We start from the raw sequence: 913,073 nt of genomic DNA on the forward strand, positions 1-913,073 counted from the left end.
CGAACGGTCCGACCCGCTCCTCCTGGCCTTCCTTCACCGTGAGAGTGAAGGCCTTGATGCGGTGTTCCTTGAGCTTGGCCTCGACGAGCGCGAGGGTGAGCCCGGAGCCGATGAGAGGAATGTCGCTCTTCAGGCGGAGCAGGTAGGGCACCGCGCCGATGTGGTCCTCGTGGCCATGCGTGAGCACGACACCGACGATGTCGTCGAGGCGGTCGCGGAGCGGTTCGAAGTCCGGGAGGATCAGGTCGACGCCTGGCTGGTGCTCCTCAGGGAAGAGCACGCCGCAGTCGACAATCAGGATCTTGCCGTCGTACTCGAACATGGTCATGTTGCGACCGATCTCGGCGAGGCCGCCGAGCGGTGTGACGCGGAGCGTCCCCTCTTCGAGAGGGGCAGGATCTGCGATGGGGATGGACATGCTGTCTCCTCAGTCGGACACTGAGCGCGTCCGTTCGTTCATGGGGACGCGCGTCAGCGCGTCGTGCCGTGCACCTTCGGCAGGGCACCACCCGCGGCCGCGTTTCGGTCGGGGCGGAAGTTGGAGAAGTCGGCGCCGGCGACGCTGTTCACGAGGTCGAGTTCGTCCTCGATGAGCGCTGCCTCCCACTCTTCGGGGCCGACGAGGGGCAGGCGGACACGCGGGCTCGAGATGCGCCCCAGTCCGTGCAGGATGTACTTCGCCGCGACGGTGCCGGGGACGTGGGTCATCACGGCGCGGACCAGAGGCTCGAGTCGCTTGTGCTCGGCGGTCGCGGTGGCGAGGTCGCCCCGGTTCACCGCGTCGATGATCGTCCGGTAGGGCGTCGCCGTGATGTTCGCGGTGACGCCGATCAGCCCGGTCGCCCCGATGGCGAGATGCGGAAGCGCGTTCGCGTCATCGCCGGAGAAGTACATCAGGTCGGTCTGGTTGAGCACGCGGCTCACCTCGGAGAAGTCGCCCTTGGCATCTTTGACCGCGAGGATGTTCGGGTGCTTGGCCAGCCGCAGGATCGTCTCGTACTTGATGGGCACGCCCGTGCGACCCGGGATGTCGTAGAGGATCACGGGAAGATCGGTGGCGTCCGCGACGAGGCGGAAGTGCGTGAGGATACCCGCCTGGGTGGGCTTGTTGTAGTACGGCGTGACGATCATGATGCCGTCGGCGCCGGCATTCTCGCTGGCCTTGTAGAGCTCGATCGCGTGCGCAGTCTCGTTCGATCCGCCGCCCGTGATGATCTTCGCGCGACCTGCGGCGACGGACTTCCCGACCTCGACGAGCTTAAGCTTCTCCGGGTCGGTCAAGGTGGAGGTCTCGCCGGTCGTTCCCGTCACGACGATGCCGTCCGCACCCGCGGTGATGACGTCATCGATGTGCTTCTCGACGGCGGGCCAATCGACTTCGCCGTCGGCCGTCATCGGAGTGACGAGCGCGACGAGAACCTGTCCGAAGGGGTTGCCCGAGTGCGTCATGCACCCAGCGTATCGTCTCGGATGCCGCTCACGCAGACGCGACGACCCTGATGACGTCACCGCGCGCGACATCGACCTTGCCCCGCAGCAGCAGCCCCGCCATGGTTCCGCTGCTCACTTCCTTCGCGCGCTTCCGGAACATCTCGATCCCATCGATCTCGGACTCGCCGATCGAGCTGCCCTCACGCAGCACCAGGATCGCATCGCCTTCTCGCAGGATGCCGTCCGTGACATGCCCGGTGGCCACGAGACCGCGACCGGTGATGGTGAAGACATCCTCGACCGAGAACTCGGCGCCAGACCCCAGGGAGACGGCCGCCGACACCACCACCGGAGCGTAGGACGACGCGCCGCTCTCCCCCGCCGCCAAGGCGGCCAGACGCGACGATTCCGCCTCGTTGTACCGCCGGAGCGTCTCGTTCACGTCCTGCGGATCGCGCTTCCTGCCGAACCAGCCCATGGATGCGATTCCGCTCAGACGCGTCCGCGGCGCGCGACGCCGGACGTGAGGGAACCGGGCAGGACACGCGTCAGCGCCACGATCGCCTTGTACCGCCACGAGGGGATCGACACCGCTCTGCCGCGAGCCGCATCGCGGAGGCCTTCGCGCACGACATCGGTGGCGTTCAGCCACATCAGCCCGGGAACTCCCTCTTCACCGACGGCAAGTCCCATGCGCTCATGGAAGGACGTGTGGGTGAAGCCGGGGCAGACGGCCGTGACGCTCACGCGATCGCGGGCGTACTCCGCATTGGCCCAGCGGCTGAACCCGATCAGCCAGGCCTTGCAGGCCGAGTAGGTCGACCGAGAGATGAACCCTGCGACGGAGGCCACGTTGATGATCCGACCACCACGACCGCGCATCGTCTGCAGGGCGGCGTGCATCAGTCGCATCGAGGCCTCGACGTGCACACGCAGATGGCGCACCTCGTCGTCGATGTCGTTGTCGGCGAACTGCAGCGGGAGCCCGAAACCGGCATTGTTGACGAGAAGATCGACCGGGTCGTCCGTGTCGCGCAGGCGATCGGCGACGCGTTCGACATCGCCCTGCACTGCGAGATCGGCGGTGAGCACTTCGACCGCGACACCGTGAGCGCTGCGCAGCTCCGCTGCCAGCTCCTCCAGCGCATCGGCGGAGCGCGCGACCAGGACGAGGTCGGCCCTGCGGCGCGCGAGCTGACGCGCGAACTCCGCGCCGAGTCCGGCACTCGCACCGGTGATGAGCGCGGTGGGCATCAGCGCTCGTATCCCAGGAAGCGGTAGCGGATGCCGGTGCGCGACGTCTGCCACTCCCCCTCGTCCACGACCCGCCATCCGGCCTTCGACGGCGCATAGGCATCGCCGGCGACCTCGAGGTCGAGCTCCGTGATCTCCAGCCGATCCGCGTCGCCGATCACCTGGCGGAAGATCTCCGCTCCGCCGATGATCCAGACCCGGTCCTGCCCGCGCACGGCTTCCGCCACGGTCGCTGCACGCTGCGCCCCTTCCGCGCTCCAGTGGAGCTGGCGGGTGATGACGATGTTCTGACGCCCCGGGAGGGGGCGGAATCGCTCAGGAAGTGAATCCCAGGTCTTGCGGCCCATCACGACCGGCGCACCCAGCGTGACTTCCTTGAAATGCGCGAGGTCCTCGGGCACATGCCACGGCATGCCGCCCTCGGCGCCGATCACGCCGCCGTCTGCTTCGGCCCAGATCAGTCCGACCCAGGTCATACCGCCACCGCCGCGCGGATCGCCGGGTGGTGCTGGTAGTCCTCCACCACGAAGTCGTCGAAGCGATAGTCGAAGATCGATTCCGGCTCACGCGCGAACCGGAGAGTCGGGTACGGGTACGGGTCACGTGAGAGCTGCTCGCGCACCTGTTCGACGTGGTTGTCGTAGATGTGGCAATCACCGCCGGTCCAGACGAAGTCTCCCGGCTCGAGTCCGACCTGCTGAGCGACCATCAGAGTGAGCAGGGCATAGGACGCGATGTTGAACGGCACACCGAGGAACAGGTCGGCGCTGCGCTGGTAGAGCTGGCACGACAGTTTGCCGTCGGCGACGTAGAACTGGAACAGCGCGTGGCACGGGGCGAGCGCCATGTCGGGGATGTCGGCGGGGTTCCACGCCGAGACGATCAGCCTTCGCGAATCCGGAGACCGTCTGATCTGCTCGATGACCTCGGAGAGCTGATCGATGCTCTCGCCGCCCGGCTTCGGCCAGGAGCGCCACTGCACCCCGTAGACCGGACCGAGGTCGCCCGATTCATCGGCCCACTCGTCCCAGATCGTGACGCCGTTGTCCTGCAACCAGCGCACGTTGGAATCGCCGCGGAGGAACCAGAGCAGCTCGTAGGCGATCGACTTGAAGTGCACGCGCTTCGTCGTGATGAGGGGGAAGCCCTGAGAGAGATCGAAGCGGATCTGACGGCCGAAGACGCTGGTGGTGCCGGTGCCCGTCCGATCGGACTTGTGCGTACCGCTCTCGAGGACGTCACGGAGCAGGTCTTCGTACGGCGTCTGGACGGCTGCGCTCATGACAGCAACGATACCCGCCACCTCCCCGGTCCGGGCGGATGCTGCCGCGCCGAGACCGCGTGCCGATGCGCCGAGAGGTGATGTCGTCATGTGACGCTGCGGCCCTCGCACCCCGCGTGGCGGCGTAATCTCGACCCATGTCGCCTGCGCTCGCCCTGGGAATCGCGGCAGCACTCGTCGTGCTGGCCGTGGTGTTCGGCGTCGTGCAACGGCGTCTCGACGGACGTCGTCGCAGCGGAGGTGAACTGCGCTTCGACCCGAAGGATGCATCCGCCGAACTCGGCTCGCGGGCGACGCTCGTGCAGTTCAGCACCGAGATGTGCACGCGGTGCCCGCAGGTGCGGCGCATGCTGCACACCTATTCCGCGGATCATGACGGTCTGACCCATGTCGAGGTCGACCTCACCCACCGCCCCGATCTGTCCGCGCGGTACAAGGTGTTGCAGACGCCGACGACATTCCTCGTCGACAGCACCGGAGCGGTCCGCGCGCGTTTCCACGGTGTGCCCCATCAGCACACCCTCACCGAGGCCCTCGCCGCCGTCTGAGGCGCGAAGACAGGAGCAGAGCAGAGATGACCACTCCCGCCGGCATCGACCCCCGTGGTCCTCGTTTCGCCGCTACGATCACGGCCGTGCTGCTGATCGTCGCGACCTTCCTCGCCCTCGTCGGCGTATCCGCGGAGGCGGCGTCCGCAACGCTGGGCCAGCGCGCGCTCGACCCCGGTTTCCTCCTCACCGTCGTGATCGCGCTCCTGTTCGTGTGGAGCGTCGTGTCACCGAGGACCGCCCCGTGGGGAGCCCTCTTCCGCCGCGCCATCCGTCCTCGTCTGTCCGCGCCCACGGAGCTCGAGGATCCGCGTCCCCCGCGGTTCGCCCAGGGCGTGGGCCTGTTCGTCGTGACGATCGGGTTGATCCTGCATCTGGCCGGCGTACCGTGGGCCCTCCCGATCGCGACCGGTGCGGCCTTCATCGCCGCGTTCCTCAACGCCGCATTCGGCCTCTGCCTCGGATGCCAGCTCTACCTCGTGTTGCAGCGTGCCGGGATCCTCGGACGCGCCGCGTCGACCGCCTGAGCACGGTTCCGTCGCCCGCGCGCGGTGGATAGGCTGGCCGGAACGCGCGCCGTGCACACCGAGTCGAGCGCGAGAACCGGAGGAATCATGCCCGTCACCAGCGAAGCGACCACCACCTGGACCGGATCACTCGCAGAGGGTTCCGGCACCGTCGCGTTCTCGACGTCGAACCTCGGTACCTTCCCCATCAACTGGAAGGCGCGCAGCGAGGGCAGCGACACCACCACGACCCCCGAAGAGCTCATCGCGGCCGCGCACGCCTCGTGCTTCAGCATGGCGCTCTCGCACGCCCTGAGCGAGAACGGCACCCCGCCGGAACGCGTGAACACCAGCGCCTCGGTCACCTTCAAGCCCGGCGTCGGCATCACGGGCAGCCACCTCAACGTCAACGCCGTGGTGCCGGGACTCACGCCGGAGGCATTCCAGAAGATCGCGAACGAGGCCAAGACCGGATGCCCTGTGTCTCAGGCGCTGGCGGGTATCGAGATCACACTCGAGGCGACTCTCGCCTGACCCGCGCTCAGGAGCGCGAGAGGCGGATCGCCTCACGGATGCTGGCCCGGGCGTCCTTGCGCCGCCCGGCCGCGTCCTGCACGACACCCAGCCGGAAGCGGGCGCGCCACTCGGTCGGCGCGGCGTCGGCTTCAGCGGTGTAACGCTCGATCATCGGATCGGCGTCGCCCTTCGCGATGCGACCGCTCGGCGTGAGCTCGGTCTCCGCCTGCGGCATCCCCCCTTCGGCATCCAGCGTGCGACCGAGCTTGTCCGCCGCGAAGCCGAACTGCATCTCTCGCACCAGCGCCCAGGCTCCGATCAACGGCATCACGATCAGGGCGACGCCGAGGGCGATCGCGATCGGCTCCCCCGTCGTCAGCATGAGGACGGCGCGTTGCCCCACCACCACGATGTACAGGGCCAGGCACAGCGCCATGACCCCCACACCGATGCGCGACATCATGAGCGGATGCCGATGTCGATCATGTTCTCGAGGCCGACGATGACGCCGGTGGCCTGTACCGCGAACGGCACGGCGAGACGGATGCCGGGCGCGTAGGCCAGCGCCGGCTCGATGGTGTCATGCGTGAACGTGAGCGACTCGCCAGGGCCGGACAGGATGACCTCCTGCTTGGCGACCACGCCCGGGCGCCGCAGCGAATGGATGGGCACGCTTCCCACCTGCTGGCCACGCGCGCGCTGGTCGGCATGCGGAGCGCTCACCGGTCCCTGCTCGAGGCGAGCGGCGGCGATCAGCTCTGCCGTGCGCACGGCCGTGCCGCTGGGCGAGTCGATCTTGGTCTCGCGGTGGGCCTCGATGATCTCCGCCGAGCCGAAGAACGGCGCGGCGGCCGCTGCCAGCGCGGACCCCAGCACCGAGCCCAGCGAGAAGTTCGGGATGAAGACGACTCCGGTCCCCGCGGACTCGACGAGCGGTCGCACGAGGGCGATGCGTTCGGCCGACCACCCGGACGTCGCGACCAGGACGTTCACACCGTGCTCGATGGCCGTGCGCACGACGTCGATGCTGATCTGAGGCGTCGACGCGTCGACAACGAGGTCAGCGCCGGCGAGCTCCGAGAGATCGCTGTTCGAGGTCAGCACGCGGCTCACCTCGAAGCCCTCGAGCTCGTCGATCACCGCGTGGATGATCGTGCCGAGCTTCCCGGTTCCGCCGACGAGTGCTACCTGGGTGGTCATGCATCCAGTCTATTGAGCGTGGAACCCGTGACTGCCGGGGGCGCGCGGGGCGACCCCGCGAACGGCCGGGATGCGTGGCGGCGGGTCAGACCGGAAGCGCGTCCGGGATGCCCGTGCGCAACTCCACCGGCAGGTGACCGGTGTCGTTGTGCGTCAGCAGCGTCCAGGGGCGACCCTGCTTCTGCGCGATGATCGTCAGGCCGCAATGAGCCTGGTTCAGCGTCATCCAGCGCCACTCGGGGGCGCCGAGGACTTCGCGCACGAACCACGAGATGACGAAGTTGTGCGTGATCAGCACCTCGTGCACGTCACCGGGTTTGCGGACCAGGAACTCGTTGACGGCATCGAACATCTGCGCGCCGCCCGCCTCGACCTCCGCCTCGGTCACGGAGCCGAAGAACGGCTCGAACACGGCCGGGGTCTCCTCGGTCATCCCGGTGGGGACGCAGTCGAACAGGAGCGCCGTCGGCTCAGGGTCGACGGAAGGCAGACGACCGGCGATCGCTCGCGCGGTCTCGTTCGCTCGGAGCAGCGGCGAATGCCAGACGGCATCGAGCGGAAGACCGGAGAGCCGATCCGCGATCAGCTCTGCTTGGCGCTGCCCCCGCGGCGACAGGGGTCCGTCGGCGAGACCGTGCTCGGCATCCTGATGTTCACCGTGTCTGACCAGATATATGTAGTGCGTCACAACCCGCTCGCTTCATTGCCAGCATCTGCCGGGCTTCTCTTCCACCCTATGTCACGGGTGCGACGGTGCTCAGTTGCCTGCCCGAGTGAGCTCCGCGAGCTGCGCGCGGGACAGCGTGACGCCGGCGCCCTGCATCAGCTCATCGACGTGCTCGGTCGCGAACGTGTTGACGATGGGGGCGGCGACGGTGCGCTGCGCCAGCAGCCACGCGATCGATACCGCTGCGACGGGGACGGAGAGCTCATCGGCGACCTGGTCGAGTGCGCGCAGGATCTTGATCCCGCGCCGGTTGAGGTGGCCGCGCAGCTGCTCACCGCGCACGCCCTGGGATGTCAACGCCTTCCGGCGGTGACGTCCGGACAGGAACCCGTGCTCGAGCGCGTGCGAAGGGGTGACGGCGAGACTCTGCGCGCCAGCGACGAGTCGAAGATCCCCTTCGAAGGGCTGGCGGCGGATGAGGTTGTACGGCGCGTCGATGACCTGGATGCGCGGATAGCCCGCCGAGGCGAGGATACGCGCCTCCACGAGCCGCTCCGGAGCGAAACCGAAGGCGCCGACGGCACCGACCTTTCCGGCATCCGACAGCCATTCGACCGTGGCCAGCGTGTCTTCCAGATTGGTGGTGGAATCGAGTGTCGCGTCGAGGTGCAGCACATCGATCCGATCGACACCGAGTCGCGTGAGTGAACCCTCGACCGCGCGGACCAGGTTGACCGAACCGAGACCGGGATTGTCGGCGTGCGCGCCGATGCGCACGCTGAGGAGTGTTCGTTCGCGGAGACCGCGTGATCGCAGCCACTGACCGATGATGTGTTCGCTGCGTCCGCCGGAGAATCCGTCGGCGGTGTGCACCGCGTTGCCGCCGAACTCGACATAGCGGTCGAGGATGCCGTGGCTCGTCTCGAGGTCGACGTTCCAGCCGAACTCCGCGGCTCCCAGCATCAGCGGGAAGGTCTCCAGGCCGGTCTCGCCGAGCGGGACGCGGATGGATTCTCCTATTCCGGGTCCGACGATCGGGATCGGGGCGGACGGGTGCTCCGCCGCCTCCTGTGGGGCGCGCTCTGCGGACGCTCCTGCGCCTACGCTGAACAACCGCATACTCTCACCCCCGCGTCGATCGGTGCGTGCCGACCTGCGTACCTGCCGTTTACATGCACCCCCCGGTGCGTACTTCGAGGGTAAGCGACTTCGGCGAACACTCCGACCAATCCGGGGAACGGCGCGAAAACTTCCGATAACGGTTTGGTCACGCGAACACGACAGAACCCGGGCGCCTCCTGTGCGGAGACACCCGGGTTCTGAACGAACGATTCCGCTTACTCTGCGGCGGACTCCTCCGCAGGAGCAGCCTCGGCAGCAGGGGCGTCGTCGAGCACGGGCTCGAGCGACAGCTTGCCGCGGTCGTCGATCTTCGTGATCTTCACGAGGATCTTCTGACCGACCGAGAGGACGTCGTCGACGTTCTCCACGCGCTTGCCACCGGCGAGCTTGCGCACCTCGGTGACGTGCAGCAGGCCGTCCTTGCCCGGGAGCAGCGAGACGAACGCACCGAACGTGGCGATCTTCACGACGGTTCCGAGGAACTGCTCGCCGACCTCGGGGTTGGTCGGGTTGGCGATCGCGTTGACCTGGGCACGAGCGGCCTCGGCCGACGGACCATCGGTCGCGCCGATGTAGACGGTGCCGTCCTCCTCGATCGAGATCTGTGCGCCGGTCTCGTCCTGGATCGCGTTGATCGTCTTGCCCTTCGGGCCGATCAGCTCACCGATCTTGTCCACCGGGATCTGCACGCTGATGACGCGAGGCGCGGTGGGCGCCATCTCGTCAGGGGCGTCGATCGCGGCGTTCAGGACGTTGAGGATCGTCAGACGAGCGTCACGGGCCTGGGTCAGCGCACCGGTGAGCACGGACGTCGGGATGCCGTCGAGCTTCGTGTCGAGCTGGATGGCCGTGACGAACTCGCTGGTACCGGCGACCTTGAAGTCCATGTCGCCGAGAGCGTCCTCCGCACCCAGGATGTCGGTGAGTGCGGCGTAGCGGGTCTCACCGTTGACCTCGTCGGAGACGAGACCCATGGCGATACCGGCGACCGCGGCGCGCAGCGGCACACCCGCGTTGAGCAGCGACAGCGTCGATGCGCAGACGGAGCCCATCGAGGTCGAGCCGTTCGAGCTCAGCGCCTCGGAGACCTGACGGATCGCGTACGGGAACTCCTCGCGGCTCGGCAGAACCGGGACGAGAGCGCGCTCGGCGAGGAAGCCGTGCCCGATCTCGCGACGCTTCGGCGAACCCACGCGGCCGGTCTCACCGGTCGAGTAGGGCGGGAAGTTGTAGTGGTGCATGTAGCGCTTGCTCGTCGTGGGCGACAGCGAGTCGATCTGCTGCTCCATCTTGAGCATGTTCAGCGTCGTGATGCCCAGGATCTGGGTCTCACCGCGCTGGAAGATCGCGGAACCGTGCACGCGCGGGATGACCTGCACCTCGGCGTCGAGCGGACGGATGTCCGCCAGTCCACGGCCGTCGATGCGAGCGCCCTCGGTGAGGATGCGACCGCGGACGATCTTCTTCGTGACCGACTTGTAGGCCGCGGAGAACTCGCTCGGAGCCGTAGCCGGGAGCGAACCCGCCTCGGTGGCCTCGATGAGCTCAGCCTTGACGCGATCCTTGATCTCGTCATCAGCGGTCTGACGCTCGACCTTGTCGGCGATCTGGTAGACGCCGACGAGCTGGTCGTAGGAACGCCCGGCGACGAAGTCGTAGACCTCCTGGCTGTATGCCGGGAAGACCGGGTAGACACCCGGCTCCTTCGACGCTGTGGCGGCGAGCTCGGCCTGAGCCTTGACGAGCTGAGCGATGAACGGCTTGGACGCCTCGAGGCCCTGGGCCACGACGGCCTCGTCGGGCTTGGTGGCGCCGGCCTTGATCAGGTTCCAGCTGCCCTCGGTGGCCTCAGCCTCGACCATCATGATCGCGACGTCTTCGGTGCCATCGGACTTGGTGACCACACGACCGGCGACGATCAGGTCGAACACGGCCTCGCTGACCTGCTCGGCGTTCGGGAACGCGACCCACTGGTCGGCGTGCTCGCCCTGGCCGGGGATGAACGCGAGGCGCACACCGGCGACGGGACCCGAGAACGGCAGACCCGAGATCTGGGTCGACGCGGAAGCCGCGTTGATCGCGAGGGCGTCGTAGAACTCACCCGGTGCGATCGACATGACGGTGATGACGACCTGGACCTCGTTGCGCAGTCCGTCGACGAACGACGGGCGCAGCGGACGGTCGATCAGACGGCAGACCAGGATCGCCTCGGTGGAGGGACGGCCCTCGCGACGGAAGAACGAGCCGGGGATCTTGCCGGCAGCGTAGGAACGCTCCTCGACGTCGACCGTCAGCGGGAAGAAGTCGAACCCTTCGCGCGGGTGCTTGCCTGCGCTGGTGGCCGAGAGGAGCATGGTCTCGCCGTCGAGGTACGCGGCGACTGCGCCCTGAGCCTGCTGCGCGAGGCGGCCGGTCTCGAAGCGGATGGTGCGGGTGCCGAAGCGGCCGTTGTCGAGAACGGCCTCGGTGGCGGTGATTTCAGGACCTTCCAAGAGGTCTCTCCTTCTTTGTTTAGACTCGCGAATCCGTATGACGCGCGAGCGTGTTCGTAAGGTGCGGATACGGCCGGATATGGGCGCGCGGGCATTCCCGCGAATCTCGCCTGCGCTGGCCACCAGTAGAAAGCCACCCGACGTCGTGCGCCGAGGAACCCACCACAGGGGACCAGCTTCTCCGCCGATCGCTCCATGAGTCGATATGAAATTGGAGCGGTTGACAGATTGCAACCGCATCAACCCTATCAGCGCGTGCCTCGAAATCGCTGGTGTGACCGCATGTGCGGTTCTGTCATCGGGCGGCCATACGCCGTTCACTCCTGCTTTGACCGTGCGTGACCGGCATCGATTGTGCTGACGGCATGCGCATGTCAGTGATCGGCTGTGGGTACCTCGGTGCCGTGCACGCCGCGGCGATGGCCTCGATCGGACACGACGTCATCGGGATCGACGTCGATGAGGACAAGATCGCGACGCTGTCCTCCGGCGCGGCCCCGTTCTTCGAACCGCGGCTCTCCGAGTTGCTGCAGGCGGGTCGCGCCTCTGGTCGTCTGCGGTTCAGCTCTCGGATGGAGGATGCTGCGGGAGCCACGGTGCACTTCATCGCGGTCGGCACACCCCAGCTTCCCGGCGGGCATGCCGCCGATCTCCGATTCGTCGACGCCGCGGTCGACGCGCTGCTCCCCCATCTGCGCCCCGGCGATGTCGTGGCCGGCAAGTCGACAGTCCCGGTCGGCACCGCCGAGCGGCTCGCAGCGCGTCTGGCGACCACGGGCACGACGCTCGTATGGAACCCGGAGTTCCTCCGCGAGGGGTGGGCCGTTCACGACACTCTGACGCCGGATCGGCTCGTGGTGGGAGTGCCGGCAGGTCCGTCGGGAGATCTCGCGGCGGACGTGCTGCGGGAAGCGTACTCCTCGGCGATCGACGCGGGAGTCCCTTTCCTCGTCACGGATCTCGCGACGGCTGAGCTGGTCAAAGGTGCGGCGAACGCGTTCCTCGCCACGAAGATCTCGTTCATCAACGCCATGGCGGAGATCGCGGAAGCAGCGGGTGCGGATGTGACGCTCCTCGCCGACGCACTCGGGCATGACACACGGATCGGACGACGCTACCTCGGCGCAGGCATCGGCTTCGGGGGCGGGTGCCTGCCCAAGGACATCCGCGCGTTCGCCGCGAGGGCGGAAGAACTCGGACGCGGTGAAGCGGTCGGCTTCCTCAGAGAGGTCGACGCGATCAACCTCCGACGTCGGGATCGCGCGGTGCAGATCGTCGTCGACGCCCTCGGCGGTCTTGTCTTCGGCCGACGGATCGCCGTGCTCGGTGCGGCCTTCAAGCCGTTCAGCGATGACATCCGCGACTCCCCTGCCCTCGATGTCGCCGTCCGGTTGCGCGGGCTCGGGGCGGACGTGATCGTGACCGATCCGGCGGCGCTCGACAACGCGGCGGCTCTGCACCCGCAGCTCGGCTATGAGAGACAGCGCGACGATGCTCTCCGCGATGCGGATGCCGTGGTCGTCGTGACCGAGTGGGACGAGTATCGGAGGGACCTCTCCCCCATCCATGCGGCCGGGCTCGTGCGCAGACGGATCATCATCGACGGGCGCAACTGTCTGGATGCAGAGGCCTGGCGCGCGGCGGGATGGGACTACCGCGGAATGGGACGGCGCTGAGGCGGTTCGTGTCGCATCGCCGGCGGCGGTGGAGAGCCCTGTTCACGGGTTTTCTGTGGAGGGTGAGTGGGTGGTGATCGTGTTCCGGAATACTGGTCTGACCTGGGCTGTTTCGGGTGATCTTCGGGTGGGAATGTCGGTGGTCCCGGGTTGACTGGGGGGTATGAACCACCCCGTGGCTGTGCTCGATCAGGTCGTGAGCGACCTGGATGCGGTGGTGCGTGCGGGGTCGGTGGTGGGTTTGTCGGATGCGGAGAAGCTCGAGGTGCTGCGCGCGGCGGGTGAGGTGGTGCGGCGGGCGGAAGCGCTGATCGTGGAGACCGTGGCCTCGGTGCCCGCCCGGCCAGCGGGGTCGGGGGATCCTGCGTTCTGTGGACAGTTCGGCTGCCGCAGCATGAGTGAGCTGCTGCAACGCGTGCTGCGCGCGGACGCTGCCGGTGCCGGACGGGTCGTGAAGGCCGCACGGCTGGTGCGCCGAGAAGTGGATATCAGCTCCGGGGGCTGGTTGCCGGCGTTGTGGCCGCAGTTGAGGGCGGCGTTGGTGGACGGGGCGGTGGGGGTCGCCGGGCTGTTGGCGGCGACGGGGCCGATCGAGCAGGCGCGCGGGCGCGTCGGAGCGGCGGACCGGGTACGGGCTGACGCGGAACTCGCCGCGTATGCGCAGGGGGTCGCGGAATCGGATGCGGACGCGGATGCCGATGCCGGGCCCGGGGCGACGCCGGAAGATCTGCGGGTCCTCGCGCAACGGATCGTGATGTTCCTCGACCCGGACGGGGCCGAGCCCGCGGAGGAGATCGCGATGCGGGGACGCGGGGTGATTCTGGGGCGGGTGAGGAACGGGCTCATCCCGATTCGTGGGGATCTGTTGCCGGAGACCGCGGGACAGTTGCAGCGGATCTGGGACGCGTACCTGAACCCGAAAGCCGACGGACCACCCGTGCCGGGCGTGCGATTCGTGCCGTCCGACCAGAATGACGCGCACGGCTCCCGCGACGCGCACGGTGCCCAGGACGTGCAGGATGTGCAGGACGTGCAGGATCGGCAGGATCGGGAGGATCGGGAGGATCGGGATGGTGGTGTGTTGCCGTCCGGGGACCCGGGCGGTCAGATCGACCCTCGCACCCGTGCGCAGAAGCAGCACGACGCGTTCACCGCGATGCTCGGGATCGCCGCCCGCCACGACGACATGCCGAAACTCGGCGGGGCGGCACCGACGCTGATCGTGTCCGTGACCGCAGACGACTACGCCACCGGGCACGGGTGGGCGCACATCGACGGGATCGACACACCGACCACGATCGCCGCCGCCCGCCACACCGCCTGCGGCGGGACGATCCAACGGGTGCTGTTCGACCCGGAAGGCCGCATCGTCGGGATCGGGAGCACGGAGCGCATCTTCACGACCCCTCAACGCCGGGCGATCACCCTCCGCGACAAGGAATGCCTCATCCCGGGATGCCACGTCCCCGCAGCGTGGTGCGAGATCCACCACGTCCAGGAACACTCCCGCGGCGGACCCACACACACCGACAACGGTGTCGCCCTGTGCTGGCACCACCACCGCACTCTGGAGACCTCCGGGTGGGAGATCCGCATGGACAACGGGACCCCGACCGTCCGCGGGCCCGCATGGTGGGACCCCGCACGACGATGGCGCACACCACGACCACCGGTGACCACGGGGCGACCGTCCGGTAACGGCCACGCCACGACTGCACCACGCTCAAAAACGCCACCCAGGACGGCGCCAGGCAGGACGGCGCCGCTCGCGACGGCGCCAGGCACGTCGGTGCCACTCACGACGGCGCCACCCGCGACATGGCCACTCACGAGGCCGCCACTTACGACAGCGCTGCGGCGCTAAGTGGCGCAGGAACTCGGCGCTCCGCAGCGCCGAGGCGCTGAGTGGCGCAGGAACTCGGCGCTCCGCAGCGCTGCGGCGCTAAGTGGCGCAGGAGGTCGGTGCTCGACAGCACTGAGGCGCTGAGTGCCGCGGGATGTCGGCGCTGGACACCGCCGCGCCGCCTCGCACCGCATCCGCGACTTCGGCTCCACTGCAACTGCGATGAAGCGCCGCTCGCGATCGTTACGATCGCAGCGCAGCGGGCTGCGCCACCGGATGTGTCCAGGCCCAGTCTGTTCGTGGGCGCAGTCGTGCCGAACGACTCGCTGCGTCACCGTACGAAGCCGGCCTGCACGCGACCGCCTGCGGCATCCAGCTCGCGCTCTACCTGGGTGGCGAACTCGTCGAAGTCCCCCTGCAGCAACGGCGCCGCCAAGGCCTCAGTCCTGTCCACGCTCAGTTCGCACAGTCGTCGCGGCAGGTACTTCCCTGCACCGATCCAGTGTCCTGCTCCGAGCAGCATCAGTTCGGCCGTGCGCTCGAACAACAACCCGGCGATCACGCGCCGCTCCAGTGGATCCTGCGCATCGCGCAGATCGTCGAGCTGATCCGTGATCATGTAGCGGCGGAACTCCAGCTCGTGCGCCGTTGGCCGGGGACCGTCGACGAGCACTCGTTCCCAGCGGTGGCGCAGCTCCTGCAGCGCGGTGCCGCCACGCACCTCGATCCCTTCCACGAGCATGTGCACGATGACCGGGCGGAACTGGGCGACGCCGCGGGCGGCCCATTCCCCATACCCGTCGACGGTGTAGGCGAATACTTCGAAGAACCCGCCCTCGAATTCGAAGCCGCCCGCGAAGCTCGCCGCGTCCGTCTCGAAAATGTCGTCGCCGATCAGGAGCAGGTCGATGTCGCTGGTGCGCGTGCGGGTCCCGCGCGCCGTGCTTCCCGCCACCACGGCGATCCCCGCCCGAGGGAAGTGCGCCGCAATGAACCGTTCGACGATCGGGAGCTGCTCCATGCCTCCCAGCATAGGAACGTCCCGGCATACCGATACGTCCCGCTCCCGGGGCACGACCCGGTTGCCGGGCATGAACCAGTTCCCGGGGCACGACCCGGTTGCCGGACACACCTCAGCGCACGTACACGCCTCAGTGCACGGGCACGTCCCGTGCGGCGGAGGATCTGCCGAGGTACACGTAGCCGTCGTGCTTCGCGGAGCGCCCGTCTCCTGCGGCCCGGCCCTGCATCCGCCGCCAGACCCACGGCAGCGCGTGCCGTCGCCACCAGAGTCCGGTGCCGATCGGCTCGTGCTCATGCAAGGCGGCGTCGAGCAGTCCCAGTGCGTCGGCATGCGGAACGGCGAGCACCTCACCCACCCGGTATGCCAGAAAACGATGTCCGCGGCTGCTCAGGTGCACGAGGTCTTCGCCCCAGTGCGGTCGATCACCGAGTGTGGGGTGCAGATCCGTGTCGATCAGGATCGCCCCCGTGCGTGTGGCGATACCCGCGAGTGCAGTCGCGAAAGCCGCGAACCGCGAGGTGTACATCCCCGCCGCGCGACGACCGGGAAGGAACGGGGTCACGAGGACCACATCCGCGCCGATCTCACGCAGCTGCACGACCGCGTCCTCCAGCGATGCGGCGAGCGCAGGGATGTCGACACGGCGCTTCACGAGATCGTTCGCACCGATCAGGATCGACACCAGATCGGGCCGCAACTCGAGCGCGCGCTGCAGCTGGTACCCGCACACGTCGCTGACCCGCTTGGATCTGATGGCGAGGTTCGCGTAGTGCAGACCTCCCCGCGAGGCGAGGAGCAGGGCGAGACGATCGGCCCACCCGCGCAGAGCGCCATCAGGGGCGGGATCGCACAGCCCCTCGGTCAGCGAGTCTCCGAGCGCCACGTAGCGCCGCCACCGCATCGACACGACCGGTCGCGATTGCTCGGGGCGCACGACGCGGCGCGCGCGCAGCGACGTGTCCACCCGCTTGAGCGTCTGGGCCTCCTCATAGTGTGCAAGGAGCTGGTCGCAGATGCTGGCCCACGATCTGCCCTGCACCGCGTCGAAACCCGCTTCGCCGAATGCCCGTCGTTTGCGCACATCGCCGGCGAGGTCGGCCACCCGCATCCGCAGGTCGTCCAGGTCGCCCGGACGGTACAGCCAGCCATCGACGCCCATCCGCACGAGATCCAGAGGGCCTCCTCGCCCGGTCGCGACCACGGGAACCCCGCTCGCATGCGCCTCCTGAAGGGTCTGCCCGAACGTCTCGCTCTCCCCCGGGTGCACGAAGACGTCGAACGAGGCCATCGCCGCGGCGAGCGCCTCACCCTCGAGATGCCCCAGGAAGATCGCGTCCGGCATCAGTGACTCCAGACGCGCGCGACTGGGTCCATCCCCGACGATCACCAGCCGGGTGCCCGGCACAGACTGCACGGCGACCAGATCCTCCACCTGCTTCTCGGGTGCGAGCCTTCCCACGTACCCGATCACGGCGTCCCCGTCCGCACCCCACTGCCGACGCATCGTGAGATCGCGGCGCGTCGGATGGAAGCGTTCCGCGTCGACTCCTCGTCCCCAGCGGCGCAGTCGATCCACGCCGAGCTGCTCCAGCTGGCTCTGCGCTTCCGATGAGGGCGCGAGGGTGAGTGTCGCCCTGCGGTGCAACCGTGCGATGTGCGTCTGCGCGAACCCGGTGGTCGCCGCGATCCCGTAGCGCTCCGTGTATGCGGCGACATCCGTCTGGTAGGCGGCGACGGCCGCGACATCGAGGCGTTCCGCCGCGAGCACTCCCCGCCATCCGAGTGCGAACGGTGAGGCCAGGTGCACCACATCGGGTGCGAAACGTCGCAACGACGCCGCCACGCGATGGGCGGGCGATGTCCCGACCCGGACGTTGCGGTAACCCGGGAGCGCGAGGCTCGGGATGGACTCGATCGCCGCTCCGCTGACGGAGGTGGGGATCCCGGCAGCGGCTGGGGCGACCACATGCGCCTGGTGCCCGGTGCGTTCGAGATGCCGCAGGATCTGCAGCACCGATCCGGTGACGCCGTTCATATGCGGAAGGAAGGACTCTGTCACGATCGCGACTCTCACATCCCCAGGATGACGGGCGTCACGGTGACCGTGACGCAGATCCTGCCGGCATCATCAGATGTTCACCCGATGCTGGAGCGCCCGTCACCGGCTAGGCGCTCGTTGGTTCCCGTTCATCCACGGCGGGCACCGTGAGAGCGTGCCTGCTGACCTCCTCACCGTTTCGCTGACCGGCCCGTGGAGCCTCGCGCTGATGAGCGTGCTCGTGGTCGGCGATGCCTTCTTCGTCGTCATCCCCGGCGAGGTCGCGGTCACCGCCCTCGGGGCTTTCGCCGTATCCACGGGCTCCCCTCCCCTCTGGGCGGTCATCGTCTGCGCCGCCGCCGCTGCGGCGCTGGGCGATGTCTGCTGCTATCTGATCGGCCGGCAGGTCGGGCTGGATCGCTGGCGCTGGATGCGTGCGCCGCGCATCCGTCAAGCCCTGGGGTGGGCACGGAGTCGGCTGGAATCCGGAACGGCCACGGTGCTGTTCACGGCACGGTTCGTCCCGTTCGCGCGACTCGCGATCAATCTCGTCGCGGGAGCGTCGCGCATCCATCCTCCGCGCTACCTGGCGCTGGTCAGCCTGGCTGCGAGCGGATGGGCGGCCTACCAGGCGGCCGTCGGCGCGGCCATCGCCGCGATCCTGCCCGGCGGGCCGCTGGTGGCCGTGCCCGTGTCGATCGTGGTGGCCGTCGGCATCGGCGTGCTGATCGATGTCATCACCCGGCGCGTGCGCAACTGAATGCCCCGTCTCCACGCCCGTGCCTTAGGCTGGCGAACATGAGCACCGAAGAAGGCGCCACCTCCTCTGAGGAGATGAAGCGCAAGTTCAAGGAAGCGCTCGAGAAGAAGAACGCGCACCACCGGCAGGGCGAGGCACACCTCGACGGCGATTCCGCCGTGCACGGCGCGCCCGCCCCGCAGACGCGGCGCGAGTTCCGACGCAAGAGCGGTTGACCACACGGATGCGGGAGCCGACCATCGTCGACTCCCGCATCCCTCACTCCCCGCCGGGAGTGCTCATTTCGCGGCAGCCCTGACCCGGGCGCGTTCCTGCTTCGCCGCCATCTCGTCGAGGGCGGACTCCTTGAGTCCCTGGACATCGACGGCCTCCCGCTCCTCGGCCATCCCGTGATCGTCGACGCCGTCGAGCTGCGACTCCTCGAAGGGGAGCGCTCCGCTCAGCACCTGCTGCACCCGATCGCGATCGATCTGACGGGTCCACGTGCCGATCAGCAGCGTGGCCACGGCATTGCCCGTGAAGTTCGTGAGCGCACGCCCCTCCGACATGAAGCGGTCGATGCCCACGATCACGCCGACGCCGTCGACGAGGTCGGGACGGTACGCCTGAAGTCCGCCCGCGAGCGTGGCGAGTCCGGCACCCGTGACACCGGCGGCTCCCTTGCTCGCGATGATCATGAACACCAGCAGCCCGATCTGCTCGCCGATCGACATCGGCTGTCCCATGCCGGTCGCGATGAACAACGACGCCATCGTGAGGTAGATGGCCGTGCCGTCGAGGTTGAACGAGTACCCGGTGGGAACCGTGATCCCCACCACCGGCTTCGAGACTCCGATGTGCTCCATCTTCGCGATCAACCGCGGCAGCGCGGACTCCGAAGAGGATGTGCCCACGATGAGCAGGTACTCCCGCGCCAGATACTTGATCAGGCTGAAGATGTTGACCCGCGTCACCGCCCACAGCAGAGTGCCCAGCACCACCGTGATGAACAGGATGCAGGTGATGTAGAAGGCGATCATCAGGATGCCGAGGCTCCAGATCGCGGCGATCCCGGTCTTGCCCACCACAGCGGCGATGGCACCGAAGGCACCGATCGGCGCGAGCCACAGGATCATCCCGAGGATACGGAACACCAACTTCTGCAGGTTCTTCACCGCGTCCATGATCGGGGCGCCCTTCTCACCGAGCCCCTGGAGAGCGAAGCCCACGAGCAGCGCGATGAACAGCACCTGCAGGACGCTCTCACCGGTGAAGGCGGAGAAGAAGGTCGTCGGGATGATCCCGAGGATGAACTCGGTCGTGGTCTTCGCCTCGGTCTCGGTCGCGTCGTAGCTCGAGTTCGCCATGTCGAGACCGGCACCGGGGTGGATGATGTTGCCGACCACGAGCCCGATCGCGAGCGCGAAGGTCGACATGACCATGAAGTACAGCAGCGCCAGGCCGCCGATCTTCCCCACGGTGGCGGCCTTGGCGATCGATCCGACGCCGACCACGATCGTGCAGAAGATGATCGGCGCGATCATCATCTTGATCAGCGAGACGAAGCCCTTGCCGATCGGCTCGAGACTCTGGCCGACCTCCGGCCAGATCAGCCCGACGGCTGCACCGAGCACGACGGCGATGATCACCGACACATACAGCCAGGTGTGACGGTCCCAGGCCTGCTTGCCTCGCCGCCAGTGGAATCCGGGAAGTGAGAACCCTGTCGTGATGGCCATGTTTCCTCCTTGATCATGAACGTCTTCGTCTCATGCCCGGTTGCCACGTCGCCGCCGGTGCACCTACGGTCGCCGACTTCCCCGTGCGGCACCATTTGTGGTCGTATTGGTCACGACCGAGATCGACGACGAGCGGAGGATGCTGTGGCACACGCCGCTCGCAGCGCCGCCTCACGGGTGTTCCTGGTCCTGCTGGCGGCCGCCCTCGTGATCGGCGCGCTCGTAGCGGTGTATCTGGTCGTCGATGCGCAACGGGCCATCCGCGCCGAGGCCGAGCGCGTGACATCGGCGACGGCAATCGCCCTGGCGAACTCGCCGGTCGTCATCTCGGCGCTCGATGCCGGCGACCCGGCGGACGCGACCCGCATCCTGGAGCCATACGCGATGTCGGTCGTGGACGACGCCGACCTCGACTTCATCACCGTGATGACGTCCGAGGGTGTGCGCATCACCCACCCCGACCTCGCGCAGATCGGTCAGCGCTACCTGGGGACGATCCCGGCAGCCCCGGAGCCGCTCACGGAGGTCTTCACCGGCACCCTCGGACCCTCGGTGCGCACGATCGAGCCGGTGACCGGCGACGACGGCGAGTTGCTCGGGTGGGTCGCGTCCGGCGTCACGATCGAATCGATCTCCGAGACGGTGATCCGGCGCATCCCGCTCTCGCTCGGGATCACAGCGGGTCTGGTGGTGTTCGGCGCGCTCGGAGCATGGATCGCCCGCCGCATCACCCGCCGCATCGCCGGGGACCTCCCCCCGGGGCAAGTGCGCGACGCCGTCTCCTCGTACGAGTCGATCCGCACTCTCGGCGATCCCCTGCGCGCACAGACGCACGAGCACGGAAACCGCATGCACACAGCCGTCGCCCTGCTCGAACTCGGGCGTAGCGCGGAGGCGATCGAGATCCTGACCGAGACGTCGCGCCAGAGCCAGTCCCTCGTGGATCAGGTGACCGCCAGACGGCACGGCGACCCCGCCGTCGGCGCGCTCCTGCTCGGCAAGGCGTCCCAGGCGAAGGAACGCGGGATCGACTGGCGTGTGCGCATCGAACCCGACACTCCCCGCTCACCGCTCACCGCCGTGGACAGCGTCTCCGTACTCGGCAATCTGGTCGACAACGCGCTGGATGCCGCCGCCGAGGCAGAGGACCGCTGGGTCAGCGTGTCGTTGAGTCCCTCTGCGGAAGGCGGGATCATCCTCGAGGTGGCCGACAGCGGAGCCGGAGTGCCGACGGACCTGACGGAACGGATCTTCGCCTCCGGGTTCTCCACGAAACCTGCGGGGGCGGACGGGCGCGGCGTCGGACTGGCGCTCGTGCGCGCCGTGGTCGACGATGCAGGGGGAACCGTCGAGCTCTCCGGGTCCCCGACGACGTTCCGCGTGGTGCTCCCCCGCGCCGACGCCCCGGGGAGGCGACGATGATCCGGACGCTGCTCGTCGATGATGACGCCCTCACGCTCGAACTCCACCGGAACTACGTGGCGCGGCTTGACGGCTTCGTCGTCGCCGGGGAATGCTCGGGGGCGCGCGCAGCGGTCACTGCGGTGCTGGACAGACCGGGCCCCGGCGCATTCGATCTGGTGCTGCTCGACGTGACGATGCCCGATGGTTCGGGCCTCGACGTCCTGCGCACCCTCAGAGCGCGCGCGGCGGCCGTCGACGTGATCGCGATCACAGGTGTGCGTGACGCGGAGACGGTGCGGCAGATGGCGGCGCTCGGTGTCTTCCAGTATCTGGTCAAGCCGTTCCCGTTCGCCGTGTTCGAGGAACGGATGATGCAGTACCGCGAGCATCGGACCCAGGCCACCGCGACAGCAGGGCAGGCGACGCAGGCCGAGATCGATGCCCTCCTCGGACGCGCAACCGGATCGATCACGCTGCCCAAGGGGCTCTCCTCCGGGTCGCTGGAGCGTGTCACCGCCGAGGTCCGCACCTCGGGACCGGTGTCGGCCGCGGAGGCGGCTGAGCACCTCGGCATGTCACGGGTCGCGGTGCGCCGTTATCTGGAACACCTCGCCTCAGAGGGCCTCGTTGCACGGGCAGCGCGATACGGCGCCCGCGGCCGGCCCGAGACCGAGTACCGCTGGAAGTAGCGGGAGCCCGACCCCGCGTCAGCGCGGGAGCCTGCCTTCGTGCAGCAGGTCGGACGGATCGAACTTCGCGCGCAGCTCGCGCAGCCGCGCGACATCGATCGCCGGAGCGGCGCGATCCAGGGTCTGCCCCGGGCTGAGGAACGTCGGTACCGTACGCTCCGCCACCGCTCCTGCCAGGAGCTCCCGGAAACCGGAGAGACTCGCCTCCCCCGGCTCGCTCGGAGCACCGGGGAACAGCGGGGCGAGCGCGTACGCGATCCACCCCACGCCCTGCAGTGAGGCGAAGCCCGGCCGCCGAGGGGCTTCCAGTGCTCCCCCGAGCATGCGGATGTCGATGCCGATGATCGACGCCTGCTCCGGACGATCCCGATACGCGATCAGCGCCTCGATGGTCGGATCGTCGAGCGCGTTCAGCGCCACGGACGCTCCGCGGCTGGCCGTCGGAGCGGTCGGCTGGTTCGACTGCGCACTCAGCAGCGCCGGTGAGGTCGGCCCGGACTGATCCCGACGTACGGCGCCGGCGGAGCGGATCGCGCCGAGGAATGAATCCGCGCTTCCGTCCACCGACACGGCCTGCACCATCACGAAGCTCTGCCCGCGGATCTCCGGCGGCAGCGGCGGTGCATCGGGCATCCGCATCGAGTTCGTGAAGACGTTCAACGACGACGGCGCGTCGGCAGCGAGGTCGCGGACCGCACGCAGCACCGCGGGAGCATCCGAGGCGTCGAAGACGAGCGATGCACCCCACACCGCCGGAGCGGGGATCAGGTCGATCTCGATCGCCGTGACGATGCCGACGACGCCGCCGGCCCCGCGCAATGCCCACATCAGGTCGGGATCGCTCGCATCATCGACGCGCTCGTGGGTGCCGTCGGTGCGCAGCACCCAGGCCGCGCGAAGGCTGTCGGAGCCGAGGCCGGCGGTGCGACTGAACCACGAGTGCCCTCCGCCGAGCGTGTAGCCCGTCGCCGTGACGACCGGGCTCGTCCCCGCGGGTGCCACCCACCCCGTGCCCTCGAGAGCGTCGACCACGCGACCCCAGCGCACGCCGGCACCGATGCGCGCCGTGCCGTGCTCGAGATCGACATCCACCTCATCGAATTCCGACATGCGCACCAGCAGCGCATCAGCCAGGTCACCCGAGGCGCCGTGACCGCCCGGCTGCACGGCGACCTGCACGCCGAGGTCGCCCACCGCTCTCAGCAGCGTGCGCAGATCTGCGACGTCGACGGGGGCGGCGACGGCGGCAGGGCGCTGGGCGATCGCGAGATTCCATGGACGGCGCGCCTCGTCGTAACCCGCATCGGGCGGGAGGACGAGGGATCCGGTCAGCGCGCCACGGATGTCGTCGAAAGCAGTGAAACGGGACATGACGCCACCGTACGATGCCCCTCGGACATTGTCGACGGCGTCATGCCCCGATGATCACTCGCCCGCGAGACCGCCGAGCATGTGTCCGAAGGAGCGTCCCTCACCGAGGTACGTGGCCGGGTCGTACGGGTCGACCACGTCGACGGTCTCCCGCCGCGCGATCGCCTCGGCGAGCTCACGTGCGCCCTTCTCGACGCGCTTCGCGAGTGGAGCCACGTCGTCACCCGATCCGCCCCAGTCGCTCGACGCCGCGAAGACGCCCGTCGACACGGCCTCGGCGTGCAGGTAGGCGAACAACGGGCGGATCGCGTAGTCGATCGCGAGGGAGTGCCGCGCTGTGCCCGCGTTCGCACCGATGAGCACCGGCTTCCCGGTGAGCGCGTCGGGGTCGAGCACATCGATGAACGACTTGAACAATCCGTTGTAGCTCGTGGAGAAGATCGGCGTGACGGCGATCAGCGCATCAGCGGAGACCACGGTGTTGATCGCGGTCTCCAGCGCGGGCGGCGCGAACCCCGTGAGCAGGTTGTTCGTGATGTCGTGCGCGTAGTCGCGCAGCTCGATCACGTCGACGCTGGCCTCGATGTCGTGCCCGGCGAGCGCCTTCACGGTCTCGGCAGCGAGGCGGTCGGCGAGCATGCGCGTCGATGAGGGGTTGGAGAGCCCCGCAGAGACCACGGCGATGCGGCGGGTGGCCATCTCAGGCCTCCTTCCGGCTGAGACCGAACGCGGCTCCCGCGGGGGCCGGCGAATCCTGGTAGGGCGAGTCTCCGGTCAGGTTGTCTCCGCGGTTCGCGCCGGGGCGGGCCTGACGGGTCGGTCCGTCACCGAACTCGGCCTTCACCCGAGCGGCGTGCGTGGGGGCATCCGGCACGGCGACCGGACGGTCCTTCGCCAGCTCCTTGCGAAGCACAGGGACGACCTCCGACCCCAGGATGTCGAGCTGCTCGAGCACGGTCTTCAGCGGGAGGCCCGCGTGATCGATCAGGAACAGCTGGCGCTGGTAGTCGCCGTAGTGCTCGCGCATCGCGGCATAGCGGTCGATGACCTGCTGAGGAGAGCCCACGGTGAGCGGAGTCATCTCGGTGAAGTCCTCCATGCTGGGTCCGTGGCCGTAGACGGGGGCGTTGTCGAAGTACGGCCGGAACTGGTTCACGGCGTCCTGCGACTTCGCGCTCATGAACACCTGACCGCCGAGCCCGACGATCGCCTGCTCCGGCGTGCCATGACCGTAGTGCGCGTAGCGCTGACGGTAGAGCTCGATCAGACGCTGGTAGTGCTCCTTGGGCCAGAAGATGTTGTTCGCGAAGAATCCGTCGCCGTAGTACGCGGCCTGCTCGGCGATCTCCGGGGTGCGGATGGATCCGTGCCACACGAACGGGGCGACGCCGTCGAGGGGCCGCGGCGTCGAGGTGAAGCCCTGCAGCGGGGTGCGGAACTTCCCCTCCCAGTCGACCACGTCCTCACGCCACAGCTTGTGCAGCAGGGCGTAGTTCTCGATCGCGAGCGGGAGTCCCTGACGGATGTCCTGACCGAACCAGGGGTAGACGGGGCCGGTGTTGCCGCGGCCGAGCATCAGGTCCATGCGACCGTCCGACACGTGCTGGAGCATCGCGTACTCCTCGGCGATGCGCACCGGGTCGTTCGTCGTGATCAGCGTCGTCGAGGTCGACACGATCAGACGCTCGGTCTGCGCGGCGAGTGCGGCGAGGAACGTCGTGGGGCTGGACGACCAGAACGGCGGGTTGTGGTGCTCGCCGATCGCGAACACGTCGAGGCCCACCTCTTCGCTGTGCCGGGCGATGGCCAGGGTGGCCTTGATCCGCTCCTGCTCGCTGGGCGTGACTCCCGTGGTGGGATCGCGGGTGATGTCGCTGACCGACATGATGCCGAACTGCATCGCCTGCGCGCCTGACTGCTCGCTCATGATTGCTCCGTCTTCTCCGAATCGGATGACTCGGCATCCGCTTCTATTCATTTGAATGTATCTGAGTCAACGTGACACGAGCAACTTTATTCCCCGAGTAGCCTCGGAGGATGAACAGCGCCGGTGCGGACATCTCAGGACCCCCGACGACGGGCGCGGTCGCCAAACCCCGGCGCCGCGTGCCCTTCTGGGACAACGCCCGCTACCTGTGCATCGTGCTCGTCGTCCTGGGCCACGCGATCCAGCGCCTCATCTACGACTCCGACATCGCCTTCGCGTTCTACCTGACGCTGTACGCCTTCCACATGCCGGCGTTCGCGATCATCTCCGGTTACTTCTCCAAATCCGGCTCCCCCACCAGGACGCAGATGGCCCGGGTGATCACCGACATCCTCGTGCCCTATGTGATCTTCGAGCTGCTGTGGACGCTGACGAAGTGGCTGGTGGAGGGCCAGGCGAATCCGAACATCACGCAGCCTTCCTGGACGCTGTGGTTCCTGCTCGCGCTCGGAATCTTCCGCCTCGTGCTCCCCTACCTCGCTCTGCTGCGCTGGCCGCTGGCCTGGACCGTCCTCATCTCTCTCGGAGTGGGCTATCTGCCCAACGTCGACAGCACATTCTCCCTGTCGCGCACGCTCGGGCTGCTGCCCTTCTTCGCCCTCGGATGGTGGCTGCGCGAGCATGACATCGTCAACCGCTTCCGCCTTCTCGACTTCCGCCCGTGGTGGGTGCGCGCGGTCGCCGTCGCAGTGCTCGCTGCGAGCGGGTGGGCCGCCTGGAACTGGCTGCCCGTCTGGCAGGCGGCCGACCTCCGCCACTGGCTGTTCTATGAGGACTCCTACGCCGACCTCGGCGGAGAGCAGTGGTGGGCCGGTGGAGTGCGCCTCGCCCTGATGCTGCTCGCCGTCGTGCTCAGCGCCTCCTTCTTCGCGCTGATCCCCCGCGGAACGCACTGGTGGACGACGTTCGGGCAGTACACGATGTACGTCTTCCTCCTGCACTCCTTCGTGCTGTATCCGTTCCGCGAGACCGGCGTCCTGCGCGACCTCGAGCCGACGTGGCTCTGGCTGCCCCTGGTCACCGTCCTCTCGGTACTCGTCGCACTGGCATTGGCCACGAAACCGATCCGCCGCGTGTTCCGGCCTCTCGTCGAACCGCGACCGAAGTGGCTCTTCGCCGACCCGGCCCTCGCTTCTCGCGAAGGCAGTCGGAACGACCCGACCGGTGCGCGTAGACCACGGACGTGACCGCGCGGCTGAGCCGACGCGACCGGGTAGCGTGAAGAGGTGAACCGCGCTGAGACGATCCGTGACCGCATCGTCGGAGAGACCGATTCCACGGGCTTCGGGGCGCACGGGCTGCACGTGCTGATCGGCGCCGACACGGCAGAGCACCGCTGGACGCCGGATGTCCGTGGAGACATCCAGTCGGTGTCGAAGGGCGTCTGCGTGATGGCAGCCGCGATCGCCGCAGAAGAAGGACTCGTGGCCTTCGACGTCCCGATCGCGACCTATCTGGACGACACCCGGCTCGGCGAGGGGGTCGATCGCGTCACCCTCCGCCATCTGCTGACGATGACGAGCGGCATCGACCTTCCGTGGTCGGAGACGATGATGACGGACTGGCCCGATCTCGCGACGGAGTTCCTCGGACGACCGACACCCGGACGTCGCTTCCAGTACTCCAATGCCAGCACATACACCGCCATGCGCGTTCTCGAGTCACGGGTCGGCGATGTCGCCGCGTATCTGGAGCCGCGGCTGTTCGCTCCGCTCGGACTGACGCAGGTCGAGTGGGAACGGTGCCCGAACGGTCGGATCATCGCCGGCGGCGGTCTGGCGCTGCGGACGGAGGAGATGGCGCGGCTCGGTCGGCTGATCCGCGATCGCGGCCTCTGGCAGAGGAAGCAGCTGGTGGCACCGGAGTGGATCGACGCGATGCACTCCGACTGGGTGGTCGCCGGCGAGAGCCCGGGCTACGACCGCTACGCGCTGGCCGGATGGGGCGGGCCGGGTGAGGCCTGGCGACTCCACGGTGCGTACGGGCAGCTGCTCATCTTCGCGGGAGACGCCGTGGTGACCATCACGGCAGGCGACCACTTCGGCGCCGACGCGATGGCGGCGTTCGTGGTGGAGACCCTCGCGTCCTGATTCCGTCGGGCCGCGGGACTAGGCGAACAGCTCGGCGCCGACGTACGATCCGGGCTCCGCGCCCCGGGGAATCGCCCAGATGCCGGATCCGACATGGCGGATGTACTCGTTCAGCAGGTCGGTCGACAGACGCCGCTGCAGCGTGATGAAGTGCGCCGGGTCCCGTTGATACGAGAGGAAGAAGAGCCCGGCGTCCAGGCGACCGAGGTCGTTGTTGCCGTCGACGTAGTTGTAGCCGCGGCGCAGGATCCGGATGCCGTCGTTCTGCTCCGGGTGGGCGAGTCGCACGTGGCTGTGCGCATCGATCGACGAGCCGCCGAAGTTCGGGGCCGTGAACTCGTCGCCTCCGGACAGCGGGGCGCCCACGCCCTTGTCGCGGCCGATGATCGTGTCCTGCTCCGCGAGACGCACACGGTCCCAGGTCTCGATCAGCATCGCGATCTTGCGGGCGACGAGATAGGACCCGCCGGCGAGCCAGCTCGGCTCGTCCGCGTCCGCCACCCAGACATGCGCGTCCAGCGCCTTGTGATCGTCGGCGAGGATGTTCGCGGTGCCGTCCTTGAATCCGAACAGATTGCGCGGGGTGGCCGCGGACGCCGTGGTGCGCGACGTCTTGCCGAACCCGAGCTGGGACCACCGCAGTCGCGCCCGTCCGAACGCGATCCGGCTGAGGTTGCGGATCGCGTGCACCGCGACCTGCGGATCATCCGCACACGCCTGGATGCAGAGGTCGCCGTGCGAGCCCTGCGGATCGAGGTCGTCGCCGAGGAAGGCGGGAAGTCTCTCCAGCCCCTTCGGGCGCCGCGCCGCGATACCGTACCGGTCGCCGTCTTCGTTCTCGAAGAGCCCGGGGCCGAAGCCGAAAGTGATGGTGAGGCCGGCCGCGGGAAGCCCCAGGGCTTCGCCGGTGTCCTCCGGCGGCTGTTCCGCCGGACCGCCGACCGCGCCCGTCGCGCTGACCTCAAGGCCCTGCGTCATGCGGGATGCCGCGTACGACCAGTCCTGCAGGAGCGAGATCAGGTCGTCGCGGTCGGTGCGCGGCATCATGTCGAATGACGCGAAGTGCAGATGATCCTGCACCGCGGTCGTGATGCCGGCCTGGTGGTCGCCGAAGAAGGCGTACGGGTTCTGCGCGTCCGCGGCGGCGCGCGCCCTTCCGAGCGCCACTCCCCCGGCGAGTCCGGCACCTGCTCCGACAGCGAGCCCCGCGACGCCGCCGCCGATCGCCAGGCCGAGCAGACCTCGCCGGCTCAGGCCGGTCGGAGCGGATGCCGCGGCCTGCTCCGCGTTCGACGCGTCGTCGGCTGCGGCATCCGTTCCTGGTTCTTTCACGTGGGTGATCGTATCCCGTCAGCTGATCAGTCGAGCACCGTGCCGGTGAGCTGCGACAGCGGCTCGGCCAGGGCGTTGATCAGGTCGGTGAACTCCCGCTTGTTCTCGTCGGTGAGCTCGGCGTAGCCGACGAAGCCGTCGGCCAGCGACCCGTGCGCCGCGAGCGAGGTCTCGAGTGCCGTGTAACCGTCCTCGATCTCGGCGACGAGCGCCTTGCCGTCGTCGCCCTGGGCGGCGGCGAAGTCCTGCACGAGCGAGAAGGCCATCTTCGAGCCTTCGACGTTCGCCGCGAAGTCGTAGAGGTCCGTGCCGGACCACCAGTCCTCCTCGCCGGAGATCTTGCCGGTCGCGACCTCGTCGAGAAGCGCGATTGCCCCGTTGGAGATGCCGCCGATGCCCTGGTCGTCGAGCGCCGTGGTGAAGTCGTCGGAGTGCACGTAGTCGTAGAGCTCCTGCACGTCGGCCAGGAGCAGGTCGCCGAAGTCGGCGCGCTCCTCCGGCGTCGACGGGGCCCAGTCCTGCCTGGCCGGCGTCTCGCCGTCCGCGTTCAGCGCGTCCTCCGCCGGAACCCACAGGTCCTTCTCGATGCGGTGGAAGCCGGTCCAGTCGAGTCCCTCGGCGACGGCGTCGACCTCTCGGTAGTCGATGCGCGGGTCGAGGTCGCCGAGCGCCTCGGCGACCGGCTCGATGCGCTCGTAGTAGGCGCGGGTCAGCGGGAAGAGCTCGCGGGCGGTCTCATCGTCCCCCGACTCGTAGGCGGCGACGAAGTCCTCGACCGCGGGAACGAGCTGGCCCACCTGATCCTTGACGAATGCAGCATAGAGATCGACGGCCTGCTGCTTCTGCTCGGCGTCCGGACCGTCGACGCTCACCCGATCTCCGGTGACCGTGAAGGACGCCTTGCCGACGCCTTCCCCGATCATGCCCGGCTTGCAGAGCGTGAAGTACTCACCCGGCTGCGCGACGACCGTGAGGGTGCGCGATGCCGCCGGTGCGATGTTCTCGACCTCGCCGACGATGCGCAGGCCGTCCTCCGCGAGCAGGTAGAACTCGGAGATCTGGTCGGTGTCGTTCGTCACGGCGAACGTGAGGGTTCCGCTGGTCGCCGTGGAGTCCGAGACGACGCAGTCGCCATCGGTCGACGAGACGTCGAAGGCGGCCGACGCATCGACGTCGCTCTTGGCGACACAACCGCTCAGGACGAGCGCCGCGGCTCCGGTCGCGGCGAGCGCGCCGAGGATCCGATGGGAGGTGGTCATGCTGCTCCTTGTTGTGAGAGAGAGGTCGCCGCTTCGTCACTCTAGTCCGCAGCGGGCTGCGGCTTCGGTGCACGACGCGAACGGAGACCGCGGATGTAGAACGATCCGACGAGGGTGATGTACAGGGCCCAAGCGACGACCTGCAACCAGGTCATCGCCGGCATGAAGCCGACCGTCGCCTGCAGGATCGCTGCGAGCGGTCCTCCCGGCGCGATGGACGCGGACACGTCGAAGGCCCACCCGAAGGGGAAGGCCGCCCATCCGATCGCGACGCCGCCGGTGACGGGATCGATCGGAGCGGCATCCGTGAACGGCCCGGGCAGCGCGCCCGCCTCCTGCAGATCCATGAACGCGTAAGCGAGCACCCCTGCGGCGACGATGACCAGGAAGCCGCCTGTCCAGGCGAAGAAGCGACGGAGATCGAGCGTGACCGCCCCACGGGAGATCAGCCAGCCGACCACGACGGCGGTGGCGAGGCCGAGAAGGGCTCCGAGGATCGCGGTGGGCGCATCGCCGAAGGACTGCACCATCGACCACAGCAGCAGGGTGGTCTCGATCCCCTCGCGCGCGACCGACACGAATCCGATCGCGACGAGCGCCCAGAGGCCTCCCGCCGTGAGGGCACGGTCGACGCCGCCTTCGAGGGTCGCCTTCATCGTGCGACCGGCGCGCTGCATCCAGAAGATCATCCACGTGACCATGGCGACCGCGAGGAGGGAGAGCCCCCCGCCGATGAGCTCCTGGGCCGTGAACGTCAGCTCGTACGCACCGAACGTGAGAATGGCGCCGATCCCGAGCGCGAGGACGATCGCGAGTCCGACACCGGCCCACAGCTTCGGAAGAGCCTCCTGGCGACCGAGCCGCCGGAGGTAGGCGACGAGGATGCCGACGACGAGGGCGGCTTCGAGGCCCTCGCGGAGGCCGATCAGGAAAGTGGCGAGCACGGAATGAAACTCTCTGCAGAACGATGAGGTAAGGCATCCCTTACCAACGAGACTTTAGCACCGCCGTTCAGCGCTTCGATACATCCGCCTCTCGGATCGGGGCCGCGCGACGCGGAGGTAACGCGGCGCAACACTCGGCCCCGCTCCGAGCAAGCGGATCTACCCTCGGGACATGGCTGAACTCTCGCTCCCCATCCTCGACCTCTCCCAGCTCGACAACGGCCCCGAGGCGGCCGCGCGATTCCGTGACGACCTGCGCGCCGCGACGCACGATGTCGGGTTCTTCTATCTGACCGGCACCGGCATCTCGCCCGAACTCGAGGCGCGTCTGCACCAGGCCGCTCTCGACTTCTTCGCGCTGCCGGAGGCGGACAAGCTCGCGATCGAGAACGTCAACAGCCCGCATTTCCGCGGCTACACCCGTGTCGGCGGCGAGCGCACGCAGGGCAAGGTCGACTGGCGCGAGCAGATCGACATCGGACCCGAGCGCGAGCCGATCGACGGCGGCCCGGCGTTCAACCGACTGGTGGGCCCGAACCTGTGGCCGGCCGCGCAGCCCGAGTTGCAGGACGTCGTCGCCGAGTGGCACGCCACGCTGTCCGACGTCGCCCGCAAGCTCCTGCGGGCCTGGGCCCAGACGCTCGGCGCCGACGAGACCTACTTCGACGAGCACTTCGGCGAGCCGTCGACGCTCATCAAGATCGTCCGTTACCCCGGTACCGACGCCCCCGAGCCCCAGCAGGGTGTCGGCGCCCACAAGGACTCCGGTGTCCTCACCCTCCTGTGGGTGGAGCCGGGCAAGGGCGGGCTCCAGGTCGAGCGCGACGGCGCGTGGGTGGACGCACCTCCGGTGCCCGGTGCCTTCGTCGTCAACATCGGCGAGCTCCTCGAGTACGCGACCGGCGGGTACCTGAAGGCGACGAACCACCGCGTCGTGTCGCCGAAGGCGCCGAACGAGCGCATCTCGATCCCGTTCTTCTTCAACCCGGCGCTCGACAAGCGACTTCCTCTGATCGAACTGCCCGAGGAGCTGGCTGCCGAGGCGAATGGCATCACCGAGGATCCGAGCAACCCGATCCACGCGCTCTACGGTGAGAACGCCCTGAAGTCGCGCCTGCGTGCGCACCCGGACGTCGCAGCGATCCACCACGCCGACCTCGTCGGTGCTTCCGCCTGAGGCGGAACCGGAGGCGCTCGGCTACCAGTCGAGCGCTTCCGCCAGCGCGTCGAGAATCGGCTCCCTGGCCTGATCGATGTGCGCGTATGCCTGGGCGGCCGCGACCTCTCCCCGCCCGGCGAGGATCGCCTCCAGCAGCTGGCGGTGCTCGATCGCGTGCTCCTGCTCCCTCGTCGCATGCGTCAGGGTGAAGATCCACTCCATGCGGCCCAGCATCGGGGACAGGCTCCTCTCGAGGATCCGGTTGCCGGACAGCCGCACGATCTCGAGGTGGAATGCCAGGTTCGACACCCCGGCCTCCGACGTCTCCCCCGGCGCCAACGCCCGTTCGAGGAGCTGCTCCAGGCGTTCGGCGCTCGCGATGCCGGCATGCACCCTGTTCGCCGCATGTCGGGTGGCATAGGGCTCGATGCAGAGGCGCGCATCGAAGAGCTCCTCGACGTCCGGCCGGGTGATGCGGGTGACGCTCGCGCCCCGGTTGCGCGACATCACGACGAACCCTTCGCCTGCCAGACGCTGCAGCGCCTGCCGCACGGGAACCCGTGACACCTCGAAACGCTCGGAGAGGTCACGCTCCTTCAACCAGGCACCGGGAGTGAGCTCCCCGTCGATGATGGTGCGCAGCAAGCCGCGATAGACGTGCTCCGCCAGTGCGGCGCCGTCTCCGGTCGCGCGGTCAGCGCTCATCACGAAACCTCTCCTCGCCTGCGACGGCCGATGGGAAAACCGGCGGGAAGAGATCGTCGAGGGATCCCTGCAGGTGATCGCGCCCAGTGTATGCGGCACGCATCTTCTCGAACAGCACCTGCGCGTCTGCCCGCACCGCGTCGAGGTCGATGCCCTCGATCCTGCCGTCACGCATGACCACACGGCCCGCCACCATCGTGAGACAGGCGTCGCGGGCGGTACCGCCCAGGACGAGCGTGCGCAGTGGATCCTCGACCGGCCCCATCCGCACGTCGTCCAGCCGGAACGCCGTGAGGTCGGCCTGTGCCCCGACCGCGATGCGACCCAGGTCGGGCCGATGCAGGGCGTGCGCGCCGCCGAGCGTCGCCGCCTCGACGTAGCCGCGCAGATCCCCCGCCGACAGGTCCCGGTTCTGCACCTTCGCGACGGAGACACCGGCGTCGATGCCGCGAATCAGATCGGGCGGGAACGAGTCGGTGCCGAGGGCGATGTTGAGGCCTGCGCCGCGGTAGCGCGCGAACGTCTCGAGTTCCGAGCCGTAACGCGCGTTCGTGAGCGGGCAGTGCACGATCGAGACGCCGGCGTCGACGAGTCGACCGAGATCACCCCGATCCTCACCGTGCACGCGCGGATTCACATCGAGGAAGACGCCGTGCGGCACGATCAGACGCTCGTTCAGCAACCCCTGCGCCTCGATCAGATCCAGCGGCGTGCAGCCGTGCTCGTCGAGGATGTGGTCGCGCTCGAAGTCCCCCTGCAGCGCATGCAGACGGACGAGTGCGCCCCGCTGCGTCGCCGCGGCGGCCGTCTCGGCGAGCAGCGAGGGCGTCAGCGTCTCGATGCGACACGGCAGGAACACCGGCGTCAGCAGCGGGTCCTCCAGGGCATCGATCTCGTCGAAGAACCCGATCGCGTCGGCCAGGCCGGCGCGACCCTCCTCCTCGGCGAAGCGGATGCCCCGCTCCCCTGCGTCCGTGATGACGTTGACGCCGGAGCGGTACGAGGGGCCGAGGAATCCGCGCAGACCGAGGCGCCGCGAGAACGCGGCCATCGCGCGCAGATCGTCGGCTGATTCCGCCCAGGCGGAGTGCACTTCCGAGGCGATCGGCATATAGCTCGTGATCCCGTGCAGCGCGAGCTGTACGAGTCCGATCTCCCGGATGCGCGCGCGCTCGGCATCGTCGAAGACGTGCGCACGGTGCGCGAAGTACTCCTCCGACCATTGCAGACGCCGCGCCTGTGCCGCCGACCCCCAGGAATCGAGGATGAGGTGATCGATGTCGGTCAAGGCGTCGAGGTCGATGAGGCCCGGCATGAGCAGGCTCTCTCCGAGGTCGATGCGGTCGTCGACCTCGCGCGGGGCGTCGACGGTGGGACCGGCATACGCGATCACACCGTCATCGACGAGGACCGCCCCGTCGCGCAGCTCGACGTGCGAGGCGCCGTCGAAGAGCAGGACGTGGTCAGCGGTGAGCAGTGTGCGCAAGAGAGCCTCAACGATCTCGAAGTGATTTGGTATCCAAAAATCTATCCGGCTGATCGATTCCGAACAACCTGCGAGACGGAAAATCAGGATTGGCCGCGAACATTGGTACTCCGATTACCTATTTGGTATTCCAAAAGCGATTCGCTGGTATACAATTCTGAGCACCCGCTGCCCCGACCATCAAGGAAGATCGTGACGGACACTCCGACGCTCCCCCCGAAGACCGAAGTCCTGGTCACTGCCCCGCCCGCGCTCGCGACCGGTCGATCACTGCTGGGGACGGCGTGGCTGCGCATCAAGCGGAGCCCCGTGGCCCTCGTCTCGTTCGGAGTCGTGGTCGCGATCGTGCTGTTCGCGCTGCTGGCGCCGGTACTCGTCGCGATCGAGGGGCAGGACCCCTACACGACGCACACCGGACCCGATGTCCTCGACAACTTCATGACGCCGGGCCTGCCTCTCCCCGCCTACATGTATCCCTCGGTGGAGCACTGGTTGGGCGTCGAGCCCGGTCTCGGTCGCGACATCTTCGCCCGCATCGCCTACGGCGCCCAGGTGTCGCTGCTGATCGCGCTGCTCTCGACCGTCGTCTCCGTCGTCCTCGGCACCGTGCTGGGCGCGGCCGCCGGCTACTTCGGCGGCAAGGTCGACATGGTGATCAGCCGCATCATCGACCTGTTCCTGGCGTTCCCGCACCTGCTGCTGGTGCTCTCCCTCACCCCGATCCTCCAGTCACGGCTGCGCGACACCGCGCTCGGTCAAGGGAGCTTCGTGCCGATCGCCTCGCTCGTGCTGATCCTCGGCTTCTTCGGCTGGGCCTATCTCGCACGCGTCGTCCGCGGGCAGGTGCTCAGCATCCGCGAGCAGGAGTACATCGAGGCGGCGAAGTCGTACGGCGCCTCGCACCGCACGATCATCTTCCGACAGGTGATCCCGAACGTGCTCGGCGTCGTCCTCGTCTACGGAACGATGATGATCCCGGCGAACATCTCCGCCGAAGCCGCGCTCTCCTTCCTCGGCGTCGGGGTCAAGGACCCCACCCCGTCCTGGGGCCAGATGCTGAACGCCGCACAGGCGGGCAACTGGTACCTCAGCGACCCGTGGTTCCTGATCGTCCCCGGCGTCGCCCTCATCATCACCGTGCTCGCGTTCAACCTCCTCGGCGACGCCGTGCGCGATGCGCTCGACCCGAAAGCGTCGCGCAGTTGAACCTCCCGCCCCGAACACCCACCCCCACCGAAAGAGAACGAGTCATGCGACACCGCAGTCCCCTGCTCGCCGCCGCGACCGTGGCCTTGGCCCTGGTCGTGACCGGCTGCACCAGCACCACCGCTCCGAACGGACAGAACCCGCCCTCCTCGTCGAACGACCCTTATGCGGCGCATATCGTGCAGCCGGGGTTCGAGGAGCCGGGCGGCAACGTCAACGTCCTGATGTCCAGCGACTTCATGACGCTCGACCCCGGCAACAGCAACTACGTCCAGACCGCGAACGTCGGGCAGCTCTACTACCGCACGCTCACGATGGCGAAGGAGACGGCAGGACAGCCGCCGACGATCGTCGCCGATCTCGCGACCGACACCGGCACCGCGTCAGAGGACGGGTTGACCTGGACCTACACGCTCAAGGACGGGCTCACGTACGAGGACGGCACCCCGATCACCTCGGCCGACATCAAGTACGGCGTGGCCCGCACGTTCGCACGAGACGTCTACACGCAGGCTCCTCAGGAGCTCAACTCCGCTCTCGACGCGGACACCTACAAGGGCCCCTACTCCGACGGAGAGCTCACCGCCGTCGAGACTCCGGACGACAAGACCATCGTGTTCCACCTGAAGCAGCCGAATCCGGACTTCGCGTCGCTGGTCTCCCGTTCGAACACGGCCCCTGTGCCCGAGGCGAAGGACACCAAGCTCGACTACACGAGCCACCCGATGTCGTCCGGTCCCTACATGATCGACAGCTACGACCGCGGACGCGAGCTGAAGCTCGTGCGCAACCCGCACTGGGATGCGGCGACCGATGAGAACCGCACCGCGCTGCCGGACACCTTCACCTTCTCCCTCTCCACCGCGCAGGCCACGATCAGCCAGCAGCTGATCTCCGACGCCGATCCGACCGCGATCACGCTCGACTCCAACGGCGCGCTGCAGGCTTCCGACACGGCTCGCCTGACCGACACGGCGATCGCGGACCGGACCGCCTCCGGTCTCCTCGGCTGCACGGACGTGCTGAACTTCAACACCGAGACGATCACCGACCCGGAGATCCGGCACGCACTCGCCCTCGCGATGGACCGCGCGGCGATCCAGGTGCAGTACGGCGGAGCGCGCTTCGGCAAGCTCACCAACTCCTACCTGAACGATGCACAGGTCGGCTACGTCGAGGAGACGACCGATCTCGACATCGACGGTGCCCCTCAGCTCGACGCGGCCAAGAAGCTCCTGGAGGGCAAGGACGTACCGGCCACGCTGACCTACGGCTACTCGAACGCGATCGACAGGTACAAGAACCTCGGCACCGTGCTCCAGCAGAACCTCAAGGACCTCGGCATCGACCTGCAGCTGGTCCCGATCCCTGCCGCGAACTACTACACCGTGCTCGCCAGCGACGAGATGCCCGACATCGCCCGCGCCGGATGGTGCGGCGGAGCGGCATCCGGCTCCACCCGCACCACGGTGGACCCCAACATCGGCCCGAGCCTGGACGGCACGACGTTCGGCTTCAGCAACATCTCGCGCTTCTACGACGACGAGCTCTCGGCCGAGATGTACGAGCTGCGCAACACGAACGGCACCTCGGAAGAGCTCAACACGCAGTGGGCCGAGCTGTACAACGAGGCCATGGAGTCGTACCCGATCGTGCCGCTGATCCGCACGTTCACCAACAGCGTGGTGGGATCCAAGATCCACAACGCGCAGGTGGGGTACTTCTTCGGGAGCATCGATCTGTCCGCCATCGGCGTCGAGCAGTAACGACCCGAACGACACCTCCGAAAGGACGGGGCCGACCCTCGCAGGTCGGCCCCGTACGGGACAGCAATGTTCGGATTCATCGTCCGCCGAGTGACCGCCGTGGTCATCCTCCTGCTCGTCGTCAGCTTCGTCACCTTCGCCCTGTTCCAGATCGGCCCCGCCGACCCCGCCGCCGCCGCCTGCGGGCAGGAGTGCACCCCCGAGCGCATCGAGCAGGCCCGCGTCGCACTCGGCATGGACCAGCCGTTCCTCGTGCAGTACTTCGCGTACCTGAGCGGCTTCTTCGGGGACCGCCTGATCGGCGCACCCGGTGCCGAGCAGGTGTGCGCCTGGCCGTGCCTGGGCAAATCGTTCCAGACCAACGAGAACGTCACCGACGTGATCGCCCGCGCCCTCCCCTACACGATCTCGATCGCGATCGGCGCCGTCGTGCTGTGGACCGTCGCCGGCGTCGGGCTCGGGCTCCTGGCCGCTCTGCGCAAAGGCCGTGCCACCGACAAGCTGATCGTCGGCGCCGCCTCCGTCGGCGTCTCCCTGCCCGTCCCCGTCACCGGGCTCCTCCTGCTGCTGATCTTCGTGAGCACCCTGCACTGGCTGCCGTTCACGAGCAATCAGATCTCGTCGCCGTTCGGCCCTGCGGGACCGGGCGCCTGGATCGCCAACTATCTCCTCCCCTGGGTGGCGCTGGCCATCCTGTTCAGCGCCCAGTACATCCGCATCACCCGCAACAACATGATCGAGACCTTCGGCGAGGACTTCATGCGCACCGCCAGAGCGAAGGGCCTCGGCCGCCGAGAGATCACCTTCACGCACGGCGTGCGCGCCGGGATCACGCCGATCATCACCATGCTGGGTCTCGACATCGGGGCTCTCCTGGGCGGCGCTGTCCTCACCGAGCAGATCTTCTCGGTCCCGGGACTCGGATTCACGGCGGTGCGCGCCGCCACCTCCGGAGACCTCCCGGTGACCATGTCGATCACCATGCTCGCCGCCTTCTTCATCATCACGGCGAATGTCATCGTCGACCTCGTCTACGCGAGCGTCGACCCGAGAGTGAGAGTCAACTGATGAGCACCCCGATTCTCGACATCCGCGATCTGCGGGTGACCTTCCCCACCGACGACGGCCTGGTGCAGGCGGTGAACGGCATGGACCTGATCGTGCAGCGCGGCGAGACCGTGGGCATCGTCGGCGAGTCCGGCTCCGGCAAGACCGTGACCAGTCAGACGCTCATGGGTCTGATGAAGGGCACCAGCGCCAGGGTGTCCGGTCAGATCCTGTTCGAGGGGACGGACCTCGTGCCCCTCAGCGAGCACGAGATGCGCCCCTACCGCGGCCGCAAGGTCGGCATGATCTTCCAGGACCCGCTCTCGGCGATGCATCCGTTCTACACCGTCGGCCGGCAGATCGCCGAGGCCTACCGCGTGCACAACAGGGTGAGCGCGAAAGCCGCGAAGGCGCAGGCGATCGAGATGCTCAACCGCGTCGGCATCCCCGATCCGGTCTCGCGGTACGACGCCTACCCGCACGAGTTCTCCGGCGGCATGCGGCAGCGGGCCATGATCGCGATGGCGCTGATCTGCGAACCCGAACTGCTGATCGCCGACGAACCCACCACTGCCCTCGACGTCACCGTGCAAGCGCAGATCCTCGACCTGATCTCCTCACTGCAGGCGGAGACGGGCTCTGCCGTCATCTTCGTCACGCACGACCTCGGCGTCGTGGCCGAGGTGTGCCAGCGCGTGGTCGTGATGTACGGAGGTCAGTGCGTGGAGGAGGCCGACGTGCGCGAGGCGTTCTTCCAGACCGCGCACCCCTACACCAAGGGGCTCCTCGCCTCGATGCCGTCGATGGCCGACGAGACGGGGCGCCTGATCCCGATTCCCGGGTTCCCTCCGTCGCTGCTCAACCTGCCGGGCGGGTGTCTGTTCGCCGATCGCTGCCCCGTGTCGCATCTCGTCTCGGATGACCGGTGCCGCACGGAGCGCCCTGCGCTGAGCGGCAGCGGGTCGCACCGCGCCCGGTGCCATCTGTCCGAAGGCGGGATCCCCCACGCCGCCGCACTGCAGGAGGTCGTCCGATGACAACCCCGCTCCTCAGCGTCGAGAACCTGAGCAAGCACTTCGCCGTCAGCAAGGGCTTCCTGCGGGGGACCTCGCACGTCAAGGCGGTCGACGGCGTCTCCTTCGATCTGCGACGCGGATCCACTCTGGGCCTCGTCGGCGAGTCCGGATGCGGCAAGTCGACGACCGGGCGACTGCTGATGCGCCTGCTCGCCCCCACATCGGGTCGCATCCTGCTGGACGGCACCGATGTCGCGGGCCTCCGCGGTGCCGATCTGCAGGACTTCCGGCGCCGAGTGCAGATGGTGTTCCAGAATCCGGCCTCCTCGCTCAACCCCCGCCAGAGCGTGGGTGCCGCGATCGCTGCACCGTTGCAGGCGCAGGGCATCCGCCCCCGGGAGGGGATGCGCACGCGCGTGGCCGGGCTCATGGACAGGGTCGGTCTCCGCCCCGAGCACTACAACCGCTTCCCCCATGAGTTCTCCGGCGGGCAGAAGCAGCGTGTGGGGATCGCCCGTGCGCTGGCATTGGAGCCCGACATCGTCATCTGCGACGAGCCCGTGTCGGCGCTCGACGTCTCGGTGCAGGCGCAGGTCATCAACCTGCTGCAGGACATCCAGGCCGACACCGGCATCTCCTACGTCTTCATCGCGCACGACCTGTCGGTCGTGAAGCATTTCGCCGACGAGGTCGCGGTGATGTACCTCGGCCGGATCATGGAGCACGGCACGCGTGATCAGGTGTTCGGAGCTCCCGTGCACCCGTACACCCAGTCCTTGCTGTCCTCCGTGCCGTCACCGGATCCCACGGCCGACCGCAGCCACCGCATCCGTCTGACCGGCGACCTCCCCCACCCGTCGAATCCGCCGACGGGGTGCGTGTTCCGCACCCGCTGCCCGCTGCTGCCTCTGCTGACAGACGATCAGCAACAGCAGTGCGCCGAGCGGATCCCCACGGGAGCTGCGGCATGCCATCACCACACCGAGGCCGGCGATCTCGCCACGCGACTCGACTCGCTCCACGAAAGGAAAGTCCATGCTGCTCTCTGACGTCCGTCCCTGGGGCACCGCCGCCTCCGATGTCCTGATCGCCGACGGGAAGATCGCCGAGGTGCGCCCGCATGTCCCGAACAGTGCGCCGTCGCCCGGCGATGTCGACGGTCGTGGACGACTGCTGCTGCCGTCCTTCAGCGATGTGCACGTGCATCTCGACTCCACCCGGATCGGTCTCCCGTTCCGCGAGCACACCGGCGCTCCCGGCGTCTGGGGCATGATGATGAACGATCGCCGCAACTGGCGCGATGCCGAGATCGACCTGCCCACCCGGGTCGCCGGCACTCTCGAGCAGATGATCGCCCGCGGTACGACGCGTGTGCGCTCCTACGCCCAGGTCGACGTGGACTGCAAGCTGGAGAAGTTCGACGCCGTCGTCGCCGCCAAGGAGAAGTTCGCCGGCCACGCCGACGTGCAGATCATGACTTTCCCGCAGGCGGGCATCCTGCGTGAGGAGGGCACCGTCGAGTATCTCGAGGAGTCGCTCAAGCAGGGCGCCGATGTGATGGGCGGCATCGACCCGTCGCAGCTCGACCGCGACCCCGCGCGACACCTGGACATCGTGTTCGGGCTGGCGGAGAAGTATCAGGTCGAGATCGACATCCACCTGCATGAGCCCGGCGAGCTGGGGGTGTTCAGCACCGACCTCGTGATCGAGCGGACGCGCGCGCTGGGGATGCAGGGCAAGGTGACGATGTCGCACGCGTACGACCTCGGCTCCGTGAACGAGGCCACCAGCCGTCGGCTGATCGAGACCTTCGCCGAACTCGACATCGCGATGGCGACGGTCGCTCCGTCCACCAGCAACCAGCTCTCCCTGGTGCAGCTCGTCGAGGCGGGCGTGCGCATCGGACTCGGTGAGGACGGACAGCGCGACTACTGGAGCCCGTACGGGAACGCGGACATGCTCGACCGCACCTGGCAGCTCGCGTTCACGAACGGCTTCCGCCGTGATGATCACGTCGAGCTCGCCCTCGCCGTCGCCACCATGGGAGGGGCGAGCATCATGTCGCATGCGACTCCGCGTCCGCGTGGCATCGGCGACCGTCCCGGGCTCGCGCCGGGCGACCGCGCCGACCTCGTGCTCGTAAACGGAGAAACGCCGACCAGCGCCGTCATGGACCGTGGGACCGACCGCACGGTGCTCCATGACGGTCGTGTGGTTGCCGATGGCCTTCGTGTCCTCGCGCTCTGAACCGAGCAGCGCGAAGGTCCAGGAGCGGGCGATCGGGCTCGGGGCGGCACTGCTGGTCGGGCTCAATCTGCGACCGGCGATCACCTCGGTCGCGTCACTGCTCGAGCCGACGGGCGCCTGGTTCGCCCTGAACCCGGTGCAGCTCAGCATGCTCGCCACGCTGCCCGTGATCGCGTTCGGTGTCACCGCGCCGCTCGGCCCGCTGCTCGCGCGCAGACTCGGGGTCGTGCGCACCCTGGCCTGGGCGATGGGGGCGCTCGCGGCCGCGCTGGTGCTGCGCGCCATGGTCCCCGGTGGACTGCTCGTCGGCACGTTCCTGGAGGGCGCGGCGATCATGGCCGCCGGCACACTCCTGCCGCCCTATCTCAAATCACTGGGCGCGGGAGGACTGTGGATCGGTCTGAGCAGCATGTCCTTCAGCGCGGGAGCCGCCCTCGGCGCCGGGTTCACGGTTCCTCTCAGCCACACCGCGGGCGGACCGCCGATCGCCCTCGCCCTGTGGGCCCTGCCTGCGCTGCTGGCTCTGGCGGCGATGCTCAGAGTCGCGCTGCGGTCGCGAGCCCCCGTGCACTCCGGAGAGCGGATGCAGCTCACCCGTGCGACCCTGCCCACCGTCGCACTGATCACCGTCATGTTCGGACTCCAGGCCATGCTGTTCTTCGCCGTCGCCGCCTGGCTGCCCCGACTGCTCGGCGACCGCGGCGTCGATGCCGCGACGGCCGGCTGGCTCCTCGCGCTCGCGAGCATCGCGGGACTCATCCCGACGCTGCTCGCACCGATGCTCGCGCGGCGCCGCCGGGCGCTGCTGTGGTTCGGGCCGGGGCTGGGTGTCGTCATGCTGATCGCCTTCGTCTGGCTGGCCTCCGGCGACACCTCGTATGTCGCGATCACACTCGTGCTCGGCGCTGTGCAGGGAGCGACCTTCGGACTGTCGCTCAGCCTGATCGTCAGCCAGTCCGCCGACGAGGCCTCTGCGGGGATGCTCTCCGCCGTGTCCCAGGGCGTCGGCTACGCGTTCGCGGGCGCGGGGAGCCTCCTGGTCGGCGTCCTGCACGACGCCACTGGCGATTGGACCGCGGGGCTGCTGTTCATGATCGTCTCAGCGGCGGTGCTGAGCGTCGTCGTCGCTCTCGTGATCCGGCGACCGCCCGTCGATCTGCGCGCCGGCTCACGCGTGCGCGTCTGACGCCCAGCGCAACTGTCCTCCACCGAGCTCGACGATCTCCCGCAGTGCGCCGAGATGGCCGGTGAAGGCACGCTGGCCGGCATCCGTCGAGCGGATCCAGGTGCGCGGTCTGCTGCCCACGTATCCCTTCCTGGTCGACACGTACCCGGCGTCCTGCAGGTGCGCGATCGCCTTGCTGAGCACGGAATCGTTCGCCTGGAGGACTCCGGCGAGGGTCGCGAAGTCGAGCTCGACCCCGTCCCCCAACGACGCGAGGATCGAGAAGCGGATCGGCGTGGAGAAGTTGTCATCGAGGCGCGTGCGCGGGTGCCTGCCGTCCGCCCCGGAGGCGATGTCAGGCATGTCTGTCCGCCTTCGGCGACGACGGCACGAGCGCGACGAGCACGGCCAGGAGGACGAGGGCCGCAGCGACCAGCACGAAGACGAGCGGGTCCGCGTGAGCGGTCGATGAGAGCACCACGCTGACCGCCAGGGCGACCAGACCCACGGCGAGCATCAGGAACTGCGGCCACCGCCAGACCTCACCCAGGTACGCCAGGCCCCAGTCTGTTCCGCTGCCGATGCTGGCCACGACGAGGGAGATGGCGGCCAGCACGGTGACCAGCGACGTGAGCAGGGCGTCTCCGTACGCGGCGGTGACGATCATGATCCCGAGCAGGACACCGAAGGCCAAGGTCGTCCCCCGCGCGGGCCACACGAAGGGCGGGCGCTCACGGCGGGTTCCTCGAGGGGCGCCACGCGCCAGCCACAGCTGACACGCACCGATGCCGACGAGCACGAGAACTCCGAGGGCGGCAGGGGCGAGGACCACGCCGAGCGGGAGCGCGTTCTCGGTGACCAGACTCATTCCGAATGTCGCGACGATCGCCACGCAGGCGATCACGACCGCGGTGTAGTACAGCCCGCGCCAGCGCGTGAATCGCCGCTGACCCCCGAACCGCTCTGTCAGCCCGGACAGCACTTGGATCGCCATCACGAAGCCCAGGAGAAGCAACATCGAGGCCGTGGTCTCCGCGCCACGGGAGGCGACGGTCGTGCAGCCCACGAACCCCGCCAACAGGACTCCCTGAGCGATCGTGACCCAGCCCTGAGCCCGCAGGTTCACCCGGTCATCGCGGCGCTCGATCACGCGATCGACCTCATCGAGGTACAGCCGTGCGATCTCCGGCGATGGCGGATCCAGCGGCGCGGCACCTCGCATCGGTTTCTGCTCCATGACGACCCCGCATTCTGTTTCCGAGTGGAAAGCTCACTACTTTCCTAACGGAAACTCACACAGGAATCAACCCCGGACAACGACGAAGGCCGCCCCACACCTGGGACGGCCTTCTCAAGAATGTTCTGCGCGATTGTACGCAGGGTCGCGTTATCGGCGAAGCCCGAGACGTTCGATCAGCGAGCGGTAGCGCGCGATGTCGATGTCCTGGAGGTAGCCGAGCAGACGACGGCGCTGACCCACCATGAGGAACAGACCACGACGCGAGTGGTGGTCGTGCTTGTGCTCCTTGAGGTGTTCGGTGAGGTCCTTGATGCGCTGCGTCAGCATTGCGACCTGCACCTCGGGGGATCCGGTGTCACCGGGGTGCGTCGCGTACTCTTCCATGATCGCCTTCTTGGCGTCAGACTCGAGTGGCATAGATGGGATCCCCTTTCAGTTCGTTGCGCGGCGCCCGACGCCTGATACGTGGGCTCTCTTTATCCGCGGCCGATCAAACGGCAACCTGAAGAGTCTACCAGCCCAGGACACTCTCCGACGACCGCGCCCCCGCGGACCGACCACCCGCTCCTCCGATACGCTCGAGAGGTGCGACACGGCGAGATCAGAGGATGAGCGGGCGACCCGGAGTTCTCATCGATCTGAGCCCCCTCACCGAGAATCCGGCGTTCGCGCGCATGTGGATCGGCTCCACCCTCTCGGGCATCGGCGGACAGCTCACGCTCGTCACGGTCATGCTGCACGTGTTCGCGCTCACCGGCAGCACCTTCGCGGTGTCGATGATCGCCGTGGCCGGGCTCGTCCCGATGGTCCTCGCCGGCCTTTACGGCGGCATGCTCGCCGACGCCTTCGACCGCCGGCTGGTCGCTCTCATCGCCGCCACCGTGACCTTCGTGTCGACCGCGCTCCTGGCAGCCCTCACCTGGTCGGGCGGCGAGACGATCTGGTGGCTCTACGTCCTCAGCATGATCAACTCAGCGGCCAACTCGGTCGGCATGGCGACGCGCACCGCGATCGTCCCCCGCCTCATCCCCCGCGACAAGCTCGCCGCGGCATCCGCCCTCAACGGCGTCGCCTTCGGGCTCACCGTGATGGCAGGACCAGCGCTGGCCGGACTGCTGGTCGCCCTGACCGGCTACGGCTGGACCTACACGATCGATGTCGTGCTCATGCTCTCGATGTTCCTCGGGCTGTGGACGCTGCCGTCGCTGCGCCCCGAAGGCGAGGTGGTCCGCCCCGGCCTGGCGTCGCTCGTCGACGGCTGGCGGTTCCTGCGTCGGGCCGGCAACATCCGCATGCAGTACATCGTCGACATCATCGCGATGACGTTCGGACAGCCGCTGGTGCTCTTCCCCGCGCTCGGCACCGTCCTGCTCGGCGGCGGGGCACTCACGACGGGGCTGCTGACAGCCGCTGTCGCCGTCGGCACCTTCGCCTCGAGCCTGTTCTCGGGTCGCGTGGTGCAGTACCGCTGGCATGGACGGGGAATCGAGCGCGCGGTGGAGGCCTATGGCGCGGCCATCCTGCTCTTCGGGCTCGTGCTGCTGGTCAGCGCCGGGGCGAGCCCCGCGACCGAGACCGCTCCCCATATCGCCCTGATCGTCCTTGCCTGCATCGCCCTCGCGTTCTCCGGCGCCGCCGACAACGTCAGCTCGATCTATCGCAACACGATGATGCAGGCCGCCGTTCCAGACGCCATGCGCGGTCGACTGCAAGGCGTGTTCATCGTCGTGGTCGCCGGCGGCCCCCGCGTCGGAGCGCTCTACGCCGGTACTCTCGCGACGTTCACCGCGCTGTGGTTCCCCCCGCTGCTGGGCGGATTCCTGGTGATCGCGCTCGTTGCGATCCTCGCGCGCCGCAGTCCCCGATTCCGCGGCTACGACGCAGAGAACCCCGAGCCCTGAGGGGCCCGGGGTTCTCGAAGCGCAGTGGTCAGTCCTGCTGCAGCGCGCCCTGCAGGTCGAGGCTGATCGTGACGTCCTTGCCGACGAGCACGCCACCGGTCTCGAGCGCGGCGTTCCAGGTCAGGCCGAAGTCCTCGCGGTTGATGACGGTCTTCGCCGACGCACCGGCCTTGTAGTTGCCCCAGGGGTCGCTGCCGAAGCCACCGAAGTCGAGCTCGAAGCTCACCGGCTTGGTGATGCCGCGGATCGTGAGGTCACCGTCGACGAACAGGTCGCCGCCGTCGACGCGCGCGCCGGTCGAGACGAACTCCATGGTCGGGAAGTTCTCGGTGTCGAAGAAGTCGCCGGAGCGCAGGTGCGTGTCGCGCCCTTCGTCCTTGGTGTCGATCGAGGTCACGTCGACGCTCGCCTCGACCTTGGCCTCGAGCGGGTTCTCGGGGGCGATCAGGGTCGCGCTCTTCACGCCGAAGGTGCCACGCACCTTGGAGATCATCATGTGGCGGACGCTGAAGGTGACCTCGCTGTGCGAGGGGTCGAGCACCCAGGTGCCGGGGCGGTAGCCGGGGACGTCGATCGTGGTCATGGGATCTCCTTACGGGACAAGGGCCGCAGCTGCGGCATACGAGTAATCAACTCGCATTCAGGAGAATACATTCCCACGAATAGGAATCTCCTGGAGATGGATCTCAGGGAGACGCAGAGCGCGCCCTCCCCGAAAGGGAAAGGCGCGCTCCGTGGAGATCGTTCCGGTCAGCCGACAGCGACCAGGTCGATGATGAAGATCAGCGACTTGCCGGACAGGAAGTGTCCGCCGCCGGCGGGGCCGTATGCCAGGTGGGGCGGGATCACGAGCTCGCGACGGCCACCGACCTTCATGCCCGGGATGCCGTCCTGCCAGCCCTGGATCAGGCCGCGCAGCGGGAACTGGATGGTCTCGCCGCGGCCCCAGGAGGAGTCGAACTCCTCGCCGGAATCGAACTCGACACCGGCGTAGTGCACGGTGACGGTGTCGCCGGGCTTGGCCTCGGTGCCATCACCTTCGATGAGGTCGCGGACCACGAGCTCCGAGGGAGCGGGACCGGTGGGGGCGTCGAACTCAGGCTTTGTGCGATCAGTCATGACTCCATCCAACCCGAGCCTCGCCGACCGGTCAACGCGCGCGCACCTGCTCACAGCGAACAGTCCGCACCTCCGCGCGCCTCGATCACGATCGGCGGAGGTGCCCCTCAGCGGGCCATCGACAAGACACTCTTGACACTCGCGATGACCGGGTGCACCCTGTTTACAGATCAACTCAGCGCCCGGTAGACATGCAGGCATCGCCGCAGCATCGGGCGCTGAGTCTTGTCCAGAGCGGGCCGTCCGCCGCCTGATCCGGCACCGTGCACCCCGGCGCGTCAGGCTCTCGGCCCACTCGCATATCCGATCAGGCGCTCGGCGACCTCGACCGGCCGACTCAGCATCACGCAGTGGCTGCCGGCGATCTCGTCCGGGACGATCCCCAGTCGCTCCTCGGACACACGTCTCATGAAGCCGGCGGGGAAGAATCTGTCGTCGGTGCAGATCAGCACGCGGGTCAGGACCGCGGGCCAGGAGGCCGCCGGCCACACGGCCGCCATCGCGGCGGACGAGGGGTGAGCGCGCTCTCTGCTCACGGCGTCTTCCGCGAGGCCGCGCGGCACGTCATGGTAGAAGCCGACGAGGGGATCCTCGTTACCCGTGAGCCCGCCGTCCAGAGCGGCCTGCGCGCGCACCGCACGCGCGAACCCGGTGTTCGCCCACCACTGATCCGGCGACTCCCCCGGCGCAGGGATCATCCCCGCCAAGAGGACCAGGACATCGGCCGACAGTCTCTCCGCCACCAGCGGCGCCGTGAACCCGCCGAACGAGTGACCGACGACGACCACGTTCTCGCGCGCCTCGACGGCGTCCACGACCGCTGCGGCATAGTCGTCGAGCGTCAGCGCATCGTCGTCGGCCGGAAGGTCGGGGGCGACCACTCGGTGCCCGCGCGATTCCAGCTCCTTGCGCACGAGGTGCCAGGACCAGCCGACGTCCCCGCCGCCGTGGATCAGGACGAACGTCGTCATGCCGATGTCCTCTCCGCTCCCCGGCCCCGAGGAGCTGTCAGTAGGCGAGCAGCGCCGCCCTGGTCGCACGGGTCCGGATCAGCAGGGCCCTCTCGTCCTCGGCGGCCAGCGGGTCGCGACCCGTGATCGCACGTTGACGCACCGATGCCAGCGCCGTCGCGTCCTTGATGAACTCGCGCATGAGCGGACGGCGATCTCCGCGCAGCTGCGCGGCCCAGGCCAGCCCGACCTTGCGCCCGGCCGGCGTCGCGAGCATCGTGACCTCCTCCGGCGTGAACCAGCCGGCTGCGGCGTACTCGCTGAGCCGCGCCCGCGTCAGGCGCGCCTCCTCGCGACGCAACGCGACGATGCCGAGGATGAATCCGACGAAGAGCGGCACCTGCAGGGTGAAGTACAGCGCGAAGAAGTCGGCGAAGGTCGCAGATCCGTTCCACAGTCCATGCAGGAGGATCGCGCCCAGAAGTCCCACCAGCCCGGCACCGAACGCCGCACCCGCCGATGCGTGGCGGCGAGCAGCGAGACCGATCGCGAAACCGGTGAGCGCTGTGAACATCGCGTGGGCGAACGGCGAGAGCAGAGCCCGCATGACGAAGGTGACGGTCAGCTGCTCGCCTCCCCCTTCGATGAGGCTGATGGCGAAGTACTGGATGTTCTCGGTGAACGCGAAGCCTGCCCCGACAAGAGCGCCGTAGACGACCCCGTCCACCGGCCCGTCGAACGCCCGGCGTGCGACCAGGAAGATGAGGAAGACGCCGAGACCCTTCCAGAACTCCTCCACGATCGGCGCCTGGAACACGGCGGAGAGCACCTCGTCACGCGGACCGACCAGCATCGTGAGGCCGACGTCGACCAGCAGGGTGAGCCCGACAGCCGCGATCGCTCCCCACGCGATGGCGAAGAACACCAGCCGTTTCGGCTCCGGCTCCCAGCGGTCGATCATGCGGACACCGAGGAACACGATGGTGAGCGGGATGAGAGCGAGCACCAGCCCGATCACCGAGGCCATCGGGCCGAGTGCCCACGCGAAGTAGCCGATCAGCGCGATCAGCAGGAAGCCGAGCAGGCCGAAGAGCCAGATCGAGACGGTGCGCCCCTTCTTCGTCGGCACGGGCAACGCGGGGAGAGACTCGGCCGGCGACGGTGCCACCGGCGCGGGCGGCGAGTAGCTCGTGGGCTGGGCGAGCGCGGACGCGTACGTCGGCTGCTGAGCGAACTGCGGCGGCGTATAGGGCGACTGGGAGTACTGCTGCGGAGTGTACGGCGCCGGTTCCGCGGGCGGCGGCGTGTAGGGCGACGGCTGCTGAGGCTGAGGCGGTCCTCCGAAAGTCATAGCCAAAGCATATGGGCCACAAGCGATCCCCCCGCGATCTGGCGGACACCTCCAGGCTGATCGTGGCGCCCACCCGGTAGCGTAGAGGCATGCGGTTCGCTCATCTGCGCCGTGCCGATTCCCCTCGTGCGATTCTCGCCGTGGTGGAAGACGCCGACGCCATCCTCGTCTCTGACCTCCTGACCGACGCTCCTGCGACCCTGCAGCAGCTCATCGAAGGAGGAGACGACATGCTCGTCGCCCTCCGTGCGGCACTCGCGGACGGGTCCGCCCCGCGGTATCCGCTGGACGGGTGGACGTTCGATTCCGCCGTCCTCGCGCCTCCCGCGGTGCTCGCCGTCGGACTCAACTACGCCGCGCACTCCAGCGAGCTGGGCCTGAAGACCGACACCGCTCCGACCGTCTTCACGCTGTGGCCGAACTCGCTGACCGGCCACGAGCACACCACCTCCTGGCCGCGCGCACTCAGCGAGGCCGTGGACTACGAAGCCGAGCTCGGAGTGCTCATCGGCACCCCCGCCAAGGACGTCACGCACGACGAGGCCCTGTCCCATGTCTGGGGCTACACGGTCGTGAACGACATCACGGCCCGCAACGTCCAGTTCTCCGAGGCCCAGTGGTCGCGCTGCAAGTCGTTCGACGGCTTCACCCCCACCGGCCCATTCGTCGTCACGGCCGACGAGATCGCCGACCCGCAGGATCTGCACATCTGGACCGTCGTCGACGGCAACACCGTGCAGGATGCGTCGACGGATCAGATGGTCCGCTCGGTCGCCACCCTCATCACCCACCTGTCGCAGTCGTTGACGCTGCTGCCCGGCACGCTCATCTCCACCGGCAGCCCCGGTGGAGCCGGCTACTCGCGCGACCCGCAGATCTTCCTTCGGGACCGCTCCACGGTCACCGTCGGCATCGACGGCATCGGCGCGCTCACCACGCACTGCCGCATCCTGGACTGATCGGCGCGTAGACATGAGGAAGGCCCCGGCGAGATCTCGCCGGGGCCTTCCTCATGCGTGGGTCAGATCTCGATGAGATCCTCCGGAGCGATGATCGGGATCGCCGCGGTGACCGCCTCGAGTCCAGACAGCCGCGCGGGCGACAGCTGCTTCATGACCTCGTCGCGCGACATCAGCCCGGCCTCGACGACGAGGTCGGCCACGTTGCGGTTCGTCAGCAGGGCCGTCTTGGCCAGCGCCGCCGCCGCCGCGTAGCCGATGAACGGCGTCAGAGCGGTGATGACGCCGACCGAGGCACCGACCATCGCACCCAGGCGGTCGCGGTTCGCGGTGATGCCGTCGATGCAGTTGACGCGCAGCGTCCACATGGCCTGGCGCATCCAGGTGATGGACTGGAAGATCGAGTGCGCGATCACCGGCTCGAAGGCGTTGAGCTGCAGCTGCCCGCCCTCCACCGCCATCGTGACGGTCATATCGGCACCGACCACGGCGAACGCGACCTGGTTGACGACCTCGGGGATCACGGGGTTGACCTTGCCCGGCATGATGCTGGAACCGGCCTGCATGGCGGGGAGGTTGATCTCGCCGAGTCCGGCCTGAGGCCCGGAGGCGAGCAGACGCAGGTCGTTGCAGATCTTGGAGAGCTTGATCGCGTTGCGCTTGAGCGTCGAGGAGAACGACATGAACGAGCCCGTGTCACTCGTCGACTCGACGAGGTCCGTCGCGGTCGAGAGATCCAGACCCGTGATCTCACGCAGATGGTGCAGCACCGCCGGCGCGTAGTCGGCGTGGGTCGTGATGCCGGTGCCGATCGCGGTCGCGCCCATGTTGATCTCGAACATCAGCGACGCGTTCTCGGTCAGACGGCTGTGGTCCTCGCCGAGCGTGGTCGCGAATCCGTGGAACTCCTGGCCGAGCGTCATCGGCACCGCGTCCTGCAGCTGCGTGCGTCCGACCTTGAGGATGTCGTGGAACTCCCCGGCCTTGCCCAGGAACGACCGACGCAGCAGGTCGAGCTCGTCGAGCAGCGAACGCAGCGTCAGCGACAGGCCGATCTTCACGGCGGTCGGGTACACGTCATTCGTCGACTGGCTGCGGTTGGTGTGGTCGATCGGCGACAGGAAGGCGTAGTCGCCCTTCTCCCGGCCGGCCATCTCGAGCGCGATATTGGTGATGACCTCGTTCGCGTTCATGTTGGTCGACGTGCCGGCGCCGCCCTGGATGACGCCCACCGTGAACTGATCGTGGAACTCGCCGTCGATGACGCGCTGGGCCGCTCGATCGATCAGGTCGGCGCGCTCCGGGTCGAGGACACCGATCGCACGGTTCGCCCGCGCGCTCGCCTGCTTGACCATCGCAAGTGCCCTGACGAGATCCGGATACACCGAGATCGGACGCTTCGTGATCGGGAAGTTCGCATCGGCTCGAGCGGTGTGGATTCCCCAGTACGCGTCAGCGGGGATCTCCATGCTCCCGAGCGAATCGGTCTCGGTGCGGGTAAGGGAAGGCGCGGCAGAAGCCATGTCACATCCTTGTGGGTCGTGGCGGGTGAGAGAGGTGGGGGATGCGTCCAGTCTACGCCCGCTGGCCGTATCCCCCCTCGGAGCGGAGTCAGCGCGCCGGTTTGCGGGAGAACGCGTCGAGGCGCTCCTGCGGCGTGAGCCGGGCCATCCGTTGCAGCCATTCGGCGGAGAAGTACGCGCCGGTCGGTGCATCGGTCACGGGCACGACGGTGTGCGTGATGGTGTCCGGGTGCACATGGACCAGCTGGAACGCCTGCGCCGCGTCCATGCCGTTCACGTCGGGAGCGGGAAGGGCGACGTTCATCGTGTAGCAGGTCGCAGACGAGACGCTCACGGGGACGCCGGCGAACGTCCCGTGAGCGGAGTAGTGGAGGTGCCCGGCCAGGATGCCGCGCACATCCGAGTCGCGGATGACCGCCGCCAGCTCGTCCTGATGCCGCAGCTCGAGGATGTCGAACAGCGGGAGATGGCTCGGCAGCGGCGGATGGTGCATCGCCAGGAGGGTGCCGTGCGGAGCCGGTTCCGCGAGGATCGCTGCCAACCAGTCGAGCTGGGCCCGATCGAGATCGCCGTGGTGCCACCCGGGGACGCTGGTGTCGAGAGCGATCAGGCGCAGCCCGTCCAGATCCCAGACACCGGTCACCGGGTCCTCGGTGGGCGCGAGGTCGAGGAGCCCGGCGCGCAGGGCAGGGCGCTCGTCGTGGTTGCCGGCGACCCACACGACGGCGGCGCCGAGGTCGGCAGCCACCGGCTCGACAGCCGCGCGGAGGCGTCGATAGGCGTCGGGCTCCCCCAGGTCGGCCAGGTCTCCCGTGATCACGATCGCCGCGGGATGAGGATGCACTCTTCGGATCGCCTCGAGCGTGCGCGCGAAGTTCTCCTCCACGTCGTATCGGCCACCGAGACGCGCACCTTCGGCGAGGAAATGCGGATCGCTGACATGGATGAGCACGTGCGATGCGGGCTGGTGCCGGCCGAACACGTATTCCTCATCGAGGGTCGCAGACATGGCACCAGCCTAGGCGGGAGCACCCCCGGCGTGTCCGAACGAGGCCGAGAGCGTCCCGCTCACCGTCGGACTACGACGGCTGTCGTACTCCCCGTAGCATGAGGACCATGGCCAAGAATGAATCGAGACGACGGCTGATCGCGGACGCCGGACTCACGGTGCTCGCCCGAGAAGGCTCCCGCGGGCTCACGCACCGGGCCGTGGACGAGGTGGCAGGCGTACCCACCGGCACCACCTCGAACTACTTCCGCAGTCGCGAGGCTCTGGTCACCGGGCTCGTCGAGCGCATCGGCGAACGCCTCGCGCCCTCTGAAGAGGACCTCGCACGCCGCGCCGCGTCAGAACCCGGACTCGCCCTCTTCGCCGATTACCTGCGCGACATCGTGCGTCGCCTCAGCGAGGAGCGCGATGTGACCCTGGCACTCTTCGAGTTGCGTCTGGAGAGCAGCCGTCGCCCGGAGGTCGCCGCGGTCCTCGGCGCCTGGCAGCGGGCGGGCTTCGAGGGCGATGTCGCTTTCAACGCCGCAGCAGGGCTCCCCGGCGGCCGCCAGGAGATCGCGCTCTTCCACTACGCGATCGACGGCGTGCTGCTCGACCGCCTCACGACGCCCCTCGACCCCGAGACCACGACCGACGAGATCATCGATACCCTGGTCGCGGGTCTGCTGCGCTGACGCGCGGCTCGGTCTCCGGGCTCAGTGCCCGACGACGATGATCAGGATGCCGGCCACGACCGCGACGGCGCACAGCCCGAAGCAGGCATAGGCACCGACCAGGGACAGCGTCTTCTGCCCTTCGCTCAGGGGGCTCTTCTTCGCGGCTTTGGCCGCCTGCTTCGCGGCGCGGCGCAGATCCTTCTCGGTGATCACCGTGATGGCATCCGTGAACTCCGCAGGACTGACGACCGGCGATCGGCCGCTGCGCACCAGGAGACGCAGTCCGACCGCATAGAACGTGACGATGGATGCCGCACCGACGAGCGCCGCGACGAACACCAGGAGGAAGGCAGACCAGTCGATCTCGACGTTCATTTCGACTCCTCGCTGCGCGTCGTCTCGGGTTCTTCGACCTTCGCCGCGGAGGGAGCACCCTTGCCGCGCGCCTTCTTGGCGGCCTTCTGCTTGGCCTCGGCCTTCGCCTTCTCGCGTGCCAGCGCACGAGCCTTCGCCTCGGCCTTCGCGCGCTCGATGCGCTGCTGACGGCGCGTCGGCGGCGGAGTGTCTGGGAGCTCGATCGCCAGGCCGGACTCGGCGACATCGCTCATCGCGTTGGCGGAGGTCACAGCGTCACGACGCGAGCGCAGGAAGAGACCGATGATCACGACGAGTGCGAGCACGGCATCGATGAAGATGCCCCAGTTCCCCAGCCAGTTGATGAGCAGAGCCGCCAGAGCGCCCACGGCACCCGCGGCGGGAAGGGTGAGGAGCCAGCCGATCGCGATCCGACCTGCCGTGCTCCAGCGCACGCTGGACCCGCGGCGTCCGAGCCCGGATCCGATGACGGAACCGGAAGCAACCTGGGTCGTGGACAGGGCGAAGCCGAAAGCGCTCGAGGCGAGGATCGTCGCGGCCGTCGAGCTCTCCGCGGAGAATCCCTGCGCGGGCTTCACATCGGTGAGTCCCTTGCCGAGCGTGCGGATGATGCGCCATCCGCCCAGGTAGGTTCCGAGCGCGATCGTCACGGCACACGCGATGATGACCCACAGGTACGGATCGGCCTGCGTGGAGCTCTGCCATCCGACCGTGATCAGGGCCAGCGTGATGACGCCCATGGTCTTCTGCGCGTCGTTGGTGCCGTGGGCGAGAGCCACGAGCGAAGAGGTGAAGATCTGACCCCAGCGGAAGCCGTCGCGCCCATCGGGCTTGTTGTCGTACCGCCGGGTGATCGAATACGCGATCTTCGTCGCGGCGAAGGCGATGATCCCCGCGGTGACGGGAGCGATCAGCGCCGGAAGGATGATCTTCGAGAGCACCATCCCGAAGTCGATGCCGCTCGCGCCGACGCCGACCAGCGTGGCTCCGATGAGGCCGCCGAACAGCGCGTGCGAGGAGCTCGAGGGCAGACCGAGGAGCCAGGTGAGCATGTTCCAGGTGATCGCGCCGATGAGGCCGGCGAAGATCATCGGCAGGAAGATGTCCGCCTTGATCCCGTCCTCATGGATGATCCCGTGAGACACGGTCTTGGAGACCTCGGTCGACAGGAACGCGCCGACGAGATTGAGGACCGCTGCGAGGAGAACAGCTGTCTTGGGCTTCAGCGCACCCGTCGCGATCGGTGTGGCCATCGCGTTCGCGGTGTCGTGAAAGCCGTTGGTGAAGTCGAAGAAGAGTGCCAGCAGGATAACCAGCACGACGATGAGGGCTGCGGTTTCCACCGTTCGCTTTCGGTCGTTTGAGGAAGAATGAGATGTCGACGGGATCGACGTGACGAACGAAGAGTTCACCGTGGGTTTGACTTCCGTTAACCGGCCCCGATGAATCCTCCCACCCTCCCCGGCGCCGGTCAACTTCACCTGGGATAGCGTGGAGCGGTGACTGATGCCCCGATCGCCTCCCGCCGTCCGACCTCGCGCACCTTCCACGGGGACACCGTGGAAGACCCGTACGAGTGGCTCCGGGAGAAGGACTCCCCCGAGGTCATCGCCCATCTCGAGGCGGAGAACGCCCACACGGATGCCGAGACGGCGCATCTGGAGGGTCTGCGCGAGCAGCTGTTCCAGGAGATCAAGGGACGCGTGCAGGAGACCGATCTCTCCGTCCCCACACGCCGTGGCGAGTGGTGGTACTACAGCCGCACCGAGGAGGGGGCCCAGTACGGCATCCACTGCCGAGCCGCGGCGGCACCCGACGACTGGACTCCTCCCGTGCTCGAGCCCGGCGTCGCGGTCCCCGGCGAGATCGTGCTGCTCGACGGGAACGTCGAGGCGGAAGGGCACGAGTTCTTCTCCTTGGGCGCGTTCGACACGACCGATGACTCCTCCCTGCTCCTGTGGTCGACGGACTTCGAGGGCGACGAGGTCTACACCGTGCACGTGCGCGACCTGACCACCGGAGTGACACTCGACGACGAGATCCCTGGGACCGCGAGTGCCTTCTTCACGCCGGACGGCACCTCGATCATCTACACGACGCGCGACGACGCCTGGCGTCCCGACACGCTCTGGCTGCACCGTCTCGGCACGCCGGTGACCGACGACATCTCTCTCTTCCACGAGGCCGACGAGAAGTTCTGGCTCGGTGCGGGCATCACCCGCAGCCGCCGCTACCTGGTGATCGGTGTCGGATCCAGCATCACGAGCGAGGAGTATCTGGTCGACCTGACGGGAGAGATCACGGCGGAGCCCCAGCTGGTCTGGCCCCGCGAAGAGGGTGTCGAGTACTCGGTCGATCACGCCGTCGTCGCCGGAGAGGACCGACTCTTCATCCTGCACAACAGGGATGCGCTGGACTTCGAGCTCGTCTCGGTCGCCGCCGCCGCGCCGGCCGGCGATGTCCACGTGGTCGTTCCGCACGTGGCGGGTCGGCGACTGCTCGGGATGGACGCGTTCCGCGACTTCGCCACGATCGAGTACCGCAGCGAGGGCCTCGAGCGCATCGGACTTCTCGACTACTCCTCGGATGCGGTCGACGAGCTCGCGTTCGACGAGCCGCTGTACTCTGCCGGTGTCAGCGGCAACCCGGAGTGGCACTCCCCGTATCTGCGCCTCAGCTACACCTCGTTCGTGACACCCGGAACGGTCTACGACCTCGACCTCGCCACGCGGGAGCTGCTGCTGCGCAAGCGCGCCACGGTGCTCGGAGGCTACGAGCCCGGCGACTATGGCCAGCAGCGCGCATGGGCCACCGCGCCAGACGGCACCGAGGTTCCGATCTCCCTGGTCTGGAAGCGCTCGTTCGGCGCGCCCGGTGACGAGGTGCGGCCGGTGCACCTCTACGGCTACGGGTCGTACGAGCACTCGATCGACCCCGGCTTCTCGGTCGCGCGTCTCTCGGCCCTCGATCGCGGCGTGATCTTCGCCGTGGCGCACGTGCGCGGCGGCGGCGAGATGGGCCGCCAGTGGTACGAAGAGGGCAAGCTCCTCCACAAGAAGAACACCTTCACCGACTTCGTCGCGTGCGCGCAGCATCTGATCGACGACGGCGTGACCTCACCCGAGAAGTTGGTCGCCGAGGGCGGCAGCGCCGGTGGACTGCTGATGGGCGCCGTAGCCAACCTCGCCCCCGAACTGTTCGCCGGCATCCTCGCGGGCGTGCCGTTCGTCGATGCGCTCACGAGCATCCTCGACCCGTCCCTCCCGCTCACCGTCGTCGAGTGGGACGAATGGGGCGATCCCCTGCACGACCCCGACGTGTACGCCTACATGAAGTCGTACACCCCGTACGAGAACGTGCGCGACGGGGTGGAGTACCCGCGCATCCTCGCGGTGACCTCGCTGAACGACACCCGCGTCCTCTATGTCGAGCCGGCGAAGTGGGTCGCCCGACTGCGCGAAGCCGGGGCTTCCGACGTGCTGCTGAAGTGCGAGATGGTGGCCGGCCACGGCGGCGTCAGCGGTCGTTACAACTCCTGGCGTGAAAGGGCGTTCGAGCTCGCCTGGCTCCTCGACACGCTCGGCCTCGCCGACTGAGCACCACGGCAGACGACGTCCGCCCCCTCGCCGACGGCAGAGGGGGCGGACGTCTGTGTAGGGGGATCTGCGAGGATCAGCCGAAGAGCGCTGCGGCCTCGTCGTAACGGCTGCGCGGCACGGTGTTCAGCTCGCCCAGCGCCTCGGCGAAGGGCACGCGCACGATCTCGGTACCGCGGAGCGAGACCATCTTGCCCCAGGCCTCCTCGACGAGCGCATCCGCCGCGTGCAGCCCGAGACGGGTCGCGAGCACGCGGTCGAAGCCGGAAGGCGATCCGCCGCGCTGGATGTGACCGAGCACGGTCGAACGGGTCTCGATGCCGGTGATCCGCTCGATCTCCGGGGCGAGGACCTCGCTGATGCCGCCGAGGCGGGGGCGGTTGAAGGCATCCAGGCCCTTGTCGCTGAACGCCTCGTCCATCCCCGTGAGCGTGAAGCCCTCGGAGACGACGACGAGTGGCGCGCGGCCGCGGTCGTGGGCGCTGCTGACGAGCGCGGTGATCTCGTCGATCGACATCGGCACCTCGGGGATGCAGATCACGTGGGCACCGGCCGCCATGCCGGCGTGCAGAGCGATCCAGCCGACGTGGCGCCCCATGACCTCGGCCACCATGCAACGCTGGTGGGAGTCGCCGGTGGTACGCAGACGGTCCATCGCGTCGGTCGCGATGTTGACCGCGGTGTCGAAGCCGAAGGAGTAGTCGGTCGCGTGGAGGTCGTTGTCGATCGTCTTGGGGACGCCGATGACGTTGATGCCGTCCTTCGCGAGACGATCAGCGGCAGCCAGCGTGCCCTCGCCGCCGATCGCGACGATGCCGTCGATGTGGTGTCCGTAGAGAGTCTTCGCGATGTTCTCCGCGCCGCCGCGCGGTCCCTCATAGGGGTTCGTGCGGCTGGTGCCGAGGATCGTGCCGCCGACCTTCGACAGACCCTTCACCTCGTGACGGGTCAGGGGGAAGAAGTCGCCGTCGACCACGCCGCGCCATCCGTCACGGATGCCGACGAACTCGATGTCGTAGGTCGTGGTGCCCTTCAGGACGATGCCGCGGATCACCGCGTTGAGACCGGGGCAGTCGCCGCCGCTCGTCAGGATGCCGATCTTCATGCTGTTGCCTTCAGACGCTCGGGAAAAGGGGGAAGAGGCGACGCTGCCTTCGATCGACACTAGTGCCAGCGCGCGGCCGGGCGCCATTCGAGGTGCCCGAAAAGCCCTGATCTTGACACGGTGCGTTCACCGAATCGCCGATCTTCCCGAGAATCGACCTTCATGCGCCGAAATCGGCGACAAGAAGGTCGATTCTTAACCTCATTCTCAGGCGGACTCGAGTGCCTGACGGAGCAGGTGCATGAGTGCTGCCAGCTGCGCCGGCTCGCCGGCGACCTCATCGATGGCCTCGCCGTCGAGCGCACGAGCCGCGAGCCCCTGCTTCTGGTCGATCAGCTCGGCGATCTTGGTGTCGATCGTGTGCGCGGCGATGATGCGCCACGCGGTCACGGGCTCGTCCTGGCCGATGCGATGCACGCGGTCGATCGCCTGTGTCTGCTCCGCGGCCGTCCAGGAGAGCTCGGCGAGCACGACGTTGGATGCGGCCTGAAGGTTGAGGCCGACGCCGGCCGCTGTCAGCGAGCAGACCGCGATCCCCACCTCGGGGTCGCCGTTGAAGTCGTCGATGGCCTGCTGACGTGCTGCAGTGGTCTGGTCACCGCGGATCGACACCGAGCGGATGCCCACAGAGGCGAAGTGCGCCTCCGCGCGGTCCATCACGTCGATGTGCTTCGCGAAGAACACGACCTTGCCCACCGAGCGCTGCAGCTGCGCGGTGTAGTCGGCCGCGAGCTGCGCTTTGGCCTGTCCGATGCGGCGCACCATCGTGAACACGTTGTCACCGCCGGTGCCCGCCGCCTTCGACTCCTCGAGCTCGTTGTGCGCGACCATGCGGACGATGTCCTCATCGATCTCACCGGGGGCGAGACCGCGGTCTCCACGAGCCTCGATGATGCGGCGGTACTTGGCGGCCAACCGCTCCCCCAGCTCGCGCTCTGCCTGGCGGATGCTGCGGCCGAACTCGTCGTCCAGCTGCACGGGCAGATCGGCGACGAGCTTGTCGGGCAGGTCTGCGGCGACGTCCTTCTTCTTGCGACGGACGATGCCCATCGAGATCACCGCGTCGCGCGCCTCCGGATAGAACGCCTTGTCCGCCGGCGTGTAGCCGGTGGCATCGAGCTTCTCCATGAGTTCCGGACCCGGCTTCTCTCCGGTGGTCCAGCCGAGGAACCGCCAGATCGCGTCGAAGTCCTCGACGTCGTTGATCAGCGGCGTGCCGGTGAGGGCGAGCATGAGCGGATTGCCGCCGGGGGTGCGCTCGCGCACGCGGGACGCGAGCGAGAGCACGTTCTGCGAGCGCTGCGACGAGAGGTTCTTGATGAAGTGCGCCTCATCGACGACCATGCCGCGCAGGCCGATCGAGGACAGCCAGGAGAGGTGACGGTCGAGGATCTCGTAGTTCACGATGAAGATGTCGGCGAAGGCATCGATGTCATCGCCGTCACCCTGGATGACGGTCGCACGCCGTTGCGGCGTCCACCGCTCGACCTCGCGCGCCCAGTTCATCTTCACGACATTGGGGACGACGACCAGCAATGGGTAGGCGCCGGCGACGGATGCCGCGAGCAGCGACTGCGCGGTCTTGCCGAGTCCCGGCTCGTCGGCGAGGAGGAAGCTGCGGTGGCCCGCACGCACGGACTCGAGGAAGCGCGACTGGTGCACCATCACCTCGAGCCCCTTGGGCGAGAGGTGGTCGTACTCGGGCGCAGGAGGCAGCTCCATGCTGGCTGCAGACCCACCGGCGCCGGTCTCGAACGCCTTGTAGAGCGGCCCCATGAGTTCCCAGCCGTCGAGACGACGACGAGGGGTCGTGGTGGCTCGCGGAGTGAGGTCCGGCGCGAGGAAGGGGTTCGAAAGCTGGCGGGCCTCCACCGAGACCGGGGTCACCTGACGCTCGGCGATCGCCGCCGAGACCACGGGCGCCTGGACGGGCGCGACGTCGGCGATGATGAGCTCTTCCGGAGCGAGTTCGGCACCGGATTCGAGCAGCCAGTCCCGACGCATGCGCTTGGCGACCGGGGAGGTGGCCTGGTCCGCTTCGAGGAGCTGGATGAGAGAGGTATCCCGCGCCGCCGTCTTCGCCAGGATCGTCGCGACGCCGTCGAGCCGCTTGAGCAACTCGGCGCGCGCCGGGTCGCCGAGCTCGGCATCCGACTTGACCCTGGCGCGCTCTTCGCGCACCAGGAAGGCGATCACCTGGAACTTGACCCTGTTGGTCGGCCCCAGCTTGCCCCGTTGGGACTTCGCCTCGATCTCGCGCACCTTGCGCGCGAGGATCGGGATCAGCGGTGCCTCATCGTCACGACGAGACGTCTTCTTTCGCCGCGTGGCGGCGGTTGCCGTAGTCGGCATGCTCCTCCTGAGCGTGAAGGCCTGAGCATCGTCCGGATGCCGCAGCCGTTCTCGATGTCCGCGTGTGGCGTGAGCCAGGACCGTACGAACAGTAGATCTCGTCCTCTCCGATGCACGTGTGACACGTGAGGATCGGTGAGAACTACGTCCCAGTCTACGCCATCGCGATCCGCCTGCGAGGATATCGGTCCGCGAGGGCGCGGAAAGTCGGCTACGCCTCGTCCGCGAGCACGCGAGCGGCGACCGTCACATCGTCCGCCATCTGCTCGGCGAGCTTCTCCATGCCCTCGAACGCGACCATGCCCCGCAGCCGCTCGACGAACTCGACTGTCACGTCATGTCCGTAGAGATCCAAACCGGTCTCCCCCAGCACATGGGCTTCGACCTGACGCTCGAGCACATCGTCGAACGTCGGATTCGTCCCCACCGAGATCGCGGAGGGATGACGGATCCCGGTGTCGTGATCGACCAGCCAGCCCGCGTACACGCCGTCGGCCGGCACGAAGGCGTCGACGATCGACGAGAGGTTCGCGGTCGGGAAGCCGAGCTCGCGACCGCGCTTCAGTCCGTGGACCACCACCCCGCGCACATCCGGGTTGCGTCCGAGCACACGCGATGCTCCCGACACGTCGCCCTCGATCAGCAGCTCACGTATCCACGTCGACGAGACGCGCCGCGAGGACCCTGGCAGGTAGACCTCGTCGACGACGTCGACATCGAACCCGTGCCGCGGTCCGAGTTCGCGCAGCAACGCGGGGGTGCCCGCCCCGCCGCTCCCGAACCGGAAGTCCTCCCCGACCAGCACGGTCGAGACCTGCAATGCGCCCACGAGGATGTCGACGACGAAGTCCTCCGCGCTCTTGGCGGCGAGCTCTTCATCGAAGGTGAGCACCAGAGTGGCGTCGAGTCCGAGCTCGCCGAGGAGCTCGAGCTTGCGCTCGACCGTGACGACGTTCTCAGGGCACCGGTCCGGCCGCAGGATCGCAAGCGGGTTCCGATCGAAGGTGACCGCGGCCGCACGGGCACCGCTGGCGGCCGCCCTCTCGTTCAGGCGGGCGATCACGGCGCGATGCCCGGCATGCACCCCGTCGAACTTGCCGATCGCCACCGCGCTCGGTCCGAAGTCCGCCGGGATCTCGTCGGGGTCACGGAAGACGATCACGCGGAGACCTCGACGCGCGGCTGCTCGACAGCCGCAGGTCGATGCGTCCGCAACCACCAGATGCCGAAGATCGGGAGCACGAGCGGGATGAACAGGTAACCCCGGCCGAACAGGGACCACACGGTCTCATGCTGGAACAGCGCGGGCAGCACGATGCTGAGCAGGCCGACGACCAGCACCCCGGTCAGCTCGAACACGATGGCCACCCAGGCGACCGTGTACCACCCGCGGCGTCGCGCGAGAACCAGAGCGAGCGTCGCGAGGATGTAGACGACGGCGGCGAGAGCGGACAACGAGTACGCGAGCGGCGCCTCGTCGAACCGGCGGACGATCTGCACGAAGCTGCGTCCGGTCGCAGCGAGCGCCATGACGGCGTAGACGATCACGAGGACGCGACCGATTCCGGTCATCCGAGAGGAGGGGGCGGTGGGGCTCATAGCGCATTCCATCCTAGAGCCGCCAGGGGCGAGCGGATTCCGCGGCGACGCACGGTTACGCGACCTGGATGGTCCAGATGACCTGCATGCGCCACAACATCACACCGATCGCGAGCGCCGCGACCCCGAGGATCACCGTGCTCCAGCGACTGCGCTCCATCAGCGCCCACAGCACCGCGCCGATCGGCAGCAGCACCGCCGACACCAGATAGACCCAGAACTCCAGGAGATCCCCGGTCGGGGGGTTTCCGGCCAATGGGGCGACGATGGCCACGACGACCTGCACCACGAGCAGCAATTCCACCAGCGCGAGGGCACCCACGCTGAAGTCGCTCGGGCGGCGGCCGACGAGCCCTGCGACGAGGCAGAACGCTCCGGCCGCGACAGCGACGATGATCTGGACGACGGTCAACCACAGGATCATGAGGCAACCTGCGGCATGTTCATGGCGCTCTTCAGATCGGGCCCGCGCTTCTCGACGATCCCCACCAGGTCGCCGTCCGTGTCGATCGCGGCGGCGAGGGCTCCCTCGAGGCGAGCCGCCTGTCCCCCGAGCCGCTTGCCGTGACGGAGATCCCTCGCCTCGTCGGACGACACCGGGAGCGGCTGCAGGATGCGACCGGCGGCCTCGGCCGGAGTCAGTGTCGGCGCGCCTTCGAGGGCGTCGATGGTGACCGAATCCTCGACATCGAACGGCCCGACCCTGGTGCGCCGGAGCGCCGTGAGGTGGCCTCCGACGCCCAGAGCGGCGCCGAGGTCCCGCGCGAGCGCACGGATGTAGGTCCCGGAGGAGCAGTCGACGATCACGTCGAGGTCGTGGGTGCCCTGTCCCGCACGCTCCGAGACCACGTCGAAGCGCGAGACCACGACGTCGCGTGCCGCGAGCACCACGTCTTCACCGGCCCGCACACGGTCATAGGCGCGCTGCCCGTCGACCTTGATCGCCGATACGGCGCTCGGAACCTGGGAGATGTTCCCGGTGAGCGCCGCGATGCCCGCAGCGATGGCCTCGGGCGTGACGCCGGCCCACGCGTCCGGTGCAGCCTGCGCGGTGATCTCGCCGTCCGCGTCATCCGATCCTGTCGTCTGTCCGAGCCGGATGGTGGCGTGATAGGTCTTGTCAGCACCCACGACATAGGTGAGCAGCCGGGTCGCGCCCTCGATCCCGAGCACCAGCAGTCCCGTCGCCATCGGGTCGAGAGTGCCGGCATGCCCGACCTTGCGCGTTCCGAACGCACGTCGGGTGCGGGCGACGACGTCATGGCTGGTCAGTCCAGCGGGCTTGTCGACGAGAAGGATGCCGGGCGAGACCATGCATCCAGCCTACGCGGCGCACCGTCTCGACCCGCGCACCTCGTAGGCTGTCGGAGTGCCCGAGACCGTGTCCCCGATCCCGCAGGGAATGACGCTGCGTCTGGCGGAGTGGTACCGGACCGACGCGCGCGATCTGCCGTGGCGGCGACCGGCGTTTCACGAGGAGTTCGGCGCGTGGGGCGTGCTCGTCAGCGAGTTCATGCTGCAGCAGACGCCCGTCACGCGCGTCATCCCCCATCTGGAAGCGTGGCTGGCGCGCTGGCCCACCCCGACTGCGATGTCCGCGGCCACCCCCGCCGAGGTCGTGCAGCAGTGGGCGAACCTCGGCTACCCGCGGCGGGCGCTCTGGCTGCACCGGGCGGCTGTCGAAGTCGTGACCCGCCACGGGGGCATCGTCCCGCGCGACGTCGATGCCTTGCTGGCGTTGTCCGGCATCGGCGACTACACGGCTCGCGCCGTCGCGGTGTTCTCCTACGGCGACCGCCATCCGGTCGTCGACACGAACACGCGACGGGTCCTGGCGCGCGCGCTCGAGGGTCGCTCGCAGCCGGCTCCGCCCTCTCGTCGGGACCTGCCGCTGATGGAATCGCTGCTGCCCTCGTCGGCGAGGGACGCCGCCGTGATCAACGCGGCAGCGATGGAGCTCGGAGCCACGATCTGCACGGCCCGTGCGCCCCGCTGCGACGACTGCCCGATCGCGATCGACTGCGCCTGGCTCGCCGCCGGTCGGCCCGACACCGGCGACACGCGACGCCGGCAGGCCGCTTACGAAGGCTCGGATCGACAGGCCCGCGGGGCGGTGCTGCGCGCGCTCCGTGACGCCGCAGATGCCGCCGTCCCCTTGGACCTGCTGCTCACGGACTGGCCCGACGCGATCCAGCGAGACAGGGCGATCGACTCGCTGATCGCCGACGGACTCGCGGAAGCACGGGACGGACTCCTCTCCCTCCCCGGCTGACCCCCGCTCGGAGGTGCCATCCGATCAGAGGTGCCGGTTCGTACGGTGCGCGAGCACCGTCAGCTCGACGCGTGTGCGCACATCGAGCTTGGCGAACACCCGTCCGAGATGCACCTCGACCGTGCGGACCGAGATCAGGAGGGCATCCGCGATCTCGCGATTCGACGCTCCGGTGACGGCTCGCATCGCGACGCCGAGCTCGCGCGCGGTGAGCGAGGGCGTCCAGGCACGCCGGCACACCTCCAGCGGGTCGAACCCGCGAGCGCCGTCATCGTCCGCCTCATCCAGGCGAGAGATCCGCTCCTGCATGGCTCGGCTCCACGCGTTCGCGCCCGCCACGTCGAACAGGCTCGCCGCAGCGCGCAGGTGCGCCTTCGCCGTGACGCGCTCATCCCTGATCGCTGCCCGGACTCCGATCATGGCCTCCACGCGCGCGCGTTCGAACGGCGAGCGGAGCGTGCGTGCGATCCGGTGCACCTCCTCGTGCTCTGCGCGCCAGCGCCCCTCCGATGCCCCCTGCAGGCGCAGCCGGAGCGCCGCGGCGAGCTCGAGGTCCGGAGGACGCACGATCTGCGGAGAGCGATGCACCGGCTCCGCCGCCCCGAAGACCTCGTCGAGTCCCGGCACCGCGAACGTGGTCTGCGGCGCACCCATGTCGAGCCAGAGACGTGCGGCCGCTGCGGCGTCCTCGAAGTCGCCGCCGAGATAGGAGCGGATGCTGCGGTCCACCAGCAGATCGATCTTGACCGCGGGCGGCAGCGCCTCCGTGAGCGCCAGGGAGTACGGGCTGAGCTCACCCCGCACCGCGAGGTCGAGACGGCGGGCCAGGACCACACCCAGCCCCGCGAAAGGGAGCGCGATGGGAAGCTCTCGTGCCGCGGCGACCAGATGCACGCGGGCCATGCCGATGTCTCCGCGCCAGCTCAGCAGCAGCACTTCCACGAGCGCCCGATACGCCCGCACGAGCGCACTGTTCTCGAACCCGGCGACGAAGGGATCAGCCTCAGACCCCATCGAGGAGTCGCCCGTGGCGAGTATGCGGAGACCGAGGTCGATGTCACCCTCGAGCGCCGTCCGCAAGGCGCGCAGCATTCCCCCGCTCAGAGGTCCCGCACCGGCGACGTCCTCCCTGTCGACATCGCCCGCGACCAACCAGCTCAAGGCGACCGCGGGGTCGCGCAGAGCCCTCTGGGCACCGACACGGGCGCTCCCCTCCCGCACCGCATCGAGCCAGACGCGCATACGGCGACGATCGCCGCGCTCCGCGCAGAGTCCCGCGGTGAGCGCCGATGCCCTGGTCCAGGCGTGCCAGTCGGCCGGATCGTCGGACGTCGGCCGGAAGTCGCCGGGCTCCAGGTCCGGCACGGAGCCTCGCAGCGCGGACTGCGCGATGAACAGCACCGCGAGAGCCTGCAGCCGGTGGCTCTCGGCACCGTCGGGGAACAGCGCGCTCAGGTGGGTCGCCGCATCCCCCGACAGGCCCGCTCCGATCGCGGCAGCGCCGGCGACCACGCGCGCCTCATCACGAGCGTCTCCGGTGGCATGCTTCTCCGCCTCGCTCGCCAGCTGCAACGCCCTGAGCGATTGCCCGTCCTCCGACAGCGCGCGGGCGATCGGGATGAGCGCGGGCACAGAAGAAGGACGCCCGCGCAGAGATGACCTGGCCTCGTGCCAGGCTGCGTTCACCCGATCCCCTCGACGCGTGAACACGGTACCGAGCCGAAGATGCATCGCTGTGACGGCACCGGCTCCGCTGATCTCTCGCATCCAGATCGCGAGACGAGGATCCACCAGGCTGATGCGTCCGGCCCGCAGAACGAGATCTGCGCCGACAGCTCCCCCGGCGATCTCGTCTGCCGTGCGTCCATCGAGGTCGAGCAGGGGTTCCAGACGGTCATCCAGACAGAGCGAGACGGCGAGGAGGAGATCTCGATCCGCCGCCGCCCACTCTCGAGCTCCGAAGACCTCGACGATCGAGGGGACGAGTGGAAGGGGCGTCGGCAGCGAGGCCGCACCGTACCGTTGCGCGGGGGTCAGCCGCTCGGCGACCTCGCGGATCGTGGCGGACTCCGCCCCGAGCTCTGCGACCAGACGTGTCAGCACGTGAGGAGCACAGCTCACATGATGCTGCAGGAGCATGTCGAGCAGCGACTCCAGCACCGCGGGTACGATACGAACCCCGGTGTGCGCGCCCGAAACGTCGATGCCGATCCCCCTCAGCGTCGCGAGCCGTTCGACTCGCCTTGCAGAGGCTAGCAACGACCGCGGCCCCGTAGGAGAACAACCCCTAGGAGTGGTGGCTCGATTCCGCGCAGAGCGCGTGAAGGACCGGACGACCTGTTACTGGTCGTCCTCCTCGTCGTTGCGCACGTACGGGTCGGCGTCTCCGGCGTGTGATGCCGACGATGCCAACTTCGCGACCTCGGCATCACGCTGCTGCGCTTCGCGGAGGAGCGCAGAGATGTGGTCCGCGTTCTCGGGCAGCGCATCGGGGATGAACTCGAGCGTCGGCACGAGACGGGTGCTCAGCTGGCGTCCCACCTCGCTGCGCAGCATCCCGGTCGCCGAGGTCAGTGCGGCGCCACTGGCGATCCGCTCCTCCTCCGTGCCGAGGACGGTGTAGAACACCGACGCATGCTGGAGATCGCCGCTGACGCGGACGTCGGTGAGCGTCACGAAGCCGAGCCGCGGGTCACGCAGCCCCTTCTCCAGACGCTCCGCAAGGATCACGCGGATACGATCCGCCAGACGAGCCTGTCGTTCACCAGCCATTGTTCTCTCCCTCTCCACGAAATCCTCGGGCGCCCTTCCTCTCACGGGCCCGTTGCCGGGCCGGAGCGAAGGACGCCCAAGGATATTCGAGTTGACTACTAGCCTCGCGGCTTCTCGATGAGCTCGGTGGTCTCGATCTCATCGCCGATCTGGATGTCGTTGTACTTGCCCAGGCCGATACCCGCCTCGTAGTCCGTACGGACTTCGGTGACGTCGTCCTTGAAGCGGCGCAGCGACTCGATGGCGAGGCCATCGGCCAGCACGACACCGTCGCGGATGACACGAGCCTTGGCGTTTCGCGTGATCGTTCCCGAGCGCACGATGACACCGGCGATGTTGCCGAACTTGGAGGAGCGGAACACCTCGCGGATCTCGGCGACACCCGACTGGATCTCTTCGTACTCCGGCTTGAGCATTCCCTTGAGGGAGTTCTCGATCTCGTCGATCGCGTTGTAGATGACCGAGTAGAACCGGATGTCGACACCCTCACGGGAGGCGCGCTCGCGCGCCTTCGTGTCGGGGCGGACGTTGAAGCCCACGATGATCGCGTTGTCGATCGTCGCCAGGTTCACGTCGGACTCGGTGATCGCACCCACACCGCGGTGGATGATCCGCAGCTGCACCGAATCGTCGACCTCGATCTTGAGGAGCGATTCCTCGAGCGCCTCGACGGCACCGGAGACGTCACCCTTGATGATGAGGTTGAGCGACTCGACCTTGCCGTCTTCGAGAGCACGCGTGAAGTCCTCGAGCGAGATGCGCTTGCGGGCCTTGGCCAGCTGGGCGTTGCGCTCGACTGCTTCACGCTTCTCAGCGATCTGGCGGGCCATGCGGTCTTCCTCGGTGACGATGAAGACATCACCGGCACGGGGCACGGAGTTCAGACCCTGCACCTGCACCGGACGCGACGGGTAGGCCTCGAGGACCTGCTCGCCGTTCTCGTCGGCCATGGCACGCACGCGGCCGTAGGCGGTTCCGGCGACGATCGCGTCACCGATCCGGAGCGTTCCGGACTGGATCAGCACCGTGGCGACCGAACCGCGGCCCTTGTCGAGCTTCGCCTCGATGGCGACACCGCGAGCACCCTTGTTGGGGTTGGCGGTGAGGTCGAGGCCGGCATCGGCGGTGAGCAGCACGGCGTCCAGGAGGTCCTGGATGCCGGTGCCGGCACGAGCCGAGACGTCGACGAACATGACATCGCCACCGAACTCCTCGGCGACCAGGCCGTACTCGGTCAACTGCTGACGGACCTTCGAGGGGTTCGCGTCGGGCTTGTCGACCTTGTTCACCGCGACCACGATCGGCACGTTCGCCGCCTGGGCGTGGTTCAGCGCCTCGACCGTCTGCGGCATGATGCCGTCGTCGGCCGCGACCACGAGGATCGCGAGGTCGGTGACCTGCGCACCACGGGCACGCATGGCGGTGAACGCCTCGTGACCAGGGGTGTCGATGAACGTGATCGCACGCTCGATGCCCTCGTGCTCGGTCCAGACCTGGTACGCACCGATGTGCTGGGTGATGCCACCGGCTTCACCCTCGATGACGTTGGTCTGACGGATCGCATCGAGAAGACGGGTCTTACCGTGGTCGACGTGACCCATGACGGTGACGACGGGCGGACGGATCTCGAGGTCGTCCTCGCTCTCCTCCTCGAGCTCCTGCTCGAGGTTGAGACCGAAGCCCTCCAGGAGCTCCTTGTCCTCGTCTTCCGGCGAGACCATCTGGATCTTGTAGCCGAGCTCGGCACCGAGGACCTCGAACGTCGCCTCATCCAGCGACTCGGTGGCCGTGGCCATCTCGCCGAGGTTGAAGAGGATCGTGACCAGGGTTCCGGGCTGCACCGTGTAACCGGTCAGCGTCTCGATCTTGTCGGCGAAGTCCGCGATGGATGCGCCGCGACGCATGCGGATGATCTCCCCGTTACCACGGGTGACGTTGACGCCACCGACGACCGGGGCGCTCCGCATCTCGAACTCTTGCCGCTTCGCCCGCCGCGACTTGCGCTGCTTGCTCTTGCCGCCGCCCTTACCGAAGGCACCAGCGGTACCTCCACCGGGACCACGACCGCGACCGCCTCCACCACCGGGACGACCGGCGAAGCCGCCGCCCGGGCGTGCGCCGGGTCCGGCGCCGGGTCCACCGGCACCGCCGGGACGACCGGGGCCGCCGGGACGCTGCTGGAACGGTGCACCACCGGGACGACCGCCCTGACCGCCGCGCGGAGCGCCGGGACGGGGAGAGCCGGGACGGGGTGCGCCCGGACGCGGGGCGCCGGGACGAGGCGCCTGCGGGCGCGGGATGTTGCCGGGTGTCGGGCTGGGACGCTGTCCCATGCCCTGCGCCGAAGCGAAGGGGTTGTTGCCGGGGCGCGGCCCCGCGGGACGCTGGCCCATACCCTGCGCGGAGGAGAACGGGTTGTTCCCCGGGCGCGGAGCTCCGGGCTTCGGTGCGCCGCCGTCGGCGGGCTTCGCCTCGGCATCGCCGGCCGGCTTGGCCGTCTCCGGTGCCGCAGGTGCGGGCGCGGCCGGGGCAACAGGTGCCTCGGCGACCGGAACAGCCTCGACGGGGGCCGGAGCCTCCGGAGCAGGCTTGGGACCCGGCTTGGGGCCGGGGGTCGGAGCGGGCTTGCCGGCGGGCTTCGCCGCAGGCTTGGCCGCCGCCGGTGCCGCATCAGCGGCAGGCTTGAGTGACGCATCGGCCTCGATCGCCGCACGCAGCTTGCGTGCTACCGGCGGTTCGATGGTCGATGACGGGCTCTTGACGAACTCGCCGAGTTCCTTGAGCTTTGCAAGTGCGATCTTGCTGTCGACGCCGAGTTCGGCGGCGATCTCATGTACGCGTGGTTTACCAGCCACAATTCTCCTGTCTGAGTTGGTCTACCCAGACAGGGCAGACCACTAGTCGCGGACGGGTCTCATTTCGAGCCGTTCACTTTGTTTCCATAGCTGTTCAGCCTTTGTTTCTTGGTGGGTTCTGTTCGAAGGTCCGTGTGTCCAGCTGAGTGGTCACACGCAGTGCTCGTCCGAAGGCGCGTCGCCGCAGAGCAGCTTCCATGCATTCGGGTGTCGGATGCACCCACGCGCCGCGCCCCGGCAGAACAGCACGCTCATCGGAGACGAGGATGTCGTTCTGGGACACCACCCTGAGCAGGGTGGAGCGGGGAGCACGCGTGCGACAACCGACGCACGTTCGTACGGGTTCCATCTTACACCTGCGTTCCGTCTCGCATCGCGCGCGCGGCGACCGCGTCGGCCGGATCCGATGCGATCAGTCGAGCACGCTGTCCGGCTGGATGTCGATCTTCGCCCCGGTGAGCTTGGCTGCCAGACGGGCGTTCTGCCCTTCCTTGCCGATCGCCAGCGACAACTGGTAGTCGGGGACGAGTGCGCGGACGGCCTTGGTGTTCGCGTCCAGGATGAAGGCGCTGGTGACCTTGGCCGGGGAGAGCGCATTCGCGACGAAGGCGGCGAGTTCGGGGTTGTGGTCGACGATGTCGATCTTCTCCCCCGCGAGCTCCTCGGTGACGGCGCGCACGCGTCGGCCGAGCTCGCCGATGCAGGCGCCCTTGGCGTTGATGGACGGGTCGTTCGCGACGACGGCGATCTTCGTACGGTGTCCGGCTTCGCGAGCGAGGGCGACGATCTCCACCAGACCGGCGGCGATCTCGGGCACCTCGAGCGCGAAGAGCTTGCGGACGAGACCGGGATGCGTGCGCGACACGGTGATCTGTGGTCCCTTGAGTCCCTTGGCGACGCTGGTGACGTAGACGCGCAGACGCGAGCCGTGCGCGTAAACCTCGCCGGGGACCTGCTCCTCGGGAGGGAGGATGGCCTCGACGGAGCCGAGGTCGACGTGGATCATGCGCGGGTTGGGACCCTGCTGGATCACGCCGGCGACGATGTCGCCCTCTTTGTCCTTGAAGTCGCCGAGCACGACGTCGTCCGCGATGTCACGCAGACGCTGGCTGATGACCTGCTTGGCCGCGAAAGCCGCGATGCGCCCGAAGTCGTCCGGCGTCGCATCCTCTTCGCCGATGATGGCGCCCTCTTCGTCGCGGACGACCTGCAGGACGGCGACGTGGCCGGTCTTGCGGTCCAGATCCACGCGCACACCCTCGGGTGTCGGCCCTTCCGGGGCGACGTGCTTCGAGTACGCCGTCATGATCGCCTGTTCGATGATCGAGACGAGTTCATCGAAGGGAATCGCCTTCTCCTTCTCGATCCCTCGCAGCAGACTCAATTCGATGTCCATGACGGCCTCCCTATTCAGCTCTCGTCGCGCCTGTGTGCACGCGCGACATCCGTACCACGATACCCTGTGCCCACCGCCGCATGTCACGGCGGGCGCCCCGAGGACGAGCATCGACGCCGCAGGAGGACCCAGTGACCGAGTTCGACACGATTGTGATCGGGGCCGGGATGTCCGGAACCACGAGTGCCCGCATGCTGGCTGATGCCGGACAGAGGGTCGTCGTACTCGAGGCCCGGGACCGGATCGGCGGCCGGATGCACTCGGATCGCTCCGCCGGATTCCCGGTCGATCGCGGCGCGTCGTGGATCCACGGGATCGACGGTTCGCCGTTGTGGGAGCTCGTGCAGGCGCTGGCCATCCCGACGTGGGAGTACACCGTCGGGAGCTTTCAGGCAGGTGGTCGACCGATCGAGAACTTCGATGGCGACGGCCGCCCCCTGGATGCCGCAGAGACAGCGCAGTGGGTCTCCGACGTCGCCGCCGCCGATGCCGCCCTCGCGGAGGAGATCGCCGCCTCCTCCCCCGGCGACACTTACCTCGATGTCACCGAACGCGCTCTCGACCGCAGCGGATTCGCCCCCGAGCGCATCGACGAGATCCGCGAGTTCTTCCGCCACCGGGTCGAGGAGCAGTGCGGTGCGTGGATCGGCGACCTCGACGCCCACGGGCTCGACGAGGACGCGATCGACGGAGACGAGGTCATCTTCCCCCGCGGATACGACGAACTCCCCCGCCGCATCGGCGCCGGTCTCGACATCCGCCTCGAACACGTCGTCACCGCGGTCAGCCGCTCCGCTAACGGGGTGACGGTATCCACCGCGCAGGGCGACTTCACGGCGGAGCGTGTCATCGTCACCGTTCCGCTGGGCGTGCTCAAGGCCGACCGCATCGCGTTCGATCCTGCTCTCCCCGACGACGTCACCGGTCCGATCGATCGCCTCGGGATGGGCGTCTTCAACAAGATCTTCCTCCAGTTCCCGGAACGCTTCTGGAACGCGGAGAGCTACGTGCTGCGGGCCCTGGGCGAAGCCGGGGAGCACTGGCACTCCTGGTATGACGTCTCCGCGGTCAGTGGGATCCCGACGCTGCTGACGTTCGCAGCCGGCCCCTTCGGACGACGCATGCAGGCCCTGCCGGACGAAGAGGTCGTCGCCGATGTGGTGACCGCGTTGCGCCGGTTGTACGGAGATGCCGTGGGGGAACCTGTCGCTCACTGGATCACGCACTGGGGCGACGATGCGTTCTCGATCGGCTCCTACTCGCATCTCGCGCTGGGGTCGTCACACCACGACCATGACGCCCTCGCCGGCCCGGTCGACGGGGTGCTGCATTTCGCCGGAGAAGCGACCTGGGGCGATGAGCCCGCCACTGTCGGCGCCGCGTACTACTCCGGGCACCGTGCCGCGGAGCGGATCCTCGGTCGCCCTGTCGACCTGGCGGCTTTCGCCGCCGGGATCACCGCGCGGGAGCAGCAGACGGCAGCTGGTTGATCGCACCGATCAGCCGGAACAGGTTCCCGACCTGACGCTGCTCCAGGTGCAGAGCGAGACGCGGCAGCTCGAGCACATCGGCGTCCGCGATCTCGGGCTGCCGCGGCTCGACGCGTCGGATCCGCCCGGATGCCAGCATCGAGGCGAACCGCTCGTTGAGGTCGTCGATCTCGGCCTCGGTCGGCGCCACGCGCAGACGCAGGACCAGCTCATCGCCGATCCATCGCAGTGAGTCGTAGTTCCACCAGAATCCGGTGATCTCATCGCGGGCGGCATCGACGGAGTCTGTGATGACGACGCGATCGAAGTCCCCCTCGGAGATGACGCCGGCCGGCGCGAGTTCCTGGTCGATGAAGCGTCGCAGCCCCTGCCAGAACGTGCCGCCGGGTTCGTCGAGCAGCACGATCGGCATCGGTTCGGCCTTGCCGGTCTGTTGGAGCGTCAGCAGCTCGAACATCTCGTCGAGCGTGCCGAACCCGCCGGGAAGACAGATGAACCCGCGCGACTCCTTGATCAGCATCAGCTTGCGGGTGAAGAAGTACTTCATCGCGACCACGTGGTCCTGCCCCGCGACCAGCCCGTTGGCCTTCTCCTCGAAGGGGAGTCGGATGGAGACGCCCAGCGAGCGCTCAGGACCTGCTCCCTCCGCGGCCGCCTGCATGATCCCCGGGCCCGCGCCCGTGACGACCATCCAACCGTCCTGCGCCAGCACCGCGGCGACATCGCGCGCCTGCAGGTACAGCGGATCGTCCTGGCGCGTGCGCGCAGAGCCGAAGACCGTCACCTTGGGCACGCCACGGAACGGGGCGAACAGACGGAACGCGTCGCGCATCTCGGCCAGTGCCGCCGAGGCGATCTTCAGGTCGAGGCGGTCGGCGCCGTCCTCTCCCAGGAGGATCGCCGTACGCAGCATCCGCATCACGAGTCTGCGATCGGAGTGGACTCCGGCCTCATCGAGGGCGGCGTTGATCTCGGCGCTGAGAGCTTCGGGCAGCGGTTCGTCGGTCATGACTCCAGCGTGGCACGAGCGGCGGAGAGGGCGGTCGTCGCAACGCCGAGGTCAGCGACCGTTCACCCGCACGACGACGGAACCAAGAACGCCGTGCCCTCCGCGAAAGGCGGGCACGGCGTTCCGGTTGTCATGACTCAGCGGCGCGAGAGCCGCTCGATCGCCTCAGCCACCGACACCGCGTCGCGGTCGCCGGACGCGCGATCCCACAGCTCGACCTGACCGTCGGCGGCACCACGGCCCACGATCACGATCTTCGGCACGCCGACCAGCTCGGCATCGCCGAACTTCACGCCGGGCGAGACCTTGGGGCGGTCGTCGTAGAGCACGTCGAGGCCGGAGGACTCGAGCTGGGCTGCCAGGTCCTGCGCCACGTCGAACGCGACCTGGTCACGGCCGGCGGCCACGACCTGCACGTCGAACGGTGCGACGGATGCCGGCCAGATCAGACCCTTGTCGTCGTTGTTCAGCTCGGCGATGATCGCCAGGATGCGTGTCACGCCGATGCCGTACGACCCCATCGTGACCGTGACGAGCTTGCCGTTCTCGTTCAGCACCTTGAGGCCGAGCGCCTCGGCGTACTTGCGACCGAGCTGGAAGACGTGTCCGATCTCCATGCCACGGGCGAGCTCGACCGGACCGGAACCGTCGGGCGCGGGATCTCCGGCACGGACATTCGCGATCTCCACGATGCCGTCGGCGAAGAAATCGCGGCCTGCGACCACGGAGTGCGCGTGCTTCTCGTCGAGATTGGCGCCGGTGATCCAACTCGATCCCTCGCTGATGCGGGGGTCGACCAGGTAGCGGATGCCCGTCGCCGATTCCTCGCCCAGGACGGCACCGGTGGGCGACCAGGGGCCGATGTAGCCCTTCACGAGCAGCGGGTTCTTCTCGAAGTCGTCGGCCGTGGCCGTCTCGACCTCGGCGGGCGCGAACGCGACCTCGGCGCGCTTCTCGTCGACCTCACGGTCTCCGGGGATGCCGACGATGACCAGCTCGCGCGAACCGTCGAGGTGCGTGAGCGCGAGAACGACGTTCTTCAGCGTGTCTGCGGCGGTGTACTCACCGTCGAGCACCGCGTTCGAATGCACGACGAGCGTCTCGATCGTGGGGGTGTTCGGCGAGTCGAAGACGACGGGCTCCGCGTCGGCGTCGAAGGCGATCGCCTCGGGCACAGCGGTCGTGAACGCCTCGACGTTCGCCGCGTAGCCGCCGGCGCTGCGCACGAAGGTGTCCTCACCGACCGGGGTGGGGTGCAGGAACTCCTCGCTGCGCGAGCCGCCCATGGCGCCGGCATCCGCCTGCACGATGACGTACTCGAGACCCAGACGCTGGAAGATGCGCTCGTATGCGTCGCGCTGCGCCTGGTAGCTGGCCTCGAGGCCCTCGTCGGAGGAGTCGAAGGAGTAGGCGTCCTTCATCGTGAACTCGCGTCCGCGGAGCAGGCCGGCACGCGGGCGTGCTTCGTCGCGGTACTTGTCCTGGATCTGGTAGATCGTCAGGGGAAGATCCTTGTACGAGGAGTACAGGTCCTTCACGAGCAGCGTGAACGCCTCTTCGTGCGTCGGAGCCAGCAGGTAGTCGCCGCCCTTGCGGTCCTGCAGACGGAACAGCAGGTCGCCGTATTCCTCCCAGCGCCCCGTGGCCTCATAGGCCTCGCGCGGCATGAGGGCCGGGAAGTGGACTTCCTGGGCGCCGGCGGCAGCCATCTCCTCGCGCACGACGGTCTCGATCTTCGACTTGACCCGAAGACCCAGTGGCAGCCAGGCGAAGATGCCTGCGGCCTGACGGCGGATGTATCCGGCGCGGATCAGGAGCTTGTGCCCGATGACCTCCGCTTCGGCGGGGTCCTCACGGAGCGTACGGAGGAAGAAGTTCGATAGACGAGTGACCACGGAGCAAGTCTACTGACCCGCGGTCACTCGTCTTCGTCGCTCGTGATCAGTTCAGCGCAGGGAGTCCGGAGGGGACCACTCCGCCCTTGTACAGGCTCGCGGCGAGCTCCTGCAGCGCCGTCAGTGCCACGCGCTGCGGGAGCGGGCCGTACGAGATGCGTGCGACGCCGATCTTCTCGTACTCGGATGCCGCGAGGGCACCGGGAACACCGATGACGCTGACGTTGCGCTCTCCGATGCCCTCGACGAGCTGGCGGGTCACGTTCGCGTCCAGAAGCCCGGGGACGAACACCGCGGTCGCACCGGCGTCGATGTAGGCGCGTCCGCGCTGGATCGCGTCCGCGATGCTCTCCTGCACCGGGCGACCGCCGGCACGCACGAACGCGTCGGTGCGGGCGTTGAGAGCGAACGGCACTCCTTCGGCCTCTGCTGCCTTCACGATCGCTGCGACGGCCGCGACCGACTCGTCGAACGGCTTGAGCCGGTCCTCGATGTTCGCGCCGACGACGCCGACGCCGATCGCGAGACGCGTGGTCTCCCCCGCGTCTCCGTAGCCGTCGTCGAGATCGGCGCTGACGGGGACACGCACGGAGGCTGCGATGCGACCGACCATGTCGATCATGAGATCACGGGGCGTGGTGCCGTCCTCGTAGCCGAACGAGGCGGCGATACCGTGCCCCGCGGTGGCGATCGCGTGGGTCTCGGGGAGAGCCGCGACGGCGCGGGCGGATACGACATCCCACACGTTCACGACACGGAGGATCTCCGGAGCGTCATAGAGTCCGACGAGGGTCTGGGCCTTGGCAGCTGCAGTGGTCATGACACCACGCTAACGCGCCACGTCCGCGAACGGGCCGTGTTGCGCGCCTAGTCTGGGAAACATGCCTCAGCGCCGATCGCACGTCGCTCCTTCCGCCGCGCAGACGGAACTCGCCTCAGCACTGGCTGCCCTGAGGGAGTCCTCGGATGCCCCTGTGGAGTTCTCCGCCGAGGTGCGTGCGGAGGCGGAGGCCTCTCGCGCCGCAGCGCCCGAGCTGGACCTCCGAGACATCCCGTTCGCCACGCTCGACCCGAAGGGATCGCGAGACCTCGACCAGGCCTTCCACCTGGAACGACGGTCGGGCGGATATACGGCGCGGTACGCGATCGCCGACGTCCCCGGGTTCATCACCCCCGGAGGCGCGGTCGATGCCGAGGCACGGCGTCGCGGTCAGACGCTGTATGCCGCGGATGGGTCGATCCCCCTGCATCCGCGGGTGCTGAGTGAGGATCGGGCCTCTCTGCTGGCAGAGGTGGATCGCCCGGCACTGGTGTGGACGTTGGCCCTCGACGAGATCGGCACGGTCTCGGACTTCCGGCTCGAAAGGGCCCTCATCCGCTCCCGCGCCCAGCTGGATTACGTGTCGACTCAAGCCGCGCTGGATCGCGGTGAGGACGGCCCCTGGACGCTCCTCCCCGAGGTGGGGGCACTGCGCATCGAGCAGGAGCGACTGCGCGGAGGAGCGAGCCTGAACCTCCCCGATGAGGAGGTCATCCGCACGGAGGACGGGGCCTACGCGATCGAACGACGTCGGCCTCTGCCGGTCGAGGAGTGGAATGCGCAACTGTCTTTGATGACCGGCATGGCCGCGGCCTCGCTGATGCTCGATGCCGGCGTGGGCATCCTGCGCACCATGCCGCAGCCGGATGAGAAGTCCTTCGACGCCTTCCGGCATCAGACCGAGGCGCTCGGACGCCCGTGGACATCAGGCGACTACGGCGAGTATCTTCGCGGCCTGGACCGCGCCGATCCACTGACGCTCCCTGTGCTCGAAGCGGCATCGATGCTGTTCCGCGGCGCGGGCTACGTGGCCTTCGACGGCGCGGCGCCGTCGGCCACGGTGCAGGCCGCGATCGGCGCCCCTTACGCCCATGCGACCGCGCCCCTGCGCCGCTTGGTGGATCGCTGGTCGCTGGCCATCTGCCTCGCGGTGTCACGCGGAGAGGCGGCACCGTCCTGGGCGCGAGACTCGCTCGCCGAGCTGCCGGCGCTCATGCAGGAATCGGGCCAGCGCGCCTCCCGATTGAACTCCGCGACGATCAATGCCGTGGAGGCCGCCCTGCTCACCCCTCTCGTCGGTTCCACGATCGAAGCGACGGTGATCGAGCTGCGTGGCGAGCGGGCCACGATCCAGATCGCGGAGCCGGCTGTGACGGCTTCCGCTCCGGTGCCCGTCGGGGCGAACCCGGGAGAGGTGGTCCGCCTCCGAGTCGCCCGCGCCGACATCAGTCGTGGCGAGGTCGAGTTCGAGATCTGATCCGGCTCGGTATGGAGCGGACGCGCACTAGCCATATGTGTTGATCAACTGATACATTTTGTATCAATGAACTAAGACATTTGGAGGAGCGATGCTCACCATCCTGCTGCTCGCCTCCGCTCCGATCGCGGTCGCCGTGATCGTGGCCATCGGCATCCGCCTGATCAATCTGCCTCCGCTCCCCCGACTCGGCGCACCGGCCTCCTGGCTCACGGTCGCGGCAGGCGGCGTTCCTGCCGTGGCGACGGCCGCGCTGGTGTGGCTCCCGTTCGCCATCCCGCCGCTCGGCTTCTTCGACCTCGATGTTCGGGCGATGGCACCGCTGCTGCTCGGCATCGCCGCCGTGGTCCTCCTCGCCGTCCCTCCGGCATCGCGGCGCCGCGGGGCGGTGGCGCAGATCTCCCGGCGGACGGTCATGTCCTTCGTCTCGCCGCGCTGGATCATCACGGCGCTGGCGGTCACGGCGATCATCACGATCCTCTCGGTCGCTGCCGGCAACGCGTCGACACTCGACGAGCAAGGACGCTTCACGACCTACACCATCTCGATCGGGACCACCGGCACCGAGATGGGCACGGGCATCTACGGCTGGCACTACTCCGTCCCCGCGCTCACGGGCGTCGCCGCCCTGCTGGTCGTGACCGCCGGAGCCTGGGCGCTCATCCCCCGCCCGGCATGGGGCGAAGACCCGCAGCAGGATGCCGCCATGCGGCGTCTCCGCGCAGCGAACATCGGCCGCGCCGCCTGCGGTGCGCTGCTCATCCACCTCTCGGTCGTGCTCCGGTCGCTGGGGGGCACCGCCTCGCTGCTCGGCAGCACGACGACCACGGAACTGGGCGCGGTCTCGGTCACCCCGCCGTTCGCGGCTCTCGGTCCGACATTGGACTGGTGCGGCGTCCTCGCCCTGGTCGCCGGCCTCACGATGTGGATCGTCATCGCGCTCACCGCGATCCCCAGCCCCGCTCGGCAGCCGGCTCCCCTCACCGCATCCGCCTCATGATCATCGCGCTCACGCCGACCGGCGGCACGCCGGCGGAACAGGTGCACAGCCAGCTCCGCGGCCTTATCACGACAGGACGACTCGCGGCGGATGAACGCCTGCCTTCGGTCCGCCAGCTCGCCTCCGATCTCGGAATCGCCCCCGGAACAGTGGCGAAGGCCTATCGCCAGCTCGAGGAGGACGGACTCGTCGTCTCACGGACCGGTGCGGGCACGCGCGTGAGCCGCGCGGCCACGGCCGTGTCACAGGAGGTCGCGGATGCGGCCCGCGCGCTGGCCGATGCCGCCAGCCGCAACGGCCTGACGGTGGCCGATGCCGAACGCGTCCTGCGCGCGATGTGGTGACTCTCCGGAGGATCAGGCCGCGGGGGTGGCCGTGGTCGTCATCACGAGGAGTTGCGGGTCGCTGAGATCGAGAGCCACGGAGATCGAGTGGAACTCGGCGAGCGAGGCGACATGCGTTCCTCCGCACAGGATGACGGCTTCCCCGTCGGGCAGCGCGCAGTGCCAGCGGCGGCGATCCACGATCGTGGGGCCTTCGGTCACGATCCGACTGGTCGCGGCCGAAGCCACCCACGCCGAGAGCTGCGCGTTGATGGTGGCCTCTCGCTCCGCCAGGGTCGCGGCGAACGTCTCGGTGTCGAACCCCGCGCGTCGCAGACTCTTGCCGAGACGGTACTCATCGACACTGCCGTCTTCGTGGATGCGGCTGGACTGGTTCGCGCGCGCCTCGAAGTCAGGGTTTCCGAGCGCATCGGCTCCGGGGTCCTTGCGCCACAGGTCGGCGACGGCGAGATCGAGCGCGAGTGAAGCCAGGTGGCACGCCGTGTGCCCCCGGCTCAGGCCGGCGCGGTGCGCGGCATCCACCTCGAGTCGCACGGCCGTGCCTGCGGCCAGCGTCGAGGGGACGTCGCCGTCCACCCGATGTCCGACGAGCCAGGTCCATCCCTCGGCGCCGCGCTTCACCGGGATGTCGGCGCCGACGGCGAAGTCGCCCTCGTCGCTGATGGCAGCCATGAGCGCCTCGGCGACCGCCACCTGCGCGCCTCCGACCACGAGAGCGCCGGAATCCCCGGGTTGATCCGGCCACGTGTGGTCAACCGGGTGGAAGGGCGTCGCATCGACCACGACGATCATCCCCTCGGAGGAGGATTCGACACGGGTGACGATGCCTTCCCCGATGACGGATCCGTCGGCGAAGGTCACGAGAGTGGCAGGCATGGAACTCGCTCAGACCGTGATGACCTGGGCGGTGCCGACCGTGGCGTCGGGACCCATCTCCGCCGCGATGCGGTTCGCCTCTTCGATCAGCGTGGCGACGATCTCGGCCTCGGGGACGGTCTTGATGACCTCGCCCTTGACGAAGATCTGCCCCTTGCCGTTGCCGGAGGCGACGCCGAGGTCGGCCTCACGAGCCTCGCCCGGGCCGTTCACCACGCATCCCATCACGGCGACGCGCAGCGGGACGGTCATGTCCTTGAGACCCTCGGTGACGTCTTCCGCGAGCGTGTAGACATCGACCTGGGCACGCCCGCACGACGGGCAGGACACGATCTCGAGCTTGCGTTCGCGCAGGTTGAGCGACTGCAGGATCTGGTGTCCGACCTTCACCTCTTCCGCGGGAGGCGCGGAGAGGGAGACGCGGATCGTGTCGCCGATGCCCTCGCCGAGCAGGATGCCGAACGCCGTAGCGCTCTTGATCGTGCCCTGGAAGGCGGGCCCCGCCTCGGTGACACCGAGGTGCAGCGGCCAGTCGCCCCGCTCGGCGAGCTGGCGGTAGGCCTTCACCATGACGATCGGGTCGTTGTGCTTGACCGAGATCTTGAAGTCGTGGAAATCGTGCTCCTCGAACAGCGACGCCTCCCAGACCGCACTCTCCACGAGGGCCTCGGCGGTGGCCTTGCCGTACTTCTCGAGAATGCGACGGTCGAGGGAGCCGGCGTTCACGCCGATGCGCAGCGAGACGCCGGCGGCTTTGGCCGCCTCGGCGATCTTGCCGACGTTGCCGTCGAACTCGCGGATGTTGCCCGGGTTCACCCGGACCGCGCCGCACCCGGCATCGATCGCGGTGTAGATGTACCGCGGCTGGAAGTGGATGTCGGCGATCACGGGGATCTGACTCTTCATCGCGATGATCTTGAGGGCGTCCGCGTCATCCTGATGCGGCACGGCGACACGGACGATCTCGCAGCCGGACGCCGTGAGCTCGGCGATCTGCTGCAGAGTGCCGTTGATGTCGGTCGTCTTCGTGGTCGTCATGGACTGCACGCTCACGGGCGCGTTACCGCCCACGAGCACCTTGCCCACCTTGATCTGGCGAGTCTTACGGCGAGGGGCGAGGACTTCGGGGATCTTCGGCATCCCAAGATTCACTGCTGGCACCCCTCCAGACTACGCCGCCCGGATGCACACAGGCTGGATGTCGGGTGCAGTCGTGCGACGTCACGCGCCCGGGAAGGCCGTGCCCCATGTGGTAGTTTCGGCCCATGCTCGCGAACCAGACCTGGTGGCCCGCCTCCTAGGCGGTGTGTTCGCGTTCCCACGAATCCAGACCGCCTCCGGGGCGGTCTTTTCGTTGAGCCGAGCCGGAGCCCTGCACAGGAGACATCGATGACCCTCTCACGACTCGCCGAGCTCAGCGCCGACCCGAGCGCTTCCTTCGTGCTGATCGCACGCGACGGCGCCGACTCCGTCGAGCTGCTCTCCGGAGAGGTCGTCGATGTCGATCTCCTCGCCGACATCCCGTTGACGATCGACGGCACGCCCCGCGAGGTCTTCGCGCTCGTCCCGTACCGCCAGGTCCGCGAGCGCGGCTTCGTGGCACAGGATGACGGCGCTCCCCTGCGCTGCATCGTCGTCGACGAGCATCTGACCCTTCCGACGCCCGCGCTGATCGACGCGCTGCCTGCCACCCCCGTGCCGCTGCAGGACGCCGGCTTCGACATCGCCGATGAGGAGTACGCCGCGATCGTCGAGAGGGTCATCGCCGACGAGATCGGCCGTGGCGAGGGCGCCAACTTCGTGATCCGACGCGACTTCACCGCGCGGATCGACGTCGATGATCGCACCGCGGCGCTGACCTGGTTCCGTGCACTGCTCACTCACGAGCGCGGCGCGTACTGGACCTTCGCGGTCTTCACGCCCGACCACATCGCGGTCGGCGCGAGCCCGGAGGCGCACGTCGTCGCACGCGGCGGCGTCGTCACCATGAACCCCATCTCGGGCACCTTCCGCCACCCTGCCGGCGGCTCGACACGCGAGACGCTCGTCGAGTTCCTCTCCTCCACCAAGGAGACCGAGGAGCTGTTCATGGTGGTCGACGAGGAACTCAAGATGATGAGCGCGGTCTGCTCGGACGGCGGACGGATCACGGGCCCGCACCTCAAGGAGATGTCGCGACTCACTCACACCGAGTACATGCTGCGTGGCCGCAGCAAGCTCGATCCGCGGGACATTCTGCGCGAGACGATGTTCGCCCCCACGGTCACCGGATCGCCCATGCAGAACGCCTGTGCCGTCATCCGTCGGCACGAGCGTCAGCCCCGCGGCTACTACTCGGGCGTGGCGGCTCTCTTCACGCCGAACGCGGACGGGGGGCACGACCTCGACGCGCCGATCCTCATCCGGACCGTCTATGTGCAGGGTGGCGCACTGCGCGTGCCGGTCGGCGCGACGTTGGTGCGTCACTCGGATCCGCTGGGTGAGGTCAGCGAGACCCATGGGAAGGCCGCCGGCGTGCTCGGCGCCATCGGCGCCATCGACCGCGACCGTGCGGCCGAGGCGCGCAGCGATGCGGATGCTCCCGCCGCCGAGGTCGCCTTGGCCGATGACCCGACGATCGCCGCGCTGCTGTCATCACGCAACTCGCGCCTCGCGGACTTCTGGTTGAACCCGCAGGGTGAGGACGCGGACGGACCGTTCCAGGGGCGCACCGCCGTCGTCGTGGATGCCGAAGACCGCTTCACCACCATGCTCGCGCATCAATTGCGCCATCTCGGGCTCGATGTCACGATCGCCCCCTGGAGCGATGTGACGGATGCCGAACTCGATGCCGCCGATCTCGTCGTCGCGGGACCGGGCCCCGGTGACCCGCGCGACACCGAGAACCCCCGGATCGCCCGGATGCGCGCCGTCGTCGCACGCCGAGCGGACGCGCACCGGCCGCTGCTCGCGGTGTGCCTGAGCCACCAGATCCTCAGCGACCGGCTCGGCATCTCCCTGACGCCTCTGGACGCCCCGCACCAGGGACTCCAGAAGTCGGTTCCGGTGTTCGGCGAAGACGCATCGATCGGTTTCTACAACACCTTCACCGCACGCGTCGCCCCCGGGACGACCGCGGTGGCGGGCGCCGAGGTTTCAGCCGACGCCGCGACAGGAGACGTGTACGCCCTCCGCGGCGATAGCTTCGCCTCGGTGCAGGGCCACCTGGAGTCGATCCTGTCGCGCGACGGCATCCGCACGCTGAAGCGTCTGGTCTCGCACGCGTTCGCCTGAGCGCCCGCTGCCTCCCGCGGCGACGATCAGCCGAGGATGTCGACCGGTCGGAACAGGTCGGCGACGATCAGCAACGCGCCCATCGCGATGAGCAGTGTCGCGACGATCACGGTGAGCGGCACCAGCTTGGTGGCGTCGACGGGAGCGGGCGGGGGGCGACGGAAGAGCTTCGCCCAGGCCCTCTTGATCCCCTCCCACAGCGCGACCACGATGTGACCTCCATCGAGCGGCAGCAGCGGGATCAGGTTGAACACGAACAGCGCGACGTTGAGGGACCCGAGCAGCCCCAGCAGCCCGAACATCCGGTTCAGCACCGGAGCTTCCGTGGCGGCGACCTCACCGGCGAGACGACCGACGCCGACGACGCTGAGCGGCCCGTTCGGGTCGCGCTCCCCGCCGGTGACGAGTGCCACTCCGACGTCCCAGAGGCGGACGGGGAGCGTGACGATCAGCGAGCCGACGCGCGCGACGGTGTCCCCCGTCATCTCCACGCCCGCAGTCAAAGGCTGCGGCACGAAACCCATCTGGGCGCCCATTCCGACATAGCCGACCTTCTTGACGACCGGTGCGCCCTGGTCATCCAGGAGGGGCTGGCCACTCGCGTCCGTGAGGGTGCGATCGGCGGCGACCGGGGTGATGCGCAGGGTTTGCTGCGCGCCGTCGCGCTCGACGACGAGGTCGAGCGTCTTCCCCGGCGCGGCCTGCACGATCGCGGTCGCTTCGGAGAACGTCGAGACCGGAGTGCCGTCGATCGACACCAGGACGTCGCCGGGCATGATGCCGGCCTCGGCCGCGGGCGTGGCGGGATCATCGGGTCCACATTCGGTCTGGGTGGAGCCCGAAGGCACGACGCACTCGCTGACGGAGGCGATCGTGGTCGTGCCCTGCTGAAGCCCGATGCCGGAGAGCATCACCGTGAAGATCACGACCGCGAGGATCAGGTTCATCAGCGGGCCGCCCAGCATCACGATCACGCGCTTCCAGACGGGGAGGCGGTAGAAGACGCGGTCCTCTGCACCTTCCGCGATCGTCTCGTCGTTCGCGGAACGCGCGTCCTGGATCAGGGCTCGGAACACGCCCTTGGCCGGCCCCGTTCCGCTGGAGGCCGGGTACATGCCCGACATCGAGATGAAACCGCCCACTGGGAGCAGCTTGAAACCGTACTCCGTCTCCCCGATACGCTTCGACCACAGGCGCGGCCCGAAGCCGATCATGTACTGGCCGACGCGCACGCCGAAGAGCTTCGCGGGGACGAGATGGCCGACCTCGTGCAGACCGATCGAAAGGCCGAGGCCGATCAGCATGAACAGGATGCCACCCACATAGAGCAGGATTTCCACCTGCTCACGCTACAGCGCCGCGTCTAGGAATCCGCCCGGCACCCGTAGTGTTGTTCCGTGACCTCTCGGCAGCTGCGACTGATGCGTGCCATCGTCGTCTCCGCCGCCGCCACACTGATCGCCGCCGTCTCGCACACGATCGGCGGTGGCGATGCTCCGCATCCGCTGCTCATCCTCGCCGTGTCGGCTCTGATCACCCCGCTGTCGGCAGTGCTGATCGGGGTGCGGCGCTCTCGGATCCGGACGGCCGCGACCGTCCTGGTCACGCAGGCGGCGTTCCACGTCGTGTTCCAGGTGCTCGGCGCGCCGACCGTCGGCGGAGTGACCGCGTCGGGTGCGTACTCGCATCATCTGGATCTCTCACAACTGGGCGCCCTGTCCTCTCTTCCGGCTCCGAGTGCCGCGATGCTGGGCGCGCACGTGGTCGCCGCAGCACTCACCCTGTTCCTGCTCTGGCACGGCGAATCGTTGCTCCAGACGGTCGCTGACTGGGTGCAGGCCCTCCTGGGCTCCGTGCCGCTCGTCACCCCGCCCGAACATCGCCGACCGTCTCGCCTCGTCTCGACGCTCGTCGCCCTCACCGACACCGCTCTCACCGCCGCCGTCTCTCGGCGCGGTCCCCCCGCTCTCCTGCGCGGCTGATCCGCCGCACGAGCGGCGTCCTCATCCCGAGGACGCCTTCCCCGCGGAAGCGTGCCCTCGGCGCGCCCGCCACCCCTGACGCAGGAGAGAAGCACATGTCCCGTTCCACCTTTTCCCCCACCCCCGCACGCTCGCACAGGTTCGCCCGCGTGGCGGCCGCCATCGCCGGAGGAGCACTGCTCGCCGTCGCCGTACCGACCATGGCGAGTGCTCATGTCACCGTCTCCCCCGACCAGCTCGTCGCCGGGGACCACGGCGTTCTGACGTTCGCGTTCTCGCACGGGTGCGAGAATTCGCCCACGACCGCCCTGCGCATCACGATGCCCGAAGGGCTCGCCTCTGTGTCGCCGACCCTCGACGGAGACTGGACGATCGACGTCGAACGCGGCGAAGACGGCCTGGTGTCCGCAGTGACCTACACCGCGCTCTCCCCGGTTCCCACCGATCTCCGCGGTGCCGTGAGCATGGGCGTCGGGCTGGATGAGGACACCCCGGACTCGCTGGCGTTCCCCGTCGAGCAGAAGTGCGTCGACGGCACCACCGAATGGACCCAGATCGCGGAGAACGGCGAGGATCCGCACAGTCTGGATGCGCCCGCTCCCGTGGTGACGGTGGCCGCGGCGACGGGGACCGGCCATGGTGATGACGCGACCCACGGTGCGGACGCCGCCGCCGAGTATCCCGCGGCCGCTGCGGAGAGCCCCTGGGGGATGATCCTCGGCGCCGGTGGCCTCGTCGCCGGCCTCGCGGCACTGGTGGTGTCCGTCCTCGCCTACCGACGCAGGTCGTGACCGTCCGGCACGTCCCCTCTCCGGTCGTGTCCGGGTGAGGGGACGTGCCGCACCGGGATCTCGGCGTCGACATGAGATCATGGATGCGACATGTCGATTGAACAACAACCGAGCCTGCCTCCCGTGCTCCGCCCCGCGAACCCGCCCCGGCGTGAGCTGTCCGAACTCGTCTCCCGATTCGCCCGCGACGTGCGCGGCGATGTGACGGGTATCACCGTCTCCGGCATCACGCTCGCCACCGCGGATCTCCGCGCCGGCGAGGCGTTCGTCGCGATCCAGGGCGTCAACCGCCATGGAGCGGATTTCGCCCCGGCAGCAGCCGAGAAGGGCGCCGTCGCGATCATCACGGATGACGCAGGTGCCGCGATCGCCCAGGACGCCGGGCTGCCGATCATCGTCGTGGACGACCCCCGCGGTGTGCTCGGCGATCTCAGCGCCTGGGTGTACGGCACAGGTTCCGACGACCCGCTGCCGTTGCTGTTCGCGACCACCGGGACGAACGGCAAGACGAGCGTCTCGCATCTGCTCGAAGGCATCCTCGACCAGATCGGTGTCGTCACCGGGCTCTCCTCGACCGCCGAGCGTCACATCGCCGGCGAGGTGATCGTCTCGCGCCTCACCACGCCGGAGGCATCCGAGTTCCACGCGCTCCTCGCTCTCATGCGCGAGCGCGCCGTCGAGGCCGTGGCTGTCGAGGTGAGCGCGCAGGCACTGTCCCGTCATCGTGTGGACGGCATGCACTTCGATGTCGCCGGATTCACGAACCTCAGTCACGACCACCTCGACGACTACGCCGACATGGAGGAGTACTTCGAGGCGAAGCTGCCCCTGTTCCGTCCGGATCTCTCCACGCGCGGCGTCATCTGCCTCGACTCGCCGTCGGGCACGATCGTGGTGGATCGCGCCGAGATCCCCGTGGTCACCGTGGGCACGCCGTCGATCGCCGCCGACCCCGCCGTCGCGGAGAGCGCGGACTGGGTCGTCGTGATCGACGAGGAACGCGCAGCCGGCACGACCTTCACCATGACCGGACCGCTCGGATCCCTCACCACGACCGTTCCCGTGATCGGGCCGCACATGGCGGCCAATGCGGCACTCGCGATCGTGATGCTGCTCGAAGGCGGGTATACCTGGGAGCGCATCGCCGAGGCTCTCGATCGCGACGGAGGCATCCGCGCCTATCTGCCCGGTCGCACGCAGCTCGTCTCGGGTGACACCGGCCCCGCGGTCTTCGTGGACTTCGGCCACTCCCCGGACGCTTTCGAGAAGACTCTCGCCGCCGTCCGCCGCGTCACCCCTGGCCGCGTGCTGATGCTGTTCGGCGCCGACGGCGACCGTGATGCCAGCAAGCGCTTCGACATGGCCCGCACGGCCGTGGAGGGAAGCGACATCCTCGTCGTCACCGACCACCACCCCCGCTTCGAAGATCCCGAGTCAATCAGGGCCACCCTCATCTCCGGCGCCCGCACGGCACGCCCCGACGCGGAGATCCACGAGTACTCACCGCCGGAGCGCGCGATCGTCGCCGCGGTCGGACTCGTCGGCGATGGCGACGCGATCCTGTGGGCAGGACCCGGACACCAGGACTACCGCGACATCCGTGGCGTGCGCACCCCGTACTCCGCGCGAGAGCTCGCGCGCCGCGCACTGCGCGCAGCGGGATGGCCGGTGCCGGATTCGCGCTGGCCCGTCCCCTACCCCGACGAGGACTGAGCCGGCCTCAGGCCCCGGCAGCGATCAGCCGGTCCGCCTTCTGGCGCGCCCAGATCTCGGCTGCGGCCAATGACTCGACCGTGAGCGCGTCGGGAGGCTCATGGGCATCCACCACGCGAGCGATCGTGTCGACGATGCCGAGGAACGAGAGCCGTCCCTCGTGGAACGCGTCGACGGCCTGTTCGTTCGCGGCGTTGTACACCGCAGGGAATGTCGCGCCGGCACGCCCGACCGCCTTCGCGAGCGCGACCGAGGGGAAGGCCTCGTTGTCCAGCGGCTCGAAGTTCCAGGACGTCGCGGTGGTCCAGTCGAGCGGTCGCCCGACGCCCCCGACGCGGTTCGGCCAGTCGAGGCCGAGTGAGATCGGCAGGCGCATGTCCGGCGGGGAGGCCTGCGCGATGGTGGACCCGTCGATGAACTCGACCATGGAGTGCACGACCGACTGCGGGTGCACGACGACGTCGATGTCCTCATAAGGGATGTCGAAGAGCAGATGCGCCTCGATGACCTCGAGGCCCTTGTTGACCAGTGTCGAGGAGTTCGTGGTGACCATGCGGCCCATGTCCCACGTCGGATGCGCCAGCGCCTCGGCAGGAGTCACCGACTCCATATCGGCCCTCGAGCGCCCGCGGAACGGGCCGCCTGACGCGGTGACGACCAGTCGCCGGACCTCCGCATGGGTGCCGCTGCGCAGCGCCTGAGCCAGCGCGGAGTGCTCGGAATCGACGGGCACGATCTGGTCCGGTGCGGCCGCCGCGAGCACCAGCTGGCCACCGACGATCAGTGACTCCTTGTTCGCCAGCGCCAATGTGCGACCGGCCTTCAGCGCTGCCAATGTGGAGCCGAGACCGATCGAACCCGTGATCGCGTTGAGCACGACGTCGGCTTCGACGTCACGAACCAGCTGCTCGGCCTCATCGGCGCCGAGCGCCGTGTTCTCGACTCCGAACTGCGTCGCCTGCTCGTCGAGCATCTGGCGGTTGCTCCCGGCAGCGAGCCCCACGAGTTCGAATCGTCGGGGATTGGCTCGGATGACGTCGAGCGCCTGTGTGCCGATGGAGCCGGTGGAACCGAGGACGATGATGCGACGCATGCCGCCAGCCTATGGCACGCCCTCGGTCCCGCCGCTGCTACTGCGAGACGGGAGTCGTGGCGAGGATGTCGACCACGAACACGAGGCTCTCCTTCTGGAGCTCGTGGCCCTCGGTCGCTCCATAGCCATCGGACGGGGGCATCACGACGATGACCTGCGAGCCGACCTTCTGGCCCTCGAGCGCGAGGCGGAAGCCTGTCACGACGCCACTGGTCTGGAACTGCGAGGGGGTCGCGTCCCGGCTCCAGCTGGAGTCGAACTCCTCGCCGTCCGACCACTTGACACCGCGGTACTGCACGACGACGAGGTCGCCGGCACCGACGGTCGCGCCGTCGCCCTGCTTGAGGATCGCGATCTCCGTCTTCGCGGGGGCGTCGCCGTCGGGGATGGTGATGGTCGGGGCACCGTCATCGTCGAGCTCAACGGTGGGGAACCCGGGAGTCGGGTCGACCGGGGTGCCGGTGGCGACCTCGGGAAGGTGCTCGATCGCTTCGGCGTAGACGACGACGTTGCTGGCGCCCTCGCCGAGAACGCTGCCGGGCAGAGCGAGCACGACCTGGGAGCCGACCGGTTCGCACTCGAGCGCTGCGACGAACAGCGACGACTGGTTCGTGTCGAGCAGGACGGGGATAAGTCCCTCTTCGCCGCGTGCGGAGGAATCCAGTACTTCACCGGAGGTCGCGTCCACGATCTGGTACTGCACCGAGACCAGGTCGCCGACGCCGATGTCGTCGCCGTCACCCGCGGCGACGATCGTGCGCTCGACACCCGCGAACGGCGCGTCGGCGGGCACGGTCACCTTCGCGTCGGCACCTTCACCGTCGACGACGACAGCGTCGGAGGTCGCGCCGGGCTGCGCGTCGAGGGCGCAGCTGCTCGACGCCGTCGGCTCGGGAGTGCTCGAGCTCTCGGGCGAGGAGGTGCCGGAGCATCCTGCCAGCAGAAGGGTCGCCGCAGCGACGGTGGACAGGACGATGAGCGGACGCTTGCGCACAGTGAGACCTCTGGATCGCGATCGGGACACTCCATCCTCCCCTATTCCCCTTTGGCCGCGCTGGGAGACGCGGCGCGATTCTTCATTCCAGCGAAGGCATGAATCCCGGAGTAACCTGCTCTGATGACCTCTGAGCAGTCCGTCGAGCCCGAATCCTCGCCTGAAGAGACTGCGAAGCCTCGTCACGCCGGATTCACGTACACGCTCGGACGCAGTCTAATCACTCCCCTCGCCCGGATCGTCTACCGGCCACGGATCGAAGGCCGGGAGAACGTTCCCCCCACCGGCCCGGTGATCTTCGCGAGCAACCATCTCTCGTTCATCGACTCGATCGCGATCCCCGTGGCGGCACCACGTCCCGTGCACTTCCTCGCGAAGTCGAGCTACTTCGAGGGCACCGGCTTCCGCGGCTGGATGAGCAAGACCTTCTTCGAGTCGATCGGGGCGATCCCCGTGCGACGGGGCGCCGGTCAGGCGGCTCTCGACGCGCTGGATCTGCAGCGCCAGCTCCTCGACGAGGGGCTGACAGTGGCTCTGTATCCCGAGGGCACCCGCTCGACGGACGGTCGACTCTACAAGGGACGCACCGGCGTCGCGTTCCTCGCGCTCCAGACCGGGGCCCCCGTCGTCCCGGTGGGTCTCGTCGGCACCGACAAGGTCATGCCCGTCGGAGCGAAGATGCCGACGCTCAAAGAGCGCATCACGGTGCGGTTCGGTGAACCGCTCGACCTCTCCCCCCACGGTCCGGCGACCAGTGGACGGGCTCGACGCCTCGCCACCGACGAGATCATGGCGGCGATCCATGGCCTCTCCGGTCAGGAGCTCGCCGGCGCGTACAACGAAGCACCGGCGCAGGGCACGATCGAGAAGATCATCCAGGCGCTCCCGCACGAGCGCCGCTGATCGAGCCGTCCGCCCGGCTCGGCGGCACGCTCACGCCTGGGCGGTGACCGTCGCCTCGTGACGCACGGGGAAGTTCATCGAATTGGCGATGAAGCACCACTCGTTCGCCTGCGCGTGGGCGCGCTCTGCAGCCTCCACCATCGACGCATCGGCGACCACCACTTCGGGACGCAGCATCACCTCGACGAAGGCGCCACCGCCTGCACCGTTCTCGCGCATGAGCCCGGTCGCCTGATCGCGATACGACACGACGACGACGCCGGCGGTGACGCACGCGTGCAGATACGAGAGCAGATGGCACTCCGAGAGCGATGCGAGCAGGAGGTCTTCCGGGTTCCACCGTGCAGAGTCGCCCCGGAACGGCTTGTCTGCCGACGCGAGCAGATCGGGCTTACCCTGCACCTCGATCGTCACATCCCGCCGATAGTCCCGATACCCGCTGGTTCCCGAGCCGGCATTGCCCGTCCAGGTGGACGTGAGTGCATAGTGGTGCTCGCCGAGGACGTGAGGTGTGGGGTGTGCAGCCATCTGCCCAGTCTGCCACCGGTGTGCGACAGCGGCACGCGCCGGCGCGGAGGGGGTCGCGGCGAGCACCGACGGTAGGCTGGTCCGGTGCTGGAGACTCTCACCGTTCAGGAATCCGTCGAACTCGCCGTCGTGGAGCGCAGCGGCTTCATCGAGTCCCGCCATGCGGGCGCGGCCGTCGTGCTGTCCGCTGACGGCGAGGTGATCGCGCGTCACGGCAACGCCGACGCGCTGATCCTTCCGCGCTCCAGTCTCAAGCCTCTGCAGGCCGTGGCCTGCATCACTGCCGGCGCCGTGCTGGAGGGCGAGCAGTTGGCACTCTCGACGGCGAGCCACGTCGGAACGGATCGTCACGCGAACACGGTGCGCGACATGCTCACCGAGGGCGGTCTCACCGAGGATCACCTCGGCTGCCCGCCCGCATGGCCGAGTGACACCGCCACCCGGGACGAGATGGTGCGAGAGCACGGCGAACCAGCTCGCGTGCGGATGAACTGCTCCGGCAAGCACGCGGCGATGCTGCGCGCCTGCGTCGCGACCGGGTGGGCGACGGACGGCTACCTCGATGCGGCGCACCCCCTTCAGGCACACATCCGCGACGTGATCGAGCGCCTGACCGGCGAGAAGGTCGCCCACACGGCCATCGACGGCTGCGGCGCCCCCGTGTACGCGTTGACCCTCACCGGGCTCACCCGCTCGATCCACCGCATCGGCACCGCATCCGACCGCTCGCCGTTCGCCCTGCACCGTGTGGCCGGATCCCTCGTGCGCGCGGTCCGCGAGAACCCGTGGACCATCGAGGGCCCCGGTCGTCCTGACACCGTCGCGATCGAGAAGCTCGGAGTGTTCACCAAGGGCGGAGCCGAAGGCGTCATGGTGATGGTCGCACCGAACGGCACGACCGTCGGCCTCAAGATGCTCGATGGTGCGTCGCGGGCGTCCACGATCGTCGCCGCGACCCTGCTCGCTCGCGCGGGTGCCGTCAGCGAGGCCGATGTCGCCGACCTGTCCGCCGCTCTTCCGCTCTTGGTGCTCGGTGGCGGTACCGAAGTGGGCGTCATCCGCCCCGGCGCCGGGCTTTGATCGTCTGATCCCACCCAGCCGGCGGAGGTCGATCACGACCCGGATCCCCCGCCCGAACGGTCGGCACGCCTCTGCCTTCGGGTGAGGTGCGCTGCCTGTTGCCCGACGCGCTGCCCGGCCATCGGAGCGAAAGCAGGGACGATCACACGTCGGGCGGGCCCCTCGGCCCGCATCGACCATGCCCTGCCGGCATGCGCGCGTGCGTACGGGGGCAGATCACGCACGCCGGTGAGCTGCCGCAGGTCCACAGGGTTCTCGGCACGGAACAGCACCTCGCCTTCCGCGCGCACACGTCTCCACTCTGCCGGATGGCGCTGCCAGGTCTCGGCGTCGGCCACCAGGAGAGCTCCGCTTCGCTCCGTGCGTCCGCCGGGCTGGACCATCATGACCTCTCGCTCGGGATACTCCGTCCGCAGACGTGCGACCACCTGCGAGGCGGCGGGACTCACGATTCCGGAGTCCGCCTGCCCTGGACTCCATCGCGGAACCGGCGGCGGCGACAGCGCCGAGTCAATGTCCTCCACCCAGGCGAACTGCACCTCCCTTTCCCCGATGCGCGCACGGCCCGCCGGACGGTCCGCGAGGAACCCCGCTGACTCTCCCCCGGCAGCCAGATGCTCCACACGACTCGACATCCTCAGAAGCGCTCGTCGAGGCATCGACTCCAGGAGACGCCCGATGCCACCGGCGGAGCGCGTCGCGGTGATCACGAAGGTCGTCTCGCGGCCGCTCCTGACGAGCGCCTCCACCCGGCGCAGCCACTCCTGCGCGTACTCCGGCGGCAGCTCGGCCGTTCTCCGATCGATGTCATCGCAGAGGACCAGTCGCGGGAGACGGGCGTGTCCCTCTGACCAGGAGCTGACAGCGTCCCACGCCGCCTCCAGATCATCCGGCATCCAGATCGCCTGCGGATCCTGTGCGGCCAGCATCCGCAGCGCCGAGGTGCGACCGGCCCCCGACGCCCCGAGGATCGCCAGACCACGATCCACCCCCGGCCGCAGCACCTCCACCGGCTGAGACTGTTGCGCGGGAACATCCGCCCGGCCGAGGACGAGCAGATCGCTGGGCGTCGCCGTGCCCGCTCGCACCTCATCGAGCGGCAGGAGTGCGGGAAGCGCCGGCTGCCAAGGGCTGGGCGGTCGTCGTGCAGAGGCCCACTCGCTGGAGACGCGGTTCACATCCGCCTCCGCCGTGCGCGCCACTCGCACGATCTGCGGCTCGAGGTCCTGCGGGCGCCGCACGAAGCCCAGGCCCCGTGATTCCGCTCCCCCGGGGAGCTCCGCCGCCTCCGCCGTACCGATCACGAGTCTGCTGTCGGCGGCGTCGGCCACGCGCAGACTGAAACGCAACGGACAGTTCGCCGCCAGGGCGTCTCGGACGACCCCCGACGCACGCTGCGTGCCCAGGATCAGATGCATGCCGAGCGCGCGGCCCCGCGCCGCGACGTCGGTGAACACCTGGCCGAGGTCGGGATGCTCCTGCAACAGGGCGGCGAACTCGTCGATCACGATCACGAGTCGCGGGATCGCGATCTCGCTGACGTCCCGCGCGCCAGCGCCGGCGAGCAGGGACTCGCGCCGACGGATCTCGGCCGTCAGACTCGTCACTCCTCGCCGCGCACCGTCCTGGTCGAGATCGGTGATCACCGCCGCCACCTGGCGGAGCGCGCGCAACGGTTCGAAGGCCGTCCCGCCTTTGAAGTCCGCGAGGACGAAGGACACGCGATCCGGCCCGTGTGCCTGGGCCATCGCCGTCACCCAGGTGACGAGCAACTCGCTCTTGCCCGTGCCAGTTGTTCCGGTGACGATCGCATGAGGACCGTCCGCGACGATGTCGAGCACGACATCCCCCTGTCCGGAGCGACCGACCGCGGCCGGCAAGCCCGGCTCCCCGCTCGGCTGCGCGAGCTCCTGCAGCGCGACGGAGGCGGGGACATCGTCGGGCGCTTCGGCGTCATCCCCGCTGTCGCGTCCGATCTGCATGATCTGATCGACCGAGAACGCCTCGAGAGCGACCTCCTGCGAACCCGACGGTGTACGAACCGTCGCACAGCGCAGTTCGGTGACGTCGATGACCGTGGTGAGCCCTTCCGGGACGTCGGAGCCGGGCGGCACCACCCACACCGCGGCATCCACGGCGATACGCGCGTCGCCGGGAGCGAGGAGACCGAGCCGGTACCCTCCGCGTCGTGCCGACCGCGCATGGGGCAAGGTCGTGAGACCATGCTCCTGGAGACGGTCACCCACGAGCACGAGCTGCGCAGGACTGAAACGAAGGCAGAGCTGCACCACGAGGGCTCGAGCGACCGCGGCGCTCTGCGGTGCAGGGCCGCGCACGCAGACACCCTGCCCCAGGGGCACCCGGAGCGGCGACCGTTCGAGGATCCCGCAGCGCCTCTGGAACTCGCGTGCCCGTTCGCCCTCCCCGCCGGTGCTGCGAATCCCACTCGGTGCCGCCCCGCGTCCGACCACCAGCGCCGTGCTGCCGTCCGGAGCGTCCGTCCCGCGCAGAGGGGGCTGCATGAGGCATCCCGCCGCGTCGGGATGGCGATGCCACTGCGCGTCGTGTTCCGCCTGCTGTCGCGTGCGGAGCTCGTTCTCGGCCGACTGCCATGCCGCGTCCGCCTCCGCTTCGTCTCTGCGCCGATCACGCCGTCGCGTGCGTGCGCCGTCCAGAACCGACGCCGCGATCATGAGCGGACCGAGCGCGGCGAAACACAGCGCGTACAGCGAGCCGGAGACCAGCCACAGCACGATGCCGGTCGCGACCGGGACGACAGCGGCCACGAACGGCAGGGGCGCACGCCGGGCAGGAGACGGCGCGGAAGGAAGCACGATCGGCGAGGGATCCATGCCCACCATTCGATCCCGGGAACCACCTCGATTCCCGGCCCTCCACAGGGATCCGGGGCTACTCGACCGTATCGGTGATGGTGGAGGACGAGTGCTCGGGATCGTCCACCTGGACGATGATGAGCGTCACGTTGTCACGACCGCCGTTCTCCAACGCAGCGGCCAGCATCGCGTCGACCGCCGGCCCCGGCGTCGCGTTCTCGCGCAGGAAGTGCTGAATGCCGTAGTCGGTGAGCTCCTTGGTGAGCCCGTCCGAGCAGATCACGAACCGATCACCTGCTCGGACGTCGATCGTGATGTAGTCCGGAGCAGTCAGCTCGCTGGCGCCGACGGCGCGGGTGATCACGTTGCTGTACGGATGCCCCTCGGCCTCTTCCGGGCTGAGCTTGCCCGCCGCGATCAGCTCCTGCACGACCGAGTGGTCGGTCGTGACCTGGATCAGCCGATCATCGCGCAGCAGGTATACGCGCGAGTCGCCGATGTTGAGCGCGACCCACTGCGGCTCCTCCACAGCAAGATCGAGGAAGACTCCGGTGAGCGTCGTGCCGGTGCCCTCGTCCGTCGTCTCGGGGTGATCGGCGATATCGCCGACGGCCCGCTCGAGCGCGGTCTCGATGGCCGGACGCGTCACCGGCCCGTCGGACACCACGGCCTGCAGACGGGAGACGGTGCTCTGGCTGGCGATCTCGCCACCCGCGTGTCCGCCCATGCCGTCGGCGACGATGAACAGGGGGAAGTCCGCGAGGAACGCATCCTGATTGTTGTCGCGACGGCGCCCCTGATCGGTGACTCCCGCCCAGGAAAGCAGCAGACGGCGCTGCGCAACCGTGACGCTGCGCGTCGTCGTCGTCGTCTCAGCCACGTGCTGCCTCCGATGGATCTGCGACCAGTCGGGCGGTCGCAGCGTACTCACACATCGTAGTGGAACTCACCCATCGCGCTCATACTCGGGCCCCCGGGTCCTCCGGGAGCGGGAACAGCCGATCGATCGTCGCACGCTCGTCGGCATCCGGCCGCCACGCCTCTCCGGCCTGCGCATTGGCCTCGATCTGAGCGGCGGATGTGGCACCGGCGATGACACTCGACACCAGCGGATTGGACAGAAGCCACCCGAAGGACGCCTGCACCATCGTGATGTCGCGATCGGCGCAGAACACGCGGAACTCCTCCAGCGCATCCCAGGGCGCGTTCTCCCAGACATGTCGCCGGCTCGACATGATCCGGCTCTCGGCGGGGCCGCCCTCACGGGTGAACTTGCCCGTGAGGAGTCCGTTGTGCAGAGGGAAGAACGGGAAGAATCCGAGATCGTAGCGCGCGACGGCGGGGAGAACCTCGCGTTCGGCGGCGCGGGCGAGCAACGAGTAGTGGTTCTGCGCGGAGATGAAACGGCCGCTCGACCGTTGGCGCGAGGTGAACTCGGCTTCGGCGATCTGCCAGCCCGTGAAGTTGGAATGGCCGTAGTAGCGGATCTTCCCCTCCCTGACCAGCTCGTCCAGCGCATCGGTCGTCTCGGCGATCGGCGTCTCGGGGTCAGGCAGATGGAGCTGGTAGAGATCGATCCAGTCCGTACGCAGTCGGCGCAAGGACTCCTCGACAGCCCGGCGTACATAGCGCCGGGAGCCGCGTCCGGCCAGGAAGTCGTAGCCCATGTCGCGTTCGTGACCGAACTTCGTGGCGAGCACGATGCGGTCGCGACGCCCCTCGAGGGCCTCACCCATGAGCGTCTCGCTCATTCCTGCTTCGGCACCGTACATGTCCGCCGTGTCGAGCAACGTGATGCCGTTGGCGATCGCCGCGTCGATGACCTCTCTGGTTCCGGAGAGCGTCTCTGTGGCGGTTCCGGCCCGGCCGAAGTTGTTGCAGCCGAGGCCGGTGGGTGACACGACGAGACCGGATGCGCCGACACGGCGCTGCGACATGACCATGCCTTCCACGTTAGCCGAGGCCGGCCGCTGTCATCCCGCGCGCAACGCAGAGAGCCCCCGACCGAAGTCGAGGGCTCTCTGTCACATCTCTCAGGCCGGAGGCTGAGTGGGGTCTGCCGGCGGCGCAGGCGGCGCGGCGGGCGGAGCCGACGGAGCGGCCGGCGGTGCTGCGGGCGGAGCCGGGGGCGTGGTGGGCGGGACCGGAGGCACGGGTGCTCCGGTTGCCGGTGCGGCAGGAGCCGCGTATCCGGGCTGGGCCGGAGGCGCATAGCCCTGCGGAGCCGGAGGTGCGTAGCCCTGCGGTGCCGGAGGTGCGTAGCCCTGCGGTGCAGCACCGTACGCCTGCGGAGCGGCCGAAGCGGACGGCTGCACCGGCACGCCCTGCCACACGGTCGCGTCGGCGAAGAAGCTGTTTCCGGCCCACGGGGCGGGAACGATGTTCGGGTTCCAGCGCGACTTGTCGAAGGCGTTGATACCGAGCCAGACGATGCCGAGGAGCACCCAGAGGATGACCCACACGGCGTCCTTCTGCAGCTTCAGGCCGATGCGCCATGCGGCAAGAGCCATCACGACCGCGAGTGCGATGCCGGTGAGGAAGTTCAGGTACGGGATGAGCGACAGCGCCATGGCGATCAGCACGACCCACGGCGAGACGTCACCGAGCTTCGCGAAGATCAGGTAGTTGTACACCGGCACCCACGCGCGCCACTTGCCCTGCACGCCGGCTTTGTCGAAGATCTTCATCAGGAAGAGCGACACGAGTACGTATCCGGCGATCGCGAAGATGAAACCGATCACGAACAGGATGCCGAGAACTGCCGCGGCACCTGTGTCGTAGTAGTAAGAATCCATGATCCCCTCCGGATCTGAACGAGCCGGCGCGATGCGCGCCGCGACACAACACTAGCGGCGAGACCCCTGACGGGCAACGGCCCACGCGGGCAGCGGCCCACGCCGGACCCGCGTCATTCGGCGACCACGAGCTCCCAGACGCCGGGCGTCTCCGCATCGCGCAGGACGACATCGTTCTTCTGGGCCCACGCGCGCAAGGACCGCAGCGACCCGATCCGGGGGCGATCCTCCGCGAGCGCACGGACGAGGAGCCCTTTGGACTTCTTGTTGAAGTGATTGAGCGCGCGTGATCCGCCGTCGTCATCCGTCACCACCCGGACGTACACCGACGGCACGGATGCGGGCACCGGCCCGAGCGCGACGTACGCCTCGCTGCGCAGGTCGAGCACGAACGACGGCGCCTCCTGCGCGATCGCGCGCTGCGTGGCCTCTGCCCAGTGCCGACGGAGCGCCGGCATCCCCGGCAGGGACGTGCCGGCAGCGAGTCGGTAGGCCGGAATCTCGTCCAGCGCCCCGAGCGGGCCGAGAGGCGCACTGTGGATCCAGACGTGCGCGCCCAGCCAGCGTCGCGACGCGGTCGACAGAGTGGCCGCATCCAAGGCGTCGAAGAGCACGCCGGTGTAGCGATCGACCGCAGGCATGGTCGCCGCATCCCGCAGCATCCGATTGTGCGCGATGTCGCCCAGCTGCCGGGCGCTCAGCTTCAGCACGGACCGTGCGGCCTCTTCGTCTCCGGCGAGATCGATCAGCGCGTCCACGACGGCGGATCTCTCGTCGTGCAGGCCGGGCAGCGCCAGACCCCTCAGGTCCAGAGGAGTGCCGGTACCACCAGGACGCTTGGTCTCCGAGGGCGGGAGCAGGATCTTCATGATGCCTCGATGCAGACAGACGCGTCCGCCTCGGGACCCGGTGAAGGGAACCCGAGGCGGACGCGTCGAGGTGAACTACTCAGGCGATGAGGGCCGCGTTGCCGGCAACGATCGTCAGGGTGTCGCCTTCCATGGAGAGGAAGCCGTCCTGCGCGTTGGCGAGCACCTTCGTGCCGTCCGTCTGGGTGATCCGGACCTGGCCCTCGGCGAGGATGGCCAGCACCGGCTCGTGGCCGGTCATGAAGCCGATCTCACCCTCGACGGTCTTGGCGACCACGAGGCTCGCCTCTCCCGTCCAGACCTCCGCATCCGCGGAGACGAGGCTGACGTGCAGCGCCATGGTCAGCCGTTCTCCTTCTGGATCTTCGCCCACTGCTCTTCGACGTCGGAGATGCCACCGACGTTGAAGAAGGCCTGCTCGGCGACGTGGTCGAAGTCACCGCGGGTGATCGCATCGAACGACTCGATGGTCTCCTTGAGCGGGACGGTCGAACCCTCGACACCGGTGAACTTCTTCGCCATGTAGGTGTTCTGCGAGAGGAACTGCTGGATGCGACGCGCACGCGACACGACGATCTTGTCCTCTTCCGAGAGCTCGTCGACACCGAGGATGGCGATGATCTCCTGCAGTTCCTTGTTCTTCTGGAGGATCTGCTTGACGGTCGTGGCGACGCGGTAGTGGTCCTCGCCCAAGTACCGGGGGTCCATGATCCGCGACGTGGAGGTCAGCGGGTCGATGGCCGGGTATAGACCCTTCGACGCGATCTCACGAGAGAGCTCGGTCGTGGCGTCGAGGTGGGCGAAGGTGGTCGCCGGAGCCGGGTCGGTGTAGTCGTCGGCGGGCACGTAGATCGCCTGCAGCGAGGTGATCGAGTGGCCACGGGTCGACGTGATGCGCTCCTGGAGGAGACCCATCTCATCGGCGAGGTTGGGCTGATAGCCCACCGCGGACGGCATGCGGCCGAGAAGCGTGGAGACCTCGGAACCGGCCTGCGTGAAGCGGAAGATGTTGTCGATGAAGAGCAGCACGTCCTGCTTCTGCACGTCACGGAAGTACTCCGCCATCGTCAGAGCCGACAGGGCGACGCGCAGACGCGTTCCCGGCGGCTCGTCCATCTGGCCGAACACGAGGGCCGTCTTGTCGAAGACACCCGCCTCTTCCATCTCGTGGATCAGGTCGTTGCCCTCACGGGTACGCTCGCCGACACCGGCGAACACCGACACACCACCGTGGTCCTGCGCGACGCGCTGGATCATCTCCTGGATGAGGACGGTCTTTCCGACACCGGCTCCACCGAACAGACCGATCTTTCCACCGAGCACGTACGGCGTCAGAAGGTCGATCGACTTGATGCCGGTCTCGAACATGGTGGTCTTCGACTCGAGCTGGTCGAAGTTCGGAGCCTTGCGGTGGATCGGCCAGCGCTCGGTGACCTCGATGGTCTCGCCGGGCTCGAGGTTCAGCACCTCGCCGATCACGTTGAAGACCTTGCCCTTGGTGACGTCGCCGACGGGGACCGAGATGGCCTCACCGGTGTCGCGCACTTCCTGGCCGCGGACGATGCCGTCGGTCGGCTTCAGGGCGATGGCGCGAACGAGGTCGTCGCCGAGGTGCTGAGCGACCTCGAGCGTGATCTCGACGGAAGAGTCGCCGATCACGATCGTCGTCTTCAGCGCGTTGTAGATGTCGGGGATCGAGTCGTGCGGGAACTCGATGTCGACAACCGGACCGTTGACGCGTGCGACGCGCCCGACGACCGCGGTCGCCGGCTGGTCAGCCGTAGCGGTGGGGGTCATTTTCGTCTCTCTCCTGATGGTCTATTTGCTCGACGAGAGCGCGTCGGCGCCGCCGACGATCTCTGCGATCTGCTGCGTGATCTCCGCCTGGCGCGCGTTGTTGCGCAGACGGGTGTAGTCGGTGATGAGCTTGTCGGCGTTGTCGCTGGCCGACTTCATCGCCTTCTGCGTCGCGGCCTGCTTGGCGGCGGACGACTGCAGGAGTGCGTTGAAGACGCGGCTCTGGATGTACACCGGCAGGATCGCGTCCAGCACGGTCTCGGCATCCGGCTCGAACTCGTACAGCGGGTAGATGGTGTTCCCCGCCTCCGACTCGTCGGCTTCCGAGATCTCCAGCGGGAGCAGACGCACGGATTCCGGCGACTGCGTCATCATGCTGACGAAACGGTTGTACACGAGGTGGATCTCGTCCACGCCGCCCTCGACGCCACCGCGGGAGAAGTCCTCGAGAAGCTTCTGCGAGATCTCCTCCGCCGTGTGGAACGACGGGGTGTCGGTGTCGCCGGTCCACTCCGCTGCCGCCGCGATGCGACGGAACTGGAAGTAGCCGACGGCCTTGCGACCGACGAGGTAGAACACCGGCTCCTTGCCCTGCCCCCGCAGGAGCTCCGCCACCTCGAGACCCTCACGGAGGATCTGCGAGTTGAAGGCTCCGGCGAGACCGCGGTCCGAGGAGAAGATCACGACCGCAGAGCGGTGGATCGTCTCGGGCTCACGGGTGAGCGGATGATCGACGTTCGAGTGCGTCGCGACGGCAGACACGGCCCTCGTCACGGCTCGCGCGAAGGGGCTGGACGCTTTGACGCGTGCCATCGCCTTCTGGATGCGCGAAGCCGCGATGAGTTCCATCGCCTTCGTGATCTTCTTGGTCGTCTGAGCAGAAGAGATCTTCTGCTTGTAGACCCTGAGTTGAGCGCCCATGAATTCAGTTCCTCACGCGATTACGCGCGACGGCCCTTGACGATCTTCTCCTGGTTGACGTCGTCCGCCTCCGCAGCCGCGTGCTCCTCGTGGCCCGGAGCGCCGATGCTGGCGCCCTTGCCACCCTGGAACTCCAGGATGAAAGCGTCGGTGTGCTTCTCGAGCTCTGCGACCGTGTCGTCATCGAGGACGTTGGTCTCGCGCAGGGTGTCGAGCACCTGGGTGTTGCGACGCAGGTAGTCCAGCAGCTCGCGCTCGAAGCGCAGCACGTCGGAGACCTCGATCGTGTCGAGCTTGCCCTTCGTACCGGCCCAGATCGAGACGACCTGCTCCTCGACGGGGTACGGCGAGTACTGAGGCTGCTTGAGCAGCTCGGTGAGACGCGCACCACGGGAGAGCTGACGACGCGATGCCTGGTCGAGGTCGGACGCGAACATCGCGAAGGCCTCGAGCGAGCGGTACTGAGCCAGCTCGAGCTTCAACGTACCCGAGACCTTCTTGATCGACTTGACCTGAGCGTCACCACCGACTCGCGAGACCGAGATACCCACGTCGACCGCCGGACGCTGGTTGGCGTTGAAGAGGTCGGACTGCAGGAAGATCTGGCCGTCGGTGATCGAGATGACGTTGGTCGGGATGTAGGCCGAGACGTCGTTGGCCTTGGTCTCGATGATCGGGAGACCCGTCATGGAACCGGCACCGAGCTCGTCGGACAGCTTCGCGCAACGCTCCAGCAGACGGGAGTGCAGGTAGAAGACGTCACCCGGGTAGGCCTCGCGGCCCGGCGGACGACGCAGGAGGAGCGACACGGCGCGGTAGGCCTCAGCCTGCTTCGACAGGTCGTCGAAGATGATGAGGACGTGCTTGCCGCCGTACATCCAGTGCTGGCCGATGGCCGAACCGGTGTAGGGAGCCAGGTACTTGAAGCCGGCAGGGTCGGATGCCGGAGCGGCCACGATCGTGGTGTACTCCAGGGCGCCGGCCTCTTCGAGCGCGCCCTTCACCGAAGCGATGGTCGAACCCTTCTGACCGATGGCGACGTAGATGCAGCGGACCTGCTTGTTGACGTCGCCGGACTCCCAGTTGTCCTTCTGGTTGATGATCGTGTCGATCGCGATCGCCGTCTTACCGGTCTGGCGGTCACCGATGATCAGCTGACGCTGGCCACGGCCGACCGGGATCATCGCGTCGATGGCCTTGATGCCGGTCTGCATCGGCTCGTGGACCGACTTGCGCTGCATGACGCCGGGCGCCTGCAGCTCGAGCTCGCGGCTTCCCTCGGTCGCGATCGAGCCGAGGCCGTCGATCGGGTTGCCGAGCGGGTCGACGACGCGGCCCAGGTAGCCATCGCCGACGGGAACCGAGAGGACCTCACCCGTGCGGGTGACTTCCTGGCCGGCCTCGACGCCGGTGAAGTCGCCGAGGACGACGACACCGATCTGGTTCTGGTCGAGGCTCAAGGCGAGGCCCTTGGTGCCGTCGCCGAAGGTCACGAGCTCGTTGGCCATGACGCCGGGCAGGCCCTCGACATGCGCGATTCCATCCGCGGCGTCGATGACGGTGCCGACCTCGGTCGCCGCGGCCCCAGTGGGCTCGTAGGCGGCGGCGAAGTCCTTCAGCGCGTCACGGATGACGTCGGGGCTGATCGATAGTTCTGCCATTGTCTTCCCTTTGTATCTGGGTGCGCGGTTCCCCGCGCGAAGTCGTGTTAGCCCGCGAGCTTCTGGCGAAGGTCTGCGAGTCGAGCGGAGATGCTGCCGTCGATGACGTCATCGGCGATCTGCACGCGCAGGCCTCCGAGAACGGCAGGGTCGATGACGACGTTGAGCGAGACCTTGCCGTCGTAGCGGCGCGAGAGTGCGTCGCTGAGACGAGTGCGCTGAGCTTCGTTCAGCTCGGACGCCGTGTGGACCGTGGCGACGACCCGACCGTTCTGGCTCGAGACGATGCGCATGGCGCGGCTCAGCAGCTGGCGGATGCGACGATCGCGCGGCTGGCGCACGAGCGAGGACACGATCAGCGCCGCGGGGGCGCTGACGGAACCGGCGAGCAGGCGCTCGACGAGCTCGACCTTGGCCGCTGATCCCCCGAGGCGGGTGCCCAGGGCGAGTTCGAGCTCCGAGTTCGCCGCGATGACCCGGGAGAAGCCGAAGAGCTCCGCCTCGATGTCGGCGCCGCTGTCGGAGATCGCCGCCGCACGGATCGCGAGCTCCTCGATACCGTCGACGAGCTCGTCCGCGTCGGACCAACGCTCGGAGACGACGGCCTTGAGCACGTCCCGCGTGTTCTGCGAGAACCCGCCGAAGACCGAGGCGACGACGTTCTGCCGTGCCTCGGCCGGAGCCGAGGCGTCAGCAAGCGCGCCGCTCAGATGCGACGATTCGCCCACGGCATGCGCCGCGGCGAAGAGCTCCCGCGAGGTGTCGAGGGTCACGCCGGATGCCGCGGCAAGCGCCTGAACGGATGCCGCAAGCGCCTGAGTGGTCGCGCTGCCCATTACTGGGCCGCCTTCTCGGATGCTTCGAGGTCGGCGAGGAAGCGGTCCACCACAGCCGTCGCACGTGCGTCATCGGACAGCGTCTCCCCGACCACGCCACCGGCGAGGTCGATGGCGAGCGTTCCGACCTCGCTGCGGAGCGACACGAGAGCGGTCTGACGCTCGGCCTCGATCTGCGTGTGCGCGGTGGCGGTGATGCGGGCAGCTTCGCTGCTCGCTGCTTCCTTGGCCTCGGCGACGATCTTCTTGCCATCCTCACGGGCGGCCTCACGGATCTCACCGGCTTCGGTGCGTGCCTCAGCCAGCTGACGCGTGTACTCCTCGAGCGCGGCCTCGGCCTGCTTCTGAGCCTCGTCAGCCTTGGCGATGTTCCCCTCGATGGCGGCGGACCGCTCGTCGAGCATCTTCGTCAGCTTGGGAAGGGCGACCTTCCACACGACGATGAGAATGATGAGGAACCACAGGCCAGACCAGATGATGTCGTACCACGCGGGGAGAAGCGGGTTGTTGACCGCCTCACCCTCAGCCGCGAGGTTCGTGACAAGAGCGTTGAGCATCCTGTCTCCTTCTGAAGTCGGTGTGGATTACGGGAAGGGGATGAATCCGACGGCGATGCCGACGAATGCAAGCGCCTCGGTGAAGGCGATACCGATCCACATGAGGACCTGAAGACGACCGGCCAGCTCGGGCTGACGGGCGACGCCCTCGATGGTCTTGCCGACGACGATGCCCACACCGATGGCCGGACCGATTGCAGCGAGGCCGTAGCCGACCGATGCGAGGTGACCGTTGATGTCTGCGAGAACCGTAGTTGCGTCCACGGGGTTTTTCCTTTCGTTGGGTGGGTGGCTTTCGCCGACCCGCTCAGTGCTCTTCTGCGACCGCGAGCTGGATGTAGACCGCGGTGAGGACGGTGAAGACGTATGCCTGGAGAACCGTGACCAGGATCTCGAACAGCGTGAATGCGCCGCCGAAGGCCAGGGTTCCGATGCCGAGTGCCGCCCATCCTCCACCTGCGGTGAAGAAGAAGAACTGGGTGGCTGCGAAGCACAGCACCAGGATCATGTGTCCGACCACGAGGTTCATCAGGAGTCGCAGGGTCAGCGTGACCGGACGGATGATGAAGGTCGAGATCAGCTCGATCGGCGTGACGATGATGTACACCGGCCACGGCACTCCCGAGGGGAACAGTGCGTTCTTGAAGAAGTTCTTGGGGCTCTTCTTGATGCCGGCGTAGATGAAGGTCACGTAGCTGACGAGAGCCAGCGTGAGCGGGACCGCGATGATGGCGGTTCCCGGCATGTTCAGGAACGGGATGATCCCGGTGACGTTCATGAAGAGGACCATGAAGAAGATGGTCGTCAGGATCGGCAGGAAGCGGTCGCCGTCCTTGCGTCCGAGCAGGTCGTGCGCGATGTTGGTGCGGACGAATCCGAGACCCATCTCGACGAGGCTCTGGCCGCGACCGGGGATCATCTTCATGCGGCGCGTGCCGAGCCAGAGGATCAGGACCACGACGATGACCGAGAGCAGCTGGATCAGGTGGATCCGGTTGATCGGGATCACCCCGAACACGTTGAAGAGGGTATCCGGGAAGAATTCGTCGATCGACGGACCGTGGAACTCACCATCAGAGGCGAGTCGTGGGGTCAGGGTCGCAGCAAGATTAAACAGCGCGGGCTCCAGCTTCGGGGCACCGGTCAGAACCGGGGCGACGATGGTCGGTGTGCTTCACTGCGCAAGCGCTCGCGGGAGAGCGGCGGGCACATGTCAACACTATCAGAGTCAGATGGTCCGCGAGTCCGCCGGGCCCTCGTCCACAGGCTTCTCCGGCACGATGTGGTGCCGTCCCGGTGCGCGGTCCTCCGGCACCTCGGTGGGCAGGGACACGCCGGGGGCACGGTCCTCCGGAACCTCGGTGGGGAGCGAGGCGTCGCTGACGTTGGGCAGTCGCATCTTCGTGAGCACGAGCACGTCGATCACGAGCGACATGATGACGCCGGCGACGATCGAGAGGAAGAACACCATGGGGTGGATCCACGGCTGACCGCTCAGCACGATCATCACGACCACGAAGACGCCGAGCTTGAGGAGCCAGCCTCCGAGCACGATCGCGAAGAACAGCTGCACGTACAGCGGGTCGCCGAACCAGCGGTTCGCGATCAGGATGCTGATGCCGGTGATGGCGAGGAAGAGCATGGCGAGCAGCACGCCGAGCAGCCCGCTCACGAGCCCCTCCGCTCCGCCGACCAGGAAGCCGACACCGCCGGCCACCACCGCGAGGATCACGGTCGCGATCGCGGACCAGATCAGGGTGCGCCGCAGGATGGGATTGCTGGACACGGGGTTCGGGCTCATCAGGACTCCAGGGATGTCGGGTCGGGCTCGGGTGCCGTCGCCGGCTTCTTACGACGGGAGGGCATGAGGGTGATCAGCAGACAGGCCACGATGCCCACCACGCCGAAGCCGACGCCGGGAAGGTACTGGCCGGGCCAGTCCTCGCGTGCGCCGACGTACATGAGCAGCACCGCGAGCGAGATCACGGCCGACCATGCGTAGAAGATGAGGACCGCGTCGCGGTCACGGTGCCCGAGGTCGAGCATCCGGTGGTGCAGGTGCTTCCGGTCAGGCGAGAACGGCGAACGCCCGGCGCTCATCCGCCGCAGCACCGCCAATCCGAAGTCCAGCAGTGGAAGCAGCACGACGAGCAGCGGCAGCAGGATCGGCAGGAACGCACCGACCAGCTGCGAGCGTCCCAGACGCTCCGGGTCGAGCGAGGACGGGTCCATCTGCCCGGTGATCGAGATCGCGGACGTCGCCATCAGCAGACCGATGACGAGTGCGCCGGAGTCGCCCATGAAGAGCTTAGCGGGGCTCCAGTTCAGCGGCAGGAATCCGATGCAGGCTCCGATCAGCACCGCGGCGATGAACGTCGAGAGATTGAAGTAGCTGGACGCGCCGGAGTCGCGCGTGAAGATGTACGAGTAGGCGAAGAAGACGCCGTTCGAGATGAGGCACACGCCCGCGACGAGCCCGTCCAGTCCGTCGATGAAGTTGACGGCGTTCATCACGATCACGATCGCGAACATGGTGATGGTGATGCTCAGCCAGCTCGAGACGACGATCAGGTCCCCGAAGGGCAGGGACAGGATCTGCAACCCGCCGCCGACCGTGATGACGCCGGCCGCCAGGAACTGGGCTCCGAGCTTGATCATCCAGTCGATGTCCCAGAGGTCGTCCACGACCCCGATGACGGCGATCAGCAGCGAGGCGGCGAGGATCGACCAGATGGTCTGCGGCGGCGTCCAGATGCTCTGGAAGAACGGGTTCATCGCGGAGAACCCGAACGCGGCGACGATGCCGAGGAAGATCGCGACGCCGCCGAGACGCGGAGTCGGCGTCGTGTGCACGTCGCGCTCGCGGATGCCCGGGTAGAGCTTGTACCGCAGGCTCAGTCGCCAGACCGCCCAGGTCAGCGCGAACGTGATCGCGGCAGTGATGAGGATCGTGAAGAGATACTGCTTCACGAATCCCCGTCCTGGTGCTCCTCCTGCGCGGCATCCACCGGCTGCTCCTCCTGCTGCTCCGGTTCGAGCAGGTCGCCGAGCACTTCGTGCAGTTGCTCACGGCTGACCGCGCCGTCCCGCAGGATCCGGACGAGGGCGTCTCCATCGTCCGCGCCGCGGCGCACGAGCGATGTCGCGTCCACGATCGTCGACGCGATGCCGTCCTTGCTGAGACCGTCAGCCAGGTAGACCGCGACGCTGTCGCCCAGCATCTTCTCGGCGTCGAGGGCGGAGATCGCGGCGTCGTGACCGGTGAGGTTCGCGCTCGACACCGCGAGCGGCCCCGTCTCGGCGAGCAGTTCGAGAGCCACTCGCCCTTGGGGCATGCGCACGGCCACGGTCCCGAGGGTCTCCCCCAGGTCCCACACCAGCGACGGCTGCGCGGGAAGCACGATGGTCAGTCCCCCCGGCCAGAACGCGTCGACGAGGCGCTGCACCGGCTCGGGGACGGACTCCGCGAGAGCGGCGAGCGTGTCGACCGAACCGATCAGCACGGGCGGCGGCTGGTTGCGCCCTCTCCCCTTCGCGTCGAGCAGACGCTGCACCGCGGTGGGCGAGAACGCGTCGGCGGCGACGCCGTAGACGGTGTCGGTGGGCATGACGATGAGTTCGCCGCGGCCGATGGCCTGGCGTGCGTGCCGCATTCCGGCGAGCAGCTGCGCTTCGTCGTGGCAGTCGAAGATGGAGGACATGACGGTTCGATTCTATCCGGGGACGACGGGGCTGATGCTCGGAGTGCCGTGATCAGGCGCGCACGGCCGTGGTGGCACGATCGCGGAGGGTCAGATCGCGGTGCGTGGCAGCCGCACGCCACCCTTCCGCGACGAGGATCTCTCGGATCGACGCCCCCTGCAGCTCCCCGTGCTCGATCACCAGCAGGCCGCCGGGACGGAGCAGTTCCGCCGCCCTCGTGCTCAGCACCCGCACGAGGTCGAGACCGTCGGCCCCGCCGTACAGCGCCATCGCCGGGTCGAACAGCCGGACCTCCGGATCGCGCGGGATCGCCTCATCCGGCACGTACGGCGGGTTGGAGATCACCACGGATGCGGTGCCGTCGAGCTCGGGGAACGCCTCCGCCATGTGCGCGAGGACCAGGGTGAGGTTCTCGACTCCGCTCGTGTTGCGGCTCGCCCAGACGTGCGCCTCGGGTGACAGCTCGGCGGCGAAGATCCTCGCGTGAGGCACCTCTGTCGCCATCGCCAGCGCGATCGCGCCGCTCCCCGTTCCGAGGTCGATCCCGATCGGGGCGGGCTCCGGCGCGTTCAACAGCGCATCGATCGCGAACTGCACGACCGTCTCCGTCTCGGGGCGCGGGACGAACACCCCGGGCCCGACCTGCAGTTCGAGATGCCGGAACGGCGCCGTCCCGGTGATGTGCTGGAGCGGCTCCCGCACGGATCGGCGCACCACGAGCGCGTCGATCCGCTCGGCGTCCGCTGGGGCCACCTCGTCACCGCGGATCAGGGCGGCCTGCACCTCTCCTCTGCGGAGGCCGAGCACGTGACCGGCGAGGAGTTCGGCGTCGACCAGCGGATCGGGGACGCCGGCGTCGGCGAGACGCTGCGCCGCGCCGCGCACGAGGGCGGCGAGAGTGTTCACGGACATGGCTTCCAGCGTAGAGCGCCGGAGGGTGTCACAATGCCGACCCCTGATCCGACCTCGAATAGGCTGGTGCCGCACTGACCCGCATCAGGAAGGCTCTCCCATGCCCGGCATCCATTCCGACATCACGACCGCATTCGGCAACACTCCGCTCGTCCGGCTGAACAATGTGACGGAAGGCCTGGGGGCGACTGTGCTCGCCAAGCTCGAGTACTACAACCCCGCATCGAGCGTGAAGGATCGCATCGGCATCGCGATGATCAACGCGGCCGAGGCGTCCGGCGAGCTGAAGCCCGGCGGCACGATCGTGGAGTCCACGAGCGGCAACACGGGCATCGCCCTGGCCATGGTGGGGGCGGCCCGCGGCTACAAGGTCATCCTGACCATGCCGGCATCCATGTCGAAGGAGCGGCGGGTGCTGCTCAAGGCGTTCGGCGCCGAGATCGTCCTGACCGACCCCACCAAGGGCATGAGCGGCGCGATCGAGGTCACGAAGCAGATCGTCGCCGACACCCCCGGCGCCATCTGGATCCGGCAGTTCGAGAACGCCGCGAACCCGCAGATCCACCGGGAGACCACCGCACCGGAGATCCTGCGCGACACCGACGGAGACGTCGACATCTTCGTCGCCGGCGTCGGTACCGGTGGCACCGTGACCGGCACCGGTCAGGCGCTGAAGGCAGCGAAGCCCGATGTGCAGGTCATCGCCGTCGAGCCGAAGGACTCCCCCGTCCTGAGCGAGGGCCACCCCGGCCCTCACAAGATCCAGGGCATCGGACCCAACTTCGTCCCGGCCATTCTCGACCGCGACGTGCTCGACGAGGTCATCCCCGTCGAGTTCGCGGATTCGCTGCGCGTCGCCCGTGAGCTCGCAGCGAAAGAGGGCCTGCTCGTCGGCATGTCCGCGGGCGCCGCCGTCTGGGCAGCGCTGCAGGTCGCCGCACGACCCGAGAACGCCGGCAAGACCATCGTCGTCATCATCCCCGACACCGGAGAGCGCTACCTCTCGACCGCGCTGTTCGAAGACCTGCGCGAGGAGTGACGGAGCTGAACGGCATGATCGGCCGAATGCGCGAAGACATCGTGGCGGCGAAGCTGCGCGACCCCGCCGCACGCAGCACCGTGGAGGTGGCCCTGCTCTATCCCGGACTGCACGCCATCTGGGCGCACCGCGTCTCCCACGCGCTCTGGCGGCGGGGATTCCGGCTGCCGGCCAGGGCTGGGTCGCAGATCTCGCGCTGGCTCACCGGCATCGAGATCCACCCGGGAGCGCAGATCGGCCGGCGGTTCTTCATCGATCACGGCATGGGCGTCGTGATCGGCGAGACCGCCGAGATCGGTGACGACGTCATGCTGTACCACGGTGTGACGCTCGGTGGCCGCACACGTGAATCGGGCAAGCGGCACCCGACGCTGGGAGACGGCGTCGCGGTGGGTGCGGGTGCGAAGATCCTCGGCCCAATCACGATCGGCGCCGGCTCCGTGGTGGGCGCGAACGCGGTCGTCACACGGGATGCTCCGGATGACAGCATCCTGATCGGGATTCCCGCGAAGCCCCGCCACCGCCTCGTCGGCGAGGACACGCGCGCGCTGCTCACCGCACCCGACTACTCGATCTGACGCCGAGAGGTCGTCTCAGCGACGACCGCGCGCTTCCTTCACCTTGCGCTTGACGAAGATCATCGGCAGCAGCACGCTGCCCAGTGCCGTCACGAGCCAGACGATCACGGAGCCGAGGATCCACCCGGCAGCGTCGGTGATGCGCAGGCCGCCGATCGGCAGCAGCACGACGATCACCAGAGCGATGAGGGTGGAGAAGATCCCGATCCCGCCCAGCAGCACCGGCGCGTAACGATCGGCGATCTTGGTGATCCAGGGCGAGAGGATGCTCTGCAGCAGCGCGAAGATCAGGATGCAGACCACGAAGCCCCACCATTTCGACCAGACGATCTCGAATCCGTCGAGGACGAGGTCGGCGACGATGAGTCCGATGGCAGCCGACAGGAGGTAGATGCCTGTGCGGAAGAGAAGTGTGATCACGCGCTGAGCCTATCGCTCCGCGCGAGCCCCCGTCAGGAGTCGGAGCCGACGGCAGCCAGGCGCGCTTCCTCGTCAGCCGAGATCGCCGAGGCGATGAGAGGCTCGAGAGCGCCGTCCATGACCTGGTCGAGGTTGTACGCCTTGAACCCCGTGCGGTGATCCGCGATGCGGTTCTCCGGGAAGTTGTAGGTGCGGATGCGCTCGGAACGGTCCATGCCGCGGATCTGCGACTTGCGGGCATCGGATGCCGCCGCGTCGAGCTCCTCCTGCTGCTTGGCGAGGAGCCGCGCACGCAGCACGCGCATTCCGGCCTCACGGTTCTGCAGCTGCGACTTCTCGTTCTGCATCGACACCACGATCCCGCTGGGCAGGTGGGTGATGCGCACGGCGGAGTCGGTCGTGTTGACCGACTGCCCGCCCGGACCGGACGAGCGGAACACGTCGATCTTGAGGTCGTTCTGGTTGATGGCGATCTCGTCGGGCTCGTCGACCTCGGGGAACACCAGGACGCCGGTGGTCGAGGTGTGGATACGCCCCTGGGACTCGGTCGCCGGCACCCGCTGCACGCGATGCACACCGCCTTCGTACTTCAGATGCGCCCAGACACCCTGCGCCGGGTCGGAGGACGACCCCTTGATCGCGACCTGCACGTCCTTGTAGCCACCGAGATCGGACTCGTTGCGTTCGAGGAGCTCGGTCTTCCAACCCTTCGACGCGGCGTACTGGATGTACATGCGCAGCAGGTCGGCGGCGAACAGCGCCGACTCGGCGCCGCCCTCCCCCGCCTTGATCTCCATGATCACGTCGCGCGCGTCATCGGGGTCTCGAGGGATCAGCAGTCGACGCAGCTTCTCCTGCGCGGCCTGCAGCCCCTCTTCGAGCACGGGGACCTCGGCGGCGAACGCCTCGTCCTCACGGGCGAACTCGCGCGCGGCGTCGAGGTCGTCGGATGCGGCGACCCACGCCTCGTGCGCCGCGACGATTCGTGACAACTCGGCGTAGCGGCGGTTGACGCGCTTCGCCCGCGCGGCGTCGGCGTGCACCGCCGGGTCGGAGAGTTCCTCCTGCACCCGGCGATGCTCGTCGATCAACGCCTGGACGGACTCGAACACAGCGGCTCCGCTCAGCGGATGTTGTTGTCGTGCCCGTGAGCGCCGGACGGCAGCGTCGGGATCGACTTCTGCATCTGCACGAGGAACTCGACGTTGGAGTTGGTCTCCTTGAGCTTGCCGAGTACGACCTCGAGGGCCTGCTGCTGGTCGAGGCCGGCGAGGGCGCGACGCAGCTTCCACGTGATCTTGACCTCGTCGGCCGAGAGCAGCATCTCTTCGCGGCGGGTGCTCGACGCGTTGACGTCGACCGCCGGGAAGATGCGCTTGTCGGCGAGCGAGCGCGAGAGACGCAGTTCGCTGTTGCCGGTGCCCTTGAACTCCTCGAAGATGACCTCGTCCATCTTGGAACCGGTCTCGACGAGCGCGGTCGCGAGGATGGTGAGCGAGCCACCGTTCTCGATGTTGCGCGCGGCACCGAAGAAGCGCTTGGGCGGGTACAGTGCGGAGGCGTCGACGCCACCGGTCAGCACACGGCCGGACGCGGGGGCGGCGAGGTTGTACGCGCGGCCGAGGCGGGTGATCGAGTCGAGCAGCACGACGACGTCGCGGCCGAGCTCGACCAGACGCTTGGCACGCTCGATCGCGAGCTCGGCGACCGTGGTGTGGTCCTCAGCGGGGCGGTCGAAGGTCGAGGCGATGACCTCGCCCTTCACCGTGCGCTCCATGTCGGTGACCTCTTCGGGGCGCTCGTCGACGAGCACGACCATGAGGTGGACCTCGGGGTTGTTCTGCGCGATCGCGTTCGCGATCTGCTGCAGCACGATCGTCTTGCCGGCCTTGGGCGGCGCGACGATGAGTCCGCGCTGGCCCTTGCCGATCGGGGCGACCAGGTCGATGATGCGCTGCGTGAGCTTCTCGGGCGCCGTCTCCAGACGCAGACGCTCCTGCGGGTAGAGAGGAGTGAGCTTGCCGAACTCGACGCGGGTCGCGGCGTCGTCGATCGACAGACCGTTGATCGAGTCGACCTTGACCAGGGCGTTGTACTTCTGGCGCCCGGGCTGGTCACCCTCGCGCGGCTGCTTGATCGAGCCGACGATCGCATCGCCCTTGCGCAGGTTGTACTTCTTGACCTGTCCGAGCGAGACGTAGACGTCGCTGGGGCCGGCGAGGTAGCCGGTGGTGCGCACGAACGCGTAGTTGTCGAGCACGTCGAGGATGCCGGCGATCGGGATCAGGACGTCGTCCTCGCCGATCTCGGTGTCGAACTCGTCGGTCGGGGCACCGCTGCGGCGCTTGTTGCGCTGACGGTTGCGACCGTTTCCGGCCTGGTCGTCGTCAGCGGCCGGCTGCGCCTGCTGCTGGTCCTGCGCGGTGCCGCTCTGGCCACGGCCACGGTTGCGGCTGCGGTTGCGGTTGCGGCTGCGGCCGCCCTGCTCATCACCTTCGCCGGAGTCGGATGCGCCGTCGGAGGTGGGCTGCGCGTCAGCGGGCGCCGACTCGGCGGGCTGCTCGGCCGCGGGGGCCTCTGCGGCGGGCTTCTGCGCGCCGCGGCGGCCACGGCCGCTGGTCTTGGGGGCGGCCTCGGCCGGAGCCTCGGTCGTGGTGCTCTCGGCCGGCTTCTCGGCGGCAGGAGCCTCAGCCGGAGCGGCGGGCGCCTCGGCGGCAGCGGCAGGCGCCTCGGAGGCGTCGGCCTTCTTGGCGCGGCTGCGGCGCGGCGCCTTCGCCTTCGGAGCCGCCTCGGCAGCGTCGCCGTCGGCCGCGGGAGCGGCTGCGGGTGCGTCTGCGGCGGGCGCCGACTCCGCCTGTGCGGCGGCAGCCTTCTCGGCCTTCGCAGCCGCGGTGGCGCTGGTGGCGCGGCGGGGCGCACGCTTGCGCGCCGGAGCGGCCTCCGTGGCCGCATCGGCGTTCACGGCAGCAGCCGGCGCATCGGCGACCGGTGCGGACTGGTCGTTCTGGGTCTCGGAGAAATTCTCCACGAGTACTCCCTCATGTGTCATGGGAAAAGAGCGTTGTACGCGCACAACGGGTGCTGCGCGCGATCGCACGGGCTGACGCTCGGCGTCAGCCGGCCTGGGCACGTGTGCCAAGGGGTTCGCGTGCGGGTCTTGCAGAGTTGCAATGGGGCCAGATTCACGAAGCTTCGTGGAAGCCCTCCGCTCGATCCCCCACTGTACCACCACGGACGTCGACGGCGAGCAGCAGCGCCTCCCACGGGGTGTCGGTCACTTCGTCGGCCAGTTCGACCGCGTCCTGACGGCTGCCGGGGCCGTCCGCGAGCACCAGCACGCTGGGTCCCGCCCCGGAGACGACCGCCGCGAATCCGGCACCGCGCAGAGCCTGGACCAGGCGCTGCGTCTCGGGCATCGCCTCGGCACGGTAGTCCTGATGCAGCCGGTCGGCAGTCGCGTCCAGCAGCAGCTCCGGACTCTGCATCAGCGCCGCGATGAGCAGCGCCGAGCGCGAGACGTTGAACACGGCATCCGCTGTGGACACCTGGGGCGGCTGCAGCGAACGGGCCTGCGAGGTCGACATCGTGTACGCCGGCACGAGCACGAGCGGCGACACCCCGCGGTGAACCAGGAGCTTCTTGTGCTGCGGGCCGCGCTCGCCCATCCACGCGATGGTGAGACCGCCGAACAGCGCCGGAGCGACGTTGTCGGGGTGGCCTTCGATCTCGGTCGCCAGCCGCAGCAGGTCACCGTCGCCGATCTCGACGTCTCCCGCCAGCAGCCCCTTGGCCGCCAGCACGCCGGCGGCCACTGCGGCACCGGAGGAACCGAGCCCGCGGCCGTGCGGGACACCGTTCTCCGCGACGATGCGCAGGCCCGGCAGGGGGCGTCCGGCGTCCGCGTAGACGTGTGCGATCGTGCGGACGATGAGATTGGTCTCGTCGCGCGGGATCTCCGCGGCACCCGACCCGGAGACCTCGACCTCGAGGGTGCCGGCCGGGAGCTCGGTGATCTGCAGCGTGTCGTAGACGCTGAGCGCCAGACCCAGGGTGTCGAAGCCGGGTCCGAGGTTCGCGCTGGTGGCGGGGACGCGCACCTCGACGGTGCGGCCCTGCGCCATCGTCACTCGCCTTCCACGCGCAGCACGGAGACCACGCGCTCGACCACGGAGCTGCCGGCCAGCGCATCGACGGTCGCGCTGAGCGCGCTCTCGGCAGCGCGGTGCGTGCCGATGATCAGACGTGCCGTCGGCTCCGCCTCGCCCTCGACGGTCTGCACGACGGTCGCGACGGAGACTCCCCCGTCGCTGAGGATGCCGGCGACGGTGGCGAGCACACCGGGTGCGTCCGCGACTTCGAGCGTGATCTGGTAGCGGGTGGTGACGTGCCCGATCGGGACGATCGGCATGTTGGCCCTGGTCGACTCCCCCACCCCGACACCGCCGGCGATGTGGCGACGCGCGGCGGACACGACATCGCCGAGCACAGCGGAGGCGGTCTGCACTCCCCCGGCACCTGCGCCGTAGAACATGAGCGATCCCGCGGCCTCGGCCTCGACGAACACGGCGTTGTTCGCGCCGTGCACGGAGGCGAGCGGGTGCGACTGCGGCACGAGTGCCGGGTAGACGCGCACCGAGATGGACTCGTCGCCGTTGGCCTCGATGCGCTCGCAGACCGCGAGCAGCTTGATGACGAAGCCTGCGGAGCGAGCCTCTTCGATCATCGAGGCCGTGATGGAGGAGATGCCCTCGCGGTGCACGGCGTCGAGCGGCACAGCGGTGTGGAAGGCCAGGCTCGCGAGGATCGCTGCCTTCTGCGCCGCGTCGTAGCCCTCGACATCCGCGGTGGGGTCCGCTTCGGCGTACCCCAGACGCTGAGCGTCCGCGAGCACGTCCGCGAAGTCCGCACCCTCGGTGTCCATCCGGTCGAGGATGTAGTTCGTGGTGCCGTTGACGATCCCCATGATCCGAACCACGCGGTCGCCAGCGAGCGAGTCGCGCAGCGGACGGATGATCGGGATCGCGCCGGCAGCGGCGGCCTCGTAGTACACGGACGCCCCGACACGGTCGGCTGCTTCGAAGAGCTCGGGCCCGTGGGTGGCGAGAAGGGCCTTGTTGGCCGTCACCACGTCGGCGCCCGAGCCGATCGCCTGCAGGATGTTCGTGCGGGCAGGCTCGATACCGCCGATCAGCTCGATCACGATGTCGGCCCCGAGGATCAGGGACTCGGCGTCGGTGGTGAACAGCTCCTGGGGCAGGTCGACGTCGCGAGGCGCGTCGAGGTTGCGCACGGCGATGCCTGCCAGCTCCAGGGAGGCTCCGGCGCGATCGGCGAGCTCGTCTCCGTGGCGCAGCAGGAGTGCTGCGACCTGGGAGCCGACAGCCCCGGCGCCGAGAAGCGCCACACGAAGTCGTCGGTACTCTGTCATCTTGCTCCTTCTGAGGTGGACGGACGCGATCGGTCGGACTCGCGTCCGCCGTCGATGCCCGCGTCCCGCGCGAGCAGATCGTCGATGGTCTCGCCTCGAACGATCACTCGGGACTTCCCGTCGCGCACGGCGATCACGGGAGGACGCGGAACATGGTTGTAGTTGCTCGCCAGGGAGACGCAATAGGCGCCCGTGGCGGGAACGGCGAGCAGGTCACCCGGGACGAGATCGCCCGGGAGGTATTCGTGGTCGACGACGATGTCGCCGGATTCGCAGTGCTTGCCGACGACGCGGCTGAGCTGCGGAGAGCCATCACCGACACGCGAGGCCAGACGCGCGGAGAACTGCGCGCCGTACAGGGCGGGGCGGGCGTTGTCGCTCATGCCCCCGTCGACGCTGATGTAGCGACGGACGGCACCCGACTCGACGGTGACGTCCTTGGTGGTGCCGACTTCGTACAGCGTGACCCCGGCGGTGCCGACGATCGCCCTGCCCGGTTCGAACGAGAGCGCCGGGATCGCGATCCCCCTGGCGTCGCACCCCTGCGCGACGGCGGCGACGATCTCGGCCGCGAGCTCCTCGATCGGGGTCGGGTCATCGACCCGCGTGTAGGCGATGCCGAAGCCGCCTCCGAGGTTGAGCTGCGGAACGGGGCCGCCTTCGAGAAGCGTGGCGTGCAGTTCCAGGACGCGGGATGCCGATTCCCGGAACCCGGCGACGCCGAAGATCTGGGAGCCGATGTGGCAGTGGAGTCCGGCGAAGTCCAGCCCGGGGATCTCACGGATCCGCGCGACGGCCTTCTCCGCCTCCGGCAGTGGGAATCCGAACTTCTGGTCCTCGTGGGCCGTGGCGAGGAAGTCGTGCGTCTCTGCGTGGACGCCGCTGATCACACGGACGAAGACCCGCTGGACGGCGCCGGTACGCGCGGTGATGGCCGACAGCCGTTCGATCTCGATCTCGCTGTCGACGATGATCGAGCCCACGCCGACGTCGACGGCTCGCTGCAGTTCCGCAGTGGACTTGTTGTTGCCGTGGAAGCCGATCGCGGCGGGGGCGACGCCCGCGGCGAGCGCGACCTCGAGTTCCCCGCCCGTGCACACGTCGACACGGAGGCCTTCGTCGACGACCCACCGGGCGATCGTGGTGCACAGGAACGCCTTGCCCGCGTAGTACACCTGTGCGGTGGTCCCGTGCTCGGCGGCCGCCCGGTCGAAGGCGCTGCGGAATGCCCGCGCGCGCGTGCGCACCTCGTCCTCGTCGATGACGAGGAGGGGCGTGCCGTAGGTCTGGACGAGAGCGGTCGCGCTGAGGCCGGCGAGCACGAGCGCGCCATCGACATCGCGGATGGCGGAGGCCGGCCAGACGCCGTCGGCGAGGTCGTTCGCGTCATCGGGCTCGACGAGCCATTCCGGGGCGAGCGAGTCGGCAGGGGAAAGCAATGAGCACCAATCGTGGGACGGATCTCGGGCTGAACGCGCACTTCGAGGTTGACCCGATTCTAGGGCACCGTCCCCCGCCCCTCCGTCATGGTGACGCGCGGCGTCAAGCCCCTGTGGCGGTTCCGCGCAGGCTCATAGGGTGGAGTGGTGGTGAACTCAGAATCGCGATCCGAACCTCCCGCCCGTCCCGGCCTCGTCGAGCGCATCACCGGCCCGATCATCGCCTGGGCGCTCGCTCGTCGCCTCGTGCGCGCCGCCCTGCTCTACTCGGAGCGCCGCGGACCGATGTTGGCCGACAGCGTCACCTACCGCGCGCTGTTCAGCGTCTTCGCCGGGGTGCTGCTGGGCTTCTCGATCGCGGCACTGTGGCTGGCCGGGAACCCGGTGGCCTGGCAGGCGATCATCGATGCCGTGCAGTCCGTCGTGCCTGGACTCATCGGCGAGGAGGGCGTGATCAAGACGGAGGATCTCAAGGCACCGGCCACCCTGTCGATCGCCGGAGTGATCTCGCTCGTCGCCCTCCTCGGTTCCGCTCTGGGGGCGATCGGCTCACTGCGCACGGCCGTGCGGATCCTCGCCGGGACCGCGCACGATGACATCCTCTGGATCTGGGTGCTGTTGCGCAACCTCGGCCTGGCGCTCGCAATCGGTCTCTCGTTCGTCGCCGCGGCCTTCCTCACGTTCGCCGGGCAGCTGGGAGTCACCTGGCTCAGCGGACTGCTCGGTCTGCCCGAGAATTCGCCTCTCGTGCTCTGGGGTGTGCGCCTGCTGTCGCTCCTGGTGGTCTTCGCGCTCGACGCCGCTCTCATCGCCGGGATCTTCCGCGTGCTGTCCGGTGTGCGCGCGTCGGCACGTTCGCTCTGGGTCGGCGCCCTGTTCGGTGCCGTCGGGCTGCTCGTGCTCCAGGAGCTCTCGGGGCTGTTCATCGGAGGTGCGACGAGCAATCCGCTCCTCGCCTCGTTCGCGTCGCTGCTCGCTCTGCTGATCTGGCTGAACTTCTCGGCGCAGGTGATGCTGATCGCGTGCGCCTATGTGGTGACCGCCGAGGAGGAGACGAAGGACCGCGTGCACGCCCGATTCGGTGCCACGACGTTCCCGCAGCGCCGCCTCCAGCGCGCGGAGGTCGACGTCCGCGTCGCGACCGCCGAGCTGCGCGCGGCGCAGCGGGCACTGTCGGGCGAGAAGCCGGACGCCTGAATCGCCTCTCGCCGACCCCGTTGTGACCGATCCAGGTATTCTGGTCACAACGGAGGGACGCGCATGGCGGAGCACCGCAGGCACATCGCACTGTCGATGGGCATGATCTCTTACGTCGAGTGGACCCCCGTGGTTGAGACCGGATCCCCCGTGCTCCTCCTGCACGGCGGCGGAACCGACAGCGCGACGCTCTCGTGGGGCGAACTCGCGCCGGCGCTGACAGCCGCCGGCCACCGAGTCGTCGCCCCGGACCATCCGGGGTTCGGTCGGAGCCCTCGCCTGCACGACCCGCTCACTCAAGAGAGACTCGCCGAGTACCTGGCGGAGTTCATCGATGCCCTCGCACTCGACGACTATGTCATCGCCGGGCTCTCGATGGGCGGCGGCCTCACCATCAGCCATCTGCTCACCCAGCCGAGACGAGCCCGTGGCGCCGTTCTCCTCGGAACGTATGGGGTGATGCCCCGCGTGACCGACGGACGCTTCAGCGCACTCACGCACTACCTGACCTTCCTCCTGTTGCGCACGGGTCTGCTGAGCGCGGTGACCGCGGCGTACTCCCGCAGTCCCGCCTCGATGGAACGAGGGCTGAAGGACATCGTGCGCACGGAGAGGGCGCGCACACCCGCTCTCCTCGCCGCGGTGATGGCCGAGGCGAAGACGGGAACAGGGCTGGCCGCCTTCGGCGAGTGGCAACGGGATCAGGTGCTCTGGAATCGCTTGCGCTCGGTCTACATCGACCGTCTGCCGACGATCACCGTCCCTGTGCTGCTCGTGCATGGCGAACAGGATCGTGGCGTCCCTCTTGCACGCGTCGAGAGCGCCGCCGCCGCCATCCCGCACGCCACGCTGACGGTCGTACCCGGTGCGGGGCACTGGGTTCAGCGCGATCGGCCGGACATCGTCATCCCCGCCGTCCTCGGCCTTCTGAGGAGGATCGACCGTGCCACGCCCCCTGGTTCCGAATCGACGTGACCGCATCCTCGATGCCGCCGAGGCCCTGATCCTCGCCCACGGGTTCGATGCGGTGAGCGTCGCCACGATCGCGGCGCAGAGCGGAATCGGGAAGGGCGCCGTGTACCTCGAGTTCGCCGGCAAGCGCGAGATCCTCGATGACCTGCTGCGCCGAGCGGTCAACCAGGTGAGGATCCGCGTGCAGGAGGAGGTCGGCGACGATGCTCGCCTGAGCACCGCGTATCGGGCTGCGGCCCGTGCGGTGATCTCCGATCGACTGATGACAGCCGCCTTCCTCGACGACCAGGGCGTGCTCGGGCGACATGTGGATACCGTCTCCGACGCGCGCTACCGTGTGCGGCACCGCGCTGTGGTCGAGTGGCTGCACGTGCTGCAGCGGCAAGGTCGCATCGCCGAGGAGGTCACGCCGGAGCACCTGGCGCTCGCGCTGTCGAGCGCCACCATCGGGCTGCTCTCTGCGGCTCGACTCCTCGGTCCGATCGGATCGCGGGAGCTGGAAGGCGCGATCGACGCACTGGGCGCGATGGCCGCGACATTCGAGAGAGGCTGACCATGCACGTATCGACATCCGGTGATGCGCGGAGCACGCCCCTGCTGCTCCTGCATGGAGGCGGCGTCGCCGGATGGATGTGGGAACCGACGCGTCGGCATCTCGCCGATGGACGCCGTCTCCTCATCCCCGATCTCCCCGGCCACGGACGCAGCTCCGACCAGGACTACGTCTCCCACGACGAGACGGTCGCCCAGCTGGTGACCGTCCTCGAGCGCGAGGAGCGTCCGGCAGCGGTCGCAGGCTTCTCGCTGGGCGCGCAGCTCGCCGTGCTGTTGGCCGCGCGGCGGCCCGATCTCGTGGATCGCGTGGCTGTCGTCAGCGCCCAGGCCGTGCCGCTCCGTGCACCCGGACCAATGCTCGCCCTGCTCCGCGCCACCGCCGGCCTCGCGAAGATGGAGTGGTTCGCGAAGCTGCAGGCCTCAGCGCTGTTCGTGCCGGAAGACCTGCTGCCCCTCTACGTGCAGACGTCAGCGGGCATCTCGCGCGAGACCCTGCTGCACGCCGTGGGCGACAACATCGCCTTCCGTGTGCCGGACGGGTGGAGCGGGTTCCCCGGCCCCGCGCTCATCCTCGCCGGCGCACGCGAGAAGCCCCTCATGAAGAAATCGGCCGCGCTCCTGCACTCGGAGGTCCCGCACAGCATCCTGGAGCTCGTCGAGGGCTGCGGTCATGGCATCCCCCTGCAGCAGCCCGCATGGTTCGCGCGCCGGATCGAGACCTGGCTCGGCTGACCGGCCGGACAGCCGCTCCGCTTCTCAGGACGTCGGGCAGACGCCTTTCTCCAGCAGCGTCTCGTCCGTGACGATCGCTCCGTTCACATCGATGTCGATGACCGCCTCGCTGCCGACGATCTCCAGACCCGTCAACGTCAGACCGGCGGGCAGCTGGTCGGCGATGCAGATCTGCTGCGTCTGGGTGAGGTTCTCCCCGAGCGAACCCAGCGTCGACCCGACCTGGCCGGCATCGATGACCAGGCCTCCCACGCTCAGCTCGACCGGAGTGAGTTCGAGGTCGCCGTCCGCCGCACCGGGCGTCACGGTCAGCGCGACCGGGATGTCGATGCCGAGGACGGACACCGTGCCGGACACCGTGGCGTTCGGAGCCTCGAACGCGACCGTGTCGACCGGGAGATCGGTGTCGGCGAGGAGCGCGGTGAACTGGGTCTGATCGATGCGGATCGTGCCGGATGCGCCGCCGAGGTCACCGCCGCGCAGCGGGATGCCCGTGGCCGTCACATCCGCGGCACCCGTGATCCCTTCCAGAGTCACGGAATCCGTGGACAGGTGCAGGCTGTCGAGCGTTCCGCCGATCAACTGCGGCAACAGGATGCCGTCCGCCTCGACGTCGAGCTGCTGATCGGCAGGCAGGTCCAGTTCGTCGATCACGAGCGAGCGGACGACGCCGGGCAGCACCGCACGCGCGATGAACTCCGCGGCCACCACCAACAGGCCGAGCACCACCACCACGATGAGCAGGACCCAGGGCCAGCGGCGCCGCTTCGCGCGCACCGATGACTCCGGTGCCTCCGTGATCTGCCCCGGGATGACGAGCGTCTCGTGCTCGGCGGCGGCGTCCGGGTACGGGAGGGTGTGGTTGTCGTCGCTCATGCTGACATCCTGCCCTACCGCGCCTGGTCGCCCCGGCGCGTCACATGCGTTCGGGTGCCGACACGCCCAGCAGATCGAGCCCGTTGCGGAAGACCTGACCCGCGGCGTCGTTCAGCCAGAGACGCGTGCGGTGCACGCTCTCGATCGGGTCGTCGCCCTGCGGGATGACACGGCAGTTGTCGTACCAGCGGTGGTACAGCCCGGCCAGCTCCTCCAGGTAGCGGGCGACCCGATGCGGCTCGCGCACCTCCGCGGCGAACGCCACGATGCGGGGGAACTCCTGCAGCGCGCCGAGCAGCGCGGCCTCGGACTCGTGCGTGAGCGTCTCGGGGGCGAACTCGGAGCGTTCGACGCCCGAGTCACCGGCGTTGCGGGCCACGTTGTGCGTGCGCGCGTGGGCGTACTGCACGTAGAAGACCGGGTTGTCGTTGGTGCGCTTCTGCAGCAGCTCGGGGTCGAGATCGAGCGGCGAGTCGGCCGGCGAACGCTCCAACGAGTAGCGCAGCGCATCGGTGCCCAGCCAGTCGAGCAGGTCGTCCATCTCGATGATGTTGCCTGCGCGCTTGCTGAGGCGTGCGCCGTTGATCGACACCATCTGACCGATCAGCACCTGGATGTTCTTCTCCGGGTCCTCTCCTGCGGCTCCCGCGACGGCCTTGAGACGATGCACGTAGCCGTGGTGGTCGGCGCCCAGCAGGTAGATCTTGTTCTGGAAGCCCCGGTCGCCCTTGTTGAGGTAGTAGGCCGCGTCGGCGGCGAAGTAGGTGTACTCGCCGTTCGAGCGGCGGATGACGCGATCCTTGTCGTCGCCGAAGTCGGTGGTGCGCACCCACACCGCGCCGTCCAGGTCGAAGACGTGGCCCTGCTCGCGCAGACGGTCGACGGCCTGGTCGATCAGGCTCGTGCCCGAGGCGTCCTTCTCGTGCAGCGTGCGCTCCGAGAACCAGACGTCGAAGGGCACGTTGAAGCGGTCGAGCGAGTGCTTGATCTCGGCCAGCTGGTACTCGTACGCCTGGTCGCGGGCGACGACGAGCTGTTCGTCATCGGGGAGGTCGAGCAGGTCGGGGTGCGCGGCGAGCACGCGCTGCGCGAGCGTGGTGACGTACTCCCCCGGGTATCCGCCTTCCGGCGTCGGCTCCCCCTTGGCAGCGGCCAGCACCGAGCTCGCGAAACGCTCCATCTGCGCGCCGGCATCGTTGATGTAGTACTCGCGGACGGCATGGGCGCCGCTGGCGAGCAGCAGCCGGACGATCGAGTCGCCGAGCGCCGCCCACCGGGTGTGGGCGATGTGCAGCGGGCCCGTGGGGTTCGCCGAGACGAACTCCAGGTTCACGGTCACACCCTGCTGGGAGTCGTTCGTGCCGTAGGCGGCACCGGCATCGACGATCGTCTTCGCGAGCGCGCCGGCAGCAGCCGCGTCGAGACGGATGTTGATGAACCCGGGGCCGGCGACCTCGGCGCTCGCGACACCGTCGACCGCGGCGAGCCCGTCGGCGATCTGCTGCGCGAGCTCACGCGGGTTCGTGCCGAACTGCTTGGCCAGACGCATGGCGATGTTCGATGCCCAATCGCCGTGGTCGCGGTTGCGCGGACGCTCGAAGACGAGGTCGGCGGCGGTGAGTCCGAGCGGCTCGCCCGGGCGTCGCTCGTCTGCGAGGGGCGTCAGGACGGCGAGGAGGGCGTGGGCGAGCGTTTCAGGGTTCATAGGCTCCCCAGTTTACGGCGCGTCGCGGGCCGGAATTTGCGCCCGCGGATTCCTGATCTACTCTCATCCCATGAAGGCCCGTGTCACCCGCCACCCCCTGCGATCCGCCGGGGTCGCCGTCGCCCTGCTCCTGGTGGTCGCGGCAGTCGCTCTCGGCATGTGGCGACCGTGGGCTCCGCTGCCCTCTGCCGCCCCGATCGGCGCGGCAGCACAGGGTGAGGGAGCGGCACCGGCGGCCATCGCCCCGGCGCCTCTCGTCCTCCCCGAGCACCCCACCGTCCTGGTGTTCGGCGACTCCTGGACCTACGGGTCCGCGGCGACAGTCCCGACCGAGGGATATGCCTATCGACTGGCCGGCCTCCTCGACGGCCAGACCATCGTCGACGGCGTGCGCGGCAGCGGATACCTCAAGCCCGGACTCGACGGTCCCGCCTTCGGAGAGCGCATCGCCGCGCTCGACCCGACGCTGACTCCGGACCTCATCATCATCCAGGGATCGATCAACGATCGCGCCCAGGGCGAGGCCGGCTACCGCGAGGCCGTCACCGCCGCCTGGGACGCGCTGTCGGCGAAGTACCCCGAGGCGACGATCGTCGTGCTCGGTCCGGCGCCGCACGAGCTCCCGGTGGGGGCCGCCACGGGGCGCATCGACACCGACCTGGGCGAGCTCGCCGCCGCACGGGGCTGGTGGTACATCTCCCCCATCGCGCAGGACTGGATCACCGAACAGAACTACCTCGACGTGATCGACGTGGATCTCGGACGTCAGCATCCCTCCACCGCCGGCCACCGCTACCTGGCCGAAAGGGTCGCCGCCGCGCTGACCGAGCTGACCGGCGCGCCGGTCAGCGAGGCCGGCGGGTCGGAGACCACCCCCGAGCAGTGATATTGTCGATCGGTACGCCTCCGTAGCTCAGTGGATAGAGCGCCGGTTTCCGGTACCGTAGGTCGCAGGTTCGACTCCTGTCGGGGGCACAACATAAACGTATAAGAAAGGCCGCCTGATTCCAGGCGGCCTTTCTCGTATCTGGGCGCTGCCTGTGGCGTGAGCACCTCGCCTCACATCCACTTCTGTCGCTTGAAGATGACGTACAGAACGACCGCGAACGCAACCATGCCGCCGACGGCGAGCGGATAGCCGAATGCCCAGTGGAGCTCAGGCATGTTGTCGAAGTTCATCCCATAGATCGCGCCGATGAGCGTCGGAGCGAAGAGGATCGCTGCCCAGCCGGAGATCTTCTTCATGTCTTCGTTCTGCCGCTGAGCGACCAGGGTGCCATTGACCGTGAGAATCTGCGAGAGGGAATCACGGAGCTCGCTGACCTGCGTCTCGACGCGGCTCAGGTGGTCGGCGACGTCCTGCAGATACGACTGCAGCGGCTCTGGGATGTCGTAGCGACGGAACCCCTTCCGGAGTGCCGCGAGCACCTCGGCGAGACCGGAGGTGGCTTGCTGAAGGTCGATGACCTCCTGACTCAGGCGGTAGATGCGTTCGGTGACCGTCGCATCGCCGCGAAACACCTGGCGTTCGATCTGTTCGCGGTCTATGGCGAGACCGCGAAGTACGGGCGCGTAGCCGTCGACGATGGCGTCGAGGAGGCGGTAGACGATGGCTTCGGGGCCGTGGTGCAACAGCTGCTCGTCGTCAAGCAGGGTGCGATCGCCGCGGTCGGCGGCGCCGGATGCGTCGTCGGCGTCGAGACCGTCGATCCACCGGCCGTCCTGGCAGAAGACCGCGACAGCCTGTGGGCGCACGAGGATGTGAAACTCGGCGAAGTCGACGTCTTCCTTCGCGTCGATGTACCACGCGGACCGGACGACGAGGAAGAGGGTGTCGTCGTAGCGTTCCAGCTTCGGACGCTGCCTGGCATGGAGGAGGTCCTCGACAAGCAGCGGGTGCAGGTTCCAGGTGTTGGCGAGCTCGGCGACATCCTCCGGCGTCGGCTTCGGGTAAAGCAGGAGTGCGGTGCGGTGTTCGTCCTCGTCAGTGAACGTCTGCGCGCTGAGCACCGTGGTGTCGCGCGGCGCACGGACGAGGTGGCCATCATCGACGTAACGCGTGCGTCGGGTCGTCCCCTCGGTGGGCGACGGCACGCCAGGTGTGCGGCGGCGGAACACCCCGCCGCGGGGACGATTTGTGCCGTCACTCGTCGACTGTGTCATGTCGTGTCCTCTCGCTCTGTTCGGAGTATGCCGCAGATATCGACGCGGTTCAGTCGTGGCGCGGCGCGAGCACGTCTTGGAGAGCCGGTGCGACGACCCGGACGAGGTCGTCGATGTCGGCGTCGACAAGGGTTGGTACGCCGATGATGCGGCGAGCGGTGATGATGCCCACCAGCATGGCGGACGCCACGCCGGTACGGAGCGCAGCATCCCTATCGTCGCTGCCTCGCGTGCCCTCTCGCAGGCGGGATTGAATGAAGTCGCGGAGCTGGTCGCTGGCGTGCTGGTTCACGATGGCGCCGCGGAGCATCGCCATGAGCGGCTCGGATTCCTCTTCGGACCCTTCCCAGGCGTGCAGGTACGCTCGGACGACCCGCTCGCCGAGGTGGTCGTCCGGTCCTTCGAACGCGATGTTGAAGCGTTCGAGTGCGGATGCCGGCACGGCCATTACGGCAGCGAACAGCTCGTCCTTCGAGCGGAAGAACTGCATCACCTGCGAGGCATCGACACCGGCGTCGGCCGCGACGCGTCGAATCGTAGTCCCGGCAAAGCCGTCGGAGGCGAAGCGGGCTCGGGCGGCCTCTAGGACGGCCACTCGAGTGTTGCCGGGGCCCGGTCGCCGGCCTGGGCGCCGAACTGTCGCTGATTCCGTCTGAGTGCTCACACCTTGAATCTACGCCCCACTCGATATTTTCTCAACAGTTGTTGAGTTTTAGGCGATCTGAGCGTACGCTCGCAGCGACCCGGGATCCTGGGCCGTCTCCCACGTGATGAAGGAACCGCCATGTCCACCGAACAGAAGATCTTCACGCCGTCCTCCTCGCTCCCGGCAGGCCGCACCGGGCTCCTCACGAATTTCGCTCCCGGAACCCGCACGCTGGAAGCCGGTTTCCAGGTCGCACCTCCGTTTCGCCCGCTCCCGGTGGACATGATCTTCGAGAAGGACGTCGCGGTAGAGCTTCGCGACGGTGTGACGATCTATGTCGATGTTTTCCGCCCCGTCGGCGCAGAGAAGGTCCCGGTGATCCTGGGGTGGAGCCCGTACGGCAAAGCACAGGGCACCTCGCTGAGCGTCATGGGCGTTTTCGGGCTCGTCGGACTCTCCAACTCCACCGTCTCCGGTCTCGAGAAGTTCGAGGGACCTGACCCCGCCTACTGGTGCGCCCGGGGATACGCGGTCTGCAACCCCGACATCCGCGGCGTCGTCGACTCTGAGGGCGACAGCGTGCTCTGGGACCGCCAGGACGGGCGCGACGCCTACGACCTCATCGAGTGGCTCGCTGAGCAGGACTGGTGCAGCGGCAAGGTCGGAATGACCGGCACTTCCTACCTGGCCGTCTCCCAGTGGTTCACCGCCGCGGAGCAGCCGCCCCACCTCGCCGCCATCAACCCGTGGGAAGGCGTCAGCGACGTGTACCGCGATCTGGTGCTGCGTGGCGGCATGCCCGACACCGGTTTCGCTCGCCAGCTGCAGGAAGGGAGCTTCTTCGGCAAGAACCTCAAGGAGGACATCCTCGCCGAAGTCGAGGCGCACCCCCTGTTCGACGAGCTCTGGACCGAGAAGGTCCCCGAGTTCGACGAGATCACCGTGCCCGCGTACATCGTCGCGAGCTACTCCAACACCCTTCACACGGCGGGCACGTTCCGCGCCTGGCGGCGCATCGCCTCTGAAGCGAAGTGGCTGCGCATTCACAACGGCCAGGAGTGGCCCGACTACTACGACCAGGGCAACGTCGAAGACCTCCGTCGCTTCTTCGACCACTACCTGAAGGGCATCGACAATGGATGGGAGACGACGCCGCGAGTGCGGTACTCCGTCCTCGACCTCGCCGGAGGAGACAAGGTCAACGTGTCTGCAGACGAGTTTCCCCCGGCCGAGGCGATCTCGACGAAACTCTACCTCGACGGACGCACCCGCCGCCTAGTCCCGGATGCTCCCGCAGAGGCTGCTGTCGTCACATACGACGTCGACAAGAATCCGAACGCCGCATCCTTCCTGCTCCGGTTCGACTCGGCGACGGAACTCGTCGGATACCCGAAGGCCCACTTGTTCGTCGAAGCCCGTGGCGCCGACGACATGGATCTCTTCGTGCTCATCCAGAAGCTCGACGCCTACGGCACGCCTCTGCAGCAGTTCACCGTACCCAACCAGTCCGCGATGGCCCACGACCTCACCGACCACGGCGCGACCATCCTCAAGTACAAGGGATCCGACGGACGGCTCCGCGTCTCCGCTCGCCACCTGGACAAGAACCTCACGACCGACGATGTGCCGGCACACTCTTTCGACCGCGTTGAGAAGCTCACCCCCGGCGAGATCGCCGAGATCGAGATCGACCTGCTCCCGCTCGGCCTCGCCTTCGCGGCAGGCGAGCAGCTCCGATTCATCGTCAGCGCCCGCAACCTGCTGGGAACCCTGATGCCAGGCATCGAGGAGTATGTCCCCGCCAACGAGGGCACACACATCATCCACACGGGCGCCGACCATGCCTCCTACCTCCAAGTGCCCATGCAGAACGGCTGAAGGGCACAGTCCGTCTGACTAACCGTCGCTGCCCCCGAACAGGGCGGTGTCAGGCGAGTAGAGGATTACGTGCGCGTCCACGAAGGATCGACCTTAATGAGTGGCGCCAGATCCCCCGGAATCACGCGGCAAGACACCTTCCGCGTACAACCCACAACGAGAAAGCGGGACCGTCCATCAGGACGGTCCCGCTTCTGTTCTCCGGCCCTCTCTCCGACGCCCGGTTACTGGTGCCGCATCGCGGCCTCGAGCCAGGCCTCCGGGTCCACGAGGTGGTTGTGGTCATCGAGCCCGAGGTCGATCTGCGCCCAGTGGATCGTTCCCGAAAACGCACCCCCCTTGGTCGTGTACCCCTCGTACGCGGGCATCCCGGTGTCGCAGCCGACGTCGAGGCCCTCGTCGAACGAGAAGTACATCGGGTGCGTGCGCACGACCTCTGCGGTGCCGACCTGATCACCGTCGACGAAGAGGGTGACCGTTCCTCCTCGACCGATGCCTCCGCCCGCATACGCGAACTCGGATCGCACCTGATGGACGCCGGGCGTCAGCGGGTCGGCGGAGAGCGCCGTGCTGCGGAGGAGCCCGCAGTAGTTGTAGTGGAAGCCCACCTTTCCGCCTTCACCGAAGAATGACCAGCCGCCGGTACGACCGCCCTGGGCGAGGATGGCGCCCTCCAGCGTCCCGTCGTCGGGCACGATGATCTCCGCCGTCGCCGACCAGGACCGGTTCTTCACATTGATCGCGACGTTCTCGTTGAGCCTCGTCATACCCGGATACAGCCGCAGCGTCTCCCCCTGCACGATCGTCGGGCGACCGGCGAACTCGGGATTCATCCGCTGGGCGGCGCGGTCGTCGAGCGGGATGACGTTGTAGCGCGTGGCCTCGATCAGGAAGAGCTGCTGCAACTCGGCCAGCTTCTCCGGCTGCTCCTTCGAGAGGTCGTTCGACTGCGTCCAGTCGACCGTGGTGTCGTAGAGCTCCCACACGTCCTCGGAGAAGTCCGGCGCAGCGCTGACGACGTCCCAGGGAGTGCGGTGACGGGTCTGCGCCGTCCATCCGCGGTGATAGATCCCGCGATTGCCCATGATCTCGAAGTACTGCGTGTGATGGCGCTCCGCAGCCGTCGCATCGTTGAACGAATAGGCGAAGGACGTCCCGTGCATCGGCACCTGCGTCACGCCGTTCACCGTGTGCGGCTGGGCCAGACCCGCGAGTTCGAGGATCGTCGGTGCGACATCGATGACGTGGTGCCACTGATCGCGCACCTCTCCCCTGCCGGTGATCTGTGCCGGCCAGTGGACGATGGTGCCGTTGCGCGTGCCGCCGTAGTGACTGGCGACCTGCTTCGTCCACTGGTAGGGCGTGCACATCGCATGCGCCCACCCGACCGCGTAGTGGTTGTAGGCCTCGGGGCCGCCCACCTTGTCGAGGTTCTCCTGCCAGAACTCCACGGTCTCGTACTCCGCGCCGCCGTTCGCGGCCGTCGAGAGCATGAACGCCCCCTCCAGCCCGCCCTCGGCGGACGCCCCGTTGTCTCCGATGATGAACAGCACGAGGGTGTCGTCCAGGAGATCCAGCTGCTCGATCGCGTCGATCACGCGCCCCGTGTGATGGTCGGCGTATTCGAGGAAGGCGCCGTAGACCTCCATCTGGTGTGCCAGGATGGGCCGCCGCTCCTCAGGGACCTCATCCCATGAGGGGATCCCCTGACTGCGCTCGGTGAGCACGGCATCCGCCGGGATGACGCCGAGCGCCTTCTGCCGCTCGAAGGTCTCCGCACGCAGCGCGTCCCATCCCTGGTCGTACCTGCCCTTGTGCTTCGCGATCCACTCCTTCGGGACATGGTGCGGAGCATGCGTCGCACCCGGTGCGAAGTAGATGAAGAACGGCTTGTCGGGGGTGAGCGACTTCTGCTGATTGATGTAGTCGATGGCCCGATCGGCCAGGTCGGGCATCAGGTGATAGTCCGGGTCGTCGGGTGCCTCCACGAAGCCGACGCCGTCGATGAGCGCGGGCGTCCACTGATTCGTCTCGCCGCCGATGAAACCGTAGAACTTCTCGAATCCGCTGAACGCCGGCCAGTGGTCGAACGGTCCGGTCGGACCGGACTCCCACACCGGCACCTCGTGGCACTTGCCGAACTGGGCGGTGTTGTAGCCGGCCTGTCGCAGGATCTCCGGCAGCGGAACACACGAGTTCGGACGTGTCGAACGGTACCCCGGTGATGGCGTGGCCGTCTCGGTGATCTGTCCCATGCCGACCTGGTGATGGTTGCGGCCGGACAGCATGGCCGCCCGTGTGGGAGAGCAGATCGCGGTGGTGTGGAACCGGCTGTACCGCAGTCCTCCGCCGGCGAGGCGTTCGGCCGTCGGCATCGGCACCGGTCCCCCGAACGCGCTCGATGCGCCGAATCCGACGTCGTCGAGGAGCACGAGCAGCACGTTCGGGGCCTGCTTCGGCGGGCGCTTCATCTCGATGGGCGGGAGCTTCTCCTCCATCTTCTTCGCGTCCATCACCATCGGACCGGTGTAGGTCTGGTCCGGGATCGGCAACACGCTGCCGGGGAGTTCCGTGGTCATCTGCGTTCCCTTTCGATCGTGGTGCTGCGCGAAGAACCGCCGCGGTCACGCAGCTCCCCTCGTACTCCTGCTACCAGTCCTATCGAGTGCCGCACGCTCGCGGTGACGGCACTCACCCGTCTCGGGTGACTCGCCCCGAGCGCTGACGATTCCAGGGGCTAGCTTGTGGAAGTCGGCGTCCGGCATGCACGGACCCAGATGCACCGCGGAGCCGACCCGAGCGAGCAGTGAGGGCGTGGTCCGATGACCGATCTGGTGCTGTCTCTTCTTCCGCTGGTACTCGGAATCGTGATGAGCCCCCTCGCGATCATGGCTCTCGTCGCGGTCCTCGTCTCGCGGCGTGCGCGCGTGAACGGCGTGATGTTCTTCGTGGGATGGACAGCCGGCGTGTTCATCGGCCTGGGCGCGAGCTTCGCGCTGCTGGGGCTGCTCCAGGTCCATGAACGGCAGGAGCCGCCGCTCTGGGTGCCTCTGCTGCGCCTGCTGCTGGGCGTCCTGCTTCTGCTGGGTGCCGTGTGGATCTACCGCCGCGGAAGGGCGCATCGGCTGGCGATGGCCCAGGCATCCACACCCGGCGAGGTCACCGCGGCCGCGCCGCAGCTTCCCGGATGGTTGAAGTCGGTCGAGAGTTTCACTCCCGGACGATCTCTGGCCCTCGGAGCGGGGATCTTCCTGCTGAACCCTGTCGATCTCTCGTGCGCGGTCCTGGCGGCGCTCGACGTCCGCCTCGCCGGGCTCGACACCGTGCCCAGCGTCGTCGTGCTCGTGGTCTTCGGGGCGATCGGAGTGCTGCCGATCGGCATCCCCGTGCTCCTGGTGCTCGTCAAGGGCGAGGAAGCTGCTCCCACACTCACGCGCATCCGCACCTGGATCGCCGGGAACACGAGTGTTCTCAACGCCGCCCTGGTGCTCGTGATCGCGGTGCTCCAGCTGCAGAAGGCGATCTCCGCCCTGCTCGCCTACTGACCTCATCCGTTCTCGGCAGGCGAGCGCATGCGGCGGCGCGCTACTGCTTCAACATCGCCACCGCGAGCCGGTGCTCGTCGTCGATGAGATGGGAGTGATCGTCGTCACCGAGGTCGATGCGCACCCACTCGATGTCACCCGAGAACGCGTTCCCCGTCGGTCCGTAGTCCGGGGAGACGGGCGAGGCGAGATCAGCGCCGACGTCGACCGTCTCGTCGAACGTGAACTGGAACGGGATGGTCCTCTTCACCCGCCCCTCGCCGATGACGGAGCCGTCGGCCGACAGCGTCACTGTGCCGCCCTTCGCCAGCCCACCGCCGTCATAGGCGAAGTGCGCGCGGAGCTCCGTCGCATCCGCGGGTATCTGCGTCGAGGAGCGCACGATGTCGACGTCGATGCCCAGCAGGTTGTACGCGAAGGCGAGCATTCCGTCGACCGCATAGAACGACCAACCGCCATAGGCACCGCCCTGCGCGAGCAGCACGCCTGAGGCCTCACCGTCAGGGATGCGGACCTGCGCAGTGACCGTCCAGGACTTGTTCTTGATATTGATCGACGTGTTCTCGCTGAGACGCTTCATCCCCGGATAGAACTTCTGCGAGTCGCTGACCACGAGCTGCGGACGCCCGGCGATGTCGGGATTCATCCTCTCGGCGGAGCGGATGTCGAGGGGCAGCACGTTGAAGCGCGCCGCCTGGATGAGGAAGAGCCTCTGCAGATGCGCGAGTCTCTCCGGCTCTTCCGCGGCGAGATCGTGAGACTGCGTCCAGTCCTTCTCGACGTCGTACAGTTCCCACACGTCGTCGTCCAGCCCGTGGGACGATCCCGCCCACGGGTCTTTGTGCTTCGCGACCGCCGTCCACCCCTTGTGGTAGATCGCGCGGTTGCCGAGCATCTCGAAGTACTGCGTCTCATGCTGCTCGTCCGCCTGTGCGTTCTCCGCGGCGAAACTGTAGTTCATCGCGGTCCCCTCGTACGGGCGCTGCGTCACGCCGTTCACGAGGGATGGTTCGGGGATCCCCGCAGCCTCGAGCACGGTGGGTGCGACATCGATGACGTGGCTGAACTGGTGACGGACGCCACCCTTCTCGACACCGCCATGAGGCCAGCTCACGATCGTCCCGTTGCGGGTGCCTCCCCAATGGCTGGCGACCTGCTTGGTCCACTGGTACGGCGTGTCCATCGCATGCGCCCATCCCACCGCGTAGTGGTTGTACGACCGTGGGGTGCCGATGTCGTCGATGTGATCGGCCACGTACTGCTCGGTCTCCAGGTCGTTCATGTGGTTGATGGTGAAGCCCTCGTTCGTCGTTCCGTGCATCGACCCCTCGGCGCTGGCACCGTTGTCGCCGATGATCACATAGACGAGCGTGTCATCGAGGATGCCGAGCTCCTCGTAAGCGTCGAGGAGCCTCCCCACGTGATGATCTGCGTACTCCAGGAAGCCCGCGTATACCTCCATCTGACGGGCCAGTGCCGGTTTGATCAGATCGCTCATCTCGTCCCACGCGGGGATGCCGGCGCTTCGTTCGGTCAACACGGCGTCAGCCGGTATCACTCCGAGTTCGAGCTGGCGGGCGAAGGTCTCCTTGCGGATCTCATCCCATCCCTGATCGAACCGGCCCTTGTACCTGTCTGCCCATTCCTCCGGCACGTGGTGCGGGGCGTGGGTCGCCCCGGGGGCGAAATAGGTGAAGGACGGCACGTCCGGCGCGAGCGACTTCTGCTCGCGGGTCCACGCGATCGCGCGGTCGGTCATGTCGCCCATGAAGTGGTAGCCCTCTTCGGGCGTTCCCCACGGTTCGACGGGAGTGGTGTTCTCATAGATCGCCGGATACCACTGGTTGGTCTCGCCGCCGATGAAGCCGTAGAAGTACTCGAACCCGTTGCCCGGGGTGGGCCATCCCGAGAACGGCCCGATCGCGCTCGCCTGCCACACGGGAACCTCGTGGCACTTGCCGAACTGCGCGGTGTTGTAACCGTTGAGCTTCAGGGTCTCCGCGAGCGGCGCACAGCTGTTCGGTCGCACCGAGCTGTACCCCGGCGCCGAGGTGGCGATCTCTGTGATGCCTCCCATCCCGACCGTGTGGTGGTTCCGCCCGCTGAGCAGGGCGGCACGCGTCGGCGAGCACAACGCGGTGGTGTGGAAGCGCGTATACTTCAGCCCGGCAGCGGCGACGCGTTCGAAGTTCGGCGTATGCACCGGTCCCCCGAACGCGCTCGATGCCCCGAAACCGGTGTCGTCGATGAGGACCACGAGCACGTTCGGAGAGCCTGCGGGCGGACGCACCGGCTCGATCGGAGGGAATCGGGTGTCCGGGTCGGTCGCGTCGTACGTGACCGTCCCGGTGTAGGCCAGATCTGGGATCGGAAGAACGGAACGCTGCACATCGGTCATCGCTACTCCTCGGGGTCACGACGGGCTGCGGAGCCCGCCTCCTGGCGCCCCAGCGTAAGGTCCTGCCTCCTCAGCCGGCGGAGGGCATCGCCCGCAACGGGTGACCCGCCTTCTCACCCCGGCAGCGGCGATGTCAGCATGAGAGGGCCGTTCGAGGTGTGGCTCTCACCGGCGCCGGATGCCCCGAGTCGCGTCCGGGACGACGCCGCCTGACCGAGACGCGAGGAGCCGGATGACCGACACCGCTGCACCACGCTCGCGGCCACCGGCGGCCTGGCGCACGCGCTGGTGGTTGCCGACCCTCGTCGGATATCGCCGCGCGTGGTTGTCGTCGGACATCATCGCCGGTCTCGCCGCCGGAGCCGTCGTCGTACCGCAGGCGATGGCCTATGCGACGATCGCGAACCTCCCGGTGCAGGTCGGCCTCTACACGTGCATCATCCCGATGCTGGTGTACGCCCTGCTCGGCGGGTCCCGCGCCATGAGCGTGTCGACTACCTCCACGGTCGCGACGCTGACGGCCACCACTCTCGTCACGGCGACCACCGCGTCGGGGTCGGACGACCCGATCGGCACCGTGATGGCACTGGCCATGCTGGTCGGCACGCTCCTGATCATCGCGCGGCTGCTGCGTCTGGGGTCGCTCGTCGAGAACATCAGCGCGGCGACGGTCCTGGGCGTGAAGATCGGGGTCGGTGGCACGGTCGCGGTCGGCCAGCTCCCCAAGCTGCTCGGTGAGACCTCGAACGTGTCCGGCGAAGGGTTCTTCCGGTCCCTCCTCGCCGCGCTCGCGGCGTTCGACAGCATCAACTGGCCGACCGCGGCCCTGTCTGCCGCTTCGATCGTGATCATGCTGCTGTTCGCGCGGTTCGCGCCGAAGATCCCCGGCACGCTGGTGGTCGTGGTGATGGGGATCGTGCTCGTGTGGCTCTGGAACCTCGACGACGCCGGGGTCGCGCTGATCAATCCGGTGCCGTCGGGGCTGCCGACGCCGGGCCTGCCGAATCTGACCGATCTGGGGGCGCTCATCCCCGGGGCGCTCGCGATAGCCGTCATGGTGTTCCTCGAGACGGCCGCGGTCGCGCGCGGAATCCGTCGCCCCACGGAGCCGGCCATCGACGCCGATCAGGAGCTCATCGCCGTGGGCGTCGCGAATCTCGCCGGCACGTTCTTCAGCGCGCTCCCCGCCGCCGGGGGATTCTCGCAGAGCGCTGTGAACCAGAACGCCGGGGCGCGCACGCAGCTCGCGACTCTGGTGACCGTCGCCCTCGCGGTGCTGGTCGCCCTGTTCCTCGGCCCCGTCGTCTCGCTGCTCCCCCAGGCCACCTTGGCAGCCATGGTGCTCGTCGCCGTGGCCGGTCTGATCGACATCCCCCTGCTGATTCGGTGGGCGCGCATCAGCGCGATCGACTTCTGGGTGGCGCTCATGGTCGCCGTCATCGGCCTCACCGGGGGTCTGCTCGCGGCGGTCGCCGCCGGTGTCGCCGTCACCCTCATCCTGGTTCTGCGGGAGCTCAACATCCCGCGACTCGAAGTCGTCGGCGAACGCGATGGCCGAGTCGCCATCCGCACCCTCCGCGGCCTCTACACGGCGAACGCGCTGGCGAACGAGCGGGCGATCATCCAGCTGGCGACCACCCGCCCCGAGCCGGTGCGCTCCGTGGTGCTGGATGCGCGGAGGCTCGAGACCGTCACGATCACCGTGCTCGACACTCTCGCCGATCTCGATCGTGAGCTCGCGGCCCACGGCATCGCCCTGCACATCGCCGCGCTTCCCGAGAAGGCGACCGCGATCGCGACGAAGACCGAGTGGTATCAGGGCCTGATCGCCGCAGGCCGGGTGCACGCCCACGTCGCCGAGGGCCTTGCCGCACCACTCTGACCGGTGGCGATCACCGCGCGCAGCGGAAGCCGATGTGCGTCATGGCGGTGTCCTCCGCCTGCGCGGAGCGTGCGGCCGGGCGGTAGCGCAGACAGTACTCCGGAGCACACAGGTGAGAGCCGCCCTTGAGCACCCGCCGAGGGATGCGCGACCCCGGCTCGGCGGAGAGCAGGCTCGGACGCGGTCCGGCATCGACGCCGACGGCGCCCGGCGGGACGTGCCGATGCGTCCAGTAGTCATCCGTCCACTCCCACACGTTGCCGATCATGTCGTGCAGGCCGTAGCCGTTCTCCGGGAACGAGCCGACCGGCGCCGTCCCCACCCATCCCGCAGCACCGGCGTTCCGATAGGGGAACTCGCCCTGCCAGGTGTCGGCCATCACGGCACCGTCCGGTCGGACGTCCGATCCCCATGCGAAGCGCGCACCCACGAGACCACCACGGGCTGCCCATTCCCACTCCGCCTCAGAGGGAAGCCTCTTCCCACTCCACTCGGCGTAGGCGGCGGCGTCCGGATACGCGATGTGCACGACCGGGTGATCCCCGCGATCGACCACGGCGTCCTCGGCACCGAACGGCCGACGCCAGTGCGCCCCGGGCTCCCATCTCCACCACTGCCGCCAGTCGCGCAGATCGACCGGACCGCTCGTGGGTGTGAACACCATCGCGCCGGGCACGAGATCCGCCGGATCCGCACCGGGGAAGTCAGCCGCGTTCAACGCGCGTTCCGCGATCGTGACGTAACCGGTCGCCGCGACGAAGGCGGCATAGGCCGCGTTCGTCACCGGATGCGCGTCGAGCTCGAAGGGAGCCACCGCGCGCTCGTGGACCGGCCCCTCCTCCGGATAGAACTCGTCGGAGCCCATCAGCAACGTCCCGCCGGGGATGCGGATCATCGCCGCCCCGACGCCGATCCCCGCAGGTCCGCACGCGATTCCGTCATCGTCGCTCCTCGTCGGCTAGCCGAAGCTCGCCACGCCCTTGCCGATGATCACGACGCCGAGCACGAGCAGCAGAACCGTCATGATGACGGCGTTCTCGGCCTGCAGCCAGTCGCGCAGTCTGCTCAACGGTTGGCGAAGCGCGTCGGAGGCGAGCAGGAATCCGAGCACCGGCACCAGGACGGTGGACGCTGCCAGCACCGTGAAGATGATGATCACGAGAGTCACGTCGCCGCCGGCGAGACCGGCGGCACCCAAGGTCACGCCCGCGCTGGCGCCCAGGAGCAGGTTCTTGGGATTCGCCCCCGAGAGCAGGAGCCCGAGGCCCAGGGTCGCCACGAATGACATCCCGTCGATCTGCTGCATCCATGTGGGCATCGCCGGTTGCGCATCGCCGCGCGGACGACCGCGCCACTGCCGCACGGCCAGCAGGATCAGCAGAGCGCCCAGCACCAGCTGGATCACCCCGAGAACCGGCTTCGACGTGTCCTCCGCAGCGGTGGGGATCACAGCGGACAGCAACGTGAAGACCGTCACCACGAGGGCGATTCCGCCGATCCACCCGATCAGGAATCCCACGCTGGTCGATCGCGCGCGTGGCGACATCAGCATCAGGATGCCCGCCACGATGGGGAGCGGGCTGATCGCGATGCCGAGTGCGAGCGGCAGCAGCTGTCCGATGACCTGTCCCATATGCTTCTCCCCCGTCGTCCGCGCTAGCTCAGCAGCTTCTGCTTCGCGGCGGCGAACTCGGCGTCGGACAGCACGCCGGAGTCCTTCAGCGACGCGAGCTGCTGCAACTTGGAGATCATGTCGTCCGCACCGGACGACGGTGCGGCCGCGGCCGGCGCGTACTGCGCCGCCGCGTTCTGCGCGGCGGCGTCGATCTGCGCCTGCTGCTGCGCGGCGGCGTACTGCTCCTGCTCATAGTCACCCTGTGCGCGCTGCTCGCGATGCCGCATCGCGACGCCCTGCACGGCGGTCGCGGTCCCGGCCACCACCGCGGTTCTCGCCGCGAGGCCGATCAGCCCTGGGCGGCCGAATCTCCTGAATGGCATGTCATTCACCTTCCTGGTCGAGGATGTCCATCATGGCGTTCACCACAGGGGCGGGCACGCGCTCGCTGCGCAGCACCTGCCCGCCCGCTGCGGCGAGGTTCTGAGCGAGTTCCCGCGCGAAGGAGAGCTCGAGGACGACGATGGCCGCGGACTGCCCCGGCGGGATCGCCTCGGCGAGCGCTTCCATGTCCTCGTCGCCGGCGATACCCGCGGCGATGGGACTGATATCGCCCAGGCCGAGGGAATCGTCTTCCGAGTCCAACTCGAGGATGCTCAGCTCCCCCGTGTCGGACTTCGTCAGCACGACGAAGTCGAGCAGAAGCACGACGCCGGTGTTGATCAGATCGGTCAGCGCGCGGAACGTCGCCGGGTCGGGCCTGTCGCCCTCGAACCCGACCAGATAGAACTCTGCCGGTCCGAATCGGAAGTCATTCATGAAGCTGCCCTTCTTCTGCGTGGGATGACGGTGAGGGAACGTGGGCGCTCGAGGCGCTCAGCGCTGCGACCGCGGCGCGATTGGTCGCGAACACGCGTTGGTCGGTCAGCACTCCGAGCCGCTCGAGCCGGGGCCGAGCTCGCGTTCTGAGCCGGCTGAACGCCAGAGAGACGCCATGATCGTCGAGCCACTCGACGAGGCCGGCGAAAGACTCGGCGGCGGTGACGTCGGCATCGGTGACCGCCTCCATGTCGATCACGACGTGCTGCACCGCGTCGGCACCCGGGGCGGTGACAGCGGTGCGGATCGCCTGCCCGAAGACGTCGCCGTTCGCGAAGAACAGCGGCGCGGCCATGCGCACCACCACGATGCCCGGTGCCGTCGTCGAACCCGCCGCCCCTTCCTCGAGCAGCGAGTCTCCTGGCTCTCCGTCGGCCGCGAGCACATCGATCGCGGGATTGGCCGCACGCTTCGCGAGGTTGATGAGAGCGAGCACGAACGCGACGATGATCCCGGGGATCGATCCCACGAACAGCGTGACGAGGAAGCACACCGCACCGACGAAGAACTCGAACCGGTCCAGCTTCCACAGGGACGCGAGCTCACGGAATCCGAGCAGCGGCAGGATCGCCACGCCGACGATGGCCCCGATCGCCGGAGACGGGATGTCCTCGAGGAGCGCGGTGCCGAAGAGGAGCAGCAGCAGCGTGCCGACGGCCAGGACGAGAGACGGGAGCTGCGTGCGCGAACCCGACTGGTCCATCGCCGCGGTGCGGCTGGTCGACGACCCCACGGCGAAGCTGCCCTGCGCGCCGGCGGCGATGTTCGCGACGCCGAAGGCCAGGAGGTCGCGATTGGGTTCTGTGCGATAGTGGCGCTTCTCACCGTACGAGCGCGAGACCAGCAGCCCCTCTGCGGTCGTCACCAGGGTGAGGGCCATCGCCGACGGGATCAGCAGGAGCCAGGTCTGCCAGTCGATGACCGGCCACGTGAGCGAGGGGGCTCCGGCAGGGACGGCCCCGAGCACGGCGACTCCGGCAGCGCCCAGGTCGGCCAGCACGACGACCAGGGTGGCGACGACGAGCACGAGCAACGCCCACGGGATCATGCCGAAGAACCGTTTGCCGAGCATCAGCACGACGACGGACGCCGCCGCGATCAGCACCGACCAGCCGTTCATCGAGCCGAGCCCGCCGAGAAGGTCGCCCACCTTCTCGACGAACTCGCCCCCCGAATCGATCTTCACTCCGAGCATCTTGGCGATCTGTGACACCAGGATGTCGAGTGCGAGTCCTCCGACGAACCCGATCAGGATCGGCTTCGACAGGAAGTTCGCGAGAAAACCGAGCTTGAAGACCGCCAGCAGGATGAACATGACGCCACAGATGATCGCCTGCGCGAGAGCGAGCACGGCGTAGTCCGCGGAGCCGGCGACGGCCAGCCCTCCGATCGACGATGCGACGAGCGCCGCCGCGGCGGCATCCGGCGACGCGACGAGCTGACGGGACGAGACCACCAGTGCGTAGAGCACCGTGGGAACGACGAGCGCGTAGAGCCCGGCGGTCGCGGGGAGCCCGGCGATCTGCGCGTAGCCGATGTTGAGAGGGATCGCGATCGCGAGGAGTGTGACGCCCGCGAGGAGCTCGCGCACGACGTTGGCCCGCGTGAGCCCCGCCAGCGGCTTCTGCACCACATCACCTCCGCGCTGTCGCCACTGGTGCGGGCGATATGGCACTCATGCTCGCACCGGGTCTGCAGCGGAGCCGGGTCTTCTCACCCCAAGCGGGTGAGTACGAGGATGAGGCGGACCGGGACGAATGCCGGTCAGCGGGGCTCGCCCGCTCCGGGTGAGGTGGTCGCGCTGCGCTCGAGAGGCGCTGTCAGGATCGCGGTACGCAATACTTCAACGAAAGGAGTCGATCGTGTCGATATGGGACAGCTTCTGGTCCATCATCTGGTGGTTCTTCTGGGCGTTCGTGTTCATCTCGTACCTCATGGTGCTCTTCAACATCGTCGCGGATCTGTTCCGCGACCACGCCCTCAACGGCTGGCTGAAAGCGATCTGGATCATCTTCCTGGTCTTCGTACCGTTCCTGACGGCCCTCGTCTACCTGATCGCCCGCGGTCGGGGAATGGGTGAGAGGAGCGCCGCCGCGTATCGCGACCAGCAGCACGCGGCGGATTCCTACATCCGCAGCGTCGCATCGAGCAGTCCGAGCGATGAGATCGACAAGGCGTCGAAGCTCCTGGCAGCCGGGACGATCACGAACGAGGAGTTCGCGTCGATCAAGTCCCGGGCTCTGAGCTGACACGCTGTTGAGGTGGTCGATGTGACGCTGCGCGCGCTCGGCGATGTCGAGTTCTTCGTCGTACGGTTGGACACCGACCACCTCAGCCCGCATGCGCTGGAGGCGCTGCTGCGGCAGGTGGAAGCCGGGGCCGTGCGCATCCTCGACCTCCTCCTCATCCGCCGACCGGCGCTTCAGGAGTTCAGTCTCAGTGAGGTGGACGCCGACGAGTTCGCGCTCGCCGGGCTCGGCCTCCAGACGCCGGGGATCGTGTGCGAGGATGACGTCCGCCACTTCGCCGCGGCGCTGCCCGTCGGCTCTTCCGCCATGCTCGTCCTGGTGGAGCCCACCTGGGCTGAGCAGTTCTCCGCGGATCTGACCTTCCACGGTGAGGCGATCATGGCGACCCAGCTCATCCCGGCGGCCATCGCGAACGCCGTCCTCGACGCGACGATCACGACGTCCTGACCCACGCGTCAGCCGGCGGTCGCCACGTCTCACACGGTCGTCTGCACCGCATCCCGTCGTGACGAGACTCCGAGCTTGCGGTAGATCGACCGCTGGTGCGTCTTCACGGTGTTGATCGACAGTTGGAGCACCTTCGCGATCTCGGGCAGGGTCCGGGCGGTCTGCAACTGCTGATACACGTCGTGTTCCCGCTCCGACAGCGAATCGACGAGCGAGCCGGAAACCTCTACCGCGAGACAGCTCCCGATGAAGTCCTCGAACTGCGTCCCGAAATGCACGTGCTCGTGCAGAAGCTTGCGCACCGCGATCTCTCGCGGACCGAACGGCAGGCGGATGTTCTCCGCCGAGGCGACCGCGAGCACGGTCTCGCAGAGTTCATGCGCCGCCTCGTGGTGACCGGCGTGACGACGGAGCACGGCCGCGGTCGTCATCGTCGCCACCTTCACGTAGGACACGTCGGCGAATGTGCGCAGCCCGCGGAGCATCTCGAGCGCGGTCGCATACTCCCCCGCGCGTCGGAAGACTCCGGCGAGCGCCACGCAGACGATCGGGAGGTCCTGGCACTGCACGTTCCTCTTCGCCAGCTGCAGCGCCCGGTCCGACCGTCCGACCGCTTCTTCGAGAAGGCTGATCGCCGACTCGCGGAACGTCGGCCATGAGATCCCGTGCTCGACCTCGAGCGGGATCTCCTGCACCCCGATGGCGGCACGACGGCAGGCGGCGACGTCCCCCGTCTCTGCGGCCGCGTAGGCGATCATCATGCGGGCGATGCTCGTGAAGGATCTGTCTGCCCGTCCGTTCAGGAGCACGGTGCCGAAGATGCTGATCGCATCATCCACTTCGCCGGACCAGTACGCGACGTACCCCGCGGCCGCCGCGGCGCTTCCTCCGGCGTACGTGCTCCATGGCAGACGCACGTCGTCGGCGTCATCCACCTCGGCGAGCGACACCCGCGCCGCACGGAGCTGGCCGGCCCAAGTCTGCCCGAACGCGAGATGTCCGAACGCGCGCTTCGAGAGTTCTTCGTCGCCGGAGCTCTGGGCCTCCCGCGCAGCGGCGGCGAAGTACTCCACAGGGATCGTCGGGTCGCCGCGATAGCGGATCTCGGTCCAGCCCATCAGGTAGTTGATCGCGGCGCGATCGCTCAGTGCCGTCGAATCCGCGTGCAGCAGCATCCTGCGCACATCGGCGCTGGCTTCGGCCAGTTGATCGCGTTCGTCCGCGATGAACAGACGAGCGAGCTGCAGGACCGCAGGAGCGCGCGTGGGATCGACCTGGTCGATCAGGCCGCGGGCGCGGTGGAAGAGTTGCCTTGCGACGTGGTGATCGCCGAGCACGTCGCTCGCACCGGCCCTGACCAGCAGCACCTCGGCATCGTCGGGATGGCGTCGCAGCATGTCGGTCGCCGTGCGCTCGACCTCGGCGGCCGATGAGCCGACGACGAGGCCCACCCAGTGGTTCAGGAGCGTGAATCGCGCGCGGCCGTAGTCCCCGGCACTGAGCGAGTGCGTGATCGCCGCGATGGGGTCGGAGTCCTCCAGATGAGCGGCCGCCCGACGATGGCATGCGGCGGCGCGTTGGGGATCAGAGCGGAGGATGTCCGAGCACTGACGGGCGAACGCCGCGTGCCAGCGATACACCGGGCAGTGCGGGCCTTCGAACTTGTCGAGGAACAGCCCGAGCATGACGCAGGTGTCGAGCAGTTCGGGTGCGTGCGGATCCCCGGTCACGGCAGTCGCCAGGTCACCGGTGATCTCCAGGCAGACGCTCGCATCCAAGACGAACCGCGCGATGTCGGCGGGGAGCGCATCCAGGACATGCTCGCGCACGTAGTCCCCCAGGAACGCGGAGGCGATCGCCGCATCCGAGTCGGGTCGTCTCCCCCCGATCATCATCAATCGCACGGCGATCGGCCACCCCCGCGTCTCCTCCAGGATGGAGTCGGCCGCGAGACCGTGAGCCTCCCCCTCTTGGAGCTGTCCCACCTCGGGAGCGGTGAAGCTGAGCACATCCGCGCCCACGAAAGAACCCGGGCTCATGAGTCGCTGGCGCGACGATGTCACCTCGAGCAGAGTGGTGCCGACCAGCACGATCCGCAGCTGGTCGGGCGCCTGCTCCGCGAGCATGCCCAGCAGACCGCGCCGCCAGTCCTCACCGGCACGATGGGCGTCGTCGACGACGAGGTGAATGGTGCTCTTCACGTCGCCGAAGACGCGGCAGATCTCCTGATAGGCATGAGCGGGGTCGTCCAGGTCGCGCGGGAACGGCGGCATGCGCCCCGCTCGATCGGCGGAGACGTTCAGCGCGTCGATGACTCCCTGCGCGAGACGCGAGGGGTCGGAGTCGTACGAGTTCAGTGCGAGCCAGGCGACCTCGTCCTCGTCCGACGCCCATTCCGCCACGGCCAGGGTCTTCCCGAAACCGCTCGGCGCGCTGATCACCGTCACCGGGTTGAGCTCGACGGCTCGCGTGATCGCTGACGTGACCCGCGTCCGGCGGATCACATCAGGTCGCCTCGATGGCGCCCGGAACCGCACTTCAGGTCCCGGTCTGGTCAAGCGTCTGGGGCGCGCCATGCGCTCAAGATACTGATATATCGATCGATTCTCAATGGCACTCCGCGCGGCCCGATCCGCCCTGCTCGGCGGGCGCGAGCATCACCGTGAGGTCGTCACCGCGATGTCGCGCGTGAGCGCGTCAGCGGTGCGGATGAACAGGATGATCCAGGTGAAGACCAGCGTTCCGGCGACGAGTTCGACGGCAGTGAGCGTGTAGTAGCCGACCGCGAAGAGCACCGACAGCACCAGGATCGCGAGGATGAAGACGTAGCCCAGGAGCAGGAACGTACGAGACACCCCGGGGACCCACGAGCGCAGCGCGATCACCAGCACCGCGAAGGTCACCACCATCCCCGATGCCACGCCCGTATGCAGCGCGAAGTACTGATCCACGGGGAAGACGCCGACCAGTCCGAGGAAGATCCCGACGACCACGAGGCAGGTGCGCACACCGGTGACGCCGCGCGGATTCGGCGTCGGTATCCCCTGCGTCGCGGTGCGCGCGAGTGTCGTCACGAGGATCCCCGCCACGATCAGCGTGAGATTGAACGTGCGCGCAGAGAGGTCGTCTGTCATCCCCAGTGCGCTCAGGTTGTCCTTCCACCACAGCGGGTCGCTCGCGGTGAGCATGCTCGCCACCACACCGAACACGAGGAAGACGGCCAGGATGACGGCCAACAGCTGCAGATCCATGTGCGTCGCGGAGAAGTACACGACGTAGGCGGTGACTCCGGCAGCGGCCGCGGACAGCAGCAGGACCGGAACAGGGAAGACGACCGCACCGGTGAAGCCCTGCTCCAGGATCGTCGCCACCAGCGTCCATCCCAGCAGCGCGATCACCGCGTGCGCGAAGGCCACCGCCCCTGTGTCGATGACCTCGAGCACCGAGGTGCGCCTCGAACGACTCCGGTCGGCGACGACGATACGGCCGAGCACGAAGACGACGATCGCGGTGGCGGCGGAGGCGATCGCCGCGAACTGCCCGACCGACCCGGCGCCCGCGATGGGCGCCGAACCCAGCCCGAAGGCGGGCAGCGCGACGAGACCGACCACGACGAACGCGGTGATGGAGATCTGCAGTCCGATCGCCTCTCGCGCGCGCTCCCGAGGGCCGCCCGCCGAGCGTGCGACATCGAGGAGGTCAGGACTCATCGGGTTCTTCATTCCCTCAGTGTCGAGCCTCACTCGCGGATCCGCTATCCCGATTCATCCCCTCCGGGCGATGTCGGACGCACGATCAGAGCTTGATGGGAAACGTCAGCAGGGTGACGATTCCGACGATCGCCATCACACCGCTCAGCGCGAGGAAGATGCGTCGCCCCCACTCGCGAGTCTGGTGCTGCGAGATCGCTGCGAAGAAGAGCACGAGTGCGAACAGCACGGTCAGCAGCGAATAGTCGTCACCGCGCTGGTTGTTGGCGAGAGCCTCATCGAACTGCGCATCCGCCCTTGCACTCGACTTCTCAGCCTCGACCGTTCCCGGCGGCACGTAGTCCGGCATCGCGAACGGTCCCCTGGCGCTGCGCCCCTCCGTGTTCCAGGCATCGAACGCGACGGCGAACTCATCCGTGAAGCGTTCCTCTATGAATCGGACGAGCTCATCATTCCCCTCCTCATCGGCGAGGACCCATTGCGTGTAGATCGTCAGGTCGTACTGGCGCGCCGCCTGAGCCGTGGCCTCCGCCGACGCCGCCTGCACGCGGGCGCTCGACGCCCGGCTGAAGGCGATCGACATCTCGCCGCCCCACTTCGATGCCTCGAATCCGCACCAGGCGGTGAGCACGGCGGTGATCGAGAGCACGACGACCGTCACGACTTCGAGCACACGAGTCCTGCGTTCAATGGGTTGCTCGAGTGGTTCGCTCATCCGCCCATTCTCAGAGGACGAGGTTTCGGCCCGCCCCCGCACCTCACCCGCATGGGATGACCCGCACTTTCGAATGCGCAGATCAGAGGGCACGCTCGTCACGAGAACCATCGAGATCGACGGGAGTCAGACATGGAACGCGTGCCAACTCGAACACCTCGGCGCAGAGGTCCGGCGTCCGTGCCCCCGCGGCGCGCGGATCACGGAGGTCTGTGATGCCCGGAGGCAAGCCCAACATCCTGGTCATCTGGGGAGATGACATCGGCATCTCGAATCTCAGCTGCTACAGCGACGGCCTGATGGGGTACCGGACGCCGAACATCGATCGCATCGCCGAGGAGGGCATGCGCTTCACCGACTCCTACGGCGAGCAGAGCTGCACCGCCGGTCGCGCGTCGTTCATCACGGGTCAGAGCGTGTTCCGCACCGGCCTGAGCAAGGTCGGCATGGCGGGCGCCGACATCGGACTCCGCGCCGAGGACGTGACGATCGCCGAGGTCCTCAAGCCCCACGGGTACGCGACGGGCCAGTTCGGTAAGAACCACCTCGGTGACAAGAACGAATTCCTGCCCACCGTGCACGGTTTCGACGAGTTCTTCGGCAACCTGTACCACCTGAACGCCGAAGAGGAGCCGGAGGCGGCGAACTGGCCCTCTCCCGAGGAGTTCCCCGGCTTCAACGACCGCGCTCGACCACGCGGGGTGCTGCACAGCTGGGCGACGGATGAATACGACGACACGGTCGACGGCCGCTACGGCCCCCGGGGCAAGCAGCGCATCGAGGACACGGGGCCGCTCACGCGCAAGCGGATGGAGACGATCGACGAGGTGTTCGCCGAGGCTGCGCAGGACTTCATCGGCCGCGCGGTGGAGAGCGAGACACCGTTCTTCGCATGGGTGAACACGACGCACATGCACTTCCGCACGCACCCCAAGCCCGAGAGCATCGGCCAGGCCGGGCGCTGGCAGTCGGAGTATCACGACACGATGATCGATCACGACAGGGTCGTCGGGAGCCTGCTCGACCAGCTCGACGAACTCGGCATCGCTGACGACACGATCGTGATCTACTCCACCGACAACGGCCCGCACATGAACACGTGGCCCGATGGCGGCATGACCCCCTTCCGCAGCGAGAAGAACACGAACTGGGAGGGCGCATTCCGCATTCCCGAGCTCATCCGCTGGCCCGGCCACATCGAGGCGGGGAGCATCTCGAATGAGATCGTCCAGCACCACGACTGGCTGCCGACCTTCCTCGCCGCGGTCGGAGACACGACGACGGTCGACGAGCTGAAGAAGGGCAAGCAGATCGGGGACACCACGTACAAGGTGCACATCGACGGCTACAACCTTCTGCCGTACCTGACCGGAGCGGTGGACAAGAGCCCGCGCAAGGGGCTCATCTACTTCTCGGACGACGGCGACGTACTCGCACTGCGCTTCGACAACTGGAAGGTCGTCTTCATGGAGCAGCGGGTGCAGGGCACACTGCAGGTGTGGATGGAGCCGTTCGTCGCCCTGCGTGTGCCGAAGCTGTTCAATCTGCGCACGGATCCTTACGAACGGGCGGATCAGACCTCGAACACCTACTTCGACTGGCTGTTCGAGAACGACTTCCTGATCCTCGCCGCGACCAGCCTGGTATCGCAGTTCCTGGACACTTTCGAGGAGTTCCCTCCGCGGCAGAAGGCGGCCACGTTCAGCATCGATCAGGCCGTCGCGAAGCTCGAGGCCTTCCTCGCAGGAGGCGATTGAGCTGGCTACGGGCGTCTCGAACCTCTCCGCCGTCGATCGCCTCGTGCGGCTCGACGGCGGGGAGTTCGGCATGGGCTCTGATCAGCACTACCCGGAAGAGGCACCGGCGCACCGGGTACGGGTCGATGGGTTCCGGCTCGGTGCGGCTGCCGTCACCAATCGCGAGTATGCGGCGTTCGTGCGGGCATCCGGCTACCGCACGGTCGCGGAGCGCCCTCTCGATCCCGCTGACTTCCCCGATGCCCCCGCCGAGAACCTGCTGCCTGGGTCGATGGTGTTCACGGGTACCCCCGGCCCCGTCGACCTCCGTCATCTGAGCCAGTGGTGGGCATGGACGCCGGGCGCGAACTGGCGCCGTCCCTTCGGGGCGGGCTCGACCATCGGAGACGCCGCCGAGCATCCGGTCGTGCACATCGCCCATGAGGATGCGGTCGCATACGCCGAGTGGGCGGATGCGCGCCTGCCGACCGAGGCGGAGTGGGAGTTCGCGGCACGCGGTGGACTCGACGGTGCGCGGTTCACGTGGGGCGACGAGCCCGAGAGCGGAGACGATCGGCGCGCGAACTACTGGCACGGAGATTTCCCCTGGCGCGCGGAGCGGGGCTATGGATCAACGGCGCCGGTCGGCTCCTTCCCCCCGAACGCCTACGGACTCTTCGACATGGCCGGCAACGTCTGGGAGTGGACATCGGACTGGTATCAGGACTACGGCGACGCGGGGGGATGCTGTGCCCCGTCGAATCCCCGAGGCGGAACCCGGGAGGGGAGCCTGGAGCCGTCCGGACGTTTCCCGGTGCCGCGGAAGACCGTGAAGGGCGGGTCTTTCCTGTGCGCCGACAGCTACTGCCGCCGCTACCGACCGGCTGCACGTCGCGGGCAGATGATCGATACCGGTATGAGCCACATCGGATTCCGGATCGCGCGCAGCATATGACAACCGCAGCAAGAAGAGGAGATGTCGGGATGAGTGAGCACTTGCAGTCATGGCGTGAGGGCGCCGCCCGCACGGCGATCGTCGGCTTCGTGGAATCGGTCACCACCGGTCACGACGCCGTGCCGAGCGAGCAACGCATCGCGGTGTTCGACAACGACGGCACGCTGTGGACGGAGAAGCCGATGCCCACGCAGCTGCACTACATCGTCGAACAGTGGGCGGCGGCCGCGCGTGCGGATCCGGCCCTGGCCGCGCAGCAGCCGTACAAGGCAGCAGTGGACCGCGACTTCGCCTGGCTGGGAGGAGCGATCGACAAGCACTACGCCGGTGATGACTCCGACCTCCACACCCTCATCGGCGCGCTCGTGCGCACGACCGTGAACCTCAGCGTCGACGACTACCAGGCAGCCGTCGAGGCGTTCTACCGGGACGCGAGGCATCTGACGCTCGCACGGGCCTATCCCACAGTCGTCTACCAGCCGATGGTGGAGCTGCTCCGCTATCTCGAGGCGAACGGCTTCACCTGCTACATCGTGTCGGGCGGCGATCGAGACTTCATGCGACCGATGACGGTCGACGCCTACGGCATCCCCCCGGAGCGCGTGATCGGCTCAGCAGTCGGACTTCACTACGACACCACGACGAACGACGTGCGCTATGGCGAGCACTTCGACTTCTTCGACGACGGTCCCGAGAAGCCGCTCCGGATCTGGACGAGGATCGGACGGCGTCCGCTCCTGGCGGCAGGCAATTCCAACGGCGACATCCCGATGCTCCGTTACGTGCAGAAGCACCCGCGGTCGCTCAGTCTCGTCGTGCACCACGACGACGACACCGGCCGCGGCGACGCCCCCTACGACAAAGGCGCGGAGACGGTGCTGGGCGAGGCCGGGACGTCAGGATTCACGCGGGTGAGCGTGAAGGACGATTGGGCATCGGTCTTCGCGCCGTGACCCGCTCCCCCTCACCGCGCGTCTTCACCCGCCGTCTCGGCCTCTTCGTCCTCCCCGCTCGCCTCATCGTCTGACGCGCGCGCCCGTCCGGCGGTCGCGCCGAGAGAGATCGTCGAGAGCAGGCCCAGCGCCAGGAAGCCCGCGGCCGTCCAGGCGGCGTAGCGGGTGCCGTCCGAGAAGGCGGCCTTCGCATCGGCGGCGATATCGGCCGTGTCCGGTTTGGCTTCCAGCCCCGAGATCGCCGCTCCGGCGCTGTCGACCACAGCGGAGACGACCTGATCTCGCTGAGCGGCGGGAAGTCCGCGCTCGTCGAGCGAGGAGGACAGGATCCCAGCGGTACTCGTGAAGAGCACCGTGCCGAGGATGGCGACACCGAGCGCTGCTCCGAGCTGGCGCGAAGTCGACTGGGTGCCGGATGCGGCGCCGCTGTCGGCGACGGGGACGTCGGCCAGCACGACGCCGGTGAGCTGCGCGGTGGCGAGCCCCACGCCGAGGCCGTAGATGAACAGGAACGGGATGATCGGAACCCACGACGCTTCGGGCGCGATCAGGAAGCCGATCCCGGCGACACCGATGATCTCGGCGATGAGGCCGGCGCGGACGATCCACACCGGCGCGATCCTGCCGCTGGTCGCGCCGGCGGCGCCGCTGGCGACGAAGGATCCCCCGGCGAGGGCGAGCAGCAGCAGTCCGGTCTGCAGGGCGTCGAAGCCGAGCACGAACTGGAGCCAGAGGGGCAGCGCGAGGATGATGCCGAACTCCCCCAGCGCGACGACGCCGGCCGCGATGTTGCCGTTGCGGAACGAGCGGATCGAGAAGAGCCGCAGCGCGAGCAATGTCGACTTCCCCCGGCGTTGGCGCCCCACGCCCCAGGCGATGAAGGCGATGAGCCCGGCGATCGCCAGGGCGAAGGCGATGGGGATGGGCGACAGATCCCACGGCCAAGTCCAGTCGCCGATCTGCGGTCGCTGGTCGACGAGCCACCATCCGTAGGTGCGTCCCTCGATGAGCCCGAACACCAGGCTTCCCATGGTCACGATCGAGAGCAGCGCACCGACTCCATCGATTCTGTCGGTGCGGTCGCTGCGGGACTCGGCGACGGTCAGGAGCACGCCGATCACGACGAGGATGCCGAGTGGGATGTTGATGCCGAATGCCCACCGCCACGAGAAGTCGGTGGTCAGCCACCCGCCGAGCAGCGGGCCCACCGCGGCCATGCCGCCGATCGTCGATCCCCAGACGGCGAAGGCGATCCCTCGCTCCCGTCCACGGAACGTCGCGTTGATGATCGAGAGGGTGGTCGGGAGGATCATCGCTCCGCCGACGCCCTGCAGCAGGCGAGCGAGGATGAGCAGGCCTCCGTCCGCCGCGAGGGCGGCGAGCACCGACGCCGCCGCGAAGACGATGACGCCCGTGACCATCACTCGACGACGCCCGAACCGGTCGGCGAGGCTGCCGAAGACCAGCAGCAGCGCGGCGAACACGAGCGTGTACGCCTCTTGAACCCATTGCACCTCGGTCGACGTGATGCCCAGGTCATCCACGATGGCGGGTATCGCGACGTTGACGATGGTCGAGTCGACGATGATCAGGGAGACCGCGATGCTGATGAAGACCAGCCCCACCCACCGCAACCGAAGATAGCGATCCATGTTCGCTAGCTTAGCTAGGTAATAGCTTGGTTGCCATACCTGGGCGGTCCTGACGCGACACTCCCCCGGTAGGCGCCCCTTGTACAGTGAGCGCGTGGACTCCGTGACCGAAACGCTCTCGCCGAGACGCCCCGTGGTCGTCACCATCGTCGTGATCCTGGTGGTGCTGAGCGGTGTGTCGAACGCCCTTCTCGGCATCGTCGTGCTCCTGAGCCGCTACCGGGTCCCCGACGCGGAGGTGCTCTCCGTCTCGCTCATCGGCGCCGCCGTGATCCTGTTCGGCCTGCTCACGATCGCCGTCGCCGCCGCGGTCGGCCGAGGCAGCCGGCTGGCCCGACTGCTCCTCACGATCTATCTCGCGATCCAGCTCGTGCTGCACGCCGTGACGGCCGCCACGACCGACTGGGATTGGGCGGTCTTCGCGCAGGCCGTGGTCGAAGTCCTCCTGCTGGCGGCACTGTGGGCGTCGCCGGGCTCACGCCACTTCGCGGAGCGCTGAGCGCGCGAGCACGCGCCGATGCACCAGCCGGACGATCTCGATCGCCAGGATGGTGAGCACGGTGACGAGCGCGATCAGATACGCGGCTTCCTCACCCGGATCGGTCAACTGGAAGAACTCGGTTGACAGCGGAACGGTGAATATGGTCGCCAGTGCGACGAACATCGCGCCCACCACCAGGACCTTGTAGCGGTTGAGCGGGCGCGCGAGCACCGCGAGCACCCAGATCCCGACGATCGCGAGGATGATCGTGGACCCCGTCCGCAGTTGCGGTTCGCTCACGCCGAGAGCCATCGCGGCACGCGTGTAGACCGTCAGCGCGATCGCGATCAGCAGTCCGGCAGGAATCGCGAAGGTCAGTGAGCGGCGGAGGAACCCCGGCACATAGCGCTGCGTGTTGGGCATCAGAGCGAGGAAGAACGCAGGGATGCCGATCGTGAGTCCATCGGTGATCGACAGCTGTCTGGGCAGGAACGGGAACTCCAGCACCATGATCCCGAAGAGCACGGCGAGCGTCGTGGCGTAGATCGTCTTGGTGAGGAACAGCATCGACACGCGCTCGATGTTCGCGATGACCTGGCGGCCCTCCGCGACCACGTCCGGGAGGTGCGAGAACTGGCCGTCCAGCAGCACCAGGCGTGCGACGGCCTTCGTCGCGGGAGAGCCGGAGTTCATCGCGATGCCGATGTCGGCCGTCTTGATCGCGAGCGCGTCGTTCACACCGTCACCGGTCATCGCGACGGTGTGCCCCCTGGCCTGCAGCGCGACCACCATCCTCTTCTTCTGCTCCGGCGTCACCCGGCCGAAGACCGTGTGCGCCTCCAGGACGTCGCTCAGCGCCGCGTCATCGTCGGGGAGCTCTCGCGCGTCATACCCGTCACTGACGTCGAGGCCCACCTGACGCGCGATCGCGGCGACCGTGCGCGGATTGTCCCCGGAGATCACCCGCACCCCCACGCCTTGATCACGGAAGTACGAGAGCGTCTGCGCCGCGTCGGGGCGCACCTTCTCGCTGAAGGTGATCACGGCCACCGGCGCCAGCCCCGTCGGCAGGGATTCCGCCGTCTGTGCATCCGTGGGATAGGAGGCAGTGCTGACGGCGAGGACGAGCGTGCGGAGCCCGGCCGCCGCGAGACGGGTGACCGCTTCGCCGACCGCGGTGCCGGCATCCGTCGCGACGTCGCCCAGCACCATCTCCGGCGCACCGAGCACCCAGATCTCGTCCGGTCGGTCCGCGAGGGCGAGCGCGCTCCATTTCCGCGCCGACGAGAACGAGATGTAGACGGACGCTTCACGCGGTGCCGATGCAGGGTACGGAGCGCGCAGGCACCGGGCCGTCGCATTCGCGTCGGGCGCGGCACCGAACCACGACAGCGCGTCTTCCCACCCCGCGGTATCGGCGTCGAGGCGTTCCAGGTCGCGGTAGGCGAGCTCCCCCTCGGTGAGGGTTCCGGTCTTGTCGAGGCAGATGATGTCGACGCGCGCGAGCCCTTCCACGGCCGGCAGCTCGTTCACGAGCACCTGCCGCGCCGCGAGGCGCGCCGCTCCGACCGCGAACGCGATCGAGGTCATCAGCACGAGTCCGAGCGGGATCATGGCCGTCAACGCGGAGATCGTGTTGACGATCGCCTGCGTCCAGGTGCCGCTCTGCACCGCGGAGACCCATCCGCCCGCCACCATCATCTGCGCGTTGAGGACCAGGAGTCCGATCGGCCCGATCCCCCATCCGACCCACTTCAGCACGCGATCGACCGATGTGCGCAACTCGGATGCCACGAGCGAGAACCGCTTCGCCTCCGCCGCGAACTTGTTGACGTAGGAGTCCGCCCCGACCCTGACCGCACGGGCGACACCCTCGCCCGCGACGACGATCGAGCCGGAGAGCGCCTCATCGCCGTCCTTCTTGTCGACGGCATCCGACTCGCCCGTGAGCATCGATTCGTCGATCTGCAGAGCGCGATGCTCCAGGACGACCGCGTCGGCGGTGACCTGGTCGCCGGCCCGCAGGATCAGGATGTCGCCGCGCACGACCTCGGCCGGCGCGATCTCGTGTTCCTGTCCTTCTCGCCGCACCCGTGCGCGGGGAGCGTTCAACAGCGCGAGGCGGTCGAGAGACGCCTTGGCGCGGAACTCCTGCCAGCATCCGATGATCGCGTTGCCGAACGCGGCGAGCCCGAACAGCGCATCCTGCCAGCGCCCGAGGAGCAGGAGCACCAGGAAGCACGCACCGACGATCCCGTTGAACAGCGTGAAGACGTTCGCACGCACGATGTTCCAGGCGCTTCTGCTGGAGTCGCCCGTGAAGGCGTTCGTCTCCCCCGCCGCGGTCAGCCGCGCGACCTGCGCGGACGAGAGTCCGACGCGGGGGTCGGCGTCGGTCGCGTTGTCATCCGTCGCCGATGCCGTGGCCTCCATGCGCTCACTGTAGCGACGCCGCGCACCGGCACACCAGCCGAGGAGGCCTCTCGCCATTCATTTATGTTGTGCACAATCTAATCGCGTGCAATACTTATGATATGGCCGTGACCGATGAGATGGTGTGCTTCTCGCTCTACTCCGCTGCGCGCGCCACGACCCAGGCGTATCGCGCCCTGCTCGCCCCATGGGGGCTGACATACCCGCAGTACCTTGTGCTCGCGATCCTGTGGCACGAGGGTGAGCAGACGATCGGCTCGCTCGGAGACGCCATGCAGCTCGACTCCGGAACCCTCTCCCCTCTCGTGCGCCGCCTCGAACAGGCCGGCCTGGTCGCCAAGACCCGCAGCGCCCAGGATGAGCGCGTCGTCACGGTGCAGCTCACCCCGGCCGGCCACGCGCTGCGCACCGACCTCGCGAAGATCCCGGCGCAGATCGCAGAGCTCTCCGGTATCCGCGATGACGCGCATCGCCGCCGCCTGATCACCGAACTCCACGAGCTCACCGCGCTGCTCCAGAGCAGCTCCCCGACACCCGCCGCCGATGCCACCGCATCGCGCGCCGGCGCCTGACCACCCTCCCGGAAGGAAACCCCTCAATGGAAGCTCTCTACACCGCAGAAGCCCTCGCCACCGGCGCCGGCCGCAACGGGCACGTCGCCACGAACGACGGCCGCGTCGAGTTCGATCTCGCCATCCCGAAGGAGATGGGCGGCAGCGGAGACGGGGCGAACCCCGAGCAGCTCTTCGCCGCAGGATACGCGGCATGCTTCCACTCTGCGCTGCAGTCCGTCGCGCGGGCGCAGAAGGTGAAGATCGATCACAGCTCGGTCGGCGCACGCGTGCAGATCGGGTCGAACGGCGTCGGTGGCTTCGGGCTCGCGGTCGAACTCGAAGTGGTCATCCCCGAGCTCCCGCACGACCAGGCCCAGGCGCTCGCGGATGCCGCGCACCAGGTCTGCCCGTATTCGAACGCGACGCGCGGCAACATCGACGTCACGATCACCGTGTCGGACGACTGATCTCCCGAAGGACAGGAACCACATCATGCGTGCACTCATCCATTCCCGGTTCGGCGAAGCTGAAGACGTTCTCTCGGTCGAGGAGCGTCCCGTCCCGGAACCCGCCGCAGGGCAGGTGCGCCTGCGCATCGTCCTCTCCCCCATCCACAACCACGACCTCTGGACCGTCCGCGGCACTTACGGGTTCAAGCCCGAACTGCCGGCGGCATCCGGCACCGAAGCGCTCGGCATCGTCGATGCGCTCGGCGAGGGCGTCGAGCACCTCACGGTCGGACAGCGCGTCGCGACCGGCGGCACCTTCGGTGCATGGGCCGAGTACATCGTGGCGAACGCCGCCGGGCTCATCCCGGTGCCTGATGCCCTCTCCGACGAGAGCGCGGCACAGCTCGTCTCCATGCCCTTCAGCACGATCAGCCTGCTGCAGTTCCTCGACGTGAAAGAGGGCGACTGGATCGTCCAGAACGCGGCGAACGGCGCCGTCGGACGCATGCTCGCACAGCTCGGCGCCGCTCGCGGGGTACACGTCCTCGGGCTCGTGCGCCGTGCCGAGGGTGTCGAAGAGCTGCGCGCGCAGGGCATCGAGAACGTCATCTCGACCGATCAGGACGACTGGCGCGAGCAGGCCGCCGGCCTGACCGCGGGCGCACCGATCGTCGCAGGTGTCGATTCCGTGGGCGGCTCGGCCTCCGGCGACGTGCTCTCGCTGCTCAGCGAAGGCGGCACGCTCGTCGCGTTCGGAGCGATGAACTCCCCCGTCATGGAGATCGCCTCCTCCGACGTCATCTTCAAGCAGGCCACCGTCAAGGGCTTCTGGGGCAGCAAGGTCATCCAGCAGCTCGATGCCGCCACGCGTGGCGCACTGTTCGGCGAACTCATCCAGCGCGTCTCCGACGGAACGCTGACGCTCCCGGTCGCCGGCGTGTTCGACGCCGCCGACATCGCCGACGCCGTGCGCCTCAGCAAGACGCCCGGTCGCGTGGGCAAGGTGCTCGTGCAGTTCTGATCGCATGATCGACGAGGGCCGTCCGTACGCGGGCGGCCCTTCCGTGTATCCCCTCCGCAGCGGCACACAGCCGCGCGATCCCATTGCGGATGTCCGAGGCCCGGCGCACACTCTCGGCATGGACATCACACTCATGCAACCGCACGGGCTCGTCGTCAGTCCCGCGTTCAGCCACGTCGCCGTCGTTCCGCCCGGCGCGACGACCATCTACGTCGGCGGTCAGAACGGTGTCGACGACACCGGCACCCTCGTCTCGGATGATGCGGCGGAGCAGTCGCTGCGCGCGGTCGAGAACGCCCGTATCGCGCTCGACGCCGTCGGCGCGGGGCTCGACGACGTGATCAGCTGGACGGTACTGATCCACCAGGAGGCCGATCTGAGAGCGGCTTACGGCGCGGTGGCATCGACGCTCGCCCGTGACGGCGCTCCCCCGCTGGTGACGGCCGCACTCGTCGCGGGGCTCGGCGTACCCGGCGCACTGATCGAGGTGAGCGCAGTCGCCGCTGTACTCCGCGACTGAGCACGATCTGGTGCGCTCAGCCGATCGCGACGCCGATCGCCGTCGCGATGACCGCGAGCAGCGGAAGCGTTCCCTGCATCGCGGCGGCGCGAAGCTTGCTGGGATCGGACAGCACGAGCACCAGGGCTGCCGCGACCATCATGCCGGTGCCGGCGAACACGAGAGTCAGACCCACGGTCGCGAAGCCGACGATGGTCAGACCGATTCCGAGCAGCGCCGTCAGCGCGAGGAACAGGTTGTAGAAACCCTGGTTGAAGGCGAGTGCCTTCATCGTCACGGCATCCGCTTCGCTCGCGACGCCGAAGATCTTCCTCGTCTCCGGCTCGGTCCACTTCAGCGACTCGAGCGCGAAGATGAACACGTGGAACGCGGCAGCAGCCGCGGCGAGGACCAGACCGACGATGAGCATGAGCCGATTCTCCCGCGCCGCGGACCGTGCGGCAAACACCTGCTCCCCGCGGCGCGTCTGGCCGAGCTGACCTAGACGAGGAAGATCGGCAGCAGCCCGGGGTTGTGGGCGTGCACCAGCACCGCGAACACGACGGCGTCGAAGAGCAGATGCACGGTGACCACGTAGGCCAGCGAGTGGGTGCGCAAGAAGATGAACCCCTGCAGCAGCGCGAACGGGATGGTCAGCAGCGGACCCCATTCGCGGTAGCCGAGTTCCCAGAGGAACGACACGAAGACGATCGCCTGCAGCACGTTGGCGAGCGCATCAGGGAAATGGCGGCGCAACAGCGCGAAGACGGTGCAGATGAAGAACAACTCATCCCAGATGCCGACGGCTCCCACCCCGACGAACAGCCGGGCGATCAGGTCCGGAGTGTCGACGACCGGCCAGTTCTGGTAGACCCCGCTGGTGATGAAGTAGAACGGCAGGATCAGCCAGCCCAGCACGAGGACGGCCACCAGCCAGCCCCACTGCAGACGGCCCCAGCGACGATGCGTGCGCCAGGGGAAGCTGATCGCGCGGTCGCGGTAGAGGTACCGGGAGATCACGTAGGGCACGGCGACCGCTCCCCCGAGTGCCAGGGTGAAACGCAGCATCGCCAGGTTGTCGAGCTCGGCCGCCAGTGGGATCACGCTCACGATCAGCAGACCGACGGCGATCAGCGACAGATCACGCGTCAGCGACGGGGCGGATGCCGTGACGCGGCCTCGTTCCATCCACCAGGCCGCCGCGATGCCGAGTGCCAGCAGCAGCCATCCGAGCCAGGGGATCTCCAGCACGAAGAACGCGGGCGCTGCGGCGCACACGAGTAAGGCCGGAGCGATGCCCGGCCAGACGGTGGTCGCGCTGCGCACGTCGTTCATGCGCGGGGGCGGTGCCGATACGTCAGATCGCGGATGTCACGGCCCTTTGCGATGCCCTTGCGCTCGAAGGCCGTCATCACCCGACCGTCGAAGCGCTCCGCCCACTCATCGTCGAAAGCCCGCTCGAACAGCGGATCCGCATCGAGCACCTCGCGCATCTGCAGCGCGTAGTCCTCCCAGTCGGTCGCGAGACGCAGCAGCCCGCCGTCACGGAGCGCTCGTGCCGCGGTGACGCCGAACCCGGGCCGGACGAGCCGGCGCTTGGTGTGCTTCTTCTTGTGCCAGGGGTCCGGGAAGAAGATCCAGACCTCGCGGGCAGCGGCCTCCGGCAGGTACGACGAGAGCACCTCCGGGGCGTTCGCCTCGACCACTCGCAGGTTGCGCGCGCCTACACGGTCGGCATCGAGCATGGTGCGGGCGAGCCCTGCACGGAAGACCTCGACGGCGAGGAAGTCGTCATCGGGTCGTGAGGTCGCCGCCGCGACGATCGCGTGCCCCTGACCGGAGCCGATCTCGACATACAGGTCGGCATCGCGGGCATATTCGGCGGCGGGATCGAACCGTGCCTCGGGGTGCACCGAGGTCCAGGCGACATCGCGCGGCACATCGAGGAGGTAGTGCGGGGCGAGCTCGGAGAAGGCGCGCTCCTGCGCCTCGGACATCCGACCGCTCCGGCGCACGAAGGACACCGGCTCGTCACGGAAGGTGCGGGGTTCAGGCATGTCTCCAGGGTAGCCGGGGAGGCTGCGACCTCAGCGCCACCGCCCGCTCAGCCCTGAGGCTCCGTCACGAAGTCGATCAGCTCCTCGACACGGCCGAGCAGCGCGGGCTCCAGGTCGCGGTACGTGTGCACCTTGCTCAAGATGTGCTGCCAGGCGCGCCCGGTGTCGCCCTGCGTCTCGTACGGCCACCCGAACGCCCGGCAGATCCCCGTCTTCCAGTCCGTTCCGCGGGGGATCTCGGGCCACCGTGCGACCCCCAGCGCCCGCGGCGTGACGCACTGCCAGACGTCGACGAACGGATGACCGACGATGCGCACGTGCTTCCCGTGCGGGCCACGCGCGACGGCGTCGGCGATGCGCGACTCCTTCGATCCGGGCACGAGGTGATCGACGAGCACCCCGTAGCGCCGCTTCGCACTCGGCGGCTCTGCATCGAGCAGTTCATCGAGCAGGTCGACGCCCTGCAGGAACTCGACCACGACGCCCTCGACCCGCAGATCCGCGCCCCACACCTTCTCGACGAGTTCGGCATCGTGCTTGCCCTCGACCAGGATGCGGCTGGGCAGCGCCACCCGTGCGCGCTGATCCGCGACGACGAAAGATCCGGATGCCGTGCGACGCGTGCCCTGCGGCGCCGCGGTCGGAACAGTGAGACGCACGGCGGCACCGTCGATGAGGAATCCGCCCCCCAACGGGAAGAGCCGCTTGCGGCCGAGGCGGTCCTCCAGCTCGACGTTGCCGCCCTGCACCCGGGTGACCGCGCCGCAGAACCCGTCGTCGGCGACCTCCACCACGAGGTCGATCTCGGCGGGCACCTGCGGCACCGGCTTCGCGGCGCGCTCGCGCCATCCCGCTGCCAGCACATCCGATCCGTACCTGTCGTCCATGCCTTCCAGCGTATGTGCCTCCGCTGAGGGCGAACGGCGATCCGCCTCGGGAAGCTGTCGCGTGTCGGGCTCTGTGCATAGACTCGGCACATGGGGTGCGGCGGTCAGTCGGAGGGAACACGATGAGGTCTCGGTGGCTGGCAGTGGCTGCGGTCGTCGCGGCAGCGTTCACGGGGGCGTTCAGCGCCACCGCCGCATCAGCCACGGACCCGCTCACGCTCGACTCCGGGTACGTCACCGACAGCGCAGGCGTCCTGAGCGCAGACGAGACCGCGACCGTCGAAGCACGACTTCAGGAACTCACCGAGAACTCCACGTCGGACCTGTTCGTGGTCCTCGTCGATGAGTTCACGTCTCCGAGCGATCGGATCGAGTGGGCCGACACCGTCGCAGAGAACAACAACCTGGGCCCGGAGCAGTACCTGCTCGCGATCGCCGTCGACCAGCGCAGCTATTACATCTCGGCCGCAGAGGGCGGTCCGCTCAGCGGCAGCAAGCTCGATGACGTCGAGCAGAAGATCCAGCCGCTGCTCGCGCAGAACGACTGGTCAGGGGCGATCATCCTCGCCGCGGATGAGATCCAGGGCGATGGCGGCGCCGGCGCCCTGCAGGTGTTCCTGATCATCCTCGCGATCATCGCCGTCGCCCTCCTGCTGTGGCTGATCATCTCCCTGGTGCGTCGTCGACGCCGTGCGGCCGCGGTCCGAGAGCGCGGAGCCATGCCCGAGCACCCGGATCCGAACGACCCCTTCTCCACACTCACCGACGACCAGGTCGCGACGCAGGCCGGTCTGGCACTCGTGCAGGCCGATGATGCCATCACCTCCAGCCGTGAGGAGCTCGGTTTCGCTGTCGCCCAGTTCGGCGACGCGGCGACCGCGGAGTTCACGCATGTCGTGGAGGCGGCGAAAGCCAAGATGTCGGAGGCGTTCGACCTGAAGCAGAAGCTCGACGACGAGATCGAGGACACGGTTCAGGATCGACGCGCCTGGCACATCCGCATCATCCAGATCGCCGATGAGATCGACGATGTGCTGGATGACAACACCGAAGCATTCGACGCGCTCCGCAAGCTCGAGCAGAACGCCCCGCAGGAGCTGGAGCGCGTGAAGTCGGAGCGCGCCGCATTGCAGCCGATCGTCGAGGGCGCGCCGGCCGCGTTCGCTGCACTGGCCGCCACCTACGACCCCACAGCGCTGACCACGGTGGCCGACAACCCTGCGCAGGCCCAGGAGCGCGCGGCGCTCGCGGATCGGTCGATCGCTGCCGCTGCGGAGGCCATCGCCGCCGGGAAGTCCGGTGAAGCTGCCTTCGCGATTCGCACCGCCGAGCAGTCGGTCGCCCAGGCCGCACAGCTCGTGCAGGCGATCTCCGGTCTCGGAGCCGACCTCGCGACCATCGAGGCGCAGGCTCAGGCCCTCGTCGCCGAGCTTCAGACCGACGTGGCGACAGCCCAGCAGCTCCCCGACGTTCAGGGTTCCGTCTCCGCCGTCGCGTCCTCGACGGTCCAGCAGCTCCAGCGGGCGCAGGCAGATCTCACGGTCGCCCCCCGCAACCCGCAGCGGGCCTTCGATGCGCTCACGGCCGCGAACACGCAGATCGACGCGGTGATCGCGCAGGGGCGCGAGAGCATCGACCGGACGCGCCGCGCGCAGCAGATGCTCGAGCAGACCCTGACGCAGGCAGGTTCCGAGATCCGCACAGGCCGGGAGTTCATCGAGACCCGACGCGGCACGGTCGGATCGACCGCCCGCACCCGTCTCTCGCAGGCGGAGGCGAGTCTCACCCAGGCGCTGAGCCTGCGCGAGACCTCTCCGGAAGCCGCGCTCACCGAGGCGACGCGCGCACTCGATCTCGCACGACAGGCCATCGCCTCCGCATCGGCCGACGTCTCGTCGTACAACTCGCGGGGCTACGACGACAGCGGCTGGGGAACCGGGCCGTTCGGCGGCGGCTCCAGCTCGGGGGGATCAGGGATCGGCGGCGACATCCTGGGCGGCATCATCGGCGGGCTGCTGTCCGGCGGAGGGGGCGGCGGTCGCTCCTCGTCTCGCAGCAGCAGCTGGCGTTCGAGCGGGGGCGGCGGCTTCCGCAGCTCCGGTTTCGGCGGCGGAGGCCGGTCCGGCGGAGGCCGTAGCGGCCGTTCCGGAGGTGGACGCTTCTGATTCTCATAGACACATCACGCAGACTTCGACGTAGACCATCTGAAAGGAATCACCCATGACCAAGCAGTCCATCTTCGGGCGTATCTCCACGCTCGTCCGAGCGAACATCAACTCCCTCCTGGACTCTGCGGAAGACCCGCAGAAGATGATCGACCAGCTCGTTCGCGACTACACGAACAGCATCGCCGACGCCGAGTCCGCGATCGCCGAGACGATCGGAAACCTGCGCCTGCTGGAGCGCGACCACGAAGAAGACGTGCAGTCGGCGACGGAGTGGGGCAACAAGGCGCTTGCCGCCAGCCGCAAGGCCGACGAGATGCGCAAGGGCGGCGACGCCGCCGATGCGGACAAGTTCGACAACCTCGCCAAGATCGCTCTGCAGCGCCAGATCAGCGCCGAGCGCGAGGCCACCGGTGCCGAGCCGCAGATCGCCGCGCAGACGGAGATCGTCGACAAGCTCAAGAGCGGCCTCAACGGCATGAAGGACAAGCTGGGCGAGCTCAAGAACAAGCGCAGCGAACTCCTCGCCCGCGCCAAGGTCGCCGAGGCGCAGACCAAGGTGCAGGATGCGGTGGGCTCGATCAACGTGCTCGACCCCACCAGCGAACTGGGCCGTTTCGAAGACAAGGTCCGTCGCCAGGAGGCTATCGCCCAGGGCAAGATCGAGCTCGCGGCGTCGAGCCTCGACGCCCAGTTCGAGAGCCTCGAGGACCTCGGCGAGCTGACGGAGGTCGAGGCCCGCCTGGCCGAGCTGAAGGCCGGCAGCACCGCGCCGCGTACGGCCATCGAAGGATCCTGACACACCCCTGCTGATGCCCCGGACGCCCGTGTCCGGGGCATCAGCGCTTCTCTCCCCCCGGAGGCACCCATGGTGCGATTCCTCGTCGTCCCGCAGTGGCAGGGCTCGCCTGCGCCGCGTGCGATGCTCCTCGTCGACGGCGCATCGGCCATCGCCGGCGATCTCCCGCGCTCGGCCACCACCGTGCTCGATGTGCCCGTGGAGGCCGGCGAATCGCTGGGTACCGGCGTGCGCCGGCTCAGCGCGCTGCTGCGCACGCGCGAGCTGGTGAGTTCTCACATCTCCGAAGACACGGTCGTCATCGGCGGCGACTGCAGTGTGACGGTGGCCGCGCTCGACGCGCTCCCCGGTGGCACCGACGACCTTGCAGTGGTGTGGTGCGATGCCCATGCCGACATGCACACGCCCGGCACCTCCCCGTCCGGCGCCTTCTCCGGGATGGCGCTGCGCGCTCTCCTCGGCGACGGCGAGGAGCAGCTCGCACTCTCCCCCGGCATCCACCGCGATCGGATCGTGACGGTGGGCATGCGCAATCTCGACGATGCGGAGGTCGAGCAGATCGCCCCGTTCACCAACCTGTCGGTCGCCGACCTCGACGATCCGGACTCTCTCGTCGCCGCGGTGCGCGCCACGGGGGCCGGCCGCGTCTGGGTGCACATCGATGTCGACGTGCTCGATCCCGCCGATTTCTCGGGAGTCTCCTCCCCCGCCCCGTTCGGTGTGTCGCCTTCAGCCCTGAGCGCCGCCATCCGGCGCCTGCGCGAAGAGCTCCCCCTCGCCGGGGCGACGATCGCCGGCTTCGCGCCGCGTTCGCCCGTCGATGCCGTGGATGACCTCGGCGCGCTCCTGCGTCTCGTCGGGGCTGTCGCGTGACCGCCGACTGGCGCCCCGCAGCGGAGCAGGCACTGGCGCGTGGCCGACGGTTCGACCGCCGTATCCCGTCATTCCTGTTGCGCTCCCCGATCAGCCGCGTCGGCTATTGGTGGGGCACTGCGGTCGGCTGGATCTGGGGATCGATCTGGAGTACAGGCCCCGTGCAGCGTCGTGCCGGTCTCTGGGTCTTCCGCGGCATGCCGAACTGGACGTTCAATCGCGGAGGCGTCTGCGTGGGCGGATGCTTCCTCACCGGCGAGGCGAATCCGACGGATGCCGTCCTCCGCCATGAGGCCGTGCACAAGGCCCAGTGGCTGCGCTACGGCTTCCTGATGCCGTTCCTGTATCTGCTCGCGGGACGCGACCCTCTGCGCAATCGCTTCGAGATCGAAGCGGGGCTCGAAGACGGCAACTACGTGCGTCGCACGCGCTGAGGGATCAGCGCTCGGACGGCAGCAGGCCGAAACGCTCCGGCGCGTGGATCAGACCGGACTCGATGCCCAGCCTGGTCGTGAGGTGGTCGACGATGTCGGCCGTGCCCAGGTAGCCGCCCAGGAGGGTGACGTGCGTCTCCGCCTCGGCGTCGTCATCGCACAGCATCTCGTCGGCCCAGGCGCAGGTGGCGCGGGCCAGAGCCTCGCCCGGCGCGCAAGAGCGTCCGGTGCCAGGGGCGCCCGAGCGGGAAGCGCGGGCGAGCCATGTGACCGTCATTCGGCCCGGTGCGTCGATCACGCCGATGTCAGCGGTCTCGGGAACCTCGATGAAGATCCGCCCGGATGCGCACAGCGGCAGTGTGGCGAGGAAGACCTCGAGCTCGGCGAGCGAGTGCTCGTCGGCCGTCACCAGATGGTGCGCACGTCGACGAGCCGCACGGCGCTCAGCGCGTGTGCTGCGGACATCGAGAGAGGTTTCCATGGTGCATCCATCGTACACCAAGTGAAGGCTTGCCTAACCTTGCCTGGATGCTTCAGTGCTGGGAGTTCTCCGCAGGCTCGACCAGCGTGCGGACGAGGGCGTCCAGCTCATCCTGACGGAACCCGTGCGCCAGGAGGTAGCCGGCGGCCGACCCCCACCGCTCATCGATCTGCTCGAGCAGGTGCCGCATCACCGGCGCCGGCGATTGCGTCGCGAGCGCGACCGCGTGCACGGCCTCCGGGTGCTGCGCCTGGATATAGGCCGCGATCCGCTGCGAGCGCTGCGCGGGGAGCTGTGACTCGGTCAACGCGTAGTCGGCGATCACCGCTTCCCGATCAGCTCCCACCGCCGAGAGGGCGAGCGCGACGGTCACTCCGGTGCGATCCTTGCCGACCGTGCAGTGCACGAGCGTCGGCTCCCCCGCCGCGATGATGCGCACCGCGGCGATCAGACGCTCGCTGCTCTCCTCGAGCAGATGCAGATAGAGGTCATCCAGGCTCGTGTCCGACTCGAAGAACGAACGGACCGATCCGAGGAACAGCGGCAGGTGCGTGGTGGCGGGACCGTCGATCTCCGATGGCTCGGCGGCGACCTCCTCGCCGTCGCGTAGATCGATGATGTGGCGCACGCGCTGGCGCAGCTCCGCCGCACCCGCCGTCGTCGCGCCGGAGAGCTGCCCAGAGCGCAGCAGCACTCCCGAGCGGATCCGCCCGTCCGCCGTGGCGATGCCACCGACATCGCGGACGTTGTTGACCCCGCCGACGTCGAGGATGGTCATGCCTGCGCCTGTGGCGTGCGCGCGGGAACGGGGTAGCGTCCCGCGATCACGATGCGGTTGAACGCGTTGATCGAGACGCAGGCCCAGCTCAGCGCGGCGTACTCCTTCTCGGTGAAGACGCTGCCGACCCGGTTGTACACCTCATCGGACACCCCCTCATCGGCGATGAAGGTGAAAGCCTCTGCGAGCTCGAGCGCCGCTCGCTCCCGGTCGCTGAACACGCCGCTCTCCCGCCAGGCGGGGATCTGGGTGAGGGTGTCGGTGTCGACCCCGGCGGCGAGCGCGCGATCCACGTGGATACGGGCGCAGAAAGCGCAGCCGTTGAGCTGGGAGCAGTGGATCATGACCAGCTCCTTGAGACGCTCATCGATCCCGTTCGCCGCGCAGATCTCGCCGACGGTCCGCGAGAACGCGTCAAGTGCCTGATACGCGGCCGGCTCGGTCTTGGACAGGTGCACTCGCGTCTCGCTCATGACTCCATGATATTCGCCGCGCAGGAACTCCGAGGCGGGTGCCGTCTCCGTACGAAAATGCAGAAAGCGAAGACTTAACGGCATTCTCTCTACATCTCGCGAAGAAACACAGCGAAATGAATGGTCACATTGCTCTCGCATTTCCGACGAGGCGGGAATCGGGCGCAGAATATGCACGTGGCGATCGACATCACTGAGTTCAGCTATCTTCCCGCACAGGCCGAGGCACTGGGGGTTCCCGTCCTCCCGGTGGAGCGTCTGACCCTTTCCCTGCCGGACGGACGGTCGCTGAGTGCACTGCGCTTCGGCACGGAGGCGCCGCGCGTCACCCTCCTCCACGGGGCAGGCCTCAACGCGCACACCTGGGACACCACGGCACTCGCCGCGCAGCAGCCGCTCCTCGCCATCGACCTCGCCGGCCACGGCGACTCGTCCTGGCGTGACGACCTCGACTACACGCCGCGCACGCTCGCCGCCGACGTCGCGCTCGCCCTCGATGCATGGACGACCGAGCCGCAGCTCATCGTGGGGCAGTCCCTCGGAGGACTCACGGGTGCGGCTCTCGCCGCCGCGCGCCCCGACCTCGTCGCCGACCTGGTGGTCGTCGACATCACGCCCGGTATCGACACCTCCGCCGGTCCCGCCGCACTGCGCGAGTTCTACGCCGGGCCCACCGACTTCGCCACGCGCGATGAACTCGTCGATCGCGCCATCTCGCTCGGCTTCGGGGGCACGAGACCGGACACCGAGCGCGGCGTCTTCCTGAACACCCGCGTGCGTCCTGACGGCCGGGTGGAGTGGAAGCACCACTTCGCGCATCTTGCCGCGCAGGCGCTGTCCGCACACGATCCCGGTTCCGAGGCTGCCCCGTCCGTGCTGCACGAGACAGGGTGGGATGACCTCGCCGGCGTCAGCGCTCCACTCACCCTCGTGCGCGCGACCCGCGGTTTCGTGAGCGCAGCGGATGCGGAAGACCTTCAGCACCGTCTGCCCGAGGCGCAGGTCGTCGTCATCGACGCGACGCACAACGTGCAGGAGACCGCACCTCAGGAGTTGGCAGCACTCATCGTCTCCTCCTCCGCCCGCTCCGCTTTGTGACGCTCCGTTCCATCTTCTGCTCTCCCCCCGACCACTGATCCCTAGGCTCGACCCACCGGCACACAGCACCTGCCGCACCGAGAGGAAATGTCCATGTTCCGACGCACCCGTCGTCTCGCGCTGATCTCCGCGCTCGCGGCCACAGCCGTGATCCTGAGCGCCTGCTCCGGCACCCCCGAGCCGGCCGCCACGTCCACCGGCGCCCCCGACCCTGACGCCACCCTGCAGGTCGGGCTCGTGCTCGAGCCCACCAACCTCGACATCCGCCACACCAGTGGCGCGGCCATCGAGCAGATCCTGATCGACAACATCTACGAGGGTCTGGTCACCCGAACGCAGGACAACGAGATCGAGGGCCGCCTGGCCTCCGACTACCAGGTCTCCGACGACGGACTCACCTACACCTTCACTCTCAACGACGGCATCGCATTCCACGACGGCACGGCGCTGACGTCCGCTGACGTGGTCGCTTCGTACGAGACCGTGCGCACCGATGCGACCGTGCAGGGCAACGCGGAATTCGCGTCCGTCGCCTCGATCACGGCGCCCGATGCGACGACGGTCGAGATCGTGCTCACCGAGCCGAACCAGAACTTCCTGTTCGCGCTGACCGGTCCTGCCGGGCTCGTGTTCAAAGCCGACGACGCGACAGACCTCAAGACGGCCGAGAACGGCACCGGCCCCTTCACGCTCACGCGCTGGAGCAAGGGCAGCACGATCACGTTCGCGCGCAACGACGACTACTGGGGCGAGAAGGCCGGAGTGGCCGAGGTCGAGTTCCAGTACATCCCGGACTTCACCGCGGGTGTCAACGCCGCACTGGCCGGAGACGTGCAGGTGCTCACCGCCGTCGACCCGAACCTGGCCCCGCAGCTGGAAGGCGATTTCACCCTGACGAAGGGCCGCACCACCGACAAGGCGACGCTGGCCTTCAACAACAAGAAGGCTCCGCTCGACGACGTCCGCGTGCGCGAGGCGCTGCGACTGTCGATCGACCATGACGCGCTGATCGAGGCCGTGGGTGCAGGAACCACGCTGTACGGACCGATTCCCGAGCTCGACCCCGGCTACGAAGACCTCTCCGACGTCATCTCCTATGACCCGGAGAAGGCGAAGGAGCTGCTGGCCGAGGCCGGACAGGAGGACCTCGAGCTGACCCTGACCATCCCGTCGTTCTACGGCACGACCGTGCCCAAGGTGCTCATCTCCGACTTCAACAAGGTCGGCGTGACCCTCAAGGTCAACTCGGTCGAGTTCCCGACCTGGCTCGAGGACGTCTACACCAACCACGACTACGACCTGAGCTTCGTGCTGCACGTCGAGCCGCGCGACTTCGGCAACTTCGCCAACCCCGACTACTACTTCGGCTACGACAACGCCGAGGTGCAGGACCTGTACTCGCAGGCGCAGGCGGAGGTCGACCCCGACAAGTCCGCAGAGCTGCTCGCGAAGGCCGCACGCATCGTCTCCGAGGACCACGCCGCGGACTGGCTGTACAACGGCGAGACCATCACAGCTGTGAGCCCCACCGTCTCCGGCTTCCCGGAGGACTCGATCAACTCGCGCATCAACCTGGCCGGCGTCACCGTGTCGGCTGAGAAGTAAGCAGCGGTCGCGACTTCGTGATCCGCTACGCGCTCGTTCGAGGAGCCCTGCTCATTGCAGGGCTCCTCGTGTCGAGCGTGCTCATCTTCCTCACCCTCCGGGTCTTCCCCGGCGATGTCGCTCAGCTGATCGCCGGCACGCAGGCCTCCCCCGCCGAGGTGGAGGCGCTGCGCGAGTCCCTGGGGCTCAACCAGCCGCTGCTCGCCCAGTACGCCGACTGGATCGGCGGCATCTTCCGGGGCGACCTCGGAACCTCCCTGCTCTCGGGCGCATCGGTCAGCGAGGAGTTGTTCCTCAAGGCACAGGTCACCGTGCCTCTGGGCATCATGTCGCTGCTCATCGCCGTGCTGATCGCGGTGCCGTTCGGCATCCTCGCTGCGATCCTCCGCGGCCGCCGCGGCGGCACGGCCCTCAGCGTCGGCGCACAGGCGCTCGCCGCCGTCCCTGTGGTCTGGGCCGGCATGATGCTGATCGTCGTGTTCTCCGTCTGGTTGGGCTGGCTCCCTCCGCAGGGCTTCCCGAGGACGGGCTGGTCCACGCCGGGCAAGGCGATCAAATCGCTGCTGCTGCCCGCGCTCACCATCGGGATCGTCGAAGGCGCCATGCTCATGCGCTTCGTGCGCAGCGCCACGCTGCAGGCGGCCGGACAGGATTTCGTCCGCACCGCCGCCGCGAAGGGCCTCACCCGCACCCGCGCGCTCGTCCAGCACGGCATCCCCGCCGTCGGGCTCTCCATCATCACCGTGCTCGGACTCCAGGTCGCCGGGATCATCGTCGGCTCGGTGGTGATCGAGCAGCTGTTCACGCTCCCCGGCATCGGACGCATGCTGGTGGCCGACGTCGGCACGCGCGACCTGATCAAGGTGCAGAGCGAGCTGCTCGTGCTCACCGGCTTCGTGCTCGTGGTGGGCTTCCTCGTGGATCTGCTCCACCGGGCGATCGACCCCCGACAGCGGGAGGCCGCATGACTCCCCTCTGGCTCCGTCGGCTCTGGCAGACCGCCACGGGCCGATTCGGTCTCATCGTCGTCGCCGTGATCGCCGTCACCGCGATCGTGTCGTCGTTCTGGACGCCGTTCGATCCGCAGTCCTCCGACATCGGCGACCGCTGGTTGCCGCCGAGCTGGCCGCATCTGCTCGGCACCGACGACACCGGACGCGACATCCTCAGCCTGATCATGGCGGGCTCCCGCACGGCCGTGTTCGTCAGCGTGGGCGCGGGCATCGTCGCGACCGTGATCGGCATCGCGCTGGCCGCACTCGGCGCCCTCACGACGCGGTGGGTGCGTGAGACGGTCGCGGTCTTCGTCGACATCCTGATCGCATTCCCGGTGCTGCTGATCGCCATGATGATCTCCTCGGTCTGGGGCGGATCGCTGTGGGTCGTCATCTGGGCGGTCGGCATCGGCTTCGGCGTGAACATCGCCCGCGTCACGCGGCCCGAGCTGCGGCGCGTGCAGCAGAGCGATTTCGTGCTCGCGGCGAAGGCGTCCGGGCTCACCCCGGCGCAGAGCCTGGTGCGCCATCTCCTGCCCAACGTGGCTCCGGTGTTCATCGTGCAGCTGTCGTGGTCGATGGCCGTGGCCGTGCTCGCGGAAGCCGGTCTGTCCTACCTCGGCTTCGGGGCGTCCGTGGTCGAGCCGAGTTGGGGAATCCTGCTCGCCGACCTGCAGCGCTACATCGGTGTGCATCCACTCTCGGTCATCTGGCCCGGTCTCACGATCACCTTCACCGTGCTCGCGCTGAACCTGCTCGGCGACGGGCTGCGCGAGGCGACCGACCCGACGCTGCGCCACCGCGCGGCCGAGACCCACATCCCGGCGGTGGTCGCATGACTCTCTCCGTGCAGGACCTGGTCATCGAGATCGACGGACGCCCGGTCGTCGACGGCATCTCCTTCGAGGTACCGGACGGCGCACGCCTCGGGCTCATCGGCGAATCCGGGTCGGGCAAGTCGCTCACGGCACTGGCCGTGCTCGGGCTCCTCCCCGACGGTGCGACCGCGAGCGGCAGCATCCGCTGGAACGGCACCGAGCTGATCGGCATGCCCGACCGCGAACTGGCGCGACTGCGCGGTGACGACATCGGCATCGTGTTCCAGGAGCCCCGGACCGCCCTCAACCCGATCCGCACGGTCGGACGGCAGATCGCGGAGTCCATCCGCATCCACGAGCGGATCGGTCGACGCGAAGCGCGCGAACGGGCGATCGCCGAGGCCGCCCGCGTACGCCTGCCCGACCCTGAATCGATCGTGGATCGCTACCCGCATCAACTCTCCGGAGGCCAGCGGCAGCGCGTGGCGATCGCGATGGCACTCGCCTGCCGTCCGAAGCTGCTGATCGCGGATGAGCCGACCACCGCGCTCGACGTGACCATCCAGGCGGAGATCCTGTCGCTGCTGCTCTCCCTCGTCGAGGAGCAGGGGATGTCGCTGGTGTTCATCACGCACGACCTCGCCGTGCTCGCCCAGGTCGCCACGGAGGGCGTGGTGCTGGAGCACGGGCGAGTGGTCGAGGCGGCATCCGTGCAGCACCTGCTCACGGCTCCGACGTCGCCGATCACGCAGGGACTGCTGCGCGACGCGACGGCGACGCTCTGGCGTCCGGAGGGTGGCGAGCGATGAGCCTGATCGAAGCACGCGGGCTGAGTCGGGACTTCTTCGTGCCGAAGCGGTCGACGTTCGAACGCACCCGCACGCAGACCGCCCTCGCCCCGACGGATCTGGACGTGGTCGAGGGCTCGTCGGTCGGCATCATCGGCGAGTCAGGGTCGGGCAAGTCCACGTTGATCCGTCTGCTCTTGGGCCTCGACCGTCCGACCGCCGGCACCGTGAGCGTCGACGGTCGGACGGTGGATGCCGGCGCGTCCGCGAAGTCGCTGCACTGGCTGCGCCGGGAGACCGGGCTGGTGTTCCAGGACCCCTACGCCTCCCTCGACCCCCGCATGTCGGCAGGCCAGATCGTCGCAGAGCCGCTGTGGGCCCTCGACATCGAGGGCGACCACCGTGCGCGCGTGCGCGAGGTACTGGCGCAGGTGGGACTCGAACCGGAGATGGCGGAGCGCTACCCGCATGAGTTCTCCGGCGGCCAGCGCCAGCGGATCGCACTGGCCCGCGCGATCGTGCATCGCCCGCGCATCCTGGTCGGCGATGAGCCGCTCTCGGCGCTCGACGTGACGGTGCGAGCCCAGATCCTCGAGCTGTTGATCGAACTGCGCCGCACCACCGACCTGACTCTGGTGCTCGTGTCGCACGACATCGGCGTGGTGCAGAACCTCTGCGACACGGTGGTCGTGATGAAGGACGGGGCGATCGTCGAGCGCGGCACGACGCATGACGTGCTGCTGCGCCCCCAGCACGACTACACGAAGGCGCTGCTGTCGGCGATCCCGGTGATCCCCTCGGCGAGCTAGCGGCCGCGCTCTGTGCGACACTGTCAGCGTGCCGTCGGCCCCGGCGGCGTGATCAGTCACGATTCCACAGAGGATTGACGCATGCGCGCGAAAGTCTCGACGGTCCCGTTCGCGCTGGCAGCCGTTGTCTGCATGGGCGTGCTCGCCGGCTGCTCGGCCGACCCGCACGACCGGTCCCGTGCGACGATGCCCCTCGCATCGGCGACGGGCAGCAGTGCGACGCCGACGCCGCTAACGGGTGTGGTGGACGCGGAGCAGGTGACCTATCTGCAGCAGCTGGGCAGCCGCATCATCGCGCCCGGCTCGCAGATCGCGCAGGACGTCGGGCTCACGAACGCGACCAGCTTCTCGATCGATACGGCCACCGGCGCCTTGACCGTGTATCCGGAACGGCTGCCGATCGGAGTGCGGCACCTCGGCGACGGGACGCCGTTCGTGCTCATCGAGGGAGTCAGGGTTCTCCTCGACACGGATGTGCCGCACATCGAGTTCCAGCTGGCGAACAGACAGGGTGACGTGCAGCACGCTGCGCCGAGTTCTGCTCTCTGGGACGGCTAGCGGCCGCGACTCGAGGAGAAGAGTCCCCGCCGCCGTCCGCTCGGACGCAGCGCGCGTCGCATGTAGACCGTGCCGAGTTCACGCCCGAACTTGTAGCCCACACGGCCCATGCGCCCGGCCTCTTCGAAGCCGAGCTTGGCGTGCAGGCGGATCGACGCCTCCGCGCCGCTGTCACTGATGACGGCGACCATCTCGCGGATGCCGATCTGCTCGCACGCATCGATCAACGCCTGCAGCAGTGCCGCTCCGAGCCCCTTGCCTCCTGCGCCGGGCCCGAGGTAGATCGAATCCTCGACCGTGTACCGGTAGGCATTCTTGCCCGCCCAGGGCTGCGCGAGCGCGTAGCCGAGCACCACACCCGCCGGCGAGACCGCGACGAGGAACGGCAGATTCAGCCGCGTCAGCAGCGCGAACTTCTCACGCCAGTACGGGATGCTGCTGCGCCGCTCGTCCAGCGTCACGGCGGAGTTGCTCACGAAGTGGTTGTAGATCTCTCGGACGTGCGGGAGGTCCGTGGCCCTGACCGGGCGGATCGTGTACGAGAAGACCTCGACCGGAGCAGCGGGGCGGAGATGACGCGGCAGGACGCGGCGACGGTCCCCCGGTTCGAACTGCATGCGCCCAGCTTAGGGAACGAGAGGCGATGAGGGAATGTGAGCCTCCCCCTCCACCCTCCAGTCCACCGGCGCCGCGCCCTGCTCCCCGAGCAACGCGTTCGCGCGCGAGAACGGGCGGGAGCCGAAGAAGCCGCGGCGGGCGGACAGCGGCGACGGATGCGCCGAGGCGATCACCGGTGTCTCGCCGAGCAGCGGCTGCAGGTTCGCGGCGTCCTTGCCCCACAGGATCGCCACGAGCGGCTGCTCTCGCGCCACGAGGGCGCGGATCGCGAGCTCGGTCACCTTCTCCCAGCCCCAGCCGCGATGGGAGGCCGCGACGCCGGGCTGCACCGTGAGCACGCGGTTCAGCAGGAGCACGCCCTGGTCGCTCCAGGCGGTGAGGTCGCCGTGCGGCGCGGGCGGGATGCCGAGATCGGTCTCGCGCTCCTTGTAGATGTTGCCGAGGCTGCGCGGCAACGGACGCACGTCGCGGTCGACGGCGAAGGACAGGCCGATCGGATGCCCGGGAGTGGGATACGGGTCCTGACCGGTGATGAGCACCCGCACATCCGCGAGCGGACGTCGGAACGCGCGCAGCACGTGGTCTCCTGCGGGCAGGTACCCGCGACCGGCGTCCTGCTCTGCTCGCAGACGCTCCCCCAGCGCGGTGATATCGTCCTGCACCGGAGCGAGCGCGCGCGCCCACCCGGAGTCGATCTGCCCGTCGTCGGCGAGCTCGGTGAGAGTCCGAGCCATCGTCAGTCGATGGAGCGCACGCGCAGGGGCCCGCGCGCGAGGAGGTGCTGAGCGGACTGCGCGACCGGACGCATCGTGATCAGGTCGAGATTCACATGGCCGGGCGACTCCAGCGCGTAGCGGATGACATCCGCCACGTCGTCGGCCAGAAGCGGAGCCTCGACCCCGGAGTACACGGCCTCCGCGGCCACCGCGTCGCCGCCCAGGCGGTTGAGCGTGAACTCCTCGGTGTGCACCATGCCCGGTGCGACTTCGACGACGCGGATCGGCTCGCCGTTCAGCTCCTGACGGAGCACGCGCACCAGCATCGCCTCCGCGGCCTTCGCGGCGTTGTATCCTGCACCACCGGCGTAGGCGGTCTGCGCGGCGGTCGAGGTGACGAAGAGCGTGTCGGCGTGACCGTCGGCTGCCGCGGCACGACGCAGCGACGGCAGGAGACCGGCGACGAGACGCTGGGTGGCGAGGACGTTGGCATCGAACATCCACTGCCAGTCGTCGATGGAGGCGTCCTCGACACGATCCGTCCCGCGGGCACCGCCGGCGACCTGCACGAGTGCGTGCACGGGGCCGGACTTCTCCAGCTCGGCGATGAGCGCGTCGACGGCTTCCGGGTTGGTCAGGTCGCAGGCGATCGCCGACGCCCCGGTTTCGGCGGCGAGTGCCGACAGACGGTCCTCTCGTCGCGCGACGCCGATGACGTCCCATCCGCTGGAGCGGAGCGCGCGTACCGTCGCCGCACCGATTCCCGAGCTCGCACCTGTCACCACTGCACGTCTGTTGGCCATGCTTCCACCGTACGATGTTCCGCGTCTTTTCGGCGGCTCCCACTGTTACGTCACATTTCCCACTCATTGTTGACAGGCGGGAATATTCCGTACTCTCGCTGAAACGGCATCTGCCATCGACCTTCCACGAGTTCCAGGGGGAACAACATGTCCGCACCCGAGACCTGGCGTTTCGAGACCAAGCAGATCCACTCGGGCGCAGCTCCCGACCCGGTCACGAAGGCTCGCGCCACGCCGATCTACCAGACCACCTCCTACGTCTTCGACAGCGCGGACCACGCGGCGAACCTCTTCGCCCTCGCGGAGTTCGGCAACATCTACACCCGCATCCAGAACCCGACGCAGGATGTGCTGGAGCAGCGTCTCGCCGCTCTGGAGGGGGGCACCGGCGCCCTCGTCCTCGCCAGCGGTCAGGCTGCCTCGACCTTCGCGGTCCTGAACATCGCCGAGGCCGGAGACCACTTCGTCGCGTCCAGCTCGATCTACGGCGGCACCTACAACCTCTTCAAGTACACGCTCGCCAAGCTCGGCATCGAGGTCACGTTCGTCGAGAACCAGGACGACCCCGAGGAATGGCGTCGCGCCGTCCGCCCGAACACCAAGCTGTTCTTCGCGGAGACCATCGGCAACCCGCAGATCAACATCCTCGACATCCGCACGGTCGCCGACGTCGCCCACGAGTCCGGCGTGCCGCTGATCGTCGACAACACGATCGCGACCCCGTACCTGATCCGTCCGTTCGAGTTCGGCGCCGACATCGTCGTGCACTCGGTCACCAAGTTCCTGGGCGGTCACGGCACCACCATCGGCGGCGCCATCATCGACGGCGGCTCCTTCGAGTGGTCGAAGAACGTCGACAGGTTCCCCGGTCTCACGGTTCCGGACCCCTCGTACCACGGTGCCAGCTACACCGCCGCTGTCGGCGACCCGCTCGCGTACATCATCAAGGCGCGCGTGCAGCTGCTGCGCGACCTCGGCTCCGCGATCGCCCCGCAGAGCGCCTGGAACCTCATCCAGGGCATCGAGACGCTGTCGCTGCGCATCGAGCGCCACGTGCAGAACGCGCAGGAGATCGCCGAGTGGCTCGACAACCGTGACGACGTCGCGACCGTCAACTACTCCGGCCTGCCGTCCTCGCCGTGGTATGCCAAGGCGAACGAGTATGCCCCCAAGGGCGTCGGCGCCGTGCTCTCGTTCGAGCTCAAGGGCGGCGTGGAGGCCGGTCGTGAGTTCGTCAACAGCCTGTCTCTGTTCAGCCACCTCGCGAACATCGGCGACGTGCGCTCGCTCGTCATCCACCCGGCGTCGACCACGCACGCGCAGCTGACCCCGGAGCAGCAGCTCACCGCGGGCGTCACCCCCGGTCTCGTGCGCCTCTCGGTGGGTATCGAGAACATCGAAGACCTCAAGGCAGACCTCGACCAGGCCCTCGCCGCGGCTCGCCGCGTCACGGAGGCCGCTCGCGCCTGAGTCTCCTCCTCAGAGAACAGGGATGCCCCGGACCGTCGTGGTCCGGGGCATCCCTGCGTCTGCGTCGACCCCTTCGTGCTGCCCGCTGCGGGCCATTCGGCTGTCGCTCAGCCGATCCCGTCGAGAATGGAAGCCCACCCCGAGGAGAGCACGATCGACACGCACCTGCAGCAGCGGCGCTCCCCGAGGCAGCTGAAGACACGTCGCGCGCGGCAGGTGGCACTCGCCGCCCTGATCCTGCTCCTCGCTACCGTGTGCAGTGGGATTCCCGGGGTGATCGGCACGGCCGGCGCTGCCATCCTCCCCTGGCTCGGCCTCGGTCTGCTCGCGGTGCTTCTCACCGCGGCGCTCCTCGCCCGCCGCGTCATCGTGCTGACGCTCGTCCCGGTCCTCGTCTGGGTCCTGGCGATGGCCCCCTCGCTTCCCGGCCTCCCCGTCGCCGGCACGGAAGGAACCACCCCGATCACGGTGGCGAGCCAGAACGTGCGCGCACAGTCCGGTGGTGCAGCGGCATCCGCTGCTGATCTCGCAGGGAACGGTGCGGACGTGATCGCGCTCACCGAGCTGGATGGCGAGAGTCTCGCCGCTGCCGGCGAGACTCTCGCCGGCGACTACCCGTATTCGTTCGCCGTGGGCACGGTGGCGATCTGGAGCATGTACCCGATCGCCGATGTCGAACCGCTCTTCCTCGGGCTCGGCTGGAAACGCGCGCTGCGCGTCGAGGTGCAGACCCCGACCACGCCGCTCGCCGTCTACGTCCTGCATGCCGCCTCCGTGCGCCCCGGACACCAACAGGATCGCGACACCATGCTGGCCGGACTCGCCGATGCGGTCGCGGCCGACCCCGCCGCGGCCCTGATCGCTGTCGGGGACTTCAATGCGACCTCCGCCGACCCCGCTCTCTCGGCGATCCGTGCGCAGGCCGACTGGGTGCGCCCGACCGACGGGACCCTGGGTTTCACATGGCCGGCGGCATTCCCGCTCGCTCGCATCGACCAGGTCTTCGTGCGCGGGCTCTCGGTGCTGTCCTCGACCACGATCCGCGCCGGAAACAGCGACCATCTGGCCACGGTGACGTCGATCACGCCCTGAGGTGCAGGGCGGTCGTCTACGACGCGATGCGCGGGGCGACCGAGATGCGATAGGCGCCGGGGGCGCCGGCGCTGTCCAGCTCGATCATGAAGCCGGTCTCCGTCGTGGTCGCATCGAACGACACGCTCCCCGGGCAGGTCAGCCGCGTGGTCGCATCCTGCCGATGATCCGTCTGGTCGAATCGGACCTCGATCTCGTCGGGACCGGCGCATTCGACCGTGACGACGTAGGTTCCGGGTGCCGCGCTCCCGTGCGACCATCCGACAGGCCCGACCCCCCTGCCCGTGCCGAAGGAGCCCCACATGGCGCCCACCGCCTCATCGTCGGAGACCGGTGACGCCTCCGCGTCGAAGTAGCCCTCGTACTCGTCTTCGGCGACGGAGACGACGACGTCGCTCGCCTCGCGGGACTCGGGGGCGGCGACGAGCGGCGAGCATCCCGCCACAGCGACGGTCGCCCCGACCACCATTCCCGCCGCCATCGCCCTGGTCCGTCGCATGGCCCGAGCGTAGCGGACACCGCTGCCCTCGTCCCGGGGCGAAACGCCCGGGACCGCCGCTGAACGAGCGACGTTTTCCGCTTCTGACCCGGGCAACACCCGGGCAACACCCGACCCCGCACCGTAACGTTCGACTGTCCGCCGCTCCACCAGGCGAGAATGGAGACATGGACTGGCAGACGACCTCCGAGGACACGGTGCCATCGGCGCCCGTGACGGAGGCCGATGTGCGCCTACTGCGCGCACGCCCTCCCGCCACGGGAGCCTGGCGTGACGGCGACCCGATCGGCGGGCGGCACTTCGCCTCGTTCGGCTCCTTCCGCACCGAGAGCGGCACCGAACTCCCCGGCATCCGTCTCGCCTACGAGACCTGGGGCGAGCTGAACGAGGCGCGCGACAACGCGGTCCTCGTCCTGCACGCCCTCACCGGTGACAGCCATGTGCGCGGCCCCGCCGGCGCCGGGCATCCCACGGCCGGCTGGTGGGAGGACCTCACCGGCCCCGGCGCTCCTCTCGACACCGACCGCTGGTTCCTGATCGCACCCAACATGCTCGGCGGATGCCAGGGCTCCACCGGTCCGGCCAGCGTCGCTCCGAACGGCTATGAGTGGGCGTCGCGGTTCCCCTATCTGACGATCCGCGACCAGGTCGCCGCGCAGGTCCTGCTCGCTGATGCGCTCGGGATCGAGCGCTGGGCTGCGGTGATCGGCGGCTCGATGGGCGGCATGCACGCGCTGGAGTGGGCGGCGACGCATCCGGAGCGCGTCGAGCGTCTCGCCGTGCTCTCCTCTCCCCCGGTGACGACGGCCGACCAGATCGCCCTGAACACCGTGCAGATCGGCACGATCAGCATGGACCCGCGGTTCCAGGGCGGGGAGTACTACGACCTGGGCGACGGTGACGGCCCGCACCGCGGCCTGGCGCTCGCACGGCGTATGGCGCTGCTGAACTACCGGAGCCCGATCGAACTCAACCAGCGCTTCCAACGCTCGTGGCAGTCCGACGTGTCGCCCCTGGGCCACGGCGGGCGATTCGCCGTCGAGTCGTACCTCGACTTCCACGGCAACAAGTTCACGCGACGTTTCGATGCGAACAGCTACATCACGCTCGTCGAGGCGATGAACTCACACGACGTGGGCCGTGACCGCGGCGGCGTCGAAGAGGCCTTGCACGCGGTCACCGCCACCACGCTCGTGCTCGGGATCGACAGCGACCGGCTCTTCCCTGTCGACGGGCAGCATCGCATCGCCCGCAGCATCCCGAACACCCTCGATGGCAACGAGGCCGTGGTGCTCGCGAGCGACTTCGGCCACGACGGATTCCTGATCGAGAGTGAAGCGGTCGGCGCGCATCTGCGGCGCCTGCTCGACAGCTGACCGCAGAGGTCTCTGCTCAGGCGGAGACGAAGGTCCAGGGCAGGTGCGAGGCGTCGAGCCGACCCTGCGCCCATTCGAACGCGCGGCCCGCGTCCTGTACTCGCGTCTGGAACAACTCTGCGGTGCCTGCGGAGGCGAGAGCGGACTCGACGTCGTCGCACGCGACGAGCCGGTGCAGGGTCACCCACGTCGGTGGGAAGAGCACCCACGCGCCGGCCCCGTGGCGCTCGAGGGCGACGGCCGGGCTCACCCACTCGATCTCGCTCACCTCGTCGACGGATGGCGACGGTTGCTGATCCGCCGCCGTCGCGAGGAAGAACCAGGTGCGGATGCGCGTCGGCGCCTCGCGCGGCGGCTGCCACTGCGACAGCACGACGAGCTCGTCGACGTCGAGGCCGACTTCTTCGAAGGTCTCCCGGATACCCGCTCGCCGCGCATCCTCGATCTCGGGCGCTCCGGGGCGCCGGTCGACGTCCTCGACCTTTCCCCCGGGGAAGACCCACGCTCCCGCGAACGATCCCCTGTCGGGACGGCGCATCAGCAGCACCTCGATGCCGGACACCGCCGGACGCAGCAGGATCACGGTTCCGGCGACGGGCAGAGACTCTTCGGGGTCGCTCACCCCGTCACTCTACGACGCGACCAGCACCGGAGCCGCGGGCCGCCGCGCTTCGACACGGTACGACAGCAGCGCGATCAGCAGTCCGGCGAGCGCCAGCGCGGCTCCCGTCCAGGCCGGAGCGGTGTAGCTCCATCCGAGGGCGATGACCACGCCGCCCAGGAACGCCCCGAGGCTGTTGCCGATGTTGAGCGCGGAGTGGTTCATCGCGGCGGCGATCGACTGGTTGTCGCCGGCGACGTCCATGAGTCGCGTCTGGATCGTCGGGCTGAGCACCGAGGAGACGAAACCGACGATCAGCACGATGAGGCTCAGGCTCACGATCCAGAACGACAGCACCGCGAGCAGTGCGAACACCACCGCCATGGCCGCCAGACCGAAGAGGAGCGTGCGGCGCAGGTCGATGTCGGCCAGGTGTCCGCCGACCAGGTTTCCCGCCGTCATCCCGAGGCCCATGAGCACGAGCACGATCGGCACGACCCACTCCGGCGATCCGGCGACTTCGGTCACGAGCGGCGCGATGTAGCTGTAGACCGCGAAGAATCCGCCGAAGCCGATCGCCCCCACACCGAGCGTGAACCACACCTGACGGATGCGGAACACCCCGAGCTCCTGACGCATCGTGCGTCCCGGCTCTCCCGGGTGCTTCGGCACGAAGAACGTGATGCACAGCGTGGCGACGGCGAACACGAATGCGACGACGGCGAAGGCTGCGCGCCAGCCGAACTCCTGGCCGAGATACGTGCCCAACGGCACTCCGACCACGTTCGCGACCGTGAGGCCGGTGAGGATGAAGGCCACGCCCTTGGCGCGGTTGCCCGGACCCATCACATCGGCCGCGACCAGCGCGCCGATGCCGAAGTAGGCGCCGTGGGGCAGGCCGGCGAGGAACCGCGAGATCCCGACGAGCTCGAACGTCGGCAGCACGACCGTGAGCGCGTTGAACACGGTCAGCGCGAGCGCGAGCACGATCATCACGCGGTGCCGCGGATAGCGCGCCACGAACCCGGCGATGGTGGGCGCGCCGATCACGACGCCGAGCGCGTACAACGAGATCAGCCAGCCGGCCTGGCTCAGCGCGTCTTCCTGGCTGGTCGCCGAGAGAGCGGGAAGCAGGTCGGATGCGATGTTGGGCAGGAGGCCCATGATCACGAACTCGGTCATGCCGATTCCGAAGCTGCCTATGGCGAGAGAGAGGAGCGCCCTCTTCGCCGCACCCCTCGATTCAGTCGAGGGATTCACCTGACCATGCTACCGGTCGTCAGCCCGCCTCGATCGCCGGCGGCCGGAACCCTTCCAGCAGGCCCGGATGGAGATCGTTCCACAGTCCGAAGACTCGGGGCCAATCGATGAGTCGTCCCCGGGAGTGCTCCGACAGGGCCATCATCGCCGTGGCCGCTCGGCCTCCGAAACCGGGAATCTGCGGATCCACCTTCTCTTCGATCGCGATCTGCATCAGATCGCTGTACCCGCGCGCGTCGAATGTGGAGTGGGCGTCGTCATCGATCCCCGCCGAGCTCTCCGAGTAGCCGAGGACGAGATTCAGGACGAACGTCAGGCGGAGCAGGTCGCTGCTCAACTCATATGGATCAACAGCGTGGTGCGAGTCCTTCACGAAGTAGGGCTCGAATCTCCCGGAATCTCCTGACGGCTCCTGCTCGATGCGCAGCAGCTCCATGAAGGTCGCATCCGAATCCTCGAGCATCGGCTTCAGGAAGCGTCGCGCGGCGCTGATGAGGAAGGAGTTCTCCCTGATCTTTCCGACTTCCGATGAGGTTCCTGCAGCCTGGCTGGACCCCAGATCGATCACCTTGATGCGATGCGGATTCAGCTGTCCGGCGCCCGTATCCGGGAAGTACGGCCGCACACTCCAGCGCTCGGCGAGAGGGATCTCCCCCTCGATCAGAAGGTTGCCGTTGTTCAGATCTCCATGGATGACGCCGTTGCTGTGCAGTGTGATCACGGAGATGAGGTAGCCCGACAACGCGTTCAAGTGCTCCTGCAACATCGTCGTCCGGATCAGCCGCCGCGTCTCCGCCCCGCTGATGCGCTCTGCACCCGCGTAACTCTTCAGTGCGCGCCGCCACTGCTCACTCGCTCCGAACCACTGTCCCAGTGTCTCGATCGAGGCCACGCTCTCCATCACCGAGAAGGAGATCGGCCGGGGGTAGGCGAAGGTTCCCGCGTCATGGACGAGCGCCACCACGTCTCGAAGGTCGGCATTGGCGTTCTTGGAGGCCTCGAGCCAGGCCTTCTGTGTCACCGAGTCATCCCCGGGGATGTAGAGCTTGACGACCTGGGTGGTGGAGAGGGCGCGGTGCGTCGCCCGAAACACCACCCCGTTCGCTCCCGCTCCCAGTGGAGCATCGTCGAGGATGAGCCTAGGCAGAACCGGGCGTCGGTCTTCGTCGAGTACAGGTTCGCCCGCGTAGTAGAGTTGCCCGTCCGAAGTCGTGAACCTGCCGACGGCGCCGTCTCCCGGAGCGGTCAATTCGACGTCTCCGTCCCCTCGATCGCCGCCTCGAGGCGCTCGATCTTCGCATCCAGCTCTCCCGAGTATCCGGGACGGATGTCGGCCTTCAGGACCAACGACACCCGCGACCCGAACGGCATCACAGCCTCGGTCGCGCGCTTGACGACGTCCATCACGGTGTCCCAGTCGGGACCCTCGATCTCGGTGAACATGCTCGTGGTGCGATGAGCCAGACCGGACTCGCGCACGACCTTGACGGCGGCGGCGACCGCATCGTGCACGGAGTCGCTCGTACGTTCCTGTCCTTCGGCGGGGGTTCCGCTGGGGGCGACGGAGAAGGCGATCAGCATGGTTTCACTCCTGGTGGTTGGGTGTACGGACGGCGGGCACCCGCACCAGAGCGCGGATGCCGACGATGAGGAGAACGATGAGCAGTACGTTGCGCAGCGTCAGGACGAGTACGGGAAGCAGCTGCGCCGCGAGCAGTGCGTCATAGCTCAGCGGGTACACGAGGCAGGTGAGAGCGCAGAGCACGAGCACCAGCACAGCGGGCACGCGAGCCCTGGCGGAATCCAGCACCAGCCAGATCACCACGGGCGCGATCAGCCAGGTCTGGAACTGCGGGGAACCGACCTTGTTCGTGACGATCAGCACGGCGACGAGCGACAGCGTCAGCGGCGGGAACAGCCTGTGGAAGGAGGCGCCGCGCAGCGTCTTCACGACCCCGAGCGCTGTGACCGCGAGCACCGCGACCACCATCAGCGGAGTGAGCAGCGCCTGCACGGCATCCACGCCGTCAGCGGAGATCTGGAAGGTGAGGATCTCGAAGCTGTACTCGATGCGCGCGGCGCCCGCGACGGCGAGCCAGAGGAACGGAGTCGCCGCGACCGCCTCGATCTGCAGTCCCCGACCGGTCTGCTCGGTGAGGAAGCCGAGCACCTCGTCGTCGGCACCCAGCAGCACGAGCAGCACCATGACGCCGGCTGTCACCGCGGCGGCGGCGATCAGCACCCGCAGCCGCGCCCGCACCGCCACGACCGCGGCGATGACCAGCGCCCCGGGCCAGATCTTGATCCATGCCCCGATCGTGAGCAGCGCGGCGGCGAGCGCCGGTCTCGTCGACAGCCAGAGTCCCCCGACGACCGCGATCGGTACCGTGATCGCGTCGATCCGGTACAGCGCGATCGGGCCGAGAAGCAGCAGCGCGGCGCACCAGAACCAGGCGGCCGTGATGCGGGGACGCGAAGGAGAACGGCCGAGCAGCACCGCGAACGCGAGCGCATCGAGCGCCGTCACCAGAACCGCCCAGGCGATCAGGTAGGCCCCGGACGCCCCGAGCAGGGGCACGAGCGGCATCGACAGAGCCTTCGCGAGCAGCATCGGCACGAGCGCGAGTTGCGGGTACACCCAGGTCTCGGTGACCCCCACGATCGCGCCGCCGCCCAACGCCGACGAAGCCCAGGGCTCGTAGACCAGCACCACATCACCCATGGGCTGGCTGGGGTAGATCCACCCCACCCAGGCGGTGAGCAGATGCACGGCGAGGAAGACGATCCACAGCGCCGCGAGACGTGCGGTGTTCAGACGGGTCATGCGAGCAGGTCCGCGATCGCCCGCGGCAGTGCCTCTGCGATATCCAGGGCGACGATCGGATGCCCGGGGCCACGGTGCTCAGCGGCACCCGCAGCGTCAGCGGCCAGGCGACCGGCGTATCCGTGCAGCCAGGCCGCCGCAGCGGCTGCTTCAGCGAGCGGCGCGTCGAGGTTGGCGGCCAGCAGCGCCCCCAGCACACCACCGAGCACGTCGCCACTGCCGGCGGTCGCCAGCCATCCGATGCCGGCGGAGACCTCGATCACGCCCCCACGAGTATCGGCGACCAGGGTGCGCGCGCCCTTGAGGAGCACGACTCCGCCCAGCGTCGCCGCGACCTCGGCCGCGGCCTCCGGGCGCTGTGTGTCATCCGACGGCGCGAGCTGCAGCTCCGCACGCAGGCGTGCGAACTCCCCCGCGTGGGGCGTCACCAGGAATGGCGCCGTGCTCCCGGCGGCGAGGTCGAGCGCTCCGGCATCCACCACGACGCGCGCAGACCCGGTCAGGATCTGCCGGAGCGCCGCGGTCTCGTCGTCGCTGCGTGTCTGGGCGTCGGTGCCCGACCCGATCACCCAGGCGTCGATCCGTGTGCGCCCGGTGTCGGCGGCGACGACCGTCTCCGGTCGCCGGGCGATCACGGCATCCGCTGCACGCCCCTCGCCCACGAAACGGACGAATCCCGCTCCCGCACGCCAGGCCGCCTCGGTTCCCAGCACGGCTGCTCCCGGGTACATGGAAGAGCCCGTGCGCAAGGCCACCACGCCGCGCGAGTACTTGTCATCGTCGGGCGACGGCACCCGGAGGAACCGGGCGGTATCGCTGCGGGACCACTCGCGCACCTCGACCATGACTCCACGTTAGCCGGACGGCCCTCGTGATACTCACCGCGGAGTACCGTCGAACGGTGAGCATCCTCTTCTCCCCGCTGAGCATCCGATCCGTCACCTTCCGCAACCGCCTCTGGGTGTCACCCATGTGCATGTACAGCGCCGTGGACGGCGTCGTGCAGGAATGGCATCACACCCACCTCGCGCAGTTCGCCTCCGGCGGCGCCGGGCTGATCATCGCCGAAGCCACGGCCGTCGTTCCGGAAGGACGGATCTCCCCGCGCGACGTGGGTCTGTGGAACGACGAGCAGCGCGATGCCTGGGTTCCGATCATCCGTGCGATCCATGACCGCGGCGCCGTCGCGGGTGTGCAGCTCGCACACGCCGGGCGCAAGGCGTCGACGTGGTGGCCCTGGGCGGAGGCCTCAGGATCCGTGCCCGCCGCCGAAGGCGGATGGACGACGACGGGCCCCTCCGATATCGCGTACGAAGGCTTCACCGCTCCGGTCGCACTCGACGCCGACGGCATCGAGCGGGTCGTCGATGCCTTCGCCGCCGCTGCTCGCCGCGCCCTCGACGCCGGATTCGACGTGCTCGAGCTGCACGGCGCGCACGGCTACCTCCTGCACCAGTTCCTCTCGCCGCTGTCGAACACCCGCCGCGACGAGTACGGCGGATCTCTCGAGAACCGCGCCCGCTTACTCCTGCGTGTCGTGGACGCGGTGCGTGCGGCAGCCGGCGACGGCGTACCGCTGTTCGTGCGCATCTCCGCCACCGACCACGCCGACGGCGGGTTCACGCCGGAGGAAGCGGCCCGCGTCGGCGCCTGGGCGGAGGAGCACGGTGCGGACCTGATCGACGTCTCCAGCGGCGGCCTGGTCGCGCACCAGCAGATCAGCGTGTTCCCGGGCTACCAGGTGCCGCTCGCCGAGACCGTGCGTCAGGGCGGCAGGATTCCGGTGTCGGCCGTCGGACTGATCACGGCCGCGGCGCAGGCCGAGCAGGTCTTGACCGAAGGGGCGGCAGACGCGATCTTCGCGGGCCGGGAGTGGCTGCGCGACCCGCACTTCGCTCTCCGCGCCGCGCACGAGCTCGGTGCCGAGGTCGCCTGGCCCCCGCAGTACGAGCGCGCGCACTGGCGCTGAGCCGTACGCCGCGTACGCGACAGGCCGCCGACTCCTCACGGAGCCGGCGGCCTGTCGCTGTGAGGCCTGAGCGGGGATCAGTGTCCGCGCACGCGACGAGTCGCGTCCTGCACCTCTCCGACGAGCTCTTCCAGGATGTCCTCGAGGAACAGCACCGCCGTCGTCTGACCCGCGGCGTCGCGCACCTTGGCCAGGTGGCGTCCGGCCCGGCGCATGACGGCGAGCGCGTCCTCCAGGTCCGTGTCCTCCTGCACCGGCACCATATGGTGGATGCGCTTGGCGGGAATCGGCTCGATCATCTTGGTCTCGGCATCCGGCCCCTCAGAGGCGCGCAGGATGTCCTTCAGGTGCACATAGCCGATCGGCACGGCATCACCGTCGACGATCACGTAGCGGGAGAATCCGTACCGCGCGACCGCCTTCTCGATGTCGTCCGGCGTGGTCGACTGCGGCAGCGTCACGAGATCGCTCAGCGGCACCGCGACGTCACGCGCCTTCTTGTCGGTGAACTCGACCGCCGCCGCCACCGTTCCCGCGGTGTCCATCAGCACACCCTCACGGCGGGACTGGTTGACGATGGTCGCGACCTCGTCGAGCGTGAATGTCGATGCTGCTTCGTTCTTCGGCTCCACCCGGAAGAGTCGCAGCACGCCGTTCGCGGCCGCGTTGAGCGCCCAGATCACCGGCATGAAGACCTTCGACACCCAGACGAGCGGCGTCGCGAGGATGAGCACGGCCCGGTCGGGAACCGAGAACGCGAGGTTCTTCGGCACCATCTCGCCGAACACTACGTGCAGGAATGACACGATCAGCAGCGCGATCACGAACGACACCGCATCCACCGCGCCGTCCGGCCAGCCGAACGCGTGCAGCGGCACGGCGAGCAGGTGGTGGATCGCGGGTTCGGAGACGTTCAGGATCAGCAGCGAGCAGATCGTGATGCCCAGCTGCGAGGTCGCGAGCATGAGCGTCGCGTGCTCCATCGCATACAAGGCGGTCTTCGCCGCACGCGAACCCTGCTCGGCACGCGGTTCGATCTGCGAACGCCGTGCGGAGATCACCGCGAACTCGGCGCCGACGAAGAAGGCGTTGGCCACGAGCAGCACGACCAACCAGGCGAGTCCTCCCCAGTCGCTCATCGGGGGGCCACCTCTCCTGGCTGATTCGGACTCGGAACGTAGCGGATGCGGTCGACACGCCGACCGTCCATGCGGACCACCTGCAGCACACCGCTGTCGACGGAGACCTCGTCTCCGACCGTGGGCACCCGCTCCAGCACGCTCATGACGTAGCCGCCGACGGTGTCGTACACCTCGCCCTCCGGCACTTCGACTCCCGCGCGCTGGCGCAGCTCGTCCGGGCGCAGCTCGCCGGGGAACGTGACACCGTCCCGGCCACGGATCACTCCGGCGCGAGTGCGGTCGTGCTCGTCGGCGACCTCACCCACGAGCTCTTCGACCAGATCCTCCAGCGTGACGAGCCCGGCGGTTCCGCCGTACTCGTCGACGACGACGGCCAGCTGATAGCCACGCGCCCGGAGTTCGGAGATGAGGGCGTCGACGTGCACGGTCTCCGGCACGCGCAGCGGCTCCGTCGACAGGGCTCCCACCGGGACCTCGGTACGACGATCGCGGGGCACCGAGATGGCGGCCTTGAGATGCACGACACCGGTGATGTCGTCGAGGTCGTCGTCGTACACGGGGAAGCGGCTGTGGCCTGTACGTCGGGCGAGCTGGACGACGTCGTCTGCGGAGTCCCCCGCCGCGATCGCGTGCATGCTCGGGCGGGCGGTCATGACGTCGGCCGCGGTGAGGCGGGCGAAGGTCAGCGTGCGGTCGAGCAGCGTGGCCGTGTCGGCCTCGAGCAGTCCGGCATTCGCCGAGCGGCGCACCAGGGAGGAGAGCTCCTCGGCGCTGCGCGCGCCGGACAGCTCCTCCTTCGGCTCGATGCCCATGCTCCGCAGCACGCCGTTGGCGCTCCCGTTGAGCACGACCACGGCCGGCTTGAAGACGGTGGTGAACGCGATCTGGAACGGGATGACGAGCTTCGCGGTGGCCAGAGGCAGTGCGAGGGCGAAGTTCTTCGGGACGAGTTCACCGAGAATCATCGACAGCACGGTCGCGACCAGCATCGCCACGATCGTCGCGATGGGCGAGACGGCCGCCTCCGGAAGGTTCCAGGCGATCAGTGTCGGCCGCAACAGGTTCGAGAGCGCCGGCTCCATCGTGTAACCCGTCAGCAGTGTGGTCAGCGTGATGCCGAGCTGCGCCGACGACAGGTGCGTCGAGGTGTGCTTGAGTGCGCTGATGGTGAGCGCGAGTCGGGATTCTCCGCGCGACTGCCGCGCCTCGAGTTCCGCGCGGTCGAGATTGACCAGTGCGAACTCGCTCGCGACGAAGAGGCCGGTGCCGACCGTGAGCAGGAGCCCCACGCCCAACATGATGTAGTCCATCAGTGGTTCCTCTCCGATGAGAGAGGCGGACAGTGGGGCGAAGTACTGCAACTGGGAGGGTCGTCCATGGTGACCACGATTCTACCGAAATCCTCTGAGAGTGCGACGCGGCTCACCAGCTGACCGGCAGGGCCTTCCCCTCCTCGTATCCGGCCGCCGACTGCAGGCCGACCAGCGCGCGATCGTGGAACTCCGGGACGGACGCGGCCCCCGCGTAGGTGAAGGACGACCGCACGCCCGAGGTGATCATGTCGAGCAGATCCTCCACCCCGGGACGCAGCGGATCGAGGTAGATCTTCGACGACGAGATGCCCTCGGCGAACAGCTCCTTGCGCGCCCGCTCGTACGCGTCGAGGCGTTCGAACCGGGCCTGGACGGCCTTGGTCGACGCCATGCCCCAGGATTCCTTGAAGATGCGCCCGTCGCTGTCCCGCTGGAGCGCACCCGGCGCCTCGATCGTGCCGGCGAACCACGACCCGATCATGACGGATGCCGCGCCGGCGGCGAGCGCGAGGGCGACGTCGCGCGGATACCGCACTCCCCCGTCCGCCCAGACGTGGGCGCCGAGCTCCCGCGCCGCCTGCGCGGTCTCGAGGACAGCGGAGAACTGGGGTCGACCGACAGCCGTCATCATGCGGGTGGTGCACATCGCGCCCGGTCCGACGCCGACCTTGAGGATCGTCGCGCCGGCGTCCACGAGGTCGTTCACGCCGTCGGCGGTGACGATGTTGCCCGCAACGATGGGGATGTCGAGGCCGATTTCGGCGACGGCGCGGAGTGCGCGCAGCATCCCCTCCTGATGTCCGTGCGCGGTGTCGACGACCAGCACGTCGACACCGGCCGCGGCGAGCGCCCTGGCCTTGGCGGCGACGTCGCCGTTGATGCCCACGGCCGCAGCGACGGCGAGACGTCCATCACTGTCAAGCGCCGGCCCGTACAGCGTCGACCGCAGCGCGCTGCGGGCGCTCAGCGTGCCGACCAGGTGGCCGTGGTGGACGACGGTCACCATCTCGACCCCGGCGTCGGTGATCACGTCGAACGCGTGACGCTCGGAGCCGATGTCCTCCGCGTCCAGCGACGGTGTGCCGACACGGACCAGATCGCCCAGCTGTGCGTCGGGCAGAGCCGTGGCCAGTCGGGTCGCGGGAAGGATGCCGAGGATCTGATCTACCTCGATCTCTCCCCTGCCGTGTGCCACGACGATGCCATGACCGGCGGTCGCCGGCAGCAGGCGAAGGGCTTCGGCGACTGGAGCATCAGGTGGGAGCACGAGGGGCGTGTCCCACAGCACGGGCTGAGCCTTCACATCGCGGATCGCGCGATCGAGATCCTGCAACGGCATGTCCTGCGGCAGCACCCCGATGCCGCCGCGACGGGCGAGCACCGCGGCCAATCGCGGACCGGTCACGGAGTTCATGTTCGACGCCACCAGCGGCAGCGTCGCCGGCGTGCCGTCCTGCGGGGCGAGATCCACCTGGAGACGGCTGGTGACCGCGGATCTGCGCGGCACCAGGAACACATCTGAATAGGTCAGATCGACGGTCGGCTGCTCACCAGAGAACTCCATGTCTCCACGCTACTCAGATCATGGGGATCTGGGCGCATGGGTTCGACGATTCCCCGGGCGAAACACGTTAGGCTTGTTGGTCGAGAGTGTGCGAGCCCGAGCGCATCTTTGCGCGGCGTGCCAACACAGTGAGATTCAGCGATGAAAGAGGGCGATCGAGCGTGTCGAACCAGGTGACCGGCGTCGGGGGCGACGGGGGGTTCGGAGCCAATTCCTGGCTCGTCGAAGAGCTCTACGAGCAGTTCAAGGTGAACCGCGACTCCGTGGACAAGGAGTGGTGGCCGATCCTCGAGAAGTACCACTCCGACACCACCGGTGGCGCAGCTCCCGCAGAGGCCTCTGCACAGCCCGCCCACCCGGTCACAGCCCCCATCCCCGTGATCGGATCCCAGCCGGTCGCACGCACGACCACCAAGCCGGCCGCTGCCGCCCCCATCCCCGCGCAGGCGCCCAAGCCCGCAGCGAAGGAAGCCGCGGAGTCCGCAGAGGAAGACAAGGTCACCCCGCTTCGGGGTCTCCCCAAGACCCTCGCTGCGAACATGGACGAGTCGCTGACCGTTCCGACCGCGACCAGCGTGCGAACGATCCCGGCGAAGCTGATGATCGACAACCGCATCGTGATCAACAACCACATGGCGCGCACGCGCGGCGGCAAGGTCAGCTTCACGCACCTCATCGGCTGGGCGCTCATCCGCACGCTCGACGAGTTCCGCAGCCAGAACGTGTTCTACGCCGAGATCGACGGCAAGGCATCCGTCGTCGCACCGGCCCACGTGAACCTCGGCATCGCGATCGACCTGCCCAAGCCCGACGGCACACGCGCGCTCATGGTGCCCAGCATCAAGCGCGCCGACACCCTGAGCTTCACCGAGTACCTCGTCGCATACGAGGACCTCGTCACCCGCGCACGCAACAACAAGCTGACGGCCGCCGACTTCCAGGGCACCACGGTGTCGCTGACGAACCCCGGTGGCATCGGCACGGTGCACTCGGTCCCCCGTCTAATGAAGGGGCAGGGCTGCATCATCGGCGCCGGTGCACTCGAGTACCCGGCCGAGTTCCAGGGCGCGAGCGACAAGACGCTGAACGAGCTGGCGATCGGGAAGACGATCACGCTCACCAGCACCTACGACCACCGTGTGATCCAGGGTGCGGGTTCCGGTGAGTTCCTCAAGAAGGTGCACGAGCTGCTCATCGGGCAGCGCGGCTTCTACGACGACATCTTCGCCGCGCTGCGCATCCCGTACGCGCCGATCCGCTGGAACCCCGACATCGCCGTCGACCTCGCCGAGCGCGTCGACAAGCAGTCCCGCGTGCAGGAGCTGATCAACTCCTTCCGTGTGCGCGGTCACCTGATGGCCGACATCGATCCGCTCGAGTACGTCCAGCGCTCGCACCCCGACCTCGAGATCGAGAGCCACGGACTGACGTTCTGGGACCTCGACCGCGAGTTCGTGACCGGCGGATTCGGCGGACGCCGCATCGCCAAGCTGCGCGACATCCTCGGCGTGCTGCGTGACTCCTACTGCCGCACCCTCGGCATCGAGTACATGCACATCCAGGATCCGGAACAGCGCCGTTGGTTCCAGGAGAAGGTCGAGCTCAAGTACCAGAAGCCGGGCCACGACGAGCAGCTGCGCGTGCTGCGCAAGCTGAACGAGGCCGAGGCGTTCGAGACGTTCCTGCAGACGAAGTTCGTCGGTCAGAAGCGCTTCTCACTGGAGGGCGGCGAGTCGCTCGTCCCGCTGCTCGACGAGATCCTTCAGGGTGCGGCGAACGCGGGCCTCGAGGGCGCCGCGATCGGCATGGCCCACCGCGGTCGCCTGAACGTGCTCACCAACATCGCCGGCAAGACCTACGGCCAGGTGTTCCAGGAGTTCGAGGGCACCCAGACGCCGGGCAATCAGCGCGGTTCGGGTGACGTGAAGTACCACCTCGGCACCGAGGGCACGTTCATCGCGGAAGACGGAGCGGAGCTTCCGGTCTACCTGGCCGCCAACCCCTCGCACCTGGAGACGGTCGACGGCGTGCTCGAGGGCATCGTCCGTGCCAAGCAGGACCGCAAGCCGATCGGCACCTTCGCCTGGCTGCCGATCCTCGTGCACGGCGACGCGGCCTTCGCCGGTCAGGGCGTCGTGGTCGAGACGCTGCAGATGTCGCAGCTGCGCGGCTACCGCACCGGTGGCACGATCCACGTGGTCGTGAACAACCAGGTCGGATTCACCACCACTCCGAACGACGGCCGCACCTCCGTGTACGCCACCGACGTCGCCAAGACCATCCAGGCCCCGGTCTTCCATGTGAACGGTGACGACCCCGAGGCCGTCATCCATGTCGCGCAGCTCGCGTTCGAGTACCGCGAGCGGTTCCACCGCGACGTCGTGATCGACCTCGTCTGCTACCGCCGCCGCGGACACAACGAGGGAGACGACCCCTCGATGACGCAGCCGCTGATGACGGACCTGATCCAGGCCAAGCGCTCCGTCCGCCGTCTCTACACCGAGTCCCTCGTCGGCCGCGGTGACATCACCGAGCAGGAGTACGACGAGGCGAAGGCCGACTTCCAGAACCGTCTGGAGATCGCGTTCGCCGAGACGCACGCGGCCGAGACCGGCGCGCTGCCGATCGCCCCCGATGTGGCGCCCGTCGACGACCAGGTCGGAGCACCCGAGGTGACCGGTGTGCCGAGCGAGGTCATCCAGCTCATCGGCGACGCCTTCGTGAACAAGCCCGAGGGCTTCACGGTGCACCCGAAGATCCAGCAGCTGCTCGAGAAGCGCCTCGACATGAGCCGCAACGGCAACATCGACTGGGGCTTCGGCGAGCTGCTCGCGTTCGGATCGCTGCTGGTCGAGGGGACGCCGGTGCGTTTCGCGGGCCAGGACGCCCGACGAGGCACCTTCGTGCAGCGCCACGCCACCCTGCACGACCGGGCGAACGGTCAGGAATGGCTCCCGCTGTCGAACCTGTCCGATGCGCAGGGCCGCTTCTTCATCTACGACTCGCTGCTCAGCGAGTACGCGGCACTGGGCTTCGAGTACGGCTACTCGGTCGAAGCGCCCGAGGCCCTGGTGCTGTGGGAGGCGCAGTTCGGCGACTTCGTCAACGGTGCGCAGTCGGTGATCGACGAGTACATCTCCGCCGCCGAGCAGAAGTGGGGCCAGCAGTCCAGCGTGACACTGCTGCTCCCCCACGGCTACGAAGGCCAGGGACCGGATCACTCCTCTGCACGTATCGAGCGCTTCCTGCAGCTGTGCGCACAGGAGAACATGATCGTCTCGCGTCCCTCGACGCCGGCGTCGTACTTCCATCTGCTCCGTCGCCAGGCCTATGCCCGTCCGCGCAAGCCGTTGATCGTGTTCACGCCGAAGGCGATGCTGCGACTGCGCGGTGCGACGAGCCCCGTCGAGGCGTTCACCCAGGGCCGCTTCGAACCGGTGATCGACGACGACCGCGGCCTCGACCGCACCGCCGTCAAGCGGGTACTCGTGCACTCGGGCAAGGTCCACTGGGATCTGCGCGCCGAGCTCGACAAGAAGCCGAACCCCGAGGTCGCCCTCGTCCGGCTGGAGCAGCTGTACCCGACTCCGATCGACGAGCTCAAGGCGATCACGGACTCCTACCCGAACGCCGAGCTGGTGTGGGTCCAGGAGGAGCCGGAGAACCAGGGCGCCTGGCCGTTCCTGGCGCTGGCCTTCGCCGACGTCCCCGGAGACCGCTCGTTCCGCCCGGTCGCGCGCACGGCGTCGGCCTCGCCGGCGACCGGCTCCTCGAAGGTGCATGCCGCCGAGCAGGCCACCCTGCTGCGTGAGGCGCTCACGATCGACTGATCCGTCAACATGATGAAGGCGCCGTGACCATCAGGTCGCGGCGCCTTCATCGTTCCCGAGCGCGAGACGGCGTGTCAGCTCGCTCCGAGCGGCATCCGCTGCGCGAACCGCACGTCCGTGCTCAGCAGGACGGTCGCCCGCTCCAGCGCCGCCGCATCCGCTCCCGCGGCAGCCAGCACGAGCAGCGCCGCGCCGAGCACCGGCGGGGCATCGACCACGCTGAGCCGAGCGTTCGGGGCGTGCTGCGCGAGACCGACGTGGATGTCGTCGAGCAGGAGCGGGTCACGCCCACGAGCCACCCCGCCGCCGAACAGCACCGGCACCTCGGCATCGCGCAGTCCGAGGCGATCGATGCATGCGCGTACGTACGACACGACTTCCTCCGCCTGACGTCGCACGACTTCTCTGGCCACCGCGTCCCCGGCATGCGCCGCGGCGAACACCAGGGGCGCGAGCGGCGCGAACCCTTCGCCGTGGCGCCGGCCGAGATGCACATCCTCGATCAGTGCGGCCACGCTCGGCGACGCGACCGCATCGAGAAGCAGATCGACCAGCACCGTCGCCGGGCCCCGTCCGTCCTCTGCCCGCGCCGCGTGCCAGACGACCGCATCCCCCAGCTCGCCGCCACCACCCCAGTCGCCGGAGAGCGGGCCGAGAGCAGGGAAGCGCACCTGCTCACCGTCGGCCCGCACGCCGATCGCGTTCATCCCCGTGCCGCAGATCACCGCGACGGCATCCGGCGCATCCGTTCCGGCGCGCAGCAGTGCGTGCAGGTCGTTCTCGACGACGACGTCGACCGCCCACGGGAGATCGGCGAGTGCCGCCCGGAACACCGTGATCTCCTCGGCGAGGTCGAGCCCCGACAGGTACAGGCCCACCTGCGCCAGCGTCCGTGGATCGCGGCCACCGAGCGCCCGGCTCACGAGGTCGTCGATCACACCCACGGATGCGGCGAGCCCTTCCAGCTGCGGACTCGATCCCGTCCCACGCTCCCAGGCGAGCACCTCCCCGTCGATGCCGAGAAGGACCACGTCGGTCTTCGAACCCCCGCCGTCGACGGCGAGCACGACATCAGGCCGCGGCACGGTGGTCACGCCCACTCCAGGAATCGCGCATTCGCCCCGAGCAGCAGAGCCGTGAGCTTCTCCGCCCGATCATGCTGCAGCACCAGCGGGTGCGATCGCATCGCACGCAGCACCCGGTCGCGCCCTCCGTGGATCGCGGCATCCAGAGCGAGCCTCTCATATCCCGCGACCGCGCTGATGAGTCCGCTGATGTCGTCCGGCAATGCGGCGACCGGTTCGGCCACGAACCGCCCGTCGACATGACGCGCCGGCACCTCGATCACGTGATCGTCCGGCAGGAACGGGAGCACGCCGTCGTTGCGGAGATTGACCACACGAGGCACGACCGTTCCCCCGCGGATCGCGATGAGCAGTTCGATCGCGGCCTCGGAGTAGAACGCTCCCCCGCGCTTCTCCAGGATCTCCGGCTTGGTGTCGACAGCCGGATCCGCGTACAGCCGGAGCAGATCCTGCTCGATCGCACGCACCTCCTGGGCTCGTGTGGCGTGGTGCCGCTGCTCGTGCAGCACCTCGTCGTGCGCGTAGTAGTAGCGCAGGTAGTACGAGGGGATCACGCCGAGTTGTGCCAGCAGTGCAGGCGCCAGCTCCACCGTCTCCGCGAGATCACCGAGCCGGCTCTCGAGCGCGCCGGGCAGCACATCCACACCGTCGACGAAGACGCCGCGCTCCCACGTCAGATGGTTCAGCCCGACGTGCGCCAGTCCGACCCGGTCCGGTGCGACACCGGCTTCCTCGGCGAAACGGCGTTGGAACCCGATGGCGACGTTGCAGAGTCCGACCGCCCGGTGTCCCGCCTGCAGGAGCGCACGCGTGACGATGCCGACGGGGTTGGTGAAGTCCACGATCCACGCGTCCGGCTTCGCGTGCTTCCGAACGACATCCGCGATCCGCAGGACGACCGGAACCGTGCGCAGCGCCTTGGCCAGCCCACCGGGACCGGTCGTCTCCTGACCGATGCAGTCGACGTCGTGCGGCCAGCTCTCATCCTGTTCCCTGGCGTCCTGCCCGCCGATGCGCAGCTGGATGAGCACCGCATCCGCATCGCTGACGCCGGCGACGAGGTCATCCGTGGCGATCAGCCGCGCGGGATGCCCGCCCCTGGTCAGCATCCGCCGCGAGACGGCTCCCACGAGGTCGAGGCGTGCTGGATCCGTGTCGACCAGCACGATCTCCTCGATCGGGAGTTCGCCCTGCAGCCGGATGAAGCCGTCGATCAGCTCCGGGGTGTACGTCGATCCGCCGCCGACGATGGCCAGTTTCATCTGTTCTCCTTGTTCATGGTTTCGTCCGCTCGCCCGAAGGCGTCAGTCGGTGGGTATGCGTTCCTCGAGACGGGCACGGATCTGCTCCACGAGCAGGCGTCGCGCTCCGACGAGGACGGCGCTCTCGCCTGTGCCGCTCACCAGCACGTCGGGGGCGGGGCGCTCATCACGCTCCGCACGCGCGGCCACGAGCTCCGCGAGCCGCGCTCCTGCGGCGAGGCAGGTGGGCCCGCCGAGCACGATGACCGCGGGGTCGAGAACCGCGAGCACGGGTTCGAGCGTGAGCGCGATGCGGTCGGCGAGCATGTTCATCACGACGTCATCAGCGGCGAGATCCGCGAGGCTCCGCCGCGCGCCATCGCTACGGGATCCCAGCAGGTCGAGGACCACCTGCGACCCCAACAGATCGGTGGTGACCGCACCAGGAGCGCCGGTGCCGGCAGCGACCGTCAGGTAGCCGACCTCACCCGCGCTTCCGCGCGCGCCCCGGTGGATGCTGCCGTCGAGGTCGACGCCGACGCCGAGCCCCACTCCCACCCACAGGAACGCGAAGCTGCTCGCCTGTTGCGCGACACCGATCGCGCGCTCCGCCATGGTGGCCAGATTGACGTCGTTCTCGAGAGTGGCCGAAACTCCGAGCTCACGCTCGATACGCGCGCGGGCGCCGGATGAGGGCCACCCCGGGAGCGAATCCGTCAACGAGAGCGCGTCCTCCGCACTGCTCACGGCTGCCTGCACGCCGACCGTGACCGCTTCGATCGTGCTTCGGTCTGCGCCGGCGGCTCCGCACGCGGCGTCGATCGCGCGGCCGATGTCTGCCTCGGGCGAGCGGTCCATCCCGCGCACGGGGAGTTCGACGATCGGGTGCTCCGCTCCGGATGCATCGACCAGCACGGCCTGGATGCTGTCATCGAGCATGTTCACGGCGACTCCGGCGACACGATCCGTGCGCACACCCCAGCTCACCGCACTCGGACCTCGACTGCCCGCGACCTCGCCGACCGGCACGACGAGGTCCGCACGTTCGAGACGCGCGAGCATCTGCGTCGCCGTCGGCTTCGACATGCCCGACAGCTCACCCAGGCGCGTGCGGGTGAGGGGACCGTGCTCGACGATCAGGCGCAGCGCCTCCCGGTCGTTCCTGGTGCGCAACCAGGATGACGTGCCCGGATCGATCTGCGACCTGACCCTGCCTTCCGAAGGGCGAGTCATGTGCTGCCGAGTTCTTGGCGGACTTCGTCGCGGAGGCGTCCGAGGTTGTCTGGCTCCGGTGCGGCGCCGAGGAGGGTCTTGGTGTACTCGTGTCGCGGGTTCAGGATGACCTCGTCCGCGGGGCCGCGTTCGACGACGTCGCCGTGGTAGAGGACCATGATCTCGTCGGAGAAGTGGCGGGCGGTCGCGAGGTCGTGGGTGATGTAGAGCACGCCGAGGTTCTCCTCGCGTTGCAGGTCCGCGAGCAGGTTCAACACCCCCAACCGGATCGATACGTCCAACATCGATACCGGCTCGTCCGCGACGATGAACCGGGCCCCCGGCGCCAGTGCTCGCGCGATCGCGACACGCTGCCGCTGCCCACCCGAGAGCTCATGCGGGCGCCGATCCGCGAACCCCGCCGCCGGTGTGAGCTTGACACGATCCAGCAACTCCAACGCCCGCTCCCGCACCTGGACCCCCGACAGCTCGGGGTGATGCAACCGCAACGGGCGCTCGAGATGATGCGCGATCGTGTGGAACGGGTTCAACGACGCGAACGGGTCCTGGAACACCATCTGCACATCCGACCGATACCGCGCCAACGCGTTACCCCGGGTGCCCGACGGCTTCCCATCCAACAGGATCTCCCCACGGGTCGGGGTCTCCAACTTCATCAACATCCGCGCGATCGTCGACTTCCCCGACCCCGACTCCCCCACCAACGCCACCGTCTTCCCCGCAGCGATCGTGAACGACACATCCTTCACCGCATGCAGAGTCGTCGTCTTCAACCCCGAACGCAGGTGGAAGTCCTTCACCAGATTCCGCGCCTCCAACGTGGGAACCCCGACGGGCGTGTGTGTGGTGGTCATCGGACCTGCTCCTGACTGGGCTGATTCCCGGTGCGCACGAAATCGCCCCGCTCCCCCGCGAGCGACGGGAAACTCGACAACAACTTCTTCGTGTACTCATGCTGCGGCGACCGGTAAATCTCCTCCGCCGTGCCCTCCTCCACGATCTGCCCCTGCAACATCACCGCGATCCGATCACTGATCTCGATCAACATCGGCAGATCATGCGTGATGAAGATCACCGCGAACCCCAACCGCTCCCGCAACCGCATGATCTCCCGGATGATGCCCCGCTGCACCACCACATCCAACGCCGTCGTCGGCTCATCCATGATCATCACCTGCGGATCCAACGCCAACGCCATCGCGATCATCATCCGCTGACGCATCCCCCCCGGACAGCTCGTGCGGGAAACTCGTCAACCGGGCCGGATCCACCCCCACCAACGTGAGCAACTCCTCCGCCCGCACCGTCTTCGCCTTCTTGCTCATCCCGGGGCGATGCGTGTCGAAGATGTCGAAGATCTGCGCCCGCACACTGATCACGGGATTGAGCGAGTTCATCGCGCCCTGGAACACCATCGAGATCTTGTCCCACCGGAACGCCCGCAAACCCTCCCCATCCAAACCCACGATGTCGATATCGTGACCTGCCCTGTCGTGGAACACGATCTCGCCGCCGGTCATCAACGCCGGCGCCTTCAACAACCGATTCATCCCATACGCGAGCGTGGTCTTCCCACAGCCCGATTCGCCGGCGAGCCCGAGGATCTCGCCCCGATGCAACGTCAACGAGACATCACGGACCGCCCTCACAGGCGGATCCACCTCATACTCGATCGACACATTCCGCGCCGTCAACACTGCCTCACTCATGCGACTGCTCCTTCTCCACCGATGCCACGCCCGGCACGACGTGCACGCCGCTGCCGACGTGCTGCCATCGGAACCAACCGCAGCTTCGGGTTCACGACCTCGTCGATCGCGAAATTGATCAGCGAGAGCGCCGTGCCGATGAGCGCGATGATCGCTCCCGGCGGCACGAACCACCACCACGCTCCGCTGCCGACGGCCTGTCCCGTCTGCGCATCGTTGAGCACGGTTCCCAGCGTGATGGACCCCGTCGGTCCCAGTCCGAGATACGAGAGCCCCGCCTCCCCCAGCACCGCGAAGATCACCCCGAAGATGAGCTGCGCGGCCAACAGCGGCACCAGGTTCGGGAGGATCTCCACGAAGATCACCCGCAACGGACGCTCCCCGGCGACCACCGAGGCGGCGACGTAGTCCCTGGTGCGCAGAGAGCGGGCCGTGCCGCGCAGCACCACAGCCGAGCCTGCCCACCCGGTGATCCCCAGCACCAGCGCCACCAGCAGCGAGCTGCGCGCCAGATCCCCCAGACCGTCGGTGTTCTGCACGTAGGCGGCGATCACCATGACCAGCGGCAGCCCCGGAATCACGAGCATGATGTTCGTGGCGAGCATCAGCACCTCGTCCAGGGCGCCCCCGAAGTAACCCGCGAGCACGCCGAACACGAGCGCGAGGACCAGAGCCACCAGACCGGCCACCGCCCCGACGAACAGCGAGCCCTGGGTGCCCGTGGCGACCTGCGACAGCACATCGAAGCCGAGCTTCGTCGTGCCGAGAGGATGCTCGGCGCTCGGCGGCAGCAGCGCATCGAAGCTCGCGTCCCGCGGATCACCGAGCACCAACGGACCGATGAGCCCGAACAGCACGATCGCGCCGAGCATGATCACACCGGTGAGGAGCTTCCCCGACATCCGCGGGAAGCGTCGTCGGACGCGGTCCGATCGGGTGACGGCCACGGCATGCGTGGACTCTGTGGGAGAAACGATCAGGTCAGCCATCGCGGCGCACTCTCGGGTCGATGAAGCCATAGAGAAGGTCGATGAGGAAGTTCGCCGCCAGCACCGTGAGCGTGATGACGAGGAACACCCCCTGCATCAGGGCGTAGTCGAGACCTTGGACCGACTGGATCATCAGCTTGCCGAGACCGGGATAGCTGAACACCTGCTCCGTCACGATGGACCCCGCGACCACGAATCCCAGCGCGATCCCGAAGCCGGCGAGGCTGGGGATCGACGCATTGCGCGCCGCATAGGCCGTACGGATGCGCGAGGGCCGCAGCCCCTTGGCCTCCGCCGTGAGCACGTAGTCCTCGGCCATCGTCTGCACCATCATGTTGCGCATGCCGAGCAGCCATCCGCCGACCGAGGAGATCACGATCGTCGCGGCAGGGAGCAGGGCGTGCACGAAGGCGCTGAGGAAGAACGCGGGAGTCCACTCCGGCCCTGCGGGGAACTCGAACACGTCGTAGCCGCCGATGATCGGCAGGAGCCCCAACTGCACGGAGAACACCGCGACCAGTACGAGCGCGAGCCAGAAATACGGGATCGACTGGAGGAAGGTCGTGATCGGCACCAGCTGATCGAGCCAAGTGCCGCGGAGCCACCCGACCCAGGCACCGGCGAGGATGCCGAGGACGAAGGAGATTATGGTCGCCGCGCCGACCAGCGTCACCGTCCACGGCAGCGCCGCGGCGATGAGCTCACCCACTGGGGCCGGGTATCGGGTCGAGGAGATCCCGAGGTCACCCTGCAGCAACCGGCCCCAGTAGGCGAGGTACTGATCCCACAGACTCGACCCCTTCTCCGCCCCGAGGATCGAGGTGATCGCCTTGACCGTCTCCTCGGAGATCGGCCGCCCGCCGTTCGCGCGCCGGAGCTTGCCCAGCATGATCGCGGCGGGGTCGCCCGGAAGCAACCGCGGCAGGAGGAAGTTGAGAGAGATCGCGGCCCAGAGCGTGATGAGGTAGAACCCGATGCGTCGCATCCAGAACTTCACGAGGCCCTCCTCTCGATGGATCGATCCATGGGAATGCGTCCTACTTCGTGACGGGGCTGAGGTGGGTCAGGATGACGGCCGAGGCGGTCGACAGATACGGCAGCGGTGCCGCGTACATGTCGCTCTCGCTCGGCCACCCCGTGAAGTCCGCGGTGTTGAAGAACGACTGCGAGGCGTTGAGCACCACGGGGATGTACGGCAGATCCCGTGCGATCTCGGTCTGGATCGCGGCATAGGCCTGCTGTTTGATCGCCTCGTCCTGCGTCGCACCGGCCTTCTTGACGGCTTCGTCGACGACGGGGTTCGAGTAACGCGAGTAGTTCTGCCCCTTCGTGGGTTCCTCGCCGACCTGAGCGCTCGCGGTCGTCGTGAAGTACTGGTCGTAGTTGGAGTACGGATCGGCGACGAGCGACTGCGTGAGTCCGTAGAGGGCGAGCTGGAACTCGCCGGTCGAGATCGGCGTCCAGTACTCGGCCTCGGACACCGTGCGGGCGTTCACGCGAATGCCCGCCTCGGCCGCCTGCGCGCTGATCAGCTTCGCGGCGTCGTTGTAGTCGGTCCAGCCGTCCGGAGAGAACAGGTCGAGCTCGATCGCGACCCCGTCCTTGCCGTAGAAGCCGTCGCTGCCCTTGCTGTATCCGGCCGCCTCGAGGATCCCCTCGGCGGATGCGGCATCCGGCGCCTGCGGGCTCGTCGCCAGAGCGGGGTCGCCCAGCCACTTCTCATCACGCGGCAGCAGCGCGAAGCTCGGCGACGACTCGCCGGAGAGACCCGCGAAGGCCTTCTTGCTGATGGCGGCACGGTCGATCGCGATGTTCAGCGCCTGACGCACCGCAGGGTCGGTCTGCGCACCCGTGCAGCCCATCGCGGTGTCGGCGCAGGTCATGATCACGGTGGGATCCTGCTGCTGGTTCATCGTGCTGATCCGGCCGTTCGCCGTCACCCCATCCGGGTTCGCGATGAACTGCCCGACCCAGTCGAGCTTGCCGGTCTTGAGGAGGTCCTCCGACGACTGGTTCGAATCGATGCCGATGTCCTGCACCTCCTTGATCTTCGGGGGGCCGTCGCGGAACAGCGGGTTCGCCTCGAGCGTGTACGCCGCGTCCGTGAACGACTTCAGCGTGTACGGTCCCGAGCCGACCGGCTTCGGGTTCGTCTCGGTCATGTAGTCGTCGATCTCCGACCAGATGTGCTCCGGGATGATCCAGGTCGATCCGAGGATCAGCGAGGTCGCGGTGAACTTGGCGGACGAGTACGTGATCACCACGGTCGTGTCGTCGGGCGCCTCTGCCGAGACCATGTCGGGGTCGAGGTTCGATCCGTACCCGAGGCTGAAGGCGACGTCGGCGGCCGTGAGGTCTTCTCCGTCACTCCACTTGAGGTCGGGCTTGATCTTCACGGTGAGCACCGTGCCGTCCTCGTTGAACTCGAAGGAGTCGCCGATCAGCCCGACCGGCGCTTCGTCCGAGAGCTGGTTGAAGAAGAAGAGTGGCTCGTAGATCGCACCGAACGTCATGTGCGTCGCCGTGTCGACAGCGAACGGGTTGAAGTTGTTCGTGATCGGCGTCATCGACCCGGACCACATCCGGAGCGGGCGGTCGCCTCCGGACGCGCTGCCAGTGGGCGTGCAGCCACCCAGTGCCAGCGCGAGTGCGGCGGCACCGGCGACGAGAGGAAGGGTCTTCCTCCAGCGGTTGTCGTGCATGGGAACCTCGTCTCAAGAGCTTCGTTGCTGAAAATCGAGCAGGGCGAACAGGTGTCCACCTGGAGGCGAGGTTATAGTAAAGGTTCTTTCCGGTAAAGACCTTTCCAATTAATTTGTAAAGAAACTTTCTCGATCAGTTCCGTCACTGATGCGGAGAATGCCGCCCGCCCACGATCGGAGCGAACGGCATTCTCCGCGATGCATGCGGCAGCGTTGCGGGTTCTCGCGGGCCTCCGCGAGACGAGATCAGTACCAGATGTCGAGCGAGGGGGCCGGGAACGAGATGAACGCCCTGTCGAGTCTCTCGACAGTCGCCGCGTCGCCGTGGATCAACCCCGCTCCGTGCAACGCAGCGGCACGTACCCCGCCGGCGTAGAGCGAGGAGAGCGCGGCGACGCCCATGCGCACATCGGCCCCCTGATCGTCCGTGCGACTCACGGTCGCGACGCCCCGGTCGTCGATCTGCACTCGCCAGTGCCCCTGCGCGAAGCCGAGCGGGTCATCGATGCCGATCACCACGTCGAGCGGCGCCGAGAAGCGTCGCGCGGTCAACGCCGCGTCGACGTCGAGCACACGCAGCCACCCGTGGTCGTGGACCTCCTGTGTCACGCCCCGCGCGTCGGCGACGAGCCACGGCAGCGGATCGTCGAGTGGCCGCAGGTCGGCCGTCACCTGATCGACCAGGTCGTGCTGCACGGCGAATCGCCAGAGCGCCGCGACGGCATCGGTCGTCTCACCCACGAGCAGGCGCACCTGCAACGCGGAGCGGAACGTGCCGTCGATCTCGGTGAGCGTGTAGACCAGCACACCGCGGACCTCACCGGACGCGTCGCGGTACCGCACACCGCGGACCTTCTCGCGCTCCGCGTCACTCCCGGTGACACCGGCGTAGCCGTCCCAACGCCCCTGCCACCCGGCGATCTGTCCGGCGCGCGCATGGCGCGCCCGTTCGTGCACCGCTCCGAGTTCGGCCGCGAGCGCATCGCGCTCGACATACTCGACACTGCCGGCGGGCACGTGACCTGCCCAGCCCGCGCGGCGGGTGTCGACGGAGAACCGCGCCGCAGGAACGGCCGCGCCGAAGCCGTAGCGGCCGTAGATGGTGGCTTCCGACACCGTGAGTCCCGCGACGGGGACTCCCGCGGAGGCGGCGGCACGCAACTCGCCCTCGAGGAGAGCCCGCGCGATCCCGCGGCGCCGATGGGTACCGGCGACCGTCACGACGCTGATCGCCCACATCCCGAGCTCATCACCACCCGGCAGTGTCAGCGGCGTTACCCAGGAGTTGACCGTCGCGACGGGCAGCGCGTTCTCCGCACCCGTGCGGTCGAACACTCCGGTGTTGCGGCGCTCTGCGAACGTCGCCCGTTCTGCGGAGAGCGCCTCCGCCGTCGGCTCGCTCCCGAGGAAGCCTCGCGCGACCGCTCGCTGATACGACGCGGCCTGCGCATCGTCCTGGAAGTCGACGAGGCGATAGTCGAGCCCGTTCGCGGCGAGCCGGTCGACGGAGGTCTGGTCTGCGGGGATCCCCCGCGCATCGATGAAGGCCATGGCTACAGCCTAGAGTCGGAGTCCGACGGCGCGGCCCGGATCAGTGCTGGCTGGCCTGGACCTCGCGCAGTCGAGCGAAGACCTGATCACGCAGCTCCTCCGGAGCGGTCTCCTTGCACGCACGCGCCACGACTTCGGTGAGCGTGGTGGCGACGAGCGCCTCGTCCCGGCAGGACGGGCAGTTCTCCAGATGCTCGCGGATCTCGGTGTGCTCGGTGTTGCAGACCTCGTTGCGGAGGTATTCCTCCAGATCCTGACGGGCTTTGTCGCAGCCGCAGTCGCTCATTTCCTGCTCCTCGTGTCGGCCGCGGCGATGCCCCGCTCCGCGGCGTAGTCTGCCAACAGCTCCCGCAACATCCGCCTGCCCCGATGCAGGCGGCTCATCACGGTGCCGATGGGTGTCTTCATGATGTCGGCGATCTCCTGGTAGGCGAACCCCTCGACATCGGCGAGGTACACCGCCAGCCGGAAGTCCTCCGGCACAGCCTGCAGCGCATCCTTGACGACCGAAGCCGGCATGCGGTCGATCGCCTCCGCCTCCGCGGAACGGCTGTGCGAAGCGGTGGTCGACTCCGCGCCGCCCAGCTGCCAGTCCTCGAGCTCATCGATCGTGCCCTGGAACGGCTCGCGCTGCTTCTTGCGGTAGATGTTGATATACGTGTTGGTCAGGATCCGGTACAACCAGGCCTTGAGGTTCGTGCCCTGCGAGAACGTCGACCAGGAACCGTACGCCTTCACGAACGTCTCCTGTACGAGGTCTGCGGCGTCGGCAGGATTGCGCGTCATACGCATCGCTGCGGCGTAGAGCTGATCCATGAAAGGGATCGCCTGCTCCTCGAACTCGCGCCGAGGGTCGCCGACGATGTCTGCGGTTGCGGTGTCATCCATCACCGGCCAGTCTAGGCCGCTGATGTCCACAGATCCGCGCTCCAACGTCGCGATCATGCTCTCTCCTTCTCGGCGCCTGCGTCGCCGTTCACTAAGGTGGAAACCGATGAGCGTCAACAGGTATTCCCCTCCCCCTGTCCAGGGCGCCTACATCGCGCCCACCGCCGACGACGCGGTGCATGCCACCCTCACCATTCCCGGTTCGAAATCGCTGACGAACCGCGAGCTGATCATCGCGGCGATCGCCGACGGCCCCGGCCGCCTGGTGGCCCCGCTGCACTCCGACGACTCCCGCCGGATGGTCGATGCCCTCCGCGCGATCGGCGTCGGGATCGAGGAGATCGACGCCGGAGGCGAGTTCGGTCCCGACCTCGTCGTGACCCCCGCCAAGCTCACCGGCGGAGTGACCGTCGACTGCGGTCAGGCAGGAACGGTGATGCGGTTCATCGCCCCGCTGGCGGGTCTCGCCGCGCACGACGTGCACCTGACCGCGCACGAGACGGCTCTGCATCGGCCGATGGGCGGTCTCATCAGCGCTCTGCGCGACCTCGGCGTCGACATCGACGACGAGGGAACGTGGTCGCTGCCGTTCACGATCCGCGGTCATGGACGCATCCGAGGCGGCCGTGTCGAGATCGATGCCTCCGCATCGAGCCAGTTCGTGTCCGGACTCCTCCTCGCCGCCCCCCGGTTCGACGTCGGCCTGCACCTCGTGCACACCGGCGAGCACCTGCCGAGCCTGCCGCACATCGACATGACGATCGAGTCGCTGAGCCGACGAGGCATCCGCATCGAGCGCCCTGCGGTGGGCGAATGGCTCGTCGAGGCCGGCGTGCCCCGGGCCAAGGAGATCGCGATCGAGCCCGACCTCTCCAACGCGGCCCCGTTCCTCGCCGCGGCGCTCGTCACCGGCGGATCGGTGTCGATCACGGGCTGGCCCGCGCACTCCACGCAGCCCGGCGCCCTCCTGCCAGAGATCCTCCAGGCGATGGGCGCCCACACCAGTCGTCACGGCGGCGCGCTCACCGTCCGCGCCGGCACTGGCATCCGTGGGCTGGATCTCGATCTCTCAGCCGCGAGCGAACTGACCCCCACGATCGTCGGTCTCGCCGCTTTCGCCGAATCGCCCACCACCATCCGCGGCATCGGCCACATCCGCCTGCACGAGACCGATCGGATCGCCGCGCTCATCGGCAACATCCGCGCCCTCGGCGGCGAGGCGGAAGAGCTCTCCGATGGTCTGCGCATCATCCCGCGCCCTCTGCACGGCGGCGGCTGGGCGGCGCATCACGACCACCGGATGGCGACCACCGGTGCCTTGATCGGCCTGCGCGTGCCCGGCGTCGAGATCGACGAGATCGGCACCACGGCAAAGACACTCCCCGAGTTCACCTTGCTCTGGGAACGGATGCTGCGAGGCGCTGGCGCGTGAGTTGGCTGGGCGACTCCGACGACCTCGAGGACGACTTCGAGGACTACGACGAGAGCACGATCCGCACGAGACCGAACCCCAAGGGCAACCGGCCGCGGACCAAACGGCGCCCTGCGCACGAGGACGCCGTCGTGGGTCGCGTGCTCGGCGTGGACCGCGGCCGCTACACCGTGCTGCTGGACGAGGGCACCGACGACGAGCACCTCGTCTCGGCGACCAGGGCGAGGGAGCTGCGGCGCATGCCGATCGTCACCGGCGACCACGCTCGCGTCGTCGGCGACACATCCGGCGCGGAGGGCACTCTCAGCCGGATCATCGGGATCGTCGATCGCACCTCCCTGCTCCGCCGCAGCGCGGACGACACGGACCAGGTGGAACGCGTGATCGTCGCGAACGCCGATCAGATGCTCATCGTCGTCGCCGCCGCCGATCCGGAGCCCCGCGCGCGCCTCGTGGACCGCTACCTCGTGGCGGCGCTGGATGCCGGCATCCGGCCGCTGCTCGTGGTGACCAAGACCGACCTCGCCGATCCCACGGCCTTCCTGTCGCACTTCGACGGACTGGATCTCCGCGTTTTCACCAGCGCGCGGGAGGAGATGCCGACCGAGGAGATCGGCGCGGCCCTCGTCGGCCATTCCACGGTGTTCGTGGGCCATTCGGGCGTCGGCAAGTCGACCCTGGTCAACGAGCTCGTGCCCACGGCCAAGCGAGCGACCGGTCACGTGAACCAGGTGACGGGTCGCGGACGCCACACGTCCTCATCGACGGTCTCCCTCCGCTATGAGGGAGACGACGGATCCGGATGGGTCATCGACACCCCCGGTGTGCGCTCGTTCGGACTCGGTCACGTGGAACCGGCCAACATCCTGGCGGCCTTCACGGAGCTCGCACTCATCGCCGAGAACTGCCCCCGCGGCTGCACGCACCTCGCGGATGCCCCCGACTGCGCGCTGATCGAGGCCGAGGAACGGGGCGAGCTCAGCGACGCCGAACGCGCACGTCTCGACTCGTTGCAGCGACTGCTGCAGACCTTCGCCGACAAGGCCGAGCAAGCGCCCGGACGATAAGCTGGGCACGTGACTCAGCGCCTGGAACCCGGAACGCCCGCCCCCGACTTCGCCCTCCGCGACCAGGACGGCGCCACCGTGCGACTGTCCGACCTGCGCGGCCAGAAGACGGTGCTCTACTTCTACCCGGCGGCGATGACGCCCGGCTGCACGACGCAGGCCTGCGACTTCCGCGACAGCATCTCCTCGCTGCAGGGTGCCGGATATCGGGTCATCGGAGTCTCGCGCGACGAGCCCTCCACCCTCGCGGAGTTCCGCGAGCGCGACGGGCTCACCTTCACGCTGCTCAGCGACCCCGACCACGCCGTGCACGATGCCTACGGCGCGTGGGGCGAGAAGATGAACTACGGCAAGGTCGTCGAGGGCGTCCTCCGCTCGACATTCGTGCTCGACGAGGACGGTGTCGTCAGCCTCGCTCAGTACAACGTGAAGGCGACGGGACACGTCGCTCGCCTCCGCAAGCTCCTCGGCATCGACGCCTGAGGGGCCGCGCGCTCACTCGGCTTCGGCGCGCTCGCTCTCCCGACGAGCGCTCGAGATGAGAAGCACGAAGCCGATGATGCCCGGCGCGCCGACGCCCAGCGTGAACGCCCACGGGATCGGCTGCAGCGTGAGCGACGCGAGCGCGAGAGCGACGGCGAGGACCTGGAACACCACTCCGCCGGAACGGGCCCAGGAGCGTCCGACGCGGGCGCCGAACGCGAAGGCGAGGAGCGCCCCCGCACCGATCAGCGTGAGCACGATGAGGGCGATGGCGGTCGGCAACGACGCGGCGTCCCCGGCACCCAGCCCCATCAGCTCGATGATCGCGAACACCACGAGCGCCGCTCCCTCGAGGGCGAGTACCGCTGCTGCGGCGGTGGCGAGTCCTGGTGCACGCACGATGTCTCCTGAGAATCGAATGAGAAGGATGAAAACCCTTGATTTCGCAGGTTTCATGTAACAGAATAGACAGCGTCATGTGCTCCCACAGCGGCGTGGGGCGGGCGATACGCTCGCATCACAATTCGCGGGCATCCGTCCGCATCTGAACAGGGTAGCGGAACCCGAGCCGCCGCCCGAATCGAGTCGTCGCGTCGCGACATCTCTTGAAATCCCACACCGAGGAGCCCCCATGGATTGGCGCGATAAGGCCGCCTGCTTGACCGTCGACCCCGAACTGTTCTTCCCTGTCGGGAACACCGGTCCGGCTGTCGATCAGATCGAGAAGGCGAAGACCGTCTGCGCCACCTGCACGGTCACCGAGATCTGCCTGCAGTACGCCCTCGAGTCCAGCCAGGATTCGGGTGTCTGGGGAGGTCTCTCCGAAGACGAGCGTCGTGCGCTGAAGCGTCGCGCCGCTCGCGCCCGCCGCGCCTCCTGACCGGGGCTCGCGTCCACGCGGACCGGCCCTGCTGACCTCCACGGAGGTCCCCGCAGAACCGGGCCGCTGATGCCGCCGGACGATGTCGCCTCGCGACCTCGTCCGGCTTTTGTCATTTGGTCAACCAGCGCAGCGGGATGTCGATGATCACCTCGGTGCCATCGCCCTCGCTGCCGTGCCACTCGATCGTCCCGCCGAGCTCGCCCTGGATGAGCGTGCGAATGATCTGGGTGCCGAGCCCCTGACCGATCCGCCCCTCGGGGAGTCCGTGCCCGGTGTCCTTCACCGTCACCCGGAGGCTCTCCTCCGTGCGCGCCGCATCGATCGCGATCACGCCTTCCTGCCCTGCCAGACCGTGTTCGACCGCGTTCGTGACGACCTCGGTGAGGGCGAGGGCGAGCGGGGTGGCGTATTCGCTCGGCAGCACACCGAAGCGTCCGGTCAGCTGAGTCTGCGCCCGCGTGTTCGGAGCCGAGGCGACCTCGGCCACGAGCTTGAGCACGCGGTGGAAGACCTCGTCGAAGTCGACCTTCTGCGTCAGCCCCTGCGCGAGCGTGTCATGAACGACGGCGATCGAGTCCACACGGCGCATCGCCTGCGTGAGCGCGTCCCGCGCCTCGTCGGAATGGGTCCGACGGGCCTGGATCCGCAGCAGGGATGCGACCGTCTGCAGGTTGTTCTTCACGCGGTGGTGGATCTCGCGGATCGTGGCGTCCTTGGTGATGAGCTCCTGCTCCTGATGGCGCAGCTCTGACACGTCGCGGCAGAGCACGATCGCGCCGATCCGCGTGCCGTGATCCTTCAGCGGGATGGCACGCAGCGAGACCGTCACACCGCGCGCCTCGATGTCGGTACGCCACGGCGCACGACCCGTCACCACGACGGGAAGGGATTCGTCGACCTGACGGGAGGGCGGGACCAGGCGGGTCGTGACCTCGGCGAGGGACTCTCCCTCCAGCTCGTCATCGAAGCCCATCCGATTGAAGGCGGAGAGCGCGTTGGGGCTCGCGAACGTGGTGATGCCGTCCACGTCGATCCGGATGAGCCCGTCCGAGGCGCGCGGTGCGCCGCGGCGAGGAGAAGTCGGAGCCGCGAGATCGGGGAAGCTGCCGTCCGCGATCATCCGGAACAGGTCGTTCGCGCATTCATCGAAGGTGATCTGCTGGCGAGACGGCGTGCGTACCTCGCCCAGGTTCGTGTGCCGGGTGACGACGCCGATGGCCGTCGGCGCTCCCGCGCCTCGTCGACCGACGACGATCGGAACGGCCCTGACCCTGGTCGGCGTCTCCTCGAACCAGTCGGGCGACGAGGAATCGACGATCTCGGCGGAATCGAACGCGCCCTGCACCTGAGTGCGCCACTGCGGCCGCACCCGCTCTCCGACGATGTCGCGGTAGAAGAGCGTCGCCGCGCCGCTGGGCCGCGCGTGTGCGACGGCGACGAACGACCCGTCGTCGGTCTGGATCCACACGACGATGTCGGCCGATGCGAGGTCCGCGAGCAACTGCCCGTCTCCCGCGAGGCGGTGAAGCCATTCGACGTCGTTGTCGGTCAGACGGCCCTGCGCGTGGGCGAGATCACTAAGCGTTGACACTCCCCCAGCCTACGGCGACTTCGGTCAGAGCACTGCCAGGGAGGTCGCCCGCCAGCGACGGTCGAGACCTTCCAGACGGATCGCCACCGCGCGGGTCCGACCAGGCCCCGCGACGACGGCGACAGCCTCGATGACGCCGTCGAGCGGCTCGGAGACCCTGATCGAACGGATCTCGAAGGTCGGTCGGGTCGGCACCACCCCGCGCGCGCTGCGCGCCCGAGCCGACAGGTTCGCGCGGCTGACCAGATTGCGATACGCATCCTCACTGAACCAGCGTGCGAGCTGATCGACCTCTCGCACTCCTGCCAGCGCCTCGAGCACCCCCTGCGTGAGGCTGCGCAGCAGAGGCGCGGGGTCCGGCAGCGCGGCTGTCGAGGTGGGTTGCGGGGCGAAGTACTCGTGCACACTCATCATCAGTTCACTCCTGGGGAAGACGAAGGCCCAGTCGAGCATGTGCACGGCGCCGCGGAACGGGGTGACGGCAAGGAATGTGGATAACTCGTACACGGCACCGGCGGCTCACCTACGCTCGGAGCCGTGCATTGGGATCGCCTGTTCGAAGACCTCGAAGGTCAGCTGGCTGCGGAGTGGGAGACGGAGCGCGCGGTGCTGAGCGCGGAGTCGGAACGGCTGCGCATCTCGCGACTGGACCTCCGCAGCCGTCTACGGCAGCTGTGCGGGGCTCGCGCGTCCGTGACGGTCGAGCTCGCCGACGGCAGGCGACTCCCCGTCTCGCTCCGCGCGCTCGGTGCCGACTGGGTGGCCGCGGAGTCGGCGCCCGGAGACGCACTGCTCGTGGGGCGATCGACCAGGATCATGCCTCTCCACGCGATCCATGCGATCCGTGCGGACCACGGCAGTGTCCTCGCGAGCCTCGAAGACGTCGCGGAGCCCGGGAACGCCCTTCGCGAGCGGATGACCCTCGGATTCATCCTCCGAGACCTCGCCCGACGCCGCGTTCCCGTGCACCTCAGCTTGACGATCGGCGACGATGTGCACGGCACGATCGACCGGGCGGGTGCGGATCATCTCGATCTGGCGGTCCATGACGCCGGCACCGCTCGCCTTGCCGCTGCCGTTCAGGGGTTCCGGATCATCCCACTCACGACGCTCATCGCACTGCGCACCATGGGCGATCAGATGCTGTGAGGTGTCGACGGGCCCCACACCTCAGGGAAGCTCGCGACCTGCGACTGCCGCCACAGCGCCATCCGTCGGGAGTGCTCCACCTGCGCGACGAGGTAGTCCTCCACACTCGACTCCTCGATCCGCCAGCGTGCCGGCGACCCCAGCTGTACTCCGCGCAGCTCACCTTCGTGCACGAGGTCGATGACCTCGTCGACGCCGATCTGCAACAGCTCAGCGACCTGCGCGGGCGCGAGCAGGCGCGGGACGGCGGGCGACGCATCAGGCATGCGCCCATTCTCTCCCACGTGCCCGGCACGCCCCACTCCCCCCTCCTCCTGTGGATAACTCGGCGGGGTTCCCGCCGATCTCTGTGACGATGTTCGCCATGACCATTCCCTCCCGTCCTCGGCGTGCCTTCTGGGGAGATGTCCGGTTCCTCATCGGCATCGCTCTGATCGTGCTGTCCATCTCCGGTGTCTGGCTCATCGTCTCGTCATCCGATCGCACGGCTCCCGCGCTGCAGGCGACCAGGACGATCACCCAGGGCGAAGCGCTCGTATCGGGCGACTTCCAGGTGATCGAAGTCGGACTGGGCACACTCGCCGACGACTACCTGTCGCCGCAGGACCTGACACCGGGACACATCGCGGCGCGGACGGTCGCAGAGGGCGAGCTGATTCCGGTCTCGGCGGTCGGCGACGCCGACGACAGCCGCACCACCACGATCGTCGTGGAGAGCGGGACGCCCGTCCCCGATGAGGTGGCTGCGGGTGCCGTGGTGGAGCTCTGGCAGGCACCGCCGCGCGACGACGGCCGCACCTTCGACACCCCCAGGATCCTGGTCGCGGACGTGATCGTGCGCGACGTGCGGACCTCGGACGGCATGCTCGCGGAGTCGGGCGTCGTCGTCGAGGTGGTGATCGACCGGGCGGACGTCTCGGATGTGCTCGCCGCGGTCACCGGCGGCTCCATGCTCTCCGTGGTGCCGGTGGGATCGGGATCGTGACGAAGATCCTGCTCGCCATCTCCGAGCCGCGTGCGCGCGAGCTGGCGTCCGAACTGGAGCTGGAGGGCCACACGGCGGTGGTGACAGCGACGCCGGGCATCGAGGCCCTCCGTGCGCTCCTGGCCGATGTCGAGGCGATCGTGGTCCCGGCGGCGCGTTCGATCCTGACCTCCGACCTGATCTCCGCCTGTGATCGTGCCGGCGTCCGCATCCTGGCCCTGGGTGGGACCGACAGCCGCGCACTCGGTCGGCTCGGGATCGGTGCGGTCCTCCCGAGCGACGCGAGCGGCTGGGCGGTCGCCGCCGCACTGACCCAGGAGATCGCCGCGTCTCCTCCTCCGCAGACACGACCGCAGCCTCGGCTCATCGCCGTGTGGGGACCTCACGGGGCGCCAGGTCGCTCGAGCGTCGCCGTGCAGATCGCCGTCGAACTCGCGCGTTCCGGCCGTCGAACCGCGCTCGTCGACGCCGACACCGTCGCACCCTCGCTCGCCCTGCTGTTGGGGCTCAGCGACGATGCGCCGGGCATCGCGGCAGCCTGTCGGCGGGCGGAACTCGGAGGGCTCGACGCGCGCGAGCTCACGCGGCTCGCGAGCACGGTCGAGACCAGTGGCGGGGACATCGACGTGCTCCCCGGGATCAATCGTCCGACGCGGTGGCCCGAATTGTCGGCAGCACGGCTGACGGCCGCACTACAGGCCTGTCGGCGCTGGGCCGATGAGACCGTCGTCGACGTCAGCGCTGCGTTCGACGCGGACGACGAGGCCACGTACGACATGGCGGGTCCCCGTCGGCACGCCGCGACGACGGCCTCACTGCGAGAGGCGGATGCCATCATCGCCGTCGCCGCAGCAGACCCGGTCGGCATCAGTCGTTTCCTCCGCGACCATGCCGAGCTGCGCCGTCTCGCCGGGCCGACGCCGACCAGCGTCGTCGTCAACCGTGTCCGGTCAGGACCGCTGGATATCGATGCCCGCGGCCAGATCCGGCGCACGCTGGAGCGCTTCGCCGGCATCACGGACGTCACGTTCCTGCCGTGGGATCAGCGTGCGGCCGATGCCGCTCTGCTGCATGCCCGCCCGATGTCGGACGTCACACCGCGATCGGCACTGGTGGCGTCGATCCGCAGCCTCGCGGCCTCGATGACGCCGTCCGCCGGCTCGAGCGCTACTGGCGGTAGCTCGAGAGGAAGTTCCCGAGCCTTTCGACGGCTTCGCTCAGGACGCGCGGTTCGGGGAGCGTCACGAGGCGGAGGTGATCCGGCGTCGGCCAGTTGAACCCGGTGCCCTGCACCAGAAGCATGTGCTCGGAGACCAGCAGATCGTAGACGAGCTTCGCGTCGTCTCGGATCTCGTGCACTTCGGGGTCGAGGCGCGGGAAGGCGTAGAGTGCACCCTCCGGCTTGACGCAGGAGACACCGGGGATCTTCTGCAATCCCTCCCAGGCGATGTCCCTCTGCTCGTGCAGACGCCCCGTGGGCGCGATGAGAGCTTCGATAGACTGCACTCCTGACAGCGCGGCCTGCACCGCATGCTGCGAAGGCACATTGGGACACAGCCGCGTCGAGGCCAGCAGCGTGATCCCCTCGATGAATCCCTTTGCGTGCCCCTGCGGCCCGGTGATCACCAACCACCCTGAACGATATCCGGCGACGCGATACGTCTTGGACAGACCGTTGAAGGTCAAGCAGAGCAGATCAGGGGCCAACGTCGCAGTCGGGATGTGCACGGCACCGTCGAAGAGGATGCGATCGTAGATCTCGTCCGAGAGCAGGAGCAGCTGATGCTCACGAGCGATCTGCACCAGCCCCTCGAGGATCTCCCGGGAGTACACCACTCCTGTCGGGTTGTTGGGGTTGATGATCACGAGCGCCTTGGTGCGCGGGGTGATCTTCGAGCGGATGTCCTCCAGGTCGGGCTGCCACGCATCCTCCTCGTCACAGAGGTAGTGCACGGGCGTGCCACCGGCGAGGCTCGTCATCGCGGTCCACAACGGGTAGTCCGGTGCGGGGATCAGCACCTCGTCGCCCTCGTCGAGGAGCGCTTGCATCGTCATGGTGATCAGCTCGGAGACGCCGTTGCCGAGGTACACGTCGTCCGGCCCGAAGCGCGGGAAGTCCTCGATCTCCTCGTAGCGGCTGACCACTGCTCGGCGTGCGGAGACGATGCCCTTGCTGTCGCTGTAGCCGTGCGCCGTGGGCAGCGCGGCCAGCATGTCGTGGACGATCTGGTGAGGCGCATCGAACCCGAAGATCGCCGGGTTCCCGGTGTTCAGCTTGAGGATCTTGTGACCCTCTGCTTCCAGACGCGCCGCCTCGACGAGGGCGTTTCCGCGAATCTCGTACAGGACGTTCTTGAGCTTCGACGACTGGTCGAAGGTGCGCGATGGTGTCATCGAGCAAGCCTACAACCGTCGCGAGGACCCCTCGTGCACCGCCGAGGACGACGCCGCCGTCTTCGCCGCGCGCATGTGCGCCTCACGCTCTCGACGGCTGCTGTCGATGTGGGACAGCGCGAGCTCTTCGGCGCGGTCGCCGTCACGCTCGCTGATCGCCTGGAACAGCGCCTGATGCTGCGCGGCGACGTGCGCGAGATCGTCGTGCTGCGAAAGCCCCCAGCGCAGCTTGCTGCGCATGCCCTGCATGAGGTCGCCCAGCAGCCGATTCTCGGTGAGGACCGTCACCTGCTCGTGGAAGTCCGCCGCGGCGCGGCGCGATGCGATCGGGTCGCCGGCGGTAGCGCTGATCGTCTCCTCGTCGAGGGTGCGCCGCAGCTCGTCCAGACCGTCGCGACGGTGACGCTCCGCCGCCAGGCGGAAGGCGAGAGGCTCCAGCACCGAGCGGACCTCGTCGAGATCGGTCATGTCCGCGGCGGTGAACTCGCGCACGATCGCCCAGGTCCGCGGCCGGAGCGTCACCAGCCCCTCCACCTCGAGGATCTTCAGGGCATCGCGCACGGGTACGCGGCTCACTCCGAAGTCGGCCGCCAGGTCCCGTTCGATCAGGCGGCTTCCGGGAGCTCGCACACCGTCGAGAATGGCATCGCGAAGCCAATCGGCGACCCTGGTGGATTCGAGAACGCCCTCATCTGCACTGGTCACTGGCCCCTATTCCCCTCCGTCTGCGCGGTCCCGGCCGCCGATCCGATCGCCGGGTAAGGAGAAGGGGCCGATCCTCCAGGATCGGCCCCTTCTCACCGGTGCTGCTACTTCTTCTTCTTGCCCTGGGCGCGGCGCTGCTCGCGGTTTCCGGCTGCCGGCTGTGCCGGTGCATCCGTCCGCTGGCCGAAGGCACCGCGTGCGGCCTGCTCCGGCTCGGCGGCCGGCTCCGCAGCGTCGCGTGCGACGGCGGCCTGACGCAGCCGATCGGTCGCCGCCTGCTGAACCTGTCCGCGATCGTTGCGCACCTCGACCTCGCCCGCGTCGTTCGCGGCGGAGTACTCGAGGCGCTGTTCGCCGCCGTCCGTCGACAGGCCCTTCGCCTCGACCTCGGTGGTCTGCGTATCGCCGGCGCGACGCACCTCGACCTCGAGGTTGTAGAGGTAGCCGACCGACTCCTCCTTGATCTGTCCCATCATCGACTGGAACATCGCGTAGCCCTCACGCTGATACTCGATCAGCGGATCACGCTGGGCCATCGCGCGCAGGCCGATGCCGTCCTTGAGGTAGTCCATCTCGTAGAGGTGGTCGCGCCAGCGGCGATCGAGCACCTGCAGCACGACGCGGCGCTCGAGTTCGCGGGTCGCGGCGTCGCCGAGCGACTCCTCCCGCTTCTCGTAGGCGATCTTCGCATCCGAGAGCAGCTCGCGGGTGAGTCCGTCGGCGTCGATGCCGCCCTTGCGGTCGGCAGCCTCGGCGACGACCTCGTCGATCGTCACCCCGACGGGGTAGAGCGTCTTGAGCTCCGTCCAGAGTGCATCGAAGTCCCAGCTCTCGTTGTGCCCCTCGCCGGTGTGATCCCGCACCACTCCGCTGATCGCATCTTCGATGAAGTGCTGCACGCGGTCGGCGATGTCGTCGCCGTGCAGGATGTGACGGCGGTCGGTGTAGATCGCCTCACGCTGACGGTTCAGCACGTCGTCGTACTTGAGGACGTTCTTGCGCATCTCGGCGTTGCGCGACTCCACCTGCGACTGCGCGCTGCGGATGGCGCGTGACACGAGCCCGGATTCGATCGGCACGTCGTCGGGGAAGTTCGTACGAGCGAGGATCGCCTCGGCAGCGCCCGACTGGAACAGCCGCATGAGGTCATCAGTGAGGCTCAGGTAGAAGCGGCTCTCTCCGGGGTCGCCCTGACGTCCCGAACGTCCACGCAGCTGGTTGTCGATACGACGCGACTCGTGGCGCTCGGTACCGAGCACGTAGAGTCCCCCGGCCGCAATGACCTTCTCGGCCTCACCGGCGACGGTGGCCTTCATGGCCTCGTAGGTCTCGTCCCAGGCCACCTCGTACTCCTCGGGGGTCTCGACAGGGTCGAGTCCCTTCGACTTGAGGTCCTGCACGGCGAGGAACTCCGCGTTTCCGCCGAGCATGATGTCGGTGCCTCGACCGGCCATGTTGGTCGCCACGGTGACGGCGCCGAGCCGTCCCGCCCTGGCGACGATCTCGGCCTCGCGTGCATGGTTCTTCGCGTTGAGGACCTCGTGCTTGACGCCCTTCTTCGCGAGCAGACGAGAGAGGTACTCGCTCTTCTCGACGCTGACGGTTCCGACGAGCACCGGCTGGCCCTCGGCGTGACGCTCGGCGATGTCCTCGACCACCTGGGCGAACTTGGCCGTCTCGTTCTTGTACACCAGGTCCGACTGATCCTTGCGGACCATCGGCTTGTTCGTCGGGATCGGGATCACGCCGAGCTTGTAGGTCGACATGAACTCGGCGGCCTCGGTCTCCGCGGTACCGGTCATGCCGGCGAGCTTGTCGTAGAGACGGAAGTAGTTCTGCAGCGTGACCGTCGCGAGGGTCTGGTTCTCCGCCTTGACCGGCACGCCCTCCTTGGCCTCGATGGCCTGGTGGATGCCCTCGTTGTAACGGCGGCCGACCAGGATGCGACCGGTGTGCTCGTCGACGATCATGACCTCGTCGTTCATCACGACGTAGTCGGTGTCCTTCTTGAACAGCGCGAGCGCCTTGATCGAGTTGTTCAGGAACGAGATCAGCGGAGTGTTCGCCGACTCGTAGAGGTTGTCGATGCCGAGGTAGTCCTCGACCTTCTCGATGCCGGGCTCGAGGACGCCGACCGTGCGCTTCTTCTCGTCGACCTCGTAGTCCTCGCCGACCTCGAGGGTCCGGGCGATCTTCGCGAACTCGGCGAACCAGCGGTTGGCCTCGCCCGACGACGGGCCGGAGATGATGAGCGGCGTGCGCGCCTCGTCGATGAGGATCGAGTCGACCTCGTCGACGATCGCGAAGAAGTGCTCGCGCTGGACGAGGTCTTCCTTGCGCCACGCCATGTTGTCGCGCAGGTAGTCGAAGCCGAACTCGTTGTTCGTGCCGTAGGTGATGTCGGCTGCGTACTGCTCGCGGCGGACGGCGGGGGTCTGCCCCGAGACGATGATGCCCGTGGTCATGCCCAGCGCACGGAACACGCGGCCCATGAGCTCCGCCTGGTAGCTGGCGAGGAAGTCGTTGACCGTGATGATGTGGACGCCCTGACCGGCGATCGCGTTCAGATACGCCGGGAAGGTCGCGACCAGCGTCTTTCCCTCACCGGTCTTCATCTCGGCGATGTTCCCGAGGTGGAGGGCAGCGCCACCCATGATCTGCACGTCGTACGCGCGCATGCCGAGTGTGCGCTTGGCCGCCTCGCGCACCGCGGCGAAGGCCTCCGGCATCAGCTGGTCGAGGGACTCGCCCTTTTCGAACCGGGCACGCAACTCTGCGGTCTCGTTGCGAAGCTCGTCGTCGGTGAGCTTGGAGATGTCCTCTTCCAGCGCTCCCACGGCCTTGACCACCTGGTTCAAGCGACGGATGATCCGTCCTTCACCGGCGCGCAGCAGCTTCTCAAGAGGATTGGCCACGGATGTCATCTCCCTGTTGGTGGGTCAAAAGCCGGCGGCCGTTCAGGCGATCGCCAGGCATATGTTGTCATGTTACCGGCCCGTGACCTGCACGTCGCCTGCACGCGTCGTCGACGATCCCGGAGGACTGCATATCGGGTATGCATATACTCGGTATCGCATTCGTCTCGACGGGAGATCAACATGTCGGTGCGCCAGAGCCTGCTCGCCATCCTGGACCAGGGTCCCTGCTACGGCTATCAGCTGAAGCACGAGTACGACCGTCGCACGGGGGCGACGTCCTCCCTCAACGTGGGCCAGATCTACAACACGCTCGAGCGCCTCGAACGGGATGGGCTCGTCCGGCGCGGCGAGGCCGATGAACGCGGTCATGTGTACTGGCAGATCACGGATGACGGCTCTCTCGAGGTCGCGCGGTGGCTGGCTTCGCCCGTCATCCGCCGCAACACCACGCGTGACGAGCTCGCCGTCAAGCTCGCCGTCGCCGCGACCCTCCCCGGAATCGATGTGGCCGCTGTCATCCGCACACAGCGCGCCGAGTCCCAGGCACAGCTGCATACGCTGCAGCAGGCGAGATACGCCGGCGAGAACGCCGGTGGTGCGGAGGAACTCGCCTGGACTCTGGTGATGGACTCGATGCTCTTCGCCGCCGAGGCCGAGACCCGCTGGCTCGATCACGTCGAGGAGCGCCTGTCGCAGCGCCCAGGAACCGCCGCCTCGCTCGCGCTTGCGACCGAGCGCCCGAAACGAGGTCGGCCCGCGCGGATCGGCGCGGCCTGAGGCGCCCACACGGCGTTCGCCTGGAGCGGATGCGCAGCCATCGCATCGTCCGCGGAAAGTAGGATCAGCACATGGCTGGAATTTGGGGCAGACGTAAGCGCGAGCAGGAAGCACTCGCCGCTCAGGACGCCGATCTCGCGCGGCGCGCGGAGCAGGCACTGGTCGCGGCGGACGAGCGCATCCGGACCACGTCCGACGAGCTGGCGTTCGCCGAGGCGGAGCTGGGCGAGTCGTTGACCGCCGACCTCCGCAAGGCCCTCGCGGCGGTGCGCACGCACCTGCGCGAAGCGTTCCAGATGCACCAGCTGAACCACGACGAGATCCCGGACACGCCGGAGGAGCTGCGCACACGGAACGCGCGCATCATCCAACTGTGCGATTGGGCGCAGGATCTGCTCGACGAGAAGACGGACGTGCTCGCCGCGTCGGTCGCGAAGGTGCGACGAGCCCCCGAGATCATCGCCCAGGTGCGAGCGGATGCCGCCTCTCTGAGCGAGCGGATCCCCCAGACCAAAGCTGCGGTCGAGCGACTGTCGAGCCGGTACGCCGACTCGGCGATGACGCAGATCGCGGCGAGCGCCGCCGAGGCCGAACAGCTCATCGCCTTCGCCGTCCACGGCGCCTCCGTGTCGGAGCGTCGTCGGGCCGCGAAACAGAATGAAGAGGCGAACGTCGCCCTGGAGACCGCCACCGAGGCCACGCGACGAGCCTCCGCGCTCCTCGACGCGGTCGAGGACTTCGAGATCGAGGCTCTGCGCGCGGAGTCGACCCTCGCCGAGGTCGTGGCGGACTCCCGAGGCGACCTGATCACGGCGCGCACCGCTCCCCAGGTGCCGGCGGTCACGTCGGCGATGTCGGCGCTGCAGTCCGCTCTCGGCGCACTCGCCCCCTCCGGCGCGCGGAACGACCCGTTCGCCGAGCTCTCGCAGCTCCGAGACGCCAACACGGCTCTGGACGATGCGATCGCGAAGGCGAAGCACCGCGCGGCGAACCCCTTGCCCTCGGTGCAGCAGGTGCAGCACGCGATCGACGACGCAGATCGACAGCTGGGGGTCGCGCGCGGACTGATCGCCGGACACCGCGGGTGGATCGGTGCCGATGCCCGCACGCGTCTCGCCGAGGCCGAGCGACTGCGCATCGACCTGTCCGACATGCTCCCGGCCGAGGACACGCGGGAGGCGGCCCTGTCCGGCGCGCGGCGCGTCGCCCACCTCGCATCTGAAGCGCTCCAGCTGGCACAGCGCGACATCGACTCCTCACGCCCTCAGGACGACGGCTGGGGTGGCGGCGGCGGTGGCTGGGGTGGCGGCGGACGACGTGGCGGAGGCGGCGGCGACATCGCATCCGGCATCCTCGGCGGTCTCGTGATCGGCAGCCTGCTCGACGGCATCTTCGACTGATCGCTGCGACGACACAAGAAAGCGGCCCGATTCCTCTCGGAATCGGGCCGCTTTCGTCTGCCGGTCTCACGCGCTCAGGATGCGAGCGCCTCCGCCGGCGGCGCCTGGGTGCTCAACGCGATCACACCGTAGTCCCAGCCCTTGCGTCGGTACACGACGCTGGGGTGATCGCTGCGGACGTCGACGAAGAGGAAGAAGTCGTGTCCCACGAGCTCCATCCGGTCGACCGCCTCTTCGACGGTCATCCATTCGGCGTCGAAGCTCTTGGTGCGGATGACGACGGGCGAGTAGACATCGTCCTCGCTGTTCTGCACGGGGACGTTGCCCGTTGCGACTGCGTGGAGGACCTCCACGGAGGCCGGCTGCACGTCGATTCCCTCCAGGGCACCGCTGCCCTTCTCGAAGTGCGCCCCACGCGGATGCTGTCGACCGTCGACTCGCTTCTCCTTCGCGCGTCGCAGCTGCTCCGACATCTTGTCGACCGCCAGGTCGAGGGCGACGAACTTGTCGCCGTCCGTCGCTTCCGCTCGCACCACCGGACCCTTGCCGATGAGCGTGAGCTCGACGGTCTCATCCGGCACGTGGCCGTTGCGATACACGCGATGCGTGACTTTCACATCCAGGCGTTGCGCTCGTCCGGCGAACGTCTGGATCTTGGCGATCTTCTCTTCGACAACGGTGCGGAATCGGTCAGTGATACCCACCCCGACGCCAACGATGCTCGTTTCCATTGCTGCCTCCTTGTCCCGGTCCTCCCGGCCAAGGGCGGACCGTGGTCGCCTTGTGACCCCCAACCGTAGTCCGCCCACGGACGGATGTCACGGGTCATTTCCTCCGTGTCGTCGATGAGTCCTCGATGAGTCTTCGGTGACGCGGCGTGGCGGCGAGCGCGACCGCGGAAAGCACGTCGAATCCTGCCTCGGTGAGCGCTCGCGCTGCCTCATCGAGCGTCGCGCCGGTCGTGACGACGTCATCCAGCAGCACGATCCGCTCGCCAGCGCCGCGCCGCCGGGCGCGCATGCTCCCGCGCACGTTCTCGCGGCGCTCACGCACGTCGAGACCGCGCTGATCCGCTCTCGCAGCCGCCGGAACGAGCAGCGGTGACGGGATGGCTCCGGCGCGGCGGGCGAGCAGGTCGGGCACCCGATAGCCCCTGGCGCGGAACGCTGCACGGCCGGTCGGCACCGGTACGACCAGCGCACCGCCAGCCAGCGCGGCATCGAGAACCGGGGCGAGCGCACCGCCGAGCACGCGCGCGAGCAGCGTCTCCCCCTCCCCTTTGAGCCGCCGGATGCACCGTGCCGCGACGCCTTCGAAGGAGAGCGCGGCATGCACGGCGAGCCCGTCCGGTGTGACTATCGCCACCGGGCAGGGCGTGAGCTGCGCGCGACACCCCGCGCACAGCAGCTCGCCGGGCTCCCCGCATCCTGCGCACGAGGCGGCCAGCAGGAGCGCTGCCAGTTCGGTGCCGATGCCGCGCAGAGTCGATCGTCGTGTCGATGAGGAGGGCATGCGTCGATACTCGACGAGACGCGGACCGCGGGGACATCAGCCCGTCACCGGATGGGGACACCATCGTTCAGCCCCTCACGGTGCAGGCCGAGTGCGTCCGCCCCTCACTCGCCGGCGCGAGTCGCCAACACCCGCACGCCGGAGGCGACCTCCCGCCATGCCGATCCGGCGTGCGCGAAGAGCGTGCCGTCGGCGTCCCGCACGCGCACACCGCTGGCCGTGCGCGACCCCGCGAGCGAGTCCGCTCCCGCCGGTGCGGCCTCCACGATTCCCGGACCGCCGACCATCTGGGTCAGCAACGGGGCACCCTCGCCCGGTATCAGCACCGCAAGGCGCGTCGCACCCAGCCAGACCAGATCGTCGGCGGCGCCATCGATGCGGGTGAGCTGCTTCGCCGGGCCGAGTTCCACAGGCACGCCGTCGTCTCTCACGACGGCAGCGACGACGACCCAATGTTGACCGCCTACCGTGATCACCGCTGCGACTCTGGCCCCGTCGGCGGACACCCGCAGCGCGGACACCGACGATGCGGTGGGCCAGGCCTTGGCGACCGCCCGGGCGGCGGAGACATCGCTCCCCCAGGCCTGCACCGCTGTGGGATCGTCGGCAGCCACCGTCCAGGTGTAGCCGAAGGGATCGATGGACGGGGCGACCGTCGTGGCCGGAGCCTGGAACTGATCCACGCGTCCTTCGCTCACCCGGTAGACGTTCCCGTCGCCCAACTGGACGGCGGCCTGCGCGGAGTCCGCCGCCACGTCGATCGCCGCCACGTCTTGCGACAGGCCGACGATCTCCTCGCTGATACCGGGAATCGGAGAGATCTGGTCGCCGACGATGGCTCCGAAAGCATCGTCGGTCAGGATGAGCGAGCCGGGATCGATCGTCTCGTCCTGGAGCTTCACGATGCCCGCGTTGAGCTGGCGTCCGTCGACCGTGAACTTCACCTGCGACACGTGCACCCCACAGGCTTCGAAGGTCTCCTCCAGCTGGGTGCGCATGCGCGCGAGGGTCGCCTGGTTCAGCCGCGCCGCCGCACCTGTCAGCGCGACCTCGGCGACCTGCGAGGCATCGTCGATCGGCACGGCATCCTCCGCGAGCTCGACATCCGCAGGGAACGCCGACTGGACCGATTGATCGAGCCAGGAACTCGGGGCACCGCCGATGAGATTCTGCGTGACGGTCGTCGCGATGCTCGTGCGTCGGGGGAACCAGCGCACATCCGGAACGAGATGCGTCCAGCTCTGATCGAAGTACTGCAGGGGATATCCGTCGAACACCAGCGAGAACCGCGACTCGTCGATCACGATCCCGTCCGGTGCCTTCGCGATGCGCCATTCCCCGTCGTCGAGGCGCTTCACCGTGAACGTCGCGTTGGACGCACCGGTGGACTCGGAGTAGGCCCCGAATTCGTCGACGTTCGCGACGAGATCGAACTGGACCTTCACGTCTCCCGACGTCGCGTCGTCGTCGCCATCCGGGATGGTCGAGGAGACGGTACGCGACCCCACGGCCGAATCGATCGACACGCCGACTCCGGGGCGCCACGTGGGCTGCAGCTCCGGGGTGAGGAACGTGCGGGCGATGCTCCAGTTGTCCGCGGGGGTGATCGCCGCTTCCAGGAAGCCCTCGACGATCTCCTCAGGACTCGCCCCCGGCGGGGGGCCGGAGGCGACGAGGAGCAGGTCGTTGACCTCGGGTGCCTCGCCCAGTTCCAGTCCGGCGTTCACGTCCCCGCTCATCGGCAATCCCGTGCATGCGGTGAGCAGGAGCGCGGCGAGCGTCAGAGCGATGCCCCGCAGCGCCTGTGTCGTCCGCCGTCGGCTCATGATCCGTCCTCGCGATCGAGAAGCTCCCTGGCGAGGTCGGCGAGGGAGATGGGCTGCGTGGCATCGCCGATCTCGGCCAGCGGTTCCTGCGGTTCGAGCGCGATCGGGCTCGCACCTTCCAGCACGGTCCCATGGCGGGGCAGGGTGAGGACGAAGTTGGTGCCTTCACCGAGCTTCGACCAGACGCCGAGGGTCCCGCCGTGCAGGGTCGCATCGCCGAGAGAGATCGAGAGGCCGAGTCCGGTGCCCCCGATCGTACGTTGCCGTGAGGGGTCCGCCCGCCAGAACCGGTCGAAGACGCGCTCGGCATCTTCGGGAACCATCCCCATGCCGAAGTCGCGAACGCCCGCGGCCACCGCGTGCTGATTGCTGTCGACCGTCACGACGATGGGTCGGCCCTCGCCGTGCTCGATCGCGTTGCCGATGAGATTGCGCAGCACACGGCGGACGCGACGCGGATCCATGTCGACCGGCGAGTACCCGCCCGGTGCGACCAGCCTGAGCTCGGTGCCCCGTCCCTCGGCGAGCGGACGCATCTGCTCGATGACGTCCTCGGCGACGTGGGCGAGGCTCGTCGCCTCCAGCTCGAGCTGCACGGATCCGGCGTCGTAGCGGCTGATCTCGAGCAGGTCGGAGAGCAGGATGTCGAACCTCTGCACCTGCGTGTACAGCAGCTCCGCCGTTCTCGCGGTGGTCGGGTCGAACTCGTCCCGTTGATCGTTGAGCATGTCCGCAGCCAGGCGGATCGTGGTCAGGGGGGTCCGCAACTCGTGCGAGACATCGGAGACGAATCGCTGCTGCACCATCGAGAGCTCCCCGAGCTCCTTGATCTGCGACTCGATGCTGTCGGCCATCGCATTGAAGGATCTGCCCAGAGTGGCCAGCTCGTCCTCGCCCCGCACCTCGAGACGCACGCCCAGATCCCCCGATGCCAGACGCGCGCTGGTCTCGGCAGCCTGGATGATCGGCGACGACACCGTGCGCAGGACCACCCACGAGATCGCCGCCACGATCGCGACAAGACCGATTCCGGCGATCCACAGCGTGCGCTGCACGAAGACCAGAGTCTGATCCGCATCGCCGAGGTCGTAGGCGAAGTAGATCTCGAAAGGCCCTGCCTCAGGGACCTGGAGCTGCTGCCCCACCGCGATCCCCGGCACTTCCCTGCCCCCGTCGCTCACCAACGCGATCGACTGCCAGGCCTGGAGGTAATCGAACTCCTTCACGCGGTTGCGCAGCCCGTCGCTCAGCTGGTTCGCGGTCAGGCCGCCCTGCGTGAAGCCGTTCAGCCGGAGGGGGTTCGGGCCCTTCTCGATGCGGAAACCCGCCAGCTGCTCGGCACTCGAGGTGCGGGCCAGCCCCTGGGTGATGCTCCGCCAGAGTTCCTGCAGCGCAGCCGGATCATCGCCGACCTCCGCCACGTCGAGCTTGCTCTGCGCATCGTCGATCGCGCGACGCGCATCCTCGAGGACGACGTTCTTGCGCGAGATGAAGAGGTCGTTCTGGATCACGAGCGCCATCGTGACGCACGTGATGAAGATCGCCAGCGATGTCGCGAGCAGGGTGATGGTCAGCGTGCGGAACCGCAGCGATCGCCGCCAGAGGGCCGCGAACACCGTCGGCCAACTGCGCCAGTCGCGGAGAACGGCGACCGCCGTGGTGGTCGTCGTGGTCACGGCCATGGATGCCTAGCCGACGCTCCCGGCCCGGTAGCCGACGCCCCGCACCGTCATCACGATCTTGGGGTTGTCCGGGTCGAGCTCCACCTTCGCCCTGAGCCGCTGCACATGCACGTTCACCAGTCGTGTGTCGGCTTTGTAGTGATACCCCCACACCTGCTCCAGCAGCATCTCCCGCGAGAACACCTGCTGCGGCTTCGACGCGAGCGCGACGAGCAGCTGGAACTCGAGAGGGGTGAGAGCGATCGGCGCGGTCCCGCGACGCACCTCGTGCGCATCGACGTCGACGGTCAGATCGCCGACCCGGAGCTGCTCGATCGTGGCCTGGGGCGTGGGGCGCAGTCGCGTGCGGATCCGGGCGACCAGCTCCTTCGGGTTGAAGGGCTTGACCATGTAGTCGTCCGCACCGACCTCCAGGCCGCGCACCACATCAGCCGTGTCGCTGCGCGCCGTGAGCATGAGGATGGGGACGCCGGACTCTGCGCGGATGCGGGTGCAGATCTCGATCCCGTCCATCCCCGGAAGCATGAGGTCGAGCAGGACGAGGTCCGGACGCTGGGCGCGCCACTCGTCGACGGCCCGTGCTCCGTCGGCGCAGAACACCGGCTCGAAACCTTCCGTGCGCAGCACGATGCCGATCATCTCGGCGAGCGCGGTGTCGTCGTCGACCACAAGAATGCGTGAGGTCATAGCTGTTACCTTATGGCACCCAGTACCGGCGTCCCCAGATCTGCGCACCAGGCAGAGGGATATGACACGATGGGAGCGCACGACGGAGGGAATGCCTGTGAGCGGTCAGATGTGGACCCCTGCCCCCAAGAAGGGCATCATCCCCCTTCATCCGTTGACATTCGGGATGCTGCTGGGAAAGGCCTTCGCCGCCCTTCGGCACAACCCGAAGGTGCTGTTCGGCTTCGCGGTCGTCATCCAGCTGATCGTCGTCCTGGCGACGGCGGGGATCATGGGCGTCGTCCTGTTCACCAGTTTCGCGCGTCTGGAGACGGTCCCGGTCGGCTCCCCCGACTTCGATGCGGTGCTCGCCGGCACCATCGCGGTCAACATCGTCGCCGGACTCGCGGTCGGCCTGGCCTCGATCGCCTTCACCGCGATCATGCAGGGCGTCGTGGCTGCGGAGATCGGCTATGCCGCGATCGGCGTGAAGGCGACGCTGCGGATGCTGTGGAAGAAGATGGCTCCGGCCTTCTGGCGCCTCACCGGGTTCGCCTCCCTCTCGGTGGTGGCCGTGTTCGGCTTCATCGCGGTCGTCGCCGCGCTCATCGGCGCGTTCATCGCCGGAGGCCTGGGCGGGAGCGCAGAGCTCATCGGTGTGCTGGTGATCGTGGTGATCCTGATCGCGCTCGCCTGCATCCCGCTCGTGGTGTGGCTGTCGACCAAGCTCCTTCTCGTGCCCTCGATCCTGGTCCTCGAGCGTGCGCGATTCCGCGAGGCGCTCGTGCGCTCGTGGCGACTGACCCGCGGTCGATTCTGGGTCGCGTGGGGCGTCACATTCCTGATCAGCGCGATCATGGGACTCGCCATGCAGGTGGTGAGCCTGCCGGTCGCCCTGCTCAGCTCGCTGCTGGGCTCTGTCGTCGCTCCGACGGGCTCCGCAGAGCCCAGCGCGATCGTCAGCTACGTGTTCACATTGATCGCGCCGCAGATCCTGCTGCTCGTCCTCCAGGCGATCACGCTGGTCGTGCAGAGCACCGGTTCCGCGCTCGTCTACCTCGACTGCCGCATGCGATACGAGGGGCTGGATCAGACGCTGATCTCCCACGTGGAGCGTCGCGATCTCGGATGGACCGAGGAACAACTCGGCGACCCGTACGCCGTCGACCCGAGCCGCGCCGTGTCGCACGTGCCACCGCCGCGCCAGGTCCCGGAACACGTCATGATGTCGGCCGGCTACGCGTATCAGCCGCAGTACGGCGCCCCCGCCTCCCCCGGCCCGGCGCAGGCGACTCCCGCCCCGCCGCCCGCTGCGGGGCAACCGTACCCCGCACAGCAATACCCTGCACAGCAATATCCCGCGCAGCCGTACCCCCCGCAGCAGTACCCGTACGCCGGCCAGCAGTACCCCGTGCCGCCGCAGCCCTCTCCTGCGCAGGCACCCGCGCCGGTGCCTCCCGCGTTCGCACCCGCCCCACCGGCGGTGTCCTCGCCCACCGTCCTGCCACCCACGACGCCTCCGGCGCCGAACGACAGCCCCTGGGCGCCCCCGGCCGACGGCGGGTGGACAGCCCCTGGCGCCGACGGTGACGGGTCGGCATGATCCGATCCTTCGATGTCTACGTTCCCGATGGCGACGAGGCACGGCGCTGGGCCGAGGAAGAGCTCTCCAACCCTCGATACGCCGACGCGAAGCCGACCTGGTTCGACCTCCTCGCCCGCGACATCGGACGTTTTCTGCGCGATCTCTTCACCTCGGAGAACGGCGCGAACGTCGGCCCGTCCGCCCTCATTATCGTCACCGTCATCATCGTCGCAGCCCTGATCGCCGCCCTCATCATCTGGGGCAGGCCGCGCAGCGCCCGGAGCATCCGTGCCGCACGCGGCGATCTCCTGGGCGCAGACGACGATCGAAGCGCCGCACAGCTGCGTGCCGAGGCCGATCGCCACGCACGTGACGGGGACTGGGACACCGCGACGATCCTGCGCTTCCGCGCGCTCGCACGCGGGCTGCTCGAACGCGACCTGATCGACCCCGCTCCCGGAGCCACGGCTCAGGCCATCGCCCGCGAGGCGAGCACGGTGTTCGCCGACGAGAGCGACGCCGTGCGGCGCGCGGCGGTGTCGTTCGACGACGTCCGCTATCTGCGACACCCGGCGAGTGCGGAGAGCTACCGTGAACTGGCCGCTACCGACGACCGGTTGCGTGCCCGCCGGCCCGAGGCGGTGCTCGCGTGACGCACGCCATCGAACAGATCTATGCGCCGTCCACCGCCGTGCGTCGCCCTCCCCGCTGGCGCACCGTGATCGGATGGCTGATCGTCGCCGCCCTGGTCATCGGCGTCGCCTTCATCGCGATGCGTGTGAGCGCCAGCGCGCCAGGAAGGCACGGCGGTCTCGATCCTGAGGGCCGCAATGACGCCGGGGCCCTCGCCCTCGCGGAGATCCTTCGGGATCAGGGAGTCGACGTGACGGTGTCCCGTTCACGTGCGGAGGCCCGCGCCGCGATCGACGAGGACACGACGCTGGTGATGGCGAACCCGTACACGCTCAGCGACGAGGGTCTGACCGCGCTCATGGAGCCGGCGGATCGGGTGGTGTTCCTGTCGACCGGAAGCCGTCTGCTCAGCCTGCTGCGCATCGGCCAGGACGCTCCGGGGACCTCACCCGCTGTCGCGGCGGAGTGCCCGCTCCCGGAGTTCGCTCGTGTCGGTGCCATCCGACCCGACCGCCTCTTCACCCCGGCAGACGGCGTGTCCGCCTGCTTCGGTGGGTCCACCGGTGCTGCCGTGCTCGTGGACGACCGGAGGGACGGGCGTCACGTCGTCGTCGAGGGCTCCAAGCTCTTCAGCAACGCCTATCTCGCCGAAGACGGCAATGCGGCCCTGGCGCTCGCGCTCCTGGGCCAGACCGATCATGTCGTCTGGTACGTCCCGACATTCGAGGACTCCGACATCGAGGGCCAGTCGGAGGACACTCTCGGCTCGCTCACCCCCGACTGGCTCACACCCGTGATCCTTCTGCTGCTCCTCGCAGGTGTCGCCGCCGCGATCTGGCGGGGCCAGCGCTTCGGACCGCTCGTCTCCGAGACCCTCCCCGTCACGGTGCGTGCCTCCGAGACGATGCACGGTCGTGCGCGTCTGACCGCCAAGGCAGCCGATTCCGCGCACGCCGCCGAGGCGCTGCGAGACGGGTCCCAGCGCCGACTGGCACGTCGGCTCGGTCTCGCCGCGCACGCCGGCGCCGACGAGGTCGCTGATGCCGCCTCGGATCGCCTGCGGATCCCGCGCGGAACGCTGCAGACGTTGCTCGCCGGGCCTCTTCCCACCGACGATGCCGCACTGATCGAACTGGCTCGACGACTGGGCGAGCTCGAGACCGCCGTCGAGACCACCAACCACACGACCCGGAGCGACGGATGACCGCATCCGACGTCTCCCCCATCCATCCCGACGGAAGCCGAGGGCATCACGTGACCGCTGAGAACATTCCCGCCGACGACGCCGCACTGCGCCAGGCGATGCACCGCGTGCGCACCGAGGTCGACAAAGCCGTCGTGGGTCAGGCCGGCACCGTCACGGGGCTGCTGGTGTCGCTGCTCGCTCGCGGCCATGTGCTGCTGGAGGGCGTCCCGGGCGTCGCGAAGACGCTGGTCGTGCGCTCGTTCGCGCGCGCACTGGGGCTCGACACGAAGCGCGTGCAGTTCACCCCCGACCTCATGCCCGGGGACGTGACCGGATCGCTCGTGTACGACGCCCGCACCGGCGAGTTCGACTTCCGCGCAGGTCCCGTCTTCACCCACATCCTGCTCGCGGACGAGATCAACCGCACACCTCCGAAGACCCAGGCCGCGCTGCTGGAGGCCATGGAGGAGCGCCAGGTGTCGGCAGATGGCGTGAGTCGGGTCCTCCCCGACCCGTTCCTGGTCGCGGCGACGCAGAACCCGATCGAGCACGAGGGCACCTACTCGCTCCCGGAAGCGCAACTGGACCGCTTCCTCATGAAGCTCGTCGTCGGGATGCCGGAACGCGATGCCGAGGTCTCGGTGCTGCGTCGCCATGCCGAAGGCTTCTCGCCGCGTGAGCTGACGGGAGTCGAGGCGGTCGTCACCGCTGAGGAGATCCGCGCGGCTCAGGAGGCGGCGGGGCGCGTCGAGGTCACCGACGATGTGCTCGGCTACGTCGTGGATCTCGCCCGTGCGACCCGCCAGTCGCCATCCGTCGAGCTCGGCGCGAGCCCCCGCGCCTCGACCGGTCTGCTGGCGGCGGCGAAGGCATGGGCGTGGCTCAACGCCTCCTCCGCCGTGACTCCCGATCACGTGCAGACGATGCTGGTGCCCGTATGGCGCCATCGCCTGCAGCTGCGACCGGACGCGCAGATGGAGGGCGTGTCCGCCGATGCCGTCCTGACATCGGTCGTGCAGCAGACCCGGGTGCCGATCTAAGGTGTTCGTCACCGGCCGCCTCGCCGTCGCCATCGCCCTCGGCGTGCTCCCGCTCGTCCTCGCCGGACTCGCGGGCTATCCGCCGTACGCCGTGGCGGGCGCCTGGGTCGGGCTCTGCGCCCTGCTCGCGGGCCTCGACGTCGCACTGGCCGCGAGTCCGCGGACGGTGACGGTGTCGCGCCGCGTCCCTGCACGAGCGCGCCTGGGCGAGCCGGTGCCGGTCAGCGTCGCCGTGCACAACCACGGTCAGCGCACCCTGCACGGCATCCTCCGTGACGCGTGGCAGCCGACGGCCGGTGCGGATCCCGCCAGGCAGACGTTGCTGGTCCCCTCCGGTGAACGCGCCCGCGTCGCGATCCCGCTGCTCCCGCGCCGCCGCGGCGAGTTGGTCAGCGAGTTCGTGATGCTCCGCTCCCGCGGCCCCCTCGGCCTGGCCGGGCGCCAGGCGCGGCATGCGGTGCGCGGTGCCATCCGCGTGCTCCCTGCATTCTCGTCGCGCAAGCACCTCCCTTCCCGCCTGGCCCGGCTGCGCGAGTTGGACGGGAACACCAGCATCCAGGTGCGCGGGCAGGGAACCGAATTCGATTCGCTGCGCGAGTACGTGCGCGGCGACGACGTCCGCTCGATCGATTGGCGCGCCACGGCCAGGGCCGGAACCACGATGCTGCGGACCTGGCGTCCCGAGCGCGACCGGCACGTCGTGATCATCATCGACACCGGGCGCACGGCCGCAGCCCGTGTCGGCGACGGGACGAGGGTGGATGCCGCCCTCGAGGCTGCCCTTCTGCTCGCCGCGCTCGCCTCCCGTGCGGGTGACCACGTGCACCTCCTCATGTATGACCGCGTCGTGCGCGGCCGCGTGACCGGCGTCGACGGCACGGGACTTCTTCCCGCGCTGACCGATGCCATGGCACCCGTGCACGCACGTCTGGTCGACACCGACTGGCACGGTGCGTTCGCCGCGGTGCGCACGCTGACCACCCGACCCTCGCTGATCGTGGTCCTGACCGCCCAGGATGCCGCCGAGTCCGCGCGTGCGTTCCTCGGCGCGTTCCCGAACGCCTCACGCGCGACGACCGTCCTGGTCGGCTCCGTCACGGACGACGACATCGCCTCGCTCGCGCAGCAGCGCGGGTCGCGGGAAGAGGTCTATCTCGCCGCCGCAGCGGAACGGACGCTGAGCGACGCGGAGAATGTGGCCGACGCGATCCGACGTGCCGGGGGCGAGGCGATCGCCGCCGACCCCGAAGCACTGCCGCCGCGCATCGCCGATCGCTATCTGGAGCTGAAGGCCGCAGGGCGGCTGTGACGCGGAGGCGCCACTTCGACGACCGCCCTCACCCGGCGATCAGTCGCGGGGTGCCTGCCTCGTACTCGAGCAGATCTCCGGTCTCGCCGCGCCGATGCGCTCGTCCGCCGATCACCACCATGTAGATGAGGAAGATCGCGAGCGCGGCGCCGCCGATGCCGATCTTCACGGGCCACGGGAGCGCCCAGCCGGTCACGAAACCTTCGACGAGCCCCGCCAGGAACAGCGCGAAGACGAGGCCGATCGCCACGGTCGCCAGCGCCCGTCCTTCCGTCGCCAGCGCCTCGCCGCGCGAGCGGTGCCCGGGGGCGACCCAGGCCCAGAAGACCCGAAGCCCGGCGGCAGCCGCGACGAAGATGCACGTCATCTCGAGCATCCCGTGCGGCAGGATGTAGAGCACCATGACGTCTGCGCGATCGTAGGCGGCCATCACGGCACCCGAGACTCCCAGCCCCATCGCGTTCTGCACGAGCATGTAGATCGGCCAGATACCGGTCACGCCGAACAGCACGCACTGCATCGCGATCCAGGCGTTGTTGGTCCACACCATGCCCATGAACACCGCGGCGGGGTTCTCGGTGTAGTAGCCGGTGAAGCTCTCGTCGGCGTACTGCTCGAGCGCGTCCGGCTCTCCGAGCGTGGCGATGAGCGCCGGATCGTTCGAGATCCAGGCGGCCGTGCCGACGGCCACGGCGATGAAGCTGAGAGCGATGAGCAGCGTGAGCCACCGCAGACGGTACAGGGCAGCGGGCAGCTGCGAGGCGAAGAATCGACCGGTCTGCGTGAGGATGTTGTCGGAAGCTCCCGTGAGCCGGAGCCTCGCGCGCACGAGGATGGTCGACAGATACGCTCCCTGCGGTGAATCCCCCACGGAGGTCTTCAGCTCGGCGAGATCCGCCGACGCCGCCCGGTATCGCACGATGAGCTCGTCGACGCCCTGACCGTCGAGCCGCGCGCGGCTGAGCTCGTCCAACCGCTGCCACTCGGCGCGGCGTGCATCCGTCAGCGCATCAGCATCCACCTGATTTACTGTACTCATGTCCACACCGATCGATACTTCCGACGAGGTGCTCTCCGGAGAAGCCGTCGCGATCGATGTGCAACCCATCGGCTTCCTGCTGCGCGCACTGGGCGCCCTCATCGACATGCTGCTCGGCTTCGCGGTCTTCGTCCTGTGGATCTTCCTGCGCATCTGGCTCACCGACGCCGGTGTGCTCGACGAGGCGACCGACCGGATCGCGACCGTCGCGGCACTCGTCGTCAGCTTCGTCGTGCTGCCGATCACGATGGAGGTCGCGCTGAAGGGCCGCAGTCTCGGCAAGCTCGCGGTGGGCGGCCGCATCGTGCGCGTCGACGGCGGCGCGGCCGGCTTCCGCCACGCCTTCATCCGCGCCCTGCTCGGGGTCCTGGAGATCTACATGACCTTCGGCGGTCTCGCCGTGCTGACAGGCGCTTTCAACGCCCGCTCGCAGCGCCTGGGGGATCTGGTCGCCGGCACCTACAGCCAGCGGGTGCGCACTCCGCAGCTGGTGTCGCACGTTCCGGTGCTGCCGCCGGGACTGCACGCGTGGGCGCAGATCGCCGATGTCGCGCGGCTGCCGGACCGCCTCGCGCGCCGCATCTCGCAGTTCCTGCAGAGCGCGCCCCGCATGGTGCCGGCGGCACGCGATCGGGTGGCGCGCGATCTGCTGGCCGAGGCCACTCCCTTCGTCTCGCCTCTCCCCGCGGCACCGCCCGAGGAGGTCCTGGTCGGCATCACGGTGCTGCGCCGCGAGCGCGAGCGCCGGGCACTCGAGAACGCGGACCGCCGGGCCGAGAAGCTCACGGGTCGCCGCGTCGGAATCTGACCGGCGGATCTTCCGACCCGCGGCACGCGCCGCCACTCAGAATCGGATCGCGTCGATCACCTTCACACGCAGAGCGACGAGTGCGGGGATGAACCCGGATACGGCTCCCACGATCACGGAAGCGACCAGTCCGACCAGGGCCGCGCGCATCGGGAACGGCGGGACGTCCTGGATGCCGTAGAACAACGAGGTCACCACCCAGTCCGAGCGGAGGATCGCGACCACGATCGCGATTCCGACCACTCCCGCGACCGTCGTGGCCACCAGGCTCTCCAGGAAGACGGAGAAGAACACGCGTCCTGACGTCGCCCCGAACGCACGACGCACACCGATCTCCCGCACCCGCTGCCGCATCGCCACCAACTGGATGTTGATGAGGCTGAGGGCGCCGAGCGCCAGGATCAATGCCGCGATGCCCCCGGTGATCATCTCGAACGTCGCCTGCACATCGAGTGCTCCCGGCTGCGCGGCCCAGTCCGAACGGCTCACCGACACGGTCTGCCCCTCCGGCAGGCCCGCTCGCAGGTCCATCGCCAGCACCGGACCGATCTCGTTCGCCTGCTCGGCGCCGACCCAGACCTCGTACTGCGGCCACGCGCCCTCCGGCAGCGCATCGACGCGGGAACGATAGGCGTCGTAGAGCAGATCGACGCGAAGCTCCTCATCACCGAACCCCTGCCGTGGCACGACGCCGACCACCTGGTAGGTGCCTCCGGCCCCGCCGGTGAGAGACAGCGTCGGATGCTGAGCGAGCGGCAGCCGACCGATCCGGTCCCAGAGCGCCTCCGTGATCACGACCGGCGGCGCGAGTGCCTCGAGGTCGGAATCGACGAACCAGCGCCCCTCCAGCAGGACCTCACGATGGATCTGCGGGTACATCGGGTCGACCAGGCGCGCCCCGACCTCGGTGACGCCGTCCGGAAGCTGCACTCCCTGCACCATGCCTCCGACGATGCGCCCGGTGTGGCTGAAGCCGAACCGTTCCGAGACGCGGGCGAACCGCTCGTCGAAGTCGTCGAAGTCGACCGGTGTGCCGTCGTCGTTGGCGACGTTGACCACGATCGTCGCCGCCCGTCCGCCGAAGCGGTCGGACTGCTCGGTCTGGAACTGCCGCTGGTACTCCGATATCGCGACGACCGCGGTGAGGGCTCCCACCGAGACCGCGATCCCGATCAGGCTCAGCAGCACCCGGAGCTTGTGGACACGGATCTCCGCCCAGGCATCCGACAGTGCACCGAGGAAGCCGCTCATGCGCCGACACCGTTCGCTGCGGGCAGCGGCGGCAGGACCGCGGGCGCGGGGGACGCCGTGGCGGGTTCCGGCGGCACGGGCGCGGACAGGGTCGACGCCTCGAAGGCGCGACGAAGGTCGGCCTCCTCCAGTCGCCCCGCATCGAGCCGGTAGTGCCGGCGAGCCCGGGCGGCGACGTGCAGATCGTGCGTGATGGTCACCAGTGCCGCGTCCGTCTCGGTCGCGACCTCGTCGAGCAGCGACATCACCGAGGCCCCCGTCTCGATGTCGAGCGCGCCCGTCGGCTCATCGGCCAGGATCAGAACGGGTTTGCGTACGAGAGCGCGCGCGATGGCGACGCGCTGCTGTTCGCCACCGGAGAGGCGGTCGGCGATCTGCTCTATCCGGTGGCCGAGCCCGACCCTCTCGAGCATGTCCGCCGCGATCTGACGCCGGTTCCAGAACATACGCCCCTTGGCGTGCCCGAGCGGCATCATGACGTTGTCGAGCGCCGTGCGGCCCGGGAGGAGGTTGAACTGCTGGAACACGAAGCCGACGTTGTCGCCGCGCACCCTGTCCAGGCGGCCGGAGCGCATCTTGCGCACCTCACGGCCTTCGAAGGACACGGTTCCCGTCGTCGGCTCATCCAGCATCCCGAGGATGTTCAGAAGGGTCGACTTGCCCGAACCCGAGCGTCCGACGATCGAGACGTGGTCGCCCGCCCCGACGGACAGACTGATCCCCTTCAGGATCTCCAGGCGCGAGTCATCGGCGAGGAGGACGCTCTTCTCGACGTCCTCCAGGGCGACGAGCGTCACCAGCTCATCCCGCTGTCGCACTGTTCGACGCCCGGGGACACCTCGTAGCAGAACTCCTCCACCGGTGCCACGAACCCGGGGACGAACTGGCGGATGCTGTCGCCCTCGGCGAGACCCTCCGTCACCTCGACCATCGCACCGTCGTTGACCCCGAGCGTGACCGCGCGCTTCTCGGGCTCGGCCCCGTCACCGGCGTCGACCCAGACGTTCCCGGATCCGGCGCCGCCCTCCACTGCCGTGACTGGCACGATGAGAGCGTCCTCGACCTGCCCGAGAGCGAGGTCCATGGTCGCGGGGAGGCCGGCGAACACCGTCTGGTCCTTCGGGATGGCGCACCGGACACTCGCGGTTCCCTCGGCACTGACCTGCACGCGCACCCCGGTGCAGGTGAAGGGAGCAGGGCCGCCGGTCACCGTGACGGTGCCCTCGGTGGGGGCGTTGACCAGACGGTAGAGCTGCACGGGCTCCACAGTCGCGAGCAGGTGGTAGCGCGCCGGGGTCAAATTGTAGATCTCGGTTCCCACCGAGGTCTGCTGCCCCTTGACCAGAGCGAGTTCCGACACGTCGCCCGCTTCGGGGGCGAGGATGTCGATGTCCTTGCGCGGATCGTCCTGACGGACGGTGAACAGCTTCTGACCCGCCGTCACCGCGGCGCCCTCGCCGACGTGCACGGCCAGGACGGTCCCGTTGATCTCGCCGCGCACTCCGATCACCTCGTCGCGGGCGATGTTCCCGCTCAACGTCAGCGCGTTGACGACAGCGCCGCGCTCCACGGCCACGACCGGGTCGGTGATTCCCGCCTCCGGACTCACGATGCTCTCGACGCTGTCGGGGAAGAATGCGATCTTCACGAGCGCGGCAGCACTCGCCCCGAGGACGATGACGAGGAGCAGGGGGAAGATCCAGCGACGCCAGACGATCACGACAGCCTTTCCTGGCGCGCCGCCGTGGCACGTCCGCCGTCAGACTATCCAGCCGTCGATGGGGGGCCGCCTGCGCACGCCGCGTGTCGAGGAAGCTCTCAGGCGCGCAGCGCTTCGTGACGCACGACGAGCCACCCGGCGGGTACCGAGAGCCGCTCCGCGTGCGGGGCGCAGAGATCATGCGCGTGCGGGTGGTCCGCGAGCCCCAGAGGTCCGAGCGCGGCCATCTGATCGCCGTAGTCGTAGGTGAGGGTCGCGACGGCTTCCCGCGCGCATCCGACCTTCGAGCAGAGTCGTCCGTTCATCACCGTCAGCGTACGTCGCGGCGGCGTGCCGGAGCGGATGCCGCGCCGCACCGCCCGGCCTCAGCGCCTAGACTTTCGACATGCCTCGTCGACGCAGTGCTCCCTCCGCCGCCCCGCGGCGTGGCGCGCGCCATGGCCGTCATGGCCGCCTCGGACGCAGCGAGGTCGTACGCCCGCCCTTGGCTCCGTTGGATGGACGGATCGACCGTTTCGATCTGACGGTCGGCACCGCCGTCGAGTTCCTCCGAGGCACGTGGCCCGAGCTGCAGGACGTCCGGTTCGAGATCGGCGCCATGCCGGGCTTCGACGCCACCGAAGAGGTACCTCGCTGGTATCTCGACCGCGAGCAACGTCGCATCGTGCTCTTCCGGCTGCCCATCGAACGGCTACTTCCTCCCGGTCACGATGACACCGCTCATCGCCGTATGGCCATCGAGAGCGCGGTGTTCCGCGCCGCGGCGGAGTACGTCGGCCGCGAGCCCTGGGATCTCGGGCACGATCACTGACCTCCCCGACCTGTGGCGCGCTGCGGGTCAGGGAGGGATCGATCAGGGATAGACGGTGATGCTCTGCGCGGCACCGTCACTCGGCTGCACGGGCCACCCCGCGAGCTTGCCGTCAGCAGTCATCGTGACCGCGGCATGCACCGTGCCCGTCGTGCGCAGCAGATAGCTCGTCCGCGCGGACACGGCGGTCTCGACCGACCCGTCTGCCGGCACCGTGACGTCCGTCGCCGGTCCCCCGTTCGTGGGCTCCAGAGTGATCGTGATGTCGGCATCCGTGTCATTGAGAAGATGCAGGCGGGGGGCCGGTCCAGCCGGGACGGCCAGGAGGACGTCGGCGCCGATCTCGGGTGCGGGAGTCATCCAGGAGAAGTCCGATCCGCGCACGAGCCCGTCCTGCTGGCGGACGGCCGACACGATCGGCGCATCCGCATCGATCTGCACGCTGTACGAACCGGGTTCCAGGCCGCTGAGCGACACCTGTGCCGGTTCGCCCGCCGTGAGCGGCACCGTGAATTCGTTCGCCACCGTGTCCGAGCCCGAAGCGCGTACGGTCACGTGCGCCTGCGCAGCGTCCTGGGGCGAGAGCATCCGGATCACGGTCATCTCGGCATCGTCCCCCTCCGCGGCGAACGACTGCACACCGGCGAAGACCGGATGCAGCTGCGGTCCCGGCACCGCATCCTGGAGATCGACGCCCGCCGGATCCAGGGTTCGCACGAGCGCGGACTGGAGCACGGCGCGAATCGGCGCCCCCTCGGCGGTGACCTGCACGACGGGGAGCTCGTTCCCCGCCGCGATCGAGGTCACAGGGAGCGCCACCTGGGTCCGCGCCGGGACGATCACCGTGCGACTGCTGCGACTGGTGCCGTACACGGACAGCGTCACCGTCGACGGCACCTCTGCCGCGTTCGTGAGCACGATCACGTCGGACGCGCCCGTGTCCACGCTTCCGCCGACAAGCCAGGACTCCAACCGAGGGGTCCCGCACGGCAGCGCGGCGAATCCGCTCATGTCTTCCGCGGAGACCGCGGCGGACTCGGCCGCGGCGATCAGCGGCGCTGTCCGATCCTCTACGGTGCCGGTCATCGTGCGTACGTCGCCGGCACCGATGAGATCGGGCGCCTGGAGCGTCGCGATCGTCGGTGCACCGGCCGTGCCGTCGACCGTCACGCTCGGCGACGCCGCGGACACCATGCTCAGCGGGTCCGCGGGGTTTCGTCCGAGGGCCCGGAGGTCGCCGTTGCACACCAGGAGGCTGTCACCGGGCAAGGGCGTCACCTGCACCTGCGCAGGATCGTGCGTCACCTCCGGCCAGGGGGCGTGGATCGCGGTCACGACCCCGATCACGCAGGCCACGGCGACCGCAGCCCCGGTGACGAGGCGGGCTCCGGTCGCTGCGACGCGAACCGCACGCGTGGTGCTCATCGATCCTCCTCCGCGTCGCGCTCATGATCCGTATCGACGGGGTCCGCCGAGGTCGCCTCCGGCACTGATTCCTCGGACGACATGGCCTCGTCCGACGGCGCGTTCTCCTCCGGCGGTGCGACCTCGTCGGAGTGCACGACGCCCTCTGCAGGTGCGATCTCCTCCGGCGCCGCCGTCTCCTCCGGCCGAGGGAGGGCCGTCTCCTCGTCGACGTCGATGTCCTCCGCGTGGCGAGGCAGGATCAGGGGTTCCTCGGGCGCACGACCGACGATGCGCGACTGCGCACGGGCGGCGCGGCGCGACGCTCTGGTCGGGACCGACAGCAGAAGTGCGGCGAGGATCGCCAGCAGCTGCACGGTGATCACGAGCCTCGCGGTCCCCTCCTGGGAACCGTTGAGAGCGGTGCGGTCGGCGACATCGGCCTCGACGCGCCAGAGCACACCTCGTTCCGTGGTCCCCGCGTGGACGAATCCTGCCCTCTGGTCGATCGATGCGATGGCGGAGGTGCGCAGGGCACGAGCCTTGTCGCCCTCTCCGCCGGTCACCTGGGCGAGGAGAACGTACGAGATACCCTGCGCCGCCAGGTCTCCGGGCGCGTCGAAATCACGCGCGGAGAGCAGATCGACCGAGAGCACGGAGATGTCCGTGCCCTGCGGTTGGGTCGCCGTGGACATCATGGTCGTCTGCGCCCCGAGCGTCTCGCTCGCGCCCCACACCACATCGACCGCCAGGCCTCCGTCGTTCTGAGGGGTGAGCACCAGTGTGCCGAGAGGACCATCCGAGGCCGCCTGCGCGGCGACATACGCCGGCAACGTCGACTCGGGGCCGTTGGTGAGCGCTGAGCGGTCGGCGTGGAACGCGACGAGAGCGGGAACCGCACAGACGACGAGAGCGAGAGCGGCCACCGTCGTCGCGGCGACGCGCAGTCGAGGAAGAGTGATCGCGGTGTCGAGCGTGACGAGAGCCGCGCCCACGACGCCGATCCACGCGAGACTCAGGCCCGCGCCGGGCCAGATGGCCATCGGTTCGCCCTGCGTGAAGCTCACCGTGATTCCGACAGCCAGGAAGGCGGTGGCGAGACCGGATGCGGCGACGACGAGCAGCGTGATCCCGGCGCGCCAGCGCGGGGCGATCGCGGAGGCGAGCGCGAGCACCGCGAGCGGCGCGCAGAACAACGCCGCCCAGGAACCGAGCGGGAGCATCGAGAACTGCATCCACCCGGCGAGATCGACGGTGGGGAAGCCGGTCGCGATCGCCAACCGGCCGTCGGCATCCGCCGTGGCCGTGTTGCCGACGACCAGCCCTGGGTCCGCCAGCAGCGCGAGAGGGGTCCCGTGTGCGAACTGCCAGAACGCCAGCGGAGCGAAGAGCAGCAGCGTCGGCACGGGCACCCACAGCAGTCGACCCGCCCCGCGGAACTGCGCCGTCCCCAGGGTGATGCCGAGCGCGATCACGCACAGGAGTGCGAGCGCGGGTGCCAGCGACGGCGCGCAGGCGACGACCGCGGCGAGCAGCAGCGACGCGGCGCCGGCCGCGCCCCACGAACGGTGAGCGACGACCGCCGCGTGGAACAGCCACGGCAGCAGCAGATGCACGAGCACGGCAGAGGGGCGGCCCTCCACGAGAGCAGTGAGGAAGGTCGGAGCCAGCGCCCACGCGACACCCGCGAAGATCCGCAGACCGGCGCGGTCCGTGACGCGTGTGGCGGCGAACCACCCGCCGAGCACGGCGAGCGGGAGAGCCAGTATCCACAGGAGCACCAGCGAGAAGGAAGGACCAGCAGGCCAGAGCGACCCCAACAGGGCGACCACCGCGGCGAACGGGTCGGCGGGGCCGATCACACCGAGACCGATCCCCCGCACTCCCCACGCGGCGTCGGCCCAGAGCGCGGCGACGGTGTCTCTGAGCGGCAGGATTCCGCCCCCGCCGAGCGCCGGCCAGGCGAGAAGCGTCGTGAAGGCGGCGATGCTGACGACGAGCGCGGCGAGGACCGCCCAGGCTCCACCCCCGGAGAAGAACCGGAGCTCGCTGACGGCGCCGCCCTCACTCCCATGTCCGTCGTCCAGACGTCGGCGCAGCTCGGAACCGGTCACACGAAGCGGTGTGATGCTCGCCCAGGTCGACGTCCGGAACGAACGGATCCGTGCCCGGGAGCGGGCGACCGCGGGGACGCGGGCCATGGCCGTGAGCGCAGCACCCCACTCAGGGAGAACGGACTCCGGACGTTTGCCGATCAGGTGGGTGATCGATCGCCACAGTGCCAGCGGAAGCAGGGTGAGCCAGTGCAGCGCGACGGCGGCAGCCGGCGCGTACGACAGCCGCCGATGAAGCTGGGCGAGGCGGGTGACGTAACTGCGGCGCGCGCGGCCGGTGGGGAGCGCAGCAGGTCCATCCGGCGACGCGGACACGCGCGCGCTGGGGGCGAGGACGACGCGCCCACCGCCCAGGCGCGCGCGCACTCCGAGGTCGAGTCCTTCGTCCGCTCCGGCCAGCGCCGGGTCGGGGCGCAGCGCATCGCGCACCTCGGCGCGGATCAGTATGCCTCGGATGTCGGATCCGAGGGCATCGTCCGCGCCGTCGTGCTGCCCCTGGTCGAGCTCGCCTGCGGCGAGTTCGACGCTTCGTCCCAGCGCGGTCATGCTCACGCCCAGCGACACGATCTCTCGATCGTTGTCGGTGGCGACGAGCTTCGGCGCGATGATCGCGGCGGACGGGGAGCGCTCGAGCATGCCGGTCAAGCGCTCCAGTGCCCGGGTGTGCGGAGCCGTGTCCTGCGCCAGCAACCAGATCGCCGACCCCTCGGCGACGCGCGGGCGCGCGAGCTCGATCGCTTCTGCGAAGGATGTCGTGCTGCGGGCCTCGATGATCCCTTCGACGGTGCGTGCGACCGCATCGCTCTCGCGCACCGAGGCGGCATCGCCGCAGATCACGAGCGTCACCGCAGCGACGGGGGTGGACTGGGAGCGCAGTGCCTCCAGTGTGCGGAGGAGCTGCGCGCGGGAGGAGGATCCGGCGCGCGCGACGAGGATGGCGTGAACTCGGGCTGGCATGACCTGGTCAGCCTATGCGCGGGTCACCGAGGCCGGGGGCACCGACTGCGGCGCGCCCGCGAAGCAATGCACCGAGACAGGGCGGAACGTCCAGCTCCTCGCGCACGAGGCCGAGGGTTGGTTCAGCCCGCACGGAAGAGTGCGGTGCGCTCAGCTCGCGCGGCGCTTGAGCTTCCGGCGCTCGCGCTCGGAGAGTCCGCCCCAGATGCCGAAGCGCTCATCGTTGTTCAACGCATACTCGAGGCACTCGCCTCGGACGTCGCACGAGGTGCAGATCCGCTTCGCGTCACGCGTGGATCCGCCCTTCTCGGGGAAGAACGCCTCAGGGTCCGTCTGCGAGCAGAGCGCTTCGCTCTGCCAACCGAGAGCGGTGTCGTCTTCGGAATCCGGCTTGCGGACCCCGGGCACTCCGAGGTTGATCGGATCGACGAACCAGTTCTCCGGTACGTCGGAACGGTATCCCGTCATCTCGATCTCCCAACCCTGTCTCCGCCCCCCGGCGGGCCGTGCATACCTAATTACACCCGTGTCATTCGCTGCGGTCAAGTCGCGGATAGTAAACCCTCAATCATCTCTTGAAGGTTCTTGACGATGCGTCGGCGTGTCGCGGCGATTCGTCTCGGGACGACACGCCCGGGGCGGTCGACAGCGGGATTCAGCGGCCGGGCGCGGCGATGAACGCCTCGCCCACGCCGCGCAGGCGCAACTCGGGTTCATCCGCAGACACGAACGCGGCGGTTCCCACGGGAACGGTGCGCACGGTGCCGGACTCCGTCTCGACCGCGACGTCGCCGGCTGTCGCGAGCACCATGGTGGGCCCGGCCACCGCTCGCACGACGGACTCGCCCGTCAACGTGACGCGGTCCAGCGCGAAGTCCGCGACCGGCACCGGGTATGAGGTGATGGCGCCATCCGCCGCAGGCCGCAGCACGGGCACCTCGGACGGCACAGTGTCCACGATCGACAGCAGCTCGGCGACGTCGATGCGCTTGGGCGTGAGACCTCCACGCAGCACGTTGTCGCTCGCCGCCATGATCTCGACCCCCAGGCCCTCGAGGTACGCATGCAGGAGCCCTGCGCGGAGGAAGAGTCCTTCGCCGCGACGCAGGACGACGTGGTTCATCAGCAGAGCGACCACGACCCCGGGATCCCCCGGGTACGTGTCGGCCACGCCGGCGATCGCCTGGATCGTGGTGTTCCACTCCCCCGCATCGGCGCGCTCCGCTGCGGCGGTGACCGAGGCGATGATGTCGTCCACCTGCGGCTGCACCGTGCCCCCCAGCAGCCAGCTGAGCGTGTCACGGAGCACGTCTGCGCCGCCCGTCAGGTGAGCGCGGAGTGCTGACACACCTGCGCCGTCCCCGAGCGCGTCGAGCAGGGACAGCGTGTCCGAGACCGGACGCAATCCGCTCAGGGACTGGAACGTCTCGCTCAATGCGACGATCAGCTCCGGCTTGTGATTGTCGTCACGGTAGTTGCGCGTCGGGTCGTCGAGCCCCTTCCCGCTCTCTGCGGCCCACCCCTGCTGGGCCTGCGCGATGGTGGGGTGCACCTGGATCGACAACGGCTGAGCGGCGGCGAGCAGCTTCAGCAGGTACGGCAGTGTGCCGCCCGTGATCTCGTCCAGCGTCCCGTCGCCGTCGATGTCGGCCGGGTCCCCGGGGTGATCCCCGAACCAGACTTCCGCCTCCGGCGCCCCCGACGGCGAGCGCCCCTCCAGCTCGGCCAGGAGGGAGGCCGAGCCCCAGGCGTAGTCACGGGGGGCGTTGGTCAGACTCAGCAGCATGCCCCCAGCGTAGAGCCGCTCAGCGATGTTCAGCGACGCGCCGGGTACGGCGCGGTAGCCTGAACGCGATGGCTCAGTACACCAAGCATCCGGTCGCGGCCCGGCCCACCGCACCCGAACGCGAATCGACGGGGCATCTGCTGCTGCGCGGTTATGCGATCCTCGTCTTGATCGTGACGTTCGCGCACTCGGCCGTCTACAACCTCCTCGGCCAGGACGGCGCCGGCGTCGTGCTGGTCGCCTTCACGCTCGCCACGGTCGCCATCGGCGTCCCCATGGTCACCCGAAAGCGCCCGCAACCGTTCCGTTGGCGCCGCCTGCCATGGACCGCGCTGGGCTACGTGACCCTCGCCCTGATCTCCGTCGCATGGTCGCAGTGGCGAGTACCGACCCTGATCACCTGGGTGCTTCTCGCAGCGGTGACGGTGAACGCCCTCTTCCTCGTCCACGTGCTCACCTGGAACGAGATCATCCGCGCGCTCTCCTCGGCATTCAAGTGGGTCCTCGGCCTGTCGCTCGCGCTCGAGCTGTGGGTGTCCCTGGTCCTGCACGCGCCTCTGCTGCCGAACTTCGCCAACTTGCCGGACGGCAAGATCGATCCGCAGTGGTACTGGGTGCGCGACAACCTGTTCGACGGCGGACGCATCCAGGGGATCGTCGGCAACGCGAATCTGCTCGCCATCATCTCGCTGTTCGCCATCATCACGTTCGGGGTGCTGTTCGCCGCGCGCGCCCGATGGCGCACGACGCTCGCCCTGTGGATGCTGCTCGCGGCGTACTTCCTCCTCCGCACCTCATCCGCCACAGCGCTCGTCTGCGCCGCCGCTGTGGTCGTGGTCCTCGTCGTCGCCCTCGCGATGCGGCGGGCTCGCACCCCCGGGGCGCGCACCAAGGTCTATACGATCGCGATCGGCACCACCCTGATCGGGGGCGCCGCGGTCTGGCTGCTCCGAGAGCCGCTCTTCGCCCTGCTGGGGCGCAGCGCCGACCTCACGGGCCGCTCCGAGAAGATCTGGACGAAGGTCCTCGCGCGCGCGGCCGAGCATCCGCTCTTCGGCAACGGTTTCTCCAGCCCCTGGATCCCCTCCGACCCGGCATTCGACGGGTGGATCATCGACCACCACATCACTGTCTTCCACGCGCACAACATGTGGCTCGACGTCCTCATGCAGCTCGGCGTGCTCGGGGTCGCTCTGATGGCCATCGCGTACCTGAGCCTGCTCTGGCGTTCGTGGTTCTTCGCGGTGGACCGTCCTCGCTGGGACCTGGACTCCCGCCGGGCCTACTCCCCGCTCACCCTTCTTCCCAGCCTGTTCACGGTCGTGCTGCTCGTGCAGGGACTGTCCGAGTCCACGCCGATCATGCTGTGGGGATGGATGCTGCTCGTGCTCCTGTCCTTCAAGCTGAAGTCCGTCCCTCTGGTCGGCGTCGGCGAGCGGGATCTCTTGTTCGAACGCGGCACCCGACCGCGGCGCGTCCCGTGACGCCGGCGCATCGCCTCGCGCGGCTGCTCGGTTCCGTCGAGATGGCTCGCGCCTTCACCCTGGCGGTGCTCGGCGCGGTGTTCGGCTCGTTCGCGATCGAGCAGATGACCTCCGCGGTCACGCTCGCGACGATCATCGCCATCCTGTGCGTGCTGGGAGCAGCGATCCTGTGGGTGCGACGCGACGAGCTCTCACCGCTGCGGATCGCCCCCTCCTCGCTGTTCGCCTTCCTCGGCTGGGCACTGGTCAGCCTGGTGTGGACCACCGATCGCTCGGAGACGTTCTTCGGCTGGATGTCGCTGTTCGGCTTCGCCTTCCTCGCGCTCACGGTCGGCCATATCCGAGACACCCTGCAGACCGTACGTGCCATCGGTGACACGTTGCGCGTGCTGCTCACGGTGTCGCTGGGCGTCGAGATCCTGTCCGGCATCCTGCTGGACGTGCCTTTCACGTTCCTCGGCGTCCAGGGGAACCTGGCCGAGGGCGGCCCGATCCAGGGCATCTTCGGCAGCCGGAACATGCTGGGATTCATCGCCGTGCTCGCGCTCATCACCTTCGTGATCGAGTGGCGGACGCAGTCGGTGAACGCCCCGCGGGCCGTCGCCTCGATCGCCCTGGCCGGCTCGCTGGCCTTCCTCTCGGCATCGCCGACGGTGCTGGTGCTCGCGGCCGCGGTCGGCGTCGTCACCGTGGCGCTCACGATCGTCAGGCATGCCCCCGCCGACCGTCGCAACCTGGTGCAGTGGATGCTGGGGATCCTGGTGGCGCTGGCCCTGACGGTGGCGTTCGCTCTACGCCACCAGATCATCGCGCTCCTCGACGCCGGTTCCGATTTCTCGCTCCGCGGCGACCTGTGGAACACCATCCTCGACTTCGTCGCGTTGAAGCCGATCGAGGGCTGGGGATGGTTCGGGGCGTGGGCGCGCGGCGAGTACCCCTTCACCTACATCAACTTCCAGCTCGACGATCACCATCAGAGCGCCCTGAACGCGTTCTTCGACGTTCTCCTGCAGTTGGGTGCCGCGGGTCTCGTGCTGTTCCTGCTGCTCGGCGGCGTAGCGCTGATCCGTTCCTGGCTCGTCGCCAGCGTGCGCCGCTCTGTCGTCTACGCCTGGACACCGATCACCCTGGTGACGCTGGCCGTCGACTCGATGTTCGAGAGCTTCACCCTGGTCGGGGCCGGCTGGTTCATGCTCGTGCTGTGCGCGCTGCGTGCGGGCCAGTCGCGCTCGTGGCGGGAGAACATCGACGCCGCGCAGACGGGCGCGATCCCGACGTTGCGCCCGCAGGGCTGATCGGCCCGACGCGCCCACCAGGGTCCCTCCGAAGGAGGTGTCAGTCGAGGGTTCGGAGCCTGTCGGCCCAGGCGAGGGCATCGCGGACGCCGTCGTCGACAGATCGCTCCGCGCGCCATTCGAGGACGGAAGCCGCCCGATCCACGATCGCGTAGGCACCGGCCTGATCACCGGGACGACGCGCGGTCTCCACGACGGGCAGCGCCTCGCCGGTCACGCGCTCGAAGGCCGCAACGAGCTCGCGCACCGTCACCCCGTCGCCCGTGCCGAGGTTGATGACCTGGTATGGCGCCTCGTCGGACGCGACCTCGTCGAACCGCTGCACCGCGGCGACGTGCGCGAGCGCGAGATCCCAGACATGGATGTAATCGCGCAGTCCCGAGCCGTCCCTGGTCGCCCAGTCGGTTCCGGTGATCGAGAAGGGCCGACCGGACGCCTTGGCGCGCATGATCATGCCGAGAGCGTGCGAGGGCGTCGGATTCTGCAGACCCGTGCGCAACTGAGGGTCAGCGCCGATCGGATTGAAGTAGCGCAGCGCGATCGCGCGGAAGTCTCCCGCGGCCGCCGCATCGTGGAGGATCTGCTCCACCATGACCTTGGTCGCGGCATAGGGGCTCGACGGAGCGATGAGCCCCGACTCGTCGACGCCCGCGCCGCTCGCCCCCGCGTAGACGGCGGCGGAGGAGCTGAACACGATGCGGCCGATTCCGGCGTCGCGCAGTCCCTGCAGCAGAACGATGGTCTTGCCGACGTTGGCGTCGTAGTAGCCGAGCGGATCGGCGACGGACTCGGGCACGACGATGCGTGCGGCGCAGTGGATGACCGCGTCGATGTCGGGGTGCTCCGACACCACCCGGCCGAGCATCTCGCGATCGGCGATGTCGCCGACGTACAGGTTGCGCCCCTCCCCGAAGGCGGGCCGCCCGGTGGAAAGATCGTCGATCAGCACGATGTCGATCCCCGCCTCGACGCAGGCGGTCGCGACGGTGGATCCGATGTACCCGGCGCCGCCGGTGATCAATACCTTCATCGCGGTCATCCTATCGCGGGGCACTCCGCGCCCTGGTCGCTCCGGCTCTCCACAGATCCGAAGGTGACGGGCGGTAGGCTACTCTCTGCTCGTCGAGTCCGCTGCCCCTGCGAAAGCGGCAGCCGGCGCAACAACATCGGAGAACCTCCCCCGTGGCCCACGTCCTGCAGAACGTCGTCTTCCCGCTCGATCGCGACCCCGATCTCCTCCCCCTGTACGCGGATCCCGAGACCTGGTCGGTCATCGAGAACGAACCGGTTCGCGTGTCCAACCGCGCACATCTCGGGAACATCCTGGGTCGACACCGTGCACGGATCGTGGCGGGCCGTCGCGTGTCGTTGGGCACCTACTTCAACGCCTTCCCGGCGTCCTACTGGCAGCACTGGACCAGCGTCCGTCAGGTTCAGCTCACGGTGCGCACGACGGGACCGGCGACGATCCTCGTGTACCGCTCCAACGGCTCCGGAATCCGCCAGCGCGTCGCCACGCGCGAGGTGACCGGAGAATCCTCGACCTCGTTCGACCTCGATCTGACGCAGTACAGCGACGGCGGCTGGATCTGGTTCGACATCGTCGCCGACGAGAAGCACGCAGTCCTCGAGGGTGCCGAGTGGACCACAGAGCAGGAGCCGGCGCGGACGGGCAAAGCCTCACTCGGAATCACGACGTACAACAAGCCGGACTACTGCGTCGAGACGCTGCGGGCCCTCGCGGCGTCTCCGGATGCACTCGAGTTCGTCGATCGCATCTTCCTGATCGACCAGGGCACCCAGCTCGTGTCGGATCAAGACGGCTATGACGACGTCGCCGCCGACCTCGGCGAGACCCTGCAGGTGATCCGCCAGGCGAACCTCGGCGGTTCCGGAGGGTTCGCACGCGCGATGCATGAGACCCTGCAACGCCCCGAGAGCGATTTCGTGCAGCTCCTCGACGACGACGTGCGCCTGGAACCCGAATCCCTCCGACGCTCCATCGTGTTCGGGCAGTTCGCCACGAGCCCTGTGCTGGTCGGTGGACACATGTTCGATCTGCTCGACCGCCCCAAGCTGCACGGCTGGGCGGAGGTCGTCGATGAGGGCCCCTTCATGTGGCGCAACCTCTATCAGGAGAAGATGCCGCACGACTTCGGTGTCGCCAACCTTCGCCAGTCGACACTGCTGCACATGCGCATGGATTCGGACTACAACGGCTGGTGGATGTGCCTGATCCCCCTCGACGCGATCCGAGAAGTCGGTCTGTCGTTGCCGGCGTTCATCAAGTGGGATGACGCAGAGTTCTGTCTGCGCGCAGGCGAGGCGGGTTTCCCGACCGTGTCGATGCCCGGCGTCGCGCTGTGGCATGTCTCCTGGGTCAACAAGGACGACACGATCGATTGGCAGGCGTATTTCCACGCGCGCAACCGCATCGTCGCCGGGCTTCTGCACTCGAACGCCCCGCGCGGTGGCCGTCTCCTCACCCACAGCCGCCGCGTCGACCTCAAGCATCTGATGATGATGCAGTACTACCCGGTGGCTTTGCGGGCCCGCGCGCTGCGCGACGTGCTCTCCGGCCCCGCGCACATGCGGAAGAACCTCGCGACAGCGATGCCCGCCGCACGTGCGCTGGCCGCCCAGTACCCGGAGACCGTGATCCACCGGGACCCGACGACCGTGCTCCATTCACGGCACGGCCGGCGGGTGTACAAGCAGCTGTCCAAGAACGACCTCGACAACCCCACGGGGCTGCGGCTGCGCTGGTTCACGCTGTCCACCCTCCTGTCGCACTGGCTGCACAAGCCGCAGCAGTCGAACATCGATCAGCCCGAGGTCGAGTTCGGCAAGGAGGACGCGTACTGGTGGCGCGTGCCGGCGTTCGACAGCGCTCTGGTGAGCGCCGCAGACGGCTCCGGCAAGAACATCTACACGCGCAACCGCCGGCAGTATCGACAGATGCTGCAGGAGACGGTGCGCCTGCACTCGGAGCTCCGCCGTCGCTGGCCTGAACTCCAGAAGCAGTATCGCGAGGCGCTGCCCGACCTCGTCTCCCCCCAGTCCTGGCAGCAGATCTTCGAGGAGAAGGCATGACCGCGGCACCCGCTGCATTCGATCCAACCGCAGCGACGATCGTGATCGTCACCTACAACCGCTCGCACCTGCTCACGGGGTTGCTGACGAGCATCACCGCCATGGAGCCGAAGCCCGGCCACGTGGTCATCATCGACAACGCCTCGGCGGACGACACCACGGAGGTCGTGGAGTCGTTCAGGGACAGTCTCGGCACCGAGATCGTGTACCGGCGCCTCGAGACCAACACCGGCGGCTCCGGCGGCTTCAGCGAGGGTATGCGCACGGCCTACGAGCTCGACTCCGAGTGGATCTGGATGATGGACGATGACGTCGAGGTGCTCCCGGAAGGCCTCGCGAAGATGGGCGCCTGGGCGCCCCGGTTCAAGAGCATCCAAGGCCGCCGCTACGACTACGACGGCAGCGAGTTCTATTGGCAGTACCGCATCGCCGAGCGGATGGGGATCCCGATCCCCTTCGCCCCCTCCGGATTCGACGGTTCTGGTTTCAAGGAGATGAACAGCGGGTGCTTCGAGGGGATGTTCATCCACCGCTCGATCGTTCAGCAGATCGGTCTCCCCGACCCGCGCTTCTTCATCTACTGGGACGATCAGATGTACGGCTGGCTGGCATCCCGGAAGACGACGGCGGTCATCGTCGACGAGTTCGTGTTGCGGCGCACCCGAGAGATCAAACAGTGGGACATGGGCATCCGGCACATGAACGCCTCGAGCAACGCCTACCGGTACTACATCATGCGCAACCGCGCATTCATCAAGCAGTACTATCGCGTGCACGACGCCTACAACCCTGTGCTGTTCGGGCTCGGCACGGCGATGACCTTCGCGAAGGAGCTCATCCGCCTCGTCTTCGTCGAACGAACCGTGCGCGGCACCAGTAATCTGTTCCGTGGACTCAAGGACGGCGGCCGCCTCGGCCGTGACCGGACCTGGCAGCCGATGGCACCCTTGGAGGCGTGAGCGTTGAGCGAGCAGCAGCCTGAGCTCCGGTGGGCACCGATCCCCCCGGCTCCGAAGCGTCGTGGCCGGATCTGGCTGATCGTCGGCCTCTCCGTGCTCGCAGTGGCCATCGTCATCACGTTGCTCGTGCTCTTCCTGCCCCGCGGCGGCTCTGCGGAGCCCTCGCCGTCGCCGAGTTCCTCGCCGTCGCCGACGCCGTCCGCCACACCGACGCAGACCCCGACGCCGGAGCCGACGCCGACGCCGACGCCGGAGACCTCGCCACCCCCTGTGGCCGACCCCGATCTCGACACCTTCACCACGCTCGTCCAGCCGCGCCTGGACGACGCGGTCACCGGCCTCGGGTTCTTGCCCGGCATGAGCGGCCAGGAAGCCGCACAGATCGTCGATCAGCTCCAGCAGGACGCGGAGAGACTCGCCGATTCGGTCGCCCCCAGCTCGATCGCAACCGAATGGTCGAATGCGGTGGCCGACTACGCGTCGAAGCTCGTCTCGCTCCGATCGGCCATCGACAGCGGCGCCTCCACCGGCGCACCGTTGACCGCCGCGTCGAACTCCTTGCAGGCTCTCCGGGCTCTCGTCGGGCTCTGACCCTCCCGCCTCGGTCGCTGCCGATGAGCGGGATCGTCAGGCCGCGTAGTCGCCGTTGTACCGGTCGAGCACCTCGGCGATCGGCGCGTCCAGCACGAGAGCGCCCTTGTCGAGGTAGAGCCCTCGCGTGCAGAATCTCCGCAGATCGCGTTCGTTGTGACTGACGAAGAACAGGGTGCGTCCCTCGGCGAGCAGCTCGTCGATGCGGGTGTAGCACTTCTCGCGGAACGCCTTGTCACCGACGGCCAGGACCTCGTCGACCAGGAGGATCGGCTCGTCGAGCTGCGAGACCACGGAGAAGGCGAGACGCACCTTCATGCCGTTGGAGAGATGCTTGTACGGCGTCTCCTCGAATCCGTGGAGTTCGGCGAAGGCGATGATGCTGTCGTACCGGCGCGACACCTCATCACGGGACATGCCGTGGAGGCCGGCCGTGAGCCGGACGTTCTCGCGCACGGTGAGGTCGCCGACGAACCCTCCTGTGATCTCGATCAGAGGAGCGACTCCCCCGTTGACGGCGACGGTCCCCTCGTCCGGCAGCAGCACCTTGGCGACGAGCCGGAGAAGCGTGGACTTGCCCTGTCCGTTGCGTCCGACCACACCGATGGACTCTCCCGGCTGAACGCGGAAGGAGACGTCGCGGAGGGCCCAGAACTCGCCGGGCCGGGATCGACGGGACGCTCCGGCGAACAGATCCTTGAAGCTGCGGCTGCCGCGCCTGTTGCGTCGGAAATGCACGCCGAGTCCCTGTACTTCGATCGCCGCCGGCATCACAGCTCCTTCAGCACGGGGCGCTCGAGACGCCGGAACGCCCACATGCCGAGCGCGAGGATCGCCAGGCTCATCACGATGCTGATCACCAGCGTGAACAGGTTCCACTGGTCCGGGAAGAACGCCATCCGATACAGCATGAAGATCCCGGCGAGGGGGTTGAACGCGCCCAGCGTCTGCGCGATGCCGGGGAGGTCCGTGACGTTGTAGATGATGGGGGTCGCGTAGAACATCGCTCGAAGGATCAACGCCGTGGTCCGCTCGAGGTCGACGTACATGACGCACAGGGGCGCGATGAGCAGGCCCAACCCGACGAGCAGGATCGTCTGCAACAGCATCGCCACCGGCATCCAGAGGATGCCCCAGCCGACCTGCACGACGTTGTCGGGGTTCGTCTCCATGAGCAGGCTGATCACGATGAACAGCACGAGCACCGGCAGGGAGAACAGATACTCGATCCCCTTGCTCAGCACGATGCGGTTCACCCAGATGGTCCGAGGGATCGCCGTGGAGCGCACCAGCCGCGCGTCCTTCTTGAAGGCACGCGTGAAGTCGCTCACCGACGAGTTGAACCACACCCAGGGCAGCAGCGCACTGATGAGGAACACGATGTACGGCTCCTCGCCCACATCGCGGTGGAAGACCTGCGTGAAGACGAACCAGTAGATCAGGCTCATCACCAGCGGGTCGAGCACCGACCACACGTAGCCCAGCATGCTGGTCGCGTAGCGGACCTTGAGGTCGCGGGCGGAGAGAAGCCACAGCGAATGCAGGTATCTACGGGGCGTCCCCGGTGCCCCGACCGCAGTGTGACTCACAGTGTCGAGTCTACGAGAGTGTGTTGTTCCAGAGCGACAGCGCCGAGCCGATGGCCATGTGCATGTCGAGGTACTGGTACGTGCCGAGGCGTCCGCCGAAGTGCACGTCCTTCTCACCCTTGGCCAGCTCGCGATAGGCCAGCAGACCGTCACGATCGGTGGGAGTGTTCACGGGGTAGTACGGCTCGTCGTCGCGCGTGGCGAAGCGCGAGAACTCTCGCATGATCACGGTCTTGTCGGACTCGTAGATGTCCTTGCGCTCCGGGTGGAAGTGCTTGAACTCGTGGATGCGCGTGTACGGCACGTCCATGTCGGGGTAGTTCATGACGCTGGTGCCCTGGAAGTCGCCGACGTTCAGCACCTCCTGCTCGAAGTCCAGCGTGCGCCAGCTGAGCGCGCCCTCCGCGTAGTCGAAGTAGCGATCGACGGGACCGGTGTAGACCACGGGAAGCTGTCCGACGGTGGCCTTGCGGTTCAGGGGCTGCGACTCGTCGAAGTAGTCGACCTCGAGCTTGACCTCGATGTTCGGGTGATCCGCCATCCGCTCGATCCAGGCGGTGTAGCCGTCGGTGGGCAGGCCTTCCCACGTGTCGTTGAAGTAGCGGTTGTCGTAGGTGTAGCGCACGGGCAGACGGCTGATGATGTCGCCGGAGAGCTTGTGCGGGTCGGTCTGCCACTGCTTCGCCGTGTAGTCGCGGAAGAACGCCTCGAAGAGCGGACGGCCGACCAGGGCGATGCCCTTCTCCTCGAAGTTCGCCGCCGACTTCACGTCGAACTCCCCTGCCTGCTCCTTGACCAGCGCCCGTGCCTGCTCCGGCGTGTAGGCGGACTGGAAGAACTGGTTGATCGTGCCGAGGTTCACCGGCATCGGGAAGACCGTGCCCTTGTGCGTCGTGTAGACGCGGTGCACGTAGTTCGTGAACGACGTGAAGCGGTTCACGTACTCCCACACCGTCGCGTTCGAGGTGTGGAAGAGGTGCGCGCCGTAGCGGTGGACCTCGATCCCGGTCTCGGGCTCCGCCTCGCTGTAGGCGTTGCCGCCGATGTGGTGGCGGCGGTCGATGACGGTGACTTTGCGGCCCGCTTCGGCAGCACGCTCAGCAATGGTGAGGCCGAAGAAACCCGACCCGACGACGAGAAGATCCATGGCACCTATCGTATCGGCGGGTTCCTGGGTGTCCCTCTCGGCGTGCCGGGCGGAGGTGAGCGCGACTCTCGAAACCAGTACCCTGGGGAGCCGTGAGCATCGCACGCCCGGTGGCACTCGTCGTCGGGCATCTGCGGGCCGCCCTTCATACGCACGCCCCTTCCACTGTCAGGACAGCCGATGATGCGCGTACCCGTGCTCGCGACGAGCGCCGCCCTCGTCCTCTCGCTCCTGCTGCCCGCAGCGGCCGCCGCGTCGCCCGGCGGGACTCTCCGCAGCGATGTCTCCCGGGCCGCCGAAGCCCACCTCCCCGACGCGGGCACCCACCGCTACGGCGGCGTCGACCGGTACGAGACCGCGGCTCGCATCTCCTCCGCCACCTATCCTTCGGGCGCCGACACGGTGATCATCGCCTCCGGCAACGACTTCCCGGATGCTCTCGCCGCCGCTCCGCTCGCCTCCACGCTCTCGGCTCCGCTCCTTCTGACGCAGCGCGACGCCCTCCCTGCGGCCACCGCCTCCGAGCTCTCGCGCCTCATGCCGGACCGGGTCATCGTGATCGGCGGCACCGGAGTGATCGCGAAGCGGGTGGTCGATGCCATCACCGCGCGCACGGGTATCGCCCCGGCGCGCCTCTCCGGGAGCGATCGCTATGCGACAGCGCAGGCCATCGCGGCGTACGGATGGCCAGGCGGTTCCGCCGAGCTCGTCGTCGCCACCGGATCCGGCTACGCCGATGCCCTGTCTGCGAGTCCGGTCGCGAGCGCCTTGGCTGCACCGCTCGTGCTCGTGCCGCCGACGGCGGGGGCGGCACTGACGCCCGCCCGCACCACGCTGCAGAACTCCTCGGCATCGGTCGTGCACATCGTCGGCGGCGAGGGAGCCGTCTCGACCGCGGTCCAGAGGGCGCTTCTGGACGGCTCCGGTGCCGTAGCCACCCGATACCCCGGAGCGGACCGCTTCGAGACGTCGGCATTGCTGCTGGCGCAGCACTTCTCCGCAGGGGTTCCCGCCGTGTTCTGGGCCAACGGTCTGAACTTCCCCGACGCCGTCGCCGGATCCGCCGCCGCCGGATCCACGGGCAGTGCGGTCGCACTCGCACGGCCGCATTGCGTGCCGACATCGGTCCTCGACCAGACGCACCGCCTGACGCCCCCGCGACAGATCGCACTCGGCGGCGCGGCGGTGGTCTCGGACAATGTGCTCAACGGCCTCCGCTGCTTCGATCGCGCTCCCAGTCCGACGATCAGCGGCGGGACGACGGTCGGCTCCACTCTCACCGCCACTCCGGGGACATGGGCGCCCGCTGCGACGACGATCGGCTACCAGTGGCTGCGCAATGGCTCGGCGATCTCAGGAGCGACGCGGGTGGCGTATTCGCTCGTCGCAGCCGACGCGAACACCCAGATCTCTGTGCGGACGACAGCGCAACGGTCCGGTTATGCGCCGACCGACACCGTCAGCGCGTCGCGACGCGTGGTCGCCGCGGCGGACCTGAACAACCCTCATTCGGCACAGGTGGTCGTCAACAAGAAGCGTCCGCTCAATCCGCGCACGCACGTGCCGACGGGGCTGTACAAGCCGAAGATCCCCAACGTCAACGGCCAACCCGTCAAGTGGGAGACGGGCCAGCAGCTCGAGAAGATGAGCGCGGCGGCCAAGGGCGCGGGCTACTCGCTCTACCTTCTGAGCGGCTACCGCAGCTACTCCCTGCAGCAGACCGTCTACACCGGGTACGTCAATCGGAACGGGCGCGCCTACGCCGACAAGTACTCCGCGCGGCCCGGACACTCCGAGCACCAGACCGGCATGGCCGTCGACATCTACGCCTCCGGCTACTGCGAAGGCGAGTGCTTCGGAGGGACCGCTCCGGGCAGGTGGTTGCGAGCCAACGCGCACAAGTACGGCTTCATCCTCCGATACGACCAGGGGATGCAGCACATCACGGGATACGCCTACGAGCCGTGGCACTTCCGCTATGTCGGGATCCCGGTGGCGACCGACATGCGCACCAAGGGGATCAAGACTCTCGAGCAGTACTACGGGCTTCCGGCGGCTCCGGACTACTGATCCGCGCGCGTGGTCGTGCCGAGCGAACACGCGATACGGTGAGCGGAGCACGGCTCTTCCGGCCGTCGTTCCATCGCGAAGATTGCGGACCCCATGTTCAGACGCGCCATGGCCATGGCCATCGCCTCCACTTTCCTCATCTCGGCCCTCGCCCTGGGAGCATCATCGGCTGCGGGAACCGAGTGGTCGGCAGCAGCCGCCGACGCGCCTGAGATCACCTTCCCGGCGGGCCCTTCGCGACTGTCCGGTGCCGGCCGGTACGACACCGCGGTGGCTGTCTCCCAGAAATACTCCCCCGGCGTCGAGGCGGTTTTCGTCGCCACGGGCCAGAATTTCCCGGACGCGCTCTCTGCCGCCGCTGCGGCCGCGTCCGTCGGCGGTCCACTGCTGCTGACGCCGAGTAACGCCCTTCCGGCTGCCGTGCGCGCCGAGATCGTGCGCCTCGCGCCCGAGACGATCTACATCGCAGGATCCCAGGGCGCGGTGAGCAGCGCAGTGGAGACGTCGTTGCGGGGCATCGCGCCCGTCGAGCGACTCGGCGGGGCGTCGCGCTATGACACCGGCAACAGCCTCATCCAGCGCATCTTCCCCCGCGCCGCCCAGGCGTTCATCGCGACGGGGAGGACCTTCCCCGACGCCCTCGCCGCGACCGGCGCCGCCGGATCCGTCTCCGCCCCGGTGATCCTGGTCGATGGCGCTCAGCCGACTCTCACACCCGAGACCCTCGCCCTCCTGGGCACGTTGGGTGTGCGATCAGTCACGATCGTCGGAGGGACCGGCGCGGTGTCGCCGGGCATCGAAGGCCAGCTCAGGAGCACCTACGACACGCAGCGGATCGGCGGTGCCGGTCGGTACGAGACCGCCGCGAACGTCAACGACGCGTTCTTCACCCCCGGCTCCGCGAATGCCGTGTTCCTCGCCACAGGTCAGAACTTCCCGGACGCGCTCGCGGGCGCGGCCCTCGCCGGCCATGTCAAGAGCCCGGTGTACGTCACGACAGCGGCATGTGTGCCCGAGGCGGCGCATCTCTCACTCCAGAGACTTGCTGCGACCAGCACTGTCGCGCTGGGAGGGACCGCGGTCGTGAGCAACCAGGCAGCGGGCAACATCGGCTGCCTGACAGCTGCAGCGCCGACCATATCCGGCGTCGCGCGCGTGAACTCGGCGCTGACCGCGAATACGGGATCGTGGACGTCCGGCACGTCCTTCGCCTACCAGTGGCTCGCCAACGGCTCCCCGATCAGCCAGGCGACCGGCGCGAGCCTGTCCGTCTCCGCCGGCCTCGCCGGCAAGCAGATCTCCGTTCGCGTCACCGGCTCGAAGGCCGGCTACCTCAGCGTGTCCGTGCAGTCCGGTCGGACGGCGGCCGTGTCGTACCCCTCACGAACCACCCCGATCGACATCAAGAACTGCCCGAGCTGGGCACCGATCAAGGGCAACGTGGGCACGAAGGAGAAGATCTACCACGTGCCCGGCGGGAGGGACTACGCCAAGACGAATCCGGAGGAGTGCTTCCGCACCGAGGCGGCGGCGGTCAGCGCAGGGTATCGGAAGTCGAAAGTGTGATGAGCGGGTCGCTCGTTACTTGAACGTTGCAGTGTCGGCTGACGGATGAGGACGTCGCGACGATAGGATCGCGCGACGGCAGACCCGGGACGAGCCGGGCGCCTTGCAGAGAAACGAGTACCTCCTTGTCATCACGTCAGAGCCGACGCATCGTCGCCGTTGCGACCATCGTCGCCCTTTCCCTCACCGGCGCCATCGCCGCCAACGCAGACTCCGTGGACGACCCCGCACTGCTGCCCCCGCTCGACGCATCGCCTGGTGCGCAGGAGCTCGGACAGGGCGCCCGATTCCATCTGGACGAGAGTGTCGCGGCCGCGCCGCGGTCAACTCAGGATGCACGGCGAGCGGCCAGTGCTCCTGCCGTGGTCACAGGGGTGGCGAGCTCCGAGGTCACCGCGACCGGCGCACGAGTCACCTGGACGGCGCCCGCCGACAACGGCTCTCCGCTCACGGGTTACCACCTGCAGCTCCTGTTCGGCGGCAGCGTGATCGACGAGATCGTCTCGAGCTCACCGATCACCGGTACGACCATCTCGGAGCTCCAGCCGGACAAGAACTACGAGTTCCGCGTCGCGGCCGTCAACGCCATCGGCACGGGGCCGTTCTCGACTCCGGTGTCCTTCCAGACCTCGCACTCCTCGATCGAGCGGCAGTTCGGTGCCGATCGCTTCGAGACCGCCGTGCAGGTGTCGCAGAACGCCTTCCCCTACTCCGGCGTCCCGGTGACGTTCCTCGCGAACGGGCTGAACTTCCCCGACGCGCTCGCCGCAGCCGCTGCCGCCGGCGCATTCGGCGGTCCCGTCCTCCTCACCCGCCCCGGCAGCGTGGATCAGTCGACGGTCGACGAGGTCGCCGCGCTCGAACCCGAGTACGTGATCGCGGCCGGTGGTTCCGCCGTCGTGAGCGATTCTGTCTTCTCCAAGGTCGCGCAGCACGCCACGGTCGGTTCGGAGCGCGCAGCCGGATCCTCCCGCTACCAGACGGCGGGACTCATCTCGACGTTGTGGGAGAGCGTCGGCACCGTCTATCTCGCCAACGGAACCAACTTCCCCGACGCCCTGGCCGGTGCAGCTGCGGCGGGGTACAACAACGCCCCGGTGCTGCTGACCAAGAAGGACTCGCTGCCCGCTGAGACGGCCGCGTACCTCAGCTACCACAATCCGACCAGGCTCATCATCCTCGGCGGCCCGGGAGCCGTCAGCGAGGCCGTGGTGAACCAGGCGCAGCGGGCCTCAGGATCCGTCGCCTTCACTCAGCGGCTGTTCGGTGACAGCCGCTACGACACCGCCGTCGAGATCTCGCGCCAGACCTACACGTCGCCGCGCGTCCCCGTGGTCTACGTCGCCAGCGGCCAGAACTTCGCAGATGCGCTCGCCGGTGCCGGAGCTGCTGGGGCGCTCGGCGGCCCTGTGCTCCTCACCGACCCGTCGAGCATCTCGAACGCGACTCTCGCAGAGATCTCCAGGCTCGACCCCATCCGAGTGGTCGTGCTCGGCGGTCCCTCGGTCGTCACGCCCGCGGTGTACGCCGAGATCGAGGCCGCGATCGGCTGACAGCGGTACACCTGGCGGCGGGAATGCAGGAGCACGCCCGCCGCCAGGAACGTCGTCAGCGAGTGACGGCTGCACACCCTCAGCGGCGGTTCCACTCCATCGTTTCGACGAACTCGCAGCGAGGCCCACCGGCGCGATACGATCGCGGAGCCCCGAATCCACATCGCCGCATCGCGCGACGACCGGACGGGGAACGATCCGGGAGACTCCATGCGCCACCGTTCACATCGTCGTCGGCGCGCAGCCGCCGCGGCCATCGCACTGTCGACCCTCGCCGTCTCCGCTCCACTCGTCGCATACGCGAGCGACGGTCCCTCCGCTGCTCAGCACGGTTCCGAGTCGGCCACGGCCGCTGCCCCTGCTCCCTCGATCGAGCGACTGTTCGGAGCCGATAGGTACGAGACCGCCGCCGCCGTGTCTGCCGATGTGTTCGAGGCCGGAACCATCACGGCATTCGTCGCGAGCGGCCGCGATTTCCCCGACGCCCTCTCGGCCGCCCCCGTCTCCGGCCTCATGAACGGTCCCGTCCTTCTGACCCAGCCGGGCTGGCTTCCTCCCGCCACCGCGCGAGAGGTCGCGGCGTTGAAGCTCGATTCGGTCTTCGTCGTCGGAGGGCCGGGGGCGGTCAGCGACACCGTGCTCACACAGCTCGACCCGTTGACGGCCGAGGGTTCCTTCCGCATGGGCGGAAGGAACCGCTATGAGACGGCCGCCACGATGGCGTCCTGGCTCAAGCTGGAGTTCCCGCACGTCGTCTATCTCGCGAGCGGCGATGACTACCCCGACGCACTCACCGGTGCTGCCGCTGCGGGGTCCGCTCATGATCCCGTCCTCCTCACCGGGCGCGACACTCTGCCCGTCGAGACCGCTGCGGCGCTGAAGCGCTTCGCCCCGTCGACCGTCGTCGCTCTGGGCGGCACCGGAGCGGTCAGCGACGCCGTGCTCGACCGAGCGGCCGCCGCGACCGGCACGCAGACGGGCACCGATCGATTCGCAGGAAGCACACGCTACGACACCGCGGTCGAGGTGTCACGGAACACCTTCGCCGCGGGAGTCCCCGTGGTCTACATCGCCAGTGGTGAGAGCTTCGCCGATGCGCTCGCGGGTGCAGCTGCGGGAGGAAGCCTCGGGGGTCCGGTCCTGTTGACCCCGCCCGAAGAGATGCCCGCCTCGGCGATCACCGAGCTCACGCGCCTCGCCCCTGCACGCGTGATCGTTCTCGGCGGTCCGACCGTCGTCAGCGAGACCGTCGTCACTCAGATCGAGGACGCTCTCCTCTGACTCCCGCGGCGGCGCAGTCTCGCATCGAGCCCGCCGCCGCGTTCACGGAGTCGATTCAGCTCGCGGTGCCCACGACGATGCGTGGCGTGCCCGCCCACAACGCCGGGTCGGTCGCCGCGCGGCCGTCGACGATGAGCTTGATCCCGGGCAGCTGGGCAGGAGTGAGCTCCTTGTAGTCGGCATGGTCGGTCTGCAGAACGGCCAGATCGACCTCGCCGCCGATCGCGTACGGCTCGAACCCGAGACCACGCAGTTCCTCATCGGTGTAGAGCGGATCGTGAACGACCACGTCCGCGCCGCGATCCTTGAGCGCCTTCACCGTCGGGAAGACACCGGAGAACGCCGTCTCCTTCACCCCTCCGCGGTACGCGGCACCGAGCACGACGGCACGCAGACCGCTCAAGTCGCCGAGGATACCCTCTGCCTGCGCCACGAGTCGCTCCGGCATCGAGGCGTTCAGCTGGCGCGCGACACGCACGATATCGGCGTCGGGGTCGGTCGACAGGTACAGACGCGGGTAAACGGGGATGCAGTGGCCGCCGACAGCGATGCCGGGCCGGTGGATGTGGCTGTACGGCTGCGAGTTGCAGGCCTCGATCACCTTGTACACGTCGATACCGTGCGACGCCGCGAAGAGCCCGAACTGATTGGCGAGACCGATGTTGACGTCACGGTACGTCGTCTCCGCGAGCTTCGCCATCTCGGACGCTTCGGTCGTTCCGAGATCCCACACGCCGTTCGGGCGCGGAAGGTCGGTGCGCTCGTCGAACTGCAGCACGGCCTCGTAGAACTCACGTGCCCGACGGTTGCCCTCGTCGGACAGTGCGCCGATGAGCTTGGGGTACTTGCGCAGATCGGCGAACACACGACCGGTGAGCACGCGCTCGGGCGAGTACGCGAGGAAGAAGTCCTTGCCTTCCACGAGGCCCGAGCCCTCTTCGAGCATCGGCTTCCAGCGATTGCGCGTGGTGCCGACCGGCAGCGTGGTCTCGTAGGATACGAGCGTTCCGGGGGTGAGGTGCTCGGCGAGCGACTTCGTGGCCGAATCCATGTACTTGAAGTCCGGCTCCCAGGTCTCATCGTTGACGAAGACCGGCGCGACCAGCACGACGGCGTCGGCACCGGGGATCGCTTCGGCGTAGTCCGTCGTCGCGCGCAGACGTCCGGCGGGGATCAGCTCGGCCAGACGCTCCTCGAGGTGGGCCTCCCCGGGAAACGGTTCGCGCCCCTCATTGATGATGTCGACCGCCTTCTGGTTGACATCGACGCCGATCACGTCGTGACCGGAGGAGGCGAACTGGACGGCGAGAGGGAGCCCGATCTTTCCGAGGGCCACGACGGCGATACGCATGAGGTCCAGTCTACGGCGGTGATCAGACCACGCGTCGCAGGCCGGGCACCCTCCGCATCACGAAGACGACGCCGAAGGAGAGCACGACGACGACGAGCCACTCGAGCAGCGACAGCACGAACGAGCCTCCGGCCCGCGAGAACGGCTCGACGGATCGCAGGAGGACCATGATCGCGAAGTGCACGAGGAACACACCGAACGCGCAATCCGACAGCTCTCGAAGGACGCTCTGCGTGCGGGGGCCGGGACGCCAATCGGCGAGCGCACTGTTGAGACACACGAACACGCCGATGGATGCGATCGCGACGACGGGGCCGTAGTAGGTGAGCGGAACGACCGCATCCCACAGGGGCAGCCCCGGACGGGCCCCGTACTGCCAGACCGACAAGCCCACTGCGGCCACGGTTGCGAGCGCGGCGAGAGCGAGCCGCGCTCCGGACAGCCGCACGTTGCGCAGGGCCCACCCCGCGAGGAAGTACCCCGTGTAGGGCAGCCACTGTGTGAGGGCGAGGAGAGTGAGTGGTCGCGCATCGCCCATCCCGCCGAGCACGCTCGAGGACATGCCGGTGACGACGGTGACGGCGAGGACGGTTCCCGCGAACGCGAGCGCCCTCCTGTCTCCTCCGCCGCGCAGGAACGATGCGAGGACCGGAGCCACGGCGTAGAGACCGATGATCAGCCAGAGGAAGTACAGGTGGGTGTACGGCTTGCCGCCGAGGACGAGATCGGTCAGATCGACGCGCGTGACAGGCACCTGCGAGAGCATCGTGCGGATGACGATGAAATAGAACAGCGACCAGAAGACCAGCGCCGTCGCGAGCCGCGGGAGTCGTCGGCGATAGAACGGCCAGGGCCCGTCCTGATAGTGCCGCGGCTGCAGGATCAGTGCGCCTGAGATCATCACGAAGACCGGCACGACCCAGACGAATCCGATGTCCGCCGCCACGGCGGCCCACCAGCCCGCCGTTCCCTTGATCCCGGATGCGGCCACCATCTCGGCGAACACGTGGATGGCGACGACGCCGACCACGGAGATCACGCGAGTGACGTCGAGCGACCACTGCCGCGCGGGGCGCGTCGGCGCAGGGTCAGTCATCGCCGGGTTCCGTCCCGCCACCGGCCGTGAGCAGTGGTCTCGGACGACGGGGCTGCGTCATGCCCGCCTCGACAGCAGGACCTCGACGACCCGTTCCGCCGCATGTCCGTCGCCGTAGGGGGTCTCATCCGTGTCCGCAGGCCGCGCACGGGTGACGCCTGCCGCGATCTCCTGCGCCGTGTTCGCGAGGACGTTCCAGCCGAGGTCGACCGTCTCCACCCATTCGGTCTCCTGGCGCACGGTCGTGCACGGGATCCCCAGCAGGAACGCCTCCTTCTGGAGTCCGCCGGAGTCGGTCACGATCCCGGCGCTGGCGAGCGCCGCCGCGATCAGATCCGCGTATGCGAGCGGGCCGTGCGACATCAGCGATCCCTCGTCGAGGGCGACGCCGTGCGCCGCCGCCTTCGCGACGACCCTCGGATGAGCCAGGAGCACGACCGGCTTGTCGAGGCCGGCGAGCGCGGACGCGACCTCCGCGAGCCGCTGCGGGTCGTCGGTGTTCTCGGCCCGGTGGATCGTCGCCAGGTAGAAGCCACCCGGGGTGAGGCCCAGCTCCTCGAGGAGCGGCGAGGGCTGCGAAGACACCTCGGCCCTGACCTCGAGCAGGACGTCCGTCATCACATCGCCGACCAGGACGGTGCGATCGGCGAGCCCTTCGTGCGCGAGATGATCCACCGCGACTTGCGTCGGGGCGAGCAGCAGGTCGGCCGCGTGATCGGTCATGACACGGTTGTGCTCCTCCGGCATACGACGGTTGAAGCTGCGCAGGCCGGCCTCCAGATGAGCGACGGGGATGTGCATCTTCACTGCGCTGAGCGCGGCCGCGACTGTCGAGTTCGTGTCGCCGTAGACGAGCACCCAGTCGGGCCTGTGCTCGTCGAACACGGCATCCAGCGCCGACAGCATGGCGCCCGTCTGGACACCGTGCGAGCCGCTGCCGACGCCCAGGTGCACGTCCGGAGCGCCGATCCCCAGGTCCTCGAAGAACACGTCCGAGAGCATCGGGTCATAGTGCTGACCGGTGTGGACGATCACGTGATCGACGCCGGCGGCCTTCGCCGCCTTGTGGATCGGGGCGAGCTTGACGAACTGGGGGCGGGCGCCGACGACGCTGACGATCTTCACAACAGTCAAGTCTACGGAGCCACGGCGGATGGCGCAGTCAGGGCGTCAGCGACGCAGCGCCCACCAGGTGGCAGCGGAGAACCGAAGCGGAGCCTCACGGGCGAACAAACGCTGAGGGGCAGCCGTGATGAGGGCAGGGAATGAGAGGAATCGACGTCGTCGCCGCGAGAGCATGTCCACCCGCGCCGACAGCACGCCGGGATCGGCGATCGCGTCGATCAGGGCGGCATCCGCTCGCGACAGTGTCTTGACGGCCGCCGGCGAGAAGGCACGCAGACCAGCCGACACGGTGGCCAGGGCGGCGAGATCCTCCGGATCCCACTCCCCCGCACGGTAGTGGATCGCCCCGAACACGGGCAGTCGCCAGAGCTTGACGGCCAAGGCCAGCCGATCACGTGCATCGAGCGCCTGGGACGAAGGGTCCGCGAGCAGGAGCGGGATCGCCTCGAGCTCGTCGGCGAGTGGACGACGCGTGAAGGTGACCCGCTCGTCGCCGTCGTGGATCAGGTACTCCCCCGCGTCGCGATGCCGTTCGATACGCGCTCCGGAGAACCACATCCGGGTCGAGAAGGCGAGGTCCTCTCCGGTCGCGAGACCGGCGGTGAAGCGGAGATCACCGAAGCGCGCGAGCGAGAAGAGTCCGAGAGGTGCCGTCCGGTAGGCGAGACGGTCCCGCGCCCCCCTGAGGTCTCGACGTCTCGGCGTCGGAGGCGTGGGCACACGAGCTCCTCCGGCGTGGCGGAGCGGAGCGATCACGGCATCCGCGTCTGCGCGGAGCGCGGTGGAGCGCCACGCGTCCACAGCGCCGACCGTGAGCTCGTCGTCCGATCCGAGCACCATCGCGTATCGGCCAGCCGCCCGCTCCAGACCGACGTTGAACGGACCCGCCGGGCTTCGCACACCGTCCAGGAGCTCGACGAACTCGACCCGTGGATCGAGAGCCGACTCTCCGGCGGCACGACGGATCTCATCGACGTCGACGTTGTGGCACACGACCTGCACCCGGCGGACGCACCGCGACGTGAGCGCCGACGACACCGCTCGCGCGATATCTCGGCGGGGATCATGCGCGGCGACGATGACCTCCACATCCTGCGGCAGCCTGTCGCCCGCAACCGACCGCGCGGACTCATACGCGCTCAACGTCTCCTCTCGCCGACGTTCCGGGTCGAAGAGAGCGCGCGCACGAGCCGCGATGTCCTCAGCGGGTCGGTCCGCATTGAGCGCGAGCACGCGCTGCACGCCGTCGGCGTAGGCGACGCTCGACCACTCGGGAACCAGCACGCCATCCGGCTCTGCCACGAAGGACGCCTGTTCGCCGGCCGTCGAGGTCACCACCGGCCGTCCGGCGACGAGCGCTTCGGCGAGGGCGACGCCGAACGTCTCCATCCGGGTCGGCAAAAGGAAGACATCCGCCTCGGCGAGCACGTCTTCCACCGCCGAGGGCGCCAACCGACCGCGCAGATCGAGGTGCTCTTCGACGCCGAGACTGGTCGCGAGCTCGGACAGCTCATCGCGCATCGAGCCGTCTCCGACCCAGATCAGCCGAGCTGCCTGACCGCGCGTGATGAGCTCCGCCAGCGCACGCACCGCGATGTCCGGCCCCTTCCGTGCGATGAGTCCGCCGACCCCGACGAGCACCGCGACAGGGCCGCCCGGACGTTCAGAGACTCGATCGGGACGGTGCACGTCGTTCGGAATGACGACCGTGGGTCCACGGCGGTTGCGTCCGATCGCCGCGGCGAGATCATGGCCCACGGCGATCACGACATCGGGGCGCGCGAGCAGCCTGCGAGTGAGCGGGATGGCCAGGCGCGAGGTCAGCGGAGCGGTCGCCGGCGCGAGAAGCGCCGACCAGTGCTCCGTGTGCACCCAGGGCGCGGAAAGCCGCAGGGAGCGAAACGGCAGCAGGGCTGATGCCGCCATGGAGTGGACGAGGTCTGCGCCGGCGGCCCTCTCGGCGATCACCGGCGCTGCCTTCGCGATGCTTCGAGGGTCGGAGGGCGACATCCGCAGCGTGCGCACCGGGAACGGAACCTCGGCCTCTCTCCCATCTGCGGAGAGGTGGATCACCTCGACCTCGTGATCACGGAGGAGCATCTGGATGTCGCGCACGACGAAGGAGCCGATCTCCGGTCGTTCACGGGTCGGGAGCCAGGTCGTGACGACGAGTATCTTCACGTGTCGACGCTATCAGCCGATCGAACCGCGCTCAGGGCTGCTCTCCAGGTCGGAAGAGGCCACGAGTTCCGCGGCGATCGCGCCCGTCCGGCGCGCATCGTAATCCTGCTCCCAGCGCGTGCGCGGCGCGTAGTGCCCCGGCTCGGCCGTCAGCAACGCGGAGAGCGTCGCGGTGATGGCCGAGGGGGACGCCGCCGATGCGACGAGCTCCCCGGTGCGGAGCTCCGGTCCGACGATCTCCGACGAACCGCCCACATCGGTGGCCAGAACCGGTACGCCGTACGCGATCGCCTCCATGATGCTCACCGGCACGCCTTCCGATGAGCTGAGGTTGACGAACGCGTCCGCCTCGCCGGAAGCGTAGAACGCCGCGATCTCGGAGTTGGGAACCTGACCGCGCAGCTCCACCTGCAGGGAATCGGGGAGGTCGGCGAGGGACGCCTGCAACGTCGGCATGAGCGGTCCGTCTCCGAAGTGCACCCAGCGGATCGGACGTTCCGGGTCGAGTGCGGCGAGCCCCCGCACCACGTCCAGGATCAGCGACACCCTCTTGACCTCCGACACGGCGGAGCAGGAGACGATCGTACGGGTGTGGTGCGGGAGCCGCGCAGGAGGCGTGGCCGGCCCATGTGCACCGAGTCTGCTGAGCGCCACCTTTCCCGCCGTTTCGCGGTAGTGGCTCTCCAGATACGCCTGCGCGTCTTGGGAGATGGCGAGGATGCGATCCGCGCGTGCGAAGAGGAACGGGCGGTACGGGAGGTAGCCCCCGATCGCCTGGTCTTCGTAGAGGTCGTACCTGTGCACCCGGACGACGCGGCGACGGACGCCGCGGAGCCAGGGCACACCCAGCCCGCCGCCCATCGCCCAGAAGCCGTAGGCGACCGTGTCCGGATCTCCGGCGATCGCTTCGCGCACCGCCGTGCGGTGCGCCTGGGTGATGCCCACCTTGGCACCCATGAGGAAGAGCTTGGCGTGGCGGAGCAGCCTCCCGCTCCACAGCTCCCGCCATGTCGCGTTCGCCAGGAGCAGCAGAGACGCCGGCTCCACGAGACGACGGGGAGCGTCCTCCGGTTCCGGGACGAACAGGTTGCCCCCCAGCCTCACACCATCCGGAAGATCCACCATCCCGTTGCTGGTGTCACGGGCGTGGCAGAACACGACCACATCATCGAACTGCGCGGCGAGCGCGTCGATCTCCTTCTCCACGAACACGACGTCGCCGGTGCGATAGGGATAGTCGTTCGTGAACAGCAGCAGGCGGCTCATGCCCCGCTCCGTGCGTCGCCGCGCGACAGCAGCGCCTGCAGGGCGCGCGCCCACCCCTCCGCCTGCATCTCGCCGGAGAGGTCCTGAGCGGCAGCGTTCGCCGCCTGCTTCCAGCGCTCGACCTGTTCGACATCCAGTCCGTCGAGCAGACGGGTCAGGTCCGCGGCGGTGAAGCCCTCGGTCACGGCACCGAAGCCCCGCTCGTGCAGCACCCTCGACATCTCGGGCGATGGTCCGATGATGACTCCGAGACGAGCCTGCACGTAATCGAAGAACTTGTTCGGCAGCGCCCAGGTGTTGTTGAAGTTCACCGGAGGCAGCAGGTGCACGCCGACATCGTGGGAGTTCAGCGTACGAGACAGCTCGGCGTAGGGAACCGGCGCGTGGAGCGTCACACGCCGCGATGCACCGGCACGATCGCGCACCTCCTGGAGGAAGCCCGGGTCGTTGGGGGTGAGGTAGAGGGCCAGCTCGACGTCGGCGGAAGTCACCTCCACGGCATCGACGATCGCGAGGATGTTCCGATCGCGGAGTGCCGCCCCCGAATGCACGAGCTTGATCGGCGCACTCGTCGGCTGCGGGTCGAGACGAGCGTAGGGCGCGGCGTTGGTGACGACGCCGGGGCGGAATCCGTACACGCGCTCATACTCGTCGGCGATCCCCTGACCCACGGTCGTCACGGAGTCGGCGCGGACCACGAAGGTGCGGCACATCCACCGGACGAACGGGGCGACGAAGAGCCGCCACTTCCAGACGTCCTCTTTCTGGCGAGGAGCGTATTCGTGCAGATCCGCGTGCACGCCGTGCACCGAACGCTGAGCGAGGGCGAGGCCGACGGCATCCACGTCGTTCGCGAGCACGAGATCCCAGTCGGAACCGCGGAGGGCGTCCGCGGCTGCCGCGATCGCGCCATTCGACCAGTAGGCCTGTCGGAAGCGCCGCAGCACCACCGCGATCCGGTCGTAGCGCCAGATCGGGAGATCGTCGGGGATGCGCAGGTGCTCTGCGACACCGGCCGGCTTCTCGCCGTACCCCAGCGTGTGCACCTCGAAGTCCTGCCTCAGACGCGTGATCTGCTTGAGCAGGCGCGCATCCGCAGTGATCGTGGAGAACGAGATGATCAGCAATCGCGGCATGGTCATCCGCGCGCTCCCCCGACCAGACCGTCGATGATCCGTGCCCACTTCTCCACCTGATGCTCTCCGGCCAGCTCGTCCGCACTGGCATGGGCGTTTCGCTTGTACTCCGCCACCGCCTCGGGGGTGAGCCGCTCGATGGCGGATCGGAGTGCATCCACCGTGAAGTCGTCGGCGACCTCGCCGAGGCCGTACTTCTCCACGTACGCCGCCATCTCCGGCGACGGTCCCACGACGATGCCCAGTCGTGCCTGGACGAAGTCGAACAGCTTGTTCGGAAGCGCGTGACGGTAGTTGAAGGTGAGCGGGGGCAAGAGGAACACGCCGACGTCGTAGGCGTTCAACGTCGTCACCAGATCGGCGTAGGGCACGGGATCCAGCACACGCACGCGGTCGGTCGTCGCCGCGTACTCCTTGAGCTCCTCCAGATATGCCGGGTGGTTGGCCGTGAGATAGAAGTCCAGAGTCACATCGGCATCCGCAGTGGCCACCGCCTCTGCCATCAGATGCAGCTGCCGGTTCGTGAGACCCGCTCCGCTGTGCACCAGACGGATGGGAGACGACACGGGAACAGGTTCCAGGTCGTGATACGGCGTGGCATTGCTCACGAGCTCCGCTCGGAAGCCGAAGTTGCGCAGGTACTCGGCAGCGAGCCCCTCGCTGACGGTCGTCCAGGCCTGCGCTTTGGTCACGTAACGACGCACGACCCAGTTGAACCACGGCGTGATGCGCTGGAACCAGAGCTCGTTGTCGTCGTGGAGGCGCGGGCTGTACTCGTGCAGGTCCGCCAGCACACCCCGACGGGGGCGCAGCTTGACGGCCACCGGTACCGCCTCGACGTCGTTGGCGATGATCACGTCGAACCGGCGCCCCTTGAGCGCTTCACGAGACCACCGCACCGCCGAGAGCCTCCAGTAGACCTGGCGGTAGCGCTTGAGCGTGATCAGCTTGCCGTCGAGGTCGTTGTACCGGACCTCGCGCGGCATGGAGATGTGCTCGACGACACCGTCAGGAGCATCTCCGTAGCCGAGGGTCGTGACGTCGAAGTCCTTCGTGAACCTCGCCACCTGCTTGAGCACGCGCGCATCTCCGACGATGGGCGAGAACGACAGGATCAGCATTGTCGGACGGGTGGTCATCGGAGTTTCCTTCTCTCCCGCTTGCAGAAGTAGAGCACGTATCGACGCAGCGTCGATTCCCGGTGGAAGCTGTGCACGAGGTCGGGCGTCAACCATCGGTCCTTTCGGCCCGCGCCCCGTGAGCGTGCCACATCCGCGCGGAGCCGCGCGGATGTGGGCGCGGCGAGCAGGCCGTCGAGCACGGTGCGATCCTGTCGGTTGAACGGGCGCAGTGCCGCGGGCGCCGCGTCGAGGAGGCGCCGCAGCAGCGCCGCGAACTCCGCGACCTGCGCATCATCGAGCTCTGCGGCCAGGGCCTGCACGTTGCCCACGATCGTGACTCGGATGAGCTTGGTGGCGAGGGCCGTCCGGTGGGCCGCCGAGAGGGTGTCGAACACACCGTCGTCGAAGAGGCGGACGATGGGCGCGAGACGCTCCGTGACGGTCATCGACCCCAAGGTGGTGCGTTCGGCCGCATCCTGGCCGATGACGTAGGCGCCACTGCCGGCGAGGAAGTCCACACGTCCGCCGTGCGCCCAGAGCCGGATGCCGAACTCGAAGTCCTCGCCGACCCGCACGCCTTCGAGCATGCGCAGGCGGAGCTCGCGCATGCGCGCGGTACGGATGAGCCCGAGCGGCGCAGTGCGATAGAAGAGGCGGTCTCGCGCGGCGTCGAGACGACGGGTGCGTCCGAGTCGGACCAGCGGATTCGGCATCAGCGTCTCGCCCTGCAGACGGATCTGTGCGATCGCCGCGTCAGGGCGCTGCTCCCGCACATGACGGATCCAGGCGCTCATGGTCCCCGGCTCCAGGAAGTCGTCCGAGCCCATCACGCCGCAGTACTCGGCATCGACGGCATCCAGACCGTGGTTGAAGGGACCGGCCGCGCTGCGCACCCCGTCGGAGAAGGGAAGGACGCGGATGTCGCCCTCGATGCCGCTCAGACGTCGGCGCAACGGTTCGGCGTCGAGTCCGTGAGCCACCACAGTGACGCGCACCGCATCTCGCACGTCGGCATCATGCAGCAACGACGCCACCGCACGCTCCAGCGGGCGTCGTTCGTCGTGGCACGCGATCACCACCTCGACGAAGGTGCTGCTCACGCCAGGCCCGCCAGCTGGGCCTGCTCCGCGAAGTTGGGTACCCGCGTCACCAGCTCGTCGAACGTTCCCTGATCGGCGATCGTGCCGTCCTGCATGAAGCAGACCAGGTCGCTGTCGCGGATCGTGGACAGCCGGTGCGCGACAGACACGATCGTGACTTCGCCCTTGAGGCTGCGGATGGCCTCCGTCACCTTCGACTCCGTCTTGGTGTCGAGCGCGCTGGTGGCCTCGTCGAGCACCAGGATCAGCGGGTCGCTGTAGAGAGCGCGAGCGATGCCGAGCCGCTGGCGCTGGCCGCCCGAGAGCGAGAGCCCGCGTTCGCCGATGCGGCCGCGCATCCCGCCCTCACGTGCCGCGATCGTGTCCCACAGCTGTGCCTTCTCGAGTGATGCCCGCACCCGATCGAAGTCGATGTCCTTGTCGTCCCAGTCCAGCGCGACGTTCTGCGCGACCGTTCCATCGAACAGGGAGACGTCCTGGGGGACATAGCCGACACGCGCACGCCACGACGCGAGGACGTCCTTGAGATCCTGATCGTCGAGCCGCATCGTTCCCTGCTGCGGGACCAGGAGACCCAGGAGGATGTCCACCAGCGTCGATTTGCCGGCACCGGACGACCCCACGAGTGCGAGAGAGCTGCCGATCGGGATCTCGAGCGTGATGTCATGCACGGCGGGGGTGTCCTCATGCTTCGGATAGCCGAAGGACACTCCCTCGAGACGCAGCATCTTCGGCTCGCCCTCGATGGGATCCTGGCCGAGCTTCTCCGCCACCTCGATGTACTTCTCCGACACCTGGATGTCGAAGATGACCGCCTGGACGTGCGGCACGTTGGCGGTCGTCGTCGTGACGATCGACTGGAATCCGGTGAGCGAGGGCACGAGGCGGAATCCGGCGACCGCGAACAGGGCGACGGAAGCCAGCGCCTCCTCCATGCCACCGCGCCAGTAGCCGATGCCGCCCACGAGCACGAATCCGCCGACGAGGGCAGAGTTCAGCACGAACCCCGGCACGGAACCGAGGAAGTTCATGTTCGCGCGAGCGCGGGTGCTGAAGGAGCGGTTGTATTGGACGATGCCCGCGACTTCGCCGGCCTTGTTGCGGAGGGTGATCTCCTTGAGCGCCTGCATCATCTCGGTCATCAGCGTCGCGACCTTGAACGAGTAGTCCCGCGAGACGCGGCCGGCCTGGACCGAACGACCCGAGACGACCCAGTACAGCAGCGCCATGATGAGCCCCAGATAGATCACCGTGATGAGCGCGGTGAAGGGCTGCGCGACGACGATGACGCCCAGGATCAGGGTGAAGCTGACGATGAGCGCCGGCAGCTGGACGATCGGGAGCAGGAACCCGCTGATCGTGTTGGCGATGCCGACGTCGGCGATGCGAACGATCTGCGCGGTGTTGCGGCCCAGTCGGTAGGTCCACGGGGCCTTGATGTAGCTGTCGAACAGCTGGCGACCGATCTCGAGCTCGAAATCGGCGAAACGTCGGGTGGCGAACCACTGCTGCAGGAGGGCGAGAACCGACTTGATGAGGATCAGGATCGCGACGGATCCGATCAGCCAGATGTAGTCGTCCTCACCGATCGCCCCGACCACCGGAAGCGTGATCGTCGTCCGCGCGATCATCGGAGTCAGGCTCAGCGCGAGGAGCATGATCGCTGCGATGTCCAGGATGCTCAGCAGGCACGATACGACGACGTAGCGCAGCAGATAGGACCGCGCATCGCCGGGAAGGTAGCCGATGAGCTCTCGGTAGGTCTTCGCGACGAGCTTCACGAGGCGGTCTTCTGCGAATACGAATCAGCGGGCATCGTTCCAGTCTCCCATGTGATCACTGGACGTCGCTGTCGCGACGCCCAGGAAAGCAGCCAGCACTTCGGCGGAACGCGCACCGGAGTGCACCTCCGCGACGAAGGCGGGTCCGTCGTCGGCGACCGCCAGCGCGTCCTCGCGATCGGCGACGATGCCGCGCAGGACGCTCTCCAGATCGGCCGAGGTCGCCTCGATCACCGGAAGAGTCCGTCCGGTGATCGCGTGCACGCGCTCGCGCACCTCCGGGGAGACGTGGCTCACGACCACTCGCCCGCTGGCCATCGCCTCGCACGCGGCGACGCCGTAGATGCCGAGCGAGAACTGGTCGAGCACGATGTCCGCCGCGCCGTACACCTCCGGCATCTGAGCGGCGGAGACCCCGTGCACCTCGCGATACTCGATGATCTTCTCGTCATCCAGGCGCCGCATGACCTCGGCGATCAGCGGCGTCCCCTTCAATCCGGCCCTGCTGGGCGCGTGGATCACGACAGGACGACTTCGCTGCAACGCGCGCACGGGCGCGGCGTCCGCCCAGACACGCGCATCCACGACGACCGGGAGCCACTGCGCATCGGGGGCGAAGGACAGCAGGTCGGGAGTGGACACCAGACTGGGGAGGCCGGAGGTCCGCATCAGGCGGCCGTTCGCCGCGGCGATGGCCTCCAGCCTCGCCTGCTCCGGATACGTCCCGTCGAGGAACGGCGAGTCCGCCTCCATCTCCCGATGCACGCTCGGCAGCCGGATGTCGCTGCCGTGCCAGAGCAGGCCCACCTGCACACCCTGCCGGGTCAGGTGGGCGACGTCGACCTCGGCCGTCGCTCCCCCGCCCAACAGCGCACGCCCCGATTCCACGAGGACATGCGTGAAACGTTGTTCGACGGCGCGCCTCTGGGTCCGCTGCCAGCGCCGGTTCTCCACGAAGTACGCGGTCGACACCGAGTGATCAGCCGGGTAGGCGAAGACATCCTGCGCCCCTCGGTACATGAAGTTCATCGCGGAGACACCCGGGATGCGATCGGCGGCCCGCGCCCACGCGAAACCCTGACCTGCCGAGTTCACGGGGCCGATCAGGAGGCGCACCGGTGCGTCGGCGGGCCGCGACACCCCCGCCGCTCGGAAGGCGGTGCGACGCCAGGGAAGCACCCTCTCCGCGATCGGGTCCGGTATCACCGCGACCACAGCCCTCTTGAGCCGAGCGATAGCGCTCATGCCGGTGTCGACGGCCTCAGCCGGAGACGAGCGAGACGGAGTCTCCGCTGCGGGCCGACTCGAGCGCGGCTTCCACGACGGCGAGCGTCCTCAGGCCCTGCTCCATGGTGACGACGTCGGTCTCGTGACCGAGCACAGCATCGCGGAAGGCCTCGTGCTCGACGCGCAGCGGCTCGCGCTTGGCGAACGCATAGCGCGTGACGTCTCCTTCTGAGACCCCGCGGAACGACGACACGGACTCCCACTCGAGCGGGATGGTGCCGTTGGCATAGAAGGTGAGATCGCCGGTCGACGTGTCGGCGACGAAGGCTCCCTTCTCGCCGGTGACGAGAGTGACGCGCTCCTTCATCGGGCTGAGCCAGTTCACGATGTTGTTCACGATGACCCCGGATGCCGTGCGCCCGGTGATCGTGATCATGTCCTCGTGCTCGCGACCGCTCTTGAAGGCGGTCTGCGCGAAGACTCGTTCGTAGTCGCTCTGCACGACCCACGCCGTGAGGTCGACATCATGCGATGCGAGGTCCTTCGCGACCCCGACGTCGGCGATGCGGGAGGGGAAGGGCCCCTGGCGCCGCGTCGCGACCTGATACACCGCGCCGAGCTCGCCCGCCTCGATGCGACGGCGCAGCTCCTGAAGAGCGGGATTGAAGCGCTCGATGTGCCCGACAGCGCCCACGAGCCCTGCAGTGGCGAAGGCATCCACCATCCGCTGACCTGCATGGATGTCATGCGCGATGGGCTTCTCGACCAGCGTGTGGACGCCTGCAGCCGCAAGCTTGATCGCCGCGTCCTCGTGGAAGCGTGTGGGTACAGCCACGACCGCGATGTCGATGCCCGCACCGATCAGCGCATCGATGTCGGGGAGGATCTCCAGGTCGCCTGCCACACCGTGCGGGTCGCCACCGGGATCGGCGATCGCGACGAGGTCGACTCCCTCGATCTCGCGGAGCACCCGCGCATGGTGACGTCCCATCATCCCCACGCCGAGCAGGCCGGCGCGCAGGACCATCAGGCGCCTGCCTTCGCGACGGCGTTCACGGCGGCCACGATGCGCTCGAGGTCGTCCTGGCTCAGCGAAGGATGCACGGGAAGCGAGGCGACCTCACGGGCCGCGCGCTCGGTCACGGGAAGGTCGAGCCCCGGGGCGAAATGCGTCAGCGAGGGCAGACGGTGGTTCGGGATCGGGTAGTACACACCCGCGCCCACGTTGTACTCGTTCTTCAGCGCGGCGACGAAGCCGTCCCGGTCCTCGGGCACGCGGATCGTGTACTGGTGGTAGACGTGCACGGCGCCTTCGGCCACGGGCGGCACGACGACGCCCGCGAGATTCGCGTCGAGGAACGCGGCGTTGGCCTGACGCGTCCGGGTCCACGCATCGACCTTGGTCAGCTGCACACGACCGATCGCCGCATGGATGTCGGTCATGCGGGCGTTGAAGCCGATGACCTCGTTCTCGTACTGACGCTCCATGCCCTGGTTGCGCAGGAGCTTCACCCGACGAGCGATCTCATCCGTCGCCGTCGTGACCATGCCGCCTTCGCCGCTGGTCATGTTCTTCGTCGGGTAGAGGCTGAACATCGCGAATTCGCCGAACGATCCGACCGGTCGCCCGTCGAGAGACGCACCGTGGGCCTGCGCTGCATCTTCGTAGAGGGCGACACCGCGCTCGGCGGCCAGAGCCTCGAGCTCACGCATGCGAGCCGGGTGGCCGTACAGGTGGACGGGGAGGATGCCCTTCGTGCGCGGAGTGATCGCCGCGGCGACGGCTTCGGGGTCGAGCGTGAACGTGTCGGGCTCGATGTCGACGAAGACCGGGGTTCCACCCGTGAGCGCCACCGAGTTCCCGGTCGCCGCGAACGTGAACGAGGGCACGATGACCTCGTCGCCGGCGCCGACACCGGCAGCCAGCAGTCCGAGGTGCAATCCGGCCGTTCCGGAGTTGACCGCCACGGACGGACGTCCCGGCACGAAGTGCTCCGAGAACTCCGCCTCGAACGCCGCGACCTCGGGGCCTTGCGCGACCATGCCGCTGCGCATCACACGATCTACTGCCGCGCGCTCCTCATCTCCGATGATGGGCTTTGCGGGGGGAATGAACTCGCTCACACGGTCTCCTTGATCAGTGTTCCATCGGTCTCGGTATAGTGCGCACCGGTACTCGGGCACACCCAGGTGCCATCCGCATCGCCGGGGACGAGCGGAACGCCCGACTCCCCCACCCAGCCGATTCTGCGCGCCGGGACCCCGGCGACCAGCGCATAGGCAGGGACGTCCTTGACCACGACGGCTCCGGCGGCGACCGTCGCCCAGGCACCGATCGTCACCGGAGCGACGCATGTCGCCCTGGCCCCGATCGCGGCACCGGTCTCGATCGTCACGCCGACCGGTTCCCAATCGTGCGCACTCTTGATCGAGCCGTCGGCGTTGATGGCACGCGGGTAGGTGTCGTTGGTCAGCACGACGGCGGGGCCGATGAAGACACCGTCGCCGAGCTTGGCGGGTTCGTAGACGAGGGCGTAGTTCTGCACCTTGCAGTTGTCCCCCATGATCACGCCGGTTCCGATGTAGGCGCCGCGGCCGACGATGCAGTTCGCACCGATCTGCGCGTCCTCGCGGACCTGTGCGAGGTGCCAGATGGAGGAGCCGTCGCCGATCGAGGCGTCAGCGGAGACGTCGGCGGAGTCGACGATCCGCACATTGCCGGTGTTGGTCACGAAACTGGCCTTCCATCGGGTCCGGAATGCGCGCGTCGCGCATCCTCGATCTTAGTCGTCCGCTCGTGACGAACCTGCGAGACGACTGCCGCCACTCTGGCGGCCACCGCCGTCAACGACACGTTGTCCCTCGCCCACGACGCGCGCACCCGGCGTCGTTCCTCGGTACGCCCGGTCTCGGCCTCGGAGAGCAGCACCCTCATCGCGGCCGCGACCGCATCGGCGTCGAAATCGACGGCGAGCCCGAGATCCGCGTCCTTCACGAGCCGGGAACCGGTCTCGGGGCCCGCGAAGAGGACGGGAGTGCCGACGGCCGCCGCCGCGTAGGTCTTGGTCGGTCGGGCGAAGTCGTAGCCGATGCCGGGCACGATGCTCACGAGCGACGCGACCGCCCCGCGGATCCACCCCGCTGACTGCGCCGGGCTCACCACACCGCCGAAATCGATGCGACCGGGCACGATCGACTCGGCGAGCGCGCGCAGGTCCTGTTCGACTGCGCCTTGCCCGAAGAACTTGACACGCACGTCCGGATTCTCGGAGGCGATCTGCGCGAAGGCACGGATGAAGACGTCCGGACGCTGCCATTCCGACATCGTCCCGGTGTAGACGAAGTAGCGCCCGGCTCCGTCGGGGACCGTGGCTTCGGGCGTGAAGACGGCCGTGTCGATGCCGTTGCCCACCGTGGCGATGCGATCCGGGTCGGCATCGAGCACGAGGAGACGCTCGGTCACCTCGTCGGACACGGAGATGATCGCGGCGGCACGGCGCAGTACCGCGCGCTCCATCCAGCGCATCACTCCGACGACCGGCTTCGGCGCCCCCATCGAGATGACGCCGTCCGTCCACACATCCGCGGCGTAGTAGACGACGGGCTTGCGCCGCATCGCGGCGACCAGAGAGGCGACGATACCCGTGGTCGGAGGGGACTCCGCGATCACCACGTCGAAGCGGGAGAACAGCAGGCGCGGCAGAAGCGGAACGTCGTAGCTCATGTACTGGACGTAGCCGCGCACGTTCCCGCCGCGGTCGCGGAGGACCGGCCACCTGCGCACGTCGACCCCAGGGGCATCTGCCGCCGCAGGCGCGTGCGAGGGAGGTCTCGTGGTGAGGACGGCGATGTCGCCCTGCGCACGCAGCGCCTCAGCCAGCGCTCCGAGCCGGAAGGCGCCGGCGCTCACTTCCGGGGGGAACAGACGTGAGGCGATGATGGCGCGGGCCGGCCGGCTCACGGCGCGACTCCCCCGTCGTCGTCACCGTCGGTGTGCGCACCGAGGTCGGCGATCCGTGCCTCGAGAGCCTGAATGCGCTGCTCATGGAAGGCGGACTTCTCGGCGAGCGCCCGCATCTTCTCCTCCGTGCGGGTCAACTCCGCGCCGTACTGCAGGCTCACCAGGAAGAGCAGACCGATCGCGACGAAGAAGACCAGGTTGATGGGCAGGGCGACGCCGAGCACGCGTGCCACCCAGGTGAGCGTCTGGGGGAACACGGCGAGGACGAGCGCGAGCAGACCTCCCACGAACCACCACACGGCGTGCCGCTCGCGAAGGGTTCCCCTGCGCATGAGCTCGATGATCGCGAACAACGCGAGAAGCGCTGCGACGATACCGAACGCGTAAGTGATCGGGCTCATCGCACTCCTTCGATCGGGGTGCGCGGACGCAGCATGGCCAGCAGGAACGCCGCACACGCGCGCGTGAGGTACACCGCAGCCTTCCACGGTCGGTGCGACGGCTCGCCTCCCTGCCGCTGGCGCATCGCGACGGGAACCTGCCTGATCGTGAGTCCGGCCCGCGCGCCGATCACCAGCGCTTCGATCGTGTCTCCGAGGTACTCGGCCGGGAAGTTGTCCGCGAAGAGTGCCACCGCCCGGGGGCCTGCCGCCTTGAAGCCGCTGGTGACATCCGTCAGGCGGGTGCGAGCGACACGGCTCATGACCGTCGCCAGCACACGCATCGCCCAACGGCGGGGTCCGCGCACGCCGTAGTCGCCGATCCCCGCGAACCGCGCGCCGATCACGAGGTCGGCCTCGTCCAGCCCCTCGAGCAACTGCAGGATCGCGGAGGGATCATGCTGCCCGTCGGCATCGACCTGGACGACGGTGCGGTAGTCATGCGCCCGGGCGAACCGGAAGCCCGTGCGCATCGCACCGCCGACCCCGAGGTTGTACGGCAGTGAGAGCACGATCGCTCCCGCAGCGGCGGCCCGTTCCGCTGTGCGATCGGAAGAACCGTCGTCGACGACGAGACACCGGGCGGAGGGGACGGCCGAGACGACGGCACGAACGACCTCGCCGACGGAGTCTTCTTCGTTCAGCGCCGGAATGACGACGAGAACGGACGGATCAATCGAGCGCATCGACTGCGATCTTACCGATGCCGACGTCGAGCTCATCGAGAGCACGCTGTGATTCGCCAGAGTGAGACGTCTCCGACCTCCGCGACCTTGTCGAATCCGGTCTGGCCGTCGAAGTCGGTGAAGCCCGGCATCTCGTAACGACCGGGTCCCGCCTCCCCCGGGCCGAAGTCGAGCACGTACTGCGGATCCGCGTAGGCCTGCAGGGCCTCGCAGACCGAGCTGTCGGTGCCGGCATCGCGCAGCCCCTCGGCGAGCACCTCCCAGGTCGCAGTCCGTGGCGCAGACCACGTGCGCGGGTACACATCGACCCCGCTCAGCATGTAGCCGAATCCGGCTCCGGTCGAGGGATTGCTGATGACACGCTCGCCCGGGGCCACGAAATCGTCCAGCGACTCCAGGAGCTGGCGTTCGTCCGGGGTGAGGAAGCTGTCGTCGACGGCGACATAGCGCGATTCGCGGTCGAAAGTGGCCTCGAGGAACGCCGGCATCGCGACGGGACGGACCAGCACCAGGACGATCATGAACAGCGTGGCCACGGCGATGCCGACCGTCTCGGGGGTCACCCGCGACGAGGGGGCTGCGCCGGAGCGACGACGCACCCTCGAGGCGACTGCTGCGATGAGGGCGTCGAGACCGATCGCGGCCAAGGGGATCACGACGATCGGTGCGAGTGCGGCGATCCGATACGGATCGGCGTACCAGGCGCCCAGGATGTTGACCCTCACGAGCGGCGCGCCGATGGCGGCGACGAGCACATACAGAAGAGAGATGCCGGCCCACGCGAAGACGAACCACCGCAGAGCACGCACGCGCCAGGCGACGACGAGCCCGACCAGCATCAGGACGCTCACCCCCACCGCGAACGGCACGCGGAGCTGACCGTTCAGCAGGACGTCGAGGAACACTTCGACCTTGCCCCGGAACGGCGGCCAGTGCGACCCGCTTGTACCGCGAGAGAGCACGACCCAGATCACCGCGAGAGCGATCCAGGACACCACGATGACCACCCATCGGCGCGAACGGGCGAGACGTTCGTCCCGCGCGACGCGCGCCGTGATCCAGACCAGCACGATCGCCGCCCAGGGAAGCAGTGCGGCCGGCTGCGACAGCGCGAGCGCACCGATGACGACGAGCACGAGGAGTGCTGCCCGGGCGAGTGGGCGCCACCGATCTCGGCCGTCCACCCACTGCGGCAAGGTCATCACGACGGCGATCGCCGCCGGGATCATCGCGGTCGACAGGGCGTTCGGGAACAGCACTCCCCACTGGAACATCAGCAACGGGAACGTCTGCAGCGCACTCGACAGGATCGCCGCGTAGGCAGCCACGGCATCGGACCCGGTCAGGATGCGTGCGAGCCAGCTGATCCCCAGCGGCCAGATGAGCGCGCCGATCACCAGCGTCAGCATGTTCGCTGCGACCGGAATGCTGCTTCCGGTCATCGCCACGATGAGAGAGGTCACGGCATGCCAGGCGGCCGGGTAGAACGAGCTGCCACCGATCACCTGGTTGACGTCCAGCGACGACGCGTTCGCGGTCTCCAGGATGAAGCGCACGGCATTCATGTGGAAGACGGCGTCATTCGTCTGAGAGATTCCCGCGGGGTCGGTGATGTAGGTCGCGAGGCGCCAGATCCCGAGCAGGACACCGATGACGAGCGCGGACGGCAGGAGCCATCGCGCTCGACTCGGTGCAGCGCTCAAGCGTCCACCCAGCGCACGTCCGATCAGGGCGGTGACGCCGATCAGGATCAGGATCGCGAGACCCCAGCTCAGCGGGGACCACCCCACCCCGATCATGCCGAGCGCGATCGCGACGGCAGCCGTCGCGAAGGTGCTGAAGAGGGGCGCCGCAGCGACCAGGGCGATCCCGCGCACCCCGAGCAGGTAGAGCGCGGCCGAACCGGGAACGAAGATCACCAGTGCCGCCACCAGCAGCACCGGCGCCTGCGCCACCCATTCGATGATCACGCGTCCACCAGGGCGATCGCCCCCTCGACCTCGCCGTCGTAGACAACCTCGCCCTTGTTGATGACGACGCCGCGCGTGCAGAGTTCGCGCACCATCTCCATGTCATGGCTCACCACGACGAGGGTCTTGCCCTCCGCGATGAGCTCTTCGAACTTCAGTCGGCACTTCTCACGGAACGGAGCATCTCCCACGGACAGGATCTCGTCCACGAGGAGCACGTCGAGCTGGACGTGGATCGCGACGGAGAAGGCGAGTCGCATGAACATGCCCGAGGAGTAGTGCTTCACCTCCTGATCGATGAACTGCTCGATCTCGCTGAACGCGACGATCTCGTCGTACCGTGCTTCGATCTCGTGCCTCTTCATGCCGAGGATCGCGGCGTTGAGGAAGACGTTCTCCCGCCCCGACAGCTCGGGATGGAATCCGGCGCCGACCTCGATGAGACCCGCCACACGCCCCCGTGTGAGGACCTCTCCGTCGTCGGGCTCCATGACGCCGGAGATGAGCTTGAGGAGTGTGGACTTGCCGGAGCCGTTGAGGCCGAGGATCGCCACGGATTCGCCCTCGCCGATCGTGAGGTCGACTCCCTTGAGAGCTTCGAACTCGCTCGTGAGCTTTCGCCTCTTGATCCACGCGACCACGGTGTCCTTGAGGGAGAACGCGTGGTTGAGGGTGAAGCGTTTGCGGACACCGTCGATGATGATGCTGGGCTTGATCGCCATCTGCTCGCTCATAGGTCTTGCGCGAACCTTCCTTCGAGGCGCCGGAAAACGGTCTGTCCGACCAGCAGCGTGCCGACTGCGATCAGGAACGTCCACAGGGTGTTCCATGCGAGATCGGGCGGCAGCGCGAACGTGGTCTCCGTGACCGGGCGCCAGAACGCGTAGTGGAAGAGTTCGACGCCCTGCGTGATCGGGTTGAGCATGTAGAGCTCGACGACCCACTGCGGCCAGCCGAGACGGTCGACCACGGCGTCCTGCACCTGGGTCCACGCGTACAGAACGGGCGATGCCCAGGTCGCGAGGAGCAGAAGGAGCTCGACGATGTTCTCGGCATCGCGGAAGCGCACGTTGATCGCGCCGAAGAAGAGTCCCAGCCCGAGAGCGAACAGCATGACGATCAGCATTCCCGCGAGGATCGCGAGGATCGACAGGATCGAGATCTGAGTGATCCACCCCAGCAGCAGGCAGACGATCAGAAGGAGCCCCACCTGCGGGAGGAAGTGCACGAATGCGACGATCACCGCCGACACCGCGAACAGCTGGCGCGGCAGGAAGACCTTCCTCACGAGCGGCGCATTGCCGACGATCGAGGTGGTCGCATTCTTGAAGGCCTCGGAGAACAGGTTGATGACCACGATGCCCGAGAAGAGATAGACGGCATAGTTCGGTATGCCGCGGTCGAGATTCATGAACAGCCCGAGAACCACCCAGAACACGAGGAACTGGGCCGCCGGACGCACGTACGACCAGGTCCATCCGAGCACGGAGTTGCGATACCTCGTGGTGACGCCGGTCCTGACGAGAAGGTTCAGAAGATAGCGCCAGCGCACCACATCGATCAGCCCTCGGCTGGTGCCGGGAGTCTCGAATGCGGAACGCGGGACGGCAGCGAAAAGATCTCGGGTATCGGTCACAGGCCCACTCACTCGACGGCGCGACGTATCCGTCGCGACACTCAGTATCCCATGCGGGTACCTGGTGACCCGCTCGACGCCGCCGGGGTCAGCCGAGACTGACGATCGACTGCCACCCCGAACCGATCTGCGTGCTCGCACCCCAACCGCCCTTGCCGTTCCCGGCGTAGAGCATCATGACGCCGTCGCTGCGGATCGCGAGCAGATCGGTCGCACGGTCGCCGTTGAAGTCTCCCGGCCCGACGAGCGACGTGAATCCGCCCCACCCCTTGCCGATCTGCTGCACCTCGCCGAACCCGCCCTGACCGGTCAGAGGATACATGCGGAGTGCGCCGTCTTTGGTTCTGGCGATCAGCTCCGTCCGACCGTCGCGGTTGAAGTCACCGGCGTTGACGACCAGGTCGACGACATCCCAGCCCTTGCCGATCTGCGCGCTGTCACCCTGCCAACCGCCCGCGCCATTCCCGCGATACAGCCACATCGTGCCGTCCGTGCGGACAGCGATCACGTCGGGTTTGCGATCGCCGTCGAAGTCGACCCCGCCGATCAGCTGGGCGAAGCCACCCCACCCGTGTCCGATTCGGATCGGTTGCCCGAAGCCTGTCCCTTCCGCGGGGTAGAGCGACAGGACGCCCGACGAGTCGATACGCCCGAGGTCGCTGCGACCGTCGCCCGTGAAGTCTCCCAGGGAGATGATCTTGTCTGTCGGGCTCCACCCCGTCGCGATGACCTTCGAGGAGCGCCAGCTGCCCGCGCCGTTCCCGCCGTACAGTCGCAGCTCCCCCGTCGACGTCAGCGCGACCACGTCGTTGCCCACTTGCGCATCGACGTTCCCGAATCCTGCGGGAAGCGCGCGGGGCGCGGTCACGGCTGCGCCGGGTGATGCCTTCGTGAGGAGCGACTGCCAGCCGCTGCCCACCGTGCCGGCCGACGCCAGGTAGGCGCTGCCGCGGCCTTCGTACGCGACGAGCGCGCCCGTCGCCGTGTGGGCGAGGAGGTCCGGGGTCCCGTTCCCGGTGAAGTCTCCGGGGCTGAAGATGCCGGTCATCGACGACCAGCCGCTCCCGATCTGCGCCCGCGTGCCCCAGCCGCCGCTGCCGTTTCCGGGATAGAGGAACAGACGACCTGTCGAGTCCCGTGCGATGAGGTCGCTCCGACCATCCCCGTTCATGTCGATACCGCCGACGAGCATGCTCATCGTGCTCCATCCGCTGCCCACGAGAACCGGCGCGCGGAAGCCGCCGCGGTCATCGCCGGCTCGCAGGTACAGGCCACCGGACGCATCGGTGGTGAAGAGGTCGGGCACACCGTCGCCGTTGAAGTCACCCGCAGGCACGATGTTGACGACTCCGCTCCAGTCCCCCGCCAGCGAGACGGGGGCCGTCAGCTTGGTGCTCCCGTCGCCGTAGAGAGCGGAAGGACGGCCGTTGGCGTCGACGACGATGAAGTCACGGCGTCCGTCGCCGTTGAGGTCGCCGGCGCCGAAGAACGCACGCGGAGATCCGAGTCCGGTGGCCATCGAGACGCGGTTGCCCCAGACGCCCTTCGCGAACGGGTATCCCCACACCGTTCCCGCCGCGTCGACCGCGACCACATAGGACGACGTGTTCGCCGAGCTCAACAGCGGCAGCGTCGAGGCCGGGGCCTGTGTGGAGCCGAACCAATCGGTGAAGTAGTTGTAGAAGTTGCGGTTTCCGTAGGCCGAGCAGGAGTCTCCCTCGCCGTAGCCGGCACGGAGAGCCGCCGCATTCGGCTGATACGGCGTGTAGTAGTAGAGAGCGGCCGTGGCAGCGTTCGCCACGCGGACGGGCGCCGAGCCGCAGGAGGCGCTCGGGTTGTAGAGGATGTTCCAGGTCTTGCCCGGCGCGTACCACTGGAACCACTTGCCTTCCATGTAGATCTGCATCTGGCGCGCAGCGCCGTAGATCTGGTGGAAGAAACCGATGTAGTTCGGGTCGCACGCCGCCGTGTCCGGGCATCCCTGCCCCAGCGCGATGTTGTACCGCCATGCGCTCGGCCAGGTGTGCGTCACCAGTCCCTGCTCCTTCTGGAGCATCACGATCAGCACCCGGGGGTTGATGTCGCACGCCTGGGCGACGCGATAGATGATGCGCGCCGCCGATTCGTTCGCCGCCCCGGTGTAGCCGCTGCAGTACGCGTCGGCGGGCCGAGTGACCGAGGTGATCTTGAAGTCCTTGAGGCAGACGTAGCCGGTCTGGCACTTGGCCACTTTGCTGTTGAAGAAGGTCTGGATCTGCGCCTCGGTCATCGTGCTCTTGTTGGTGAACACGGCGTCGCTGATGATGTTGCCGGCCGAGAAACCGGCCAGACCGGTCTTCACCGCTCCCGTCGACACCGGGTCCGCGGCGGTGCGCGCAGCGCTCACCGCGCTCGTGGACACGGATGCCGTGGCCGCACCGGCAGGGATCACGGTGCTCAGGACAACAGCGATGGCAGCAAGGAAACAGGTGAGGAGCTGGGGACCCCTCAGTGTGTTTCGAGAGCGTGGGGCACGTCGAGACATGTGACCAGTGTGACGGAAGTTGCAGGATGATGCCACTGTTGCGGTGAATGTGCGAGCAGCACACGGCGTGTCGCGAGGATGCGCAGGCCGCTCTCAGCTGATTACAGGTCCGCGTGCAGGCCCCAGACGCGCTCGGCCGAACTCGCCCAGGAGAACGCCCTCGACCGATCGGCGGCGAGCACTCGCAACCGTTCGCCCCCGGGGCCCACAGCGTCCGCGACCGCGTCCGCGAGCGCCTCGACGGCCACGAGACGTCCGCCGTCCGCGATCACGTCGTGGTGCGCTCCGCTGTCTATCGCGACGACTGGCACTCCCGCGCTCATGGCCTCCACCGCACGCCATGGCCACGCTGCCACCGGGTTCGTGGCGACGAAGGCGTCCGCACCGGCGAGGACGGCGGCCCGGTCCTCCGCCGACAGCGCGCCCCTGATGTGCGCGCGTCGTTCGGGAAGTCCGCCTGCCGCGGCGATCTCCGCCAGGTGCGGCTCCGTGCCCTCGGGCGCATCGAGTACGACGGCATCGACGTCCGCCGCGACCGCGCCCCGGAACCCTTCCGACAGCGTGGCCGCCGACCCCGTCAACACCACGTAGCGCCCCGGCAAAGAGAGTTCCGCTCGTCGGCCGTCCGCATCCGTCGGCACGGCGAAACCTTCCGGGGCCGCCCCGGCGATCACCCGGATGCGATCGCCCAGCTTCGCCAACTCCGACAATCGACGCGCGATCGCGTGCGACGGCACCACGACGGCGTCCGCATGCTTGACCGCGCGCCGCAGCATGCCACGCTGCCACGCGACCGCGGACTTGGAGAGAGTGTCCGGCGCGTCCCATGCGGCGAGATCCCAGAGCGTCACCGTCGTCTGATCATTCTCATGCAGCCTGTCGTGGCGCACGAGGGGGGCCATCAGAGTCGGCGAGTGGATGAGTCCGCCACCGACGCCCGGCGCGAATCCGAGCTGCCAGGCCGCAGCGAGCTCGCGACGTGCCAAGGAGAGCGTGCGCACGTCGTCGACACCGGGGATCGAGACGTCGGCACCCGCGGGGACGATCGCATCCACGGAGCAGCCCGACGGCGCCGTCGCGACGAGGCCGAAGGTCAGGTCCATCGCCGCTGCGGCATGGTCGGGATCGACGACATGCACCAGTTGATCCAGAACCACGCGAAGTCGAGCACCCATGGCTTCAGGTTAACGGCGCAGTGCCGTCCGACCGTGGAACGCCGCCCCGCGCCGGGCGACTGTCAGCCTTCCCTCAGCATCCGCCCACCGGTGGCGAATGGTTCATGCTTGAATGCTCAGATGAGCGATGGGCGACTTCCCGTGCGGCGCCGGTGGATCGGGTGGACCATCGGCATCTTCGTGGCGCTGCTCGTCATCGCCATCGGATGGGTCGTCGTGCGCGGCATCGGAGCCGTGAACGACCTCCAGCAGGTCGCCAAGGACTCCTCACGCCTGAAGGCGTCGATCGCCGCCGCCGATCTCGATGGCGCGGAGCCGATCGCGAGGAGCATCGCACATCACGCGCAGTCCGCTCATGCCCTCACCTCCGATCCGGTCTGGCAGGCGTTCGGTGTGCTCCCGTGGATCGGTCCGAACTTCCGCGCGGTCAGCGAGGTGGCCGAGATCGCGGACGACGTCGCGGACAACGCGCTCACCCCGCTTCTCTCCGTCGCCGGGGAGTTCGATCTCGCCGGCCTCGGTTTCGCCGGAGGAGCCATCGACCTCGCGCCTTTCGCGGCGATCGAAGCACCGCTCGGCGAGGCGAGCGCGACGCTCAGCGCGGCGCAACAGCAGGCGCTGCGGATCGATGACGACGCGACGGTGCGGCCGCTGGCAGACGCCGTCAAGGAGATGCGATCGACCGTGAGCCAGGCAGCCAGCGCGATCGGCGCGCTCCACGGCGCCTCGGTGCTCCTGCCGACGATGCTCGGCGGAGAAGGCCCCCGCAACTACGTCCTGGCGATGCAGAACAACGCCGAGCTCCGCTCCTCCGGCGGCATCATCGGCTCCACCGCCCTGCTGCACGCCGAGAACGGGAAGATCACATTGCAGAGGCAGGCGTCGACTCCGGACTTCCCCGTGCTGGACGCCCCGCTTCCCCTCAGCGACACCACGGTCGCCCTGTTCGAGGATCGTCCGGGGCGATACCTGCAGAACATCACGAGCATCCCCGACTTCTCCGAAGCCGGTCCTACGATCGCCGCGCGCTGGGAGGGACGATTCGGGGGCACCGTCGACGGTGTCATCGCGGTCGACACCGTCGTCGCCGCGAACCTCATGAAGGCCACGGGAGACATCACGTTCGGCTCCTTCACGGCCACTCCCGAGACCATCGTCAGCATCCTGCTCTCCGAGATCTACGCGACGATCCCCGATCCGCGGATTCAGGACGAGGTCTTCGCTCAGGCCGCGAGCGCCCTGTTCGGTGCGGCTCTTTCCGGCGGAGACCCCCAGGCGCTGATCGGATCCCTCGCCGAGTCGTCCGATCAGGGCCGGATCCGGATCTGGAGCGCACACGAAGACGAGCAGAGCGTTCTCGCTGCGTCCTCCCTGGGCGGGACCGTACCCTCGGACACAGCGGATGCGACCTATGTCGGCGTGCTCCTGAACGACACCACCGGCGGAAAGATGGACTACTACACCGCCGCCTCGATCACGACCGCGGTGGGCACGTGCGACGGCGAACCCACCACGCAACTGCGGGTGACCTGGACGAACGACGCCCCCGCCGATGCAGCGACCAGCCTGCCCGCGTATGTGACCGCCAACGGGTGGTACGGAGTCCCTGCCGGCTCGGTGCGAACCCTGATCGCGCTGTATGGACCTCAGGGCGCCACCCCCTCGCACATCGATCGCGACGGCGCGGAGGAGGGGGTGCAGACCGCGATGCTCGACGGTCGCCCCGTCGTGCAGCATGAGGTGCTTCTGGCCCCGGGGGAATCGACCACGATCACGATCGAGTTCCAGGGAACTGGTGCAGGCGAGCGTCTCACGCAGGTCCTCCACACGCCGATGATCGACACCCCGAAGACGACACGAGAAAAGCTCCTCTGCGCATCGTGACTTTCGCGCGTCGATAGGGTACTGTCGACTCACTGGGGAATATCTGGGTTCTATCATCTTGCCGTGGGGGCAAGGAGAGCCCACGCAGTCGGACGCAGGGGTGTGTCCGGAGGCGATTCCGCGTGAAATCTGGGGAGAATCATGCTGAAGAAACTGGCTGCGATCAGCCTTACCGCCGGCGCACTCGTGCTCATCGCACCGACTGTCGCCACCGCTGCGCCGTCTGTACCGGCTGCAGCATCCGATTCCTATGCGGAGACACCGGGCGTGCGCGTCAACGACCCGATCATCGACAGCTGCGAGGTGTCGACCATCGTCTTCGGCGCCGGGTACTTCCTGCCGTCCGAGAACGTGGGCGTCTCCATCTCCGGCGCGAACGCCGCAGACGCCGCCGTGTCGGGGAACACCGCCGGCGCCGACGGGGGCCTGACGCTCACGTTCCGCCCGCCGGCAGACGGGCAGGGTTCCTACGGGGTCGCCTTCTCCGGCTCCCGCTCCTACACCGCGACCATCACGGTCTCGCAGGGGCATGACGCCGCGGCAAGCTGCGACCACGATCCTTCTGTGGTCGCAGGAGCCGGTACCGAATTGCCTCTGACGGGCAGCGGCACCATCGAGCTCGCGCTCACCGGCGGCAGTGTATCGCCGTGGGTCCTCGGAGGCGGCGCGGTGGCGCTCGTCGCCGGTGGCGCACTCGTCGCTGCGGGCGCCGCTCGCCGCAAGCGCGCCTAGGTCAGATCGCCGCTTCGAGCGGTGGTCGGCTGGACGACGGTGATCCCTCCCCCTCCGATCACCGTCGTCTGGCGAGCCCGGTGAGCGCACCGGAGGCCCACGACCGTCACCCATCTCCGGTGGCGGCCGTGGGCCGTTCTGCGTCGTGAGGCACGGCCCACCGCCGCCGGATGCTCCTGACGTCGACCGGACGCGCGACGCAGAGCGGTCGCCACGCGTGAAGGACTCCCCCGTGTGACATGCCGGACGTTCAGGGGCTGGGTGTCGGCGTCTCCGTGGGCGGGTGCAGCCTCTGCTGGATCATCTCGTGGATGTATCCGTAGTCCGGCTGATGCTCGTCCACACCGTTGTCCGGCGTGAGCTCGATCGTCTGCACGGTCTGTTCCTTGGCCTTCAGCATGAGGTCGAAGAACTCCGGGAGCTTATCCTGCGGCAGATCGGTGTCGATGAGTGCTGTCCCAGCGGCCGCCACCTCGTTGAACCTGGTCAGCACCGTCTGCGGCGTGAACTGGTCGAGGATCGCCTCCTGCAGCTCGCGCTGCCTCTTCATGCGATCCCAGTCGCTCGTGGTGTACCGGGAACGCGCGTACCACTGCGCCGTGTCGCCGTTCATGTGCTGCTGGCCGACCTCGATCCAGCCGATCGCCCATTCGTTGACGTCCGTCCCGGTCCATCCCTCAGGCGGTCCGCCTTTGGGGAGCCGTTCGGTCACGTCGATGTCCACGCCGCCGAGAGCGTCGACGAGCTCGGCGAACCCGTGCATGTCGACGAAGACGTAATAGGGAATCTCGATTCCGAGTACGCCTTCCGCGGCATCCTTCGTCGCTTCGATGCCCGGGGCCGACCCCTGCGCAGCCGCATCCGGATACAGGCCGGTGCCCTGGTCCTCTCGGCAGATCTCTGCGGCGTTGCGCACGTGGTTCATCCACCCGTTCCAGCCGCAGGTCGAAGAACCATGGCCCTCGAACCCGTCCGGGTACAGCTCGAGCATCGGGCTTCCCGCGCTGAACGGCGCGTTCGGAAGCTCGCGCGGGATGCCAGTGATGGTGACGGCTCCGCTGTCGGCGTTGATGGAGACCACGGAGATGCTGTCGAAGCGCATCGAATCGCGGCCGTCGCCACTGTCCGCACCCAACAGCAGGATGTTGTAGTAGCCATCGCTGGGCGCAAGGCTCGGACCGCTCTGGCCGAAGATCGAACCGATGGTGTTACGTGTCGAGCCGACCACGGTGGCCGCGTAGGCCGAGGCACCGCCGACGAGCCCGAGGAGAACGAGCGCGACGACCGGAATGGCGAGCCGATGCGCGGTCGGTACCTTCACAAGGCGCACGAGACGGAGGGTGTCGAAGGTGAGGACGACCCAGAGCACGGCATAACCGATGAGGAGCACTTGGACGAGAGTGAGAATCACCGCGGAGAAGAAGCCTCCGCCGATCGTCAGCCACAACAGGACAGGGCGGGCGAAGAGAGCCAGGACGGCTGCCACGATGACCAGGGCCCACGCGAGAAGGGTGGCGCCCAGCCCGAATCGCCCGAGTCGGCGACTGCCTGCGAGCACCTGGGCCGAGCCGGGGACGAGCAGGTTGAGAACGATCAGCCACCACCCCCGCTTTGCCATCGTCCCGGAGTCGTCCGGATTCGGATGCCGCAGCGGTCGGGTCTCGATGAGTGGTCGAGCAGCGCCGCGAGGCGGCGCCAAGGTCACAGCGACTCCTTCAGCCGTTCGTTCTTCGCCTCGACCTGCGCCTCCAGATCACGGGAGAAGGCCTCCATCTGGTCTGCCAGCGCCGGATCGGCAACTCCCAGGATGCGCGCCGCGAGGAGTCCCGCGTTGCGTGCTCCGCCGATGGACACGGTCGCGACCGGGATCCCCGCGGGCATCTGGACGATCGAGAGCAGGGAATCCATGCCGTCGAGGTAGGCGAGCGGAACCGGCACGCCGACGACGGGAAGCGGCGTCATCGAGGCGAGCATTCCCGGCAGATGGGCTGCTCCCCCTGCACCCGCGATGATGACGCGGATGCCGCGGGCACGGGCCTCGCGCGCGTAGCTCATCAACTTGTCGGGGGTGCGGTGGGCGGAGACCACCTCGACCTCATGCGGGATTCCGAAGTCCGTCAGCGCCTGAGAGGCATCGCTCATCACGCGCCAGTCGGAGTCGGATCCCATGACGACGCCGACCAGGGGCGCGGCGGAGGAATGAAGAGGCTCAGTCACTAGCTCAGGGTACGGTCTGGCCCTGGAGATTCCCCCCACGGCACGCGGCACAGGGCGCAGAACCCGCCTGTTTCAGAGGAAGTGCGCCGCGGCGGCACGGGCGATGTACACCGCGTCATCGAGATCGTCGCTCGCCACGTTGACGTGTCCGACCTTCCGCCCGGGACGCGGCTCCTTGCCGTACGTGTGGATCTTGGCGGCGGGGTACTCCGCCATCGCACCGTCGAACCGCTCCCCCAGCGCGCCCGATTGCGGACCGCCGAGGATGTTGACCATGACGGACCACGGGGCACGCGGAGCCGGGCTGCCCAGCGGCAGATCGGCGACAGCGCGCAAATGCTGCTCGAACTGTCCCGTCACGGCACCATCCTGGCTCCAGTGACCGCTGTTGTGCGGCCTCATGGCCAGCTCGTTGACCAGGATCCGGTCGTCGTCCGTCTCGAACAGCTCGACAGCCAGCATGCCGGTGACGCCGAGTCCTTCGGCGATGCGCCGGCCGATGCCCTCTGCGACCTGCGAGAGGCGCTCGGAGGCGGCCGGAGCCGGAGCGATGACTTCGGCGCAGACGCCGTCGCGCTGCACGGTCTCGACGACCGGGTAGGCCACGATCTGTCCGCTGGGACGGCGAGCCACCTGCTGGGCGAGTTCCCGCACGAACGGTACGAGCTCTTCGACGAGAAGCGCATCCGCGGCAGCGAGGTCGTCGAGCCAGTCCTGCGCCTCCGCGGCGCTGCGGACCACGCGGACGCCCTTGCCGTCGTACCCGCCGCGCGGCGTCTTCACCACGCCCGCACCGTGGTGCGCGTCGAGGAAGACCTGCAGCTCATCCGCCGTGCGGACGGCTGCCCAATCCGGCTGCGGCACGTCGAGCTCCTGCAGCTTCGCGCGCATGACGAGCTTGTCCTGTGCGAACTGCAGAGCGTCGGGTCCGGGGTGCACGACGACGCCGTCGGCGACGAGCGCACGGAGGATCTCCTGCGGCACATGCTCGTGATCGAACGTGATGACGTCGACGTCCGCGGCAAAGGCCCGGACGGCCTCGAGGTCGCGATAGTCGCCGACGGCGGATGCGGCGAGCTGAGCGGACATGCCGTCGGCCTCCGCGAGCACCTGCAGTTCGAGGCCGAGTTCGACCGCCGGAGCGATCATCATCCGGGCCAGCTGTCCTCCACCGATCACGCCCACACGTAGCGCCATGTGCCGCCTCCATTCGTCGTCATCATTCTCTCGCATCCGAGGATGGCCGGAGCACACACCCGCAACAGGGCGGGAGGAAGTCAGAGCGTGACGCCCGCTTCGGATCCGGCCTGCGCGTCGCGGTGAGCGAGGATCTGACTGACCTCGATCTGGTCGGCCAGCGTCTCGTGCACCAGCGTGACGGTCGGAACGTTCTGCAGACGGAGCGGAGCATCCACTCCATTCGACAGCGTGATGGTCCCTGAACCCCAGATCCGCTGCAACGGCCCCCGCCGCACGGCGATGGCGTACCCCCTGGCGTGCGACATCTCGCGACGCTGACGTGCACCGAGACCTCGATGAGCGATCACGCGACGCGTGGTGACCGTGGTGCTGCGCGAGTACCAGATGATGAACGGGAGCACGACGAGCAGGAGCACGACGATCCCGGCCGCAGAGAGCAGCATCCAGTTCTCGAACGGAGCAGGAAGATTCCCGTAGAAGTACGCCGTGGCACCGAAGACCGCGATGAGGACCAGCGCCGACCAGAACAGACGCCGTGCATGACCGCGGAATCGGGCGATCAGCAGTTCCTCGGAGGGCACGCCGGGAGGCGGCATCATCGGCCGACCGCCGAGCGTCACGGGCTGAGTCACCCCACCATTGTGCCTGTGATCTCCGACAACGCCTGCTGCGCGGCGGCGTGTCAGCGTCAGGCCGGGCGTACGTGCACGACGTCGCCGGCGGAGATCGCCCGGACGACACCGTCGACGTCGACGAGCAGACGCCCGTCCGCATCCAGACCCGTGGCGAGACCGTCGAGGGTCTGATCCCCCGGGAGAGAGACGCGCACACGGCGACCGAGCGTGGCGCAACGCGCGGTGACGGCCGCATGCAGCCCGCTCACCACCGCATCGCCCGTCGCGGCGAGGGCCGAGAGCCGAGAGCCCAGCTCCCTCAGATAGTCCGCGATCAGACGGTCGTCATCGACGGTCACGCCGGCGACTGCGAACGATGTGGCCGTCGTCACCGGCAGCTGCTGCGCGGTCATGGCCGTGTTCACTCCCGATCCGACCACGACGGCGTCACCACTCGCCTCCGCGAGGATGCCGCAGATCTTGCGCTCGTCCACGAGCACATCATTGGGCCACTTGACCGCGACGTGCTGGTCGGGAAGCTGGGCCGCGATCGCATCCGCCATGGCGACGCCGGCGAGCAGCGGGATCCACCCACGTGCGGTCGGATTCGCCGGCAGTGCGCGCAGCAGCACCGAGATCGCCAGCGCTGATCCGGCGGGCGCGAGCCAGGTCCGATCGAGACGCCCCCGTCCGGCCGTCTGATTGTCGGTCAGCAGCACGGAGAGATGCGGCCAGTCTTCGGGGTTCGCGGCGCGCGAGCGAAGTTCGGCGTTCGTGGAACCGGACTCGGCCAGGACGTCGAGGCGCGCCGCGATCTCGCGGGTACGAGGAAGATCGTTCCTCACAGTTCCTCCTCGTCGCCCTCTTCGTCGTCGTCGTCTTCGTCCACGACCACGGCACCCATCTCGTGAGCATGCCAGCGCTCCCATTCCGCGAACAGCCGCTCGACGGCGTCATGGAACTTCGCGGTCGCGACGCCCGGAGTCGTGTCGCCGAAGTAGTGCTGCACCCACATCGCCAGCCGTGCGACGGCAGCCTCATCGGCCCGCACGCGCTCGACCTCGGCGACGATGTCACGCGCACCGTCGACGGTGAGCCACTCGCAGTCCGCCAGGTAACCCTTGGTGTCCACGGCGGCGCGCTCGTCGCTCGGTCGTGTGATCATCAACGCACGGCCCGCCGCCAGGCGGTCGTAGACCATCGCGGAGATGTCGACGATCGCGACGTCGGCGGCCGACAGCTGCCAGCCGAGCTCCGCGCCGTCGTCGTAGATGTGCTGGCCGGTCGGATCGGCCGCGTTCGTCGCCGCGATGGCCGAGACGATGCGTCTGTGCGCCGCTCCGTACGCATCGTCGACGACCCCGCTGCGCGGGTGGGGACGGTAGATGACGCGGTGCTTCCCCGTCGCGAGGAGCGCGTTCACGAGGATCTCACCATGGGAGGCGATCGATCCGTAGTGCGCGCTCGGGCGGTCGCCCTCCCACGTGGGGGCGTACAGCACCACGGTGCGGTCATCCGGCGTGTAGGGCAGCGTCCCCGAATAGTGGTCGGCCTGCGGGCGGCCGATCTCGATGGTCCGCTTGTCGACGTCGTAGTCCCACAGCGTGCGCGAGAGCCGGTCCCGTGCCGCCTGACCCGCGACCAGCGCGTAGTCGTAGGCCTTGTACTGATTCGTCGTCATGTACATCTTGTCGGACTCGCCGTGGTTGATGAACACGTGCCACCGACGTCCATAGCGGAACATCTGGAAGTTGCGGGTGTTCTGGTTCACGTAGAGGACGACTCGGATGTCCTGTTTCGCGATGAACCGCTCGAGGTCACGGACCGTCGGCACGAATGCGACAGGAGGCGCATCCTCGTCGAGAAGTCGTTCTGCTCCCGCCGCCTGCCTCGCCAGCACGACCACGGGGCGATGAGCCGCCAGGGCAGCCAGAGGTCGGTACCACTGGCGCATCTGGTACATGTTCACCGCGCCGTCCGCGAAGTACACCGCGACCTGGTATCGGCCTTCGGGGTGCGGGGGCGCATCGGCCAGGCGGCGCCGAACCCGTTGCACTGCCGCGCGGGACGCCAGAGCGCGCCTCAGCAGTCGATACGCCTTCTTCGCGTCTGACATTGCACCCATCCCTCCAGGATACTTCGGCGCAGGGAAGTGACAGGCAGCGCTCCCCCCTCCGTGACATGATCGAGAGGTGCAGGAGAGCGAACCCAGGGGGACGGCGGTAGGAGTGTCGTTCGTCATGCCCGTGCTCAATGAGAGCGCCTACCTGCAGCATGCGGTGGAGTCGGTCCTGGCGCAGGATCTCGACGTCCCCGCCGAGCTCGTGCTCGCACTCGGACCGTCCACCGACGGGACGACGGAACTCGCCAGGGCGCTCGCGGACGGCGACGACCGCATCCGACTCGTGGACAACCCCGCCGCGCACATCCCGGTCGGCCTGAATGCGGCGATCCGGGCCAGCCGGTACCCGACGATCATCCGCGTCGACGCCCACTCCGAGCTCTCCCCCGGATACGCGGCACGCGCACTGCGCACGCTCGAGCGCACCGGCGCGGCCAATGTGGGCGGAGTGATGCACGCCGAAGGACGCACGCCGTTCCAGAAGGCGGTCGCTCGCCTGTACAACTCCCCCGTCGGCCTCGGAGGCGGGGCGTATCACGGCGGTGCACGGGAGAGCGAGGCCGAATCGGCCTACCTCGGCGTGATGCGTCGCGACGTGCTCGACGAGGTCGGACTGTTCGACGAGACCATCCGGCGCGGTGAGGACTGGGAGCTGAATCTGCGGATCCGCCAGGCAGGCCACCTGGTCTGGTTCGATCCCGACCTGTCCGTCACCTACTGGCCCCGCGAGAGCTGGCTGCGATTGGCACGCCAGTTCCGGGCGACCGGCGCGTGGCGCGGCGAGCTGGTCCGTCGTTTCGGACGTCGAAACGGCCTGCGTTTCTTCGCGCCGCCGGCGCTCGTGCTCATCGTCGCGGTCGCGATCGTGGTCGGCGTGCTGCAGCTGACCGGGGTGCTCGCCGGAGTCTCCTCACTGATCGCCGCGGCGATCTACCTCCCTCTCGTCGCCTACGCGCTGCTGGTGCTCGCGGTCGCGCTCGCACCCGGCGGTGGCGGCATCCGCCAGCGCCTGTGGACGTTGCTCGTGCTCCCGACCATGCACCTGTCATGGGGCCTCGGGTTCCTGGCCGGCGTGCTGCGTGGAGCCCGCGACACCGTGGACGCGTCGCGTCTCGGCACGCGCAACACGCCTCTTCCCTGAGCCCTGGTCTCCCGGCTCACGACGGCGCCGCCCGCCCGCCCACGCCGTCAGCGCGTCAAGAACCCCTGGTCCAGGATGCGGTCGACGACGCGCTGCGCCGCATGTCCGTCGTCGCGTGCATTGAACTGCGCCTTCCACGCGCCGTACCGCGCCTGATACGTGCTCTCGTGGTCGGGATCAGCGAGCGCATCCGCGAGTTCGCCCTGCGTGCTGACGAGAGGTCCCGGAGCACGTTCTGCGAGGTCGAAGTAGAACCCCCGGAGCTCCCCCCGGTAATGCGCGAGGTCGGGCACCAGGAAGTACATGGGTTTGCCGGTAACGCTGAAGTCGAACATCACCGAGGAGTAGTCGGTGATCAGCGCGTCCGCGGCCAGCAGCAGCTGCGCCGTCTCGGGGTATCCCGTGACGTCGATCACCCGCGCTCCGGCGTGGTCACGGCCCTGCAGGAGAGTGCGGGAATGCCCGCGCACGAGGACCACCGCATCCGCCTGCTCGGCCAGCAGCTCCGGATCGATGAAGTCGACCATCTCGCGGCGGTCGTCGCGCCAGGTGGGGGCGTACAGCAGCACGCGCTCCCCCTCTGCGATCCCGAGCGCCGCCCGGATCGCCGCCGCATCTCCCGTGACGAGCGCGTCATTGCGCGGGTAGCCTTCGACCCAGATCGGACGACCGAGGAATGCGTACGCCTTCTTCAGGATTCGCGCCGAGTACGGGTTCTGCGCCAGCAGGACGTCCCATCGACGGGACTCCTTCACGACGGCAGCCATCCGCCGCGGGTCGAACCCCGGGCGATGCAGGGCGAGCCTCTTGAGCGGGGTGCCGTGCCAGGTCTGGAGCACCTTCTGACCCGGCTTACGGGCGAATCGTCGGCGCAGCCAGTCGTTGACCACGAGCAGTCGCGCAGCGCCGCGTGCACGCCACCATTCGGGACTTCCTTCGACGACCGCGACAGCTCCTTCCGGCACGGCGACGGAGAGATCGACGACGCTCCAGTACCGACGCACGCCGGGCGCGCGCGCCGCGAGTTCACGATCGATGGCCTGAGGATTGCATCCGACGCTGCGTCCGTAGAAGCTCTCGAAGAACACGGCGTTCTCCGTCCCGCCGGTCTGCGCGACGTAGCGCTCCTCGAGGGTCGACTGGCCCTCGGGCGTCTCGTACACGGGGTCGATCGGAGCGGCGATGCTCACGCGCTCGCCCTCGACGGCGACACGGACTCCGGGGAGCATCGTCGGGATGACGATCAGATCATCGAGCTCGACATCGTCGATGCGCAGCTCATACTCACCGGCGGGCAGCGGCAGCACCGGGCCGCCCCAGCGCCCGGCCTCGAGTGGGAATGACGCTTTCCAGGTCTTGCCGCCCCCGGTGACATGAGCCTCCACGCGGGCGCGCGGCCCGACCAGGAGTGCACTCGCCGGACGCTGCCCGGTGCCTGCGATGATCAGCGACTGCGCCGCCTCATCGATCCGGGCCGTGGTCATGCTGCTCCCTTCGGCGCGGGGATGCCCCGCGCGCGGATTGCTTCGTATACCCGACGGGTGTTGCGTCCGTCGCGGAACGCATGCATCTCCGCGCTGAGCGTAGCGGAACGCGCGGATCGCGATGCGAACGCGTCCGTGTCCGCGAGGAGTTGCTCGAGCTGAGACAGCAGGCCGCCCCAGGTCGTGGCGGCATCCTCGCCGGCGACGTCCTCGAAGCGGCCGTAGAAGCCCCTCGTACGTGCGTACTCCCCCGCATCAGGGGCCAGGAACAGGACAGGCATCGCCAGGAGTCCCGCGTCGAAGGCCAGCGAGGAGTAGTCCGTGATCAGGATGTCGACGGCGGGGAGCACCGGGGTGACGTCGGCGAGCACCGACGCACCGAGCATCCGCACACGGCGGCTCGGCAGTGGCGGGGCGTAGCCGCCCTCGCCGAGCGGATGAGAGCGGACGAGGAGCACCGCGTCGTTCTGCTCGAGCACCCGGATGATCTCGACCCATTCCGCGGCGGTGGGCACAGCGGGGTCGGCCGCACCATCCCTCCAGGTGGGCGCGTACAGCAGTGTGCGCGATGCGTCGGTCCCCCCGTCGAGGCTATCCAGGCACTCGCGGAGGATCGCTGACGCACGCGCACGCCGCTCCTCGGGCGAACCGGCGGAGAGGACGTCCACCCGGGGCTCGCCGGTGACGATCACACGATCGTCGGGCAGCCGGAACGCGGACTCCAAGCGCCCCCGGGAGCGGTGTGAAGCGGCCGGAAGCACACGGATGCGCCGGGCAGCGCTGCGGTAGAGGAACGCGATCAGCCGGCGCAGCTGCGGCGCACCGGGGACCGATGGCACCTGGGTGGTGGCAGGAGAGTCGAGGCCGATGCGCTTGAGCGGGATGCCGTGCCACAGCTGCACCACGAACGCACCGGAATTGGCGTAGCGATTGACGTCGCCGAGGCCGTGTGTGACCACGAGCACCCCTGCGCGTGCCGTCGCCCACCATCCGCGCAGTCCGTTCTTGCGTATCGTGCGGATGCCGAGAGCGGCGGCCTCACGATCTTCGCGTGCCGTGGACGTGAGCCAGATGGTGTCGTGCCCGACGGCCGCGGCGTGCCGCTGCAGCGCGAGGGCGCCGTCGCCGATGCCCGCGCCGCATCCGAAGACCCAGCGCCGTCCGCGAGGAACGAGCAATGCACCTATGCGCCCGACGGCATACAACGGGATCCGGAGCAGCTTGGCCGCATTGCCGGTGCCGAAAGAGAAGGACGCCACCTCGCGAGCCTATCGCGGAGGTGGCGCCCTTCTCTGTGAGGAAACGGGTCAGCCGGCGAGTTCGCCGAGCGTGACCTCCGCCTCGAACTCTTTTCCGCCCCGGTTGTACGTCACGGTGGCCGTGCTGCCGGCGGCGGCCGCCCGCACCTGTGCGGTGAGGTCGGTGGCACTCGTGATCGGGACTCCGTTGAACGCGGTGACGACGTCATCCGCCTTCAACCCGCCCTGCTTCGCCGCTCCGCCGTCGGTGACCTCGGCGATGTAGGCGCCGGAGACGACCGCACCTTCGACCGAGGACGCGTCGCGCACGGAGGCACCCAGCAGTCCATGTGTCGCCACACCGTCCGCGATGATCTCCTCGGAGACCCGCTTGGCGATGTTCGACGGGATCGAGAAGCCGACGCCGATCGAGCCCGACTCCTCCGAGTTGCCCGAGCTGGCGATCGCGACGTTGATCCCGATCAGCTCGCCCTTGCTGTTGACGAGCGCGCCGCCGGAGTTGCCGTGGTTGATCGCGGCATCCGTCTGGATCACGGCGATCGAGATCGAGTCGCTGCTCTGCTGCTGACCGGAGCCGGGGAGGTCGAACTGGAACGGTCCCTGGTCGCCGTCCTCGGGGGTCTGCTCCTGGGGAGCATCCTCCGAGCTCGAGTCGGGCAGAGCCGACGATGCGATCTGGATGCTGCGGTTCAGCGCGCTGACGATTCCGGTCGTCACGGAGTTCGCGAGTCCGAGAGGTGCGCCGAGCGCGACGGCGGTGTCGCCGACGTTGAGCTTCGACGAGTCCGCGAAGTCGATCGGCGTGAGGCCCTTGGCGTCCTTGAGCTTGATGACGGCGAGGTCGTAGATGGGGTCGGTGCCGACGACCGTCGCCTCGTAGATGTGTCCGTCCGAGGTCGTGACGCGGATCGTGGGATCGGCCACCGCGCCACCGAGCGTCACGACGTGCGTGTTCGTGAGCACGTAGCCGTCGTCGCTGATGATGACGCCGGAGCCACTGCCCGCCTCACTGGAGCCGGCCACCTCGATCGTGACGACGGACGGCAGCGCCTTGCTGGCGACGGCCGTGGTCTCGTTGACGGAACCGGGGTTGTTGACGGTGACCGTCTCGGGGCCTGCGGCGACACCGGTGGACGGCGAGTTGCCGACGGCGTTCCAGATCGCGCCTCCGCCGAAACCGGCCACACCGCCGACGAGCGCGGCTGCGACCACGAGTGCCGCGATCTTCACGCCACCGCGCGGCTTCGCGTCCTTCACCTTGGCGGTGCCGGGCAGCGCGTCGCCGACCGCGAACGGCGCGCCGAGCGGAACGGTGCCTCCCAGCGGCTGGGTGGGCTGAGCAGCCGACGCGTCACTGTGGATGCCGAAGGCGGCGCCGGATGCTGCCGCCGTCGCCGGGGCTGTCGGTGCGGTGAACTGCTGCGGCGCCGACGGGACCGGCGGCAGCGGGACAGGACCCGCCGCCTGGGACGTGAAAGTCGACGGGACGTCATGCCCGGCGGCTGTCGGAGCAGATGCCTGCCCCGGGACCGGTGCGACCGGATCGATGGTGATGTCAGCGGACGCGTCGGGCGCCGGTGTGGCGGCGGCTCCTGCGACCTCGGTGGGCGGCACGTCGGGTGCCGAGTGGTCGTGGGTGTTGTCTTCGTTCATGGTGTGTGCTCCTTCAACAACGCTCCCTCAGACTGCTCCCCATGTCTGTGCGTTTCTTATGGCGAAGGTGAGTTTCCCCTATGGCCTTAGCCTGTTGTTCATGAGTGTCGTCCCGGGCGCATGGCGCCGCACCGCAGCGGGCGCCGGCCTGCTCTCGAGCGACGGAGCAGTCGCACCCACCATCTTCGCAGAGATGTCCGCGGCAGCGGCGAGAACCGGGGCCATCAATCTCGGCCAGGGGTTCCCGGATGAGGACGGCCCCGCCGAGGTGCTCGAGGCGGCGAGGGCAGCGATCGCGAACGGCGCGAATCAGTATCCCCCCGGGCGCGGCATCCCCGATCTGCTCTCCGCGATCAGCGAGCATCAGCGGCGCTTCTACGGTCTGCAGGTCGACCCGGAGCGCGAGATCATCGTCACCGCGGGAGCGACCGAGGCCCTGACGGCCACGCTCCTCGCACTCATCGACGGCGCCGACGACGAAGTGGTCGTCTTCGAGCCCTACTACGACTCCTACGCCGCGGCGGCGGCTCTCGCAGGTGCGACGCTGCGCACCGTGCCCCTGCGCGCACCCGACTTCCAGCCCGATCTGGAACAGCTCGCGGCCGCGGTCACGGATCGCACACGCATCATCCTGATCAACGATCCGCACAATCCCACGGGGGCGGTGTTCCGTCGAGAGGTGCTCGCGGAGATCGTGCGGCTGGCCGAGAAGCACGACGCGATCATCGTGACCGATGAGGTCTACGAGCACCTGGCGTTCCACGCCCCGCACACCCCGATCGCCACGCTGCCCGGAGCAGCCGCGCGCACGCTGACGATCTCATCGGCCGGCAAGACCTTCTCAGCCACCGGATGGAAGATCGGCTGGGTGCACGGCCCTGCCGACCTGATCACGGCCGTGCTGACGGTGAAGCAGTACCTCACGTACGTCAACGGATCGCCGTTCCAGCCGGCGATCGCCGTGGGGCTGCGCTTGGACGACTCCTTCTTCGACGGCGCGGCCGCCGTACTCGCCCGCAAGCACGAGATCCTCGGTGCCGGACTCCGGGCCGCCGGATTCGACGTGCTCGCACCGGAGGGCGGGTACTTCACCGTCGCGGATGCGACCGCGCTCGGCGGTGCGGATGCGGCGGCCTTCTGTCGCGCCCTGCCCGACCGCGCCGGGGTCGTCGCGATCCCGCTGACGGCCTTCGTCTCGGATGTGCGTCGCGGAGAGTATTCGGGACTCATCCGTTTCGCCGCGTGCAAGCGCGTCGAGGTGCTGGAAGAGGCGGTCTCCCGCCTCGCGGTACTGCGCAGCTGACGGCTGCCGTCAGCGCGGCACCACGGCATACCTGCGCACACGCAGCGAGGGGTTGGCGGATCGCACGTGGTCGATCACGCCGCGTTCGACCACGCCGACAGCGATGCCCTCTGCCACTCCGACCCCGGCGAGCACGACACCCTGCGGATCGACGATCTGCGAATGCCCGACGCCGATGGGGGCAGGGTGGTCGGCGGCGATCACGTACGCGGTGTTCTCGATCGCCCGTGCGGCGAGCAGCGTGGTCCAGTGGTGCTCCTTGAGCGGCCCCCTGACCCACTCCGCCGGCACCACGAGCGCATCCGCCTCGGCATCCATCAGCGCGCGCGCGACCTCGGGGAATCGGAGGTCGTAACAGGTCATCAGTCCGAAGCGCAGACCGCCCAGCTCGAAGGTCGCGGCGACGCCGACATCCCCGGGTTCGACCCACTCCGACTCGGTCTGACCGAAGGCGTCGTACAGGTGCTGCTTGCGATACACGGCGAGCAGCCCGTCACCCCGCACCGCGACGACCGCGTTGCGCACCCGATGGCTGTCCGAGGCGCACTCCGCGAGCCCCGCGACGATCACGACCCCGTACTCCCCCGCCAGGGCGGTGAGCGTCGACACGAAGTCGCCGTCGAGCGTCTCGGCGTTCGCCGCAAGGCTCTCGTCCATCGGATCCACGAAGTAGCTCGCATACTCGGGGAAGACGATCAGTCGGGCGCCGCGCCCTGCCGCTTCCGCGACGAGGGCGGCGATGCGTTCGAGGTTGTCCGCACGGGACGCAGTGGGCGCGAACTGGCAGACGGCGACGGGGACGGCGGAGCGCTCGGACATGCTCCTCATCCTCCCCCATCCCTGCGTCGCCGTCTCGATTCGCGCACTCCCGAAATCCGTGTTAGGTTATCTCTTGTGCCGCGGGGTGGAGCAGTTCGGTAGCTCGCCGGGCTCATAACCCGGAGGTCGCAGGTTCAAATCCTGTCCCCGCAACGAGAATGCGACACAAGAAGGCCCGGATCCGCAAGGATCCGGGCCTTCTGCTTTCCCCCGTGGATTCTGGGTCGGAGCGAACGGCCCATCGGCGAAGGGTCACGACACGCCGTACGCGAGCCCGTCCGCTCGGCATGTTCTGACCCCTCAGGCGGTGAAGACACGCACATCGCGCAGCGCCCACACACGCGAATGGGCGCCCCCGAGGAGACGCCCATTCGTCATCGACACCGTCGGATCACTTCCCGGCGGCCGCCTCCAGCTCCAGGAGCTTCTGGACGGCCGCGGTGAGGCGCTTGTCGGCCTCGCCGAACTTCTCCAGGTCGCCCGCTTTGAGGGCCGCGTCACGGTCGAGGAGGGCCTGCTGCGCGGCGGAGAGGGCCGCTGCCTGCTCATCCGTCGGCTGCGTCGGCGTCTGCCCCGCGTCCGGATCGGTCTCGGGATCCGTGCCCGGATCCGTCTCCGGGTCGGACGGCTCGATCTCCTCATCGCCCCCTGTGGCTCCGGAGTCTCCGCCGAAGAGGGTGTCGAGTGCATCGGTGAGCGTGTTCTCGAAGGCGACACGGTCACCGAAGGCGACCAGCACCTTCTGCAGACGCGGGAGCTGCGTGCCCTCGGAGGACTGCACGTAGACGGGCTGCACGTACAGGAGACCGCCACCGACAGGGAGGGTCAGGAGGTTTCCGTAGATCACCTGCGACTCACCCTGCTGCAGCAGGTTCAGCTGCGGCACGACCGACGTGTCCGAGTTGTACGTGTTCTGGACCTGACCTGGTCCAGGCACGGTCGTGTCGTCGTTGATCTCGAGCAGGCGAAGCTGGCCGTAGCCCTCGCCCTTCACACCCTTCTTCGACCCCGCGTCGGAGTCGACCGCGAGATAGCCCATCAGGACGTCGCGCGTGCTTCCCGCACCCTGGGAGGCGGGGATGAAGGTGGAGAACATCGAGAATCGCGCCGAGTCCTGACCGGGCATCTTCATCGTGAGGTAGTACGGCGGCTGCAGCATCGCGTCGCTGCGCGGATCGTTCGGCGTCTGCCACCGGTTGTCCTGCTGAGCGAACGAGTTCGCGTTGTCGATGTGGTAGATCCCGAGCACGTCGCGCTGCACCTTGAACAGATCGGTGGGGTAACGCACGTGGCTCATGAGTTCACCGGACATGTCGCTGATCGGCTTCACGGTGGACGGGTAGACGTTCTGCCACGTCTTGAGCACCGGGTCCTCGTCGTCCCACGCGTACAGCGTCACCGAACCGTCATACGCATCGACAGTCGCCTTGACCGAGTTGCGGATGTAGTTGATGTCGTCGATCGCGAGCGTCGGGGTCGGCACGTTCGAGTCGGCGATCGCCTCGGAGAGGCTGACGCTGGTCGAGTACGGGTACGTCGCGCTCGTCGTGTATCCATCGACGATCCAGACGATCCGGCCGTCGACGACGCTCGGGTAGGGATCGCTGTCGAGCTCGAGGTACGGGGCGACCTTCTGCACGCGGGTCTTCGGGTCACGGTCGTACAGGATCTGCGAGTCCTCGTTCACCAGGTTCGAGAACAGGATCTGCTCGGACTGGAACTTCAGCGCATACAGCAGCTTCGTGAAGGTGTCACCGATCTTCGGACCACCGTCGCCGTTGAACGTCGTCTTGGTCTCGTTGGATCCGTCCTTGCCCCGCGGGTAGTCGATCTCGGCGGGTGCCGACGACTCCGGCGCACCGACGATCGAGTACTCCGGGGAGTTCTCGCCGAAGTACACGCGCGGCTCGAAGTTCTCCCGATCGGTCAGGAAGCCGGCCGAGGGGATGCCCCGCTCGAGGAACACCGGCTCGCCGTCGGTCGTGCGCTGGTTGCCCGCCGCCGCCACCAGGCCGTAGCCGTGGGTGTAGACCGCGACGCGGTTGTTCCAGTTGTCGCCGTCACCGAGCTTGGTGATGTCGAGATCACGCACGGCCACGACGGTGTCCTGCATCTCGCCATCGATCTCGTAGCGATCGACGTCGAGCGTCTCCTCGAACTGGTAGTACGCACGGTACTGCTCGAGCTGACGAACGGTCGGGCTGATGACCTTCGGGTCCATGATGCGGATCGACGCCGTGGTGTCGGCGTCCTCCCGGAGCTGCCCTGCTTCGGCATCCGTCTCGGCCTGGAACGAGGTGGTCTCGAGGTCTGCGACGTCGTAGGCCTCCTTCGTGCCGTCGATGTTCCGCTGGTAGTACTCCGCCTGGTAGGCGTTCTGGTTCGGCTTGACCTGGAAGGTCGTGACGACCCAGGGGTAACCGACGCCGACGACCAGCGACGCCACGATCAGCAGCGCGGTCGCCGCAAGCGGGAACCGCCAGCGTCCGATGATCGCGGTGACGAAGAAGAGCACGGCCACGAGCGCGGCGATGATCGCGATGATCGCGAGACCGGGGATGGTCGCGTTCACGCCCGTGTACGCGGCACCGGTGATGCGGTCATCCGGGGCGACGAGCGTCTTGTACCGGTCGAGCCAGAGGCTCACCGCCTGCACGAGCAGGTAGAGGCCGGCGATCACGGCGAGCTGGATGCGCGCGGACTTCGAGATGCGCAGCTCCCCCTGCCCGATCTGCACGGCTCCGTAGAGGTACGACACCAGGGCGGTGACGAGCAGGCTCAGCAGCAGGATCGCGGAGACGAACGCGAGGAGCATCGAGTAGAACGGCATCGCGAACATGTAGAAGCCGGTGTCGATGCCGAACTGCGGGTCGACCGTGGAGGTCGCCACGCCGTTGGCCCACAGCCACACGGTCTTCCAGTTGCCCGCGGCGGCGAAGCCGGCGAACAGGCCGAAGAAGATCGGCATCCCCCACATGGCCAGACGCCGCAGGGGCTCGATGACCTCCTGATAGCGGTCGAGCTGAGAGCTCAGCCGCACGTAGACCGGTCGCAGGCGGTATGCCAGCTGGATCACCACGAACAAGGGGACGGCCATCGCGAGGAAGCCGACGACGAACATCACCGCCGTCGCGATCCATTGCGTCGTCAGGACACCGGTGAATCCGACCTGGTCGAACCAGAGGAATTCCGTGTACAACGATGCGAAGACGAAGAACACCGCGATCAACGCGGCAATGATCACCAGTGAGATGCCGAGAATACGTCGGGACGTTCGAGGCGTGGCCGGGTTCTGAGCTGAGGTCGAGGTCACTCCCCCATCCTAGGCATCCCTTACTGGACGAGGGCTGTCATCCCGGTCACGGGGAGGTCACGACGCGGCACATGCGGGCAGCGCGGCGACGTCGCCGTCCTCGGCGATCACCTCGAGCGCGTCGAGGGACTCCTCCAGCGTGGACGTGCGGATCACCTGCAGCCCGTCGGGCACATGGCCGACGACCTCGTCGCAGTTCGATGCCGGCGCGAGGAAGTACTGGGCTCCCGCATCCCGCGCCCCGTACAGCTTCTGTCGGATTCCGCCGATCGGACCGACGGTGCCGTCCGCCTCGATCGTGCCGGTCCCCGCGATGTTCTCCCCGCCGTTGAGCTCGCCCTCGGTGAGGGTGTCGATGATCCCGAGTGCGAACATCATCCCCGCGCTCGGGCCGCCGACGTTGTCGAGCTGGATCGTGACATCGATCGGGAAGTCGTAGTCGGTGCGCAGCGTGATGCCGATCAACCACGTCGTGACGTCACCCTGCGTGTGCTTCTCCGGTGTGATGGAGACGCTCTTCTCCTCGCCGTCGCGGAGCACCGTGAGCGCGATCGTGTCGCCGCCCGCATCTTGGATCGTCTGCCGCAGCTGCTTCGCCGAGGTGACGTCGGCGCCGTCGATACCCGTGATGACATCGTCCGGCTCGAGCAGCCCGGCGGCCGGCGTGTCCTCCACCGCCTCGACCACCACGACCTCGGCGCCGGTGTCGTAGCCGAGCTCGTTGAGGGCCGCAGCCGTCGCCTCGTGCTGCGAGTCCACCATCAGCGTGGCGTTGCGCTCATCGCGCTGCTCGCTCGTGACACCCTCGGGGAACACCGAGTCGAGTGGCACGACCGCGCGCGAGGAATCCGTCCACGCCAGGGCGAGCTCGAACCAGCTGGGGGTGCGCTCGCGATTGCCGACGACCTGGACCGTGGTGAGGTCGAGCGTGCCCGCGGTCTCGAACGTCTCCGCACCGTCGATACGGATCAGCGGCACCTGCTCGCCATCCGCTCCCGCCGCAGTCCCGAGCGTGTCGTAGACCGGGCCCGGCCTCTGGATCACGTAGGGCGTCGGGAGGAACGTGAGCACCACCAGCGCGATGAGCGCCACGATCAGCGCCCAGACTCCCAGCCCGAGCTTCACAGACCGCGTTCGATCCACAGCATTCCTCCGTCGTTCGCGAGCGGCGTACAGCGATTCGCCCATGTCGGGGTCACCTGCAGAAACCTGTGACTAGCGTAGATCCCGCAGGCTTACGGCGTACTGAGAGGGCGATCGACATGGCTGACAACGACCCCACACCCGAGGACTTCCAGGAATTCCTGCGGAAGATGCTCTCCGGCCAGGGCGGTGGCGACATCGACCCGGAGGCCCTGCGTGGCGCCTTCGAGGGCATGGAGGGCATGCAGTTCGACCCCGCGATGATGCAGACGATCATGTCGCAGTTGCAGGGCGCTTTCGGCGGCGACCCCTGGGAGAACGCGCTGCGGCAGGCGTTGCACATCGCCAACCGCGACGGCCAGGGCATCACCGACGGCTCCCGCACGTCGCTGGTGGATTCCTTCGCTCTCGCGAACCTCTGGCTCGGCGAGGCGACCACGATCTCCGAACTCGCGGAGAGCCCGACCGCGATGACCCGCGGCGAATGGGTCGAGAAGACGCTGCCGGTGTGGAAGGAGATCGCGGGACCGGTGTCGACGAGCATCGCCGACGCCCTCACCAGCGCGCTGGACACGCAGGTCCCCGAGGACATGCGCGGCGTCGTGCAGGGAGCGGGCAAGCTCATGCGCGGCGTGGGCGGCTCGGTGTTCGCCGCGCAGTTCGGACAGGTGCTCGGCAATCTCGCCCTCGAGGTCGTCTCCGGCGGCGACGTCGGCATTCCCGTGCTGCCCGCCGGGGTCGCCGCGGTCATCCCGCAGAACCTCACGGCATTCGGCGAGGGGCTGGAGATCCCCGAAGACCAGATCGCCCTGTATCTGGCGACCCGGGAACTCGCCTACGCCCGTCTGTACCGGCACGCCAAGTGGCTCCATCTGCACGTCATGGCTCAGATCACCGACTTCGCCCGTGGTGTCACGGTCGACGTCGATGCGCTGGAGGACGTCGCGAGCCGGCTCGATCCTTCCGATCCGGAGGAGCTGCGCAAGGCGATCGAGGGCGGTGCCCTGCTGCCCGCTCAGACGGAGGCGCAGCGGGAGTCGCTCGCCCGTCTCGAGAATCTGATCGCCACGATCGATGGCTGGGTCGACGTCGTCACCGCCGAGGCGACATCACGCCTGCCTGAGAGCACGCGCATCGCCGAGGCCGCGCGACGTCGGCGTGCGGTGGGCGGACCGGCCGAGGACGCGCTCGGCGCCCTCGTCGGACTGAAGCTGCGCCCCCGGCGCCTCCGTGAGGCATCGGCGATGTGGAAGGCGGTCACGGACGCCGTCGGCATCGCGGGTCGGGATGCGTTGTGGGACTACCCCGACCTGATGCCCACCGCGGAGGACATCGACGACCCGACAGCCCTCGTGGCCCGTCTGCAGGCGACCGCCCGCGGCGAGCAGCCTGCGGCCGATGAGTTCGATGAGGCGCTCGCTCGTCTCCTCGACGGCGACGACTTCACCGGCACGGGATCGGACGAGAGTGCCTCCGAGGACGGCGACGAGCCGGGTCCGACCGACGACGAACGCCCCGAGGGCGACCGCCCCGTCTGAGCGCGCACAGCACGACGGCTCAGCCCTCCTCCCCTGATCGGGCGGAGGGCTGAGTTGTCCACGGATGCACCATCTGCCGCCCGTGACCCGCGTCGTGTGTTCAGAATCGGGGAATGTCACCGCTCTCCTCCCCGACCTTGACGCGTCTGGACCCCGAGGTCCCTCTGCTGTGGAGGGACGACAGCACCCTCCAGTTCGGCGAGGCCGGTGACGTCCGCGTCACGGTCACTGCGGCCTGGGTCGAGCTCCTGCTCGGACGGATGCGCTCGGGCTTCCGCCGTTCCGCGTTCGACGTCGTCGCGCACGGCGTCGGCGCACCCCGACGGGAGGCCAGGATGCTGCTCGCACAGCTCGATTCCTTTCTCGTGGATGATGCGCCACCTCCGCGCGCGGCGTGGGTCGAGACGCTGAACATCACCGACGGACGCGCCGCACATCGGATGCGGGAAGCCCTCACCGATGAGGGCATCGCCTCGGGGAACCGCTCGTCGCCGGACGATGTCGCCGTGGTTCTGGTGCAGGGGTCCGCCGCGGCCGTGCAGTTCGCCCGCTACCTCAGGGACGACACGCCCCACCTGCCCGTGGCGTTCGAGCGGGGGGCCGTGACGGTCGGCCCGTTGATCCGGCCCGGCTCGTCACCGTGTCTCGCCTGCCGCGATGGACATGAACGCGACCGTGACGACGCGTGGCCACGGCTGCACGCGCAGCTGATCGACCGCGATGCCGGACCGCTCCGCGCGGCGATGGTCGCCGAAGCGGCTGCGCTGGTGGCGGCGCTGCTGCGCGTCGACGCAGACGCGGGTGCAGTGGTCCGTCTCAGCGCTGACGGTTCCCGCGCGTGGCGTGCGGTGACGTTTCACGCAGAATGCCGGTGCCGCGCGCTGTCGTGCCCATCTCAGCCAGGAAGCGGGACGGAGCCCGTTCTCCTCGTCCCGCGGACCGCGACCAGCTCAGAGCCAGGGTTCGCGCTGCGCGCGTGACACCGACGTAGGCGAGACGTCGTTCCTCGTCGATCGACTCGAAGGTCGTGGCGTACGAGATCGGCAGCGCACCCTCCGCCCACCCCGCCAAGTGCACATGGGGCCATTCCAAGCCCTTCGCCGCATGCAGGGTCGACAGCGTGACGGTGCGCATGGTCGGCTCATGCTGGTCCTTGGCCCGGGCCATCAGGGCGTCGCTGAAGGAACGCAGGTTCGCTTCGGGTCCTGCTTCCTCGGCCAGACGCAGCAGGGCCCTGCGCGCTTCCCAGCCGTCGCGCTGAGCGCCTCCCGCCTGCGGGGGATCATCCGTGAGACCGAGCTCGCGCAGCACGCGCTGCACACCGGGGAGGAACCCCTGCTCGGTCGGAGCGATCGCCGCGGCGCGCAGCGCCAGGATCGCCTGGCGGACCTCGGGCATCGCGAAGAAGCGCGTGCCGCCGAGGACCGTCGTCGCGATCCCCTCTGCGGCGAGCGCCTGCTGCAGCACCCCGGACTGCGCGTGAGCGCGGTACAGCACGGCGATCTCCGCCGGCGACGCACCCGCCGTGATCTGGGCCGAGATGGCGGCGGCGATCCCCTGGGCTTCCTCGGTCTCGGTGTCGTACGCCGTGACGGTGGGCGCGTCCGCGGTGAACTGCTCGCGCGCGGGGACGAGCTCGAGAGCACCTGGGCGCCCGCGCATCAGCGCATTCGCCGCGGTGAGGATGGGCGCCTGCGAACGATAGTTCGTCTCGAGCCGCACCACCGTGGCATCCGGATGGGCGCGCTCGAACTCGAGCAGGTAGCGCTGTTCGGCGCCGGCGAACGAGTAGATGGTCTGGCTCGCATCGCCGACGACGCAGATGTCGTGTCGATCTCCGAGCCAGAGCTCCAACAGCCTGTTCTGCAGCGGCGAGACGTCCTGGAACTCGTCGACCGTGAAATGGCGATATTGCTCGTGGACGGATGCGGCGACACGAGGCTCGGCTTCCAGCATCCCGGCGCACGCCAGGAGCACATCCTCGAAGTCGAGCTGGCGACGCTCGTCCTTCAGCGCTTCATACCCGCGCTGGAGCTCGACGAGCTGCGTGGCGTCCACACCGGTGACCGCGCGCCCGAGCTCGGCATGCTTCTCGATCGAGAGCATCGAGACCTTGCGCCACTCGATCTCCGACGCGATGTCGCGGAGTGTCGCGGTCGAGCGTCGCAGACGGAGCCCGTCGGCGACCTGTCCGAGCATGCGCACCTTGTTGTCGATGATCGACGGCGCGGGAGAGCCGGCGAGAGTGGGCCAGAAGAAGTTCAGCTGAGCGAGCGCCGTCGCGTGGAACGTGCGTGCCGCGACGCCTTCGACGCCGAGCGCACGGAGACGACCGCGCAGCTCACCGGCAGCCTTGGCCGTGAAGGTGACGGCCATGACGCGCCCCGGTGAATAGGCGCCGGTGTCGACGCCATGCGCGATGCGGTGCGTGATCACCCGCGTCTTCCCGGTTCCGGCACCCGCAAGCACGGCGACCGGACCGCGCAGCACGGACGCCGCCTGCCGTTGCCGTTCGTCGAGTGCGTCGAGGGCGCTCACGCCCGATCCTCGAGCCAGTCCACGATCAGTGCTCTGGCGATCGAGGCATGACCCGGCAGACCCACGGGACCGTCGCCGACGAGTGCCGTGCGGATCTCCGCCCTGGTGAACCAACGCACGTCGATGATCTCCTCGCCGTCCGGGCGTGCCGCCGACTCCTCGTCGACGACGGCGCGGAACCCGATCATGAGCGAGCGCGGGAACGGCCAGGCCTGAGAGGAGACGTAGCGGAGCTCGGACAAGCGCACCCCGGATTCCTCCTCGAGCTCGCGGTGGACCGTCGATTCGAGGGACTCCCCGGCCTCTGCGAAGCCGGCGAAGCACGAATACATGCGCCCGCCCCAGTTCGCGTTCGCGCCGAGCAGGAGCCGTTCGCCATCCACGCTCTCGACCGCGACGATCACGGCGGGGTCGGTACGGGGGAAGTGCTCGCGCCCGCAGGAGAGGCAGCGCCGTGACCACCCCGCCTGACGCAGTTCGGTTCCGCCTCCGCATGTCGGGCAGAAGCGCGCGTCGCGGAGCCAGCCTGCGACGGCGATGGCTTCGACCAGGAGCTCGGTCTCTCCGGCGTCGATACGGCCGCCGAGGTCACGCAGCCCGAGCCAGATCTCGTCGGGCGCCGTGTCGACGCTCTCCGTCTCCGGCGGGAGCGCGGCGAGCAGCAGCGACGTGCCGTCCTCGTCGCGTCCGAGGAGCGCCCACGTCGCCTCCCCCACCTCGTTCGGCGAGACCCGGAGCAGAGCGGAATCGACGACGCGGACGCGTCCGTCGCGCACGACGATCGTGCGGGTCTCGGTGTCGGCGCGCAGTCGATCCAGCACCCCGGACTCCTCGCGGAGATCGGCGGCGCGGTCGAGAGATGAACGGCGAATGGTCATCGACTCCCTCTCTCACGGGCGTGGCGGAGGCGGGACCGCCCCTGAGCCGACCTACCCTAAGGGCATGGGACGCTCTCCATTCACTCTAGCCGCGGCAGTGACGGCTGCACTGCCCGGGGCGGAGGTCACGGGCGCTCGCGCACTGACGGCCGATGCTGACGGACGATTCGACTCCGCCGTGGCCACCTTGGCCGACGGACGTGAACTCGCCATCCGGATCGCCGACGACGATGAGACCGCACGCGAGCTGGCGGCGGAGGCTCTGGCGCTCCGTGCGCTCACGGCGGGAGCGCGCGCCATGCTGCCCTTCGACGCCCCGGAGTACATCGGCGAGACGCGCGTCGGCGAAGGCCGCGCACTCGTCACCGGCCTCCTCCCCGGGTTCCAGATCGAGCCGGCGATGGTCCCTCCCGGCCGCGGCGCGGCTGAGTCGATGGGTGCGGCGATCGCGGCGGTCCATGGACTGCCGACGTCGGTCGTGCGTGGCGCCGGACTTGTCTCGAAGTCTGCGGAGGAGAGCCGGGAGGAACTGGCGCGCCTGGTCGACGAGGCCGCCGCGACCGGACGAGTGCCTGCGCGCCTCACTGTGCGTTGGCGACAGGCGGTGAGCGATGACGACCTCTGGCGCTTCGAGTCCACCGTGGTGCTCGGCGGCGTCCAGTCGACGTCCTTCCTGTTCGACGACGATCCCGAGCGCGGACCCGAGGTCACCGGCCTGGTCGGCTGGCACGGACTCGCCGTGGGAGACCCTGCTCTCGATCTCGCGTGGTTGTCGGCGGCGCCTGACGCCGCGTCCGATGTGCACGCCTCCTATTCAGGCAGCCTCGAACGGGTTCCCGACGCCGCGCTCGAAGTGCGCGCACGCCTTCTCGCTGAACTGGAGTTCGCGCGCTGGTTGGTCCACGGCGACTCGATGCGTCGCAGCGACATCGTGGACGACGCCGCAGCGCTCCTGGAATCCCTTGCCGATGGGCTGCGCGACGACGATCTCAGTGTCATCGCCACCCTCGGAACCGGCGTCGATTCGGCGATGGACGCGTTGGATCGCGTCCCCGTCGAGGCAGGTTCCGCGATCGACACCTCCATGCAGACCGATGCCTACAACCCCGACGAACTGTGGCTCGACACGAACGCCGACGCCGACCGAACCGGTCCTGTCCAGCCGCTGCCGTCCTCGACGAGAGACGGAGACGGTGACGCCGACGCGGCCCGCCGGGCGGAGATGCTCACCATCGAGACCGAGGACCTCTCCGGAGTGAGCGGACTGTTCGCCGGCACGACAGGTGCCGCAGGGGCGCGCGAGGACTCGCACCCCCTTCGCTCCCCCGGCGCTGACAGCGATTCCGACGAAGAATCCGCGACGGACGATGAAGCTCAGCGCGCCGCGCGCGCCGCGCTCCAGCGTTGGAAGAGCTCCTCCTCGGAGTAGATCCGGTCGTCGCGGATGACGAGGTCATCGCCGACGTAGTAGAGCGCGACGTCGATCTCGTCGAGCGGAACGTCGAAGCGACGGTGATACGCGAGTCGGTACAGGGCCAGCTGCAGCATGCGCTCCTCGCGCTCCTGCGCCGTCTTCGGAGCCTTTCCCGTCTTCCAGTCCACGATCTCGATACGACCACCGCGGTCCGCTCGGCGGTACACCGCGTCGAGCTTGCAGATCACGATGTGCGCTCGACGATCGGGGTCGGACTCGATGTCGGCGATCCCTGCTCCCAGGGCGAAGTCGATCTCGATCTCCACGGCGATCGGGAGCAGCGGCCCCCACTCACTGCGTTCGAACGTCTCTTGCAGGGCAGCGAGGTCTGCTTCGTCCGATGCTGTGACCGAGGGTTCTCCCGAGAACGCATCCGGTGCTCCCGACGACGATTCGTCCTCGTCGAGCTCCCACAGTGCCTCATCGACCCGGCTGCCCACCCCGACCAGCTCGGAGCGACGTTCCACCCAGGCATGGAACAGGGTGCCCAGGCGCGTCTGACGATACGGTCGTTCGGGCATCGGCCGGACGACCGACGACAACGTGCCGGAGAAGTCCGTCACGTAGTCCTTGAATCGGGAGGCCGGGACGCGGGTGGGGGCGACGGCGTCCGCCCCTCGCAGTCGGGCGGCGCGCTCGGCGAGCAGTCGCGCGAGTTCCGGAGAAGGCTCGAGCACGTCCGCGTGCATCGCCGCGCTTCGAACCGCCTCTGCCGCTGCGGTGACCACCCTGCGGCGTCCGCCCAGGGGGTCGAGGGGCCAGCTGAGCGTCGATCCCGGACCGTCGTAGGGATTCTCCGCCGCGTCGACCGGCTCGATGGCATCGAGCCCCAGTACCTCGATCGCCTCCACGAGATACGGGCTGGGCATCCGCGGGGACTTCTGCCCGGCCCAGTGCGAACCGCTGAGCAGCAGGTCCGTGCGTGCGCGGGTCACGGCCACGTAGGCCAGACGGCGCTCCTCCTGCTGCTGATACTGCCGATACTCGTCCTTGAAGCGCTTGAGCGCGCCGCCGTGAGGGTTCGCCTTGGTCACCCCTCCGGACAGCGAGGACTGGGCGAGCGCCTGTCGCTTCTTCGGATCGCTCTCTCCCTCCATCGCCGACTCGGGGTCCCAGCGGAATGCCGGGAGCGCATCGCGGTCACCACGCAACGCGAACGGCACCACACCGAAACCGAACCATCCCGAGGTGTCGGACACCCGGCCGGGCAGCTCATCGACGACCAGCCGGACGACGGCCACAGCATCCCACTCGAGCCCTTTGGAGCCGTGGATGGTGAGCAGTTGGACGACGCCGGGTTCCGGCGGCTCGGGGCGCGGCATGAGCTCGTCCGTGCTCTCGGCCTTGGCGAGCCAGGCGAGAAGACTGCCGATGGTCCCCCGATCGTCGGCGGCGAGGAACGCCCGCACCTCGTCGGAGAAGGCGCGCAGCTGCGTCGCAGCGATGCGCGCCGGGCCCCGCGTCTCGTTCGCCGCCAGTTCGATGTCGAGTCGCAGCTCGAGCTCGATCAACCGGATCAGCTCGGGGATCGGTTGCGATGACGCGCGTCGCAACCGCTCGAGCATCTCGCCGGCGGCGCGGATCCGCTGCCGTCCCTGCGGGGTGATCCCCTCGAGCATGCGATAGTCGTCGCGCACCGCCCGGACGACGTCGACCGCATCGACGATCGAGACCGCTTCGTCTGCACCGCGTGAAGAACGCAGACGGGCACGCACCTCCTCGGGCAGCGGCATCATCGCGGTGTCGCGCTCGGCCAACGTGCGTCCGAGGTCGTAAAGCGCCGCCATGTCGGCCACGCCCACCCCGAAGCGCGGCCCGGTGAGCAGACGGATCAGCGCCGAGCCCGCGGTCGGATCATGCACCACACGGAGCACCGAGATGACGTCGACCACCTCTGGAGTGGCCAGCAACCCACCCAGACCGAGGATGCGATGCGGGATGCCCCGCGCGGCGAGCGCGGCGGCGAAGGTCTGCATGTGCCTCTTGGAACGGAACAGGATCGCTCCGGTATGCGGGCGTGTGCGCCCCGGATCCGCGTCGTGCTCGGCACGACGCTCGGCGAACCATTCGGCGACGTCGGAGGCCTCGTCGTCCACCGTGAACGGATAGCGCACGGTCACGGCACCGGCGTCGGCTCCCGGTCGAGGATCGAGCGGTGGGACATCGAGCTCCGGCCGCTGCAGAGGAGCGAGCACACTGTTCGCGATGTCGAGGATGCTGCGGTCGTTGCGCCAGCTCGTCATCAGACTGTAGGTCTGCGCGTCTCCCCGGCTCGAGAAGGAGCGGGAGAAGGCATAGAGGTTGTCGGCACTCGCTCCGCGCCAGCCGTAGATGGACTGATGGGGGTCGCCGACGGCCATCACCGCGGCGTCGCGGAAGAGCTCGGCGAGGAACTTCGTCTGGATCACCGAGGTGTCCTGGTACTCATCGAGCAGCACCACACGGTGCAGTTCCCGCAGTTCTGCGCGCACATCGGGCGCCGACTCGACGATGTCGTAGGCGCCGCCGACCTGATCGGCGAAGTCGAGCACGCCGCGCCGCTGCTTCTCGGCGATGTAGTCGCGCACGAGGTGGGTGATCGTGGGCAGACTGAGCAGGTTGGTCGCCGCCTTCTCGACGTCGCCGTTGCCGCGGTACGGCTCGAAGGCCAGGGCCTGGTCCCGCGCGATCCGCTCGGCACGATCGAGATCCACGCGGTGGTCGAGCGCGTCGCCGGCGAGGCGCTGCACCGCATCGATCACGGTCCCGAGCGCATAATCGATGCCTTCGAGCTCCGGCAGGTCGGAGCGGAGCACGACTTCGCGCGCCAGGATCCAGGACGCGGCCTGGCTGAGCATCGCCACGTCGGGATCGCGGCCGATGCGCGCCGCGTGCTCGCGCACGATGCCGTCGGCGAAAGCGTTGTACGTCGAGACGCGCGGCCGGATCATCAGGTCCTCGGCAGAACGAGCGGCCGCAGGATTCCAGCCGGTGCCGTACGCGGCCGCGAGCTCGTCGAGCACCTGCGTCCGCACCACGTCGCGCTGCCGCCCCGGCGAGGCGTCGTCGACACGTCGCAACGCGCCGGAACGCACGATCTCCGACAGATGCGGCAACAAGCCTCGTCGGCCGTACTCATCGATCAGGGCGAGCCGTGCGCCGATCCGCTCGGCGAGCTCACCCGCCGCCTTGCGCGTGAAGGTGAGCCCCAGGATCTCGTCACGGCGCACGTGGCCGTTCGCGACCAACCAGACGACGCGGCCCGACATCGTCTCGGTCTTGCCGCTCCCGGCGCCCGCGACGACGAGGGCGGGTTCGGGCGGGGCTTCGATCACGCGTTGCTGCGCCGGGGTCGGAGAGGGCTGTCCCAGGGCGGCGGCGACATCCGTCGCCGAGATGCCGTACGTCCCCTCCCAGCCTGTCACGCGCTCACCGCCGGGACCGTGTGGATGCGGCAGGGGTGCACACGTCGCTGCGTGTCCGCGCAATGCGACTCGACCTGCGCCGTGAAGCTCGAGGCCGACATCCCTCGGGCCGCATCAGCCACCCGCTGGAGGAACGCGGTGCGTGCCTCATCATCCAGAGGATGCTGGTGCGCGACGCGATAGTCGCTCTTCGCCAACGTCTTGGAGACGATGACGAGCCGGGCGCCGCTGAGCGCCGCGGGCGCCGCACCGTCGATCAGTCCTTGCTGCACGGCGACCTGGTATGCGGCGAGCTGAGCATGCTCGAGAACCCCGGAATCGGACTCGGGGTCGGTCTTGCCCGTCTTGAGATCGACCACGACCGCTCGTTCACCGTCGGCGCTGCGACTCATCTCGACCCAGCCGCGACCGCGGGCGTGAGCGTGCTCGCCGTGGCCTTCGGGGTATGCCTCCACCCGGTCTATATACCCGCTGACGATCGCGCGGGGGCCGATGTCCTGCGCATCGACCGCGCGGACTTCGGGGGCACGGTCGTCGTCGCCGAGCGCGACCGCGAAGTCGAAGCGCGCTTCGCTTCCGATCACTCGCCCGCCGTCGGCGCGTACCTCCCCCAGATAGCTGTGCAGACGATCGACGAACAGGTCGGCGCGCCTGCGTTCCTTTCGTCCGATCCACTCGGTCTCGAAATCGAGCTCCGGCCAATGCTCGGCGACGATCGCGCGCATGCGGTCGAGATCTCCGTCCGGCACCCGTTCCATGGCCTCGTGCACGATCGTGCCGATGCCCGCGGTGGGCGGCATCACGGTGTCGCCGCCGAGAGCGGACACCACCCAGTTCAGACCGCACTCCTCGTACGACTCCATCTTCGACGGGGACACCCGTGCGCCGTCGATTTCGAGATCCCGCAGCGGAGCCTGCGTCGACGACGGCGTGACCCCGTACCAGTCCGCGGGGTCTGCACCGGCGACGCCTTCGCGCGCCAGCACGGCGAGCTGCTCCGCCGCGTCCTGACGCACCGGCTCGGAACGGGAGGTCGTGAGCGCACGTCGGTGACGCCCCACGAACCCGCGCAGCGTGAGTGGATGCTCCGCCGAGGCGTGTCTCTCGGGCGGCTCCGGCGCCGGAAGAAAGCCGAAGAAGGGGCTCGGCGTCAGGTCGTCGTCGTCCACCGCGGTGATGAGCAGCCGATCGCGCGCACGGGAGACGGCACGGACGAACAGTCTCAGCTCATCGTGGAGCGCGCTGCGGCGCCGGTCGAGGGGCGTCGGCGCCTCGATGAGCGCCCCGGTGCGGCTCGCTGTGAGAGCGTCCGCGAGCCGCCAGGTCTGGAGCATGCCGCCGCGCAGCCGCACATTGGGCCAGACCCCGTCCTGCACGCCCGCCACCACGACGGCGTCGAACTCGGTGCCGAGGGCGGTCGCGGGCGTGAGCAGCGTGACTCTGCCCGGACGGTCCGGCGTCGAGAGGGAGTCCTCCGGCACCTCGCTGTCGAGGATGTCACGCACGAACACCTCGGGGTGCTCGTTCGGCGTGCGTTCGACGAACCGCTTCGCCGCATCGAACAGGGACACCAACGCGTCCAGGGCCCTGGCCGTCTCCGCTCCGGCCGGCTGCATCGAGATCTCCCGCCAGGCGATGTGGAGCCGACGACCGTCCACCGCGCGCGCCTGGTCCCACACCCGCCAGAGCAGATCGTGCACGGTCTCACCAGCCGCGGCGGCGGTCTCGAGTGCCGCGATCGTGTCGGCGAACCGCGCGGCGGTGCGCGATTCGGGGGCGTCGATGAGCGTGAGATGCGCCGGCTTCGCCATGGCCTGCCGCAGGAGCTCCCTGGCAGGGGTGGAGCCGCCCTGCTCCAATTCGATATGCCGCAGCCGCGCGCGCAATCGGCGCAGGCCGATCGCGTCCATCCCTCCGAAGGGAGTCCGCAGCGCCTCCTCCAGCTCCGCAGGCGTGCGATCCTCCACCGGTGTCAGTGCGAGACGCACGATGCCGACGATGTCGCGCACGATGCCCTCGCTGCCGAGCGGACGCTGCACACCGGCGGCCTTGGTCGGGATCTCACGTGCGGCGAGCTCGGTCTCGAGCTGCGTCACCTGCCGCGTGTCATGCGCGATGACCGCCATCCGATCCCAGCGGATCCCCGCGGTCAGATGCCACTCGCGCATCACCCCGGCGATCCTGTCGAGCTCTTCATGAGGTGACGGTGCGACGAACGTCGACACCGCTTCCGGATCGTCGGCCTCCGCAACCGCGGGGGCACGGCGATGCTCGACCCGCCCGGAGACGCCGATCGCCTGCGTGATCGTGCGGGTGAGGGCCGTGAGCGCCGACTTCTGGCGATGCGGCTCATCGAGCACGTGCACCTCGCCGAGCGCGCCGGCGAGCTGCGCGAACAGCTCGGGGCTCGCTCCGCGGAAAGCGCCGGAGGAGATGTCCGGGTCCCCGAACGCGTGCACGGCCACGCCGCGCGCACGGAGGGCACGGACCACGGCGATCCCGCCGCGGGTCAGCTCCTGCGCATCGTCGATCAGCACGACGCGCAGCGGGGCGAGAGGACCGAGAGTGGCGGCGTCCGCCCGCTCCAGGATCACGCTGGCCTCGCTGAGCAGGTCGGCGGCGTCGCGGTGCGCCGAGCGCAGAGCGTCGAGCACAGCGCGATACTCCACGAGGAACTCCGCGGCGGCAGCCCAGACGGGGTCGCCCGCGCCACGGAGTTCGCGGGGCCCGGCGCCGAGCTCGGTGCACTCGGCGAGGAACGCGCGCAGCTCCGACCGGAAGCCCTTGGACGCCCTGACCGACGGGCTGAGCGCCTCCGGCCAGACGATCAGTCCGTCTTCCGCATCGCCCGCGAGCAGCTCGGCGATGATCCGGTCCTGGTCGGCGCCCGTGAGCAGCGCGGGAGGTTCGGCGCCGGCGCGGACCATCGCACCGCGAACCACCTGGAACGCGAAGGACCCGAGTGAGCGCGCGAGCGGCCCCGGCGTCGCCTGCCCGATGCGGACGCCGATCCGGTCGCGCAGCGCGGTCGCCGCCTGCCTGCTGGGCGTGAGCACGAGCACCTCTTCCGGACGCAGGCTCTCGACGTCCAGCAGATGCACCACTCGGTCGACGAGCGCTCGGGTCTTCCCCGTACCGGGCGCTCCGATGATGACTCCTGATGCGTGTGTCCCGGCCGTCACGACGGCTCGTTGCGCGGCATCCCCTGTCATGTCCTCCACGCTAGCCGGACGCGCCGACATCCCCTCCCGTCCGCGCCCGGGCCGCTGTGCGCTCACGGCGAAACCGGGGTCGACCGCCGATCCGGGGTCGAGACCCCGGGGTAGAGTTGGGCGAGTCCTCGAACGGCGGCGTCTGACGGCGCCCGCCCGTTCCGTATCGCAAGGAGCACGCGTGGAAATCCGCATCGGAATCATCAACACCGGCCGCGAGCTGAGCTTCGACACCGGCGCGAGCGCCGACGAGGTCCGCAGCCAGGTCGCTGCGGCGCTCGAGCAGAGCACGTCGCACCTGAGCTTCTCCGACGTCAAGGGAAACTCCTACATCGTCCCGACCGCGAACCTCGCCTACATCGAGCTGGGCACCGAGGAACTGCGCCGCGTCGGCTTCGTCGCCTGATCCGATCGTGTACATCCTCCTCGCGCTCATCGGCGCGTGCGCCCTCGGCATCGCCGCGCACTTCCTGATCGGCGGTCGTGAGCTGCGCGGTGTCGCGCTCACTCCGGCGATCGCCACGGCGACCTCCGCGGTCGTCTACACCGGGCTGCAGTGGGCGGGCGTCGGCGAGGGCAGCATCTGGCTGTGGCTGGCGAGCGTGCTCGGCGCGGTCGCCGTGGCCGCACTCGCGACCGTGGCTGTCGTGGCAGCCCGCCGCCGTTCGGATGCCACGGCGAAGGCCGCTCTCGGGATCTGACGTCCGGTCCGCCATGAGCGCCCGGCGCACGTTGCTGTGGATCCGCGTCTGCATCGGGATCCTCATCTTCGGTCTCTTCGTCAGCGGAATCACGGCGTTCCCGCTGCGCGAAGAGCTCGCCCTGGGATCCGACGTGCTGCACGCCTCCCCGGCGTCCGGCTGGTTCCCCGAGGCGGTCGCCTGGGTGGACCGGGTGTCTCACGCGCTCACCGATGTCGGCACGCGCTATCCCTTCATCGCCTATGGCACGGACTGGCTCGCCTACGCGCACCTCGTGCTGGCCGTGGTCTTCCTCGGGCCGCTGGTGGACCCGGTGCGCAACATCTGGGTCACCCAATTCGGCGTCATCGCCTGCGCCGGCATCATCCCGCTCGCCCTGATCGCGGGCGGCATCCGGGGCATCCCGCTCGGCTGGCAGCTGATCGACATGTCATTTGGAGTGCTCGGAGCGATCCCGCTGGTGATCGCCTGGCGTCTCACCCGCCGACTCGAACGGCACCCGGATCGCTAGGAGGCGAGTCCCATCGCGTCCATGCGGCGTGCGTGCGCGCCCATGAGTTCCGTGTACACCGGTTCGATTCGCTCGTCATCCGCGGCGAGGAACTCGGGCCGCAGGGCGGAGCGGCACACCAGGATCGTGTCGCCGACCAGGCGGCGTGCCCACATGGACAGCAGTGAACGCCATTCCTCGTCGCTCTCGATCGTCTCCTGGATGATCGCGACGATCTCATGGCGCGCATCGTCTTCGCGCAGGATGTCGGCGACCCGACCACCCGCGTCGCCGTAGCTGGATGCGAGCGCGAGATAGAAGTCGTCGAGCATGCCGGCCGTGATGTAGACGGCGAGAAGCGTCTCACGGGGGCGCGCGCCGATCGTCTTGCGCCGGAACGCGTCGAGGTTCTCGCGGAACGGGAGCATGAGCTGGGTCGGGTCGTCACCGCGCTCGGCGATCAGCTCGACGATCGCGCGGTGCTTGGTGAGCGTGGCTCCGGCCGCCCGCGACAGCGACTCCTTCTCCGAGAGCTCGGGCGTGGCCCGGATGAGGCGTGTGAGCGTCTCGAAGTAGCCGAGCTGCAGATAAGCGGCCTGGCCGAGGAAGCGCGGGAGTTCGGGGGCGAGCTCCGCGAAATCCACGCGGGTCGCGTCGCCCTGATCTCCCCTGCTGCGCAGAGCCAACGCGCGCCGCGGGGCGGCATCGCGCTGCCAGAACCACTTAACCACGGGGACTCCCTACCCAGTTCGCCACGACGTTCACAATACTCGTGCGACCGGCCTCTACCGGCTGTTCGCACCCGCTCGGGTAGGCTGGGCGTGTCCCGCCGTTGGAGCGGGCCCCCGCGCCTGTGGCACAAGAGACGGCGTGGATCCGTTTACGTGGCGATCTCTGAACGATCGCCGGACAGGCAATTGAACAAGTGACAACTTTCTCTGATCTCGGAGTCGATCAGGACATCGTCGACGCACTCGCCGCGAAGGGCATCGTCGACGCGTTCCCCATCCAGGAGCAGACCATTCCGCTCGGTCTGCCCGGCCAGGACATCATCGGACAGGCCAAGACCGGAACCGGAAAGACCTTCGGCTTCGGCATCCCGGTGGTCCAGCGCCTCGGCCAGAACCCCGAGCACGGCGTCAAGGCGCTCATCGTGGTGCCCACCCGTGAACTCGCGGTGCAGGTGTACGAGGACATCGACCTGCTCACCAGCAACCGCTCCACCAGCGTGGTCGCGATCTACGGCGGCAAGGCGTATGAGGGGCAGATCGACCAGCTCAAGGCGGGAGCGCAGATCGTCGTCGGCACGCCCGGCCGTCTGATCGACCTCGCGGGCCAGCGTCTGCTCGACCTCTCGAACGCGACCGAGGTCGTGCTCGACGAAGCCGACAAGATGCTCGACCTCGGCTTCCTCGCCGACATCGAGAAGATCTTCCAGAAGGTCCCCGCGGTGCGTCACACGCAGCTCTTCTCGGCGACCATGCCCGGACCGATCGTGGCTCTCGCCCGTCGCTTCATGACGAACCCGATCCACATCCGCGCGAGCGACCCCGATGAGGGTCTGACGCAGGCGAACATCAAGCACCTGGTCTACCGCGCGCACTCGCTCGACAAGGACGAGGTCATCGCACGCATCCTGCAGGCCGAGGGTCGCGGCAAGACCGTGATCTTCACGCGCACCAAGCGCGCCGCGCAGCGCCTGGTCGACGAGCTGGGCGACCGCGGCTTCAACGTCGGCGGCGTGCACGGCGACATGGGCCAGGACCAGCGCGAACGCTCCATGGCCGCCTTCAAGGCGGGCAAGCGCGATGTGCTCGTCGCGACCGACGTCGCCGCCCGCGGCATCGACGTCGACGACGTGACCCACGTCATCAACCACACGATCCCCGATGAGGACAAGACGTACCTGCACCGCGCCGGTCGTACCGGTCGCGCGGGCAAGACCGGTATCGCGGTCACCTTCGTCGACTGGGAGGACCTGCACAAGTGGGCCCTCATCAACCGGGCACTCGAGTTCGGTCAGCCGGAACCTGTCGAGACCTACTCCTCGAGCCCGCACCTGTACTCCGACCTCGACATCCCCCAGGGCACGAAGGGCCGTCTCACGTCGGCTCCGAAGACCCAGGCCGTGAAGACGGAGCGCACGCGACGCCCCGAGCGCGCTGCGGATGCCGCCGCCGAGGGCACGGAAGAGGGCGGCACCCGCCGTCGTCGTCGCCGTCGCGGCTCCGCTCCTGTCGGTTCGACGTTCGCCGAGGGCGCGGAGCAGACTCCGGAAACCGATGCGCAGAGCGCGCCCGCCGACCGCAGCGCGGAGGGTGCCGGCACGCACGACGGTGCGGGCAAGGAACATCACGACGGCAAGCCGGCTCCGGCCCGTCGCCGCCGTCGCCGCCGCGGCGGCTCGGGTGGAGGAACGGCTCCGGCCGGCGCCTGATCGACCTCTGAGGGGGCGGATGCTGCGACAGCGGCTTCCGTCCCCTCCGTCGTCCCCGGTGGGCGCGGTGGGTACACCCAGGTGACCAGCACGACCGAGATGATCATCAGCAGGAACCACGACACGAGCTTGCCGGCCGACACCGGCTGCCAGCCGTCCGCCTGATCGGGGTACATCCACGCTCCCGCCCAGGTGCCGATGTTCTCCGCCAGGTAGATGAACAATGCCACTCCCGCGAAGACCGCCAGCAGCGGCAGCCGGAGGGTACGGCGCCAGACCCGCGCGTGCATCACCGTGGGTATCCACAGCAGCACGACGGCGGCGAGCAGCACCCAGCGCGCATCCCACCAGTAGTGGTGCGTGAAGAAGTTGGCGTAGATCGCCACGGCCACCACGCTCGTCAGCAGCCGGTGGGGGTAGCGCGTCAACCCGAGGTCGAACAGTCGATAGACCCGCACCATGTACGAGCCGACCGCGGCGTACATGAACCCGCTGAACAGGGGCACCCCGCCGATCCGGAGGATGCCGTCCGCGGCATACATCCACGAGCCGACATCGGTCTTGAAGAGCTCCATCACCGTGCCTGTGATGTGGAAGAGCACGATCACCCAGAGCTCGCGTCCGCTCTCCAGCCGGAACGCGAGCATCGCGACCTGGATGATCACGGCCGCGATCGTCAGGGCGTCGTTGCGTGCGATCGCCGCGTCGTCCGGGTACCAGAGGCGGGCCGCCACGATGACAGCGAGCAGCGCGGCCCCGAAGATGCACGCCCACGCCTGCTTGAGGATGAACACCGCCACCTCGACGAGAGCCGCACGGATGCCGTCGGCGGGAGCCTCACGCAGCAGACGATGAGCGAACGCATCGACGCGGCGCTCCACGGAAGTCGCTTGGCGCATGCGCAGGAACGTATCAATACCGCTCGCGAATGTGCCGGGAGTGTGCCGACAGAACGCCGGGCGTGCGTCAGGGGTAGCGCGGCTCCGACCCGCTGGCCCGCGCGATGAGGCGGGCGACCATCTCTTCGGACGTCGTGTTCTCGCCGGGCAGGTTGGGCTTGCCGCTGCCGTGGTAGTCGCTCGATCCGGTCACGATGAGGTCGTGCGTCGCGGCGATCTCATGCAGCAGCTTCTTGCCCGATGCGGTGTTCTCGCGATGGTCGATCTCGAACCCGCCGAGGCCCGCTGCGATCAGTCGTTCGATGAAGGGCACGGGCATCATGCGGTCACGACCCGACGTCACGGGGTGCGCGATCACGGCCACTCCCCCGGCCTCGGTGATCAACCGCACAGCCGTGAGCGGATCGGGTGCGTAGTGCGGTTCGTAATAGCCCGCGCGGGGGTGCAGGATCCCGTCGAACGCCTCCGTGCGGTCCCGCGCGATGCCCCGTGCGACCAAAGCATCCGCGATGTGGGGGCGCCCGACCGTGGCATCGGCGACGGTCTGAGCGACCACGTCATCCCAATGCAGGTCGTAGTCGCGCCCAATATGACGCACGATCCTCTCGGCGCGGCCGATCCGGTCCTCGCGGATGCGCGCGGTCTCCGCCGCGAGCGCCGCGTCATCGGGGTCGAAGAGATAGCCGAGCACATGCACGCTGCGCCACTCGTGCTTGGACGAGAGCTCCATTCCGGGGATGAACGTCATCCCGAGAGCGACGGCGGCCCGGCCCGCCTCGTCCCACCCCGTGGTTCGATCGTGGTCGGTGAGGGCAGCCGTACGCACCCCGTGCGCGTGGGCCTGGCGCATCACCTCGGCCGGCGCCTCCGTGCCATCGGAATGGTGGGAGTGCAGGTGCAGGTCCGCGGGGCCTGCGAACCTGAGGGGGTGTTGATCGGCCATCCTCCGAGCGTACCGAGCGGAGCGGGTCGCGGTCGCGCACGCAGCACCGGGGCAGGGACTTCACAGGCGTCTCTTCTAGGCTTGTCGGGATGCTTCGACTACTGGGGATTCTGTTCACCGTGCTGCTCGCGATCGCCACGGCGATCGTCGTGTGGCCCCAGTTCTTCCGACTCGAGCAGACCTATCCGTTCACGCAGCTGGTGTCGGCGCGCGGACTCGTGCTGGGCGCCTTCCTGATCGTCGCCGTGCTTGCACTGCTGCTGCTCCTCATCCGTCCGCTGCGAGGGTTCGCGGCATCCGTGCTGATCGTCGCCCTCCTCGGTGCGGGAGCCACCGGGATCATCGGCGTCACACGCGGTTTCGGCACCACGGCACTTCCCGAGAAAACCGACAGCAGCGTCCGCGTGCTCACGTGGAACACGGCCGGCGAGGCGGTCTCGGCCGAGACCATCGCGCAGCAGATCCTCGATCAGGGCGCCGACATCGTTGCCCTCCCGGAGACGACCGAGGCGGTCGGCGAGCGCATCGCGATCATGCTGCGTGAGCAGGGGCATCCGATGTGGGTGCACCATGTGCAGTTCCGACCGGACGTGCCCAACGGTCCCCAGTCCTGGCAGACCACGGTGCTGGTCTCGCCGGAACTCGGCGAGTACTCCGTGATCCAGTCGTCCGAAGACGGCTCCAGCAACACCGGCTCCGTGCCGAGCGTCGTGCTGATGCCCATCGACGGCAGCGGCCCCACGATCGTCGCCGTCCATGCCGTCGCACCGCGCATGGAGGAGATGCAGCAGTGGCGCTCCGACCTGCAGTGGGTCGCCGACCAGTGCCCGGCCGGCGACGTCATCCTCGCGGGCGACTTCAACGCGACGATCGATCACATGGCATCGCTCGGCGTCGGCGGCGGCGACATGGGCTACTGCCGCGATGTCGCCTCACGCACCGGCAACGGCCTGTCGGGGACGTGGCCGAGCTCCCTCCCCGCTCTCGCGGGGGCACCCATCGACCACGTGATGGCCACGTCCAACTGGACCCCCTCGGGGTCGGCCGTCCTCGACGATGCCGGTGGCAGCGACCACCGCGCGCTGGTGGTCCAGCTCGAGCCCGCCGGCTGAGCTCCCGCTCCTCCGTCACAGGTGACAGACTGGACGGATGAGCACCGCAGAACGCGACACGATCGCAGAGCCCGCCGTCGAGAACAGCAACACGAACCGCAAGCAGCCGTTCCCCCGCGGTTTCCTCGACACGATCTCCACCGGGTGGGCGGAACGCCCCGAGACCCTCCCCGCCCCGCGCGCACAGGCCTCGTACGCCGCAGCACGCCGCGCAGCGCTCTCCGATGCCTTCCCCGGCCAGCGCCTGGTGATCCCCGCCGGCTCGCTGAAGCAGCGCAGCAACGACACCGACTACGTCTTCCGCGCCCACTCCGCGTTCGCCCACCTCACCGGCTGGGCGTCGGATGCCGAGCCGGACTCGATCCTGGTCTTCGAGCCCGTCGACGGCGCGCATGAGGTCACGCTCTACTTCCGCGAACGTGCCGACCGGACGACGACCGAGTTCTACGCGGACGCGACCGTCGGCGAGTTCTGGATCGGGCCGCGCCCGTCGCTCGCGGGCGTCGCCGCTGACCTCGACATCGCCACCGACCACCTCGCCGCCTTCCTGCCCGTCGACGGCGAACTGATCCTCGACGACGACGAGGAGCTGACCCGCGCAGTCTCCGAACTCCGTCTGATCAAGGATGATTTCGAGATCGCCGAGATGCGCAAGGCCGTCGAGATCACGGCAGCCGGATTCGACGACATCATCCGCGAACTCCCCTCCGCCGTGGCGCACGCTCGGGGCGAGCGCGTCGTGGAGGGCGTCTTCCACCGTCGCGCACGTGAGGACGGCAACGGCGAGGGCTACGACACCATCGCCGCGTCCGGCCCGCACGCGTGCTACCTGCACTGGACCCGCAATGACGGCACCGTCGTTCCGGGCGACCTGATCCTGGTGGATGCCGGCGCCGAGGCCGACAGCCTCTACACCGCCGACATCACCCGGACGCTCCCCGTCTCCGGAACCTTCACCGAGGTGCAGCGTCGCGTCTACGAGACCGTTCGCGAGGCTGCCGATGCCGCATTCGCCGCCGCACAGGTGGGCGTACGATTCCGTGACGTGCACGGCGCCGCCATGAAGGTCATCGCCGAACGCGTCGCCGAGTGGGGTCTGCTCCCGGTCACCGCCGAAGAGGCCCTCGACGCGGACGCCGGCGGACAGCACCGTCGGTACATGGTGCACGGCACCTCGCACCACCTCGGTATCGACGTGCACGACTGCGCTCAGGCACGTCGCGAGATGTACTACGACGGCATCCTCGCCCCCGGGATGGTGTTCACGATCGAGCCCGGTCTGTACTTCCAGATCGACGACCTCACGGTGCCGGTCGACCTGCGCGGTATCGGTGTGCGCATCGAGGACGACATCCTGATGACGGCCGACGGTCCCGTGAACCTCTCGGCGGACATCCCCCGCACCGCAGACGAGGTCGAGGCCTGGATCGCCCGCGTCCAGGGCTGACACCCGGCCCCCGGCGACGTGAACCGGCGTCCGTGCGCGCGGCCCCGGGGCTCAGCGGCCGATGTACTCGGCGATCACGGGGGCGAACGACGCGCCGACCTCGGCAGCGGGTCGCTTCTGCCCCTTCACCTCGAAGGAGTGCCCGCCGCCTTCGGTCCAGACCACTCGCGCGTTCTGACAGGTCGCGAGGACGGCCTCGAACTGCTCCACCGGCTGGATGAACGGATCGTTTGTGCCCTCGATGAACAACTGCGGGATGGTGATCGCCGGCAGATGCTCCGCGCGAGGCTTCTCCGGCTTGCCCGGTGCATGCAGCGGATAGCCGAGGTACGCGAGCCCGTCGACCACGAGGCCTTCGGCGACCGCCATCGACGCCATGCGTCCGCCGTAGGACTTGCCGGTCGCCCAGACGCGCGCCGCAGGATCCTGCGCGCGGGCCCACGTGACGACCGCGTTCCAGGTGGCGATCGCGTGCGCAGCCGGCCCCGGCATCCGGCGGCCCTGTTCGACGTAGGGGAAGTTGAACCGCAGCGTCGAGACTCCCCGCGCGACGAGCGCCTCAGCGAGGCCGACGAGGAAAGGATGATCCTTGCCCGCTCCGGCGCCGTGGGCGATGAGCACGATGTCGCCGCTCCGACCTTCCGTCCAGTCGCCCGACACGGTCACCGCACCGGTGGGCAGGGCGACGGGGATCTGAACCGTCATGCGCGTACGAACGGGATCGCGAACGGCACGCGCATCACCGCGCCCGACGAGGACCGGATCGTGCCGATGATCACCAGGACCAGATGCAGGAGCGAGATCGCGACATAGATCGTCACCGGGATGCCGATAGGGAAGAACCCCGTTGCGGGGCTCTCCGCGGTGAGCAGGAACAGCACCACGAAGTGCATCACGATCAGCGACGTGGAGATCAACAGGTACGTGAGTCCCCAGTTGAGCGCCGCGCGCGCGTTCTCCCGAGCGACGCCGCCGGCACGACGAGACGCACCGCCGCTGACGGCCATCGCGATACCCGACGCGATCCCGCCCACGAACGGGAACGGGATGACGATCAGGAACCCGAGAACCCACGGCAGCAGACCCCGCGGAGGCACGGCGCGCGCGACAGCCGGATACCCGGGTCCCGGGTATCCGGGAGCCGGAGGTGCCGCGTGATAGCCCGCCGCCGGGTACCCGGGCGCCGGATGCGACGGCACCGGATACGGCGGAGCAGGAGGCGCGGCAGGTGCCGGCGGGCGCGGCGGCTGCGCCGACGAAGGGGCGGGCGGGGCGGGCGGGAAGCCTCCGGGCTGCTGCGGCTCGGAAGGCGAAGTCATCGTGTCTCGCTCGACGCCGCGTCAGGATCGGTCGACGCCGCGTCAGGATCGGTCGACGGCGCGTCGGACGATGGATGCGCGGAGGGTTCTGCAGGCGTGTCGACCGGATCCGCGGGACGCGGCGGGATCACCGGTTCGCCCGCGGTCGCGGGAACGGGCTGAGCGGGGGCGACTCCGGCGGGGACGATCCGTTCCCCGTAGCGCGGCGGCTCGTCGAGGTTGACGGGAGGGCGAGTCGGCTCCGGGCGTGCGGCACCGATCGCGAGTCGCGCCTTGGCGAGCGAAGCCGGCATCACGGTGACTTCGTAGTGGTCGGCCGCGAACTGCGTGACGCTCGCGAAGTCGCGACGCCGACGAACGATCGCATAGGTGACGAGGCTCAACAGCATCCCGACCGCGACACCGATGAACACGAAGCCCACGAAAAGCTGGATCGGCACCTCGGGGTTGCCGAGGACCAGGATCGCAGAGAGGAACAGCCCGATCAGCACGCCGTTCACCGCCCCGGAGCGAGCCGCGGCCGCGTAGCCGAGCTTTCCAGTGACGCGCTCGACGGTGCGGACGCTCTGTCCGACGATCGCGATGTCTCGGGCAGGAACCTCCGCGGCGATCAGCTTCGACACCGTCTTCTGTGCGCTCTCGTAGTCGCGCATCGACGCGACGATCTCGCCGCTGTCGGCGCTGTTCGCTGGTCGGTTCAACATGCTCATCCGACCATTCTTCCACGCGCCGCTATGGCGGCGCGGGGAATGCAAGAGGGGAGCTCTCGCAGAGCCCCGCGCACTACGCTGGTGAGAGTGAGCACACAACGGGTTTTCGCCGCGCGCCTCGCCGGGTGCGCCGTCTTCGACCCCGTCGGCGACCGGCTCGGCAAAGTCCGTGATGTCGTCATCGTGTACCGAAGTACCGCGGCACCGCGGGTGATCGGCCTCGTCGTCGAGATCCCCGGACGGCGCCAGGTCTTCCTCTCCATCGGCCGGGTCACCTCGATCCGATCCGGCCAGGTCATCAGCACCGGCCTGATCAACGTCCGGCGCTTCTCCCCGCGCGCCGGCGAGGTGCGCGTGCTCGCGGAGATGCTCGGACGCCGCATGAGCTTCGTGGACGGGAGCGGCACCGCGGTCATCGAGGACGTCGCGATCGAGCCGAACCGGCTCGGCGAATGGGCGATCAGCCAACTCTTCCTGCGGCGCCCGAAGACGAGCGCCTCTCCCTTCGCCAAGGGCCCGACGACGTTCGCCGCCTGGAGCGAGGTCACCGAGCAGCACACCCCTGGGGAGTCGCAGTCCGCGGAGCAGCTCGTCGCCTCCTACTCCGAACTGCATGCGGCGGATCTCGCGAACACTCTGCTCGACCTCCCCCAGCAGCGCATGATCGAGGTCGCCGAGGAGCTCTCGGACGACCGCCTCGCCGATGCGCTGGAGGAGATGCCGGAAGACGAGCAGGTGCACATCCTCGATCGACTCGGCGACGAGCGTGCCGCCGACATCCTGGATCAGATGGAGCCGGACGACGCCGCCGACCTCCTCGCCCAGCTTCCCCCCGGCCGTCTCGAGCAGCTGCTGGAGCTCATGGAGCCGGAAGAAGCCGAGGACGTCAGGATGCTGCTGCGGTACGGCCCCGACACCGCCGGCGGCTTGATGACTCCTGAGCCGATCATCCTCTCGGCCGATGCGACGGTCGCCGAGGCTCTGGCGCTGATCCGCCGTCATGAACTGCACCCGGCACTCGCCGCCGCGGTGTTCGTCACGCTGCCGCCCTTCGAGACGCCGACCGGTCGTCTCCTCGGCGTCGTGCACTTCCAGCGGATGCTGCGCTACCCGCCGCACGAACGGCTCGGCGCGATCGTGGACGACAGCATGGAGCCGGTGTCGGTGACGGCGTCGGCGGCCGAGGTCGCGAGGATGCTCGCCAGCTACGACCTCGTTTCCCTCCCCGTGATCGATGCCGCGCACCGCCTGGTCGGCGCGATCAGCATCGACGATGTGCTCGACTACCTGCTGCCCGACGACTGGCGCTCGCACGACAGCGACGATGCCGCCGAGCCTTCGAAGGGGGTGCGCTGATGGCCCGTTCTCCGCGTCTCGACGCACCTCTGGGCAGAGGCGCCACCCGCACACGTCCCACCTCGCGAGACCGCTTCGGTCGCTTCACGGAGTGGGTCGCGCGTGCCATGGGCACCCCGGCGTTCCTCGTCATCCTGACGCTGTTCTGCGTGCTGTGGATCGTCTGGAACACACTCATGCCCGATCCGCTGCGTTTCGATGACGCCGCGCTCGGGTTCACGGCGCTGACTCTCATGCTCTCGCTGCAGGCTTCCTATGCCGCTCCCCTGATCCTGCTCGCGCAGAACCGTCAGGACGACCGCGACCGCGTGCAGATCGAGCAGGACCGCCAGCGAGCGGAGCGCAACCTCGCCGACACCGAGTACCTCGCCAGGGAGATCGTGGCTCTGCGGATGTCGCTCGAGGAGCGCAACGCCCAGGCGGTGACGCGCGACGTGCTGCGCCAGGAGCTCAAGGCGCTGCTGGCGGAACTCGGCGAGCACGAGGAGAAGCCGGACGCCGCCGGCGCCACCTCATGACGGCGGCGGACAGCGTCCGCGCGGCTGTCGCGGCCGTCACGGACCCTGAACTGCGACGGCCCATCGGCGAGCTCGACATGGTGCGCGAGGTGACGGTCGACGGAGACAGCGCGCACGTGGGCATCGTGCTCACGATCGTGGGGTGCCCTGCCGCCGCGCGCATCGAGTCCGACGTCCGCAACGCCGCGGCCTCCGTCGCCGGGATCGCGCAGGTCGAGGTCGAGGTGGGCGTGATGACTCCCGCCGAACGCAAGGCGCTCACCGAGAAGCTCCGTGACGGCAGGCCCGCCAGGCAGATGCCGTTCGGCCCCGACTCCCTCACCCGGGTCATCCTGGTCTCCAGTGGCAAGGGCGGCGTCGGCAAGTCCACGGTCACCGCGAACCTCGCCGTCGCACTCGCCGAGCAGGGCCTGGCGGTCGGGCTCGTGGACGCCGACGTGCACGGGTTCTCGATCCCCGGGCTGCTCGGGATCCCCTCGGGGACCCAGCCGACTCGCATCGACGACCTGATGCTGCCGCCTGTCGCCTACGGGGTGAAGACCATCTCGATCGGCATGTTCCTGCGCGACGGCGAAGCGGTGGTCGCGTGGCGCGGACCGATGCTGCATCGCACGGTCTCGCAGTTCCTGACGGACGTGTTCTTCGGCGATCTCGACGTGCTCCTGATCGACATGCCCCCGGGCACCGGAGACATCGCGATCTCGATCGGCCAGCTCCTTCCCCATGCGGAGGTGCTGGTCGTCACGACACCGCAGACGGCTGCCTCCGAGGTCGCCATCCGGAGCGGTCTCGTGGCCCGCCAGACCGGGCAGCGCGTGATCGGCGTGATCGAGAACATGGGCGCCTTCTCCCTTCCCGACGGGACGGTCATCGATCTGTTCGGCAGCGGCGGCGGGGCAGCGGTCGCCGCAGCGCTCTCCGAGTCGGGAACAGCTGTCCCGCTGCTGGCGTCGATCCCGCTGAGCCCGAGCCTGCGGGCAGGAGGAGATGCCGGAGCTCCCGTCGTGCTGAGTGAGCCCGACGATCCCGCCGCCCGCGCGATCCACGACCTCGCGACGACCCTCGCGCATCAGGGCAGGGGCCTCTCCGGGCGCGCACTGCCGATGTCCCTGCGCTGAGTCGACGTGGGAGGATGGGGATGTGTCCACGACCCCCCGCTCCCTCACCGTCGATGAGAGCCTGCTGCGGAGGATGGCCAACGACGCGACCGTGTACTCGCTGACCAGACCGCTCGCGATCGTGATGTGGGTGGCACTCGCCGGCGCGTTCGTCCTGAGCATCCTGAACCTCAACGCGCGGATCGCGGCCGGTCCCGACGAGGTCGGCCTCGCCGCCTGGATGCCCCCGGTGATCCTCGGCCTCGCCGCGTACGCGATCGTACTGACCGTGTCGAGCGCGCGACGTGCCGTCCGTGCCGCGATGCCGCCCGAGACCGTCGTCTGGGTGTCGCTCGGCGAAGACGTCCTGCAGATGGGGAGCGGGCGTCGGCGCTCCGACATCCGCTACAGCACGTTCCAGAGCATGCGCGCCGGCAAGGACGCGGTGCTGTTCAAGCTCCGCGACGCCTCCGCCGCGACCGCGATCCCCCGGGCTCTGCTGACCGACGACGACATCCTCACCCTCCGCGCGAAGATCTCCTAGCGGGCCACGCGGCTCGACCGGCGCCTCGTGACCGCCAGACGGATGCCGATGACGGCGGGGAGCAGGACGGCGAGGGGCGGGAGGAAGACAGCGCCGAACGCGAGGAGCGAGCCGATCGCGAAGTCGTTGCCACCGTTGCGACCGAGACCGATGCTGCCGCTGCCGAACGTGTCGCCGGCGATCAGGAAGTCGCCGTCGTAGGTCTCGAGGGAGTCCATACAGCTCACGCGATAGGCGCCGGCAGCGGGGGCGATGAACTGCGCGCTCTGCGCGAACCCCCCTCTCGGCGTCATCCACCACAGGGTGTCACTCCACCCGAGCGACGGTCCGCCGCGCGTCGCCACGGCCTCCCCGTCCGGCGCGGTCACGGCGCACGCCATGGTGCCGAGGTTCGCGGAGATCCCTCTCCCCCAGACACCGACGCGCTCTCCGGTCTCGAGTTCCACGACGGTCGTCTCGCCGATCGGATGCGGGTCAGCCGCGTCAACGGACGCGGCGATGGGGAGGACCCAGAGCACCCAGATCAGGACGCCGCCGAGCGCGCAGATGGGGGCGAAGGCCAGGGCCAATCGGTCGCGATCGTTGACACCGCCGCGTCGAGCGGCTGAGTTCACGTGGCTTCGATGTCGAACGGCGGTTTGTTGGTCGCGCTGAACTCCTGCGGGATGCGCGGCGCTGCGGGCTCTGCGATGACCGTCTTCGTCGCGGCGGCAGCGGCGGCGGGAGAGGGGTCATCCATCAGAGCTTCGCGGATGATACGGCGCGGGTCGTACTGACGAGGGTCGAGCTTGCGCCAGTCGACGTCGTCGAGTTCGGGGCCCATCTCGTCGCGCATCTTGGACTTGGTGTCGCGCACGTACTCGCCGGCCTTGCGAACCCACTTCGCGAAGCCCTCGGCGACACGAGGAAGCCTGTCGGGACCCACGATAAGCACCACGATGAGACCGATCAGCAGCAGCTTCTCGAAGGTGAGCCCGAATTGCATCTGTCCAGGCTACCGTCGCGCCTGCGCTCCTGGTGCACACAGAGCGAATATCCTGAGAACACTCATATGCAGGCAGGGAGAACAAGGGCATGAGCGAGCACGACGCGAACGCACGCTTCATCCGCGAGTCCATCGCGGAACCGGATGCGATCGCCCGCGCGCGCGCTCACGCGGTGGAGTTGGGAGCCGCGCCGATCAGCGCTGCCGTCGGCTCGCAGATCGCCGTGCTCGCCGCGGCCACCAGTGCGCGGTCGATCGTCGAGATCGGCACCGGGGCCGGCGTCTCCGGCCTCTGGCTGCTGCGCGGCGCTCCGCAGGCTGTGCTCACCACGATCGACAACGAGCCGGAGCACCTGGCCGCGGCACGCCAGGCGTTCTCCGATGCGAAGGTCCCCTCCACCAAGGCGCGCTTCATCACCGGCCGCGCGTCCGACGTGCTTCCCCGCATGAACGAGGCGTCCTACGACATCGTGCTGGTCGACGCCGATCCCGAGAACGTCATCGCCTACGTGGCACACGGTCTGCGACTCGTGCGCGACGGGGGCATCGTCCTGGTCCCGCGTGTCCTGGTCGGCGGCCGCGCCGCGGATCCGGTACAGCGCGACGAGATCACGTCCGCCTACCGCTCCCTCGTCCAGGAGACGCAGGAGTCCTCAGCCGTCCTCGCCACGGTCTCCCCCGCCGGAGAGGGCCTGCTGCAGCTCGTCAGCATCTCCGAGCGCGGCTGACGACAGCACCTCGACACACGAAGAAGGCGACGGATCGATGATCCGTCGCCTTCTTCGTCGTCCGTGTGGAAACGGATCTGCTCGTTCAGGCAGGCGCCACGACGCCGGCCAGCACGTCGTGAAGCTCCTTCGCCTCGGCGTCGTTCACAGAGACGACCAGGCGGCCGCCGCCTTCGAGCGGAACGCGCACGATGATGAGTCGCCCTTCTTTCACGGCTTCCATGGGTCCGTCTCCGGTCCTCGGCTTCATCGCTGCCATCGTGGCCCCTTTCCTCGGTGGTATGGAATGAGTTTATCGGGTGCGGTCGGGCCTGGACGTCACCTGTGAAGAAATGCACCGATCCTTTACATTCACGGCACCTGCCAGAAGGTGTTGCCGAGGGCGTAGACGTGGTAGATCCACAGCCATTGCCCCACCAGGCCGACGGCGAGCACACCGATGCGCCAGAGGCGGGAACGTGGCACGGCGACCGCTCCCCACAGCGGGCTGAGCGGCAGCAGCAGGCGGAAGGTGCTCGACTGCGGGAAGAACACGGCGAGGAGGTACAACAGGTAGCTCGCGCTCCACAGCCGCAGATCCGTGCCCACGGCCCTGACCTGCGGCGAGCGCAGCAGCGCCAGCCCGGCCGCGATCACGAGCAGGATCAGGGCGACAGGTCCACCCCACATCGGCAGTCCCCACTGGCCGAACCAGAACTGGGAGGCCTGGATCCATCCTTCGAAGGGGATGAAACCGTCGACGCCGCCGACGACCCAGTGCCGCCTCCAGGCGAGCTCGGTCGCCAGATACGCGCCGGGGTCGCCGGTGACGAACCCGGCGATGAGCTGCCACGAGAACCCGGCGACCGTCGCGAGTGCTCCGAGCGCGAGGATGTGCACGATCTCGCCCGTGGCGAGCGGTTCCTCGCGCCGTCGCACCCACCGCAGAATCCCATGCAGGCCGAGGAACAAGGCGAAGGCGAGGATGCCGGGGCGCGTGAACGCCATCACCGGGATGAGCAGATACAGCCAGCCGTAGCGATGCCGTGCCACGGCGTCGAGCGCCAGGAAGAGCAGCAGCAGGAACAACGTCTCGGCGTATCCCACCTGGAACAGTGCAGCCAACGGGCCCGCCGCGAAGAATGCCACGGCCCAGATCGCGGCCGAGCCGCCGATCCTGTCGCGCAGGAGCCGGTGCAGTGCCAGGCAGGCGAAGTATCCGGCGACCACCGAGACCAGCAAGGCTCCGGCGCCCCAGGAACCGAACGGGAGCCCCACGACCTTCGCGACGACGGCGAAGACCGGCATGAAAGCCCAGGCGTTCTCGGCGACATCGCCGGTATCCGTCAGCGGGAGTTCGCTCGGGTAGCCGTTCTCGGCGACGAGCCAGTACCACTGCGCATCCCACCCGAGCACGAAGTCCACGATGCCCGCGTCCGCCCCGAATCGTGAGAGCGATGTCGACAGCGATGCCGCCAGCACGAAGAAGAGCGTGGTGACCAGGCGCGCCAGAAGATAGATCACGGCGATCCGGAGCGCGACGGGCGTCAGCGCCCACCGGCGAGACAGGGTCAGGGCGACGTGAGCCATGCGCGCAGGCCCCGCTCGACCGCATCGATCTGCGCCACCGGCACGCGCTCTTCATCGTGATGCGCGAGATGCGGGTCACCCGGACCGTAGTTCACAGCAGGGATGCCGAGCGCCGAGAAGCGGGCCACGTCGGTCCAGCCGTACTTCGGCCGCGCCTCGGCACCGACCGCCGCCACGAACTGCTGCGCGATCGGGGCGTCCAGTCCGGGCCGTGCGCCCTCGGCGGCATCCGTGACCTCCAGGTCGAACCCGGCGAGGACACCGCGCACGTGGGCCTCGGCGTCGGCTGCGGTCTTGCTCGGCGCGAACCGGTAGTTGATCTCGACTTCGCAGGCATCGGGGATGACGTTCCCGGCGACGCCACCCGTGATCCGCACCGCGCTCAGACTCTCCCGGTAGAGGAGTCCCTCGACGAGGACCTCGCGGGCGCGATACTCCGCGAGCCGGGTGAGGATCGGGGCGGCGCGATGGATCGCGTTCTCGCCGATCCAGGCGCGCGCCGCGTGGGCCCGGACGCCCGAGGTGCGCACGATGGCGCGCAGCGTGCCGTTGCATCCGCCTTCGACCTCGCCGTTGGACGGTTCACCCAGGATCGCGAAGTCGGCTTCGAACAGGTCGGGGCGCACCGAGGCCAGCAGTCCGAGACCGTTCTTGGAGGCCTCGACCTCCTCGTTGTCATACCACATCCAGGTGATGTCGACAGCGGGATCGGTCAGCTCTGCGGCGAGCTTCAGCTGGACCGCCGTTCCGGCCTTCATATCGACGGTGCCGCGCCCCCACAGATACGCCTCGCCGTCGATCTCGATGTCACGCGTGGGGACGTTGTCATTGATCGGCACCGTGTCGATGTGGCCCGCGATCGCCACCCGCTGGCTGCGGCCGAGGGCGGTCCGGGCGACGATGGTGTTGCCGTGCCGGATCACCTCGAGGTGTGCCAGCGGTGCGATCGCCTCCTCGATCGCGTCCGCGAGGTTCTGTTCCTCTCCCGAGACGCTGGGGATGTCGCAGATCGCGCGCGTGAGGTCGAGGGAGGACGCAGTCAGATCGAGCACCATGACCCCAGCCTATGACCTGCCGCCCCGGCCCCGGCGGTGTCCGTCACGTGTCATCGGGACAAGAGACCTGCGCCGTTCCCGGTACCGTGGAGTCATGACTGAATCGCGCAGCGTCTGGGGTGTCGGACTCACCACGATCGCCGGTGACGGCACCGTTCTCGATGCCTGGTACTCCGCACTCGGCACCGGGACCGCTCCTGCCGAGGAGTCCACGGCCGCCGCTGCCGCGCTGCAGCAGGACGCGCGCCCCGACGAGCGACGCAACGTCACGGTCGAGGTCGTCCAGCTCGGGATCGATCTGGATGCCGCTCCGTCCTCCACCGCAGACGCCTACCTGCGCCTGCACGCGCTCTCGCACCTCCTGGTGCGGCCCAACGACCTCAACCTCGACGGCATCTTCGGACATCTCCCGAACGTCGCCTGGACCAACGCCGGCCCGGTTCACCCCGACGATGCCGCCCGTCTGCGCCCGGCCCTCCAGCGCGCCGGTATCCAGGTGCAGGGACTGGACAAGTTCCCCCGCCTGACCGACTACCTGCAGCCGACGGGCGTGCGCATCGCCGATGCGTCTCGCGTGCGTCTGGGCGCCTACCTCTCCCCCGGCACGACCGTGATGCACGAGGGCTTCGTCAACTTCAACGCCGGAACACTCGGAGCGTCGATGGTGGAAGGTCGCATCTCGCAGGGCGTCGTCGTCGGCGACGGCAGCGACATCGGCGGCGGCTCCTCGATCATGGGCACGCTCTCCGGCGGCGGCACGCACCGCGTCTCGATCGGAGCGCGCACCCTCCTGGGCGCGAACGCCGGGATCGGCATCTCGCTGGGTGACGACTGCGTCGTCGAGGCCGGGTTGTACGTCACGGCCGGCACCAAGATCGTCCTGGCTGACGGCCCGACCACTGCGGACGGCGGGAAGAAGACCGTCAAGGGCGCTGAGCTCTCCGGTCAGGATGGGCTCCTGTTCCGCCGGAACTCCCTCAGCGGCGCGGTCGAGGCCGTCCGCCGCGCCGGCGTCGGCGTCACCCTGAACGAAGCGCTGCACGCCTGACCGACCTTTCGGTGGAGAGCCTGTGCGCCCCTCCCGGGGTGGCGCACAGGCTCTCCCCTGCTGCGCGTGATACTGTCAGCGTGACGCTCCTCGCGATGCGAGACGTCTGCGTCGTCGACACGCTCCCGCGCCACTAGCCTGGTTCTGGCCATTTCGAACGGCGAAACGATGCGCGATCCCGCGCCGTCGCCCACCTTCCCGCACCCGGCCACCTCGTTCGCGCGTGCATTCTCGGAGATACTTCATGACTTCCTTCCTCGACCTCGGCGTGCCCGCCGATCTCGCCGCCGTCCTCGCAAAGGACGGCAAGACCGAAGCGTTCGCGATTCAGCGCGACACGCTTCCCGACTCCCTCGCGGGTCGCGACCTCCTCGGCCGCGGCCGCACCGGCAGCGGAAAGACGATCGCCTTCGCCCTTCCGCTCGTCTCACGCATCGCCGACTCGACGCGCAAGAGCCGCGCCGGCCACCCGCGCGGCCTCGTGCTCGCTCCGACCCGTGAGCTCGCCACCCAGATCGCCGCGACCATCGCGCCTCTCGCCGAGGCCAAGGGCCTGCGCGTCACCACCGTGTTCGGTGGCGTCAGCCAGCGTCCGCAGGAGCAGGCCATGCGCAGCGGCGTCGACATCGTCGTCGCGTGCCCCGGCCGCCTCGAAGATCTCATGAAGCAGAAGATCGTGCAGCTCGACGCCGTCGAGGTGACCGTGCTCGATGAGGCCGACCACATGGCGGACCTCGGCTTCCTGCCCGGCGTCACCCGCATCCTCACCGCGACTCCTGCCGGCGGCCAGCGTCTGCTGTTCAGCGCGACGCTCGACCGCGGCATCGACACGCTCGCGCGTCGCTTCCTCTCGAACGCCGTCAGCCACGAGGTCGACGAGGAGAGCGTTCCCGTCGGCGAGATGACGCACCGCGTGCTGGTCGTCGAATCGACCGACGACAAGACGACCCTGGTGCGCGACCTCGCGTCGGGAACCGGTCGCCGCATCCTGTTCACCCGCACGAAGCACCAGGCCAAGAAGCTCGCCAAGCAGCTGACGGCCGCAGGCATCCCCGCGGTCGATCTGCACGGCAACCTGTCGCAGAACGCGCGTGAGCGCAACCTGAGCGCCTTCTCGTCCGACCCGGATGACGGTGGCGTGCGCGTGCTCGTCGCCACCGACGTCGCCGCCCGTGGCGTGCACGTCGACAATGTCGACCTGGTCGTGCACGTCGACCCGCCGATGGAGCACAAGGCGTACCTGCACCGCTCTGGCCGTACCGCGCGCGCCGGCGCCGCCGGAACCGTCGTGACCGTGGTGCTCCCCGAGCAGCGTCGCGATGTGAAGGATCTCCTGCGCAAGGCGGCCATCACGGCTCCGCTCGAGAGCGCCACCGCGGCTGCCGTCACGGGCCTCGTGCCCGAGCGCGCCCCGCACGTGCGTCCTGCCCCCGTGCAGGCGCAGCAGCCGCAGCGTCAGGCCAAGCAGCGCCCCGCCGGTGGCGAGCGCGCAGGCGCCTCCACTCCCCCCGCACGCCGTCGTCGCCCCCGCTCCGGCGGACAGGGTGGCGGCCAGGGCCAGGCCGGGTTCTCCTCGCGCCAGGGCGGCCAGCGTCAGGGCGGTCGGAGCGCTCAGGGTCGCTGACCCGCATTCCTCGACACGGCCTGTCCTCCTTCGGGAGGGCAGGCCGTTCTCGTCTCCGGGGACCTCAGGCACCGCGCACGCAACGAACCCCCACCGGCCGCCGGGCGAGCGGGAGTGGGGGTTCGGTCAGATGGGTCGGCCCGATGGGGCCTGCTCAGCTCAGCGCGACGTCGGGAACGAGCGCTCCGGCGAGCCGACGTACAGCTGCTGCGGGCGGCCGATCTTCGTCTGCGGGTCGTTCTGCAGCTCGCGCCACTGGGCGAGCCATCCGGGCAGACGGCCGATCGCGAAGAGCACGGTGAACATCCGCGTCGGGAAGCCCATGGCCTTGTAGATGACGCCGGTGTAGAAATCGACGTTCGGGTACAGGCGACGCTCGCGGAAGTAGTCGTCGGCCAGGGCCAGCTCCTCGAGCTCCTTGGCGAGGTCCAGCAGCGGGTCGGTCACGCCGAGCGAGGCGAGCACCTCGTCTGCGGCATCCTTGACGAGCTTGGCGCGAGGGTCGTAGTTCTTGTAGACCCGGTGCCCGAAGCCCATCAGCTTCACGCCCTCTTCCTTGTTCTTCACACGCTCCACGAAACGTGCGACGCTCTGACCGGAGTCCCGGATCTGTCCGAGCATCGTGAGGACGGCCTCGTTGGCGCCACCGTGAAGGGGGCCGGAGAGGGCCTGGATGCCGGCGGACACGGAGGCGAACTGGTTCGCGCCCGTGGAGCCGACCAGGCGCACCGTCGACGTGGAGGCGTTCTGTTCGTGGTCCTCGTGCAGGATCAGGAGAAGCTCGAGCGCCTTCGACATCACGGGATTGACCTCGTAGGGCTCGCTGTGCACGCCGAAGTTGAGCTTGAGGAAGTTGTCCACGAAGCTCAGCGAGTTGTCGGGGTACAGGAATGCCTGTCCGACGCTCTTCTTGTGCGCGTACGCCGCGATCACCGGCAACTTCGCGAGCATGCGGATCATGTTGAGTTCGACGTGCTCGGGATCGTGGGGGTCCGTCTGACCCTCGTAGTAGGTCGAGAGCGCGGCCACCGCCGAGGAGAGCACCGACATCGGGTGCGCCGTGTGCGGCAGCGCCGAGAAGAAGCGCTTGAGGTCTTCGTGCAGCAGCGTGTGGCGACGGATCTTCTCGTCGAACTCCGCCAGCTCGGACGCCGATGGCAGTTCGCCGTAGATGAGCAGCCACGCGACCTCGAGGTAGCTCGTGGTGCCGGCGAGCTGCTCGATCGGATAGCCCCGATAACGCAGGATTCCCTTGTCGCCATCGATGAACGTGATCTCCGACTTGGTCGACGCCGTGTTCACGAACCCGTAGTCGAGTCCGGTGTATCCGGTCTGGCGGGTCAGTGTGGAGAAGTCGATGCTGTCGTGCCCGGCCGTGCCACGCACGAGGGGGAACTCCGCGGTGGTGTCACCGATGGTCAGCTTCGCTGTCGCCTGCTGGTCTGCCGCTGCGCTCACGCGGGCCTCCTCGTTGTGTCTGCCCGTACGCCTGTCGCGTCGGAATCAGCCAAGATCTTGATCAAGCCGGAACTGGCGATCTCGCGGCGCAAAGACGCCTGGTCGGATCACGACCGAATCGCTTTTACAGCCTAGTAGGGACTGACGCCTACTGTGACATCCGCCAAAGGGAGCGCGGATGGCAGGAGGGAACCTACAGCCCGGCGTGCAGCCGACGCGCGCCTTCTGCGATGCGTTCGGTGGGCGCCGTCAGAGCCAGACGCACATGCTGGATGGAGTGCGCGCCGTAGAACGGCCCGGGACCGGCGAGGATGCCGAGCTCCGCGAGCCGCGCCATCGATTCCCACGCGTCGCGCCCTTCGGTCGCCCATAGGTAGAGTCCCGCCTCGGAGCCGTCGATGCGGAACCCGGCAGCTTCGAGCGCGGGGCGCAGGGTGTCGCGCCGGATCCGGTACAGCTCCTTCTGCGCGGCGACATGTTCATCATCGCCGAGCGCGACGGCCATCGCGTGTTGGATCGGTGCCGGGGGCATCAGCCCCAGATGCTTGCGGGCCGTGAGCAGCTCGCCCACGATCCGGGCGCATCCGGCGACGAATGCCGCCCGATAGCCCGCGAGATTCGACTGCTTGCTCAGCGAGTAGACGCTCAGCAGGTTCGAACGCCTGCCTCCGGTGACACGTGGGTCGAGGATCGAGGGGATCGCCTCGGTGGCCCAGGGGCCATCCCAGCCGAGCTCCGCGTAGCACTCGTCGCTGGCGAGGACGGCACCGAGCTCGCGCGCGCGGACGACGGCGGCCGCGAGTTCATCGACCGTCCAGGTGCGTCCGTCCGGGTTGCCCGGAGTGTTGATCCAGATGAGCTTCGTGCCCTCGGGCCAGCTCGCCGGGTCATCCGCGGCGAGCGGTGTGGCACCCGCGATGCGCGCACCCACCTCGTAGGTCGGGTAGGCGACGAGCGGATGCACGACGATGTCACCCTCACCCAGGCCGAGAAGCGTGGGCAGCAACGCCACGAGTTCTTTCGAACCGATCGTCGGGAGCACGTTGTCGACCGTGAGGTCCGGCACTCCCCTGCGCCGCGCGTACCAGTCGACGATCGCCTCGCGCACCGCGGGCGTGCCGACGGTCTGCGGGTAGGCGTGCGCATCCGTCGCCTCGGCGAGCGCACGGCGGATGATGTCCGGAGTCGGATCGACGGGAGAGCCGATGGACAGATCCACCAGACCCTGCGGGTGCTGGGCGGCACGCTCCCGGTAGGGGATCACGGCGTCCCACGGGTAGTCGGCGAGGTCGCGGACGCTCACGGGCGAGACCTATTCGCCCTGGGGCGGCAGTGCCGCGACGATGGGGTGGTCGAACGAGTACACGCCGACCTTCGCCGCACCGCCGGGTGAGCCGATCTCCTCGAAGAACTCCACGTTCGCCTTGTAGTAGTCCTGCCACTCGTCCGGCAGGTCGTCCTCGTAGTAGATGGCCTCGACGGGGCACACCGGCTCGCAGGCTCCGCAATCCACGCACTCGTCCGGGTGGATGTACAAAGAACGCTCACCCTCGTAGATGCAGTCCACGGGGCACTCGTCGATGCAGGCGCGGTCCTTCACATCAACACACGGCAGGGCGATCACATACGTCACCCCTCCAGTCTACGACTCGCGCGGCTCACTCTCCTGCGAGGCTGCCGCGTGGTGCGGGACCGAGGTGATGAGAGGCGCGTCGGCGACGGGAGCATCCGCCGTCGTCGCCGAGGTGCGCACCGGCAGTCGGGAGAAAGAGGGCCAGGCGACGACGAGCAGCACGAGCCCCGCGACCAGATACGTCCAGATGCGGCCGGCGAGGGAATCCTGCACCACCACGGAACCGCCCGGACCGACGCCGGAGATCAGGATCAGCATCCCGACCATCCCGAGACCGGCGGCCAGCGCCGCCCCACGGTCATGCGTCAGGGCACGGATGGCGATCAGGATGGCGGCGCAGGCGATTCCGCCGACGATGAGCCCGACGGGCAGGACACCCCAGGTCAGGCTGTGGCCGATCGTGCCGGCGATGCCGTACACGCCGCCGACCAGGGCCGCTGCGACCCACGACAACACTCTCGACACCCAGTTGACGCGCACGAGTCGATCCTACCCGCGTGGCCTGTGGACGCTGAGGGACGCTCCCCCGTCAGACTGCGAGCCCGAGCAGCCGGAGGACGGCGGCGACCACGGCCGCCGCGATCACCACGACGAGGAAGGACTGGCGCAACCAGAGCAGCCCCGCGGCGACCAGGAGCGCAGGCACCCGGGCATCGACGACGATCGCCTGCCCGGCGCCGAGGGTCTGCACCGCCACGAGCGCCGCCAGCAGCGCGACCGTGAGCAGATCGGAGATACGGGCCGGCCGCGGCGCCTCGAGCACCTTGGGCGGCACCAGGTAGCCCACGGCCTTGAGCGCGAGGCAGACGAGGGCGGCGAGCAGGATGGCGCTCCAGACGCTCATGGCGTCACTCCCGACGGAGACTCTGCGGTGCCGACGGACGGGCGACTCCCGAACCAGTTGAACCATCCGACCACGATGGCGACCAGCGCGGCGATGAGCACGGGGACGCCCGGCATCAGGAACGGCGTGAGCGCGGCCGCCACCACGGCGGCGGCGATGCCGACCGCGATCGCCTGTCTCTGCTGCAGCCGGGGCCACAGCAGCGCGAGGAACGCGGCGGCCGCGGCAGCGTCCAATCCCCAGGCCCGCGGATCACCGAGCACATCGCCCACGAGGGCGCCGATCAGCGTGGTGATGTTCCAGCCCACGAAGATGCCGATGCCCGTCACCCAGAATCCGACGCGGCGCAGTCGCGGATCGCCCTGCGAGATGGCGACAGCCGTGGATTCATCGATCGTGAAGTGCGCGGCGGCCGCACGACGAGCCACCCCTCCCCCGACGATGGGCGACATCCGCATGCCGTAGGCCACGTTGCGCACACCCAGCAGCACCGCGGAGGCGATGGCCGAGGGCAGCGCCGCGACGCCGCCCGCGGTGAACACACCCACGAACGCGAACTGCGAGCCGCCGGTGAACATCAGCAGGCTCAGCACACACGTCTGCCACACGTCGAGTCCGGATGCGACGGCGAGCGCACCGAACGAGACGCCGTAGGCGCTGGTCGCGAGCACGACGCCGAGCGCCTCACGCCACACTTCACGCTCGGGAGTCATGACGCGACCTCTCGACCGTTCGTTTCGCTGAACACATGAGTATCATTCTGAACACACACCGTCGGATAGTCAAGCGAACGATCGTTTGACATGATGAACACATGGAAGATCTCCGCACCCGAATCGCCCGCACGATCCGTCGCGAGCGCGAAGCCGCTTCCCTCTCGGTGTCCGAACTCGCACGGCGAGCCGGGATCTCCAAGGCGACGGTGTCCCAGCTCGAGAGCGGGGCGGGAAATCCCAGTGTCGAGACGCTGTGGGCGCTCGGCGTCGCGCTCGGGGTGCCGTTCGCGGTGCTGGTCGATCAGCAGGCGAACGCGCCCACGTTGATCCGCGCCGAGGATCTCGCCGGAGTGCCGTCGTCGGCGGCCGCCTACAGTGCCTCCCTGCTATCGGCCAGCCCTCCCGGCGCGCGCCGGGACCTCTACCTCATCCAGGCGGAGCCGGGAGACCCCCGACGCTCCGATCCTCACCATCCCGGCACCACCGAGCACGTCATCCTGATCTCCGGAGAAGCGCGGATCGGCCCGGTCGAGCAGCCGATCCTCCTTCACCCCGGTGACTACCTCTCCTACGCCGGCGATGTGCCCCATATCTTCGAGGCGACGGTCGCCGGCACCAGCGCCGTGCTCATCTCCGAACTCCGCTGACATACGCAGAAGGCCCGGCCCCACTCCGGGGTCGGGCCTTCTCTGTCGCTACGCGGAGGTCAGTACCAGTTCATCGCCTGCGAATGCGACCACGCGCTGCAGGGGGAACCGTACGACCCGGCGATGTACTCGAGTCCCCAGGCGATCTGCGTGGCGGCGTTCGTCTGCCAGTCGCTGCCGGCGGCGGCCATCTTGCTGCCGGGGAGCGCCTGCGGGATCCCCGTGGCACCGCCGTCCGCGTTGTAGGCCTGATAGTTCCAGCCGGACTCCTTGGTCCACAGCGAGCTCAGGCAGGAGAACTGGTCGTCGCCCCACCCGTAACGGCTGGACGCCATCTCCCGCGCGGTCGCCTTCGCGCCGTCGACGGTGTTGGCCGAGGCGAGCGCGGCGGCCGCAGCCGCCGCCTTCTCGGCCGCGGCCTTCTCGGCAGCGGCAGCAGCTTCCGCTGCGGCCTTCTGCTCCTTCGCGGTCGTATAGGTCTCCTGCAGGGCCGTGGTGCGCGCGACGACCGAAGAGGTGTCGGCGACGGCGTCGGACGTCAGATCTTCGAGCAGGAGCGCGGGAACCAGCGCCCGGTCGGCCAGCGCGTCCACGTCGGTCTGCAGCTCGGAGGTGTCGATCGAGACGACCGTGTCGCCCAGATCGAGGCCGGAGGCGGCGACCTCGGTCGTGAGGGCCTCCGCCGCTGAGACGGCGTCTGTGGCCTCGGCGTAGGCCTCGGCCGCGTCATCCGCGATCTCACGCAGGGGCTGGGGACCTGTCGCCACCGCGGCTGCGGCGAGATCGGCCGTGGCGGGGTTCTCTGCACCGGCGGCGGGAGCGGAGACGATCCCGACCGTGAGCGTGATGCCCAGCAGGGCGCCGGTCAGCGAGCTGAGAAGCAGCATGGGGCGACGGGCACGGACAGCGGAGTGGGCCTCGACGGCCGCGGCGGCGCGCCGAGACGCACGGGTGTTGTGAAGGTGAAGCAAGGATTCGACTTTCGGGTCGTCGTCCACCCGGACCTGCAGGGCAGGGCGACTCATGGGAGTCGACTCGCCGGGCGCAAGTCACCGAGTCTGCACGGCCAACCTGAACGAAAACAATCCCTCACCTGGGCATTTCATGAGAAGAGGGCCTCCTCCGCGTCGAAATCGACGGGATGAGGCCCCCTCCGGGACAGCTGTGGTCAGGCGCCGGCGTCCTGACGCTTCATACGGGCCGTCTCACGTGCACGCGTGTTCGCGTCGAGGTTCACCTTGCGGATGCGGACGACCTCGGGGGTCACTTCCACGCATTCGTCGTCACGGGCGAACTCGAGGCTCTCCTCGAGCGTCAACTGGCGCGGGGGCGTCATCGACTCGAAGGTGTCGGAGCTGGCTGCACGCATGTTGGTGAGCTTCTTCTCCTTGGTGATGTTCACGTCCATGTCATCGGCGCGCGAGTTCTCGCCGATGACCATGCCCTCGTAGACCTCCTGCGTGGGCTGCACGAAGAACGACATGCGCTCCTGCAGGGCGATCATCGCGAACGGGGTGACGACACCCTGGCGGTCGGCGACGATCGAGCCGTTCTGGCGCGTCGTGATGGAGCCGGCCCACGGCTCGTAGCCGTGCGAGATCGCGTTGGCGATGCCGGTGCCGCGGGTCGTGGTGAGGAACTCGCTGCGGAAGCCGATGAGGCCGCGCGACGGGACGATGAACTCCATGCGCACCCAGCCGGTGCCGTGGTTGGTCATGTTCTCCATGCGACCCTTGCGGTTCGCGAGCAGCTGCGTGATCGCGCCGAGGTGCTCCTCGGGGGTGTCGATCGTGAGGTGCTCGAACGGCTCGTAGGTCTTGCCGTCGATCTTCTTCGTGACCACCTGCGGCTTGCCGACGGTGAGCTCGAAGCCCTCGCGACGCATGTTCTCGACGAGGATGGCCAGCGCCAGCTCTCCACGACCCTGGACCTCCCACGCGTCGGGACGTCCGATGTCGACGACCTTGAGCGACACGTTGCCGATGAGCTCCTTGTCGAGACGATCCTTGACCATGCGAGCCGTGAGCTTGTGGCCCTTGACCTTGCCCATGAGCGGCGAGGTGTTGGTACCGATCGTCATCGAGATGGCGGGGTCGTCGACCGTGATGGCCGGCAGCGGACGCACATCCTCGGGGTCGGCGATGGTCTCACCGATCGTGATGTTCTCGAAGCCGGCGATCGCGACGATGTCGCCGGGGCCGGCGGACTCGGCGGGGTAGCGCTCGAGGGCGCGGGTCTTCAGGAGCTCGGTGATGCGAGCGTTCTGGTGGGTGCCGTCAGCGCGGACCCAGGCCACCGTCTGGCCCTTCTTCAGCGTGCCGTTGAAGACGCGCAGCAGCGCGAGGCGACCGAGGAACGGGCTGGAGTCGAGGTTCGTGACCCAGGCCTGCAGCGGTGCCTCGTCGTCGTAGGACGGCGCGGGAACGTGCTGGAGGATCGCCTCGAACAGCGGCTCGAGGTCGTCGTTGTCGGGCAGCGAGCCGTCAGCGGGACGGTTCTGCGATGCAGCGCCGGCACGGCCGGAGGCGTAGACCACCGGCACGTCGAGCAGAGCGTCGACGTCGAGGTCGGGCACGTCGTCGACCAGGTCGGAAGCGAGACCCAGGAGCAGGTCGTGCGCCTCTTCCTCGACCTCCGCGATGCGGGCGTCGGGGCGGTCGGTCTTGTTGACCAGGAGGATGACGGGGAGCTTCGACTCCAGCGCCTTGCGCAGCACGAAACGCGTCTGCGGGAGCGGGCCCTCGCTCGCGTCGACCAGCAGCACGACGCCGTCGACCATGGAAAGGCCGCGCTCGACCTCGCCACCGAAGTCGGCGTGACCGGGGGTGTCGATCACGTTGATCGTGATCTCCTTGCCCTCGGCGTGCTTGCCCTTGTAGGTGATCGCCGTGTTCTTGGCGAGGATCGTGATGCCCTTCTCACGCTCGAGGTCGTTCGAGTCCATCGCGCGCTCGTCGACGTGGGCGTGCTCGCCGAACGAGCCGGTCTGGCGGAGCATCGCGTCGACGAGCGTGGTCTTGCCGTGGTCGACGTGCGCGACGATAGCGACGTTGCGGAGGTCAGAGCGGAGGGCGTGCGCCATGCAGGAGTCCTAAAAGATGGTGGGATGTGCCGAGAAACCGACGTTCCAGGATAGCGCACGCACAGGGACCGTTCCTGAACAGAGGCCGTAGCATCGAGATCGTGACCCAACTCCCGGCTGACGGTGCCTTCCTCACGGCCCCCTCCCGCGCTCGGCTGTGGTGGGAGATCGCGATCGTGCTGGCGCTCGGCCTCGGCCAATCCGCCGTGTACGCGATCGTCCAGCTGGCCTACCGCCTCACGGACGAGACTCCCCTCGCAGACCAGACGGCGACGCTGAATCCTTCGCGCAGCGACCGGGAGATCTTCGACCTGATCTACCAGATCCTGTCGATCGGCTTCTCGCTGGTGCCGGTCATCCTGGTCTGCTTCCTGCTGTGGCAGACGTCCCGACCGCACCTGGGTCGGCTGGGGCTGGACGGGACGCGCGTCGGTCGGGATGCCGGCCGCGGGATCCTCCTGGTCCTCGCCATCGGCATCCCCGGACTCGCCCTCTACCTCGGAGGCCGCGCACTCGGCCTGTTCGTGGCGGTGAACCCGGCAGGTCTCGATGCGCACTGGTGGACGGTTCCGATCCTGCTGCTCGCCGCCGCCCGCGCCTCCCTGCAGGAGGAGTTCGTCGTGCTCGGCTACCTGTTCGCCCGTCTGAAGCAGCTGGGCTGGAGCCCCTGGACGATCATCATCGCGACCTCCGTGCTGCGCGCGAGCTACCACCTGTATCAGGGGCCCGGCGCGTTCGTCGGCAACCTCGCGATGGGGCTGCTGTTCGGCTGGCTCTTCCAACGCAGCGGCAGACTCCTCCCGTTCCTGGTGGCGCACTTCCTCATCGACGCGACCGTCTTCGTCGGCTACCCGTGGGCCGCGGCCACCTGGCCCGCGCTGTTCGGACTGCCCGGCTGAACCGCCGTCCCGGTCGTTGCCTTCCCGTGCATCGCAACCTAGGTTGTGGAGCAATTGCTCGCGAAGAAGGGTCGAATCCCATGAAACGAATGTCCTCCACCATTGCCGTTGTCGCGATCGCTGCGGCGGTGCTCGTCATCCCGGCATCCCCCGCCTCCGCGGGTGCTGCCATCGGGCCATATGCGTCGAACGCGCAGTGCAATGCCGACAGAACCGAATACGTGCGCAGCGGTGGTCGAGCCAATGCCTGCGGCAAGGGCGTCGGCGGCTGGTACTACGCCACGTACTGACCGGATCCCGACACGGGGCGCGTTGACTCGCCTCTCCGTGCCACCTAGGCTCGACCTACCCACGCTGATGTGGGTCATATCCGGGGGGAAATGAAATGAAGAAGAAACTGCTCGCATCCGCTGCAGGCCTGGCTCTCGCTGCGGGAATGGTCATGGGCGGCGCTGCCGCCGCGCAGGCCGCTTCGTGGTTCGGCCCGTTCACCGATTCGGCATACTGCCAGGCTGAACGCCGAATCTTCATGCAGGAGGGGTACAACGTGGGGCCGTGCGTGCACCGCCCCAACCTGCCCGGGAGTTGGTTCTCCTACTCCTGAAGCGACGCCGAGCAGTCGGTAGCGACCGGCTGCTCGGCGCGCTCTTTCTCCGCGGCGAGACTCAGCCGTTGGCGACGAGGAGGACGGAGATCGTCGCCCAGACGGCGATCACGACGAGGGCCACGAGTGCCCGCCCGTCCCAGGTGCGACGGATCGCACCGTTCTCCGTCGAGTCGGCCGCCTGCCAGCGATCACGGATCTCGGTGAGATCGCGGACGCCGGCCGGCACCTTCTGCTCGTCTTCCTCTCGCATGCGGCTGCGGCGCTGGCGCGCATGTGCGGGACCGCCGAAGCAGGTGACATCGGTGTCGTCCTCGAGAGAGAACACCAGCTGCCAGCGCATGTCGACGTCGCGCACGCGGCCCCATCCGAACGACGTGCGGCGCAGCATGTTCTGAACGACGACGCCACCGTCATCCATCCGCACGTGCGAGACGAAACTCAGCTCGTAGATGATCCAGAGGCCGAGCAGCACCCAGGGCGCCAGGAGCAGCATCTGCCCCCAGCCGCCTCGGGCCACGGCGTCTACGAGGAGGAACAGAGCCAGTGCCCCGGTCAGGACCATGGTGATGACCCCGGAGGGCGCACGGAGTGTCCGTGCGCCCTCCGGGGTGGGGACAGCAGTCACGATCCGGTGCCGCCCAGAGGGATCGAAACCCCCGGAATCGCCTTCAGCAGGCGATCCGTGTACTCCTGCTGCGGGTTCGCGAAGATCTCGTCCACCGTGCCCTGCTCGACGAGCTTGCCGCGCTCCATCACACAGACGAAGTCGCTGGACACACGCACCACCGCGAGGTCGTGCGTGATGAACAGGTAGGTGAGGTCGAGTTCCGACTGCAGCTCGGCGAGCAGCTTGAGGATCTGATCCTGCACCAGCACGTCGAGCGCCGACACAGCCTCATCGAGGATCACGATGTCGGGCTTCAGCGCCAGAGCGCGCGCGATGGCGACACGCTGCCGCTGCCCTCCGGAGAGCTCGTTCGGATATCTGGTCGACAGCTCACGCGGCAGCGACACCTGATCGAGGAGTTCGTGCACCCGCTCGCGCCGGGACGCCTGGTCGCCGATGCGATGGATGTTCAGCGGCTCCGCGATCGTGTTGCCGATGTTGCGCATGGGATCCATCGACCCGTACGGGTCCTGGAACACCGGTTGCATCCGCCGCCGCAGCCCGAACGCCTGGGCGCCCGAGAGATGCGAGACGTCCTGGCCGTCGATCTCGATGAGCCCGGACGTGGGCGCCTCGAGCTTGAGCAGCATCTTGGCGACGGTCGACTTGCCGGAACCCGACTCTCCGACCAGCGCCAGGGTCTTCCCGCGCGGGATCTCGAACGACACGTCGTCGACGGCGCGGAACGCCTCGCTGCGGAAGTTCCCCTGGCGAATCCGATAGTCCTTCGTGAGTCCGGCCACTCGCACGGTGGGCGCGGCGTCTGCCAGGTCTTCGACCTTCTTGATGCCGCGGTCCTCGACGACCGCCTGGATCCGCTGGGAGGCGATGCTCGGCGCAGCGCCGACCAGTCGCTTCGTGTACGGATGCTGGGGGTTCTCGAGGATCTCGCGACTGGGACCGGCCTCGACGATGTCGCCGCCGTTCATCACGATGATCTTCTCCGCACGCTCGGCTGCGAGGCCGAGGTCGTGCGTGATGAGCAGCACCGCGGTGCCGCGATCCCGCGTGAGCGAAGCCATGTGATCGAGGATGACCCGCTGCACCGTCACGTCCAGCGCACTGGTGGGCTCGTCCGCGATCAGCAGCTTCGGATCGGCCGCGAGACCGATGCCGATGAGTGCGCGCTGACGCATACCACCCGAGAACTGGTGCGGGTACTGGTGCAGACGCCGGTCGGCGTCGGCGAGCCCTGCCTGCTTCAACACCTCGACGGCGCGATCGCGCACCTCGCCACGTCCCGAAGCCAGACCGTTCGCACGGACCGCCTCCTTGACCTGGAAGCCGATCGACCAGACCGGATTGAGGCTGGCCATCGGATCCTGCGGAACGAAGCCGATGTCCTTTCCGCGGACATCCTCGATCTCGTGGCGGGTGAGCTTCGTCAGCTCACGCCCCTCGAGCGTGACGCTTCCGCCGGTGACCTTCCCGGTACCCGGGAGCAGGTTGATGATCGCCGCGGCGGTCGTGGACTTGCCGGAACCCGACTCCCCCACGATCGCGACGGTCTCACCCGCATGGACATCGAAGGAGACGCCGTGGAGGACTTCCCGCTCGCCGCCCTGTCCGCGGAACGAGACCCGAAGGTCGCGCACGCTCAGGATCGGCTCGGTGGGTCGCTGTGCGTGACCGCTCATCGCTGTGCCCTCGCCTTCGGGTCGAGAGCGTCTCGGATGAGCTCGCCCAGCATGATGAACGCGAGCACCGTGACGGTGAGCGCGATCGAGGGGTAGATCAGCGACATCGGTGCGATGCGCAGAGAGGTCTGCGCGTCGCTGATGTCCTTGCCCCACGACATGATGTCGCCACCCGGTCCGCCGCCCAGACCCACACCGAGGAAGGTCAGAGTGGCTTCCGCGACGATCGCACCGGCGAGGGCGAGCGTCGCGAGCACGAGCAGCGGGGCGATCGCGTTCGGGATCACGTGCGAGAGCAGCGTGCGGAAACGCGAGAGTCCCAGCGCGCTGGAAGCGGTGACGAACTCCGCCTGCCGCACACGCAGGATCTCGGCACGGACGACGCGCGCGGTCGATGCCCACGCGAACCCGCCGATGGCGAGCGAGAGGGTGAAGACGTTGCGGAAGTCCGAGTACACGGTCATGACGACCACGGCGGCGAGCACGTAGGGGATCGAGAAGAAGATGTCGCCGATGCGCGACAGCACCGCGTCGACCCATCCGCCGTAGTAGCCGGCGAGTGCGCCCATGACCAGTCCGAGGCCCGAACCGATGATCGTCGAGATCAATCCGACGCTCAGCGAGGTGCGGGAGCCCCACACGATGCGCGAGTAGATGTCGCATCCCTGGAACGTGAACCCGAGCGGATGCCCCGGAGCGGGTCCCCCGTTCGAGTTCGCGAGCTCGCAGCCGTTGTTCGGCGGAGTCTGGGTGAACAACGTGGGCCAGACGGCCATGAGCAGGACGATCCCGATGATCACCAGGGAGAACCAGAACATGGGGCGACGGCGCAGGTCATGCCAGCCGTCCCGCCAGAGACTGGCGGGCTTGCCCGAGACGACGACCGCATCGGTCTTGATGGCGGCCTGCGTCACCGGAGCGACGTAGTGATCTGACTTTTCAACTGACATAGCGAATCCTCGGGTCGAGCAGTCCGTAGAGCAGATCCACGAACAGGTTGACGAGAACGTAGATGATCACGAACACCGTCACGAACGAGACGATCGTGGGGCCCTCGTGCTTCAGCGTCGCGTGGAACAGGGTGTTTCCCACGCCCGGGATGTTGAAGATGAACTCCGTCACCGTCGCACCCACCAGCAGCACACCGAAGTTCGTCGCCGAGTTCGTGATGACCGGGATGAGCGAGTTGCGCAGGACGTGCACAGGGATCACACGACCGCGCGAGAGGCCCTTGCTGTACGCCGTGCGCACCCAGTCCTGGTTCAGTGTGTCCAGGACCGATCCACGCATCAGACGCATACTCGTGGCGAACAGGCTCAGTCCGAGAACGATCGCCGGGAGCCACAGGTCGCCCCAGTCGTTCTGCCCGCCCACCGTGGCGCGGAACCACCCGAGCTTGATGGCCAGGAAGTACTGCGCCAGGAACGCGACGACGAAGATCGGCATCGACAGGAAGATCAGCGAGACGACGAGTGCCCCGTTGTCGAACAGCTTGCCCTTGCGCAGCGCCGAGAACGTTCCGACGACGATCGCGAGCAGGAACTCGATCCCGATGGCCATGATGGCCAGGCGCCCGGTGATCGGGAGCGTGCGTGCGAGCACCTCGTTCACGGACTGCCCCGAGAACGTGGTGCCCATGTCACCCTGGAACACACCGAGGATGTAGTAGTAGTACTGCACCAGGAACGGCTCGTCGAGGTGGTACTGCGCACGGATCGCCTCGAGCAGCGCCGGTGCAGGTGGCTTGTCGCCGAACAACGCCGCGATGGGGTCGCCCGGCATGAGGAAGACGAGTGCGTAGATCAGCAGAGTGGCCCCGAAGAACACGGGGATCAGCTGCAGCAGTCGTCGGATGATGTACGAGAACATCCCTCTCCTTTCATGGAGGTGACATTCCCACGGACACAGCTGCGAGGCGACGACGTGAATCCGTCGCCGCCTCGCAGCTCAGTCGCCCATGGGGACTACTTCGTCTTGGTGATCTCGTAGTAGAGCGGCACGGAGTTCCAGCCGAAGGTGACGTTGTCCACCGACTCGCCGAATCCACCGGACACGTTCTGGTACCAGAGCGGCACGGCCGGGAGGTCCTCGAGGAGGATCTCCTGAGCCTGCTGGTAGTCCTTGATCGCGTCAGCCTGGTCGCTCGCCGAGGCGCCCTTGGCGAGCAGCTCGTCGAACTCGGGGTTGGCGTAGTCACCGTCGTTCGACGATGCACCGGTCGAGTACAGCGGGAACAGGAAGTTGTACAGACCCGGGTAGTCGGCCTGCCATCCCGAACGGTTCGCCGTCTGGATCGTGCGCTTGCCGTCGGCACCGCGCTCGTTCACCGTCGCGCGCAGCGTGGCGAAGTCCACGAACGGAGCTCCGGATGCCTCGATGCCGAGGGTGTTCTTGATGGAGTTCGAGACCGCGTCGACCCAGGCCTGGTGAGCGCTGTCCGAGTTGTAGGCGATCTGGAAGGTTCCGGACCACGGCGAGATGGCGTCGGCCTCGGCCCACAGCTTCTTCGCCTCGTCCGGGTTGTAGGAGAGCACGTCGGCTCCGGCGAGCTCGTCGCTCCAGCCGTCGATCACCGGGGAGGTGAAGTCGCTGGCGGGGGTGCGGGTGCCGTTGAAGATCTTGTCGGTGATCTCCTCGCGGTTGATCGCCATGGACAGTGCCGCACGACGCAGCTTGCCCTCTTCGCCGGCGAAGTGCGCGACCTGCTCGCCGATCGTGAACGACTGGAAGATCGCGGCCGGCTGGTTGACAGCACGGTCGCCGAGCTCGTCCTCGAACGTCGCGATCGACGTGTCGGGGATCGCGTCGAGCACGTCGAGCTCACCCGAGAGGAGGTCGGCGTACGCGGCGTCGAGCGAGGTGTAGAAGGTGACGGTCAGACCACCGTTGACGACCTCGCGGCCACCCTGGTAGTCGTCGTTCTTCACCAGCGCGATGCTGATGTCGTGCTGCCATGCACCGTCGCCGTCGAGCTTGTAGGGCCCGTTGCCGATCGGGTTCTCGCCGAACGCGGCCATGTCGTCGAACGCGACGTCAGGCAGCGGGTAGTAGGCGGAGTATCCGAGGCGGGTCGCGAAGTCGGTCGCCACGGGAGAGGTCAGCTCGATCGTGAAGCTGAGGTCGTCGACCTTCTTCAGGCCGGTGAGCTCGGCGTCGGCGGAGTCGCTGAAGCCGACGATGTCGCTGAACCAGGACTGGTTGAGCTGCTTGTTCGAGAGGAGCGCGCCGTAGTTCCACGCCTTGATGAAGTTGTCGGCCAGCACGTCGGTGCCGTCGGTGAACTTCTGGTCCTTCTTGAGCTTGATCGTCAGCTGAGTGGGGCTGTCGACCGTGATCTCCTCGGCCATGTCGTTGACGAGCGCACCCTTGCCGTCGTAGTAGGCGAGTCCGGCGAAGATCGAGTCGAGGATCTTGCCGCCACCGACCTCGTTGGTGTTGGTCGGGATCAGCGGGTTCTCCGGCTCCGACCCGTTCGCGGTGATGACGGCCGAAGCGTCGCCGGTGGGCTTGTCGGAATCGTTGTCACCAGAACCACTTGCGCAGCCCGCGAGCGCCATGGCGCCGATCGCGAACAGCGCGACGCCCGCGAGGGCGATCTTGTTGCGCTTCACTTTTGTCCTCCTGTGGACTCGAACATGTTTCCACCCACGCGCCATCGCGCAGGCAGGGATAGTTGAGCGTAACCCGCGCCTCGCCGCGCGCCGCACTCGGCTAATCCATCGTTACTGAGTGGTGATCAACGTGTGACATGTACGAAACACCTCCGACGACGCAGAACGGCGCCGGCACACCCCCACGGGTGGCACGACGCCGTTCGGATCGGTCGGTGCGTGTCAGGCGAACGCCTCGATCGGCGGGCATGCGCAGACGAGGTTGCGGTCGCCGTAGGCCTGATCGATGCGGCGCACGGGCGGCCAGTACTTCCCGGCGACGAGGGCGTGCACCGGGTAGGCCGCGTCCTCGCGCGTGTAGGCGTGGTTCCACTCCCCCGCGATCAACGAGACAGCGGTGTGCGGCGCGTGCACGAGGGGGTTGTCGTCCGCAGGCCATCGGCCCGCAGCCACCGCGTCCGCCTCGGCCTTGATCATGATCATGGCCTCGATGAACCGCTCGATCTCTGCCAGGTCCTCGGACTCGGTCGGCTCGACCATCAGCGTGCCCGCGACCGGGAACGACATGGTCGGCGCGTGGAAGCCGTAGTCGATCAGTCGCTTCGCGACGTCGTCGACCGTGATACCGGTCGCTTCCTTGAGCGGACGCAGATCGAGGATGCACTCGTGCGCGACCCGTCCGTCCTCGCCCGCGTAGAGCACCGGGTAGTGCTCGCCGAGCCGCACCGCGATGTAGTTCGCCGAGAGGACGGCCGCGGCCGTCGCCCGACGCAGACCGTCGGCGCCCATCATCCGGACATAGGCCCAGGAGATCGGGAGGATGCCCGCGGAACCGTAGGGTGCGGCCGATACGGCGCCTCCCTCGAACACGAAGCCGCCGGCGTGCTCCGCGCGCTGGGCGAGCGGGTGGGCGGGCAGGAACGGCGCGAGGTGGGCCTTGGCCGCCACCGGCCCCACACCCGGACCTCCACCGCCGTGCGGGATGGCGAAGGTCTTGTGCAGGTTCAGGTGCGACACGTCGCCCCCGAGGTCACCGAACCGTGCGTACCCCAGCAGCGCGTTGAGGTTCGCACCGTCGACGTAGACCTGTCCCCCGGCGTCGTGCACCGCGGAGGTGATCTCCACGACGTCCTGCTCGTACACGCCGTGCGTCGACGGGTAGGTGATCATCAGCGCGGAGAGCGAGTCGGCGTGCGCGGCGATCTTGGCGCGGAGGTCATCCAGGTCCACGTTGCCGAGCTCGTCGCACGCGACCACGACGACCTTCATACCGGCGAGCACCGCCGAGGCCGCGTTCGTGCCATGCGCGGACGACGGGATGAGGCACACGGTGCGCTGGGCGTCGCCGTTCGCGAGGTGATAGCCACGGATCGCGAGCAGTCCGGCGAGCTCGCCCTGGGAGCCGGCGTTCGGCTGCAGCGAGACCGCGTCGTAGCCCGTGACCTCTGCGAGCCAGGTCTCGAGCTGATCGATCAGCTCGAGGTAGCCCGCCACATCGGATGCCGGAGCGAACGGGTGGATACCTGCGAACTCGGGCCACGTGATCGCGGCCATCTCGGTCGCGGCGTTGAGCTTCATGGTGCACGACCCCAGCGGGATCATGCCCCGGTCGAGGGCGTAGTCACGGTCGGCGAGGCTCTTGAGGTAGCGCATCATCGCCGTCTCGCTGCGGTGCGCGTGGAAGACCGGGTGGGTCAGGTACTCGTCCTGACGCAGCAGTGCCTCGGGCAGCGCACCGTGCGAGCCGCTCTCGAACCAGCCGAACGCCCGCTGCTGCTGGCCGCCGAACACCATGGCGACCTGGTGCAGCTCGCCGAACGTGGTGGTCTCGTCGACCGCGATGCTGATCGTGTCGGCATCCGCGACGTTCAGCAGGATGCCGTAGCCGTCGTGCGCCTGCGCGGCGTACTCCGCCGCTCGCCCGGGCACACGCACCTGCACCGTGTCGAAGAACGCGTCGTGCGCGACCTCCACGCCGGCCTCGACGAGCCAATCGCGGAGCCGGAGCGCCTTGTCGGCCACCTGGCGGGCGATCTCGCGCAGGCCGTCCGGCCCGTGGTAGACCGCGTACATCGACGCCATGACGGCGAGCAGCACCTGAGCGGTGCAGATGTTGGACGTCGCCTTCTCGCGGCGGATGTGCTGTTCGCGCGTCTGCAGCGAGAGGCGGTAGGCCGGCTTGCCGTCGGCGTCGACCGAGACACCCACCAGTCGTCCGGGCAGCTGCCGCTCGAGACCGGCGCGCACCGCCATGTAGCCCGCGTGCGGACCGCCGAAGCCCATCGGCACTCCGAAGCGCTGCGTCGTGCCGACCGCGACATCGGCGCCGAGCGAGCCCGGAGAGGCGATCAGCGTCAACGCGAGGAGGTCGGCCGCGACCACGGCGAGACCACCGGCGAGATGCGCGGCGTCGATCACGGCCGAGGGGTTCCACACGTGGCCGGATGCGCCGGGGTACTGCACGAACACGCCGAACAGCTCCGCCGGGAGCTCCTCTCCTGCCGCGATGTCGACCGCCACGAGCTCGATGCCCACGGCGTCGGCGCGGGTGGCCAGCAGGGCCTTGGTCTGCGGGAGGGCGTCGGTGTCGACCGCGAACACGTTCGACGTGGACTTCGAGGCACGACGGGCCAGCAGCATCCCCTCGACGACCGCGGTCGACTCGTCGAGCATCGAGGCGTTCGCCGTCGAGAGCCCGGTGAGCTCGGAGACCATGGTCTGGAAGTTGATGAGCGCTTCCAGACGTCCCTGCGAGATCTCCGGCTGGTAGGGCGTATACGCCGTGTACCAGGAGGGGTTCTCGAGCACGTTGCGCTGGATCACCTGCGGGGTGATCGTGCCGTAGTACCCGAGGCCGATCATCGGCCGGTTCACCGCGTTGCGCGAGGCGAGCGTGCGGAGCTCGGCGAGCGCCTCTGTCTCGCTGGCGGCACGGGGGATCACGGACGCCCCGGCATCGGTGAAGATCGAGGACGGCACGGCCTGGCGCATCAGCGCGTCGACCGGGCTCCCGTCCTCGAGCGGTGAGGTGACCCCGAGCGCGTCCAGCATCGTGCGCTGGGCGGCATCGGTGGGTCCGATGTGACGATCGGCGAAAGAGACCACTGGAGGATCAGCCCTCCGTGAGTGCGACGTACGCGTCGCGATCGAGCAGCCCATCGAGCGCACCGGCCGCGACGGAGACCTTGATCAGCCATCCGCCGGCGAAGGGTTCGGCGTTCACGAGCGAGGGGTCGTCGACGACCGCGTCGTTGATCTCGACGACGGTTCCGGCGACGGGCGCGTACAGCTCGCCCACCGACTTGGTCGACTCGATCTCTCCGACGACGGAGCCGGCGGTGAGCTCGGTGCCGACGGCAGGCAGCTCGACGAACACGACGTCACCCAGCTTCTCGGCGGCGTAGTCGGTGATCCCGATCGTGATCGTGTCGCCGTCAGCGGCGATCCATTCGTGCTCTTCGGTGTAGCGCAGTGCGGTGAGGTCGGTCATTTGGTCCTCCGGTAGAAAGGCAGGGCGGTCACGGTCGCGGGGATCTTCGTCCCCCGCACATCCAGGAATACTGCGGTTCCCTCTTCCGCGGAAGAAGGAGTCACGTAGGCCATCGCGATCGGGTGGCCGAGGGTGGGGCTGAGGGCGCCGCTGGTGATCTCACCCAGCACGGTGCCGTCTTCCGCGACGACCGCGTAGCCGGCACGACCGGCGCGCTTGCCGTCGGCGACGAGGCCGACGAGTACCGGTGCATCGGCAGCGGCGGGGGTGGCGTCCTTGCCGACGAAGCGCTCCTTGTCGGCGGCGACCACGCGGCCGAGACCGGCCTGTGAGGGCTTCGTCTCCCGGCTGAGCTCGTGGCCGTACAAGGGCATGCCCGCCTCGAGGCGGAGCGTGTCGCGCGCGGCGAGTCCGGCGGGGACGAGGCCGTGGCCCTCCCCTGCGGCAGACACGGCATCCCACAGGGCGCCGGCGTCTTCCGCGCGGACGAGGAGCTCGAACCCGTCTTCACCGGTGTAGCCGGTGCGGGCGATCAGCAGCGGCTCGCCGAGGAACGAAGCATCGGCCCAGGAGTAGTACTTCTGCTCCGCCCACGGCGTACCGAGATCGGTGATCCCCGCCGTCGCGGCGACGATGGCCGCCGCGGCGGGCCCCTGCACGGCGAGCAGCGCGTAGGAGTCCGACACGTCTTCGACGTCGACGCCGCGATCGCCGAGGAATCCCGCGAAGCTGCGCTCCTCGCCGTCCGTGCGGGTGGGAAGCGCGCGCTCGGGGATCGAAGGGAAGTCCCGCACGCGCGCGGCGAAGGCGGAGTCGACGAAACCGCGGTTGCCGGCATTGGCGATCACCAGGTAGCGGTCCTCGGCGAGCCGGTACGCGATGACGTCGTCGATGATCCCGCCGTCGTCTGCGAGCAACAGCGAGTACTTCGCCTTCCCGACCGGCATCGAGGAGATGCGTCCCGCGAGCGCGAAGTCGAGGAAGTCCGCGGCGTACTCGCCCGTGACCAGGAACTCGGCCATGTGCGAGATGTCGAAGAGACCGGCAGACTGGCGCACCGCGTGGTGCTCGGCGAGGTCGGAGGTGTAGCGCACCGGCATCTGCCAGCCGCCGAAGTCGGTGAACGAGGCACCGAGTGCCTCATGGCGCTCGCGGAGCGGGGTGTAACGGGGATCGGACATGGAGTTCTCCCGGATGTGGACGGGCGGAACGGCGGCATCGCCGATCCGAGGAACTCCCCCTCTGTCATAGGCCTGAGAGCTTCACCTGTGCACGGAGCAGGGCTTTCACCGTCGGCGGACCCCGAGAGCATCGGAATCGCTTTTCAGAGTGGCCGGAACCGCGCGGTACGCGTTACCTGAGAGATTGGCGGGGAGGCTTGCTCCTTCGGTGCCCGGCTGCGTTCGCCAGGGCTCTCCCGCGTGGGTCATTCGGCCTGTCTTCAGTTGTGGGTTCAGTCTAGCCGGATGCCTCGTCCGGATGAGAGCGCACTCCTGGCGCGTCCGTACCGCCCGCGGAGTGAGCGGGCGGCACGAGACCGCGAACAGAGCAGAGCGTGCAGAAGCGCATGCTCAGAGCCCGGCGAGCTCCGCACGGACTTCGTCGCGGAGGCGTCCGAGGTTGTCGGGCTCCGGTGCGGCGCCGAGGAGGGTCTTGGTGTACTCGTGTCGCGGGTTCAGGATGACCTCGTCCGCGGGACCGCGTTCGACGACATCACCGTGGAACAACACCATGATCTCGTCGGAGAAATGGCGGGCGGTCGCGAGGTCGTGGGTGATGTAGAGCACGCCCAAGTTCTCCTCGCGTTGCAGGTCCGCGAGCAGGTTCAACACCCCCAACCGGATCGATACGTCCAACATCGATACCGGCTCGTCCGCGACGATGAACCGGGCCCCCGGCGCCAGTGCTCGCGCGATCGCGACACGCTGCCGCTGCCCACCCGAGAGCTCATGCGGGCGCCGATCCGCGAACCCCGCCGCCGGTGTGAGCTTGACACGATCCAGCAACTCCAACGCCCGCTCCCGCACCTGGACCCCCGACAGTTCGGGGTGATGCAACCGCAACGGGCGCTCGAGATGATGGGCGATCGTGTGGAACGGGTTCAACGACGCGAACGGGTCCTGGAACACCATCTGCACATCCGACCGATACCGCGCCAACGCGTTACCCCGGGTGCCCGACGGCTTCCCATCCAACAGGATCTCCCCACGGGTCGGGGTCTCCAACTTCATCAACATCCGCGCGATCGTCGACTTCCCCGACCCCGACTCCCCCACCAACGCCACCGTCTTCCCCGCAGCGATCGTGAACGACACATCCTTCACCGCATGCAGAGTCGTCGTCTTGAACCCCGAACGCAGGTGGAAGTCCTTCACCAGATTCCGCGCCTCCAACGTGGGAACCCCGACGGGCGTGTGTGTGGTGGTCATCGGACCTGCTCCTGACTGGGCTGATTCCCGGTGCGCACGAAATCGCCCCGCTCCCCCGCGAGCGACGGGAAACTCGACAACAACTTCTTCGTGTACTCATGCTGCGGCGACCGGTAAATCTCCTCCGCCGTGCCCTCCTCCACGATCTGCCCCTGCAACATCACCGCGATCCGATCACTGATCTCGATCAACATCGGCAGATCATGCGTGATGAAGATCACCGCGAACCCCAACCGCTCCCGCAACCGCATGATCTCCCGGATGATGCCCCGCTGCACCACCACATCCAACGCCGTCGTCGGCTCATCCATGATCATCACCTGCGGATCCAACGCCAACGCCATCGCGATCATCATCCGCTGACGCATCCCCCCCGACAACTCATGCGGGAAACTCGTCAACCGGGCCGGATCCACCCCCACCAACGTGAGCAACTCCTCCGCCCGCACCGTCTTCGCCTTCTTGCTCATCCCGGGGCGATGCGTGTCGAAGATGTCGAAGATCTGCGCCCGCACACTGATCACGGGATTGAGCGAGTTCATCGCGCCCTGGAAAACCATCGAGATCTTGTCCCACCGGAACGCCCGCAAACCCTCCCCATCCAAACCCACGATGTCGATGTCCTGACCTGCGCGGTCGTGGAACACGATCTCGCCGCCGGTCATCAACGCCGGCGCCTTCAACAACCGATTCATCCCATACGCGAGCGTGGTCTTCCCACAGCCCGATTCGCCGGCGAGCCCGAGGATCTCGCCTCGATTCAGCGTCAGGGACACATCCCGCACCGCCTTCACGGGCGGGTCGACCTCATACTCGATCGAGACGTTCCGTGCGGTGAGAACGGGCGCGCTCATGCCGTGACTCCCTTCGTCTTGGCAGCCTTGCGCACGCGACGGGCGGCGTCAGGGGCATTGCGGAGTTTCGGGTTGATGACCTCGTCGATCGCGAAGTTGATCAGCGCCAGACCGGCGCCGAGGATCGCGATCATGACGCCGGGTGGCACGAACCACCACCAGGCGCCGCGGCCGAGCGCCTGGCCCGACTGCGCGTCGTTGAGGATCGTGCCCCACGTGATGGAGGAGTTCGGTCCGAGGCCGAGGTACGACAGGCCCGCCTCTCCGAGGATCGCGAAGATGATCGCGAACAGGAACTGCGCGGTCAGCAGCGGCAGCAGGTTCGGCATGATCTCGACCAGGATGACCCGGAAGGAACGCTCGCCGGCGACTTTCGCGGCGTACACGTAGTCGCGCGTGCGCAACGAGCGGGTCTGCAGCCGCAGCACATAGGCGGCGCCGGCCCACGAGGTGATGCCGAGAACGAAGGCGACGAGCTGCCAGCTGCGCTGCGGTACGAAGGAGGCGATCACCATGACGAGAGGAAGGCCGGGGATCACGATCATCACGTTGGTGATGAGCGCGAGCCCGTCTTCGCGCCATCCGCCGAGGTAACCGGCCAGGACACCGAAGACCAGCGACAGGACGATCGCGATGCCGCCGGCCACCAGGCCCACCAGGAGCGAGCCCTGCGCACCGATCGCGAGCTGGGCGAACATGTCGTTGCCGAGCTTGGTGGTGCCGAGCCAGTGCTCGGCCGACGGCGGCTGCAGAGCCGGGTTGTCGGTGCTGCGCGGGTTCTGCGAGAAGATCGGCGCGATGATCGCGAACAGCACGATCGCGAGCACGAGGATCGCACCGACGATGAACTTGGGCGAGCGGCTCGGGAGCAGCCCGCGCCCCTTGCGCTTCTTCTGCGTCGCGAGCGTTATCGTGCTCGCGGGAGACGTGGTCGGCTGATCCTTGACGATCAGAGTCGAGGTCGTGTTCTCGGTGTCAGACATTCTGGCGAGCCCTCGGGTCGATGAATCCGTAGACGAGATCCATGATGAAGTTGGCGGCGAGCACCGTGATCGTGATGACGAGGAACAGCCCCTGCATCAGGGCGTAGTCGTTGTTGGTGACGGCCTGGAACATCAGCTTGCCGATGCCGGGGTAGGTGAAGACCTGCTCCATCACGATGGAGCCGGCCACGACGAACCCGAGTGTGATCGAGAAGCCGGCGATCGACGGGATCGCGGCGTTGCGCGCGGCGTACGTGGTGAGGATGCGACGCGGGCGCAGGCCCTTCGCCTCTGCCGTGAGGACGTAGTCCTCGGCGAGGGTCGAGACCATCATGTTGCGCATGCCGAAGAGCCAGCCTCCGACCGAGCTGATCACGATGGTGAACGCCGGGAGGATCGCGTGCGACACCGCATTGGTGAAGAAGGCCCAGGTCGGCTCGGGGCCGTCCGGGAAGTCGAAGACGTCGTATCCGCCGAAGATCGGGAACCAGCCCAGCCCGACCGCGAAGATCGCGACCAGGAGCAGCGCCATCCAGAAGTAGGGAATCGACTGCAGGACCGTGGTGGCCGGGATCACGTGGTCGACCCAGGTGCCCCGCTTCCAGCCCGCCCAGGCGCCGAGCACGACGCCGAGGATGAAGGAGATGACGGTGGCGGTGCCGACCAGGATCAGCGTCCAGGGCAACGCCTGACCGATCAGGTCCGCGACCGGGGTGGGGAACTTCGTCACCGAGACGCCCAGGTCGCCCTGGAACATCCGCCCCCAATAGGCCAGGTACTGCTCCCAGACGGAGGAGTCGTCGCCGCCGAGCAGGAGCTTGATGTTGCGGATCGTGGTCTCGGAGACCTCACCGCCCGCTCGCTGCATCTTGGCGATCATGATGTCCGCCGGGTTCCCCGGCATGAGCCGGGGAAGCAGGAAGTTGATGGAGATCGCGGCCCAGAGCGTGAACGCGTAGAACCCGATTCGTCGTGCATAGAACTTCATGTACGTTCCTAGACTTCCTGCTTCCCCGACTGCTGTCGGACTACTTGGCCGGCTGCAGCTGCGTCAGGATGTACCCTGCCGCGATCGCGCCCCACGACGGCGGGAAGGCGTAGAGGTTGTCCTCGGTCGGCCACCCGGTGAAGTCCTTCGTGTTGTAGAAGGTCTGCGTCGCGTTGATCACCAGCGGGATGTAGGGAAGGTCACGGACGATCTCGGTCTGGATCGTGCCGTAGAGCTCCTTCTTCTCCGCCTCGTCGTCGGTGCTGACGGCCGCCTGGATGGCTGCGTCCACCGTGGGGTTGTTGTAGCGGCTGAAGTTCCAGCGACCTGCGGGGATCTCCTCGCCGACCGGGCTCGTCGACTCCACGGTCGTGCCGCCGAACCAGTCGCGGTAGATCTGGAAGGGGTCGGCGACGGAGGTGCCGACGACACCGCCGACGATGAGCTGGAACTCGCCGCCCTGGCGTGCGTCGGAGAACTCCTGCCACTGGACCGTCGAGGCGTTGACCTTGATACCGGCTGCGGCCGCCTGCTCGGCGATCAGCTTCGCGGCGTCGTTGTAGTCGGTCCATCCGTCGACCGAGATGAGGTTGAGATCGAGCGGAACGCCGTCCTTCGCGTAGAAGTCGCCGTCCTTCGTGTAGCCGGCGGCCTCGAGGATCTTCCCGGCCTCCGCGGCGTTCGCCTCCTGCGGGCTGACCTCGTTCGCCTTGTCCGCGACCCACTTCTCGTCACGGGGCAGCAGAGCGAACGTCGGAGAGATGTCACCGGTCAGACCGACGAACGCCTTCTCCTTGATCGTGCCGCGGTCGATCGCGACGTTGAGTGCCTGGCGCACGGCGACGTCGGTCTGCGGACCGGTGCAGCCGAGGTCGGCGTTCGAACAGGTGTAGAGGACCGTGGGGTCCTGGGGCGTGTTGATCCAGTCGATCGCGCCGTTGGAGGTCACGTCGTCCGGGTTCGGGATGAACATGCCCGTCCAGTCGAGCTTGCCTGCGGCCAGCAGATCCTGTGCGGTCTGGTTGTTGTCGACCGCGATGTACTGGACCTTCTTGACACCCAGCTTGTCGGCGTCGCGGAAGTTCTCATTGGCGACCAGCGTGTAGGACTCGCTCGTGGTCTTGTCGACCACGTACGGCCCCGAGCCGACGGGCTCCTCGTTCGCGAAGTTCGCGAAGTCGGTGACGTCCGCCCAGACGTGCTCCGGGAGGATGTAGGTCGAGCCGAGTCGCGCGAATGTCGTCGTGAACTGCGGGCTGCTGTAGGTCAGCACCACGGTCGTGTCGTCGGTGGCCTCGGCGGAGGTCAGGCCGTTGCCTTCGGGGTTGTTGCCCTCGTAGTTGAACGAGAACGCGACATCCTTGGCGGTGAGCGGCTCTCCGTCGCTCCACTTGAGGTCCGGCTTGATCGTGATGGTGATCACGGTGCCGTCTTCGTTGTACTCGTAGGTGTCGCCGATCAGGCCGACGGGCTCGGAGTCCGCCGTCTTGTTGAAGAAGAACAGCGGCTCGAAGATCGGGCCGAGCGCGCCGTGGAGCACGGTCGGCGCGAACGGGTTGTAGTTCGCGGTGATGGGAGTCTGGCTACCCGCCCAGACACGAAGGGCGCGATCTCCGCTCGCATCCCCGTTGTCACCACTTCCGCCGGTGCCGCAGGCGGTGAGCCCCAGTGCGAGGACGGAGGCCCCCGCGACTGCGGTGAGCGCGATCTTGCGCTTGCCGTTACGCATCATTCTTGTGTTTCCTCTCGGTGCTGCACTGCAGGAGGGATATCTCCCGAAGGAGGCCGGTCTCCAGGGGCGGTGACCGGGTGCCCCTCCGGTGTGCGCCTGTCGGGACGCTGTGAAGGGGTTTGTTAGGACAGTAACCTAACAAAACCTCAACGGGGGAACAAGCCCCGCCGGTCCCGGGAGATAACGTTTCGGACTCGACGGAGAACGTCGTCATGAAGGTGCACTAATTGTCACCGTGACACTAAGATCGTTCTCGGAGGTTAAGGTACCAATGACCCAAACCAGTGACATCCGCGTCGCCGTCTCGACGGTCATCCTCACGCTGCGTGCGTCAGCCGAGGAGGAACCGGTGCTCGCGCTGCCGCTGGTGCGACGGACCCGAGAGCCCTTCGCCGACCGGTGGGCACTGCCGGGCGGGTGGCTCACCCACACGGAGTCGCCCGTCGACGCCGCGGCGCGGACACTCGGGGAGACCACCGGCCTCGCGCCCAGCTATCTGGAGCAGCTCTACGCGTTCGGAGCCGTCGACCGCTCCCCCACCCGCGTCGTGTCCCTGGTGTACTGGGCGCTCCTGCGTCAGGACGATGTGGTCGCCCAGAGTGCGGCCCATCTCGCCTCCGGCCGCGCTCCCGAGAACGTGCAGTGGTTCGACATCGACGCGCTGCCCCCTCTCGCCTTCGACCACGCGAAGATCATCGAGTACGCGCTCTGGCGCCTGCGCAACAAGGTCGGCTACAGCCGCGTCGCGCACGGGTTCCTTCCCGCAGAGTTCACGCTCGCCGACCTGCGCGAGGCGTACGAGGCCATCCTCGGCAAGCACCTCGACCCGGCGAACTTCCGCCGTCAGGTCGAGTCCACCGGCAATCTCCTCCCCACCGACCGCTTCCGCACGGGAAGCCACCGACCTGCACGTCTGTACCGCTACAACACCGATGTCGAGCTGGCCGATCGCGGCCCGCTCGGTTCCGAAGAAACGAGCACCCGATGAGCATCACCTTCGTCCCGACTCCCGCGGTTCCTGCCATCGACGCCTCCGTCGATCACGCGATCCAGGCGATCGTGACGGGCGCGTCGACCGACGCGACCTGCAGCACCGACCTCGCGGCCGGCCCCTGGGACTTCGACATCCGTCCCGGCTACGGGCCCGGCTCGTCGATGGGAGACGTCATCCCGACCGGGGCGCCGCGTCAGGGCGAGCTCCCCTCCGCGTACCGCGAGGCCGACGAAGAGGAGCTCCACGAGCGCATCCGCGCGGCCAAGGCCGCTCTCGGCGATCGTGTCGTCATCCTCGGCCACTTCTACCAACGCGAAGAGGTCGTGCGGCATGCGGACTACGTCGGCGACTCGTTCCAGCTCGCCACCGCCGCCAAGGGGCGACCGGATGCCGAGGCGATCGTCTTCTGCGGCGTGCACTTCATGGCCGAGACCGCCGATCTGCTGTCCGGGCCCGAGCAGGCCGTGATCCTCCCGAACCTCGCCGCCGGCTGCTCCATGGCCGACATGGCCGACATCGATCAGGTCGAGGAGTGCTGGGAGCAGCTCTCCGAGGTCCTGGGCGACCTCGACGCAGTCGACGAGGAGGGGCGCGTGCCGGTCATCCCCGTCACGTACATGAACTCCTCCGCGGCGATCAAGGGCTTCGTCGGTCGGCACGGCGGCATCGTCTGCACCTCATCGAATGCGCAGACGGTGCTGGAGTGGGCGTTCGCACGCGGCCGCCGGGTCCTGTTCTTCCCCGACCAGCACCTCGGCCGCAACACCGCCAAAGCCATGGGCGTGCCCCTCGAGCAGATGCCGATGTGGAACCCGCGACGTGCGCTGGGCGGTTCCAGCGCCGAGGAGCTCGTGGAGTCCCGCGTGATCCTCTGGCACGGTTTCTGCTCGGTGCACCGCCGCTTCACGGTCGGCCAGATCGATCAGGCGCGGGCCGAACATCCCGGAGTGCGGGTGATCGTGCACCCGGAGTGCCCGATGGAGGTCGTGGATGCCGCCGACGAGGCCGGTTCCACCGACTACATCCGCCGCGCGATCGACAACGCCACGGAGCCGACGACCTTCGCGATCGGTACCGAGATCAACCTCGTCCGCCGGCTCGCCGCGCAGTATCCGCAGCACGAGATCTTCTGCCTCGACCCGGTCGTGTGCCCGTGCTCCACGATGTACCGCATCCACCCCGGCTACCTCGCCTGGACGCTGGAGGAGCTGGTCGCCGGTCGCACCCCCAATCGCATCACGGTGTCGGCGGACGTGGCCGATCCGGCTCGGGTGGCTCTGGAGCGCATGCTGGCCGCGAAGCCCCCGGTCGTCGACGCTCCGCAGACCCCGGTGGCGGCGAGCGCGCGATGAACGTGATCGTCGTCGGCTCGGGCATCGCGGGACTCACCGCGGCCCTGCACGCGCACGAGGCCGGCCACGTCGTCACGCTCGTGACGAAGGGCGCGCTCGGAGACGGCAGCACCGGTTTCGCGCAGGGCGGCGTGGCCGGGGTGTACGGCGCGGGCGACTCCGCGGAACGGCATGCGCGAGACACCGTGGACGCCGGCGCCGGTCTGTCCGACCCGGTGGCGGTGTCGACGCTGGTCGCGGAAGGGGCGACACGGATCGCCGAGCTGATCGCCCGCGGTGTGGCGTTCGACCGCTCCCCCGACGGGGAACTGCTGCTCGGCCGGGAAGCGGCGCACAGCCACGCACGCATCGTGCACGCCGGAGGCGATGCCACCGGGGCCGCGATCTCGCATGCACTCTCCGCCGCTGTGCGCGGGGCAGGTATCCCGGTCGTCGAGCGAGCGTTCCTGGTCGACCTCGTGATCGTGGACGGCGTGGCCCGCGGCATCCGGATCCTGGTCGACGGAGCCCCCGGCGAACTCGAGGCGGATGCCGTGATCCTCGCGACAGGCGGAGCCGGACACCTCTACGCCCACACGACGAATCCGGTGGGAACGACCGGCGACGGGATCGCCGCAGCCCTCCGCGCCGGCGCCGCGGTGGCCGATCTGGAGTTCGTGCAGTTCCACCCCACCATCCTCGACTCCGCCCCCGCGTTCCTGGTCTCGGAGGCCGTGCGCGGCGAAGGGGCGACCCTGATAGACGCCGACGGGCGGCGTTTCATGTTCGATGTGCACCCCGACGGCGAACTCGCCCCCCGTGATGTCGTGTCGCGCGCGATCGCACGCCAGGCCGCGGCGCAGGGTTCCCCGGTGCGGCTGGATGCCACGATGCTGGGGGCGACCACACTGGCACGGCGCTTCCCGACCATCGACCGTGTGACCCGCGAGCGCGGGTTCGACTGGGCTCGCAGCCCGATCCCGGTCACCCCCGCGGCCCACTATCTGATGGGCGGGGTCGTCACCGACCTCGACGGGCGCACCAGCATCCCCGGCCTGTTCGCGGTGGGCGAGGTCGCCAGGACCGGCGTGCACGGAGCGAACCGTCTCGCATCGAACTCGCTCCTGGAGGGAGCCGTGTTCGGTGCGCGAGCGGCGGCGGCCCTGGATGCGCCCGCTCCGGCCAACGGCCCCGCGCACACGCACACGCACACGCACACGCACACGCCGAGTGGACACGAGCACGCCGCGCCCGACCACCCCGTCGCGCGGACCTTCTCCCGCGCCGCCCTGCAGCAGCTGATGTGGAATCAGGTGGGTCTCCTCCGTACCGACGACGGACTGGCGCACGCGCAGGAGACGATCCGCTCCTGGCGCTCCGAGATCGCCGCCCGGCGCAGCGTGACCGATCACGAGGACGCGAACCTGCTGCTCCTCGCCCATGAGACGGTGTCTGCGGCCCTGCAGCGCACCGAGTCCGTCGGTGCCCATTTCCGCGAACCCGCTCTGATCGGAGTCTGATGCTCACCGCCGCCACCCTGACCCGCGTCGTCGGAGCCGCCCTGGAGGAGGACGCGCCCTGGGGCGATCTCACCAGCACGACGCTGCTCCCCGCAGACGCCACCGCCACCGCCGACCTGGTGGCCCGAGAATCCGGCGTGTTCTCCGGCGGCGAGGTGTTCACGGCCGCGTTCGCCTTGACCGACGCATCGATCACGGTCGACCAGCACTTCGGCGACGGAGACCGCTTCGTCCCCGGCGACGTGCTCGCCTCGGTCTCGGGATCGGCTCGCGGCATCCTCACCGCGGAGCGTGTCGCGCTGAACTTCGTGCAGCGGATGAGCGGCATCGCGACCCTCACGGCCGCCTACGTGGCGGCGGTCGACGGCTCGCCGGCACGCATCGTGGACACGCGCAAGACGACGCCGGGCCTGCGTGCCTTCGAGCGCCATGCTGTGCTCTCGGGCGGTGGTCGCAACCACCGCTACTCCCTGTCGGACGCCGTGATGGCCAAGGACAACCATCTCGCCGTGATCGCGCGCTCCGGCATCGACCTCGCCACGGCTCTGCGCGATGCGCTCTCCCGCCTCCCGCACACGGTGCACGTGGTGGTCGAGGTCGACCGGCTCGACCAGATCCCGGCGGTGCTCGACGGAGGCGCGCACACCGTGCTTCTCGACAACTTCTCGCTCGAGGACCTGCGCTCCGGCGTCGCCCTGATCGGAGGGCGCGCGATCGCGGAGGCCTCCGGCGGTGTGAATCTCGACACCGTCGGCGACATCGCCCGCACCGGCGTCGACGTGATCTCGGTCGGGGCCCTGACCCACTCCGCACGGGCTCTGGACCTCGGGCTGGATGTGCGGATCTCCTAGTGCTGTACCTCGACCACGCCGCCACGTCACCCGTACGCCCGGAGGTGCTGGAGGCCATGCGCCCCTACCTCACCGAGGTGTTCGGCAATCCCTCCAGCCATCACACCGCGGGGGAAGCCGCGGCGAGCGCGCTCGACGACGCCCGAGCGCGGATCGCCGCGGTGCTGGGCATGCGCGCAGGTGATGTGATCTTCACAGCCGGGGGCACCGAGGCGAACAATCTCGCGGTCAAGGGGATCGCACTGGCGGCGCTCGCACGCGACCGCCGCCACCTGGTCGTGTCTCCGATCGAGCACGAGTCGATCCTGGAGTCCGCGGAGTACCTGCGACGGTTCCACGACGTGTCGGTCACCGCGGTCGCCGTCGACCCCCTCGGTCGTATCGCCCCGGACGCCCTCGCCGCTGCCCTCCGCGACGACACGGCTGTCGTCTCGCTCGGTCACGCCAACAACGAGATCGGCACCGTCCAGGACGTGGCCGCGCTCAGCGCGGTGACCCGGGCCGCCGGCGTGCCGCTGCACGTCGATGCCGTGCAATCCGCGGGGTGGCTGGATCTGCGCACCCTCGGAGCGGATGCGATCTCGATCGCCGGACACAAACTCGGCGCCCCCAAAGGCATCGGCGCCCTGGCGGTGCGGGGCAGAGTGCCTCTGGAACCGCTGCTGCACGGCGGCGGTCAGGAACGCGGGCGGCGATCCGGCACCGAGAATGTGGCGGGAGCAGTCGGACTCGCCACCGCGTTGCAGCTCGCGGAAGCGGAGCGCACGGCCCTCAGCGCCCAGGTCGGCGCTGTGACGCACCGCTTCATCACCGCGGTGCTGGCTCGGATCCCCTCCGCAGCCCTCACGGGCGACCCGCAGCATCGGCTCCCGGCGACGGCGAGCTTCACCTTCGCCGGAACGAGCGGGGAGGCCGTGCTCCTGGAGCTCGAACGGCGGGGCATCGTGTCATCCAGCGGGTCCGCCTGCGCCGCCGGCAGCGATGAACCCTCGCACGTGCTGGTCGCCTGTGGCATCGCTCCGCAGATCGCCCAGACCTCGGTGCGCTTCACCTTCGGCCGCACCGCGCTGCCGGACGATGCGCCCGACCGGCTCGCCGCACTGGTCGTCGACTCCGTGCAGGCGGTCTCGGGCTGACGATACGGCCATAGAATCGGCTGGTGACTGCTCCCGATCCGCTCGTGACGATGATCGTTCCCGGGCGCGACATCGCGCCGTTCGCCCCCGCCGCGATCGCGTCGTTGCACGCGCAGACCGAGCCCCGCTGGCGCGCGATCCTCGTCGACGACGGCTCGACGGATGCGACCGGATCGATCTTCGCCGAGGCGGCAGCCGCCGACCCGCGATTGACGGTGATCCGGCACGAGGCCTCCCGTGGTCTCGGTGCGGCCCGCAACGTCGCGCTCGAGCGGGTCGACACCCCGTACCTGGGCTTCCTCGACGGTGACGACGAGCTCACCCCGACCGCACTCGCCCGGCTCACCGGAACCCTGGCGGAGACCGGGAGCGATTTCGTCGCCGGAGCGTATGTGCGCTCCCGTCCGCACCACGATGCCTATGTCGCCGGACGCGTGCAGCCCTGGGTGGCCGCTGCCACCGACCCGGAGCGCCAGCGCACGACGATCATGCAGCACCCCAACGCCTCCGCCAACATCGTCGCCTGGTCGAAGGTCAGCCGCACGGACTTCTGGGCGGGCCTGCGCTTTCCCGAAGGCGTCGCGTACGAGGACCAGATCGTCGCTCAGCTGATGTACGCCCGGGCGCGCACGTTCGACGTCATCCCCGATGTCGTCGTGGAGTGGCGCATCCGTGCCGATGGCACGTCGATCACGCAGGGCAAGGCGCAGCTGCCCGTGCTGCGCGACTATCTGGCCGCGTTGCGCGGCGGCATCCGGGTGCTGCGCGACGCCGGCGCCGCTGCCGCCGTCACCGCACGGCTCGACCTGATCATCGCGATGGATGTCCCTCCGCTTCTCGAGATCGCCGTGTCGCACGACGACCCCGCGTACGCAGCAGAGGTCGATGCCTTCCTCGACGAGATCCGCGCCCTCCCCGAATATGCCGACGCGGCTCCCGATCCGACCCTCGCCGCCGCCCTCGCCTGGTGACCGGCACATCCCGCCCCGCCCGCTCACGCCCCCGAGGAGATCGATGAACGAGTACCTGGCCGACCTCTTCTCGCTCGAGGGCCGCACTGCGATCGTCACCGGAGGAAGCTCGGGGATCGGTCGCGGCATCGCCACGGCCCTCGCCCGCGCCGGCGCCGCGACGGTCGTCGTCGCCCGCGGTGAGGAGCGCATCGCGGAGACCGTGCAGGAGCTGCGTGGCCACGGCTGTCGCGCCGCGGGTGTCGTCGGTGACCTGAGCACACGCGTCGGCATCCGCGCGGTCGCCGAGGCGGCGGCAGAACCGTTCGGGGAGCCCGACATCCTGGTCAACTCGGCAGGTATCAACATCCGCCCTGCCTACGCCGAGATCACCGAGGAGGACTGGGACGCGACGATGACCGTGAACGCCCTGGCACCGTTCCTGCTCGGCCAGCGCTATGCGCAGGGCATGGCGGAGCGCGGCTTCGGCCGGCTCATCCACATCAGCTCGCAGCAGGCGCACCGCGCCTTCGTCTCCAGCGGCATCTACGGTGCGTCCAAGGGCGCCGTCGAGTCCCTCATGCGCTCGGAGGCCGAAGCCTGGGGCGGCACGGGGGTGACGAGCAACACGCTCGTGCCCGGGTTCGTCCTGACTCCACTGAACGCGCGCCTGCAGGAGGACCCGGAGAAGATCGCCGCGTTGGCGGCGCGGACCATGATCGGTCGCAACGGTCTGCCGAGCGACTTCGCCGGCGCGGCCGTGTTCCTCGCCGGAGCCGGCGCAGGCTACATCACCGGTCACTCACTGTTCGTCGACGGCGGCCTGTCGGTGCACTGACGCTGCCCGCCGCGGAGAGCATCAACTCTCGTCGGGGTAGACCCGGGCATCCGTGCGGGGCATGTTCAGCAACGGGACAGCAGCCGTGAGTGCGGCGACCGCGTCGGCGCCGGCCGAGTCCACAGGAGCCCGGTCCGCCCGACGCTCCGCGAGTGCAGCAGTCGCGCCGCCGGTCACCGCCTGCTCCACGGCGGTCTCGGTGGCGAGGACCTGCGACGCCGCCACCTGCTGGGCCGCCAGCTCGGCGTAGAGCCCACCGTGCGCGAGGAGCTCGGCGTGCGTGCCCGACTCCACGATCTGTCCGGCCTCGAGAACATGGATCACGTCGGCGCCCATCACGGTCGAGAGGCGATGCGCGATCGACAGGGTCGTGCGTCCTCGCGCCGCCTCGTCGAGCGCGACCTGCACCACCCGCTCCGAGACCGTGTCGAGCGCCGAGGTCGCCTCGTCGAGGAGGAGGACGGGCGGATCCTTCAACAGCACCCGTGCGATCGCGATGCGCTGCTTCTCGCCACCGGAGAGGCGGTAGCCGCGTTCTCCCACGACCGTGTCGTAGCCGTTCTCGAAACCGGCGATGATGTGGTGGATGTTCGCAGCGGTGCAGGCGGCGATCAGCTCCTCCTCGGTCGCCCCCGGCTTCGCGTACAGCAGGTTCTCGCGGATCGTGGCGTGGAACAGGTAGGTCTCTTGCGACACGATGCCGACGTCGTCGATGATCGACTCCTGCGTGAGCGTGCGCACATCGGCTCCCGCGAACAGAACCGTTCCCCCGTGTGCCTCGTACAGCCGCGGGGCCAGGTAGAGCACGGTGGTCTTGCCGGCGCCGGAGGGACCCACGAACGCGACGTGCTGCCCCGGCTCTGCGACGAAGGAGACGCCCTGCAGGGTCGGACGGGCGTCGGCGGACGCATCCGGATACCGGAACACGACATCGTCGAACTCGATACGCCCGCGCGGGCCCGGCGCGTCACGCACGCTGATGGCATCCGGCGCATCCTCGATCTCCGGGACCAGGTCGAGGTACTCGAAGATGCGGGCGAACAGCGCCGATGACGTCTGCAGGTCGAGCGAGACGCGCATCAGCCCCATGAGCGGCTGCAGCAGTCGCGCCTGCACCGTGGTGAACGCGACGACCGTGCCCGCGGTGATCGCTCCTGCCCCGCCGGCGATCAGATAGCCCGAGACGAGGTAGATCACCGCGGGGACGCTCGCCATCAGCACCTGGACGACCGCGAAGAACCCCTGCCCGCTCATCGCCCTGCGCACCTGCAGCTTCACCTGGTTGCGGTTCTCGGCCTGATAACGCTCGGATTCCGTGCGCTGACGGTTGAACGACTTCGACAGCAGCATCCCGGAGACGCTGAGCGTCTCCTGCGTGATCGAGGTGAGCTCGGAGAGCGACTCCTGCGTCTCGCCGGCGATGCGCGCACGCACCTGTCCGACACGTCGCTGCACGATGATGAGGAACGGCATCAGGATGACGGCGATGAGCGTGAGGCGCCAGTCGATCAGGATCATCGCCACGAGCGAGGCGATGACGGTCACCACGTTGCCGAGGATGCTGGTCACGGTGTTCGTGAGCACGCCGGACACTCCGCCGACGTCGTTCTGCAGCCGCGATTGGATGACGCCGGTCTTGGTGCGGGTGAAGAACCCGAGCTCCATCGCCTGGAGGTGCTCGAACAGCCGCACCCGGAGGTCCCCGGTGACGCTGTTTCCCACCGTGGAGGTCAACCACGTCTGGGCGACGCCGAGCGCCGCCGAGAACAGGAAGAGCGCCACCATGATGACGACCAGCCAGATCAGCAGGTCGATGTGCGGGCCGCCCCCGGCCACGGGGAACAGCGCGTCGTCGAAGATCCGCTGCACGATGAGTGGCGGGATGACGGCGATCGCCGCCCCGACGACGACCAGCACGCCGGTGAACAGGATCCGTGTGCGATAGGCCTGGAACAGCGTCATGACCCGGGCCCCGAGGCCGCTGATGCGCGGTGCCTCGGCGTTCAACCTACGCTGTGCGCTCTCGTCGACGCCGCGGAACCCGCCGCGGCCGCCACCCATTCCGCCACCCATGCTCATGTCGACAGCGTAGTCATGCCCCCGGACCCAGGGGTTCCCGCGTCTGCTGACGGCGGAATCGCTCCGATCCGGAATGAAATGTCGGACCCTATGGTTACGCTGAAAGACTCTCGCGAACTCTCGCGCACCTTCCTCCCTCTCTTCTGTGCCTAGGAGGCCGCATGTCCGCTGTCGACACCGGATCGATCACGACCCCCACTCCCGCGGCAGGAACCATCTCGCGCTCCGACATGCGTGTGATCTGGCTCCTGCTGGTCGCGGCTTTCGTCGCCATCCTCAACGAGACCACGATGGGGATCGCGATTCCGCACCTCAACGCCGATCTCGGCATTCCGCCCGAGCTGGGCCAGTGGTTGACCAGCGCCTTCATGCTGACCATGGCCGTCGTCATCCCGACGACCGGATTCATCCTCCAGCGCTTCACCACCCGTCAGGTATTCATCGCCGCGATGGTGGCGTTCTCGCTCGGAACCCTCGTGGCACTGGTCGCCCCCGGGTTCACGGTGCTCCTGGTCGGCCGCGTCATCCAGGCCGCCGGTACCGGCATCATGATGCCCCTGTTGATGACGACGATCATGAACGTGGTTCCGCCGCAGTCACGCGGGCGCATGATGGGCCGCGTCGGTCTCGTCATCTCGCTCGCCCCGGCCATCGGCCCGACGCTCGCCGGCGCGGTGCTCGAGACCCTGAACTGGCGCGCCCTGTTCGCGATCATCCTGCCCATCGCCCTCATCGCACTCGCCATGGGTGCGAAGTGGATGACGAACCTCGGCGAGACCCGCAAGGTCCCGCTCGACGTCCTGTCGATCCCGCTCGCCGCCCTCGGCTTCGGCGGCATCGTGTTCGGGCTCAGCCAGTTCGGCGGCGAGGGCGGATCGGGCGAGACGACGGGCATCATCGCCCTGGTCGTCGGCGCCGTGTCGCTCGCACTCTTCGTGTGGCGTCAGCTGCTGCTCCAGCGCGTGGACGACGCTCTGCTCGACCTGCGCGTGTTCCGTTCGGGAAACTTCACGTTCTCGGTGATCATCATGACCATCCTCGCGCTCTCGATGTTCGGCACCCTCACGCTGCTCCCCCAGTACCTGCAGAACGTGGCCGGTCTCAACGCTCTCGAGTCCGGACTGATCCTGCTCCCCGGCTCCGTGCTCATGGGTCTGCTGGGTCCGGTGATGGGTCGGGTGTACGACGCGCGCGGCACACGCCCTCTGCTGATCCCCGGCACGATCCTGGTGTCCGCGGCGCTGTTCTACTACTCGACCGTCGGCGAGCACACCGTGTGGTGGGTGCTCATCATCGTGCAGGCGGCAATGTCGGTGGGACTCGCGATGTCGTTCACGCCGCTGTTCTCCGCGTCGCTCGGCTCTCTGCAGCGCTCGCTCTACTCACACGGCTCCGCGGTGCTGAACACGCTGCAGCAGGTCGGCGGTGCGGCGGGTGTCGCGTTGCTGACCGTGACCTACTCGGCGATCCTGCACGCGGGCGAGAACGAAGGACTCGCGACGGCGACGGCCGGAGCTCCCGGTGCGCGCATGGCGTTCCTGATCGCCGCGATCATCTCGCTGGCGGCCGTCGCACTGAGCCCGTTCGTCCGCAAGCCCGCAGACGACGCGGGCGACTTCCACGGCGGTCACTGACCACCGTTCGCTGACCACCCGGTGGTGGCGGCTGCTGCTTACTGCGTCTTCGGCGCAGGGAAGTGGCAGACGCCACCACTGCAGTAGCCGACGGCATCGGCGTCGAGAAGGTTCAGAGCGTCCGGGAGCGGCTGCAACCCGAGGGGTGCTTCCTGCTCCGTCACAGGCTGCTGCGTCTTCTTCATCCCTCGATCGTACGCCTGTCCTGCAGGTATGGCTCTGAACCGCGGTGCGTCCGTGCCGATCGCCTACGGTGGAGGCATGCTCCGACGCTCCCTCGCCCGCCTGTACTGGGCTCTCAGCCGCTGGACCCTGGTCGGCCATGATGCCGTGCCGACCAGACCCACCATCCTCATCGGAGCCCCGCACACCTCGAACTGGGACTTCGTCCTGATGCTCGCGATCGCCTGGCGCCTCGGGGTCGACGTGCACTGGCTCGGCAAGAAGAGCCTGTTCCGCGGCTGGCGAGGTCCGATCATGCGCAGGCTCGGAGGTGTCGCGGTCGACCGTGCCGACCCGGGCCGGGTCGTGGCGGAGGTCGTGAGCCAGGTCCACGCCGGCGACGTCTTCGGCCTCGTGATCACCCCCGACGGCACGCGCGGTGGCAACGAGTACTGGAAGTCCGGCTTCTACCGCATCGCGCGCGAGACCGGGATGCCGGTGACGCTGGGATTCGTCGACCGCACAACGATGACCACCGGGCTCGGCCCGACCCTCGAGCTGACCGGTGATGTCGCCGGTGACATGGACAGGATCCGCGCCTTCTACGCCGACAAGGCGGGCGTGCGACCCGAGAGACGCACGGTCCCCCGGCTTCGCGAGGAGATCGCGAAGCCGGCAGCTCCCGACCAGGCCTGAGCGCAGTCGGGAGCCACCTCCTCAGTCGACGGCCTCGCTCTGCGTGCGCGCGTACTCGAGATCTTCATCGGACAGCGTCTCCTGCATGCCGACGACCGCTCCGGTGATCTCACGGATCTCTTCGCGCACTTTCTCGGTCAGATGCGCGGAGCCACTGTCCTTCACCTCGTGTCGCGCATCGATCGACAGGTGCGGCCACCATTCGTGGATGGGCGGAAGGGTCATGTCATCTCCTCTGTTCGGATGAAGCAAGCGGCTGGACAGCACGGAAGCGCGCCCACAAGACTGGGCTCATGACAGCCGAAGGCCGAGAGCCGGAACCGCCCCACCGCGACGACCGTGTCGACGGGCGCGACGAGACGCCGAATGAGCGCGCCGATCGCAACTGGGATGAGTTGATGCAGGAGCTCCGCGTCATGCAGACGGGCACGCAGATCCTCACCGGGTTCCTGCTCGCCGTCGCCTTCCAACCGCGGTTCACCGACATGGACGAGCTGCAGCGCGACCTGTACGTCGTCCTGGTCGCCCTCGCGGCCGTCGCGACGATCCTGGCACTCGCACCCGTCGGGCTGCATCGCGTGTTGTTCGGCCACCGCCGCAAGCCCGACCTGGTCCGCGTGGCGGCACGTATCGTCAAGATCGACCTCGTGGTCATCGCTGCACTGACGATCGGGGTGACCACGCTCATCGTCGACTTCACGGTGAACCGGACCGCAGGGATCATCGCGCTGGTGGCGGCTGTCGTCGTCATCGCGGCGCTCTGGCTGGCGTTGCCCCGCGCAGTGCGTCGGTCGCTGCAGCGGGACGTGCCGCCGCAGAGCTGACCTCCGAAGCTGCCGGACATCATCGCCGCCGTCGTCAGCGTCCTGCGGGCGTGCGGTTCTCGGCGCTCACCATCCACGCGAACTGCTCGAGGCGTTCGATCACCGCGTGCAGGATGTCCGCCGAGGTCGGATCCTCTTCGTCGACCGCATCGTGGACTTCGCGCATCGTCGAGATGGCGGCCTCCAGGCGCTCGGTGATGAGATCGACGGTGTCAGAGGTCGACACCTCGCCCGCGGGGAACTCGGGAAGCGATGTCGTCTCGGCGATCGTGTCACTGCGGCCATCCGGAACCGCGTGCAGGGCACGCATCCGCTCCGCGACCGTGTCGCTGAAGGCACGCGCGTCGTCGATGATCTCGTCGAGCTGGCGATGCGTGTCACGGAAGTTCCGCCCGACCACGTTCCAATGCGCCTGCTTGCCCTGCAGCGCGAGTTCCAGCAGGTCGACGAGCACAGACTGCAGGTTGCCCGCCAACGTGGCGGACGCCGTGAAGCCTTTCTCGGCGTTCTGACGTCGGGTGGTCTTCGCCCCGCGCTTCGCGGCAGCGGTCTTCGTGGTCTTCGTGGTCTCAGCCATGGTGTTGCCTCCTGGCTGCACCCTAGGCCGCGTTCGTCGCCGGGCCGAGGGGGTTGACAGGCTCTGCCCGTGGGCTCGAAGGTTGCGCACGTGAACACATCTGACTCCGGACCGGACATCTCCATCGACCAGCTCGACGACGCCGATGCCGGCGCGCTCCTCACTCTGCAGCGCGCCGCGTTCGTCTCCGAAGCCCAGATCTATGGGAGTGCCGACATGCCTCCGCTCACGCAGACCCTGGAGCAGCTGCGCGCAGAGCTCCGTGAGAACGACGCCTGGGGTGCTCGCGCCGGCGGCCGGCTCGTCGGGGCGATCCGCTTTCGCGTGGATGGCGGAACCCTGCTGATCGGCCGCATATCGGTCGCGCCCGACCAGCAGGGCGAAGGTATCGGGCGAATGCTGCTCGAATCGGCGGAGCAGCGTAGTGGCGCAGCCGAGGCCGAACTCTTCACCGGCAGCCTCAGCGAGGCGAACATCCGTCTCTACGAGAGCTGCGGCTACGCCGTGAGCGAGCGCGTGCCCGACGGCGACGGGACAGAGCAGGTCTTCATGCGCAAGCTGCTCCGCACGTGACCGGCGTCGCCCGCCTGCATCCACTCCCGGTGGGAGAACCTTAGGAATCGACTGGATTCGGTTGAACAGGCACGCACTCTGCGGCATCGTGGCCCGGACATGTCGCGACCGTGGCATGCCCCGACCGGAAGGAGAGTCTCGTGCTCACCCTCACCGATAACGCCACCGCCATCGTCACCACGCTCGTCACCCGTCAGAGCGAAGCACCGGATGCCGGACTTCGCATCCATTCCACCGCCGCGCAGGAGCAGGGAGGTGGCGCACGCCTCGCCGTGCTCGTGACGACCGTGCCGGAGCCGGAGGACCAGATCGTCGAGGTCTCCGGAACCCGCCTCTTCCTCGACGAGGCGGCATCCGCTGCGCTGGAGGACAAGATCCTCGACGCCGGCGTGGATGACGAGGGCTCGGTGTCGTTCGCAGTCCTCCCGAAAGTCGCCTGACGCAGAATTCCGGATGCCGCGGCCCCCTGGGGTCGCGGCATCCGTGCTGTCTGCGACGATCGGCGCGAGCGGTTCGTCGCGCTCCCGCCGTCGCCCCTCTGACACGCGGCCGCGTACGCTGGAGAGCGCCTCGCACCGCGTGAGGCTCTGAAGGGTTCCCGTGAAGATCGCTCTCCTGCGCCGGTATGTCGTCCTGGCGGACACCCTGCACTTCCCTCGTGCCGCCGAGGAGCTGGGCATCCCGCTCGCATCGCTCTACACCTCGCTCGACAAGCTCGAGGACGAGGTCGGGCACGCCCTCATCCACCGTGAAGGCACGCCACGCCTGACGCATGTGGGCGAGCTGTTCCTCGAAGAGGCGCGCGCAACGGTGGCGGCTGCCCCACCTCCTGCCCCCAAGACCGTCGCCCCTGCCGGCGGCAAGGCGAAGGCGTCCAAGGGCCGGGGCCGCGCTCCGATCGTCAAGGGGCAGCCCAAGCCGTACAAGAAGCGACAGGGCCGCTGACCCTCTAGCGTTCCGTGACCTGTCCCTGCTCGACCTGCCAGCGTCGATCGGTCCTGACGGTGTCGAGCATGCGGCGATCGTGCGTCACGAGCAGCAGTGTGCCCTCATAGGACTCGAGAGCCTGTTCCAGCTGCTCGATGGCGGGCAGGTCGAGGTGGTTGGTCGGCTCGTCGAGGACCAGCAGGTTGATGCCGCGGGCCTGCAGCAGCGCCAGCGCCGCTCTGGTCCGCTCCCCCGGCGACAGTTCGTCGACGGGACGCGTCACGTGGTCGGCGCGCAGACCGAACTTCGCCAGCAGGGTGCGCACCTCTCCCGAGGCCATCTCCGGCACCAGCGCCTCGAAGGCATCGGCGAGCGGGGTCGCGCCCACCAGCAGGGAGCGCGCCTGATCGATCTCGCCGATCTCGACGCTGGCACCCAGGCTCGCGGTGCCCTCCTCCGGTGTCTGACGCCCCAGAAGGGCTCGGAGGAGCGTGGACTTGCCGGCGCCGTTCGGCCCGGTGATGCCGATGCGGTCCCCCGCGTTCACCTGCAGAGACACCGGACCGAGCGTGAAGGTCCCCTGCCGCAGCACGGCAGAGCTCAGGGTGGACACGACCGAGCTGGACCGTGGCGCGCTGCCGATCGTGAACTCGAGCTGCCACTCCTTGCGCGGCTCCTCAACCTCGTCCAGACGGGCGATCCGGCTCTCCATCTGACGCACCTTCTGCGCCTGCTTCTCGCTGGACTCCGCTGACGCCTTGCGCTTGATCTTGTCGTTGTCCGGTGCCTTCTTCATCGCGTTGCGCACGCCCTGGCTCGACCACTCCCGCTGCGTGCGGGCGCGTGCCACCAGATCGGCCTTCTTGTCGGCGAACTCGTCGTACTTCTCGCGCAGATGGCGACGCAGCGTCGCGCGCTCCTCCAGGTAGGCGTCGTAGCCTCCCCCGTACACCCGGTTCGACCCCTGCGCGAGGTCCAGCTCGAGCACGCGCGTCACGGCGCGCGCCAGGAACTCACGGTCATGGCTGACGAGCACCACCCCGCCGCGGAGCCCGCGCACGAAGGCTTCGAGGCGCTCGAGGCCGTCCAGATCGAGATCGTTCGTCGGTTCATCGAGGAGCACGATGTCGAAGCGCGACAGCAGCAGCGCCGCCAGTCCCACACGCGCCGCCTGTCCCCCCGAGAGGGACGTCATCAGGGCGTGCTCCGCGGCACCGCTGTCGAGCACGAGTCCCAGGTCTGCGAGGACGACCGGAATCCGCTCGTCGAGGTCGGCGGCACCGCTGGCCAGCCAGCGGTCCAGGGCCGTCGAATAGACATCCGCTGGGTCCGTCCCCTCGGCTGCCAGCGACGGGTCGCCGAGCGCCGCCGCCGCCGCATCCATGTCGCTGGTCGCCTGCGCGCATCCGGTGCGCCGACCGATGTACGCGGCGACCGTCTCGCCCGCGACGCGTTCATGCTCCTGCGGCAGCCATCCGACGAAGGCATCCGACGGCGCCAGAGAGACCGAACCCGCAGCCGGAGTGTCCACGCCTGCCAGCAGTCGCAGCAGCGTCGACTTCCCCGCTCCGTTCGCTCCCACGACGCCGACGACGTCTCCCGGTGCGACCGTCAGATCGAGAGAGTCGAAGAGGATGCGATGGCCATAGCCACCGGCCAGGTTCTGCGCGACGAGCGTTGCGGTCATCAGACCATCTTCTCAGGCGTCACGGGCGCCCGATGGCCGTCGTCAGAGCCGCACCTCGTCGTGGGTCGCGATCGCGAGCTCCTGGCCGGGATACCGGAGTCCGGAGAAGTACATGTTCGTGTGGGCCACGATCTGCTCGCCGGAGATCCGCACGCCGTCCCACTCGGTGTCCACCGTGGTGTGCGCATCGCTCACGAGCGTCACGTCGTATCCCTCCGCGGCCGCGCGCTGCATCGTCGTGCGCACGCAGAAGTCCGACTGCGCACCGGTGATGACGAGGCGCGTCGCTTCCAGCTCATCCAGCGTCGCGCGCAGCGTCGTGTCGGCGAACGAATCGCGATAGCTCTTGCGGACGAGAGGCTCGCCGTCCGCGCGCTGCAGTGGGGCTGCGAGCTCCCACTCCGGTGTGCCCACGCCGACGGGGTCGTGATGCACCCAGACGACGGGGACGTCGGATGCGCGGGCGCGCTCGACGAGTGCCGCCGCGCGTGCCAGCACGCCCTGCTCGTCGAAGCATCCCGGTGTCACGCCGGCCTGCAGGTCGATCGCGAGGACGACGGTGCGCCCGGATGCCGCCACGGCGGTCAGTCCCAGTCCAGGTACTCCTCGATGATCACTCCGGTCTCGATCGGGTGATGCATCGGGAAGAGGTGGTCACCGGCGATCGTCTTGATGCTCGAGCGGTCCGGCACCGTTGCCTGCAGGCGCTCGGCGTTCGCGGCAGGAGTGTCTTCGTCTTCCGTGCCCTGGACGATCAGCACCGGGATGGCCGGGGCGACCGCGATGTCCACGTCTTCGACGCCGAGCAGCAGCAGACCGTTCGCACGGTCGACGTGTGCGGCGACCAGCGCGCGTGCGATCGTTCCACCGAAGCCGTGGCCGCCGACCCAGGTGTCTTCGATGCCGACGTGGTCGATCACGGCGAGCACATCCGCGACGCGCTCGTCGAGCGTCGCCTCGCCGTCGGCGCGGTGCCCGACGCGGAGCACATGGAACCCCGCCTCCTCCGCGAGGTAGTGCGCGGAGACGCTCAGAACGTCGGCCGCGAGTCCCTGCTCCTGGATCAGCACGAGCTTGACGGGTCCGTCTCCTTCGTCCACGAAGGGGATGGCGCGTCCATCGGGTTCGAAGATCTGGGTGTCGACCATTCTCAGCAGTCTCCTCGCGGTGTCTTTGTCAGGGCTGGACGCGCGTTCTGCGTCTCGGAAGCCTCTGGTGCCCCCGCAGGGAATGGCCGCTCTCGAATCGCGATGGACCCGATCTGGCCCTTTCCAGCGGTTCGGCGGGCGTCTGCGCGGCTACCCGCAAGCCAGACGCACCATGTCCAGGGTATCCCGCCGCTGTCACGAAGCGCATCCGGAACTTCTCGGCCGCGCGGCGGGTCTTCCGGAGGCGTTCCCCGGCTCGGGAGGAGAATCGGCCGGAACTCCTCCGCCCCACGCGCAGATCTCCTCCCGAGCGAAGCGGCGGATGCCACGTGCGCCTAGACTCGTGGCCTCAGCACGACGTGGGCTGCAGACCGGCGAAGGGACCGCGGATGACCGACACCGCTCTCTCGACGATCGCGGCGAAGCTCTACACCGAGTCGCCTGCCGACTTCATCTCCGCGCGCGATGCGCAGGTGAAGACCGCGGATGACCGTGCCCTCGCGACGCAGATCAAGGCGCTGCGCAAGCCATCGGTCGCGGCATGGGTCGTCAACCTGTTCGCGCAGGAGCGCGCCGCGCAGCTCGCCGAAGCCCTCCGGCTGGCCGAGGAGCTGCGCGAGGCGCAGGCCGATCTCGACGCCGCCACTCTCGCGAAACTCGGGCGCGAACGGCGCACGCTCACCCGCCGCCTCGCGCAGAACGCCGCAGAGCTCGCGACGTCGCGCGGCGAGCGCATCACCGCGTCCACGCTCGACGCCGTCGAGCGGACGATCTCCGCTGCCTTCTTCGACCCGGATGCCGCCGCGGCTGTCGCGTCGGGACGACTGGTCCGCGAACTCGACCCGTCCGAGTCCGTGGATCTGGGTACGGCAGTGGGAGGCGGCACGCCCGACTCCCCCGCCCCTCCCGTCGTACCTGCCGACGAGGTCAGCGCGCGTCGAGAGCGCCGAGCCGCCGAACGAGCGCTGCACGATGCCGAGCAGGCCCGCGAGCGTGCCGAAGGCGAGAAGAAGAAGGCCGAGAAGGCGCACGACGAGGCGGCAGCCCGCGTGCAGGCGCTCGAGACCCGGGCTGCGGAACTCGAGAAGGAACTCGCGCAGACGATGAAGGACGCCGAACGTGCACATGCCGACGTGGACGCGGCCGCGGAACACAGGGCGACAGCCGCGACTCAGCTCGCCGAAGCCGAGCGCGGGGAATCCGCGGCGAAGGACGCGCTGGGAGCACTCATCCGGAAATAGGCCCGTCAACGCAGCTCCTCCTCGGAGATCTGCGCCATCGAGGAGACCGTTCTCCGTGCTCTTCCGAAGTTCTGCAGAAATCCGGGAGCAGAATCCGCCACACTTCCGGCACCGACAAGCGCTCCGGCTTGCGGACGTCCCGTCAGGGAAAGAGCGCGAGCGTCTGCTCGACCAGCCGACGGGCGGCCGTCGCAATGCTGTCGTCCTCCAGCCACAGAGTCAACGCGACGCGGATCAGATCCGCCGGGGGAACGTCCAGTGCCCCGCTCATGACTTCGAACACACGTTGATGCGCAACGAATCGCGCAGCATCGATTGCGATGAGCAGATCCGAGCTCGTCACACCGAGTCGATCTCCCGCGTCGCGACCGCGACTCCGAAGAACGTCCATCAGGAGCGCCTCTGGTTCCGAAGTTCCCGGAATGAAGAGAATCGTCTCGTCGTCGTAGAGATCGCGCTGATCTCCGTCCAATACAGCGACTGTCCCGAGCTGACGTGATCGGCGCGCGATTCGCGCTCCTCGCACGGCGTCGTCCTTGCCGCCGCTGTCAATGATGTCCACCTGCGTGACGTGGTCCGTGGCGAAGCGGCGGAGGAGAAAACGAACAACCGTCCTGGCCATCTCGTCTTCGACGAAGACGAGCAGCGACACAGGTGCCGGCGATCGACCGAGGGCACGCAGCAACGCTTCCGTGCTCACCACCTCAGAGGTCAACGCCCCGCCAGCGGTACTCGACACCTGCCGTACCAACGCCGCGGGGATGCGGCGGATCATCGTCGCCGAATGCGTTGCGATGATGACCTGGCATCCGGACTCGAGAGCCATGCGCGCGATCTCGTCAACGAATGGACGGTGGCCCGGCTCCGCGAGGAACGTCTCGGGCTCGTCGATAAGGACGACTTCGTTCTCGTCAGCGGATCGTAGATGCCAGATGACCCAGTGAACCCAGAACTCCGATGCGCTCATCGTCTGCGCGTCAAGAGTGCGCGAATCACGTTCGACACGGAAGTAGGGGAAATCCTCATCCCTCTCTCCGTACTGCCCGTAGGTCACCGTCTCGTAGGAGTAACCAGTGATGGCGCGGAGCGCATCCACGTGTGATCGTTTCAGATTCGAGAGGTCGCCCGGCACGCTAGGCCAGGCGGGACTCAGGTTCTGGGTGAAGTAGGCGAGCTCATCGAGAGCCGCATAGGGCGTCAACCGCGTTGCCCTCAACGGGTGCAGCGAGGCATCGAACTCTTGACGCTGCTTCCAGGTAACCGGGCGAGAGAAGTGGACGATCTCGGCGGGAGCCCCCGCCCGAAGTGCCAGTGAATACTCTCCGCTGAACTCTGCCTCACTCTGGGAACTCTCGATCGGGAGATTTCCGCCCACTTGCCAACCAGGCAATCCTCCCGCCACAGCGGACAAGAGGTAGCTCTTGCCCGCCCCGTGGACGCCGGTGAGGGCTGTCAGCCTGCGAAACGAGATAGACCCCTCAGCGAGCACGGGCGACGATCCGACATCCAGGCGCTCGACGACACCTCCGACTGCGCAGACTCGGTCCCATACCTGTGCACGGGGATCACGCCACGACATCGCCCGCCCATTCAGTTGTTGAAGCGGAACTCCACCACGTCGCCGTCCTGCATGACGTAGTCCTTGCCCTCGAGGCGGGCCTTGCCCTTCGCGCGGGCTTCGACCACGGAACCGGTCTCGACGAGGTCGTCGAACGAGACGATCTCCGCCTTGATGAAGCCCTTCTCGAAGTCGGTGTGGATCACGCCGGCGGCCTGCGGAGCCTTCGAGCCCTTGGGGATCGTCCAGGCGCGTGCTTCCTTGGGTCCGGCCGTCAGGTACGTCTGCAGTCCGAGGGTGTCGAAGCCGATGCGAGCGAGCTGGTCCAGCCCGGACTCATCCTGACCGGTCGAGGCGAGCAGCTCGGCCGCATCCTCGGGGTCGAGGTCGATCAACTCGGACTCGATCTTGGCGTCGAGGAAGATGGCCTTCGCCGGCGCGACGAGAGCGGCGAGCTCTTCCTTGCGCGCGGCATCCGTGAGCACGCCCTCATCGACGTTGAAGACGAAGATGACGGGCTTGGCCGTGAGCAGGCCCAATTCGCGGATCGGCGTCAGATCGATGCCGGCGACCGACAACAGCACGCCGCGCTCCAGGGCGTCCTTCACGGCGTTCGCGGTCTCGAGCACGACCGGCTCGATCTTCTTGCCGCGCACTTCCTTCTCGTAGCGGGTGATCGCCTTGTCGACGGTCTCGAGGTCGGCGAGCATGAGCTCCGCGTTGATGGTCTCCATGTCGGATGCCGGGTTCACTGCACCATCGACGTGCACCACGTCGTCGTCCGCGAAGCCGCGGACGACCTGCGCGATGGCGTCGGCCTCACGGATGTTCGCGAGGAACTTGTTGCCGAGCCCCTCGCCCTCGCTCGCGCCGCGCACGATGCCGGCGATGTCGACGAACGACACCGCGGCGGGCAGGATGCGCTCGCTGCCGAAGATCTCGGCGAGCTTGTCGAGACGCGGATCAGGCAGGTTCACCACGCCGACGTTCGGCTCGATCGTCGCGAACGGATAGTTCGCCGCGAGCACGTCGTTCTTGGTGAGTGCGTTGAAGAGGGTGGACTTGCCGACATTGGGCAGGCCGACGATTCCGATAGTAAGAGCCACGGGGCACGAGTCTACCGGTCGAGGATGCCCGGAACACCGGGGCGGTGTTCAGGAGCGGACGGCGCGGAACGCCCTGGTGACGTAGGGAAGCTCGATCGCACCTGACTCATCGAGTCCGATCTCGTCGAACAGCGCATCCATGTCCCGCCGGATCCGCGCCTTCTCCTCGTCGGATGCGGTGATCACGTAGCTGCGCGACGTGGCCATGCTGTGCAGCTGAGCACGCGTCATCGGCCGGGACCACTCCCACGACTCCTGCTCGAGCGGACCGAACGGGGCATCGATGACGGGGTCCCCCGCAGCCAGCATCTCTTCCGCAGCGCTGCCGTGCATGATCTCCGTGAGCCGCCGCACCCACTCCTGCCTCTCGTCGCGGATGTTCCAGATGAGCCCCAGCACTCCCCCGGAGCGGACGACGCGGCCGATCTCGACCGATGCCGCCACGGGCTCGACCCAGTGCCACGCCTGGCCGAGCACGACGGCATCGACACTTGCATCGGGCAACGGCATCCGTTCGGCCGATCCGACGAAAGTCGGCACACCGGGGATCGCGTCGCGCAGGGCGGCGAGCATCGCCGGATCCGGATCCAGCGCGACGACCTCGGCATCGGGGGCAGCGACGAGCGCACGCGTGAGCTTGCCCGTTCCTGCCCCGACGTCCGCGATCCGCCGTGACCCCGAGGGCATCCGCTCCAGCATCCAGGCGACCGCGTCGAACGGGTATTCGGGCCTTCCGACCTCGTAGTTCCCTGCCTGTGCACCGAAGGAGGTCGCGCGCTCATCAGCCATGTGACCAGCCTACGGCGAGTCCTCCGGGCACCGTCGAATCGTCGGGAGAGAGTGGATGACGTGCCCCTGGACTTCACCGCTATCGACTTCGAGACGGCGAATTCCAGCCCCGCCTCGGCCTGCTCCGTCGGACTCGTCCGCGTACGCGACGGCGAGGTCGTCGCCACCACAGGCTGGCTGATCCAGCCGCCTGCGGGCCACGACGAGTTCCAGGAATGGAACGTACGTATCCACGGCATCCGGCCCGAGGACGTGTATTCCGCGGAGACCTGGTCCGAGCAGTTCGATCGCCTGTGCGACTTCGCCGGCGCCGACGTCCTCGTCGCGCACAACGCCGGATTCGACCTCAACGTCCTGCGCCGCGCCTCCGAGGCGACCGGCGAGGTGTGCCCGCCGTACCGCTCGTTGTGCAGCCTCCAGGTCGCGCGCAAGACGTATCAGCTCGACTCGTACCGCCTGCCTGTGGCCGCCGCCGCGGCCGGCTTCGCGGAGTTCTCACACCACGACGCTCTCGCCGACGCCCGCGCCTGCGCGCAGATCGTGATCGATTCCGCCTGGCGCGCTGGAGCCGCGGATGTGGATGCCCTGGCCGATGCGCTCGGTCTGCGCGTCACCACGCCGCCGGTCGCGGTCCCCGAGCGCGCGGTCGCCTGACCTTCGCCCTCGGGCGCGCTGCGCCGGAATGTCCGACCCCTGCGGCACCATGAGGATATGGATGCTCCGCTGATCGTTCTTCTCGTCCTCGTGGCGCTCGTGACCGGCGGCGCGCTGGGATGGACGCTCCATACCGGCCGCGGCGCAGCGGCCCTCGCCCGCGCCGAGGCCGAGCTGGCGGCGGCACGCGACGACCGCGACCGCCAATACGACCTGTATCGCGATGCGGTCGAGCACGCCCGCACCGAACAGCGTGCAGAAGCCCAGCGCGTGCAGCAGCAGAATGCCGTGCTGACGGCGCTCGCCCCGGTGCGCGAGAGCCTGCAGCAGATGCAGAGCAAGGTCACTGCGATCGAACAGGAGCGGCAGGCCCAGTTCGGCACGCTCGCCGAGCAGCTGCGGCGCGCCCAGGAGTCCGACGAGGCACTGCGCGCCACCACCGAGTCGCTCGCCGGCGCGCTTCGCTCCACCGCGACGCGTGGCGTGTGGGGCGAGACGCAGCTTCGCCGTGTCGTCGAAGCGGCCGGCCTCACCCGGCACGTGGACTTCGACCTGCAGACGACGATCTCCTCCGACCACGGGCAGGGACGTCCCGACATGGTCATCCGGCTCGCCGGAGGAACCTCGATCCCCGTCGATGCGAAAGTGCCCCTCGACGCCTATCTCGAAGCCTCGGCATTGCCCGGAGGCGACGCCCACGAACCGCAGCGCCGTGCGTACATGCAGAAGCACGTCAAGGCGGTGCGCGCGCACATCGACGCGCTCGCGAAGAAGGCGTACTGGTCGGGACTCGACGCGAGTCCCGAGTTCGTGATCTGCTTCCTGCCCAGCGAATCGCTCCTCGCCGCGGCGATCGACGAAGACCCGACACTGCTCGACTACGCGTTCAGCAAGCGTGTCGCGCTCGCATCACCGGTGAACCTGTGGGCCGTCCTGAAGACCGTGGCGTACACGTGGACGCAGCAGGAGGTCTCGACGGAGGCACGAAGCCTGCTCAACCTCGGCACGCAGTTGTACGACCGGCTGGGCGTGCTCGCCGGCCACGCGGACGATCTGCGGAGAGCGCTCGAGCGCACGGTCGACAGCTACAACAAGTTCGCGGGCTCACTCGAGAATCGCGTGCTGGTGACGGCACGGCAGTTCCCCGGGATCGATGCCTCGACGCTCGACGCCGCCCCGCAGGTCGTCACCGCATCGGCGCGACGATTCACCGCTCCGGAACTGGTGGGGGTCGACGATGAGTCAGGGGCGGACGCGCTGCGCGCTGACGTGGGCGAAGTGCGTGCGCGTCTGCAGGAGGAGAATTCCTGACGGTCGGTGGCCGGTGAGACTCAGGCGACGCCGGGAACGCCGCTCAGCAGGAGGATGACGAGCCCGCTGGTGGCCAGGAAAGCACCGATCATCCACCAGGAACTGAGCTCATGGCCCTCGTCACGACGCTTGCGGAAGAGAACATCCGCGCGTCGGGCCGGGTCGATCACGGCGGGAGCCGGAGCAACGGGTGCGGCTGGAGCCACGGCACCGCCTGCTTCGGCATCCGCGCTCACGCGCAGGATACGACCCGTATTCGTGGTCACGATCTTCGTTGCTGCGGCCGTGGGGCCGTTGTGCTGCTGAATTGCCATGTGCTCGCCCTCCTGTGCCTGCGGTGCCTGGCGGCTCCGTCGACGGCGACAAACCCAGTGACAATTGTGACACGGCGCCCCTGTAAACAGGGGACCGGCGACACGAAGCGGGTACCGGGTCGGTAACGATGGCGGGCGCGGCGGCATCCGCGCGCCCGTGCGGCGAGGGATCGCCGCGCTGGCCGCGCCTACGCAGAGACAGCTCGCGAGGCCAGCGCGTCGCTTACAGCCACTTGGAGACGAGGTGCTCCGAGGCGATGCGGCGCAGCGTGCCGGACGCGCCACGCAGGACGACGCTCTCGGTGTACACGTAGCCGCGCTCGCGACGCACACCGGCGACGAGCTGACCGTCGGTGACACCCGTTGCGACGAAGATCGTGTTGCTGCCCTGCACGAGGTCATCCGCTTCGTACACGCGGTCCATCTCGAGGCCGGCATCGATCCCGCGCTGGCGCTCGTCGTCATCGCGCGGCCACAGCTGCCCCTGGATGTGTCCGCCGAGCGCCTTGATGGCACATGCCGTGACGATCCCCTCCGGGCTGCCGCCGACTCCGACGCACATGTCGGTGCGGGCGTCGTGACGCGCGGCGTTGATGCCGCCGGCGACGTCGCCGTCGCTCATCAGGCGGGTACCGGCACCGGCGTCGCGGATGTCCTGGATCAGCTTCTCGTGGCGCGGACGGTTCAGCACCGAGACGACGATCTCGTCGACGGGCTTGCCCAGCGCGCCGGCGAGCTTGCGGATGTTCTCGCCGATCGGAAGCCGGATGTCGACCACTCCGACACCGGCCGGGCCGGTGACGAGCTTGTCCATGTAGAAGACGGTGGAGGCGTCCAGCATCGTGCCGCGGTCGGACACCGCGATCACGGAGAGCGCGTTCTGGCGTCCCGCAGCAGTCAGCGAGGTTCCATCGATCGGGTCCACGGCGATGTCGCACAGCGGGCCTCGACCTGTGCCGACCACCTCGCCGTTGAAGAGCATCGGCGCGTTGTCCTTCTCGCCCTCGCCGATCACGACCCGTCCCTGGAAGTCGACCGTGCCGAGGAAGGCGCGCATCGCGTCGACGGCCGCTCCGTCGGCTGCTTCCTTCGCGCCGCGACCGATGAAAGGCACCGCGCGGATCGCTGCCGCCTCGGTGGCGCGCACCAACTCCATCGCCAGGTTGCGGTCGGGACGAAGCGGGCTCAGATCAGCAGTCAGACTCACCATGCGGTCAGCCTAGTCATCCACATGCGCAGAATCGTCCACTTTCGGCTCTGCTACGGCGAAGGAAACTCGATTCTTAACAGGACAGCAGATGCGTGTGCCCCCAGCGCTGCTCCGGCCTTCGGCATCCGCCCGCGCGCCCCGATAGAGTGACTGCTGTCCCGGCTCACCAATCGCAGGAGTTCTCATGCCCGTCGCCACCCCGGATCAGTACGCTGACATGCTCGACCGCGCGAAGGCCGGCGGCTTCGCGTACCCCGCTTTCAACGTCTCCAGCTCGCAGACCATCAACTCGGTCCTGCAGGGCCTCACCGAAGCCGGCTCCGACGGCATCATCCAGGTCACCACGGGTGGCGCGGACTACTTCGCCGGCCACACGGTCAAGGCGCGCGCCACGGGCGCCCTCGCCTTCGCGCGCTACGCGACCGAGGTCGCGAAGAACTACCCGGTGACCGTGGCTCTGCACACCGACCACTGCCCGAAGGACGCACTCGCCGGCTTCGTCGAGCCGCTGATCGCCGCCTCGGAAGAAGAGGTCAAGGCCGGTCGCAACCCGATCTTCCAGTCGCACATGTGGGACGGCTCGGCTGTGCCGCTCGCTGAGAACATCGAGATCGCCAAGGACCTCCTCCCCCGCATGAAGGCCATCAACGCCATCCTCGAGGTCGAGATCGGCGTCGTCGGCGGCGAAGAGGACGGCGTGGCGCACGAGGGCTCCAACGAGGCTCTCTACACGACCTTCTCCGACGTCGACCAGGCCGTGCAGGCACTGGGTCTGGGCGAGCAGGGCCGGTACATCGCCGCGCTGACCTTCGGCAACGTGCACGGTGTCTACAAGCCCGGCGGCGTGAAGCTGCGCCCGGAACTCCTCGGCGAGATCCAGGCGCAGGTCGCCGCGAAGTACAGCACGGGTGCGAAGCCTCTCGACCTCGTGTTCCACGGCGGATCGGGTTCGACGGACGAGGAGATCGCCCTCGCGGTCGCCAACGGTGTCATCAAGATGAACATCGACACCGACACGCAGTACGCGTACACGCGTGCGATCGCCGACTACATGTTCAAGAACTACGACGGCGTCCTGAAGGTCGACGGCGAGGTCGGCAACAAGAAGCTGTACGACCCCCGCGCCTGGGGCAAGGTCGCCGAGACCGCGATGGCCGCCCGCGTGGTCGAGTCGACCCGCCAGCTCGGCTCGCACGGCAAGTCGCAGAGCTGACACCGCGCACACCTACGACAGATGCCCCGGCCGGATGGTCGGGGCATCTGTCGTCTGCCGGTGCGGTGCGGCACCGATGTCGCGAAACTATCCGCGGCGACTCCGGCGGATGCGGGTGACCCAGATCGCCGCGTCGATCAGCCCGTCGATGACGAGCAGCACCCCCACGCCCTTGACCGCACCGCGCGGGCGGGACATCGCCCACACTCCCGCCGCGAGTTCGCCGACCGTCAGCGCGAGACCCCACCCGGGACGGCGGCGCACGGCATCGGCCAGCCGGGCGATCGGTCGCTGTCGACGGGTGAGCGAGGTGACCTCGCCCCACCCGGCGATCGCCGTCTCCCGCATCGCGGTCCACCAGCCCACCGGCACGAAGCGTCGCCCCACCGGCGCGGCGGAGTCGTCGAAGGCGGCCTCGATGAGATCCGACGGCACGTCGAAGGCGGCGATGAAGGCCCGCTGCCGCGCCCGTTCCCCGATCACGCCTCCGAGGGCCTCCGGGATCAGCGCACGGTGCGCCGCGTCGACGTCCAGCGGCACCTTCGCGGCGACCTCGAGCAACTCGTCCCTGCTCCCATCGCCTTCGGTGAGCAAACGACGATAGATCTCCGCGGTCTCCGGCACCGTGATGGCGTCGATGTCGAGCACCGCGCGCGTATCGCGTTCCGCGTCGGTCCAGAAGGGCACGGCACCTCCCCCACCATCTGTGGTGACGACGAACCAGCTGGCGGACTCGGCACGGTTCAGCTCGACCAGTGGGAGGTCAGCGCGGGACGTCACCCAGTACCCGGTCGGGTCCGACGTCTCCAGCCGCTGCAGCGACCAGTCGCCGGATTCGCAGTGGTCGACGGGAACACCGAGCGCCGTGGCGAGAATCCGCGCGACAGCGGGGCCCCGGTGCGAGAACGTCGACACCCGCACGGTCGGCAGATCGAAAGCACCCGCCTCGATCAGGGCTTCCCGCTCGGTATCGGCCTGCGGAACAGACCCGTCCGCCGCCTGGGCATCGTCATCCGCGTCGGAGTCTCCGTCGGACACCGTGTCGAGATCGGACGCCGTGTCGAGATCGCCATCCGCGTCGAGCCACAGCGTGAGCTGCTGTGCATGGAACGCGGCCCGCAGCTCAGCAGCCGTCAGCGACTGCTCGACTCGATCGTCCGCGCTCAGAGTCAGCACATGGCCGTCATCCGTCACCGGGATGGCGAGAACGGCCTCCTGCTGCTCGCCCCACTCGCCCGTCGCGTCGCGCAGGCCCGCAGGAACCCGCAGGCGGGAGAGGATGCTGATCGCCGTGGCCCTCGGGTCGGAACCGTCGCCGCGATCGACGGACGCGTAGGAGACATGGACGCCGAAACTGTTCTGAAGCACGTCTCGACAGTACCCACCGCGGCGAGCGACTACTGACCGATGGAGTTCAGATACGCCATGAAGGCGGGGTCGCCCAGCATCGGCACCGCGATACAGACCGAGGTGATGAGCAGGGTCACTGCGGCACCCACGATCGGCACCCACCACGTCAGCTTTCCGCGGCGCAGACGCCGAACGGACAACGCGGCGGTGATGCACCAGCCGGCCACGAGCACGATCGCCGCGATGGTTCCCCAGAGGCGCCCTTGCGCGAAGTTGGTGAACTCGCCGTCGATCCCCAGCATCTTCATGGTCTGATTCATCGACGCGGGAAGGTCGAGATACGACATCGCCGTCATGACGACGTTGATGAGGCCGTAGGCGAGCAGCGCGATGGTCGCGAAGCGATCCACCGGTCGCCGACGGGCGGGTTCCGCCGTCACGGCCTGCGGGGCGGGCTCGGCAACCACGACCGCGGGCTGCACCTCATCGATCGGCGGGAGGCCGGCGGCCAGGCGCTGCTCTTCCGGGGTTGCGAGTTCGCCGTACTGGGGCCGTGTATCGCTCATCCCGCCATGCTAATCGGCGCGTGTGTGAGCGGGCTGCCAGTCGACGGGCCCGAAAACGATGGCGGCCCCGAAGAATTGGGGACTCTCGGGGCCGCGGACGAGGAACGCTGGGGACGCTCCACATCCAACTGGGTCTCGGAGAGCTGGGGACAATCCGCAGACCCGTAGTGCCGTTTGCACAGACGACTACTCATCCGATCATAGGAAAGCGGTTGACTTAACACCAGGTCGGTTTCTTCAGATAGTGAACTCGCTCCCGGGGTTCGAACCGTCCAGGGAGTCGGCGCCGAGCTGCAACGACAGCCGTCGTGCCGTGCTCTGGAGCTTCGAGACCAGCGCGCGATCGACGACGGCCCGATCAGACGGCAGCGAGATCGCGAGCGAGGCAGTGACGTTCGGGGCGATCACGGGCACCGCGACACACGTTGCCCCGATCACATACTCCTCCTGGTCGACCGTCCATCCGGGTGAGTGCTCCAGCTGCGTCAGCAGGGTCCGCCGATCGCTGATGGTTCGCGGGGTCAGCTCTTCCAGGCGATGCCGGGAGAGGTAGTCCAGACGGTCTTCTCCGGACAGATCCGCGAGGATCTGCTTGCCGAGCGCGGTCGCGTGCGCGCTCGATTGCAACCCGACCCACAGCTCGACGCGGGGGTTGTGGGCCGCATCGACGATGTCGACCAGGTGCATCTCCCCGTCGTCGAAGCGCGACAGGTAGGCCGTCGCACCCAGCTCATCGGTGACGTCACGCAGCGCGGCGCGGACGCGGGCGAGGAAGACGCCGCGCGCATCGGTCTCGTGCTGGAACGCGGGAAATCGACTGCCCAGCACCAGCCCGTCCGGTTCCGAGGAGAGGTACCCCTCGTGGATGAGCGTCCGGACGAGGTTGTATGTCGTACCCGGCGTGAGACCCGTGATGGCCGCGAGCATCTTGACCGGAAGCGGTCGTGGAGAGTTCGCGACGATGTCGACCAGACGAAGCGCACGCTGCACAGACCCGATGAGGGTCGGCTCCGCTTCCGCGGCGCTCAACGCTACGCGCCTCCTCCGGTCGCGCGTCCCCCGAGCGCACGATCGTCACGCTGACCGGAGGCGTCATGACGCAGCTCCTTCGGCAGGGAGAACATCAGGTCCTCCTCAGCTGTCTTGACCTCTTCGACATCCCGGTATCCGGCGTCATCGAGGGCGTCGAGCACCTCGCGCACCAGCACCTCGGGCACGGATGCCCCGCTGGTCACGCCCACCGTCTCGACACCGTCGAGCCACTCCTGCTGGACCTCTTCGGCGTAGTCGACGCGGTACGCCGCCTTCGCACCGTACTCGAGCGCGACCTCGACCAGCCGCACGCTGTTCGAGGAGTTCGACGAGCCGACGACGATCACGAGATCTGCCGCAGCGGCGACCTTCTTGATCGCGACCTGACGGTTCTGGGTCGCGTAGCAGATGTCGTCGGACGGCGGATTGTGCAGTTCGGGGAAACGCGTCCGCAGACGGTTCACGGTCTCCATCGTCTCGTCGACCGAGAGCGTCGTCTGGGAGAGCCACACGACCTTCGAGGGATCCTTCACCTGGACGGTGTCGGCCTCGTCGGGCGAGTTGACGATGGTGACGTGGTCGGGAGCCTCTCCTGCGGTGCCCTCGACCTCCTCGTGCCCTTCGTGGCCGATCAGGAGGATCTCGAAGTCGTCGCGGGCGAATCGCACGGCCTCGCGGTGCACCTTGGTGACCAGGGGACAGGTCGCGTCGATCGCGTGCAGACCGCGGTCGGATGCCGCGGTCACCACGGCCGGCGAGACGCCGTGGGCGCTGAAGACGACGTGCGCCCCTTCGGGGACCTCGTCGACCTCCTCGACGAAGATCGCGCCCTTCGCCTCGAGCTCGGTGACGACATGGATGTTGTGCACGATCTGCTTGCGCACGTACACCGGCGCCCCGTAGCGCTCGAGTGCCTTCTCGACGGCCACCACGGCACGGTCCACACCGGCGCAGTATCCGCGGGGCGCGGCGAGCAGGACCCGCTTCTGTCCGACGACCGGGTTATCCTGAAGCCGCCCGGACGACGCACGCACTCGTGGGATGCGCGGGGCGGGGAGATGAACGACAGTCGAGGTCACGCTTCGATTCTACCGACGCTTCGCCTGGAAAGGCCTGGGCGTGCGTCCTCTCTCCCGGAAGCACCGACACGATGACCAGCGGCAGGAGAACAGGCAGCGCATGACAGTCTTCGAAGCCGCGCAGGGTGCGGGTGAGGCTCCCCCGGCCGATGCGGTCGCTCCTCGCGATTCCACGGCGGAGGCGCCCACCTCGGTCGCGCGCCTCAACGGCACGATCCGCGACTTCATCGCACGCTGGAACACGGTCTGGGTCGAGGGCGAGATCACCTCGTGGAACGTGCGCGGCGGCAACGTCTTCGCCCGGCTGAAGGACACGCAGTCCGACGCCCAGATCTCGATCCGCGTGTGGTCGAGCGTGCGGGGACGCATCCCGTCCGACCTCGGGGTCGGCGATCACGTCGTGGCCGCGGTCAAGGCGGACTACTTCGTCAAGGCCGGTGACTTCAGCTTCACCGTCTCGGCCATGAAGCACGTCGGACTGGGCGACCAGCTCGAGAGGCTCGAGAAGCTGCGCGCCCAGCTTCGTCAGGAGGGGCTGTTCGACCTCTCCCGCAAGCAGCGACTGCCTTTCCTTCCGCACGTCATCGGGCTGATCACCGGCGAGCGATCCGACGCGGAGAAGGACGTGCATCGCAACGCGGAGCTGCGCTGGCCCCAGGTGCGCTTCCGCACCGAGTACGCGGCGGTGCAGGGTGACCGCTGCGTCCCCGACACCCTGGCCGCCCTGGCCCTCCTGGATGCGGATCCCGAGGTCGACGTGATCATCATCGCCCGCGGTGGCGGCGACCCGCAGACCCTGCTCGGGTTCAGCGACGAACGCCTGGTGCGCGCCGTCGCCGCGGCATCCACCCCGATCGTGAGCGCGATCGGCCACGAGAACGACCACCCCCTGCTCGACGACGTGGCCGACCTGCGCGCCTCCACCCCGACGGACGCGGCGAAGCGCGTCGTCCCGGATGTGGGTGAGCAGCGTGCGCTGATCGCCCAGCTGCGGTCGCGATCGACCACGCGCATCACGCAGCGGCTGTCGCACGACATCGCCCAGCTGGAGCAGCTGCGTTCGCGTCCCGTGCTGCGCTCTCCCGCTCCCATCATCGACGCCCGCGCCCAGGAGCTATGGCTCCTCCTCTCCCGAGGACGCGAGACGATCACCCGGCACCTCGACTCCGCCGGCCGCCGCACGAGCGAGCTGCGCGCGTCGTTGCGCGCGCTCTCCCCCGCGGCGACGCTGGCACGCGGCTACGCGATCGCGCACCTCGACGGCGGCGTGATCCTGCGCGATGCCGCGGAGGCGCCGGCCGGGAGCGCCCTGACGATCACACTCGACCGGGGATCCGTGGCCGCGCGCTCGGAGGGCGAGATCGCGGAGGAATCCTGAACCGCTGGCGCCCCGTCTTCCCGCCGCCGTCGCTGTCAGCTGCACGCCGTAGGATGGAGGAGTGAGCGCTCTGAACGACACCCCTGTGGAGACGCTGTCGTTCGAGGCAGCCCGTGACGAGTTGGTCAAGGTCGTCGCCGAACTCGAACAGGGAGCTCCGACGCTCGAGCAGTCCCTCGCCCTCTGGGAGCGCGGGGAGGCACTCGCTGCCCGCTGCGAGGAGTGGCTCCTGGGCGCGAAGCGCCGTCTCGACGCCGCCCGTGCCGCCGCATCCGACGAGGACGAGTCATGAACAAGCCGGCCCCGATCGTCGCCGAGCTCGGCCGTCCGGAGACGCCGGAGGAGACCGCAGCTCGCAAGGCCGCGTCCAGCAAGGCGTACCGTTCGAGCCAGACGATGCGGAGCCTGATCGCCGCACTGCTGGTCACCGTCGCCGTCGTCGCCGTGATCATCTTCGCCGTGCCGCGCGGCGAGCCGACGACTGCCAAGAAGATCGACCTGGTGGGCATCGCCGCGAATGTCGAGTCGACCATGGACAGTCCGGTGATCGTTCCGGAGCTGGGCGATTTCTGGCGCGTCAATGCGGCGGGGCTCACCAGCGGCGCGACCGTCGTCTGGGACGTCACACTCGCTCCCGCCGACCAGGATGAACGGGGCTACATCCGCGTCGCTCAGGCGTTCGATGCCGACTCGAGCTGGGCGCCGCAGCGGCTGAACGGCATCGCGCCCACGGACTCCGTCCGCATCGACGGCCTCGACTGGGACGTCTACCAGCCCGGCGGCGCCGGAGCGGAGCAGAACATCACCTATGCCATCGGCACACAGGCCGGCGACGACTACGTGCTGCTCTACGGCGCGCGGTCGGCAGCATCCACCGCCGAGCTCGCCGAGTCCCTCGTCCCGCAGATCCGCGCACTCTCGGAGGCACAATGACGCACGAACTCACCCCGGCGGCCGCCTGGCAGCAGATGCAGGAGGGCAACCGACGGTTCGTCGCCGACGAGCCACGCCATCCCAACCAGGACGTCGCCCGCCGCAAGGACCTCGAGGCCGCGCAGAACCCGGTGGCGACGCTGTTCGGCTGCTCGGACTCGCGCCTGGCCGCTGAGATCATCTTCGACCTGGGCCTGGGTGACCTCTTCGTCGTGCGCAACGCCGGGCAGGTGATCGGCGAGTCGATCGTCGCGAGCCTGGAGTACGCCGTGGCGGTGCTCGAGGTCCCCCTGATCGTCGTGCTCGCCCACGACTCCTGCGGTGCGGTGCGCGCAGCGATCGACGGCACCGCGATCGACGCGGTTCCGCTCCCTCCGCACATCTGGAAGCTCATCTCCCCGATCGTTCCCGCCGCACGCAAGGTGCTGGCCGAGAACGGCGGCACCACGGTCGCCGAGATCGATGCCGAGCTCGTCGGCCAGGAGCACCTGCGCAACACCGTGGCCGATCTGCTCCAATCGTCCGAGCTGATCAGCAACGCCGTCGCCGAGGGCCGTCTCGGCATCGTCGGCGCCAACTACCGTCTGGCCGAGGGCACCGCCGTGCCCGTCATCACCGTGGGCATCGAGCCCGAATCTCAGGAGGCATCGGAATGACCGACAGCGAATACCGCATCGAGCACGACACCATGGGTGAAGTGCGCGTGCCCGTGAACGCGCTCTACGGAGCGCAGACGCAGCGCGCCGTGGAGAACTTCCCGATCTCGGGCAAGGGGCTGGAGTCAACGCAGATCGCCGCCCTCGCCCGCATCAAGAAGGCCGCTGCGCTCGCGAACAAGGAGCTCGGCACCCTCGACGGCGCCATCGCCGACGCGATCGCTCAGGCCGCCGATCTGGTCGCTTCCGGTGCCCACGACGGCGAGTTCCCGGTCGACACCTATCAGACCGGTTCCGGCACGTCCTCGAACATGAACATGAACGAGGTGCTGGCGACGCTGGCGACGCGCATCCTCGGTGCGAACGTGCACCCCAACGACCACGTGAACGCTTCGCAGTCGTCGAACGACGTGTTCCCGACCTCCGTGCACATCGCGGTCACCCAGGCCCTCATCGACACGCTCATCCCCGCGCTCGACCACCTCGCAGTGGCTCTCGAGGCGAAGGCGGAGCTGTGGAAGGACGCCGTGAAGTCGGGCCGCACCCACCTGATGGATGCCACCCCGGTGACCCTCGGCCAGGAGTTCGGCGGCTATGCCCGCCAGATCCGCCTCGGCATCGAGCGTGTGCAGTCCGCTCTCCCCCGCGTCGCCGAGGTCCCGCTGGGCGGCACCGCGGTCGGCACCGGGATCAACACGCCCCTGGGCTTCCCGCAGAAGGTCATCGCGCTGCTCGCCGCCGAGACCGAGCTGCCGATCACCGAGGCGAAGGACCACTTCGAGGCACAGGCGAACCGCGACGGCCTCGTCGAGGCTTCGGGCGCACTGCGGACGATCGCCGTGTCGCTGACGAAGATCAACAACGACCTGCGCTGGATGGGTTCCGGCCCCAACACGGGTCTGGGCGAGCTCCACATCCCCGACCTGCAGCCCGGATCCTCGATCATGCCCGGCAAGGTCAACCCTGTCGTGCCCGAGGCCGTCCTGATGGTGTGCGCCCGCGTGATCGGCAACGACGCCACCGTGGCCTGGGCCGGTGCCTCCGGTTCCTTCGAGCTGAACGTCGCCATCCCGGTGATGGGCACGGCCCTGCTGGAATCGATCCGTCTGCTCTCGAACGCCTCGCGCGTGCTCGCCGACAAGACCATCGACGGCCTGCAGGCCAATGTCGAGCGTGCGGCCGCGTTCGCCGGCATGAGCCCGTCGATCGTGACGCCGCTGAACAAGCTGATCGGCTACGAGGCCGCGGCGAAGATCGCGAAGCACTCCGTGGCCAAGGGCATCACGGTGCGCGATGCCGTGATCGACCTCGGCTACGTCGAGCGCGGCGACCTCACTCTCGAGCAGCTCGACGAGAAGCTCGACCTCCTGTCGATGACCCACCCCGGGTGATCCTCAGCGCATGACACGGCGGATGCCGCGGGGACTCGTTCCTCGCGGCATCCGCCGTTTTCGTGCGCACCCTCCCGGACGCAGAACAGCGGATACCGAGTTCAAGGCATCCGCTGCTCCGTTCTCCGTCGTCAGCTGAGCTCTCCGCCCTCCAGCAGCTCCGTGACGAGGGCCGCGATCGCCGAGCGCTCCGAGCGCATCAGCGTCACGTGTCCGAAGAGGTCGTGACCCTTGAGAGTCTCGATCACGCTGGCGATGCCGTCGTGGCGGCCGACGCGCAGGTTGTCGCGCTGACCGACGTCATGGGTGAGGATCACCCGGGAGTTCTGCCCCATCCGGCTCAGCACCGTCAGGAGCACGTTGCGCTCCAGCGACTGCGCCTCGTCCACGATCACGAAGGCGTCGTGCAGCGAGCGCCCACGGATGTGCGTGAGCGGGAGCACTTCGAGAAGCCCACGTTCGATCACCTCTTCGACCACGTTCCCCGAGACCACGGAGCCGAGAGTGTCGAAGACCGCCTGGCCCCACGGGCCCATCTTCTCGCCCTGGTCGCCGGGGAGGTAGCCGAGTTCTTGGCCGCCCACCGCGAAGAGCGGTCGGAACACGATGATCTTCTTCTGCTGCTGCCGCTCCAGCACCGCCTCCAGTCCGGCGCACAGCGCGAGCGCCGACTTTCCCGTGCCCGCACGCCCGCCGAGCGACACGATGCCGACCTCTTGGTCGAGGAGCAGGTCGATGGCGATCCGCTGTTCTGCGGAACGCCCGTGCATCCCGAAGATGTCACGGTCACCGCGGACCAGGCGGTACTCGCCGTCTCCTGTCACGCGTCCGAGTGCGGAGCCCCGTTCGGAGTGGATGATGAGTCCGGTGTTGATCGGGAGGCCGCGAGCATCCTCGCTGATCCCGACCTCGCTCTCGTAGAGGTCGCTGATGTCGTCGCCGGAGAGGTCGAGCGTGGTGATCCCGGTCCACCCCGAATCCACCGCCTGCTCCGCGAGGTACTCCTCCGCACGCAGCCCGAGAGAGGCCGCTTTGACACGCATCGGCAGATCCTTCGAGACGATCGTGACGTCCTGGCCGTCCTGGGCGAGGTGCATCGCGACGGAGAGGATGCGGGTGTCGTTGTCGCTGAGCCGGATGCCGGCGGGGAGGACAGAGGAGTCCGTGTTCGCGAGCTCGACGCGCAGCGTGCCGCCTTCGCCGACCTCCACAGGGAAGTCCAGCCTCCCGTGCTCGATGCGCAGGTCGTCAAGGTGCCGCAGCGCCTGCCGGGCGAAATAGCCGATCTCCGGGTCGTGGCGCTTGCCCTCGAGCTCCGAGATCACGACGACCGGGAGCACCACCGAATGCTCGGCGAAGCGGAAGAACGCCTGCGGATCGCTCAACAGGACGGACGTGTCGAGCACATACGTCCGCAGAGCCTGGTCAGGGTCTGCGGAGGCTGCTCGCCTGGCCGTCGTCTTACGGGTGGACTGCTGCGCGGTGCTGGTGGACTGCTGCGCTGTACGTGAGGTCACGACCCACTCCCGACCCGGGAGAATTCCCGGCTATTCGAACGAGTCGACCAGGGGCCACGAGTCGCTAACCTGAAGGCCGACCCGACCGGGCTCCTTGCCCGATGCCTAGAAGGTACGACCAGTCACCGACATATCCGTGCGTCGACACGCCAGCGATTCGTTACGCGCTGATGAACGTCTCGTTGCCGAATGCCGCCAATGCCTCGTCGAGGAGCGCGATGGTGCTCGGATCGGTCCCGGCGTGCGGTGCGACACGCACGGATGCGCCGCGCGCCGTGACCACGACCCCGGCGTTCGCGAGCGCCGCGGCCAACCGGGCGGGCTCCTGCGGGGTCAGCCCCACGATCCCGGCGCGCCGCTCGCGCTCACGCGGTGAGGTGACCGTGATCCCGTGCCGATCCGCGATCTCCAGGATCGCATCGACCTGCTCTGCGAGCCGCTTCTCGATCTCCGCGACGCCGGCGTCGCGCACATCCCGCGCGCCGATCGCCAGACGTCCCGCGGCGAGGGTGTCCGCTCCGCTCAGGGTGTACGCGCGGGCGGACGCCGCCGGAGCAGGCAGTTCGTCGACGGCGAGACCGGCCCCCGCCGTGCCGGTGATCCCGCTCAGCACCGGGGTGATCCGCTCTCTGGCCCGCGGGGAGAACCAGGCGAATGCCGTGCCCCGTCCGGCGCGCAGCCACTTGTAGCCGTGTCCGACGACCACGTCGGCGGCGGAGTAGTCGACATCGATCATGCCGAAGGACTGCACGGCATCGACGATCAGCAGTCGATCGGGCCCGATGAGCTCACGCAGCGCGTCGAGGTCGGCGCGGAACCCGGTGCGGAAGTCGACGTGGCTCACGGCGAGGGCGGTGACGTCGTCATCCAGTGCCTCTGCGACCGCGTCGGCGGTGACACGACCGTCGTCGGGCGTGATCCAGCGCGGCACCAGTGCACCGTGCGACGCGGCCCCCGCGCGCTCCAGGGTCAGGCTGACGCTGGGGAACTCCGCCGCGGACGCGACCACCGTGCCCGTCATCCCGTACAGCGCGTGCGCGAGTCCCTGCGTGGACGACGGCTGCAGAGTGACATCCGCCGCCTCTGCGCCGAGAAGCTCGGCGACGATCTCCTGGGCCTGCCCCAGACGCTCCCCCACCAGCGCGAGCGATGACGGTCGTCCGCTGCCGAGCAGGTCGGCATCCGCGAAGATCTCCTCGCGGACCGACGGCGAGAGCGGTCCGAACGCCGCCCAGTTCAGGTACCCGGGCTCACTGTCGAAAGTGTCGAGGTAGTCGTCGAAAGCGCTCACCGCGTCATTGTGACACGTCGCCGCCCTCGCCACCGCCCCCGGTGTGACTGCTCAGCGCCCGAAGCGCCGATCGCGATCCGCGTAGTCTCTGATGGCGCGCAGGAAGTCGACCTGACGCAGGTCCGGTCCGAGTGCCTCGACGAAGTAGAACTCGCTGTGGGCGCTCTGCCAGAGTAGGAAGTCGCTGAGCCGCTGCTCGCCGCTCGTGCGGATGACGAGATCGGGATCCGGCTGACCACCGGTGTACAGATGCTCCCCGATCATCTCGGGTGTGAGGTGCGCCGCGAGGTCCTCCAGCGTGCCGCCGGACGCCTCGTGCGCGACGATGATGCTCCGCACGGCGTCGACGATCTCGTTGCGTCCTCCGTAGCCCACCGCGAGGTTCACGTGCAGTCCGGTGTGCCCCTTGGTGCGCTCCTCCGCGTCGGAGAGGACGCGTGCCAGCTCGGGCGGAAGGATGTCGGCGCGTCCCACATGCTGGACGCGCCAGTTCCCCTCGCGCGAGAGCGCCTCGGCCAGCTCCGCGATGATCTCGATCAGATCGGCCAGTTCTGCGGAGTCGCGTTTGCGCAGATTGTCGCTCGAGAGCAGGTACAGCGAGACGACGCGGACGCCGAGCTCGTCGCACCATCCGAGGAACTCGTGCATCTTGGCTGCACCAGCCCTATGCCCCTCTGCGGGCGTGGTGTAGCCGAGCTGTCGGGCCCACCGACGGTTGCCGTCGATCATCATGGCGACGTGGTGCGGTACGGAGGCGGAATCCAGCTGGCGGCGCAGCCGATTGCTGTAGAGCCGATACAGCGGCCCTCGCCCCTGGCTCTCGCGTGAAATCACCTCCCTACGCTACCGTGCCCGCCCCCGGGAAGCTGAGGATATGTACGGCCGCGGGCATGCGGGCCCGCCTAGAGTGAGGCTGTGAGCACACCCGAATCCGCCGGCGCTGATCTTCCCCAGCTGCCGCTCCTCGATGCTGCGGCCGCCGATGAATCGGCGGCGGAGATCCGCCCGACCTGGCGGGGATGGATCCATGCGGGCACCTTCCCGGTCGCCATCGTCGCCGGCATCGTGCTGATCATCGTCGCCCAGGGCGGTGCGGCGAAGTGGTCGGCCGCCGTGTTCATGGCGAGTTCGCTGCTCCTCTTCGGCAACTCCGCCCTGTACCACCGCTTCGACTGGAAGCCCCGCGTCAAACTGATCCTGAAGCGGATCGATCACGCCAACATCTTCCTGCTGATCGCCGGAACCTACACACCGCTCGCCACGCTGGCCCTTCCCCCGGAGAAGGGCACGCTGCTGTTGAGTCTCGTCTGGGGCGGCACCGTTGTCGGGATCCTGTTCCGCGTCTTCTGGATCCACGCCCCGCGGTGGCTCTACGTGGCCCTCTACCTGCTCATGGGGTGGGCTGCCGTGATGTTCATGGCCGACCTGTTCGCGGCCAATGTCGCCATGATGATCCTCGTGATCGTCGGCGGACTGCTCTACACCGGTGGCGCCATCGTCTACGCGCTCAAGAAGCCCAATCCGTGGCCGGGCCACTTCGGCTTCCACGAGATCTTCCACGTCTGCACGGTCCTGGCGTTCCTCTGCCACTGGACCGCGTGCCTGCTCATCGCGCTCGAGCCGCTGTCCCCCTCACTGGGGGCATGACCGCTCTGACGGTTGCGAGTCCGTGGAAGCGAATCGTCTGACACGGTTCGTAACAGGATGACGAAAGAGGTTCTCTCGGCCGTTAGGTTCGAGAAGCCCGCCCATCCTCGTCCTCCGGAGTCCCTTCATGCGTCGAACCAGCCGCGTCATCGCCCTGTCCGCAACCACCGCCCTCGTCGCCGTCCTCGCGGCCGGCTGCTCCTCGGCGCCTTCGACTTCGACGGACGACGGCTCGACCGCGTCGGACAAGAAGACGATCACGATCGGCTTCAACCCCGGACCCTACCTCGAGATGTTCACCGAGGGCATCGAACCGATCCTCGAAGACGAGGGCTACACGGTCGAGACGAAGGACTTCACCGACGGCGTCATCGTCAACGTCGCGCTCAGCGATGGCGAGATCGACGCGAACATCATGCAGCACCCTGTCTATCTCGAGGCGATCAACCAGCAGGAGGGCCTCTCCAACGCCGCGCTCGTCCAGGTACCGGGACCGCCGATGGCGCTGTTCGGCGGCAAGAAGGCCACCCTGGACGAGGTCGGGAACGGGTCTACTGTCGCCGTGCCGAACCAGCCGGCGAATCAGTACCGTGCGCTCAGGGTGCTCGAGTCCATCGACTGGGTGACCCTGTCTGACGACATCGACCCGGCCACGACCTCGTTGGCCGACGTCGTGGAGAACCCTCACGATCTCTCGTTCGTGGAGATGGAGAACGCACAGCAGGTCCCTGCTCTGGCGGATGTCGACTACAGCGTGATCCAGGGCAACTTCGTCGTCTCCGGAGGCCTGAAGCTCACCGACGCGCTGCAGCTCGAAGATCTGACGGACGAGTTCTCCGTCGTCGTCGCCGTCGATGAGAAGAACCTCGACAGCGATTGGGCGAAGGCGATCGAGGCCGCGTACGAATCGGATGCGTTCGCCGACTACATCGCATCGAACTCGCAGTACGACGGCTACCACCTCCCCGCCGCTCTGGAGCGCTGATGACGGCGTCGGGTCAGGAGCTCGGCGCCGCGGCGACCGACCTGACGCCCGCCGTCCGACTGGACGGGGTGACGCGTCGGTACGGTCGCGGCGGTGGACAGCTCACCGCCCTCGACGATGTCACCGTCGCCGTCCGCCGCGGAGACATCTTCGGCGTGATCGGGCACAGCGGCGCCGGCAAGAGCACTCTGATCAGGATGGTCAACGCGCTGGAGGCGCCGACGTCCGGGATCGTCCAGGTGGATGGAGTCGATCTCGCCTCGCTGTCGACTGCGGAGCTGCGCGCGGCGCGTAAGCACACCGCCATGATCTTCCAGCAGTTCCAGCTGCTGGACACGGTGACGGTCCTGGACAACGTGGCCCTGCCCCTGCGACTCGACGGCATCGGACGACGCGAGTCCCGCGAGCGCGCCACGGAGGCGCTGGAATTCGTGGGGCTCGGTTCGCGGCTCGGAGCATACCCCGGCCAGCTCTCCGGCGGACAGAAACAGCGCGTCGGCATCGCACGTGCGATCATCCGCAATCCCGCGGTGCTGCTGTGCGACGAGGCGACGAGCGCGCTGGACCCGTCGACGACCCTCCAGATCATCGACCTTCTCAAAAGGGTGAACCGAGAGTACGGAACGACGATCCTCGTTGTCACACATGAGATGGACGTGATCAAGAACCTCTGTCACTCCGTTGCCGTGATGGAGGGCGGGCGCATCGTCGAGCAGGGCACGGTGATGGACGTCTTCGTGCGGCCGCAGACGGCCATCGCACAGGCATTCGTGGGAACCGTCATCCCGCATGAGCTTCCGGACCGGGTACGTCGTGCCGTCGGCGGCCACCCGCTGTGGCGCCTGAGGTTCATCGATGAGGAGGTGACGAGTCCGATCGTCGGCGCTCTCATCTCCGACTTCGGCCTGCGCGTCAATATCCTGCACGCCGATATGACCGACATCCAAGACCGCACGGTCGGCCACATGGTCGTCCAGGTCGAGGGTGAGGACAGCCAGCGCGAGGCCGCCTTCAGCTACTTGGCCGACAGGATCGTCAGCGTCGAGGAGGTCAACCTGTGATCGACACTCTGCTCACTCCCGAGCTCTTCTTCGAAGCGCTCGGCGAGACGCTCTACATGCTGGGGATCTCCCTCTTCTTCGGGTCGATCCTCGGTATCCTCCTCGGCATCGCCGTGGTCGTGACGCGACCCACAGGAGTGCTCCCCAATGCGGTGGCCTCCTTCGTGCTCAACGCGTTCATCAACGTCGTCCGGTCACTCCCGTTCATCATCCTGCTCGTCGCGATCCTCCCGTTCACCCGGCTGGTCGTCGGAACCTCCATCGGGGTGAACGGGGCGCTGGTACCCCTCATCCTCATGGTCGCGCCCTACATCGGACGACTCGTCGAGAACTCCCTGCTCGAAGTGCCCGAGGGCATCGTGGAAGCCGCGAAGTCGATGGGTGCGACGCCCGTGCAGATCTTCGTGCGGTTCCTCCTCCCGGAGGCACGGGGATCTCTCGTGCTCGCCCTCACGACTGCGACGATCGGTCTTCTGGATGCGACCGCCATGGCGGGAACAGTGGGCGCCGGCGGAATCGGTGATCTCGCGATCTCCTATGGCTATCAACGATTCGACGGGATCACGATGCTCGTCACCGTGGTGACGCTCGTCGTCATCGTGCAACTCATCCAGTTGTTCGGCACCCGCCTCGCCCGGAAGCTGCGACGTCGATGACGGCGCTGCGCGCGGCGGCACGGGTCGAGAACCTGCCTCCGAACTTCTTCGGTGCGCTCGACGGCGCCGTCGCGCAGGCGCGTGCCGCCGGCTTGGACGTCATCGACGTGTCCAAAGGCAACCCCGATCTCCCGACCCCGGCACACATCGTCGCGGCGATGCAGTCCGCGGTGGCTGATCCCGTCAACCACGGGTACCCCGCGTACCGGGTGCGCCCGGGGCTCGCGCATGCGATCGCAGCGCGGTACCGGGAGGATCATGGCGTGCTGCTCGATCCGGAGACCCAGATCGCCGCGTTCCACGGCTCGCACGAGGCACTGATGGCTGCGATCCTCGGACTCGTCGACGCTGGACGGACGCTCGTGGTGCCCGATCCCGGGTACCCCGCCTATGCGTCAGCGGCGGAACTCGCTGGCGCCGAGCTGCGCACCGTTCCGCTGAATCGAGCACGCGGGTATCAGCCGGATTTCGCCACGCTGAGTGATCTCGACGACGCTGCGGCGATCTTGCTCAACTACCCCCACAACCCCACCGGAGCAGTCGCCACCCTGTCGACGTTCGACCACGCGATCACAGCGAGCGCACGACTTGAGGCAGTCCTCATCAATGACTTCGCCTATTCATCGCTCGGGTACGACGCACGCCCGCTCTCGGCGCTGGCGGTCGACATGACCAGAACGGTCGAAGTCTCCACGCTCTCCAAGACCTACAACATGGCAGGATGGCGGATCGGCTTCGCCGCCGGTTCTGCCCCTCTCATCGCGGCGATGCGGAGGTACCAAGCACACGCATTCAGCACCATCTTCGGAGCGACGCAGGATGCTGCGGCCGCGGCTCTCGCCGGAGACCAGGAGGTCGCGCACGACCTCGTGGCCACGTATCTCGCCCGCCGTGACCTCGTCGTGGAAGCGCTCTGCGCCCAGGGGTGGGACGTGGTCTCCCCCGCAGGAACCTTCTTCGTGTGGGTGGGGCTCGACGGTGACGACGATGTCGCCCTCGCGGAGCGACTGCTCAACGAACACGGCGTCGCCGTCGCCCCCGGGAGCGGCTTCGGCGCTGGTGGCGCCGGGTTCATCCGCATCAGCCTCGTCCATCCGCTGGCGCGTCTCCAGGAGCTCGTCGAGCGGCTCGGCGCAGCCAAGCGGGCGCGGCGATGACGGGTAAGCGCGTACGGCCGGGGCCCGCGATCGTGCACTCCGGCGTCGGCGCGATCGACGAACTACCCGGGCTGCTGCATCGAGACGGCGTCACGCGGGTGCTCTGGGTGCACGGTGCACGCGCTCTTCGTGCCGCCACGCCGTTTCTCCCTGATCTCAGCGCTGTCGAGATCATCGACGCCGGATTCACGAGCGAGTGCAGCCCCGCCGAGATCACCCGCCTTCAGGGTCTCGCCACCAGCAGGGGCGCGGACGCGGTGCTGGGGATCGGCGGCGGAAAGGTGCTCGACACCGCCAAGGCGGTCGGGCATTCGCTCTCCTTGCCCGTGTATCTCACGCCGACGCTCGTCAGCACCTGCTCGGGATGGTCGGCAGTCAGTGTCTACTACGACGAGGAGCATCGTCACCTCGGTCATGAGGTCTGGGACACACCGACGCGCGCACTGCTGCTGGATCCGCGGATCGTGTTCGATTCGCCCGTCGCGCTCTTCGTCTCCGGCATCGCGGACACCCTCGCGAAGCACGTCGAGACCCGCGCGGCATTCGATCGAGCCGATATCGCAGACACGCTGACGTCGTTCGGCGGGCTGGCCGCTGCGCGCTGCGGAGAGCTGGTCTCCAGCCACGGCATCGCGGCAGTCGACGACATGCGCCGAGGAGTCCGCAGTGATGCGTGGACCATGCTCGCCGAGGCGTGCGTGATCACGGCGGGCCTCGTCGGCGCACTCGGCGCCGAAGCCGGCAGCGCCACCGCCGCGCATCCGATCGGTGACGCGCTCAGCGCCTTCGCGCAGACCCGCGATCTGCTGCATGGGGTGAAGGTCGCTTATGGCATCCTCGTGCAGCTCGCATATGAACGCCGATGGGAGGAGATCGACCGCATGAACGAGCTGTACGCGGCTCTGGGCCTCCCCCGCTCGCTGGCGGACCTCGGCCTCTCGGCGCAGGATCCCGCAACGCTCGACACGATCGCCGAGATCGCGACAGGAGAGCATTCGAGCGCCCGTCTCCTCGATCCGCCGCCGTCTGCCGCCGATCTCATCACCACCATGCACGCCCTCGAAGACCGTCAGCGCCGACTCGACCGCGTGGTGCTCGCTCACCATTCCCTCGCCGCCCCCCGTTGAAAGGAACATCCCCATGGCAGAAGTCGAAAGCTTCACCCTCGACCACACCGCGGTTCTCGCGCCCTATATTCGCCGGATCGCGGTAGAGCAGGGGCCGCATGGAGATGCGATCTCGAACTTCGACATCCGCTTCGTGCAGCCCAACGAGGGCGAGATTCCGACTGCCGGCCTGCACACCATCGAACACCTGCTGGCGAGCCTGCTGCGTGACCACCTGAACGGCGTGATCGACATCTCCCCGTTCGGCTGCCGAACAGGATTCCATCTCATCACCTGGGGCGAGCCGGCTGTCGCCGACGTCGCATATGCCGTGCGCGAGAGCCTCGCCGCGATCGCCACCGACATCACGTGGGAACAGGTCCCCGGCGTCGATGAGATCAGCTGCGGGAACTACCGCGACCACAGCCTGCACAGCGCACGCGAATGGTCGAAGCGGATCCTCGCTCAGGGGATCAGCCTGGACGCGTTCTCCCGCGTGGGCGTCTGACGTGTTCGAGGAGCTTCACGGACGCGTGGTCCTGGTCACCGGCGGGGCGAGCGGCATCGGGGCAGGCATCGTCGATGCCTTCCACGAGGCGGGGTCGACTGTCGTCGGAGCTGACCTCAGCACTCCGGAGGGAGGACTGCACGAGGGCCGGGAGCGGGAATGGTCGGTGCGTCTCGATGTGTCGGATGAGAACGCTGTGGACACCGTGCTCGATGCGATCGAAGAGCACGTGGGGCCCGTCGATGTCGTCGTGATGGCCGCCGGGACCTCGACGCTGGCTTTCGCGACGGAGACCACCGAGCAGGAGTGGGATCGCAACCTCGACGTCAATGCGAAGGGTTCGTTCCTGGTGGCCAAACATGTGGCGAAGCGCCTCGTCGCCGCCGGGCAGAAGGGGCGGATCATCTTCATCGCCTCTCAGGCCGGCAAGAACGGCTATCGCGGAATGACCGCGTACGTGGCGTCGAAGCACGCCGTACTCGGGGTGACGAAGAGCATGGCGGTCGAGCTGGCTCCGCACGGCATCCTCGTGAATGCGATCTGCCCGGGGATCATCGAGACGCCGATGAAGCACCGCGAGCGCATCGAGGGCGGCACCATCCGCGGGATGTCAGCCGAGGAGATCGCCGCAGAGGATCGATCCCAGGTTCCGCTCGGACGGACGGGCACGCCGCGGGACGTGGCGGGAGTCGCCCTGTTCCTGGCAAGCGATCTCGCCGGCTATATGACGGGTCAGGGCCTCAACGTCACCGGAGGAATGACGATGCACTGAACGCTCACCGTCACACCTACTCGGCTTACGAGCGTTCGTCGCCCTCGTCACCCTCGCGGACGATCGGCAGGTCGGCGTCCGTCTCGGTGGCCTCGTCGGCGGCGAGCGCGGCCTCTTCGGCATCGAGCTCGTCGCGCACCTCTTCGCGGTACCGCACGCGGCGGATGCGACGGTTCATGTCCCAGATCAGCAGGATCACCGCGAGCACGATGATGACGATCACCGCGAACCCGACGAAGCCCGGAGTGACGGCCTCGGGGGCCACGGTCATGGTGGGCGTCGGCATCGGTGTCTCGGTCAGAGCGAGCATGAGTCGGCCTTTCGTGCGCAGGTCGCATAACCTGGAACTACCAGCCTAACGACCGGAAGACCCCTCCCGTGACGACAGCAGAACAGCTCGATGACCGCTACGGCCGTACCCGGCGACGTCGGGGACCCTGGATCGTGGGAATCGTCATCGCCGCGTTGGTGGTCGGGGCGTTCAGCTGGATGACCGTGAGCCAGTCCATGTCGTCGGTGGATGCCGATGATCTGGGCTTCGATCTGGTGGACGAGCACACCGTGGAGGTCCGGTTCCAGGTGACCGGAGTGCAGGGCAAGGATGTCGTGTGCATCGTCGAAGCGCTCGACGAGGAGTTCGGCGTCGTCGGCTGGAAGGTCGTCGACATCGCCGCAGGAGACAGCCATTCGAAGGCCGTCTCCGCCACCGTGCCCACCGTCGCCGCCGCCACCACAGGTTTGGTGAACACCTGCTGGGTCGCTTAGACTCATCGCAGACAGACGACGCCCTGGCACCGTGCCGGGGCGTCTTGGCATATCCCCCGCCGTACGCGGCCGGGATACCGAAAGAAGGAGCTTCGTCATGTCCACCGACGCTCAGGTTCCCTTCCTCACGCAGGAAGCGTATGACCGGCTCGTCGCCGAGCTGGAGCACCTGTCGACCTTCGGTCGCGACGAGATCGCCAAGCGCATCGAGGCCGCCCGCGAAGAAGGCGACCTCAAGGAGAACGGCGGCTACCACGCTGCGAAGGATGAGCAGGGCAAGCAGGAGGCCCGCATCCGTACGCTGGAAGGTCTGCTGAAGACCGCGAAGGTCGGAGAGGCGCCCGCCAGCCGTGGCATCGTCGAGCCCGGCACGGTCGTCACGGCCGTCGTGGCAGGCGGCGAAGAGGTCTTCCTGCTCGGCAGCCGTGAGATCGCCGCCGGCAGCGACCTCGACGTCTACAGCGAGGCCAGCCCGCTCGGCCAGGCCATCCTCGGCCTCAAGGTCGGCGAGAAGTCTTCGTACGAGGCGCCGAACGGCCGCTCGATCGCTGTCGAGATCGTGAACGTCGAGACGTACACCGGCTGATCCGCCCCGATACACGAGAACGCCCCTCCTGCCATGGCTGGAGGGGCGTTCTGCGTTCCGTCGCGCGAGAGTGCTCAGTCCGGAACGAGCATCGGCTCGAATCCGGCACGGCGGAGCGTGTCGAGAGTGTGCTCGGAATGCTCGGGACCGCGTGTCTCGACGCTGAGCTCGAGGATCACGTCGCTGATCTGCAGCCCGTGGCCGTGCCGCGTGTGCATCGCCTCGATCACGTTGGCACCGGCCTCGGCGATGAGCTCCGACACGCGCGCCAGCTGCCCAGGACGGTCGGGAAGAGGGATGCGGATCGTGAGGTACCGGCCCGAGGCAGCCAATCCGTGGGAGACGACGCGCTGCAGCAGGAGCGGGTCGATGTTGCCGCCGGACAGCACTGCCAGAGTCTTTCCCGTGGCGGGCACCTTGCCGGCGAGGATCGCGGCGACCGCGGCGGCACCGGCGGGCTCGACGACGACCTTGGCCTGCTCGAGCAGCACCAGGATCGCGCGGGCGAGATCGTCGTCCGAGACGGTGACGACCTCGTCGACGTGGTCCTTGATGATGTCGAACGGTATCGCTCCGGGCCGGGCGACGAGGATGCCGTCGGCGATGGTGGGGCGCGTGACGATGTCGACGGGGTGACCGGCCGCGAGCGACGGCGGCACGGCGGCGGCGTTCTCCGCCTGCACACCGATGATGCGCACCGTGCGACCGAGCTCGGCCGCGCGGGCCTTCACCGCGGCGGCGACTCCGGCGATGAGCCCTCCGCCGCCGATGCCGAGAACGATCGTCTCGACGTCGGGGGCGTCCTCGAGCAGTTCGAGTCCGAGCGTGCCCTGACCGATCACCACATCGCGGTGGTCGAACGGCGGGATGAGCACCGCACCCGTGCGCTCGGCGAACTCGGCGGCGAGTCGGAGCGAGGTCGCGACCGTCTCCCCCTCGAGCACCACGTCGGCACCGTAGCCGCGCGTGGCGAGCAGCTTGGGGACGGGAACGCCCAGCGGCATGAAGATCGTCGCCGTGATGCCGAGCTCCTGAGCCGCGAGCGCGACTCCCTGGGCGTGGTTGCCGGCGGATGCCGCCACGACGCCGCGCGCGCGCTCCTCCGCGCTGAGGCGGGACAGCCGGTATGCGGCACCGCGGATCTTGAAGGATCCGGTGCGCTGCAGGTTCTCCATCTTCAACACGACGGGAACACCGAGAATGTCGGAGAGGGCTCGCGACGGCAGCGTCGGCGTGTGCGAGATCACCTCAGCCAGACTCTGAGCTGCGTACTCGAACTCGGCCAGGCTGGGGACTTCGCTCATTGATTCCTCCGTCTCCGCTCACGCGGTACTGTGCTCCAGATCAGGTCTCCGCTCGGGTCGACGCCGGTGCGCCACGACCCCGAACTCAACGTCACGGCGGCGACGTTGACGAACGCCGCCAACGGCACCGCGAAGAGGGCGCCGGGGATGCCGGCGATCATGGCGCCACCCGCGACGACGAGGACGACGGCCAGCGGATGGACCTTCACAGCGGACCCCATCAGGATCGGCTGCAGGATGTGTCCTTCGAGCTGCTGCACGGCGAGGACGACGAGGAGCATCCACAGCGCGATCCAGGGACCGTTGTAGACGAGGGCGAGGAACACCGCGACGGCGCCCGTGACGACAGCACCGACGATCGGGATGAACGAGCCCAGGAACACCAGCACCGCGACGGGCAGCGCGAGCGGCACCTGCAGCAGGAAGGCTCCGAGACCGATGCCGACGGCATCGATCGTGGCGACGAAGAGCTGTGTCCTGGCGTAGTTGACGATGGTCTTCCAGCCGTTGCGCGCGGCACCGTCGACCGCCTGACGTCCGTTGCGCGGGAACAGCTTGAGCGTCCAGCGCCAGATGCCGGCACCGTCGGCCAGGAGGCAGATGAGGATGAACAGGGAGAGCACGGCTCCCGTGGCGACATGGCCGACGGTCGTGCCGATCGCCAGCGCGCCCGACCACAGCACCTGGGCCTGCTCGTTGAGCATGTCGAGGCCCTGCTGGAGGTAGTCGGCGATCTGGGTGTCGGAGAGATTGAGCGGCCCGTCATGGAGCCACACCTGGAACTGCTCGAACGCCTCTGTCGAGCTCTTCTGCACATCCGGCAGCTCGACGCGTACCTGCCAGATCACGAGCCAGAGGAGTCCACCGACGATGGCCGCGGTTCCCAACAGGGAGACGAGGATGGCCAACCACCGCGGGAAACGGTGCCGCAGCATCCAATCGAACGCCGGCCACAGCAGAGCCGTGATGAGGATGCCCACCATGAGCGGGATCACGAGCAGCTTGAGCAGCATGACCAGCCAGATGAACACGCCGATCGCCGCGGCGATCAACAGCAACCGCCAGGCATAGCCCGCGGCGACCCGCAGAGTGATCGGCACCGCCTCATCGGCTTCGGTCGTCACCGTGCGGTCTGTCGTGACCGGGCGCGGACGGAAGAGATCCCTCAGCCTGGGCCGCTGCTCGTCGCTCATCGCCCAAGTCTACGGCGATCACGGGAGCGCACGACGCCGTGAGACGGATGTCGATGGCCGGCGATACGCTGACGGCGTGACAGACACTCTCAGTCCTGCCCAGGCACGTCGGATGGCGCTGGCCGCACAGGGCTTCACGCGCGCACGTCCGACCGCGGTCTCGGCGGCGCACATCCATCGCATGATGGACCGCATCGGAGTGCTACAGATCGACTCGGTCAACGTGTTCGCGCGCTCGCACTACCTCCCGCTGCTGTCGCGACTCGGAGCCTACGATCCCGCACTGCTGGACAAGGTCTTCCTGTCGCGCACGACGCACTACGTGGAGTACCTGGCGCACGAGGCCACCTTCATCCCGATCGAGGATTGGCCGCTGTGGCAGTTCCGGATGGACGACTTCCGCCGGCGGTGGTCGGCAGAGGACTCCTGGGTGAGCGCCAACGCCCGCACCGTCCAGTGGGTGCAGGACGAGCTGCGCACGCGGGGCCCGCTCCGCCCCGCCGACCTCCGCGCCGACGCACCGCGCGAGCGCGGCACCTGGTGGGACTGGGACGACGTCAAGCTCGCGCTGGAGCATCTGTGGCGCACAGGTGATGTGGCGATCAGCGGGCGCAAGGGCTTCGAGCGCACGTATGCGCTCGCCGAGCAGGTGATCCCGGAGCGCATCCGCGCGCAGAAGATCTCCCGCGCGGAGGCCATCCGCACCTTGATCGCCCGCGCCGCGCGCTCCTCCGGTGTCGCCACGCAGTCCGATCTCGCCGACTACTACCGGATCCGCGATCGCGCCGCGGTCACCCAGGCGATCGCGGACCTCACCGAGTCCGGCGAGCTGCTCCCCGTGCGGGTGCGCGGGTGGGAGCGGGGCGGCCGTCCCCTGGCCGCCTGGCGCCACCGCGATGGGGTCCTCCCCCATCGGGTCGACGCCGCAGCGGTGCTCACACCTTTCGATCCGGTCGTCTGGTTCCGCGACCGGGCACTGCGTGCGTTCGAGCTCGACTACCGCATCGAGATCTACGTGCCTGCCGAGAAGCGTCGTTACGGCTACTACTCGCTCCCCGTCCTCGTCGGCGACCGGATCGTCGCCCGCGTCGACCTCAAGTCTGATCGTGCGGCGTCGACGCTCCAGGTGCAGTCGGCGTGGTGGGAACCGCAGGCCGCCCCGGAGGACGCGGACCGGATCGCCCGCGAGATCGCCCTCGCTGCGCGCTGGCAGGGCCTGGAGCACGTGTCCGTGTCGGGCTGGGGCGATGCCGCCGACGCGATCCACGGGTCCCTCCGGGGCGACGTGACGGCATCCGTGCGACGCCACACGCACGCGAGGGAGCAGTCCGGATGACACGCCGCGGTGTGCGGGTGCTCGCCGGCGCGATCGGGCTGGTGCTGCTCCTGGCTGCGGGGCTGTGGATCTGGCAGGCGTCGAGCCGACCCGCATCCGTGGAGGGCACCGCGCTCGCCTACCTGGATGCCCTCGAGTCCGGCGACACCGATGCCCTCGCCGATGTCAGCGCACCCGTGCCGGAGACCGTCTTGACGGCATTCGCAGCGGCAGACGAGCGCATCTCCGATGTCGCACTGACCTCGGTGGACCAGAGCGGCGACACGGCGACCGCTGAGGTCTCCTTCGTTCTCGCCGGCGACCAGCGCCTGGCGTCGCTCTCGCTGTCGCAGGCCGACGGCCGCTGGAGAGTGAGCGCCTCCGCCCTCGGAGCCGTGCGGGCCGAGACCTCGCTGGGCGACCTCATCGCGGTCGGCGATGCGACCTTCGCGAACGACGAGGAGATCGCCCTCTTCCCGGCCGTCTACTCGGTCGCGCCTGCGCCGCGGGAGCTGCTCGCCGGAGAGGCGGAAGCGATCGTGCTGCCCGGAGACCCTGTGGAAGTCGCCCTCGAGGTGACGCTCCTCCCTGCTGCGACCGAGGCCGCGCAGACAGCGTTGGACGATCACCTCGCCGACTGCACGGCGGGTGGAGCGGCGATCCCTGCCGGATGCGGCATCCGCATCCCGTGGGGCACCGAGTTCCAATCGGTGAGCGACATCCGCTATCGCATCGAGACGTCACCCGTGCTCACGCTGATTCCGACCGGTTTCGACGCCGTGAGCGGGATCCTGGTCGCGACCGTCACCGGCACCGGGCAGGACGGAGAGAGCCGCACCACGACCTACCTGACCGAGTCCTGGAGCCTTCGTGGCGACGTCGCCTTCACGGAGAAGGGACTGGAGCTCTCCGTTTGGTGACGGCTGCCGACGTCAGAACTGGACGCGCGGCGGCTCCGAGATCGCGCCGCTGTCGGCGACCTCGAAGAACTCGCGCTCGGTGAAGCCGAGGCCCTTGGCGAAGAGATTGTTCGGGAACACCTTGATCTTGGTGTTCAGCTCCCGCACGCCGCCGTTGTAGAAACGACGCGCTGCCTGGATCTTGTCCTCGGTGTCGACCAGAGCCTGCTGCACTTGCAGAAAGTTCTGGCTGGCCTGCAACTGCGGGTACGCCTCAGCGACCGCGAACAGGCTGCGCAGCGCCTGCTGCAGGTGTCCTTCGGCGATGCCGGCTGCACCGGGACTGCCGGCGTTCAGGGTCTCAGCACGCGCGCGGGTGACGTTCTCGAAGACCGCCTTCTCGTGCGAGGCATAGCCCTTGACGGTCTCGATGAGATTGGGGATGAGATCGGCTCGTCGCTTGAGCTGCACCGTGATGCCGCTCCATGCTTCGTCGACTCTGACGTTCAGCTGCACCAGCGAGTTGTACGTCGCCCACAGATAGATCCCGACCAGCAGGATCACGCCTACGACGATCAGTACTGGCACAAGCCATTCCATCAGAGGCCCACCCTTCCTCGTTTTGTCTCATCCTATCGGCGCTGTCTGCACGTGTACTGGGCACGGTGCGCGCCGCGGCTGTGAATCCGCCTCAGGCCCCGAGAACACGCTCGAGATAGCGGTTGCCGAAGCGGCGCTCCGGATCCAGTCGGTCGCGGAGCGCCAGGAAGTCGTCGAAGCGCGGGTATCGTCCCCGGAGCTGCTCGGCGTCGAGCGTGTGGAGCTTGCCCCAGTGCGGACGTCCGCCATGCTCCAGCATGATCTTCTCCACGGCTTCGAAATACACCGTCGGGTCGGCGCGCCAGTACCGGTGAACGGCGATGTATCCCGTCGCTCGTCCGTGCGCGGTCGAGAGCCATCTGTCGTCCTGCGCCGCGAATCGCACCTCGATCGGGAACTCGATCCGCCACCCGCGCTGCGTGATCAACGCCTGCACGGCTCGGAAGGCCGACACGACGTTCTCCGCAGGCAGCGCGTACTCCATCTCGCGGAAGCGCACCGTGCGGCTCTGCGTCAGCACCCGGTTCGACAGATCGGTGTACTCGCGGTCCCCTGTGAGCTTCACCGCCAGGCGACTGAACGGCGGGGTCACGGAGGGCACCACCTGGCCCGCCGCACAGACCACCCGGTACACGCCGTTGGACAGCAGCGTCTCGTCGATCCATCTGCCGACGACCGGGAGCGGCCGGCGCACCGTGGATTCCGGCAGGCGCGTCTGGCGTTTGGTGAGCGCGACGTCGGTGTGCGGGAACCAGTAGAACTCGAAGTGATCCGAAGCCGCCACCCGCTCGTCGAGCGTCGCCAGGACGTCTGGCAGGGGCGCGGGCTCGTCGATCGCGTGCATGACGAACGCGGGAACGCACTGCAGGGTCACCTCCACGATGATGCCGAGAGCACCGAGGCCGAGGGCGACGGCCGGCAGCATCTCGCTGTTGTGCTCCTCATCGATGCGCAGGAACTCACCTGCTGCAGTGACCAGCGTGATGCCGACGACCTGGGTCGCAAGGCCGCCGAAACCCGCACCGGTCCCGTGCGTCCCCGTGGAGATCGCACCCGAGATCGACTGCCGATCGATGTCCCCGAGATTCTGCATCGCCAGGCCGTAGGGTGCCAGCAGACCGGGGATCCGGTGCAGTCGCGTTCCCGCCAGGAAGGTGACCCGACCCGTCACGGCATCCGCCGAGATCAGCCCTTGCAGGTCGTCGAGCTCCAGCAGGACGCCCGGGGCGACCGCGATCCCGGTGAAGCTGTGCCCGGCGCCGACAGCCTTGACGGCGAGGCCCTGGGACGCGGCGGCCTGGACGGCGCGCTGCACTCCCTCAGGGCTTCGGGGACGTTCCACCCTCACCGGTCGGACCGATGCCGAGCGTCCCCAGTTCTGCCACGTGCCACCGATCCTCGTCACAGGAACGCCTTTCCCTCGCCGCGGTACGTGGGCAGCTCGTCGATGACCTCGTCTCCCGATACCAGGTGATACCGCTCGATGCGCTCCGCCGGCTCGCCGCTCTTGGAGTGCCGGAACCAGACGCGGTCGCCCACGCCCAGGCTCGACGCGGCCTTGCCCTGGAGAGGAGTCTGCACCTCGCCCGCCGCCTCACGCGGCAACGTGTGCAATCCCTGCGGCCAGGCCGGAAGAGGCTGGCGCGAGGCGACAGGAGGGCCCGAGGCGATCCAGCCGCCACCGAGCACGGTCGCGATGTCGGCGGCAGGGCGTCGGACGACGTCGAAAGCGAACGCCGACGCGGGCGCCGGCTGGAACGAGCGGTAGCCGTCGAACAGGTGACCGCCGAGCAGACCGCTCCCGGCGCTGGCTTCGGTCAGCGACTCGTCGCTGCCGGTGAACTCGAGGGACCCCGTGCCGCCGCCGTTGATGATCTCCAACGTCGCGACGCCGCTCACCGCGTCGACGATGGCCGCACGCCGCTCCCGCAGCTCCGCCCGCGAGCGTGCCTGTACGAGGCGGATCAAGGGCGCATCCGGCCCCGCATCGTCACCCTGTCCGGCGATCTGCGCGTCGTACATCTGGAGGCCGACGAGCCGGAAGCCCGGGCGTGCGACCACCTTGCGCGCGAAGGCGACGACCTCGCCCGCGCTGAACAGCGCCGAGCGCCGCACGCCGATGTGGCCGAGGACGGCCGAACGCCACGAGGCGTCCACGTCGATCGCGACACGGATCTCGGGGCGCTCACCCGGACCTGCCACGCTGTCGATGAAGTCGAGATGCACGGGATCGTCGATCATGAGGGTGATGCGCTGCGCGGCGCGCTCGTCCGAGAACAGCTGCTCGAGGCCGGCGCGGTCGACCGTCGGGTAGCCGAGCATGATGTCGTCGTGGTCTTCGGAGAGCCAGAGGGCCTCGGCGAGGGTGAACGCGAGGATCCCCTGGTATCCGGGCAGCTGCAGCACCGCATCCAGCACCGCGCGCACGCGCACCGACTTGGACGCCACACGGATGGGGAGGCCGCCCGATCGGACGAGCAGATCCATCGCGTTGTAGCGCAACGCCTCGCGATCGATCACCGCCACCGGGGCGGGAAGGTGGCCGGTCGCGGCGGAGAGTCGCGGCCAATAGCGGGCGGGATCCTCCCACTCCGGGGCGACAGCGAGGGTGCCCTCGACGGGGCTCAGTTCATCGGTGAGATCGAGCACTCCCCCACCCTACGGCCTGACCGTACTCGGGATCACGTCTCACGACACCCGGTAGCACGGCGCACTGCCCCGATAAGCTGTCGAGGACGACGCCCCCGTAGCCCAATGGCAGAGGCAGGCGACTTAAAATCGCTTCAGTGTCGGTTCGAGTCCGACCGGGGGTACTCTCACTCCCCCGCGGCGTCGATCGTGGCGGCATCGGCGCGTGCAGAGAGCGAGCGTGGTGCGCGCGCCTCGAGGATGCGGCGGATGACGAGCACGACGAGCGCCACAGCGATCGCGGTGTACACGACGTAGTCGAGATAGCCGAGGTAGCGCTCGAGCTTCTCGTGCTGCGTGCCGAGTGCGGCCCCGACGCCGATGAGCATCGCGTTCCAGAGCCCACTGCCGATGATCGTGTAGACGCTGAACCGCACCAGCCCCATGCGCGATGCACCGGCCGGGATCGAGATCAGGCTCCGCACCCCGGGGACCATCCGGCCGACCAGCACCGTCCATCCGCCGCGACGCGCGAACCAGTGCGCGCCACGATCGAGGTCCGACCTGCTCACCAGTCGCGTGGCAGCGAGGAAACGCACGGCACGCTCCATCCCGATGGCGCGGCCGAGCGCATAGAGCAGCAGCGCACCGATCCACGACGCGAGCGTGCTCCAGAAGATGAGCCAGCCCAGGTGCAGATCGCCGCTCTGGCTCAGGTACCCGGCGAACGGGAGGATCACCTCGCTCGGGATGGGCGGGATCAGCACTTCTATGAACACGAGCACGCCGACGCCGATGTCCCCGAGGGCGGTGAGGACATCGGCGGCGAAACCGGTCATTCCGGTGAAACCGTGTTCGGGGGCTGTCGCGACGGCAGCGGCGGGGCTCATGAAGGGCTCGTCTCTGTCAGGGGCTGTCCGGACATCGTAGAAGACCCGGCTGAGTCACCCGTTCAGCCGATCAGCGGCCGAACAGATCGCCGATGCCGGGGATTCCGAGGTTCCCCAGCTGCTCCCCCCAACCCGAGGCGGTCTCGCCGAGCCCCGAGACGGTGTCTCCGACGGAGCCGACCAGCTCCTCCGCGCCGCCCGTCACGGACTCGACATCGAAACCACCGGCCAACGCATCGACATCCAGGCCGGCAGCGAGTGATTCGAAGTCGACTCCGAAGCCCGCCGCCTGTTCGAGAAGGGGCGCGGCGACGGCGCTGAGCACAGCGCCTCCGGCGACCGCGCCGAGCACGCCGACCGCGGCGCCTCCCGCGAGCACGGCGCCGCCGGTACCTCCCCCACGGACACGCGAGAGGAGGCCACGCATGCGTCCGGGGTTCATGGCCTCCGAACGTCCGGCAGCGCGCGCCAGATCCTCAGAGGACGCGGAGGGCGGACGCTCCTCCGGCGCGAGCTCCTCCCTCATCCTCGCGGCCACATGCTCGCGCTGCTGCGGCGTCAACCGCGAGAAGGCATCGCGATGAATCCGCTCGACCTGCGCGGGGTCAGCCGTGCGGAGAAGGTAGTCGTAGCGGGCGATCGCCGCGCGATCCGTGTCCGACACCGATGCACCCGTGCGCGACCGCCCAGGGTTCATCGGCGAACCGGACGCGGGCGGGGGCGCAGAGGGGTCCGCCGACGTCGGACGCACTTCGTGAGACGTTTCCCGACCGGGAGGCGTCGTGGACGGACCCCGCACGACGTCGACCGCCCGACGTCCCAGGTCGCCCCAATCGGTCGAGCGGGGGGCCGTGCCGTCCTGCGCACTGCGGGTCGAACCGGTGGACTTGTCGAGGGCCTCTGAGGCCAGGCCGAGGAGACGGGAGAGCTTTCCCATGAGTGATCCCTTCGTGAAGCGGACCAGCGGGGAGCCACCACGTCGGGACGACGGCAGGAGGTACCACGGCGGTCCGCCAGGCGGACGCCAAGGTCTCCTCCACCCTCACGGGCCGGCGGGCCGGGACACGATGACATGTCCGTAGTGACGACTGCGCCGCAGACGGGAGTACTCCCCTTGCTCGCCCGACACTATCGGGCCGAGTTATGCATCTCCTCCGAGCACGCGGGGGAAAGCGAAAGGCCCTCCCCGAGCGGGGAGGGCCTTTCGATGCGAGGTGCGGGAGACTACTTCGCGGCAGCCTTCTCCGCGACGGGCTTCTTGGCAGGAGCCTTCTTCGCCGGAGCCTTCTTCGCCGGAGCCTTCTCAGCGACCTCGGCCGTGTCGGCAGCAGCCTTGTCGGCAGCCGAGACCTTGGCGGCCGGCGCCTTCTTCGCGGCGGCCGGAGCCTTCGCGGCAGCAGGTGCCGCGGTCGGAGCAGCGTCAGCGGCCGGACGCGGACGAGCAGCGAACTCCTCGAACACGTAACGCGGGTTCTGCACCGTCTCGAGGTTCACGAGATCGCGGCCGAGCCACAGGTTGTTCCACCAGCCCCAGATCACGCGGAACTTGCGCTCCCATGTCGGCATCGCGAGACCGTGGTAGCCACGGTGCGCGACCCAGGCGACGAAGCCCTTGAGCGCGATCTTGCCGGACTGGAAGACACCGTTGTAGAGGCCGAGACCCGCGACGGCGCCCATGTTCTTGTGGAAGTACTCCTTGGGGTTCTCTCCACGGAGCACGGCGACGAGGTTCTTCGCGAGCAGCTTCGCCTGACGCACGGCGTGCTGGGCGTTCGGCACGCAGAAGCCGCCGACGCCACCACCGGACAGGTCGGGGACGGCCGAGACGTCACCGGCAGCCCAGGCGCCCTCGACGAAAGCCTCGGGCGTGCCGACGCGCAGGTCAGCGCGGGTCTGGATGCGACCACGCTCTTCGACCGGCAGGTCGCCGCCGCGCACGACGGTCGGGTTGGCCATGACGCCCGCGGTCCAGACGATGACGTCGGTCGGGATGACCTCGCCCGTCGAGAGCTCGACGTTGCCGTCGACCGCGCTGGTCAGCTGCGTGTCGAGGTGCACGTTGGCTCCGCGCTTGGCGAGGTCCTTGAGGACCCACTCGCTCGTCTGCAGCGAGACCTCGGGCATGATGCGGCCCATGGCCTCGATCAGGTGGAAGTGCGTGTCCTCGAAGCGCAGCTGCGGGTACTTGCCCACCAGCGAGGAGGCCAGCGAGCGGAGCTCGGCGAACACCTCGATGCCGGCGAATCCGCCACCGACGACGACGACGGTGAGCAGACGGTCGCGCTCCGGACCGGCGGGCAGCGAAGCCGCCTTGTCGAAGTTCGACATCACGCGGTCGCGGATCGCGACGGCCTCTTCGATCGTCTTCAGACCGATCGCGTTGTCGGCGATGCCTGGGATCGGGAACGTACGCGAGACCGCACCGGCGGTGACGACGATCTGGTCGTACGAGAACTCGTAGGGATCCCCCACCGGCGGCGTGATCGTCGCCGTCTTCTCGGCGTGGTTGATGTTCGTCACCTTCGCCGTGAGCACGTTGGTGCGCTTCAGGTGACGACGGTGCGCGACCACGGAGTGGCGGGCCTCGATCGAACCGGCGGCGACCTCGGGCAGGAAGGGCTGGTACGTCATGTACGGCAGCGGGTCGACCATGGTGACCTCGGCCTCACCCTTGCGGAGGTGCTTCTCGAGCTTCCATGCGGTGTAGAAACCGGCGTATCCGCCACCGACAATCAGAATCTTGGGCACAGGGGGACAACTCCTTGGAGTCAGGGTTTTGGCGTGCGAAGAGCGCGCGCCGATCGGATGCGCCGGGCAGCAGCGGTGACGCCAAGCGCTATCAGGATACCAGGGACTGTGAGCGCGACGAGCGGCAGGGTACCGTAGCGCAGTGAATCAGCACTGGGAAGCAGCGGTGAACCCGCTTCGGTCGGCGCATCCGCATCCGGCAGAGGCGGAATCTGCACCGGTGTGATGGCCGGTTCCGGCAGCGGCTCGGCCTCGGCGCGACGGTAGAGCCGGATCCATTCGGCGAGATCGCCCATCGGGTTCTTGTCGACGGCGGGGACGTTCGCGCTGATCGCGGCGGCGGCATCCACCAGGCCGTAGCCGTAGAGCGGATCGCTGGGCTTCTCGGCGCCATCCACGGGGATCGCCGTCTTGATGATGCGGTTGATGACGTCGATCGCCTTGATATCCGGGTGCGCGGAGCGGATGAGCGCTGCGATACCCGCGACGATCGGAGCCGCACCACTGGTGCCGCTCCACGAGGCCAGCTTGCCGTCTGCCGACATCCCCAGCAGTCCTTCGCTGGGCGCGGAGATCCCGATCGTGATGCCCTGGGTCGATGCCTCGATGCTCGCCGTTCCGGTCTGGTCGACGCCGCCCACCGTGAGCACGCCGGGGATCGTGGCGGGTGCTCCGATGATGCTCGTGCCGCTCCCCCGGTTCCCGGCCGCGACGATCACGACGACGTCGTGCTCGAAGGCGTAGAGGAAGGCGTCGTCCCAGCTCTCATCCCAGTCGAGCGTGTTCGTGGTGAAGGACAGGTTGATGACGTCGGCGCCGTTGTCGACCGCCCAGCGCATGCCCTTCGCGACCTGCTCGGTGAACGGCACGGCGGCCGCTGCCCCGAACCCGACCGAGATGGAGAGCAGATTCGCCTCCGGCGCCACCCCGATCATGCCGGTGCCGTCAGGGGCTCCGCGTCCGGCGGCGAGCGAGGCCACCCACGAACCGTGGTTGCCGTCGATCGCTCCGAGAGGGGTGCGGCCGTCCGGGGTACCGGTGCCGGACACATCCGTACCGCCCACGACCGCATCGCCGAAGGTCGCCGGAACGATGCCGATTCCCGTGTCGATCACGGCGATCGTGACGCCCTCACCGCGGGTGGTCTGCCATGCCTCACGGATACGGGCACCGTCGAGCCAGTACTCCGATGCGCGCACGGGGTCGCTCGGGTCATCCGGAACAGGTCCCGGCGTCGCCGTCGCCCCGAGCAGCAGGACGGATGCCGTCACCGCCGCGATGGCGACGACGCTGCGCAGCATCCGCCGCCGGATCATGCGTCCGGCTCGTCGCGCGTGGCGGCACCCGGGTCGTCGCAGCGGCACCGCTCGGGCGACCAGGAGGAACGCGCGAGAGCCTCGTCGCCGATCGGATTCACTCCGGGGCCCGCCGCCAGGGCGTGGCCCGCGAGGGCATGCAGGCACTTCACGCGGGTCGGCATGCCGCCGGCGGAGATTCCGTCGATCTCGGAGACGTCGCCGAACTGCGCACGGTCGGCGAGATAGGCCTGATGGGCCGCGAGGTAGGCGGCCGCGACCGACTCGTCGTCCGCCAGCAGTGCGGCGAGCTCGGGCATGATCTGCGTCGCCTCGAGCGTCGACATCGCCGCTGTCGCCGCCGGATGCGTCAGGTAGTAGAACGTGGGGAACGGCGTGCCGTCCGGCAGGCGCGGAGTGGTCGCGACCACGGTCGGGTTGCCGCACACGCACCGCGCGGCGATGCCGACGACGCCACGCGCCGTACGTCCGAGCTGAGCGGAGACGACGGCGAGCTCGGCGGAGGTCGGGGCGGGGAAAGGCGGCGTGGTCACCCCTCCAGCGTAGGGGAGGCTGCCGAGAGGATGCTCCGAGCGCGCGGTCAGGGCGCGACCGCGGCGGTGTCGCTCAGCCCTGCGGACGTGAGGGTGCGCAGCAACTGGGGCATCCAGTCGGCGGGCTTCTCCTCGAGCGTGTCGCTCACCGGATCCTGCTCGCGCGGGAGGGCCGCGGGGTCGAGGTCGTTGTCGATGAGGAATACGACTTCGCCCGGCTTGACGTAGTACAGCCGCTCACGCGCCTGGGTCGTGATGTACGCCGGGTCCTGCCACCGCTCGCGCTCCTGCTCCAGGGCGGCGATGTGATCCTCGCTCACCTGGACGGATGCTTCCAGTGCGGCGATCTTCTGACGCTGATCGATGAACGTGCCCAGCGTCGGCACGAGCACCCAGGCACCCAGGACGACCAGCGAGAGCATGATCACCGAGAACGCCGACAGGCGGATACCGGACGCCCATTCGCGCACGTCGACACGGGGTGTCTCTGCCTGCGCGGTCCGTGCCCGCGGTTTCCGCGGAGTCGGGGACGCCGCGGGGGTCTTCCCCGAGGTCTTGCCCGGAGACGCCGAAGGAGGAGCCGGTCGTCGTGCCACGGCCCCTCCTTCGTCATGCCGCTGCGCCAGCGGCTTCGTCTTGCCGCTGCGCGGCTACTTCTGTCTCAGCCGCACTCAGGCCTTGGCGCGCGGGAACGCCGAACGACCGGCGAACACGGCAGCATCGCCCAGCTCTTCCTCGATGCGCAGGAGCTGGTTGTACTTCGCGACGCGCTCGCTACGGGCGGGAGCGCCCGCCTTGATCTGACCTGCGTTGGTCGCGACGGCCAGGTCGGCGATCGTGGTGTCCTCGGTCTCACCGGAGCGGTGCGACAGCATGGCCGTGTAGCCGGAGCGCTGCGCCAGGCTGACCGCGTCGAACGTCTCGGTCAGGGTGCCGATCTGGTTGACCTTCACCAGCAGCGAGTTGGCGACGCCGCGCTTGATGCCGTCCGCGAGACGCTGCGGGTTGGTGACGAACAGGTCGTCTCCGACCAGCTGCACCTGGGAGCCCAGGGCGTCGGTGAGCAGCTTCCAGCTGTCCCAGTCGTCCTCGGCCAGCGCGTCCTCGATCGTGACGATCGGGAAGTCGTTGACCAGACCCACGTAGTACTCGGTGAGCGCCGCAGCGTCCCAGTCCTTGTTGTCGAGGCGGTAGACGCCGTCCTTGAAGAACTCCGTCGCGGCGACGTCGAGGCCGAGGGCGATGTCGGTGCCGGGCGTGAAGCCCGCCTTCTCGATCGCCTTGACGAGGAAGTCGAGGCCCTCGCGGTTGCTGGGCAGGTCGGGAGCGAAGCCGCCCTCGTCGCCGAGCCCGGTCGCGTAGCCGGCGGCCTTGAGCTCCGCGCGCAGGACGTGGTAGGTCTCGACGCCCCAGCGCAGGGCCTCGGAGTAGGTCTCCGCACCGATCGGGGCGAGGAAGAACTCCTGCATGTCGATGCCGTTGTCGGCGTGCTCGCCACCGTTGATGACGTTGAACAGCGGAACGGGCAGCACGTGCGCGTTCGGGCCACCGAGGTAGCGGAACAGCGGCAGGTCGGCCGAGTCCGCGGCGGCCTTGGCGACCGCGAGGCTCACACCGAGGATCGCGTTGGCGCCGACGCGCTTCTTGTTCTCGGTGCCGTCGACCTCGTTGAGGATCTCGTCGACGATGCGCTGCTCGCTCGCCTCCACGCCTTCGAGTGCCGGGCCGAGCTCGTCGATGACGGCCTCGACGGCCTTGAGCACGCCCTTGCCGCCGTAACGGCCCTTGTCGCCGTCGCGCAGCTCGTACGCCTCGAACGCGCCCGTGGACGCGCCGGACGGAACGGCCGCCCGCTGGACGATGCCATCGTCGAGGAGCACCTCCACCTCAACGGTCGGGTTACCGCGCGAGTCCAGAATCTCGCGTGCGCCTACAGCCTCGATCAGTGCCACTGATGTGCTCCTTGCTCAGGGAAAACGTTGTGTGGAGCGTCGTCGATCCGCGCCCAGTCTAGCCCGACCCTTCGACAGGCTCAGGGACCCATCGCGGGGAGGCGAGGGTCTCATCCCGGGGAGGTGAGGCGCTCAGAGGACGACGGCGAGCGCGACGCCGTCCCATCCCTTCGCACCGACCGTCTGCAGTGCGGTCGCGTCGAAGCGGGGGTCCTCCCCCAGCATCCGCAGCCCGTCCCTCGTGCCGATCACCTTCGAGTCGTCGGAGTCGTCCCGCACGATCTCGCCTTCCCTGCCGATGTTGTCGAGCACGATCACGGTGCCGGGGTGGCCGAGCTTCGCCGCCCAGTCGAGGTAGATCGTGTTGGACTCCTTGTCGGCGTCGATGAAGACCAGGTCGAAACCACCGACCAGCGTGGGCAGCACGTCGGCACCTCGTCCGATGCGGATGTCGACGCGGTCACCGACGCCGGCCGCATCGATGCTCGCGCGGGCGACAGCGGCGTTGGCGGCCTCGGCCTCGACCGTCACGACCTTCCCCTCCGGACCCACGGCGCGGGCGAGCCAGATCGTGGAGTATCCGCCGAGGGTGCCGATCTCGAGCACGCGGCGTGCCCCGCTGATGCGCGCGAGCAGCTGCAGCAGCTTTCCCGCGACGGGAGCGACCTCGATGGCGGGCATCCCCGCGTTGCGCTGTGCGGCGAGCGCGGCCTCGAGGGCGGGGTCGTGGCCGACCAGGACTTCGGTGAGGTAGGCGTCGGTGAGGGACCAGGCATCAGCGGTGGGTTCCATCTGCCCAGCAAACCGCGCGACGGAAGGGGCGTCAAGGCCCCTCCCGTCGACTCCGTCAGGACCGCGGCGGGGACAGCAGCCGCCCCTGGGTGCCGGCCAGTTCCGGCTGCCGGCGGAACTGACCGGTCAGCACGAGCACCAGCACGACGACGGCCACCACGATCCATCCGGCGACGCCGAGCGGTCCCGCCAGCGCGAGATCGGGCTGCGACGCCGCGAAGATCACGATCAGGCCGCCGGCCGCGTTGAGCGAGCCATGCGCGATCACCGCGGGCCAGACGGATGCCGAACGCAGACGCAGCCAGCCGAGCAGGATGCCCCACGCGACGCATCCGCCGATCATGAACAGCACGCCGGTGATGTCTGTGCGGCCGAAGTTGTACCCGAGGAGGATCACCGGGCTGTGCCAGAAGCCCCAGATCGCTCCACTGATGAGCAGTGTCGGCCAGGTGCCGAGCGGTCGCAGCGCGGGCACGAGCCACCCCCGCCATCCCAGCTCCTCACCGAAGGCGAAGACGCTGTTGATGAGGGCGCCGAGCGGGATCATCGCGAGCTGCGAGATGACGAGCACTTCGACGGGAGGCATCGGCACGCCGGCCGGGAGCATCTTCGCGAACTCGGCCGAGAAGCCTCCGAACGTGGGGTCGAGCGTCACGAATCCGAGCGCGGCGGCCAGGAGGATGCTCACGCCGATCAGCAGTGGCGGCGCGAGCCAGCCGAGCACGATCAGCCAGACCACACGCTTGGCCGGGCGCAGCGGCCAGAGGCCGAGGAACCGCACCCGGCCGCCCCGCGGAGGAACTCGCATCGCGAACGTGACGATGAGCGCGGCGACAGCCGGAGTCCACATCATGACCGGGAGCAGCACGCCGGTGAAGGGTTCTGCCAGACCATCTCCGAGCCAGAGCGGAAGAGCGACGAGCCAGGCGAGCCCGCACGCGAGCAGGACGAACGCGGTCACGGCGAGCCAGGGCACGCGGCGTGTGGTGCTCTCGAGGGAATCGGTCATGAGTCAGCCTTCCTTCCGGGCTGCGGTCGCGAGGACCGCGGCCGCTGTCTCTGCATCGTCGACCGTGACGACGAATCGGCGTCCGTCCGTGCGGGTCACCTCGAGCGCGGGGCCTCCGCGCAGCACGACACCACGACGCCCATCGGCGCTGAGGCGATATCCCCAACCGCCGAACTCGGCGAAGGGGTCGACCTCGATCGCACGGACGCTCGCCATCTCGCCCGCGGGGATCTCTATGTTCGGCCAGCCGACCGCCGAGCGCACCTGGAGCCCGGCGGCGCTCGCCCGCACCCGGAAGCTCAGTGTCGTCACGACGGCGCCCACCAGCAGCAGTGCGACAGCCGCGGTGATCCACCAGGCGGGGATCCCCTGAGCCAACAGCAGCACGGCCATGGCGATGCTGATGAAGACGCCGACGCCCAGCACGATCTGGCCGGAGCGCGCGATCGTCACGGTCTCGATCCACACCGCGCGCTCATTCGCGGCCAATGGCAACGGTGCCGCAGGGGTACCTGAAGCACCGGCGCCGAGGGGCGTCGGCGGCTGGAGGAACCACCCCGCGACGCCCAGGACGATCATGACGGCGAAGCCGAGGAAGACCGAAGGCGTGATGTCGGCGGCATCGGCGGCATCCGTCAGACCCCGCTGCACGCCGACCGAGACCAGTGCGATGAGCGACATCAAGCCCGCGGTGGCGAGGTTCGCTGCGCCGAGGAACCGCGCCGTCGCCGACCACTGCGGGCCGTCCGGCGCCGGTGCTCCGCCACCCTGCGGCATCTTGTGCGCGAGCAGTGCGATGAGTGCGAACAGCGCGACCATGCCACCCCCGATCCCGATGAGGATGATCAGGTGGATCCAGCGCGGCCCGTACCCGTTGACACCGTCGGTCCCCCAGTGGATGGCAGACGGATCCGGGATCTCAGGCAGCCAGGCCAGGACGACCACGGCCGAGAGGGCGATCATGGCGAGAGGAACGATCACCCCCACCCACCAGAATGCGCGTCGGGCACGGCGGATGTCGGCGTTCATACTGCGGTCTCCTTGATGAGGGCGGCGAGGGTGGCGGGGGAAAGTCCGAGTGCGGCGGCGCGCGCGACAAGCGCGGAGATGTCCTGAGACAACTCCGCGAGAGGGGCTGCGGATGCCGAGATCACGGCTCCACGGCCGCGGCGCAGGTCGATGAGGCTCTCATCGCGAAGCTGCTGGTAAGCGCGGAGCACCGTGTGCAGGTTGATCTCCAGCGCCTCGGCGAGCTCGCGCGCAGACGGGAGACGATCCCCGGGAGCCACGCGGCCGGCGACGATGTCAGCCCGCACGGATGCCGCGACCTGCTCATAGAGCGGCGCCCCACTGCTCATGTCGACCTTGATCAGCATCCGTCCTCCACTAGTTGGCTTAATTCTAGTGAAACTAGAACAATTGTCGCAACCCTCCACCCGACTACTCCGCAGCGATCGGTTGGGCCACACTGGCGCCATGCGCATCACTCCTCGCCGCCTCGTCGTGGGCATGAGCCTGTGGATCCCGAATCTGTTCAGCGGGATCCGCATCCGCCGTTTCAGCGAGGACTGGACGCATGCGACCGTCGAACTGCACGTGAACGTGTTCACCCGGAACTACGTCAAGACCGCTTTCGGCGGGTCGATGTCGGCCATGACCGATCCGTACTTCTTCATGCTGGTGATGCACCAGCTCGGACGCGACTACGTGGTGTGGGACACCCGCGGAGAGATCGAGTTCCTCAAGCCGGGGCGCGGAGTGCTCACGGCAGAGTTCGAGGTCTCCACGCAGCGGGCGGAGGAGATCCGCGAGCGGGCACACGGCGGGGCCAAAGTGCTCGAGTGGTTCGAGACCGTGATCACCGACCGCGACGGCGACATCGTCGCGAAGGTGCGACGCGAGGTGTACATCCGCGAGAAGAAGCGCGTCACCGCAGCACGCGATTGAGCACCTCCTGTTCACCGCGGCATGCCACGATGACGGGATGCCCCTCGCACGACGACTGAAGACCGGCGACGCCGTCGCGATCGGTCTCGGTTCGATGATCGGCGCCGGGGTCTTCTCCGTCTGGGGACCGGCGATCGGCGTCGCGGGCAGCGGGGTGCTGATCGCCCTGGCCATCGCCGCGGTCGTCGCCTACTGCAACGCCACCGCATCGGCCCAGCTCGCCGCGGCACACCCGGTCGCGGGCGGCACCTACGCATACGCCAGAGCGGAGATCGGACCCTGGTGGGGATTCATCGCGGGCTGGAGCTTCGTGGTCGGCAAGATCGCCAGCTGCGCCGCGATGGCCATGACGTTCGCCGCCTACGCCGCGCCCGCGGGCTGGCAGCCCGCGGTCGCTGTGGGAGCCGTGGCTGCTCTGGCCGCCGTGAACTGCTTCGGGGTTACCCGCACGGCCCTCCTCACCCGCATCCTCGTGGCGTGCTCGCTGCTCGGGCTCGCGGTCGTCGTCGCCTTCGGCCTCGCGGGAGCGCCGGTCGCCGCACCCAGCACCCTGCCGGCTGCCACGGCCTACGGCGTGCTGCAGGGCGCGGGACTGCTGTTCTTCGCCTTCGCCGGCTATGCCCGGATCGCCACGATGGGTGAAGAGGTGGTCGATCCCGCGAGGACCATCCCCCGGGCGATCACGCTCGCGCTCGCGGGCGCCGTGGTCGTCTACGCGCTGGTCGGGATCACCGTGCTGGCAGTGCTCGGCGAGAGCGCCACCACGAGCACGGCCCCGCTCGCCGACGTCGTCTCGGCCGTGGGATGGGCGCCACTCGAGCCATTGGTGCGGGTGTCCGCCGCGTCAGCCTCGCTCGGGGCGCTGCTCGCCCTGCTCACGGGCATCGGCCGGACGACGCTCGCCATGGCGCGCGAGAGAGACGTGCCGGCGTTCTTCTCGAAGATCGACGAACGCTGGCACGTGCCACGTCGGGCGGAGATCGCGATCGCGCTGCTCGTGATCTCGATCGTGCTGGTCGCGGATCTGCGCGGGGCGATCGGATTCTCCTCGTTCGGGGTGCTCACCTACTACCTGATCGCGAACGCCGCGGCGTTCCGACAGGAGGGCGGCACCCGTCGGTACCCCCGGGCGCTGCAGGTGATCGGCGCACTCGGGTGCCTGCTGCTGGTGAACACGCTCCCCGTCGTCGCGTCCCTGGTGGGCACCATCGTCATCGTGATCGGTGTGATGTATCGCCTGGTGCGGATCCGCGTGCAACGCCTGCGACTCTGACCTCAGTCGCCCAGTTCGGCACGGTAGACGCGCGGCGCGATCCCCAGCACCGCCTGGAAGTCTCGGGTGAGGTGCGCGTGATCGGCGTATCCGAGCTCGGCGGCGATCGCCGCCAGGTCGGCCCGTGGATCCTCGCGCACGATCTGGGCGGCATCCTGGAGCCGACGTCGGCGGATCATCGCGGCCGGAGAGACGCCGACATACCGATGCGCCATACGCTGCAGCGTCCGTACGGACACGGCCAGCCGTGTCGCCGCTTCGACGGGTGTGAGCGCGGCATCCGCTCCCCCGAGAACCTCGACGAGCGCGTTCGCCTGGTGCGCCGACTCGTCGAGAGGACCCACGCGGTCCACGAGCCATCGGGCGAACGCCTCGACGGCGCGCTCTCGATGCCCCGCGCCCGATGACATCGCGGCGGTCACCCGGGCGTGCAGCGACGGCTCGCCCAGGACGCGCACCGTGTCGACCAGCGCGGAGGGGTCGTCGATCAATGCCGCCACCGCCGCCGGGCGCAGGAGCGCTCCGACCGCCCAGCCGCGCCCGCGGAGATCCCGGTGCGATGCGCGTGTCGTCGGCCCCGACAGCATCACACCGCTGTTCTCGACCACCAGGTTGAGGGCCGGATAGCCGACGATGTCCTGCCGCGAGGTGCCGCCCGGCTCGATGTCCCACTCGGGAATCCAGAACCAGGCAACGAGATCCGCCGCCGCACCGGTCGCGGGAAGGCGGTGGAACTCGGGTAGACGTGCCGGATACAGCACACCGCCGGACGAGTTCACCATGCGCTCAGCGTAGGGTCCCTCGGCGACATCGCACCCGCCCCGCGGCGAGCGCGAAGGTTGTCGCGGATCTTCAAGCCCCGGGCCTGCGCCCCGACCTACCGTGGGCTCATGAGCAACGAGATCCCCACCACCGGAGTCACCGGCACCCACACGACGGCCGGACGTCCGCACAGCGCCACGTCGCTGACCCCCTTCCTCGCGATCCCCGATGCGGCGCGTGCGATCGAGTTCTACCGCGATGTGTTCGGCGCCCGCGTCGTGGACGTGACCGAGTTCGGCGGCGTCGTCGCCCATGCCGATCTCGACTTCGGCACCGGCATGCTGCAGCTCGGCGACCCGAACCCGCAGTATCACCTGGTGCCCGCCCCCGCCGGCGACGATGACTGCTACTCGATGGGGCTGTACGTCTCCGACGTCGACGGCGTCGTGGAGCGGGCGGTCGAGGCCGGTGCGACGGTTCGCGAAGCACCATCGCACTTCGTGTCGGGCGATCGTTACGCGAGCATCCGCGACCCGTTCGGGGTGCGCTGGTCGATCATGACCCGGGTCGAGGACCTGTCCGACGAGGAGAGCGCCCGGCGCGTCGCCGAGTGGGCGGCCTCGTTCAGCTCTGCCCCGTCTGACGCTGCCCTGTCTGACGCTGCTCCGGCTGACGCGGCTCCTGCTGACGCGGCGAGCTGAGGGCCGTCTGGGCCGCACGGCACACCGCCGGGAGCAGGGCCTCGGCGGTGCGCCGGTAGCCCAGCGGACTGGGGTGGAACCGGTCCATGCTGAACATGGCCTCCGGCTCGTCGAAGAAGAGCGGTCCGACGGCCCGGCGGAGGTCCACGGGTTCGGCTCCGGCCTGCTGGGCCGTCTCGGACTGGAACGCGGCGAGGCGTCGCGACATGCTCGATGCGAGCCTCCGCAGCGGTTGCGGCACCGCCCGCAGCGCCCCGAGATCGGGGCAGGTGCCCACCACGACCTCCGCTCCCCGCTCACGGAGACGCCCGATCGCCGCGTGCAGATGGCTCGCCGATGCCGACACGGGCAACCGGTGCGTCACGTCGTTGCCACCGACGACGATCACCGCGACGTGGACCCGTGCCTCCGCGGGGAGCGCATCGATCTGACGGTCGAGGTCGGGCGACTCCGAGCCCACGATCGCCACCGTGCGCAGCCGCACGGCGCGGTGCATCCGCTGGCCGAGTCCCCTCGCGAGACGGCCGCCGAGCGTCTGCTTGCGCTTCGCGGCGCCGAGCCCTGCGGCCAGGGAATCGCCGAGCAGCACGAGCTCGATCGGCTCCCCCTCGAACGAGCGGCGCCACACCCTGTCGGCATCGAGGGAGTCCTCACCGAGCGGCTTGCCGATCCTGCGACGCGCGATCGCGGCCTGGCGGGTGAGCAGCATCCGCCCGCCGACCAGGGTTCCGGAGATCGCGACCACCACTCCGGCGACGACGAGGCGCGTTCGACCCATGCCCCGATTCGACCGCGTCCGTGTGAACGGGCCGTGAACGGCATCCGGCGCGCTCAGCTCAGGGGCTTGACCTCGAGCTCCGTCACACCGGCGGTGACCGTCGCGAAACCGGTGTAGCCCTCGGCGGATGCCCGCTCGAGCAGCGCCTTGAGATTCTTGGTGCGACGTTCCAGTCGCGCGCGGGCGCCCGTGCCGATCAGCGCCGTCTTGTGGGCGAGGAGCTCGGCGACCGGCACATCGGCATCGTGGATCAGCACGATCGCCTGCGCCGCGGCATCCGCCCCGTCGGCGACCAGATCCACCAGCCGCTCGAAGCCGAGTGAGAATCCGACCGCGGGCACCTGCTGTCCGAGGAAACGGCCGATCATGCCGTCGTAGCGTCCGCCCCCACCGAGCGAGTAGTCGACCGACGGGTGTGCGAGCTCGAAGATCGTGCCGGTGTAGTACCCCATGCCACGCACGAGGAACGGGTCGAAGACGAGCGGGATGTCGGACTGTGCACGGCCCGCAGCGACGGCCTCTCCGATGCCGACCAGGTGCGCGACGATCTCGACCGGTGCGTTCTCCGGCAGCGCCTTGCGGATCTGGCGCTCCCCGAACGGGTTGTACTCCATGGTCTGGGGACGGCGGAGGAAGGCCTCGAACGCATCGACGGCGGATGCGGCGGCACCCCGCTCGCGCAGTTCCGCCGCGACGCCGTCCGGCCCGATCTTGTCGAGCTTGTCGATCGTGATGAGCACGCCCGGCCGCTCCTCGGCGGCGAAGCCGAAGCTGTCGAGCATCCAATCCAGCACGCGCCGGTCGTTGATCCTCACGGTGGCACCCTCGAGTCCGAGCGCGTCGACCGCGTCGAGCGAGGCGACCATCAGCTCGGCCTCGGCCCGCGAGGAGTCGTCGCCCATGATGTCGATGTCGCACTGCACGAACTGGCGGTAGCGCCCCTTCTGAGGACGCTCGGCACGCCACACGGCACCGATCTGGATCGAGCGGAAGACCGCGGGCAGCTGTCCACGGTTGCTGGCGTAGAAGCGGGCGAGCGGCACCGTCAGGTCATAGCGCAGCCCGAGATCGGAGAGCGCAGCGGGATCGTCGGCCGCGTTCCGGATCGCGTCGGCATCCAGCCCTCGACGCAGCACGTTGTACGCGAGCTTCTCGTTGTCACCGCCGATTCCGGCGTGCAGGCGGCTGTATTCCTCGACCACCGGGGTCTCGATCTCGTCGAATCCATGGGCGAGGTAGCGCTCGCGGATGACGGAGAGCACGCGCTCACGGCGGGCCTTGTCGGCGGGGAGGATGTCGCGCATGCCGCGCGGCGGGTTCACAGTAGCCACGGAACCATCTTCCCAGGTCTGTCGACTCCGCCGTGTCGCGCGGTCAGGGAGCGGATTCGGCCGCGCGCACATCGGCTTCCATCGCGCGCAGCCGCTCGCGCAGCGCACGCTCGGCATCCCATCCGCGCTCCCGCGCGCGCTCGACGAGCGCCAACAGTGCCGCGCCGAGCTCGGCCTCCGTCGTGGGGGCATCCGTCGCCGCGGAAGCGGGCACCTCCACGCCCGCACCGGCGGCGCGCCCGACGAGCTTCTGCGCGAGCGCCAGCGCCGGCATCCCCCGCGGCACTCCGTCGAGGACGCTGCTCCTGGTGCGCTTCTCAGCCGCTTTGGCGGCGTTCCAATGCACCAGCACCTCTTCCGGGGTGCGCGCGACGGCATCCGCGAAGACGTGCGGATGCCGTCGCACCATCTTCTCGGTCAGGGTACGGGCCACGTCGTCGATGTCGAACGGATCGTCCGGGTCCTGCGCGGCGATCGCCGAGTGGAACAGCACCTGCCACAGCAGGTCGCCGAGCTCCTCCTGCAGATCGGCGCGCGTGCCGCTCTCGACGGCGTCGATCACCTCGTGCGATTCCTCGATCAGATAGGGCACCAGGTCGCGGTGCGTGATGCGCTGCGACCACACGCACTCCTCCCGCACGGCACGCATGGTCTCGGCGGCCGCCCGCAGCGCATCCTGACCTCGGGCGTTCTCGGTCTGCGCTGACACGGATCCTCCTTGCTCGGGATGCGGCGCGGCATCGGGGGTCATGATGCCGCCGCGGCCAGACGGCGATAGGCACGAGCCCGCAACGACACCAGCACCGCGGAGATGACGAGCGCCAGGAGCGAGCCGACCAGCACGCCCAGGATCGCCTGATCGCGGATCGATGCGTCCGAGGCGAAGGCGAGATTGGCCAGGAGGAGCGACACCGTGAAGCCGATGCCGCCCAGCGCACCCGCTGCGAGCAGGTCACCGAAGGGCAGTGCAGGTGGCGTCCCCTTCGGTCGGAAGCTCATGCCCACCCACCCGAAGAGCGTGATGCCGACGATCTTGCCCACCGGCAGCGCCACGACGATCGCCCAGAACGCCGGGGACAGCTCGGCCGGCGCGAGTGCAGGGATCACGACGAACGCCGCCACGAGCGCGAAGACCGGCAGGATCGCCCCGTTCACGAGCGGCTCCAGCGCGTGCCGGGTGCGCTCCGCCGGAGCCGGGGCCATCACCAACCCCAGCAGCACGCCTGCGATGGTGGCGTGGATGCCCGATGCGGCGACCAGACCCCAGGCGATGATGCCGATCACGATCATGGCGAGCACGATGAGCGGACGGACCTTCGGATTCGTGATCCTGCTCAGCAGGGCGAACGCGACCACGGCCACCACGGCGAGCGCGAGCAGCAGCCACTGCACGTCGTGCGCGAACAGCACGGCGATGAAGATGATGCCGATGATGTCGTCGAGGATCGCGAGGGCCAGCAGGAACACCCGCACGGATGATGGGAGCCCCCGGCCGAACATGGCCAGCACTCCGAGGGCGAACGCGATGTCGGTCGCCGTGGGGATCGGCCACCCGAGCACGGTCGCCTCCCCTCCCGCGATCAGCAGGTAGACGGCGATCGGGACCAGCACACCCCCCGCCGCGGCGATCGCGGGCTGCAGCGCCTTGCGCGGCGAGTCGAGCTCTCCGTGGGTCAGCTCGTGCCGCAGCTCGATCGCCACGACGAAGAAGAACACGGCGAGGAGCCCGTCGGAGACCCAGTGCGCGATCGAGAGATCGAGGCCGGTGCCCGGCACGGCGATGTGGAAATCGAGGACGGCGGCGACCGCATCGTGCGTCGGCAGATTCGCGAGCAGGAGGCCGAGCCCGGCGGCCACGAGCAGGAGGACGGCGGGGAACTGCTGCCCGCGGAGAGGGTTCGCTGAGATGCGCATCACCTCCATGGTAGGTCGGTGGGCGGCGGCGCACACGGAGAGAGCCGCGGTGCCCGGGCGTTTCGCGCACCGCGGGGTGCGGTGACCTCACGGTTCATGTCACGCCCTGTCATGCGTGTCATCCGCGCTTCCGAGCCGGGATACGCTCGAAGCGTGACCCCCGAACACACCTTCCCCGAGCCCACGAACACCGAGGCCATCCGCGTGATCGGCCGCTTCGAGGCCGGCCGCGGCATTCCCGATGCGATGCGCAACGACGTCAGGATGCTCGGCGTCCTGCTCGGACAGGTGCTGCGCGAGGCCGGCGGCGACGCCCTGTTCGAAGACGTCGAGCGCCTGCGACTGGCGACGATCCAGGCGTACGACGAGGAGACGCCGGATGCCTTCGATCGCGCCGCCGCCATCGCGGAGTCGTTCACGGTCGCACGGGCCGACGAGGTGGCCCGCGCCTTCACCTGCTACTTCCACCTGGTCAACCTCGCCGAGGAGCACCAGCGGGTCCGCGTGCTGCGGGAGCGGGCAGGGCAGCCGGGCCGTGAGGACGCCGCCGACACCGTCGCCACGGCGTATGCCCGCCTGAAGGACGAGGTGGGCGAGGACGAGGCGCGACGTCGCCTGGAGGGCCTCCGCTTCCACCCGGTCTTCACCGCCCACCCGACCGAGGCCCGCCGCCGTGCGGTCTCGTCGAGCATCCGCCGCCTGTCCGAGCTGCTGACCCAGCACGACGCGGCGAGCGCGGGCGGAGCCGAGGCACATCGTGCGCAGCGCCGCATGCTCGAGGAGATCGACACGCTCTGGCGCACCGCGCCGCTGCGCTCCCAGAAGCCGTCCCCCACGGACGAGGTGCGCACCGTCATGGGCGTCTTCGACGAGACGCTCTTCACCACCGTCCCCCACGTGTACCGCCGTATCGATGACGCGCTCCGCGGCGAGGACTCCGGCTCCAGTGCGCCGATCGTCCCGGCATTCGTGCGCGTCGGCTCCTGGGTCGGCGGCGACCGCGACGGCAACCCCTTCGTGACGGCGTCCGTGACCCGTGAAGCGTCGAACATCGCGGCCGATCACGTGCTCCGCGGTCTCGAGCGTGCGCTCGAGCGCATCGGCCGCACCCTGACCCTCGACGCGGAAGGCACCCCGCCCAGCGCCGAGGTCATCGCGCTGTGGGAGCGCTTCGCGGCCGCAGAGCCCGGCCTGGCCGCTGAGCTCGCGACCCGCTCCCCCGACGAACCGCACCGCCGCGTGCTCCTGGTGCTCGCCCGTCGGGTGGCCGCGACCCGACACGGCGAGGGACAGCTGCGCTACTCCCGCCCGGAGGAGCTGCTGACCGATCTGCGCAGCGTGCAGTCCTCGCTCGCGGCCGCGGGAGCGAAGCGTCATGCGTTCGGCGGTGTGCAGCACCTGATCTGGCAGGTCGAGACCTACGGCTTCCACCTCACCGAGCTCGAGGTTCGCCAGCACTCGCAGGTGCACGCGAAGGCGCTCGCCGAGCTCGACGCCGGCGAGGCGATCAGCGCGCAGACCGAGGAGGTGCTCGAGGTCTTCCGCGTGATCGCCGACATCCAGCGCGAACGCGGACTCCGCGCGGCCGGCCGCTATGTGGTGTCGTTCACGCAGGCCGCCTCCGACCTCGCCAACGTGCACCGCCTCGCGAAGCACGCGCTCGGCGATGACGCCCCCGTGCTCGACGTCGTCCCGCTGTTCGAGACGTTCGCCGACCTGCAGGCGGCGCCGGAGATCCTCGCCGAGGCCGTCACGTTCCCCGAGTTCCGGGCCCGCATGGCCGAGACCGGCAACAAGCTCGAGGTCATGCTCGGCTACTCCGACTCTTCGAAGGACGTCGGACCCGTGGCCGCGAACCTCGCGCTCTACGAGGCGCAGGAGAAGATCGCGCTGTGGGCGCAGGAATCGGACATCGAGCTCACCCTGTTCCACGGTCGTGGTGGGGCGCTGGGTCGTGGCGGCGGACCTGCGAACTCCGCGATCCTCGCGCAGCCCCCGCACTCGGTGGACGGACGCTTCAAGCTGACCGAGCAGGGTGAGGTCATCTTCGCGCGCTACGGCGAGCCGGCCATCGCGATGCGCCACATCGACCAGGTCGCTGCGGCCACGCTGCTGGCATCGTCGCCGACCGTCGAGCAGCGCACCAGCGGTGCCGCCGCCCGGTACGCCGACGTCGCGGCCACCATGGACACGGCATCGCGCGAGCGCTTCTTCTCACTCGTGAAGGCCGAGGGCTTCGCACCCTGGTTCGCCACCGTCACCCCGCTCGAGGAGATCGGGCTGCTGGCGCTCGGGTCGCGTCCTGCGCGGCGCGGACTCTCGGTGGAGTCGCTCGAGGACCTGCGGGCCATCCCGTGGGTGTTCGCGTGGACGCAGGCGCGCATCAACCTGGCCGGCTGGTTCGGACTGGGCACCGCGCTCCAGGCCGTCGGCGACGAGGAGCTGCTCGTCGAGGCGTACCGGGAATGGCCGCTGCTGCGGACCATGATCGACAACGTGGCGATGAGCCTGGCGAAGACCGACGAACGCATCGCCCGGCAGTACCTCGCACTCGGCGACCGCGACGATCTCGCCACCCTGGTGCTCGACGAGCTCGCTCTCACCCGGGAATGGGTGATCCGCCTCACCGGCGGCGAGGGCCTGCTCGAGGGCAAGCCGGTCCTGCAGCGGGCCGTGCAGCTGCGCAGCCCCTATGTCGACGCCCTGTCCCTTCTGCAGCTGCGCGCCCTGCGTGCCCTGCGCTCGGCCGGCGACACCGAGGCCACCGGTTCCGGTGCCGATGCCGAACAACAGCGACTTCTGCTGCTGTCCGTGAGCGGTGTGGCAGCAGGTCTGCAGAACACCGGGTGACGCTCGGCCCTCCGAGCCGACGATTCCGGGTGCCCGCTAGAGTGAAATCTCGCGCCCGATCCGGCGCCGCATCACGCGACACGATCGCCTGCACCACCATCCCCCACCAGAAAGCATCATCCGCGTGACCGCAACGACTCCTGCCTTCCATCCGCTCGCCCCCTCCGTGCAGACCGTGTTCGACACCGTCCTGTCGCGCAGCCCGCACGAACCGGAGTTCCACCAGGCCGTGCACGAAGTGCTGCACTCGATCGCACCGGTGCTCGATCGGCACCCGGAGTACGTCGACGGCGGCATCCTCGAGCGTCTGGTCGAGCCGGAACGTCAGATCATGTTCCGCGTGCCGTGGGTCGACGACTCGGGCCGCCTGCAGGTCAACCGCGGCTACCGCATCCAGTTCTCCTCCGTGCTCGGACCGTACAAGGGCGGGCTCCGGTTCCACCCGTCGGTGAACCTCTCGATCATCAAGTTCCTCGGCTTCGAGCAGATCTTCAAGAACGCGCTCACCGGTCAGGGCATCGGCGGCGGCAAGGGCGGCTCGGACTTCGACCCGCACGGCAAGTCGGACGCCGAGGTCATGCGCTTCTGCCAGTCGTTCATGAACGAGCTGTACCGTCACCTCGGCGAGCACACCGACGTCCCCGCAGGAGACATCGGTGTCGGCGGGCGCGAGATCGGCTACCTCTTCGGCCAGTACCGCAAGGTCACCAACCGCCACGAGTCCGGCATGTTCACGGGCAAGGGAACCGGCTGGGGTGGTGCGGAGGTCCGTACCGAGGCCACCGGCTACGGCGCCGTGTTCTTCGCTCAGGAGATGCTGGCCGTGCACGGCGACTCGCTCGAGGGCAAGCGCGTCGGCATCTCGGGATCCGGCAACGTCGCGATCTACGCGATCCAGAAGGCGACCCAGCTGGGCGCGACCGCCGTCACCGCCTCGGATTCCTCCGGGTACGTCGTCGACGACGCCGGCATCGACCTCGACCTGCTCCGCCAGCTCAAGGAAGTGGAGCGCGCTCGCATCGTCGAGTACGCGAACCGTCGTCCGAGCGCACGCTTCGTCGAGGGCGGCAGCGTGTGGGAGGTGCCGGTCGACATCGCCGTGCCGTCCGCCACGCAGAACGAGGTCAGCCTCGCGGATGCAGAGGCTCTGATCGCCGGCGGCGTCCGCGCCGTCTCCGAGGGCGCCAACATGCCGTGCGTCCCCGAGGCCGTCGAGGCGTTCCAGAAGGCCGGGGTGCTCTTCGCACCGGGCAAGGCCGCCAACGCCGGCGGCGTCGCGACCTCGGCGCTGGAGATGAGCCAGAACGCCTCCCGTCAGCGCTGGACCTTCGGCGACAGCGAGAACAAGCTGCGCGAGATCATGGCAGACATCCACAGCGCCGCTTTCGACGCCGCCGAGCGCCACGACGTCGGAGGCGACTACGTCGCGGGGGCCAACATCGCGGGCTTCGAGCGCGTGGCCGCGGCGATGCTCGCACAGGGCGTCATCTGATCGACAGCGATTCACCACAAGAGCCGCCTCCCTTTGCGGGAGGCGGCTCTTGTCGGTTCGGGACGACGCGGGTCGGCGCTGTCAGCTCTCGTCGACCGGAACCTTGACGACCTTGTTGTAGCCGGTGACGGCCTGGTTCTCATCGAAGGCGACGACCTTCTTGCGGAAGCCCTTCGTGATGATGGCGAGGTAGACGAGTCCGATCGCGGTCCAGACCAGGCCACCGCGCAGGGCGTCTTCATGCAGGTTCGCCCACAGGAGTCCGGTGAGCACCATGCCGATGCCCGGCATCACGATGAAGTTGAAGATGTCACCGGGGGTCTTGCGCCGTCCCTTGCGGATGGCGAACCAGGCGATCACCGAGATGTTGACGAACGTGAAGGCGATCAGCGCACCGAAGTTGATCCACGCGGCGATCAGCTCGAGCGTGAAAGGGATCGCGAGCAGCGAGATCGCCCCGACCAGCACGATGTTGAACGTCGGCGTGTGCGTGCGCGGGTTGATGTACCCGAAAGCCTTCTGCGGCAGCACGTTGTTGCGGCCCATCACCAGCAGCATGCGCGACACCGAGGCGTGCGATGCCAGACCCGAGGCGAGCGTGGCGCAGAAGCCGGCGGCGGTCAGCACGGCCATCAGCACCGGGCCTCCGACCAGGTTGCCGATGATCGGGAGCGTGGAGTCCTCGACGAACTGCATGTCACCGCCCGGTGCGAACTCGTTCCAGTCGGGGAAGCGCAGCTGCGAGAGGTAGCCGGCGATCAGGAAGATCGCGCCGCCGAGGAGCACCGTCAGCAGGATCGCCTTCGGCATGATCTTCGGATCCTTCGCCTCTTCCGCATACATCGTGACCGCGTCGAACCCGATGAACGAGAAGCACACGATCGTGGCGCCCATCAGCACAGCGCCCATGGTGGCGCCGTCGTGGAAGAACGGGGTCATCGAGGCGATGGTCGCCGCACCCTCGCCGCGCATCAGCTGCGCGACCACCAGGACCACGAAGACGATCATGACGACGATCGAGAAGACCAGCAGGATCATGTTGAGGTTCGAGGTGCCGCGCATCGTCATGTAGATGATGCTCGTCACGAGGATGCAGTACAGCACCACCCAGATCCACCCGGGGATGTCGGGGAACAGCGCCTCCAGATAGCTGCGGATGATGAGGCAGTTGACCATCGGGAGCAGCACGTAGTCGATCAGCGAGGTCCACCCGACCATGAAGCCGAGGTTGGGGTGGATCGACTCCCGCACGTAGGTGTAGGCCGATCCGGCGCTCGGGATCGCGCTGGAGATCTTGCCGTAGCTGATCGCCGTGAACACCATCACCACGAGGGCGACGAGGTACGCCGCCGGCACGACGTTGTCGGTGTCGCGGGCGACCATGCCGAACGTGTCGAACACGACGGTCGGGGTCATGTACCCCAGACCGAGGCCGACGATGGCCCACAGTCCGAGATTACGCTTGAGCGTCCCGCCTCCTTGGGCGAGCGGCTTGGTCTTCGTGGCCATGTGTACTCCTCGGGGAACAGCGCATGGGTCGGACATCGGGTCGTCTGACGCTGAGCATCACTATGTACCCCCGGTATTCCTCAGCGCAATCCCCAGTTCGGGTTCGAAATGCGCTTTTAACATTCCAAAAGGGTGCGGATTTCGAAGCCCGGGGCCCTGACTACCAACCCTCCGCGAGCACGCGATCGAGCATCGCGACGACATGATCCGCGCTCTGGGCCGAGAGACACAGCGGCGGCTTGATCTTCAGCACGTTCGACCGTTCGGAGGTCGTCAGCACGATCACCCCGAGCTCGCGCAGGCGCTCGCAGATCGCCGCCGCCTCGGCAGCCGCCGGCTCCATGGATGCGTGGTCGCGCACGAGCTCGACGCCGAGATACAGTCCCTCGCCGTGCACGACCCCGATGAGCGGATGCCGCGTCGCGAGCCCTCGCAGTCCATCGGCGAGCCGCGCCCCGATGTCGAGCGCGTTGCGCTGCAGGTCGTCTTCGACCATCGCATCGAGCACGGCCAGGCCCACGGCGCAGCTGAGGGTGCTCCCGCCCGCCGAGGAGAAGAACTGCCCCTGCGTCGCCAGGGAATCGGCGATGCGCTTCGAGGTGATGACCCCGCCGATCGGGAAGCCGTTGCCCATGGGCTTGGCGATCGTCACGATGTCGGGGATCACGCCTGACTGCTCGAAGCCCCAGAACGACGAGCCCATGCGCCCGAAGCCGACCTGCACCTCATCCGCGATGCAGAGCCCGCCTGCCGCTCTGACCTGCGCGTAGGCACCGGCGAGGTAGCCCTCCGGCAGCAGGACGCCCCCGGCATTGCCGAGGATCGACTCGCACAGGAACGCCGCGACGTCCCTGTCGTCTCGTTGCAGGTCCTCGAGATCGTCCGCCAGATCGGCGAGATAGCGATCGGCCGTGTCCTCGCCACGATACGTGCCACGGAAGCGATTCGGCACGTCGGCGACGTGCACCCAGTCGGGACGAGTGGCCAGGGCGGACGGATTGTCGTAGGCGCTCGTCGTGACCGCATCGCTCGCCATCGTCCAGCCGTGATAGGCCTCCCGCAGCGCGACGACGGTGCGCCGACCGGTGGCGGCCTGCGCGAGACGGAGGGCGAGATCGACCGCCTCCGAGCCGCTGTTCACGAGCAGCACCGTGTCGAGGTCGCTGTCATCGGGCATGAGGGCGAGCAGTGCTTCGCTGTACTCGGCGAGTTCGCGGAACAGGAAGCGCGAGTTCGTCGCCAGTGTGCGCAGCTGGCGGTTCGCCGCGGCGGCGACCTTCGGGTGGCCGTGCCCGAGACCTGCGACGTTGTTGACCATGTCGATGTAGGCGCGCCCCGTGGTGTCGACGAGGTGGTGCCGCCATCCGCGCTGGATCTGCGGAGGGCGCTCGTAGTAGCGCTCCTGCGCGGCGGCGAAGATGCGGTTGCGGCGTTCGAGTTCTTCCCGCGCATCGTCCTGTTGCGTGAACGAGGGCAGGCCGAGCAGAGGCGCGGGATCCGCGGTGAAGCGGCTCCAGGCGGGGACGCGCTCGGGTGCCACGAGGACGGCTCCGGACGACGATGACGTCAGCGGCGGCGCGTCGGAGCGGCGCAGGCCGACCGTCAGCGTGCGCGGCTCATCCGAGGCGGCGAGCACGCCGATCGTGTCGCCCTTCCGCACCGTGGTCTTGCTCTTCCTCGGCGCCTGGGCACCGCCGATCTCGAGGACCCAGGCATCCCGGAGGTGCAGGCGGAGTACTCCCCCCTGCACTCGCAGCTCGCCCTCGAGGGGAGCCGTGATGCGGAGCCGCGGCCCGGCGACGACATGGATCTCCGTATCGAGCGGCCAGGTCGCCGCCGCGTCGGCGGAATCGATCGCGGCGCGCGTCAACCGGAACAGTCCGTAGGGCACGACGACCGTCGCACCGTAGTCGAGGTGGGTGGCGATCAGATCCGTCTCGGCATCCGGAGCGAGCCATCGGCCCTCGTCGAGGGCAGCCGACTCCACATCGAGATCCACCGCGACGACATCGCCGTCGAGATCCGGCAGGAGCGGCGCGAGCGAGACGGACTCGTCTCGACCCGCGACGAACGTCGGGGCGTCGAACCCGATCCGTGCGAGCACGTGCTCCGTCATCTCGGCCAGCGGCAGCAGCGTGGCCGCATCGAAGATGGCCTGCTCCCCCGCGATCCGCTCCCTGGCGTAGTCGTTCGCGCCATCGATCTCGAGCTGCCGCCACCCGCTCGCGACCAGCAGCGATGCCCGCAGCACGACCAGCGGCCACACCGCCCTGGCTTCGGGGACGCTCAGCGGCGCCTGCGCATGGAAGGCGGCGACCGTGTCGAGCACCCGCAGCGGCCGCTCGGCTTCGTGGTGCAGCATCGACGAGGCGCAGACGCTGAGCTCGGCGACGCGCCAGCCGAGGCCCAGGTCGCCGAGATCCAGCACGGCGTGGGGATGCAGGCGCGAGTCCGCGCCACGGCGTCCCATCACGTTGTCATCGGTGAGGTCGCCGTGGATCGGCTGCACGGGAAGCTCCGCCTCGACGGCCGCGAGAGCCCCTCGTGCCTCCTCGGCGGCAGCGAGCACGCGTGCGCGCAGGCCGACATCGGCGATCGCCGGGGCCAGCGCAACCGTCTGCGCGTGCGCGACCCGCATGTCCCACATCTGGGCACGGTCCAGTCCCGGATGCGTCAGAGCAGCCAGTGCGTTGACGGACGCTGCCGCGAGCGCTCCGAACTCCGCCAGCACGATCGGGGCGAGGTAGCCGGCGTCGACGAGTGGCTCGCCCTCGGCGAACTCGCTCCGTCGTGCCCCGAAACCGCCCCAGCGCTGGGTCAGCGCCCCGTCGAGTCCCGGCAGCACGGCCGGAACCGCCACCCCCGCGGCGCGGTACGCGTCGAGAGCGGCATGCTGTGCGTCACGCGCGTCGTCGCCGAACACCGGGTTGTCGATCCGGAGCACACTGCGCGTGCCATCCGACGCGGTCAGCAGGAAGTTCCGATCCTGGTTGCTGCCGAGCTCGCTCGCCGTCGCGATCAGGCCGTAGCACTCGCGCGCGATGGTCTCTGCACCGGCCTCATCCACATCCGGGCGCACCAGGCCCTCACCGTCCGTCACGCGACCCTCACCGACCTTCGCGGGTGTCGGGGACGAGCACGTCGCCGGCGTGACGCGCGAGCGAGCTGCCGTATCGCTCCGTGAGCTGCACCATCAGATCCGGCGTGTCGCGATCCACCCCGAACACGTGACCGGGGAAGTCGAGGTCGGGCTGCGCCGCGGCGATCTCGGCCTCACGGTCCGGCGACAGCAGCTGCACGGGGTCTCCGACCGCGACCCAGCCGATCGGCACGACCGTGCCCTCGGGAAGCACCGCGCGCCGATGCACGATGGCGTTGACGCGCACCTCGCAGCGCGCACCCACCAGCGCGCCGTTGAAGATGCGCGCACCTGAGGCGAAGAAGACCTCTTCCCCGACGGTCGCGCCGGCGATGCTCGTGAGGGTCCCGATCAGGGTGTGCGCCCCGATGTGCACCGCGTTCGCGGCAGTCGCGCGGATCAGCGCGTTCTCCATCACGATCACGTGCGCGCCGAGAGTGATCGGCCCGCCCTCGGCGGTGATCACGGCGCCGTGCAGGATCTGGCAGCCGGCGCCGATCTCGACGTCGCCGGAGATCACGGCGGTGGGAGCGACGACGGCGGTGTCATGGATCCGGGGCCGAGCCCCGAGGTGCTCGTACAACATGACGCCAGGATAGTGGTGTCGTCCGGCCGCAGCACGGTGTCATCGCCCGGGCGACACCGAAACCCCCACTACTCGGTCTTGGCGGGCTCCGGGAAGATGGCGGTGAAGAGCTGCCCGACCCACTGCAGCAGCTCCGCATCCGGAAGCGGGTCGAGCCCCACACCCACGGCGGCCGGGACCGTCGGCATCGGCACGACCAGCGCGTCGCCCCCAGCCACGAGCTTGGCCTTCGGGTACAGGCGCTGGAGGCGCACCTTGATCGAGTCCTCCAGGTGCGCGGGGGCGATGCGCAGATTCGATCCCATGACCACCACATCCGTGAGCCCGATGCGCGCCGCCCGACGACGCAGGCGTGCGATGGCGAGGAGTCCCTCGACCTCGGGCGGCGGGGTGCCGTAGCGGTCGGTGAGCTCCTCGATCACGAGGTCGATCGTGTCGTCCTTCGCGGTCGCGGCGGATGCCGCCGACAGCTTCTGATAGGCCTCGAGACGCAGGCGCTCGCTGTCGATGTAGTCCTCGGGGATGCGCGCATCGAGCGGCAGCTCCAGCCGCAGCTCCTGCCCGGTCTCGACCTCTTCGCCGCGGAACGTGGCGACGGCCTCGCCGATCATGCGCAGGTAGAGATCGAAGCCGACGCCGGCGATGTGGCCCGCCTGCTCGGCGCCGAGCAGGTTGCCCGCGCCGCGCAACTCCAGGTCCTTCAGAGCGACCTGCATGCCGGAGCCGAGCTCGTTGTTCACCGCGATGGTCTGCAGACGGTCGGCGGCGGTCTCGCTCAGCGGCTTCATCTCGTCGTAGAGGAAGTACGCGTAGGCGCGCTCCCGCCCTCGGCCCACTCGCCCGCGCAGCTGGTGCAGCTGCGACAGACCGTAACGGTCTGCACGGTCGATGATGATCGTGTTGGCGTTCGAGATGTCGAGACCGGTCTCGATGATCGTGGTCGACACCAGCACGTCGAACTTGCGCTCCCAGAAGTCGTCGACCACCTGCTCGAGCTGATGCTCGCCCATCTGCCCGTGCGCCACGGCGATCCGCGCCTCGGGGACGAGTTCGGCGAGCTCGCTCGCGACGCGCTGGATCGACTGCACGCGGTTGTGGACGAAGAAGATCTGTCCCTCGCGGAGGATCTCGCGACGGATCGCCGCACCCATCTGCTTGTCGCTGCGGGGTCCGACGAACGAGAGGATCGGATGCCGGTCCTCCGGCGGGGTGGCCAGCGTCGACATCTCGCGGATGCCGGTCACCGCCATCTCGAGTGTGCGCGGGATCGGGGTCGCGCTCATGGCGAGGATGTCGACGTTCATCTTCATCTTCTTCAGCGCGTCCTTGTGCTCGACGCCGAACCGCTGCTCCTCGTCGATGATCATGAGGCCGAGGTCCTTGAAGATCACCTGGTCGGTGAGGATGCGGTGGGTGCCGATCACCATGTCGACCGACCCCTCGAGCAGCCCCTGCAGCGTGAGCCGGGCCTCCTTGTCGGTCTGGAATCGCGACAGCGGCCGTACCTTGACCGGGAATCCGGCGAAGCGCTCCGTGAAGGTCTCGAGGTGCTGCTTGACCAGCAGGGTCGTCGGCACGAGCATGGCGACCTGCTTGCCGTCCTGGATCGCTTTGAACGCGGCGCGGACCGCGACCTCGGTCTTGCCGAAGCCCACGTCACCGCTCAGCAGTCGGTCCATCGGGATCGGCCGCTCCATATCGGCCTTGATCTCATCGATCGTCTGCAGCTGGTCGGGAGTCTCGGCGAAGGGGAACGCCTCCTCCAACTCGCGCTGCCAGGGGGTGTCCGGTCCGAAGGCATGACCTTTGGCGCTCATGCGCGCGGAGTACAGCTTCACCAGCTCGACCGCGATGTCGCGGACAGCCCTGCGGGCCTTGCCCTTCGCCTGCGACCAGTCGCTCCCGCCCATCTTCGACAGGGTCGGAGCCTCGCCGCCGACGTACTTCGAGAGCAGGTCGAGCTGATCCGTCGGCACATACAGCTTGTCGCCCGGATAGCCGCGCTTGGACGGCGCGTACTCCAGCACCAGGTAGTCGCGCACGGACTTGGTGGCGTTGCGTCCGCCCGTCGAGACCTCGCGCTGCGTCATCTCGACGAAGCGCCCGATGCCGTGGGTCGAGTGCACCACGAAGTCGCCGTTCTTGAGCTGCAGCGGGTCGACGACGTTCTTGCGACGCGACGCCAGCTTCTTGACGACGCGCTGGTCACCGCCGATCGTGCGGCCGTAGAACTCGTTGTCGGTGAGGACCGCGAGTTTGGCCTCGGCGAGCTGGAAGCCCGATTCCACGCCACCGGCGATCAGGGTCGCGACGCCGCCCTCCGGCGCCTCGAGGAGCGACTCGACGATCCGGGCGGCGATGCCGCGGTCGGCGAGCACGTCGCGCGCGCGGTCGACGAGCCCGTTGCCGGTGGCGATCACGACGACGCGCCAGCCGTCGGAGACCTTGGACTCGACGAAGGAGATCGCGCCGTCGACGTTGCCGTGGAACGAGGGGATCACCGCGGCGTCGAGGTTCGTCGCATCGACGTCGCCCTCGCCCAGCCCCGCGCCGAACGGGCTGAGCCGCCACCAGACCCCGCCCCGGTCGCGCACGGCCTCGCGCAGCTGCGCGATGGTGAGGAAGTCTCCGGCCCCGAGGTCGATCGGGGCGGAGGCGCCGGAGGTGGCCGCACTCCACGCCGCGTCGAGGAATTCGCGGTTCGTCTCGCCGAGCGTGATGGCGCGGGCCGTGGAGCGTTCGGGATCGACCACCGCGGTGGCGCTGCCCGCCGGCATGTAGTCGGCGAGCGACTTGAGCGGTCCGGACACGGCAGGCAGGAGCGACTCCATGCCCTCGACCGGGATCCCCTCGGCCATCTTCTCGAGCATGCCCGAGATCGCAGGGAAGCCGCTGATCAGCGCACGCGCCCGGTCGCGGACATCGGCGGTCAGCAGGAGCTCGCGGCTCGGGGGCAGATCGACCCCCGGCACATCACCGGGAAGCGACCTCTGATCCGCGACCGAGAAGGCGCGGATCTGATCGATCTCGTCGCCGAAGAACTCCACACGATACGGGTGCTCGGAGGTCGGCGGGAAGACGTCGAGGATGCCGCCGCGCACGGCGAACTCCCCGCGGCGCGACACCATGTCGACCCGGGAGTAGGCACGTTCGACGAGCTGTTCGACGACCTCGTCGAGATCGTTGCCACGGCTTCCGATGGCCAGTTCGAGCGGAGCGATCTCGCCGAGGTTGCCGGCGATCGGCTGCAGCGCCGCCCGCACCGAGGCCACGACGACCAGCGGGTGGTCGCCGGACCAGTCGGCGATGCGCCGCAGCGTCTGCAGGCGCTGACCCACCGTGTCGGGGCTCGGACTGAGCCGCTCGTGCGGGAGAGTCTCCCACGCCGGGAAGGTGTGCACGTCGGCGCTCGGCAGGTACGCGCCGATCGCCTGGGCCACGCTCTCGGCCCGGCGTCCGGTCGGCACCACGACCAGCAGGGACGCCGGATGCCCCGATGTCGCGCGCTTCTCGAGCAGGCCTGCGAGCACGGGCGCGTCGAGGCCGTCGACGAGGCCCAGATCCGCATCGGTCTGCGCCCAGCTGAGGGCATCGCGGTACAGAGTCGCCTCGTCCAAGGCGCGCAGAATCCCCGGAACAGTCACCGGACAAGCCTAGTCGCGGCATCCGACATCGAGGCGCTCGGGATAGCGTGTGTGCATGCAGAAGCAGACCCTCACCACCGAGCGCCTCACCCTCTCGGCACCCACGCCGGACGACGTCGATGCGATCACCGCTGCCTGCCAGGACCCGGAGATCGTGCGATGGACGACGGTTCCGAGCCCCTACAGCCGCACGGACGGCGAGGACTTCGTGCGGCTCATGGACGAGTGGTGGGCCGACGGGTCGCAGACGATCTGGGCGATGCGCGACGGCGCCGAGCTGGTCGGGGTGATCGGTCTGCACCACATCGTGGACCACGCCGCCGGCGGACATGCGGAACTCGGCTACTGGGTCACCGCCTCCGCCCGCGGCCGGGGGTACGTCGGCGAGGCCTCCCGCGCCGTGGTCGACTGGGGATTCGATGAGCTCGGGCTCGCCCGTATCCACTGGCAGGCGGTCGTGGGCAACATCCCTTCCGCGCGCACGGCACGATCGCTGGGCTTCCGCTACGAGGGACTGAAGCGTCAGGCGCTCACGAGCGGTCGCGGTCGCGACGACGGATGGATCGCCGGCCTGCTCCGCTCCGACGACCGCACACCCGTGGACTGGCCGATCCTCCCGAACTGACACAGGCATGTCGCGATGTCGGATGCCGGTGGCAGGATGTCACCATGCCGGAGATGCCGGAAGTACAAGGTTTGGCAGTGTTCCTCGGTGAGCGCGCCGTCGGACGCACGATCACGCGCACGAGCGTGGCCGCGATCGCCGCGCTGAAGACATACGACCCGCAGATCACCGCGCTGCACGGCGTCGAGATCACGGCCGCGGCGCGACGCGGCAAGTTCATCGTGCTCTCGTGCGGAGCAGACCTCCACCTCGTGCTCCATCTGGCCAAGGCCGGCTGGCTGCGCTGGTACGACGCGCTCCCCGCGACGCTCATCAAACCCGGAAAGACGCCGATCGCGCTGCGGGTCGCGCTGGATGACGGCAGCGGCTTCGATCTGACCGAGGCCGGGACCAAGAAGTCGCTCGCGGTGTACGTCGTGCGCGATCCGCAGGAGGTGCCGGGGATCGCGCGTCTCGGCCCTGACCCGCTCGATGAGGACTTCAGTCGGGAGGCGTTCGCCGCCCTGCTCGACGGGCGACGCACGCAGATCAAGGGCCTGCTGCGCGACCAGTCCGTCATCGCCGGCATCGGCAACGCCTACTCCGACGAGATCCTGCACGCCGCGCGCATGTCCCCGTATGCGATCGCCGCGACGCTCTCCCCCGACGACGTCGACCGTCTCTTCACGGCGATGCGGCAGACGCTGACCGAAGCCGTCGCCGAAGCGTCCGGCAAGCCCCCGGCAGATCTGAAGGACGCGAAGCGCCGAGGCATGCAGGTGCACGCCCGGCGCGGTGAGACATGTCCGGTCTGCGGAGACACGGTGCGCAGCGTGTTCTTCGCCGACCGTTCGCTCGAGTACTGCCCCACCTGCCAGACCGGTGGCAAACCGCTCGCCGACCGGCGGCTCTCGAGACTGCTCAAGTAGCGGTCCCCCTTTCCCGGGGTCGGCCGGCCCGGATAGAATTCGCGCGCACCATCGCCCAGAGAGAAGGTCGCTCCGTGCAGGAACTCGCCGATTCGAGAGGCAATGCCGACCGGCGTCGACTCACCACGCTTCTTCACAGCGCGATCGCGCAGGGCCACTATCTCGACACCGCGATCCCCACCGACATCGAGCTCGCCCGCGACTACGGCACGTCACGGGGAGTCGCCCGCGACGCGCTGAACGCTCTCGCCGACACCGGGCTGCTCACGCGCATCCGCGGAGTGGGCACCCATGCCGAGGAGCATGCGGGGGCCACGTTCGATCTGCTCGCGTTCCACGGGATCGGCGGGGTTCCGGACATGGACACCCACCCTCAGGCCCTCAGCACGGCCACCGTGAGCACGCCGGCGCTGGTCGCCACGCGGTTGCCACAGGCCGGTGCCCAGGTGTTGCGCATCGAATTCCTGTCCGTCCCCGACGGAGAGCCGCACGGGATCTCGACGAGCTACTTCGTTCTTCCTCAGGCGGCAGGCCTGGTCGGCGCCGAAGTCGGCACCAACATCTACTCCTTGCTCGCCGCCGCAGGCCTGACCGTCTCGTCCAGCGACTTCCTGCTCGGGGCGTTCGGCGCCGACGAGTACACGGCACGCCGGCTGCGCGTGCGCCCGGGCGACGCCCTGATCTCGCTGGAGAGGACGTTGTTCGACGAGTCCGGCGACGCACTGGCCTTCACCCTCATCGCTCTGCGCGGTGACCGCTTCCAGCTCGTGTCACACGAACGCGCGCGCTGATCCACAGAGCGTGTGGGCGCTCACGAGCGCCGCGGCCGGTGCCCCTCCTCATCGCCGCGGAGCCATGTGCCGTCGTCGAGGTCGGTCTCCGCGCCGCGCGCCTGTCCTCCGCTCGGTGCCGGCACGCCCCTCCGTCCGAAATACCGGACTCGATCCGCGCGTTGCCAGATGGTCGCGAAGCAGATGGCGCGGTCGTCAGCGTCGAACATCGTCTCATCGATCGTCAGCAGCGGAGCGCCCGGAGGCATCTGCAGCACCCGGGCCGCGTACTCATCCGCTGCCGTCGCCCCGAAGACGAGTTCACTCGACTTCACGGAGAGCCCTGCGTTCGCCATGTAGGCGTAGACGTTGTGCCCGAACTCCGCGTCGACCAGCGCCGCGGCGTCGGGGAAGCGGAAGTAGTCGGTCGTCACGGCACCAGGGAAAGACAGCGCCACCGAGAGGTGTTCCACACGCAGCACCTCGGGTCCGCATCCCGGGAGGCGTCGCGCCACGGCAGGAGGAGTGGGGATGACCGTCCTGTCGGTCTCGACCGGATACACGGACTGGCGCGGGACGCCGTCGACGCCGTGGAACTCGCGCAAGCTGAAGATCGAGGGCAGCACATCGGTCGTCGTTCCCAGTCCCGGACTACGTTGCACCAGCCTCATCTCGGCCAACTCGTTGAGCGCGTCGCGGACGACCGCTCGCGTCTCGCCGGTGAGCTGCATGAGCCGCGCCTCGGCCGGAAGCCGTCCGGAGGGATAGTCGCCCCGCTCGATCGACGAGCGCAGCAGAAGCACCAGCCGGCGGCGCGCCGCGTCGGCCGGGGCTTCGGCGAGACGGACCGAGGAATCGCGCCACATGGCACACATAGTACTCAGCCCCGACCCGCACGCACCCCGGGCGAATGACTCGGAATGAAATGCGATCAGGTGTGTTGAGTACACTCGGAGCATCAACGTGCTCCGGGGTCGGTGAGAATCCGAACCGGCGGTGACAGTCCGCGAGCGCTGAGGGAGACCTCGGTGCCGATCCGGTGGAATTCCGGGACCGACGGTGGTGCGAGGGAAACCTCGCTAGTCCGGAAGGGAGGCAGCACGAGGCGCCGCCGTGCGCGCGTTCTGCATCCCCCGGAGCCTCACAGGAGGACGACGGATGGCAGTGAACGAGACCGAGCACCGGGCCATGACTCGCGCCCTGGAGCTCGCCGCTCGCGGGCCCCGCGGCGTGAACCCGCAGGTCGGTGCCGTCATCCTGTCCCCCACCGGCGAGGTGCTCGCCGAGGGCTGGCACCACGGCGCCGGCACTCCGCACGCGGAAGTCGACGCGCTGTCGAAGCTCGCCCCCGGGGCAGCGCGCGGTGCGACCGCCGTCGTGACCCTGGAGCCCTGCAACCACACCGGCCGCACCGGCCCCTGCGCCGTCGCATTGCAGGAAGCCGGAATCGCCCGCGTGATCTATGCGCTCGACGACCCCGGCGTGACCTCCGGCGGCGGAGCCGTCCGTCTGCGGAACGCGGGCGTCAGCGTCGAAGCCGGCGAGCAGGCAGAGGCCGCCCACCTCCTGATCGACGGATGGCTCACCGCTCAGCGTCTCGGACGACCGCACGTGACCGTGAAGTGGGCGCAGAGCCTCGACGGGCGGGCCGCGGCCGACGATGGTTCGAGCCAGTGGATCACCGGTGCCGAGGCGAGGGCCGATGTGCACCGCCGCCGCGCCGCATCCGATGCCATCGTCGTCGGCACGGGGACCGTGCTCGCCGACGACCCCGCCCTGACCGCCCGCGACGGTGACGTGCTGCTGCCCGACCAGCCCGTGCCGGTCGTGGTCGGCACGCGACGGACCCCCGAGGATGCGGCGCTGCGCCGCCACCCTCGCGAGCCGCTCTTCTACGAGACCGCCGACCTGCGCGCGGTGCTGGCAGATCTGCACACCCGTGGCATCCAGCGCGTCTTCATCGAAGGCGGCCCCACCCTGGCGAGCGCCTTCATCGCGGCGGGGCTGTTCGACCGCGTGCTCGCCTACATCGCGCCCGTGCTGCTGGGCGGGAGCCGGGTCGCGCTGGCCGATGTCGGAGTCTCGTCGATCGATCAGGCACACCGCCTCACGGTCGATGAATGGGTGCCTCTGGGCGCCGATCTGCTGGCGATCGCCCATCCGGCGGTCGAGAACGAAGGAGTCGTCTGATGTTCACCGGAATCATCGAGGAGATCGGCGAGATCACCGCCATCGCGCCCGCCGGTGACGGGTGGCGCCTCACCGTGCGCGCACCCCGTGCGGCCGCGGATGCCGTGCACGGCGAGTCCATCGCGGTGTCGGGCGTCTGCCTGACCGTGGTCGGATCTACGCCGGACACCTTCGACGCCGACGTCATGAAGCAGACCCTGGACGTGGCCGCCCTCGGCGGCGCGGCGGTCGGTACCCGGGTGAACATCGAGAAGGCCATGCCCGTCGGCGCGCGCCTCGGCGGACACATCGTGCAGGGCCATGTCGACGGGACCGGCGCGGTGCTCGAGGTGCGCCCTGGTGCGCAGTGGAGCGTGCTGCGGATCAGCCTCCCCACCGATCTCGCCCCTCTCGTCGTCGACAAGGGGTCGATCTCGGTCGACGGCACCTCACTCACCGTGAGTGCCGTCAGCGCCCCTGCAGACGCATCCGCATGGTTCGAGGTGTCGCTGATTCCGGAGACCCTCGCCGCCACCACTCTCGGCACGCGCGCCGTCGGCGACCGCGTGAACCTCGAGACAGACATCCTCGCCCGGCACGTCGAGCGCCTGCTCGCGTTCCGCGCCGCACCGGAAGGAGGCTCGCGATGAGCCTTTCCACGATCCCCGAGGCGCTGGAAGCGCTCCGCGCCGGCCGCCCTGTGCTGGTCGCCGATGACGAGAACCGTGAGAACGAGGGCGACGTCATCCTGTCGGCCGAGCTCGCGACGCCGGAGTGGGTGGCCTGGACCGTGCGCTGGTCATCGGGATTCATCTGCGCGCCGATGCCGACCGACCTCGCCGACAACCTGAACCTGCCGCCGATGGTCGCCGCCAGCGAGGACGCCCGCTCCACCGCGTACACCGTGAGCGTCGACGCCGCCGAAGGCGTCACCACGGGCATCAGTGCCCACGACCGCGCGCACACGCTCAACGTGCTCGCGAACCCGCAGTCCACGGCGGTCAGCATCATCCGCCCCGGCCACGTCCTGCCGCTCCGCGCCGTCGACGGCGGCGTCCGCGAGCGCAGCGGTCACACCGAGGCCGCCGTCGACCTCATGCGGCTGGCGGGACTGCAGCCGGTCGGCGCGATCGCCGAGGTCGTCGCCGAGGACGGCAGCATGATGCGGCTGCCCGGACTGATCGAGCTCGGTGCCCGCGACGGCGTTCCGGTCATCACGATCGAGCAGCTCATCGCGCACCTCAACGAGATCGATCCGCAGGACGAGTCCGGCCCCCGAGTGCATCGACGGGTCAGCCTGCGCGCCGACGCGACCGTGCCGACGACCCATGGGACCTTCCGCTTCCTCGCCTACAAGGACCGCGTGACGGGAACCGACCACATCGCGGTCGTCTCGGGCGAGCCCGGCGAGACGGCTCTCGTGCGCGTGCACTCCGAGTGCCTCACCGGAGAGGCCTTCGGCTCGCTCAAGTGCGAGTGCGGGCCTCAGCTCGACGCGGCGCTGGACGCGATCGAGAAGGACGGCGGGATCGTCATCTACATGCGCGGCCATGAGGGCAGAGGCATCGGCCTGATCAACAAACTGCGCGCCTACAGCCTGCAGGAGGAGGGTCTCGACACGGTCGACGCCAACCTCGCACTCGGCCTCCCCGCGGACGCGCGCGAGTACGCGGCGGCGGCCGGGATCCTCACCGACCTCGGCGTCTCGAAGGTGCGGCTGCTCACGAACAACACCGACAAGGTGAAGCAGCTGCGCGAACTGGGCTTGGACGTCGTCGAGCAGGTCCCGCTGATCGTCGGCGTCGGCCCCAATAACCATCAGTACCTCGAGACCAAGCGTGACCGCATGGGTCACATCATCGGCGCGGAAGAGCTGGCAGAGGCTCTCGCGGAAGGAAAGGACGACGCATGAGCGGCACAGGAGCACCGGCGACCGGCAACATCGACGGGCGGGGACTGAACGTCGTCATCGTCGCCGGAACCTGGCACGACGTCATCACCGACGGACTCATCGCGGGCGCGGAGCGCATCCTGACCGCGGCGCAGGCCACTCACCGGCTCGTGCGGGTGCCCGGCTCGTTCGAGCTGGCCCTTGCCGCGCAGGCAGCCTTCGCCGGTGGAGCGGACGCGGTCGTCGCGCTCGGCGTCATCATCCGCGGAGGGACTCCGCACTTCGAGTACGTCTCGGCGGCGACCACCGACGGACTCACCCGCGTCGCCCTGGATGCCGGCAAGCCGGTCGGCTTCGGCGTGCTCACCCTCGACGATGAGAAGCAGGGTCTCGACCGTGCCGGTCTCGAGGGATCCCAGGAGGACAAGGGTGCAGAGGCGGCGGACGCGGCCCTGCGCACCGCACTGCTCGTCCGGGAGCTGCGCGGCTGAGGTCAGCCTGCCCTTGCTGGCGGAATATCGGCGGGAATCGTAGCGTGAGGGCATGGAGACCCTGCGCCACATCGTGCTCTTCGTCCACCTCATCGGATTCGCCGTGCTCTTCGGCGCCTGGGCCGTGCAGGCATTCGGCGGCAAGCGGGAGTTCACGCGCCTGATGAGCATCGGCATGGCCATCGCGGCCGTCGCCGGCCTCGCTCTCGCCGCTCCCTGGGGCATCTCCTACGAGCTGAACTACGTCAAGATCGGCGTGAAGCTCGTGCTGCTGCTCATCATCGGCGCCCTGCTCGGCATCGGCACCGCACGACAGAAGCGCGGCGCCGCCATCCCGCCCGTCATGTTCTGGCTCGTCGGCATCCTGACCGCGGCCAACGCCGCGATCGCCGCGATCTGGCGCTGAACCCGCGTACCGTCTCAGTCCGTCTCGGAGAACAGCCGACGGATGCGCGGGATCACGGTCGCGTAGGTCTGCGAGACATCCTCATACGCGCGGACCATGTCGGGATCCACGTCGACACGATCCCCGACGTGCACCATCGCGTCGACCGCGCCGTCCCACGTCGCGTGCATGCCGACGCCGACCGCGGCGCAGATCGCCGCTCCCATCCCGGCCGCGTCCCGCACCAGCGGAGTGCGCACCGGCACGCGGTACACCGAGGCGAGAATCTGCAGCATCAGCGAGGAGCTGCTTCCTCCGCCGGTGACCACGAGACCCCCGCGCCGCCTGCCGAGAACGCGGCGAGCGCGGTCGTCGCTGGAGGCGGTTTCGATCGCCAAGGCTTCGAGGATCGCCCGGTAGATGTGGAATGCCCCCTGCGTGCCGTCGAAGCCGACCAGAGCGCCCCGGCGCCACGGCTCATCGGGCGGGGCGAGCCAGTCCAGAGCCGCGACGATGCCGCGGGCACCGATCGGCACCTCCGCAGCACCGAGGTTCAACTCCTCCTCGGTCATCCCGTGCCCCGATGACGAGAGCAGCTCGCGGAACCAGCTGACCGTCCACATGCCCCGGCGCACACCATTGCTCTCGTAGAGGTATGTCCCCGGCTCCGCTCCGAAGTTCGTCCAGACGTCCGCATCCGGACCGAGCGGCCGATCCCCCACCGTCATGGTGGCCACATACGTACCCAGGGACAGCAGCGCGTCGCCCTCCTCCCGGAGCCCCGCTCCGAGCGCCTCCACGGCCTTGTCGTTCGAGGTGGCGATCACGGGGATGCCTGCCGGGAGCCCGGTGCGGTGCGCCGCCGCTGCCGTCACTCGACCCAGCGGCTCCCCCGGCGCGACGAGCTCGAACAGCATCTGCGGATCCATGCCGGTCCGGGCATACTCGGCGGCATCCGCGCTCCACGTCCAGCGGGCGGTGTCGATCGGCCACATGCCCTGATAGTTGCCGGCCGCATCTCGGCGTTCCCCCGTGAGTCGGTGCCCGAGGTAGCCGGACGACGTCGTGACGTACACCGCATCGTCGCACTCGCGCTCATACGCGCGCGGCAGCCGCTCGTCCATCCAGCTCATGATGGGCTGCGCGAGGGAACCGTCCTGCCGCAGCACCGCACGGCAGAACCGGATCGTGCACAGACCGACGCCGCGGATCTCCGTGGGATCGCCGTCGAAGGTGTCGAGGGCGTCGCGCACCGCCGAGACGACCGAGTCCCAGAGGTCGTCGTCCGGGTGCTCCCAACGACCGGGCGAGGGGGACGCGTAGGGACGAAGGGGCACGCGCGCGCTGGCGTGCACGATGCCGCCGCCGTCGACGATCAGCACCTTGGTGCTCTGGGACCCGTTGTCGATGGCGACGACGTAGCCGCCCGCCCTCGTGGTCACGCCCGTGACGCCGTCTCCGCCGCAGCCAGCGGGTAGATCGTTCCGCGGTTCATGATGCCGTGGGGATCGATGCCGTCCTTCAGGACCCGGAGCAGCTCGAACGCGCTGCCGTGCTCCTCGAGCGTCCATGGCGTGCGGTACTTCCCGATGCCGTGGTGGTGGACCATCGATCCGCCGAGACGCAGCGCCTCCTCGACCACGATCGCGTTGAGCGGTTCGTGATACTCGGTGATCTCGTCGCGCGGCTCGCAGGAGATGTCGTAGTCGTACACGAAGTACAGGTTGGTCCCGGTCTGGTAACTGTGCGAGGAGTGTGCGCCGAGCATCGTGAGGTCGGCCGCGTGCGGGAACTCCGTCCGCGCCCTCCGCATCACGGACTCGAAGAGCTCGGCGACGCCGGACCAGTCGATGGAGACCTCGGTGGTGTAGCCCAGATGCGACTTCTCGAGCATCTCGCGCTTCTCGGCGTCGATCTTCTCCTGACCCCAGTTGAGGTTGTCGAACCAGTTCTCGATCAGCGCCGGATCGACCTTCTCGTGCGGGATGCCGGCGAAAATCGCCTCCACGCCCTCGGCGGTCGCATCCGCGATGCCCTTCGGGCCCTCCGCCACCACGACCACGACCGCCTTGCCGTCGGCGAAGTGCGAGAAGTGCTGAGCCGCATCCTCTTCGGAGTACGCCCTGGCGACCGAGGGGTGGTAGCCGGCCACGATGATCTCGCGCAGCCCCGCGACGCCCGCAGGGAGCGAGTCGACGAGGTACCCGAGGAAGCAGTTGTTCTCCGGCTGGTACCGGAACACCTTGACCGTGACCTCGGTGATGACGCAGAGGGCGCCCTCGTTGCCGATCACGATGTGACGGATGTCGGGGCCGGCGGCGCGGCGGGGGACGTTCTTGATGCGCGTGACACCTCCGCCCGGGAGCACCGCCTCGAGACCGACGACCATGTCCTCGATTCCGCCGTAGAGCGTGGAGAACTGGCCGATGGAACGCGTCGCGACCAGCCCGCCCATCTGCGCCAAAGGCTTGGACTGCGGGGAATGCCCGGTCGTCAGGCCCTGCGCCCGCAGAGTGTCCTCGAGCACCTGCAGGGGCACCCCGCACTGCGCGGTGACCATCATGTCGATCGGGTCGATCTCGAGGATCGCGTCCATGCGCGAGCCGTCGAGCACGATCGTGTCCTCGACGATGGACTCCAGTCCTCCCTCGGTCGCGGTCCTGCCCGTGCGGGGCACGATGTTGATCAGGTTCTCCTGGGCGAAGGAGAGGATCGCCGAGACGTCCTCCGTGGAGCGGGCATAGGCGATCGCCGCAGGGATCGGTCCGTCGAAGATCCCGTGGACCGACGTGTACTTCTTGAAGCGGTCGACGCTCGCCTCGCGCAGCTCCTGGGCGTCGGTGTCGACCTGATCGACACCGATGAGATCGCGGAGCCGATCGACGATCTCCGCGCGGGTGAGGGCGGATCGTGATGCAACCATGGGAGATAGTGTCCTGTTCGTTCGTGGATTCGAGGGTGCAGCAGGTCAGCGCACGAGATAGCCGCCGTCGACGGTCAGCACGTGGCCGTTGACGAAGTCTGATGCGGGGCTGGCGAGGAACACGGTCGCTCCCATGAGGTCGGCGACGTCGCCCCACCTCCCCGCAGGGGTGTGCTCGATGATGCGGCCGTTGACCGCGGGATCGGAGCGGGATTCCTCGGTGATGCGGGTCTTGAAGTACCCCGGCGCGATCGCGTTCACCTGGATGCCGCTCCCCCCGAGCTCGTCCGCATAGGCGCGTGTCAGGCCGACGATGCCGTGCTTGGTCGCGGCATATGCCGGGGATCCGAGACCGCCGAGGAACGAGAACAGCGAGGCGATGTTGATGATCTTGCCCGCCCCCTGCGGGATCATCCTCTTCGCCACCTCATGGGCCATGTCGAACGCGGCGGTGAGGTTGACCGCGACCATCGGGTCCCACTCCTCACGCCCGAACTCCGTGACATCGGCGATGCGGCTGATCCCGGCAGAATTGACGAGGATGTCGACCCCGCCCAGAGCCGCGACGCACGCGTCGACGGCCTGGAACGGCGCGCCCGAGGCCGTGATGTCGATCGTCTGCTCCTCGTAGCGGCTGCCCTCCGCGCGCACGAGCTCGGCGGTCTCTCCGCCGTCGTCGAAGAGCGTCGGGACGAAGACGTCTGCGCCCGCCTTCGCGAGGGCGAGCGTGAACGCCTGCCCCAGTCCGGTGTTCCCGCCCGTGACGATCGCCCTCCTCCCCCGCAGGGAGAAGTGGTCCAGGGAGAAATCAGTGATGTGCAATGCAGGCTCCTTCAGAACGTGCGAGGGATCAGACGAGGGGGTCGGAGATGCCGATGTAGGTCGTCTCGAGGTACTCGTCGATCCCCTCGAGACCACCCTCGCGGCCGATTCCGGACTGCTTCACGCCGCCGAACGGTGCGGCCGGGTTCGAGACGAGTCCGGTGTTCAGCCCGAGCATCCCCGTCTCCAGGCGTTCGGCGAGACGCAGCGCCCGGTTCAGGTCGCGTGTGTAGGCGAAGCAGACGAGTCCGTACTCGCTGGCGTTCGCCAGCCGGACGGCCTCGTCCTCATCGCGGAATGTCGTGATGGGGGCCACCGGTCCGAAGATCTCCTCCCGGAGGATGCGCGCGTCCTGCGGCACATCGACCAGCACGGTGGCCGGATAGAAGTAGCCGCGTCCGGACGGAACGACGCCGCCCAGCGCGACGCGCGCTCCGTCTTCGACGGCCCCGGCCACGAGTTCGGCGACCTTCTCGCGCGTGGACTCGTCGACCAGGGGGCCCAGGGTCGAGTCGGGCTCGGTCCCTCGATCGTTGACGTAGCCGGCCATGCGTGCGATCAGACGCGAGGTGAACTCCTCGGCGACGCTCTCGTGCACGTGGAAGCGGTTGGCCGCGACACACGCCTCCCCGCCGTTGCGGAGCTTGGCGAGCAGCGCCCCCTCCACGGCGGCATCGAGATCGGCGTCTTCGAAGACGAGGAACGGGGCGTTCCCTCCGAGCTCCATCGACACGCGCAGCACCTGGTGGGCGGCGTCGGCGATGAGGCGACGCCCCACCTCGGTGGACCCCGTGAACGAGAGCTTGCGCAGCCGGGGATCCGTGATGAGCGGACCGGTCACAGCACCGGCACGGGTGGTGGGGATGACGTTGACCACGCCATCGGGAACACCGGCCTCGCGCAGCACCTCCGCGAACAGGAGCGCGGTGAGAGGAGTGAGGGCGGCCGGCTTCAGCACTGAGGTGCACCCCGCGGCGAGCGCCGGCGCGATCTTGCGCGTCGCCATCGCCAGCGGGAAGTTCCAGGGCGTGATGAGCAGGCTCGGACCGACCGGCCGTTTCGCCACGAGCAGTCGGTTGCGCCCGTCCGGTGCCGTGGCGTAGCGCCCGGAGATGCGCGGTGCCTCCTCGGAGAACCAGCGCAGGAACTCGGCGCCGTAGGCCACCTCCGCGCGGGACTCGGCGAGCGGCTTGCCCATCTCCAACGTCATGACGAGCGCGAAGTCCTCAGCGCGCGCCGTCACCAGCTCGAACGCCCGCCGCAGGATCTCGCCGCGTTCGCGGGGAGCGGTGGCAGCCCACGACGCCTGAGCGTCCGCAGCTGCATCGAGGGCAGCCGCGCCGTCTTCCGGAGACGCATCCGCGACGTGGGCGAGCACCTCCCCCGTGGCGGGGTCGATGACGGGGAAGGTGGCCCCGGAGTGCGCATCCCGCCACTGCCCGGCGATGAACAGGCCGGTGGGGAGGGAGGCGAGCAGCTCGGCCTCACGTGCGGCGGTCATGCGGCCACCTCCCGACGAAGGTCGCGTCCGAGGAGGTCTTCGTACAACCGCACCGGAGTCATCTCCCCCGCGCGATCGCCGTACTGCGCCCGCGCCCGCCGGAAGATCTGCTCGACCAGAGACGACAGCTCGACGGGCATCCCGACCGAACGCGCCAGATCGACGGACAGACCGAGGTCCTTGCACGCCAGCGCGATCGCGAATCCCTCGTCATAGTCGCCGTGGTCCAGGATCGAGAGCACATCTCGGGAGACGAACGTGCTGTTCGCCGGGCTGGCGATCAGCGCATCGCGCAGCACTCCGAGGTCCACCCCGGCGGCGACCCCGACCGAGAGCACCTCGGCGGTGGCCACCAGATGCGAGAACCACAGCTGGTTGATCATGAGCTTCACGGCGTACCCCGCGCCGTGTCCTCCGACGTGGAGGATGCGCTCGGGGTCGCCCATCGCCTCGAACACCGGACGCAGACGGGCCACGTCGTCGGCGTCTCCCCCGATGAAGATCTGCAGCATTCCGCTGGCCGCGCCGACCGACATCCCGCTCACGGGGGCGTCGAGCAGGTGCAGCCCCCGGCCGGCCTGCTCGACGCGCACGGCGTCGAGCACCTCGGGAACCGAGGTCGACATGTCGATCCAGGTCCCACCATCGGCGAGACCGGCGACGAGGCCGTCGCTCCCGGCCGCGACCGCGGCGACGTGCTTCGGTGTCGGCAGCATCGTGATGACCAGGTCGCTGCCGGCCGCGACCTCACGAGGCGTGTCCGCCCACCGGGCGCCGCCGGCGATGAGCTCCGCGGCGGACTCGCGGCGGAGATCCGTCACGACCAGGGGGAAACCTGCGGCCTGCAGGTTGCGCGTCATACCGGATCCCATGTTGCCGAGTCCGATGAACCCGACAGTGGGGAGGGCCTCGGTGAGCGGAGGCGTGGAGGAACTCATGGGTCTTACGTGTCCTTCGTGGTGGAGAGGGGGGTGAAGAAGGGGTTGGTGGGGTGATCGCGGGCGGCGAGCACCTCGTCGAGGTCGGGAAGAGACGCCGCCCCGTTCGCGAGCGCTGTACGGGTCGCCTCACGGTTGTTGCGGTAGACCGTCTCGGCGTCGTCCGCGGCCGGATTGACCCACACCGCGGCGATCACGGCGTGGGTGTCGGCAGCCTCACGCGGGATGACCCCGTCCGCGACGGCATCCGCGACTCCGGCGGCGACGCCCGCCTGGGCGGGTCCCCATATGAGGAGACCGTGGTCGTCGCCCGCGGGGGCCGCCTTCGTGACGAACAGCGTCAGGGGCTTGACCGGCAGCGACGGGCGCAGCACCGCGACGAACGGCACGTGACCCTGGCTGGGACTGGCGAGGGCCGTGGCCCATGCCGTCCCTGCCGGTCCGTCACGGTGACCGAGCACGGTGTTGATGTGCGCGGCGTTGACGCCCTCCCCGATGAAGCTCTCGCCGAGCTGCACAGCGGCGGTCATCAGATGAGCCCCTGATCCTCGAGCCACTCGATCGCGACGTCTTCCGGGTCCTCGCCGTCCACGTCCACACGGGCGTTGAGCGTCTGCATGACCTCGGTGGTGAGCAACGGGCTGAGCTCGGCCAGGACGTCGGCGATCGCCGGGTGCTCGTCGAGCGTGCTCTGCTTGAGGGTGAAGCCGCCCTGGTAGCTCGGGAAGAACTCCTTGTCGTCCTCCATCACCACCAGGTCGAGGGCCGGAATGCGGCCGTCGGTCTGGAACACCTCGCCGAAGTTGCAATCGTCGCCCTTCTGGGTCGCGGTGTAGATCACGCCGGTGTCGAGCATCGTCACGTTGGCGGCGGGGGCATCGAATCCGTACGCCGCGGACAGTCCCGGCCAGCCGTCGTCACGCGTCGAGAACTCGCTCTCGATGCAGAACGTCTGGTCGGCGCTGGGGAGCTTGGCGACATCGCTGAGCGTCTTCACACCGAGCTCGTCGGCCTCGCTCTGCCGGATGGCGAACGCATACGTGTTGTTGAACGGTGCGGGATCGAGCCACGCGATGCCGCTCTCGGCGTCCGCCTCCTTCACGGCGTCGAACTGCGCCTCGGCGCCCTGCACCGGCGTCGTGTTGCCGTTGTAGGTGATCCACGACGTGCCGGTGTACTCCCAGTAGCCCAGGAACTGGTCGTTCTCCAGTGCCTGGCGCACGTTCGCCGAGCCGACGAGTTTGGTGTTCGCCTCGACGTCGGCGCCGTGGGCGTTGAGGATCTCAGCGGTCATGTACGCGAGGATGTACTGCTCGGAGAAGTCCTTCGAGCCGATCTCACCGGTGAGACCTTCGAGCTCGTCGCCCTTCGCCCCTGCGCCGCCGGCACCGCCGGAGGTGCAGCCGCTGAGGAGGAGTGCTCCGGCGGCAAGTGCCGCGAATGTTGCTGTTGCGATGGTGCGCGATGTCATTGCAGGTTCCTTTCGGGAGGGAATACGAGGATCGATGATTCAGAGGCCTTTGGGGCGGACGATGTCTTCCACGACGCTGGCCGCCCAGTCGATGAGCACGGCGATCGCGGCGACCAGGACCGCGCCGACGATGAGGACCGGATAGCGCTGCAGCTTCAGACCGTTGATGATCATGTCGCCGAGGCCGCCCGCGTTGATGAAGGTCGCCACGGTCGCCACTCCGACCGCGAACACGAGAGCGGTGCGGAGTCCGGCGAGGATCACGGGCGAAGCGAGAGGCAGTTCGACTCTGCGCAGCACCTGGCCGGAAGTCATCCCCATGCCCCGCGCCGATTCCCGGATGTTCGGGTCGACCTGTGCGAGGCCCGCGATCGTGTTCTGCAGCACGGGGAGGAAAGAGTAGATCACGAGCGCGACGAGCGCCGTCGTGAAGCCGGTCTGCCACACGATCGCGAGGAGGATCACGACGCCGATGGCCGGTGTCGCCTGACCGATGTTCGCGATGCCGATCACGATCCCGCGGAAGACACGCGACGACGAACGGCTGACCGCGATGCCGGCGGGGATCGCCAGCACCGCCACCAGGATCGATGCCGTGATCGACAGGATCAGGTGCTCGCCGATGCGCGCCGTGATGTAGTCGGCGTTGAGCGTGCGCTTCTCGATCGAGTCGAGCTCGAGTGTCGAGATCCAGACGAACGTGATCAGCAGCACCGCCGCGACGACGATCAGCGGCATCATGCGCCGCAGCAGCACGGGCATGCCTCGTCGCTCCGCGGGCTGCGTCTGCAGGACCGTCGTCGCGGAGGGCACGATGTCGGGCGCCTGCATGGTCACTCGCCCTCCGCGCGGCGTGCGGGTGCGGTGGCCCCGAGCGCGGCGGAGATCGCCGCCTGATCGATCGATCCGACGATGGCGCCCCCACGCGTCACGTTGATGCGCGGGGCACCGGTGAGCACCAGGAGGTCGAGAGCCTCGCGCAGCGAGGTCTCCTCGTCGATCGTGGCCGCGGGAGCAGCGGAGTCCGGTGAGCCGACCGTCGCCCCGCTCACCGGGATGAGCGCGAGTCGCTTGAGCGCCGCCCCTTCGCCGATGAACGAGCGTACGTATTCGTTGGCCGGGTTCGCGAGGATGCGTGCCGGGGTGTCGAACTGCTCGATCCGGCTGCGCTCGCTCAGCACCGCGATCCGATCGCCCATCCGGATCGCCTCTTCGAAGTCGTGCGTGACGAAGATGATCGTCTTGCCGATGTCGGCCTGCAGCCGGAGGAACTCCGCCTGCAGCTTCTCGCGCGTGATCGGGTCGGTCGCACCGAAAGGCTCGTCCATCAGCATCACGGGCGGATCCGCCGCGAGCGCTCTGGCGACGCCCACGCGCTGCTGCTGACCGCCGGAGAGCTGGCGGGGGTAGCGGTCGGCGAAGATGCCCGGGTCGAGCTGCACCGTGTTCAGCAGCTCCTCGACGCGTGCCGCCGTGCGTGCCTTCGACCAGCCGAGCAGCTTCGGGACGACGGCGATGTTCTCCGCGATCGTGAAGTGCGGGAACAACCCGATCTGCTGGATCACATAGCCGATGTGCCGGCGCAGCTCGTTGCCGTCGAGTGACAGGACGTCGTCGCCGTTGATGCGGATGGACCCGGAGGACGGCTCGATGATGCGGTTGATCATCTTCATGGTGGTGGTCTTGCCGCAGCCGCTGGGGCCGACGAACATGACCAGCTCGCCGGGCTCGATGCGCATCGAGAAGTCCTCGACGGCGGGAGTCGACTGCCCCGGGTACTGCTTTGTGATGCGGTCGAGGACGATGTCGACGCCGCCCTGCTGCGAGGCGAGGGAGGTGAGAACGCCGGTGTTCGTGGTGATGTCAGGCACGGAGACCCCTTGAGGTGGTGAGACGGGCGATGAGCACGAGGATGCCGTCGAGGACGAGCGCGAGGATGATCACGGCGACGGTGCCGGTGAGCGCGTAGTTGAGGGCGTTCTTGGAGCCCAGGGAAGACAGCCCCTTGAAGATGTACTCGCCGAGTCCTGGGCCCGCGACGTAGGCGGCGATCGCCGCGATGCCGACCGTGAGCTGGGCGGCGACGCGGATGCCGGTCATGATCACCGGCCAGGCGATCGGCAGCTGCACGGTGAAGAGCACCCGCGCGGGGCCGAGGCCCATCCCGCGTGCGGATTCCAGGACCGAGACCGGCACCTCGCGGAGACCGACGACCGTGTTGCGTACGACAGGGAGCAGGGAGTAGAAGACGAGCGCGACCACGGTGGGCAGCCAGCCGAGACCGAGGATCGGGCTGAGCAGGGCGAGGAGCGCGAGCGACGGGATCGTGATCGCGACGGCGGCTGCGGTCAACACCGTCGTGCGGGCGATGCGTCGATTGCGGACGAGGATGCCCAGCCCGATCCCGATGGCCGAGGCCAGCGCGATGGAGATGAGCACGACGACGAGATGATCGCGGGTCAGCTCGAGGATGTCGTCTGCGCGACGTGTGAGGAAGGCCATGAGGTCTTCCCAGTTGAATCCGGTCAAGAGGGCTCCTGTCTCGTCGTTGAGGCCGGTACCGGGATGTCATTCACCGTAGCCGGTGTAACCATTTCGTCAAAGAGTGTTGTGACTATGGCAACGGATCAGGTTAGACTCGCCCCGTGAACACCGCCACGACGCCCTCCGCTCCCCGCCGGAACTCCTCCGGCCTGGGGCGCGACATCGAGATCCTCGAGCTGCTCGGCACCGATGAGGCGCTGAGATCGGGAGGGCTCGGCGTCTCCCAGGTCGCACAGTCCACCGGCCGCGACAAGGCGGTGGTCTCACGCACCCTGGCGACGCTCGCCGAGAGCGGCCTGGTCGAGCGCGACGACGACACCCTCCGCTACCTGCTGGGACCGCGGCTGTACGCACTCGCGGCGCACACGGCCAGCACGACCCTCGTGCACGCCTCACGCAGCATCCTGCGCCGACTGGTGCAGTCGACGAGGGAGACCAGCCACCTGTGCGTGCTGCGCGGCGGCAACGTGCTCACCCTGTTGAGCGAGCTCAGCCCGCACGACGTGCGGACGACGGGCTGGGCGGGAACCACCACGGCCGCCTGGCGCACCCCCTCCGGTCGCGCACTGCTGAGCGACTGGGACGAGGAGTCGCTCGCGCGCTGGTACGAGGACCACGGCCAGGATCAGCCACTGGTCGGGCGATTCGACCAGGCGGACCCCTCGGTGTTCCCCGTCCTCGACGCCCCGCCTCCCGGCAACGCCCCCGTGACCGACCTCGCCAGCCTCCTGACCGAGCTCGCGCGTATCCGCGAACAGGGATACGCGCTCTCCGACGAGGAACTCGAGTTCGGCGTCGTCGCCGCGTCGGCGCCGATCACGGACTTCACGGGGCGCATCGTCGCCGCCGTGAACGTCAGCGCCCCCAAGGCGCGCATCGGACACCGGCTGGATGCTCTGGGCGTGTTCGTCTCACGCGCTGCCCGGGAGCTGTCGGCACGACTCGGCGCCACCGGCGCCTGATCCGGGCGGAGTTCCGTGCCTCGGGAGGAGAATTCCGCTCCGGTCCTCCTCCGTACGGGGAGTTCTCCTCCGGAGCGCGCCGACTCAGCGCAGAGCCGAGCGATCCGACTCAGCGCTGCCGCGGCGGCGCTGTGCTCTCCCGCACGATGAGCTCGGTGCCCACGAGCGGGGTCTGCAGCCGCTCCCCCTGGTCGAGCTCGGCGACGAGCGCATCCACGGCGAAGGCGCCGACACGCTCGGGGTGCTGCTGCACCGTCGTGAGCGGCGGCCAGAGCTGCGCCGCATCGGGCAGCCCGTCGAAGCCGACGATGCTGACGTCGTCCGGAACCGCGCGCCCGACCTCGCGGAACGCGCGCAGCACGCCGATCGCCATCTGGTCGTTGGCGGCGAAGACCGCGGTCACTCCGTCGATCTCACGCAGCGTCACGCCGGCCTCGTACCCGGAGGCGGCACTCCAGTCCCCCTGCAGGGGTTCGGGCACACGTCGTCCTGCCGCCTCCAGTGTCGACTGCCAGGCCTCCCGGCGCCGCTCGGCGGAGTACGACTGCGCCGGCCCGGTCACGTGCCACACGGTCTCGTGACCGAGGTCGAGCAGATGCTCGGTCGCCAACCGTGCGCCCTGCGCCTGATCCGTGTCGACGAAGGGATGCTCCGCCGTGCGGTTCGAGTCCACGAACACGACGGGGAGCCCGCTGGGGATCTCGATGTCGGCCTCGTCGAGCTGATGCGCCTCGATCACGATGATGATGCCGTCGACGGCATGCTCCTCGAGCCGGCGGAAAGCACCCACGACGGTGTCCTTGGCACTGGATTCCACGGGGATGAGGGTGAGGGCGTATCCGAGTTGCGCCGCGCGCACGGCGATCGCGTCGAGCGTGCGCTGGTTGCCGTAGGAGCTGAACGAGAACATCACGACGCCGAACGTGCGGAACCGGCCGGATCGCAGCGCCCTGGCCGCGCTGTTCGGGCGGTAGCCGAGGCGATGCATGGCCTCCTCGACCCGCTCCCTGGTCGCGGCACCGACGTAGCCGCGCGCATTCACGACGCGGGACACGGTCTGGCCGGACACCCCGGCCTCGCGGGCGACGTCCTCCATCGAAGGCTCTCTGCGGCGCTGCGACTGCTCTGTCGAAGGTTCCAAGGTCACGGGTCATCATCCATTCATGTGTTGACGTTGACACACTAGCAGTGGATCACATATGTTGACGTAGACACACGGCGCAGTGAGCGCCTGGACTTGGAGAAGGTCTCGTCGATGACGACTGAAATCATTGCGGCCCCCGGCACCGCCGGCATCCGCCGCCGCGAGAAGCGCGACTGGAGAGGATGGGCCTTCGTCGGCCCGTTCATGGTCGTGTTCGCCCTGGTGTTCCTGACGCCGCTCGCCTACGCGCTGTACCTCAGCTTCTTCCAGGAGAAGCTCATCGGCGGCACCTCGTTCGTCGGCTTCGACAACTACGTCCGCGCCCTCGGCGACTCGCAGTTCTGGGAGGCGTTCGGCCGCGTGATCCTCTTCCTGGTCGTCCAGGTCCCGATCATGCTCGCCCTCGCGCTCGGCGCGGCACTCGCCCTCGACAGCGCCCGACTGCGCGGCGCCTCGTTCTTCCGCATCCTGATCTTCCTGCCGTACGCGGTGCCGGCCGTCGTGGCCGTGCTGATGTGGGGCTACATCTACGGCGACCAGTTCGGGCTCACGTCGAACATCAACGACTTCCTCGGCAGTGACCTCATCACGCCGTTCGCGAGGGAATGGATCCTGGTCTCGATCGGCAACATCGTCACCTGGCAGTTCGTCGGCTACAACATGCTGATCTTCTACTCCTCGCTCAAGACGATCCCCACCGACATGTACGAAGCCGCATCCCTCGACGGCGCCGGCGCATGGCGCACGATCTTCTCGATCAAGATCCCCTCGGTGCGCGGCGCTCTCGTGATCGCCACGATCTTCTCGATCATCGGCAGCTTCCAGCTCTTCAACGAGCCCAACATCCTGCGTCCGCTCGCGCCGAACGTGATCACGACGTACTTCACCCCCAACATGTACGCCTACAACCTCTCGTTCGCGGGACAGCAGTTCAACTACGCCGCGACGATCGCCATCATCATGGGCGTCATCACGGCCGTGATCGCCTACGTCGTGCAACTGCGCGGCTCGAAGTCGGAGGTGCGCTGAGATGGCACTCCCCCTTGCCCGCCCCTCACGCCGCCGCAACGACCCGATGAACCCGCGGTCGTCCAAGACGCTGCTGATCGTCATGGTCGTCTACGCGCTCTACACGCTGGTGCCGCTGGTCTGGCTGCTGTTCAGCTCGACCAAGACGCAATCCGGGCTGTTCAGCTCGTTCGGTCTGTGGTTCGCCGACGACTTCGCATTCTTCGACAATCTCGCCGCGACCTTCGCCTACCGGGACGGCATCTTCCTGCGCTGGCTCGGCAACACCCTGCTGTACGTGGTGGTCGGCGCCGGCGGTGCGACGCTGCTGGCGACCATGGCCGGCTACGGATTGGCGAAGTACCGCTTCCCCGGTCGCCCTGCGGTGTTCGCGATCGTGCTGGGCGCCGTCGCCGTCCCCGGAACCGCACTGGCGGTCCCCACCTTCCTGCTGTTCAGCGAGCTCGGGCTCACGAACACTCCCTGGGCGGTCATCATCCCGTCGCTGATCAGCCCGTTCGGTCTGTACCTGATCTGGGTGTTCGCCACCGAGTCGGTGCCCACCGAGCTGCTGGAGGCCGCGCGCATCGACGGCGCGGGAGAGTTCCGCACGTTCTTCACGATCTCGATGCGCCTGCTGGCCCCGGGCATCGTGACGGTCGCACTCTTCACCGTGGTCGCCACCTGGAACAACTACTTCCTGCCGCTCATCATGCTCTCCGATCCGGCGTGGTACCCGCTGACCGTCGGCCTGAACCAGTGGAGCTCGCAGGCCATCGGCGCCGGCTCGCAGCCGATCTACAACCTCGTGATCATGGGCTCCCTGCTCACGATCATCCCGATCGTCATCGCCTTCCTGCTGCTCCAGCGGTTCTGGCAGTCAGGTCTCACCGCGGGAAGCGTCAAGCAGTAGTCGCCCCCGTTCCACCCCGTCGGTCCGATGCTGGACCGCACCCCCGAAAGGACACAGCAATGAAGCACCTTCCTCACCCCGCTGCGCGCCGCACCCTGACGGTGCTCGCAGCCGGAACCGTCGCGGCCCTCGCGCTGGCCGGATGCAGCACCGGCACCACCGACGACGGTGGCAGCACGGGCGCCGGCACCGGTTCGTTCGACTCGGTCGAGGCCGCACTCGAGAAGGGCGGCGAAATCACGTACTGGTCGTGGACCCCCTCCGCCGAGGCACAGGCCGAGGCGTTCATGAAGGAATACCCGAACGTCAAGGTCAACGTCGTCAACGCCGGTACCAACAACGACGAGTACACCAAGCTGCAGAACGCGATCAAGGCCGGCTCGGGCGCTCCCGACGTCGTGCAGATCGAGTACTACGCGTTCCCGCAGTTCGCGCTGACCGACGCGTTCGTCGACCTCTCCCAGTACGGCTTCTCGGACTTCGAGGACGACTACACGGCCTCGACGTGGAACTCCGTCACCGACGGTGACGCGATCTACGGCCTCCCCCAGGACTCGGGCCCCATGGCGCTGTTCTACAACAAGGCCGTCTTCGACGCCGCAGGGCTCGACGTGCCGACCACGTGGGACGAGTACTACGAGGCCGCCAAGGCCATCCACGCCGCGAACCCCTCCGCCTACATCACGAACGACACCGGCGACGCCGGATTCGCGACCTCGATGATCTGGCAGGCCGGCGGCAAGCCGTTCAGCACCTCCGGCACCGATGTCACGATCGACCTGCAGGACGAGGGCTCGAAGAAGTGGACCGAGAACTGGAACCGCCTCGTCGAGGAGGACCTGGTCGCACCGGTCAGCAGCTGGAGCGACGAGTGGTTCCGCGCCCTCGGCGACGGCAGCATCGCGACCCTCGTGATCGGCGCCTGGATGCCCGGCAACCTGATCTCCGGTGCCCCCGACGGCGCGGGTGACTGGCGCGTCGCGCCGATGCCGACCTACGACGGCTCTCCCGCGAGCGCCGAGAACGGCGGCGGCGGCCAGGCCGTGACCACGCAGAGCAAGAACCCGGAGCTCTCCGCCGGATTCCTGTGGTGGCTGAACAACTCCGAGGACAGCATCTCGCTGTTCCTCGAGAGCGGCGGATTCCCGTCCACCACCGCCGAGCTCGCGAGCGATGACTTCCTCGCCGACGCCCCCGAGTACTTCGGTGGCCAGAAGATCAACGAGGTCCTCGCAGCCGCTGCCGGCGACGTGGTCGAAGGCTGGAGCTACCTGCCCTACCAGGTCTACGGCAACAGCATCTTCGGTGACACCGTGGGCCAGTCGTACCAGAACGGCACCGACCTGAACGAAGGCCTCACCGCCTGGCAGGACGCGCTGGTCGAGTACGGCAACGCCCAGGGCTTCGCCGTCAACAAGTAATCACGTGCGGGCCGGGCGGGTGCGATCCCGCCCGGCCCTTAACGTCCGGCACGACCACTCCCTTCACGGAAAGCACTTCGACTGTGACCTCGTTCTCCATCGGCGACACCGACTTCCTCCGCGACGGACAGCCGCACCAGGTGATCTCCGGCGCCCTCCACTACTTCCGCGTGCACCCGGACCAGTGGCAGGATCGCATCCGCAAGGCACGCCTGATGGGGCTGAACACGATCGAGACCTACGTCGCCTGGAACGCCCATGAGCCCCGCCGCGGCGAGTGGGATGCGACCGGGTGGAACGACCTCGGTCGCTTCCTCGATCTGGTGCACGCGGAAGGCCTGGACGCGATCGTGCGTCCCGGCCCCTACATCTGCGCCGAATGGCACAACGGCGGGCTCCCGAACTGGCTCACCGCCGGCGAGCGCTCGCTGCGCTCCTCCGACCCGGAGTTCCTGGTCGACATCAGCGCCTATCTGCGCCGCGTGTACGAGATCGTCGCTCCGCGTCAGGTCGACCGCGGCGGCCCCGTGGTGCTCGTCCAGATCGAGAACGAGTACGGCGCCTACGGCTCCGACAAGGCCTACCTCGAAGCGCTGGTGACTCTCACGAAGGACGCCGGGATCACGGTCCCGCTCACCACCGTCGACCAGCCGGTCGACCAGATGCTCGAGGACGGCAGCCTGCCCGCACTGCACAAGACCGGCTCCTTCGGCTCCCGCACGACGGAACGCCTGGCGACGCTGCGCGCCCACCAGCCCACCGGTCCGCTCATGTGCTCCGAGTTCTGGGACGGCTGGTTCGACTGGTGGGGCGGCGTGCACCACACGACCGAGGTGGATGCCGCGGCGGCCGACCTCGACGCGATGCTGTCGGCGGGCGCCTCGGTGAACATCTACATGTTCCACGGAGGCACGAACTTCGGTCTCACGAACGGGGCCAACCACAAGGGCCGCTACCTCCCCATCGTCACCTCCTATGACTACGACGCCCCTCTGGATGAGGCGGGCAACCCCACCGCGAAGTTCTTCGCTTTCCGCGACGTGATCGCCAAGTACGCCCCGGTGCCGGAAGAGCTGCCGACCGCGGCGAGCCCGTCGCCGACGCTGACCGTTCCGCTGACCCCGGTGGGTGCGTGGACGGATGCCCCCGCTGCGGATGCCGCGACCGAGACACCCCGCACGTTCGATGCGCTCGCCCACCTCAGCGCGCTCGCCCGGTATGACGTCGCGCTGCCGCCGACCGAGGGACCAGGACTGCTGTCGCTCGAGGAGGTGCGCGACCTCGCCTGGGTGCAGGTCGACGGACAGCCGATCGGCACGCTCTCGCGCACGCGCCACGACCGCACGCTGCGGATCCCGGCCGGCCGCACCCTCAGCATCCTGGTCGAGGATCAGGGCCGCGTGAACTACGACCATCGACTCGGCGAGGAGAAGGGGCTGCTCGGCACCCCGACTCTGGACGGCATCCTGCTCACGGGCTGGCACTCGACACCGCTCGACGTCGCGGAGATCGCCCGCACCCTCGCCGCCCGGACGGATGCGGCAGAGGCGGGATCGGGACCGAGCGCCTGGATCGGAGACATCCCTCTCGACGCGCCGAGCGACCTGTTCCTCGATACCACGGCGTGGAGCAAGGGCTATGCGTTCGTGAACGGCTTCTTCCTGGGGCGGTACTGGCGCAACGGCCCGCAGCGCACCCTGTTCGTGCCTGCCCCCGCGACGCGCGCCGGGAACAACCGCCTCGTGGTCCTCGAGCTCGAGAACCTGCTCGCCCCGCACGCGGAGCTCGTGGCCGGTCTGCTGCTCGGCGACACCGAGGAGTAGACCCTCCGGCTTCCGGTCACAAAAAGGCACCCTCGTCTTCGGATGAGGGTGCCTTCTCGCGATCGGAGGGGCCCTATCAGCCCCTGAGGAACTCCTCGATGGCCGCGATCGTCGTCGCATTGTCGCGGTGCAGGATCGCACGGATGCCGACGGCGTGTGCGCCGTCGACCGCGCTCTGATGGTCATCGATGAACAGCACGTCGGCGGGATCGGCACCCAGTCGCTGCAGCGCGCGCAGATAGGCCTGCGGATCGGGTTTGTTCACGCCCTGCTCGTGGCTGTAGCAGATCGGGTCGAACATCGCGGAGAAGCCGAAACGACGCTCCTCCTCCTCGCGCGCACCGTCGGCGGAGTTCGAGAGGATGGCGGTGCCGGCCCGCGGGCGCAGGGCACGGGCGTATTCGATCAGCTCGGTGTTGCCCGTGCCGCAGTACGCGTCCCAGAAGTCCGCGCGCATGGCCGTGCGCTGCGCCTTGTCGAGACCGATCGCGGCAGCGAGCCCATTCCAGAACGCGGCCTCCGTGCCGACCGTGAGGTCGATCGCGGGGAGCTCGGCGGCCTCGACGCGCGCATCGAAGGTCTCGCGCTCGAGTCCGCTGACCGCGCACCAGCGCTGCCACCACTCCTCCTGCCACGCGTCGTCGTCGACGAGCTCCAGCACGCCGCCGATGTCGAACAGGACCCATTTCTTTCCCGGCATCGGCCCACCCTAGAGGGTGCGCCTGACGGGATTCAGTAGTCGGCGGTGATGGTGCGTGTGACGCCGTCGAGGACCACGTCGCCGCCATAGGGCAGGATCCACTGCGGGCGCGTGTGACCGAAGGGGACGCCGACGCAGACCACGGCTTCCGGGTTGTAGTGGGCGACGACCTCGATCACCGCATCCCGCTGGGCAGCACGCAGCGCCGTCGCCTCGGCGTCGGCGGGCAGGAACTCGAAGTCACTGACCGGCGGACGGGCCATCATCACCCCGTCGACCGCGCCGAGCACACCCCGTTCCCCGAGCCCGCGCAGCCAGCGCCGCACCCAGCTCGCCGACGGTCGCTCCTCGCTGGTCTCCAGCAGCAGGACGCCGCCCTCCAGCTGCGCCACCGCCGGCAGAAGGTCGGCCAGCGCGAGGCCGTCGACCACTTCCAGGCAGCCACCCCACGTGCGCCCGGTGACCCGTCGTGCCGGGCCCGCCCAGGTCCAGGGCTCGGTGGGCGTGCGGTCGCCGTTCTCGGTCAGCGCCCGCGGATCGGTCCATCGCCGCCCGACGTCCTCGGATTCTCCCGGATCGATGATCTCGAGCGCGCCGCCGTCGAGCAGCGCGGCCCGCAGAGACTGCAGATGGATGCCGTCGATGCCGGGCCCGGGCCCGAGGTGCACGGCGGTCGAGCCGCCGTAGAACCCTGTGATCCCGAGGCCCCAGAGCCAGTTCAGCATGTGGGTGTTGTCGCTGTAACCGAGGAAGGGCTTCGGGTCGGCGAGTGCGAGCGCCGGATCGAGGTGCGGCACCACGAGGATCTGATCGTCGCCCCCGATCGTGGCGAGGATCGCGCGGATGCCCGGATCGGCGAAGGCCGCGTTGACATCGGCCGCGCGCGCCTCGGGACTCGCGTCGAGCAGACGCGTGGTCGGGTACTCCACCGGCACGAGTCCGGTGAGATCGGCGAGCCGCCGCAGCGCCTGCTCGTGGATCTCGGGCGCGACAGCGGGCGCGGCGAAGGAGGGCGACAGCACGGCGACACGATCGCCGGCACGGAGTTTCGGTGCGGACAGCATCCGTCCAGTCTGGCGCAGCCACCCCGGGACACGATTCCGGTCGCAGACACGCACGCAGATGCACGGATCGGAGTGCAGCACTGCGATCGGAGCAGAGAGGCGGCACACCGAGTCAACACAGGTTGACGTCGCACGCGCGTCAATGTATGTTGACACACGGAGGTCACCATGAACATGCGCACCGCATCCGCCCTCGACCCGGAGGGCGAGCCGATCGCCGAGCTGAGCCGGCTCGCAGGAGTCCGACTCGACGTCGCCCGCGCCGAGGAGGTGCAGGTGCGCCGCGCCCGCAACGCCGGATATTCCTGGCAGGCGATCGCCAGTGCGCTGGGCGTATCGAAGCAGGCCGCACACCGCAGATTCGGCCGCCACTGATCAGTTCTCCTGGCGGATCCGCGGCCGTTCGAGTATTCTTGGACGCGAGCCACGTCGCACAGGCGGTGCCCGCCTCGAGTCATCTCGGCGAACGCCTGCAATCGTTAAGTTCTTCTTAAACTTCACGTGCAGAACTGCTCGATGGACGCCGTCGCAGACGCGCCGACAGACTGCATTCCTGAGAGACCACTCTCGCCCCCGACCCGATGGGGGACCCGCCTCACAGGAAGCGCGATCAATGGTGAATCGATCACGGAAAGTGTTGTTCGGAGGGCTCGCTCTCGTCGTCGCCCTCGTGGTGTCCGGTTGCAATGCGAACGCCGGCCCCACGGAATCCACGTCCGAAGGCACGGCGACGGCGATGGAGTCCGTCCCCACCGGTGGCACGCTGCACTACCTCTCCCGTCGCGCCAACGAGTCCTGGGAGACCGCGAACGCGCAGATGGTCCCCACGAGCCGACTGCGCTGGGTGCACCGCGGCCTGACGTCGTGGCAGACGTTCCCCGACAAGGAGACGATCCTCACCCCCGATCTCGCCACCGACACCGGCACCACCGACGACGGCGGCCAGACCTGGACCTTCACGCTGAAGGACGACCTGCTGTTCTCCGACGGGACCCCGATCACGGCGGAGGACGTCAAGTACGGCGTCGAGCGCTCGTTCGCCCCGATGTTCCAGGGCGGCCTGGGGTACCACAAGACCCTGCTCGTCGGCGCGGAGGACTACGAAGGCCCCTACGACGGCGAGGAGCTGGACTCCATCGAAGTGGTCGACGACCAGACCATCGTCTTCCACCTCAACCGCCCGTTCGGCAACTGGCCGTGGATCGTCAGCATGCCCGCGTTCGCCCCGGTGCCCGCCGCGGCCGACACGGAGCCGGAGACCTACGGCGAGCACCCGGTCGCGAGCGGTCCGTACATGGTCACCGAGTACACCAAGGGGTCGCAGGCCGTTCTGGAGCGCAACCCGCACTGGGACCAGAAGACCGACGACGTTCGTCTCGCCGGTCCCGACAAGATCATCGTCGACATGGGCCTGAACAACGACACGATCGTGCAGCGCCTGATCGACGACAAGGGCGACGACAAGGACGCGATCAGCAACGCGCTCATCTCGCCGTCGCAGTTCCAGCGCATCGAGTCGGACCCGTCGATCAGCGACCGCCTCGCCAACGGACCGTCCGGATACTTCCGCTACATCGCGCTGAACATGAAGAGCCCTGAGCTGGCAGACGTGCGTGTCCGCCAGGCGCTCAACTTCGCCCTCAACAAGGCCGAGCTGCAGAGCGTCTACGGCGGCCCCAAGTTCGGCGGCGAGATCAGCTCCACGATCATGACCCCCGGCATGCCCGGCTACGAGGAGTTCAACCTCTACGACGGCGGCGACAAGGGCGACGTCGACAAGGCCAAGAAGCTCCTCGCCGAGGCCGGTGTCACCGACCTCACGCTGAGCCTGACCTACCCCGCCGATGCCAGCGCGATCGAGGAGAAGGAAGCGCTGAGCATCAAGAACTCTCTCGCCAAGGCCGGTATCACGGTCGAGCTCAACGGTCTGGACTCCGACACCTGGTACGAACTGATCTCGTCCGGCGGTGACGGCTACGACCTCACCACGAGCGGCTGGGGCGCGGACTTCCCGAGCGGCATGAGCACGATCCAGCCGCTGTTCGCATCCAGCGAGATCGGCAACGGCGGCGGCAACGCCTCGAACTACTCCAACCCCGACGTCGACGCCGCGATCGATGCCGCGATCTCGGAGCCCGACCTCGACAAGGCCGGCGAGATGTGGGCCGCGATCGACAAGCAGATCATGGAGGATGCTCCGATCGTCCCGATCCTGGTGCAGCGCACCCAGGCTCTCGCCGGATCGAACATCGTGAACTACTTCATCCCCGCCTACCCGCCGTTCGCGAACGAGCTGGTCGTCGGCATCGATGAGTGAGTCCTGTGTCGACGATTGAGAAGACGCGCGCGGAGGGCCGACGCCCGTCGGTCCTCCGCCGCTTCACCCGCAAGCGCTCGGCCGTCATCGGCCTGGTCATGCTCGCGATCCCGCTTCTGGCCGGCCTGTTCGCCCCCGCACTGGTCGCCCTCGAGGGGCAGGACCCCTACTCGTTCCACACCGAGCTGCTCGACCCGAACGGCGGCCGTCCGCTCGGCGCGTTCGGCGGAGTGAGCGCGGAGCACTGGCTCGGCGTGGCACCGGTGACCGGGATCGACCTGTTCGCGCAGATCGTCTACGGCATCCGCTCCTCGCTGTTCATCGCCTTCGCCGCCAGCATCATCTCGATCATCTTCGCCGCCGCGCTCGGCACCGCGATGGGCTACTTCGGCGGCTGGCTCAACGCCGTCGCCGGTCGCGTGATCGACTTCATGTTCGGATTCCCCGGTCTCATGTTCGTGATCGCCGTGATGGTGATCGTCCCGCCCGAGTTCCCCCGAGAGCTGGTGCTCGTGTTCGTGCTCGCCTTCTTCGGCTGGACCGTACCCGCCCGGATCATCGGCGCGCAGGCCGGAGCCGTGAACGCCCGGGCGTTCGTGGAGGCTGCCCGTTCCACCGGCGCTCCCCCGTGGCAGATCATCCGCCGCGAGATGCTCCCCCACCTGTTCGGTCTGATCGTCGTGCTGTTCGCGATGTCACTCCCCGCGAACGTCAGCATGGTCGCCGGTCTCTCGTTCCTCGGCGTCGGCCTGCGCGGCGACGTCCCCGACCTCGGCAAGCTGCTCTCGGACTCCCTCCCGTGGATCTACAGCGGCGCCGACGTCTGGTACATGGTCTTCCCCGGCGCCGTGGTGTTCTGCATCGTGTTCGGGGCCACCCTCGCCGGCGACGCGCTCCGCGACGTCCTCGATGTGCGCACGGAGGACGCATCATGATCGGCTACATCTCCCGCCGCCTGTTCACCGCGGTGTTCATGCTCCTCGCGATCGCCTTCGTGACGATCGCCCTGTTCTTCGGCGCGTCTCGCGACCCCGCCCGCGCCATGTGCGGCAAGCCCTGCCCCGCCGACACCCTCGCGAAGGTCAGCGCCTACATGCAGACCGACAAGGGCGTGCTGTGGCAGTACGTCGAGTTCGTGAAGGGTCTGTTCGTCGGCCGCACCTACGGCTCCGGCGCACAGCAGGTGCACTGCGCCGCTCCGTGCTTCGGCTACTCGTTCCCGAACCAGAGCGATGTCACGACGCTGATCGTCGAGCGCCTCCCGGTCACTCTGTCGCTGACCTTCGGCGCCGCCGTGCTCTGCCTCGTGGTGGGCATCGGCCTCGGCGCCGTGTCGGCCATCCGCAAGGGCGGTGTGATCGACAAGTTCTCCACTGGCTTCGCGATGTTCGGTCTCGCCGTCCCGACGTTCCTGGTCGGCCTCCTGGTCGTGCAGGTGTTCGGCTTCATGCTGAACGTGCTCCCCTACTCGGGGTTCGTGCCGCTGTCGGAATCGCCGCTGGACTGGGCCTGGCATCTGATCGGACCGTGGATGGTCTTGTCGATCATCCTCGCAGCCGGGTACATCAGGGTGACGCGCACGCAGCTGCTGGGTGAGCTGTCCTCAGACCATCTGGTCGCGATGACCGCGCGCGGCGCCTCGCCCCGAAGAGTGAACGCACACGCTGTCCGCGGCGTCATGATCCCGATCGTGGCGATGTTCGCCCTCGATGTGGCCGCGCTCCTGGGCGGATCGGTGATCGCCGAGAAGGTGTTCAGCCTGCACGGCCTCGGCGATCTCCTGCTCGCGGGCGTGAACGAGTCCGATCTCAGCCTGGTCGTCGGGGTCACGCTGTTCTCGGCCTTTCTCATCATCATCGGCAATCTCCTGGCCGACATGCTCATGCCGCTTCTCGACCCGAGGATCCGCCGTGCCTGAACCCGTGCTCCAGATCGAGGATCTGTCCATCTCCTTCGCCCTCGCCGGCACCGATGTCGACGTCGTGCGCGACCTCGCGGTCTCGGTCGAGAAGGGACGCACCCTCGCCGTGGTGGGCGAATCCGGCTCGGGCAAGACGATCACCGGCCGTTCGATCATGCGGCTGCTGCCTCCGGCGGCGAGCGCGCGCGGCAGCATCCGCGTCGCCGGGCGCGAAATCCTCACCGCCGACGAGAAGACGCTGCGACGCATCCGCGGCGCGGACGTCGCGATGGTCTTCCAGGACTCGCTCTCGGCGCTGAGCCCCTACCTCAGCATCGGCGCGCAGATCGTGCAGGCGGTGCGGCTGCACGACCCGTCGGTCTCGCGGCGCACGGCCCTCGCGCGGGCCGTGGAGATGCTGGACCGCGTCGGCATCCCGAATCCCGCCGACAGCGCCCGCCGCTACCCGCACGAGTTCTCCGGAGGCATGCGCCAGCGTGCCGTGATCGCGATGGCGCTCGTCAATCGTCCGGCGCTATTGATCGCCGACGAGCCGACCACCGCGCTCGACGTCACGGTGCAGGCACAGATCCTGGCGCTGCTGCGCAGCCTGCAGGACGAGTACGGCATGGCGATGCTGCTGATCAGCCACGACTTCGGCGTGGTCGCGAGCGCGGCGGACGATGTGCTGGTGCTGTACGCCGGCCGTGAGGCCGAGTACGGGAGCCTGCGCGACATCTTCGAGCACCCCGCCCATCCGTACACCGCCGGACTGCGGGCGGCGACGCCGCGGCTGGACGCGGAGGGCGAGCGGGCACGACTGCGCGCGATCCCCGGAGTGCCCACCTCGCTCCGGGACGCCGGGCCCGGATGCTCCTTCGCGCCGCGGTGCGCGTTCGCGGCACAGCTCGGCGGTCGCTGCGAGACCGAGCTGCCCCTGCCGACGCTGCGCGGGTCGGACGACGCCGGAGCGGTCCACCGGGCTGCCTGCCACCTCGACCGTCTCCCCGAACTGCAGGAGGCCGCCCGATGAGCGATCCGATCCTCATGATGACCGACGTCACGAAGCGCTACCGCACGGGCGGCGTGTTCGGCCGCGACAGGAAGACCGTGCTCGCGGTCGACGGCGTCACCCTGCAGGTCGGTCGCGGCGAGGCGCTGGGGCTGGTGGGCGAATCCGGCTCGGGCAAGTCGACCCTGGCGCGGATGGCCAACGGCCTGATCAGCCCGACATCGGGCTCCGTGGTCACCGACGGGTACGAGGTGTCACGCCTCAGCGCGAAAGGCCTCCGCGGGCTGCGGCGCAACGTCGCGATGGTGTTCCAGGATCCGCTCGCCTCCCTGAACCCTCGGCAGACCGTGCGGCAGACGCTCGAGAACGTCTTCCGCGCGCACGGCGAGACGACGTCGACGGCGGAGCTGATCGACCTGCTCGCTTCTGTGGGGCTGGGTGCGGACTACCTCGAGCGCTACCCCCACGAAGCGTCCGGCGGTCAGCTGCAGCGCGTCGCCGTCGCACGTGCCCTGGCGCTCAAACCCGACCTGATCATCGCGGATGAGCCCACCTCGGCGCTCGACGTCTCGGTACGGGCGCAGATCCTCAATCTGCTCGCGGACCTGCAGCGCGATCAGGGCATCTCCTTCCTGCACGTCAGCCACGATCTCGCCGTGATCCGCCTCTACAGCGATCGTGTCGCCGTGATGAACCGCGGGCGGATCGTGGAGACGGGTCCGTCCGACGAGATCTTCCGCTCGCCGCAGCATCCGTACACGCAGTCGCTCGTCGACGCGACACCGGAGGCCGAGCTCCCGACTCATGACGGCGCCCCCGTGCGCGCGGGTGCGCCCTCGTGCGACGATCTTGACCATGACTCACCGAATGACCACGACGCCGTGGTTCGGCCAGAAGCCGGCCCGGCACGAGACAGAAAGAGGACACGTGGGTACTGACCTGTTCGTCCGAGAGTTCGGACGGGATGCCGCAGAGGCGCCCGTCGTGCTGATCCTGCACGGAGCCGTCGAGTCCGGCGCCTGCTATGGAGACGCGATCCGTCGCTGGGGGGACGACTTCCACATCGTCGCGCCCGACGCGCGGGGGCACGGCCGCTCCCCCGGACGCCTCCCCGAGCACGAGGGCGTGCCGTCGACCGATGTGATGGTGCAGGACGCGATCGACATCCTGGAAGATCTCCTGGAGGAGACCGGCCGTCGCACGCTGATCGTCGGACACTCCATGGGGGCGCGCATCGCGGCGTTCGTCGCGGCGGATGCACCGCACCTGGTGGCCGGTGTCGTGCTGGAGGACCCGCCCTGGTGGGTCCCCGAGGCAGGCCCGAACCCCTGGCTCAGCGTGGAGCAGACGGAGAAGGATCCCTTCGACTTCGCCGACACGGCCTCGGTCGACGAGCTCATCGAGATGCAGCGGGCGCAGAAGCCGCATTGGCCCGAGGAGGAGCTCCGTCCACTCGCCGAGGCCATGAAGGCGGTCGACATCGCCTACATGGAGCAGCGGGTGCACGAGAAGCGCCGCATCTGGACGCCGACGGCACGACAGATCACGGTCGGTCCGACCGGCGTGCCCGCGCTGCTGGTCACCGGCACGGGAGACGTCATCGTCGACAAGCACTCGCGCGAACGCCTGACCGCGGTCGCGCCGGGCTTCGACATCATCGTGATCGAGGGCGCGCACCACTGCGTGCGCCGCGACCGGCCGGTCGAGTACCACCGGCACGTCGACGCCTTCCTGCGCGAGAACGCCCCCTCGGTGGGGGCCGTCACTCCACGCTGAACGTGTCGGAACGCGCGAGCGGACCGTGGATCTCCGAGTCGGGCTCGGCGAGCACGGTCCGCATCGCGTCGAGACCCGCGCGCACGACCGGGTGGCCCTGATTGTCGCGCCGTGTGGTCATGATGACCTTGCGCAGCGGCGCGATCCCCTGCGTCGGCAGGATCGTCACCCATTCCGCATCGCGTGCCGACAGGGCGGACTCCGGCACCAGGCACACGCCCGCCTCGGCGGCGACGAGCGAGACCGCCGCACGGTAGTCGTCTGACACGTGTGAGATCGTCGGGTGGAACCCCAGCTCGGCGCACGCCTGGAGCACCATGGTGCGCGAGGGGTTACCGGGAGAGGGCATGATCCAGCCGTCCTCGACGAGCTGCGTCAACTCCACGCCGTCGGACCCCGCGAGTGGATGGCTGTGCGGCACGGCCGCTTTGAACCGCTCGATGTAGAGCGGGAACTTCACCACGTCCGGCGAATCGCGCTCGGGGTCGGACTCGTACTCCAGGCTGACGGTGGCGTCGATATCGCCGCGCATGAGCATGCGATGACTCATGTGCGCCTCGGCGTCGACCACCTTGACGTCGATCCCCGGCGCGTTGCGGCGCAGCTCGACGATCGCCGGAGCCACCACCCAGCTGATCGCCGTGGGGAACGCGCCGATGCGCAACTGTCCCAGCAGTCCGCCGGAATGGGCGGCGAGCTCGGCCTCGGCGATCTTCAACCGGGTGTTGATCTCCTCGGCGTGCTCGGCCAGGATCCGTCCGGCCGGGGTGAGTGCGAGCTTGCGCCCGGTGCGCACCACGAGCGCCTGTCCGACCTCGCGCTCGAGAGCCGAGAGCTGCTGCGACACGGCCGATGCGGTGAGGTGCAGGGCCGCCGCGGTGGCGGTGACCGAGTCGGAGAGCACGAAGGCGCGCAGGACGAGCAGACGGCGGGGGTCGATCGTGACCACGGAGGCTCCATCGGCGAAGGCGGTCGGTCACCGATCGTGCGGGTTCACGCGGTGTCCCAGTGCGGTCATTCTATCGACCACCGTCCCTGTTCGGCGGGCTCGGCGCACCCGTTCTCCGCCCCGTCGCGGCGTACGCGGATGGGCACCGCGGGCACGGAGAGGAAGTACGGTCGTACTACGCCCTTTTCCAGAACGAGGTCCTCCATGTCCCGCACGGCGACTCCCCGCCGACGCGGACGCGGCGCGCAGCACGAAGGTCCGCGCGCCACGTTCCGCCAGCTCCTCCCCTTCCTCTTCGAGCACAAGCGCACGCTGGTCGTGGTCGCCGTGCTCAGCATCGTGGGAGCGGCGACCTCGCTCGTGCAGCCGCTGCTGGTGGGGCAGGTCATCGAGGCCGTGCAGTCGGAGAAGACCATCGGCATCCTGGTCTGGCTCCTCGTCGGCTTCGTGATCGCGTCGTCGATCATCTCCGGCTTCCAGCACTACCTGCTGCAGCGCACCGGCACCGCCGTCGTGTACTCCAGCCGCCGCAAGCTCATCGCCCGCATCCTGCATCTGCCCACCTCGGAGTTCGATGCCCGTCGCACCGGCGACCTCGTCTCGCGTGTGGGCACCGACACAACGCTCCTCTACGCGGTCCTCACTCAGGGTCTCGCGGATGCCGTGGGCAACGTCGTGCTGTTCCTCGGGGCCCTCATCGCGATGCTGGTGATCGACCCGGTCCTGCTGCTGCTGATCGTGGTCGTGATCGGCGTCTCGGTCGTGGTGGTCGTGGCGCTGAGCGGACGCATCCGCACGGCTTCGACCGCGCAGCAGGAGAAGGTCGGCGAGCTGGCATCCGGCGTCGAGCGCGCCGTGGGATCGATCCGCACGATCCGCGCCTCCGGGGCGACGGAGCGCGAGACCGTCGCCGTCTCGCAGCTCGCATCCGACGCCTACGGCATCGGCGTGCGCATCGCCAAGATCTCCTCCCTCGTGGTGCCGATCGCCGGGATCGCGCTGCAGCTCTCGCTGCTCGTCGTGCTGGGTGTCGGCGGCTTCCGCGTCGCGGCCGGAACCATCACGATCGCCTCGCTGATCGCGTTCATCATGTTCCTGTTCCTTCTGGTGATGCCGCTGGCCTCGACCTTCGGGGCCATCACCTCGGTGAATCAGGCACTCGGCGCCCTCGGCCGCATCCAGGAGGTCCTGGATCTGCCGACCGAGACGCAGGACGACGAGAAGATCGCTGCTGCGGTGACCCGCGAAGAGCCGGACCCGCAGTCGCCCGCTCTCGAGTTCCGCGACGTGCACTTCCGCTACCCGGAGAACGTCGTGGTCGCACGACGCGCGGCAGCGAAGGAGGCGCAGGAGGTACTCGCCGACGCGCATCTGGAGCGTGCCGACACCGACATCGCGGCCCCCGTCATCTCGCACGAGGTGCTGCGCGGCGTGTCGTTCGCGGTGCCTCGCGGTGCCCGCGTCGCCCTGGTCGGGCCGAGCGGGGCGGGCAAGAGCACGATCCTCTCGCTCGTGGAGCGCTTCTACGACCCGACCGGCGGCTCGATCCGTCTGTACGGCCACGACTCCCGCACCTACACACGCGAGGAGCTGCGCGCCCAGTTCGGCTACGTCGAGCAGGATGCGCCGACCCTCGCCGGCACGCTGGCCGACAACCTGCGCCTCGCCGCCCCCGACGCCTCCGACGCCGAGTGCGAACAGGTGCTGCGCGCCGTGAACCTGGGCGATGTGCTGGAGCGCAGCACGCTCGGACTCGAGGCACCTGTCGGCGAGGACGGCGTGATGCTCTCGGGAGGAGAGCGCCAGCGGCTCGCGATCGCGCGCGCCCTGCTCACGGACGCCCCCATCCTGCTGCTGGACGAGTCGACCTCATCGCTCGACGGCGTCAACGAGCAGCGCATGCGCGAGGCGATCGACGCGGTCTCCACCGACCGCACGCTCGTGGTGATCGCGCACCGACTGTCGACCGTCGTCGACAGCGACCTGATCATCGTGCTGCAGGACGGCGCCGTGGTCGGGCAGGGAACGCACGCGGAACTCGTGGAGTCGACGCCGCTGTATCGCGATCTCGCCCGTCATCAACTCCTGGCCTGAGCCGTCACCCCGCGGGAGGTACCGCGGGCCGCCATGCCGTCACGTGGACGGTCGCGCCGGGGATGAGATCCAGCGGCATCTGCCAGGACAGCCGTTCCTCCCCCGGAGTCACGGCGACCCAGATGCTGCGCGCCGCGAGCTGCCCCTGGACCGAGTTCGCATCCCATCCGATCACGGCTGTGGCCGAATCCCCCGGCTGCAGGGTGATCGACGAGGGACCGAGGTCCTCCGCCATGAAGGAGCGGCCGTGCTCGACGCTCACGTCGAGCAGATGCCCGTTCTGGTCGCCGTACGCGACATCCGGATAGCCGTTCAGGATGCACGGCTCCTCTGCGACGTTCACGAGCTGCAGCAGCTGACCCCGATGCCCGGTCGCGCCGTCCGGCGGCGGCGTCATGATCGTCGTGTCCTCCGCGGTGCACGCCCCGTCGACCGTCGCGCCATCGGAGGGCCCGGCCGTGGGTACCGGCTCCCCGTCTGCGGAGGGATCGGGGGCCGCTGCTCCGCTCGGATCGGCCTCCCCCTCTGCCGTCGCCTGCTCCTGTCGCAGCTGCTCCTGCATCGCGTCGTCACCGGCCTGGGAGGCGACCGGGATGAGGATCAGCGCGACCGCCGCGATCAGCGCCACGACGAGGTTCGATGTCGTCGCGCCCGAGCGACGCGCAGGTGGCACGTCCGCGTCCCATGCGGGTCCGGAGCGCGCGTACACGAGCGCCGGGATCCATCCCGCGACCACTGCCCACCAGGTCGTCTCCGAGGCGGCCCCCATGCTGCTGATGGCGCCGCCGATCCCGAAGTCGCCGACTCCGGTGACGACGTTGCCGAGATCCAGGGCCGCGCCGATCGCGAACGCGACCAGGATGGCCGTGAGCCAGCCGGCCACGAAGCTGACCCGGCCGGCGGAGAACCGCGCGGCGAGCACCGCGAAACCGGCCACGAGCACGACCGCCATCAGCAGTTGCACGAGCACCGCCCACAGCACAGGGTTTCCGAACACGCCACGGGTCATGGGCGAGGGCACCAGCCGTGCCAGAGTCGCCAGGCTCCCGCCTGCCTGATACAGGAGATGCGGCACCCAGCCGCAGACGAACCACAGCGCGGCGAGCACCGCTCCGCCGATCAGACCCTGCTTCGTCGCACCGTGACGCATCGCGTTCCCCCCGGACAGCACCGCAGACGCGCGGATCATCCGACCCTATCGTCGCGATCTGCACGCTCCGCGGATTTCGGGCAACGCGAAGGCGGGATGCCGGAGACCACTCAGCCATGGGTTCGTCTCTGACATCCCGCCTTCGCGGGTATGAGGCACCGGCTCCCCCGAGCCGGTGCCAGTCTGGGGCTACGCCTTGTCGAGGCGGTAGCGCAGCGACGCGAGCTCGGCACGCAGAGCGGCCGGCACCTTGTCGCCGAAGGTGTCGTAGAACTCCTCGGTCAGATCGGCCTCGGTCTTCCAGGCCTCCGCGTCGACGAGGAAGAGCTCCTCAAGGTCAGCGGCGGGGATGTCGAGGCCGTCGAGGTTGAGGTCCTCCGGGCGCGGCAGGCGACCGATCGGGCTGTCGACCGCAGGGACGTCGCCCGCGATGCGGCGGATGATCCAGTCCACGACGCGCGAGTTGTCGCCGAAGCCGGGCCACAGGAACCGGCCGTCAGCACCCCGGCGGAACCAGTTCACCTGGAAGATGCGAGGGGCACGATCGAACCGGAGTCCCCGACCGACCTTCAGCCAGTGACCGAAGTAGTCCGCCATGTTGTAACCGCAGAACGGAAGCATGGCGAACGGGTCGCGGCGCAGCTCGCCGAGCGTTCCCTCGGCCGCAGCCGTGCGCTCGGACGAGATGTTCGAACCGAGGAAGACACCGTGGGTCCAGTCCGTGGCCTCCACGACGAGCGGCACGTTGCTGGCACGGCGTCCGCCGAAGAGGATGACGTCGAGCGGCACGGCCTGCTCCCAGTCCTCGGAGATCTGCGGGCACTGCGCCGCCGCCACCGTGAAGCGCGAGTTCGGGTGCGCGGCCGGACGGCCGGAGTCGGGCGTCCAGTCGTTGCCCTCCCAGTCGATCAGGTGCGCGGGCGCCTGATCGGTCAGGCCCTCCCACCACACGTCGCCGTCGGGGCGGAGCGCCACGTTCGTGAAGATCGTGTTGCCCCACAGGGTCTCGACGGCGGTGACGTTGGTGGACTCGCCGGTGCCGGGGGCGACACCGAAGAAGCCGGCCTCGGGGTTGATCGCCCACATGCGGCCGTCCTCGCCCGGACGGATCCAGGCGATGTCGTCGCCGAGGGTCTCGACCTTCCACCCGGGGATCGTCGGGCGCAGCATCGCGAGGTTCGTCTTGCCGCAGGCCGAGGGGAATGCCGCGGCCACGTGGTAGGCCTTGCCCTGCGGGTCGATCACACGGATGAGCAGCATGTGCTCGGCGAGCCATCCCTCATCGCGGGCGATCACCGAGGCGATGCGCAGCGCGAAGCACTTCTTGGCGAGGATCGCGTTGCCGCCGTAGCCGGAGCCGGAGGAGTAGACCTCGAGCGTCTCGGGGAAGTGCACGATGTACTTCTCGTCGTTGCAGGGCCACTCGACATCCTGCTCGCCCTCCGCGAGCGGCGCGCCGACCGTGTGGACCGTCTTGACCCACGGAGCGCCTTCGGCGATGCGGCGCGTGACGGCATCACCCACACGCGTCATGATGCCGATCGAGGCCACCGCGTAGGCGCTGTCGGTGACCTGGACGCCGATGTGCGAGAGCGGACCGCCGACCGGGCCCATCGAGAAGGGCACGACGTACATCGTGCGTCCGCGCATCGAGCCCTCGAAGATCTCGGTCATCTTGGCGTGCATCTCCGCCGGAGCCGCCCAGTTGTTGGTCGGGCCGGCGTCTTCTTCGCGCTCGGAGGCGATGTAGGTGCGGCCTTCGGTGCGGGCGACATCACTCGGGTGCGAACGGGCGAGGTAGGAGCCGGGACGCCATTCGGGGTTGAGCTTGATGAGCTTTCCCTCGTCGACCAGGCCGCGCAGCAGCCAGTCGTTCTCGGCGCGGGAGCCGTCGACCCAGTGCACGGAGTCCGGCTGGGTGAGCGCGCGGATCTCTTCGACCCAGGCGGCCAGTTCGGCCATCGCGGGGGTGTCGTAGCTCGGCGCAGCACCGAACGTACGCGCAGCGGCGACGGGGGATGTGCGAGGGGCGAAGACTTCAGCGATGGCCATGACAGCTCCTTTGATGAGTGGGGCGTTGCATCCATCTTCTTCTGCCTTGTTCGACTCTTTCGGCCAAATCGGGCGATAAGAAACGTGATTCTTTCGCTATGATCAAGGAATGGCGACCTCCGGCATCCACCTCACGACCCTCGGCCACCGCATCCGACACCACCGGCTCGCGAACGGGTACACGCTCGACGAGCTCGGCGCGCTCGTCGGCGTCGCCGGATCCCAGCTCAGCCTGATCGAGAACGGCAAGCGCGAGCCGAAGCTGTCCCTGCTGCAGGCGATCGCCCAGGCGACGAGCACCGAGGTCACCGACCTGATCTCGGGTGAGCCGCCGAACCGCCGCGCCGCCCTCGAGATCGAACTGGAGCGCGCGCAGGAGAGCCCGGTGTTCCGCCAGCTCGGCGTCGCCCCGGTGCGCGTGACGAAGGGCATGAGCGACGAGACGATCGAGTCGCTGCTCGGTCTGCACCATGAGCTGCAGCGACGCGAGCGCGAGGCGATCGCGACCCCGGAGGAGGCGCGCCGGGCGAACACCGAGCTGCGCCTGCGCATGCGGGCGCAGAACAACTACCTGGGCGACATCGACAAGCTCGCCGAGAAGCACCTGCGCACCGCAGGGCATGTGCAGGGGGCGCTCACGCACCGCACCGTGAGCATCATGGCCGAGAAGATCGGCTTCGAGCTCATCTACGTCAACGACCTCCCCCACTCGACCAGGTCGGTCACCGACCTGGAGAACGGGCGCATCTACCTGCCGCCCGCGTCCATCCCCGGCGGGCATGGCCTGCGCTCGATGGCGCTGCAGGCCATGGCGCACCGACTGCTCGGACACACGCCGCCGACCGATTACGCGGACTTCCTGCAGCAGCGCCTGGAGATCAACTATTTCGCGGCGTCGTGCCTGATGCCGGAGGCGGCCTCTGTCGCATTCCTGCAGCAGGCCAAGAAGGACCGCAACCTCGCCGTCGAGGACTTCCGCGATGCCTTCGGGGTGACCCACGAGGCAGCGGGCATGCGCATGACGAACCTGCTCACCGAGCACCTGGGCATGTCGCTGCACTTCCTGCGCGTGGACGCCACCGGCGCGATCACGAGGGTCTACGAGAACGACGATCTGCCGTTGCCGATGGATGTGACCGGCGCGGTGGAGGGGCAGCGCGTCTGCCGGAAGTTCCAGGCACGCGGCGCGTTCACGCAGCAGAACCGCACGACCGAGCACCACCAGTACACGGACACCCCTTCCGGCACGTTCTGGTGCTCCACCCAGACCGGCTCCTCGAGCGACGGCGAGTTCTCGGTCACGGTCGGCGTGCCCTTCGACGACGCCCGCTGGTGGCGTGGCCGCGAGACCGGAGACCGCGCCGTGTCGACGTGCCCTGACGAGTCCTGCTGCCGTCGCCCTTCGACCGAGCTCGCGGATCGCTGGAGCGGCAAGGCGTGGCCGAGCGCCCGCGTGCACACCCACATGTTCTCGCCGCTCCCCCGTGGCGCCTTCCCCGGCGTCGACGACAACGAGGTGTACAACTTCCTCGGGCGTCACGCCAGCGAGTGATTAAGATATATTCAATTCACTCATTCATTCTCTAGGGAGCCCCGTGACCGAGCCGACCCCTGCCGACCAGCCCGCCTCCGAGACGTTCACCTCCCGCCGCCACCAGCTCACGGCCGGAGGACGCACGCTCGACTACACCGCGGGCGCCGGCACCGTCATCGTGCGCGATGATGAGCACCGGCCGCTGGCGAGCGTGTTCTACACCTCGTACACCGCGGACCGGGAAGACGGCGCCCCGGAGCGCCCCGTCACCTTCCTGTTCAACGGCGGCCCCGGATCGGCGAGCCTCTGGCTCAACATCGGCGGATTCGGCCCGAAGCGCACCCCCACGAACACCCCGCATGCCACTCCCCCCGCCCCGTATGTCTCGGACGACAACCCGTACACGCTGCTGACCGAATCGGATCTGGTCTTCATCGACGCGCCCGGCACCGGCTACTCACGTCTGCTCGGCGAGACCAAGCCGGGCGAGGTCTGGGGCGTGGATCAGGACGTCGACGCCTTCGCCAAGGCGATCACGCGCTGGCTGACCATCACGAACAACTGGAACGCCCCGCGTTTCCTGTTCGGCGAGTCCTACGGCACGACCCGCGCCGCTGCCCTCGTGCACCGTCTGCAGAACCAGGGACTGGACTTCAACGGCGTGGTCCTGCTGTCGACCGTGCTGAACTGGGGCGAGAGCAACATCGGCGGCCCCCGCGAATACATCAACCTGCTGCCGTCCTTCGCCGCCACAGCCTGGTACCACGGCAAGGCGCGCACCGCGCACCGCGAGCTGGCGCCCTTCCTCGCCGAGGCCCGCGAGTTCGCACAGGGGCCGTTCGCCGCGGCGCTGCTGCGCGGGGACCTGCTTCCCGCGGAGGTCGAGGACGCGGTCGCCGAGCAGATGAGCGCGCTGATCGGCATCGATGCGGACACTCTGAAGAAGAACCACTTCCGCATCGGCATGGAGCAGTACCGCTACGCGCTCCTCGCCGACGAAGGACGGGTGATCGGGCGCTTCGACACGCGCTTCACGGCCGAGCACCAGTACGTGCGGGGCAACGGATCGCACGACCCGGCCACGGATGACGCGGCCACGGCCGGCGTGAACAGCGCCCACCTGTCGACATACCGCGCGCACCTGGTCGACGACATCGGCTACACCACCGAGCTGCACTACCGGCACCTGTACAACATGCCGATCTCGCGCGCCTGGGACTGGAGGCACAAGGCGCCGGGCATCGACGCGCCGCAGCTGGTTCCCGACGTCTCGCTCGATCTCTCGGCCGCGGTCCGCCGCAACCCGAACCTCAAGGTCTACGTGATGGGCGGGTACTACGACCTCGCCACGCCGTTCTTCGGCCCGGAGCTCGACGTCGCTCACCTGTACCTCGCCCCCGCGCTGCGCGACAACATCCGCTTCACGTTCTACGAGTCCGGGCACATGACCTTCGTCGACGAGCAGGCCGTGACGCACATGAAGCGCGACCTCGACGCGTTCTACCGCGACGCCACCGCGCGCTGAGGCCGGCGTGATGAACGAACTGACCGAGGAGCGTCAGGTCACGCGCCGCGTAGGGTCCGTGGAATTCACGGCGCGGCAGGAGGAACTGCCGCTGCGGCGTTCCGATGGCGGACGACAGGGCACCCTCTCGGCGTTCAGCTACGTCGTGGACGGCGCGTCCGATCGTCCGGTGCTGTTCCTGACCAACGGAGGCCCTGGCGTCTCCTCGGTGTACCTGCACCTGAGCGGCATCGGTCCGTGGCGCGCCCGGATCCCCCGCGACCCGGTGACCGACGGAGCACCGCCGTACGGCATCGAGGAGAGCCCCTCCACGATCCTCGACGTCGCCGATCTCGTCTTCCTCGACGCTCCGGGCACCGGCTTCGGGACCATCGATGACGGCGCCGACGCCGCTGCCTTCCACTCGGTCGAAGGCGATGCCGACGCCATCGCGGTGGCGATCTCGGAGTGGGTGAACCGGCACGCACGATGGGATGCGCCGAAGTTCTTCCTCGGCGAGAGCTACGGCACGCAGCGCGCCGCGTTCCTGGCGACCTCGGCGCACGGCATGGACACCGCGCCGCTGAGCGGCATCTCGCTGCTGGGCCAGGCCGTCAACATCCAGGAGACGCTGGACCGTCCGGGCAACATCGTCGGGGCACTCGCGAATCTGCCCTACAAGGCGGCCAGCGCGTGGTTCCACGGCGTGGGGTCGCGCGAGCACGCCACGGTCGACGGTGCGATCGACGCCGCGCTCCATTTCGCCCGCACCGAGCTGGTGCTCGCGATGCTGCAGGGCGACCAGCTCTCGACGTCCGAACTCGCGACCGTCGCCGCCCGGCTGTCGTCGATGATCGGCATCCCCGCCCAGGAGCTGATCGACGCCCGCCTGTGGATCAGCAAGCAGGACTTCCGGACACGGCTCCTCCCCGGCCGCGCCCTCGGGGTGACCGACAGTCGGTACCAGGCGCCGAGCGCCGACCGCTCGTTCGGCGAACTCGGTCTGGATCCCTCGGACGTCGCCCTGTCGCCGCGCTATGCCTCGGGGATCGCGCAGCTGCTGTCGCAGGTGTTCGGCACCTCGTCCGACCGGCCGTATCGGATCGTCGACCAGGATGCCGGGCGCGACTGGCAGTGGGAGGACGAGGGCAGCGCCGGATTCATCTCGATGGGGCGTCCGTCCCCGTTCCACACCTACCCGTACCCCGCCCGGCTCTCGCAGTGGATGAAGCAGATGCCGCACGGCCGGCTGTTCATCGGCACCGGGGTGTATGACTCCCTGACCACCGTGGGCGCCGCCGACCACCTGCTGCGGCACTGGGATCTGCCCCGCGCGCGCACGGAGTCGCACCGGTATGCCGCGGGGCACATGATGTACAGCGACCCGGATGTCACGGTGCAGCTGAACGCCGACCTCCGCGCCTTCCTGCAGCGCTGAGGATCCAGCGGATCAGGCCGTCAGTCCCGCAGCCGCTCCAGCGCGAACGCGGCGAGGGCTACGGCCTGATCCGCCAGCACCGCGTCGTCGAACACCACGTGCGGCGAGTGGTTCGGCGCCGCGGTCTCGAGGTCGACGTCGGCCGGGGTCGCCCGCAGGAACAGGAATGCGCCGGGCACCTGCTCGAGGACGTAGGAGAAGTCCTCCGAACCCATGACCGGGTTCGGCGTCTCGCGCACGCGGTCCTCGCCGAACAGCCCGGTGAGGGTCTCGCGCACGGCGGCGACCGCCTCCGCGTCGTTCACGGTGGGCGGGCACAGCACGGCCGTGTCGACCTCGGCCGTGCAGCCGTGTGCGGCAGCGATCTCCCTGGCGATCACCGGGAGCTCGGCCTGCACGCGGGCGCTGCTCTCGTGCGAGAGCACGCGCACGGAGGCGACCAACGTCGCGGTGTCGGAGATGATGTTGCGCGCGGGACCGCCGGCGTGCAGCTGGGTCACGCTGAGAACCACGGGGTCGAACACGTCGAAGCGCCGCGTCACGAATGCCTGCAGCGCCGTGACGAGCTCGGCCACGGCCGGAACCGGGTCGCGTGTGAGGTGCGGAGCGGAAGCGTGGCCGCCCTGGCCGGTGATCGTGACCTCGACCTCGATCGCCCCGGCCATCAGTGCACCGACTCTTGTGGAGAAGATCCCGTACTCCCCCGGCACCACGTGGATGCCGAAGGCGGCGACCGGTCGAGAACCGGTGAGATCCAGCAGTCCCTCGTCGATCATGCGGCGAGCGCCGTCGCCGATCTCCTCGGCGGGTTGGAACATCAGCAGCACGTCGCCGTGCAGCTCCTCGCGCCGCGCGGCGAGCAGGTGCGCGGCGCCGACCAGCCCGGCGACGTGCAGGTCGTGCCCGCAGGCGTGCATCCGCTCACCGGTCGCGGCATAGTCCAGGCCGGTGTCCTCGGTGAGCGGCAGAGCGTCCATGTCGGCCCGCAGCAGCACGGTGGGGCCGGGGTGCGCCCCCCGTACGATCGCCGCGACCGAGCTCAGCCCGGTGCCGCAGTGCGTCTCCAGCTCCCAGGGCTCCAGGGCATCGAGGACCCGCTGCTGGGTGCGCGGCAGTGCGAGGCCGAGTTCGGGGTCGGCGTGGATGGCGCGGCGCAGGGCCACGAGCTCGGGCAACAGACCGCGAGCGTCGTCGAGCAGGGTCATTCAGGATCCGATCGAGTGGAGGAGGCTGTCCGTGCCGGCGTTCTGGATACGCGGGATCGCCGCCACCAGCGCCTGCGTGTACGGGTGCACGGGGTTCGAGACGATCGCATCGGCATCGCCGTGCTCCACGATCTCCCCGTTGCGCATCACCGCGGTGGTGTCGGCGATGTAGCGGACCGCGGCGAGGTTGTGCGTGATGAACAGCACCGAGAGCTCGAGCTCCCTTTGCAGATCCCGCATCAGGTTCAGCACCGCACCCTGCACCGACGCGTCGAGCGCCGAGGTGATCTCGTCGGCAATGATGAGGCGCGGCTTGACCGCGAGGCACCGTGCGATCGCGACGCGCTGGCGCATGCCGCCGGACAGACTCGAGGGGTGAAGCTCCGAGACCCCGGGCTTGAGGCGCACGAGCTCCAGCAGTTCCTTGACGCCGGCGGCGCGGGCCCGTGCGTTGCCGCCGCCGTGCGTGGCCAGAGCCTCATCCAGCGTCTCCCCCACGGACATCCGCGGGTTGAGCGAGGAATACGGGTCCTGGAAGATCATCTGCACGTCACGCGCATGTGCCCTGCGGTCTCGGCGTCCGACCGCGAGGTCCTTGCCATCCAGCAGGATGCGACCCGACGTCGGCTTCTGGAGGCCGGCGACCGTGCGCGCCACCGTGGACTTGCCCGAACCGGACTCGCCCACCAGGCCGACCGTCGTGCCGTGCGGCACGGTCAGCGACACATCGTCGACCGCATTGACCGCGTGGTGGCCTCGACCGAACGTGACCACCAGATTCTCGATGACGAGATCGGCCATCATGCACCCGCCTTCTCGAACTCGTCCTCGTGCACGCCGACATCCTGCGGGTGCCAGCACGCCACACGACCGGCGCCGTGTGCGACCAGCTGCGGGGTCTCCGTGCGGCACAGCTCGGTCGCGAAGGCGCAGCGGGGCGCGAACGCGCACCCGACGACCGGGACCGAGAGATCCGGCGGCTCACCGGGGATCGTCGCGAGCGGCGCGGTGCGGTCGGTGTCGAGATCCGGCAGCGACTCCGCCAGCGCGCGGGTGTAGGGGTGCGCGAGCCGCTCGGGTCGGGCGAGGTGACGCACGTCCACGTCTTCGACGATGCGTCCGCCGTACATCACCAGGATGCGCTGGCACAGCTCCGCGAGGACGGCGATGTCGTGCGAGACCACGATGGCCGCGGCACCCGTCTCCTCGCACTCGCGCCGGAGCAGGGCGAGCACGCGCTGCTGCACCGTGACGTCGAGCGCCGTGGTGGGCTCGTCGGCGATGATCAACCGCGGCTTGCCGATCTGCGACATCGCGATCAGCGCGCGCTGACGCATGCCGCCGGAGAACTCGTGCGGGAACTGCTTGGCACGACGGGCGGGGTCGGTGATCGACACCGCGGCGAGCGCCTCGACCGCGGCGGCATCGGCGTCGTGCCGGCTCGCCTTCTGGTGCACGCGGGGCACCTCGGCCAGCTGCGTGCCGACGCGGAGGGCAGGGTTGAGCGCCGTGAGCGAGTCCTGGAACACGACGCCGACGCGGGTGCCGAGCTTCTTGGCGGCGCGTTCGCCTGACAGGCCCGCGAGCTCCTCACCCGCGAAGCGGAGGCGCTGCGCGCTCACGGCGGCGCCGGCGGGGGCGAGCTGGGCGATCGCCATCATCGTCACGCTCTTGCCGCTGCCGGATTCGCCGACCACACCGACGATCTCACCGGGTGCGATCCGGAACGACACGTCCTGCACCGGGCGCACCCAGCCGTGCTCGCCGGGGAAGGAGACGCTGAGTCCTGCGACCTCGAGCAGCGGCTCGACCTCGTCGGCCGCCTCCTCGATCACGGCCGCCGCCTCCACACGGGCCGGATCGCCGAGCTCACGGGCGCTGAGCGTGCGGGCGCGGCCCCTGCCCCGCATGTGGGAGGCCAGGGCCTCACCGAACATGCCGAACATGATGCCGGCGAGCACGACCATCACGCCGGGGCCGACGATCGCGGTCGGCTGGCTGTACACCTGCTCGAAGCCCTCGCTGAGCAGACGACCCCAGTCGTACTCGGGCGGCTGCACACCGACGCCGAGGAAGCTGAGGCTCGACAGAGCGAGCAGTCCGCCGCCGATCGAGATCGTCACGTTCACGATCACGGGCTCGGCGATGTTGGGGAGGATGTACCGCGTGAACTGACGCGTCTTCGACACCCCGAGCAGGCGTGCCGCGGCCAGGTACTCCGAGCCGCCGACGCGGGAGGAGAGCGTCTGGGCGAGACGCGCGAACGAGGGGGTCATCGTGAGCGCGAGCGCGATCACGGCGGTCGTCGACCCGGTGCCGAGCAGGATCACGGTGAGCATCGCGACCAGCAGCACGGGGAACGCCAGCCAGGTGTTGATGACGGAGCCGAACAGCCGCTGCACGCGGGGACCGGCGACCACCGGCAGCGCGCCCAGGATCAGGCCGGCCACGGCGCCGATCGCGGTGGCCGCCAGGGCCATCACGAGCGAGAGCCGCGTGGCGACCAGCGTGCGCAGCAGCAGGTCGCGACCGAGCGCGTCGGTGCCGAGGGGATGCGCGGCGCTCGGCGGCTGCAGCAGGTCGGCGGGAGAGGGGGTCTCGGCCTGCGTGCCCCACAGCATCGGGGCGAACACGGCGAGGAGCGCGAAGAGCGCGATGAAGGCCAGGGAGATCAGCGCCATCGGTGACTGCAGCAGCCAGGAACGTCGCCGGTGAGCGGAGGTCATGCGGTCTCCAGAATGGTCGTTCGGCGGTCGAGGAGTGCCAGGACCACATCCACCAGCAGGTTCACGATCAGGATGATCGCCGCGTAGACGATCGCCAGGCCCTGCACGATGCCGTAGTCCTTCGTGATGATCGCCTGCACGAAAGCGCTGCCCATGCCGGGCCAGTTGAAGACCCGCTCGACCAGCACGCTGCCGGCGATCATCGTCGCGAGGAGGGCGCCGCCGAGCGTCAGGGTGGCGGTGAGCATGTTCGGCAGGGCGTGCCGGAAGTAGATCATGGCCGCGGGGAGCCGCTTGGAGCGGGCGGTGCGGATGTAGTCGTCGCTGAGGACGTTGAGCGCCTCGACCCTGGCGATGCGCGAGAGGGAGGCGGATGCGCCGAGTGCGAGCGCGAGCACCGGGAGGATGTACGACTGCGGGCCGCTGATGCCCGCCACGGGGAGCAGCGGGATCGTGATGGCGAAGAGCATCAGCAGCGCGACGCCGATGAGGTACTCGGGGACCGCGGCGAAGAAGCCCGTGATCGATGTGAACGCGAGTTCGACAGGGCGACGTCGGTTTCCTGCCGTGAGGATCGCGATCGCGAGCCCCAGCGGGATCGCGATGACAAGGATCACGAGGAACGCGATACCGGCGAGCTGCACGGTGGCGGGGAGCCGGAACGCCACCAGCTCGTTCACGGATCGTCCGGTGATGAGGGAGACGCCGAGATCGCCGTGGAACACGATGCCGGTCAGGTAGTTCCAGAACTGCACGATGAGCGGATCATCGAGCCCGAGCTGTGCCCGGCGTTCGGCCACGACGGATGCCGGAGCCGTCGGTCCGAGCGCCGCGCGGACGGGGTCTCCGCCCGCGGCGCGCAGCACGACGAACGCGGCTGTCACGATCACGAGCATCGCGATGAGCATCCGACCGATGCGGCGGAGGAGGAAGGGGACCCAGCGTCCGCCGCCGTGGCGGCCACCCCGAGGGGTGGCCACCACGACGGTCTTCGGCCGCGTCACGATCTGCGACGTCATACGGTCACTCTGTCACGCGGATCGTGGTGGGAGCGAGGATGCTCTTGGACATCCCGAACTCCGCACCGGCGCCGTAGAAGGTCGACGTCGACGAGTACACCGGCAGCACCTCGAGGTTGCTGAACAGGGAGTCCTGCGCAGCCTGCCAGGCATCGCAGGAGTCGGCGCCGGCGAGCGCCTGCGCCTCACCGACCAGGTCGAAGTACTCCTGGTTGGCGTTGTAGGTCCAGTTGCCGCCGTTCGGGGGGAACTCTCCGCCCAGGATGCCGGCCCAGTCGCTCGGGAGGCTCGTGAAGATCGGCGCCCAGACGATGTCCCAGTCGCCGCCGGAGAAGATCACGTCGGTGTACGACGCGGACGGGGTGGGAACAGCATCCACACCGATCTTCTTGAACTCGGTCTGCAGGAGCTCGATGGCGGCGGTGACGCCCTGGCTCTCGGAGGCCGGGTAGAGCATCAGGATGCTCAGCGGCTTGCCGTCCTTGGCGCGGATGCCGTCGGCACCCTCCACCCAGCCGGCGTCGTCGAGTGCGGCGGCTGCCGCGTCGACGTCGTACGAGGGGATCGCCGCGGAGCTGTCCATGGCCGTGCACGCCGCGCCGAACTCCGACACCAGGGTCGTGATCTGCTCGCCGCGTCCGGCAGAGGCCACGGGGCCGACCGATTCGCGGTCGACGGCCTGCGCGAGCGCCTGGCGGACCGCGAGGTCGTGACCGACGCGGCCTTCCGCCTGGTTGAAGAAGATCAGACCGGGACGCAGCGGCACCTCGAGCTCCTGTGCGAACTCGGTGGATTCGAGGCGATCGCGCTCGCTGCCGCCCACCTCCGCGATGTTGGCTTCACCGGTCTGCAGCAGGTTGGCCGCCGTCGAGTCGCTCTCGATGATCGAGATCTCGACCGTGCCGGGCAGGCCTGCGGTCTTGCTGGTGATGTCATCGACACCCCAGGTGTAGTCGTCGCGCAGCGTGAAGGTGTAGCTCTGCCCCGGCGAGGAGGCTTCCAGCGCGTAGGCGCCGGTGCCGTGGAACTCGGTGTCGAGCACAGCGGGATCGTCGAGCCCGGAGGCGCAGACGATCGGCAGCGCACCGATCGTCTCGGCGAGGAAGCTCTGCGCCGCCGCACTCGTGAACGTCACGGTGCCGGCGTCGTCGTCGGCCTCGATCGTGAGGCCCTCTGCCGGGAAGTACACGCCCTTGTAGGGAGAGCCCGTCTCATCCGCCGCGGCGTACTCGAACGTGGACTTCACGTCCGTCGCGGTCAGCGGCGTGCCGTCGACGCACAGGATGCCGTCCTTGAGGGTGAACTCGACGCTCGTCGTGGTCGACTCCCACGACTCGGCCAGGAGACCCTTGGGCTCCTCACCCGTGGGGTAGAACAGGAGCGACTCGTATCCGAAGGTGGATACCGACTCGCTGGCGTTCGTCGCGTTCGTGATGGGGTTCAGTGTTCCGGGGTCCGACTGCACGGCGATCTTGATCGTCTGTGCCCCCTCCCCTCCGGGCTCCGCCGTTCCTCCGGCGCAGCCGGACAGGGCGAGGGCCGTCACGCCGACGGCGGCCGCGGCGACAATGCTGCGTCTCATGGTGTCCTCTCTCACGGGTTCCGCACGATGCGGGTCAACCCAATTGAATGTTATGAATTGCTCTTTATTGATTCGTGTCGGCGGTGTTTCGGGTTTGTAACCGATCACGAAGATCGTCGATGAGGGCAGCGGCGCCCATCACCGACTTGAGCTCGAGAAACTCCTCGAACCCGTGCACGCCGCATTCCCGGCCGATACCCGACTGCTTGTAGCCCCCGAAAGGGGCACCCACGTCGAGACCTGCGCCGTTGATGCCGACGGTGCCCGTGCGCATGCGCAGAGCCACGTCGAGGGCACGTCGAGGGTCGCTCGACCATACGCCGCCCGACAGTCCGTACACGCTGTCGTTCGCCAGGTCGACAGCCTCATCGACCGTGGCGTAGGGAGTGATCGTGAGCACCGGTCCGAAGACCTCTTCGTGGAAGATCTGCATCTCCGGTGTCACATCGGTGAAGATCGTGGGCTGCACGTAGGCGCCGCCGGCCGTCGGTTCGACGATATCGAGGCCTCCGGTCAGCACGCGTGCGCCCTCAGCGATGGCGGTGGCGATATGCCCGCGCACGCGCTCCTGCTGCAGCACCGAGGCCACAGGACCCGTGGCCGTGGCCTCGACTCCCGGGTCGCCGGGAGCCCAGCCCGCCGCGACCGTGATCGCGGCGTCCTGCCAGGCGTCGAGCATGTCCGCGGGGACCAGCACTCTGGTCTGTGCGGCGCAGGTCTGGCCGGCGTTCGCGAAGCACGAGGCGAGCACCGAGCGCACCGAGTCCTCCAGCGGCGCGTCATCGAGCACGATGGCCGCCGATTTGCCGCCGAGCTCCAGCGCGACCTTCTTGATCGTCGCCGCCGCCGCTCGGGCGACGCTCTCGCCGACCCCGCGCGAGCCGGTGAAGGTCACCATGTCGACGCCGGGATGCGCCACCAGCGGGGATCCGACGCCGGCGCCGTCTCCGTGCACGATGTTGACCACACCGGCCGGCAACCCGATCTCGCGCAGGATGTCGCCCACGATCGCCGCATTCAGCGGAGCCACCTCGCTGGGCTTCAGCACCACGGTGCAGCCGGCGAGGATCGCCGCGCCGACCTTGAGCATGATCTGGTGCAGCGGGAAGTTCCAGGGCGTGATCGCGGCGACCACTCCGACGGGCTCGGAGACGACCAGCGAGTTCGACACCGATTCCCGCTCGACGTGTGCGCGGGCGGCATCGACGAGTCGGGCGAGGTCGGCGATCGCGACCCCCACCTGAGCGGAACGCGCGAACGCGATCGGCGAGCCCATCTCCGCGCTCAATGTCGCGGCGAGTCGTTCCCTGTGGCGCGCCAACCCCTCGGCGAGCGCCTCGACGTGAACGATCCGCTGCGCCATCGGCGTGGTGGACCAGCTGCCGAACGCGTCCGCGGCCGCAGCCACCGCGCGATCCACATCCGCGGGGCTGCCTGCGACGACGGAGGCGATCACGCTGCCGTCGGCCGGATTGACGACATCGATCGTGGAGCGCCCCTCGGCGTCCTCCCTGATGCCCGCGATGTCGTGACCGATGATCATGTCAGACCCCTGCCCGCTGGATCAGGTGGGATCCGGGAGCGAGCGGCGCGGGGCGCGGCACGCCTTCGTGGATCAGGTGCCACGGCGAGGGGAACTCCCCCACCGGCACATTGATCAGGATCGGCTCGTTCGCGGGGATGGCATCGGCGAGCACGCCGGCGAGCTCCTGCGGCGTGAACGCCTGGGCGGAGCGGATGCCGAACGCCTCGGCCAGCACACCGTAGTCCGGGTTGGTCAGGTCGCTGGCGAAGTACCGCGCGCCGTAGCGGTTCTTCTGGATGCGGCGCACGTTGCCGTAGAAGCCGTCGTGGAACACGATCGTGACCAGTCCCAGCCCGTAGCGCTTGGCCGTGGACAGCTCCTGGAGCGTCCAGGAGAAGCCGCCGTCACCGTTGACCGAGACGACGGCGCGGGAGGGATCGGCCGCCTTGACGCCGAGCGCTGTGGCGAAACCGTACCCGAGAGTGCCCTGGTAGCCGGGGCCGATGTACGTGCGCGGCTGGTAGGCCGGGTAGCAGGCACTCGCCGCATAGCCGACCTGCGTGAACTCGCTGACGAAGACACCGTCATCGGGCAGCGCCGCACGGATCGTGGAGAGGTATTCGCGCTGCGGCGCGATGTCGTCGAACTGCTCGGCGAGCCAGGAGCGCACCCGCGCGAACTCGCTCTCGCGGGAGTCGCGCGAGCCGTGTCCCACCTCGGCGGCGAGAGCGGACAGGGCGAGCCGCGCATCCGCGTGCAGCGCCTGGGCCGCCGCACGGGGAGCGCCGAGGTCGGCCTCCTCCGCGTTGATCAGGATCACCGGCGCACCGTTGGTGTCGACCTGCGTGCCGAACGTCGACACGAAGCGGGTGCCGACGGCGAGCACCAGGTCGGCTTCCTCCCGGAAGGCGCGCAGCGCCAGCGAGTCGAACGCGAGGCGGTGGCGGGCATCGAGCGCTCCGCGTCCGTTCTCGGTCATCAGCACCGGAGCCTCGAGGGCTTCGGCGAGCGCCTGCAGCGCGACCGAGGCGTTCGAGGCGAGCACTCCGCCTCCGACCACGATCATCGGGCGCTTCGCGGTGGCGAGCAGCGCGGCGGCTGCCCTGATCTGCTGCTCGTCCGGCACCAGGGGGGCCGCGGCGACGAGCTCGGCAGCAGCGGCCCGTGAGGTCGCGGCCAGCACGTCCGGCGGCACCTCGATCGCGACGGGGCGCGGACGCCCGCTGCGCAGCTGCACGAAAGCCTCGCGGACGAGCCCGGGGATCTCGTCGGCGGAACGGGCGGTGCCGGTCCACTTGGTCAGGCGCTCCAGGATTCCGGTCTGGTCCGGCAGCTCGTGCAGGGCGCCGAGTCCGCGGCCGATGGCCTTCGAGTCGATCTGGCCCGCGATCAGCAGCATCGGCGAGTTGGCCGAGTAGCCGGTCGCGACACCGGAGAGCGCGTTGAGCACACCGGGGCCGGGAACGACCATCGCGACGCCGACCTCTCCCGTGCTGCGCGCATACCCGTCGGCCATGTACGTGGTCGCCTGCTCATTGCGTGCGCAGATGAAATCGACCTGGTCGGTACGGGACTGGAGGGCGTCTGCGGCGGCATCGAGCTGAACGCCCGGAATGCCGAAGATCGTCGAAACGCCCTGGTTGATCAGGGAGTCTGCGAGCAGATCGCCACCGGTGGGGTCGGTCATCTGATTCCTCTCGTGAGCAGCATTGCGAGATTGACTGTATTAGATACATTCAATTACTGCAAATAGCAGTTTCGCCTCGTGTCACGCCCCTGAAGCGTCACGCGGTATCTAGGATGTGAGGGATCCGCTCCACATCCCCGATCTCGACCGAAGGACGCCCGTGGCCACCACCCAGGAAGAAGCGCGCACCTTCCAGCGTGTCGCGCCCGCTCAGTCCGTGGCCGACAGGGTGGTCACCGAGGTCGAGGCGATGATCAAGGCCGAGGGACTCACCCCCGGCCACCGCATCGGCACCCGGCAGGAGCTGTGCGAGCAGTTCGGCGTCGCACCGGCCACCCTCGGCGAAGCGCTGCGCGTGCTGCGCGCCCGCGGCTCCGTCGACCTGCGCCCCGGTCCCGGCGGCGGCATCTTCGTCGCCGACCAGTCGCCCCTGATCCGCCTCGCGCACAGCGTGCTGCGCCTGCGCCAGACCGGCGCCCCCGTGCACGACGTCGTCAAGGTGCTCGACGCCCTCGACGAGGCCGTGATGGGCGACGCGGTCGTGCACCGCACCGAGGCCGACATCGCGGATCTCGATGCGCTCATGGCCGAGATCGCCGACCACTGGCACGACCCGGTCGAGGGCCTGCACGGCAACTGGCGCCTGCACCGGCGCATCGCCGAGATCTCGCCCAACGCAGTGCTGCGCACGTTCTATCTGAACCTCGTCGACTACATCGAGGGCGAGACCAGTGGCGGCGCCGACGACACGGACCTCTCGGTCCCCGGGTTCCGCCCTGACACGGACGAGCGCCTGCACATCCACACCGCGCTGATCGAGGCCATCCGCTCCGGCGATGTCGAAGCCGGGCGCAAGGCCGTGCTCGACCACCGCACGCTCGGGCGCTGAACCGCCTCCGAGCGCGCGCCGAGTCGGCCTAGCCGGCGCCCACGTGGCGGAGCGCCAGAGCCGCCAGCGCCGCGGCCTGATCGCCGAGCACGCCGTCGTCGAACACCGCGCGCGGCGAGTGGTTCATCTCCGCGCTCGCGGGGTCGATGCCCTCCGGCGTCGCCCCGAGGAACACGAAGGCACCTGGCACCTCGGCGAGCACGAATGAGAAGTCCTCCGAGGCCATGATGGCGGTCGGCAGCTCCTCGACCCGATCCTGACCGAACGTGGACCGCAGGGTCTCGATCGCTCCCCTGGCTTCCGCGTCGCTGTTCACGGTGACCGGGTATCCGACGATCACCTCGGTCTCCGCCGTGCACCCGTGCGCCGCCGCGATGCGCTCCACGAGTGCGGGCAGCTCGCGTTGCACCTGCGCCACCGCGGAGTTCGATGCCGTGCGCAGTGTCGCGCCCAGTCCGGCCTCGTCGGGGATCGCATTGATCACCTCGCCGGCGAACAGCTGCGTCACGGTGAGCACGACCGGGTCGAACACGTCGAATCGGCGGGTGACCCAGGTCTGCAGGGCGAGCACGATCTCCGCGACCACAGGCACCGGATCGACGGCTTGGTAGGGGCGCGAGCCGTGTCCCCCCTGGCCGCGGATGCGGATGCGGACCGAGTTCGCGCTGCCCATGAGCGCCCCCGCCCTGGTCTGGAAGACCCCGGGCACTCCGGGCATGACGTGGATGCCGTAGGCTGCGTCCACCCGCGGCCCCGCCGCCTCCAGCACGCCGTCGCGGATCATGAGTGGCGCGCCGCCGCCGGCCTCCTCCCCGGGTTGGAACATGAAGACCACGGACCCCGCGATGTGATCGCGTCGCGCCGCGAGCAGACGCGCAGCTCCGATCAGCCCTGCGACGTGGAGGTCGTGCCCGCACGCGTGCATCGCGCCGTTGGTCGAGGCATACGGCAGCCCGGTCTCCTCGGCGATCGCGAGCGCGTCCATGTCACCGCGCAGGAGGACGGACGGGCCGTCGGCGGCACCGCGCAGCACGGCTGTCACGGCGCTGAGGTCGCTTCCCGTCGACACCTCGAGTCCGAGGGGTTCGAGAGCGTCCAGGATCACGCGCTGCGTCTGCGGCAGGTCGAACCCGACCTCGGGGATCGCGTGCAGGTGGCGGCGGATGGCGGCGAGCTCCGCCTGCATCCCCGCGGCATCCCGGCGCAACGATGCCATCCCGTCCCGCACCCCCTTCCCCGTCGGCGTCACCATCGGCCGGCCTCCGCGGCATAGACCTCGCGCCCGTCGATGAACACTCGCCGGACGGTCGATGCCACCTCCAGCGGATCCCCGGACCAGATCACGACGTCGCCGTCCCGGCCGACCTCGAGTGCGCCGACGCGGTCGTCGACCCGCACGATCTCAGCCGCCGACGAGGTCATCGCCGCGATCGCGGCATCGCGCGGCAACCCTGACCGCACCGCGACAGCGGCCTGGAGTGCGAGGTGGCCGATCGGGACGACGGGGTGATCCGTGGTCAGGGCGATGCGCACGCCCGCCGCCGCGATCGTCGCCAGGTGCGCCGGATCGGCCTCGCGCACCTCGACCTTCGAACGACTCGACAGGATGGGGCCGAAGATCACCGGAACATCGCGCTCCGCCAGCTGATCGGCGAGCTTGTGCGCCTCGGTGCCGTGGTTGAGCACCAGGCGCAGACCGAACTCCTCGGCCAGCCGGAGAGCCGTGGCGATGTCGTCGTGACGGTGCGCGTGCTGATCCCAGCTGAGCTCCCCGGAGAGCGCCTTCGCCAGCGCCTCCTTGCCGAGATCGCGAGCGAAGGGGGTGCCGTCGGTCTCCGCCTTGGCACGGCGGGCGACGTAGTCCTGCGCATCCACCAGCGCCTGGCGGATCACGAACGCGATGCCCAGGCGGGTGGCGGGAAGCTGCGAGCGCTTGCCGTACGTCTCCTTCGGGTTCTCACCGAGCGCGGACTTCACGCTGACCTCGGCGCGGATCACGCGGTCATCGACGTAAGGCCCTCCTCCGGTCTTGATCGCGACGCTCTGTCCGCCGATCGGATTCCCCGACCCCGGCTTGACGACCACCGCCGTCACCCCTCCGGCGAGCGCGTCGCGGAAGGCGATGTCCTCGACGTTGACGGCATCGATCGCACGCACGCCCGCGGTGTTCGGCATCGTCACCTCGCTGCCGTCGAAACCCGCAGGGCCGTTGGCCTCCTCGTGGGCACCGATGTGGCTGTGCGCGTCGATGAGACCGGGGAGCACCCACGCACCGGAGGCGTCGACGACGGTCGTGCCCTCCGGGATCCGCACCTCCCGCCCGACGGCCGTGATGCGTCCGTCCTGCACGAGCACCGTGGCGCCGTCGATGTCGCCCCCGAGTCCGGTGACCACCCGGCCGCCGACGATCGCCACATCGCCCGTGACCGCCGTCATCCGTCTTCCCTCTCGCCGGGCGCCGCCTGCGCGATCCGATCCACCCGGGCGCGCAGCTCCACCGGATCGACGCCGAGGATGCCGACAGTCGGATCCACGCGCACGATGACACCGTCGTCGCACACCGGCGGCTCACCGTGGAGGTCGACGACCGGATCGTCCACCCAGGCCCACGGCAGGGCACCGGCGTACTCGCGGATCATCCGCAGCTTGTCGAACTGCACGGGCAGGAACGGCCACGGCTCCTCCGGCAGATCGAGCGCCTGCCGGAACGCGGTGTGGGCGTTGTGCCCCCACTCCGAGGCCCACACGATCTCGAACCGCGTGGCCAGTTCCGCCAGCCGCGCGGCGGCGGCATCCGGGATCGCCACATCGCGCACCCACCGCCCCCAGGCCGAGAGGTGGTGCACCGAGACCGGTACGGCCGCCTCGCCCTCGAGCACGACGACGCCGCTGATCCCGAGCACGAGCAGAGGACGATCGCCCCGCGGCGGTCGCGCCGTGTACTTGGCCATGTCAGTCGTCCTTCGTCACGTCAGTCGTCCACGGCTTCGGCGAGCAGCGGAGCATCCGCCGCGCCCTCGAAGTAGTTGCCGCCCTCGATGCGCACCAGGCGCTCCGACTCGTCGAAGAAGACACCCACAGGGTCGCCGCCGCCGGCGACCGCGCGGTGCTGCTTGGCCATCATGCGGCGGATCATCGCGATGCCCTGATCGGTCGTGGTCAGGTGGTCCTCGGAGTGCAGCGAGATCGACCCCTGCGACTTCTGGGCCTCGTAGTCGCCGGGGAGCCGCTGGTGCTCGAGCTCGGTGAGCTCCTTCCAGGGCTTGCCCTCGTGCGTGGAGCGGAGCTTCGCGAGGAAGTCGGAGTCCTCATCGCGGGCCACCGTGAAGATGCGGAAGTTCGTGTCGTCCATCGGCACGACCCAGCCGATCATGTTCGTCTGACCGGAGCTGAGCTTGGGACTGGCGACCACGCGCAGGTTCGGGAAGATGACCTCGGTCACGCGTCGGAGCTGACGGCCGTCGCCGAGATCGCGCATCTGGATCGAGCGCACCCCCAGCGGCGTGTACTCGTAGCTGACCTCGGGGATCAGCGCCATCTCCGGCGTGAACTGGTTGCCGCTGAAACGCGCGTGCAGGATCGGCACATGGAACGGATCCATCACGTTCTCCCAGTGCTGCAGCCAGTTGAAGTCGAGCACTGCGGGTCCCCCGCCGCCGACTCCCTGGTCGTTCACGATCAGCTGCTCACCGGGCGCGAGGTCTTCGAGCGTGTCGTAGCGGGGCAGCACGGGCTTCTTGTCGGGCGGACCCATGTAGGCCCAGAGCAGGCCGTACTGCTCCTCGACCGAATACCAGGGCTGGCGCACGCGGTCGCGGTGCAGGCCGAGGTCGGGCTCGCAGGGCTGCTCGAGGCAGTGCCCCTCGGTGTCGAACACCCAGCCGTGATAGCAGCAGCGGATGCCCTCGTCTTCCACGCCGCCATAGAACAGCGAGGCACCACGGTGGATGCAGCGCGGGTGCAGCAGGCCGGGCTTGCCCTTCCTGGTGCGGAAGAGCACGAGCTCCTCACCCAGCACCCGCAGCGAGATCGGACGCGTCGTCGCATCCTCGACCTTCGCCACCGGATGCCAGTAGCGGCGCAGCACCTCGCCGTAGGGGGTGCCGGGGCCCACCTGGGCGAGCTCGTTGAGCGGCTGCCCCAGGCGGAGGCCGTATGCGGTTCCGGTGTCCATGTTGTCTCCGTTTCGGATGTCAGATGTCGAGCACGAGGGTGGAGTCGAGGGAGCGGGAGACGCAGATCATCATGGTCTCGTTGCTCTCGCGCTCCTCCGGGGTCAGGATCGAGTCGCGATGTTCGGGGGCGCCGTCGATGACGACCGTCTCGCAGGTGCCGCAGACACCCTCCAGGCACGAGCTCGGCACGCCGATGCCGGCCTGCTCGAGCATCTCGAGGATGCTGCAGCCGCGTTCGACCGTCACGATGAGGCCGGAGGCTCTGGCCTCGACCTCGAAGGTGTCGGCACCCTGGGACTCGCCGAACACCTTCGCCTGGAAGCGTTCGAGGTGCAGCGCGCCCTGCGGCCACCCGGTGCTGAGGGTCTCCAACTCGTCGAGCATGCGGGCGGGGCCGCAGGCGTAGATGCCGGTGCCTTCCGGGACGGAGCCGATCCAGGTCGCCAGGTCGAGCCGTTCCTCCCGGTCACGACTGACCAGCCGCGCGGGCGGTGCGCTCAGGTGCGGGGCCGAGGCGAACGCCATGCCCTCGCTGCGCGTGCCGAGGTACGCCAGCCGCCACGGGACGCCGCGGCGCTCGGCCTCGGCGATCATCGGGAGGATCGGGGTGATCCCGATGCCGCCGGCGAGGAAGACGTAGGCGCTCGCGTCTTCGAGCGCGAAGTGATTGATCGGAGCGGAGGCCGTGACGGCGTCGCCGACGCGCAGGGTCTGGTGCACATAGCGGGAACCCCCGCGGCTCGGGTTCTCGGCCAGGACGGCGACGCGCCAGGTGCGGAGGTCGGCGGGATCGGAGCACAGCGAGTACTGGCGTTCGACGCCGTTGGCGAAGCGCAGGTCGATGTGGGCGCCGGGAGCCCACTCCGGCAGCAGGGCACCGGAGGGGTCGTCGAGCTCGAGGGACAGCACATCGTGGGCCTCCCACCGCATGGCACGGACCCGGAGGTCGAGGGGCTGCGGGGAGAGCTCGGCCGCGAACTGAGACACCGTCGTTCCGCTCCTTCCGTCGATCCGATCACCCCTGATCGAATTGACAACATTGGATATAGTCAATTGCGATACTATGAATCCCGCCCGAGGCTGTCAAACGGGCGACGAACGAGAGGCGGAACGATGTCGGACCTGAGACTGCGTGAGGATCTGAGCGCGATCCCGGACTACAAGCCCGGGAAGACGACGACGCAGTCGGCCCCCACGGGCCCGGTGTTCAAGGTGTCGTCGAACGAGAACCCCTATCCGCCGCTCCCCTCGGTGGCGAGCGCGATCGCGGACCGGATCACCCACATCAACCGCTACCCCGAGACCGCGGCCACCGCCGTCGTCGCGCTCCTGTGCGAGCGATTCCAGGTCTCGCCCGTGAACATCGTGCTGGGCAGCGGCTCCGTCGAGGTGGTCTCGCAGCTCATGCGCGCCACCGCCGGCGAGGGCGATGAGGTCATGTTCGCGTGGCGCTCCTTCGAGGCCTATCCGATGCTGGTGCGCGCCGCCGGCGCCACTCCCGTCGCCGTGCCCCTCACCGCGGACCACCGCCACGACCTCGACGCGATGCGCGCCGCGATCACGCCGCGCACGCGCCTGATCCTCGTCTGCAACCCGAACAATCCCACCGGCACCACGATCGGGGAGGACGAGCTGACCGCGTTCCTCGACGCCGTCCCCGCCGACATCACGGTCGTGATCGATGAGGCGTACGTGCACTTCAACGAGCGCACGGACTCCCCCTCCGGGATCGAGTACTTCCGTCGCTACCCGAACGTCGCGGTCGCGCACACGTTCTCGAAGGCCTACGGGCTCGCCGGACTGCGCATCGGCTACGCGATCGCTCCCGAGCGCCTCGCGAACGCCCTGCGCAAGGTCGCGATCCCCTTCGGCGTCACGGATCTCGCACAGGCCGCAGCTGTCGCGTCGCTGCACGCGGAGGGCGAGCTCTCTGCCCGCGTGGCCGACCTCATCGCCGAGCGCGAGCGCGTGGTCGGCGCCTTCCAGGATGCGGGCCTCGACCTGCCCGAGACGCAGGCGAACTTCATCTGGGTCCCCTTCGGCGACGCCACGACAGCGGCGGCAGAGCTGCTGGAGAGCCACGGGCTCCTGGTCCGCCCCTTCGCGGGAGAGGGCTTCCGCGTCACGGTCGCCGAGCGCGAGGCGAACGACCTGCTCGTGCGGCTGATCCCCGAGCTGGCCGCGCTGCGCACACCCGTCGCAGCCGGCTGACCCGCGCTCAGCCGGCGAGGAATCGCGTATAGCGGCCGAGCGCGTTCGCGAGAGCCTCCTCGGGCACCGACTCGGCGCCGACGAGCCCTGTTCCGAACAGTTCCGGAACAGGGCTCTCTGCGCGGCGGCCCGCCGACGTGGAGTGTCCCCAGACCCCGATGACCACGCCATCCACGAGCAGGACAGGACGCACCATGCCGTTCTTCCCCGGGCCGATGGTCGCGAGATGCTCCGGCGCGCAGACGGTCGTGCGGTCGGCGTAGGAGATGTAGTACTCGTCGAAGGCGCCGAGAGCATGCACGCTCGGCACGCGGGCGGACCGGCGCGGGCGCCTCTCAGCCACGAACAGTCCGCTCTCGACCTCGACCACACGCGCGGCCGCCCGCTCGGCCGCCTGGCGCGAGAGGCCGAGCGGGAGCCCCGACCACCAGGCGAAGTCCGCGACTCCGGCCGGTCCGTGGCCCGCGATGTAGCGCACGAAGAGCTCGGCCAGCGCGTCGTCCGGATGCGCATGCTCGCGGATGTGCTCGTCGACCAGCACGAAGCGCTGCTCGCGGGCCACACCGTCGCGTGCGACGACGGGCCCCTGGCAGATCAGTCCGTCGATCGTGAGCGTGAACAGCAGGTGGATGCCGCGCTGCCCGGTGGGGTCGATACCGATGCCCTCCAGCAGCGTGAACACCTCGGCGCGCGTGAGACCGCCGTCACGTAGCGCCGGCGTCAGTGTGCGTGCGGCCGCCGCGACCATCTCGTCGTCGATCCCGAGATCACGGTGACGCGATGCCGCCTGTTGGCGCTGCCTGGGTGCCGTGACCTCCAGGATCCATCCCAGATCGCGCGCCGGAACCGTGTGCAGCGTGCCGCGCATGGTCCACGCCCGCACGAGATCGCCGCGGTCGAAGGCGCGGTCGACCGCGCGCAGGCCCGGCTCCCCGCGCGTACGCACGGCCAGCGCCCACCGCCCGGCGGTGAAGTCCTGGCTCTGCACCGCGAGCAGGTGGCCGGCCGCCTCCGACACCGTGCGCGCCGGCGCCGTGAGGCGGTGCGCACGCAGCCGCTCCGACAGCAGTGTCTCGCTCTTCATGCCCCCATCATGCCGGGGCCCTCCCCCATTTCCCGGGAGGTGTCAGCTGTGCAGCGTGACCTCGCGCCGCGCGGGGAGCACGACCGGGTGCGAGCCCGCCATGACCTCGAGCACGCGGATCACCTGGCAGGAGTAGCCGTACTCGTTGTCGTACCAGACGTAGAGCACGACGTCACGGTCGTTCGCGATGGTCGCGAGGCCGTCGACGATGCCTGCGCGGTGCGAACCGACGAAGTCGGTGGAGACGACCTCCGGGCTCTCGACGTAGTCGATCTGCTGGCGCAGCTTCGAGTGCAGCGACACCCGGCGCAGGTAGTCGTTGAGCTGATCCTTCTCGGCGGGGCGCTCCAGGCTCAGGTGCAGCACCGCGAGGGAGACGTCCGGCGTGGGCACGCGGATCGCGGAGCCCGTGAGCTTACCCGCGAGCTCGGGCAGCGCCCGGGCGACGGCCTTCGCGGCCCCGGTCTCGGCGATGACCATGTTCAGCACGGCCGATCGTCCGCGACGGTCTCCGCTGTGGAAGTTGTCGATCAGGTTCTGGTCGTTCGTGAACGAGTGCACGGTCTCGACGTGTCCTCGTACGATGCCGTACGCCTCGTCGATCGCCTTGAGCACAGGGGTGATGGCGTTCGTGGTGCAGGAGGCCGCCGTGATGATGCGGTCGTCGGGCTCGATCGTGTCGTCGTTGATGCCGTGCACGATGTTCTTCAGCGACCCCTTGCCCGGCGCGGTGAGCAGCACGCGGGCCACGCCCTTCGCCTCGAGGTGGCGGCTGAGGCCCTCCTCGTCGCGCCAGCGGCCGGTGTTGTCCACGACGATCGCGTCGTGGATGCCGTAGGCGGTGTAGTCGACGGATGCCGGGTCCCCCGAGTAGATCACCTGGATGCGGGTGCCGTTCGCGATGATCTGCTCGGTCTCCTCATCGACCGTCACGGAGCCGGCGAAGCGGCCGTGCACCGAGTCGCGCAGCAGGAGCGATGCGCGCTTGACGAGGTCGTTCTCCGAACCTCGGCGCACGACGATCGCACGCAGCCGCAGTCCGCTGCCGCCGCCCGTGTGGGCGATCAGGATGCGGGCGAGCAGGCGACCGATACGCCCGAAGCCGTAGAGCACGACGTCGGTCGGCGCGGCGACGGTGGCACCGATCGCCGGAGCGAGCGCCTCGGCCAGGTAGGCGTCGAGCGGGAGATCGCTCGACGCGTGGCCCTCAACCAGACGAGCGACGTCGAGCGACGACGCTCCCGGCGCGAGCGCGTGGATCGCTTCGAGCACGGCGAGCGTGTCGTCCAGCGGGAGCGTCTCGTGCCCGAGCTGGGCGACCCGCTCGTGCACCTCGACCAGGCCGGTGGCCGACAGGCCCAGCAGCCGATGCCCGTGCAGCGACGTGACCACGTCGTGCTCGCGCTTGAGTGAGCCGATGAGCGGGATCATCCGCTCCGCCAGCTCTTCTCTCGTCATCCAGTCGTCGCCGTGTGCGGCGGAATCGTTCATCTGCGTCCTTGCATGTGTGAGCGCGCACCGAGATCGCCGGCGCGCGAGTTGCCGGGTGAGCTTCGGGGGATGCCTCCAGCGTACGCGGCCGGGACGAGGGCTCCGAATCGGCGGCTCTCACCTCTCCCCTGCGCCCTCGTTTTACGTCTACACTGGTGGAATAATGAGCGACACATCCCCCGGCGACGAAGCCGATCTGATCATCCGCGGCGGGCGGATCCACACCTTCGACGGCCAGGACTCCGCCGTGAGCGCCCTGGCCGTCCGTGCGGGGCGCATCATCGCCCGGGACTCCGAGGCCGAGAAGCTCGCAGCAGCGCGCACGATCGAGCTCGACGGGCGCACCGCCATCCCCGGCATCAACGATGCGCATCTGCACGCGGCCTGGCTCGGCGCCCGCTGGCCGCACCTGTTCTTCTCCGACACTCCCCCGGAGGATCAGCCCTCCGGCCGGCTGGTGACGACCGAGACCGAACGCCGCGCGGCCCTCACCCGCGCCTGGGGTCTGCTCGCCGAGCTCGGCATCACGAGCTACACCGAGCCGGGCATCGGCCCGGGAGAAGACGACGGGGAGACCGGATGCTTCGGCACCGACATGCTCGCCACCTACACCGCGTTGCACCGCGAGCGCGCACAGACGTCCCGCGTGACGCTGCTCCGCCTGTTCGGCACGATCGACGGCGAGAGCACCCTCGAGGACTTCGAGCGGGGCATCCGCACCACGGCACCGACCACGGACCCGCACTGGCTCGCGGTGACCGGGGTGAAGATCTTCGCCGACGGCATCCCGCCGATGGCGACCGCCTGGGTCGAAGAGCCCTACCCCGACGGATCGACCGGAGAGCTCCTGACGCGTGGCAGCGATGCCCCTCTGAGCGCGTTCCGGCGGATGATCGAGCTCGCCGCCGCGCGCGGCCTGCAGATCGCCGTGCACGCGACAGGAGATCGCTCGATCACCGAGTTCCTGCACGCACTGGAAGGTCTCGACGCTGCTCCGCCCGCTGCGGGCCCGCACTATGTGGTGCACGGCGACCTCGCGACCACCGCGCAGCTCGAGCGGATGCGGCGCCTGGGGGCGGGGTTCGCGGTGCAGCCGCTCATCGCCGCCCACACGCACGACTGGGCGGGCGCGCAGCTCGGACCCGAACGATTGGCGCGGGCCTGGCCGCTGCGCGAGATGCTGGCCACAGGGACCCTCACGACGATCACGAGCGACGCCCCCATCGCGACGCCTGACTGGCGGGTCGGCCTCGATTCCTCTCTCGCACTGCTCTCCGCAGCGGGCCGCCCGGACGACACGGAGCTGCGCAGAACGCTGCTGCGCACGATGACCGTCGATGCCGCACGCCAGGACGGCGCCGTGACATGGAAGGGATCGCTCGAGGTGGGCAAGGTCGCCGATCTCACAGTTCTCGACGAGGACCCCTGCGCGCCGGGCCGCCCCTTCGCGTCCCTCGCGGTCGCGCGTACGATCGTCGACGGCCGCAGCATCTACCTCCGCGATTGAGCCCGACGCGCAGCGGGCATTCGCTCATCCGACTCCGAACGAGAACGGCGGGCGGCATGTTCACGCATGCCGCCCGCCTCTGATCCCCCTCGGATCAGTTTTCCGCCCCGGCGCCCGAACCGGCGCGCCGGGGCCGTCTTCACACCGCCGTCGCGACGAGCACCCGCGGGCTTCCGGGCAGCGCGATCTTGTCGCGCACCTGCCAGCCGGCATCGTCGAGCCACCCGCGCACCTGCGCCTCGGGGTAGACGATCGTCCCGTCGATGACCAGGTACTCCCCCGCGTGCAGGGCGTCGAGCCCTCGCTGCTCAGGGTCGTCGTCGAGGAAGAAGTCGAGCACGGTGAGCGTGGCGCCCGCGACCGCCGCGCCCCGGAGGGTGCGGAAGATCCGCGCGTTCTCCTCCGCGCTGAACCGGTGGATCACGTGGTTCGCGAACACCGCGTCGTACTCGCCCTGCGGCGTGGCGGTGGCGGTGTCCCCCACCTCGACGACCGCGCGATCCGCGACCCCCGCCGACTCGACCGCTTCGACGATGCCGTCCTCGAACCCGGGGGCGTAGAGGAACGTCGTGTGCAGCTGCGGATTCTGCGCCATCACCGACAGCGCGAACTCCGCGGACAACCCTCCGAAGTCCAGTGCACGTGTGGCGCCGCCGAGATCGACGTGGCGACCGAACTCCTGCGCGTGCAGGCGGTTGTAGGTCATGACGCCGGCCATGAAGGTGGCCCAGCGCGCGTCGTCCATCTGCAGGTCGCCCGGTTCGGTGGTGTCCACGGTGTGCGCGATCTGGAGCCAGTGCGGGTAGCTGATCTCGTCGAGGAAGGTCAGGAACGGCGCGAGATCGATCGCGGCACCCGTACCGGTCAGGTACGCCGCCGCATCCGGGGCCGTCGCATAGCGCGCATCCGCGCGGACGAGCAGCCCCTTGGCGGCCATGGCGTCGGCGAGCAGACGGGCGATCCGTTCGCTCACACCGCAGCGGACGGCGATCGCCTCTGCCGTGTCGGCACCGGCGGCGACAGCGGAGAAGAGCCCGATCCGGCTGGCCTGGAAGAGCTGCTTCGATGCCATGTAGCCGGTCGCGATGTCGAGGATGCGCGCCGCGTCGGGAGTGGAGGTGTGGGTCATGGTGACCGCCTTTCGTGTGATCTATCTACAAATGTGGAAAATAATGGGCGGCGCGGAACCCCGCGGAACGATCCGATTCAGCCGGCGAGGAAACCGCGCACAGCATCACGGAGCTCGGGAGCGTGCAGCGCCGCGAGGTGATCTCCGGGGACCCGAGCCGTCCGAGCATCCGGGAGGAGCGCGGCGAGCGCATCGATCCCGGCCGCCATGGCGTCGTCCGCACCACCGAGCAGCAGCACCGGCATCCGCGGCCCTTCGGCGTTCGGCGCGAACGGCTCCGCAGCGAGCCCCTCGATCAGATCGAGCAGCGCACCAGGGCGATTCCCCGGCGCCGCGATCATGTGCGCGATCATGGCCGTGAGCGGATCGCCCGGCGCCGCTCCTCCCGCGATCGCGGACCGTGCAGCGGCGAGATCCACGGCCGCGAAGGGCTCCCCCGCGCTGAGTCCTCCGAGCACCAGCCGGCGCACCGAGACGTCGGACCGCCGCGCCAGATCCCAGGCGAGACGCGCGCCGAGCGAGTACGCCACGACATCGACCTCCTCCGCACCGATGCCCTCAGCCAGGGCGTCGAGCACGGCGGCGGTCGGAGCGGTTCCGAGCGCCGGGCTGTCACCGTGCGCCGGAAGATCCACCACGAGCCGCGGCCGGCCGTCGAGCGCGTGGGCCCACTCGGCCTCCGGCCAATCCTGCGCGCCGCGCGAGGCGAGGCCGTGCAGGAACACGACCGGTCGCCCGGAGCCCGGGTGGCGTGCGATGAGAAGGGGGGATGTCACGGTGCGCCGTCCTCTCGGATCCGGCGCGCCGCCGTCAGCGGAGCCGCGCCAGGAACTGGTCGATATACGTCTGGTAGTCGGCGATGCGCTCGCCGTCGGGGTACATGAGGTTGATGACCGTCGCGCCCACCGCGACCGAGATGAACTCGTTCGCGAACGGGGCGTAGTCCTGCTCGCGGATGGCTCCCGCCTCGCGGGCGGCCTCCATGCGCTCGACGAGCATCGCGTGCCAGCGCCCGAGATGCGTCCGGTAGAGCTCCGTCAGCGAGTCGTTCGACATCGCGTACTCCCAGAGCGCCAACAGCACGCGTCCGCTCGCGATCTCGTCGACTCCGCTCGGCAGCGTCCCCTCGAGCACCTGCCTGAGCATCTGCTCCGGCGTCGCGCCCGCCGAGATCGACTCCTGCAGCCATTCGTCGTGTTGGTGCAGCACCGTCTCGAACGTCGCCGCGACGATGCTTTCCTTGCCGGGGAAGTAGTGCTTCAGCGCACCGTTCGCGAAGCCCGCCTCCGCCGCGATGCTGCGCATCGTGGCCGCTTCGAACCCGCCCTTGAGGATGATGGACTTCGCCACCTCGACGATGTCCCGTCGACGCTGGTCGTGGTCGATGATCTTCGGCATGGAGTCCTTCCGGCCGGTTCTGGATCGGCGATCCTCCGCACATTCCGCGTCGGCGCGGGGAGAGATCGGGCCTGGAGCTACCGTACCGCCGCATCGGGCACCTCCCGCAGAGCGAGCCACTGCGCACGGCGAGCGCGTTGCGCAGCGGGGTCGGCGACCGGGGAGGCGAGACGCAGGCGTTCGGAGTACGCATGCCGCGGCGCCCGCGTGACCTGCTCGCCCTCGCCGACCTCGACGAGCTCGCCGCGATACATCACGGCCACCCGATGGCAGACTCGACGCACGACGCCCAGATCGTGCGACACGAAGAGGTACGACACCCCGGTGTCACGCTGCAGCTCGATGAACAGGTCGAGGATCGTCGCCTGCGTGGTGAGGTCGAGCGCGCTGACCGGTTCATCGCACACGATGAGCCGCGGCCCGCGCACGAGGGCACGGGCGATCGCGATCCGCTGCCGCTGGCCTCCCGAGAACTCGCTCGGGTAGCGGTCCATCGCGGCGACGGGCAGGCTCACGCGGTCGAGCATCTCCCGCACCTTCGCCTCCGCCGCCTTCGCCCCGATGCCGGTGGTGAGCAGGGGCTCCGCGAGGATGTCGCCGATCGTCATGGCCGGGTTCAGGGAGCCGTAGGGGTCCTGGAACACGACCTGCACGTCATCCGCCAGCGCGCGGCGCCCGCGGCCGCTCACCCGGGTGATGTCCTGCCCGTCGAAGCGGATGCTGCCGCTCGTGACCGGCGCGAGCCCCAGGATCGCCTTGCCGAGGGTGGACTTGCCCGAACCGGACTCGCCGACCAACCCGAGGCACTCCCCCGGGGCGATGTCGAGCGAGACGCCGTGCAGCGCGCGGAAGGCCGTGCGCCCGCGTCCGTAGTCGACGACGAGGTTGTCGACCTCGAGCAGCGCGTTCACGCGTTCACCTCCGTGATCAGCACGGACCGCTGAGCGACCCGATCGAGTTCGGCACGTCCGTCGGCGTCGTCGAGCGACGCCGAGATCAGCGCTCGGGTGTACTCCTCGGCGGGAGCCGCGAACAGGTCATCGACCGGACCGGACTCCACGATGTCGCCGCCGCGCATCACGATCACCCGGTCGCAGATGTCGGCCACGACACCGAAGTTGTGGGTCACGATCAGCAACGCCATGCCGTACTCGGCCTGCAGCTCACGCAGCAGTTCGAGCACCTCGGCCTGCACGGTCACGTCGAGCGCCGTGGTGGGCTCGTCGGCGACCAGCAACGCAGGTCGGCCCGCGATCGCACCGGCGATCAGCACGCGCTGCGCCATGCCCCCGGAGACCTGATGCGGATAGCTGCGCATGACGCGGTCGGGGTCGGTGAGTCCGACCCGCACCAGCATGGCGCGGGCGCGCTCCCTCGCGGCCGTTCTGCTCAGTCCGTGCGTGCGACGCAGCGGCTCGATGAGCTGGTGGCCGATCGTGTAGGAGGGATCGAGGTTGCTCATCGGCTCCTGCGGCACGTAGCCGATGGCGCGGCCGAGCAGAGCCTGTCGCTGCTTCGGGGTCGCCCGGGTGACGTCGGTGCCGCCGACCCAGATCGCATCGGCGACCGCGCGGCCGGTCGACGGCAGCAGGTCGAGCACCGAGAACACGGTCTGGGACTTTCCCGAGCCCGACTCCCCCACGATGCCGACGACCTCGCCCGGCGCGACATCGAGCGTGACGCCGTGCACGACCTCGGTCTCCCCCGCGGGGGTCGCATGCGCCACGCGCAGGTTCTCGACCCGCAGCGCGGCCGCTGCGGCCTCGTGCTGCGTGGTACCGGTCGCCGCGACGGTCGGCATCGGGGCAGCTGTCGACGCCCCGTTCCGGCGACGGGCCGCGCGGGGCGTGCGCACCTGCACGAGTTCGGCGAGGGTCGATCCCATGATCGCGAGCACGGCGATCGTGAGGCCGAGCGCCGCCGAGGGCCAGAGCAGCATGAGCGGGTAGGTGAGCATGAGACGGAAGCCCTCGAGCATCATCGCGCCCCAGCTGGGAACGTTCGAGTCCCCGATGCCGAGGAACTGGAGCCCGGCCTGCATGCCCATCGCGATACCCGCGGTGAGCGCGGTCTGGATGATCACCGGCGGATAGACCGCCTTGATCACGTGCCGGAAGATGATGCGCGCATCCGACAGTCCGGAGACGCGGGCGGCATCGATGTAGGGCTCGCCCCGCACCGCGAGGGTCTGGGATCGTGAGATGCGGAAGTAGCCGGGCACCATGAACACGCCGACCGTGGCCATCAGGACCTCGAAGTTGTTGCGGCTCCCTGCGGCGACCACGAGCAGGATGATCATGCCGGGGATCGACTGCAGAGCGTCGCTGATCCAGGTCGCGACCCGGTCGAAGGTCCCGCCGAAGTAGCCCGCAGCGACGCCGGCGGGGACGCCGATCACGAGGGCGGTGACGATCGTGATGAGTGCGCCCCACAGGGTCGTACGGGTGCCGTAGATGAGCCGCGAGAGGATGTCGCGGCCGGTGGAGTCTCCGCCCAGGAGATGCTCCGGACCCGGCGCGGCCTTCGCGGCCGAGAGGTCGACGAAGTTCGGATCCATCGGCGCGAGCAGGGGCGCGAGGACTCCCACGAGCAGGATCAGCAGGAAGATCGCGAGCGGGATGTAGCCGCCGGGGTGGCGGAGGAAGCGGCGGAACAGGCCGGAGCGGCGCTTCTGCGCGGCGCGGTCGAAGGCGACGCGGATGTCTGTGGTGGTCATGCGACGCGCACCTTCGGGTTGATCCAGCCGAGGACGAGATCCAGCAGGAGGTTGATGAGGACGACGAAGACGATCGAGATCACGGTGATGCCGAGGAGCATCGGGATGTCGCCGTTCTGCGAGGACTGGTTGGTGAGCTGTCCGAGACCGGGGAGGCTGAAGATCTGCTCGACCACGATCGCGCCGGAGAGCAGGCCGACGAACATCAGGGCGATCACCGTGAGCGCGGCAGGCGACGCGTTGCGCAGGATGTGCAGATTCACGCGCGTGGCCGAGAGCCCGCGGCTGCGGAGGGTGCGCACCCAGTCCTGACGGCTCTGCGCGATGACAGCGTTGCGCAGCTGCTCCGCCACCGCGACGATGCCACCGAGCGCGAGGGAGATCGCCGGGAGCGTGATCGATCGCAGCCACCCCTCGACCGACTGCGTCGGAGGCACGTACCCCACGGCGGGGAACCACTTCAGCTGCACCGCGAGCCACATGACCAGCACGAGGCTGACCCAGAAGCCCGGGAGGGCGAACAGCACGACCGAGATGCCCTTGATGATCCGGTCGAACCAGGTGCCGGGTCGCAGCCCCGTGATCATGCCGAAGGCGACACCGATGACGGCGGTGATGAGAGTGGCGAACGTGACGACCGAGAGCGTGACGGGTACCTTGATCGCGAGCTGGTCCGCGACGGGCTGGAAGTTGCGCCAGGAGACCCCGAAGTCCAGCAGCGCGGCGTGCGAGAGCCAGTCCCAGAACTGCACCAGGAGAGGGCGGTCGAGACCGATCTTCTCCGCGAGCGCGGCCTGCTGGGCAGGGCTCGCCGTGGTGCCCAGCAGCGCGGCCGTCGGATCGCTGATCGCCAGGTGGGCGAGGAAGAACGTGCCGATCGAGACCGCGACGAGCAGGAGGATGCCGGACAGCATCCGCTTCGCCGTGAACAGAAGCATGAGGACCTCTCGGAGGGTCGGAGGGGGATGGATGCCGGGGCGGCGCCCGTCCGCATCACCGCAGATCGCAGTGAGGGGACAGCGGCCGCCCCGGCGGGCGTCAGCCCTGAGTGATGTAGCGCAGCGTGGGGAACATCATCCCGACCACCGGCTGCAGCTGGATGCCGGCAGCGGTGTAGTAGATGTTGTTCGCCTGGTACCAGACCGACCACCATGCCTGGTCGACGAGCGCCTGATTCAGCTCCTGGATGGCGGCGGTCTGCTCGTCACCACGGGCGCTCTGCACCTTCTCGACGAGCGGGGCGATGACCTCGTTCTTGGCGTAGTCCGGCTCGGGGTTGAACCACTGCACGCTCGTGAGCTGGCGGGAGACCGTCGCGACGTCGTTGCCGTCCATGGCCAGGAACGAGATGAACATCGGGTAGTTCGGTGCGTTCAGCTGGTAGTCCGGCATCTGCATGTTGTCCCAGGTGACGGTGATGCCGAGCTCGTTGAGCGCCTGCTCGGCGGAGGGCTTCCACATCTCGAAGATGGGCGACATGGGCATCGAGATCTCGAAGCCGTCGGGGTAGCCGGCGTCTGCCAGCAGTTCCTTGGCCTTGTCGATGTTGTAGGCGTAGGTCTCGTTCAGCGCCGGATCGTTGATCGCGCCACCGTCGGGGAACACCTGGTTGGTCGCGACGCCCGCCCCGCTGCCGACGGCGGCGAGGACTGCGGCGCCGTCGAAGGCGTAGTTCAGCGCCTGGCGCACCTCGAGCTTGCCGAGGGGCTCGCTCTTGGCGCCGGTGTGATCGGTGATCACGAGGCCCGCCCAGCCGGAGACGCGCTGCGCGACGTTCCACCCCTGCTGGTCGGCCTGCTCGAGGTTCGCCACGTCGCCGTACTGCACGTTGATCTGGCCGCTGAGCATCGCGTTGTGGCGTGCCGTGGCATCTGTGATCGGGAAGATCGACAGCTCCGCGAACGGATACGTCTTGGCATCCCAATGGTCGTCGACCTTGGTGAAGTGGTACTCCGCACCGGCGACGCTCGTCGCGCTGTCGAGGACGTAGGGACCGGAGCCGATCGGCTCCTTGCCCAGCGAATCGGCGTCGATGGATGCCGGAGACATGACGTAGCTGCGGCCGAGGCCCATCAGATACAGGATCGTGTCGTCGCGCTGCGTGAGCCTGATGCTGATCGTGTCCTCGTCGACCTTCTCGAAGGACGAGACATTGAGGTAGGCCTCCCCCGAACGGGCTCCGGCCTTGAGGTACTCCAGGCTCTTGACCACGGCGTCGGCGTCGACCGGGGTGCCGTCGCTGAACACGGCGTCGGTGCGGATGTCGAGGTCGATGCTCAGGTCGTCGTCTGCGACGGTCCATTCGGTCGCGAGCGACGGGATCGGGTTGCCGTCCTTGTCGAGGGCGATCAGGGCGTCGTAGACGGCGGACAGGTACGGTCCGTCGAACCCGATGTCGGCCAGCGACGGGTCCCACGACGTCACGTCGAGGAAGTTGCCGATGTTCAGGGCGTCAGGGCTGTCCACGCCGCTGTCGTCGGACGGAGCCGGTGCGGTTCCGCCGCTGCAGCTGGTGAGCGCGAGTGTCGCGGCGAGGGCCGCGGCGATCGCAAGGGGCATTCGTTTCATGGTTCCTTCTCTCGGGTGCAGGGAGTGGTGAAGAAGGTTCGAAGAGCCACTGGCCGGAGAGCCGGATCAGACGCCACTTCGATGTGTCGTGCTGGTTAGTCTACATGCGTGGAAAAAGAGCGCAAGAGCATTCCGTGGTGAGGAGAGCGGCATCCATGCCTCCGCGCGCACCCGACTTGTCCGAGCGCGCAGGGCTTGGCGTGAGCGGCGATCGGTCGCAGCGGTCAGCTTGCGCGGGATGTCAGACGCCGAGCGGGTCGGTCCCGCAGACGATTCACGTGCGCGCAGCAGGGGTTCGTCTTCAGGGGTCCGCCTTCAGGGGGATGTGCGGTCCTGGCGTGCGTGGTGCAGTGGAGGCAGGTTCTTGATGCTCCGAGGAGGAGAAGTGGACGTTCTCAGAGTTCAACGGTTGCGGCTGGCGCTGCGGCTTGTCAGTGTCGTCGCGATCATCGTCGTGAGCGCTGCGATCATCTGGTTCGGGTTCGCTGCCACCGCTGCGTCTGGCGTCCAGATGGCCGCGGCGAGCGCGATGTTCGCGGCAGCTGCCAGCGGATGGTCGGGCGCTTTCGCAGCCATCACAGCAAAGCTGAAGTCGGGCGAGGCAGCTCGAGTCTGATCGTGTTTGCTCGCCCCGTCGATGAGCCGTGGATGCGTATGCGGATGGCGCAACGAGAGACGATGGCGTGCTTGTCACACCGGGTCGACCCAGGCAGGCCAGCTCAGGCGGCGATGTCGAAGCGGGCGCGGCCGCCGAGGCGGGGCGTGCGGGCGAGGTCGACATAGCGGGGTGGCACGAACCACACCCGGGCGGTGATGCCGGTGCCGTCGATGCGGATCTCCCAGTCGTTGTCATGGATGCGGTGGTGACATGTCTCGCACAACAGCACCCCGTTCGACAGGTCCGTCGGCCCGGCATCGCGTTGCCACCACCGGATGTGATGCGCTTTCGTCATCTCCGGCGGCAACCCGCACATCGCGCAACCCCCATCACGCTCCACCAACGCGAGTCGTTGCCCTCGGGTGAAGAGCCGCTTCTCCCGACCCCAATCCAGGATCTCGCTGTCTGAGCCCATCACCCAGGGGATCACTCCACCTCCGGCGGCCATCCGCCGGGCTGCCCCGACACTGACCGGAGCCTCGATCCCATCGATCGTCGCCGACCCCGTCCCCGACTGCAGATCGTCCAGGGTCATTCGTACGATCACCGTCGCTCCGGCCATCGGTACCCGAGCGTCACACCCGAGCGCGTGCGCGCAGAACGCGACCAGCGCGTCGGCCTGGATCATCGACACTGTGCGCCGATCCGCATCCGCAGCATCCGGTTCAGGCGCGTCCTTCCGCGCAGCGAACGCCACCGACACGAACCCCCGCACCGCCGTCACCACCGGCGCCGCGGTCTCCACATCCAGCACCGCGTTCAGATGCAGCATCCCGTCCCGCTCGAACATCGTCAACGACCGGCGCGCCCGCCGCTCCTCGTCGCGCGGCGGCACCCCGTCCGGGTCCAACCACGCCTCCGCCCGCACGACCAGCTTGCGCACCGCATCCAGCGCCAACCCGGACGCCGCATCCACCAGCACCCGCTCCCCCTCAGCGACCCGCACCGGCCCCGCGGCCACCCGGCACCGCTCCAGCACCCCGATGATCAATGCCGCCGCCTGCGCGCTCAACACCCCTGAAGCCAGCGCCTCCCGCACCCGCGGGTACTTCGCCGGCAACCGTGCCCCCAGAAGATCCGTCCGTGGCGCGGTCGCCTCCCCCACCGTCACCAACCGGGACGCCTCCCCCGCCGACACCCCGGCCGCCGCGGCGATCAACGTCGCCGTGTTCCGAAACCCCTGCTGCTTCGCCAGACTCGCCGCACCCAGCTCCGGCCGCGACTCCCGAGCAATGCCCGCCGCGACCTCCACCTGCACCGCCGACAATCGTCGCTGCAACACCCCGAGCGCATCATTGACCGCGACCAACTGCTCCCGCGAGAGATCCTGCGCGTCATCCGCCCCCGCCCAGGCCGCTTCGAGACGACCCAGCGCCTCGTGCATCCCGACCAGTTTCGACATACCTCATTTTACCCCGAGCCACCCCCGAGTATCGAACGTATATTCGAACGCATGCCGGCATATCGATACTCCGGGCGGTTCACCTTCCCCGGGTGCCCAGGCGACTTCCCTTACCTCGCGCCAGCCCTGAGGCCGGGCTCTCGACGAGCTCCATCGACCTCAGCGCTCGAAGGGCGCTCCCCCAACACCCGCTCCAGACGTCGCAGCGCTCGACCGTATCTCCGCGTCGAGGTCGACCGCAGTGTCGTTGACGGAGAGCTGGAGGGGAACCAACACGGCGGCTCCGGTCAACGTGATGATTCCCGCCACACCGAGGGGGACCATCACGCGACGACGCCTCCACCACACCACGGGAGCGTCCGCCCCGCGATCGAAGCGCGCTGCGCGTCCCTGCTCATCTGGCCCACCAGGGCATGGCGGATGGCGTCCTCGCCGCCTTCCGCAGGATCAGCGGATGCGAGTTCCGACGACCCTGTTCACCCGCCGGACAGGGAATCGTGCGAGCATCCGACGCGTTCTCACCACGGACACATCCCGAAAGGCCACTCGATGACAGACCGCCCCCGCCGCTCGGCGTGGCCACCACTCCTGGTCGCCATCGCCCTGGAAGTCATGGCCACCCTCTCGTTGCGCGCCGCCGAAGGATTCACGCATCCGCTGTGGCTGATCCTCGTGGTGATCGGCTACAGCGGTTCGCTCTGGTTGCTCTCGATCGTGCTCGACCGGGGCATGCCGGTCGGCGTCGCCTACGGCATCTGGTCAGCGATCGGCGTCGTGGCGACGGCCGTGCTCGGCACCGTGCTGTTCGGCGAGCTGTTGGGTCCGGTGCAGATCATCGGCGTCGGCGTGATCGTGGTCGGGGTGCTGCTGGTCGAACTCGGCTCCCACACGCGGGAAACCGCGCAGCCGGCCCTCCCGGAGGTCGCCGCATGACCTGGCTGCTGCTCGCCCTCGCGATCGCGAGCGAGGTCACCGCGACGCTGAGCCTGCGCGCGTCCGAAGGGTTCCGTCGTAAGCGCTGGATCCCGGTGATCGTCGTCGGCTACCTCGCCGCGTTCACCCTGCTCGGCACGATCCTGGCGATGGGGATGCCGGTGGGCGTCGCCTACGGCATCTGGGCCGCCGCCGGCGTCGCGGTCACCGCCGTGCTGGGACGCGTGATCTTCAAGGACCACTTCTCCGCGTTGATGGCCGTCGGTGTCGCGCTCATCGCGGTCGGTGTCGCGATGATCGAGTTCGGCGGCGTGCACTGAGGCAGGTCTCGCCACTCACCAGGCCCCGTCGGCTCGCACCTCCTGATCGACCCAGCACCCGGCGAGCGCGGCGCGGACCTCATCACCGTGATCACGCGCCAGCGCCAGTGCGGCGTGATTCTGCTCCAGCTGCTCGCGGCGTGACGCACCGAACAGCACGTTCGCGGTCGCGGGATTCGACAGGCAGAAGGCGACCCCCAGCGCGGCAGGAGTGACCCCGAACTCCCCCGCGATCCGCGCGACCTCGGGGTAGATCGCCGCGATCCGTTCGCGGATCCCGCCGACGTCCGCGCCGATCTTGCGCTGCGGCGAGCGCCCGGTGGCGAGAATGCCCCCTTCGAACACATCCGAGGCCTGCAGAGTCAGCGTCCCGTCGGCGAACAGCGGCCCGTATGCGTCACCCTCGGCCATCGAGCGGCGGGCGATGCCGTACTTCAGCTGCGCGAACACCGGTCCGGCAGCACCCTGCGCCTCCGCCTCCGCCAGCGCTTCCCGCGTCTGCGCGATGCGCCAGTTGTTGATCCCCCAGGAACCGACCAGCCCCTCGGCGATCAGCGCATTCACGTCGGCGACGAGGCGCGGCATGTCGGGGGCGTCGAGGTAGTCCCCCACCACCAGCGTGTCGAACCGGTCGAGACCGGCACGCTCCAGCGACTCGAGCAGCTGCGCCCGGAAACCCTGGTTCGGCCAGTCCCAGAGCCAGAGCTTGCCGCACAGCACGAGATCGGAGCGATCGACTCCGCTGGCCCGAAGAGCCTCGCCGAACAGGATGTCGGTCTGCGAGTTCTCGGCGTGCGGTCCCATGTTGTAGTACGCGACATCGAAGAATCCGGCGTCCCGCTCCACCGCGCGGCGGATCACGGCGACCGCCTCCTCGGAGGTCATCCGATCCCAGGTGTTCCACGATCCCAGGGCCAGCGGAGGCACCACCGCTCCCCCCGATTGCAGAGCCCTGGCGGGATATGTCGATTCAGGCATGAAGACTCCTTCAGCTTCGCGTGACACGGGGTTGTGTTTTTCTATGTTTGTAGAATATAACGGAGACATCCCGTCAGAACACCCGTCAGTGAGGACGAACATGACCGAATCCCCCCGCCGCATCCTGGTCACCGGAGGCGCCTCCGGGCTCGGCCGCGGCATCGCCGCCGCCTTCCGCGCGGAGGGAGCCGAGGTCTTCATCGGCGATGTCAATGCGGATGCCGCCGCCACAGCTGCCGCGGAGGTCGGGGCCACGGCGCTCACGCTCGACATCGGCGACGAGGCATCCGTCCTCGCGGCGGCCGAGCAGATCGCCGCATCCGGGGGCCTCGACGTGCTCGTCAACAACGCCGGCATCGTCGCGGGCGGCGGCACACTGCAGGAAGTTCCGGTCGACGTCGTCGATGCGGCGCTGCGTGTCAATGTGCGTGGCACGTTCCTGATGCTCCGCGTGTTCGGCGCACTGCTCGCGACCGCCGGCCGCGGCTCGATCGTCAACATCTCCTCGATCGGCGCCCGCCAGCCGACTCCCGGCCTCGGGCACTACGAGGCCACCAAGGCTGCGGTCGATGCGCTCACGCGTACCGCCGCGATCGAGCTCGCCTCGTCCGGCGTTCGCGTGAACGCGGTCGCTCCGGGGCCCGTGCTCACGCCGCTCACCGCCGCCTTCGCCTCGGACCCGCAGGCCCGCGCGGCCTGGGAGTCGCGTATCCCGCTCGGCACGATCGCCGAGATCGACCAGATCACCCCGCTCGTGCTCTTCCTCGCGAGCGATGCCGCCAATCACATCACCGGGATCTCCGTCGCCGTCGACGGAGGACAGCTCCTGGTCTGAGAGGACCCTCATGACACTCCCCACGACGACCCGCGCCGCCGTGCTCACCGCGCACGGCGAGCCTCTCGCCCTGCAGGATCTGCCGCTGCCGGCCGAGATCGAGCCCGGCGCCGTGCTCGTGCGCATCGCCTGCACGACCCTGTGCGGCACCGACATCGAGATCTGGGAGGGACGGATGACGTTCCCCGGCATGCTCCCGATGGTGCTCGGCCACGAGATGGTGGGCGAGATCGTCGCCACCGGCCCCGACGCGCGGGACGCCCTGGGCCGTCCCCTCGCCCCGGGCGACCGCATCGGCTGGTCCGAGTCGACGTGCGGCGAGTGCCACGGCTGCGTCGTGCTGCGCGAGCCGGTCGCCTGCGCCCGGCGGGGCTACGGCTTCCTGCAGCGCGCGGATGTGCACCCCTTCGCGACCGCCGGGCTCTCCGAGTACGCCTACGTCACCCCCGGTGCGGCGAAGCTCCTGCTCCCGGCAGCCGTGAAAGACACCTGGGCGTCGATGGCGGGGTGTGCGGCGAAGACCGTGCTGCGATCCTTCGAGCGCGCGGGGCGCATCCGCCCGGGGTCGACGGTCGTGGTGCAGGGCGCAGGCGCCCTCGGCATCTTCGCCACGGCCGTCGCACAGATCGCCGGAGCAGGGCAGGTGATCACGGTCGGCGCCCCCGCATCGCGGCTCGAGCTCGCCGCGCGATTCGGAGCGGACGCGGTCGTCGACTTCCGCGACGGCCCCGTCGTCGATCAGGTGCTCGCGCTCACGGGCGGTCACGGCGCCGACCACGTGTTCGACTTCGCCGGTGCCCCGAGCGTCGGCCCGGATGCGATCGGCATGGCTGCGCAGCGCGGCACCGTCGTGATCGTGGGGTCGACCGGCCCGGCCGGAGACGGCTTCCCGCTCAGCACGATCATGGGCAAGGAGCTCACGCTGGTCGGCTCCCTCAACGGCGACATCTCCGACTACGCCAGGGCGATCGACTTCTTCACCGCCTTCGCGGACCGCTACCCCTGGGACGACCTGTTCAGCGCGCCGGTCGGTCTCGCCGACGCCTCGGCCAAGATCGCCCGGATGCACCACCTCGATGAGGTCAAGGCCGTCATCGATCCCCGACTGTGAGGACGACCATGACCATGCCCACCACACTCCCGCTGCCGCGACGCGAGATCGGCCGCAGCGGTATCCCTGCCTCCCTGTTCTCGCTCGGCTCCTGGCACACCTACGACCGGATGGACTTCGCCGACGCGGTCGCGATGCTGCGGCAGGCGGTGGACCGCGGCGTGAACCTCTTCGACGTCGGCGTCTACTCCGCACCGGGGATGCCCCCCGTGTTCACCGACATCATCTTCTCGGCGATGGTGCGCGCCGCGGGGCTCCGCCGCGAGGACTGGCTGCTGTCGTCGAAGCTGTGGCTGGAATCCTTCGGTGCCGACGGCTTCCGGCCGCAGCTGGAGAACGCCCTGCTGCGCGTCGGCGTCGAGCATGCCGACCTCGTGATCCTCGGCGACCTGCGCCGCGACGACCTCGACCTGCGCGACCTCGTGCTCGATCTCGCGCAGCTGGCGGACGCCGGGCTCATCCGCGCGTGGGGCGTCAACAACTGGTCGGCATCGAGCATCCAGCGCCTGATCGACATCGCTGCGGCCGAAGGCGTCGCCGGCCCGCAGATCGCCCAGCTCAAGTACAGCGTCGCCCGCCGCGCGATCCCGGACGGCGAGCCCTTCGCCCGCCTCTGGGAGCAGGGCCTGACCCTGCAGGCGTCCGACTGCCTGGAAGGTGGCGTGCTCGCGGGTACCGTGGCCGGCGACCGGCAGATCGGCCGCGACCCCGGCGACATCCGGACGCGCATCATCGCGGACGTTCCGGCGTTCACCGAACTCGCCGCCTCGCTCGACGTCTCGCCCGCACAGCTCGGCATCGCCTTCACGCTGACGCACCCGGCGCTCACGACGACGCTATTCGGCGCGTCCCGCATCGAGCAGCTGCACGCGAACCTCGACGCCGCCGCCCTGGTCGACCGCGTCGGCGCCACCGAGCTGCGCCGCCTGGTCGAACCGTTCTGGACCGACCGCGGGATCGTCGATCCCGAGGGCCCCTGACCCCTCTTCCCGAAGGAGACCCCATGACCGCCATTGCTGCCGGATACCCCGCTGTCGTCCCTGTGCCCTTCGATCCCGAGGTGCAGGCCGTGCTCGACGAGATCGCGAAGAACCCGCAACCCGCCCTCACCCGCGAGACACTGCCTCGAGAGGGCGTGGACAGGATGTTCCCCGACGCCGTGACGGTGATCGCGGGTCGCGACATCGACGCGGAGGACCGCGTGATCCCCGGTCCCGCGGGCGCCCCCGACCTCGAGATCACCGTGTTCCGGCCCCGCCGCAGGGACAGCCACATGCTCCCCGCGTTCGTCAACATCCACGGCGGCGGGATGATCGTCGGCCACCGCTCGTGGGAGACCTCCCGCGTCGTCGACATCGTCGACGAGCACCAGGTGGTCGCCGTGAACGTCGAGTACCGACTCGCGCCTGAGGACCCGTTCCCCGCCGGTGTCGAGGACTGCTACGCCGCCTTCGCCTGGGTGCACGAGCACGCCGCCGAGCTCGGCGTCGACCCCGCGCGCATCATCGTCGGCGGCGGCAGCGCAGGGGGAGGGCTCACCGCCGCGGTCGCACTCATGGCCCGTGATCGACAGGGCCCGCGCATGGCAGGCCAGCTGCTGCTGTGCCCGATGATCGACAACACCAACACCACGGTCGCGAGCCGTCAGTACGACGGCATCGGCACCTGGCAGCGCGACATGAACCTGCTGGCCTGGTCGTGCGTGCTCGGCGATGATCTCGCCTTCAGCGAGGATGCTCCCGCGTACGCGGCTCCGACCCGCGCCGCCGACGTGTCCGGGCTGCCGCCGGCGTTCATCGAGGTGGGCGAAGCCGAGGCGTTCCGCGATGAGGACACCGAGTACGCGCTGCGCATCTGGGCCACCGGAGGGCAGGCCGAACTGCACGTGTGGGGCGGCGGGGCGCACGGCTTCGACATGTACATGCCCGAGGCGGAGATCACCCGCGCCGCCCTCGCCGCCCGGTCGTCCTGGCTCCGACGGATCTGGCAGGGCGCCCGATGACCGCGCCCACCCCGGTTCCCTACGATCCGGAACTCGTCGCCGGGCTCGACGCCTTCGTGGGGATGGTCGAGATCATCCCGCTGCGCGCCGACACGATCCACGCGAACCGCGACCACTTCGCGACGATCATCCCGCCCATGGCCGTGCAGGCCGAGGGCAGGGCGATCGTCTGGGAGGACCGGCTGATCCCCGGCCCGACCGGAGCCGGTGACATCGAGATCACGATCGTGCGCCCCGCCCGCGCATCGGCGACCCCCGCACCGGCGGTGCTGTCGATCCACGGCGGCGGGATGGTTCTCGGTACCCGGTTCTTCGGCACCGGTGAGCTCGTCGACCTCGCTGAGCGCCACGGGGTGATCGGCGTCGCCGTCGAGTACCGTCTCGCCCCCGAGCATCCGGGGCCCGCGCAGGCCGAGGACTGCTACGCGGCGCTCGAGTGGATGGCCGCGCACGCCGAGGAGCTCGGCATCGACCCCGACCGCATCATCACCTCGGGCATGAGCGCGGGTGGCGGCCTCTCAGCCGCGGTGGCACTGCTCAGCCGGGATCGCGGCGGACCACGGCTGGCAGGGCAGCTGCTCGGATGCCCGATGCTGGACGACCGCAACGAGACCGTCTCCACCCGCCAGTACGACGGGTTCGGAGCCTGGGACCGGAACAACAATGACACGGCCTGGGATGCCATCGTCGGCGCCGACCGCTTCACCGATCGGGTCTCCCCGTACGCGGCTCCGGCGCGCGCACACGACCTCTCGGACCTGGCACCCGCATTCATCGAGGTCGGCGCCGCGGAGACCTTCCGTGACGAGGCCGTCGACTACGCCCTGCGCATCTGGGCGACGGGAGGTCGGGCCGAGCTGCATGTCTGGGCCGGCGGCTACCACGGCTTCGCCGGCTTCTCACCGGACGCAGAGGTCTCCCGTGCCGCGAACGCCGCGCGCGAGAGCTGGCTGCGCCGCACCCTGCGCCTCGCCGGATGAGCATCCCTGCGCCTGAGGGGGCGTCGCATCGGCGGATGAGCACCCTGCGCGCGATGCTCGTGCTCGGGATGCTGGAGGCGTTCGGTCCCCTGTCGATGGACCTGTATCTGCCCCAGCTGCCGCAGCTGGCCGCGTCGCTCGGCACCACCGAGGCGCTCGGGCAGGCCACCATGTCGGCGTGCATGATCGGCCTCGGGCTCGGGCAGCTGGTCGCAGGTCCGCTCAGCGACCGCTTCGGTCGACGCCGCCCGCTCATGGTCGGAGTGACGGCCTTCGCCGCGCTGTCGGTGCTGTGCGCGGTGGCTCCGAACATCGAGTTGCTGCTGCTCGCGCGTTTCCTGCAGGGGCTTGCGGGGTCGGCGGGCATCGTGATCTGCCTCGCGATCGCGCGCGATCAGTTCGAGGGAGCCGAGCTGTCGCGGATGCTGTCGCTGTTGTTCCTCGTGTCGGGGACAGCACCGATCATCGCGCCCGTCCTCGGCGGCCAGCTCGCGCGCATCATGGACTGGCGCGGGATCTTCTGGGTGCTCGGCGCGATCGGGGTCGTGCTGCTGCTCGTGGTGGTGTTCGCATTGCCCGAGACCCTGCGCCCCGCCGAACGCCACGGCGGCGGCCTGCGCGCGCTGGGTGGCCATGCCGGAGCCGTGGTGCGCGACCGGCTGTTCCTCGCGGTGCTGTGCGCGGCCGCCGGCGGTGGCGTCGCGTTCTTCACGTATCTGTCGATGTCGTCGTTCGTGCTGCAGGACGAGTTCGGGCTCAGCCCGCAGACCTTCAGCCTCGCGTTCGCGGCGGGCGCGCTGGCCAGCATCGTCGGCAGTCAGACCAGCAGGCTCGTGGTGCGCCGCTGGGGTCCGTTGCGCGTGTACCTGGGCGGCGTCACCGCCACGCTGATCGCCACCGCGGCGTTCCTCGTGCTCGCGCTCACCGGCACCGGCGTGCTCGGCGTCGTGATCGCCCTCATCGGGTTCATGCTGTGCTCGGGGATCGGCGGTCCCAACGGCCAGACCCTCGCGCTGGCTCATCACGGCTCCCGGGCCGGCACCGCCTCCGCGCTGCTCGGCATGGCCACGTTCCTGTTCGGCCCCGTCCTGGCGCCCGTCGCGGCGGGGATCGGCGGGACGAACGCGGTCACCATGGCGGTGACGATGGCGATCGCCGCCGCCGTCGCGGCTCTGGCGGCCTGGGCCTTCGTGCGTCCTGCGGCGGTGTGATCGGCGCGCCGCTCCCTACCCACCAGAAGCCAGCTGAACCTGCACCACTCCCACGACGATGACGGCGATCCCGCCGATCGCCAGCAGCACGCCGAGCAGTCCGATCCACGCGGGGCGCTGCTGTCGTGCGAACTCGTTCACCTCCGAGAGGTGTCGCGCTGCCCTGATCCTGCGATCCAGAAAGTCGTAGATCCTCACACGGAATCGGATGAGGAAGCACCCGATGACAAGGGCAAGTGAGCCTACGATCACAAACGGCGCCAGAGTGGCGAAGTCGGGATTGCTCGCCGCTGGCGCGTTCGAACCCACGCCCGTCGGAGCCAGAGGGTGCCCGTCGACCTGGACGATCGCGACGATCGCGCCAGTGACCATCGCGACGCCCATGCCGCAAGCGAATGCACCGACGACACCCAATACCCACGGCTTCTGGCGCCCGGCAGACAGCTGCGCCGCCCGCTCTCCGAGCATCGCCTTCTGGCTCTGCAAAACGAAGGCGTGCAACGGCTTCCGGAAGCGGATGATCACGATGCCACCGACGAACACGAACACTCCGACGATGAGGTTCGCGACGATGCTACTGACGGGCACCGGTCGATCGTAGCGCGGGCTCAGTGAGCCGAGTGCGGTTCCCGCGCCTCGCCGCGCGCCGCGATGCTCTTCACGCGAACCCGACGCCGACGCCGACGAGAATGACGATCACCGCGGCTCCCCAAGTGAGTGCGTACTCGACAGATATGAGAATCCAGCGGGAAGACAGCTCGAATCCATCGTCAACCTCCCCATGAGTCGTTGATCATCAGAAACAGGTCAAACCAGGCGATCGCACGCACCGTTCAGAACTGCGCCGAGAATGCGCCGTCGCTCTTGAGCAGCTGACCCGAGATCCACCGGCCTTCAGGGGAGACCAGGAACTCGACCACCGCGGCCACGTCGGCGGGGCGGCCGAGTCGCCCGAGCGGGGTCATGTCACCGAGGCCGATGCGCGTCTCGTCATCCATCCAGCCGGTGTCGATCGGACCGGGGTTGAGCACGTTCGCCGAGATGCCCCGCGGGCCGAGCTCGCGTGCCGCCGAGATCACGAGCCGGTCGAGCGCGCCCTTCGAGGCGCCGTACGGGAGGTTGCCCGTGACGTGGTCGCTGGTGAGCGCCAGGATCACTCCCCCGTCGTCGCCCGCCTGACGCGCGAAGGCCGCGATCAGCAGCAGGCTCGCGCGGGCGTTGACCGCAACGTGCAGGTCGAAGCTCTCGGCCGTGGTGTCGAGGATGCCGGACTCCACGTCGTGCGCGTGGCTCAGGATCAGCGCGGAGATCGTGCCGTGCTCCCGGTTCACCGCGGCGATCAGCTCCTCCGGGCCGTCGGGGGTGGAGAGGTCGGCCGGGTGGTCGGCGTCGCGCAGGTCGCTGGTGACGACGGTCCAGCCGGCCGCACGCAGACGGGGGACGATGCCGGCGGCGATGCTGTCGGCGCGCGCGGCGCCGGTGATCAGAGCGAGGGGCATCCGGCCACGGTACCGGAGAGTGCGCGATCAGAGGTCCCGGATCAGTGCGCCGCCCACATCACGATCACGCCCACGGTCATCGCCCACGACTCGACGGCGAGCAGTCGCGAAGCGGCCGTCCGCGGGTGCGGGCGGATCCGGTCGGCGACGGTCCAGGCCAGGAGCAGCAGCACGCCGACGGTCGCGATGCCGGGCACGGCATCCGTCCCGAGATGCGGGCCGTGACCGGACAGGACCTCCGCGCCCGGCGCCACCCCCGCCCCGTGCGCCACCCCGGCGAACGAACACACCGCCATCACGAGCGATCCCAGCGCGCGGTGGCAGCATGCCCGCACCGCTGTCGCGCCGCGCAGTCCCGCCGTGCCGAGCATCGCGGAGGCCAGGAGCGCGACCCCCGCGAGCAGCGCGACGCGCGGATCGCCGGCCGCGAGGACCATGCCGATCATCGCGAAGGCCATCACGATCACCGACTGGCGTCCCTGCCACGGCACGGAACGGCCGGCCGCGAGGCAGCACGCGACCGTGACGATCGCACTCGCGATCATCAGCACCATCGCCGCGGGTCCACCCATGGATCGGATTATATTGATCAATCGCTCAAAATAGTCAGACATCGATCGAAAGCAGCGAGGACACCGAGCGGATGCGCCAAGATGGGCAGATGCCCCGCATCGTCGACCATGATGAGCGGCGCCGGCAGATCGCCGAGGCGCTGCTGGCGGTCGCCGCCCGCGACGGGCACGAGAGCGTGTCGTCGCGCGCCGTCGCGAAGGAGCTGGGTGTCGCCACCGGCTCGCTGTGGCACTACTTCGACGGATTCGACGATGTCGTGCGCGCCGCCGCCGCCGAGGTCACCCGCCGCACCGACGCCCGCATCGCCGACGCCACCACCGGCCTGCGCGGCCTCCCCCGCCTCCATGCACTCATGCGCGAAGTCCTGCCCGTCGATGAGCGCACCCGCTCCGAAGCCCGCGTCGTGGTCGGATTCTGGGGTCGTGTCGCGACCCTCGCGTCCACACCGGATGCCGGCGCACCGACCCTCGCGACCTGGCAGGACAGCATCCGCGATGCCCTCGAGGAGGCCGTGGCCGACGGCGAGCTCCGCGCCGACACTCCGCAGGACGCCGTGATGGCGCTGCTGCGTTCGATCACCTACGGCCAGCAGGTGGTCGAGGTCACGGAGCCCCAGCCCGAGGCTGCCCACCTCGCCGTGCTCGACGGCATCCTCGCCCCCTGGCGCAGCTGACTCCCCCGCGGACGATCCGGCTCTTGTCACGCCGGTCGTTCCGTCGTACCATCGTGCCAACCCGTTTATTGAGCAAGTGCTCGAAAATAGTGAGGTCGACGATGTCCCACCACTCCCCGCAGCCCGTCTCGATCGAGAAGATCGCGGTCCCGCACCCGCTCGACCCGCTGACCGGCACCGAGATCGCCGCCGCCCGCGCCGTGATGGATGCCGCAGGCCTGCTCACCGCGACCGTGCGGGTCCCGATGCTGCTCCCCGACGAACCCACCAAGGATGAGCTCGCCGCCTGGCTGCCGGGCGCCCCGATCGACCGCCGCGTCGACGCGACTCTGCTCGACACGGCCACGGGCGTCGCGACCGAGGTCATCGTCTCGATCACGCGGGGCGAGGTCGTGCGCACCGAGCGCGTGCCCAACGATGCTCCCCCCTACGGACAGCCGCAGTACCTGTTCGAGGAGTACGAGCGCGCCGAGACCATCGCGAAGGCCTCCCCCGAGTGGCAGGCCGCGATGCGGCGGCGCGGACTCGAAGACCACATGGCGCTCGCGTTCTGCGGCCCGCTCGCCCCGGGCTACACGGGCCGCGCCGACGAGGTGGGGCGCCGCGTCATCCGCTCGCTCACCTTCCTGAAGTACGACGAGAACGACTCCCCCTGGGCGCACCCGGTCGAAGGCCTGATCGTGCACATCGACCTCACCGCGAACGCCGTCATCCGCGTCGAGGACCATGGCGACGTCCCTGTTCCCGCCGGCCACGGCAACTATTACCCCGAGACCCAGGGAGCGGCCCGCACGACCCTGAAGCCGATCGAGATCACCCAGCCCGAGGGGCCGAGCTTCGCCGTGACCGGCTCTCTCGTGGAGTGGGAGGGCTGGTCGATGCGGGTGGACTTCAACGCGCGCGAGGGACTCGTGCTGCACGACGTCGCGTTCGGCGGACGCTCCGTGCTGAGCCGCGCGAGCGTGCCGGAGATGGTGGTCCCGTACGGCGACACCGCCCCCGGCCGCTTCTGGATCAGCTACTTCGACGCCGGCGAGTACCTGCTGGGCAAGAACGCCAACCACCTGGAACTCGGGTGCGACTGCCTGGGCGTCATCCGCTACCTCGACGGCTACGTCGCCGACGACCACGGCCACCCGGTGCGCATCCCGAACGTGATCTGCATGCACGAAGAGGACTACGGCATCCTCTGGAAGCACACCGATCTGGCCGGTCGCGCCGACGTGCGCCGCTCGCGCCGTTTCGTGGTGTCGTACTTCTCCACGATCGGCAACTACGACTACGGCTTCTACTGGCACTTCTACCTGGACGGTTCGATCGAGGTCGTCGCGAAGGCGACCGGCATCGTGTTCGCCGCCGCGGGTGAGCCCGGCGTGCGCCAGAAGCACGCGACCGAACTCGCCCCCGGCGTCTTCGCCCCCGTGCACCAGCACCTCTTCTGCGCGCGTCTCGACGTGGCGATCGACGGCGAGGACAACCGCCTGGTCGAGGTCGATGCGCAGCGCGTGCCGATGGGGCCGGACAACCCGTTCGGCAACGCGTTCACGTGGTCGGAGACGACGCTCGCGACCGAGTCGGAGGCGCAGCGCGACGCAGACAGCTCGGTCGCCCGCGTCTGGGAGGTGCAGAGCGCCTCGCGCACCAACCGCGTCGGACGCCCGACCGCCTATCACCTGGTGCCGGAGCCCACCGCGCTGCTCATGGCCGATCCCGCCTCGTCTGTGGCCGCGCGCGCCGCGTTCGCGACCAAGCACCTCTGGGCGACGAAGCACGAACAGGGACAGATCTGGCCGGCCGGCCGCTACCCCAACGCGCACCAGGGCGGCGCCGGCCTGCCGGAGTACACGGCAGGCGACCGGTCGATCGACGGCGAGGACATCGTGCTGTGGCACACGTTCGGTCTGACGCACTTCCCTCGTCCGGAGGACTGGCCCATCATGCCCGTCGACTATGCCGGCTTCTGGTTCAAGCCCTACGGCTTCCTCGACCAGAACCCCGCGATGGACGTCCCCGAGTCCTCACAGGCGCACGGCGCGTCGGCATCCGAGGGATGCTGCGGCGGAGGTGCCAGCTGCGCCTGCGCCCACTGAGGCCCCTGTCGTCGAACCGGGCAGCTGTCGTCGAACCTGGCACCTGCTGTCGCTGAACGACGCACATTCCGACGACAGGTGCCGCCTTCGTGACAGGTCACGAGACGGAGTCGGCACCTCGCGACGGAATCAGCTCCCGTCAGCGACAACAGGGGTCAGCTTCGCGTCCGCCGGCGCGCCGGTTCAGGACAGCGCGCTGATCGCGTCGCGCAGGATGCCGTCGGCGGCGGCGAGAGCCGATGCCGACGCGTCCGCCGACGCGCCCGTGACGAGCATCAGCACCGCCAGCTTGACCGATCCCTGAGCGGATGCGAGTGCTGCGGAGGCATCCTCGACCCCGACGCCCGCGAGCTGTGTGACCGTGCGGATCGAGCGCGCGTGCAGCTTCTCGTTGGTGGCCTGCAGGTCGACCATCACGCCGCGGTATGTCTTGCCGAGCTTGATCATCGAGAGCGTGGTCAGCATGTTGACCACCAGCTTCTGCGCCGTGCCGGACTTCAGGCGGGTCGACCCGGAGATGAACTCCGGCCCGGTGACGACCTCGATCGCGATCTCGGCCGCCGCGCCGATCGCGGAGTCGGCGTTCGAGGCGATCGCGACGGTCAATGCGCCGATCCCGCGGGCGTAGTCGAGGCCGCCGACGACATAGGGCGTGCGTCCGGATGCCGAGATCCCCACGACCGTGTCGTTCTCGGAGAGCTCGAGGTCGCGGAGCGAGGCTTCGGCGGCCTCACCGTCGTCTTCGGCGTTCTCGACGGCCGAGCGGATCGCGGTCTCGCCCCCGGCGATCAGTCCGATGACCATCGACGGGTCGGTGCCGAAGGTCGGGGGGCATTCGCTCGCATCGAGCACACCGACGCGACCCGCGGTGCCGGCACCGATGTAGATCAGTCGTCCGCCCCGGCGGAAGCGCTCGGTGATGCCGTCCACCGCCGCCGCGATCTCGGCGACGCACGCGGCGACGGCCACCGGCACCCGCGCGTCTTCCGCGTTCATCCGCCGCACGAGTTCGACGGTCTCGAGCAGGTCGAGGTCGCCGCGCTCGGTCGTCGACGCCTCGGTGCCCAGGCCCTCGAGCACCGAGAGGAGAGCGGTCAGTCGGGAGTCGTCATTCAGCGCATCAGAGTTCAGCACGGTGCACGAACCTTTCGTGGGGGAGATCTGTCCGGCGCGCGAGGAGCGAAGCGCCCTCCAGCGCATCGCCCGCCGCGGGCACGCTGCGTCGTCCTGCCGCCTGCAGTGCGGCGACGAGGGCGGAGTGGAACCAGCGGTGGTCGGCGAGTCCGCCGTGCAGCGTCACGTCGAGCGTGCGCGAGGAGGCGGCGACGGCGGAGGCGGTGAGCAGACGCACGGCTTCCGCGGCGATCTCGCCGGCGATCCGGTCGCCGTCGGCCGCCGCATCCAGCACCGGCGGCGCGAGGGTCGCGAGGCGGCGGGCGAGGGGCTCTGGCTGCGAGAGCCAGGCGGGGATATCGGATGCTGCGCCGATGCGGTCCTCGATCACGGCGGTGAGCACGGTCTCGGGAGTCAGCCCTGCGGAGTGGCGCAGCACGGCACGCACCGCCTCCCGTCCGAGCCACGAGCCGCTGCCGAAGTCGCCGAGCTCCGGACCCCAGCCGTCGACCAGGCGCGCGCCGTCGGCGTCGATGCCGAGTGCGGCCGCGCCGGTGCCGGCGATGAGCAGCACGCCTTCGCCGCCGTCGAGCGCACCGGCGTGCGCCGTCACGACATCGGATGCCACCGCGACCGCGGCGCCGGTGGAGGCAGCGAGCGCCGAGGCGAGATCCTGCGCGGCAGCGGGTGCCGCCCACGCGCCGGCGGCACCGACGCCGAGCAGCGCGACGTCACCGTCGATGCGTTCGAGCAGGGGGCGGATCGCGGCGAGCGCCGCGGCGACTCCCCCGCTCGCCGCCAGGCCGGGTGCGCCGATGCCGTCATGCCGCACACCGTCGACGGCGACGCGACAACGGGACTTGCCGAGGTCGATGGCGACGACCCGGTGCGGAGAACTCATGAAAATAGTCTACGCACAGCTGAGCATCCATGAAACAATTGTTCAACGCGTCCACGGGATCATCCGCGGCTGCGCACGCGACGACCCGCGAACACGAACCGCGCGACACGAGGAGAGGCATGAGCGTCCAGACGACCATCGCGACAGCCGCCGAGACCCTTCCCCCCTCGCTCGCCCGCATCGCGCGGGTGATCCGCGACAACCCGACGACCGCGGTCGAGAGCACGATCTCGGAGCTGGCCGCACTCTGCGACACCTCCGTCGCCTCTGTCGTGCGCTTCTGCCGGGCGATCGGCCTGCGCGGCTATGCGGCGCTGCGCATGGCCCTCGCCACCGAGCTCGGACGTGAGTCGGTGCAGTTCAGCGCGCCCGCGGGCTTCGGCTCGGAGATCGCGGTGGGCGACTCGCTCCGTGAAGCGGTCGGCAAGGTCGCGGCGCTGGAGCTGCTCGCGATCGAGGAGACGGTCGGCAACCTCGACTACGACGTGCTCGCCGCCGCGGTGGAAGCGGTCGACCATGCGAACCGGATCCTGCTGTTCGGCGTCGGCGCGAGCCGACTGGTCGCCGACGACCTCGGCCACAAGCTGCTCCGGATCGGACGGACGGCGATCGTGCTCTCCGATGCACACGAGGCCAGTGCGGCTGCGGCGCTCGGCGCCAAGAAGACCGTCGCGATCGGTTTCTCGAACTCAGGGACGACCACCGAGACCCTGCAGTTCCTGCGCACCGCCCGCGCGGCCGGCACGACGACGATCGGCGTGACGAGCGCTGCCGACTCGCCCCTCGCGACGTCCGTCGACCACGCGCTGTTCACCCACGCCCGCGAATCCCGGTTCCGTGCAGGCGCCATGGTCAGTCGGATCGCGCAGCTCGCGCTCGTCGACTGCCTCTTCGTCGGGGTCGCGCAGCAGCGTCACGCGCACACCGTGCATGCGCTGCAGCGCACGGCGGACGCGGCGCAGGCGCTCCGCCGCGACTGAGCCACAGCCTGAGGTCGGCCGAGCCCGCTCAGGCGATCGCGCTCTCCTCGCGCTCCGCCGCGGGCTGCCCCGTGACCGAGCCTGCGGTGCGCAGGAACACGATGATCCAGCTGAAGATCAGCACCGCCGCGATCAGCTCCACCGCCGTGAGGTTGTAGTAGCCGACAGCGAAGAACGCGGCGAGCAGGACGATGACCAGCACATACGCCCAGCCGAACGCCACGAAGACCCGGGGGATCGTCGGCACGAACCACGGCAGGCCGATCACCACGACGGCGAACACGACGGTCATCCCGGTCGCGACCGTGTTGTGCAGCAGGAAGAATTCGTCCACGGGGAAGATGCCGACGCAGGCGAGGAAGATCCCCATCAGGATCAGGCCGCCGCGCACGATGAAGCGGCCTCGGCGGTCATCCGGTGCTGTCGCGGGGAGGCCTGCCGTCGCGTAGCGCGCGATCGTCGTGACCATGACCCCCGCGATGACGAGTGTCGCGTTGAACGCGAGCGAGGCGCTGTTCGTGCTCATGCCGAGCGCCGACAGGTTGTCGCGCCACCAGTGCGGATCATTGGAGGCGAGCATGCTCGCGAAGGCGCCGACCACCAGGAACACGGCGAGCACCAGCGAGAGCACCATCGGGGTGAGCGCGACGCTGCTGAGGAATGACACGTACGCCGTGAGCGCGAACGCCACCCCGACCAGCAGCGCACCGGGGAAGGGGAAGACGGGCGCGTCGGTGAAGCTGCTCTCCAGGAGCTTGGCGACGCCGAGCCATCCGAGGTACGCGATCGCGGCGTGGGCGAAGGCGATCGCTGCGAGGTCGTACCAGCGCAGCCGGTCGCCCGGCACGCTGAAGCCGTCGCGGATCGCGTCAGGACTCCGCTCCTCCGGTCGCACGGCGAGCCGCCCGAGCACGAAGGCGATGGCAGCGGTGGCCGCTCCCCCGTACGCCGCGAACGCCCCGATCGAACCGGTGCCGCTGATCGCCATCTCGTGACCCCAGAACACGGGCCACCCGATCACGAAGCCGACGATCAGGAACGCGGTACCCACGATGAGCGCGGTCGCCTCGAACACGGCATCCGCTGTCTCCGGCCCGCGCAGCTGCCGCAGCACCTGCCTGACCCACTCCCCGAAAGCTCTCATGACCCACCCTTCCGATCCACATCCTAGAAGTCGCCCCGCTCGGACGTCGCCGGTGATAACATCGCGGAACGGATCGTATACAACGTCGTCGTTCCACCATCCCGAGGTGATCAGTCATGAACGGTGCACCCGCTGCCCCCGCCGAATCGGTGTCCACTCTTGTCGCGCGCAACATCAGCGAGTTCCGCGCCGCCGTCTCCGAGTCCTTCGTGCCGCTGCAGGTGTCCAGCGGCGGCCCCGACCATTTCCGCGGAGTGATCCGCGGAGCATCCGTCGACGAGGTCCACGTGACCGAGGTGCGAGCCACCTCGCATGTGGTCGAACGCACTCCGGAGCTCATCGCCCGTGGCGACCGCTCGTACTTCAAGGTCAGCCTGATGCTCGCGGGCACGGGGATGCTGATCCAGGACGACCGCGAGGCCGTGCTGCAGGCCGGCGACCTCGCCGTCTACGACACCGACCGGCCCTACTCGCTCGTGTTCGACGAGGACTTCCGCACCATGGTCGTGATGTTCCCGAAGCACCTGATCAGCCTGCCGTCCGACATGATCGGCCAGCTCACCGCGGTGCGCATCTCCGGTCACGAAGGCCTCGGCGGCATGGTCGTGCCGTATCTGACGCAGCTGGCCGGCAACCTCGATCAGCTCGCCGGCACCACCGGCGCACGCCTCGCCCACAGCGCGCTCGACCTGGTCACCACCGTGTTCACCCGTGAGCTCGGACTCGACGAAGTCTCGGCCGATCCGCACCGCGCTCTCGTGCAGCGCATCCGCTCGTACATCGACCGCAACCTCGCGTCGACCGACCTCGGTCCCGCGTCGATCGCCTCCGCGCATTTCATCTCGACCAGGCACCTGCACGGGCTCTTCCAGGAGCAGGGCGTGACGGTGTCGACCTGGATCCGCACGCGGCGACTGGAGCAGTGCCGCCGCGATCTGCTCGACCCGATGCTCGCCGATCGACCGGTCGCGGCGATCGCCGCGCGCTGGGGCTTCGTCGACGCCGCGCACTTCAGCCGCGCGTTCAAGTCCGCGTTCGGGGTCTCCCCCAGCGAGTACCGCGCCGCCCGCTGACGACCCGCGCACCCGCTGACGGTCCCGCGCCCGCCCCGCGCCGGGTGCGCCGGTCGGGTGCGCCGTCGCCCGCCGACGCGCGACACGACGGATGCCGGATGCCGGACTTGCCCCGGAGGGCACGCCGGTTGACTCTCGGCGCGCGATGGCCGCTGCGCCCTTGAGGCGATGACCGGCCCGGACCGAGCATGAGGCAAGCGCACCGCGATGAGGCGGTGCCCGGAGCGAAGAGGCTCCGCCACGTGCGACGTCTGGACCTCCATGACCGACATCTCCACCGACCCGGCACTCGACGAATGGCGCACCTACGACGAGTTCGCCGCCGGCATCGACACGTTCCGCCTGCCGAACACACAGCTCTCCGGCACCGCCCTCACTCTCACGCTCGACGATGCCACCACGCTGTCGCTCCGTTTCGACGCGGACGCCGTGACCTGGAGCGGGCTGGGCGCATCCGGGACCGACCCGTATGACGCGGTCCGTGTGCGCGACGACGTCGTGTTCGTCAACATCCCGCTCGAGAGCCGCGAACGGGAAGCGCTCACGGTGGTGTTCTCGTCCACGACGCATCGCGCCACCGTCATCCGCTCGCGCATCGCCGCCGCGGCGGTGGAGGGCACCCCGCAGGTCGGCCAGGACTTCTGGGCCGCGACGACAGACGCCGGACCGGCGACCGGCGAGGTCCCCGGCCCGAGCCGCGACCTGATCGGCAAGCGCAACATCTACCGCTACAGCCCGCACCATCTCTACGAGCACGTGTACGTGTCGAGTCAGCGCTATGCCTGGCAGTGCCTGGAGGGCGTGCAGCGCGGTCACGGCGACATGGACCTGTCGACCGTGTGGAAGTTCGCGGACGGGCTCTACCTGTTCTGCTTCCGTGAGTTCCGCATCGCGGTCGCGAGCGTGTGGCTGCACGACCTCGGCTACCAGCTGATGACCACGGGGATCTTCCTCGGCCTCAACGGCGACGGCCGGGCCGAGCACTCGCGCGGCGGCGGCCACATCTACCCCCTGGGCTCCGTGGTCTATCCCGACGCCCAGCCCGTCTGAGCGGTCGACAGGCGCAGAGCCCCCACCGGATCGAGGAGAGAACATGAGCAACGCAGACATCATCCGCGAGCACTACGCCGCCAGCGACCGTGGCGACATCGACGGCATGCTCGCCCCGTTCGCCCCCGACGTGCGGTGGACGGAGGCGGCAGGCTTCCCCTACGCCGGCACCTATGTCGGACCGGATGCCGTCGCCGCGAACGTCTTCGCCCGCATCCAGGACGAGTGGGACGACTACACCGTCGCGATCGACGAGGTCGTGGACGGCGGCGACACCGTGGTCGGAATCGGCACGTACTCCGGCACCTACACCCGCACCGGCCGCTTCTTCGCGGCCAGGGTCGCGCACGTGTGGCGACTGCTCGACGGGCGGGTCGTCGCTTTCGAGCAGTTCACCGACACCGAGATGGTCAACCGGGCACTGCGCCCTTCGACGGGCGCGGGAACGCGGGGAGCGACCACAGGTTCAGGGACCCCGGCCTGAACGGCACCTCGCCGCACAGCATCACCCGCACACAGCACCACCCGAACACAGCACCACCCGAACACGAGAGGCAGGAAGCACATGAACAAGCGAGCATCCGGCACCGCGGCGCTCATCGCCGTGGCAGCCCTCACCCTCGCCGGCTGCGCCGGTGGAGACGAAGGATCCGGCGGCGAAGGCGCCCCGATCGTCGTCGGCTCCGTCAACACGATCAGCGGTCCGGCGACCTTCCCCGAGGCCTCTCTGGCCGCGGCGGCGGTCTTCGACGCCTTCAACGAGGCCGGCGGCCTGGACGGACGCAAGATCGACTACAAGACCCTCGACGACAAGGGCGACCCTGCCACGGCGACCGCCTCGGCCCGCGAACTGGTCGGCAGCGACGGCGCCGTCGCGCTGGTCGGCTCCGCGAGCCTGATCGAATGCGAGATCAACGCCAAGTACTACGAGCAGGAGGGCATTCTCTCGATGCCGGGGATCGGCGTCGACACCGGGTGTTTCGCGAGCGACAACATCTCGCCCGCGAACGTCGGTCCCTTCAACGACATGACCCTCACGCTGCAGTACGGCTCGGAGGTGCTCGGTCTGGACGACATCTGCATCCTGCTCGAGATCGCCGGCTCCACCCGTCCGACCTACCAGGCCGCGATCGACAAGTGGACCGAGATCACCGGCAAGGAGCCCAAGTACGTCGACGACACCGTGCCCTACGGTGCATCCGACTACACGCCGTACATCGTGAAGGCGCGTGACCAGGGCTGCAAGGCGCTGGCGATCAACCCGGTGGAGCCCGACGCGATCGGGCAGGTCAAGGCCGCGAACGCGCAGGGCTGGGATGACGTCACCTGGCTCTACCTGACGAGCGTCTACAGCGAGAACTTCGCCGACGCGATCGACAACGCGGGTGCCGGCATCTACGTGCCCGCCGAGTTCTACCCGTTCACGGATGACAACGAGATCAACGCTGACTGGCGTGAGCTCATGGAGGCGAACGACATCCCGCTCACCTCCTTCAGCCAGGGCGGATACCTCGCCGCGAAGTACTTCATCGAGGTGCTCGAGGGCATCGACGGCGACATCACGCGCGAGAGCGTCTCGGAGGCTCTCCAGAGCATGGAGCCGATTGAGAACCCCATGGTCGGAACGCCGTACGCGTTCGGAACCCAGAACACCGCCGGCTGGCCGATCATCCTGAAGTCCGGCACCAACGCGTGGGAGAAGGTCGCAGAAGACTGGCTCCGCATCGGCGAGTAGCTCCTCACACTCTTCGTCTCGCTTCGCTCGCTCAGGGACCGGAGGCAACCGGTCCCTGAACCTGTCGAAGGGTCCCCCTCATTCAGGAAGGACGCCTGATGCTGCAAGGCGCCATCGCCGGTCTCGCTGCCGGTGGCCTCTACGCCGTCCTCGGCGTATGTCTCACCCTCATGTCGCGGCTGGTGCGGGTGGTCAACTTCGCGCAGGCCGCGACCGGCATGTTCGGTGCGTTCACCGCCGTGTGGTTCGTCCGCGAGATCGGCCTGCCGATCTGGCTGGGCTCGGTGCTGGGCGTCCTGGTCGCCGGGCTGCTGGCCGCCGCGATCGGGTTCATCGCCGCGACCTGGCTGTCGGAGGCCTCCACGACCACACGCTCCGCCATGACCGTAGGACCCCTGCTGCTGCTGATCTCGATGTCGTTCATCCTGTTCGGCAACAAGCCGCAGCCGTTCACCCCGATCATCGCCGGTCCCGCCTTCGCGTTCGGGGGCGTCGTGATCAGCCAGGTGACCGTCGCGACCGTCGCGATGGCGATCGTCACCGCGATCGTGGTGCGGATCGTGCTGCGTCGCACCCGCGTCGGCACCCAGCTGCGGGCGCTGTCGGAGCGCCCCACCACCGCCGAGCTGCTCGGCATCCGCTCCCGTCCGCTCTCGATCGCGGTCTGGTTCGTCACCGGTGTCATCAGTGCGATCGCGATCATGATCGTGGCGCCTTCGCAGTCGAACGATGCGACGAGCCTGTCGATGCTGATCGTCCCCGCGGCGGCGGCCGCGCTGCTCGGCGGTTTCCGCCGCCTCGACCTCGCCGTGGTCGGCGGCGTCGTGCTCGGAGTGCTGGGTGGTCTCGTCGCGCAGATCGACGAGGTCGCGCTGGTGCGCAACTTCCTCCCGTTCCTGTTCATCGTCGTCCTGCTGCTGTGGACGCAACGCAAGGAGGTGTGGGATGCCGCTCGCTGACCGCCCCCGTTTCACCGAGAGCCGGACGTTCCGGATCTCCTGGCCGTTCGCGGTCGCCGTCGCCGCGATCGGCGTCGGTGCGATCCTCAGCGCCGCCCTGCCCGGGTACTTCGTCTTCCTCGCCATCAGCGCCGTCATCGCCTCCATCGCGATCCTCGGCCTCGGCATCGTGACCGGATCCGCCGGAATGATCGCGCTGTGCCAGCTCACCTTCGCCGCGGTCGGCGCCTGGATCGTGTCGTTGCTGAACGTGATGCAGGCACCGGGCGGCTTCGTCGTCTGGCTCGTGCTCGGCGGCATCGCGGCAGGACTCGTCGGCGTGCTGGTCGGACTTCCCGCTCTGCGCCTGCGCGGTGTCAATCTGGCCGTCGTCACGCTCGGATTCGCCGCCGCAGCCGATGTCACGCTCGTCCAGATCCAGTTCCCCGGCTCGGCCGACGGCACCGCGATCGAGCGTCCGGCGATGTTTTCCAACGACCGGCAGTTCTTCTTCCTGTCGATCGTCGTGCTCGCCCTCTGCGCGCTCGCGGTGTTCTTCCTGCAGCGCAGCCGGTGGGGATCGAGCTGGAAGGCCGTCGCATTCTCCGAGCGAGGCACCGCGGCCGCAGGGCAGAGCGTGCAGATCGCGAAGCTCACGGCGTTCGCGGTCTCCGCCGCGCTCGGAGGCATCGCGGGCGGGCTGCTCGCCGGACAGGTGCAGCTCCCCTTCGCCTCGAGCTTCACCCCGCTGCAGTCGCTCGCACTGTACGTGCTGGCGATCATGTCGGGCGCGCACCTGATCGACATGGCGATCTTCGGCGGCATCCTGTGGGTGCTGGTGCCCGAGCTGCTCAAGCGCTGGGGCATCCCGCAGGACTGGGGATTCGTGGTCTTCGGTGTGCTGGGGGTGCAGGCGCTCACCAGCGGCACGAACCTCGGCCAGGGCATCCGCAACCTCTTCTACCGCCGCGCGGACCGAAGAGCAGCGCAGGCCGAGCTCACGGCGCTGCCGATCGATGCGGATCCCGATGCCGCGGTCATCACCACGACCACCACGGCGACGGTCGACGAGGCTGCGCTCGACGGGGCGCCGGTGCTGACCGTCGACGGACTCACGGTGCAGTTCGGCGCACTCAAGGCATTGGACGACGTGTCGTTCCAGATGCCGGCGGCGTCGATCATGGGCTTGATCGGACCCAACGGTGCCGGGAAATCGACCTTCGTGGACGCCATCAGCGGGTTCCTGCCCCAGCACACCGGACGCGTGCTGCTCGGCGATCGAGACCTCGCCCGCCTCTCCCCCACCCGTCGCGCCCGTCTCGGACTGCGGCGCACGTTCCAGCAGGACCGCGTGCCTCCCGCCCTCACGATCGGCGCCTACGTGCGCTTCGTCGCGCGGCGCCGCCTCGCGACGGCCGACATCGAGGAAGTCCTGGCGTTCTTCGGCTGCCCGCCGTCACGCGCGCGGCTGTCGAGCGTCGACGTCGGCACACGCCGGCTGGTGGAGGTCGCCGCGAACGTGGTGGCCCGCCCGCGGCTGCTGATCCTCGACGAGCCCGCCGCCGGACTGTCGCACGAGGAGCACCTCGCCCTCGCCGCGCGGTTGCGCGAACTGCCCGCGCGCTACGGGGTCGCACTCATCATCATCGAGCACGATCTCGACCTGGTCCGCTCGGTGTGCCCGACGCTCACGGTGCTCGACTTCGGTCGGGTGCTCGCGAGCGGGCCGCAGGCCGAGGTGCTGGCGGACCCCGCGGTCGTGAAGGCCTACATGGGAGAGACGGAACTGCTGAAATGAGCGAGCTCGTATTGGATGCCGTCACCGTGAGTCGCGGCGCCGGACCTGTCATCTCCGACGTCTCGCTGCGCGTGGGCGGCGGGGAGGTGCTGGCGCTGGTCGGCCCGAACGGCGCCGGCAAGACGAGCCTGATCGAATCGGTGTCAGGCGTGACCCCGCACTCCGCGGGCACCATCACGCTCGACGGTGAGCCGATCGACAAGCTGTCGCGCGTCGCGCGAGCGCGGCGGGGCATCGTGCACATCGAGCAGGGGCGGGCGGTCTTCCCCTCCCTCACGGTGCGCGAGAACATCTCGTTGACCGCGCGCACCCCGGCGGAGCTGGACGCGGCGCTGGCGCAGTTCCCCGAGCTCGAGAAGCGCATCGACTCCCCCACCGCGCTGCTCTCCGGTGGCGAGCAGCAGATGGTCGTGCTCGCCCGCGCGTTCGCCGCGAAGCCGCGCATCCTGCTGATCGATGAGATGTCACTCGGCCTGGCGCCGGTCGTCTTCCTGCGGCTGATGCCGATCGTGCAGTCGATCGCCCAGTCCGGGGTGGGCGTGCTGCTGGTCGAACAGTTCACGCAGCTCGCGCTCGGTCTCGCGCGCGAAGCCGTGGTGGTCGCGGGCGGGCAGGTCTCGTTCCAGGGCACATCTGCGGCGCTCACGGCCGATCCCGCGTTGCTCCACCGCGCGTATCTCGGCGGCTGACGGCATCCGCCGGGTTAGCCTGAAGGGGTGACCCAGACCATCAACGCCCGCGCCGTCCTGCTCGACATGGACGGCACCCTGGTCGACTCGACCGCCGTCGTGGAGCGGCTCTGGCTGGCCTGGGCGGAGCCGCACGGGATCGACCCCGAGACCGTGCTCCACGTGGTCCACGGACGCCAGGGGCACCAGAGCATGGCGATCATGCTCCCCGAGCGCGATCACGCCATCAACCTGCACGAGAACGACGTCATGCTCGCCAACGAGACAGCCGACGTGGACGGCGTCGTGACGATTCCCGGGGCCGGGGCGGTGCTCGAGGCGCTGCTCCCCTTCCCGCACGCGATCGTCACCTCGGCGAACGTGGCGCTGATGACCGCACGGATGCGGGCGGCGGGCCTCCCGATCCCCGCCATCGCCGTCACGGCCGAGAACGTGTCGGCGTCGAAGCCCGATCCGGAGGGGTTCCTGCTCGGCGCGCGTCTGCTCGGCGTCGACCCCGCCGACTGCATCGTGTTCGAGGACTCCGGCGCCGGCATCCAGGCCGGTCTGGCCGCGGGCATGCGGGTGCTCGGCGTCGGTCCGCATGCCGGTGCGCACAACCCGACCTATCGGGTCGACGACCTCACGCAGGTCGCGGTCATCCCCGACGGCGACGGCTTCGCGCTCACCGTGCGCTGACGCGCCTACATCCCGGCGTGGTCGAAGGCGATGGTCGGCACATCCACCACGTGCGATCCCCCATCCGCCACGATCACCGACCCGGTGATGTACGAGGACTCGCCCGAACCCAGGAAACGCACGACCGAGGCGATCTCGGCCGGACGGGCGGGGCGCCGCAGCGGCACATCGGCCGTGACAGTCGCGTAGGCCTCCTCCCGGGACTCGAGGCCGGCGTGCGAGGCGAACTCGTCCATCTCCTCGTCGGCCATCGGCGTCTGCACCCAGCCGGGGCACACCGCGTTCACCCGCACGCCATGTCGGCCGTAGTCCCGCGCCAGCGTGCGGGTGAGTCCGATCAGCGCGTGCTTGCCGACCGTGTATCCCGCGACCGATGGGCCGGCGAACAGCCCGGCGAGCGACGACACGATCACGATCTGCCCCTTCGACTCGAGCAGCGCCGGCAGCGACTCCCTGGCCATCACGAAGGCCGTGGTGAGGTTGGCGCGGATCGCCGCATCCCACCCCGCGTCGTCGGTGTCGGCGACCGGCGAGAAGCCGTGCCCTCCGGCATTGGCGACGAGCACGTCGATGCGCCCGAAGGTCGCCAGCACCTCGGCGACAGCGGCCTTCGCGGAAGCCGTGTCGGCGGCATCAGCGACGACCGGGTGGGCACCGACGGCGCGCTCCACCGCCTGCAACGGTTCCGGCCGGCGACCGACGACCACGACGTGCGCGCCCTCTGCCGCATAGCGCTCCGCGATGGCGGCGCCGATGCCGGTGCCGCCTCCCGTGATGACGACGACGCGTCCGGAGACCGTCGATCCGACCGCAAGTCCCATGTCTGCTCCTTGTGCTGGTGTGGGGTTGTCTGTTCCGGCGCGGGTGCGCGAGATGTCGAAGGGCGATGTCGCGCTAGGCGGGGAAGCCGGAACGCGCGCTGAACCCGAAGTCGCTGAGGAGTGTGGTGCCGGACACCGCCCGGCCGCGCGGCGAGACCAGGTAGACCACGTGCGCGGCGACCTCCGCCGCCGCCTGCACGGGGAAGGCCGGGGCGTCGAAGGCCTCGGCTCCCAGGTCTCCGCGGCTCATCGGGGTGTCGACGATCGACGGCGCCACGGTGTTCACCCGGATGCCGGTGCCGGCCAGGTCGACCGACAACGCACGCGCGAACTGCACCAGCGCGGCCTTCGACGCCGCATAGGGCGCCATCCCCGGTGAGGCGACGAACGCGGAGTCGCTCGAGAGCAGGACGACGGATGCCGCGGCGACGGCGCGCAGTGCAGGGAGCGTGTGCCGCAGCACGAGGAACGCGCCGGTCACATTCACCGCGAACACGGCGTTCCATTCGGCGAGCGACGTCTGCTCGATCCCCCGACCGACCGGTCCGGAGATCCCGGCGCAGCACACCACGGCGTCGAGCCGACCGAGCTCGGCGATCGCGGCGTCGACGGTTCGCCGCACCTGCTCCTCGTCGGTGAGGTCGACGACGAAGGCGGCCGCATCGCTGTGGCCCTGCCCACGCAGGGCCTCGGCCGTCTCCGCCAGCGCCGCCGCATCGCGGTCGAGCAGCGCCACGCGCACTCCCTCTGCGGCGAGCGCGAGCGCGGTCGCCCGGCCGATGCCGCTCGCGGCACCCGTGACGAGGGCGGTCGTTCCGGCGAGGTGGAGGTCCATCATGTCCTTCGACCGCGACGTCTGCGCCGGAGTGGCGCGTGAGGAGGACGGCGGTGTCTTCTCCGTCATCCTGCCCCTCGCTCTCGCCGAGGCGAACGGGACGATGCGGGCTGTGCACGCTGACACCATCGTCTTTCGCTCAGGGTCAAGCGCGGTCGCCGCTGCGCGAGCAGACTCGCTCTATCGACGATCCCCCTCGTCGTCGATGCCGTGCACGCACGGCCGTCACCGAGCAAAGGAGCCGACGTGGCAGACCCGACATCTGCGGCCACGACGCAGAACAGCACTTCCCTCCGACCCGGCGCCCTCGGCGTCGCCGGCATCGTCTTCCTGGTGCTGGCGGCCGTCGCGCCGCTGACGGGCATCGTGGTGGTCGCCTCGCTCGCGATCGCTCTCGGCAACGGCGGCGGCACCCCGATGTCGTTCTTCCTGGTCGCGGCGATCCTGCTGCTGTTCGCGGTCGGCTACGCGCAGATGTCGAAGCAGCTGGTCAACGCCGGAGGGTTCTACGCCTTCGTCGTGAAGGGCCTCGGCCGCACGGGCGGTCTGATCGCCGGACTCATCGCCACGCTCGGCTACAACTTCTTCGTGGTCGGCACGATCGGCACCAGCGGCTTCTTCATGCAGACGATCATCCGCGACCTCACCGGCCTCGACGTGCACTGGCTCGTGTGGGGGCTCCTGTCGATCGTGGTGTGCTTCGTGCTGGCCCGCATCGGCGTCGACTTCAGCTCGAAGGTGCTGGGCGTCTGCCTCGTCCTCGAGGTGCTCATGCTGGTCGTGTTCGACGTCTCGGTGCTCGTGCAGACCGGATACGACCTGGGCGCGTTCAGCCCGGAGGCGGTGTTCTCCGGATCCCTCCCGATCGGCCTGCTGCTCGCGGCCACCGGCTTCCTCGGTTTCGAGGCGACCGCGCTGTTCAGCGAAGAGGCGAAGCAGCCGCTGCGCACGATCCCGCGGGCGACCTACACCTCGATCATCGCGATCGGCATCATCCTCGGCATCACGACCTGGGCCGTGGTGAGCGCGACCGGCGTGGCGCAGGCGCAGGCGACCGCGCTGGAGCACCTGCCGACGGGCGACCTCATCTTCACGCTCTCGCAGCAGTACCTGGGCGGCCCGCTCACGACAGTGATGATGGTGCTGCTCCTGGTGAGCCTGTTCGCCGCGATGCTGGCGTTCCACAACTCGGCCACCCGCTACCTGTACTCGCTGGGACGGGCGCGGATCCTGCCGCAGGCCCTCGCCCGCACCCGGTCCAACGGCGCCCCGCAGCTCGCGGGGATCGTGCAGGCGACCTTCGCCGGCGTCGTCGCGATCATCTTCGCGATCGCCGGGGCCGACCCGATCGTCACCCTCGTTCCTGCCATGCTCGGCTTCGGCACCCTGAGCGTGCTGATCCTGCAGGGCCTCGCCGCCATCTCGATCGTCGTCTACTTCCGCCGCGGCCGTGACCCCCGGTGGTGGAGCACGTTCATCGCCCCCGGCATCGGCTTCCTCGGCATCGCCGCGATCTCGGTGCTCGCGATCGTGAACTTCAACATCGTCGCCGGCTCCGAAGAGCTCGCGATCCGGTTGATGCCGCTGCTGCTCGTGCTGGCCGTCATCGGCGGCATCGTCTACGGCATCTACCTGAAGCGCGCGAAGCCGGCCGTGTACGAAGGCCTCTCCTCCGACCTGGAGCAGTTCAGCAACCGTTGACGCTCCCCGCATCCGCCCCTCCGAGAGAAGGAACACGTATGACCACGCTGAACCCCGCCGACACGTCCACCTGGCTCCCGCTCGAGGGACTCGCCCCCGGCTTCGACGCCAACAAGGCTCCGCACACCACCGCGCTGAGCGGTCGCGAGATCGCTGTCGTCGACGCCAGAGGGACGCGGATCGTGCACCGCTTCTCCGACACCACGGTCGCCTGGGAGTACCAGCCCGGGGCAGATGATGACACGGCGGCCGCAGCCGACACCGACGCCTACGAGGCCTTCGAGGTCGACGAGGAGCTGTACTTCGTGCAGTTCCACCACCGCTACCTGCCGAACGAGGCCGTCTCACTCGTGGTCGACCTGCGGCAGGGCCGGGCGCTCGCGATCATCTCGATCATCCTGCCCGCCCCTGAGAAGGGCCGCACCCGCGTGCAGCACGTCTTCGCGCCCAGCGTGATCGAGGGCGTCGAGGTGTCCGGTGCGGAGGCGGCGCCCACCACGACGCTCATCGGACGACGGGTCGAGTGGGTGTACAGCACCGAGCACGCCTACGAGCACGTGTACCTGTCGCCGCGCTGGTACTCCTGGCAGTGCCTGGCCGGCCCCGAGCGCGGCCTCGCCGACACGGACGAGAACAGCGTGTGGGAGGTGCGTCCCGGCATCTACATCTTCGCGTGGCGCGAGAAGGTCATCCCGTGCGCCTCGGTGACGATCGCCGACCACCGCGACGTCAACGCGATCCGGTCGCACGGCGTGCTGTTCGGACTCGACGAGACCGGCGAGGTGCCGACGCACTTCACGTTCGGCGCACACGGACGTCTGCTCTCGACGACGCTGCACACGCCGGAGCTCGAGCCCGCCACGTTCGGGGACGCCTGAGATGACGGAGGTCGCCGACCTCATCGTCACCGGTGCCGTGATCCGCACCGCGGATCGGACGAACCCGGTCGTCGAGGCGTTCGCTGTGCGCGACGGGAGGATCCTCGCCCTCGGCTCTGCTGCCGACATCGAGCGGTTCCGCGGACGACGCACCAGGACGCTCGAGGTCGGCGACGCCGCCGTGTACCCCGGCTTCGTCGACGTGCACAACCATCATGCGCTGGCGGGACGCACCGATCTGTTCGAGCTCTCACTGCCACAGGCACTGACGCTCGACGAGATCCTCGACCGCGTGCGCGACAAGGCGGCCTCGTTGCCGCAGGACGCCTGGATCGTGGGCGGGGCCGTGCCGACCACGCTGCTGCCGACCCTCGCGAACACGGCCTCGCGTCTGCGGTTGGACGAGGCCGCGGGAGGGCGCCCCGTCGTGCTGGTCGAGGACTCGCGCCACAACCGCTGGGCGAACACCCGGGCACTGGAGCTGGCGGGCATCACGGTCGACAGCATCCCGTCGTCCGGTGTGACGATGCTCGACCCCGACGACGGCACCCCGACCGGCGTGCTGCTCGAGGCGGCAGGCATCCCGGTGCAGGAGGCCTACGACCGCAGCGGCGGACTCACGCCGGCGCAACACGCGGCGGCCTCCCGCCGCGGTGTGGAGCTGCTGAACTCCTTCGGCATCACCACGTTCCAGGACGCCGGAGTGTCGGTCGAGATCCTGCAGGCGCTGGCCGACCTGGATCGCGCCGACGAGCTCCATGCCTGGGTCGTCTCATCGCTCCTGATCAACGACGAGATCTTCGGCTTCGACCCGATCGGCGAACCGCTGATCGCGCGCGGCGAGGAGTTCCGTACCGCGCACCACCGCCCGGACTTCGTGAAGATCTTCCTCGATGGGGTGCCGCCGGCGCGCACCGCCTCGTTCCTCGAACCGTATCCGGAGGATGCCGCGCATGGCGCGCACTTCCACGGCGAGACGACCATGACCTTCGACGAACTCGCCGGCTGGCTCCGTGCGGTCGCCGCCCGCGGCCTCGGCGCCAAGGTGCACTGCACGGGAGATGGGTCGGCTCGACTCGTGCTCGACGTCGCCGAGGCGCTGCGGGCCGAGGGCATCACCACGCCGATCCAGATCGCACACGGACAGTTCCTCGCCGACTCCGACATCCCCCGGCTGCGCGCGCTCGACGTCTCCGCCGATATCTCCCCGTTCATCTGGTATCCCGGGGTCATCCCGCAGGCGCTCGCGGATGTGCTGGGCGAACGAGCGGAGCACTCGCAGCCGAACCGCGCACTGATCGACGCGGGCGCGCTCGTCGCGGGAGGCTCGGACTGGCCGGTGAGCGAGTCGCCGAACACCCTCGAAGGTCTGCAGGGGCTGGTGACCCGTGCGGATCCGCTCGGTCGCGCACCGGGGGTGCTGTGGCCAGCGCAGGCGATCACGGCCGAGGAGGCACTGGAGGTCTTCACGATCAACGCGGCGACCGCCATGGGCCTGGCCGCCGAGACCGGTTCGCTGGCCGTGGGCAAATCCGCGGATTTCGTGGTGCTCGCGCGCGACGCGATCGCCGGCCCTCCTGACGAGATCGTGCACACCGAGGTGCTGTCGACGTGGTTCGCCGGCCGTGAGGTCTACTCGCGCTGAACGCGCTTTCGGTGCAGACAAGAACCCCCGCCTGTTCGCAGGCGGGGGTTCTTCTGTGCTCGACTCAGCCTTCCAACACGAACGTCGCGCCGCGTTCGCCGATCATCGCGGCGGGGGCGTTCGTGTTGCCGGTGGGAACCGTGGGGATGACGGAGGCGTCGATCACGCGCAGCCCTGGGATGCCATGCACCCGCAGCTGCGGGTCGACCACGGACTCCGTGCCGGTCCCCATCCGGCAGGTGCCGACCTGGTGGTGGTAGGTGATGGCCGTGCGCCGCACCCAGTCCTCGACATCCGCATCTGCGACATCAGGACCCGGGTACACCTCGACCGCGCCCCACTCCTCCGCCAACGCCGGGCGGGCGCCGATCCGCCGGCACTGGCGCACGGATGCGGCGAGTGACGCCACATCGCGGTCGTCGGCGAGCGCGGCGAGGTCGATGAGCGGCGGGTCGGCGAGCCCGGGACCGGACAGCGTGAGGGCACCGCGGCTGTGCGGAGTGACGAGCCCCGCCATCAACGAGAAGCCGTCATCACCCTGCGGCTCGAGCTCGCCCCACATCGGCACCGAGAACAGGATCGGCTGCGTGTCGGGCTCGGCGAGGTCGTCGCGACTGCGCCAGAACAGGTGCGTCTGAGTGACCGAGACGCCGGGCTGCGGCGGTCCGACCGGCCGCTCCGTCGTGAAGATCACGGGCGACAGGAGGTGATCGTGGAGATTCTTCCCCACGCCGGGCAGGTCCTGCACGACAGGGATGCCCAGCGCCTCGAGCTCCGCCGCGGGGCCGATGCCGGAACGCAACAGGATCACGGGGGTGCCGATGGCGCCTGCCGAGAGGATGACCTCATCGGCGCGCAGCTCTTCTGCCGCCGCGCCCTCCCCCAGTCGCACTCCGACCGCGCGACCGTCTTCGATGATCACCGAGTGCACTTCGCGGCCGGTGATCACGGTCAACCTGTCGGCGACGGGCTGCGCGTACGTCGTCCAGGTGTTCGCCCGGCGGCCGTCGCGCATCGTCACCTGTTCCTGCGAGATGCCGTCGAGCGTGCCGCCGTTGTAGTTCGGGTTGTGCGGCAGACCCTCCTGCACCGCAGCGTCGATGATGGACGCCTGGATCGGCGACAGCGGGTAGTCGTCGGTCACCGGCAGCAGGTCGCTCTCGATCGCGGTGAACACCGGCTCGACCGCGGACCAGCCCCATCCGTCCGCCCCGCCGCGTTCCCATCCGTCGTAGTCGGAGGCGGCACCACGCACCCAGATCATGGCGTTCAGCGCGTGGGATCCGCCCGTGACCTTGCCGCGCGGCAGGTGCAGCCGTCGTCCGGCCGCATGCTCCTGCGGCACCGTGAAGAAGTCCCAGTCATCGGCGGAGTGCCAGAGCTCTCCGGCGCGCGCGGGGTCGTGGATGGCCGGGTTGGTGTCGTAGCCTCCGGCTTCGATGAGCGTGACCTCGACGCCGGCATCCACCAGACGCCGCGCGACGATCGCGCCCGAGGTGCCCGCGCCGACGATGATGACGGAGCCCACGGGTCAGGCCTTCCGACCGGGGCCGGACACGACCTGGGTGACGGCCACGGACTTGAGCCCCTCGACGCCGAACTCCAGTCCGTAACCCGAGCTCTTGACACCGCCGAACGGCACCATCGGGTGCAGCCCGCCGTGCGAGTTGATCCATACCGTGCCCGACTGCATCCGCGATGCCGCCGCCCGTGCCGCTTCGGGGTCGCTCGACCAGACGGAGGCGCCGAGGCCCACGTCGACTGCGTTCGCGAGCGCGAAAGCCTCGTCGACGTCGCTGTAGCGGATCACGGGGAGAGCGGGTCCGAACTGCTCCTCCTGCACCAGGGCGGCATCGTTCTCGATGTCGGCGACGATCGTGGGGCGGTAGAACAGCTCGCCGAGCTCGGGGGCGGCCTCGCCACCGGTCGCGATGCGCGCACCTCGGCTCTTGGCGTCGTCCACCAGACGGCTGACGATGTCGAACTGCGCGCGGTTCTGCAGCGGTCCGAGCACGTTGTCCTCGTCGAGCCCGTTGCCGATCGGTACGGATGCCGCGATCTCCGCGAGCGCATCGACGACCTCGTCGTACACGGAGTCGTGCACGTAGAGGCGCTTGAGGGCGGCGCAGGTCTGGCCGGTGTTGATGAAGGCTCCCCAGAACAGGTCCTGCGCGATGCCGGCGACATCGGTGTCCGGAAGCACGATGCCGGCATCGTTGCCGCCCAGCTCCAGCGTGAGGCGGGCGAGGTTGCCTGCGGAGCTCTCGATGATGCGGCGACCGGTGGCCGTCGATCCGGTGAACATGATCTTGTCGATGTCGGGATGCGATGCCAGCCGCGCTCCGACTTCGCGGTCACCCGAGACGCCGATCAGGACGTCGGCAGGCAGGTGCTCGTTCATCACCGCGAGCATCGCCAGCACGCTGAGCGGGGTGTACTCGCTGGGCTTCGCGACGACCGTGTTGCCCATGCGCAGCGACGGCCCGATCTGCCAGATGGTGATCATGAGCGGCCAGTTCCACGGCCCGATCGCGCCGACGACTCCGGCGGCCTTGTAGACGAGCTCGGCGTGCAGGTTCTCGTCGTCGACGAGCACCTGCGATTCCAGCACGGTCGCGGCGTTGGTGCGCAGCCAGGCGGAGCAGGCGCCGAGTTCGAACCGCGCGTTGGGGCCGTTGAGCGGCTTGCCCTGCTCCCGTGAGAGCAGATAGGCGAGTCCTTCGGCGTTCGCGTCGATCGCGTCGGCGACGGCGAGCAGCACCTCGATCCGCTTCTCGTGGCCGAGGGCCTCCCACGCGGGCTGCGCCGCCTTCGCGCGCGCGATGGCATCGTCGAGCTCGGCGACCGAGTGGACCGGCGCGCGACCGATGACCTCTCGCGTCGCCGCATCCGGGATATCGCGCCCTGCGCCCTGCGGCGCCTGGATGCGGTCGAGCAGCGCAGCAGCTGCGGAGGCGGCGGATTCGGACATCGGGACTCTCCTTCGAGCGGGGTGCGGCCAGCGTGAAGAGACTGGTCGTCTTCTCATTCTCGATCGCCGCCTGCGACCCCACTTGTCGAGGAGTGCGCCGCAGATGTCCCAGTGCGAAGGGATGCTCCCGCATGCGACATCTCACGGTGTGCGGTTGCCCGGAGACCGCGGTCGCCCGGGGGCTTGCGGCGTGTCCGCCCGCCGCACTCCTACCGTCGAAGCGCCGTGCCCGACCGGATCCTTCGCGTGCGGGGCACCCCGGGTCGTGGTGTGCGCCATCGTCGTGTGGGGTCCCACCACGCGGGTCCGCGGACGGTGGGCGTGCCGTTGTCCATGCGGATCTCCCACCCCGAGGTTTCCAGGGTGCGGTGGTGGTGCCAGCACAGGGTGACGCCGTTGTCGGTATGCGTCGGCCCGCCGCGGGAGTGTTCCTGCACGTGGTGGATCTCGCACCAGGCTGCGGGGACGTGACATCCCGGGATCAGGCACTCCGTGTCGCGGAGGGTGATCGCACGGCGTTGGTGGGTGGTGAAGATGCGGTCGGTGTTCCCGATGCCGATGATGCGGCCTTCGGGGTCGAACAGCACCCGTTGGATCGTCCCGCCGCAGGCGGTGTGGCGGGCGGCGGCGATCGTGGTGGGAGTGTCGATCCCGTCGATGTGCGCCCACCCGCGCCCGGTCGCATAGTCCTGCGCCGCGACGGACACGATCAGCGTCGGCGCCGCCCCACCCAGTTTCGGCATCTCCTCATGCCGGGCCGCGATCCCGAGCATCGCCGCGAACGCATCATGCTGCTTCTGCGCACGCGACCGCGGGTCAACCTGCCCACCCGGATCCCCCGACGGCAACACACCACCATCCCGACCCTGCCGATCCTGCACAGCCTGCACGCCCTGGACACCCTGGACACCCTGGACACCCTGGGAAGCGTGCGCGTCCGGGGAACCGTGGGCATCACCCTCTTCGGACAGCACGAACCGCACCCCCAGTACCGGGGGCCCGTCCACCTTCGGGTTCAGATACGCATCCCAGATCCGCTGCAACTGCCCCGCCGTCTCCGGCAACAAGTCCCCATGGATCGGGATCAACCCGTTCTTCACCCGCCCGAGGATCACCCCGCGGCCGCGCATCGCGATCTCCTCCGCGGGCTCGGCGCCGTCGGGGTCGAGGAACATCACGATCCGTTGCGCGAGGATCCGCAAGTCTTCCGGCGTCGCCGCCGGCCCGACGCCCGGGTCACCAGCATCGACCTCGACCTCGACCTTGGCATCCGACCCGGCGACCGCGAACCCGCGCGCATACCCGGCGAGTTCCGCATCCGCCCGTACCCGGTCCGCCGCTCCGACGCGTCCTCGCGCCTGCTCGATCGGCCCGGTCGCCGCCAACAGCCCGGTGATCCCCACCGTCCCGTCCACGAGCGCCTCCCGCAACCGCGGCCACAACGCCGGCAACCAGCCCCCGGAACTGATGTCCACCTCTCGGCGCACCAGCCGTGCGGCCTTGATCACCCGCCCCGCACCCGCCGCATCCGTGCGCAGCACCCGTTGCAACAGCTCGCTCACGCTGCGGCACCCGAACTGTCCACAGAACGCGGGATCCCCCGACCCCGCCGGCCGTGCCGGCACCGCAGCCACCGTCTCCACGACCAACGCCTCCGCCCGCCGCACCACCTCACCCGCCGCGCGCAACACGTCCAGTTTCTCCGCATCCGACACCCCCACCACCGACCCCGCACGCAGCAGCCCGTCGAGGTCGCTCACGACCTGATCGAGCACATCCACGGGGTGGTTCATACCCCTCATCCAACCCGCACCCACCGACATTCCGACCTCGAAACATGCCAGGTCAGAGCAATATTCCGGAACACAAAGCGGGTTCACTAGCTCTCCACAGCAGCCTCGAAAACCCCGCACTTCCACACACCCCGGGGACCGCCGCGTCCCGCCATCCGTGGCTCATCGAGTGCACGGCATCGACGCGAGCACACGACTCATACCCGTCCACTCGTCAACACCCTGTGCACTCGGCAACAGGGCAGCGGCGGCAGCGAACGCTCACACCCGGGTGAAGTCCTCGAAGATCAGGATCGTGCGGGTCGAGCGGATCGAGGGGATCGCCTGGATGTCCTCCAGCACGATGCGGCGAAGGTCGCGAGCGTCGCTCGCACGCACCAGCAGGATCACGTCGTAATCGCCGCCCACCAGCGCCATGTGCTCGATCTCGGGGATCGCGCGCAGCCGGGCACTCACGTCCTGCCAGGTCGCCTGCTCGATCGCGAGGGTCACATAGGCACTCGCGTGATGCCCGAGCAGCACCGGGTCCGTGCGCACCGTGTATCCCGTGATCACCCCGGCATCCGTGAGTCGCTTGATGCGCGCGTGCGCGCCGGCACGGGAGATGTGCACGGCATCCGCGATCGCCGTCATCGAGGCGCGCGCGTCACGACGCAGCTCCTCGAGGATCGCGTGGTCGACCTCATCCAGCACCGCCATGGGAACCCCCTCGTTCTGTCACCGAATTCTGACACTTCGACATTCAGATCGGCAATAACCAACCGATCATCCAGTATTCCGCGCCGCATCTTGGACGACTGTCGCAAAGGAGGCAAGCTTGCCCCATCGAGTTCGGCAAGGAGGGCGAACGGATGCTGCACACGGAACTGCTCCCGCGAGACACCGCGGTCCGTCTGATCGACGAGAACGGCACCGCCGTTACGGATGAGCACTACGCCCTGCCCGACGCCGACACCCTCGTGCGCGCCTATCGCGGACTGATCGAGGGCCGCCGCATCAACGATCAAGCCGGCGCTCTCGTGCGCCAGGGCCGACTCGCGGTCTACCCCTCCTCGCACGGCCAGGAGGCCTGCCAGGTGGGAGCGTCGATGGCGATCGGCGACACGGACTGGCTGTTCCCGACCTACCGCGATTCGGTCGCCGTGATCGCCCGCGGCGTCGACCCCGCTGACGCCCTGGTGCTCCTCAAGGGAGACTGGCACTCCGGCTACGACGTCCGCGCGCACCGCGTCGCTCCGCAGACCACGCCGCTCGCGACCCAGCTGCTGCACGCCGTCGGGTTCGCGCAGGCCGCGAAGCATCGCGGCGAGGACACGGTCGTGCTCGCGCTCTGCGGCGACGGCGCGACAAGCGAGGGCGACTTCCACGAGGCCCTGAACTTCGCGGCGGTGTTCCACGTGCCGGTCGTCTTCTTCGTGCAGAACAACGAGTTCGCGATCTCGGTCCCGCTCTCCCGGCAGACCGCCGCGCCGTCACTGGCGCACAAGGCCATCGGCTACGGGATGCCGGGGCAACGAGTCGACGGCAATGACGTCGCCGCCGTGCTGGCGGTGCTGGGGGAAGCGGTCGAACGCGCCCGCACCGGCGGAGGGCCCTCGCTCGTCGAGGCGCACACCTACCGGATGCAGGCGCACACGAATGCCGATGACGACACCCGCTACCGCGAGCGTGAAGAAGTTCAGGCCTGGGGGGCACGGGATCCGCTGGTGCGTCTGCGCACCTACCTCGCCGGCATCGGCGCACTCGACGACGCCGCCGAAGCGCAGTTCGCCGCAGGCGCCGAGACGATCGCCACTGCGATGCGCGCCGCCCTGAACACCGATACCGACCTCGACCCCGAGGACCTGTTCCGCTTCGTCACCGAGACGCGATCCCCGCAGCTCGAGGAGCAATGGGCGCTGCTGCGCGGAGAGATCGAGCGCGGGCGACCCGAGAACGCCGAGAACGCCGCGACCCCGACCGGAGGCCACCGATGACCATCGCACACGACGACGTCCGCGTCGCCGACCGATCGGACCGCGACGTGACGACCCTCAGCATGGCCGCGGCTCTGAATCTCGCCCTGGCGGACGCGATCGCACAGGATCCCGACGTGGTGGTGTTCGGCGAGGACGTCGGCGCACTCGGCGGCGTGTTCCGCATCACCGACGGGCTCACGGCCCGCTTCGGCGAAGACCGCTGCTTCGACACTCCCCTGGCGGAGTCCGGAATCGTGGGCACCGCCGTCGGCATGGCCATGAACGGCCTGCGGCCCGTGGTCGAGCTGCAGTTCGATGCGTTCGCCCTCCCCGCCTTCGAACAGGTCGTCAGCCACGTCGCCAAGCTCGGCAACCGCACACGCGGAGGGATGCGGATGCCGCTGGTGATCCGCATCCCGTTCGGCGGAGGCATCGGCGGCGTGGAGCACCACTGCGATTCCTCCGAGGCCTACTACGCGCACACACCCGGACTCACCGTGGTCAGCCCGTCCACCCCGCAGGACGCCTACTCGCTGCTGCGCGCCGCGATCTCCTCGCCCGACCCGGTGATCTTCCTGGAGCCGAAGAAGCTCTACTGGACCAAGGGTGAGGTCGACACCTCGCTCACGGCCGAGCTCGGCACCGCACGCATCGCCCGCGACGGCACCGATGTGACCCTCCTGGCCTACGGCGCCTCCGTAGCGCTTGCTCTGGAAGCCGCGGACGCCGCCGCCGCAGAAGGGCGCAGCGTGCAGGTCATCGATGTGCGCTCGCTCTCGCCCTTCGACGATGAGACCGTGACGGACGCGGTGCGATCGACCGGACGCGCCGTCGTCATCGCCGAGGCCCCGGGCTACGCCTCGGTCGCCTCCGAGATCCAGGCGCGCGTCTTCGAGCGCTGCTTCGAGTTCCTCGCCGCGCCGGTGCGGAAGGTCACGGGCTTCGATGTGCCCTACGCGCCGCCGAAGCTCGAGCATTGGTATCTGCCCGACGTCGACCGTGTACTCGACGCGATCGACACGCTGCACTGGGATGAGGACGCATGAGCGCGCCGAGCACCACCACCCACGTCTTCCGCCTGCCCGACCTCGGAGAGGGTCTGACCGAGGCCGGACTCGTGCAGTGGCTCGTGGCGGTCGGCGACACGATCGCGACCGACCAGCCCATCGCCGAGGTCGAGACCGCCAAGAGCGTCGTCGAGCTGCCCTCCCCCTTCGCCGGGGTCGTGACGGCGCTGCACGGAGAGGCCGGAGACACGATCGACGTCGGCGCCCCGGTGCTCGAGGTGGCGGATGCCGCGCAATCCTCCACCCCGCAGAACGAGATGCAGAACGACGTGGAGCACGAGGCGTATCGCGAAGAGGAACGCGCCGGGTCCGGCAACGTGCTGATCGGCTACGGCACCACCGAGAGCACCTCGAAAGGACGCCGACGTCGGCCGGCCGCCACCGCCCCGCGCTCCGGCGCGACCGCGCCATCGCCGGTACCGAGCGTTCCGACGGCCACAGCACCCGACCGCTCCCCGGCTGCGGATCGGCGCCCCGTGGCCGTGCGCTCCCCGCTCGTGCGTCGTCTGGCGCGCGATCTCGGCCTGGACGTGCAGACGATCGCCGCCACCGGGACCGACGGCGCCATCACCCGCGCCGATGTGCTGCGGGCAGCGGTCGACAACGCCGTCGACGGCGCCGCCGCACATCAGCGCGACGCCGCCGCACGCACCGCGCCACCGTCCGGTGACGTCATCGACGGGCTCGCCGTGCTCTCCCGAGAGCGGATGTCGCCGCTGCGGCGAGCCGTGAGCGCGAAGCTCAGCCGCAGCAGGAGCGAGATCCCCGAGGCCACGGTGTGGGTCGATGTGGACGCGACCGAACTGTGGGGGCTGCGGGCGCAGATGGCGCCGGTCGACGGCAGAGCCCCGTCGATCACGGCACTGATCGCGCGCTTCGTGCTGATCGCCCTCGCCGACTACCCGATTCTCGCCTCGCGCCTCAGCGAGGACGGCAGCGAGCTGATCTCGTTCGACGGCGTCAATCTCGGCGTCGCGGCTGACACCGAGCGCGGGCTGATGGTGCCGGTCATCCCGCACGCGCACACCCTCACGATCGAGCAGCTCGACGCCGGCCTGCGCGAACTCGCTGCGACCGCACGCTCGGGATCGATGGCCCCCGAACGGCTGCGCGGGTCGACCTTCACGCTCAACAACTACGGCGGGCTGGGGGTCGACGGCTCAGCGGCGATCATCAACCATCCCGACGTCGCGATCCTCGGGATCGGCCGCATCATCGAACGCCCATGGGTCGTCGACGGTGCGATCGTCGCCCGACGCATCGCCCAGCTCTCCCTGGTGTTCGACCACCGGGTCTGCGACGGCGGCTACGCGGCGGGCTTCCTCCGCCGCGTGACCGAGCTCATCGAGCATCCGCTCCGCGCATTCGGGCGGATCTGAGGCGAAGCCGGGGCGTCGGACTCATCCGAAGTCGAGGGTCGGCCGTACTGTCGCGTCCTCGATGGTGATCCCGACGATGACGGCGTCCGCCTCGGCGACGTCGCGGTCGGTGCGGAACCGGAACAGGCGTCCGTCGCGAGTGGCGGTCTCGTAGGAGTAGTCGCCGGAAGAGGCGATCAGAGCGCGATCCGGACTGCCGAGATCTGAACGATACGGATCGCATGCGCCGCGGAGCATATATCGCCGGCCCTGGGTGCCTCCCAGAGCGATACGAAGGGTTCAGGCGCGGCCGCGACCGGGGAGCACCGCCGAGGCCGCGGCCCGTGCCTCCGCCGCCGTTCCCGTGGCGAGCACCGCGTGCGCCGCCCGTCGACAATCGTCCTCGGTGACTTCCGCGACCGCTGCGGCCACGCGTCCCAGCGAGCGCGGCGTCATCGACAGCGACGTGACGCCGAGCCCGATCAGCACCGGCGCGAGAGCGGGGTCTCCCCCGGCCTCGCCGCAGACGCCGACCGCCTTCCCTGCCGCGCGTCCGGCTTCCCCCACCATGCCGATCAGGCGCAGCACGGCGGGCTGCCAGGGATCGTTCAGATCGCCGAGCTCACTGAGCAGCCGATCCGCGGCGAGCGTGTACTGCGCCAGGTCGTTGGTGCCCAGGCTGACGAAGTCGACGATCTCGAAGAGCTCGGCGGCCAGCAGCGCGGCGGAGGGCGTCTCGATCATGATGCCGACACGGGAGAGCCCGGCCGCCCGCGCACGATCGGCGAAGTCTCTCGCCTCCTCGACGGTCGCGACCATGGGCGCCATCACCTCGACCTGTGCGGATTCCGCCTCGGTCGCCTGCGCGAGCGCGCGCAGCTGATCGTCGAGCAGCGCAGGGGTGCGTCGCGCGATGCGCAGACCTCGCACACCGAGCGCGGGGTTGCCCTCGTGATCCGCGTTGGCGAACGGGAGGGGCTTGTCGCTGCCGGCGTCGAGCGTGCGAACGACGACCTTGCGACCGGGGAACGCCGCGAGCACGCCGCGGTAGGCCGCGACCTGCTCCTCGACGGAGGGCGCATCGACGCGGTCGAGGAAGCAGAACTCGGTGCGGAACAGTCCGACGCCGTCAGCGTGCGCCGCCGCTGCGTTCACGGCATCCGCCGCCCCGCCGACGTTCGCGAGCAAAGCGAGAGGGCGTCCATCGCCGAGCGCGCCCTCGCCGTCGAACGGCACGACGGTCGCGGCGGCGATCGCCGCCGCGATGCTCGACTCCGCCGGATCGACCTCGGCCGTGCCGTGCTCACCGTCCACCAGCAGCACGGCCTCGTCGGGGATCGCCGTCGCGCCGGCGACGCCGACGATCGCCGGCAACCCGAGCGAGCGGGCGATGATCGCGGTGTGGGAGGTCGGGCCACCCTGTTCCGTGACGAGGGCGACGCACTGCCCGCCCTCCAGCGCCGCGGTGTCGGCGGGAGCGAGGTCGACCGCCACCAGCACGAACGGCTCGTCGCTCTCCGGCACGCCCGGCATGTCGACCTCGAGGATCTCGGCGATGATCCGGTCTCGCACATCCCGGATGTCGGCGACGCGCTCGGCCATCCGTCCGCCCAACGCGGCGAGGCTCTTCTCGTGCGCGCCCGCGGTCTCCCAGACCGCTCGAGCGGCACTCCGGCCCTTCGCCCGCACCAGTGCGGTCGCCTCCGAGACCAGCTCGGGGTCCGAGGCCAGCAGGCGCGAAGCATCGAGAATGGCTCGCGCCTCGCCCGTCGCCTGCGCCGTGCGGGATCTCAACTGATCGGCCACGGCCACGGCGGCCCATTCGATCGCCGAGGCCTCGGTCTCGCGCTCCTCCACCGGGACGGTGACACCGGCATCGGGTTCCGGTAACGCGGGGGCGAGATGCCGTACCGGCGCGGCGACGCTCCCTGGGCTCACACCCCGCCCGCGGAGCACGGTTCCCGAAGCGATCGTCACCGTCTCGCTCGACGGCGCCGTGACCGGTGCGACAGGCACGACGGGGGCCGCCGCGACAGAGGTCCCCTCACCGAATCCGTCGTCGAACAGGGCCGCAAGTCTGTCGAGTGCCGCGTCTGCACCGGCACCGTGGGCCGAGAGCTCGAGTTCGTCACCCTGCCGCGCACCGAGCACGAGCAGCCGCGACAGGCTCGCCGCTGAGGCCTCCGGGCCATCGGGGAGCCGTCGCAGGCGGACGTCGGCGCCGGCCGATGCCTCCGCGATCAGGGCTGCGGGCCGGGCGTGGATCCCGAGCGGATTGCGTACCTGCACCTGCCGCGTGCGCGCGTCTCCTGCGGCGGTCGGGACGTCAGCGGCAGGAGCAGCCGCATCTTCCCCGAGCTGCCCCGTCTTGGCCCCCAGCGCTGCTGACGCCTCGGCTGCGACCGCGTCGAGCGAACCGCCGGCAGCGGCCGACACCACGGCAGCCAGCAGCCCCTCCACGAACGGCGCCGGCGCGAGTCGCACGGGGACATCGCTCATGCGCAGCTCCAGCGCGAGCTCGGCACTGAGCACCGCGGAGCCCAGATCCATCAGCACCAGCACGCCGTCGCAGTCCGTGGCGAGCTCATCGATGGCCGCGGCGACCGCGACGGCATCCGTGCCGAGAATGGGCGCGCCGTCCGCGTCCGTCCCCGCCCCGGCGGCGACCTGCACGCGCACGCCGCCTCCGTGGACCATCTGCAGGGCAAGCTCGAGAGCCGCCTCACCCAGCCGTGCGCTGTGGGAGACGGCGACGATGCCGATCATCAGGAGCTGCCGGAGATCGCTGCGGCGAGTGTGTCGAACAGGATCGCGGTCGAGGCCGCCCCCGGGTCGATGTGGCCCGCGCTCCGCTCACCCAGGTAACTGGCGCGGCCCTTGCGAGCGACGAGCGGGAGGGTCGCCTCGCGTCCGGCCGCGGCGGCGTCGGCCGCACGGCGCGAAGCGGATGCGAGGTCCGCTCCCCCGGCGATCGCCGCATCGAAGGCGTCGACCGCGGGAGACATCGCGTCGAACATCGTCTTGTCGCCAGCCTCGGCCTTGCCGCGCGCGACGATGCCCTCGAGCCCTGCCCGCAGCGCGGCGGCGAGACCGGCCGCATCGAGCTCGGTCACCGCGCCCGCCGTCATGCCCATCCGCAGGAAGAGCGTGCCGTACAGCGGACCGCTGGCACCACCCACCGAGCTGACCAGCGTCATCCCCACGCCCTTGAGCAGTTCGTCGACCGTGGCGGGCGCTCCGGCATCCAGCTTCTCGACGACGGCGGTCATGCCGCGCGCCATGTTGGAGCCGTGGTCCGCGTCGCCGATCGCCGAGTCGAGCTCGGTGAGCCACTCGCGCTTCTCGACGACCGCATCACGGAAGCGCGTGATCCAGTCGAGCAACGTGGTGGTTCCGATGGTGTCAGTCATGCAGCTTCTGTCCTTCTGTCGATTCGGAGCGGGGTCGGGTCGGAGCTCGTCGGTCAGGCGCCCCAGCGCAGTCCAGGGGTGTTCACGGGTGCATCCCACAGCCGCAGCAGCTCGTCATCCGCCTTCAGCACCGTGACCGAGCATCCGGCCATGTCGAGCGAGGTGATGTAGTTGCCGACCAGGTTGCGCACGATCTGCACGCCGGCCTTCTCGAGGAGTGCCGCGACCTCGCCGTACATGAGGTACAGCTCGATCTGGGGAGTCGCGCCCATGCCGTTGACCATCACGATCGCGGGTCCCGTGAAGTCCAGGTCGCCCAGGATCGGCTCGACCAGCTGACGCGCGATCTCGGATGCCGGCGCGAGCGGTTCGCGGTGACGTCCCGGTTCGCCGTGGATGCCGATGCCGATCTCCATCTGGTCCTCAGGAAGGTCGAACGTGGGCTTTCCCGCGGCGGGTACCGTGCAGCTCGTGAGCGCCATGCCCATCGACCGCCCCTGTCCGTTGATCCGCTGCGCGAGCGCGACGACGGAGGCGAGGTCCTGCCCCTCCTCCGCGGCCGCGCCGACGAGCTTCTCGAGCAGCACCGTGAGACCGACGCCGCGGCGACCGGCCGTGTAGAGCGAGTCCTGCACGGCGACGTCGTCGTCGACCACGACCGTGCCGACCTCGATGCCCTCCATCTGGGCGAGCTCGGCGGCCATCTCGAAGTTGAGCACGTCACCGGTGTAGTTCTTCACGATGTGCAGCACGCCGGCCCCCCGGTCGACGGCCTTGGTGGCGGCCTGCACGCGGTCGGGCGTGGGTGAGGTGAACACCTCACCGGCGACGGCGGCGTCCAGCATGCCGGGGCCGACGAAGCCGCCGTGCAGCGGCTCGTGGCCGGACCCTCCGCCGGAGACCACGGCGACCTTGCCCTGCGCCTTGGGCACGGCGCGGGTGATCACGTGGGTCTCGAGATCCACCGAGAGTTCGGGATGGGCGAGTGCGGTGCCTTTCAGCGACTCGACCAGCACGTCTTCCGGGGCGTTGATGAGTTTCTTCATCGTGCGATCTCCTTTGATCTCTTTCGCGAAAATCGGAAAGCAATTCGTTAATGTCGAATATGCTCGGAGCCAGTCGGCTTGTCAAGATCTATCCGGAAGCCCGACGCAGACGCCGGCTCGATGAGGAACCGGAAGAGAGGACGGCCGCGTGATCCAGGCCATCGACCGCGCCGCGAAGGTGCTCGAACTGCTGCAGGGCGCCCGCCACCTCGGCATCACCGACCTCGCCGCCGCACTGAGCCTTCCCCCGTCGACCGTGCACGGGATCGTGAAGTCGCTCCGCGCGCACGGGCTCGTCGCCAAGGAGCGCGGCGGGCAGCGCTACATGCTCGGACCCACGCTGCTGCGACTCAGCAACGTCTACCTGGACACCCTCGATGTGCGCGCCAGGGCGATGCGCTGGACGCAGGAGCTCGCGCGACGCACCAGTCTGCCGGTGCGGCTCGGGGCACCGCATTTCCACGAGGTGCTCGTGATCCATCACGATCTGCGCCCCGACGACAGTCAGCAGATGCTCGAGACCGGCGTCGCGATCCCCGCGCACGCCTCGGCGATGGGCAAGGTGCTGCTCGCCTACGACCAGGGCTTCCAGCGCAGCGTGTTCGAGCAGCCGCTGCGCAGCCTCACCGGTGACACCATCACGGATGTCGCACGACTGACCCTCGAGCTGCCCGCCATCGCCGAACGCGGCAGCGCGAGCGAGATGGACGAGGCCGTGCTGGGCGAGTCCTCGGTCGCCGCGCCGGTCGCCGACGCCTCGAACGACATCGTCGCCGCGGTCGCCGTGGTCATGCCGACATCGCAGGCACCGGCATCCGACGCCGTGCTCAACGCCCTGCGCGAGACGGCCCGCAACATCTCCCGCGAGCTCGGGGCGACGTCATGGCCGCCACGGATGGCGCCCGCCGAGGACTGAATCGTCCCCGACGGGCGGGTCACTTCTCGCGTCCGCAGGCCCGCTCAGAAGCGCGGGCCCGCGACAACCGGATCAGACCACGGCGAGCAGGAAGTCCGCCGCGCGCTCGCCGATCATGATCGACGGCGCATTCGTGTTGGCGCTCGGCACGAACGGCATCACCGACGCGTCGGCGACACGGAGCCCTCGCACCTCGCGCACCCGCAGCTGCGGGTCGACGACGGCCTTCTCATCCACACCCATCCGACACGTACCGACCTGGTGGTGATAGGTGCCGACCGTGCGCCGCGCGAAGTCGCGCAGCTCCTCACGCGTCGTCACCTCGGGCCCGGGTGCGAACTCGGCTTTGCGGAACGGCGCGAATGCCTCCTGCGCGCCGACTCCGCGCACCAGCTCGATCGCGTCGACCATGGCTTCGAGGTCGCGCTCGTCGGCGAACACGTTCGGATCGGTCAGCGGCGGCACCGCGGCGTCGGACGAGGCGAGACGGATCGTGCCGCGGGAGTACGGTCGCACGATCCCGGCGGCGATCGTGTACCCCTGCGCCGGAGCGGCGCCGCCGTCCGTCGGGTACGGCACGTGGATGAACAGCGGCTGCAGGTCGGGCACCGCACCCTCGGCCTGTGAGGAGCGCGCATAGAGCTGGCTCTCCAGCAGGTTCCAGCGTCCGGCCGGCACCGGATCGTGCGACTCGTACAGCACGCTCACCAGCAGGTGGTCGTGCAGGTTCTCCCCCACTCCGGGCAGATCGGCGACGACCGCGATGCCGTGCTCATCGAGATGGGCGCGCGGCCCGATCCCCGAGCGCAGCAGGACTGCCGGGGAGCCGATCGCCCCCGCGCTCAGCACGATCTCGGCCTGTGCCCGCGCGATGTGCACGACGCCGTCGACCGAGTACTCGACGCCGACGGCCGCACCGTCCTCGACCAGGACGCGATGCACGAGGGCGCCGGTGGTGACGGCGAGCGCGGGGTTGTCGAGAATCGGTGCCACGAACGCCTGCCAGGCGGACGCCCGTTTGCCGTCCTTCGTGGTGGTGTGATTGAAACCGGCGCCGTCGAGGGTGTCGCGATTGAAGTCGTCGGTGGCGGGGATACCGCTCGCGATCGCGGCCTCCACGAACGCCGCCGCGACGGGGTTGCGGTGGTCCTCGGGGATGCGCTCCACGTGCAGCGGCCCGCCGGCACCGTGATGCTCGTCGGCGCCGTCGGCATGATCCTCGGACTTGCGGAAGTACGGCTGCACCTCGTCCCACGACCAGCCCTCGGCACCGGCCTCGACCCAGCCGTCGTAGTCGGTGCGGTCACCGCGCATGTAGATCATGCCGTTGAGCGAGCTCGACCCGCCCAGCGTCTTGCCGCGCGGCCAGTACAGCGCCCGCCCGCCCAGGTGCTGCTGCGGAGTGGTCATCACCGCCCAGTCGTCGTCGGACATCAGCAGCGCTGGCCACCCCTGCGGCGAGTGGATGTTCGGGTCGGCATCCGGCGCTCCCGCCTCGATCACGTGGACCGTGCGGCCCGCGTCCACCAGCCGGCGCGCGATCGCACTGCCGGCCGAACCTGCACCGACGATCACGTAGTCGGCGACCTCTGTGAGCTCAGTCATCTCGTTCCTCCTCGAACGGCAGGCCTCGGATTCGCCCGCTGACGAGGCCAGCATCGCGCGCGGGATCGCCGTCAGCACCCGTCCGGCGCGCACGGCGATGTGCCGCACGTGCACGGATGCCGTCGGTCAGTGCTCCGGGACGGCGTGGGCGCGGAACTCGCTGGGCGAGACGCCGAACTGCTGGCGGAACGCGCGGGCGAAGGACGCGGCGTCGGTGAACCCCCAGCGCGCTCCGATCGCCGAGATCTGCTGCTCGTTCTGGGCGACGTTGCCGAGGTCCCTCCGTGCGGCATCGAGACGACGCTCGCGGATCCACCCGCTGACGGTGTCGCGGTTCTCCTCGAACAGCTTCTGCAGGTAGCGCACCGAGACGTGATGGGCGGAGGCGATCCCCGAGACACTGAGCTCGGCATCTCCGAGGTGGTCCGCGATGTACAGCTCGACCCGCGCCAGCAGTGAGCGTCGCCGCGCCTCCTCGCCGACGCCGCCCTCGCTGTCGAGACGCTCTCCCAGCGCGGCAGCGACCAGGTCGAACACGGCATCCGAGAGCGGCAGCCGGTTCTGCAGGGTGCCGTCGCCCAGCGCTCCGTCGAACGCGCGGAGCAGCGCAGACGCGATCGCGCCGGAGCCGCTCTGCCCGGAGAACCGGGAGGCGGTCAGCCCGCGGAGCCTGCCGCGATCGATGCGCAGTGCCTCGATCGGGAACATCACGACGAGCATGCGGAAAGACGAATCGAAGTCGAGCGAGTACGGGCGCGTGGTGTCGTACAGCGCGAAGTCCCCGGGAGCGAGCACCGCATCACGCCCGTCCTGGATGATCGTGCTGTGCCCCCGCAGCTGCACGCCGAGCTTGATGTGCCCCGGGTCGTCGCGGGCGATCTCCGAGCGGGTCCTGCTCACGCGCACGGCGGACCCTGCGACGCTGCTGACCGACATCGGTCCGAGGGTCTGGGCGATCAGTCGGCCGTCGAACACGGCCCTGGCCTCGGGATCGGCCGACCAGGCGCGCAGCGGCACGAAGCTGCGGTTGACGGCATCCGTCCACATCTCGAACCGCTCGCTCGAGGCCACGGCCGCAGTGTCGATGACGACGCGATCGGCCAGGGCTGAACTCGTCCGGTCGTGCATGCGTCCTCCTCGCCTCATCGCGTGACGGACAGCATACGCCCCGCTCATGGGGGTCAGGACGCCGGCGACGCGCCCGATGCGGTCACCGCGACTGCAGCCCGTCGAGCGTGACGCGCAGGATGTCCTCGCCGAGTTCCGCCGGGTCCACGGCTCCTCCGGGGCGGTACCACTCGACGACCGAGTTGATCATTCCGAACAGCAGCCGGGTGGCGACCGAGGCCGAGATGTCGTCGCGGATCAGCCCCTCGCGTTGCGCCTCTCGCACGATCGCGGTCACCCGCTGATCGAACACACGGCGTCGGGCCAGCGCGGCCAGCTCGACCTCGCTGTTGCCGCGCACCCGCAGCAGCAGCGTGACCGAGGGGAGCTTCGCGGTCAGGACCCGCACCGCTCCACGCACGATCGACCGGAGCCGTTCGGATGCCTCGGTGTGCGCCGCCTCCGCCTCGTCGACCACGGCCTCCAACGCGTCGAGCGCGTCATCGAGCGCGAGTGCGAGGATCGCCGATTTGGACTCGAAGTGGTGATACAGCGCGGACTTGGTCAGCCCGAGCTTCGCGGCCAGATCGGCGATCGAGGTCGCGTCATAGCCCTGCTCGTTGAACACCGTCACGGCGACCGTCAGCACCTGATCGCGGTCGTACCCCGGCCGCCCGCGTCGAGCGGGCGTGGGCGGGTCGTCGTGTGCAGCCATGCCCCCAGTCTGGCATCGGGCGCGCGCGCCGCGCCGGGTTGCCAAGCGCGGCGCGATCTGCGATCATTCCTGAACGATCGGTCTGCAAAGACCCGCCGATGTGGGCGGACGAGAGGATGACGATGTCCGAGGCTTACCTCGTCGCCGGCACACGCACCCCGGTGGGGCGTTACGGCGGCGCACTGGCCGGTGTCCGGCCGGACGATCTCGCCGCTCTCGTGGTGGCCGACGCCGTCGCCAGAGCGGGCATCCCCGGCGCCGCCGTGGACGAGGTGATCCTCGGTGCTGCCAATCAGGCCGGAGAGGACAACCGCAACGTCGCCCGCATGGCTGTGCTGCTCGCCGGCCTCCCCGACTCCGTGCCCGGCCTCACCGTCAACCGCCTCTGCGCCTCCGGGATGTCGGCGATCGCGCTGGCCGCCAACGCCGTGCGCGCGGGCGACGCCGATCTGCTCGTCGCCGGCGGTGTCGAGTCGATGACCAGGGCGCCCTGGGTGCAGGCGAAGCCCGAGCGCGCCTGGGCCAAACCCGGCGCCGCGTTCGACACCTCCATCGGCTGGCGCTTCGTGAATCCACGTATGGCGGCCCGCGACAAGGCCACCTTCTCGATGCCGGAGACGGCCGAGGAGGTCGCACGCCTGGATGGGATCACCCGCGAGGATGCCGACGCCTTCGCACTGCAGAGCCACCGACGGGCGCTCGCGGCGATCGATGCCGGACGTTTCACGGAGGAGATCGTGGCGGTGGAGACCCCGCGCGGCCGGGTCGACACCGACGAGGGACCGCGGCGCGAGACCTCGCTCGAGGCGCTCGCCGGCCTGCGTCCCGTCGTCGCCGGCGGGCAGGTGGTGACCGCAGGCAACTCCAGTTCGCTCAACGACGGCGCCTCGGCGGTCGTCGTCGCCAGCGCGGAGGCCGTCGAGCGGCACGGGCTGCGGCCCCTCGCCCGGATCGTCTCGGCAGCGACCGCCGCCCTCGCCCCCGAGATCATGGGACTGGGTCCCGTACCCGCCTCCGAGAAGGCGCTCGCCAAGAGCGGCCTGACGATCGGCGACATCGGCGCCGTCGAGCTCAACGAGGCGTTCGCCTCGCAGTCGCTGGCCAGCATCCGTCGCCTGGGGCTCGACCCTGCGATCGTGAATGCCGACGGCGGGGCGATCGCGCTCGGGCATCCGCTCGGCTCCAGCGGATCACGCCTGATCGTCACACTGCTCGGACGCCTGGCCAGGGAGAACGCCCGCTACGGCCTCGCCACCATGTGCGTCGGCGTCGGTCAGGGCACGGCCATGATCGTGGAGCGGCTCGATGTCTGATGCGCGGAGGACCGAGGAGCAGTCGGTGCGGATCGAGGAGCATCACGACCGCGTGATCGCGACGCTCGACCGCCCCGCGGTCCGCAATGCGATCGACCAGGCGATGGTCGACGACCTGCACGCGCTGTGCGAACGTCTCGAGACGTCGCCGCGCATCCTGATCCTCACCGGAGCGGGAGGCGTGTTCGCTTCGGGTGCCGACATCGGACAGCTGCGGGATCGCACCGCGGCCGATGCGATCACGAGCATCAACGCGACCGTGTTCCACCGCATCCGCCGGCTGCCGATGCCGGTGATCGCCGCGGTGGACGGCTACGCCCTCGGTGGAGGCGCGGAGCTCGCCTATGCCGCCGACATCCGCATCGGCACCGATCGCGTGCGCTTCGGCAATCCGGAGACCGGGCTGGGCATCATCGCCGCGGCCGGCGCGACCTGGCGTCTGCCCGAGATCGTCGGCCATGCCCGCGCCAGCGAGCTGCTGCTCACCGGTCGGATGCTCGACGCCGAGGAGGCGCTGCACTGGGGACTGATCTCCTCCGTGCACTCCCCCGATGACCTGCTCGCCGCCGCGCACACGCTGGCCGACCGCATCGCGGCGAACGGATCCCGCGCCACGGAACTCACCAAGCGTCTGCTGCTGACGCCGCCCGATCAGCATCTCGGGCTCGTGGGCGACGTGCAGGCGGAGCTGTTCGACAGCGCGGAGAAGCACGAGCGGATGACCGCGTTCCTGGAGAGGAAGAAGAACCGATGAGCCTTCCACAGAACGTCGGAGTGCTGGGCGGAGGGCGGATGGGCGCCGGGATCGCCCACGCGTTCCTGCTCGCCGGCGTCCAGGTGCATGTCGTGGAGCGCGATGAGGAGTCGGCGGATGCCGCCCGCCAGCGCATCGAGACGAGTCTGGGTCGGTCGGTCGCGCGCGGCGGTGACACTCTCCCGCTCGACGAGCTCACCTCCGCGCTCACGGTCGGGACCTCGGTCGGCGACTTCGCCCAGGCGGGCCTGGTCATCGAGGCCGTACCCGAGGATCGGACTCTCAAAGCGGAGGCGCTGTCGCGCATCGAGGCGGTGGTCGCGGGTGACGCGGTGCTCGCCACGAACACCTCCTCGATCTCGATCACCGATCTCGCGGGCGGCCTCACCTTCCCCGAGCGCTTCCTCGGCATGCACTTCTTCAACCCGGTGCCCTCGTCGACGCTGATCGAGGTCGTGATCGGTGCACGGACCCTGTCCTCCCTCGTCGACACGCTGCGCGGCTGGGTGGCCGAGCTCGGCAAGACCGCGGTCGTCGTGCGCGACTCCCCCGGCTTCGCCTCCAGCCGCCTCGGCGTGATGCTCGCACTCGAGGCCATCCGGATGCTGGAGGAGGGCGTGGCCTCGGCCGCCGACATCGACGCCGCCATGGAGCTCGGATATCGGCATCCCACCGGACCGTTGCGCACGACCGACATCGTCGGGCTCGACGTACGCCTCGGCATCGCGGAGGAGCTGGAGCGCGCGTTCGGCGATCGCTTCGCCCCGCCCGCACTGCTGCGGCGGATGGTGGACGACGGACAGCTGGGCCGCAAGAGCGGCCGAGGATTCTACGACTGGAGTGACGAGAGATGACTGCTGCGATCCTGCCCAGCTATGTCGGCGACGCCTGGTGGGCGCCCGCGACCGACCCCGATGCCGCCGTCGTGCGTGATGCGTCGACCGGCGAGGCCGTCGCCGCCGTCAGCACCCGCGGTCTCGACGTCGAGGCCGTGCTCCAGCACGCCCGCACCGCCGGGCAGCAGAGCCTCGGCGCCCTGACGTTCCACCAGCGCGCCGTGCTGCTCAAGCAGTTCGCGATCGAGCTCACGGCGCACAAGGAGGAGCTGTACGAGCTGTCGGCGCGCTCGGGCTCGACCCGGCGCGATTCGCTCAACGACATCGACGGCGGCATCGGCGTGCTGTTCACATACTCCTCCAAGGGCCGGCGCGAGATGCCGAACTCCCAGGTGTACCTCGACGGCGCGATCGAGCCGCTGTCGAAGGACGGCTCATTCCTCGGCCGCCACATCTATACGCGCCTGCCCGGCGCCGCGGTGCAGATCAACGCCTTCAACTTCCCGATGTGGGGAGCGCTGGAGAAGTTCGCCCCCGCCTTCCTCGCCGGTGTGCCGTCGATCGTGAAGCCCGCGACCCCCACCGCGTACGTGGCGGAGGCCTGGGTGCGCATCCTCGTCGACTCCGGGCTGCTCCCCGCCGGTTCTCTGCAGCTGATCAGCGGCGGCGTGCAGGATCTGCTGGGCAGGGTCGGCCTCGGCGACACCGTCGGCTTCACCGGCAGCGCGACGACCGCAGCCCGGCTGCGCGCGCAGGTCGACCCCGCCGTGCGGTTCACGAGCGAGACCGACTCGATCAACGCGTCCGTGCTCGCGCCGGATGCCGTCGCGGGCACGCCCGAGTTCGACGCCTATGTGCGCCAGCTCATGGTCGAGCTCACGACCAAGGCCGGACAGAAGTGCACCGCGATCCGCCGGGCGATCGTGCCGGCGGGGTCGCGCGACGAGCTGGTCGCCGCACTGCAGGCGAGCATCACCGCGCGCGTCGTGATCGGCGACCCGCGCGCCGAGGGCGTCACGCTCGGACCGCTGGTCTCCGTGGCACAGCGCGATGAGGTGCTGCACCAGGTCGGTGTGCTGCAGGATGCCGGCGGCACGCTGCTGATCGGCTCGACCGAGCGCCCGGAGGTCACGCGGGCCGATGGCACCGTGGGCGCCGCAGACGACGGTGCCTTCCTCTCTCCGATCGTGATCGGCTTCGACGGCGCCGCCCCCGCTGCGGCGCATGAGGTGGAGGCCTTCGGTCCCGTCACGAGCGTGCTCACGTACTCCTCGCTCGCCGAAGCGGCGGAGTTGGTCGGACGCGGCGGAGGGTCGCTCGTGACCAGCGTCGCGACGCACGATCCCCAGACGGCCGCCGAGCTGATCACCCGTATCGGCGCGTTCAACGGCCGCGTGCTGTTCCTCGACCGCGACGATGCCCGCAGCTCGACGGGCCATGGAGCCCCGGTGCCGCACCTGGTGCACGGAGGCCCCGGCCGCGCGGGCGGCGGAGAGGAGCTGGGCGGCATCCGGGCGGTACTGCACTACATGCAGCGCACCGCGGTGCAGGGCTCCCCACGCATGCTGACCGCGATCACCGGGGTGTGGCACGCGGGTGCCGACGCCGACGCCACGGGCATGCATCCGTTCCGCAAGTCGCTGGCCGAGCTGCGCATCGGCGACCGCGTGGACTCCGCAGAGCGGGAAGTCACCCTCGCCGACATCGAGACCTTCGCGCACTTCACGGGTGACACCTTCTACGCCCACATGGACGAGGCTGCCGCGGCTGCCAACCCGTTCTTCCCCGGCCGGGTCGCGCACGGCTACCTCCTGGTGTCCTGGGCGGCAGGACTCTTCGTGGATCCGGCGCCCGGCCCCGTGCTCGCCAATTCCGGGCTCGAGAACCTGCGCTTCATCACACCGGTGTCGCCGGGAGACCGCATCCGGGTGGCGCTGACGGCGAAGCAGATCACTCCGCGCGAGACCGACGAGTACGGCGAGGTGCGGTGGGATGCCGTGATCCGCAACGAGCGCGATGAGGTGGTGGCCGAATACGACGTGCTGACCCTCGTCGCCAAGGAGCTCGCGCCCGCGGATGCCTCATCGACGACCGGGGCGGCCGCGTGACCATGCGTCCGATGATGCAGCGCGACCGCGCCTCGGCGTTGCTCGGCATGACCGTCGAGAAGGACGAGCCGGGCGAAGCCGTGGTGTCGATGCAGGTACGCGATGACATGCTCAACGGCCACGCGATCACGCACGGCGGCTTCGTGTTCACTCTCGCCGACACGGCCTTCGCGATCGCCTGCAACGAAGACGAGCGGGTCACGGTCGCCGCAGGCGCCGACATCGTGTTCGTGAAGTCGACGACCGCCGGACAGCGCCTGACCGCGCACGCCCGCCGCCGCACTGTCGTCGGCCGCGCGGGGGTCTACGACATCACGGTCACGGACGACACGGGCGACGTGGTCGCCGAGGTGCGGGGCCGCTCGCTCACGACGGGGCGCCGCCCCGCGGAGTGATCCCGGTGCGGATCGCGCGGATGCAGCGAGAGGGCGGAGGGAGTGATCCCTCCGCCCTCTCGCGCCTGCGCTCCTCAGCGCTGGATGACCTTCGGCGCCGAGACCGCCTTCAGCCCTGCGACTCCGAACTCCTGCCCGTAGCCCGACGCCTTGATGCCGCCGAACGGCACGTGCGGGTTGATGGCGCCGTGCTGGTTGATCCACACGGTGCCGGCCTGCACCCGTCGGGCGACCGCGGTCGCGGCCTCGACATCCTGCGACCACACGGATCCGCCGAGCCCCTGCGTGGAGGCGTTGGCCCGGCGCACGGCATCGTCGACATCCGAATAGCGGATGACCGGGATGACCGGACCGAACTGCTCCTCGTCGACCAGGCGTGCCCCGTCGGAGATGTCGGCGACGACCGTGGTCTGGTAGAACAGCGGTCCGTGCTCGGGAGCCGCAGACCCACCCGCGACGATGCGTGCGCCGTTCTCCCTGGCGTCGTCGACGAGGGCGCTGACGATGTCGAACTGCTTCTCGTTCTGCAGCGGGCCCAGCACGTTGCCCTCGTCGAGGCCGTTGCCGAGCGGCATCGTGCGCGCCATCGCGGCGAGCGCCTCGACCACCTGCTCGTACTGCGAGTCATGCACATAGAGGCGCTTGAGGGCGGCGCAGGTCTGACCGGTGTTGATGAAGATGCCCCAGAACAGGTTCTCGGCGATCGCCTCGATGTCGGTACCGGGCAGGATGATCCCCGCGTCGTTGCCACCGAGTTCGAGAGTGAGCCGCGCGAGGCTCCCGGCAGAGGCCTCGACGATGCGACGACCGGTGGCCGTCGAGCCGGTGAACATGATCTTGTCGAGATCGGGGTGAGCCGCGATGGCTGCACCGACCTCGCGGTCGCCCGAGATCACCGTGAGCACCCCGTCCGGCAGGTGCCGGTTGTAGATCTCGGCGAGCGCGAGCACCGACAGCGGCGTGTACTCGCTCGGCTTCACGACCACGGTGTTGCCCATCCGCAGCGAGGGCGCGATCTGCCAGACGGTGATCATCATGGGCCAGTTCCACGGACCGATCGCGCCGACCACACCCAGGGGGTCGTAGTGCACCTCGGCACGCGACTCCCCGGCCTCGAACACGACCTCCGGCTCGATCGGGGTGTCGGCGGCCGTGCGGGTCCACAGCGCGCACGCGCCCACCTCGAAGCGGGCGTTGGGTCCGTTCAGCGGCTTGCCCTGCTCGCGGGACAGCAGCACCGCGAGCTCTTCGCTGTTCGCCTCGATGTCATCCGCGATGGCGTTCAGGATGCGGCTGCGCTCTGCGTGACCGAGCGCAGCCCACGCCGGTTGTGCCGCACGCGCGGCCGCGACCGCGTCGTCCAGATCGGCGACCGTGTGGATCGGCGCGTAGCCGATGGTCTCTCTTGTGGCGGCATCCGGGATCGCGCGGCCCACACTCTCGGGCACGCCGACGGCTTCCAGGATCGTCGTTGTCGTGGTCACAGCATCCTCCTCATTCCGCGGACCGCTCTGTCCGGTTGTTCGGAGCCTAGGAGCGCCTCTGCCGACGAGTACAGAGCACGGACGTGGAGATCAGGCCATCGTGCGCGTGGTGCACAGGCATGTACGCACGCCGCGAACCGAGGCCGCTGAGGGATTGATGAGATGACGATGAACGGTCCTGTGCCCGCACCGCCGCGGGCCGGGAGAAGTGATGAAGGAGTCACGATGACGACGATCGAACTGCTGACCGGTGCGGGAGATTCCGTGCTGCACTCGCGTCCGGAACTCGAGGAGCTCCAGCTGCGCCGACTGCAGTGGACCGTGCGCCATGCATACGAGAACGTGCCCCACTACCACCGCCGCTTCACGGAGCACGGCGTCACTCCCGACGACATCCGCACGCTCGCCGACATCCGCCGCCTGCCCTTCACCACCAAGGCCGACCTGCGCGAGACGTATCCGTTTGGCATGGTCGCTGTGCCGATGGGCGATGTGCGGCGCGTGCACGCGTCGTCGGGAACCACCGGGCGACCGACCGTGGTCGCCTACACGCAGGGCGACCTCGATCGCTGGGCCGATCTCGTCGCCCGCTCGCTCCACGCCGCCGGCATCCGTCCCGGCATGCGCGTGCACAACGCCTACGGCTACGGCCTCTTCACGGGAGGTCTCGGCGCGCACGCCGGCATCGAGCGGCTCGGGGCGACCGTGATCCCGATGTCGGGCGGGCAGACCGCGCGCCAGGTGCAGATGATCCACGACTTCGAGCCGGACGCGATCCTGTGCACCCCGAGCTATCTGCTCACGATCGCCGATGCGCTGGAGGAGGCAGGCATCGATCCGCGAGCGACCTCGCTGCGCATCGCGGTCCTCGGCGCGGAGCCCTGGACCAACGAGATGCGCCGCGAGATCGAGCGCAGGCTGAACCTCGACGCGGTCGACATCTACGGGCTCAGCGAAGTGATGGGGCCGGGTGTCGCGAGCGAGAGCGTGCTCACCAAGGACGGCCCGCACGTGTGGGAGGACCACTTCCTCCCCGAGACGATCGACGCGGAGTCGGGCGATCCGGTGGCCGACGGCGAACTCGGGGAGCTCGTCTTCACCTCGCTCACGAAGGAGGCGTTCCCGGTCATCCGCTACCGCACGCGCGACCTCACCCGCCTGCTCCCCGGCACCACGTTCCCGGCTGCGCGACGGATCGAGAAGATCACGGGACGCAACGACGACATGATCATCCTCCGCGGGGTGAACCTGTTCCCGACGCAGATCGAGGAGCTCGTGATGGGCATCGAGACCCTGACGCCGCACTTCGTTCTCGAGCTGCGGCGCGAGAGCCGGATGGACTCGATGACCGTGCGCATCGAACGGCATCCGCAGCTCGAACGCTCCGTGTGCGAGGCCGCGGCCGCCGTGCTGCAGCAGCGCATCAAGGTGCACATCGGCACGACCGTGGACGTGCACCTGGAAGAACCGGGAACCCTGCCGCGCAGCGAGGGCAAGTACAAGCGCGTCTACGACCTGCGCTGAGGTTCCGGAGTACCTCAGCCGCGCAGAGCGAGCGTGAACGGCAGCACCTCGCTCGCACCGGCGCGACGGAGCGTGCGCGCGGCGATCGTCATGGTCCACCGGCTGTCGACCAGGTCATCGATGAGCAGCACGGGCCCCGCAGGAACCTCGAGATGCTCGGCGCTCAGTCGATCCCAGAGCCCGGCGAGCCGGAACACGCTGTTGCCACCGGGCTGCCCGCTCGGGCCGCCGCCGATGGGTGCGAGAGCACCGAGGTACGGCAGCCGCCCGACCTCGGCGAGTCCGCGGGCGAGGGAGTCGACGAGCTGAGGATGCGACCGGGATGGCATCGCGACCACCGCGACCGGGCGCTGATCCCAGGTCCACCCGGCGAGCACGCGGACGCAGGCGGCGAGAAGCTGCGGCGGCACCGGGGCATCCGGCGCGCCCGCCGCGAAGATATCCCGCAGCACCCCTCCCCACCCCAGGTCCGTGAGGCGGGCGAGCGCCCTGCCCTCCCCCGCCTGCTCGTCCGGCGCGATGCGGCCCCGCACCGGCACCTCGAGCCGATCGGCGCCTGTCGGCCAGGCGCGACGCGGCTCGATCGGCACACCGACCCTGTCGAGCGACTCCGACGCCTGGGTCGTCGCCGCCGCACCGATCTCGCGCGGGAACCAGCCGCCGGCGCAGTTGTCGCAGCGACCGCACGGCGCCGCGGTGTCGTCATCGAGAGAGCGCTGCAGGAACTCCATCCGGCACCCCTCGGTCTGTTCGTAGTCGAGCATGTGCTGCTGCTCGGCGACGCGCTCGGCCGCGATGCGCTCGTACCGCTCGGCGTCGTAGACCCAGGGCTCGCCCGTGGCGACCCACCCGCCCTGCACCCGTCGCACCGCGCCGTCGACATCGAGCACCTTCAGCAGCAGCTCGAGCGGCGTCCGACGGATGTCGACCATCGCCTCGAGCGCCGGGGTCGAGACGGAGGTGTCGCCGAGGGCCGAGATCACTCGCTCCGCGCGGTCCCGGTCGGGCATCGACGCGGTCGCGAAGTAGTGCCAGATGTCGCGGTCCTCCACTCCGGGGAGCAGCAACACATCGGCGCTCTCGCTGGCACGACCGGCGCGGCCGACCTGCTGGTAGTACGCGACCGGTGACGACGGAGCACCCAGGTGCAGCACGAAACCGAGATCCGGCTTGTCGAAGCCCATCCCCAGCGCGCTGGTCGCGACGAGCGCCTTGACCTCGTTGCGCTTCAGCATCCCCTCGGACTCGGCGCGCTCATCGGTGTCGGTCTGGCCCGTGTAGGCACGGACGTCGTGACCGTGCTCACGCAGCAGCCGGGCGGTGTCGACCGCGGCGGCGACGGTGAGCGTGTAGATGATGCCGGAACCAGGCAGATCGCCGAGGTGACTGAGCAGCCAGGCCAGCCGGCTCGCCGAGTCGCGCAGCCGCAGCACACCGAGGCGCAACGAGGTGCGGGCGAGCGGACCACGGATCGTGAGCACGTCCACCGCTCCCGCCTCGCCGGTGCTCTGCAGGCTCCCCAACTGCTCGGCGACGTCGGCCACGACCCGACTGTTCGCCGTGGCCGTGGTCGCGAGCACCGGAACGTCGGCCGGCATCTGCGCGATCAGGTCGCGCAGCCGTCGGTAGTCGGGGCGGAAGTCGTGCCCCCAGTCGCTGATGCAGTGGGCCTCGTCGACGACCAGCATGCCGATGCGGCGGACCAGTGCCGGCAGCTGCTCCTCGCGGAAGGACGGATTGTTCAGACGCTCGGGCGAGACCAGCAGCACGTCGACCTCATCGCGATCGAGGCGCGCCAGCACATCGCTCCACTCATGGGCGTTCGTGGAGTTGATCGCGACCGCCCGCACGCCGGCCCGTTCGGCCGCGGAGATCTGGTCGCGCATGAGCGCCAGCAGCGGCGAAACGAGCACGGTCGGCCCCGCCCCCTGTCGCCGCAGCAGCAGAGTGGCGACGAAGTACACCGCCGACTTGCCCCATCCGGTGCGTTGCACGACGAGCGCTCGGCGCCTGCCGGCGACCAGGGCCTCGATCGCCTCGTACTGCCCGTCGTGGAAGTCGGCATCGGGACGGCCGACGAGTTCGCGCAGCGCGGCGAGCGCGGCCTCGCGGGTATCGGCCTCGCGGGTGTCGGACGGAGCAGTGGAGACCATGACCCCACTCTGCCTCACTCCACCGACATGCCTCACTCCACCGACATGCCTCACTCCCCCGACATGCCTCATCCCGCCGACACGCACCCGCGGTCGTCTAGCGTGGAGGTGTGATCACCCGAGAACTCGCCGTCGCCCTGCGTGATGCGGGTCTCGTGTGGCATCCGGCCGACGGCGATCGATTCCAGCTCGACCTGCCGGAAGAGATCGAGCTCGAAGCCGAGGCTGACGTCTTCACGGTCAGCGCGATGACGATCGAGGCGCGTCAGACGCCGAGCGGCACCGACCTGGCGTTCAACGGCACCACCGAGTGGGCGCTCGATGCGGTCACCCTTGCGGATGCCGTCTGGCTGCCGCGAGAAGACCAGCTTCGCGATCTCCTGCGCGGCACCTTCCGCCGCCTGGTCCGCGTGACGGACGCATTCCTGGTCGAGATCGAGCTCGCGGGCGAGACTCTCCGGTTCGAGCATCCCGACCCCTCTGAGGCGTACGGCAGGGCCCTGCTCGAGCTGGTCTCCCGCTCCCGCTGACCGCCCCGTCTTGCGTGTCGCGCATCGTCATGTCAGAATTACCCAACGACCGGTCAGTAAAGATCGGAGACGAGGAATCGATGATGACAAGCCCCGCAGACCTCAGCCTCGTATCGGGCGATGTCTCCGACGATGAGCGCGTCTTCGACGAGCTCATCGCGAACGAGCAGCGCATCGAACCCCGAGACTGGATGCCCGAGGCGTACCGCAAGACGCTGATCCGCCAGATCTCGCAGCACGCGCACTCCGAGATCATCGGCATGCAGCCCGAAGGCAACTGGATCACCCGTGCACCGAGCCTCAAGCGCAAGGCGATCCTGATGGCGAAGGTGCAGGACGAGGCCGGCCACGGGCTCTACCTCTACTCCGCCGCGCAGACCCTCGGCATCACCCGCGACGAGATGATGGACCAGCTCATCAGCGGCAAGGCCAAGTACTCCTCGATCTTCAACTACCCCACCCCCACCTGGGCCGACATGGGTGCGATCGGATGGCTCGTCGACGGCGCCGCGATCGTCAACCAGGTCCCGCTGTGCCGCGCGTCGTACGGCCCCTACGGCCGCGCGATGGTGCGCGTGTGCAAAGAGGAGTCGTTCCACCAGCGCCAGGGGTTCGAGATCCTGCTCAGCCTCATGCAGGGCACCGAGGAGCAGCGGCAGATGGCGCAGGATGCCGTGAACCGCTGGTACTGGCCGAGCCTGGCGATGTTCGGACCGCCGGATGAGCAGTCGCCGAACTCCGCGCAGTCGATGAAGTGGAAGATCAAGCGGTTCTCGAACGACGACCTGCGCCAGCGCTTCGTCGGGATGCTGGTCCCCCAGGCGGAGATCCTCGGCGTCACGCTCCCCGATCCGGACCTGCGGCTCGACGAGGAGACCGGTCAGTACGTGATCGGCGAGATCGACTGGGACGAGTTCTTCGAAGTGCTGCGCGGAAACGGCCCCTGCAATTCCGAGCGCCTGGAGCGTCGTCGCACGGCCCACGAGGAGGGTGCCTGGGTGCGCAAGGCCGCAGCCGAGTGCGCCCGCAAGCAGGCTCTGAAGTCGAAGGCGGTCGCATGATGGCGACTCCGGGATCAGACGAGCGCGAACCCTGGCCGCTGTGGGAGGTGTTCGTGCGTGCGAACCGCGGACTGAGTCACGTCCACGTCGGCTCACTGCACGCGCCGGATGCCGAGATGGCGATCCGCAACGCCCGCGATCTCTACACGCGCCGCGGCGAGGGAGTATCGATCTGGGTCGCTCCCGCGGATGCCATCACCACCAGCGATCCCGATGCCAAGGGCGCGTACTTCGAGAGCCCGGCAGGCAAGAACTATCGTCACGCCGTGTACTACACGGCGTCCGAGGGGGTGCCGCACCTGTGAGCGCCGCACACCACGACATCGACGTCCACGGCGACGTGTCGGTCGACGAGCTCCAGCTCTCGCAGGAGCTCTCCGGCGTCGGCGCCGTGGCCGCATCCGCCGACGTCGCCGAATACGCGCTGCGCCTCGGCGACGATGCGCTGATCCTCTCTCAGCAGCTGGGCGAGTGGATCTCGCGCGCACCCGAGCTGGAGGAGGATGTGGCACTGGGCAACATCGCCCTCGATCTTCTCGGTCATGCCCGCTCGTTCCTGCACTACGCCGGCTCGTTCGACGGACGCAGCGAAGACGACCTGGCCTACTTCCGTGATGAGCCGGAGTTCCGGTGCGCATGGATCGTGCAGCAGCCGAACGGCGACTTCGCCCAGACCATCGCGCGGCAGTTCGTGGTCGCCACGTACATGTTCGAGCTCTATTCCGCGCTGCGGACGAGCAGTGACGCGACCTTCGCGGCGATCGCCGAGAAGTCGCTCAAGGAGGTCGACTACCACCGCGACCACGCGGTGCAGTGGATGCTGCGCCTGGCCGGAGGCACCGAGGAGTCGCGCGCCCGGATCGTCCGCGCGAACGCCGATGTCTGGCCGTATGTCGACGAGCTGTTCCGCGACGACGAACTCGTCGAACGCCTCGGCGACGCCGCCGTGCGACCATCGGGTCTGCGCCCCGGCTTCGACGCCGTGGTCGACACGGTCTTCACCGAGGCCGAGCTGTCGGTGCCCGCGGTCGCCGCCTCGTCTGCCGGGGGACGCCACGGCGCACATGCGACCCCTCTCGGCCACATCCTCGCCGAGATGCAGGTGCTCGCTCGGCGGCATCCTGGGGCCACGTGGTGAGCCCGATGCGCACCCACGACACGACTCAGGAGGCCTGGCGCATCGCCGCGGCCGTGCCCGACCCCGAGGTGCCCGTGCTCACGATCGAGGATCTCGGCGTGCTGCGGGCGGTGACCGTCGACGGCTCGCGTGTGCAGGTCGATATCACCCCGACCTACAGCGGGTGTCCGGCGATGGACACGATCCGCGACGACGTGATCCTGGCGCTCACCGCGGCCGGATACGACGACGTCGAGGTGCGTCTCGTGCTCTCCCCCGCCTGGACCACGGACTGGATGACGGATGCCGGCAAGACCAAGCTCGCCGCGTACGGCATCGCACCGCCATCGGGCCGCGCCGCCGTGTCGACCGGTCCCATCCGTCTGGCCCTGAGCGTGCGTTGCCCACGCTGCGGATCCCTCGACACCCGGGAGGTCGCGCGGTTCGGGTCGACCTCCTGCAAGGCACTGTTCGAGTGCCGCGCCTGCCTCGAGCCCTTCGACCATTTCAAGGTGCACTGACATGTCGCTCTTCACCTCGTCCCCTGCAGCGGTCACCCGCGAGACTCCCCGCACCGATGCCGCGCCGCGAAAGCGGGCCCGCTTCCACACCCTCACAGTCGAGGATGTGCGTCCCCTCACAGACGATGCGGTCGAGGTCACCTTCACGGTGCCCGCCGCCCTGGCTGACGAGTACGACCACCTTCCCGGTCAGTACGTCGCCCTGCGCACCACGCTCGACGGCGTCGAGGTTCGACGCTCGTACTCGCTGTGCCGAGCGCCCGAGCACCGAGACGACGGCGGTGACACCCGCCTGAGCGTGGCCGTCAAGCGCGACGAGGGCGGACTCTTCTCCACCTGGGCCCAGACCGGGCTGCACGCCGGATTCGAGATCGACGTCATGAGCCCGCAGGGCACGTTCACCTCGGCACTCGACGCCCTCGACGACCGGCACATCGTCGGCATCGCGGCCGGCTCCGGCATCACGCCGTTGATGGCGCTGGCGCACACCGTGCTGACGCGGTCCGAGACCTCGCGGTTCACGCTGCTCTACACGAACAGGGCCACGCTCGACGTGATGTTCCTGGAGGACCTCGCCGATCTCAAGGACCGGTATCCCACACGCCTGGTGCTGCACCACGTGCTGTCGCGCGAGCAGCGCACCGCCCCCGTGCTCTCCGGTCGGATCGATGAGGAGAAGCTGCGGACGATCCTCGGCACGCTGATCCTGCCGGCGACGGTCGACGAGTGGTTCCTGTGCGGCCCCCTCGCCCTGGTGGACCTGTGCCGAGAGGTGCTCGCCGACGTCGGCGTCGATCGCGCGCACATCCGCTTCGAGCTATTCACGACCGGCGACGAACCGGCGCGCGCAGCGCGCCCTGTCGAGGTGCGCGCGGGCGAGAAGACCGTGCGCATCGAGGTCACGCTCGACGGCGTCTCCTCCACGGTGGAGAGCCCGGTCGACGCGCATGAGTCCGTGTTGAACGCGGCGCTGCGGGTGCGGCCCGATGCCCCGTTCGCCTGCGCGGGTGGCGTGTGCGGAACCTGCCGGGCACGGGTCGTGGAGGGCAGTGTGACGATGACCGAGAACTACGCCCTGGAGCCCGATGAGCTGGAGCGCGGCTTCGTGCTCACGTGCCAGTCCCATCCCACCAGCGACCGCGTGGTCGTGGACTACGACGTCTGAGCAGACCGCCCGGAAGGACAGCACCCATGATCGACCTGACCATCGACGACGACGTCGCGCACATCACGCTGAACGCCCAAGCGAAGCTGAACTCCCTCGACGAGCAGGCGCTGCGCGATCTCGACGCGGCCTACGGAGAAGCGGAGCAGGCCGGCGTCCGCGCGCTGGTGCTCCGCGGCGAGGGACGCGCCTTCTGCGCCGGGCGAGACATCTCCGGCGTGGACCCGCGCGACGACGATGTGATCGGCTACCTCGGCGGCCTCGTGACCCCGCTGCTGCAGCGCATGTCGAGGTTCCCTGCGCCGACCTTCGCCGTGGCGCACGGAGCCTGTCTGGGTGTCGGACTCGGTCTGCTGATCGCAACGGATGTCGTGTACGTCGCGGAGTCCGCGAAGATCGGGTCTCCATTCGCCGCACTCGGGGCGACACTCGACTCGGGCGGGCACGCACTGTTCCTCGACCGGCTGGGCGCGCACAAGACACTCGACCTCATCTACACCGGGAGGCTGATGACCGGAGCAGAGGCCGTGGACTCCGGGCTGTTCTCGCGGGTGTTCCCGAACGATCAGGTCGTCGAGGCGACGATGAGTGCCGCGGCCGCCGCCGCGCAGGGTGCCACGGCGGCCTTCCTCGCGAGCAAGCAGCTCATCGCCCGCATCCGCGACGAACGCCTCGCACTGTGGGATGCCGTCGGCATCGAGAACGCGGCCCAGGCCGCGCTGTGCGACACGGACGACTACCGCGAAGGCTTCGCGGCGTTCCAGGAGAAGCGCACACCGGTGTTCCGCGGAGTGTGACGCCCTCCAGCCTCTCCACCCCTGACGATGACAGGGCGTGCGAGATCGCGATAGTCGACGAGCACGGATGCCCGCTCATCCGGTCGGCACTCCGCAAGATAGCGCCGCTGACCGCCCACGTAGCGCGCGTTCTCCGCCGCCTCGGGATCGGGCGGAGATCCGTCGCGGATCGCCATGCGGCGTGCCGATTCCTCGAACGGCACGCCGAGGAAGACGGTGTGATCCCACACGCCTTCGAGCTCCGGGCGGTGGAGGAAGATCCCGTCGACCAGGAGCACACACCCGCGGGGAACGGGAAGACGATGCCCGACGAGGATCTGATCGGTCTCCACGTCATGGTGTCGGGGCAGGTACGTCCCGTTCCCCTGCCGGAAGGGTTCGATCACCTCGCGTCGGAACGCCGCGTAGTCGTACGAGTCGAGCCAGAACCCCTCGGACGACGTGCGGCCGCGACGGTAGCGTCGCGCGCGCACGTGATGGAAGCCGTCGATGGAGACTCGTGCGACAGAGCGGAGACCTCGCAGGGACATCGCCCAGTCGTCGGCGAGGCGGGTCTTGCCTGCACCGTCGACGCCATCGATCCCGACGATGAGATTCGGCCCGTCGATGACCGGCAAGGTCAGCGCTCCGGTCAGCGCCGAGAAGAACTCGCTCCGCACGTCGTCCACCTCAGCCCCTTTCATGTGGTCGATCACAGATACTCGCATACGAGACGGCAGCTTCCTGTGAGAGCCCGGGTGTCCGAGCCCGGTGGCAGAATGCGGGGATGATGCTCTCGGAGCTCGTCACCACGACAGAAGAGGTCGCCGCGACCTCATCGCGCCTCGCGAAGATCGACGCCCTGGCCCGGTTGCTCGCGCGCGCAGAACCCGCAGAGATCGCGCCGCTCGTCGGTCTGCTGCTCGCGGCACCGCGACAGGGGCGCCTCGGCGTGGGGTGGCGAGGGATCGCCGCCCTCGACGTGCACCATGCCGAGGCCTCGACACTGCGCATCGCCGACGTCGATCAGGCTCTCGATGCTCTGGCTGCGGCGTCCGGCACGGGATCGAACGCGGCTCGCAGCAGCGTCCTGGGCGGTCTCGCCGCGCGGACCACTCCCGGCGAATGGGACTTCCTGACCAGGGCGATCCTGGGCGAGCTGCGCACCGGCGCGCTCGGGGGCGTGCTGCTCGACGCGATCGCCCGCGCCTCCGGACGCACACCGGCCGTCGTCCGCCGCGCCGCCATGCTCTCGGGAGACCTCGGCATCACCGCGCATCTGGCCCTCACCGGCACCGCCGCCGAGCTCGAGGCCGTGGGACTCCAGGTCGGCCGCCCGGTGCTGCCGATGCTCGCCGGGACCGCCGCGACCCCCACCGCGGCCCTGGAGCTCACGGGCGAGGCCTCGGTCGAGTTCAAGCTCGACGGCGCCCGCATCCAGGTGCACCGGCACGGCGACGATGTGGGGGTGTACACGCGCAGCCTGGCCGACATCACCCATCGCGTACCGGAGCTGGTCGAGATCGTTCGGGCACTTCCGGCCCACGACCTGATCCTCGACGGCGAGACGCTGTCGCTCGATGAAGACGGCGGCCCGCGTCCGTTCCAGGACACCATGTCGCGCTTCGGCGCGGATGTCTCGCGGGAGCTCCTGCTGCGACCCTGGTTCTTCGATCTGCTGCACGTCGACGGCCGCGACCTGATCGACGAGCCGCTCTCGACTCGTCTCGCAGAGCTCGAGCGCGTCGCCTCCGACTGGCGCATCCCCGGCATCGTGACAGCCGACGCCGCTGCCGCCGAGGATCTCTCCCGTGATGCCCTCGCCGCCGGGCACGAGGGCGTCGTCATCAAGGCGATCGACTCGCCCTACGCCGCAGGGCGACGCGGCACCTCCTGGATCAAGGTCAAGCCCGTGCTGACCTACGACCTCGTGGTGCTCGGGGCGGAGTGGGGCTCGGGTCGTCGCCAGGGCTGGTTGTCGAACCTGCATCTGGGCGCGCTCGACCTCGACGGCGAGTTCGGTGACCCCGGTGCCTTCGTCATGGTCGGCAAGACCTTCAAGGGCCTCACCGACGAGCTGCTGAAGTGGCAGACGCAGACGTTCCCCGAGTTCGAGACGCGTCGCTCGGCCGGCACCGTGTTCCTCAGGCCGGAGATCGTGGTCGAAATCGCGATCGACGGCGTGCAGCGCTCACCGCGCTACCCCGGCGGGATCGCGCTGCGGTTCGCCCGGGTCAAGGGCTACCGGAGCGACAAGACCGCCGCCGAGGCCGACACGATCCAGACGCTGCGCGCACTCCTGCGGGGATGACCCGGGGCGCCCGGCTCAGGCCGAGGGTGCGAGTCCCCGGTCCTCTTCGACCACGGTGCCCTGGAACGACCACGGGAAGTTGATCCAGAGGTCGGTGTCCTTCCAGGCGTAGTCGGGCTGGATGATCGTCGTCGGCTTCGTGTAGATGGTGACCGAACGCACGTCGGCGCCCTTGTCCTTCAGCAGCTGCACCGCGAGGGCGAGCGTGCGGCCCGAGTCGGCGACATCATCGACCAGCAGCACGCGGCGGCCGTCGAGGTAGGCCATGTCGAGCTCGGGCGGCAGCACCTCCGGAGCGTCCAGCACGGTGCCGATGCCGGTGTAGAACTCGACGTTGATCGCACCGCAGTTCTTCGCGCCCAGGCCGTAGGCGATGGCGCCCGCCGGCAGCAGACCACCGCGCGCGATCGCCACGACGACCTCGGGCTCGAAGCCGCTGTCGACGATGGTGCGTGCGAGCTCGCGGGTCGCCGCGCCGAATCCGTCCCAGGTGAGCGTCTCGCGCTCGATCGTTGCATCAGTCACTGGTTCATTCTCCTGCATGCGCGCGGCGCCCGGTTCCACGTCGAGGGGTCACGACACGCCGCACGGCCGCCCGTGGCGCGGCGTGTCTTGACCCCTCGGATGCTTGGTCATTCCAGCCGGGTGACCTCGACCGACACGAAGAGCTCCGAGGCGCTCGGCCCGGCGTACACCCCCCGCAGCGGCGGCACGTCGCCGTAGTCGCGACCGTGACCGACGTAGACGTGCGACTCCCCGATCTCGGCGAGGTTGGTCGGGTCGTACCCGCGCCACTCCCCCGAATACCACTCGACCCAGGCGTGCGACTCCCCGATCACGGGCTGTCCGATCGGAGCCGTCGGATCCGGGTGCAGGTAGCCGGAGACGTAGCGCGCCGGGATCCCGATCGCCCGCAGCACACCTAGTGCGACGTGCGCGATGTCCTGGCAGACTCCGGAGCGCGCCGGCCATGCATCGCGGGCGGTCGAGTTCACGCCGGTGACACCGCTCCGGTACTCCATCGCCTCGCCGACCGTCCGACAGATCTCGAACGCGGTCGCGTCGACATCGCGTCCTTCGGCCCTGATCCGCTGCGCGAGCGCGATCATCTCCTCATCCGGGGCGGTCGCCGGAGTCTGCGTGATCCCCTCGGCCAGCGACAGCGACAGCGGGATGCGGGCGGCGAGTTCGTCCCAGTCGACGACCCTGGTCGACTGCGGCATCGCCCGCACATCGACGATGCTGGTCGCGGTGACCGACAGCAGCTGATGCGGGGTGAGCACCTCGAAGGTCGACACCCTGGTGTCCCAGTAGTCGGCGTAGGAGTGCTGGGTCGCGGTCGGCGTGATGTCGAGGGTCGCCTGCAGCACGAACTGACCCTCGCGCGAATGCGGCAGCATCCTGGCCTCGTTGTATGACGCGGTGGCCGGCTTCTCGTAGCGGAATCCGGTCCGATGCACGATCCGCAGGCGGCTCACAGCGCCTCTCCGATCCACACCGGCATCGCGATCGAGGGGAAGTACCGCTCCCTGATCGCGTCGCTCGCGTCCGACATCCCCACCTGGACCTCTTCCATGCTCTCCGAGAGCCGATGCACGATGTCACCGACCGGTCGGTACTCCAACTCCGAGCGCATCCGTCCGAGCACACGATGGGCACGATCCGGAGCGCCGAACGCTCCCGCCGGATCGATGCCGCGCAGGCATTCCTCCGCCTGCAGGATGCTGGAGAGCACGGACCGCGGGAACAGCCGATCCACCAGCAGGAACTCCACGGCCGAGGCGGCCGTGGGCACGGCGCGATGGCTGCGCAGATGGGCTTCGTACGCGCCGCAGCTGCGCAGCAGCGTGGTCCAGCTGGGACCACCGGCATCCGTGAGGGACCGCGTCGCGAGCAGACGTGCCGTCATGTCTGCGCGTTCGATCGATCGGCCGAGCACGAAGAACTGCCACGCTTCATCGCGACTGGTCGAGGAGTCCACCACCCCGAAGGCCAGGGCCGATCGGTCGCGGACCCAGCGGAAGAAGGGATGCGTCTTGTCCGAGGCGATCCACCGCGGCATCCGCGCATGGGACTCGTTGAGGGTCTCCCACAGGTCTGTCGAGATGATCTCGCGTGCGCGGCGGGCGTTCTCACGGGCGGCTGTGATCGAGTGCGCGATCGACGCAGAGTGCTCCCGATCCAGCGCGAGCAGGCGCACCACATCGTCGCGTCCGAGCGGCGCGTCGCCCTCGACCGTCGTGCCCATGACCGAGAGCAGGGCGCGGCACGCGGTGTCCTCCTCGACCCACGGATCCTCCAGGAGCAGCTGCAGGTGCACGTCCAGGATGCGCGCGGTGCCGTCCGCCCGCTCGACGTAGCGGCCGATCCAGAACAGCGCTTCGGCGATGCGACTCAGCATGCGAGCTCCCCCGGTCCCGATCGCTGCTGCTGTTGCTGTTGCTGCTGTTGGTGGTGGCGCACCTCGAGATCCTCGTCCTGCGGAGAGGAGAGGAACGGCGGATGCGGCTCCTCCCGCGGCGGTGCCGACACGACCGCGATCGCTCCGGTGGCGATCGAGACCTCGTCGGAGGCCGGATCCGAGAGCCCGGCGACCGTGGTCGTGGGCCCCGTGAACAGAGAGGGATCCAGCACCCAGGTGTCCTTCGACCCGCCACCCTGACTCGAGTTCACGACCAGTTGCCCCTCGGGCAGCGCGACGCGCGTGAGACCCCCTGGCAGCACCCAGATGTCGTTTCCGTCGTTCACGGCGAAGGGGCGCAGATCGACATGCCGGGGCCGGAAGCCGTCCTCCACCAATGTGGGGATCGTCGACAGTTGCACCACGGGCTGCGCGATCCAGCCGCGCGGATCCGCCAGGAGAGTCGCCCGCAGCGCCTCGAGCGTGGTCCGCGAGGCATCCGGTCCGACGACGAGTCCCTTTCCTCCGGAACCGTCGACCGGTTTCACGACGAGTTCGTCGAGGCGATCCAGCACCTCTTCGAGCGCCTCCGGCTCCTCCAGCCGCCAGGTGTCGACGTTCGGGATGATCGGGTCCTCCCCCAGGTAGTACCGGATGAGCTCGGGCACGTACGTGTACACGAGCTTGTCGTCGGCGACGCCGTTGCCGATCGCGTTGGCGAGCGTGACGTTGCCCAGCCGTGCCGCGAGCATCAGCCCCGGCGCGCCCAGCACGGAATCGGGCCGGAAGTGCTGCGGGTCCAGGAACTCGTCGTCGACGCGGCGGTAGATCACGTCGACGCGGGTGGGTCCCGCGGTCGTGTGCATCCATACGCGCCCGCCGGAGCAGAAGAGGTCGCGCCCCTCGACCAGCTCGATGCCCATCATCCGGGCGAGCAGGGTGTGCTCGTAGTAGGCGGAGTTGTAGACGCCGGGGGTGAGCACCACGACGGTCGGATCCTCGACACCGGCGGGCGCCGCGGCGCGCAGCGCCTGCAGCAGCCGGCCCGGGTAGTCGACCACGGGTCGCACGCGCAGGCTGGTGAAGAGCTCGGGCAGCGTCTGCGCCATGACCCTCCGGTTGGCGAGCACGTAGCTCACGCCGCTCGGCACCCGGACGTTGTCCTCCAGCACGCGCCACGCCCCCTTCTCGTCGCGGATGACGTCGATGCCAGCGACATGGATGCGCACCCCGTTCGCCCCGACGATGCCTGCCGCCTGGCGATGGAAATGCGAGGACGAGCTGATCAGCGACGCCGGGATCACGCCGTCGTGCACCGCGAGCTGCGGGCCGTACACATCCGCCAGGAACGCCTCGAGCGCGCGCACCCGCTGCTTCACGCCGGACTCGACGTATCTCCAGTCGTCTGCGGCGATCACGCGCGGGACCACGTCGAGCGGGAACGGCCGCTCCTCTCCGGCGAAGTCGAAGGTCACCCCCTGCGCGAGGTACGAGCTGGCCAGGGCATCCGTCCGCGCCCGCAGCTCCGCGTCGTCCATCCCGGCCAGCGCCGGGTACATGTCCTTGTAGGGCAGACGCACGTCGCCGCCACCCGGCAGCGCCTCCGTCGGGAACATCTCGTCCCAGGGCTGAGGCCCGCTCCGCACCGGCGACCGACGAGAGGTGTATCCGTTGAACAGCGACTCCATGTCGGAATACTTCCGTGGCGTGGTTTCGATGATGTTTCCGAGGGAAGTCGGAGCGGCGACAGCGGCGGGCAGGAACGGTAGAGTTCACCTGTCCGGTCTTTCGACGACCGGTGCCCGAAAAAGGGGCACGAAGCACTCCGCACGGCAGCGGAGGCGAGACACATACGGATACCCCGTTCTCCGTCCCTGTCTCGAAAGGCTTTCGCATGCCCACTGTCTCTGCGCACGTCGCGCTCACCCTCGCCCAGCACATCGATGCCGTCTTCGGCGTGATGGGCAACGGCAACGCCTACTTCCTCGACGCCATCGAGACGCAGACCTCCGCCGTGTTCACGGCCGTCCGCCATGAGCAGGGCGCGGTGGTGGCCGCAGACGCGCACTTCCGCGCGTCCGGTCGCATCGCCGCCGGAACCTCGACCTATGGCGCCGGATTCACCAACACGCTCACGGCTCTCGCCGAAGCCGTGCAGGCGCATGTGCCGCTGGTGCTCGTGGTGGGCGACGAGCCGACCTCGGGCCCGCGCCCGTGGGATGTCGACCAGATCGCCCTCGCCTCGGCCGTGGGGGCGCGCACCTATACGGTCGGGCGCGCGGATGCCGCCGCCACCACCGTGATCGCGATCGAGCACGCACTCACGTATCGAGTGCCGGTCGTGCTCGCGATCCCCTATGACGTCGCCGCCCTCGAAGCCGGTCCGGTGGCGGAGGCTCCCTCGCCGCGTGTGCCCGCCCCGCTGGCCCCGAAGGGCGAGTTCGCCGAGGGGATGCTCGACGAGATCGCCGCCGCGCTCCAGAGTGCAGAGCGTCCGTTCCTCCTCGCCGGCCGCGGGGCCTGGCTCGCGGGGGCGCGCACCGCGCTCGGCGAGCTCGCACACGCGACGGGTGCCCTCACCGCCTCATCCGCTCTCGGGCGCGGCGTCTTCCCGGAGGGCCGCTACGACCTGGGCGTCACCGGCGGCTTCGGCGCCGACGGGGCGATGGAGCTGATCCGCTCCGCCGACGTCGCCGTGGTCTTCGGAGCCTCCCTGAACCAGTTCACGATGCGCTTCGGCGAGCTCTTCGCCCCCGGAACCCGCGTCTTCCAGATCGACATCGCCGCAGCCGCGACCCACGCGCACATCAGCGGTTTCGTGGCCGCCGACGCGCGCGTGGCCGCCGAGGCCCTCGTGTCACGCCTCTCGACCGCTGCCCCTGCTGCTCCGTGGCGCGAGACCGTCGACGTCGCCGCTGCCCGCGCCTATGACGCCGGAGACGACCTCGCACCCGACGGACGCCTCGACCCCCGCTCGGCCGCCCGCCGCATCGCCGCGCTGATGCCGGAAGACCGTGTCGTCGTCTCGGACGGCGGACACTTCATCGGCTGGGCGAACATGTACTGGCCCGTCGCGGCGCCGGATCGCATGATGATGATCGGCACGGCATTCCAGTCGATCGGCCAGGGCTGGCCCAGCGTCGTCGGCGCCGCCCTCGCGCGCCGCGAATCCACGGTCGTGCTGACCTCGGGAGACGGCGGCGGGCTGATGGCCATCGCCGATCTCGAGTCCGCGGTCCGCGCTGCCGGTGGGCGCGGCATCGCCGTCATCTGGAACGACGCGGCATATGGCGCCGAGGTGAACCTCTACGGCTTGAAGGGACTCGCCGAAGGACCGATGCGCATCCCCGAGGTCGACTTCGCCGCCTTCGGCGCAGCCGTCGGCGCCGAAGGCGTGGTTGTGCGCACGCTCGCGGACCTCGACCGTCTGGCCACGTGGGCCGAGGAGGATGCGGCCACCCGCCGCTTCCTGCTGCTCGACCTGCGCATCTCCGGAGACGTGATCGCGCCGTACCAGCAGGAGATCATCCGCGTGAACTCCTGACGGCGAGGTGGATAGGCTCCTCGTCATGACGGAAGTTCCCGAGATCCTGCGGTACAACGCCTTCGCGGCCGATCCGACCGGGGGCAACCCCGCCGGTGTCGTGCTCGACGCTGCCGATCTGAGCGATGAGCGGATGCTGCAGATCGCCGCGGATGTCGGATACTCCGAGACCGCTTTCGTCACCGCGAACCGCAGCGAGGCCGGCACGCCCCGCTATCGCGTGCGGTTCTGGTCGCCGGCGGCGGAGGTGCCGTTCTGCGGGCACGCGGCAGTCGCGACGGCGGTGGCTCTGGCCGAGCGGAACGGCGCGGGTGAGGTGGTCTTCGAGACCGGCGGTGGCGAGGTGACTCTCCACTCCACCTCGGATGGCGAAGGCACGGTCACCGTGTCGTTCACCAGCGTCGAACCGGAGGTTCGGGATCTCGAGGAGGACGTGCTCGCACGGCTGCTCGAACTGCTCGGCCTCGCACGATCGGATCTCGATCCGCGCTTCCCTCCGAAGGAGGCGTTCGCCGGAAACTGGCATCCGACCCTCGTCATCCGGGACCGCGAGCTGTTCGATCAGTTCCGCTTCTCCCCCGCACCCGTCGCGGCGCTGATGCGCGAACAGGGATGGCACGGCACCGTCACGGTGCTGCACGCGTCGGGAGACTCGGACTTCGACGCGCGGAACATCTTCCCGGTCGGCCGCATCACGGAAGATCCGGCGACGGGATCCGCGGCAGCATCGACGGGCGCCTTCCTGCGTGATCTGGGTCGCGCGGGCCGGACGATCCGCATCCACCAGGGTGCCCACGTGCGACGCCCGAGCCTGCTCACCGTGACGATTCCCGCAGTCGGCGGGATCGTGGTGTCCGGCGGCGCGGTGCGCCTCTCCTGAGGCACACCCGCGCTCGCGATCCCTCACGTGCGTTAGCCTTCCGGGATGCCTGCCATCCGCAACATCGCCGTCGGCCTGCCCGTGAGACAGGGGCACGTGCTCGCGCTGTTCGGCACGGATCGGTCCCGCGGACTCGACTTCCTCCGGGCGATCGGTGGCGGGATCGAGTTCGGCGAGCGGGCCGAGGAGGCGCTGCATCGCGAGTTCATGGAGGAACTCGGCGTGACTCTGCAGGCCGTGGAACTGCTCGGCGTGCGCGAGAACATCTTCACGTACGAAGGCGTGCCGGGCCACGAGATCGCCCACATCTACGCGGTGACCTCGTCGGCGCTGGATGACGTGCCCCTGGATGCCGAGCTGCACGTGCTCGACCAGGGCAGCCCCGTGAGATGGGTGCCGATCGCCGAGGTGCGCGAGGGCCTGCGTCCGTTGTTCCCCGACGGAGCGACGGAACTGCTGCTCGGCCTCGACGCAGGCTGACGCTGCGGGGCTTTCGGGGTGTCGGGCGCTTCGGGGCGCCGAGCGCACGGGGTGTTGCCGAGTGCACGGGATGTTCGCGCGGGTAGGTCGTGCACTCGGTGGGGGGGGGCTCGTGCACTCGGGAGGTGCTCGTGCACTCTCGGTGGGTGCCGCCGGCACGGCGATGCGAGGGGCTACGCCGTCTCGACGACAGCTGTGGAGAGGTCGCTTCGTGAGCGCTTCTGGGGAGTGCGAGTGGATGCGGATCGTGTTCCGGAATATCGCTCTGGCCTGGGCCTTTTTTGGTGGTTTTCGGGTCGGAATGTCGGTGGTCCCGGGTTGAATGAGGGGTATGGACCACCCCGTGGATGTGCTCGATCAGGTCGTGAGCGACCTCGATGCGGTGGTGCGCGCGGGGTCGGTTTCGGGGGTGTCGGATGCGGAGAAGCTCGACGTGCTGCGCGCCGCAGGGGATGTGGTACGGCGGGCGGAAGCGTTGATCGTGGAGACGGTGGCCTCGGTGCCCGCACGGCCGGCGGGGTCGGGGATCCGGCGTTCTGCGGACAGTTCGGCTGCCGCAGCATGAGCGAGCTGCTGCAACGGGTGTTGCGCACGGATACGGCGGGGGCGGGACGGGTGGTGAAGGCCGCACGGCTGGTGCGCCGTGAGGTGAACATCAGCTCCGGGGGCTGGGTGCCGGCATTGTGGCCGCAGCTGCGGGAGGCGCTGGTGGACGGGGCCCTCGGGATCACCGGGCTGTTGGCGGCGACGGGGCCGATCGAACAGGCACGAGGACGCGTCGGAGCGGCAGACCGGGCGCGGGCGGACGCGGAGCTGGCGGGGTATGCGCGCGGATGGGGCGTCTCAGAGACGGAGGTCGATGGCGATGCCGATACCGAGGGCGATGCCGATGGTCTGGAAGCGGGGCCGGCGGCGACGCCGGAAGACCTGCGGGTGCTCGCGCAACGGATCGTGATGTTCCTCGACCCCGACGGCGCCGAGCCCGCGGAGGAGATCGCGATGCGCGGCCGCGGGGTGATCCTCGGGCGGGTGAAGAACGGGTTGATCCCGATCCGTGGGGACCTGTTGCCGGAGACCGCGGGACAGTTGCAGCGCATCTGGGACGCGTATCTGAACCCGAGAGTCGACGGGCCACCCGTGCCGGGCGTGCAGTTCGTGCCGTCTGAAGAGCGGGATGCTCAGGGCGTGCAGGATCGGGAGGATCGGGACGGTGGTGTGTTGCCGTCCGGGGACCCGCGCGGGCAGGTCGACCCCCGCACCCGCGCGCAGAAGCAACACGACGCGTTCACCGCAATGCTCGGGATCGCTGCCCGCCACGACGACATGCCGACACTCGGCGGGGCCGCGCCGACACTGATCGTGTCCGTGACGGCGGAGGACTATGCGACCGGGCACGGGTGGGCGCACGTGGACGGCATCGACACCCCGACCACGATCGCTGCCGCCCGGCACACGGCCTGCGGCGGCACGATCCAACGCGTGCTGTTCGACCCCGAGGGCCGCATCGTCGGGATCGGGAACACCGACCGCATCTTCACCACCCACCAACGACGCGCGATCACCCTCCGCGACACAGAATGCTTGATCCCCGGGTGTCACGTCCCCGCATCGTGGTGTGAGATCCACCACGTGCAAGAACACTCCCGCGGTGGGCCGACACATACCGATAATGGTGTCGCGTTGTGTTGGCATCATCACCGCACCCTCGACACCTCCGGGTGGGAGATCCGCATGGACAACGGTGTCCCCACCGTCCGCGGACCCGCCTGGTGGGACCCCACACGACGATGGCGCACACCACGACCCGCATTCACCGCAGATCGTCGATCTGCCAGAACCACTTGATCTGCCAGAATCAATGGGTGACTGCGTGGCGTGCGAGTGGATACGGAAAGACGGCGATCACCGCCGCGAGCTTCGCCCTGATCATGACCCTGGCGTCATGCACGGCGAGCACGGAGTCAGGCACCGGGGCCGGCACGGAGACGGCGAAACCAGCCGCGGCATCCCCCACCCCGGTTGCACCCGAGACTCCCGAACCAGCGGAGACCGAACCGTCCCAGAGCGCCACCGACGGATTCCGTGAGTGGCTGGAGGCATCCCGGCTTCCCGATGTCGAGACCGCCTGCGCGCGCCTCACCCCCGAACTGGTGACCCGCATGATCGCCGAGCTCGAGGCGAACGGCGTCACCGGAATCGACAGCTGCGAACAGATGATCGCGACCACCGCCGAGCTCTACCGCTCACTCGACCAGAGTTCCGACGTCGACATCGCCGTACAGGAGGAGACCGGCACCGATGCCACCCTCTTCGTGACCTACCTCGCCTCCGGCGACTGCGGCACAGTGGTGATGACGCGTCCGACCACAGAGTGGATCATCACCGACCAGTCGACGGAGTGCGCGGGCTGACACGAGCCCACGCCGCGCGCACTCCCCGACTTCAGGCGGCGTAGTCCGGAAGCTCCTGCAGCGTCCAGGTGTTGCCGTCCGGGTCGTCGAACCACACGAACCGCCCCCATCCGAGGTCTTCGACGCCCTTGGTCGCGACGCCGACGGCCTCGAGCTGCGCCTTCGCCTCGTCGGCGTTCGGCACGACCACCTGGATCGTCTTCTGCTGACCGGGCTCGAGCGGGATGTCGAGGCCGGTGCCGAACGCGATCGAGCAGGCCGAACCCGGCGGCGTCATCTGCACGAACCGCAGCCCCTCAGTCGGCGTCTGATCGTGATCGGGGTTGAATCCGATCTTCGTGTAGAACTCCTTCGAACGGTCGACATCGCTCACCGGCATGAAGATGAGTTCGATCTTCCAGGTCATCACGCGCTCCTCCTGTCGGGCGTCGTCGCCCGTCGGCGTCCACGGTACGCCGCGGCACCGACATCCTCCAGGACTCGTCCACGTCGGACCTCGGGCGATCAGCGCGCGGGGAGCAGCGCACCCTCCAGGAACTCCGCGAGCTCCGCGGTGTCGCCCAGGGGCAGGATCGCGGCGACGTACTGGTCGGGCCGCACGACGATCACGACACCGTCACGCGAGAGCTCCCGCGCGGCGAAGATGTCTGTCTCGGTCCACTTGCTGGGGCCTGCCGCGTAGACCTTCTCCCAGTCCGTCAATCCGAGCGGACCGGTCTTCGGCTGGAACAGAGCCGGTGCCGACGTCACCTCGACCTCTTCGAACGACTGCTGGTAGACGGCCTTGACGTCGAACACGGCATCCGCATCCGCATCCGCCGGGGTGAAGTGCGCGAACAGCGGCTCGGCCCGCGCGGCCCACGCGGCGAGGGCCTCACCGGTGCGGTCTCCGAACGCGTACACGCGCCAGCGGCCATCCGCCTTCGCATGATGCCCGAGGTGAACGACGTTTCCGTCACCGACCCGGATCACCTCGGCGGACTTGAACCTCTTGCCGAGCGGGTATCCCCCCGCGAGCGCCTGGTGCACGTCGGATCCCGTGATCATCGACGCGGTGTACTGCGTCATGAAGCCCGAGGGGAACTCCGCCGTGGCGAGGTAGTAGGTCGCGAGCTCGTTCGGGTCGGAGATCTCCTCCGGCTTGCGCGCCATGAGGCTCGACCACTCGCGATCGAAGTCGATGAGCTGCTGCGCCACAGGCCGCCGCTCGGCGCCGTAGGTCGACAGCAGCGCCTCGGGCGCCCGACCGGTGAGCACAGAGCCGAGCTTCCATCCGAGGTTGAACCCGTCCTGCATCGACACGTTCATGCCCTGGCCGGCCTTCGCACTGTGCGTGTGGCAGGCGTCGCCGGTGAGGAACACGCGCGGCGTGCGTCCCGACTCGTCGATCACATCGTCGAAGCCGTCGGTGACCCGGTGCCCGACCTCGTACACGCTGTGCCACGCGACCTGCTGCACGTCGATCGAGTAGGGGTGCAGGATGTCGTTCGCCTTGCGGATGATCTCCTCGACCGGGGTCTTGCGCACCCGATGGTCGTCGTCCTCCGCGACCTCGCCGAGGTCGATGTACATGCGCGAGAGGTATCCGCCCTCGCGCGGGATGTGCAGGATGTTCCCCGCCTCGGAGTTGATGGCGCACTTGGTGCGCCAGTCGGGGAAGTCGGTGTTCACGAGCACATCCATGACGCCCCACGCGTGCGCCGCACTGCCACCGACGTGTGTGCGACCGATGGCCTCGCGCACGCCGCTGCGCGCACCGTCGCATCCGGCCACGTACTTCGCCCGGATCACACGCTCCTCACCGGCCTGCGCCCCTGCCACGTGCCTGACGCGCACCTCCACCGGATACTCGCCGTCGTCGTGCACCGTGAGGCCGAGGAACTCCACGCCGTAGTCCGGGGCGATGCGCCCAGGTCCGTTCACGGCGGCCTCGGCGAAGTAGTCGAGCACGCGCGCCTGGTTCACGATCAGGTGCGGGAACTCGCAGATGTCGTACGCGTAGTCGGCCGTCCGCGAGGTGCGCACGATCTCGCGGGGGTTCTCCGGATTCGGTCCCCAGAAGTTCATCCAGCCGATGTTGTAGGCCTCGGCGACGATCCGCTCCGCGAACCCGAACGCCTGGAACGTCTCGACGCTGCGTGGCTGGATGCCGTCGGCCTGGCCGAGCACCAGTCGCCCCTCGCGCTTCTCGATGATGCGCGTGGAGACACCGGGGTACTGCGACATCTGGGCAGCCAGGAGCATTCCGGCGGGACCGGAGCCGACGATGAGCACATCGACCTGCTCCGGCAGCGCAGCGGGGCGATCGACGCCGACACCTGCCGCGTCCTGCACACGAGGATTGCCGGAGACGTAACCGTGGTGGTGGAACTGCATCGTCGTCGATTCCTTCCGGACTGCACTGTCGGGGTCTTGCATGAGTCTCGAACGTGTTCTATATTCGAACAGACCGTTCTACTATTGAACACAGCTTATTCGCGCCCCGCCGGTAGCGCAAGGAACACGGGAACACGACGGACGCGAGCGACGCAGAGGAGCGCCCTCATGGCAGAGACCACGACGTCACCCGCCTCGCAGACCCTGAGCCGCGGCATCCGCATCCTCGAGGTGCTCGCCGACGCGCGCATCCCGCTCACGATCGACGAGATCGCGCTCCGGCTGGGCGTGCACCGCTCGATCGCCTACCGACTGCTGCGGACACTGGAAGACCACGGTCTCGTGACACGCGATGCGGCGGGAGCGGTGAGTCTCGGCGCCCGCATGGCGGCATTGGCAGCGGGGGTCGCCCACGATCTGCAGGCCGAAGCACTTCCGGAGCTGACCGCGATCGCGAATGAACTCGGGATGACCTGCTTCCTCGCCGTGCTCGACGGGTCGGAGTGCATCACCCTGGCGAGCGTCGAGCCACGGCATGCGGTCGCGAGCGTCGCCCAGCGTCCTGGCGCACGGCATCCGGTCACCGTGGGGGCACCGGGCAAGGCGATCCTGGCCCAGCTGCCGTCCATCGACTGGCCCGCCGACGTCTCCCCCGACCTCCGCGAGGCGATCGCGCTGACGGATGCTCGGGGCTATGCGACCAGTCACGATGAGGTGATCCCGACCGTGCAGTCCGTCGCCGTCCCGCTCATCCTCCGCGGCCAGCGCCCGGCGGCGATCGCCGTGGTGCACGTCGCGACCGACCTGGATGACGCCGCGATCGCCGCGCGCCTGCAGCGCTCCGCCGCCGTGATCCGCGACGCCCTCGACGGCTGACGCCCGCCCGCCGACGCACGTCACGCCGAACGCGCGAACGCCCGCCCGTGATTTCCGGGCGGGCGTTCGCGATCAGGACGGGCCCGCGGATCAGGCGTTCGCGAGTCCGCGGATCGGGCTCACGGACTGCTCGTCCTCGTGGTCGGGTCCCAGCGGGATCCCTGAGCGGTCGCGCAGCAGCAGCGTCGCGATCAGACCGAGCAGAGTCATGCCGGCGAGGTACCAGGTGACTCCCACTGTCGAACCGGTCGCCTGCACGATGGCCGTGGCGATGAGCGGAGCGAAGGCTCCACCGGCGATCGCACCGATCGCGTACGAGATCGAGACGCCGGAGAAGCGGATGCTGGCCGGGAACAGCTCGGTGTACAGCGCCGCCTGCGGCCCGTAGGTGAAGCCGAGACCGATCGTGAGGATCGCGAGCCCGGCGAAAAGCAGCCCGATCTCACCGGTGTTCACGAGCGGGAACAGCGTGAACACACCCACCAGCTGGAGCACCCAGCCGATGATGTAGGTGGAGCGGCGACCGATGCGATCCGAGACCCATCCGGCCAGGAGCGTCGTGAGCAGCCAGGTGACGGCGGAGCCGGCGACGGCCCACAGCACCTCTCCACGCTCGAGTCCGATCGGACCGTCGGGGTTCGTGGCGTAGCCCTGGATGTATCCGCCGGTGGTCATGTAGCCGACCGCGTTGTTGCCCGCGAACACGAGCGCGGCGATGACGACGAGCAGTGCGTGCTTGCGGAACAGCTGCACGATCGGCATGCGGGCCTTCTCCTTGCGCGCGGCGAGCTCGGTGAACACCGGGCTCTCCTCGACCTTGCGCCGCACGTAGTAGCCGACCAGGATCAGCACGACGCTGAGCAGGAACGGGACCCTCCAGCCCCAGATCGCGAACTGCTCTCCGGGCGCGATCGCGGTCATCAGCGCCATGACGCCCGAGGCGAGCAGCAGCCCCAGCGGCACACCGATCTGCGGCGAGGCACCGAAGATGCCGCGCTTCTTGCGGGGAGCATGCTCGACGGCCATGAGCACGGCGCCACCCCACTCACCACCGGCCGAGATGCCCTGCACGACACGCAGCAGCACCAGCAGGATCGGCGCCAGGACGCCGATGGTCTCGTACGTGGGCAGGATGCCGATCAGGGCCGTCGCGGCGCCCATGAGGATCAGCGTCCACATCAGCACGGTCTTGCGTCCGAACTTGTCTCCGTAGTGGCCGGCGAGGAACGCGCCGAGCGGACGGAAGAGGAAGCTCACACCGACGGTCGCGAACGCGATCAAGGCGCTGTTCGCGCCGAGCGGCTCGAAGAACAGCTGTCCGAACACGAGGCCGACCGCGGTGGCGTAGATGAAGAAGTCGTACTACTCCACGGTGGTTCCGACGACGGTCGCGAACACGACACGTCGCCGATCAGCCGCTGTCGCGATGGTTCCGGTGGGCGTGAACCCATCCTGTGACTGCCCGCTCATGGGGTGTCTCCTTTGATTGTGACTGCATTGTCACGGCGTGCGGCGGACGTGAATCCGAGTGCTTGCCGAGGGGTGAACCGATGATATATGATTTCGAATACGACGCACAAGGCGTTGCAGACGAGCGCGAGGAGGCGCCCCGTGACGGATCCCATCGACCGCCCCGGCAAGATCATCGCGATCCACCTGAGCTATGCCTCTCGTGCGGATCAGCGGGGCAGGCGCCCCGCATCCCCCTCCTACTTCTTCAAGCCGGCGAGTTCCGTCGCCGCATCCGGCGGCACGGTCGAACGTCCGGCCGGCACCGAACTGCTCGCATTCGAGGGTGAGATCGCTCTGGTCATCGGCACCGCCGCTCGCCGGGTCCCGCTCGGCGAGGCCTGGGCGCACGTGGGGGCCGTCACCGCGTCGAACGACCTCGGCCTGTACGACCTGCGAGCGAACGACAAGGGCTCCAACGTCCGGTCGAAGGGCGGAGACGGGTACACCCCGCTCGGCCCCCGGCTGATCGATGCTCAGCAGGTCGACCCCGCGGCCCTCCGCGTGCGCACCTGGGTCAACGGCGAGCTCCGTCAGGACGACACCACAGCGGGGCTCATCTTCCCGCTCGCACAGCTGGTCGCCGACCTCTCGCAGCACTTCACGCTCGAACCGGGCGATGTGATCCTCACCGGCACCCCTGCAGGGTCATCCGTGATCGTCCCCGGCGACGTCGTCGAGGTCGAGGTCGACGCTCCTGACGCCGAGGGGGCGCCCTCCTCCGGTCGCCTCGTCACGACGGTCACGCAGGGCGACGTTCCTTTCGACGGAGAGCTCGGCTCGCTCCCCGCGGTCGACGACCTGCAGCGCACGGAGGCCTGGGGCTCCCGGGAGGAGGCCGGACTCCCGCCGGCCGGCGCCGCCGCACCGGAGAGCGGGATCTCCCCCGCGCTCCGCGCCAAGCTCCTCGAAGCCCCCACCGCCGGCCTCTCGGCGCAACTGCGCAAGCGCGGACACCACTCCTGCTTCATCGACGGCGTGCACGCCAACATCCCCGGCAGCAAGATCGTCGGAACGGCCAAGACGCTGCGGTTCGTGCCGTTCCGCGAAGACCTCTTCGCCTCGCACGGTGGCGGATACAACGCGCAGAAGCGCGCCTTCGACGCCGTGGACGAGGGTGAGGTCATCGTGATCGAGGCCCGTGGCGACGCCACCACCGGCACCCTGGGCGACATCCTGGCCCTCCGCGCCCACGCGCGCGGCGCGGCAGGCGTGGTCACCGACGGCGGCATCCGCGACTTCGACGCGGTGGCCGAGATCGGCCTGCCGGTGTTCTCGCAGGGCGCGCACCCCTCGGTCCTCGGTCGCAAGCACGTGCCGTGGGACGTCGACATCACGATCTCGTGCGGCGGCGCGACCGTGCAGCCCGGCGACATCATCGTGGGCGACGGAGACGGCGTGATCGTCATCCCGCCGGCCCTGGCCGAATCGGTCGCCGACGATGCCCTCGCGCAGGAGATCGAAGACGCCTGGATCGCCGAGCAGGTGGCGGCCGGTCACCCCGTCGACGGCCTGTTCCCGTTGAACGCCGAGTGGCGCGCGCGCTACGTGGCCGCCACCGGCACGGGGGACCGGCGATGACCTCCGTCAGCAGCGCGAGCAAGTCGGAGCAGGCGTACGCCTGGATCCGCTCGCGCATCTCGGGTCACGCCTTCGGGCCCGGCTACCGCCTGGTGCTGGGTTCGATCGCCGAGGAGCTCGGCATGAGCGTGGTGCCCGTGCGCGAGGCGATCCGCCGACTCGAGGCCGAGGGACTCGTCACGTTCGAACGCAACGTCGGCGCCCGCGTCACTCTGGTCGACGAGAGCGAGTACGCCCACACGATGCAGACGCTCGGCCTGGTCGAGGGCGCAGCGACCGCGCTGTCTGCTCCCCTGCTCGACGCCGCCGCCCTCGACGCCGCCGCCGAGGTCAACGAGCAGATGTCGCGCATGCTCGAGCACCTCGACGCGCACGCCTTCACCGAGCTGAACCGCCAGTTCCACTCGGTGCTGTTCGAGCCGTGCCCGAACCCGCACCTGCTCGACCTCGTGCACCGCGGATGGGCGCGGCTGTCCGGCATCCGCGACTCCACGTTCGCCTACGTGCCCGGCCGCGCGCAGCACTCGGTCGACGAGCACACCCAGATCCTCGAGCTCATCCGATCGGGCGCGGAGCCCCTCGAGATCGAGCTCGCCGCCCGCAACCATCGTTGGCGCACGAGGGACGCATTCCTCGACGCCCTGCACAACCGTTCCCACCAGACACTTGGAGAAGTCTCATGACCGACTCGCGCATCCCCGCCGATCTTCCCGACCACATCCAGCACTACATCGACGGCGCCTTCGTCGACTCGGTCGACGGCGACACCTTCGACGTGCTCGATCCGGTGACGAACCAGACCTACACCACAGCCGCCGCCGGCAAGAAGGCCGACATCGAGCTCGCGGTCGCCGCCGCGAAGCGCGCCTTCGAAGAAGGGCCCTGGCCGCGGATGCTGCCGCGCGAGCGCTCGCGCGTGCTGCACCGGATCGCCGACCTCGTGGAGTCCCGCGATGCGCGTCTCGCCGAGCTCGAGTCCTACGACTCGGGTCTGCCCATCACGCAGGCGCTCGGCCAGGCCCGACGCGCGGCCGAGAACTTCCGTTTCTTCGCCGATCTGATCGTCGCGCAGTCCGACGACGCCTTCAAGGTGCCCGGCCGGCAGATGAACTACGTCAACCGCAAGCCGATCGGCGTGGCCGGGCTCATCACCCCGTGGAACACCCCGTTCATGCTCGAGTCATGGAAGCTCGGGCCTGCACTCGCGACCGGCAACACGGTCGTGCTCAAGCCCGCTGAGTTCACGCCGCTGTCGGCGTCGCTCTGGGCAGGCATCTTCGAGGAGGCCGGCCTGCCGAAGGGTGTCTTCAACCTCGTGAACGGCCTCGGCGAAGATGCCGGCGACGCCCTCGTGAAGCACCCCGACGTGCCGCTCATCTCGTTCACGGGTGAGAGCTCGACCGGACAGCTGATCTTCGGCAACGCCGCACCCTTCCTCAAGGGCCTGTCGATGGAGCTCGGCGGCAAGTCGCCCGCCGTCGTGTTCGCCGATGCCGACCTCGAGGCCGCCGTCGACGCCACGATCTTCGGGGTGTTCTCCCTCAACGGCGAGCGCTGCACCGCCGGTTCCCGCATCCTCGTCGAGCGCTCCATCTACGAGGAGTTCGTCGAGCGCTACGCCGCACAGGCGAAGCGCGTCAAGGTCGGCTACCCGCATGACCCGGCCACCGAGGTCGGCGCGCTCGTCCACCCCGAGCACTACGACAAGGTCATGAGCTACGTCGAGATCGGCAAGACCGAGGGACGCCTGGTCGCCGGCGGTGGCCGCCCCGAGGGCTTCGAAGAGGGCAACTTCGTCGCCCCGACCGTGTTCGCGGATGTCTCCCCCGACGCCCGCATCTTCCAGGAGGAGATCTTCGGGCCCGTGGTCGCGATAACGCCGTTCGACTCCGACGAGGAGGCGCTGTCGCTCGCGAACAACACCAAGTACGGGCTCGCGGCATACATCTGGACCAACGACCTGAAGCGTGCGCACAACTTCGCGCAGTCCGTCGAGGCCGGCATGGTGTGGCTCAACAGCAACAACGTGCGCGACCTCCGCACCCCGTTCGGCGGAGTGAAGGCCTCTGGGCTCGGTCACGAGGGCGGCTACCGCTCGATCGACTTCTACACCGACCAGCAGAGCGTGCACATCACGCTCGGCGGCGCGCACAACCCGACATTCGGCAAGAACTGAAACCCTCTGCCTGATCACGCAAGGACGCTGACATGACACACCGCGAAGACATGACCCTGACCTCCTCCGGATACTACGTCTCCCAGGAGGCGCCGATCCGCTCCGACAACCCCGTCGCGACCCCGAAGAGCACGCCGCCGGACATCCTGCGGTGCGCATACATGGAGCTCATCGTCACCGATCTGGCGGCATCCCGCCAGTTCTACGTCGACATCCTCGGTCTGTACGTGACCGAGGAGGATGACGAGGCGATCTACCTGCGATCGACCGAGGAGTTCATCCACCACAACCTGGTGCTGCGCAAGGGTCCGATCGCCGCCGTCGCCGCGTTCTCGTACCGCGTGCGGACGCCGGAGGATCTCGACCGCGCCGTCGAGTTCTACACCGAGCTCGGCTGCGATGTACGTCGCAACCCCGAAGGCTTCGTGAAGGGCATCGGCGACTCGGTGCGCGTGATCGACCCCCTCGGCTTCCCGTACGAGTACTTCCACCAGTCCGACCACGTCGAGCGCATGTCCTGGCGCTATGACCTGCACATCCCCGGTGAGCTGGTGCGACTGGACCACTTCAACCAGGTGACCCCCGATGTGCCGCGCGCCGTCGGTTTCATGCAGGATCTCGGCTTCCGCGTCACCGAGGACATCCAGGACGACGAGGGCACCGTCTACGCCGCCTGGATGCGCCGCAAGCCCACCGTGCACGACACCGCCATGACCGGCGGCGACGGTCCGCGCATGCACCACGTGTGCTTCGCGACGCACGAGAAGCACAACATCCTCGCGATCTGCGACAAGCTCGGCGCGCTGCGCCGCTCGGATGCCATCGAGCGCGGCCCCGGCCGTCACGGTGTCTCCAACGCGTTCTACCTCTACCTGCGCGACCCCGACGGTCACCGTGTCGAGGTGTACACGCAGGACTACTACACCGGCGACCCCGACAACCCGGTCGTCACGTGGGACGTGCACGACAACCAGCGTCGTGACTGGTGGGGCAACCCGGTCGTCCCCTCCTGGTACACGGATGCCTCGCTCGTGCTCGACCTCGACGGCAACCCGCAGCCCGTCGTCGCACGCACCGACAGCTCGGAGATGGCCGTCACGATCGGCGCCGACGGGTTCTCGTACACCCGTGCGGAGGACGACGCGGCGATGCCCGAGTACAAGCAGGGCGAGTACAAGCTGGGTCACCAGCTCTAGACGCCCCCGCCCGTCGAAGGGTCGAACGAAGGAGGAAGACGGATGCTGTCAGACGAGACGATCGCACAGATCGCGGCCGAGCTCGCGGAAGCCGATCGCACGCATGCGGTGATCCCGCGGATCACGGCACGGTACCCGGAGGCGACGGTCGAGGACTCCTATGCCATCCAGGGCGTCTGGCGCGACCAGAACCTGGCGGCGGGTCGCCGGCTGATCGGGCGCAAGATCGGCCTGACGTCGAAGGCCATGCAGCAGGCGACGGGCATCACCGAGCCGGACTACGGGGTGATGTTCGACGACACCGTGTACCGGTCGGGCGCCGAGATCCCCGTCGACCACTTCTCGAACGTGCGCATCGAGGTGGAACTCGCGTTCGTGCTGAAGCATCCGCTGGAAGGCCCGGACTGCACGCTCGACGACGCCCTCGCGGCGATCGACTACGCCGTGCCCGCCCTGGAGGTGCTGAACTCGCACATCGAGCTCGAAGGGCGAACGATCGTCGACACGATCAGCGACAACGCCGCCTACGGTGCCATGGTGCTGGGCGAGGTGCACAAGCGCCCGGACGAGATCGACCTGCGCTGGGTACCCGGCGTCCTCGCCCGCAACGGCGAGATCGAGGAGACCGGTGTCGCCGCGGGCGTGCTCGGGCATCCGGCGACCGGAGTCGCCTGGCTCGCGAACAAGTTCCATCAGCACGGCGCGCGTCTCGAGGCCGGGGAGATCATCCTGGCAGGATCGTTCACACGCCCGATGTGGGTGTCGCGCGGCGACGAGGTGCTGTGCGACTACGGACCGATGGGAACAATCACATGCCGCTTCATCTAGCGCCCTCCTTCCGCGCGCGCCTCGCGTCGTCCGAACGCGCCCTGGTGGGCATGTGGGCGTGCTCGGGGAGCCCGCTCGTCACGGAGGTCGCCGCAGGGTCGGGACTCGACTGGCTGCTGATCGACATGGAGCATTCCGCGAACACTCTCGAGTCCGTGCTGCTGCAGCTGCAGGCCGCCGCCGCGTATCCGATCGCTCCGCTCGTACGGGTGGCCTCGAACGACACGGTCGCGATCAAGCAGGTGCTCGACCTCGGGGCGCAGAACATCATCGTCCCGATGGTGTCGTCCGCAGCAGAGGCGCAGGCTGCGGTCGCCGCCACCCGTTACCCGCCGGAGGGCGTGCGTGGCGTCGGGAGCGCCCTCGCCCGCAGCGCCCGCTGGAACCGGGTCGACCGCTACCTGCAGGAGTCGGCCGCGCACACCTCCCTCACGGTGCAGATCGAGACCGCGGCGGGGGTCGAGGCCGCAGCCGACATCGCCGCGATCGACGGCATCGATGCCGTGTTCGTCGGACCCTCCGACCTCTCGGCCTCGATGGGGCTGCTGGGGCAGCAGACGCATCCGAGCGTCGTCGCGGCCGTGGAGCACGTCTTCTCGGCGGTGCAGGCCGCGGGGAAGCCGGTCGGGGTCAACGCCTTCGACCCCGTGGCCGCCGACGCATACATCGCGGCAGGCGCCGATTTCGTCGCGGTCGGGGCGGATGTCGCACTGCTGGCCCGGGCATCGGAAGCCCTCGCCGCCCGCTTCATCATCGCCGAGGCGACGGAACGCGCCAGCTACTGATCGCCGTCCATTCCGCCCCCGCGGCCGGCGGGGATCGTGACAGGATTGACGGATGCACAGACGCGGAACGCTGACGTGAGCCGCGGGCTCGCGGCGATGCAGGACCGCAATTTCCGCTGGTTCTTCCTGGCGCGCGCGATCACGATGATCGCCGGATCGATGTCGTCCATCGCCCTGGCCTTCGCGGTGCTCGAGATCGACAACGACGCGCGCTCGCTGTCTTTCGTGCTCGCCGCGTTCACGATCAGCAACATCGTGTTCGTCCTGTTCGGCGGCGTGGTCGCCGACCGCCTCCCGCGTGCGCTGATCATCCAGTCCTGCTACGTGATCGACATCCTCACGATCGGGTCGATCGCCGCGCTGCTGTTCACCGGGACCGCCACGATCCCCGCGCTCGTGGTCCTCTCGGTGTTCAACGGCGCCTCCACCGCCTTCGTGATGCCCGCCATGCAGGGCATCATCCCGCAGCTGACGACGCCGGAGCACCTGCAGCAGGCGAATGCGATGCTCTCGTTCGTCCGCTCGGCCGTCACGATCGGCGGTCCGGTCGTCGCCGGCATCCTGGTCGCCACCGCGGGCCCCGCCTGGGCGATGGTCGTGCAGGCGATCGGCTGGCTGATCGCGATCCCCATCCTCGCGCTCGTGAAGCTCCCTCCGCCCGCGCACAGGGGTGGCACCACGATGTTCCACGACCTCCGGATCGGCTGGCAGGAGTTCTGGAGCCGGTCCTGGCTGTGGACCGTCGTGCTCGCCTTCATGATCATGAACGCGATCCACGTCGGCGCGTGGGGCGTCGTCGGCCCCTACATCGCGAAGAACAACGACCTGCTCGGGATCGCCGGCTGGGGATGGGTGGTCAGCGCCGAGGGAGTCGGTGTGCTGCTGATGACCCTGCTCCTGCTGTGGTTCCCGCTGCGACGTCCGCTGCGGTTCGGGATGATCGGCATGGCCGCGTTCGCGATCCCGTTGACCGTGCTCGGCGCGCATCCGGCCGTCGTGCTGCTCGCGATCGCGGCCTTCATCGCGGGAGCGGGCGTGGAGATCTTCAACACCGGCTGGAACCTGGCGTTGATGGAGAACGTCCCCGGCGAGAAGCTCTCCCGGGTCTCCAGCTACGACATGCTCGGGAGCTTCGTCGTGATGCCGATCGGCACGCTGATCTACGGCTGGCTGATCACGCACGCCGAACCGGCGACCGTTCTCATCACCTCCGGGATCATCTACGCGGTCGTCGCGCTGGCCACGTTGTTCGTTCCGAGCGTGTGGCGCATGGGCAGGCCGGCCGGAGCGTTGACGGCCCGGGGCTAGCTCTGGCGTATTCATAGCTGGGCGGGCGAGACTGTCCTCATGACCTTCGCCGCGCTCCAGCCCCTCGCCGACCGTGCCGCCCTGTTCACCGCGCTCCGTCAGGATGCCCTCTCCGCTGCCGCCGATGCGCTCGGCGAGCACCGCTGGGATGCGGACATGGCTGCAGGCACCCTCACCTTCACCGCGAACGCCGACCCGTCCCGCCAGCTGGTGACCCGCGCCCATCTGGTCGCGACGATCGCACCGGGACCCCGCTCGATGCTGTGGGCCTGGGCCCACCCCCAGGGCGACACGCAGGGCGTCGCGGCGCAGCTGCAGGCCTATGGCGCCGAGCACGGCATCGTCGAGCTCACGAGTCCCGAGGTGCCTTTCCCCGCCGATGCCGCGGCTGACGAGGAGTGGATCGCGCAGGCCGCGCACGTCGTCGGCGGTGTCGCGGTCGAACTCACCGGACGCGCGCCGTACTATTCGGCTCCGGTCGGTGGCGGCACCCGCGCCGTGTTCCTGCTCGACGCGCCGCTCGCCCCGCTCACCGTGGCCGACGCGGTCATCGCGCTCCCCCGCATCCTGTCGGGTACCGCGCTCAGCGATGCCCGCACCGCGGTGTGGGATCTCGCACGCCTCGCAAACTGGACGCTCACCTGGACCGACGAGTCTTTCAGCGGCGCCACCGTCGTCGACGCCTCCGGGTCCGCCACGTTCCGCTTCGACGAGCAGGCGCGCATCACCGGCATCGAGAGCACGCTCGCGAGTTCCTGACCCCGGCCGCAGGCGCCGTCACCGGCGCCGCGGAACCACCATCGGCGTCGCGGTCTCGGGGTCCGCGATCACGGTGCAGTCCAGGTCGAACACCTGCGCCATCACCTCGGAGGTGAGCACCTCCTCCGGCGTCCCCGTGCTCACGATCGTGCCATCGCGCATCGCGACGATCCGGTCCGCGTAGCGTGCGGCCTGATTCAGGTCGTGCAGCACGGCGACGACCGTCGTGCCATGCTCTCGGTTGATCGCGCGGAACAGATCCAGCATGTCGAGCTGGTGAGTGATGTCGAGGAACGTCGTCGGCTCGTCGAGCAGCAGCACATCCGTCTCCTGGGCGAGGGCCATCGCCAGCCACACACGCTGGCGCTGCCCGCCGGAGAGCTCGTCGACCGGACGGTCCGCGAGTTCGAGCACCGAGGTCTTCTCCATCGCCCGTCGCACCGCCTGCTCATCGGCGTCGCTCCAGGCCGAGAACGCCCGCCGGTGCGGGTAGCGGCCGCGGGCGATCAGATCGGCCACCCGCATCCCGTCCGGCGCCTCCGCCGATTGACTCAGCAGGCCCAGCTCCCTGGCGAGCTCCTTCGCCCCCCGCTCGCGGATGTCACGGCCGTCGAGCAGTACGGATCCGGCGAGCGCGGGCAGCAGCCGCGCGATCGTGCGCAGCAGCGTCGACTTGCCGCAGGCGTTCGGTCCGATGATCGCGACGAAGGAGCCGCGCGCGATCGTGAGGTCGAGGCCGGTGGAGATGGCCCGTCCGTGCGGGTAGCCGGCCGACAGACCGCGGATGTCGAATGTCGTCTCTGTCACAGTCCGTACCTCGTCAGCAGCTCGTCGGCGAGATCGCGCTGCGTCTCGTCGTCCTCGCCGTTCTCCCAGATCGCGGCGAGCTGCTCGGACAGCGCGGCCTGCTGCTCGAACCTCTTGCCCCACCGCTCGGCGTCGCGACGCCAGTAGCCCATGGTCATGTACTGCGAGGCCGGCCAGCGCAGCTCGTGACGGACGTGGCGGCGGATGTCACGCATCGTCGTCGCCTCGCCCGAGAACCAGAGGTAGGTCGCATCCGGACCCTCCGCGGTGGCGGCGAGTGTCTCGGCGACGATGTCCTCCGCCGCGACCCAGGTCGCCCGATCGCCGTCGCGGAAACGGAGGTCCTGCCGGTCGCGGGGATCGTCGACGGACAGGATCGCCCGCACGGGAGGATCGGATGCCGCCCGCTCCTCGAGGATGCGCCCGATCGCGGGAAGGGCGGTGGCATCACCGATCAGGAGCACACGCGCCGTGCCCTCCGGCACCACGAAGTGCCCGCGGGGAAGGTCGAACGCCACCGTGTCGCCGAGGCGCGCGTCACGGGCCCACTGCGTCGCGGGCCCCTCCGCGTGCACGACGAAGTCGATGTCGAGCTCATCCGCCTCAGGACGCCACGCGCGCACCGAGTAGTACCGCTTGGCCTCCTCGCCGTCAGCCGTCGACAGCCACAGCCCGAAGAATTCGTCGGGCCTGCCGCACGAGGCGAAGCGCTCGCCGGTCGTGGTGCGTGCGCCGCGCAGCGTGATGCGCAGCATGTGCGGGGTCACGGTCTGCCGTGCCGTCACCTCGGCGGTGTACACGGGGATGTCGGTGCGCATCAGCGCCTCCTTCGATTCGCCGCGGAGAGCATCCAGGCGAGGTAGAGTCCACCGATCCCGATCGTGACGAGACCTGTGGGGAGCATGGTCGGCGCGAACAGGCGCGCCGCGAGCAGGTCGCTGAACATGAGCAGCACGGCGCCGGTCATGGCGGATGCCGCGAAGGGCATCGGCCCGCTGCGCCAGACACGGCGAGCGATCTGCGGTGCCGCGAGCGCGACGAACGCGATCGGACCGGCCGCGGCGATCGTGACGGCCAACAGCACCACACCGACCAGCATGGCCGTGATGCGCAGCCGCACCGGGCGCACCCCGAGCGACGTCGCGCGGTCCTCCCCCAGCTCGTACAGCGTGAGCCCCGGTGCGAGCGCCGCGACCGCGAGCCCTCCCAGCACGAACGTGATGAGGATCAACGGCATCCAGCGGCCGTCGATGCCGTTGAGGGATCCGGCACCCCAGATGGCCGCGGTGTGCGCCACCACGTCATCGGCAGCGAGCTCGATCATGGTGTTCACGGCGCCGAGCATCGCGGTCAGGGCGATGCCGACGATGATGAGCCTGGTGCCGCCGGCCCCACGCCACGCGACGAGGGCGAACACCAGCGCCGCCGAGGCGATACCACCGCCGACCGCCCCGGCGGTGAGAGCCACGGTGCTCACCGATCCTCCGATGATGACCAGGAGCGCGCCGGTGTACGCACCTGCGGAGAAGCCGAGGATGTCGGGGCTGCCGAGGGGATTGCGTGTGATGACCTGGAACAGCGCGCCGGAGAGCGCCAGCATCGCGCCGATCGCCGCGCCGAGCACGACGCGCGGGAGCCGCCACCCGACCACGATCAGCCGGGTGCCGGCCTCTCCCCGACCGAAGAGTGCGGCGAACACGTCGGGCACCGGGATGGCTGCATCCCCCAGGCTCAGTCCGGCGATCGCCAGCGCCAGGAGCACGAAGGAGGACGCGATCCAGATGATCCGGCGACGGCGTCTGGTCGCGAAGGGGACGGCGATGACGGAGGCGATGCTCATGAGGGAGCCCCATCCGCCTGCACCCGCCGCGACAGCACGAGCGCCACCAGGACGGGAGCGCCGAGGAACGCGGTCATCACTCCGACCGGGATCGAACGCGGCGCGATCAGCAGGGCACCGAGCACATCGGCGAGCAGCAGCAGGATCGGGCCGGCCAGAGCGCTGTAGACCAGCAGCCGGCGGGTGTCGGGGCCGAAAACCGCGCGCAGCGCGTGCGGCACCAGGAGTCCGACGAAGGCGATCGGCCCTGCCGCCGCGGTCGCCGCTCCGCACAGCACCACGATCGCCAGGAACCCGCCCAGACGTGCGGCGCCGACCCGGCCGCCCAGCGCACGGGCCGTGTCCTCGCCGAGTGCGAGCAGGCCGAGTCCGGGGGCGATCAGCACGACGAGGACGAGCCCGACGGCCACGACCGCGAGGGTGAGCACGGCGGCATCGAGCGAACGCCCCCCGAGCGCACCAGCACCCCAGAGCCGCATGGACTGATAGGCGTGCGGGTCGATCAGGCTGAGCGCGGCGGTGGCGGCCGAGAGCACCGCCCCGATCGCCACGCCGGTGAGGGTGAGACGTCCGATGGATGCGCCGCGTCCGACCCCGCCGATCACCGCGACGAGAGCGCTCGCGAGTGCCGCACCGAGGAACGCGAACCACATCGTCGCGCCGAAGTCGCCGATGCGGAACACGACGATCGCGATCGCCACGGCGAGCGAGGCGCCGGCGTTGACCCCGAGCAGACCCGGCTCCGCGAGCGGATTGCGGGTGAGCGTCTGCATGATCACTCCGGCGACCGCGAGCGCGCTCCCCGCCGCGATGCCGATGAACGTGCGCGGCAGCCGTACGTCGCGCACGATCAGATCCGTCTCCGTGCCGGTGGGCGCGGTCAGCGCGACGAACAGCTCGTCGAAGGTCAGGGTCCGCGGACCGACCGCGATGCTCACCGCGACGGCGGTGAGCAGCAGGATCACCACGATCGGCAGGACGACCGCGTCGGGCGGGCGACGGAGTCTCCGCCGCCCGCCCGTGGCGAGAGTGGTCACTGCGAGAGCGGCTCGAGCACCTTGGTGGTGAGCTCGTCGATCCAGTCCTCGGCGGTGCGGTAGTCGGTCACGCTCGAGACGAGTCCGTACACCTGCCCGGTCTTCGCGATCTCCAGCTGCTGGAACAGGCTGCTGTCGATGACGTCCTGGATCGCCGGCATCTTGGTGCCGTCCGGGTTCTCGTAGGTGAGTCCGACCGTGACCCCGGCCAGGGTCGCGCCGATCTGCTCGAGGGGCAGCGAGACGTAGCCGGAGCCGTCGTCCGCATCCAGGGGGATGCCGTCGCCGTAGGCCAGTCCCATCTCGTTCACGATCAGATTGCCCGTCGAGCCGCCGGGGAGCTGGATCGAGAACTGCCCCGCCTCGTTGCCGAGCGAGAAGTTCGCCCAGGTGTTCGCCGCGATGACGTCGGCGTACTGCTCCTTCACCTCGTCCCGACGCGCCTCGTAGGAGGTCTTCGCCTCCTCCCAGGTGTCGTGCGCACCGAGCGCGGTCGCCAGGTCCTCGGTGATGGACTGCCAGTCGCCCCGGTCGTCGCCGCCGACGATGACGGTCGGCGCGATCTCGCTGAGGCGCGTGAACGTCGCCTCGTCGACCTCGTAGGCGTCACCGACGATGACGTCGGGTGCGGCGCCGGCAAGCGCCTCGAAGTTGACCTCGCCGTAGCTGCCGACCTTCGCGGCCTCGGCGATGTACGCCTGCTGGTCCTCGGTGTATCCGTCGATCCACTGGGTGTAGTCGATCGCGGCCACGACGGGCAGGTCGAGCGACATGACCTGCCAGGGGGTGTCGTAGGAGATCGCGGCGACGCGCTCCGGCGATGCGGGGACGGTCACCTCACCGTAGACGGAGTCGACCACGATCGTGTCGGCTCCATCGGCACCGCCATCGGATGACGAGTCGGCGTCGGGCGCGCACGCGGTGGCGGTGAGGACGAGGGGGATGATGATGGCTGCGGCGAGCACGGCTCGCAGGCGCGGGGAAGGGCGCAAGAGAATCTCCAATTAGGCAAGGGTTACCTAATTATGTCGCCCCTTGCCTGCCGGTTCGATGGTCGGAGTTGTGCCGATCGGTCGACTATGCGCGCGAATCGGTCACAGAGCCATGGCTGCGAGCAAAGGTGCGCGGCGACACACCCGTGCGCCGCCGGAACGCCGCGGAGAACGCGGCGAGCGATTCGAAGCCGACGGCGCGTGCCGTCCGGCCGACCTCGGCCCCGTTCGCGAGCATCGACATCGCCACCCTCAGGCGCAGCTCCGCTCGCCAGCGGGAGAACGACATGCCCGTCTCCACCGCGAACTGCCGGGTGAACGTACGCACACTCACGGATGACTGCGCGGCCCACGCATCCACTGTGCGCCGATCCGAGGGCGCGGCGACCAGGGCGTCCGTCACCGCGCGCAGCCACGGCGTCGACGGCGTCGGCAACCCGACCTCGGCCTCGCCGGAATCGCCGAGCAGATCCAGCGCGAAGGCCTCGGCCCGTGCGCGGCGCACGGGGTCCGTGTACCGCGAGAGCTGCGCGAGCACGTCGTCCAGCAGCGGCGGCACGGTGGTCACGACGACACGGGCGCTCAGCTCCGCCCCGGCATCCGGCTCGAACCAGGTGCACCGCATGCTGTTGCCCGGCGCCGCGGTGACCTCGTGCACGACGCCCGCCGGGATCCAGATGCTCGTTCCTCGGGGCGCGATGTAGACGGCATCCGGGGTGACGACGGTCACGGTGCGGGTGATCGCCGACAGCAGTTCGTGATCGTCGTGCCGATGAGCCGGCCAGTGTGCGCCGTCGGAGGTCGTGAGGATGTCGACGGAATCCAGGAGCGGATCGAGATCGATCGTCATCGTGGACTCCCAGGGGCGGAGGCGGATCGTCGGCAGCCGATGCGGATGCGGCGCACTCAGTGTACGGCCGGGGGACGACACACGCTCGATCCATGACGGAGCCGCAACATCGATGCTGTGTCGTGCCGCGCGGGTATGGGATTCTGGTCCCATGAAGAACGGAATCATCCGGTTCGCTGCGCTCTATGTGTTCAACGTGGCCGTCCTGCTGCTCATCGGGCTCCTGTTCCCCGGCGTCTCCGTCGGCCTGCATGCCCTGTGGGCCGCCGTGATCCTCACGCTCGCCGCCCTGTTCGTGAAGCCGACCCTCGGCGCGGCGTTCCGCAAGTCCGCCGCGAAGTCGGCTGCCGAACGCACCAAGGCCGGCGAGAAGGTCGTGCAGTACGTGCTGGTCTACCTCGTCGAGCTCATCGTGTGGGTGCTGACGGTGTGGTTGAGCGGGGTCCGCGCGTCCGGATTCTGGGGCTTCGTGCTCCCTCCCCTCTTCCTGCTCTTCGGCTGGATGATCTACGACCAGGTGGATGACAAGCTGCGCGCCAAGGCCGCCCAGCTCTACGACGCCGTGCAGGGCAAGGTCCAGGCACGCCGCACGTCCAGCCCGGCGCAGACCGACTCGTCGGCCTCACCGGCGGCGGAAGCACCGGAGACCGCCGCCGCCCGCGCAGAACTGCAGGACGGCTTGACCCCCGAGCAACGGCGCATGCTCGACGAACTCGGCTGACACCGCCGCTCCGCTCATCGCGAGCAGCACCCTGCGCGGATCGCAGAAAGGCACCCTTCCACGACGGAACGGGTGCCTTTCTGCGATCGGACTGATCAGGCGACGCGCTCGGCGGCCTCCACGACGTTGGTCATGAGCAGGGCGACGGTCATCGGCCCCACGCCACCGGGGTTCGGCGAGAGGAAGCCGGCGACCTCGGCCACATCCGGGTGGACATCGCCGAACACCAGGCTCTTGCCCGTCTCGGGGTCGGTCTCACGCGTCACGCCGACGTCGAGCACGGCCGCACCGGGCTTCACGTCTTCGGCGCGGATCAGGTGCTTCACGCCCGCCGCCGCCACGATGACATCGGCCTCGCGCAGGTAGCGCGGCATGTCGACCGTGCCGGTGTGCGTGAGCGTGACCGTGGCGTTCAGGTCACGGCGGGTGAGCAGCAGACCGATCGAGCGTCCGATCGTGACACCGCGGCCCACCACGACGACGTGCGTGCCCTTGAGGTCGTAGTCGTTGCGCAGCAGCAGTTCGATCACTCCCCGCGGCGTGCACGGCAGCGGGGTGTGGATCGGGCTGTTGACGTTCAGCACGAGCCGGCCGAGGTTGGTCGGGTGCAGGCCGTCGGCATCCTTCGCCGGGTCGATGCGCTCGAGGATGGCGTCGGTGTCGATGTGCTTCGGCAGGGGCAGCTGCACGATGTAACCGTGGCAGGCCGGGTCGGCGTTGAGCTCGTCGATCAGCGCTTCGACATCCGCCTGCGTGGCGTCCGCCGGCAGCTCGCGCTGGATCGAGTTCATCCCGATCGCCTCGGACTGCCGGTGCTTCATGCCGACGTAGAGCTGCGAGGCCGGATCAGCACCCACGAGCACCGTGGCGATGCCGGGGGTGATCCCCTTGGCCTTCAACGCCGCGACGCGCTCGGTCAGCTCGGCGCGGATCGCGGCGGACGCCGCCTTCCCGTCGAGGATCTTCGCGGTCACTGCTGCAGGTCCGGGTACAGCGGGAAAGCGGCGGCGAGGGCGTCGACACGCGTGCGAAGCGCCTCGACGTCGGCACCGGGGAGCAGCGCGAGGGCGATGATGTCGGCGACCTCGGTGAACTCGGCGTCGCCGAATCCACGCGTGGCGAGCGCCGGCGTGCCGATGCGAAGACCCGAGGTGACCATCGGCGGACGCGGGTCGTTCGGCACCGCGTTGCGGTTCACCGTGATGTGGATGTCATGCAGCAGGTCCTCCGCCTGCTTGCCGTCGACCACGGCGTCGCGCAGATCGACCAGCACGAGGTGCACGTCGGTGCCACCGGAGCGCACGGCGATGCCGGCATCCTTCACGTCCTGCTGCGAGAGGCGCTCGGCGAGCAGTGCGGCACCGCGGAGCACGCGCTCCTGACGCTCCTTGAACTCCGGCGTGCCGGCGAGCTTGAACGCGGTCGCCTTGGCGGCGATCACGTGCATGAGCGGTCCACCCTGCTGTCCGGGGAACACGGCGGTGTTGATCTTCTTCGCCAGATCGGCGTCGTTCGTGAGGATGAAGCCGGAGCGGGGGCCGCCGATGGTCTTGTGCACGGTCGAGGAGACGACGTCGGCGTAGGGAACCGGGTTCGGGTGCAGGCCCGCGGCGACCAGACCGGCGAAGTGGGCCATGTCGACCCAGAGCAGTGCGCCGACCTCGTCGGCGATCTCGCGGAAGGCCGCGAAGTCGAGCGTGCGCGGGTAGGCGGACCACCCGGCGATGATGACCTTGGGCTTGTGCTCGATCGCGAGGCGACGCACCTCGTCCATGTCGATCGTCGAGGTCTCGGGGTTCACGCCGTAGGCGACGATGTTGTAGAGACGACCGGAGAAGTTGATCTTCATGCCGTGCGTCAGGTGACCGCCCTGGTCGAGGGACAGGCCGAGCAGGGTGTCGCCGGGGCGGGCGATCGCGTGCAGCACGGCGGCGTTCGCCGATGCACCCGAGTGCGGCTGGACGTTCGCGAACTCGGCTCCGAACAGGCTCTTGGCGCGCGAGATCGCGAGCTCCTCCGCGACGTCGACCTCTTCGCAACCGCCGTAGTAGCGGCGTCCGGGGTAGCCCTCGGCGTACTTGTTGGTGAGCACGGACCCCTGCGACTGCAGCACGGAGACCGGCACGAAGTTCTCAGAGGCGATCATCTCGAGGAACGTCTGCTGACGCTTCAGCTCGCGATCCAGGACCTCGGCGATCTCGGGGTCTACCTCGGAAAGGGGGGCGTTGAAGTAACGATCGGTCATGATGACATGCTCCTCTGACAACGGATTCGAAGGGTGTACCAATCGGCCCAGGCGCGCGGTCGAATTCCGTGGTCAGTCGCTCCCCGGTGGTAGTCCACCCAGACGCCAGTCGCGACGGTTACGAGCATAGCCGATGAGGGAGGTGGCGCAGGCTGGCGTGTCGACGATCATCGCAGAATCGTTTCGATCTCCGCCATTCCGCTGAGCGACGCCGACGGGTAGGTTTTGTTCATGGTCCTTCCTCACCCCCTTCCGCTCGTCCCCGCGCCCGTGTCAGCCGTCGCACGGGAAGGACGGATGCCGATCACCGCGACGACGCGCGTGCTCGGCTCCTCCCCCGCCACGGCGCAGTTGATCGCCGCCGTCGAGCGCCGAACCGGCATCCGCCTCTCCGTCGTCGACGAGGCCCCCGCGGAGATCGAGCTGATCGTCGACCCGAACTCCTCGGCACCGGAGGGCTACACACTCGAGGTCGGCGATCGCGCGATCATCGTCGGTGCCGATGAGGCCGGACTCTTCTACGGTGTGCAGACTCTGCTGCAGCTGCTGCGCCAGGACGACTCCGGCTGGGCCCTGCTCGGCGCCGACGTCGCGGACTCTCCGCGCTTCGCCCGACGCGGCGTCATGCTCGACGTCGCCCGGCACTTCTTCGGCGTCGCCGACGTGAAGAAGTTCATCGACAGCACCAGCGCCCTCAAGCTCAACCACCTGCACCTGCACCTGAGCGACGACCAGGGGTGGCGCGTGCACATCGACTCCTGGCCGCTGCTCACCGAACGGGCCGCCGCGACGTCGGCGAACGGCGACCCCGGCGGCTTCTACACGAAGGACGACTACCGCGAGATCGTCGCGTACGCCGCATCACGCCACATGGTCGTGATCCCCGAGATCGACCTCCCCGGGCACACCCACGCGATCGGCGTCGCCTACCCCGAGCTCGTCGAGGCGCCGGTGCTGAACGACAACCTCATCGCGGACTCCGCACGCCTCGGCCAGCCGCTGCCCGTCGCCGGCGAGACGTACCTCGGCTGGGGCGTGGGGCACTCCAGCGTGCGCATCCACGAGGAGCGCACGTACGACTTCGTGCGCGACGTGGTGCGCGAACTGGTCGAGATGACCCCCGGCCCGTACATCCACATCGGCGGCGACGAGTCCCTCGGCACCCCCCAGGCCGACTTCGACCTGTTCGCCGAGCGTGCGACCGCGATCGTCGTGGAGGCGGGCAAGACCCCCGTGGCCTGGCACGAGATGGGCTCCGCGGCGAACATCGCCGAGGGCACCGTCGGGCAGTACTGGGGCAAGACCACGCCCGAGGGCACGCACGCCGAGGAGGCTGCGCACTTCGTCGAACGCGGAGGCGCGCTCATCATGTCGGCCGCCGACGTGACGTACCTCGACATGAAGTACTCCCCCGACTTCCCGCTCGGGCTGACCTGGGCGGCGATCATCGATGTCCGCGCTGCGTACGAGTGGGAGCCCACGGCCGTTCTCGATGTGCCCGATTCCGCGATCCTCGGCGTCGAGGCGCCGCTGTGGTCCGAGACGACCCGCACCTACCGCGACGTCGAGCAGCTGGTCTTCCCGCGCGCTGCGGCGCAGGCCGAGGTCGCCTGGTCGCCGCAGGAGGGACCGGAGCGCGTGTGGGAGTCGTTCCGCGTGCGGCTGGGGACGCTCGCGCCGCTGTGGAAGGCTGAGGGGGTCGAATTCCACGCCGCAGCCGAGATCCCCTGGAGCGAACGATGAGTGTGCAGTCCTCCGCGAGCGGTTCGCTCCTCATCCACTCGGCCCGGCTGGTCGACCGCGGCGAGATCGTCGAGAACGCCTGGGTCCGTATCGAGCAGGGACGCGTGGTGGCGCACGGGACCGGCGCGGACTGGACACCGGCCGATGTCGTCGTGGATGCCGTCGCGGCGGCTGGAGAGGGTGCGCTCCTCACTCCCGGCCTGGTCGACATCCACGGACACGGCGGGGCCGGCGCCTCGTTCGACGATGGTGTCGAGGCCATCCGCACGGCGCGTGCGCTGCACCGCGAGCACGGCACCACGCGGGCCGTCGTCTCCCTGGTCACGGCTCCTCTCGACGACCTCGCCCGCAACGTGGCGCTGGTCGCCGACCTCATGCGCACCGATGTCGACATCCTCGGCTCGCATCTCGAGGGTCCGTTCCTGGATCCGGCACACCATGGCGCGCACGAGCCCACCCTGCTGCGCGCCCCCGCGGCGCACGACGTCGTCCGACTGCTGGAGGCGGGTCGCGGCACCGTGCGCCAGGTCACGATCGCACCGGAGCTGCCGGGAGGATTCGACGCGATCCGCCAGATCGTCGCGGCGGGAGCTGCTGCCGCGGTCGGCCACACGAGCGCGGATGCGGGCGTCGCGGTGGCGGCCTTCGAGGCGGGGGCATCGATCCTCACGCACGCGTTCAACGCCATGCCCGGCATCCACCATCGCGCGCCGGGCCCCGTGCTCGCCGCCGCCGCGGATCATCGGGTGGTGCTCGAGGCCATCGCCGACGATGTGCATCTCGACCCGCACGTGATCAAGCTGCTGTTCGACACGGCACCGGGTCGTGTCGCGTTGATCACGGATGCCATGGCTGCTGCGGGCAGCGCCGACGGGCACTACGACCTCGGCGCCGTGAGCGTCACGGTGGCCGACGGCATCGCCCGCGCCGACGACACGGGTTCCATCGCCGGATCGACGCTCACGCAGGATGTCGCGCTGCAGCGGGCGGTGAGCGCGGGTGCGACCCTGCCTGCGGCGGTCCAGGCGCTGACGGAGACACCGGCACGCGCGATCGGCCGCGAAACCGAGCTCGGTGCGCTGCGCCCCGACCACGTCGGAGATGCGGTCCTGTGGGATGCAGAGCTGCACGTCGTCCGCGTCTGGGTGGGAGACCTGCTCAACGACTGAGAGGTCCGCACGACACGCGACGACGCGCAGCTCTGCGTTCTCCGGTACGTCTTCGCGGGAGGGAGGCCACCGGTCCCCAGATCGGTGGCCTCGTTCCCGCTTCACAGAGAGGGTGGGCCGGGAACTCCTCCCCCGAGGCTCCCGACCCGCCCTGCTGGTGCAATTGCCCCTCGCACCAGCGCCCGAACCCCGCCCCCCGGAGGAGTTCGTTTGGCTGTCTCTATGGGATGAGACGAAGGCGGTCCCGATTCATTACGCGGGTTCCCGATTTTTTTTTCGAGATTCTTGGACGCACCGCTCCGAACAGCCCTCCGAACTGGGATTCTGTGACGCAGAAGATTTGCAGGGAATTCCGTGAAGGGGTGGCCTTGCTGGGAGTTTCGGGTGAGAATGAAGAAGACGCGTGATGAGGGCCGCCCTCCCGCGTCTCTCTTGTGAGGGCGCACGAGCACCCCGAGACAGATGGATGAAAGTGCACGAAGAAGAGAACGTTCCGCACGACGAACCGATCGCTGACGCCGATCTGATCCTCCGCACCCGTTCGGGTGATACGGAGGCGTTCGGGGAACTCTGGCGACGCCACTACCCGTCCGGTATCGCGGTGGCCCGATCCGTCACGTCCTCCATCGACCCCGACGATCTGGTGCAGGAGTCGTACACCCGCATCTACCAGGCGATCGTCAAGGGCGGAGGGCCCAACGGCTCCTTCCGCGCCTACCTCTTCACGAGCATCCGCAACACCGCGGCCGCCTGGGGACGCTCCCGCCGGGAATCGACGATCGATGAGCTCGACTCCGTCGCCGACCCCGACAGCACCGACCAGGCTGCGAACGAGGCGCTCGACCGCAGCCTCACGGCACAGGCCTTCCGCAGCCTCCCCTCACGGTGGCAGGAAGTCCTCTGGTACACCGAGATCGAGCAGATGAAGCCGCAGGACGTCGCGCCGCTGCTCGGCATGAAGTCCGGCGCCGTCTCCCAGCTCGCCTTCCGCGCCAGAGAGGGTCTGCGCGAGGCGTGGATCCAGGCCCACCTGCGCAGCGCCGCTCCGGGTTCCGACTGCCAGTGGACGATCGAGCACCTGGGCGCGTACTCGCGCGGCAACCTCAGTGCCCGCGACTACAAGCGCCTCGAGCTGCACCTCGATGAGTGCGCGCGATGCATGATCGTGGCCGCAGAGGCGAAGGACGTCTCCAAGCGACTCGCTCTGGTCCTGCTGCCCCTCGTCCTCGGCATCACCGGCTCCGCGGGATATCTGGCGACACTGCAGGGTGGTGGCGCTCCGATCGTCGCCCTCGCCGCCGCACCGTCCGGCATCCCCGGCGTCGTCGTCGCGGGTGACCCCGGCGTCACGGCATCCGCCGGGACCGCCGCCGCAGGCACCGGAGCGGGAAGCGGATCAGGCGGTGCGGCCGGAGGCAACACCGCGGCAGGCGGCAGCGCCGGCTCAGCAGGCGGTGGTGCGGCATCCGGCGGCATGTTGACCGGCATGGGAGCTCTCGTGGGTGCGGGTTCCGCGGCACTCGTCGTCGCCGGTGTCGTCGCAGCCGCGACGATCATCCCCGGCCTCACCGGCGCACAGCCGGCCGCGTCGCAGCCCAATGCCGGGGACAGCGACCCCTCGTCGATCGCGTCGGACGTCGGTCCCGATGCCTCGATGACGCTCGACAAGCCGGTCATCATCGAGGAGCGCGCCCCCGAGCCGAAAGACGACGCCACTCCCCCGGCCGACGAGGCCCGGCCGGACGCCGTGGAGCCTTCCGGTCCGGTGACCGCTCCGACCGTCCCCATCGTCCCGGAGAAGCCGGTCACGCCGGTCGACCCGGTGGACCCCGTCGATCCGGTCGACCCCGTGGACCCGGTCGATCCGGTCGATCCCGTGGATCCGGTGGACCCCGTGGATCCGGTCGACCCGGTGGACCCGGTCGACCCTGCGGTCCCGACAGCACCCCCGGTGTGGAGTGTCGCCACGGTATGGTTCCAGGGCTTCACCGTGCACTACAGCGTGCCGATCACCGGCGCCCCCGGAGCGACGATCGAGGCTCTGCTCGATGGCAGCAGCGGCGGCGGAGACCGTATCGAGCTCGACGAGACCGGCGCGGGGACGATCGACCTGCGACCGGATCTGTGGCAGTACCTCGACCCCGCCTCGACCACGGTGACCTTCCGCTACGTGTTGGCGACCGGACCAGGGCCGGCTGCGGAGACGACGCTCCTCGCGCTGAAGGGCGGCGTCGACATCGAGTTCTCCGAACTGCCGACGGAACAGCCTCCTGCCGAGCTTCCTGCCGATACGGGTGCCGCTGACGAGACGATCGTCCCGGAGACGGACACGGTCGTCGAGGAGCCACCGGCAGCCGAGACGACGCCCGCGCCGGTCGAGCAGCCCGCGCCGGTCGAGCAGCCCGCGCCGGTCGAGCAGCCCGCACCCGCACCGGTGCCCGCACCGGCCCCGGCGCCCGAGACAGCGCAGTCCCCGGTCGAGGGGCCGGCCGCCGTCGAGGAGCCTGTCGCCGCCGTTCCTGCGGCGACGGTGATCGCGACCGAGACCGATCCTGCGGCAGACGACGCCCTCGCACCGGCCGAGGAGCCCGCAAGCGCCGAATAGACTGGGACCATGCCCCAGGATTCTGTTCCCGTACCTGGCGTCGAGCGTCCGGTCATCACGGTCATCGACGTCGTCCGCGCCATCGTCCTGGTCCTGGCCATCGCCACTCTCGCACTGTGGGGCTTCGCGACGTGGCCGTTCCCCTGGAACGTCGTCCTCGGCATCGGCACCCCTGTCGTCGTCCTGCTCGTCTGGGCGCTGTTCCTCTCGCCTCGTCCGGTGCTGCGCGTGCATCCGTTCCTCCGCGCCGCCGTCGAGCTGCTCATCTACGTCGGAGTCACGATCGCGTGGTGGTCGATGGGCCAGGCGCTGATCGGGACCGCCTTCGGAGTCGTCGCCATCGCCGCCGGCGTGATCAGCGGTCGCCGCGCTCTGTCATGAGCGACCGGGCATGAGCGACCAGGCATGAGCGGCGAGTCATGAACGTCGTCGCTCAGCTGCAGGAGGAACTCGGCGACCTCGTCGAGCTCGACGAATCCGCCCTCGAGGCGGCGCGCGCAGACAGCTCGGGCCATGCCGCCGCCGGTCGCCCTCTCGCGATCGTGCATGCCGAGTCCGTCGCACACGTGCAGCAGACCCTGCGCATCGCCACCGCGACCCGCACTCCCGTGGTCGTCCGCGGCGCCGGCACGGGCCTCGCCGGCGCCGCGAACGCCGGTGCGGGCGAGATCGTGCTCTCGACGCGTCGCATGGACGCCGTGGTCGAGATCCGCGCGGACGACCTGCTGGCCGTGGTCGAACCCGGCATCCTGAACGCCGACCTCAACCGTCTCCTCGCCGCGCACGGCGTCTGGTGGGCGCCGGACCCGGCGAGCCGTGAGATCTCCACGGTGGGCGGGAACATCGCGACCGGCGCGGGGGGACTGCTGTGCGCGAAGTACGGCGTCGTGCGCGACGCGGTGCTCGGCATCGACCTCGTCCTCGCCGACGGACGCCTGCTGCACCTGGGCCACCGCAGCGTCAAGGGGGTCACCGGACTCGACCTGACCTCGCTCGTGATCGGCTCGGAGGGGACCCTGGGCGTGATCGTCGGCGCCACGCTCAAGCTGCGGCGGCTGGTCGAGGGCTCCCCGTGCACGGTCACGGCGATCTTCCCCGATGTACGCAGCGCGGCCGCGGCATCGGCGGCTGTGACCGCGTCCGGCGTGCAGCCCGCGATCATGGAGCTGATGGACGCCGCGAGCCTCGCCGCCGTCCACGCCCTTCTCGGCCTGCCGACGCCTCCCCTCGGGGCCGCGCAGCTGACGATCCAGACCGACGGTCCTGCCGCGATCCCCGAGGCCGACATGATCGCCACGATCCTGCGCACTCACGAGGGCGACACCGTGCTGTCGCACGACCCGGACGAGGGCGAAAGGCTGCTGGCCATCCGTCGCTCGATGCATGCGGCGATGACCACGCTGGGCACCACGCTGATCGAAGACGTGTCCGTGCCCCGCAGCGCCATGCCCGAGATGTTCGACGAGATCGCCCGCATCGAGCGCGAGTACGGCTTGACGATCCCCACGGTCGCGCACGCGGGAGACGGGAACCTGCATCCCAACTTCATCTTCGAGGGCCCGGACACGCCCCCGCACATCTGGGCGGCCGCGGACGAGCTGTTCCGGGCCGCCATCCGGCTGGGCGGCACGCTGACCGGAGAGCACGGCATCGGCGTCCTCAAGCGGCGCTGGCTGGTCGACGAGCTCGGCTCCGATCAGTGGGAACTGCAGCGGCAGATCGTGCGGGTGTTCGATCCGCACGGCATCCTCAACCCCGGAAAGGTCTTCTCCTCCGATGCCTGACATCCACGTGAGCGCAGCCGTGATCGTCGACGACGCCGACCGGGTGCTCGTCGTCCGCAAGCACGGCACGGTCCGGTTCATGCAGCCGGGCGGCAAGCCGGAGCCGGGTGAGTCGGCCGCGGAGACCCTGATCCGGGAACTGCACGAAGAGCTGGGAGTCCTGCTCGTCGAGAGCGATCTGCGCCCGTTGGGCCGGTTCATCTCTGCGGCCGCCAACGAGCCGGGTCACCGCGTGGTCGCCGACGCCTTCTCCGCCTCGATCGACCCTGCGTCTGTCTCCGTGCAGGCCGAACTCGCGGAGCTCCGCTGGATCACGCCCGATGACGTGGCCACGCTCCCCCTCGCGCCTCTCAGCGTGGAGCACCTGCTGCCACTCGCGTGGCCGGCGCTCGCACGCTGAGCGGGCTCAGATGCCCTGCCAGGCCGGCTTGTTGGCGAAGGTGTAGCGGTAGTAGTCGGCGAGCTTCAGACGCGATGCCGCCGCCTCGTCCACGACGATGGTCGCGTGCGGGTGCAGCTGGATCGCCGAGCCGGGCAGGAACGCCGTGAGCGGCCCCTCGACGGCGTCCGCGACCGCCTGAGCCTTGCCCTCGCCGAAGGCGAGGAGCACGAGGTGGCGCGCCTTCAGGATGGTGCCCAGTCCCTGCGTGATGCAGTGGCGCGGCACGTCGTCGATCGAGTCGAAGAAGCGGGCGTTGTCCTCGCGGGTCTGCTCCGTGAGCGTCTTCACGCGCGTGCGCGATGCGAACGAGGAACCGGGCTCGTTGAACCCGATGTGCCCGTCGGTGCCGATGCCGAGGATCTGCAGGTCCACTCCGCCAGCGGCCTCGATCGCGGCCTCGTAGTCGTCGCCCGCGTGCTGGATGGTCGCATGGGCGCCGTTCGGCACGTGGATGCGCTGCGGGTCGAGCCCCAGCGGCTCGATCACCTCGCGCGTGATCACGGATCGGTAGCTCTCCGGGTGCGCGGGGTCGAGCCCCACGTACTCGTCCAGCGCGAACCCGCGCACCTGCGACAGGTCGCGTCCGGCGAGCTGCGTCCGCAGCGCCTGGTAGACGGGCAGCGGCGTCGACCCGGTGGCGAGTCCCAGCACGGCATCGGCGCGCTGCGCGATGAGCTCGACGATCTCGGTCGCGACCAGCGTTCCCGCGGCCTCCGCGTTCTCGACGATGACGACCTCAGCCATGGGAAACGCTCTCCTTCTCCGTTATGGCGGCACCGACGAGTGCGGCGCCGAAGGCTGCCGCGGGAGACCCCGCCGGCAGCAGCTCGATTCTTTCATCGAGGTGCAGTGAACGCATGAACGGGGATGCTTCGGCTCCGGCCAGCAGTGCGTGGCGGATGCCCTGCTCCAGCCGCTCGCCGAGCGAAGTGAGGCCCCCACCGATGATGACGGTCTCGACATCGGCCGAGAGCACCAGCACGCGCACCGCGGCAGCCGCGCCGCGATAGAGATCGTCGCGCAGCGCGACGGCCTCGCTGTCGCCCGTGTCTGCGGCGTCGAGGATGTCGCGCACGGGCAGGGATCCGGGACGGCCCCAGGCCTTGGCGAGCGCTCCTCCCCCGCAGAAGGTCTCGATGCAGCCGCGCTGACCGCAGCCGCAGAGACGTCCGTTCGGGTCGACCGAGATGTGTCCGACCTCGCCGGCCGTTCCGCGTGCCCCGCGCCAGATGCGGCCGTCCATCACGATGCCGGCGGCGACGCCGGTTCCGAGATTCAGGTACGCCATGGAGCCGCTGACGCCGCGAAGGGCCGCGGCTCCGAGGGCGGCAGCCTTCACGTCGTTCTCGACACGGAAAGGTACGCCGAGCGCCCTCTCCGCCCGCACAGCGAGGTCGAGCGAATCGACTCCGAGGTTCACGGCGTGCAGCACCCGGCCGGAGTCCGCGTCGACCAACCCGGGGATGCCGACGCCGACGGAGCGGATGTCCGAGGCGGAGAGCCCGACCTGTTCGGCCAGAGTGCCGACCGCGAGCGCGATGTTCTCGAGCACCGCATCCTCGCCCCACCCGGTGGGTCGTCGGAGTCGTCCGAGGATCTCACCGGCGGGGTCGACGGCGACCGCGTCGATCTTGGTGCCGCCGACGTCCAGGCCCACACGAATCTGCCGACCGGCGCGGTCGGCGAGGTCGACACCCTTCATCGGATGTCGCTCCCGTGGGCCATCGACGCGGAGATCATGAGACACCCAGCTGCCCGGAGAGGACCATGACGGCCGCGCCCCGCAGCACGATGTCGTCCTGGTGGGTGAGACGGATGAGGGCGTCCTCGAAGACGCCCTCCAGGGTCCGGGCGTGCAGGGTCTCGATCGCGGCATCGATCAGGATGCCGTCGAGCAGGTCGGCAGGACCGGACAGCACGACCTCGGAGAGATCGAGCGCCGCCACGATGGGAGCGATCGCGATCGCCATGCGCGTTCCGGCGTCGCGCAGGATCTCGTCACGCGCAGCGGGGTCGGCGGCGAGAGCCTCCCGCAGGCGGGTGACGCTGAGCCAGGCCTCCAGACATCCGTCCTTGCCGCACGCGCAGCGCGGACCGCCGTCCGTGCCGACGACGACGTGTCCGATCTCTCCCGCGGCGAAGCGACTGCCGAGCAGCGGCTGGCTGCCGGTGATGAGTCCGGCACCGACCCCTCGCCCGATCTTGATCAGCATGAAGTCGGCCTTGGCATCGCCGAAGGTGTACTCCGCGAGCACGGCGGCGTTGGCGTCGTTGCGGGCGAGCACGGGAAGGTCGAGGTCGGCTCCGAGCTTCGCCTCGAGCCGGAAGTTCGTCCAGCCGAGGTTCGGGGAGCTCAGCACGACGCCATCCGGGCGGACGACACCGGGCGTGCCGATGCCGACGCCGAGCAGCGGCTGCGTGGAGGCGGCTACCAGCAGGCGTGCCAGCTCGAGGAGTGCGCTGTACGCGGCGTCGCCGTCGGCGGACTCCGGCCGCACGACCTCGCGCCGCTCCAGCACATCGCCGTCGAGACTGAGCACGGCACCGACGAACGCGTTGGGACCGGACAGGTCCAGCCCGATGATCTGGTGACCCACACGGTCGATGTCGATCAGGATCGGAGGCTTGCCGGGGCCCACGGTCTCGCGGACGCCCATCTCGATCACGATGCCGTCTGCGATGAACTCCGCGACGAGGTCCGAGATGGTGACTCTCGTCAGTCCGGTCTCGCGCGAGAGGTCAGCGCGACTCATCGCGCCCGCGTGGTAGAGCGTCTGCAGGACCAGGGCGCGGTTGTGTCCGCGCGCGTGCTCGGGGAGCACCTTCGAACGGGAGCGCAGGTGCCGCCCAGGGCCGAAGGCATGCGTGTTCCCACCGGCGTACTCTGACGACGGTGGCAAACGCGGTTCATCCGAAACGGACATGTTTGTTAGTAGACCTTACGAACAAAAATTACGCAACCCTTGCCCCGCGGCGCGCGGCGAGGGTTACCGAAACGTTACATTGATGCGGGCGCCTCATCGGCGGCCGCGTTCGCCCTCTCCACGAGGCGCTCCACCAGACCGGCGACGATATCCTCACGCGCCTGGATCGTCAGCGGCTTGCCGGGTACTCCAGGACGGCGTTGATCAGGCGTCGGGCCGTCGAGTGGACGATACCGCACCCCCGCCGCTCTGAGGCGGAGCAGATGGGTCGGAAGTCGCCGGGCGAAGTCGGAGTACTCCCCCGGTTCACCGCCATCCCACAGCCGTTCCGCGACCGCAGCCAGCCGCGGGAACATCGCGAAGTCCACACGATCCCGCGTCGGCAGATGCTCGCTCCAGACGTTCGCCTGGCCGCCCGCAGCCCCGTCCTCGACCCGCAGGGTGTAGACCCGCTCGATGGGCAACGGCGGACCGACGCGGATCGGCTCCTCCGTGGAATCGGATTGCGGGTAGTCGAGGTACACCTCGAGATCGGGGCAGGCGATCACCGGGATCCCCCGTCGCAGGGCCTCGCGCATCGCGACGGGTCCGCGCCAGGCGAGGATGCTCACGCCTTCGGGGACGTCGCCCTCGAGCACCTCGTCCCAGGCGAGCGCCGTGCGTCCGCGGCTGCGGACGTGCGCGACGAAATGCGCGGTGAACCACGGCTGCACGTCGTGCGGCGTCTCCAGGCCGAGCGCCTGCATCCGCTCGCGCGCGGCGGCGCTGGCGGCCCATTCGGTGACCGGCACCTCGTCGCCGCCGATCCCGATCCACTCGGAGTCGAAGACGTCGCACAGTGCGTCGATCGCGGCCCGTCCGAAGGCCAGCGAGGCCTCGGTGGGAGCGAGCGTGCGGGCGTTCACGCCGAAGCGCTCCCAGGGACCGGCCGCCGGCTCTCCGACATCGAGGTTGCCGAGCGCGGGATAGGCGGCGAGCGCGGCTTGGATGTGACCGGGGAGCTCCACCTCGGGCACGAGCGTGACGAATCTGTCCGCGGCGTAGGCCACGAGTGCGCGCAGCTCCTCGGCGGTGTAGTGCCCCTCATGGACTCCGGGCTCGACGGTCGAGAGCGGGCCATGTCCGCGTTGCGTCGCCGAGCGGTGCGCGCCCACCTCGGTCAGACGCGGATACCCGGGCACCTCGAAGCGCCACCCCTGGTCGTCGGAGAGATGCAGATGCAGGATGTTCAGTTGATGGTCGGCGAGCAGATCGATGAGCCGTCGCACGTCCTCCACCGGGCGGAAGTGCCGCGCGACGTCGAGCATCACGCCGCGCCAGCCGTAAGCCGGGGCTCCCTGCCACTCTCCCGCCGGGAGCACGACGGTGTCGGCATCGGCGCCACGCAGCTGCCGCAGAGCGGTCGCCCCACGGAAGACGCCGGCGGCCGTCGCTCCCCTCACCTCGATGCGGTCGGCGGTGACGGAGATCCGGAACGCCTCCGCTCCGATGCGGCCGGCGGCGGAAGGTCCCACCCCGACCTCTGCGTCCCGCATCAGGTGGATCGCGGGGGCGGCTCCCGCCGAGCCTTCCGCCCCGAGCCGGGCGACCGAGGCCGTGAGCTCGCTCGACGCGACGATACGGGTCGCCGCGCTCCAGGTGAACCCGGGCGCGGTGGGGTCGATCCGGGCTTCCAGCAGCGGCACGGTCGCGCGGTGGGCCGGTGGCGGCATGCGCAGCGCGCGACCGGGCGTCGCTCCGGTGACCTCGCGGCCCTCGAGCACCGCCACCCCCGCGATCAGCACCTCGACGATTCCGGTCGGAGGAGCGAGGGGATGATCGAAGGTGGCACCGGCGGCGATCGTCTGCGCGTCGAACAGCACCAGATCCGCCGCCGCGCCCGCGCGGATCACGCCCCGTGGCATGTCACCGCGATCCAGGCCGAGGCGAATCGCCGGGGTACCGGAGAGATGCCGCACGGCCTCCTCGAGGGTGAGGATGCCCAGCTCGCGCACGTAGTGCCCGAGGTAGCGCGGGAACGTGCCCCGCCCGCGGGGGTGCGGCCGGGAGCCGATCAGGATGCCGTCGCTCCCGCCGGTGTGCCGCGGGTGCCGCATGATCGTTTGCACGTTCGCCTCGTCGCCGATGTGCATCAGGATGCCGGTCGCACCCGCGTCCGCGACCACGGTGTCGAGCACCACATCGACGGCGCGACGTCCTGAGGTCGCGGCGATCTCCGCCACGGTCCGGCCGACGAGGTCGGCGAGGGCGGGGTTCACGGCCCCGGAGATCTGGATCTGCGTCCAGTCGGCTCGTTCGCCGTGGAATCCGTCGCAGCCGATCTCCTCGAGCTCGACGCGCACGCGCTCCCGTTCGGCGGCATCCAGTCCGGCGACGGTCCGGACCAGATCACCGCCCTCCGCGAGCCTGCTGGGCAGGAGCGCGGCGAGCGTCGTGGCACCAGGGAGATAGGGGTACGTGTCGAGGGTGACATCGACTCCGTCGGCGATGGCCTGGTCGATCAGTGCGAGCAGCTCGTCCGCCCGACCGCGGTTCGGGGTGAAGTTCATCGTCGCGTGCGTGAGGTGGATGGGGCAGCCGGTGCGTCGACCGATGTCGAGCACCTCCCGATACGCATCCAGGGCTCCGCCGCCGTAGCTGCGCGTGTGCGGGGCCCAGTAGCCGCCGCGCTCGGCGACGATGCGGCAGAGCGCCTCCAGCTCCGCGGTGTCGGCGTACATCCCCGGGGTGTAGGTGAGACCGCTCGACATCCCGAAGGCCCCGGCGTCGAGCGCCGCGCCCAGCAGGTCCGCCATCGCGTCGATCTCCGCCGCGGTGGCCGCCCGGTTCTCGTGGCCCACCACCATCATCCGCAGATTCCCCTGCGGCACCAGGACGGCGGCGTTGCCCACGGACACCGCATCGATGTCGCGCAGCAGATCGCCCATCCCCCGCCACGGCACCGATGCGGGCACACCGTTCCACCCGGCGATCTGCGCAGGGATGACAGCGGCGCAGGCATCGTCGAGCGGCGCGTAACCCAGGCCGTCCTGTCCGAGGACCTCGGTCGTGACGCCCTGAAGGATCTTGGCCTGGTGTGCGCTGCCGTGGAGGACGGCGAGATCGCTGTGCGCGTGCATGTCGATGAACCCGGGGGCCAGGACCAGCCCGTGCGCATCGACCTCGATCGCACCGTCCGGCAGCTCCAGCGCCGTCCGGTCGTCCGCGGCAGCATCGGCGGGAACGACCGCGACGATGCGCTGGCCCTCCACCGCGACATCGGCGACGTGGCGCGGGGCCCCGGTGCCGTCGACGACGGTCGCGGAACGGTACACCCTGACCTGGCCGGCGGCGGCCTTCTCGGCGCTCAGAAGCACGTCGCCACCGCTCCGATCACGCGAGGGTCGTCCGCGTCCGGATCGTCGATCACGGCGACGACCCGCCATTTGTCGAAAGCCGTGCAGGGATGCGAGAGCCCGAGCCGGACGACGTCACCGACCCGGGTGGTCTCGCCGTCCGACAGGCGCAGGAAGGCGTGCTGATCGTTCAGCGCCGTGATCTCGCCCCCGATCGACTGCGGTACCGGCAGGTCGAGGTCGAACGGCACATCACGACGCCCGGCGTCCAGGAGAGCGAGCCCCTCCTCCGGCTGCGAGAGCACTCGAGACCAGGCATGCATCGCTGAGCGCAGGGGCGCGGTGCCGGTGAGCGGTCCGAAGGGCGACATGCGCGCGTAGAAGCCGTCGTCGTGGATCTGGAACGCACCGGAGCGCAGCACCACATCGGCGCCGTCCCGATGCGGGGCCAGCACGGCAGCCGCCCGATCGGGGAAGGAGCTGCCGCCGGCGCTGAGCACCGGACGGATGCCGGACGGATACTCGAGTCGTCCATGCAGCTCCACGAGGGTCTGCAGGTAGGCGTCGACCGCAGCCACCGAGTGCGCGCTGCGATCGGGACCGAACGGCCCTTCGTATCCCGCGACTCCGGCGAGACGGAGGCCGGGCGCCGCGGTGACGGCGGCGGCGATGCGCTCACCCTCCGAAACGGTTCGGGCACCGGTTCGGCCGTCTGCGCCACCGAGCTCGACCAGCACGTCGAGCGGGCGAGGGGCATCGGCCATGGCCGCGGCGAGGATCTCGATCGTGGCGACCGAGTCCGCCCAGCACAGGATCCGCAGCGCCGGATCCGCGGCGAGCAGCTCGCCGAATCTCCGCGCCGCCGCACGATCGGTCACGGCGTTGGCGATCAGCACGGTCGACACCCCCGCCTGGACGGCCACCTCGGCCTGCCACGGCGTCGCCACGGAGATTCCCCAGGCGCCGGCAGCCAGAAGCCGCTGCCACAGCGCCGGGGCCATGGTGGTCTTGCCGTGCGGAGCGAGCAGGATGCCCTGCGCCCGCGCCCAGTCGAACGCGGTCGATTCGTTGTGAGTGAGGGCGGCCTCATGCACCGTGAGCACCGGTGTGACCAGGTCGGACAGGTGCAGACCCGCTCCCGCGACCTCCGACAGGCGCACACCCGCGGCGTGCGCGGGGAATCCCTTCGCCCAGGCGCCGAGTACGGGATCCGGAATTTGTAGAGGCATTTAACAAGGCTACTAGGCTGGCTTCATGACTGCGAAGACCCGCGTTTCCTCCGACGCCGCCCCCGCTCCCGCCCACACGTTCTCGCAAGGCATCCGCAAGGGACCGATCGTGCAGGTCTCCGGCCAGGGGCCCGTCGATCCGGTGACCAACGAATACCTGTTCCCGGGCGATGTCGCCGCGCAGACCACGCGCACGCTCGAGAACGTGAAGGCGATCGTCGAGGCCTCCGGCGCGACGTTCGACGATGTCGTGATGCTGCGCGTGTACCTCACCAAGCGCGAGGACTTCCCGATCATGAACGAGGCGTACGGCGCCTTCGTCACGCAGCACACCACGAGCGGCGTGCTGCCCTCGCGCACGACGGTCTTCACCGGTCTGCCGCGCGAGGAGATGCTGGTCGAGATCGACGGTCTCGCCGTCGTCGACTGAGCCGAGAACGCTACGACCACGAGGGGCGACGGTCGCTCCGGCGACCGTTGCCTCACCGTTACCTCGCATCCCGTACCATTGTCAAACAGGAAACGTGTGATTACCGGGGGGTGTGTGCGTGACCGATCTGATCTCAGCGCCGGGCGCTGCAACCGACGGGCTCGGCGACGACAACACGCCGACGTCCGTTCTGGCGCCCTCTGACGCGCCCACAGACACCGTGCCGCCGATCACGGGCGAGACTCCCGTGGAGTGGGCGCCGATCGAGCCGCGCCCCAAGAAGCGCCGCCTCGGCCTGTGGATCGGCCTCGGTCTCGGCGTCGTCGCTCTCGGCGCGGGCGCCGCTTCGATGATCCTGATCGCACCGGGCACCACGGTCGCCGGCATCCCCGTCGGTTTCATGACACCCGGTGCCGCCGCGGAGGCGATCACCTCGCACCTCGCGCAGACCGAAGTCACCCTGACCGGCCCCGGTGACGGCGCCGTGGTCAGCGGTGCCGACCTGGGCATCAGCATCGCGGCCACCGATCTCGCCGATCAGGCGTTCGCCGAGCACCCGCTCTGGAACCTCGGCGCATGGATGGGCGACCCCATCCCCGCCGACATCACGCTCGACCCCGCGACCGCCACCACCGCACTCCGCGCTGCGGTGCCCTCGAGCTTCGAGGACGCCGTGGACGCCGGAGTCGTGTTCGACGCCGCGAGCGGCACCTACCTCGCGACGCCGGCAGCAGACGGCACCGGGATCGACGTCGCCGATCTCACCACCGCGATCACGACGGCCGTCGCCGCCGGAGGCACGACGCTCGAGTACCCCGGCGGCCCGGCCACCGCGCTCCCCGCCGTCTCGGACGATGACGCGGCGGCCACCGCAGCGTCGCTCAACACGATGCTCGGCACGATCGGCTTCTACGTCGGCGAGGAGCGGACGGTCCCCGTCGCGCCCGCCGTCGCAGCCACCTGGCTCACCGTGGTCGACGAAGACGGCGCGCTGCGCGTCGCGGCCGACCCGCAGGCGATCCAGGCGACCGTCGACACGCTCGCGGCAGCGGTCGACCGCGCGCCGGTGAACGCGACCAACATCGTCGACTCCGCCGGTACCGTGCTCCGCGAGGAGCAGGCGGGAGCGAACGGACGTGCGCTCGGCGACACCTCCGGCATCGCCGACGACTTCGCTCAGCAGCTCGAAGCCGGCGATGGCGTCTTCGCCCTGTCGGTCACCGAGACCCCGTTCGAGACCGTGAGCCTGCTGCGTCGCATCGAGATCAACCTGAGCACCCAGCACGCCTACCTGTTCGAGAACGGGAACGTCGTGCGCTCCTGGGCGGTCTCGACCGGCCTGCCGGGCACGCCCACGCCGACCGGCAACTTCAAGGTCTTCGCGCACACCGCCATGCAGGACATGGGCTGCTATGAAGGCGCCCCGTACTGCACCGAGAACGTGCCGTGGATCACGTGGTTCACCACCAACATCGGCTTCCACGGGACCTACTGGCACAACAACTACGGCAACCGGATGAGCCACGGCTGTGTGAACCTTCCGATCGATCTCGCCAAGTTCGTCTACGACTGGTCGCCGGTCGGCGTCGAGGTCTCGGTCTACAACTGACCCGCGAGGGCGCAGCCCTTCCCCGGCGAGCACGATACGAGCTCCCCGACGTGTGTCGTCGCTGCGCTCGCGCTCCGCTCGACCGTATGGCAGTGCGGCAGTGCGGCGAGGTTCCCGCGACAGGAAGAAGGGGGCGGATGCCGCAGCATCCGCCCCCTTCTCCGTGTGCTCCTGCTCTCAGCGCAGCGCGTCGACGATCCCGTTCAGAGTCACGGACGGACGCATGACGGCCTCGACCAGCGCGTCGTCCGGACGGTAGTAGCCACCGATCTCGACCGGCTTGCCCTGGACCGCGTTGAGCTCCGAGACGATCTTCTCCTCGTTCTCCGCGAGGGTGGCGGCGATCGGGGCGAAGGCCGCGGCGAGGTCGGCATCCTGGGTCTGGGCTGCCAGCTCCTGCGCCCAGTACAGGCCCAGGTAGAAGTGGCTGCCGCGGTTGTCGATCGTGCCGAGGGCACGGCCGGGAGAACGGTCGTGCTCCAGGAACGTGCCCGTCGCCGCATCCAGCGTCTGCGCGAGGACACGGGCCTTCTCGTTGCCCGTGCGGTCCGCGAAGTGCTCGAGAGAGGCGGCCAGCGCGAAGAACTCACCCAGCGAGTCCCAGCGCAGGTAGTTCTCCTCGACCAGCTGCTGCACGTGCTTCGGGGCGGATCCGCCCGCACCGGTCTCGAAGAGTCCTCCACCGGCGAGCAGCGGGACGATCGAGAGCATCTTGGCGCTCGTGCCGACCTCGAGGATCGGGAACAGGTCCGTGAGGTAGTCGCGGAGCACGTTGCCGGTGACCGAGATCGTGTCGAGGCCGTGGCGCATGCGCGCGAGCGTGTAGCGGGTGGCCTCCTCGGGCGCGAGGATCGTGAGGGTGAGGCCGTGCGTGTCGAGCAGCGCCAGCCCCTGGTGCACCTTCGCGATGATCTGCGCGTCGTGCGAGCGGTTCGCGTCGAGCCAGAACACGGCGGGGTCGCCGGTGGCACGGGCACGGGTGACGGCGAGCTTCACCCAGTCCATGACCGCGATGTGCTTCGTCTGCGTCGCACGCCAGATGTCCCCGGCTCCGACCTCATGCTCGATGAGCGCGTTGCCGTCGCTGTCGAGCACCTGCACGACGCCGGCCGAGGCGATCTCGAAGGTCTTGTCGTGGCTGCCGTACTCCTCGGCCGCCTGAGCCATGAGACCGACGTTGGGAACGGTGCCGATGGTCGCGGGATCGAGCGGACCGTTCGCGATCACATCGTCGAGCACCGCCTGGTAGACACCGGCGTAGGAGGAGTCCGGGATGACGGCGATCGTGTCGTCCTCGCCGCCGTCCTTGCCCCAGAGCTTGCCGCCGTTGCGGATGAGCGCGGGCATGGACGCGTCCACGATCACGTCGCTCGGCACATGCAGGTTCGTGATGCCCTTGTCGGAGTTCACATACGACAGACGCGGCCCCTCGGCGAGCGCCTCGTCGAACGCCGCTGCGATGTCCGCTCCGCCTGCGATGTCGCCGAGTCCGGCGAGGATCGATCCGAGTCCGTCGTTCGGCTTGAGGCCGGCCGCGGCCAGCTGCTCACCGTACTGCCCGAAGACGTCGGCGAAGAACGCGCGCACGACGTGGCCGAAGATGATCGGGTCGCTGACCTTCATCATGGTGGCCTTCAGGTGCACCGAGTACAGCACGTCCTCGGACTTCGCCTGCTCCAGGGTCTCCGCGAGGAACGCGTCGAGTGCGGAGGCCGACAGGAAGGTCGCGTCGATGATCTCGCGCGGCAGGACCTTGAGGCCCTCCTTGAGCACCGTCACGGTGCCGTCGGATGCCGTGTGGCGGATCGTCAGCACGTCGTCATGGGCGGCGACCCAGGACTTCTCGTTCGACTTGAAGTCGTCGTGGCCGAGCGTCGCGACGCGGGTCTTCGACCCCTCGGCGAACGGCTTGTTGCGATGCGGGTGCTTCTTCGCGTAGTTCTTGACGGCGAGCGGCGCGCGGCGGTCGCTGTTGCCCTCGCGGAGCACCGGGTTCACGGCGGAACCCTTGATGCGGTCGTAACGGGCGCGGATGTCCTTCTCCTCGAGCGACGCGGGGTCGTCGGGGAAGGCCGGGATGTCGTAGCCCTGCTGCTGGAGCTCGGCGATCGCGCCCTTCAGCTGCGGGATGGATGCCGAGATGTTCGGCAGCTTGATGATGTTCGCCTCGGGGAGCGTGGCGAGGCCACCCAGCTCGGCGAGCGCGTCGCCGACCTGCTGCTCCGGCGTGAGCTTCTGCGGGAAGGCCGCGAGGATGCGGCCGGCCAGCGAGATGTCACGGGTCTCGAATCCGATGCCCGCCTGGCCGCTGAAGGCCTGGACGATCGGCAGGAACGAGGCGGTGGCGAGGGCTGGCGCCTCGTCTGTGTGGGTGTAGATGATGGCGTCGTCGGTCACCGGGAGGTTCTCCGCTCTTGAGGTCAATTTGTCTCGATATTAAGATACCTGAGCGGCTCTCGCGCTGTGTTCCGCATACCGATCCGGGCGTCCTGGAGCGGGCGGGCGGCGAGTCGGAACAGGAATGTTCGCCTCGATGCGTGTGCGCTCGCGCGCAAGGGGTTAGCCTGGGGGCATGTCCGAACTGCGCATGGTCGAACTCTCCGCTGCGACGATCGTCGCCGTGAACAACCTGTCGCTCAAGCCCGGACAGGAGCAGTTCCTCGCTCCGGTGTCCTACGGGATCGCGGCCACCGTCATCAACCCCCAGACCTCCTGGCAACGCGTCGTGCTCGACGGCGACCAGGTCGTGGGCTTCGTCAGTGCGAACTTCGACGACGACGCGCCCGAGGAGCACTTCCGCTCCGTGCTCTGGCGCATCAACGTCGACGCCGAGGGCCAGGGTCGCGGTGTCGGCCGCTTCGCCGTCGAGAGCCTCCTCGAGGAGGCACGCGTGCGCGGCATGGACCATGTCAACGTCATCTACGAGGCAGGCGACGACGGCCCCGAGGCCTTCTTCCTGCGCGTCGGCTTCACGCCGGTCGGCGAGACCGAGTACTCCGAAGTCATCGCACAGATCCGAGTCGCCTCCTAGACCGGCGGCGGGGTCTCGAATCCCCTCCCCCATCGAGGCTCCGTCGCCCTCTCCGCGCCGTATTGCGGGAGCGCTCCCATCGGTAGCCGACTGATTTGTTGCCAGAAACCACAAAAGGCTTGCGTTCACCCGCAGCCGGTGTCTATCATCGCTGGAGAGGCGCAAGCGAAGCGCTTCGACGATTCACTGAAGCGACGATGGAGTCACGATGACGACGATCCACGAGGTGGCAGCGGCCGCCGGCGTATCGATCAGCACCGTGTCCTACGCGCTCAGCGGCAAGCGCCCGGTCTCGGAGAAGACGCGACGCCGCATCGAAGACGCCGCCCTCGCACTCGGCTACCAGCCCGACGCCGGCGCACGGATGCTCGCGGGCCGACGCACCAACATCTTCGCCCTCACCGAACCGCTGCGCGCCGACACCCACGCGCCGACGCACATGGCCTTCGTGCTCGCCACGGCCGTGGCAGCGCGGCGTCGCGGCTACGACATCCTGCTCCTGACGGACGAGCAGACCTCGGAGGGCATGAACCGGGTGGCGGCGAGCAACCTCGTCGACGCGATCCTGGTTCTGGACGTCGCTCCCGACGATGAGCGCGTCGACATCGCCCGCGCGGTGCGCACCCCCGCGGTCTTCATCGGCCTCCCCGACGATCAGCGCGATCTCACGTGCGTCGACCTCGACTTCGAGGCTGCGGGGCACCTGGCCGTCGATCGCCTGGCGGACGCGGGCTACGACCGCGTGCTGCTGCTCGGCCAGACCGAGGTCTCGTACCGCAAGTCGAACTTCCCGCGCCGCCTTCTCCGCGGAGTGCAGGAACGCAGCGACTCCCGCGGCGTCGCCCTGACGTGGGCGGCGACCGGAGCGCTCGCCAGCGACGTGGGCGCCGTGCGTGCGTCCACCGAGGCCGCGCTGGACGACGGCATCCGCGCCTTCATCGTGCACGCCGTGAACGATGTGCACGAGACCCTGCTCGAGGTCCTCCAGGAACGCGGACACCGGGTCGGCATCGACGTCGCCATCGTCTCGGCCGCCGCCTCCTTCGACACCGCGCTCCTTCCGGTCGCCGTCGACACGATTCCGCTCGTCCCGCAGGACTCCTGCGAGCTCGCCGTCGAGATCGCCGTACAGAGACTCGAGGATCCGCGGCTTCCCCCGCGCATCCACCTCATCCCGCCCACCTACCGCGCCGTCGGCTCGGTGCCGCCTGCGCGGGAGTGACAGTCGGAGCCGGCCGCGCTCACGCATCGCCGTTGTCGAAACGCTTCGACGATGGCGCTCACCACAACTGAACATCCCGACCCAGTGAAGTGTCCGGCCCATGTGGCCACCGAGAAAGGAGTGCCGACGATGGCACGGAACATCCGCAGGACGAAGACCTTGGCCATGCTGGCCGCCCTCACCGCGACAGGAGTGGTCCTGAGCGGCTGCACCGCCGGCGGCGACGGCGACAGCGGCGGCGGCGACACCCTCAAGCTCTGGCACTACGAGGGTGCGGACAGCGCGATGGGCAAGGCCTGGGCAGAAGCCATCAAGATCTTCGAAGAGGAGACCGGCGCCACGGTCGAGTTCGAGGAGAAGTCGTTCGAGCAGATCCAGAAGACGGCCAGCCAGGTGCTCGACACCGACGCTGCTCCCGATCTGATGGAGTTCAACAAGGGCAATGCCACGGCCGGATTCCTGGCCTCCACCGGACTCATCAGCGACATCTCGGATGCCGTCGACGAGTACGGCTGGGATGACAAGCTCGCGCCGTCGCTGCAGACGACCGCGAAGTACACCGAGGACGGCGTCATGGGCGGCGACACCTGGTTCGGCATCCCGAACTACGGCGAGTTCGTCGGCGTGTACTACAACAAGGACGCCTTCACCGCAGCCGGACTCGAGATCCCCACCACCTACGACGAGTTCGTCGACGTGCTCGACGCCTTCGTCGCGCAGGGCGTCACCCCGCTCGCCGAGGCCGGAGCCGAATACCCGCTCGGGCAGCTCTGGTACCAGCTCGCCCTGCTCGAAGGCGACCGCGGCTTCGTGGACGACTACCAGCTCTACAAGAACCCGGTCGATTGGCAGGGGCCGGAGATCACCTCCGCGACCGAGACGCTGAAGGAGTACGTCGACAAGGGCTACATCGCCTCGGACGTGTCGTCGGTCAAGGCCGAGGACGCCGGCGTCTCGTTCATCAACGGCACCTCGCCGATCTTCGTGTCGGGATCCTGGTGGTTCGGACGCTTCGTCTCGGAGGCGACCGGCTTCGACTGGACCATGACCGCCTTCCCCGGCGCCGACCTCTCGCTCGGATCGTCCGGCAACCTCTGGGTCGTGCCGGAGAACGCGGCGAACAAGGACCTCGCCTACCAGTTCATCGACATCACGATGCGTGCGGAGATCCAGGCGATCATCGGCAACAACGGCGGACTCCCCGTCGCGGCCGACGCCGCGGACATCACCGACGAGAAGAGCGCCGAGCTCATCGCCACGTTCAACGGCGTCCTCGACGCCGACGGCCTCTCGTTCTACCCGGACTGGCCCGCCCCCGGCTTCTACGACGTGATCGTGCAGGAGCTGCAGGGACTGGTCACCGGCGTGCAGGACGTCGAGACCACCAACGCCAACCTCGGCGAACAGTACGACGAAGGCACCGCGGACTTCCGCTGATCCACACGCGCGGGGCGGCGGCCACGACGGCGCCGCCCCGCATCCTCCTGGAGTTGAACATGTCTCTCGCCACCCGCCAGCGCCGCACGGCGCTCCCCCCGGAAGAACCGTCGATCCCGCAGCGCCGCGGAGGGACTGGCGGCTACTGGCTGTACCTGCTCCCCGGCTTCGTCCTGCTGCTGATCATCGTCATCGTGCCGCTCGTCTGGAACGTGTACCTCACCTTCACCAAGTGGAAGGGCGTGCGCACCCCCGAGTTCATCGGCCTCGAGAACTGGCAGAAGATCCTCACCGACAGCGACTTCTGGACCTCGTTCACGAACTCGGTGTGGATGATCCTGGCGATGGTCGTGGTCCCCACGATCGTCGGACTCATCGTCGCCGCGCTCCTCTTCGACGTCGTCGGACGCAAGTTCGGCGGCAAGGTCGGCAGCTTCCTCCGCGCGACCTATTACCTCCCGCAGATCCTCCCGATCGCCGTCGCCGGCATCGTGATCGGATGGATCGTGCGCCCCGGCGGCGACGGCGCGCTCAACCAGATCCTCGGCGCGTTCGGCATCCCGGCGTACGACTGGCTGGGCCAGATGCCGTCCGCATTGATCGTGCTGATGCTCGTCATGGTGTGGGTGCAGCTGGGCTATCCGGTCGTCGTCTTCATGGCGGCGCTCCAGCGGGTCGACCCCGAACTCTACGAAGCGGCCGAGCTCGACGGCGCCAACTGGCTCCAGCGATTCACCGCCATCACGATGAGCATCATCCGCCCCGAGATCTTCGTGGTCACCCTGACCTGCACGATCGCCGCACTGAAGGTGTTCGGCCCGGTCTACATCATCACCCGCGGCGGTCCCGCCGGCGCCACCCTGGTGCCCGCGTACTACGCCTACCAGGAGTTCTTCACGAAGCGGAACGTCGGCTACGGCGCGACCATCGCCACCGTGCTCACGATCGTCGTGGTCATCGTGTCGATCATCTTCATCCGCGTGCAGAACTCCCTCGAACGCAAGGAAAGGGCGGGTCTGTGATGCACGCCACCACCGCCATCGTGACCGGAAAGCCGGCCAAGGCCCGTCCCCGCGGGGGCATGACCAAGAAGCGTCCCGTCGACTGGCTGCTCCTGGCGCTCGTGATCGTCGGCGCCATCCTGGTGATCGCGCCCTTCTACCTCGTGCTCGTGAACTCCTTCAAGTCCCCCGTCGACTACGCGACCTCCGGGCCGCTCGCACTCCCCGAGACACTCGACTTCGGCGGCATCATCAAGTTCTGGGAGCGCGTCAACTTCCCCGAGAAGGTCTGGAACTCGATCTTCATCTCCGGGATCGTCGCGGTGCTCGCCGTCGTCATCTCGATGCTCAACGCCTTCGCGATCGGCATCGGACGCGTCCGTGGCCGCTCCTGGATCGTGCTGCTCTTCCTGCTCGCCAACCTGCTGCCGCAGGAGGCGCTGCTCTACCCGCTGTACTACATGTTCAAATCCGTCGGGCTGTACGACAACGTGTGGGCGGTGATCATCGTGTTCACGGTGATCCAGGCGGCGTTCGGCACCTACCTGCTCTCCTCGGTGTACGGCACCTTCCCCAAGGAGATCCTCGAGGCGGCATCGCTCGACGGAGCGAGCCGGTGGCAGATCCTGTGGCGCGTGGTCTTCCCGATCAGCCGCCCGACGCTGTCGGTGCTGCTCATCTTCTTCTTCATCTGGACCTGGAACGAGTTCCTGATCCCGCTGACGTTCCTCGCCTCGAACGCGAACCAGACCGTCCCCGTGGCGATCAGCGTTCTCCAGGGCGACCGGCTGATGGACGTCACGACCACCAGCGCTTCCGCGCTGCTGGGCATCATCCCCACCCTCATCTTCTTCCTCATCTTCCAGCGCACGCTCACGCGTGGCATCACGGCAGGAGCAGTCAAGTAATGAAGTTCACCGACGGGTTCTGGCAGCTGCGTCCCGGCGTCACGGCGCTGTATGCGCAGGAGGCCTACGACATCGCCGAGACCACGGACACCCCCGACGGTCCCGGTATCGTCATCACCGCCCCCACGCTGGCGATCGCCAAGCGCGGAGACGTGCTCAACCGTCCCGTGTTGACGACCACACTCTCCTCCCCCGCCGAAGGCGTCATCCGGGTGCGCATCGCCCATCACACCGGCGGGCGCTGGCACGGCGGGTTCACGCTTCCCGGCGCCGGTGCACGTACCGCGGCGGTCTCCGTCTCGGCGGGAGGCGGAGTGCTGGATGCCGGAAGTCTCGTCGCGAAGGTCGTCCCCGGAGCTCCCTGGGATCTCTCCTTCGAGGTCGACGGTCGACGTGTCACCGGCAGCGGCAGCAAGGCGCAGGGATTCGTCCAGCTCACCCCGGACGCGCAGGTCGACCCCGGCATCGTCAGCAATGCGCGACAGGGCGGCGGGACACCCGCCGCTTCCACCTTCGTGCACGAGCAGCTCGACCTCGGCGTGGGTGAGCTGATCTACGGACTCGGCGAGCGCTTCGGCCCGCTGGTCAAGAACGGCCAGTCCGTGGAGGTGTGGAACGCCGACGGCGGCACCTCGTCCGAGCAGGCGTACAAGAACGTGCCCTTCCATCTGTCCAATCGCGGCTATGGCGTGCTGGTCAACGACGCGGGGCATGTCTCGTACGAGATCGGTTCCGAGGCCGTCGAGCGCGTGCAGTTCTCGGTGTCGGGCGAGCAGCTCGAGTACTTCGTGATCGCGGGCCCCTCGCCGAAGGAGGTGCTCGGGCGGTACACCGCCCTCACCGGGCGGCCGCCCGTCGTTCCCGCCTGGTCGTACGGGCTGTGGCTGTCGACGAGCTTCACCACCGACTACGACGAGCAGACCGTGAACTCCTTCATCGACGAGATGGCGGCGCGAGAGCTGCCGGTGTCGGTGTTCCACTTCGACTGCTTCTGGATGCGCGAGTTCAACTGGTGCGACTTCGAGTGGGATCCGCGGGTCTTCCCCGATCCCGACGGGATGCTGTCGCGCCTGCACGAGAAGGACCTGCGGGTCTGCGTCTGGATCAACCCGTACATCGCGCAGCGCTCCCCGCTGTTCCGGGAGGCCGCGGATCAGGGCTTCCTGGTGCGTCGCGCTGACGGCTCGGTGTGGCAGTGGGACCTGTGGCAGGCCGGCATGGGCCTGGTCGACTTCACGAACCCGGAGGCGACCGCCTGGTACCAGGGACACCTGCGGCGCCTCGTCGCCCAGGGCGTGGACTGCTTCAAGACGGACTTCGGCGAACGCATCCCCACCGATGTCGTCTGGGCGGACGGCGCGGATCCCGAGCGCATGCACAACCGCTACACCGACCTGTACAACCGGGCCGTGTTCGACGTGCTCACGGACGCGCGTGGTGAAGGCGAGGCCGTGCTGTTCGCGCGGTCGGCGACCGCCGGCGGACAGAGCATGCCGGTGCACTGGGGCGGTGACTCGACCTCGACCTACACCTCGATGGCCGAGACCCTGCGCGGCGGGCTCTCGCTCGCCCTGAGCGGCTTCGCCTTCTGGAGTCACGACATCGGCGGCTTCGAGGGCACTCCGGATGCCGGCGTCTTCAAGCGCTGGACCGCGTTCGGGCTGCTCGGCTCGCACTCCCGTTTCCACGGTTCGAGCTCGTACCGCGTGCCGTGGGCCTTCGACGACGAGGCCGTCGAGGTCACCCGACGCTTCACACACCTGAAGATGCGGCTGATGCCGTACCTGTACCAGCACGGACTCGACGCCGCGCGCACCGGCGTGCCGCTGATGCGGCCGATGGCGCTCGAGTTCCCCGACGATCCCGCAGCCGGGTATCTGGATCGGCAGTACATGCTCGGCTCGAGCCTTCTCGTGGCCCCGGTGTTCTCCGCCGACGGCACGGTGGAGTTCTATCTCCCCGCCGGCGAATGGACCTCGTTGCTGACCGGCGAACGAGTGGCCGGCGGCGGGTGGCGACGCGAGACGCACGGCTTCGACTCCCTTCCGCTGTACGTGCGCCCCGGCACCGTCCTGCCGTGGGGCTCCCGTGTGGACGGCCCGGAGTACGACTACCATGACGGACTGCAGCTGCGTGTCTTCGCGGGTGGCACGGGAACCGCCTCGGTGACCGTGACCGATCCCTCAGGTCGCGCCGAGACGTACACCGTCGATCTGGAGGAGATCACCGAATGACCACGCCGCTCATCCCGCGCGACGACTACCGAGGCTCAGGCCTCGTGTTCCCCGAGGGCTTCACCTTCGGCTCCGCGACCGCCTCGTATCAGATCGAGGGAGCGGCGGCCGAGGACGGCCGCACACCATCGATCTGGGACACGTTCAGCAGGACACCGGGCAAGGTCTGGAACGGCGACACCGGTGACGTGGCGTGCGACCACTACCACCGCGTGGACGAGGACCTCGATCTGATGTCGGACCTCGGTCTGCAGGCCTACCGCTTCTCGATCGCCTGGCCTCGCATCGTCCCCACCGCCTCGGGCGAGGTGAACCAGGCGGGGATCGACTTCTACTCACGCCTGGTCGACGGACTGCTCGCACGCGGCATCCGCCCTGTGGCGACGCTGTACCACTGGGACCTCCCCCAGTACCTCGAGGATGCCGGTGGCTGGACGTCTCGCGCCACCACCGACGCGTTCGAGCGCTACGCCGAGATCATGGGCAGCGCCCTCGGCGACCGCGTGCACACCTGGACGACGCTCAACGAGCCCTGGTGCTCCGCCTACCTCGGCTACGGCCAGGGCGGCCACGCGCCGGGGCGACACGAGCCGGCATCCGCGCTCGCGGCGGTGCACCATCTGAACCTCGCGCACGGGCGCGCGGTGCAGGCGTTGCGGGCGACCTCGGCCGGGGATCCCGACTATTCCGTGACCCTGAACTTCCACGTGCTGCGCGGGAAGGGTGAGGGATCGGCTGAGGCCGTGCGCCGCATCGACGCCCTCGCGAACCGTGCGTTCACCGGCCCGATGCTCCGCGGCGAGTACCCCGCCGACCTCCTCGCCGACACCGCGGAGGTCACCGACTGGGGCTTCGTGGAAGACGGCGACCTCGCCACGATCAACCAGCCGATCGACGTGCTGGGCGTGAACTACTACTCCACCGCGACCGTGCAGCTGTGGGACGGCGTCTCGGAGCAGCAGCAGAACGACGGGCACAAGGGCACCACCGGTGGCACCGCCTGGCCGGGCAGCGACCGGATCGTGGAGTTCGTCGAGCAGCCGGGACCGTACACGGCGATGGGCTGGAACATCGCGCCGGAGGGTCTGGAAGAGCTGCTGGTGTCGCTGTCGGAGCAGTTCCCCGCGCAGCCGCTCATGGTCACCGAGAACGGCGCCGCATTCGACGACGAGGTCGCCGAGGACGGCTCGGTGCCCGACCCCGCGCGCACGGACTACCTCCGGCGCCACTTCACGGCGGCGCACCGGGCGCTCGAGCGCGGAGTCGACCTGCGCGGCTACTTCGTCTGGTCGCTGCTCGACAACTTCGAGTGGGGCTACGGCTACGCCAAGCGCTTCGGCATCGTGCGCGTGGACTTCGACTCGCTCGAACGCACGGTCAAGGATTCGGGCCATTGGTACCGCGAGCTCGTACGCACCCGGACGGTGGGCGCCTGACGCGGGATCAGCCGTCGTCGCGTGGCGGGCGCGGGGGCTTGCGTCCCCGCGTCGTCCACGCGGTGAAGGCCGAGGCGGCGGCCTCGGCCGCGCGGTCGATGGCCTCGGCGGAGCGGCTGATCGCGTCCTGCGCCGCGTCCTGCCAGGCCGGGGCGGCCGAACGCTCCCCCGCGGCGACGCGGGCCGCGTGCTCGGCGATCTCGAACGCCCGCGCGAGATGTGCGACACCGTCACGATACGCCGCGAACTCCGCCGGGGTCGGTCGATCGCCGGCCTCCCGGCGCAGATCGGTCGCACGACCAGCCGCCCGCAGATAGGCGGCCGTCGCGGGCTGCTTCACGTCGGTCATGGCGGGGTAGGCGATCTGGCGCGCCGGGTCGGTCTCGTACTGCATCCACTGCACCACGATGGCATCGTGCTCCGCCCGCAGGCGGTCGAGCGGTCGCGGTGCGGATTTCGCCGGAATGGCCGCTCGCGCCGCCTGCAGCCGCGCCTGTCGGGCTTTGATGTCAGCCGCGGCGGCCTTCACGTCGCGCTCGCTGTCGCGCAGCATCCGCTTCGCGCTGGCGACCTGTTCCGGCGACGCGCGGCGCGCGGCGCGCTCGGCCGATACGTGTGCGACGTCGGCCCTGGCGACTTTCACCGCCGCGCGCTTCTCGACGATCGCGATCTGCGCGGCCTTCAGGTCGTGGCGGGCCGCATCGACCGCGAGGCGTCGACCGCTCGAGCGGGAACGACGGCGGACGCCGATCGCCCCCGCGGTGACCCCGCCGGCCGCGACGGGCGCGATCCACCACCACTCGGCGACGAGCATCAACGGGTCCATCCTTCGATGCTACCCAGCCCGTGGATCTCACACGGCCGGCGGTGTGAGCCTCCCGTCGCAGAAAAGGTCACTCCCCGGGAGGAGAGCGACCTTCTCTGCGACCGGAAGACCCTAGACCAGCGTCTCCTGCCAGGCCGCATGCAGCTGCGCGAACTTGCCGGTGCCGCCGATCAGCGCGGCAGGGGTGTCATCCTCGATGATCTCGCCATGCTCCATCACCAGGACCCGGTCGGCGATCGCGACCGTCGACAGACGGTGCGCGATGATGATCGCGGTGCGGTCCTTCAGCAGCGTCTGCAGTGCGTCCTGGATCAATCGCTCGGACGGGATGTCGAGCGATGCCGTGGCCTCGTCGAGGATCAGCACGGCGGGGTCGGCCAGGAAGGCCCGGGCGAAGGAGATCAGTTGACGCTGACCCGCCGACACCCTGCCACCGCGCTTGTTCACGTCGGTGCCGTAGCCGTCGGGCAGCGACGAGATGAACTCGTCGGCGCCGACCGCGCGGGCGGCTGCCCTGATCTCATCGAGCGTCGCGTCGGGCTTGCCGAGTGCGATGTTGTCCGCGACGGTGCCGCTGAACAGGTAGGCCTCCTGTGTCACCATGACGATGGCGCGGCGCAGATCCTTCGGGTGCAGGGAGCGCAGGTCGATGCCGTCGAGCGTCACGCGACCCAGCGAGGGGTCGTAGAACCGCGAGATGAGCTTCGCCAGAGTGGACTTGCCCGCACCGGTCGTGCCGACCAGCGCGATCGTCTGCCCCGCCGGGATGTCGAGCGAGAAGTTCGGGAGGATCGTCTTCTCGCCGTTGTAGCCGAAGGTCACCTCGTCGAACTCGATGTGCCCGCGGGACTCCCACAGGTCGACCGGCTTCTCGGGATCCGGAACCGTCGGCACCTCTTCGAGCACTCCCGACACCTTCTCCAGCGCCGCGGTGGCGGACTGGTAGGAGTTCAGGAACATCGCGATCTCCTGCATGGGCGCGAAGAAGTTGCGCACGTAGAGCACGGCCGACAGCAGCACACCGACCGTGAGCGCTCCCTCGGAGACCCGGATGCCGCCCCACAGCACGACGATGCCGAGCACGAGCGCGGCCACGCCCATGAGTCCGGGCTCGAACGTACCGAACAGCAGCATCGAGCGGCGGTTGACGTCGCGGTAGTCCCCCGCGACCTCCTGGAACGCCTTGTCGTTGCGCGGTTCCTTGCGGAACGCCTTCACGGCGCGGATTCCGGTCATGGTCTCCACGAACTGCACGATCACCTTGGCGCTGATCACGCGCGACTCGCGGTACACGAGCTGCGAGCGCGAGTAGAACCAGCGCATCAGGAAGAACAGCGGCACGCCGCCGATCGCGAGGATCAGGCCGGACTGCCAGTCCCAGAAGCACAGGGCGATGAACGTGAAGAGTCCGAAGAGCACACCGGAGACGAGCTCGTTCAGGCCGCCGTCGAGGAGCTCCTTGATCGAGTCCAGGTCACTGGTCTGCCGCGAGATGATGCGACCGGACGTGTAGGACTCGTGGAACTCCAGGCTCAGGCGCTGGGTGTGCAGGAAGATCCGCTTGCGCAGGTCGAGCAGCACCGCCTGCGTGAGCTTGGCGGCGATGATGACGTACCAGGCGATCAGCACGGCCGCGAAGACACCCGCGAGCAGGTAGATGCCGCCGATCATGAAGGTCGGCATCCAGTCGGCGTCGTTCAGCACGGCCGGCAATGCGCGGTCGAGCCCCATGCTGATGAGGATCGGGCCGGCCACCTGCAGTGCGGTCGAGATGACGAGCACCGCGGCGGCGAGGACGATCCGCGGCTTCAAGGGGCTGACCAGGGAGCCGAGCAGTCGGAGGGACCGACGACGGATCGCCGTGCTCTCCTCGCGGGTGTACCGCGAGCGGTCCTCATCCTGTGTTCCGGTGATGGCGGAGCTCATCGCTGCACCTCCTTGTCCTCTTCAACGGCGGTTGCTGAGCCTGTCGAAGCATCGTCGGCAGCCTGCATCCCGAGGCCCTCGCGGACCTCTTCGTCGATCTCGGCCTGTTCATCACGGATCACCGGGATCGCCCCGGTGCGCGCGGCCTCCTCCGCCTCCAGGCTGGAGATGACGTGGCGGTAGTGCCGGCTCGTCTTCAACAGCTCCGAGTGGGTGCCCACCGCGGTGATCCTGCCCGCCTCGAGCAGCGCGACGCGGTCCGCGAGTGCGACCGTCGAGGGGCGGTGCGCCACGATCATGGCCGTGGTGTCGGCGAGCACATGGCGCAGCGCCTCCTCCACGAGCGCCTCGGTGTCGACGTCGAGCGCCGACAAGGGGTCGTCCAGCACGAGGACCTTCGGGTTCGCGGCCACCGCGCGGGCGAGGGCGAGTCGCTGACGCTGACCGCCCGAGAGGCTGAGCCCCTCCTCGCCGATCACCGTCTCCACGCCGTCGGGCAGCGAGTCCACGAATGAGGCCTGGGCCACCTGCAGCGCTTCCCGCAGCACACGCTCGCCCTCTTCGCTGTGCACGTCGAGCTCGGCGCGGCCGAGCAGCACGTTCTCCCGGACGGTCGCCGAGAACAGCGTCGCGTCCTCGAACGCCATCGCGATGTGCTGACGGAGTCCCGCGAGCGGAAGATCGCGCACATCGACGCCGTCGAGCGTGACCGTGCCGCCCGTCACGTCGTACAGACGCGTGGGCAGCGTGGTGAGGGTGGTCTTGCCGCTGCCGGTGAGACCGACCAGCGCCATGGTCTCGCCCGGACGCAGCACGAGGTCGATGCCGTCGAGCAGATCGCGCTCGTGCGCACCCGCGTCCTGGTAACGGAAATGCGCGTTCACGAACGCGAGCTCTCCGCGCGGGTTCGTGATGTGCACGGGGTTCTCCGGGTCGGTGATGGTGTTCGTCTCGGAGAAGATGTCGAACACGCGGTCGGTGGCCGTGCGGGCGTCGAGCATGAACGAGAACAGGAAGCCGATCGACTCGATGGGCCAGCGCAGCACGACGGCCATCGCGAAGAACGCGAACAGCTGCGCCTCGTCGATCTGCCCCTGCGAGATCAGCCAGATGCCGGACATCAGGCTCAGACCGAACGCGATCTGCGGCATGAGGTCGAGCCAGAACCAGATCGACGCGATCGCGCTGGCCTTGCTCATCTCGGTCTCGCGCAGGGTCTCAGCCTGGCGGCTGAAACGGCTGAGCGCGTGCTTGCCCCGGCCGAACGCCTTCAGCACGCGGATGCCGTGCACGCTCTCCTCGACGCTGGTCGCGAGGTCGCCGGCCTGATCCTGGCTGCGCCGGGTCAGCGCGCCGTAGCGCTTCTCGAACAGGTAGCCGCGGATCCACAGCGGGATCGCCGTCACCAGGAAGATCGTGCCGAGCAGCCAGTGCCACCGGAACAGCAGCACCGATCCGATGATGATGGTGAGGATGTTCACCACGAGCAGCACGAGCCCGAACGCGAGCCACCGGCGGATCAGACCGATGTCCTGCATCATGCGGCTGAGCAGCTGGCCGGAACCCCACCGGTCGTGGAACGACACCGGCAGGGTCTGCAGACGCGAGTAGAGCTCGGTGCGCATCTTGTACTCGACCTCGGTGGCCGGGTTGAGCACGAACTGGCGTCGCAGCCAGACCATGAGCGCCTCGCCGAGGGCGAGGGCGAAGACCGCCACGGCTCCCCAGATGATCGCGCTGATCTCACCGTCGCGGACGGGTCCGCTGATGATCTGCTCGAGCACGATCGGGATCATGAGGGCGATGATGGCCGCGATGAGGGCGCTGGCCGCACCCCCGGCGAGCCGCCAGATCACGGGCTTGACGAAGGGCTTCAGCCGCCACAGCGCGGCGGGGGTGGACAGGGAGGACGCGGTGTTCTGCGAAGAAGGCGAGGAAGACATGTCTCTCAGATGAGTTTCGTGCGGAGAAGCGGTTCAGGAAGGAGAGGCGGATGCGAGAGCGGACTCTGGAGGTCCGGCATCCGAGATGGCTGGCCCTGATCGGGCGCGATGCGGCTCTAACCGAGCGGACGCACCGGGGTCGAGCCGAGAGCTGCGATCTGCGTGACGAAGATCGTGGTCATGGTGTCCTCCTCAGGGGCTCGGCGATGTCGTCCGGTCGGCGCGACAGCCCACCAGCCTATTGCTGTGAACCAGCTGAGCGCAAGAGTCATTCCCGCCCGCGGGGAACCGCCCGGCTCACCGCGCGATCGACTCGCGCGCCAGCAGACTCTTCTTGACCGCGATCCCCCAGGCGAAGCCGCCGAGCGTGCCGTCCGTGCGCAGCACCCGGTGGCACGGCACGAACAGCGCCGGCGCATTGCGCGCGCAGATGGATGCCGCGGCGCGCACGGCCCGCGGGTTGTCGAGCCGCGCGGCGAAACCCGTGTAGGTCAGCGGGTCCCCCGGTGCGATGGCGCGGAGCTGCGACCAACCGGTGAGCTGGAGCACCGTGCCGGACTGCTTCACGGCCACGGCGTCGATCGCCGAGAGGTCACCGGCGTAGTAGGCGAGTGCGGCGTCCGCGGCCTCCGTCTCGCCCTCGCGGAACTCTTCGGGCCTGGCCGCGGCGGACAGCCGACCGAGGATCGCCTCGACGTCGGTGGTCCATCCGGACGAGAGCACGCGCTGACGATCGTCGGCGAGGATCGTGAAGGCACCGTCGGGGGTGTCGATGGTCTGGATGATGGCGGTCATGATGTCTCCTTCGAGGTCGTGTCTTCTGCACGCATCGCCGTGCGGACGGATGCCGTACGCCGGGCTGCCGGCTGACGCACCGGCGCGGCGCGCCAGAGGTGCGCGCTGAGGTAGCTGCGCCAGGGGGCCGTGCGCTCGGCCCATGCCGTGAGCGGGCGCGGCTCGCCGGGCAGTCCCGAGGCTGCGGCTCCCGCCCGCAGCGCCACGTCGCCGGGGAGCAGCACATCGGGATCGCCGAGCACGCGCATGCGCACGTAGTCGGCCGTCCAGGGTCCGATGCCGGGCATGGCCAGCAGCGCCTCGCGTTGCGCGGGACCATCGTCTCCCACGGTGAGCGTGAGCGACCCGTCGGCGAGCGCGGCAGCGGCTCCCGTGATGGCACGGATGCGGGCAGCGGGGCCGCGCAGCACCTCGGCGCCGTGTGCGGCGATCGCGCCCATGGTCGGGAACAGCAGCCCGTTCTCGGTGCGCTCCCCGAGCGCTTCGGTGAGCGCGGTGAGCGCCGTGCGCGCGGCGACGACGGTGATCTGCTGGCCGACCATCGCCCTGATGAGCATCTCGTGCGGGTCGGCGGAGCCGGGAACGCGGATGCCCGGGGTGCGCGCCACGAGCGGCGCGAGCTCGGGATGAGTCGAGAGGGCGTCATCGATCGCCAGCGGATCGGCGTCGAGGTCGAAGATCCGGCGCACGGTCGAGACGAGCGGTGCGAGATCTCCCAGACGGGCGACACGGGCACGCAGGTGGAGGCGGGCCGTGTCGTCCTCGCGCACCTCGAACCAGGCGGGGCCTCCGTCCATGCGCAGGTGCCGGGAGAACGAGTGCTCCGTCGCCTCCTCCACACCGGGCACGGCACGCGCCGTCATCCACGCGAAGATCCCGCTCGCGTCGAGCGGGCCGCGGGAGGGCAACACGAGGTCGATGGCACCGGGGGCAGCGGACGCCGGCATCCGCCGTCGTGACCGCAGCTCACCCGGGGTGAGGCCGAAGACCTCGCGGATCGTGTCGTTGCACTGTCGGATGCTCGCGAACCCCGCCGAGAAGGCGACGTCCGAGATGGGCATGTCCGTGCCGACCAGCAGCATCCGCGCGGTGTGCGCCCGGTGCGCCCGCGCGAGTGCCAGGGGCCCGGCGCCGAGCTCGGTGGTCAGGAGCCGCGTGAGGTGCCTGCTCGAGTAGCCGAGGCGCGCGGCAAGACCGGGCACGCCCTCGCGCTCCACCACGCCGGAGGAGATCAGGCGCATGGCGCGCGCCGCCGTGTCACCGCGGATGTCCCACGCCGGAGATCCGGGCGCGGCCTCGGGCAGGCAGCGCTTGCACGCCCGGTATCCCGCCTCGTGAGCGGCAGCGCTGGTCGGATAGAACGTGACGTTCTGCGGCTTCGGCGTGCGGGCGGGGCAGCTCGGACGGCAGTAGATCCCGGTCGAGCTCACGGCCGTCACGAACTGTCCATCGAAGCGCGTGTCACGTGCGCTGATGGCACGGTACCGCTCGTCGAAGTCGGTCACAGGAAGGCTCATGCCTCCACTCTGTCACGCACCGACGACACCTACTAGCGGAAATCGGACACCACGGTGGGCACCAGCAGATGACCAGAGATGTCAGCCGCGCAGATACACCGTGGCCGTCTCCGTGAAGAACTCCCTGGCCGCTGCCCCCTGCTCCTTCGGGCCCAGCGCGCTGGCCCCGCTGCCGCCGAACGGCACGTGCAAGTCGGCCCCTGCCGATGCGGAGTTGATGTGCACGACGCCGACCCGGATGTCCTCGATCGCGCTGAGCGCATCCGCGAGACCGGTCGTGAACACCGCCGTGGAGAGACCGTACTCGCTGTCGTTCACGAGGGCGATCCCGGCCTCCGTGCTCGCGACCCTGCGCACGCCGACCACGGGGCCGAAGAGCTCTTCGGTCCACAGTTCGCCCGGGGCGTCCTCCTGCAGTTCGAAGACGGACGGTGGGATGAAGTAGCCCTCGGCGAGCGCACCGGACGAGTACGGCTCCGGAGCGACGACCGCGGTCGCCGTGGTGCGGGCCCGGACGAGCGCGGCGGCGACCCGGTCGCGCGCGCCGGCGTCCACGACGGGTCCGACCTCGACGCCCTCGTCCTGCGCGTCGCCGACGACCATCTGCTCGGTGCGGATCGCGAGTCGCCGGAGGAACTCGTCGGCCACGGCCTCGTGCACGATGACCCTCGAGGTGGCCGTGCACTTCTGCCCGGCGGCGCGGAAGGCACCGATCGCGACCTGCTCGACGGCGACATCGAGATCGGCGTCCGCCAGCACGAGCGACGCGTTCTTCCCGCCCATCTCTCCCTGGAAGGGGATGCCGCGGGCGGCGAGCTGAGCGGCGATGATCCGGCCGACCTTCGTGGAACCGGTGAAGGTCACGGCGTCGACATCCGGGTGCGACACGATCGCCTCGCCGACGGCGGCTGTGCCGTTGACGAGGTTGAGCACCCCCTGGGGCAGACCCGCCTCCTGGAGGGCCTCCGCGAACCGCATCGCGAGCACGGGCACGAACGTGGCCGGCTTCCACACGACCGTGTTGCCCCAGACCAGTGCGGGCGCGAGCTTCCACGCCGGAATGGAGATCGGGAAGTTGAACGGGGTGATCGCCCCGATCACACCGACGGGCCGGCGGATGACGAGGATCCGCTCCCCCGGGCTCGGCGACTCGAACACCCCGCCGCTCTGCCGCTCGACCTCCTGCGCATGGAAGCGGAGGATGTTCGCGGAGTGGCCGGTCTCGGCGACGGCCTCGGCGATCGTCTTCCCCTCCTCGCGGGCGAGCTCGCGGCCCCATTCGTCCCGATGCGCGTCGATGATGTCGGCGGCACGGAGCAGGATCGCCGCTCGCGCACGAGCCGGGGTGCGGCGCCACCCGTCGAACGCCGCCCTGGCCGCGACGAAGGCGCGGTCGACATCGGCCTCCGATGCGCCGGGGCCTTCGGCGACGATGTCGCGCGGACGGCTCGGATTCACATCGACGAGAGCCTCGCCGGCGCCCTCGATCCACGTGCCGTCGATGAGATGGCGCAGAGCGATGACGGTCATGATGCTCCTTCGATGAGGGTGTTGCGGAACGCCGGGATGCCCGTGATGTGGGCGCCGAGCACGAGCGTGTGGATCTCGTCGGTCCCCTCGTAGGTGCGGACGGATTCCAGGTTCGCGGCGTGACGGAGCGGCGAGTAGTCGCCGGAGACGCCGTTGCCGCCGAGGATGGTGCGGGCCTCTCGCGCGATGGCGATCGCCGCGCGGGTGTTGCTGAGCTTGGCGACCGAGATCTGGTGCGGGGCGAGCGAGCCGGCGTCCTTGAGGCGCCCGAGCCGCAGCGCGAGCAGCTGCGCCTTCTCGATCTCGATCGCCATGTCGACGAGCTTCTGCTGCGTGAGCTGGAACGAGGCGATGGGCTGGTTGAACTGGATGCGTGTGAGCGAGTACGACAGGGCCGTCGCGTAGCTGTCTCGTGCGGCGCCGATGACGCCCCATCCGATGCCGTAGCGGGCTTCGTTCAGGCAGGAGAACGGGGCACGCAGTCCGCGCGCCTCCGGGAGCTGCGCCTCGGCGGGCAGTCGCACGTCGGTGAGCGTGATGTCGCACTGGATCGAGGCGCGCATCGACAGCTTCGGAGCGATCGGGGTCGCGACGAAGCCCTCGGAGTCCGTGGGCACGATGAAGCCCCGGATGCCGTCATCGGTCTGCGCCCAGATGATCGCGATCTGCGCGATCGAGGCGAGGCCGATCCAGCGCTTGGCCCCGTTGATCACCCACCCGTCGCCGTCTCGGCGCGCGAAGGTCGTCATGCTCGACGGGTCCGATCCGGAGTTCGGCTCGGTGAGCCCGAAGCAGCCGATGACCTCGCCACGCGCCATGCGCGGGAGCCACTCCTGCTTCTGCTCCTCGCTGCCGTGCTTGTGGATGGCGCTCATCGCGAGGGATCCCTGCACCGATACGAAGGTGCGCAGCCCCGAGTCGCCCGCTTCGAGCTCCATCGCCGCCAGCCCGTATTCCACCGCGCTGCGACCGGCGCAGCCGTATCCGTTCAGGTGCATCCCGAGCAGCCCGAGCTCGGCGAGCTCCGGCACGAGCTCGGTGGGGAAGATCGCGTCGTCGTACCAGCCGGCGATGTGCGGACGGATGCGCGCGTCGACGAAGCCCCGGACGCTGTCGCGCATCGCCCGCTCGTCCGCGGAGAGGAGCTCGTCGAAGTCGAGCAGGTCGGGAACAGGGGTCATGCGGCGGCCTCCTCGGCAGCGATGGAGCGGATGGATGCGGCGAGGATCTCGAGCCCCGCCTCGAGCACGGCGTCTTCGATGACCAGCGGAGGGAGCAGCCGGATGACGTTGCCGAAGGTGCCGCAGGTCAGCGTGATGACGCCTGCGGCGTGGCACGCCGATGCGATGCGCTGCGCGAGGTCGGCCCGCGGCGCGAGCGTTCCGGGGTCGGCGAACTCGATCGCCATCATCGCCCCGTGCCCGCGGACCTCGGCGACGATGTCGAGTTCGACGAGGAGGGGTTCGAGGTGGCGGCGGATGCTCCGCTCGATCCCCGCGACGCGCGGCAGCAGGTCCGGGTCCTCGAGCACCTCGAAGACGGCGAGGGCGGCCGCGCATGCCAGCGGGTTGCCCGCGTAGGTGCCCCCGAGGCCGCCCGCGTGCGCGGCATCCATGATGTCGGCGCGGCCGGTGACGGCACTCAAGGGCAGCCCCCCTCCGAGCGCTTTCGCGGTGAGAGTGATGTCGCCGGCGATGCCGTCGTGCTCGCTCGCGAACAGACGCCCCGTGCGGCCGAGACCGGTCTGGATCTCGTCGATGACGAGCACGATCCCGTGAGCGTCCGCGATGCGGCGCAGGCCTGCGAGGAAGCCCTCCGCCGGAACGACGAACCCGCCCTCGCCCTGGATCGGCTCGACGACGAGCGCCGCGAAGTGGTCCGCGCCGTGGTCGACGACGATGCGCTCGATCTCGGCGAGTGCCGCATCCGTCCCCGCACCGCGGAGCGGGTTCGCGTTCGGCCCACGGACGACATCGCCGGGGAACGGACCGAACGAGGTCTTGTACGGGTGCTCCTTGGCGGTCATCGCCATGGTCAGCAGCGACCGGCCGTGGTAGGCCTCGTCGATCACGAGGACCCCCGGCCGCCCGGAGTACGCGCGAGCGATCTTCACCGCGTTCTCGACAGCCTCCGCCCCGGTGCTGAACAGTCCGGTCTTCTTCTCGAAGTCTCCGGGCACGTGGTCGTTGAGCCACTCGGCGACACGGACGAACCCCTCGTACTCGGTCACCATGAAGCAGGTGTGGGTGAAGAGATCGAGTTGCGCGGCGACCTTCTGCCGCACGAGCGGGTTCGCCGCACCGACGCTGGTGACGGCGATGCCGGAGGCCAGGTCGATGAGGGTGTTGCCGTCGACGTCCTGAAGGGTCGAGGTTCCGGCGCTGGCGATGAACACGGGCAGCGTGACGCCGAATCCGGAGGCGACAGCAGCCTCGCGCTGCGCGTGGAGTTCGCGCGAGCGGGGACCGGGGATCTCGGTGAGCAGGTGAGGAACAGAGGTCATGAGGTCGACGCTAGGGCGAAGCGCGATCGCGCATGCGTACACTTCGCCCAGCCTTTGCGAGTTCGTTGTGCATCACGCACAATGAGGACATGGTGTCCCTCGGTGAGCTCGTCAGTCTGGCCGGCAGCTCGTTGCGCCCCCTCGCCCCGTTCGATGCCGCGCGAGGGATCAGCGGCGTCCATGTCTCGGAGCTCGAAGATCCGGGACGCTATCTCGACGGGGGCGAACTCCTGCTCACCACCGGCATCCCGCTGCGCGCCGCGGCGGCGGGCGCCTACGTCGACCGTCTCGCCGCCCAGGGCATCGGTGCGATCGGGATCGGCCTCGGAGAGGGCTGGGAACAGGCACCGCCCGCTCTGGTCGAACGGTGCCGATCCGCCGGTATCCCCGTGTTCGAAGTCCCTGACGGCGCACCCTTCCTCGATGTCTCGCGCGCGTTCTGGTCGATCGCCGGGCGCGGCGGTCAGGAGGAGGCGATCCGCACCGCGCACGCCCACACCCGACTGGTGCAGGCCGCGGGGGGACCCGACCCGGTCGCTGCCGTCGTCCGCGTGATGGCGCAGGCGATCGGCGGATGGGTGGCCTGGCTGCCGCTCGGTCGGAGCGCCGCACCGGCGCTGCTGCATCCGCGATCGTTGGAGGGGATGCTCCCGTCCGTGCGCGCTGATGTCGAGAGGTCGTTGCTGCGTTCCGGCGTCGAGGCGGCATCCTTCGTCTCGCACGGCTCGACGGTGGTCGCACACGCCGTCACGGACGGCGAGCGCACTCGCGGCGCACTCGCCCTCGGTGCGGGCAGACCGTTCGGCAGCTCCGACCGCCAGCTCGCACTCACGGCGACGGCGCTCCTGCGGCTCCTGACCGCCGGCGACACGGGCGGATCGACACCTCCCGCGGACTGGATCACCGCCCTCGCCCTCCGCGGCGAGGCGCCGGCGGCTCGTGCGCTGGCGGCCGTATCCGACGTGGACCTGCCGCTGCTCTTCCGCGTGGTGGCGAGCGGGCAGCCTGCCGCCGGGGGTATCGGACGCGGTGTCGAGCGCGACGGCGTGCATCTCACGCTGTGGCCCGCAGACTCCGACCCGGCCGCGGGCTCCGGGATCACGAGCGGCGAGGTCGGGCTGGAGGACGTCCCCGCGGCCGCTGCCCGCGTGGTCGCCCTGCACCGTACGTCCTCCGGAGGCGGGCTTCAGGTCGATCCGGACGCGCGCGCCCGGCGCTGGGCCGCCACGCTCGCGTCGTCCGATCCGGACCTGCATCGCACCGTCGTGGCGTACCTGCGCAACCGACAGCAGGCCGAACGCGCGGCCCGCGCGCTCGGCGTGCATCGGAACACCATCCGTCCGCGGATCCTGGCAGCCGAGAGGCTGCTGGATGTCTCGCTCGACGACCCTGATGTGGCCGCCGAGCTCTGGATCGCACTCCGCGATCTCCCGCTCTAGACGTCCGCGTCCAGCCAGGCGCGTACCGACTCGTCGTGCTCGCCGAGCAGAGGCGGCGCCGCCGAGGACACGGGGATGCCGGGCGTCCACGTCAGCGGCGACCGGATCTGCCGTGATCGGCGCCCATCGACCCCCACGGCCTCCCACACGGGATCGAGTCCGAGCCGCTCGGCCAGCGCGATGCCGTCACCGATCGAGTTCACGACACCCGCGGCGACCCCGATCCGATTCAGGCGATCCGCCCAGGCCGCGGCCGTGCCCTGCGCGAGTGCGGACTCCAGCTCCGCGACCAGGGCATCGCGATGCGCGACACGATCCGGATTCCGCAGGAAGCGGTCATCGGCGGCGAGTTCGGGTCGTCCGAGCTCGCGGGTCATCCGGGCGAACTGTGCGTCGTTCCCGCACGCCACCGCGATCGGCGCGTCCGCGCAGCGCAGCGACTCGTAGGGCGCGATCGAGGGGTGGCGGTTGCCGAGCCGGCCAGGCTCTGAGCCTGCTCCCAGATGCGCGGAGACCTGATTCACGAGTGCCGCCTGCAGACTCGACAGCAGGTTGACGTCGATCCGGGATCCCCGTCCCGTGCGGTCGCGACGACGCAGAGCGGCGAGGATGCCGATCACCGCGTCCTTGCCCGTGAGCACGTCGACGAGCGCGACGCCGGCCTTCATCGCATCGCCGTCGGTCTCGCCGGTGATGTGCATGAGACCGCCCACCGCCTGCGCGACGAAGTCGTACCCCGGCAGCGCGGCGCCGGCCTCGAGGCCGAAGCCGCTCACCGAGACGTACACCAGCCCGGGATTCGCAGCGGAGAGAGCATCCCAGTCGAACCCGAGCGTCGCGAACAGACCGGGCCGGAAGTTCTCGATCACGACATCGCTGCGGGCGATGAGCGCGTGCGCGCGTGCGACGTCGGCCGGATCCGTGAGATCCAGCGTCACCGACTCCTTGCCGCGGTTGGCGGACTCGAAGTAGGTCGTGATGCCGGACTCGGCGTAAGGCGGACCCCAGGCGCGGGTGTCATCCCCGCTTCCCGGTCGTTCGACCTTGATGACCCTGGCGCCGAGGTCGGCGAGGGTCATCGTCGCCAACGGCCCGGCGAGCACACGCGAGAAGTCCGCGACGATGATGCCGTCGAGCGGCGCGCTCACCGGCGCACCCGCAGCGCCCGCGCGGTGGATTCCCTGGCCACCACGGCGATCGGGAACTCCACGTCCGTGCCGGATGCCGCACGACCGTCGAGCAGATCGATGAGGAGTTCGGCGCAGGCGACCCCTGAGTCGCGAGGACGGAGGTCGATCGAGGTGATCGACGGCGTCAGGAACGGCAGCGAGGGGTGATCGACGCACGACACGACCGTGATGTCCTCGCCGATCGTGCGCCCCAGCCGTCCGAGCACGGCCACGACCTCGATCGCGCTGGAGTCCGGTCCGCAGATGATCACATCCGTCTCCGGGCGCGTCTGCAGCAGCCGCTCCGTCGCTTCGCGCACGGCGTGCCACGGCGCTTCGAACGAGATCGGCGCGATCACGGGGTCGAGGTCGCGCGCCGCGCAGCCTTCGCGATACCCGGCCACCAGCTGACGGGACCAGTCGGTCGCGTCCGGCGCCACCAGGAGCGCCGGATGACGGGCCTGGGTCACGTCGATCTCGTCGAAGAGCCGCAGCATGGCCGCTTCGTGCGACGACCAGATGACGCCGTCCGGCGTGCCGGCGATGTCATCCGGCAGATGCTCCTGCGTGACGATCGGGATGCCGGACGACATGAGCGCCGGCAGCGCAGCGTCGCCCGAGAGCGGGTCGCCGATGATGAGTCCGTCGGCGCGGATCGGCCGCGAGCGACCGGACGAGACGGACGGGCTGACGATGGTGACGTCGATGTCGTGCGCGGCGGCGCTGGTGACGATGCCGAACGTGAAGGCCATGTAGTACGACGACCGCGACACGACCTCGGGGAGCACGATGCCGATGGTGCCGATCGCGCCGCCTCTGAGGTGCCGCGCGGCCGTGTTCACGGAGTAGCCGAGGTCAGCGGCAGCGGCGAGAACCGCTTCACGAGTGGCGGAAGAGACGCGTCCGCCACCGCTGAGCGCATCGGACGCGGTGGTCTTGCCGACCCCGGCGCGCCGAGCGACATCGATCAATCGGGCACGCCGTGGCTCTTGCATGCGGCCGAGTCTAACCACACCGACCCAGTCGTAATCCACTCGAAACACATCGGGTCTTGCGCCGTAACATCCTTTTCGCATACTTTTGCCGGAACGTTCCGGCACGCAGACGTTCCGGCACCGACTTCCGACGGAGACTCCATGAACTGCAGCTGTTCCACGTCCGACCACGTCCAGCGCTCGCGCCGCCTCGGCGACGAATCCGGCGCGCCGTACGCGACGCTCTCCGCGGACGAGCTGCAGCGCGTCGCCGAGATCCTCCGTGCGAACGACGCGCTCGACGAGGCCCACCGCATCGCCTACATCGGACTCGACGAACCGGATCGCGCGGAGGTCGCTGCGGGGCGCAGTGTCCCCCGCCGGGCACGCGTCCAGCTTCTCGACGTCGACAGCGGCCGCGCCAGGGCGCTCTCGGTCGACCTCGCCAGCGGTACCCTCGCGAAGGACGTCGACATCGACCCCGACCTCGACGGTCAGGTGCCGCTCCTGCAGGAGGAGCACGGGATCATCCGCGAGCTCATCGGCGCCGACGAGCGCTGGGCGACCGCGCTGGCCGCACGCGGCATCGACGACCCGCGCACGGTCGCACTGGCAGGGCTCTCCGCCGGCCGCTTCCCGATCGAGGGAGAGCAGGGTCGCCGATTGGCCCGTGTTCTCGGCCACCACCAGCCGACACCCCAGACCATGCCGTGGGCGCATCCGATCGACGGGCTCGTCGCCTACGTGGACCTCGCCAGCCGCACCGTCGTCGATGTGATCGACACCGGCGTGATGCCGATCCCGCAGGAGACCGGCGACTACCACGTGCCCGGCACGTTCGGCCCCGAACGCACGACGCAGAAGCCCATCGTGATCCGGCAGCCCGAAGGCCCGAGCTTCTCGTTCGACGGCGACGTCATCTCCTGGGAGAAGTGGTCGCTGCGCGTCGGCTACGACATGCGGGAGGGCCTCATCCTGCACGGCATCGGCTTCGAGGACGACGGACGCGTGCGACCGATCGTGCACCGCGCCTCGATCGCCGAGATGCTGGTCCCCTACGGAGATCCGGGACCGGTGCGCTTCTGGCAGAACTACTTCGACACCGGGGAGTACCTGCTCGGCCGGCTGGTGAACTCGCTCGAGCTCGGCTGCGACTGCGTCGGCGACATCACCTATCTCGACGTGCCGATCGCGGATGCGCGGGGCAACGTGAAAGTCCTCCCGAACGCGATCTGCATCCACGAGGAGGACGCCGGCGTGCTGTGGAAGCACACCGAGCAGTTCACCGGCTCGAGCGACGTCCGGCGCCAGCGACGCCTGGTGATCTCGTTCTTCGTCACGGTCGGCAACTACGACTACGGGTTCTACTGGTACCTCTACCTCGACGGCAAGATCGAGTTCGAGGCCAAGGCCACGGGTCTCGTGTTCACCGCGGCCTACGACGAGCGCACCAGCCGCTTCGCCAGCGAGCTCGCCCCCGGCCTCGCCGCTCCGTACCACCAGCACCTGTTCTGCGCACGCCTCGACATGGCGGTCGACGACGGGCCCGCCGTGATCGACGAGGTCGATGTCGGAGCTCTCCCGGTCGACGACGACAACCTGCACGGCAGTGCGATCGGTTTCACGAAGACCCGTCTGCGCAGCGAGCAGGAGGGCCGGCGCAGAGCCAATGCGACGGTCGATCGCACATGGCGCGTCAGCAGCGCGACCGCGAAGAACCGCCTCGGCCGGCCGACCTCCTACGTCCTGACGCCGGAGGGCAAGCCGGTGCTCCTCGCGCAGCCCGATTCCGTGATCGCCTCGCGGGCCCGCTTCGCGACGTCCGATCTCTGGGTCACCGCGTACGACCCCGATGAACGCTATCCCGCGGGCGATGTGGTGAACCAGAGCGCCCCGGAGCAGGGTCTTCCCGCCTTCGTGGCCGACGACGCCTCACTCGACGGCGCCGATCTCGTGCTCTGGCACACGTTCGGTCTCACGCATTTCCCCCGCACGGAAGACTGGCCCATCATGCCCGTCGACACCTGCGGCTTCACCCTGAAACCCCACGACTTCTTCGACCGGAACCCGACCCTCGACGTTCCGGCCTCCCCCACCGCATGCGCCTGTGCTCACGAGGACACGGGCGCGGCACGCACCGAGCACCACCTGCATCACCTCTCTGTCCGCCCGTCGTCGCACCACGGCTGATCCGCCGTCGTCCGGCATCCCGAAGGGAAACACCGACATGCACACTGCAGCTCGCGCGGGGGTGGCGTTCACCGCCGTCGCCGTCCTCGCACTCACCGGATGCGCCGCCGGCGCCTCACCCGACACAGAACCCACGCAGGACGAGGTCGCTCCCGGCTTCCTCGCCGTCTCGGACGACGCCTTCGACAGCGGCGGCGATCTCATCGTCCAGGTGGACTACGACACCGCCGAGGCGAGCGGCCTCGACCCGCAGGGCGCGGCGACGGCTCGCTCCTGGATGCTGGAGGGACTCTCGTACGAGACGCTCACCACCATCGACGAGAACCTCGACGTCGCCCCCTCGCTCGCCACGTCCTGGGAGACGCCCAGCGACACCGAGTACGTCTTCACGCTCGCCGACGACGCCGTGTTCTCCAACGGGCGCGCCATGACCGCGGCGGACGTGGTCGGCAGCCTCCAGCGGCTCCTCGACACCCCGACGACGTGGACCGGCCAGCTCGGTCCCATCGCGTCGATCGAGGCGACGGGCGACCTCGAGGTGACGGTCACGCTGTCCGAGCCGTACGCCCCCTTCCTGGCGGCACTCGCCAACACCCCGGCCGCGGTGCTGCCGATGGCCGAGATCGAGTCGGGCGAGATCGACATCACGACCGAGATGGTCGGCACAGGCCCTCTCGTGGCGACCGCGCACCGGCAGGACGAGGAGTGGACCTTCGAGCCGAACGAGCACCACCCCGACGCCGCATCCCTCGGATTCTCGAGCCTGACGATCGACATCGTCGGCGATGAGGCCACCAGGGCGGCCGCACTCAGGGACGGCTCGGCGGACTTCGCGGTGCTCAACTCGATCGACTCCGCCGAACTCCTCGCGAACGCGAAGGACGTGACGGTCGTCGGCCAGCGCAACACCGACTTCCACTACCTGATGATCAACTCGCTCACCGGCGACGAGGCTCTGCAGGATCAGGACGTGCGGTTCGCGATCAACAGCGCGATCGACCGGGATGCGATCAACGAGCTGGCCTTCGGCGGCTCGACGTCCGCCACCGGTGTCACCCCGGCCGGCCTTCCCGACGCCTGTGTCGCCGAGGACCTCCCCTCCGCGGCACGGGATGTGGCGGCGGCGAAGGCCGTGATCGATGAGATCGGCGGCCTCGAACTCGACCTGGTCGTGTACACCGACGAGCCGGTGCTCGCCCAGATCGCACAGGTCATGCAGCAGAACCTCGCGGAGATCGGCGTGACGGTCGAGATCCAGCAGGTCGACTACGCCACCTACTCCGCCGCCGTCTACGGCAGCCCGGCCGACTTCGACCTGGCACTCAGCTGGTTCGCCGGGTACGCGGATCCGGCCATGGTCACGACCTGGTGGAATCCCGAGGTCGCCGGCTTCTCCGCCGTCTTCATGAAGGGCTCCGACGAACTCGACGGACTCATCGCCGACGGGTACGCGACCGCACCCGGTGCCGACCGCGCCGCGGTGTTCGAGAAGCTGTGCGCCGTCGCCGACGAGCAGAGCGAGATGGTGCCGCTGGTGCTGCGTCCTTCCACCATCGGATGGAACACCGCCTCGCTGTCGCCGACGCTGAGCAGCGACGAGGGCTACGGCAACTTCCTCCGCTACATCACGCAGTTCCGCGCCAGCTGACATGGCCGTCGCTCTGTGGTCGCTCCGGCGCATCGGCGCCGCACTGCTGACGCTCGTCGTCGTCTCGGTGCTGATCTTCACGTCCGTGCGTCTCATGCCGGGCGACTACATCGACCTCGTCCTGGGTCCGCTCGCCACCGAGGCGCAGCGGGCCCAGGCGGTGGCCGAGTCCGGACTCGACGATCCGGTGGTCACCCAGTACTTCCATTGGCTCTTCGGCGTCCTCACCGGTGACCTGGGTTACTCGTTCGTCTCGAACGTGTCGGTGTCGGAGGAGTTCGCCGCTCGGTTGCCGGTCACGGCGACCATCGCTCTGCTCACGATCATCGTGACGCTGCTGGTGGGGATCCCCCTCGGCTTCCTCGCCGCGCTCCGCTCCGAGGGATCGGCCGGCGCGGTCGGGCGCATCGTCAGCGCGCTCGGCATCAGCATCCCCGAGTTCCTGCTCGCCGGAGTCGTGGTCTTCCTGGTCTCCACGCTGGGACTCGGCGTCTCGGTCGGACGGTTCGCTCCGTTCGCCGTCGACCCCGCGCGATTCTTCGGCTCTCTCGTGCTCCCTGTGACGGTCCTGGCCGTGGGCTGCGTCGCCGTGGTCGCCAGGAACACGAGGGACGCGGTGATGAACGTGCTCGTGGAACCGCACGTGCAGGCCGCGGTGGCTCGCGGGGAGACGCCCTGGTTCATCGTGCGGCACCACGTGCTGCGCAACGCCGCCGCCCCGATCCTCACGATCGTCGGTGCCCTGGTGGCCGTCCTCCTCGGCGGCACCGTGATCGTCGAGTTCGTGTTCAACATCCCCGGCATGGGTTCGTACCTGCAGACGGCGCTCGGTCGCCGCGACTATGCGATCGTGCAGAGCGCCGTGCTGCTGGCCGCGATCGTGTTCATCGTCGCGAGCCTGCTCGTCGACCTCATCGCCAACGCGCTGGATCCGCGCCTGCGCCTGACCGGAGGGAGCCGCCGATGAGCGTCGTACCCACAGCCACCTACCGCGTCCGCGCCGCGAGCCAGGCGACGCGCGGCGCGTGGCGCCGCAGCGACGCGGTGCTGCGGACCGCGATCATCGTGCTCGGCGTGATCGTGATCGTCACGGTGATCGCCGTGCTGACGGGTGTGACCGGATCGACGAGTGCCACTGTCGGCGGGCGCCTCGACGGCCCGTCCGCACTCGCGCCGATCGGCACCGACAACCTCGGCCGCTCGCTCCTGCCCCGGCTGTTCCAGGGCACGGCGACGACCCTCGTGGTCTCGATCGTCGCCGTGCTGTGCTCCGCCGTCGTGAGCACCCTGCTCGGGATGCTCGCCGGCTACTACGGCGGTGCCGTCAACGAAGCGGTCATGCGCGTCGCGGACGTGCTCTATGCATTCCCCGCGCTGGTGCTGGCGATCCTGGTCTCGGCGCTGCTCGGCCCCGGACGCCCTGCCGCGATCATCAGCATCGTGGTGATCACGATCCCCCTCATGACCCGCGTCGTCCGCATCGCGACACGGGCCGTGGCCGAACGCGACTTCATCATCTCGGCACGCATCAGCGGCGTGCGCACTCCGGTGATCTTCACCCGCCGCCTGCTTCCGAACATCTCGGGGACCATCGCCGTGCAGGCGAGCTATGCGCTCTCCGTCGCGATCCTGGTCGAGGGCGGCCTGAGCTTCCTCGGTTTCGGGGTGCAGGTGCCGGAGGCGTCTCTCGGGCTCCTCATCCAACAGGGGATGCTCTACATGACTCAGGCCCCTCAGCTCGTCATCATCCCCGGCGTCGTGCTGGTCATCTCGATCCTGTGCATCAACATCATCGGCGACGGCCTGCGTGACCGATTCGAACCGCGAGAGACGAGGTCCCTCCGATGACCGCCGTGCACATCAGCGACCTGGCCCTGGATTTCACGGGTGCCACCACGGTCCGCGCACTCGACGGAGTGGACCTCGACGTCGCCGCCGGGAGTGCGGTCGCGATCGTCGGCGAATCCGGCTCGGGCAAGTCCACGCTCGCCGCCGTCATCGGACGGTTGCAGCCGGGCTCCGCGCGCATCGTCCGGGGTGCGCTCGACGTCGACGGCATCGACGTGCTCGGCCTCGACGACGACGCGCTGCGCGCCTACCGCCGCGACACCCTCGCGTACATCGCCCAGGATCCGATCGGCTCGCTCGACCCGACGATGCGCATCGGCGCACAGCTCCGGCTCGTGCTCCGCGCCGTCGGTGATGACGGTTCCACACGCCGCCAGGTGGAGCTGCTGGAATCGATGCAGATCGCCGACCCCGCGCGCGTCGTCCGTCTGTTCCCGCATCAGATCTCGGGCGGTATGGCCCAGCGCGTGGCGATCGCCATGGCGATGTGCCGGCGCCCTCGACTCCTCATCGCCGACGAACCGACGGCGGCGCTCGACAGCCAGGTCCGCGAGGAGGTCATGCGGCTGCTGTTCGCACAGGCGCGTGAGCAGGGCACGACCATCCTCTGGCTCAGCCATGATCTGCCCGCCGTCGCGCGATGGTGCGACGAGGTCGCCGTCATGTACGCCGGCCGTGTCGTGGAGCGCGGACCTGCCGCCGCTGTGCTGGGCAGCCCTGTGCACCCGTACGCACGGGCGCTCGCTGCCACCGACCCTTCGCGGGCGAAGCGCGGAGAACGGCTGTCCAGCATCCCCGGTTCACCACCGGTCCTGCACGGCGAATCGGAGGGATGCGCCTTCGCCGCACGCTGCGCGCACCGGATCGACGCGTGCGAGGTCGTCCGCCCCGAATCTCTCGGCCCCCGCCACAGCCTCTGCATCCGTGCGGCGGAACTCGTCGACGCCGACCATCGAGCGGGGCCCCGCCCCGGAGAAGAGGTGTCCGCATGAGCACCGCATCGTCGGCGTCGACCTCCGCACCCACCATCGAGCTCGACGACGTCAGCGTCGCCTTCACCTCCGGCATCGGCGCGAACCGGCGCGAGGTCAGAGCCATGTCGAGCGTCTCGTTCTCGGTCGCTCCGGGTGAGACGCTCGGCCTCGTCGGCGAGTCCGGATCGGGCAAGACCACGACGGGCTCCGTCGTGCTCGGCCTGCAGCGCCCGGACTCCGGGACCGTGCGCTTCCAGGGAGCTCCGCTCGCCCGTAACCTCCGATCCCGCGCGGGTCGGATGCAGGCGGTGCTGCAGCATCCGCGGTGGGCGCTCGACCCCCGCTCGACCGTGCTCTCCTCGGTGCTCGAACCCCTGCTCGTGCACGAGCGGCGGAGCACGGCGACCGAGGAGCGCGCCGTGGCGATGCTCGAACGGGTCGGCCTGCCCGCGTCGTTCGCCGCCCGCCGGCCGCACCAGCTCTCCGGAGGACAGCTCCAGCGGGTGAGCGTCGCCCGCGCTCTCGTCACGCATCCGGCGTTCATCGTGTTCGACGAGGCCGTCAGCGCGCTCGACGTCTCGGTGCAGGCGCAGATCCTCAACCTCATCCAGGATCTGCAGGCCGAGCACGGCTTCGCGGCCCTGTTCATCTCTCACGACCTCGCCGCCGTGCGGTACATCTCCCACCACCTGGCGGTGATGCGCACCGGCGAGATCGTCGAGCATGCGCCCGCCGCGGTGTTCTACGACATGCCCGACCATCCCTATTCGCGTCAACTGTTCCAGGAGCTCTCATCGTGACCGACACCCATCGCCTCGCCCCCGTCCTGCCCGCGGGTCCCCGTCGTTCGAACGGCGATTTCGCCCTCACCCCCGTGCACGGCACGGATCGCGGACAGGTCGAGTACGACTTCCCCGGGGTGCTCCTAGGGACCGCCGAGTACGCCGAGGGTCCGACCGGAGCGACGGTGCTGTCGATCCCCGGCGGCGCGAGGACGTTCACCGATCGCCGCGGAGGTGCCGTCGGCGCGAGCGGACTCTACGGCTACAACCATGCGATCTGCCTCGCCGGAGGATCCGTGTACGGGCTCTCCGCCGTCGCCGGGGTGTCCGAGGCCCTGTTCGAGCGGGCCGAGCACCGCTCCGGGTTCGATCAGCTCCAGCTGGTGTCCGGCGCGATCATCTACGACTACTCGGTGCGCGAGAACTCGGTCTTCCCCGACACCGCGCTCGGCAAGGCGGCACTCCAGGCCGCACGCGAGGGTGTGATCGAGGTCGGACGCGTGGGCGGTGGGGCCTCCGCCTCGTCGGGCAAGGTCGATCCCGCTCGCGTCGAGTTCACCGGACAGGGCGCCGCCTTCCGTCAGATCGGCGATGTGAAGGTCCTCGTCGTCACGGTGCTCAATCCCTACGGCGTGATCATCGACCGCGCGGGCCGGATCATCCGCGGCAACTTCGACGCGCTGACCGGCGAGCGCCGGCATCCTGCACTCGACTACGAGGAGGCGATCGCGGAGTCCCGTCTGGTCGACTCGATGTCGGGGAACACGACGATCACCGCCGTCGTCACGAACGTGCAGCTGTCCGACGTCGAGCTCAAGCAGTTCGGCCTGCAGGTGCACAGCTCCATGCACCGCGGCATCCAGCCGTTCCACACCCCGCTCGACGGCGACACCCTGTTCGCCCTCACGACCGATGAGGTCGCGCTGCCAGAAGATCCGGGCACCTCGCGCGGCAGGCTGTCGCTGAACTCCACCGCCGTGGCCACCCTCGCCGGCGAGACCGCGTGGGACGCGATCCTCTGCGCGGCGGGCTGATCATGTACGAATTCGAGAAGTACCTCGCCCCCTCGCAGCATGAGGTCACCGAGCTCGTGCGCCGGCATCCGTTCGCGCTGATCGTCTCGAACGGCGGCGGAGCGGATGGCGCGCCCACCGTGACGCACACCCCCGTCATCATCGAGCGGATGGCGGCCGACGGCGGCTTCGTCGGCGGGGAGCTCCTCGGGCACATCGCTCGGAAGAATCCGCAGTGGCAGCAGATCTCGGACGGCGACTCCGTGCTCCTGGTGTTCTCCGGCCCCCACGACTACGTCTCCCCCACCACGTATGCCGACGACCCGAACGTCCCGACCTGGGACTACGCGGCCGTTCATCTCACCGCCAGGGTGACGGTTCTCGAGGATGCCGCCGACGGCATGCATGTCGTGACGCGCACGGTCGAGGAGCTCGAAGCACTCGAGCCGACAGCATGGGACATGACCGGCTCGCTCCCCACGTTCGAGCGCATCGTCGGCGGGATCGTGTCCTTCCGGTTCGAGATCCTCGAGCAGCGCGCCGTGTTCAAGGTCAGCCAGGACAAGCCCCGCGAGGTGCGGCAGCGGGTGGCCGCGGCGTCCCGCACCAGGGGATGCCCCTACGGCGACGTCGCCGAGCTGGTCGAACGCATCGGAGGAGACGAATGATCGTCCATGAGTGGTCCTCGGAGGTCGACAGCCCTCACGACGAGGGTGTCCGGTTCGGCTCGCACTGGTCATCTCAACTGCACGATGCGCGCGACTCCTATCTGCGGCTGTTCGCGCAGTCCGGCGTCTCCGCCGAGCGCGCCAGAGCCGTCGCCGACGAGTGCCGTGCATCCACCGAGACCCATGCGCCCGAGATCGCGGCCGAGTTCGCCGGCATGGCGGAAGGGAGCGGTCTCCCCCTCACCGACGTGCACCTGCTGACCGCCCGCACCGAGATCCTGGCGCGTATGACGCCGTCGATGGAATGCTCCACCGTCGTGCACGTGCCCGACGACGCGACACCGCCGCGCACGCTGCAGACCTGGGACTGGCATGAGACGCTCTCGAACGAGACCGTCGTCCGACGTCTGCGATCGACATCCGGAGCGCGGGTCGTGACGTTCTGCGAATTCGGTCAGCCCGCCAAGATCGGCGTGAACGATCGCGGCGTCGGGGTGCACTTCAACATCCTGCATCACCGGTCCGACGGCTCGCAGGCCGGGGTTCCCGTGCACGTGCTCGCCCGGATGATCCTGGATCGCGCCACCTCACTGGCCGACGCCGTGGCAGTGGCTCGTTCCGTCCCGCTGGCCGCGTCGAGCGTGCTGACCGTCGTCGCGTTCGACGGCACGACGCCCTCGGCCGCGGCCGTGGAGGTGTCGCCGGCGGGTGTCGCGGTGCTGCCGGCACGGCGCGGACGCACTCTGGCGCACACGAATCACTTCCTCGACGCCGAGCTCGCCGCCGGCGAGTACTCACCGTACGAGACGACGAGCATCCCCCGGTATCAGTGCCTGACGGATGCCGCAGAGCTCGCCGCCATCGTCGACGATCGCGAGAGGGCGCTCGCGTTCGGGGCGATCCCGGATGCTCCGATCTCGGTGCGCGCTCGGGCTGATCAGCCGGAGCACCTGCGCTGGGAGACCAAGCTCACGGTCGCGCTGGATGTCGCCGTCGGCGCGATGGCCTTCGCGGCGGCGGCGCCCGCCGATGTGTCCACGGCCGCGTGGCGTCGGATGTCGGTGCGCGACGCCCCGATCACGTCGTCGCGTTGAGCGAGGTCCTGCACGTCTTCGCGCTGGCGGCGGCGCTGGTCGGTGCGGGGTCGCTCACTCTGATCCGACGCGGCGTCGGTCTTCCCGAAGTCGCTGCGGCCGCGCTCATGTTCATCGGCATGGCCGACGCGATGACGCTGGCGTTGCTGCCGCCGATCATGTGGTTCGCCGTGATGCTCCCCGCCGCCCTCGCTCTCGCTGCGCGGTGCCGTTCGAGTCGCGGAGGCGAGGCGGCGGCGGGTGGCCGCTCGTCGGTCCTGACAGGGCACCTCGCCCTGGGGCTGGTCTCCACCGCGGCCCTGATCCTCCTGATGACGACGATGACCCCTGGCTCCGTCGCAGCCCCCGCGGGCCACGCGCACGGCGGGAGTGCGATGATGCCGCAGATGATGGGGGGCGCATTCGGCATCGGCGCGCTCCTCCTCGGCGCGATCGCGCTGCGTGCGGAACGCTCCTGGGCGCACCGGCTGCACCACGTCACCATGGCGGCCTCCACCGTCGCGATGTCCGCGATCGTGATCCTCTGATCCGCGGGGGCAGGGTGCGCCGGTGCGCCGAGCCCCTCAGCACCAGCGAGGCCCCCGCCTGCGGACGTGCGCAGACGGGGGCCTCGGTGGCGAGCGCGGGTGTCGGCGACGCCGACAGCCACGGCTCAGTGGAAGAAGTGGCGCTCTCCGGTGAAGAACATCGTCACGCCGGCCTTGCGCGCGGCATCGACGACCTCGGCATCGCGCACGGATCCGCCGGGCTGGACGATCGCCTTGATGCCCGCGTCGATCAGCACCTGCGCACCGTCGGCGAACGGGAAGAACGCATCGGATGCCGCGACCGAACCGGCGGCGCGGTCGCCCGCACGCTCGACCGCGAGGCGGCACGAGTCGACGCGGTTGACCTGGCCCATGCCGACACCGACCGTGGCGTTGTCCTTGGCGAGCACGATCGCGTTGGACTTCACTGCGCGGCAGGCCTTCCACGCGAAGATGAGGTTCTCCATCTCCTCGTCGCTCGGGCGCTCACCGGAGACGAGCTCCCAGTTCTTCGCGACCGACACGATGTCGTCGGGGAAGCGGTCGGCGTCCTGCAGCAGCAGTCCGCCGGAGACGAGGCGCACGTCCATGCGCTCCTGCTGCCAGTCCTCCGGCAGCTGCAGCAGACGCAGGTTCTTCTTGGCCTTGAACACCTCGAGCGCGGCCGGCTCGAACGACGGGGCGACGATGACCTCGGTGAAGATGTCCTTGAGGTTCTCCGCCATCTTCAGCGTGACGGTGCCGTTCGCGGCGATGACTCCGCCGTAGGCCGACACGGGGTCGCACTCGTGCGCGCGCAGGTGTGCGCTGGCGATCGGGTCGAGCGCGTTCGGGGCCGTGGTCGCGATGCCGCACGGGTTGGCGTGCTTGATGATCGCGACGGCCGGCTTGATCATGTCGTAGGCCGCACGCAGGGCGGCGTCGGCGTCGACGTAGTTGTTGTACGACATCTCCTTGCCCTGCAGCTGCGTGGCCTGGGCGATACCGTGACCGCCGGCGCGCGTGTAGATCGCGCCGCGCTGGTGCGAGTTCTCGCCGTAGCGGAGTGTGGCGAGGCGCTCGGCCTGGATCGTGAGGTGCGCGGGCAGGTCGCCCTCGGCGTTCAGCGTTCCCTCCGCGAACCAGGACGCGACGGCCGTGTCGTACGCCGCGGTGTGCGCGAAGGCACGGGCGGCGAGCTCGCGGCGCTGCGACAGCGTGGTTCCGCCGCCCGCGATGGCGGTGACGACGGCGGGGTACGACTGCGGCGAGACGACGATCGCGACGTTCGCGTGGTTCTTCGCGGCGGCGCGCACCATCGCGGGCCCTCCGATGTCGATCTGCTCGACCACGTCGTCGCCGACAGCGCCCGAGGCGACGGTCTCGACGAACGGGTACAGGTTCACCACGACGAGGTCGAACGGATTGATGTCGAGCTCGTCGAGCTGACGCTCGTGGTCCTCGAGGCGCAGGTCGGCCAGCAGACCACCGTGGATCTTCGGGTGCAGGGTCTTCACGCGTCCGTCGAGCATCTCGGCGACGCCGGTCACGGCGGCGACATCGGTGACCTCGAACCCGGCCTCGCGGATCGTGGCGGCCGTGGAACCGGTCGAGACGATCTCGGCTCCGACATCGGCGAGCGCGGCGGCGAGCGTCAGCAGACCGCTCTTGTCGCTGACCGAGATGAGCGCGCGCCGGATCGGCACCGTATCGCGATCGCGGTAGAGCGAGGGGTCGTGGCGGGGGCCGGCCATGATGGGCTCCTTCGTGCGTGAGGGACGTGCGTCGGTGGGAAAGAGGAAGGTCAGGAAGCGGAGGTCAGCGTGATCTCGCCGGTGGCGATGCCGCGGACGACGTCGATCAGGAGTCGTCGTTCGACCGGCTTGATGCGCTCGTGCAGGGAGTGCTCGGTGTCGCCGTCGAGGATCGGCACGCGCTCCTGCGCCAGGATGGGCCCGGTGTCGACGCCGTCATCCACGACGATCACACTCGCACCCGTCTGCGCGACCTCGGCCGCGAGCGCATCCCGCACGCCGTGCGCGCCGGGGAACTCCGGCAGGAACGCCGGGTGCGTGTTGATCAGGGCCGGCGAGAACTCCGCGACCACGGCCGGCGGCAGCAGCCGCATGAGTCCGGAGAGGACGACCAGATCGGGTGTCCAGACGCGCAGCTGTCCGGCGAGCTCTTCGCCCCACGCATCGCGGCTGTCGTGCTCGTGCCACGGGACCGTGAAGCTGGGGATGCCGAACTCCTCGGCATGCGCCAGACCGTCGGCCTCGCGGTCGGCGCCGACGACGACCACCCGAGCAGGGAAGTCGGGATGACGAGCGGCCTCGAGGAGGGCGCGAAGATTCGAGCCGGTGCCCGAGATGAGAACGGCGACCGTGAGCACGCGCCCAGTCTACCGGGGCGCGCGGCCCGCTCTTGCCGGGCCGGTGCTCCCGACGCGACCGTCAGTCGCGGCGCTCGGTCGGATCGGTGAGCGGGGTCGTGAACCTGCCGAGGTCATCGAGCGGCGCCGTGTCGTCGGCCGAGCCGGTCGTTCCCTGCGGCGTGGTCGCCGGTGCACGGTCGATCGTCGCCCAGTCGGTGGTCGGCACGGCCGCCATCTCCGCGTTCCAGCGATCGGTGCGCTCCTCGGCCAGTTCGTCGCGATGCCGCGGAGAGAGCAGCAGGATCGCGGCGCCGAGCAGCACCTCTCCCCCGAGCGCGAGTGCGAACGGGACGGGTGCGGGTCCGATCTCCACCAGGCGTCCCGGCCCCATCGAGCCGTGCGCGAGCGCAGCAGCGACCGCAGCGACGCCGGCCGTGACGAGGCTGAGGCCGACGGCGATCACCGCGCGGGGCAGCATGGCCAGCGGCGTGCCCTCCCAGACCAGCCGCGAGCGGACGGCCCATCCGGCGACCGCTCCGGCGCCGATCGGGATCAGGATGACGATGAGCATCCAGATCGAGCTGTTCTCGGGGAGCAGCCCCAGGATCGGGATGCCCGGCACGACACCGAGCTGGGTGCCGGCAGGAGAGACGGCGGTGCCGACGCCGACCGCGAATCCGGGGCCCGCGATCCAGGAGGCGGCCCACACGATGAGCGTCGGCAGGTAGGCGAACTGCCCGATGGTCATCACCGTCGCACCGAGAGCGTCGACACGCGACGCCTGGAAGAGCGCGACCACTTCTCCGCCCCGCAACAGCGTCATCAGCGCGACAGCGGCAGCGGCGGCCGCCGTCACTCCCATCACCGCGAAGGCTGCACCGCGCACGATCGCGGCGGGCACCGGGGTCCAGTCGCCCCAGGTGTCGACGACGTCATGCAGGCGGTCGAGCAGGCCGCCGTCGCCGTCCTCCCAGGCGACCCGGACCGCGCCGCACACAGCGCCGACCAGATACACGGCGCTCGGCAGCACGATCGCGAGGGGGAAGGAGGTCTGCACGGCGTCCAACCGAGCCGAGAGGGCGACGCCCACGGCGATCGCCGCGAACACGGCCGTGCCCGAGAGCGAGCCCAGCAGCCAAGCGCCTGCCTTGGCGGCGCGGGCACCGGAGCGCGCCGCGAACAGCAGCGTGAACAGGAGGAAGGCGAGGGGTGTGACCGAGACCACGAAGCTCGCCGCGGCCGGGGGGATCGCGAGGGCGACCAGCATCTCCGAGGCGATGGTGACATCGAGCGGCACGCCGTGACCGAATGCCCACAGCGTTCCGGTGAGCGGCCAGAGCGCACCCCAATCCGCCGTCGCGCCGAACGCGAGGGTCCACAACAGGGTCAGCGGCGCGAGCAGCACGACGAGGCCGACCGCAGCGGCGATGACGGCGTCGAAGGCGGCGAGGAGCGCGACGAGGAGGCGTTGCATAGCGATTCGAGACTACGACGAGAACCCCGCTGCCTCCTGGGGGCGCGCGCGGGTGCGGGCGACACGATATCGTCTCCTGCGGAGGTTCCCCCGATGACAACTGCCCCGTCCCCTGCCCCCGCGACTGCCGAACCGAAGAACGCGCTCGACCGCTTCTTCGAGATCAGCAAGCGCGGTTCCACCGTCGGCACCGAGATCCGAGGTGGTCTGGTGACGTTCGTCACCATGGCCTACATCGTGATCCTCAACCCGATCATCCTCACCGGCGCCGCCGACGTGGACGGGACGACGCTGAACTTCAGCGCCGTCGGTGCCGCCACCGCGCTCACCGCCGGTGTCATGACGATCCTGTTCGGCCTCGTCACGCGCCTGCCGTTCGGGTTCGCCGCCGGCCTGGGCATCAACGCCTTCGTCGCGTTCTCCGTCGTCGGCCAGGTCACCTGGGCCGAGGCGATGGCGCTCGTGATGATCAACGGCATCGTGATCGTCCTGCTCGCGGCGACCGGTCTGCGCAAGCTGATCTTCGACGCCGTTCCCTTCCAGCTGAAGATCGCGATCACGGTCGGCATCGGCTTCTTCATCGCGTTCATCGGCTTCGTGAACTCCGGCTTCGTCACCGCGACGGGTGCCGCCTCCCCGCCTGTCGGGCTCGGCATCGGCGGCTCGATCGCGACCGTGCCCACCGTGCTGTTCGTCGCGACGCTGATCCTCACCGGCATCCTCGTGGCCCGCAAGGTCAAGGGCGGTCTCCTGATCGGACTCGTCTCGGGCACGGTGCTCGCGGTGATCGTCGAGGCGATCTGGCACCTCGGTCCGCAGTTCGGTGCCGACGGTGCCGTCAACCCCGGCGGGTGGAGCCTCACGGTCCCGGCGCTCACGGGCTCGCCCGTCAGCCTCCCCGACCTGAGTCTGATCGGCGCGGTCGACTTCGGGTTCGACTTCAACAAGGTCAGCCTCGTCGCCCTCGTGATGATCGTGTTCACGCTCGTCTTCTCGAACTTCTTCGATGCCATGGGCACCATGACCGGTCTCGCGAAGGAAGCGGGCCTGGCCGATGAGAAGGGCGACTTCCCGCGCATCAAGTCGGCGCTGATCGTCGAGGGTGTCGGCGCGATCGCCGGTGGTGCCACCTCTTCGTCGTCGAGCACCGTGTTCATCGAGTCCGGCGCCGGCATCGGCGAGGGTGCCCGCACGGGTCTGGCCAATGTGGTGACGGGTGGCATCTTCCTCCTGGCGATGTTCCTGACCCCGCTCACCTCGATCGTCCCGACCGAGATCGCCGCCGCCGCGCTGATCATCGTCGGTGCCATGATGATGGCGCAGATCAAGTACATCGATCTGGGCGACTTCAGCGTGCTGCTGCCGGTGTTCCTCACCGTGACCGTCATGCCGCTGACCTACTCGATCGCCAACGGCATCGGCGCCGGCTTCGTGAGCTGGGTGCTCGTGCAGTCGCTTTCGGGCAAGGCGAAGAAGATCAGCCCCCTGCTGTGGGTGGTCGCGGCCGGGTTCGTGCTGTTCTTCGCGCGCGGTCCGATCGAGGCGCTGTTCGGCGTCGGGATCTGACCGGACCCCCACCACGCGAGAGGGGCGGATGCTGCGGCATCCGCCCCTCTTCTCATGCGCTCCGGCGTTGATTGTTCACGACGGGCACGGCGCGCGGACTGGTGCCGTGCACCTTGCGGAAGGCGCGGGAGAATGCCGGCAGATGGGCATATCCGAGCTGGCGCGACACCGCCGAGGCCGCTGCTCCACCGTGCAGTTGCACGCGCGCCCGCGACATGCGCGAAACCCGGATCCACTGCGCGAACGTGACCCCTGCCCTCTCGTTCACCACACGGCTGAGCTCGCGCTCCGAGGCGCCTGACCAGCGGGCGCACTCCGCGAGGGTCGGCTCGGTGATGTCGCCCATGGCCACAGCGCTCGCCAACCGCGCGAGCAGGATGTCGTCGGCGTCCACCGGTTCCGGCGTGGAGCGGATGCTGATCAGGTCGAAGCCCGCGCCGGGATCTGCCCCGAACGGCCGCACCCCGGTGTAGGCCGAGACGATCGCCTGGATCAGGTCCGCCGTCTCTTCGCCACGGATGACGGCCGGAACGGACGGCGCGCCGATCGCCGCCGAACGCCCGGAACGATAGCCGACGGGGAGCAGGAGCGACCCCGGTGAGAGCCGGATGGAGTTCGGCACGCCGGCCGGGATCACGATGGCCTGTCCCTCCGACAGCACGATCGTGCGGGAGGCGACCGTGATCGTCGCGGCACCCCGGACCACCCACACCGCGACGTGCGCGCCGTTGGCGCGGAGCCAGGTGCGATGCGCCGGAAGCACCTCCTGGGAAGGCATCGGTGCCGGGAGGAGCACTGTCCGCTCCGGAGCTGCGGCCACCCGCCGCCAACGACCGGGCGACGTGCCCGTGAGATCCCGGAACTGCCGGCTGAACCCGCTGCTCGTGAGGTATCCGACGCGTTGCGCGGCGGCGGCGACCTCCTCGCCACTCGCGAGCATGTCGGCCGCCACGGCGATCCGATGCTCTCTCGCCCACTGTGCGGGGGTCAGTCCCGTCTCCTGTCGAAAGCGCCGCTGCAGAGTCCGCTGACTCCAGCCCGGCATCCGCTGGCGCACCAACTCGGCGACCGGGACGGCGGGCGCTGCGTCGATCGCCGCAGCGAGCACGCCCATCTCCTCGGACGTGGGTGGGGCGGGACGTGCGACGATGGGATGTTCCGGGGCCACCGCTCCCAGCAGTGCGCTCAGCCGCCCGCGGATCGAGGCACCATCCAGGTAGGCCAGCGCCTCGCCGAATGCATGGAGGAGCCAGGGTTCCCAGGACGACGGGATCTCGATCCGCGTGGGTCCCGTCGCTCCTGCGCAGGTGAGCCCGGGGACGGGCAGCACGACGTCGTCTCGCCTCAGTGTGACCTGCACGCGACTCCCGCGCGGCACCCAAAGCGCCCGCCCGCCGGCGACGCGCGTGGTCACACCGTCGATCACGAACCGCCCGCGGCCTCTGACGCACCACAGCAGGGTCGGTTCGGCGAGGACTTCTCCGGTCTCGACGGGAAGTGGTAACACGTTGGCGCTCCCAGAAACTCGAATCAGGTTAGGCAAGGCTAAGTTCAGATTCTACGGGCCCTCTCCGCCCGATTCCTCTGCACTGGATGGCCCGTGCACCCCCTCCCGAATCAGGAAGAATCCTCATGCGCTCACGCCTGCTCACCGTCACCGCCCTGGCTGCCCTCGCTGCCCTCGCGCTCGGCGGCTGCTCCTCCGAGACCGACACGCTCAGCGACACCGAAGCCGCTGCGGCGGCCGCCGGCGACAGCTCCTGGCCACGCACCGTCGAGCACGGCGCGGGAGAGACTGAGATCTCCGCCGCGCCGCTGCGCATCGTCTCCGTGTCCCCGTCGATCACCGGGAGCCTGCTGGCGATCGACGCCCCGCTGGTCGGATCCGCCGCCACCACCGTCTCCCCCCTGAGCGACGACAAGGGCTTCTTCACTCAATGGGCGGACGCGGCCGACGAGGCGGGCGTGGAAGTCGTCTACGGCGACCTCGAACTCGACCTGGACGCGGTCGACCTGTTCGAACCGGATCTGATCATCGGCTCGGTCAACGGCGGGGACGCCACCCTCGAGGCCTACGATCAGCTGAGCGAGATCGCCCCGACCGTGCTGCTGGACTACGGCACCGTGACGTGGCAGGAACTGACGACGGAACTCGGCACGATCACCGGCCTGGAGGAGCAGGCGGCCGCGACGATCGCCGAGTACGACGACTGGGTCGCTGCGCAGGCCGAGAAGATCATGCTTCCGGAGCAACCGGTGACGGCGGCGGTCTACATGGGAGCGGACGGCGTGTGGGCGTTCGGAGCAGACAGCCCGCAGGCGCGGCTGCTCACGGCGCTCGGATTCACCTATGAGGCTGCAGCCGAGGCGTTCCGCAGCGAGCAGACCGGTGCGAACGGTGTCGACATCCTCAGCGCGGAGAACGCCGCCAGCGGACTCGCCGGCTCCCGGACACTGTTCCTCGTCGCGATGGGAGGCGGCGACCCCGTGTCCGCGTTCGTCGGCGACCCGCTGCTCGTCAACCAGCCGGCCGTCGCGGCGGACCGCGTGCACTCGCTCGGCACGGAGTCCTTCCGGCTCGACTACTTCAGTGCGAAGAACACCACGCAGTTGATCGTCGACACGTTCTCTGAATGACCTCGACCGTCACTTCCTCGCCACGGCGGGACGACGCTCCCCTGCGTCATCCCGCCGTGGCGCGACGCGCGATCGCACTGCTGCTCGGAGCCGGCGCGACCACTGTGCTTCTGGCTGTCGTCGGCTTCGGCGTCGGCTCTCACCCGATCTCACCAGCGCAGGTTCTCGACGCGCTCACGGCCTATGATCCGACCCGTAACGAGCACGTGATCGTGATGGCGTCTCGTGTGCCGCGCATGCTCCTCGGAATCCTGGTCGGCGCGGCACTCGGCATGGCGGGCGCGCTCATGCAGTCACTCACCAGGAACCCACTCGCCGACCCCGGCATCCTCGGAGTCAACGCGGGTGCGTCTCTCCTGGTCGTGGTCGCCATCGCCTACCTCGGCGTCACATCCGTGCACGGTTACATCTGGTTCGCCTTCGCGGGAGCTGCGCTGGCCGCGGTGCTCGTGTTCGCACTCGGATCCGCACACCGCAGCGGTGCCACGCCGGTGCGATTCGCCCTCGCCGGCACCGCGGTCGCCATCGCGATCGGCGCCGTGACGCAGATGATCCTGATCAGCAACGAGACGGCGTTCCAGTACTTCCGCTTCTGGTCGGTGGGGTCGCTGCAGGGCCGGGGGCTCGACGTCATCGTCGCCGTCCTGCCGTTCCTCGTCGTCGGGCTGTCCGTCGCACTGCTGCTTGCGCGCCCCCTCGACAGCCTCGCCCTCGGCGACGCCGCCGCACGCTCTCTGGGCACTTCGGTCGGAGCGGTGCGGGCCTCGACAGCGCTCGCTGTCGTCCTGCTGGCAGGTGGCGCCACCGCCGCGGCCGGTCCGATCGGCTTCATCGGTCTCGCCGCCGCCCACATCGTGCGCCAGGTCGTCGGCAACTCGCATCGCTGGCTGCTGCCCTGCTCGATCGTCGTGGGCGCCGGACTGCTCGTGAGCGCCGACACCCTCGGCCGCGCGCTCGTGGCTCCCGCCGACCTCCAGAGCGGCATCGCGGCCGCGCTGCTCGGCAGCCCTCTGTTCATCGCCCTGGTGCGCTCACGGAGGGTGGCCTCGCTGTGACCACCCTGCTCTCCGCTGTGCGTGTACTGCGGATCGGCGGCTGGTCGCTGCGAGTCGACGACCGCGCCGCGCGCACCGCGGGCGTACTCACCGTCGTGATCCTGATCATGGTGGCCGTGAGTCTGTGCGCCGGAACGATCCCCGTCAGCCCCGCCGACCTGGTCGGCACGCTGACCGGCGATGCCAGCGCATCCACCGTGCGGTCGGTATGGGGGCGGCGCATGCCGCGCGCGCTCACTGCTCTACTGGTCGGCGCAGCACTCGCGATGAGCGGAGCAGTCTTCCAGTCGCTCTCGCGCAACCCCCTCGGTTCTCCCGACATCATCGGCTTCACCACTGGTGCCGCCACCGGTGCCGTCGCGCAGATCGTGCTGTTCGGCGGCGGAGTGCTCGAGACGGCGCTCGCCGCAGTCGCGGGAGGCCTGGTCACCGCAGTCGTGGTCTACCTGCTCGCCCGTCGCGACGGCGTCAGCGGCGGTATCCGGCTCGTGCTCGTGGGGATCGGCGTCGGTGCGACGATGAGCGCGCTCTCGGCACTGCTCCTCGTGCGTGCGGACATCAACGACGCGACGCTCGCCCAAGTATGGTCGTCCGGATCCCTCACCGGCCGCGGCTGGCCGCACGCCATCAGTCTGATCGCGGCACTGGCCGTCCTGACCCCGATGCTCATGGCGTGCGCGCGGAGCATCGCCTTCATCGAAATGGGCGATGACACGGCGCAGGCGCTCGGCGTCTCGGTCGAACGGCGACGACTCCAGGCGCTCATCCTCGCAGTGATCGCCGCGGCCATCGCTGTCGCCGCCGCCGGGCCGATCGCCTTCGTGGCCTTCGCCGCACCGCAGATCGCACGGCGGATCGCCCCGGCGCCGGGTGTGCAGCTCGGCGTGTCCGCGCTCACGGGAGCGCTGCTGCTTCTGCTGGCCGATCTGCTCGCCGCGCATCTCGACATCGGGCTGCGCACGCCGGTCGGCCTCGTGACCAGTCTGCTCGGCGGCATGTATCTGCTGTCGCTGCTCGCCCGACGCATCTGATGAGGACCCCATGATCCCCCACGCACTCACAGCCCGCGACCTTCATCTCGCCTACGCATCCCGCACCATCGTCGACCGGTTGAGCGTCGACATCCCTCCTGGCGGCTTCACCGTCATCATCGGTCCGAACGGCTGCGGCAAGTCGACCCTGCTGCGAGCCCTCGGTCGCATGATCGTGCCCCGCGCCGGCACGGTCACGGTCGACGGCATCGATCTGGCCTCACTGCGCACCAAGCAGATCGCCCGGCGCATCGCCCTACTCCCTCAGGCTCCCCTCGCGCCGGGCGCCATCACCGTGTCCGACCTGGTCGCCCGCGGTCGCAACCCGCATCAGAGCCTGCTGCGGCAATGGTCGGCGGAGGATGAGCGCGTCGTAGAGGAGGCGCTTCGGGAGGTCGGTCTTCGCGACCACTCCGACCGCCTGGTCGAGGAGCTCAGCGGTGGGCAGCGGCAGCGGGTCTGGATCGCGATGACGCTCGCCCAGCAGACTCCCGTTCTCCTGCTCGACGAACCGACCACCTACCTCGACGTGGCTCATCAGATCGACGTGCTCGACCTGTGCTCCCGTCTCCACGAGTCCGGACGCACATTGGTCGCCGTGCTGCACGATCTCAACCTCGCCGCCCGCTACGCCTCACACGTGATCGCGATGCGCGACGGTGCCGTCGTCGTCGAGGGCGATCCCGCAACCGTGTTCACCGCACCGAACCTGCGTAAGGTCTTCGACCTCGACGCTCTCGTGCTCTCCGACCCCGAGACCGGCCGTCCGCTCGTGGTCCCCCGCGATCTCCGCCGCCCCAGCCCCCATGCCACCGAAGAAATGGAGTCACGATGACAGACGAAACCGTTCCCGTTGTCGACCGCAGCCTGCCGTTGCACGAGCAGGAGGCGATCCTGTCGAACGATCACAACAAGGGGATGCATCGCACGCACGGCATCGTCCGCGAGATCCGGGAGGTCACTGCGGAGCTCGTGCGCATCGTCGTGCACATCTCCGGCCTCGCCGAGGATCCGCAGTGGAGCGTGCCCAACGTCTCGCTGCGCATCCATCTGACCGATGGCGCCGAGCAGCTCTCTCGCGTCTACACCGTACGTGCCGCGGACGAAGCAGCCGAGACGATCGATATCGATGTGGTGCGCCACGGAGAGTCGAGTCCCATGATGCGATGGCTCGCCGATCTGCGCGTCGGGGACGTCGTTCCCCTCGTGGGTCCGCGACCGCACTTCCGGTTCCCTGAGACTCGCGGACGCGGGCTGCTCGTCTTCGCTGACGCGACGGCGATCCCTGCCCTCTACGCGCTCCTGAGGCAGGCACCTGTCGGCCTCCACGGTAGAGGATGGGTCGCGACCTCCGACGTGACGGCCTTCGACGAGCTGCCCCGGATCCCCGGGTTCGCCCTCACACGACTGCGGCCGGGTGAGGGGTTCGCAGCGCAATTCGCCGGCGTCACCGCTGCGGACGGCGTCGTGGTGTGGGGCGCGGGCGAACGCGACGAGATGCGCGCCGTGCGCTCGCACTTCCGCACGACCCTCTCCGCCGCGAAGGACGATGTCTCCGTCTACGGCTACTGGAAGCGCGGGACCAGCAACACCGCGATCGATGAGGCCCGACTCCGCGCCTACGAAGAGCTGCTGCGGTCGGGCGGCACGGTCCTGGACATGGACGATCTGTCGCTGCCCGTCTGACCCTCATCGCCACCCGTGCGGGCACCATCGTCTGCGCCCGCACGGGTGGCCATGGCGCCGGCGGCGATGCTCTGGTAGACCGGAGACACCTCCCGGAGAAGGTGATCCGATGTCCGCATCCGACACGGCCTCTCCTGTCCGCTTCGTCACCGACGGCGGACTCGAGACCGACCTGATCTTCCATCACGGCGTCGATCTGCCCGACTTCGCCGCCTTCGTCCTCGTCGACGACTTCCGCGGACGACGTCTCCTGCAGGACTACTACCGCGGGTACGCCGAAGTCGCCGGTCGTCACGGCGTCGGGCTTCGGCTCGAGTCGGCGACATGGAGGGCGAGCGCGGACTGGGGACGCCGTCTCGACTACGACGCCGCCGCGCTCAGACGCGTCAACATCGAAGCTCTCCGCATGCTCCGCGACATCGCCTCCGACCACGACGACCTTCCCGAGATCGCCCTGGTCGGGGTGGTGGGCCCGCGCGGAGACGGGTATCGGGCCGGCGAGTGGGACCCGGCGACCGGGCCCGACGATGCCTACCGCTATCACCGCCCGCAGGTGCGGTCGCTCGCCGAGGGCGGTGCCGATGCGGTCACGGCCTATACGCTCTCGGACGCCGCGGAGGCGATCGGCGTCGTCCGCGCGGCGCGGGAGTTCCAGCTCCCCGTCGAGATCTCGTTCACGGTGGAGACCGACGGACGCCTTCCCTCAGGGCGCACGCTCGCCGCGACGATCGCCGATGTCGACGCACACGGCGCGCCGGACGGGTATCTGCTGAACTGCGCACACCCGGAGCACTTCGCCCGTGCCGTCGACGCGGAGACGGCGTCCCGCATCATCGGCATCCGGCCGAACGCCTCGCGTCTCTCGCACGCGGAGCTCGACGAGGCGGAGCATCTCGACGAGGGCGACCCCGCCGACCTGGCGGCCTGCACCGTCGATCTCGTGGAGCGGATGCCGTCCGTGCGCGTGATCGGCGGCTGCTGCGGCACCGACGCACGCCACGTCACGGCGATCTGGGAGCGTCTCGACGGCGAGGAAGCGCGCGGAGACGGCGACGTCGCCCGGGCATGAAAGAAGGCCCCAGAGTGGAGTCCGGGGCCTTCCGTTCAATCTTAGCTCAGATCAGAGCGACTCAACGATCGCGCGCATCAGGTCAGCCGTCTCGGACGGCGTCTTGCCGACCTTGACACCGGCGGCCTCGAGGGCCTCCTTCTTGGCCTGAGCGGTGCCCGCAGAGCCCGAGACGATCGCGCCGGCGTGGCCCATCGTCTTGCCCTCGGGAGCCGTGAAGCCCGCGACGTAGCCGACGACCGGCTTCGTGACGTGCGCCTTGATGTAGTCGGCCGCACGCTCTTCGGCGTCGCCGCCGATCTCGCCGATCATGACGATGGCCTTGGTCTCGGGGTCCGCCTCGAACGCGGCCAGCGCGTCGATGTGCGTGGTGCCGATGACCGGGTCGCCGCCGATGCCGATGGCGGTGGAGAAGCCCAGGTCGCGCAGCTCGAACATCATCTGGTAGGTCAGGGTGCCCGACTTCGACACGAGGCCGATCGGTCCCTTGCCCGTGATGTTCGCCGGCGTGATGCCGACGAGCGCCTCGCCCGGCGTGATGATGCCGGGGCAGTTCGGGCCGATGATGCGGGTCTTGTTGCCCTTGCTCTGCGCGTAGGCCCAGGCCTCGGCCGAGTCGCCGACGGGAACACCCTCGGTGATGACGACGAGCAGCGGGATCTCGGCGTCGATGGCCTCGACCATCGCGTCCTTCGTGAAAGCACCGGGGACGAAGGCGATCGACACGTCGGCGCCGGTCTCCTTGATCGCCTCGGCGACCGAGGCGAAGACGGGGAGTTCGACGGCGTTGCCGTCCTTGTCGGTGTGCGCGACCGTGGTGCCGGCCTTGCGGGCGTTGACGCCGCCGACGACCTGGGTTCCGGCCTTCAGCATGAGCGCCGTGTGCTTGGTGCCCTCGCCGCCGGTGATGCCCTGGACGATGACCTTGGAGTCCTTGTTGAGGTAGATCGACATTCTTCTAGTCCTTCAGTCTCAGGCGTTGGCGAGCTCGGCGGCCTTGTCGGCGCCCTCGTCCATCGTGGCGGCCAGGGTGACGAGCGGGTGCGCGTACTCGGCGAGGATCGCGCGGCCCTCGTCGACGCGGTTGCCGTCGAGGCGCACGACGAGCGGCTTCGAGGCCGTGGCGCCCAGCGTCTCGAGCGCGCCCTTGATGCCGTTGGCGACGGCGTCGCACGCCGTGATGCCACCGAAGACGTTGACGAACACGCTCTTGACCTGCGGGTCGCCGAGGATGACGTCGAGACCGGCGGCCATGACCTCAGCCGAGGCTCCGCCGCCGATGTCGAGGAAGTTGGCCGGCTTCACGCCGTTGTGGTTCTCTCCCGCGTAGGCGACCACGTCGAGCGTCGACATGACCAGGCCCGCGCCGTTGCCGATGATGCCGACCTCGCCGTCGAGCTTCACGTAGTTGAGGCCGCTCTTCTTGGCCTTGGCCTCGAGCGGGTCGGCGGCGTCCTTGTCCTCGAGCGCTTCGTGCTCGGGGTGACGGATCTCGGAGGCGTTGTCGTCGAGCGTGACCTTGCCGTCGAGCGCGATGATGTCGCCCTCTTCGGTGCGGACCAGCGGGTTGACCTCGACGAGCGTCGCGTCCTCGCCCTTGTACACGTCGAAGAGCTTGACGAACACGTCGGAGACCTTCTCGACGAGGTCCTCGGGGAAGTTCGCTGCGCGGGCGATCTCGACGGCCTTCGCCTTGTCGATGCCCGTGAGCGGGTTGACCTCGACGCGTGCGAGCGCCTCCGGGCGCTCGACGGCGAGCTCCTCGATCTCCATGCCGCCCTCGACCGAGCAGAGGCTCAGGTAGGAGCGGTTGGCGCGGTCGAGCAGCACGGAGAAGTAGAACTCCTCGGCGATGCGCGCGCCCTGCGCGACCATGACGCGCTTGACGACGTGGCCCTTGATGTCGAGTCCGAGGATGGCCTTGGCCGCCTCGTACGCCTCGTCGGGGGTCTTGGCGACCTTGACGCCGCCTGCCTTTCCACGGCCGCCGGTCTTCACCTGAGCCTTGACGACGACCACTCCGCCGATCTTCTCGGCAGCCGCCCTCACCTCTTCAGGGGTGTCCGCGACGATGCCGGCGAGAACCGGCACTCCGTACTTTTCGAAAACGTCTCGTGCCTGGTACTCGTACAGATCCACTGTGGTTCCTTCACTGGGCTGCTGTCTGGTAATTCTCTCGATGTCGAGACATCGACCAGTCCCCCAGCCTACTACCTCGCCCTGAGCGCCCCCTGCCCGCGACGGCACTTCCGCGCGCATCCGAGGGCGGTGACCTAGCATCAGAGGATGAGCGAAACCTCCTCCGCCGCCGCGAGCGCGACGCGCGTCGTCGCCGCCGCACTCGACCTGTTCGCCGAACACGGTTTCGACCAGACCTCGGTCGAGCAGATCGCCAAGGCCGCAGGCGTGTCGCGCTCGACGTTCTTCCGGCAGTTCGGCGGCAAGGACGACGTCGTCTTCGCCGACCACGAGCTGCTGCTCGACGTGCTGCGCGAGCACTTCTCCGTCTCCGAAGGCGACCCGTGGTCCACTGTCGCGGATGGCGCGATGCTGGTCTTCCGCCATTTCGCCGCCGAGCCGGACGTGGCCCGTCGCCGCTACGAGCTCGTGCGGCAGATCCCTGCTCTGCGCGAACGGGAGATCGTCGCGGTGTTCCGCTACGAGCGCCTCTTCGACGAGTACCTGCGAGAGTCGCTGCCGGACCTCGATCCGCTCGACGCCGTCAGCTATGCCGCCGTCATCACCGCCGTGCACAACCATGTGCTGCGCCAGATGCTCCGGGGCAAGCGCGTGCCGGCGTCGGCGCTGCGTCAGGCGCTCGACGTCGCGATGCGTCGTTTCGGCGTGCAGCAGGATGCCGTCGCCGAGCCGTCGGCCGACGACCTGGTCGTCGCGGTGTTCCCCCGATCGATGCCGATCGCCGAGGTCACCCGGCGTGTGCGCGCCGAGCTGGGCTGACCTCGCGGAGCATCCGGACGACATCCTGTCGTGAAACCGAGTTTCGGCGAGTACGATACTTGGTGCCACGAAGGAGTCATCATGAGCACCGAAGCTTCCCCGTTCCCCGGCGAGCGCGTCTCGTCGTACGACATCACCGGACGCCAGGACAGCGACTACTACGCCGTGTTCTCCGACATCCCCGCCGCGGACCGCGCCGCGTGGGACCGCGCCAAGGCGTACGTCGACGAGGTCTCCCCGCAGATGGCCGAGGCCTGGGACCGCGCCGAATACCCGCTCGACGCCGCTCGGCGGATGGGAGAGATGGACCTCGTGGTCGACGGGATCGAGCATCCGTCCCTCACCCGACTCTCGCCGCTGGCTGCGGGGCTCGTGAACATGGAGATCTCCCGGGGCGACGGCTCCCTCGGCACGATCCTGGCAGTGCAGGGCGGACTCGCGCTGCGCACGCTCGCCCTCTTCGGATCGGACGCCCAGCAGGAGAGATGGCTCACCGCCCTCGCCGACGGCTCCGTGCTCGGTTCTTTCGCGCTCACCGAGCCCGACCACGGCTCCGACTCCGTCTCCCTCGAGACGGTGGCACGACGCGACGGCGACACCTGGGTGCTGCGCGGCACGAAGAAGTGGATCGGCAACGGCGCCTCCGGCGGCATCACCTTCGTCTGGGCCCGCGTCGACGACGAGACGGCACCCGAGCACGGCGCCGTGCGCTGCTTCCTCGTCGAACAGGACACCCCGGGGTACACGGGATCGGTCATCCGCGGCAAGGCCTCGCTGCGGGCCATCCACCAGGCGCACATCGAACTCGACGACGTGCGCGTGCCGCTCGAGGCCGTGCTGCCGGGCACCAAGAGCTTCAAGGATGCCTCGGTCGTGCTCTATGCGACGCGCTCCGGCGTCGCCTGGTCGGCACTGGGTCACGCGACCGCCTGCTACGAGGCGGCGCTCACCTATGCGACCCAGCGCGTGCAGTTCGGCAAGCCGTTGGCGAAGTTCCAGATGGTCCAGGAACGTCTGACCCACATGCTCGAGGACGTCACGGCGATGCAACTGTACTGCCGACGCCTCGCCGACCTCGAGACGGCAGGAGAACTGCGTCCGACGCAGGCGTCGCTCGCGAAGTTCCACAACACGCGCGCGGCACGCCGCGTGGCCGCCGTCGCCCGCGACCTGCTCGGCGGCAACGGCATCCTGCTCGAGAACGGAGTCATGCAGCACATGGCCGACATCGAGGCGATCCACACCTATGAGGGCACGGAGAGCGTGCAGGCGCTGCTGCTCGGCCGCGACATCACCGGGATGAGCGCGTTCGTCTGAGCCGCGATCCGGGTCGGCGGCTCACCCGGCTCAGGACCGCACGTGGCGGTCCCGGCTCGCTGCCGCGCCGGCCACGGCCTGCACCGCGAGCAGGATCACCAGCGCCGCGACCGGAGCGATCCATCCACCGACGGCGGCGTGCAGGAGTCCGAGACCGATGGGACCGAGGCCGGCCAACAGATAGCCGATCCCCTGCGCCATGGTCGACAGGTGGGCCGTGTGCCTCGCGTCGGGCGCACGGAGCACGATGTACGTCAGCGACAGGGCGATGGCGGCGCCCTGGCCGAGCCCGAGCAGCGTCATCCACACCCACGCCGCAGCTCCTCCCGGCGCGACGAGCAGACCGATGAGTCCCGCTGCGCTGAGCAGTGCCGACAGCAGGACCGGCAGCCACGTGGGTCGGATACGGCGCATCATCGTGGGCACGAGGAGCGCCGCCGCGATCCCGGGCAGACTCGAGTACGACAGCAGCAGTCCGGCGTCCGCCACCGAGATCCCGGCGTCCTGCAGCATCGTCGGAATCCAGGTGAGGGCCGCGTAGTAGCTCAGGCTCTGCAGACCCATGAAGCCCGTGACCGCCCACGCGACCGGATCGCGCAGCAGCATCGTCAGGCGCGGCTCGTCCCGAGGCTCCGCGATCGCGTCGACGGGCCCGCCCGTCGTGCCCGGGGAGTCGGCGACGGCACGGATCGCCCGTGGCGTCCAGATCAGCACGGCGAGTACTGCCGGAATCGCCCAGATCGCCAGCGCACCACGCCACGACCCGTCGAGTGCCGTCATGAACGGAACCGTGAGGGCAGCAGCTGCGGCGGCGCCGAGGAACAGCGCCGTCGAGTACAGACCCATCATCAGTCCGAGGCGGTGGGCGAAGTCCTGCTTGATCACAGCCGGCATGCAGACGTTCGCCACGGCGATGCCCGCGCCGACCAGCACCGTGCCGCCGAAGAGCGCAACCGGAGAGGGGAGAAGACGGATGCCGATGCCGACCGCGACGACGACCATCGTGAGCGCGAGCAGTCGATGCAGTCCGATCCATCGCGTCAGCGCCGGCGTGAGGAAGGCGAAGGCCCCGAACGCGAACACCGGGATGGTCGTCAGGAGTCCGGCCGCCGCCGAGGGGATGCCGAGCTCGCGCTCGATCGCGGGGATCACCGGTCCCACCGACGCGACGCCCATGCGGAGATTCAGCGCGATCATCAGCAGACCGGCCGCCACAGAGATCGCAGTGAGGGCGGTGCGCCGACGGACGGACGGCGTGGTCAGCGGGATCGGGGCGGTGTCGAACGGTTCCTGCATCGTGGTCATGCATCGAGTCCAGCATCCGCGCGACCTGTCAGGAAACACGTACACTGCATCCTGATGTCGAATACTCGCCAATCCTCCCGCCTCGTCGATCTGAACCTGGTCGACTTCGACTCCCTCACCGCCCTGCCGATGGAGGGCGCCTACCGCTTCGCGCACGCCGAGACGTCGCCGCGTCACGCCCATCCGCTCGGACATCTGGTGCACGCCGCGTCAGGCGTGCTGTCGCTGCTCACCGACGACGGGTCCTGGATCGCCCCGTCGACCCGCATGGCGTGGGTGCCCGCCGGTGCCGAGCACCGCCATCGGGCGCACGGCCGCACCGACATGCGCATCGTCCACCTCTCGGATGAGCTCGCCGCGCTGCTGCCGGCGACCCCCGCCGTGCTCGTCGCGACGCCGCTCGCCCGCGAGGCCGTGCTGGCGATGACATCCGACCACTCTCGCAGCACCGGCGCACTGGACCACCTGCGTCGCGTCGTCGTCGATGAGGCGGTCACCGCGCCGGAGCAGCCGTTGCACCTGCCGGAACCCCATGATCCGCGCCTGCGCCGGGCAGCGCGCATCGTCGAGGACGACCTCGCCCTCCCCGTGTCGCTCGGCGAGCTCAGCGCGCGCACAGGCACCGCGGAGCGGACGCTGAGCCGACTGTTCCAGCAGGAGACCGGCATGGGATACCGGCAATGGCGCCTCCAGCTGCGCGTGCATCGCGCACTCGTCCTGCTCGCCCACGGCACCTCCGTGACCCACACGGCTGCCGCATGCGGCTGGGCGACGACCAGTCAGTGCATCGAGCAGTTCACGCCGCTGGTCGGGATGACGCCTGGCCGGTACCGGGCGTCTCAGCTCGCGGCGTGAACCGACGACCGTGTCAGGCGATCAGTTGCAGCCGCAGCCGCCCGCCGGCGTCTTCACCATGAAGCAGACATCGCACACGCCGTAGTCACGCTCTTCGACCGGCTTCGACGCGCGCTCGCGGGGTGCTGCGGCGACGCGCGGGGTCGTCGTGCGCTTGGCCGCGCGGGGCGGCGTCAGCGGGATGAACTCGCTCGGGTGGCTGACGTAGAAGAGCGGAGCACGTCCCTCGCTGGGCTGCAGCCGCAGCGCCGTGGAGCCGATGACGATGCGCTCGTCCTCGGTGAAGCCGTTGGTGTAGGTCTTGCCGATGTGGAGCGCTGCCCCTTCACCGCGGCGGATGGCCTCGATGTAGCGGCCGCGGTCGATGAACGAGCTGATGCCGATGGCATCGACGATGCCGGCGATGAACTCGTGGTTCGACGGGTCGATGCGGTGCGCGCGCAATGCTTCGGGCAGCGAGCGGTATGGACGGGAGGTGCCTGCGGGGGTCGGCCCCTGAACTTCTTTCATCACTCTCCAGGATCGCACGTCTGAGAGCGTTCGCCGACCGATTCTCGATCCGATCGCCGCACACCGGGAAGAGAGTCGCGTGCGAGACTGACGTCATGGCACGCGCGACGATCATCGGCTCCGGTCCGAACGGGCTCGCTGCCGGTGTCGCCCTCTCACGGGCCGGGTACCAGGTGCGGGTGCTCGAAGCCGCGCAGACCGTCGGTGGCGGCGTGCGCACACTCGAGTCCACGCTGCCCGGCTTCCGGCACGACGTCTGCTCGGCCGTGCACCCCGCGGCTCTCGCCTCGCCCTTCTTCCGCGCTTTCGGTCTGGCCGAGCGGATCGACTGGATCCATCCGGAGATCTCCTACGCGCATCCCCTCGACGACGGGCGTGCGGGCGTCGCCTGGCGCGACATCGACCGCACGGCGCACGGATTGGGCGTCGACGGTGGCGCCTGGGCCAAGAGGCTGGGGCCCCTCGCCCGCCATATCGACGGCCTCGAGGACTTCACGGGCAACGCGATGCTGCGCGTCCCCCGCGACCCGCTCACGGCGGCGCGCTATGCGGCGCGGATGCTCGACCAGAGCGCCCCGTTCGCGCGCCACGCATTCCGCACGGAGGAGGCTGCCGCGCTCATGGCCGGTGTGGTCGCCCACGCGAACACACGACTGCCGTCGCTCGTCGGCGCCGCGGCGGGCCTGCTCCTCGCCTCGCACGCGCACGCCGGAGGGTGGATGTACCCGCGCGGCGGTGCACAGCGGATCGCCGACGCGCTGGTCGCCGACATCGAGGAGCACGGCGGCGCGGTCGAGACCGGCGCACACGTCACCGACCTGCGCGCGCTCGACTGGGGCGACCCGACCCGTGGCGACCTGCTGCTGCTGAACAGCTCGCCGCGTCTGGCACTGACCCACCCCGACATCCCCGCTCGCTATGCGCGGGCGCTCACCTCGTACCGCTACGGACCCGGCGCCGCGAAGGTCGACTTCGCGCTCGACGGACCGGTCCCCTGGGCGAATGCCGACGTCGCACAGGCGCCGACCGTGCACCTCGGCGGCACGCGCGACGAGGTGTGGGCGAGCGAGAACGCCGTAGCACGCGGACGCGTGAGCGACCGGCCCTACGTGCTCGCGGTGCAGCCCTCGGTGTTCGATCCGACGCGGGCACCTGCGGGTCACGCGGTGTTCTGGGCGTACATCCATGTGCCGGCCGGGTCCGACCTCGATCCGACCGCACTCATCACAGCGCAGGTCGAGCGGTTCGCCCCGGGCTTCCGCGATCGCATCCTCGCGCACCACGCCGTGCCGGCTTCTTCGCGTGAGGCCATCAACCCGGCGGAGCTCGGCGGCGACATCTCCGGCGGCGTCCTCAGCATCGCGCAGCTGGTGCGGCGGCCCACGCTGTCTCCCGCGCCCTGGCGGACGCCGATGCGCGGCGTCTACCTCGCCTCGTCCGCCACGCCACCGGGACCAGGAGTGAACGGCATGGCCGGCTGGCATGCCGCCCGCACCGCCCTCGCCGACGCCGGGCTCCCCCACGCGCTGACCGATCTGTTCGGCTGACCGCGGTCGACAACGCAGGACGGCCCGGGTCCCGGTCCGTCCGCTGCGCCGGATTCTGGGGCGGTCCCGCCTCGACAGCGGCCTTCGTCCTGAGTTGCGGTCCCGCCTCTCGCGCTCTTCCGCCGCGACGATGACCGGGCCAGGATGGAGCCATGCCCTACGAGATCCCCGCGCCGATGCTCGCCAAGGCGGCAGCGACGGTCCCCGACCCGGCGAAGACTCCCGGCGGGCTGCTGTACGAGCCCAAGTGGGATGGTTTCCGCGGCCTCATCTCGTGGGACGGCGAGAGCGTCGAGATCGGCTCCCGAGGAGCGAAGCCGCTGACGAGGTACTTCCCCGAGCTGGTCGAGGCCATCCCGTCTCTCCTCCCCGGTCCGTGTCTGCTGGACGGCGAGATCGTGGTCGCCACGGGTCCCGAGGGCGCGCAGCGCCTGGACTGGGAGGCGCTCAGTCAGCGGATCCACCCCGCAGCGTCGCGCGTCGCGCGGCTGGCCGCCGAGACCCCGGCGATGTTCATCGCGTTCGACCTGCTCGCCGAGGGCGACGACGATCTGCTCTCCACGCCGTTCGAGGACCGTCGCGAACGTCTCGAACGGCTGCTGGCCGATGCGCCGCACCCGCTGCACCTCACGCGGACCACCCGCGATCGCGATGCCGCAGTCCGCTGGCTCGCCGAGTTCGAGGGTGCCGGTCTCGACGGCGTCGTCGCCAAGCCTCTCGCCCAGCCCTACGCCCCCGGCAAGCGCACGCTGATCAAGATCAAGCACGCGCGCACGGCGGACGTCGTCGCGCTCGGGTATCGCATCCACAAGTCGGGCTCCGGGGTCGGTTCGCTGCTGGTCGGGCTGTACGGTGCTGACGGGACCCTGCGCCAGGTCGGCGGGGTGGCCGCGTGGACCGATGTCCGCCGTCAGGAACTTGTGACGGAGCTCGCGCCGCTGGTGGAACGCGACGAGGCCGGCGACGCGATCACCGGCGAGGGGGAACGCTCGCGCTTCAGCGGCGCGAAGGATGTGTCGTTCGTGCGGTTGCGCCCCGAGCGCGTGCTCGAGGTGCGCTATGACCAGCTCGAGGGCGCGCGCTTCCGACACACCGTGCAGTTCGAGCGCTGGCGCCCCGACCGCGATGCGCGGTCGTGCACCTACGACCAGCTCGACACGGTCGCAGGCTACGACCTCGCCGACGTGCTGGCCTGACCCGGACCTGGCCGCTTTCTGCGTCGTGCGCCCCGGAGCCCCAGGGCCACCCGAAGCGGACGGCAGAGGATATCTCGGCTCGGTCAGGGTGCGGTGAGTTCGGCGACCAGCACCTCGATGCGTGCCCGGATGTCGTCGCGGATCGGCCGCACCGCGTCGATGCCCTGGCCGGCCGGGTCGTCGAGCGTCCAGTCCTCGTAGCGCTTTCCGGGGAAGAACGGGCAGGCGTCGCCGCACCCCATCGTGATGACCACGTCCGACGCCTGCACGGCCTCGGTCGTCAGGACCTTGGGCTGCTCGGTGGTGATGTCGATCCCCACCTCCTGCATCGCCGCGACGGCGACCGGGTTGATCTGGTCGGCGGGAATCGAGCCTGCCGAGCGCACCTCGATGCGGTCGCCCGCGATCTCGCGCAGGAAGCCGGCCGCCATCTGCGAACGACCTGCGTTGTGCACGCAGACGAAAAGGACGGAGGGCTTCGTGGTCGTGCCGTTCATGAGTGCTCCTCAAGCGGGATCTTGTCAGGGGGAAGGTCGTCGCGGATGGCCTAGGTGGCTTCGCGCGAGGCGTCGTCAGTTGACGGCGACGCGGGTGGGCTGTAGCTGGACGAGCGGCGTTGTGCAGCAGCTGCCGCCCCCGCTCGTGTCGAAGTCGCCCGCCCCGCCGCAGACACCGGTGTCGGGCAGGACGAGCTGTTTGCTCTGGGATGCGACCACGTCGCCAGCGAGGTACGCGGCAACGCTTCGCGCCTGCTCGAAGCCGGTGAGCGCGAGGAAGGTCGGGGCCCGTCCGTAGCTCTTCGCGCCGATGATGAAGAAGTCCTCTTCCGGCTGGGTGAGCTCGCGCGCGCCGGTGGCGCCGATGGATCCGCACGAGTGGATGTTCGGATCGATCTCGGCCGCGATCCCGGCCACCGCCTCCAGCGAGACGTCCACTGCCACTCTCATCTCCGACAGGATTTCGAGGTCGGGGCGGAAGCCGGTCAAGGCGAACACGCGAGAGACACCGGTCACCTCGCTGCCGTTCTCCGCCACGATCGTGAGGGCTCCCCCTTCGTCCCGGAACTCCGAGACCCGGAACCCGGCGAAGAGTTCCACGACCCCGGACTCGATGACTTTCCGGGCTCGTCCGCCGAGAGCGGCACGTTCGGGGAGGTCATCCGCCGCACCGCCGCCGAACAGATGCGTCGCCGCCCCACGGCGCATCAACCAGGTGACTCGCGTGCCAGGTTCGCGTCGAGCAAGTTCGCTCAGCCGGAGTGCAGCATGCGTGGCTGAATGACCGGAACCGATGACGACGAGGTGCAGCCCCGCATATGCAGACACATCGTCGGGGATGCGATAGGAGATCCGAGACGCTGCACGCCCCTCTCCCACCGCAGGAAGGCCGTCAGCGCCGGCGGGGTTCGGGTGACTCCAGGTGCCGCTGGCGTCGACGATGGCGCGAGCGAGGATCCGGGATTCGTGGCCGTCGGCATCGACCGCGTGCACGACGAACGGCTGACTCGCTCGCTCCGCGTCCACGACCTTGTCGCGGCCCTGGCGCGCGACTCCGGTGACGGTCGTCGCGTAGCGAACCCTCTCACCCAACAGGTCGGCGAGCGGGGCGAGATAACCGCTCACCCACTCCGCTCCGGTCGGATATCCCGAGGACGGCGCCGTCCATCCTGTCGGCGCGAGCAACCGCCGAGCGGCCGCGTCGGTGAGCTCCGGCCACGCGGAGAACAGGCGCACATGCGCCCACTCGGCGACTGCCGTTGCAGGACCGGTTCCACGCTCGACGACGACGACGTTCTGGCCGCGCTCCACAAGGTGCGCCGCTACGGCGAGGCCCTGCGGGCCTGCTCCGATGACGACGACGGGATGTTCGAGCATTTCATCTCCTCGGATTGATGACTTTCAATATGAAGACTCTCGTCCACCTATCGAAGAAAGTCAATACGTGCCAGAATAGGCCCGTGAGCCTGCCAACAACACTCGAATCGGCCGCCTGCTGCGTCCCGCGCATCACGTCGTCGCTCAGCGTCGAGGAGGCAGAACGTACAGCCCAGATCTTCAAAGCACTGGGCGACCCGACCCGGGTCCGACTCCTGTCCCTCATCGCAGCCGGCCCGGGTGGAGAAGCATGCATCTGTGACCTGACCGAGCCCGTCGGGCTCTCGCAGGGCACGGTCTCACACCATATGAAGCTCCTCGCGGACGCCGGACTCGTCACGCGTGAGCAGCGAGGGAAGTGGGCCTACTTCGCTCTCAACGCCGACGCCATGGAGGCCGCCGCCGCCGCGCTCCGCGCAGGGTGAGCAGCCGGCGCGTCGACCCACTTCGATGGAGGATCGGCCGCGCCAAGGCCTGACGTCCTGGCCCGAATGAGCAGGAACCGTCCTGCCCGCTGATCAGCTCTTCTCGGCGGGAGTGCCGTCGTCGTCCCAGTTCGCGGCGACCTTCTTGCTCGGCTGCACGCGAGGCGGCTCTCCCGGCATCTTGGGGAACTCCGGAGGGAACGACAGCTCCCCCAACCCGTTCTCGACGTCGCGCGCCCACCACTCCAGCAGCGTGTCGATGCGTCCCGGCGCGTCCTGCATGGACGCCCAGGGGTCGCCCACGTCATCGAGCCGCTGCGGAATGCTGCGCACCGTGAACCGCGTCGGGTCGAGACCGTCCAGCTCCTCCCAGTGCACGGGAGTCGACACGGTCGCGGCGGGAAGCGCGCGCGGGCTGTACGCACCAGCCATGGTGCGGTCGCGGTTGGCCTGGTTGAAGTCGACGAAGATCCGCTCCCCGCGCTCCTCCTTCCACCAGTTCATGGTCACCTGCTCCGGCATGCGGCGCTCCAGTTCGCGCCCGGCGGCGATCACCGCGTGGCGCACGTCGAGGAACTCGTGTGTCGGTGCGATCGGCGCGAAGACATGCAGGCCGCGATTCCCGCTGGTCTTCGCGAACGCGTCGAGGCCCGCCTCCTTCAGCACTTCGCGCAGTGCGTGGGCGGCACGCACAGCGTCGGCGAAGTCCGTGCCGGGCTGGGGGTCGAGGTCGATGCGCAGTTCGATCGGGTTGTCGGCATCGGATGCGAGCGAGGCCCACGGGTGGAACACGATCGTGTTCATCTGCACCGCCCAGACGATCGCGCTCGCACGGTTCAGCACGATCTGCGGATGCTGTCGTCCGCTGTTGTACGTCACCGTGACGGCGTCGACGTAGTCGGGCGTGCCCTTGGGAGGATTCTTGGAGAAGAACCCGTCACTGCCGATCCCGTCGCGGAAGCGCTCGAGCGAGACCGGTCGTCCTCCGTTCGCCGCGAGGAAAGGTACAGAGACCCGCTGCGCGAACTCCGCGAGCTCCGCCTTGGTGATGCCGACATCGGGCCAGACGACCCGGTTCGGACTGGAGAGCACGACGTCGCGCTCTCCGTCGGTGTCGGCGACGGTCACGGTCACGCGTTCGGAGGCCATGCTCCGACACTAGGACGCGGGCGTTCACGGCGGAACCCCCGGAGGCGACGGTCGTCGCGAGAGATCAGTCGCCGAGATCGACAGCGAGCACGAGCACCGGCGAGAGCGCGTCGCGTTCGACGATCATCGAGGGTCCGGCCGAGTCGATGATGACACCGGCCATCTCGGTGTGGCTGGAGAGAACCTTCGCGAGCTGATCCGGCGTGAAGGGCAACGGCCGGTCACCGCGACCGAGGGCGATCACCTCGAGCGGATGCGTGAACAACTGCAGGAACCGCTTGCCGTCGGGGGTCTGCGCCTCGGCGATGCCGACCTGCCCGCTGCCGGTGCCGTCGTTCACGGCCACCCACATGCGCTTGGTCGCGAGAGCCTCGCCGACCTTGGTCGCGGAGTCCTGAGCCCGCGGAGTGGCGAGGATGGTCTTGATCGTCATGTCGACGTCGGCCTGCTCGAGCGTCTTCTCCAACAGCTCCGTCGGGAACACGACGCGGTGTGGCGCCGAGGCGTTGTCGACGATGAGGCCGGCGAAGTCGCCAGAGACGACCTGCTGCAGCACCGAGGTGACCGGCTGGGCGACAGCGGAGGTCGCCGCAGGGTCCTGTTCGAGCTGCACGGAGTCGCGCACGGCGGCGGCCGAGCTGAACGCGAGCATGAACTGACGTTCCTCGTCGCGCACGACCGCGACCGCGAGCGGCCTGCCCTCGGCGATCTGCGCGCGGGCGTCGCCGTTCACACGGATGTAGAGGTGCCCCTGCAGCGCCTGGCGCATGACGCCGAGCAGCTGTTCGTTGGTGGCTCCTGCTTCGATCTCCTGCAGGGCCTCCCGCAGCAGGACGTTGTCCTTCATGCCCGCGACCGTCTCGGTCTGCTCGGGCGGCAGTGCGGGGGCGAGGGGCAGGCGGCGCTCCACGGGCTCAGCCGGACGTGTCGGGTTCGCTGACGCGGTCGTCTGGGGGGCGCGGGGCGCCGAATCGACCGAGTCGCCGGGCTGCTCGTTCTGGTCGGGCAGCGAGACCGCGGGACCGGCCGCTTCTCCGACACCGCGGAACGCCTGCACCGAGATGCCGATGCTGGGGGCTGCGACCTCCGGCTCTGCGGCCCGGTCGGTCACGTCCGCAGCGACCGGGGCAGCGCCTTCGGTCTCGGAGACGTCGGATGCGGGGGCGACGACATCGTCACCGGACTTCTTGCGGCGAGAGAACAGGGCCATATCTGTCAGCCTAACCCGCCGCGAGCGACCCGTGATGCGGACTAGATCTTCTCGATCGGCGCGACTTTGATGAGCAGCTTCTTCTGACCCGAGGTGTCGAACCGCACATGCGCGATGCGCTTCGCACCCTCTCCGGTCACCGCGTCCACGCGCCCCTCACCGAAGTCCGTATGCCGGATGCGGTCGCCGGCCGTGAGCTCGAGGTCGCCGTTGTCGCGCACCTTGGCGGTGACACGGTTCGGGAACCGATCCATCGCGGTCGACAGCGGCTTGAGCGAGTCCCGCCCGGGGAGAGCCTTCACCCCGAAACGATCGCCCGATCCCGATCCCGAGGAGCCGAAGCCGCCGGAGCGACGCGCGTTGAGAGCGCGGGACTGCATGCCGCCGCGCGAGTTGACATCGCCCGGCGACTGGCGCCAGTCGATCAGCCCCGCGGGGATCTCCTGCAGGAACCGGCTGGGCATGGCGACCGTCACCTCGCCGAACTGCGCGCGCGTCATGGCGAGCGAGAGGTGCAGGCGCTTGCGCGCACGCGTGATGCCGACGTAGAACAGCCGGCGCTCCTCCTGCGGACCGCCCGGCTCCCCCGCGGAGATGCGGTGCGGGATCAGATCCTCCTCGACACCCGTCACGAAGACCGCGTCGTACTCGAGGCCCTTGGCGGTGTGCATGGTCATGAGCGACACCGTGCCGGACTCGTCTTCCAGGTCGTCGGCGTCGGAGACCAGCGCGACCTCGGTGAGGAAGTCGACGATCGTGCCCTCGGGGTTGTTGCGGGCGAAGTCGCGCGTGACGGCGACGAACTCATCGAGGTTCTCGACGCGCGCCTCGTCCTGCGGATCGCGGCTGGCGCGCAGCGCGTCGAGGTACCCGCTCTTCGAGAGCAGGAGGCTGAGCCCCTCGGCCACGGTCGTGGGCGGCGGGAGCTCCCCGGACGCGGGGAGCATGATCGCGGTGGCTTCCGTGAGCACGGCGTCGAGCTGAGCGATCGCGGCCTGGATCTTCGGTCCGAATCCGAGCTGGGTCGGGTGCGCGAGGGCGTCGCGGAAGCTGATGTCATGTTCCTCGGCGAACCGCGCGATCGCTGTCTCGGTGACGTCACCGATGCCACGGCGGGGCTTGTTGAGGATGCGGCGGACCGACATGTCGTCCGCCGGGTTCGCGACGGCGACGAGGTAGGCGAGCGCGTCCTTGATCTCCGCACGATCGTAGAACTTCGTGCCGCCCATGACCTTGTAGGGCACGGCCGAGCGGATGAAGATCTCCTCCAGCGCGCGCGACTGCGAGTTCGTGCGGTAGAACACCGCCATCTCGGAGTAGGGCATGCCGGCACGGTGCAGCGACTCGACCTCGTCGGCGACGAACTGGGCCTCGTCGTGCTGCGAGTACCCCGTGAAGCCGATGATCGCGTCGCCGTCGCCCTTGTCGCTCCAGAGCTTCTTGTCCTTGCGGTCGAAGTTGTTGCCGATGACCGCGTTCGCGGCCGACAGGATGTTCTGCGTCGATCGGTAGTTCTGTTCGAGGAGCACCACCTGCGCTCCGGGGAAGTCGCGCTCGAACTCGCTGATGTTGCGGATGTCGGCACCGCGGAAGGCGTAGATCGACTGGTCCGAGTCGCCGACGACCGTGAGCGATGCGCCCCCCTCGGGAGCATCCGGAGCCGCCGCGGGCTCCGGCTCGAAGATCATCATGCCGTTCGAGGCATACGGATCCGGCGCGGCGGAGGCGGAGACCGGCCGCGTGAGCTCGTGGATCAGCGCGTACTGCGCGTGGTTCGTGTCCTGGTACTCGTCCACCAGGATGTGGCGGAAGCGCCGACGGTAGGTGTCGGCGACCTGAGGGAAGGCGCGGAACAGATACACCGTCTGACCGATGAGGTCGTCGAAGTCGAAGGCGTTGGCCTTGCGCAGCTGGCGCTGATAGTCCGCGAACAGCTCGACGAAGATACGCTCCGCGGGGTCTGACATGTTCGCGTCGCGGGCGTATGACTCGGCATCGGACAGCTCGTTCTTGAGCTTGGAGATGCGCGACTGCACGGATGCCGGAGTCAGCCCGTAGGCGTCTGCCTCGTGCTCCTTGACCAGGCGCTTGATGAGAGCGCGGGAGTCGCCCGAATCGTAGATCGTGAAGGTCTTGGTGAAGCCGAACTGCTCGGCCTCGCGCCGAAGGATGCGTACGCACGCCGAGTGGAACGTGGAGATCCACATGCCGCGGGCCACATCGCCGACCAGTCCGGCGACGCGCTCGCGCATCTCGCCGGCCGCCTTGTTGGTGAAGGTGATCGCGAGGATCTGGCTCGGCCACGCCTCGCGGCTGCGCAGCAACGAGGCGATGCGCCGCGTGAGCACGCTGGTCTTTCCCGAACCGGCTCCGGCCACGATGAGAAGGGCGGGGCCGCGATAGGTCACCGCTTCGAGCTGCTGCGGGTTGAGGCCGGCGAGGAGGTCGTCCTGACCCTGCGGGCCGGCGGTTCCGGGAACGATGAGAGGAGCTTCGGTCATGGCCTTATGAGTCTAGGCCGCGGCACGGACACGGCGGCACGGGCGAAGACGCCGAAGGGGCGACGGAGAGATCCCCGCCGCCCCTTCGACCTTCACACCGTGCGACGACGCCGCACGGCGATGAGACCGCCGGCCAGGAGAAGCACCAGCGCGAGCGCCGCTGCCGCCACCGGGAGCTCTCCGCCGGTGTTCGCGAGGCCGCCTCCGCCGCCGCCGTCGGTGGCACCACCGGATGCTGCCGTGACCCGCAGGTCGCCCCAGCCGATCAGGTCGCCGTTCGCCGCATACACCGCGATCCGATGCGCACCGGCCGCCGCATCAGCGGGGATGGTGACCGTGATGCGTCCGGAGGCGTCCAGCGCCCCCGCTGCCAGGCGCTGCGGGTCGGAGTACATCCAGACTGCGACCTCGGCGCCGGCCTGCGCGTCGCCGACCGTCACCACGACCTGCTCACCGGCTGCGGCGGCCGCGGGGTTGATCGTGACGCCGTTGCGGTTGTCGTCGTTCAGTGCACTGCCGGGGAGCGGGGGCTTCGTGCCCGGCGTCTCGTCGTCGACGCCCGGCAGGGTGCCGGTGCGCAGCGACTGCGAGGCGAAGCCGTCGGCGAACCACCAGACCGGTCGCTGTCCGTCGACCGACAGCGACGCCGGAGCCGTCGCGAATCCCTCGTTGTTGATGTCGGGCATCCCCGCCGGACGCGCGTGGTGCGCGAGCCCCGGCTTCGCGGTGCCGTTCAGCGTGATCTCAGCCGAGCGTCCCTGGCATCCGTCATCGCACACGGCCCACAGCACGTCGCGCACGCTGTCGTAGTCCAGAGCCATGACCCCGGTCAGCCCCGGAGCGATCTCGGAGACGAGGGTCGCGCCTCCGTCTGCCCCGAGAGCGAAGGCGTACACGTGCCCGTTGTCCTCGACAGCGACGAAGAACAGCCCGCTGCCGTGTCCCGCATAGTCCGCGGGGTCGTAGGCCGCGCCGGTGTTGTCGTCGAAGAGCGCTCCGGCGAGCGCCGCATCCGGGACCCACTGCACGGCCTCCATGCCGAGGTTCGCGCCGACGGCGGGGAGCAGAGCAGTGAGGTCCCACTGCTGCTGCGCCACCAGGTCGCCGGCTGCCGCGTCCGGGTCGACCTTGAGCACGATGTTCTGGTTGACGCCCTTCGCTCCGTTGTCGCGCTCCGACGCCACGTAGACGAAGCCGTCACCGTCCGCCGTGATGCCCTCGGTGTCGGGGCCGGCGGCACCGGGGTTCGCGGCGTCCTTCTGGAAGCGCACGCGCTTGCCGTCCGTCCAGCCGTCCACCTTCTGCACCGAGCCGTCGGCGTGCGCCTCGAGCTTCCAGATGCGTCCTTCGCCGTTGTCCACGGCCCACAGGAAGGCGCCGTCTGCGGTCTCCTGCACGTCGAGACCGGAGCTGTCCTCCAGGAAAGTCGGCACGTCGTCCAGAACCCGCACCTCGGCGGAGCCCGGCCATGGCGTCACCGCGATCTCCCCCGCGCAGACGTTCGCGGAGCCCTTGGTCGACTTCTCCGTGACACCGAATGCGCCGGTGGTGTCGGGGCAGCGCCCCCAGGTCGTGGCCGCATGCCCTTCGCCCCACGTCGTGCTGTCGATGAGCAGTTCGCTGTCGAACAGGCGAACCGCATCTCCGCCGCCGAGGCCGAATCCGAGAGCCTCGCGCTCGATCACGAGGTAGTCGCCGGCAGCGATCGTGGTGCCGGCGGGGATCGCGTAGGCGTGCGCGTCGTCGTCATCCTTCACGACCACGCCCGACACGTCGAGTGCCGTGCCGGTGGGGTTGACCAGCTCGATCCAGTCGTCCGGGGAGCCCCCGTCGGACTCGACCTCGTTGATGCGCACGGGGTTTCCGCAGGCGTTGCGCAGGCCCTTGGTCGACACCGCGATGTCGATGAAGTCGCCGGTTCCATCTGCGCAGCGGGCCAGCACGCCCGCGGCGTGCGCGGTGTAGACATGCTCGTCGACCGTGTTGCCGGTGGCGTCGCGGAGCGTGACCGTGTCGCCGTTGCCGAGACCGAAGACGAAGTTCGCGGGCTGGTCGAAGACGAAGTAGGCACCCGGCGCGAGCAGCGTGCCGGTCGGCAGCGGTGTCGCCTGGTCGGCATGTCCGTTCGGGTCGTTGTCCATGACGGTCCACCCGGACAGGTCGACGGCGGTACTGCCGGTGTTGAGCACCTCGACCCAGTCGGTGGTGTCGCCGTTGGACTCGATCTCGTTGATCACCACATCGGGCACCACACAGGAGTTCGTGGCTCCGGGCGTCGGGTGGGCGAGAACGAACGCCCCCTCTCCGTCGGGGCAACGGGCGAGCGTGGCCGCTGCGGCGTCGCCGTCGATCGCGGCGTGGCCGTTCCAGGGCAGGGTGTCGTCGATCAGCGCGCCGGACCCGTCGAAGAGGCGGATGCGGTCCGCGCTGCCGATGCCGATCGGGTCGCGGAACGCGGTCTCGGCGCCGGAGACCAGGCCGATCGTTCCCTCCTCGACCACGAGGTGGGCGCCGGCGTCGATCGTGGTGCCGGGCAGGAACTGCCAGCGGTGGTCATCGGAGTTGTCGCGGATCTCAAAGCCCGAGATGTCGAGTGCCGCCGTGCCGGGGTTGTAGAACTCGACCCAGTCCGCGGGCTGCGAGTCCACCTCGTTGATCACGATCGAACCGTCCACCGGGGCGACGGAGCAGTCGTTCGAGCCACCGGGGGTCGCCGCGGTCGCGTGGGCCCACTCCCCCGTACCGTCGGGGCAGCGCGCCCAGACGGCGATCGGCGCGGTGTTGGCATAGGCGTAGGCATCGACCTCGGCACCGCTCGGGTCGTAGAGCACGACCTCATCGCCCTTGCCGAGCCCGAACGGGAAGTCCACATCCTTCACGAGCACCAGGAACTCTCCGGGCGCCAGCGTGGACCCGGCCGGCGCCTGCCCGAAGGCGTCGCGCTTCTCATCCGAGATCTTCCAGCCGTCGAGCGAGATGGTCGTGTCGCCGGCGTTGTAGATCTCGACCTGATCGGCGAGTCCTGTCTGGGCGTCGTCGTAGACGATCTCGTTCAGCACCAGGCCCGGTGCCGCATCCGCCTCCTGGCTCGCGATGGCGGGGGTGTCGGACGTGGCGCCGATGGCGGCGGCGGGGGCGGCGAGCAGGGCGGCGGCGCTGAGAGCGCCGACCACCGAGACCGCGACCCCGCGAAGCAGGCGGGACATGGGACTCCTGTGTCGGGTGCGCGAACGGGTACCCGACCACCCCACCGATGTCGCATGGCCGCAGGGCTACCCGCAGATGTACGCCGCATGAACGCGCGGTTGCGGTTCGCCGCCGACCTCCGCCGACCGTCAGGCGATGCGAGTCCCCGGTGGCAGGCGCCGCGCGGGGGTGCGCGTACGCGTCCAGGCGCCGGCGAACAGCGAGCCGGCGAGCACGACCTGCACACCGAGACCGACGAACCAGCTCGGCACGGTCGAGTCGATGATCTCCCGCCCGGTCAGGGACGTGTCCTCCTGCGCGCATTCGTCCCACCGCTGTTCGAGCGGAGACAGCTGCACCATGCGCACACCCAGCTTGATCTGGCCGAACAGGTCGATCGGGTTTCCCCCCTTCGAGAACTCGGTCGGAGTGGCGTCGGCGAGCACCACGAACGGGTTCGCGGCGAGAGTCCACCACACGAGATCGAACCGCGGCACCTCGTACGAGTAGCTGTCCCAGCGCTCGCAGTCGACGTTGCCCGCGGAGTCGTAGGGTCGGGAGTAGCTGGTCGCCTCGCTGCGCACCGCGAGCCCACCCAGCGCGAAGGTGATGAGGGTGCCGATCACGAGACCGGCCACGACCAGGTACGTCGTGGCGACGGAGAACAGCGGCCGGGCGATCAGACCGCTCAGCCCCACCCCGATGGCGGCGACGACGATGATCTCGACGATCAGCACGAGCAGCGACACCAGCAGCACGCTCACATCAGCGGCGCCGCCGACGAGCGATCCGGCGAGGAAGGGGATGGCGACGACGAGGAAAGCGCCGCCCGTGGCCACTGCTGCCAGGAGCTTGCCGATCATGATGTCGCCCGTGGAGGCCGCCGTCACCTGGATCGCAGCGAGCGTCGCTGCATCCCGGTCGCCGTTGATCGTGTTGCCGCTGAGGGTCGGTGAGACCAGCACGACCAGCAGCAGCACCATGTTCACGACGATCGAGAACACGCCGGCACCGCCGAAGTCGTCCCACGAGTACACCGCGTAGGCCAGCACGGTGACTCCGAGAAGCACTGCGGCGTACACGCCAAGGAGGATGTACCAGCCCACGCTGCGCAGCCGCTGCGTCAGCTCCAGGCGGGCGATGGTGATGATGTGCGAGAAGTTCATGCGCCGTCCTCCGTCGGGGTCGGGTCTGCGGGCGGTGCGGGTGGCGGCGGCGAGGCAGGGGCGGGATGCGCCTCCTGCTCGCGGAGCGCGAGGAACGTGTGCTCGAGAGCGCTCTGCGCCGGCGCGAACTCCGACACCGGCAGGCCCGCCTCCACCAGCCGACGCAGCGCAGCGGCGGCGGCGTCTTCACTCGGAAGGCCCAGGAGGACGGCACCGCGATCCGCGCCGAGCGACTCGGGGGCGACGCCCAGTGTCGACGCGACCTGCCACGAGTCCGCCTTCAGTCGCTCAGGGGACGCGCCGGTGAGACGGATCCGCCACGCCCGCGCGCTCGCCTGTGCCGGTGCGGCATCGACGACCGATCCGGCGACGAGGAACACCGCATCATCGACGACCTCTTCGAGCTCGGAGAGGACATGGCTGGAGATCAGCACCGTGCGCCCCTCGGCGGCGAAGCGGCGCAGCAGCACGCGCAGCTGCACGCGCGCCTCGGGATCGAGCCCCGACGCCGGTTCGTCGAGCAGCAGCACCTTCGGGTCGTGCACCAGCGCCCTCGCCAGTCCGAGCTTCTGCTTCTGCCCGCGGGAGAGCACCTTCGCCGGGGAGTCGGCGAGCGCGCCGAGGCCGACGAGAGTCAGGAGCTGCTCGGCGCGAGGGGCCGCATCAGAACGTGAGATGCCGTAGAGCCGGGCCGTGGTGACGATCGTCTCCCGCGCGGTCAGCGAGGGCCACGCTCCCAATGCGTCGGGCATCCATCCCAGCAGGCGTCGGGCCGCCAACGGATCCGATGCCGGATCCACTCCCCCGATGCGGATGCTGCCCGAGTCGGGAGCGAGGAGCGAGGCGAGCATCAGCAGCAACGTGGTCTTGCCTGCGCCGTTGGGACCGACCAGGCCGGTCACCCGCCCTTCCTCAGCGCGAAGAGTCGCGCCCTGCACGGCCTGGACCGATCCGAACGATCTGCTGACGGCGTCGACGACGATTCCACTCATGTGGTCAGTCTGGCATCCGGACGTCGCGCAGCCCGGGAGCTCGGGGCGGATGCCCAGGAGGGCACGCTCGCAGGTGAGATGATCGAAGGATGCGCACGATCCTCAACATCATCTGGGTCATCCTGGCCGGCTGGGCACTGTTCCTCGGATATGTGCTGGCCGGGGTCCTGCTGTGCATCCCGATCATCACGATCCCGTGGGCGATCGCCTCGTTCCGCATCGCGCGCTACGCCATCTGGCCGTTCGGCCGCGAGGTCGTGAGCAGGCCCACCGCCGGTGTCGGATCCTTCCTCGGCAACGTGCTCTGGGTGATCCTGGCGGGCTGGTGGCTCGCGATCGGCCACATCATCTCGGGTCTCGCGCTCTGCATCACGATCATCGGCATCCCGATGGGCATCGCCGACTTCAAGATGGTCCCGATCTCTCTCATGCCGCTCGGCAAGGAGATCGTCTCCACCCGCAAGGGCGCCTTCGACCGCACACTGTGATCCCTGCACATCCGCCTCTAGAATCGTGCGGATGGATGCCGATCGCCTGCACGCCTGGGATCAGGAGCTGCGCGCTGCTCACACCCGGCTGCGCGCGGCGCTCACGGCGACGCGGGAGGCGCTCGACCGCGGTGAAGCCGCGCCGGATGCCGCCTCGGAGCTGACCCTCTTCTGCATCGGGTTCTGCGCGGCGCTCGACGGACACCACACGAGCGAGGACCGCACGCTTTTCCCGGCGCTCCGTGCGGAGCATCCTGAGCTCGGCGGGGTGATCGACAAGCTCATGCAGGATCATTCGATGCTCTCGCATCTGCTCAGCGCCCTGCGCGGAGCGGCCGAGCGCAACGAGGACGCGGCCTCGATCGAACGCCACCTCGACGGCATCGGCGCGATCATGGAGTCGCACTTCCGCTTCGAGGAGCGCGAGATCCTGGCGCCCCTGCGCGCGCTCTCGCTCGATCGCGACGTGACGGACGTGCTCGGACCGTTCTGACAGCGACGGTGACGTCGCCTCAGCTGCGGAAGAACCTCACACCGAGATCCGGATGATCGACGAAGACCCCGTCGACTCCGGTACGGGCGATCGCGCCCCACTCGGCTTCATAGTCGCCGTAGGCGCCGCGTCCGCCGGAACCGCGGAACTCCGGGGACAGGAACGCGTTCTCGGGGCGGCAGGTCCAGGTGAAGACCTTGAGTCCTCTGGCGTGCGCATCGGGGACGATCGTGTTGCCGTGGGCGAGCAGCATCTTCTTGTTGACGCTGATGCCGTCCACGCGACCGACGAGATCGTCGAGACCCTGCGGCGACACCGTGGCCTTATAGGTGATCGCCTGCTTGCCGTGCGCGACCTGGAGGTCGTAGGGACGACCCGATGCCTCGATCAGGTAGATGTACGAGGCGGGGATGCCGCGCTCTCGCAGTTGTCCGAGCACCGTCGATTCGAAGCACTCGATGATCAGCGGAAGCTCGCCGTCGGCCCATCCGGCCGCGCGGAGATCACGTTCGATCAGCGGAGCGAGCTCCATGCCGATGCTCGCGAAGTACGTCGCGTGCTTGACCTCCAGGACCACGCCGATCTCCCGACCGTGCTCCACGGAACCTTCGCGCACGATGTCGAGCACGTCCACGAGGCGCAGGATCGCCTGCGAGCCGTCGAAGCTCGCGCTCGAGAGCCGCACCTCCGGCAGCCGCTCCCTCCCGCGCAGCGTCGACAGCTCGGCCCAGGTGAAGTCTTCGGTGAACCAGCCGGTCAGCGACTGGCCGTCGACACGCTTCGTCGTCTTCCGGTCGGCGAACTCCGGGTGGTCGGCGACATCCGTGGTGCCGGAGATCTCGTTCTCATGACGCACCACCAGCACGCCGTCCTTGGTCGCGACGACATCGGGTTCCACCGCGTCGACACCCATCGCGAGCGCGAGTTCGTACGACGAGCGGCTGTGTTCCGGGCGGTAGCCGGGCGCACCGCGATGCCCGATGACGAGCGGAGATTTCCTGGGCACGCTCTCAGCGTAGAACACCCCACCTGTGGCACCGCCCGGGTATCTTAGAAGGAAGCGACCTACGACACCCTTTTGGAGTGAGGCCCACCAATGAGCAACTTCGCATTCAACAACCCTGCGTTCAAGCAGCAGGATCCGCGCAATGTCGCGACCTACCCGGGCGGACCGCAGGCTGCTCAGGGTGCACAGAACGCCTCCTTCCAGCACGCCGGAATCGACGCCGCGACCAACGCGCAGCTCGAGGGCATGTACGCCGCTCCCCCGGCCGGAGCCATCGAGACCGACCGCATGAGCGTCGAGGACACGGTCTGGAAGACCGCCGGCCTGTTCGCCATCCTCCTGGTCACCGCTGCCGTGGGCTGGGTCTGGACGCTCGGCGGCGTCGCCGCCCCCGCGTACAACCCGTACAGCGACTTCCAGCCGAACATGCTGCCGTGGATCGTCGGCGCGCTCGCCGGCTTCGTCCTCGCGATGGTCATCACCTTCACGTCGCGCAAGAAGGTGCGTCCGGCCCTGATCTTCGCCTACGCCGCATTCGAGGGTCTCTTCATCGGTGGCATCTCGGCCTTCTTCGAGGTCCTGTACCCGGGAATCGTCGTCCAGGCGACGCTCGCGACCGTCTCGGTCGTCGGAGTGACCCTGGCCCTCTTCGCGAGCGGCAAGATCCGCGCGTCGAAGAAGGCGACCAAGATCTTCATGATCGCGATGATGGGCTACCTCGTCTTCTCGCTCCTGAACGTGGTCCTGATGTGGACCGGTATCAACGACAACGCATTCGGACTCCTCAGCGCCAAGCCGTTCCTCGGCATTCCGCTGGGTCTGATCATCGGCGTTCTCGTCGTCATCATGGCCGCGTACTCGCTGGTGCTGGACTTCGACCAGATCCAGCAGGGCGTCCGCAACGGCGCTCCCCGCCAGTACGGCTGGCTCGGCGCCTTCGGCATCATGGTGACCGTGGTCTGGCTGTACATCGAGATCCTGCGCATCATCGCGATCGCTCGCGGCAGCAACTGACATCGACACACGAAAGAGGCCCGTCTCCGCGAGGAGGCGGGCCTCTTCGCATACCCGGACGGTGCAGCGCAAGGGGTTGGCTCAGGCGGCGTCCGCGCGCCAGAGTGAGGTGCACGAGCCCTGGCACCCTGGGGCTCACGAAACATAGGAGCTGACCATGAGCTTTCTCGGATTCCTTCTTCTCGGCCTCATCGCCGGAGCCATCGCGAAGCTGATCCTTCCCGGCAAGCAGGGCGGCGGATGGTTCATCACCCTGCTGCTCGGCGTCGTCGGCGCCTTCCTCGGCGGATGGCTCGGCAGCCTGATCCTGAACCGCCCTCTCACGGAGTTCTGGGACCTCGGCACCTGGCTCCTCGCCATCGGCGGCTCGATCATCGTGCTGCTGATCTACGGCCTGATCGTCGGCCGCGGCCAGAAGGTTCGCGACTGACCGCACAGCGGTGACATGAGCCGCCCTCCTCGTCTGCACGTCGGATGAGGAGGGCGGCTCTTCGCGTGAGGGCGATCAGCGTCCCGCGGCCTTGGCCTCGAGCAGAGCGCGCTCACGGTCGTTTCCGGCCAGGGCAGCCGCGACGGCGAATTCACTCCGCGCCTCCTTGTCTCGTCCCAGCCGCAGCAGGAGTTCGGCCCTGGTCGCGGGCAGCAGGTGGTATCCGGCCAGCGCACCGGAGGCCGCGAGCTGGTCGATGATGCGCAGAGCGGATGCCGGGCCCGTCGCCATGGACACGGCGGCCGCGCGGTTGAGCTCGACGACGGGCGACGGCGCGATACGGCCGAGCGCCTCGTACAACAGCACGATGCGATCCCAGTCGGTCTCCTCGACCGAAGCGGCGACCGCATGGCACTCGGCGATCGCAGCCTGCAGACCGTAGGGGCCCCGCCCCGATCCGCGCGCATCCGCCGTGGCCAGGGCCGCGCGCCCGCGAGCGATCCTCCCCCGGTCCCAGCGGCCGCGGTCCTGGTCCGCGAGCAGCACGGGGTCGCCGTGCGCATCGACGCGCGCCGGGAAGCGCGCGGCCGTCAGCTCCATGAGCGCGACGAGGCTGTGCACGTCCCGCTCCCGCGGCATCAGCGCGGCGAGCACACGTGCGAGCCGGATGGCCTCGTCGCTCAGCTCCGGGCGCATCCAGTCGGAGCCGCTGCTCGCGGAGTGGCCCTCGTTGAAGATCAGGTAGAGCACCCCGAGGATCGCTCCGAGCCGGGCCGCGTGCTCCTCACGCGGCGGTACCTCGAAGGGCACGTGGGCTGCGGCGAGGGTCTTCTTCGCGCGCACGATCCGCTGCTGCACCGTCGCGGTCGGCACCAGGAAGGCCCGAGCGATCTGCTCGCTCGACAGACCAGCCACGACACGCAGTGTGAGCGCCACCTGCGCTTCGCGGGACAGCACGGGGTGACAGGAGATGAAGATCAGCCGGAGCACATCGTCGTCGACGGCATCCGGATCCCAGGGGGCCTCCGGAGACTCCGCCTGCTCGCGCTCCAGGTCATGGGCGATCGCGGCCATCCGCTCGTCGAGCCGCTCCTGGCGACGCCATCCGTCGATCGCCTTGCGTTTCGCGACCGCGGTGAGCCAGGCGGCGGGGTTGCGGGGCACCCCCTCGAGCGGCCACTGCCGAAGAGCGTCGAGCAGCGCCTCCTGCGCCAGATCCTCCGCGAGCCCGAAATCGCCGACGAGTCTCGTGAGCGTTCCGACGATGCGGGCGGATTCGATGCGCCACACCGCAGCGACGGCGCGCTCCGTCGACCCTGACCCGGGTGCGGAGCGCGCCGTCGCGCTGTCGGCAGACGTGTCGCTCATCTCACTGCTGAGCGCGACGCGCTTCTTCTTCTTCGCGCCAGCCCGCTTCCTTCTCGATCCACTCGTTGTCCGCCGGGAAGTCCGACATGTCGGTCACACGACGCACCTCGAGGAAAGAGCCCGGTCCGAGCGGGGCACGGCTCGCCCATTCCGCCGCTTCCTCGCGGCTCGAGACCTCGAGGATCCAGAAGCCGTTGAACAGCTCCTTGGTCTCGCCGTAGGGGCCGTCCGTGATCAAGGGCGTCTCCGCGCTGAAGTCGACGACGAATCCCTCGGCCGCATCCGTCAGCCCTTCGCCCGCTGCGAGGACACCGGCCTTGATCATGGACTCGTTGTACTTGCCCATGGCCTCGATGACCTGCTCGAACGGGATCTCCTTGTATGCGGCGACGGCTTCGTCGGTCGAGCGCATGATCAGCATGTACTTCATGAGGTTTCTCCTTGGTCGGTGGGCCGTCTGTCGACCCTCTCACTAAAGACGTCGAACGGAAACGACCGGGATCGACATCCCCCAGAACTTTTTCTGAAGATTTCTCTCCTCGGCTTCTAGACTCGCCCTCGTGCCCTCCGCAGAGCTCGCGACACGGATCCGTCTCGCCCTCGTCGACGCCGCCGATCCGACCCTCGCGCCCGCGCAGCAGTCGTACATGAAGTCCGCGATGCCCTTCTACGGGGTGCGGGTGCCGATCGTCCGGCGGGTGGTCTCGACGCACACGAAAGGGGTGGCGGATCCCGTCCTGCTCCGTGATGCCGCTCTGCTCCTCTGGCGCCGTGCCACACACCGCGAGGAGCGCTACGCCGCGACGGCGCTGATCGCGCTGCGGCCGCTGCGTGCGCGGCTCGACATGCTCCCTGTCCACGAGGAGATGATCCGCACCGGCGCCTGGTGGGATCATGTCGACGAGATCGCGCACCGGCTCACGGAGACACTCGACTCCCACCCGCGCGAGATGACTCCCCTGCTGCGGGAATGGTCCCGCGATGAGGACATGTGGATCCGTCGTGCCAGCATCATCGCGCAGCTCGGACGCCGCGATGCGACCGACCGCGACCTGCTGACCGCCGTGATCGACGCGAACGCCGCGGATCGCGAGTTCTTCATCCGCAAGGCCATCGGCTGGGCGCTGCGGGAGGTGACACGGACCGATCCCGAGTGGGTACGCGCCTTCGTCGAGGCCCGCGACCTGTCGCCGCTGTCCCGCCGCGAGGCACTGAAACACCTCTGAGCGGCCTTCCGGTCGCAGCCGGTCCGCGTCATGGCGCCGGGAGCGACCATCCTCGCGACCGGAGCCGAGGAACGCGACCGATCAGCCGCGACGCGAAGGACGCTGCACGACGTCGGCGATCACCGCGGTGAGCGCGGCGAGCGAGCGCTCGGGGCTCCAGGCGGCGGCGACCGCGGGGCCCTCCGCGCTCAGCCGGGTGCGCAGCTCGTGATCGACGAGCACGCGTCGCAGTGCCTCACCCAGCGCGACGACGTCGCCGCCGGGAACCAGCACTCCTCCGCCCTGCTCCAGCACGTCACGGATGCCGTACCGCGCGTCGTACGACACGACGGGCGCTCCGTGCAGGAGCGCCTCCACGATCGACAGCGGCTGCCCTTCGAACGCGGTCGCCGTCACCACGACGGCAGCGCGATCGAGCACACTCCCGGGGTCGTCGGTGTAGCCGGTGAGCACGATCCTGTCGTTCGCACCGAGTTCCTGGATCAGGGCGGCCAGGTGTTCCTGCTCAGGCCCGCCGCCCCAGATCTCCATCCGGGTACCCGGCACGTCGGCGGCGAGGAACGCGCGAATCGCCTGATCCACCCGCTTGCCCGGCGCCAGCCGCCCGAGTACGACGACGAGCCCGCTCTCCCGCAGGTCGTCGCGAGGCGAGACGGCAGGGATCGGATTCGGGACGACTGCGTGGTGCGCGCTCCCGCCGAAGCGAGCGACGACATCGTCGCGCTGGGTCGCCGTCGGCCAGACCACCGCGTCGAAGCGATCCGCGAGGCTGAGCCAGCGGGTCCAGAGCGCGTTCATGGGAGCGTCGGCTGTGTACGGCGCTTCCAGATGGATCGTGTGGATCGTGTGGATGATGCGCACCCGTGGATCCGACCAGGGGGCGATGAGCTCGCCGAGCTGGCGCGACTCGCAGATCACGACGATCGGCCGCGCGTCCAGCCCGGCCGCGATGTGCTCCAGCCACGCCATGTAGAGCCCGCCGAACCCCGCGACTCCCCCGACGACAGCACCGTCGGCGTCGTAGATCTGCACGGCCTCGCGGCTCAGGTGCCAGTCCGGGTCGCCGGAGATCACGGGAAGCGCGACGATCGGGTTGCCTGCGGCATCGGCGATCGTGCGGTACTCGATGTCGTCGCGTGCGACGATGCCCGGGTCCGCGGCCGCGCGCAGCCACGCCGCCGCCCCGCCCCCATCGGCGCCCGCCTCGTCGAACAGGTTGCGCAGTCGCGAGACGTCGGCCACGGCACCACGCTGCCGGAACGTCTCCCGATGCTCGGCATGCGCCGCGATCGTTCCCGGGTCGAAGGTCAGCAGTTGCGGACCTGCTCCCTCGGCGACCCCGGCACCGGCGAGCTGCCGGGCGCGGGCGAGCGTCGCGATCGTGTACCCGCCGTCGAGACCCGGGATCAGCCGGCTCGACAGGACCAGGTATTCGGCGTCGGGACGACCCGACGCCGCACCGGAGAGCATCGCGCTCCCTACTCCCACTCGATCGTTCCCGGCGGCTTCGACGTCACGTCGAGCACGACGCGGTTGACGTCGCGGACACCGTTGGTGATGCGGTTGGAGATCTTCGACAGCACGTCATACGGCAGACGCGTCCAGTCGGCGGTCATGGCGTCCTCACTCGACACCGGACGCAGCACGATCGGGTGGCCGTACGTGCGACCGTCGCCCTGCACCCCCACCGAGCGAACGTCCGCGAGCAGGACGACCGGGCACTGCCAGATCTCCTGGTCGAGGCCGGCCTTCGTCAGCTCCTCGCGGGCGATCGCGTCAGCCTCGCGCAGGATGTCGAGACGGTCCTGCGTGACCTCGCCGATGATGCGGATGCCGAGGCCGGGTCCGGGGAACGGCTGGCGGCCGACGATCGCCTCGGGGATGCCGAGTTCGCGGCCGATCGCGCGGACCTCGTCCTTGAACAGCGCGCGCAGCGGCTCGATCAGCTCGAAGTCGAGGTCGTCGGGCAGCCCGCCCACGTTGTGGTGCGACTTGATGTTCGCGGTGCCCGCACCGCCGCCGGATTCGACGACGTCCGGATACAGCGTGCCCTGCACGAGGAACTTGACCGGAGCGCCTCCAGAGGCCTTGGCCTCGGCGACGAGATCGAGCTGCACCTTCTCGAACGCGCGGATGAACTCGCGGCCGATGATCTTGCGCTTCTCCTCCGGGTCGGTCACGCCCTGGAGGTGACCGAGGAAGGTGTCGGCGGCGTCGACCGTGATGAGACGCACACCGGTGGATTCGACATAGTCCTTCTCGACCTGCTCGCGCTCACCCTTGCGGAGGAGGCCGTGGTCGACGAAGACCGCCGTGAGCTGGTCACCGATCGCCTTGTGCACGAGGGCAGTCGAGACGGCAGAGTCGACACCGCCGGAGAGGGCGGAGATGACGCGCGCGTCGCCGACCTGCTCACGGATGCGCTCGATCTGCTCGGCGATCACGTTGCCGCTGTTCCAGTCGGAGGCGAGGCCGGCACCCTTGTGCAGGAAGTTCTCGAGCACGCGCTGGCCGTGGTCGGAGTGCTTGACCTCGGGGTGCCACTGCACGCCGTAGAAGCCGCGCTCCTCGTTCGCGAAGGCCGCGACCTTCGTGGCATCGGTCGTGGCGAGCACCGCGAAGCCTTCAGGGGCCTTGGCGACCTGGTCGCCGTGGCTCATCCAGACGTTCTGCTCCACGGGCTGTCCGCCCAGCAGGGTTCCGCCGTCACCCGTGATCACGGCATCCGTGGCACCGTACTCGCGCAGCCCGGTGTTCGCGACCTCGCCGCCGAGGGTCTGGGCCATGTACTGGAACCCGTAGCAGATGCCGAGCGTGGGGACGCCGAGGTCGAAGACCGCGGGGTCGAGGCGCGGAGCACCTTCCTCGTACACCGACGAAGGGCCGCCGGAGAGGATGATGGCGACCGGGTTCTTCGCCGCGATCTCCTCCGCCGTGGCGGTGTGCGGGACGATCTCGCTGTAGACGCCCGCCTCGCGGACACGACGGGCGATCAGCTGCGCGTACTGCGCGCCGAAGTCGACGACGAGCGCAGGGCGCTGCTGGGTCTCGGACTGCTCGGTCAACGGACACCTTCCGGGGCGGTTCTCGGGTCGGTCGCAGCGCGGGACGAAGCGTCCGCGGCCTCCCTGGTGGCGAGGTAGGACTTGACGTCGCGGGCGACGATCGCCTCCATGATGAAGGACAGCAGCGGGATGACGCCGCCGAGCGCGAGCAGGATGAAACGCAGGAACGGCCAGCGCATCAGGCTCCACATCCGGAAGCACGCGAAGAGATACACGACGTAGAACCAGCCATGGGCCACGAGGATGAACAGCGACAGGTTGAGCCCGTCGCCCGTCGACTCGAGTCCCTCGGGGCCTTCGACGACCGGGGCGAACCAGAGCGGTCCGCCGGATCCTCCGGCGAAGAGCTCGAGGTGGATCGGCGTGTACTTCAGCACCATCTCGGCGACCAGCAGGAGCAGCATGACTCCGGTGATGATCGACGCGATCTGGTAGAACTTCAGCGCACCGCGGATCGCCGGAAAGCTGGCGACTTTCGGTTCGGGCATGGGTCCAGTCTAGCCGCCGCTGATCGAGCCTCGATCCGCCGCCCGTCAGGCGCTCAGGGCATCGGCGGACGCTCAGGGAGCCGGCGGGCGGGCGATCAGCAGCTCGGCATCGCCGCTGACCTCGATGCGCCCCGCCGACGCGGGCACGAGCACGGTCGCCCCTGCGGCGAGCGCAGTTCCCTGCACGGCGGCGACACCTCTGACCACGACGATGATCGAGAAGCCGGGGTCGATCACCGCGGCGCCGTGGAGCGGCAGCCGCTCCAGGCGGAAGTACTCGTCGGCCGGCCGCGGGAGCACCGAGCCCGCGGGCGGTGCAGCATGCACGAGCGTCCCCATGTCGACGGCACTGCGCGCCGTCGTGGTCACGGCGGTCAGCGCGAGGTCGAAGCCCAACCCGAGATGTCCTTCGCCGGGGCCGTCGATCGCGAAACCGTCCCATTCGAGCAGGATCGACAGGTCCTCCGGCTGCTGCAGCTCGAGCAGCAGGACACCGGCGCCGATGGCATGCAGCTCGCCCGCCGGCACCCACACCACATCGCCCGGCTGCACCTGAACCTCGTGCAGGAGTCCGAGGAGCGCATCGACGTCCTGACGGGAGACGAGATCGGCCAGGGTCTCGTGGGAGACCTCCTCGCGCAGACCGATGTGCACCGGTCCGCCCTCGAGGATGTACCAGGCCTCTGCCTTGCCGTGCGCGCGCCCGAGGTGCGAGGCGGCGAAGTCGTCGTGCGGGTGCGCATGCACCGGCAGCCGCTGACCGGCATCGAGCAGCTTCACGAGCAGACGTGCGTCCGCCCCCCAGCGCTGGGTGTGGGCCTCGCCGAGCCATCCGGTCGGGTCCGCGTCGATCGCATCGCGGAGCACGCGCCCGTCGGGGAGGGTGCTCAGCCCGAGCGACTCCTCTCCCCGGATCGTCGTGGTCGACGCGACCCAGTCCTCCGGCTCGCGTTCCGCACTGCCGGACTCACCGCGGAAGGCGGACAGCGCCGCTCCCCCGCGGTAGAAGCGCTCCGCAGGGCGGTTCGAGGAAAGGACGATCGGGTTCACGGCTGTTCTCCATCCTGAGCGTGCGCGGCGAGGAATCCACCGACGAAGGTGTCTCCGAGGCCGATCGTAGTGGGCGTCTCGACATCCAGCGAGAAGGCGGGCACCCCGGCGACATCCGCCACCGCACCCTCGACCGCCGCGACGAGGGCCGCCCCTCCGCGGTGGCGATCCATGGCGTCCGTCTCCGCGGCATCCGCGGCCGTGAATCCGTCTCCGAGGCGGTAGCGCGTGGCGGCCACACGCACCGCGCTCTCCAGCGCCGCGCGGTGCCCGGCAGCATCCCGCCCCACGGCGAGCGCCCAGTACCGGGTGTGCACGACGAGGGCGGGAACCGGGATGATCGCGTGGATCTCATGGAGCGCTCGGACCACATCGGCGGGATCGAGCAGGTCGACCGTGCGCCCGACGTACTCCTGCAGCTCGTCCTCGTTCATGCCGTACACGTCGATCGACGGGAGCAGCTGCGCCCGCACGGTCTCGGAGAAGGCGCGCGTGTAGAAGCCGGCGTCCTCGTAATAGACGAGGGCATCGGCCGGCAGCGCACGCATGGCCTGCTGCAGCTCGTCCAGTCGCCGGGCCAGAAGATCCTGATCCTGCATGGTGTTGAACCCCGACACGAGGAAGACCGAGGCCGTCGCGAGTGCTTCACCCAACGCGGGCGCCAGACGCATCTCCCGGTTCGGAGGATCATTGGCGAAGATCAGCCGGTTCGCGCTCGGCGAGAGGATGTCGGCGTCCATCAAGCGCACGTGGGCACCGACGGGGTACTGCACGATCAGGTGCGGATCGAGGGTGTCCTCCGTGGCGGATGAGACGAAGGACACCCCCGGCGGCAGCAGCCGGCGCACGTTGTCGTCGATGCTCACCAGATGCTGCACGCTGGGGATGCCGAGGCTGTCGAGTACGAGACCGGCCCGCACGCCGGTCCCGCCCAGCGTCACCGCGTACTCGAAGTGGGAGGAGAACGCCTCGACCACCTCCGACGATGCGACGAACCTCTCCGCCCCCGTTCCCGCCGCGACGAGGGCGAGGACGGCCACCAGGAGCGACCGCTCATCGACGATCGGCGCCGAGGCTGTCAGCTCGTGCCGCCGCACGCGATGCGCGAAGGCCAGCCGATCGAACACCGCGGAATCCCACCGCAGCTCGTAGTCGACTGTTCCGCCGAGCCCGAGCACGAGCTGCCTGTCCACGACTTCGCTCATCCGTCGATCGCCCTCACCCTCGAAACGCGTGTGCCGCTCAGTACAGGTCGGCCTTGCCGTCCGCACCGAACAGTCTGATCTTCTCAGCCGCCGTGACCTTCATGGCGGCGATCGGCTCGGGCTGGATCGCGTTCGGCTCACGCAGACGCTCGTCGGTGCCGAGGATCTCGCGCATGCGGTTGTGGTACGACACCTTGATGTCGCTCGAGATGTTGATCTTGTTCACGCCGAGCTCGACCGCACGGCGCAGTTCGGCGTCGGGGTTCGAGGATCCGCCGTGCAGGACGAGCGGGATGCCGACCGCGGCCTTGATCTGCTCGAGCAGGTCGTGGCGAAGCTCCGGGTTCTTCTCCGCGGGGTACAGGCCGTGCGAGGTGCCGATCGCGATGGCGAGGCTGTCGACGCCGGTCTCCTGCACGAAGCGCACGGCGTCATCCGGGTTCGTGTAGATGATCTCGGCGGCGCCGGACTCCCCGTAGCTGTCGTTCGCACCGATGGTTCCGAGCTCGCCCTCGACCTGGATGCCCACGGCGTGCGCGGCCTCGACGACCTTGCGCGTGAGGGCGACGTTCTCGTCGAAGGGGAGCAGCGAGGCATCGATCATCACCGAGGTGAACCCGGCCTTGATCGCCGTGATCATCTGCTCGTAGGTGCCGCCGTGATCCCAGTGGATCGCGACGGGCACGCTGGCGCGGTGCGCGCGGGAGTGCATGGCGGCGATCAGGTCGGTCGTGATGTGCGAGACCTCGTCCGGGTGGATCGCGACGATGACCGGTGCGGACAGCTCCTCGCTGATGTCGATGATGCCGTTGAACATCGCCCAGTCGCTGATGTTGAACGCCGGGATGGCGAAGTTGTTCTCGTTCGCGACGTCGAGGATGGATTTGCCGGTGTAGAGCACTTGATTTCTCCTGTTTCGTGGTGGTCGGAGCCCGGGACGGGACGTTGTCAGCTCTTCACGGACCCGGCGGTGAGGCCGCTGATGAAGTACCGCTGGAAGAAGAGGAAGAGGATGAGCACGGGGATCGAGCCGAGCACGCTCATGGCCATGATCTGGTTCCACTCGTAGGAGTGCTGCCCCATGAGGAGCTGGATGCCGATCGGCACCGTGCGCATGTCGATCGTGCGCGTCAGCGTCAGCGCGAAGAGGTACTCGTTCCACGCGATCATGAACGTGTAGATGCCGACCGAGACGATGCCGGGCACCGAGATCGGCACCAGGATCCGCCAGAGCGCGGTCATGGATCCCGCACCGTCGACCCGGACGGCCTCGTCGAGCTCCTTCGGAAGGGTGTTGAAGTAGCCGGTCATCATGATGATCGCGTAGGGCAACGTGAACACCATGTAGGTGAGGATCAGCCCGGCGTAGGAGTTGTACAGACCGAGCGCGACCATGAGCCCGAAGTACGGGATCAGCAGCGTGATCGGCGGCACGGCCTGCACGCTGACGATCACCACGTTCAGGATGCGCTTGCCCCGGAACTCGAACCGGCTGAAGGCGTAGGCCGCCTGGATCGCCACGATCAGCGTGAGGATGGTGACAGAGCCGGCGACGATGTAGCTGTTCAGGAAGAACCGCATCGTCTCGGGGTTCGTGAAGATCGCGACGTACGCGTCGAACGAGAAGGTGTCGGTCACCAGTCTCGGCGGGAGCTCGAAGATCTGCGTGTTCGACTTGAAGGAGCTCGAGAGCATCCACAGCACGGGACCCGCGGCGAAGACGGCGCCGATGATGAGGCCGATCGTGAGCGCGCCCTTGGACACCCGCTGCTGATTCTTGACGGTGAGAGCCATGGTCAGTCCCTCGCTTTCTGGTGACGGACGTAGAACACGGCGAGCACCATCGACATCAGCAGCACCAGGACGGCGGAGGTCGCGGCGAGCGAGAAGTCGTACTTGGCGAAGGCCAGCTTGTAGGTGAAGGTGCTGAGCACCTCGGTGACGTCGATCGGACCGCCGCCCGTCGTCATCCAGATGAGGGCGAACTGCTGCGAGGTCCAGATCAGGTCGAGCAGCACCAGGCTCACGATGATGGGGCGCAGCTGCGGGATCGTGACGTTCCAGAACCGCTGCACGCTGCTGGCGCCGTCGACCGTCGCCGCCTCGTGCAGCTCGGTGGGCACGCCCTGCAGACCGGCGAGCAGGCTCACCATGAAGAACGGATAACCCGCCCAGATGTTGATGAAGATGATGGTCCCGAGTGCGAGCTGCGGGGAGGCCAGCCATTCGATGTCGGTGTTGAGCAGGAAGTTGACGACGCCGTTCGGGGCGAGGAGCATGCGCCACAGCACGGCGATGACCGCGACCGTGAACAGCCACGGAAGAATGTAGAGCGCCCGGAAGATCGACCGCGAGAAGCGTCCGAGAAGCGGGCTGTTGAGCATCATTGCGAAGCCGAGGCCGAGGATCAGGTGCGCGACGACGCTCGCCACCGTGAAGAGGATCGTGTTGCCGGTCGCCTTCCAGAAGCGCGGGTCGGAGAGGATCTCGACGTAGTTCGCGATGCCGACGAACTCGGGCGACTTGTTCAGGATGACGTTGTCCTGGAACGAGTATCCGATCACCATGACGATCGGGACGATCATCAGCACGAAGAGCAGGATCATCGTGGGCGAGAGGAAGGCGTAGGACTCCGCGGTCTTGCGCAGCTGCCGGCGTCGGCGCGACGGTGCCACTCCGGTGACGATCACCTCGGTGTCGTCGGACGTTCTCATGGTCATGGGAACTCGGGCTCCTTGGTTGGTGGGTGCCGCACCGCGCTGGCGATGCGGCACCCGGTTCATGCGGGAGGAGGAGAGTTGGCTCAGAACTCCGCTTCCCAGGACGCTTGCGCCTTCTTGAGGGCGTCGGGGATCGTCTGCTGGCCGTCGAATGCGGACTGCAGCTGCTCTCCGAGCTGACGCATGAGCTCCTCTGCGACGGGGAGACCGGTGAACTCGTTCGCCGGGTATCCCGCCTGGTAGATGTCGAACGCCGTCTTGAACAGCTCGTCGTCGTTCACGAAGTCCGGCACCGACTTCGAGTTCCCCGGGAAGGCCTTCGCCATCGTCGAGAGCTCGGAGTTCGTCTTCTCGCTCATCAGGAACGACACCAGCTTGAAGGCGGCTTCCTTGTGCTCGGAGTTCTCGGCGACGCCGATGCCCCACGATGCGTAGGGGATGCCGCGTTCGCCGTCGTAGCCGTCCTCGGCGGGGATCGCCGAGATCGAGAACTTCAGGTCGGGGTTCGTCTCGCGGATCAGGTTGATGTGCGCGAGCGAGTCGATCATCATGCCGGCACGGCCGTTGGTGAACTCCTCGACCTTGTCCTGCTCCTTCATCGTGAAGGAGCCGGAGGCGATGACGCCGTCGTCCCACAGATCGCCGATGTACTCGACCGCGGAGGTGACGTCGTCGTTGGTGAGGTCGGGCTGCCCGTCCTTGAGCATCGAGCCGCCGGAAGCCCAGACCCACGACATGACGTCGTTCTGCACGCCGTTGGGCGCCTCGAGCGACAGTGGGAGCACCCAGCCGGAGACGTCGCCGCCGAGGGCGGTGACCTTCGCCGCGGCATCCGCGAACTCGCTGCGGGTGGCCGGAGGTGCGTCGACGCCCGCCTGAGCGAGCAGGTCGTCGTTCGTGAACATCGGGTAGACGAAGTTCACGACCGGGATCATGTACGTGCTGCCGTCGACCTGGATCTGGCTGGCCAGCTCGCTGTCGTCGTAGTCGTACTCCTTCATGAGCGCACTCAGGTCGGCGATCGTGCCCTGCGACGCGAAGTCGTTCACCCAGGCGCCGTCGAGACCGACGACATCGGGCATGGTGCCGGATGCCGCGCCGGCGAAGAGCTGCTCCTTGGTCGATGCGTACGGACCGCTGACCAGCTTGACCGTGATGCCGGGGTTGGCATCTTCGAACTCGTCGATGAGTGCACGGAACTCGCCGTCAGGCAGCTCGGGCTCCCACCACTGTGCGAACTCGATGGTGACGTCTCCGCCATCGGATCCATCGGTTCCGCTGCCGCCTGCCGAGCACCCCGCCACTGCCAGGACCGTCACGGCTGCTGTCGCTGCGCCGGCGAGCTTCAGAATGCGTCGCCCTCGCCCCACTGTGATCATCACTTCTCCTCTTCGAGATCGTGCCGCATCACGCGCTTCAATGCTTGTTCATGCGGTTTTGAGCCATGTTATGCCGACATCTGCAGAATCGTCAAGCCTCTTCTGAGAAGGTTTCTCCGCATTGATCCCCGAAATCACGCGGATCACGGCGTCTCGTTGTGCAACTGTGACCAATCTGCGGCTTTCTGCGCATGTATGCCGTGTTCGTTCCGCGAGTGTGCTAAATATGACTGCATGGACGCATCAGGACCGGCACAACGACGTCGCCTCCCGGCGGGCAGGAAAGCGGATCTCGCCACCTACGTCGAACAGACGGGGCAGGTGACGGTCAGCGATCTCGCCGAGCACTTCGGGGTCTCGATCGACACGATCCGCAGGGACCTCGACCAGCTCGATCGCGAAGGCGTGCTCGTGCGCACGCATGGCGGAGCGGTCAGCGCGGCGAGCGGTCCGCTCAAGGACCGCGGCCTCGACGTGCGCATGCGCGTGCAGACCGAGGAGAAGGAACGGATCGCCCGCATCGCCGCCGGCCTCGTGGAGGACGGCTCCGTCATCATGATGAACGCCGGAACGACGACGCTCGCCGTCACGCGCGCGTTGCGCAATCACCAGGACCTGACGATCGCGACCAACAACCTCCGCATCCCTGCGGAGATCGCCCCCTCGGCGTTCCGCGACCTGTATGTGTTCGGCGGCGCCGTGCGCTCCATCACCCAGGCCACCACGGGGCCGGTGACGTTCACCATGACGCCCGGCGGTCCCGAGGTTGACATCCGGTGCGATCTCGCCCTGATCGCGGTCGGCGCGGTCGACGAGGCCGGATACTCGGCGTCAAATCTCGGAGACGCCGCGATGATGTCGGAGATGATGCAACGGGCGGAGCGCACCGCGATCCTCGCCGACTCCTCGAAGCTCGGACGACGCTTCTTCGCCCAGATCGCACATCTGGACCGGGCCGACTACCTCATCACCGATGCTCCCCCGCCCCCGCGCATTGCTGCGGCGCTCGCGCAGGCCGACGTGCAGGTGCTCACGCCGTAGCGAGTCGGCGGGACCTCGGAGTTCTGCGGCATCCAGGACCGATCGCGCGGTTCCGGTCCGAGGTCTCGCCGATCTCCGCCCCCTCGCAGACGACGAAGGCCGCCGGGATCACTCCCGGCGGCCTCTGCCGTGCTGTCCTACGAGGGCATCAGAACCATCGGGTGAGCAGATCCCAGAGCCAGTCGAGGATCGCGCCGATGATGCCGCCGGGACGGTTCACGGTGACCGTGGCGGTCGCCGCATCTCCGTCGGCCTGCGCCACCGAGACGGTGTACTTGCCGGATGGTGCGCTCTTCGGCACGGTGACCGAGGTCGAGAACTTCCCGTCCGCACCCACCTGGGCGGTGCCGACCTCGACCGGCTTGCCCTTCTTGGGCTGGAGCTCGATCGTCACGGTCTCGCCCGCCACGTAACCTTCGCCGGTGATCTGCAGCTTCTTGCCCGCCGTCACCTTCGAGGATCCGAGCGCGATCGTGCCCGCGAACGCCTCTTCGCCGGCGATCGTGAACGGCACCTGCACGGTGGTCCCCGTACCCGCGACCGCGACGGTGAGCTGCTGCTCCCCGAAGACGCCCGAAGGGACAGTGAACGTCAGGCTCGCACGCCCGCCTTCATCCGTCGTGTCGACGACGGCGGGGTCGACCGCGCCGGTCGCGAGCTGTGTGTCGCCCAGCGAGAGCGTCACCGCCCCCGGTGCCGGCTCACCCGCGCTGAACGCCAGCGAGGAGAGGGCGACCGTCACCTGGTCACCGGCGCTGTAGCCGTCGGCATCCGCCGGGCTGACCGTCACACCGACCGCGCGCTGGGTGTAGTCCGGAGCGGCGGTCTTGTTCGCGTCGAACCAGTCGACCATCGACTGCAGATCGATCTTCCCCGTGTCGCGCTTGCCCGTTCCCTCCTTGAAGGTGAAGAAGTTGTCTCCACCGGCGGCGAGGAACGAGTTGGCTGCGACCGTGTAGTTCGCCGCCGGATCGATCGCGGTGCCGTCGAGCGTGATCGACGTGATGCGCGAACCCTGCGCCGCCGCGGGGTCGTAGGTGTACACCAGGCCCTCCGAGACGCCGAGCTTGAGGAACGGACGAGCCGAACCCGCCGGCTGCCACTGCTCCTCCAGCACACCCTTCAGCTGCGCGCCCGTGAGCGTCAGCGTGACCAGCGTGTTGGCGAACGGCTGGACCGTCGCCGCCTCGCGGTAGGTCACGTTGCCGTCGGGGTCGGATGCTCCGGCCGAGGCGTAGGTGAGGTTCGCGCGGATGCCGCCCGGGTTCATCAGGGCGATGTCCGCCCCGGTGGACCACTGCTGCACGTCGGCCACGAAGTTGCCGATCGTGGACTCGCCTCCGCGGTTCTCCGTCTTGCCATCGCTCTGACGCGCGCGGTTGAAGTCGGCCGAGATGTCGCCGACCTTGATCGCACCGAGCACGTCGGCCTCGGCCTTCGCCTTCGCGACGATCTCCGCGACCTCCGGCACTGCGGGATACAGCGGCTTGCCGGCGGCCGTGAGGGGCTTGATCTCGTTGGTGATCGAGAGCAGCTCCTTCGTCTTCGGGTCGACCTGCAGGTTCATCAGCCCCAGGTTCTCGCCGTACTGACCGGCCGAGACGACCGGTCGGCCGTCGATGACGTGGTTGTAGGCGAGGTGGGTGTGCGCCGAGACGATCGCGTCGACATCCTGGTCGACGCCGTAGACGATCTCGCCGAGCGGCGAGTCCTCGGTGATGCTGGAGAGCTCGACACTCGCCGCGCCCTCATGCACCAGCAGGATGATGACATCCGCCTCGCCGTTGGACTCGTCGCCGTCACGCAGATCATCGGCCACCGTGTTCACGGAGTCGACGATGCTGCGCACCTCGAGGTCGGCGATGCCCTCCGGGGACACCAGCGAGTCGAGGTCTTCCGTCACCGCTCCGATGAAGCCGACCTTCACGCCGTCGAGCTCCTTGACCCAGGCCGGTGCGAGCGCGGGCTCGCCGGTCTCGGTCAGGAACACGTTCGAGGAGATGTACTCCCAGTCCGCGCGGTCCTGCACGCGATCGCGCAGATCCTCCCAGCCCTGGTCGAACTCGTGGTTGCCCGCCGCGCTCACATCGAGCCCGGCCGCGTTCAACGCGTCGATCGTGGGGTTGTCGTCGTTGATGAACGAGGTGAACGTCGAAGCGCCGATCAGGTCGCCGGCTCCGGCGAAGATCGTGTTCGGGTTCTGCTCCCGGAACTGCTTCACGGCCCCGGCCACGACGGCTGCTCCGGCGGCCGCGCCATCCGCCTCGATCCGACCGTGGAAGTCGTTGATCGTGACGACGTCGATGCTCACCGGCGGGATCTCCGAGGAGACGCCGACGATGATCGGGTCGTGGTCGCTGGACCGGAACGGCGTACCCGCCTCGGTGGCGCCGAACGCGTACCCGCGGTCGCTCCACTCGGGGGAGTTGATCGTCCAGACGCCCGCTCCGGTGATCGACGACGCCAGCGAGGGCGAGGCGATCACGTGGTCGAGTGAGCCGAGCTCACCGTCGAACGAGTAGGTGTACTGCCCGTCGGCCTTGTCGGCGACGAGGTCGCTCCACCCGTTCGAGGTGAAGACGTCGATCGGGTCTTCCTTGCCATAGGCGTTGAAGTCGCCGATGAGCAGGGTGTCGCTGGACCCCGAGCTCTCTTCCAGCTCCTCGGTGAACGCGAGGATCGCATTGGCCTGAGCCACGCGGTCAGCGTTGAAGAAGCCCTGTCCGTCGGCCGGCTCCGCCCCCGCACCCGTGGGCGGCGACTTCGACTTCAGGTGGTTCGCGACCACGTTCACGATGCGTCCGTCGATGTCGAAGGCCTGGGCGATCGGCTCGCGGGCGTTGCCCCAGACCGTCTCGTCGGTGACCGTCGCGCTGTCGCCGACCGGCGAGACCGCGTCCTTCTTGTAGATGATCGCGTTCGTGATGTAGTCGGTGGTCGCCGCATCGTTCAGCGCCTCCGGCGTGGGCACGTACGCCCAGACCTCGCTGCCCGCCGCGTCGTTCAGGCCGTCGACGAGATCCGCCAGCGCGGTGTCGATCGGCTTCCCGAGCTTGACCGAGTTCTCGATCTCCATGAGCGAGACGATCTCGGCGTCGAGTCCGTTGATCGCCGCGACGATCTTCGACTTCTGGATCGCGAACTGCGCGGCATTCGCCGCCCCCCGCGCATCCGGGTTCTCGGACTTCAGGGTCGTGAAGTAGTTGTAGACGTTGAACGACGCGACCTGCGCGTCGCCGCCGACCTCCGGTGCGGAATCGGTGCGCGGGTTGGTCGCCTCGAACCCGGCCTTCAGATCTGCCGACGACGAGTCGTCGATCGGCACGATCGGCTGCAGACGCCAGTCGTCGAAGCCCCACTGCAGGATGTAGCCGCTGTCGCTGAAGTCGACGACGTCGCCGTTGCGGACCACCGCGTCCTTCGTGAAGTAGGGCTGGTCGCCGGTGTGGGCGTTGTTGTTGACCTGCAGCGACCACCCGTCATCCAGGAAGATGCGGTTCGCACGGTTGGCCGCAGCGATCGCCGCCGCGTCGTCTCCGGGGCGCGTGGTCTCGGTGCTCTTGACGTTGAGGTCCTCGCCGGCGTTCAGCCAGAGCGTGCCGAAGTTGTAGAGCTGGTGGCTGGACGCGAGTCGGTAGGTGCCTGCAGGAGCGACGAGCATGTTCTCGTACTGCTCTCGGTCGGCGCCGACCACGGTGTCGGGGAGCGGAGTGGGCTCCGGTACGCCGGCCCCCACGGTGAGCACCTCGATGCCCGCCAGTGCGGTGGGGCCGACCTGCGTCTGGCCGAAGTACTCGCTGACCTTGCCGGTGACGGAGATCAGGTCACCGATCTCGAGCGTCGGAGCGAGCGCGTTCAGGAACACGAAGATGCCGTCGGATGCACCGGGCGTCGCATCGGTCGCGCCACCCGAACCCTGCGTCTGGATCACGATGCCCTTGTAACCACCCGTGCGGTAGTCCGCGGTGACGACCCCCTCGACCGTGACGGTCTGGCCGTTGACCGGCGAGGTGGCTCCGGTGCCCTGCACCTCGGCGATCGTGTGCGTGGCGGGCGTCGCGGCGACCGCCACGTCCTCCGCCGGCGCCGCGGGTACCTCTTCCGCTGGCGCGTCCTCTGCAGGTGCCTCCTCGACGGGAGCCGCGGGAGCCTCCTCCTCGGGGGCGGGCGTCTCCGGGGCGGGCGTCTCCGTCGTGGTGGCGCTGGAACCGTCCACGGGCTCCTCCGCGGCGAGCGCGGGCATGGCGCCGAGCGTGCCGAAGGCGAGCGCGGCTGCGGTGGTCAACGCGAGTGCGCCGATGCGCCCCCGCTTCCGGTGTGCGGACGAACCGAGGCCCTCGCGGGCGTCGTCGTCGGGGGCGTGCATCATGCGGGCGGTCTCCTCGACATCGTGGATTTCGGTGACGACGTGCCCTCGTGGGGCGTGTCGCGCGGTACCCCCAGGACCGGCCGGGGAGCACGCATTGCTCCGAGCCTATGGATCTGCTGCGACATCCTCAATGGTGTTTGCCGATTGGTCACCGAGTGCTCACCGGCCTCGGCCGCGCAGCAACGTGCGGAGACGACCCGCTCATCAGCGCAGATCAGCGGCGAAAACCGTCAGACGGATGCGGCCTGCGCGTCCTCGAACTCCTCGACCTCGCGCTCCCACGCGTCCTTGGCCAGGCGATACCAGAGATAGAACGCGAAACCGGCGAAGATCGCCCATTCGACCGCGTAGAAGATGTTCAGCCAGTTGACCGGCGACAGCTCCTCGGGGGCAGGGGAATCGATGTCGTCGAGACCCGCGAGCGCGGTCGACGAGGCCAGATACGGGCGGTAGACGTCGAGTTCCTCGATGTCGTGCCAGCGGCTGAGGAGCGCCGCCGTCGACATCCGATCCATCCGTTCCGGCTCCGCGTGCGGAGGAACTCCAGGCCCCTCATCCGAGATGATGCGACCGCTGATGCTCACCTCTGCGCCGTCGGCCTCATCGTTCAGCGCCGCGGCCGCTGCGTCCGCCGACGCGCGATCGGGAGCCCATCCGACGGCCACGGCGATCGACGTGCGCTCGGCGACGCGCAGCTGGCCGGTGACCCAGTACCCCTCGATGCCGTCGTTGAACCGGTGCGAGACCACGAGGAAGTCGTCCGCGATCCACGTCCCGGCGGTTTCGACACGCTGACCCACCAGCGGCTCGGGCAGGTACTCTCCCGGCTCGAGCACATCGGTGAGCGGTTGCACCTGCTCCGTCACCCCGGCGGGCGGAGGATCCGTCTCGATCGCCCGTTCGAGCTGCCACTGTCCGAGCCACGCGAACACACCGGCCACCACGAGGCACAGCAGCAGCATCCCGATCCAGCGTCTGCGCAGCATCACCTCACGCAGGGTGGGCGGGAACAGCGAAGGGGATGTCACGGTGTCGAGCGCGGCCTTCAGGCCTCGTACGGGGCCAGCACGACCTCGACCCGCTGGAACTCCTTGAGGTCGGAGTAGCCGGTGGTCGCCATGGACTTGCGCAGCGCGCCGATCAGGTTCGCGGTGCCGTCCGCGACGGGAGCAGGGCCGTAGAGGATCTCTTCGAGCGTGCCGATGCCGCCGACGTGCACACGGTGTCCCCGGGGCAGCTTGGGGTGGTGCGCCTCGGGGCCCCAGTGGAAGCCGCGACCCGGCGCATCCGTCGCGCGGGCGAGCGCGACACCGAGCATGACGGCGTCCGCTCCCATCGCGAGCGCCTTGACGATGTCGCCGGACGTGCCGACGCCGCCGTCGGCGATCACGTGCACGTAGCGTCCGCCGGACTCGTCGAGGTAGTCACGGCGCGCGGCGGCGACATCCGAGACCGCGGTGGCCATCGGTGCGTGGATGCCGAGGGTCGCGCGCGTCGTCGACGCCGCTCCTCCGCCGAAGCCGACGAGGACTCCGGCCGCTCCCGTGCGCATCAGGTGCAGAGCGGCGGTGTAGGTCGCCGCTCCTCCCACGATCACGGGCACGTCGAGGTCGTAGATGAACTTCTTCAGGTTCAGGGGCTCGGCGACGCTGGACACGTGCTCGGCCGACACCGTGGTACCGCGGATGACGAACAGATCGACCCCGGCGGCGGCGACGGTGTCGTAGAACTCCTGGGTGCGCTGCGGCGTCAGAGACCCGGCGACCGTGACACCGGCCTCACGGATCTCGGCGAGGCGGCGTGTGATCAGCTCCGGCTTGATCGGCTCGGAGTACAGCTCCTGCATGCGCACGGTCGCCTGACCGTCGTCGAGCCCGGCGATCTCCGCGAGCAGCGGCTCCGGGTCCTCGTAGCGGGTCCACAGGCCTTCGAGGTCGAGGACCCCGAGTCCGCCCAGCTGCCCGAGCATGATCGCCGTCTGCGGGCTCACGACGGAGTCCATCGGCGCGCCCAGCACCGGGATGCCGAAGCCGAAGGCGTCGATCGTCCATGCGGTCGACACGTCCTCCGGGTTGCGCGTGCGCCGCGACGGCACCACCGCGATGTCGTCGAACGTGTACGCACGTCGTGCGCGCTTTCCTCGGCCGAGCTCGATCTCCATGGTCACCCGTCCAGCCTACCCGGGAGCCGAGCGGTGCGATGGCTGGGAGACTGGATCCGATACCGGGAGGCGTGCATGAGGACGGATGCTGTGGATGTCGCCGTGGTCGGCGGCGGCGTGATGGGGCTCGCGACGGCCTGGGAGCTGACGCGGCGCGGGCTGCGCCCCGTGGTGCTGGAGCGCTTCGCCCGCGGCCACCACGAGGGGGCATCGCACGGGGCGACCCGCAACTTCAACAACGCCTACGACCAGGACCACTACCTCGATCTGCTGGTGCGCGCACGGGCCGGGTGGGACGCGCTCGGCGAGGTCGACGGCGCACCGCTGCTGCGGCTGCACGGTCTCGTCACGCACGGAGACGTCGATGTCGCCGCGGTGCGTCAGGGCCTCGACGCGCGGGGCATCCCCGCCGAGCTGATCTCCGCCGCCGACGCGAGCAGGCGCTGGCCCGGGATGCGCTTCGAGGGCGACATCCTGTGGTCGTCCGATGCGGGCGTGGTGCGGGCGGCCGATGCCCTCCGCGAGCTGGAGCGACGGATCCTCGCCGCCGGCGGGCAGGTGCGGTGGAGCACTCCGGTCGCCCACATCGGCGAGACGCCGGACGGTGCGGTGGTGGAGCTCGCGGACGGCACGCGGCTCCGTGCCGACACGGTGGTCGTCACCGCCGGCGCCTGGACGAGCCGTCTCCTGTCACGGTTCGGACTCCCGGCTCTCACCGTCACGGAGGAGACACCGGCGCATTTCCAGCCCCGCACGGACGCCACCTGGCCTTCGTTCAACCACTACACCGACCCCGCGCTCTTCCCCGCGACGGTGTACGGGATGCCCACCCCCGGCAAGGGGGTGAAGGTCGGCTTCCACCTGGTGGGCGACGAGGTCGACCCCGACGCGCGCCCGCATCTCCCGACCCATCAGGAGGCTCTCGCCGCCTACGTGCGGGAGTGGATGCCGGGTCTGGAGTCCGAGAGCGCGGCACCGATCAGCTGCACGTACACCTCGACCGCCGACGGCACGTTCGTGCTCGACCGCCGCGGCCGCGTCGTGGTCGGCGCCGGGTTCTCGGGGCACGGCTTCAAGTTCGCCACCGGCATCGGGGCCGAGCTGGCCGACCTCGCGCTCGACCCCTCGGCCCGTGCCGCCGAGCCGTTCCGCCTCGACCCCTGATGTGAGGGGTCACGGCACGCCGGGCCATCGCGGCGGCGCGCGGCGCGTCGTGACCCCTCACACGGCACGTGCAGGCGTTCAGCGCGCCCGCGCCACCCTGCGCTCGTCCCACACCGGTTCGTCGGACTCGTAGACGGCCCCGTCCGAGCCGAACACCAGGAACCGATCGAACGAGCGCGCGAACCAGCGGTCGTGCGTGACCGCGAGCACCGTGCCGTCGAAGCGCTCCAGCGCCTGTTCGAGTGCCTCGGCGGACTCGATGTCGAGGTTGTCCGTCGGCTCGTCGAGCAGGAGCAGCGTCGCGCCGGAGAGCTCGAGCAGCAGCACCTGGAATCGGGCCTGCTGACCACCCGACAACGACTCGAAGGTCTGCTGCGCCTGGCGCACGAGTCCGTACCGGTCGAGGGCCGAGCTGGCGGCGTCACGCGGCATCCCGGTGCGCCGGTCGTCACCGCGATGCAGGATCTCCAGCAGCGTGCGACCGACGAACTCCGGATGCGCGTGCGTCTGGGCGAACAGCCCTGGCACCACCCGCGCGCCGAGCACGGCACGGCCGGCGTGCGCGACCTCGCTCAGCTGCTCCCCCGTCGACGTGACATGACCGAGAGACGGATCCGGGTCGGTGCCCCCGCGGGCGAGCAGCCGCAGGAAATGCGACTTGCCCGAGCCGTTCGAGCCGAGCACCGCCACGCGATCGCCGTACCAGACCTCGGCGTCGAACGGTTTCATGAGACCGCTCAGCTCCAGCTGATGCGCCACCACCGCGCGCTTTCCCGTGCGCGCTCCGCGCAGCCGCATGTCGAAGTCCTGCGCGGGCGGGCGCTCCTCGGGCGGTCCCGCGTCCTCGAACTTGCGCAGCCTGGTCTGGGCCGCCTGGTAGCGCGACGCGAAGCCGTCGTTCGCCGAGGCCTTGACCTTGAGATTGGCGACCAGGAGCAGCAGCTTCTCGTGCTGCTCGTCCCAGCGTCGGCGCAGTTCATCGAGCCGGTCCATCCGGTCGCTGCGTGCCTGGTGATAGGTGCCGAATCCGCCACCGTGCACCCACGCCGTGGCGCCGGCTCCGCCCGGTTCGAGGGTGATGAGCCGATCAGCCGCCCTGGCCAGCAGTTCTCGGTCGTGCGAGACCAGGAGCACGGTCTTCGAGGTCTGCCGCAGCTGCTCCTCGAGCCACCGCTTCGCGGGCACGTCGAGATAGTTGTCCGGCTCGTCGAGCAGCAGCACCTGATCCGGCCCCCGCAGCAGCGCCTCGAGGGCCAGCCGCTTCTGCTCGCCGCCCGAGAGGGTGGTCAGCTCGCGATAGCGCGCACGCTCGAACGGCACGCCCAGCGCGGCCACCGTGCACTGATCCCACACGGTCTCGTGCTCGTAGCCACCGGCGTCCGCGTACTCCGCGATGGCCGAGGCGTAGGCCATCTGCGTGTCGTGCTCGTCCCGCTCGATCAGGGCGTTCTCCGCCGATTCGAGCCCTTCGGCTGCCGCGCGTATACGCCGCGGGGCGACCCGGACGAGGAGCTCGTGCACGGTCTGCCCCGGTTCCCCGTGGCCGACGAACTGATCCATGACGCCGAGTCCGCCGTCGATCGTGACGACGCCGTCGTCGGCGGCCTGGTCTCCGCGGATGATCCGCAGCAGCGTGGTCTTGCCGGCGCCGTTCGGCCCGATCAGCGCGCTGGTCGAGCCCTGCCCGACCCGGAAGGTCGCGTCGTCGAGAAGTGGTCTGCCATCCGGCAGCGTGAGTGAAATGCCTGAGACATCGATGTAGCCCACCGTGCGTGGCCGTCCTTCCGCCCGCAACTGTCGAGCCGACCAGGCTATCAGCTGCCGGGATCGACGACATTCACGGGCGCGGCACTCACTCCGGAAGGCTGAGGGTGTTCAGCACCTCGGTGCGCGGGGCGGCCGGGAGCGTGAACCGGAACTCCGTCCCGACGCCCTCCTCGCTCTCGACATCCATCGCTCCCCCGTGCGCGATCACGATCGCCCGGGTGATCGTGAGACCCAGTCCGACTCCGGGCACGGCGTTCTGCGTGGCTGTCGACGCGCGGAAGAAGCGGGTGAAGAGCATCCCCTGCTCATCCTCGGGGATGCCGACGCCGGTGTCGCGCACCGAGATCTGCACACCGCCGTCGACCAGGGCGAGGCGCGCGGTCACGCTGCCGCCTGGGGCGGTGAACTTGATCGCGTTGGAGAGCAGGTTGTCCAGCGCCTGACCGATGCGCCCCGGATCGACGAGAGCACGCACCGGCACATCCGGAACATCGGCCGTGAGGGCGATGCCCTCGCGCTGGGCGTGCGGCCCCGCGGAGACGACGGCGGAGCGCACGAGCTCCGCGACGTCGGCATCGGCACGGTCGAGGGGGAATCGGCCCGACTCGACCTGAGCGGTGAACAGCAGGTCACCCACGAGATTGAGCAGGCGTTGCGCGTTGCGCTCGATGATGCCGACGAACTCCTGCTGATCGTCGGTGAGCGGTTGTCCTGGGTCGTTCTGCAGCAGATCGAGGAATCCGATGATGGCGCTCAGCGGGGTGCGCAGCTCATGAGAGATCATCCCGACGAACTCGTCCTTCATGCGCGCGACCTCGACGGCCCTGCTCTCGTCGGTCACGACCAGCAGGTACCCCTGCTGCGTGCCGTCGCCGTCCCGGTGCGGGCTGACGGTCACGCGGGCGGGGACCGTCGTGCCCGCCGCCGTCGTCACCGACAGGTCGCCGTCGACGATCTGCTCGGCGTCGACGCGGGCGAACAGCGCCTTGACGCCCTGGGCGAGCTCGGGAGTCTCGAGCGGATCCGCACCCCCGGGGCAGTCCTGCGCCAGCATCGTGAGCACGGAATCCGGGAAGAAGCGATCGACGCGCACATCCTGCATCGCCTCGGCGTAGCTGATGCCGAGGAGGCGCTCCGCACCGGGGTTCCATGCCGTGATGCGCCCCGCGCGATCGGTTCCGATGACCGCCTGCGCGGTGATCGACGACCACAGGCCCTCGTAGGAGTCGACCAGGACCTGGTTCTGCAGCTCCTTCTCGCGCAACTGCACGAGCATCGCGACGTTGTCGGTCAGCGCCGCAGTCCGCTCGGCCACGAGTCGTTCCGCCTGCTCGGCGCGCACGCGCTGCTGACGCGACAGCTCGTTCACGACTGCGGCCATCGCCGAGAAGACCAGCGGCCCGACCACTCCGCGCAGCCACTCGATAGGAGTGTCCGGCGGGCTGGCGAAGTACGGCATGAGCAGAGCGAGCGAGGTGAGGCCGCCCACGACGAACACGTAACGGATGCCCGGCGCCGCGGCGATCCACACCACGGGAAGCAGCACGAGTGATCCGAAGATCGACGAGGCCCCGCCCGTTCCCGCCCGGAAGAGTCCCAGTCCGAGGATGTCGATCATCGGGATGATCAGCACGACCCAGCCGTCGTACACCCGCAATCCGCTGAGGATGGCGGCGTGCACCGTCGCGAGCAGCACGATGGCGATGCCCGCGAGAGCCGCGAACCCCTGAACGAAGGCGAGATCGGGGTTGAGCCAGGCCACGAGGGCGCCCACGACGATCGCGATCGTCGTGGGCGCCTGCTTCAACAGCGGGCTCGGATTGTCGAACAGCCGGTACCAGCGGTTCTCGGCCCGATCCCGAGGCGTCGCGGCGTTCACCGCTGCACCCGCCGCAGGATCTCGTGCATGTCGGCTCCGACGATCGGCTTGGGGAGCGCCGCATCCGCCGGCGGGTAGTCCGTGGCGTCGAGGACGGAGCTGATCACGAGGAAGCAGTCGGGGAAGCGCTCACGCACCAGACCCGCGCACTCCTGGCCGGAGATCCCCGGCAGGAGGAGATCGAGCACCGCCACGACGGGATCGATGTCGGAGAACGCGGCGATCGCGGCTTCCGCGTCAGCCGCGGCGAAGACGTCGAAGCCCTCGCGGTCGAGGTACCGGCGCAGCAGCGCGGTCTGATCGGCGCTGTCCTCGACGACGAGAGCGAGCGGTCGGCCGCTCACCGGAGGAACATCTCTCGCACGATCACGACGACGACGACGATCGCCAGGGCGAGCAGCCCCTGCGGAACGAGGCGGTACTCACGGCGACGGTCCGCGGCGATCTCCTCGACTTCCGCGTCGCGTGTGGGTGTCTCGGTCATGAGTCGACCCGTCCGATCTTCTCGGTCTTGATCCATGAGGCGTCGGCTCGACGCCACTCCTTGATGTACGAGTCCACGGTGATGGCGCACAGCAGAGAGCCGTAGCCGCAGACGTAGAGCAGCAGCCCGGCGAAGAAGCGGCCTCCGGGGAGGCGCTCGACGGCGCGCGCGAGCCAGATCCCCAGCATCGAGATCGGTCCCCACAGATAGAAGATCACGGCCCAGATGAAGCGGGTCCGGTCGGTCAAGGCGAAGCCGAGCTCCGCCAGTCCGCGTTCGAACAACCAGGGGAACAGCGCGATCGCCATCAGGATCAGCGCCCCCAGGCCGGGGAACATCAGCGCTTCCCGCCAGGACTGCCGCCCGATCCGCGGATCGAGCTGCACGGCGTACAGCATCGAGAACAGGTAGATGCAGGCCGCCGAGATCCACATGAAGCGGAAGACGAAGTCGGCGATCTCGCTGTGCAGGATGAGCAGCGTGAGCATGCCTGCCGCCGCCAGGATCATGAACGCGGGCAGAAGGAGGATCGTGAACCACGCGAGTCCGAACGGGATGCTCCCGAGGTTGTGCACGCGGCTGGGCCGGAACCAGAGCTTGCGGTAGATCGAGGTGAGCTGCACGTTACCGCGAGCCCAGCGCAGACGCTGCTTCCACAGGCTGTCGACCGTGCGCGGCTCCTCCGCGTACACGACGGCATGCGGCTCGAAGACCATCCGGCGGCCCTTGAGCTGGCTCTCGAACGTCGTCATGGTGTCTTCCGCGAGCGTCCCAGTCGGGATGCGCCCGCCGATCGCCTCGAGGTTCGCCCGCGAGTGCAGTTGCGCCCCTCCGGCGAGGCACGCGATCGCGCCGCCCACGTTCTGGGTGCGCCGGGCGGAGAGCTGCCCGATGACGTACTCGATCGCGATGAAGCGGGTGAGGTAGTTGCGGTCCCGGCTGCCTTCGGCGATGTACGCCGTGACGGCACCGACCTTCTCGTCGGCGAGGTGCCGGGTGAGCTTGCGCAGGGAGTCTCTGGCGAAGATGACGTCGGCGTCCATAATGAGCACGGCCTCGGTCCACTCGTCCGCGAGCACGATGTCGAGCCCGTGGTTCAGAGTGTGCGCCTTGCCCTCGCCGCCGACCTCGCGCCGCAGGTGCACGACCCGACCGGGATAGGCGGCCGCCTTGGCATTGACGATGTCCGGGGTGTCATCCGTGGAGGCGTCATCGACGACGAAGACCCGCAGACGATCGGCCGGGTATTCGAGCTGGAGCAGCCGTTCGATCGCCGGGCCGATGACCAGCCCCTCGTTCCACGCCGGGATCAGCACCGCGACGCGCGGGTGGTACGGTGCGGCCTTGGCGTAGTGGTTGCGGAACGCGTGCAGGGGCAGTGACAGGAACTGCAGTCCGGTGTTGATCACGGGCAGAGTGCCCACCAACACGCAGATCAGCAGGAAGACGACGAAGGCTGTCTCGAGCCAGGTGAGGTCTGTCATCGGGAACCGGAATCCTCGGCCAGCAGAGCGGTGACGCGACTGTAGCGTCCGACGTCCGCGGCGACGTGGCTGTCGGTGGAGGCGACGATCTCGGCCCCTGCGGCGCGCAGTGCCGCGAGCGTCGGAGCCTCAGGGCATCCCCACTTCTCGTTGACCTCGACGAGGGTTCCGGTGGCGGCCGCAGCACGCGCCCACGCGCCCACCCGCTCGGAGCCCAGGTCGCTCTCGGCGAGACCGATCTTGGGGAGGATGGAGAAGCAGTGCGCGAGCTGGTTGCCCGGGTATCGCTGCATGGAGGAGATGAGCGCCGAGACGAACTGGTCGAGCACGTCCTCCGCGCCCCAGCCGTCCGCGATGCGTTCGCGCACGGCGGTGGGGCCGAGAGGGCCGTCGACGCCGGGGAACTGATGATCGGCGATCAGGATGCGGTCGATCCCGGCCGGCAGCGCGGGGATGTCGAGGTCACCGGCCGCCGTGAGGATCTTGGCCTCCACACCCGTGAGCACCGAGAGCCCCTCCGGGACGTCGAGTGCTCGCACGGCGGAGAGGTACTCGGGCACCCAGGTCGTGCTCTGGCGCACGTGATCCACCAGCCGGAGCGTGGTGAGTCCGATCGCCGCGGCCGCCGCGACGTTCTCGGCGAGGGTGGAGACGGCATCGTCGGAGAACGTGGAGTGCACGTGATGGTCACCGCGCAGCACCTCGTGGCTCACGATTCCTCCTGATGCCCGGCATGCGCCGACACCAGCACGTCCTCCACCTCGACGATGATGTCCTCGAGGAAGCGCACCGAGGCCACCTCGCGGAACGGCACCCGTGCGGGCAGCTCACGTCCGAGGAACAGGTCGACCACGAGCGACGGGATGTCGACGCCGGCGGCGATCGTCAACGGCAGCGCACCGGGGAATCGCGGGTTGATCTCGAGCAGGACCGCGCGGCCCGACCGATCGCGTCGGAGCTGGACGTTGGCGACGCCGACGAGACCGATCGCCTGCGCGAGCGCCGCGGCCGTGTCCTCGAGCTCGGGGTCGCGTACGGTGCGCCCGGCGATTGCGACGCCCGAGTCCACCCGTGCGCGTGTGCGAGGCACCGCGGCGACGATGTTGCCCTCGGCATCCGCGATCACGTCGACCGAGTACTCCTCACCGGGGAGGAAGTCCTGCACGATGAGGCCCTCGTCCAGAGGGAGTGCCTCGAGCGCGGCTCGATTCGGCACCAGGCGCACGCCTCGACTGCCCGCGCCCTGACGCGGCTTCGCGAAGACCGGGAACTCCCATTCCACGCTCTCGGCATCGGGACCTGCGAGCACCGTGCGCGGCGCGAACCCCGTCGGCGCACAGCGCTCGGCGAGGGACAGCTTGTCGAGCGCCGTGTTCAGCGTCTCGGCGGACGGCGCCGCCAGCACGGCCGGCGCCAGCTCCTCGCGACGCGCGGCGACGGCCACGAGCTCGACGTCGACCGTCGAGATCACGAGGTCGAGCGAATCCTCTGCCACGAGTCGCGCGAGCGCAGGCACGAAGTCCGTGTCGCGCCCGGGCGGCACCAGCCGCCGCTGTTCTGCCGGCACCAGGTACAGGCCGCTCGCCCAGCCGTCCATGTCCGCCGCGAACACCGTGAGGTCGGCACGGCGCAGCAGAGACCTGATCACGGCGACTCCTGCCGGACCACCGGCCCCGGTCACCAGTACACGCTTCGTCATCAGCTCTCCCGTCGTGTGAGTTCGTGCGCTCCGACGAACTCGGCTGTCTCGCGGACGACCTCGAGCGGCTCGACGGCGATCCCCCCGCCGAAGCGGGACCAGTAGCGTGCGGTGGCGCTGACGAAGTCGGGGTTGAGGTAGTCACGGCTCGCCGTCTGCGACTGGAAGCACTCCAGCAGTCGCAGCTTCTGCGGAAGGTACTGGTCGATCCGCACGAACCGCGTCGGCCGGAAGTCGATCGTCGACGACGGGCTCTGATAGCACGCGACGGTGCCGACGCGACGGGTCGCGACGATCGTGGCCTCGCTCACCGCGCGGTGGTCCTGGTGACGGTCGTTCTGCGAGTGCGTGTAGACGATCGTCGGCTGGACCTCGCGCACGACGTCTTCGATGAGGCGGACGGTCGCACCGCCGCCGGAGATCTCGGTGTCGATCAGATCCTTGAGGAAGAGCCGCGCTCCGAGGATCTCCGCCGCGGCGAGGGATTCGTTCTGCCTGCTGTCCGCGTCTCCGCCGCGCGCCCCGCGAGAGAGGGTGAGGATCGTGACGTCGTCACCGGCCTGGGCGTGGGCCGCGAGGAGCCCGCCGACACCGATCTCGACGTCGTCGGGGTGCGCACCGATCGCGAGCACGATGTCCTTCGGCCTGCTCGCCTCTCGACGACGCCGGCCTTCCTCCACCAGACGTCCGACGGTCTCCACGAGACGCACGTTGTCGAGCGGTTTGGTGAGGAACTCGTCGGCCTGCGCGCGCAGCGCCGAGACGGCGTAGTCGACGGACACGTGCGCCGTCATCACCACCACCGGCACGGAGGGGATCAGGCGTCGCAACTCGGCGAGCAGTTCGAGACCGCTCAGCCCGGGCATCTCGATGTCGGTGATCACGAGGTCCGGGCGTACGGCGGCGACGCGTTCGATCGCGGCCTGGCCGTCGGCTGCGAGGTCGACGACACAGCCGGCGCGCCTCTCCAGCACGGTCTTCACGAGCAGGGCGACGTCCGGGTCGTCATCGACGACGAGAACGCGGGGTGCATCCTCAGGCATGTATTCAGCTCTCCTTGGGGAAATTCCCTGTCGGCGATGAAGCCGACGGCGAGCTCTCGATGCCCTTCAACATCGGGAGCTCAGAGGGAAAGTCGAGCGGGGTTGTGACTCGATTCTGGCATAGGCATGATCGCCCGCGACGCAGCGCTCCGTGCCGGCCTGCCCTCCGCCCGCAGCCGCGGAGCTCAGAGCGCGCGGCTGAGGCGGGACGGCAACCGGGCGGAGGGGCTCAGGATGCCGTGCGTGCGGCCCGCTTCTCCTGCTGGTAGACGCGGATGGCCTCGTACCGCTCCGCCGAGCGTGCCCGTCGCTTGGCCGCCTCGTCCTCGCGCTTCTTCGGCGGAGCCGTCGTCACGAGGCTGTCCACCAGCCGTCGCGTGGCCCGCGCGATCTCCTCGACCGCCTCGTCGAATGCGGCCTGGTTCGCCCGGGAGGGCTTGGTGGTCCCCGAGATCTTGCGCACGAACTGCAACGCGGCGTCGTGACACTCGTCGTCGGTCGCGGCGGGCTCGAAGTTGTTGAGCGGAACGATGTTGCGGCACATGCCTGACAGGGTAGGCCGATCAGGGCTCGATCCCAAGAGCGGTTCGGGTTCGAGCCCTGAATCGGACGCCGGTGCTGCTACTTCTTGTAGTTCGGCGCCTCGACGACGATCTGCACGTCGTGCGGGTGGGACTCCTTGAGCCCGGCCGAGGTGATGCGCACGAACTTGCCGCGCTGCTTGAGCTCCTCGATCGTGCGGGCGCCCACGTAGAACATCGACTGACGGAGCCCGCCGACGAGCTGGTAGGCGACGGCTCCGAGCGGACCACGGTACGGCACCTGTCCCTCGATGCCCTCGGGGATGAGCTTGTCATCGCTGGGTACGTCGGCCTGGAAGTAGCGGTCCTTGGAGTACGAGGTCTGCTTTCCGCGGGTCTGCATCGCGCCGAGCGAGCCCATTCCGCGGTACTGCTTGAACTGCTTGCCGGACTGGAAGACGATCTCGCCGGGCGACTCGTCGGTGCCGGCGAGGAGCGAGCCGAGCATGACCGCGTCGGCTCCGGCCACCAGAGCCTTGGCGATGTCGCCGGAGTACTGCAGACCGCCGTCGGCGATCACCGGGACGCCGGCGGGGCGTGCCGCGAGCGAGGCCTCGTAGACCGCCGTGACCTGGGGTACGCCGACGCCTGCGACGACACGGGTGGTGCAGATGGATCCGGGTCCGACGCCGACCTTCACGGCGTCGACGCCTGCGTCGATGAGCGCCTGAGCGCCCTCGCGCGTGGCGACGTTGCCGCCGATGACGTCGATGTGGGCGAACGACTCGTCCGCCTTCAGGCGACGGACGAGGTCGATGACGCCCTGGGACTGGCCGTTGGCGGTGTCGACCACGAGCACGTCGACGCCCGCGTCGCGCAGCGCCTCCGCGCGCTCCCAGGCATCGCCGAAGAAGCCGATCGCCGCACCGACGCGCAGGCGGCCCTGATCATCCTTGGTGGCGAGGGGGTACTTCTCGCTCTTGTCGAAGTCCTTGATCGTGATCAGGCCGGCGAGCTTGCCGTCGCCGTCGATCAGAGGCAGCTTCTCGACACGGTGCTTCGCGAACAGGGCGATGACCTCGCCGGCCGCGACGCCGACCGGAGCAGTGACGAGCCCCTCGGAGGTCATGACGTCCTTGACGAAGGTGGTCTGGCGCTCGAAGCCCGAGACGAAGCGCATGTCGCGGTTCGTGATGATGCCGACCAGCGTGCCGTCGCCGTTCACCACGGGAAGGCCCGAGATGCGGTACTTGGCGCACAGCGCGTCGACCTCTTCGACGGTCGCATCCTCGGTCGTCGTGATCGGGTCGGTGATCATGCCGGACTCGCTGCGCTTGACCCGGTCGACGTGAGCAGCCTGGTCGGCGATGGAGAGGTTGCGGTGCAGGATGCCGATGCCGCCCTCGCGCGCCATCGCGATCGCCATGCGCGACTCGGTGACCGTGTCCATCGCGCTCGAGAGCAGCGGCGTGGCGACGGAGATGCGTCGCGTGATCCGCGAGGACGTGTCCGCCTCGCTGGGGATCACGTCGGTGTGCCCGGGCAGCAACAGCACGTCATCGTACGTCAGTCCGACGAAACCGAAGGGATCGTGCTGTTCCATGGGGGCTCCTCCTGCGCTGGTCGCGCGAATCCGAGTGCGTGTGGGTCGGTCGACGTCGTCCGATACGGGTGCGAACCCGTATGAAGATTCTAAGCGAGACGCGCCCGAGAACATTCCCGATGTCGGGCGTCCCTCCACTCCCCCGGGGGTTATCTGTACTCGGTCCAGGGAGAGGTGTAGGTGATTCGGGAATCGCCCACTACGCTCAAATGCACCGTCCAGGTCTGCGATTCACACCCGATGCCGCAGACACAGCACTCACAGTGGAGGTTGCGTGGGACCCACAACATTCGCCGTGCAGAGAAGGCGCCCCTGGGTCGTCGCTTTCCTCGGCATCTTGATCGCTCTGTCCGCATTCCTGTTGCAACCTCCGGCCTCGGCATCCGCCGAGACGACGGACGACGGCCAGGAGGTCACGGAGTTCTACTTCGCCGGTGTCATCACCTTCGATGATGATCCCGTCGAAGGCGTCGTCATGACGATCGAGGGCAAGGGCTTCAAAGGCGAGACCGAGACGGACGCCGAGGGCAAGTGGCGACTGTACGTCCCCGAGAAGGAGAAGTACACCCTGACGGTCGACGAGTCGACCCTGCCGGACGGCGTGATCGTCGACGCGAGCCTGCTGCCTCCGGGTACGCAGCCGATCGCAGGGACGACGGCATCGTTCGAGGTCGAGTTCGGACTCACCGGGACCAAGATCATGAACCTGTTCCTCGGCGAGGGCGAACGGATCACGGTCTCCTTCATCGACCAGCTGCTGTCGCGACTGGTCGGCGGGCTCAACTTCGGCCTTCTCCTGGCCTTGGCGTCGATGGGCGCCGCTCTGATCTACGGCACCACCCGCCTGTCGAACTTCGCGCACGCCGAGATGGTCACCTGGGGCGGTCTGGTGGCTCTGGTCACGACGACGTTCTGGCACCTCCCGCTGTGGCTCGGCATCGCCGCGGCCGTGATCGGCGGCGGACTCTTCGGCTGGGCACTGGATGCCGGTCTCTGGCGTCCGCTGCGACGACGAGGGCTCGGGGTCGTGCAGCTGATGATCGTCAGCATCGGCCTGTCGCTCGCGCTGCGCTATGCCTTCCAGTTCATGATCGGCGGCGGCACGCGTCAGCTCCCGGGAGCCAGCCCCACGCCGATCCAGTTCGGGCCGATATCGCTCTCCTACATCGATCTGATCGCGATGGGCGTGAGCATCGTCGTGATCCTCGGAGTCGCCTTCTTCCTCACACGCACCCGGATCGGCAAGGCGACCCGCGCGATCTCTGACAACCCGCAGCTCGCAGCGGCATCCGGCATCGACGTCGACAAGGTCATCCGCTACGTCTGGATCCTCTCCGGCACCCTGGCGGCGATCTCCGGCATCCTGTGGGCCTACTTCCGCCCCGGTGTGAAGTGGGACATGGGCATGCAGATGCTGCTGCTGATCTTCGCGGCGATCACGCTGGGCGGTCTCGGCACCGCGTTCGGCGCGCTGGTCGGCTCGCTCATCGTCGGCATCGCCGTCGAGGTCTCGACGCTGTGGATCCCCTCCGACCTGAAGTACGCGAGTGCGCTGGTCGTGCTGATCGTGATCCTCCTCGTCAGACCACAAGGGCTTTTGGGACGTAGGGAAAGGTTGGGCTGATCACCATGGACTTCGGAAGCATCTTCTCCAACACCGCCGTCTACCTCTTCAGCCCGGTCACGCTGGCGTACGCGCTGGCCGCCACCGGTCTCGCCGTGCACTTCGGCTACGCCGGACTGCTCAACTTCGGTATGGCGGCCTTCATGGCGATCGGCGGCTACGGCTACGCGATCTCCGTGCTGAGCTTCGGCCTGCCGTGGTGGGTCGGCATGTTGATCGGCCTACTCGGCGGTGCCTTCTTCGCCGTGCTGCTCGGCATCCCGACGCTGCGACTGCGCGCGGACTACCTCGCCATCGCGACGATCGCCGCGGGCGAGATCGTCCGGCTGCTGTTCACGACCCAGGTCTTCGACGAGTTCACCAACTCCGCCGACGGGCTCGCCCAATACAACGGCGGTTTCCGCGACGCGAACCCGTTCCCTCCCGGCACCTACGGCTTCGGCCCGTGGACATACAGCGCCAACGACCTGTGGAATCGCGTGTTCGGCCTGATCGTGCTGCTCGTCGCGATCCTGCTGGTCTGGTCACTCATGCGCAGCCCGTGGGGCCGGGTGCTCAAGGGCATCCGCGAAGATGAGGATGCCGTGCGCTCGCTCGGCAAGAACGTCTTCGCCTACAAGATGCAGGCGCTCGTCGTCGGCGGTGTGATCGGTGCGGCCGGAGGAATCGTGTTCGTCCTCCCCTCGGCCGTCGTGCCGGGCAGCTACTCGACGTCGCTGACGTTCTTCCTGTGGACGGTCCTGCTCCTCGGCGGTGCCGCCACGGTGTTCGGCCCGACGCTGGGCGCGATCCTCTTCTGGGTCGTCTTCGCCTTCATGGCGAACCTGCTCCCGTCGATGGCGAAGGCAGGGCTCCTGCCGATGTCCGACAGCCAGGCATCGACGCTCGTCTTCATCTTCGTCGGCGTCGCCCTCATGCTGCTCGTGATCTTCCGCCCGCAGGGCATCCTCGGAGACAAGAGGGAGATGACCTTTGTCAAATGAACTGAGCCCCGAATCGGTCCCCGCATCCGTCGAGGGAGCGGCGACCGCCGCACCCACGACGGGGAGCATCCGTCGTCCGAAGACCACCGGGTTGACCAAGGGAGAGGTGAAGCCGGGCGTCGCCAAGGTCGATCCGATCCTCATCGCCGACGCCGTGCAGCGACGCTTCGGTGGTCTGACCGCCGTCGATGTCGATCATCTCGAGATCCCGCGCGGCGCGATCACGGCGCTGATCGGCCCGAACGGCGCCGGAAAGACGACCCTGTTCAACCTGCTCTGCGGCTTCGACAAGCCGAACAGCGGCACCTGGTCGTTCGACGGCACGAGCCTGTCCGGTGTGCCATCTTTCAAGGTCGCGCGCATGGGTCAGGTGCGCACCTTCCAGCTCACCAAGTCCCTGTCTCTGCTCACGGTGCTCGAGAACATGAAGCTCGGCGCTCCACATCAGCGCGGCGAGGGCTTCTGGTCGAGCCTGTTCCCCCTCCTCTGGCGCGCACAGGACACCGAGATCGAGGGGAAGGCGCGCGAGCTGCTCGCCCGCTTCAAACTGGATGCCAAGGAGAAGGACTTCGCGGCATCGCTGTCGGGCGGACAGCGCAAGCTCCTCGAGATGGCGCGCGCACTGATGAGCGATCCGACCCTCGTGATGCTCGATGAGCCGATGGCCGGCGTCAACCCGGCCCTGACGCAGTCGCTCCTCGATCACATCCTCGACCTCAAGGGCCTGGGGATGACTGTGCTCTTCGTCGAGCACGACATGCACATGGTCCGCCACATCGCGGACTGGGTGGTCGTGATGGCGGAGGGTCGCGTCGTCGCCGAAGGACCGCCCGATCAGGTCATGGAGGACCCGGCAGTCATCGACGCGTACCTCGGCGCACACCAGGACGTCGACCTCGGTGCCGTCACCGGCCGCATCCCCGTGATCGAGAACGATGCCGCCCGACGACTCCGCGAGAAGATCGAAGCAGAGGCGGAGGCGGAGCTCGAAGCGACGAGCGCCTCGGAGCACGATGAGAAGGGCAAGGCATGAGTGCGGAAACACCGGTACCCGCAGCCGATGACATCGTCGTCGAGCTGAAGGACGTCCACGCGGGATACCTGCCCGGCGTGAACATCCTCAACGGAGCGAATCTGATCGCCCGTCAGGGCGAGCTGATCGGCATCATCGGTCCGAACGGTGCCGGCAAGTCGACGCTGCTGAAGTCGATCTTCGGTCTGGTGAACGTGCGCAGCGGCGACATCACCGTGAAGGGCGAGAGCATCCTCGGTCTCAAGGCCGACAAGCTGGTCAAGCGGGGGGTCGCCTTCGTGCCACAGACCAACAACGTCTTCCCGTCGCTCTCCATCGAGGAGAACCTGCAGATGGGGCTCTACCAGAACCCCAAGATCTACACCGAGCGCCTCGAATTCGTCACAGGGATCTTCGCGGAGCTCGGCAAGCGTCTCAAGCAGCGTGCGGGTTCGCTGTCGGGTGGCGAGCGGCAGATGGTCGCGATGTCGAGGGCGCTCATGATGGATCCGTCGGTGCTGCTCCTGGACGAACCTTCCGCCGGCCTCTCCCCCGTGCGACAGGATGACGCATTCATCCGCGTCTCCGACATCAACAAGGCTGGTGTCACGACGATCATGGTCGAGCAGAACGCACGGCGCTGTCTGCAGATCTGCGATCGCGGCTATGTCCTCGACCAGGGCAAGGATGCTTACGAGGGCACGGGACGCGATCTCCTGAACGACCCCAAGGTGATCGGGCTGTACCTCGGCACGCTGGGCACGGACGCCGCCTGACACGACGAGAGGGGGGTGGATGCCACGGCATCCACCCCCCTCTTCGTCTGTTCGTGCCTCGGAGCTGGCACCTCATGCCGGAACTCGAGCATCTGGACGACAACGCGTGCCGAGTCCGCCCGACACCAGGTGCACGACGAAGGCCCCGGATGCAGCATCCGAGGCCTTCGAGTGTGATCAGCTCCTGCGAGCGGACCGGGTGATCAGTTGGTGCGGGCGATCAGGTTGTCCGCGCCGTACTTGTAGATGCCGATCGTGGCACCCTGCGGGTCGCCGTTCTCATCGAACGTGACCTCGCCGGAGTATCCGTCGTAGTCGGCCGTGCCACCGTCGTTGATGATCTTGGCGCAGTCTGCGAAGCTCGTGCACTTCTCGCCCTCGCCGGAACCGCCCGAGATCTCCTGCATCTTGGCCGCGATGTCCGCGCCCTCGGTCGAGCCGGCAGCGAGCGAAGCCAGGGCGACCAGCACGACGGCGTCGTATGCCTCAGCCGCGTACGTGAAGTCCTTGACCTCGGCGTTGCCCTCACCCGTCCAGTACGTCTGGAGACGGTCGGTGAAGTCGTCCTCGAGCACGGGACCCGCCTTGGTTCCCTGCGCGCCCTCGAGAGAGACCGGGATCTCGTCGCCGTAGTCGGACAGGTTTCCGTCGACCATGTAGAACTTGTCGGCCGAGATGCCGGCGTTCACCAGCAACGGTGCGATGGTCTTGAACTGGTCGAACGAGACGATCGCGACGGCGTCAGGGTTCTGCGCCTTGATGGTCTCGACCTGTGCGTCGAACTGCGCGTCGCCGACGTTGAACGACGCATCGGCGACGACCTCGCCACCAGTGCCCTCGAACGTGGTCTTGATGGCGTCGAACAGGCCGGTGCCGTAGGCGTCGTTCTGGTAGATGATGCCGAGCGTCTTGGCGCCGTCCTCGGCGATCAGGTTGCCGAGCACTTCGCCCTGCAGCAGATCGCTGGGGGCGGTGCGGAAGTACAGTCCGTCATCGTCCCACGTGGTGAAGTCGGGCGACGTGTTCGAGGCCGAGATCTGGAGGATCCCCGCGCTCACGTTGCCGTCGAGGATCAGCTTGGAGACACCGGATGCGGCGGCTCCGACGATCGCGGAGACACCAGCGCCCTGGAGCTTGGTGATCGACGTCTCGTATGCCTTGGTGTCGGTGTCGCCCTCGTCCTCGGCGGTCAGCTCGATCGTGACGCCGGCCTTCGCGTCGTTGACCTCCTGTACGGCGAGGCCCACACCGGACTCCATGGGCGGTCCGAGGAATGCCAGCGAACCCGTCTGCGGCAGCAGCGAGCCGAGCTTGAGGGTGAGGTCGGCGGCCGGCTTCTCGCCACCCGTTCCCTCATCGGACGGTGTGCTGCTACAACCAGCGACGACGACGGCGGATGCGCTGAGCAGCGCGATCCCTGCGAAGACCTTCGCGGTACGCGAACCCTTCAATGCGTTCATTGATGCTCCCTTGCGTAACTGAACGTGGATCGAGACCACGGTCGGGTGCTCTAACCCTAGGGCGTGAGACGCGCGCTGAGGGGTCGCAAGTATCTCGGTGCGTTAACGATCCGACACCGGGTTCCGCCCGCTCCGTGCCTGCGATCAGACGAGCTCGGCCTGCGCGATCCGACGGCTGCGGCGGGCGGCGAGCAGCAGGTCGATGACGAAGACCGTGATCGCGATCCAGACGATGATGAACCCTGCCCAGCGCTCCGGCGGCATCGGCTCGTGGAGTACCGCGACACCGATGAGGAACTGCATCACCGGGGTGATGAACTGGATCATGCCGATCACGGTCAGGTTGACACGACGGGTGCCCGCCGCGAAGAGGAGCAGCGGGACCGCGGTGGCGACGCCGGCCAACGCGAGCAGGACGGCGTGCCATCCGCCCTGGGTGCCCATCGTCAGGCCGGCGGGCGTCTGCGCCACGATGATCAATTGCACGATCGCGATCGGGATCAGCCAGAACGACTCGAGCGTCAGCCCGCTGACCGCATCGACCGCGGGGCCGATCTTCTTCTTGATGAGGCCGTAGATGCCGAAGGACGCCGTCAGTGAGAGCGCGATCCAGGGGAAGGAGCCGTGGGCGACCATGATCACGACGACCGCGACCGCCGCGATCGCGATGGCAGCCCACTGCAGGCGTCGGATGCGCTCCTTGAGCACGAACACTCCGAGCAGCACCGTGGTGATCGGGTTGATGAAGTAGCCGAGGCTGGTCTCGACGACGTTTCCGGTCAACGTGCCGATGAGGAAGACCTGCCAGTTGACGTAGATCAGGAGCCCCGCCAGCGCGGTCCAGCCCAGGAGCTTCGGCTGGCGGATGATGGCGCGGAACGCACCCCACCCGCGCATGACCGTGAGCAGGAGAAGACAGAAGACGAAGGAGAGCAGCACGCGCCACGCGACGACCTCCCACGGCCCTGTGGGCAGCAGGAGGAGGAAGTAGAGAGGAAGGACTCCCCAGAGGAGGTACGCGGCACCGGCGAATCCGACACCGGCCGTCTGCGTCGCGCGGTTCGTCGTATCGGGGGTCACCGCACAACCCTATGCCCGCCGCGACGGCCGCCGTCGCGAGGGGCCGCCGGCGCGAGGACTTTGGCAGGAAACGGATGCTGCCTGGCCGGGGGCGTTCTACCGCGCGCCCGGGAACGCAGAAGGGGCCCGAGTGCCGTAGCACCCGAGCCCCTTCGAGGAACGCTGGTTCAGCGAACGACGACCGCGAGGACGTCGCGGGCCGACAGGACGAGGAACTCGTCTGCGCCGAACTTCACCTCGGTGCCGCCGTACTTGCTGTAGAGCACGCGGTCGCCCACGGCGACGTCGAGCGGAACACGGTTGCCGTTGTCGTCGATGCGACCGGGGCCGACCGCCACGACCTCGCCCTCCTGGGGCTTCTCCTTGGCGGTGTCGGGGATGACCAGGCCACTCGCGGTGGTCTGCTCGGCCTCGACCTGCTTGATGACGATGCGGTCCTCGAGCGGCTTGATGGAAACCGACACGGTCTACCTCTTCTTTCTTGACGCTGACACGAAAGACTTGTTCGCACTCTCAACCCGAGAGTGCTAATCCAGTCTAGGCGCTCCGCTGGCACTCATGCAATGCGAGTGCCAATCGGAGTCGTGCACCGCACGCGATCAGCAGTGCCCGCGGCCTAGGCTGGGGACGTGGAGATGTCCGAGCTGCAAGCCCTGTTGACCCCCGACGGCCTGGAGCTGCTCGACGGGCTCGGCCCGATCGAGTCCACCGCGGAGGTGGCGCGCGCAGTGTCGCGGCTGCGCGCCGCCGGCCACTCCCCCGACCTGGTCTCGGCCGTCGTCGGACAGGCGCACCTGCGTACGAAGGCGACCGCGAAGTTCGGCGCGTTCGCGGCACGGATGCTGTTCACCCGCGCCGGACTCGAGCAGGCCACCCGGCTCGGTGTCGCGGTGCGTCATGCCCAGCGCATGCGCCGCGCCGGCATCACGAGTGTCGCCGACCTCGGGTGCGGCATCGGCGGCGATGCGCTGGCCTTCGCCGGCGCCGGACTCGATGTGCTCGCCGTGGACGCCGACGAGGTCACGGCCGCGATCGCAGCGTACAACCTCGCGCCGTTCGGTCCGGTCGACGGCGAAGGAACCGGGGCCGTCGTGCGACACAGCACCGCCGAGGAAGCCGACCTGTCTACCAGCGGCGCGGTGTGGATGGATCCCGCTCGACGCACCTCGGGGCACAGCGAGACCCGTCGCGTCTCGGCCGACGACTACTCACCCTCTTTGGACTGGGCTTTCGACCTCGCCGCGCGCGTTCCGACCGGGATCAAGCTGGGACCGGCGCATGACCGCGATGCGCTCCCCGACGACGCCGAAGCACAGTGGGTGAGTGCGGACGGCAGCGTGGTGGAACTCGTCGTCTGGACGGGTGCCCTGGCACGATCCGGCGTGCGCCGCGCGGCCCTGGTGATGCGCGGCGACAAGTCGCACGAGCTGACGGCGGGAGCCGACGCAGAGGACGCATCGACCCGCGAGCTCGGCGCGTTCCTCCACGAGCCCGACGGCGCGGTGATCCGCGCTCGACTGATCGGCGACGTGGCGCGGAGCCTCGATGCCGGCATGCTCGACCCGCGGATCGCCTATCTCACCTCCGATGCCGCGGTCACCAGTCCGTTCGTGCAGACATTCCGCGTGCGCGAGACCATGGCCGCGAATCCGAAGGCGATCAGTGCGGTGCTGAAGTCCGAAGGCATCGGCACGCTCGAGATCAAGAAGCGCGGCGTCGACATCGACCCCGCGGCGTTCCGCAAGAAGCTCACTCTGCGCGGCGACCGCAGCGCCACCCTGATCCTCGCCCGGATCGGCGACCAGCGCCGAGCCATCCTCGCCGACCGGGTGCCGCCTGCTGCGTAGAACCGCCGCTCAGCCCTTCGAGTCGGTGGACGGCGGGACGACCTCGATCGGGTCGCCGTACTCGCCGCCGAGCTCGAGCCGTGAACCGTCGAGTCGCATCTCACCGTCCGTGGACACCGAGATCGATTCGGGATCGTGGATGATCGTGAGGTACGGCGTCTGACTCGGCGTGTACTCGACTTCCAGGCTCCAGATCGCGGACGCGTCGAGCTCCCCACCCGGCACGACCTCGTCGTCTGACACGTACACGGCGATGCCGTCGGAGAGTGCATCCTCGTTCGGACGGCACGTCGATCGGCCCTCCGCGCCATCGACGATGAGACAGGTCTCCGAGCCGTTGCCGTTCCACCGGTCGATGAGCCACACCGGTCGCTCGCGGAAGTACCCGACGACGGCGAGGTTCATGGCCTCGTCTCCGTCCATCAGCTCCTGGGCCCGCGCGCGCTCCGCACCGGCGAACTGCTCGAGCACGCCGTAGGACTGATCCCACCGCTGGATGCTGACGAGCGGCACACCCGCGGTGGAGTACATCAGGTAGGCCATGACCCCGGTCGGCGCCTCGTCCCCCTCACCGGGGACCATCGTCATCGCGGAAAGACTGAAGGTCGTCAGGTCGTCGAAGGGCTGGCAGTTCTCGCCGGATTGCTTCGCCACGTCGAGCACGAGGCAGATGTCGGCGCCGTCGCTCTTCGTGCCGTACCAGACCAGCGCGTCGTCATCCTGGCCGACGGCGCGCACCGAGCCCTCGTCGTACCCGCCCTTCTCGTATAGTTCGAGTTTGCGCTGCTGCTGGGCCTCGGTCAGCGGGATGTCGTCACCGCGGCTGCCGAACAACGCCCACCCCGCGCCGATGCCGATCGCCAGCAGCAGAACGGCGGCGACGGTGATCACTCCCCCGTGTCCGCGCAGCAGTGCGCGGAGGCGGGCGACGCCTCCGGGTGCGTCGGCGGCGGTGTCGCCGCCATCGTCGGAGGGCGTCGCGGAGCCGCCCTCATCAGAAACCGTGGCCCATCCCGCAGCAGCGTCCGGGCCGGGACCCCCGGCATCCACCGCGACGGTCCCCCGGTCAGCGGGAGGACGCTCCGGCGCGAGAGGTGCGACCGGGAGCACGGGCACCGACGCGACGGACGCCGCCGACACCGACGCGACCACCGCGCGCTCCAGTTCCCGCAGTCGTCGCGCCTCCGCATCCGTCAGGCCGCCGTCGCGACCGTAGGCCTTCCGCTGCAGCTCACGCAGCTCCGCCTGCTCACTCTTCGACGACACCATGCTCGAACGCACCCTCTCGAGTGATCACCAGGTTGGTGCCGTGATTCGAGGTGAACTGCCATTCGACGCGCGTCGACTGCGCCGTCGCCGCATCGACGTGCTCGACCCAGAGCCCCTCGCCGGCCGCGGGATCCGCACAGCGGATGTCCGCGACGCCCGCAGTCATGCCGTAGATCAGGCACTGCGTCGACTCCTCTGTGCGCACCGCCGTCCAGATCGGGATCTCGTCGTCGTAGCCGACCACCCAGACCGTGCGCGCATCGAATCCCTGGGCGACCAGCGTCTCGGCGAAGCGCGCCTCCTCGTCGTTCGCATACGAGCTCGTCATCGCTTCGGGGTCGTACTCGTAGCTGTCCGAGACCACCGCGGGCTCGCCGGCAGCGGTGAGGATCATCTGCGCCGTGACCTCCGTCTGCCCCTCACCCCGCTCGACCATCAGGGTGCCGTAGAGCCCGCTGTCGCGCACGACCGTGCTGGTGTCGCACTCCGAGGTCGTGTGAGCGCCGTCCCCCAGCACGAGGCAGGTGAGGCTTCCGTCCTTCTTCGTCGCGATCCAGAGCACCACGCCCGCCTCGACGGCGACGGCGCGCAGCGAACCCTGGTCATACGTCGCCTCACCCATGATCTCGCGCTGCCACTCCTGTTGAGCGGGTGTGAGTGCCACCGCTTCGGCTCCTCCTCGCCCGAACAGGACCCCGCCGAGGCCGATGCCGATGCCGAGCACGACGGCGACGCCGATCAGCATCGGACGCCAGCGTTCACGCAGCAGGACCGGGAAGGACGCCGTCCTCGCACCGTGCGCGCCGGAGTCGACGGTCTCGGCGGTCGCTGCGGCAGCGGTCGGCTCCGCGTTCTGGCGCAGGTCGTGGAGAGGGCGGGCGACGGCATCCGTCGCCTCGGGGATCATCGGCTCGACTGCGGGGATCCCGTCGGCCGCGCCTTTCGCGTCCCGCTCGGCCCGGCGCTGCACCAGTTGATCCAGTCGTGCGGCGTCCGAGGCGGTCAGTCCCCCGCCACGCCCGTAGGCGCGCGCCTGCAGAGCTCTCAGCTCGATGACCTCATCGTCATCCGGCATCCGCTTATCCCAGCCTCTCGAACTGCATGCCGGCCCACACCAGCCAGCCCAGGCTGTAGACGGTGGCGCAGAGACTGAGGACCAGGGCCCATCGTGCGATCGCGCGGCTCTCGACCGGACGACGCAGCGACATGATCGATGCGATCACAGCGACGACCGCGAGCGGAATCCCCCAGCCGACGAAGAACGACGCCACGAGGGCGACGATCGCGGCGAGCAGCGCCCAGGGCGCCAAGCGGGCATCGTCGACGCCGAGCGCTCCGGTCGACGGCTCCCACGCGGTCTCCTGATCGTCGTCGATCACCGGACCGGTGGCCACGACGGGCTCGATCCCCACCGGTCCCGTCGGGAGTCTGGTGTAGCCGTCACGCCGCGCGCCGGGCAGTCGCGCGGCGCCCGCAGGGCGTTCCACCTCGTCGCTCGGGCGGTCGATGCTCGTGGGAGTGGAGCCGGCATCCGCACCAGGATCCCGCGGACCATCCGCGTGCGGGTCGCTCATGTCAGCACCGCTTCGTCGACCTGGATCTCGGTCACCGGCAGCGTGGAATCCGCGCCGAAGGCCAGGGTCGACGGCTGCCGCCCCGCCGAGATCAGCTCCGCGGCGAGCGCCGCGATCATCGCGCCGTTGTCGGTGCAGAGCGAGAGCGGCGGGATCCGCACGGTCACCCCCGCGGCGGAGGCTCGTTCCAGCGCGACATCGCGCAGGCGGCGGTTGGCGATGACGCCGCCGCCGAGCAGCAGCCGAGGGACTCCGAGGTCGGCGCACGCCGCGAGGGCCTTCGTGACGAGCACGTCCACGACCGCTTCGCGGAAACTGGCGGCGACATCGGCGACGGGGACTTCGACGCCGTCGGCTTCGCAGCGCTCCACCCAGCGCGCGACGGCCGTCTTGAGCCCGGAGAAGGAGAAGTCGTAGCGATGTTTCGCCAGGTCGGATGCGCGGGAGAGCCCACGGGGGAACCGGATGGCGTTCGGGTCTCCCTCGAGCGCAGCGCGGTCGATCTCGGGACCACCGGGGTACGGGAGGGAGAGCAGGCGCGCGACCTTGTCGAACGCCTCACCGGCCGCGTCATCCATGGTCTCGCCGAGCAGCTCGACATCGGTGGTCAGGTCGCGAACGTGCAGCAACGAGGTGTGTCCGCCCGATACCAGCAGCGCGATCGTCGGGTACTCCAGAGGTTCGGAGTCGGCCGTGAGGATGTCGGCCGCGATGTGACCCACCAGGTGGTTCACGGCATAGAGCGGCTTGCCCAGCGAGACGGCGAGACCCTTCGCCGCGCCGACCCCGACCATGAGCGCCCCGGCGAGACCGGGGCCGCTGGTCACGGCGACCGCATCGAGATCGTCGAGCCCGACGCCCGCCTCGGCGAGCGCGGCCTCGATCGACGGCTGCAGCGCCTCCAGGTGCGCGCGGGCCGCGACCTCCGGGACCACACCGCCATAGCGGGCATGCTCGTCCATGCTCGAGGCGATCGTGTTGGACAGCAACGTGCGACCACGGACGATTCCGATACCGGTCTCGTCACAGCTCGTCTCGATACCGAGCACCAGCGGCTCGCTCATGCGTTCGCCTCCTCGGCCGATCCGGACGACGGCACCGCGCGGCGCCGCAGGTCGACGCGCATCACGACCGCGTCGACGTCGTCCGGCTGATAGTAGTGCGGGCGGCGCCCGATCTCCTCGAATCCCTCCGAGAGGTAGAGCCCCTCCGCTGTCGGATTGTCGGCGCGCACCTCGAGGAACACCTCGCGCGCGCCGCGGTCCGCCGCCGCGTCCAGGAGTGCACGCAGCAGGGCGCGACCCCGGCCGGCGCCCCGGTGATCCGCGTCCAGCGCGATGGTCTGGATATCGGCGTCCGCGCTGCCCTGCAGGGCGCGCACCCCGCCGTAGCCGATGATGGCTCCCTCATGCTCGTCGACGAGATAGCGTCCGTGCGGACTGGCGAGTTCGGCTGCCATGCTCTCGGCGCTCCAGGCATCGCTCGGGAAGGAGCGGTTCTCGATGAGCATGATCGCGTCGAGGTCGGCCGGCGTCGCCGCCCGCAGAGTCATGAGCCCACCCGCTTGGGCACGCCGGGGACGCGCACGTCCGGCTGGCGCAGATACAACGGCTCGGAATCCCCCAGCTCGCGCCCCGCGGCCACGGCCCTCGCACCGACCTTCGCGAGGTCGACCGCCGAGAGCGACGCGACATCGAGTCGGCGGATGCTCCCGAGGTGCGCATCGGATTCGGCCTGCGGAACGAGCAGGGTCTCGGCGACGACCTTCGGGATGCCGTCGTCATCCGTCCCGTCGAAGACCGTGATCGCGACCTCACGCCGTCGCGCATCGGTGACGACCGCGAAGGGGCCGTCGACGCCATCGGACTCGATCGCCGTGAGAGCGGCCGCATAGTGGCTCGGGACAGGGACCACCGGGATGCCCCGCCCCAGTGCGAAGGCGCGGGAAGTGGCGATGCCGATGCGCAGACCGGTGAACGGTCCGGGCCCCATGCCGGCGACGACCAGGCTGATCGCATCGTCCGTGTCATCGAGCACCTGCACGAGCAGGTCGCCGATGACCTCGGCGTGGCCGAGGGGGTCGACCGCCGCGGCTTCGGACCAGGAGGAGCCGTCGGGATCGACGACAGCGACGGCTGTTCCCAGAGAGGTGTCGACGGCGAGGATCACCCCTCCAGGGTAGTCGGCGTTCCCGACTCAGGAGGTCGGTGCCGTGCTGTCATGCGCATCGCCGGAGTCAGCGCCGCACGCCGGACGGCGGTGGCATCGATCCTGAGTCGTGGACGCGCGGCCTCAGCGTGCGCCGCGCGTGATGGTCACGATCCGCGGGGCGTCGGCATCCAGCTCAGACGGATCCATATCGCCGCCGGCCGCTCCGACCGGGCGCTCCAGCTCGATGTCCCACCACGACTCCGCGAGGTCCTCGGCCATGCCACGACCCCACTCGATCACGACGACGGAGCGCGCGAGGTCGAGGTCGAGGTCGTCGAGCTCCGCGCCGGTGCCGAGCCGGTAGGCGTCGACGTGCACCAGCGGCGCCCTGCCGACCAGCGACGGGTGGGTGCGGGCGATCACGAAGGTCGGACTCTGCACTGGACCCCGCACGCCGAGCCCCTCCGCCAGGCCGCGGGTGAACGTCGTCTTGCCCGCCCCCAGCGGTCCGGTCAGGATCAGGAGATCGCCGGCCTCCAACTGCTCGCCGATGCGCAGGCCGAGCTGCTCCATCGCCTCGGAGGTCGCGACCTCCGCGCGGCCCAGGAACGAGGCGTCCAGGCTCACGAGGACTTCCGTGGCACGCGTGCGCCGATGCGTGTGACGATCTCGTAGTTGATCGTGCTCGCCGCCTGCGCCCAGTCCGCCGCCGAGGGCACACCGAGCGTGGGGTCGCCGAACAGCACGACCTCGTCGCCGATCGACACCGGAGTGTCGCCGACGTCGACCACGAACTGGTCCATGGCGATGCGTCCGACGTTGGTGAAGCGGCGGCCGGCGATGCTCACCGGCAGCTTTCCCGAGGCGTGACGCGGAACGCCGTCGGCGTATCCCAGGGGCACGAGCACGAGGGTCGTGTCGCGATCGGTGCGGTGGTCGTAACCGTACGAGACTCCGGTGCCGGCAGGGACTCGACGGACGGCGGCGACTGCGCCGCGCAGCGTCATGGCCGGTCGCAGCCCCAGTTCGGCGGAGCTGCGGTCGTCGAAGGGCGACAGGCCGTAGATCCCGACGCCGACGCGGACGGCGTCGAGCCGCATCTCCGGCAGGTCGATCGCGGCGGCGGTCGCGGCGATGTGGCGGATCTCAGGGCGGATGCCGAACGAAGCCGCAGCGGTCACGCCATCCTCGAACTTCGCGAGCGCCGCGCGGTCGTCGTCGAGCGAGGTGTTCGAGAGGTGGCTGAAGAGGCCCACGACGCGGAGCCGTCCGATCCGCTCCAGTCGCGCGGCCTCCGCCAGCACCCTCCCCCAGTCCGCCGGGGCGATGCCGTTGCGTGACAGCCCGGTCTCGAACTTCAGGTGCACCCCGACCGGGCGGTCGACGCTGGCCACTCGCGCGGCGGCCTCGAGCTGGTCGAAGGAGGAGATGCCGAGCTCGATGTTCTCCGCGGCCGCCTGCGCGAACGTCTCCCCTGGTGCGTGCAGCCAGGCCAGGAGAGGGGCTGTGATCCCCTGGCGGCGCAGATCGAGAGCCTCGGGGATCTCGGCCACGCCGAGCCGTGTCGCTCCTCCGGAGAGGGCGGCGACGGCCGCCGCCGCCGCACCATGCCCGTAGGCGTTGGCCTTGACGACCGCGATGACCTCGACGCCCGTGAGACGTCGGAAATGGCGCACGTTGTCGGCGATCGCATCGAGGTCGATCGTCGCTTCACGGAACGGGACGGTCACAGCGGTGCTCCTTCGGCGACGACGAACGCGGTGGCGAGGCCCGCGTCGTGGGACATGGTCAGGTGCAGTCGGCTGATCCCGCGCTCCTCGATCACCTGCGCGGTCGATCCGGAGAGCACGAAGTGCGGACGCCCCGAGGGTTCGGAGGCGATCTCGATCTCGGTCCAGTGCACGCCGTCGGAGCCGCCGAGCGACTTGATCAGCGCTTCCTTCGCGGCATAGCGCGCAGCGAGCGACGGGAGCCGGAGGCCGCGTTCTGAGGGTGCGAAGAGCCGCTCCAAGAGGCGCGGAGTCCGCTCGAGCGTCCGCTCGAACCGCGGGATGTCCACGAGGTCAATGCCGGTCCCGATGATCACCCGTTCAGCCTACCCGCGCCCTGCTCTCGGGCTGCGGCGGACGCCCGCGCCGACTGCACCGGAAACCGACGAGTGCACGGCATCTTCGTGCGAAGACGCCGTGCACTCGTCACGATGCCGTACTCGGCGATCGGACAGGGTTACTCGACCGTGACCGACTTCGCGAGGTTGCGCGGCTGGTCGACGTCGAGGCCCTTGGCGGTGGCGAGCGCCATCGCGAAGATCTGCAGCGGGACGACCGCCAGGAGCGGTTCGAACATCGCGCCGGCGAGCGGGATGTGGATGACCTCGTCGGCGAAGGGCAGCACGGCGGCGTCGCCTTCTTCGGCGATCACGATCACCCGGGCACCGCGGGCGCGGATCTCCTGGATGTTCGAGACGACCTTCGAGTGCACGAGCGCCGAGTGGCGCGGCGACGGCACGAGCACGAACACCGGCTGTCCGGGCTCGATGAGCGCGATCGGACCGTGCTTGAGCTCGCCGGCGGCGAAGCCCTCGGCGTGGATGTAGGAGATCTCCTTGAGCTTGAGCGCGCCCTCGAGCGCGATCGGGTAGCCCACGTGACGACCGAGGAAGAGCACGGAGCGGGTGTCGGCCATCCAGCCGGCGAGCTGCGTGACGTGCTCCTGCTCGCTCTCGAGGACCTTGGCGATCTTCTCCGGCAGCGCGCCGAGCTCGGCGACGTCGACGGATGCGTCCTCGATCGCGCCGCGCACACGGCCCATGTGCAGACCGAGGAGCAGCAGCGCCGTGATCTGGGCGGAGAACGCCTTGGTCGACGCCACGGCCACCTCGGGTCCGGCGTGCGTGTAGACGACGGCATCCGACTCGCGCGGGATGGTGGCGCCCTGCGTGTTGCAGACGGAGAGGGTGCGCGCGCCGCGCTCGCGGGCGTACTTGACGGCCATCAGCGTGTCCATGGTCTCGCCGGACTGACTGATCGAGACGACCAGCGTGTCGGCGCCGATCACCGGGTCGCGGTAGCGGAACTCGTGCGCGAGCTCGACGTCGACCGCGACGCGGGCCCACTGCTCGATCGCGTACTTGCCGACCAGCGCGGCGTACGAGGCGGTGCCGCACGCGGTGATGATGACGCGGTTGATGCCGATGAAGAGCTCGTCGAGTCCTTCGAGCTCGGGGATCACGACCTGACCGTCCTGGATACGGCCGCGGATGGTGTTCGCGACCGCCTCGGGCTGTTCGGCGACCTCCTTGGCCATGAAGCTCGACCATCCGCCCTTCTCTGCGGCGGCGGCATCCCAGGAGACCTCGAAGGGCTCCGGCTCGACGGGCGTACCGGCGAAATCGGTGACCGCGACGGCGTCGGGGGTGATCGAGACGATCTGATCCTGACCGATCGCCAGCGCCTTGCGGGTGTGCTCGACGAAAGCGGCGACATCGGAGCCGAGGAAGTTCTCGCCCTCGCCCAGACCGATCACCAGCGGAGAGTTGCGGCGGGCGCCGACCACGAGTCCGGGGTGGTCCTGGTGCATCGCGAGCAGCGTGAACGCGCCTTCGAGGCGGTTCACGATGCTGCGGAATGCGAGCTGCAGGTCTCCGCCGTTGTCGGCGTACGCCCGTCCGAGCAGGGCCGCGGCGACCTCGGTGTCGGTCTCGCTGCGGAAGACGACGCCGTCGGCGAGGAGTTCCGCCCGCAGTGCCGAGAAGTTCTCGATGATGCCGTTGTGGATGACGGCCAGCTTGTCGTCATCCGCGAGGTGCGGGTGGGCGTTGACGTCGGTCGGACCTCCGTGGGTGGCCCAACGCGTGTGACCGATGCCCGTCGAGCCGTCGCCGAGGGGCGCCTCGGCGAGCGAGTCGCGCAGCACGGCGAGCTTGCCCGCCTTCTTCCGCATGCCCAAGGCACCGTCGCCATCGATGACGGCGACACCGGCGGAGTCATAGCCGCGGTACTCGAGACGGGCGAGCCCGGCGATAAGGATGTCCTGGCTGGGGCGCGGGCCCACGTATCCGACGATTCCACACATGGGATCAAGGGTACGGCCGGTTTTTTGCGAGTCGTCCGAACAATACCGCGGACGCCGGGACCTCAGAGTTTGCGCAGCAGGACGCTCTCGACGTCGTGATCGATGCCCTTGCGGAGGACCAACCGTGCTCGATGCTTGGTCGGCATCACGTTCTCGACGAGGTTCGGCATGTTGATCTCGTTCCAGTACCCGAGCGCCGTGGTGATCGCCTCCTCGTCCGTGAGATGCGCGAAGACGTTGAAGTACGAGGAGGGGTTGCTGAACGCGCCCTGACGCAGCGCGAGGAAGCGATCGACGTACCACTTCTCGATGTGCGCCGTGTCGGCGTCGACGAAGATCGAGAAGTCGAAGAGGTCGCTCACGGCCACGTCGTTCGGGGCGGGGGGTGGCTGCAGCACGTTGAGCCCCTCCACGATCACGACATCGGGGCGGCGGACCACCACGTGGGCGTCGCGCACGATGTCGTACCGCATGTGGGAGTAGAACGGCGCCCGCACCTCGGCGGCACCGCTCTTCACCTCGGTGAGGAACTCGAGCAGCGCGCGGCGATCGTAGGACTCCGGGAAGCCCTTGCGCTCCATGAGCCCTCGACGCTCGAGCTCCGCGTTCGAGTAGAGGAAGCCGTCGGTCGTGACGAGCTCGACCCGCGGTGTGCCCGGCCACCGGCTCATCAGTTCACGGAGCAGGCGGGCGATCGTGGACTTGCCCACGGCGACGGAGCCGGCGACACCGACGACGAACGGCGTCGTGGTGTCGTCCTCCTGGAGGAACGCGCTGGTGGCCGCGCCCAAGCGCTTGGTCGACGTGGCGTAGAGGCTCAGCAGTCGACTCAGCGGCAGGTAGACCTCGCGCACCTCGGTCATGCTCAGCCGATCGCCGATGCCGCGCACCTCGACGACCTCGGTCTCGCTCAGCGGCTGATCAAGGTCTGCCGCGAGGCGCGCCCACTCCGCGCGGCCGATCTCCCGGTAGGGCGACAGCGGCAGCGTGGGGTCGACGGTGGTCACGGATACATCGTAACGGGGACGAGTAGTGTCGTCCCGTGCGCTTGGGAGTCCTCGACATCGGATCGAACACCGTCCATATGCTCGCCGCCGACGTCCGCCCGGGCGGCCGGCCGCTGGCGACGACGAGTGATCGGACGGTGCTGCGCCTGATGCGCTACCTGACACCCGACGGTGCGATCTCGGAAGAGGGTGTGCGCGCGCTCGAGGCCGCCGTCACGCAGGCTCGTCGTGTGGCAGAGGAGGAGCGCGTCGACGCGCTCCTCGCGACCGCCACGAGCGCCGTGCGCGACGCACGCAACGGCGCCGAGGTGATCGCCCGCATCGAGGCCGCGCTCGGGCAGCCGCTGCAGGTGCTCGACGGCGAGACCGAGGCCGAGCTGACCTTCCTCGCCGTGCGGCGCTGGTTCGGCTGGTCCGCCGGTCGCCTGCTGCTGCTGGACATCGGAGGCGGCTCGCTGGAGATCGCCGCCGGCGGCGAGGAGTTGCCGGATGCCGCCGCGTCCGTCCCGCTGGGCGCCGGCCGGATGACCGTGCAGTTCCTTCCTCACGACCCGCCGGGAGAGGACGACGTCGAGCGGCTGCGCGCGCACGCCGCCGCGACCCTCGAGGAGGTGCTGCCGCCGTTCACCGCGCTCCCCCGCCCCGATCATGTCGTGGGTTCGTCGAAGGCGATCCGCTCTCTCGCCCGACTCGTCGGGTATCCGGCACCCGGGTGGTCGGGCACCGAGCGGATGCTCCTGCCGCGGGCGTCGCTCGGGTCGTGGATCCCCCGGCTGGCGCGGCTGCCCGCGTCCGCGCGCCAGGAACTCCCCGGCATCACCCCCGACCGCACGTTCCAGATCGTCGCCGCAGCGGTGTCGTTGCACGCGGCGATGACCGCGTTGCGCGTGGAGGAGCTCGAGGTGTCGCCGTGGGCGCTGCGCGAAGGCGTGCTGCTGCGCTATATCGAGCAGCTGAACTGGAGCGGCTCGCAGTCGTGAGCTGACCGCGACGAGGTCGTCGGGCCTTGATCGGATGCTCAGACTCGCCCCCTAGGCTCGGATCATGCCCGCGCCTCGCACCTCCACTCTCGAGATGCTCGCTCGCACGCTGCTCGTGCCGTACGTGCTCGGGGTCGCCCTGATCGTGTGGCTGCCGGCGTCCGTGGCCGGGCGCGTGACCGGACTCGCCTTCCGTCTCGCACGGTTCGTGTCGGAGAATTTCGGGATCGCGCTCTCGACCAGCTACACGGTGTTCGAATTCGTCGCCAACATCGCTCTGTTCGTGCCGTTCGGGTTGCTACTCGCCGCTGGATGGCCTCGCGCCAACCCGTGGCTCATCATTCTCATCGGCTATGCGACGACCGCCACCATCGAACTGGTGCAGACGCTGCTCCCCAGTCGCGTGCCTGCGATCTCCGATGTCATCGCGAACACCCTGGGAACGGTGATCGGCTGCCTCGCCCTGCATGCCGTGCTCCAGATGAGTCACGCCGGTCGACGGCTCCGAGCCTCTACGGTGGAGGCATGAACTTCCCCTTCACCGACGGACCTCCGCCCGGCGTCAGCCGTCGTGAATGGCGGGATCGGACGAACGCTCCCTCCTCCCCGGCCTCGCCTGCTGCTCCGCCGGAGTCGCTCGCCGACCTCCTCGGCGGCGCAGCATCCGGCCCCGACTCCAGCGTCCCGCCCACGATCCTCACGGTGTGCACCGGAAACATCTGCCGATCCCCGCTGGCCGAGGTCCTGCTGCGCGCGCGCCTCGAACCGCTGGGCGTGCGCGTGCACAGCGCGGGCACGCACGCGATGGTCGGTCATGGGATGACGGAGCAGGCCCAGGAGATCGCGGTGCGGTCCGGCGCGGATGCGTCGGCTGCGGCCGGGCACACGGCGCGGTACCTGGTGGAGCCGATGCTCGCGGAGTCGGATCTGGTGCTCACGATGTCACGCGAGCACCGTTCGCATGCGGTGCAGATGATGCCCAGCCGGCTGCGGCAGACCTTCACCGCCCGCGAGTTCGCACGTCTGGCGGCGACGCTGACGGACGACGTGGTGCGCACGGTCGCCGATGCCGCCGGTTCCGACCCGCGCGCACGGCTCGCGGCCGCGCTGCGGGTTCTCGGCGACCAGCGCGGCCTCACTCTCGCGGCCGCCGAGGACGACGATGTGATCGACCCCTACCGCCGCTCGCAGGCGACGTACGAGGCCTCAGCGGCGCAGTTGCTGCCGGGGATCGACGAGGTGGAACGCATCGTCCGGGCTGCTCTCACCTGACGACGCACGACGCATCGCGCACTCGGCCGGGACCCCGGCCCCGTATGCTCTTTCTCAATGCCTTCCCGTGCGTGAGTCCTCGGGAGATGTGAGGGGAATCACAGGTGGAACTGAGCGACTACTTCCGGATACTTCGCGCGCACTGGGTAGTGATCCTGGTGGCGACCGTGCTCGGCGCGGGCGCCGCGTTCGGATGGAGCGCGCTGCAACCGCGCGTCTACGCGGCTGACACGACCGGTATCGTCACGTCGGTGGGCGGAGACGGCACGTCCGGCAGCGCACTCGTCGGCAACCAGCTCGCGCAGAGCCGTGTGAAGTCGTACCTGAACCTCGGCTCCTGGCGTGCCGTGGCCGAGCATGCGATCGACGACCTCGACCTCGACGCGTCTCCGGAGTCGCTGGTGTCCCGGGTCTCCGTGACGAACCCCCCGGATACGACGGCGCTGAAGGTCACCGCGACGGGCCCGACTCCGCAGTCGGCGCAGGATCTCGCGGAAGCGTGGATGCGCGGCATGGCCGTCGAGATCGAGAAGCTCGAGGGCGGCACCGAATCGACACCTGCGGCGGTGAGTCTGATCGTCGGCGATTCGGCGCGGCTCCCCACGAGCCCGTCCTCACCCAACACCCGATTGAACCTGATCATCGGCGCGCTCGCCGGTCTCGCCCTGGGTCTGGTCTACGCATTCGTCCGTCACACGGTGGATCGTCGCATCCGTCACCCGCGCGACATCGAGCGCGAGACCGGCGTCTCGGTCATCGGCACCCTCCCTCTGGAGAAGACGATGGATGGCGAGCGTCAGGTGATCGACTTCTCGCTGGATACGCAGCACGGCGTCTCGCATCACACGATCGAGTCGATGCGCGAACTGCGCACGAACCTGCAGTTCATCGACGTCGACAACCCGCCGCGCGTCATCGTCGTCACCAGCTCCGTCCCCGGTGACGGAAAGTCGACCGTGGCCGTCAACCTCGCCTCGAGCCTCGCCGCTGCCGGCCAGTGGGCGATCCTGATCGACTGCGACCTCCGCCGCCCCGTGATCGCCGACATCTTCGGCATCTCCCGCGACGTCGGCCTGACCGACATCCTCGCCGGACGCGCCGAGCTGCAGGACGTCGCGCACCGCCCCAACGGTGATGTGCCGCTGGCCGTCCTGGGTGCCGGGCGCATCCCGCCGAACCCGAGCGAGCTGCTCGGCTCCCACCGCATGCGTGACTTCCTCGCCGACATCAGCAAGTCGGCGATCGTGATCCTCGACTCTCCGCCGGTCCTCCCCGTGACCGATGCGGCGGTGCTCGCCGCGGGCGCCGACGGCGTGCTGGTCGTCGTGTCCTCCGGCAAGACCACGTTCGACATGCTGCAGCGCGCGATCGACAGCATCACGCGCACCACCGGCCGCGTGCTGGGCGTCGTGCTGAACAAGGTGCCCCGCAAGGGCGCGGAGTCGGCGTACTACGGCCGCGAGTACTACGGCGCCTACGAGCGCTACGGCCAGGATCCCGACAAGGAGACCGCGCCGACCGCGGACCCCGAGCCCGGGGTGCGCCGCCGAGGCTCTCAGGTCTGAGCCGAGAGCCGCTGCAGCAGTCCGTCATCCACGAGCTGCTGCGCGGCAGAGGCGACCGCCTGTGTCGCGTCGAGCCCGTCCGGCGCGCCGTGCACCTCGACCACCGCCCGCACGATGACGTCGAGGTCGCTCGCATTCGCGGCCGCCCAGATCGCGGGGCCGATGCCGTCGAGAATGTTGAAGCGTCCTCCGCCGTCGGAGCGCTGCAGCACCGCGAGCCGACCGTCACCGAGATCCAGCGCATCGACGGCTTCCGCCCGTGCGTACGTCCCCTCGTGAGCGTCGGTGGCGAACCGGTCGTTGTCGACGCCAGACGACGGGATCGGCGGAACCGTCGCAGGCTCCGCCGCGATCAAGGTGCCGATGAGCGCATCCAGAGTCGAGACCTCGCGGTAGCGCAACCGCACGGCTCCCCCCGTCGCAGTGAGGAGCGCGTCGATGAGCTGCAGCGGCGCGGGCACGTGCCCGAGATAGCTGGTCTGCGGCGCCAGCAGTTCGAGTGCAGTCGCCATGTCGAGCTCGTCGACCTCCGGCTCGAGCGGCCCGTCGGAGGTGCGGTCGAGCACCACGATCTTCGCCACACGGAGCCCACCGGGCAGCGCGCGCCCGCCGTCGATGCTCGACAGCGCGGTCTGCACCTTGTGCGGGGCATCCGGTTCGATGATCGACAGGGGCTTGCGGTAGGGGACCACGGCACCGGAGTTCTCGATCGCGATCGTCTCGTCGCTCACGTACGCATAGTGCCGCGACAGGTGGCGCGCCGCCGTGGTCTTCCCGGTGCCGGAGGCGGCGCTCAGCACTATGACCCGACCGGACTCATCGGCGAGCCCGGTGGCATGCAGCATCCAGAGCTGGTCTCCCTGCCGGTGCGCGAGCGCTGCGAGGGTGACGTCCGTCGACAGCAACGACAAGGCTTCCTCGTCGCTGACGGCGTCGCGCACCGAGACCGTCGCATCCGCGGAGACGTCGCCCGTGATCAGGGCGTCGCTCCACGCCTCTCGCGCGCGACGCTGGAACGATCCATCGCGTGAAGCGGTGTCGACGGCGATCACCGCGCCGACCGCGCTGACGAGGAAGCGATCAGACATGGCTCTCAGCCTAGCCAGCATCCGTCGCGGGCCCGGTCAGGAGTCGACATCGCGAGCGCGGCGCTCAGCACAATCCGCGCAGATTTGACGCACACTGCGCGCTCATTCTCCATTCGTTGCATTTTCTCCGGAGGTCCGTCCTAACGTGAGCCGCAGGTGAAGCTCCTGGGGGATGCAGACGGAATCGTGTCGTTTCACCACGACATCTCGAACCTGTGGAACGCACCGACCCGGAGAACACGGCATGAACGAAATGGCGCAGATGCCCCCGAGTATCTCCCTCCGTCCCCGTGTCGACGAACGCTTTTCCGGTGCGATCAGGCGCGATGCTCATGGTCCCACGGCTCGCCAGGTCGCAACGATTCCTGCCCCAGGACTTCTTGACTACGCACCCGCGAGACGCATCGCGGCGTCGACGTTGACAGCCCCCGTCGTGCGCCCCACAATCAGAACTGAATCAGCATTCAACCCAGCCGGAACTCCGTCCGAGATGCACTCACGAAGAAGCGCGTTCACTCGGGAGAGGGTGCGAAGAACCCGCCATCCGCACCCGACGCCGACACCGCACGCCGACACCTTGAGGGAGGAGTTCCCGTGGATCACTCAGACGCTCGGCTGATCGACGATCGAGAACTGTCCCGACACGGCATCCGTCGGATCGGCGACCGTCCAGGGCTCCGCTCGCGTGAGCGCACGTCGGGCGGAGTGCTGCTCCTCGGCCTCAACGGCTCCACGGCGGAACTCCACGTCGACACCACCTCGGCGTACCCCGATCATGCGGTCTTCGCCTTCGTCGAAGCACAGGCCGTGTGGTCGAAGCTCGGCGACGAACCGTGGGTCGAATCCGAGGGAGGTCTCGTCATCGCCCCGCACGGGATCACACGCCGCCTGCGCTGGTCGGGAGCATGGCGGTTCATCGCCGCCCTCGTCCCCCGTACGGCGATCGCATCCTTCGTTCCCGCCCTGCCGCCCGACGCGAGCACATATGCCGATCGTCGCCTGCTCGACTCTTCTATGCAGAGGTTCATCGGAAGCCTGCTGGACACCGAGAACCACGCATCCGCGATCGAGCAGTACGCCATCGAACAGCTCGTCATGGAGATGAGCGGCGCCGTGCTGCTCGACCGGATCGGCGCCGTCACCGGACAGGGCTCGCCGCACACCGTGCTGCGAGAGCGCGCCATCGCGGTGATCGCGCAGCAGTGTGGCGACCCCAGCCTCAACCCGTCCCGCGTGGCGCATGAGGTGCAGTCGTCACTTCGCCAGCTGCAGCTGGTCTTCTCCGAGTCCGGCAACAGCGTCGCCGGGGAGATCCGACGCCAGCGCGCACGTCTCGCCCACTCGCTTCTCGTCGACAGCCGCTACGACGTCCTCAGCATCGATCAGATCGCGCAGCGTTCCGGATTCAACTCTCCGATGAGTCTCCGGCGAGCCCTCGACGAGGCCTACGAGACGACTCCGCGCGCCCTCCGCGCCGCACGACGCGCCTGATAGTTCTCCGCCGAAAAGCACAGCGCGCGCAGGTTGAGCGCACACTGCGCTGAGTTCCTCAAAACGATGTTCTCGCCCCGTTTCTCCGACCTAGCTTGAGGTCACGGAGAGGCTCCTGGGGGATGCAGACGAACGTGTCGCCTCTTCATGACACCGCGGGAAACCGCATCTGCATCTAGAGGGAGAACACTCGAATGACCGAAGAAATCCAGAAGGACAAGGGCCTCTCGCGCCGCACCGTCGTGAAGGGCGCCGCCTGGTCCGTCCCCGTCATCGCCGCGGCCGTCGCGACACCGCTCGCAGCCGCATCAGGGGGCGACGTCGAGGTCGGCGCGTTCACCACCGCGGGCACCTGTGGCGTGCTGGGCGTCATCGGACCCGGCTTCACGCTCACGGCGAGCGCCACGGCGCCCCTGCCCGTCGGCACCTCCGTGATCATCACCGGTAGCGGCGTCGCCAACATCGGTGTCTTCAGCGTCACCGGCGGCACCGCAAGCGTCGCAGTGCTCTCCGGTACGAGCCGTCAGATCACGCTCACGTCCGAGCTTCCCGCCGGGGCCACGATCGCGTTCCGCACGACGCTGTCGATCTCCGTCGCCTTCACGCTCAACGAGGTCGTCTCCCTCCCGACCGGCTACGTGGGCACGGGCGCGAAGACGGCCGGTTCCGTCTCCTCCACGCTGATCCTCTGCTCCGCAACCTGATCCACCCCGCACGGCCTGAGCCTTCGGGCCAGTGGAGCGGCCGGCCCCTCGGGGCCGGCCGCTCTCGCAATCCAGGATGATGGTGACATGACCGCGTTCCTCCTCCCTGTAGCGTTGTTCCTCGCCGTGGTCTTCGCCGTGAGCGCGATCGGCAAACTCCGCTCTCCTGATCGCGGCCGTGGCACCTTCGAGGCACTGCGGATCCCCGTCTCTCGCACAGGGACGGCGTCCACGGCGCTGATCCTGCTCGAGGCGCTCGTGGCCGTCGCGCTCGTCGTGACCACCGGGTGGCTCTTCGTCGCCGCGGCCGGTGCGGCGCTCCTCCTCACGAGCGCTCTGCTGATGGTCGTGATCCGCGCACACCGCCTGGGAGCTGCGGAGGACTGCGGATGCTTCGGGGAGTGGCTCCCTGCCGTGATCGGCCCCCGCCTGATCGTCCGCAATGCTGTCCTGGCGACCGCAGCCTTCTTCCTCTTCCTCCCGGCGCTGTTCCTCCTCGCCAACACCGGCCGTCCCACCGGCGTGCCGCTCCTGCTAAGTTCCGGCTCCGCGGCGAACAGCTCACTCGGCGCTCTCGCGGCGGCCACCCTGATCGCGTTCGGTGTCTGGTCGATCGCGCGGGCATCGTCGACCGCCCCGGCGGCCCCCTCCCCGATCGCGCGCGGCGATGGCGCCGTGCTCGTCCCTGCGACCTCTGAGGTCGTCGACGTTCTCGCCCGCGGCTCCCGCGCGCGCCTGCTCGTATTCGTCTCCGCAGGGTGCCACGCGTGTGCGACGGCCCTCGACGCGCTCATCCAGGATCAGGGCTCCCTCGACTCGCTGGTGGAGATCTACGTCATCCAGCGCGCGTCCAGCGGCTCGGCGGTGACGCGTCCGACACACGACCTGCCCGCTACGGCCCGCTTCGCGCTCGACATCGGAGGCTCGCTCGGCGGAGCGCTGGAGATCGGAACCGCGCGGCCGGCGGCCGCGCTCATCGGCACGGACGGCGCGCAGGCCGGTCCTCTCGCCCTGGGTTCGGAGGAGATCGCTCAGTTGGTCGCCAGCATCGTCGCGTTCGCAGACGAGCCGACCGCCTGAATCGCAGACGGCTACGCGGCGCGACGCACCCGCTTCGGACGCCCGGTGATCCATCCCATGACCCACTCGACGGGACCGGTGCCGACGAAGCGCCACCAGAGCCATCCGACGAAGATCATGCCGGGGACGATCACGAACCAGCCCAGGTAGAAGTTCGCCACCGGGAACCCGTACGCGTTTTTCCAGAGCGCGATCAGGCCGACGTGGAGCACATAGAGCGACAACGCCACTTGGCCGCAGGCACGCAGCGGCACGAAGATGCTGTCCCAGAAGCGGCGGGCACTGCCACGCTTCGTGGTGGCGGCGAGGACGACCGCGACGTAGGTGCCGAGCACGAGGCCGACGTCGCGCAGCGTATCCGTATAGTCACCAGACTGTTTGGGAACGAGGTGCGCGAACGCACCGACAGCCCAGACGATGTAAGCGACCGGCGCGATTCCCGCCAGGGTCCACAGCAGGGCGTCCCTGCGGAAGCCGTGCCGGACAAGCAGGGCGCCGAGAAGGAAGAACGGCAGCAGGTTGACCACCCGATACTGCGGCCCCAGGAATATCCAGTACATCACTTCGCGAACCGGCTCAGGTGCCGTGTAGATCCAGATCCACCCGCGCGCTGCCGCCAGCAACGGCTGACTGACGAGGAGCACCACCGCCGCGATCGCGATCACGACCGGGGTCCGTGCGAGCAGGATCGGAGCACCGATGATGATCAGCGCCCCCAGGTAGGCGAGGATGACCGCCACCCAGGAGCCCCATGTCGACATCCACACGCCGAGCGCGATGAGGAACAGGCCACGCAAGGTCTGCTGCAGGAGGGTCACACCGACGCGGAGACGCCGATTCCAGACCAGCTGTGCGGACAACCCCATCACCAAGGCGAACAGCGGGGATGCCATCTCGCTGAACATGGAGGTGACGAACGAGACCGCCCCGGGTCGAGACGGCACGAACGGAGCGGCATGGGCGATGAGCATCGCCACGATCGCGATGCCGCGGAGCACATCGGGAACCACGAGCCTGGCACCTGCCGGCGGGATGCTGACGCCGGGTGCGGCACGCTTCATGTCGACATCGGCTTCTCGACCCATTCTTTGACACTATTGGGTGTGCCCCCGACTGCGCGACCGGAGAAAGTCATGATGACCACCACCGAGGAACCTCGACGGCGCCGCACTCCTTTCCGCAGCGTGTGGTTCCATGTCGCGCTCGCCCTCGCCCTCACCCTCTTGGTCGTCGCCTTCATCGGCCAGCCGTCCTCCGGTTCCATGGCGCCGACACTGCAGCCGGGCGACCGGTTGATCGTCAACCGCCTGGCCTACGTCGCCGCCGACCCCGGTCCCGGAGACATCGTGGTGTTCCGCCCGGATGAGGATTGGGGAGAGAAGCCGGCGTCGGGAAACTGGGTCTCGGCGGCGCTGCGCTGGGTCGGCGAGACCACCGGCATCCGCCCGTACGTGCTCGTCAAGCGTGTCATTGCCGGTCCCGGGCAGACGGTCGAATGCTGCGATGCCGACGGGTCAGTGCTGGTCGACGGCGAGCCACTCGACGAGCCGTACGTCGTCGACAACCTGCCATTCGTCCCCAGCCAGCTCGACTGCGACACGACGCCGGTGTCAGCCCGCTGCTTCCCGGCGGTCACCGTGCCGGAGAACTCATATCTCGTGCTCGGCGACAACCGTGCCAACTCCGCGGATTCCGCGTTTCCCTGTCGGGGGAATCCCACCGCCGACGACGGGTGCTTCCGCTGGATGACCCGCGACGACGTGTTCGGCAAGGCCGGAGCGATCCTCTGGCCGGTCAGCCGCTGGGGTGGCCCGTAGCGGGGAGCTCAGCCGTCGTGACGGAAGCCGCGACGACGACGTACGATCCGCTCGACCTCGGCCGGGGTCAGCGGCGTGGTCTCGCCCGTGGGCGGTTCCACGGGGTTGACGAACACCTGGTCGAAGCCCGCGACGCCGCACGACACCCCTATCAGCCGCTCCACGGCGTGCGCCAACGTGCCGTCGGTCTCCGGTGAGTCGCTGAACGCCTCCGTGGGGATCTCGAGCTGCTGCACCGCACGAAGTGCGCTCGAGCGCGCCCAGAACATCGATCCGGCGGCGAAAGACAGTCGATCGCTCTCCGGCAACGCCGGCCATCCTCTCCCCCACGTGACGACCTCGGCGATCGCGCGATTGGGACCCCACTGCACCGTCTCTCCGAGAGAGGGGTGCAGCGCCGGACCGACCATGCCGATCCGCTCCGTCTCGGTCAGCAGCGCCAGGATCGCCGCGACGCCCTCCGGGGACGGGAGCAGGCAGTCGAGGATGTGCGACATCCATCCGCTGAGGTCGCTGCGGTGCGGTGACCTCTTGGTGTGCAGGTGCAGCACGATGTCGTGGGCTGCGTGCTCGGGCGCGAATCCGAACACCTTCGGGGCGATGTCCCGCCCCTGATTCGGGAAGACCCGGATGACGGCATCGGGAAGCAGGCTCCTGAGCTGATCCGCTCTGGCCTCATCCGTCGTCGACACGTAGAGGGAGACCGGGTGGTCGATGATCGCGAGCCGCTCGGCGATCTGGACGGCGAGGTCGAGGTAATACGCGTGCACGAAGACACCGATGCTGCGAGGCAGACGGATGCTCCCGCGAGGGGCGAGCGTCACACTGGGGTGCGGCACTCCTCCGACTCCGCTGCCGCGCCGAGGACGCGGGGGAAGACCGCCGGTACGTGCCCAGCGCGGGGCCGTTGCCGCATCGTACTGAGTGACGCGCGCGACCCTGCGGGCCGACGATTCGAGGTCGCGCACCAACGCCCACGGTGTCTCACCCGTGCGACGAACGATGTGGAGGTCGGCCTGCTCCGGCATGACCGCGAGAACGCGCGGGCTCTCGGCCCAGACGCGATCTCCGGGAGCGAGCCGGACGATCGCGCTCGCGTCCTGGTGAACCGGGTCGGGAAGTGACTCGAGCGTTGACCGCCCGCGGGAAGTCTGAACGACCGCCACGGATACCAGTCTGCGCGTGACCAGTGCGGCCGCATGCGCAGCCACCACGGGCACGCGTCTGCGCACGACTCTGATCGTCCGCAGAGCGGCAGCACCCGTCCGTTGCACGAGGCTCGGGAGCAGGTTGCTCTGCCTCATACGGAGCGAGACGAGTCGTACGCGTGCGCGTGCGCGACCGGCGAAGCCGATGCGCGCGCCTGCCGAAGCCCCCTCGGTCACGACCTCCTCCAGAGAATCCACGTAGCGATCCAGCGACTGGTATGAGCGGACGAAAGCCGCACGACGGACGCGCGTTCCGGCCGACGACGTGCGCGCCACCTCCTGCGCACGGGCCGCCAGCGCGTCGGTGTCGGCGACGAACTCACCCGTCGCCGCAATGACGTCGGGGAGTGCGCGAAGTCCGATGTCGGCGTCCAGTCCGACGAACGGCACCCCGATGCCGGCCGCATTCATCACGGTCGTCGGCCCCGGGTCCTGGCGTGAGGTGAGCAGGTATACGTCGGTGGCGGCGTACCAGTCGTCCGCGTCGGCGCGAAAGCCCGGAAGAGCAAGACGCAGTCCTCGGGAGAGCGCCCGGTCTGCCATCGGACGCGCCCACCCGCTCAGCTCACCCAACCAGACGAAGGTCGCCCGCGCATCCACCGCAGCGATCTTCTGCGCCGCGTCGAGGAAGAGATCGAAGCCTTTACGTTCGTCGGCGTAGCCCGCACCGAGGAAGACGCGAGAGGGTGACGCGTACTGTGCTGCGAGGCGCCGACGCACGCGGCGTTCGCCGCGCCTGGACGGCGAGGGGGTGCGAATACCCGGGATGATCGTCCTCAGCCGCGGCGACGGCACGAGAAGCCGCGCCAGTTCGGCCTCCATCACGGGCATCGAGGTGACCACGGCGCGGGCTCGCGAGACGGGGCCCAGCAGATCCTGGGCGACCAGGTAATCGGGCATCTCGTGGACGAGCACCGTCGACCGCTGCGCCACTCCCAGCTGTTCCGCGAGAAGCGCGCCCCAGCCGGTGTTGGCGAGGATCGGCAGGTCGGCGGGCAGCTCTGCGCCGAGCGCCGCCAGGTCCCACCCTTCGTCGGCGATCATGGTCGGTCCGAGCGCCGCGAACCGATCGAACAGCGGGCCACCCTGCTTGAGCAGGAACACCGGCGAGCGTCCCCGCGCACGGAGCCTGCGCGCGATCTCGAGCAGCAGCAGAGGGCCTCCCGCCGATCGTGCGTCGTTTCCGACCAGCAGCACGGGATTCAAGCGATCCTGCAGGGCCGCTCGCATCGCGCGTCTGGATTGCGCAGCGGTGACGGCAACAGCCCGGGGGGCGTGCCCGCGCAAGCGGCCCTGCGTCACATAGTGCGTGAACGGGTGGGTGCCTTCCAGCGCGAGGTGCGTGCGTCGGTAGAAATCCGGATCGAAGGAGGGGCCGGGTGACCGGCCTTCCCGTTCGCCGTGAGCGACGAAGTGCCCCCAGCCGTCGCGGGTGACCGCGGCGACGTCGCCGTACGTGGCGAAATACCATGCGGGGTCGAAGAGGGCGTCAGGACGCCGCGCATCGAGTGCCGCAGTTGTCGACGTACGACGAGTGCCCATCCCCAGATCTCCCCCAGCGCGATATCCCCCTCGGGCCTGCTCGCTACACTGCAAGAGTGTATGTCCTGGGGAGGTCTGCCGTCCCGCCGAAGATGGCATGTTTCGGCGCGAGCGGTACGTGTGTACAGGTGGCTCTCGATCTTGCGTATCAAGCGCGGGGGGTGAGCGACTTCGTCGCGTACGTCGCCGACGACGATCCGCGGGACTCGCACCCGGACGGTACTCCGATCCTCGACTTCGATCAGCTCGTCGAGCTCGCCGACACCGCCGTCTTCGTCCCGATCCATGACCCGGCTGGGCGTCGAGCGGTCTTCGAACGATTGGCTTCGGCAGGAGTGCCGATCCTCGGAGCCGCAGGTTCACCCCACCTCGCCGATCCACGCGCGCAGCTGGGCGAAGGCGTGATCGTCACCTGCACCACCCGCGTCGGCTTCGGAACCACCATCGGCCGCGGGACCATCGTGCTGTCGGACATCGTGGCGCACGATGTGAACATCGGCGAGTTCTGCACCCTCGCGGTCAGCAGCGTCGTGTTGGGGCATGTGAATATCGGCCGCGATGTCTTCGTCGGCGCCGGAGCGGTCATCAAGAACGGAACTGCCCGTCGGCCGATCACGATCGGCGACGGCGCGATCATCGGCGTCGGTGCGGTGGTCGACCGCGACGTCGCCCCCGGCGAGACCGTGATCAGCCCGCGAGCCGTCAGCGTCGCCGAGTGGCAGGCCATGCGGGCAGCGGCGAGACGACCGAAGACGGGCGAACAGTGACCGTCACGCTCGGCCAGCCGCTCGCTCCCGACGCCGAACTGTTCGGGACGCTCGCCCAGGGGATCTGGGAACGCGCCCGATGGTCGAACGGCGGACCCCTCGTCGCCGAACTGGAACGAGGTCTCGAGGAAGCCGCAGGGTGGCGTCACGTCGTGGCCACGGCGTCCGGCACATCCGCGCTGACGACAGCGCTGCTCGCGCTCGGACTGCCCCGTGGCGGCGAGGTCATCACCTCACCTCTGACGTTCCGTGCGACACCCCTCGCGATCGAGGCGGCCGGTCTGACGCCGGTGTTCGTCTCGTCGGACCCGCACACGTTGACTCTGGATCCCTCGGCTGTCGAACAGGCGATCCACGCCCGAACCGTCGCCATCCTCCCCGTGCACCTTTTCGGCGTCGCCACTGACACGGCGTTGGACGTCCTGGCCGAAGCTCACGGACTCCCTGTCGTCTATGACGCCGCGCACGCCTACGGCTTCGCCGACATCGTCGGTCGCGGCACGGCGACGGCCTACTCGTTGCACGCGACCAAACTGCTGCACACCGGGGAAGGCGGATTCGTCGCGACGGACGACGGCCAACTCGATCAGCGCCTCCGCCACGCCGTGAACTTCGGCATCGACCGCGACCATGACCTGCACGCGGGCATCAACGGCAAGATGTCCGAGCTCGCCGCCGCCGTAGGTCTGGCCACCTTCCCCCGGCTCTCGGCCGAGGTCGCCGCACGTGAGTCGCTGCGTCTCGCCTACGCGACGGCAGCGGAAAGCAGTTCGCGCGTGCGAGTGCACGCACCGGAGCGCCGCCGCGCGCTCGTGATGGACGTGGTGCGCTGCGACCCACAGGAGCAGGCGAGCATCATCCGTGAACTCGCCGAGCATGACGTGATCGCACGGGGTTTCCCCGCCCTGTGCGGCGAGGGTGAGCGGTATGCGGACCGGCCGGTGGTGGGGTCGACCGCACGCGACACCGATGAACTCTCCCGGAGCGCCATAGCTCTGCCCTTCCACGGCCGCGTGCAACAACGCCACATCGACTCGATCTCCGAGGTGTTCTCATCGTGACCTCCGCAAGCCCGACCCGAGATTTCGATCACGTCATCCTCACCCGCTTCAGCGTGCGCTTCCCGGAATCGCCTCCCATCGACGAGGACTGGCTGGCGTATCGGTGGGCGTTCTTCCGCGATGCGCTCGCCGCGTCTGCGGCTCGTCAGACCGAACGCGACTTCCAGTGGCTCGTCTTCTTCGACATCGATACGCCCGTCTGGCTGCTCGAGGAGATCGAGGCGCTGAGACCCGGACTTTTCACCCCGGTCTACGTGTCATCGTGGTCGAGCGCCATCGCGCAGCGGGCTGTCGCAGATGTATCGTCAGCCCCTTATTTGATCACGACGCGCATAGACAGCGACGATGCGATCGCTCGCCAGTTCGTCGCTGATGTGCAGTCGCACTTCGACCATCAAGAGTCGCTCTACATCAACCTGCTGTGCGGAGTTCAGGTCGAACGCACTGGCGAGGTGTATCGCTACGACGAGCCGTCGAACCCGTTCATCTCGTATGTCGAGAAACGGGTGGAGTCCGACGCGCCCCGCACGGTGTTCCAAAGCCTGAGCCATGGCCGGAGCCGATGGTTCGCCGATCTGCTGAACATCGTCGGACCGCCGCGCTGGATGCAGATCATCCACGGCTCCAACATCGCCAATGGCGTGAGAGGACTGCGGGACCGACCCGAGAGCTTCGAAGCAGACTTCGATTTCGATCTGCCTTTCGACCGCACGGTCTCCCCAGGCCGATATCGCAGGGAACGAGCAAGGAGTCTCGCAGACTTGCTTTGGCTCTGGGCGCTCCATCCGTACTACTTCCGTGAGTTCCTGAGAGCTCGCCGCCTGCGCCGGAGTGGCACTCGCCTGCTCGCGCAGACCAAAGAGCCCGTGACCTACGAACGTCAGCGGAGCAAGGCGCCGCGCAGCATCAAGTTCGTCGTCAGGGCATTGCGGAGGAAGGATGGAGAACGCCGGTCGCAGCGAAACCGAGGACCTCACGCGTCCGTATCCTGAGATTCAGCAGTGCGGAAGGCGATCGGCTAGGCCCGGCGCGAACTCACGACCTGGAGAGCCCTCATCGCTCTTCACCACCAGAGTTCTCCTCGCGCTGGCTCGGTTCGATCAGGTGTTCCGCACGAGCCGTATCACGCCATCCTTCAAGCGCTGCACCCGCACGACGAACAAGCGCTTCCGCGGCCTGACGGCCGCTGCGCGCATGAGTTGCGACGCATCGGTCGACGGCCAAAGGAGACGGACGAGCACACGTGCTCTCTCACCCCAGGGAAGCAGGCGCACAGCCGCCAGCTGACGCCGCGGGACAGATGCGATCGACCGCCATCCCCAATCCCAGGGAACACGGGTGCCGATCTGCGACAGGTCCGCGTCGGGAAAGCTCTCTGCCAGAGCGCTTCGAAGTACGAACCCCGCCCCGAGCGTCTCCGTCGCATCAACGGTCTCTTCTCCCGCACTGCTGAGCGCACGGACGGCGCGAGCACGTTGATCTGCGGTGTGCTGAACCCCGGCCACCGGGCGGAGCTCATGAAGTGCATATATCACTGCATGGACTGGACGAGACGGAACATGTACGACAGCCCCGGCGAAGGTATGGCGCGCTGCCCCGGCCAGCACAAAATCGAACGCCACGGACACGTCAGTGGTCACCCCCGGGAATCGGGTGTGAACATCGATCTCGCAGCCCCACGCGCCCGGCACCAGCGCTCGGGAGTGCGCAACGATGGTTCCGTCGAATGCGGCACGAGCAACTCGCCATCCCCAGCGCTCCATGGCGGCGACGAGAACCTTCTCATCACCTGGACGGACCCAGCAATCGACATCGCCGGAATGTTCTTTATCCCTCAGTCCCTGTGCGTGCAGCACCGGTCCCTTGATGAAGATGATGTCTATTCCCGCTTCCCTGGCCACGTTGCTCAGGAGGGCGTAGACGAGTTCATGCTGGAAAGAGATGAGCCAGGGCCGGCTCAAGCGTCCGCTCGTAACGACCGGTGATTCTGTTCGGACCACAACGCCGAGCTCGTGCAACTGCGCCAGCGTCTCTCGGGTCGACTGATCGACCCGAGAATCATCGATAGCGGAGTCGAGAGCTTGGAACCAGAGAGCCGCGCCCTCGCCCCAGAGCATCTGCGGGGGCGCCGGATCAACTGGCGTAACGACGAACTCGTATCCGTCGGCGGCGAGATCGTGCTCACGCACGTCCAGCGCGCCGAAGCTCGCGGCCACCCAGTAAGACATCTACCCTCCGCTCGGAATGCTATCGCGGCACGAGCGATCGACTCGACGGCTTTGACCGCCTCGCTCGCTTCAGCTGCATCCCTTCGCGGCGATATCCACGCTGGTTTCGCGAACCATCGGCGTGTGCTTGACGGTCAGCGGTCCGTAAGAGGCTCCCTTGGCAGCCTCCGCACCCTTCATGAGCACCTGGAGCGTGGCGGACTCTCCCGGCTTCAGAACGATGTTCACCCGAATCGCATCACGCCCGAGATGGGTCGTATGTGCGAGCGCATCGCGCGCCTCCCCGTTCACTGTCCAACTCTCGATCGTCGCTCCGACTGGGGCGTAGACGATGTAGTCGGTCCCGATGTCTCCGGGGGTGAAGTACGGTCCGGTGATGTACCGCGGCAGAGTGTTCGCCTTGTCCCGCGTGATCCCGTTCTGCAGAGTGACCGAGGTCGTCCAGCTGGGTGCTCCCAACGCCGTGCACTGGTCGGTCTCCACAGCGACCGCCGCATCAACGTAGTAGTCCATCTTCGAACCGGTCGTGTCGTTGAAGTAGACGCCGATGGCCGTCTCCTCGTCGTTGTCGATCGGAAGAGTTCCGGCGACAGGAGATCCGTCGATGACGGCCATAGCGTCGGCGTCAGGCACCCAAACCTTCAATCGCCCTTCAACCGCGGCTTTGCTCCCGGCGTCGATGAGTTTCACCGGAGAGGCGCCCCCGGCGAGCAATCCGTTGAACACGGAGACTGCGGCGCCAGCGAAGAAGGCGTTCGAGTCGCGCCCGTCGGGATAGATGAAATAGGCCTCATTCATGAGGAGCGCCGCGGCGTTCTCGCTGGTGAGCACGTCGCCGGTCGCGAGCGTGAGCGGCCCGGTGGCCTCCAGGAAGTAGCTCAGAGCCACCGGATCCACGGAGACGACTCCATCGATCTGATCATCGAACTGGGTCGCCCACCACCCCTGCAGAAGTGCCGCGGTCGTCGGGAAGTCGGGAGTCGACGTCATGTTCGCCGTCCAACGGCCCACGATGTCGGAGTACAGCGCCGTCGTCTCCGCATCGAGCGGCACGACGGACTCGGGGATGGCGAACGGGAACTCGGTCGCGGCGACATCCTTCTCGAAAGTGATGGCGCCCTGATCCGCGCGGAGGACGACGAACGAGCCGGGGCTGCCGCCGCTGGCACGCGCCTCGGCGTTTCCCTGGAACATGAGCAGGTAGTTTCGCGGTCCGTCGGCGCCGAGAAGCCCCGGAAGTATCCCGAGGATGTCCTGGGCCGGACCCACGAGGGCGCGCACCTGCCCAACGGCGTCATCAACCTGCTTCACGCCCGTGCCGACCTGTTCGATGAGCGCAACGCGATCGATCGCGTCCAGCTGGCCCTCGATGCCATCGACCGCTTCCCCGATCTCGGCCACGGTCGACTGAATCGTGGAGAGACCGGCAACATCCACGCGTCCTCCCGATGGGGCGATCGATGCCAGTGTCATGGACGACGCCGGTACCAGGATCTGTGTGCCGACCTCCTCGGCGACGTCAGCGACCGTGTGCACGGCCCGAAGGTTCTCGAAGACGGGCAAGGGGATCTGCTCAAGCGCGCTCCATGCTCGGCCGTCGAGCGCCGCTTGCGCCGCGGAAGCCTCTTTCACATACGCCTGCGCAGCCTGCCCAGCGGCATCGACGTCGCTCGCGAGCAGGGCGGACTTCACCTGATTGACGTACGGCATAGCGGCTGTGAGATGAGCGCGCGCCGTCATCGCCTGGTCGTACACGCGCTTGCCGACGAACGCGCCGCCGACTCCCAGAGCAACGACGACGACAGCCACAGAACTCCAGATCCAGATCCGCCGGCGCCTCCTGCTGCGACGCGATCGGTGGTGGCCACCTCGCGAGGATGAACTCTTCGTGCGTGATTCCGACCGAGCAGAATCCGAGCGAACTGGAGCATCGTCGCCGGGGACGGAAGGAGCGGAGTCATCATCTGATCGCGGGGGGCTGCTGAAGAGCGCCTCCATGTTCTCGTCGATCTCGCGCCGCGTCCGATCACGTCGGAGGGCAGGCGGCTGGTCGGGTGAGTCGCTCATGACTCGATTCAAGCACAGCGCGGCTGACGGACGACTGCACGCCGTGACCGGCGAAGATGGCGACTGTTCGAACGAGCGACCTGATGACGAACGAAGACTCGCTGCCTGGCGGCGTTAGTCCTTTCGCTAGACTTCTATCGTCTGCGCCTTCGTGCTTTTCCGGTATGTCGGGTCTCGCAGACACCGGCGCGTCGCCATCTCCACCGCATTCGAAGGGTCTCATGTCCACGCCGCAGAAGGTCGTAGTTATCGGTCAGGGATACGTCGGGCTCCCCGTCGCCATGAGGGCAGTCGACGCCGGCTTCACCGTCGTCGGGCTCGACATCGACGAACGCCGCGTGCGGGCGCTCTCCAACGGGGAATCGTTCGTCGAGGACATCAGCGGCGCAGAGCTGTCGAGCGCCCTCGAGTCCGGTCGCTACACGCCCACCACGAGCTACGACGACGCCAGCGGCTTCGACATCGCCGTCATCAGCGTGCCGACCCCGCTCCGCGAGTCCCTGCCCGATCTGACCTTCATCGAAGAAGCGGGTCGTTCGCTCTCGACCCACCTGGAAGCCGGAGCAACGGTGATCCTGGAGTCGACCACCTACCCGGGGACCACCGAGGAGCTTCTCGTTCCGATCCTGGAGGCCGGCAGCGGCCTGCGCGCGGGTGACGACTTCTACGTCGGCTACTCTCCTGAGCGCATCGACCCCGGCAACCAGAAGTGGAACCTGCAGACCACCCCGAAGGTGGTGTCGGGGATCGACTCCGGCTCCCTCCAGCACGTCCAGGCCTTCTTCGACAAGATCGTCGATCGCACCGTGCCCGTCTCCGGCACGCGTGAGGCCGAGCTCACCAAGCTGCTCGAGAACACATTCCGTCATGTCAACATCGCACTCGTCAACGAGCTCGCTGTCTTCGCGAACCAGCTGGGGGTCGATGTGTGGGAGTCCATCGATGCGGCGGCCACGAAGCCTTTCGGCTTCATGAAGTTCACCCCGGGCCCCGGTGTCGGAGGTCACTGCCTCCCGGTCGACCCGAGCTACCTCTCCTGGCAGGTGCGCCGCGAGCTCGGCAAGTCCTTCCGCTTCGTCGAGCTGGCCAATGATGTCAACGAGCACATGCCGAGCTACGTCGTCGAGCGGACGATCGACCTCCTCAACACGTACAAGAAGGCGGTCAACGGGTCGAAGATCCTGATCGTCGGCCTCTCGTACAAGAAGAACACCGGCGACGTGCGCGAGGCACCTTCCACGCGCATCATCGAGCTGCTCACGCAGCTCGGCGCCGAAGTCTCGGCTGCCGACCCGCACGTTTCGGAGCACCAGTGGCCTACGGGCGCCGTCCGCGTCGACCTGAACCACGACGGCATCGACGCGTTCGATCTCGCGATCGTGGTCACCGACCATGACGAGTTCGACGCGCAGGTGCTCACCAACTCGACGACGCCCGTGCTCGACACGCGAAACGCCCTCCGCGGCGAGAACATTACGCGGCTCTGAGTATCCGGCACATGCGAATCGTCTACCTGCACCAGTACTTCAACACTCCTGAACAGTCGGGAAGCACCCGTTCGTACGAGTTTGCACGGCGCTTGGTAGAAAGAGGCCATGAAGTCCACATCGTCACGTCCCTTCGCGACGCTGACGGCCTCGCTCGCGACTGGAGCCTCGACGTCGTGGAAGGCATTCACGTCCACCGTCTCCCCGTCGAATACAACAACTCGATGGGTTTCATCCAGCGCCTTCGCGCTTTCGGACTTTTCGCGGTCAAGTCGGCGCGTCGGGCGCGAACGCTCCGCGGGGACCTACTGATCGCGACGAGCACTCCGCTGACAATCATCCTTCCCGCGTGGTACGCCAGTGTGGGAAGAGCGACACCGATCGTCTTCGAAGTACGTGATGCGTGGCCAACCGTGCCGATTGCGCTGGGGTACTTGAAGAACCCGATCATGAAGACGCTTGCGCGATGGCTTGAGCGTTTTGCGTACCGCCGAGCAGCTCATGTGATCGCCCTGTCTGAAGGCATGAAGGACGATGCGTGCCTTCATGGAGCCGACCGCGATCAGGTGACCGTGATCCCGAACGCATCGGACATCGAGCTGTTCGACGTCGATGCGAGCAACGGGTCCCGATGGCGCGAAGCGCATTCGATTCCTCAAGACTCGTCTGTGGTGCTGTACAGCGGAACATTCGGCGCTGCTAACGGAGTCGGCTACCTGGTCGAGTTGGCGAGCATCATCTCCAAGTCCGCCGATGATGTCGTTTTCGTCCTCATGGGGGCCGGTGCCGAATTCGAGCAGGTCGCCGCACGCGCAGAGGAACTGGGCCTTGCCGGGGACAAGGTCCGGGTTCTACCCCCTGTACCCAAATCGGAGATGCCTAGCGTCCTCTCGGCCGCAACAGTGGCGACCTCCGTCGTGGTACCGAACCCCGCGATGGAAGCGAATAGTGCAAACAAGTTCTTCGATGCCCTGGCCAGCGGCACCCCTATCGCGATCAATCACGGCGGATGGCAAGCAGACCTCATCACGCGCCATGGGATCGGCATCGTGCTCGACTCATTCGACCTTGAGGATGCCGCAGTCCAACTGACCGCGCTTCTGCAGGATCCCGAACGTCTCCTTCTCTTCTCACGGGCGGCAGCCGACCTCGCTCGTTCCGAGTTCTCTCGCGACGATCTCGCCACGCGCTTCATCGACGTTGCAGAGTCCACCGCCCGCATGCAGCGAACGCTCACACATCGATGATGACCGTGGTTGCGCTCCTCGTCCCCCGCTCAGCGATTCCAGAGAACAGGCTCACTGTCAGCGAGAGGTGCCGCTGATGCAAATTCTCTACCTCGCAGTCGGTATCGCCATGGCCGCGATCGTCTTCTCCGCACGGGTCCAGGTCGCGGAGCGCTTCGCCATCGCCTTCTTGATTCTGACGGTGGCAGTGTTCCCGCGATCGATCGTCTCGATCGGCACGCTTGACCCACTCCACGTGGGTCTCGCGCAGTCCACGATCACCGTCATGTCATACCACGTCGGCATCGCGTTGGCGCTCGCCTTCTATCTGCTGCGCAGACCGCGGGTGATCAAGGCGCCTGCGAGCTTGACCGTCTTCATGATCATTCTCGTCATCTTCGTCGTGTTCGTCTGGGGCGGTACGTCGCAGCAGTGGTCTGGAGTGTGGCACCTGGGGATGGCGTTGGCGTGCTGGCCACTGGGGGTCGGGATCGCATCCTTCGTTGCGTCCAGCGCTCAGAACCAACTCTTTCTCGCCCGATTTGTCGTCGTCATCCTGCTGGGCGAACTCATCGTGTCCGTCCTCCAGATTCTCGGCTTCTCCCTACCGATTCAGCTGACGGCAGGGTCCGGCGAACTGCTCGTCGGTACGGAGCGCGTGATCGGCACACTCGGCAATCCCGCGAACCTGAGCAAGGTCAGTTTTCTGCTGATGCTGGCTCTGATGCCGCTTGCGTCCTCAGACTCCCGCCGGCTGAGGCGCACCGTTCTGGTGGGAATCATGATCGCGACGTTGATCGCTACGCTGACGATCAGCCGAGCAAACGTCATCGCAACGGTGCTCGCACTCGCCATCTGGCTCGTTCTCTCGCCGGGGCGGATGAGCTTCGGCCAACGATTCTCAATCATCATCGGAGCCGGCATCGTCGTGGTTGCCACTGGCGACTCGACTTTGGCGCGACTGCTGAGCGACCCCGAGGGCTCAATTCGCCCGCAGCTGATCGAAGGTGCGATGGAGCAGCTGAACCGAACCTTCCTCGAAGGTGTCGGCATCAACTCGTATGTTTCTGTGGTCGGCCAGTTCCACGCCACCACAGCGACCGGCTTCCCCGTGCACAACGCTTTCCTCCTGCTTCTGACAGAACTGGGACCAATCCTCACCGCGATCTTCCTCTTTCCTCTCGTCTGGCTGTTCGGACGCGCCTTGGTGCGGTTCTTCGACAAGACGAAACGCGACCCGGCAACGATCACACTGATCGCCGCGTTGCCAGGGCTGGTTGCCATCATGTACACGGGATACGGCATCCTCGGAAGCTTCCTGCTCCCTCTGCTGATGTTGGTCTGCGGTCTGTTGGGCGACCTGGTGAAGCGCCACGATGCGGGAGACTGGACGGGCCTCGAATCCCCCGGCGCCGCGCAGGAAAAGCTCCACCTCAGAGGCCGCAGAAGCACGACGGGCAGGGCGACCGCGCATCCGAAGGAATCACGATCTTGACCACCGACGCACCGGACCACAAACTCCATGCTCTCGTTTCCTACAATCGGCCAAGGAACGCCGACAACCATTTCGTGAATCTGTTCACAGGCGCAGTGTCCTCCGACGATGTTCAGATCCACTACTTCACGCCGCGATACGTGATCGCAGGACGTATCGATGTGTTCAGCCTCCACTGGCCGGAGTTGCTCGCGAAGGGTTCCAGCCCCGTCAAACAGCTCGTGAAGTACGCCCTCCTGAGCATCCTGATCGTCCGCATCGTCGTGGCCCGGATTCCAGTCCTTTACACGGTGCATAACGAAGCGCCGCACGAAGCAACACGCTCACGATGGCAGCGATTCTTCTATCGACGCATCACTCGCCTGGTGACGTTCCGCGCATACCTCAACGAGGCTGAGACGAACGATTACACCCATGGCTGTGTCGTCCTCCATGGCGCTTACCCCGTGAAGCCGAGCACGTCCCGTCCGTTGCGATCACCGGTTCCGAACGTGTTGTGCTTCGGAAATGTTCGCCCCTATAAGGGCCTAGAGCTGGTCATCGGTGCAGCCAAAATAGCCGATCCGTCGACGGTCTCATTCAGGATCGTGGGCGCCGGCAATGATGAGAACTATCTGCAGCAACTTCGCCGACAGGGGGCCGATGTACAGGGTCTCTCTCTGGAGTTCGGATACCTGGACGACGACGACCTGCTCGCCTGCATCGCTCAGTCTTCGGCGGCAATCCTGCCGTATCGGCATATGTACAACTCAGGTGTAGCGCTACTGGCGCTTTCCGCAGGCCGCCCCATCCTGGTACCGGATAGCCCCGCGAACGCCGCACTCGCGTCGGAGATCGGCACGAGTTGGGTACGAATCCTGCCTACGTCGGCTAGTGACGAGGAATGGGCGCGCGAGGCGTCCGCCGCTGCTGCCCATGACATCGCTTCCTCAGGAGCAGTTCCAGACCTTTCACGCCGCCAGTGGGACGACATCGGCGGGCTGTACCGACAACTTCTGGTTCGCATCCGCGACCTTTCCAGGTCGCACTCTCGTCGCGAAGTCCCAGCAAGAATGCGATCGTTCGTCGAGGCATCGCCCGACTTCGTTCAGCACTCCCAGCGCAACGCCGCAGATAGTGATACCGAGGCAGGAGCCAACCGTGTCAGTAGCTAGCGCAGCTGCCAGCGGCGCTCGGCTCACTATCACAGGACAGATTCTCCGGTTCGGGGTCCAACTCGTGAGCATCATGGTGCTCTCTCGTTTGTTGACCGTGAGCGATTTCGGCTACTTCGGAATGATCGCCGCAATCACCGGAGCGGCGGTTCTTATCGGCGACTTCGGGCTTTCATCGGCATCGATGCAAGCCCGATCGATCTCGGATCAGCAACGCAGCAACCTGTTCTGGGTCAACTCCGGGATCGGGTTGATCGCAGCGCTCCTTCTGTTCGCGTTCGCTGATCCCCTCGCGAACTTCTACGGGCAGGGCGGACTCGTACCACTGATCTGTGCATTGTCAGCGGTCTTCGTCCTCAGTTCATTGACGACTCAGTACTACGCAGACGCTGCGCGCGAGATGAAGTTCAAGCTGTTGGCCGTCGCCGACGTGGTTGCTCCGATCACCGGTCTACTGGTCGCGATCCTCCTGGCAGTGTCAGGTGCGGGCGTCTGGAGTCTGGTCGCACAGCAGTTGGTCACGCTCTCGGTCCGGTTGCTGATTGTGGCCGTGGGAACTCGTTGGATTCCCAGGCTCCCCGCGCGGGCGCCTATGCGAGGCCTGCTGACTTTTGGCTTGTCAGCGTTCGGCGTCCAAGCGCTCAACTACGTGAGCTCGAGCATCGATTCTGTTCTCATAGGCCGCTACCTTGGCCCAGCGCAGCTGGGGCTCTACGACCGTGCTTACCAGCTGTTCAAGCTGCCCATGCAGCAGATCGCAGCGCCGCTCACCCGAGTTGCACTGCCCGTACTCGCCCGCCAGCAAGACGACATGGGCCGGTTGAACTCGGCGATCCGTCGTGCTCACCACCTGATTATTCTCCTCATCGGAGCTGCGCTGACCTTCCTTCTCGCGGCCGGGCAGGCCGTGATCGGAGTCTTCCTCGGAGCGGGATGGAGCGGTGCTACTCCCGTCCTCTCGATCCTCGCGGTCGGCGGCTTCTTCCAGATGTCCGGATATGCCTACTACTGGGCTTTCCTAGCGACAGGACGCACGACCCTGCAGCTCAAGTTCTCGGTCGTAACCCGGGTGTTGATGATCGCTCTGATCTTGGTGAGTGTGCAGTTCGGTCTCCTCGGCGTCGCAGCGGGTGTGTCGCTCGGTCTCGTTCTGAACTGGCTCGTACTCACGATCTGGCCCGTGCGGGCGATCGGCATAGAGATCAAGCCGCTGCTTCGCGAATCCGTTCGTCCGATGGTCGCGCACATCATCGCCGGGACTCTGACATTTCTCGTCGGGCTGTGGCTGGTCGGTTTCCAGCTGCCTCCCATCCTCATCCTGAGCGCTCAAGCCCTATGCGCACTTCTGTCCTATGCCCTGCTGGCGGTTCTGTCCCGAGGGCTGAGACGCGACTTCCATGTGATCTACCAATTCGTTCGGAGCTCCCTATGACGATTCACAATGTTCAGGGCGTCAAAGTGGTTCATTGGAACCCGCTTCGTGGCACCACACCGCGTCCATTGCGAGCGCTGGGTATCGGCGATCGCGTAGAGAACTTCGGCGACGTCATGGGCCCAGCTGTCGTAGAGAGGTCACTCGATGCGCACGCGCCGGTAAGAAGCCGCACACTGCGTCGCCCTCGAACCAGACGCCTGCTGTCTATCGGGTCGATTATGCATATGGCCCGAACGGGAGACGTGATCTGGGGAACCGGCGTCAACGGCAAGGTTGCGGAATCTGCCTACCGATTCGCGCAACTCGACGTACGTGCCGTGCGAGGACCGCTGACCCGACAGTGGCTGCTCGCTCGAAACATCAATGTCCCCGAGGTCTACGGCGATCCAGCGCTCTTGACCCCAGCGCTGTTTCCGGAATTCGCTGCACTCGCGCAGGAGAAACGCCACCACCTGACGATCGTGCCGAACTTCCACGACTATCAGCTGCTCGGCCAGACCGCCGGGGTGATCGACCCGCGTGGAGAGTTCCGGGATGTCATCTCGCACATCGTGCAGAGCGAACAGGTCATCGCGAGTTCGCTTCATGGCGTGATCCTCGCCGAGGCCTTCGGCATTCCGGTCGCCGCCATGAAGTCGAGCACAGAGCCATCGTTCAAGTACTTGGACTACTTCGAGGGCACCGGAAGGACCGAGGTACCTGTCGCCGAGACTGTGGAGGACGCCAAGAAGCTACTGGCCTCACGGCACATCCACGAGAACCCGCTCGCAGCATGGGTGCCCAAGCCGCTGCAGCAGGCGTTCCCGATCGACCTCTGGCGATCGGGCGCGGAGCCGCGATCCGCTGTGTGACTCAAGCCCTGAGGAGACCCACCAGGGCAGCTACGACGGCAGAGGCATGCTTCTCGGCGGTGTAGCGGTCATTGACGACAGCCTTCCCTGCCGCAGAGTAAGAGGCAAAGTCGTCGTCTGAGAGCGATACCAGCGCCACGATAGTGTCGACAAGCCCCGCCGTGCCCTCTGCGGCGGGGTAGAGCAAGCCCGTCTCTCCGTCTCTGACGGCTTCGATCTCTGGTCCGCTCTGCAGATCCCCCTGCGCGGCGATCACCGGCACGCCGAATCCGAGCGCCTGAATCACGTTGAGACCGGTCGCGCCCGGCGAAACGGCGAAGTCCGCGCTCCGGTAGAGCTCACGGAGCCGATCGAGGTCGTACACGGCCCCGAGAAGATCAATCCGGTCGGACTCGTGAGCCAGGGCATCCGCGCGCGGCCGCTCCGGCCCGTCGCCGACGATCGTCAACCGCACGTCGTGTCCATGCGCGTTCACTGCCAAGACAGCGGCGATCGCCTGATCGACCTTATGGCGAGCGGTCAACCGACCGGAGTAGATCAGAGACAGCGCGCCCTCGCGCGATGCGCGACGTTCACGGGGTGCCTCCGACATGAGCTCCCGGCTTGGATAGATGCTGTTGAAGACCGGTACGAATGTGCCCGCATCCAACCCGACAGATCCGGCGAATGCCGGCGCCCATTCCCCATAAGTCAGATGCCCGTCTGCAAGCTTGTAGAAGGCCTTTCTCAGCCGCAGCTTGCCGCCCGTTTCAGGGCGCTTCCACGCATGCCCCCAGAACACGACCTTCCGCCGACGCATCCGTGCGACCGCGATCGCGATCCAGTTCGAGAGACCATAGACGTTACCTTCCAGGACGATCGCCGTGGCGCGGGTCCGAAGAACCCTCGACACCAATCCGCGATCCCAGTACAGGGCCCGAAACACTCCGACGCGCCGCAGCTCGCCGACACGGGCGAGGACGTCATCCGCCGCCGCAACCGGGTCCCCGTTCGTCCCCATGGTGCGATTCACGCGACCGACCAGCTCGAAGTCGATATCATCCTGCGACACCAAGGCCTGCACGAAGGGTGCTCGATAGTGACTCACCGACGGCTGGACGGCGAGGAGTACTCGAAGCGGACCTGTCATCGTCATCCCCCCGCCAGCGGCCGAAGAGCCACGTCGCGCGCCGGCACACCCACGACGGTCGTCCCCGCCTCGACGTCCTTCGTGACGCAGGCGGATGCTCCCACCGTGGCTCCCGCTCCCACGGCGAGTCCCTGCAGCACCACCGAACCGGCGCCGAGAAGGACACCGGACCGGACGTCGACGTTGCCCGACACGATCGCTCCGGGATTCACCGACACGAAGTCCGACAGCACCGCATCGTGCCCGATCACACTCGCGGGGTTCAGATGCACGTGATCTCCCAGCGTGACGTTCGTGGAGACCTGCACACCGCTGGTGATGACGACACCGTCGCCGATGCGCGACTGAGAACCGATAACGGCCGAGGGGTGGATCACGGTCGCAGCACGCAGGCCGGCATCCGAGAATCGCGCGGCGACGCGTCGACGAACGGCAGGAGCACCGACCGCGACGATGTAGCGCTCATCTCCCGTCGCTCCGGGCAGCCATTCCGCCTCCGTGCCGAGGTACGGGATCCCCCGCTTCGTCAACTGATCGAGATCAGCATCACGGGGAGCGGCATCGAGTACGCCGAGGACCTGGATCGACGCGCCGGCGGCGATCAGCGCCTCGATGACGTCGAGCGTCTCACGGCCGAATCCCCCGGCGCCGACGACGACGACGCGCTCAGTCATCGCTCTCCCCGAACTTCCTCATCGTGGCATGCCCTTCCGCGCTGATCCCCTCACGCACGACGACGGAGCGGACCGTGCCGATCAGGATGCGTGCGTCGAGGGCGAGACTGCGGGAATCGACGTATCGCACGTCGAGCGCGAAGCGTTGCTCCCAGTCCACCGTATTACGGCCGTTGACCTGCGCAAGACCAGTGATCCCGGGGCGCACCTCGTGCCGACGCGCCTGCTCAGGCGAGTAGCGAGGCAGGTACTCGACGAGGAGAGGCCGTGGACCGACGACGCTCATGTCACCTCGGAGCACGTTCCACAACGACGGCAGTTCGTCGAGGCTCGTGGAGCGGAGCACACGCCCGAATCGCGTCAGACGCTGCTCGTCGCTGATCCACCCGCGCGCCGCGTCGACGTTGCGCATCGATCGGAACTTGTACAACCGGAAGACGCGGCCGTTCCGGCCCGGGCGCGGTTGACTGAAGAGCACCGGGCTTCCCAGATTCACGCGCACCGCGATCGCCGTGACCAGGATGACGGGGCTGAGCACGACGAGCCCGACGGCGGCCGTCACGATGTCGAGGGCGCGCTTGAGGGCGTCGTACGGCCGGGGCATGCGCTGAGACACCTCAGCGTCCATCGAGGAAGGCGACGATCGCGGAACGAACCCGCTCCCGCTGATCGGCGCTGAGCGCCGAGCCGCTGGGCAGGGTCAGGCCGCGTTCGAACAGCGACTCGGAGACGCCGTTGATGACCCCTCGGCTCCCGGAGAAGACCGGCTGCAGGTGCATGGGCTTCCACAGCGGACGGCTCTCGATGTCGTCCTGCGCGAGTGCCGCGGCGAGTTCCTGCGGGTGCCATCCGGTGACTGACGAGTCGACCAGGATGGAGGTGAGCCAGACGTTGTCGTCGTGATCGCCGGTCGCACCGAAGACCTCGACCCCGGAGACCGGGGCGAACAGCTCCTTGTAGATCTCCCGCACCTCGCGACGCCGCGCGATCATGCTGTCGAGACGCGTCAGCTGGGCCCTGCCGAGCGCCGCCAGCAGGTTGCTCATCCGGTAGTTGTAGCCGATGTCGGTGTGCTCGTAGTGCACGACCGGCTGCCGCGCCTGGGTGGCGAGGTAGCGCACGTGCTGCGCGATCTCCGGCTCGTCGGTGAGCAGCATCCCGCCGCCGGACGTGGTCATGATCTTGTTGCCGTTGAAGGACACGATGGAGGCACGACCGAAGCTGCCGGCGGCGCGGCCGCGGTGGCTGGCTCCCAGCGATTCGGCGGCGTCCGCGAGGACCGGAACGTCGTACTCGGCGGCAGCGTTGAGGATCGCGGTGTAGTCGACGGTCTTGCCGAGCAGGTCGACGGGGACGATCGCCGCCACTGTTTCCCCTGCGGCGTGAAGAGTCCGAAGTGCCTCGCGGAGCAGCGCCGGATCCATGTTCCCCGTCACCGGGTCCGCGTCGATGAAATACGGCTCCGCGCCGGTGTAGACGATCGCGTTCGTGGTCGCAGCGAACGTCATGGTCGAGGTGAGCACGATGTCGCCGGGCTGGATCCCCAGCGTGAGCAGCCCCAGGTGCAGGGCCGCGGTGCCCGAGCTGAGCGCCACCGCGTGCGCGACGCCGATGCGGTCGGCGAGATCGCGCTCGAAGCCGTCGACGTCCGGTCCCAGGGGAGCGATCCACCCGGACCGCATCGCAGCGACGACCGCGTCCTCCTCGAGCTGCCCGACATCGGGCGAGGACATGTAGATGCGTTCGGTCACTTCAGGTTCTCCGGGAGGTCGAGACTGATCGGCTCGATGATGGCGGTGTCGTTGTTGCGCGGAACGGACAGCATCCGCGCCTCCCACCCTGCCTTGTCGAGACGTTCGGGCGAGATCGAGTCGGCGCGGGTGTGCGAGACCTTCGGATGGAACGGGCGCTCGAGGTTCTCCTGCGAGCCCACCAGAACCTCGTGGAGCTTCTCTCCGTGTCGGAGGCCGGTGAACACGATCTCGATCTTCTTGCCCGACATGGCGATCATGCGCTTGGCGACTTCGAGGATCGACACGGGCTCGCCCATGTCGAGGATCAGGACCTCGCCTGCTCGTCCGATTCCGCCGGCCTGGATGACGAGCTGGCACGCCTCCGGGATCGTCATGAAGTACCGGGTCACGTCGGGGTGCGTGACCGTGATCGGCCCGCCCGCTTCGATCAGCGTCTGGAACGTCGGGAGCATCGACCCGCGGCTGCCGATCACGTTGCCGAAGCGCACGGACAGGTAGCGCATGCCTGTCTCCTCACCGGCCCAGGCGGTCAGCTTCTCCGCCACGCGCTTGGAGTGACCGAGCACACTCGTGGGGTTCGCCGCCTTGTCGGTCGAGATGTTGACGAAGGTGTCGACGCCAACCTCACGGGCGGCATTGAGCACGTTCAACGTGCCGAGGACGTTGGTCTTCCAGGCCTCGTCCGGGTACTGCTCCAGCATCGGCAGGTGCTTGAGCGCTGCCGCGTGGAACACGACCTCCGGGCGCCGTTCGGAGAAGATGTCGCGCAGGGTGTCGTTCTCCCGGATGTCGGCGAGCACGACGTCCTTCGAGTCGAGCAGACCGTGCCCGGAGGTGCCGAGCTGCGCCATCTGCAGACCGGTCTCGTCGCGGTCGAGCATGATGAGCTCGCTGGGCCCGTACTTGGCGAGCTGCCGGCAGAGCTCGGATCCGATCGAGCCTCCCGCCCCGGTGACGAGCACGCGGCGTCCCGTGACGTAACCGGCGATGAGTTCGACGTTCGTGTCGACCGGGTGCCGGCCGATGAGGTCTTCGATGCTGATGTCGCGAAGGTCGGTCGGTGCCTGCTCCCCCGACATCATGTTCGTCAGCGTCGGGGTGATCGTGACACGGAGGCCTGCCTTGTCGGCGTCGTCGGAGAGACGGCGCAGCACGGAACTCTCCGCGCCTCCGATCGCGATCACCAGAGTCGTGGCACCGGTGTCGCGCGCCGCGGCGACGATCTCGGTCGTGCGACCGATCACAGGGACTCCGCGCAGACGGAGATTCCGCTTCGCCGGGTCGTCATCGAGGATGCCGACAGCGCGCAACGGCGACGCCGGATCGGTCATCATCGTTCGCACCAGAGTGTCAGCCACGTATCCCGCACCGACGATGAGCGCCGGCTCCGCCTCAGTGCCCGGCTTCCGACGACGCTCAAGGATCAGGCGCGCGCTGTACCTCACACCGAACATCAAGAGCAGAACGAATGGGAAAGCCAGCAGAACAGTGCCGCGAGGCAGCCCGATCACCGGACCGAGAACCATGACGATCGCGGAGAGCACGGCCGCCTGGACGATGACGACCAGGCCGAGCGCTCGCACCTCGTCGAACGATCCGTAGGTGAAGCGTCCTCGGTAAAGAGCGAGGTAGTAGCCCACGACGATCTGGCTCAGCGCAGCGACGAGAGCGAGCACGACCATCGATATCCAGCCGCGCAGCGTGGGCTCGAATTCGAAACGCAGGACCACCGCGATCACGATGCCCACGATCCACGCGGCGCTGTCGACGAACGCCGCAGCGAGCCGCCGCCGCTTCTGCTCTACAGACACAGCCTCTTGCAATTCAGAACCCAATGGCACTGCTTTCCCCCCACGCGCGTCAACGCGTCGATCCTCTCCCGCTGGTCTGGGGCCTGGCGAGAGGGCATTTCGTACTTGGTGACCGATGTATCGGTTCCATCGTGACACATCCGAGGCGACGGTCGACCCCGCGGGGTAAGGATTCCCCTACCTAGGGGTCGGTTTGATTGAACAACGGATCAATTCACGACAGAAATCGAAACAAAACGCGCCATCCGGCGCGACGATCAGCCGACGGGATCGGTCGGTTCCGGATCGGTCGGCTCCGGATCAGTCGGACCGGGATCGGTCGGGCCGGGGTTCCCGGTCCCGGGGTTTCCGGTCCCCGGGTTGCCCGTGCCCGGGTTCGTCGGCGTGGTCGGGTCCGTCGGGGTGGGCGACTCGGTCTGGGTACCGGGGTTCCACGTCCCGTTCTGAGACGACTCCTCCTCGAGCTCGACGGCGATACGCAGCTGATCCGCGCGCAACGCACGCACACTGTCGACATACGCGCGCAACGCCGCGGCGCCTTCCTGCGTGGTGAGATCGGCCGCCGTGGCGCGAGCGCTCGCCGCCTGCACGGCATCGCGCAGCGCCTGCTCCGGGTCCGGCGACGCGTCGAGCTCCGCCTGCAGTCCGCTCCCGAGCGCCACCGCGAAGGTGTCGAGCGCGGCCGTGAACTCGTCGTCGGCGCGCTCGACAGCGGTGCGCACATCGCGCAGCTCCACCGTCGCCGCGTCGACGAGGACGGAGCGCTCCTGCACCTCGTCGAGCGCAGTCGCCACACTCGCGAGCGAATCCTCGTCGGTCTTCGTGGGCTTCCAGGCGGGCAGGGCTTCCGGCAGCACTGCGGCATCGAGCGCCGCCTGATAGGTCACGGCAGCGGCGTTCACCGCGGCGAGGGCCTCCGCGCCCACGAAGCGCATCTCCTCGGAAGCGGGGGTCAACGCAGCCAGGTTCGTCCACAGAGCCGCCGCACGTGCCTGCCCGGTCTCCTGCTGCTGCTCGATGCGGTCCCGCGAGAACGAGAGCGACTGCTCGGCCGAGGCCAGCGCCTCCTCGTCGGACTCGAGAAGTACAAGGGCATCGCCGACCGGGCTCGCCGTCGCGATCTGCACCGCGGTGAGCGTCGAGGCGACGGCGACCGCGACCACCGCCAGCCCTCCGGCGATGACCGTCATCCAATCGATATGGCGAGGCGCACGCCGCGTCGCTCCGGGCTCCGGCGAGACGGTCGCCGGTACCCGGTCGGCCGCTGCAGCCTCGACCATCGCGACCAGCCGGGGCACATCCTGCCCTGCTCCCGCGCTGACCCGCGCTCGCCGTCGGCGTCCGACCACGGCGTCGAGCTCCCCGGCCAGCATCGTCGCGTCCGGATCACGCAGCAGAGAGCGGTCGCGCGTCTTGTCGAGGTCGAAGATCTCGTCGAATGCCATACCTGAACCCCCATCCCCGCCGCAACAAGAGACGTTTCGCGACAGGACGCCGGACACGCGACAGGTATTGTCTAAAGAGGATACGGCGATCGCCGGAGTATCTGAACTCGTGGGGGGCCATGAACATCCAGTCGTCGTTGCGCGCGCTGCGGACGTACGCCGTGCTCTTGGTGTCCCTCACCCTCATCGGCCTGTCGGCGGGCGTGCTGTATGCACTCACCGCTCCGGTGCGCTATTCGACGACCGCCGAGCTGCTCGTGATCGGTCAGGCCCAGAGCGTCGACGGGGCCGCCACGACTGCCGAACTGAACCTCGCACGCAGCTACGCGATCCAGGCCGTCGGCAGTTATGTCGCGATCATCCCCAGCTCGCTCGTCCTGCAGCCCGTGATCGACGAGCTCGGCCTGCCCGAGACGACCGCCGAGCTGGCCGGGCTCGTGTCCGTCTCGGCTGCTCCCGCATCGACCACGATCTCCATCAGCGTCTCCGACGGCAAGCCGGGGCGCGCCGCCCGCATCGCCAACGCCGTCGCGGAGAGCTTCGCCACGGTCGTCGCCGAACAGCTCGAGCGTCCGTCCGACACCCGTAGGAGCATCGTGCGGATCGACGTGATCCAGCCGGCCGGCGTGCCCACGGCTCCTTCCGCCCCGAACCGCACTGTCGCCCTGCTCGGCGGCGGCCTGCTGGGCCTCGCGGCGGGAATCGTCATCGTCGTGCTCCGCACCGTCCTGGATGCACGTGTCCGCACGATCGAGGACGCGACCGAGGCGACCGGTGCCCCGGTGCTCGGCACGACCGCGTTCGACCCGTCCACGGGCACGCAGCCGCTGGTCGTGACCGGAGGCATGACGGGAGCCCGTCCCGAGTCGTACCGCTCGCTGCGCACGAGCGTGCAGTTCCTCTCACCCGCGGGCGAGACGCCGTCGTATGTGGTCACGAGCGCGGGTCCCGGCGAGGGCAAGTCGACCACCATCGCGAACCTCGCCCTGGCGTTCGCCGAGACGGGCGCCAAGGTCGCCCTCATCGATGCCGATCTGCGCCTGCCGCGCATCGCGGACTACTTCGGCATCGAGGGCGGCGTCGGCCTCACCGAGGTGCTGGCTGGTCGTCTCTCCGTCGCCGACGCGCTGCAACGGTGGGGCCGCGGCACGCTCTTCGTGCTTCCCTCCGGAACCGTGCCGCCGAACCCGGCAGAGCTCCTCGGCTCGTCGGAGATGGCCCGGCTCCTCGCCGATCTGCGCGAGGCCTTCGACATCATCCTCATCGACGCCCCGCCCGTCGTGCTCGTGACGGACGCCGCGGTCATCGCCCGGCGCACGTCCGGTGCGATCCTCGTGACGGCCGCAGGCAAGTCCGTGATCCCGCGGGTCAGAGACGCCGTGACGAACATCGAGAACGTCGGCGCCAAGGTCCTGGGGACCGTCGTGACCATGATGCCCACCCGCGGACCCGACAGAACGCTCGTCGGCGCCTACGGATACGGCGACGGCGCCCGCTGACCCGCGGCACCACCCGCCGCCCCGAACACCTGTCGACCATCGCCACGAGCGAGACGAAGAACCGAAGGAAAGACCACGTGGAACTCCGCGACTACATCCGCATCCTGCAGAAGAACTGGATCGCGATCCTCGTCCTGCTCCTGGTCGGCCTCGCCGGCGGTGGCGCGTACGCCTACCTGCAGGCGCCGAAGTACGTCACGTCCACCCAGCTCTACGTCTCGGTGCGCACGGAAGGCGCCGCGACCGGAGACCTCGTGCAGGGAACGACGTTCGCGCGTCAGATGGTCACCAGCTACGTCGACACGATCGGTACCGCTCTGGTGCTCGACCCGGTGATCGAGGAGCTCGGACTCGACATCACCGCGCGTCAGCTCGCGGGACAGATCTCGGCGAGCACACCGCTGAACACCGTCATGATCAACATCTCCGTGACCGACACGGACCCCAAGCGGGCTGCAGCCATCGCTGACCAGACGGCGATCAGCTTCACCGACGCGGTGCAGAACACTCTCGAGCGTCCGGCGGTGGAAGGCGGCGTGAGCCCCGTCCACGTGACGGTGACCAACCCGGCCGCGGTACCCAGCGCCCCCTCCAGCCCGAACATCCCGTTGCTCATCATCATCGGAGGGCTCCTCGGACTCGCCGCCGGTGTCGGCTTCGCCGTTCTGCGCACCGTGCTCGACACCCGGATCCACACTCTCCACGACCTCGAGACGTTGACCGACCGGCCGCTCCTCGGCGGGATCGCCTTCGACCCCGACGCGCCCAAGCGTCCACTGATCGTGCACGCCGACCCGCGGAGCCCTCGTGCCGAGTCCTTCCGCACGCTCCGCACCAACCTGCAGTTCCTCGACGTCGACGCGGACTCGCGCACCTTCGTCGTCTCGAGCTCAGGCCCCGGAGAAGGCAAGTCGACGACCACGGCGAACCTCGCCATCGCCCTCGCGGAGACCGGCGCGCGCGTCGCCCTGCTCGACGGCGACCTGCGCCTTCCCCGCATCGCCGACTACATGGCGATGGAGGGCGGCGTCGGCCTCACCAACGTGCTGATCGGTCAGGTGCCGCTGTCGGACGCACTGCGCAAGTGGGGGACGCATGAGCTCTACGTCCTCCCCAGCGGACCGGTCCCGCCGAACCCGAGCGAGCTGCTGGGCTCCGCCGCGATGGACACGGTGCTCTCGACGCTCGACGAGTACTTCGACTACATCCTGATCGACGCACCCCCGCTGCTCCTCGTGACCGATGCCGCGGTGATCGGCAAGAAGACCCGCGGCATCATCCTCGCGGCCGCGTCGGGAAAGACCCGCAAGCCCGAGCTGCAGGGAGCCATCCGCACGCTGGAGACCGCAGGAGTCGACCTGCTCGGCGTCGTGATCACGATGCTGCCGACCAAGGGTCCCGACAGCTACGGCTACGGCGCGTACACGTACGGATCGACCCACGAGCTCGGCGGTGCCGCGGGTACCAGGGCCGCTCGCAAGGCGGCGAAACGCGCCGGCTCGGAGGCCTGATGCCGGCGGGGGCTCAGCGCGGTGCCGGCGAGCGGAAGACGATCGAGTGGTAGAGCACGAATCGCAGCGCCACCACGATTACGATGCTCACGAGGTTGACCGCGTTGACGGCGATCGCTCCGGGGGTTCGGCCGAGGATTCCGGCCGCCATCTCGACGCCGAGCCACACGAGCCCCGCCCCGATCGCGGTGCACACCGCGTTGGTCAGGACGAACAGCACGAGTTCGGTCACCCGTCCTCGCCGGTCTCGATGCCGGAACGTCCACTCCCGGTTGCCGAAGTACGCGTTGACGAGCGCGACCAGCGAGGCGACGATCTTCGCGGAGACGACGTCCCACCCCCACACGTAGACGAGCAGGTTGAAGACACCGATCTCGATCAGCGTGCTCAGTCCCCCGACGACGAGGAAGCGACTGCCCAGGCTGGCGAGACGCCGCAATCGGGAGGTTGGTTTCATGACTCGACTAGGCTACTTGCTGCGCGCGCCCTCGCCGAACGCGGCAGTTCGGAGGACCCCGTGACCATCTCTCATCTCGCCATCGTGATGCCCGCCTACAACGAGGCCGAAGGCATCGGCGGTTTCATCGACGAGATCAGATCTGCTGTCGCGCCGCTGGCCGATCGCGTCAGCTTCCACATCGCCGACGACCGTTCGACGGATGCCACCGCGAGCGTGTTCGACGACGTCGATGACGTCCTCGTCGAGGTCCAGGCGACGAACCGGGGCCACGGCCCCACCGCACTCGCCGCGTACCGCGCCGGCCTGGCTGCGGAGCCGGATGTGCTGGTGCACGTCGACGGCGACGGCCAGTTCTACGGCGCCGACTTCCCTCGGCTCATCTCGGCGCTGCTCCGTGAGAGTGCCGATGTCGTGCACGGCGTGCGCGACGGGCGCACCGACCCCTGGTACCGCAAGGTGCTCACGGCGGCCGTCGGAGTGCTGGTGGCCGGTGCAGCCGGACGCCGAGTCCCGGACGTCAACACCCCGCTGCGCGCCTACCGCCCCGAGGCGCTGCAGGTGCTCATCGACGCGATCCCCGCCGACGCCTCGGTACCCCACGTGCACTTCTCCCTCGCAGAAGCCCGCGGCGGATTCGTCGTGCGCTACCTCCGCGTCGCCAGCATCCCGCGACGTGGCTCCTCGACGACCGGAACGATGTGGGGCCGCGGCGCCGGCGTCGCGCTGCCGCCCAAACGACTCCGGCAGTTCGTCCGCGCCGCGCTGCGCGAAGCCTGGACGCTCTCGCTGCGTCCTGACGCTCCGCTGCGTGAGATCCGCCGACCGGAGGCCGTGGTCCGATGACCAGGGCGCGCACCGTACTCTTCTGGGTGCTGGCTGCCGCACTCGTGATCGGGCATGTCATCGTGGCCTGGCACAGTCTCGTCGTCTGGCGGTTCTGGGAAGACGAGGCGTTCAACCTCACTGTTCCGCGGAATCTGCTCGCGGGACTCGGATACTCCAGCGACGGCGCCCTCTCCGGCTCGACGATCACCCCGTTCGACCCGCGCATCTCCACCGGGCCGGTGGTACTGCTCCCCGTCGCCGCGGTGCTCGCCACCGGCGCGGATGCGGTGATCGGGGCCCGGCTTGTTCCGCTCGCCTACTGGGTGCTGCTCCTCGCGGGACTCGCTCTGCTCGGCAGGCGGATCGGCGGGCGGTGGGCCGCTCTGCTCGCGGTCGCCGTCCCCCTCGCCTTCGCCACGTCCGCCGGTGTCTCCCCCATCCAGGGCCCCGCCGATCTGCTCGGAGAGATCCCTGCGGCCGCGCTCATCGTCTGGGCTCTCCTGACGCTGCCCCGACGGGCCTGGCTCGCCGGGCTCCTTCTCGGTCTCGCGATCCAGGCGAAGCTCATCGCCCTGCTCGCCCTCCCCGCCTTCGCGATCGCCCTGTGGGTTCTCGCCGACGGCAGAGGCTGGGCGCGAGTGCGCGAGACGCTCCGACGCTCCTGGCTGCCGCTCGTGTTCGTCGCCCTCCCGACTCTGCTCGTCGAGCTGACGGCGTTGCTCTCGCTCGGGTTCACCGGTTATGTGGCGCATCTGCGTGCACTCGTCGGATTCGTCCGCAGCGGCGGACAGGGCGCCTCGACGACCGTGCTCCAGAAGCTGCAGACACTCGCCGATTCCTGGTCGGTGCCGGCCGTGGTGGCGGTGGCGGCATTCCTGCTCCTGGCCGCCGTCATCGTCACCGGGGTGGTGTTCGCGCGACGCGAGCCCGCTTCCGGCGACCGGCTGGTGCTCGCCTACGCCTCCGCCGCGACCCTGGGCATGGTCGCGTTCATCGGATGGTGGGCGACGGCCTCCCAGCTCCCCCTCTGGGTCCGGCATCCGGCCGTCGGCATCTTCGCGTTCCTTCCCGTCCTCGCCGCCGTCGCCGTCTGGTCGGCTCGGCGGGTTCCTCGCGGAGCGGTCGCGAACATCACGATCGCGGCGACCGCGATCTTCGCGCTCATCGTCGGGATCGCGGCAGCGATGCAGGTCTCCTCGAGCTCTGTGTCGCGCGGGCAGACGCTCGAGCGGCAACGCGAGGCCGTCGCGCCGCTCGCGGAATGGGTCGCCGAGACCGGGACCGACTGGCTGGCCGCGCAGCCCTGGGGCGCTGCGGTGCCCGCCATCGTCCTCACCGGCGCGCACGTCGGCCTCTCGGACGCCCCCGCCATGACGGACACGCCTCGCCTCACAGGTCAGGAGTGCACGACCGAGACGTTGGCCGAGGGCGGCTATCGGATCTGCGCTCCCTGACGCTGCCTCGGACGAAGAAGACCGGCCTGCCACTGATCAGTGGCAGGCCGGTCCTCTCGACTCGAAAGACGTGTCAGAGCGCGAGACGCTCGCGGACGACGTCGGCGAGGCGCTCGGCGTAGGTCTGCACCGATTCGGCATCCGCCGCCTCGACCATGACCCGCACGAGCGGCTCGGTGCCGGACTTGCGCAGCAGCACGCGTCCGCTGTCGCCGAGTTCGGTCTCGACGGCGCGCACGGCGTGCTGCACGCCCTCATCGTCGACGACGCGATCCTTGTCGACATCGCGGACGTTGATCAGAACCTGCGGGTAGACGTTCATGACGGCTGCGAGTTCCGCGATCGACTTCTTCTGGCGAGCCATCTCCGCGACCAGGTGCAGGCCGGTGAGAAGACCGTCGCCGGTCGTCGCGAACTCGCTCATGATGACGTGCCCGGACTGTTCGCCGCCGAGAGCGTAGCCGCCGCGGTTCATGTCCTCGAGCACGTAGCGATCGCCGACCGCGGTCTGGCGGACGGTGATGCCGTTCTCGCGCATCGCCACGTGCAGGCCGAGGTTGCTCATCACGGTCGCCACGAGCGTGTCATCCGTGAGGTGCCCGCGCTGCTTCATCGCGACCGCGAGGATCGCCATGATCTGGTCGCCATCGATGTGAGCGCCCTGCGCGTCGACGGCGAGGCAGCGATCCGCATCACCGTCGTGGGCGATGCCGATGTCGGCGCCCAGGCGCACGACGGCCTCTGCGAGGTTGTCGAGGTGGGTCGAGCCCACACCGTCGTTGATGTTGAGACCGTCGGGATCGGCACCGATCACCGTGACCTCGGCACCGGCGTCGCGGAACGTCTCGGGAGAGACTCCGGAGGCCGCGCCGTGCGCGCAGTCCAGCACGACGTGGATGCCGTCCAGGCGGTTCGGGAGCGAGCCGAGCAGATGCACGACGTAGCGGTCCTCTGCGTCGGCGAAGCGGTCGATCCGTCCGACGCCGGCGCCGGTGGGGCGCAGCATCTCTCCGGACATCGCCTCTTCGATGCGCTGTTCGACCTCGTCCGGGAGCTTCACGCCGCCGCGGGCGAAGATCTTGATGCCGTTGTCGGGCGCGGCGTTGTGCGACGCCGAGATCATGACACCGAAGTCGGCGTCGCGATCAGCGACGAGGAACGCGAGTGCGGGCGTGGGGATGACCCCGGCCTCGAGCACATCGACGCCCGATGAGGCGAGCCCCGCGGAGACGGCGGCTGTCAGGAAGTGTCCGGAGACCCGAGGGTCCCGGGCGACCACTGCGGTGAGTCGCTTGCCTTCGGCCTTGCGAGCCTCCGCAGTACGGCCCTGGCCCAGGACGACAGCAGTCGCCTGGGCCAGGGTGAGCGCCAGGTCGGCGGTGAGGATGCCGTTGGCAAGTCCTCGCACGCCGTCCGTGCCAAAGATCGGCATCGGAGCAGTGGACCTTAACGCTTCGAGTACTGAGGCGCCTTGCGGGCCTTCTTGAGTCCAGCCTTCTTGCGCTCCTTGACGCGAGCGTCGCGCGAGAGGAAGCCGGCCTTCTTCAGGGTCGGACGGTTGTTCTCCTCGTCGATGCCGTTCAGCGAACGGGCGATGCCGAGGCGGAGCGCACCGGCCTGGCCCGAGGGGCCACCACCGGAGATGCGAGCGATGACGTCGTATGCACCGGCGAGGTTCAGCACGGTGAACGGGTCGTTGATCAGCTGCTGGTGCAGCTTGTTCGGGAAGTAGTCCTCGATCGTACGGCCGTTGACCGTGATCGTGCCGGAGCCGGGGACGATGCGCACGCGGGCGATGGCCTGCTTGCGACGGCCGACAGCGGCACCCGGGACGCTGAGCACGGGGCGGGGAGCCGCCTCGACTGCTTCGGTCTCGGGAGTCGACGTCGAGTAGTTCTGAGCTTCGGTGGTGTCCTGGATGTCAGCCACGAGTATGTCCTTAAGTCTTTACGGCGCTTACTGGGCGACCTGGTCGAGGGTGTACGGCGTCGGCTGCTGCGCGGCGTGCGGGTGCTCGGCACCGACGTACACCTTGAGCTTCGACAGCTGCTGGCGGCCGATGCTGTTCTTGGGGAGCATGCCACGGATGGCCTTCTCCACAGCGCGGACCGGGTTCTTCTCGAGGAGCTCGGCGTAGGTGACCGACTTCAGGCCGCCCGGGTAACCGGAGTGGCGGTAGGCCAGCTTCTTCTGGAGCTTCTGACCGGTGAGCGCCACCTTCTCGGCGTTCACGATGATGACGAAGTCACCCGAGTCGATGTGGTTGGCGAAGGTGGGCTTGTGCTTGCCACGCAGGAGCGTAGCGGCGTGCGAAGCCAGACGGCCGAGAACGACGTCGGTGGCGTCGATGACGACCCAGTCACGCTGGACCTCGCCGGCCTTCGGGGTGTAAGTGCGCGTCACGATAGTGCTGCTTTCTTGTGTCGAACGGAGAAGTTCGTGAATCCCACTCCGGGGTGGTTCTTCCTCGCGATCTCATCGAGAGGGGAACACGCCAGTGGAGGGCTCACGTTCGGATGGTCGCCGTTCTCCGAGCACGGGGAACGGCACCAAAGAGACAGCATACGCCACCCGGGCGTGTTACCTCAAACCGGGCGCTGCGACTAGTCCTGGTGCGTTCACTCCGAGCGGAGGTCGCTATGTGTCGCTACGGGGCAGCGGATGCGACCAGAGGCGCCCACTCCCGCCGAACGGAGGTCGCGAAGTGTCGCGACGGGGCAGTCGTTGCGACCAGAGGCGCCCACAGCATCCGTGGTGAGTCGTCGGCGACCTCTCCTCCACCGCTGTGACCGTGGAGGAAGTGTCCCCGAGCCGCGTGCTCGTGCGGCACCCGACGGATCTCGGTGGCCGGCGTGCGGGATGGTGGTCGGATGCCGCTGACACCCCACCCTCTCCCCTCCGGACTCGGCACGCAGTTCTCCGTCGCGCACGCCCGTGCAGCAGGGGTGTCGCCGCGACGGCTGAGGGCGAAAGATCTGGAGTCGCCGTTTCGGGGAGCCCGACGAACGATCACAGCCGCTGCGCCCTCGGAGGAGGAGGACGCCACGCCTTTCGCCCGAGATCGCAGAGTCCGGGCCGCCGTGCAGGACTCCGCACATCTCTATTCGACGGTCATGCCTCCCGGCACCTTCTTCTGCGGGCGCACGGCCGCGGTGCTCCTCGGGGCGCCGATCGAACACGGCCACCGGCTGGAGGTCGCGGTGTGCTCCCCCCACCGCGCACCACGTGCGCAGGGCATCCAGGGACGCACCATCGCCCCGCATCTCGTCGAGGTGCAGGTTCGAGGCGGGCTGCGCATCAGCTCGCCGGCCACGACCTGGGCGATGCTGGGCCGCGACCTGAACGAGCGGCAGCTGATCGTCCTCGGCGATGCTCTCGTCAGGGTGCCGAGAGACGAACGGGGCGACCTCCACCCCGAGCTGTCGCTGGCATCTCTGGAGCACCTCCGGTCGGCGATGGACCTGGGCCCGCGACCACAGGCAACCGCCCGCCTCGTGGCCGTTCTCGAGCGGATCCGCGTGGGGAGCGCATCGCCGTTGGAGACGGAGTACCGGTTGGATGCCGAGAACGCGGGCCTTCCCGAGCCGGTGCTCGACCTGCCGATCCATGATGCTCGCGGCCGGCGCCTCGGCATCTCAGAGGTCGTCTACCCGAAGTTCCGGACGGTCGCCGAGATCGAGGGCGATCACCATCGTGTCTCGCAACGGCAATGGGACCGCGACCTGGAGAAGTACCGCGCCTACGCCGAGGCCGGGTGGCTTGTCGTTCGACTGACGTCGAGGAACATCCGTGGGAATCGACCGGACGCCGTCGCGATCGTGCGGCGAGCGCTCCTCGCGCGCGGCTGGGACGGCGCACCCCCGCTGCGCTCCCGCCGCCGGGAACTCTGACCACGCGCCCTCACCCCGTTCTCGGTCTCCTCGACGCGCCGTCCTGCGTCCAGGTGCCACACTGGTTCGGGCGCCTGGATGCGTCGCGAATCGTCGCTTCCCGGCCGTCCATCCGACCCCTCGCGCCCACCCCGCCGAGGGAAAGGTCGCATCGTGTCACCTCCAGGCCGCCCATCCGACCCCTTGCGCCCACCCCGCCGAGGGAAGGTCGCATCCTGTCGCTTCGCCGAGCTTCGGGCGACAGGAAGCGCCCACGGAAAGAAGACGAGCACGAGCCCAGGCGCGCGTCGAGACCGAGCGTTCAGTCCGGATGCACCGTCACCAGGATCGGCCGATGATCGCTCGATCCCTGCGGAAGCGTGGTGATCGCATCGACCTCGAATCCGACCGATGTCGCGAAGTCGTAGTGGCCGCGGAACACGCGGTAGCGCGTGTAGGTGTGGTCGTCGCTGAGCGTCAGGGCGTAACCGTGGTTGCGCACCGCCTGGCCGAGATTCTCCTTGAAGACCGGGTAGTTGTAGTCCCCCACCATCAACTGCGGGAGTCCCTCGCCGAGCTCGGCGAGTGCGGACAGGGCGGCGCGGATCTGATGACGCCGCAGCGAGTTGAGCGCGGTGAGCGGGGCGGCATGGAACGAGGCGACGATCAGCTCGCGGCCGTTGTCGATGTCGAGCAGCCGGGCGCCGAGGACGCGCTCATGGGCGGGCTTGAGCATGCGGTCGTGCAACGACTTCTTCAGCTCGATCGCGCGGATCTTCTGCAGATGGAAGCTGTTCGTGCGGTAGTACAGCGCGAGGCCGAGGCGATTGCCCTGGGTCGCGTCCGCCAGCACCAGGTCGCCGATCCGCTCCGGCAGCCCCTGCACATCGCATTCCTGCAGACAGAGGATGTCGGGGTCGTGCTGGCCGACCAGCGCCACCAGCTCGGTGGCAGCACGGTGCTTTCGCAGGTTGTAGGAGATGACCTTCATCGCTTCTCACGCTAGCCCGTCCGGCTTGGAGTCGGGTGGCAAACACGTATCCGGTCGATGAATGAGTCCTCCACTCCGCCGCTATCGCCGCAGGACCCGCTGCGCGAGCCAGTTCCCGAAGATCTGGCCGACCTGCACGATCACGATGATGATGGCCACGGTGACCCAGGTGGCCTCCTGGTTGAACTGCTGGTAGCCGTAGATGATCGCGAAGTTGCCGAGGCCGCCGCCGCCGATGTACCCCGCCATCGCCGACATGTCGACGACCGCGATGAACATGAACGTGTAGCCGAGGATCAGCGGAGCGAGGGCTTCGGGGATGACCAGCCCGAACAGGATCGCGAATCGCTTCGCGCCGATCGCCAGCGCGGCCTCGACGATGCCCGGATCGACGGCGACGAGGTTCTGCTCGACGACGCGTCCGATGACGACCGCCGCCATGATCGTCATCGGCACGATCGCCGCCTGCGTGCCCAGCGTCGTCCCGGCGACGGCTTTCGTGACCGGACCCACCGCGGTGAGGAAGATGATGAACGGGATGGGCCTGATCACGTTGATCGCCAGGTTCATGACGTTGAACACGATGCGGTTCGCGAACAGGTTCCCTGGACGCGTGGCGTAGAGGACGGCGCCGATGAGCAGCCCGACGACCCCGCCGATCAGCAGTGTCACGACCACCATGTAGATGGTCTCCTGGATCGACTGCAGGAGCACGGGGGTCAGGCTTCCCCAGTCGGTCGCGGTGTGGATGATGTTCATGACGCCACCTCCGATCGCTGGTCGGATGCGGCCGGTCCCGGTTGCAGGATCTGCGCCCTGGTGTGCTCCTGGAGCTCGGCGACGACAGACGCGAGCACCGCCGCCTCAGCGTGCACCCGGTAGGTGAGTGTGCCCAGCTGGCGCCCGCGGATGTCCGTCACGCCCCCGAAGACCACCGTGTGCCGCACGCCGTGGCGGTCGAAGACCTGGGCGATGTGCTCGCTCGTGAACTCGTTGACGTCGGCGCTGATGAGATCGCCGCCCGCGACGAGGAGTGCGTCCAGGGTGTCCCCTGCCGGGATGCCCTGAGTCACCGCGGCGACGAAGCGCTCGGTGAGCGCCGCACGCGGATGCGCGAACACGCGGTATGTGTCGCCGCTGTCGACCACCTTTCCACCGTCCATCACGATCACCTGATCGCACAGCTCGTGCACGACGGAGATCTGGTGCGTGATCACGACGATCGTGATGCCCAGCGTGCGGTTGATCTCCTTGAGGAGCGCGAGCACCTCGCCCGTGGTCTGCGGATCGAGCGCGCTCGTGGCCTCATCCGCGAGCAGCAACTCGGGGTTCGCCGCGATCGCCCTGGCGATGCCGACGCGTTGCTTCTGTCCTCCGGAGAGTGCCCGCGGATAGCTGTGCGCCTTGTCGCCGATGCCGACGAAGTCGAGCAGCTCGGCGACCCGGGGGCCGATGTCCTGCTTCTTCCATCCGGCGACCTTCAGCGGATACGCGACGTTCCCGCGCACGGTGCGTGAGTTGAAGAGGTTGAACTGCTGGAAGATCATCCCGATCCGCCCGCGCAGCCCGCGGAGGTCGTTCGCGGAGGCCTTCCCCACGTCGACACCGAGCACTTCGACGGTGCCGGCGGTCGGCTTCTCCAGCCCGTTGACCAACCGGACCAGAGTGGACTTGCCCGCCCCCGAGTAGCCGATCACTCCGACGATGGAGCCGCGCTCCACCTGCAGATCGACCTCCTCGAGGGCGGAGACGGCGGACCCCCGCCGGGTGGGGGGAAACCCTTTGGAAACCCGGTTGAACGTGATGATCGTCATAGGTCCGCCGCCGTGCGAGGTCACTGCGTCGCGCGCAGCTGCTCTTCGAGATCCGCCAGCTCGGCCTGCAGGTCCTCCGCGGACCAGTCACCCTTGAACTGCAGGTTGCCCTGGTTGAGCTCGGTGACCGAGGCTTCCACCTCGGGGCTGTGGTAAGCCTCGAGCAGCTTCGCCCAGCGGGGGTCATCCTTCTGGTCCTCGCGCACGACGAACGCGTTGATGTACGGAGCGAGCTCCGGGTCGTCCAGGTCTTCCTTGAAGATGATCAGGTCGTCGCCGAGGCCGCCCTTCTGCGCCTGCGTGTTGTTGACGATCGCGGCCTGTGCGCTGCCGTCCTTGAGCGCGGTGACGGTCTGGTTGGCGTCGACAGGAAGCACCTCGACCTTGCTCGACACGATGTCCTCCGGAGTCGAGAGGCTGTTGCCACCGTCCTTGAGCTCCACGAGTCCTGCGCGCTGCAGGTTGAGCAGGGCGCGAGCGAGGTTGGTCGGGTTGTTCGGAACCGCGACGGTCGCGCCCTCCGGAAGGTCTTCGACTGCGGAGTACTTCTCCGAGTAGATGGCGAGAGGGTACACCGCGGTGGCGCCGACCGGCACCAGGGTTCCCCCGTTGTTGACGTTGAACTGCGAGAGGAAGATCAGGTGCTGGAACAGGTTCACGTCGAGTTCGCCGTCCTGCACACCCTGGTTCAGCTGCACACCGTCGCTGATGGTGCGCACCTCGAGCTCGATGCCCTCTTCGGCCAGCTTGTCCTTGAGGATCGTCCAGTGCTCCTCGGTGCCGTCATCCGCACCGAGCACGATCTTGCTGCTCTCGGTGGCGCCGCCGTCACTTCCGGAGGCGGAGTCATCACCACCCGAGCACGCCGCCATCGACAGGGTCAGCGCGCCCGCTGCCAGCAGGCCGATCACGGACAGGATCTTCTTCTTCACACGGGAATCAGTCACAACACGAGAGTGAAGCACGGCTGCGGGCGGGCGTCCGGCCCAGCGGTAACCCCGCGTAATGAGGTCATGCTGCGTAACGCGAAAGCCCGATCGCGACCGCCATTCACTACGGTGGCGGGGTGACGCGAAGCCTGTTGGAGCATGAGTCCGTCGAGTTCGTCCGCGACCTCATCCGCATCGACAGCGTCAACACCGGCGACCCCGACACGATCGGCGACGGGGAGACCCGCGCGGCCCGACTCGTGCAGGCGCGGCTCGAGGAGGTCGGGATCGAGACGACCTTCGTCGAGCCGATCCCCGGTCGTGGCAGCGTGGTGGCACGCATCGCCGGAAGCGATCCGGATGCCGGAGCGCTCCTGGTGCACGCGCATCTCGACGTGGTCCCGGTCGTTGCTGAGGACTGGACGCATCCGCCCTTCGGCGCTGACATCGTCGATGGCCTGCTGTACGGCAGAGGCGCGGTCGACATGAAGGACTTCGCCGGCGTCATCCTCGCCGTGGCCAGGGAGTTCGCGCGCTCGGGCATCCGTCCGCGGCGGGATCTGATCTTCGCGTTCCTGGCCGACGAAGAGGCCGGAGGACGCTGGGGTGCGTCGTGGATCGTCGACAACCGTCCGGATCTGCTCGCCGGCGCGACAGAGGCGATCAGCGAGGTCGGCGGCTTCTCGGTTCCCCTCGTCGAAGGACGGCGGGCCTATCTGCTCGCGACGGCGGAGAAGGGTGTCGGCGGCGTCGTGGTGACGGCGCGCGGGGAAGCCGGGCATGCGTCTCGCCCCCGGCCCGACGATCCCGTGACGCGCCTGGCGTCGGCCGTCGCTCGGATCGGGGAGCACCGCTTCCCCGTGGTGCACACGCCCGCACTCGATCGCTTCCTCCGGGTGTTCGGCCAGGAGCGCGGCGTGGAGTTCACGGATGAGGGGCTCGATGCGCAACTCGACGATCTCGGTTTCGTGGGGCGCGTGATCTCGGCGTCTGCTCGTCAGACGGCCGCGCCCACCGTGCTCCGCGCAGGAGACAAGAGCAACATCATCCCGGCGAGCGCGCAGGCCACGGTCGACCTGCGCGCCCTCCCCGACCGCGAAGTCGAGCTGCGGGACGAGATCACCCGACTCGCGGGCGACGCGGTCGATCTGCACTGGCAGGAGTCGCTGTCGCCGATCGCGGCACCGATCGATTCCCCGTTCGTCACGGCGATCGGCGACGCCATCCGCGCCGAGGACCCGGACGGCGTCGTGGTGCCGTACCTGCTCCCCGCATCGACGGACAACAAGCACTTCGCGCGGCTGGGAGTGCTCGGCTACGGCTTCGTCCCGCTGCGCGTGCCGGATGACTTCGACGTCTACGGACAGTTCCACTCCGCCGACGAGTGCGTGCCGGTGGAGAGCCTGTACTTCAGCGCCCGCGCGACGGCGCGCATCCTGCGCTCCGCTTAGTCGCTCGTGCTGTCGCGGCGAGCGCGCGTCTGCTCGGCACGCGCTGCGAGCAGGTCGTCGGCCGGGTAGCCGACCTCCATCAGGGTGAGGCCGCGCGCGGCCAGCACCTTGAACTCGCTCGTCCGCGTCACCGCGTCGCGGAGCACGACGAGGTCGGCGACATCGAGGCGCCCCTCCCCCACGGCCACGCATCCGCCGACGAGCGCGCGCACCATGCTGTGGCAGAAGGCGTCGGCTTTCACCTCGGCGATCAGCACGCCATCGGCGTCGCGGACCCAGCGGTAGTCGAGCAGCGTGCGGATCGTCGTCGCCTCGTCGCGCGGTTTGCAGTACGACGCGAAGTCGTGGAGTCCGATGAGGCTCTGCGCCGCAGCGTCCATCGCCTGCTCGTCCAGGCGTCCGCGCACGGCAGTGGTGTCGTGACGGCGCAGCGGATCGAACCCGGCGACCTGGTCGGCCAGACGATACCGGTACCGGCGCCAGACGGCGGAGAAGCGGGCATCGAACCCCTCCGGGGCCTGTGCGGACCGCGTCACCGTGACATCCGAGTACGCGCCGAGCACCCCGCGCATGCGTCCGGCGATGGACCCCGCAGGATCCTGCGGGGCACGTCCCTGGCGGGCCTCGATGCGGGCCCACTGCGTCTCCGTCAGGTCCACATGCGCGACCTGCCCCTGCGCGTGCACCCCGGCGTCCGTCCGTCCGGCCACGACGAACCGCACGTCGGATCCCACGATCCGGGCCAGCGCTGCCTCGAGGGTGCCCTGCACGGTGCGGAGCGTGGGCTGCCGGGCCCACCCGCGGAAGTGGGTGCCGTCGTAAGCGATGTCGAGCCGGATGCGCACGAAGCAAGCTTAGGTCGACGGCACCCCGATCAGATTCCGCCGTCGATCGAGCGGATGAAGTCGCCCGGTTCGTCGGGCACCATGACCTCGGTGTCGCGGTTGAGGCTCTCGCCGCGGAAGAATCGCTTGGACCGCGGGAAGGCGTACCAGGCGAACATCAGCACCAGGCCGAACGCGAGCGACCCGATGCCGATCACGAACGTGCCGCCGATGCCGAACAGCACGGTGTAGCCGTAGTCGACGTCCCACATGTCGATCGCGGACTGCACGAATGCCGCCGTCAGCATGAGCCCGCCCAGCAGCGGGAACAGCCCCTTGAAGAAGAACTCGCGCGGCGAGCGGAACACGTCGGCACGGAAGTACCAGACGCACGCGAAGCCGGTGATGGCGTAGTAGAAGGCGATCGCCAGACCCAGCGACAGGATCGAGTCCTGCAGGATGTTGTCACTGATCAGCGTCATGCCGACGTAGTACACCGAGGCGACGACGCCCATCACGATGGTCGAGAACGACGGCGTCTTGTACGTCGGGTGCACGTCCTTGAACTTCGCGGGGAGCGCGCGGTACACGCCCATCGCGAGCGTGCCGCGGGCAGTGGGCAGGATCGTCGTCTGCGTCGACGAGATCGCCGAGATGATCACCGCGACCACGAGAACCCACCCGAACGGTCCGAGCAGGCCGTCCTTGATCGCCAGGAAGAAGTCGTCGGCATTGGCCTCGTTCCCGAGGCCGGTACCGGTCTCGCCGAGACCCGCGTACATCATCGCCGCGATCGTGACCGTGACGTAGGTGAAGAGCAGGATGACGGTGGTCAGCAGCGCCGCACGGCCGGGGATGCGCTTCGGGTCCTTGGTCTCCTCGTTCAGCGCCAGGCAGGTGTCCCAGCCCCAGTAGATGAACAGAGCGAGCAGGATGGCCTCGGTGAATCCGGACCAGTCGGTGAAGGCGAACGGGTTCATCCACTCCCAGTCGAACGCGGTCGCGCCGGGAGCGGTGCCCGCGAAGAACTGCCACAGCGCGGTCACGACGAAGACCGCGAGGGCGAGGTACTGGATGCCGAGCAGGACGTTCTGGATGCGCTCGCCGATCTCCACACCGCGCCAGCTGACCCAGGTCATCGCGGCGATGAAGGCGACGGCGAGCACGACCACGCGCCAGTCGTTGTTCTCGAGGTCCTGGCCGATCAGCGACCAGAAGTAGACCGAGGCGATCTGCGCGAGGTTCGCGAGCACGACCATTCCGGCGACCGCGACGCCCCATCCCCCCATCCAGCCGACCCAGGGCCCGAAGGCCTTGGTCCCCCAGGTGAAAGTGGTGCCGCAGTCGGGCACGGCGTTGTTGAGCTCTCGGTAGGCGAAGGCGATGAGCAGCATCGGCACGAAGGCGATGACGAAGGCGATCGGCGCCTGGGCACCGACGGCGATGACCACGAACCCGAGCGAGGCGACCAGCGAGTACACGGGAGCGGTGGACGCGAGTCCGATGACAGTGGATCCCCAGAGCCCCAGTGTGCCGGTCGCCAGTCCTTTGCCTTCGGGTCGTTCCAAGCGGATTGGCGTTGTCGACATGGTGTGAACATAGGGCCGCGAGAGAGGCCCGGTCAAGGGGTCACGGCGTGCGGCGGAGCATCCCGTCGGCATTGTCGGCGACCCACTCCACGAGCGGGAGCATCCGCTCCATCAGATCCCGACCGAGCGGGGTGAGGCTGTACTCCACGTGCGGCGGCACCGTGGGGAACGATTCCCTGTGCACCAGGCCGTCATCGGTGAGTGTGCGCAGCGTGGACGCGAGCATCTTCTCGCTGATGCCGTCGACCTCGCGGCGGAGTTCCCCCCACCGGCGGGTGCCCTCCGAGAGCGAGGACAGCACGAGCACTCCCCACTTGCTCATGATGTGGTCGAGGATGACGCGCGTACCGCAGCCCTGCTCGAAGAGCATGGGTGCTGTTTCCTTTATCTGCGCAAAACTCACCGTCATGTAGGTACCTTACTTCAAAGTGGGTACCTCCAGATTGGAAGGTTTGCCGTCGCGCGCCGGTTGTCGGAGGTGTCACTTACGAAAGGACCCCCATGACCATCCTCGTCACCGGCGCGACCGGCAACCTCGGCCGCCTCATCATCGAAAGCCTCCTGGAGCGCGGCGCCTCACCGCAGTCGATCGTCGCCGGCGTGCGCGATGTCGCCAAGGCCGCCGACCTGAGCGCCCTCGGCGTGGCCGTCGCCGTCGTCGACTACGACCAGCCCGCCACCATCGCCACCGCTCTCGAGGGCGTGGATTCCGTCGTCCTCGTCTCGGGCTCCGAGGTCGGCCGCCGCGTGACCCAGCACCAGGCGGTCATCGATGCGGCGAAGGCCGCGGGCGTGACGAAGTTCGTCTACACCAGTGCCCCGAAGGCACCGACGAGCGACCTCGTTCTCGCACCCGAGCACAAGGCGACAGAGGAGCTCATCGCCGCTGCCGGCCTGCCCGCCGTGATCCTGCGCAACAACTGGTACACCGAGAACTACGCCGCCGACCTCGCACGCGCCGCCGAGACGGGCGTGCTCGCGGCAGGTGTCGGCGAAGGACGAGTCGCCTCGGCCAGCCGCAAGGACTTCGCGGAGGCCGTCGCGGTCGCGCTGCTCGAAGACGGCCACATCGGCCAGGCCTACGAGCTCGGCGGCGACATCGCCTGGAACTACGCCGACCTCGCCGCCGCCATCGCCGAGGTCACCGGCCGCCCGGTCGAGTACCGCGCGCTCACGGCCGCGGAGCAGTCGGCCGCGCTGGAGGCGGCGGGGCTCGACGCCGGAACGGTCGGCTTCGTCGTCGCGCTCGACGCCGGCATCCGCGATGGAGCGCTCGGCGACACCGACGGCACCCTCGCACGTCTGATCGGTCGCCCGACCACCCCGCTCGTGGATGGACTGCGCGCGATCGCCTGATTCTTCTGCGCTGTATGTCGAGAAGCGCCGCTCACGGAGGGGCGAGCGGCGCTTCTCCTACGACCGGGGCCGGTCGTAGCTCAGGAAGCCTCGCGCGAATGCACGTAGACGACCGTGAGTGTGATGGACGCGACGCGCTCACCGCGCTCCGCGAGCAGCGTCGCGATAGCGGCCCGGACCGCCGCGAGAGTCACCGGCGCGCTGACGGCGAAGTCCACTCCGACCGATGCCTCGACCCGAAGACCGTCCTCGGCCGCGACGACGCCCACGAGCGGTTCATCCTGACCCCGCACGCCGAGGGCGGCGGCGCCGGCCCCCACCAGATTCGAGATCAGAGATCCGGAGCGGTAGAGGTTGTCCACGCCCGGAGTAGCCCGTACCACCGCATCGATCGCGGCGGCCAGCTCCGTCTGCCCTGTCATCATCGGCTCCTCTCCGCCCAGGCCGACACGTCGTAGACGTCGCGGATCGTCACGTCGATCGCGACGATGTTGAGTTCGGTATGCGCGCGCAGACGCTGCTCGGCCTCTGCCCGCAGACGCTCGACGACACGAGGGATCGACTCGCCGAACCGTGCGCTGGCCTCGATGTCGATGCGGATCGGCGTCCCGGGCACCGTCACGTCGCCGTCCAATCGGCAGCGACCGACGAGAACACCGGGAACCGCGTTCTCGGCGGAGCGGATCAGTCCGCGCACGGCCCCCTCGGTGATCCCGAGGTCCACGGAGGGCTCGGACACTTCGAAGGGAATCCGGCGTCCTGCTCGCGCGTCCAATGCGATGCCGCTCAGGATGCGGTCGACCCAGCTCGCATCGACATCCGGCGATGCGGCCGCATCTGCGTCGATCAACTGTCCGCCGAGCCCCTGCAGTCGTTCGAGGGCGTCCAGTGCCAGCTGGCATCCGGGCGACCCGTCGATGGAGGGATCAGACGGCTGCCTGCCCGCATCGAGATAGTCGGAGAGCTCATCGAGCGTGTGGCCGTCGAGGTCGGTCGGCTCCAGGCCGAGCTGGTGCAGCTCGGGGATCTCGTGGTCGTCGGTCATCGCCACTCCTCCATCCGTACGATCATGTATTTCCTGGCGCGGGCCAGCAGACCGCGCGCCGTACTCGTGGAGATGCCGAGCTCATCGGAGATCTCGTCGTACGAGTACCCACCGATCTCGCGGAGCACCCAGCACTCGCGTTGCGCATCGGGGAGCTCACGGAGCGCTGCCCCGAGTGCCGCGACGCCTGCTCGAGCCTCTGCGACGCGAGGAGGCGACGCGTGCGATGGCGCCTCCTGGTCGATGTCGTCCACGTCGACGATGGGCCGCAGACTGCGGATGCGATCGACGGCCTTCCGGCTCACGATCCGCATCAGCCAGGTCTTGACCTTCGCCGGATCCTCGAGTTCGGAGAATCGCTGCCAGGCGGTCACGAATGCCTCCTGCACGATGTCGTCCACATCGGACGAGGCATTCAGCATCCGCTGCGTGTAGGCCCGCATCATCGGCGTGTACCGGCGGACGAGCACTGCGAAGGCCGCGACGTCGCCATCGATCGCGCGGCCGGCGACGATTCCGTCGTCCGCCGTCTCCATTGCGCTGTGAAAGCGTTCCCCAACCATCTACTCACTCCCTCGTACGGATCCCTGAGGAGATTCGGAGCGGCGACGACATCGGATCGGGTTCTCGATCCCCTGTCGCCTTCACGCCGCTCCATTGCGTGCGCCTTCTCACGCCCGAGAACGACGGCCGGTGGTCACACCGTAGACGAGCCGTACCGCGAGCGCGCCGCCGACGGCCAGGAGTCCGAGAATCAGGAACGCGAAGAATCCCATTGCTGTGTCCTTTCGAGGGTGGAGGGGGAGGGGTGCACAGCTCCCCTCCCCCGAGTTCCGCTTACTTCTTGAACGCGTCCTTCACGTTCTCGGCAGCATCGCGGACGTTGCCCTTGGTCTGCTCGGCCTTGCCCTCGGCGACGAGCTTGTCGTCGTTGGTGACGTTGCCGACGGCCTCCTTGGCCTTGCCGGAGATCTTCTCTGCAGCGGCCTTGATCTTGTCTTCAGCGCTCATGGTTTCTTCCTTCCTCCGTTCGGTCCCGGATTTCGGTTCCGAATACTCTCCCGCGGTCGGTGCCGCAGGAAGCCTGTTTTCGTACGTGCGTGTCGCGGATGCGTCAGACGCGCGACTCCACCGCAACATCGTCGTCATCCGCGGGGATGTGCACGTCGTTGATGGTGACGTTGATCTCGACGACGTCCATGCCGACGAGTTCGACCATCACGCTGTGGATGGCCGCCCGCACGTCGTCGGCGACCTTCTGCAGAGCCACGGGGTACTCGGCGACGATCGTCACGTCGACAGCCACCTGCGTCTCGCCGACCTCGACGGTGATGCCCTGCGAGAGGTCGGTGGTGTTGAGCGCGTCCCTGATGGCACCGACGACGCGCGCCGCTCCCCCGCCGAGCGCGTAGACGCCGGGCACTTCACGCGCAGCGATACCCGCGATCTTGGCGACGACGCCGTCTTCGATCGTCGTCTTCCCGGTCGCAGGAACCTGCGTTGCCTGGACCTGAATGCCGCCTGCCGCGTTCGCCATGCTGATCTCCTTCGTCTGTGCGCCGCATCCGGTGCCGAGTGCGGTCGTTTTCGATCGACACCCCTAAGACGTATCGCGTACCGGATTCGTCACAGAATCGTTCGTACTTTTTCTGCGCATCCGATTCCGAAGGGCTCACAGTGCACTCTTAGGTTCAGAGTGCACAATTGCACTCTATGAACGACAGTGCAGATTCATTGCGCGAGCAGCGCAAACGAGAGACCTCGCGTTCCCTCACCGAGACCGCACGCACGCTGACGACGGAACGCGGCTTCGCCGGCTTCACGATCGAGGAACTGTGCGCCGAGGTCGGAGTCTCCCGCCGCACCTTCTTCAACTACTTCGAGAGCAAGGAGAACGCCGTCTTCGGCTTCGCCGTGATCGACTCCCGCCAGGAGCAGCTCGAAGCAGCCTTCTGCGCCCAGGACGGCGATCTGCTCGACGACTTCATCGAACTGACGGTCCGTCGCTTCGACCTCTTCAACCCGCTCGACGACGCCCCCGCCCTCTTCGCCGTGATCGAGCAGGAACCGCGACTGCTCAAGGCCGCCTTCGAGCAGCTGGCCAAGAACGAACGACGCGACATGGCCCTGATCACGCAGCGGCCCGAGAGCGGACCCGACGCGGAACTGCGCGCCGAGGTCATCGTCCACACCGTCGGCGCCCTCGTGCGCCTCTGCATGGATCAGCTCCTGCACCACCAGTCCACCGAGCCCTTCGGGGACCTCCTCTCCCGTCGACTCGACATCGCCCGCTCCGCCTACGCACTGTCACAGAAAGACCACTGAATGTCCGCCACCGCCACCAAGGATGCGCCGTTCCTGCTCACCAAGCGCCGCATCTGGATCATCTTCAGCGCCCTCATCGCGGGCATGCTGCTCTCCAGCCTCGACCAGACCATCGTCTCGACCGCGATGCCCACGATCGTGGGTCAGCTCGGCGGCGTGGACCACCAGGTATGGATCACCACCGCCTACCTGCTCGCCACCACGATCGTGATGCCGATCTACGGCAAGTTCGGCGACGTCCTCGGACGACGCAACCTCTTCCTGATCGCGATCGCCCTGTTCACCCTGGCCTCGGTCGGTTGCGCGTTCGCGACCGACTTCTGGATGTTCGTGGTGTTCCGCGCACTGCAGGGCCTGGGCGGCGGCGGCCTCATGATCCTCTCGCAGGCGATCATCGCCGACATCGTGCCCGCCAACGAGCGCGGCAAGTACATGGGACCCCTCGGCGCGGTGTTCGGCCTCTCGGCCGTCGCCGGACCGCTCCTCGGCGGGTTCTTCGTCGACCACCTGACGTGGCAGTGGGCGTTCTACATCAACATCCCGGTCGGTATCGCGGCGTTCATCATCGCGCTGGTCGCCCTGAACCTGCCGAGCAAGAAGGCACAGAAGCCGATCGACATCTTCGGCGTGATCTTCCTCTCGATCGCCACCACCTGCCTCATCTTCTTCACCGACTTCGGCGGTGACAAGGAGTTCGGCTGGGACTCCCTCGCCACCTGGGCCTGGGGCGCCGGACTCGTCGTCGCAGCGACGGCCTTCGTGATCACGGAATCGCGGGTGCAGGATCCGATCATCCCGCTCAGCCTGTTCCGCAACCCGATCTTCATCAACGCCACCGCGATCGGGCTCGTGCTCGGCATCGGCATGTTCGCGGCGATCGGCTTCGTGCCGACGTTCCTGCAGATGTCGTCCGGCACCTCCGCAGCGGCATCCGGGCTGCTGATGATCCCGATGATGGTGGGCCTGATCGGCACCTCGATCTTCTCGGGTATCGCGATCTCGAAGACCGGCAAGTACAAGATCTACCCCATCGTCGGCACGATCCTCACCGGTATCGCGATGATCTCGATGACGACGCTCTCGGCGGCCACACCGATCTGGCTGATCTGCGTGTTCCTCTTCGTGTTCGGCGCCGGACTCGGCCTGATCATGCAGGTCGTGGTGCTGGTCGTGCAGAACGCGGTGCCCTCGAACGAGATCGGCACCGCGACCAGCACGAACAACTACTTCCGCGAGGTGGGCGCATCTCTGGGCACCGCCGTGTTCGGCACGATCTTCACGACACGCCTGACCGAGAACCTGCTCGGGGTGTTCTCCGACGCGGGCGCCTCGCCGGATGCCGCGTCACAGGCCGCTTCGACGATCGACCCCTCGACGCTCAGCTCGCTGCCCGACGAGGTGCGGGAGGGCATCGTCACCGCCTACGCCGACGCGCTGGCGCCGGTGTTCTGGTACCTCGTGCCGTTCATCGTGCTCGCGTTCGTGCTGTCTCTGTTCCTCAAGCAGATCCCCCTGTCGGATCAGGCCGGACTCGTGGCCCGCGGTGAGGCCATCAGCGGTGAGGAGGCGGAGCGCCTGGAAGCCGAGATGCGCGGCCAGGGCGTGAACGCGCATGTCGCCTCCGCGGATCCCGACAGCGAGAAGCGCGACACCGGGAGCGTTCCGACGTCACGCTGACGCAGAAAGAAGCCCCGGCCTGGGAGGCCGGGGCTTCTTTCATTCGATCAGAGGGAGGCTGCGGCTCAGGAAAGTCGACGCTGATCCTGCGCGAGCCGTGCGCGCAGACCCGTGTGGATCGAGATGTAGGTCTCGGTCTCTCGACCGGTCAGCGTGGCGAGGTTGGCCAGCAGGCGATCGACATGGTCGATGAGCACCCGCGGGTCGGTGTTCTGCCGCGGAGTGACCGCGACGTGCAGCACCGGCTCTCGGCGGATGTCGTTCGCCGTGACCTGGGTCGAGAGGATCTCGTCGCGCGTGGCGAGCGAGTTCTTCACGGCATCCGACACGAACGACTCCGTCACCGTGACACGACCGAGGGGATTCTGCGCACCGGAGGAGCGGAGCACCGTCTTCGAACGATGACCGGCCACGCTGGTGAGCGCGAGGATCAGCAGGACGATGATCACGACGATCGCGGCGACACCCCCGACCGCGATCCAGCTGATCTGACTGCCGGCGATCCGGGTCGACGCGAACGCCTGGTCGAGCCAGGACTGCGCGTCCGTGCCGGCGGACTTCCAGGTATCGGTGGCGGTGGGCCACGACATGATCGCGATCCCGATCGCTCCCAGACCGAGGAACAGCAGCCCGATGATCAGCAACAGTGTGCGGTTGAGTGCACGGTTCGTGTTGTTCACAGCTCTTCTTCTCTCTCGGTGGGGCGTTCGATGCGGACGCGGGTGCGCACGGGCCGGGACAGTCGGTAGGACCCGAGCTCGGCCTCCGCAGCCGACTGCACGCTGCTCTGGTCCAGCGGGACACCCGCCCCCGGGCGGACGGTCACGTCGACGCTGCGGTGACCGACACCGACGGTGATGTTCTCCCGCGCGATCCCGATCTCCTCGGAGAGGTGCTGGGCGAGCGCACTCGCGATGACGCCGTTGTCGACCACGACGGCGCGGCCTCCGGCCTCGAGGGTGTGCTTGGACAGCCGTCCCGGCATCACGGCGAGCCAGATGAACACCAGACCGATCAGAGCCAGAACAACGCTCCCGGCGATCACGAGACCCGCGGGCTGAGCCGTCGGCAGGCCGACCAGCCATCCCCACCCGGCGACAGGACCGACGAGCAGCGCGGGCTGCGCGGCCAGGTACAGCACGATCTCCAGGCCGATGTAGGCGAGCGCGAGGATCAGGAGGATCACGGCGACGAAGACCGCGACCGTCCGAGGTGAGTGCGTCTCGCGTCGCACGACGCGACGCAGCACGGGAGTACTCATTGCACTCGTCTCCTTATCGGGGTGGTGGCGCCGGTGATGGTCAGGTTGATCCGGTTGACATCACGCCCGAGCAGAACCGTCAGACGCTGCTGCAACTGCTCCTGCAGCTGACGGGCCCGATCGAGTACCGGCACGATCTGCGTGATCGCCGCGGTGTCGTCCAGGTCGGGGATGGGAAGCGGGCTGGCGATACGGACGGCGATGCCGCCCGGATGCTCGGTGACATCGACCTTCACGTCACCGCGAGGCACACCGATCAACGTCGCTGACGCCTGCTCGGTGACCGTGCGGTACACGCGGTCCTTCACGTCGATGCGGCCGGGGATGGTGACCCCGCCGGTGGTGACCCCGGCAGGGGCACCACCGGCGATGATGTGCTGGTCGGCGCGCATCAGGAGGTACGCCGCCCGGTGAAGGCATCAGCGAGACCGCGCACGTCGATCTTGCCCGAGGCGATGCGACCGACGAGCGCTCCGATACCCGCGAACAGGGCCATGAGGAGGAATCCCCAGAACCCGAACAGCAGTGCCGCCAGGGCGAGGAGGGCGCCGATCAGGGCGCCGGTGGTGGTGGGGCTCATGAGACTCGCGACTCCTCTTCGGTGTCGTTGTCGTCACCCGGGACGTGCACGTCGTTGACCTCGACGTTGACTTCGACGACCTCGAGCCCGACCAGGCGGCTGATCGCACCGGCCACAGCAGCGCGCACGTTGCCGGCGACTTCCTGCACGGGGGCCGGGTACTCGACCACGATGGTCAGGTCAGCCGCGGCCTGGGTCTCGCCGACCTCGACCTTGACGCCCTGAGCGAGGTCGGTGGCGTTGATGACGTCGCGGATCGCACCGAAGGCTCGTGCTCCGCCGCCGCCGAGTGCGTAGACGCCGGGAACCTCACGGGCGGCGATACCGGCGATCTTGGCCACCACGCCGTCGGCGATGACCGTCTTGCCCGCGGCGTTCTCATCAGCGGGAACCCGCGACGTGGAGAAAGCGGATGAGCGGTCCACACGCGATGCCGCGGCCTGCTTCGGCGCGGCCGTCTTCGGCGTGGCCTGAGCGAGCTCCGATTCTGCGGGAGTGGTGGGGGTGTTCTGGTCCTGGGTTGCCATGACGAGTCCTGTCTCGATGAGTGTCCGACCGCGCCCTGCGGCGTCGGCCAGGAGCGATCTCCTCGCTCGTGACTAAGACGGTCGGAGCGGGAGATTCGTCACAAAACAGTTCTCGCGGCGGATCAGCCGATCGTGTCGTCGTAGGTCCGGAGAGACTGCGGCTGCTCGGCCGCCCAGGATGCCAGGAGCCCGAGGCGCTCTGCCGACGGCGATGCCGGCTCGGCGGTGTAGATCATGAGAACGTTGCCCGGCTCCGCCGTGATCGCGAGCTCTTCGTAGGCGAGGGTCAGCTCTCCCACGACCGGGTGGTGGAAGCGCTTCGTGCCCGCGCCGTGCGTGCGCACGTCATGCGCTGCCCACAGCCGTCGGAACGTCTCGCTGCGGGTGGACAGCTCACCGACCAGATCCTGCAGACCCTTGTCGTGCGGGTCCCTTCCCGCTTCGGCGCGCATGATCGCGACGCACATCTCCGCGAACAGGTCCCAGTCCGGGTAGAAGTCGTGTGCGACCGGATCGAGGAACTGGAACCGGGCGAGGTTCGGCGTACGCCCACCGTCGCCGATCACCGGGGAGTAGAACGCGCGGCCGAGCTCGTTCGTCGCCAGCAGGTTCTGGCGAGGGTCCCGCACGAACGCGACCGCGTCGGTGATCGACGACAGCGCCCATTGCAGGCTCGCCCGCGGAGCGCCCGGCTTCGTGGCGCGCCGACGCGAGCGGCCGCTCGACGGAATGCCGTCGGCCGCGCGTGCAAGGTCCAGGAGGTGGGCGCGCTCGGCATCGTCGAGTTGCAGCGCCGTCGAGACCGCATCGAGCACCGAGGCGGATGCTCCGGCGATCGCACCCCGCTCGAGCTTGGCGTAATACTCCACGCTGACTCCGGCGAGCGCGGCGACCTCGCTGCGACGCAGGCCTTCCACGCGACGGTTCGCCCCGGCCGTGAGCCCTGCCGCGTGCGGGGTGACGTGGGCGCGACGACTCATCAGGAACTCGCGGACCTCGGCTCGATTGTCCATGTGCAGGACGTTACCCGGCACGGGTGCGCGGAGGGAGGCCCTCCCAGTACACGTCTCAGCAGGGACTCCCCCGTGCGCAAGATCGGAGAGAGCCTGGATGCCATGACCACCACGAGCCGCTCGGCGGATCTCGTTCGCAGTGGTCACCCCAGACGGTGAGGAGAACCACCATGCGTGGAGTCATCATGCACGCGCCCGGCGACGTCCGGGTCGATGAAGTCGACAAGCCCGTGATCGTCGCGCCGACAGATGCGATCATCCGTGTCACCGCCACCTGCATCTGCGGGTCCGATCTGTGGCCGTATCGCGGGATCGAGCCGGTGAACGCTCCGACCCCGATGGGCCACGAGTACATCGGCATCGTCGAGGAGATCGGCGCCGAGGTGCGTGACATCCGTGTCGGCGATCTCGTGGTCGGCTCGTTCGTCGCCTCGGACAACACCTGCGAGATCTGTCAGGCGGGGTTCCCTTCACGGTGCATCCACCAGGTCATGATGGGCTCGGTCGGCACCCAGTCCGACTACGCGCGCATCCCTCTCGCCGACGGAACCCTGGTCGCGGTGAAGGGCGACCCGAGCGAGGCGCAGAAGCGCAGCCTTCTGGCCGCGTCCGATGTGCTGGGCACCGGATGGTTCGCCGCCGTCGCCGCCGAGGCGGGCCCGGGCAAGACCGTCGCCGTCGTCGGGGACGGGGCCGTGGGACTCCTCGCGATCCTCGCCGCAGCGCAACTCGGCGCCACCCGGATCATCGCGATGTCGCGTCACCCGGAACGCCAAGCCCTCGCGACGAAGTTCGGCGCCACCGACATCGTCGAGGAGCGCGGAGAAGCGGGCGTCGCGAAGATCAAGGAGCTCACGGGCGGCTACGGCGCGCACTCCACCGTGGAGGCCGTCGGCACGCAGGAGTCGATGATGCAGGCCATCCACGCCACGCGCCCCGGCGGTCACGTCGGCTACGTCGGCGTGAGCCACGGTGTCGAGCTGGACGGACTGGACCTGTTCTTCTCGACCGTGAGCCTGCTCGGCGGCCCGGCACCCGTGCGCCGCTTCCTGCCGGAGCTGATCGAGTTGATCATGACGGACCAGATCGATCCGGGGATCGTGTTCGACCTCACTCTCCCGATCGAGGAAGCGGCCGCCGGCTACCGGGCCATGGACGAGCGCCGCGCCACCAAGGTGCTGCTCACCACCGACTGAGCCCGCAGCCCCGTGAGCATCCATCCGCCCGTCGAACAAGGAGAACCCCATGCACGTCGAACCCGTCCAGCCCACTGTCAAGAACCCTCCGGAGCAGTTCGCCGGTGACGTCTGGGTCGACATGATCGCCGTTCCGCACGAGCGCGATCAGCGGATGTCCGTCGCGATCGTGAAGTTCGCGCCGGGCGCCCGCACAGCCTGGCATTCGCATGCGCGGGGACAATACCTGCGCGTCACGCAGGGCATCGCCCGCTTCGGCACCCGTGACGGAGAGATCATCGAGGTGCACGCGGGGCAGACGCTGTACACCCCGCCAGGGCAGGACCACTGGCATGCGGCAGCGGACGGATGCTTCATGGAGCACATCGCGATGCTCGAGAGCGGTGACGACCCGGCCACCACCACCGTGTGGAAAGAGCACATCACCGACGCCGAGTACGACGGTCAGGTGACGGCGTGACCGGGTGGACGGGCGGACAGGAATCCGTCGGCGACATCGCCCCCGCGCTTGCGCACTACACCGACACGGTGCTCTTCGACGAGGTCTGGGCACGCCCCGAGCTCTCGCCACGCGATCGCAGCCTGGTCACCGTCTCCGCCCTGGTCGCGATCGGCGCCGTCGAACAATTGGGCTTCCACCTCGCCTTCGCGCGCGACAACGGCGCGACGGAGGAAGAGCTCGTCGAGGTGATCACGCACCTCGCGTTCTACACGGGCTGGCCGCGCGCCATGGCCGCCATCGAGGTCGCGCGTGCGGTCTTCGCCGAGAAGGGCGACAGCGCATCGGAGTGAGGGGCCCGCGCGCCGCGGGATGGCGCAGCGAGGAGGTCAGTCTGAAGGAAGTCACGATCCACGCCGCACCCGGCGCTGCCGTGATCGCCGCGGAGTGCGAGGAGACGCTCATCAGCGAGTGCTCGGTGGCGATCACGCCGAACAGCACGCGATGGATCAGCGCGAACGCGGATGGCATCCACAACCCCGGCGGCCGGGTCGGTCCCCGACTGCTGCGCAACCGCCTCCAGAGCATGCATGATGACGGCATCAACATCTACTCCAAGGCCCGCCTGGCGGGAGGAGCCGTCGCGGCTGACCTCTCGCTGCTGCTCGGCGACGGTCCGATGCATGTGGCGGTCGGCGACCGACTTCAGGCGTATCTGCCGGCGACAGGAGCGGTACGCGGAACGGCCACCGTCACGAACGTCGTGGGCGATGAGCTGTCCGGAGGTCCCCTGACCGTGTACCTGAGCGCCCCGATCCCCGGGCTGCAGGCCGGCGACGAGATCTACAACCTCGACTACGCCGCATCCGGATTCGACGTCGCGGAGAACACGATCTCGGAGAATCGCGGTCTCGGCATCTGCATCCGAGCGAGCGAAGGCCGAGTGCGGAAGAACACTCTCACGGATCTGGCTCACTGGGGCATGTGGGTCGGAAACAACTCGGGCTACCGCGAAGGCCCGGTCGGTGTGCACGACGTGGTGTTCGCGAACAACTCGATCGCGCGCCCCTGCCTGGACCGCACGCTCACGGGATGGCCGTCCGCGTCCGCAGCGATCATGGTGCAGAACTTCAACGCCGTGTACGAGCCGGGATCGTCCCAGGCGCACGGCTCCCTCACCTTCCGGTCGAATCACCTGGAGGATCCACCCCGCTTCGGGATCTACATCGGCGGAGCCCAGGACGTCGACGTGCGCAACACGACCATCGTGGAGACGGCGAACAACCCGCGGAGCTCCGCGCCGACGGCGATGCTCGGGATCGAGAATACGACCGACATCGACGTACGAAACCTCGACGTGACCCAGGCGCAGGCGCCACGAGATGACGTGTGGGTCGGCCCTGCGGTCTCGGGCTACTCGATCAGGTAGCCACCGCGCTGTCGGGGGCACGCGGGCGGAACCGTCTGCGTGTCTCCGACAGAGGCTCCGGGCCGCGTGATGTCGAGGAGCCGGATCGGGAGGAGTCGTCGAGGATACAGAAAAGCCCCGGCGAACCGGGGCTTTCACATCTGTAGCAGGAGCGGGGCTTGAACCCGCGACCTCACGATTGGGTTTCCGGTGAAATCGTGGGTTACTGCGGAGTATCAGCAGGTCAGATTCTCCCGGAATCATGCTATCCGAGAGTATCAGCGAGCCTCGGATACGTTCAGCGATTGTGCGGGGTAAAAGCGGAATCCTGCTGGGTCAGCTGCACCTATAGAAGCAGGACGTACATCAGCCCCGTCCGCGCAGGGGTGACAGCGACTGATGACTAGATCGGCACCTCAGACGCGGGATCATCGTCCCGCGTTTGAACTGCATCTTGCGCTGGAGCCGGAGTGAGAATGTCGCTCCAGTCGATGTCAGCCTTACGTGCCTCGATATCCGATATCAGCGCGATCAGGACGGACGTCTTGAGCATTCGCGCATCCTGGTACGGGACAAAGTGCATTGTGTCCTCGTCATCCATGACCGCTTCAATCGCTGCCCTCCGACCAGCCCAATCGGCTGGCCACGCTCCCGCAATCCGTCCCTCGAGATCTCTCGCGAAGTAGCCGATATTCCCGAGCCGCTCGTCAGTTGCGTACAAGATCACTCGAGCCGTAGTTGCCGCGATGACCGAGCGGAGTGGAACCGTCTCGAGGCCATCGACCGCTGTCTGCGCCGCATCTGGTATCACCCATGCCAGCTTCAGTCGCGAGCGTTTCGTACGGCGGCGGCCAGCGATGAGAACCGAAGCCCGCAGCTTGACGTGTCCACTTCGGTTGGGTCGGCTCGACCGGACAACACTCCAGTAGTCCACCAGCAGCGTCACCATATCCGCGGGCTCAAGTCGGAACCGGTCCCCCTTGGCATACTTCATATCGTCCTCTCGCTGCGGGGTGATCGGTGTGGGAACCGAGTAGTGTCTCAGCCGCCGGCCCCACCTCGTTCTCCGCTTCCCTCGCCAGGTGAAGCCCACGTCGTAGACCGTCATGGGATGCCGTCCGATGTTCTCCACAACGATCTCAGCGAGCTCGATCACGTCTCCGCGATCCGGTAGCCCTTGCTCCCTCGCAGGGTGCGATCCGGGAATTGGCCAGGTGCCGGTGTTATACGTGACTGTCCCACCGAGCCCCACATTGAGCAAGACAGCTCGCAAGCGCACGCGCGCTCGTGGGCCGTCGAGATAGCGCAAGAGAACCGTCACGAGGAGTCCGAGTACAGAGAGCGCGAGCGCGATCCACGCTGCAACGTCTGCAGGGGCTACGTTCGGGACCGAGGGAGCAGTTGCGGACATACTCTGGAGCGTACTTGGCCACGTCGGTCTTCTCTGTGTTCGAGTCAGCGGAGAAGCCGAGGAGTCCGAGCGGGTAAATAGCTGAGCGATCGCATTCAAGCAGGTCCTCTCCATGAACCGCGTAGAACGGATCGCGCGTGCCCCGGGGCCACTTTCTCTAGGCTCGCAGCGAAAGGTAGGAAGCATCGCGATATGAACGACCAAGAACTACTCGAAGCATTCTCTGACTACCAGCGGGCGGCCGGCCTCGCACCGAACACGATCAGATCGAGGCAATCGGCGTTGCGAGCCTTCGCTCGCCGACAAAACGTGGCACTTCTTGACGCGACGATCCGAGATCTGCGTCGAGATCTCGGGCGTCAGACCATCAGTCCAGCGACGCGGGCAGCGATGCGGGCGATCTTCATCGCGTTCTTCAACTACCTCCAGGTCGATCGCCTGCGCAACGACAACCCCACCGAGAGCCTTCCCTACGTTCGCGTTCCGCCTAAGCGGCCTCGTCCCTACACTCAGGCACAGATCGATCTGCTCCTGACCACAGGGGCTTACAAGCGCACCCGAGCGATGATTCTGCTCGCGGCCTATCAGGGGCTTCGCGTATCTGAGATCGCTGCTGTGCACTCAGGCGATGTCGATCTCAGATCTGGGACTCTGAAGGTCACCGGCAAGGGAGGACGTACGGACTACCTTCCTCTGCACTCAGTCATCGAATCGCTAGCATCGACAATGCCGACCGGATGGTGGTTCCCGGCACGGAGAGGCCACGACGGGCACATCCGCGGACGCTCGGTGAGCGATCTGTTGAGGCTCGCGAGGCAGCGTGCCGGAATATCCGACACCACTCTTACCGGCCACTCGCTTCGCCATGCTTTCGGGACTGAGCTCGTGCGAGGCGGGGCGAATATCCGTGCTGTGCAGGAACTGATGCGCCACGAGTCGTTGCAGACAACGCAGCTCTACGCTCAGGTCTTGGATGACGATCGACGAGCCGCACTCGCGGTTCTTCCCTCACGCTCCGTACCCGTCCGGTCTGGACGATGAACGCGACCAGTGCAGACGCCATGAGCGATTCCGCGCTCCTAGCCCTGTGGTCTTCGCACCAACTCGCTGCCGGCTCTACCAGCAAGAGCATCAGAGAGCGCCAGTACGTGTTCAAGGGGATGCTCAAACGCACTGGAAAGACGCTCCTGACCGTCGACCGGCACACGCTGATCGCAGACCTGGGACGGCCGAACATCGCCGCGTCGACGCGATCGCACTACAAGTCGCTGATGTACGGGTTCTTCACCTGGATGCAGGAGGAAGAGTTCAGGCTCGACAACCCGGCCGCCCGGCTGCCGAAGGTGCGCGTGCCGAAGTCGGAGCCGGACCCGGTGACGACCGAGGACATTGAGATGATCCTCGGCTCGGGGATCTACCGGCGCACCCGCATGTGGGTGCTGCTGTACTCGTACCAGGGCATGCGCGCGGCGGAGATCGCGGCGGTGTCCGGCTCGTCGGTCGACTGGCGTAACCAGCGCATCCTGTCCGTGGAGGCGAAGGGCGGCAAGGAAGTATGGCGCCCGATCCACCCGGTCGTGTGGGAGCACCTGCAGACGTGGCGGACGGAGGGCTGGTTCTTCCCGTCCCCGACGCGTACAGGCGAGCACGTGACCGCAGCGAACGTCTCGAACGTCCTCTCCAAGGCTTTCAAGCGTGCTGGTATCCCCCACCGTCCACACCAGATGCGGGCATGGTTCGCGACCGAGATGATCGCGGCCGGCACGCCGACGATCGTGGTCGCGGCAGCGATGCGGCACAGCGATACGCAGTCGGTCGAGAAGTACGTGCGAGTTGGCGACGACGCGATCACGGATGCGCTCCTCACCCTCCCTGCTGTCCGCGTACCGACGAGCCTCACAGGGCCACGCTCTCGCGCTCAACGCACCGGCGCGCGTCAGACGCGCAACACGCCGAAAGGCAGGACCAGCAACGTGAACGAGCCCAAAACACGGCATCTCTACATGCCCGACGATCGTTCACTCTGCGATCGTCGGGCCGTCCCCCAACCGTCGAACACCCCACCCCAAGAGTTCATCAACGCCCCAGTGTGTGGAAGCTGTCTGCTCATCCTGCAAGTGCTCCGCACGCAGATGATGCTGGACGCCCGCACCGCAGAGGCCGTGTGGCCACCAACCGTAGACGAGGCAGCCGCTGCGCTCGCCGGAACACGTTGGGCCACCGACCTCCGCCTGGACAAAGTGACCAACGCCTTCTCGAACCTGGACCTTCGGGATTCTCCGACGATCGGCTTCAACGAAGAATGGGTGGAAGAGTCCGCAGCTAGTTACAGAGCCCGCCTCGAACGAGAGGGCTCGGTGCCGCTCGAGGACGTCTAGAAGCCCTGCGAGCAATCGCCGGCCGCCCTACACTGAGCGCATGCAGACACGGCCCGTCTACCTCACCGCTGTCGTCGCGGTGCTTCTACTTACGTTGACCAGTTGCGCACAGCCCGTTGACGCAGAGTCGCCGCAGTCTCGGGCTGTAGTAACCAGTGCACCGGAGCCGGCCCCCACACCCTCGGCGCCGCCACGCGACATCACTGCCGCCGGAGAGGTGTGCGATCCGGGGAACGCGAACGACCCGATCTGTGCAGCTTTCTACCCCGATCAGGCAGCCCTAAACATGACCAGTGACGCGCGCGCACGTGAGCCGCTGCGTTCCATGAGCGACGCGGAGAAGATCGACCTCGCCCATGCCGCGTGCGACAACTTGAATGCCGGGCGCGGACAGGTGCCGATGCTCGAAACGGTGCCTGACGCGGGCGACGATGCGATCTTCGCCGATAAGAACAACGTGACGCTCTACGCAGCGGGGACGTTCGCATACTGCAACCAGCACATCAAGGGCACAGAGGCACTGCCCGAGTACGGCGCAAGGCTCATCACCTACTACCGGTCGATCGGTGAGGAAGCAGCAAAGGCGGAGTTCGCTGACGGTTCGATGCCGGAAAAGTCTCTACTCGGGTACTGATCCTCGCCAAGACCAGACAGCAGGCCGTCAGCCTCTCGGCTGGGAACTCTTCTTGCGTCCAGGGCCGAGGTCACGCCCCCACGAACAGCAACGAGCTATGTCAAACTCATCGTCTGAATTTGGTCACGCGCGGCGGGAAGTGCCTGCTCTCTGGGATGCTGTCGGAATGACTGCTGACTGGTGGATGGTTTGGATCACGGTCGTGTCCGTTGTGGTAACCGGATTCTTAGCTTGGCTGGCGTACGCGAATGGTCGGAAGGCGACGACGATTGCAACGGAAGCTGCCCACCGCGAAGAGCTACACCGTGAGCGTGAGGTCGCTCAGAAGGAGCAAGAAGAGCGCGCTCAAGTCGCTATGGCGATGATGCGGGCGGTCTCGGCAGCGGAGCAGTTCGCCGAGCGCAATAACACGCACCCCGAGACCTGGGGTGACGTCGATTCGGAGATGGTCAGGACGCGCGCTGAAGCTCTGGCTCAGGTGGAGTTGTACGCGACCACCGAGGAGGATTCAGAGCTGCGACAGTGGATCGAGAGCGCCCTAGACGCGATCTCCTCCCCGTCGATGAACTATCTCAGTCAACTTGAGGCCATGGACTACCGCTTTTTCGCGCGTCGGGCGATCCGGCTCTGGAACGCCCAGGAGGTGACGTCGACTCTGATCATCGCGGGAAAGCTACCGCCGGAGATCACCCACTACGCGGAAGACGAGGCGCCGGAGTCCTCTGCGTGATGATCCCGGCGTAGCGCTCCACCGTCTACTCGGATGCCGAGATCAACGTCGGTGACGAGACGTAGAATCGAATCTCTCTCGGCCGGGGAAAGGACGTTCACCGGCTTTGGGTACCAGTAAGCGACTCGCGCCGCTCTACGATCGCTACGCGCAGCACGGGGACATCCTCGCCGCCGCGAAGCACGGGCCGCTACAGTCGCTCACCGATCGCGAGCTGGACCGCGCCGAGCAGCCGATGACGATGTACCCGCGCCCGAAGCGAGTGCGCGCGTGGGTGCGATTCGGCCCTGAATCGATCCGCGTCGAGGCCGCACTCGTCCGCTCCACTCCCCTCGCGGCCGGGATCGAGTTCAGCGCCGGCAACCAGACGTTCCGCTGCTGGGTGTGGGGGAACGCCGTCGTGCTTGTTGAGGATCCAGTTCGCTAACGCGAGGCGATTCAGCGTCGGTGATCCTCGCGGAGCCGGTACGGCTCCACGGTGTCCTGGTGGCGGTCCTTCCCCTCGTCTACCCAGCGCGTGTGTGCGCGCAGCCCATGGAATACACCTAAGCGAATGACGAGGTAGCTCAGGAATAGGGCGACGAACGCTGCCAGCGCCCAGACAAGGATGCTGACGATCCAGGTGACTGCGACGGCCGATTCGAGTTCCATAGCTCGAACCTAGCGAACCAGGGACCTTCGAGTGCGTGGCGTCGATATGGTGGCTCGCATGGCTGATCAATCACCCCATCAATCAACCGACATCTCGAGGCTGTGGCTTACGGTCACGATCGCGGTCGCGGGAGGGCTGGGGCTCTTGATCGTGCTTGCAACTCTCGGCAACTGGTTCCCCAACGTGTCCACGGGCCTTGTCAGCGCATTTCTCGGACTCGTTGGGGCCGTGTTGCTAGCCTTCGCGGACGGCACGAAGAATGCCACCCGGCAGGATTACTTGAAGCTCTTCGGCCATTCAGCACTGATCGTCACAGCAGCTGGAGCCATCGGCGCCTTGCTCGTAACCTGAGAGCCAATCATGCGACGCATCGCTGACGATGAGTGAAGGTCTAGGCTCTCCGCATGGATGAGCTTGAGGGGACGCAGCCCCATTGCCCTGATGATGACGTGGTCATGCGGGACATCCGCGGCGGGTGGAAGTGCCCGGAGTGCGGCCACGTGCAACAGGCTCGTGATGTCGAGATGCCCGCCGAGTTCGATGGACCTGATCTGAACACCTATCGGGAGTCTCGGTAATGGCGGTTCTCCCCGATTCCGTTCCTGCAGGATGCAGAGTCGCTTCATGGCGAGACTACTGGCCCTTGATGCTGATCACGCTGTCGGTCCAGGTGCTCCTCGTCTGGAAGTCGAAGCCTCTCAGATGGTCGACGATCGCGTCACTCTCGTTTCTCGCGTTCGCGCTCGGCATTCTCTCACTTCTGGATTGGCGTGCAGCGCTCTGGTTGGCAGCGTTCTTCGTCGCCGTATGCGCAGGCGGGGCAGGCGTTGTACTGGTGGGGCTGAATGTCTTCAGGCTGCTCGACCCGAACCGGCGGGTGCTGCTGTCCAACGATGCGGAAGTCTGCGTTGATGCGGTGTTCCGCCGGCGGCGATCGCTCTCCCTCCGCAACCATGGGCGCACGTTCGGCGCGAAGTCAGCGCCGGCAATGCGTCAGGCGGTCAAAGACTGGGTCCGACCGTTGATTGGGAGCGACTTCGTCATCGCTGCACAGAACGCTCGCGTCGCCAGGATGTACCAAGAGCAGTTCCCAGAGCTGCATATCGTCGGGCGCGACTGGATGGGGCATCCGAAGCTCGCTGTTCGACCCGGAATCACTCTTGTTGATGCCAACGAGACACCTGTGCCCTAGCTGCAGTTTCCCCGAGACCTTGTGAACAGGTGGGGTAGGCGAAGACCGCCGGAACGAGCGCACGTCACGCCGACGTATCGATCGTCACCACGGGCAGAGGGAACCCCGGCCTCGGCAGCACTGTCCCCGTCGCCGGCGGGTTCATCGCCACTGTGACCGACGAGGTCATCGACACCGACCTCGGCGTAGCCCAGGTGTACGAGGTACGACCCGCGGGTGACAGCGCCCACGACACAGGCTCCTAGGCTCGGCGCGGGCCCGGTGTTAACCTGTTCGCGAGCGGTGAACCGTCTTTCAGCGGGGAGTGGGTGGAGACACCAGAGTCGGCCACGCGGGTTCGAGCCCCGTCACCGCTACGAGTAGGAACCGGATACGACGTCGCTAACCGTCCCGTCGATGCCCACGGTCCTTTCAGCGTTGACGATCAGCATCTTGTCGGCAAAGGGGGTCCGGAGTAGCTCCGCCTTCCCGAGCCCGGACCCGAGCGAGACAGCGAAGTGCTGCCACGCTGCGGATTCGTTACTCATCATCACCACGGACCGGAGCGAGGCCACGGGGTGCTCGTACTTCCTTCGCCGCGGCGGCTGCTCACCGATCTGCGGCAATAGCTCAGCCAGGGCATTGAGGGCGACGCTTGCGGACAGCCACAGCGCATGCTCAGCCAGGCTGCGACCATGCCCTGACAGCAGACGGATCTGCGAGAGCTCTTCCGGGTGCCCCACCCCGAGATGCGCTCCGTAGGCGTTCCCGAAAGACGAGACGAGCTTCTCCCACGTCACCTCGCGGTGTCTCTGAGTGGGGAGCTTGATTGATACGAAGGGCGTCGTCAGCCATCGAAATACGTCAATCTCTCCCGGACCGCGCCATGATTGGGGCATCTGGTCGGCGGTGCCATCTCTGAGCACCCCGAATCCCGGGTCTATCGTGCCGATCCACCCCGTGCGCGTCATGATGCCATCCGGATCAGCGGGGAAGCCTCCGAAGGAGAAGCGCACCTCCGCCTCGCGCGGAATCTGATAGTCGACATGGATCTTGGGTGGAGCGAGACGCTCCTGAGAGCATAAGCGGGCGAGCGCTTTGTCGCCGCGGCCGTTTGATAGGAGTGTGCGCGTGACGGCGGCGACGTCGAAGACTGCGTCACCGTCGCCTTCGTCCCACGTGCGAAGGTGCTTATCCAGGCGCCGACTTAGGCTGGACACACCAGCTCGCAACTCATCCCGCGACAGCTGCCCCTCGCCGCCCCCGTTCACGGCTCCTTCGTTTCGTCGTCCACAGTGAGACCCTAGCGATATCGCAACTCCCCCGCAGGGGAGACCTCCACCCAGCCCGAAGGCTGAGTGGAGGTCTCTGTGTCGCAGCGGGCGGATGGTGATGTCGCGCCAGTCGAGATTGTTACCGGCGGCAGGGCATCGAGTCCGGTGCCGAGGACCAGACATGCCGGCGCTGGGAATGGGGCAACGTCGTCTTGCTCGACGATTGAGAGTGACCTGATCCGATGCTGTGCTGGATCACTCAGAACGACCTTCGCCGAGTACCCAGATGCCGGGGCCCGGCCGGAAGGCCAGAGCTGTTTCAAGAATCGCTCGGATCTCTCGTTCGATGTGCCTAAGCGGGAACTCTTCGCCCCAGAAGTAGAGAACGTCAGCCTCTGGGTCATACATCCTGAACATCTCGATCGGTTCGAGCCCCCGCACTGTGTGAGGGGCGAACGCCATCTGGTCCAGGAAATTGTGGTTTGTCGACTTCCCCCACCACTCATCTATCGCCTCGTCGAAGTGCTCGAACTTGTTCCTCAGAGTGACGTCTTCGAGGGCCGAGCCGTCCGCAACTCCAAGTGCTTCGCGGAGCGCGGCACGCTCTGCGGCCCGCTTCCCCTTCGCGCGCCCAGATCCCCAGAACGCCTTCGCGATGTTGCCACTACCGGTCAAGAACAGCTGCGCGCCGAGCCACAGTTCAGCTCCGTTCGCGCGTGCAGCAGGTGTGTGCATGATCGCGCGGCCGTGCAGTGCGACGTGGGCTTGCGTGATGATCTGTTGCGCGAAGACGTTGATGAGCGATATGTCCATGCCGCGAGCGTAGCGAGAACATCGAAAAGACCCCACCCAGCGTCTCCCTGAGGAGACTGGGTGGGGTCTTTCAATTACTCAGTTGCTGGTTCGGGCTCGCCGTCCAAAGGGACGCGGGCGAATATCTCGGGCGCGCGCTCTCGGACGGTCTCAATCACCTCGTAGCTGAACTGGCGAATGAGCGCCGGGATTGGTGATTGACGGACAAGATCGATTCCCAGCTCGCTATCGAGCGCGGGCACCGGTGTGTCGGTTTCAACCAGGTTCGCGTGGACGCCGAACTGCATGTTGCCGTCAGAGTCGAGCGACGCGAGGTGTCCCAGAGATGCGCCGTTCTTGAGGTTGTCCAGACGAGCGGGAAGCCGGCGATCGACGTGTGCACCGCCGTCTTTGTTGGCGACCGCGAGCACGATCTCCTCGCGGGTGAATTCATTCTTGTAGAGGTCGCGCACGATGGGGCGTTGCCACCAGCCCGGGAAGCGTCGCAATCTGCGGCCTGGCCCGGACGGAACAGATCCGAGGTCTGGCTGATAGTTGACGATCAGCGGCTGCCCTTCGGCGGGTTGCTCGATGCTCATCGCAACCGGACCCGGCGTCGCCGCGAGGTTGCGGGGATTGATGTCGCTCGCTGCGTCTAGCCACCCCCACCGCGTACGCACGTCGAGCTGCTCGAGAAGCGCGTGCGAGTTTTTCGTGTGATGCACCAGCAGACGAATATGGACGGCTAGCTGCTTGGCCCACTGCACTCGACCTGCATCGAAGCGCTCGTTTGCGGCCTGCATGAACTCGAGCGTGTCGACGAGATGCTGCTCAAGCTCCTCACGTGTCTGATCCCCCATGCGCATAATCTAGCGCCACGCACGTTTCCGGTCAGACGAGCGACGAGACCAGAATCTCGAGTTGACGCAATTTCTCGGCACCGAACTCCGCACCCGCCGACGTCTCCCACCATCCCTCGCCGCTGGCATCGTCGCTGTCGATACCCCGAACGATCTGACGAAGCATTTCGAGCGGGGACTGGGCGTCGACAACTGCTTCTGAGGCGATCGACGCCCAGTCGACTCGAAGGAAGGCGACGTCGCGGTCAGGGCGAATCGACACGACTCTGGCGTTTCCGGCGACGCCAGTTTCGGGCTCATACGCGATCACAGCGCCTCCCCCACTGAGCTGGTCTCCCACGACATCACCCAAAAGAACAACCGTCTCCCCGTCCCGTCGATCACATTCAGGTCTATGACCACGCGGGGCGCGATCATTACTCCCCGCCTGCTGTATCGGCTTGGGATTGTGGAGGCCTCGAGTATGTGAGCGGCTCAACAAACGTCCGGTTCGCTCGGGTGGAGAGCGTGCCCTCTTCGTCGGGTTCGATGTCGCCGAGTTCCGGGTACGAACCTTGGAGGGTGCCGGTCACGACGATGATGTCGCGGTGGCCGACCTGCACGTCATCGGGGTCGGCGGCACGGTCGTCGATGTACTCGTCGCCGTCGCTGTTCCGCCACACCGGCTCCGGGATGGTGACGACGTCGCGGTCGATCCAGTGTTCTTCGCTGGGCAGGGTGATCATGTTGTTCCTTTCATCGTGCGCCATAGACCTCGCTGTACGTAGCGAAGGTGTACCCCTGTGCGATGCCGTGTTCGATGATCGAACGCAGCTGGTTCGTTCCCCAGCCGATCGGGTCGCCGGCGGGCGCGTCGCCCTCCACCCAGTGATGGAAGACGATGTGGGCCGCGCCGCCGCTGTTGACGACCTGGTCCATGTAGGCGGTGACGTTCGCGACGGTGTGCGTGTTCTGCACCGACATTGACGCGATCGCGTACGGGCGCACACCCGGCACTGTCACCGGGGTCGTGTACACCGTCCGACCGCCCCGGAAGTACTTCGCCGCGATCGCGCGCACGGTGTCGTTGAACCCACCCTGCGGGTAGATGACGAAGTCGCCCTGAAACCCGTAGCGGCGGCACCAAGCGCGCAGCAATGCGAGTTCCTCGTCGAGCTGTTCTGGGGTGAGCGCGAGGAAGTTCTGGGTCGTGAGGTAGTAGGCGTGAGCCTGCACATCCCATCCATCGTTCCGCTGCCAGGCCTTCAGCTGTGCGTAGGTGAGTCGGTTTGGGCGGTCCATGTTCTCGGCGATCATGTTGATCGTCCCGCGGGCCCCGTACTCGCTCATCACCCTGTGCATGAGCGCGTTCGTGCCATCGCCGTCATCGGATTCGAGGATGACGACTTTCTGCATCGCGGTCGGCAGCGCTTCGGTCGCGCTGACGAGCTCGACGCTGTTGACACGGAAGTTGATCACCGCGGAGGTGCGGATACTGATCCCGATGCGCTTCATCGACGTGCGATCCGGCGAACCGATCTGATCGAACGCCTGCCCATATCCGAACAGGAAGTCCCACCACTTACCGCCATCGACAGCACGCACCGACAGCGGCCCGAACGTCGTGGTGTTGCTGTTACCTGTCGCCCCGGAGTCCATCGTGACGGAGAAGTTCGACACCTTGGTGGGGTCTTCGATGTACGCGCGAACCAACACCGACTTGCCGATAATGTTCACCGGCGTGAGGAACTCCATGCGCGTCACGTGAGTCTCTGCCGCCGAGGCAGTCGACGTGAACCCCCAGGACTGGGAGCCGTGCGCGACGATGTCCGTGAAAGGCAACCATCCGCCCGCATTGTTCGCCCACGTGTGCCCGGGCTGGAAACGGGACAGGATGCGGCCGCGAGGCAACTTCGGCGGGATGGTGCCCACCGTGCTGACTGCCGTCTCGAGAGCTTGAGCGACCGCGAGGCCCGTGCTGGTATCCCGAGCCGCCCACGTACCCACCAATTCCCCGACAGCGGCATCTGTTGCGACGCCATCCAACCCGGGCACCCCACGCGGTCCAGAAGGGATACCCAGAGCGAACCTACGGGCCTGATCCGGGCCGGTCATCGCGGCAGTCGCGGGCGACCCTGGGGATAGCGTTGTCGCGCTCAGCTCGATGATGCGCGCGGCGGGCCCGCGGAGGTTCGTGATCGTCTTCTCATCAGCCATGTCAGCTCACAATCCGTAAGTCCCCGATGTCGGGGTCGTCGAGGGGCATCTCTTCACCCTCAGCGGGCGAGTACAGCCACCAGCCCCGGTATCCGGGCGGGTAGGTTAGGCCCACCAGCACCGAGAAGATGGACAGGTCAGGTCCGCCGAGTTCCCCGATCGGACCGCCGTCCGGGAACGGGTTGAAGGTCCAATCCCATTCGGCGTATCCCCACGCCCACATCTCCGTGTTGGACTCGAGCGGGTTGATCAGCCATCGCAGGACCGGCCGGTATCGGATCCACGGTTCGGCGATGAGCTGCACCGTGAACGCGCCGGTGGTGAGGTTCATCGTTGCTTTCGCTTCGACTCCGGCGAGAAGTGCGTCACCGGTGACCTCGTTCGCGAGCGGGCGGAACCACAACTCGGGGCGGTTCGCTGCGGGGATCGGGGAACCGGTGTGGTCCCACGCGTTCCCCGTCACGGTGACGGCAGCCATCACTCCTCCTTGGTGTCAGGGTGCGGGGCGGTCGACCCCGCGTCTACGAACGCACGCCACTCGCGGCGCGTGAGGCCCTGCGTGCTGCCGTCTGCGAAGTTGTAGACGATCGCTGTTCGAGGGGCGGAGCCGGCGCCGAACTTGCGCAGCCATGCGTCGACCGCGGGGATCGCCATGACGCGCGAGAGGGCGGCGCTGATCGCCGTGAGACCGACGATCGCGCCAGAGAGCCAGGCAACCACCGGGCCCGGGAGGACGTCCTGCACCGCGGTGAGGATCTGCGGGGCGAGGGCTGCCGTGGTCGCGAGGATCGTCACCGACGCGAGGATGACTGCGATGGCCGTGCGGATGGCGCGCTGAAGCGGGAACCAGATCTTGTTCATGGGATCTCTCCTGATGGTGTGGGGATGCAGACGAGCGCCTGCTGCTGTCGGGGGATGTCGAACTCGGAGTCGGAGATCGCGACCCAGGCGAGGGTCGCGGTGTAGCCGTCGGGGCAGGTCGGTCCTGCGGGGCCCTCTGGACCCTGCGCGCCGGTTGCTCCCTGCGGGCCTGTGGGACCGACCGGGCCTTGAGTGCCCGTCGCACCCTGCGTGCCTGTGGTGCCAGGCTGTCCGGGCTCCCCGGCGTCGCCCTTGTCACCGGCTGCTCCCGGTTCCCCTGCTTCACCAGGAAGGCCGCGGCCGCCGTCCTTGCCCGCGGGCCCAACCGTCCCAGGAGGACCAGGCTGGCCGGGCTCTCCCTGCGGTCCCTGGTTCGCGACGATCGACGGCTCCGGCGCGTCGGGTTCCTCGCCCGTCGCGACAGTGAACTCGTCGTAGAGCTCGACGTACCGGTCTTGCCAGGTCATCGCCTGCTCGTGCCACGCCTCGCGGCCGTTCCACGCTCCGACCCATCCGAGGGTCAGCGCGCCCGTGACGAGCGCGAGCAGCACGGAGAACACGAGCACGAGGCGTCGGCGTTCACGCACAGACGCGCTCAGCAGCGCCTCGGTGTCAGTCATGCTTCTTCTCCTCCGCGAGAATGCCGACGCGCGCCGGCCAGGGTGGGTACTCGCCGCGCTCGGCGCCGCTCATCAGTTGCGCCTCGCGGCGTTCCCATGCGACGTCGCGTCGCTGGTACCAGGCGAGTGCGGGCTCGAGCGCGTCCAGGCGGCCTTCGAGCTTCTCGATGCGTTCCTGCTGCTGGTCGATCATCTGGTGCTCGAGTGAGCCCTTCTTCGGCAGCAGCGCGATGACCGCGATGACGAGCGCAACGCCCCAGCCGCCGAGCGTTGCGACGATCTCCACCGCTCAGCCGTCTGCGTTTACGACTTCGACGCGCACCGTGGTGGGAGCGCATCGGGCAGCAGCCGACAGGAACGCGTCGAAGAGGCTCTTGGTGTACTCCTCGCTGTCCCCTGTCGCGAACTGCTTCGCGGTGCGGTTCGCGTACGTGTTACCCGACTCGACGAAGGGCAGCGCCCAGGCCGTGCCGGGGATGATCAGCGCGCGACCGCCGACGGTCTTCGCGTCCTTCATCCAGTGGATCTGCTTGACGTCAGCCATGGTCTTGCCTTCCGGTAGAGGGATGGGGGGTGGTGCGGGTGTGAGGGATGCGAACCCGGGGACGGTCCACACGTCGTTGAAGTCGCCGATGTGCCACAGCTCTTGCGGCGTGACGAAGTCGACCGTGAATTCAGCGAGGCGGCACAGGGCCTTGAATCGCGACCATGCGAGCGCCGTGTTGCCCGGAGCGAGGTCCGCCCAGTTCGCGACGTCGACCGCGGCTACCGTCTTCCCCCGGTAGATCAGTCCGTGCGACGAGTAGCCAGGCACCGCCGCCCAGTTGCCGAGCTCCTGGCGGTACTCGACCTGGATGTCGTATGGCCGGTACCCGTTCCACCCGGGGGTGACGTACAGCAGGACGCCGTACTTCGCGAGAGCCTGAGCGACCATCCACCGCCAACGTGCCGCGGTGCCAGCCGGGAGGTAGATCTTCCCGCCGAGATGCACGAGCATGCTGAGCGGGAAGCGCCCATTCGTGAAGCCGCCCATGTGTCACTCCTCGTCTTCGTCGTGTGCTGGCGGTGGCCACGGCCACGCGACCGGTTCGGGCTCGACCTTGTCCGGCTCGATGTCGAACCGTTCACGCGCTGCGGTCACGGTGACGTGCGCCTCGCGGCCCGGATCGCCGTAGATCGTCACGGCGCCCTCAGCGACACGCTCAGCGCCAGCGAGGAACGGCCGTCCGATCGGCGTGACCTGCACCGTGGGCTCGTCGTCGGACAAGACCAGCGGGGTGAAGTAGTCCGGGAGCGCGAACGTCGCTTCACCGTCCTCGTCGAACGTGACGGACCCGCGGTAGTAGACGCCGTGCTCCGGCCCCTCGAGCGATCCGTGCCGCAGGTGCTTCCCGGGCTTCGTCGGGTGGTCGATCCAGAACGACTTCGAGCCGCCGCCGATATCCCCCACCGCGAAGATGTTCCCCGTGGCGGTGACGTTCCCGATCGCAGAGATGCTGCCGATCGCCTGGAACGACGAACCGGACACCACGCTCGTGGCCGCATCGAGCAGCAGGGTGCCGCTCGAGTAGATGCGACCGCCGTAGCTGCCGTTCCGGTCGATGGTGATCGGGCCAGCAGTGATGCGCCCCGTCCCGAGGGTCAGGTTGTTGTTCAGGGTGACGGCGCCGGAGAGTGTCGTTGCCCCCGACACTGCAAAGTTGCCCTGCACTCCGGTCGGCCCGCGGAAGTAGACCGTGCCCTCCCAGTCGAGCACCCCGTTGCCTTCGAGGCGACCGGACACCGTCTGGGTGCCGGTGATAGCGAGCCCGCCGTCCTCGATGCGGATCCAACCGCCGCCGTAGACACGAAGGCCGCCGCGTCCGATCGACGCGTTCTGGAAAGTCGCCTTCGAGATGTCGCGGATCGCGGCCCAGATCTTCGCGAACTGCTGCGCGAGCCCGTCGCCGCCGAGGTGGTCGACACCCATCTCAGGCACCCCCGGTCGGCTGCACGCTGATCGTCTTGATGTCCGGGCCCGGGCGGGCCTTGTCGACCTTCACCACGCGCCGCTCATGCCACCCGTCAGCGATCCACAGGTCGTCGTTGAAGTACAGCCGTGCTGTATCGCCGACGGCGATCGGGTGATCGCCGGAGACGGCGAACTGCCACTGCACGGTCGGCTGCTCGTAGATCGACAGGTCGCCGTTCACGAGTCGGTTCAGCTGGTCCGCTTTCGTCACGGTCTTCGACATCGTGGCGCTCTCTCGCAGCGGGTACAGCGACGTGAGGTTCCGGTTCGATCGGACGAGCATGTCGACCTCGGAGCCCTCACCGACCCGGTACGCGTTGTTCGTCACGCGCAGTGCGTCCTCGGTCTCGGAGAACGCGACCACCCCGGCCTGCTCCGCGGTGACGAAGAACTCGTGCGAGACACCCGAACCCCAGGCCGGTCCCGCCTCATACACCCAGTCGACCTGAGAGTCGATCGTCGACCACCGTGGACGCATGAAGATGTCGAGGCCGCTGTCCATCAACTCGGTCAGGACCCCGTCGACCCGCTCGAGCATGTAGCCGTAGAACGGACGGGTGCTGCTCGCGCCGGGGTATCCCCCGGGCAGGGTGACGGGCATGTCAGCCGTCGGCGATGCCGGGCCGGTGCGACCGAACTCGATCGCGCGAGCGCCCTGGTAGGCCAGGCTGCCGGTGATCTCCTCGGACCACTCCGCCACGTTCGGGTGGTTGTGGTTGAACGCGAACCGCGCCGGGAACTGGAACCAGACGTCACGCAGCGGCAGCGTCAGAAGCGACTTCCCCCGCTGGTACCCCTTGCCAGTGATGTATCCGAGGTACTCGATCTTCCGGTTATTCTCGATCGCGATGATCCGCGACAGCGACCGGAAGTGGTTGCGCATCTCGGTCTTCGTGAACGTCCCATCCAGCGGGATCGTGATCGACGACCCCGAATCACCCGCGGAGAGCAGGCTGCTGAAGTTCGCGGCCGAGAACGGGATCCGGTCATAGACGTTCCCGACGGAGTCGCACGTGTACGCCTGGTATTCGGCCATGCTGCCCCCTCAGTTGAACGTGTCTGGGTACGCCTGAGTCAGAGACCTGGAGGTCGAGATCGTCGCGACCACACCCGGCAACCCGGGAGGGATCTTCCACGGCTGCCACACCGTGATCGCGTTCGGCACCCGCCCACCCGCAGCGTTGAACAGACCACCGGTCGAGAAGTCGATGAAGTGCGCCGCCGCTGGCGCGTTCGCATTCGCGGTGATCACCCGCCCACCAGGACCTGTGACCGTGTACCCGCCAGCGCCGGCGCCAATGAGCAGGCGTGGAACGGCCTCCTCATTGCCACGGTTCACCGCTGCTTCTCCTGCTGGTACCAGACGCTCTTGCCCGTATCGACGTGGGATCGGTGCGACGAACTGCAGCATGAACGATGCCTGCAGAAGTCTGCCCCGCCGCCCTGTGTCCCGAAACGTCGGCTTCGATCCGCGGCGGACCCACGTCCACAGCTCGCGCCCCTGCAGCCCCACGGCGACCTTGAAGCGACGTCCGCCATATCCGACGCCAGTCACCCGGTCACGCAGCACTGCGAGCTGCTGCTCGCTCTGCGCGAGCGCGTGCCCTTCCATCGAGAACACCAACGGGCCCTCGTACACCGGAAGATCGAACTCTCCAATCGATGCGGGACGCTCCACGGATTCGCGGCGAACATCACCGCCACCGTCCTCCCACCCGTTCAGGCCATCCGGCCCCACGAACAACCCCTCGATCACCGAAGGGAAGTCGCGGGGCCGGGCGAGGATTTCCACTCCATCGGCATGAACCCACAACGGCTGAAGCATCAGACGCTCCTCACGATCGCTGCGAGCTGCTGAGTCGCGAGCTCGGCAGCCTCACGCGGATCCGTCTTGTCGTAATGATTGACCTGACTCACCTGCGGCCCAGACGTCGCCACGCCCGCGCCAGCGCCACTGCCACCGCCAGGAGCACCGCTGACGCCCACCGATGCGGACGCGAGCTGCACAGCCTGATCGAGCTGCAGCGCCGCGCGTGCGCCGTTCGCACCAGCGGCGAACTGCTCAACGAGCGCCTCACCACCGGCCGCGACCCGCCGCCACCCGGACCCCGAGAAGGGGCCGCGCTTGGCAGGTGAGTGCGGGAAGAACCCGCCGATGAAGTCCATGACGTCGCCGAACGCGTTCCCGATGGAACCGAACATCGACATCACGCCGTCGATCAGCCCCTGGATCAGAGCAGCCCCCGCGTCGACCAGCTCGGGGACGATCGCAAGGATCGCGCCCACGATCTCCGGGCCGAGGCTGAACAACGCCTCGATCAGCGGAGGAATGATCTGCGGGATCGCCTGCACCAGCGCGAGGAACAGTTGCACCGCGCCCTCGATCAGCACAGGGATCATGCCGAGCAGTGACGAGATGATCGTCGGGATCATGCCCACGATCGACGTGATCAACTGCGGGAGCACCACAGGGATCGCCTGCACGAGCTGGATGAACAGATCGACGGCCGCGAGTAGCAGCGTGGGGATCATCGACACCAGCGCGGTGATGATCGTCGGCAGCATCCCGATCAGCGATGTGATCAGTTGCGGCAGCACGGTCGTCAGCGCCTGGATCAGACTCATGAACAGGTTGATCCCTGCCTCGATGAGGAGAGGAATCGCGTTCACGAGTGCCGTGAGGATCTGCGGCAGCGCGGCAACGAGCGCCGTGATCACCTTCGGGATCGCCTCGACGAGTGCCGTCACCAGCCCGAGGAACAGGCTGATCCCGGACTCGATGAGGCGAGGCAGCATCTCGACGATCGCTGTGATCACCTGCGGGAGCAGCGTGACCAGCGAGTTCACGATCATCGTCACCACGGTCACGAGCGCGTCGATCAGACCCGTGAACAGCCGGAGGCCTGCGTTCATGATCTGAGGCAGCATCCCCAGCAGCGCGCTGATCAGAGCGGGGATGATCCCCACCACCGCGCCGAGCAGCCCAGGGGCAGCGCCGACGATCGCGTTGACGAGCGTGAGGATGACGTTCACGACGCCGGTGACGAGCATCGGCGCGTTCTCCGCCAGCGTGGCGATCATCCCCGGGACGACGTTCGCGAGCAGCCCCGTCAGCGACGAGAGCAGCTTCTCGACGATCCCACCAATCGCCGGCACCAGGGACTCGAACCCCGCGAGCAGGGTGTCCGGGTTCACCGCGAACAGCGCGAACAGCGCACCCGCGAGCAGACCGACCGGTGCTGTGGTGCCCGCGAACAGACCGCTCAGCAGCGGAAGGCGCGCGAGCAGCGGCCCCAGAGATCCGACCAGCGCACCGATGATGGGCGCGAGCACCGCAAGGGAACCCGTGACCCCACCGAGATCGAGCGTCATCCCACCGGAGAACGACTGCTTGATGCGGTCGAAAACGGTGTTCAGACGCTCGAGCGCGGGCAGGACGGTGCCCTGGAGCTTCCCGCCGAGCGCGTCGAACAGGGGCTTCACGGCCGCGGTCGCGGCGTCGATGCCTTTCCGGATCGTGGTGAACAGCGGGCCGATGATCGGGTAGACGCCGCCGAGCAGCGCCGCGCCGAAGCGCGACAGGGCCGTGCGCGTGTTGCGGATAATCGACGTCGTCGTGCCGCCCATGTCGTCGGCCATGCCGCCGACGGCGGAGTCCACAGCACGCTGATACGTTCCGAGGTCGACCTTCCCGGCCTCGACCGCTTTCCGAGTCTCCTCGGCTGTCGTTCCCATCTCGTCCTGCAGGGCCTTCCAGATCGGGATCTGGCGGTCGGCGAGCTGGTTGATCTCGGTGGAATACGCGCGTCCCGCGGTCTGCACCTTGCCGAAGATCGAAGCGATCTCCTGCAGGGGCGCCCCTGATGCCGTCGCCGTGTTCTTGATCGTGTCGAGGTACCCGGCGAGGTCGCTCTCTGCGACGCCGCCCGTGAGCGCCAGCGCAGCAGCGGATGCCATCTCGTCGAGCGAGAAGGCCGTGTCCGTGGCCGACTTGTTCGCGATGTCCATCGCACGGGCCGTCTCCTCAGCGGAGAGCCCCAGACCGGCCATTCGGGCCTGAGCGGTCTCCAGCCCGGAGAGGCGGCTGAACCCGCCGACCAGGGATGCCCCCAGCGCGGCCGCTACGGCCACTCCTGCGGTCTTGAACGTCGAAGACACAGCCGTGGCCGCATCGGACGCTGTACGACGCACAGCGGACATCGCAGACGAGAACGCGGACGCGATCCCAGACCCGACCTGCGAGACCATTCCACCGGCACCGCGCAGCGCCTGAGTGGCGAGTCCGAACGCCCCCTGGAAGGAGCGCCCGATCGGTGCAGCGATCCGGCCGATCGCGGCGAGCTGCGGGCCGAAGCGCGCACGGACGAAGTTCTCGGCCGCGGCGAGCGGCGACACGACCCGATACGCAATCTGCGTGCCGAAGTCACGGATTCCGGCAGTAGCTCGACCGAAAGCGCCGGCGACGTTCGAACCGATGGAACGTCCCACCGTCTGCAGCCGCGACACCAGCGGGCTGAGAGCGCGCGATGCGAGACCGACGACGCCACGCGTGAGAGCGGTCACCGGCGCCAGCAGGTCGGCGACGTTGCGGCGGAACTCGGAGAACCCTCCCCCACGAACAGCGGAGTCAGCGAGCGCAGTCGCGTCGGCGAGACGCAGCTGTGCCGCGTTCAGACGGTCCAGCGCGCTGCGGGTCGCGTCAGCCTGGGTCTCCAAGCGGCGCTGGGTGGCGGCGACGCGCTCCTCAGCGCGCACGACCTGCGACGAGCCCGCCGCATACTTACTGCGCGCCTCGGCGAGCTGAGCCTCCGCGACACGCACCGCACCAGCGGCGTCCGCCTCACGGATGCGGGACGCACCGACCGCCTGCGCCGCCTTCGCGACGTCGACCGTCATCTGCTTCGTGAGCTGGCCGGTCAGAGTCCCAGCGGACGCTGTGAACGCCCGACGAAGACCCCGACCAGCCGCAGCACCCGACTCCGTCGCGGAGCGCGTGAGCCCACGCCGAAGGACCCCAGAGGCATCCTTCTCGGCCAGCTCGGCCTCGTTGCGGATCCCACGACGGAGACCCTTCAGGACGGGGACGACCGGGACCTCTGCGACGGCAACCTGAGACATCCCCCACCCCCTCTGGGACGCCTACTCGGCGAACATCGTGTACTTCTTCAGCACGGCGCGCGCCTGCTCGACTTCTTCGTCCGTCGCCTGCGTCTCGTCCTCCCGCTCAGGGAGAGGAGACGGGAAACGGATCGGTTCCGGCTGCACCTTGCGGTCACGGTTCGCGTTCGCGAACATCTCCGCGTGGACGATGACCGCCGACTCGGTGATCGACGACGCCCACCGCAGCCCCATCCGCGATGCGAAGTGATGAGACCCCGTTTCGAGGTCCAGCTGCCGCACGTGCGCGATCGCTTCCGCGACGGGGATACGGCCCGCACGGATGTCCGCAGGGCCGTATCCGAGGTAGCGCCGGAGGTCCCAGATCAGGGCTTCTCGGTGCTCTCCTCCGAGCTCTCCGAGGAGCCATCGGATTCCCCCAGGCTCACGCCCATGCGCTTCTGGATCTCCTCGATCGTGCGCATCGCGAGCGAGAAGAACTCCGAGGTGCGGAGCTGGCGGATCTTCGCGAGGTTCTCCTCGTCGTTCAGGAGCGTGAGCAGCATCTTGAACTGCGCAGCCTCGTCCGCGAGGGCGTCATCGTCGAGGATCGTCTCGAGGATCGTGAACGGCGGATCGACGTCGACGACGATCTCGATCTTGGCTTTCGGCGCCTGGTAGTGCAGGAGATCGCCGATCAGGTGGAACTCGGGCTTCGGGCCGGGGACCGCGCTGCGCGACGTGCTCGTGCGCTTCGGGGTGGGCGTGCCCTTCTTGGCCGTGGAAGTGGTCATGGTGGATGCCTTTCAGACGGTGTGGATGCGATGGGTAGGAGCGGGGCGCTGGTGCATCCACGTACCAGCGCCCCGCGGTCTGTCAGCCCTCCTCGGGGGGCTCTGCGTCGGCGAGGATGATCGCCTCGCGGAAGTGCGCGTTGCCGATGGCGGCGGAGCGCTGCGTGTTGAACGTCACGGCGTAGCCCTGGACGGTGCCACGCTCCGACTTGTCCTCCTTCACCGTCTGCACGGTGCAGTTCGGGGAGACGCGACGACGGATCACACCGTTCTTCGCGACCTCCTCCGTGACGAGGAAGTAGGTGTTGATGTTCGACGCGAGCTCGACATCGATCACACCGTTCGCGTCCGGAGCCTTGCCCCAGATCAGCTCACGGACGATCGGGTCGGTCTGCGCGAGCGTGACCGCGAGCGTCGCCTCCACGAGGCCAGAGGGCAGCTTGTAGCCGTCCTGCCAGAACTCGATCGCGTCGCCGGACGGTTCACCCGTCCACTCGAAGCCGCCGTCCTGCTTGATCAGGCCGACCTTCTTCACCGCGACGGGGAGAACGAACGCGGGGTTGGAGAGCTCGAGCGACGACGGCACCGCGGTACCGGCCGGCGCGTAGCCGAGGAATCCGGTCACGGGTACGAAGACGGCCCCGAGATCATTGCCCTGTGCATCAGGCATGATGTGTGTCCTTTCAAGACGAAAGCCCCCGCAGTTGCGAGGGCTCAGATGGATGGAAAGACCGTCAGACGGGGTCGCCGACGACCGAGAACACGACAGCGATGTACTGCCGCGCGTACGTGGATGCTTCCGTCACGGCGTACGGACCGAGACAGGATTCGACCGCGGCGATCGGGTTACCCGATTCGACACGCGGAGTCTGCTTGAGGGTGGTCTTCACCAGGCGCGCCAGGCGCTCGGCAGGGTCCGGGTTGTCCTTGCTCCCTGCGAGCACCGAGGCGCCGATCGAGGACGATCCGACGTGCAGCTCAACGTCGTCGGTGCCGTCGTCACGGAACACGACCTGCCACAGCGGCGGCTTCGGACGCGGGTTGCGTTCCGGATCCCACTCGGCCTTCGCGATCCACCCGTCGGCGACCTTGAAGTCCGGCTCAGGGTGCTCGGTGAGGTGCCGGCGGAGATCTCGGCAGAGGAACAGGGCGACGTCAGCGTCCCTGACGGCGACCACGCCCCACCACCGCCCTCGTGGATCGGACGAGCACGCCGAAGCGCGCCTCGATGATCAGCGACTTCCAGTCGAATGCCTGCACCAGGCCGACGATGCGCTTCTGGCGCTTCACCGATGTGCGGATGCCGTTCTGGTAGTCGTGGCTCTCGACGGGCGCTCGGCTGCGTGCGTCCTCTGCGATCGCTTCCGTGACCTGCGTCACGTGGCGTTCGAGCTCGGGCGAGACGAGCAGGTCATCGAAGAAGCGATCGTTCATCTTGACCATCAGCCCACCGCCCTTCCGAGAGGAACCTCGCGCGCCGGCATCCACCCGGTGAACGGGTTGCGCGGCGCGTACGGGATGCCGTCGATCGTGTAGACCGGGGCGCCCTCTGCCCCCACCCGGATGCGGTCCAGCTTCGTCAGATCGACCGTCACACCGTCGGGGATGTACACCGACAGAGACTCGAGCGCCTGAGTACGGGTCGCGTCGCCGACGGTCGATGTCGAGGACTGCTCGACGTGCACGCCAGGCAGCAGCGTCTCGTCCGGATCGGACCAGTCGCCGGCCTTCATCGTCTCCGATGCCTCGTCCCAGATCTGCTTCGGGCGGAGTCTGTAGACGTCCGTGCCGTACGGGAACTCCATCAGCGCTTCCTTGTGCGCTTGCGCTTCGGCGCGGGCTTCTGTGGCTCAGCGGGGACCGGCGAGTCATCCTCTACCGGCCCCCGCGAGGCGACGTAGTGGGCGGCGACCTCATCGGGCACCGTCATCACAAGACCCGTCTTCGGGTCGCGGATCGTCTGCATGGGGTCCTCCTAGTACGTCTCAGGCCACACCCGCGCCAGTGCGCGCTCGGTGGGAAAGCTGCCGACAGGAAGGCCCGCAGCGGATGCGGCGCCGCAGAGCGACCGCAGGTTCCGGCCGGGGTCTCCCTGGAACGCGGACGTGACGGCCGTGCTGTAGCCGACCGCGGCCGTACCAATGCGCTGCGTCGCCACCAGGCGGGACCCGCGTCCAGCGATGTCCTTGTAGACGCGCTTCAGAATCGCCAGCGCGTCCTTCTGATCCTCCGAGTCATCCTCGAAGGAGAAGATGCAGGGGGCGATGGTCCGAGCGTTCACGAGGATCTCGCGTGCGAGGTCTTCGTCCTGGCCCACCTTGTCGTGGGTGATCGTCATGATCATCGCCCCCTGTCTGACTTACTTCTGCTTCTCGTCGTCCGCGAGGAGCGCGGCGACGATCTGCGGGCGGTTGCCCGGTTCGGCGGGCGCGATGACGGCTTCGCCTTCACGGCCCTCGTTGCGCTTCGCGAGGTCGGCCTTCAGATCCGGCACGTTGACGCCCTTGTAGACGCCCTCGTCGAGACCTTCGGGCTCTGCTTCCTCGGCGTCCTCGATCACCTCGACCTCGACGAGGCCACGGTCGACCAGGTGCTCGAGCTGCGACTCGATGACACCGTCAGGGACGATGTCGCCGCGACGCAGGTGCACCGCGACACGGTTCCCGGTCGGTGAGCCGATCGACACCTTCACGAACGCTGCTGTCACGACATGCTGCTCAGCCATGGGTCAGTCCTCCGTTCCGGTGACGTAGAACCCGGCGAGCGGGTTCGTGACGATCGGCACGTGGACGTTGCGAGCGTGGAGGCGTGTCTTCTCCGCCTCCGGGACCCGGATCGTCGCGACCTCCACACCGGTGTCGCCACCGATGTGACGCATCTCCGGCGTGGGGATCTGCTCGCGAGCGATGCCACCGAGGCGGCGGCGGTCCACGAACAGCGGATCGGGCAGGTCGTCGCCGTCATCCGAGATCCACGTGATGCCGCCCACCGTGGGGAACGAGTCGGTCAGAGCCTGACCGCTGTCCTTGGGGAGGATGTCGAGGAGCTCGGGGATGACCTCGGCGTACTGCTCGGACGGGAGAACGACGGTGTCGATGTCGAACCCGAGCTTCTGCCGGCGGACGGCTGCCTTCACGCGCAGCGCGTCCTTGTAGACCTGCTTGCCCGTGGTCCAGGGGCCGGATGCGGCGACCGTGTTCGTGATCGACGCCGCGATGACGCCCATCGCGAAGTCGTTCGCCGAGAACACCAGCTCCGTCTGCAGGAAGGTGAACGCGTCGTCGATCGGCTGCCGCAGAAGCCGTCCGATCTGCTCGTCCGTGACCTCGGTGCCGAGGCCCTCCTTCACTGCGGAGTAGAACTCGTACTCCTCCTGCGACATCGGCGTGAGCTTGTACTCAGCGCCGGGGGCGACGACCTCCGCACCGCGAACGGTGCGGATGACCTCGTTGATCGGGACGGCGATGGCGCCGCCCGTGATCGTGAAGCGCCCCTGCAGCAGGAAGTTCCCGAGGAACTGCTGCGCCTGCAGGATCTCGCCGAGACGGCGAGCGACGAGCGTGGGCGACTTGATGAACGCGATCAGCTCGGTCGCCGAAACGGTGGCGAGCTGGCTCGGGGTGAGCGGGTAGGTCTGCATCGTGCTCTCCTTTCTCAGAGCTGGATGGCGCGCACGAGCGCACCGTCCGCGGCGGACGTGATGGCGAGGAATACGGCGGTGCCGGCGGCGAGCGTTCGCACGCCACCCGCTGCTGCGGTCTCGAGACGCTGGCCGCGGGTGATCGCACCGACGGCCTTCAGCTCGTGGATGGGCTTGGCGACCTCGACGGTGACCTTGTCGCCGACGGCCGCGTCGTGGCCGGCGACGCCGACCACCTTCGCGGATGCCGCAGCGGCCGGTGCGACCGACGAGTCGGCAGTGCCGAGCTCGACGACCTGGCCGGCGGCCACCGCCGTCGTGACGCCGAAGGTGACGGTGTCACCCGGGCGGAACAGGGGCAGGTAGGACTTGGCGACCATGTCAGGCCTCCTTCGGGGTCGGGAAGATCGCGGTGTACGCCGCGTCCTCGGCGCTGAGCACGCCCGAGTCGGAGTGCCCGATCTCTTCGACGGCCACCGCGGTGTTCTTCGGCAGGGACGCGAGGATCGGCGCGATGCCGTCCTCGTTCGTGTCGAGCTGCGCACGCCAGGAGGCCTGCGAGTCGGCGGTGATGCGTCCGTCAGCGAGTGCCGCGGCGATGAGGCCGTCGCGACGCTGCTTGTCGATCGCATCCATGGCGCGGCGGCCAGCGGCAGCGTCGTTCACGAGCTTCTCGTGAGCGGTCTTGTCGACGACGATCGTGCCTTCGGGGAGCGAGGCAGCCGGGGCCGCATCGGTGGGGTCGACCTGCTCCGTGAGGGCCTCGTCGAGAGCGGCGAGAACCGTCTCTTCGGGGGCCTCGGCATCGGTCACGCCGAGCCGATCACGGACACTGGCCAGGAAGGTGTCGCTCATGTTGAGCTTCTCCGTTTCTCTGGGGTTACCCGGCTCGGACGAGCCCGGGGTCTTGGAGTCGGCTCGCGCGGCGGCACGGCGGCCGTCTGATCGCGCGAACACCGACAGGTCGAACTTCGCCTTCGCGGCCTCAGCGTCACCGACGCCCTCGATCCGGTCAGCGAGCTTCTCGGCGACGGCCTCCTCAGCCGTCAGGAAGCGGTCCTTGTCCATCTCGGCGAGCCAGTGTTCGACCGAGTCGCCGGACTTCGAGGCGTAGACGCTCGCGATGTTCCGGTCGAACGACGTCTCGAGCTCGTCGGCGACGTCGCGCATGTCGGCGGCGTCGCCGAGGACGATCGCCCACGCGTTGTGGATGTAGAGCTGGCTGTTCTGCATCATCACGAGCTCGTCGGCAGCCGCGGCGATGAACGATGCCGACGACGCCGCGATGCCCTCGACGACCGCGGTGATCTTCGCCGGATGCGCGCGGAGCGCGTTCATGATCGCGATGCCCTCGAACACCTCACCACCGGGCGAGTTGATCAGGAGGCGGATCTCCGTGATGTCGTCCGGCAGCTCGTCGAGCACGCGGGTGAACTCCTTCGCAGAGACACCCCACCACTCGCCCCAACTGTCAATCGGGTCGTACAGGCGGAGCGTCGCCGTCGACCCGGAGGTCTTCGCGGTCGGCAGCTCAGCACGGATCGGTGTCCGCTCGACGCTGGCGCGCCCTGCGGGTCGGAACGGGTTCATGCGGCCTCCTCGGGCTCTGCTGATGCGATGCGGTTCACGTCGGGGCCGTCGCCCTCGAGCCAGTCGGCGCCCGCGCGGCGGATCAGCTCGCGGACTTCCTCCTGGCGGAGGGGCGGCTTGTCCGTAGCGAGGTACCCCTTCTGGGCGGCCTCGACGGCTGCGCGTGCCCGAGCGCGTCCCTCGGCGTCGTCGGGGACGTCACCGCCGGCAGGCACCGCGGGCTTGACCGGCATCCCCCAGCGCTCGCGGAGGAACGCCTCGAGCGCAGGATCGGGCGACAGTGCACCGCAGTCGATGAGCGCTTTGATCGCCTCAGCGGTGATCTGCTGCTGCTCGCCGATCGCAGCCGGCACGATGCGCGGCGCGGGCTCGTTCGGACCCCAGTTGAGGTCCACGAGGTCTTCGATGACGTGCTGCTGCGTGACGTCGGCGATGTGCTGCGCGACGGCATTCAGCGAGTCGGTGAAGAAGTTCGCGAACGTCGACCCCAGCGCCCACGACCCGGTCTCGGTGCCGAGGTTCAGGAAGTGCGCGAGCACCGCGCGAGCGATCTGCTCGTCGTAGTACCGGATCGGCTTGTCGGTGTCGGGCAGCTTCCCCGTCACGCCGATCAGCTCGAGCTTCGCCTTCGGGGGGATGGATGCGCCGGCGGCCTCTCCCGCGCGGAAGTTCTTCGTGAGTGTGAGCCCGGCTTCCTTCTCGGACTTCAGCCACGCCTCACGCTCGGACTCGTTCGCGTTCTCGGGCAGCTCGGCGCCGGTGTACACGGGCATGCCGAGTCCGTTGCGCTCGGCGGTCAGAGCCTGGATGCGCAGCACGCGGTCCTTCAGCAGCCACATCTTGTACGCGGGGCGCAGGAGCGACTCACCGAGCCAGTTCGCGCCCTCGCGCTCGTTCACGAACGCGACGAGACGGTCGACCGGGATGCGTACGTCGCGGCCACCGATGCCCGTGCCGCGCTGCTTGATCGCGACCAGGCCGCCGTCCTTCGCGACCTCGATGTCCATGATCGTGCGCGGAGGCCGCCATGCCAGCTTCGAGAGCCGCACGCGACCGTCCAGCGCCTGGTACACCTGCTCGAAGAACGAGTAGCCGTACGGCAGCTCGAGCAGCGCCAGACGCAGGAACTCCGTCCACGAGAACCGACCACGCGTGCGCAGCGGCGCCGTGTAGGGCACACCCTTGATCCCGAGCCCCAAATCGGCCGCGACGAGCTCAGTGACCTCGTCACGACACCCGGTGCCGTCGATGACCCACTCGGTGCGCTGGATCGGCAGAGTGACCGCGCGGAGCACGGACTTGATCTGCGGGTCCTCTCGCCGCATGCGGTCGTAGACGTTGTTCGACTCCGGCCACATCAGATCCGGGTTGGTCTCGTGCGTCTCCTCGGCGATGGCACCCCATCCAGAGAGGCCGGCGTCCGCCTGGTATCCGATCTCGGGCAAGGCGGGCCTCCTTCTCAGAATCGCGCGAGCGCGATGTTCGGTTCGCCGGTAGCGAGGTCCGTTCGGGTGATCGCCTCGGCCTGCGGAGGCGGCGGCGGTGTCGGCTTCTTCTCCGGCGGCTCGAACTGCTCGAGCGCGTAGAGCGCATTGGTCGACGAGTTGATCGATGCGACGTCGACCGGCGACTTGAACAGGTCCCAGACGGGCATGTTCGAGATGTCGCGGGTCGTGCCGTTCTCGGCCGCCATGTTCAGTGCCGGCTGACCGCGGTGACGGATCTGCCGGTCAGCGACGCGCGTGCGGATCCGCCCCGGCGCATTGAGCAGCGACGACTGTCGGATCTCGTGGACCGTGAACCCGGCATCCCGTAGCGGCTTGATCAGGTCGGCCGCAGGGCAGCCGGAAGCCTGGATCGCGACCTCGTTGATCCCCGTCACCTCGCGGATGCGAACCATGTGCTCATCGATCCACCGGTCGTTCGCGCGCTGCGCGATGAGCTCGATGTGCGGAACACCGTCGGGCCGGTAGCCGGCCACGCTGATGAACCCCATGCTCCGGTTCCCGGAGATGTCGACGCCGAGCACCATTCGGCTGTCGTCGGCGATCTGTGAGCCGGGGTCGGTGACGATGCCCTGCTCGTCGATGACGGGACCGTCGGCGCATTCCGCCCACGCCTCACCGTCGAGGAACGGTTCCGACCGGGAGGTGACCCAGTCGCAAAGGATCTCCGTGCGCTTCACCGAGTCGGGCTCGTCTCCGAGCAGGTCCGACCAGATCGACTCGAAGAACATCGCCTTGTACCCGACGGACGGGTTCGACTGCAGGATCGCGTCGATGTCGAGGAGCTTGCACTTCTCCGGCGCCGACCACTCGAACAGCGCCGTGGCGATGTCGTGCGTGTTCGCGAACTCCTCGAGCGACTGGATGCCAGTCTCGACGTACGCCTCGTACTCGCGGATCGTCTTGATCGCGCCCGTGCGCAGCGTCGACAGCACGATCGACTTCACGTCACCGGCCGAGGAGATCCCCCAGAGCTGCGAGTTGAAGATCGCGTTCTTCGTCTTCGAGACCGAGCCCCAGACGTCCCACGTCTGCTGCTCGCGCATCTCGTCCATGATCACGCGCGCCGCGGACTTGCCACGGCCACCCATGCGGGATGCCGCACGCGGCTCGTAAGCGGCCTTGTTCCGCAAGCGCAGCGACTTCTTCCCGTTGGTCTTCACTGGGCGCCGCGTCTCCACGGCCAGGTCGCCGACCACGAGCTCGGCGTCATCCTCGTCGGGGAACGGGTCGCAGCGCTTCAGCGCGGCATCCCACGCCTCCTCAGCGATGTCGAGGTTCTGCGCGGTCCCCAGGATCAGGAAGTCCTTCGCGGCGAGGTGCTCCGGGAACGACTCGGCATCCATGAACAGCCACCACAGCGCGAGCACCGTCAGCAGCGTCGTCTTCCCGTTCTGCCGGCCGACGATCACGAAGATCTTCCGGAACCGATAGGTGCCGTCCTCGTTCAGCTCGAGCGCGCGGATCAGCAGCGCCCGCTGCCACGGGAACAGCCGCACTCCGAGCACGTCGAGCGCGAACGCGATCACGGAGAACCCGTGCGACGTCTCCGGCGTCAGCTCCCGCAACGGCTTCGTGAAGATCCGAGGCTCCGTCGCCCCGACATGCTTCCCGTACGTCTTCGCGCCCTCGTAGACCGTGCGCTCGTAGATGGACTCACCCGGCGCGGCGGGCCTGCTTTTCACGGCGGAGCTTGGCAAGGGGCGACTCCTCCACGATCGTCAGAGCCGGCGGCGACGTCACCCCTTCGGGCACGTCCATCGGCTCCGGTTCGGTGGCCTTTCGACCCCGGTTCGCGGACAGGTTCCGCTCCACCGCGCGCTGCAGCTTCGTCAGCGCCGAGTCATACAGGCGCAGCAGGTTCAGCGGCGGGTCGACCTTGTCGAGCTTGTCGAGCATCCGCGCGAGATTCCGCGCCTGATCGACGATCGCCGCATCCACACCCGACTCATCCAGCCCGCCCGCCGTCACCACCCGATTCACGGCCACCAGACGAGCACGAGACGCCATCCGGGGCCTCCTCGAGGTGGGAATCCGTGCCACCATCCCGGGGGGAGAGGAACCGACCGAGCGGGAGGGGTTCCTCTGTTGGGGTGTGTCTGGATTTTCTGGTGGGTGGGGGCCTGGGGTGGCGTGGGAGGGGCTGGGTGGGCCTGTGGTGGCCTCTATGCGTTCCCCGGGCCCCTGGCGCAGTCGAGGCGCTTACGGGCGGCGTGGGTGGCCGCAGCGCTCGCACGTGATGGGTGCCGGGGCGTGCGTGTGAGCCTGCACGTGCGTGGGGTAGGCGTGGAGGCCGAGGAGGCATGCGAGTGGGCGGCGTGGCTTGGGGTGTGCGTACCCGTACTCGCGTCGCCATGACGGTTCGGGCTTCACCCGGACGGGCAGGCGGTCCCACTGCTTGGCCTCGTGGGGTCCTGCCGGGTAGGCGGGCTCGGGTGGCCAGTTGAGCGTGGTGCGCTTGGAGGGTGCGAGGTAGAGCGGGTGGCCTGCCTGTTCCCACGGGTGTTCAGGGTGGTAGCTGTCGGTGCCATCGGGGTCGAGTTCGCGTCCGCTCATCGTGTGTCCCTCTCCCCTACCGTGCGAGCTGTCCGATGGCTCGGGCGAGGTCGTCTTCGGTGATGCGTGCGCGGACGTCGACCACGCCGCCGTCGGGGCGAATGGTCGCGGGCACCACTGGCACCTGCACGTTCGCGGTGCGGCGTGTGCCGGGTGCGGTGAGCGTGAGGGTCATGGTGACCGTCTCCGGGATGTGCTCGCCCTCGACAGTCCTCATCGTGTGGCCCGTGCTTCGGCTTGGCCGATGCGTTCCGCGACGGCGATGGCGTGCGTTATCCCCCGGATGCCCGGGAGGCTGTGCGCATGGACGCCGAACTTCGGAGACCAGATGATCACGCGGAGGTCGAACACGTCAGGGGTCTTCAGGAGCCCGCGTCGGTCGTGGACCTCGACGACGCGACCATGGAGGGGCGGGCGGGGTGCGTTCGTGCGGGCGATGACGGCCATGGTCAGATCGTCCCCGCGAACACGCGCCCGAACTTGCGGATGAGGCGACGGAGCGCAGGGCGGCGGATGCTGAGCTGCATCCCCGGTTCACCATCGGGAAGCGGGGTCGCGTCGAGTGGGACGTCGATGACGGCGATCTCGGTTGGCTCGGCGTCTCCGAGGGCGGCGAGCATGCGGAGCTTGATCGTGGCGTGTGTGCGGGTCATGGTGGATGCCTTCCGCTGTGGATGCTGGGTGGGTGGTCAGGACCACTGCCTCGACGGGATGCCGAGCGGTGGCCGGGGTGAGCCATTCGAGCGCTCCCGGTTGCAGCCGGCGTGCGAGGGCCGGAAGTTCGACGGATCCTCACGCAGCTCCGGGTGCGTCGACCACGGGTGGAAGTGGTCGAGCTGGAAGCGTTCGTCGTTCTTGTAGTCGTCGTGCGGGGCGGCATAGTCGATGCCCATGCCGCAGAGCCAGCACGGGAGCCGGTCGGCTTCACACCGTGCACGGAACTCTCCGGAGAGCTTGATGTAGCGGCGGGACTTCGTCCGGTTCCCCATTGGACCACCTCGCCGTCGCTATGGTGAACGCATGGATCCAGCTGCCGCCCTTGCGCTGAACGTTGTGCTCGCAGTCACAAGTGTCGTTGGTGCCGGCGTCGCGGTGTGGCAAGCCCTCAGCGCCAGGCACAGTCGAGAGGAAGCTGAAGCCGCGCTGGAATCAGCGGAGCGGGCGGCTGCGGCCAGTGAGCGCCAAGCCGCGGCCGCAGAAAGGTCCGTGCAGCTGCAAGAAGAGGCATCCCAGCCCGACCCGTGGTCCGCGAAGTATGTCGTCGGCGACACCTACGCATGCGTTAGTAACGCGCGGCGCCCGATGATCGTTACTCAGATGAGGGCAGAGCCGCCCGGGTCTTCGATCTATTGGAGCCACGTTGCCGAGGGCCACCGGTACGAGCCCGGTGACCGTCTGCAGTTCATGTACTCAACGAAGGATCCGGACGCTCCGCACAAGATCGTTCTTGAGTGGCGGTACGAGGACGAGGAGCGGATCCGCACCTACACGCTGGCGCTGTGATCCCATGCGGGCCGCCGGGAGGGGGTGCCGGCGGCCCTGCTGGGATGGGATGGCAGTACACGACGAACGCCCCGGACCTGTGTGGTGCGGGGCGTTCCTCAGTTCTGTCTAACCCTGAGATTAGGGGGGTTCAACGGATTCGTGTCAAACACGACACGCCGCGTCCATGGATCGCTCCTGAATCCAAGACGCGCCTCAGTAGCGTTGCGGAGCGTTGGCAGCGCGGACCATCTCCGGAATTCGAACCATGTCGACAATCCACCAGATCGCTGCGGCGATGACCATGGGAATCCCGATAAGGAGCACGGACAGTGCCCATCCGCCCCACCAGAGGACGATGAACCCGATCGCGCTACCTGGGCTGTTCAGATAAAAGCGGTGTGCGGCGAATCCTCCGAGGAGGATCGCGAATAGGTAGGCGGTGCCGCTCTCCTTTGCCGCGACGATGACGACAGGCGCGGCGTGAGTGGGGGCAACTTGTCCCCACTGGCGCCCGTCCCACCATTGCTGCTGCCCATGGGGGTTGGTGTACCAGCCGGGAGGTGGTGTCTGCGGCGGGTTGGAGGGCGTCAGCGTCATGCGCTCATGGTAGCGAGCGTGCGGTGGGCAACGCCGAGGACGAGCATCCGCATTCGCACGGCACCAGTTGGCCTTCCACGCCGAAGTTGAGCTCGCCCATGCATGAACGGTGAAAGCCGAAGGAGCATTCGACGCATCGCTGAACGCCGTCGGCCGCCAGAAGGTGGGCGACCGCGTCTCTGGTCAGGTCCAGAGCCTCGGCGATTCGAGCAGAGTCCCAGCCGTAGCTATCGAAGAGCAGCTGCGCGCAACGCGCTTGGCTCCGCCGGCTTATTCGCGCTTCACGCCGGATAACTCCGGCGATCTCGTAGGCTCCATCGGATCGATCGTTAGGCTGTAAGTCGCTCATCGTTGCCTCCTCAGGCTGGTGGGTGATGGAGCGGCTCCCGTGATTGGCGTCTCGGAGCCGCTCCTTTCTTTGTACCGCGCGCCCCCGTCATTACTGGGCGAGACCAAGGATCCTCACTCAGAGGGGATCCCGCAAACGCGCCTGTGTATAACTCTGTGGAGAGTGTGTGAGCAATCTCGGAGTGTCTGTGCAGAATCGCTGTGGATAACCTTGTACACAGGCTGTTGAAAACGAACTACATCCGCGTAATTCCGGGGCTAAAGCGCGTTGCACAGGTGTGAGCGCAAAACTTTCTTGAATCAACACTCGAAGGTAGAGCTCGCCGAACGGGTCATGTGTGGAAGGTGGGGAAAGTCAAGAAGGGTTTTCCCCGTAGTCGAGCATGTCCATGACGATGTCGATGTGCTCCGGTTTGACCTCAGGATTCACGCAATTGGGTCACGCTCCTCGGCATTCGATCAGCCGAAGTCGCCGAAGTCGCCGAAGTCGCCGAAGTCGCCGAAGTCGCCGAAGTCGCCGAAGTCGCCGAAGTGCCAGGATGCCGGCACACGCCTTCATCTAGGTCCCTCGTCACCGCTCGCATCTTCACGCTCAGCGATCCGTCGGCGAAGAACATGTCGCCAGACAGGGTCCGCCGCCAGCCGCTGCCGCCACCACGCCTGCAGCACCTGCTTCTCCACGACTCGGTATCGCTGGCCGTCACGGACCTCCCACAACATCGGCATGCCGTTCCTCCGCCATCTCTTGATGGTGACTACCGACTTCCCTAGGAACTTCGCAGACTCCCTATAGCTCAAGTACTCAGCCATGGCCTCCCTCCGCTACTGATCGCGTCGCTCGAAGGCGGTCGTGCTGCCGCAATGGTCTTTGCGGCGGTGGCTTGCGCGCGTTCATCTGACTGCTCGCCGATAGAGTGCCGTGTGTGAAGCCGACGCCGAGTCCGACTGCCGATGCGATCGTCGCCGTGGCGTCCGCAGCTGACTGGTGGATCGTTTGGCTCACCGGCATCGGAGTCGTAGCAACTCTCGTCATCGCGGGCTTTACCTTCCGCGCAAACAAAAGAGCGGACAGGGCGCAGCTCGACGCAACCGAAGCACAGACAGCCGCTGCCAACGCCCAGACGCTGGCGAGTGATGCGGCTCGGCTTATGACCACCAGGCACGTCGAGACGATCGAAGTACTGGTAGAACGGGTGAACTCAGCGGCGGCAGCCGCGGCGGCAACCACAACCCGAGTCGAGGGTCCACCCGCCTTGCCCCCGGTGCGCTGGAAGGTGGAGAGGGACGGACCGAACCGGTGGGTGCTCCGTAACGTCGGAACCGAGACCGCTCGTTCAGCGATTCTGCGCCCGGTCGCAGAAAGCGATGCCCAGGACCTATACATTCCCGTCGCTGAACCAATGGACGTCGCACCGAATATGACTCTTCCCTTCTCGATCTCGAGGACGTTCGCCAGCCCTGCAGCGACGGTCATAGATGTGGGATGGCTCGACGGGACCAGATACGGCCGATCGATGACTTTCGTCGTTAGCTGAGCGGTCACAGCAGGCCCGCCTCGCGGAGCTTCGCCTCGGCGACCAACACGCGCTCGAACGTCGCGGCGTCACCCCCGGTGTCCGGGTGTGTGTCGCGTTGCGCACGGCGGAGCGCGCGAGCCGGGGCTCCTGAGAAGTCGTGGCGAACCCAGCCGGCGCCGCGGTCTCCTCGGCCGCGGTACTGCTCACCGTGCTTCGTCGTGCCGTCCCCGTCGACCAAGCGCAGCGCATCGAGCGACTTCGCGATGCCGCGGGCGTTGTCCTGCCAACGGGCGAACGTGTCGACGGCGTAGGAGCCGCTGGGTGCGTCGAGGGAAGCCATGCCCGCACTCTATCGGGGGTCATCCTCGACGTAGAGCAGCTGTGCTCGCTGGCCGCTGAGGTCGAAGTAGAGATGCTCGGGGATGGTTCAGGCACGGCGCGACCGATGGGGACCGCTTCGGCGACCCTGAGGAGCTTGCGCGTCTCGTCGCTCGCGGCGCTCGCTGACGCGACATGAACTTTGACTGGCTGTGGCCGCTGCTCGTCGGCTCCGCTCTGACCTTCGGCGCGACGACCCTCGAAGGACTTCGCAGTCGCAAGCACCAGGACCGCCGCGATGCTCGCGAGCAGCTGGCGCAGGCTCTCGATCTCGCAACTAAGGTCGGGGCTGAGATTAGTACGGCACAGTCCAAGCTCCGATTCACCTATGAAGCCGTGGACCCTGGCTCGGCCTCGTTCACGGAGTTGGCTGCGATCGAGGCGAAGCTGCCCGACGCGAGGGTTCGTGAGGCCGTGCGCTGCGTCGGGTACGTGCTGAACGTGGCGCAGGCCGCGCAACGACTCGACGCTTGGGATGAATACGCAGGTCATGTCCAACGGGGCGCTATCGGTCGGCTGCGGAGCATCCTCGGCTCGGCTGTCCGTGGTGAACGGGCATTTCCCGCCGCGGATCTCGACTGGCTGAATGCCCGATGTCGCGAGGCCGAGGTTGCGTTCCGTAAGGCATACAACAGTTGACCTCATGCCGCTGCTCGCGTCTCGCGACGGCGATGGTTGCAGGGCGCCCGCCAGGCCACGATCGAGGGGACTGGCCCGTCCGCTCGTTATGCAGACAGCACCCTCAGGCGGTGTTGATCCCACCTGAGGGTGCCACGCGCTCACCGAAGCGTTCAGAGCTTCCGCCTTAGCTCAGGGTGCCGATGCTCGAGACGTCTGATCTCCGTGTTGTGTCCCGCGACGGGGTTCGTCCACTGCTCTCGACCGAGTGCGCGAAGCTCGCTCTCATTGAGAGCACTCCAGTTCGACCACAGTTGGGATGCGACGTCCACTCCGATATCGAGCCAGCCGTCGCTCTGGTTGTCATCGGACGCCACGTTCTCCCCCTTCCGCCAAGACGCGGTAATGACGCCCGTGATCTCCACCTCTGCTACGTGCGCCGGCAGATGGTGCCGAGCACCCTGCCATCACTCCCTCATCAGCCAGCGACGCCGGGAGGCGGCGCAACCGTGAGCACGCTGACACCGGAGATGCAGGCGCTTGCCATGAGCGCCCTCGCCGGGCAGGCATCGAGCAGCAAGCTGCCCGATGACGCCATGATGTGTCATCGGCTTGACGATTGTCACGGCCAGCGAGCGAAGAGAATCGGTAAGCGCCCGGGAGAGCGCGCAAGGCCACGGCAGAGCGCGCTCCGTGAGTAGTTATACCTTCTGCGTGCACCTGGTGCACTAGCACTACAGCACCAGGTGCACTAGTGATCACCTTCGCTAGTGCACGGGATGCACTAGCGAACGGTCGATCAATGCGGGTGTAGGAACCATTAACCACCGCACGGCCTTCCGATCGTTCAAGGGCGGGTCGTCGGGTCCCCTTCCGTCTGCTCGTCTTGTGAAGCCTCGCCGATGCAGCACCTTCACCGCTTCCTTCGTCTTTCGCTCCGACAAGCCGGTCTCCCGAGCGATCGTCGGATGCGATGGCCACGACTCCAGATCGCCGTTCGCGTGGTCCCACAAGCACAGCAGCACTACCCGCTCGGAAGCCGATACCCCGAACCTGCTGACGACCTCCCGTGTGACCCACGTGGGCGTCACACGTCGAGCCATTCATCGCACCTCCTGCGGAGCCTCGAGCAGCGCCGCCATGAGCTTCCCAGCCGCGATGAGACCAGACGTGATCGCTCGTGCTTTCTCGAGGTCGAGCCGGTCGTCAATCATGTGAATTCCCAGCGACTCGATACGAAAGTCGAGGATGACGAACCCAGAGGGGCTGGTCGGGTCCTTCCACTCGAGGTCGATCTCAACCGCCTGACATACGAAGATGTCGTTGAGGACGGGGCCTCGCAGATCGATGAAGAAGTCGTCTTTGTCCGCCGACGCATGGAAGCTATGCAGCCACGACGGGCGCAGCTCGATCGGCAGGTCGGGCCGCCAAGGATCGTCCCCGATGACGCTGCATGCTAGCGATCCGCCGTTCGCTTCGATCGCGCGATCCATGGTCTCGAAGTAGGCGACGAGGTAGCGCTCAAGGTGCCCCTTGACTTGATTCTGCGTCAGGTCGACACCGACGATGCCGATCATGCTGAAGCCGCCTCGACCACAGAGATCGCCTCAGGGAGAGCAAACGCGAGCTCCCGCATTCCGTCCAGCGTCATGTCCTCGCGCTTGTCGCGATCGATGTGGATGGACGGCGCGTCTGATCCGTCAGCCCACGTGAGCGTCCCGCCGTTGTAGGTCGCGCATTTCGTCAGATGCACCGGTCCGAAGTCGCGCTCGAACCAGATCTCGACGTCGGCTTCGGGATTGCGCTCGTCGATGGCCTCGACGATAACGCGCTCCGCCCATCCCGGCTTGTGCGCCGCGATCGTGGGGTGCGCGTCCAGCCATGCGGTCTTCGCCTCCTGCTTGCGGCGCAGCGTCTCGGCGAACGTGACCAGTTCGACCATCGGGGCACCGTCTACCTCCACCTCGCGATGGGGGAAGAACTGGCCGAGACTGATGACCAACAGATCCCCGATACGGATAGCCGCGTTCGCCGTGACACGCCACGTCGCCACAAGGCCGGGAGGTGCTGCGCTTAGCGCGTCATCCCACTCCGCGCCGAGGACGTCGACCTTCCGACCCTCAAGATCGAGTGGAAGTACACGGTGCACCCATGTGTCCTGATCCCACCCGACCGGGTCGCTTCCCATCCACGCGAGCGGCTTGACCACGACCGCAGGAATCTCCTGGTAGAGCTCGTCGCCGGGCTCGAAATGGAAATACTTGTCATGCGGCAACGCATCGATCACCGCCAGCGCCTGAATGACAGCGGTAGAGGAAAACTGCGGGACGACCGTATCCTGGTTCTTGTTCATCATGTGCTCCTGCGATGGGGTGGGTGTGTTCTCGGCCTCGACAGCGGTTGCCGCCGCTTCGGGGCCTTCTTCTTCGGGAACGGCGCCCTGCGATCGCAACAGCGCTCTCAGCGCGTCCACAGCTGCCGGCGATTGCTCAAGGTCCACAGTTCCGATGCGGCCCGACTGCAACCGCCATATCTCAACACTCACAATGCGGTCGCTCCCGCCTCGGCGATCCAGGTGAGCACATCCTCCCGGCGGTAGCGCACAACACCCCCGAGCTTCGTCACCTTGGGCCCTTGACCCTCCGCCGCCCAACGCGCAAGCGTCGGAACAGACGTCTGCGTGTATGCAGCCACCTGCGGTCTCGTCGCGAGCTCGGGAAGCCAACCCACGCTCGCCTCAGCTACTTTTCTCACTTCAAACCATCCATTTCTAAGCGACTATCACTTAGAAAGGAACGCTAGCAGCGAATCTCGATCGCAAGCAACTTTTTTCGCTTAGCCGCATCCGCTATCGTAAGATTTCATGAGCGATGACCCGAAGACCAGCCCCGACCCGTTGCCAGGCGACAGCTGGGAGACGCGACTGACAAAGCAAGTTGCGAGAACTGTTAATCACTACCGCCGCGCCTCAGGACTGACTACGAAGGCGTTCGCTCAGCTATGCAACATCGAGTTTCGGGGCAACGGGGACGCGGGGCCGCAAGAGATCAGGCCGACCACCTTGAACAACCTCTTCGCAGGCAAACGCAAGTCGATCGGACTGGGCGAGATCATGTTGTTCGCCCGCGTCTTGGGAGTCGCGCCGGTTGCTCTGATGACGCCTGTTGGCGTCGAGACGGACAGTGAAGCATGGCCGTCCGGTTTGCGCCCATCAGAGGCTGTCTTCGATGCGATTGTCGGTATTGAAAGTTGGGGCAGTTTGTTCGAGGAGGTCGCCGCGTCCGTTGCCCTCACGGACGGCGGCCAAGAGGCGCTCGATCGCCACTCAGCAGCGTTCGAGCAATCACGCGTAGCTACGATCGACCGATCGCGGCGAATCACGGAGTTGCTCTTGCGACACGGGCGATGCAAACAGGATCTGCTGCAGCGAGCTGTGCTGTTTACCGCTCCCCCGGCTTCGCTGAGCGACATCGATATCAACGCGCTTACTGCCGCTGTCCGCTCACTTGCCTCCGACCTTCGCTCAACCCGAGAAAAGCTGCGCGCTGAGGGCGTCGAGCTGTCGGCCCTAAGCTCGATGCTCTCCTGGATCGACGTCGTCGCAGTCTCAGACCTCACGGATGAGGATATTCGTGTTCTCGTGACGCGAGGAGCTGGCGAGGCTGGCGACCGATTCCTGTTCTTCAACGAAGGCATGAATAATGGCACGCCCACGAACTCCGCTCAGTAGTTACGGCCGAATCACGATCGATCCCGTTGCGTACAGTGAGCGCGATGGCCGCCGACGCATGATCGTCGTCGAGGTGGACGCGGCTCGGAAGCGACAGCATCGTCTCTGGCGTGCCCGCACCCGCTACCGGTTCGACGACGGGAAGCTGCGCCAAGTCGAGAGGATCGCCGAGAGCGAATCGAAAGCCGAGACCGCACTCAAGATCGCGCTGACGACGATTCAGGCTTCTACGGCTACAGATGTAAAGCGGGAGACGCGACTCGGCGACCTAGGGGAGCGATTCCTCGCAGCGAAGTCTGGCCGAGCGCCAAGGACCATCGAGACCTACGAGCGCGCAGTGCGCAAGGTCATCATCCCGCGTATCGGCGACCTAGCCGTCTCGGAGGCGACGGCGGACCGCCTGCAACGGTTCGTCGATGCAATCGCATCCGAGGTGGGCATCGGTACCGCGAAGACCGCACGCGCCGTCCTGTCCGGGATGATGGGGCTAGCTGCTCGGGCTGACGCCGTGCGCCACAACCCCGTGCGCGAGCTCGCACCAATCGAACAGAAGGCAGTGGGCGCTACGCCTATCCCACTCGGCGATCTCGCCGGCATCCTCGAGAAGCTGCGCGGCGACCAACGCGCCCATGACCTCGATCTTGTCGACCTGGTCGAGTTCGTCGCCGGAACGGGCGTGCGGATCAGCGAGGCGTGCGGGCTCGCGTGGGAAGACGTGGACCTCGGCGCCGGGACCGCGACAATCCGGGCGAACGCAGTGCGCGCTACCGGCCACGGCGTGATCAGGCAGCTCCACACGAAGACTGACGCCGGCGCGCGTAGGATCCGCCTCCCCGGCGGCGTGCTCGGCGTCCTCGGCGACCGCCGCGTGCGAGGCGGCCCCAATCCTCACGGGCTCGTATTTCCGACGATCCTCGGCAACCTGCGGGATCCACGGAACACGGCGCGAGACTGGGCGCAGGCCCGGACGCGCCTCGGCATCGGCAACTACAGCTTCCACAGCTTCCGCAAGACGGTCGCTACGGCGCTCGATCAGGCTGGCCTCACGGCTCGCGACATCGCTGAGTTTCTCGGGCATGCCGATCCCTCGCTCACGATGGGCACCTACATGTCGAAGACAGTCGGAGGATCCCGGGCAGCGGACGCTCTCGACGCCGTTCTCGGCATCTGAATCTGCGGAGTATGTGCGGAGTAGGCTGACCCAGAATGCAGAAAGCCCCGGATAAATCCGGGGCTGACCAGGTGTTTCTGTAGCAGGAGCGGGGCTTGAACCCGCGACCTCACGATTATGAGTCGTGCGCTCTAACCAGCTGAGCTACCCTGCCGCGAGGCATCCGTCCGCGTGAGAAGAATGCTGCGAGCCCCGAGTCAGGATTGAACTGACGACCCCTTCCTTACCATGGAAGTGCTCTGCCACTGAGCTATCGGGGCGTGCTGCCCCTCGCGGGGCAACCGTACGAGAATACCATCACAGTGGCATGCTCATGAAATCGAGCCGTCAGTACGAGTACCGACCTGCGTTTTCGCGCAGCCACGGCAGCGGATCGATGGTCGTTCCGTTGACGATGAGCTCGAAGTGCATGTGGGCGCCGTAGGAGCGTCCGGTGTTGCCGGTCTTGCCGACCACGGTGCCGACCGTGACGGTGTCGCCGGCCTTGACCTGCAGCGAGCCGTACTGCATGTGCGAGTAGTGGCTCGTGATGACCGATCCGTCGATCACATGATCGATGTACACGGTCACGCCGTAGGCGCCGCCCTGCTCGGTCGCGATGCGCACCGTGCCGTCGGCGATCGCCTGGACAGGCGCACCGTTGCCCGGCACGAAGTCGATGCCTTCGTGGAGGCGGCCGCTGCGCATGCCGTAGCCGTAGCTCATGCCCACGCCGACCATGAAGGGCCACTGGATCGCGGCGTCAGGGTCGTTCGTGAAGATCTCGCTGGAGTAGTTGATGCCCTGCTCGGCGGCGACATCGATCAGAGAGACCGTGCTGAAGTCGTCGTCACGCGCGAGCGACTCGCTCTGCACGTCGGAGGAGGCGATGAATGCCTGGATCTCGTCGCCGGACGCGTCACCCTTCGCCGCGGCGGAGCCAGCGACGAGAGAGGTGGAAGCGACCGTGGTGCCCTGCGCCGCGGCGACAGCCTCGGCAGGGAGCGTCATCGACACGGCAAGGAGCCCGGCGAGGCTCATGACACCGACCGTGGCACCGAGGGCAAGGAACTTGCGGGCGTTGCGCGGACGACGCGGGGCGATGTGTGCGTCGGAAACGGTGACGCCCTCCGCACCCTCTTCGTCGGAGGCGCTCGGCGCGGATGCCGACTGCACGGCGACCGGTCCGGTCGCGGCACGGAAAGCACGGGATGCCAGCTCGAACGCGTCGGCATGGGCGTCGGTCTCTGCCGATGCGGCGGGCGCGGCCACGAAGGGGATCGCGGGGGCTGCGACGTTCTCGGCGAGCAGCTCGGCCGGAGTCGGGATGTCGACGACCTCATCAGCGACGTCTGCCGCCGGCGTGTCAGCGGTCATGCGCGCGCGAACGGCGCGTCGTGACAGAGGAGTCTCGGTGGCGCGGGCCACGGCGGAGTCAATGGAGACAGAGTCCGTCGTACCCGCCGCGGGGGCCTCGAAGGCCGCTGTGCGGAGTCGGCTGGAGCGACGCGTGGGCGCGGCATCAGCCTGGGGATTCTCGAAGGGCAAAGCGATTCTCTCGGGTCGTGCGGGAAGCTCGGGGGCGCTTACTCAGCTCTCATCATTCGGGGATGAAAGTAACGATCGCATAAACCCTACCCTGCTCAGGCTGGGAAAGCCATGTGCCGTTCACTGTTCATTCTCCATGATCGCCGTCAGCCGCTGATGGACTTCGGCCCCACCGGCGATCAGCATCGGGCGCGCGGATTCCACATCCGTGCGCGTGACCACTCCGCCCGCCTCCGTCACGAGCAGCGCGCCCGCAGCGAAGTCCCAGGGCTTGAGGCCACGTTCGAAGTATCCGTCCAGCCGGCCGGCGGCGACATAGGCGAGGTCGAGCGCGGCGGATCCCATCCGACGCAGATCCCGAGCCATCGGCATCACGCGGCGCACCAGGGCGAGGTCTCCGTCGTGCGTCGAGGGGTCGTATCCGAATCCGGTGGCGAGCAGTGCGCCAGCCGGCGTCTCCGAGGTCACCTGGAGCCGACGGCCGTCGAGCCAGGCGCCCTCGCCCTGCACCGCGGTGAAGAGTTCGTCGAATACCGGTGCGGACACCGCACCCGCCAACGCCTCCCATGCGTCCGGGAGCGGGGTTCCCCGCACGGCGGCGATGCTCACGTTGTAGGCGGGGATGCCGTAGGCATAGTTCACGGTGCCGTCGATCGGGTCGACGACCCACGTGATCCCGCTCGCGCCCACCTCGGCGTCAGATTCCTCGCCGAGGAAGCCGTCATCTGGGCGCACCGTTCGCAGGCGCTCCCGGATCAGGTTCTCGACCTCTCGATCCGCATCGGTGACGATATCGGCGAGCGTCGACTTGGTGGCCGCAAGGTGCACCCCTTCCGTCCGGCGCTGCCGGGCGAGCGCTCCTGCTTCCCTCGCGATCTCTGCGGCAAGCTCTCCGAGCTCGAGTGCGAGACTCACAGCGGGGGAAGCGGCGGCGCGGGCGGTGCCGGCGGAAACGCCGTCTGCGGGGCCTGCGGGGCGGGAGGCGACTCCGGCGCCGGGGGCACCGGCGGTGCCGGAACTCCGACGTGTCCGCCGTCGAACGTCGGCGCGACCGGTTCCGGCACGACAGGGAATCCGGCGGCAGGTGCACTGGCGATCGCCTGCTGCGCCTGCGGGATCACCGTGGGGTAGCCCGTGTAGTACGCGTTCCAGTCGGGCGACGCGTCGGGCAGTGCCGGCAGCGGCGTGATGCCATCCGCGTAGGTCGGCCACGACGGTGCCGCCGCGGCGCGTGCGGCGACGCTCGGCTTCTTCGGCGCGAAGAGCGCGTTGAGCAGCGGGACCAGCGTCGTGCCGACCGCGGCGAGGATCGTCAGAGCGACCACGATCCGCCAGTACAGCTCGCTGTAGTCGAAGGTCTGCGGGAAGGTCAGGAAGAACACGAGCAGGGCGACCAGCGCCCCGAGGAACACCACGGTCACGATGAAGATGACCCGCGTGAACGTCGTGACGTGGCGCTGGGCGGCCGGCGTGAAGAGTCGCACGTGCAGAAGCGCGAGCTGCAGGATCCCGACGACCAGGAGCAGCTGGAAGAAGCGCTCCGCGCCGCCGAAGTAATCGCCGTCCTCCGGGAGCCAGATCTTCACCGCGCCGACGAGCAGCGCGACGATCCACGTCACCATGCTCGTCAGTGCGAGCCAGTCCGGCCGGTTCGGCGCGAGACCGGCCTCCAGGATCGCGATGCCGGCGAACCCTGCCAGCAGCAGGATCGTCAGGAAGGCCCGGCCGATCAGACCGTCCTGGTCTCCGATCAGCACCCACACGACGCACACGAGGGCGGCGGCGATCAAGGCGCCGATGGCGATCCAGATGGCACCCCTGATGAGCAGGGATGTGTTCGTCTTTCCGGTGTTCGCGATCTCCGGCTTCGACATGGCGATCCTCTCGTAGAGCGGCGGTGCCTTCATCCTGCCACGCTGCCGGACGGATACCGGGGAGATCATCCCCGCGGTGGACTTCTGTCGACGCGGAGCGATCTGTGCAGGAGGAGTCAGCCGGCCTTCTTGGCCGAGGCCGCGGCGAACGCCGTGATGCGGGCCTGTGCGTCGGGGGTCTGCATCGCAGCGCCGATCGAGCGCGCCTCCTCGCTGAGTTGCTCCGCGAAGGTGCGTTCCGGCTGCGAGCGCACGAGACGCTTGGCCTGTCCGTAGGCATCCGCCGCCCCGGCGAGCCAGAATCGGGCGACCTCCTCCCCCCTGGCTCGGACGAGAGCCGCTTCGGACGCTGTGTCCTCCCCTGCCACCGTTTCCGCGACCAGACCCCAGTCCTGCGCCTCCTGCGCACTGAGCAGGCGATCCTGCAGCACCAGCTGCAGCGCACGCCGCTGCCCGATCGCGCGCGTGAGCTGCGCCGACACCGACAGGTCGGGCGTGAGGCCGATGTTCGCGTACAGACTGCCGAGGCGCGAACGTGCGCCGACCACGGCGTAGTCGCTGGAGAGCAGGATGCCGAGCCCCCCACCCGCGGTCGTGCCGTGCGCGGCCGCGACGACGGGCACGGACGACTCCGTGAGCGAGCGGATCCCGGCGTTGATGACCTCGGCGAGCGCGGTGATCTCCGCTCCGGAGCCCATCGTGGTCGCCATGTCGATCACGTCGCCGCCGGCGCAGAAAGCCGGGCCGGAGGCATCGATCAGGATGGCCTTGACGTCTCTGCGTGAGGTCGCCTCCGCGGTCGCGTCTCGCCAGGCATGAGCCAGGTCGGCGTTGAACGCATTGAGTCGCGCGGGGCGGTTCAGCGTGAGCCGAGCCAGCCCTTCGTCGACCGACAGCAGAATGGCATCGCTCATGGCATCTCCTTCGAGCACGGACGTTGCCTCCAGCGTAACCGCGATCAGTCCTGCGACTCCCAGACCCGGGAGACGAACGCCTCCATGCGCCGCCGGGTGCCGTCCAGACGGAAGTCGATCTGACCGGCCGCCCTCACCTCGTTGGGAGCGAGCGGATGCGCCAACCGCACGCTCTCGTGGCAGGACAGATCGGCGCAGACATAGGTGCCGACCGAATCGCCGCGCCGGCCGGCATCCCCTGCCCGCCGCGCGGAGAACAGGACGACCTGATTGCCCGGCTGCATGGTGTGGCAGATGTTGCACATGCCCGACCGTGCACGCCCTGGGCCCGACGCGTGCAGGACGACGCCCGCGATGCCGCCCTCGTGCTGGATGAGCACGTAGCCTCGTGCACCCGCCCCCGGATCGCGCCAGGCGAAGAAGTCGAGGTAGTCCCAGTCGACGAGGAGGAAGTCGTGCGGCATCTCCATCACACGCAGCTCATCAGGGTCCGCATTGACGAACGAAGCCCGCACTTCGGTCTCGGTGAGCGCTCGCATCCGACCAGTCTATGAACCCCAGCCACCACACGCGCCCGCCCCGCTTGCGGGCGCATCGGCCGGTTACCGGTAAGAATGGGTCCAGGCCCTTCGCGGCCGGAGGAGGCAATGGTGGCAGAGAGCGGATCCCGCACGCCCGTCGCAGACCAGATGTACGAAGTTCTGCTCAGCCAGTTCATGGACGGCATCCGTGGCGCCGGGGAGCCCCTGAACATCGGTGCCCTCTCCCGCGAGCTCAACGTCAGCCCCACTCCGCTGCGTGAGGCTCTGGCCCGCCTGGAGCACACCGGGCTCGTGCACCGCGAAGCTCTGCGCGGCTACCGCGTGGCACCGATGATGAGCCTCACCGAGGTGCGCCAGCTGCGCGACGCGCGTCTGCTGCTCGAGCCGCACCTCGCCGCCGAGGCCACTGCCCGTGCGACCGACGCGTTCGTGGATTCGCTGGAGGAGACCGTGCGCGACTTCGAGTCCACGATCGACCATGCCGACCGCGAGACCGAGGGCTTCCGCATCTACTGGCGCTCGGACGATCGATTCCACCGCCTGATCGCGGCGCACGCGGGCAACCCCTTCCTCGAGAACGCGTACACGACCCTCGCCGGTCAGATCCAGCGGTTCCGCCTGTTCTCGAAGCTCGGACGCACGGGCGCCAAGTGGGCTGCTCCGGAGCACCGGGCCATCCTCGATGCGATCCGCTCTCGGGATGCGGATCTGGCGACCGAGCGGATGCGCGAACACATCGAGGCGTCGGCGGGGCGTCTGCTCGACCCCTGATCCCCCGCTCGATCCCGATGCGGGATCTTGCGATCAGGTGATCCGCCCCGCTACAGTCGCAATACTATTGTCGATAGTATTTCTTCCTGAAGGGTCAACGATGACTGAACAACTCGCCTCAGCCACGCGCACAGCCGTGGGGGGCCGCCGATACATCATCGGCATCGGCCTCATGCTCCTGGTGACGCTCGGCTACATGGACCGCATCAACTGGTCCATCGCCGGAAGCCACATCATCGAGGAGTTCGGCCTCACGACCGGGCAGTATGGAATCCTCACCTCGGTCTTCAGCTGGGCGTATCTCGCACTGATGATCCCGGTGGGGCTCATGGCCGACCGCTGGGGAGCCCGTCTCCTGCTGCCGATCAGCATCATCGTCTGGTCGATCGGTGCCGGCATGACCGGAGCCGCCACCGGACTCACGGCCCTCGTCATCGCCCGTCTGCTCCTCGGTGCCGGCGAAGCACCCATGTACCCGGTCGGCAACTCCGTGATCTCCGAGTGGGCTCCGCGCCAGGAGCGCGCCCGCTTCACCGGTCTGCTCAACGCCGGGGCACTCTTCGGACCGGCGATCGGCGCCGTGGTCGCCGCGTACCTCATCGCCTCGCTGAGCTGGCACGCCTCCTTCTTCATCCTCGGCGGCGTCGGCATCGTGTTCGGCCTCATCTGGCTGCTCGTCTACAACACCCCGGAGAAGACGAAGTGGCTCAAGCCCGCCGAGCGCGAGTTCATCCTGCGCGAGCGGGTCGACCCGCAGGTCGCCGCGCAGGGCTACTCCAGCAAGCCCCTCACCCTCCCCGTCCTGCTGCGCACCCGCACGATGTGGAGCCTGCTGATCGCGCACGGCTGCGCGGCGTACACGAACTACCTCTTCCTCTCCTTCATGCCGCTCTACCTCGAGAAGGAGCGCGGCCTGGAAGGACTCGGCTCCGGCTGGGTCACCGGCATCACCTACGCCGTGGCGGCCGTCGGCAGCATCATCCTGGCGTACATCGCAGACCGCCTCGTCCCGGCGGACAAGCTGCACTCCGGTGGCCGCCGCAAGCTCGTGACCACGGCGATGGTGGCCGCACTCCCCCTGCTGGTGCTGCCGTTCGTCGACAACGTGGTGGCGATCGTCATCCTGATCGCCTGGGTGCTCATCATGATCACCTCGGCGATGACCCTGAACTTCGCCCTCGCCGGTGACCTGATCCAGGGCAACCCCTCGAAGGGCCGCGTGTTCGCCCTGGTCCAGGTCGGCGGCAACACGTTCGGGCTTCTCGCGCCGATCGTGACCGGCTTCCTGGTCGACGGAACGGGCTCCTACACGATCCCGTTCATCCTCGCCGGCCTGCTGCTGGCCGTCGGCGCGACGCTGACCGCGAAGTTCTCGCGTGGATCCCTGGCCTCGAAGGCGCAGGATTGAGGCATGTACGAACTCCACTCGCTCGTCGACGGCTTCCCCGGGAAGTCGTCCTCGCACGGTGCCTTCGGGTGGAGCAGCCTGTGGCTGCTCCACCAGGGGGATCGTCGCGTACTCATCGACGCCGGCCCTCCGGCCTACATCCCGCTCATCCACGAGGGGCTGGCCGAGCTCGGGCTCGACACCGGCGACATCACGGATGTCGTGGTGACGCACCTGCACTGGGACCACGTGGGCAACTTCACGATGTACCCGAACGCCACGACCTGGGTCGGTGAGGAGGAGCTGGCCTGGGCATCCACCCAGCCGGCCGGCACCAAGTTCATCCCCGATCTGCACATCCAGGAGCTGCTGCGTCGCCGCGACGGCGTCGAGCGGATGCGCGACGGGCAGGAGATCCTGCCGGGCATCACGGCGATCGCGAGCCCGGGACACACCCCGGGACACCTCGCCTTCCATGTGGACGCCGCGGAACGCTCGCACGTGTTCGCGGGGGACGCGGTGAAGAACGTGTTCGAGCTCAACACGCTCGTCGTCGATTCCACGATGGATGCGGATGCCAGCCGCGCGAGCGTCGATCGCCTGCGGTCGCTGCTGCGCGACACGTCCGGCGTTCTCGTCCCCGGACACGATGTGGCACTCGCCCTCGACGGCACCGACGCCGTGCGTCTGGCGGAGCAGTCCTCACGGATCGGGTTCTTCGCGGACGGCGTGCGCGGCGAAGTCGATCGGAGCATCCGCTGACCCGCGCGTGACCGCGCCCGACCCATCCGCCCTCAGGAGATGACATGACCACCCCCCTGCGCTTCGATGCGAACCTCAAATGGCTGTTCACCGAGCACCCCTTCGAGGAGCGGTTCGACGCGGCCGCCCGCGCCGGCTTCCACGCCGTCGAGTACCCCGCGCCGTACGAGTACGCGCCGGGCCGTCTCGTGGAGCTGCTCGCGCAGGCCGGTCTCACGCAGATCCTGATCAACACTCCGATGGGTCCGGCGGGCTCTCCCACCCGCCAAGGGCTCGCATGCGTCCCCGGCGCGGAACACGCCTTCCGCGACGGGGTGCTGCGAGGTCTCGAGTACGCCACGGCCCTCGAGGCCCCGTTCCTGCACGTCGTCGGGGGCATCATCCCCGACGACGTGCAGCGGGACCGCGCTTTCGCCCTCTATGTCGCCAACATCGCCTGGGCTGCCGAGCAGGCGCGCGGTACCGGCATCCGTCTGCTGCTCGAACCGCAGAACAAGCGCGACGCCCCCGGCTTCATCCTCGAGACGCAGGCGCAGGCCGCGGCGGTCGTCGACACCGTCGGTCGCGATCAGACCGGCCTGCTGATGGACTTCTATCACGCGCAGATCGACGAGGGCGATCTGATCCCCACGTTCCTCGCGCACCGCGAGCAGATCGCACACCTGCAGATCGCCGACCCACCCAGCCGCCATGAGCCGGGGACGGGCGAGATCGCTTTCGATCGCATCTTCACCGCGATCCGCGACTCGGGATACGACGGCTGGATCGGCTGCGAGTACCAGCCGCTGACCGACACCGCGACCGGCCTCGGCTGGATGAAGGAGATCTCCGCATGAACGCTCGCCCGAGAATCGCCCTGATCAGCGCCGTCACCGCGGCCATCGCACCGGCTCGATCGGCGCTCGACGAGCTGTATCCCGACGCAGAGGTGTGGAACATCCTCGACGATCGTCTGCTCAGCGATGCCGATGAACGCGGTGGCCTGGACGACCCCCTCCGCGCTCGCATGGTGCGCCTGATCGACCATGCGCTGGCGGAGGGCGCCGACGGAGTGCTGCTCACCTGCTCCCTTTACGGACCCGTGGCCGCCGACGTCCGACGCGATGCTCCCGTGCTGGCCCCTGACGAGGCGGCCTTCCGTGAGATCGCCGCGGCCGGATACGGCTCGGTGCTGGTGGTGGCCTCCTTCGAAGGAGCAAAGGACGATTCGGTCGAGCAATTGACGACGGCTCTGCGCGCGGCGGAAAGCAAAACGAACGTGACAGGGATCGCGGTCCCCGCGGCCATGGCCGCCACGAAGGCCCAGGATTCCCGCGCGCTGCTCGCCGCGCTGTCGGAGGCCTGCGTGCCCTACGCCTCGCAGGTCGATGCCGTCTTCCTCGCGCAGTACTCGCTGGCTCCAGCGGCGCACGATCTGGCGACGGCGCTCGGCGTCCCCGTGCTGTCCGGTCCTGCCAGCTCTGCCGTCGCCTTGCGCGACCTCCTCTCTGCGGAGTCCGCCCGATGATCGGGATCATCGCCGACGATGTGACCGGCGGAACCGATGTCGCGGTCGCCTGCCGCCGTCAGGGACTGCGCACCGGCATCGTGTTCGGGGAACCGCACGCCCACGCGATCGACCCGGCCTGGGACGTGGCCGTCGTGGCGCTCAAGACCCGCACGATCCCCGCAGCAGATGCCGTCGCCCAGTCGCTCACGGCGGCGAAGGCGCTGCAGGCCCAGGGCGCGGATCAGCTGTATCTCAAGTACTGCTCGACATTCGACTCGACCGTCGACGGCAACATCGGTCCGGTGCTCGAGGCCCTGGCGTCGCTCGTCGGCGCCGGGCGCGTCGTCACGACGCCGAGTTCTCCCGAGCACGGCCGCACGGTCTCCGATGGGCAGCTCTTCGTGAACGGCGTTCCCCTCGCCGAGTCCCCCATGCGCGACCATCCGCTCACCCCGATGCGCGACTCCGACCTGGTGCGGCTGCTCGATCGACAACTGCCCGCGCCGTCGAGCCGGGTTCTGCCCCTCGACCTCGTGCGTGGCGGGTCTGATGGGCTGCGCGCGGCCATCGCCGACCCGCAGCACGACGCCCGCTATGTGTTCCCCGACGCCGTCACCGACGACGATCTGCTGACGATCGCCCGCGCCGCTCTGGACGCGCCTCTGCTGGCGGGAGCCGCAGGGCTCGCCGGAGCACTCGCCCGCGCCCTCGTCGAGAGCCGCCCCTCCGCGGAGCATCCGACTCCGCCGGCAGACGGCAGCGGCCGCACGATCGTGCTCGCGGGCAGCTGCTCCCGGCGCACGCTGGAGCAGATCGACGCGATGGCCGATGCGGGACGCCCGATGCACCGCCTCGACGCGCTCGCATCTCAGGACCCGGCCGTTCTCGCCGCCGAGGCACTCGCGTGGTACGACGCCCTCGATCCGGCTGCTCCCGCACCCCTGATCTACGCCTCCCTCCCGCCCGAGCAGTTGCATGCGGTGCAGGAGCGACTGGGCATCGAGCAATCAGCCGCCATCCTGGAGGATGCGATCTCGCAGGTGGCCCACGGTGTCCGTGATCGTGGAGTCACGCGCTTCCTCACCGCAGGCGGCGAGACCTCCGGCGCCGTGATCGCGGCCCTCGACGTGCGTGCCGGCGAGATCGGCGCGGAAGCAGCTCGCGGAGTGCCGTGGATCCACGGAGACGACGGCACGCGATTCCTGTTGAAGTCGGGCAACTTCGGTGACCCCGACCTCCTGGTGCGCGCCTCAGAGGAGAGCACCTCATGAACGCACGGCGCGACGACCTCATCCGCGCCGCCCGGTCGCTGTTCGACCGGGGGCTCACGCACGGAAGCACGGGCAACCTGTCGGTGCGGGCCGAAGGCGGCATCCTGGTCACCCCGACCGGATCGAGTCTGGGCACCGTGACCGCCGACGAGCTCTCGCTGATCGACGATCGGGGCCGGCACCTGGGAGGTCCCGCTCCGTCGAAGGAAGCCTTCCTGCATGCAGCCGTGCTGCGGGCCCGCCCCGGCGCCCAGGCGGTCGTGCACACGCACTCCACCCACGCGGCAGCCGTGTCCTGCCTGGCGGACCTCGACCCGAGCGACGCGCTCCCCCCGCTCACGGCGTACTTCGCGATGCGGATCGGGCGCCTTCCGCTGCTGCCGTATTACGCGCCAGGAGACGACGCGCTGGAGGCTCTCGCGGAACGCACCGCGCGCGACCACGTGGCCCTGCTGCTGAGCAATCACGGACCCGTCGTCGCGGGCAAGACGCTCTCCGCGGCCATGGATGCGCTCGAGGAGCTCGAGGAGACCGCGAAGCTCTTCCTGTTGCTCCGCGGGGTCGCCACCCGCCCGTTGACCCCTGCACAGGTCGACGCGCTGCGTCCGCCGAACTGACCAGCGCAGACACACGACGAAGGGCGTGTGGGAATCCGCGATCGGATCCCACACGCCCTTCGTCGTGCGGTCAGGGTCAGGAACCCACGAACACTCCGTTGCGCTTCTTCGCCAGCACGTAGAGCACGACGCTGATCGCACAGAGGACCGCGATGTAGATCGGGAAGATCCAGCCCGCGCCGATGCTCTGCAGCCACACGAACAGGTACGAGGCGGTGCCGCCGAAGAGCGCGACGCCGACGCCGTAGCCGAGGCCCATGGCCGTGCCGCGGATGTGCTGCGGGAACAGCGAGTTGGCGACGGCGTTGTAGATCGTCAGGTTCAGCAGCAGCACGAGCGAGCCACCCAGCATGACACCGGCGAGCGGGCCGATGCCGCCGTCGTTGTAGAGCAGCACCAGGAAGATCGTCGGGATCGCCAGGAGGCGTCCGACCAGGAACCAGCGCGAGAGCGCCCACTTGTCGAGGATCCGGCTGAGCACGAGCGCTCCGAGGGTCAGCACGACGCTCAACGTCGTCGAGACCGCGAACACGGCCGTGGGGTCCTCACCGAATGCACCCGTCGCGAGCGAGGGCAAGCCGGACAGCCAGGTGTAGTTGTACGCCATGATCGCGCCGATCACGAAGACGACGGCGACCACGCTCAGCCAGTAGTGGCGCACGCCGCGCCAGACCTCGATCGTCTCGGTGCGGGTCGCCACCTCGCCGTTCGCGCCGACGACGCCCTGCGGCAGCGTCTCGGGAAGCGATCGGCGCAGCCACAGCACGAGGATGCCGAGCACGCCACCCAGGATGAACGGGATGCGCCATCCGTACTCACCCATCGCGGTGGCGCCGAGCAGCGCGCTGGCGCCGAAAGCCGTCAGCGGGGCCAGGAGGTTGCCGAGGTTGTTGAAGAACGCCATGAAGCCGGCGACGTAGCCCGGGCGCTCCGGCACCAGCTCCAGCCCGTATGCCTGGCTCAGCGGCGCCTCGATACCGGTCGAGATGCCCTGCACGATGCGCATGAGCAGCACGATGATGCCGGCCCAGACGCCGAGGGTCTCGTGTGTCGGCAGCACGCCGATCACGAGGCTCGCGGCGGCCGTGACCCCGACCGATCCGATCATCACGATCTTGCGGCCCACGCGGTCCGCGACGAGGCCGAACACCACGCCGCCGATCGGGCGGAAGATGAAGCCCACCGCGAAGACGGCCAGCGAGTTGAGCGTCGCCGACGCCGGGCTGTCGCCGGGGAAGAAGGCGTTGCCGATGTAGACGGAGAGCAGTCCGAACATCGCCCAGTCGAACCACTCGAGAGCGTGGCCCGCGCTGAGCGCGAAGAGGTTGCGGGTGTCGTGCCGACGCGAGGGGGCGTCGTCGACGGGTCGGGTGGTGGTTTCCTGCGTCACGGGAGAGCTCCTTCGCTCACGGGGGGGGTGATGCTATCGGGGGGGGGTAGTGGGTCAGCGCCAGGGAAGCGGACGACGGAGGGTCTCGCCGATGAGGTCGAGCACACCGTCGAAGTCCATGTCGAAGATGACGCGGTGCTGCGGACGGGTCTCGTCGCGAGACGGATGCACGCCGGCGAGGTACCGGTCCCCGGTCGCCGGGTCCTGGAAGGTCTGCAGCGGGCGGCGGACCGCTCCGGCGACGAGCTCCGGTCGCAGCAGGGTCGCGACGGCCAGGCTGTCGTTGATGCCCATGACGCGATGGTCATCGGGCTGCGGGTACGACCGCGTGTAGAAGCCGGCGTAGTCCGCACTGATCGCGGTGATCAGCTTGGCGGGCGGTGAGTCGGTCGCCGCGGCGATCTCGAGGAAGAAGTCCTCGGGAACGAGTGCCTGACGCGTCACGTAGGGTCCGCACCAGGTCACATCGCCCTCGTGGCGGGCGACCTCCTGCGCAGCGTCGATGTCGAACGACACGTTCGGGTCACGCGAGACGCGGAACCGTCGGTCCGCCCAGGGTTCGGTGTCGTTGTAGAGCGCCGGGCCGAGGGTGCCGACGATGGTCGTGCTGCGGAGTCGCTCCAGCAGTCGCGGCTCCCGCTGCAGGGCGAGCGCGAGGTTCGTCTGCGGGCCGAGCGCGAGGTAGTCGATCTCGCCGTCATGCGCATCGACCAGGTCGAGCAGCACCTGCACGCCGTCGGGCTCGGCAGGGACCGGCGTCGCTGGGCGCAGGCCGGTGTTCCCGAATCCGTCCTCGCCGTGGATGCCCGGGTTCAACCGCAGCTCCTGACGCAGCGGCACCGCGGCGCCCCGGTACACGGGGACGTCGGTACGTCCGCAGGTGTCGAGCACGTAGCGCGCGTTGTCGGCGGCGCGGGCGCTCTCGCAGTTGCCGAAGACGCTGATCGCAGCGAGGATCTCGACCTCGGGGTCGGCGGCCAGCAGCATCAGCGCCAGCGCGTCGTCGACTCCCGTGTCGGTGTCCACGATGACTTTTCTCATGTTCTCTCTTCTCGTCAGTGCGACGGGTTCGGTCGCAGCTTCCGTGATGACGCCCTGCGGCGCCCGATGTCAGGGGGCGCTCAGCCCGACGGATTCGAAGGCGCGGCGCGCGTCAGGCGCTCCGAGCGCTGTGGCGAAGGCGGCCGCCGTGTCCGGGGCTCCGGGGCGCACGCCGATCGCGAACGACGCGTAGGACTGGAGGGCGTGCGGGATCGGCGTCACGATGTGCGGCCCCGCGACCGCCCGCAGCTCGCTGATCTGCTGGATCGCGACGCTCGCCCGGCCGTCGACGACGGCATCCGCCGTGAGCCCCGCGGAGAAGCGGACTGCTCGCTCGTCGATGACCTCCAACAGATCGTGCGTGCGCAGCACCTCCATGAAGTGCAGGCCGCTCGCACCGCTCAGCGTGTAGGCGACGGCCGATGCCGCGCGCAGGTACTCCAGGAAGCTCTCCGCCGACTCATCGGCCGGCGCGGGGCTCTCGGGGAGCCGGGCGAAGCCGACGGCGGACACCGCGATGTCGGCGAGGCCCTCGTGACCGAGCACGCCCTGGTCGGCCAGACCCCGTACCGATGAGGACACGCCCAGCACGAGGTCGGGGCGCTCTCCTTCCGCGATGCGGCTCAGCAGCACGGTCGTCGGCTCGAACGTCGCCTCGACACGCTCGCCCGTCGCCTTCTCGAAGATCGGGATCACGGTCTCCTCGAGCGCCTGACGGACGACGAGTCCGCTGTAGAGGGTGATCATGCGGGCACCCCCTGGTAGTCGGGGTTCACGACGAAGCGGGGCTCTCCCCCTCCGAGCACGTCGATGACGGTCGTCGCGGCGATGCGGCCGGACTCCCCTCGTGCCTCGCGGGTGGCCCCGGCGACATGGGTCGTCGCGAGGATCCCCGGCGTGTGCAACAGCGGACTGGTCGGAGGCAGCGGTTCCTCGGCGAAGACGTCGAGCGCTGCACCGCCGATCACTCCCGCGTTCACGGCCTCGACCAGCGCCTGCTCGTCGATGATGCCGCCGCGGGCGGTGTTGATGACGATCGCATCGGACTTCATCAGCGCCAGCCGCTGGGCGTCGATGAGGTTGCGGGTCGAGTCGTCGAGGAAGAGATGCAGCGTGACGAAGTCTGACTGCGCCAGCACGTCTTCGAGGTCGGCGGGACGCACCCCGTTCGCCGCGGCGAACTCCTGGTCGAAGTAGGGGTCGTACGCGACGATGTCCATGCCGAACCCCCGCCCGATCGAGGCGACCGCCTTGCCGATCGAGCCGAGTCCGAGGATGCCGAGGGTGGCGCCCTGGAGCTCACGTCCCGTGAGCTGCTCCCAGTGGCCGTCGGACAGATTGCGGATGTTCTCCGGGATCCGGCGCGCGGACGCCAGCAGCAGCGCGAACACGTGCTCCGCGACCGCCTGGCGGTTGGCCCCGGCCGTGATGCACACCGGGATGCCGCGACGGGTGGCGGTGTCGACGTCGACGCTGTCGTAGCCGACGCCGGTGCGCACGACGACCTTCAGGTTCACGGCTTGGGTCAGCTCCTCGGCGCCCAACGGACGGGTGCCGGCGATGATCGCACGCACTCCGCCGAGCAGCGCCGCGCGGTCGTCAGCGGAGAGCGCCGCGAGGTCGGCCTCGTGGCGGGTCGTGAGGCCGGCTGCGGTCAGCATCTGATCGACCTCGTCGCCGGGAGCGAGGAAAGCCGTCGTGATGAGCACGTCGACGTTCTGTGCGATGGTCACCAGATGCCTCCTTCGTAGTCGGATGCCGTGAAAGCACCACCGTGATAGCGGGGCGCGGGGGCGTCGCGGTCGACACCTTCGGCATGATCAGCGGCGTCATCCTTCGGGACGAATCCGATCGCATCCCATCCCGCCTGCCCGTTCCACCAGGAGCCGGTGTTGGCCGAACAGCCGTAGACGACCTGGCAGCCGACCGGCCCGCTCTCGATCGCGCAGCGCGTGAGCTCGATGCCGTCCCGCCAGCTCAGCCACAGCGCGAGCTGACGCTGATCCTCCGGCGCGGGGCGGAAGGTGCCGATGCGAAGCAGCACCGATTCGACCCCCCACTTGTCGTGGTAGAGGCTGGCGAGCGCTTCGCCGAAGGCCTTCGAGACCCCGTAGAAGGTGTCGGGACGAAGCGGCGCGCTCTCGTCGAGAGTCTCGGTCGCGTCGTGGAAGCCGACGACGTGGTTCGAGCTCGCGTAGACGACGCGGCGCACGCCGGCCCGACGAGCGGCTTCGTACACGTGGTACGTCCCGTCGATGTTGGAAGTGCGGATGCTCTCGTAGGTCGACTCGTCGGCGATGCCGCCGAGGTGCACGATGACATCCACGCCTTCCGCCGCCTTCGTGAGACCGTCGAGGTCGGCCAGGTCGCCGATGACGACCTCCTCCCCCGGGTGCAACGGCTCCTCCGGAGCGCGACGCGTGAACAGCACGACGCGGTCGTATCGACCGGAGAGACCCTCCCGGATCACCCTGCCCATACGGCCGGCACCTCCGGTGTACAGAACTGTCGTCATCGTCGTCCTTCCCCGCTGCGGAGCATCTCCGCTCCACTCTCTTCCACCATAGTATTGGCAATACTATTTTATTTCAACGGGAATGCGAGCATGCACACCGATCAAGGCTATGTCCTCTCGGCGCGCGAGAGAGAGTCCGCGCGGCTCAGGCGTCGACGTCGCCCTTCGCGGGAAGCGTGGCTGCCGCCGACCGGTCACGGATGAGGAATCCGAAGCCGAACGCGATGAAGAACATCAGCACGCCGTAGACCGCGGCCGGCAGGCTCAGCTCCGTCGACCCGAGCACCGACTGGGCGATGACGATCGCGAGTGTGGCGTTGTGGATGCCGATCTCGAACGACGTCGCGATCGCCTGGCGCCGTCCGACGCGGAGCGCACGGGGCACCAGGAACCCGATCGCCAGGCTGATGAGACAGAAGAGCACGGTGATGAGAGCGAGCTGCGCGACGTTCGACACGAGCAGCGACCAGTTCGACGCCACCGCCCCGGCGATCACGACGATCAGGATGATCACGGAGGCGATGCGCACCGGCTTGTCCATGCCGTCGGCGAACCTGGGACGGAAGCGGCGGATCAGCATGCCGAGCGCGACCGGAAGAAGCACGATCGCGAACACCTCGAGCGTCTTCGACCACTGCAGGCCGAGGCGGTCGTCGAAGGGCTGGAAGTAGGCGATCGCGAAGTTCGTGATGAGTGGGAGGGTGATGACCGCGATCACCGAGTTCACGGCGGTGAGCGAGATGTTCAGAGCGATGTCGCCGCGGAACAGGTGGCTGTAGAGGTTCGCGGTCGTGCCACCGGGCGATGCGGCCAGCATCATCATGCCGACCGCGAGCACCGGCGGCAGTTGGAAGGCCAGCACGAGTCCGAAGCAGATCGCCGGGAGCAGGATGAGCTGGCAGAGCAGCGCGATGATCACCGCCTTCGGCTGCTTCAGCACCCGCGCGAAGTCGGCGAGAGTGAGGCTGAGTCCGAGCCCCAGCATGATGATGCCGAGGGCGACGGGCAATCCGATGGTGGTCAACGCTGATCCCATGACACTCAGTGTGGCCGATGCGGGGCCTCGGTGTCACGCGTTCGCGGGATCCCGCTCCCCCGCGTACCAGCCTGCCCGGGCGCTGGGAATGAGTCCGCGGCACATGCTCGGGGTCATGGGGCACTGTATCGACGGTGCTGACGGTGAGACGAAGCGAAAAGGCCCCGCGCATGCGGGGCCTTTGTCGAAGATGGTGGCGAGTGAGGGATTCGAACCCCCGAATGCTGAGCAGTCTGATTTACAGTCAGATCCCTTTGGCCGCTTGGGTAACTCGCCAGAGCGCACCCGTCCGACTTGAACAGCCAACCGGGGGCACGAAAGATAATCATACCTGCCCGAGGCGGGTGCAAGAAATCGAACCGTCAGCTGCCGTTCACGCCGCGGCCGGAGTCCGCGAGCGACTCCGGAGTACGCAGCAGTCCGCCCTCTGCGCGGCAGGTCGCTGCGGCCACATCCATGGCCCGCGACAGCAGCGCACGCCACTCCCCCAGCTCGGTCGGCGACTGCGAGACCAGACCCTCCGACACGGCTGCGAGCGTCGCATCCCCCGCGCCGACCGTATCGATCACGGCTCCGGGGAGCTGCGCGATCGGCGCCGCGGCGACGCCGGCATCCGTGTCGATCGTGGCGCCGTCGGCACCGGCGGTGGCCAGCACGGCGGCGGCGCCCAGACGACGGAGGCGCGCACGCAGAGCATCCAGGTCGCCGTCGTAGAGGATGGCCGCGTCATCGGCCCCGACCTTCACGATCGCGGCATCGGCTGCGAGACGCTCGAACCCGCGCACAAATTTCGCGCGATCGCTCAGCATGCCGGTACGCGGATTGGGGTCGACCGCGACGCGCGCATCGCCCAGAGCGTCGACGAGCGCGTCGACCTCCGCCGGCACGTCGAAGGGGAAGCAGCTGATCGCGACGAGACCGGCATCCGCGATCGCCTGGCGCGCCTCTTCGGAATAGCGGATGCTGCGCTGCTGCGCCGCGTCGTTGAAGACGTACTGGGGCTCGCCGTTCGCCGCGCGCTGCACGACCGCCCGCGACGACCCGTGCGGGGCCTCGCTCGAGATCAGTCGAACTCCATGGTCGGACAGGTACTCGCGGATGTGGGCGCCCGCCTCGTCGTCACCGACCATCGCGATCAGGGTCGTCGCGACGCCCAGGCGCCGCAGGCCGACAGCCACGTTCAGCGCTGCACCGCCGACCAGCTCGCGCACACCGGAATCGTCACGGATCTCGTCGATCAGGGCATCGCCGATCACGACCACGGAACCGGCAGGAGAAGTCACGTTGCTCACCCGCCGACACTACCGCGCCGGGGAGGGCGCGGGGGAATGCCGCGATCCTTCCCCACCCCTGCCGCTCCGGGCAGTACGGTGTGGCCATGAACGTCCGACTCGCCGGTGCCGCCGCTGCTCTCGCCCTGATCGCCGCGCTCGCTGCGTGCGCCCCGCAGACAGGTGGTGACGGCGCCGAGCCGTCCTCGAGCCCCGACGCATCCGAGACGGACGGTCCGGACACGACCGAGTCCCCCTCCCCCAGCCCGACGCCGTCTGTCGCTCCGATCGCCCTGCCGAGCGACTGCCGCGCGATCCTCTCGGACGACGTGCTGGCGCAGCTCGACGGCATCCCTCTCAACGACGCCGCCTTCGGCCCCTCGGGTGTCGGCAGCGACGGCACGCTCACCTGCATCTGGGGCGATCCCGGCGCCGACACGACGGGGCTCACGACGACGATCTCGAAGATGAACCGCGGCCCGGCGCTCGATATGCTGAATGCGCTGGCCGACGACGAGGGCTTCTCCTGCTTCACGCCCGACGGCGGTACCCGCTGTGAGAAGACCTGGCCGAACGCGCAGTATCCCGTCACCGACGGCCGTACCCTGTTCTGGCGCCAGGACGTGCTGATCGACACCCGCTACTCGAACCTCGCCCCCACGGGCTACACCTCCGCGATCGTGGCGAGTCTGTTCGACTGATCGCGTCACCCGTTCGGGCGGGGTTCTCGGGTTCGGGAGGAGACAGGCGGCTGGACCCTCCTCCCGAACCGGAGATCTCCTCCCGACGGCGAGACCGACGGGACTTCGGACACGAAGAAGGCCCCAGGCGAATCGCCTGGGGCCTTCTCAGTCACTCAGTACTCAGTTATGTCGCGACTTCGTCGCTCGACAAACTTCAATCGGCTCGGCCGGACGAGCAAGCTCGCCGGCTCTCGCCTCAATCAGTTGTAGGTACCGGGGGTGATGTCGTCCGTCGAGAACGCGTCGAAGTCGACGTAGCCGAAGTCGCCGTCCGCGTACGCGCCGTCGGATGCGAAGATCCGGTTCGGGTAGCGCTCGCTCTTGGCTTCCTCGGTGGCCTCGACCGTGACGTCGCGGTACTTCGAGAGACCGGTTCCGGCGGGGATGAGCTTTCCGATGATGACGTTCTCCTTGAGACCGACCAGCGGGTCGCGCTTGCCCTCCATGGCGGCCTGCGTGAGCACGCGGGTCGTCTCCTGGAAGGACGCAGCGGACAGCCACGACTCGGTCGCGAGCGACGCCTTCGTGATACCCATCAGCTCCGGACGGCCGGACGCGGGGCGCTTGCCCTCTGCCACAGCCTCGCGGTTGATCGTCTGGTAGCGCTTGAGATCGACCATCTCACCCGGCAGCAGAGTCGTGTCGGCGTGATCGACGACGGTGACCTTGCGGAGCATCTGGCGGACGATGACCTCGATGTGCTTGTCGTGGATCGGCACACCCTGCGAGCGGTACACGCCCTGGACGCCGCCGACGAGGTAACGCTGCACCTCGCGAGCACCCATGACGCGCATGATCTCCTTGGGGTCCAGCGTTCCGACCAGGATCGGCTGACCGACGGTGACGTGCTGTCCATCCTCGACGAGAAGCGTCGCACGCTTCAGCACCGGGTAGATGACGGGCTCGTCGCCGCTGTCGGGCGTCAGGATGACCTTCTTGCCCTTGTCGGTCTCGTCGATCGTGATGCGACCGTCGGCCTCGGAGATCGGGGACGCACCCTTGGGGGTACGAGCCTCGAAGAGCTCCTGCACACGGGGAAGACCCTGCGTGATGTCATCCGCCGATGCCGAACCACCCGTGTGGAAGGTACGCATCGTCAGCTGGGTACCGGGCTCACCGATCGACTGTGCCGCGATGATGCCGACGGCCTCGCCGATGTCGACGGTCTTACCCGTCGCCAGGGAACGTCCGTAGCACTGCGCGCAGACACCGACGGCGGAGTCGCAGGTCAGGACCGAGCGCACCTTGATGGTCTCGACACCCGCCGCGACCAGCTTGTCGATCAGCACGTCGCCGACGTCTTCACCGGCATCGGCGAGAACGTCGCCGTTGCTGTCGATGACGGCGGAGGAGAGCGTACGAGCGAACACCGAGTTCTCGACGTTGGCGTCGCGAACCAGCGTGCCGGTCGAGTCCACCGCAGCGATCGGGAGCTCGAGGCCCTTCGACGTGCCGCAGTTGTCCTCGCGGATGATGACGTCCTGCGAGACATCCACCAGACGACGGGTCAGGTAACCCGAGTCGGCGGTACGCAGAGCGGTGTCGGCCAGACCCTTACGGGTACCGTGCGTCGCGATGAAGTACTCCGCCACCGACAGACCCTCGCGGTACGAGGAGATGATCGGACGCGGGATGATCTCACCCTTGGGGTTGTTCACCAGACCACGCATACCGGCGATGTTCCGGATCTGCAGCCAGTTACCACGAGCACCCGACGACACCATGCGGTTGATGGTGTTGTCCTCGGGGAAGTTGGCCTTCATGGCCGCCTGAACCTCGTCGGTCGCCTCGGTCCAGATCTTGATGAGCTCCTGGCGACGCTCCGAGTCGGTCGTGAGACCCTTCTCGTACTGCGACTGGACCTTCGCGGCCTGCTTCTCGTAGCCCGCGACGATCTCCGCCTTGTTCGGCGGGGTCAGGATGTCGCTCAGGGCGACGGTCACACCGGAGCGCGTGGCCCAGTAGAAGCCGGCGTCCTTGATGCGGTCCAGCGATGCAGCGGTCTCGACCTTGGGGTACTCCTCGGCCAGCTTGTTGACGATCTGCGACAGCTTGTTCTTGTCTGCCTGCTCGCGGACGAACGGGTAGCCCTTCGGCAGCGTGTCGTTGAAGATCGCCTGACCCAGCGAGGCGTCCACGAGACCGTGTCGCTCGTAGCCCTCGGGGGCTTCGCCCTCGAGGAACGTCAGACCGGGGATGCGGATGCGGATCTTCGCCTGCAGGTCGAGGGTTCCCTCGTCCTTGGCCAGGATCGCCTCGCCCACCGAACCGAATGCACGGCCCTCACCGGCTGCGCCCGCCTTGACCGTGGTCAGGTGGTGCAGACCGATGATCATGTCCTGCGAAGGCAGGGTGACCGGGCGTCCGTCGGACGGCTTCAGGATGTTGTTCGAGGCGAGCATCAGCACGCGGGCCTCGGCCTGAGCCTCGACCGACAGCGGCAGGTGCACAGCCATCTGGTCACCGTCGAAGTCGGCGTTGAACGCGGCGCAGACGAGCGGGTGCAGCTGGATGGCCTTACCCTCGACGAGCTGCGGCTCGAACGCCTGGATGCCGAGGCGGTGCAGCGTGGGTGCACGGTTCAGCAGAACCGGACGCTCACGGATGATCTCCTCGAGCACGTCCCAGACCTCGGGACGGGTGCGCTCGACGGCACGCTTGGCGGCCTTGATGTTCTGCGAGTGACCGAGGTCGATCAGACGCTTGATGACGAACGGCTTGAAGAGCTCCAGAGCCATCTGCTTGGGCAGACCACACTGGTGCAGCTTCAGCTGCGGGCCGACGATGATGACCGAACGGCCGGAGTAGTCGACGCGCTTGCCGAGCAGGTTCTGACGGAAACGACCCTGCTTACCCTTGAGCATGTCGCTGAGCGACTTCAGGGCGCGGTTGCCGGTACCGGTGACGGGACGACCACGGCGACCGTTGTCGAACAGTGCGTCGACGGCCTCCTGCAGCATGCGCTTCTCGTTGTTGACGATGATCTCGGGGGCACCGAGGTCGATCAGACGACGAAGACGGTTGTTGCGGTTGATCACACGACGGTAGAGGTCGTTGAGGTCGGAGGTCGCGAAGCGGCCACCGTCGAGCTGCACCATCGGGCGCAGCTCCGGCGGGATCACCGGAACGACGTCGAGGACCATGGCGGCCGGGCTCATGCCGGTCTCCAGGAACGAGCTGACGACCTTCAGGCGCTTGATCGCGCGGATCTTGCGCTGACCCTTGCCCTCGGAGATCTGCAGGCGCAGGTTCTCCGCCTCGGCGACGAGGTCGAAGGCCGCGAGGCGACGCTGGATCGACTCGGCGCCCATGTAGGCCTCGAAGTACTGACCGAAACGGTCCTGCAGCTCGTGGAAGACGTCATCCTCGGGGCGGAGTGCGCCGACCTCGAGCGTGCGGAAGTCCTCCCACACGCGCTCGAGCTTGGCGATCGCCTCGTCGGCACCCTTGCGGATGAGCGACATCTCCTTCTCGGCGGCGTCCTTGACCTTCTTCTTGACGTCGGCCTTGGCACCCTCGGCCTCGAGGGCAGCGAGCTCCTCCTCCAGGCGGGCGAGGCGCTCGGCGATCTTCGAGTCGCGACGGTCACCGAGCGTCTTGAGCTCGAGACGGATGTTGTTCTCCTGCGTGCCGAGATCGCGGTGACGAGCATCCTCGTCGACCGAGATCACCATGTACGCGGCGAAGTAGATGACCTTCTCGAGGTCCTTCGGCGCCATGTCGAGCAGGTAACCCAGACGCGAGGGCACGCCCTTGAAGTACCAGATGTGGGTGACGGGAGCGGCGAGCTCGATGTGACCCATGCGCTCACGACGGACGGAGCTCTTGGTGACCTCCACGCCGCAGCGCTCGCAGACGATGCCCTTGAAGCGGACACGCTTGTACTTTCCGCAGGCGCACTCCCAGTCGCGGGACGGGCCGAAGATCTGCTCTCCGAAGAGACCGTCCTTCTCCGGCTTCAGCGTGCGGTAGTTGATGGTTTCGGGCTTCTTGACCTCACCGTACGACCACGCGCGGATGTGGTCCGCAGTGGCCAGGCCGATGCGAAGCTCGTCGAAAGTGTTTGACTCGAGCACTAATTCTCCTGTGTCGGAATTCTTCTGAAGAAATCGGGGAGGCTGGGCCGCCGCACGGGGCGGCGGCCCAGACCTTAGATCTCGTCGATCGAGGCGGCCTCGAAGCGGCTGGAGATGTTGATTCCGAGCTCTTCCGCTGCACGGAAGGCCTCGTCGTCGGTGTCACGGAGGTTGACCAGCGTGCCGTCGGCCGAGAGCACCTCGACGTTCAGGCAGAGCGACTGCATCTCCTTCATGAGCACCTTGAAGGACTCGGGGATGCCGGGCTCCTGGATGTTCTCGCCCTTGACGATCGCCTCGTACACCTTGACGCGGCCGAGGATGTCGTCGGACTTGATCGTGAGGAGCTCCTGGAGCGCGTACGCGGCGCCGTAGGCCTCGAGGGCCCACACCTCCATCTCACCGAAGCGCTGTCCACCGAACTGCGCCTTACCACCGAGCGGCTGCTGGGTGATCATCGAGTACGGACCCGTGGAACGTGCGTGGATCTTGTCGTCGACCAGGTGGTGCAGCTTCAGGATGTACATGTAGCCCACGGAGATCGGAGCCGGGAACGGCTCGCCGGAGCGGCCGTCGAACAGCTGCGTCTTTCCGGTCGAGTCGATCAGGCGCACGCCGTCGCGGGTCGGGGTGGTCACGTTGAGGAGACCGGCGATCTCCTCCTCGCTCGCACCGTCGAACACCGGGGTGGCGACCTTCGTGTTGGGAGCGGCTTCGAATGCCTCTTCCGGCAGACGGGCGGCCCACTCGGGCTTGCCCTCGACCTTCCAGCCCTGCTTGGCGATCCACCCGAGGTGGGTCTCCAGCACCTGGCCGAAGTTCATTCGACCCGGGATGCCGAGCGGGTTCAGCACGATGTCGACCGGAGTTCCGTCCGCGAGGAACGGCATGTCCTCGATCGGGAGGATCTTCGCGATGACACCCTTGTTGCCGTGACGGCCGGCGAGCTTGTCACCCTCGGTGATCTTGCGCTTCTGGGCGATGTAGACCACGACGCGGCGGTTCACGCCGGAGCCGAGCTCGTCGTCGCCGTCCTCGGCGTTGAACTCCTTGACGGCGATGATCGTGCCCTGCTCACCGTGAGGCACCTTCAGCGAGGTGTCACGGACTTCGCGGCTCTTCTCGTTGAAGATCGCGCGGAGCAGACGCTCCTCGGCCGACAGCTCGGTCTCACCCTTCGGCGTGACCTTGCCGACGAGGATGTCGCCGGGGCGGACCTCGGCACCGATGCGGATGATGCCACGCTCGTCGAGGTCCTTCAGCAGCTCAGGGCTGACGTTGGGGAGGTCACGGGTGATCTCCTCCTTGCCGAGCTTGGTGTCGCGAGCGTCGACCTCGTACTCCTCGATGTGAATCGAAGAGAGGGTGTCGTCCTTCACCAGGTCCTGGCTGAGGATGATCGCGTCCTCGAAGTTGTAGCCTTCCCACGTCATGAACGCGACGAGGAGGTTCTTTCCGAGTGCCAGCTCACCGTTCTCGGTGGCGGGGCCATCGGCGATGACCTCTCCGACCTCGACGCGCTCACCGGCGTTGACGACGACCTTCTGGTTGTACGACGTGCCCTGGTTGGAGCGGTCGAACTTGCGGAGGTGGTATTCCTGCGTTCCCCCCTCGTCGAGCATGACGACGACGCGGTCCGCGGAGACCTCGGTGACGACACCGGCCTTCTCGGCGGTGAGCACGTCACCGGCGTCGATGGCCGTGTAGCCCTCCATACCGGTTCCGACGAGCGGCGAGTCGCTGCGCAGCAGCGGCACAGCCTGACGCTGCATGTTGGCACCCATGAGGGCGCGCTGTGCATCGTCGTGCTCGAGGAACGGCACGAGCGAGGTCGCGACCGACACCATCTGGCGCGGCGAGACGTCGATGTAGCCGATGTCCTCCGGGAGGAACATGTCGACCTCGCCGCTGCCGCCCTTGGGGCGGGCCAGGACGTGGCTCTCGATGAAGCGACCCTTGGCATCGAGCGGGGCGTTCGCCTGCGCGATGTTGAAGTCGACCTCTTCCGAAGCCGTGAGGTAGTCGATGTGCTCGGTGACGACGCCACCCTCGACCTTGCGGTACGGGGTCTCGATGAAACCGAACGAGTTGATGCGCGCGAACGTCGCGAGCGCACCGATCAGACCGATGTTCGGGCCTTCCGGGGTCTCGATCGGGCACATGCGGCCGTAGTGCGACGGGTGGACGTCACGGACCTCGACACCGGCGCGGTCACGCGAGAGACCACCGGGGCCGAGCGCGGACAGACGACGCTTGTTCGTCAGACCCGCGAGCGGGTTGTTCTGGTCCATGAACTGCGACAGCTGCGACGTTCCGAAGAACTCCTTGATCGCGGCGACGACGGGACGCACGTTGATCAGGGTCTGCGGCGTGATCGCCTCGATGTCCTGAGTGGTCATGCGCTCGCGGACGACGCGCTCCATACGGGACAGACCGGTGCGGACCTGGTTCTGGATCAGCTCGCCCACCGCGCGGATCCGACGGTTGCCGAAGTTGTCGATGTCATCGGTCGCGAGGCGGATGTCGGCCTTCTTGCCCGAGCGGATGCCCGAGAAGGTCTCCTCGGTACCGGCGTGCAGACGCACGAGGTACTTGATCGTCGCGACGATGTCCTCGACGGTCAGGACCGACGAGTTCAGCGGCTGGTCGAGACCGAGCTTCTGGTTGATCTTGTAACGACCCACCTTGGCGAGGTCGTAGCGCTTCGGGTTGAAGTAGAAGTTGTCCAGCAGCGCACGGGCGGCCTCGGCGGCGACCTGCTCGCCCGGACGCAGCTTGCGGTAGATGTCGCGGAGCGCATCTTCCTTCGTGACGATGGTGTCCTTCGCGAGCGTCTCCTCGATCGAGGTGTAGCCGGCGAACTCCGCGAGGATCTCCTCGCTGGTCATGCCCAGCGCCTTGAGGAAGACGGTGACGGACTGCTTGCGCTTGCGGTCGACGCGGACGCCGACCTGGTCGCGCTTGTCGATCTCGAACTCGAGCCAGGCACCACGGCTCGGGATGACGCGTGCCGACACGATGTCCTTGTCGGACGTCTTGTCGGGGGTCTTGTCGAAGTAGACACCCGGCGAGCGCACGAGCTGCGACACGACGACGCGCTCGGAGCCGTTGATGATGAACGTGCCCTTGCCCGTCTGGAGCGGGAAGTCGCCCATGAAGACCGTCTGGGTCTTGATCTCACCCGTGAGGTGGTTCATGAACTCGGCCTCGACGTACAGCGGAGCGGCGTAGGTCTTGCCACGCTCCTTGCACTCCTCGATCGAGTACTTCTCCGGCTCGAGGTAGGGGTTCGTGAACGAGAGCTGCATCGTCTCGCCGAGGTCCTCGATCGGAGAGATCTCCTCGAAGATCTCGCCGAGACCGCTGATCTCGTTGACGTCGGTGCGGCCGGCCTTCTTGGCCTCGGCGACGCGAGCCTTCCAGTCGTCGTTACCGACGAGCCAACCGAAGGATTCGGTCTGCAGGGCGAGAAGGTCAGGGACCGTCAGCGTGTCGGAGATCTTGGCGAACGAAAGACGGGAAGCTCCGCGTCCGTTCTTGGTGGTGGTGGATGTGGATGCGTTGCGAGCAGCAGCCAAGGGAATAACCTCCGTGAGCCCCGCAGGGCTTCTCGATTCCTTTGTCGTCAGGTGGAGTGTGCGCTCAAAGACTCAACAGATGCCGACCACCATATGAGGGCAGGGAGAAGCGAGCGCAACTACCAACTATACGCACGATTCGGCGACATGGCAAGCTCAGTCCTTGACCAATGTCGGATGCTGCGGTATTAGCGCCGTCCACGCACGCCGAGACCCACCATCCGCGCCGAGACCCACCCGTGCATGCGTCGGGCGCGATGGGTCTCGACGGGCGGGATGGGTCTCGGCGAACGGGGCGTTCAGGACGCGATGTTCAGCTCGTTCCCGGGGATCGAGGCGAGCAGACGACGCGTGTACGGGTCGCGCGCGTTGGTGAAGATCTCCTCCGACGAGGCCGCTTCGACCAGAGCGCCGTCCTTCATGACGCACACGTAGTCGCTGATCAGCCGCACCACCGCGAGGTCGTGGGAGATGAACAGGTAGCTCAGCCCGTACTCCCGCTGCAGATCACCGAGCAGCGTCAGGATCTGGTCCTGCACCAGCACGTCCAGCGCCGAGACGGGCTCGTCGCACACGATCAGATCCGGCGACAGGGCGAGGGCCCTGGCGATCGCGACCCGCTGACGCTGTCCGCCCGAGAGCTCCGAGGGATAGCGCCGCAGCATCGACTGCGGCAGTGCCACGTCGTCGAGCAGCTTCCGCACGCGGGTGCGCCGCTCGGATCCGCTCCCCCGCCGGTAGAAGTCGAGCGGCTCGGAGATCAGCCGCTCGATCGTGAACATCGGGTTCAGGCTCGAGTACGGGTCCTGGAAGATCGGCTGCACGCGCTGCCGGAAGTCCCGCGTCTCGGCCTTGCTCAGCGACGAGATGTCCTTGCCCTCGAAGCGGATCAGGCCACTGGTCGGCTCGACCACCTTGAGCAGCATCCGCGCCGTCGTCGTCTTGCCCGACCCGGACTCGCCCACGATCGCGACCGTCTCGCCGCGCGGGATCGACAGCGAGACGTCCTTGACCGCCACGAAATCCTCACCGCGTCCGCGCACCGGGTACACCTTGGTGAGGTTCTCGATCTCGACGATGTGATCGGCGGGGGCCGCCGCCTGAGGCTCCGACTCCGCGGCCCGCTCCTCGACGTGGAACGCCTCCGGTCGCAGCCGTGCGGCGGCGACCGACGGTGCGGCCTTCACGAGCGACTGCGTGTACGGATGCTGCGGCGCCTCGAGGATCTGCCGCGCAGAGCCCTGCTCGACCACCTTCCCGCGGTGCATCACGATGACCCGCTCCGCACGCTCGGCGGCGAGACCCAGATCGTGCGTGATGAGCAGCACGGCGGTACCGAGTTCTCGTGTCATCGCCCCGATCTGATCGAGGATCGTCTGCTGCACCGTGACGTCGAGCGCACTCGTCGGCTCGTCCGCGATCAGCAGCCGTGGGCTGCAGGCGAGACCGATCGCGATGAGCGCACGCTGCCGCATGCCGCCGGAGAACTCGTGCGGATACTGCTTCGCACGCCTCTCCGGATCGGGCAGACCTGCCGCGGTGAGAGCCTGCACGACCTTCTCCTGCACGTTCTGCCTGGTGGCGAGCCCGTGTGCGAGCAGGGTCTCGGCGACCTGGGTGCCGATCTTGGCGACCGGGTTCAGGTTCGACATCGGATCCTGCGGCACCAGGCCGATGTCGCGCCCGCGGATCGCACGCAGCTCGTGCTCCGATGCCCGCGTGATCTCGCGACCGTCGAGCCGGATGCTGCCGGAGGCGATGCGACCGCCGCCGGCGAGCAGTCCGATGATCGCCATCGCCGTCGTCGACTTGCCCGAGCCCGACTCCCCCACGATCGCGACGGTCTCCCCCGCGTTGATGTCGAGGTCCACCCCCTCGACCGCGTGCACGACCCCGTCCATGGTGGCGAAGTCGACCGCCAGCCCCTGCACGGACAGCAGCGGTGCGCCGGACGTCTGATTCTCTTTCTTGGCGTTCATCGTGCCCTCGTTCTCGGGTCCATGGCCTCGCGCAGCGCTTCACCGAACAAGGTGAAGCCGAGCGCGGTGACCGCGATGCAGATACCGGGGAGGAACGCCAACCACGGCGCGATCGCCAGCTCCGCCTGCGCGTAGGTGAGCATGCGGCCCCACTCCGCCGTCTCCGGGCGTCCTCCGCCGAGACCGAGGAACGACAGCGCCGCCGCATCGATCACGGCGGTCGCGAGCGTCAGGGTCCCCTGCACGATCACGGGCCCGATCGCGTTCGGCAGCACGTGCGACATCGTGATCGACCCGCGGCCGAGACCGAGGGTCTGGGCGGAGAGCACGTAGTCGCTGGAGCGCTGCTGCAGCATCGATGCCCGCAGCAGTCGCGCGAAGATCGGCACCTGCGAGGCCCCGATCGCGATCATGACCGCGTACGGGGTCTGCCCGAGGATCGCGGCGATCGACACCGCGAGCAGCAGGTTCGGCACCGACAGGATGATGTCGACGATGCGCATGATCAGCGTGTCGACCCAGCCGCCGAAGGTGCCGGCGAGGAGGCCGAGGATCATGCCGCCCACCAGTCCCATGGCGGTCGAGATCACACCGATGAGCAGCGAGGCCTGCGCTCCCCAGATGAGTTTCGACAGCACGTCGCCGCCGAAACGATCGAGACCGAGCGGGAACTCGGGCAGCTCGCCGGGACCGGGGATGTGCGTCGGGGTGATGAACTTCGCCCCGGGCAGCGCGGTCTCCGGATAGGGCGCGATCAGGGGCGCGAGCGCCGCGACCAGCACGAACAGCAGGACGATGCCCGCCCCGATCCAGGCGGTCGGGTTGCGGCGGAGCCGACGGAACACGTCCCGCCAGAAGCCGCCGGGGCCGTCCTTCAGGTCAGCCTGTGCGATGGCGACGGTGTCGATGAGTCCGCCACCCTGGGCGGGAGGAAGGGCGACGCTCATGACGCGACCTCCTGTGGAGCAATGGTGCGAGTCATCATTGGACCCTCACTCTCGGATCGATGAAGCTGTACGACACGTCGACGGCGAGGTTGATCAGGGCGTAGGCGATCGCGATGAAGATGATGAAGCCCTGCAGCACCGGGAAGTCGCGGGTGAAGATCGCCCGCGCGAGGAACGAGCCGATCCCCGGAAAGGCGAACACCGTCTCGGTGAGCACCGCCCCCGAGATGAGGAGCCCGGTCTGCAACCCGATCGTGGTGATCACCGGGAGCATGGCGTTGCGCAGGATGAAGCGGTTGCGCAGCGTCGAGGATCCGACGCCCTTGGCACGCCCCGTGCGCACATAGTCCGCGTTCTGCACCTCGAGCACGCTGGCCCTGGTGATGCGGACGATGATCGCGAGCGGGATGGTGCCGAGCGCCAGTGCCGGCAGCACGAGATGCAGGATCGCATCCCAGGCCGCATCGAACTCCCCGGTGATGATGCCGTCCCACACGTAGAACCCGGTGGGATGAGTGGCGTCTATTCGCGGATTCTGGCGTCCGTCCGACGGCAGCCAGCCCAGTTGCACCGCGAAGATGTACTTGAGGATGAACGCCAGGAAGAACACCGGGATCGTGATGCCGATCAGGCTCAGCACCACGGAGGCGTGGTCGCTGAACTTGCCGTGCCGGCGTGCGGCCCAGTAGCCGAGCGGGATGCCGACGCCGATCGCGAAGATCAGCGCCATCACGCTCAGTTCGAGAGTCGCCGGGAACCGCCGCATGAACTCTTCCACGACGGGACGGTTGGTCTGGATCGAGGTACCGAAGTCCCCCTGCAGGAGACGTCCGACCCAGATGAAGTACTGCTCGATGAGCGGCTTGTTGAAGCCGTAGAGCTCGTTGACTCGGGCGACGGCCTCCGGTGTCGCCTTCTCACCGAGAAGCGCGACGGCGGGCCCGCCGGGAAGGGCCCTGACCCAGGCGAACAGCAGGATGCTGAGCCCGAACAGGGTGGGGATGAGGAATAGCAGTCGCCTGCCGATGGTGCGCAGCAAGAAGATCTCCGTTGATCAGAAGGTACGCCGTGCCCCCGGTCCCGCCGAAAGCGCGGGACCGGGGGTCGACATCTCAATCGGTCAGACCTACTTGGTGAGGACGATGTCCGTGAAGACCTCGTCGTTCACCGGGCTGGCGGGGTAGCTCTTCACACGCGGGTCGAACGCGAGCGTCGGTGCCGGGTGGGCGAGCGGGATGCCCGGGATGAACTGCGCGACCATCTCGTTGATCTCTTCGTAGAGCGCGGTCTGGTCCTCGAGGTTCGAGACGCCGCGCGCCTCGTTCAGCTTCTGGAACAGCTCGGGGTTGTCGAAGCCCCACTCGGAGCTCTTCTGCCCGAAGAAGACGCCGACGAAGTTGTCGGTGTCGTTGTAGTCGCCGGTCCATCCCAGCAGGTGGATGCCGTGATCAGAGGTGCCGGTGGTGCGGTCGAGGTACTCGACCCACTCCTCCGAGACCGGGGTGGTCTCGACGCCGGCCTCGGACAACTGCGACGACAGCACGGTGAAGATCTGCTCGGGGTCCGGCATGTACGGACGCGAGACGTTGACCGGGTAGTTGAAGGTCAGCTTCAGGGGGTTGGCCTCGTCGTAGCCGGCCTCGGCGAGCAGCTCCTTCGCCTTCTCGGGGTCGTAATCGTAGGTCGTCACATCGGCGTTGTAGCCGTTGACGACCTCGGGCACGAACTCGATCGCCTTCTGCGTGCCCTCCGGCAGCACCTGGCTGATGAGCGCGTCCTTGTCGACCGCGTACGACAGCGCCTCACGGACCTTGGGGTCCTGCAGCTCCGGCACCGCCTGGTTGAAGGCGAGGTACAGGATCGTGAACGGCGGGCGCGACACCATGGTGAAGCCGTCGTCCTCGAGTGCCTTGGTGTCGGCGGGACCGACGAGGTCGTAGCCGTCGATCGAGCCGGACTCCAGCGCCTGACGGCGTGCGGTCGGGTCGTCGATCGTGCGGAAGATGATCTTGTCGACCTGGCCCTTGTCGCCCCAGTAGTCGCCGTAGGAGGTCAGCGTGACCTGCTCGCCCGGAGCCCATTCGTCGAACTGATACGGGCCGGTGCCGACCGGGTGCGCGGTCGCGTACTCCGAGAGCACAGGCGCCTCGGCGGAACCGCTCACGTCATCCGCGCCGAACTCCTTCATGGCCGAGGGGCTCTGCATCGAGAAGGACGGCAGCGACAGCGACGCCACGAAGCCGGCGAACGGCTTGTTCAGCTCGATCGTGACCGAGTAGTCGCCGTCGGGCGTGCAGGACTTGTAGACCGCGTCTGCCGCGTTGGAGGCGTAGCCCTTGAAGAGCTTGTTGTAGTAGTACCCGAAGGCCTCGGATGCCGCGAGACCGGTCCAGTTGTACCAGCGGTCGAAGTTGACGCAGACGGCTTCGGCGTTGAACGGCGTGCCGTCCTGGAACGTCACTCCTTCCTTCAGCGCGAAGGTGTGCGACATGCCGTCGTCCGACGACTCCCAGCTCTCGGCGAGCAGCGGTGCGGGGTCGGCCGTACCGGGCTCCGTACCGACGAGTCCCTCGAAGATCTGACGCGAGACGCGGAAGCTCTCACCGTCCTGGGCGAAGGCGGGGTCGAGACTCGCCGGGTCGGAGGATGCCGCGAACACGAACGTGCCGTCGACATCGCCTGATCCCTCGGTACCCTCGTCTCCTCGTTCGCTGGCGACGCATCCTGCCAGGACGAGAGCCGCGAGCGTGGCTCCGGTGATGGCGATGAGTCCTCGCCGTCGCATGACTGATTGGTGCATTGTGTGTACCTTCCCTGTCGGGCGCTTCTTTGCGCGTTCCCGAGGCATCGTCGCCTCTGGACACGGTGATGCCTCGACGCTACCCAGCAGATCCACAGATGCCAAACGCATCCAGGTTGCAATCCGGTATCGACGCCGCCCGGATGCCTCAGACAGAGGTCCGGATGCGAGGAGCGTCAGTCCTGGGAGCTGAGGCGGGGACGCTGCCGAGCGGCGGCGGCGTCGTGCGTGCGCTGCAACGGGATCACGACGGGCTCTCCGCGGAGCTGCACGACCCGCACGAACAGCACATCCACCAGCGCGAGCTGCGCGATGCGGCTCGACATCGCGGCCATGCGGAAGGGCGACTCGTGCGCATGCGTGAGCAGCACCACATCGGCCACTCCGGCGAGGGTGGACTCCTCCGCACTCGTCACGGCGACCACGAGCGCGCCGGCGTCGCGTGCGACCTCGAGCGCCCGCACAGTCTCCTGCGTCTCCCCGCCATGCGAGAACGCGATGGCCACATCTTCCGCCGTGCGCAGCGATGCCGTGGTGACGGCGAGATGAGGGTCGGCGGAGTGCGAGACCGAGCAGCCGATGCGCGAGAGCTTGAGCTGCAGATCCTGCGCAGTCAGCGAGGACGCGGCCTGTCCGAAGAGGTCGATGTGCCGCGCCGCGACCAGCGCGTGCGCGACCCGATCGAGGCCGACGGCATCGATGCCGAGCGCGGTCTTCTCGATCGCATCGATCTCCTGCGCGGCGAGCTTCGCCGCGATCGCGGCCGGCTCGTCGCCCGGATCGATCGCGGTCGTGTCGAGACTGAAGCGCGCCTGCTGCGCCTGCTCGAGCGTGACGGTTCGGGCGACGGCGACGCGCAGCTCACGGTAGCCGCTGAACCCCAGCGACTGGGCGAACCGGGCGACGGTGGACAGCGACGTCTGGCAGAGCTTGGCCAGATCGGTGATCGCGAGATCGATCACCAGCGTGGGATCGGCCAGGATCGTCTCGGCCACGCGCGCCTCGGCGGCGCTCAGTCGTGAGACCGAGCGTCGCACCAGCGCGAGAACGTCTGCGTCCACCGTACGGCCCGACTCAGCCGGTCCTGCCGAGCAGGCGCTCGCGGGCGACCTGCGCTCCGACCCGGCTCGCGGCGGCGACCTCGACGGTCGGCAGCGGCAGGGGCGAGCGCGCGGGCAGTCCGACGTTGACGACCACCGCTCGCGGGTCACGGGCGGCCGCCCGCTCCACGAGCGCGCGCTGCGCGGCGTCGGCATCCGGCCGATCGATCAGGATCACGGTGGTGCCGGCATCCGCCGTCATCTCGTCGAGGACACGGTCCTGCTCGGAGACCTCCGTGCTCGCGACGTCGAGACGGATCCGTCGGTCGTCGCCCGCCAGAGAACCGGCGACGTAGGCGGCCGCGCTGTCCACGGCGAGCGTCGAGCGACGGCGCGCATCGACGACGGCGAGAGCGGTCGCCGGTGCCGGCTGCTCCCCGGTCACGGTGATGACACGACGGAGGATCTCGGCCGCATCGAAATCGTCCGCCGGTGCGACCGACGTGGCGGCGGCCGCGCGGAGCTTGGCCGCCAGCGTCGCGACGCGTCGCGACGCCTCCTCGACCCGCTCCCGAGAGAGCGACCCGTCCTGCAGCGCCGCGACGATGCCGTCGCGTGCCGCCAGGAAGTCACGCAGATCCTGGTCGGGCAGCGCCGCCTCGCCGGGGTTCGTGGGATTTCCGATGCACAGCAGGTCGGCGCCTGCGGCCAGGGCCAGCGCGGCTCCTCCCCCGATGCCGACGGTCTCGCGGATCGCGGCCATGTCGAGGGCGTCCGTGATGATCACACCGTCGAACCCCCAGCTGCGGAGGATACCGAGGATGCGCGGGTTCAACGTCGCCGGGGCCTCACCCCACGCGGGGACCACGATGTGCGCGGTCATGATCGAGTCGACTCCGGCTTCGACGGCCGCGCGGAACGGCTCGAGGTGAACCCGCTCGAACTCCTCGATGTCGAGGGAGATCTCGGGCAGCGCGTGATGCGAGTCGAGGTGCGTGTCGCCGTGGCCGGGGAAGTGCTTGACGCACGCCGCGACACCGCCATCCTGGATGCCGTCGATCACAGCGACCGCGTGCCGGGACACCAGACCCTCATCCGAGCCGAACGAGCGCACACCGATGACCGGGTTGCGCGGGTCGGTGTTGACGTCCGCGACCGGGCCGAGCACGACGTTGGCGCCCACCGCGGCGACACGGCGCGCGAGCTCCGCACCCGTGCGCTCGGTGGCGACCAGATCGTCGAGAAGTCCGAGCTGAGCGGCACCGGGGATCGTGGATCCCTCTGCCGACTCGAGCCGGGTGACGCTGCCACCCTCCTCGTCGACCCCGATCAGGGCGTCCGGGTTCGCTTCGAGGAGCGAAGCGCTCAGCGCCGGAAGCCCCGCGCCGATGTTCTGACCGAAGTACACGACCCCGGCGAGACCGCCACGCAGCTCGTCGAGCAGCCAGGCCGGAGCCTCGGTGCCGAAGAAGCCCGGCCAGAGGACGCTGTTCGCGAGTCGCGTCAGATCCGCACTCATCCCTTGACCGCCCCCGCCACCATGCCCGCGGACAGACGCCGCTGCACGATCACGAAGAAGATCATCACGGGGATCGTGATGATGGTCGACGCCGCCATGATGCTTCCCCAGTCGTTCGAGTGCAGACCGAAGAACGACTTCAGGCCGATCGAGACAGTGTACTGATCGGTCTGCGCGCCCAGGATCGTCATGGCGAAGATGAACTCGTTCCACGCCGTGATGAAGCTGAAGATGCTGGTCGCGACCAGACCGGGCATGACCAGCGGGAGCAGGATCGAGCGGAACATCCGCCACCAGCTGGCACCGTCGATGTAGGCGGCTTCCTCGAGCTCGACCGGGACCGCTGCGACGAAGCCGCGCAGCATCCAGATCCCGAACGCGAGGGACAGGGCGACGTAGACGACCATGAGGCCGATGATGCTGTTGAGCAGCCCGAGGGATTTGACCTGCAGGAACAGCGGGATCACGAGCGCCTCGAGCGGCACCATCTGCACCACGAGGATCATCATGAGCACGGTGGTGCGGAACTTGAACCGGAAGCGGGCCACCGCGACGGCGGCGAGCAGGCACACGACCGCGCTGACGAGGACCGTGACGAGCGCCACGATCGCCGAGTTGCGCAGGTAGGTGCCGAATCCACCGTCCGTGAGGACGAACGCGAAGTTGTCGAGCGTGAACTCCTGCGGCAGCAGGGACTGCCCACCGCTGGACGCCTTCGCATCGAAGGCGCTGGAGATCATCCAGTACACGGGGAACAGCGTGAAGATCAGGACGGCGGCGACGGCGATGCCGACACCGATCCGCGAGGCGAGCGACGGGCGCGGGTTCACAGCTCGTCCTCCTTCATGAGCGATCGGATGTACACGATCGTGATGCCGATCAGCACGAGGGTCAGGATCACGGCGAGCGCCGCACCGAAGCCGTAGCGGTTCTGCCCGAAGGACTCCACATACGACCAGACGCCGAGGTTGAGCACCGAGCGGTTGCCGCCGTTGCCACCAGGCATCAGATACACCTGGGCGAAGACCTTGAAGTCCCAGATCGTCGACAGGATGATCACCACCGAGAAAACGGGCTTGAGGGTCGGGAAGATGATCTTCCAGAAGCGGGTCCACGCACCGGCTCCGTCGAGCGCCGCGGCCTCGAGCATCTCCTTCGAGACGCCGAGCAGGCCGGCGAGCACCGTGATGGCGACGAACGGGAAGCCGTGGTGCACGACGTTCAGCAGCACGATGGCGTAGAACGACCACTGGTTCGTGAACCAGTTGACCGACGCGTCCATCAGACCCAGGTCTTTGAGCACCGCGTTGAAGATGCCGCGGTCGGCATCGAAGATGAAGGTCCAGACGTAGGTGCCGGTCACCGCGGGCATCGCCCAGGCGACCATGATGCAGCTCGACACGATGACCCGCCACACGCTGCCCAGACGGGCGAGCAGCAGGGCGACGAGCGTGCCGACGGCCACGGTGGCGAACACGGCGACGATCGCGAAGCCGACCGTGTTCGGCAGGACCACGGTCCACAGCGTCGGGTTGGTGAGCGCCTCCGCATAGTTCTGGAGACCGATCCAGTTGTTCTCACCGGTGTTGATCTCGCGGAGGCCGTAGTCCTGCAGCGAGAAGATGAACACCTGGATGAGAGGCCAGAGCATGAGCACCGCGAGGATGATCAGCCCGGGGGCGAGGAGGAGCCAGGGGCGGGCCGTGAGGAGGGAGAACCCTCGCCGCGATCGGCCGCCGGCCACGGAGGCGGGGGTGGACCCCGACTCCGTGGCCGGCAGTGGCGCTTGCACCATCGACATGAAGGGAATGTGCCTTACTTGTTGAGGAGGTCGGTCATCTCAGCCGCGGCATCCTTCGTCGCGGTCTTGACGTCCTT

At 68.5% G+C, this 913,073-nt stretch carries 850 protein-coding genes, 6 tRNA genes, 2 pseudogenes and 4 riboswitches (1 of these 862 cut by a window edge); of the genes and pseudogenes, 344 read left to right on the forward strand and 514 right to left on the reverse strand.

Going from position 1 to position 913,073, the window contains the following annotated elements; translation table 11 throughout:
- The 6 genes in view from FB560_RS10315 to FB560_RS10340 are tightly spaced (at most 53 nt apart) and all read right to left on the reverse strand, a layout consistent with a single transcriptional unit that may run on beyond the window.
- A protein-coding gene (locus FB560_RS10315; RefSeq protein WP_141872273.1) for a ribonuclease J crosses the window boundary here: on the reverse strand, window positions 1-418 show its beginning. The gene continues 1,259 nt to the left of window position 1, outside the view; only the first 418 of its 1,677 coding nucleotides appear in the window; its start codon is at window positions 416-418; the stop codon falls past the left edge of the window.
- Window positions 419-471: 53 nt separating this feature from the next.
- Window positions 472-1,449: a 4-hydroxy-tetrahydrodipicolinate synthase gene (dapA, locus tag FB560_RS10320; RefSeq protein WP_141872274.1), complete on the reverse strand. Its 978-nt coding sequence runs from the start codon at window positions 1,447-1,449 to the stop codon at window positions 472-474.
- A 28-nt stretch (window positions 1,450-1,477) separates the two neighbouring features.
- On the reverse strand, window positions 1,478-1,873 hold the full coding sequence (locus FB560_RS10325) for an EF-Tu/IF-2/RF-3 family GTPase (RefSeq protein WP_170198102.1): 396 nt from the start codon (window positions 1,871-1,873) through the stop codon (window positions 1,478-1,480).
- A gap of 50 nt (window positions 1,874-1,923) precedes the next feature.
- On the reverse strand, window positions 1,924-2,685 hold the full coding sequence (locus FB560_RS10330) for an SDR family NAD(P)-dependent oxidoreductase (RefSeq protein ID WP_141872276.1): 762 nt from the start codon (window positions 2,683-2,685) through the stop codon (window positions 1,924-1,926).
- Window positions 2,685-3,161: a dihydrofolate reductase gene (locus FB560_RS10335; protein ID WP_141872277.1), complete on the reverse strand. Its 477-nt coding sequence runs from the start codon at window positions 3,159-3,161 to the stop codon at window positions 2,685-2,687. The genes FB560_RS10330 and FB560_RS10335 overlap by 1 nt, the downstream gene beginning before the upstream one ends.
- The gene (locus FB560_RS10340) at window positions 3,158-3,967 is read right to left on the reverse strand and encodes a thymidylate synthase (RefSeq protein WP_141872278.1); all 810 of its coding nucleotides are present in this window, start codon (window positions 3,965-3,967) and stop codon (window positions 3,158-3,160) included. Before FB560_RS10340 ends, FB560_RS10335 begins: the two co-directional genes overlap by 4 nt.
- Before the next feature lie 137 nt (window positions 3,968-4,104).
- Here FB560_RS10340 and FB560_RS10345 point away from each other — a divergent pair, with 137 nt between their 5' ends.
- From FB560_RS10345 to FB560_RS10355, 3 genes are all read left to right on the forward strand, one after another.
- Window positions 4,105-4,515 carry a thioredoxin family protein gene (locus tag FB560_RS10345; RefSeq protein WP_141872279.1) on the forward strand — a complete coding sequence of 137 codons (411 nt, stop codon included), beginning with the start codon at window positions 4,105-4,107 and terminating at the stop codon, window positions 4,513-4,515.
- Window positions 4,516-4,541: 26 nt separating this feature from the next.
- Window positions 4,542-5,042: a DUF4395 domain-containing protein gene (locus FB560_RS10350; protein ID WP_141872280.1), complete on the forward strand. Its 501-nt coding sequence runs from the start codon at window positions 4,542-4,544 to the stop codon at window positions 5,040-5,042.
- Between the two features lie 87 nt (window positions 5,043-5,129).
- Window positions 5,130-5,555 (forward strand): OsmC family peroxiredoxin, encoded by a 426-nt coding sequence (locus FB560_RS10355; RefSeq protein ID WP_141872281.1) that lies wholly within the window; start codon window positions 5,130-5,132, stop codon window positions 5,553-5,555.
- A gap of 7 nt (window positions 5,556-5,562) precedes the next feature.
- On the opposite strand, the gene FB560_RS10360 is transcribed toward FB560_RS10355, so the two are convergent.
- The 5 genes from FB560_RS10360 to FB560_RS10380 all read right to left on the reverse strand — a co-directional run bounded on the left by FB560_RS10360 (window position 5,563) and on the right by FB560_RS10380 (window position 11,018).
- Window positions 5,563-6,000 carry a hypothetical protein gene (locus tag FB560_RS10360; protein WP_325058552.1) on the reverse strand — a complete coding sequence of 146 codons (438 nt, stop codon included), beginning with the start codon at window positions 5,998-6,000 and terminating at the stop codon, window positions 5,563-5,565.
- Complete coding sequence (gene dapB, locus FB560_RS10365; protein ID WP_141872282.1) at window positions 5,997-6,737, reverse strand: 4-hydroxy-tetrahydrodipicolinate reductase; 741 nt, start codon at window positions 6,735-6,737, stop codon at window positions 5,997-5,999. The genes FB560_RS10360 and dapB overlap by 4 nt, the downstream gene beginning before the upstream one ends.
- Window positions 6,738-6,822: 85 nt before the next feature.
- Window positions 6,823-7,425 (reverse strand): histidine phosphatase family protein, encoded by a 603-nt coding sequence (locus tag FB560_RS10370; protein WP_141872283.1) that lies wholly within the window; start codon window positions 7,423-7,425, stop codon window positions 6,823-6,825.
- A 69-nt stretch (window positions 7,426-7,494) separates the two neighbouring features.
- Entirely contained in the window at window positions 7,495-8,523 is a 1,029-nt protein-coding gene (locus FB560_RS10375; protein ID WP_141872284.1) for an aldo/keto reductase, read from the reverse strand.
- 218 nt (window positions 8,524-8,741) lie between these two features.
- Window positions 8,742-11,018, reverse strand: a complete 2,277-nt coding sequence (locus FB560_RS10380) for a polyribonucleotide nucleotidyltransferase (RefSeq protein ID WP_141872285.1) — start codon at window positions 11,016-11,018, stop codon at window positions 8,742-8,744.
- A gap of 365 nt (window positions 11,019-11,383) precedes the next feature.
- Here FB560_RS10380 and FB560_RS10385 point away from each other — a divergent pair, with 365 nt between their 5' ends.
- A complete protein-coding gene (locus FB560_RS10385; RefSeq protein ID WP_141872286.1) occupies window positions 11,384-12,694 on the forward strand; it encodes a UDP-glucose dehydrogenase family protein in 1,311 nt (436 codons plus the stop codon).
- A 163-nt stretch (window positions 12,695-12,857) separates the two neighbouring features.
- Window positions 12,858-14,558, forward strand: coding sequence for an HNH endonuclease signature motif containing protein (locus FB560_RS10390; RefSeq protein WP_141872287.1), 1,701 nt, complete (start codon window positions 12,858-12,860; stop codon window positions 14,556-14,558).
- A gap of 310 nt (window positions 14,559-14,868) precedes the next feature.
- Here the strand turns inward: FB560_RS10390 and FB560_RS10395 are convergent, their stop codons facing one another.
- Window positions 14,869-15,558: a nucleotidyltransferase domain-containing protein gene (locus FB560_RS10395; RefSeq protein ID WP_170198103.1), complete on the reverse strand. Its 690-nt coding sequence runs from the start codon at window positions 15,556-15,558 to the stop codon at window positions 14,869-14,871.
- Between the two features lie 130 nt (window positions 15,559-15,688).
- Window positions 15,689-17,620, reverse strand: a complete 1,932-nt coding sequence (locus FB560_RS10400) for a glycosyltransferase (RefSeq protein ID WP_229673130.1) — start codon at window positions 17,618-17,620, stop codon at window positions 15,689-15,691.
- Window positions 17,621-17,774: 154 nt separating this feature from the next.
- Here FB560_RS10400 and FB560_RS10405 point away from each other — a divergent pair, with 154 nt between their 5' ends.
- Together FB560_RS10405 and FB560_RS20695 are read left to right on the forward strand one after the other, a co-directional pair.
- Complete coding sequence (locus FB560_RS10405; RefSeq protein WP_141872290.1) at window positions 17,775-18,359, forward strand: DedA family protein; 585 nt, start codon at window positions 17,775-17,777, stop codon at window positions 18,357-18,359.
- A gap of 38 nt (window positions 18,360-18,397) precedes the next feature.
- Window positions 18,398-18,574, forward strand: coding sequence for a DUF5302 domain-containing protein (locus FB560_RS20695; RefSeq protein WP_170198104.1), 177 nt, complete (start codon window positions 18,398-18,400; stop codon window positions 18,572-18,574).
- A 63-nt stretch (window positions 18,575-18,637) separates the two neighbouring features.
- Here the strand turns inward: FB560_RS20695 and FB560_RS10410 are convergent, their stop codons facing one another.
- The gene (locus tag FB560_RS10410; RefSeq protein WP_141872291.1) at window positions 18,638-20,077 is read right to left on the reverse strand and encodes a cation:dicarboxylate symporter family transporter; all 1,440 of its coding nucleotides are present in this window, start codon (window positions 20,075-20,077) and stop codon (window positions 18,638-18,640) included.
- 144 nt (window positions 20,078-20,221) lie between these two features.
- Between FB560_RS10410 and FB560_RS10415 the strand changes: the two genes are divergently transcribed.
- Together FB560_RS10415 and FB560_RS10420 are read left to right on the forward strand one after the other, a co-directional pair.
- On the forward strand, window positions 20,222-21,499 hold the full coding sequence (locus tag FB560_RS10415) for a sensor histidine kinase (RefSeq protein ID WP_229673129.1): 1,278 nt from the start codon (window positions 20,222-20,224) through the stop codon (window positions 21,497-21,499).
- Window positions 21,496-22,170 carry a response regulator gene (locus FB560_RS10420; RefSeq protein WP_141872293.1) on the forward strand — a complete coding sequence of 225 codons (675 nt, stop codon included), beginning with the start codon at window positions 21,496-21,498 and terminating at the stop codon, window positions 22,168-22,170. The genes FB560_RS10415 and FB560_RS10420 overlap by 4 nt, the downstream gene beginning before the upstream one ends.
- A gap of 18 nt (window positions 22,171-22,188) precedes the next feature.
- Here FB560_RS10420 and FB560_RS10425 read toward each other — a convergent pair whose 3' ends face one another.
- From FB560_RS10425 to FB560_RS10435, 3 genes are read right to left on the reverse strand one after another with little or no spacing between them, the layout of a single operon-like run.
- Entirely contained in the window at window positions 22,189-23,541 is a 1,353-nt protein-coding gene (locus FB560_RS10425) for an FAD-binding oxidoreductase (protein ID WP_141872294.1), read from the reverse strand.
- Between the two features lie 54 nt (window positions 23,542-23,595).
- A complete protein-coding gene (locus FB560_RS10430; protein WP_141872295.1) occupies window positions 23,596-24,240 on the reverse strand; it encodes an FMN reductase in 645 nt (214 codons plus the stop codon).
- A 1-nt stretch (window position 24,241) separates the two neighbouring features.
- The gene (locus FB560_RS10435) at window positions 24,242-25,468 is read right to left on the reverse strand and encodes an LLM class flavin-dependent oxidoreductase (protein ID WP_141872296.1); all 1,227 of its coding nucleotides are present in this window, start codon (window positions 25,466-25,468) and stop codon (window positions 24,242-24,244) included.
- Window positions 25,469-25,578: 110 nt separating this feature from the next.
- Between FB560_RS10435 and FB560_RS10440 the strand changes: the two genes are divergently transcribed.
- Both FB560_RS10440 and FB560_RS10445 read left to right on the forward strand, forming a co-directional pair.
- Entirely contained in the window at window positions 25,579-26,715 is a 1,137-nt protein-coding gene (locus tag FB560_RS10440) for an acyltransferase family protein (RefSeq protein WP_141872297.1), read from the forward strand.
- A 39-nt stretch (window positions 26,716-26,754) separates the two neighbouring features.
- The gene (locus FB560_RS10445) at window positions 26,755-27,618 is read left to right on the forward strand and encodes a serine hydrolase domain-containing protein (protein ID WP_141872298.1); all 864 of its coding nucleotides are present in this window, start codon (window positions 26,755-26,757) and stop codon (window positions 27,616-27,618) included.
- A gap of 18 nt (window positions 27,619-27,636) precedes the next feature.
- On the opposite strand, the gene efeB is transcribed toward FB560_RS10445, so the two are convergent.
- From efeB to efeU, 3 genes are read right to left on the reverse strand one after another with little or no spacing between them, the layout of a single operon-like run.
- Window positions 27,637-28,950, reverse strand: a complete 1,314-nt coding sequence (efeB, locus tag FB560_RS10450) for an iron uptake transporter deferrochelatase/peroxidase subunit (protein WP_141872299.1) — start codon at window positions 28,948-28,950, stop codon at window positions 27,637-27,639.
- A gap of 26 nt (window positions 28,951-28,976) precedes the next feature.
- The gene (gene efeO, locus FB560_RS10455) at window positions 28,977-30,209 is read right to left on the reverse strand and encodes an iron uptake system protein EfeO (RefSeq protein WP_141872300.1); all 1,233 of its coding nucleotides are present in this window, start codon (window positions 30,207-30,209) and stop codon (window positions 28,977-28,979) included.
- A gap of 41 nt (window positions 30,210-30,250) precedes the next feature.
- The gene (gene efeU, locus FB560_RS10460; protein ID WP_141872301.1) at window positions 30,251-31,153 is read right to left on the reverse strand and encodes an iron uptake transporter permease EfeU; all 903 of its coding nucleotides are present in this window, start codon (window positions 31,151-31,153) and stop codon (window positions 30,251-30,253) included.
- Window positions 31,154-31,325: 172 nt separating this feature from the next.
- Here efeU and FB560_RS10465 point away from each other — a divergent pair, with 172 nt between their 5' ends.
- Entirely contained in the window at window positions 31,326-32,330 is a 1,005-nt protein-coding gene (locus tag FB560_RS10465; RefSeq protein WP_141872302.1) for an isopenicillin N synthase family dioxygenase, read from the forward strand.
- Between the two features lie 21 nt (window positions 32,331-32,351).
- Here the strand turns inward: FB560_RS10465 and FB560_RS10470 are convergent, their stop codons facing one another.
- Window positions 32,352-33,017 carry a GntR family transcriptional regulator gene (locus FB560_RS10470; protein WP_141872303.1) on the reverse strand — a complete coding sequence of 222 codons (666 nt, stop codon included), beginning with the start codon at window positions 33,015-33,017 and terminating at the stop codon, window positions 32,352-32,354.
- Entirely contained in the window at window positions 33,007-34,503 is a 1,497-nt protein-coding gene (locus FB560_RS10475) for a chlorohydrolase family protein (RefSeq protein ID WP_141872304.1), read from the reverse strand. The genes FB560_RS10470 and FB560_RS10475 overlap by 11 nt, the downstream gene beginning before the upstream one ends.
- Window positions 34,504-34,695: 192 nt before the next feature.
- On the opposite strand from FB560_RS10475, the gene FB560_RS10480 reads away from it, so the two are divergent.
- The 7 genes from FB560_RS10480 (at window position 34,696) to FB560_RS10510 (ending at window position 42,971) form a co-directional block, all read left to right on the forward strand.
- Window positions 34,696-35,709: an ABC transporter permease gene (locus tag FB560_RS10480; protein WP_229673128.1), complete on the forward strand. Its 1,014-nt coding sequence runs from the start codon at window positions 34,696-34,698 to the stop codon at window positions 35,707-35,709.
- Window positions 35,710-35,753: 44 nt separating this feature from the next.
- Window positions 35,754-37,475: an ABC transporter substrate-binding protein gene (locus FB560_RS10485; RefSeq protein WP_141872305.1), complete on the forward strand. Its 1,722-nt coding sequence runs from the start codon at window positions 35,754-35,756 to the stop codon at window positions 37,473-37,475.
- Between the two features lie 66 nt (window positions 37,476-37,541).
- Entirely contained in the window at window positions 37,542-38,543 is a 1,002-nt protein-coding gene (locus FB560_RS10490) for an ABC transporter permease (protein WP_141872306.1), read from the forward strand.
- A complete protein-coding gene (locus FB560_RS20950; protein WP_141872307.1) occupies window positions 38,543-39,559 on the forward strand; it encodes an ABC transporter ATP-binding protein in 1,017 nt (338 codons plus the stop codon). Before FB560_RS10490 ends, FB560_RS20950 begins: the two co-directional genes overlap by 1 nt.
- Entirely contained in the window at window positions 39,556-40,587 is a 1,032-nt protein-coding gene (locus tag FB560_RS20955; RefSeq protein WP_141872308.1) for an ABC transporter ATP-binding protein, read from the forward strand. The genes FB560_RS20950 and FB560_RS20955 overlap by 4 nt, the downstream gene beginning before the upstream one ends.
- Window positions 40,574-41,785, forward strand: a complete 1,212-nt coding sequence (locus FB560_RS10505) for an amidohydrolase family protein (protein ID WP_141872309.1) — start codon at window positions 40,574-40,576, stop codon at window positions 41,783-41,785. The genes FB560_RS20955 and FB560_RS10505 overlap by 14 nt, the downstream gene beginning before the upstream one ends.
- A complete protein-coding gene (locus FB560_RS10510) occupies window positions 41,739-42,971 on the forward strand; it encodes an MFS transporter (RefSeq protein ID WP_141872310.1) in 1,233 nt (410 codons plus the stop codon). The genes FB560_RS10505 and FB560_RS10510 overlap by 47 nt, the downstream gene beginning before the upstream one ends.
- Here FB560_RS10510 and FB560_RS10515 read toward each other — a convergent pair.
- The 3 genes from FB560_RS10515 to rpsO all read right to left on the reverse strand — a co-directional run bounded on the left by FB560_RS10515 (window position 42,954) and on the right by rpsO (window position 44,607).
- Window positions 42,954-43,313: a transcriptional regulator gene (locus FB560_RS10515; RefSeq protein ID WP_141872311.1), complete on the reverse strand. Its 360-nt coding sequence runs from the start codon at window positions 43,311-43,313 to the stop codon at window positions 42,954-42,956. The two genes, FB560_RS10510 and FB560_RS10515, sit on opposite strands and share 18 nt — an antisense overlap.
- A complete protein-coding gene (locus FB560_RS10520) occupies window positions 43,306-44,187 on the reverse strand; it encodes a hypothetical protein (RefSeq protein WP_141872312.1) in 882 nt (293 codons plus the stop codon). Before FB560_RS10520 ends, FB560_RS10515 begins: the two co-directional genes overlap by 8 nt.
- Before the next feature lie 150 nt (window positions 44,188-44,337).
- Window positions 44,338-44,607 (reverse strand): 30S ribosomal protein S15, encoded by a 270-nt coding sequence (rpsO, locus tag FB560_RS10525; protein ID WP_045280509.1) that lies wholly within the window; start codon window positions 44,605-44,607, stop codon window positions 44,338-44,340.
- Window positions 44,608-44,798: 191 nt separating this feature from the next.
- Here rpsO and FB560_RS10530 point away from each other — a divergent pair, with 191 nt between their 5' ends.
- Entirely contained in the window at window positions 44,799-46,091 is a 1,293-nt protein-coding gene (locus FB560_RS10530) for an MFS transporter (protein WP_141872313.1), read from the forward strand.
- A gap of 28 nt (window positions 46,092-46,119) precedes the next feature.
- On the opposite strand, the gene FB560_RS10535 is transcribed toward FB560_RS10530, so the two are convergent.
- The 4 genes from FB560_RS10535 to FB560_RS10550 all read right to left on the reverse strand — a co-directional run bounded on the left by FB560_RS10535 (window position 46,120) and on the right by FB560_RS10550 (window position 49,511).
- Window positions 46,120-46,674, reverse strand: a complete 555-nt coding sequence (locus tag FB560_RS10535; protein ID WP_141872314.1) for a YceI family protein — start codon at window positions 46,672-46,674, stop codon at window positions 46,120-46,122.
- Window positions 46,675-46,841: 167 nt separating this feature from the next.
- Window positions 46,842-47,210, reverse strand: coding sequence for an FKBP-type peptidyl-prolyl cis-trans isomerase (locus tag FB560_RS10540; protein WP_141872315.1), 369 nt, complete (start codon window positions 47,208-47,210; stop codon window positions 46,842-46,844).
- A gap of 278 nt (window positions 47,211-47,488) precedes the next feature.
- Window positions 47,489-48,181: an alpha/beta hydrolase gene (locus FB560_RS10545; protein WP_141872316.1), complete on the reverse strand. Its 693-nt coding sequence runs from the start codon at window positions 48,179-48,181 to the stop codon at window positions 47,489-47,491.
- Window positions 48,182-48,218: 37 nt separating this feature from the next.
- Window positions 48,219-49,511, reverse strand: coding sequence for a PrsW family intramembrane metalloprotease (locus FB560_RS10550; protein ID WP_141872317.1), 1,293 nt, complete (start codon window positions 49,509-49,511; stop codon window positions 48,219-48,221).
- An 89-nt stretch (window positions 49,512-49,600) separates the two neighbouring features.
- On the opposite strand from FB560_RS10550, the gene FB560_RS10555 reads away from it, so the two are divergent.
- Entirely contained in the window at window positions 49,601-50,470 is an 870-nt protein-coding gene (locus tag FB560_RS10555; protein ID WP_141872318.1) for a fumarylacetoacetate hydrolase family protein, read from the forward strand.
- Window positions 50,471-50,532: 62 nt separating this feature from the next.
- On the opposite strand, the gene FB560_RS10560 is transcribed toward FB560_RS10555, so the two are convergent.
- Window positions 50,533-51,993 carry an aspartate ammonia-lyase gene (locus FB560_RS10560; protein ID WP_141872319.1) on the reverse strand — a complete coding sequence of 487 codons (1,461 nt, stop codon included), beginning with the start codon at window positions 51,991-51,993 and terminating at the stop codon, window positions 50,533-50,535.
- Between the two features lie 88 nt (window positions 51,994-52,081).
- Complete coding sequence (locus tag FB560_RS10565) at window positions 52,082-53,002, reverse strand: metallophosphoesterase (RefSeq protein ID WP_141872320.1); 921 nt, start codon at window positions 53,000-53,002, stop codon at window positions 52,082-52,084.
- Between the two features lie 107 nt (window positions 53,003-53,109).
- On the opposite strand from FB560_RS10565, the gene FB560_RS10570 reads away from it, so the two are divergent.
- A complete protein-coding gene (locus FB560_RS10570) occupies window positions 53,110-53,676 on the forward strand; it encodes a TetR/AcrR family transcriptional regulator (RefSeq protein ID WP_141872321.1) in 567 nt (188 codons plus the stop codon).
- 21 nt (window positions 53,677-53,697) lie between these two features.
- Here the strand turns inward: FB560_RS10570 and FB560_RS10575 are convergent, their stop codons facing one another.
- Together FB560_RS10575 and FB560_RS10580 are read right to left on the reverse strand one after the other, a co-directional pair.
- Window positions 53,698-54,033, reverse strand: coding sequence for a peptidase (locus tag FB560_RS10575; RefSeq protein WP_141872322.1), 336 nt, complete (start codon window positions 54,031-54,033; stop codon window positions 53,698-53,700).
- Window positions 54,030-55,376 carry an inorganic phosphate transporter gene (locus FB560_RS10580; protein ID WP_141872323.1) on the reverse strand — a complete coding sequence of 449 codons (1,347 nt, stop codon included), beginning with the start codon at window positions 55,374-55,376 and terminating at the stop codon, window positions 54,030-54,032. Before FB560_RS10580 ends, FB560_RS10575 begins: the two co-directional genes overlap by 4 nt.
- Window positions 55,377-55,532: 156 nt before the next feature.
- Here FB560_RS10580 and FB560_RS10585 point away from each other — a divergent pair, with 156 nt between their 5' ends.
- Window positions 55,533-57,629: a S9 family peptidase gene (locus FB560_RS10585; RefSeq protein ID WP_141872324.1), complete on the forward strand. Its 2,097-nt coding sequence runs from the start codon at window positions 55,533-55,535 to the stop codon at window positions 57,627-57,629.
- A 76-nt stretch (window positions 57,630-57,705) separates the two neighbouring features.
- On the opposite strand, the gene FB560_RS10590 is transcribed toward FB560_RS10585, so the two are convergent.
- From FB560_RS10590 to truB, 6 genes are all read right to left on the reverse strand, one after another.
- Window positions 57,706-58,734: an ATP-dependent 6-phosphofructokinase gene (locus FB560_RS10590; protein WP_141872325.1), complete on the reverse strand. Its 1,029-nt coding sequence runs from the start codon at window positions 58,732-58,734 to the stop codon at window positions 57,706-57,708.
- A gap of 207 nt (window positions 58,735-58,941) precedes the next feature.
- Window positions 58,942-61,086, reverse strand: a complete 2,145-nt coding sequence (locus FB560_RS10595; protein WP_141872326.1) for a DEAD/DEAH box helicase — start codon at window positions 61,084-61,086, stop codon at window positions 58,942-58,944.
- A gap of 211 nt (window positions 61,087-61,297) precedes the next feature.
- Entirely contained in the window at window positions 61,298-62,248 is a 951-nt protein-coding gene (locus tag FB560_RS10600; protein WP_141872327.1) for a bifunctional riboflavin kinase/FAD synthetase, read from the reverse strand.
- Complete coding sequence (locus tag FB560_RS10605) at window positions 62,245-62,658, reverse strand: hypothetical protein (RefSeq protein WP_188895221.1); 414 nt, start codon at window positions 62,656-62,658, stop codon at window positions 62,245-62,247. Before FB560_RS10605 ends, FB560_RS10600 begins: the two co-directional genes overlap by 4 nt.
- Window positions 62,659-62,740: 82 nt before the next feature.
- Window positions 62,741-63,109 carry a hypothetical protein gene (locus tag FB560_RS10610; protein ID WP_141872329.1) on the reverse strand — a complete coding sequence of 123 codons (369 nt, stop codon included), beginning with the start codon at window positions 63,107-63,109 and terminating at the stop codon, window positions 62,741-62,743.
- Window positions 63,106-63,999, reverse strand: a complete 894-nt coding sequence (gene truB, locus FB560_RS10615) for a tRNA pseudouridine(55) synthase TruB (RefSeq protein WP_141872330.1) — start codon at window positions 63,997-63,999, stop codon at window positions 63,106-63,108. Before truB ends, FB560_RS10610 begins: the two co-directional genes overlap by 4 nt.
- Before the next feature lie 88 nt (window positions 64,000-64,087).
- Between truB and FB560_RS10620 the strand changes: the two genes are divergently transcribed.
- Window positions 64,088-64,957, forward strand: coding sequence for an HhH-GPD family protein (locus FB560_RS10620; RefSeq protein WP_141873211.1), 870 nt, complete (start codon window positions 64,088-64,090; stop codon window positions 64,955-64,957).
- A 24-nt stretch (window positions 64,958-64,981) separates the two neighbouring features.
- Here FB560_RS10620 and FB560_RS10625 read toward each other — a convergent pair whose 3' ends face one another.
- The 5 genes from FB560_RS10625 to nusA all read right to left on the reverse strand — a co-directional run bounded on the left by FB560_RS10625 (window position 64,982) and on the right by nusA (window position 71,980).
- Window positions 64,982-67,117 (reverse strand): helix-turn-helix domain-containing protein, encoded by a 2,136-nt coding sequence (locus FB560_RS10625; protein ID WP_141872331.1) that lies wholly within the window; start codon window positions 67,115-67,117, stop codon window positions 64,982-64,984.
- A gap of 180 nt (window positions 67,118-67,297) precedes the next feature.
- Entirely contained in the window at window positions 67,298-67,729 is a 432-nt protein-coding gene (gene rbfA / locus FB560_RS10630) for a 30S ribosome-binding factor RbfA (protein ID WP_141872332.1), read from the reverse strand.
- 98 nt (window positions 67,730-67,827) lie between these two features.
- Complete coding sequence (infB, locus tag FB560_RS10635; RefSeq protein WP_141872333.1) at window positions 67,828-70,584, reverse strand: translation initiation factor IF-2; 2,757 nt, start codon at window positions 70,582-70,584, stop codon at window positions 67,828-67,830.
- A 94-nt stretch (window positions 70,585-70,678) separates the two neighbouring features.
- On the reverse strand, window positions 70,679-70,933 hold the full coding sequence (locus tag FB560_RS10640) for a YlxR family protein (protein ID WP_141872334.1): 255 nt from the start codon (window positions 70,931-70,933) through the stop codon (window positions 70,679-70,681).
- Window positions 70,934-70,996: 63 nt separating this feature from the next.
- A complete protein-coding gene (gene nusA / locus FB560_RS10645; RefSeq protein ID WP_141872335.1) occupies window positions 70,997-71,980 on the reverse strand; it encodes a transcription termination factor NusA in 984 nt (327 codons plus the stop codon).
- A 131-nt stretch (window positions 71,981-72,111) separates the two neighbouring features.
- On the opposite strand from nusA, the gene FB560_RS10650 reads away from it, so the two are divergent.
- The gene (locus tag FB560_RS10650; protein WP_141872336.1) at window positions 72,112-73,470 is read left to right on the forward strand and encodes a flavin monoamine oxidase family protein; all 1,359 of its coding nucleotides are present in this window, start codon (window positions 72,112-72,114) and stop codon (window positions 73,468-73,470) included.
- Here FB560_RS10650 and FB560_RS10655 read toward each other — a convergent pair.
- The 3 genes from FB560_RS10655 to FB560_RS10665 all read right to left on the reverse strand — a co-directional run bounded on the left by FB560_RS10655 (window position 73,436) and on the right by FB560_RS10665 (window position 77,194).
- Window positions 73,436-74,479: an LOG family protein gene (locus FB560_RS10655; RefSeq protein WP_141872337.1), complete on the reverse strand. Its 1,044-nt coding sequence runs from the start codon at window positions 74,477-74,479 to the stop codon at window positions 73,436-73,438. The two genes, FB560_RS10650 and FB560_RS10655, sit on opposite strands and share 35 nt — an antisense overlap.
- A gap of 137 nt (window positions 74,480-74,616) precedes the next feature.
- Window positions 74,617-76,374, reverse strand: coding sequence for a proline--tRNA ligase (locus FB560_RS10660; RefSeq protein WP_141872338.1), 1,758 nt, complete (start codon window positions 76,372-76,374; stop codon window positions 74,617-74,619).
- A 46-nt stretch (window positions 76,375-76,420) separates the two neighbouring features.
- Window positions 76,421-77,194: an isocitrate lyase/PEP mutase family protein gene (locus FB560_RS10665; RefSeq protein WP_141872339.1), complete on the reverse strand. Its 774-nt coding sequence runs from the start codon at window positions 77,192-77,194 to the stop codon at window positions 76,421-76,423.
- A 61-nt stretch (window positions 77,195-77,255) separates the two neighbouring features.
- Between FB560_RS10665 and FB560_RS10670 the strand changes: the two genes are divergently transcribed.
- The 3 genes from FB560_RS10670 to FB560_RS10680 all read left to right on the forward strand — a co-directional run bounded on the left by FB560_RS10670 (window position 77,256) and on the right by FB560_RS10680 (window position 80,015).
- Window positions 77,256-78,671 (forward strand): RNB domain-containing ribonuclease, encoded by a 1,416-nt coding sequence (locus FB560_RS10670; protein WP_141872340.1) that lies wholly within the window; start codon window positions 77,256-77,258, stop codon window positions 78,669-78,671.
- Window positions 78,672-78,762: 91 nt separating this feature from the next.
- A complete protein-coding gene (locus tag FB560_RS10675) occupies window positions 78,763-79,671 on the forward strand; it encodes a hypothetical protein (protein ID WP_141872341.1) in 909 nt (302 codons plus the stop codon).
- Window positions 79,668-80,015 (forward strand): GntR family transcriptional regulator, encoded by a 348-nt coding sequence (locus FB560_RS10680; RefSeq protein ID WP_141872342.1) that lies wholly within the window; start codon window positions 79,668-79,670, stop codon window positions 80,013-80,015. Before FB560_RS10675 ends, FB560_RS10680 begins: the two co-directional genes overlap by 4 nt.
- Before the next feature lie 12 nt (window positions 80,016-80,027).
- Here the strand turns inward: FB560_RS10680 and FB560_RS10685 are convergent, their stop codons facing one another.
- Entirely contained in the window at window positions 80,028-80,891 is an 864-nt protein-coding gene (locus FB560_RS10685) for an alanyl-tRNA editing protein (protein ID WP_141872343.1), read from the reverse strand.
- Window positions 80,892-80,900: 9 nt separating this feature from the next.
- The gene (gene ispG / locus FB560_RS10690; RefSeq protein ID WP_188895140.1) at window positions 80,901-82,052 is read right to left on the reverse strand and encodes a flavodoxin-dependent (E)-4-hydroxy-3-methylbut-2-enyl-diphosphate synthase; all 1,152 of its coding nucleotides are present in this window, start codon (window positions 82,050-82,052) and stop codon (window positions 80,901-80,903) included.
- 228 nt (window positions 82,053-82,280) lie between these two features.
- Between ispG and FB560_RS10695 the strand changes: the two genes are divergently transcribed.
- A complete protein-coding gene (locus FB560_RS10695; protein ID WP_141872345.1) occupies window positions 82,281-84,164 on the forward strand; it encodes an anthranilate synthase family protein in 1,884 nt (627 codons plus the stop codon).
- Between the two features lie 26 nt (window positions 84,165-84,190).
- Here the strand turns inward: FB560_RS10695 and FB560_RS10700 are convergent, their stop codons facing one another.
- On the reverse strand, window positions 84,191-85,504 hold the full coding sequence (locus tag FB560_RS10700; RefSeq protein ID WP_141872346.1) for a M50 family metallopeptidase: 1,314 nt from the start codon (window positions 85,502-85,504) through the stop codon (window positions 84,191-84,193).
- A gap of 57 nt (window positions 85,505-85,561) precedes the next feature.
- Between FB560_RS10700 and FB560_RS10705 the strand changes: the two genes are divergently transcribed.
- From FB560_RS10705 to FB560_RS10715, 3 genes are all read left to right on the forward strand, one after another.
- Entirely contained in the window at window positions 85,562-86,146 is a 585-nt protein-coding gene (locus tag FB560_RS10705; protein WP_141872347.1) for a hypothetical protein, read from the forward strand.
- Window positions 86,147-86,241: 95 nt separating this feature from the next.
- Entirely contained in the window at window positions 86,242-86,937 is a 696-nt protein-coding gene (locus FB560_RS10710; RefSeq protein ID WP_141872348.1) for a YcnI family copper-binding membrane protein, read from the forward strand.
- A 90-nt stretch (window positions 86,938-87,027) separates the two neighbouring features.
- Window positions 87,028-88,650: a Mur ligase family protein gene (locus FB560_RS10715; protein WP_188895138.1), complete on the forward strand. Its 1,623-nt coding sequence runs from the start codon at window positions 87,028-87,030 to the stop codon at window positions 88,648-88,650.
- Between the two features lie 7 nt (window positions 88,651-88,657).
- Here the strand turns inward: FB560_RS10715 and dxr are convergent, their stop codons facing one another.
- Complete coding sequence (gene dxr / locus FB560_RS10720; protein WP_141872349.1) at window positions 88,658-89,743, reverse strand: 1-deoxy-D-xylulose-5-phosphate reductoisomerase; 1,086 nt, start codon at window positions 89,741-89,743, stop codon at window positions 88,658-88,660.
- A gap of 37 nt (window positions 89,744-89,780) precedes the next feature.
- Window positions 89,781-90,737 carry an FKBP-type peptidyl-prolyl cis-trans isomerase gene (locus FB560_RS10725; protein ID WP_141872350.1) on the reverse strand — a complete coding sequence of 319 codons (957 nt, stop codon included), beginning with the start codon at window positions 90,735-90,737 and terminating at the stop codon, window positions 89,781-89,783.
- A 123-nt stretch (window positions 90,738-90,860) separates the two neighbouring features.
- Between FB560_RS10725 and FB560_RS10730 the strand changes: the two genes are divergently transcribed.
- Window positions 90,861-91,640, forward strand: coding sequence for a lysophospholipid acyltransferase family protein (locus FB560_RS10730; protein ID WP_141872351.1), 780 nt, complete (start codon window positions 90,861-90,863; stop codon window positions 91,638-91,640).
- Window positions 91,641-91,670: 30 nt separating this feature from the next.
- On the opposite strand, the gene FB560_RS10735 is transcribed toward FB560_RS10730, so the two are convergent.
- Window positions 91,671-92,168, reverse strand: a complete 498-nt coding sequence (locus FB560_RS10735; RefSeq protein WP_141872352.1) for an OsmC family protein — start codon at window positions 92,166-92,168, stop codon at window positions 91,671-91,673.
- Window positions 92,169-92,252: 84 nt separating this feature from the next.
- On the opposite strand from FB560_RS10735, the gene FB560_RS10740 reads away from it, so the two are divergent.
- Window positions 92,253-93,248 (forward strand): asparaginase, encoded by a 996-nt coding sequence (locus tag FB560_RS10740; RefSeq protein WP_141872353.1) that lies wholly within the window; start codon window positions 92,253-92,255, stop codon window positions 93,246-93,248.
- Between the two features lie 32 nt (window positions 93,249-93,280).
- Here the strand turns inward: FB560_RS10740 and FB560_RS10745 are convergent, their stop codons facing one another.
- From FB560_RS10745 to prmC, 17 genes are all read right to left on the reverse strand, one after another.
- Window positions 93,281-96,100, reverse strand: coding sequence for an FtsK/SpoIIIE domain-containing protein (locus tag FB560_RS10745; protein ID WP_170198105.1), 2,820 nt, complete (start codon window positions 96,098-96,100; stop codon window positions 93,281-93,283).
- Between the two features lie 58 nt (window positions 96,101-96,158).
- Window positions 96,159-96,962, reverse strand: a complete 804-nt coding sequence (locus FB560_RS10750; RefSeq protein WP_141872355.1) for a PP2C family protein-serine/threonine phosphatase — start codon at window positions 96,960-96,962, stop codon at window positions 96,159-96,161.
- A 79-nt stretch (window positions 96,963-97,041) separates the two neighbouring features.
- The gene (locus tag FB560_RS10755) at window positions 97,042-98,025 is read right to left on the reverse strand and encodes an aldo/keto reductase (RefSeq protein ID WP_141872356.1); all 984 of its coding nucleotides are present in this window, start codon (window positions 98,023-98,025) and stop codon (window positions 97,042-97,044) included.
- A 90-nt stretch (window positions 98,026-98,115) separates the two neighbouring features.
- A complete protein-coding gene (locus tag FB560_RS20800) occupies window positions 98,116-98,877 on the reverse strand; it encodes a large exoprotein (RefSeq protein WP_188895135.1) in 762 nt (253 codons plus the stop codon).
- Between the two features lie 113 nt (window positions 98,878-98,990).
- Window positions 98,991-99,746 carry a YaaA family protein gene (locus tag FB560_RS10765; protein WP_141872357.1) on the reverse strand — a complete coding sequence of 252 codons (756 nt, stop codon included), beginning with the start codon at window positions 99,744-99,746 and terminating at the stop codon, window positions 98,991-98,993.
- A gap of 79 nt (window positions 99,747-99,825) precedes the next feature.
- Window positions 99,826-100,086: a F0F1 ATP synthase subunit epsilon gene (locus FB560_RS10770; protein ID WP_045280545.1), complete on the reverse strand. Its 261-nt coding sequence runs from the start codon at window positions 100,084-100,086 to the stop codon at window positions 99,826-99,828.
- Between the two features lie 2 nt (window positions 100,087-100,088).
- The gene (atpD, locus tag FB560_RS10775) at window positions 100,089-101,543 is read right to left on the reverse strand and encodes a F0F1 ATP synthase subunit beta (protein WP_141872358.1); all 1,455 of its coding nucleotides are present in this window, start codon (window positions 101,541-101,543) and stop codon (window positions 100,089-100,091) included.
- A 21-nt stretch (window positions 101,544-101,564) separates the two neighbouring features.
- Window positions 101,565-102,464, reverse strand: a complete 900-nt coding sequence (locus tag FB560_RS10780; RefSeq protein ID WP_141872359.1) for a F0F1 ATP synthase subunit gamma — start codon at window positions 102,462-102,464, stop codon at window positions 101,565-101,567.
- A gap of 20 nt (window positions 102,465-102,484) precedes the next feature.
- Complete coding sequence (gene atpA / locus FB560_RS10785; RefSeq protein ID WP_141872360.1) at window positions 102,485-104,125, reverse strand: F0F1 ATP synthase subunit alpha; 1,641 nt, start codon at window positions 104,123-104,125, stop codon at window positions 102,485-102,487.
- A gap of 47 nt (window positions 104,126-104,172) precedes the next feature.
- Complete coding sequence (locus FB560_RS10790; RefSeq protein WP_141872361.1) at window positions 104,173-104,961, reverse strand: F0F1 ATP synthase subunit delta; 789 nt, start codon at window positions 104,959-104,961, stop codon at window positions 104,173-104,175.
- Window positions 104,961-105,518: a F0F1 ATP synthase subunit B gene (locus tag FB560_RS10795; RefSeq protein WP_141872362.1), complete on the reverse strand. Its 558-nt coding sequence runs from the start codon at window positions 105,516-105,518 to the stop codon at window positions 104,961-104,963. Before FB560_RS10795 ends, FB560_RS10790 begins: the two co-directional genes overlap by 1 nt.
- A 27-nt stretch (window positions 105,519-105,545) precedes the next feature.
- Complete coding sequence (gene atpE, locus FB560_RS10800; protein ID WP_042541851.1) at window positions 105,546-105,782, reverse strand: ATP synthase F0 subunit C; 237 nt, start codon at window positions 105,780-105,782, stop codon at window positions 105,546-105,548.
- Between the two features lie 43 nt (window positions 105,783-105,825).
- Window positions 105,826-106,635, reverse strand: coding sequence for a F0F1 ATP synthase subunit A (gene atpB / locus FB560_RS10805; RefSeq protein ID WP_229673216.1), 810 nt, complete (start codon window positions 106,633-106,635; stop codon window positions 105,826-105,828).
- Between the two features lie 111 nt (window positions 106,636-106,746).
- Window positions 106,747-107,319, reverse strand: a complete 573-nt coding sequence (locus FB560_RS10810; RefSeq protein ID WP_229673123.1) for a hypothetical protein — start codon at window positions 107,317-107,319, stop codon at window positions 106,747-106,749.
- Window positions 107,319-108,488, reverse strand: a complete 1,170-nt coding sequence (locus tag FB560_RS10815) for an MraY family glycosyltransferase (protein ID WP_141872364.1) — start codon at window positions 108,486-108,488, stop codon at window positions 107,319-107,321. Before FB560_RS10815 ends, FB560_RS10810 begins: the two co-directional genes overlap by 1 nt.
- Window positions 108,485-109,219 carry an L-threonylcarbamoyladenylate synthase gene (locus FB560_RS10820; RefSeq protein ID WP_141872365.1) on the reverse strand — a complete coding sequence of 245 codons (735 nt, stop codon included), beginning with the start codon at window positions 109,217-109,219 and terminating at the stop codon, window positions 108,485-108,487. The genes FB560_RS10815 and FB560_RS10820 overlap by 4 nt, the downstream gene beginning before the upstream one ends.
- 52 nt (window positions 109,220-109,271) lie before the next feature.
- Window positions 109,272-110,132 (reverse strand): peptide chain release factor N(5)-glutamine methyltransferase, encoded by an 861-nt coding sequence (gene prmC, locus FB560_RS10825; protein WP_141872366.1) that lies wholly within the window; start codon window positions 110,130-110,132, stop codon window positions 109,272-109,274.
- Between the two features lie 100 nt (window positions 110,133-110,232).
- Here prmC and cysK point away from each other — a divergent pair, with 100 nt between their 5' ends.
- Both cysK and epsC read left to right on the forward strand, forming a co-directional pair.
- The gene (gene cysK, locus FB560_RS10830) at window positions 110,233-111,171 is read left to right on the forward strand and encodes a cysteine synthase A (protein WP_141872367.1); all 939 of its coding nucleotides are present in this window, start codon (window positions 110,233-110,235) and stop codon (window positions 111,169-111,171) included.
- 26 nt (window positions 111,172-111,197) lie between these two features.
- The gene (gene epsC / locus FB560_RS10835) at window positions 111,198-111,749 is read left to right on the forward strand and encodes a serine O-acetyltransferase EpsC (RefSeq protein ID WP_233444092.1); all 552 of its coding nucleotides are present in this window, start codon (window positions 111,198-111,200) and stop codon (window positions 111,747-111,749) included.
- Window positions 111,750-111,764: 15 nt separating this feature from the next.
- Here epsC and FB560_RS10840 read toward each other — a convergent pair whose 3' ends face one another.
- From FB560_RS10840 to lysA, 6 genes are all read right to left on the reverse strand, one after another.
- A complete protein-coding gene (locus FB560_RS10840; protein WP_141872369.1) occupies window positions 111,765-112,169 on the reverse strand; it encodes a phage holin family protein in 405 nt (134 codons plus the stop codon).
- Between the two features lie 32 nt (window positions 112,170-112,201).
- A complete protein-coding gene (prfA, locus tag FB560_RS10845; RefSeq protein WP_141872370.1) occupies window positions 112,202-113,281 on the reverse strand; it encodes a peptide chain release factor 1 in 1,080 nt (359 codons plus the stop codon).
- A gap of 11 nt (window positions 113,282-113,292) precedes the next feature.
- Window positions 113,293-115,197 (reverse strand): transcription termination factor Rho, encoded by a 1,905-nt coding sequence (gene rho, locus FB560_RS10850; RefSeq protein ID WP_233444094.1) that lies wholly within the window; start codon window positions 115,195-115,197, stop codon window positions 113,293-113,295.
- 154 nt (window positions 115,198-115,351) lie between these two features.
- Entirely contained in the window at window positions 115,352-116,290 is a 939-nt protein-coding gene (gene thrB, locus FB560_RS10855) for a homoserine kinase (RefSeq protein ID WP_141872371.1), read from the reverse strand.
- A gap of 2 nt (window positions 116,291-116,292) precedes the next feature.
- Window positions 116,293-117,597: a homoserine dehydrogenase gene (locus FB560_RS10860; RefSeq protein WP_141872372.1), complete on the reverse strand. Its 1,305-nt coding sequence runs from the start codon at window positions 117,595-117,597 to the stop codon at window positions 116,293-116,295.
- A complete protein-coding gene (lysA, locus tag FB560_RS10865) occupies window positions 117,594-119,036 on the reverse strand; it encodes a diaminopimelate decarboxylase (RefSeq protein ID WP_141872373.1) in 1,443 nt (480 codons plus the stop codon). The genes FB560_RS10860 and lysA overlap by 4 nt, the downstream gene beginning before the upstream one ends.
- Before the next feature lie 147 nt (window positions 119,037-119,183).
- Here lysA and FB560_RS10870 point away from each other — a divergent pair, with 147 nt between their 5' ends.
- The 4 genes from FB560_RS10870 to FB560_RS10885 all read left to right on the forward strand — a co-directional run bounded on the left by FB560_RS10870 (window position 119,184) and on the right by FB560_RS10885 (window position 122,492).
- Window positions 119,184-120,233, forward strand: a complete 1,050-nt coding sequence (locus FB560_RS10870; protein WP_141872374.1) for a YihY/virulence factor BrkB family protein — start codon at window positions 119,184-119,186, stop codon at window positions 120,231-120,233.
- A 63-nt stretch (window positions 120,234-120,296) separates the two neighbouring features.
- Complete coding sequence (locus FB560_RS10875; protein WP_141872375.1) at window positions 120,297-121,208, forward strand: alpha/beta fold hydrolase; 912 nt, start codon at window positions 120,297-120,299, stop codon at window positions 121,206-121,208.
- Window positions 121,177-121,758: a TetR/AcrR family transcriptional regulator gene (locus FB560_RS10880; protein ID WP_141872376.1), complete on the forward strand. Its 582-nt coding sequence runs from the start codon at window positions 121,177-121,179 to the stop codon at window positions 121,756-121,758. The genes FB560_RS10875 and FB560_RS10880 overlap by 32 nt, the downstream gene beginning before the upstream one ends.
- A gap of 2 nt (window positions 121,759-121,760) precedes the next feature.
- On the forward strand, window positions 121,761-122,492 hold the full coding sequence (locus tag FB560_RS10885) for an alpha/beta fold hydrolase (protein ID WP_141872377.1): 732 nt from the start codon (window positions 121,761-121,763) through the stop codon (window positions 122,490-122,492).
- 24 nt (window positions 122,493-122,516) lie between these two features.
- Here the strand turns inward: FB560_RS10885 and FB560_RS10890 are convergent, their stop codons facing one another.
- The gene (locus FB560_RS10890; RefSeq protein ID WP_141872378.1) at window positions 122,517-123,368 is read right to left on the reverse strand and encodes an LmeA family phospholipid-binding protein; all 852 of its coding nucleotides are present in this window, start codon (window positions 123,366-123,368) and stop codon (window positions 122,517-122,519) included.
- A 40-nt stretch (window positions 123,369-123,408) separates the two neighbouring features.
- The gene (gene argS, locus FB560_RS10895) at window positions 123,409-125,073 is read right to left on the reverse strand and encodes an arginine--tRNA ligase (RefSeq protein WP_141872379.1); all 1,665 of its coding nucleotides are present in this window, start codon (window positions 125,071-125,073) and stop codon (window positions 123,409-123,411) included.
- A gap of 70 nt (window positions 125,074-125,143) precedes the next feature.
- On the opposite strand from argS, the gene FB560_RS10900 reads away from it, so the two are divergent.
- Complete coding sequence (locus FB560_RS10900) at window positions 125,144-125,959, forward strand: SGNH/GDSL hydrolase family protein (RefSeq protein ID WP_141872380.1); 816 nt, start codon at window positions 125,144-125,146, stop codon at window positions 125,957-125,959.
- Window positions 125,960-125,975: 16 nt separating this feature from the next.
- A tRNA-Arg gene (locus FB560_RS10905) sits at window positions 125,976-126,048 on the forward strand.
- An 84-nt stretch (window positions 126,049-126,132) separates the two neighbouring features.
- On the opposite strand, the gene FB560_RS10910 is transcribed toward FB560_RS10905, so the two are convergent.
- Both FB560_RS10910 and FB560_RS10915 read right to left on the reverse strand, forming a co-directional pair.
- Complete coding sequence (locus tag FB560_RS10910; RefSeq protein ID WP_141872381.1) at window positions 126,133-127,236, reverse strand: magnesium and cobalt transport protein CorA; 1,104 nt, start codon at window positions 127,234-127,236, stop codon at window positions 126,133-126,135.
- 49 nt (window positions 127,237-127,285) lie between these two features.
- Entirely contained in the window at window positions 127,286-127,900 is a 615-nt protein-coding gene (locus FB560_RS10915; RefSeq protein WP_141872382.1) for a TetR/AcrR family transcriptional regulator, read from the reverse strand.
- A 120-nt stretch (window positions 127,901-128,020) separates the two neighbouring features.
- Here FB560_RS10915 and FB560_RS10920 point away from each other — a divergent pair, with 120 nt between their 5' ends.
- The gene (locus tag FB560_RS10920) at window positions 128,021-129,760 is read left to right on the forward strand and encodes a CocE/NonD family hydrolase (RefSeq protein ID WP_141872383.1); all 1,740 of its coding nucleotides are present in this window, start codon (window positions 128,021-128,023) and stop codon (window positions 129,758-129,760) included.
- A 224-nt stretch (window positions 129,761-129,984) separates the two neighbouring features.
- On the opposite strand, the gene FB560_RS10925 is transcribed toward FB560_RS10920, so the two are convergent.
- Window positions 129,985-132,339, reverse strand: coding sequence for an arylsulfatase (locus FB560_RS10925; protein WP_141872384.1), 2,355 nt, complete (start codon window positions 132,337-132,339; stop codon window positions 129,985-129,987).
- A 243-nt stretch (window positions 132,340-132,582) separates the two neighbouring features.
- Here FB560_RS10925 and FB560_RS10930 point away from each other — a divergent pair, with 243 nt between their 5' ends.
- A complete protein-coding gene (locus tag FB560_RS10930; RefSeq protein ID WP_141872385.1) occupies window positions 132,583-133,305 on the forward strand; it encodes a GAP family protein in 723 nt (240 codons plus the stop codon).
- Window positions 133,306-133,345: 40 nt separating this feature from the next.
- On the opposite strand, the gene FB560_RS10935 is transcribed toward FB560_RS10930, so the two are convergent.
- The gene (locus tag FB560_RS10935) at window positions 133,346-135,703 is read right to left on the reverse strand and encodes an arylsulfatase (protein ID WP_141872386.1); all 2,358 of its coding nucleotides are present in this window, start codon (window positions 135,701-135,703) and stop codon (window positions 133,346-133,348) included.
- A 232-nt stretch (window positions 135,704-135,935) separates the two neighbouring features.
- Between FB560_RS10935 and FB560_RS10940 the strand changes: the two genes are divergently transcribed.
- A complete protein-coding gene (locus FB560_RS10940; protein ID WP_141872387.1) occupies window positions 135,936-137,585 on the forward strand; it encodes a SulP family inorganic anion transporter in 1,650 nt (549 codons plus the stop codon).
- 10 nt (window positions 137,586-137,595) lie between these two features.
- Here the strand turns inward: FB560_RS10940 and FB560_RS10945 are convergent, their stop codons facing one another.
- The 5 genes from FB560_RS10945 to FB560_RS10965 form a co-directional block, all read right to left on the reverse strand.
- Window positions 137,596-138,480, reverse strand: a complete 885-nt coding sequence (locus tag FB560_RS10945; RefSeq protein WP_141872388.1) for a formylglycine-generating enzyme family protein — start codon at window positions 138,478-138,480, stop codon at window positions 137,596-137,598.
- Window positions 138,481-138,543: 63 nt separating this feature from the next.
- Window positions 138,544-139,218, reverse strand: a complete 675-nt coding sequence (locus tag FB560_RS10950) for a GAP family protein (protein WP_141872389.1) — start codon at window positions 139,216-139,218, stop codon at window positions 138,544-138,546.
- A gap of 23 nt (window positions 139,219-139,241) precedes the next feature.
- Entirely contained in the window at window positions 139,242-139,583 is a 342-nt protein-coding gene (locus FB560_RS10955) for an SHOCT domain-containing protein (protein ID WP_141872390.1), read from the reverse strand.
- Window position 139,584: 1 nt separating this feature from the next.
- The gene (locus FB560_RS10960) at window positions 139,585-140,019 is read right to left on the reverse strand and encodes a DUF6325 family protein (RefSeq protein ID WP_141872391.1); all 435 of its coding nucleotides are present in this window, start codon (window positions 140,017-140,019) and stop codon (window positions 139,585-139,587) included.
- Window positions 140,012-141,709, reverse strand: coding sequence for a SulP family inorganic anion transporter (locus tag FB560_RS10965; RefSeq protein WP_141872392.1), 1,698 nt, complete (start codon window positions 141,707-141,709; stop codon window positions 140,012-140,014). The genes FB560_RS10960 and FB560_RS10965 overlap by 8 nt, the downstream gene beginning before the upstream one ends.
- Before the next feature lie 232 nt (window positions 141,710-141,941).
- On the opposite strand from FB560_RS10965, the gene FB560_RS10970 reads away from it, so the two are divergent.
- Together FB560_RS10970 and FB560_RS10975 are read left to right on the forward strand one after the other, a co-directional pair.
- Entirely contained in the window at window positions 141,942-142,328 is a 387-nt protein-coding gene (locus FB560_RS10970) for an SHOCT domain-containing protein (protein ID WP_141872393.1), read from the forward strand.
- A gap of 12 nt (window positions 142,329-142,340) precedes the next feature.
- Window positions 142,341-142,775, forward strand: coding sequence for a DUF6325 family protein (locus FB560_RS10975; protein WP_141872394.1), 435 nt, complete (start codon window positions 142,341-142,343; stop codon window positions 142,773-142,775).
- A gap of 29 nt (window positions 142,776-142,804) precedes the next feature.
- Here the strand turns inward: FB560_RS10975 and FB560_RS10980 are convergent, their stop codons facing one another.
- The 3 genes from FB560_RS10980 to FB560_RS10990 form a co-directional block, all read right to left on the reverse strand.
- A complete protein-coding gene (locus FB560_RS10980; RefSeq protein ID WP_229673121.1) occupies window positions 142,805-145,279 on the reverse strand; it encodes a LuxR C-terminal-related transcriptional regulator in 2,475 nt (824 codons plus the stop codon).
- Between the two features lie 153 nt (window positions 145,280-145,432).
- Window positions 145,433-146,497, reverse strand: coding sequence for a DUF998 domain-containing protein (locus FB560_RS10985; RefSeq protein ID WP_141872396.1), 1,065 nt, complete (start codon window positions 146,495-146,497; stop codon window positions 145,433-145,435).
- A 73-nt stretch (window positions 146,498-146,570) separates the two neighbouring features.
- Window positions 146,571-147,200, reverse strand: coding sequence for a hypothetical protein (locus FB560_RS10990; protein ID WP_141872397.1), 630 nt, complete (start codon window positions 147,198-147,200; stop codon window positions 146,571-146,573).
- A gap of 215 nt (window positions 147,201-147,415) precedes the next feature.
- On the opposite strand from FB560_RS10990, the gene FB560_RS10995 reads away from it, so the two are divergent.
- From FB560_RS10995 to FB560_RS11005, 3 genes are read left to right on the forward strand one after another with little or no spacing between them, the layout of a single operon-like run.
- Window positions 147,416-148,957 carry an arylsulfatase gene (locus tag FB560_RS10995; protein ID WP_141872398.1) on the forward strand — a complete coding sequence of 514 codons (1,542 nt, stop codon included), beginning with the start codon at window positions 147,416-147,418 and terminating at the stop codon, window positions 148,955-148,957.
- Window positions 148,953-149,891 carry a formylglycine-generating enzyme family protein gene (locus FB560_RS11000; RefSeq protein ID WP_407662568.1) on the forward strand — a complete coding sequence of 313 codons (939 nt, stop codon included), beginning with the start codon at window positions 148,953-148,955 and terminating at the stop codon, window positions 149,889-149,891. Before FB560_RS10995 ends, FB560_RS11000 begins: the two co-directional genes overlap by 5 nt.
- Window positions 149,892-149,920: 29 nt before the next feature.
- Window positions 149,921-150,844 (forward strand): HAD family hydrolase, encoded by a 924-nt coding sequence (locus tag FB560_RS11005; RefSeq protein WP_141872400.1) that lies wholly within the window; start codon window positions 149,921-149,923, stop codon window positions 150,842-150,844.
- A gap of 11 nt (window positions 150,845-150,855) precedes the next feature.
- Here FB560_RS11005 and FB560_RS11010 read toward each other — a convergent pair whose 3' ends face one another.
- On the reverse strand, window positions 150,856-152,496 hold the full coding sequence (locus FB560_RS11010; RefSeq protein ID WP_141872401.1) for a DHA2 family efflux MFS transporter permease subunit: 1,641 nt from the start codon (window positions 152,494-152,496) through the stop codon (window positions 150,856-150,858).
- A gap of 94 nt (window positions 152,497-152,590) precedes the next feature.
- Between FB560_RS11010 and FB560_RS11015 the strand changes: the two genes are divergently transcribed.
- Window positions 152,591-152,995, forward strand: a complete 405-nt coding sequence (locus tag FB560_RS11015) for a hypothetical protein (protein WP_229673120.1) — start codon at window positions 152,591-152,593, stop codon at window positions 152,993-152,995.
- Here the strand turns inward: FB560_RS11015 and FB560_RS11020 are convergent.
- Window positions 152,972-155,410, reverse strand: a complete 2,439-nt coding sequence (locus tag FB560_RS11020; RefSeq protein ID WP_141872402.1) for an HAD-IC family P-type ATPase — start codon at window positions 155,408-155,410, stop codon at window positions 152,972-152,974. The two genes, FB560_RS11015 and FB560_RS11020, sit on opposite strands and share 24 nt — an antisense overlap.
- A 101-nt stretch (window positions 155,411-155,511) precedes the next feature.
- Between FB560_RS11020 and FB560_RS11025 the strand changes: the two genes are divergently transcribed.
- The 4 genes from FB560_RS11025 to FB560_RS11040 all read left to right on the forward strand — a co-directional run bounded on the left by FB560_RS11025 (window position 155,512) and on the right by FB560_RS11040 (window position 157,954).
- Window positions 155,512-155,982 (forward strand): MarR family winged helix-turn-helix transcriptional regulator, encoded by a 471-nt coding sequence (locus FB560_RS11025; RefSeq protein ID WP_188895131.1) that lies wholly within the window; start codon window positions 155,512-155,514, stop codon window positions 155,980-155,982.
- Window positions 155,983-156,008: 26 nt separating this feature from the next.
- Window positions 156,009-156,431 (forward strand): organic hydroperoxide resistance protein, encoded by a 423-nt coding sequence (locus tag FB560_RS11030; protein WP_141872403.1) that lies wholly within the window; start codon window positions 156,009-156,011, stop codon window positions 156,429-156,431.
- Window positions 156,432-156,456: 25 nt separating this feature from the next.
- Window positions 156,457-157,434: a zinc-binding dehydrogenase gene (locus FB560_RS11035; protein WP_141872404.1), complete on the forward strand. Its 978-nt coding sequence runs from the start codon at window positions 156,457-156,459 to the stop codon at window positions 157,432-157,434.
- A gap of 118 nt (window positions 157,435-157,552) precedes the next feature.
- Window positions 157,553-157,954 carry a RidA family protein gene (locus tag FB560_RS11040; protein ID WP_141872405.1) on the forward strand — a complete coding sequence of 134 codons (402 nt, stop codon included), beginning with the start codon at window positions 157,553-157,555 and terminating at the stop codon, window positions 157,952-157,954.
- Window positions 157,955-157,970: 16 nt separating this feature from the next.
- Here FB560_RS11040 and FB560_RS11045 read toward each other — a convergent pair whose 3' ends face one another.
- The 4 genes from FB560_RS11045 to FB560_RS11060 all read right to left on the reverse strand — a co-directional run bounded on the left by FB560_RS11045 (window position 157,971) and on the right by FB560_RS11060 (window position 160,877).
- Window positions 157,971-158,363 (reverse strand): DUF1304 domain-containing protein, encoded by a 393-nt coding sequence (locus FB560_RS11045; RefSeq protein ID WP_141872406.1) that lies wholly within the window; start codon window positions 158,361-158,363, stop codon window positions 157,971-157,973.
- A 71-nt stretch (window positions 158,364-158,434) separates the two neighbouring features.
- Window positions 158,435-159,268, reverse strand: a complete 834-nt coding sequence (locus tag FB560_RS11050; RefSeq protein WP_141872407.1) for a CPBP family intramembrane glutamic endopeptidase — start codon at window positions 159,266-159,268, stop codon at window positions 158,435-158,437.
- Complete coding sequence (gene trmB, locus FB560_RS11055) at window positions 159,265-159,990, reverse strand: tRNA (guanosine(46)-N7)-methyltransferase TrmB (RefSeq protein WP_141872408.1); 726 nt, start codon at window positions 159,988-159,990, stop codon at window positions 159,265-159,267. Before trmB ends, FB560_RS11050 begins: the two co-directional genes overlap by 4 nt.
- A 47-nt stretch (window positions 159,991-160,037) precedes the next feature.
- The gene (locus FB560_RS11060; protein ID WP_141872409.1) at window positions 160,038-160,877 is read right to left on the reverse strand and encodes a DUF3097 domain-containing protein; all 840 of its coding nucleotides are present in this window, start codon (window positions 160,875-160,877) and stop codon (window positions 160,038-160,040) included.
- Window positions 160,878-160,999: 122 nt separating this feature from the next.
- Here FB560_RS11060 and FB560_RS11065 point away from each other — a divergent pair, with 122 nt between their 5' ends.
- The 4 genes from FB560_RS11065 to FB560_RS11080 all read left to right on the forward strand — a co-directional run bounded on the left by FB560_RS11065 (window position 161,000) and on the right by FB560_RS11080 (window position 165,148).
- A complete protein-coding gene (locus tag FB560_RS11065) occupies window positions 161,000-163,042 on the forward strand; it encodes a TPM domain-containing protein (RefSeq protein ID WP_141872410.1) in 2,043 nt (680 codons plus the stop codon).
- Window positions 163,043-163,097: 55 nt separating this feature from the next.
- A complete protein-coding gene (locus FB560_RS11070; protein WP_141872411.1) occupies window positions 163,098-163,841 on the forward strand; it encodes a PspA/IM30 family protein in 744 nt (247 codons plus the stop codon).
- Window positions 163,842-163,910: 69 nt separating this feature from the next.
- Window positions 163,911-164,714: an arginase family protein gene (locus FB560_RS11075; RefSeq protein ID WP_141872412.1), complete on the forward strand. Its 804-nt coding sequence runs from the start codon at window positions 163,911-163,913 to the stop codon at window positions 164,712-164,714.
- Window positions 164,711-165,148 (forward strand): Fe-S oxidoreductase, encoded by a 438-nt coding sequence (locus FB560_RS11080; protein ID WP_229673119.1) that lies wholly within the window; start codon window positions 164,711-164,713, stop codon window positions 165,146-165,148. The genes FB560_RS11075 and FB560_RS11080 overlap by 4 nt, the downstream gene beginning before the upstream one ends.
- 4 nt (window positions 165,149-165,152) lie before the next feature.
- On the opposite strand, the gene FB560_RS11085 is transcribed toward FB560_RS11080, so the two are convergent.
- From FB560_RS11085 to FB560_RS11095, 3 genes are read right to left on the reverse strand one after another with little or no spacing between them, the layout of a single operon-like run.
- Complete coding sequence (locus FB560_RS11085; RefSeq protein WP_141872413.1) at window positions 165,153-165,629, reverse strand: SIP domain-containing protein; 477 nt, start codon at window positions 165,627-165,629, stop codon at window positions 165,153-165,155.
- A 52-nt stretch (window positions 165,630-165,681) separates the two neighbouring features.
- The gene (locus tag FB560_RS11090; protein WP_141872414.1) at window positions 165,682-166,407 is read right to left on the reverse strand and encodes a tyrosine-protein phosphatase; all 726 of its coding nucleotides are present in this window, start codon (window positions 166,405-166,407) and stop codon (window positions 165,682-165,684) included.
- Complete coding sequence (locus FB560_RS11095) at window positions 166,404-166,880, reverse strand: carboxymuconolactone decarboxylase family protein (protein WP_141872415.1); 477 nt, start codon at window positions 166,878-166,880, stop codon at window positions 166,404-166,406. The genes FB560_RS11090 and FB560_RS11095 overlap by 4 nt, the downstream gene beginning before the upstream one ends.
- A gap of 171 nt (window positions 166,881-167,051) precedes the next feature.
- On the opposite strand from FB560_RS11095, the gene FB560_RS11100 reads away from it, so the two are divergent.
- The 7 genes from FB560_RS11100 to FB560_RS11130 all read left to right on the forward strand — a co-directional run bounded on the left by FB560_RS11100 (window position 167,052) and on the right by FB560_RS11130 (window position 173,551).
- Window positions 167,052-167,978 (forward strand): alpha/beta fold hydrolase, encoded by a 927-nt coding sequence (locus FB560_RS11100; protein WP_141872416.1) that lies wholly within the window; start codon window positions 167,052-167,054, stop codon window positions 167,976-167,978.
- Between the two features lie 93 nt (window positions 167,979-168,071).
- Window positions 168,072-169,583, forward strand: coding sequence for an ABC transporter substrate-binding protein (locus tag FB560_RS11105; RefSeq protein ID WP_141872417.1), 1,512 nt, complete (start codon window positions 168,072-168,074; stop codon window positions 169,581-169,583).
- A gap of 17 nt (window positions 169,584-169,600) precedes the next feature.
- A complete protein-coding gene (locus FB560_RS11110) occupies window positions 169,601-170,551 on the forward strand; it encodes an ABC transporter permease (protein ID WP_141872418.1) in 951 nt (316 codons plus the stop codon).
- The gene (locus tag FB560_RS11115) at window positions 170,548-171,417 is read left to right on the forward strand and encodes an ABC transporter permease (RefSeq protein WP_141872419.1); all 870 of its coding nucleotides are present in this window, start codon (window positions 170,548-170,550) and stop codon (window positions 171,415-171,417) included. The genes FB560_RS11110 and FB560_RS11115 overlap by 4 nt, the downstream gene beginning before the upstream one ends.
- On the forward strand, window positions 171,414-172,205 hold the full coding sequence (locus FB560_RS11120; protein ID WP_141872420.1) for an ATP-binding cassette domain-containing protein: 792 nt from the start codon (window positions 171,414-171,416) through the stop codon (window positions 172,203-172,205). The genes FB560_RS11115 and FB560_RS11120 overlap by 4 nt, the downstream gene beginning before the upstream one ends.
- Window positions 172,202-172,993: an ABC transporter ATP-binding protein gene (locus tag FB560_RS11125; RefSeq protein ID WP_141872421.1), complete on the forward strand. Its 792-nt coding sequence runs from the start codon at window positions 172,202-172,204 to the stop codon at window positions 172,991-172,993. Before FB560_RS11120 ends, FB560_RS11125 begins: the two co-directional genes overlap by 4 nt.
- A gap of 81 nt (window positions 172,994-173,074) precedes the next feature.
- On the forward strand, window positions 173,075-173,551 hold the full coding sequence (locus FB560_RS11130; protein ID WP_141872422.1) for a hypothetical protein: 477 nt from the start codon (window positions 173,075-173,077) through the stop codon (window positions 173,549-173,551).
- Here the strand turns inward: FB560_RS11130 and FB560_RS11135 are convergent.
- From FB560_RS11135 to FB560_RS11145, 3 genes are read right to left on the reverse strand one after another with little or no spacing between them, the layout of a single operon-like run.
- Window positions 173,548-174,168 carry a GNAT family N-acetyltransferase gene (locus FB560_RS11135; RefSeq protein WP_141872423.1) on the reverse strand — a complete coding sequence of 207 codons (621 nt, stop codon included), beginning with the start codon at window positions 174,166-174,168 and terminating at the stop codon, window positions 173,548-173,550. The genes FB560_RS11130 and FB560_RS11135 overlap by 4 nt on opposite strands.
- 9 nt (window positions 174,169-174,177) lie before the next feature.
- Window positions 174,178-174,903: a uracil-DNA glycosylase gene (locus tag FB560_RS11140; RefSeq protein ID WP_141872424.1), complete on the reverse strand. Its 726-nt coding sequence runs from the start codon at window positions 174,901-174,903 to the stop codon at window positions 174,178-174,180.
- Between the two features lie 2 nt (window positions 174,904-174,905).
- A complete protein-coding gene (locus FB560_RS11145) occupies window positions 174,906-175,688 on the reverse strand; it encodes an SDR family oxidoreductase (protein WP_170198106.1) in 783 nt (260 codons plus the stop codon).
- A gap of 147 nt (window positions 175,689-175,835) precedes the next feature.
- Here FB560_RS11145 and FB560_RS11150 point away from each other — a divergent pair, with 147 nt between their 5' ends.
- Together FB560_RS11150 and FB560_RS11155 are read left to right on the forward strand one after the other, a co-directional pair.
- Window positions 175,836-177,158, forward strand: coding sequence for a bifunctional o-acetylhomoserine/o-acetylserine sulfhydrylase (locus FB560_RS11150; RefSeq protein ID WP_141872425.1), 1,323 nt, complete (start codon window positions 175,836-175,838; stop codon window positions 177,156-177,158).
- A gap of 126 nt (window positions 177,159-177,284) precedes the next feature.
- Window positions 177,285-178,250, forward strand: a complete 966-nt coding sequence (locus FB560_RS11155) for an endonuclease/exonuclease/phosphatase family protein (RefSeq protein WP_141872426.1) — start codon at window positions 177,285-177,287, stop codon at window positions 178,248-178,250.
- A gap of 16 nt (window positions 178,251-178,266) precedes the next feature.
- Here the strand turns inward: FB560_RS11155 and FB560_RS11160 are convergent, their stop codons facing one another.
- Window positions 178,267-178,749 (reverse strand): hypothetical protein, encoded by a 483-nt coding sequence (locus tag FB560_RS11160; protein ID WP_141872427.1) that lies wholly within the window; start codon window positions 178,747-178,749, stop codon window positions 178,267-178,269.
- Window positions 178,750-178,916: 167 nt separating this feature from the next.
- On the opposite strand from FB560_RS11160, the gene metX reads away from it, so the two are divergent.
- Window positions 178,917-180,125, forward strand: a complete 1,209-nt coding sequence (metX, locus tag FB560_RS11165) for a homoserine O-acetyltransferase MetX (RefSeq protein ID WP_141872428.1) — start codon at window positions 178,917-178,919, stop codon at window positions 180,123-180,125.
- A 16-nt stretch (window positions 180,126-180,141) separates the two neighbouring features.
- Here the strand turns inward: metX and FB560_RS11170 are convergent, their stop codons facing one another.
- The 6 genes from FB560_RS11170 to FB560_RS11195 are packed head-to-tail and all read right to left on the reverse strand — an operon-like array spanning window position 180,142 to window position 185,655.
- Window positions 180,142-180,747, reverse strand: a complete 606-nt coding sequence (locus tag FB560_RS11170; RefSeq protein WP_141872429.1) for an NUDIX hydrolase — start codon at window positions 180,745-180,747, stop codon at window positions 180,142-180,144.
- A 9-nt stretch (window positions 180,748-180,756) separates the two neighbouring features.
- Window positions 180,757-181,986: an MFS transporter gene (locus FB560_RS11175; RefSeq protein ID WP_141872430.1), complete on the reverse strand. Its 1,230-nt coding sequence runs from the start codon at window positions 181,984-181,986 to the stop codon at window positions 180,757-180,759.
- A gap of 19 nt (window positions 181,987-182,005) precedes the next feature.
- Window positions 182,006-183,235, reverse strand: coding sequence for a serine/threonine-protein kinase (locus FB560_RS11180; protein ID WP_141872431.1), 1,230 nt, complete (start codon window positions 183,233-183,235; stop codon window positions 182,006-182,008).
- On the reverse strand, window positions 183,232-183,567 hold the full coding sequence (locus FB560_RS11185) for a thiamine-binding protein (protein WP_141872432.1): 336 nt from the start codon (window positions 183,565-183,567) through the stop codon (window positions 183,232-183,234). Before FB560_RS11185 ends, FB560_RS11180 begins: the two co-directional genes overlap by 4 nt.
- 4 nt (window positions 183,568-183,571) lie before the next feature.
- Window positions 183,572-184,810 (reverse strand): glycosyltransferase 87 family protein, encoded by a 1,239-nt coding sequence (locus FB560_RS11190; protein ID WP_141872433.1) that lies wholly within the window; start codon window positions 184,808-184,810, stop codon window positions 183,572-183,574.
- The gene (locus FB560_RS11195) at window positions 184,807-185,655 is read right to left on the reverse strand and encodes an NAD(P)H-hydrate dehydratase (RefSeq protein WP_141872434.1); all 849 of its coding nucleotides are present in this window, start codon (window positions 185,653-185,655) and stop codon (window positions 184,807-184,809) included. Before FB560_RS11195 ends, FB560_RS11190 begins: the two co-directional genes overlap by 4 nt.
- 56 nt (window positions 185,656-185,711) lie before the next feature.
- On the opposite strand from FB560_RS11195, the gene FB560_RS11200 reads away from it, so the two are divergent.
- Window positions 185,712-186,779 carry an NADH:flavin oxidoreductase/NADH oxidase gene (locus FB560_RS11200; protein WP_141872435.1) on the forward strand — a complete coding sequence of 356 codons (1,068 nt, stop codon included), beginning with the start codon at window positions 185,712-185,714 and terminating at the stop codon, window positions 186,777-186,779.
- 77 nt (window positions 186,780-186,856) lie between these two features.
- On the opposite strand, the gene FB560_RS11205 is transcribed toward FB560_RS11200, so the two are convergent.
- From FB560_RS11205 to guaB1, 3 genes are all read right to left on the reverse strand, one after another.
- The gene (locus FB560_RS11205) at window positions 186,857-187,918 is read right to left on the reverse strand and encodes a hemolysin family protein (protein WP_141872436.1); all 1,062 of its coding nucleotides are present in this window, start codon (window positions 187,916-187,918) and stop codon (window positions 186,857-186,859) included.
- Window positions 187,915-189,231 carry a hemolysin family protein gene (locus FB560_RS11210; protein ID WP_141872437.1) on the reverse strand — a complete coding sequence of 439 codons (1,317 nt, stop codon included), beginning with the start codon at window positions 189,229-189,231 and terminating at the stop codon, window positions 187,915-187,917. Before FB560_RS11210 ends, FB560_RS11205 begins: the two co-directional genes overlap by 4 nt.
- A 112-nt stretch (window positions 189,232-189,343) precedes the next feature.
- Window positions 189,344-190,798, reverse strand: coding sequence for a GMP reductase (gene guaB1 / locus FB560_RS11215; protein ID WP_141872438.1), 1,455 nt, complete (start codon window positions 190,796-190,798; stop codon window positions 189,344-189,346).
- 161 nt (window positions 190,799-190,959) lie between these two features.
- Here guaB1 and FB560_RS11220 point away from each other — a divergent pair, with 161 nt between their 5' ends.
- Window positions 190,960-194,628 carry a multifunctional oxoglutarate decarboxylase/oxoglutarate dehydrogenase thiamine pyrophosphate-binding subunit/dihydrolipoyllysine-residue succinyltransferase subunit gene (locus FB560_RS11220; RefSeq protein WP_141872439.1) on the forward strand — a complete coding sequence of 1,223 codons (3,669 nt, stop codon included), beginning with the start codon at window positions 190,960-190,962 and terminating at the stop codon, window positions 194,626-194,628.
- A gap of 74 nt (window positions 194,629-194,702) precedes the next feature.
- Here the strand turns inward: FB560_RS11220 and FB560_RS11225 are convergent, their stop codons facing one another.
- From FB560_RS11225 to FB560_RS11275, 11 genes and pseudogenes are all read right to left on the reverse strand, one after another.
- Window positions 194,703-195,722, reverse strand: a complete 1,020-nt coding sequence (locus FB560_RS11225) for an N-acetylglucosamine kinase (RefSeq protein ID WP_229673118.1) — start codon at window positions 195,720-195,722, stop codon at window positions 194,703-194,705.
- Complete coding sequence (locus FB560_RS11230; protein ID WP_141872441.1) at window positions 195,719-196,975, reverse strand: family 4 glycosyl hydrolase; 1,257 nt, start codon at window positions 196,973-196,975, stop codon at window positions 195,719-195,721. Before FB560_RS11230 ends, FB560_RS11225 begins: the two co-directional genes overlap by 4 nt.
- A 42-nt stretch (window positions 196,976-197,017) precedes the next feature.
- On the reverse strand, window positions 197,018-198,187 hold the full coding sequence (locus tag FB560_RS11235; protein ID WP_141872442.1) for an ROK family transcriptional regulator: 1,170 nt from the start codon (window positions 198,185-198,187) through the stop codon (window positions 197,018-197,020).
- Window positions 198,184-199,041 (reverse strand): ABC transporter ATP-binding protein, encoded by an 858-nt coding sequence (locus FB560_RS11240; RefSeq protein ID WP_141872443.1) that lies wholly within the window; start codon window positions 199,039-199,041, stop codon window positions 198,184-198,186. The genes FB560_RS11235 and FB560_RS11240 overlap by 4 nt, the downstream gene beginning before the upstream one ends.
- A pseudogene (locus tag FB560_RS21195) lies at window positions 199,038-199,896 on the reverse strand (ABC transporter ATP-binding protein). The gene FB560_RS11240 and the pseudogene FB560_RS21195 overlap by 4 nt, the downstream one beginning before the upstream one ends.
- Window positions 199,893-200,885: an ABC transporter permease gene (locus tag FB560_RS11250; protein ID WP_170198107.1), complete on the reverse strand. Its 993-nt coding sequence runs from the start codon at window positions 200,883-200,885 to the stop codon at window positions 199,893-199,895. The pseudogene FB560_RS21195 and the gene FB560_RS11250 overlap by 4 nt, the downstream one beginning before the upstream one ends.
- Window positions 200,878-201,882: an ABC transporter permease gene (locus tag FB560_RS11255; protein ID WP_141872445.1), complete on the reverse strand. Its 1,005-nt coding sequence runs from the start codon at window positions 201,880-201,882 to the stop codon at window positions 200,878-200,880. The genes FB560_RS11250 and FB560_RS11255 overlap by 8 nt, the downstream gene beginning before the upstream one ends.
- A 40-nt stretch (window positions 201,883-201,922) precedes the next feature.
- Window positions 201,923-203,587 (reverse strand): ABC transporter substrate-binding protein, encoded by a 1,665-nt coding sequence (locus FB560_RS11260; protein WP_141872446.1) that lies wholly within the window; start codon window positions 203,585-203,587, stop codon window positions 201,923-201,925.
- A 246-nt stretch (window positions 203,588-203,833) separates the two neighbouring features.
- The gene (locus FB560_RS11265; protein WP_141872447.1) at window positions 203,834-205,138 is read right to left on the reverse strand and encodes a GNAT family N-acetyltransferase; all 1,305 of its coding nucleotides are present in this window, start codon (window positions 205,136-205,138) and stop codon (window positions 203,834-203,836) included.
- 40 nt (window positions 205,139-205,178) lie between these two features.
- On the reverse strand, window positions 205,179-205,424 hold the full coding sequence (locus tag FB560_RS11270; RefSeq protein WP_141872448.1) for a zf-HC2 domain-containing protein: 246 nt from the start codon (window positions 205,422-205,424) through the stop codon (window positions 205,179-205,181).
- Window positions 205,421-206,083, reverse strand: a complete 663-nt coding sequence (locus FB560_RS11275) for a sigma-70 family RNA polymerase sigma factor (RefSeq protein WP_141872449.1) — start codon at window positions 206,081-206,083, stop codon at window positions 205,421-205,423. Before FB560_RS11275 ends, FB560_RS11270 begins: the two co-directional genes overlap by 4 nt.
- A gap of 49 nt (window positions 206,084-206,132) precedes the next feature.
- Here FB560_RS11275 and aroA point away from each other — a divergent pair, with 49 nt between their 5' ends.
- The 3 genes from aroA to bcp are packed head-to-tail and all read left to right on the forward strand — an operon-like array spanning window position 206,133 to window position 209,008.
- Window positions 206,133-207,458: a 3-phosphoshikimate 1-carboxyvinyltransferase gene (aroA, locus tag FB560_RS11280; protein WP_141872450.1), complete on the forward strand. Its 1,326-nt coding sequence runs from the start codon at window positions 206,133-206,135 to the stop codon at window positions 207,456-207,458.
- The gene (gene rsgA / locus FB560_RS11285; protein WP_141872451.1) at window positions 207,455-208,525 is read left to right on the forward strand and encodes a ribosome small subunit-dependent GTPase A; all 1,071 of its coding nucleotides are present in this window, start codon (window positions 207,455-207,457) and stop codon (window positions 208,523-208,525) included. Before aroA ends, rsgA begins: the two co-directional genes overlap by 4 nt.
- A gap of 9 nt (window positions 208,526-208,534) precedes the next feature.
- Window positions 208,535-209,008, forward strand: coding sequence for a thioredoxin-dependent thiol peroxidase (gene bcp, locus FB560_RS11290; RefSeq protein WP_141872452.1), 474 nt, complete (start codon window positions 208,535-208,537; stop codon window positions 209,006-209,008).
- A 12-nt stretch (window positions 209,009-209,020) separates the two neighbouring features.
- Here bcp and FB560_RS11295 read toward each other — a convergent pair whose 3' ends face one another.
- Complete coding sequence (locus FB560_RS11295; RefSeq protein WP_141872453.1) at window positions 209,021-209,407, reverse strand: hypothetical protein; 387 nt, start codon at window positions 209,405-209,407, stop codon at window positions 209,021-209,023.
- Window positions 209,408-209,639: 232 nt separating this feature from the next.
- Between FB560_RS11295 and FB560_RS11300 the strand changes: the two genes are divergently transcribed.
- A complete protein-coding gene (locus tag FB560_RS11300; protein ID WP_028503730.1) occupies window positions 209,640-209,888 on the forward strand; it encodes a WhiB family transcriptional regulator in 249 nt (82 codons plus the stop codon).
- Window positions 209,889-210,000: 112 nt separating this feature from the next.
- Here the strand turns inward: FB560_RS11300 and FB560_RS11305 are convergent, their stop codons facing one another.
- Window positions 210,001-211,482, reverse strand: coding sequence for a sensor histidine kinase (locus tag FB560_RS11305; protein WP_141872454.1), 1,482 nt, complete (start codon window positions 211,480-211,482; stop codon window positions 210,001-210,003).
- Between the two features lie 24 nt (window positions 211,483-211,506).
- Window positions 211,507-211,893 carry an Rv3235 family protein gene (locus FB560_RS11310; RefSeq protein WP_188895217.1) on the reverse strand — a complete coding sequence of 129 codons (387 nt, stop codon included), beginning with the start codon at window positions 211,891-211,893 and terminating at the stop codon, window positions 211,507-211,509.
- Window positions 211,894-212,019: 126 nt separating this feature from the next.
- Here FB560_RS11310 and FB560_RS11315 point away from each other — a divergent pair, with 126 nt between their 5' ends.
- Window positions 212,020-212,631: a hypothetical protein gene (locus FB560_RS11315; protein WP_141872455.1), complete on the forward strand. Its 612-nt coding sequence runs from the start codon at window positions 212,020-212,022 to the stop codon at window positions 212,629-212,631.
- Here the strand turns inward: FB560_RS11315 and FB560_RS11320 are convergent.
- The gene (locus FB560_RS11320; RefSeq protein WP_170198108.1) at window positions 212,619-212,897 is read right to left on the reverse strand and encodes a helix-turn-helix domain-containing protein; all 279 of its coding nucleotides are present in this window, start codon (window positions 212,895-212,897) and stop codon (window positions 212,619-212,621) included. The genes FB560_RS11315 and FB560_RS11320 overlap by 13 nt on opposite strands.
- Before the next feature lie 98 nt (window positions 212,898-212,995).
- On the opposite strand from FB560_RS11320, the gene FB560_RS11325 reads away from it, so the two are divergent.
- Entirely contained in the window at window positions 212,996-213,616 is a 621-nt protein-coding gene (locus FB560_RS11325) for an SAF domain-containing protein (RefSeq protein ID WP_141872456.1), read from the forward strand.
- Window positions 213,613-214,893: an AAA family ATPase gene (locus FB560_RS11330; RefSeq protein WP_141872457.1), complete on the forward strand. Its 1,281-nt coding sequence runs from the start codon at window positions 213,613-213,615 to the stop codon at window positions 214,891-214,893. Before FB560_RS11325 ends, FB560_RS11330 begins: the two co-directional genes overlap by 4 nt.
- On the opposite strand, the gene FB560_RS11335 is transcribed toward FB560_RS11330, so the two are convergent.
- The 3 genes from FB560_RS11335 to secA all read right to left on the reverse strand — a co-directional run bounded on the left by FB560_RS11335 (window position 214,784) and on the right by secA (window position 219,630).
- Entirely contained in the window at window positions 214,784-216,010 is a 1,227-nt protein-coding gene (locus FB560_RS11335; protein WP_141872458.1) for a pyridoxal phosphate-dependent aminotransferase, read from the reverse strand. The genes FB560_RS11330 and FB560_RS11335 overlap by 110 nt on opposite strands.
- Window positions 216,011-216,019: 9 nt before the next feature.
- The gene (locus FB560_RS11340) at window positions 216,020-216,715 is read right to left on the reverse strand and encodes a GntR family transcriptional regulator (protein WP_141872459.1); all 696 of its coding nucleotides are present in this window, start codon (window positions 216,713-216,715) and stop codon (window positions 216,020-216,022) included.
- A gap of 104 nt (window positions 216,716-216,819) precedes the next feature.
- A complete protein-coding gene (gene secA, locus FB560_RS11345; protein ID WP_141872460.1) occupies window positions 216,820-219,630 on the reverse strand; it encodes a preprotein translocase subunit SecA in 2,811 nt (936 codons plus the stop codon).
- Between the two features lie 183 nt (window positions 219,631-219,813).
- On the opposite strand from secA, the gene FB560_RS11350 reads away from it, so the two are divergent.
- Both FB560_RS11350 and FB560_RS11355 read left to right on the forward strand, forming a co-directional pair.
- Entirely contained in the window at window positions 219,814-220,410 is a 597-nt protein-coding gene (locus tag FB560_RS11350; protein ID WP_141872461.1) for a PadR family transcriptional regulator, read from the forward strand.
- Window positions 220,411-220,481: 71 nt separating this feature from the next.
- Entirely contained in the window at window positions 220,482-221,810 is a 1,329-nt protein-coding gene (locus tag FB560_RS11355) for a coiled-coil domain-containing protein (RefSeq protein WP_141872462.1), read from the forward strand.
- Window positions 221,811-221,884: 74 nt separating this feature from the next.
- Here FB560_RS11355 and hpf read toward each other — a convergent pair whose 3' ends face one another.
- The 5 genes from hpf to mtrA all read right to left on the reverse strand — a co-directional run bounded on the left by hpf (window position 221,885) and on the right by mtrA (window position 227,517).
- A complete protein-coding gene (gene hpf, locus FB560_RS11360) occupies window positions 221,885-222,541 on the reverse strand; it encodes a ribosome hibernation-promoting factor, HPF/YfiA family (protein WP_141872463.1) in 657 nt (218 codons plus the stop codon).
- 94 nt (window positions 222,542-222,635) lie between these two features.
- Complete coding sequence (locus tag FB560_RS11365) at window positions 222,636-223,322, reverse strand: ComF family protein (RefSeq protein ID WP_141872464.1); 687 nt, start codon at window positions 223,320-223,322, stop codon at window positions 222,636-222,638.
- A gap of 104 nt (window positions 223,323-223,426) precedes the next feature.
- Complete coding sequence (locus FB560_RS11370) at window positions 223,427-225,148, reverse strand: GerMN domain-containing protein (protein WP_141872465.1); 1,722 nt, start codon at window positions 225,146-225,148, stop codon at window positions 223,427-223,429.
- Window positions 225,145-226,830 carry an MtrAB system histidine kinase MtrB gene (mtrB, locus tag FB560_RS11375; RefSeq protein ID WP_141872466.1) on the reverse strand — a complete coding sequence of 562 codons (1,686 nt, stop codon included), beginning with the start codon at window positions 226,828-226,830 and terminating at the stop codon, window positions 225,145-225,147. The genes FB560_RS11370 and mtrB overlap by 4 nt, the downstream gene beginning before the upstream one ends.
- A gap of 6 nt (window positions 226,831-226,836) precedes the next feature.
- Entirely contained in the window at window positions 226,837-227,517 is a 681-nt protein-coding gene (gene mtrA, locus FB560_RS11380) for an MtrAB system response regulator MtrA (protein WP_141872467.1), read from the reverse strand.
- A gap of 97 nt (window positions 227,518-227,614) precedes the next feature.
- Here mtrA and FB560_RS21055 point away from each other — a divergent pair, with 97 nt between their 5' ends.
- From FB560_RS21055 to FB560_RS11405, 5 genes are all read left to right on the forward strand, one after another.
- Complete coding sequence (locus tag FB560_RS21055) at window positions 227,615-229,099, forward strand: glycerophosphoryl diester phosphodiesterase membrane domain-containing protein (protein WP_141872468.1); 1,485 nt, start codon at window positions 227,615-227,617, stop codon at window positions 229,097-229,099.
- Window positions 229,096-229,734: a DUF4129 domain-containing protein gene (locus FB560_RS11390; RefSeq protein ID WP_141872469.1), complete on the forward strand. Its 639-nt coding sequence runs from the start codon at window positions 229,096-229,098 to the stop codon at window positions 229,732-229,734. The genes FB560_RS21055 and FB560_RS11390 overlap by 4 nt, the downstream gene beginning before the upstream one ends.
- On the forward strand, window positions 229,731-230,918 hold the full coding sequence (locus FB560_RS11395; protein ID WP_141872470.1) for a DUF4350 domain-containing protein: 1,188 nt from the start codon (window positions 229,731-229,733) through the stop codon (window positions 230,916-230,918). Before FB560_RS11390 ends, FB560_RS11395 begins: the two co-directional genes overlap by 4 nt.
- A 98-nt stretch (window positions 230,919-231,016) precedes the next feature.
- A complete protein-coding gene (locus FB560_RS11400) occupies window positions 231,017-231,940 on the forward strand; it encodes an AAA family ATPase (protein WP_229673212.1) in 924 nt (307 codons plus the stop codon).
- 1 nt (window position 231,941) lies between these two features.
- Window positions 231,942-233,249: a DUF58 domain-containing protein gene (locus FB560_RS11405; RefSeq protein WP_141872472.1), complete on the forward strand. Its 1,308-nt coding sequence runs from the start codon at window positions 231,942-231,944 to the stop codon at window positions 233,247-233,249.
- Window positions 233,250-233,277: 28 nt separating this feature from the next.
- On the opposite strand, the gene FB560_RS11410 is transcribed toward FB560_RS11405, so the two are convergent.
- A complete protein-coding gene (locus FB560_RS11410; RefSeq protein ID WP_141873219.1) occupies window positions 233,278-234,270 on the reverse strand; it encodes a stage II sporulation protein M in 993 nt (330 codons plus the stop codon).
- 16 nt (window positions 234,271-234,286) lie between these two features.
- On the opposite strand from FB560_RS11410, the gene FB560_RS11415 reads away from it, so the two are divergent.
- A complete protein-coding gene (locus FB560_RS11415) occupies window positions 234,287-235,096 on the forward strand; it encodes an RDD family protein (RefSeq protein WP_141872473.1) in 810 nt (269 codons plus the stop codon).
- A 36-nt stretch (window positions 235,097-235,132) separates the two neighbouring features.
- Here FB560_RS11415 and FB560_RS11420 read toward each other — a convergent pair whose 3' ends face one another.
- From FB560_RS11420 to FB560_RS11435, 4 genes are all read right to left on the reverse strand, one after another.
- Complete coding sequence (locus tag FB560_RS11420; protein ID WP_141872474.1) at window positions 235,133-236,347, reverse strand: ABC transporter permease; 1,215 nt, start codon at window positions 236,345-236,347, stop codon at window positions 235,133-235,135.
- Entirely contained in the window at window positions 236,344-237,144 is an 801-nt protein-coding gene (locus FB560_RS11425) for an ABC transporter ATP-binding protein (RefSeq protein WP_141872475.1), read from the reverse strand. The genes FB560_RS11420 and FB560_RS11425 overlap by 4 nt, the downstream gene beginning before the upstream one ends.
- On the reverse strand, window positions 237,141-238,067 hold the full coding sequence (locus FB560_RS11430) for an efflux RND transporter periplasmic adaptor subunit (protein WP_141872476.1): 927 nt from the start codon (window positions 238,065-238,067) through the stop codon (window positions 237,141-237,143). The genes FB560_RS11425 and FB560_RS11430 overlap by 4 nt, the downstream gene beginning before the upstream one ends.
- Window positions 238,068-238,165: 98 nt before the next feature.
- The gene (locus FB560_RS11435; protein ID WP_141872477.1) at window positions 238,166-238,372 is read right to left on the reverse strand and encodes a DUF3499 family protein; all 207 of its coding nucleotides are present in this window, start codon (window positions 238,370-238,372) and stop codon (window positions 238,166-238,168) included.
- A gap of 80 nt (window positions 238,373-238,452) precedes the next feature.
- Here FB560_RS11435 and FB560_RS11440 point away from each other — a divergent pair, with 80 nt between their 5' ends.
- On the forward strand, window positions 238,453-238,878 hold the full coding sequence (locus FB560_RS11440; RefSeq protein WP_229673115.1) for a hypothetical protein: 426 nt from the start codon (window positions 238,453-238,455) through the stop codon (window positions 238,876-238,878).
- 42 nt (window positions 238,879-238,920) lie between these two features.
- Here FB560_RS11440 and FB560_RS11445 read toward each other — a convergent pair whose 3' ends face one another.
- The 4 genes from FB560_RS11445 to manA form a co-directional block, all read right to left on the reverse strand.
- Entirely contained in the window at window positions 238,921-240,303 is a 1,383-nt protein-coding gene (locus FB560_RS11445; RefSeq protein WP_141872478.1) for a DUF5719 family protein, read from the reverse strand.
- On the reverse strand, window positions 240,300-243,353 hold the full coding sequence (locus FB560_RS11450) for a glycosyltransferase (protein WP_141872479.1): 3,054 nt from the start codon (window positions 243,351-243,353) through the stop codon (window positions 240,300-240,302). Before FB560_RS11450 ends, FB560_RS11445 begins: the two co-directional genes overlap by 4 nt.
- Before the next feature lie 150 nt (window positions 243,354-243,503).
- Complete coding sequence (locus FB560_RS11455; RefSeq protein WP_141872480.1) at window positions 243,504-243,821, reverse strand: WhiB family transcriptional regulator; 318 nt, start codon at window positions 243,819-243,821, stop codon at window positions 243,504-243,506.
- A 187-nt stretch (window positions 243,822-244,008) separates the two neighbouring features.
- Window positions 244,009-245,139, reverse strand: a complete 1,131-nt coding sequence (gene manA / locus FB560_RS11460) for a mannose-6-phosphate isomerase, class I (RefSeq protein WP_141872481.1) — start codon at window positions 245,137-245,139, stop codon at window positions 244,009-244,011.
- A 68-nt stretch (window positions 245,140-245,207) separates the two neighbouring features.
- Between manA and FB560_RS11465 the strand changes: the two genes are divergently transcribed.
- A complete protein-coding gene (locus tag FB560_RS11465; protein WP_141872482.1) occupies window positions 245,208-246,623 on the forward strand; it encodes an O-antigen ligase family protein in 1,416 nt (471 codons plus the stop codon).
- Window positions 246,620-247,918, forward strand: coding sequence for an O-antigen ligase family protein (locus FB560_RS11470; protein ID WP_141872483.1), 1,299 nt, complete (start codon window positions 246,620-246,622; stop codon window positions 247,916-247,918). Before FB560_RS11465 ends, FB560_RS11470 begins: the two co-directional genes overlap by 4 nt.
- A gap of 40 nt (window positions 247,919-247,958) precedes the next feature.
- On the opposite strand, the gene galE is transcribed toward FB560_RS11470, so the two are convergent.
- The gene (gene galE, locus FB560_RS11475; protein ID WP_141872484.1) at window positions 247,959-248,948 is read right to left on the reverse strand and encodes a UDP-glucose 4-epimerase GalE; all 990 of its coding nucleotides are present in this window, start codon (window positions 248,946-248,948) and stop codon (window positions 247,959-247,961) included.
- 152 nt (window positions 248,949-249,100) lie between these two features.
- Here galE and FB560_RS11480 point away from each other — a divergent pair, with 152 nt between their 5' ends.
- The 3 genes from FB560_RS11480 to FB560_RS20805 are packed head-to-tail and all read left to right on the forward strand — an operon-like array spanning window position 249,101 to window position 252,561.
- The gene (locus FB560_RS11480; protein ID WP_141872485.1) at window positions 249,101-251,011 is read left to right on the forward strand and encodes a glycosyltransferase; all 1,911 of its coding nucleotides are present in this window, start codon (window positions 249,101-249,103) and stop codon (window positions 251,009-251,011) included.
- A complete protein-coding gene (locus FB560_RS11485) occupies window positions 251,008-251,970 on the forward strand; it encodes a glycosyltransferase family 2 protein (RefSeq protein WP_141872486.1) in 963 nt (320 codons plus the stop codon). The genes FB560_RS11480 and FB560_RS11485 overlap by 4 nt, the downstream gene beginning before the upstream one ends.
- Window positions 251,971-251,973: 3 nt before the next feature.
- The gene (locus FB560_RS20805) at window positions 251,974-252,561 is read left to right on the forward strand and encodes a hypothetical protein (RefSeq protein WP_188895129.1); all 588 of its coding nucleotides are present in this window, start codon (window positions 251,974-251,976) and stop codon (window positions 252,559-252,561) included.
- A 36-nt stretch (window positions 252,562-252,597) separates the two neighbouring features.
- Here the strand turns inward: FB560_RS20805 and FB560_RS11495 are convergent, their stop codons facing one another.
- Genes FB560_RS11495 through glf form a run of 3 tightly spaced genes read right to left on the reverse strand, consistent with a single transcriptional unit; the run spans window position 252,598 to window position 255,297 of the window.
- Window positions 252,598-253,332 (reverse strand): ABC transporter ATP-binding protein, encoded by a 735-nt coding sequence (locus FB560_RS11495; RefSeq protein WP_141872487.1) that lies wholly within the window; start codon window positions 253,330-253,332, stop codon window positions 252,598-252,600.
- Entirely contained in the window at window positions 253,332-254,150 is an 819-nt protein-coding gene (locus tag FB560_RS11500; RefSeq protein ID WP_141872488.1) for an ABC transporter permease, read from the reverse strand. Before FB560_RS11500 ends, FB560_RS11495 begins: the two co-directional genes overlap by 1 nt.
- A 10-nt stretch (window positions 254,151-254,160) precedes the next feature.
- The gene (gene glf, locus FB560_RS11505; protein WP_141872489.1) at window positions 254,161-255,297 is read right to left on the reverse strand and encodes a UDP-galactopyranose mutase; all 1,137 of its coding nucleotides are present in this window, start codon (window positions 255,295-255,297) and stop codon (window positions 254,161-254,163) included.
- A gap of 180 nt (window positions 255,298-255,477) precedes the next feature.
- On the opposite strand from glf, the gene FB560_RS11510 reads away from it, so the two are divergent.
- The 4 genes from FB560_RS11510 to FB560_RS11525 all read left to right on the forward strand — a co-directional run bounded on the left by FB560_RS11510 (window position 255,478) and on the right by FB560_RS11525 (window position 261,767).
- The gene (locus FB560_RS11510) at window positions 255,478-257,367 is read left to right on the forward strand and encodes a cell wall-binding repeat-containing protein (RefSeq protein WP_141872490.1); all 1,890 of its coding nucleotides are present in this window, start codon (window positions 255,478-255,480) and stop codon (window positions 257,365-257,367) included.
- A gap of 93 nt (window positions 257,368-257,460) precedes the next feature.
- Window positions 257,461-258,933, forward strand: a complete 1,473-nt coding sequence (locus FB560_RS11515; protein WP_141872491.1) for a cell wall-binding repeat-containing protein — start codon at window positions 257,461-257,463, stop codon at window positions 258,931-258,933.
- A gap of 125 nt (window positions 258,934-259,058) precedes the next feature.
- On the forward strand, window positions 259,059-260,486 hold the full coding sequence (locus FB560_RS11520; protein WP_170198109.1) for a cell wall-binding repeat-containing protein: 1,428 nt from the start codon (window positions 259,059-259,061) through the stop codon (window positions 260,484-260,486).
- Window positions 260,487-260,696: 210 nt separating this feature from the next.
- Window positions 260,697-261,767, forward strand: a complete 1,071-nt coding sequence (locus tag FB560_RS11525) for a cell wall-binding repeat-containing protein (protein ID WP_141872493.1) — start codon at window positions 260,697-260,699, stop codon at window positions 261,765-261,767.
- A 55-nt stretch (window positions 261,768-261,822) separates the two neighbouring features.
- Here the strand turns inward: FB560_RS11525 and FB560_RS11530 are convergent, their stop codons facing one another.
- The 21 genes from FB560_RS11530 to FB560_RS11630 all read right to left on the reverse strand — a co-directional run bounded on the left by FB560_RS11530 (window position 261,823) and on the right by FB560_RS11630 (window position 287,543).
- Window positions 261,823-263,118 (reverse strand): nucleotide sugar dehydrogenase, encoded by a 1,296-nt coding sequence (locus FB560_RS11530; protein ID WP_141872494.1) that lies wholly within the window; start codon window positions 263,116-263,118, stop codon window positions 261,823-261,825.
- Window positions 263,119-263,140: 22 nt separating this feature from the next.
- Window positions 263,141-264,214 carry an acyltransferase gene (locus FB560_RS11535; protein WP_141872495.1) on the reverse strand — a complete coding sequence of 358 codons (1,074 nt, stop codon included), beginning with the start codon at window positions 264,212-264,214 and terminating at the stop codon, window positions 263,141-263,143.
- A 57-nt stretch (window positions 264,215-264,271) separates the two neighbouring features.
- On the reverse strand, window positions 264,272-265,339 hold the full coding sequence (gene wecB, locus FB560_RS11540; RefSeq protein WP_141872496.1) for a non-hydrolyzing UDP-N-acetylglucosamine 2-epimerase: 1,068 nt from the start codon (window positions 265,337-265,339) through the stop codon (window positions 264,272-264,274).
- Window positions 265,340-265,384: 45 nt separating this feature from the next.
- Entirely contained in the window at window positions 265,385-267,520 is a 2,136-nt protein-coding gene (locus FB560_RS11545) for a glycosyltransferase (protein ID WP_141872497.1), read from the reverse strand.
- Between the two features lie 12 nt (window positions 267,521-267,532).
- Window positions 267,533-268,786: a glycosyltransferase gene (locus FB560_RS11550; protein ID WP_141872498.1), complete on the reverse strand. Its 1,254-nt coding sequence runs from the start codon at window positions 268,784-268,786 to the stop codon at window positions 267,533-267,535.
- Entirely contained in the window at window positions 268,783-269,928 is a 1,146-nt protein-coding gene (locus FB560_RS11555; protein WP_141872499.1) for a glycosyltransferase, read from the reverse strand. Before FB560_RS11555 ends, FB560_RS11550 begins: the two co-directional genes overlap by 4 nt.
- A complete protein-coding gene (locus FB560_RS11560) occupies window positions 269,925-271,061 on the reverse strand; it encodes a glycosyltransferase (protein ID WP_170198110.1) in 1,137 nt (378 codons plus the stop codon). The genes FB560_RS11555 and FB560_RS11560 overlap by 4 nt, the downstream gene beginning before the upstream one ends.
- Entirely contained in the window at window positions 271,058-272,143 is a 1,086-nt protein-coding gene (locus tag FB560_RS11565; RefSeq protein ID WP_170198111.1) for a glycosyltransferase, read from the reverse strand. The genes FB560_RS11560 and FB560_RS11565 overlap by 4 nt, the downstream gene beginning before the upstream one ends.
- Window positions 272,140-273,924, reverse strand: coding sequence for an ABC transporter ATP-binding protein (locus tag FB560_RS11570; protein ID WP_141872502.1), 1,785 nt, complete (start codon window positions 273,922-273,924; stop codon window positions 272,140-272,142). Before FB560_RS11570 ends, FB560_RS11565 begins: the two co-directional genes overlap by 4 nt.
- 24 nt (window positions 273,925-273,948) lie before the next feature.
- Entirely contained in the window at window positions 273,949-275,169 is a 1,221-nt protein-coding gene (locus FB560_RS11575; protein ID WP_141872503.1) for a glycosyltransferase, read from the reverse strand.
- Between the two features lie 16 nt (window positions 275,170-275,185).
- A complete protein-coding gene (locus FB560_RS11580; RefSeq protein ID WP_188895215.1) occupies window positions 275,186-276,181 on the reverse strand; it encodes a Gfo/Idh/MocA family protein in 996 nt (331 codons plus the stop codon).
- The gene (locus FB560_RS11585) at window positions 276,178-277,275 is read right to left on the reverse strand and encodes a DegT/DnrJ/EryC1/StrS family aminotransferase (protein WP_141872505.1); all 1,098 of its coding nucleotides are present in this window, start codon (window positions 277,273-277,275) and stop codon (window positions 276,178-276,180) included. Before FB560_RS11585 ends, FB560_RS11580 begins: the two co-directional genes overlap by 4 nt.
- Window positions 277,272-277,883 carry an acyltransferase gene (locus FB560_RS11590; protein ID WP_229673113.1) on the reverse strand — a complete coding sequence of 204 codons (612 nt, stop codon included), beginning with the start codon at window positions 277,881-277,883 and terminating at the stop codon, window positions 277,272-277,274. The genes FB560_RS11585 and FB560_RS11590 overlap by 4 nt, the downstream gene beginning before the upstream one ends.
- Window positions 277,880-279,112 carry a glycosyltransferase family 4 protein gene (locus tag FB560_RS11595; RefSeq protein WP_141872506.1) on the reverse strand — a complete coding sequence of 411 codons (1,233 nt, stop codon included), beginning with the start codon at window positions 279,110-279,112 and terminating at the stop codon, window positions 277,880-277,882. The genes FB560_RS11590 and FB560_RS11595 overlap by 4 nt, the downstream gene beginning before the upstream one ends.
- Window positions 279,109-279,513, reverse strand: coding sequence for a DUF2304 domain-containing protein (locus FB560_RS11600; RefSeq protein ID WP_141872507.1), 405 nt, complete (start codon window positions 279,511-279,513; stop codon window positions 279,109-279,111). Before FB560_RS11600 ends, FB560_RS11595 begins: the two co-directional genes overlap by 4 nt.
- Window positions 279,510-280,238 (reverse strand): glycosyltransferase family 2 protein, encoded by a 729-nt coding sequence (locus FB560_RS11605; protein WP_141872508.1) that lies wholly within the window; start codon window positions 280,236-280,238, stop codon window positions 279,510-279,512. Before FB560_RS11605 ends, FB560_RS11600 begins: the two co-directional genes overlap by 4 nt.
- 32 nt (window positions 280,239-280,270) lie before the next feature.
- Window positions 280,271-282,208 carry a DUF6541 family protein gene (locus FB560_RS11610; RefSeq protein ID WP_141872509.1) on the reverse strand — a complete coding sequence of 646 codons (1,938 nt, stop codon included), beginning with the start codon at window positions 282,206-282,208 and terminating at the stop codon, window positions 280,271-280,273.
- Window positions 282,205-282,942: an ABC transporter ATP-binding protein gene (locus FB560_RS11615; RefSeq protein WP_141872510.1), complete on the reverse strand. Its 738-nt coding sequence runs from the start codon at window positions 282,940-282,942 to the stop codon at window positions 282,205-282,207. The genes FB560_RS11610 and FB560_RS11615 overlap by 4 nt, the downstream gene beginning before the upstream one ends.
- Window positions 282,939-283,844: an ABC transporter permease gene (locus FB560_RS11620; RefSeq protein WP_141872511.1), complete on the reverse strand. Its 906-nt coding sequence runs from the start codon at window positions 283,842-283,844 to the stop codon at window positions 282,939-282,941. Before FB560_RS11620 ends, FB560_RS11615 begins: the two co-directional genes overlap by 4 nt.
- Window positions 283,845-283,932: 88 nt before the next feature.
- Window positions 283,933-286,275, reverse strand: a complete 2,343-nt coding sequence (locus FB560_RS11625) for an FG-GAP-like repeat-containing protein (protein WP_188895127.1) — start codon at window positions 286,273-286,275, stop codon at window positions 283,933-283,935.
- Between the two features lie 194 nt (window positions 286,276-286,469).
- Complete coding sequence (locus FB560_RS11630; protein ID WP_141872513.1) at window positions 286,470-287,543, reverse strand: glycosyltransferase; 1,074 nt, start codon at window positions 287,541-287,543, stop codon at window positions 286,470-286,472.
- 120 nt (window positions 287,544-287,663) lie between these two features.
- Between FB560_RS11630 and FB560_RS11635 the strand changes: the two genes are divergently transcribed.
- Window positions 287,664-289,427 carry a DUF4012 domain-containing protein gene (locus FB560_RS11635; RefSeq protein WP_141872514.1) on the forward strand — a complete coding sequence of 588 codons (1,764 nt, stop codon included), beginning with the start codon at window positions 287,664-287,666 and terminating at the stop codon, window positions 289,425-289,427.
- Window positions 289,428-289,568: 141 nt separating this feature from the next.
- Complete coding sequence (locus tag FB560_RS11640; protein WP_141872515.1) at window positions 289,569-290,159, forward strand: hypothetical protein; 591 nt, start codon at window positions 289,569-289,571, stop codon at window positions 290,157-290,159.
- Window positions 290,160-290,409: 250 nt separating this feature from the next.
- Here FB560_RS11640 and FB560_RS11645 read toward each other — a convergent pair whose 3' ends face one another.
- From FB560_RS11645 to FB560_RS11670, 6 genes are all read right to left on the reverse strand, one after another.
- Window positions 290,410-291,864, reverse strand: coding sequence for an LCP family protein (locus FB560_RS11645; RefSeq protein ID WP_188895125.1), 1,455 nt, complete (start codon window positions 291,862-291,864; stop codon window positions 290,410-290,412).
- The gene (gene purE, locus FB560_RS11650; RefSeq protein ID WP_141873223.1) at window positions 291,861-292,328 is read right to left on the reverse strand and encodes a 5-(carboxyamino)imidazole ribonucleotide mutase; all 468 of its coding nucleotides are present in this window, start codon (window positions 292,326-292,328) and stop codon (window positions 291,861-291,863) included. The genes FB560_RS11645 and purE overlap by 4 nt, the downstream gene beginning before the upstream one ends.
- Window positions 292,329-292,448: 120 nt before the next feature.
- Window positions 292,449-293,573: a 5-(carboxyamino)imidazole ribonucleotide synthase gene (locus FB560_RS11655; RefSeq protein WP_141872516.1), complete on the reverse strand. Its 1,125-nt coding sequence runs from the start codon at window positions 293,571-293,573 to the stop codon at window positions 292,449-292,451.
- A gap of 80 nt (window positions 293,574-293,653) precedes the next feature.
- The gene (locus FB560_RS11660; RefSeq protein ID WP_141873224.1) at window positions 293,654-294,172 is read right to left on the reverse strand and encodes a PH domain-containing protein; all 519 of its coding nucleotides are present in this window, start codon (window positions 294,170-294,172) and stop codon (window positions 293,654-293,656) included.
- 92 nt (window positions 294,173-294,264) lie between these two features.
- Complete coding sequence (locus FB560_RS11665) at window positions 294,265-295,035, reverse strand: biotin--[acetyl-CoA-carboxylase] ligase (RefSeq protein ID WP_229673111.1); 771 nt, start codon at window positions 295,033-295,035, stop codon at window positions 294,265-294,267.
- On the reverse strand, window positions 295,032-296,315 hold the full coding sequence (locus FB560_RS11670; RefSeq protein WP_141872518.1) for a CDP-glycerol glycerophosphotransferase family protein: 1,284 nt from the start codon (window positions 296,313-296,315) through the stop codon (window positions 295,032-295,034). Before FB560_RS11670 ends, FB560_RS11665 begins: the two co-directional genes overlap by 4 nt.
- Window positions 296,316-296,430: 115 nt before the next feature.
- On the opposite strand from FB560_RS11670, the gene FB560_RS11675 reads away from it, so the two are divergent.
- Entirely contained in the window at window positions 296,431-297,453 is a 1,023-nt protein-coding gene (locus FB560_RS11675) for a glycosyltransferase family 2 protein (RefSeq protein ID WP_141872519.1), read from the forward strand.
- A 47-nt stretch (window positions 297,454-297,500) separates the two neighbouring features.
- Here FB560_RS11675 and FB560_RS11680 read toward each other — a convergent pair whose 3' ends face one another.
- The 3 genes from FB560_RS11680 to FB560_RS11690 are packed head-to-tail and all read right to left on the reverse strand — an operon-like array spanning window position 297,501 to window position 301,849.
- Window positions 297,501-298,937 (reverse strand): CDP-glycerol glycerophosphotransferase family protein, encoded by a 1,437-nt coding sequence (locus tag FB560_RS11680; protein ID WP_141872520.1) that lies wholly within the window; start codon window positions 298,935-298,937, stop codon window positions 297,501-297,503.
- Complete coding sequence (locus FB560_RS11685) at window positions 298,934-300,196, reverse strand: CDP-glycerol glycerophosphotransferase family protein (RefSeq protein ID WP_141872521.1); 1,263 nt, start codon at window positions 300,194-300,196, stop codon at window positions 298,934-298,936. Before FB560_RS11685 ends, FB560_RS11680 begins: the two co-directional genes overlap by 4 nt.
- 48 nt (window positions 300,197-300,244) lie before the next feature.
- Window positions 300,245-301,849, reverse strand: coding sequence for a S1C family serine protease (locus FB560_RS11690; protein WP_229673109.1), 1,605 nt, complete (start codon window positions 301,847-301,849; stop codon window positions 300,245-300,247).
- A 100-nt stretch (window positions 301,850-301,949) separates the two neighbouring features.
- Between FB560_RS11690 and FB560_RS11695 the strand changes: the two genes are divergently transcribed.
- Window positions 301,950-303,152 carry an aminotransferase class I/II-fold pyridoxal phosphate-dependent enzyme gene (locus FB560_RS11695; RefSeq protein ID WP_141872522.1) on the forward strand — a complete coding sequence of 401 codons (1,203 nt, stop codon included), beginning with the start codon at window positions 301,950-301,952 and terminating at the stop codon, window positions 303,150-303,152.
- Between the two features lie 9 nt (window positions 303,153-303,161).
- Here FB560_RS11695 and FB560_RS11700 read toward each other — a convergent pair whose 3' ends face one another.
- Window positions 303,162-303,971 carry a carbon-nitrogen hydrolase family protein gene (locus tag FB560_RS11700; RefSeq protein ID WP_141872523.1) on the reverse strand — a complete coding sequence of 270 codons (810 nt, stop codon included), beginning with the start codon at window positions 303,969-303,971 and terminating at the stop codon, window positions 303,162-303,164.
- Window positions 303,972-304,050: 79 nt separating this feature from the next.
- On the opposite strand from FB560_RS11700, the gene FB560_RS11705 reads away from it, so the two are divergent.
- Window positions 304,051-304,124 (forward strand) — tRNA-Met (locus FB560_RS11705).
- Window positions 304,125-304,362: 238 nt separating this feature from the next.
- Here the strand turns inward: FB560_RS11705 and FB560_RS11710 are convergent.
- Complete coding sequence (locus tag FB560_RS11710; RefSeq protein ID WP_141872524.1) at window positions 304,363-307,284, reverse strand: UPF0182 family membrane protein; 2,922 nt, start codon at window positions 307,282-307,284, stop codon at window positions 304,363-304,365.
- A gap of 57 nt (window positions 307,285-307,341) precedes the next feature.
- Window positions 307,342-308,427 (reverse strand): YlbL family protein, encoded by a 1,086-nt coding sequence (locus FB560_RS11715; RefSeq protein ID WP_229673107.1) that lies wholly within the window; start codon window positions 308,425-308,427, stop codon window positions 307,342-307,344.
- 119 nt (window positions 308,428-308,546) lie between these two features.
- Here FB560_RS11715 and FB560_RS11720 point away from each other — a divergent pair, with 119 nt between their 5' ends.
- Window positions 308,547-309,965, forward strand: a complete 1,419-nt coding sequence (locus FB560_RS11720; RefSeq protein WP_141872526.1) for a zinc-dependent metalloprotease — start codon at window positions 308,547-308,549, stop codon at window positions 309,963-309,965.
- Between the two features lie 816 nt (window positions 309,966-310,781).
- Here the strand turns inward: FB560_RS11720 and FB560_RS11725 are convergent.
- Both FB560_RS11725 and nudC read right to left on the reverse strand, forming a co-directional pair.
- Entirely contained in the window at window positions 310,782-312,503 is a 1,722-nt protein-coding gene (locus tag FB560_RS11725) for an ATP-dependent helicase (protein ID WP_141872527.1), read from the reverse strand.
- Entirely contained in the window at window positions 312,500-313,381 is an 882-nt protein-coding gene (gene nudC / locus FB560_RS11730; protein ID WP_141872528.1) for an NAD(+) diphosphatase, read from the reverse strand. The genes FB560_RS11725 and nudC overlap by 4 nt, the downstream gene beginning before the upstream one ends.
- A 64-nt stretch (window positions 313,382-313,445) precedes the next feature.
- Here nudC and FB560_RS11735 point away from each other — a divergent pair, with 64 nt between their 5' ends.
- Entirely contained in the window at window positions 313,446-314,810 is a 1,365-nt protein-coding gene (locus tag FB560_RS11735) for a phosphotransferase (protein ID WP_141872529.1), read from the forward strand.
- Here the strand turns inward: FB560_RS11735 and FB560_RS11740 are convergent.
- A complete protein-coding gene (locus tag FB560_RS11740) occupies window positions 314,756-318,259 on the reverse strand; it encodes an ATP-dependent DNA helicase (protein WP_188895123.1) in 3,504 nt (1,167 codons plus the stop codon). The genes FB560_RS11735 and FB560_RS11740 overlap by 55 nt on opposite strands.
- Window positions 318,256-321,471: an ATP-dependent helicase gene (locus FB560_RS11745; protein WP_141872530.1), complete on the reverse strand. Its 3,216-nt coding sequence runs from the start codon at window positions 321,469-321,471 to the stop codon at window positions 318,256-318,258. The genes FB560_RS11740 and FB560_RS11745 overlap by 4 nt, the downstream gene beginning before the upstream one ends.
- 181 nt (window positions 321,472-321,652) lie before the next feature.
- Between FB560_RS11745 and FB560_RS11750 the strand changes: the two genes are divergently transcribed.
- The 3 genes from FB560_RS11750 to FB560_RS11760 are packed head-to-tail and all read left to right on the forward strand — an operon-like array spanning window position 321,653 to window position 322,683.
- Window positions 321,653-321,877, forward strand: coding sequence for a DUF3107 domain-containing protein (locus FB560_RS11750; RefSeq protein ID WP_141872531.1), 225 nt, complete (start codon window positions 321,653-321,655; stop codon window positions 321,875-321,877).
- A 7-nt stretch (window positions 321,878-321,884) separates the two neighbouring features.
- Entirely contained in the window at window positions 321,885-322,172 is a 288-nt protein-coding gene (locus tag FB560_RS11755) for a hypothetical protein (RefSeq protein ID WP_141872532.1), read from the forward strand.
- A gap of 13 nt (window positions 322,173-322,185) precedes the next feature.
- Window positions 322,186-322,683, forward strand: coding sequence for a hypothetical protein (locus tag FB560_RS11760; protein ID WP_141872533.1), 498 nt, complete (start codon window positions 322,186-322,188; stop codon window positions 322,681-322,683).
- Here the strand turns inward: FB560_RS11760 and FB560_RS11765 are convergent.
- A complete protein-coding gene (locus FB560_RS11765) occupies window positions 322,680-323,393 on the reverse strand; it encodes a ferritin-like fold-containing protein (protein WP_141872534.1) in 714 nt (237 codons plus the stop codon). The genes FB560_RS11760 and FB560_RS11765 overlap by 4 nt on opposite strands.
- 194 nt (window positions 323,394-323,587) lie before the next feature.
- On the opposite strand from FB560_RS11765, the gene FB560_RS11770 reads away from it, so the two are divergent.
- Window positions 323,588-325,099 carry a DEAD/DEAH box helicase gene (locus tag FB560_RS11770; RefSeq protein ID WP_141872535.1) on the forward strand — a complete coding sequence of 504 codons (1,512 nt, stop codon included), beginning with the start codon at window positions 323,588-323,590 and terminating at the stop codon, window positions 325,097-325,099.
- Here the strand turns inward: FB560_RS11770 and FB560_RS11775 are convergent.
- Both FB560_RS11775 and FB560_RS11780 read right to left on the reverse strand, forming a co-directional pair.
- Window positions 325,015-325,998, reverse strand: a complete 984-nt coding sequence (locus tag FB560_RS11775; RefSeq protein ID WP_141872536.1) for a DUF817 domain-containing protein — start codon at window positions 325,996-325,998, stop codon at window positions 325,015-325,017. The two genes, FB560_RS11770 and FB560_RS11775, sit on opposite strands and share 85 nt — an antisense overlap.
- A 67-nt stretch (window positions 325,999-326,065) precedes the next feature.
- Entirely contained in the window at window positions 326,066-326,941 is an 876-nt protein-coding gene (locus FB560_RS11780) for a PHP domain-containing protein (RefSeq protein WP_141872537.1), read from the reverse strand.
- A gap of 89 nt (window positions 326,942-327,030) precedes the next feature.
- Here FB560_RS11780 and FB560_RS11785 point away from each other — a divergent pair, with 89 nt between their 5' ends.
- On the forward strand, window positions 327,031-328,053 hold the full coding sequence (locus FB560_RS11785; RefSeq protein ID WP_141872538.1) for an endonuclease/exonuclease/phosphatase family protein: 1,023 nt from the start codon (window positions 327,031-327,033) through the stop codon (window positions 328,051-328,053).
- Window positions 328,054-328,090: 37 nt separating this feature from the next.
- Complete coding sequence (locus FB560_RS11790) at window positions 328,091-329,500, forward strand: aminopeptidase P family protein (RefSeq protein WP_141872539.1); 1,410 nt, start codon at window positions 328,091-328,093, stop codon at window positions 329,498-329,500.
- 51 nt (window positions 329,501-329,551) lie between these two features.
- Here FB560_RS11790 and FB560_RS11795 read toward each other — a convergent pair whose 3' ends face one another.
- The 3 genes from FB560_RS11795 to FB560_RS11805 are packed head-to-tail and all read right to left on the reverse strand — an operon-like array spanning window position 329,552 to window position 331,529.
- The gene (locus FB560_RS11795) at window positions 329,552-330,205 is read right to left on the reverse strand and encodes an alpha/beta hydrolase family protein (RefSeq protein WP_141872540.1); all 654 of its coding nucleotides are present in this window, start codon (window positions 330,203-330,205) and stop codon (window positions 329,552-329,554) included.
- Window positions 330,202-330,819: a DUF4870 domain-containing protein gene (locus tag FB560_RS11800; protein WP_141872541.1), complete on the reverse strand. Its 618-nt coding sequence runs from the start codon at window positions 330,817-330,819 to the stop codon at window positions 330,202-330,204. Before FB560_RS11800 ends, FB560_RS11795 begins: the two co-directional genes overlap by 4 nt.
- Window positions 330,816-331,529, reverse strand: coding sequence for a general stress protein (locus tag FB560_RS11805; protein WP_141872542.1), 714 nt, complete (start codon window positions 331,527-331,529; stop codon window positions 330,816-330,818). The genes FB560_RS11800 and FB560_RS11805 overlap by 4 nt, the downstream gene beginning before the upstream one ends.
- A gap of 87 nt (window positions 331,530-331,616) precedes the next feature.
- On the opposite strand from FB560_RS11805, the gene FB560_RS11810 reads away from it, so the two are divergent.
- From FB560_RS11810 to FB560_RS11825, 4 genes are read left to right on the forward strand one after another with little or no spacing between them, the layout of a single operon-like run.
- Window positions 331,617-332,885, forward strand: coding sequence for a magnesium transporter MgtE N-terminal domain-containing protein (locus FB560_RS11810; protein ID WP_141872543.1), 1,269 nt, complete (start codon window positions 331,617-331,619; stop codon window positions 332,883-332,885).
- Window positions 332,885-333,403, forward strand: coding sequence for a DUF1003 domain-containing protein (locus tag FB560_RS11815; RefSeq protein ID WP_141872544.1), 519 nt, complete (start codon window positions 332,885-332,887; stop codon window positions 333,401-333,403). The genes FB560_RS11810 and FB560_RS11815 overlap by 1 nt, the downstream gene beginning before the upstream one ends.
- Window positions 333,400-334,521 (forward strand): Mrp/NBP35 family ATP-binding protein, encoded by a 1,122-nt coding sequence (locus FB560_RS11820; RefSeq protein WP_141872545.1) that lies wholly within the window; start codon window positions 333,400-333,402, stop codon window positions 334,519-334,521. Before FB560_RS11815 ends, FB560_RS11820 begins: the two co-directional genes overlap by 4 nt.
- A 22-nt stretch (window positions 334,522-334,543) precedes the next feature.
- Window positions 334,544-335,044: a YcxB family protein gene (locus tag FB560_RS11825; RefSeq protein WP_229673105.1), complete on the forward strand. Its 501-nt coding sequence runs from the start codon at window positions 334,544-334,546 to the stop codon at window positions 335,042-335,044.
- Here FB560_RS11825 and FB560_RS11830 read toward each other — a convergent pair.
- Both FB560_RS11830 and FB560_RS11835 read right to left on the reverse strand, forming a co-directional pair.
- Window positions 335,041-335,658 carry a hypothetical protein gene (locus FB560_RS11830; protein WP_141872546.1) on the reverse strand — a complete coding sequence of 206 codons (618 nt, stop codon included), beginning with the start codon at window positions 335,656-335,658 and terminating at the stop codon, window positions 335,041-335,043. The genes FB560_RS11825 and FB560_RS11830 overlap by 4 nt on opposite strands.
- Window positions 335,655-336,029, reverse strand: a complete 375-nt coding sequence (locus FB560_RS11835) for a twin-arginine translocase TatA/TatE family subunit (RefSeq protein WP_141872547.1) — start codon at window positions 336,027-336,029, stop codon at window positions 335,655-335,657. The genes FB560_RS11830 and FB560_RS11835 overlap by 4 nt, the downstream gene beginning before the upstream one ends.
- Window positions 336,030-336,118: 89 nt before the next feature.
- Between FB560_RS11835 and FB560_RS11840 the strand changes: the two genes are divergently transcribed.
- Window positions 336,119-336,757: an O-methyltransferase gene (locus tag FB560_RS11840; RefSeq protein WP_141872548.1), complete on the forward strand. Its 639-nt coding sequence runs from the start codon at window positions 336,119-336,121 to the stop codon at window positions 336,755-336,757.
- Between the two features lie 85 nt (window positions 336,758-336,842).
- Here FB560_RS11840 and FB560_RS11845 read toward each other — a convergent pair whose 3' ends face one another.
- From FB560_RS11845 to dapE, 3 genes are all read right to left on the reverse strand, one after another.
- Window positions 336,843-337,016: a DUF3117 domain-containing protein gene (locus tag FB560_RS11845; protein WP_141872549.1), complete on the reverse strand. Its 174-nt coding sequence runs from the start codon at window positions 337,014-337,016 to the stop codon at window positions 336,843-336,845.
- A 92-nt stretch (window positions 337,017-337,108) separates the two neighbouring features.
- On the reverse strand, window positions 337,109-338,326 hold the full coding sequence (locus tag FB560_RS11850) for a hypothetical protein (protein WP_141872550.1): 1,218 nt from the start codon (window positions 338,324-338,326) through the stop codon (window positions 337,109-337,111).
- Window positions 338,308-339,381, reverse strand: coding sequence for a succinyl-diaminopimelate desuccinylase (gene dapE / locus FB560_RS11855; RefSeq protein WP_141872551.1), 1,074 nt, complete (start codon window positions 339,379-339,381; stop codon window positions 338,308-338,310). The genes FB560_RS11850 and dapE overlap by 19 nt, the downstream gene beginning before the upstream one ends.
- Window positions 339,382-339,475: 94 nt before the next feature.
- Between dapE and dapD the strand changes: the two genes are divergently transcribed.
- Complete coding sequence (gene dapD, locus FB560_RS11860) at window positions 339,476-340,429, forward strand: 2,3,4,5-tetrahydropyridine-2,6-dicarboxylate N-succinyltransferase (RefSeq protein WP_141872552.1); 954 nt, start codon at window positions 339,476-339,478, stop codon at window positions 340,427-340,429.
- 244 nt (window positions 340,430-340,673) lie between these two features.
- On the forward strand, window positions 340,674-342,053 hold the full coding sequence (locus FB560_RS11865; RefSeq protein WP_141872553.1) for a DEAD/DEAH box helicase: 1,380 nt from the start codon (window positions 340,674-340,676) through the stop codon (window positions 342,051-342,053).
- Between the two features lie 159 nt (window positions 342,054-342,212).
- Here FB560_RS11865 and FB560_RS11870 read toward each other — a convergent pair whose 3' ends face one another.
- From FB560_RS11870 to FB560_RS11895, 6 genes are all read right to left on the reverse strand, one after another.
- Complete coding sequence (locus FB560_RS11870; protein WP_141872554.1) at window positions 342,213-343,511, reverse strand: citrate synthase; 1,299 nt, start codon at window positions 343,509-343,511, stop codon at window positions 342,213-342,215.
- 193 nt (window positions 343,512-343,704) lie between these two features.
- The gene (dapC, locus tag FB560_RS11875) at window positions 343,705-344,814 is read right to left on the reverse strand and encodes a succinyldiaminopimelate transaminase (RefSeq protein ID WP_141872555.1); all 1,110 of its coding nucleotides are present in this window, start codon (window positions 344,812-344,814) and stop codon (window positions 343,705-343,707) included.
- A gap of 9 nt (window positions 344,815-344,823) precedes the next feature.
- On the reverse strand, window positions 344,824-345,144 hold the full coding sequence (fdxA, locus tag FB560_RS11880) for a ferredoxin (RefSeq protein ID WP_141872556.1): 321 nt from the start codon (window positions 345,142-345,144) through the stop codon (window positions 344,824-344,826).
- 9 nt (window positions 345,145-345,153) lie between these two features.
- Window positions 345,154-345,624 carry a histidinol dehydrogenase gene (locus FB560_RS11885; RefSeq protein WP_229673103.1) on the reverse strand — a complete coding sequence of 157 codons (471 nt, stop codon included), beginning with the start codon at window positions 345,622-345,624 and terminating at the stop codon, window positions 345,154-345,156.
- A 49-nt stretch (window positions 345,625-345,673) separates the two neighbouring features.
- Window positions 345,674-345,988, reverse strand: coding sequence for an AzlD domain-containing protein (locus FB560_RS11890; RefSeq protein WP_141872557.1), 315 nt, complete (start codon window positions 345,986-345,988; stop codon window positions 345,674-345,676).
- Window positions 345,985-346,701 (reverse strand): AzlC family ABC transporter permease, encoded by a 717-nt coding sequence (locus tag FB560_RS11895; RefSeq protein WP_141872558.1) that lies wholly within the window; start codon window positions 346,699-346,701, stop codon window positions 345,985-345,987. The genes FB560_RS11890 and FB560_RS11895 overlap by 4 nt, the downstream gene beginning before the upstream one ends.
- 101 nt (window positions 346,702-346,802) lie before the next feature.
- Between FB560_RS11895 and FB560_RS11900 the strand changes: the two genes are divergently transcribed.
- On the forward strand, window positions 346,803-347,351 hold the full coding sequence (locus tag FB560_RS11900) for a helix-turn-helix domain-containing protein (protein WP_141872559.1): 549 nt from the start codon (window positions 346,803-346,805) through the stop codon (window positions 347,349-347,351).
- A gap of 59 nt (window positions 347,352-347,410) precedes the next feature.
- Here FB560_RS11900 and FB560_RS11905 read toward each other — a convergent pair whose 3' ends face one another.
- Both FB560_RS11905 and typA read right to left on the reverse strand, forming a co-directional pair.
- Window positions 347,411-348,376, reverse strand: a complete 966-nt coding sequence (locus FB560_RS11905) for an aggregation-promoting factor C-terminal-like domain-containing protein (RefSeq protein ID WP_229673101.1) — start codon at window positions 348,374-348,376, stop codon at window positions 347,411-347,413.
- Window positions 348,377-348,519: 143 nt separating this feature from the next.
- Window positions 348,520-350,433, reverse strand: coding sequence for a translational GTPase TypA (gene typA / locus FB560_RS11910; protein WP_141872560.1), 1,914 nt, complete (start codon window positions 350,431-350,433; stop codon window positions 348,520-348,522).
- Between the two features lie 101 nt (window positions 350,434-350,534).
- Here typA and FB560_RS11915 point away from each other — a divergent pair, with 101 nt between their 5' ends.
- From FB560_RS11915 to FB560_RS11925, 3 genes are all read left to right on the forward strand, one after another.
- Window positions 350,535-351,332 (forward strand): CPBP family intramembrane glutamic endopeptidase, encoded by a 798-nt coding sequence (locus FB560_RS11915; RefSeq protein WP_141872561.1) that lies wholly within the window; start codon window positions 350,535-350,537, stop codon window positions 351,330-351,332.
- Between the two features lie 89 nt (window positions 351,333-351,421).
- Complete coding sequence (locus FB560_RS11920; RefSeq protein ID WP_141872562.1) at window positions 351,422-351,622, forward strand: hypothetical protein; 201 nt, start codon at window positions 351,422-351,424, stop codon at window positions 351,620-351,622.
- Window positions 351,623-351,717: 95 nt separating this feature from the next.
- A complete protein-coding gene (locus FB560_RS11925; protein WP_141872563.1) occupies window positions 351,718-351,936 on the forward strand; it encodes a hypothetical protein in 219 nt (72 codons plus the stop codon).
- Between the two features lie 61 nt (window positions 351,937-351,997).
- Here the strand turns inward: FB560_RS11925 and FB560_RS11930 are convergent, their stop codons facing one another.
- The 13 genes from FB560_RS11930 to FB560_RS11990 form a co-directional block, all read right to left on the reverse strand.
- Entirely contained in the window at window positions 351,998-352,564 is a 567-nt protein-coding gene (locus FB560_RS11930) for a PH domain-containing protein (RefSeq protein ID WP_141872564.1), read from the reverse strand.
- Window positions 352,561-354,243, reverse strand: a complete 1,683-nt coding sequence (locus tag FB560_RS11935; RefSeq protein WP_141872565.1) for a dipeptide ABC transporter ATP-binding protein — start codon at window positions 354,241-354,243, stop codon at window positions 352,561-352,563. Before FB560_RS11935 ends, FB560_RS11930 begins: the two co-directional genes overlap by 4 nt.
- Window positions 354,240-355,193, reverse strand: coding sequence for an ABC transporter permease (locus FB560_RS11940; RefSeq protein WP_141872566.1), 954 nt, complete (start codon window positions 355,191-355,193; stop codon window positions 354,240-354,242). The genes FB560_RS11935 and FB560_RS11940 overlap by 4 nt, the downstream gene beginning before the upstream one ends.
- Window positions 355,183-356,112 (reverse strand): ABC transporter permease, encoded by a 930-nt coding sequence (locus FB560_RS11945; RefSeq protein WP_141872567.1) that lies wholly within the window; start codon window positions 356,110-356,112, stop codon window positions 355,183-355,185. The genes FB560_RS11940 and FB560_RS11945 overlap by 11 nt, the downstream gene beginning before the upstream one ends.
- A gap of 95 nt (window positions 356,113-356,207) precedes the next feature.
- A complete protein-coding gene (locus FB560_RS11950; protein ID WP_188895121.1) occupies window positions 356,208-357,854 on the reverse strand; it encodes a peptide ABC transporter substrate-binding protein in 1,647 nt (548 codons plus the stop codon).
- A gap of 222 nt (window positions 357,855-358,076) precedes the next feature.
- Window positions 358,077-360,905 (reverse strand): aminomethyl-transferring glycine dehydrogenase, encoded by a 2,829-nt coding sequence (gene gcvP / locus FB560_RS11955; RefSeq protein ID WP_229673211.1) that lies wholly within the window; start codon window positions 360,903-360,905, stop codon window positions 358,077-358,079.
- A gap of 61 nt (window positions 360,906-360,966) precedes the next feature.
- The gene (gene gcvH, locus FB560_RS11960; RefSeq protein ID WP_141872570.1) at window positions 360,967-361,344 is read right to left on the reverse strand and encodes a glycine cleavage system protein GcvH; all 378 of its coding nucleotides are present in this window, start codon (window positions 361,342-361,344) and stop codon (window positions 360,967-360,969) included.
- Window positions 361,341-362,525: a glycine cleavage system aminomethyltransferase GcvT gene (locus FB560_RS11965; RefSeq protein ID WP_141872571.1), complete on the reverse strand. Its 1,185-nt coding sequence runs from the start codon at window positions 362,523-362,525 to the stop codon at window positions 361,341-361,343. Before FB560_RS11965 ends, gcvH begins: the two co-directional genes overlap by 4 nt.
- A gap of 54 nt (window positions 362,526-362,579) precedes the next feature.
- Window positions 362,580-362,677, reverse strand: a riboswitch (glycine riboswitch).
- Between the two features lies 1 nt (window position 362,678).
- A riboswitch (glycine riboswitch) is annotated at window positions 362,679-362,774 on the reverse strand.
- A 141-nt stretch (window positions 362,775-362,915) separates the two neighbouring features.
- A complete protein-coding gene (locus tag FB560_RS11970; protein ID WP_141872572.1) occupies window positions 362,916-363,773 on the reverse strand; it encodes an ABC transporter ATP-binding protein in 858 nt (285 codons plus the stop codon).
- On the reverse strand, window positions 363,770-364,627 hold the full coding sequence (locus FB560_RS11975) for an ABC transporter ATP-binding protein (protein WP_141872573.1): 858 nt from the start codon (window positions 364,625-364,627) through the stop codon (window positions 363,770-363,772). Before FB560_RS11975 ends, FB560_RS11970 begins: the two co-directional genes overlap by 4 nt.
- The gene (locus tag FB560_RS11980) at window positions 364,624-365,610 is read right to left on the reverse strand and encodes an ABC transporter permease (RefSeq protein WP_141872574.1); all 987 of its coding nucleotides are present in this window, start codon (window positions 365,608-365,610) and stop codon (window positions 364,624-364,626) included. The genes FB560_RS11975 and FB560_RS11980 overlap by 4 nt, the downstream gene beginning before the upstream one ends.
- Window positions 365,603-366,598 (reverse strand): ABC transporter permease, encoded by a 996-nt coding sequence (locus FB560_RS11985; RefSeq protein WP_141872575.1) that lies wholly within the window; start codon window positions 366,596-366,598, stop codon window positions 365,603-365,605. The genes FB560_RS11980 and FB560_RS11985 overlap by 8 nt, the downstream gene beginning before the upstream one ends.
- Before the next feature lie 40 nt (window positions 366,599-366,638).
- Window positions 366,639-368,330, reverse strand: a complete 1,692-nt coding sequence (locus tag FB560_RS11990; protein ID WP_141872576.1) for an ABC transporter substrate-binding protein — start codon at window positions 368,328-368,330, stop codon at window positions 366,639-366,641.
- Between the two features lie 271 nt (window positions 368,331-368,601).
- Between FB560_RS11990 and FB560_RS11995 the strand changes: the two genes are divergently transcribed.
- Genes FB560_RS11995 through FB560_RS12025 form a run of 7 tightly spaced genes read left to right on the forward strand, consistent with a single transcriptional unit; the run spans window position 368,602 to window position 375,950 of the window.
- Window positions 368,602-369,318, forward strand: coding sequence for an NUDIX hydrolase (locus tag FB560_RS11995; RefSeq protein ID WP_141872577.1), 717 nt, complete (start codon window positions 368,602-368,604; stop codon window positions 369,316-369,318).
- The gene (nadA, locus tag FB560_RS12000; RefSeq protein WP_141872578.1) at window positions 369,315-370,676 is read left to right on the forward strand and encodes a quinolinate synthase NadA; all 1,362 of its coding nucleotides are present in this window, start codon (window positions 369,315-369,317) and stop codon (window positions 370,674-370,676) included. The genes FB560_RS11995 and nadA overlap by 4 nt, the downstream gene beginning before the upstream one ends.
- Entirely contained in the window at window positions 370,673-372,175 is a 1,503-nt protein-coding gene (gene nadB / locus FB560_RS12005; RefSeq protein ID WP_141872579.1) for an L-aspartate oxidase, read from the forward strand. Before nadA ends, nadB begins: the two co-directional genes overlap by 4 nt.
- A complete protein-coding gene (gene nadC, locus FB560_RS12010) occupies window positions 372,175-373,026 on the forward strand; it encodes a carboxylating nicotinate-nucleotide diphosphorylase (protein ID WP_141872580.1) in 852 nt (283 codons plus the stop codon). Before nadB ends, nadC begins: the two co-directional genes overlap by 1 nt.
- A complete protein-coding gene (locus FB560_RS12015; protein ID WP_141872581.1) occupies window positions 373,026-374,162 on the forward strand; it encodes a cysteine desulfurase family protein in 1,137 nt (378 codons plus the stop codon). Before nadC ends, FB560_RS12015 begins: the two co-directional genes overlap by 1 nt.
- Before the next feature lie 23 nt (window positions 374,163-374,185).
- Window positions 374,186-375,133 (forward strand): glycosyltransferase family 2 protein, encoded by a 948-nt coding sequence (locus FB560_RS12020; protein WP_229673099.1) that lies wholly within the window; start codon window positions 374,186-374,188, stop codon window positions 375,131-375,133.
- A 43-nt stretch (window positions 375,134-375,176) separates the two neighbouring features.
- Window positions 375,177-375,950: an SDR family NAD(P)-dependent oxidoreductase gene (locus FB560_RS12025; RefSeq protein WP_141872582.1), complete on the forward strand. Its 774-nt coding sequence runs from the start codon at window positions 375,177-375,179 to the stop codon at window positions 375,948-375,950.
- 21 nt (window positions 375,951-375,971) lie between these two features.
- Here the strand turns inward: FB560_RS12025 and FB560_RS12030 are convergent, their stop codons facing one another.
- Window positions 375,972-378,023: an ABC transporter ATP-binding protein gene (locus FB560_RS12030; RefSeq protein ID WP_141873230.1), complete on the reverse strand. Its 2,052-nt coding sequence runs from the start codon at window positions 378,021-378,023 to the stop codon at window positions 375,972-375,974.
- A 167-nt stretch (window positions 378,024-378,190) separates the two neighbouring features.
- Between FB560_RS12030 and FB560_RS12035 the strand changes: the two genes are divergently transcribed.
- Window positions 378,191-379,663 (forward strand): MDR family MFS transporter, encoded by a 1,473-nt coding sequence (locus tag FB560_RS12035; RefSeq protein WP_141872583.1) that lies wholly within the window; start codon window positions 378,191-378,193, stop codon window positions 379,661-379,663.
- 38 nt (window positions 379,664-379,701) lie between these two features.
- Here FB560_RS12035 and FB560_RS20700 read toward each other — a convergent pair whose 3' ends face one another.
- The gene (locus FB560_RS20700) at window positions 379,702-379,848 is read right to left on the reverse strand and encodes a hypothetical protein (RefSeq protein ID WP_170198113.1); all 147 of its coding nucleotides are present in this window, start codon (window positions 379,846-379,848) and stop codon (window positions 379,702-379,704) included.
- Window positions 379,849-379,924: 76 nt separating this feature from the next.
- Between FB560_RS20700 and FB560_RS12040 the strand changes: the two genes are divergently transcribed.
- Window positions 379,925-380,521 carry a 1-acyl-sn-glycerol-3-phosphate acyltransferase gene (locus tag FB560_RS12040; RefSeq protein WP_141873231.1) on the forward strand — a complete coding sequence of 199 codons (597 nt, stop codon included), beginning with the start codon at window positions 379,925-379,927 and terminating at the stop codon, window positions 380,519-380,521.
- A gap of 21 nt (window positions 380,522-380,542) precedes the next feature.
- Here FB560_RS12040 and FB560_RS12045 read toward each other — a convergent pair whose 3' ends face one another.
- Window positions 380,543-380,746 carry a hypothetical protein gene (locus FB560_RS12045; protein ID WP_141872584.1) on the reverse strand — a complete coding sequence of 68 codons (204 nt, stop codon included), beginning with the start codon at window positions 380,744-380,746 and terminating at the stop codon, window positions 380,543-380,545.
- Between the two features lie 68 nt (window positions 380,747-380,814).
- On the opposite strand from FB560_RS12045, the gene FB560_RS12050 reads away from it, so the two are divergent.
- Entirely contained in the window at window positions 380,815-381,345 is a 531-nt protein-coding gene (locus FB560_RS12050) for a DUF6328 family protein (protein ID WP_141872585.1), read from the forward strand.
- 34 nt (window positions 381,346-381,379) lie between these two features.
- Here the strand turns inward: FB560_RS12050 and FB560_RS12055 are convergent, their stop codons facing one another.
- Window positions 381,380-381,922 (reverse strand): Dps family protein, encoded by a 543-nt coding sequence (locus FB560_RS12055; RefSeq protein ID WP_141872586.1) that lies wholly within the window; start codon window positions 381,920-381,922, stop codon window positions 381,380-381,382.
- Window positions 381,923-382,012: 90 nt separating this feature from the next.
- Between FB560_RS12055 and FB560_RS12060 the strand changes: the two genes are divergently transcribed.
- The 3 genes from FB560_RS12060 to FB560_RS12070 all read left to right on the forward strand — a co-directional run bounded on the left by FB560_RS12060 (window position 382,013) and on the right by FB560_RS12070 (window position 383,440).
- Window positions 382,013-382,495, forward strand: coding sequence for a GNAT family N-acetyltransferase (locus FB560_RS12060; protein ID WP_229673097.1), 483 nt, complete (start codon window positions 382,013-382,015; stop codon window positions 382,493-382,495).
- Window positions 382,496-382,635: 140 nt separating this feature from the next.
- Window positions 382,636-382,935: an iron-sulfur cluster assembly accessory protein gene (locus FB560_RS12065; protein ID WP_141872587.1), complete on the forward strand. Its 300-nt coding sequence runs from the start codon at window positions 382,636-382,638 to the stop codon at window positions 382,933-382,935.
- Between the two features lie 160 nt (window positions 382,936-383,095).
- The gene (locus tag FB560_RS12070; RefSeq protein WP_141872588.1) at window positions 383,096-383,440 is read left to right on the forward strand and encodes a LysR family transcriptional regulator; all 345 of its coding nucleotides are present in this window, start codon (window positions 383,096-383,098) and stop codon (window positions 383,438-383,440) included.
- A 4-nt stretch (window positions 383,441-383,444) separates the two neighbouring features.
- On the opposite strand, the gene FB560_RS12075 is transcribed toward FB560_RS12070, so the two are convergent.
- The 3 genes from FB560_RS12075 to FB560_RS12085 are packed head-to-tail and all read right to left on the reverse strand — an operon-like array spanning window position 383,445 to window position 386,257.
- A complete protein-coding gene (locus FB560_RS12075; protein ID WP_141872589.1) occupies window positions 383,445-385,109 on the reverse strand; it encodes an ABC-F family ATP-binding cassette domain-containing protein in 1,665 nt (554 codons plus the stop codon).
- Window positions 385,110-385,151: 42 nt separating this feature from the next.
- Window positions 385,152-385,688 (reverse strand): isochorismatase family protein, encoded by a 537-nt coding sequence (locus tag FB560_RS12080; RefSeq protein ID WP_229673095.1) that lies wholly within the window; start codon window positions 385,686-385,688, stop codon window positions 385,152-385,154.
- Between the two features lie 5 nt (window positions 385,689-385,693).
- Complete coding sequence (locus FB560_RS12085; RefSeq protein ID WP_141872591.1) at window positions 385,694-386,257, reverse strand: alpha/beta fold hydrolase; 564 nt, start codon at window positions 386,255-386,257, stop codon at window positions 385,694-385,696.
- Between the two features lie 389 nt (window positions 386,258-386,646).
- Between FB560_RS12085 and FB560_RS12090 the strand changes: the two genes are divergently transcribed.
- The gene (locus FB560_RS12090) at window positions 386,647-387,498 is read left to right on the forward strand and encodes a transposase (protein ID WP_141872592.1); all 852 of its coding nucleotides are present in this window, start codon (window positions 386,647-386,649) and stop codon (window positions 387,496-387,498) included.
- A gap of 142 nt (window positions 387,499-387,640) precedes the next feature.
- On the opposite strand, the gene FB560_RS12095 is transcribed toward FB560_RS12090, so the two are convergent.
- From FB560_RS12095 to FB560_RS12105, 3 genes are all read right to left on the reverse strand, one after another.
- Window positions 387,641-388,873, reverse strand: a complete 1,233-nt coding sequence (locus tag FB560_RS12095) for a hypothetical protein (protein WP_141872593.1) — start codon at window positions 388,871-388,873, stop codon at window positions 387,641-387,643.
- A 215-nt stretch (window positions 388,874-389,088) separates the two neighbouring features.
- The gene (ychF, locus tag FB560_RS12100) at window positions 389,089-390,162 is read right to left on the reverse strand and encodes a redox-regulated ATPase YchF (RefSeq protein ID WP_141872594.1); all 1,074 of its coding nucleotides are present in this window, start codon (window positions 390,160-390,162) and stop codon (window positions 389,089-389,091) included.
- Window positions 390,163-390,210: 48 nt separating this feature from the next.
- Window positions 390,211-390,951 (reverse strand): class I SAM-dependent methyltransferase, encoded by a 741-nt coding sequence (locus FB560_RS12105; RefSeq protein WP_141872595.1) that lies wholly within the window; start codon window positions 390,949-390,951, stop codon window positions 390,211-390,213.
- Between the two features lie 60 nt (window positions 390,952-391,011).
- On the opposite strand from FB560_RS12105, the gene FB560_RS12110 reads away from it, so the two are divergent.
- Entirely contained in the window at window positions 391,012-391,605 is a 594-nt protein-coding gene (locus tag FB560_RS12110) for a 3'-5' exonuclease (RefSeq protein ID WP_141872596.1), read from the forward strand.
- Window positions 391,606-391,662: 57 nt separating this feature from the next.
- Complete coding sequence (locus tag FB560_RS12115; protein ID WP_141872597.1) at window positions 391,663-392,916, forward strand: DNA recombination protein RmuC; 1,254 nt, start codon at window positions 391,663-391,665, stop codon at window positions 392,914-392,916.
- Window positions 392,917-392,936: 20 nt separating this feature from the next.
- On the opposite strand, the gene FB560_RS12120 is transcribed toward FB560_RS12115, so the two are convergent.
- Together FB560_RS12120 and glpX are read right to left on the reverse strand one after the other, a co-directional pair.
- On the reverse strand, window positions 392,937-393,230 hold the full coding sequence (locus FB560_RS12120) for a hypothetical protein (protein ID WP_141872598.1): 294 nt from the start codon (window positions 393,228-393,230) through the stop codon (window positions 392,937-392,939).
- A 223-nt stretch (window positions 393,231-393,453) separates the two neighbouring features.
- Window positions 393,454-394,440 carry a class II fructose-bisphosphatase gene (gene glpX / locus FB560_RS12125; RefSeq protein WP_141872599.1) on the reverse strand — a complete coding sequence of 329 codons (987 nt, stop codon included), beginning with the start codon at window positions 394,438-394,440 and terminating at the stop codon, window positions 393,454-393,456.
- Between the two features lie 184 nt (window positions 394,441-394,624).
- On the opposite strand from glpX, the gene fbaA reads away from it, so the two are divergent.
- Window positions 394,625-395,653, forward strand: coding sequence for a class II fructose-bisphosphate aldolase (fbaA, locus tag FB560_RS12130; RefSeq protein ID WP_141872600.1), 1,029 nt, complete (start codon window positions 394,625-394,627; stop codon window positions 395,651-395,653).
- 87 nt (window positions 395,654-395,740) lie between these two features.
- Here fbaA and FB560_RS12135 read toward each other — a convergent pair whose 3' ends face one another.
- The 4 genes from FB560_RS12135 to FB560_RS12150 form a co-directional block, all read right to left on the reverse strand.
- Complete coding sequence (locus FB560_RS12135; RefSeq protein ID WP_141872601.1) at window positions 395,741-397,021, reverse strand: hypothetical protein; 1,281 nt, start codon at window positions 397,019-397,021, stop codon at window positions 395,741-395,743.
- Window positions 397,022-397,050: 29 nt separating this feature from the next.
- On the reverse strand, window positions 397,051-397,569 hold the full coding sequence (locus FB560_RS12140; protein WP_141872602.1) for a DUF6264 family protein: 519 nt from the start codon (window positions 397,567-397,569) through the stop codon (window positions 397,051-397,053).
- 237 nt (window positions 397,570-397,806) lie between these two features.
- Window positions 397,807-398,598 (reverse strand): IclR family transcriptional regulator, encoded by a 792-nt coding sequence (locus FB560_RS12145; RefSeq protein ID WP_141872603.1) that lies wholly within the window; start codon window positions 398,596-398,598, stop codon window positions 397,807-397,809.
- Between the two features lie 2 nt (window positions 398,599-398,600).
- Window positions 398,601-399,680, reverse strand: a complete 1,080-nt coding sequence (locus FB560_RS12150; RefSeq protein WP_188895110.1) for a 4-hydroxy-3-methylbut-2-enyl diphosphate reductase — start codon at window positions 399,678-399,680, stop codon at window positions 398,601-398,603.
- A 100-nt stretch (window positions 399,681-399,780) separates the two neighbouring features.
- On the opposite strand from FB560_RS12150, the gene xseA reads away from it, so the two are divergent.
- The 5 genes from xseA to FB560_RS12175 all read left to right on the forward strand — a co-directional run bounded on the left by xseA (window position 399,781) and on the right by FB560_RS12175 (window position 404,038).
- Entirely contained in the window at window positions 399,781-401,058 is a 1,278-nt protein-coding gene (xseA, locus tag FB560_RS12155; RefSeq protein WP_141872604.1) for an exodeoxyribonuclease VII large subunit, read from the forward strand.
- A 61-nt stretch (window positions 401,059-401,119) separates the two neighbouring features.
- Window positions 401,120-401,350 (forward strand): exodeoxyribonuclease VII small subunit, encoded by a 231-nt coding sequence (locus FB560_RS12160; protein WP_141872605.1) that lies wholly within the window; start codon window positions 401,120-401,122, stop codon window positions 401,348-401,350.
- A complete protein-coding gene (locus FB560_RS12165) occupies window positions 401,347-401,991 on the forward strand; it encodes a DUF4245 family protein (RefSeq protein ID WP_141872606.1) in 645 nt (214 codons plus the stop codon). Before FB560_RS12160 ends, FB560_RS12165 begins: the two co-directional genes overlap by 4 nt.
- Window positions 401,988-402,647, forward strand: a complete 660-nt coding sequence (locus FB560_RS12170; RefSeq protein ID WP_141872607.1) for a carbonic anhydrase — start codon at window positions 401,988-401,990, stop codon at window positions 402,645-402,647. The genes FB560_RS12165 and FB560_RS12170 overlap by 4 nt, the downstream gene beginning before the upstream one ends.
- Entirely contained in the window at window positions 402,644-404,038 is a 1,395-nt protein-coding gene (locus tag FB560_RS12175) for a class II fumarate hydratase (protein WP_141872608.1), read from the forward strand. The genes FB560_RS12170 and FB560_RS12175 overlap by 4 nt, the downstream gene beginning before the upstream one ends.
- 131 nt (window positions 404,039-404,169) lie before the next feature.
- On the opposite strand, the gene FB560_RS12180 is transcribed toward FB560_RS12175, so the two are convergent.
- The 3 genes from FB560_RS12180 to FB560_RS12190 form a co-directional block, all read right to left on the reverse strand.
- Window positions 404,170-405,555, reverse strand: a complete 1,386-nt coding sequence (locus FB560_RS12180) for a PhoH family protein (protein ID WP_141872609.1) — start codon at window positions 405,553-405,555, stop codon at window positions 404,170-404,172.
- A 160-nt stretch (window positions 405,556-405,715) separates the two neighbouring features.
- Window positions 405,716-406,846 (reverse strand): aminotransferase class V-fold PLP-dependent enzyme, encoded by a 1,131-nt coding sequence (locus tag FB560_RS12185; protein ID WP_141872610.1) that lies wholly within the window; start codon window positions 406,844-406,846, stop codon window positions 405,716-405,718.
- A 51-nt stretch (window positions 406,847-406,897) separates the two neighbouring features.
- On the reverse strand, window positions 406,898-407,677 hold the full coding sequence (locus FB560_RS12190; protein ID WP_141873234.1) for an isoprenyl transferase: 780 nt from the start codon (window positions 407,675-407,677) through the stop codon (window positions 406,898-406,900).
- An 84-nt stretch (window positions 407,678-407,761) separates the two neighbouring features.
- Here FB560_RS12190 and trhA point away from each other — a divergent pair, with 84 nt between their 5' ends.
- The 8 genes from trhA to FB560_RS12230 all read left to right on the forward strand — a co-directional run bounded on the left by trhA (window position 407,762) and on the right by FB560_RS12230 (window position 414,738).
- Window positions 407,762-408,493 carry a PAQR family membrane homeostasis protein TrhA gene (gene trhA, locus FB560_RS12195; RefSeq protein ID WP_141872611.1) on the forward strand — a complete coding sequence of 244 codons (732 nt, stop codon included), beginning with the start codon at window positions 407,762-407,764 and terminating at the stop codon, window positions 408,491-408,493.
- A 127-nt stretch (window positions 408,494-408,620) separates the two neighbouring features.
- Window positions 408,621-409,478 carry a MetQ/NlpA family ABC transporter substrate-binding protein gene (locus FB560_RS12200; protein WP_141872612.1) on the forward strand — a complete coding sequence of 286 codons (858 nt, stop codon included), beginning with the start codon at window positions 408,621-408,623 and terminating at the stop codon, window positions 409,476-409,478.
- Window positions 409,478-410,539: a methionine ABC transporter ATP-binding protein gene (locus tag FB560_RS12205; RefSeq protein ID WP_141872613.1), complete on the forward strand. Its 1,062-nt coding sequence runs from the start codon at window positions 409,478-409,480 to the stop codon at window positions 410,537-410,539. Before FB560_RS12200 ends, FB560_RS12205 begins: the two co-directional genes overlap by 1 nt.
- Entirely contained in the window at window positions 410,536-411,195 is a 660-nt protein-coding gene (locus tag FB560_RS12210) for a methionine ABC transporter permease (RefSeq protein WP_141872614.1), read from the forward strand. The genes FB560_RS12205 and FB560_RS12210 overlap by 4 nt, the downstream gene beginning before the upstream one ends.
- On the forward strand, window positions 411,192-412,352 hold the full coding sequence (locus FB560_RS12215) for an aminotransferase class I/II-fold pyridoxal phosphate-dependent enzyme (RefSeq protein WP_141872615.1): 1,161 nt from the start codon (window positions 411,192-411,194) through the stop codon (window positions 412,350-412,352). The genes FB560_RS12210 and FB560_RS12215 overlap by 4 nt, the downstream gene beginning before the upstream one ends.
- Entirely contained in the window at window positions 412,349-413,479 is a 1,131-nt protein-coding gene (locus FB560_RS12220; protein ID WP_141872616.1) for an iron-containing alcohol dehydrogenase family protein, read from the forward strand. The genes FB560_RS12215 and FB560_RS12220 overlap by 4 nt, the downstream gene beginning before the upstream one ends.
- Before the next feature lie 13 nt (window positions 413,480-413,492).
- A complete protein-coding gene (locus FB560_RS12225; protein WP_141872617.1) occupies window positions 413,493-413,966 on the forward strand; it encodes an S-ribosylhomocysteine lyase in 474 nt (157 codons plus the stop codon).
- A 1-nt stretch (window position 413,967) separates the two neighbouring features.
- Complete coding sequence (locus tag FB560_RS12230; protein ID WP_211349961.1) at window positions 413,968-414,738, forward strand: SDR family NAD(P)-dependent oxidoreductase; 771 nt, start codon at window positions 413,968-413,970, stop codon at window positions 414,736-414,738.
- Between the two features lie 25 nt (window positions 414,739-414,763).
- Here FB560_RS12230 and FB560_RS12235 read toward each other — a convergent pair whose 3' ends face one another.
- Complete coding sequence (locus FB560_RS12235; protein ID WP_141872619.1) at window positions 414,764-415,048, reverse strand: hypothetical protein; 285 nt, start codon at window positions 415,046-415,048, stop codon at window positions 414,764-414,766.
- A 68-nt stretch (window positions 415,049-415,116) separates the two neighbouring features.
- Here FB560_RS12235 and FB560_RS12240 point away from each other — a divergent pair, with 68 nt between their 5' ends.
- Together FB560_RS12240 and greA are read left to right on the forward strand one after the other, a co-directional pair.
- Window positions 415,117-415,503: a DUF4307 domain-containing protein gene (locus FB560_RS12240; protein ID WP_141872620.1), complete on the forward strand. Its 387-nt coding sequence runs from the start codon at window positions 415,117-415,119 to the stop codon at window positions 415,501-415,503.
- A gap of 97 nt (window positions 415,504-415,600) precedes the next feature.
- The gene (gene greA, locus FB560_RS12245; RefSeq protein ID WP_141872621.1) at window positions 415,601-416,089 is read left to right on the forward strand and encodes a transcription elongation factor GreA; all 489 of its coding nucleotides are present in this window, start codon (window positions 415,601-415,603) and stop codon (window positions 416,087-416,089) included.
- Between the two features lie 74 nt (window positions 416,090-416,163).
- Here the strand turns inward: greA and ilvA are convergent, their stop codons facing one another.
- Both ilvA and FB560_RS12255 read right to left on the reverse strand, forming a co-directional pair.
- Complete coding sequence (ilvA, locus tag FB560_RS12250) at window positions 416,164-417,393, reverse strand: threonine ammonia-lyase (protein ID WP_141872622.1); 1,230 nt, start codon at window positions 417,391-417,393, stop codon at window positions 416,164-416,166.
- The gene (locus FB560_RS12255; RefSeq protein WP_141872623.1) at window positions 417,390-418,586 is read right to left on the reverse strand and encodes an AI-2E family transporter; all 1,197 of its coding nucleotides are present in this window, start codon (window positions 418,584-418,586) and stop codon (window positions 417,390-417,392) included. Before FB560_RS12255 ends, ilvA begins: the two co-directional genes overlap by 4 nt.
- 76 nt (window positions 418,587-418,662) lie before the next feature.
- On the opposite strand from FB560_RS12255, the gene FB560_RS12260 reads away from it, so the two are divergent.
- Complete coding sequence (locus FB560_RS12260) at window positions 418,663-419,922, forward strand: winged helix-turn-helix domain-containing protein (RefSeq protein WP_141872624.1); 1,260 nt, start codon at window positions 418,663-418,665, stop codon at window positions 419,920-419,922.
- Window positions 419,919-420,821 carry a nuclear transport factor 2 family protein gene (locus tag FB560_RS12265; protein ID WP_141872625.1) on the forward strand — a complete coding sequence of 301 codons (903 nt, stop codon included), beginning with the start codon at window positions 419,919-419,921 and terminating at the stop codon, window positions 420,819-420,821. Before FB560_RS12260 ends, FB560_RS12265 begins: the two co-directional genes overlap by 4 nt.
- 12 nt (window positions 420,822-420,833) lie before the next feature.
- Here the strand turns inward: FB560_RS12265 and FB560_RS12270 are convergent, their stop codons facing one another.
- The 3 genes from FB560_RS12270 to FB560_RS12280 all read right to left on the reverse strand — a co-directional run bounded on the left by FB560_RS12270 (window position 420,834) and on the right by FB560_RS12280 (window position 424,049).
- A complete protein-coding gene (locus tag FB560_RS12270; RefSeq protein ID WP_141872626.1) occupies window positions 420,834-421,400 on the reverse strand; it encodes a LemA family protein in 567 nt (188 codons plus the stop codon).
- 91 nt (window positions 421,401-421,491) lie between these two features.
- The gene (locus FB560_RS12275; protein WP_141872627.1) at window positions 421,492-422,805 is read right to left on the reverse strand and encodes a D-arabinono-1,4-lactone oxidase; all 1,314 of its coding nucleotides are present in this window, start codon (window positions 422,803-422,805) and stop codon (window positions 421,492-421,494) included.
- The gene (locus FB560_RS12280; RefSeq protein WP_141872628.1) at window positions 422,802-424,049 is read right to left on the reverse strand and encodes a type III PLP-dependent enzyme domain-containing protein; all 1,248 of its coding nucleotides are present in this window, start codon (window positions 424,047-424,049) and stop codon (window positions 422,802-422,804) included. The genes FB560_RS12275 and FB560_RS12280 overlap by 4 nt, the downstream gene beginning before the upstream one ends.
- Window positions 424,050-424,140: 91 nt before the next feature.
- On the opposite strand from FB560_RS12280, the gene FB560_RS12285 reads away from it, so the two are divergent.
- Window positions 424,141-424,213: transfer RNA gene (locus FB560_RS12285), tRNA-Leu, on the forward strand.
- 3 nt (window positions 424,214-424,216) lie between these two features.
- Here the strand turns inward: FB560_RS12285 and FB560_RS12290 are convergent.
- The 11 genes from FB560_RS12290 to FB560_RS12340 all read right to left on the reverse strand — a co-directional run bounded on the left by FB560_RS12290 (window position 424,217) and on the right by FB560_RS12340 (window position 434,644).
- Window positions 424,217-424,918 carry a DedA family protein gene (locus FB560_RS12290; protein WP_141872629.1) on the reverse strand — a complete coding sequence of 234 codons (702 nt, stop codon included), beginning with the start codon at window positions 424,916-424,918 and terminating at the stop codon, window positions 424,217-424,219.
- Window positions 424,919-424,988: 70 nt separating this feature from the next.
- A complete protein-coding gene (locus FB560_RS12295) occupies window positions 424,989-425,855 on the reverse strand; it encodes a cation-transporting ATPase (protein WP_141872630.1) in 867 nt (288 codons plus the stop codon).
- A gap of 287 nt (window positions 425,856-426,142) precedes the next feature.
- Window positions 426,143-427,666, reverse strand: coding sequence for an NAD(P)/FAD-dependent oxidoreductase (locus tag FB560_RS12300; protein WP_141872631.1), 1,524 nt, complete (start codon window positions 427,664-427,666; stop codon window positions 426,143-426,145).
- A gap of 20 nt (window positions 427,667-427,686) precedes the next feature.
- Complete coding sequence (locus tag FB560_RS12305; protein WP_229673093.1) at window positions 427,687-428,982, reverse strand: S8 family peptidase; 1,296 nt, start codon at window positions 428,980-428,982, stop codon at window positions 427,687-427,689.
- A complete protein-coding gene (locus tag FB560_RS12310; RefSeq protein WP_141872632.1) occupies window positions 428,979-429,515 on the reverse strand; it encodes a DUF501 domain-containing protein in 537 nt (178 codons plus the stop codon). The genes FB560_RS12305 and FB560_RS12310 overlap by 4 nt, the downstream gene beginning before the upstream one ends.
- A 47-nt stretch (window positions 429,516-429,562) precedes the next feature.
- Window positions 429,563-430,111, reverse strand: coding sequence for an FtsB family cell division protein (locus FB560_RS12315; RefSeq protein WP_141872633.1), 549 nt, complete (start codon window positions 430,109-430,111; stop codon window positions 429,563-429,565).
- Between the two features lie 75 nt (window positions 430,112-430,186).
- A complete protein-coding gene (gene eno, locus FB560_RS12320; protein WP_141872634.1) occupies window positions 430,187-431,467 on the reverse strand; it encodes a phosphopyruvate hydratase in 1,281 nt (426 codons plus the stop codon).
- A 132-nt stretch (window positions 431,468-431,599) separates the two neighbouring features.
- On the reverse strand, window positions 431,600-432,259 hold the full coding sequence (locus tag FB560_RS12325; protein ID WP_141872635.1) for an O-methyltransferase: 660 nt from the start codon (window positions 432,257-432,259) through the stop codon (window positions 431,600-431,602).
- Between the two features lie 55 nt (window positions 432,260-432,314).
- Window positions 432,315-433,268: a CPBP family intramembrane glutamic endopeptidase gene (locus tag FB560_RS12330; protein WP_141872636.1), complete on the reverse strand. Its 954-nt coding sequence runs from the start codon at window positions 433,266-433,268 to the stop codon at window positions 432,315-432,317.
- A gap of 3 nt (window positions 433,269-433,271) precedes the next feature.
- A complete protein-coding gene (locus tag FB560_RS12335) occupies window positions 433,272-434,297 on the reverse strand; it encodes a DUF1648 domain-containing protein (RefSeq protein ID WP_141872637.1) in 1,026 nt (341 codons plus the stop codon).
- Entirely contained in the window at window positions 434,294-434,644 is a 351-nt protein-coding gene (locus FB560_RS12340; RefSeq protein WP_141872638.1) for a GntR family transcriptional regulator, read from the reverse strand. Before FB560_RS12340 ends, FB560_RS12335 begins: the two co-directional genes overlap by 4 nt.
- Before the next feature lie 100 nt (window positions 434,645-434,744).
- Between FB560_RS12340 and FB560_RS12345 the strand changes: the two genes are divergently transcribed.
- Complete coding sequence (locus tag FB560_RS12345) at window positions 434,745-435,215, forward strand: PaaI family thioesterase (RefSeq protein WP_141872639.1); 471 nt, start codon at window positions 434,745-434,747, stop codon at window positions 435,213-435,215.
- A 37-nt stretch (window positions 435,216-435,252) separates the two neighbouring features.
- Window positions 435,253-436,488, forward strand: a complete 1,236-nt coding sequence (locus FB560_RS12350; protein ID WP_141872640.1) for an APC family permease — start codon at window positions 435,253-435,255, stop codon at window positions 436,486-436,488.
- 2 nt (window positions 436,489-436,490) lie between these two features.
- Here the strand turns inward: FB560_RS12350 and FB560_RS12355 are convergent, their stop codons facing one another.
- Window positions 436,491-437,270: a helix-turn-helix domain-containing protein gene (locus tag FB560_RS12355; protein WP_141872641.1), complete on the reverse strand. Its 780-nt coding sequence runs from the start codon at window positions 437,268-437,270 to the stop codon at window positions 436,491-436,493.
- A gap of 108 nt (window positions 437,271-437,378) precedes the next feature.
- Between FB560_RS12355 and FB560_RS12360 the strand changes: the two genes are divergently transcribed.
- On the forward strand, window positions 437,379-437,951 hold the full coding sequence (locus tag FB560_RS12360; RefSeq protein WP_141872642.1) for a VOC family protein: 573 nt from the start codon (window positions 437,379-437,381) through the stop codon (window positions 437,949-437,951).
- On the opposite strand, the gene FB560_RS12365 is transcribed toward FB560_RS12360, so the two are convergent.
- The 4 genes from FB560_RS12365 to FB560_RS12380 all read right to left on the reverse strand — a co-directional run bounded on the left by FB560_RS12365 (window position 437,875) and on the right by FB560_RS12380 (window position 441,974).
- Window positions 437,875-438,729, reverse strand: coding sequence for an SGNH/GDSL hydrolase family protein (locus tag FB560_RS12365; RefSeq protein WP_141872643.1), 855 nt, complete (start codon window positions 438,727-438,729; stop codon window positions 437,875-437,877). The genes FB560_RS12360 and FB560_RS12365 overlap by 77 nt on opposite strands.
- A 53-nt stretch (window positions 438,730-438,782) precedes the next feature.
- Window positions 438,783-440,033, reverse strand: coding sequence for a histidine--tRNA ligase (locus FB560_RS12370; RefSeq protein ID WP_229673207.1), 1,251 nt, complete (start codon window positions 440,031-440,033; stop codon window positions 438,783-438,785).
- Between the two features lie 70 nt (window positions 440,034-440,103).
- Window positions 440,104-440,709 (reverse strand): MazG family protein, encoded by a 606-nt coding sequence (locus tag FB560_RS12375; protein WP_229673205.1) that lies wholly within the window; start codon window positions 440,707-440,709, stop codon window positions 440,104-440,106.
- 98 nt (window positions 440,710-440,807) lie between these two features.
- Window positions 440,808-441,974, reverse strand: a complete 1,167-nt coding sequence (locus tag FB560_RS12380; RefSeq protein WP_141872646.1) for a Na+/H+ antiporter NhaA — start codon at window positions 441,972-441,974, stop codon at window positions 440,808-440,810.
- Window positions 441,975-442,127: 153 nt separating this feature from the next.
- Between FB560_RS12380 and FB560_RS12385 the strand changes: the two genes are divergently transcribed.
- Entirely contained in the window at window positions 442,128-444,824 is a 2,697-nt protein-coding gene (locus FB560_RS12385; protein ID WP_141872647.1) for a phosphoenolpyruvate carboxylase, read from the forward strand.
- Between the two features lie 124 nt (window positions 444,825-444,948).
- The gene (gene gdhA / locus FB560_RS12390) at window positions 444,949-446,316 is read left to right on the forward strand and encodes an NADP-specific glutamate dehydrogenase (RefSeq protein ID WP_141872648.1); all 1,368 of its coding nucleotides are present in this window, start codon (window positions 444,949-444,951) and stop codon (window positions 446,314-446,316) included.
- An 81-nt stretch (window positions 446,317-446,397) separates the two neighbouring features.
- Here the strand turns inward: gdhA and FB560_RS12395 are convergent, their stop codons facing one another.
- The 4 genes from FB560_RS12395 to mfd all read right to left on the reverse strand — a co-directional run bounded on the left by FB560_RS12395 (window position 446,398) and on the right by mfd (window position 455,194).
- The gene (locus tag FB560_RS12395) at window positions 446,398-447,825 is read right to left on the reverse strand and encodes an APC family permease (RefSeq protein WP_229673091.1); all 1,428 of its coding nucleotides are present in this window, start codon (window positions 447,823-447,825) and stop codon (window positions 446,398-446,400) included.
- A 160-nt stretch (window positions 447,826-447,985) separates the two neighbouring features.
- The gene (locus FB560_RS12400; RefSeq protein WP_141872649.1) at window positions 447,986-450,925 is read right to left on the reverse strand and encodes an aminotransferase; all 2,940 of its coding nucleotides are present in this window, start codon (window positions 450,923-450,925) and stop codon (window positions 447,986-447,988) included.
- Window positions 450,926-450,932: 7 nt separating this feature from the next.
- Complete coding sequence (locus FB560_RS12405; protein ID WP_141872650.1) at window positions 450,933-451,550, reverse strand: gamma carbonic anhydrase family protein; 618 nt, start codon at window positions 451,548-451,550, stop codon at window positions 450,933-450,935.
- Between the two features lie 68 nt (window positions 451,551-451,618).
- The gene (gene mfd, locus FB560_RS12410; RefSeq protein ID WP_141872651.1) at window positions 451,619-455,194 is read right to left on the reverse strand and encodes a transcription-repair coupling factor; all 3,576 of its coding nucleotides are present in this window, start codon (window positions 455,192-455,194) and stop codon (window positions 451,619-451,621) included.
- A 55-nt stretch (window positions 455,195-455,249) separates the two neighbouring features.
- Here mfd and FB560_RS12415 point away from each other — a divergent pair, with 55 nt between their 5' ends.
- From FB560_RS12415 to FB560_RS12425, 3 genes are all read left to right on the forward strand, one after another.
- On the forward strand, window positions 455,250-455,819 hold the full coding sequence (locus tag FB560_RS12415) for a GNAT family N-acetyltransferase (protein ID WP_141872652.1): 570 nt from the start codon (window positions 455,250-455,252) through the stop codon (window positions 455,817-455,819).
- A 44-nt stretch (window positions 455,820-455,863) separates the two neighbouring features.
- On the forward strand, window positions 455,864-456,727 hold the full coding sequence (locus FB560_RS12420; RefSeq protein WP_141872653.1) for an Fpg/Nei family DNA glycosylase: 864 nt from the start codon (window positions 455,864-455,866) through the stop codon (window positions 456,725-456,727).
- Between the two features lie 74 nt (window positions 456,728-456,801).
- Window positions 456,802-457,518: a GntR family transcriptional regulator gene (locus tag FB560_RS12425; RefSeq protein ID WP_170198114.1), complete on the forward strand. Its 717-nt coding sequence runs from the start codon at window positions 456,802-456,804 to the stop codon at window positions 457,516-457,518.
- Window positions 457,519-457,538: 20 nt separating this feature from the next.
- On the opposite strand, the gene FB560_RS12430 is transcribed toward FB560_RS12425, so the two are convergent.
- Complete coding sequence (locus FB560_RS12430) at window positions 457,539-458,363, reverse strand: GntR family transcriptional regulator (RefSeq protein ID WP_170198115.1); 825 nt, start codon at window positions 458,361-458,363, stop codon at window positions 457,539-457,541.
- Window positions 458,364-458,457: 94 nt separating this feature from the next.
- Window positions 458,458-458,602: riboswitch (FMN riboswitch) on the forward strand.
- A 53-nt stretch (window positions 458,603-458,655) separates the two neighbouring features.
- On the opposite strand from FB560_RS12430, the gene ribD reads away from it, so the two are divergent.
- Genes ribD through FB560_RS12455 form a run of 5 tightly spaced genes read left to right on the forward strand, consistent with a single transcriptional unit; the run spans window position 458,656 to window position 462,454 of the window.
- A complete protein-coding gene (ribD, locus tag FB560_RS12435; RefSeq protein ID WP_141872656.1) occupies window positions 458,656-459,687 on the forward strand; it encodes a bifunctional diaminohydroxyphosphoribosylaminopyrimidine deaminase/5-amino-6-(5-phosphoribosylamino)uracil reductase RibD in 1,032 nt (343 codons plus the stop codon).
- Window positions 459,687-460,316: a riboflavin synthase gene (locus tag FB560_RS12440; protein WP_141872657.1), complete on the forward strand. Its 630-nt coding sequence runs from the start codon at window positions 459,687-459,689 to the stop codon at window positions 460,314-460,316. Before ribD ends, FB560_RS12440 begins: the two co-directional genes overlap by 1 nt.
- Window positions 460,313-461,578: a GTP cyclohydrolase II gene (ribA, locus tag FB560_RS12445; RefSeq protein ID WP_141872658.1), complete on the forward strand. Its 1,266-nt coding sequence runs from the start codon at window positions 460,313-460,315 to the stop codon at window positions 461,576-461,578. Before FB560_RS12440 ends, ribA begins: the two co-directional genes overlap by 4 nt.
- Window positions 461,575-462,048, forward strand: coding sequence for a 6,7-dimethyl-8-ribityllumazine synthase (gene ribH / locus FB560_RS12450; RefSeq protein WP_141872659.1), 474 nt, complete (start codon window positions 461,575-461,577; stop codon window positions 462,046-462,048). The genes ribA and ribH overlap by 4 nt, the downstream gene beginning before the upstream one ends.
- Window positions 462,049-462,100: 52 nt before the next feature.
- A complete protein-coding gene (locus FB560_RS12455) occupies window positions 462,101-462,454 on the forward strand; it encodes a Fe-S protein (RefSeq protein WP_141872660.1) in 354 nt (117 codons plus the stop codon).
- Between the two features lie 14 nt (window positions 462,455-462,468).
- On the opposite strand, the gene FB560_RS12460 is transcribed toward FB560_RS12455, so the two are convergent.
- Genes FB560_RS12460 through FB560_RS12505 form a run of 10 tightly spaced genes read right to left on the reverse strand, consistent with a single transcriptional unit; the run spans window position 462,469 to window position 472,617 of the window.
- A complete protein-coding gene (locus tag FB560_RS12460; protein ID WP_141872661.1) occupies window positions 462,469-463,875 on the reverse strand; it encodes an FGGY-family carbohydrate kinase in 1,407 nt (468 codons plus the stop codon).
- On the reverse strand, window positions 463,872-465,356 hold the full coding sequence (locus FB560_RS12465; protein ID WP_141872662.1) for an FAD-binding oxidoreductase: 1,485 nt from the start codon (window positions 465,354-465,356) through the stop codon (window positions 463,872-463,874). Before FB560_RS12465 ends, FB560_RS12460 begins: the two co-directional genes overlap by 4 nt.
- A 45-nt stretch (window positions 465,357-465,401) precedes the next feature.
- Window positions 465,402-466,178 (reverse strand): SDR family oxidoreductase, encoded by a 777-nt coding sequence (locus FB560_RS12470; protein WP_141872663.1) that lies wholly within the window; start codon window positions 466,176-466,178, stop codon window positions 465,402-465,404.
- Between the two features lie 28 nt (window positions 466,179-466,206).
- Window positions 466,207-467,679 carry an NAD-dependent succinate-semialdehyde dehydrogenase gene (locus FB560_RS12475; RefSeq protein ID WP_141872664.1) on the reverse strand — a complete coding sequence of 491 codons (1,473 nt, stop codon included), beginning with the start codon at window positions 467,677-467,679 and terminating at the stop codon, window positions 466,207-466,209.
- Entirely contained in the window at window positions 467,676-468,617 is a 942-nt protein-coding gene (locus FB560_RS12480) for an NAD(P)-dependent oxidoreductase (protein ID WP_141872665.1), read from the reverse strand. Before FB560_RS12480 ends, FB560_RS12475 begins: the two co-directional genes overlap by 4 nt.
- Before the next feature lie 5 nt (window positions 468,618-468,622).
- On the reverse strand, window positions 468,623-469,147 hold the full coding sequence (fae, locus tag FB560_RS12485) for a formaldehyde-activating enzyme (RefSeq protein ID WP_141872666.1): 525 nt from the start codon (window positions 469,145-469,147) through the stop codon (window positions 468,623-468,625).
- Window positions 469,147-470,088 (reverse strand): glycine betaine ABC transporter substrate-binding protein, encoded by a 942-nt coding sequence (locus FB560_RS12490; RefSeq protein ID WP_141872667.1) that lies wholly within the window; start codon window positions 470,086-470,088, stop codon window positions 469,147-469,149. The genes fae and FB560_RS12490 overlap by 1 nt, the downstream gene beginning before the upstream one ends.
- A 39-nt stretch (window positions 470,089-470,127) precedes the next feature.
- Window positions 470,128-470,919 carry an ABC transporter permease gene (locus FB560_RS12495; protein WP_141873237.1) on the reverse strand — a complete coding sequence of 264 codons (792 nt, stop codon included), beginning with the start codon at window positions 470,917-470,919 and terminating at the stop codon, window positions 470,128-470,130.
- A gap of 2 nt (window positions 470,920-470,921) precedes the next feature.
- A complete protein-coding gene (locus FB560_RS12500) occupies window positions 470,922-471,959 on the reverse strand; it encodes an ABC transporter ATP-binding protein (RefSeq protein WP_188895108.1) in 1,038 nt (345 codons plus the stop codon).
- Window positions 471,952-472,617 carry an ABC transporter permease gene (locus tag FB560_RS12505; protein ID WP_141872668.1) on the reverse strand — a complete coding sequence of 222 codons (666 nt, stop codon included), beginning with the start codon at window positions 472,615-472,617 and terminating at the stop codon, window positions 471,952-471,954. Before FB560_RS12505 ends, FB560_RS12500 begins: the two co-directional genes overlap by 8 nt.
- A 116-nt stretch (window positions 472,618-472,733) precedes the next feature.
- On the opposite strand from FB560_RS12505, the gene FB560_RS12510 reads away from it, so the two are divergent.
- On the forward strand, window positions 472,734-473,594 hold the full coding sequence (locus tag FB560_RS12510) for an IclR family transcriptional regulator (RefSeq protein WP_141872669.1): 861 nt from the start codon (window positions 472,734-472,736) through the stop codon (window positions 473,592-473,594).
- Between the two features lie 109 nt (window positions 473,595-473,703).
- On the opposite strand, the gene FB560_RS12515 is transcribed toward FB560_RS12510, so the two are convergent.
- Window positions 473,704-474,690, reverse strand: a complete 987-nt coding sequence (locus FB560_RS12515) for a LacI family DNA-binding transcriptional regulator (protein ID WP_141873239.1) — start codon at window positions 474,688-474,690, stop codon at window positions 473,704-473,706.
- 159 nt (window positions 474,691-474,849) lie between these two features.
- On the opposite strand from FB560_RS12515, the gene FB560_RS12520 reads away from it, so the two are divergent.
- From FB560_RS12520 to FB560_RS12535, 4 genes are all read left to right on the forward strand, one after another.
- Window positions 474,850-475,767, forward strand: coding sequence for a carbohydrate ABC transporter permease (locus tag FB560_RS12520; RefSeq protein ID WP_141872670.1), 918 nt, complete (start codon window positions 474,850-474,852; stop codon window positions 475,765-475,767).
- A gap of 46 nt (window positions 475,768-475,813) precedes the next feature.
- Entirely contained in the window at window positions 475,814-476,659 is an 846-nt protein-coding gene (locus tag FB560_RS12525; protein ID WP_141873240.1) for a carbohydrate ABC transporter permease, read from the forward strand.
- Between the two features lie 59 nt (window positions 476,660-476,718).
- Entirely contained in the window at window positions 476,719-478,080 is a 1,362-nt protein-coding gene (locus tag FB560_RS12530) for an ABC transporter substrate-binding protein (protein ID WP_141872671.1), read from the forward strand.
- An 83-nt stretch (window positions 478,081-478,163) separates the two neighbouring features.
- On the forward strand, window positions 478,164-479,903 hold the full coding sequence (locus FB560_RS12535) for a glycoside hydrolase family 35 protein (protein ID WP_141872672.1): 1,740 nt from the start codon (window positions 478,164-478,166) through the stop codon (window positions 479,901-479,903).
- Between the two features lie 76 nt (window positions 479,904-479,979).
- Here FB560_RS12535 and FB560_RS12540 read toward each other — a convergent pair whose 3' ends face one another.
- Together FB560_RS12540 and FB560_RS12545 are read right to left on the reverse strand one after the other, a co-directional pair.
- A complete protein-coding gene (locus tag FB560_RS12540; protein WP_141872673.1) occupies window positions 479,980-480,603 on the reverse strand; it encodes an HAD family hydrolase in 624 nt (207 codons plus the stop codon).
- Between the two features lie 32 nt (window positions 480,604-480,635).
- The gene (locus FB560_RS12545) at window positions 480,636-481,667 is read right to left on the reverse strand and encodes a S66 family peptidase (protein ID WP_188895105.1); all 1,032 of its coding nucleotides are present in this window, start codon (window positions 481,665-481,667) and stop codon (window positions 480,636-480,638) included.
- 168 nt (window positions 481,668-481,835) lie between these two features.
- Between FB560_RS12545 and FB560_RS12550 the strand changes: the two genes are divergently transcribed.
- The 7 genes from FB560_RS12550 (at window position 481,836) to FB560_RS12580 (ending at window position 488,672) form a co-directional block, all read left to right on the forward strand.
- Entirely contained in the window at window positions 481,836-482,042 is a 207-nt protein-coding gene (locus FB560_RS12550) for an AsnC family protein (RefSeq protein WP_141872674.1), read from the forward strand.
- Window positions 482,043-482,280: 238 nt separating this feature from the next.
- Entirely contained in the window at window positions 482,281-483,984 is a 1,704-nt protein-coding gene (locus tag FB560_RS12555) for an ABC transporter substrate-binding protein (RefSeq protein ID WP_141872675.1), read from the forward strand.
- A 5-nt stretch (window positions 483,985-483,989) separates the two neighbouring features.
- Complete coding sequence (locus FB560_RS12560) at window positions 483,990-484,919, forward strand: ABC transporter permease (protein ID WP_170198116.1); 930 nt, start codon at window positions 483,990-483,992, stop codon at window positions 484,917-484,919.
- On the forward strand, window positions 484,916-485,902 hold the full coding sequence (locus tag FB560_RS12565; RefSeq protein WP_141872677.1) for an ABC transporter permease: 987 nt from the start codon (window positions 484,916-484,918) through the stop codon (window positions 485,900-485,902). The genes FB560_RS12560 and FB560_RS12565 overlap by 4 nt, the downstream gene beginning before the upstream one ends.
- Window positions 485,895-486,917, forward strand: coding sequence for an ABC transporter ATP-binding protein (locus FB560_RS12570; RefSeq protein ID WP_141872678.1), 1,023 nt, complete (start codon window positions 485,895-485,897; stop codon window positions 486,915-486,917). The genes FB560_RS12565 and FB560_RS12570 overlap by 8 nt, the downstream gene beginning before the upstream one ends.
- The gene (locus tag FB560_RS12575) at window positions 486,914-487,834 is read left to right on the forward strand and encodes an ATP-binding cassette domain-containing protein (RefSeq protein WP_141872679.1); all 921 of its coding nucleotides are present in this window, start codon (window positions 486,914-486,916) and stop codon (window positions 487,832-487,834) included. Before FB560_RS12570 ends, FB560_RS12575 begins: the two co-directional genes overlap by 4 nt.
- Entirely contained in the window at window positions 487,824-488,672 is an 849-nt protein-coding gene (locus tag FB560_RS12580) for an alpha/beta fold hydrolase (protein ID WP_170198117.1), read from the forward strand. The genes FB560_RS12575 and FB560_RS12580 overlap by 11 nt, the downstream gene beginning before the upstream one ends.
- On the opposite strand, the gene FB560_RS12585 is transcribed toward FB560_RS12580, so the two are convergent.
- The gene (locus tag FB560_RS12585; RefSeq protein ID WP_141872681.1) at window positions 488,659-489,621 is read right to left on the reverse strand and encodes a LysR family transcriptional regulator; all 963 of its coding nucleotides are present in this window, start codon (window positions 489,619-489,621) and stop codon (window positions 488,659-488,661) included. The genes FB560_RS12580 and FB560_RS12585 overlap by 14 nt on opposite strands.
- Before the next feature lie 204 nt (window positions 489,622-489,825).
- Here FB560_RS12585 and FB560_RS12590 point away from each other — a divergent pair, with 204 nt between their 5' ends.
- Window positions 489,826-491,715 (forward strand): ABC transporter ATP-binding protein, encoded by a 1,890-nt coding sequence (locus tag FB560_RS12590; RefSeq protein ID WP_141872682.1) that lies wholly within the window; start codon window positions 489,826-489,828, stop codon window positions 491,713-491,715.
- 4 nt (window positions 491,716-491,719) lie between these two features.
- Here the strand turns inward: FB560_RS12590 and FB560_RS12595 are convergent, their stop codons facing one another.
- Together FB560_RS12595 and FB560_RS12600 are read right to left on the reverse strand one after the other, a co-directional pair.
- The gene (locus FB560_RS12595) at window positions 491,720-492,904 is read right to left on the reverse strand and encodes a DUF4232 domain-containing protein (RefSeq protein WP_141872683.1); all 1,185 of its coding nucleotides are present in this window, start codon (window positions 492,902-492,904) and stop codon (window positions 491,720-491,722) included.
- A 150-nt stretch (window positions 492,905-493,054) separates the two neighbouring features.
- Window positions 493,055-494,917, reverse strand: coding sequence for a phosphoenolpyruvate carboxykinase (GTP) (locus FB560_RS12600; RefSeq protein WP_188895103.1), 1,863 nt, complete (start codon window positions 494,915-494,917; stop codon window positions 493,055-493,057).
- A 109-nt stretch (window positions 494,918-495,026) separates the two neighbouring features.
- On the opposite strand from FB560_RS12600, the gene FB560_RS12605 reads away from it, so the two are divergent.
- From FB560_RS12605 to FB560_RS12615, 3 genes are read left to right on the forward strand one after another with little or no spacing between them, the layout of a single operon-like run.
- The gene (locus FB560_RS12605) at window positions 495,027-496,469 is read left to right on the forward strand and encodes an XRE family transcriptional regulator (RefSeq protein WP_141872684.1); all 1,443 of its coding nucleotides are present in this window, start codon (window positions 495,027-495,029) and stop codon (window positions 496,467-496,469) included.
- A 43-nt stretch (window positions 496,470-496,512) separates the two neighbouring features.
- Window positions 496,513-497,976 carry a S10 family peptidase gene (locus FB560_RS12610; protein ID WP_211349963.1) on the forward strand — a complete coding sequence of 488 codons (1,464 nt, stop codon included), beginning with the start codon at window positions 496,513-496,515 and terminating at the stop codon, window positions 497,974-497,976.
- Between the two features lie 10 nt (window positions 497,977-497,986).
- A complete protein-coding gene (locus FB560_RS12615) occupies window positions 497,987-499,393 on the forward strand; it encodes a S10 family serine carboxypeptidase-like protein (protein ID WP_141872686.1) in 1,407 nt (468 codons plus the stop codon).
- A gap of 20 nt (window positions 499,394-499,413) precedes the next feature.
- Here FB560_RS12615 and FB560_RS12620 read toward each other — a convergent pair whose 3' ends face one another.
- From FB560_RS12620 to FB560_RS12650, 7 genes are all read right to left on the reverse strand, one after another.
- Window positions 499,414-500,598 (reverse strand): M20 metallopeptidase family protein, encoded by a 1,185-nt coding sequence (locus tag FB560_RS12620; protein ID WP_141872687.1) that lies wholly within the window; start codon window positions 500,596-500,598, stop codon window positions 499,414-499,416.
- Window positions 500,599-501,402, reverse strand: a complete 804-nt coding sequence (locus FB560_RS12625) for an ABC transporter ATP-binding protein (protein ID WP_211349964.1) — start codon at window positions 501,400-501,402, stop codon at window positions 500,599-500,601.
- The gene (locus tag FB560_RS12630; protein WP_141872688.1) at window positions 501,399-503,324 is read right to left on the reverse strand and encodes a dipeptide/oligopeptide/nickel ABC transporter permease/ATP-binding protein; all 1,926 of its coding nucleotides are present in this window, start codon (window positions 503,322-503,324) and stop codon (window positions 501,399-501,401) included. The genes FB560_RS12625 and FB560_RS12630 overlap by 4 nt, the downstream gene beginning before the upstream one ends.
- Window positions 503,321-504,343, reverse strand: coding sequence for an ABC transporter permease (locus FB560_RS12635; RefSeq protein ID WP_141872689.1), 1,023 nt, complete (start codon window positions 504,341-504,343; stop codon window positions 503,321-503,323). Before FB560_RS12635 ends, FB560_RS12630 begins: the two co-directional genes overlap by 4 nt.
- A 4-nt stretch (window positions 504,344-504,347) precedes the next feature.
- Window positions 504,348-505,925 (reverse strand): ABC transporter substrate-binding protein, encoded by a 1,578-nt coding sequence (locus FB560_RS12640; protein WP_141872690.1) that lies wholly within the window; start codon window positions 505,923-505,925, stop codon window positions 504,348-504,350.
- Window positions 505,926-505,989: 64 nt separating this feature from the next.
- On the reverse strand, window positions 505,990-507,468 hold the full coding sequence (locus FB560_RS12645) for an aldehyde dehydrogenase family protein (RefSeq protein ID WP_141872691.1): 1,479 nt from the start codon (window positions 507,466-507,468) through the stop codon (window positions 505,990-505,992).
- Between the two features lies 1 nt (window position 507,469).
- A complete protein-coding gene (locus tag FB560_RS12650) occupies window positions 507,470-509,137 on the reverse strand; it encodes a thiamine pyrophosphate-dependent enzyme (RefSeq protein ID WP_141872692.1) in 1,668 nt (555 codons plus the stop codon).
- Window positions 509,138-509,297: 160 nt separating this feature from the next.
- On the opposite strand from FB560_RS12650, the gene FB560_RS12655 reads away from it, so the two are divergent.
- On the forward strand, window positions 509,298-510,026 hold the full coding sequence (locus tag FB560_RS12655) for a FadR/GntR family transcriptional regulator (protein ID WP_141872693.1): 729 nt from the start codon (window positions 509,298-509,300) through the stop codon (window positions 510,024-510,026).
- Window positions 510,027-510,054: 28 nt separating this feature from the next.
- On the opposite strand, the gene FB560_RS12660 is transcribed toward FB560_RS12655, so the two are convergent.
- From FB560_RS12660 to FB560_RS12680, 5 genes are read right to left on the reverse strand one after another with little or no spacing between them, the layout of a single operon-like run.
- Window positions 510,055-511,242, reverse strand: a complete 1,188-nt coding sequence (locus tag FB560_RS12660; RefSeq protein ID WP_141872694.1) for a M20 metallopeptidase family protein — start codon at window positions 511,240-511,242, stop codon at window positions 510,055-510,057.
- 29 nt (window positions 511,243-511,271) lie between these two features.
- Window positions 511,272-512,462 (reverse strand): amidohydrolase, encoded by a 1,191-nt coding sequence (locus tag FB560_RS12665; protein WP_141872695.1) that lies wholly within the window; start codon window positions 512,460-512,462, stop codon window positions 511,272-511,274.
- Window positions 512,459-512,977, reverse strand: a complete 519-nt coding sequence (locus tag FB560_RS12670) for a hypothetical protein (protein WP_141872696.1) — start codon at window positions 512,975-512,977, stop codon at window positions 512,459-512,461. The genes FB560_RS12665 and FB560_RS12670 overlap by 4 nt, the downstream gene beginning before the upstream one ends.
- Before the next feature lie 20 nt (window positions 512,978-512,997).
- Complete coding sequence (locus tag FB560_RS12675; RefSeq protein WP_141872697.1) at window positions 512,998-514,200, reverse strand: aromatic ring-hydroxylating dioxygenase subunit alpha; 1,203 nt, start codon at window positions 514,198-514,200, stop codon at window positions 512,998-513,000.
- Window positions 514,201-514,219: 19 nt separating this feature from the next.
- The gene (locus FB560_RS12680; protein WP_211349965.1) at window positions 514,220-515,188 is read right to left on the reverse strand and encodes a PDR/VanB family oxidoreductase; all 969 of its coding nucleotides are present in this window, start codon (window positions 515,186-515,188) and stop codon (window positions 514,220-514,222) included.
- A 126-nt stretch (window positions 515,189-515,314) separates the two neighbouring features.
- Between FB560_RS12680 and hisC the strand changes: the two genes are divergently transcribed.
- A complete protein-coding gene (hisC, locus tag FB560_RS12685; protein WP_141872698.1) occupies window positions 515,315-516,412 on the forward strand; it encodes a histidinol-phosphate transaminase in 1,098 nt (365 codons plus the stop codon).
- Between the two features lie 7 nt (window positions 516,413-516,419).
- Here the strand turns inward: hisC and FB560_RS12690 are convergent, their stop codons facing one another.
- Together FB560_RS12690 and FB560_RS12695 are read right to left on the reverse strand one after the other, a co-directional pair.
- The gene (locus FB560_RS12690) at window positions 516,420-517,496 is read right to left on the reverse strand and encodes a winged helix DNA-binding domain-containing protein (RefSeq protein WP_141872699.1); all 1,077 of its coding nucleotides are present in this window, start codon (window positions 517,494-517,496) and stop codon (window positions 516,420-516,422) included.
- Window positions 517,497-517,538: 42 nt separating this feature from the next.
- Window positions 517,539-518,987 (reverse strand): glyceraldehyde-3-phosphate dehydrogenase, encoded by a 1,449-nt coding sequence (locus FB560_RS12695; protein ID WP_141872700.1) that lies wholly within the window; start codon window positions 518,985-518,987, stop codon window positions 517,539-517,541.
- Between the two features lie 163 nt (window positions 518,988-519,150).
- Here FB560_RS12695 and FB560_RS12700 point away from each other — a divergent pair, with 163 nt between their 5' ends.
- Window positions 519,151-520,494, forward strand: coding sequence for an amidohydrolase (locus FB560_RS12700; protein ID WP_141872701.1), 1,344 nt, complete (start codon window positions 519,151-519,153; stop codon window positions 520,492-520,494).
- Window positions 520,495-520,633: 139 nt separating this feature from the next.
- Here FB560_RS12700 and FB560_RS12705 read toward each other — a convergent pair whose 3' ends face one another.
- The 9 genes from FB560_RS12705 to FB560_RS12740 all read right to left on the reverse strand — a co-directional run bounded on the left by FB560_RS12705 (window position 520,634) and on the right by FB560_RS12740 (window position 530,365).
- Window positions 520,634-521,623 carry a methyltransferase family protein gene (locus FB560_RS12705; RefSeq protein ID WP_141872702.1) on the reverse strand — a complete coding sequence of 330 codons (990 nt, stop codon included), beginning with the start codon at window positions 521,621-521,623 and terminating at the stop codon, window positions 520,634-520,636.
- Window positions 521,624-521,700: 77 nt separating this feature from the next.
- Window positions 521,701-522,399 (reverse strand): alpha/beta fold hydrolase, encoded by a 699-nt coding sequence (locus FB560_RS12710; protein ID WP_211349966.1) that lies wholly within the window; start codon window positions 522,397-522,399, stop codon window positions 521,701-521,703.
- A 34-nt stretch (window positions 522,400-522,433) separates the two neighbouring features.
- Complete coding sequence (locus FB560_RS12715; protein WP_141872703.1) at window positions 522,434-523,021, reverse strand: TetR/AcrR family transcriptional regulator; 588 nt, start codon at window positions 523,019-523,021, stop codon at window positions 522,434-522,436.
- 77 nt (window positions 523,022-523,098) lie between these two features.
- Window positions 523,099-523,932 (reverse strand): ATP-binding cassette domain-containing protein, encoded by an 834-nt coding sequence (locus tag FB560_RS12720; protein ID WP_141872704.1) that lies wholly within the window; start codon window positions 523,930-523,932, stop codon window positions 523,099-523,101.
- Window positions 523,929-525,737 (reverse strand): dipeptide/oligopeptide/nickel ABC transporter permease/ATP-binding protein, encoded by a 1,809-nt coding sequence (locus FB560_RS12725; protein WP_141872705.1) that lies wholly within the window; start codon window positions 525,735-525,737, stop codon window positions 523,929-523,931. Before FB560_RS12725 ends, FB560_RS12720 begins: the two co-directional genes overlap by 4 nt.
- Window positions 525,734-526,675 carry an ABC transporter permease gene (locus FB560_RS12730; protein ID WP_141872706.1) on the reverse strand — a complete coding sequence of 314 codons (942 nt, stop codon included), beginning with the start codon at window positions 526,673-526,675 and terminating at the stop codon, window positions 525,734-525,736. The genes FB560_RS12725 and FB560_RS12730 overlap by 4 nt, the downstream gene beginning before the upstream one ends.
- A 100-nt stretch (window positions 526,676-526,775) precedes the next feature.
- A complete protein-coding gene (locus FB560_RS12735) occupies window positions 526,776-528,305 on the reverse strand; it encodes an ABC transporter substrate-binding protein (protein WP_229673086.1) in 1,530 nt (509 codons plus the stop codon).
- A gap of 402 nt (window positions 528,306-528,707) precedes the next feature.
- Window positions 528,708-528,881: a hypothetical protein gene (locus tag FB560_RS20705; RefSeq protein ID WP_170198118.1), complete on the reverse strand. Its 174-nt coding sequence runs from the start codon at window positions 528,879-528,881 to the stop codon at window positions 528,708-528,710.
- A gap of 143 nt (window positions 528,882-529,024) precedes the next feature.
- Window positions 529,025-530,365 carry an HNH endonuclease gene (locus FB560_RS12740; protein WP_141872707.1) on the reverse strand — a complete coding sequence of 447 codons (1,341 nt, stop codon included), beginning with the start codon at window positions 530,363-530,365 and terminating at the stop codon, window positions 529,025-529,027.
- 549 nt (window positions 530,366-530,914) lie between these two features.
- Between FB560_RS12740 and FB560_RS12745 the strand changes: the two genes are divergently transcribed.
- Both FB560_RS12745 and FB560_RS12750 read left to right on the forward strand, forming a co-directional pair.
- Window positions 530,915-531,298: a DMT family transporter gene (locus FB560_RS12745; protein WP_141872708.1), complete on the forward strand. Its 384-nt coding sequence runs from the start codon at window positions 530,915-530,917 to the stop codon at window positions 531,296-531,298.
- Entirely contained in the window at window positions 531,295-531,618 is a 324-nt protein-coding gene (locus FB560_RS12750; RefSeq protein WP_141872709.1) for a DMT family transporter, read from the forward strand. The genes FB560_RS12745 and FB560_RS12750 overlap by 4 nt, the downstream gene beginning before the upstream one ends.
- Before the next feature lie 15 nt (window positions 531,619-531,633).
- Here the strand turns inward: FB560_RS12750 and FB560_RS12755 are convergent, their stop codons facing one another.
- Complete coding sequence (locus tag FB560_RS12755; protein WP_141872710.1) at window positions 531,634-532,596, reverse strand: aldo/keto reductase; 963 nt, start codon at window positions 532,594-532,596, stop codon at window positions 531,634-531,636.
- Between the two features lie 100 nt (window positions 532,597-532,696).
- Here FB560_RS12755 and FB560_RS12760 point away from each other — a divergent pair, with 100 nt between their 5' ends.
- From FB560_RS12760 to FB560_RS12785, 6 genes are read left to right on the forward strand one after another with little or no spacing between them, the layout of a single operon-like run.
- The gene (locus FB560_RS12760) at window positions 532,697-533,431 is read left to right on the forward strand and encodes an SDR family NAD(P)-dependent oxidoreductase (RefSeq protein WP_141872711.1); all 735 of its coding nucleotides are present in this window, start codon (window positions 532,697-532,699) and stop codon (window positions 533,429-533,431) included.
- A gap of 10 nt (window positions 533,432-533,441) precedes the next feature.
- Entirely contained in the window at window positions 533,442-534,542 is a 1,101-nt protein-coding gene (locus FB560_RS12765) for a zinc-binding dehydrogenase (RefSeq protein ID WP_141872712.1), read from the forward strand.
- An 8-nt stretch (window positions 534,543-534,550) separates the two neighbouring features.
- Complete coding sequence (locus FB560_RS12770; protein ID WP_229673085.1) at window positions 534,551-535,522, forward strand: aldo/keto reductase; 972 nt, start codon at window positions 534,551-534,553, stop codon at window positions 535,520-535,522.
- Between the two features lie 23 nt (window positions 535,523-535,545).
- Window positions 535,546-536,544, forward strand: a complete 999-nt coding sequence (locus tag FB560_RS12775) for an alpha/beta hydrolase (RefSeq protein ID WP_141872713.1) — start codon at window positions 535,546-535,548, stop codon at window positions 536,542-536,544.
- The gene (locus FB560_RS12780; protein WP_141872714.1) at window positions 536,541-537,524 is read left to right on the forward strand and encodes an alpha/beta hydrolase; all 984 of its coding nucleotides are present in this window, start codon (window positions 536,541-536,543) and stop codon (window positions 537,522-537,524) included. The genes FB560_RS12775 and FB560_RS12780 overlap by 4 nt, the downstream gene beginning before the upstream one ends.
- Before the next feature lie 35 nt (window positions 537,525-537,559).
- The gene (locus tag FB560_RS12785; protein ID WP_141872715.1) at window positions 537,560-538,735 is read left to right on the forward strand and encodes a multidrug effflux MFS transporter; all 1,176 of its coding nucleotides are present in this window, start codon (window positions 537,560-537,562) and stop codon (window positions 538,733-538,735) included.
- A gap of 15 nt (window positions 538,736-538,750) precedes the next feature.
- Here FB560_RS12785 and FB560_RS12790 read toward each other — a convergent pair whose 3' ends face one another.
- From FB560_RS12790 to FB560_RS12800, 3 genes are all read right to left on the reverse strand, one after another.
- Window positions 538,751-539,323 carry a hypothetical protein gene (locus FB560_RS12790; RefSeq protein WP_141872716.1) on the reverse strand — a complete coding sequence of 191 codons (573 nt, stop codon included), beginning with the start codon at window positions 539,321-539,323 and terminating at the stop codon, window positions 538,751-538,753.
- A 245-nt stretch (window positions 539,324-539,568) separates the two neighbouring features.
- Complete coding sequence (locus FB560_RS12795; protein ID WP_141872717.1) at window positions 539,569-540,234, reverse strand: SDR family oxidoreductase; 666 nt, start codon at window positions 540,232-540,234, stop codon at window positions 539,569-539,571.
- A gap of 41 nt (window positions 540,235-540,275) precedes the next feature.
- A complete protein-coding gene (locus FB560_RS12800) occupies window positions 540,276-540,806 on the reverse strand; it encodes a hypothetical protein (protein WP_141872718.1) in 531 nt (176 codons plus the stop codon).
- Between the two features lie 89 nt (window positions 540,807-540,895).
- On the opposite strand from FB560_RS12800, the gene FB560_RS12805 reads away from it, so the two are divergent.
- Both FB560_RS12805 and FB560_RS12810 read left to right on the forward strand, forming a co-directional pair.
- Window positions 540,896-541,480, forward strand: coding sequence for a TetR/AcrR family transcriptional regulator (locus tag FB560_RS12805; protein ID WP_141872719.1), 585 nt, complete (start codon window positions 540,896-540,898; stop codon window positions 541,478-541,480).
- Window positions 541,481-541,581: 101 nt separating this feature from the next.
- Window positions 541,582-543,570, forward strand: coding sequence for a primary-amine oxidase (locus FB560_RS12810; RefSeq protein WP_141872720.1), 1,989 nt, complete (start codon window positions 541,582-541,584; stop codon window positions 543,568-543,570).
- A 183-nt stretch (window positions 543,571-543,753) separates the two neighbouring features.
- Here the strand turns inward: FB560_RS12810 and murQ are convergent, their stop codons facing one another.
- Together murQ and FB560_RS12820 are read right to left on the reverse strand one after the other, a co-directional pair.
- A complete protein-coding gene (gene murQ / locus FB560_RS12815) occupies window positions 543,754-544,704 on the reverse strand; it encodes an N-acetylmuramic acid 6-phosphate etherase (RefSeq protein WP_229673084.1) in 951 nt (316 codons plus the stop codon).
- Window positions 544,691-545,584 carry an N-acetylglucosamine kinase gene (locus FB560_RS12820; protein ID WP_141872722.1) on the reverse strand — a complete coding sequence of 298 codons (894 nt, stop codon included), beginning with the start codon at window positions 545,582-545,584 and terminating at the stop codon, window positions 544,691-544,693. Before FB560_RS12820 ends, murQ begins: the two co-directional genes overlap by 14 nt.
- Before the next feature lie 119 nt (window positions 545,585-545,703).
- On the opposite strand from FB560_RS12820, the gene FB560_RS12825 reads away from it, so the two are divergent.
- On the forward strand, window positions 545,704-546,564 hold the full coding sequence (locus FB560_RS12825; RefSeq protein WP_141872723.1) for a MurR/RpiR family transcriptional regulator: 861 nt from the start codon (window positions 545,704-545,706) through the stop codon (window positions 546,562-546,564).
- Window positions 546,565-546,592: 28 nt separating this feature from the next.
- Here the strand turns inward: FB560_RS12825 and FB560_RS12830 are convergent, their stop codons facing one another.
- The gene (locus FB560_RS12830; RefSeq protein WP_141872724.1) at window positions 546,593-547,708 is read right to left on the reverse strand and encodes a DUF998 domain-containing protein; all 1,116 of its coding nucleotides are present in this window, start codon (window positions 547,706-547,708) and stop codon (window positions 546,593-546,595) included.
- 116 nt (window positions 547,709-547,824) lie between these two features.
- Here FB560_RS12830 and FB560_RS12835 point away from each other — a divergent pair, with 116 nt between their 5' ends.
- The 8 genes from FB560_RS12835 to FB560_RS12870 all read left to right on the forward strand — a co-directional run bounded on the left by FB560_RS12835 (window position 547,825) and on the right by FB560_RS12870 (window position 555,669).
- Entirely contained in the window at window positions 547,825-548,781 is a 957-nt protein-coding gene (locus FB560_RS12835) for an AraC-like ligand-binding domain-containing protein (RefSeq protein WP_141872725.1), read from the forward strand.
- Window positions 548,782-549,042: 261 nt separating this feature from the next.
- On the forward strand, window positions 549,043-549,831 hold the full coding sequence (locus FB560_RS12840) for a MoaF C-terminal domain-containing protein (RefSeq protein WP_141872726.1): 789 nt from the start codon (window positions 549,043-549,045) through the stop codon (window positions 549,829-549,831).
- Between the two features lie 43 nt (window positions 549,832-549,874).
- Window positions 549,875-550,315, forward strand: a complete 441-nt coding sequence (locus FB560_RS12845; RefSeq protein WP_141872727.1) for a nuclear transport factor 2 family protein — start codon at window positions 549,875-549,877, stop codon at window positions 550,313-550,315.
- A gap of 81 nt (window positions 550,316-550,396) precedes the next feature.
- Window positions 550,397-551,566 carry an ABC transporter substrate-binding protein gene (locus tag FB560_RS12850; RefSeq protein WP_141872728.1) on the forward strand — a complete coding sequence of 390 codons (1,170 nt, stop codon included), beginning with the start codon at window positions 550,397-550,399 and terminating at the stop codon, window positions 551,564-551,566.
- Window positions 551,567-551,664: 98 nt separating this feature from the next.
- Window positions 551,665-552,525, forward strand: coding sequence for a branched-chain amino acid ABC transporter permease (locus FB560_RS12855; RefSeq protein WP_141872729.1), 861 nt, complete (start codon window positions 551,665-551,667; stop codon window positions 552,523-552,525).
- Window positions 552,512-554,302, forward strand: a complete 1,791-nt coding sequence (locus FB560_RS12860; RefSeq protein ID WP_141872730.1) for a branched-chain amino acid ABC transporter ATP-binding protein/permease — start codon at window positions 552,512-552,514, stop codon at window positions 554,300-554,302. The genes FB560_RS12855 and FB560_RS12860 overlap by 14 nt, the downstream gene beginning before the upstream one ends.
- Window positions 554,299-554,991 (forward strand): ABC transporter ATP-binding protein, encoded by a 693-nt coding sequence (locus FB560_RS12865; protein WP_141872731.1) that lies wholly within the window; start codon window positions 554,299-554,301, stop codon window positions 554,989-554,991. The genes FB560_RS12860 and FB560_RS12865 overlap by 4 nt, the downstream gene beginning before the upstream one ends.
- 27 nt (window positions 554,992-555,018) lie before the next feature.
- Complete coding sequence (locus FB560_RS12870) at window positions 555,019-555,669, forward strand: HAD-IA family hydrolase (protein ID WP_141872732.1); 651 nt, start codon at window positions 555,019-555,021, stop codon at window positions 555,667-555,669.
- 5 nt (window positions 555,670-555,674) lie between these two features.
- Here the strand turns inward: FB560_RS12870 and FB560_RS12875 are convergent, their stop codons facing one another.
- Window positions 555,675-556,490 carry an SDR family NAD(P)-dependent oxidoreductase gene (locus FB560_RS12875; RefSeq protein WP_141872733.1) on the reverse strand — a complete coding sequence of 272 codons (816 nt, stop codon included), beginning with the start codon at window positions 556,488-556,490 and terminating at the stop codon, window positions 555,675-555,677.
- 73 nt (window positions 556,491-556,563) lie between these two features.
- On the reverse strand, window positions 556,564-557,394 hold the full coding sequence (locus FB560_RS12880; RefSeq protein WP_229673083.1) for an SDR family NAD(P)-dependent oxidoreductase: 831 nt from the start codon (window positions 557,392-557,394) through the stop codon (window positions 556,564-556,566).
- A gap of 177 nt (window positions 557,395-557,571) precedes the next feature.
- Here FB560_RS12880 and FB560_RS12885 point away from each other — a divergent pair, with 177 nt between their 5' ends.
- Genes FB560_RS12885 through FB560_RS12895 form a run of 3 tightly spaced genes read left to right on the forward strand, consistent with a single transcriptional unit; the run spans window position 557,572 to window position 561,549 of the window.
- The gene (locus tag FB560_RS12885; protein ID WP_141872734.1) at window positions 557,572-559,026 is read left to right on the forward strand and encodes an APC family permease; all 1,455 of its coding nucleotides are present in this window, start codon (window positions 557,572-557,574) and stop codon (window positions 559,024-559,026) included.
- A gap of 38 nt (window positions 559,027-559,064) precedes the next feature.
- Window positions 559,065-559,904 carry a molybdenum cofactor biosynthesis F family protein gene (locus tag FB560_RS12890; RefSeq protein ID WP_141872735.1) on the forward strand — a complete coding sequence of 280 codons (840 nt, stop codon included), beginning with the start codon at window positions 559,065-559,067 and terminating at the stop codon, window positions 559,902-559,904.
- A 1-nt stretch (window position 559,905) separates the two neighbouring features.
- Window positions 559,906-561,549, forward strand: a complete 1,644-nt coding sequence (locus FB560_RS12895) for an amidohydrolase (protein ID WP_141872736.1) — start codon at window positions 559,906-559,908, stop codon at window positions 561,547-561,549.
- Between the two features lie 64 nt (window positions 561,550-561,613).
- Here the strand turns inward: FB560_RS12895 and FB560_RS12900 are convergent, their stop codons facing one another.
- From FB560_RS12900 to FB560_RS12915, 4 genes are all read right to left on the reverse strand, one after another.
- Entirely contained in the window at window positions 561,614-563,077 is a 1,464-nt protein-coding gene (locus FB560_RS12900; RefSeq protein WP_141872737.1) for a GMC family oxidoreductase, read from the reverse strand.
- Between the two features lie 3 nt (window positions 563,078-563,080).
- Entirely contained in the window at window positions 563,081-564,520 is a 1,440-nt protein-coding gene (locus FB560_RS12905; protein WP_188895098.1) for an aldehyde dehydrogenase family protein, read from the reverse strand.
- 209 nt (window positions 564,521-564,729) lie between these two features.
- Window positions 564,730-566,313 carry an HNH endonuclease signature motif containing protein gene (locus FB560_RS12910; RefSeq protein ID WP_170198119.1) on the reverse strand — a complete coding sequence of 528 codons (1,584 nt, stop codon included), beginning with the start codon at window positions 566,311-566,313 and terminating at the stop codon, window positions 564,730-564,732.
- A gap of 261 nt (window positions 566,314-566,574) precedes the next feature.
- Complete coding sequence (locus tag FB560_RS12915; RefSeq protein WP_188895074.1) at window positions 566,575-567,012, reverse strand: Lrp/AsnC family transcriptional regulator; 438 nt, start codon at window positions 567,010-567,012, stop codon at window positions 566,575-566,577.
- A 152-nt stretch (window positions 567,013-567,164) separates the two neighbouring features.
- On the opposite strand from FB560_RS12915, the gene pdhA reads away from it, so the two are divergent.
- From pdhA to FB560_RS12930, 3 genes are read left to right on the forward strand one after another with little or no spacing between them, the layout of a single operon-like run.
- Window positions 567,165-568,289, forward strand: coding sequence for a pyruvate dehydrogenase (acetyl-transferring) E1 component subunit alpha (gene pdhA / locus FB560_RS12920; protein WP_141872739.1), 1,125 nt, complete (start codon window positions 567,165-567,167; stop codon window positions 568,287-568,289).
- On the forward strand, window positions 568,286-569,317 hold the full coding sequence (locus FB560_RS12925) for an alpha-ketoacid dehydrogenase subunit beta (RefSeq protein WP_141872740.1): 1,032 nt from the start codon (window positions 568,286-568,288) through the stop codon (window positions 569,315-569,317). Before pdhA ends, FB560_RS12925 begins: the two co-directional genes overlap by 4 nt.
- Entirely contained in the window at window positions 569,314-570,717 is a 1,404-nt protein-coding gene (locus FB560_RS12930; RefSeq protein ID WP_141872741.1) for a dihydrolipoamide acetyltransferase family protein, read from the forward strand. The genes FB560_RS12925 and FB560_RS12930 overlap by 4 nt, the downstream gene beginning before the upstream one ends.
- Window positions 570,718-570,738: 21 nt before the next feature.
- On the opposite strand, the gene FB560_RS12935 is transcribed toward FB560_RS12930, so the two are convergent.
- The 5 genes and pseudogenes from FB560_RS12935 to dhaK all read right to left on the reverse strand — a co-directional run bounded on the left by FB560_RS12935 (window position 570,739) and on the right by dhaK (window position 575,152).
- Window positions 570,739-570,954 carry a hypothetical protein gene (locus FB560_RS12935; RefSeq protein WP_141872742.1) on the reverse strand — a complete coding sequence of 72 codons (216 nt, stop codon included), beginning with the start codon at window positions 570,952-570,954 and terminating at the stop codon, window positions 570,739-570,741.
- Between the two features lie 42 nt (window positions 570,955-570,996).
- Window positions 570,997-572,667: a phosphoenolpyruvate--protein phosphotransferase gene (gene ptsP / locus FB560_RS12940; RefSeq protein WP_407662569.1), complete on the reverse strand. Its 1,671-nt coding sequence runs from the start codon at window positions 572,665-572,667 to the stop codon at window positions 570,997-570,999.
- Window positions 572,668-572,766: 99 nt separating this feature from the next.
- Window positions 572,767-573,462: pseudogene (locus FB560_RS21200) on the reverse strand (HPr family phosphocarrier protein); the annotation flags it as partial.
- Complete coding sequence (dhaL, locus tag FB560_RS12945; RefSeq protein ID WP_141872744.1) at window positions 573,462-574,106, reverse strand: dihydroxyacetone kinase subunit DhaL; 645 nt, start codon at window positions 574,104-574,106, stop codon at window positions 573,462-573,464. The pseudogene FB560_RS21200 and the gene dhaL, both read right to left, overlap by 1 nt.
- A 53-nt stretch (window positions 574,107-574,159) precedes the next feature.
- Window positions 574,160-575,152 (reverse strand): dihydroxyacetone kinase subunit DhaK, encoded by a 993-nt coding sequence (gene dhaK / locus FB560_RS12950; protein WP_141872745.1) that lies wholly within the window; start codon window positions 575,150-575,152, stop codon window positions 574,160-574,162.
- 148 nt (window positions 575,153-575,300) lie between these two features.
- On the opposite strand from dhaK, the gene FB560_RS12955 reads away from it, so the two are divergent.
- Window positions 575,301-576,068 (forward strand): IclR family transcriptional regulator, encoded by a 768-nt coding sequence (locus tag FB560_RS12955; protein ID WP_141872746.1) that lies wholly within the window; start codon window positions 575,301-575,303, stop codon window positions 576,066-576,068.
- Between the two features lie 72 nt (window positions 576,069-576,140).
- On the opposite strand, the gene FB560_RS12960 is transcribed toward FB560_RS12955, so the two are convergent.
- The 3 genes from FB560_RS12960 to FB560_RS12970 all read right to left on the reverse strand — a co-directional run bounded on the left by FB560_RS12960 (window position 576,141) and on the right by FB560_RS12970 (window position 579,495).
- The gene (locus FB560_RS12960) at window positions 576,141-577,673 is read right to left on the reverse strand and encodes a GMC family oxidoreductase (RefSeq protein ID WP_141872747.1); all 1,533 of its coding nucleotides are present in this window, start codon (window positions 577,671-577,673) and stop codon (window positions 576,141-576,143) included.
- Between the two features lie 126 nt (window positions 577,674-577,799).
- Window positions 577,800-578,801 carry an AraC-like ligand-binding domain-containing protein gene (locus FB560_RS12965; protein ID WP_170198120.1) on the reverse strand — a complete coding sequence of 334 codons (1,002 nt, stop codon included), beginning with the start codon at window positions 578,799-578,801 and terminating at the stop codon, window positions 577,800-577,802.
- A gap of 82 nt (window positions 578,802-578,883) precedes the next feature.
- A complete protein-coding gene (locus tag FB560_RS12970) occupies window positions 578,884-579,495 on the reverse strand; it encodes a TetR/AcrR family transcriptional regulator (protein WP_141872749.1) in 612 nt (203 codons plus the stop codon).
- A gap of 122 nt (window positions 579,496-579,617) precedes the next feature.
- Between FB560_RS12970 and FB560_RS12975 the strand changes: the two genes are divergently transcribed.
- Genes FB560_RS12975 through paaI form a run of 5 tightly spaced genes read left to right on the forward strand, consistent with a single transcriptional unit; the run spans window position 579,618 to window position 584,901 of the window.
- Entirely contained in the window at window positions 579,618-580,808 is a 1,191-nt protein-coding gene (locus FB560_RS12975) for a thiolase family protein (RefSeq protein ID WP_141872750.1), read from the forward strand.
- Entirely contained in the window at window positions 580,801-581,562 is a 762-nt protein-coding gene (locus FB560_RS12980) for an enoyl-CoA hydratase/isomerase family protein (RefSeq protein ID WP_141872751.1), read from the forward strand. Before FB560_RS12975 ends, FB560_RS12980 begins: the two co-directional genes overlap by 8 nt.
- Complete coding sequence (locus FB560_RS12985) at window positions 581,559-582,416, forward strand: 3-hydroxyacyl-CoA dehydrogenase family protein (RefSeq protein ID WP_141872752.1); 858 nt, start codon at window positions 581,559-581,561, stop codon at window positions 582,414-582,416. Before FB560_RS12980 ends, FB560_RS12985 begins: the two co-directional genes overlap by 4 nt.
- Window positions 582,413-584,506, forward strand: coding sequence for a phenylacetic acid degradation bifunctional protein PaaZ (paaZ, locus tag FB560_RS12990; protein WP_141872753.1), 2,094 nt, complete (start codon window positions 582,413-582,415; stop codon window positions 584,504-584,506). Before FB560_RS12985 ends, paaZ begins: the two co-directional genes overlap by 4 nt.
- 2 nt (window positions 584,507-584,508) lie before the next feature.
- Window positions 584,509-584,901 carry a hydroxyphenylacetyl-CoA thioesterase PaaI gene (gene paaI, locus FB560_RS12995; protein WP_211349990.1) on the forward strand — a complete coding sequence of 131 codons (393 nt, stop codon included), beginning with the start codon at window positions 584,509-584,511 and terminating at the stop codon, window positions 584,899-584,901.
- A 74-nt stretch (window positions 584,902-584,975) separates the two neighbouring features.
- Here the strand turns inward: paaI and FB560_RS13000 are convergent, their stop codons facing one another.
- Entirely contained in the window at window positions 584,976-586,385 is a 1,410-nt protein-coding gene (locus tag FB560_RS13000) for an aldehyde dehydrogenase family protein (protein WP_141872754.1), read from the reverse strand.
- 225 nt (window positions 586,386-586,610) lie between these two features.
- Between FB560_RS13000 and paaK the strand changes: the two genes are divergently transcribed.
- A complete protein-coding gene (gene paaK, locus FB560_RS13005) occupies window positions 586,611-587,909 on the forward strand; it encodes a phenylacetate--CoA ligase PaaK (protein ID WP_170198121.1) in 1,299 nt (432 codons plus the stop codon).
- 14 nt (window positions 587,910-587,923) lie between these two features.
- Here the strand turns inward: paaK and FB560_RS13010 are convergent, their stop codons facing one another.
- Window positions 587,924-590,062 carry a RecQ family ATP-dependent DNA helicase gene (locus FB560_RS13010; RefSeq protein WP_141872756.1) on the reverse strand — a complete coding sequence of 713 codons (2,139 nt, stop codon included), beginning with the start codon at window positions 590,060-590,062 and terminating at the stop codon, window positions 587,924-587,926.
- 110 nt (window positions 590,063-590,172) lie between these two features.
- Between FB560_RS13010 and FB560_RS13015 the strand changes: the two genes are divergently transcribed.
- The 7 genes from FB560_RS13015 to FB560_RS13045 all read left to right on the forward strand — a co-directional run bounded on the left by FB560_RS13015 (window position 590,173) and on the right by FB560_RS13045 (window position 595,253).
- Complete coding sequence (locus tag FB560_RS13015) at window positions 590,173-590,592, forward strand: pilus assembly protein CpaE (protein ID WP_141872757.1); 420 nt, start codon at window positions 590,173-590,175, stop codon at window positions 590,590-590,592.
- Between the two features lie 83 nt (window positions 590,593-590,675).
- Entirely contained in the window at window positions 590,676-591,653 is a 978-nt protein-coding gene (gene paaA / locus FB560_RS13020) for a 1,2-phenylacetyl-CoA epoxidase subunit PaaA (RefSeq protein WP_141872758.1), read from the forward strand.
- Window positions 591,653-591,958, forward strand: coding sequence for a 1,2-phenylacetyl-CoA epoxidase subunit PaaB (gene paaB / locus FB560_RS13025; protein WP_141873252.1), 306 nt, complete (start codon window positions 591,653-591,655; stop codon window positions 591,956-591,958). The genes paaA and paaB overlap by 1 nt, the downstream gene beginning before the upstream one ends.
- Window positions 591,955-592,791 carry a 1,2-phenylacetyl-CoA epoxidase subunit PaaC gene (paaC, locus tag FB560_RS13030; RefSeq protein ID WP_141872759.1) on the forward strand — a complete coding sequence of 279 codons (837 nt, stop codon included), beginning with the start codon at window positions 591,955-591,957 and terminating at the stop codon, window positions 592,789-592,791. Before paaB ends, paaC begins: the two co-directional genes overlap by 4 nt.
- Before the next feature lie 5 nt (window positions 592,792-592,796).
- The gene (gene paaD / locus FB560_RS13035; protein ID WP_141872760.1) at window positions 592,797-593,291 is read left to right on the forward strand and encodes a 1,2-phenylacetyl-CoA epoxidase subunit PaaD; all 495 of its coding nucleotides are present in this window, start codon (window positions 592,797-592,799) and stop codon (window positions 593,289-593,291) included.
- A gap of 1 nt (window position 593,292) precedes the next feature.
- Window positions 593,293-594,456, forward strand: coding sequence for a 1,2-phenylacetyl-CoA epoxidase subunit PaaE (gene paaE, locus FB560_RS13040; protein ID WP_141872761.1), 1,164 nt, complete (start codon window positions 593,293-593,295; stop codon window positions 594,454-594,456).
- A 26-nt stretch (window positions 594,457-594,482) separates the two neighbouring features.
- Window positions 594,483-595,253, forward strand: coding sequence for an enoyl-CoA hydratase/isomerase family protein (locus tag FB560_RS13045; RefSeq protein ID WP_141872762.1), 771 nt, complete (start codon window positions 594,483-594,485; stop codon window positions 595,251-595,253).
- Here FB560_RS13045 and FB560_RS13050 read toward each other — a convergent pair.
- The gene (locus FB560_RS13050; protein WP_188895072.1) at window positions 595,193-595,921 is read right to left on the reverse strand and encodes a nucleoside/nucleotide kinase family protein; all 729 of its coding nucleotides are present in this window, start codon (window positions 595,919-595,921) and stop codon (window positions 595,193-595,195) included. The genes FB560_RS13045 and FB560_RS13050 overlap by 61 nt on opposite strands.
- 98 nt (window positions 595,922-596,019) lie before the next feature.
- Here FB560_RS13050 and FB560_RS13055 point away from each other — a divergent pair, with 98 nt between their 5' ends.
- The gene (locus FB560_RS13055; RefSeq protein WP_141872763.1) at window positions 596,020-597,543 is read left to right on the forward strand and encodes an ATP-dependent DNA ligase; all 1,524 of its coding nucleotides are present in this window, start codon (window positions 596,020-596,022) and stop codon (window positions 597,541-597,543) included.
- Window positions 597,544-597,558: 15 nt separating this feature from the next.
- Here the strand turns inward: FB560_RS13055 and FB560_RS13060 are convergent, their stop codons facing one another.
- The 4 genes from FB560_RS13060 to FB560_RS13075 form a co-directional block, all read right to left on the reverse strand.
- Window positions 597,559-598,068: a phosphoribosyltransferase gene (locus FB560_RS13060; RefSeq protein ID WP_233444099.1), complete on the reverse strand. Its 510-nt coding sequence runs from the start codon at window positions 598,066-598,068 to the stop codon at window positions 597,559-597,561.
- A 107-nt stretch (window positions 598,069-598,175) separates the two neighbouring features.
- Complete coding sequence (locus tag FB560_RS13065) at window positions 598,176-599,021, reverse strand: transglutaminase family protein (RefSeq protein WP_141872765.1); 846 nt, start codon at window positions 599,019-599,021, stop codon at window positions 598,176-598,178.
- On the reverse strand, window positions 599,018-599,944 hold the full coding sequence (locus FB560_RS13070) for an alpha-E domain-containing protein (RefSeq protein ID WP_141872766.1): 927 nt from the start codon (window positions 599,942-599,944) through the stop codon (window positions 599,018-599,020). The genes FB560_RS13065 and FB560_RS13070 overlap by 4 nt, the downstream gene beginning before the upstream one ends.
- A complete protein-coding gene (locus FB560_RS13075; protein WP_141872767.1) occupies window positions 599,938-601,632 on the reverse strand; it encodes a circularly permuted type 2 ATP-grasp protein in 1,695 nt (564 codons plus the stop codon). The genes FB560_RS13070 and FB560_RS13075 overlap by 7 nt, the downstream gene beginning before the upstream one ends.
- A gap of 206 nt (window positions 601,633-601,838) precedes the next feature.
- Between FB560_RS13075 and FB560_RS13080 the strand changes: the two genes are divergently transcribed.
- The 6 genes from FB560_RS13080 to FB560_RS13105 all read left to right on the forward strand — a co-directional run bounded on the left by FB560_RS13080 (window position 601,839) and on the right by FB560_RS13105 (window position 607,259).
- A complete protein-coding gene (locus tag FB560_RS13080) occupies window positions 601,839-603,488 on the forward strand; it encodes a thiamine pyrophosphate-binding protein (RefSeq protein ID WP_141872768.1) in 1,650 nt (549 codons plus the stop codon).
- 25 nt (window positions 603,489-603,513) lie between these two features.
- On the forward strand, window positions 603,514-604,368 hold the full coding sequence (locus FB560_RS13085; RefSeq protein ID WP_141872769.1) for a PhzF family phenazine biosynthesis protein: 855 nt from the start codon (window positions 603,514-603,516) through the stop codon (window positions 604,366-604,368).
- A 45-nt stretch (window positions 604,369-604,413) separates the two neighbouring features.
- On the forward strand, window positions 604,414-604,848 hold the full coding sequence (locus tag FB560_RS13090) for an NUDIX hydrolase (protein ID WP_141872770.1): 435 nt from the start codon (window positions 604,414-604,416) through the stop codon (window positions 604,846-604,848).
- Window positions 604,849-605,179: 331 nt separating this feature from the next.
- Window positions 605,180-605,413, forward strand: a complete 234-nt coding sequence (locus FB560_RS13095; RefSeq protein WP_141872771.1) for a hypothetical protein — start codon at window positions 605,180-605,182, stop codon at window positions 605,411-605,413.
- Window positions 605,410-606,693 carry an HNH endonuclease signature motif containing protein gene (locus FB560_RS13100; RefSeq protein ID WP_141872772.1) on the forward strand — a complete coding sequence of 428 codons (1,284 nt, stop codon included), beginning with the start codon at window positions 605,410-605,412 and terminating at the stop codon, window positions 606,691-606,693. The genes FB560_RS13095 and FB560_RS13100 overlap by 4 nt, the downstream gene beginning before the upstream one ends.
- 17 nt (window positions 606,694-606,710) lie before the next feature.
- Window positions 606,711-607,259 (forward strand): hypothetical protein, encoded by a 549-nt coding sequence (locus FB560_RS13105; RefSeq protein ID WP_141872773.1) that lies wholly within the window; start codon window positions 606,711-606,713, stop codon window positions 607,257-607,259.
- A 31-nt stretch (window positions 607,260-607,290) separates the two neighbouring features.
- Here the strand turns inward: FB560_RS13105 and FB560_RS13110 are convergent, their stop codons facing one another.
- Complete coding sequence (locus FB560_RS13110) at window positions 607,291-607,665, reverse strand: VOC family protein (protein WP_141872774.1); 375 nt, start codon at window positions 607,663-607,665, stop codon at window positions 607,291-607,293.
- 98 nt (window positions 607,666-607,763) lie between these two features.
- Window positions 607,764-609,635 (reverse strand): FAD-dependent monooxygenase, encoded by a 1,872-nt coding sequence (locus FB560_RS13115; RefSeq protein ID WP_141872775.1) that lies wholly within the window; start codon window positions 609,633-609,635, stop codon window positions 607,764-607,766.
- Window positions 609,636-609,803: 168 nt separating this feature from the next.
- On the opposite strand from FB560_RS13115, the gene FB560_RS13120 reads away from it, so the two are divergent.
- A complete protein-coding gene (locus FB560_RS13120) occupies window positions 609,804-610,511 on the forward strand; it encodes an IclR family transcriptional regulator (protein ID WP_141872776.1) in 708 nt (235 codons plus the stop codon).
- 90 nt (window positions 610,512-610,601) lie between these two features.
- Here the strand turns inward: FB560_RS13120 and FB560_RS13125 are convergent, their stop codons facing one another.
- Window positions 610,602-611,861 (reverse strand): MFS transporter, encoded by a 1,260-nt coding sequence (locus FB560_RS13125; protein WP_229673077.1) that lies wholly within the window; start codon window positions 611,859-611,861, stop codon window positions 610,602-610,604.
- Between the two features lie 261 nt (window positions 611,862-612,122).
- On the opposite strand from FB560_RS13125, the gene FB560_RS13130 reads away from it, so the two are divergent.
- The 8 genes from FB560_RS13130 (at window position 612,123) to FB560_RS13165 (ending at window position 620,653) form a co-directional block, all read left to right on the forward strand.
- Window positions 612,123-613,601 carry a fumarylacetoacetate hydrolase family protein gene (locus FB560_RS13130; protein WP_141872777.1) on the forward strand — a complete coding sequence of 493 codons (1,479 nt, stop codon included), beginning with the start codon at window positions 612,123-612,125 and terminating at the stop codon, window positions 613,599-613,601.
- Window positions 613,598-614,284, forward strand: a complete 687-nt coding sequence (locus tag FB560_RS13135; RefSeq protein WP_141872778.1) for a GntR family transcriptional regulator — start codon at window positions 613,598-613,600, stop codon at window positions 614,282-614,284. Before FB560_RS13130 ends, FB560_RS13135 begins: the two co-directional genes overlap by 4 nt.
- A complete protein-coding gene (hpaE, locus tag FB560_RS13140) occupies window positions 614,281-615,777 on the forward strand; it encodes a 5-carboxymethyl-2-hydroxymuconate semialdehyde dehydrogenase (RefSeq protein ID WP_141872779.1) in 1,497 nt (498 codons plus the stop codon). Before FB560_RS13135 ends, hpaE begins: the two co-directional genes overlap by 4 nt.
- Before the next feature lie 32 nt (window positions 615,778-615,809).
- Window positions 615,810-616,973 (forward strand): 3,4-dihydroxyphenylacetate 2,3-dioxygenase, encoded by a 1,164-nt coding sequence (hpaD, locus tag FB560_RS13145; protein ID WP_141872780.1) that lies wholly within the window; start codon window positions 615,810-615,812, stop codon window positions 616,971-616,973.
- Between the two features lie 42 nt (window positions 616,974-617,015).
- Window positions 617,016-617,801 carry a fumarylacetoacetate hydrolase family protein gene (locus FB560_RS13150; RefSeq protein ID WP_141872781.1) on the forward strand — a complete coding sequence of 262 codons (786 nt, stop codon included), beginning with the start codon at window positions 617,016-617,018 and terminating at the stop codon, window positions 617,799-617,801.
- A complete protein-coding gene (locus FB560_RS13155; RefSeq protein WP_141872782.1) occupies window positions 617,786-618,586 on the forward strand; it encodes an HpcH/HpaI aldolase family protein in 801 nt (266 codons plus the stop codon). The genes FB560_RS13150 and FB560_RS13155 overlap by 16 nt, the downstream gene beginning before the upstream one ends.
- A gap of 75 nt (window positions 618,587-618,661) precedes the next feature.
- The gene (locus tag FB560_RS13160; protein WP_141872783.1) at window positions 618,662-619,894 is read left to right on the forward strand and encodes an MFS transporter; all 1,233 of its coding nucleotides are present in this window, start codon (window positions 618,662-618,664) and stop codon (window positions 619,892-619,894) included.
- A 39-nt stretch (window positions 619,895-619,933) separates the two neighbouring features.
- Window positions 619,934-620,653, forward strand: coding sequence for a DUF6882 domain-containing protein (locus FB560_RS13165; protein WP_141872784.1), 720 nt, complete (start codon window positions 619,934-619,936; stop codon window positions 620,651-620,653).
- Window positions 620,654-620,671: 18 nt separating this feature from the next.
- Here the strand turns inward: FB560_RS13165 and FB560_RS13170 are convergent, their stop codons facing one another.
- From FB560_RS13170 to FB560_RS13195, 6 genes are all read right to left on the reverse strand, one after another.
- Window positions 620,672-621,460: an ABC transporter ATP-binding protein gene (locus tag FB560_RS13170; RefSeq protein WP_141872785.1), complete on the reverse strand. Its 789-nt coding sequence runs from the start codon at window positions 621,458-621,460 to the stop codon at window positions 620,672-620,674.
- Entirely contained in the window at window positions 621,457-622,278 is an 822-nt protein-coding gene (locus FB560_RS13175; protein WP_141872786.1) for a siderophore-interacting protein, read from the reverse strand. Before FB560_RS13175 ends, FB560_RS13170 begins: the two co-directional genes overlap by 4 nt.
- Entirely contained in the window at window positions 622,278-623,300 is a 1,023-nt protein-coding gene (locus FB560_RS13180; protein ID WP_141872787.1) for a FecCD family ABC transporter permease, read from the reverse strand. Before FB560_RS13180 ends, FB560_RS13175 begins: the two co-directional genes overlap by 1 nt.
- A complete protein-coding gene (locus tag FB560_RS13185) occupies window positions 623,297-624,337 on the reverse strand; it encodes a FecCD family ABC transporter permease (RefSeq protein ID WP_211349967.1) in 1,041 nt (346 codons plus the stop codon). Before FB560_RS13185 ends, FB560_RS13180 begins: the two co-directional genes overlap by 4 nt.
- On the reverse strand, window positions 624,334-625,341 hold the full coding sequence (locus FB560_RS13190) for an ABC transporter substrate-binding protein (RefSeq protein ID WP_141872788.1): 1,008 nt from the start codon (window positions 625,339-625,341) through the stop codon (window positions 624,334-624,336). Before FB560_RS13190 ends, FB560_RS13185 begins: the two co-directional genes overlap by 4 nt.
- Window positions 625,342-625,414: 73 nt before the next feature.
- Entirely contained in the window at window positions 625,415-626,179 is a 765-nt protein-coding gene (locus tag FB560_RS13195; protein ID WP_170198122.1) for a helix-turn-helix domain-containing protein, read from the reverse strand.
- Window positions 626,180-626,330: 151 nt separating this feature from the next.
- Between FB560_RS13195 and FB560_RS13200 the strand changes: the two genes are divergently transcribed.
- Entirely contained in the window at window positions 626,331-626,900 is a 570-nt protein-coding gene (locus FB560_RS13200; RefSeq protein WP_141872790.1) for a phage holin family protein, read from the forward strand.
- A gap of 95 nt (window positions 626,901-626,995) precedes the next feature.
- Here the strand turns inward: FB560_RS13200 and FB560_RS13205 are convergent, their stop codons facing one another.
- Together FB560_RS13205 and glyA are read right to left on the reverse strand one after the other, a co-directional pair.
- Window positions 626,996-627,874, reverse strand: coding sequence for a bifunctional methylenetetrahydrofolate dehydrogenase/methenyltetrahydrofolate cyclohydrolase (locus FB560_RS13205; protein ID WP_141872791.1), 879 nt, complete (start codon window positions 627,872-627,874; stop codon window positions 626,996-626,998).
- Entirely contained in the window at window positions 627,871-629,145 is a 1,275-nt protein-coding gene (gene glyA / locus FB560_RS13210; protein WP_141872792.1) for a serine hydroxymethyltransferase, read from the reverse strand. The genes FB560_RS13205 and glyA overlap by 4 nt, the downstream gene beginning before the upstream one ends.
- Before the next feature lie 38 nt (window positions 629,146-629,183).
- A riboswitch (ZMP/ZTP riboswitch) is annotated at window positions 629,184-629,268 on the reverse strand.
- Between the two features lie 108 nt (window positions 629,269-629,376).
- On the opposite strand from glyA, the gene FB560_RS13215 reads away from it, so the two are divergent.
- The 6 genes from FB560_RS13215 (at window position 629,377) to FB560_RS13240 (ending at window position 636,846) form a co-directional block, all read left to right on the forward strand.
- A complete protein-coding gene (locus tag FB560_RS13215; RefSeq protein WP_141872793.1) occupies window positions 629,377-630,888 on the forward strand; it encodes a family 20 glycosylhydrolase in 1,512 nt (503 codons plus the stop codon).
- Entirely contained in the window at window positions 630,885-632,057 is a 1,173-nt protein-coding gene (locus FB560_RS13220; protein ID WP_141872794.1) for an N-acetylglucosamine-6-phosphate deacetylase, read from the forward strand. The genes FB560_RS13215 and FB560_RS13220 overlap by 4 nt, the downstream gene beginning before the upstream one ends.
- 472 nt (window positions 632,058-632,529) lie before the next feature.
- Complete coding sequence (locus FB560_RS13225; RefSeq protein WP_170198123.1) at window positions 632,530-634,662, forward strand: sigma-70 family RNA polymerase sigma factor; 2,133 nt, start codon at window positions 632,530-632,532, stop codon at window positions 634,660-634,662.
- 9 nt (window positions 634,663-634,671) lie between these two features.
- Entirely contained in the window at window positions 634,672-635,043 is a 372-nt protein-coding gene (locus FB560_RS13230) for a YrdB family protein (RefSeq protein WP_141872796.1), read from the forward strand.
- Between the two features lie 38 nt (window positions 635,044-635,081).
- Complete coding sequence (locus FB560_RS13235) at window positions 635,082-636,446, forward strand: FAD-binding oxidoreductase (RefSeq protein WP_141872797.1); 1,365 nt, start codon at window positions 635,082-635,084, stop codon at window positions 636,444-636,446.
- Window positions 636,439-636,846: an NUDIX hydrolase gene (locus FB560_RS13240; RefSeq protein WP_141872798.1), complete on the forward strand. Its 408-nt coding sequence runs from the start codon at window positions 636,439-636,441 to the stop codon at window positions 636,844-636,846. The genes FB560_RS13235 and FB560_RS13240 overlap by 8 nt, the downstream gene beginning before the upstream one ends.
- A 6-nt stretch (window positions 636,847-636,852) precedes the next feature.
- Here the strand turns inward: FB560_RS13240 and nagB are convergent, their stop codons facing one another.
- The 5 genes from nagB to FB560_RS13265 form a co-directional block, all read right to left on the reverse strand.
- On the reverse strand, window positions 636,853-637,632 hold the full coding sequence (gene nagB / locus FB560_RS13245) for a glucosamine-6-phosphate deaminase (protein ID WP_141872799.1): 780 nt from the start codon (window positions 637,630-637,632) through the stop codon (window positions 636,853-636,855).
- Window positions 637,625-638,590 (reverse strand): ROK family protein, encoded by a 966-nt coding sequence (locus FB560_RS13250; protein ID WP_188895068.1) that lies wholly within the window; start codon window positions 638,588-638,590, stop codon window positions 637,625-637,627. The genes nagB and FB560_RS13250 overlap by 8 nt, the downstream gene beginning before the upstream one ends.
- A gap of 34 nt (window positions 638,591-638,624) precedes the next feature.
- Complete coding sequence (locus FB560_RS13255; RefSeq protein ID WP_141872800.1) at window positions 638,625-639,812, reverse strand: ROK family transcriptional regulator; 1,188 nt, start codon at window positions 639,810-639,812, stop codon at window positions 638,625-638,627.
- A gap of 74 nt (window positions 639,813-639,886) precedes the next feature.
- Window positions 639,887-643,168 carry a family 20 glycosylhydrolase gene (locus FB560_RS13260; protein ID WP_141872801.1) on the reverse strand — a complete coding sequence of 1,094 codons (3,282 nt, stop codon included), beginning with the start codon at window positions 643,166-643,168 and terminating at the stop codon, window positions 639,887-639,889.
- Entirely contained in the window at window positions 643,159-644,376 is a 1,218-nt protein-coding gene (locus FB560_RS13265) for an alanine racemase (RefSeq protein WP_141872802.1), read from the reverse strand. Before FB560_RS13265 ends, FB560_RS13260 begins: the two co-directional genes overlap by 10 nt.
- A 25-nt stretch (window positions 644,377-644,401) precedes the next feature.
- Between FB560_RS13265 and FB560_RS13270 the strand changes: the two genes are divergently transcribed.
- Window positions 644,402-644,806 carry a RidA family protein gene (locus FB560_RS13270; RefSeq protein WP_141872803.1) on the forward strand — a complete coding sequence of 135 codons (405 nt, stop codon included), beginning with the start codon at window positions 644,402-644,404 and terminating at the stop codon, window positions 644,804-644,806.
- Between the two features lie 118 nt (window positions 644,807-644,924).
- Window positions 644,925-646,415, forward strand: a complete 1,491-nt coding sequence (locus FB560_RS13275) for a L,D-transpeptidase family protein (RefSeq protein ID WP_229673060.1) — start codon at window positions 644,925-644,927, stop codon at window positions 646,413-646,415.
- A gap of 177 nt (window positions 646,416-646,592) precedes the next feature.
- On the opposite strand, the gene FB560_RS13280 is transcribed toward FB560_RS13275, so the two are convergent.
- Complete coding sequence (locus FB560_RS13280) at window positions 646,593-648,812, reverse strand: NADP-dependent isocitrate dehydrogenase (protein ID WP_141872805.1); 2,220 nt, start codon at window positions 648,810-648,812, stop codon at window positions 646,593-646,595.
- A gap of 175 nt (window positions 648,813-648,987) precedes the next feature.
- Here FB560_RS13280 and FB560_RS13285 point away from each other — a divergent pair, with 175 nt between their 5' ends.
- From FB560_RS13285 to FB560_RS13315, 7 genes are all read left to right on the forward strand, one after another.
- On the forward strand, window positions 648,988-649,446 hold the full coding sequence (locus tag FB560_RS13285; RefSeq protein ID WP_141872806.1) for a GNAT family N-acetyltransferase: 459 nt from the start codon (window positions 648,988-648,990) through the stop codon (window positions 649,444-649,446).
- Between the two features lie 208 nt (window positions 649,447-649,654).
- On the forward strand, window positions 649,655-650,668 hold the full coding sequence (locus FB560_RS13290; RefSeq protein ID WP_141872807.1) for a LacI family DNA-binding transcriptional regulator: 1,014 nt from the start codon (window positions 649,655-649,657) through the stop codon (window positions 650,666-650,668).
- Between the two features lie 129 nt (window positions 650,669-650,797).
- The gene (locus FB560_RS13295) at window positions 650,798-652,105 is read left to right on the forward strand and encodes an ABC transporter substrate-binding protein (RefSeq protein ID WP_141872808.1); all 1,308 of its coding nucleotides are present in this window, start codon (window positions 650,798-650,800) and stop codon (window positions 652,103-652,105) included.
- A gap of 59 nt (window positions 652,106-652,164) precedes the next feature.
- Window positions 652,165-653,127, forward strand: coding sequence for a carbohydrate ABC transporter permease (locus tag FB560_RS13300; protein WP_141872809.1), 963 nt, complete (start codon window positions 652,165-652,167; stop codon window positions 653,125-653,127).
- The gene (locus tag FB560_RS13305; protein ID WP_141872810.1) at window positions 653,127-654,014 is read left to right on the forward strand and encodes a carbohydrate ABC transporter permease; all 888 of its coding nucleotides are present in this window, start codon (window positions 653,127-653,129) and stop codon (window positions 654,012-654,014) included. The genes FB560_RS13300 and FB560_RS13305 overlap by 1 nt, the downstream gene beginning before the upstream one ends.
- The gene (gene yicI / locus FB560_RS13310; protein WP_141872811.1) at window positions 654,014-656,248 is read left to right on the forward strand and encodes an alpha-xylosidase; all 2,235 of its coding nucleotides are present in this window, start codon (window positions 654,014-654,016) and stop codon (window positions 656,246-656,248) included. Before FB560_RS13305 ends, yicI begins: the two co-directional genes overlap by 1 nt.
- The gene (locus tag FB560_RS13315; RefSeq protein WP_141872812.1) at window positions 656,245-657,684 is read left to right on the forward strand and encodes a GH1 family beta-glucosidase; all 1,440 of its coding nucleotides are present in this window, start codon (window positions 656,245-656,247) and stop codon (window positions 657,682-657,684) included. Before yicI ends, FB560_RS13315 begins: the two co-directional genes overlap by 4 nt.
- A gap of 7 nt (window positions 657,685-657,691) precedes the next feature.
- Here the strand turns inward: FB560_RS13315 and FB560_RS13320 are convergent, their stop codons facing one another.
- From FB560_RS13320 to gabT, 8 genes are all read right to left on the reverse strand, one after another.
- Entirely contained in the window at window positions 657,692-658,510 is an 819-nt protein-coding gene (locus tag FB560_RS13320) for a hypothetical protein (RefSeq protein WP_141872813.1), read from the reverse strand.
- Window positions 658,511-658,621: 111 nt separating this feature from the next.
- The gene (locus FB560_RS13325) at window positions 658,622-660,436 is read right to left on the reverse strand and encodes an ABC transporter ATP-binding protein (RefSeq protein WP_141872814.1); all 1,815 of its coding nucleotides are present in this window, start codon (window positions 660,434-660,436) and stop codon (window positions 658,622-658,624) included.
- The gene (locus FB560_RS13330; RefSeq protein WP_141872815.1) at window positions 660,433-662,379 is read right to left on the reverse strand and encodes an ABC transporter ATP-binding protein; all 1,947 of its coding nucleotides are present in this window, start codon (window positions 662,377-662,379) and stop codon (window positions 660,433-660,435) included. The genes FB560_RS13325 and FB560_RS13330 overlap by 4 nt, the downstream gene beginning before the upstream one ends.
- A gap of 297 nt (window positions 662,380-662,676) precedes the next feature.
- Window positions 662,677-663,174, reverse strand: a complete 498-nt coding sequence (locus FB560_RS13335) for a methylated-DNA--[protein]-cysteine S-methyltransferase (RefSeq protein ID WP_141872816.1) — start codon at window positions 663,172-663,174, stop codon at window positions 662,677-662,679.
- Window positions 663,171-664,691 carry a DNA-3-methyladenine glycosylase 2 family protein gene (locus FB560_RS13340; protein ID WP_141872817.1) on the reverse strand — a complete coding sequence of 507 codons (1,521 nt, stop codon included), beginning with the start codon at window positions 664,689-664,691 and terminating at the stop codon, window positions 663,171-663,173. Before FB560_RS13340 ends, FB560_RS13335 begins: the two co-directional genes overlap by 4 nt.
- 81 nt (window positions 664,692-664,772) lie before the next feature.
- Window positions 664,773-666,221, reverse strand: coding sequence for an aldehyde dehydrogenase family protein (locus FB560_RS13345; protein ID WP_141872818.1), 1,449 nt, complete (start codon window positions 666,219-666,221; stop codon window positions 664,773-664,775).
- A complete protein-coding gene (locus FB560_RS13350) occupies window positions 666,218-667,402 on the reverse strand; it encodes an acyl-CoA dehydrogenase family protein (protein WP_141872819.1) in 1,185 nt (394 codons plus the stop codon). The genes FB560_RS13345 and FB560_RS13350 overlap by 4 nt, the downstream gene beginning before the upstream one ends.
- On the reverse strand, window positions 667,399-668,724 hold the full coding sequence (gene gabT, locus FB560_RS13355) for a 4-aminobutyrate--2-oxoglutarate transaminase (RefSeq protein ID WP_141872820.1): 1,326 nt from the start codon (window positions 668,722-668,724) through the stop codon (window positions 667,399-667,401). Before gabT ends, FB560_RS13350 begins: the two co-directional genes overlap by 4 nt.
- An 89-nt stretch (window positions 668,725-668,813) precedes the next feature.
- On the opposite strand from gabT, the gene FB560_RS13360 reads away from it, so the two are divergent.
- Window positions 668,814-670,163 (forward strand): PucR family transcriptional regulator, encoded by a 1,350-nt coding sequence (locus FB560_RS13360; protein WP_170198124.1) that lies wholly within the window; start codon window positions 668,814-668,816, stop codon window positions 670,161-670,163.
- On the opposite strand, the gene FB560_RS13365 is transcribed toward FB560_RS13360, so the two are convergent.
- Together FB560_RS13365 and FB560_RS13370 are read right to left on the reverse strand one after the other, a co-directional pair.
- A complete protein-coding gene (locus tag FB560_RS13365) occupies window positions 670,160-671,311 on the reverse strand; it encodes a CaiB/BaiF CoA transferase family protein (RefSeq protein WP_141872822.1) in 1,152 nt (383 codons plus the stop codon). The two genes, FB560_RS13360 and FB560_RS13365, sit on opposite strands and share 4 nt — an antisense overlap.
- A complete protein-coding gene (locus FB560_RS13370) occupies window positions 671,308-672,327 on the reverse strand; it encodes a LacI family DNA-binding transcriptional regulator (RefSeq protein ID WP_170198125.1) in 1,020 nt (339 codons plus the stop codon). Before FB560_RS13370 ends, FB560_RS13365 begins: the two co-directional genes overlap by 4 nt.
- A gap of 141 nt (window positions 672,328-672,468) precedes the next feature.
- On the opposite strand from FB560_RS13370, the gene FB560_RS13375 reads away from it, so the two are divergent.
- Genes FB560_RS13375 through FB560_RS13420 form a run of 10 tightly spaced genes read left to right on the forward strand, consistent with a single transcriptional unit; the run spans window position 672,469 to window position 683,050 of the window.
- A complete protein-coding gene (locus FB560_RS13375) occupies window positions 672,469-674,496 on the forward strand; it encodes a primary-amine oxidase (protein WP_141872824.1) in 2,028 nt (675 codons plus the stop codon).
- Window positions 674,497-674,533: 37 nt separating this feature from the next.
- Window positions 674,534-676,144 carry an ABC transporter substrate-binding protein gene (locus tag FB560_RS13380; RefSeq protein ID WP_141872825.1) on the forward strand — a complete coding sequence of 537 codons (1,611 nt, stop codon included), beginning with the start codon at window positions 674,534-674,536 and terminating at the stop codon, window positions 676,142-676,144.
- Between the two features lies 1 nt (window position 676,145).
- Window positions 676,146-677,111: an ABC transporter permease gene (locus tag FB560_RS13385; RefSeq protein ID WP_141872826.1), complete on the forward strand. Its 966-nt coding sequence runs from the start codon at window positions 676,146-676,148 to the stop codon at window positions 677,109-677,111.
- Window positions 677,108-677,992 carry an ABC transporter permease gene (locus tag FB560_RS13390; protein WP_141872827.1) on the forward strand — a complete coding sequence of 295 codons (885 nt, stop codon included), beginning with the start codon at window positions 677,108-677,110 and terminating at the stop codon, window positions 677,990-677,992. Before FB560_RS13385 ends, FB560_RS13390 begins: the two co-directional genes overlap by 4 nt.
- On the forward strand, window positions 677,989-678,984 hold the full coding sequence (locus FB560_RS13395; RefSeq protein WP_141872828.1) for an ABC transporter ATP-binding protein: 996 nt from the start codon (window positions 677,989-677,991) through the stop codon (window positions 678,982-678,984). Before FB560_RS13390 ends, FB560_RS13395 begins: the two co-directional genes overlap by 4 nt.
- On the forward strand, window positions 678,981-679,766 hold the full coding sequence (locus FB560_RS13400; RefSeq protein ID WP_141872829.1) for an ATP-binding cassette domain-containing protein: 786 nt from the start codon (window positions 678,981-678,983) through the stop codon (window positions 679,764-679,766). The genes FB560_RS13395 and FB560_RS13400 overlap by 4 nt, the downstream gene beginning before the upstream one ends.
- The gene (locus FB560_RS13405) at window positions 679,763-680,782 is read left to right on the forward strand and encodes a P1 family peptidase (protein WP_229673059.1); all 1,020 of its coding nucleotides are present in this window, start codon (window positions 679,763-679,765) and stop codon (window positions 680,780-680,782) included. Before FB560_RS13400 ends, FB560_RS13405 begins: the two co-directional genes overlap by 4 nt.
- On the forward strand, window positions 680,752-681,429 hold the full coding sequence (locus FB560_RS13410; protein WP_141872830.1) for an FMN-binding negative transcriptional regulator: 678 nt from the start codon (window positions 680,752-680,754) through the stop codon (window positions 681,427-681,429). Before FB560_RS13405 ends, FB560_RS13410 begins: the two co-directional genes overlap by 31 nt.
- On the forward strand, window positions 681,426-682,523 hold the full coding sequence (locus tag FB560_RS13415) for a C45 family autoproteolytic acyltransferase/hydolase (protein ID WP_170198126.1): 1,098 nt from the start codon (window positions 681,426-681,428) through the stop codon (window positions 682,521-682,523). Before FB560_RS13410 ends, FB560_RS13415 begins: the two co-directional genes overlap by 4 nt.
- A complete protein-coding gene (locus FB560_RS13420) occupies window positions 682,520-683,050 on the forward strand; it encodes a hypothetical protein (RefSeq protein ID WP_141872832.1) in 531 nt (176 codons plus the stop codon). The genes FB560_RS13415 and FB560_RS13420 overlap by 4 nt, the downstream gene beginning before the upstream one ends.
- A gap of 125 nt (window positions 683,051-683,175) precedes the next feature.
- Here FB560_RS13420 and purH read toward each other — a convergent pair whose 3' ends face one another.
- The 3 genes from purH to FB560_RS13435 all read right to left on the reverse strand — a co-directional run bounded on the left by purH (window position 683,176) and on the right by FB560_RS13435 (window position 686,877).
- Window positions 683,176-684,783 (reverse strand): bifunctional phosphoribosylaminoimidazolecarboxamide formyltransferase/IMP cyclohydrolase, encoded by a 1,608-nt coding sequence (purH, locus tag FB560_RS13425; protein WP_141872833.1) that lies wholly within the window; start codon window positions 684,781-684,783, stop codon window positions 683,176-683,178.
- 50 nt (window positions 684,784-684,833) lie between these two features.
- Window positions 684,834-685,421, reverse strand: coding sequence for a phosphoribosylglycinamide formyltransferase (gene purN, locus FB560_RS13430; protein ID WP_141872834.1), 588 nt, complete (start codon window positions 685,419-685,421; stop codon window positions 684,834-684,836).
- A 61-nt stretch (window positions 685,422-685,482) separates the two neighbouring features.
- Entirely contained in the window at window positions 685,483-686,877 is a 1,395-nt protein-coding gene (locus tag FB560_RS13435) for a cell division protein PerM (RefSeq protein ID WP_141872835.1), read from the reverse strand.
- A 93-nt stretch (window positions 686,878-686,970) separates the two neighbouring features.
- Here FB560_RS13435 and FB560_RS13440 point away from each other — a divergent pair, with 93 nt between their 5' ends.
- Window positions 686,971-688,443, forward strand: coding sequence for an NCS2 family permease (locus FB560_RS13440; protein WP_141872836.1), 1,473 nt, complete (start codon window positions 686,971-686,973; stop codon window positions 688,441-688,443).
- A gap of 52 nt (window positions 688,444-688,495) precedes the next feature.
- Here FB560_RS13440 and FB560_RS13445 read toward each other — a convergent pair whose 3' ends face one another.
- Window positions 688,496-689,950: a helix-turn-helix domain-containing protein gene (locus tag FB560_RS13445; protein ID WP_141872837.1), complete on the reverse strand. Its 1,455-nt coding sequence runs from the start codon at window positions 689,948-689,950 to the stop codon at window positions 688,496-688,498.
- A 125-nt stretch (window positions 689,951-690,075) separates the two neighbouring features.
- On the opposite strand from FB560_RS13445, the gene fepB reads away from it, so the two are divergent.
- The 6 genes from fepB (at window position 690,076) to FB560_RS13475 (ending at window position 695,921) form a co-directional block, all read left to right on the forward strand.
- Complete coding sequence (fepB, locus tag FB560_RS13450; protein WP_141872838.1) at window positions 690,076-691,080, forward strand: Fe2+-enterobactin ABC transporter substrate-binding protein; 1,005 nt, start codon at window positions 690,076-690,078, stop codon at window positions 691,078-691,080.
- Window positions 691,077-692,135, forward strand: a complete 1,059-nt coding sequence (locus tag FB560_RS13455) for a FecCD family ABC transporter permease (protein ID WP_141872839.1) — start codon at window positions 691,077-691,079, stop codon at window positions 692,133-692,135. Before fepB ends, FB560_RS13455 begins: the two co-directional genes overlap by 4 nt.
- Window positions 692,132-693,166 (forward strand): FecCD family ABC transporter permease, encoded by a 1,035-nt coding sequence (locus FB560_RS13460; RefSeq protein ID WP_229673058.1) that lies wholly within the window; start codon window positions 692,132-692,134, stop codon window positions 693,164-693,166. Before FB560_RS13455 ends, FB560_RS13460 begins: the two co-directional genes overlap by 4 nt.
- A 10-nt stretch (window positions 693,167-693,176) precedes the next feature.
- A complete protein-coding gene (locus tag FB560_RS13465; RefSeq protein ID WP_141872840.1) occupies window positions 693,177-694,001 on the forward strand; it encodes an ABC transporter ATP-binding protein in 825 nt (274 codons plus the stop codon).
- Window positions 693,998-694,852 carry a siderophore-interacting protein gene (locus tag FB560_RS13470; protein ID WP_141872841.1) on the forward strand — a complete coding sequence of 285 codons (855 nt, stop codon included), beginning with the start codon at window positions 693,998-694,000 and terminating at the stop codon, window positions 694,850-694,852. Before FB560_RS13465 ends, FB560_RS13470 begins: the two co-directional genes overlap by 4 nt.
- Window positions 694,853-694,961: 109 nt before the next feature.
- Entirely contained in the window at window positions 694,962-695,921 is a 960-nt protein-coding gene (locus tag FB560_RS13475; RefSeq protein WP_141872842.1) for a homocysteine S-methyltransferase family protein, read from the forward strand.
- A gap of 51 nt (window positions 695,922-695,972) precedes the next feature.
- On the opposite strand, the gene sucD is transcribed toward FB560_RS13475, so the two are convergent.
- Window positions 695,973-696,875 (reverse strand): succinate--CoA ligase subunit alpha, encoded by a 903-nt coding sequence (sucD, locus tag FB560_RS13480; RefSeq protein WP_141872843.1) that lies wholly within the window; start codon window positions 696,873-696,875, stop codon window positions 695,973-695,975.
- Between the two features lie 18 nt (window positions 696,876-696,893).
- Window positions 696,894-698,060: an ADP-forming succinate--CoA ligase subunit beta gene (gene sucC / locus FB560_RS13485; protein ID WP_141872844.1), complete on the reverse strand. Its 1,167-nt coding sequence runs from the start codon at window positions 698,058-698,060 to the stop codon at window positions 696,894-696,896.
- A 147-nt stretch (window positions 698,061-698,207) separates the two neighbouring features.
- Between sucC and FB560_RS13490 the strand changes: the two genes are divergently transcribed.
- Together FB560_RS13490 and FB560_RS13495 are read left to right on the forward strand one after the other, a co-directional pair.
- The gene (locus tag FB560_RS13490) at window positions 698,208-698,879 is read left to right on the forward strand and encodes a TetR family transcriptional regulator (RefSeq protein WP_141872845.1); all 672 of its coding nucleotides are present in this window, start codon (window positions 698,208-698,210) and stop codon (window positions 698,877-698,879) included.
- A gap of 81 nt (window positions 698,880-698,960) precedes the next feature.
- Window positions 698,961-700,196: an acyl-CoA dehydrogenase family protein gene (locus FB560_RS13495; protein ID WP_141872846.1), complete on the forward strand. Its 1,236-nt coding sequence runs from the start codon at window positions 698,961-698,963 to the stop codon at window positions 700,194-700,196.
- A 30-nt stretch (window positions 700,197-700,226) separates the two neighbouring features.
- Here the strand turns inward: FB560_RS13495 and FB560_RS13500 are convergent, their stop codons facing one another.
- The gene (locus FB560_RS13500) at window positions 700,227-701,501 is read right to left on the reverse strand and encodes a CynX/NimT family MFS transporter (protein WP_141872847.1); all 1,275 of its coding nucleotides are present in this window, start codon (window positions 701,499-701,501) and stop codon (window positions 700,227-700,229) included.
- Window positions 701,502-701,555: 54 nt separating this feature from the next.
- Here FB560_RS13500 and FB560_RS13505 point away from each other — a divergent pair, with 54 nt between their 5' ends.
- Window positions 701,556-702,356 (forward strand): AraC family transcriptional regulator, encoded by an 801-nt coding sequence (locus FB560_RS13505; protein ID WP_141872848.1) that lies wholly within the window; start codon window positions 701,556-701,558, stop codon window positions 702,354-702,356.
- Window positions 702,357-702,377: 21 nt separating this feature from the next.
- On the opposite strand, the gene FB560_RS13510 is transcribed toward FB560_RS13505, so the two are convergent.
- On the reverse strand, window positions 702,378-702,866 hold the full coding sequence (locus tag FB560_RS13510) for a hypothetical protein (protein WP_141872849.1): 489 nt from the start codon (window positions 702,864-702,866) through the stop codon (window positions 702,378-702,380).
- A gap of 95 nt (window positions 702,867-702,961) precedes the next feature.
- Between FB560_RS13510 and FB560_RS13515 the strand changes: the two genes are divergently transcribed.
- Both FB560_RS13515 and FB560_RS13520 read left to right on the forward strand, forming a co-directional pair.
- Entirely contained in the window at window positions 702,962-704,413 is a 1,452-nt protein-coding gene (locus tag FB560_RS13515) for a phytoene desaturase family protein (RefSeq protein ID WP_141872850.1), read from the forward strand.
- 152 nt (window positions 704,414-704,565) lie between these two features.
- Window positions 704,566-705,609, forward strand: coding sequence for an ATP-dependent DNA ligase (locus tag FB560_RS13520; RefSeq protein ID WP_141872851.1), 1,044 nt, complete (start codon window positions 704,566-704,568; stop codon window positions 705,607-705,609).
- A gap of 83 nt (window positions 705,610-705,692) precedes the next feature.
- Here FB560_RS13520 and FB560_RS13525 read toward each other — a convergent pair whose 3' ends face one another.
- Together FB560_RS13525 and FB560_RS13530 are read right to left on the reverse strand one after the other, a co-directional pair.
- Complete coding sequence (locus tag FB560_RS13525; protein WP_141872852.1) at window positions 705,693-706,106, reverse strand: arsenate reductase ArsC; 414 nt, start codon at window positions 706,104-706,106, stop codon at window positions 705,693-705,695.
- A gap of 75 nt (window positions 706,107-706,181) precedes the next feature.
- Window positions 706,182-707,483, reverse strand: a complete 1,302-nt coding sequence (locus FB560_RS13530) for an FAD-dependent oxidoreductase (RefSeq protein WP_141872853.1) — start codon at window positions 707,481-707,483, stop codon at window positions 706,182-706,184.
- An 83-nt stretch (window positions 707,484-707,566) separates the two neighbouring features.
- Here FB560_RS13530 and FB560_RS13535 point away from each other — a divergent pair, with 83 nt between their 5' ends.
- Complete coding sequence (locus FB560_RS13535; protein WP_229673057.1) at window positions 707,567-707,908, forward strand: ArsR/SmtB family transcription factor; 342 nt, start codon at window positions 707,567-707,569, stop codon at window positions 707,906-707,908.
- Window positions 707,909-708,001: 93 nt separating this feature from the next.
- Here FB560_RS13535 and ligD read toward each other — a convergent pair whose 3' ends face one another.
- From ligD to FB560_RS13565, 6 genes are all read right to left on the reverse strand, one after another.
- A complete protein-coding gene (gene ligD / locus FB560_RS13540; protein ID WP_141872855.1) occupies window positions 708,002-709,057 on the reverse strand; it encodes a non-homologous end-joining DNA ligase in 1,056 nt (351 codons plus the stop codon).
- 64 nt (window positions 709,058-709,121) lie between these two features.
- Window positions 709,122-710,267 carry an SseB family protein gene (locus tag FB560_RS13545; protein ID WP_141872856.1) on the reverse strand — a complete coding sequence of 382 codons (1,146 nt, stop codon included), beginning with the start codon at window positions 710,265-710,267 and terminating at the stop codon, window positions 709,122-709,124.
- 41 nt (window positions 710,268-710,308) lie between these two features.
- On the reverse strand, window positions 710,309-712,768 hold the full coding sequence (locus tag FB560_RS13550; protein ID WP_141872857.1) for an ATP-dependent helicase: 2,460 nt from the start codon (window positions 712,766-712,768) through the stop codon (window positions 710,309-710,311).
- A 92-nt stretch (window positions 712,769-712,860) separates the two neighbouring features.
- On the reverse strand, window positions 712,861-715,974 hold the full coding sequence (locus tag FB560_RS13555) for a lamin tail domain-containing protein (protein ID WP_141872858.1): 3,114 nt from the start codon (window positions 715,972-715,974) through the stop codon (window positions 712,861-712,863).
- A gap of 129 nt (window positions 715,975-716,103) precedes the next feature.
- On the reverse strand, window positions 716,104-717,120 hold the full coding sequence (locus tag FB560_RS13560; protein ID WP_141872859.1) for an ABC transporter permease: 1,017 nt from the start codon (window positions 717,118-717,120) through the stop codon (window positions 716,104-716,106).
- Window positions 717,117-718,112, reverse strand: a complete 996-nt coding sequence (locus FB560_RS13565; RefSeq protein ID WP_141872860.1) for an ABC transporter ATP-binding protein — start codon at window positions 718,110-718,112, stop codon at window positions 717,117-717,119. The genes FB560_RS13560 and FB560_RS13565 overlap by 4 nt, the downstream gene beginning before the upstream one ends.
- Before the next feature lie 89 nt (window positions 718,113-718,201).
- On the opposite strand from FB560_RS13565, the gene FB560_RS13570 reads away from it, so the two are divergent.
- Window positions 718,202-718,600: a YccF domain-containing protein gene (locus tag FB560_RS13570; protein ID WP_141872861.1), complete on the forward strand. Its 399-nt coding sequence runs from the start codon at window positions 718,202-718,204 to the stop codon at window positions 718,598-718,600.
- Between the two features lie 31 nt (window positions 718,601-718,631).
- Complete coding sequence (locus FB560_RS13575; RefSeq protein WP_141872862.1) at window positions 718,632-719,093, forward strand: hemerythrin domain-containing protein; 462 nt, start codon at window positions 718,632-718,634, stop codon at window positions 719,091-719,093.
- 19 nt (window positions 719,094-719,112) lie between these two features.
- On the opposite strand, the gene FB560_RS13580 is transcribed toward FB560_RS13575, so the two are convergent.
- Complete coding sequence (locus tag FB560_RS13580; protein WP_141872863.1) at window positions 719,113-720,099, reverse strand: glycerophosphodiester phosphodiesterase family protein; 987 nt, start codon at window positions 720,097-720,099, stop codon at window positions 719,113-719,115.
- Window positions 720,100-720,189: 90 nt separating this feature from the next.
- Between FB560_RS13580 and FB560_RS13585 the strand changes: the two genes are divergently transcribed.
- On the forward strand, window positions 720,190-721,113 hold the full coding sequence (locus FB560_RS13585; RefSeq protein ID WP_141872864.1) for a Bax inhibitor-1/YccA family protein: 924 nt from the start codon (window positions 720,190-720,192) through the stop codon (window positions 721,111-721,113).
- Window positions 721,114-721,270: 157 nt separating this feature from the next.
- Entirely contained in the window at window positions 721,271-721,543 is a 273-nt protein-coding gene (locus FB560_RS13590; protein ID WP_141872865.1) for a GlsB/YeaQ/YmgE family stress response membrane protein, read from the forward strand.
- Window positions 721,544-721,618: 75 nt separating this feature from the next.
- Here the strand turns inward: FB560_RS13590 and FB560_RS13595 are convergent, their stop codons facing one another.
- Together FB560_RS13595 and FB560_RS13600 are read right to left on the reverse strand one after the other, a co-directional pair.
- Window positions 721,619-722,911, reverse strand: coding sequence for an RNA polymerase sigma factor (locus tag FB560_RS13595; protein ID WP_141872866.1), 1,293 nt, complete (start codon window positions 722,909-722,911; stop codon window positions 721,619-721,621).
- Window position 722,912: 1 nt separating this feature from the next.
- Window positions 722,913-723,341 carry a YciI family protein gene (locus FB560_RS13600; protein WP_141872867.1) on the reverse strand — a complete coding sequence of 143 codons (429 nt, stop codon included), beginning with the start codon at window positions 723,339-723,341 and terminating at the stop codon, window positions 722,913-722,915.
- Between the two features lie 130 nt (window positions 723,342-723,471).
- Between FB560_RS13600 and FB560_RS13605 the strand changes: the two genes are divergently transcribed.
- Entirely contained in the window at window positions 723,472-724,137 is a 666-nt protein-coding gene (locus FB560_RS13605) for a DNA alkylation repair protein (RefSeq protein ID WP_141872868.1), read from the forward strand.
- Window positions 724,138-724,218: 81 nt separating this feature from the next.
- On the opposite strand, the gene FB560_RS13610 is transcribed toward FB560_RS13605, so the two are convergent.
- The 9 genes from FB560_RS13610 to FB560_RS13650 form a co-directional block, all read right to left on the reverse strand.
- The gene (locus tag FB560_RS13610; protein ID WP_141872869.1) at window positions 724,219-725,607 is read right to left on the reverse strand and encodes a glycosyltransferase; all 1,389 of its coding nucleotides are present in this window, start codon (window positions 725,605-725,607) and stop codon (window positions 724,219-724,221) included.
- 8 nt (window positions 725,608-725,615) lie between these two features.
- Complete coding sequence (gene guaA / locus FB560_RS13615) at window positions 725,616-727,202, reverse strand: glutamine-hydrolyzing GMP synthase (RefSeq protein WP_141872870.1); 1,587 nt, start codon at window positions 727,200-727,202, stop codon at window positions 725,616-725,618.
- Window positions 727,199-727,690 carry a DUF3817 domain-containing protein gene (locus tag FB560_RS13620; protein WP_141872871.1) on the reverse strand — a complete coding sequence of 164 codons (492 nt, stop codon included), beginning with the start codon at window positions 727,688-727,690 and terminating at the stop codon, window positions 727,199-727,201. The genes guaA and FB560_RS13620 overlap by 4 nt, the downstream gene beginning before the upstream one ends.
- Window positions 727,691-727,762: 72 nt before the next feature.
- Window positions 727,763-728,740: a class I mannose-6-phosphate isomerase gene (locus tag FB560_RS13625; RefSeq protein ID WP_141872872.1), complete on the reverse strand. Its 978-nt coding sequence runs from the start codon at window positions 728,738-728,740 to the stop codon at window positions 727,763-727,765.
- Window positions 728,737-729,945, reverse strand: a complete 1,209-nt coding sequence (locus FB560_RS13630) for an ADP-dependent glucokinase/phosphofructokinase (protein ID WP_229673055.1) — start codon at window positions 729,943-729,945, stop codon at window positions 728,737-728,739. Before FB560_RS13630 ends, FB560_RS13625 begins: the two co-directional genes overlap by 4 nt.
- A 37-nt stretch (window positions 729,946-729,982) precedes the next feature.
- Window positions 729,983-730,846 (reverse strand): ketose-bisphosphate aldolase, encoded by an 864-nt coding sequence (locus FB560_RS13635; RefSeq protein ID WP_141872873.1) that lies wholly within the window; start codon window positions 730,844-730,846, stop codon window positions 729,983-729,985.
- A gap of 47 nt (window positions 730,847-730,893) precedes the next feature.
- Complete coding sequence (locus FB560_RS13640; RefSeq protein ID WP_141872874.1) at window positions 730,894-731,739, reverse strand: carbohydrate ABC transporter permease; 846 nt, start codon at window positions 731,737-731,739, stop codon at window positions 730,894-730,896.
- Between the two features lie 2 nt (window positions 731,740-731,741).
- A complete protein-coding gene (locus FB560_RS13645) occupies window positions 731,742-732,665 on the reverse strand; it encodes a carbohydrate ABC transporter permease (RefSeq protein WP_141872875.1) in 924 nt (307 codons plus the stop codon).
- 83 nt (window positions 732,666-732,748) lie between these two features.
- Complete coding sequence (locus tag FB560_RS13650) at window positions 732,749-734,044, reverse strand: ABC transporter substrate-binding protein (protein WP_141872876.1); 1,296 nt, start codon at window positions 734,042-734,044, stop codon at window positions 732,749-732,751.
- 234 nt (window positions 734,045-734,278) lie between these two features.
- Between FB560_RS13650 and FB560_RS13655 the strand changes: the two genes are divergently transcribed.
- Window positions 734,279-735,085 carry a DeoR/GlpR family DNA-binding transcription regulator gene (locus FB560_RS13655; protein WP_141872877.1) on the forward strand — a complete coding sequence of 269 codons (807 nt, stop codon included), beginning with the start codon at window positions 734,279-734,281 and terminating at the stop codon, window positions 735,083-735,085.
- A 148-nt stretch (window positions 735,086-735,233) separates the two neighbouring features.
- On the opposite strand, the gene FB560_RS13660 is transcribed toward FB560_RS13655, so the two are convergent.
- The 3 genes from FB560_RS13660 to FB560_RS13670 all read right to left on the reverse strand — a co-directional run bounded on the left by FB560_RS13660 (window position 735,234) and on the right by FB560_RS13670 (window position 741,615).
- Window positions 735,234-739,454: an ExeM/NucH family extracellular endonuclease gene (locus FB560_RS13660; protein ID WP_229673053.1), complete on the reverse strand. Its 4,221-nt coding sequence runs from the start codon at window positions 739,452-739,454 to the stop codon at window positions 735,234-735,236.
- Between the two features lie 230 nt (window positions 739,455-739,684).
- Window positions 739,685-740,440: an SURF1 family protein gene (locus tag FB560_RS13665; RefSeq protein WP_141873258.1), complete on the reverse strand. Its 756-nt coding sequence runs from the start codon at window positions 740,438-740,440 to the stop codon at window positions 739,685-739,687.
- Window positions 740,441-740,499: 59 nt separating this feature from the next.
- A complete protein-coding gene (locus FB560_RS13670; protein WP_141873259.1) occupies window positions 740,500-741,615 on the reverse strand; it encodes a GuaB3 family IMP dehydrogenase-related protein in 1,116 nt (371 codons plus the stop codon).
- A 75-nt stretch (window positions 741,616-741,690) separates the two neighbouring features.
- On the opposite strand from FB560_RS13670, the gene FB560_RS13675 reads away from it, so the two are divergent.
- Window positions 741,691-742,779: an FAD-dependent oxidoreductase gene (locus FB560_RS13675; RefSeq protein ID WP_141872878.1), complete on the forward strand. Its 1,089-nt coding sequence runs from the start codon at window positions 741,691-741,693 to the stop codon at window positions 742,777-742,779.
- Between the two features lie 78 nt (window positions 742,780-742,857).
- Here the strand turns inward: FB560_RS13675 and FB560_RS13680 are convergent, their stop codons facing one another.
- The 10 genes from FB560_RS13680 to guaB form a co-directional block, all read right to left on the reverse strand.
- Window positions 742,858-744,546, reverse strand: coding sequence for an ABC-F family ATP-binding cassette domain-containing protein (locus FB560_RS13680; protein ID WP_141872879.1), 1,689 nt, complete (start codon window positions 744,544-744,546; stop codon window positions 742,858-742,860).
- 85 nt (window positions 744,547-744,631) lie between these two features.
- Window positions 744,632-746,425: a PAS domain-containing sensor histidine kinase gene (locus FB560_RS13685; RefSeq protein ID WP_141872880.1), complete on the reverse strand. Its 1,794-nt coding sequence runs from the start codon at window positions 746,423-746,425 to the stop codon at window positions 744,632-744,634.
- Window positions 746,422-746,769, reverse strand: coding sequence for a response regulator (locus FB560_RS13690; protein ID WP_141872881.1), 348 nt, complete (start codon window positions 746,767-746,769; stop codon window positions 746,422-746,424). Before FB560_RS13690 ends, FB560_RS13685 begins: the two co-directional genes overlap by 4 nt.
- Window positions 746,766-746,909 carry a hypothetical protein gene (locus FB560_RS20710; RefSeq protein ID WP_170198127.1) on the reverse strand — a complete coding sequence of 48 codons (144 nt, stop codon included), beginning with the start codon at window positions 746,907-746,909 and terminating at the stop codon, window positions 746,766-746,768. The genes FB560_RS13690 and FB560_RS20710 overlap by 4 nt, the downstream gene beginning before the upstream one ends.
- Window positions 746,906-748,393 (reverse strand): glycosyltransferase family 2 protein, encoded by a 1,488-nt coding sequence (locus tag FB560_RS13695; protein ID WP_141872882.1) that lies wholly within the window; start codon window positions 748,391-748,393, stop codon window positions 746,906-746,908. The genes FB560_RS20710 and FB560_RS13695 overlap by 4 nt, the downstream gene beginning before the upstream one ends.
- Window positions 748,390-749,106, reverse strand: coding sequence for a PHP domain-containing protein (locus FB560_RS13700; protein ID WP_141872883.1), 717 nt, complete (start codon window positions 749,104-749,106; stop codon window positions 748,390-748,392). The genes FB560_RS13695 and FB560_RS13700 overlap by 4 nt, the downstream gene beginning before the upstream one ends.
- Complete coding sequence (locus FB560_RS13705) at window positions 749,103-750,092, reverse strand: ATP-grasp domain-containing protein (protein WP_141872884.1); 990 nt, start codon at window positions 750,090-750,092, stop codon at window positions 749,103-749,105. The genes FB560_RS13700 and FB560_RS13705 overlap by 4 nt, the downstream gene beginning before the upstream one ends.
- The gene (locus FB560_RS13710; RefSeq protein WP_141872885.1) at window positions 750,092-751,135 is read right to left on the reverse strand and encodes a response regulator; all 1,044 of its coding nucleotides are present in this window, start codon (window positions 751,133-751,135) and stop codon (window positions 750,092-750,094) included. Before FB560_RS13710 ends, FB560_RS13705 begins: the two co-directional genes overlap by 1 nt.
- A gap of 229 nt (window positions 751,136-751,364) precedes the next feature.
- Window positions 751,365-751,679 (reverse strand): DUF2277 domain-containing protein, encoded by a 315-nt coding sequence (locus tag FB560_RS13715; protein ID WP_141872886.1) that lies wholly within the window; start codon window positions 751,677-751,679, stop codon window positions 751,365-751,367.
- A 77-nt stretch (window positions 751,680-751,756) separates the two neighbouring features.
- Window positions 751,757-753,259 (reverse strand): IMP dehydrogenase, encoded by a 1,503-nt coding sequence (gene guaB, locus FB560_RS13720; RefSeq protein WP_141872887.1) that lies wholly within the window; start codon window positions 753,257-753,259, stop codon window positions 751,757-751,759.
- Between the two features lie 274 nt (window positions 753,260-753,533).
- Here guaB and FB560_RS13725 point away from each other — a divergent pair, with 274 nt between their 5' ends.
- The 4 genes from FB560_RS13725 to FB560_RS13740 all read left to right on the forward strand — a co-directional run bounded on the left by FB560_RS13725 (window position 753,534) and on the right by FB560_RS13740 (window position 757,654).
- Entirely contained in the window at window positions 753,534-754,883 is a 1,350-nt protein-coding gene (locus tag FB560_RS13725; RefSeq protein ID WP_229673051.1) for a branched-chain amino acid ABC transporter permease, read from the forward strand.
- A gap of 5 nt (window positions 754,884-754,888) precedes the next feature.
- Window positions 754,889-755,866, forward strand: coding sequence for a branched-chain amino acid ABC transporter permease (locus FB560_RS13730; protein WP_141872888.1), 978 nt, complete (start codon window positions 754,889-754,891; stop codon window positions 755,864-755,866).
- A 67-nt stretch (window positions 755,867-755,933) separates the two neighbouring features.
- A complete protein-coding gene (locus tag FB560_RS13735; RefSeq protein WP_141873261.1) occupies window positions 755,934-756,899 on the forward strand; it encodes an ABC transporter ATP-binding protein in 966 nt (321 codons plus the stop codon).
- On the forward strand, window positions 756,896-757,654 hold the full coding sequence (locus FB560_RS13740; RefSeq protein ID WP_141872889.1) for an ABC transporter ATP-binding protein: 759 nt from the start codon (window positions 756,896-756,898) through the stop codon (window positions 757,652-757,654). Before FB560_RS13735 ends, FB560_RS13740 begins: the two co-directional genes overlap by 4 nt.
- A 203-nt stretch (window positions 757,655-757,857) precedes the next feature.
- Here the strand turns inward: FB560_RS13740 and FB560_RS13745 are convergent, their stop codons facing one another.
- The 3 genes from FB560_RS13745 to groES all read right to left on the reverse strand — a co-directional run bounded on the left by FB560_RS13745 (window position 757,858) and on the right by groES (window position 760,658).
- Entirely contained in the window at window positions 757,858-759,114 is a 1,257-nt protein-coding gene (locus tag FB560_RS13745) for an ABC transporter substrate-binding protein (RefSeq protein ID WP_141872890.1), read from the reverse strand.
- A 144-nt stretch (window positions 759,115-759,258) separates the two neighbouring features.
- Entirely contained in the window at window positions 759,259-760,194 is a 936-nt protein-coding gene (gene rarD / locus FB560_RS13750) for an EamA family transporter RarD (protein ID WP_141872891.1), read from the reverse strand.
- A 167-nt stretch (window positions 760,195-760,361) separates the two neighbouring features.
- Window positions 760,362-760,658 carry a co-chaperone GroES gene (gene groES, locus FB560_RS13755; RefSeq protein WP_017203655.1) on the reverse strand — a complete coding sequence of 99 codons (297 nt, stop codon included), beginning with the start codon at window positions 760,656-760,658 and terminating at the stop codon, window positions 760,362-760,364.
- Window positions 760,659-760,823: 165 nt separating this feature from the next.
- Between groES and FB560_RS13760 the strand changes: the two genes are divergently transcribed.
- On the forward strand, window positions 760,824-762,041 hold the full coding sequence (locus tag FB560_RS13760) for a class I SAM-dependent methyltransferase (RefSeq protein ID WP_141872892.1): 1,218 nt from the start codon (window positions 760,824-760,826) through the stop codon (window positions 762,039-762,041).
- Window positions 762,042-762,050: 9 nt separating this feature from the next.
- Here the strand turns inward: FB560_RS13760 and FB560_RS13765 are convergent, their stop codons facing one another.
- The 11 genes from FB560_RS13765 to coaA all read right to left on the reverse strand — a co-directional run bounded on the left by FB560_RS13765 (window position 762,051) and on the right by coaA (window position 772,116).
- Window positions 762,051-763,310: a hypothetical protein gene (locus FB560_RS13765; protein ID WP_141872893.1), complete on the reverse strand. Its 1,260-nt coding sequence runs from the start codon at window positions 763,308-763,310 to the stop codon at window positions 762,051-762,053.
- On the reverse strand, window positions 763,291-764,385 hold the full coding sequence (locus FB560_RS13770; protein WP_141872894.1) for a hypothetical protein: 1,095 nt from the start codon (window positions 764,383-764,385) through the stop codon (window positions 763,291-763,293). Before FB560_RS13770 ends, FB560_RS13765 begins: the two co-directional genes overlap by 20 nt.
- 4 nt (window positions 764,386-764,389) lie before the next feature.
- Window positions 764,390-764,884, reverse strand: coding sequence for a hypothetical protein (locus FB560_RS13775; RefSeq protein ID WP_141872895.1), 495 nt, complete (start codon window positions 764,882-764,884; stop codon window positions 764,390-764,392).
- Window positions 764,881-765,948, reverse strand: a complete 1,068-nt coding sequence (gene tsaD / locus FB560_RS13780) for a tRNA (adenosine(37)-N6)-threonylcarbamoyltransferase complex transferase subunit TsaD (RefSeq protein WP_141872896.1) — start codon at window positions 765,946-765,948, stop codon at window positions 764,881-764,883. The genes FB560_RS13775 and tsaD overlap by 4 nt, the downstream gene beginning before the upstream one ends.
- Entirely contained in the window at window positions 765,945-766,436 is a 492-nt protein-coding gene (gene rimI / locus FB560_RS13785) for a ribosomal protein S18-alanine N-acetyltransferase (RefSeq protein ID WP_141872897.1), read from the reverse strand. Before rimI ends, tsaD begins: the two co-directional genes overlap by 4 nt.
- On the reverse strand, window positions 766,433-767,053 hold the full coding sequence (gene tsaB, locus FB560_RS13790) for a tRNA (adenosine(37)-N6)-threonylcarbamoyltransferase complex dimerization subunit type 1 TsaB (RefSeq protein ID WP_141872898.1): 621 nt from the start codon (window positions 767,051-767,053) through the stop codon (window positions 766,433-766,435). Before tsaB ends, rimI begins: the two co-directional genes overlap by 4 nt.
- A gap of 123 nt (window positions 767,054-767,176) precedes the next feature.
- Window positions 767,177-767,662: a tRNA (adenosine(37)-N6)-threonylcarbamoyltransferase complex ATPase subunit type 1 TsaE gene (gene tsaE, locus FB560_RS13795; protein ID WP_407662555.1), complete on the reverse strand. Its 486-nt coding sequence runs from the start codon at window positions 767,660-767,662 to the stop codon at window positions 767,177-767,179.
- Complete coding sequence (alr, locus tag FB560_RS13800; protein WP_141872899.1) at window positions 767,659-768,765, reverse strand: alanine racemase; 1,107 nt, start codon at window positions 768,763-768,765, stop codon at window positions 767,659-767,661. Before alr ends, tsaE begins: the two co-directional genes overlap by 4 nt.
- On the reverse strand, window positions 768,762-769,121 hold the full coding sequence (locus FB560_RS13805; protein WP_141872900.1) for a holo-ACP synthase: 360 nt from the start codon (window positions 769,119-769,121) through the stop codon (window positions 768,762-768,764). The genes alr and FB560_RS13805 overlap by 4 nt, the downstream gene beginning before the upstream one ends.
- 140 nt (window positions 769,122-769,261) lie before the next feature.
- Window positions 769,262-771,109, reverse strand: a complete 1,848-nt coding sequence (gene glmS, locus FB560_RS13810; RefSeq protein ID WP_141872901.1) for a glutamine--fructose-6-phosphate transaminase (isomerizing) — start codon at window positions 771,107-771,109, stop codon at window positions 769,262-769,264.
- Between the two features lie 62 nt (window positions 771,110-771,171).
- Window positions 771,172-772,116, reverse strand: a complete 945-nt coding sequence (coaA, locus tag FB560_RS13815) for a type I pantothenate kinase (RefSeq protein ID WP_141872902.1) — start codon at window positions 772,114-772,116, stop codon at window positions 771,172-771,174.
- Between the two features lie 35 nt (window positions 772,117-772,151).
- Here coaA and FB560_RS13820 point away from each other — a divergent pair, with 35 nt between their 5' ends.
- The 4 genes from FB560_RS13820 (at window position 772,152) to FB560_RS13835 (ending at window position 775,933) form a co-directional block, all read left to right on the forward strand.
- Window positions 772,152-773,096 (forward strand): Ppx/GppA phosphatase family protein, encoded by a 945-nt coding sequence (locus FB560_RS13820; RefSeq protein ID WP_141872903.1) that lies wholly within the window; start codon window positions 772,152-772,154, stop codon window positions 773,094-773,096.
- A gap of 64 nt (window positions 773,097-773,160) precedes the next feature.
- Entirely contained in the window at window positions 773,161-773,625 is a 465-nt protein-coding gene (locus FB560_RS13825) for a VanZ family protein (RefSeq protein ID WP_141872904.1), read from the forward strand.
- Window positions 773,622-774,368, forward strand: a complete 747-nt coding sequence (locus FB560_RS13830) for an arsenate reductase/protein-tyrosine-phosphatase family protein (RefSeq protein ID WP_141872905.1) — start codon at window positions 773,622-773,624, stop codon at window positions 774,366-774,368. The genes FB560_RS13825 and FB560_RS13830 overlap by 4 nt, the downstream gene beginning before the upstream one ends.
- A 104-nt stretch (window positions 774,369-774,472) precedes the next feature.
- Window positions 774,473-775,933, forward strand: a complete 1,461-nt coding sequence (locus FB560_RS13835) for a polysaccharide biosynthesis tyrosine autokinase (protein ID WP_141872906.1) — start codon at window positions 774,473-774,475, stop codon at window positions 775,931-775,933.
- Here the strand turns inward: FB560_RS13835 and FB560_RS13840 are convergent.
- A complete protein-coding gene (locus tag FB560_RS13840) occupies window positions 775,924-777,021 on the reverse strand; it encodes a hypothetical protein (RefSeq protein ID WP_141872907.1) in 1,098 nt (365 codons plus the stop codon). The two genes, FB560_RS13835 and FB560_RS13840, sit on opposite strands and share 10 nt — an antisense overlap.
- Window positions 777,022-777,615: 594 nt before the next feature.
- Between FB560_RS13840 and FB560_RS13845 the strand changes: the two genes are divergently transcribed.
- From FB560_RS13845 to FB560_RS13855, 3 genes are all read left to right on the forward strand, one after another.
- Window positions 777,616-778,512: a helix-turn-helix domain-containing protein gene (locus FB560_RS13845; RefSeq protein WP_141872908.1), complete on the forward strand. Its 897-nt coding sequence runs from the start codon at window positions 777,616-777,618 to the stop codon at window positions 778,510-778,512.
- A gap of 194 nt (window positions 778,513-778,706) precedes the next feature.
- Window positions 778,707-779,216 (forward strand): hypothetical protein, encoded by a 510-nt coding sequence (locus FB560_RS13850; protein WP_141872909.1) that lies wholly within the window; start codon window positions 778,707-778,709, stop codon window positions 779,214-779,216.
- A gap of 87 nt (window positions 779,217-779,303) precedes the next feature.
- The gene (locus FB560_RS13855; protein ID WP_141872910.1) at window positions 779,304-780,296 is read left to right on the forward strand and encodes a MauE/DoxX family redox-associated membrane protein; all 993 of its coding nucleotides are present in this window, start codon (window positions 779,304-779,306) and stop codon (window positions 780,294-780,296) included.
- Window positions 780,297-780,307: 11 nt separating this feature from the next.
- Here FB560_RS13855 and FB560_RS13860 read toward each other — a convergent pair whose 3' ends face one another.
- Window positions 780,308-781,381: an acyltransferase family protein gene (locus FB560_RS13860; RefSeq protein ID WP_141872911.1), complete on the reverse strand. Its 1,074-nt coding sequence runs from the start codon at window positions 781,379-781,381 to the stop codon at window positions 780,308-780,310.
- A 51-nt stretch (window positions 781,382-781,432) separates the two neighbouring features.
- Between FB560_RS13860 and lepB the strand changes: the two genes are divergently transcribed.
- On the forward strand, window positions 781,433-782,113 hold the full coding sequence (gene lepB, locus FB560_RS13865; RefSeq protein WP_170198128.1) for a signal peptidase I: 681 nt from the start codon (window positions 781,433-781,435) through the stop codon (window positions 782,111-782,113).
- 8 nt (window positions 782,114-782,121) lie between these two features.
- On the opposite strand, the gene FB560_RS13870 is transcribed toward lepB, so the two are convergent.
- The gene (locus FB560_RS13870; protein ID WP_141872913.1) at window positions 782,122-784,863 is read right to left on the reverse strand and encodes a rhamnan synthesis F family protein; all 2,742 of its coding nucleotides are present in this window, start codon (window positions 784,861-784,863) and stop codon (window positions 782,122-782,124) included.
- Window positions 784,864-785,024: 161 nt separating this feature from the next.
- Here FB560_RS13870 and FB560_RS13875 point away from each other — a divergent pair, with 161 nt between their 5' ends.
- The 3 genes from FB560_RS13875 to FB560_RS13885 are packed head-to-tail and all read left to right on the forward strand — an operon-like array spanning window position 785,025 to window position 787,683.
- Window positions 785,025-785,630 (forward strand): LbetaH domain-containing protein, encoded by a 606-nt coding sequence (locus FB560_RS13875; RefSeq protein ID WP_170198129.1) that lies wholly within the window; start codon window positions 785,025-785,027, stop codon window positions 785,628-785,630.
- Complete coding sequence (locus tag FB560_RS13880; RefSeq protein ID WP_170198130.1) at window positions 785,579-786,691, forward strand: DegT/DnrJ/EryC1/StrS family aminotransferase; 1,113 nt, start codon at window positions 785,579-785,581, stop codon at window positions 786,689-786,691. The genes FB560_RS13875 and FB560_RS13880 overlap by 52 nt, the downstream gene beginning before the upstream one ends.
- Window positions 786,688-787,683 (forward strand): glycosyltransferase, encoded by a 996-nt coding sequence (locus FB560_RS13885; protein WP_170198131.1) that lies wholly within the window; start codon window positions 786,688-786,690, stop codon window positions 787,681-787,683. The genes FB560_RS13880 and FB560_RS13885 overlap by 4 nt, the downstream gene beginning before the upstream one ends.
- 108 nt (window positions 787,684-787,791) lie before the next feature.
- Here the strand turns inward: FB560_RS13885 and FB560_RS13890 are convergent, their stop codons facing one another.
- Window positions 787,792-788,919, reverse strand: a complete 1,128-nt coding sequence (locus FB560_RS13890) for a nucleotidyltransferase family protein (protein ID WP_141872917.1) — start codon at window positions 788,917-788,919, stop codon at window positions 787,792-787,794.
- 69 nt (window positions 788,920-788,988) lie between these two features.
- Entirely contained in the window at window positions 788,989-790,728 is a 1,740-nt protein-coding gene (locus tag FB560_RS13895; RefSeq protein WP_170198132.1) for a DUF4012 domain-containing protein, read from the reverse strand.
- Between the two features lie 479 nt (window positions 790,729-791,207).
- Between FB560_RS13895 and FB560_RS13900 the strand changes: the two genes are divergently transcribed.
- The 6 genes from FB560_RS13900 (at window position 791,208) to FB560_RS13920 (ending at window position 798,634) form a co-directional block, all read left to right on the forward strand.
- A complete protein-coding gene (locus FB560_RS13900; RefSeq protein ID WP_141872919.1) occupies window positions 791,208-792,473 on the forward strand; it encodes a nucleotide sugar dehydrogenase in 1,266 nt (421 codons plus the stop codon).
- 11 nt (window positions 792,474-792,484) lie between these two features.
- On the forward strand, window positions 792,485-793,720 hold the full coding sequence (locus FB560_RS13905; protein ID WP_141872920.1) for a glycosyltransferase family 4 protein: 1,236 nt from the start codon (window positions 792,485-792,487) through the stop codon (window positions 793,718-793,720).
- Window positions 793,721-793,796: 76 nt separating this feature from the next.
- Window positions 793,797-795,194 (forward strand): hypothetical protein, encoded by a 1,398-nt coding sequence (locus tag FB560_RS20715; protein WP_170198133.1) that lies wholly within the window; start codon window positions 793,797-793,799, stop codon window positions 795,192-795,194.
- On the forward strand, window positions 795,191-796,348 hold the full coding sequence (locus tag FB560_RS20720) for a glycosyltransferase (protein ID WP_170198134.1): 1,158 nt from the start codon (window positions 795,191-795,193) through the stop codon (window positions 796,346-796,348). The genes FB560_RS20715 and FB560_RS20720 overlap by 4 nt, the downstream gene beginning before the upstream one ends.
- A complete protein-coding gene (locus tag FB560_RS13915) occupies window positions 796,335-797,780 on the forward strand; it encodes a lipopolysaccharide biosynthesis protein (protein WP_267901906.1) in 1,446 nt (481 codons plus the stop codon). The genes FB560_RS20720 and FB560_RS13915 overlap by 14 nt, the downstream gene beginning before the upstream one ends.
- Window positions 797,777-798,634, forward strand: coding sequence for a polysaccharide pyruvyl transferase family protein (locus tag FB560_RS13920; RefSeq protein WP_170198136.1), 858 nt, complete (start codon window positions 797,777-797,779; stop codon window positions 798,632-798,634). The genes FB560_RS13915 and FB560_RS13920 overlap by 4 nt, the downstream gene beginning before the upstream one ends.
- A 1-nt stretch (window position 798,635) precedes the next feature.
- On the opposite strand, the gene FB560_RS13925 is transcribed toward FB560_RS13920, so the two are convergent.
- The 6 genes from FB560_RS13925 to FB560_RS13950 form a co-directional block, all read right to left on the reverse strand.
- Window positions 798,636-799,697, reverse strand: coding sequence for a glycosyltransferase family 4 protein (locus FB560_RS13925; RefSeq protein ID WP_170198137.1), 1,062 nt, complete (start codon window positions 799,695-799,697; stop codon window positions 798,636-798,638).
- 68 nt (window positions 799,698-799,765) lie between these two features.
- Window positions 799,766-800,437 (reverse strand): NeuD/PglB/VioB family sugar acetyltransferase, encoded by a 672-nt coding sequence (locus FB560_RS13930; protein WP_141872925.1) that lies wholly within the window; start codon window positions 800,435-800,437, stop codon window positions 799,766-799,768.
- On the reverse strand, window positions 800,430-801,065 hold the full coding sequence (locus tag FB560_RS13935; RefSeq protein ID WP_141872926.1) for a sugar transferase: 636 nt from the start codon (window positions 801,063-801,065) through the stop codon (window positions 800,430-800,432). The genes FB560_RS13930 and FB560_RS13935 overlap by 8 nt, the downstream gene beginning before the upstream one ends.
- Window positions 801,055-802,188: a DegT/DnrJ/EryC1/StrS family aminotransferase gene (locus FB560_RS13940; protein WP_211349968.1), complete on the reverse strand. Its 1,134-nt coding sequence runs from the start codon at window positions 802,186-802,188 to the stop codon at window positions 801,055-801,057. Before FB560_RS13940 ends, FB560_RS13935 begins: the two co-directional genes overlap by 11 nt.
- A complete protein-coding gene (locus FB560_RS13945) occupies window positions 802,185-804,002 on the reverse strand; it encodes a nucleoside-diphosphate sugar epimerase/dehydratase (protein ID WP_229673048.1) in 1,818 nt (605 codons plus the stop codon). The genes FB560_RS13940 and FB560_RS13945 overlap by 4 nt, the downstream gene beginning before the upstream one ends.
- Window positions 804,003-804,259: 257 nt before the next feature.
- The gene (locus FB560_RS13950) at window positions 804,260-805,447 is read right to left on the reverse strand and encodes a hypothetical protein (RefSeq protein ID WP_141872927.1); all 1,188 of its coding nucleotides are present in this window, start codon (window positions 805,445-805,447) and stop codon (window positions 804,260-804,262) included.
- Window positions 805,448-805,566: 119 nt separating this feature from the next.
- Between FB560_RS13950 and FB560_RS13955 the strand changes: the two genes are divergently transcribed.
- Window positions 805,567-806,946 (forward strand): polysaccharide biosynthesis tyrosine autokinase, encoded by a 1,380-nt coding sequence (locus tag FB560_RS13955; protein ID WP_170198138.1) that lies wholly within the window; start codon window positions 805,567-805,569, stop codon window positions 806,944-806,946.
- Between the two features lie 77 nt (window positions 806,947-807,023).
- On the forward strand, window positions 807,024-808,457 hold the full coding sequence (locus FB560_RS13960) for a polysaccharide biosynthesis tyrosine autokinase (protein WP_141872929.1): 1,434 nt from the start codon (window positions 807,024-807,026) through the stop codon (window positions 808,455-808,457).
- 13 nt (window positions 808,458-808,470) lie between these two features.
- Here the strand turns inward: FB560_RS13960 and FB560_RS13965 are convergent, their stop codons facing one another.
- Window positions 808,471-808,914, reverse strand: a complete 444-nt coding sequence (locus tag FB560_RS13965; RefSeq protein ID WP_141872930.1) for a GtrA family protein — start codon at window positions 808,912-808,914, stop codon at window positions 808,471-808,473.
- 60 nt (window positions 808,915-808,974) lie between these two features.
- Here FB560_RS13965 and FB560_RS13970 point away from each other — a divergent pair, with 60 nt between their 5' ends.
- Window positions 808,975-809,760, forward strand: a complete 786-nt coding sequence (locus FB560_RS13970; RefSeq protein WP_141872931.1) for a glycosyltransferase family 2 protein — start codon at window positions 808,975-808,977, stop codon at window positions 809,758-809,760.
- Entirely contained in the window at window positions 809,757-811,196 is a 1,440-nt protein-coding gene (locus tag FB560_RS13975) for a hypothetical protein (protein WP_141872932.1), read from the forward strand. Before FB560_RS13970 ends, FB560_RS13975 begins: the two co-directional genes overlap by 4 nt.
- Window positions 811,197-811,269: 73 nt before the next feature.
- On the opposite strand, the gene glmM is transcribed toward FB560_RS13975, so the two are convergent.
- From glmM to rplM, 3 genes are read right to left on the reverse strand one after another with little or no spacing between them, the layout of a single operon-like run.
- Window positions 811,270-812,628, reverse strand: coding sequence for a phosphoglucosamine mutase (gene glmM / locus FB560_RS13980; RefSeq protein WP_141872933.1), 1,359 nt, complete (start codon window positions 812,626-812,628; stop codon window positions 811,270-811,272).
- Between the two features lie 14 nt (window positions 812,629-812,642).
- Window positions 812,643-813,125 carry a 30S ribosomal protein S9 gene (rpsI, locus tag FB560_RS13985; RefSeq protein WP_141872934.1) on the reverse strand — a complete coding sequence of 161 codons (483 nt, stop codon included), beginning with the start codon at window positions 813,123-813,125 and terminating at the stop codon, window positions 812,643-812,645.
- 27 nt (window positions 813,126-813,152) lie between these two features.
- Window positions 813,153-813,599, reverse strand: coding sequence for a 50S ribosomal protein L13 (rplM, locus tag FB560_RS13990; protein WP_047520838.1), 447 nt, complete (start codon window positions 813,597-813,599; stop codon window positions 813,153-813,155).
- Window positions 813,600-814,309: 710 nt separating this feature from the next.
- Between rplM and FB560_RS13995 the strand changes: the two genes are divergently transcribed.
- The gene (locus FB560_RS13995; RefSeq protein WP_141872935.1) at window positions 814,310-815,086 is read left to right on the forward strand and encodes a hypothetical protein; all 777 of its coding nucleotides are present in this window, start codon (window positions 814,310-814,312) and stop codon (window positions 815,084-815,086) included.
- 301 nt (window positions 815,087-815,387) lie between these two features.
- Here the strand turns inward: FB560_RS13995 and FB560_RS14000 are convergent, their stop codons facing one another.
- The 4 genes from FB560_RS14000 to FB560_RS14015 all read right to left on the reverse strand — a co-directional run bounded on the left by FB560_RS14000 (window position 815,388) and on the right by FB560_RS14015 (window position 818,817).
- Complete coding sequence (locus FB560_RS14000; protein WP_141872936.1) at window positions 815,388-816,056, reverse strand: endonuclease/exonuclease/phosphatase family protein; 669 nt, start codon at window positions 816,054-816,056, stop codon at window positions 815,388-815,390.
- Window positions 816,057-816,137: 81 nt separating this feature from the next.
- Complete coding sequence (locus tag FB560_RS14005) at window positions 816,138-816,815, reverse strand: methionine ABC transporter permease (protein WP_141872937.1); 678 nt, start codon at window positions 816,813-816,815, stop codon at window positions 816,138-816,140.
- A complete protein-coding gene (locus FB560_RS14010; protein WP_141872938.1) occupies window positions 816,812-817,870 on the reverse strand; it encodes a methionine ABC transporter ATP-binding protein in 1,059 nt (352 codons plus the stop codon). Before FB560_RS14010 ends, FB560_RS14005 begins: the two co-directional genes overlap by 4 nt.
- Window positions 817,871-817,890: 20 nt before the next feature.
- On the reverse strand, window positions 817,891-818,817 hold the full coding sequence (locus FB560_RS14015) for a MetQ/NlpA family ABC transporter substrate-binding protein (protein WP_229673047.1): 927 nt from the start codon (window positions 818,815-818,817) through the stop codon (window positions 817,891-817,893).
- 119 nt (window positions 818,818-818,936) lie between these two features.
- On the opposite strand from FB560_RS14015, the gene FB560_RS14020 reads away from it, so the two are divergent.
- Window positions 818,937-820,250, forward strand: coding sequence for a M20/M25/M40 family metallo-hydrolase (locus tag FB560_RS14020; RefSeq protein ID WP_141872939.1), 1,314 nt, complete (start codon window positions 818,937-818,939; stop codon window positions 820,248-820,250).
- Here the strand turns inward: FB560_RS14020 and truA are convergent.
- Genes truA through FB560_RS14035 form a run of 3 tightly spaced genes read right to left on the reverse strand, consistent with a single transcriptional unit; the run spans window position 820,247 to window position 823,072 of the window.
- Window positions 820,247-821,095, reverse strand: coding sequence for a tRNA pseudouridine(38-40) synthase TruA (gene truA, locus FB560_RS14025; RefSeq protein ID WP_141872940.1), 849 nt, complete (start codon window positions 821,093-821,095; stop codon window positions 820,247-820,249). The two genes, FB560_RS14020 and truA, sit on opposite strands and share 4 nt — an antisense overlap.
- 29 nt (window positions 821,096-821,124) lie before the next feature.
- A complete protein-coding gene (locus FB560_RS14030) occupies window positions 821,125-822,663 on the reverse strand; it encodes an APC family permease (RefSeq protein ID WP_141872941.1) in 1,539 nt (512 codons plus the stop codon).
- 40 nt (window positions 822,664-822,703) lie between these two features.
- Window positions 822,704-823,072, reverse strand: a complete 369-nt coding sequence (locus FB560_RS14035) for a winged helix-turn-helix transcriptional regulator (RefSeq protein WP_141872942.1) — start codon at window positions 823,070-823,072, stop codon at window positions 822,704-822,706.
- A gap of 92 nt (window positions 823,073-823,164) precedes the next feature.
- Between FB560_RS14035 and FB560_RS14040 the strand changes: the two genes are divergently transcribed.
- Complete coding sequence (locus FB560_RS14040; RefSeq protein ID WP_141872943.1) at window positions 823,165-824,019, forward strand: SDR family oxidoreductase; 855 nt, start codon at window positions 823,165-823,167, stop codon at window positions 824,017-824,019.
- Window positions 824,020-824,099: 80 nt separating this feature from the next.
- On the opposite strand, the gene FB560_RS14045 is transcribed toward FB560_RS14040, so the two are convergent.
- The 5 genes from FB560_RS14045 to FB560_RS14065 all read right to left on the reverse strand — a co-directional run bounded on the left by FB560_RS14045 (window position 824,100) and on the right by FB560_RS14065 (window position 826,601).
- On the reverse strand, window positions 824,100-824,441 hold the full coding sequence (locus FB560_RS14045; RefSeq protein WP_229673046.1) for a hypothetical protein: 342 nt from the start codon (window positions 824,439-824,441) through the stop codon (window positions 824,100-824,102).
- Window positions 824,441-825,064: an Asp23/Gls24 family envelope stress response protein gene (locus FB560_RS14050; RefSeq protein WP_141872945.1), complete on the reverse strand. Its 624-nt coding sequence runs from the start codon at window positions 825,062-825,064 to the stop codon at window positions 824,441-824,443. The genes FB560_RS14045 and FB560_RS14050 overlap by 1 nt, the downstream gene beginning before the upstream one ends.
- Window positions 825,061-825,627, reverse strand: a complete 567-nt coding sequence (locus FB560_RS14055; protein WP_141872946.1) for an RNA polymerase sigma factor — start codon at window positions 825,625-825,627, stop codon at window positions 825,061-825,063. Before FB560_RS14055 ends, FB560_RS14050 begins: the two co-directional genes overlap by 4 nt.
- 274 nt (window positions 825,628-825,901) lie before the next feature.
- On the reverse strand, window positions 825,902-826,075 hold the full coding sequence (locus FB560_RS14060; RefSeq protein ID WP_141872947.1) for a CsbD family protein: 174 nt from the start codon (window positions 826,073-826,075) through the stop codon (window positions 825,902-825,904).
- Window positions 826,076-826,178: 103 nt separating this feature from the next.
- On the reverse strand, window positions 826,179-826,601 hold the full coding sequence (locus FB560_RS14065) for an Asp23/Gls24 family envelope stress response protein (RefSeq protein WP_141872948.1): 423 nt from the start codon (window positions 826,599-826,601) through the stop codon (window positions 826,179-826,181).
- A 176-nt stretch (window positions 826,602-826,777) separates the two neighbouring features.
- Here FB560_RS14065 and FB560_RS14070 point away from each other — a divergent pair, with 176 nt between their 5' ends.
- Window positions 826,778-827,389, forward strand: coding sequence for a TetR/AcrR family transcriptional regulator (locus FB560_RS14070; RefSeq protein ID WP_141872949.1), 612 nt, complete (start codon window positions 826,778-826,780; stop codon window positions 827,387-827,389).
- Complete coding sequence (locus FB560_RS14075) at window positions 827,390-829,066, forward strand: MDR family MFS transporter (protein WP_141872950.1); 1,677 nt, start codon at window positions 827,390-827,392, stop codon at window positions 829,064-829,066.
- Between the two features lie 65 nt (window positions 829,067-829,131).
- Here the strand turns inward: FB560_RS14075 and FB560_RS14080 are convergent, their stop codons facing one another.
- The 6 genes from FB560_RS14080 to FB560_RS14105 form a co-directional block, all read right to left on the reverse strand.
- Entirely contained in the window at window positions 829,132-829,746 is a 615-nt protein-coding gene (locus FB560_RS14080; RefSeq protein ID WP_141872951.1) for a hypothetical protein, read from the reverse strand.
- On the reverse strand, window positions 829,743-830,327 hold the full coding sequence (locus FB560_RS14085) for a DUF6286 domain-containing protein (protein ID WP_141872952.1): 585 nt from the start codon (window positions 830,325-830,327) through the stop codon (window positions 829,743-829,745). The genes FB560_RS14080 and FB560_RS14085 overlap by 4 nt, the downstream gene beginning before the upstream one ends.
- A complete protein-coding gene (locus tag FB560_RS14090; RefSeq protein WP_141872953.1) occupies window positions 830,324-830,719 on the reverse strand; it encodes a hypothetical protein in 396 nt (131 codons plus the stop codon). Before FB560_RS14090 ends, FB560_RS14085 begins: the two co-directional genes overlap by 4 nt.
- Complete coding sequence (locus FB560_RS14095; protein ID WP_141872954.1) at window positions 830,719-830,907, reverse strand: DUF2273 domain-containing protein; 189 nt, start codon at window positions 830,905-830,907, stop codon at window positions 830,719-830,721. The genes FB560_RS14090 and FB560_RS14095 overlap by 1 nt, the downstream gene beginning before the upstream one ends.
- Window positions 830,904-831,434, reverse strand: a complete 531-nt coding sequence (locus FB560_RS14100) for an Asp23/Gls24 family envelope stress response protein (protein WP_141872955.1) — start codon at window positions 831,432-831,434, stop codon at window positions 830,904-830,906. Before FB560_RS14100 ends, FB560_RS14095 begins: the two co-directional genes overlap by 4 nt.
- Window positions 831,435-831,556: 122 nt before the next feature.
- Entirely contained in the window at window positions 831,557-832,447 is an 891-nt protein-coding gene (locus FB560_RS14105; protein ID WP_141872956.1) for a helix-turn-helix transcriptional regulator, read from the reverse strand.
- A gap of 170 nt (window positions 832,448-832,617) precedes the next feature.
- On the opposite strand from FB560_RS14105, the gene FB560_RS14110 reads away from it, so the two are divergent.
- The 4 genes from FB560_RS14110 to FB560_RS14125 are packed head-to-tail and all read left to right on the forward strand — an operon-like array spanning window position 832,618 to window position 835,511.
- A complete protein-coding gene (locus tag FB560_RS14110) occupies window positions 832,618-833,643 on the forward strand; it encodes a zinc-binding dehydrogenase (RefSeq protein WP_141872957.1) in 1,026 nt (341 codons plus the stop codon).
- A 49-nt stretch (window positions 833,644-833,692) separates the two neighbouring features.
- The gene (locus tag FB560_RS14115; RefSeq protein WP_141872958.1) at window positions 833,693-834,103 is read left to right on the forward strand and encodes a cupin domain-containing protein; all 411 of its coding nucleotides are present in this window, start codon (window positions 833,693-833,695) and stop codon (window positions 834,101-834,103) included.
- Window positions 834,100-834,435, forward strand: coding sequence for a carboxymuconolactone decarboxylase family protein (locus FB560_RS14120; RefSeq protein ID WP_141872959.1), 336 nt, complete (start codon window positions 834,100-834,102; stop codon window positions 834,433-834,435). The genes FB560_RS14115 and FB560_RS14120 overlap by 4 nt, the downstream gene beginning before the upstream one ends.
- Window positions 834,432-835,511, forward strand: coding sequence for a right-handed parallel beta-helix repeat-containing protein (locus tag FB560_RS14125; protein ID WP_141872960.1), 1,080 nt, complete (start codon window positions 834,432-834,434; stop codon window positions 835,509-835,511). Before FB560_RS14120 ends, FB560_RS14125 begins: the two co-directional genes overlap by 4 nt.
- Window positions 835,512-835,893: 382 nt before the next feature.
- Here the strand turns inward: FB560_RS14125 and FB560_RS14130 are convergent, their stop codons facing one another.
- The gene (locus tag FB560_RS14130) at window positions 835,894-836,646 is read right to left on the reverse strand and encodes a hypothetical protein (RefSeq protein WP_170198139.1); all 753 of its coding nucleotides are present in this window, start codon (window positions 836,644-836,646) and stop codon (window positions 835,894-835,896) included.
- A gap of 447 nt (window positions 836,647-837,093) precedes the next feature.
- Here FB560_RS14130 and FB560_RS14135 point away from each other — a divergent pair, with 447 nt between their 5' ends.
- From FB560_RS14135 to FB560_RS14155, 5 genes are all read left to right on the forward strand, one after another.
- On the forward strand, window positions 837,094-837,942 hold the full coding sequence (locus tag FB560_RS14135; RefSeq protein WP_141872962.1) for a tyrosine-type recombinase/integrase: 849 nt from the start codon (window positions 837,094-837,096) through the stop codon (window positions 837,940-837,942).
- Window positions 837,943-837,962: 20 nt separating this feature from the next.
- Entirely contained in the window at window positions 837,963-839,279 is a 1,317-nt protein-coding gene (locus FB560_RS14140) for a tyrosine-type recombinase/integrase (RefSeq protein WP_170198140.1), read from the forward strand.
- A 40-nt stretch (window positions 839,280-839,319) separates the two neighbouring features.
- On the forward strand, window positions 839,320-839,913 hold the full coding sequence (locus FB560_RS14145; protein ID WP_141872964.1) for a hypothetical protein: 594 nt from the start codon (window positions 839,320-839,322) through the stop codon (window positions 839,911-839,913).
- 166 nt (window positions 839,914-840,079) lie between these two features.
- Window positions 840,080-840,643 carry a hypothetical protein gene (locus tag FB560_RS14150; protein ID WP_141872965.1) on the forward strand — a complete coding sequence of 188 codons (564 nt, stop codon included), beginning with the start codon at window positions 840,080-840,082 and terminating at the stop codon, window positions 840,641-840,643.
- 106 nt (window positions 840,644-840,749) lie between these two features.
- Window positions 840,750-841,070: a hypothetical protein gene (locus FB560_RS14155; protein ID WP_141872966.1), complete on the forward strand. Its 321-nt coding sequence runs from the start codon at window positions 840,750-840,752 to the stop codon at window positions 841,068-841,070.
- A gap of 11 nt (window positions 841,071-841,081) precedes the next feature.
- On the opposite strand, the gene FB560_RS14160 is transcribed toward FB560_RS14155, so the two are convergent.
- Window positions 841,082-841,294 (reverse strand): hypothetical protein, encoded by a 213-nt coding sequence (locus FB560_RS14160; protein ID WP_141872967.1) that lies wholly within the window; start codon window positions 841,292-841,294, stop codon window positions 841,082-841,084.
- A gap of 58 nt (window positions 841,295-841,352) precedes the next feature.
- Here FB560_RS14160 and FB560_RS14165 point away from each other — a divergent pair, with 58 nt between their 5' ends.
- Both FB560_RS14165 and FB560_RS14170 read left to right on the forward strand, forming a co-directional pair.
- Complete coding sequence (locus tag FB560_RS14165; RefSeq protein ID WP_141872968.1) at window positions 841,353-841,646, forward strand: hypothetical protein; 294 nt, start codon at window positions 841,353-841,355, stop codon at window positions 841,644-841,646.
- Between the two features lie 295 nt (window positions 841,647-841,941).
- Window positions 841,942-842,487: a hypothetical protein gene (locus FB560_RS14170; protein ID WP_141872969.1), complete on the forward strand. Its 546-nt coding sequence runs from the start codon at window positions 841,942-841,944 to the stop codon at window positions 842,485-842,487.
- Window positions 842,488-842,840: 353 nt separating this feature from the next.
- Here FB560_RS14170 and FB560_RS14175 read toward each other — a convergent pair whose 3' ends face one another.
- The 35 genes from FB560_RS14175 to FB560_RS14340 all read right to left on the reverse strand — a co-directional run bounded on the left by FB560_RS14175 (window position 842,841) and on the right by FB560_RS14340 (window position 867,251).
- A complete protein-coding gene (locus FB560_RS14175; protein WP_141872970.1) occupies window positions 842,841-843,737 on the reverse strand; it encodes a hypothetical protein in 897 nt (298 codons plus the stop codon).
- Window positions 843,738-843,995: 258 nt separating this feature from the next.
- Entirely contained in the window at window positions 843,996-844,553 is a 558-nt protein-coding gene (locus tag FB560_RS14180) for a hypothetical protein (protein ID WP_141872971.1), read from the reverse strand.
- A gap of 74 nt (window positions 844,554-844,627) precedes the next feature.
- Complete coding sequence (locus FB560_RS14185; RefSeq protein ID WP_141872972.1) at window positions 844,628-845,392, reverse strand: hypothetical protein; 765 nt, start codon at window positions 845,390-845,392, stop codon at window positions 844,628-844,630.
- Window positions 845,393-845,423: 31 nt separating this feature from the next.
- Complete coding sequence (locus FB560_RS14190; RefSeq protein ID WP_141872973.1) at window positions 845,424-845,732, reverse strand: hypothetical protein; 309 nt, start codon at window positions 845,730-845,732, stop codon at window positions 845,424-845,426.
- A gap of 76 nt (window positions 845,733-845,808) precedes the next feature.
- Window positions 845,809-846,117 carry a hypothetical protein gene (locus tag FB560_RS14195; protein ID WP_141872974.1) on the reverse strand — a complete coding sequence of 103 codons (309 nt, stop codon included), beginning with the start codon at window positions 846,115-846,117 and terminating at the stop codon, window positions 845,809-845,811.
- Between the two features lie 10 nt (window positions 846,118-846,127).
- On the reverse strand, window positions 846,128-847,213 hold the full coding sequence (locus tag FB560_RS14200) for a polysaccharide deacetylase family protein (RefSeq protein WP_141872975.1): 1,086 nt from the start codon (window positions 847,211-847,213) through the stop codon (window positions 846,128-846,130).
- Between the two features lie 376 nt (window positions 847,214-847,589).
- Window positions 847,590-848,066, reverse strand: a complete 477-nt coding sequence (locus FB560_RS14205) for a hypothetical protein (protein ID WP_141872976.1) — start codon at window positions 848,064-848,066, stop codon at window positions 847,590-847,592.
- The gene (locus FB560_RS14210; protein ID WP_141872977.1) at window positions 848,066-848,449 is read right to left on the reverse strand and encodes a hypothetical protein; all 384 of its coding nucleotides are present in this window, start codon (window positions 848,447-848,449) and stop codon (window positions 848,066-848,068) included. The genes FB560_RS14205 and FB560_RS14210 overlap by 1 nt, the downstream gene beginning before the upstream one ends.
- Window positions 848,446-849,069, reverse strand: a complete 624-nt coding sequence (locus tag FB560_RS14215; protein WP_141872978.1) for a collagen-like protein — start codon at window positions 849,067-849,069, stop codon at window positions 848,446-848,448. The genes FB560_RS14210 and FB560_RS14215 overlap by 4 nt, the downstream gene beginning before the upstream one ends.
- The gene (locus tag FB560_RS14220) at window positions 849,062-849,355 is read right to left on the reverse strand and encodes a hypothetical protein (protein ID WP_141872979.1); all 294 of its coding nucleotides are present in this window, start codon (window positions 849,353-849,355) and stop codon (window positions 849,062-849,064) included. Before FB560_RS14220 ends, FB560_RS14215 begins: the two co-directional genes overlap by 8 nt.
- A gap of 3 nt (window positions 849,356-849,358) precedes the next feature.
- The gene (locus FB560_RS14225; RefSeq protein WP_141872980.1) at window positions 849,359-850,102 is read right to left on the reverse strand and encodes a M15 family metallopeptidase domain-containing protein; all 744 of its coding nucleotides are present in this window, start codon (window positions 850,100-850,102) and stop codon (window positions 849,359-849,361) included.
- A 3-nt stretch (window positions 850,103-850,105) separates the two neighbouring features.
- Entirely contained in the window at window positions 850,106-851,038 is a 933-nt protein-coding gene (locus FB560_RS14230) for a hypothetical protein (RefSeq protein WP_141872981.1), read from the reverse strand.
- A 1-nt stretch (window position 851,039) separates the two neighbouring features.
- Window positions 851,040-852,116 (reverse strand): hypothetical protein, encoded by a 1,077-nt coding sequence (locus FB560_RS14235; RefSeq protein WP_141872982.1) that lies wholly within the window; start codon window positions 852,114-852,116, stop codon window positions 851,040-851,042.
- A gap of 9 nt (window positions 852,117-852,125) precedes the next feature.
- A complete protein-coding gene (locus FB560_RS14240; protein WP_141872983.1) occupies window positions 852,126-852,905 on the reverse strand; it encodes a hypothetical protein in 780 nt (259 codons plus the stop codon).
- Entirely contained in the window at window positions 852,905-856,198 is a 3,294-nt protein-coding gene (locus FB560_RS14245) for a phage tail protein (protein ID WP_141872984.1), read from the reverse strand. Before FB560_RS14245 ends, FB560_RS14240 begins: the two co-directional genes overlap by 1 nt.
- A 21-nt stretch (window positions 856,199-856,219) precedes the next feature.
- Window positions 856,220-856,432 (reverse strand): hypothetical protein, encoded by a 213-nt coding sequence (locus FB560_RS14250; RefSeq protein ID WP_141872985.1) that lies wholly within the window; start codon window positions 856,430-856,432, stop codon window positions 856,220-856,222.
- A gap of 131 nt (window positions 856,433-856,563) precedes the next feature.
- Window positions 856,564-856,971, reverse strand: a complete 408-nt coding sequence (locus FB560_RS14255; protein ID WP_141872986.1) for a hypothetical protein — start codon at window positions 856,969-856,971, stop codon at window positions 856,564-856,566.
- Window positions 856,972-857,053: 82 nt separating this feature from the next.
- A complete protein-coding gene (locus tag FB560_RS14260; protein ID WP_141872987.1) occupies window positions 857,054-857,641 on the reverse strand; it encodes a hypothetical protein in 588 nt (195 codons plus the stop codon).
- A 64-nt stretch (window positions 857,642-857,705) separates the two neighbouring features.
- Complete coding sequence (locus FB560_RS14265) at window positions 857,706-858,149, reverse strand: hypothetical protein (protein ID WP_141872988.1); 444 nt, start codon at window positions 858,147-858,149, stop codon at window positions 857,706-857,708.
- Window positions 858,127-858,414 (reverse strand): hypothetical protein, encoded by a 288-nt coding sequence (locus FB560_RS14270; RefSeq protein WP_141872989.1) that lies wholly within the window; start codon window positions 858,412-858,414, stop codon window positions 858,127-858,129. Before FB560_RS14270 ends, FB560_RS14265 begins: the two co-directional genes overlap by 23 nt.
- Window positions 858,414-858,776 (reverse strand): hypothetical protein, encoded by a 363-nt coding sequence (locus FB560_RS14275; RefSeq protein WP_141872990.1) that lies wholly within the window; start codon window positions 858,774-858,776, stop codon window positions 858,414-858,416. The genes FB560_RS14270 and FB560_RS14275 overlap by 1 nt, the downstream gene beginning before the upstream one ends.
- On the reverse strand, window positions 858,776-858,937 hold the full coding sequence (locus FB560_RS20725) for a DUF7302 family protein (protein ID WP_170198141.1): 162 nt from the start codon (window positions 858,935-858,937) through the stop codon (window positions 858,776-858,778). The genes FB560_RS14275 and FB560_RS20725 overlap by 1 nt, the downstream gene beginning before the upstream one ends.
- Before the next feature lie 9 nt (window positions 858,938-858,946).
- On the reverse strand, window positions 858,947-859,309 hold the full coding sequence (locus tag FB560_RS14280; protein WP_141872991.1) for a hypothetical protein: 363 nt from the start codon (window positions 859,307-859,309) through the stop codon (window positions 858,947-858,949).
- Between the two features lie 21 nt (window positions 859,310-859,330).
- Window positions 859,331-859,696 carry a hypothetical protein gene (locus FB560_RS14285; protein ID WP_141872992.1) on the reverse strand — a complete coding sequence of 122 codons (366 nt, stop codon included), beginning with the start codon at window positions 859,694-859,696 and terminating at the stop codon, window positions 859,331-859,333.
- A 3-nt stretch (window positions 859,697-859,699) separates the two neighbouring features.
- Complete coding sequence (locus tag FB560_RS14290) at window positions 859,700-860,611, reverse strand: phage major capsid protein (protein ID WP_141872993.1); 912 nt, start codon at window positions 860,609-860,611, stop codon at window positions 859,700-859,702.
- A 14-nt stretch (window positions 860,612-860,625) separates the two neighbouring features.
- Window positions 860,626-860,991 (reverse strand): capsid cement protein, encoded by a 366-nt coding sequence (locus FB560_RS14295; RefSeq protein ID WP_141872994.1) that lies wholly within the window; start codon window positions 860,989-860,991, stop codon window positions 860,626-860,628.
- A gap of 1 nt (window position 860,992) precedes the next feature.
- Complete coding sequence (locus tag FB560_RS14300; protein ID WP_141872995.1) at window positions 860,993-862,201, reverse strand: head maturation protease, ClpP-related; 1,209 nt, start codon at window positions 862,199-862,201, stop codon at window positions 860,993-860,995.
- Complete coding sequence (locus tag FB560_RS14305; RefSeq protein WP_141872996.1) at window positions 862,198-863,646, reverse strand: phage portal protein family protein; 1,449 nt, start codon at window positions 863,644-863,646, stop codon at window positions 862,198-862,200. Before FB560_RS14305 ends, FB560_RS14300 begins: the two co-directional genes overlap by 4 nt.
- Window positions 863,647-863,660: 14 nt before the next feature.
- A complete protein-coding gene (locus FB560_RS14310; RefSeq protein ID WP_170198142.1) occupies window positions 863,661-865,406 on the reverse strand; it encodes a terminase in 1,746 nt (581 codons plus the stop codon).
- Window positions 865,363-865,689, reverse strand: coding sequence for a hypothetical protein (locus tag FB560_RS14315; RefSeq protein ID WP_141872998.1), 327 nt, complete (start codon window positions 865,687-865,689; stop codon window positions 865,363-865,365). The genes FB560_RS14310 and FB560_RS14315 overlap by 44 nt, the downstream gene beginning before the upstream one ends.
- A gap of 219 nt (window positions 865,690-865,908) precedes the next feature.
- Window positions 865,909-866,262, reverse strand: coding sequence for a hypothetical protein (locus FB560_RS14320; RefSeq protein ID WP_141872999.1), 354 nt, complete (start codon window positions 866,260-866,262; stop codon window positions 865,909-865,911).
- 16 nt (window positions 866,263-866,278) lie between these two features.
- Window positions 866,279-866,479, reverse strand: a complete 201-nt coding sequence (locus FB560_RS14325; RefSeq protein ID WP_141873000.1) for a hypothetical protein — start codon at window positions 866,477-866,479, stop codon at window positions 866,279-866,281.
- Window positions 866,476-866,709, reverse strand: a complete 234-nt coding sequence (locus FB560_RS14330; RefSeq protein ID WP_141873001.1) for a hypothetical protein — start codon at window positions 866,707-866,709, stop codon at window positions 866,476-866,478. The genes FB560_RS14325 and FB560_RS14330 overlap by 4 nt, the downstream gene beginning before the upstream one ends.
- A 2-nt stretch (window positions 866,710-866,711) precedes the next feature.
- The gene (locus tag FB560_RS14335) at window positions 866,712-866,915 is read right to left on the reverse strand and encodes a hypothetical protein (protein ID WP_141873002.1); all 204 of its coding nucleotides are present in this window, start codon (window positions 866,913-866,915) and stop codon (window positions 866,712-866,714) included.
- Between the two features lie 36 nt (window positions 866,916-866,951).
- A complete protein-coding gene (locus tag FB560_RS14340; RefSeq protein WP_141873003.1) occupies window positions 866,952-867,251 on the reverse strand; it encodes an HNH endonuclease in 300 nt (99 codons plus the stop codon).
- Window positions 867,252-867,282: 31 nt separating this feature from the next.
- Between FB560_RS14340 and FB560_RS14345 the strand changes: the two genes are divergently transcribed.
- The gene (locus FB560_RS14345; RefSeq protein ID WP_141873004.1) at window positions 867,283-867,765 is read left to right on the forward strand and encodes a hypothetical protein; all 483 of its coding nucleotides are present in this window, start codon (window positions 867,283-867,285) and stop codon (window positions 867,763-867,765) included.
- A 195-nt stretch (window positions 867,766-867,960) separates the two neighbouring features.
- Here FB560_RS14345 and FB560_RS14350 read toward each other — a convergent pair whose 3' ends face one another.
- Both FB560_RS14350 and FB560_RS14355 read right to left on the reverse strand, forming a co-directional pair.
- Complete coding sequence (locus tag FB560_RS14350) at window positions 867,961-868,344, reverse strand: NINE protein (protein WP_141873005.1); 384 nt, start codon at window positions 868,342-868,344, stop codon at window positions 867,961-867,963.
- Window positions 868,345-868,348: 4 nt separating this feature from the next.
- Window positions 868,349-868,693 carry a hypothetical protein gene (locus tag FB560_RS14355; RefSeq protein ID WP_141873006.1) on the reverse strand — a complete coding sequence of 115 codons (345 nt, stop codon included), beginning with the start codon at window positions 868,691-868,693 and terminating at the stop codon, window positions 868,349-868,351.
- 922 nt (window positions 868,694-869,615) lie between these two features.
- On the opposite strand from FB560_RS14355, the gene FB560_RS14370 reads away from it, so the two are divergent.
- On the forward strand, window positions 869,616-870,227 hold the full coding sequence (locus tag FB560_RS14370) for a hypothetical protein (protein ID WP_141873009.1): 612 nt from the start codon (window positions 869,616-869,618) through the stop codon (window positions 870,225-870,227).
- A gap of 4 nt (window positions 870,228-870,231) precedes the next feature.
- Here FB560_RS14370 and FB560_RS14375 read toward each other — a convergent pair whose 3' ends face one another.
- Window positions 870,232-870,549, reverse strand: a complete 318-nt coding sequence (locus FB560_RS14375; RefSeq protein WP_141873010.1) for a hypothetical protein — start codon at window positions 870,547-870,549, stop codon at window positions 870,232-870,234.
- A gap of 173 nt (window positions 870,550-870,722) precedes the next feature.
- Between FB560_RS14375 and FB560_RS14380 the strand changes: the two genes are divergently transcribed.
- Window positions 870,723-871,226 (forward strand): hypothetical protein, encoded by a 504-nt coding sequence (locus FB560_RS14380; protein ID WP_141873011.1) that lies wholly within the window; start codon window positions 870,723-870,725, stop codon window positions 871,224-871,226.
- 746 nt (window positions 871,227-871,972) lie between these two features.
- On the opposite strand, the gene FB560_RS21205 is transcribed toward FB560_RS14380, so the two are convergent.
- From FB560_RS21205 to FB560_RS14400, 4 genes are all read right to left on the reverse strand, one after another.
- Entirely contained in the window at window positions 871,973-872,308 is a 336-nt protein-coding gene (locus tag FB560_RS21205; RefSeq protein ID WP_141873012.1) for a helix-turn-helix domain-containing protein, read from the reverse strand.
- A complete protein-coding gene (locus FB560_RS14390; RefSeq protein ID WP_141873013.1) occupies window positions 872,309-872,782 on the reverse strand; it encodes a hypothetical protein in 474 nt (157 codons plus the stop codon).
- The gene (locus tag FB560_RS14395; protein WP_141873014.1) at window positions 872,779-873,678 is read right to left on the reverse strand and encodes a hypothetical protein; all 900 of its coding nucleotides are present in this window, start codon (window positions 873,676-873,678) and stop codon (window positions 872,779-872,781) included. Before FB560_RS14395 ends, FB560_RS14390 begins: the two co-directional genes overlap by 4 nt.
- Window positions 873,679-873,746: 68 nt before the next feature.
- Entirely contained in the window at window positions 873,747-873,899 is a 153-nt protein-coding gene (locus FB560_RS14400; protein WP_211349969.1) for a helix-turn-helix transcriptional regulator, read from the reverse strand.
- A gap of 169 nt (window positions 873,900-874,068) precedes the next feature.
- Between FB560_RS14400 and FB560_RS14405 the strand changes: the two genes are divergently transcribed.
- The gene (locus tag FB560_RS14405) at window positions 874,069-874,935 is read left to right on the forward strand and encodes an NAD-glutamate dehydrogenase (RefSeq protein ID WP_141873015.1); all 867 of its coding nucleotides are present in this window, start codon (window positions 874,069-874,071) and stop codon (window positions 874,933-874,935) included.
- Window positions 874,936-874,993: 58 nt separating this feature from the next.
- Window positions 874,994-876,106, forward strand: coding sequence for a site-specific integrase (locus FB560_RS14410; RefSeq protein ID WP_170198143.1), 1,113 nt, complete (start codon window positions 874,994-874,996; stop codon window positions 876,104-876,106).
- A gap of 80 nt (window positions 876,107-876,186) precedes the next feature.
- Here FB560_RS14410 and FB560_RS14415 read toward each other — a convergent pair.
- From FB560_RS14415 to FB560_RS14445, 7 genes are all read right to left on the reverse strand, one after another.
- A tRNA-Met gene (locus FB560_RS14415) sits at window positions 876,187-876,260 on the reverse strand.
- A gap of 34 nt (window positions 876,261-876,294) precedes the next feature.
- Window positions 876,295-876,366: transfer RNA gene (locus FB560_RS14420), tRNA-Thr, on the reverse strand.
- A 67-nt stretch (window positions 876,367-876,433) separates the two neighbouring features.
- On the reverse strand, window positions 876,434-877,462 hold the full coding sequence (locus tag FB560_RS14425) for a M23 family metallopeptidase (protein ID WP_229673045.1): 1,029 nt from the start codon (window positions 877,460-877,462) through the stop codon (window positions 876,434-876,436).
- 291 nt (window positions 877,463-877,753) lie between these two features.
- Complete coding sequence (locus FB560_RS14430; RefSeq protein WP_141873018.1) at window positions 877,754-878,548, reverse strand: inositol monophosphatase family protein; 795 nt, start codon at window positions 878,546-878,548, stop codon at window positions 877,754-877,756.
- Window positions 878,545-879,540 carry a hypothetical protein gene (locus FB560_RS20810; RefSeq protein ID WP_188895055.1) on the reverse strand — a complete coding sequence of 332 codons (996 nt, stop codon included), beginning with the start codon at window positions 879,538-879,540 and terminating at the stop codon, window positions 878,545-878,547. The genes FB560_RS14430 and FB560_RS20810 overlap by 4 nt, the downstream gene beginning before the upstream one ends.
- Window positions 879,541-879,623: 83 nt before the next feature.
- Window positions 879,624-880,421, reverse strand: a complete 798-nt coding sequence (locus tag FB560_RS14440; RefSeq protein ID WP_141873019.1) for an enoyl-CoA hydratase/isomerase family protein — start codon at window positions 880,419-880,421, stop codon at window positions 879,624-879,626.
- A gap of 44 nt (window positions 880,422-880,465) precedes the next feature.
- Complete coding sequence (locus tag FB560_RS14445) at window positions 880,466-880,960, reverse strand: FBP domain-containing protein (RefSeq protein ID WP_141873020.1); 495 nt, start codon at window positions 880,958-880,960, stop codon at window positions 880,466-880,468.
- Between the two features lie 111 nt (window positions 880,961-881,071).
- Between FB560_RS14445 and FB560_RS14450 the strand changes: the two genes are divergently transcribed.
- From FB560_RS14450 to otnC, 7 genes are all read left to right on the forward strand, one after another.
- Window positions 881,072-881,734: a GntR family transcriptional regulator gene (locus FB560_RS14450; RefSeq protein ID WP_229673044.1), complete on the forward strand. Its 663-nt coding sequence runs from the start codon at window positions 881,072-881,074 to the stop codon at window positions 881,732-881,734.
- A 100-nt stretch (window positions 881,735-881,834) separates the two neighbouring features.
- Complete coding sequence (locus FB560_RS14455; RefSeq protein WP_170198144.1) at window positions 881,835-883,142, forward strand: MFS transporter; 1,308 nt, start codon at window positions 881,835-881,837, stop codon at window positions 883,140-883,142.
- Window positions 883,143-883,145: 3 nt separating this feature from the next.
- The gene (locus FB560_RS14460) at window positions 883,146-883,883 is read left to right on the forward strand and encodes an MBL fold metallo-hydrolase (protein ID WP_141873022.1); all 738 of its coding nucleotides are present in this window, start codon (window positions 883,146-883,148) and stop codon (window positions 883,881-883,883) included.
- A 44-nt stretch (window positions 883,884-883,927) separates the two neighbouring features.
- Window positions 883,928-884,719, forward strand: coding sequence for a hydroxypyruvate isomerase family protein (locus tag FB560_RS14465; protein WP_141873023.1), 792 nt, complete (start codon window positions 883,928-883,930; stop codon window positions 884,717-884,719).
- Complete coding sequence (locus FB560_RS14470) at window positions 884,716-885,390, forward strand: aspartate/glutamate racemase family protein (RefSeq protein WP_141873024.1); 675 nt, start codon at window positions 884,716-884,718, stop codon at window positions 885,388-885,390. Before FB560_RS14465 ends, FB560_RS14470 begins: the two co-directional genes overlap by 4 nt.
- Window positions 885,387-886,643 carry a 3-oxo-tetronate kinase gene (otnK, locus tag FB560_RS14475; protein WP_141873025.1) on the forward strand — a complete coding sequence of 419 codons (1,257 nt, stop codon included), beginning with the start codon at window positions 885,387-885,389 and terminating at the stop codon, window positions 886,641-886,643. Before FB560_RS14470 ends, otnK begins: the two co-directional genes overlap by 4 nt.
- Complete coding sequence (gene otnC, locus FB560_RS14480) at window positions 886,640-887,260, forward strand: 3-oxo-tetronate 4-phosphate decarboxylase (RefSeq protein WP_141873026.1); 621 nt, start codon at window positions 886,640-886,642, stop codon at window positions 887,258-887,260. The genes otnK and otnC overlap by 4 nt, the downstream gene beginning before the upstream one ends.
- Window positions 887,261-887,336: 76 nt before the next feature.
- On the opposite strand, the gene FB560_RS14485 is transcribed toward otnC, so the two are convergent.
- The 8 genes from FB560_RS14485 to FB560_RS14520 form a co-directional block, all read right to left on the reverse strand.
- Window positions 887,337-888,650 carry an MFS transporter gene (locus tag FB560_RS14485; protein ID WP_229673043.1) on the reverse strand — a complete coding sequence of 438 codons (1,314 nt, stop codon included), beginning with the start codon at window positions 888,648-888,650 and terminating at the stop codon, window positions 887,337-887,339.
- Window positions 888,651-888,704: 54 nt separating this feature from the next.
- Window positions 888,705-889,691, reverse strand: a complete 987-nt coding sequence (locus tag FB560_RS14490; RefSeq protein ID WP_141873027.1) for a nucleoside hydrolase — start codon at window positions 889,689-889,691, stop codon at window positions 888,705-888,707.
- A gap of 69 nt (window positions 889,692-889,760) precedes the next feature.
- Entirely contained in the window at window positions 889,761-890,438 is a 678-nt protein-coding gene (locus tag FB560_RS14495) for a substrate-binding domain-containing protein (protein WP_141873028.1), read from the reverse strand.
- Window positions 890,435-891,424, reverse strand: a complete 990-nt coding sequence (locus FB560_RS14500) for a phosphoglycerate dehydrogenase (RefSeq protein ID WP_141873029.1) — start codon at window positions 891,422-891,424, stop codon at window positions 890,435-890,437. Before FB560_RS14500 ends, FB560_RS14495 begins: the two co-directional genes overlap by 4 nt.
- A complete protein-coding gene (locus FB560_RS14505; RefSeq protein WP_141873030.1) occupies window positions 891,421-892,206 on the reverse strand; it encodes an NAD-dependent epimerase/dehydratase family protein in 786 nt (261 codons plus the stop codon). The genes FB560_RS14500 and FB560_RS14505 overlap by 4 nt, the downstream gene beginning before the upstream one ends.
- A 145-nt stretch (window positions 892,207-892,351) precedes the next feature.
- The gene (locus FB560_RS14510) at window positions 892,352-893,242 is read right to left on the reverse strand and encodes a bile acid:sodium symporter family protein (RefSeq protein ID WP_141873031.1); all 891 of its coding nucleotides are present in this window, start codon (window positions 893,240-893,242) and stop codon (window positions 892,352-892,354) included.
- Between the two features lie 191 nt (window positions 893,243-893,433).
- Window positions 893,434-893,518, reverse strand: a tRNA-Tyr gene (locus FB560_RS14515).
- Between the two features lie 86 nt (window positions 893,519-893,604).
- Entirely contained in the window at window positions 893,605-894,534 is a 930-nt protein-coding gene (locus FB560_RS14520; RefSeq protein ID WP_141873032.1) for a PfkB family carbohydrate kinase, read from the reverse strand.
- 86 nt (window positions 894,535-894,620) lie between these two features.
- Here FB560_RS14520 and FB560_RS14525 point away from each other — a divergent pair, with 86 nt between their 5' ends.
- Window positions 894,621-895,214 carry a hypothetical protein gene (locus FB560_RS14525; RefSeq protein ID WP_141873033.1) on the forward strand — a complete coding sequence of 198 codons (594 nt, stop codon included), beginning with the start codon at window positions 894,621-894,623 and terminating at the stop codon, window positions 895,212-895,214.
- A gap of 242 nt (window positions 895,215-895,456) precedes the next feature.
- Here the strand turns inward: FB560_RS14525 and rpoC are convergent, their stop codons facing one another.
- From rpoC to FB560_RS14575, 10 genes are all read right to left on the reverse strand, one after another.
- Window positions 895,457-899,332 carry a DNA-directed RNA polymerase subunit beta' gene (rpoC, locus tag FB560_RS14530; protein WP_141873034.1) on the reverse strand — a complete coding sequence of 1,292 codons (3,876 nt, stop codon included), beginning with the start codon at window positions 899,330-899,332 and terminating at the stop codon, window positions 895,457-895,459.
- Window positions 899,333-899,406: 74 nt separating this feature from the next.
- Complete coding sequence (gene rpoB, locus FB560_RS14535) at window positions 899,407-902,910, reverse strand: DNA-directed RNA polymerase subunit beta (protein ID WP_141873035.1); 3,504 nt, start codon at window positions 902,908-902,910, stop codon at window positions 899,407-899,409.
- Window positions 902,911-903,209: 299 nt separating this feature from the next.
- Window positions 903,210-904,889 (reverse strand): ABC transporter ATP-binding protein, encoded by a 1,680-nt coding sequence (locus FB560_RS14540; protein ID WP_141873036.1) that lies wholly within the window; start codon window positions 904,887-904,889, stop codon window positions 903,210-903,212.
- Window positions 904,886-905,836: an ABC transporter permease gene (locus FB560_RS14545; RefSeq protein ID WP_141873037.1), complete on the reverse strand. Its 951-nt coding sequence runs from the start codon at window positions 905,834-905,836 to the stop codon at window positions 904,886-904,888. The genes FB560_RS14540 and FB560_RS14545 overlap by 4 nt, the downstream gene beginning before the upstream one ends.
- A gap of 34 nt (window positions 905,837-905,870) precedes the next feature.
- Window positions 905,871-906,875, reverse strand: a complete 1,005-nt coding sequence (locus FB560_RS14550; protein ID WP_141873038.1) for an ABC transporter permease — start codon at window positions 906,873-906,875, stop codon at window positions 905,871-905,873.
- A gap of 87 nt (window positions 906,876-906,962) precedes the next feature.
- Window positions 906,963-908,636, reverse strand: coding sequence for an ABC transporter substrate-binding protein (locus FB560_RS14555; protein WP_141873039.1), 1,674 nt, complete (start codon window positions 908,634-908,636; stop codon window positions 906,963-906,965).
- Between the two features lie 176 nt (window positions 908,637-908,812).
- Complete coding sequence (locus tag FB560_RS14560; RefSeq protein WP_141873040.1) at window positions 908,813-909,697, reverse strand: MurR/RpiR family transcriptional regulator; 885 nt, start codon at window positions 909,695-909,697, stop codon at window positions 908,813-908,815.
- A 13-nt stretch (window positions 909,698-909,710) separates the two neighbouring features.
- Window positions 909,711-911,195 carry a glycoside hydrolase family 3 protein gene (locus FB560_RS14565; RefSeq protein WP_141873041.1) on the reverse strand — a complete coding sequence of 495 codons (1,485 nt, stop codon included), beginning with the start codon at window positions 911,193-911,195 and terminating at the stop codon, window positions 909,711-909,713.
- The gene (locus FB560_RS14570) at window positions 911,192-912,025 is read right to left on the reverse strand and encodes a carbohydrate ABC transporter permease (RefSeq protein WP_141873042.1); all 834 of its coding nucleotides are present in this window, start codon (window positions 912,023-912,025) and stop codon (window positions 911,192-911,194) included. Before FB560_RS14570 ends, FB560_RS14565 begins: the two co-directional genes overlap by 4 nt.
- Window positions 912,022-912,996 (reverse strand): carbohydrate ABC transporter permease, encoded by a 975-nt coding sequence (locus FB560_RS14575; RefSeq protein ID WP_141873043.1) that lies wholly within the window; start codon window positions 912,994-912,996, stop codon window positions 912,022-912,024. The genes FB560_RS14570 and FB560_RS14575 overlap by 4 nt, the downstream gene beginning before the upstream one ends.
- Between the last annotated feature and the right edge of the window lie 77 nt (window positions 912,997-913,073).

This window comes from Microbacterium saperdae, from assembly GCF_006716345.1.
GTDB classification, from domain to species: Bacteria; Actinomycetota; Actinomycetes; order Actinomycetales; family Microbacteriaceae; genus Microbacterium; species Microbacterium saperdae.

Coding starts and splice junctions, on each gene's coding strand:
- dapA (WP_141872274.1), bottom strand. CDS start 1,449: ATGACGCACTCGGGCAACCCCTTCGGACAGGTTCTCGTCGCGCTCGTC.
- FB560_RS10330 (WP_141872276.1), bottom strand. CDS start 2,685: ATGCCCACCGCGCTCATCACCGGTGCGAGTGCCGGACTCGGCGCGGAG.
- FB560_RS10335 (WP_141872277.1), bottom strand. CDS start 3,161: ATGACCTGGGTCGGACTGATCTGGGCCGAAGCAGACGGCGGCGTGATC.
- FB560_RS10340 (WP_141872278.1), bottom strand. CDS start 3,967: ATGAGCGCAGCCGTCCAGACGCCGTACGAAGACCTGCTCCGTGACGTC.
- FB560_RS10345 (WP_141872279.1), top strand. CDS start 4,105: ATGTCGCCTGCGCTCGCCCTGGGAATCGCGGCAGCACTCGTCGTGCTG.
- FB560_RS10350 (WP_141872280.1), top strand. CDS start 4,542: ATGACCACTCCCGCCGGCATCGACCCCCGTGGTCCTCGTTTCGCCGCT.
- FB560_RS10355 (WP_141872281.1), top strand. CDS start 5,130: ATGCCCGTCACCAGCGAAGCGACCACCACCTGGACCGGATCACTCGCA.
- FB560_RS10360 (WP_325058552.1), bottom strand. CDS start 6,000: ATGATGTCGCGCATCGGTGTGGGGGTCATGGCGCTGTGCCTGGCCCTG.
- dapB (WP_141872282.1), bottom strand. CDS start 6,737: ATGACCACCCAGGTAGCACTCGTCGGCGGAACCGGGAAGCTCGGCACG.
- FB560_RS10375 (WP_141872284.1), bottom strand. CDS start 8,523: ATGCGGTTGTTCAGCGTAGGCGCAGGAGCGTCCGCAGAGCGCGCCCCA.
- FB560_RS10385 (WP_141872286.1), top strand. CDS start 11,384: ATGCGCATGTCAGTGATCGGCTGTGGGTACCTCGGTGCCGTGCACGCC.
- FB560_RS10390 (WP_141872287.1), top strand. CDS start 12,858: ATGAACCACCCCGTGGCTGTGCTCGATCAGGTCGTGAGCGACCTGGAT.
- FB560_RS10395 (WP_170198103.1), bottom strand. CDS start 15,558: ATGGAGCAGCTCCCGATCGTCGAACGGTTCATTGCGGCGCACTTCCCT.
- FB560_RS20695 (WP_170198104.1), top strand. CDS start 18,398: ATGAGCACCGAAGAAGGCGCCACCTCCTCTGAGGAGATGAAGCGCAAG.
- FB560_RS10410 (WP_141872291.1), bottom strand. CDS start 20,077: ATGGCCATCACGACAGGGTTCTCACTTCCCGGATTCCACTGGCGGCGA.
- FB560_RS10420 (WP_141872293.1), top strand. CDS start 21,496: ATGATCCGGACGCTGCTCGTCGATGATGACGCCCTCACGCTCGAACTC.
- FB560_RS10425 (WP_141872294.1), bottom strand. CDS start 23,541: ATGTCCCGTTTCACTGCTTTCGACGACATCCGTGGCGCGCTGACCGGA.
- FB560_RS10430 (WP_141872295.1), bottom strand. CDS start 24,240: ATGGCCACCCGCCGCATCGCCGTGGTCTCTGCGGGGCTCTCCAACCCC.
- FB560_RS10435 (WP_141872296.1), bottom strand. CDS start 25,468: ATGAGCGAGCAGTCAGGCGCGCAGGCGATGCAGTTCGGCATCATGTCG.
- FB560_RS10440 (WP_141872297.1), top strand. CDS start 25,579: ATGAACAGCGCCGGTGCGGACATCTCAGGACCCCCGACGACGGGCGCG.
- efeO (WP_141872300.1), bottom strand. CDS start 30,209: ATGACCACCTCCCATCGGATCCTCGGCGCGCTCGCCGCGACCGGAGCC.
- FB560_RS10465 (WP_141872302.1), top strand. CDS start 31,326: ATGGCTGAACTCTCGCTCCCCATCCTCGACCTCTCCCAGCTCGACAAC.
- FB560_RS10470 (WP_141872303.1), bottom strand. CDS start 33,017: ATGAGCGCTGACCGCGCGACCGGAGACGGCGCCGCACTGGCGGAGCAC.
- FB560_RS10485 (WP_141872305.1), top strand. CDS start 35,754: ATGCGACACCGCAGTCCCCTGCTCGCCGCCGCGACCGTGGCCTTGGCC.
- FB560_RS10490 (WP_141872306.1), top strand. CDS start 37,542: ATGTTCGGATTCATCGTCCGCCGAGTGACCGCCGTGGTCATCCTCCTG.
- FB560_RS20950 (WP_141872307.1), top strand. CDS start 38,543: ATGAGCACCCCGATTCTCGACATCCGCGATCTGCGGGTGACCTTCCCC.
- FB560_RS20955 (WP_141872308.1), top strand. CDS start 39,556: ATGACAACCCCGCTCCTCAGCGTCGAGAACCTGAGCAAGCACTTCGCC.
- FB560_RS10505 (WP_141872309.1), top strand. CDS start 40,574: ATGCTGCTCTCTGACGTCCGTCCCTGGGGCACCGCCGCCTCCGATGTC.
- FB560_RS10510 (WP_141872310.1), top strand. CDS start 41,739: ATGACGGTCGTGTGGTTGCCGATGGCCTTCGTGTCCTCGCGCTCTGAA.
- FB560_RS10515 (WP_141872311.1), bottom strand. CDS start 43,313: ATGCCTGACATCGCCTCCGGGGCGGACGGCAGGCACCCGCGCACGCGC.
- FB560_RS10520 (WP_141872312.1), bottom strand. CDS start 44,187: ATGGAGCAGAAACCGATGCGAGGTGCCGCGCCGCTGGATCCGCCATCG.
- rpsO (WP_045280509.1), bottom strand. CDS start 44,607: ATGCCACTCGAGTCTGACGCCAAGAAGGCGATCATGGAAGAGTACGCG.
- FB560_RS10530 (WP_141872313.1), top strand. CDS start 44,799: ATGAGCGGGCGACCCGGAGTTCTCATCGATCTGAGCCCCCTCACCGAG.
- FB560_RS10535 (WP_141872314.1), bottom strand. CDS start 46,674: ATGACCACGATCGACGTCCCCGGCTACCGCCCCGGCACCTGGGTGCTC.
- FB560_RS10540 (WP_141872315.1), bottom strand. CDS start 47,210: ATGACTGATCGCACAAAGCCTGAGTTCGACGCCCCCACCGGTCCCGCT.
- FB560_RS10545 (WP_141872316.1), bottom strand. CDS start 48,181: ATGACGACGTTCGTCCTGATCCACGGCGGCGGGGACGTCGGCTGGTCC.
- FB560_RS10550 (WP_141872317.1), bottom strand. CDS start 49,511: ATGACTTTCGGAGGACCGCCTCAGCCTCAGCAGCCGTCGCCCTACACG.
- FB560_RS10555 (WP_141872318.1), top strand. CDS start 49,601: ATGCGGTTCGCTCATCTGCGCCGTGCCGATTCCCCTCGTGCGATTCTC.
- FB560_RS10560 (WP_141872319.1), bottom strand. CDS start 51,993: ATGGCTTCTGCCGCGCCTTCCCTTACCCGCACCGAGACCGATTCGCTC.
- FB560_RS10565 (WP_141872320.1), bottom strand. CDS start 53,002: ATGTCTGCGACCCTCGATGAGGAATACGTGTTCGGCCGGCACCAGCCC.
- FB560_RS10570 (WP_141872321.1), top strand. CDS start 53,110: ATGGCCAAGAATGAATCGAGACGACGGCTGATCGCGGACGCCGGACTC.
- FB560_RS10575 (WP_141872322.1), bottom strand. CDS start 54,033: ATGAACGTCGAGATCGACTGGTCTGCCTTCCTCCTGGTGTTCGTCGCG.
- FB560_RS10590 (WP_141872325.1), bottom strand. CDS start 58,734: ATGAAGATCGGCATCCTGACGAGCGGCGGCGACTGCCCCGGTCTCAAC.
- FB560_RS10595 (WP_141872326.1), bottom strand. CDS start 61,086: ATGCCGACTACGGCAACCGCCGCCACGCGGCGAAAGAAGACGTCTCGT.
- FB560_RS10605 (WP_188895221.1), bottom strand. CDS start 62,658: ATGACCGGAATCGGTCGCGTCCTCGTGATCGTCTACGCCGTCATGGCG.
- FB560_RS10610 (WP_141872329.1), bottom strand. CDS start 63,109: ATGATCCTGTGGTTGACCGTCGTCCAGATCATCGTCGCTGTCGCGGCC.
- truB (WP_141872330.1), bottom strand. CDS start 63,999: ATGGTCTCGCCCGGCATCCTTCTCGTCGACAAGCCCGCTGGACTGACC.
- FB560_RS10620 (WP_141873211.1), top strand. CDS start 64,088: ATGACGCTGCGTCTGGCGGAGTGGTACCGGACCGACGCGCGCGATCTG.
- rbfA (WP_141872332.1), bottom strand. CDS start 67,729: ATGGCTGGTGAACGACAGGCTCGTCTGGCGGATCGTATCCGCGTGATC.
- FB560_RS10640 (WP_141872334.1), bottom strand. CDS start 70,933: ATGGAACCCGTACGAACGTGCGTCGGTTGTCGCACGCGTGCTCCCCGC.
- nusA (WP_141872335.1), bottom strand. CDS start 71,980: ATGGACATCGAATTGAGTCTGCTGCGAGGGATCGAGAAGGAGAAGGCG.
- FB560_RS10655 (WP_141872337.1), bottom strand. CDS start 74,479: ATGACCGACGAACCGCTGCCCGAAGCTCTCAGCGCCGAGATCAACGCC.
- FB560_RS10665 (WP_141872339.1), bottom strand. CDS start 77,194: ATGACCACTGCAGCTGCCAAGGCCCAGACCCTCGTCGGACTCTATGAC.
- FB560_RS10670 (WP_141872340.1), top strand. CDS start 77,256: ATGCCTCAGCGCCGATCGCACGTCGCTCCTTCCGCCGCGCAGACGGAA.
- FB560_RS10675 (WP_141872341.1), top strand. CDS start 78,763: ATGCTCACCATCCTGCTGCTCGCCTCCGCTCCGATCGCGGTCGCCGTG.
- FB560_RS10680 (WP_141872342.1), top strand. CDS start 79,668: ATGATCATCGCGCTCACGCCGACCGGCGGCACGCCGGCGGAACAGGTG.
- FB560_RS10685 (WP_141872343.1), bottom strand. CDS start 80,891: ATGCCTGCCACTCTCGTGACCTTCGCCGACGGATCCGTCATCGGGGAA.
- FB560_RS10695 (WP_141872345.1), top strand. CDS start 82,281: ATGACCCTCTCACGACTCGCCGAGCTCAGCGCCGACCCGAGCGCTTCC.
- FB560_RS10710 (WP_141872348.1), top strand. CDS start 86,242: ATGTCCCGTTCCACCTTTTCCCCCACCCCCGCACGCTCGCACAGGTTC.
- FB560_RS10715 (WP_188895138.1), top strand. CDS start 87,028: ATGTCGATTGAACAACAACCGAGCCTGCCTCCCGTGCTCCGCCCCGCG.
- dxr (WP_141872349.1), bottom strand. CDS start 89,743: ATGCGTCGCATCATCGTCCTCGGTTCCACCGGCTCCATCGGCACACAG.
- FB560_RS10730 (WP_141872351.1), top strand. CDS start 90,861: ATGACCTCTGAGCAGTCCGTCGAGCCCGAATCCTCGCCTGAAGAGACT.
- FB560_RS10735 (WP_141872352.1), bottom strand. CDS start 92,168: ATGGCTGCACACCCCACACCTCACGTCCTCGGCGAGCACCACTATGCA.
- FB560_RS10745 (WP_170198105.1), bottom strand. CDS start 96,100: ATGGATCCCTCGCCGATCGTGCTTCCTTCCGCGCCGTCTCCTGCCCGG.
- FB560_RS10755 (WP_141872356.1), bottom strand. CDS start 98,025: ATGGTCATGTCGCAGCGCCGTGTCGGCGCATCCGGTCTCGTCGTGTCA.
- FB560_RS20800 (WP_188895135.1), bottom strand. CDS start 98,877: ATGGATTCTTACTACTACGACACAGGTGCCGCGGCAGTTCTCGGCATC.
- FB560_RS10765 (WP_141872357.1), bottom strand. CDS start 99,746: ATGAAGATCCTGCTCCCGCCCTCGGAGACCAAGCGTCCTGGTGGTACC.
- FB560_RS10770 (WP_045280545.1), bottom strand. CDS start 100,086: ATGGCGCTGCACGTCAGCCTCGTCTCCGCGGATGCGGAGGTCTGGACG.
- atpD (WP_141872358.1), bottom strand. CDS start 101,543: ATGACCCCCACCGCTACGGCTGACCAGCCGGCGACCGCGGTCGTCGGG.
- FB560_RS10780 (WP_141872359.1), bottom strand. CDS start 102,464: ATGGGCGCTCAACTCAGGGTCTACAAGCAGAAGATCTCTTCTGCTCAG.
- atpA (WP_141872360.1), bottom strand. CDS start 104,125: ATGGCAGAACTATCGATCAGCCCCGACGTCATCCGTGACGCGCTGAAG.
- FB560_RS10790 (WP_141872361.1), bottom strand. CDS start 104,961: ATGGGCAGCGCGACCACTCAGGCGCTTGCGGCATCCGTTCAGGCGCTT.
- FB560_RS10795 (WP_141872362.1), bottom strand. CDS start 105,518: ATGCTCAACGCTCTTGTCACGAACCTCGCGGCTGAGGGTGAGGCGGTC.
- FB560_RS10810 (WP_229673123.1), bottom strand. CDS start 107,319: ATGAGCCCGAACCCCGTGTCCAGCAATCCCATCCTGCGGCGCACCCTG.
- FB560_RS10820 (WP_141872365.1), bottom strand. CDS start 109,219: ATGTCCTCCATCTTCGACTGCCACGACGAAGCGCAGCTGCTCGCCGGA.
- prmC (WP_141872366.1), bottom strand. CDS start 110,132: ATGTCCGTGAACACTCTCGCCGCCCTCGTGCGCGGCGCGGCGCAGCGT.
- cysK (WP_141872367.1), top strand. CDS start 110,233: ATGCCCGGCATCCATTCCGACATCACGACCGCATTCGGCAACACTCCG.
- epsC (WP_233444092.1), top strand. CDS start 111,198: ATGCGCGAAGACATCGTGGCGGCGAAGCTGCGCGACCCCGCCGCACGC.
- thrB (WP_141872371.1), bottom strand. CDS start 116,290: ATGGCGCAGGGCCGCACCGTCGAGGTGCGCGTCCCCGCCACCAGCGCG.
- FB560_RS10860 (WP_141872372.1), bottom strand. CDS start 117,597: ATGACAGAGTACCGACGACTTCGTGTGGCGCTTCTCGGCGCCGGGGCT.
- FB560_RS10875 (WP_141872375.1), top strand. CDS start 120,297: ATGGCGGAGCACCGCAGGCACATCGCACTGTCGATGGGCATGATCTCT.
- FB560_RS10885 (WP_141872377.1), top strand. CDS start 121,761: ATGCACGTATCGACATCCGGTGATGCGCGGAGCACGCCCCTGCTGCTC.
- FB560_RS10890 (WP_141872378.1), bottom strand. CDS start 123,368: ATGAGCGACGACAACCACACCCTCCCGTACCCGGACGCCGCCGCCGAG.
- argS (WP_141872379.1), bottom strand. CDS start 125,073: ATGAACCCTGAAACGCTCGCCCACGCCCTCCTCGCCGTCCTGACGCCC.
- FB560_RS10900 (WP_141872380.1), top strand. CDS start 125,144: ATGAAGGCCCGTGTCACCCGCCACCCCCTGCGATCCGCCGGGGTCGCC.
- FB560_RS10910 (WP_141872381.1), bottom strand. CDS start 127,236: ATGACACAGTCGACGAGTGACGGCACAAATCGTCCCCGCGGCGGGGTG.
- FB560_RS10920 (WP_141872383.1), top strand. CDS start 128,021: ATGTCCACCGAACAGAAGATCTTCACGCCGTCCTCCTCGCTCCCGGCA.
- FB560_RS10925 (WP_141872384.1), bottom strand. CDS start 132,339: ATGACCACGGAACTCCCCGGCAGCGTGTTGCCGATCCCGGACCAGACC.
- FB560_RS10930 (WP_141872385.1), top strand. CDS start 132,583: ATGACCGATCTGGTGCTGTCTCTTCTTCCGCTGGTACTCGGAATCGTG.
- FB560_RS10935 (WP_141872386.1), bottom strand. CDS start 135,703: ATGACCGATGTGCAGCGTTCCGTTCTTCCGATCCCAGATCTGGCCTAC.
- FB560_RS10940 (WP_141872387.1), top strand. CDS start 135,936: ATGACCGACACCGCTGCACCACGCTCGCGGCCACCGGCGGCCTGGCGC.
- FB560_RS10945 (WP_141872388.1), bottom strand. CDS start 138,480: ATGATCCGCATCCCCGGCGGGACGTTGCTGATGGGCTCCGACGAGTTC.
- FB560_RS10950 (WP_141872389.1), bottom strand. CDS start 139,218: ATGGGACAGGTCATCGGACAGCTGCTGCCGCTCGCACTCGGCATCGCG.
- FB560_RS10955 (WP_141872390.1), bottom strand. CDS start 139,583: ATGCCATTCAGGAGATTCGGCCGCCCAGGGCTGATCGGCCTCGCGGCG.
- FB560_RS10960 (WP_141872391.1), bottom strand. CDS start 140,019: ATGAATGACTTCCGATTCGGACCGGCAGAGTTCTATCTGGTCGGGTTC.
- FB560_RS10985 (WP_141872396.1), bottom strand. CDS start 146,497: ATGAAGAACCCGATGAGTCCTGACCTCCTCGATGTCGCACGCTCGGCG.
- FB560_RS10990 (WP_141872397.1), bottom strand. CDS start 147,200: ATGAGCGAACCACTCGAGCAACCCATTGAACGCAGGACTCGTGTGCTC.
- FB560_RS10995 (WP_141872398.1), top strand. CDS start 147,416: ATGCCCGGAGGCAAGCCCAACATCCTGGTCATCTGGGGAGATGACATC.
- FB560_RS11005 (WP_141872400.1), top strand. CDS start 149,921: ATGAGTGAGCACTTGCAGTCATGGCGTGAGGGCGCCGCCCGCACGGCG.
- FB560_RS11010 (WP_141872401.1), bottom strand. CDS start 152,496: ATGGATCGCTATCTTCGGTTGCGGTGGGTGGGGCTGGTCTTCATCAGC.
- FB560_RS11020 (WP_141872402.1), bottom strand. CDS start 155,410: ATGGAGGCCACGGCATCGGCGACGGATGACAACGCGACCGACGCCGAC.
- FB560_RS11025 (WP_188895131.1), top strand. CDS start 155,512: ATGGCCGTGACCGATGAGATGGTGTGCTTCTCGCTCTACTCCGCTGCG.
- FB560_RS11030 (WP_141872403.1), top strand. CDS start 156,009: ATGGAAGCTCTCTACACCGCAGAAGCCCTCGCCACCGGCGCCGGCCGC.
- FB560_RS11035 (WP_141872404.1), top strand. CDS start 156,457: ATGCGTGCACTCATCCATTCCCGGTTCGGCGAAGCTGAAGACGTTCTC.
- FB560_RS11040 (WP_141872405.1), top strand. CDS start 157,553: ATGGACATCACACTCATGCAACCGCACGGGCTCGTCGTCAGTCCCGCG.
- FB560_RS11045 (WP_141872406.1), bottom strand. CDS start 158,363: ATGCTCATCGTCGGTCTGGTCCTCGCCGCGGCTGCTGCCGCGTTCCAC.
- FB560_RS11050 (WP_141872407.1), bottom strand. CDS start 159,268: ATGAACGACGTGCGCAGCGCGACCACCGTCTGGCCGGGCATCGCTCCG.
- trmB (WP_141872408.1), bottom strand. CDS start 159,990: ATGCCTGAACCCCGCACCTTCCGTGACGAGCCGGTGTCCTTCGTGCGC.
- FB560_RS11060 (WP_141872409.1), bottom strand. CDS start 160,877: ATGGACGACAGGTACGGATCGGATGTGCTGGCAGCGGGATGGCGCGAG.
- FB560_RS11065 (WP_141872410.1), top strand. CDS start 161,000: ATGAGGTCTCGGTGGCTGGCAGTGGCTGCGGTCGTCGCGGCAGCGTTC.
- FB560_RS11070 (WP_141872411.1), top strand. CDS start 163,098: ATGACCAAGCAGTCCATCTTCGGGCGTATCTCCACGCTCGTCCGAGCG.
- FB560_RS11075 (WP_141872412.1), top strand. CDS start 163,911: ATGGTGCGATTCCTCGTCGTCCCGCAGTGGCAGGGCTCGCCTGCGCCG.
- FB560_RS11085 (WP_141872413.1), bottom strand. CDS start 165,629: ATGGAAACCTCTCTCGATGTCCGCAGCACACGCGCTGAGCGCCGTGCG.
- FB560_RS11090 (WP_141872414.1), bottom strand. CDS start 166,407: ATGACCATCCTCGACGTCGGCGGGGTCAACAACGTCCGCGATGTCGGT.
- FB560_RS11095 (WP_141872415.1), bottom strand. CDS start 166,880: ATGAGCGAGACGCGAGTGCACCTGTCCAAGACCGAGCCGGCCGCGTAT.
- FB560_RS11100 (WP_141872416.1), top strand. CDS start 167,052: ATGCACGTGGCGATCGACATCACTGAGTTCAGCTATCTTCCCGCACAG.
- FB560_RS11105 (WP_141872417.1), top strand. CDS start 168,072: ATGTTCCGACGCACCCGTCGTCTCGCGCTGATCTCCGCGCTCGCGGCC.
- FB560_RS11115 (WP_141872419.1), top strand. CDS start 170,548: ATGACTCCCCTCTGGCTCCGTCGGCTCTGGCAGACCGCCACGGGCCGA.
- FB560_RS11120 (WP_141872420.1), top strand. CDS start 171,414: ATGACTCTCTCCGTGCAGGACCTGGTCATCGAGATCGACGGACGCCCG.
- FB560_RS11125 (WP_141872421.1), top strand. CDS start 172,202: ATGAGCCTGATCGAAGCACGCGGGCTGAGTCGGGACTTCTTCGTGCCG.
- FB560_RS11130 (WP_141872422.1), top strand. CDS start 173,075: ATGCGCGCGAAAGTCTCGACGGTCCCGTTCGCGCTGGCAGCCGTTGTC.
- FB560_RS11135 (WP_141872423.1), bottom strand. CDS start 174,168: ATGCAGTTCGAACCGGGGGACCGTCGCCGCGTCCTGCCGCGTCATCTC.
- FB560_RS11140 (WP_141872424.1), bottom strand. CDS start 174,903: ATGGCTCGGACTCTCACCGAGCTCGCCGACGACGGGCAGATCGACTCC.
- FB560_RS11145 (WP_170198106.1), bottom strand. CDS start 175,688: ATGGCCAACAGACGTGCAGTGGTGACAGGTGCGAGCTCGGGAATCGGT.
- FB560_RS11150 (WP_141872425.1), top strand. CDS start 175,836: ATGTCCGCACCCGAGACCTGGCGTTTCGAGACCAAGCAGATCCACTCG.
- FB560_RS11155 (WP_141872426.1), top strand. CDS start 177,285: ATGGAAGCCCACCCCGAGGAGAGCACGATCGACACGCACCTGCAGCAG.
- FB560_RS11160 (WP_141872427.1), bottom strand. CDS start 178,749: ATGCGACGGACCAGGGCGATGGCGGCGGGAATGGTGGTCGGGGCGACC.
- metX (WP_141872428.1), top strand. CDS start 178,917: ATGGACTGGCAGACGACCTCCGAGGACACGGTGCCATCGGCGCCCGTG.
- FB560_RS11185 (WP_141872432.1), bottom strand. CDS start 183,567: ATGCTGATCGCCTTCTCCGTCGCCCCCAGCGGAACCCCCGCCGAAGGA.
- FB560_RS11190 (WP_141872433.1), bottom strand. CDS start 184,810: ATGACCCGTCTGAACACCGCACGTCTCGCGGCGCTGTGGATCGTCTTC.
- FB560_RS11195 (WP_141872434.1), bottom strand. CDS start 185,655: ATGGTCGAGGTGCGCGAGTGGTCCCGCAGCGATACCGCCCGGTTCCTC.
- FB560_RS11205 (WP_141872436.1), bottom strand. CDS start 187,918: ATGAGCGACTGGGGAGGACTCGCCTGGTTGGTCGTGCTGCTCGTGGCC.
- FB560_RS11210 (WP_141872437.1), bottom strand. CDS start 189,231: ATGGACTACATCATGTTGGGCGTGGGGCTCCTGCTCACGGTCGGCACC.
- guaB1 (WP_141872438.1), bottom strand. CDS start 190,798: ATGGAGTTCTCTGGTGAGCAGCCGACCGTCGATCTGACCTATTCAGAT.
- FB560_RS11230 (WP_141872441.1), bottom strand. CDS start 196,975: ATGAAACTGGCCATCGTCGGCGGCGGATCGACGTACACCCCGGAGCTG.
- FB560_RS11235 (WP_141872442.1), bottom strand. CDS start 198,187: ATGACTCGCCCTTCGGAAGGCAGGGTCAGGTCGCAGATCGATCCGGGC.
- FB560_RS11240 (WP_141872443.1), bottom strand. CDS start 199,041: ATGACCACCACACACACGCCCGTCGGGGTTCCCACGTTGGAGGCGCGG.
- FB560_RS11250 (WP_170198107.1), bottom strand. CDS start 200,885: ATGGCTGACCTGATCGTTTCTCCCACAGAGTCCACGCATGCCGTGGCC.
- FB560_RS11260 (WP_141872446.1), bottom strand. CDS start 203,587: ATGCACGACAACCGCTGGAGGAAGACCCTTCCTCTCGTCGCCGGTGCC.
- FB560_RS11265 (WP_141872447.1), bottom strand. CDS start 205,138: ATGGCCTTCATCGATGCGCGGGGGATCCCCGCAGACCAGACCTCCGTC.
- FB560_RS11270 (WP_141872448.1), bottom strand. CDS start 205,424: ATGAGCGACTGCGGCTGCGACAAAGCCCGTCAGGATCTGGAGGAATAC.
- FB560_RS11275 (WP_141872449.1), bottom strand. CDS start 206,083: ATGATCGCGACGTTGGAGCGCGGATCTGTGGACATCAGCGGCCTAGAC.
- aroA (WP_141872450.1), top strand. CDS start 206,133: ATGAGCGTCAACAGGTATTCCCCTCCCCCTGTCCAGGGCGCCTACATC.
- FB560_RS11300 (WP_028503730.1), top strand. CDS start 209,640: ATGGATTGGCGCGATAAGGCCGCCTGCTTGACCGTCGACCCCGAACTG.
- FB560_RS11310 (WP_188895217.1), bottom strand. CDS start 211,893: ATGAGTGTGCACGAGTACTTCGCCCCGCAACCCACCTCGACAGCCGCG.
- FB560_RS11320 (WP_170198108.1), bottom strand. CDS start 212,897: ATGCCTGATGCGTCGCCCGCCGTCCCGCGCCTGCTCGCGCCCGCGCAG.
- FB560_RS11325 (WP_141872456.1), top strand. CDS start 212,996: ATGACCATTCCCTCCCGTCCTCGGCGTGCCTTCTGGGGAGATGTCCGG.
- FB560_RS11335 (WP_141872458.1), bottom strand. CDS start 216,010: ATGACACCATCGCGCACCTTCGACCAGTCGTCGAAGCTCAAGAACGTC.
- FB560_RS11350 (WP_141872461.1), top strand. CDS start 219,814: ATGTCGGTGCGCCAGAGCCTGCTCGCCATCCTGGACCAGGGTCCCTGC.
- FB560_RS11355 (WP_141872462.1), top strand. CDS start 220,482: ATGGCTGGAATTTGGGGCAGACGTAAGCGCGAGCAGGAAGCACTCGCC.
- hpf (WP_141872463.1), bottom strand. CDS start 222,541: ATGGAAACGAGCATCGTTGGCGTCGGGGTGGGTATCACTGACCGATTC.
- FB560_RS11365 (WP_141872464.1), bottom strand. CDS start 223,322: ATGCCCTCCTCATCGACACGACGATCGACTCTGCGCGGCATCGGCACC.
- FB560_RS11370 (WP_141872465.1), bottom strand. CDS start 225,148: ATGAGCCGACGGCGGACGACACAGGCGCTGCGGGGCATCGCTCTGACG.
- mtrB (WP_141872466.1), bottom strand. CDS start 226,830: ATGGCCGTGACCACGACGACCACCACGGCGGTCGCCGTTCTCCGCGAC.
- mtrA (WP_141872467.1), bottom strand. CDS start 227,517: ATGACCTCACGCATTCTTGTGGTCGACGACGACACCGCGCTCGCCGAG.
- FB560_RS11390 (WP_141872469.1), top strand. CDS start 229,096: ATGATCCGATCCTTCGATGTCTACGTTCCCGATGGCGACGAGGCACGG.
- FB560_RS11400 (WP_229673212.1), top strand. CDS start 231,017: ATGCACCGCGTGCGCACCGAGGTCGACAAAGCCGTCGTGGGTCAGGCC.
- FB560_RS11415 (WP_141872473.1), top strand. CDS start 234,287: ATGTCCACACCGATCGATACTTCCGACGAGGTGCTCTCCGGAGAAGCC.
- FB560_RS11420 (WP_141872474.1), bottom strand. CDS start 236,347: ATGAGCGGCTTCCTCGGTGCACTGTCGGATGCCTGGGCGGAGATCCGT.
- FB560_RS11435 (WP_141872477.1), bottom strand. CDS start 238,372: ATGAACGGACGACTCTGCTCGAAGGTCGGATGCGCGCGGGAAGCCGTC.
- FB560_RS11440 (WP_229673115.1), top strand. CDS start 238,453: ATGCCTCGTCGACGCAGTGCTCCCTCCGCCGCCCCGCGGCGTGGCGCG.
- FB560_RS11445 (WP_141872478.1), bottom strand. CDS start 240,303: ATGAGCACCACGCGTGCGGTTCGCGTCGCAGCGACCGGAGCCCGCCTC.
- FB560_RS11450 (WP_141872479.1), bottom strand. CDS start 243,353: ATGCCAGCCCGAGTTCACGCCATCCTCGTCGCGCGCGCCGGATCCTCC.
- FB560_RS11455 (WP_141872480.1), bottom strand. CDS start 243,821: ATGACGGGATACCGTTCCGACGTACCGGAGAACTGGTTCGTCGATCCG.
- manA (WP_141872481.1), bottom strand. CDS start 245,139: ATGCTGCTGAGTCTGACCAACGCCCCCCGTGACTACGCCTGGGGCTCG.
- FB560_RS11465 (WP_141872482.1), top strand. CDS start 245,208: ATGGCTCAGTACACCAAGCATCCGGTCGCGGCCCGGCCCACCGCACCC.
- galE (WP_141872484.1), bottom strand. CDS start 248,948: ATGAAGGTATTGATCACCGGCGGCGCCGGGTACATCGGATCCACCGTC.
- FB560_RS11485 (WP_141872486.1), top strand. CDS start 251,008: ATGACCGCGGCACCCGCTGCATTCGATCCAACCGCAGCGACGATCGTG.
- FB560_RS11495 (WP_141872487.1), bottom strand. CDS start 253,332: ATGCCGGCGGCGATCGAAGTACAGGGACTCGGCGTGCATTTCCGACGC.
- glf (WP_141872489.1), bottom strand. CDS start 255,297: ATGGATCTTCTCGTCGTCGGGTCGGGTTTCTTCGGCCTCACCATTGCT.
- FB560_RS11510 (WP_141872490.1), top strand. CDS start 255,478: ATGATGCGCGTACCCGTGCTCGCGACGAGCGCCGCCCTCGTCCTCTCG.
- FB560_RS11515 (WP_141872491.1), top strand. CDS start 257,461: ATGTTCAGACGCGCCATGGCCATGGCCATCGCCTCCACTTTCCTCATC.
- FB560_RS11525 (WP_141872493.1), top strand. CDS start 260,697: ATGCGCCACCGTTCACATCGTCGTCGGCGCGCAGCCGCCGCGGCCATC.
- FB560_RS11530 (WP_141872494.1), bottom strand. CDS start 263,118: ATGCGTATCGCCGTCGTGGCCCTCGGAAAGATCGGGCTCCCTCTCGCC.
- FB560_RS11535 (WP_141872495.1), bottom strand. CDS start 264,214: ATGACTGACCCTGCGCCGACGCGCCCCGCGCGGCAGTGGTCGCTCGAC.
- FB560_RS11550 (WP_141872498.1), bottom strand. CDS start 268,786: ATGAGCCGCCTGCTGCTGTTCACGAACGACTATCCCTATCGCACCGGC.
- FB560_RS11555 (WP_141872499.1), bottom strand. CDS start 269,928: ATGACCATGCCGCGATTGCTGATCATCTCGTTCTCCACGATCACTGCG.
- FB560_RS11560 (WP_170198110.1), bottom strand. CDS start 271,061: ATGACCACCCGTCCGACAATGCTGATCCTGTCGTTCTCGCCCATCGTC.
- FB560_RS11575 (WP_141872503.1), bottom strand. CDS start 275,169: ATGAGCGCTATCGCTCGGCTCAAGAGGGCTGTGGTCGCGGTGATACCG.
- FB560_RS11600 (WP_141872507.1), bottom strand. CDS start 279,513: ATGAGCCCGATCACTTACGCGTTCGGTATCGTCGCAGCGCTTCTCGCG.
- FB560_RS11605 (WP_141872508.1), bottom strand. CDS start 280,238: ATGCGCTCGATTGATCCGTCCGTTCTCGTCGTCATTCCGGCGCTGAAC.
- FB560_RS11615 (WP_141872510.1), bottom strand. CDS start 282,942: ATGAGCGAGCAGATGGCGATCAAGCCCAGCATCATCATCGACGGTGTC.
- FB560_RS11630 (WP_141872513.1), bottom strand. CDS start 287,543: ATGGGTGCTCGACTTCGCGTGGTTCTGGATCAACTGGTGCATGTCGTC.
- FB560_RS11635 (WP_141872514.1), top strand. CDS start 287,664: ATGAGCGATGGGCGACTTCCCGTGCGGCGCCGGTGGATCGGGTGGACC.
- FB560_RS11640 (WP_141872515.1), top strand. CDS start 289,569: ATGCTGAAGAAACTGGCTGCGATCAGCCTTACCGCCGGCGCACTCGTG.
- purE (WP_141873223.1), bottom strand. CDS start 292,328: ATGGGATCCGACTCCGACTGGCGCGTGATGAGCGATGCCTCTCAGGCG.
- FB560_RS11655 (WP_141872516.1), bottom strand. CDS start 293,573: ATGGCGCTACGTGTGGGCGTGATCGGTGGAGGACAGCTGGCCCGGATG.
- FB560_RS11660 (WP_141873224.1), bottom strand. CDS start 294,172: ATGCCGCCTCCCGGCGTGCCCTCCGAGGAACTGCTGATCGCCCGATTC.
- FB560_RS11670 (WP_141872518.1), bottom strand. CDS start 296,315: ATGGGTGCAATGTCAGACGCGAAGAAGGCGTATCGACTGCTGAGGCGC.
- FB560_RS11675 (WP_141872519.1), top strand. CDS start 296,431: ATGCCCGTGCTCAATGAGAGCGCCTACCTGCAGCATGCGGTGGAGTCG.
- FB560_RS11680 (WP_141872520.1), bottom strand. CDS start 298,937: ATGACCACGGCCCGGATCGATGAGGCGGCGCAGTCGCTGATCATCGCA.
- FB560_RS11690 (WP_229673109.1), bottom strand. CDS start 301,849: ATGAACGAAGACAACACCCACGACCACTCGGCACCCGACGTGCCGCCC.
- FB560_RS11695 (WP_141872522.1), top strand. CDS start 301,950: ATGAGTGTCGTCCCGGGCGCATGGCGCCGCACCGCAGCGGGCGCCGGC.
- FB560_RS11700 (WP_141872523.1), bottom strand. CDS start 303,971: ATGTCCGAGCGCTCCGCCGTCCCCGTCGCCGTCTGCCAGTTCGCGCCC.
- FB560_RS11720 (WP_141872526.1), top strand. CDS start 308,547: ATGGCTGACAACGACCCCACACCCGAGGACTTCCAGGAATTCCTGCGG.
- nudC (WP_141872528.1), bottom strand. CDS start 313,381: ATGACCATTCGCCGTTCATCTCTCGACCGCGCCGCCGATCTCCGCGAG.
- FB560_RS11735 (WP_141872529.1), top strand. CDS start 313,446: ATGGGACGCTCTCCATTCACTCTAGCCGCGGCAGTGACGGCTGCACTG.
- FB560_RS11745 (WP_141872530.1), bottom strand. CDS start 321,471: ATGACAGGGGATGCCGCGCAACGAGCCGTCGTGACGGCCGGGACACAC.
- FB560_RS11760 (WP_141872533.1), top strand. CDS start 322,186: ATGAGCGCCCGGCGCACGTTGCTGTGGATCCGCGTCTGCATCGGGATC.
- FB560_RS11775 (WP_141872536.1), bottom strand. CDS start 325,998: ATGCGCCAAGCGACTTCCGTGGAGCGCCGCGTCGATGCGTTCGCTCAT.
- FB560_RS11780 (WP_141872537.1), bottom strand. CDS start 326,941: ATGGCCGATCAACACCCCCTCAGGTTCGCAGGCCCCGCGGACCTGCAC.
- FB560_RS11785 (WP_141872538.1), top strand. CDS start 327,031: ATGCTTCGACTACTGGGGATTCTGTTCACCGTGCTGCTCGCGATCGCC.
- FB560_RS11790 (WP_141872539.1), top strand. CDS start 328,091: ATGAGCACCGCAGAACGCGACACGATCGCAGAGCCCGCCGTCGAGAAC.
- FB560_RS11795 (WP_141872540.1), bottom strand. CDS start 330,205: ATGACGGTTCAGATCCCCGTCGCCCTGCCCACCGGTGCGGTGACCGTG.
- FB560_RS11800 (WP_141872541.1), bottom strand. CDS start 330,819: ATGACTTCGCCTTCCGAGCCGCAGCAGCCCGGAGGCTTCCCGCCCGCC.
- FB560_RS11805 (WP_141872542.1), bottom strand. CDS start 331,529: ATGAGCATGTTGAACCGACCAGCGAACAGCGCCGACAGCGGCGAGATC.
- FB560_RS11815 (WP_141872544.1), top strand. CDS start 332,885: ATGGCCCGTTCTCCGCGTCTCGACGCACCTCTGGGCAGAGGCGCCACC.
- FB560_RS11820 (WP_141872545.1), top strand. CDS start 333,400: ATGACGGCGGCGGACAGCGTCCGCGCGGCTGTCGCGGCCGTCACGGAC.
- FB560_RS11835 (WP_141872547.1), bottom strand. CDS start 336,029: ATGCAATTCGGGCTCACCTTCGAGAAGCTGCTGCTGATCGGTCTCATC.
- FB560_RS11840 (WP_141872548.1), top strand. CDS start 336,119: ATGAGCGAGCACGACGCGAACGCACGCTTCATCCGCGAGTCCATCGCG.
- FB560_RS11845 (WP_141872549.1), bottom strand. CDS start 337,016: ATGGCAGCGATGAAGCCGAGGACCGGAGACGGACCCATGGAAGCCGTG.
- FB560_RS11850 (WP_141872550.1), bottom strand. CDS start 338,326: ATGGCTCACGTCGCCCTGACCCTGTCTCGCCGGTGGGCGCTGACGCCC.
- dapE (WP_141872551.1), bottom strand. CDS start 339,381: ATGGTGCTCGATCTGACTGCGTCCTCCCTCGACCTCACGCGCGCGATC.
- dapD (WP_141872552.1), top strand. CDS start 339,476: ATGACTGAATCGCGCAGCGTCTGGGGTGTCGGACTCACCACGATCGCC.
- FB560_RS11865 (WP_141872553.1), top strand. CDS start 340,674: ATGACTTCCTTCCTCGACCTCGGCGTGCCCGCCGATCTCGCCGCCGTC.
- FB560_RS11890 (WP_141872557.1), bottom strand. CDS start 345,988: ATGAGCGTCTGGAGCGCCATCCTGCTCGCCGCCCTCGTCTGCCTCGCG.
- FB560_RS11895 (WP_141872558.1), bottom strand. CDS start 346,701: ATGACTCCCGAGCGTGAAGTGTGGCGTGAGGCGCTCGGCGTCGTGCTC.
- FB560_RS11900 (WP_141872559.1), top strand. CDS start 346,803: ATGGAAGATCTCCGCACCCGAATCGCCCGCACGATCCGTCGCGAGCGC.
- FB560_RS11905 (WP_229673101.1), bottom strand. CDS start 348,376: ATGAGTCGCCCTGCCCTGCAGGTCCGGGTGGACGACGACCCGAAAGTC.
- typA (WP_141872560.1), bottom strand. CDS start 350,433: ATGGCGCACGCCCTCCGCTCTGACCTCCGCAACGTCGCTATCGTCGCG.
- FB560_RS11920 (WP_141872562.1), top strand. CDS start 351,422: ATGTCCTCCACCATTGCCGTTGTCGCGATCGCTGCGGCGGTGCTCGTC.
- FB560_RS11925 (WP_141872563.1), top strand. CDS start 351,718: ATGAAGAAGAAACTGCTCGCATCCGCTGCAGGCCTGGCTCTCGCTGCG.
- FB560_RS11935 (WP_141872565.1), bottom strand. CDS start 354,243: ATGAGCGGTCACGCACAGCGACCCACCGAGCCGATCCTGAGCGTGCGC.
- FB560_RS11940 (WP_141872566.1), bottom strand. CDS start 355,193: ATGTCAGTTGAAAAGTCAGATCACTACGTCGCTCCGGTGACGCAGGCC.
- FB560_RS11945 (WP_141872567.1), bottom strand. CDS start 356,112: ATGTTCTCGTACATCATCCGACGACTGCTGCAGCTGATCCCCGTGTTC.
- gcvP (WP_229673211.1), bottom strand. CDS start 360,905: ATGCTGGACGCGCTCGGGGTCACCTCACCGCTCGAGGACGGGAGCCCG.
- gcvH (WP_141872570.1), bottom strand. CDS start 361,344: ATGACCGACCTCACCGCACTGCGCTACACCGAAGAGCACGAATGGATC.
- FB560_RS11965 (WP_141872571.1), bottom strand. CDS start 362,525: ATGTCCGATCCCCGTTACACCCCGCTCCGCGAGCGCCATGAGGCACTC.
- FB560_RS11970 (WP_141872572.1), bottom strand. CDS start 363,773: ATGACCACCACACACACGCCCGTCGGGGTTCCCACGTTGGAGGCGCGG.
- FB560_RS11975 (WP_141872573.1), bottom strand. CDS start 364,627: ATGAGCGCGCCCGTTCTCACCGCACGGAACGTCTCGATCGAGTATGAG.
- FB560_RS11980 (WP_141872574.1), bottom strand. CDS start 365,610: ATGTCTGACACCGAGAACACGACCTCGACTCTGATCGTCAAGGATCAG.
- FB560_RS11985 (WP_141872575.1), bottom strand. CDS start 366,598: ATGAAGTTCTATGCACGACGAATCGGGTTCTACGCGTTCACGCTCTGG.
- FB560_RS11990 (WP_141872576.1), bottom strand. CDS start 368,330: ATGATGCGTAACGGCAAGCGCAAGATCGCGCTCACCGCAGTCGCGGGG.
- FB560_RS11995 (WP_141872577.1), top strand. CDS start 368,602: ATGACCCAAACCAGTGACATCCGCGTCGCCGTCTCGACGGTCATCCTC.
- nadA (WP_141872578.1), top strand. CDS start 369,315: ATGAGCATCACCTTCGTCCCGACTCCCGCGGTTCCTGCCATCGACGCC.
- nadB (WP_141872579.1), top strand. CDS start 370,673: ATGAACGTGATCGTCGTCGGCTCGGGCATCGCGGGACTCACCGCGGCC.
- nadC (WP_141872580.1), top strand. CDS start 372,175: ATGCTCACCGCCGCCACCCTGACCCGCGTCGTCGGAGCCGCCCTGGAG.
- FB560_RS12025 (WP_141872582.1), top strand. CDS start 375,177: ATGAACGAGTACCTGGCCGACCTCTTCTCGCTCGAGGGCCGCACTGCG.
- FB560_RS12030 (WP_141873230.1), bottom strand. CDS start 378,023: ATGGGTGGCGGAATGGGTGGCGGCCGCGGCGGGTTCCGCGGCGTCGAC.
- FB560_RS12035 (WP_141872583.1), top strand. CDS start 378,191: ATGTCCGCTGTCGACACCGGATCGATCACGACCCCCACTCCCGCGGCA.
- FB560_RS20700 (WP_170198113.1), bottom strand. CDS start 379,848: ATGAAGAAGACGCAGCAGCCTGTGACGGAGCAGGAAGCACCCCTCGGG.
- FB560_RS12040 (WP_141873231.1), top strand. CDS start 379,925: ATGCTCCGACGCTCCCTCGCCCGCCTGTACTGGGCTCTCAGCCGCTGG.
- FB560_RS12045 (WP_141872584.1), bottom strand. CDS start 380,746: ATGACCCTTCCGCCCATCCACGAATGGTGGCCGCACCTGTCGATCGAT.
- FB560_RS12050 (WP_141872585.1), top strand. CDS start 380,815: ATGACAGCCGAAGGCCGAGAGCCGGAACCGCCCCACCGCGACGACCGT.
- FB560_RS12055 (WP_141872586.1), bottom strand. CDS start 381,922: ATGGCTGAGACCACGAAGACCACGAAGACCGCTGCCGCGAAGCGCGGG.
- FB560_RS12075 (WP_141872589.1), bottom strand. CDS start 385,109: ATGACCGCAACGCTCGTCGCGCAGAACCTGGCCGGTGGCTATGGCCAT.
- FB560_RS12085 (WP_141872591.1), bottom strand. CDS start 386,257: ATGGTCGACACCCAGATCTTCGAACCCGATGGACGCGCCATCCCCTTC.
- FB560_RS12090 (WP_141872592.1), top strand. CDS start 386,647: ATGACCGACACCGCTCTCTCGACGATCGCGGCGAAGCTCTACACCGAG.
- FB560_RS12105 (WP_141872595.1), bottom strand. CDS start 390,951: ATGGCTGATGAGCGCGCGACCTCCTTCGGTGCACAGGCAGGGAACTAC.
- FB560_RS12115 (WP_141872597.1), top strand. CDS start 391,663: ATGGATGCTCCGCTGATCGTTCTTCTCGTCCTCGTGGCGCTCGTGACC.
- FB560_RS12120 (WP_141872598.1), bottom strand. CDS start 393,230: ATGGCAATTCAGCAGCACAACGGCCCCACGGCCGCAGCAACGAAGATC.
- glpX (WP_141872599.1), bottom strand. CDS start 394,440: ATGGTGAGTCTGACTGCTGATCTGAGCCCGCTTCGTCCCGACCGCAAC.
- fbaA (WP_141872600.1), top strand. CDS start 394,625: ATGCCCGTCGCCACCCCGGATCAGTACGCTGACATGCTCGACCGCGCG.
- FB560_RS12140 (WP_141872602.1), bottom strand. CDS start 397,569: ATGAGCGATACACGGCCCCAGTACGGCGAACTCGCAACCCCGGAAGAG.
- xseA (WP_141872604.1), top strand. CDS start 399,781: ATGACAGTCTTCGAAGCCGCGCAGGGTGCGGGTGAGGCTCCCCCGGCC.
- FB560_RS12165 (WP_141872606.1), top strand. CDS start 401,347: ATGAACAAGCCGGCCCCGATCGTCGCCGAGCTCGGCCGTCCGGAGACG.
- FB560_RS12170 (WP_141872607.1), top strand. CDS start 401,988: ATGACGCACGAACTCACCCCGGCGGCCGCCTGGCAGCAGATGCAGGAG.
- FB560_RS12175 (WP_141872608.1), top strand. CDS start 402,644: ATGACCGACAGCGAATACCGCATCGAGCACGACACCATGGGTGAAGTG.
- FB560_RS12200 (WP_141872612.1), top strand. CDS start 408,621: ATGCGTCGAACCAGCCGCGTCATCGCCCTGTCCGCAACCACCGCCCTC.
- FB560_RS12205 (WP_141872613.1), top strand. CDS start 409,478: ATGACGGCGTCGGGTCAGGAGCTCGGCGCCGCGGCGACCGACCTGACG.
- FB560_RS12215 (WP_141872615.1), top strand. CDS start 411,192: ATGACGGCGCTGCGCGCGGCGGCACGGGTCGAGAACCTGCCTCCGAAC.
- FB560_RS12220 (WP_141872616.1), top strand. CDS start 412,349: ATGACGGGTAAGCGCGTACGGCCGGGGCCCGCGATCGTGCACTCCGGC.
- FB560_RS12225 (WP_141872617.1), top strand. CDS start 413,493: ATGGCAGAAGTCGAAAGCTTCACCCTCGACCACACCGCGGTTCTCGCG.
- FB560_RS12235 (WP_141872619.1), bottom strand. CDS start 415,048: ATGCTCGCTCTGACCGAGACACCGATGCCGACGCCCACCATGACCGTG.
- greA (WP_141872621.1), top strand. CDS start 415,601: ATGTCCACCGACGCTCAGGTTCCCTTCCTCACGCAGGAAGCGTATGAC.
- ilvA (WP_141872622.1), bottom strand. CDS start 417,393: ATGAGCGAAGTCCCCAGCCTGGCCGAGTTCGAGTACGCAGCTCAGAGT.
- FB560_RS12255 (WP_141872623.1), bottom strand. CDS start 418,586: ATGAGCGACGAGCAGCGGCCCAGGCTGAGGGATCTCTTCCGTCCGCGC.
- FB560_RS12265 (WP_141872625.1), top strand. CDS start 419,919: ATGACACGCCGCGGTGTGCGGGTGCTCGCCGGCGCGATCGGGCTGGTG.
- FB560_RS12270 (WP_141872626.1), bottom strand. CDS start 421,400: ATGGAATGGCTTGTGCCAGTACTGATCGTCGTAGGCGTGATCCTGCTG.
- FB560_RS12290 (WP_141872629.1), bottom strand. CDS start 424,918: ATGAGCCCCGCCGCTGCCGTCGCGACAGCCCCCGAACACGGTTTCACC.
- FB560_RS12295 (WP_141872630.1), bottom strand. CDS start 425,855: ATGGGAAAGCTCTCCCGTCTCCTCGGCCTGGCCTCAGAGGCCCTCGAC.
- FB560_RS12305 (WP_229673093.1), bottom strand. CDS start 428,982: ATGATCCGGCGGCGGATGCTGCGCAGCGTCGTCGCCATCGCGGCGGTG.
- FB560_RS12325 (WP_141872635.1), bottom strand. CDS start 432,259: ATGGAACCCACCGCTGATGCCTGGTCCCTCACCGACGCCTACCTCACC.
- FB560_RS12330 (WP_141872636.1), bottom strand. CDS start 433,268: ATGACCGATTCCCTCGAGAGCACCACACGCCGCGTGCCCTGGCTCGCC.
- FB560_RS12335 (WP_141872637.1), bottom strand. CDS start 434,297: ATGAACGCCGACATCCGCCGTGCCCGACGCGCATTCTGGTGGGTGGGG.
- FB560_RS12340 (WP_141872638.1), bottom strand. CDS start 434,644: ATGCTGATCAAGGTCGACATGAGCAGTGGGGCGCCGCTCTATGAGCAG.
- FB560_RS12345 (WP_141872639.1), top strand. CDS start 434,745: ATGCGCATCACTCCTCGCCGCCTCGTCGTGGGCATGAGCCTGTGGATC.
- FB560_RS12350 (WP_141872640.1), top strand. CDS start 435,253: ATGCCCCTCGCACGACGACTGAAGACCGGCGACGCCGTCGCGATCGGT.
- FB560_RS12355 (WP_141872641.1), bottom strand. CDS start 437,270: ATGGTGAACTCGTCCGGCGGTGTGCTGTATCCGGCACGTCTACCCGAG.
- FB560_RS12360 (WP_141872642.1), top strand. CDS start 437,379: ATGAGCAACGAGATCCCCACCACCGGAGTCACCGGCACCCACACGACG.
- FB560_RS12365 (WP_141872643.1), bottom strand. CDS start 438,729: ATGGGTCGAACGCGCCTCGTCGTCGCCGGAGTGGTGGTCGCGATCTCC.
- FB560_RS12370 (WP_229673207.1), bottom strand. CDS start 440,033: ATGCGCGACATCCTCCCCGCCGACAAGGCCCGCCGTGAGCGCGTGCTC.
- FB560_RS12375 (WP_229673205.1), bottom strand. CDS start 440,709: ATGCGTGCCGTGCGGGAGGAGTGCGTGTGGTCGCAGCGCATCACGCAC.
- FB560_RS12380 (WP_141872646.1), bottom strand. CDS start 441,974: ATGCGCATCTCAGCGAACCCTCTCCGCGGGCAGCAGTTCCCCGCCGTC.
- FB560_RS12395 (WP_229673091.1), bottom strand. CDS start 447,825: ATGGCCACGAAGACCAAGCCGCTCGCCCAAGGAGGCGGGACGCTCAAG.
- FB560_RS12405 (WP_141872650.1), bottom strand. CDS start 451,550: ATGTTGTACGAGCACCTCGGGGCTCGGCCCCGGATCCATGACACCGCC.
- FB560_RS12415 (WP_141872652.1), top strand. CDS start 455,250: ATGCAGAAGCAGACCCTCACCACCGAGCGCCTCACCCTCTCGGCACCC.
- FB560_RS12420 (WP_141872653.1), top strand. CDS start 455,864: ATGCCGGAGATGCCGGAAGTACAAGGTTTGGCAGTGTTCCTCGGTGAG.
- FB560_RS12430 (WP_170198115.1), bottom strand. CDS start 458,363: ATGTGGCGCGATTCCTCGGTCCGTCTCGCCGAAGCCCCGGCCGACGCG.
- ribD (WP_141872656.1), top strand. CDS start 458,656: ATGGCAGTGAACGAGACCGAGCACCGGGCCATGACTCGCGCCCTGGAG.
- FB560_RS12440 (WP_141872657.1), top strand. CDS start 459,687: ATGTTCACCGGAATCATCGAGGAGATCGGCGAGATCACCGCCATCGCG.
- ribA (WP_141872658.1), top strand. CDS start 460,313: ATGAGCCTTTCCACGATCCCCGAGGCGCTGGAAGCGCTCCGCGCCGGC.
- ribH (WP_141872659.1), top strand. CDS start 461,575: ATGAGCGGCACAGGAGCACCGGCGACCGGCAACATCGACGGGCGGGGA.
- FB560_RS12455 (WP_141872660.1), top strand. CDS start 462,101: ATGGAGACCCTGCGCCACATCGTGCTCTTCGTCCACCTCATCGGATTC.
- FB560_RS12465 (WP_141872662.1), bottom strand. CDS start 465,356: ATGGTTGCATCACGATCCGCCCTCACCCGCGCGGAGATCGTCGATCGG.
- FB560_RS12475 (WP_141872664.1), bottom strand. CDS start 467,679: ATGACCGCCGCACGTGAGGCCGAGCTGCTCGCCTCCCTCCCCACCGGC.
- FB560_RS12480 (WP_141872665.1), bottom strand. CDS start 468,617: ATGAGTTCCTCCACGCCTCCGCTCACCGAGGCCCTCCCCACTGTCGGG.
- fae (WP_141872666.1), bottom strand. CDS start 469,147: ATGACCGCCGCTGTGCAGCTCGGCGAGAGCTTCATCGGGGAGGGCGTC.
- FB560_RS12490 (WP_141872667.1), bottom strand. CDS start 470,088: ATGACATCGCGCACCATCGCAACAGCAACATTCGCGGCACTTGCCGCC.
- FB560_RS12495 (WP_141873237.1), bottom strand. CDS start 470,919: ATGCAGGCGCCCGACATCGTGCCCTCCGCGACGACGGTCCTGCAGACG.
- FB560_RS12515 (WP_141873239.1), bottom strand. CDS start 474,690: ATGGAGGACGTCGCCCGCGAGGCCGGGGTGTCCGGCCAGACCGTGTCC.
- FB560_RS12520 (WP_141872670.1), top strand. CDS start 474,850: ATGACGACTGAAATCATTGCGGCCCCCGGCACCGCCGGCATCCGCCGC.
- FB560_RS12525 (WP_141873240.1), top strand. CDS start 475,814: ATGAACCCGCGGTCGTCCAAGACGCTGCTGATCGTCATGGTCGTCTAC.
- FB560_RS12530 (WP_141872671.1), top strand. CDS start 476,719: ATGAAGCACCTTCCTCACCCCGCTGCGCGCCGCACCCTGACGGTGCTC.
- FB560_RS12540 (WP_141872673.1), bottom strand. CDS start 480,603: ATGCCGGGAAAGAAATGGGTCCTGTTCGACATCGGCGGCGTGCTGGAG.
- FB560_RS12545 (WP_188895105.1), bottom strand. CDS start 481,667: ATGCTGTCCGCACCGAAACTCCGTGCCGGCGATCGTGTCGCCGTGCTG.
- FB560_RS12550 (WP_141872674.1), top strand. CDS start 481,836: ATGAACATGCGCACCGCATCCGCCCTCGACCCGGAGGGCGAGCCGATC.
- FB560_RS12555 (WP_141872675.1), top strand. CDS start 482,281: ATGGTGAATCGATCACGGAAAGTGTTGTTCGGAGGGCTCGCTCTCGTC.
- FB560_RS12565 (WP_141872677.1), top strand. CDS start 484,916: ATGATCGGCTACATCTCCCGCCGCCTGTTCACCGCGGTGTTCATGCTC.
- FB560_RS12575 (WP_141872679.1), top strand. CDS start 486,914: ATGAGCGATCCGATCCTCATGATGACCGACGTCACGAAGCGCTACCGC.
- FB560_RS12590 (WP_141872682.1), top strand. CDS start 489,826: ATGTCCCGCACGGCGACTCCCCGCCGACGCGGACGCGGCGCGCAGCAC.
- FB560_RS12595 (WP_141872683.1), bottom strand. CDS start 492,904: ATGATCCGCGCGTCTGCGGTGCTGTCCGGGGGGAACGCGATGCGTCAC.
- FB560_RS12600 (WP_188895103.1), bottom strand. CDS start 494,917: ATGGCCATCGCTGAAGTCTTCGCCCCTCGCACATCCCCCGTCGCCGCT.
- FB560_RS12605 (WP_141872684.1), top strand. CDS start 495,027: ATGGCGACCTCCGGCATCCACCTCACGACCCTCGGCCACCGCATCCGA.
- FB560_RS12615 (WP_141872686.1), top strand. CDS start 497,987: ATGAACGAACTGACCGAGGAGCGTCAGGTCACGCGCCGCGTAGGGTCC.
- FB560_RS12620 (WP_141872687.1), bottom strand. CDS start 500,598: ATGACCCTGCTCGACGACGCTCGCGGTCTGTTGCCCGAGCTCGTGGCC.
- FB560_RS12625 (WP_211349964.1), bottom strand. CDS start 501,402: ATGATGGCCGATCTCGTCATCGAGAATCTGGTGGTCACGTTCGGTCGA.
- FB560_RS12630 (WP_141872688.1), bottom strand. CDS start 503,324: ATGACCTCCGCTCACCGGCGACGTTCCTGGCTGCTGCAGTCACCGATG.
- FB560_RS12635 (WP_141872689.1), bottom strand. CDS start 504,343: ATGACGTCGCAGATCGTGACGCGGCCGAAGACCGTCGTGGTGGCCACC.
- FB560_RS12640 (WP_141872690.1), bottom strand. CDS start 505,925: ATGAGACGCAGCATTGTCGCCGCGGCCGCCGTCGGCGTGACGGCCCTC.
- FB560_RS12645 (WP_141872691.1), bottom strand. CDS start 507,468: ATGATCATCGGTCACGACATCGCGGGCATCAGGGAGGACGCCGAGGGG.
- FB560_RS12650 (WP_141872692.1), bottom strand. CDS start 509,137: ATGACCGACCCCACCGGTGGCGATCTGCTCGCAGACTCCCTGATCAAC.
- FB560_RS12660 (WP_141872694.1), bottom strand. CDS start 511,242: ATGGCATCGTTGCGCCGGGATGCCGCGGGGATGCAGGCGGAGCTCGCC.
- FB560_RS12665 (WP_141872695.1), bottom strand. CDS start 512,462: ATGACGGCGGTCACGGGCGATGTGGCGATCGTCGGCGGCCGGGTGGTC.
- FB560_RS12670 (WP_141872696.1), bottom strand. CDS start 512,977: ATGGCCAAGTACACGGCGCGACCGCCGCGGGGCGATCGTCCTCTGCTC.
- FB560_RS12675 (WP_141872697.1), bottom strand. CDS start 514,200: ATGGACACCGGAACCGCATACGGCCTCCGCCTGGGGCAGCCGCTCAAC.
- hisC (WP_141872698.1), top strand. CDS start 515,315: ATGTCGGACCTGAGACTGCGTGAGGATCTGAGCGCGATCCCGGACTAC.
- FB560_RS12690 (WP_141872699.1), bottom strand. CDS start 517,496: ATGAAGAGCGAGACACTGCTGTCGGAGCGGCTGCGTGCGCACCGCCTC.
- FB560_RS12695 (WP_141872700.1), bottom strand. CDS start 518,987: ATGAACGATTCCGCCGCACACGGCGACGACTGGATGACGAGAGAAGAG.
- FB560_RS12700 (WP_141872701.1), top strand. CDS start 519,151: ATGAGCGACACATCCCCCGGCGACGAAGCCGATCTGATCATCCGCGGC.
- FB560_RS12705 (WP_141872702.1), bottom strand. CDS start 521,623: ATGACCCACACCTCCACTCCCGACGCGGCGCGCATCCTCGACATCGCG.
- FB560_RS12715 (WP_141872703.1), bottom strand. CDS start 523,021: ATGCCGAAGATCATCGACCACGACCAGCGTCGACGGGACATCGTCGAG.
- FB560_RS12725 (WP_141872705.1), bottom strand. CDS start 525,737: ATGACCACCACAGACATCCGCGTCGCCTTCGACCGCGCCGCGCAGAAG.
- FB560_RS12730 (WP_141872706.1), bottom strand. CDS start 526,675: ATGCTTCTGTTCACGGCGAAGCGGATGCTGTCCGGCATCCTCCTGCTC.
- FB560_RS12735 (WP_229673086.1), bottom strand. CDS start 528,305: ATGAAACGAATGCCCCTTGCGATCGCCGCGGCCCTCGCCGCGACACTC.
- FB560_RS20705 (WP_170198118.1), bottom strand. CDS start 528,881: ATGGCTGCGAAAGCGCCCGACCATCCGCTGGCAGCTGCCGCGAACATC.
- FB560_RS12740 (WP_141872707.1), bottom strand. CDS start 530,365: ATGTCGAAACTGGTCGGGATGCACGAGGCGCTGGGTCGTCTCGAAGCG.
- FB560_RS12745 (WP_141872708.1), top strand. CDS start 530,915: ATGACAGACCGCCCCCGCCGCTCGGCGTGGCCACCACTCCTGGTCGCC.
- FB560_RS12750 (WP_141872709.1), top strand. CDS start 531,295: ATGACCTGGCTGCTGCTCGCCCTCGCGATCGCGAGCGAGGTCACCGCG.
- FB560_RS12755 (WP_141872710.1), bottom strand. CDS start 532,596: ATGCCTGAATCGACATATCCCGCCAGGGCTCTGCAATCGGGGGGAGCG.
- FB560_RS12760 (WP_141872711.1), top strand. CDS start 532,697: ATGACCGAATCCCCCCGCCGCATCCTGGTCACCGGAGGCGCCTCCGGG.
- FB560_RS12765 (WP_141872712.1), top strand. CDS start 533,442: ATGACACTCCCCACGACGACCCGCGCCGCCGTGCTCACCGCGCACGGC.
- FB560_RS12770 (WP_229673085.1), top strand. CDS start 534,551: ATGACCATGCCCACCACACTCCCGCTGCCGCGACGCGAGATCGGCCGC.
- FB560_RS12775 (WP_141872713.1), top strand. CDS start 535,546: ATGACCGCCATTGCTGCCGGATACCCCGCTGTCGTCCCTGTGCCCTTC.
- FB560_RS12780 (WP_141872714.1), top strand. CDS start 536,541: ATGACCGCGCCCACCCCGGTTCCCTACGATCCGGAACTCGTCGCCGGG.
- FB560_RS12785 (WP_141872715.1), top strand. CDS start 537,560: ATGAGCACCCTGCGCGCGATGCTCGTGCTCGGGATGCTGGAGGCGTTC.
- FB560_RS12795 (WP_141872717.1), bottom strand. CDS start 540,234: ATGCCCCTCGCTCTGATCACCGGCGCCGCGCGCGCCGACAGCATCGCC.
- FB560_RS12800 (WP_141872718.1), bottom strand. CDS start 540,806: ATGGGTGGACCCGCGGCGATGGTGCTGATGATCGCGAGTGCGATCGTC.
- FB560_RS12805 (WP_141872719.1), top strand. CDS start 540,896: ATGCCCCGCATCGTCGACCATGATGAGCGGCGCCGGCAGATCGCCGAG.
- FB560_RS12810 (WP_141872720.1), top strand. CDS start 541,582: ATGTCCCACCACTCCCCGCAGCCCGTCTCGATCGAGAAGATCGCGGTC.
- FB560_RS12820 (WP_141872722.1), bottom strand. CDS start 545,584: ATGAGTTCTCCGCACCGGGTCGTCGCCATCGACCTCGGCAAGTCCCGT.
- FB560_RS12825 (WP_141872723.1), top strand. CDS start 545,704: ATGAGCGTCCAGACGACCATCGCGACAGCCGCCGAGACCCTTCCCCCC.
- FB560_RS12830 (WP_141872724.1), bottom strand. CDS start 547,708: ATGAGAGCTTTCGGGGAGTGGGTCAGGCAGGTGCTGCGGCAGCTGCGC.
- FB560_RS12835 (WP_141872725.1), top strand. CDS start 547,825: ATGAACGGTGCACCCGCTGCCCCCGCCGAATCGGTGTCCACTCTTGTC.
- FB560_RS12840 (WP_141872726.1), top strand. CDS start 549,043: ATGACCGACATCTCCACCGACCCGGCACTCGACGAATGGCGCACCTAC.
- FB560_RS12845 (WP_141872727.1), top strand. CDS start 549,875: ATGAGCAACGCAGACATCATCCGCGAGCACTACGCCGCCAGCGACCGT.
- FB560_RS12850 (WP_141872728.1), top strand. CDS start 550,397: ATGAACAAGCGAGCATCCGGCACCGCGGCGCTCATCGCCGTGGCAGCC.
- FB560_RS12855 (WP_141872729.1), top strand. CDS start 551,665: ATGCTGCAAGGCGCCATCGCCGGTCTCGCTGCCGGTGGCCTCTACGCC.
- FB560_RS12860 (WP_141872730.1), top strand. CDS start 552,512: ATGCCGCTCGCTGACCGCCCCCGTTTCACCGAGAGCCGGACGTTCCGG.
- FB560_RS12865 (WP_141872731.1), top strand. CDS start 554,299: ATGAGCGAGCTCGTATTGGATGCCGTCACCGTGAGTCGCGGCGCCGGA.
- FB560_RS12875 (WP_141872733.1), bottom strand. CDS start 556,490: ATGGGACTTGCGGTCGGATCGACGGTCTCCGGACGCGTCGTCGTCATC.
- FB560_RS12880 (WP_229673083.1), bottom strand. CDS start 557,394: ATGACGGAGAAGACACCGCCGTCCTCCTCACGCGCCACTCCGGCGCAG.
- FB560_RS12890 (WP_141872735.1), top strand. CDS start 559,065: ATGACCACGCTGAACCCCGCCGACACGTCCACCTGGCTCCCGCTCGAG.
- FB560_RS12895 (WP_141872736.1), top strand. CDS start 559,906: ATGACGGAGGTCGCCGACCTCATCGTCACCGGTGCCGTGATCCGCACC.
- FB560_RS12905 (WP_188895098.1), bottom strand. CDS start 564,520: ATGTCCGAATCCGCCGCCTCCGCAGCTGCTGCGCTGCTCGACCGCATC.
- FB560_RS12910 (WP_170198119.1), bottom strand. CDS start 566,313: ATGAACCACCCCGTGGATGTGCTCGATCAGGTCGTGAGCGACCTCGAC.
- FB560_RS12915 (WP_188895074.1), bottom strand. CDS start 567,012: ATGGCGGTGCTGGATGAGGTCGACCACGCGATCCTCGAGGAGCTGCGT.
- pdhA (WP_141872739.1), top strand. CDS start 567,165: ATGCTGCACACGGAACTGCTCCCGCGAGACACCGCGGTCCGTCTGATC.
- FB560_RS12925 (WP_141872740.1), top strand. CDS start 568,286: ATGACCATCGCACACGACGACGTCCGCGTCGCCGACCGATCGGACCGC.
- FB560_RS12930 (WP_141872741.1), top strand. CDS start 569,314: ATGAGCGCGCCGAGCACCACCACCCACGTCTTCCGCCTGCCCGACCTC.
- FB560_RS12935 (WP_141872742.1), bottom strand. CDS start 570,954: ATGCTCCGCGGCGCATGCGATCCGTATCGTTCAGATCTCGGCAGTCCG.
- dhaL (WP_141872744.1), bottom strand. CDS start 574,106: ATGACTGACACCATCGGAACCACCACGTTGCTCGACTGGATCACGCGC.
- dhaK (WP_141872745.1), bottom strand. CDS start 575,152: ATGAAGAAACTCATCAACGCCCCGGAAGACGTGCTGGTCGAGTCGCTG.
- FB560_RS12960 (WP_141872747.1), bottom strand. CDS start 577,673: ATGACTGAGCTCACAGAGGTCGCCGACTACGTGATCGTCGGTGCAGGT.
- FB560_RS12965 (WP_170198120.1), bottom strand. CDS start 578,801: ATGCACGACCGGACGAGTTCAGCCCTGGCCGATCGCGTCGTCATCGAC.
- FB560_RS12970 (WP_141872749.1), bottom strand. CDS start 579,495: ATGGCTGCACACGACGACCCGCCCACGCCCGCTCGACGCGGGCGGCCG.
- FB560_RS12975 (WP_141872750.1), top strand. CDS start 579,618: ATGTCCGAGGCTTACCTCGTCGCCGGCACACGCACCCCGGTGGGGCGT.
- FB560_RS12980 (WP_141872751.1), top strand. CDS start 580,801: ATGTCTGATGCGCGGAGGACCGAGGAGCAGTCGGTGCGGATCGAGGAG.
- FB560_RS12985 (WP_141872752.1), top strand. CDS start 581,559: ATGAGCCTTCCACAGAACGTCGGAGTGCTGGGCGGAGGGCGGATGGGC.
- paaZ (WP_141872753.1), top strand. CDS start 582,413: ATGACTGCTGCGATCCTGCCCAGCTATGTCGGCGACGCCTGGTGGGCG.
- paaI (WP_211349990.1), top strand. CDS start 584,509: ATGCGTCCGATGATGCAGCGCGACCGCGCCTCGGCGTTGCTCGGCATG.
- paaK (WP_170198121.1), top strand. CDS start 586,611: ATGACGACGATCGAACTGCTGACCGGTGCGGGAGATTCCGTGCTGCAC.
- FB560_RS13010 (WP_141872756.1), bottom strand. CDS start 590,062: ATGGTCTCCACTGCTCCGTCCGACACCCGCGAGGCCGATACCCGCGAG.
- paaA (WP_141872758.1), top strand. CDS start 590,676: ATGACAAGCCCCGCAGACCTCAGCCTCGTATCGGGCGATGTCTCCGAC.
- paaB (WP_141873252.1), top strand. CDS start 591,653: ATGGCGACTCCGGGATCAGACGAGCGCGAACCCTGGCCGCTGTGGGAG.
- paaD (WP_141872760.1), top strand. CDS start 592,797: ATGCGCACCCACGACACGACTCAGGAGGCCTGGCGCATCGCCGCGGCC.
- paaE (WP_141872761.1), top strand. CDS start 593,293: ATGTCGCTCTTCACCTCGTCCCCTGCAGCGGTCACCCGCGAGACTCCC.
- FB560_RS13045 (WP_141872762.1), top strand. CDS start 594,483: ATGATCGACCTGACCATCGACGACGACGTCGCGCACATCACGCTGAAC.
- FB560_RS13055 (WP_141872763.1), top strand. CDS start 596,020: ATGATGCTCTCGGAGCTCGTCACCACGACAGAAGAGGTCGCCGCGACC.
- FB560_RS13070 (WP_141872766.1), bottom strand. CDS start 599,944: ATGCTGAGTCGCATCGCCGAAGCGCTGTTCTGGATCGGCCGCTACGTC.
- FB560_RS13075 (WP_141872767.1), bottom strand. CDS start 601,632: ATGGAGTCGCTGTTCAACGGATACACCTCTCGTCGGTCGCCGGTGCGG.
- FB560_RS13080 (WP_141872768.1), top strand. CDS start 601,839: ATGCCCACTGTCTCTGCGCACGTCGCGCTCACCCTCGCCCAGCACATC.
- FB560_RS13085 (WP_141872769.1), top strand. CDS start 603,514: ATGACGGAAGTTCCCGAGATCCTGCGGTACAACGCCTTCGCGGCCGAT.
- FB560_RS13090 (WP_141872770.1), top strand. CDS start 604,414: ATGCCTGCCATCCGCAACATCGCCGTCGGCCTGCCCGTGAGACAGGGG.
- FB560_RS13095 (WP_141872771.1), top strand. CDS start 605,180: ATGGACCACCCCGTGGATGTGCTCGATCAGGTCGTGAGCGACCTCGAT.
- FB560_RS13100 (WP_141872772.1), top strand. CDS start 605,410: ATGAGCGAGCTGCTGCAACGGGTGTTGCGCACGGATACGGCGGGGGCG.
- FB560_RS13110 (WP_141872774.1), bottom strand. CDS start 607,665: ATGACCTGGAAGATCGAACTCATCTTCATGCCGGTGAGCGATGTCGAC.
- FB560_RS13115 (WP_141872775.1), bottom strand. CDS start 609,635: ATGCAGTTCCACCACCACGGTTACGTCTCCGGCAATCCTCGTGTGCAG.
- FB560_RS13120 (WP_141872776.1), top strand. CDS start 609,804: ATGGCAGAGACCACGACGTCACCCGCCTCGCAGACCCTGAGCCGCGGC.
- FB560_RS13135 (WP_141872778.1), top strand. CDS start 613,598: ATGACCTCCGTCAGCAGCGCGAGCAAGTCGGAGCAGGCGTACGCCTGG.
- hpaE (WP_141872779.1), top strand. CDS start 614,281: ATGACCGACTCGCGCATCCCCGCCGATCTTCCCGACCACATCCAGCAC.
- hpaD (WP_141872780.1), top strand. CDS start 615,810: ATGACACACCGCGAAGACATGACCCTGACCTCCTCCGGATACTACGTC.
- FB560_RS13150 (WP_141872781.1), top strand. CDS start 617,016: ATGCTGTCAGACGAGACGATCGCACAGATCGCGGCCGAGCTCGCGGAA.
- FB560_RS13155 (WP_141872782.1), top strand. CDS start 617,786: ATGCCGCTTCATCTAGCGCCCTCCTTCCGCGCGCGCCTCGCGTCGTCC.
- FB560_RS13165 (WP_141872784.1), top strand. CDS start 619,934: ATGACCTTCGCCGCGCTCCAGCCCCTCGCCGACCGTGCCGCCCTGTTC.
- FB560_RS13175 (WP_141872786.1), bottom strand. CDS start 622,278: ATGCGCACCGACATCCCCGTGTACACCGCCGAGGTGACGGCACGGCAG.
- FB560_RS13180 (WP_141872787.1), bottom strand. CDS start 623,300: ATGAGCATCGCCTCCGTCATCGCCGTCCCCTTCGCGACCAGACGCCGT.
- FB560_RS13195 (WP_170198122.1), bottom strand. CDS start 626,179: ATGACGATCGATCTCGATCCGCTCCTGGATTCCGTCGACATCCTCACG.
- FB560_RS13200 (WP_141872790.1), top strand. CDS start 626,331: ATGAAGAACGGAATCATCCGGTTCGCTGCGCTCTATGTGTTCAACGTG.
- glyA (WP_141872792.1), bottom strand. CDS start 629,145: ATGACCGATCGTTACTTCAACGCCCCCCTTTCCGAGGTAGACCCCGAG.
- FB560_RS13215 (WP_141872793.1), top strand. CDS start 629,377: ATGGTCCTTCCTCACCCCCTTCCGCTCGTCCCCGCGCCCGTGTCAGCC.
- FB560_RS13220 (WP_141872794.1), top strand. CDS start 630,885: ATGAGTGTGCAGTCCTCCGCGAGCGGTTCGCTCCTCATCCACTCGGCC.
- FB560_RS13230 (WP_141872796.1), top strand. CDS start 634,672: ATGCCCCAGGATTCTGTTCCCGTACCTGGCGTCGAGCGTCCGGTCATC.
- FB560_RS13235 (WP_141872797.1), top strand. CDS start 635,082: ATGAACGTCGTCGCTCAGCTGCAGGAGGAACTCGGCGACCTCGTCGAG.
- FB560_RS13240 (WP_141872798.1), top strand. CDS start 636,439: ATGCCTGACATCCACGTGAGCGCAGCCGTGATCGTCGACGACGCCGAC.
- nagB (WP_141872799.1), bottom strand. CDS start 637,632: ATGGCTGAGGTCGTCATCGTCGAGAACGCGGAGGCCGCGGGAACGCTG.
- FB560_RS13250 (WP_188895068.1), bottom strand. CDS start 638,590: ATGAAGGGTGTCGACCTCGCCGACCGCGCCGGTCGGCAGATTCGTGTG.
- FB560_RS13255 (WP_141872800.1), bottom strand. CDS start 639,812: ATGTCCGTTTCGGATGAACCGCGTTTGCCACCGTCGTCAGAGTACGCC.
- FB560_RS13265 (WP_141872802.1), bottom strand. CDS start 644,376: ATGCCTCTACAAATTCCGGATCCCGTACTCGGCGCCTGGGCGAAGGGA.
- FB560_RS13270 (WP_141872803.1), top strand. CDS start 644,402: ATGACTGCGAAGACCCGCGTTTCCTCCGACGCCGCCCCCGCTCCCGCC.
- FB560_RS13285 (WP_141872806.1), top strand. CDS start 648,988: ATGTCCGAACTGCGCATGGTCGAACTCTCCGCTGCGACGATCGTCGCC.
- FB560_RS13290 (WP_141872807.1), top strand. CDS start 649,655: ATGACGACGATCCACGAGGTGGCAGCGGCCGCCGGCGTATCGATCAGC.
- FB560_RS13295 (WP_141872808.1), top strand. CDS start 650,798: ATGGCACGGAACATCCGCAGGACGAAGACCTTGGCCATGCTGGCCGCC.
- FB560_RS13300 (WP_141872809.1), top strand. CDS start 652,165: ATGTCTCTCGCCACCCGCCAGCGCCGCACGGCGCTCCCCCCGGAAGAA.
- FB560_RS13305 (WP_141872810.1), top strand. CDS start 653,127: ATGCACGCCACCACCGCCATCGTGACCGGAAAGCCGGCCAAGGCCCGT.
- yicI (WP_141872811.1), top strand. CDS start 654,014: ATGAAGTTCACCGACGGGTTCTGGCAGCTGCGTCCCGGCGTCACGGCG.
- FB560_RS13315 (WP_141872812.1), top strand. CDS start 656,245: ATGACCACGCCGCTCATCCCGCGCGACGACTACCGAGGCTCAGGCCTC.
- FB560_RS13320 (WP_141872813.1), bottom strand. CDS start 658,510: ATGGACCCGTTGATGCTCGTCGCCGAGTGGTGGTGGATCGCGCCCGTC.
- FB560_RS13325 (WP_141872814.1), bottom strand. CDS start 660,436: ATGAGCTCCGCCATCACCGGAACACAGGATGAGGACCGCTCGCGGTAC.
- FB560_RS13330 (WP_141872815.1), bottom strand. CDS start 662,379: ATGTCTTCCTCGCCTTCTTCGCAGAACACCGCGTCCTCCCTGTCCACC.
- FB560_RS13335 (WP_141872816.1), bottom strand. CDS start 663,174: ATGACCGCCATCATCCAGACCATCGACACCCCCGACGGTGCCTTCACG.
- FB560_RS13340 (WP_141872817.1), bottom strand. CDS start 664,691: ATGAGCCTTCCTGTGACCGACTTCGACGAGCGGTACCGTGCCATCAGC.
- FB560_RS13345 (WP_141872818.1), bottom strand. CDS start 666,221: ATGACCGTCATCGCTCTGCGCCATCTCATCGACGGCACGTGGATCGAG.
- FB560_RS13350 (WP_141872819.1), bottom strand. CDS start 667,402: ATGACCCCTGTTCCCGACCTGCTCGACTTCGACGAGCTCCTCTCCGCG.
- gabT (WP_141872820.1), bottom strand. CDS start 668,724: ATGACCTCTGTTCCTCACCTGCTCACCGAGATCCCCGGTCCCCGCTCG.
- FB560_RS13360 (WP_170198124.1), top strand. CDS start 668,814: ATGGTGTCCCTCGGTGAGCTCGTCAGTCTGGCCGGCAGCTCGTTGCGC.
- FB560_RS13370 (WP_170198125.1), bottom strand. CDS start 672,327: ATGCAAGAGCCACGGCGTGCCCGATTGATCGATGTCGCTCGGCGCGCC.
- FB560_RS13375 (WP_141872824.1), top strand. CDS start 672,469: ATGAACTGCAGCTGTTCCACGTCCGACCACGTCCAGCGCTCGCGCCGC.
- FB560_RS13380 (WP_141872825.1), top strand. CDS start 674,534: ATGCACACTGCAGCTCGCGCGGGGGTGGCGTTCACCGCCGTCGCCGTC.
- FB560_RS13385 (WP_141872826.1), top strand. CDS start 676,146: ATGGCCGTCGCTCTGTGGTCGCTCCGGCGCATCGGCGCCGCACTGCTG.
- FB560_RS13390 (WP_141872827.1), top strand. CDS start 677,108: ATGAGCGTCGTACCCACAGCCACCTACCGCGTCCGCGCCGCGAGCCAG.
- FB560_RS13395 (WP_141872828.1), top strand. CDS start 677,989: ATGACCGCCGTGCACATCAGCGACCTGGCCCTGGATTTCACGGGTGCC.
- FB560_RS13400 (WP_141872829.1), top strand. CDS start 678,981: ATGAGCACCGCATCGTCGGCGTCGACCTCCGCACCCACCATCGAGCTC.
- FB560_RS13415 (WP_170198126.1), top strand. CDS start 681,426: ATGATCGTCCATGAGTGGTCCTCGGAGGTCGACAGCCCTCACGACGAG.
- purH (WP_141872833.1), bottom strand. CDS start 684,783: ATGGCCGGCCCCCGCCACGACCCCTCGCTCTACCGCGATCGCGATACG.
- FB560_RS13435 (WP_141872835.1), bottom strand. CDS start 686,877: ATGCAACGCCTCCTCGTCGCGCTCCTCGCCGCCTTCGACGCCGTCATC.
- FB560_RS13440 (WP_141872836.1), top strand. CDS start 686,971: ATGACAACTGCCCCGTCCCCTGCCCCCGCGACTGCCGAACCGAAGAAC.
- fepB (WP_141872838.1), top strand. CDS start 690,076: ATGCGCTCACGCCTGCTCACCGTCACCGCCCTGGCTGCCCTCGCTGCC.
- FB560_RS13455 (WP_141872839.1), top strand. CDS start 691,077: ATGACCTCGACCGTCACTTCCTCGCCACGGCGGGACGACGCTCCCCTG.
- FB560_RS13465 (WP_141872840.1), top strand. CDS start 693,177: ATGATCCCCCACGCACTCACAGCCCGCGACCTTCATCTCGCCTACGCA.
- FB560_RS13470 (WP_141872841.1), top strand. CDS start 693,998: ATGACAGACGAAACCGTTCCCGTTGTCGACCGCAGCCTGCCGTTGCAC.
- FB560_RS13475 (WP_141872842.1), top strand. CDS start 694,962: ATGTCCGCATCCGACACGGCCTCTCCTGTCCGCTTCGTCACCGACGGC.
- sucD (WP_141872843.1), bottom strand. CDS start 696,875: ATGTCGATCTACCTCAACAAGGACTCCAAGGTCATCGTCCAGGGCATC.
- FB560_RS13490 (WP_141872845.1), top strand. CDS start 698,208: ATGAGCGAAACCTCCTCCGCCGCCGCGAGCGCGACGCGCGTCGTCGCC.
- FB560_RS13495 (WP_141872846.1), top strand. CDS start 698,961: ATGAGCACCGAAGCTTCCCCGTTCCCCGGCGAGCGCGTCTCGTCGTAC.
- FB560_RS13500 (WP_141872847.1), bottom strand. CDS start 701,501: ATGACCACGATGCAGGAACCGTTCGACACCGCCCCGATCCCGCTGACC.
- FB560_RS13505 (WP_141872848.1), top strand. CDS start 701,556: ATGTCGAATACTCGCCAATCCTCCCGCCTCGTCGATCTGAACCTGGTC.
- FB560_RS13510 (WP_141872849.1), bottom strand. CDS start 702,866: ATGAAAGAAGTTCAGGGGCCGACCCCCGCAGGCACCTCCCGTCCATAC.
- FB560_RS13515 (WP_141872850.1), top strand. CDS start 702,962: ATGGCACGCGCGACGATCATCGGCTCCGGTCCGAACGGGCTCGCTGCC.
- FB560_RS13520 (WP_141872851.1), top strand. CDS start 704,566: ATGCCCTACGAGATCCCCGCGCCGATGCTCGCCAAGGCGGCAGCGACG.
- FB560_RS13525 (WP_141872852.1), bottom strand. CDS start 706,106: ATGAACGGCACGACCACGAAGCCCTCCGTCCTTTTCGTCTGCGTGCAC.
- FB560_RS13530 (WP_141872853.1), bottom strand. CDS start 707,483: ATGCTCGAACATCCCGTCGTCGTCATCGGAGCAGGCCCGCAGGGCCTC.
- ligD (WP_141872855.1), bottom strand. CDS start 709,057: ATGGCCTCCGAACGCGTGACCGTGACCGTCGCCGACACCGACGGAGAG.
- FB560_RS13545 (WP_141872856.1), bottom strand. CDS start 710,267: ATGGCCCTGTTCTCTCGCCGCAAGAAGTCCGGTGACGATGTCGTCGCC.
- FB560_RS13550 (WP_141872857.1), bottom strand. CDS start 712,768: ATGACCGAAGCTCCTCTCATCGTTCCCGGAACCGCCGGCCCGCAGGGT.
- FB560_RS13555 (WP_141872858.1), bottom strand. CDS start 715,974: ATGTCCCGCCTGCTTCGCGGGGTCGCGGTCTCGGTGGTCGGCGCTCTC.
- FB560_RS13560 (WP_141872859.1), bottom strand. CDS start 717,120: ATGAACTTCTCGCACATCATCACCATCGCCCGCCTGGAGCTGACGCAG.
- FB560_RS13565 (WP_141872860.1), bottom strand. CDS start 718,112: ATGAGTGGAATCGTCGTCGACGCCGTCAGCAGATCGTTCGGATCGGTC.
- FB560_RS13570 (WP_141872861.1), top strand. CDS start 718,202: ATGCGCACGATCCTCAACATCATCTGGGTCATCCTGGCCGGCTGGGCA.
- FB560_RS13575 (WP_141872862.1), top strand. CDS start 718,632: ATGGATGCCGATCGCCTGCACGCCTGGGATCAGGAGCTGCGCGCTGCT.
- FB560_RS13585 (WP_141872864.1), top strand. CDS start 720,190: ATGAGCAACTTCGCATTCAACAACCCTGCGTTCAAGCAGCAGGATCCG.
- FB560_RS13590 (WP_141872865.1), top strand. CDS start 721,271: ATGAGCTTTCTCGGATTCCTTCTTCTCGGCCTCATCGCCGGAGCCATC.
- FB560_RS13595 (WP_141872866.1), bottom strand. CDS start 722,911: ATGAGCGACACGTCTGCCGACAGCGCGACGGCGCGCTCCGCACCCGGG.
- FB560_RS13600 (WP_141872867.1), bottom strand. CDS start 723,341: ATGAAGTACATGCTGATCATGCGCTCGACCGACGAAGCCGTCGCCGCA.
- FB560_RS13610 (WP_141872869.1), bottom strand. CDS start 725,607: ATGCTCTCCGGTGCGGCGTCGGGTCGTCCCGACGCCGAATACCTGGTC.
- FB560_RS13620 (WP_141872871.1), bottom strand. CDS start 727,690: ATGCCCGAACCGAAAGTCGCCAGCTTTCCGGCGATCCGCGGTGCGCTG.
- FB560_RS13630 (WP_229673055.1), bottom strand. CDS start 729,945: ATGAGCGAAGTCGTGGACAGGCAGCTCGTGCTCGGGCTCGGCGGAACA.
- FB560_RS13640 (WP_141872874.1), bottom strand. CDS start 731,739: ATGGCTCTCACCGTCAAGAATCAGCAGCGGGTGTCCAAGGGCGCGCTC.
- FB560_RS13645 (WP_141872875.1), bottom strand. CDS start 732,665: ATGACCATGAGAACGTCCGACGACACCGAGGTGATCGTCACCGGAGTG.
- FB560_RS13650 (WP_141872876.1), bottom strand. CDS start 734,044: ATGATCACAGTGGGGCGAGGGCGACGCATTCTGAAGCTCGCCGGCGCA.
- FB560_RS13655 (WP_141872877.1), top strand. CDS start 734,279: ATGGACGCATCAGGACCGGCACAACGACGTCGCCTCCCGGCGGGCAGG.
- FB560_RS13660 (WP_229673053.1), bottom strand. CDS start 739,454: ATGATGCACGCCCCCGACGACGACGCCCGCGAGGGCCTCGGTTCGTCC.
- FB560_RS13665 (WP_141873258.1), bottom strand. CDS start 740,440: ATGCTGCGCAGACGCTGGATCGGGATGCTGCTGCTGTGCCTCGTGGTG.
- FB560_RS13670 (WP_141873259.1), bottom strand. CDS start 741,615: ATGGAGATCGAGCTCGGCCGAGGAAAGCGCGCACGACGTGCGTACACG.
- FB560_RS13675 (WP_141872878.1), top strand. CDS start 741,691: ATGAGGACGGATGCTGTGGATGTCGCCGTGGTCGGCGGCGGCGTGATG.
- FB560_RS20710 (WP_170198127.1), bottom strand. CDS start 746,909: ATGACCGAGACACCCACACGCGACGCGGAAGTCGAGGAGATCGCCGCG.
- FB560_RS13695 (WP_141872882.1), bottom strand. CDS start 748,393: ATGACAGACCTCACCTGGCTCGAGACAGCCTTCGTCGTCTTCCTGCTG.
- FB560_RS13705 (WP_141872884.1), bottom strand. CDS start 750,092: ATGACGAAGCGTGTACTGGTGACCGGGGCCGGTGGTCCGGCAGGAGTC.
- FB560_RS13710 (WP_141872885.1), bottom strand. CDS start 751,135: ATGCCTGAGGATGCACCCCGCGTTCTCGTCGTCGATGACGACCCGGAC.
- FB560_RS13715 (WP_141872886.1), bottom strand. CDS start 751,679: ATGTGCCGCAACATCGTTCCGCTCAACAACTTCGAGCCCGCCGCGACC.
- guaB (WP_141872887.1), bottom strand. CDS start 753,259: ATGGAACAGCACGATCCCTTCGGTTTCGTCGGACTGACGTACGATGAC.
- FB560_RS13730 (WP_141872888.1), top strand. CDS start 754,889: ATGGACTTCGGAAGCATCTTCTCCAACACCGCCGTCTACCTCTTCAGC.
- FB560_RS13740 (WP_141872889.1), top strand. CDS start 756,896: ATGAGTGCGGAAACACCGGTACCCGCAGCCGATGACATCGTCGTCGAG.
- FB560_RS13745 (WP_141872890.1), bottom strand. CDS start 759,114: ATGAACGCATTGAAGGGTTCGCGTACCGCGAAGGTCTTCGCAGGGATC.
- FB560_RS13765 (WP_141872893.1), bottom strand. CDS start 763,310: ATGGTGTCGTCGAAGAGTGAGCAGGCGGAGCTGCGTGAGCTGCAGCGG.
- FB560_RS13770 (WP_141872894.1), bottom strand. CDS start 764,385: ATGCCGGATGACGATGAGGTCATCGAGCTGAGAGCTCTGCAGGCGCGC.
- FB560_RS13775 (WP_141872895.1), bottom strand. CDS start 764,884: ATGAGCGACCCGCACGCGGATGGTCCGCGGGATCCTGGTGCGGATGCC.
- tsaD (WP_141872896.1), bottom strand. CDS start 765,948: ATGAGCGAGCCGCTGGTGCTCGGTATCGAGACGAGCTGTGACGAGACC.
- rimI (WP_141872897.1), bottom strand. CDS start 766,436: ATGACTCTGCGGGCGGCGACGCCGGCCGACCTCGACGCGATCATGCTC.
- glmS (WP_141872901.1), bottom strand. CDS start 771,109: ATGTGTGGAATCGTCGGATACGTGGGCCCGCGCCCCAGCCAGGACATC.
- FB560_RS13825 (WP_141872904.1), top strand. CDS start 773,161: ATGCCCGCGCCTCGCACCTCCACTCTCGAGATGCTCGCTCGCACGCTG.
- FB560_RS13830 (WP_141872905.1), top strand. CDS start 773,622: ATGAACTTCCCCTTCACCGACGGACCTCCGCCCGGCGTCAGCCGTCGT.
- FB560_RS13840 (WP_141872907.1), bottom strand. CDS start 777,021: ATGTCTGATCGCTTCCTCGTCAGCGCGGTCGGCGCGGTGATCGCCGTC.
- FB560_RS13850 (WP_141872909.1), top strand. CDS start 778,707: ATGACCGAAGAAATCCAGAAGGACAAGGGCCTCTCGCGCCGCACCGTC.
- FB560_RS13855 (WP_141872910.1), top strand. CDS start 779,304: ATGACCGCGTTCCTCCTCCCTGTAGCGTTGTTCCTCGCCGTGGTCTTC.
- FB560_RS13860 (WP_141872911.1), bottom strand. CDS start 781,381: ATGGGTCGAGAAGCCGATGTCGACATGAAGCGTGCCGCACCCGGCGTC.
- lepB (WP_170198128.1), top strand. CDS start 781,433: ATGACCACCACCGAGGAACCTCGACGGCGCCGCACTCCTTTCCGCAGC.
- FB560_RS13870 (WP_141872913.1), bottom strand. CDS start 784,863: ATGGGCACTCGTCGTACGTCGACAACTGCGGCACTCGATGCGCGGCGT.
- FB560_RS13890 (WP_141872917.1), bottom strand. CDS start 788,919: ATGTCTTACTGGGTGGCCGCGAGCTTCGGCGCGCTGGACGTGCGTGAG.
- FB560_RS13900 (WP_141872919.1), top strand. CDS start 791,208: ATGTCCACGCCGCAGAAGGTCGTAGTTATCGGTCAGGGATACGTCGGG.
- FB560_RS13905 (WP_141872920.1), top strand. CDS start 792,485: ATGCGAATCGTCTACCTGCACCAGTACTTCAACACTCCTGAACAGTCG.
- FB560_RS20715 (WP_170198133.1), top strand. CDS start 793,797: ATGCAAATTCTCTACCTCGCAGTCGGTATCGCCATGGCCGCGATCGTC.
- FB560_RS13920 (WP_170198136.1), top strand. CDS start 797,777: ATGACGATTCACAATGTTCAGGGCGTCAAAGTGGTTCATTGGAACCCG.
- FB560_RS13930 (WP_141872925.1), bottom strand. CDS start 800,437: ATGACTGAGCGCGTCGTCGTCGTCGGCGCCGGGGGATTCGGCCGTGAG.
- FB560_RS13935 (WP_141872926.1), bottom strand. CDS start 801,065: ATGGACGCTGAGGTGTCTCAGCGCATGCCCCGGCCGTACGACGCCCTC.
- FB560_RS13950 (WP_141872927.1), bottom strand. CDS start 805,447: ATGGCATTCGACGAGATCTTCGACCTCGACAAGACGCGCGACCGCTCT.
- FB560_RS13955 (WP_170198138.1), top strand. CDS start 805,567: ATGAACATCCAGTCGTCGTTGCGCGCGCTGCGGACGTACGCCGTGCTC.
- FB560_RS13965 (WP_141872930.1), bottom strand. CDS start 808,914: ATGAAACCAACCTCCCGATTGCGGCGTCTCGCCAGCCTGGGCAGTCGC.
- FB560_RS13975 (WP_141872932.1), top strand. CDS start 809,757: ATGACCAGGGCGCGCACCGTACTCTTCTGGGTGCTGGCTGCCGCACTC.
- glmM (WP_141872933.1), bottom strand. CDS start 812,628: ATGCCGATCTTTGGCACGGACGGCGTGCGAGGACTTGCCAACGGCATC.
- FB560_RS13995 (WP_141872935.1), top strand. CDS start 814,310: ATGCCTCCCGGCACCTTCTTCTGCGGGCGCACGGCCGCGGTGCTCCTC.
- FB560_RS14000 (WP_141872936.1), bottom strand. CDS start 816,056: ATGAAGGTCATCTCCTACAACCTGCGAAAGCACCGTGCTGCCACCGAG.
- FB560_RS14005 (WP_141872937.1), bottom strand. CDS start 816,815: ATGAACATCATCCACACCGCGACCGACTGGGGAAGCCTGACCCCCGTG.
- FB560_RS14010 (WP_141872938.1), bottom strand. CDS start 817,870: ATGACGATCATCACGTTCAACCGGGTTTCCAAAGGGTTTCCCCCCACC.
- FB560_RS14030 (WP_141872941.1), bottom strand. CDS start 822,663: ATGTCGACAACGCCAATCCGCTTGGAACGACCCGAAGGCAAAGGACTG.
- FB560_RS14035 (WP_141872942.1), bottom strand. CDS start 823,072: ATGACGGTGAGTTTTGCGCAGATAAAGGAAACAGCACCCATGCTCTTC.
- FB560_RS14040 (WP_141872943.1), top strand. CDS start 823,165: ATGACCATCCTCGTCACCGGCGCGACCGGCAACCTCGGCCGCCTCATC.
- FB560_RS14045 (WP_229673046.1), bottom strand. CDS start 824,441: ATGACAGGGCAGACGGAGCTGGCCGCCGCGATCGATGCGGTGGTACGG.
- FB560_RS14050 (WP_141872945.1), bottom strand. CDS start 825,064: ATGACCGACGACCACGAGATCCCCGAGCTGCACCAGCTCGGCCTGGAG.
- FB560_RS14055 (WP_141872946.1), bottom strand. CDS start 825,627: ATGGTTGGGGAACGCTTTCACAGCGCAATGGAGACGGCGGACGACGGA.
- FB560_RS14060 (WP_141872947.1), bottom strand. CDS start 826,075: ATGAGCGCTGAAGACAAGATCAAGGCCGCTGCAGAGAAGATCTCCGGC.
- FB560_RS14065 (WP_141872948.1), bottom strand. CDS start 826,601: ATGGCGAACGCGGCAGGCGGCATTCAGGTCCAGGCAACGCAGGTTCCT.
- FB560_RS14070 (WP_141872949.1), top strand. CDS start 826,778: ATGAACGACAGTGCAGATTCATTGCGCGAGCAGCGCAAACGAGAGACC.
- FB560_RS14075 (WP_141872950.1), top strand. CDS start 827,390: ATGTCCGCCACCGCCACCAAGGATGCGCCGTTCCTGCTCACCAAGCGC.
- FB560_RS14085 (WP_141872952.1), bottom strand. CDS start 830,327: ATGAGTACTCCCGTGCTGCGTCGCGTCGTGCGACGCGAGACGCACTCA.
- FB560_RS14090 (WP_141872953.1), bottom strand. CDS start 830,719: ATGCGCGCCGACCAGCACATCATCGCCGGTGGTGCCCCTGCCGGGGTC.
- FB560_RS14095 (WP_141872954.1), bottom strand. CDS start 830,907: ATGAGCCCCACCACCACCGGCGCCCTGATCGGCGCCCTCCTCGCCCTG.
- FB560_RS14100 (WP_141872955.1), bottom strand. CDS start 831,434: ATGGCAACCCAGGACCAGAACACCCCCACCACTCCCGCAGAATCGGAG.
- FB560_RS14105 (WP_141872956.1), bottom strand. CDS start 832,447: ATGGACAATCGAGCCGAGGTCCGCGAGTTCCTGATGAGTCGTCGCGCC.
- FB560_RS14110 (WP_141872957.1), top strand. CDS start 832,618: ATGCGTGGAGTCATCATGCACGCGCCCGGCGACGTCCGGGTCGATGAA.
- FB560_RS14115 (WP_141872958.1), top strand. CDS start 833,693: ATGCACGTCGAACCCGTCCAGCCCACTGTCAAGAACCCTCCGGAGCAG.
- FB560_RS14135 (WP_141872962.1), top strand. CDS start 837,094: ATGAACGACCAAGAACTACTCGAAGCATTCTCTGACTACCAGCGGGCG.
- FB560_RS14140 (WP_170198140.1), top strand. CDS start 837,963: ATGAGCGATTCCGCGCTCCTAGCCCTGTGGTCTTCGCACCAACTCGCT.
- FB560_RS14145 (WP_141872964.1), top strand. CDS start 839,320: ATGCAGACACGGCCCGTCTACCTCACCGCTGTCGTCGCGGTGCTTCTA.
- FB560_RS14150 (WP_141872965.1), top strand. CDS start 840,080: ATGACTGCTGACTGGTGGATGGTTTGGATCACGGTCGTGTCCGTTGTG.
- FB560_RS14160 (WP_141872967.1), bottom strand. CDS start 841,294: ATGGAACTCGAATCGGCCGTCGCAGTCACCTGGATCGTCAGCATCCTT.
- FB560_RS14165 (WP_141872968.1), top strand. CDS start 841,353: ATGGCTGATCAATCACCCCATCAATCAACCGACATCTCGAGGCTGTGG.
- FB560_RS14170 (WP_141872969.1), top strand. CDS start 841,942: ATGCTGATCACGCTGTCGGTCCAGGTGCTCCTCGTCTGGAAGTCGAAG.
- FB560_RS14180 (WP_141872971.1), bottom strand. CDS start 844,553: ATGGACATATCGCTCATCAACGTCTTCGCGCAACAGATCATCACGCAA.
- FB560_RS14185 (WP_141872972.1), bottom strand. CDS start 845,392: ATGGGGGATCAGACACGTGAGGAGCTTGAGCAGCATCTCGTCGACACG.
- FB560_RS14195 (WP_141872974.1), bottom strand. CDS start 846,117: ATGATCACCCTGCCCAGCGAAGAACACTGGATCGACCGCGACGTCGTC.
- FB560_RS14205 (WP_141872976.1), bottom strand. CDS start 848,066: ATGGCTGCCGTCACCGTGACGGGGAACGCGTGGGACCACACCGGTTCC.
- FB560_RS14210 (WP_141872977.1), bottom strand. CDS start 848,449: ATGAACAAGATCTGGTTCCCGCTTCAGCGCGCCATCCGCACGGCCATC.
- FB560_RS14215 (WP_141872978.1), bottom strand. CDS start 849,069: ATGACTGACACCGAGGCGCTGCTGAGCGCGTCTGTGCGTGAACGCCGA.
- FB560_RS14225 (WP_141872980.1), bottom strand. CDS start 850,102: ATGGGCGGCTTCACGAATGGGCGCTTCCCGCTCAGCATGCTCGTGCAT.
- FB560_RS14230 (WP_141872981.1), bottom strand. CDS start 851,038: ATGGGTGTCGACCACCTCGGCGGCGACGGGCTCGCGCAGCAGTTCGCG.
- FB560_RS14235 (WP_141872982.1), bottom strand. CDS start 852,116: ATGGCCGAATACCAGGCGTACACGTGCGACTCCGTCGGGAACGTCTAT.
- FB560_RS14240 (WP_141872983.1), bottom strand. CDS start 852,905: ATGCTTCAGCCGTTGTGGGTTCATGCCGATGGAGTGGAAATCCTCGCC.
- FB560_RS14245 (WP_141872984.1), bottom strand. CDS start 856,198: ATGTCTCAGGTTGCCGTCGCAGAGGTCCCGGTCGTCCCCGTCCTGAAG.
- FB560_RS14250 (WP_141872985.1), bottom strand. CDS start 856,432: ATGGGGCTGCGGTGGGCGTCGTCGATCACCGAGTCGGCGGTCATCGTC.
- FB560_RS14255 (WP_141872986.1), bottom strand. CDS start 856,971: ATGACCACTTCCACGGCCAAGAAGGGCACGCCCACCCCGAAGCGCACG.
- FB560_RS14260 (WP_141872987.1), bottom strand. CDS start 857,641: ATGCCTGATGCACAGGGCAATGATCTCGGGGCCGTCTTCGTACCCGTG.
- FB560_RS14270 (WP_141872989.1), bottom strand. CDS start 858,414: ATGGTCAAGATGAACGATCGCTTCTTCGATGACCTGCTCGTCTCGCCC.
- FB560_RS14275 (WP_141872990.1), bottom strand. CDS start 858,776: ATGGAGTTCCCGTACGGCACGGACGTCTACAGACTCCGCCCGAAGCAG.
- FB560_RS20725 (WP_170198141.1), bottom strand. CDS start 858,937: ATGCAGACGATCCGCGACCCGAAGACGGGTCTTGTGATGACGGTGCCC.
- FB560_RS14280 (WP_141872991.1), bottom strand. CDS start 859,309: ATGACGATCACCCACGACAAGGTGGGCCAGGACGAAGACCTCGCACGC.
- FB560_RS14285 (WP_141872992.1), bottom strand. CDS start 859,696: ATGGCTGAGCAGCATGTCGTGACAGCAGCGTTCGTGAAGGTGTCGATC.
- FB560_RS14290 (WP_141872993.1), bottom strand. CDS start 860,611: ATGCAGACCTACCCGCTCACCCCGAGCCAGCTCGCCACCGTTTCGGCG.
- FB560_RS14295 (WP_141872994.1), bottom strand. CDS start 860,991: ATGGTCGCCAAGTCCTACCTGCCCCTGTTCCGCCCGGGTGACACCGTC.
- FB560_RS14300 (WP_141872995.1), bottom strand. CDS start 862,201: ATGAACCCGTTCCGACCCGCAGGGCGCGCCAGCGTCGAGCGGACACCG.
- FB560_RS14320 (WP_141872999.1), bottom strand. CDS start 866,262: ATGAGCGGACGCGAACTCGACCCCGATGGCACCGACAGCTACCACCCT.
- FB560_RS14325 (WP_141873000.1), bottom strand. CDS start 866,479: ATGAGGACTGTCGAGGGCGAGCACATCCCGGAGACGGTCACCATGACC.
- FB560_RS14330 (WP_141873001.1), bottom strand. CDS start 866,709: ATGGCCGTCATCGCCCGCACGAACGCACCCCGCCCGCCCCTCCATGGT.
- FB560_RS14335 (WP_141873002.1), bottom strand. CDS start 866,915: ATGACCCGCACACACGCCACGATCAAGCTCCGCATGCTCGCCGCCCTC.
- FB560_RS14340 (WP_141873003.1), bottom strand. CDS start 867,251: ATGGGGAACCGGACGAAGTCCCGCCGCTACATCAAGCTCTCCGGAGAG.
- FB560_RS14345 (WP_141873004.1), top strand. CDS start 867,283: ATGGATCCAGCTGCCGCCCTTGCGCTGAACGTTGTGCTCGCAGTCACA.
- FB560_RS14350 (WP_141873005.1), bottom strand. CDS start 868,344: ATGACGCTGACGCCCTCCAACCCGCCGCAGACACCACCTCCCGGCTGG.
- FB560_RS14355 (WP_141873006.1), bottom strand. CDS start 868,693: ATGAGCGACTTACAGCCTAACGATCGATCCGATGGAGCCTACGAGATC.
- FB560_RS14375 (WP_141873010.1), bottom strand. CDS start 870,549: ATGGCTTCCCTCGACGCACCCAGCGGCTCCTACGCCGTCGACACGTTC.
- FB560_RS14380 (WP_141873011.1), top strand. CDS start 870,723: ATGAACTTTGACTGGCTGTGGCCGCTGCTCGTCGGCTCCGCTCTGACC.
- FB560_RS21205 (WP_141873012.1), bottom strand. CDS start 872,308: ATGGCTCGACGTGTGACGCCCACGTGGGTCACACGGGAGGTCGTCAGC.
- FB560_RS14390 (WP_141873013.1), bottom strand. CDS start 872,782: ATGATCGGCATCGTCGGTGTCGACCTGACGCAGAATCAAGTCAAGGGG.
- FB560_RS14405 (WP_141873015.1), top strand. CDS start 874,069: ATGAGCGATGACCCGAAGACCAGCCCCGACCCGTTGCCAGGCGACAGC.
- FB560_RS14410 (WP_170198143.1), top strand. CDS start 874,994: ATGATCGTCGTCGAGGTGGACGCGGCTCGGAAGCGACAGCATCGTCTC.
- FB560_RS14425 (WP_229673045.1), bottom strand. CDS start 877,462: ATGACCGCTGACACGCCGGCGGCAGACGTCGCTGATGAGGTCGTCGAC.
- FB560_RS20810 (WP_188895055.1), bottom strand. CDS start 879,540: ATGAAGGCACCGCCGCTCTACGAGAGGATCGCCATGTCGAAGCCGGAG.
- FB560_RS14440 (WP_141873019.1), bottom strand. CDS start 880,421: ATGAGCGATGCCATTCTGCTGTCGGTCGACGAAGGGCTGGCTCGGCTC.
- FB560_RS14445 (WP_141873020.1), bottom strand. CDS start 880,960: ATGCGAGCGCTCACCGAGACCGAAGTGCGGGCTTCGTTCGTCAATGCG.
- FB560_RS14455 (WP_170198144.1), top strand. CDS start 881,835: ATGACTGAACAACTCGCCTCAGCCACGCGCACAGCCGTGGGGGGCCGC.
- FB560_RS14460 (WP_141873022.1), top strand. CDS start 883,146: ATGTACGAACTCCACTCGCTCGTCGACGGCTTCCCCGGGAAGTCGTCC.
- FB560_RS14465 (WP_141873023.1), top strand. CDS start 883,928: ATGACCACCCCCCTGCGCTTCGATGCGAACCTCAAATGGCTGTTCACC.
- FB560_RS14470 (WP_141873024.1), top strand. CDS start 884,716: ATGAACGCTCGCCCGAGAATCGCCCTGATCAGCGCCGTCACCGCGGCC.
- otnK (WP_141873025.1), top strand. CDS start 885,387: ATGATCGGGATCATCGCCGACGATGTGACCGGCGGAACCGATGTCGCG.
- otnC (WP_141873026.1), top strand. CDS start 886,640: ATGAACGCACGGCGCGACGACCTCATCCGCGCCGCCCGGTCGCTGTTC.
- FB560_RS14490 (WP_141873027.1), bottom strand. CDS start 889,691: ATGAGAAAAGTCATCGTGGACACCGACACGGGAGTCGACGACGCGCTG.
- FB560_RS14495 (WP_141873028.1), bottom strand. CDS start 890,438: ATGATCACCCTCTACAGCGGACTCGTCGTCCGTCAGGCGCTCGAGGAG.
- FB560_RS14505 (WP_141873030.1), bottom strand. CDS start 892,206: ATGACGACAGTTCTGTACACCGGAGGTGCCGGCCGTATGGGCAGGGTG.
- FB560_RS14510 (WP_141873031.1), bottom strand. CDS start 893,242: ATGGGATCAGCGTTGACCACCATCGGATTGCCCGTCGCCCTCGGCATC.
- FB560_RS14525 (WP_141873033.1), top strand. CDS start 894,621: ATGAACGTCCGACTCGCCGGTGCCGCCGCTGCTCTCGCCCTGATCGCC.
- FB560_RS14540 (WP_141873036.1), bottom strand. CDS start 904,889: ATGAACGCCAAGAAAGAGAATCAGACGTCCGGCGCACCGCTGCTGTCC.
- FB560_RS14545 (WP_141873037.1), bottom strand. CDS start 905,836: ATGAGCGTCGCCCTTCCTCCCGCCCAGGGTGGCGGACTCATCGACACC.
- FB560_RS14555 (WP_141873039.1), bottom strand. CDS start 908,636: ATGCACCAATCAGTCATGCGACGGCGAGGACTCATCGCCATCACCGGA.
- FB560_RS14565 (WP_141873041.1), bottom strand. CDS start 911,195: ATGAGTGCGGATCTGACGCGACTCGCGAACAGCGTCCTCTGGCCGGGC.
- FB560_RS14575 (WP_141873043.1), bottom strand. CDS start 912,996: ATGTCGATGGTGCAAGCGCCACTGCCGGCCACGGAGTCGGGGTCCACC.